The organism is Turicibacter faecis, from assembly GCF_037076425.1.
Taxonomy (GTDB): Bacteria; Bacillota_I; Bacilli_A; order MOL361; family Turicibacteraceae; genus Turicibacter; species Turicibacter faecis.
In genome coordinates this window covers 1,010,416-1,737,500 of record NZ_AP028127.1, presented here as the reverse complement: position 1 = coordinate 1,737,500, position 727,085 = coordinate 1,010,416, and the positions used below count along the sequence as shown (strand labels likewise).

At 37.5% G+C, this 727,085-nt stretch carries 664 protein-coding genes, 77 tRNA genes, 3 rRNA genes, 2 other RNA genes, 3 riboswitches and 9 other annotated features (2 of these 758 only partly in view); of the genes, 559 read left to right on the top strand and 187 right to left on the bottom strand.

Features of this window, described 5'->3' with window-relative positions; translation table 11 throughout:
- Together AACH31_RS08575 and AACH31_RS08570 are read left to right on the top strand one after the other, a co-directional pair.
- Positions 1–5, top strand: the final stretch of a protein-coding gene (locus tag AACH31_RS08575) for a M18 family aminopeptidase (protein WP_161832939.1). 1,291 nt of this gene lie to the left of the window's left edge; 5 of the gene's 1,296 nt are visible here — the last part of the coding sequence; the start codon falls outside the window, past its left edge; the stop codon is at positions 3–5.
- 156 nt (positions 6–161) lie between these two features.
- The gene (locus AACH31_RS08570) at positions 162–1,106 is read left to right on the top strand and encodes an IS30 family transposase (protein WP_338617385.1); all 945 of its coding nucleotides are present in this window, start codon (positions 162–164) and stop codon (positions 1,104–1,106) included.
- 513 nt (positions 1,107–1,619) lie between these two features.
- Here the strand turns inward: AACH31_RS08570 and AACH31_RS08565 are convergent.
- The 3 genes from AACH31_RS08565 to yidD all read right to left on the bottom strand — a co-directional run bounded on the left by AACH31_RS08565 (position 1,620) and on the right by yidD (position 4,570).
- On the bottom strand, positions 1,620–3,518 hold the full coding sequence (locus AACH31_RS08565) for an ABC-F family ATP-binding cassette domain-containing protein (protein WP_262950840.1): 1,899 nt from the start codon (positions 3,516–3,518) through the stop codon (positions 1,620–1,622).
- Between the two features lie 87 nt (positions 3,519–3,605).
- Positions 3,606–4,247 (bottom strand): trimeric intracellular cation channel family protein, encoded by a 642-nt coding sequence (locus tag AACH31_RS08560; protein ID WP_161831541.1) that lies wholly within the window; start codon positions 4,245–4,247, stop codon positions 3,606–3,608.
- 95 nt (positions 4,248–4,342) lie between these two features.
- Positions 4,343–4,570, bottom strand: coding sequence for a membrane protein insertion efficiency factor YidD (gene yidD / locus AACH31_RS08555; protein WP_262950819.1), 228 nt, complete (start codon positions 4,568–4,570; stop codon positions 4,343–4,345).
- 232 nt (positions 4,571–4,802) lie between these two features.
- Between yidD and asnB the strand changes: the two genes are divergently transcribed.
- From asnB to pyk, 9 genes are all read left to right on the top strand, one after another.
- The gene (asnB, locus tag AACH31_RS08550) at positions 4,803–6,611 is read left to right on the top strand and encodes an asparagine synthase (glutamine-hydrolyzing) (protein ID WP_161831543.1); all 1,809 of its coding nucleotides are present in this window, start codon (positions 4,803–4,805) and stop codon (positions 6,609–6,611) included.
- Positions 6,612–6,733: 122 nt separating this feature from the next.
- Positions 6,734–7,507 (top strand): DUF2953 domain-containing protein, encoded by a 774-nt coding sequence (locus AACH31_RS08545; protein WP_161831544.1) that lies wholly within the window; start codon positions 6,734–6,736, stop codon positions 7,505–7,507.
- 4 nt (positions 7,508–7,511) lie between these two features.
- Positions 7,512–7,928, top strand: a complete 417-nt coding sequence (ytfJ, locus tag AACH31_RS08540) for a GerW family sporulation protein (protein ID WP_161831545.1) — start codon at positions 7,512–7,514, stop codon at positions 7,926–7,928.
- Between the two features lie 437 nt (positions 7,929–8,365).
- Positions 8,366–9,352: a class I SAM-dependent methyltransferase gene (locus AACH31_RS08535; protein WP_161831546.1), complete on the top strand. Its 987-nt coding sequence runs from the start codon at positions 8,366–8,368 to the stop codon at positions 9,350–9,352.
- 16 nt (positions 9,353–9,368) lie between these two features.
- The gene (locus AACH31_RS08530) at positions 9,369–10,556 is read left to right on the top strand and encodes an acetate/propionate family kinase (protein WP_161831547.1); all 1,188 of its coding nucleotides are present in this window, start codon (positions 9,369–9,371) and stop codon (positions 10,554–10,556) included.
- 106 nt (positions 10,557–10,662) lie between these two features.
- On the top strand, positions 10,663–11,619 hold the full coding sequence (locus AACH31_RS08525) for a DHH family phosphoesterase (protein WP_161831548.1): 957 nt from the start codon (positions 10,663–10,665) through the stop codon (positions 11,617–11,619).
- A gap of 122 nt (positions 11,620–11,741) precedes the next feature.
- Positions 11,742–14,783: a DNA polymerase III subunit alpha gene (dnaE, locus tag AACH31_RS08520; protein WP_161831549.1), complete on the top strand. Its 3,042-nt coding sequence runs from the start codon at positions 11,742–11,744 to the stop codon at positions 14,781–14,783.
- 112 nt (positions 14,784–14,895) lie between these two features.
- On the top strand, positions 14,896–15,855 hold the full coding sequence (gene pfkA, locus AACH31_RS08515) for a 6-phosphofructokinase (RefSeq protein WP_161831550.1): 960 nt from the start codon (positions 14,896–14,898) through the stop codon (positions 15,853–15,855).
- Between the two features lie 64 nt (positions 15,856–15,919).
- A complete protein-coding gene (gene pyk / locus AACH31_RS08510; protein ID WP_161831551.1) occupies positions 15,920–17,353 on the top strand; it encodes a pyruvate kinase in 1,434 nt (477 codons plus the stop codon).
- 107 nt (positions 17,354–17,460) lie between these two features.
- Here pyk and AACH31_RS08505 read toward each other — a convergent pair whose 3' ends face one another.
- From AACH31_RS08505 to AACH31_RS08495, 3 genes are all read right to left on the bottom strand, one after another.
- Positions 17,461–17,928, bottom strand: coding sequence for a hypothetical protein (locus AACH31_RS08505; protein WP_161831552.1), 468 nt, complete (start codon positions 17,926–17,928; stop codon positions 17,461–17,463).
- Between the two features lie 134 nt (positions 17,929–18,062).
- Positions 18,063–19,097, bottom strand: coding sequence for an FAD:protein FMN transferase (locus tag AACH31_RS08500; protein ID WP_161831553.1), 1,035 nt, complete (start codon positions 19,095–19,097; stop codon positions 18,063–18,065).
- Between the two features lie 369 nt (positions 19,098–19,466).
- Positions 19,467–20,312: an FMN-binding protein gene (locus AACH31_RS08495; RefSeq protein ID WP_161831554.1), complete on the bottom strand. Its 846-nt coding sequence runs from the start codon at positions 20,310–20,312 to the stop codon at positions 19,467–19,469.
- A 349-nt stretch (positions 20,313–20,661) separates the two neighbouring features.
- On the opposite strand from AACH31_RS08495, the gene AACH31_RS08490 reads away from it, so the two are divergent.
- The 9 genes from AACH31_RS08490 (at position 20,662) to aspT (ending at position 31,259) form a co-directional block, all read left to right on the top strand.
- Positions 20,662–22,647 carry an NAD(P)/FAD-dependent oxidoreductase gene (locus AACH31_RS08490; RefSeq protein ID WP_161831555.1) on the top strand — a complete coding sequence of 662 codons (1,986 nt, stop codon included), beginning with the start codon at positions 20,662–20,664 and terminating at the stop codon, positions 22,645–22,647.
- A 119-nt stretch (positions 22,648–22,766) separates the two neighbouring features.
- Positions 22,767–23,732: a polyprenyl synthetase family protein gene (locus tag AACH31_RS08485; protein ID WP_161831556.1), complete on the top strand. Its 966-nt coding sequence runs from the start codon at positions 22,767–22,769 to the stop codon at positions 23,730–23,732.
- Positions 23,733–23,980: 248 nt separating this feature from the next.
- The gene (locus tag AACH31_RS08480) at positions 23,981–24,490 is read left to right on the top strand and encodes a PTS sugar transporter subunit IIA (protein WP_161831557.1); all 510 of its coding nucleotides are present in this window, start codon (positions 23,981–23,983) and stop codon (positions 24,488–24,490) included.
- A gap of 87 nt (positions 24,491–24,577) precedes the next feature.
- Entirely contained in the window at positions 24,578–24,841 is a 264-nt protein-coding gene (locus AACH31_RS08475) for a phosphocarrier protein HPr (RefSeq protein ID WP_161831558.1), read from the top strand.
- Positions 24,842–25,019: 178 nt separating this feature from the next.
- On the top strand, positions 25,020–26,729 hold the full coding sequence (ptsP, locus tag AACH31_RS08470) for a phosphoenolpyruvate--protein phosphotransferase (protein WP_161831559.1): 1,710 nt from the start codon (positions 25,020–25,022) through the stop codon (positions 26,727–26,729).
- Positions 26,730–26,840: 111 nt separating this feature from the next.
- A complete protein-coding gene (locus AACH31_RS08465) occupies positions 26,841–27,605 on the top strand; it encodes a polysaccharide deacetylase family protein (RefSeq protein ID WP_161831560.1) in 765 nt (254 codons plus the stop codon).
- A 140-nt stretch (positions 27,606–27,745) separates the two neighbouring features.
- The gene (locus AACH31_RS08460; protein ID WP_262950824.1) at positions 27,746–28,606 is read left to right on the top strand and encodes a polysaccharide deacetylase family protein; all 861 of its coding nucleotides are present in this window, start codon (positions 27,746–27,748) and stop codon (positions 28,604–28,606) included.
- Positions 28,607–28,621: 15 nt separating this feature from the next.
- Positions 28,622–29,305: a hypothetical protein gene (locus AACH31_RS08455; RefSeq protein ID WP_161831562.1), complete on the top strand. Its 684-nt coding sequence runs from the start codon at positions 28,622–28,624 to the stop codon at positions 29,303–29,305.
- A 271-nt stretch (positions 29,306–29,576) separates the two neighbouring features.
- Positions 29,577–31,259, top strand: a complete 1,683-nt coding sequence (aspT, locus tag AACH31_RS08450; protein WP_161831563.1) for an aspartate-alanine antiporter — start codon at positions 29,577–29,579, stop codon at positions 31,257–31,259.
- A 40-nt stretch (positions 31,260–31,299) separates the two neighbouring features.
- Here aspT and AACH31_RS08445 read toward each other — a convergent pair whose 3' ends face one another.
- The 3 genes from AACH31_RS08445 to AACH31_RS08435 form a co-directional block, all read right to left on the bottom strand.
- Positions 31,300–31,689: a hypothetical protein gene (locus AACH31_RS08445; protein WP_161831564.1), complete on the bottom strand. Its 390-nt coding sequence runs from the start codon at positions 31,687–31,689 to the stop codon at positions 31,300–31,302.
- A gap of 71 nt (positions 31,690–31,760) precedes the next feature.
- Positions 31,761–32,561 (bottom strand): metallophosphoesterase, encoded by an 801-nt coding sequence (locus AACH31_RS08440; RefSeq protein ID WP_161831565.1) that lies wholly within the window; start codon positions 32,559–32,561, stop codon positions 31,761–31,763.
- 94 nt (positions 32,562–32,655) lie between these two features.
- Positions 32,656–32,925 (bottom strand): hypothetical protein, encoded by a 270-nt coding sequence (locus AACH31_RS08435; protein WP_161831566.1) that lies wholly within the window; start codon positions 32,923–32,925, stop codon positions 32,656–32,658.
- Positions 32,926–33,035: 110 nt separating this feature from the next.
- On the opposite strand from AACH31_RS08435, the gene polA reads away from it, so the two are divergent.
- From polA to AACH31_RS08360, 15 genes are all read left to right on the top strand, one after another.
- A complete protein-coding gene (gene polA / locus AACH31_RS08430) occupies positions 33,036–35,672 on the top strand; it encodes a DNA polymerase I (RefSeq protein WP_161831567.1) in 2,637 nt (878 codons plus the stop codon).
- Between the two features lie 241 nt (positions 35,673–35,913).
- The gene (gene mutM, locus AACH31_RS08425) at positions 35,914–36,777 is read left to right on the top strand and encodes a DNA-formamidopyrimidine glycosylase (protein ID WP_161831568.1); all 864 of its coding nucleotides are present in this window, start codon (positions 35,914–35,916) and stop codon (positions 36,775–36,777) included.
- A 356-nt stretch (positions 36,778–37,133) separates the two neighbouring features.
- Entirely contained in the window at positions 37,134–37,745 is a 612-nt protein-coding gene (coaE, locus tag AACH31_RS08420) for a dephospho-CoA kinase (RefSeq protein WP_161831569.1), read from the top strand.
- 461 nt (positions 37,746–38,206) lie between these two features.
- Positions 38,207–39,577, top strand: a complete 1,371-nt coding sequence (locus AACH31_RS08415; protein ID WP_338617376.1) for a replication initiation and membrane attachment family protein — start codon at positions 38,207–38,209, stop codon at positions 39,575–39,577.
- Between the two features lie 5 nt (positions 39,578–39,582).
- The gene (gene dnaI / locus AACH31_RS08410) at positions 39,583–40,491 is read left to right on the top strand and encodes a primosomal protein DnaI (protein ID WP_161831570.1); all 909 of its coding nucleotides are present in this window, start codon (positions 39,583–39,585) and stop codon (positions 40,489–40,491) included.
- A gap of 75 nt (positions 40,492–40,566) precedes the next feature.
- Positions 40,567–40,778: a binding site (T-box leader), on the top strand.
- A 79-nt stretch (positions 40,779–40,857) separates the two neighbouring features.
- On the top strand, positions 40,858–42,795 hold the full coding sequence (gene thrS, locus AACH31_RS08405) for a threonine--tRNA ligase (protein WP_161831571.1): 1,938 nt from the start codon (positions 40,858–40,860) through the stop codon (positions 42,793–42,795).
- A gap of 237 nt (positions 42,796–43,032) precedes the next feature.
- Positions 43,033–43,242, top strand: coding sequence for a hypothetical protein (locus AACH31_RS08400; RefSeq protein WP_161831572.1), 210 nt, complete (start codon positions 43,033–43,035; stop codon positions 43,240–43,242).
- A gap of 69 nt (positions 43,243–43,311) precedes the next feature.
- On the top strand, positions 43,312–43,845 hold the full coding sequence (locus tag AACH31_RS08395) for a YiiX/YebB-like N1pC/P60 family cysteine hydrolase (protein ID WP_338507164.1): 534 nt from the start codon (positions 43,312–43,314) through the stop codon (positions 43,843–43,845).
- A gap of 18 nt (positions 43,846–43,863) precedes the next feature.
- Positions 43,864–45,051, top strand: coding sequence for a hypothetical protein (locus tag AACH31_RS08390; protein WP_161831574.1), 1,188 nt, complete (start codon positions 43,864–43,866; stop codon positions 45,049–45,051).
- Positions 45,052–45,390: 339 nt separating this feature from the next.
- Positions 45,391–46,377: a hypothetical protein gene (locus tag AACH31_RS08385; protein WP_161831575.1), complete on the top strand. Its 987-nt coding sequence runs from the start codon at positions 45,391–45,393 to the stop codon at positions 46,375–46,377.
- A 54-nt stretch (positions 46,378–46,431) separates the two neighbouring features.
- Positions 46,432–46,572, top strand: a sequence feature (ribosomal protein L20 leader region).
- A gap of 25 nt (positions 46,573–46,597) precedes the next feature.
- Positions 46,598–47,134 carry a translation initiation factor IF-3 gene (gene infC, locus AACH31_RS08380; RefSeq protein ID WP_262950841.1) on the top strand — a complete coding sequence of 179 codons (537 nt, stop codon included), beginning with the start codon at positions 46,598–46,600 and terminating at the stop codon, positions 47,132–47,134.
- A 24-nt stretch (positions 47,135–47,158) separates the two neighbouring features.
- Positions 47,159–47,356 carry a 50S ribosomal protein L35 gene (gene rpmI, locus AACH31_RS08375; protein WP_161831576.1) on the top strand — a complete coding sequence of 66 codons (198 nt, stop codon included), beginning with the start codon at positions 47,159–47,161 and terminating at the stop codon, positions 47,354–47,356.
- A 43-nt stretch (positions 47,357–47,399) separates the two neighbouring features.
- Positions 47,400–47,759 carry a 50S ribosomal protein L20 gene (gene rplT, locus AACH31_RS08370; RefSeq protein ID WP_055243298.1) on the top strand — a complete coding sequence of 120 codons (360 nt, stop codon included), beginning with the start codon at positions 47,400–47,402 and terminating at the stop codon, positions 47,757–47,759.
- Between the two features lie 234 nt (positions 47,760–47,993).
- On the top strand, positions 47,994–49,238 hold the full coding sequence (locus AACH31_RS08365) for a hypothetical protein (protein ID WP_161831577.1): 1,245 nt from the start codon (positions 47,994–47,996) through the stop codon (positions 49,236–49,238).
- Positions 49,222–50,199, top strand: a complete 978-nt coding sequence (locus tag AACH31_RS08360; protein ID WP_161831578.1) for a hypothetical protein — start codon at positions 49,222–49,224, stop codon at positions 50,197–50,199. Before AACH31_RS08365 ends, AACH31_RS08360 begins: the two co-directional genes overlap by 17 nt.
- Before the next feature lie 498 nt (positions 50,200–50,697).
- Here the strand turns inward: AACH31_RS08360 and AACH31_RS08355 are convergent, their stop codons facing one another.
- Positions 50,698–50,874, bottom strand: a complete 177-nt coding sequence (locus tag AACH31_RS08355; protein ID WP_161831579.1) for a hypothetical protein — start codon at positions 50,872–50,874, stop codon at positions 50,698–50,700.
- A gap of 164 nt (positions 50,875–51,038) precedes the next feature.
- Positions 51,039–51,256 (top strand) — a binding site (T-box leader).
- Between the two features lie 1,847 nt (positions 51,257–53,103).
- On the opposite strand from AACH31_RS08355, the gene AACH31_RS08350 reads away from it, so the two are divergent.
- From AACH31_RS08350 to radC, 5 genes are all read left to right on the top strand, one after another.
- Complete coding sequence (locus AACH31_RS08350; RefSeq protein WP_161831580.1) at positions 53,104–55,740, top strand: valine--tRNA ligase; 2,637 nt, start codon at positions 53,104–53,106, stop codon at positions 55,738–55,740.
- A 235-nt stretch (positions 55,741–55,975) separates the two neighbouring features.
- Positions 55,976–56,458: a PASTA domain-containing protein gene (locus AACH31_RS08345; RefSeq protein WP_161831581.1), complete on the top strand. Its 483-nt coding sequence runs from the start codon at positions 55,976–55,978 to the stop codon at positions 56,456–56,458.
- Between the two features lie 144 nt (positions 56,459–56,602).
- Complete coding sequence (locus tag AACH31_RS08340; protein WP_161831582.1) at positions 56,603–57,883, top strand: bifunctional folylpolyglutamate synthase/dihydrofolate synthase; 1,281 nt, start codon at positions 56,603–56,605, stop codon at positions 57,881–57,883.
- A gap of 100 nt (positions 57,884–57,983) precedes the next feature.
- Complete coding sequence (locus AACH31_RS08335; protein ID WP_202618720.1) at positions 57,984–58,676, top strand: sporulation protein; 693 nt, start codon at positions 57,984–57,986, stop codon at positions 58,674–58,676.
- 23 nt (positions 58,677–58,699) lie between these two features.
- Positions 58,700–59,383, top strand: coding sequence for a RadC family protein (gene radC, locus AACH31_RS08330; protein ID WP_304940773.1), 684 nt, complete (start codon positions 58,700–58,702; stop codon positions 59,381–59,383).
- 58 nt (positions 59,384–59,441) lie between these two features.
- Here the strand turns inward: radC and AACH31_RS08325 are convergent, their stop codons facing one another.
- Complete coding sequence (locus tag AACH31_RS08325) at positions 59,442–59,795, bottom strand: DUF1622 domain-containing protein (protein WP_161831583.1); 354 nt, start codon at positions 59,793–59,795, stop codon at positions 59,442–59,444.
- A gap of 314 nt (positions 59,796–60,109) precedes the next feature.
- Here AACH31_RS08325 and AACH31_RS08320 point away from each other — a divergent pair, with 314 nt between their 5' ends.
- From AACH31_RS08320 to AACH31_RS08260, 13 genes are all read left to right on the top strand, one after another.
- Positions 60,110–60,670, top strand: a complete 561-nt coding sequence (locus tag AACH31_RS08320) for a GNAT family N-acetyltransferase (RefSeq protein ID WP_161831584.1) — start codon at positions 60,110–60,112, stop codon at positions 60,668–60,670.
- Between the two features lie 163 nt (positions 60,671–60,833).
- The gene (gene mreC, locus AACH31_RS08315) at positions 60,834–61,685 is read left to right on the top strand and encodes a rod shape-determining protein MreC (RefSeq protein WP_161831585.1); all 852 of its coding nucleotides are present in this window, start codon (positions 60,834–60,836) and stop codon (positions 61,683–61,685) included.
- On the top strand, positions 61,678–62,196 hold the full coding sequence (gene mreD / locus AACH31_RS08310; protein ID WP_161831586.1) for a rod shape-determining protein MreD: 519 nt from the start codon (positions 61,678–61,680) through the stop codon (positions 62,194–62,196). The genes mreC and mreD overlap by 8 nt, the downstream gene beginning before the upstream one ends.
- 188 nt (positions 62,197–62,384) lie before the next feature.
- The gene (locus tag AACH31_RS08305) at positions 62,385–63,176 is read left to right on the top strand and encodes a M23 family metallopeptidase (RefSeq protein ID WP_161831587.1); all 792 of its coding nucleotides are present in this window, start codon (positions 62,385–62,387) and stop codon (positions 63,174–63,176) included.
- Between the two features lie 16 nt (positions 63,177–63,192).
- Positions 63,193–64,011, top strand: coding sequence for a site-2 protease family protein (locus tag AACH31_RS08300; RefSeq protein ID WP_161831588.1), 819 nt, complete (start codon positions 63,193–63,195; stop codon positions 64,009–64,011).
- 20 nt (positions 64,012–64,031) lie between these two features.
- Entirely contained in the window at positions 64,032–64,427 is a 396-nt protein-coding gene (locus tag AACH31_RS08295) for a response regulator (protein WP_161831589.1), read from the top strand.
- Between the two features lie 246 nt (positions 64,428–64,673).
- Positions 64,674–64,745, top strand: a sequence feature (ribosomal protein L21 leader region).
- Positions 64,746–64,762: 17 nt separating this feature from the next.
- On the top strand, positions 64,763–65,071 hold the full coding sequence (gene rplU / locus AACH31_RS08290) for a 50S ribosomal protein L21 (protein ID WP_161831590.1): 309 nt from the start codon (positions 64,763–64,765) through the stop codon (positions 65,069–65,071).
- Between the two features lie 11 nt (positions 65,072–65,082).
- The gene (locus tag AACH31_RS08285) at positions 65,083–65,394 is read left to right on the top strand and encodes a ribosomal-processing cysteine protease Prp (RefSeq protein ID WP_161831591.1); all 312 of its coding nucleotides are present in this window, start codon (positions 65,083–65,085) and stop codon (positions 65,392–65,394) included.
- 11 nt (positions 65,395–65,405) lie between these two features.
- Positions 65,406–65,690, top strand: coding sequence for a 50S ribosomal protein L27 (rpmA, locus tag AACH31_RS08280; RefSeq protein ID WP_161831592.1), 285 nt, complete (start codon positions 65,406–65,408; stop codon positions 65,688–65,690).
- 572 nt (positions 65,691–66,262) lie between these two features.
- Positions 66,263–67,546, top strand: a complete 1,284-nt coding sequence (gene obgE / locus AACH31_RS08275; RefSeq protein ID WP_161831593.1) for a GTPase ObgE — start codon at positions 66,263–66,265, stop codon at positions 67,544–67,546.
- Between the two features lie 717 nt (positions 67,547–68,263).
- Positions 68,264–69,079, top strand: coding sequence for a LysM peptidoglycan-binding domain-containing protein (locus tag AACH31_RS08270; protein WP_161831594.1), 816 nt, complete (start codon positions 68,264–68,266; stop codon positions 69,077–69,079).
- Positions 69,080–69,255: 176 nt separating this feature from the next.
- Entirely contained in the window at positions 69,256–70,020 is a 765-nt protein-coding gene (locus tag AACH31_RS08265) for a hypothetical protein (protein WP_161831595.1), read from the top strand.
- Positions 70,021–70,233: 213 nt separating this feature from the next.
- Positions 70,234–70,701, top strand: a complete 468-nt coding sequence (locus AACH31_RS08260; protein ID WP_161831596.1) for a hypothetical protein — start codon at positions 70,234–70,236, stop codon at positions 70,699–70,701.
- A 5-nt stretch (positions 70,702–70,706) separates the two neighbouring features.
- Here AACH31_RS08260 and AACH31_RS08255 read toward each other — a convergent pair whose 3' ends face one another.
- On the bottom strand, positions 70,707–71,876 hold the full coding sequence (locus tag AACH31_RS08255; protein WP_161831597.1) for an MFS transporter: 1,170 nt from the start codon (positions 71,874–71,876) through the stop codon (positions 70,707–70,709).
- A 248-nt stretch (positions 71,877–72,124) separates the two neighbouring features.
- On the opposite strand from AACH31_RS08255, the gene AACH31_RS08250 reads away from it, so the two are divergent.
- The 22 genes from AACH31_RS08250 (at position 72,125) to AACH31_RS08145 (ending at position 79,607) form a co-directional block, all read left to right on the top strand.
- The gene (locus AACH31_RS08250) at positions 72,125–72,931 is read left to right on the top strand and encodes a hypothetical protein (protein ID WP_161831598.1); all 807 of its coding nucleotides are present in this window, start codon (positions 72,125–72,127) and stop codon (positions 72,929–72,931) included.
- Positions 72,932–73,537: 606 nt separating this feature from the next.
- A complete protein-coding gene (locus AACH31_RS08245) occupies positions 73,538–74,707 on the top strand; it encodes a THUMP domain-containing class I SAM-dependent RNA methyltransferase (protein ID WP_161831599.1) in 1,170 nt (389 codons plus the stop codon).
- 325 nt (positions 74,708–75,032) lie between these two features.
- Positions 75,033–75,233, top strand: coding sequence for a cold-shock protein (locus AACH31_RS08240; protein WP_161831600.1), 201 nt, complete (start codon positions 75,033–75,035; stop codon positions 75,231–75,233).
- Between the two features lie 183 nt (positions 75,234–75,416).
- Positions 75,417–75,713 carry a rhodanese-like domain-containing protein gene (locus AACH31_RS08235; RefSeq protein WP_161831601.1) on the top strand — a complete coding sequence of 99 codons (297 nt, stop codon included), beginning with the start codon at positions 75,417–75,419 and terminating at the stop codon, positions 75,711–75,713.
- A gap of 210 nt (positions 75,714–75,923) precedes the next feature.
- Positions 75,924–76,760: a phosphatase PAP2 family protein gene (locus AACH31_RS08230; protein ID WP_161831602.1), complete on the top strand. Its 837-nt coding sequence runs from the start codon at positions 75,924–75,926 to the stop codon at positions 76,758–76,760.
- A 173-nt stretch (positions 76,761–76,933) separates the two neighbouring features.
- A tRNA-Glu gene (locus tag AACH31_RS08225) sits at positions 76,934–77,010 on the top strand.
- 15 nt (positions 77,011–77,025) lie between these two features.
- A tRNA-Pro gene (locus AACH31_RS08220) sits at positions 77,026–77,102 on the top strand.
- Between the two features lie 9 nt (positions 77,103–77,111).
- Positions 77,112–77,188: transfer RNA gene (locus AACH31_RS08215), tRNA-Met, on the top strand.
- A gap of 18 nt (positions 77,189–77,206) precedes the next feature.
- Positions 77,207–77,299 (top strand) — tRNA-Ser (locus tag AACH31_RS08210).
- A 19-nt stretch (positions 77,300–77,318) separates the two neighbouring features.
- Positions 77,319–77,394, top strand: a tRNA-Met gene (locus AACH31_RS08205).
- Between the two features lie 3 nt (positions 77,395–77,397).
- A tRNA-Asp gene (locus AACH31_RS08200) sits at positions 77,398–77,473 on the top strand.
- An 11-nt stretch (positions 77,474–77,484) separates the two neighbouring features.
- Positions 77,485–77,560: transfer RNA gene (locus tag AACH31_RS08195), tRNA-Phe, on the top strand.
- Between the two features lie 5 nt (positions 77,561–77,565).
- Positions 77,566–77,641, top strand: a tRNA-Asp gene (locus tag AACH31_RS08190).
- Positions 77,642–77,659: 18 nt separating this feature from the next.
- Positions 77,660–77,735, top strand: a tRNA-Lys gene (locus tag AACH31_RS08185).
- Between the two features lie 35 nt (positions 77,736–77,770).
- Positions 77,771–77,859: transfer RNA gene (locus AACH31_RS08180), tRNA-Leu, on the top strand.
- A gap of 8 nt (positions 77,860–77,867) precedes the next feature.
- Positions 77,868–77,944, top strand: a tRNA-Arg gene (locus AACH31_RS08175).
- Positions 77,945–77,960: 16 nt separating this feature from the next.
- Positions 77,961–78,037, top strand: a tRNA-Glu gene (locus tag AACH31_RS08170).
- 14 nt (positions 78,038–78,051) lie between these two features.
- Positions 78,052–78,127: transfer RNA gene (locus tag AACH31_RS08165), tRNA-Val, on the top strand.
- Positions 78,128–78,133: 6 nt separating this feature from the next.
- Positions 78,134–78,209, top strand: a tRNA-Thr gene (locus tag AACH31_RS08160).
- 4 nt (positions 78,210–78,213) lie between these two features.
- A tRNA-His gene (locus AACH31_RS08155) sits at positions 78,214–78,289 on the top strand.
- 4 nt (positions 78,290–78,293) lie between these two features.
- Positions 78,294–78,367: transfer RNA gene (locus tag AACH31_RS08150), tRNA-Gly, on the top strand.
- A 133-nt stretch (positions 78,368–78,500) separates the two neighbouring features.
- Entirely contained in the window at positions 78,501–79,607 is a 1,107-nt protein-coding gene (locus AACH31_RS08145; RefSeq protein ID WP_338617364.1) for a DegT/DnrJ/EryC1/StrS family aminotransferase, read from the top strand.
- 89 nt (positions 79,608–79,696) lie between these two features.
- Here the strand turns inward: AACH31_RS08145 and AACH31_RS08140 are convergent, their stop codons facing one another.
- Positions 79,697–80,989, bottom strand: coding sequence for an ISL3 family transposase (locus tag AACH31_RS08140; protein ID WP_338507311.1), 1,293 nt, complete (start codon positions 80,987–80,989; stop codon positions 79,697–79,699).
- A gap of 440 nt (positions 80,990–81,429) precedes the next feature.
- Here AACH31_RS08140 and AACH31_RS08135 point away from each other — a divergent pair.
- From AACH31_RS08135 to AACH31_RS08030, 22 genes are all read left to right on the top strand, one after another.
- Positions 81,430–81,506, top strand: a tRNA-Glu gene (locus AACH31_RS08135).
- Positions 81,507–81,520: 14 nt separating this feature from the next.
- Positions 81,521–81,596 (top strand) — tRNA-Val (locus AACH31_RS08130).
- An 8-nt stretch (positions 81,597–81,604) separates the two neighbouring features.
- Positions 81,605–81,679 (top strand) — tRNA-Gln (locus tag AACH31_RS08125).
- Between the two features lie 5 nt (positions 81,680–81,684).
- Positions 81,685–81,760 (top strand) — tRNA-Lys (locus AACH31_RS08120).
- A 7-nt stretch (positions 81,761–81,767) separates the two neighbouring features.
- A tRNA-Arg gene (locus AACH31_RS08115) sits at positions 81,768–81,844 on the top strand.
- 102 nt (positions 81,845–81,946) lie between these two features.
- Positions 81,947–82,023 (top strand) — tRNA-Met (locus AACH31_RS08110).
- Positions 82,024–82,041: 18 nt separating this feature from the next.
- Positions 82,042–82,134 (top strand) — tRNA-Ser (locus AACH31_RS08105).
- Between the two features lie 19 nt (positions 82,135–82,153).
- Positions 82,154–82,229: transfer RNA gene (locus AACH31_RS08100), tRNA-Met, on the top strand.
- Positions 82,230–82,232: 3 nt separating this feature from the next.
- Positions 82,233–82,308 (top strand) — tRNA-Asp (locus AACH31_RS08095).
- Positions 82,309–82,326: 18 nt separating this feature from the next.
- Positions 82,327–82,402 (top strand) — tRNA-Lys (locus tag AACH31_RS08090).
- Between the two features lie 7 nt (positions 82,403–82,409).
- Positions 82,410–82,486 (top strand) — tRNA-Arg (locus tag AACH31_RS08085).
- Between the two features lie 16 nt (positions 82,487–82,502).
- Positions 82,503–82,579 (top strand) — tRNA-Glu (locus tag AACH31_RS08080).
- Between the two features lie 14 nt (positions 82,580–82,593).
- Positions 82,594–82,669 (top strand) — tRNA-Val (locus AACH31_RS08075).
- Positions 82,670–82,677: 8 nt separating this feature from the next.
- A tRNA-Gln gene (locus tag AACH31_RS08070) sits at positions 82,678–82,752 on the top strand.
- Between the two features lie 5 nt (positions 82,753–82,757).
- A tRNA-Lys gene (locus AACH31_RS08065) sits at positions 82,758–82,833 on the top strand.
- A 35-nt stretch (positions 82,834–82,868) separates the two neighbouring features.
- Positions 82,869–82,957, top strand: a tRNA-Leu gene (locus tag AACH31_RS08060).
- 8 nt (positions 82,958–82,965) lie between these two features.
- Positions 82,966–83,042: transfer RNA gene (locus tag AACH31_RS08055), tRNA-Arg, on the top strand.
- A gap of 16 nt (positions 83,043–83,058) precedes the next feature.
- A tRNA-Glu gene (locus AACH31_RS08050) sits at positions 83,059–83,135 on the top strand.
- A 14-nt stretch (positions 83,136–83,149) separates the two neighbouring features.
- Positions 83,150–83,225, top strand: a tRNA-Val gene (locus tag AACH31_RS08045).
- Between the two features lie 6 nt (positions 83,226–83,231).
- Positions 83,232–83,307: transfer RNA gene (locus tag AACH31_RS08040), tRNA-Thr, on the top strand.
- 4 nt (positions 83,308–83,311) lie between these two features.
- A tRNA-His gene (locus tag AACH31_RS08035) sits at positions 83,312–83,387 on the top strand.
- A gap of 4 nt (positions 83,388–83,391) precedes the next feature.
- Positions 83,392–83,465, top strand: a tRNA-Gly gene (locus AACH31_RS08030).
- Between the two features lie 149 nt (positions 83,466–83,614).
- Here AACH31_RS08030 and AACH31_RS08025 read toward each other — a convergent pair.
- The gene (locus AACH31_RS08025; RefSeq protein ID WP_338618102.1) at positions 83,615–84,508 is read right to left on the bottom strand and encodes an ISL3 family transposase; all 894 of its coding nucleotides are present in this window, start codon (positions 84,506–84,508) and stop codon (positions 83,615–83,617) included.
- Positions 84,509–84,529: 21 nt separating this feature from the next.
- On the bottom strand, positions 84,530–84,901 hold the full coding sequence (locus AACH31_RS08020; RefSeq protein ID WP_338617262.1) for a transposase family protein: 372 nt from the start codon (positions 84,899–84,901) through the stop codon (positions 84,530–84,532).
- Positions 84,902–85,367: 466 nt separating this feature from the next.
- Between AACH31_RS08020 and AACH31_RS08015 the strand changes: the two genes are divergently transcribed.
- From AACH31_RS08015 to AACH31_RS07820, 40 genes are all read left to right on the top strand, one after another.
- Positions 85,368–85,444, top strand: a tRNA-Glu gene (locus AACH31_RS08015).
- 14 nt (positions 85,445–85,458) lie between these two features.
- Positions 85,459–85,534 (top strand) — tRNA-Val (locus tag AACH31_RS08010).
- A 6-nt stretch (positions 85,535–85,540) separates the two neighbouring features.
- Positions 85,541–85,616: transfer RNA gene (locus tag AACH31_RS08005), tRNA-Thr, on the top strand.
- 16 nt (positions 85,617–85,632) lie between these two features.
- Positions 85,633–85,717 (top strand) — tRNA-Tyr (locus AACH31_RS08000).
- Between the two features lie 8 nt (positions 85,718–85,725).
- A tRNA-Gln gene (locus AACH31_RS07995) sits at positions 85,726–85,800 on the top strand.
- Positions 85,801–85,805: 5 nt separating this feature from the next.
- A tRNA-Lys gene (locus AACH31_RS07990) sits at positions 85,806–85,881 on the top strand.
- Positions 85,882–85,916: 35 nt separating this feature from the next.
- Positions 85,917–86,005: transfer RNA gene (locus AACH31_RS07985), tRNA-Leu, on the top strand.
- Between the two features lie 6 nt (positions 86,006–86,011).
- Positions 86,012–86,120: ribosomal RNA gene (gene rrf / locus AACH31_RS07980) — 5S ribosomal RNA — on the top strand.
- A 10-nt stretch (positions 86,121–86,130) separates the two neighbouring features.
- Positions 86,131–86,207 (top strand) — tRNA-Asn (locus AACH31_RS07975).
- Between the two features lie 52 nt (positions 86,208–86,259).
- A tRNA-Met gene (locus AACH31_RS07970) sits at positions 86,260–86,336 on the top strand.
- An 18-nt stretch (positions 86,337–86,354) separates the two neighbouring features.
- Positions 86,355–86,447: transfer RNA gene (locus AACH31_RS07965), tRNA-Ser, on the top strand.
- A gap of 19 nt (positions 86,448–86,466) precedes the next feature.
- Positions 86,467–86,542, top strand: a tRNA-Met gene (locus AACH31_RS07960).
- Positions 86,543–86,545: 3 nt separating this feature from the next.
- A tRNA-Asp gene (locus AACH31_RS07955) sits at positions 86,546–86,621 on the top strand.
- An 11-nt stretch (positions 86,622–86,632) separates the two neighbouring features.
- Positions 86,633–86,708: transfer RNA gene (locus AACH31_RS07950), tRNA-Phe, on the top strand.
- Positions 86,709–86,716: 8 nt separating this feature from the next.
- Positions 86,717–86,791: transfer RNA gene (locus tag AACH31_RS07945), tRNA-Gln, on the top strand.
- A 5-nt stretch (positions 86,792–86,796) separates the two neighbouring features.
- Positions 86,797–86,872: transfer RNA gene (locus AACH31_RS07940), tRNA-Lys, on the top strand.
- A 35-nt stretch (positions 86,873–86,907) separates the two neighbouring features.
- A tRNA-Leu gene (locus AACH31_RS07935) sits at positions 86,908–86,995 on the top strand.
- A gap of 6 nt (positions 86,996–87,001) precedes the next feature.
- Positions 87,002–87,110 (top strand): 5S ribosomal RNA (gene rrf / locus AACH31_RS07930).
- A 10-nt stretch (positions 87,111–87,120) separates the two neighbouring features.
- A tRNA-Asn gene (locus AACH31_RS07925) sits at positions 87,121–87,197 on the top strand.
- 52 nt (positions 87,198–87,249) lie between these two features.
- Positions 87,250–87,326 (top strand) — tRNA-Met (locus AACH31_RS07920).
- An 18-nt stretch (positions 87,327–87,344) separates the two neighbouring features.
- A tRNA-Ser gene (locus AACH31_RS07915) sits at positions 87,345–87,437 on the top strand.
- Positions 87,438–87,456: 19 nt separating this feature from the next.
- Positions 87,457–87,532 (top strand) — tRNA-Met (locus AACH31_RS07910).
- A 3-nt stretch (positions 87,533–87,535) separates the two neighbouring features.
- Positions 87,536–87,611: transfer RNA gene (locus AACH31_RS07905), tRNA-Asp, on the top strand.
- Between the two features lie 11 nt (positions 87,612–87,622).
- Positions 87,623–87,698 (top strand) — tRNA-Phe (locus AACH31_RS07900).
- Between the two features lie 8 nt (positions 87,699–87,706).
- Positions 87,707–87,781, top strand: a tRNA-Gln gene (locus tag AACH31_RS07895).
- A gap of 5 nt (positions 87,782–87,786) precedes the next feature.
- Positions 87,787–87,862 (top strand) — tRNA-Lys (locus AACH31_RS07890).
- 35 nt (positions 87,863–87,897) lie between these two features.
- Positions 87,898–87,986, top strand: a tRNA-Leu gene (locus AACH31_RS07885).
- A gap of 7 nt (positions 87,987–87,993) precedes the next feature.
- Positions 87,994–88,102, top strand: a 5S ribosomal RNA gene (gene rrf / locus AACH31_RS07880).
- 9 nt (positions 88,103–88,111) lie between these two features.
- Positions 88,112–88,188, top strand: a tRNA-Asn gene (locus AACH31_RS07875).
- Between the two features lie 6 nt (positions 88,189–88,194).
- Positions 88,195–88,270, top strand: a tRNA-Thr gene (locus AACH31_RS07870).
- 12 nt (positions 88,271–88,282) lie between these two features.
- Positions 88,283–88,356: transfer RNA gene (locus AACH31_RS07865), tRNA-Trp, on the top strand.
- A 2-nt stretch (positions 88,357–88,358) separates the two neighbouring features.
- Positions 88,359–88,434, top strand: a tRNA-His gene (locus AACH31_RS07860).
- A 4-nt stretch (positions 88,435–88,438) separates the two neighbouring features.
- Positions 88,439–88,512 (top strand) — tRNA-Gly (locus AACH31_RS07855).
- A 92-nt stretch (positions 88,513–88,604) separates the two neighbouring features.
- Positions 88,605–89,939: a CoA-disulfide reductase gene (locus tag AACH31_RS07850; protein ID WP_338617362.1), complete on the top strand. Its 1,335-nt coding sequence runs from the start codon at positions 88,605–88,607 to the stop codon at positions 89,937–89,939.
- Positions 89,940–90,052: 113 nt separating this feature from the next.
- Complete coding sequence (locus tag AACH31_RS07845; RefSeq protein WP_338507203.1) at positions 90,053–90,340, top strand: hypothetical protein; 288 nt, start codon at positions 90,053–90,055, stop codon at positions 90,338–90,340.
- A 114-nt stretch (positions 90,341–90,454) separates the two neighbouring features.
- Positions 90,455–94,855 carry an AAA domain-containing protein gene (locus tag AACH31_RS07840; protein ID WP_338507205.1) on the top strand — a complete coding sequence of 1,467 codons (4,401 nt, stop codon included), beginning with the start codon at positions 90,455–90,457 and terminating at the stop codon, positions 94,853–94,855.
- 104 nt (positions 94,856–94,959) lie between these two features.
- A tRNA-Leu gene (locus AACH31_RS07835) sits at positions 94,960–95,043 on the top strand.
- A gap of 234 nt (positions 95,044–95,277) precedes the next feature.
- Complete coding sequence (locus AACH31_RS07830; protein ID WP_161830902.1) at positions 95,278–96,177, top strand: cation diffusion facilitator family transporter; 900 nt, start codon at positions 95,278–95,280, stop codon at positions 96,175–96,177.
- A gap of 249 nt (positions 96,178–96,426) precedes the next feature.
- On the top strand, positions 96,427–97,464 hold the full coding sequence (locus tag AACH31_RS07825) for a patatin-like phospholipase family protein (RefSeq protein WP_161830759.1): 1,038 nt from the start codon (positions 96,427–96,429) through the stop codon (positions 97,462–97,464).
- A gap of 499 nt (positions 97,465–97,963) precedes the next feature.
- Entirely contained in the window at positions 97,964–98,149 is a 186-nt protein-coding gene (locus tag AACH31_RS07820) for a hypothetical protein (RefSeq protein ID WP_161830760.1), read from the top strand.
- Positions 98,150–98,369: 220 nt separating this feature from the next.
- Here the strand turns inward: AACH31_RS07820 and AACH31_RS07815 are convergent, their stop codons facing one another.
- The gene (locus tag AACH31_RS07815) at positions 98,370–99,728 is read right to left on the bottom strand and encodes a sodium-dependent transporter (protein ID WP_338617357.1); all 1,359 of its coding nucleotides are present in this window, start codon (positions 99,726–99,728) and stop codon (positions 98,370–98,372) included.
- A 277-nt stretch (positions 99,729–100,005) separates the two neighbouring features.
- On the opposite strand from AACH31_RS07815, the gene AACH31_RS07810 reads away from it, so the two are divergent.
- From AACH31_RS07810 to AACH31_RS07780, 7 genes are all read left to right on the top strand, one after another.
- A complete protein-coding gene (locus AACH31_RS07810) occupies positions 100,006–100,317 on the top strand; it encodes a DUF1540 domain-containing protein (RefSeq protein ID WP_161830762.1) in 312 nt (103 codons plus the stop codon).
- A gap of 240 nt (positions 100,318–100,557) precedes the next feature.
- Positions 100,558–101,256 carry a 5'-nucleotidase gene (locus tag AACH31_RS07805; RefSeq protein WP_161830763.1) on the top strand — a complete coding sequence of 233 codons (699 nt, stop codon included), beginning with the start codon at positions 100,558–100,560 and terminating at the stop codon, positions 101,254–101,256.
- An 80-nt stretch (positions 101,257–101,336) separates the two neighbouring features.
- Positions 101,337–102,317: a 5'-nucleotidase gene (locus AACH31_RS07800; RefSeq protein WP_161830764.1), complete on the top strand. Its 981-nt coding sequence runs from the start codon at positions 101,337–101,339 to the stop codon at positions 102,315–102,317.
- A 49-nt stretch (positions 102,318–102,366) separates the two neighbouring features.
- Entirely contained in the window at positions 102,367–103,341 is a 975-nt protein-coding gene (locus AACH31_RS07795) for an aldo/keto reductase (RefSeq protein WP_161830765.1), read from the top strand.
- A gap of 102 nt (positions 103,342–103,443) precedes the next feature.
- A complete protein-coding gene (locus AACH31_RS07790) occupies positions 103,444–104,247 on the top strand; it encodes a hypothetical protein (RefSeq protein ID WP_161830766.1) in 804 nt (267 codons plus the stop codon).
- A gap of 245 nt (positions 104,248–104,492) precedes the next feature.
- On the top strand, positions 104,493–104,942 hold the full coding sequence (locus AACH31_RS07785) for a DUF4430 domain-containing protein (protein WP_161830767.1): 450 nt from the start codon (positions 104,493–104,495) through the stop codon (positions 104,940–104,942).
- Positions 104,932–105,420 carry a hypothetical protein gene (locus AACH31_RS07780; RefSeq protein ID WP_161830768.1) on the top strand — a complete coding sequence of 163 codons (489 nt, stop codon included), beginning with the start codon at positions 104,932–104,934 and terminating at the stop codon, positions 105,418–105,420. The genes AACH31_RS07785 and AACH31_RS07780 overlap by 11 nt, the downstream gene beginning before the upstream one ends.
- Positions 105,421–105,429: 9 nt before the next feature.
- Here the strand turns inward: AACH31_RS07780 and AACH31_RS07775 are convergent, their stop codons facing one another.
- A complete protein-coding gene (locus tag AACH31_RS07775) occupies positions 105,430–106,254 on the bottom strand; it encodes a site-2 protease family protein (protein WP_161830769.1) in 825 nt (274 codons plus the stop codon).
- Between the two features lie 582 nt (positions 106,255–106,836).
- Here AACH31_RS07775 and AACH31_RS07770 point away from each other — a divergent pair.
- The 16 genes from AACH31_RS07770 to yajC all read left to right on the top strand — a co-directional run bounded on the left by AACH31_RS07770 (position 106,837) and on the right by yajC (position 122,475).
- Positions 106,837–107,988: a YecA family protein gene (locus tag AACH31_RS07770; RefSeq protein WP_161830770.1), complete on the top strand. Its 1,152-nt coding sequence runs from the start codon at positions 106,837–106,839 to the stop codon at positions 107,986–107,988.
- Between the two features lie 126 nt (positions 107,989–108,114).
- Positions 108,115–109,095 carry a LacI family DNA-binding transcriptional regulator gene (locus tag AACH31_RS07765; RefSeq protein WP_161830771.1) on the top strand — a complete coding sequence of 327 codons (981 nt, stop codon included), beginning with the start codon at positions 108,115–108,117 and terminating at the stop codon, positions 109,093–109,095.
- Between the two features lie 173 nt (positions 109,096–109,268).
- The gene (locus AACH31_RS07760; RefSeq protein WP_161830772.1) at positions 109,269–110,708 is read left to right on the top strand and encodes a sucrose-specific PTS transporter subunit IIBC; all 1,440 of its coding nucleotides are present in this window, start codon (positions 109,269–109,271) and stop codon (positions 110,706–110,708) included.
- Between the two features lie 20 nt (positions 110,709–110,728).
- A complete protein-coding gene (locus tag AACH31_RS07755) occupies positions 110,729–112,201 on the top strand; it encodes a glycoside hydrolase family 32 protein (protein WP_161830773.1) in 1,473 nt (490 codons plus the stop codon).
- Between the two features lie 14 nt (positions 112,202–112,215).
- Positions 112,216–113,163, top strand: a complete 948-nt coding sequence (locus tag AACH31_RS07750) for a carbohydrate kinase family protein (protein ID WP_161830774.1) — start codon at positions 112,216–112,218, stop codon at positions 113,161–113,163.
- A gap of 167 nt (positions 113,164–113,330) precedes the next feature.
- Entirely contained in the window at positions 113,331–113,621 is a 291-nt protein-coding gene (locus tag AACH31_RS07745; RefSeq protein WP_161830775.1) for a hypothetical protein, read from the top strand.
- 18 nt (positions 113,622–113,639) lie between these two features.
- Complete coding sequence (locus AACH31_RS07740; protein WP_161830776.1) at positions 113,640–114,725, top strand: hypothetical protein; 1,086 nt, start codon at positions 113,640–113,642, stop codon at positions 114,723–114,725.
- A 129-nt stretch (positions 114,726–114,854) separates the two neighbouring features.
- Positions 114,855–115,718, top strand: coding sequence for a patatin-like phospholipase family protein (locus tag AACH31_RS07735; RefSeq protein ID WP_161830777.1), 864 nt, complete (start codon positions 114,855–114,857; stop codon positions 115,716–115,718).
- A 153-nt stretch (positions 115,719–115,871) separates the two neighbouring features.
- The gene (locus AACH31_RS07730; protein WP_161830778.1) at positions 115,872–116,951 is read left to right on the top strand and encodes an AI-2E family transporter; all 1,080 of its coding nucleotides are present in this window, start codon (positions 115,872–115,874) and stop codon (positions 116,949–116,951) included.
- A 150-nt stretch (positions 116,952–117,101) separates the two neighbouring features.
- Positions 117,102–117,893 (top strand): formate/nitrite transporter family protein, encoded by a 792-nt coding sequence (locus tag AACH31_RS07725; protein ID WP_161830779.1) that lies wholly within the window; start codon positions 117,102–117,104, stop codon positions 117,891–117,893.
- 151 nt (positions 117,894–118,044) lie between these two features.
- Positions 118,045–118,605, top strand: coding sequence for a Holliday junction branch migration protein RuvA (gene ruvA, locus AACH31_RS07720; RefSeq protein ID WP_161830780.1), 561 nt, complete (start codon positions 118,045–118,047; stop codon positions 118,603–118,605).
- Positions 118,606–118,619: 14 nt separating this feature from the next.
- Positions 118,620–118,823 carry a hypothetical protein gene (locus AACH31_RS07715; protein WP_161830781.1) on the top strand — a complete coding sequence of 68 codons (204 nt, stop codon included), beginning with the start codon at positions 118,620–118,622 and terminating at the stop codon, positions 118,821–118,823.
- A gap of 3 nt (positions 118,824–118,826) precedes the next feature.
- The gene (ruvB, locus tag AACH31_RS07710) at positions 118,827–119,828 is read left to right on the top strand and encodes a Holliday junction branch migration DNA helicase RuvB (protein ID WP_202618673.1); all 1,002 of its coding nucleotides are present in this window, start codon (positions 118,827–118,829) and stop codon (positions 119,826–119,828) included.
- Positions 119,829–119,904: 76 nt separating this feature from the next.
- Positions 119,905–120,936, top strand: coding sequence for a tRNA preQ1(34) S-adenosylmethionine ribosyltransferase-isomerase QueA (gene queA, locus AACH31_RS07705; protein WP_161830783.1), 1,032 nt, complete (start codon positions 119,905–119,907; stop codon positions 120,934–120,936).
- Positions 120,937–120,970: 34 nt separating this feature from the next.
- Positions 120,971–122,107 carry a tRNA guanosine(34) transglycosylase Tgt gene (gene tgt, locus AACH31_RS07700; RefSeq protein ID WP_317453421.1) on the top strand — a complete coding sequence of 379 codons (1,137 nt, stop codon included), beginning with the start codon at positions 120,971–120,973 and terminating at the stop codon, positions 122,105–122,107.
- A 104-nt stretch (positions 122,108–122,211) separates the two neighbouring features.
- On the top strand, positions 122,212–122,475 hold the full coding sequence (gene yajC, locus AACH31_RS07695) for a preprotein translocase subunit YajC (RefSeq protein WP_161830785.1): 264 nt from the start codon (positions 122,212–122,214) through the stop codon (positions 122,473–122,475).
- A gap of 35 nt (positions 122,476–122,510) precedes the next feature.
- Here yajC and AACH31_RS07690 read toward each other — a convergent pair whose 3' ends face one another.
- On the bottom strand, positions 122,511–122,885 hold the full coding sequence (locus tag AACH31_RS07690) for a TIGR04086 family membrane protein (RefSeq protein WP_161830786.1): 375 nt from the start codon (positions 122,883–122,885) through the stop codon (positions 122,511–122,513).
- 102 nt (positions 122,886–122,987) lie between these two features.
- Here AACH31_RS07690 and AACH31_RS07685 point away from each other — a divergent pair, with 102 nt between their 5' ends.
- The gene (locus AACH31_RS07685; protein WP_262953525.1) at positions 122,988–123,656 is read left to right on the top strand and encodes a DUF421 domain-containing protein; all 669 of its coding nucleotides are present in this window, start codon (positions 122,988–122,990) and stop codon (positions 123,654–123,656) included.
- A gap of 45 nt (positions 123,657–123,701) precedes the next feature.
- Here AACH31_RS07685 and spoVB read toward each other — a convergent pair whose 3' ends face one another.
- On the bottom strand, positions 123,702–125,249 hold the full coding sequence (spoVB, locus tag AACH31_RS07680) for a stage V sporulation protein B (RefSeq protein ID WP_262953524.1): 1,548 nt from the start codon (positions 125,247–125,249) through the stop codon (positions 123,702–123,704).
- An 82-nt stretch (positions 125,250–125,331) separates the two neighbouring features.
- On the opposite strand from spoVB, the gene recJ reads away from it, so the two are divergent.
- The 17 genes from recJ to AACH31_RS07595 all read left to right on the top strand — a co-directional run bounded on the left by recJ (position 125,332) and on the right by AACH31_RS07595 (position 146,834).
- On the top strand, positions 125,332–127,557 hold the full coding sequence (recJ, locus tag AACH31_RS07675) for a single-stranded-DNA-specific exonuclease RecJ (RefSeq protein WP_262953522.1): 2,226 nt from the start codon (positions 125,332–125,334) through the stop codon (positions 127,555–127,557).
- Positions 127,547–128,059 (top strand): adenine phosphoribosyltransferase, encoded by a 513-nt coding sequence (locus tag AACH31_RS07670; RefSeq protein ID WP_262953521.1) that lies wholly within the window; start codon positions 127,547–127,549, stop codon positions 128,057–128,059. Before recJ ends, AACH31_RS07670 begins: the two co-directional genes overlap by 11 nt.
- A 241-nt stretch (positions 128,060–128,300) precedes the next feature.
- On the top strand, positions 128,301–130,493 hold the full coding sequence (locus AACH31_RS07665) for a RelA/SpoT family protein (RefSeq protein ID WP_161830790.1): 2,193 nt from the start codon (positions 128,301–128,303) through the stop codon (positions 130,491–130,493).
- A gap of 16 nt (positions 130,494–130,509) precedes the next feature.
- Positions 130,510–130,950 (top strand): D-aminoacyl-tRNA deacylase, encoded by a 441-nt coding sequence (gene dtd, locus AACH31_RS07660; RefSeq protein WP_262950197.1) that lies wholly within the window; start codon positions 130,510–130,512, stop codon positions 130,948–130,950.
- A 41-nt stretch (positions 130,951–130,991) separates the two neighbouring features.
- Positions 130,992–131,208 (top strand) — a binding site (T-box leader).
- Positions 131,209–131,300: 92 nt separating this feature from the next.
- Complete coding sequence (gene hisS, locus AACH31_RS07655; protein ID WP_262950196.1) at positions 131,301–132,665, top strand: histidine--tRNA ligase; 1,365 nt, start codon at positions 131,301–131,303, stop codon at positions 132,663–132,665.
- 15 nt (positions 132,666–132,680) lie between these two features.
- Positions 132,681–134,438: an aspartate--tRNA ligase gene (aspS, locus tag AACH31_RS07650; RefSeq protein WP_262950194.1), complete on the top strand. Its 1,758-nt coding sequence runs from the start codon at positions 132,681–132,683 to the stop codon at positions 134,436–134,438.
- A gap of 282 nt (positions 134,439–134,720) precedes the next feature.
- Positions 134,721–135,413 (top strand): hypothetical protein, encoded by a 693-nt coding sequence (locus AACH31_RS07645; protein WP_262950192.1) that lies wholly within the window; start codon positions 134,721–134,723, stop codon positions 135,411–135,413.
- A gap of 12 nt (positions 135,414–135,425) precedes the next feature.
- Positions 135,426–137,438, top strand: a complete 2,013-nt coding sequence (locus AACH31_RS07640; protein WP_262950191.1) for an LCP family protein — start codon at positions 135,426–135,428, stop codon at positions 137,436–137,438.
- Positions 137,439–137,548: 110 nt separating this feature from the next.
- Positions 137,549–139,072, top strand: coding sequence for a hypothetical protein (locus AACH31_RS07635; RefSeq protein ID WP_262950190.1), 1,524 nt, complete (start codon positions 137,549–137,551; stop codon positions 139,070–139,072).
- Between the two features lie 42 nt (positions 139,073–139,114).
- Entirely contained in the window at positions 139,115–140,113 is a 999-nt protein-coding gene (locus AACH31_RS07630; RefSeq protein WP_262950189.1) for a glycosyltransferase family 2 protein, read from the top strand.
- Between the two features lie 175 nt (positions 140,114–140,288).
- Positions 140,289–141,257, top strand: coding sequence for a glycosyltransferase family 2 protein (locus AACH31_RS07625; RefSeq protein WP_161830798.1), 969 nt, complete (start codon positions 140,289–140,291; stop codon positions 141,255–141,257).
- A 39-nt stretch (positions 141,258–141,296) separates the two neighbouring features.
- Complete coding sequence (locus AACH31_RS07620; RefSeq protein WP_161830799.1) at positions 141,297–142,484, top strand: glycosyltransferase; 1,188 nt, start codon at positions 141,297–141,299, stop codon at positions 142,482–142,484.
- Positions 142,474–144,045, top strand: coding sequence for an O-antigen ligase family protein (locus AACH31_RS07615; protein ID WP_262950188.1), 1,572 nt, complete (start codon positions 142,474–142,476; stop codon positions 144,043–144,045). The genes AACH31_RS07620 and AACH31_RS07615 overlap by 11 nt, the downstream gene beginning before the upstream one ends.
- 9 nt (positions 144,046–144,054) lie before the next feature.
- Positions 144,055–145,029: a glycosyltransferase family 2 protein gene (locus AACH31_RS07610; protein WP_262950187.1), complete on the top strand. Its 975-nt coding sequence runs from the start codon at positions 144,055–144,057 to the stop codon at positions 145,027–145,029.
- A gap of 14 nt (positions 145,030–145,043) precedes the next feature.
- Positions 145,044–145,508, top strand: a complete 465-nt coding sequence (pssD, locus tag AACH31_RS07605) for a PssD/Cps14F family polysaccharide biosynthesis glycosyltransferase (RefSeq protein WP_161830802.1) — start codon at positions 145,044–145,046, stop codon at positions 145,506–145,508.
- Positions 145,505–145,975: a PssE/Cps14G family polysaccharide biosynthesis glycosyltransferase gene (pssE, locus tag AACH31_RS07600; protein ID WP_161830803.1), complete on the top strand. Its 471-nt coding sequence runs from the start codon at positions 145,505–145,507 to the stop codon at positions 145,973–145,975. The genes pssD and pssE overlap by 4 nt, the downstream gene beginning before the upstream one ends.
- A gap of 10 nt (positions 145,976–145,985) precedes the next feature.
- The gene (locus AACH31_RS07595) at positions 145,986–146,834 is read left to right on the top strand and encodes a beta-1,6-N-acetylglucosaminyltransferase (RefSeq protein ID WP_262953513.1); all 849 of its coding nucleotides are present in this window, start codon (positions 145,986–145,988) and stop codon (positions 146,832–146,834) included.
- Positions 146,835–146,906: 72 nt separating this feature from the next.
- Here AACH31_RS07595 and ssrS (AACH31_RS07590) read toward each other — a convergent pair.
- A non-coding RNA gene (ssrS, locus tag AACH31_RS07590) (6S RNA) lies at positions 146,907–147,096 on the bottom strand.
- A 118-nt stretch (positions 147,097–147,214) separates the two neighbouring features.
- Positions 147,215–147,405, bottom strand: a non-coding RNA gene (gene ssrS, locus AACH31_RS07585) — 6S RNA.
- A 417-nt stretch (positions 147,406–147,822) separates the two neighbouring features.
- Here ssrS (AACH31_RS07585) and AACH31_RS07580 point away from each other — a divergent pair.
- From AACH31_RS07580 to AACH31_RS07520, 13 genes are all read left to right on the top strand, one after another.
- Positions 147,823–148,584: a tRNA threonylcarbamoyladenosine dehydratase gene (locus tag AACH31_RS07580; RefSeq protein ID WP_161830805.1), complete on the top strand. Its 762-nt coding sequence runs from the start codon at positions 147,823–147,825 to the stop codon at positions 148,582–148,584.
- 191 nt (positions 148,585–148,775) lie between these two features.
- Positions 148,776–149,807 (top strand): RnfABCDGE type electron transport complex subunit D, encoded by a 1,032-nt coding sequence (locus AACH31_RS07575; protein WP_338617342.1) that lies wholly within the window; start codon positions 148,776–148,778, stop codon positions 149,805–149,807.
- 239 nt (positions 149,808–150,046) lie between these two features.
- Positions 150,047–151,132, top strand: a complete 1,086-nt coding sequence (locus AACH31_RS07570) for an AI-2E family transporter (RefSeq protein WP_161830807.1) — start codon at positions 150,047–150,049, stop codon at positions 151,130–151,132.
- Positions 151,133–151,366: 234 nt separating this feature from the next.
- A complete protein-coding gene (deoC, locus tag AACH31_RS07565) occupies positions 151,367–152,029 on the top strand; it encodes a deoxyribose-phosphate aldolase (protein WP_161830808.1) in 663 nt (220 codons plus the stop codon).
- A 29-nt stretch (positions 152,030–152,058) separates the two neighbouring features.
- Entirely contained in the window at positions 152,059–152,769 is a 711-nt protein-coding gene (gene deoD, locus AACH31_RS07560) for a purine-nucleoside phosphorylase (protein ID WP_161830809.1), read from the top strand.
- Between the two features lie 319 nt (positions 152,770–153,088).
- A complete protein-coding gene (gene yfmF / locus AACH31_RS07555) occupies positions 153,089–154,363 on the top strand; it encodes an EF-P 5-aminopentanol modification-associated protein YfmF (protein WP_161830810.1) in 1,275 nt (424 codons plus the stop codon).
- Entirely contained in the window at positions 154,363–155,652 is a 1,290-nt protein-coding gene (yfmH, locus tag AACH31_RS07550; protein WP_262950186.1) for an EF-P 5-aminopentanol modification-associated protein YfmH, read from the top strand. The genes yfmF and yfmH overlap by 1 nt, the downstream gene beginning before the upstream one ends.
- A 476-nt stretch (positions 155,653–156,128) precedes the next feature.
- Complete coding sequence (gene ssb / locus AACH31_RS07545) at positions 156,129–156,512, top strand: single-stranded DNA-binding protein (protein WP_161830812.1); 384 nt, start codon at positions 156,129–156,131, stop codon at positions 156,510–156,512.
- Between the two features lie 116 nt (positions 156,513–156,628).
- Positions 156,629–157,438 (top strand): class I SAM-dependent methyltransferase, encoded by an 810-nt coding sequence (locus tag AACH31_RS07540; RefSeq protein WP_262953507.1) that lies wholly within the window; start codon positions 156,629–156,631, stop codon positions 157,436–157,438.
- A complete protein-coding gene (locus AACH31_RS07535; RefSeq protein WP_161830814.1) occupies positions 157,435–157,914 on the top strand; it encodes a dihydrofolate reductase in 480 nt (159 codons plus the stop codon). Before AACH31_RS07540 ends, AACH31_RS07535 begins: the two co-directional genes overlap by 4 nt.
- Positions 157,914–158,630, top strand: coding sequence for a lysophospholipid acyltransferase family protein (locus AACH31_RS07530; protein ID WP_161830815.1), 717 nt, complete (start codon positions 157,914–157,916; stop codon positions 158,628–158,630). The genes AACH31_RS07535 and AACH31_RS07530 overlap by 1 nt, the downstream gene beginning before the upstream one ends.
- Before the next feature lie 239 nt (positions 158,631–158,869).
- Complete coding sequence (locus AACH31_RS07525; protein ID WP_161830816.1) at positions 158,870–159,094, top strand: hypothetical protein; 225 nt, start codon at positions 158,870–158,872, stop codon at positions 159,092–159,094.
- A gap of 13 nt (positions 159,095–159,107) precedes the next feature.
- Complete coding sequence (locus AACH31_RS07520) at positions 159,108–159,281, top strand: hypothetical protein (RefSeq protein WP_161830817.1); 174 nt, start codon at positions 159,108–159,110, stop codon at positions 159,279–159,281.
- Between the two features lie 51 nt (positions 159,282–159,332).
- Here AACH31_RS07520 and AACH31_RS07515 read toward each other — a convergent pair whose 3' ends face one another.
- Positions 159,333–159,614: a hypothetical protein gene (locus AACH31_RS07515; RefSeq protein ID WP_161830818.1), complete on the bottom strand. Its 282-nt coding sequence runs from the start codon at positions 159,612–159,614 to the stop codon at positions 159,333–159,335.
- A 168-nt stretch (positions 159,615–159,782) separates the two neighbouring features.
- On the opposite strand from AACH31_RS07515, the gene AACH31_RS07510 reads away from it, so the two are divergent.
- From AACH31_RS07510 to AACH31_RS07430, 17 genes are all read left to right on the top strand, one after another.
- A complete protein-coding gene (locus AACH31_RS07510; protein WP_262950183.1) occupies positions 159,783–161,084 on the top strand; it encodes a pyrimidine-nucleoside phosphorylase in 1,302 nt (433 codons plus the stop codon).
- 279 nt (positions 161,085–161,363) lie between these two features.
- Complete coding sequence (locus tag AACH31_RS07505; RefSeq protein ID WP_161830820.1) at positions 161,364–162,533, top strand: D-alanyl-D-alanine carboxypeptidase family protein; 1,170 nt, start codon at positions 161,364–161,366, stop codon at positions 162,531–162,533.
- A 173-nt stretch (positions 162,534–162,706) separates the two neighbouring features.
- Positions 162,707–163,060: an anti-sigma F factor antagonist gene (gene spoIIAA, locus AACH31_RS07500; protein WP_161830821.1), complete on the top strand. Its 354-nt coding sequence runs from the start codon at positions 162,707–162,709 to the stop codon at positions 163,058–163,060.
- Position 163,061: 1 nt separating this feature from the next.
- Positions 163,062–163,502, top strand: a complete 441-nt coding sequence (spoIIAB, locus tag AACH31_RS07495; protein ID WP_161830822.1) for an anti-sigma F factor — start codon at positions 163,062–163,064, stop codon at positions 163,500–163,502.
- Between the two features lie 46 nt (positions 163,503–163,548).
- A complete protein-coding gene (locus AACH31_RS07490) occupies positions 163,549–164,259 on the top strand; it encodes a sigma-70 family RNA polymerase sigma factor (RefSeq protein WP_161830823.1) in 711 nt (236 codons plus the stop codon).
- 328 nt (positions 164,260–164,587) lie between these two features.
- Positions 164,588–165,040 (top strand): stage V sporulation protein AC, encoded by a 453-nt coding sequence (gene spoVAC, locus AACH31_RS07485; protein WP_161830824.1) that lies wholly within the window; start codon positions 164,588–164,590, stop codon positions 165,038–165,040.
- Positions 165,041–165,196: 156 nt separating this feature from the next.
- The gene (gene spoVAD, locus AACH31_RS07480; protein WP_262950258.1) at positions 165,197–166,198 is read left to right on the top strand and encodes a stage V sporulation protein AD; all 1,002 of its coding nucleotides are present in this window, start codon (positions 165,197–165,199) and stop codon (positions 166,196–166,198) included.
- Positions 166,199–166,247: 49 nt separating this feature from the next.
- Positions 166,248–166,598, top strand: a complete 351-nt coding sequence (gene spoVAE, locus AACH31_RS07475) for a stage V sporulation protein AE (RefSeq protein WP_161830826.1) — start codon at positions 166,248–166,250, stop codon at positions 166,596–166,598.
- A 40-nt stretch (positions 166,599–166,638) separates the two neighbouring features.
- A complete protein-coding gene (locus AACH31_RS07470; protein WP_161830827.1) occupies positions 166,639–168,114 on the top strand; it encodes a spore germination protein in 1,476 nt (491 codons plus the stop codon).
- Between the two features lie 283 nt (positions 168,115–168,397).
- Complete coding sequence (locus AACH31_RS07465; RefSeq protein ID WP_161830828.1) at positions 168,398–169,132, top strand: segregation/condensation protein A; 735 nt, start codon at positions 168,398–168,400, stop codon at positions 169,130–169,132.
- On the top strand, positions 169,125–169,703 hold the full coding sequence (scpB, locus tag AACH31_RS07460) for an SMC-Scp complex subunit ScpB (RefSeq protein WP_161830829.1): 579 nt from the start codon (positions 169,125–169,127) through the stop codon (positions 169,701–169,703). The genes AACH31_RS07465 and scpB overlap by 8 nt, the downstream gene beginning before the upstream one ends.
- A 62-nt stretch (positions 169,704–169,765) precedes the next feature.
- The gene (locus AACH31_RS07455) at positions 169,766–169,909 is read left to right on the top strand and encodes a hypothetical protein (RefSeq protein WP_161830830.1); all 144 of its coding nucleotides are present in this window, start codon (positions 169,766–169,768) and stop codon (positions 169,907–169,909) included.
- 306 nt (positions 169,910–170,215) lie between these two features.
- Positions 170,216–170,803, top strand: coding sequence for a helix-turn-helix domain-containing protein (locus tag AACH31_RS07450; RefSeq protein WP_161830831.1), 588 nt, complete (start codon positions 170,216–170,218; stop codon positions 170,801–170,803).
- Between the two features lie 223 nt (positions 170,804–171,026).
- Positions 171,027–172,130: a D-alanyl-D-alanine carboxypeptidase family protein gene (locus tag AACH31_RS07445; protein WP_161830832.1), complete on the top strand. Its 1,104-nt coding sequence runs from the start codon at positions 171,027–171,029 to the stop codon at positions 172,128–172,130.
- Entirely contained in the window at positions 172,130–172,756 is a 627-nt protein-coding gene (locus AACH31_RS07440) for a spore maturation protein (RefSeq protein ID WP_262950257.1), read from the top strand. The genes AACH31_RS07445 and AACH31_RS07440 overlap by 1 nt, the downstream gene beginning before the upstream one ends.
- Before the next feature lie 4 nt (positions 172,757–172,760).
- Positions 172,761–173,282, top strand: coding sequence for a spore maturation protein (locus AACH31_RS07435; protein ID WP_161830834.1), 522 nt, complete (start codon positions 172,761–172,763; stop codon positions 173,280–173,282).
- Between the two features lie 130 nt (positions 173,283–173,412).
- Positions 173,413–174,180 (top strand): pseudouridine synthase, encoded by a 768-nt coding sequence (locus tag AACH31_RS07430; RefSeq protein WP_161830835.1) that lies wholly within the window; start codon positions 173,413–173,415, stop codon positions 174,178–174,180.
- A gap of 215 nt (positions 174,181–174,395) precedes the next feature.
- Here AACH31_RS07430 and AACH31_RS07425 read toward each other — a convergent pair whose 3' ends face one another.
- Entirely contained in the window at positions 174,396–174,626 is a 231-nt protein-coding gene (locus tag AACH31_RS07425; protein WP_161830836.1) for a ferredoxin, read from the bottom strand.
- Positions 174,627–174,944: 318 nt separating this feature from the next.
- On the opposite strand from AACH31_RS07425, the gene AACH31_RS07420 reads away from it, so the two are divergent.
- The 10 genes from AACH31_RS07420 (at position 174,945) to addA (ending at position 191,310) form a co-directional block, all read left to right on the top strand.
- On the top strand, positions 174,945–175,847 hold the full coding sequence (locus AACH31_RS07420) for a hypothetical protein (RefSeq protein ID WP_161830837.1): 903 nt from the start codon (positions 174,945–174,947) through the stop codon (positions 175,845–175,847).
- A 281-nt stretch (positions 175,848–176,128) separates the two neighbouring features.
- Positions 176,129–176,797: a (d)CMP kinase gene (gene cmk / locus AACH31_RS07415; RefSeq protein ID WP_161830838.1), complete on the top strand. Its 669-nt coding sequence runs from the start codon at positions 176,129–176,131 to the stop codon at positions 176,795–176,797.
- Positions 176,797–178,461 (top strand): S1 RNA-binding domain-containing protein, encoded by a 1,665-nt coding sequence (locus tag AACH31_RS07410; protein WP_161830839.1) that lies wholly within the window; start codon positions 176,797–176,799, stop codon positions 178,459–178,461. The genes cmk and AACH31_RS07410 overlap by 1 nt, the downstream gene beginning before the upstream one ends.
- A 282-nt stretch (positions 178,462–178,743) precedes the next feature.
- Positions 178,744–180,054: a ribosome biogenesis GTPase Der gene (gene der, locus AACH31_RS07405; protein ID WP_161830840.1), complete on the top strand. Its 1,311-nt coding sequence runs from the start codon at positions 178,744–178,746 to the stop codon at positions 180,052–180,054.
- 26 nt (positions 180,055–180,080) lie between these two features.
- Positions 180,081–181,088 (top strand): NAD(P)H-dependent glycerol-3-phosphate dehydrogenase, encoded by a 1,008-nt coding sequence (locus tag AACH31_RS07400; RefSeq protein WP_161830841.1) that lies wholly within the window; start codon positions 180,081–180,083, stop codon positions 181,086–181,088.
- Positions 181,089–181,195: 107 nt separating this feature from the next.
- Positions 181,196–181,444: a stage VI sporulation protein F gene (locus tag AACH31_RS07395; RefSeq protein ID WP_161830842.1), complete on the top strand. Its 249-nt coding sequence runs from the start codon at positions 181,196–181,198 to the stop codon at positions 181,442–181,444.
- A gap of 305 nt (positions 181,445–181,749) precedes the next feature.
- Positions 181,750–183,225 carry a stage IV sporulation protein A gene (gene spoIVA, locus AACH31_RS07390; RefSeq protein ID WP_161830843.1) on the top strand — a complete coding sequence of 492 codons (1,476 nt, stop codon included), beginning with the start codon at positions 181,750–181,752 and terminating at the stop codon, positions 183,223–183,225.
- Between the two features lie 208 nt (positions 183,226–183,433).
- The gene (locus tag AACH31_RS07385; protein WP_161830844.1) at positions 183,434–183,706 is read left to right on the top strand and encodes an HU family DNA-binding protein; all 273 of its coding nucleotides are present in this window, start codon (positions 183,434–183,436) and stop codon (positions 183,704–183,706) included.
- A 448-nt stretch (positions 183,707–184,154) separates the two neighbouring features.
- Positions 184,155–187,715 (top strand): helicase-exonuclease AddAB subunit AddB, encoded by a 3,561-nt coding sequence (gene addB / locus AACH31_RS07380; protein WP_338617337.1) that lies wholly within the window; start codon positions 184,155–184,157, stop codon positions 187,713–187,715.
- Positions 187,705–191,310: a helicase-exonuclease AddAB subunit AddA gene (gene addA, locus AACH31_RS07375; RefSeq protein WP_338617334.1), complete on the top strand. Its 3,606-nt coding sequence runs from the start codon at positions 187,705–187,707 to the stop codon at positions 191,308–191,310. The genes addB and addA overlap by 11 nt, the downstream gene beginning before the upstream one ends.
- Positions 191,311–191,354: 44 nt before the next feature.
- Here the strand turns inward: addA and AACH31_RS07370 are convergent, their stop codons facing one another.
- On the bottom strand, positions 191,355–192,635 hold the full coding sequence (locus AACH31_RS07370) for an FtsW/RodA/SpoVE family cell cycle protein (protein WP_262950255.1): 1,281 nt from the start codon (positions 192,633–192,635) through the stop codon (positions 191,355–191,357).
- A 367-nt stretch (positions 192,636–193,002) separates the two neighbouring features.
- Here AACH31_RS07370 and AACH31_RS07365 point away from each other — a divergent pair, with 367 nt between their 5' ends.
- Positions 193,003–193,737, top strand: coding sequence for a hypothetical protein (locus AACH31_RS07365; protein ID WP_161830847.1), 735 nt, complete (start codon positions 193,003–193,005; stop codon positions 193,735–193,737).
- Positions 193,738–194,154: 417 nt separating this feature from the next.
- Here the strand turns inward: AACH31_RS07365 and AACH31_RS11805 are convergent, their stop codons facing one another.
- Together AACH31_RS11805 and AACH31_RS07355 are read right to left on the bottom strand one after the other, a co-directional pair.
- Complete coding sequence (locus tag AACH31_RS11805; protein ID WP_370512579.1) at positions 194,155–194,481, bottom strand: IS30 family transposase; 327 nt, start codon at positions 194,479–194,481, stop codon at positions 194,155–194,157.
- A gap of 967 nt (positions 194,482–195,448) precedes the next feature.
- On the bottom strand, positions 195,449–195,940 hold the full coding sequence (locus AACH31_RS07355) for a CotY/CotZ family spore coat protein (protein WP_161830848.1): 492 nt from the start codon (positions 195,938–195,940) through the stop codon (positions 195,449–195,451).
- Between the two features lie 165 nt (positions 195,941–196,105).
- On the opposite strand from AACH31_RS07355, the gene AACH31_RS07350 reads away from it, so the two are divergent.
- Positions 196,106–197,884 carry a M15 family metallopeptidase gene (locus tag AACH31_RS07350; RefSeq protein ID WP_262953504.1) on the top strand — a complete coding sequence of 593 codons (1,779 nt, stop codon included), beginning with the start codon at positions 196,106–196,108 and terminating at the stop codon, positions 197,882–197,884.
- Positions 197,885–198,231: 347 nt separating this feature from the next.
- Here AACH31_RS07350 and AACH31_RS07345 read toward each other — a convergent pair whose 3' ends face one another.
- On the bottom strand, positions 198,232–199,155 hold the full coding sequence (locus AACH31_RS07345; protein ID WP_338617329.1) for an exonuclease domain-containing protein: 924 nt from the start codon (positions 199,153–199,155) through the stop codon (positions 198,232–198,234).
- 188 nt (positions 199,156–199,343) lie between these two features.
- Here AACH31_RS07345 and AACH31_RS07340 point away from each other — a divergent pair, with 188 nt between their 5' ends.
- Positions 199,344–201,407 carry a hypothetical protein gene (locus tag AACH31_RS07340; protein ID WP_338617327.1) on the top strand — a complete coding sequence of 688 codons (2,064 nt, stop codon included), beginning with the start codon at positions 199,344–199,346 and terminating at the stop codon, positions 201,405–201,407.
- A gap of 38 nt (positions 201,408–201,445) precedes the next feature.
- Positions 201,446–202,720: a VanW family protein gene (locus AACH31_RS07335; protein WP_338617325.1), complete on the top strand. Its 1,275-nt coding sequence runs from the start codon at positions 201,446–201,448 to the stop codon at positions 202,718–202,720.
- A gap of 40 nt (positions 202,721–202,760) precedes the next feature.
- On the opposite strand, the gene AACH31_RS07330 is transcribed toward AACH31_RS07335, so the two are convergent.
- Positions 202,761–204,464, bottom strand: a complete 1,704-nt coding sequence (locus AACH31_RS07330) for an Rqc2 family fibronectin-binding protein (protein WP_161830853.1) — start codon at positions 204,462–204,464, stop codon at positions 202,761–202,763.
- A gap of 234 nt (positions 204,465–204,698) precedes the next feature.
- On the opposite strand from AACH31_RS07330, the gene gmk reads away from it, so the two are divergent.
- The 25 genes from gmk to AACH31_RS07210 all read left to right on the top strand — a co-directional run bounded on the left by gmk (position 204,699) and on the right by AACH31_RS07210 (position 226,366).
- Complete coding sequence (gmk, locus tag AACH31_RS07325) at positions 204,699–205,322, top strand: guanylate kinase (RefSeq protein WP_161830854.1); 624 nt, start codon at positions 204,699–204,701, stop codon at positions 205,320–205,322.
- Between the two features lie 2 nt (positions 205,323–205,324).
- Entirely contained in the window at positions 205,325–205,552 is a 228-nt protein-coding gene (gene rpoZ, locus AACH31_RS07320) for a DNA-directed RNA polymerase subunit omega (protein ID WP_161830855.1), read from the top strand.
- 192 nt (positions 205,553–205,744) lie between these two features.
- Positions 205,745–206,200: an IS200/IS605 family transposase gene (gene tnpA / locus AACH31_RS07315; RefSeq protein ID WP_161832950.1), complete on the top strand. Its 456-nt coding sequence runs from the start codon at positions 205,745–205,747 to the stop codon at positions 206,198–206,200.
- Between the two features lie 214 nt (positions 206,201–206,414).
- The gene (gene priA, locus AACH31_RS07310) at positions 206,415–208,784 is read left to right on the top strand and encodes a primosomal protein N' (protein ID WP_161830856.1); all 2,370 of its coding nucleotides are present in this window, start codon (positions 206,415–206,417) and stop codon (positions 208,782–208,784) included.
- A 266-nt stretch (positions 208,785–209,050) separates the two neighbouring features.
- The gene (gene fmt / locus AACH31_RS07305) at positions 209,051–209,983 is read left to right on the top strand and encodes a methionyl-tRNA formyltransferase (protein WP_161830857.1); all 933 of its coding nucleotides are present in this window, start codon (positions 209,051–209,053) and stop codon (positions 209,981–209,983) included.
- 21 nt (positions 209,984–210,004) lie between these two features.
- A complete protein-coding gene (locus tag AACH31_RS07300) occupies positions 210,005–210,562 on the top strand; it encodes a peptidylprolyl isomerase (RefSeq protein WP_161830858.1) in 558 nt (185 codons plus the stop codon).
- A gap of 102 nt (positions 210,563–210,664) precedes the next feature.
- Positions 210,665–211,045: an SMU1112c/YaeR family gloxylase I-like metalloprotein gene (gene gloA2, locus AACH31_RS07295; RefSeq protein ID WP_338617321.1), complete on the top strand. Its 381-nt coding sequence runs from the start codon at positions 210,665–210,667 to the stop codon at positions 211,043–211,045.
- Between the two features lie 128 nt (positions 211,046–211,173).
- Positions 211,174–212,412, top strand: coding sequence for an FprA family A-type flavoprotein (locus tag AACH31_RS07290; RefSeq protein ID WP_161830860.1), 1,239 nt, complete (start codon positions 211,174–211,176; stop codon positions 212,410–212,412).
- Between the two features lie 297 nt (positions 212,413–212,709).
- Positions 212,710–213,594 carry a TraX family protein gene (locus tag AACH31_RS07285; protein WP_338617318.1) on the top strand — a complete coding sequence of 295 codons (885 nt, stop codon included), beginning with the start codon at positions 212,710–212,712 and terminating at the stop codon, positions 213,592–213,594.
- A 196-nt stretch (positions 213,595–213,790) separates the two neighbouring features.
- Positions 213,791–214,654: a CvfB family protein gene (locus AACH31_RS07280; protein ID WP_161830862.1), complete on the top strand. Its 864-nt coding sequence runs from the start codon at positions 213,791–213,793 to the stop codon at positions 214,652–214,654.
- 38 nt (positions 214,655–214,692) lie between these two features.
- Positions 214,693–215,565, top strand: coding sequence for a YitT family protein (locus AACH31_RS07275; RefSeq protein WP_338617315.1), 873 nt, complete (start codon positions 214,693–214,695; stop codon positions 215,563–215,565).
- A 41-nt stretch (positions 215,566–215,606) separates the two neighbouring features.
- Positions 215,607–215,786, top strand: a complete 180-nt coding sequence (locus AACH31_RS07270) for a sporulation protein Cse60 (protein ID WP_161830864.1) — start codon at positions 215,607–215,609, stop codon at positions 215,784–215,786.
- A 188-nt stretch (positions 215,787–215,974) separates the two neighbouring features.
- On the top strand, positions 215,975–216,853 hold the full coding sequence (locus tag AACH31_RS07265; RefSeq protein WP_161830865.1) for a YitT family protein: 879 nt from the start codon (positions 215,975–215,977) through the stop codon (positions 216,851–216,853).
- A 185-nt stretch (positions 216,854–217,038) separates the two neighbouring features.
- Positions 217,039–218,370 carry a 16S rRNA (cytosine(967)-C(5))-methyltransferase RsmB gene (rsmB, locus tag AACH31_RS07260; protein WP_262953500.1) on the top strand — a complete coding sequence of 444 codons (1,332 nt, stop codon included), beginning with the start codon at positions 217,039–217,041 and terminating at the stop codon, positions 218,368–218,370.
- A 121-nt stretch (positions 218,371–218,491) separates the two neighbouring features.
- A complete protein-coding gene (gene rlmN / locus AACH31_RS07255; RefSeq protein ID WP_161830867.1) occupies positions 218,492–219,532 on the top strand; it encodes a 23S rRNA (adenine(2503)-C(2))-methyltransferase RlmN in 1,041 nt (346 codons plus the stop codon).
- Position 219,533: 1 nt separating this feature from the next.
- Entirely contained in the window at positions 219,534–220,286 is a 753-nt protein-coding gene (locus AACH31_RS07250) for a Stp1/IreP family PP2C-type Ser/Thr phosphatase (RefSeq protein ID WP_262953499.1), read from the top strand.
- The gene (gene pknB / locus AACH31_RS07245) at positions 220,283–221,602 is read left to right on the top strand and encodes a Stk1 family PASTA domain-containing Ser/Thr kinase (RefSeq protein WP_161830869.1); all 1,320 of its coding nucleotides are present in this window, start codon (positions 220,283–220,285) and stop codon (positions 221,600–221,602) included. Before AACH31_RS07250 ends, pknB begins: the two co-directional genes overlap by 4 nt.
- Positions 221,603–221,651: 49 nt before the next feature.
- On the top strand, positions 221,652–222,539 hold the full coding sequence (gene rsgA, locus AACH31_RS07240; protein ID WP_161830870.1) for a ribosome small subunit-dependent GTPase A: 888 nt from the start codon (positions 221,652–221,654) through the stop codon (positions 222,537–222,539).
- A gap of 20 nt (positions 222,540–222,559) precedes the next feature.
- Positions 222,560–223,204, top strand: coding sequence for a ribulose-phosphate 3-epimerase (rpe, locus tag AACH31_RS07235; RefSeq protein ID WP_161830871.1), 645 nt, complete (start codon positions 222,560–222,562; stop codon positions 223,202–223,204).
- Positions 223,205–223,210: 6 nt separating this feature from the next.
- Complete coding sequence (locus tag AACH31_RS07230; RefSeq protein ID WP_338617310.1) at positions 223,211–223,840, top strand: thiamine diphosphokinase; 630 nt, start codon at positions 223,211–223,213, stop codon at positions 223,838–223,840.
- 76 nt (positions 223,841–223,916) lie between these two features.
- The gene (gene spoVM, locus AACH31_RS11800; protein WP_161830905.1) at positions 223,917–223,997 is read left to right on the top strand and encodes a stage V sporulation protein SpoVM; all 81 of its coding nucleotides are present in this window, start codon (positions 223,917–223,919) and stop codon (positions 223,995–223,997) included.
- A gap of 193 nt (positions 223,998–224,190) precedes the next feature.
- A complete protein-coding gene (tnpA, locus tag AACH31_RS07225) occupies positions 224,191–224,646 on the top strand; it encodes an IS200/IS605 family transposase (protein WP_161832950.1) in 456 nt (151 codons plus the stop codon).
- Positions 224,647–224,950: 304 nt separating this feature from the next.
- Positions 224,951–225,406, top strand: a complete 456-nt coding sequence (gene tnpA / locus AACH31_RS07220) for an IS200/IS605 family transposase (protein ID WP_161832950.1) — start codon at positions 224,951–224,953, stop codon at positions 225,404–225,406.
- A gap of 218 nt (positions 225,407–225,624) precedes the next feature.
- On the top strand, positions 225,625–225,996 hold the full coding sequence (locus AACH31_RS07215; protein ID WP_161830873.1) for a hypothetical protein: 372 nt from the start codon (positions 225,625–225,627) through the stop codon (positions 225,994–225,996).
- Between the two features lie 10 nt (positions 225,997–226,006).
- Positions 226,007–226,366: a hypothetical protein gene (locus AACH31_RS07210; protein WP_161830874.1), complete on the top strand. Its 360-nt coding sequence runs from the start codon at positions 226,007–226,009 to the stop codon at positions 226,364–226,366.
- Positions 226,367–226,421: 55 nt separating this feature from the next.
- Here the strand turns inward: AACH31_RS07210 and rpmB are convergent, their stop codons facing one another.
- A complete protein-coding gene (gene rpmB, locus AACH31_RS07205) occupies positions 226,422–226,613 on the bottom strand; it encodes a 50S ribosomal protein L28 (protein WP_055245030.1) in 192 nt (63 codons plus the stop codon).
- A 213-nt stretch (positions 226,614–226,826) separates the two neighbouring features.
- On the opposite strand from rpmB, the gene AACH31_RS07200 reads away from it, so the two are divergent.
- The 19 genes from AACH31_RS07200 to AACH31_RS07110 all read left to right on the top strand — a co-directional run bounded on the left by AACH31_RS07200 (position 226,827) and on the right by AACH31_RS07110 (position 245,495).
- Positions 226,827–227,192: an Asp23/Gls24 family envelope stress response protein gene (locus tag AACH31_RS07200; RefSeq protein WP_161830875.1), complete on the top strand. Its 366-nt coding sequence runs from the start codon at positions 226,827–226,829 to the stop codon at positions 227,190–227,192.
- Positions 227,193–227,206: 14 nt separating this feature from the next.
- A complete protein-coding gene (locus tag AACH31_RS07195; RefSeq protein WP_161830876.1) occupies positions 227,207–228,832 on the top strand; it encodes a DAK2 domain-containing protein in 1,626 nt (541 codons plus the stop codon).
- A gap of 323 nt (positions 228,833–229,155) precedes the next feature.
- Positions 229,156–231,201, top strand: a complete 2,046-nt coding sequence (recG, locus tag AACH31_RS07190) for an ATP-dependent DNA helicase RecG (protein WP_262950246.1) — start codon at positions 229,156–229,158, stop codon at positions 231,199–231,201.
- Between the two features lie 70 nt (positions 231,202–231,271).
- Positions 231,272–232,270: a phosphate acyltransferase PlsX gene (gene plsX / locus AACH31_RS07185; protein ID WP_338617309.1), complete on the top strand. Its 999-nt coding sequence runs from the start codon at positions 231,272–231,274 to the stop codon at positions 232,268–232,270.
- Positions 232,271–232,391: 121 nt separating this feature from the next.
- Positions 232,392–233,102, top strand: coding sequence for a ribonuclease III (gene rnc / locus AACH31_RS07180; protein WP_338617307.1), 711 nt, complete (start codon positions 232,392–232,394; stop codon positions 233,100–233,102).
- A gap of 63 nt (positions 233,103–233,165) precedes the next feature.
- Complete coding sequence (locus AACH31_RS07175; protein ID WP_338617306.1) at positions 233,166–233,939, top strand: SDR family NAD(P)-dependent oxidoreductase; 774 nt, start codon at positions 233,166–233,168, stop codon at positions 233,937–233,939.
- A gap of 148 nt (positions 233,940–234,087) precedes the next feature.
- Positions 234,088–234,164, top strand: a tRNA-Arg gene (locus AACH31_RS07170).
- A 96-nt stretch (positions 234,165–234,260) separates the two neighbouring features.
- The gene (locus tag AACH31_RS07165) at positions 234,261–234,701 is read left to right on the top strand and encodes an ASCH domain-containing protein (protein WP_338617305.1); all 441 of its coding nucleotides are present in this window, start codon (positions 234,261–234,263) and stop codon (positions 234,699–234,701) included.
- Positions 234,702–234,946: 245 nt separating this feature from the next.
- Entirely contained in the window at positions 234,947–235,756 is an 810-nt protein-coding gene (locus AACH31_RS07160) for a hypothetical protein (RefSeq protein WP_338617303.1), read from the top strand.
- A gap of 298 nt (positions 235,757–236,054) precedes the next feature.
- Positions 236,055–238,805: a type I restriction endonuclease subunit R gene (locus tag AACH31_RS07155; RefSeq protein WP_338507256.1), complete on the top strand. Its 2,751-nt coding sequence runs from the start codon at positions 236,055–236,057 to the stop codon at positions 238,803–238,805.
- 88 nt (positions 238,806–238,893) lie between these two features.
- On the top strand, positions 238,894–239,478 hold the full coding sequence (locus AACH31_RS07150; protein WP_262950240.1) for a hypothetical protein: 585 nt from the start codon (positions 238,894–238,896) through the stop codon (positions 239,476–239,478).
- Between the two features lies 1 nt (position 239,479).
- Positions 239,480–241,024, top strand: a complete 1,545-nt coding sequence (locus AACH31_RS07145) for a type I restriction-modification system subunit M (protein ID WP_338617302.1) — start codon at positions 239,480–239,482, stop codon at positions 241,022–241,024.
- A 15-nt stretch (positions 241,025–241,039) separates the two neighbouring features.
- Positions 241,040–242,290, top strand: a complete 1,251-nt coding sequence (locus AACH31_RS07140; RefSeq protein ID WP_338617301.1) for a restriction endonuclease subunit S — start codon at positions 241,040–241,042, stop codon at positions 242,288–242,290.
- Positions 242,291–242,546: 256 nt separating this feature from the next.
- Complete coding sequence (locus AACH31_RS07135; RefSeq protein ID WP_338617300.1) at positions 242,547–242,993, top strand: hypothetical protein; 447 nt, start codon at positions 242,547–242,549, stop codon at positions 242,991–242,993.
- A gap of 87 nt (positions 242,994–243,080) precedes the next feature.
- Complete coding sequence (locus tag AACH31_RS07130; RefSeq protein ID WP_262950236.1) at positions 243,081–243,899, top strand: Rpn family recombination-promoting nuclease/putative transposase; 819 nt, start codon at positions 243,081–243,083, stop codon at positions 243,897–243,899.
- A 105-nt stretch (positions 243,900–244,004) separates the two neighbouring features.
- On the top strand, positions 244,005–244,208 hold the full coding sequence (locus AACH31_RS07125; protein WP_161830888.1) for a hypothetical protein: 204 nt from the start codon (positions 244,005–244,007) through the stop codon (positions 244,206–244,208).
- Between the two features lie 103 nt (positions 244,209–244,311).
- Positions 244,312–244,509: a hypothetical protein gene (locus AACH31_RS07120; protein WP_338507262.1), complete on the top strand. Its 198-nt coding sequence runs from the start codon at positions 244,312–244,314 to the stop codon at positions 244,507–244,509.
- A 75-nt stretch (positions 244,510–244,584) separates the two neighbouring features.
- Entirely contained in the window at positions 244,585–244,812 is a 228-nt protein-coding gene (locus tag AACH31_RS07115; RefSeq protein ID WP_338617299.1) for a hypothetical protein, read from the top strand.
- A gap of 242 nt (positions 244,813–245,054) precedes the next feature.
- Positions 245,055–245,495, top strand: a complete 441-nt coding sequence (locus tag AACH31_RS07110; protein WP_338507264.1) for an HIRAN domain-containing protein — start codon at positions 245,055–245,057, stop codon at positions 245,493–245,495.
- Between the two features lie 82 nt (positions 245,496–245,577).
- On the opposite strand, the gene AACH31_RS07105 is transcribed toward AACH31_RS07110, so the two are convergent.
- Positions 245,578–246,231, bottom strand: coding sequence for a M48 family metallopeptidase (locus tag AACH31_RS07105; RefSeq protein ID WP_338507265.1), 654 nt, complete (start codon positions 246,229–246,231; stop codon positions 245,578–245,580).
- A gap of 9 nt (positions 246,232–246,240) precedes the next feature.
- The gene (locus AACH31_RS07100) at positions 246,241–247,143 is read right to left on the bottom strand and encodes a prenyltransferase (protein WP_338507266.1); all 903 of its coding nucleotides are present in this window, start codon (positions 247,141–247,143) and stop codon (positions 246,241–246,243) included.
- A gap of 234 nt (positions 247,144–247,377) precedes the next feature.
- Between AACH31_RS07100 and AACH31_RS07095 the strand changes: the two genes are divergently transcribed.
- Entirely contained in the window at positions 247,378–247,644 is a 267-nt protein-coding gene (locus AACH31_RS07095; RefSeq protein ID WP_161830892.1) for a hypothetical protein, read from the top strand.
- Between the two features lie 91 nt (positions 247,645–247,735).
- Here the strand turns inward: AACH31_RS07095 and AACH31_RS07090 are convergent, their stop codons facing one another.
- Positions 247,736–248,824, bottom strand: coding sequence for a PRK06851 family protein (locus tag AACH31_RS07090; protein WP_338617298.1), 1,089 nt, complete (start codon positions 248,822–248,824; stop codon positions 247,736–247,738).
- Positions 248,825–249,067: 243 nt separating this feature from the next.
- Here AACH31_RS07090 and AACH31_RS07085 point away from each other — a divergent pair, with 243 nt between their 5' ends.
- Positions 249,068–249,961: a DUF368 domain-containing protein gene (locus tag AACH31_RS07085; protein ID WP_338617296.1), complete on the top strand. Its 894-nt coding sequence runs from the start codon at positions 249,068–249,070 to the stop codon at positions 249,959–249,961.
- Positions 249,962–249,984: 23 nt separating this feature from the next.
- Here AACH31_RS07085 and AACH31_RS07080 read toward each other — a convergent pair whose 3' ends face one another.
- A complete protein-coding gene (locus AACH31_RS07080; RefSeq protein ID WP_262953636.1) occupies positions 249,985–251,082 on the bottom strand; it encodes a GntR family transcriptional regulator in 1,098 nt (365 codons plus the stop codon).
- A gap of 237 nt (positions 251,083–251,319) precedes the next feature.
- Here AACH31_RS07080 and AACH31_RS07075 point away from each other — a divergent pair, with 237 nt between their 5' ends.
- The 7 genes from AACH31_RS07075 (at position 251,320) to AACH31_RS07045 (ending at position 259,899) form a co-directional block, all read left to right on the top strand.
- Positions 251,320–252,462, top strand: coding sequence for an exonuclease SbcCD subunit D (locus tag AACH31_RS07075; RefSeq protein ID WP_161830896.1), 1,143 nt, complete (start codon positions 251,320–251,322; stop codon positions 252,460–252,462).
- Positions 252,459–255,578, top strand: a complete 3,120-nt coding sequence (locus tag AACH31_RS07070) for an SMC family ATPase (protein ID WP_338617294.1) — start codon at positions 252,459–252,461, stop codon at positions 255,576–255,578. Before AACH31_RS07075 ends, AACH31_RS07070 begins: the two co-directional genes overlap by 4 nt.
- A gap of 127 nt (positions 255,579–255,705) precedes the next feature.
- Positions 255,706–256,404 (top strand): DUF969 domain-containing protein, encoded by a 699-nt coding sequence (locus tag AACH31_RS07065; protein WP_338507269.1) that lies wholly within the window; start codon positions 255,706–255,708, stop codon positions 256,402–256,404.
- A 2-nt stretch (positions 256,405–256,406) separates the two neighbouring features.
- Complete coding sequence (locus AACH31_RS07060; RefSeq protein WP_338507270.1) at positions 256,407–257,321, top strand: DUF979 domain-containing protein; 915 nt, start codon at positions 256,407–256,409, stop codon at positions 257,319–257,321.
- Between the two features lie 27 nt (positions 257,322–257,348).
- On the top strand, positions 257,349–257,993 hold the full coding sequence (gene pcp / locus AACH31_RS07055; RefSeq protein ID WP_338507271.1) for a pyroglutamyl-peptidase I: 645 nt from the start codon (positions 257,349–257,351) through the stop codon (positions 257,991–257,993).
- Between the two features lie 499 nt (positions 257,994–258,492).
- Positions 258,493–259,125: a DUF624 domain-containing protein gene (locus tag AACH31_RS07050; protein WP_161832870.1), complete on the top strand. Its 633-nt coding sequence runs from the start codon at positions 258,493–258,495 to the stop codon at positions 259,123–259,125.
- 261 nt (positions 259,126–259,386) lie between these two features.
- The gene (locus AACH31_RS07045) at positions 259,387–259,899 is read left to right on the top strand and encodes a hypothetical protein (protein ID WP_262950232.1); all 513 of its coding nucleotides are present in this window, start codon (positions 259,387–259,389) and stop codon (positions 259,897–259,899) included.
- An 81-nt stretch (positions 259,900–259,980) separates the two neighbouring features.
- On the opposite strand, the gene AACH31_RS07040 is transcribed toward AACH31_RS07045, so the two are convergent.
- Both AACH31_RS07040 and AACH31_RS07035 read right to left on the bottom strand, forming a co-directional pair.
- Complete coding sequence (locus AACH31_RS07040) at positions 259,981–260,574, bottom strand: hypothetical protein (RefSeq protein ID WP_161832868.1); 594 nt, start codon at positions 260,572–260,574, stop codon at positions 259,981–259,983.
- 136 nt (positions 260,575–260,710) lie between these two features.
- A complete protein-coding gene (locus AACH31_RS07035; RefSeq protein WP_161832867.1) occupies positions 260,711–261,607 on the bottom strand; it encodes a linear amide C-N hydrolase in 897 nt (298 codons plus the stop codon).
- A gap of 362 nt (positions 261,608–261,969) precedes the next feature.
- On the opposite strand from AACH31_RS07035, the gene AACH31_RS07030 reads away from it, so the two are divergent.
- The 4 genes from AACH31_RS07030 (at position 261,970) to AACH31_RS07015 (ending at position 265,524) form a co-directional block, all read left to right on the top strand.
- Entirely contained in the window at positions 261,970–262,833 is an 864-nt protein-coding gene (locus AACH31_RS07030; protein WP_338617291.1) for a transposase, read from the top strand.
- A complete protein-coding gene (locus AACH31_RS07025; protein WP_338617288.1) occupies positions 262,830–263,159 on the top strand; it encodes a transposase in 330 nt (109 codons plus the stop codon). Before AACH31_RS07030 ends, AACH31_RS07025 begins: the two co-directional genes overlap by 4 nt.
- Before the next feature lie 391 nt (positions 263,160–263,550).
- The gene (locus AACH31_RS07020; protein WP_338507275.1) at positions 263,551–264,228 is read left to right on the top strand and encodes a hypothetical protein; all 678 of its coding nucleotides are present in this window, start codon (positions 263,551–263,553) and stop codon (positions 264,226–264,228) included.
- A gap of 639 nt (positions 264,229–264,867) precedes the next feature.
- Complete coding sequence (locus tag AACH31_RS07015; RefSeq protein WP_262953649.1) at positions 264,868–265,524, top strand: hypothetical protein; 657 nt, start codon at positions 264,868–264,870, stop codon at positions 265,522–265,524.
- A gap of 42 nt (positions 265,525–265,566) precedes the next feature.
- Here AACH31_RS07015 and AACH31_RS07010 read toward each other — a convergent pair whose 3' ends face one another.
- Complete coding sequence (locus AACH31_RS07010; protein WP_338507278.1) at positions 265,567–265,833, bottom strand: hypothetical protein; 267 nt, start codon at positions 265,831–265,833, stop codon at positions 265,567–265,569.
- Between the two features lie 177 nt (positions 265,834–266,010).
- On the opposite strand from AACH31_RS07010, the gene AACH31_RS07005 reads away from it, so the two are divergent.
- The 11 genes from AACH31_RS07005 to AACH31_RS06955 all read left to right on the top strand — a co-directional run bounded on the left by AACH31_RS07005 (position 266,011) and on the right by AACH31_RS06955 (position 274,249).
- Positions 266,011–268,677, top strand: a complete 2,667-nt coding sequence (locus AACH31_RS07005; RefSeq protein ID WP_338617290.1) for an SIR2 family protein — start codon at positions 266,011–266,013, stop codon at positions 268,675–268,677.
- A 152-nt stretch (positions 268,678–268,829) separates the two neighbouring features.
- Positions 268,830–268,903 (top strand) — tRNA-Cys (locus AACH31_RS07000).
- An 18-nt stretch (positions 268,904–268,921) separates the two neighbouring features.
- Positions 268,922–268,995, top strand: a tRNA-Cys gene (locus AACH31_RS06995).
- A gap of 19 nt (positions 268,996–269,014) precedes the next feature.
- Positions 269,015–269,088 (top strand) — tRNA-Cys (locus AACH31_RS06990).
- Between the two features lie 19 nt (positions 269,089–269,107).
- Positions 269,108–269,180, top strand: a tRNA-Asn gene (locus AACH31_RS06985).
- A 194-nt stretch (positions 269,181–269,374) separates the two neighbouring features.
- Positions 269,375–270,238, top strand: coding sequence for a transposase (locus tag AACH31_RS06980; protein WP_338617289.1), 864 nt, complete (start codon positions 269,375–269,377; stop codon positions 270,236–270,238).
- On the top strand, positions 270,235–270,564 hold the full coding sequence (locus AACH31_RS06975) for a transposase (protein ID WP_338617288.1): 330 nt from the start codon (positions 270,235–270,237) through the stop codon (positions 270,562–270,564). Before AACH31_RS06980 ends, AACH31_RS06975 begins: the two co-directional genes overlap by 4 nt.
- A 179-nt stretch (positions 270,565–270,743) precedes the next feature.
- Positions 270,744–271,019: a hypothetical protein gene (locus tag AACH31_RS06970; protein ID WP_161832936.1), complete on the top strand. Its 276-nt coding sequence runs from the start codon at positions 270,744–270,746 to the stop codon at positions 271,017–271,019.
- A 747-nt stretch (positions 271,020–271,766) separates the two neighbouring features.
- Positions 271,767–272,558: a TMEM164 family acyltransferase gene (locus AACH31_RS06965; RefSeq protein ID WP_161832935.1), complete on the top strand. Its 792-nt coding sequence runs from the start codon at positions 271,767–271,769 to the stop codon at positions 272,556–272,558.
- Between the two features lie 266 nt (positions 272,559–272,824).
- Positions 272,825–273,388 (top strand): LemA family protein, encoded by a 564-nt coding sequence (locus AACH31_RS06960; protein ID WP_161832696.1) that lies wholly within the window; start codon positions 272,825–272,827, stop codon positions 273,386–273,388.
- A gap of 57 nt (positions 273,389–273,445) precedes the next feature.
- Complete coding sequence (locus AACH31_RS06955; RefSeq protein ID WP_338617287.1) at positions 273,446–274,249, top strand: TPM domain-containing protein; 804 nt, start codon at positions 273,446–273,448, stop codon at positions 274,247–274,249.
- A 165-nt stretch (positions 274,250–274,414) separates the two neighbouring features.
- Here AACH31_RS06955 and AACH31_RS06950 read toward each other — a convergent pair whose 3' ends face one another.
- The gene (locus tag AACH31_RS06950; protein WP_338617285.1) at positions 274,415–275,101 is read right to left on the bottom strand and encodes an MgtC/SapB family protein; all 687 of its coding nucleotides are present in this window, start codon (positions 275,099–275,101) and stop codon (positions 274,415–274,417) included.
- Positions 275,102–275,245: 144 nt separating this feature from the next.
- Here AACH31_RS06950 and AACH31_RS06945 point away from each other — a divergent pair, with 144 nt between their 5' ends.
- Positions 275,246–275,575 (top strand): cupin domain-containing protein, encoded by a 330-nt coding sequence (locus AACH31_RS06945; RefSeq protein WP_161832693.1) that lies wholly within the window; start codon positions 275,246–275,248, stop codon positions 275,573–275,575.
- Between the two features lie 37 nt (positions 275,576–275,612).
- Here the strand turns inward: AACH31_RS06945 and AACH31_RS06940 are convergent, their stop codons facing one another.
- Positions 275,613–275,801 (bottom strand): hypothetical protein, encoded by a 189-nt coding sequence (locus tag AACH31_RS06940; RefSeq protein WP_262953700.1) that lies wholly within the window; start codon positions 275,799–275,801, stop codon positions 275,613–275,615.
- A 384-nt stretch (positions 275,802–276,185) separates the two neighbouring features.
- Here AACH31_RS06940 and AACH31_RS06935 point away from each other — a divergent pair, with 384 nt between their 5' ends.
- The 5 genes from AACH31_RS06935 to AACH31_RS06915 all read left to right on the top strand — a co-directional run bounded on the left by AACH31_RS06935 (position 276,186) and on the right by AACH31_RS06915 (position 281,266).
- Positions 276,186–276,728: a hypothetical protein gene (locus tag AACH31_RS06935; protein WP_338617284.1), complete on the top strand. Its 543-nt coding sequence runs from the start codon at positions 276,186–276,188 to the stop codon at positions 276,726–276,728.
- Between the two features lie 50 nt (positions 276,729–276,778).
- Positions 276,779–277,099, top strand: coding sequence for a LiaF transmembrane domain-containing protein (locus tag AACH31_RS06930; RefSeq protein WP_338617282.1), 321 nt, complete (start codon positions 276,779–276,781; stop codon positions 277,097–277,099).
- 190 nt (positions 277,100–277,289) lie between these two features.
- Positions 277,290–277,380: riboswitch (glycine riboswitch) on the top strand.
- A 159-nt stretch (positions 277,381–277,539) separates the two neighbouring features.
- A complete protein-coding gene (locus tag AACH31_RS06925; protein ID WP_161832689.1) occupies positions 277,540–278,922 on the top strand; it encodes an alanine/glycine:cation symporter family protein in 1,383 nt (460 codons plus the stop codon).
- Positions 278,923–279,040: 118 nt separating this feature from the next.
- The gene (locus AACH31_RS06920) at positions 279,041–279,766 is read left to right on the top strand and encodes a hypothetical protein (RefSeq protein ID WP_161832688.1); all 726 of its coding nucleotides are present in this window, start codon (positions 279,041–279,043) and stop codon (positions 279,764–279,766) included.
- 105 nt (positions 279,767–279,871) lie between these two features.
- Positions 279,872–281,266: a cation:dicarboxylate symporter family transporter gene (locus AACH31_RS06915; protein WP_338617279.1), complete on the top strand. Its 1,395-nt coding sequence runs from the start codon at positions 279,872–279,874 to the stop codon at positions 281,264–281,266.
- Positions 281,267–281,299: 33 nt separating this feature from the next.
- Here AACH31_RS06915 and AACH31_RS06910 read toward each other — a convergent pair whose 3' ends face one another.
- The 3 genes from AACH31_RS06910 to AACH31_RS06900 all read right to left on the bottom strand — a co-directional run bounded on the left by AACH31_RS06910 (position 281,300) and on the right by AACH31_RS06900 (position 283,520).
- Complete coding sequence (locus tag AACH31_RS06910) at positions 281,300–281,785, bottom strand: hypothetical protein (protein ID WP_338617277.1); 486 nt, start codon at positions 281,783–281,785, stop codon at positions 281,300–281,302.
- A 117-nt stretch (positions 281,786–281,902) separates the two neighbouring features.
- Positions 281,903–282,640, bottom strand: a complete 738-nt coding sequence (locus tag AACH31_RS06905) for a hypothetical protein (protein WP_161832685.1) — start codon at positions 282,638–282,640, stop codon at positions 281,903–281,905.
- A 1-nt stretch (position 282,641) separates the two neighbouring features.
- Positions 282,642–283,520: an AAA family ATPase gene (locus tag AACH31_RS06900; protein WP_338617276.1), complete on the bottom strand. Its 879-nt coding sequence runs from the start codon at positions 283,518–283,520 to the stop codon at positions 282,642–282,644.
- 172 nt (positions 283,521–283,692) lie between these two features.
- On the opposite strand from AACH31_RS06900, the gene AACH31_RS06895 reads away from it, so the two are divergent.
- The 5 genes from AACH31_RS06895 to AACH31_RS06875 all read left to right on the top strand — a co-directional run bounded on the left by AACH31_RS06895 (position 283,693) and on the right by AACH31_RS06875 (position 289,484).
- Complete coding sequence (locus tag AACH31_RS06895) at positions 283,693–284,871, top strand: efflux RND transporter periplasmic adaptor subunit (protein ID WP_338617275.1); 1,179 nt, start codon at positions 283,693–283,695, stop codon at positions 284,869–284,871.
- A 10-nt stretch (positions 284,872–284,881) separates the two neighbouring features.
- Complete coding sequence (locus tag AACH31_RS06890; RefSeq protein ID WP_161832682.1) at positions 284,882–285,574, top strand: ABC transporter ATP-binding protein; 693 nt, start codon at positions 284,882–284,884, stop codon at positions 285,572–285,574.
- The gene (locus AACH31_RS06885) at positions 285,571–287,151 is read left to right on the top strand and encodes an HlyD family efflux transporter periplasmic adaptor subunit (protein WP_338617273.1); all 1,581 of its coding nucleotides are present in this window, start codon (positions 285,571–285,573) and stop codon (positions 287,149–287,151) included. The genes AACH31_RS06890 and AACH31_RS06885 overlap by 4 nt, the downstream gene beginning before the upstream one ends.
- Positions 287,152–287,153: 2 nt before the next feature.
- Positions 287,154–288,395, top strand: a complete 1,242-nt coding sequence (locus tag AACH31_RS06880) for an ABC transporter permease (RefSeq protein WP_161832680.1) — start codon at positions 287,154–287,156, stop codon at positions 288,393–288,395.
- A gap of 144 nt (positions 288,396–288,539) precedes the next feature.
- Positions 288,540–289,484 (top strand): IS30 family transposase, encoded by a 945-nt coding sequence (locus AACH31_RS06875; RefSeq protein ID WP_289461060.1) that lies wholly within the window; start codon positions 288,540–288,542, stop codon positions 289,482–289,484.
- Between the two features lie 51 nt (positions 289,485–289,535).
- On the opposite strand, the gene AACH31_RS06870 is transcribed toward AACH31_RS06875, so the two are convergent.
- Entirely contained in the window at positions 289,536–290,282 is a 747-nt protein-coding gene (locus AACH31_RS06870; protein ID WP_161832733.1) for a hydrolase, read from the bottom strand.
- A gap of 413 nt (positions 290,283–290,695) precedes the next feature.
- Here AACH31_RS06870 and AACH31_RS06865 point away from each other — a divergent pair, with 413 nt between their 5' ends.
- The 12 genes from AACH31_RS06865 to coaD all read left to right on the top strand — a co-directional run bounded on the left by AACH31_RS06865 (position 290,696) and on the right by coaD (position 303,822).
- Entirely contained in the window at positions 290,696–291,598 is a 903-nt protein-coding gene (locus tag AACH31_RS06865) for a magnesium transporter CorA family protein (RefSeq protein WP_161832732.1), read from the top strand.
- A 50-nt stretch (positions 291,599–291,648) separates the two neighbouring features.
- Positions 291,649–293,022: an aldehyde dehydrogenase gene (locus tag AACH31_RS06860; protein WP_161832731.1), complete on the top strand. Its 1,374-nt coding sequence runs from the start codon at positions 291,649–291,651 to the stop codon at positions 293,020–293,022.
- A 42-nt stretch (positions 293,023–293,064) separates the two neighbouring features.
- Positions 293,065–293,436: a YccF domain-containing protein gene (locus AACH31_RS06855; RefSeq protein ID WP_161832730.1), complete on the top strand. Its 372-nt coding sequence runs from the start codon at positions 293,065–293,067 to the stop codon at positions 293,434–293,436.
- Between the two features lie 74 nt (positions 293,437–293,510).
- Positions 293,511–294,209, top strand: coding sequence for a restriction endonuclease (locus AACH31_RS06850; protein WP_161832729.1), 699 nt, complete (start codon positions 293,511–293,513; stop codon positions 294,207–294,209).
- An 88-nt stretch (positions 294,210–294,297) separates the two neighbouring features.
- Positions 294,298–294,459, top strand: coding sequence for a hypothetical protein (locus tag AACH31_RS06845; RefSeq protein WP_202618802.1), 162 nt, complete (start codon positions 294,298–294,300; stop codon positions 294,457–294,459).
- Between the two features lie 139 nt (positions 294,460–294,598).
- The gene (locus AACH31_RS06840) at positions 294,599–295,585 is read left to right on the top strand and encodes a serine hydrolase domain-containing protein (RefSeq protein ID WP_161832728.1); all 987 of its coding nucleotides are present in this window, start codon (positions 294,599–294,601) and stop codon (positions 295,583–295,585) included.
- Positions 295,586–295,707: 122 nt separating this feature from the next.
- Complete coding sequence (gene smc / locus AACH31_RS06835) at positions 295,708–299,283, top strand: chromosome segregation protein SMC (RefSeq protein WP_338507285.1); 3,576 nt, start codon at positions 295,708–295,710, stop codon at positions 299,281–299,283.
- A gap of 63 nt (positions 299,284–299,346) precedes the next feature.
- Positions 299,347–300,375: a signal recognition particle-docking protein FtsY gene (gene ftsY, locus AACH31_RS06830; protein ID WP_338507286.1), complete on the top strand. Its 1,029-nt coding sequence runs from the start codon at positions 299,347–299,349 to the stop codon at positions 300,373–300,375.
- A gap of 254 nt (positions 300,376–300,629) precedes the next feature.
- A complete protein-coding gene (locus tag AACH31_RS06825) occupies positions 300,630–300,947 on the top strand; it encodes a putative DNA-binding protein (RefSeq protein ID WP_161832726.1) in 318 nt (105 codons plus the stop codon).
- Positions 300,948–301,076: 129 nt separating this feature from the next.
- Positions 301,077–302,507, top strand: coding sequence for a signal recognition particle protein (gene ffh / locus AACH31_RS06820; protein ID WP_161832725.1), 1,431 nt, complete (start codon positions 301,077–301,079; stop codon positions 302,505–302,507).
- 236 nt (positions 302,508–302,743) lie between these two features.
- A complete protein-coding gene (gene rsmD / locus AACH31_RS06815) occupies positions 302,744–303,298 on the top strand; it encodes a 16S rRNA (guanine(966)-N(2))-methyltransferase RsmD (RefSeq protein WP_161832724.1) in 555 nt (184 codons plus the stop codon).
- 23 nt (positions 303,299–303,321) lie between these two features.
- Entirely contained in the window at positions 303,322–303,822 is a 501-nt protein-coding gene (gene coaD / locus AACH31_RS06810; protein WP_262950203.1) for a pantetheine-phosphate adenylyltransferase, read from the top strand.
- 40 nt (positions 303,823–303,862) lie between these two features.
- Here coaD and AACH31_RS06805 read toward each other — a convergent pair whose 3' ends face one another.
- The gene (locus AACH31_RS06805; RefSeq protein WP_161832206.1) at positions 303,863–304,984 is read right to left on the bottom strand and encodes a nucleoside recognition domain-containing protein; all 1,122 of its coding nucleotides are present in this window, start codon (positions 304,982–304,984) and stop codon (positions 303,863–303,865) included.
- Positions 304,985–305,148: 164 nt separating this feature from the next.
- Between AACH31_RS06805 and AACH31_RS06800 the strand changes: the two genes are divergently transcribed.
- Positions 305,149–305,376 carry a FeoA family protein gene (locus AACH31_RS06800; RefSeq protein WP_161832205.1) on the top strand — a complete coding sequence of 76 codons (228 nt, stop codon included), beginning with the start codon at positions 305,149–305,151 and terminating at the stop codon, positions 305,374–305,376.
- 26 nt (positions 305,377–305,402) lie between these two features.
- The gene (feoB, locus tag AACH31_RS06795; protein ID WP_338618104.1) at positions 305,403–307,385 is read left to right on the top strand and encodes a ferrous iron transport protein B; all 1,983 of its coding nucleotides are present in this window, start codon (positions 305,403–305,405) and stop codon (positions 307,383–307,385) included.
- A 51-nt stretch (positions 307,386–307,436) separates the two neighbouring features.
- On the opposite strand, the gene AACH31_RS06790 is transcribed toward feoB, so the two are convergent.
- Positions 307,437–308,132 carry a CPBP family intramembrane glutamic endopeptidase gene (locus AACH31_RS06790; protein WP_161832203.1) on the bottom strand — a complete coding sequence of 232 codons (696 nt, stop codon included), beginning with the start codon at positions 308,130–308,132 and terminating at the stop codon, positions 307,437–307,439.
- Positions 308,133–308,439: 307 nt separating this feature from the next.
- On the opposite strand from AACH31_RS06790, the gene rimM reads away from it, so the two are divergent.
- The 18 genes from rimM to frr all read left to right on the top strand — a co-directional run bounded on the left by rimM (position 308,440) and on the right by frr (position 325,106).
- Positions 308,440–308,946, top strand: a complete 507-nt coding sequence (gene rimM, locus AACH31_RS06785; protein ID WP_161832202.1) for a ribosome maturation factor RimM — start codon at positions 308,440–308,442, stop codon at positions 308,944–308,946.
- Positions 308,946–309,686, top strand: a complete 741-nt coding sequence (gene trmD / locus AACH31_RS06780) for a tRNA (guanosine(37)-N1)-methyltransferase TrmD (protein WP_161832201.1) — start codon at positions 308,946–308,948, stop codon at positions 309,684–309,686. Before rimM ends, trmD begins: the two co-directional genes overlap by 1 nt.
- Positions 309,687–309,935: 249 nt before the next feature.
- Positions 309,936–310,286, top strand: coding sequence for a 50S ribosomal protein L19 (gene rplS / locus AACH31_RS06775; protein ID WP_161832200.1), 351 nt, complete (start codon positions 309,936–309,938; stop codon positions 310,284–310,286).
- A 191-nt stretch (positions 310,287–310,477) separates the two neighbouring features.
- On the top strand, positions 310,478–311,032 hold the full coding sequence (lepB, locus tag AACH31_RS06770; protein WP_161832199.1) for a signal peptidase I: 555 nt from the start codon (positions 310,478–310,480) through the stop codon (positions 311,030–311,032).
- A gap of 49 nt (positions 311,033–311,081) precedes the next feature.
- Positions 311,082–311,621 carry a signal peptidase I gene (lepB, locus tag AACH31_RS06765; RefSeq protein WP_161832198.1) on the top strand — a complete coding sequence of 180 codons (540 nt, stop codon included), beginning with the start codon at positions 311,082–311,084 and terminating at the stop codon, positions 311,619–311,621.
- A gap of 71 nt (positions 311,622–311,692) precedes the next feature.
- The gene (gene ylqF / locus AACH31_RS06760) at positions 311,693–312,556 is read left to right on the top strand and encodes a ribosome biogenesis GTPase YlqF (protein ID WP_161832197.1); all 864 of its coding nucleotides are present in this window, start codon (positions 311,693–311,695) and stop codon (positions 312,554–312,556) included.
- A gap of 249 nt (positions 312,557–312,805) precedes the next feature.
- Complete coding sequence (locus AACH31_RS06755; protein ID WP_161832196.1) at positions 312,806–313,591, top strand: ribonuclease HII; 786 nt, start codon at positions 312,806–312,808, stop codon at positions 313,589–313,591.
- A 62-nt stretch (positions 313,592–313,653) separates the two neighbouring features.
- A complete protein-coding gene (locus tag AACH31_RS06750; RefSeq protein WP_161832195.1) occupies positions 313,654–314,439 on the top strand; it encodes a DNA-processing protein DprA in 786 nt (261 codons plus the stop codon).
- 343 nt (positions 314,440–314,782) lie between these two features.
- Entirely contained in the window at positions 314,783–316,846 is a 2,064-nt protein-coding gene (gene topA / locus AACH31_RS06745; RefSeq protein ID WP_161832194.1) for a type I DNA topoisomerase, read from the top strand.
- A 172-nt stretch (positions 316,847–317,018) separates the two neighbouring features.
- Positions 317,019–318,317 (top strand): methylenetetrahydrofolate--tRNA-(uracil(54)-C(5))-methyltransferase (FADH(2)-oxidizing) TrmFO, encoded by a 1,299-nt coding sequence (gene trmFO, locus AACH31_RS06740; protein WP_262953689.1) that lies wholly within the window; start codon positions 317,019–317,021, stop codon positions 318,315–318,317.
- A gap of 60 nt (positions 318,318–318,377) precedes the next feature.
- Positions 318,378–319,283, top strand: coding sequence for a tyrosine recombinase XerC (gene xerC / locus AACH31_RS06735; RefSeq protein WP_262953688.1), 906 nt, complete (start codon positions 318,378–318,380; stop codon positions 319,281–319,283).
- 75 nt (positions 319,284–319,358) lie between these two features.
- Complete coding sequence (locus AACH31_RS06730; protein ID WP_161832191.1) at positions 319,359–319,808, top strand: NfeD family protein; 450 nt, start codon at positions 319,359–319,361, stop codon at positions 319,806–319,808.
- Between the two features lie 10 nt (positions 319,809–319,818).
- On the top strand, positions 319,819–320,754 hold the full coding sequence (locus AACH31_RS06725; RefSeq protein WP_202618766.1) for an SPFH domain-containing protein: 936 nt from the start codon (positions 319,819–319,821) through the stop codon (positions 320,752–320,754).
- 252 nt (positions 320,755–321,006) lie between these two features.
- A complete protein-coding gene (locus AACH31_RS06720; RefSeq protein ID WP_161832189.1) occupies positions 321,007–321,399 on the top strand; it encodes a hypothetical protein in 393 nt (130 codons plus the stop codon).
- Between the two features lie 490 nt (positions 321,400–321,889).
- Positions 321,890–322,627, top strand: coding sequence for a 30S ribosomal protein S2 (gene rpsB, locus AACH31_RS06715; protein WP_161832188.1), 738 nt, complete (start codon positions 321,890–321,892; stop codon positions 322,625–322,627).
- 252 nt (positions 322,628–322,879) lie between these two features.
- Positions 322,880–323,752 carry a translation elongation factor Ts gene (tsf, locus tag AACH31_RS06710; RefSeq protein WP_161832187.1) on the top strand — a complete coding sequence of 291 codons (873 nt, stop codon included), beginning with the start codon at positions 322,880–322,882 and terminating at the stop codon, positions 323,750–323,752.
- A gap of 77 nt (positions 323,753–323,829) precedes the next feature.
- Entirely contained in the window at positions 323,830–324,546 is a 717-nt protein-coding gene (gene pyrH / locus AACH31_RS06705) for a UMP kinase (protein ID WP_161832186.1), read from the top strand.
- A 2-nt stretch (positions 324,547–324,548) separates the two neighbouring features.
- Positions 324,549–325,106, top strand: coding sequence for a ribosome recycling factor (gene frr, locus AACH31_RS06700; RefSeq protein WP_161832185.1), 558 nt, complete (start codon positions 324,549–324,551; stop codon positions 325,104–325,106).
- A gap of 85 nt (positions 325,107–325,191) precedes the next feature.
- Here the strand turns inward: frr and AACH31_RS06695 are convergent, their stop codons facing one another.
- Positions 325,192–326,085: an ISL3 family transposase gene (locus AACH31_RS06695; protein WP_338618102.1), complete on the bottom strand. Its 894-nt coding sequence runs from the start codon at positions 326,083–326,085 to the stop codon at positions 325,192–325,194.
- A gap of 21 nt (positions 326,086–326,106) precedes the next feature.
- Positions 326,107–326,478: a transposase family protein gene (locus AACH31_RS06690; RefSeq protein WP_338617262.1), complete on the bottom strand. Its 372-nt coding sequence runs from the start codon at positions 326,476–326,478 to the stop codon at positions 326,107–326,109.
- A gap of 261 nt (positions 326,479–326,739) precedes the next feature.
- Here AACH31_RS06690 and AACH31_RS06685 point away from each other — a divergent pair, with 261 nt between their 5' ends.
- From AACH31_RS06685 to AACH31_RS06565, 25 genes are all read left to right on the top strand, one after another.
- On the top strand, positions 326,740–327,195 hold the full coding sequence (locus tag AACH31_RS06685; protein WP_161832184.1) for a GNAT family N-acetyltransferase: 456 nt from the start codon (positions 326,740–326,742) through the stop codon (positions 327,193–327,195).
- Between the two features lie 92 nt (positions 327,196–327,287).
- A complete protein-coding gene (locus tag AACH31_RS06680) occupies positions 327,288–327,470 on the top strand; it encodes a hypothetical protein (RefSeq protein ID WP_161832183.1) in 183 nt (60 codons plus the stop codon).
- A gap of 414 nt (positions 327,471–327,884) precedes the next feature.
- Positions 327,885–328,649 carry an isoprenyl transferase gene (locus AACH31_RS06675; protein ID WP_161832182.1) on the top strand — a complete coding sequence of 255 codons (765 nt, stop codon included), beginning with the start codon at positions 327,885–327,887 and terminating at the stop codon, positions 328,647–328,649.
- A 15-nt stretch (positions 328,650–328,664) separates the two neighbouring features.
- Positions 328,665–329,477: a phosphatidate cytidylyltransferase gene (locus tag AACH31_RS06670; RefSeq protein WP_161832181.1), complete on the top strand. Its 813-nt coding sequence runs from the start codon at positions 328,665–328,667 to the stop codon at positions 329,475–329,477.
- A gap of 1 nt (position 329,478) precedes the next feature.
- A complete protein-coding gene (dxr, locus tag AACH31_RS06665; protein ID WP_161832180.1) occupies positions 329,479–330,636 on the top strand; it encodes a 1-deoxy-D-xylulose-5-phosphate reductoisomerase in 1,158 nt (385 codons plus the stop codon).
- Between the two features lie 14 nt (positions 330,637–330,650).
- Complete coding sequence (rseP, locus tag AACH31_RS06660; protein WP_161832179.1) at positions 330,651–331,898, top strand: RIP metalloprotease RseP; 1,248 nt, start codon at positions 330,651–330,653, stop codon at positions 331,896–331,898.
- A 92-nt stretch (positions 331,899–331,990) separates the two neighbouring features.
- Positions 331,991–333,253 carry a proline--tRNA ligase gene (gene proS, locus AACH31_RS06655; protein ID WP_161832178.1) on the top strand — a complete coding sequence of 421 codons (1,263 nt, stop codon included), beginning with the start codon at positions 331,991–331,993 and terminating at the stop codon, positions 333,251–333,253.
- A 622-nt stretch (positions 333,254–333,875) separates the two neighbouring features.
- Positions 333,876–338,462, top strand: coding sequence for a PolC-type DNA polymerase III (locus tag AACH31_RS06650; RefSeq protein WP_161832177.1), 4,587 nt, complete (start codon positions 333,876–333,878; stop codon positions 338,460–338,462).
- Between the two features lie 423 nt (positions 338,463–338,885).
- The gene (locus tag AACH31_RS06645) at positions 338,886–339,644 is read left to right on the top strand and encodes an FG-GAP repeat domain-containing protein (RefSeq protein WP_237659002.1); all 759 of its coding nucleotides are present in this window, start codon (positions 338,886–338,888) and stop codon (positions 339,642–339,644) included.
- 147 nt (positions 339,645–339,791) lie between these two features.
- Complete coding sequence (locus tag AACH31_RS06640; RefSeq protein ID WP_161832937.1) at positions 339,792–340,706, top strand: alpha/beta hydrolase; 915 nt, start codon at positions 339,792–339,794, stop codon at positions 340,704–340,706.
- A gap of 196 nt (positions 340,707–340,902) precedes the next feature.
- Positions 340,903–341,820: a manganese-dependent inorganic pyrophosphatase gene (locus AACH31_RS06635; RefSeq protein WP_262953720.1), complete on the top strand. Its 918-nt coding sequence runs from the start codon at positions 340,903–340,905 to the stop codon at positions 341,818–341,820.
- A gap of 221 nt (positions 341,821–342,041) precedes the next feature.
- A complete protein-coding gene (locus AACH31_RS06630; RefSeq protein WP_262953721.1) occupies positions 342,042–342,392 on the top strand; it encodes a hypothetical protein in 351 nt (116 codons plus the stop codon).
- A gap of 60 nt (positions 342,393–342,452) precedes the next feature.
- Positions 342,453–344,405, top strand: a complete 1,953-nt coding sequence (locus AACH31_RS06625; RefSeq protein WP_262953722.1) for a hypothetical protein — start codon at positions 342,453–342,455, stop codon at positions 344,403–344,405.
- A complete protein-coding gene (locus tag AACH31_RS06620; RefSeq protein WP_262953723.1) occupies positions 344,402–345,010 on the top strand; it encodes an ATP-binding cassette domain-containing protein in 609 nt (202 codons plus the stop codon). Before AACH31_RS06625 ends, AACH31_RS06620 begins: the two co-directional genes overlap by 4 nt.
- Positions 345,007–345,471, top strand: coding sequence for a hypothetical protein (locus AACH31_RS06615; RefSeq protein ID WP_338617259.1), 465 nt, complete (start codon positions 345,007–345,009; stop codon positions 345,469–345,471). Before AACH31_RS06620 ends, AACH31_RS06615 begins: the two co-directional genes overlap by 4 nt.
- A gap of 385 nt (positions 345,472–345,856) precedes the next feature.
- Positions 345,857–346,075 (top strand): hypothetical protein, encoded by a 219-nt coding sequence (locus AACH31_RS06610; RefSeq protein ID WP_161831678.1) that lies wholly within the window; start codon positions 345,857–345,859, stop codon positions 346,073–346,075.
- 114 nt (positions 346,076–346,189) lie between these two features.
- The gene (locus AACH31_RS06605; RefSeq protein ID WP_161831679.1) at positions 346,190–346,732 is read left to right on the top strand and encodes a chromate transporter; all 543 of its coding nucleotides are present in this window, start codon (positions 346,190–346,192) and stop codon (positions 346,730–346,732) included.
- On the top strand, positions 346,732–347,295 hold the full coding sequence (locus tag AACH31_RS06600; protein ID WP_338617257.1) for a chromate transporter: 564 nt from the start codon (positions 346,732–346,734) through the stop codon (positions 347,293–347,295). The genes AACH31_RS06605 and AACH31_RS06600 overlap by 1 nt, the downstream gene beginning before the upstream one ends.
- A 122-nt stretch (positions 347,296–347,417) precedes the next feature.
- Positions 347,418–348,605, top strand: coding sequence for a cation:proton antiporter (locus AACH31_RS06595; RefSeq protein ID WP_161831681.1), 1,188 nt, complete (start codon positions 347,418–347,420; stop codon positions 348,603–348,605).
- 159 nt (positions 348,606–348,764) lie between these two features.
- Positions 348,765–349,487, top strand: coding sequence for a LytR/AlgR family response regulator transcription factor (locus AACH31_RS06590; protein WP_338507301.1), 723 nt, complete (start codon positions 348,765–348,767; stop codon positions 349,485–349,487).
- Between the two features lie 302 nt (positions 349,488–349,789).
- Positions 349,790–350,368, top strand: a complete 579-nt coding sequence (locus AACH31_RS06585; RefSeq protein ID WP_161831683.1) for an accessory gene regulator ArgB-like protein — start codon at positions 349,790–349,792, stop codon at positions 350,366–350,368.
- Positions 350,369–351,215: 847 nt separating this feature from the next.
- A complete protein-coding gene (locus AACH31_RS06580; RefSeq protein WP_202618730.1) occupies positions 351,216–352,154 on the top strand; it encodes a TRM11 family SAM-dependent methyltransferase in 939 nt (312 codons plus the stop codon).
- A 60-nt stretch (positions 352,155–352,214) separates the two neighbouring features.
- Positions 352,215–353,495 (top strand): branched-chain amino acid transport system II carrier protein, encoded by a 1,281-nt coding sequence (gene brnQ / locus AACH31_RS06575; protein ID WP_161831685.1) that lies wholly within the window; start codon positions 352,215–352,217, stop codon positions 353,493–353,495.
- Positions 353,496–353,616: 121 nt separating this feature from the next.
- A complete protein-coding gene (locus AACH31_RS06570) occupies positions 353,617–354,282 on the top strand; it encodes a Crp/Fnr family transcriptional regulator (protein WP_338617256.1) in 666 nt (221 codons plus the stop codon).
- Positions 354,283–354,406: 124 nt separating this feature from the next.
- The gene (locus AACH31_RS06565; RefSeq protein ID WP_172676248.1) at positions 354,407–354,559 is read left to right on the top strand and encodes a hypothetical protein; all 153 of its coding nucleotides are present in this window, start codon (positions 354,407–354,409) and stop codon (positions 354,557–354,559) included.
- Positions 354,560–354,593: 34 nt separating this feature from the next.
- Here the strand turns inward: AACH31_RS06565 and AACH31_RS06560 are convergent, their stop codons facing one another.
- A complete protein-coding gene (locus tag AACH31_RS06560) occupies positions 354,594–356,786 on the bottom strand; it encodes an ATP-dependent helicase (protein WP_161831687.1) in 2,193 nt (730 codons plus the stop codon).
- A 148-nt stretch (positions 356,787–356,934) separates the two neighbouring features.
- On the opposite strand from AACH31_RS06560, the gene AACH31_RS06555 reads away from it, so the two are divergent.
- The 4 genes from AACH31_RS06555 (at position 356,935) to AACH31_RS06540 (ending at position 360,346) form a co-directional block, all read left to right on the top strand.
- Entirely contained in the window at positions 356,935–357,315 is a 381-nt protein-coding gene (locus tag AACH31_RS06555) for a zinc ribbon domain-containing protein (protein ID WP_161831688.1), read from the top strand.
- Between the two features lie 113 nt (positions 357,316–357,428).
- A complete protein-coding gene (gene dcuC, locus AACH31_RS06550) occupies positions 357,429–358,784 on the top strand; it encodes a C4-dicarboxylate transporter DcuC (protein WP_338617253.1) in 1,356 nt (451 codons plus the stop codon).
- 114 nt (positions 358,785–358,898) lie between these two features.
- Entirely contained in the window at positions 358,899–359,465 is a 567-nt protein-coding gene (locus AACH31_RS06545; protein ID WP_161831690.1) for a hypothetical protein, read from the top strand.
- 149 nt (positions 359,466–359,614) lie between these two features.
- Entirely contained in the window at positions 359,615–360,346 is a 732-nt protein-coding gene (locus AACH31_RS06540) for a hypothetical protein (RefSeq protein WP_338617250.1), read from the top strand.
- A gap of 868 nt (positions 360,347–361,214) precedes the next feature.
- On the opposite strand, the gene AACH31_RS06535 is transcribed toward AACH31_RS06540, so the two are convergent.
- Positions 361,215–361,301, bottom strand: a tRNA-Leu gene (locus AACH31_RS06535).
- A gap of 307 nt (positions 361,302–361,608) precedes the next feature.
- On the opposite strand from AACH31_RS06535, the gene AACH31_RS06530 reads away from it, so the two are divergent.
- The 11 genes from AACH31_RS06530 (at position 361,609) to AACH31_RS06480 (ending at position 373,320) form a co-directional block, all read left to right on the top strand.
- A complete protein-coding gene (locus AACH31_RS06530) occupies positions 361,609–361,998 on the top strand; it encodes a hypothetical protein (protein ID WP_161831692.1) in 390 nt (129 codons plus the stop codon).
- Positions 361,999–362,140: 142 nt separating this feature from the next.
- Positions 362,141–362,217: transfer RNA gene (locus tag AACH31_RS06525), tRNA-Arg, on the top strand.
- Between the two features lie 21 nt (positions 362,218–362,238).
- Positions 362,239–362,315: transfer RNA gene (locus AACH31_RS06520), tRNA-Arg, on the top strand.
- An 89-nt stretch (positions 362,316–362,404) separates the two neighbouring features.
- The gene (locus AACH31_RS06515) at positions 362,405–363,358 is read left to right on the top strand and encodes a hypothetical protein (protein ID WP_161831693.1); all 954 of its coding nucleotides are present in this window, start codon (positions 362,405–362,407) and stop codon (positions 363,356–363,358) included.
- A gap of 81 nt (positions 363,359–363,439) precedes the next feature.
- Complete coding sequence (gene tig, locus AACH31_RS06510) at positions 363,440–364,723, top strand: trigger factor (RefSeq protein ID WP_161831694.1); 1,284 nt, start codon at positions 363,440–363,442, stop codon at positions 364,721–364,723.
- Positions 364,724–364,905: 182 nt separating this feature from the next.
- Positions 364,906–366,132 (top strand): ATP-dependent Clp protease ATP-binding subunit ClpX, encoded by a 1,227-nt coding sequence (gene clpX / locus AACH31_RS06505; RefSeq protein WP_262950432.1) that lies wholly within the window; start codon positions 364,906–364,908, stop codon positions 366,130–366,132.
- Positions 366,133–366,346: 214 nt separating this feature from the next.
- Entirely contained in the window at positions 366,347–368,671 is a 2,325-nt protein-coding gene (lon, locus tag AACH31_RS06500) for an endopeptidase La (protein ID WP_262950431.1), read from the top strand.
- A 12-nt stretch (positions 368,672–368,683) separates the two neighbouring features.
- The gene (gene yihA / locus AACH31_RS06495; protein WP_161831697.1) at positions 368,684–369,304 is read left to right on the top strand and encodes a ribosome biogenesis GTP-binding protein YihA/YsxC; all 621 of its coding nucleotides are present in this window, start codon (positions 368,684–368,686) and stop codon (positions 369,302–369,304) included.
- Between the two features lie 377 nt (positions 369,305–369,681).
- A complete protein-coding gene (gene rsmH, locus AACH31_RS06490; RefSeq protein WP_161831698.1) occupies positions 369,682–370,614 on the top strand; it encodes a 16S rRNA (cytosine(1402)-N(4))-methyltransferase RsmH in 933 nt (310 codons plus the stop codon).
- A gap of 18 nt (positions 370,615–370,632) precedes the next feature.
- Positions 370,633–370,986: a cell division protein FtsL gene (locus tag AACH31_RS06485; protein ID WP_161831699.1), complete on the top strand. Its 354-nt coding sequence runs from the start codon at positions 370,633–370,635 to the stop codon at positions 370,984–370,986.
- A 174-nt stretch (positions 370,987–371,160) separates the two neighbouring features.
- Complete coding sequence (locus AACH31_RS06480) at positions 371,161–373,320, top strand: penicillin-binding transpeptidase domain-containing protein (protein ID WP_262950430.1); 2,160 nt, start codon at positions 371,161–371,163, stop codon at positions 373,318–373,320.
- 85 nt (positions 373,321–373,405) lie between these two features.
- Here AACH31_RS06480 and AACH31_RS06475 read toward each other — a convergent pair whose 3' ends face one another.
- Positions 373,406–374,692, bottom strand: a complete 1,287-nt coding sequence (locus AACH31_RS06475) for an ISL3 family transposase (protein ID WP_338617248.1) — start codon at positions 374,690–374,692, stop codon at positions 373,406–373,408.
- Positions 374,693–375,040: 348 nt separating this feature from the next.
- On the opposite strand from AACH31_RS06475, the gene AACH31_RS06470 reads away from it, so the two are divergent.
- Genes AACH31_RS06470 through murD form a run of 4 tightly spaced genes read left to right on the top strand, consistent with a single transcriptional unit; the run spans position 375,041 to position 380,792 of the window.
- A complete protein-coding gene (locus AACH31_RS06470) occupies positions 375,041–376,948 on the top strand; it encodes a stage V sporulation protein D (protein WP_161831700.1) in 1,908 nt (635 codons plus the stop codon).
- A gap of 21 nt (positions 376,949–376,969) precedes the next feature.
- Positions 376,970–378,421 (top strand): UDP-N-acetylmuramoyl-L-alanyl-D-glutamate--2,6-diaminopimelate ligase, encoded by a 1,452-nt coding sequence (locus tag AACH31_RS06465; RefSeq protein WP_161831701.1) that lies wholly within the window; start codon positions 376,970–376,972, stop codon positions 378,419–378,421.
- A 2-nt stretch (positions 378,422–378,423) separates the two neighbouring features.
- Positions 378,424–379,392: a phospho-N-acetylmuramoyl-pentapeptide-transferase gene (mraY, locus tag AACH31_RS06460; RefSeq protein WP_161831702.1), complete on the top strand. Its 969-nt coding sequence runs from the start codon at positions 378,424–378,426 to the stop codon at positions 379,390–379,392.
- Between the two features lie 38 nt (positions 379,393–379,430).
- Positions 379,431–380,792 (top strand): UDP-N-acetylmuramoyl-L-alanine--D-glutamate ligase, encoded by a 1,362-nt coding sequence (gene murD / locus AACH31_RS06455; protein WP_161831703.1) that lies wholly within the window; start codon positions 379,431–379,433, stop codon positions 380,790–380,792.
- Between the two features lie 508 nt (positions 380,793–381,300).
- Here the strand turns inward: murD and spoVE are convergent.
- Positions 381,301–382,398, bottom strand: coding sequence for a stage V sporulation protein E (gene spoVE / locus AACH31_RS06450; RefSeq protein ID WP_161831704.1), 1,098 nt, complete (start codon positions 382,396–382,398; stop codon positions 381,301–381,303).
- A 245-nt stretch (positions 382,399–382,643) separates the two neighbouring features.
- Between spoVE and murG the strand changes: the two genes are divergently transcribed.
- The 20 genes from murG to AACH31_RS06350 all read left to right on the top strand — a co-directional run bounded on the left by murG (position 382,644) and on the right by AACH31_RS06350 (position 401,805).
- Positions 382,644–383,738 (top strand): undecaprenyldiphospho-muramoylpentapeptide beta-N-acetylglucosaminyltransferase, encoded by a 1,095-nt coding sequence (murG, locus tag AACH31_RS06445; protein WP_161831705.1) that lies wholly within the window; start codon positions 382,644–382,646, stop codon positions 383,736–383,738.
- A gap of 9 nt (positions 383,739–383,747) precedes the next feature.
- Entirely contained in the window at positions 383,748–384,656 is a 909-nt protein-coding gene (gene murB / locus AACH31_RS06440) for a UDP-N-acetylmuramate dehydrogenase (protein WP_161831706.1), read from the top strand.
- Positions 384,657–384,668: 12 nt separating this feature from the next.
- Positions 384,669–385,499 carry a cell division protein FtsQ/DivIB gene (locus tag AACH31_RS06435; RefSeq protein ID WP_161831707.1) on the top strand — a complete coding sequence of 277 codons (831 nt, stop codon included), beginning with the start codon at positions 384,669–384,671 and terminating at the stop codon, positions 385,497–385,499.
- Positions 385,500–385,638: 139 nt separating this feature from the next.
- Complete coding sequence (locus AACH31_RS06430; protein WP_262950427.1) at positions 385,639–386,964, top strand: cell division protein FtsA; 1,326 nt, start codon at positions 385,639–385,641, stop codon at positions 386,962–386,964.
- Between the two features lie 28 nt (positions 386,965–386,992).
- On the top strand, positions 386,993–388,141 hold the full coding sequence (gene ftsZ, locus AACH31_RS06425) for a cell division protein FtsZ (RefSeq protein ID WP_161831709.1): 1,149 nt from the start codon (positions 386,993–386,995) through the stop codon (positions 388,139–388,141).
- A 262-nt stretch (positions 388,142–388,403) separates the two neighbouring features.
- A complete protein-coding gene (locus AACH31_RS06420; RefSeq protein ID WP_161831710.1) occupies positions 388,404–389,177 on the top strand; it encodes a sigma-E processing peptidase SpoIIGA in 774 nt (257 codons plus the stop codon).
- 28 nt (positions 389,178–389,205) lie between these two features.
- Positions 389,206–389,916, top strand: coding sequence for an RNA polymerase sporulation sigma factor SigE (sigE, locus tag AACH31_RS06415; RefSeq protein WP_161831711.1), 711 nt, complete (start codon positions 389,206–389,208; stop codon positions 389,914–389,916).
- A 105-nt stretch (positions 389,917–390,021) separates the two neighbouring features.
- The gene (gene sigG, locus AACH31_RS06410) at positions 390,022–390,801 is read left to right on the top strand and encodes an RNA polymerase sporulation sigma factor SigG (RefSeq protein ID WP_161831712.1); all 780 of its coding nucleotides are present in this window, start codon (positions 390,022–390,024) and stop codon (positions 390,799–390,801) included.
- A gap of 190 nt (positions 390,802–390,991) precedes the next feature.
- Entirely contained in the window at positions 390,992–391,258 is a 267-nt protein-coding gene (locus tag AACH31_RS06405; RefSeq protein WP_161831713.1) for a YlmC/YmxH family sporulation protein, read from the top strand.
- 195 nt (positions 391,259–391,453) lie between these two features.
- Entirely contained in the window at positions 391,454–392,113 is a 660-nt protein-coding gene (locus AACH31_RS06400) for a YggS family pyridoxal phosphate-dependent enzyme (RefSeq protein ID WP_161831714.1), read from the top strand.
- A 44-nt stretch (positions 392,114–392,157) separates the two neighbouring features.
- Positions 392,158–392,658 carry a cell division protein SepF gene (locus AACH31_RS06395; RefSeq protein WP_161831715.1) on the top strand — a complete coding sequence of 167 codons (501 nt, stop codon included), beginning with the start codon at positions 392,158–392,160 and terminating at the stop codon, positions 392,656–392,658.
- A 5-nt stretch (positions 392,659–392,663) separates the two neighbouring features.
- On the top strand, positions 392,664–392,918 hold the full coding sequence (locus AACH31_RS06390; RefSeq protein ID WP_161831716.1) for a YggT family protein: 255 nt from the start codon (positions 392,664–392,666) through the stop codon (positions 392,916–392,918).
- A complete protein-coding gene (locus AACH31_RS06385; protein ID WP_411040337.1) occupies positions 392,915–393,685 on the top strand; it encodes an RNA-binding protein in 771 nt (256 codons plus the stop codon). Before AACH31_RS06390 ends, AACH31_RS06385 begins: the two co-directional genes overlap by 4 nt.
- Before the next feature lie 14 nt (positions 393,686–393,699).
- Positions 393,700–394,116, top strand: coding sequence for a hypothetical protein (locus AACH31_RS06380; protein WP_161831718.1), 417 nt, complete (start codon positions 393,700–393,702; stop codon positions 394,114–394,116).
- Positions 394,117–394,170: 54 nt separating this feature from the next.
- Positions 394,171–394,386 (top strand) — a binding site (T-box leader).
- Between the two features lie 63 nt (positions 394,387–394,449).
- The gene (ileS, locus tag AACH31_RS06375) at positions 394,450–397,185 is read left to right on the top strand and encodes an isoleucine--tRNA ligase (RefSeq protein ID WP_161831719.1); all 2,736 of its coding nucleotides are present in this window, start codon (positions 394,450–394,452) and stop codon (positions 397,183–397,185) included.
- A 172-nt stretch (positions 397,186–397,357) separates the two neighbouring features.
- Positions 397,358–398,293: a DUF4097 domain-containing protein gene (locus AACH31_RS06370; RefSeq protein WP_262953729.1), complete on the top strand. Its 936-nt coding sequence runs from the start codon at positions 397,358–397,360 to the stop codon at positions 398,291–398,293.
- Positions 398,294–398,459: 166 nt separating this feature from the next.
- Positions 398,460–398,939, top strand: a complete 480-nt coding sequence (locus AACH31_RS06365) for a deoxycytidylate deaminase (protein WP_161831721.1) — start codon at positions 398,460–398,462, stop codon at positions 398,937–398,939.
- A 118-nt stretch (positions 398,940–399,057) separates the two neighbouring features.
- The gene (gene lspA / locus AACH31_RS06360) at positions 399,058–399,519 is read left to right on the top strand and encodes a signal peptidase II (protein WP_161831722.1); all 462 of its coding nucleotides are present in this window, start codon (positions 399,058–399,060) and stop codon (positions 399,517–399,519) included.
- 76 nt (positions 399,520–399,595) lie between these two features.
- Entirely contained in the window at positions 399,596–400,510 is a 915-nt protein-coding gene (locus tag AACH31_RS06355; RefSeq protein WP_161831723.1) for an RluA family pseudouridine synthase, read from the top strand.
- 17 nt (positions 400,511–400,527) lie between these two features.
- Positions 400,528–401,805: a rhomboid family intramembrane serine protease gene (locus tag AACH31_RS06350; protein WP_161831724.1), complete on the top strand. Its 1,278-nt coding sequence runs from the start codon at positions 400,528–400,530 to the stop codon at positions 401,803–401,805.
- A 25-nt stretch (positions 401,806–401,830) separates the two neighbouring features.
- Here the strand turns inward: AACH31_RS06350 and rnhC are convergent, their stop codons facing one another.
- Entirely contained in the window at positions 401,831–402,742 is a 912-nt protein-coding gene (rnhC, locus tag AACH31_RS06345; protein ID WP_161831725.1) for a ribonuclease HIII, read from the bottom strand.
- Positions 402,743–402,997: 255 nt separating this feature from the next.
- Between rnhC and AACH31_RS06340 the strand changes: the two genes are divergently transcribed.
- Positions 402,998–405,343, top strand: coding sequence for an endonuclease MutS2 (locus AACH31_RS06340; protein WP_161831726.1), 2,346 nt, complete (start codon positions 402,998–403,000; stop codon positions 405,341–405,343).
- A 68-nt stretch (positions 405,344–405,411) separates the two neighbouring features.
- Here the strand turns inward: AACH31_RS06340 and AACH31_RS06335 are convergent, their stop codons facing one another.
- Positions 405,412–405,852, bottom strand: coding sequence for a GNAT family N-acetyltransferase (locus tag AACH31_RS06335; protein ID WP_161831727.1), 441 nt, complete (start codon positions 405,850–405,852; stop codon positions 405,412–405,414).
- A 299-nt stretch (positions 405,853–406,151) separates the two neighbouring features.
- Between AACH31_RS06335 and trxA the strand changes: the two genes are divergently transcribed.
- The 9 genes from trxA (at position 406,152) to AACH31_RS06290 (ending at position 415,990) form a co-directional block, all read left to right on the top strand.
- Positions 406,152–406,466 (top strand): thioredoxin, encoded by a 315-nt coding sequence (trxA, locus tag AACH31_RS06330; RefSeq protein ID WP_161831728.1) that lies wholly within the window; start codon positions 406,152–406,154, stop codon positions 406,464–406,466.
- Positions 406,467–406,647: 181 nt separating this feature from the next.
- Complete coding sequence (gene hrcA, locus AACH31_RS06325; protein WP_262950416.1) at positions 406,648–407,679, top strand: heat-inducible transcriptional repressor HrcA; 1,032 nt, start codon at positions 406,648–406,650, stop codon at positions 407,677–407,679.
- A gap of 12 nt (positions 407,680–407,691) precedes the next feature.
- Entirely contained in the window at positions 407,692–408,249 is a 558-nt protein-coding gene (gene grpE / locus AACH31_RS06320) for a nucleotide exchange factor GrpE (RefSeq protein WP_161831729.1), read from the top strand.
- 25 nt (positions 408,250–408,274) lie between these two features.
- Positions 408,275–410,083 (top strand): molecular chaperone DnaK, encoded by a 1,809-nt coding sequence (gene dnaK, locus AACH31_RS06315; RefSeq protein WP_161831730.1) that lies wholly within the window; start codon positions 408,275–408,277, stop codon positions 410,081–410,083.
- Between the two features lie 86 nt (positions 410,084–410,169).
- Positions 410,170–411,312 (top strand): molecular chaperone DnaJ, encoded by a 1,143-nt coding sequence (gene dnaJ, locus AACH31_RS06310; RefSeq protein WP_161831731.1) that lies wholly within the window; start codon positions 410,170–410,172, stop codon positions 411,310–411,312.
- A 171-nt stretch (positions 411,313–411,483) separates the two neighbouring features.
- Positions 411,484–412,416: a 50S ribosomal protein L11 methyltransferase gene (prmA, locus tag AACH31_RS06305; protein WP_161831732.1), complete on the top strand. Its 933-nt coding sequence runs from the start codon at positions 411,484–411,486 to the stop codon at positions 412,414–412,416.
- 33 nt (positions 412,417–412,449) lie between these two features.
- The gene (locus AACH31_RS06300) at positions 412,450–413,196 is read left to right on the top strand and encodes a 16S rRNA (uracil(1498)-N(3))-methyltransferase (protein WP_262950414.1); all 747 of its coding nucleotides are present in this window, start codon (positions 412,450–412,452) and stop codon (positions 413,194–413,196) included.
- Positions 413,197–413,229: 33 nt separating this feature from the next.
- A complete protein-coding gene (gene mtaB, locus AACH31_RS06295) occupies positions 413,230–414,543 on the top strand; it encodes a tRNA (N(6)-L-threonylcarbamoyladenosine(37)-C(2))-methylthiotransferase MtaB (protein WP_262950412.1) in 1,314 nt (437 codons plus the stop codon).
- 4 nt (positions 414,544–414,547) lie between these two features.
- Positions 414,548–415,990 carry a UDP-N-acetylmuramoyl-L-alanyl-D-glutamate--2,6-diaminopimelate ligase gene (locus AACH31_RS06290; protein ID WP_338617243.1) on the top strand — a complete coding sequence of 481 codons (1,443 nt, stop codon included), beginning with the start codon at positions 414,548–414,550 and terminating at the stop codon, positions 415,988–415,990.
- Between the two features lie 38 nt (positions 415,991–416,028).
- Here the strand turns inward: AACH31_RS06290 and AACH31_RS06285 are convergent, their stop codons facing one another.
- Positions 416,029–417,342, bottom strand: a complete 1,314-nt coding sequence (locus AACH31_RS06285) for a lipid II:glycine glycyltransferase FemX (RefSeq protein WP_161831895.1) — start codon at positions 417,340–417,342, stop codon at positions 416,029–416,031.
- Positions 417,343–417,524: 182 nt separating this feature from the next.
- On the opposite strand from AACH31_RS06285, the gene rpsU reads away from it, so the two are divergent.
- Genes rpsU through AACH31_RS06270 form a run of 3 tightly spaced genes read left to right on the top strand, consistent with a single transcriptional unit; the run spans position 417,525 to position 418,699 of the window.
- Positions 417,525–417,713 (top strand): 30S ribosomal protein S21, encoded by a 189-nt coding sequence (rpsU, locus tag AACH31_RS06280; RefSeq protein WP_161831894.1) that lies wholly within the window; start codon positions 417,525–417,527, stop codon positions 417,711–417,713.
- Positions 417,714–417,733: 20 nt separating this feature from the next.
- A complete protein-coding gene (locus AACH31_RS06275) occupies positions 417,734–418,186 on the top strand; it encodes a GatB/YqeY domain-containing protein (RefSeq protein ID WP_161831893.1) in 453 nt (150 codons plus the stop codon).
- A gap of 45 nt (positions 418,187–418,231) precedes the next feature.
- The gene (locus AACH31_RS06270; RefSeq protein WP_161831892.1) at positions 418,232–418,699 is read left to right on the top strand and encodes a DUF4825 domain-containing protein; all 468 of its coding nucleotides are present in this window, start codon (positions 418,232–418,234) and stop codon (positions 418,697–418,699) included.
- A gap of 629 nt (positions 418,700–419,328) precedes the next feature.
- Here AACH31_RS06270 and AACH31_RS06265 read toward each other — a convergent pair.
- Positions 419,329–419,721 carry a rhodanese-like domain-containing protein gene (locus AACH31_RS06265; protein WP_161831891.1) on the bottom strand — a complete coding sequence of 131 codons (393 nt, stop codon included), beginning with the start codon at positions 419,719–419,721 and terminating at the stop codon, positions 419,329–419,331.
- A 349-nt stretch (positions 419,722–420,070) separates the two neighbouring features.
- On the opposite strand from AACH31_RS06265, the gene efp reads away from it, so the two are divergent.
- Positions 420,071–420,628, top strand: a complete 558-nt coding sequence (gene efp, locus AACH31_RS06260) for an elongation factor P (RefSeq protein ID WP_161831890.1) — start codon at positions 420,071–420,073, stop codon at positions 420,626–420,628.
- A 1,004-nt stretch (positions 420,629–421,632) separates the two neighbouring features.
- Here efp and AACH31_RS06255 read toward each other — a convergent pair.
- On the bottom strand, positions 421,633–421,818 hold the full coding sequence (locus AACH31_RS06255) for a hypothetical protein (protein ID WP_161831889.1): 186 nt from the start codon (positions 421,816–421,818) through the stop codon (positions 421,633–421,635).
- Positions 421,819–421,832: 14 nt separating this feature from the next.
- Entirely contained in the window at positions 421,833–422,012 is a 180-nt protein-coding gene (locus AACH31_RS06250; RefSeq protein WP_262950408.1) for a hypothetical protein, read from the bottom strand.
- A gap of 716 nt (positions 422,013–422,728) precedes the next feature.
- Here AACH31_RS06250 and AACH31_RS06245 point away from each other — a divergent pair.
- The 6 genes from AACH31_RS06245 (at position 422,729) to AACH31_RS06220 (ending at position 426,038) form a co-directional block, all read left to right on the top strand.
- A complete protein-coding gene (locus tag AACH31_RS06245; protein WP_161831888.1) occupies positions 422,729–422,935 on the top strand; it encodes a SpoIIIAC/SpoIIIAD family protein in 207 nt (68 codons plus the stop codon).
- A gap of 59 nt (positions 422,936–422,994) precedes the next feature.
- Entirely contained in the window at positions 422,995–423,333 is a 339-nt protein-coding gene (locus AACH31_RS06240; RefSeq protein WP_237658919.1) for a stage III sporulation protein AD, read from the top strand.
- A 28-nt stretch (positions 423,334–423,361) separates the two neighbouring features.
- Positions 423,362–424,420, top strand: coding sequence for a stage III sporulation protein AE (locus AACH31_RS06235; protein WP_338617237.1), 1,059 nt, complete (start codon positions 423,362–423,364; stop codon positions 424,418–424,420).
- A 36-nt stretch (positions 424,421–424,456) separates the two neighbouring features.
- The gene (locus AACH31_RS06230; protein WP_161831886.1) at positions 424,457–424,909 is read left to right on the top strand and encodes a stage III sporulation protein AF; all 453 of its coding nucleotides are present in this window, start codon (positions 424,457–424,459) and stop codon (positions 424,907–424,909) included.
- A gap of 112 nt (positions 424,910–425,021) precedes the next feature.
- Positions 425,022–425,417 carry a hypothetical protein gene (locus tag AACH31_RS06225; RefSeq protein WP_161831885.1) on the top strand — a complete coding sequence of 132 codons (396 nt, stop codon included), beginning with the start codon at positions 425,022–425,024 and terminating at the stop codon, positions 425,415–425,417.
- A 12-nt stretch (positions 425,418–425,429) separates the two neighbouring features.
- Positions 425,430–426,038, top strand: a complete 609-nt coding sequence (locus AACH31_RS06220; RefSeq protein ID WP_161831884.1) for a SpoIIIAH-like family protein — start codon at positions 425,430–425,432, stop codon at positions 426,036–426,038.
- Positions 426,039–426,258: 220 nt separating this feature from the next.
- Here the strand turns inward: AACH31_RS06220 and rpsT are convergent, their stop codons facing one another.
- The 3 genes from rpsT to AACH31_RS06205 form a co-directional block, all read right to left on the bottom strand.
- A complete protein-coding gene (gene rpsT / locus AACH31_RS06215) occupies positions 426,259–426,522 on the bottom strand; it encodes a 30S ribosomal protein S20 (protein WP_161831883.1) in 264 nt (87 codons plus the stop codon).
- 148 nt (positions 426,523–426,670) lie between these two features.
- A complete protein-coding gene (locus AACH31_RS06210) occupies positions 426,671–428,116 on the bottom strand; it encodes a nicotinate phosphoribosyltransferase (protein ID WP_338617233.1) in 1,446 nt (481 codons plus the stop codon).
- Between the two features lie 15 nt (positions 428,117–428,131).
- Positions 428,132–428,803, bottom strand: coding sequence for a cysteine hydrolase family protein (locus tag AACH31_RS06205; RefSeq protein ID WP_161831881.1), 672 nt, complete (start codon positions 428,801–428,803; stop codon positions 428,132–428,134).
- Between the two features lie 185 nt (positions 428,804–428,988).
- On the opposite strand from AACH31_RS06205, the gene AACH31_RS06200 reads away from it, so the two are divergent.
- The 43 genes from AACH31_RS06200 to AACH31_RS05990 all read left to right on the top strand — a co-directional run bounded on the left by AACH31_RS06200 (position 428,989) and on the right by AACH31_RS05990 (position 484,152).
- A complete protein-coding gene (locus tag AACH31_RS06200; protein WP_161831880.1) occupies positions 428,989–429,264 on the top strand; it encodes a PspC domain-containing protein in 276 nt (91 codons plus the stop codon).
- Positions 429,265–429,384: 120 nt separating this feature from the next.
- Positions 429,385–430,839, top strand: coding sequence for an aminoacyl-histidine dipeptidase (locus AACH31_RS06195; protein ID WP_338617230.1), 1,455 nt, complete (start codon positions 429,385–429,387; stop codon positions 430,837–430,839).
- 154 nt (positions 430,840–430,993) lie between these two features.
- The gene (gene gpr / locus AACH31_RS06190) at positions 430,994–432,061 is read left to right on the top strand and encodes a GPR endopeptidase (RefSeq protein WP_161831878.1); all 1,068 of its coding nucleotides are present in this window, start codon (positions 430,994–430,996) and stop codon (positions 432,059–432,061) included.
- 123 nt (positions 432,062–432,184) lie between these two features.
- Positions 432,185–433,249: a stage II sporulation protein P gene (gene spoIIP, locus AACH31_RS06185; RefSeq protein ID WP_161831877.1), complete on the top strand. Its 1,065-nt coding sequence runs from the start codon at positions 432,185–432,187 to the stop codon at positions 433,247–433,249.
- A 14-nt stretch (positions 433,250–433,263) separates the two neighbouring features.
- Positions 433,264–433,662 carry a hypothetical protein gene (locus tag AACH31_RS06180; RefSeq protein WP_262950396.1) on the top strand — a complete coding sequence of 133 codons (399 nt, stop codon included), beginning with the start codon at positions 433,264–433,266 and terminating at the stop codon, positions 433,660–433,662.
- A gap of 163 nt (positions 433,663–433,825) precedes the next feature.
- Positions 433,826–435,658 (top strand): translation elongation factor 4, encoded by a 1,833-nt coding sequence (gene lepA / locus AACH31_RS06175; protein ID WP_317452431.1) that lies wholly within the window; start codon positions 433,826–433,828, stop codon positions 435,656–435,658.
- Positions 435,659–436,142: 484 nt separating this feature from the next.
- On the top strand, positions 436,143–436,919 hold the full coding sequence (locus AACH31_RS06170; protein WP_161831875.1) for a histidinol-phosphatase: 777 nt from the start codon (positions 436,143–436,145) through the stop codon (positions 436,917–436,919).
- A gap of 9 nt (positions 436,920–436,928) precedes the next feature.
- Positions 436,929–438,065, top strand: coding sequence for a radical SAM family heme chaperone HemW (gene hemW, locus AACH31_RS06165; RefSeq protein ID WP_161831874.1), 1,137 nt, complete (start codon positions 436,929–436,931; stop codon positions 438,063–438,065).
- A gap of 20 nt (positions 438,066–438,085) precedes the next feature.
- Positions 438,086–438,985 carry a tRNA pseudouridine(55) synthase TruB gene (gene truB, locus AACH31_RS06160; RefSeq protein WP_161831873.1) on the top strand — a complete coding sequence of 300 codons (900 nt, stop codon included), beginning with the start codon at positions 438,086–438,088 and terminating at the stop codon, positions 438,983–438,985.
- A 12-nt stretch (positions 438,986–438,997) separates the two neighbouring features.
- Positions 438,998–439,924: a bifunctional riboflavin kinase/FAD synthetase gene (locus AACH31_RS06155; protein WP_161831872.1), complete on the top strand. Its 927-nt coding sequence runs from the start codon at positions 438,998–439,000 to the stop codon at positions 439,922–439,924.
- A 107-nt stretch (positions 439,925–440,031) separates the two neighbouring features.
- The gene (gene rpsO, locus AACH31_RS06150; RefSeq protein WP_161831871.1) at positions 440,032–440,301 is read left to right on the top strand and encodes a 30S ribosomal protein S15; all 270 of its coding nucleotides are present in this window, start codon (positions 440,032–440,034) and stop codon (positions 440,299–440,301) included.
- A 139-nt stretch (positions 440,302–440,440) separates the two neighbouring features.
- On the top strand, positions 440,441–441,895 hold the full coding sequence (locus tag AACH31_RS06145) for a type I restriction-modification system subunit M (protein WP_161831870.1): 1,455 nt from the start codon (positions 440,441–440,443) through the stop codon (positions 441,893–441,895).
- A 3-nt stretch (positions 441,896–441,898) separates the two neighbouring features.
- A complete protein-coding gene (locus AACH31_RS06140) occupies positions 441,899–443,080 on the top strand; it encodes a restriction endonuclease subunit S (protein WP_161831869.1) in 1,182 nt (393 codons plus the stop codon).
- A 174-nt stretch (positions 443,081–443,254) separates the two neighbouring features.
- Positions 443,255–446,590, top strand: a complete 3,336-nt coding sequence (locus AACH31_RS06135; RefSeq protein ID WP_161831868.1) for a DEAD/DEAH box helicase family protein — start codon at positions 443,255–443,257, stop codon at positions 446,588–446,590.
- A 460-nt stretch (positions 446,591–447,050) separates the two neighbouring features.
- Positions 447,051–449,150, top strand: a complete 2,100-nt coding sequence (gene pnp, locus AACH31_RS06130) for a polyribonucleotide nucleotidyltransferase (RefSeq protein WP_338617226.1) — start codon at positions 447,051–447,053, stop codon at positions 449,148–449,150.
- Positions 449,151–449,304: 154 nt separating this feature from the next.
- Positions 449,305–450,237 carry a polysaccharide deacetylase family protein gene (locus tag AACH31_RS06125; RefSeq protein ID WP_161831866.1) on the top strand — a complete coding sequence of 311 codons (933 nt, stop codon included), beginning with the start codon at positions 449,305–449,307 and terminating at the stop codon, positions 450,235–450,237.
- Positions 450,238–450,950: 713 nt separating this feature from the next.
- Entirely contained in the window at positions 450,951–451,787 is an 837-nt protein-coding gene (locus AACH31_RS06120; protein ID WP_338507352.1) for a dipicolinate synthase, read from the top strand.
- Positions 451,787–452,824 (top strand): aspartate-semialdehyde dehydrogenase, encoded by a 1,038-nt coding sequence (locus AACH31_RS06115; protein ID WP_161831864.1) that lies wholly within the window; start codon positions 451,787–451,789, stop codon positions 452,822–452,824. Before AACH31_RS06120 ends, AACH31_RS06115 begins: the two co-directional genes overlap by 1 nt.
- Before the next feature lies 1 nt (position 452,825).
- On the top strand, positions 452,826–453,863 hold the full coding sequence (locus tag AACH31_RS06110; RefSeq protein WP_338617223.1) for an aspartate kinase: 1,038 nt from the start codon (positions 452,826–452,828) through the stop codon (positions 453,861–453,863).
- A 19-nt stretch (positions 453,864–453,882) separates the two neighbouring features.
- Positions 453,883–454,764, top strand: a complete 882-nt coding sequence (gene dapA, locus AACH31_RS06105) for a 4-hydroxy-tetrahydrodipicolinate synthase (RefSeq protein WP_338617221.1) — start codon at positions 453,883–453,885, stop codon at positions 454,762–454,764.
- Between the two features lie 660 nt (positions 454,765–455,424).
- Positions 455,425–457,113, top strand: coding sequence for a ribonuclease J (locus tag AACH31_RS06100; RefSeq protein WP_262953743.1), 1,689 nt, complete (start codon positions 455,425–455,427; stop codon positions 457,111–457,113).
- A gap of 124 nt (positions 457,114–457,237) precedes the next feature.
- Positions 457,238–459,505 carry an FtsK/SpoIIIE family DNA translocase gene (locus AACH31_RS06095; protein ID WP_338617217.1) on the top strand — a complete coding sequence of 756 codons (2,268 nt, stop codon included), beginning with the start codon at positions 457,238–457,240 and terminating at the stop codon, positions 459,503–459,505.
- Between the two features lie 218 nt (positions 459,506–459,723).
- Positions 459,724–460,845 carry a BMP family lipoprotein gene (locus AACH31_RS06090; RefSeq protein WP_338617215.1) on the top strand — a complete coding sequence of 374 codons (1,122 nt, stop codon included), beginning with the start codon at positions 459,724–459,726 and terminating at the stop codon, positions 460,843–460,845.
- Between the two features lie 183 nt (positions 460,846–461,028).
- The gene (locus tag AACH31_RS06085) at positions 461,029–462,159 is read left to right on the top strand and encodes a BMP family lipoprotein (protein WP_262953746.1); all 1,131 of its coding nucleotides are present in this window, start codon (positions 461,029–461,031) and stop codon (positions 462,157–462,159) included.
- 797 nt (positions 462,160–462,956) lie between these two features.
- A complete protein-coding gene (locus AACH31_RS06080) occupies positions 462,957–464,486 on the top strand; it encodes an ABC transporter ATP-binding protein (protein WP_338617211.1) in 1,530 nt (509 codons plus the stop codon).
- Positions 464,486–465,583 (top strand): ABC transporter permease, encoded by a 1,098-nt coding sequence (locus tag AACH31_RS06075; protein WP_161831856.1) that lies wholly within the window; start codon positions 464,486–464,488, stop codon positions 465,581–465,583. The genes AACH31_RS06080 and AACH31_RS06075 overlap by 1 nt, the downstream gene beginning before the upstream one ends.
- The gene (locus AACH31_RS06070) at positions 465,583–466,533 is read left to right on the top strand and encodes an ABC transporter permease (RefSeq protein ID WP_161831855.1); all 951 of its coding nucleotides are present in this window, start codon (positions 465,583–465,585) and stop codon (positions 466,531–466,533) included. The genes AACH31_RS06075 and AACH31_RS06070 overlap by 1 nt, the downstream gene beginning before the upstream one ends.
- A 458-nt stretch (positions 466,534–466,991) precedes the next feature.
- Positions 466,992–468,125 (top strand): tRNA 2-thiouridine(34) synthase MnmA, encoded by a 1,134-nt coding sequence (gene mnmA / locus AACH31_RS06065; protein WP_338617208.1) that lies wholly within the window; start codon positions 466,992–466,994, stop codon positions 468,123–468,125.
- A gap of 15 nt (positions 468,126–468,140) precedes the next feature.
- Positions 468,141–470,567, top strand: coding sequence for an SF1B family DNA helicase RecD2 (gene recD2, locus AACH31_RS06060; protein ID WP_338617205.1), 2,427 nt, complete (start codon positions 468,141–468,143; stop codon positions 470,565–470,567).
- 81 nt (positions 470,568–470,648) lie between these two features.
- On the top strand, positions 470,649–470,816 hold the full coding sequence (locus AACH31_RS06055; RefSeq protein ID WP_202618787.1) for a hypothetical protein: 168 nt from the start codon (positions 470,649–470,651) through the stop codon (positions 470,814–470,816).
- A gap of 121 nt (positions 470,817–470,937) precedes the next feature.
- Positions 470,938–471,141: a binding site (T-box leader), on the top strand.
- A gap of 43 nt (positions 471,142–471,184) precedes the next feature.
- A complete protein-coding gene (gene alaS / locus AACH31_RS06050; RefSeq protein ID WP_338617202.1) occupies positions 471,185–473,806 on the top strand; it encodes an alanine--tRNA ligase in 2,622 nt (873 codons plus the stop codon).
- A gap of 62 nt (positions 473,807–473,868) precedes the next feature.
- Positions 473,869–474,138 (top strand): IreB family regulatory phosphoprotein, encoded by a 270-nt coding sequence (locus tag AACH31_RS06045; protein ID WP_317452439.1) that lies wholly within the window; start codon positions 473,869–473,871, stop codon positions 474,136–474,138.
- Complete coding sequence (ruvX, locus tag AACH31_RS06040) at positions 474,135–474,566, top strand: Holliday junction resolvase RuvX (protein WP_161832519.1); 432 nt, start codon at positions 474,135–474,137, stop codon at positions 474,564–474,566. The genes AACH31_RS06045 and ruvX overlap by 4 nt, the downstream gene beginning before the upstream one ends.
- 23 nt (positions 474,567–474,589) lie before the next feature.
- Positions 474,590–474,886, top strand: a complete 297-nt coding sequence (locus tag AACH31_RS06035; protein ID WP_161832520.1) for a DUF1292 domain-containing protein — start codon at positions 474,590–474,592, stop codon at positions 474,884–474,886.
- A gap of 70 nt (positions 474,887–474,956) precedes the next feature.
- A complete protein-coding gene (mltG, locus tag AACH31_RS06030) occupies positions 474,957–476,054 on the top strand; it encodes an endolytic transglycosylase MltG (RefSeq protein ID WP_262953750.1) in 1,098 nt (365 codons plus the stop codon).
- 13 nt (positions 476,055–476,067) lie between these two features.
- Positions 476,068–476,736 carry an O-methyltransferase gene (locus AACH31_RS06025; protein WP_338507363.1) on the top strand — a complete coding sequence of 223 codons (669 nt, stop codon included), beginning with the start codon at positions 476,068–476,070 and terminating at the stop codon, positions 476,734–476,736.
- Between the two features lie 293 nt (positions 476,737–477,029).
- Positions 477,030–477,965 carry a peptidase U32 family protein gene (locus AACH31_RS06020; protein WP_262953752.1) on the top strand — a complete coding sequence of 312 codons (936 nt, stop codon included), beginning with the start codon at positions 477,030–477,032 and terminating at the stop codon, positions 477,963–477,965.
- Positions 477,966–477,983: 18 nt separating this feature from the next.
- A complete protein-coding gene (locus tag AACH31_RS06015) occupies positions 477,984–479,249 on the top strand; it encodes a peptidase U32 family protein (protein WP_161832524.1) in 1,266 nt (421 codons plus the stop codon).
- A 233-nt stretch (positions 479,250–479,482) separates the two neighbouring features.
- Entirely contained in the window at positions 479,483–480,103 is a 621-nt protein-coding gene (udk, locus tag AACH31_RS06010) for a uridine kinase (RefSeq protein WP_161832525.1), read from the top strand.
- A 211-nt stretch (positions 480,104–480,314) separates the two neighbouring features.
- On the top strand, positions 480,315–480,785 hold the full coding sequence (gene greA / locus AACH31_RS06005; RefSeq protein WP_161832526.1) for a transcription elongation factor GreA: 471 nt from the start codon (positions 480,315–480,317) through the stop codon (positions 480,783–480,785).
- A 59-nt stretch (positions 480,786–480,844) separates the two neighbouring features.
- Positions 480,845–481,534 carry a 5'-methylthioadenosine/S-adenosylhomocysteine nucleosidase gene (gene mtnN, locus AACH31_RS06000; RefSeq protein ID WP_161832527.1) on the top strand — a complete coding sequence of 230 codons (690 nt, stop codon included), beginning with the start codon at positions 480,845–480,847 and terminating at the stop codon, positions 481,532–481,534.
- Between the two features lie 110 nt (positions 481,535–481,644).
- Positions 481,645–482,226, top strand: a complete 582-nt coding sequence (gene nadD / locus AACH31_RS05995) for a nicotinate (nicotinamide) nucleotide adenylyltransferase (protein ID WP_161832528.1) — start codon at positions 481,645–481,647, stop codon at positions 482,224–482,226.
- Between the two features lie 3 nt (positions 482,227–482,229).
- The gene (locus AACH31_RS05990; protein ID WP_262951029.1) at positions 482,230–484,152 is read left to right on the top strand and encodes an NAD(+) synthase; all 1,923 of its coding nucleotides are present in this window, start codon (positions 482,230–482,232) and stop codon (positions 484,150–484,152) included.
- 33 nt (positions 484,153–484,185) lie between these two features.
- On the opposite strand, the gene sigK is transcribed toward AACH31_RS05990, so the two are convergent.
- On the bottom strand, positions 484,186–484,875 hold the full coding sequence (gene sigK / locus AACH31_RS05985; RefSeq protein WP_161832530.1) for an RNA polymerase sporulation sigma factor SigK: 690 nt from the start codon (positions 484,873–484,875) through the stop codon (positions 484,186–484,188).
- Positions 484,876–485,039: 164 nt separating this feature from the next.
- Here sigK and AACH31_RS05980 point away from each other — a divergent pair, with 164 nt between their 5' ends.
- From AACH31_RS05980 to AACH31_RS05865, 24 genes are all read left to right on the top strand, one after another.
- Positions 485,040–485,561 (top strand): YqeG family HAD IIIA-type phosphatase, encoded by a 522-nt coding sequence (locus AACH31_RS05980; protein WP_161832531.1) that lies wholly within the window; start codon positions 485,040–485,042, stop codon positions 485,559–485,561.
- Between the two features lie 16 nt (positions 485,562–485,577).
- Positions 485,578–486,687: a ribosome biogenesis GTPase YqeH gene (gene yqeH / locus AACH31_RS05975; protein WP_338507372.1), complete on the top strand. Its 1,110-nt coding sequence runs from the start codon at positions 485,578–485,580 to the stop codon at positions 486,685–486,687.
- A 170-nt stretch (positions 486,688–486,857) separates the two neighbouring features.
- A complete protein-coding gene (yhbY, locus tag AACH31_RS05970; protein ID WP_338617195.1) occupies positions 486,858–487,151 on the top strand; it encodes a ribosome assembly RNA-binding protein YhbY in 294 nt (97 codons plus the stop codon).
- A 3-nt stretch (positions 487,152–487,154) separates the two neighbouring features.
- Complete coding sequence (yqeK, locus tag AACH31_RS05965) at positions 487,155–487,715, top strand: bis(5'-nucleosyl)-tetraphosphatase (symmetrical) YqeK (protein ID WP_320100824.1); 561 nt, start codon at positions 487,155–487,157, stop codon at positions 487,713–487,715.
- 14 nt (positions 487,716–487,729) lie between these two features.
- Positions 487,730–488,074 carry a ribosome silencing factor gene (rsfS, locus tag AACH31_RS05960; RefSeq protein ID WP_320100825.1) on the top strand — a complete coding sequence of 115 codons (345 nt, stop codon included), beginning with the start codon at positions 487,730–487,732 and terminating at the stop codon, positions 488,072–488,074.
- A complete protein-coding gene (locus AACH31_RS05955; RefSeq protein WP_338507376.1) occupies positions 488,074–488,799 on the top strand; it encodes a class I SAM-dependent DNA methyltransferase in 726 nt (241 codons plus the stop codon). Before rsfS ends, AACH31_RS05955 begins: the two co-directional genes overlap by 1 nt.
- Positions 488,800–489,351: 552 nt before the next feature.
- A complete protein-coding gene (locus AACH31_RS05950; RefSeq protein WP_338617189.1) occupies positions 489,352–492,114 on the top strand; it encodes a hypothetical protein in 2,763 nt (920 codons plus the stop codon).
- A gap of 103 nt (positions 492,115–492,217) precedes the next feature.
- The gene (locus AACH31_RS05945; protein WP_338617185.1) at positions 492,218–492,787 is read left to right on the top strand and encodes a helix-hairpin-helix domain-containing protein; all 570 of its coding nucleotides are present in this window, start codon (positions 492,218–492,220) and stop codon (positions 492,785–492,787) included.
- On the top strand, positions 492,777–494,975 hold the full coding sequence (locus tag AACH31_RS05940) for a DNA internalization-related competence protein ComEC/Rec2 (protein ID WP_338617182.1): 2,199 nt from the start codon (positions 492,777–492,779) through the stop codon (positions 494,973–494,975). The genes AACH31_RS05945 and AACH31_RS05940 overlap by 11 nt, the downstream gene beginning before the upstream one ends.
- A gap of 309 nt (positions 494,976–495,284) precedes the next feature.
- Complete coding sequence (gene holA / locus AACH31_RS05935; RefSeq protein ID WP_338507384.1) at positions 495,285–496,250, top strand: DNA polymerase III subunit delta; 966 nt, start codon at positions 495,285–495,287, stop codon at positions 496,248–496,250.
- 119 nt (positions 496,251–496,369) lie between these two features.
- Positions 496,370–498,196 carry a translational GTPase TypA gene (gene typA / locus AACH31_RS05930; protein WP_161832701.1) on the top strand — a complete coding sequence of 609 codons (1,827 nt, stop codon included), beginning with the start codon at positions 496,370–496,372 and terminating at the stop codon, positions 498,194–498,196.
- Positions 498,197–498,430: 234 nt separating this feature from the next.
- Positions 498,431–498,973 carry a helix-turn-helix domain-containing protein gene (locus AACH31_RS05925; protein ID WP_338507385.1) on the top strand — a complete coding sequence of 181 codons (543 nt, stop codon included), beginning with the start codon at positions 498,431–498,433 and terminating at the stop codon, positions 498,971–498,973.
- 23 nt (positions 498,974–498,996) lie between these two features.
- Positions 498,997–500,040, top strand: coding sequence for a spermidine/putrescine ABC transporter ATP-binding protein (gene potA / locus AACH31_RS05920; RefSeq protein ID WP_161832703.1), 1,044 nt, complete (start codon positions 498,997–498,999; stop codon positions 500,038–500,040).
- Between the two features lie 2 nt (positions 500,041–500,042).
- On the top strand, positions 500,043–500,888 hold the full coding sequence (locus tag AACH31_RS05915) for an ABC transporter permease (protein WP_161832704.1): 846 nt from the start codon (positions 500,043–500,045) through the stop codon (positions 500,886–500,888).
- Entirely contained in the window at positions 500,882–501,661 is a 780-nt protein-coding gene (locus AACH31_RS05910) for an ABC transporter permease (RefSeq protein WP_338507388.1), read from the top strand. Before AACH31_RS05915 ends, AACH31_RS05910 begins: the two co-directional genes overlap by 7 nt.
- Positions 501,662–501,668: 7 nt before the next feature.
- The gene (locus tag AACH31_RS05905; protein WP_338617179.1) at positions 501,669–502,721 is read left to right on the top strand and encodes an ABC transporter substrate-binding protein; all 1,053 of its coding nucleotides are present in this window, start codon (positions 501,669–501,671) and stop codon (positions 502,719–502,721) included.
- A gap of 435 nt (positions 502,722–503,156) precedes the next feature.
- Complete coding sequence (locus AACH31_RS05900) at positions 503,157–506,051, top strand: hypothetical protein (RefSeq protein ID WP_338617177.1); 2,895 nt, start codon at positions 503,157–503,159, stop codon at positions 506,049–506,051.
- A 428-nt stretch (positions 506,052–506,479) separates the two neighbouring features.
- The gene (locus AACH31_RS05895) at positions 506,480–508,216 is read left to right on the top strand and encodes a TPR domain-containing glycosyltransferase (RefSeq protein ID WP_161832493.1); all 1,737 of its coding nucleotides are present in this window, start codon (positions 506,480–506,482) and stop codon (positions 508,214–508,216) included.
- A gap of 461 nt (positions 508,217–508,677) precedes the next feature.
- Positions 508,678–509,688 carry a hypothetical protein gene (locus tag AACH31_RS05890; RefSeq protein WP_338617175.1) on the top strand — a complete coding sequence of 337 codons (1,011 nt, stop codon included), beginning with the start codon at positions 508,678–508,680 and terminating at the stop codon, positions 509,686–509,688.
- Between the two features lies 1 nt (position 509,689).
- Complete coding sequence (locus AACH31_RS05885) at positions 509,690–510,313, top strand: zinc dependent phospholipase C family protein (RefSeq protein WP_161832491.1); 624 nt, start codon at positions 509,690–509,692, stop codon at positions 510,311–510,313.
- 106 nt (positions 510,314–510,419) lie between these two features.
- A complete protein-coding gene (locus AACH31_RS05880) occupies positions 510,420–511,643 on the top strand; it encodes an NAD(P)/FAD-dependent oxidoreductase (RefSeq protein WP_262953935.1) in 1,224 nt (407 codons plus the stop codon).
- Between the two features lie 164 nt (positions 511,644–511,807).
- Positions 511,808–512,362, top strand: coding sequence for an ECF-type riboflavin transporter substrate-binding protein (locus AACH31_RS05875; RefSeq protein WP_262953934.1), 555 nt, complete (start codon positions 511,808–511,810; stop codon positions 512,360–512,362).
- A 311-nt stretch (positions 512,363–512,673) separates the two neighbouring features.
- Positions 512,674–514,371 carry an ABC transporter ATP-binding protein gene (locus AACH31_RS05870; protein ID WP_338617174.1) on the top strand — a complete coding sequence of 566 codons (1,698 nt, stop codon included), beginning with the start codon at positions 512,674–512,676 and terminating at the stop codon, positions 514,369–514,371.
- Between the two features lie 2 nt (positions 514,372–514,373).
- Positions 514,374–515,204 carry an energy-coupling factor transporter transmembrane component T family protein gene (locus AACH31_RS05865; protein ID WP_262953957.1) on the top strand — a complete coding sequence of 277 codons (831 nt, stop codon included), beginning with the start codon at positions 514,374–514,376 and terminating at the stop codon, positions 515,202–515,204.
- Between the two features lie 166 nt (positions 515,205–515,370).
- On the opposite strand, the gene AACH31_RS05860 is transcribed toward AACH31_RS05865, so the two are convergent.
- Positions 515,371–516,000: an HD domain-containing protein gene (locus AACH31_RS05860; protein WP_338617172.1), complete on the bottom strand. Its 630-nt coding sequence runs from the start codon at positions 515,998–516,000 to the stop codon at positions 515,371–515,373.
- Between the two features lie 327 nt (positions 516,001–516,327).
- On the opposite strand from AACH31_RS05860, the gene AACH31_RS05855 reads away from it, so the two are divergent.
- Positions 516,328–517,620, top strand: a complete 1,293-nt coding sequence (locus AACH31_RS05855; protein ID WP_161832485.1) for a Na+/H+ antiporter NhaC family protein — start codon at positions 516,328–516,330, stop codon at positions 517,618–517,620.
- Positions 517,621–517,759: 139 nt separating this feature from the next.
- The gene (locus tag AACH31_RS05850) at positions 517,760–519,310 is read left to right on the top strand and encodes a hypothetical protein (RefSeq protein ID WP_161832484.1); all 1,551 of its coding nucleotides are present in this window, start codon (positions 517,760–517,762) and stop codon (positions 519,308–519,310) included.
- 123 nt (positions 519,311–519,433) lie between these two features.
- Here the strand turns inward: AACH31_RS05850 and AACH31_RS05845 are convergent, their stop codons facing one another.
- Positions 519,434–520,750 (bottom strand): ISL3 family transposase, encoded by a 1,317-nt coding sequence (locus tag AACH31_RS05845; RefSeq protein ID WP_338617171.1) that lies wholly within the window; start codon positions 520,748–520,750, stop codon positions 519,434–519,436.
- Positions 520,751–521,155: 405 nt separating this feature from the next.
- Here AACH31_RS05845 and AACH31_RS05840 point away from each other — a divergent pair, with 405 nt between their 5' ends.
- From AACH31_RS05840 to gshAB, 29 genes are all read left to right on the top strand, one after another.
- Positions 521,156–523,648: a glycosyltransferase gene (locus tag AACH31_RS05840; RefSeq protein ID WP_338618078.1), complete on the top strand. Its 2,493-nt coding sequence runs from the start codon at positions 521,156–521,158 to the stop codon at positions 523,646–523,648.
- Positions 523,641–524,504, top strand: coding sequence for a glycosyltransferase (locus AACH31_RS05835; protein WP_161832482.1), 864 nt, complete (start codon positions 523,641–523,643; stop codon positions 524,502–524,504). Before AACH31_RS05840 ends, AACH31_RS05835 begins: the two co-directional genes overlap by 8 nt.
- Positions 524,505–524,506: 2 nt before the next feature.
- The gene (locus tag AACH31_RS05830; protein WP_161832481.1) at positions 524,507–525,175 is read left to right on the top strand and encodes a hypothetical protein; all 669 of its coding nucleotides are present in this window, start codon (positions 524,507–524,509) and stop codon (positions 525,173–525,175) included.
- A gap of 37 nt (positions 525,176–525,212) precedes the next feature.
- Complete coding sequence (locus AACH31_RS05825; RefSeq protein ID WP_262950470.1) at positions 525,213–526,241, top strand: polysaccharide biosynthesis protein; 1,029 nt, start codon at positions 525,213–525,215, stop codon at positions 526,239–526,241.
- Complete coding sequence (locus tag AACH31_RS05820) at positions 526,238–527,347, top strand: NAD-dependent epimerase/dehydratase family protein (protein ID WP_338618077.1); 1,110 nt, start codon at positions 526,238–526,240, stop codon at positions 527,345–527,347. Before AACH31_RS05825 ends, AACH31_RS05820 begins: the two co-directional genes overlap by 4 nt.
- A gap of 227 nt (positions 527,348–527,574) precedes the next feature.
- Entirely contained in the window at positions 527,575–528,084 is a 510-nt protein-coding gene (locus AACH31_RS05815; RefSeq protein ID WP_161832478.1) for an HdeD family acid-resistance protein, read from the top strand.
- A gap of 94 nt (positions 528,085–528,178) precedes the next feature.
- Complete coding sequence (locus tag AACH31_RS05810) at positions 528,179–529,153, top strand: tyrosine-type recombinase/integrase (protein WP_338507409.1); 975 nt, start codon at positions 528,179–528,181, stop codon at positions 529,151–529,153.
- A gap of 511 nt (positions 529,154–529,664) precedes the next feature.
- On the top strand, positions 529,665–530,051 hold the full coding sequence (locus tag AACH31_RS05805; protein ID WP_338618074.1) for a BspA family leucine-rich repeat surface protein: 387 nt from the start codon (positions 529,665–529,667) through the stop codon (positions 530,049–530,051).
- A 407-nt stretch (positions 530,052–530,458) separates the two neighbouring features.
- The gene (locus AACH31_RS05800) at positions 530,459–531,688 is read left to right on the top strand and encodes an IS110 family transposase (RefSeq protein ID WP_338618071.1); all 1,230 of its coding nucleotides are present in this window, start codon (positions 530,459–530,461) and stop codon (positions 531,686–531,688) included.
- 630 nt (positions 531,689–532,318) lie between these two features.
- Positions 532,319–532,888 carry a BspA family leucine-rich repeat surface protein gene (locus AACH31_RS05795; RefSeq protein WP_338618069.1) on the top strand — a complete coding sequence of 190 codons (570 nt, stop codon included), beginning with the start codon at positions 532,319–532,321 and terminating at the stop codon, positions 532,886–532,888.
- Entirely contained in the window at positions 532,845–533,633 is a 789-nt protein-coding gene (locus tag AACH31_RS05790; RefSeq protein ID WP_338618067.1) for a BspA family leucine-rich repeat surface protein, read from the top strand. The genes AACH31_RS05795 and AACH31_RS05790 overlap by 44 nt, the downstream gene beginning before the upstream one ends.
- 49 nt (positions 533,634–533,682) lie before the next feature.
- The gene (locus tag AACH31_RS05785; protein WP_338618065.1) at positions 533,683–535,791 is read left to right on the top strand and encodes a BspA family leucine-rich repeat surface protein; all 2,109 of its coding nucleotides are present in this window, start codon (positions 533,683–533,685) and stop codon (positions 535,789–535,791) included.
- A gap of 121 nt (positions 535,792–535,912) precedes the next feature.
- The gene (locus AACH31_RS05780) at positions 535,913–536,446 is read left to right on the top strand and encodes a hypothetical protein (protein ID WP_161832016.1); all 534 of its coding nucleotides are present in this window, start codon (positions 535,913–535,915) and stop codon (positions 536,444–536,446) included.
- A 1,141-nt stretch (positions 536,447–537,587) separates the two neighbouring features.
- Complete coding sequence (locus AACH31_RS05775) at positions 537,588–538,442, top strand: hypothetical protein (RefSeq protein ID WP_161832017.1); 855 nt, start codon at positions 537,588–537,590, stop codon at positions 538,440–538,442.
- Positions 538,443–538,674: 232 nt separating this feature from the next.
- Positions 538,675–538,875, top strand: a complete 201-nt coding sequence (locus tag AACH31_RS11795; protein WP_411040329.1) for a BspA family leucine-rich repeat surface protein — start codon at positions 538,675–538,677, stop codon at positions 538,873–538,875.
- A 402-nt stretch (positions 538,876–539,277) separates the two neighbouring features.
- Complete coding sequence (locus AACH31_RS05770) at positions 539,278–539,784, top strand: hypothetical protein (RefSeq protein WP_161832019.1); 507 nt, start codon at positions 539,278–539,280, stop codon at positions 539,782–539,784.
- Positions 539,785–539,804: 20 nt separating this feature from the next.
- Entirely contained in the window at positions 539,805–540,941 is a 1,137-nt protein-coding gene (locus AACH31_RS05765; protein ID WP_262950478.1) for a serine hydrolase domain-containing protein, read from the top strand.
- 306 nt (positions 540,942–541,247) lie between these two features.
- On the top strand, positions 541,248–541,691 hold the full coding sequence (locus AACH31_RS05760; protein WP_338618062.1) for a 6-pyruvoyl trahydropterin synthase family protein: 444 nt from the start codon (positions 541,248–541,250) through the stop codon (positions 541,689–541,691).
- Entirely contained in the window at positions 541,679–542,347 is a 669-nt protein-coding gene (queE, locus tag AACH31_RS05755) for a putative 7-carboxy-7-deazaguanine synthase QueE (RefSeq protein WP_338618061.1), read from the top strand. Before AACH31_RS05760 ends, queE begins: the two co-directional genes overlap by 13 nt.
- 1 nt (position 542,348) lies before the next feature.
- Positions 542,349–542,942, top strand: coding sequence for a GTP cyclohydrolase I (gene folE, locus AACH31_RS05750; RefSeq protein WP_262950480.1), 594 nt, complete (start codon positions 542,349–542,351; stop codon positions 542,940–542,942).
- Between the two features lie 12 nt (positions 542,943–542,954).
- Complete coding sequence (queC, locus tag AACH31_RS05745) at positions 542,955–543,614, top strand: 7-cyano-7-deazaguanine synthase QueC (protein WP_161832024.1); 660 nt, start codon at positions 542,955–542,957, stop codon at positions 543,612–543,614.
- Between the two features lies 1 nt (position 543,615).
- Positions 543,616–544,113 carry a preQ(1) synthase gene (queF, locus tag AACH31_RS05740; protein ID WP_161832025.1) on the top strand — a complete coding sequence of 166 codons (498 nt, stop codon included), beginning with the start codon at positions 543,616–543,618 and terminating at the stop codon, positions 544,111–544,113.
- Between the two features lie 211 nt (positions 544,114–544,324).
- On the top strand, positions 544,325–545,857 hold the full coding sequence (locus tag AACH31_RS05735; RefSeq protein WP_262950481.1) for a sodium-dependent transporter: 1,533 nt from the start codon (positions 544,325–544,327) through the stop codon (positions 545,855–545,857).
- Positions 545,858–545,922: 65 nt separating this feature from the next.
- The gene (locus AACH31_RS05730; protein WP_262950483.1) at positions 545,923–546,540 is read left to right on the top strand and encodes a CPBP family intramembrane glutamic endopeptidase; all 618 of its coding nucleotides are present in this window, start codon (positions 545,923–545,925) and stop codon (positions 546,538–546,540) included.
- 435 nt (positions 546,541–546,975) lie between these two features.
- Positions 546,976–547,173 (top strand): hypothetical protein, encoded by a 198-nt coding sequence (locus AACH31_RS05725; protein ID WP_161832029.1) that lies wholly within the window; start codon positions 546,976–546,978, stop codon positions 547,171–547,173.
- Between the two features lie 186 nt (positions 547,174–547,359).
- The gene (locus AACH31_RS05720; RefSeq protein ID WP_262950485.1) at positions 547,360–547,653 is read left to right on the top strand and encodes an ArsR/SmtB family transcription factor; all 294 of its coding nucleotides are present in this window, start codon (positions 547,360–547,362) and stop codon (positions 547,651–547,653) included.
- Positions 547,654–547,656: 3 nt separating this feature from the next.
- The gene (locus tag AACH31_RS05715) at positions 547,657–549,327 is read left to right on the top strand and encodes an FAD-dependent oxidoreductase (protein WP_262950486.1); all 1,671 of its coding nucleotides are present in this window, start codon (positions 547,657–547,659) and stop codon (positions 549,325–549,327) included.
- Between the two features lies 1 nt (position 549,328).
- Positions 549,329–550,729 (top strand): MATE family efflux transporter, encoded by a 1,401-nt coding sequence (locus tag AACH31_RS05710; RefSeq protein WP_161832032.1) that lies wholly within the window; start codon positions 549,329–549,331, stop codon positions 550,727–550,729.
- Positions 550,641–552,539, top strand: a complete 1,899-nt coding sequence (gene gshAB, locus AACH31_RS05705; RefSeq protein WP_161832033.1) for a bifunctional glutamate--cysteine ligase GshA/glutathione synthetase GshB — start codon at positions 550,641–550,643, stop codon at positions 552,537–552,539. The genes AACH31_RS05710 and gshAB overlap by 89 nt, the downstream gene beginning before the upstream one ends.
- Before the next feature lie 54 nt (positions 552,540–552,593).
- On the opposite strand, the gene AACH31_RS05700 is transcribed toward gshAB, so the two are convergent.
- On the bottom strand, positions 552,594–553,040 hold the full coding sequence (locus AACH31_RS05700) for a PA2169 family four-helix-bundle protein (protein WP_262950487.1): 447 nt from the start codon (positions 553,038–553,040) through the stop codon (positions 552,594–552,596).
- Between the two features lie 183 nt (positions 553,041–553,223).
- Between AACH31_RS05700 and AACH31_RS05695 the strand changes: the two genes are divergently transcribed.
- A complete protein-coding gene (locus AACH31_RS05695; RefSeq protein ID WP_161832035.1) occupies positions 553,224–553,547 on the top strand; it encodes a TfoX/Sxy family protein in 324 nt (107 codons plus the stop codon).
- A gap of 16 nt (positions 553,548–553,563) precedes the next feature.
- Positions 553,564–554,130 (top strand): GrpB family protein, encoded by a 567-nt coding sequence (locus tag AACH31_RS05690; RefSeq protein WP_262950489.1) that lies wholly within the window; start codon positions 553,564–553,566, stop codon positions 554,128–554,130.
- 15 nt (positions 554,131–554,145) lie between these two features.
- Here AACH31_RS05690 and AACH31_RS05685 read toward each other — a convergent pair whose 3' ends face one another.
- Positions 554,146–554,658 (bottom strand): DUF4358 domain-containing protein, encoded by a 513-nt coding sequence (locus AACH31_RS05685; RefSeq protein ID WP_161832037.1) that lies wholly within the window; start codon positions 554,656–554,658, stop codon positions 554,146–554,148.
- Positions 554,659–554,941: 283 nt separating this feature from the next.
- Between AACH31_RS05685 and AACH31_RS05680 the strand changes: the two genes are divergently transcribed.
- The 4 genes from AACH31_RS05680 to AACH31_RS05665 all read left to right on the top strand — a co-directional run bounded on the left by AACH31_RS05680 (position 554,942) and on the right by AACH31_RS05665 (position 559,767).
- Positions 554,942–555,430: a hypothetical protein gene (locus tag AACH31_RS05680; RefSeq protein WP_161832038.1), complete on the top strand. Its 489-nt coding sequence runs from the start codon at positions 554,942–554,944 to the stop codon at positions 555,428–555,430.
- 755 nt (positions 555,431–556,185) lie between these two features.
- Positions 556,186–557,694, top strand: a complete 1,509-nt coding sequence (locus AACH31_RS05675; RefSeq protein WP_338618054.1) for an FAD-dependent oxidoreductase — start codon at positions 556,186–556,188, stop codon at positions 557,692–557,694.
- Positions 557,695–558,171: 477 nt separating this feature from the next.
- Complete coding sequence (locus tag AACH31_RS05670; protein WP_161832040.1) at positions 558,172–558,597, top strand: HutP family protein; 426 nt, start codon at positions 558,172–558,174, stop codon at positions 558,595–558,597.
- 189 nt (positions 558,598–558,786) lie between these two features.
- Complete coding sequence (locus AACH31_RS05665) at positions 558,787–559,767, top strand: asparaginase (protein WP_338505709.1); 981 nt, start codon at positions 558,787–558,789, stop codon at positions 559,765–559,767.
- A gap of 34 nt (positions 559,768–559,801) precedes the next feature.
- Here AACH31_RS05665 and AACH31_RS05660 read toward each other — a convergent pair whose 3' ends face one another.
- From AACH31_RS05660 to AACH31_RS05650, 3 genes are all read right to left on the bottom strand, one after another.
- Positions 559,802–561,181, bottom strand: coding sequence for a GTP pyrophosphokinase (locus tag AACH31_RS05660; protein WP_338618052.1), 1,380 nt, complete (start codon positions 561,179–561,181; stop codon positions 559,802–559,804).
- 108 nt (positions 561,182–561,289) lie between these two features.
- A complete protein-coding gene (locus AACH31_RS05655; protein ID WP_262953416.1) occupies positions 561,290–561,934 on the bottom strand; it encodes a YiiX/YebB-like N1pC/P60 family cysteine hydrolase in 645 nt (214 codons plus the stop codon).
- A 289-nt stretch (positions 561,935–562,223) separates the two neighbouring features.
- Positions 562,224–563,093 carry an SDR family oxidoreductase gene (locus AACH31_RS05650; RefSeq protein ID WP_161832043.1) on the bottom strand — a complete coding sequence of 290 codons (870 nt, stop codon included), beginning with the start codon at positions 563,091–563,093 and terminating at the stop codon, positions 562,224–562,226.
- 152 nt (positions 563,094–563,245) lie between these two features.
- Here AACH31_RS05650 and AACH31_RS05645 point away from each other — a divergent pair, with 152 nt between their 5' ends.
- The gene (locus AACH31_RS05645; protein WP_161832044.1) at positions 563,246–564,160 is read left to right on the top strand and encodes an FUSC family protein; all 915 of its coding nucleotides are present in this window, start codon (positions 563,246–563,248) and stop codon (positions 564,158–564,160) included.
- A 117-nt stretch (positions 564,161–564,277) separates the two neighbouring features.
- Here the strand turns inward: AACH31_RS05645 and AACH31_RS05640 are convergent, their stop codons facing one another.
- Positions 564,278–565,093 carry a MerR family transcriptional regulator gene (locus AACH31_RS05640; RefSeq protein ID WP_338618050.1) on the bottom strand — a complete coding sequence of 272 codons (816 nt, stop codon included), beginning with the start codon at positions 565,091–565,093 and terminating at the stop codon, positions 564,278–564,280.
- Positions 565,094–565,175: 82 nt separating this feature from the next.
- Here AACH31_RS05640 and AACH31_RS05635 point away from each other — a divergent pair, with 82 nt between their 5' ends.
- Entirely contained in the window at positions 565,176–565,802 is a 627-nt protein-coding gene (locus AACH31_RS05635; protein ID WP_161832046.1) for a GNAT family N-acetyltransferase, read from the top strand.
- Positions 565,803–565,874: 72 nt separating this feature from the next.
- Here AACH31_RS05635 and AACH31_RS05630 read toward each other — a convergent pair whose 3' ends face one another.
- Both AACH31_RS05630 and AACH31_RS05625 read right to left on the bottom strand, forming a co-directional pair.
- Positions 565,875–566,051 (bottom strand): hypothetical protein, encoded by a 177-nt coding sequence (locus tag AACH31_RS05630; protein ID WP_161832047.1) that lies wholly within the window; start codon positions 566,049–566,051, stop codon positions 565,875–565,877.
- Between the two features lie 24 nt (positions 566,052–566,075).
- On the bottom strand, positions 566,076–566,660 hold the full coding sequence (locus AACH31_RS05625; RefSeq protein WP_161832048.1) for a hypothetical protein: 585 nt from the start codon (positions 566,658–566,660) through the stop codon (positions 566,076–566,078).
- 577 nt (positions 566,661–567,237) lie between these two features.
- Here AACH31_RS05625 and abc-f point away from each other — a divergent pair.
- Positions 567,238–568,737 (top strand): ribosomal protection-like ABC-F family protein, encoded by a 1,500-nt coding sequence (gene abc-f / locus AACH31_RS05620; protein WP_161832049.1) that lies wholly within the window; start codon positions 567,238–567,240, stop codon positions 568,735–568,737.
- Between the two features lie 166 nt (positions 568,738–568,903).
- Here the strand turns inward: abc-f and AACH31_RS05615 are convergent, their stop codons facing one another.
- The 6 genes from AACH31_RS05615 to AACH31_RS05590 all read right to left on the bottom strand — a co-directional run bounded on the left by AACH31_RS05615 (position 568,904) and on the right by AACH31_RS05590 (position 576,309).
- Entirely contained in the window at positions 568,904–569,278 is a 375-nt protein-coding gene (locus tag AACH31_RS05615) for a zinc ribbon domain-containing protein (RefSeq protein WP_161832050.1), read from the bottom strand.
- A gap of 201 nt (positions 569,279–569,479) precedes the next feature.
- Positions 569,480–570,841 carry an MATE family efflux transporter gene (locus tag AACH31_RS05610; protein WP_338618046.1) on the bottom strand — a complete coding sequence of 454 codons (1,362 nt, stop codon included), beginning with the start codon at positions 570,839–570,841 and terminating at the stop codon, positions 569,480–569,482.
- A gap of 96 nt (positions 570,842–570,937) precedes the next feature.
- A complete protein-coding gene (locus AACH31_RS05605) occupies positions 570,938–572,854 on the bottom strand; it encodes an LTA synthase family protein (protein ID WP_338618043.1) in 1,917 nt (638 codons plus the stop codon).
- Positions 572,855–573,048: 194 nt separating this feature from the next.
- Positions 573,049–573,825: an RNA-binding protein gene (locus AACH31_RS05600; RefSeq protein ID WP_338505714.1), complete on the bottom strand. Its 777-nt coding sequence runs from the start codon at positions 573,823–573,825 to the stop codon at positions 573,049–573,051.
- 98 nt (positions 573,826–573,923) lie between these two features.
- On the bottom strand, positions 573,924–575,120 hold the full coding sequence (locus tag AACH31_RS05595) for a cation:dicarboxylate symporter family transporter (RefSeq protein ID WP_161832054.1): 1,197 nt from the start codon (positions 575,118–575,120) through the stop codon (positions 573,924–573,926).
- 256 nt (positions 575,121–575,376) lie between these two features.
- Positions 575,377–576,309 (bottom strand): Rpn family recombination-promoting nuclease/putative transposase, encoded by a 933-nt coding sequence (locus tag AACH31_RS05590; RefSeq protein WP_237658926.1) that lies wholly within the window; start codon positions 576,307–576,309, stop codon positions 575,377–575,379.
- A 473-nt stretch (positions 576,310–576,782) separates the two neighbouring features.
- On the opposite strand from AACH31_RS05590, the gene AACH31_RS05585 reads away from it, so the two are divergent.
- Together AACH31_RS05585 and AACH31_RS05580 are read left to right on the top strand one after the other, a co-directional pair.
- Positions 576,783–577,250 (top strand): transposase family protein, encoded by a 468-nt coding sequence (locus tag AACH31_RS05585; protein WP_338618041.1) that lies wholly within the window; start codon positions 576,783–576,785, stop codon positions 577,248–577,250.
- On the top strand, positions 577,160–578,068 hold the full coding sequence (locus AACH31_RS05580) for an ISL3 family transposase (RefSeq protein WP_338618079.1): 909 nt from the start codon (positions 577,160–577,162) through the stop codon (positions 578,066–578,068). Before AACH31_RS05585 ends, AACH31_RS05580 begins: the two co-directional genes overlap by 91 nt.
- 96 nt (positions 578,069–578,164) lie before the next feature.
- Here the strand turns inward: AACH31_RS05580 and AACH31_RS05575 are convergent, their stop codons facing one another.
- The 3 genes from AACH31_RS05575 to AACH31_RS05565 form a co-directional block, all read right to left on the bottom strand.
- Positions 578,165–579,109, bottom strand: coding sequence for an IS30 family transposase (locus AACH31_RS05575; protein WP_289461060.1), 945 nt, complete (start codon positions 579,107–579,109; stop codon positions 578,165–578,167).
- Between the two features lie 171 nt (positions 579,110–579,280).
- A riboswitch (purine riboswitch) is annotated at positions 579,281–579,382 on the bottom strand.
- 152 nt (positions 579,383–579,534) lie between these two features.
- Positions 579,535–580,017 carry a flavodoxin family protein gene (locus AACH31_RS05570; RefSeq protein WP_161831257.1) on the bottom strand — a complete coding sequence of 161 codons (483 nt, stop codon included), beginning with the start codon at positions 580,015–580,017 and terminating at the stop codon, positions 579,535–579,537.
- Between the two features lie 154 nt (positions 580,018–580,171).
- On the bottom strand, positions 580,172–580,774 hold the full coding sequence (locus tag AACH31_RS05565) for a sugar O-acetyltransferase (protein WP_262950493.1): 603 nt from the start codon (positions 580,772–580,774) through the stop codon (positions 580,172–580,174).
- Positions 580,775–581,207: 433 nt separating this feature from the next.
- On the opposite strand from AACH31_RS05565, the gene AACH31_RS05560 reads away from it, so the two are divergent.
- Complete coding sequence (locus tag AACH31_RS05560; protein WP_262950494.1) at positions 581,208–581,855, top strand: hypothetical protein; 648 nt, start codon at positions 581,208–581,210, stop codon at positions 581,853–581,855.
- Between the two features lie 230 nt (positions 581,856–582,085).
- Here the strand turns inward: AACH31_RS05560 and AACH31_RS05555 are convergent, their stop codons facing one another.
- The 4 genes from AACH31_RS05555 to AACH31_RS05540 form a co-directional block, all read right to left on the bottom strand.
- Positions 582,086–582,499: a helix-turn-helix domain-containing protein gene (locus tag AACH31_RS05555; protein ID WP_161831263.1), complete on the bottom strand. Its 414-nt coding sequence runs from the start codon at positions 582,497–582,499 to the stop codon at positions 582,086–582,088.
- 263 nt (positions 582,500–582,762) lie between these two features.
- Positions 582,763–583,434 carry a methyltransferase family protein gene (locus tag AACH31_RS05550; RefSeq protein ID WP_262950497.1) on the bottom strand — a complete coding sequence of 224 codons (672 nt, stop codon included), beginning with the start codon at positions 583,432–583,434 and terminating at the stop codon, positions 582,763–582,765.
- 203 nt (positions 583,435–583,637) lie between these two features.
- Entirely contained in the window at positions 583,638–583,832 is a 195-nt protein-coding gene (locus AACH31_RS05545; RefSeq protein WP_262950498.1) for a hypothetical protein, read from the bottom strand.
- 2 nt (positions 583,833–583,834) lie between these two features.
- Positions 583,835–585,187, bottom strand: coding sequence for an MATE family efflux transporter (locus AACH31_RS05540; protein ID WP_262950499.1), 1,353 nt, complete (start codon positions 585,185–585,187; stop codon positions 583,835–583,837).
- A gap of 82 nt (positions 585,188–585,269) precedes the next feature.
- Between AACH31_RS05540 and AACH31_RS05535 the strand changes: the two genes are divergently transcribed.
- From AACH31_RS05535 to AACH31_RS05510, 6 genes are all read left to right on the top strand, one after another.
- Positions 585,270–586,040, top strand: coding sequence for a MerR family transcriptional regulator (locus AACH31_RS05535; RefSeq protein WP_161831270.1), 771 nt, complete (start codon positions 585,270–585,272; stop codon positions 586,038–586,040).
- 496 nt (positions 586,041–586,536) lie between these two features.
- Positions 586,537–586,731, top strand: coding sequence for a hypothetical protein (locus AACH31_RS05530; RefSeq protein ID WP_338618037.1), 195 nt, complete (start codon positions 586,537–586,539; stop codon positions 586,729–586,731).
- Complete coding sequence (tnpB, locus tag AACH31_RS05525; RefSeq protein WP_338618035.1) at positions 586,721–587,077, top strand: IS66 family insertion sequence element accessory protein TnpB; 357 nt, start codon at positions 586,721–586,723, stop codon at positions 587,075–587,077. Before AACH31_RS05530 ends, tnpB (AACH31_RS05525) begins: the two co-directional genes overlap by 11 nt.
- Positions 587,078–587,184: 107 nt before the next feature.
- Positions 587,185–587,418: a hypothetical protein gene (locus tag AACH31_RS05520; protein ID WP_338618034.1), complete on the top strand. Its 234-nt coding sequence runs from the start codon at positions 587,185–587,187 to the stop codon at positions 587,416–587,418.
- Positions 587,415–588,188 (top strand): IS66 family transposase, encoded by a 774-nt coding sequence (tnpC, locus tag AACH31_RS05515; protein WP_338618100.1) that lies wholly within the window; start codon positions 587,415–587,417, stop codon positions 588,186–588,188. Before AACH31_RS05520 ends, tnpC (AACH31_RS05515) begins: the two co-directional genes overlap by 4 nt.
- The gene (locus tag AACH31_RS05510; RefSeq protein ID WP_338618033.1) at positions 588,166–588,711 is read left to right on the top strand and encodes an IS66 family transposase; all 546 of its coding nucleotides are present in this window, start codon (positions 588,166–588,168) and stop codon (positions 588,709–588,711) included. The genes tnpC (AACH31_RS05515) and AACH31_RS05510 overlap by 23 nt, the downstream gene beginning before the upstream one ends.
- Positions 588,712–589,099: 388 nt before the next feature.
- On the opposite strand, the gene AACH31_RS05505 is transcribed toward AACH31_RS05510, so the two are convergent.
- The 3 genes from AACH31_RS05505 to AACH31_RS05495 form a co-directional block, all read right to left on the bottom strand.
- Positions 589,100–591,352, bottom strand: coding sequence for a hypothetical protein (locus AACH31_RS05505; RefSeq protein WP_161831272.1), 2,253 nt, complete (start codon positions 591,350–591,352; stop codon positions 589,100–589,102).
- Positions 591,342–592,424, bottom strand: a complete 1,083-nt coding sequence (locus AACH31_RS05500) for an SIR2 family protein (protein WP_161831274.1) — start codon at positions 592,422–592,424, stop codon at positions 591,342–591,344. Before AACH31_RS05500 ends, AACH31_RS05505 begins: the two co-directional genes overlap by 11 nt.
- Before the next feature lie 411 nt (positions 592,425–592,835).
- A complete protein-coding gene (locus AACH31_RS05495) occupies positions 592,836–595,274 on the bottom strand; it encodes a DEAD/DEAH box helicase family protein (RefSeq protein WP_338618032.1) in 2,439 nt (812 codons plus the stop codon).
- A gap of 114 nt (positions 595,275–595,388) precedes the next feature.
- Between AACH31_RS05495 and AACH31_RS05490 the strand changes: the two genes are divergently transcribed.
- Positions 595,389–595,697, top strand: coding sequence for a nucleoside triphosphate pyrophosphohydrolase (locus AACH31_RS05490; RefSeq protein ID WP_338618030.1), 309 nt, complete (start codon positions 595,389–595,391; stop codon positions 595,695–595,697).
- A gap of 61 nt (positions 595,698–595,758) precedes the next feature.
- On the opposite strand, the gene AACH31_RS05485 is transcribed toward AACH31_RS05490, so the two are convergent.
- The 3 genes from AACH31_RS05485 to AACH31_RS05475 all read right to left on the bottom strand — a co-directional run bounded on the left by AACH31_RS05485 (position 595,759) and on the right by AACH31_RS05475 (position 597,435).
- Positions 595,759–596,040 carry a helix-turn-helix domain-containing protein gene (locus tag AACH31_RS05485; protein WP_338618029.1) on the bottom strand — a complete coding sequence of 94 codons (282 nt, stop codon included), beginning with the start codon at positions 596,038–596,040 and terminating at the stop codon, positions 595,759–595,761.
- 265 nt (positions 596,041–596,305) lie between these two features.
- Positions 596,306–596,848: a DUF3885 domain-containing protein gene (locus AACH31_RS05480; protein WP_338618028.1), complete on the bottom strand. Its 543-nt coding sequence runs from the start codon at positions 596,846–596,848 to the stop codon at positions 596,306–596,308.
- A gap of 26 nt (positions 596,849–596,874) precedes the next feature.
- Positions 596,875–597,435, bottom strand: coding sequence for a hypothetical protein (locus AACH31_RS05475; RefSeq protein ID WP_338618025.1), 561 nt, complete (start codon positions 597,433–597,435; stop codon positions 596,875–596,877).
- Positions 597,436–597,579: 144 nt separating this feature from the next.
- Here AACH31_RS05475 and hcp point away from each other — a divergent pair, with 144 nt between their 5' ends.
- Positions 597,580–599,229: a hydroxylamine reductase gene (gene hcp / locus AACH31_RS05470; RefSeq protein WP_338618024.1), complete on the top strand. Its 1,650-nt coding sequence runs from the start codon at positions 597,580–597,582 to the stop codon at positions 599,227–599,229.
- Between the two features lie 46 nt (positions 599,230–599,275).
- Here the strand turns inward: hcp and AACH31_RS05465 are convergent, their stop codons facing one another.
- The 4 genes from AACH31_RS05465 to AACH31_RS05450 form a co-directional block, all read right to left on the bottom strand.
- Complete coding sequence (locus AACH31_RS05465) at positions 599,276–599,971, bottom strand: Crp/Fnr family transcriptional regulator (RefSeq protein ID WP_338618023.1); 696 nt, start codon at positions 599,969–599,971, stop codon at positions 599,276–599,278.
- A 148-nt stretch (positions 599,972–600,119) separates the two neighbouring features.
- Positions 600,120–600,554 carry a hypothetical protein gene (locus AACH31_RS05460; protein WP_338618020.1) on the bottom strand — a complete coding sequence of 145 codons (435 nt, stop codon included), beginning with the start codon at positions 600,552–600,554 and terminating at the stop codon, positions 600,120–600,122.
- Positions 600,555–602,003, bottom strand: a complete 1,449-nt coding sequence (locus AACH31_RS05455) for a DNA methylase (RefSeq protein ID WP_338618019.1) — start codon at positions 602,001–602,003, stop codon at positions 600,555–600,557.
- A gap of 399 nt (positions 602,004–602,402) precedes the next feature.
- The gene (locus AACH31_RS05450; RefSeq protein WP_161831294.1) at positions 602,403–602,987 is read right to left on the bottom strand and encodes a thermonuclease family protein; all 585 of its coding nucleotides are present in this window, start codon (positions 602,985–602,987) and stop codon (positions 602,403–602,405) included.
- A gap of 1,002 nt (positions 602,988–603,989) precedes the next feature.
- On the opposite strand from AACH31_RS05450, the gene AACH31_RS05445 reads away from it, so the two are divergent.
- Positions 603,990–604,358 (top strand): hypothetical protein, encoded by a 369-nt coding sequence (locus AACH31_RS05445; protein ID WP_161831296.1) that lies wholly within the window; start codon positions 603,990–603,992, stop codon positions 604,356–604,358.
- Positions 604,359–604,605: 247 nt separating this feature from the next.
- On the opposite strand, the gene AACH31_RS05440 is transcribed toward AACH31_RS05445, so the two are convergent.
- From AACH31_RS05440 to AACH31_RS05385, 12 genes are all read right to left on the bottom strand, one after another.
- Positions 604,606–605,736 (bottom strand): lysozyme inhibitor LprI family protein, encoded by a 1,131-nt coding sequence (locus AACH31_RS05440; RefSeq protein ID WP_161831298.1) that lies wholly within the window; start codon positions 605,734–605,736, stop codon positions 604,606–604,608.
- Positions 605,737–606,762: 1,026 nt separating this feature from the next.
- Positions 606,763–607,329 carry a hypothetical protein gene (locus AACH31_RS05435; RefSeq protein ID WP_262950520.1) on the bottom strand — a complete coding sequence of 189 codons (567 nt, stop codon included), beginning with the start codon at positions 607,327–607,329 and terminating at the stop codon, positions 606,763–606,765.
- Between the two features lie 1,534 nt (positions 607,330–608,863).
- Positions 608,864–609,058 (bottom strand): hypothetical protein, encoded by a 195-nt coding sequence (locus AACH31_RS05430; RefSeq protein ID WP_161831304.1) that lies wholly within the window; start codon positions 609,056–609,058, stop codon positions 608,864–608,866.
- Positions 609,059–609,501: 443 nt separating this feature from the next.
- Positions 609,502–609,726 carry a hypothetical protein gene (locus AACH31_RS05425; RefSeq protein ID WP_161831306.1) on the bottom strand — a complete coding sequence of 75 codons (225 nt, stop codon included), beginning with the start codon at positions 609,724–609,726 and terminating at the stop codon, positions 609,502–609,504.
- A gap of 38 nt (positions 609,727–609,764) precedes the next feature.
- Positions 609,765–610,937, bottom strand: coding sequence for an MBL fold metallo-hydrolase (locus tag AACH31_RS05420; protein ID WP_304940771.1), 1,173 nt, complete (start codon positions 610,935–610,937; stop codon positions 609,765–609,767).
- 142 nt (positions 610,938–611,079) lie between these two features.
- Positions 611,080–611,685, bottom strand: coding sequence for a class I SAM-dependent methyltransferase (locus AACH31_RS05415; RefSeq protein ID WP_161831308.1), 606 nt, complete (start codon positions 611,683–611,685; stop codon positions 611,080–611,082).
- Between the two features lie 131 nt (positions 611,686–611,816).
- A riboswitch (purine riboswitch) is annotated at positions 611,817–611,917 on the bottom strand.
- 79 nt (positions 611,918–611,996) lie between these two features.
- Complete coding sequence (locus AACH31_RS05410) at positions 611,997–613,046, bottom strand: M42 family peptidase (RefSeq protein ID WP_262950522.1); 1,050 nt, start codon at positions 613,044–613,046, stop codon at positions 611,997–611,999.
- A 14-nt stretch (positions 613,047–613,060) separates the two neighbouring features.
- Positions 613,061–613,705: an SIMPL domain-containing protein gene (locus AACH31_RS05405; protein WP_161831312.1), complete on the bottom strand. Its 645-nt coding sequence runs from the start codon at positions 613,703–613,705 to the stop codon at positions 613,061–613,063.
- A 1-nt stretch (position 613,706) separates the two neighbouring features.
- The gene (locus AACH31_RS05400) at positions 613,707–614,405 is read right to left on the bottom strand and encodes an alpha/beta fold hydrolase (RefSeq protein WP_161831314.1); all 699 of its coding nucleotides are present in this window, start codon (positions 614,403–614,405) and stop codon (positions 613,707–613,709) included.
- A 133-nt stretch (positions 614,406–614,538) separates the two neighbouring features.
- A complete protein-coding gene (locus AACH31_RS05395) occupies positions 614,539–615,234 on the bottom strand; it encodes a flavodoxin family protein (RefSeq protein WP_161831315.1) in 696 nt (231 codons plus the stop codon).
- A 2-nt stretch (positions 615,235–615,236) separates the two neighbouring features.
- Complete coding sequence (locus AACH31_RS05390) at positions 615,237–615,443, bottom strand: PspC domain-containing protein (protein ID WP_161831317.1); 207 nt, start codon at positions 615,441–615,443, stop codon at positions 615,237–615,239.
- A complete protein-coding gene (locus AACH31_RS05385) occupies positions 615,427–616,212 on the bottom strand; it encodes an alpha/beta fold hydrolase (RefSeq protein ID WP_338618012.1) in 786 nt (261 codons plus the stop codon). The genes AACH31_RS05390 and AACH31_RS05385 overlap by 17 nt, the downstream gene beginning before the upstream one ends.
- A gap of 880 nt (positions 616,213–617,092) precedes the next feature.
- Here AACH31_RS05385 and AACH31_RS05380 point away from each other — a divergent pair.
- Positions 617,093–617,764 carry a flavodoxin family protein gene (locus tag AACH31_RS05380; RefSeq protein ID WP_262950529.1) on the top strand — a complete coding sequence of 224 codons (672 nt, stop codon included), beginning with the start codon at positions 617,093–617,095 and terminating at the stop codon, positions 617,762–617,764.
- Positions 617,765–617,921: 157 nt separating this feature from the next.
- Here the strand turns inward: AACH31_RS05380 and AACH31_RS05375 are convergent, their stop codons facing one another.
- The 3 genes from AACH31_RS05375 to AACH31_RS05365 all read right to left on the bottom strand — a co-directional run bounded on the left by AACH31_RS05375 (position 617,922) and on the right by AACH31_RS05365 (position 620,279).
- Entirely contained in the window at positions 617,922–618,047 is a 126-nt protein-coding gene (locus AACH31_RS05375; protein ID WP_262950531.1) for a hypothetical protein, read from the bottom strand.
- Positions 618,048–618,224: 177 nt separating this feature from the next.
- Positions 618,225–618,779, bottom strand: a complete 555-nt coding sequence (locus AACH31_RS05370) for a GNAT family N-acetyltransferase (RefSeq protein WP_262950533.1) — start codon at positions 618,777–618,779, stop codon at positions 618,225–618,227.
- Positions 618,780–618,992: 213 nt separating this feature from the next.
- Complete coding sequence (locus AACH31_RS05365) at positions 618,993–620,279, bottom strand: MFS transporter (protein WP_262950534.1); 1,287 nt, start codon at positions 620,277–620,279, stop codon at positions 618,993–618,995.
- A gap of 318 nt (positions 620,280–620,597) precedes the next feature.
- Here AACH31_RS05365 and AACH31_RS05360 point away from each other — a divergent pair, with 318 nt between their 5' ends.
- Entirely contained in the window at positions 620,598–621,167 is a 570-nt protein-coding gene (locus AACH31_RS05360) for a transposase family protein (RefSeq protein ID WP_338505899.1), read from the top strand.
- 11 nt (positions 621,168–621,178) lie between these two features.
- A complete protein-coding gene (locus AACH31_RS05355; protein ID WP_338618007.1) occupies positions 621,179–621,934 on the top strand; it encodes an ISL3 family transposase in 756 nt (251 codons plus the stop codon).
- A 940-nt stretch (positions 621,935–622,874) separates the two neighbouring features.
- Here the strand turns inward: AACH31_RS05355 and AACH31_RS05350 are convergent.
- The 4 genes from AACH31_RS05350 to AACH31_RS05335 all read right to left on the bottom strand — a co-directional run bounded on the left by AACH31_RS05350 (position 622,875) and on the right by AACH31_RS05335 (position 628,248).
- On the bottom strand, positions 622,875–623,399 hold the full coding sequence (locus tag AACH31_RS05350) for a GNAT family N-acetyltransferase (RefSeq protein WP_161831330.1): 525 nt from the start codon (positions 623,397–623,399) through the stop codon (positions 622,875–622,877).
- An 84-nt stretch (positions 623,400–623,483) separates the two neighbouring features.
- A complete protein-coding gene (locus tag AACH31_RS05345; RefSeq protein WP_161831332.1) occupies positions 623,484–623,789 on the bottom strand; it encodes a hypothetical protein in 306 nt (101 codons plus the stop codon).
- 317 nt (positions 623,790–624,106) lie between these two features.
- The gene (locus tag AACH31_RS05340; protein WP_338618005.1) at positions 624,107–626,167 is read right to left on the bottom strand and encodes a hypothetical protein; all 2,061 of its coding nucleotides are present in this window, start codon (positions 626,165–626,167) and stop codon (positions 624,107–624,109) included.
- On the bottom strand, positions 626,164–628,248 hold the full coding sequence (locus tag AACH31_RS05335; RefSeq protein ID WP_338618002.1) for an efflux RND transporter permease subunit: 2,085 nt from the start codon (positions 628,246–628,248) through the stop codon (positions 626,164–626,166). Before AACH31_RS05335 ends, AACH31_RS05340 begins: the two co-directional genes overlap by 4 nt.
- A 227-nt stretch (positions 628,249–628,475) precedes the next feature.
- Here AACH31_RS05335 and AACH31_RS05330 point away from each other — a divergent pair, with 227 nt between their 5' ends.
- Positions 628,476–628,955: a TetR/AcrR family transcriptional regulator C-terminal domain-containing protein gene (locus AACH31_RS05330; RefSeq protein ID WP_338618001.1), complete on the top strand. Its 480-nt coding sequence runs from the start codon at positions 628,476–628,478 to the stop codon at positions 628,953–628,955.
- A gap of 72 nt (positions 628,956–629,027) precedes the next feature.
- On the opposite strand, the gene tnpC (AACH31_RS05325) is transcribed toward AACH31_RS05330, so the two are convergent.
- The 3 genes from tnpC (AACH31_RS05325) to AACH31_RS05315 form a co-directional block, all read right to left on the bottom strand.
- The gene (gene tnpC / locus AACH31_RS05325; protein ID WP_262953973.1) at positions 629,028–630,611 is read right to left on the bottom strand and encodes an IS66 family transposase; all 1,584 of its coding nucleotides are present in this window, start codon (positions 630,609–630,611) and stop codon (positions 629,028–629,030) included.
- Between the two features lie 83 nt (positions 630,612–630,694).
- Positions 630,695–631,051 (bottom strand): IS66 family insertion sequence element accessory protein TnpB, encoded by a 357-nt coding sequence (gene tnpB / locus AACH31_RS05320; protein ID WP_161832238.1) that lies wholly within the window; start codon positions 631,049–631,051, stop codon positions 630,695–630,697.
- Positions 631,041–631,211, bottom strand: a complete 171-nt coding sequence (locus tag AACH31_RS05315) for a hypothetical protein (RefSeq protein WP_161832239.1) — start codon at positions 631,209–631,211, stop codon at positions 631,041–631,043. Before AACH31_RS05315 ends, tnpB (AACH31_RS05320) begins: the two co-directional genes overlap by 11 nt.
- A 62-nt stretch (positions 631,212–631,273) precedes the next feature.
- Here AACH31_RS05315 and AACH31_RS05310 point away from each other — a divergent pair, with 62 nt between their 5' ends.
- The gene (locus AACH31_RS05310) at positions 631,274–631,441 is read left to right on the top strand and encodes a hypothetical protein (protein WP_338617999.1); all 168 of its coding nucleotides are present in this window, start codon (positions 631,274–631,276) and stop codon (positions 631,439–631,441) included.
- 249 nt (positions 631,442–631,690) lie between these two features.
- Here the strand turns inward: AACH31_RS05310 and AACH31_RS05305 are convergent, their stop codons facing one another.
- The 29 genes from AACH31_RS05305 to AACH31_RS05165 form a co-directional block, all read right to left on the bottom strand.
- A complete protein-coding gene (locus tag AACH31_RS05305; protein ID WP_338618099.1) occupies positions 631,691–633,577 on the bottom strand; it encodes an ABC transporter permease in 1,887 nt (628 codons plus the stop codon).
- Positions 633,561–634,334, bottom strand: coding sequence for an ABC transporter ATP-binding protein (locus tag AACH31_RS05300; RefSeq protein ID WP_161831342.1), 774 nt, complete (start codon positions 634,332–634,334; stop codon positions 633,561–633,563). Before AACH31_RS05300 ends, AACH31_RS05305 begins: the two co-directional genes overlap by 17 nt.
- Before the next feature lie 281 nt (positions 634,335–634,615).
- Positions 634,616–639,028 carry a hypothetical protein gene (locus tag AACH31_RS05295; protein WP_338617997.1) on the bottom strand — a complete coding sequence of 1,471 codons (4,413 nt, stop codon included), beginning with the start codon at positions 639,026–639,028 and terminating at the stop codon, positions 634,616–634,618.
- Positions 639,015–639,737, bottom strand: a complete 723-nt coding sequence (locus AACH31_RS05290; RefSeq protein ID WP_262953577.1) for a DUF6063 family protein — start codon at positions 639,735–639,737, stop codon at positions 639,015–639,017. Before AACH31_RS05290 ends, AACH31_RS05295 begins: the two co-directional genes overlap by 14 nt.
- A complete protein-coding gene (locus AACH31_RS05285) occupies positions 639,738–641,339 on the bottom strand; it encodes a hypothetical protein (protein ID WP_262953578.1) in 1,602 nt (533 codons plus the stop codon).
- Positions 641,340–641,351: 12 nt separating this feature from the next.
- Positions 641,352–642,332: a DUF2220 domain-containing protein gene (locus tag AACH31_RS05280; protein ID WP_262953579.1), complete on the bottom strand. Its 981-nt coding sequence runs from the start codon at positions 642,330–642,332 to the stop codon at positions 641,352–641,354.
- Between the two features lie 556 nt (positions 642,333–642,888).
- Complete coding sequence (locus AACH31_RS05275) at positions 642,889–643,662, bottom strand: SAM-dependent methyltransferase (protein ID WP_161831352.1); 774 nt, start codon at positions 643,660–643,662, stop codon at positions 642,889–642,891.
- A gap of 132 nt (positions 643,663–643,794) precedes the next feature.
- Positions 643,795–645,252: a DUF4352 domain-containing protein gene (locus AACH31_RS05270; RefSeq protein ID WP_161831354.1), complete on the bottom strand. Its 1,458-nt coding sequence runs from the start codon at positions 645,250–645,252 to the stop codon at positions 643,795–643,797.
- A 230-nt stretch (positions 645,253–645,482) separates the two neighbouring features.
- The gene (locus AACH31_RS05265) at positions 645,483–646,061 is read right to left on the bottom strand and encodes a DJ-1/PfpI family protein (RefSeq protein ID WP_161831356.1); all 579 of its coding nucleotides are present in this window, start codon (positions 646,059–646,061) and stop codon (positions 645,483–645,485) included.
- Positions 646,062–646,200: 139 nt separating this feature from the next.
- Complete coding sequence (locus AACH31_RS05260) at positions 646,201–646,731, bottom strand: adenylate kinase (protein ID WP_432766970.1); 531 nt, start codon at positions 646,729–646,731, stop codon at positions 646,201–646,203.
- A gap of 96 nt (positions 646,732–646,827) precedes the next feature.
- Entirely contained in the window at positions 646,828–647,826 is a 999-nt protein-coding gene (trpS, locus tag AACH31_RS05255; protein WP_161831358.1) for a tryptophan--tRNA ligase, read from the bottom strand.
- A 77-nt stretch (positions 647,827–647,903) separates the two neighbouring features.
- Positions 647,904–648,118: a binding site (T-box leader), on the bottom strand.
- 39 nt (positions 648,119–648,157) lie between these two features.
- Entirely contained in the window at positions 648,158–651,406 is a 3,249-nt protein-coding gene (locus tag AACH31_RS05250; RefSeq protein ID WP_161831360.1) for a DEAD/DEAH box helicase, read from the bottom strand.
- 111 nt (positions 651,407–651,517) lie between these two features.
- The gene (locus AACH31_RS05245; protein WP_262950552.1) at positions 651,518–652,207 is read right to left on the bottom strand and encodes a hypothetical protein; all 690 of its coding nucleotides are present in this window, start codon (positions 652,205–652,207) and stop codon (positions 651,518–651,520) included.
- A 239-nt stretch (positions 652,208–652,446) separates the two neighbouring features.
- Positions 652,447–652,596 (bottom strand): hypothetical protein, encoded by a 150-nt coding sequence (locus AACH31_RS05240; RefSeq protein WP_161831364.1) that lies wholly within the window; start codon positions 652,594–652,596, stop codon positions 652,447–652,449.
- Between the two features lie 218 nt (positions 652,597–652,814).
- Positions 652,815–653,222: a DUF2680 domain-containing protein gene (locus AACH31_RS05235; protein WP_262950554.1), complete on the bottom strand. Its 408-nt coding sequence runs from the start codon at positions 653,220–653,222 to the stop codon at positions 652,815–652,817.
- A gap of 372 nt (positions 653,223–653,594) precedes the next feature.
- Positions 653,595–654,476, bottom strand: a complete 882-nt coding sequence (locus AACH31_RS05230) for a metallophosphoesterase (protein ID WP_161831368.1) — start codon at positions 654,474–654,476, stop codon at positions 653,595–653,597.
- 30 nt (positions 654,477–654,506) lie between these two features.
- Positions 654,507–655,919 carry a cardiolipin synthase gene (cls, locus tag AACH31_RS05225; RefSeq protein ID WP_202618709.1) on the bottom strand — a complete coding sequence of 471 codons (1,413 nt, stop codon included), beginning with the start codon at positions 655,917–655,919 and terminating at the stop codon, positions 654,507–654,509.
- 42 nt (positions 655,920–655,961) lie between these two features.
- Entirely contained in the window at positions 655,962–656,456 is a 495-nt protein-coding gene (locus tag AACH31_RS05220; protein WP_262950668.1) for a DedA family protein, read from the bottom strand.
- A gap of 141 nt (positions 656,457–656,597) precedes the next feature.
- Positions 656,598–656,858, bottom strand: coding sequence for an autorepressor SdpR family transcription factor (locus AACH31_RS05215; protein ID WP_161831371.1), 261 nt, complete (start codon positions 656,856–656,858; stop codon positions 656,598–656,600).
- A gap of 52 nt (positions 656,859–656,910) precedes the next feature.
- Positions 656,911–657,732 (bottom strand): YhfC family intramembrane metalloprotease, encoded by an 822-nt coding sequence (locus tag AACH31_RS05210; RefSeq protein WP_161831373.1) that lies wholly within the window; start codon positions 657,730–657,732, stop codon positions 656,911–656,913.
- An 85-nt stretch (positions 657,733–657,817) separates the two neighbouring features.
- Entirely contained in the window at positions 657,818–658,306 is a 489-nt protein-coding gene (locus AACH31_RS05205) for a GNAT family N-acetyltransferase (protein WP_262950560.1), read from the bottom strand.
- On the bottom strand, positions 658,281–659,129 hold the full coding sequence (locus AACH31_RS05200; protein ID WP_161831377.1) for a potassium channel family protein: 849 nt from the start codon (positions 659,127–659,129) through the stop codon (positions 658,281–658,283). The genes AACH31_RS05205 and AACH31_RS05200 overlap by 26 nt, the downstream gene beginning before the upstream one ends.
- 98 nt (positions 659,130–659,227) lie before the next feature.
- Positions 659,228–660,400, bottom strand: a complete 1,173-nt coding sequence (locus AACH31_RS05195) for an alpha/beta fold hydrolase (protein ID WP_161831379.1) — start codon at positions 660,398–660,400, stop codon at positions 659,228–659,230.
- Positions 660,401–660,495: 95 nt separating this feature from the next.
- On the bottom strand, positions 660,496–661,665 hold the full coding sequence (locus AACH31_RS05190; RefSeq protein ID WP_161831381.1) for an aminotransferase class I/II-fold pyridoxal phosphate-dependent enzyme: 1,170 nt from the start codon (positions 661,663–661,665) through the stop codon (positions 660,496–660,498).
- Positions 661,662–662,141 carry an Lrp/AsnC family transcriptional regulator gene (locus AACH31_RS05185; RefSeq protein WP_161831383.1) on the bottom strand — a complete coding sequence of 160 codons (480 nt, stop codon included), beginning with the start codon at positions 662,139–662,141 and terminating at the stop codon, positions 661,662–661,664. The genes AACH31_RS05190 and AACH31_RS05185 overlap by 4 nt, the downstream gene beginning before the upstream one ends.
- A gap of 40 nt (positions 662,142–662,181) precedes the next feature.
- Positions 662,182–662,410: a binding site (T-box leader), on the bottom strand.
- Between the two features lie 142 nt (positions 662,411–662,552).
- Positions 662,553–662,702, bottom strand: coding sequence for an MFS transporter (locus tag AACH31_RS05180; protein ID WP_161831385.1), 150 nt, complete (start codon positions 662,700–662,702; stop codon positions 662,553–662,555).
- Positions 662,690–663,619: an MFS transporter gene (locus tag AACH31_RS05175; RefSeq protein WP_161831387.1), complete on the bottom strand. Its 930-nt coding sequence runs from the start codon at positions 663,617–663,619 to the stop codon at positions 662,690–662,692. The genes AACH31_RS05180 and AACH31_RS05175 overlap by 13 nt, the downstream gene beginning before the upstream one ends.
- 153 nt (positions 663,620–663,772) lie before the next feature.
- Positions 663,773–664,009, bottom strand: coding sequence for a zinc ribbon domain-containing protein (locus AACH31_RS05170; protein WP_161831389.1), 237 nt, complete (start codon positions 664,007–664,009; stop codon positions 663,773–663,775).
- Between the two features lie 137 nt (positions 664,010–664,146).
- On the bottom strand, positions 664,147–665,499 hold the full coding sequence (locus tag AACH31_RS05165; protein ID WP_161831391.1) for an MATE family efflux transporter: 1,353 nt from the start codon (positions 665,497–665,499) through the stop codon (positions 664,147–664,149).
- Between the two features lie 240 nt (positions 665,500–665,739).
- Between AACH31_RS05165 and AACH31_RS05160 the strand changes: the two genes are divergently transcribed.
- Positions 665,740–665,889 carry a hypothetical protein gene (locus AACH31_RS05160; RefSeq protein WP_202618710.1) on the top strand — a complete coding sequence of 50 codons (150 nt, stop codon included), beginning with the start codon at positions 665,740–665,742 and terminating at the stop codon, positions 665,887–665,889.
- Positions 665,890–665,994: 105 nt separating this feature from the next.
- Here the strand turns inward: AACH31_RS05160 and AACH31_RS05155 are convergent, their stop codons facing one another.
- Complete coding sequence (locus AACH31_RS05155; RefSeq protein WP_161831393.1) at positions 665,995–666,276, bottom strand: DUF503 domain-containing protein; 282 nt, start codon at positions 666,274–666,276, stop codon at positions 665,995–665,997.
- A gap of 212 nt (positions 666,277–666,488) precedes the next feature.
- On the opposite strand from AACH31_RS05155, the gene AACH31_RS05150 reads away from it, so the two are divergent.
- Positions 666,489–666,641: a hypothetical protein gene (locus tag AACH31_RS05150; protein ID WP_202618711.1), complete on the top strand. Its 153-nt coding sequence runs from the start codon at positions 666,489–666,491 to the stop codon at positions 666,639–666,641.
- A 37-nt stretch (positions 666,642–666,678) separates the two neighbouring features.
- A complete protein-coding gene (locus tag AACH31_RS05145; protein ID WP_161831395.1) occupies positions 666,679–667,824 on the top strand; it encodes a DEAD/DEAH box helicase in 1,146 nt (381 codons plus the stop codon).
- A gap of 81 nt (positions 667,825–667,905) precedes the next feature.
- Here the strand turns inward: AACH31_RS05145 and AACH31_RS05140 are convergent, their stop codons facing one another.
- The 3 genes from AACH31_RS05140 to AACH31_RS05130 form a co-directional block, all read right to left on the bottom strand.
- Entirely contained in the window at positions 667,906–668,919 is a 1,014-nt protein-coding gene (locus AACH31_RS05140) for an aromatic acid exporter family protein (RefSeq protein WP_161831397.1), read from the bottom strand.
- A 23-nt stretch (positions 668,920–668,942) separates the two neighbouring features.
- The gene (gene cls, locus AACH31_RS05135; RefSeq protein ID WP_237658883.1) at positions 668,943–670,385 is read right to left on the bottom strand and encodes a cardiolipin synthase; all 1,443 of its coding nucleotides are present in this window, start codon (positions 670,383–670,385) and stop codon (positions 668,943–668,945) included.
- Positions 670,386–671,201: 816 nt separating this feature from the next.
- Complete coding sequence (locus tag AACH31_RS05130) at positions 671,202–671,654, bottom strand: YaiI/YqxD family protein (protein WP_161831401.1); 453 nt, start codon at positions 671,652–671,654, stop codon at positions 671,202–671,204.
- Between the two features lie 279 nt (positions 671,655–671,933).
- On the opposite strand from AACH31_RS05130, the gene AACH31_RS05125 reads away from it, so the two are divergent.
- Positions 671,934–672,350, top strand: coding sequence for a hypothetical protein (locus tag AACH31_RS05125; RefSeq protein WP_161831403.1), 417 nt, complete (start codon positions 671,934–671,936; stop codon positions 672,348–672,350).
- Between the two features lie 156 nt (positions 672,351–672,506).
- Entirely contained in the window at positions 672,507–673,940 is a 1,434-nt protein-coding gene (locus tag AACH31_RS05120; protein ID WP_161831405.1) for an alanine/glycine:cation symporter family protein, read from the top strand.
- Between the two features lie 448 nt (positions 673,941–674,388).
- On the opposite strand, the gene AACH31_RS05115 is transcribed toward AACH31_RS05120, so the two are convergent.
- Positions 674,389–674,808: a DUF3888 domain-containing protein gene (locus AACH31_RS05115; RefSeq protein WP_161832557.1), complete on the bottom strand. Its 420-nt coding sequence runs from the start codon at positions 674,806–674,808 to the stop codon at positions 674,389–674,391.
- 142 nt (positions 674,809–674,950) lie between these two features.
- On the opposite strand from AACH31_RS05115, the gene AACH31_RS05110 reads away from it, so the two are divergent.
- Positions 674,951–675,184 carry a hypothetical protein gene (locus AACH31_RS05110; RefSeq protein WP_161832556.1) on the top strand — a complete coding sequence of 78 codons (234 nt, stop codon included), beginning with the start codon at positions 674,951–674,953 and terminating at the stop codon, positions 675,182–675,184.
- Positions 675,185–675,607: 423 nt separating this feature from the next.
- On the opposite strand, the gene AACH31_RS05105 is transcribed toward AACH31_RS05110, so the two are convergent.
- Positions 675,608–676,036, bottom strand: coding sequence for an EamA family transporter (locus AACH31_RS05105; RefSeq protein WP_161832555.1), 429 nt, complete (start codon positions 676,034–676,036; stop codon positions 675,608–675,610).
- A 77-nt stretch (positions 676,037–676,113) separates the two neighbouring features.
- On the bottom strand, positions 676,114–677,199 hold the full coding sequence (locus AACH31_RS05100) for a radical SAM protein (protein ID WP_161832554.1): 1,086 nt from the start codon (positions 677,197–677,199) through the stop codon (positions 676,114–676,116).
- Between the two features lie 201 nt (positions 677,200–677,400).
- Between AACH31_RS05100 and AACH31_RS05095 the strand changes: the two genes are divergently transcribed.
- The 3 genes from AACH31_RS05095 to AACH31_RS05085 all read left to right on the top strand — a co-directional run bounded on the left by AACH31_RS05095 (position 677,401) and on the right by AACH31_RS05085 (position 680,607).
- Positions 677,401–678,081 (top strand): response regulator transcription factor, encoded by a 681-nt coding sequence (locus AACH31_RS05095; RefSeq protein ID WP_262953585.1) that lies wholly within the window; start codon positions 677,401–677,403, stop codon positions 678,079–678,081.
- Positions 678,082–678,170: 89 nt separating this feature from the next.
- Positions 678,171–679,346, top strand: a complete 1,176-nt coding sequence (locus AACH31_RS05090; RefSeq protein WP_432766972.1) for a sensor histidine kinase — start codon at positions 678,171–678,173, stop codon at positions 679,344–679,346.
- A gap of 502 nt (positions 679,347–679,848) precedes the next feature.
- Positions 679,849–680,607: an Rpn family recombination-promoting nuclease/putative transposase gene (locus AACH31_RS05085; RefSeq protein ID WP_338618094.1), complete on the top strand. Its 759-nt coding sequence runs from the start codon at positions 679,849–679,851 to the stop codon at positions 680,605–680,607.
- Positions 680,608–680,925: 318 nt separating this feature from the next.
- Here AACH31_RS05085 and AACH31_RS05080 read toward each other — a convergent pair whose 3' ends face one another.
- The 3 genes from AACH31_RS05080 to AACH31_RS05070 are packed head-to-tail and all read right to left on the bottom strand — an operon-like array spanning position 680,926 to position 684,272.
- A complete protein-coding gene (locus AACH31_RS05080) occupies positions 680,926–682,833 on the bottom strand; it encodes a carbohydrate-binding domain-containing protein (protein ID WP_262953587.1) in 1,908 nt (635 codons plus the stop codon).
- A gap of 24 nt (positions 682,834–682,857) precedes the next feature.
- Positions 682,858–683,535 carry a DUF4956 domain-containing protein gene (locus AACH31_RS05075; RefSeq protein WP_161832550.1) on the bottom strand — a complete coding sequence of 226 codons (678 nt, stop codon included), beginning with the start codon at positions 683,533–683,535 and terminating at the stop codon, positions 682,858–682,860.
- A complete protein-coding gene (locus AACH31_RS05070; protein WP_161832549.1) occupies positions 683,529–684,272 on the bottom strand; it encodes a polyphosphate polymerase domain-containing protein in 744 nt (247 codons plus the stop codon). The genes AACH31_RS05075 and AACH31_RS05070 overlap by 7 nt, the downstream gene beginning before the upstream one ends.
- 287 nt (positions 684,273–684,559) lie before the next feature.
- Between AACH31_RS05070 and AACH31_RS05065 the strand changes: the two genes are divergently transcribed.
- A complete protein-coding gene (locus AACH31_RS05065; protein WP_161832548.1) occupies positions 684,560–685,825 on the top strand; it encodes an MFS transporter in 1,266 nt (421 codons plus the stop codon).
- Here the strand turns inward: AACH31_RS05065 and AACH31_RS11790 are convergent.
- The gene (locus tag AACH31_RS11790; RefSeq protein ID WP_411040336.1) at positions 685,822–685,929 is read right to left on the bottom strand and encodes a hypothetical protein; all 108 of its coding nucleotides are present in this window, start codon (positions 685,927–685,929) and stop codon (positions 685,822–685,824) included. The two genes, AACH31_RS05065 and AACH31_RS11790, sit on opposite strands and share 4 nt — an antisense overlap.
- Before the next feature lie 576 nt (positions 685,930–686,505).
- Between AACH31_RS11790 and AACH31_RS05055 the strand changes: the two genes are divergently transcribed.
- The gene (locus AACH31_RS05055; RefSeq protein ID WP_262953591.1) at positions 686,506–686,892 is read left to right on the top strand and encodes an SdpI family protein; all 387 of its coding nucleotides are present in this window, start codon (positions 686,506–686,508) and stop codon (positions 686,890–686,892) included.
- Here AACH31_RS05055 and AACH31_RS05050 read toward each other — a convergent pair.
- A complete protein-coding gene (locus tag AACH31_RS05050; RefSeq protein ID WP_262953592.1) occupies positions 686,889–687,509 on the bottom strand; it encodes an ATP-binding cassette domain-containing protein in 621 nt (206 codons plus the stop codon). The two genes, AACH31_RS05055 and AACH31_RS05050, sit on opposite strands and share 4 nt — an antisense overlap.
- A 228-nt stretch (positions 687,510–687,737) precedes the next feature.
- Between AACH31_RS05050 and AACH31_RS05045 the strand changes: the two genes are divergently transcribed.
- Positions 687,738–688,352: a sugar O-acetyltransferase gene (locus AACH31_RS05045; protein ID WP_161832540.1), complete on the top strand. Its 615-nt coding sequence runs from the start codon at positions 687,738–687,740 to the stop codon at positions 688,350–688,352.
- Between the two features lie 75 nt (positions 688,353–688,427).
- On the opposite strand, the gene AACH31_RS05040 is transcribed toward AACH31_RS05045, so the two are convergent.
- The 4 genes from AACH31_RS05040 to cspD form a co-directional block, all read right to left on the bottom strand.
- Entirely contained in the window at positions 688,428–689,114 is a 687-nt protein-coding gene (locus AACH31_RS05040) for a TIGR00266 family protein (protein ID WP_161832539.1), read from the bottom strand.
- Positions 689,115–689,355: 241 nt separating this feature from the next.
- Entirely contained in the window at positions 689,356–690,063 is a 708-nt protein-coding gene (locus AACH31_RS05035) for a hypothetical protein (RefSeq protein WP_161832538.1), read from the bottom strand.
- Between the two features lie 5 nt (positions 690,064–690,068).
- Positions 690,069–692,576: a UvrD-helicase domain-containing protein gene (locus AACH31_RS05030; RefSeq protein WP_237658972.1), complete on the bottom strand. Its 2,508-nt coding sequence runs from the start codon at positions 692,574–692,576 to the stop codon at positions 690,069–690,071.
- 989 nt (positions 692,577–693,565) lie between these two features.
- Entirely contained in the window at positions 693,566–693,766 is a 201-nt protein-coding gene (gene cspD, locus AACH31_RS05025) for a cold-shock protein CspD (RefSeq protein ID WP_161832600.1), read from the bottom strand.
- A 355-nt stretch (positions 693,767–694,121) separates the two neighbouring features.
- Here cspD and nhaC point away from each other — a divergent pair, with 355 nt between their 5' ends.
- Positions 694,122–695,513, top strand: a complete 1,392-nt coding sequence (gene nhaC / locus AACH31_RS05020) for a Na+/H+ antiporter NhaC (RefSeq protein WP_338617987.1) — start codon at positions 694,122–694,124, stop codon at positions 695,511–695,513.
- A gap of 36 nt (positions 695,514–695,549) precedes the next feature.
- On the opposite strand, the gene AACH31_RS05015 is transcribed toward nhaC, so the two are convergent.
- From AACH31_RS05015 to AACH31_RS05000, 4 genes are all read right to left on the bottom strand, one after another.
- On the bottom strand, positions 695,550–695,996 hold the full coding sequence (locus tag AACH31_RS05015) for a hypothetical protein (protein WP_161832582.1): 447 nt from the start codon (positions 695,994–695,996) through the stop codon (positions 695,550–695,552).
- 10 nt (positions 695,997–696,006) lie between these two features.
- Positions 696,007–696,501 carry a GNAT family N-acetyltransferase gene (locus AACH31_RS05010; protein ID WP_161832583.1) on the bottom strand — a complete coding sequence of 165 codons (495 nt, stop codon included), beginning with the start codon at positions 696,499–696,501 and terminating at the stop codon, positions 696,007–696,009.
- A gap of 14 nt (positions 696,502–696,515) precedes the next feature.
- Positions 696,516–697,103, bottom strand: coding sequence for a hypothetical protein (locus AACH31_RS05005; RefSeq protein WP_161832584.1), 588 nt, complete (start codon positions 697,101–697,103; stop codon positions 696,516–696,518).
- 249 nt (positions 697,104–697,352) lie between these two features.
- A complete protein-coding gene (locus AACH31_RS05000; protein ID WP_237658975.1) occupies positions 697,353–697,850 on the bottom strand; it encodes a hypothetical protein in 498 nt (165 codons plus the stop codon).
- 193 nt (positions 697,851–698,043) lie between these two features.
- Between AACH31_RS05000 and AACH31_RS04995 the strand changes: the two genes are divergently transcribed.
- Both AACH31_RS04995 and AACH31_RS04990 read left to right on the top strand, forming a co-directional pair.
- A complete protein-coding gene (locus tag AACH31_RS04995) occupies positions 698,044–699,561 on the top strand; it encodes a bifunctional metallophosphatase/5'-nucleotidase (protein WP_262950597.1) in 1,518 nt (505 codons plus the stop codon).
- A gap of 131 nt (positions 699,562–699,692) precedes the next feature.
- A complete protein-coding gene (locus AACH31_RS04990) occupies positions 699,693–701,639 on the top strand; it encodes an aryl-sulfate sulfotransferase (RefSeq protein ID WP_161832586.1) in 1,947 nt (648 codons plus the stop codon).
- 66 nt (positions 701,640–701,705) lie between these two features.
- Here AACH31_RS04990 and AACH31_RS04985 read toward each other — a convergent pair whose 3' ends face one another.
- The 5 genes from AACH31_RS04985 to AACH31_RS04965 form a co-directional block, all read right to left on the bottom strand.
- Positions 701,706–704,435: a calcium-translocating P-type ATPase, PMCA-type gene (locus AACH31_RS04985; RefSeq protein WP_262950599.1), complete on the bottom strand. Its 2,730-nt coding sequence runs from the start codon at positions 704,433–704,435 to the stop codon at positions 701,706–701,708.
- Between the two features lie 102 nt (positions 704,436–704,537).
- Complete coding sequence (locus tag AACH31_RS04980; protein ID WP_161832587.1) at positions 704,538–705,380, bottom strand: SGNH/GDSL hydrolase family protein; 843 nt, start codon at positions 705,378–705,380, stop codon at positions 704,538–704,540.
- A 90-nt stretch (positions 705,381–705,470) separates the two neighbouring features.
- Positions 705,471–705,965 carry a hypothetical protein gene (locus tag AACH31_RS04975; RefSeq protein WP_161832588.1) on the bottom strand — a complete coding sequence of 165 codons (495 nt, stop codon included), beginning with the start codon at positions 705,963–705,965 and terminating at the stop codon, positions 705,471–705,473.
- A 68-nt stretch (positions 705,966–706,033) separates the two neighbouring features.
- Positions 706,034–706,420, bottom strand: coding sequence for a Fur family transcriptional regulator (locus AACH31_RS04970; protein WP_161832589.1), 387 nt, complete (start codon positions 706,418–706,420; stop codon positions 706,034–706,036).
- Between the two features lie 80 nt (positions 706,421–706,500).
- Positions 706,501–706,752 (bottom strand): GIY-YIG nuclease family protein, encoded by a 252-nt coding sequence (locus tag AACH31_RS04965; RefSeq protein ID WP_161832590.1) that lies wholly within the window; start codon positions 706,750–706,752, stop codon positions 706,501–706,503.
- A 199-nt stretch (positions 706,753–706,951) separates the two neighbouring features.
- On the opposite strand from AACH31_RS04965, the gene AACH31_RS04960 reads away from it, so the two are divergent.
- The gene (locus AACH31_RS04960; RefSeq protein ID WP_161832591.1) at positions 706,952–707,554 is read left to right on the top strand and encodes a GNAT family N-acetyltransferase; all 603 of its coding nucleotides are present in this window, start codon (positions 706,952–706,954) and stop codon (positions 707,552–707,554) included.
- Positions 707,555–707,595: 41 nt separating this feature from the next.
- On the opposite strand, the gene AACH31_RS04955 is transcribed toward AACH31_RS04960, so the two are convergent.
- The 10 genes from AACH31_RS04955 to AACH31_RS04910 form a co-directional block, all read right to left on the bottom strand.
- Positions 707,596–707,961 carry a DUF3784 domain-containing protein gene (locus tag AACH31_RS04955; RefSeq protein WP_161832592.1) on the bottom strand — a complete coding sequence of 122 codons (366 nt, stop codon included), beginning with the start codon at positions 707,959–707,961 and terminating at the stop codon, positions 707,596–707,598.
- A 170-nt stretch (positions 707,962–708,131) separates the two neighbouring features.
- Complete coding sequence (locus AACH31_RS04950) at positions 708,132–708,491, bottom strand: hypothetical protein (RefSeq protein WP_161832593.1); 360 nt, start codon at positions 708,489–708,491, stop codon at positions 708,132–708,134.
- Positions 708,492–708,573: 82 nt separating this feature from the next.
- Positions 708,574–708,843 carry a DUF1294 domain-containing protein gene (locus tag AACH31_RS04945; RefSeq protein WP_161832594.1) on the bottom strand — a complete coding sequence of 90 codons (270 nt, stop codon included), beginning with the start codon at positions 708,841–708,843 and terminating at the stop codon, positions 708,574–708,576.
- A 3-nt stretch (positions 708,844–708,846) separates the two neighbouring features.
- On the bottom strand, positions 708,847–709,329 hold the full coding sequence (ybaK, locus tag AACH31_RS04940) for a Cys-tRNA(Pro) deacylase (protein ID WP_161832595.1): 483 nt from the start codon (positions 709,327–709,329) through the stop codon (positions 708,847–708,849).
- Between the two features lie 195 nt (positions 709,330–709,524).
- Positions 709,525–711,165 carry an aspartate 4-decarboxylase gene (aspD, locus tag AACH31_RS04935; RefSeq protein WP_161832596.1) on the bottom strand — a complete coding sequence of 547 codons (1,641 nt, stop codon included), beginning with the start codon at positions 711,163–711,165 and terminating at the stop codon, positions 709,525–709,527.
- Positions 711,166–711,370: 205 nt separating this feature from the next.
- Positions 711,371–711,922: a type II toxin-antitoxin system PemK/MazF family toxin gene (locus AACH31_RS04930; protein ID WP_161832597.1), complete on the bottom strand. Its 552-nt coding sequence runs from the start codon at positions 711,920–711,922 to the stop codon at positions 711,371–711,373.
- The gene (locus AACH31_RS04925; protein ID WP_161832598.1) at positions 711,922–712,131 is read right to left on the bottom strand and encodes a hypothetical protein; all 210 of its coding nucleotides are present in this window, start codon (positions 712,129–712,131) and stop codon (positions 711,922–711,924) included. Before AACH31_RS04925 ends, AACH31_RS04930 begins: the two co-directional genes overlap by 1 nt.
- 315 nt (positions 712,132–712,446) lie before the next feature.
- Positions 712,447–712,689, bottom strand: coding sequence for a hypothetical protein (locus AACH31_RS04920; protein ID WP_161832599.1), 243 nt, complete (start codon positions 712,687–712,689; stop codon positions 712,447–712,449).
- 371 nt (positions 712,690–713,060) lie between these two features.
- On the bottom strand, positions 713,061–714,251 hold the full coding sequence (locus tag AACH31_RS04915) for an IS701 family transposase (protein WP_161832744.1): 1,191 nt from the start codon (positions 714,249–714,251) through the stop codon (positions 713,061–713,063).
- A gap of 136 nt (positions 714,252–714,387) precedes the next feature.
- On the bottom strand, positions 714,388–716,097 hold the full coding sequence (locus tag AACH31_RS04910) for a glycoside hydrolase family 13 protein (RefSeq protein ID WP_161831607.1): 1,710 nt from the start codon (positions 716,095–716,097) through the stop codon (positions 714,388–714,390).
- A gap of 316 nt (positions 716,098–716,413) precedes the next feature.
- On the opposite strand from AACH31_RS04910, the gene AACH31_RS04905 reads away from it, so the two are divergent.
- Positions 716,414–717,259 carry a hypothetical protein gene (locus AACH31_RS04905; RefSeq protein ID WP_262953598.1) on the top strand — a complete coding sequence of 282 codons (846 nt, stop codon included), beginning with the start codon at positions 716,414–716,416 and terminating at the stop codon, positions 717,257–717,259.
- Between the two features lie 61 nt (positions 717,260–717,320).
- Here AACH31_RS04905 and AACH31_RS04900 read toward each other — a convergent pair whose 3' ends face one another.
- The gene (locus AACH31_RS04900; protein WP_262950605.1) at positions 717,321–717,815 is read right to left on the bottom strand and encodes a hypothetical protein; all 495 of its coding nucleotides are present in this window, start codon (positions 717,813–717,815) and stop codon (positions 717,321–717,323) included.
- Positions 717,816–718,013: 198 nt separating this feature from the next.
- Here AACH31_RS04900 and AACH31_RS04895 point away from each other — a divergent pair, with 198 nt between their 5' ends.
- Entirely contained in the window at positions 718,014–718,664 is a 651-nt protein-coding gene (locus tag AACH31_RS04895; protein ID WP_338617977.1) for a hypothetical protein, read from the top strand.
- A gap of 95 nt (positions 718,665–718,759) precedes the next feature.
- Here AACH31_RS04895 and AACH31_RS04890 read toward each other — a convergent pair whose 3' ends face one another.
- The 7 genes from AACH31_RS04890 to deoB all read right to left on the bottom strand — a co-directional run.
- Complete coding sequence (locus AACH31_RS04890; protein WP_338617974.1) at positions 718,760–719,548, bottom strand: endonuclease/exonuclease/phosphatase family protein; 789 nt, start codon at positions 719,546–719,548, stop codon at positions 718,760–718,762.
- 16 nt (positions 719,549–719,564) lie between these two features.
- The gene (locus AACH31_RS04885; protein ID WP_262950609.1) at positions 719,565–721,211 is read right to left on the bottom strand and encodes a PTS transporter subunit IIBC; all 1,647 of its coding nucleotides are present in this window, start codon (positions 721,209–721,211) and stop codon (positions 719,565–719,567) included.
- 36 nt (positions 721,212–721,247) lie between these two features.
- Entirely contained in the window at positions 721,248–722,912 is a 1,665-nt protein-coding gene (locus tag AACH31_RS04880; RefSeq protein ID WP_262953601.1) for a glycoside hydrolase family 13 protein, read from the bottom strand.
- A gap of 289 nt (positions 722,913–723,201) precedes the next feature.
- Positions 723,202–724,155, bottom strand: coding sequence for a carbohydrate kinase family protein (locus AACH31_RS04875; protein ID WP_262950613.1), 954 nt, complete (start codon positions 724,153–724,155; stop codon positions 723,202–723,204).
- A gap of 129 nt (positions 724,156–724,284) precedes the next feature.
- The gene (locus tag AACH31_RS04870; RefSeq protein ID WP_161831615.1) at positions 724,285–724,587 is read right to left on the bottom strand and encodes a Dabb family protein; all 303 of its coding nucleotides are present in this window, start codon (positions 724,585–724,587) and stop codon (positions 724,285–724,287) included.
- Positions 724,588–724,674: 87 nt separating this feature from the next.
- Positions 724,675–726,066: a CehA/McbA family metallohydrolase gene (locus AACH31_RS04865; protein ID WP_161831616.1), complete on the bottom strand. Its 1,392-nt coding sequence runs from the start codon at positions 726,064–726,066 to the stop codon at positions 724,675–724,677.
- Positions 726,067–726,213: 147 nt separating this feature from the next.
- A protein-coding gene (deoB, locus tag AACH31_RS04860) for a phosphopentomutase (protein ID WP_161831617.1) crosses the window boundary here: on the bottom strand, positions 726,214–727,085 show its 3' portion. It continues 310 nt past the right edge of the window; 872 of the gene's 1,182 nt are visible here — the last part of the coding sequence; its start codon lies beyond the right edge, outside the window; it ends in the stop codon at positions 726,214–726,216.

The following is a 727,085-nucleotide window of genomic DNA, read 5'->3' as shown; positions in this document are numbered from 1 at the left end:
TATAAGGCTCTAAATGAGCGATGAGTTCACAACTTTTAAGGAATTCATTTATATAAGACAGATTGTAATATTAAGTACGACAAATAAAAAAAGCTCATAAATAGAATTCTTTGTTATAGAATGAAGTTACCACACCAAATTCTTAACAAGGAGATCTATTTATGAGTTATAAACATCTTAACACATTTGAGCGTACACGTATAGAAGTTCTTTCAAAAATGGGTTATTCAACGAGACAAATTGCGGGGCAATTAAATCGTCATCATTCAACCATTGCTCGTGAACTAAAACGAAATACTCAAAAGACGTATCAAGCAGAGCTAGCAGATGAATTAGCCGAGCAACGTCGCTTAGTTTGTCATCGTCCAGAGACCAAATCTGAAGAAGTTATTCAAACCATCCAACATTATTTAAAGTTAACCTGGTCGCCTGAACAAATTTCTAATACGGTTTTAAAGGGTGTTATTTCATTCAAAACTATTTATCGTTGGATTTATGACGGAACGATTTTGTTAGGGGATTTAAGCTGTTTAAGGCAAAAGGGAAAACGCCGAAAACCACGAGAAACACGCGGACGATTTAACATTGGGACATCAATTCATCAACGTCCGAAAGAGGTAAAAAAACGTCAGGCATTTGGTCATTGGGAACTTGATACAGTTGTTTCAAGCCGTGGTAAAAGTAAAGGATGTTTAGCTACATTTATTGAACGTCAAACACGATTTTATGTCACCGTTAAAATCGAAAATCGCTCAGCATCTGAAATGTACCGAGCGATTAGTGAGTTATATGAACATTTTCCTAAAGACACCTTTAAAACTTATACCGTTGATCGAGGAAAAGAGTTTGCTTGTTATTCCAAAGTAGAAGCAGATTTAAAGGTTCCTGTTTACTTCGCTGACGCCTATTCCTCTTGGCAAAGAGGAAGTAATGAAAATGCCAATGGTCTTCTTCGAGAATTCTTTCCGAAGAAGACGGACTTAGCACGAGTTAGTGAGAAAGAGATTGATGAAGCCCTCCTCCTCATTAATCATCGACCACGAAAATGCTTAGGTTGGAAAACTTCATTCGAGCTATTTCATGAGAAACTGTCGCATTTGTATTGACAATTCGTCATAAATAAAAAAATACGGTATGAATCTAGTTATGTGTAGATTTCATACTGTATTTTTTTATACGTCTTGTACGAGATGGCGGGATAGGTGTAAATCTCTCTTTACATTTGCGTTGAACGAATGAAGGAATGTGATGTTGGAAGGGTGATGAATTTTTAATACAAGCCTTTGACCCTGTGAAGCTTCTTGAAGAGCCATTTTTTAAACAGCAGTTGTGGGCTTTGATTGAGTCGAATCTAAGGCATTTTTTCAATGAATTAAATTTCGATAGATGGATTTAAGATGTTGGGGCCCAAAACCATTAGAATTAGTAGTTTCCTTTTTCCCCTTCCTTTAAATAAATTTTAATTCTTTGACGTTTTAATGGTTTGGAATGGGGCAAACGGGGGGTGAGTATAAGAAAAAGTACCTCTCTCATAGACGATAAAGCGGTTCTATCATGATTGACCGTTCCGCTTTATTTTTTTGTCTACGATGAAGGTACTTTATTGGGTATTCGTTTGTTTACTTACTTTTATTTTCAATTTCTTCAGCTAATTGATTTAAGTATTCCCATCGCTCATATTTATGGGCTAATTCTTCCTCTATTATTTCTTTTTGTGCCATAATATCCTGAAGTTTCACATAATCAGTGGCATGTTTGATTAATTCCTGATTAAATTGCTCTATCTTTTCCTCTAATGTAGCAATTTCATCATCAATGGTTTCAAACTCCTTTTGTTCTTGGAATGTAAATTTTAATTTTTTTTCACGACGTGGCTTAGATTTACTTGCTTCCTTATTTTTGTTCTCACTCGTGATTTCGTTTTTTGAGGGATTTGCTTCTTTGAAGACAAGGTAGTCACTATAATTTCCAGTATAGATGGTAATTTTCCCCTCGCCTTCATAAGCAAATATTTTATTACAAACTCGGTCGAGGAAGTAACGGTCATGGGAAACGGTTATGACAATTCCGTTAAAATCATCAAGATAATCTTCAAGACGACGTAAAGTATCGATATCAAGATCATTGGTAGGTTCATCAAGGAGGAGTACGTTAGGAGCATCCATTAGAATACGGAGTAGGTAGAGACGACGTCTTTCGCCCCCAGATAGAGTTCCAATTTGAGAATATTGGAGGTGCCCATCGAAGAGGAATCGTTCGCACATCTGTGAAGCGGTAATACGTGTTCCATCAGCTGTTTCAATGTATTCACGTTTTTCTTTAATATAATCAATCGCTCGGAGGTTAGGGTTCATTTCCTCACTCTCTTGGGCGAAACAACCAATTTTAACTGTTTCTCCGATTTCGATGCTTCCACTATCCGGAGCTATTTTTCCGCGAATAAGGTTAATAAGTGTTGATTTACCGATTCCATTTGGTCCAACAATTCCGATACGGTCTGTTCTTGCTAATGTGTAATCGAGATCTTCAATCAGACAACGGCCATCAAAAGATTTATGGAGATGATTGAATTCCATTATTTTTCGACCTAATCGTGTAGATGCGACTGAAATATCAATGCTTTCTTGATTGGTAGGTTTCTCTTTATTTTTTAGTTCATCAAAACGCTGTAATCGTGCTTTTTGTTTTGTGGAACGGGCTTGGGCTCCCCGTCTAACCCAGGCTAACTCTTTTCGAAGTAAATTTTGTCGCTTATCTTCCATCGCCGCTTCAAGTTGAAGACGTTCCATCTTCTTTTCAAGAAATAGAGAATAGTTCCCATCATAGCTATAGAGGTTTCCGTGATCAAGCTCAATAATACGATTGGTAACCCGATCAAGAAAATAACGGTCGTGCGTGATCATAAGAAGGGCCCCTTTACGACTATTTAAATGATCTTCTAATTTAGATATTGTTTCGTTATCCAGGTGATTGGTAGGCTCATCTAAAATCAATAGCTCACATGGGGTAATGAGTGCCGATGCGAGTGCAACTCGCTTTTTTTGTCCCCCCGATAATTCCTTTACTTTTTGGGAAAAATTAATAATGCCTAATTTTGTTAATACGGATTTCGCTTCACTTTCTAAATCCCATAGGTTTAAACGGTCAATTTGATCCTGAACTTTTAAAAGTCTTTCATTTATTTTATCATCGTAATGAGTTTGCAAAGTTTCAAGGATCTCTTGATATTCTCGTAAAAGTTGCATTTCCTTAGAATTTCCCTTGAATACTTGCTCTAAAACGGATGCCTCTTCGTCAAAGTTTGGATTTTGTGATAAATATTCTACTCGTACCCGATTTCCCTTGGTAATTTTCCCTGTTTCAGGGGTCTCGACACCCGCAATAATTTTAAGAAGCGTTGATTTTCCGGTTCCATTAACCCCAATAATCCCTATTTTCTCGCCTTCACTAATCCCAAATGAGATGTTTTTAAGTAACGTTTTTACTGAGTAACTTTTGCTTATATTTTCAATTGTCATTAAATTCAAATTTATCACCACAACATTTCTTAAAGATAAAACTATTATACCTTTTTTTAAAAAGAGAGCAAATAAAAACCCGATGAATCAATCATCGGATTTTTTTTGATTAAAGTAAAAGATGATTTTTCCGTTTTCAATATACGGCAAGTGAATATGATAATAGTAAGTAAAAATACGGATCATAAAGATAAGAGTAAGGCAGAGATAGGAGCTCAGATAAATACCAATCCAAGGACTTATTATCCAAAACACAGTAGATCCAATGAGGGAGGCAACCGCATATATTTCTCTTTTTAAAATAATTGGGACTCTTTTAGAAAGAATGTCACGAACGACGCCACCCCCTATTGCTGTGATAAGGGAAACAAAGATAAAGGTTAAGAAGTTATAATGTAGTTCAATGGCTTTCATGCCCGCAGCAACGGTAAAAACGGCTAAACCAATCGCATCTAAAAGAAGAAATGAAGTTTTCCATTTTATTTTACCACGAAAGATAATAGTCAACGTGGTTGAAAGAAGGATAATTCCTATTGATATATAGTCTGAAAATAATGCAGGAATTCCGATATTCGTTACAACATCACGAATGACACCACCGCCCATTGCTGTTACAGCGGCTAAGGTTAATATTCCGAAGAAATCCATCCTATTTTCGATGGCACAGATTGCCCCAGAAGCGGCGAACACAAACACGCCAATATATTCTAAAAAAGAAATGAGTTCCATAATCTGAAATCCCCCTATACAAAATAATACCTTTTAAATCTATTATATTTTACGCATTATCACTTAATTAACGCCAATTATTTTAAGAATTTTTATTATTTTTTCTTTTTTTTCTGTGGAACAGGATCATATCCCATTTTTCCAAAGGGGTTACACCTTAAAATTCTTCGGATTGCTAGCCATCCTCCTTTTAACGCCCCATGAGATTCGATAGCCTCGATAGCATATTGCGAACAGGTCGGAATAAAGCGGCAGTTAGGTCCTGTTTGAACGGAAATGTATTTTTGATAAAATCGAATGAGTTTAATCAGTAGAGTTTTCATTTTAGTCGCCTCCGCTTGGGGTAAATAATAGGTTATATGCGTCTAAATCGCTTAAGTGGGGGAGCATGGTGTCCTATAAGACACTTCTCCTGAAGTCGATTTTTTGCATTTTTGATAAAAATATTTTAGCAGAAGAAAAAACATGTTTCAATATGGAGTCTTTCGCATAGAATATGTCGTACAATGTTTTTTCCATTTAACCCCATAAGGGAATAGGTAAGGAGATGGTGATATGTGTGGAATTTTTGGGGTTGTAAATTATCATTTGAATGAGGTGAGGACACCTTATGATATGAGTTGTGTACAGGCTGTTTTACATCGGGGACCTGACGAAGGGGGAACCTTTTATGATCAACATGTTTTCTTAGGTCACCGCCGGTTATCAGTGGTTGATATTGAACAAGGAAAACAACCGATGTCTTTTCACCAATATACAATGGTTTATAATGGTGAGCTCTATAATACGGAAGAAATTCGTCAGGAGTTATTGAAAGCGGGATATACGTTTAAAGGACATTCGGATACGGAGGTACTTTTAAAAGCTTACGTTTGCTTTCAAGAGCGAGTTGTTGAGAAATTAAACGGAATTTATGCATTTGCAGTTTGGGACAGTAAGGAACAGCGATTGTTCGTAGCGAGAGATCGTGCCGGTGTTAAACCGCTGTATTATTATGAATTACCAGATGGAATTATTTTTGCTTCGGAACAAAAACAGATTTTACAGTATACGAAAAAAAATGAAATTACGCTAGAAGGATTTAGAGAGTTGTTAGGGGTTGGGCCGTCTCATACACCGGGTCACGGACTATATAAGGGAATCAAAGAGTTGAAGCCAGGACATTATATGAACGTCTCAAGTGGAAGTAAAAAGGAAGAGCAGTACTGGGAATTAACGGCGTCTGAACATGTCGATGATTTCGAGACGACTGTCGCTAAAACAAGGGATATTTTGTTAGATGCTATTAAACGACAACTCGTTTCAGATGTTCCATTATGTACGTTTTTATCAGGAGGGGTGGACTCATCCGCCATTACAGCTATCGCTGCCCAGGAAATTAAAAATTTACATACGTTCTCTATTGATTATGAAGATAACGTGAAATACTTTAAAAAAACCGCTTTTACGGTCTCTCAAGATAATGATTTTATTAAACTCATCTCGGATTTAAATCAAACCCATCATCATTATTGCGTCATTAGTAATCAGGATTTGGCTGATGCCTTAAAGGATGCTGTTTATTTTAGAGATATGCCGGGGATGGCAGATGTCGATTCATCGCTTTACTGGTTTTGTAAAAAAATTAAAGAGGATTATACCGTGAGTTTATCAGGAGAATGCGCCGATGAAATTTTTGGGGGATATCCTTGGTTTTACCGTGAACCGATGAATGGAATGTTTCCATGGCTTCGTGATTTAGCGATTCGTAATACACTTTTAAAACCGGAATGGCAAGAGAAGTTAGATCTTGTTGGCTATGCAACGAAACGATTTAATGAATCGATTGCGAGTGCCCCTATTTTAGAAGGAGATAGTGTATTAAATAATGAAAAACGTCAGTTGACGTATTTAAATACGAAATGGTTTATGACAACCTTACTAGATCGCAAAGATCGAATGAGCATGGGAGCGAGTCTTGAAGTTAGGGTTCCATTTGCCGACCATCGTCTAATGGAGTATCTATATAATATTCCATGGGAAATGAAATTTCATGGTGGAATGGAAAAAGGATTATTACGTAAAGCTTTAGAGGGAGTATTGCCGGATGAAGTGTTGTATCGTAAAAAAAATCCATATCCTAAAACCCATAATCCGCATTATACAGAGTTAATCCAAGCGCTATTAAGAGAGGCATTGAATGATCCAGATTCAATTTTACATGAGATTTTTGATGAGGAAAAACTATGGGCTCTTGCCAATACGAGTGATGAGATTATTACACGTCCATGGTTCGGACAGTTAATGACACAGCCACAGTTGATTGCTTATTTATATCAATTCCATCTTTGGTTTAAAGAGTATCATATTAATTTTATTGAATAGCAAAACAAAAAACGTTAGCTAAATGAGCTAATGTTTTTTTATTTGAGAAGATCATCTAGAAGTATAAAAGAAAGGTATTTCATCCATACTATGGAAAAATAAAAAATTAAGGGGATTACGTCATGCGGTTTATCGGTTATTTTTTACTTGTCTTATTAGGACTCATTATTATTTTGTCATTTATAAAAATTAAAGTTGAATTGTTTTTAAATCAGCAGGATGGGTGGGTTGAGTTACGCTATCTTTGGCTGAAGTATCGCTTAGAGATGACTGATTTTTTAAAGGATTCTACGAAGGAGAAGGTAGAATCCCAGTTTGCGAGGGTTCAAGAGGAAACAAAACAAGAGTTGACCCGGGTTGAATTTAAGGAAACAGTTAAAGTTAAAAAAGAGCCGATTGTTGATCCATCTCCATCGATGCCGAAGAAGGAGATGGGGGGCACTAGGAAGAAGCGTCGGAAAAAGACAAGGGCAGTTAAGATTAAACAAAAAAAGGTGACACGCAAATTAGATATGAGAGCGATAAAATCTATGATTAGACGGGGCAAGACGATTTTTAAACTCTCTCGAAAAGTTCTTATTCGTCTAACGAATAGAATTAGAATTCATCGCTTAGAGTCGATGATTGATTTCAGTTTAGACGATGCCATGACCACCGGGTGCATCATCGGAGCATTGTGGACATTTCAAGCCAATTTTTATGCCTTTATTGAAAGATACGTTAAGAAAGTGGATCACTATCACTTTGATGTAAAAAGTAAATTTAAGGGGAATTCACTTTTTATTAGCCTTTCATGTATACTCTCGTTTCGAATCGTCGATATTATACTTGTTCTTTTGTTATCCTTTAAAGAATTATTAACAATTAAACGGATGCTAAAAATTGAGGAGGAATAATTTTATGGCAGAACATCCAATACATAATTTAATGAAAATTTCAATGGAAAGCTTGAAGAAAATGGTTGATGTCGATACCATTGTTGGAAATCCTTTAAAAACAGATCACGGGGACACGATTATTCCTGTTTCTAAAGTAAGTTTTGGATTTGGAGCGGGAGGTAGCGAATTTGAAACTGAGCGCAAATCAACAACCGATGGTTCTCCATTTGGGGGCGGAAGTGGTGGTGGAGTTTCGATTACACCCATTGCCTTTTTAATCGTCAATGAATCTGGGGTTGAGTTAAAACACGTTGAGGAACGTACGTCACTTTATGAGCGATTATTGGATCAAGCCCCTAAGTTTATAAATAATATCGTGAATGAATTTGATAAATCGGGATCTAAAGCGGCAGAAAAAAATGAGACTGTTGCGAAATGATTAAACATTCGTCGACTTTGGCTGAATGAGAACCTATAAGAGAGACACTTAAAAAAAGTGTGGGCCTATAGGTTCTTTTATTTTAAATAGAAAAGTTTAGCTTAAGAGGTAGATGTTTTAACTTGCATACTCCTAGTAAGAAGTGCTTCCATTCGATGTCTCCTAACTCATATTTTTGCATGATCAAAAGGTACTAGTTTTTCTTAGCGTCGATGTCCTTCGAATTAAAAGATAACCTTGGAAGTTAAGGAGGGGTTACTTATGAAATTTTTGGTAAGATAGACGTGGAACAGGAGAGCTTATAAATTGGATTTATGTGTCATGTAGAAAGCGTTATCTCTTTTACTTAAACGTTATAACATTTTTTGGCTAAAGCCGTGACAACGGTTTAAAGTTGTAGTAAAATCAATTTGTATATCATGAAGAGGTGATTTTTAGTGCTTAGACCCGAAGTAATTGAACAACTATTTGATCTCGTAGATGAAACCTCGATGATCATTAGCTCAGAGTTAAAGATGAATTATTTACATGCGATGTGTGAAAGTTGTCAAAATATCATGTCACAAGAGATTAATTTATCTCTTAATGAAGAGTCGAAAGAGATTTTAAAATCGCATTATGCGAAGTTAGAGGGGTTAGAGTTTACGCAAGAGGAAATTAGAAAGGCATTACAGTTGGCAATTTTAAAGGGGCTTAAGTCCGAAAGAGTCACAAATGCGGTGATGACACCAGACTCTATTGCAATGATACTGGGCTATTTAATTTCTAAGTTTATGGGGGATATTAAACAGGCCTATATGGGGGACTTGACAGTCGGTACGGCGAATTTGCTGACAGCTGTTTTAAATCATTTGGGGGCAGAGCCTCAGATGGTTTATGGAGTTGATGTAGATAGTGATTTATTAAAGATTGCGTGTACACTTTCTGATATGCAGGAATACGAGGTTCAGTTTTATCAGCAAAGCTCGTTAAAACCATTATTGGTGAATCCATTGGATTTAATTATAGGTGATTTACCGGAGGGGCATCTCGCTAAGGAAGAGTTAGTTAATTTAGATTTAACGTTGAGTTCTCAAGGAGTGGATTATCTTCCTTATTTACTAATCGAGAATCATTTAAATTACTTAAAGCCTGGAGGATATGGTTTTTATGTGATTCCAAATGATTTGTTTAGTCAGTCACATTCGCAGGATTTTCACCAATTACTTAAGGAAAATGCGACAATTCAGGCTTTATTACAATTACCAATGTCGCTGTTTAAAAAAGACGAGGTTGGAAAGAGCCTATTTATTATTCAAAAACATGGGGAACATGTTCGCCCAGTTAACGAGGTACTTGTCGCGCAACTGCCAAGTTTTAATGATCCACACGCGTTCAATCAGACGTTAATTCGTATTGAAAATTGGATGAAAATGAATAAATAAGATGGAGGATACCTATATGACTAAAATTTTATCTGTTAATGCAGGAAGCTCATCATTGAAGTTTCAATTGTTAGAAATGCCAGCCCAAACTGTCATTACTAAAGGATTAGTTGAACGTATCGGATTTAATGATGGAGTATTTAATATTAAATTTGAAGATCAAAAAATTGAAAAAGTTTTACCTATTAAAGATCATAGTGTGGCAGTTCATTTATTATTAGAAGCTTTACTTGATTTAAAAATTGTTAAAAACTATGATGAAATTAGCGGAGTCGGTCATCGCGTTGTTCATGGGGGAGAAAAATTTGATCGATCAGTGGTCATTACGGATGAGGTGTTAGCTGAAATTGATGCTTTATCAGAATTAGCGCCACTTCATAACCCTGCTCATGTTTTAGGAATTAAAGCATTTATGAAAGAATTACCTCATGCTGTTCCTGTTGCTGTTTTCGACACAGCCTTCCATCAGACGATGGCAGAAGATGCTTATTTATATCCGGTAAAATATGATTGGTATAAAAAATATGGTGTGCGTAAATACGGATTCCATGGGACTTCACATCAATATGTTGCTAAACAATGCGCTAAATTAATGAATAAGCCGTTAGAAGAAACTAAAATGATTACGATTCATTTAGGGAATGGAGGATCTTTAACCGCTATTAAGGGGGGGCACTCAGTTGATACCTCAATGGGATTCACTCCTTTAGCGGGAATTATGATGGGAACACGCTCAGGGGATATTGACCCAGCTGTTTTACCTTTTGTAATGGCAAAAGAAAACTTAACGGTTGATCAAGCGGTTAATGCGTTAAATAAAGAGTCAGGTTTATACGGTGTTTCAGGAGAGTCATCGGATATGCGTGATATTTTGAAACTGGTTGCACAAAAAGATGAGCGTGCGATGACGGCCTTTAATTTATACGTTAAACGTATTTGTGATTATATTGGTGCTTACTACATTTACTTAGGTGGAGTCGACGCCTTAGTCTTTACAGCGGGAATCGGTGAAAATTCAACACCGGTTCGTAAGGCAATCGTTGATCGCTTAGGAGTTTTAGGTATTCAATTAGACGACGAAGCTAATCAGGTAATGGGAGAAGAGCAGCTTATTTCAACGCCGGATTCTCAGATTAAGGTGTTTGCGATTCCGACTAACGAGGAATTAATGATTGCTGAAGATACCTATGCATTTGTAAAATAAGGAAAATGAGATTCGGTGACGAATCTCATTTTTTAATAGGGTATAAAAAGTCCATCGTTGGATAGATTGTGTTATAATTTAGTCATGTTAAAATAGAGGTGAAATTATGTTAAAAGAAATTTGGAGCCATATTTTTGAATTTGATAAGATTATTATCCATCGTCATGTGAGCCCTGACCCAGACGCCCTAGGTTCACAGCTTGGTCTAGCTGAATTAATTCGTTGCAATTATAAAGATAAAGTAGTTAAAACAGTAGGGTTTAATGAACCTTCCCTTGCATGGATGGGGCAAATGGATGAAGTATGTGATGAGGATTATGAGGGGGCACTCGTATTGATTATGGATACTGCAAATTCTGCTCGAATTGATGATTCTCGCTATAAATTAGGAGCTAAGTTAATTAAATTGGATCACCATCCAGTTGTTGAAGAGTACGCCGATATTAACTATACAGATACAGCCGCCTCTTCTACTTCGGAAATCGTTGTTAATTTATATCAGGCCAATCGAGAAGCGTATCACTTGCAGTTATCACAAGAGGCTGCCTCATGCTTATATACGGGGATTATTGCGGATAGCGGTCGCTTTTTATACGATAATACAACGATAGATACATTAAGTGCGGCACAACTTCTATATTCTTGCGAGATTAATCGAAATAAAATTCACGAGAATTTATATCGCCGTTCATTAAATATTGTTCAGGCACAAGGATATGTTTTAAGTCAATTTGAGGTCAGTGAAGCGGGAGTTGCCTTCTTTAAAATGCCGCTAGATATCCAAAAGTCTTATCATTTAACAACTGGGACACGATCGGCGCTTGTTAATACGCTTGCTAATATTGAGGGAATCTTAGTTTGGGTATGTTTATTTGAAAATGAGGATGGACGAATTCGTGCAAATATTCGATCGAATGGACCTATTATTAATGAAGTCGCTGCTAAATTTGATGGTGGAGGACATCCTAAGGCATCTGGAGCAATGCTAAGTAAATGGGAAGATTGTCAGGGATTACTTGATGAATTAGGGGAAGTTTGCTTGAAATATAAATTAGAAGTTTAGCCTCTATGAGTGGTTATAAAAAAGAAAATTCAGGGAAGACTATAGACAATTGTCAGTAGTCTTCTTTTGTGTTAAGATAAAAAACGAACAAATGTTTTATTTTAGGAAAGGGTGAGGTTCGAATGGCATTTACGCATTTACAGGTGCGATCAGCCTATTCTTTGTTAAATAGCTCGATAACGATAAAAGACTATGTCCATCTTGCAACGAGACAGGGGTTGAAAACACTCGCTCTGACTGAAGACGGTAGCATGCACAGTGCGATTAAGTTTTACCAGGAATGTCGAGTGAACAACATTAAACCATTAATTGGATTAACTGTTAAAGTAAAACTCGAAATGGGAACGGAGGAATGGACATTTCTTGCTAAAAATCAGACCGGTTATGAGGCGCTCCTGTCGTTAGCTTCTTTATACGCTTTGAACGACGAGGGGATAGAATTTGAAGAACTATTGCCTTATTCGAATCATTTAATCACGATTACGAATGGGGAAACAGGGGTATTTGTTTCTATGGTGATGGATCATCAATGGGAAAATCTTAATCAGTACTATCAACGCTATCTTAAACCGTTCAATCATCTTTATATCGGATTGTTACGTGTTAACCAAGAGACGTATGATTGTTCGTGCCGCTTAATCTCTTTCGCCAAGGAGAAGCAGCTAAAGATGGTTGCTGTTAATGATGTGCGTTATTTGAATCAAGAAGATGCTAAAACGTTAACTTTACTACGGGCTATTAAGGCGAATCAATCGGTGGAGCAAATGCAGATTAGTGATGTGGAGCGTTACTTTAAGACGGAGGAACAGATGCGTCAATTATTCGTCGATCACGAAGAGGCGATTGATCATACAGAAGAGATTGCTAACGCATGTGAGGTTGAAATATTGCTCCATCAGTCCTTATTGCCAACGTTTAAAACACCCGAGGGAACGACAGCAGCCACTTATTTAGAGGCGCTATGCTATAAAGGGTTGCTTAAACGATACGGAACATCGGTGTCAGAAATTCATAAAAATCGATTGAGGTATGAGTTAGAAACCATTAGAAAGATGGGATTTTGCGACTACTTTTTAATTGTTTGGGATTTTATTAGGTATGCCAAGATGAATCAAATCTTGGTTGGGCCCGGAAGGGGATCAGCTGCGGGGTCGCTTGTTTCCTATGTTTTGGGAATTACAAATGTTGATCCGATTAAATATAAGTTGTTGTTCGAAAGGTTTTTAAACCCTGAACGTATTACGATGCCCGATATTGATATTGATTTTCAAGATAATCGGCGTGATGAAGTTATTCAATATGTTCAACAAAAGTACGGAGCAAGATGCGTGGTTCAAATTGCAACGTTTGGAACGTTTCAGTCACGGTCGGCGTGGCGTGATTTGGCCCGCATCCATGATGTACAAACTGAATTGATTAACAAGGTAGCTACCTACATTTCCTCGGGGCAGACGCTTAGGGAAACGTATGAGCAAAGTCAACCGTTAAAGGAATTTTTCTTAAAATACCCTAAACTTGAAATGATTTATCAAGAGGCGATGAAAATCGAGGGATTACCTCGCCATACTTCAATTCATGCTGCGGGAGTCATTATCCATGATCAGGATTTAACTAGACACACCGCTATCATGGAGGGACCAACAGGAATTTACGTTTCTCAATACGAGGCTGAGGATTTAGAGGCGATTGGACTACTTAAAATGGACTTTTTAGGGTTGAAGAATCTTAATATGTTACAGCAGATGATGACGCTTATTAGAAAGGAATCTGATTTTCAGTTTGACTTAGCCTCATTGGATTTAAATGATTCACAAACGTATAAAATGATTACACTTGGTCAGACAACCGGAATTTTTCAATTAGAGTCAGAGGGGATGCGTCAAGTTCTTAAAAAAGTACGTCCTAATTGCTTAGAGGATATTATCGCTTGTAATGCCTTATTCAGACCGGGTCCGATGGAGAATATTCCTCTGTTTGCGGCGAGAAAGCACAAGGAGGCACGGATTGAGTATTTAGATCCTATCCTGGAAGAAATTTTACGGGATACGTATGGAATTATTGTATATCAAGAACAAATTATGCAAATCGCTCACGTCGTTTCAGGGTATACATTAGGAGAGGCTGATGTATTGCGTCGTGCGGTTTCTAAAAAAAATAAAGAGATTTTAGAAAAAGAGGAGAGACAATTTATTTTAAGGGCCACTCAAAGGGGACACTCACCTGAAATGGCTAAGAAGTTATATTCACTTATTCTAAAATTTGCAAATTATGGCTTTAACCGTAGCCATGCAGTTGCCTATAGTTTAATCGCTTATCAAATGGCGTACTTAAAGGCACATTATCCTGCTTACTTTATGAGCGTCGCTTTAACAAATGTGATTGGAAGTGAGCACCACACAGCGATTTATATTCGTGAAGCCAAGCAATTAGATTTAACTATTTTGCCCCCGTCAGTAAATAGAAGTGGACTCACGTATCAAATTGAAAATAAATGTATTAGATTTAGCCTCCTTCCAATCAAACACATCGGATTAAATTTAGCCAAACAACTCGTCTCTATTCGTGAAAATGGCGCGTTTAAATCAGTGTATGATTTTGTGGTTAGAACGCGAACTTTTATGAATCAAAGGGCATATGAAAGTTTAATTGACGCGGGGGCATTAGATGAGTTTGGATACAATCGCGCGACGCTTCATCACAATTTAACGGCAATTCTCGATTTTTCTAAATATGACGGTGGGTTATTTGAACCCGATTTTCAAATGCAAATTATTTCGAAAGATTTTAGTAAAATTGACCTTATGAAACGTGAAAAGGAGTTACTTGGATTTTACTTGAACTCTCACCCTATTCATTTATTGCAAAAGGTTGCCAAAGAAAACGGGTGGTATTATCCAAGCGAAATCTCTTCGATAAGAAAGACTCAGGCTACTTTTGTTGGATTTGTTGAAAAGTTTCGAGAGATTAGGGATCGTCATGGAAAATTGATGGCCTTTATGGAAATAACAGATGAAAATACCTCATTAACGGTGACAATTTTTTCGGATGTTTACGTGAGTGAATATAAGAGACTTTTAGGAAAAGTTATCGCTGTACAGGGACGAATTAGTGAACGAAATAATGAAAAAAATCTTAACTTTATTAAAATAATAACGATTTCATAATTAAAAGAGATGGGAAAAAGATTTATAATTTGTGAAATAACTGGTATAATATTTGAGGAATAATCTTCATTGAATGGATGATGAACAAAATTCTAGTGTGAGGTGAAACACTATGGTAAAAAGAATTGGTGTGCTTACTAGTGGTGGAGATGCACCAGGTATGAATGCAGCCATTCGCGCCGTTGTAAGAGCAGGTATTGCTAACAATATTGAAGTGTTCGGTATTTACAATGGATATGCTGGATTAGTTAAGGGTGATATTAAACAATTAACGAATAGTGATGTTGGTGGCATCATTAATCGTGGTGGAACATTCTTAGGTTCAGCACGTCTTCCTGAGTTCAAAAACATTGAAGTTCGTGAACTTGGTGTAGAGCAATTGAAAAAACACGGAATTGAAGCATTAGTTGTTATCGGTGGCGACGGTTCTTATATGGGAGCTAAAAAATTAACTGAGATGGGAATTAATTGTATTGCCTTACCAGGAACAATTGATAATGACATCGTAAGTAGTGATTTCACAATCGGATTCGATACGGCATTAAATACAGTTGTTGACGCAATTGACCGTTTACGTGATACGTCAGCATCTCATGCCCGTTGTAGCGTTGTTGAAATTATGGGACGTCACTGCGGTGACTTAACTGTTTGGGGAGCCATTGCTAGTGGTGCCGAAGAGTTAATCGTGCCTGAAAAAGGAATTAACATGGACGAAATCGTTGCTCAAATTGAGGAAGGAAAAAAACGTCAAAAGAAACATTATATTGTCACTTTAGCTGAATTAATGACAGATGCTCACCAATTAGCTAAAGAAATCGAAAAACGTACGGGTGTTGAAACTCGCGCAACTGTTCTTGGACATACTCAACGTGGTGGTGCTCCAACGGCAGCGGATCGTGTTTTAGCAAGCCGAATGGGAGCTTACGCTGTTGATTTATTAATCGAAGGTCAAGGTGGTCGTTGTGTTGGTATTCGCGATAACAAATTAGCGCACTACGATATTTTAGAAGCACTTGACTTACCACGCGTTTTTGATGAAACAATGTATTGTCTAGCAAAACAATTATCATAATAAAATGAAATAATAATTGTTGTAATATTATTAAATTTATTTCTACGAAGGAGCGTACTAGGATATGAAACATACTTTCAAAAATACGAAAATGATTTGTACTATTGGTCCTAAATCAGAATCAAAAGAAATGTTATCAAAATTAGTAGATGCAGGAATGAACTGTGTTCGTTGTAACTTCTCACACGGTGATCATGCAGAGCAAAAAGCTCGTATGGACTTAATCCGTGAAATCAATAAAGAAAAAGGAACTCATGTTGCTGTATTATTAGATACTAAAGGTCCTGAAATCCGTACTCATTTATTTGAAAACGGTGGGGTAGATTTAGTAGCTGGACAAACTGTACGCGTTGCTATGAACGAAGTATTAGGAACAGCTGAAAAATTCTCAATTACTTACCCAGGTTTAATCAATGACGTTGAAGTTGGTGGAACAATCTTAGTTGATGACGGATATGTAACATTAACTGTTAATGAATTAGATACAGCTAACCAAGAAATCGTATGTACAGTTCAAAACCCTGCATACATTAAAGACCGTCGCGGAATCAACGTACCAGGTGCTAAATTAAACATGCCATTCATTTCTGAAAAAGATCATGCTGACCTTGTTTTCGGATGCGAAATGGAAGTTGATTATGTAGCTGCTTCATTCGTTCGTCGTGCTGAAGACGTATTAGCAATCCGTGAAATCTTCAAACAACACGGAAATACTCACACTCAAATCATCGCTAAAATCGAAAACCAAGAAGGTGTTGACAACATGGATTCAATCCTTGAAGTTGTTGACGGAATCATGGTTGCTCGTGGGGATTTAGGGGTAGAAGTACCTGCTGAAGACGTTCCATTAATCCAAAAAGAAATCATTGCTAAATGTAATGCTGCAGGAAAAATTGTTGTTACTGCAACTCAAATGTTAGAATCAATGCAAAAAAATCCACGTCCTACACGTGCCGAAGTATCAGACGTTGCTAATGCTATTTTCGACGGATCAGATGCAATCATGTTATCAGGAGAATCAGCTGCAGGGCAATATCCATTAGAAGCTGTTGAAACAATGGCTCGTATCGCTCGTCGTACTGAACAAGCTTTAGATCACCAAGAACTTATCGCTCGTGCAATTGCTTCATCTACACGTAACGTAGCTTCAGCTATGGGATTAGCAGTTGCTGATACTGTAGAAGATTTAGGTGCTAAAGCGGTTATCGCTTGTACACAATCAGGAGCTACTGCTCGTGCAATCTCTAAATATCGTCCATCTGCACCAGTTGTTGCTGCAACTTCATGTGAAAAAACAGCTGCTTCTTTAGCATTATACTGGGGAGTTCAACCAGTTGTTGTTGCTGAAACATCAAATACAGATGAATTATTAGAAACAGCAGCTAAAGTTGCAGAAGATTTCGCTGGATTAGAAGCAGGTGAAATCGCAGTTGTAACTGCAGGGTTACCAGCTGGTGAAGGAAATACTAACTTAATGAAAATTCATGAAGTAAAATAATTAAGTTAATTTCATAAAAAAAGGAGGCTTTTCCCTCCTTTTTTTTTACGCTCTTATTTAGTAAAAAAAGAACGACTAAAAAAGTCGTTCTTTTTATTTATGATTCATTAGCACATTGGAGTTTTAGGTCCACATGGATTTTGTTGTTGCATTGCAAGAGAACACCAGTCTTCGTTACGAAGTCCGTGATCGTATTGATGAGCTTCAGTTGCTTCTTGTTTACAGATAACATAATCATGGTGATTATGATGATGGTGAACATTACGGACAACTACAGGGACAATATGTTCTACTCTGTGATGATGATGAACTTCAGGAGTACAGCAAACAGTTGGTTCAACTACACGACAGCAACTTTCAAATTGCACAGGTCCGCACATAGGGGCAGGCATTGGAGCTGGTACTGGTTGTGGCATTACTGGACAGCAAACTGGTTGTGCAGGTTGTGCAACAACAGTTGTTTCACACGCTTCTGCAACAGAAGTTGCCTCCATTTTTACAGGTACTGGTTGTGGTATTACTGGCATCCCACACATAGGAGCTTTATAACCACCGCATCTATTATATCCATTCATTAAAAAAACTTCCTTTCCATCTTGTAATTCAATTACAATATAGTATATTTTTTGAATGGAAAAATGAGATGGCAGACGCCCAAATTAATGGGATTTTATTACAAAATAAAAATCTCCTTAGGAGATTTTTATGATTAGTTCATTAGCGTGAAGTTTTCATCGGTTAGTTCGAAATAATTGAGAAATCCAGAAGAAGGATAAATTTTATAATCATCGGTAATGTAAAGCGCCTCAACATTATCAAGTGATTCGATTAACGCTAGTCCAGATTCGACTCCAAGTGCAAAGGCGCTTGTTGATAAAGCATCGGCCATCATAGAGTCATTCGCGATAATCGTAACGGAAACAATATTGTTTGAGACGGGATAGCCTGTTTGTGGATCTAGGATATGGTGATAAATTATTCCGTCTTGTTCGAAGTAACGTTCATATGTACCTGATGTGACCACCGCCTTATTTTTAACACTAGCGATTCCTAAATATTCTCCACGAGGTGAGAATGGATTTTGGATACCTATTTTCCATGGCATGTCGTTGATCTTATCTCCATAGGCATAGACATTTCCTCCAAGGTTAATAATGGCGTGCTTATTACCGTGGTCTTCTAAAACCTTTGTGGCAACGTCGGCGGCATAGCCCTTTGCAATTCCGCCTAAGTCAATCATCATGGCCGGATTAATGAGCTTTACCGTTAAATTTTCTTCATTTAATACAATATCTTTATAGTTAATCAGCTTTACTGCATTAGAAATTTCATCATTATTCGGAACGTGTGCATCGTCAAATCCGATCTCCCAAAGCTTTACTAACGGTCCTACGGTAATATCAAATTTTCCATTTGCAAGACTAGAGTAATTTAAACCAGCTTTGATCACATTAAACGTATCTTCTGAGACTTTAACTTCCTTTGATCCTGCGTATTTGTTAATTTCCATAACTTCGCTTGTCGTAGCATTGTTAATGGTCATTTCTTGCTCAATTTTTTCAATTTTCTCAAAAATTTCGGCGAATATTTCGTCTTTTGGATTATCGTATAGTGTAACTGTAACGACCGTTCCTAGTAAAAATTTATTTTGAGAAACGGGTTCAAACGACTGTTCTTTCTTTTGTTGGGTACATCCTGCGAGTAAGAGTAGGAAAACAAGTAAATAGTATTTAATAGACTTCATAAAAAGCTCCCTTCTTAATTTATTTATGTATGATTTAAACTAGCTGGTTATACGTATAAATCGAATGTTCAATCCTCCCTATCCGCGTATCCACCACTATAGAGGAGGCAATGTCTCCACCGCTAGTAGGGACAGTCCCTAGCTTCAGTAAAATGGTAAAATGAATGGATTGTTAAGGATAGGGGCAAAATTTATCGTTACTCTTAGATAGGATATCATATTCCATGAAGTGATGGCGATAAATTTTTTATATCTCTTTGGAAATCTCTCGTTAGAAAGGGTAAAAGTCGTATAATGTTCGAACTAGTGAATACGCCTTTAGAGATAGAAAAAAGGATAAGATTTCAAAAAATGAAATCTTATCCTTTTTTAATCCAATAAAGGGCCACCGGCCAATGCTTTTGTTGCAAGCTCAATAAACTGGTGTACTTCGATGGTTACACCTGAAATATCTGCTGTTTTATTTTCTTCATTGAAGGTAATTTGTGTTGGATCTTGTAATTGGATTAAATGTTGCTCAAGTAAGTTGGCCTGTTCATTCCATTGATCGACATAGGATTGTTCTTCCTCTGTTAGATTTAAATCACTTGGAATGGTTGTATCCCAGTGAGCAGCAATAATATATCCGTGATGAACCAAGAGGTTAATCGTGTGTTTAGTTTTGTTTTGTTCGTCATTAATTGTGGTAAAATAACGTCCATCCTGATAGGCACCTGTCTGAATGGGATCCGTTTTTAAGGCACGTTGCAATAATTCAATAAATGGAAGGGGATCAATGGTGAGTCCCTCAATCGGTTGAATCGTTTCCTTGGTTAAAGTTAGGATAGAATCTTGATTTTTAAGGAGATAATCTTCTAATAATTGAAGTTGTTCTTCCCATCCGTTATCTGTTTTGTTATCAGATTCAGATTCTTTTTGTTCGTTTTGACTGCGTTTATAATCGGTTGCTTCCTGATTCACGGCATTGAAAGTAATCTTTTTTATTTTTCCGTGAACGACTTCAACATCAACAATTTCTCTCCAATTAGAGGTATGCGTATCTACTTCGGCAAAATATTGACCATCTTTTAATTTATGTTGATTTTCATTTACAGGAATCACCTCTTCTACGGCGTCACCTGTCTTTTCTTCTTCTTGTGAAACTTCATTTGCATTACAAGCACTTAGTAAGCAAAGGATTGAGATCATAAAAATGGACGCTTTTTTGTATTTCATCAAACCCCTCCTCATACTTTAGATTAGTTGTACTTTTTGCTATTTTAACATACTTTGTATAGAAGTTACCATGAGTAAATATTTCTTATATTGTCGAATAGGTTAATCTGCCAAAGATGATATCGGTTACAAACGGTGTAAAAGGAGGCGAATTCGGTAAAGTGATGGAATTTAAAAAAGATTGAATATGTGAAAAAATATGATAAAATATTAATGAACTAAATGTAATGTTAGTGGTTTTATTGACGTTCCCACGCATTAAAAGTATATGATGATTAATGGTTGTGGGAAGGTTGCTTTTTTTATGTTTTAAGACATGAAAAAGTAGGGTTATTTGAGGAGGAGTTTCATGAAAAAAATAGTCGTTCTTGGTGGAGGATATGCAGGCGTTTTAACTGCAAAGAAATTAGCAAAAAAATTTAAAAAGAACAAAGATGTGCAGATTACGTTAATTGATAAGCAATCTTATCACACGATGTTAACTGAGCTACATGAAGTTGCTGCAGGTCGTGTTGATGAAGAATCAATTCGTATGGATTTAAAGCGTATTTTTGCTGGGCGTAACGTTGAAGTTGTATTAGATGAGATTAAAACAATTGACTTTGACCAAAAGGTATTAGTATCTGACCAACAGTCATACGAGTATGATTATTTAGTTATCGGGACGGGATGTAAGCCGACATTCTTTGGAATTCCTGGGGCTGAACATGCTCATCAACTTTGGTCATACACAGATGCTGTAAACTTAAGAGAGCACATTTTAAATATGTTCCGACAAGCGGCATTGACAGCAGACAAGCAAAAGCGCCGTGAGTTACTGACATTTGTAACAGTTGGAGCAGGATTTACGGGTGTTGAAATGGCTGGTGAATTAGGGGAATGGAAAGATGAGTTATGTCGTTCATTCCATATTGATCGTGATGAAGTCAGTCTTTACATTGTTGATTTTGCACCGAAAGTTTTACCGATGTACCCAGATAAGTTGATTAAAAAAGCGGAAAAGCGTTTAATTAAACTTGGAAATGAATTAGTGATGAATTCAGCGGTTAGTGAGATTCATGAAGATAAAGTGGTTTTAAATAAAGGTGAGAAAGTTATTCAAACGCATACCGTGATTTGGGCAGCAGGTATTGAGGGGTCTGATATTGTTGATCAGGCATCAGTTGAGAAGGCTGGTCGTGGACGCATTGTAACAAACGGGCACTTACAGGCGAAAGATTACGAAGATGTTTATGTTGTTGGAGATAATATTTTCTATATTCCAGAAGGTGAAGAACGCCCTGTCCCTCAGATGGTGGAAAACGCGGAGCATTCAGCACCAGTTGTTGCTCATAATATCGCAGTAGATATTAATGGTGGAACTCATAAAACATATAAACCAACGTTCCATGGTTCGATGGTTTGTATCGGATCACGTTATGGGGTGGCACAGGTTGGAATGCCAGGAATGTGGTTTAATTTATCTGGATTTTTTGCAATGGCATCAAAACATTTAATTAATATCATTTATTTTATTCAAGTATTAGGATTCAATAAGATTTGGTCTTATTTAATGCATGAATTTTTCCATACAAAAAATAATCGTTCGATGGTGGGAGGTTTGTTATCAAACTCAGCTCCAGTATTCTGGAAATTCCCGCTCCGTATTTTTATCGGTTTTATGTGGTTACAACAAGGATTAACTAAATTACCAAAAATTGTTCATGATTTTAACAATGTCTTTTTATTACCCGCACCTCCAAAGGCAGATACAATCGGTGGTGCATCAGAGGCTGTTAGTCAAGTTGTACCAGAAGTAGTAGAGACAGTAACAGCAGCATCAGGTGCAATTGCAGAAGGGGCCTCATCAGCGGCAGCAGCAGTTTCGCAAACGGTGAGTGACGTTGTTTCAAATAGTGGAGATATTTTTACGATGTTAGCAGATGCTATTCATGATTTTATGAATTGGATTACGGTATTACCTGTTCCAGGGTTTGTTGAAAATATGGTGAATTGGTCAATGGATGCCTTTTTCTATACACCTGATGGAACACAATTTACTCAATTAGCTAGTCTAGTACAAGGTGGAATGATTTGCGGTGAAATCATCTTCGGTGGAATGTTGATTATTGGTTTATTTACACCAGTTGCCGCTATTGCGACTATCGCTATGGGATGTATGATTTGGGCTTCTGGAATGGCACCAACCGAAATGCTTTGGTACCTTGTAGGTGGATTTGCTTTAATTGGTAACTCTGGAATGGTCTTAGGTTTAGATTATTATGTTTGGCCATGGATTAGAAAAATGTTACCAAAAATCCCATTATTGAAAAAATGGTATTTGTACGTCGATTAATTTAGAATAGATGAGATTAGGAAAACATAGTTAATACGGGGGTATTGACTATGTTTTTCTATTACTAAGTTTTAGGGGATTAATCCGGGGTAGTATTTCAGTAATGTAGGTGATAACATATGAATTCGTTTTGGCAAGATAATCCTAGGATGATGAATCATCTTTTTGAGGTAAATGGTGTAATTGAACAAAGTATGACGGTCAAGCAGGAAAAGATGAATGAAATATTACAAGATTTAGCTAAATCAGGAGGGAAAAGGGTTCGACCAGGTTTATGCTTGATTGGTGCCGGATTCGGGGCGAAATCTTTTAAATCTATTTACCCACTAGCAGCCGTTGTTGAGATGTTGCATTTAGCGACACTTGTTCACGATGACATTATCGATGATGCGACTCACCGTAGGGGATCGTTGACAACACAAAAAAAATATGGAAAAGACTATGCGGTTTATACGGGGGATTATATTTTTACAAAATGTTTTGAACTTTTAGCAAAAAACTATGAGCTCCACCATATGAGGGAATTGTCTCGGGCCGTTTCACGCGTGTGTGTGGGAGAAATTGAACAATTTGATGGTCGATTTAAGACGCATGACTCCGTAAAGAAATATTTAAAAATCGTAGGGGCAAAGACATCGGCTCTTTTAGCGACGAGTCTTGCTATAGGGGCCTATGAAGCTGGATGTGACGAAAAATTATGTCGGAAATTAGGAAAGATTGGATTACATCTAGGAAATGCATTTCAAATCATTGACGATATTTTAGATTATAAAGGTGATACTTCACGGGTTGGAAAGACATTGGGAAATGACCTCAAGCAGGGATACTATACCTTACCACTTATTTATGCGTTAAAGACAGACGATGCACATTTAAATGAACTTCTTTCAAAGGGGCATTATGATGATGCGGACGTTCAAAAAATTATTGAACGTGTAGATGAATTGGGCGGAATTGATCAGGCATTAGAGTTGGCCCAAAAATATACCAAAAAATCTTTAAAGGAGATTTCGGCACTTCCATCCTGCCAAGCAAGGGATGATTTAGAGTGGATTGTGAAAAAGTTATTAAAAAGAGATCATTAGGTTCGCTAATGGTCTTTTTTTGATTAGATTGGAAAAATATGAATGCGTTTTATAAAGTTAAATTTAGGACAACATACGACTAATAGACGTCATAAATTGAAGAATTTATACATAAATAAGAAAAAAATATTAAAATTATCGCCTATATCACCTCCTGTTAGCGCTTTTAATAAGAAAAATTAAAAATAAATCTATATTTGTGAAGAAAAAACGCTATAATAGATATGAAAGATATTAGGAGGTGCACCATGGGAATTTTTGACTCAATTAAAAATTTATTTAGTTCAAACTCAAAGACTGAAGAACCGAAAAAAGGAATTTGTGCTCCTATTACAGGGAAGCTATTATCAATTACAGAAGTACCAGATCCAGTATTCAGTCAAAAAATGATGGGTGATGGATTTGCTATCGAACCAACGGAAGGAAAAGTTTATTCACCTGTTTCAGGTAAAGTATTAAACGTTTTCCCAACAAAACATGCCGTAGCGTTAGAATCTAATGACGGACATGAAATCTTAATCCATTTTGGAATGGATACTGTTGCATTAAAAGGTGAAGGATTTACAGCTCACGTTGCTGAGGGAGATACAGTAACGCCTGATACATTATTATTATCAGTTGATCTTGATGCTGTTCGTCCTAAAGTGCCATCATTAGTAACACCAGTTGTTTTCACTAACTTAGGTGAAAAAGTCATTGACTTAAAGAAAACTGGACCTGTTACACATGGTGAAGTTAGCATTTTAGAAATCAAATAAATTTCATTGTTATAGAACTTGATTTTTTAAAAGTCGCACGTTACAATAACGTTGAAACTAATTTAATTAAAAGAGGAGCGATTATTGATGGAAAAAATCTTTACAATTACAGATGAAACTGGATTACATGCTCGTCCTGCTACAGTATTAGTAAATACAGCTAGCAAATACAGCGCAGAAATCTCATTAACATACCGTGACAAAAAAGTTAACTTAAAATCAATCATGGGTGTTATGTCTTTAGGAATCCAACAAGGAGCTGAAATTACAATTTCTGCTGAAGGTGCAGATGCTGAAGAGGCAATCACTGCATTAACAGAAACAATTACAACTCAAGGATTAGGTAAATAATTATCTAAAATAGAATAAAAAGTACTGGATAACCAGTACTTTTTATTTATCTCCTATCAGGTGAAAATGCGACATAATAACATATGTAACAGTTTACATAGAAAAGGCTATTGTGAAACTAATTTTATCTGATATAATAATTAAGTATATATCATTGAAAAATGAAAGGGGTAGCATTGTGAATATTAAAGGTATTGCAGCATCTAATGGTATTGCCATTGCGAAGGCATTTAAATTAATTGAACCAGAATTAACTGTGGTTAAATCTACAATTGCAGATGTAGAAGCAGAAATTAACTTATACAAAGAAGCATTAGTTAAAACGACTGAAGAGTTACAAAAAATTAAAGTTAAAGCAGCACAAAATTTAAGTGAGGAAGAGGCAGCTGTATTTGATGCACATATCAATATGGCGAACGATCCTGAATTATTAAGTCAAACGACGGATAAAATCAAAGCAGAAAGCGTAAACGCTTCTTATGCATTTGATGAAGTTTCAACAATGTTTATTACGATGTTTGAAAGCATGGATAATGAATATTTCCGTGAACGTGCAGCTGATATCAAAGATATCAAAAAACGTATTTTAGCACACTTATTAGGGGTTAAAGTTAACGATCCAAGTACAATCGATGAACAAGTTGTTATCATTGCGGAAGATTTAACGCCATCTGATACAGCTCAATTAGACCGTAACTTTGTAAAAGGATTTGCGACTAATATCGGAGGACGCACGTCTCACTCAGCGATTATGGCTCGCTCTTTAGAAATTCCGGCTGTAGTTGGAACGAAAACAATCTTAGAAGACGTTAAAGATGGAGATATGATTATCTTAGACGGATTAGAAGGAAACGTTATTATTAATCCATCTGCTGATCAAGTTTCTCATTATGAAGAAGTAGCGAAAGCATACGAAGCTCAAAAAGCTGAATGGGCGAAGTTAAAAAATGAGAAAACGGTTTCTAAAGATGGACAACACGTAGAGTTAGCAGCGAATATCGGAACACCAAACGATGTAGAAGGTGTTTTAGGTAACGGTGGAGAAGCTGTTGGATTATACCGTACAGAATTCTTATATATGGGACGTGACAACTTCCCAACTGAAGAAGAACAATTTGAAGCTTATAAAGCAGTATTAGAAGCGATGGGAGAAAAACCTGTTGTTGTTCGTACGTTAGATATCGGTGGAGATAAAGAATTACCTTACTTACACTTACCAAAAGAAATGAACCCATTCTTAGGTTACCGTGCGGTTCGTTTATGTTTAGATGATACAGATTTATTCCGTACACAATTACGTGCTTTATTACGTGCAAGTGCTTACGGTAAATTACGTATCATGTTCCCAATGATTGCAACATTAAATGAATTCCGTGCAGCTAAAGCTTTATTATTAGAAGAAAAAGCGAAATTAGTTTCAGAAGGTGTAACAGTTTCTGATGAGATTGAAGTGGGAATGATGGTTGAAATTCCATCTGCAGCTGTATTAGCTGATCAATTCGCAAAAGAAGTAGACTTCTTCTCAATCGGAACAAACGATTTAATTCAATACACAATGGCAGCTGACCGTATGAACGAAAAAGTATCATACTTATACCAACCATATAACCCAAGTATTTTACGCTTAGTAAAAATGGTTATTGATGCAGCGCATAAGGAAGGTAAATGGACTGGAATGTGCGGTGAAATGGCCGGAGATCAAACTGCTATTCCATTATTATTAGGATTAGGATTAGATGAGTTCTCAATGTCTGCAACTTCTATCTTACCTGCTCGTTCATTAATCAGTAAATTATCAAAAGCTGAAATGGCAGAATTAGCTGCTGAAGCGTTAAACAAATCAACAGTAGAAGAAGTTATCGAATTAGTTGAAAATATCCAAAAATAATTAATTAAGTGTGAAGATTTTCTCTTCACACTTTTTTTATTGGAATAAGGATATAATTTAAATAGAACTCGTCCATACTAAAAAAGAAGTTTAATGAAAAGAGTTGATATAATGAGAAAGCTATTGACTAATAATAAACTGCATCTTTTTTTGTTTTTCTCTTTCTTAAGTTGTTTATTATCGGTTTGTTGTCCTACCGTTAAATCGGCTACTGTTGAGGATCGCATTGACCATTTTATTTATCATGAACCTAAACCTGATAAAGTTGCATATTTAACATTTGATGATGGTCCGTCTAAGTATACAAAAGAAATATTAGATTTATTAGAAAGAGAACAGGTTCCTGCCGTATTTTTTGTCATCGGTGAAAGTATTAATAATATCCCTCATTCGGGGGAAATTTTGAATGAAATTTTAGATCATGGTCATTATATAGGATTACATAGTATGACTCACGATTTAGATAAATTATATAATTCACCAGATGCGGCTCATAACTTTGTTAATGAAATGTTAGAAGTAAGAGGAAAGGTTAAGGAATTAACCGGATTTGAAAGTAATCTTTGTCGCCCACCTTACGGAGGTAGAGGTCATTTTACGAAGGCACACTACCAGGCTATAAAAGATGCTGGACTTAACTGCGTGGATTGGAATGTTGACTCGTTAGACTGGGCTAAGTCAAGTTCGAGTGAAATTATGGATCAAGTCGTGAAAGATTTAGAGATGGCACATTACCCTGATGAAGTTGTTTTACTATTTCACGAAAAGAAATTAACTTTAGAAACTTTACCACAGGTCTTCAATTATTATAGAGAGTTAGGATATGTCTTTATGCCATATTGTGAGGGAGATGAATTTGATTGTGGACTCAACTAGATAACACTATTATGGAGATAAAAAAGGAAAGCTAAACGATGATAAATTGTTTATTTTTGAAAAATAAAGTAATTTATTGAAATCAGGCAGGGGAAAGAGTAGTATAGAGATAAAGAAATTGAATGAATGGAGGGAATGGAGTGGCAAGGCAAACGTATGAGTTGGGTAAGAACCGATTGAAAAGGGGACGGACGAATCCGAGGGGTTACATTACTATTATTTTAATAGGATTTATCATGTTGGTCGGAGGGTTATTCTTTAATCTTTTTTATCAGGTTCATCACTTAAGTATTCTGACGCAGAACAAAGGGGAGTTGACATTTGAGGATATACCGCCTATTGAGAGTTGGCATAACAAGGAAGCGAAGTTTGTTTATTTAACATTTGACGATGGACCGAGCAAGAACGCCGATAAAATATTGGATGTTCTTGATCAATATGACGTTAAAGGAACTTTTTTTGTGTTAGGTTCAGCGATTGAGGGCTATAGTAAATCAAATGAGGTTTTGAAGAGAATGGCAGATACCGGTCATTACATTGGAATGCATTCAATGTCCCATAATTATTCCTACTTATATGATAAAGAAAAAGGTGGGGAAAATTTCGTCGGGGAGCTATTAGAGGAACAGCAGCTTATTAAGGAAGTGACGGGCGGTTTTATGAGTCAACTGTGCCGTGCCCCATATGGGAGTGGTGGAACGTTTAATGCCGGTCATATCGAGGCGTTAAAGGAGGCAAAAATAAAATGTTGGGATTGGGATGTGGACTCACTAGACTGGGAGTCAGGAGCTACCGTCACAGGGATTATGAAAAATATTGAATATTGCATGAACCTTTGGAATTATCCTAAAAATACAATTGTTTTATTTCATGAAAAAGATATAACGGTAGAGGTGTTACCGAAAGTGATTGAGTATTATATGGAGCTAGGGTATGAATTTTTACCCTACAATCCAGATTATCATATCGTTAAAAATTTAGTAGGTAGCGATGAAATATAGGGGGAGAGTGATTGGATGAAGAAAGTTAGTTTATTTTGGATAGCCTTAGGGGGAATCGTTGCGATGGGAATCTACTTTGCAATGACCTATAAATTCCCTGAAATTGAGGTGTTACAATTTTATCAACGCATAGATGAAGAAATAATCTCTCTTGAAAAAAAATCCCCCCAAACGATAGAGGAGATATTAAATGAACTAAATAAGACAACGTCACAGATTATTGAAATTGGCCGTACATACGATGGAGAGGAAGATATGGATGAGTTATTTTCCACGTTTAACGCGCAGTACGCCGAATTAAAGGCATATAGAGATGACGTTATTGATGCGATGAATGAAAGGCTAGTTAAGGTGAAATTTAATCATATCAACTCCGTTTCATCAAAGTTATCTAAGCCCCTTTCGACGTTAGGAAAACAATTATCAGAAAATCAACAAAAGCGGATAGAAAGTTTAACGTTACTAAATGGAGAAATTGACGAGTTAATGAATAAGTTAGAATCACTTCAAGAAATGTTTTATCATTCTAAAGTCAGTGAGACGGTTCGATACTTTCAACAACTTAATCAATTGTTTTCACAATTAGCTACTACACATCATGAATATGTTCAAAATGTTGAAGCGTATTATAGCGTAAAGGCAGAATATTATGAAGCGATTGCTAATAAAGGAGTTTTTGATTACATCTTTAAAAAATAGAGCTAAAAAGGTTACCCTGTTTATACGGGGTAACCTTTTTAATGGGGATAAGGGTGAATTTTATAGCATGATGTAGAAATATAAAAGATAGGATAGAAATTTGGATAAATATTCTTTAATTTTATGTTAATACCATTTATAATAAAAATGAATGTCTAGAAGGTTACTTGGTTCATCGCAAAGAGGTTCTTAAAAATAACGAAATCGTATTTTTGAATTTAATCTGCTATAGGAATTGTAATCTTAAAAAATGTGTGATGGGGTGACTAATATGTTATGGTTAATCGAGGTATTGAGGACATATCCGGAATTAACACTGTTTTTAACGTTAGCTTTTGGCTATCAGGTTGGAAAAATTCGTTTTGGTTCATTTAAAGTTGGAACGGTTCCAGGAGTTTTAATGACTGGTGTATTAGTAGGTCAATTGGGGATTACGGTAGATAATACGGTCAAGTCTATTTTCTTCTTACTGTTTTTATTTGCGCTAGGTTATAATGCGGGCCCACAGTTTTTTAAAAGCTTAAAGAAGGAAGGATTTTCTCAAGTTCTTTTCGCCTGCATGGTTTGCCTTTTTGGATTTATCTTTACGATTACGATTGGAAAGTTAATGAATTTTAATGCTGGACAGGCCTCGGGACTCTTAGCAGGGGCGTTAACACAATCCTCGGTGATTGGTGTGGCTCAAGATGCCCTTTCAAGATTAGATGTTTCTAATCAAAAAATGATGATGGATTTTGTTCCTGTAGGGTATGCTGTTACTTATATTTTTGGAACCATCGGATGTACGTTTATTCTCACGACATTTGGTCCTAAAATTTTAAAAATTGATTTGGAGAAGGCGTGTTTAGAGCTTGACCAACAAGCTAAAATGGAAGAGAAGTCAGTAGGCGATGGCGTGCAAACGGGTGAGGTATCTTATCGTCTTTATGAAGTCGACGAAAAATGGGTTGGAAAGACTGTCGCTGATCTTGAATGGCCATTGGATGACGAAATTGATGTCAGTTTGTATGTCATGAACCCAAAACGTCATCACTCGTTTATTTTTCCGGCTAAAGAGATGGTTTTAGCAGCAAATGATTGCTTGGCGATTGCCTTTAAAGGGAAGGATGCCGCACAGGTTGAATGGAGAGGCTTAGGAAAAGAAATTTTTGATCATCGCTTAGAAGAGCTGAAATCTGACACTGTAGAGGTTTATATAGGTCAATCAGATTCATGTGGAAAAACGATGAAGGAAATTCAAAAAGAGGCCTTGCAGAAGGGTGTATTAGTCTCAAAACTTAAACGCCACGGGGAGTTCATTCATTACCATCAAGGAACAGTTGTTGGTAAACAGGATGTCCTCTGCTTAGAAGGGCCGACGAGTTGTGTAGAATCAGTTCTTCCGTTTGTTGGGAAAAAAGTTGTAAAGACAGATGAAACCGATGTAACTTTTATGGGACTTGGGATTGTTTTAGGTGGTCTGATTGGAATACCGGCGTTAATGATTGGTAAGATTGGGATTACGCTTTCAACAAGTGGTGGTGTATTAATCATGGGGTTACTTTGTGGTTATCTTCATTCACGGAAGCCGACGATGGGACAAATTCCACCGGCTGCCACATGGTTTTTAAGCAACGTAGGATTGGCTGTTTTCGTCGCGGTTGTTGGAATTAACTCTGGACCAGGATTTATTGAAGGGTTACAAAGTTCGGGATTGATTTTCTTTTTAGCGGGACTTATTGTGACAGCTGTATCCTCATTATTTGGTATTTTATTAGGAAAATATGTGTTTAAATTTTCTCCACCCGTCATTTTAGGGGCGACGGCAGGTGCCTTAACGACTACGGCAGCATTAGGGGGATTATGTGAAAAGGCCAATAGTAATGCCCCCGTATTAGGTTATACGATTCCTTATGCAATCGGAAATATTTTGTTAACTGTTTGGGGATCTTTAATTATCATGTTTTTCTCTTAGGAGGAAAACAAAAAAACAGCTCTTAATTGAGCTGTTTTTTTTATGATAAATAGTATTTATTACTTTCTAGTATCGTCGTTTCACTTGGCATCACGGGATTGTAAGGTCCATAGTATCCATTTTGCGCTTGTTGTTGCTGTTGTTGGTAGGCAGGATAGACAACGGGTTGTTGATAATAAACCGGTTGTTGGTAGTAAACTGGTTGGTACGCAGGATAAGAATATCCACCGCCTCCACAACAAGGGCGTCCTCCCCATCCATTAAATAGTAATCCTCCTAAAGCTAACCCTCCAACAAAAGGTAAGAATCCCCATCGCTCATCCTGTCCTACTTCAGGCATCATTGAGAGATTAGGGACTTGTTGAGTAAGTGGTGCTGTTGATCGATAAGGGACTTGGACTGGAACCCCGTTATGATAATTTACTGGCATCAATTTAAACTCCTCCTTTATCTTGCAGTCCTACGTTATCATATGCAACGAAAGAGTTGTTTGCCCCACTATTAAGATTGAATGAGTAAAAAAGAATGAATCGTTGGTCGGGAGAAGAAAGAAAAAATACCTTTTCTTTCTTTAAGACCCGGATTAACATTTAAAATGAGTTGATCTGCAAAAGGATAAGTTCCGTTATAAAACTGTGTGCAACCATTTTTAGTTGAATTTCCTTGGCAGTGACCTGAAAGTTGGAGATTAATTGGATAGTCAGTGACCTTAGCTGCAAGTGTGGGTTCATGAAGAAGGAGAATTTGGAACATTTCTGAAGAGGACTCCTTTTCAAGAATATGTGTTAAATCGGGTGTCGTTGACAAAGAGTCAATCCCAATTAATTGGATGCCCTCGCTACTTCCGTTATAAAGTTCAATGGATTCATTGCGAAGGATTTTAAATGACGATTCCGTTAAAATTTTTGTAATTTCTTTTTTTTGTTTTAAATCGGTATCGCCTAAAACGGCAACCTTTGCAAGCGAGGGATTGAGCTCAGATAAAGTTTTTTTTACCTGTTTAGATAAGTCAGAAGAGATGGCTCCTTTTTCGAATAAGTCCCCCGTGAAGACGACAATATCTGCCTCAAGTTTATTTATTTCTTCCACGGTCTTTTTTAAAAGTGAAAGGTCTTTTTGTGTTTTGATTTTAGTGTCACTCAATTGAATTAAACGCGTCCCACTAAAACGTGCTGGAATGGTTGAGTGGGTAATCATGGTCTCTTCGATATGAATGCCTTGCTTGAAATTTAACATAAAATACACGAAGAGTGAAATCACAATGACTGTGATGGTGAGTAGATAGACCTGGATTTTTTTCATCATATTTCATCCTTTACCAAAATAACTGTTTATATAAGCTATTATATCATATAAAGGCTGTCGTTTTTTTATAGAAATAGATGGATATTCGTCGTTAGCAGAACAATTGAACGAGGTGATAAATGCAAAATAGGGTACATAACATTCGGATGACGTTAAGATACTCCGTTTTCTCTACTCCGAAGCTAACGCCTAGGATTAGAAGGTAACTGAATGCAGGAATCAATTGAGTTAAAAGCAGGGTGTGTCCTGAGAAAAGTCGCACGATTAAAGGGGATTGTTGGGTTAATGGAAAAGTGAAGAGGAGCGTAATGTTGAAAAATAAAAAGAGTTGTGAAGTGATTGAATTCATTTTTTGTTTCATCTTGACACCATCCTTGTAAAAATATGTTTTAAACTGCTTTGATGTGCTAAAATAATAGTACAGTATAGTAAGTAAGGCATAAAAATATGCTATGGATAAGGATTGATGCAATGAATACGTTAGTTTTAATCGATGGAAATAGTTTGATGTATCGCGCCTATTATGCGACGGCATATAGCGGGAACCTCATGAAAACAAGTACAGGAATATTTACAAACGCTTTATACGGATTTGTAAATATGATGAATAAGGTGTTAGATGATTATAACCATACGCATATGTTGGTCGCCTTTGATGCTGGTAAGACGACATTTAGACATGAATTTTTAGAAAGTTATAAAGATGGACGCAAACCGATGCCAGATGAGATGCGTTCACAAATTAATTTGATTAAAAAATATTTAGACCTTTTAGGGGTTAAGCGGTTAGAGTTAGCAACTTATGAAGCCGATGATATTATTGGAACCTTATCAACGCAGGCGAAAGGTGATAATTTTGACAAGGTGCATATTATTACGGGGGATAAAGATTTACTGCAAATGGTCGACGAGAAAACGATTGTTCATATTACACGTAAAGGTGTGACAGACATTGAGTCGTTTGATGAGGCCGCAGTTTTTGCAAAATATGAAGTGTCTCCTCAGCAAATTGTAGATTTAAAAGGGTTGATGGGGGACCCTTCGGATAATTTACCAGGAATTCCTGGAGTGGGTGAGAAGACCGCGATTAAATTATTAAAACAATTTACAACGGTTGAAAATCTAGTGGCACATACAGATGAGTTAAAAGGTAAAATGCGAGAAAAGGTAGAGGCAAACGTTGAACAGGCCATATTATGTAAACGAATGGCGACTATTCATAAGGAAGTCCCGCTTCCACTAACCTTTGATGATTTACGTTATGAGGGACCCCATGTCGAAGAATTGATGGCCTTCTTTAAGGAAATGGAGTTTAATGCCTTTTTGAAGAAGATAAAAATGGAGGAGTCAAAAGAATCAAAACCACAGCTCCCTATTCGAATCATTCAAAGTGAACAAGAGTTGGATCAGTTAACTTATCAAGATAGTGCTATTCACGTAGAGGTCTTCGAGGAAAATTATCATCGAGGCACGATTTTAGGAATAGCAGTTGTTAATCAAGAAGAGGCTTATTATGCTCCATTTGAACTTGCGAAAAAGAGTGAGGCGTTCCTTTCATTTTTAAGTTGTTCGACGTATAAGAAGTCTATTTTTGACGTGAAACGCTCACGTGTTGCACTCATGTGGGAAGGCTTACCATTAGAAGGGGTTGATTTTGATTTATTATTAGCGACGTATATTCTTAACCCAACGAATGGTAGTCGAGAATTTAAAAAGGTTGTTATGCATTATGATTATGATGGGGTATCATACGATGAAGAGGTTTACGGGAAAGGGGCTAAGCGGGCCGTTGCCGCACCAGAAAAGGTTGCGCGTTACGCAATCGATATTGCAACGGCAGTCTTTAAGCTAAAAAATCAAATTCTTGAGCAACTGCGTGAACAGGGGCAACTAGAACTATTTGAAGAGATGGAAATGCCATTGGCCGATGTTTTAGCAACGATGGAGTTTAACGGAATGGCACTTGATTTAAATGGTTTGGAGGAGATGGGAGAAACGTTGAAGTCTCGCCTTGTAGCGCTCGAATCGTCTATCTTTGAACAGGCAGGAATGTCGTTTAATATTAATTCCCCTAAACAACTAGGAGAGGTACTATTTGAAAAGTTATCATTGCCGGTGATTAAAAAAACGAAGACGGGTTACTCAACGAATGCCGATGTTCTAGAAAAATTGTGTGATGAACATCCGATTATTCATTTAATCATGGAGTATCGAACATTGAGTAAATTATATTCTACGTATATTGAAGGTTTAAAAAAGGCGTGTTATGACGATGGGAAGGTTCACACCATTTTTAATCAAGCGTTAACCCAAACAGGTCGATTGTCATCGGTCGAACCTAATTTACAAAATATTCCTATTCGTTTAGAAGAGGGAAGAATGATTCGAAAAGCGTTTGTCCCAAGTCAAGAAGGTTGGTTGATTTTAGGGGCCGATTACTCACAAATCGAGCTTCGTATTTTGGCTCATATTTCAAATACAGAGTCATTAATTGAGGCCTTTAAACAGGGGGACGACATTCATAAGAAAACAGCAATGGACGTTTTTAAAGTGTCAGAGGAAGAGATGACGTCAGATTTAAGACGCTCTGCAAAGGCTATTAACTTTGGAATTATTTATGGAATGAGTGCTTTTGGTTTATCTGAAAATTTAAATATCACTCAAAAAGAGGCGAAAAAATATATTGATCATTATTTAGAAACGTATTCGGGCATTCACCAGTATATGGAGGATATTGTCAAGGAAGCTAAATATAATGGCTATGTTTCGACGTTGTTTAATCGTCGACGCTATATTCCAGAGCTAACGCAAAAAAACTATGCGATTCGACAATTTGGAGAAAGAACAGCGATGAATGCACCGATTCAAGGGACAGCAGCGGATATCATCAAAAAGGCAATGATCGACGTGTCCCGTATGATGCAGGAAAAAAAGGTACAGTCACGTTTGTTATTACAGGTACACGATGAGTTAATATTTGAAGTTCCTGAGAATGAATTGGAATTGATGATTGAGTTAGTGACAAAAACGATGGAGGACGTTGTTGAATTAAAGGTTCCATTAAAAGCCGATTATTCGTATGGTCCAACCTGGTATGATGCAAAATAATGATGAAAGGGGCACGAGAGGCGAGTGCCCTTTTTAGAAGTTAACGTATTTTCCTTGGAAATAAGGAGAGGGAAGACAAGGGGTTATTGGAGTTTAAAAATGCGAAGCAGTCACGTCTGCATCCCATGACGAATAAAAATGGAAGTTATGCCCGATAGGGACCCATTCAATGCAGGCGCTCCTTGCCGGGTAGCACATGATTGAACAGCTAAAGGGGTTGTTAAGAAAGAAGGTGGAACACATGCCAGAATTACCTGAGGTTGAAAATGTAAAGAATGCCCTTTGTCAACAAGTAAAAGGGAGACAAATACAGGGAGTTGAAGTGAAATATGAGCCGATGGTTAAAAATATGGAGGTAGAAGAATTTAAAAACAAGTTAACGGGTCAAACCATTCAACAGATTAAAAGGCGTGGAAAATATCTTGTTTTTTATTTGGATGATTATGTGTTGCTTTCACACCTTAGAATGGAAGGAAAGTATTTTGTTGTTCAGCCAGATTTTGAGTTGAATCCACATGTCCATGTAGTCATGACGTTGGATGGAGGCGAACGATTGCTTTATCAGGATACGCGTAAATTTGGAACATATCACTTGTACGATCGGTCCATCAATTTAGAGGAAACCCCTCCATTTAAAGTGTTAGGAGTAGAGCCTTTTTCTTCGCAGTTTACCCCTCCTTACTTAAAAGAAAAGTTAAAAAATAAAAAGAAACCTATCAAAAGTTTGCTTCTTGATCAAAGCGTCGTCTGCGGATTAGGTAATATTTACGTTGATGAAGTGCTTTACCGTGCGCGATTACATCCTTTAACACCAAGTTCGGATTTAGGGGACAGAGATTTGGAGAATGTGGTAAAATATACGGTGCAGGTTTTGGCGCGTGCCATTGAATTAGGCGGGACGACGATTCGGACATTTAGTTCCTCTCATGGGGTGCTTGGCTCTTTTCAAAACGAATTACTCGTTCATCAACGGCAAGGTGAGGCTTGTCCAACCTGTCAAAGTGAAATTGAGAAAATCAAAGTTGGTGGTCGGGGAACTTATCTTTGTCCGAACTGTCAGCGTTTGAATATAAAGGAAAACGAACGTGGTTCATCAACGGATTAATGGGTGTCGTTAAAAAGAAGTGGTAGCTATTTAAGTGAGAGGCCTAAGCCACTAGGAACTTTTAAAAAGAGAGGAGGGACTGCTACGAGACAAAATGTAGTGAACTAATCGCGAGAGGTGATAAGGTTTTATAAGGGACTCACTCATCGTCAACCCGACGTCGTGAACAGGGGCGTTACAACTTTTATTAAATAAGATTAATGTTTATGGTAAAACGTTAAAGAGATGAGGAGGAAGCGCGGGTGTCTGATGGAATGGAAGCAGTCAGGTTAAATTGCTCTCATTAGACGCGCTAAACGAGTGAAACTTTTTTGCGATCTATTTTTTGTCGATGTTTTAAGTAGCAGTAGTAATTAATGTTAGTCGTTGGATTAACGGGAGGAATCTCGTCGGGAAAAAGTACAATATCTTCATGGTTTTTACAAAAAGGAATCGTTGTATTGGACGCTGACCAAATAGTGAAAAATTTACAACGTCCGAATAGTCCGCTTGTCTTAAAATTAGCGGAGGAGTTCGGGGCGTCTATTGTAAACGAAAACGGAGAACTTGTACGAGACGTTTTAGGAAAAATAGTTTTTTATGATCATGAGGCGAAGGAGCGTTTAAATGCGATGATTCATCCGCTTGTCCAAGCAAAATTAGAAGAAGAGATTGAGCGGTTAAAAAAAGTGGGCGAGGGACTTGTTGTATTAGATATCCCTTTGCTTTTTGAAAGTCGTTTTGAAGCGTTAGTAGACCGTACGGTTGTTGTTTATGTTTCGCCTGATGTTCAACTTCAACGATTGATGAAGCGGGATCAAATTGATCGGGAGTATGCGTTAGCTAAAATGAATTCTCAGATGTCTTTAGATGAGAAAAGAGCACGTGCTGATTACGTGTTGATTAATAATGGAACCATGGGACAACTTAGAGAACAATTTGATCATTTATTTGAAGTGTTATGGGAACGGGCTTGTCAGGTGTTTTAAGAGGTGGGCGTGCCCACTTGCCTTAATTTTTGGATGGTTGTGAGTCGTGATGGATTAAAGTGAGAGATAGAATGGAGAAATAATGATGAAGTGGGAGCCCCTCACAAAAAGGATGGTGCGGTTAATTTGGGTGTTTGATGGCGCTAGTTGAAGAGAGGTTCGTGGCTTTTTCGGTTGGAAAATTTAACGTGCTGATGCGCGATTTCGTTGTTTTAAAGAGGTCACACTCGGTGGCGTTTTTGAAAGTCAAATTTTTTCGCGCGACCACTTTTAGTCGCTATCACATTCTTAGATCGAACGTATTAAACGCCCTAGTTAGTGATGGGTTTCCTGATGTATGATGAGAAGCCCCCTTAGCGCAAGCACCCCTTTTTTTGTTGGCCTAAAAAGAGGTGCTATTATTTGAGGTGAGGGGGGGAAATTAAGAAGATATTTCTGTTTAGATAGAAGGAGTGTTTGCGGTGTCAACACAAGGTGTTAAACCAAATACGAAGTTTAAATTGTATGGGATGCAGCGGGTAACGACGGAAGAGTTACAAATTTTAATTTTACTTTACCAACCCCTCATCGGTCCTGTGGCAACTAGTTTTTATTTAACTTTAAATACGTTAGCTACACGAGGACAAGGGGAGGAGTATGCCCACCATTTTTTATTACAGATGTTAAATATTTCGATGGATGATTTAATTGAGTTTAGGCATAAATTAGAAGCGGTCGGACTGATCCAGGTGTATTGTCATAAAGGAGATGGGACGCTCGCTTATTCTGTAAGGAAGCCGATGCAAGCGAAGGAATTTTTTAATGACGGGATCATTAATGTTTTTCTTAACTTAAAGGTGGGGCATCCTGAGTATCAACAATTAAAACGGCTCTTTGCCGAAGAAGTGCCTGAAATAGAAGGAGAAAATATCTCTAAGCCATTTAACGAGGTATTTGATACAACTATTTTAATGCGTTCGTCAGCTATGCTACAGGCGAGTCCGCTCCCTACCAATCAAACGGATAAAAAAGGGGTCACGCTAGAATTATCCTTTGATAAAGAGCTGTTATTTTCTTTGTTGCACCAATTTGGGATGGATGAGACAATGGTTTCTCAAAAGTTACTCGATCAAATTAATCGAATTGCATTTTTATATAAATTAGATGAGCACGAGTTGGCAAGACTTATTTTTGATGCTTTAGATACAGATGGCTTTGTTAACTTAGAGCTTTTTAGAAAACAAGCTAAACAGTATTTTCAGTTTTTAAATAAGGGGAAACCTGTAGAAGTTGTAGAGGTTCCTCAAGTGAATCCCGAAAATTTATCACACACCCCGGAACAAGAGCAATTGTCTAAGGAAAAGCAACTCTTGCTTGTTCTTTCTCAACATCCACTAGAATTTTTACGCTTTAAGCAACATCAGAAGGAACCCGTTCCAGCGGACCGCCAATTAGTTGAATGGTTAGTCGTTGATCAACAGATGGCTGCCGGGGTCGTCAATGTTTTAATTGACTATGTGCTAAATATTTCAGATGGTCGTTTGCCAAAACAACTCGTGGAAAAAATTGCAGGTGAGTGGCAACGTAAGGAAATTGACACGACGGAAAAGGCGATTGCTCAAGTTAAGGCAACGTTGAAGGCGAAACATAAAAGGGAACTTGAAAAAACTGTTCCGGCCGCGAATAAAGTTTATGCAAAACCAACGCGTGTCGTTAGAAAAGAGCAAGTTCCAGATTGGTTAAAAGAGCAGGGGGCCACTCAGGAAGACAAAAAATCATTGTCAGATGATGACCTTCAAAAAATTGAACGTATGAAAGAATTACAAAATCAACTTTTAAATAAGAAAGGGTGAGCAAGATGCAACGGATTGGGGAGTTAATGGCAAAACCTAAAAATGCTCAGGAGGCCTATCGTGAAATTATTGATGATCCATCGATTAAAGAAGCGTTAAGCCAGTATGGCGATGAAATTGAACTTTCATTAATTTCGAGTTATATTTCTGATTTAGATGAGTTTTTAAGAAATAAAGAGAAGTGTCAGGGATGTAAAGGGATTGATCACTGTTGCCAACCGGTAAAGGGGCATTATCCGATGTTAAAGCCGGTCCATAAACAGTTAAAGGTGTCATATACGCCGTGCCAATATGCTTTAAATCAACGTCATTTAGAAAATATTAAAAGTTTTCATATGCCATCAGACATTTTAAACGCTAATTTCGAAAGATTTATTATGGACCCTGAACGGGTGGAATTTTATGAAAAAGCGACGTTATTTATTAACGAATATATGTCGACCAAAAAGGGAAGAGGTCTTTATTTATATGGACCGTTTGGGACAGGAAAAACGTATATGTTAAGTGCAATAGCTAATATTTTATCGCAACGAGGAATTGTTTGTGGGCTCGTTTACTTTCCGGAACTTATTGCTGAAATTAAATCAGGCTTTAATAGTGAAACGAATGGTGCTTACGATAAGATTGAGCAACTCAAAGAGATTGAGGTTCTCATGCTTGATGATATTGGAAGTGAGTCAATGACGAGTTGGATGAGGGATGAAGTCCTTGGACGCATTTTGAATTATCGCATGCATCAGGGGCTACCAACCTTCTTTAGTTCTAATCTAGACTATCAACAATTGCAGCATCACTATTCATATACGCAAAAAGGTGAAGTCGAAGAGATTAAAGGAGCACGTGTGTTAGAACGAATTAAGGCCTTAACCGTCCCCGTTAAAATTGCAGGAACAAACTATCGACAAAAACGATGAAATCATCAGATTTTTTCTTGATTTTAAAAAAATCATGCATTATAATATGACTCAGTGATATAATATAAATAAATATTAAAGGTTTTGAAAAGGATACGGTTTAATAAAAACGTCTTTTTAGAGAAGTGACTATTAGCTGAAAGGTTACTAAGAACGCTTATTAAATTACTCCCTTTGAACTGGACTTGAAAAAGATTCCCGTTTGCTGCGTTAAAGCGAAATTAAGTTGCTGATAAGAATTTTCTTATCGGAATTAGGATGGTACCGCGATTTTAATCGTTCCTACTTGTAAAGATTAGGAGCGATTTTTTTTATTGTCAAAATAATCGCTCCCGTTATCAAAAGATACAAAAAGGAGGAAATATTATGATTAACATTACTTTCCCTGATGGAAATGTAAAACAATTTGATAAAGGAGTAACCGCTGAGGCGATTGCACAATCTATTTCACCAGGATTACGTAAACGATGCGTGGCTGCAAAGGTGAACGGACATTTATATGACTTCACTCGTCCGATTGAAGCAGATGCCAAAATTGAATTAATTACAAATGATCGTCCGGAAGCATGGGAAATTATCAACCATTCAGCGGCGCATTTAATGGCGGCAGCTGTTAAACGTTTATATCCAGATGCAAAATTTGGGGTAGGTCCAGCGATTGAAGATGGGTTCTACTATGATATTGATACAGAAGCAAAAATCACAGAGGCGGATTTAGCAGCTATTGAAAAGATGATGCACAAAATTTCGTCTGAAGCCTTACCCATCGTTCGTCATGAATTAAGCCGTGAGGAAGCAAAAGCGTTATTTGCAAACGATGAATATAAATTAGAATTAATTGACGCTATTCCAGCTAACGAAGTGATTACTACTTATTCAGAAGGTGATTTCACTGACTTATGTAGTGGGGTTCACGTTGCAAATACAAAAGATATTAAATTCTTTAAATTATTAAATGTGGCTGGTGCTTATTGGCGTGGAGACAGTGATAATAAAATGTTAACACGTATTTATGGGGCAGCTGCGAATACGAAAGATCAATTAGCTGAACATTTACGTATTTTAGAAGAGCGTAAAGAGCGCGATCATAAAAAAATCGGACGTGAATTAGAATTATTTACATTCAGTCCATTAGTTGGACAGGGATTACCTATTTGGTTACCAAACGGAATGAAGGTTCGCCAACAAATTGAACGTTACATTATCGATTTAGAGGAAGAATACGGATATCAACACGTAGCGACACCAGTTCTTGGATCAGTTGATTTATATCGTACATCAGGACACTGGTCACACTATAAAGAAGATATGTTTGTTCCAATGGAGATGGATAATGAAGAGCTTGTGTTACGTCCAATGTCTTGTCCGCATCATATGATGGTTTATAAAACAAAATTACGTTCATATCGTGATTTACCAATTCGCTATGCTGAGCAAGTTATTCAACACCGTTTTGAAGCTTCAGGTGCGTTAACAGGTCTTGAACGTGTTCGTGCGATGACATTAACAGATTCTCACTTATTTGTTCGTCCTGATCAAATTAAGGAAGAGTTCTCACGCTGCTTAGAGTTAATTCACCGAGTAATCAAAGATTTCGGAGTGGAAATTAACTATTATCGTCTGTCACTTCGTGACCCTCAAAATAAAGAAAAGTATTTTGATGATGATCAAATGTGGGAAACAGCAGAATCAATGTTACGTGAAACATTAGTTGAAAATAATATTCCGTTTATTGAAGCGGAAGGAGAAGCAGCCTTCTACGGTCCTAAATTAGATATTCAAATTAAAACAGCATTAGGACATGATATCACTATGTCAACTATTCAGTTAGACTTCTTATTACCAGAACGTTTTGATTTAACATACGTTTCTGAAACAGGAGAAAAAGTGCGTCCTGTCGTTATGCACCGTGGATTAATCGGAACATATGAACGTTTTATGGCCTACTTAATTGAAACTTATAAAGGGGCATTCCCATTATGGTTAGCACCAACACAAGTCACTGTGATTCCAGTAAATAACCAATATCATTTAGAGTATGCGCAAGAAGTAGCGAAAGAGTTACGTAAATATAAAGTTCGCTTCGAATTAGACGATCGTGAAGAAAAAATGGGATATAAAATCCGTGAATCACAAACTAAAAAGGTTCCAATGTCTATTGTTTTAGGAGATAAAGAGGTTGCGAATAAAGAAGTGACATTCCGCCGCTTTGGAGAACAAAAAACAACAACATTACCATTAAAAGAATTTATCCATTTCTTAGTAGATGAAATTGCAGAACGTAAAAATTATCTACCTGAATAATTGATCCATGTGATGAAATAAAAAAACACCTAAAGGCTTAATGGCGTTTAAGTGTTTTTTTGTCGTTGAAAGAGAAAGGGATTATTTGTCATAAATATTATTAAAAGCATAAATTCCATAAATGTATTTTTTTGTGGTATATTGACAGAAAAAAGTTTTTTTGTAAAATTGTAGAGGAATTGATCTGAAATTTTATAGGGGATTAATTTAATAACTATTAAGGAGATGAGAGTTTATATGAAAGTAACTAGCAAAGTTATTATTGGCCTATTTATGGCTACAAGTATGTCATTAGCAAATGCAGAGGGTGTTTTTGCAAAATCAGACTATGAGGTAATAATGCCTGAAGATTTTCTTATGCGTTCAAGTGATTTAAAAACCTATTCACAACAAATTAGGGATTTGAATCAACCTATTATTGATAAGTTACCCGAGGATGAAAGGTAAGATGCTACTAGAAATGTCTTAGAAGTTATAGCGGATTTAAATAGAGAGGAGATTGATGCTATTACAGAAATGAAAAAGGATAGCTTAGTCCCTAATAGTGTAAATTATACAGCTAGGGCAGACTGGACTAATTATGGTGATATCTTAATTAGTATGGATAAGACCTTTTCGTGGAGATGGCCTAAGACAGGAGGGGTATATGTAGAGTGGAACCATGGTCATGCGGGTATTGCTGATTTTACAACCAATTATGTGATCGAAGCGCACCCAGACTTCGGAGTGGCTAGTAAAAATAGATATAAGTCGTTTTGGGCAAAATATAACACGGATGAGTTATACGTGGGCGGGGCAACTCAAGCGAAGTATAAAACAGCTGTGAATTATGCAAGGCAACAAATAGGAAAACCATATGCAATTAAAACTACACTATCTAGCACAAATGCTTGGTACTGTTCAAAATTAGTATACAAGGCGTGGTTGGCGGCTGGTTATAATGTAGGGAATGCTAAAACAAGCTTTCCGATTCCATCAGGTATTGTAGGTGTCACTCCGTATCAGATTTTATGGGATGATAATGTATTTTTCTATCAGAAGGTAAAATAATGAAAAAAGGGGATTAATATGAGAAAAAGAGTGTTACAATTGGGTGGCTTACTTATTTTTATTGTACTTGCTTCCTATGTCTTTCATCAGATGAAGCAGGGGGGTCCATCGGATTCGGCCACTGAGTTTAGTGCGAAATATATTGTAAGTCAAGATCCGTATAACAACTCCGTCTTAGTGACAACGGACGATCAAGGAAGGGTAAAAAACTATGAGGAGTTTCCAGTGGAAACAGGAATTGAGTATTCTTACCTGAAACAACTCGGTCAGCAAGTGTATTTTGATGGCTATATTGCCAAAACGCCGTCATTCTATGATTATGACACAAAAGAAATTACAACGCTACCGACCTTAAATAAAATTTATGATGTGATTAATCCATTCTCTCAACAGCTTTTTTTAACCGTGAATGGAGGATTCGCCGAGGAAGGGTTATATAATTCTGGGGCGTGCTATTTGGCAGATGAGTGGGTTTGTAAGGAGTTTGAAAGTGAACTGGCTATAAGAAATGGTGTCATGTTTAATAATAAAATTTTTCTATACGCTAACACAGCTTCTCCCGAATTAGATGAGGATGACAATCTAATAATTGAGGAGAAAATTTTAGTCTATGATTTATCATTTAATTTACTTTATTCTTGCGATATTAGAGATAATCTCGGAATAAATGATGGTCCTATTGAGTTCTATCACGCTAATAATAAGTTGTTTATATTTGGGACTGACGAGGAAAATGGCTCGTTTATGATTTTGGAAGTTGATGAGAATCTGACTATTCAAAAGAAAGTAAGCTATCCTGAAACAGACTCGAAAGAACGCGAGCAATGTGTTCCGGCTTCTAGATTTAGTCTTAGTGACGATGAATTGTTTTTGGAGGTTCTTTGTAATAAATCGTCGGAAGCCTCAGACTATCAAAAGGGATTGTATCAAGAGGATAATTTACTATTAAAAATAGACTTAAATGATATCGAGAATGCGAATTATGAAGTGTTTTTGTACGGGGATAAACGGATGGCTGGATTTGACTTTCAAAATCAAATCATCTTATTAGAAAATCGTCTTTACGAAGGAGAAAACATAGAATTAGATGTTTATGATGCCAACTTTAGTAAACTAGGGACGACGACCCTTGAAAGCTTGGATAGTAGGACGCCAACACTCGTTGATATTTCGATGGATTTAATTAAAAAGGATTCTGACAAATAGCGCAGGTGAAAAAGAAACTAAAACGATTAAGAGATTACCCAAAAGGGCAAGATGAACGAATCTTGCCTTTTTGCTATCTTTGAAGATTGTGATGAAAAAACGTATCTTATCGGTTTCGATTGATATTTAGAAGGGATAATCATTAAGATGATAGGGGATAATCCCTGTAATGAAATAAAAAAACACTTAAAGGCTTAATGGCGTTTAAGTGTTTTTTTTGTCGTTGAAAGAGATTTTGTTAGCTGAAAAAGTGGAACGTTCATGGGCATAAATATAAGGGTGATGGCTTAAAATGTAAGGAATAGTTTGAGAGAGTCTTACATGATGGGGGTAACAGAAGTGATAAAAAGTTTAATCTTAGATCTAGCAATCATTGCTGTTTTTTATTTAATCGTATCAACCTATTATAAGCGTTCGTATCGTTTGAATTTGCTTCACTTGTTAATGCAATTAGCATCGATGATTTTAGCTGGCGTCCTTTCTTTTGGAATTACCACGATGCTGATGAATCGCTTTTTTTCAACCTTTGATTTTTCTTCATGGATTCCGGAAAGTTTTAGTTACGTTCTTCAACCTTATGAGCAATACGTGCTTCCGTTTATTATTTTTATGATTTTATTTATTTTGCTATTTGCCGTATTTAAAAGTTTACTCTATGTTTTTTCAGTGAACTATGAATGGGAAAACTATTTATGTCCGCAAATTAAGTTTGATCGTAAGGTGGACCATCTTTTAAGTGGATGTTTAAGTGCCTTACATGCGTATACATATCTTTTAGTCATTCTTTTTATTTTATCCTTTCCTTTGTTTGGGGTTGTCGGAAAATATTCAGTAAGCCAACTTTTGTTGCACATTAATCCGGTAATTGGGGCATTTGTCGATGATCTTTCTGAACCGTATTATAAAGTTCAAAAGGGAATGCGTTTGTTTGGGGATGAGATGGAGTTGTTATATGCTAATAATGAGGTCGATTTTGAATATTTAAAGGAATACATCGATCAAGAACCTGCGAAGCGAGTGAAGATTCAGTCTTCCTTTGAAATGATAACACCGTTATTTGCAACACCAACTGCGTATTTAAAGTTTTTTGATTATGAAACTATTGATAAAATAAGTATGAGTAAACATTTAAGACAAATGAAGAGGTATATTGACGAAGATGTGTTAACATTGGAAATTTTTAATTCTTATTATAAAGAGTTGCTTTGTAACGGAACGTATGGTAAACTAATCGAGGATCAAATCATTAATGATGAAGCTTTACAGCTATTAATGCAAAGTCCATTGTTAAATGATGATAATCTAAAAAAATTGAAGAATATTTAATACCTAGTTGACATAAACTAATTGAGGTGTTAAAATTAATAAATGTGAATATCATGTGGAAAGAAGAAGTACCCACTTCTCACCTGATCAGCTTCAGTTGATAGGTTCAAGGTCACATCGTTACGATGTTACGTGATTGTGATTTAAACGTGGGCGCTTTATCTTAGGTTATAGTGCTTGCGTTTTTCTTTTTTTCCATGAATGTTCTATAAAATTGGAGGTGCTCATCATTAGCAAGAAAAATGTAAAAAACGAGAGCTTAATCAATGAAGATATCCGTGCAAAGGAAATGTTAGTGATTGGTCCGAATCGTGAGCAATTAGGATTAATGCAACGTAAAGATGCATTACGTGCTGCTTCTGAGAAAAACTTAGATTTAGTATGTGTTGCACCACAAGCTAACCCAATTGTTTGTCGTATTATGGATTATGGTAAATACCGTTACGAACAACAACGTCACGCTCGTGAGGCTCGTAAAAACCAAACGACTGTGAGTTTAAAAGAAGTTCGTTTAAGTCCTAACATTGAGCAACACGACTTTAATACAAAGTTGAAAAATGCACAAAAATTCCTTGCAAAAGGTGATAAAGTTAAAGTAAGTGTACGTTTTAAAGGACGAGAAATCGCACACACGGAATTTGGACGTAACGTTTTAACTCGCTTTGCTGAGGGGTGCGCTGAGATTGCGGATTTAGAATCAAATCCTAAACTTGACGGACGCTCAATGTTTCTCGTTTTAGCACCAAAGAAAAAGTAGAAAAGATAAAGGAGGAACTCTACCATGCCAAAAATGAAATCTCATCGTGGAGCTGCTAAACGCTTTAAACGTACAGGATCAGGAAAATTAAAACGTTCTCACGCTTATACAAGCCATTTAGCTCATAACAAAACAACAAAACAAAAGAAACACTTAGCTAAATCAGCTGTTGTATCTAATAGCGATTACAAACGTATTAAAGATATGTTATATAGCTTATAATAATCACTAAACATTTTTCGTAACAACAAAGGAGGAACTCATTATGCCACGTGTAAAAGGTGGAGTTGTATCACGCAAACGTCGTAAACGCGTTTTAAAATTAGCAAAAGGTTATTTCGGATCTAAACATACATTATACAAAACAGCAAATGAGCAAGTAATGAAATCATTACAATACGCTTACCGTGACCGTCGTCAGAAAAAACGTGATTTCCGTAAATTATGGATCACTCGTATCAATGCGGCTGCTCGTATGAACGGATTATCATACAGCAAATTAATGCACGGATTAAAATTAGCTGGAATCGAAGTTAACCGTAAAATGTTAGCAGACTTAGCTGTTTCTGATGCTGCTGCATTCGCAACTTTAGCTAATACAGCTAAAGAAGCAATGAATAAATAATTTATTGTTTCATATTTTTTAAGAGAATAAGCATCCTTTAGGGATGCTTTTTTTTATGATTTAAATGGGTTAGTTAGATAGATATGTGGGGTGTTTTAAACGAGAGCTCATGTTTATCCGTATTAATTTGGAAGTTTTTCAATTGAAATGTTGAATCATTTTTGATCTCGATTTCACATATTTTAGAATTTGAAGAATATAATGAATTGAAATATCAAATTAGGAGGGTCTAACATGAGTTATTCATTTAATTGGGATTGTACATTACCGATCAACAACATAGCAGATATCGTATCGCTTAATATTGTGCCAAGCACAAAGGCGCACGATGAAGGAGATTATTTATCTTTACGCGGCGATGTATCGATTGATGGAGAGTACTTAACAACAGAGGGAACACAAAAAACATTTACTGAGCATATTCCACTTGATATTACTTTACCTAATAGCGGTAAAAAAGGGGATATTAATGCCGATATTACGAATTTTGATTATGATGTAAAAGGTGATAATAGTTTAGCCTTATCTTTAAATTTAACATTAGAAGGATATGACTTAGGTGATGTGGTGAAATTAGTAGATGAGGATCACCATGAAGAGGACTCTCAAACACAGGCCCCTGTGATGTTTAATAAAGGTGCCGAAGTTGCTAAGTCTGAGGTTTGTGAAGTTGTGGAAGTAGAACCTGCAGTTGAGGAAGTGAACGAAATCGAAGTAGTAGAAGATGATTCGGATTATATCGATTTTGACGAGGTTGTATTCGATCATCAACCGATGCACGAGGCTATTGATCCAATGTTAGCTGAAGAGCGTAAAGAAGCTTTAACTGATAAGATTAAAAAAGTGATTGAGAAGCAAACAGCTACTGTTTCTGATTCAACCGTGGAAAATGTAGTAGAACCAACGAAAGAGACTGAAGTAACGGTTGTAGAACCAGTGGTCGGGGAAGAAGTTAAGGTAGAAAAAGAGCATCATAAGGCTGTTCCAGAAATTCCAGTGGTTCACCAAGAGGTAGAGGTTGAAGAGACAGATGAAGTGTTACCATTTCCAATCAAGAAAGAGAACGCTGCAGAAGTCACAGTGAAACCTCAACAGAAATCAGAAATTTTTGATATGTTATACTCATTAGAAGGGGAACATCCAATTACAAATGATTCAGTAGAAGACGTTGTGGAAACAGTTGTAGAAGCAACACAACCAGTAGAAGAAGCAGAGTTGCTTGAAGTGGCAGAAAAGATGGAAGAATTAGCCCCTAATACGTCAGTTTCAGTTGTTTCAAATGAAGATTCAATTGCTAATCAATTTTCAGATGGGGAAAGCATTTTAAAAATCATTTTTGTTCAAGAAGAGGAAACAACGATCACAAATATTTGCACAAAGTATGGGGTGTCAGAAAAAGAAATTTATAATAAGGATGAGTTGGCTACACCATTACGCTGTGGAGATCGTGTGATGATTAACTATGGCAAATTACGATGAGATAAAGGAATTTGTTCAGGCCCATTATAATTTAGTAATTGAATCGATAACACCGATTACGCAAAAATCTATGAAAATTAGAGCGACTAATCACGAGTATTTGTTAAAAGTCGCTAGTGGGAATGATGAGTTTATTATGAAGCAACTTTTTGCGTATAAATCGTTGTCACATAATATATTACCTATTTATCGCACAAGGGATAATAAGCACTGCGTCCCTTGGCGCGATCATTTTTTTTACCTCACGGACTATGTTCAGACTATCCCACTTCCGCTTGAGCAACAGATTCACTATTACATTGAATTACTTGGGAAACTACACGCTGAAACAGCGTTAGAAGTCGATGTGCGTGATGATGAGCTGCAACGTATTTATAATAAAGATTATAAGAGGTTACAAGATAGTTATGATGCGTTGCAAAAAAATATGGAGGCTTTTGAGTTGAGGCAGGATCGCTCTCCTTTTGAGTGGTATTTTATGATGGTCTATCCCATGTTGTATACGATGTTGCATCATGCTCATGATGAGTTAAAGAAATTTTATGATTTAATCAAGAAAGATAAAAAAATGCCGATTAGTTTAATTCATGGGGATGTAAATGTTGCTAATTTATTAGTAACTGAAAAGTCGTCCTATTTAATTAACTTTGAAAAGAGTATGTTTTCTATTTCCTCTGTCGACATGTGTTTGTTTTTAGAAAATTATCATCAAGTCCCAGGGTTGCATTCCATTATTTTAGATTACGTAAAAAATGAGAAGGTTCAAGCGCTGCGACACTATTTCTTTTTTCGATCACTTTGTATTGACCTAGAGGAATTAAATCAAAATTTACAGGATCATTCGCTCATTAATATTGCGTTATTAAATGAGTGTATCGCCCCCCACTTAATGGCTTTGCAGGTGTATGACCAATTTAATGCACCGCCGCCGAGTTCAACAACCGGAACGAAGTCATCATAAATGAATCTCCTCTGTTATGAAAAATGGGGATAGGTGGTTGCTTTATAAAAATTTTCGGCTGAGTAACCGCTGATGATTCGTGTGAGGGAAAGTTTATCAAAGGCAAAGGGTTATTCTGTTTGTATATTAGCTATGAAAAAAGTAATTGGAATTGAATGTTCTTCCGATTACTTTTTTTGTATGGATGAAAAGGAGGGGACTTTTCATTCGTATGACAGTGGATTTGATCGTTTAAATGTTCCATTGTCGTGATAAGGAATCCTTATTTAACGGTCATTAATCGAATGGAGTTAGCGATGACAGTTTAGCTACCATTGTTTGAAGGGCTGTTGCTTAAAGGATAGAAGGAGAAAGGGAGAATTAGAACGTTATCGAATCAATTGATTCTAGTGAAACGATAGTTAGAACGCAAAAAGCAATCGTTCAATGAGGCGAAACGATTGCTTTTTAAAAAGGCTACAGACCTGGAGTCATGGCCTACTTTTATGTTAGGCTGAATTAGCAAATCCACCACAAAAGTCCGAGTAATCCTCCAAGAATCATGAGCATTACAAAATCAAATTGGGAAAATGAAAAAATGATTAAATAAAGTTGATAGAAAAATAAAACAGAAATAATTGAGCGAAGGGATTGCAAATAAGCTCTAAACCCTCCACCCCGCTGATAGCGTCCCATATTTTCACCCCCTATGCTATAGTCTATGCGGACAGGAAACGGAGTATCAATTCGTTTTCACAAAAGAAAATAAATATTTTTCGTGTAGAAGGTTATAAAATTTTTGACTAACTCTTGAATAAGGAGGCGGATTATAGTAGAATATCAGTGTATATAATGTGATATAAAAAACGATGATCAGGAGGAGTAAAAGTTTCCTTCACATTCTAGAGAGAGGTTTCATAGCTGAAAGAACCTTATGTGATCACTTTGAAGTAGCCTGTGAGTTGAGTTTCTGAAATAAAAGTAGGAAATTTCGTTTACTGCGTTAAAGTTTAGAGAGGTAGGTTTTTGAACCTGCAAACAAGGTGGTACCGCGGAATAGTAGCATTTCGTCCTTAGTTATAGGGCGGAGTGCTTTTTTTTGCGGCTTGATAATAACAGATAACGTCCTTGAATTGCTACGATATCGGTATAAAGCTTAATTCATCATAAATAAGGAAAAGGATAGATTCTCCCACCATGTTCTTCTAAAAATCACGGAGTAAGGTTCTAAGGTTGGTTTTTGAAAGAGTACTAAAGAATTTATTGATGACTTATGACGATTAAGATTTTAACAAAATAAAAAACTTTCTTTAAAACGAAGAGTGATGATTCCAATTATTTAAAAGAGCAATCGTTTTCCTTTTATTTAAAAAAGGCGCTGATAAATAAAGGAGTCTGACATTCAGTGAGAGACCTTTTAAATACGAGTTACAAAGATAAAATATGAGAGCCAAAATCCAGGTGGTGCTTATATTCTCACTTTTTTTGAAGGAGAAACTGCTTAAAAAGAGGATTAAATGAAGACGTGTTAAATAGGAGCTAGTATAAGTCCAAAATCCAGGTGGTATTTATAAAATCGAACCTATTTAACCTATTAAAGAATTTTAAGTCTGGTTCATCATAATCGAACGGATTAAAGGAAAAGGTGTTAGGGTGATGAAGTGTAACATGAAAGCTAAAATCCAGGTGGTTTTCTTCACTTTAAACCTTAAATCCATATCGATAAGAGAAATATTTTTAACGAAGAAGTTTGGAAGTTAATTTTTCATCGTATGTTTATAAATCCAAAATCCAGGTGGTTTTATAATGATTCATTCATGATGAATGATAGTTCATTTAGAAAAGAGTCAGGATTTATTTATCAAAATGTAGAGGTCCAAAATCCAGGTGGTACTTATCAACGTTTAAGTAGTAAATTCTTCCCTGCTAAATGAAGAAAAACGATAGAGATTTACTTCAATAAGATTTTATTTTTCCAAAATCCAGGTGGTTCAAATAAAATCTATAGATCTTTTTTGTCTATAAAATGAGTATTATCGTTATTTTGATGAGAAAATGTCTTTAAAATGGCAGGATGAACCCTAGCAAACGGTTCCTTTTGAATCAAATGGATTATAATGACTAGTTAATTAATTCTATGTCCCAACTTTAATCGAATATCTTGTGGGCAGATGGTCTCTTTTTAAAAATAATTAGGTGAGTGAAAAAAGTTAATCGAAATAAACGTATTAAAAAGAATAATCGCTTGAATCAGTTTTGACCTTTATGTGAAGGTGAATATTTTTTAATTGATAAGTCCAAAATCCAGGTGGAATGAATCATTAATTTAAGAGGGACGAAATATTTTTAAATCATTTAGGTAATCGTCATAGTGGTTTTAATGATTGTTTTTTAAAGGACCGATTAACTCTTGAACGGATACTAGCGTATTCCTATCAAGAAAGAAACACGAGATAGACAAAAAGGCTTATTTTCATGAGATTTAAGAATCTTACGTCCATTTTCATTGATTTCAAAAAATATGAAAAATATTTTTAATTAAAAGCAAGCATTTAACAATGAGACATCATCCATTTTTTGATTCGTCATGCGCGTTCACCACGCGTCATAACGGGTTATTCCCATTTGATTAGGAATCTAATTCATTCATTTGATAGAATAAGCACACTCACCATGTGTAAATTCAGATTATTCCAACCTAATCAAAAAGAAATCCATCCATTCTCCTTGTTTTATTGAACAAGGTGATTATTCCAATCGTCATTGTTTAGTGCTGAGGTTTAGTTAAAGAGTATTTTTTATTGTTTTTTAGATAGGGTGACGATGGCCGAGGAATCTTGAGGAAGTGGGGATAGCCTACTTTGTTTATATAGGCCTGTTGTTTCAAATAAAACGCTAGTCACACTATAATAAGGAGGACCAAAAATGTCAAAAAACTTGGCACCTAAGTATAATCATTTAGAAGTAGAAAATGGTAAGTATGCATTTTGGTATGAGCAAGATTGCTTTAAAGCTCAACCTCAATCGAATAAACCTAAGTATACGATTGTAATCCCACCACCTAATGTAACAGGAAAATTACATTTAGGGCATGCTTGGGATACTTCATTACAAGATATTATTATCCGTATGAAACGTATGCAAGGATACGATGCGTTATGGTTACCAGGAATGGACCATGCTGGAATCGCGACTCAAGCGAAAGTAGATGCGCGTTTAAAGGAGCAAGGTGTTTCACGTTATGACATTGGTCGTGAAGCATTTTTGGAGAAAGCATGGGAGTGGAAAGAAGAGTATGCCGGATTTATTCGCCAACAGTGGGAAAAAATGGGGCTATCTTTAGATTATTCACGTGAGCGTTTCACCTTAGATGAAGGTTTATCAAAGGCTGTTCGTAAAGTCTTTGTTCAATTATATGAAAAAGGGTTAATTTATCGTGGTGAGCGTATTATTAACTGGGACCCAGCAGCACGTACCGCTTTATCAGATATTGAAGTTATCCATAAAGAAATCGAAGGAGCTTTCTATCACTTTAAATATATGATTGAAGGAACAACTGATTTCTTAGAAGTAGCAACCACTCGTCCAGAAACGATGTTTGGGGATGTTGCGGTAGCTGTTCATCCAGAAGATGAGCGTTATAAGCACTTACTAGGTAAAAACGTATTAATTCCGGGGAATAACAAGCCGATTCCGGTTATTGCTGATGAGTACGTTGAGATGGATTTCGGAACGGGAGCTGTTAAAATTACTCCGGCACATGATCCAAACGACTTTGAAGTTGGAAATCGTCATGATCTTGCACGCCCAATTTGTATGAATCTAGATGGAACAATGAATGAGCTTGCTGGTAAATATAGCGGAATGGACCGTTTTGAAGCACGCCGTCAGTTAGTAAAAGATTTAGAAGAAGCGGGATTAGTCGTTAAGATTGAAAAACATGTGCATTCGGTTGGACACTCAGAGCGTACAAATGCAATTGTTGAACCGTATTTATCAACGCAATGGTTTGTTAAGATGGAAGAATTAGCTGCTCGTTCAGTTGCTAATCAGTCAACGAGCGATAAAGTTAACTTTGTTCCGGACCGCTTTGAAAATACATTCTTACGTTGGATGGAGAATATTCATGACTGGTGTATTTCACGTCAATTATGGTGGGGACATCAAATTCCGGCTTGGTATCATAAAGAGACGGGAGAAATGTATGTAGGTGAGGAAGCACCTGCTGATTCAAGTCAATGGACACAAGACGAAGATGTTTTAGATACATGGTTCTCATCAGCATTATGGCCGTTTACAACACTTGGGTGGCCAGATGTTTCTTCAGAAGACTTTAAAGCCTATTTCCCAACGGATACGCTTGTTACAGGGTATGATATTATTTTCTTCTGGGTATCACGTATGATTTTCCAAAGTTTGGAGTTCACTGACCAGCGTCCATTTAAGAATGTTCTTATTCACGGATTAGTTCGTGATGCTGAAGGACGTAAGATGAGTAAATCATTGGGTAACGGGGTTGACCCAATGGATGTTATCGAAAAATATGGAGCGGATAGTTTACGCTATTTCTTAACGACAAACTCGGCTCCAGGCCAAGATTTACGTTATATCGAAGAAAAAGTAGAGTCTACATGGAACTTTATTAATAAGATTTGGAACGCTTCTCGATTCGTTATTATGAACTTAGATGGAATGACGTGCGAGGATGTTGATTTATCTCAAGCTACATTAAACGTTGCTGATCAATTTATTTTAGGACGTTTAAATGAAACGATTGAAGCAATTAATTATAATGCGGATAAGTTTGAGTTTGGAGAAGTTGGACGTCATCTTTATAACTTTATCTGGGAAGATTTCTGTAACTGGTATATTGAAATGGCTAAGTTACCATTACAAGGTGATGATGAACAAGCCAAACATTCAACGCGTATGGTATTAACGTACGTATTAGAATCAATTGTTAAATTATTACATCCATTTATGCCATTTGTGACAGAAGAAATTTACCAAATGATTACTCGCGAAAATACAGCTTGTGCAGTTGCTTCATGGCCAGTTGTTAAAGAGGAATATAATCATTCAAAAGCCATGACTGATTTTACTTTATTAATGGATATTATCCGAAGTGTTCGTAACATTCGTGCGGAAGTTGAAGCGCCGATGAGTAAACAAATTCGTATTTTCATTAACGCGAAGTCAGAAGAGGCATTAGAAAATTTAACGACAAACCAAGCCTATTTACAACGTTTCTGTAATCCAAGCGAATTAGTTATCGAAAAGGGATTAACGGTAGATGAGGAAACAATGACTGCCGTTGTAACGGGAGCGGATATTTTCTTACCAACTGATGGATTAATCGATGTTAGTGCGGAGATTGAGCGTTTAAATGCTGAATTAAAGAAATTAGCTGCAGAGGTTAAACGCGGAGAATCAAAGTTGGCAAATGAGAAATTTGTGGCGAAAGCACCTGCCCATTTAGTAGAGGAAGAACGTCATAAACTCTCAGATTATAAGGAAAAATACGCAACAGTTGAAGCTCGTTTATTACAACTTCAAAAATAATTTTTACAAAAAAAGCTTTCGGTCATTGACCGAAGGCTTTTTTTGTATGAATCAGGTAGAAAGGTTGGGAAGTCCTTTAAAAATGCTACATTAGTTGATAAAATTATAGATAAGTCTGACTATATTTTTATAAGAAAAAACCTTTTAAATAATGATTAAAGGAAAAGGATGTAGAAAGTGAGTTTCGCTTTATGACTAAAAAGATAACTAATTAAATGAATAAGGATGTGAGGGTATGAAAAAGAAAAGAAAAAAGTACCGGCTAAATGCAAGGTTTTATTGTCTCGTATTAAGCCTTGGTATTATTGTTGCACTTTTTATGAATGTGAGTGCAACGCTCCGACTCAATACGATTCCAAATTTCCATGGATGGTCGACGAAGAAGGTCATGCAGTATGAAAAAGATCATGAAAATATTTTAATGATTTACGACTTGGAGTATTCTTATGATGTGATACAAAACTGTGTCATTGAACAATCGATTAAACCACGAACAAAAATTAGCAATGATCCATTAATTTTAACATTGAAGGTTTCTAAAGGTCGGCCTATCATGGAAGACTTTATTGGAAAGAACTTAAAGGATGTCGAGGAATTTGCTAATCATTATGAATTGAATCTTAAGGTTAAGGGAGAAGAGGGGATTATTTCATCCCAGACGATTAAGGCGGGGGAAGTTTTATCAAGGGGAATGACACTCTCAGTCACGTTAAAATAGGATATAGGGCCCAAAAAACTTTTCATGTTTTATCGCTAACCCGAGATGAGTGAAGAGGAAATTTAGTGTACTTGTCTGAATGTAGAATGGATTTTACGGATAAAAATTAATCGAAACTAGATATCAATAAAGGAAGTGATGGTTATGTTTACACATGGGAGCGAGGTTATTGGTTGGATTAATGGCCAGTTAAGGTTTGGTATTCGTCCGGGACTTTCTCGAATGAAAGAAGCGTTGAAACAATTGAATCAGCCGCATTTAAAGGTTCCGACGATTCATATTGCAGGAACAAATGGAAAAGGGTCGACGGTTACCTATTTGCGATGTGTTTTAGAGGAAGCAGGGTATCGTGTAGGAACCTTTACGTCTCCGTATATTGAGACGTTTAATGAGCGTATTTCATTAAATGGAAGACCGATTAGTGATGAAGACCTTGTTAAATGTGCGAATCGAATTTACTCAGTTGTTGATTTAATAAATCAATCTGATTTAGGTCCGTTTACCGAGTTTGAGATCATAACCTTACTTGCTTTTGTTTATTTTGAAGAGGCCGACGTTGATGTGGTTATCTATGAAGTTGGATTAGGGGGGCGTTTAGATGCTACAAATGTGATTAAGCCGATGGTTTGTGGTATTACAAATATTGGTTTGGATCATGAGCAGATCTTGGGCTCTGCACGGACTCAAATTGCCTATGAGAAGTTAGGGATTGTGAAGCAAGGGGTGCCACTTATTACGACGGAAGAAGATCAGGAAGTTTTAAAAGTATTTGAGGAGGTAACTGCTAAACGTCAATCCCCCCTTATTAAGGCTTTAGAACTTTATCAACCGACCGAAATCTCCTTAAGTGAAAATGGGGTTACTTTTGATTGGCCCTCTCTAAACAGGGTACAATTATCTATGAAGGGGGAGCATCAGGTTAAAAATGCGACGTTAGCTTACGCCATCCTTAAATTTTTAAAAGAAAAAAGGAAATGGGATATTTCTAGCGTAAATATATATAGGGGGATGAAATTGGCCTTTTGGGCTGGCCGTTTTGAGAGGGTGAGACAACATCCACCGGTTATTTTAGACGGGGCGCATAACGTAGAAGGGATGAAAAATTTGTGTGAGACCCTTTCGAAACTTTATCCTATGAAACGAAAGATCTTTATCGTAAGTATTCTTAAGGATAAGGATGCTCATGAAATGTTCAAATTTTTGGCTGATGTGGCCGATGAGGTCTATTTTACGACCTTTGATTATCCGCGTGCCCAGTCAGCACGTGCGCAATATGAGTTGTTTAATCGATCAAATGCTAGCTATGAGGAAGATTTTAAAGGGTTGACTGAATCTGTAATGGGAAGACTTGGCGAGGGGGATTGCTTAGTCATTACAGGATCATTGTACTTTATTTCAGAGGTGCGAAAATTAGTATGTGCTTGAGATTTAGACAATTTTCTTGATTGTCATCTGATATGATGAAACAACAATATAGACGTAGTAATATTAGAAGTAATGAGTGAAGATGATAGGTGGGAATGAGATGAAAGGAAAGAAATTAAAGACTATTATTTCGAAGATTGATTTTAAAAAGGCACGGCCGTTTATTTTATTAACAGTGATTTTTACGGTGCTAGGATTGTCGTTTGGGAAGGCACTTGATACGTTCTTAGTTCGTACGGATGATTCAAAAGAAGTCGTAGAAGTTAAGAATGATGAGACAAATCCTGCAAGTGATTCACAAGAAGAAAAGGAAGCGAGTAAGGACGGCGATAAAAAAGATAAAAAGGAAGAAAAGGTTGCTGAAAATAAAATTTTTATTATGCAGCATGGGGTTTATGAAACATATGATAATGTGTTGAACCTGGCAGGGGAGTTAAAACAAATTGGTTACAATTATGGAATTTTAAAGGTGGATGGAAAATACTCGGTATTTTCTTATATTGGCGGGACAAAGGATAGTCTAGCACCGGTTAAGGAACAGCTAACAGAAAAGAAAATTGACTCCTTTATCAAGGAAGTTGAGGTTCCTCTAGATGACTTAAAATGGAATTACTTTGTTCAGGCAGTTAAACAACGGCCATATGAGATGGATGCAGAGTTTATCCAAACGTTTACAGATGATGAGATGCATATCTGGGGGTACTATGTGACACTCGCTACCTCATCTTTTGAAGCAAACTCGCCTGAGCGACAAAAGATGTTATTAGAAATTTATCAATGGTTAAATGGATAAGAATAGGATGTGATTAATTCAAAATGGAATCGTTTATGATCCGTGATTTACCCTACGAAGAACGACCGAGAGAGCGATTATTATTGGAGGGCGCACATTATTTATCTAATGCAGAATTGTTGGCCATTTTACTTCGAACGGGAAGTAAAGGTCAATCGGCATTAGCTATCGCGCAGAAACTTTTAAGGCAGTCTGAGGGCTTGAAGTTTCTAAATGAAATGACGGTTGAAGAGTTAATGAGTATTCAGGGAATCGGGGAAAGCAAGGCTATTCAGATTTTGGCAAGTATCGAACTTGGAAAACGAATTAGTAAAGCGAGTCATATTAAACAAGATTCTATTTTGTCTCCTGAGGATTGTGTCTCTTTTTTAGCAGCAGATATGAAACATTTAACACAAGAACATTTTATTGTCTTATTTTTGGATACTAAAAATTATATTATTGGTCAGAAGACGATTTTTATTGGATCCTTAAATAAGGCTATTGTTCATCCGAGGGAGGTTTTTAAAGAGGCGATTAAGCGATCATCTGCTTCTGTTATTTGTGCTCATAATCATCCGAGTGGGGATGCCACCCCATCTCAACAAGACATTCAGCTAACCCATCGGTTGTATGAGGCAGGGGAATTGATAGGAATTAGATTGCTTGATCATCTTATTATTGGAGATAATCAATTTACAAGTTTAAAGGAAAAAGGATATCTTTAATGAAAGAAACTCGTAGGTTAATCACTATTCAGTGAGATAATCGCTACGAGTTTTCTTTTTATTCTTTGTTTTCATGAAGGTGCTTCTGTTTTTCATCCTGACGAATTTCCCATTCAATAACAATGGTCATCAGGACACGAAGTAGGAAAATAGATCCGAGAATGATAAGTTCATTAAGACTTTGGATAAGTACTGTTTTTAAAATCTCGGCTGCTAATTTAAACTCAAGACCGGTTGCCATTGAGTTAGCAAATTGGTGTTTTGTCGGATAATGGTCCTTGAAAATAAGTGTTTTCATGTAATGATAGAACGCACGGAATGCGCCGAGCGTAATGATGAAAATGCCCATGGCTTCAAGGATTTGAATAATATAAGGTAAAAATTGTTCAATAAAATGTTCCAATGGTGACATACAGTTATTCCTTCCCAAGATAATCGAATCTTAGTCATAGTTTTCCTATTATAAAAAGTGTTTATACGATAAATTTATAGTTATAGAAATAAAAGTAGCTATTAGTGGACGGAAGAAGAGGGGGGGCTTATTTATTTAGAGGAAGAGGTAATATTGATGGTTGAATGCCCACGTTTGGCATAGAATATAAAATGATGTGATTGATGGAAATCTCATTTTAACGTTTATATAGGAATTTGGATTGTTTATAGTCATAAATTTTATGATGAGTGAGAAACTTTCATGGATGTCATGTTTAGAGGGGAGAGTTTTAAATGAAGCATATAGGAACATGTCCATTACACACGCCGAGGTTATATTTAAGACGCTTTGAGGTGAGTGATGCTCAGATGGTATTTAATAATTGGAGTAGTGATGAAGAGGTGGCAAAGTTTGTGGCTTGGGCGCCGCATGAAAACGTAGAGATGACGCAACGCATTTTAGAAAGTTGGGAGCGGGCCTATCAATTAAAGGATACCTACCAATGGGCGATTGTTGATCGTGAAAATCAAGAAGTGATTGGTTCAATCTCACTTTTTCAATTTCATCGACGAGGAAGAAAGTTTTATTGCGAGTTAGGATATTGTTTAGCAAAAAATTATTGGAATAAGGGGTTAGCTACTGAAGCCGCCCATTGTGTATTAAGCTTTGCCTTTTTTGATGTGGGAGTTGATGTAGTGACAGCGAAGTATGATGTTTTGAATAAAGCTTCTGAGCGAGTGATGCAAAAGATTGGAATGACGCGTGATAAATATATTCGTCGTGCCGTGTTGACTGAAAGGCGTGGATGGGTAGATTGCGAGACTTACTTCATTTTAAAAAAGGATTTTAAATAAAAGGAGATACTTCTTTTTTAACCTCGCCTCGATCTCATGTAAATTGTGTGAAAAACATTATTTATGACGTTTTATGTGAGGAAAGGCTCTTGTTTCAGACTTATCAATTATATATAATAGGCAATATGGATTAGATTATTGTAAAGACGTAGGATGTGGTTAAATGAAGGGTGTTAATCATTTAAAGGTATTTTTGATTATTGTTTTAGTATTTATGACGTTTATTACGGTTGGATATACGATGCATCAGGAGACTCGTGGGTCTATTCCTCAGCGATTGATTAAGGATGGGATGGTTGTTGTTCAAACCGGTTATACGGGAATAGTTGAGGGCTTCAAACGTTTCTTTGTCAATTTGAATGACCTCTTTCATACATACGAAGAGAATAAAATGTTAAAACAACAGATGTATCAGTACGAATCATTAGAGGTTTATACGCATCAGTTAGAGGAACAGTTGGCTTCATTAGAAGATTTACAACAGACGGGAACGTCTTTAGTTGCGTATGAAACGATTAATGCGACAACGGTGATGCGTAATGTTGACCAGTGGCACGACTTTATTTTTATTAATAAAGGAAGTAAACAGGGGATGAAAGAGAATATGGCCGTGTTATCAAAAGAGGGATTTCTCATTGGTAAAATTATCTCAGTTACTGATTTTTCATCTAAAGTTAAGTTAATTAAGAATCAAGATTTTGGAAGTAAAGTTTCGGCTATTATCGATGGGAAAGAGGGTTCTATTGGAACCGTGGAAGGTTATGATTATACAACTGACGAATTAGTGATGACTCAGGTATCAAAAGATGTAAAAGTGGATAAAGGGGATAAGGTAATTACGAGTGGATTAGGTGGTGTATATCCTAAATCACTTTTAATCGGTTACGTGGATCGCATAGAGGTTAGTAAAGATGGATTAACCCAAACGTTGTACTTAAAAGGAGAAAAAAATTACGATAATATGGATTATGTAATTGTTGTAGCGCGTGAGGCGGTGACGATAGATCATGAGTAGATTAATTATTACGTTTGTGACCTGTTTTGTCATGGATAATCTATTAGTCAGTTTTTTGCCCATTGACCCTATTGTTAGCTATTACCGGGCAATTCCCAATGTCTTTTTAATCTGTTTAGCTTTTTTTACTTTTTATGATAAGGGAATTAGACCTTTTATTTTCGCTTTTATTTTCGGCTTTCTTTATGATGTGTGTTACGCGGATTTAATTGGTTTATATACTTGTTTGTTTCCTATTCTAACGTTTATTATGGTGAGGTTTGTTTCTCAAACCATGCCGATTAATTTGCTGTCGATGATGGCGATGGTCGCTATCTTGGTTATGGGAGAGGAATCCATCGTTTATTTTATTGTGAATACGATGAAAGCAACTAATATGTCAACGTGGACTTTTATCAAATATATTTTAATTCCAACGGCTTTTTTTAATATGCTAGTGACGATTGTTCTCTACCCCATGTTGAAATTTCAATTTAAAATTTATCAAAAAAAGGTTTTGAATGATTTTTAACTAAAAAGAAACGAATCTTGAGCGGACCCCCGACGATTAGACTAAAAAAACTAATTGTTGAGGGTTCGTTTTTTTTCTGTCGATTGTAAAAAGAGTGCAAGCCTCTCTCGAATGTTCTAACTTTTACGCTATACTCATATGATGCAATGAACAAGTCGCACAGATGAAAAAAGTGAGGGGGAAATATCGTGGCCAATTATAAAAAAAAGCATTCATCTTATCGATCGGCTCATGGTAATAAGCAGATTCAGCATTCTGCTGCTTATTATAGACAAAGGAGAAAGGAAGATGAAGGAACGTGGTTCATTAGACGTTTTATGTGTCAATCGATGATTTGTTTATGTGTGTTAATGGGAATCTTAGTTATTCAAAAGCTTCCAAACACAACGATGTACGAGACTGTAAAGAGTTCGGTCATGGGAAATTTTCCATTTGCCAAATACGAAAAAATGTATCAGAACTTCTTGTCAAATATGTTGCCGTTTGAATTTAAATTACCGAGCGATGAAGAGGTAGCGGCAGTGAATGGTGGCGTATCATCAACCATGGATGAGTCAGGAAATCAGGTGGCGTCTAACGATGAAAAAGATACAGAGTTTAATTTGAAAAAGGCGATTAAAAAGGCGACTAATAATGTGGCTTTAAAGGACTACGAAGATGGAGTGGTGATTCAGGCTAAACGGACAGAATCGATTAGAAGCTTTGTATCGGGAATTGTTTTGAACTTAGGTGTCGATGAGAAGATAGGTAATTATGTTAATGTCCAACTACCAGATGAATGGGTCCTAACGATTGGCTTTTTAGAAAATAGGGGAGTTAGTCAGTATCAACACATTAAGGCGGGTGACGAGCTTGGCGTTGGTTCGGTTTTAGAGCTACCGGGGACAGATTTTGAAGAAGAGGCGTTTTATTATTTATCATTAAAAAATGAGGAGGGAGAGTACCAAGATATTATGGATTACTTAAAATCATTGCAATAAATAGGGGGGCTTAATGATGCGTCCAAAACGAATAAAGTTTGATCCTTCTTTTTATGCGATGACCTTACTCGCAATTTTTCTTGGATATTTAAATGAATATATTATATTTACTCTAACTATTTTAGTTCATGAGTGTGGTCATCTAATGATGGCCGCTTTTTATAACTGGAGGTTTGAACGAATAAAATTCTTTGCCTTCGGAGGCATTATGGAATTCCAGGGAGAATTAAATAAATCGAATGTGGAAGATTTTGTTGTAAGTAGCGGGGGAATTGTTTTTAATTTTCTTTGTTTTTTACTCTTAATTCTAGCCCGTGAAAGGATAAGTCCATATGTTAATTTAACGCTGTATGATTATGCGATAGGAAGTCAGTTGTTTGTTATCTTTTTTAATTTGACACCATTACCACCTTTAGATGGAAGCCGGTTATTAAATGCGTTTTTGTGTTGTTATTTTCCGTATAAGGTAGTTTTAAAGATAATGAAGATAATAAATATAGTCTTAATTGTTCTTTTTATGGCCATAACATTTTTTAACGATTTTCGACAAATCTATCTCGTTATGTCATTTCTTGTTTATTCGACGATTAAGTACAATAAACAAATTTATTTCCTATTTCAACGGTTTTTATTACAGAAAAGAATGTATACAAATGTGGATTTACCAAATAAAATTATTAGATTTAGGAATCATTCCTTGGAGGATAATTTTTATCGTGGATATTTTAACACGTTTCAAATTAACCACCGATTACATGATGAGACGAGCTGGTTGAAGTTAAAATATGAGGAAAATGCGGTCCTAAGTGTTGACGCTCCTTATAAAACTGACTAAAATAGGAGAGACAAGATGAGATGAAGTTGGAGGCGGAGCATAAGGTGGCACAATTGACAGATGATATTTCCGTACTAGTAGTAGATGATAATGAGATTAACTTAATGTTGATGGAAGATATATTAGATGTCATGGACATCAAAAAAGTAAAAACACTTGAAAGTGGGATTGAAGCAATTAAGGAAATTGAGAACAACCCAAATTATGATGTTGTAGTGATGGATATTTGTATGCCGGTTATGGATGGATATGAGGCATCAAAACAACTAAGAAAGATTGGATATGAGGGGCGTATTATTGCCTTGACGGCAAATCAGTTATCAAAAGATGATTCAAAATTTCAAGAGGCGATGATGGATGATATTCTATTAAAGCCCGTTGATCTAATGATGATAAAAAAAGTATTAGGGTGTTAGGGAATACCTTAATACTTTTTTTAGTTAATAGAAGAAAGGCGAAATTACAGCACCTTTTTATCGCAGACGTTCATAGAAGGGATGAAAAGACACGAGATGCCTATGTTTTATAGGGAAGTTTGAAGGAGTCTGTAAAATTTAGTATATATGTTCAAAGAAAAAATCGAAAAAGGTAGAGATAACCAGCTATAAAACGTTGACGAATGATTTTTGCTTTGCTATAATGAACTATGTTGTTAGCACCTTAGGGTACTACAACCGCACGGATAAGGTTTAAATACAACTTGTATACCTTAAATGGCGAGTCTTAGTTAAATTTTAAGGAGGTGCAGGTAATGTACGCTATTATTAAAACTGGTGGTAAACAATTAAAAGTTGAAGTAGGTCAAGCAATCTACATTGAAAAATTAAATGTTGCTGAAGGTGATGTTGTTACTTTCGACGAAGTATTATTCGTTGGTGGAGAAAACGCAAAAGTTGGTGCTCCATTAGTAGAAGGTGCAACTGTAACTGCAAAGGTTGAAAAACACGGTAAAGGTGAAAAAATTATTGTGTTCAAATACAAACCTAAAAAAGGTTACAAAAAGAAACAAGGTCACCGTCAACCATACACTAAAGTTGTTATCGAAGCAATTAACGCTTAATTAAATCGACGATGATTACAGCCAATTTTCACTATAAAAATAATAAAGTTGAGTCATATGAAATTAGCGGCCATGCATTTGCAGGTGAACCCGGTGAAGATTTAGTCTGCGCTGCGGTGAGTGCAGTAACATTTGGCTTAACAAATTCCATTATCAACTTAGATGAATCAGAACTTAGCATAAAAATGGAAGATGGTTATTTATTAGTTGAAAATCTTCCAACTAGTGAAGCTGCTCAAACGCTAATCTATGGAATGATTACTTCTTTGCACACAATTGAAGAAGAACAATTTAAATACTTAACAGTTATAGAAAATAAGTAGGAGGTGGCCCAATGTTAAAGTTAAATTTACAATTTTTCGCATCTAAAAAAGGTGTTGGTTCTACAAAGAACGGTCGTGACTCTGAGTCTAAACGTTTAGGAGCTAAATTAGCTGATGGACAATATGCTTCTGCAGGATCAATTATCTATCGTCAACGCGGAACTAAAATTTATCCAGGAACAAACGTAGGTATGGGTGTGGATCACACTTTATTCTGTAAAATCGATGGTGTTGTTAAATACGAACGTTTAGGACGTGACAAAAAACAAGTTTCTGTATACCCAGAAGCTAAGTAATCGATTTAATCAATCCCCTGATCAGCCGATTAGGGGATTATTTTTTATGCCTTTTTTTCGTATGAGTTTATAAGTTTATTTTAATACTATATATAGACCGAATTAGATTATTTTCAATCCTATTTGAGGGAAGTATAAATAGCCTATAACCGTTTATTTTTATGATTAGATTAAAGTCTAGATAGGGCATGCCGATTAAAAAGTTTTCCGAAGATATTAGTAGAGGATAGCAAGACGTTTATAACCTATGTTATTTTTGCTTGACTCAATGATGCGCATTCTAAGGTACAGGAGTGTGTCTTCGGGTATGGCATGGAGTTTTAGCTGATTTTTTGTTATATAAATAGCACTCTTATTTTCATATATAGGAAAAGTGATGGATTGTTTTCGTTCTTGAAATTTTTAAAGAGTAGTTTAGTCTACTCTATTCATCGCATGCTAAGTCTGTGCCAGAAGGTTTGGGGTTATTTACTTCGTTGATCTCTTACGTTGAAAATATTTATGAGGTACATGTTGAAGAATACTACGTTGAAATGAAGAACCATTTCAATGAATAGAATTGAGGGATACACTTGTTTATCGATCAAGTCAAATTAAAAGTGGCGGCTGGTAATGGTGGAAATGGTGCCGTAGCCTTCCGTCGTGAAAAATATATTGCCAATGGTGGTCCTGCAGGTGGTGACGGAGGAAACGGAGGTAGTGTCATCTTCGTTGCGGATGAGGGATTGTCGACACTATTGGATTTACGTTATAACCGTGTCTTACAGGCGAAAAATGGTGAGAACGGAATGGCAAAAAGTTGCCACGGAAAAAATTCTGATGATTTAATTATTAAAGTTCCTGTTGGGACTATTGTTTATGATAATAGTACGAATCTGATTATCGCTGATTTAACTGAAAATGGTCAGCGTGCGATTATTGCTAAGGGAGGACGCGGTGGACGTGGAAATATTCACTTTGCTACTCCGCGTAATACGGCTCCTGAGCTTGCTGAAAATGGTGAACTTGGACAAAAACGAGAAATTCGTGTTGAATTAAAAGTGTTAGCAGATGTCGGATTAGTTGGGTTCCCAAGTGTTGGTAAATCGACATTGATTTCTGTTGTATCAGCATGTAAACCTAAAATTGCAGCTTATCACTTTACAACGCTTGTTCCTAATTTAGGAGTTGTTCGTGTTCCAGATGGTCGTTCGTTTGTCATGGCAGATTTACCGGGATTAATTGAAGGTGCTGCAACTGGGGCAGGGCTTGGACATCAATTTTTACGCCATATTGAGCGTACACGTGTTATTTTACACGTTATTGATATGTCTGGAATGGAAGGACGCGACCCATACGAAGACTATGTAACTATTAATAATGAACTTGCACAATATCGCTATAAATTGATGGAACGTCCTCAAATTATTGTTGCCAATAAAATGGATATTGGGGATGCAGAGGAAAATTTAAAAGCATTCAAGGAAAAAGTTGGAGACGATATGACGATTATTGAAATTTCGGCTGCAACACGTCAAGGAATTGATCAGTTACTCTATAAAACGGCTGATTTATTGGAAACAACGCCACAATTCCCATTATATGATGAGGAAGAAATGGAACAATCAGTTACATATAAATTCACACCTGAAGAAGCGAAGTTTCATATTTCTCTTGGAGATGATGGGGTTTATGTGGTTTCTGGACCGCATGTGGAAAGAATTTTCCATCAAACAGATTTCAACCGAGAAGCTTCTGTTATGCGTTTTGCTCGTCAGTTACGCCAGCTTGGTGTCGATCAGGCGTTACGTGATCTTGGGGTGGAGGATGGAAATCTTGTTCGTATCCTTAACTTTGAATTTGAATTTAAAGATTAATTTATTTATTATTTCTATACTAGGTTCCCTAATGAGGGGACCTTTTTTCGTTAGGAAATAAAAAGATAGGGAATGGATCTTTTAGCAAAATATCGGGGTGGCAAGGGGAAGTTTCCCATTAAAATATGAGTAAAGGTGGGACCGCGAGCCAGCAAAGGAATTTTAAAAGGTTATAGGCTTATCGAGTATTCATCTTTTTGTCCTCAAGTTAAATGATGCTGTGTCACTTGATAATGTTAGCTTAATTTTAAAGGTTCACTCTTAAGCGCTATGCTTTAGGCGTTGAAAATTATGATGGTGTTAAGTTCTCCCTTTTTCCAATGAAAAATGTATGGGGTGTTGGAAGTATCCTATATGAAGGGATTGTTTTTATGTCAGGGAGTTAGATGCGAACGCTTGAATCGCTTCTCGTTTGAGAAAGTGTTTTTCTATCTCAAGGAATCTATGAGGATCTAAAGATTCAAGGTCTATCATCTTTTTTCATTATCGGATCAACTTTTTAAGGAAGTTTGACATTAGGAAAAGAAATGATGTGTGATCAAGTTTTCTTTTTCTTCTAAAAAGGGGAACTGACATAAGTGGGTCGAAGTAAAGATTCTAGATTTAGAAGTTAATGGGGTGAAAATAGAAAAATACGCTGTTGGTATAAGTTTGTTATATTCATAAAAATGTCATCATATATTGTAGGGAGATGATGTAGAGAGGAGAATCAGGCTTATGAAAATCCACATTGTGCAAAGAAATGATACATTTCAGTCTATTGCTGAAAAATACAATGTCAGTGTTCAGGATTTAATCGGGATGAATACCCATATTAATCACTTAGCTGGCCTTGTTCCTGGGTTAAAAGTCAAAGTTCCTTCACCTGTTCGTAAAGAAGAATCTAATGTCGCACAACATATCCAAAAATATTACCCTAATTTAGACACTAATCCGATTGAACTAAAACCGACTCAAGCCCCTGCGGCAGAAGCTGTTGTGGTCCAAAATGTTCAACAGAGTCAGGTTCAAGTGTCGCCCGCTCACCAAGAGGTGACGCAAAAGGAAGAAGTAAAACCGATTCCATTAAAGCCTTTAAAAGAAGAAACGCCAACTGCCCCAAATGATGGTGTTAAAGTCGAAGTTGGGGGCGTAGCAAAAACGGTTGAGCAGTGTCAAGTATCGGTTAATGAAACGGTTTATAAAAAGCCAGATGAGGCGACTAGTAACACTTCACAAGTTGCCCAACAGGCACCATATCCGTTTCCAGCAACGCCATCGATGATGTATCCTCCGTATCAGGCGGGATGCTTATCGGGAGCGGCCCCTTATCCAAGTCACTATATGAATCCTTGTGCGGTTCCTCCTTATCCAGGTGCTTATGTGAATCCTTATGCTGCAAGAGGCGTACAAGATGAAAGATTCTTTATTGGTGGTTTTGGTTATCCATTCTTCGGTGGAGGATGGGGATGGGGAGGATACCCTTATTATGGAGGATGGGGATGGGGAGGATATCCCTATTACGGTGGATGGTACCGTTATCCATACCTATGAATATAACACATGATTAAGAGAGGGTGCCTTGGCATCCTTTTTTAATTACTTTAATACGTTAACTAAGTGTTTAAGTGCGATTTTCGATGATTTTCTTTTAGGAAATAACATTTATTTTATGAAAAAAACATATGATGAAATGAGTTAAATGGGGAAATGAAGGAGTTGGGGGATTGATGGAGGATGTGAAGCATGCGTATGAAATTCTTGGGGTAACCCCGACGATGTCGCTTGAAGAGATAGAAAATGTTTATGAATGTTTAGTAGACGACTTTTTAAAGCAGAATCATGATTCTTCGCAGGATGAAAGGTTATTGCAATGGGCGGAGGCATTTGAATGTATTGTGGAAAGTCGTATTGATCTTACAGCTTGTTCTGTAAAGGAAAACCGAGGTCAAAAAGTGTTAATCATTCTTTTAAAGGTTGTCGCGGTTATTATATTTTCATGCATACTGATTAAGGAAATTAGCTGGTTGGAGCAACCTGATCCCTCACCTGTTGGTGGAGTAACAACCGATGAGTTATCGAATAATTTTGAGTTGGTTTTATCAAAATTTGATGAGACGAGTTATTGGGATTGGGGGTATTATGAGCAGAAGGACGAATGGACGGTTGTCGTCGCCATTAAGGTTTTGGAAGCGAGTGCGGAGGGAGCCTTAGTTAGCGCATATAATTTTAAATTAGGGGATGATAGTCCAGTAACGACGGTCTCAAAAGATGTTTATAAGGACGAGGAGATTAATCACCTTCATTATCTAGGAAAATATAGTGAACTTGTTCCTCAAAGTCATAAGTTTGCTATTACATTTAGCGTATCTCCCTTTATGCCTGGCGAGCAACGAATCCTTTATTATGAATTTCCTAATGGACGGAAGATTGAGGTAGGTCGTTTAAAGCTCGAAAATATGAATGACCATGAGGATCATGGAATATTGGTTTAAAGGAAAAAAGAGAAGAAGATGTTTATTTTTTTAACGCCGATGGGATTGATAATAAAATAGCGTGAGTAAAAGCATCCCATTCTTGATAAAAACGTCGTTATGTGATGAACGGGATAGACCGACTATTTTTAGTAAGCATAAGGGGTTTTGATAAAAAAGAAATCGCCACCGGCATATCTTGAAACTGGGGGATAAAGAAGAGGGGGGACTATCGTGGAAATTAAAATCATGAGTCAGAAAGAGGCAGAGGAATGGAGTTATAACCAGTGGATGGAGGTTACATTGTTAGTTTCAATTTTGGGGACCCACGCGCCTACGCCCAATTTTTATAGAAATCCTCGAATTATTGATATGATTTCAGTAAGTTTTGATGATATCCATGAGGTGCACGGTGACCAGACATTACTATCAGAGGAGGATTGTCTAAGAATTGGCGAGTTTATTTTAAATCATTTTGATCAGGTGGAAACGATTGTTATTCATTGTTCAACGGGAGAATCCAGATCAGCGGCTATCGCCTTCGCTGTTTGTCGCCTCCTCGGACTTGATGATCGCTGGATTTTTGAATCACCCAAATATTCACCCAATACATACTGTGTTAAAAAGCTTAATCGGGTGTTAGAGCTAGGCCTTAGTGAGGAAGAAATTGTATCCCGATTTGAATATAAAAAAAGACATTAGAGTTCCTAATGTCTTTTTTGTTGATGATGTTGAAAGATTAAAACCAAGCAGGCAATTAAAGCGGTGATTCCTCCCATGAGGAAAGGTAGTTTACTTCCTAAATCGTATAGAAATCCGGCACTTAATGATCCGATAACCATTCCGACAGAACGTGATGAGTTTTGAATACCCATGATTTCTCCTGCATTGTTTTTGGCCTGCTTAGAAATCATACTTTGATAAATAGGTTGTGCCAAGGGCATGACGATAAAGAAGGTCATCAAACAAATGCACGTTAATAATAGGTTTGTTGTGCCTGACCATACAAGTAGCGAAGTAGCTGTTAATCCAATGATCACGATTAGCGTTTTAAACTCATCGTATTTTTTGGCAAGCCGAGGACTAATAAGAAAATTTCCTAAAACTGCGCAGATAGGAACTACACTGAGGATAAGACCGTTTAATTGAGTAGGTAGCTTTAAATCTGACTCAACAAAGTATCCGATGGTTGAGTTATAGGCTGTTGTTGTAATGTTCATTAATGCAACGGTTAGAATGAGTGAGGTCAATAGTGGACCAAATTCAATCTGAGATTTTTTAAAAGTAAGGTGGCTTAATGAGAGGGTTGTTTTTCCTTCTTTTTTATTGACTAGGGTATCCTCTGTTAAGAAAAAGAGACAGATTGTTAATAAAATACAACAAATGAACTGTACAATGAAACTGTTTTGGTAATGTGTCGCTCCAAGCCATCCTCCAATATTTGAACCGGCAGCTGCCCCCATTGAAGTAGTTGCTGCAAGATAGGCGAGTGATTTTGCGCGACCTTTTGCCGACGACAAATCGCTGATGCAGGCCATGATGACCGCTACGTAACTAACACTTAGGATTCCCCCAAGAACACGAAAGATAGAAATTGTAATGGCCGATTGACTCAGCCCAAATCCTAATTGCGTCATGCCGTAGCCTAAAACCCCGAGCATTAGGAACTTTTTTCGTCCCTTATAATCTGAAAGGCTTCCCCAGATGGGAGAAAAGATATAGCTTCCAATTGACATAAGGGCGAAGAAGAGTCCGAACATATAAGAGGGTAACTCTAATTCATTAATGAGCCGCGGAGTCACGGGGTGTGCGAAGTTAAAGACGGTCATAATTAAAAAGTTAAAAAATAAGAATTTCCGTAATGTTTTTTGTTCCATAAAGCCTCCTTATAAAATGTTTGACTAATGACAGGATTAATAAGTCTAAACAAACACTATCATTATATAAAATTTAACATTCAACTACAAATGTTAAGTGTTAAAAGTCGAACGAAAGTTACCTCCTCCTTATCATATAGGAGCTAAAAAAAGCGTATGTTTCTAGTAACACGACGATGTTTTGCAACGATAGGATATAACACTGAAAGGGGGGAAGTTGCAAGCCATTAAATCTTGCAACAAAAAGGATGGGTATAAAAAATAAAACTTATTATAGAAACTGGTATCAACAATGGAGAGAAGAAGAACAAATAAGGTTAGAAAAACAATCGACGAATGAACTAAGAACGTATCAATATAATGTCGATACAACCCAATACCGAGCCAATCATGATTTAGGTAGAAAAAATGTTGGTTATACACGAAATAATCATCGTAAATCGCAGTCCCCGTATCAAAAAACTAGAAATGGAAATCAGATGGCAGACATTACGCTATCTACTCAAAACTCATTTGCGGATATATTACGTGGAATTTTAGTTGGAATCCCGTTGGTTGTTGTATTACTTACGGTTCTTTATGTCGGTGGGGTTATTCCTCAGAATCAGGTAAATCAATTTTTAGGTCTTTCGACTAACAAAGTAGTAACTGATTATATCGGCAAGTATGATGAGCTGATGCTACTACATAATGAAATTAATAAAAGTTTGTCTGATCATATGAGTACGGGTAATTTTTCTAGTGTTTATCTTCAGGAATTAAAAGAGAAACAAAATCAGATAGCGGTTAAAACTCAGGAAATCATGGCTACAGAAGGGGATAACTTTTCTGAGATGGGACGCCTATTGAATCTTAAACTAACTAGCCTTAATCAGTTAATGGGTAAACTTGAAGGTAGCGAATCTCTAACTGAGGAAGTGAAACAGGCCTACAATCAGTTTGTAAGTGATCAAAATGAGGTAGGAAACCAAATTGTCCTAGCATTGACTAACCTTTTAGATGCCAATAAGATTCCATATACGAAAGAAGTAAATGGAGCCATTCAAATTAAATAAAAAAAGTCATTCAACGCGTTTGAATGACTTTTTTTATAAAGAATTACTTGAAAAACGTCTTTAAGGTAGCGGGATAGGATTTGTTTTGGGTAAATGAGGATTAAATGATGAAAAAAGCCACCCAAACGAATGAATCGGCTTAAAATAGCCTAATATAATATGTAAACAGAAACGTGTTCTACGTTTTGTATAGAAAAATGGAATGCAAGGATTAAGGTCGTATAAGACACAGGCGTGTTCAGTTAAAGTTCTTTACGGAGTAAAGAATAGCTAGGTTTCATAGATACTTTAAAAGTATAGGGTTAATAAATTAAAAATGGCGAATATAGATCTGAAGGGAGGGAATGATTAAAACGAAGGAGTAAAACTTCTATTTTTATAGAAAAATATATGATATAATAATATTTTTCATAATTAGACAGAAAAAGATAATTATTGCCATGTGGGAAGATTAATGATAAACTTAAAAATGGTATTTTAATATAGGTATTAAAAATTAATAGCTAGAAATTTTAATATAAACGTAGGATATAAGTAAATATAATGCTATCACAGTAACGCAAGGCTTGAATGATTCGTTACTTTAAGATAAGGAGAAATAGATATATGGATTATAAACTAATTGCAACAACGACGTTTGGAATCGAAGCCGTTACGGCGAAGGAGTTACGACAACTAGGTTATGAAGATTTACGCTTAGAAAATGGAAAGGTTCATTTCGAGGGTGATGAAATGGATATTGCAATTACTAATACGTGGTTAAGAACGGCTGACCGTGTTTTAATTAATATTGCAGAATTTGAGGCAACAACATTCGAAGATTTATTTAATCAAACCGAAGCGATTGATTGGAGTCAATACATCCCTGTTAATGGAAAAATGCACGTTGTCGGAAAGTCAATTAAATCTACATTACATAGCGTTCCTGACTGTCAAGCGATTGTAAAAAAAGCGGTAGTAAAGAGTATGCAACGCGCCTATAATCAGGATTGGTTTTCTGAGGACGGGCCAGTTTATAAGATAGAGGTAGCCCTTCTAAAAGATATGGTAACGTTAACGATTGATACAACAGGTCCGGGGTTGCATAAACGTGGCTATCGTGAGTTCGCGGGGGAAGCGCCGTTAAAAGAAACATTAGCAGCTTCACTAATTCTCTTATCTCGTTGGAAACCGGAACGACTTTTAGTTGATCCATTTTGTGGGTCAGGGACCATTTTAATTGAAGCTGCTATGATTGGAAACAACATTGCACCGGGATTAAATCGTACGTTTGTTTGTGAAGAATGGCCATCAATGGACAAAGAAATTTTTGAACAGGTTCGTGATAGTGCCCGAAAGGCGATAAAAAATAACTCATTACGTATGTTTGGTTATGATATCGATCCTCAAGTGTTACGCACTGCACGTCAAAATGCTGAAAAAGCTGGAGTTTCAAAAGCGATAGAATTCCATCAGTTAGATTTCCATAAATTCTCTTCAAATTATAAATATGCTTATATGATTACAAACCCTCCTTATGGGGAGCGCCTTGGTGAAGAGGATGAAGTATTTAAATTAAATAAAAAAATTGGAATGATGAAACGAAAATTATCGACATGGGATTTCAATATTCTAACGTCGTTCTCTAAATTCGAAAAAGCGTTTGGTCGCCAGGCAGATAAGAATAGAAAGTTATATAATGGGCGTATTTTAACGCGTTATTATCAATATTTTGATAATAATTTAAAACAAAAATATGGATCAGTTGTGCCGGTAGTTGAAGAAAAATCGGAGTAGAATAAAGTGTTGTTCAGGAAAATTCTTCTTTCGAACGTTTATAACAAATAGATGAAGTAGGCCCGTATCCCATTAGTAAATAAAAAAGGATGTTCTTCTTATTAAGAAGACATCCTTTTTTATTTACTCTCTGAATTAACAGTGTTATATAAAATTATAAAAAATAGTAAAAGGAGAGTATATAAATTTTAAAAGGAGGTATTCTATAAACGATAGTTCCATTACACTTAAAACATATCTCAAGCAAAATGAAATTAAGATATTGCTTTTAAATGAAGGTAACTAGTTAATATATTTTATACTTATATTTTGGAGGTTTTTCAAAATGGCAACAGGAACAGTAAAATGGTTTAACGCCGATAAAGGATATGGATTTATTACTGCAGATAGTGGTGACGAAGTGTTTGTTCACTTTTCTGAAATTCAAGGAGACGGATTCAGAACTCTAGAAGAGGGACAAAAAGTTGAATTCGAGGTTACACAAGGTGATCGTGGACCACAGGCTTCAGGCGTACAAAAATTATAAAAATTTAAATATAAAAGAGTCGATTTTATTCGACTCTTTTATATTTAAAATACTCGCCTATTATTTAAATAAGACTTATAATAAGGGAAGACCTTTTATTAAACATATGAACTTATTAGGATTCATTCATTTATATTTACTTAAAGGACGAAAAAATTATTTATAATCAAGGGGGAAGTAATAATGAAATCTGTGACTATTCAGTCTTTAAAGGAAAAGTTAGATTCAATTGATATCATTGATATTCGGGAGGTTGAGGAGTTTAATGCATTACCTAAACTTAAACAAGCCAAACATATTCCAATGAATCAGTTGATTCAAAAACCAGAGTCTTATTTAAATAAGCAGGAATGTTATTATTTAATTTGTCGGTCAGGAGCGAGAACTGCAAATGTTACTCAGTATTTAGATAGCCTTGGATATAACGTTATCAATGTAACCGGAGGAATGTTGGAATATTATAACGAGCGGAAAGCTTAATGAAGTAATCTTTTGTATTGAATTTTTAAAGGTAATGCCATTACTATCCTAGGCAGCAACGAGCAATCTAACAAAAAGAATGTTCGAACGAAAATGAAGCGATTAGCGTATCTTTTATTGATGAAAGAGGTAGTTCTAAAGGGCCGATTTTATAAATAAGATGATGGTAGGAATTTATAAATAGATGATGAATCGGTTAGGAGAGGAAATGTGGAGTTAGAAATTATTCGTTTTATACAAAGCTTTCATACCCCGCTTTTAGATCAATTATTTCAGTTTATTACCCAATTTGGAGAGGCGCCTTTTAAGATTATGTTTGTCTTAGGAATATACTGGTGCATTGATAAAAGGATGGGTGAATATTTAAGTTATTCGTTTTATACAAATTTAATGTTTAATCATACGGTAAAAAACATTGTTAATGCAAAAAGACCTATAGGAGAAGAAGGAGTTCGCTCGCTAAGGGTTTCAACTGCGACAGGTAGTTCTTTCCCAAGTGGACATTCACAGGGTGCTGCTTCTACCTATGGTGCCGCCTATTTGATTTTAAGAAGGTATAAATCAGCCATCATTTTATTGATACTGGTTTTACTTGTTGGGTTGTCACGGCTTTACCTAGGGGTTCATTACCCAAAAGATGTGGTGTGCGGAATTTTGTTTGGTTTAACGATTAGTTACTGTACATACAGGTTGTTTTTAAGGTCTGAGGATAAAAGTAAACTCTATTTAGCTACGCTTGTTTTATTCCTTCCCTTTCTTTTAGTATTACCACATCATCCTGCTCATATGGTAGGTGAATATTTAGGGTTTATAGTCGGTGTAGCCTTTGAAAAAAAATATGTAAATTTCAAAGTTAAGGGACGAATTGCGATGCGGTTATTTCGTTTTATGATAGGAATCGTATCTTTATTTATTTTAAAATGGTGCCTCATAACCTTGCCCTTTAAAGGCATGGTTTATCAATTTTTATACGGAGGATTGCTAGCTTTTTATAGCTTTGCAGGTTATCCCTATCTATTTAGATGGCTAAATAAAGGTAAGCATTGATGACTTACCTTTATTTTTTTGAAAAAAATGCAAAAATTGTTTTGACAAACCCGTTAAAGGATGATATTATTAAGAAGTTCCAAAAAGCGACAAAGAACGAGAAAATAAAAAATAAAAAAACTTTTGACATAAGTTGTTGAATGTGTTAAGATAAGAAAGTCGTCTTGAGAGAAGGCCCGTTGGTGAAGCGGTTTAACACACATGCCTTTCACGCATGCATACACGGGTTCGAATCCCGTACGGGTCACCATTAAAAATAATAGATCGGGAAGTGGCTCAGCTTGGTAGAGCACCTGGTTTGGGACCAGGGGGTCGCAGGTTCGAATCCTGTCTTCCCGACCATAATAAAAAGGCGGAGTAGCTCAACTGGCTAGAGCGTACGGTTCATACCCGTGAGGTTGGGGGTTCGAGTCCCTCCTCCGCTACCAAAATAAATATGGAAAAATGGAGGAATACCCAAGTCCGGCTGAAGGGATCGGTCTTGAAAACCGACAGGGCGTGAAAGCGTCGCGGGGGTTCGAATCCCTCTTCCTCCGCCATATTAAAATAAATAAACATCGCGGGGTGGAGCAGTTGGTAGCTCGTCGGGCTCATAACCCGAAGGTCGCAGGTTCAAGTCCTGTCCCCGCAACCAAAAGGTCCAGTGGTGTAGCGGTTAACATGCCTGCCTGTCACGCAGGAGATCGCGGGTTCGATTCCCGTCTGGACCGCCATTTAAATAAAAGGCTTGGTAGCTCAGTCGGTAGAGCAAAGGACTGAAAATCCTTGTGTCGGCGGTTCGATTCCGTCCCAAGCCACCATATAAGGTCCAGTGGTGTAGCGGTTAACATGCCTGCCTGTCACGCAGGAGATCGCGGGTTCGATTCCCGTCTGGACCGCCATTTAAATAATAAATAAAAGTCCTGCTAGCTCAGTTGGTAGAGCATCTGACTTTTAATCAGAGGGTCAGAGGTTCGAGTCCTCTGCAGGACACCATTTTAAAAAAAGGTGCGTGCCTGAAATAATGAAATGCCTGGGTGGCGGAACTGGTAGACGCACAGGACTTAAAATCCTGCGGGTGGTGACACCCGTGCCGGTTCGATTCCGGCCCTAGGCACCAACTTAAAAGCGCCCATAGCTCAATTGGATAGAGCGTTTGACTACGGATCAAAAGGTTAGGGGTTCGACTCCTCTTGGGCGCGCCATAAAAAGTGTTAAAAAGGCCCGTTGGTGAAGCGGTTTAACACACATGCCTTTCACGCATGCATACACGGGTTCGAATCCCGTACGGGTCACCATTAAGAATAAAAGTGGAGGATTAGCTCAGCTGGGAGAGCATCTGCCTTACAAGCAGAGGGTCGGCGGTTCGAGCCCGTCATCCTCCACCATAAAGAGCCGGAATAGCTCAATTGGTAGAGCAACTGACTTGTAATCAGTAGGTTGCGGGTTCAAGTCCTGCTTCCGGCACCATATGGCGATTGTGGCGAAGTGGTTAACGCATCGGATTGTGGCTCCGACATTCGTGGGTTCGATTCCCATCAGTCGCCCCAGTATGCGGGTGTAGTTTAATGGTAGAACTTCAGCCTTCCAAGCTGACTGTGAGAGTTCGATTCTCTTCACCCGCTCCAATATGAATTTTAACATCCTTCGGGATGTTTTTTTTATTTTCATGTACGGGGTGGAAATCGAGGATGGTATAATATTTTTAGAACGCTAAGCAATAGGCGTCGTAGAATTATGGATGAAAGAGGGGGTAACTAAGTGAAGAAAGTTTGTTTGGCAGCTCCGCATTTATATGAGGAGAGGAATGAAAAGATAACTCTTGATCGGTTTTTAAATGGTGAGCAAGCGGGTGACTTAGAGATTGTAAAGTTTGAAAAGGAACTTTCATCATACGTTGGTACTAGAAAAGCTTTGGTTCTTTCGAGTGGTACGGTGGCTATCCGTCTTGCCTTGAAGTCGCTTGGTGTGAAAAGTGGGGATGTCGTTTTCTGGTCATCAATTACGTATCCTCCATCTTGTCAAGCTATACTTTCTTTAGGAGCAACGCCAGTATTTATCGATATTGATCCTTTAACTTGGGGGATGTGCCCACAATCTTTAAGGCTAGCCTTTCAACAATTAAAAGAGAAAGGGCAACGACCACGTGCCGTTGTCGTTGTTAATTTGTATGGCCAAAGTGCGGATATGGATCCTATTTTAGAGATTTGTCATGAGTATGGAGTGCCTGTTTTAGAAGAGGCAGCTGAGTCATTAGGTGCGACTTATAAAGGACGTATGAGTGGTACCCTAGGCGCAGTAGGGATTTATTCCTTTAATAAAAATAAGATAATTACGACTTTATTTGGAGGGGGAGCATTAATATCAAATGACCCCTCATACGTTGATAAAGCTAGAGATTGTTTATCTGAGAATAGAAATGATTTAATGTCACCTATCGCGGCAAGTATAGGGCGTAGGCAACTTGAGGTGTTGGCTAAACGTCTTGAAAGAAAAAAAGAAATTTATGAAACGTATAGGCGCGCTTTTAAAGAGATAGGTGAAATAGAAATGATGAATATTTGCGATTATGGACATTCGAATTACTGGTTATCTGTTATGACGGTTAAGAGGGGTTCTGTAGTAACCAGTAAGGAAATTATGGAAAAATTGAAATCTCATCATATTGAATCACGACTTGTTTGGAAGCCAATGCATTTTCAACCGGATTTTTCCGACTTTCCTTTTTTTACAATACAGGAGGGGACTTCTATTGCAGAGGATTATGCAAATAGAGGGATTTGCTTGCCTTCTGATACCCAAATGACACAAGGGGAACAAGATCGAGTGGTAAATATTGTTAAACAATTGTTTATAAATAGTAAGTAATGAACTAAAAGATTGAAAGTAAGGTTCTTTGTCAAATAGTGTGGGTGAATAAAATCTATACATATAATCGGGAGGAATTAGGCTATTCTTTAGATGGTTTGATTCCTCTTCTTTTTTTGTTCAAAAGTGTATTTATGAATAATCAAAATTCTTGCTTTGAAATGGTAGAAACTACGATATCCAAAAGCGATTCGCTTAATGACTTTGATATTGTTGTTAATTCCTTCGAGTACTCCATTGGTATAAGGAGTTTCAATTGTATTTTTGACATAGTCTTGATAATGAGTGAGTGTTTTTAAAGCTGTTTTCATTTCGTGTGAAAGCAGATCAGAGGGGTGTTGAATGGCATGATGAAATATTTCAAGGTTACGAAGTTTAATAGCCTGTTGGACAGTTTGGTAGAAATCATAAGTCTCCTTTAGTTCAGGGTCTAGGGCTAATAAAAAGTCAATAATTTCTTGTTGAGAGATCATCTTTTTGAAGCAGTTGGAATAGAAGTAATGAGTGGCATTAAGATCTTCTTGGGCTTTTAAGAGAAGTCGCCAATAATGTTTGAATTTATTATAAAACTCTTTATTTTGATTCATGAAACGAATGCGTGTTTTATTAAGAGCACGAGAGACTAGTTGAACGATATGAAATTTATCTAAAACAATCTTAGCCTTAGGGAATACCTCTTTAATGAGTGTCATATAAGGGGCGTACATGTCAATGACGACGTGGGTTACACCTTCACGAGCTGCTTTAGAAAATCGCATAAAATAAGTCCTTAGTGTACTTAAGCGACGGTCTTCAACGATATCAATTAGCTTTCCATTGGACGCATCACAAAAAATGAAGGACATTGCTCCCTCGGCCGATTTAACCGACTTAAACTCGTCAAAACAAAGAACTTTTGGGAGAGAATTAAAGGGAAGCGGCTGTTCTTCATAGGAAGAATGAATGACGCGGTTAACGGTTGAATGAGAAACGTTAAGCTCACGTGCAATATCTGTTTCGGATTTCTTATGACTAGCTTCTAAAAAGATGGCTTGTTTTACGGGAGTGGAAATAAAACAATTAGGGTTAACAAGAGATGTTTCTAGGGTAAATGTTCGGTCACAATGACGGCATTTATAACGTTGTTTTTTTAAGTCTAGATAAGCATCAAATCCGGAAATTTTGACTAGCTTAATACGTGAAGTTTTGAAGCCGTGTTTAATGATATTTGAGTCAAAAGAATGACCACAGTGGTAGCAATGAGTCGGTTGAAAAGAAAGAGTTCCCAAAATAAGTTTAGAACGAACATTCTTAATCTGAGTTTCTTGGATACAATTTTTTGAAAAAGTAATATTTTTATCTTTTAAATCAAGTAAAGTTGAGATACAATTAGTGTGAGACATAAAACCAATCCTTTCGTGTTGTTTTAGCCGATTACATTGTATAGGATTTTGGGGACTATGTCTCTTTTTTTGTCTCAATATTTATGGCAATCAAAAAGGTGTGAGTAATCCCACCCACACCAAATATTATAGAACCGAAAGTAACCGGATAAGATATTACGGGTACTTTCTTTTTTATCGTTTTAAAGATTTGACTTATCTTAAAAAGAGATCGGGGATTGGATTAGGGGAGTGTGCAGAAAAAGTTATTAATTATTTAAGTTTAAAAAATTTAAAATAGGTAATATTAAAAAAGTAATAATTTTTTCAGAAAAAAACTTTGACAAATAAAAAGAATGATGATATTATAAAAAAGTCCTAAAAAACGACAAAAACAAATAAAAAAAGCATTTGACAAATCTTGTTGGGTGTGTTAAGATAAAAAAGTCGTCTTGAGAGAAGGCCCGTTGGTGAAGCGGTTTAACACACATGCCTTTCACGCATGCATACACGGGTTCGAATCCCGTACGGGTCACCATTAAAAATAAAAGTGGAGGATTAGCTCAGCTGGGAGAGCATCTGCCTTACAAGCAGAGGGTCGGCGGTTCGAGCCCGTCATCCTCCACCATATAAGAATGGGCTATAGCCAAGCGGTAAGGCAACGGACTTTGACTCCGTCATGCGCTGGTTCGAATCCAGCTAGCCCAGCCAACGATGTCCTGCTAGCTCAGTTGGTAGAGCATCTGACTTTTAATCAGAGGGTCAGAGGTTCGAGTCCTCTGCAGGACACCATTTTAAAGCGCCCATAGCTCAATTGGATAGAGCGTTTGACTACGGATCAAAAGGTTAGGGGTTCGACTCCTCTTGGGCGCGCCATAAAAAGTGTTAAAAAGGCCCGTTGGTGAAGCGGTTTAACACACATGCCTTTCACGCATGCATACACGGGTTCGAATCCCGTCTTCCCGACCATAATAAGAAGGCGGAGTAGCTCAACTGGCTAGAGCGTACGGTTCATACCCGTGAGGTTGGGGGTTCGAGTCCCTCCTCCGCTACCAAAACGAATATGGAAAAATGGAGGAATACCCAAGTCCGGCTGAAGGGATCGGTCTTGAAAACCGACAGGGCGTGAAAGCGTCGCGGGGGTTCGAATCCCTCTTCCTCCGCCATATTAAAATAAATAAACATCGCGGGGTGGAGCAGTTGGTAGCTCGTCGGGCTCATAACCCGAAGGTCGCAGGTTCAAGTCCTGTCCCCGCAACCAAAAGGTCCAGTGGTGTAGCGGTTAACATGCCTGCCTGTCACGCAGGAGATCGCGGGTTCGATTCCCGTCTGGACCGCCATTTAAATAATAAATAAAAGTCCTGCTAGCTCAGTTGGTAGAGCATCTGACTTTTAATCAGAGGGTCAGAGGTTCGAGTCCTCTGCAGGACACCATTTTAAAGCGCCCATAGCTCAATTGGATAGAGCGTTTGACTACGGATCAAAAGGTTAGGGGTTCGACTCCTCTTGGGCGCGCCATAAAAAGTGTTAAAAAGGCCCGTTGGTGAAGCGGTTTAACACACATGCCTTTCACGCATGCATACACGGGTTCGAATCCCGTACGGGTCACCATTAAGAATAAAAGTGGAGGATTAGCTCAGCCGGGAGAGCATCTGCCTTACAAGCAGAGGGTCGGCGGTTCGAGCCCGTCATCCTCCACCACTTAAGAATGGGCTATAGCCAAGCGGTAAGGCAACGGACTTTGACTCCGTCATGCGCTGGTTCGAATCCAGCTAGCCCAGCCAATGATGTCCTGCTAGCTCAGTTGGTAGAGCATCTGACTTTTAATCAGAGGGTCAGAGGTTCGAGTCCTCTGCAGGACACCATTTTGAAAAAAGGCGCGTGCCTGAAATAATGAAATGCCTGGGTGGCGGAACTGGTAGACGCACAGGACTTAAAATCCTGCGGGTGGTGACACCCGTGCCGGTTCGATTCCGGCCCTAGGCACCAACTTAAAAGCGCCCATAGCTCAATTGGATAGAGCGTTTGACTACGGATCAAAAGGTTAGGGGTTCGACTCCTCTTGGGCGCGCCATAAAAAGTGTTAAAAAGGCCCGTTGGTGAAGCGGTTTAACACACATGCCTTTCACGCATGCATACACGGGTTCGAATCCCGTACGGGTCACCATTAAAAATAAAAGTGGAGGATTAGCTCAGCTGGGAGAGCATCTGCCTTACAAGCAGAGGGTCGGCGGTTCGAGCCCGTCATCCTCCACCATAAAGAGCCGGAATAGCTCAATTGGTAGAGCAACTGACTTGTAATCAGTAGGTTGCGGGTTCAAGTCCTGCTTCCGGCACCATATGGCGATTGTGGCGAAGTGGTTAACGCATCGGATTGTGGCTCCGACATTCGTGGGTTCGATTCCCATCAGTCGCCCCAGTATGCGGGTGTAGTTTAATGGTAGAACTTCAGCCTTCCAAGCTGACTGTGAGAGTTCGATTCTCTTCACCCGCTCCAATATGAATTTTAACATCCTTCGGGGTGTTTTTTTTGCATCTATCTTATTCTTTCGCCCTATATGTATCATTAAATGGTTCTTTGTCAAATAGTGTTGCTGATTAATTTGTAACCTGTTACAACGAAAATTCAAATCGAAATCCTAGTAGCTATGCTGCTAGGATTTTCGTTTTAGGCTTTGTTAGATTTTGAACCATGAGAATACGAGATTTAAAGTGATAGAAACTACGATATCCAAAGGCAATACGCTTAATGACCTTAATTTTATTATTAATTCCTTCGATGGGACCATTTGTATAATGAGTTGAGAGTGTATTTTTAATATAGGATTGATAAGTTTTAAAGGTTTGGAAAGCCGTTTGAAACTCAGGAGAAACAAGCGGATGTTCCGTTTCGAGTAAATGATTAAATCGTTTTAAGTTTTTTGTCTGAAGAGCGAAAAGTAACTCTTGATATAAATCATAGGTTGCTTTTAATTCAGGAGATAAATCAAGTAGAAAGTTTAAGATATCAATTTCACGCATGGGTTGTTTAAAGCAGTAAACTGATCGATAAGTGGTGGTATTAAGTAAAGCGTGAGATTTTAAAAATAAGCGCCAATAACGTTTGAATTTACGACCATGCTTTTTGAACTTTTTCATGAATCGGATTCGAGTTTTGTTCAGTGCACGAGAGAGATGTTGAACGAGATGAAATTTATCAATGATAATTTGGGCATGAGGAAAAAGATCCTTAATGAGGCTGATGTAAGGAGCGTACATATCAATCACAATATTTTTTACTCGATGACGTGCTTCCTTTGTGTATCGTTTAAAATAAGCTTGAAGGGAGTTTAAACGACGATCTTCAACGATATCGATGATTTGTTTTGAGTCAGCATCGCAAAAAATAAAAGACATATGCCCCTCAGCAGACTTAACGGATTTAAATTCATCAAAACAGAGATTTTCAGGTAAATAATTAAGGTTTAAGGTTTGAGATTCATAAAAGCTATGGATGATTCGATTGACGGTTGAATGAGAGACCTGATGGCGACGTGCGATATCACATTCAGAAATTTTATTTTAGGCCTCTAAAGCAATGGCGTGTTTCGTATGATAAGAAATGTAACAGTTCTTTTCAACAATTGAAGTACTTAGTGTAAAAGTAGACTGGCAATGCCCACAATAATAACGCTGTTTTTTTAGGTCTAAGTAGGTATCGTGAAGAGAGACTTTTGGAATGACAATTCGAGAGGTTTTAAATCCATGCTTCTTAAATTTTGAATCAAATAGGGTTCCGCATTTTTGACAATGAGTCGGTTGATACGTAAGAATACCTTTAAAGATAAAGCTAGTAATTCCGTTCAACTTCACTTCCTCAAGATAATCTTCTGAAAATGTAATATTTTTATCTTTAATATTTAAAAGTTTTCTAGTAAAATATGAGTGAGACATTAAATCTTATCCTTTCAATATTGTTTTAGTCGATAACATTGTAACAGGATTGAGACTTGAAGTCTCTTTTTTTTTATCCTATGAAAAAAGTGCTGCTTAATCAGCAACACTAAATATTATAGAACCTTTTTTATATGGAGGCGGAAGGTTTTCCTTTATTTTTTAAAAGACAGGCGTGATTTTTGAAGGAGTCGAATAAGAACATAGCCGATTGCTAGTGTTAAGTTAAAAAGCCCAATAGCAAGGCTCGCCATTAAAAGGTGTGTGGCAGTGAGGGTTGGGAGCTCTCTTGTTTGGATGGATGGGTTTTCCCTCGTTAAAACATCTGATTTTAAAGGGGGATCGTCAATTGAGGCTTTAATAGGAAAGGAAGGTTGGATAGAGTAAAAGAGACTGAAAAAATAAAAAAAACAAAAAAACTTTTTGACATAGGGTTTGAATCGTGATAAAATAAAAAAGTCGAAAAGGCCCGTTGGTGAAGCGGTTTAACACACATGCCTTTCACGCATGCATACACGGGTTCGAATCCCGTACGGGTCACCATTAAAAATAAAAGTGGAGGATTAGCTCAGCTGGGAGAGCATCTGCCTTACAAGCAGAGGGTCGGCGGTTCGAGCCCGTCATCCTCCACCATAAAGAGCCGGAATAGCTCAATTGGTAGAGCAACTGACTTGTAATCAGTAGGTTGCGGGTTCAAGTCCTGCTTCCGGCACCATATAACAAAAGAATACGGTGGGGTAGCGAAGTGGCTAAACGCGGCGGACTGTAAATCCGCTCTCTGAGAGTTCGGCGGTTCGAATCCGTCCCCCACCACCACTTAAGAATGGGCTATAGCCAAGCGGTAAGGCAACGGACTTTGACTCCGTCATGCGCTGGTTCGAATCCAGCTAGCCCAGCCAATGATGTCCTGCTAGCTCAGTTGGTAGAGCATCTGACTTTTAATCAGAGGGTCAGAGGTTCGAGTCCTCTGCAGGACACCATTTTAAAAAAAGGCGCGTGCCTGAAATAATGAAATGCCTGGGTGGCGGAACTGGTAGACGCACAGGACTTAAAATCCTGCGGGTGGTGACACCCGTGCCGGTTCGATTCCGGCCCTAGGCACCAAAAAGGTCCAGTAATGATAGCAAGAAGGTCACACCTGTTCCCATACCGAACACAGAAGTTAAGCTTCTTAGCGCCGATTGTAGTACGAAAGTGCGAGAGTAGGACGTTGCTGGGCAATAAAAAAAGCCTCAATAGCTCAGTTGGTTAGAGCACTTGACTGTTAATCAAGGGGTCCTAGGTTCGAGTCCTAGTTGGGGCGCCATAAAATATTATCTTTTAGAAAGATTATATTTGAAAAATTAATATAAAATGAAGGCGGAGTAGCTCAACTGGCTAGAGCGTACGGTTCATACCCGTGAGGTTGGGGGTTCGAGTCCCTCCTCCGCTACCAAAATAAATATGGAAAAATGGAGGAATACCCAAGTCCGGCTGAAGGGATCGGTCTTGAAAACCGACAGGGCGTGAAAGCGTCGCGGGGGTTCGAATCCCTCTTCCTCCGCCATATTAAAATAAATAAACATCGCGGGGTGGAGCAGTTGGTAGCTCGTCGGGCTCATAACCCGAAGGTCGCAGGTTCAAGTCCTGTCCCCGCAACCAAAAGGTCCAGTGGTGTAGCGGTTAACATGCCTGCCTGTCACGCAGGAGATCGCGGGTTCGATTCCCGTCTGGACCGCCATTTAAATAAAAGGCTTGGTAGCTCAGTCGGTAGAGCAAAGGACTGAAAATCCTTGTGTCGGCGGTTCGATTCCGTCCCAAGCCACCATTTAAGAATGGGCTATAGCCAAGCGGTAAGGCAACGGACTTTGACTCCGTCATGCGCTGGTTCGAATCCAGCTAGCCCAGCCAATGATGTCCTGCTAGCTCAGTTGGTAGAGCATCTGACTTTTAATCAGAGGGTCAGAGGTTCGAGTCCTCTGCAGGACACCATTTTAAAAAAAGGCGCGTGCCTGAAATAATGAAATGCCTGGGTGGCGGAACTGGTAGACGCACAGGACTTAAAATCCTGCGGGTGGTGACACCCGTGCCGGTTCGATTCCGGCCTAGGCACCAAAAAGGTCCAGTAATGATAGCAAGAAGGTCACACCTGTTCCCATACCGAACACAGAAGTTAAGCTTCTTAGCGCCGATTGTAGTACGAAAGTGCGAGAGTAGGACGTTGCTGGGCAATAAAAAAAGCCTCAATAGCTCAGTTGGTTAGAGCACTTGACTGTTAATCAAGGGGTCCTAGGTTCGAGTCCTAGTTGGGGCGCCATAAAATATTATCTTTTAGAAAGATTATATTTGAAAAATTAATATAAAATGAAGGCGGAGTAGCTCAACTGGCTAGAGCGTACGGTTCATACCCGTGAGGTTGGGGGTTCGAGTCCCTCCTCCGCTACCAAAATAAATATGGAAAAATGGAGGAATACCCAAGTCCGGCTGAAGGGATCGGTCTTGAAAACCGACAGGGCGTGAAAGCGTCGCGGGGGTTCGAATCCCTCTTCCTCCGCCATATTAAAATAAATAAACATCGCGGGGTGGAGCAGTTGGTAGCTCGTCGGGCTCATAACCCGAAGGTCGCAGGTTCAAGTCCTGTCCCCGCAACCAAAAGGTCCAGTGGTGTAGCGGTTAACATGCCTGCCTGTCACGCAGGAGATCGCGGGTTCGATTCCCGTCTGGACCGCCATTTAAATAAAAGGCTTGGTAGCTCAGTCGGTAGAGCAAAGGACTGAAAATCCTTGTGTCGGCGGTTCGATTCCGTCCCAAGCCACCATTTAAGAATGGGCTATAGCCAAGCGGTAAGGCAACGGACTTTGACTCCGTCATGCGCTGGTTCGAATCCAGCTAGCCCAGCCAATGATGTCCTGCTAGCTCAGTTGGTAGAGCATCTGACTTTTAATCAGAGGGTCAGAGGTTCGAGTCCTCTGCAGGACACCATTTTGAAAAAAGGCGCGTGCCTGAAATGATGAAATGCCTGGGTGGCGGAACTGGTAGACGCACAGGACTTAAAATCCTGCGGGTGGTGACACCCGTGCCGGTTCGATTCCGGCCCTAGGCACCAAAAAAGGTCCAGTAATGATAGCAAGAAGGTCACACCTGTTCCCATACCGAACACAGAAGTTAAGCTTCTTAGCGCCGATGGTAGTACGAAAGTGCGAGAGTAGGACGTTGCTGGGCAACAAAAAAGCCTCAATAGCTCAGTTGGTTAGAGCACTTGACTGTTAATCAAGGGGTCCTAGGTTCGAGTCCTAGTTGGGGCGCCATAAAAAGCCGGAATAGCTCAATTGGTAGAGCAACTGACTTGTAATCAGTAGGTTGCGGGTTCAAGTCCTGCTTCCGGCACCATATTTAAATAATAGGGGTGTAGTTTAACGGTAGAACAGCGGTCTCCAAAACCGTTAGTGTGGGTTCGATTCCTGTCACCCCTGCCATGGCGATTGTGGCGAAGTGGTTAACGCATCGGATTGTGGCTCCGACATTCGTGGGTTCGATTCCCATCAGTCGCCCCAGTATGCGGGTGTAGTTTAATGGTAGAACTTCAGCCTTCCAAGCTGACTGTGAGAGTTCGATTCTCTTCACCCGCTCCAATATGATTTTAACATCCTTCGGGGTGTTTTTTTTATTAAAAATCATATATAATAGTTGAACTGCCAGTGATATTGATTCAGGGAGGTTTATTATGAAAGTGATTATAATCGGTGGTGTTGCTGCTGGGATGAGCGCGGCTGCAAAGTTAAAACGTGCGAATAAGGAAGCCGACGTTGTTGTGTATGAAAAATCTAAGCATGTTTCGTTTGGGGCTTGCGGATTACCTTATTTTGTTGGAAACTTTTTTGAGGATTCAAATAAGATGATTGCTCGAACAGCAGAACAGTTTAATGCTTCAGGTATTTCGGTTAATACAGAACATGAGGTTTTGTCTATTAATACGATGAATCAAACGGTATCGGTTAAAAATTTATTAACTGAAGAGATCTTTACAGATCATTATGATCAATTGATGATTGCAACAGGTGCGAGCGCTATTATTCCTCCGATAAAAAATGTTCATGTAGGGAATGTTTTCACCTTAAAAAGTATGGAAGATGGTCTAGCTTTAAAAAATATGATGGCTAATGAGGCTTTAAAACGTATTGCGATTGTTGGGGCAGGATTTATTGGTTTAGAGGTTGTTGAGGCAGCTAAGCAATACGGGAAAGAGATACACGTATTTCAATTAAATGACCGCGTACTTGTTGATACATTTGATAAGGAAGTTACAGATATTTTAGAGGAAGAATTAAGACAGCAAGGCGTTCACTTACACTTGAATAATACGGTTACTGAGTTAATCGGCGACACTCAGGTGCAAAAAGTTGTGTCAACTGATGGAATATTTGATATTGATTTAGTTGTTTTAACAACGGGTGTTCGTCCTAATACAACCTTTTTAAAGGATAGTGGCCTTGAGATGACGGCAAATGGGGCAATTATTATTGATGAGGAAGGGCGTACTTCAGTACAGGGCATTTATGCCGCAGGAGATTGTGCAACTATTTCTCATCGTTTAAAGAAGGATCCTGCATATATTCCTTTAGCAACTGGTGCTAATAAGATGGGACGTATTATTGGTGAAAATTTAGCTGGGGCTCATAAGAAGTTTAACGGATCTTTGGCCTCTGCTTGTTTGAAGGTCTTAAGTTTAGAGGCGGGACGCACAGGATTATCTGAAAAAGAAGTGCAAGATTTAGGAATTGATTATCGCTCTGTCTTTATTACTGATATGAACCAAACCTCATACTATCCTGGACAATCTAAAATATCTGTTAAGTTAATTTATGATGCTCATACGAAAGTTATTTTAGGGGGACAGGTTGTTGGACGCAAAGATGCTGTTCAACGTGTTAATGTTTTGGCAACGGCTATTTTTGCACGTTTAACGACAGACCAATTGGCAATGTTAGATTTATGCTATGCACCACCATTTTCAAGAACTTGGGATGTTTTAAATATAGCAGGAAGTGTTGCAAAGTAAAGTTTTGAATGAAAGAACTTATGTCAAACATGAAAACTGTTTAAGACATAAGTTCTTTTTTTGTGTCAAATAGAAAAAAAGTCAATATAATAACTAGTAAAGGAGGGATTATTATGAATGAAAATGATAGTGCTCCTATTAACTGTGATGAATGTCATCATGATCAGGAATTCAGTAAAGAAGTATTAAAAGAGGCGGGAGTTACAACGGGTTATTTATCAAAGGAAACTCCACCTATAGACCATCCGATGCATCGCCGATTACATTTTTTGATGTTTTTAATTTTAATCTTCTTTTTCTTAATTGTGGTTCTAATCGGAGGCAGTCGTCTTTCTTTAACAGGGGAGGAAAAATCAAATACGGAATTGGTAGAAATTCCAATTATTTTAGGGGATGTCTAGTGTTTATAGACATCTTTTGTTTATTTTGTCGGAATATGTAATCCTATAATAGGACGGAGATTGTTAGTTTATGTGATATAATGAAAAAAAGTGTGAATTAAGGGAGTGAAGGGTTTGAACAAGAAGGTAAAGCAGTTATTTGAGTATTTATTAGCACTCCGTCATTTAACGAATCAACCGATTCGTGAGATTAAAATGTATGAAAAAACATGGATGTTAGAAGAGTTGCCTGTTGGTGAAGGATGCTTTCTAGGAGGAGCTGGTGTTGATTCTCGGGCCTATCTAGAGGTGCACCAACAAGTTTTTAAAAATGATTATCCTTCTTTTGACGATAAAATAGGACAGGTATTATCGTTATTAAAATTTGATTACACTAAAGATGGAAGTTCTGTTTGTGAGGTTAATGAACTTAATATAATTATGATGCAGCAACTTAATCAATTAGAAGAAAAGGCAAAAAAAATTGATTTAAACTTTGTAAATTTAACAGATTGGGAACGTTTATTGCTAGATTTTTTTGCGCCGACAATTGAAAAAAATGAGCTTTTTTTACGCCTTGAGGGAGCGGAGTCGACGATGAGACAGTTGCTAATTGATTATGAGGCTTGGATTAGTAAATGGAGTCAATGGTCACTTGTTCAGAAGAAAAAACGTCAGGTACAAAAGCTTTATGATTACTTTTTTCAATTAAGACAAATGATGAAATCAGAGGAGCATTCCTTTGAAATAATGATGGGAATTGGGATGTTAACTTATCAGTTAAAGCAACCGATTCATCACCCGATGCTTGTAATGAGGCTAGAACTTGATTTTGATGCTGAAAATGGTGTCGCTAAATTATTGCCAGGTACCCGCGGTTATCAACTGGATTTAGAAGTTTTAGCAGGGGTTGAGTTTTCTAACCAACAGGAGATTATGCAATTAAAGGAAAGTATTTTGGATCAGTTTATTTCTCCCTTTGATTCGGAGACAACGGAGGGAATTTTGAGGCAATTGGTTCATTATATGCATCCAAGTGGTGCTTATTTGTCAGCTGATGAAGCGCCATTGGTAAGTAAGTTTCCGATGATTAGGCAACAGAGCATGATAGTTGTAAGAAAGCGGTCAGAGGTGTTGCTCAAGGAAGATTTACAGTCAACGATTGAGTATATCAGTGAGGGCGGGATGATTCCAAAGCCGCTTCAAGCGATTATCGATGTAGATGGATTGAAGCAGACTGATTCTGAGGCGCGGGAGTGGAAGAAAACGTGTGAGCAATTATTATTTCCCTTACCTGCGAATGAGGAGCAAAAGGATGTGGCAAGAAGGCTCGCTAATAATATTGCCTTGACTGTACAGGGACCACCGGGTACGGGGAAAAGCCATACGATTGTTAATTTAATTTCTCATTTGTTAGCGCATGGAAAACGTGTGTTAGTAACGAGTGAAAAGGATAAGGCGCTTCGTGTTCTTCTTGAAAAGTTACCGGAGGAAATTCAACCTTTATGCGTGTCTTTTTTAGGGGGAGATCGGCAATCATTAGCCCAAATTGAACAATCTATACGAACAATTTCTGATGGATTAGCTACCTATGATACCAAATTATTGGAAAAAGAGATTCAAGTTTTAAGTCGCCAATTAGACATGGTTCGTCGTCAAATGAGTTTGACTAAAGGTAATCTGGTTCGTTTTAAAGAGTTAGATGCTAAAGGTCAGATGTGGAAGGATAAGCTCTGTCAACCGTATGAATTTGCCCAAATGGTTGCGGCTCACTACGAACGTTTAGGCTGGATTAAGGATAAGGTTGACATGGAGGCGCCCGTCCCTTTAAGTGAGGACCAGTTTATCACTTTATGGGAATTAAAGGGATCATTGCCTAAGCATCATCAAGACGTGGCCCATCTCAAGTTACCCGCCCTCAATCGTTTAATGAGTCTAGAGGAGTATCGTAAACTATTAAACGAGGAAAGGGGATATTTGACACGGATTGAAGAGCTAAAACTCATGCCGAAGCTGTACGAACTTGAAGAAAATCGAACATTTATTGAAGCATTGAGTCAGCAACTCGAACCACTGTGTCAAAAGATTGATAAATTAAGGGATCCGCTAGAACAAAGGATTTTAGAAGAATGTTTACTCAATGAGGAACGTTCACTTATTTGGGAGACCGTTTTTAATCGATTAAAGGATATTATGAATCGGTTAAATGAGATTGAGGTGCTTTTAGTTAGTGATATTATTGAGTGTAATTATTATGATCATCCTAAATATGATCAAATGATGACGTCATTGAAGGAAAGACTTCAGTCAGGTAAAGGAATTGGCGGCCTTTATTTAACATTTAATTCAGATGTTCGTGCTTTTTATGAGAATACGCGCATTAATGGACATAAAATTTCAACCTTAGATGAATTAAACCGGATAGAGGCTTGGCGACAAAAAAGTGAGTTATTACTCAAATTCTCGAAAATATGGAATAAAAATATGGCCCCAAATGGCGGTGATTATATCGAGGGGAATGAAACCCAGGTCCTTTTCGCGCATAATCAAAAAATGAAACAGTTTGGGATTATTATGGAATGTCTAGCGGAAATTAAGCAATTAAATGCTTTTTTAAGCCCTATTATTTCGGGCTATAAGGATATTGGTTATGATAATTTATCTGATTTAAAGGCGCTTTCCTACTCTATTGAACTGACCAAAAATAAAATGAGACAAAAGGGATGGCAGGATGTGTATCAAGTATTATTAAATAAATATAAGCCACTTTTAATCGGTGAACAGATTCACTCGATTGGTCAGGAAATTTATGATGCACTTGTTAATAAAGATTTGGCCTTATTTTCGGAGAAAATTGCAACGATTCAATTTTTGAATCAGATGAAAGAACAATACCAACACTTTTATGAGTTGTTGAATGTATTAAAAGGGACAATGCCTCTTTTTGCAACGGAAATTACGATGAAAATAGGGGTGAAAGAACCGCTACCTGGAACCCTTCAAGAAATGATTGATTATGCTAAATTGGTTACCTTTTTAGACTCACTAGAGGATTGGAAAAGCGGTGAGTTAGAAACAAAACTTAGGATGCTTGAAAAAGAGGAAACATCCCTTATAAAGCAATTAATTTTTAAGATGACGTGGAATAATCTTTTAAATCGGGTTACCCTAGAGGAAGATCGTGCTCTGCAAACATGGATGCAAGTCATGAATCGTATTGGAAAGGGAACGGGGCGCCAAGCTCAAAAGTTTAGGAGAGAGGCAAGGCTTGAAATGGAAAAGTGTCAAAGTGCAATTCCGGTTTGGATCATGCCCGCTAAGGAGGCCATTGAAAACTTCAAGGTGAATCCGGAGTTATTTGATGTCGTAATTATTGATGAAAGTAGCCAATGTAATGTGTTGAGCTTACCGCTATTAATGCGTGGGAAGCGTGTGGTTATTGTCGGAGACGATCAACAGATTAGTCCCGTGATGCCTGGAATTTCGGATGCCTCAGTTAAAAGTTTAATGGATCGTTATTTATATAATATTGAAAATGGCAATACATATGATTTGAAAACATCACTTTATGATATTGCATGTCGAGTTTTTTCAAGTAAAGGGAAGTTGATGTTAAAGGAACATTTTCGTTGTGTTCCTGAAATCATAGGTTTTTCAAATAAGCTCGCCTATTTTAATGAGATGATTCCATTAAAGTTACCTGAGTTATCAGAGCGGATCGGGCAACCTGTCATGTCTATTTACGTTGAGAATGGTGCGCGTGATGAGCGAAAGACGAATCTTAACGAGGCCATCCGTATTGTTGAAGATATTAAGTCTTGTGTTGAAAATAAGAATTATGAAGGTAAGAGTATCGGGGTTATTTCGTTATTAGGAGGGGAACAGGCTAAGTTAATTCAGCGGTTACTGTTAGACGCAATTGGCGAGAAGGTAATGGTTGAACGTCAAATTATTTGTGGTGATGCTTATTCATTTCAGGGGGATGAGCGTGACGTGATGTTTTTATCGCTTGTTATCGCACCCAATATGAGATATAACGCATTAAATAAGAAAATGTATACGCAACGATTCAATGTTGCGGCAAGTCGAGCCCGTTCTCAAATGCGACTGTATCATTCGGTAACATTGAGCCAGTTGTCATCTGAGGATTTAAGATATGAATTATTAGCGTATTGTCAGCATCCGAAACCTATGTATGAATTAGTGAGTCGCGAGTGCGAGACGATGTTAGAGTGTGATGTGAAAAAGGCGTTAGAGTCTTACGGTTATGCTGTTAAATCTAAAGTATCTATTGGAAAATATCAGATGGACCTTGTGATTGAGAGTGGACGTTACAGATTAGCGATCGAGTGTGATGGCGATACGTTCTATGGCGTTGAAAAGATTGAACAGGAGATGGAACGTCAACGTGTTCTTGAAAGAGCCGGATGGACATTTATACACCTTCGCGGAAGTGTTTTTTATCGCAATCAGGAAAAGGCGTTACAACCTATTTTAGATCAAATTGAAAAACTAGATCGGGGGTTAATAACTTAGGGGCTATTTCCCCTAAGTTATTTAAAAGAAAATTTAAAGAAAAAATAGCAGTTTCAGGGTTGATTTTTACCTCAAATTTGGTATAATAAAAATGTAAGTGAATGGCGGGTATGGCGGAATTGGCAGACGCGCTAGATTTAGGCTCTAGTACCTTCGGTGTGCAGGTTCGACTCCTGTTACCCGCACCAATTTATATCATGAAAGGTGTCCTCAGGGACGCCTTTTTTGCGTTTTCATATTCACGGAAATAGCTTTAAATTGAAGATCTCTAAGCGGTTCAATCATAACCATAGAAATCGAGGATAACTTAGAGGTCGTATTGTCTATTTTTGTTTTAAAATAGAAAAAAGAAAAAATCAAATTTTCTTGATGAGGCGAGTATAATTCAATATAGATTGTAGAAAAGGAAAGTTGTGAAAGAAATGAATAGACGCCTAGAAGAGAAAAAAGAACAGGTTGCATTAAAGATTTCTTTAGGAGCGGGTATTTTATTTGTACTAGTTGAGCTCTTAGTCGCTATTTTATCAAAGTCTCAGGCTGTTTTAATGGATTCGGTTTATGATACGTCGGAGCTTGTTATGATTTTATTTTCATTAAAATTAGTTCCGCTTCTTTATAAACCAGTGAGTGAAAAACAGCCGTATGGTTATTCTCAAGTTGAGTCATTATTTATTGCGATTAAGGGATTTGTTCTTGTTTCGGTAACCGTTGCATTAATCGTAAATAATGTTCAGATTATGTTTCACGGCGGACGAGATGTTCAATTTTTACCGATTGCCTACTTTGAGTTATTTGCGACGGTTCTTGGAGGAGCCGTGATGTTAATTTTAAGAAGGATGAATCGTTTGGCGAATTCGCCAATTTTAAGAACAGAAATTATGGAGTGGACGATTGATGCGGTGGCTAGTTTTGGAATGGCCCTTGCTTTTTTCTTGCCAGCGTTAATTCATCATCCATGGCTTGAGCGCATGCTTCCCTATTTAGATCAGGTGATTGCCATTTTTTTATCATTTTTTGTATTACCCCTACCTATCCGTGCCGTTGTAACAGCTATGAGAGATATTTTCTTAATGGCCCCGGAAGAGGAAACAATGAGGATTATCAAGGAAAAATGTGAACCTATTTTAACGTATTATGGATTAGAAGAAGCAACCTATGATGTAGTTCGTACGGGAAGAAAAGTGTGGATTTCAATTTATATTTTACCGATGGATGAATTTATATCTGTTACACTCTATTCAAAAGTCCAAGATTTGTTGGAGGTTTCATTGGCGGAAGAGTTCAACGATTTTTATATTGAGTTATTGCCAGATATTTTATAAATGAACCCGATCATTCATCTCGTCTATTTAGGAGGGGAGTCTTATCAAACCCATAGGAACGACACGCATAGTGGTGTGGCTTCTATGGGTTTGATTTTTATGATTTAAGCGGGAAAAACGTGGTTTTTAGGTATCTGAATAAGATGCAAATGGCAATTTTGTATATATAGACGGAGAAAACTGTATTTTTTTGTTTTAATGCATATAGTTAATAGTAGGCTAAATCTGATGTGAAAAGGGGGAGTTTACGTGAAAAAGAAAATCTGTATTTTATCGATTGATGGGGGAGGAATCCGCGGAATCATTCCTGCAAAAATTTTAGTAAGATTGGAGAAGTTGTTGCAGGAGTACAGTCGAAATCCTCAAGCAAGAATTAGTGATTATTTCGATTTAATCGCGGGAACAAGTACAGGGAGTATTTTAACAGGGCTCTATTTATGCCCAAGTGATGGTGAGAGGAAGATGGCCAAATATACAGCCCAGCAAGCGTTAGATTTATATTTAAATGAAGGGGCCAAATTATTTCAACGTTCTTGGAAAACAAAGTTTTTTGACTACTTTGGGCTGCTAAATCCGTTATATAAAGAGAATCGGTTAGAGGACATCCTTACCGAATATATAGGTGATTTAAGGCTATCGGAGCTATTAAAACCGTGTTTAATCCCGAGTTATGATATTGAAAGCGGGAAGGCGGTATTTTTCAATCAAGTAACGGCTATTAAAGATAAGAGCCGTGATTTACTTGTTAAAGATGTCATTCGGGCCTCAACAGCTGCTCCAACTTATTTTCCGGTAAAAAATGTCTTAAACCCTGTCCATCATCATTCACACACGTTTATAGATGGGGGATTGGTTGCGAATAACCCAACATTATGTGCGTATATTGAGGCGTGTAAATTTGAAGGATATTCCGATACAGATGATATTATGATTCTATCTCTTGGAACAGGGGCAAGGGATCAAACTTATCAGTATCAGCATTCTAAAAGATGGGGAAAAGTCGGCTGGATTGTTCCGCTAATTCATATTTATGGCTCAGTAGGGTCACAAACGGTCGATCATCAATTGGTACAACTTTATCAACGCCATCATATTCGAAGTCAATATGTTCGAATTGAACCGAATTTAGGAAGTTTTGGAGTGAGCCATGCCATGGATGATGTAAGTATAAAAAATATCTTGGCGCTAGAGGCAGTAGGAGAGCGGATGGTTGAAGAGTATGATGAACAATTGAAAAGTTTTGTTCGTCAACTTTGTCTGAATCACGACTTAAAAGTCTCAAAATAATCAATGGTAAAGAAGAATTGGGGGCTAGTTTTACACCACCTTCTTCTTTTTATAGGTAGTCAAACACCTCAAAAAAGGGGCACTTTTAAAAGGAATGAAGAAGAGATAGGGTCTAGTACCTTCATCGTAGACAAAAAAATAAAAGCGACACTATCAATGATGATAGAATCGCTTTTGGGTCTACTACGGAGGTACTTTTTCTTATGCAAGCCAACAAGATTAATCGCCACTTTACTTATTCCAAGGAATTAAAACTTCATGCCGTTAAACTTTATTTGTGAACAATTGAAAATCCAAGATCCAAAGCGTATTTATGTTTGGGCGAAAGTTTATTAGGATCAAGGTGAACTGGCTTTCATTGACTAACGAGGCAAAAAGGCCACAGGGCGTCCTAAAACAAAACTGAGGATCTTTGAAAAAGAAGTGGAATATTTACGTGAACACCATTTATTATTAAAAAAGTCAATCAAGAGAAAAAAAGGGGGGCTAAGGACACAAGATGAATTTGAATTTATTCATGAGCATGCCAAAGAACTTTCCCTTAGCCGTCTTATTTAGCTTAACCTTTGTTTCGTCATCAGGCTATTATACTTGCTTAAAAAGATATGCTACACCCCGTGTTGATCGTGACGAGGAGTTTTATCGTTTAATTTTAGACGTGTTTAATGATTCGAATGGGATCTAGGGTGTAAGAAGAATTAAACAGGCATTACTTAACAAATACGGATGGATTGTTAATCATAAATGCAGTCGTCGTATTAGGCGTAACTATCCCTTAGCCTGTGTTTTACCTAAGCCTAAGTTCAAGCATCGCCCATAACCTCTTATAATACCAAACGCATTCAAAAAAATACGGTATGAGTCCCGTTGAATAGAGACTTCATACCGTATAAATTCGCTTTTTATTAAAAGAGGGCTTGGATTCCTGTTAAGAAGACAATAGCAATCGCAAGCGGTGCAATAAATTTAGTGATTGTTAAATAAATCATCGTTGTTTTAATGGAGCAGGCCCCTTGCTGTAATTCATCGGCTACTTCATCTTTTTTCATGATAAATCCGAGGAAACTAATGATAAGCAACCCTCCAATCGGCAGAATCACATTAGCCGATAATAAATCCATCCAATCAAATAATGTATTCCCATTAAAAGAAAGGGTTGTATTTGGTGTCTGTGATAAAGAGCAGAAGATTGCGATAATGATGACGGCAATACTGGTTAATTTTAAGGCCTTCTGGCGATTAACATTTAGCTCTTCGGTCACATACGTAATAATAACCTCAAAGATCGAAATAACAGAGGTTAAAGCGGCGATAAATAAGAGTAAGAAGAAGAGGGCCCCAAAGATATTTCCACCTGGCATTTGTAAGAAGACATTTGGTAATGTAATGAATACAAGACCTGGTCCGGACGTTGGATCAATTCCAAATGCGAAGACAGCCGGAAAAATAGCTACCCCTGCGAGTAGAGCAATCATCGTATCGGCCACGGCTATGGAGCAAGTCACCGTTGATAAGTTTTCCTTCTTACTAATGTAAGATCCATAAGTTAACATCGTTCCCATCCCGACGCTTAAAGAGAAGAATGAATGACCGAGTGCGTCTAAAATAGAATTTATCGACACTTCACTAAAGTCAGGTTTAAATAAAAATTTTAACCCTTCAGCTGCACCAGGAAGTGTAATAGCTCTCACCACAAGTAAGATAATGATTCCAACTAGTCCTGGCATTAAAATTTTAGTATATTTTTCAATACCATCCTTAATTCCACCGAATAGAACGACAACTGCTAAGAGAGTGAATATAATCGTATAAATAATAGGCGTATGTCCCGATGAAAAATGATGAAAAGTTTGGGTAATTTGCTCAGAAGACATGCCCGAAAAAGCGTTTGTTAAGCTTAATAAAAAGTAGTGAATCGTATATCCTGCAATAACGGTGTAAAATCCAAGAATCATAAAAGCGGCAATGATACCCAACCATCCAATAACAGGCCATTTCGTATTTGGTGCTAATTTTTTAAATGATCGCACGGCGTTTGCTCCACCGCGTCGTCCAATAATAAATTCTGCTAATAGTACAGGAAGCCCTACTCCGAGAATAGAAATTAAATAAATGAGAATAAAAGCAGATCCCCCATTTTCTCCAACAATATAAGGGAACTTCCAAATGTTACCTAGACCAACTGCGGATCCTGCAGCGGCGGCAATTAATCCAAACCGTGAACTAAATCCATCACGCTTTTGTGTTATTGTTTCTTGACTCATAAAAAAACCTCCTACCATTCTACTTGACATCTTTTTTCATGTCACTCCTCTTTCCTTTTATACTTCTTTAAACCTACCCACCTACAGTACCTACTTCATGGTTTAAATTCATAAAAGTGAGTCTATTTTAGCATTTCATAAAAGGTTTGAAAAGGGCGATGCTTTTGAAAATAAAACGTTTTTTTGTCGAATATATAGAGAGTTCAAAGAATAAAAAGTAAAAAAAAAAGGGAAGATAATGTACGTGAGGTTATTTATTTAAATGGGAGGTTTTAACATGGCAATTAAATGTGGAGCACATAATTGTGTACATAATGATAATCACGGAAACTGTTATGCGGGTGTGGTAAATGTACGTGGTGCACACGCGGTGACAACAGATGAAACCATGTGTAAAAGTTTTGCCGATCAAGATTTAAGAGCAGACGCTGAATTTGCAATGGAATTTAATGCAGCACCTAAAAAAGCAGGCGTAACTAATATTAAATGCGGAGCATGCCAATGCAAACATAATGAAAAGCATAAATGTCATGCGCATGATGTTCAAATTAACGAAGTAACAGCAAGTTGTGAAACATTTGAACAATAATAGAGATTGTAAACGTCATTAAAATTTTTCATGAGTCTAAGGCGATTTATTCTAGAGTTATAAAACGTCTTAGGCTTTTTTATATTGTAGTAGCCGTCATGAGTTTTTTTCACAAAACTGCTAGTCACTCGCGAAAGTAAGGTTAAATGCTTAGCCATGACAGATATTTTTAAATGGATGTTCTAAAGGAGAGAGGGGCTATCATATACTATGATACATAGTTTAGAGGAGCGAAAATAGATGGAGAGATTGAATATTGGCGTAGATTTAGATGCTATTTTTGAGATGCAGATTAATGAACACAATTGTTATAATCCAGGCCTTTTATTGCCTTTTTGTCAGCGGTTGATGGGGTTAAATCATCAAGTTGTTGAATTGTTTGTCTTCTCCATGCACGATCCATCCATTTCCTCTATCGTTTTTGACAGTTTATCTTATTACGGGTTAAATATTAATCAGCTTATTTTTACCGGGGGGGAGTCGACGGTTTCATATTTACACGCGCTTGAAGTTGAGGTTTATTTGTCATTTGATGAAAAAGGTATTAGGCAGATGAAAGAAAGCGGAATTCTTTCTGGACTTTTGACGAGACAGGGATATAAGGAAACCTTAAGTTTTATTTTTGATCATCGGTTATTTTTAGATGAGATAACGTATCCGGGCCTTGGAAAGTGGTTGCCTCTCATTGGATATTTACAGCAACAAAAGTATCCGATATCGGTTGAATTAATGACGACACGCACGTGTAGTGTTGACCGACTGGTGCTAGAACTTTTTAAAGAATCAAATTGTAAGATTAATGCGATGTGTTTTATCGCATCAGGAAAGGGAGAGGATTTAATTGAACTCTATTCGCCGACGGTTTATTTTTCCGCCTGCTCTCAAGAGGCGCTCAAACCTCTCCCTAATGCAGAGTGTATTTTAAATATTGCCTTTTAGCATGAGTTGATAAAGTAAAAAGAAATCGCTATAATAAGGTTAAGTGGTTATCCCATAAAATGTAAAAAGAGGTGATTGAGATGGCGTATGATTTAAGTGACAAGTTAGTTGTGGCAATTTCAAGTCGAGCATTATTTGATTTAGAATATGAAAATACGATTTTTGAAAAAGAAGGAATTGAGGCCTATACGCGTTATCAAATAGAGAATGAGAATACTGTTTTAGCTAAAGGAACGGCCTTTCCATTGGTGGAGGCGTTACTAGGTTTAAATGAGAAATTCGAAGAGCCTATCGTTGAGGTGATTATTTTATCAAGTAATAGTCCGGAAACTGCCTTAAGAGTATTTAATAGTATTGCAGAGTATAAGTTAGATATTGTACGTGGGGCATTTACTGGGGGTGAGGCAAAACATCCTTATTTAGGAGCTTTTAATATTGATCTGTTTTTATCACGAAATGAAAAGGAAGTTCAAGATGCCATTGATCAGGGGGTTGCAGCAGCACTTGTTTATGATACTCCAAGAGATTACCACCCTAATCAAAAAGAAATCCGTATTGCATTCGATGCAGATGCTGTTGTTTTCTCGGATGAATCGGAGTTAATTTATAAGCAAAAGGGATTGGAGGCCTTTTATGAAAATGAAAATGAAAATGCGGAAAATGCAATGAATGAAGGGCCATTCGCCAAACTTTTAAAAACATTATCGAAAATAAAAGAAAAAGAAGATACGCTTGTCAAAATCGCGATTGTTACGGCTAGAAATTCTCCAGCGCATAAACGCGTTATTTTAACGTTACGTAAATGGGGATGTAAGGTTGATGAGATGTTCTTCCTAGGAGGGGTTGCAAAGGATAAAGTATTGAAGGCCTTTAATGCTCATATCTTTTTTGATGATCAAGATCATCACGTGGGACCAGCTTCTCAATTGATTCCGTCGGGACGTGTTCCGTATAAATCAGATTCTATGCTAAATCAATTGAATCAAAATCAGGAACAACAGGAACCATCCGTTCAGGAACATCATGAAGGGGCGACAGAAGAATCATATCATGGTGAATGATGAGGAGAGCAGATGAAATAAAAATAGAGAAAGAATTGGGGAATGAGACGTGGAAAAATTTAAACTAGGAATGAGTGACCAAATGGTATCTCAAATTGCCCTCGGTTGTATGGGACTAGGGGGATCTTGGAATAAGAGTGAAGGGATGACAAAAGAAGACGAAATAACAGCTGTTAAAGCGGTAGAGGCAGCACTTGAGCAAGGAATTAATTTTTTTGACCATGCGGATATTTATAAAAATGGCAAATCGGAAAGCGCCTTTTCTGCGATTTGGGAGGCTAATCTTGTGGACCGAGAGTCAATTTATATTCAATCTAAGTGTGGGATTCGATTGGCGGATGACTTATTTATGGGCTCTGCTCCCCACTATGATTTAAGTTATGCTTATATTATGAAGTCGGTTGATGGTATTTTAAAACGTTTGAAAACGGATTATTTAGATACGTTATTACTTCATCGTCCCGACGCCTTAGTTGAACCTGAGGAGGTAGCGAGAGCATTTCGTGATTTAAAGGAACAACAAAAGGTCCGTTATTTTGGGGTGAGTAACCATAATGCAGCCCAGATAGCTTTATTACAATCGTATTTAAGTGATCCGCTTGTGACGAATCAATTAGAACTTTCGTTAGTTCAGTCTCAACTTATTGACGAGGGATTAAACGTAAATTGTGCAGTGAATCCCGGAAATTATCGAAATGATGGAACCTTTGAATATTGCCGTTTGAATCAATTAACGATTCAAGCTTGGTCTCCCCTTGCAGGTGGGCAATTAGCAACGAAGGAAGGGAGAGAAGTGTATCCTACATTAGTTCAAACGATTGAACGTTATGCAAAGGAATACGAGGTTAGTTTTGAGGCTATTATGATTGCCTGGTTACTTCGCCATCCGGCTCATATTCAGCCGATTGTGGGAACAAAGACCCCATCGCGTATAAAGGCTGCTTGTGAGGCAACACGTATCTCGTTAACTAAAGAGCAGTGGTATCATTTATATAATAGTGGATTAGGAAAGCATTTGTTATAAAAAGGTAGGAACCGATGTTCCTACCTTTTTATATTTGTGGTGAGTATAAAAAAAAGATTTAGGGTCATTTTAATAGTAAAGGCTAAAAAGGGGTGAAAAGGGATGAAACTCAAATGGATATATCTTACGTTCGCATGTATGTTAATCTTGGTTTTGTTTGGATGTGAGATGGAGGCAGAGGACGGGAAGGCGAATCGTCATTATATTCAGATTGAAGAAATTGAACTAGTTGATGTATCACTTGAACGAGAAGAAGGAAGCGAGGTAGCCGTTTATCAAGCAAAAATAAAAAATCGTTCAAAACACACGGTTCAAGGTGTGACCATTGAGGTTGAACTAAAAGATGGGCAACATACGACCATTGTGACCCAGGATACGTTAAAACCTGGGGATACGAGCGGATGGATTCGCTGCGTTGGGCCACAGAGTCTAAAATTGAAAGATTTAAAAAAGACTCGCTTTACTATTAAAATGATTGATGAGGAGAATCAAGAGACCGTGGTGATGTATGATGTCGGACGCGATTTTTATACGTATAGTGAATCTACTGAACGCGAGACGATTAACCCTAAGGTAAAAGTTGACGATATTGAATTTGTTAATCCAACGTTTGCACCGGAAGGGGCAGGGGTTAAGCTTCAAACGTATTTAAAGAACAATTCTTCACATGCGATTCAAAATATAATGTATACATTTGAGGACGATTTAGGTGAGACCCATACCCTTTATCACCCATTAGAAATTGGGGGGAATCAACAAAGCTCCCTATTAACAACGTCAAATTTATCAAAGAAAAAATGGAAGGATTATCAATTTAAACGGGTGAGTTACACGTATCAGGATAAAGGACAATGGGTGCGTGTTGTCTATGATGTTCGTCTTGATCAATACTTTAAAGAGGAATAGAAAAAAACACTGAAAATCCCATCAGTGTTTTTTTGAAGGAAGCATTTCATCGTCAACACAAGCGCCTCATCGCCCGGTGACACATTGAAAAATATGAAAGTGTACCAACTTTAGTATGGTTCACTTTTTCAATAAACATACAGTTTGATTGAAAAAAGTATTTATTATTGTGTATATTTCGTTGTTCCGCTATAATAAGGGAGTTTAGGGTCAAATGTTTTATTTTAGGAGAGGATGTGACTGTGTTGAACTTCAAAAAGATACTTATCGCTTTCGCGGTTATCGTGATCGGGGTTACGTTGACTTATACCTTCTCGCCAACTGATGGTGAACGAGAAGAAAAGGAGCTTGTTCTCACGGTAATTGATGAACAAACCTCATCGGTTTTACTTGATCATCAAGTGTTTAAGACAAATGCAAGTTCCTTGGGTGAATTTTTAAGAGAAAATCATGAAGCATTACAGTTAGAGGCTGAGGAATCTAAATACGGACTATACATTACAGGAATTTTAGGTTTGAGTGCGAAAGACAATGGTCCCTCGGGTCCTTTTTGGCTTTATCAATATGAGTCAAAAGAGCAGGGAATCGTCATGCCTCTTGGTCAGGCCCCTAGTGCTGATCAACTTCCCCTTTTTGATAAAGATGAGGTGACTTTCCACTATAGTTCCCTGCTAGGGGGCGAAAATGAAGGTTAGAGAGCTTGCGAGGATTTCCGCTTTGGCTTCCTTGCTATTTATCATTTATCATTGTGGCTCACTGGTCCTCTATGTCGAACTGTTTAACTTTACCGTTTTACTTTATGGGATATCTTTACCTAAACGACAAGCTATTTTATCTGTCTTAATCGCGTGTTTACTCATTGTTCTTGTTTATGGAGCCCAACCATGGACGCTGATGTATGTGCTTATTTTTCCAACCTACGCGATTATCTATCATTTGATTGGCCGGCGTCTAAGGTCAGAATATGTTGTTGCGTGTTTAGGGTTTTTAGGTGCCTTTTTATCGGGGACTCTGATTGACCTTCCCTTTATTTTCTTAAGTGGTATGACAGGTAGGGCATTAGGGATACACTTATTATTGGGATTTCAGACGTCTGTTGGAAACGGTGTGAGCACTTTTCTGGCTACAATCTTTTTACTTCCAATTTTATCTAAGGTCATGAAAAGAGTCTGAGTAAAAAACTCAGACTCTTTTTTTCTTTTTATGTGATGAGATAAGTGGTGAAACGAGTCGTTTAATCAATAAGAACCCAACGACGATCAGGGCCCACTTTATCATGTCATGTTCTGATAAATATGTTTTAATGATACGGTGGTAGGCCTCGTTGATTAAAGGTAAGCAGGCAGCGATGAGAAGTAGTATTCCGATTAATTGATTAATTAAAATTTTAATTTGTTCTAACACTGCTTCTGAAAGTCCTATCCTTTGAAGAATCGGATCCGTATAAAGGGAAATCATCTGTCCTCCGTCAAAGTAAGGAATAGGAAGTAAGTTAAAGAGAAACAGAAGAAGATTCATAAAAATAAAAATGAAGAGAACAAATTGTCCCGTTGTAAATTGATTGGCGATCATTCCAATTGATTCTGCCATTCCAACATGGGGTGCCAAAAAATGATCGATAGAAAAGAGGGTAAAGAGTGTCTTTATAAAATTAATAATCATTTGATTAAAAGCCAAAAATCCAGCAATCGGTGATGTTTTAAGGTAGAGTGTAGTCGCACAAACAGCGGCTATATAGTTAAAGGTGACTCCAGAACCTAGGACGATAAACTGTTTTAAACGTGAAAGAGTTAATTCCTGATTTTGCGGATAGATGGTCACGCCTCCACCAGGAATAATGTTGAATCGGAATGTCGTGGATTTTGTTTTAAACGTGAAGAATTTAAATCCCATTCCCGTAATAACGTCTGTGGCCTTAATACCGAAAAGATAGGCTGATGTATAGTGTCCAAGTTCATGAATAAAAATGCTCAGATAAGCAACTAAAACATACCAAAAAACGGCCATAAAATTCCCCCCCTTTTTTTATGGTGATATTACTATACTATATGCATGTATTTTAGTAATCATGACGTTTAGGGGAGGGGGGATATTCCTATATTTTAGATTATTTGGATAAATGTTCGTTGGGATGATGAAATAAATGGAAAATCTGTTCGCTATTCTACAAAAAGTGATATAAGATTTCAAAAAAATACAACAAAATCATTTATTTAACGTCTTTTTTTTTGTATAATACGATTAGTTTTCATTTTTTAATGGATAATTGGCACGTTTATCAAGTGTTGTACACGGCATGAATCATCAGAACATAGATGAAGAAATACAAGTCGATGTTTTGGTTTTGGAGTTGTATAAAGAAATAAGGTCATGAAGTAAGGTGTGCGCCATCAAAACCAAAAGAATCCGGGAAATGATTAAGACGTCAATGTCTTATTTTAAAAATGGAATCGTTTGGGTTGAGTCGTGCTATGCATTAATCATGGTGATTGAGGTTGGCGATTGCTAACGAATCTTGCGACTCAAAAGGGCGGATGTTTAACGTTCGCTAGGTTGAGTTGACTTTTCTTTTGTAAGGTGGGATTACTGATGCAAAATATCAATGATATGGTGAAAGAATCAATGGTTTCGAATGTCATTAAATGTGAGTATACAGAAAGTTTCGAGACGATTTTAAATAAATTAAAGAAAACACAGTTAAAGTCAATTGTGGATGCCCATGGTTTAAAGGGGTGTTCGGCTTTAGCGAAAGGTGGACTCATCGAGCGTATTAAAGAGACGATTAGTGATGCTAACCGACTTGAGTATATTCTTTGCGGATTTGATGAATTAATGATGAGTGATTTTGTCATGTTAGCAAACGAAGCGTATGTAACACAAGATGCGACATTAAGTGGATGTGTCCTTGTGTTATATCGTTTAGGTTACGTTTTGCCGGTGATGAAAGATAAGGAAGTTGTCTATGTCATGCCTGAAGTGGTTAAAGAGGCATACAAAGCCATTGATTTAACAACGTTAGAGGCGACTAAAGCCCGTGCAGATTTAATTTATCTTTATATGAAGGCTCTTGTTAATTTATATGGTGTGTGTGAGTTTAATCAATTAGTAACTGTCTTTAATCAATACGAAGAGGGAGAGTTAACCCCTGAGGAAGCCTTAAATGTGCTGTTTTGTAAATTAACCTTTAAAGGGGATGTTCAGTCGTTTGGGCCTTTATTTGTGAGCGACGCATTACTCATGGATTCAGAGATGGAGGCGGTTAAGTTATACGATCTTCATCAAGATAAGCCATACTATATGCCGACCAAAGAGGAAGTTTTAAAATTCGGAACGGATCAAGGAGATTGGACAGAGGAGCTTGAAAAAGTAGAAGCGTTTATTTTTGAGCATATTGTTCATAATGATCAGGAGGCACATGAGATTACAGATGCAATTGGCGTATCTTTTGCCTACGAGTATCAACCTAAATACGCCTTTATGTTACTAGAGGACCGTGGGGTTGAAATTGGTGCATATGGGACAAGTCAACAATTAATGGTATTATTAACGGATGCCTATAACCACGCCCGTACGTGGGAAAACAAAGGATTCCGTCAAATCGACTTAAAAGATAGTCAACAATCAGAGAGTGCACCAATGATTGTACCGATGATTAATCCAGTTAAATCGACAAAAGTAGGTCGCAATGAACCATGCCCATGCGAGAGTGGTAAAAAATACAAAAAATGTTGTGGACGATAAAATAGTTAAGACACCAATTCGTTTTTTATAAGCGATTGGTGTTTTTTTATGACATATTCTGAATGTTTGTCCGTGAGGAATGGTATAATCTAATTAATAATAAAGTCAGAAAAAGGTGAGTTTAACGTGTCAACGATTAAAGAGGTAGCAAAGCGAGCAGGAGTTTCTGTTGGAACAGTGTCAAAGGTAATTAATAATATCGCGGTGAAGCCGAAAACAAAACAGGCTGTTGAGCTAGCTATTAAAGAATTAAATTATGAACCTAATATTTATGCACGTGGTTTAAAAGTTAACCGTACTCATACTGTTGCACTTATTATTCCAACAGTATGGAATCCATTTTATGGGGAATTAGCTTTTCATATTGAACGTTATTTAAGGGAAAAACAATATAAAATGATTCTTTGTAATTCAGAGGGAGATTACGTAACAGAACTTGCTTATTTTACAATGGCGAAACAAAATCAGGTGGATGGAATTATTACGGTTACTTATAGTGATATTGAGTCTTATATTTCTAACAGTATACCATTAATTAGTATTGATCGTTTTTTTAATGATAACATTCCCTATGTGAGTAGTGATAACTTTTCGGGAGGAGCTTTGGCGGCCAAGCATTTAGACGATGTAGGTTGTCAATCCGTTTGTTTTATTGGGCACGGATCAAAGAAAGATAATGCCACAAGAAATCGGAGAAAAGGTTTTGTTGACTATTGCGAAAGACATCAAAAATCCTATCTGATATTTGATGATCAGGGGCATCATGAAACTTTTCAGAGAAATTTAGAATTATTTTTAAAAAAAGAGGTCATCGAAACATCAACGATTGATGGAATATTTGCAGTAACGGATGATTACGCCTTTCAGGTGATAGACTACGTAACAAAAAATGGGAAGAGGATTCCAGAAGATGTTCAGATTATTGGTTTTGATGGAATTAAATCTTCAGCAACGGATGAAATTAAAATTACAACGATTTGTCAGCCGATTGAAGAAATCGCTAAAATGAGCGTTAATGGGGTGATCGCCTTAATTAATAAACGAGAGGTTTCCCATGAGGTATTATTGCCTGTTCAGCTTTTCCAAGGAAAGACAACGAAAGGATAGCTTGTTAATCAGGGTATCCTTTTCTTTTGAAGAAAGTTAGGAAGCGTTTTACATTTTGTTATTGACAGGGGGTCTTTCCCGTAGTATACTGAAGATGAAAAATGAAACGTTTCATATTTTTTAACCTAAAAAATGAAACGTTTCATTTTAAGTGAACTAGAGGAGGGAATCATGTGAAACAACAAAAATATCAAGAAACGGCGAGTCAAATCCTTTTCCTTGTTGGAGGGAAAGAGAATGTTGTTCGAGTCGCAAGTTGTGCCACACGTTTACGGATTGTCGTGTGTGAGGATCAAAAAATAGATGTTGAACAAATTGAATCGTTAGAGTTAGTGAAGGGAACGTTTAATAATGGAGGACAGTTTCAAATTATATTAGGGACTGGAATCGTCGATCAGGTGTATCAAGAATTTCTGAAACAGACTGGGATTCAAGAAATTGGAAAAGAGGAACTAAAAGAGGTAGCTGGGGCAAAAATGAACGTTTTTCAACGAGTACTTAAGTCATTAGCCGATGTTTTTGTTCCCATTTTACCTGCCTTAGTTGCGGCTGGATTACTCATGGGACTAAATAATGTCTTAACTGCACAAGGTTTGTTTATCGAAGGGAAGTCTTTGATTGAAGCTTATCCGCAAATGGCAGACTTAGCAGAGATGATTAATTTATTTTCAAATGCAGCTTTTACCTTTTTACCTGTTTTAATTGGGTTTTCGGCGGTGAAGATTTTTGGAGGAACGCCTGTATTAGGGGCTGTTATCGGGGCCATTATGATTCATCCAGATTTATTAAATGGCTATAGCTATGGACAGGCTTTATTAGATCAGACGATACCTGTTTGGAATGTTTTTGGATTTGAAATCGCAAAGGTGGGGTATCAGGGAACAGTTTTACCAATTATTGTGTCGGCATTTGTGTTAGCAAAAGTCGAACGTAAAACACGAAAAATCGTTCCAGCTATGTTTGATAATATTATTACCCCGTTAGTTGCTGTGCTAGTAACGGCTGTTCTTACGTTTATCGTCATAGGTCCTATCATGCGAATCGTCGGGGACGGATTAACTGAGGCAGTCATGTGGTTATTTTTCTCTTTAGGTCCTGTTGGAGGGGCTATTTATGGGGTAGCTTATCCGTTATTAGTGATTACGGGAATGCATCACTCATTAGTTACAGCAGAAACTCAGATTTTAGCGAATATTGGGACACTAGGTGGATCACCTACTTTCGCTGTCGTTGCTGCCTCGAATGTCGCCCAAGGAGCAGCGGCGTTAGCGGTGATGTATTTGATGAAAAACGATACTAAAATGAAAGGATTAGCTTCGGCATCGGGAGTGTCGGCGTTACTTGGTATTACTGAGCCGGCAGTCTTTGGGGTTAATCTGAAGTTAAAATATCCGTTTATTGGGGCATTAGTTGGTTCAGCAGTAGCAGCGGCTTATGGAACTTTTATGAAGGTCTTATCTGTTTCACCAGGGCCTGCTGGGTTACCTGGTGTGATCGTTATTCGTCCAGAATCAATGTTTCAATATATGGTGACTTTAGGTATCGCATTTGTCGTTGGATTTATCGCAACGCTCATGTTAGCGCGAATGTTTAATAAAAAAGTCAAAGGTTAGATTGCAAAGGAGTGTGTCAGATGGAGTGGACAACAGAGCAACGTTATCGACGAATTGAAGAAGTCTCGAAAGAAGAATATGGGAAATTAATTGATCAGGTGAAACATTGCCCGTATCGACAAATGTATCATATTCAGCCCGTCACAGGGTTATTAAATGATCCAAATGGATTTAGTTATTTCAATGGGGAGTACCATTTGTTTTATCAATGGTTTCCACTAGGACCCGTTCATGGGGTGAAGTACTGGTATCATACAGTATCGAAGGATTTAGTTCATTGGAGAAACGAAGGAATCGCCTTAGAACCTGATCGTCCTTTTGATAGTCATGGCGTCTTTTCAGGAACGGCCATTGAAAAGGACCACCAGTTGTATTTAATGTATACGGGAAATGCGCGTGATAAAGATTGGGTTAGGTATCCAACGCAATGTTTGGCAGTGATGAACAAAGAAGGGAAGATAATGAAATATGAGGAACCGGTAATTAAAAATAGGCCTTATCAGGTAACCGAGCATTTTAGGGATCCAAAAGTTTTTCAAGTAGGAGACATGTATTATTGTCTTATTGGTGCTGAGCTAGAAGGAAATCAAGGAACTGTTGTTTATTATCAGTCAAAAGACTTAGTGGAATGGACCTACAAGGGTGAGGTGAAAACCTCATTTAAAGGAAATGGATTTATGTGGGAATGTCCAGACTATTTCACCCAAAACGGGAAGGGGGTCATGATTCTTTCACCGCAGGGAATGGAATCACAGGGAGATCTTTATAATAATATTTTTCAATCGGGGTATTTGATTGGGGAAGAAATTGATTGGCAGAATGGTGTATTTAAACATGGGAGTTTTGTTGAGTTAGATCGTGGATTTGAATTTTACGCTCCTCAAACGATGCAAGATCCAAGTGGAAGAAGGATTTTAGTTGGTTGGTTTGGTCTACCAGGTGTTGATTGTGTGAGTGATGAAAATGGTTGGGCACATTGTTTGACGATTCCACGTGAATTAATCGTGGAGGAGAATAGATTATGGCAACGTCCGATAAAAGAACTAGAGCAATTGCGAAAAGAAGCGCATACCGTCACGCACCTTTTGCAACAGGAATCAATCTCTTTTGAAAAAATTAACGGAATTGTTTATGAACTAACGGCTGAGTTTACCGAGATTGAAGCTCAAGTTGTCGGGATTAAACTTCGTAAAGGTGATAACGAAGAAACGGTCTTTTATTACGATTTAATCAATCGAAAACTTGTGTTAGATCGTTCAAAATCAGGACGTACATGTGGGGATGAATATGGAACGGTGAGAAAATGTCACTTTGATGAAAAACAATTGAAACTACAAATTTTTGTTGATGTTTCCTCTATTGAAATTTTTGTAAATGATGGGCTTGAAGTATTTTCTACACGAATTTTTACAAAAATTGAAAGCGCAGGCATTGAATTCTTTACGGATGGAATGGTACAATTGAAGACAACCAAATGGGGATTAAATGTTTAGAAAGAGGTGTAATAATGGCAAAGGTAATTTGTCCAGGTGAAGTGTTAATTGATTTTATTTCGCTTGAAAATGGTAAGAAGTTAGTAGACGTAGAACGTTTTCAAAAGAAGGCAGGAGGGGCTCCTGCAAATGTAGCAACAGCGCTTGTTAAATTAGGTGCATCGGCTGAATTTGTGGGTGCGGTTGGAAAGGATTCGTTCGGTAAGTTTTTAATGGATACACTTGAGCGTTATCAAGTAGGAACAAAACACGTGATTAAGGATGAAACGCTTGGAACGACAATTGCCTATGTTTCAATCGATGAGCAAGGGGAACGCGATTTTGAGTTCATGCGAGGGGCAGATGGAAATCTATCACCTGATCAAATTGACTTTGAAGCATTTAAGGATTGTAAAATTGTTCATTTAGGGAGTGCAACGGCCTTATTAGGAGATAAACTTTATGAGGTTTATAAGTCATTTATTTCATTTGCTATCGAGAATCATAAGTTTATTTCATTTGATCCAAATTATCGCGAGGCACTTTATCATGATAAAAAGGAATTGTTTATTAAACATTGTAAGGAAGTAATTAAATCGGTTGATTTGATTAAAGTATCAGAGGAAGAAGGACAGATTATTACGGGGGAAACGGATCATCAGAAAATGATTTTAGCATTGCATGAGTTAGGGGCTAAAATTGTAACGTTAACACTTGGAAAAGAGGGGTCCCTCATCTCAATTAATAAAATTTATAAAGTTGAGAGTGTCCCAGTTAACATGATTGATTCAACAGGAGCAGGTGATGCTTTTATCGGAGCACTATTATCCCAAATTGCGAACTTAAACAATCCGAAAGAAATTTTAACGGATGAAGCAATGTTAGTCGAGTTTACCCAAAATGCGAATAAAGTAGGTGCGTTAACAACAACAAAATTGGGAGCGTTAGACTCTATTCCATCATGGGATGAAATTGCGATGTAATAAAAATTGGTATAGGTAGAAGGCGAAGAATTTCTTCGCCTTTTTTTATGCCGTTCATTTGATGCAGGGTGAGGGTGTAAGAAAAAGCTCGTTGTTTTTGGGGCATATTTCTTCTTTTTAAACAATAGGATAATAATACAGTCAGGTTAAAAGAAGGAGGGTAAATTATGGAGAGAAGTTTTAAACGTGTTCGCGTTGTTGTTGTGCAACCCGATGAACAAGTATATTTTGATCGTTATTATACGGATCCATTAGGTGCCATGGATAAATTTAATTATTTTTGTAAATTAGCAAAAATTAATTATCCGCAACAGATTGAGTTTGCGATGGAGCGAACAGCTCTGTATAATGAAATGACCGCTTATTTTCCTTATAATGAAATTAATCCATCGAATCAATCAGGGTTTGTTCAAGTTTCGATGTATTTTGAAGTCGACCGTTTAAGAGCGGCTGAATAAGAGATTGGATGAGGAACCATGAGACATTTAAATCCGACGTTATATGAAGTGATTCAAGAATGGGCAAATGATTTGCCGATTGATTACGAGGTGCAAAGAGAAGGGAATACACGAGACAATTTACATAATTCAAAGGAAAAAATTGTAGCTTGTCTCATCGAACAGTTTCCGATGAGTTATCGTCAATCTTACGAAGTTTATAGTGACCTCTTTAATCAATCTGAAATTTTTTCGGTTTATCATTCGTTAGACACAATCAATGTTTTAGCGATGGCCACCGGGTCTGGGGGCGATGTATTCGGCTTGATTCATGCCTTTGAAAAATATTTTAAAGGTAAAACGATTCATATTTTTTCTGTTGAAGGAAATGAGGATGCCCTTCAAAGCCAAACTAATTTATTTAAACGGTATATCGAGGGCAACCTCATCGCAAATAAGGTTCAGTTAGTTCCAATTCCCGCGGTGATACAGCCAGGGTTGCGGGGATTAAAGGAAGAGTTAAAGGACCGCTGTTTTACTCCGTATGGTGTTGAAAAGTTTGATTTGATGCATGGGTTTAAATGGATGAATGAGAAATCAATTCGAGGATGGTTTCATCCGTACCACTTTTACGCCTTCTTCAACTATCATCTATTACCAGACCGAGTAGCCGTTTGGTTAGAAACGGTGGATTTAAAGTCGCAATATCAGGGGGATCGTTCGCTGTCACAAAGGGCTATTTTTGATTATGTAAAGTATTGTCACCATTTTCAGGAGAAAAATCATTTAATGGCCTTAACTCCGACGCCGTGTATTGCGCGGCATTTAAGCGGGAAGCGGAAACAGTGTGAGGGGTGTCTCGGATGTTTTGATGAGATTGACACGTATGTTAAATCAATGGATGAACGCGCTAACCGATGGCAAGGTCAATCTATATTTGTGATGAAGTTTGCAAGTGGGCCTCTTGGAAGAGAGTTATCGAAATATTTGCAAGATGAGCATGTGGGTTATCAAACGGCCTTCTTTAATGGGCAACCACATTTTTGTACGCTCAATTCAACAAAAGAAATGAAAAAAGTAGCCAATGCCTTTGTGCTTGGAAATTTATCAAAACAGGAAAGTTAGTATGAACGAATAGTTTATACTAACTTTTTTTTATGTGCGGTGGAGGTAGAACATTAAAAAAGTTTGGGCGGGTAGGTACTGTTAGGTGAACATTGTCATATTTTATGTTAGATGGAAAGGAGGGATAGCATGAAAAAAATAGGTTTAGTTTTATGCGGAGGTGGGGCAAAGGGCGCGTATCAGGTTGGTGTTCTGCGTGTGCTTGAGGAATTTGGACTATTATCCCATATCCATGCCGTGGCAGGATCTTCCATTGGAGGAGTCAATGGTGCGTTATTTTTGCAATATACGCCAGAAGAAATGGAAAAGTTTTGGCTCAATTGCCCGTGGTCTTCTATTTTTTCAATCAGCAAAGAAAATATGAATCGAATGAATCAAATTGTAGATTCTATAAATTATCGAAAAATCCCTTCTTTTATGGGGATGATGAATCTAGCAGGCATGGCTAATCAGGTTGGCTTACCTTTAAAAAGGAAGGGGTTTGATAAAGTTTTTCGTTATTATTTAAATCCTGTTTCAATTCAAGAGGATCATCGTGATCTTTATATTTCCTGTAAGGAGTCTAAGTCTTCACGACGACGTTTTTTTAAATTGAATGATCTTTCTTATCACCAGATGAAAGGTGTTCTTTTAGCGACAACTGCCGTGCCAGGATTATACGAACCTGTTTCGATTGAAGGGGTTAATTATGTTGATCCAATGAAATCGGAGTTGGCTCCTCTTCGCCCCTTATTATCAACGGATTGTGAGACTATTATTGTTGTTTATTTGGATCCACGTTCAAGAATTGGAAAGTCCTCGATTGAAGGAAAAAGAATTATTGAAATTTTTCCGAGTAAAGAGCTGGGGAACGGAATTTATGGATCGTTTGATTTTAGACCGGAAGTGTTGAAGTATTATATGGATTTAGGCAGTGAGGATGCGTATCGAATTTTATATCGTGTGTTGAGGGAGAATCCTCAGTCGCCAAACCGCGTGCGGGTGAAAAAATAGAAGGTTATGCCATGTAATAAATTGTGAGAAAATAAAATTCGTTAACTTTTTGTAATGGGTTTCCTGCAGTGTTTTGCTGAATAAATAAAAGCAGTTGATTTAACCCTCTCTTCTTTGACCATAATACAGGAAATAAAGTTAGAGGTGAGAGGGATGACGAAGGAAACAGTAAAGTATAGTCTATTTTTAACTATTTTTGGGGTTTTATTTTATCGCCTAACCGGCTATCCCGAGTTTTTTTATCGTCTGATAGGGTCCGTTGTAGGGATTTTTAAGCCATTTTTGATTGGAGCTATTTTAGTCGCGTTAACGAACCCTATTGTCCTTTGGTTTGAAAGACGGCTAAAATGTTCTCGTGGGTTAAGTATCTTTAATGCGTATTTGGTTATGGTAGGGGGAGTCCTTTGTTGTGTTGGCTTAATTATCCCATCGTGTTTAGTTGGAGTGTCTGAGTGTATTATGGAAATCACGAAACATATTCGATCTTTAGATTCAAATCAGTTTGGCTATGAGGTGATAGAGAGAATTCCGTATTGGAATGAGATTTTGGCATATATAGAGGAAAATATCCAAAGTATTAGTCAAAGTACATTTCGCATTGTGAATCAGTTATCGACTTCTTTATGGTCCTCACTGATAGGCGTGTTAGCCGAGATTTTACAATGGTTTTTAGGTTTTACTATTTCAATTTATTTAATCATCGATCAACAGAAGGTTTTTTGTTCGTTCCAACGTTTTTTAGCAGGCTATTTTCCAAGGCAAGAAGAACGGGTTCTTTATTTTACCCGATTTACTTATCATACGTTTCAAGATTATATGGTAGGCCGGTTATTGGATTCATTAATTGTTGGTCTGCTTGCGCTAATCGGTTTTTCGGTCTTGAAGGTACCCTATGTTTTATTGTTTTCTTTTATTGTTTTTATCACCAATATTATTCCGTATTTCGGTCCTATCATTGGAGCGATTTTTCCGATTGGTATGACGTTGATGATCGATCCCATTCGTGCGATTTGGGTCGCCATTTTCATTTTTGTCTTACAGCAACTGGACGGAAATGTGATAGGACCTAAAATTATGGGGGATTCTGTTGGTTTATCTCCTCTTTGGATTATTTCTGTTGTTATTTTAGGGGGATCCCTTTTTGGTTTTATCGGAGTCTTTTTGGCTGTTCCTATATCGGCGGTTATGAAAGAGGTTTATGAGTTAATGTTAAAGAAACGTTTAAAAAGATAAGTTTAGGTATATCGTCCTCAAAAGTATAAAATAGCGCTTTACGAATAAAAAAGTAGCCAAATACATTTGAAAAAATGATGGAAAAGTGGTATTTTATTAAAGGAATTATAAAAAAGAAAAGTTAATGTATTAGTAAATGGAGGAATTGGTATGCAACAGCCACGTATGTTATCGGCTAAGGAAATTGCAAATGAAGTTGTTGAAGTTGGAAAGTATAAGGTAGCGCGTAAAGACAGTGTCGTTCTTGTTTCGGGAATGTTAGCGGGGTTATTTATCGCATTAGGGTATACGGTTTATTTACTTGTTTACGGACAAATGACAGACCCATATGCAGGAAAAATTGTGGGGGCATTTTTATTCCCTGTTGCCTTAATTTTAATCTTATTAACAGGAGCTGACTTGTTCACTGGAAATACATTAATCGGTAAGGCTTACTTTAAAAAAGAAGTAAAATTAGGTGCGTTTATTAAAAATTTAGTTTTAGTTTGGATTGGAAACTTCTTGGGAGTTTTACTTGGAATTGGTTTGTTAGCAGGTGCAGAGTTATTTACAAATGGTGTGAACCCTCATGTTGCTGAGAATATTCGCCATTTAGCAGAAGCAAAAGTTAGCTTATCGACATCAGCAATTTTCTTCCGTGCAATTTTATGTAATATTTTAATTGCTGGTGGAGTTTACGTGGCATACGCGGCTAAAGACGTGGCAGGTAAATGTATCTTAAGTATTTTAGTTGTTGCGGTCTTTGCATTAATGGGAGTAGAACACTGTATTGCCAATATGTTTGTTTTAGGAATGGGGAAAGTTTTAGGGGCAGATGCTTCTTATGCAGGGATGGCTTGGAACCTATTTATTGCAACAATTGGTAACATTATTGGTGGATTTGTCATCGTTATTCCATATTACTATAATTTCATTCACTCTTATAGACATAAAAATCATTAAATCGATTATAAAAAAAGTGTTAATTCAGTCCGTGATTGAGTTAACACTTTTTTTAGTTTATAACTTGCAACCATAGAACTAATGTTTGTTTTTCTCCTCTTTTTAGCTGTCTCTTTTTATGTTATAATGGGCGATAAAGAGGTGATTTGAAATGTTCGCTTATTTAAAGGGACACACATCGTATGGTGGAAAGGATTTTGTTGTCATTGAGGTTAACGGAATCGGGTATAAGGTTCATACAGCGAATCCGTATGAGTTTAAAAAGGGAGAAGCTGTTCAGGTTTTTACACATCAGGTGGTATCCGAGAATGAAATTAGTTTGTATGGGTTTAGAACCCTAGAGGAGCATGATTTATTTATTAATTTAATTAGTGCTCGTGGAATCGGTCCGAAGACAGCCTGTGCAATTTTAGCGATGAAAGACATGAATGGCTTACGTCAGGCTATTGAAAATGGTGATGCGAAGTATTTATGCAAATTTCCTAAAATTGGTCCGAAGACAGCCCAACAAATTATATTGGATTTAAAAGGGAAGCTTGTGATTCCAGAAGGTCCATTATTTACGAATCCTGGTTTAACGGAGGCCATTGAGGCATTACAGGCGCTTGGTTATGGGGATAAGGAATTAACGAAGGTAAGGACGGCCTTCAAGGATACAACGGCTTCCGTTGATGAGATTATTAAAAAGGGATTGCAATTATTGGTTAAATAAGGGGGATATTTAAAATGGGGAAAGGACAGCAAGTTAATCCGTTTGGAATAGGGGGAGCTTTTGTTCAATATTGTCTTGATCAAGGCATTTTGCACTTAGAGATGGATAAAAATCATGAAATTAAATATTACTTAACCGATCAAGGTGAACGATTATTAAAAGAAAATTTTGGTATTGTTTTATCAGAATGTGCCAAAATAAATAGGAAAGAAGGTTAGATGATGATAGAGGAACGCTTAGTGACGCCGGATGAAATGAGAGAAGATGAATCAGAATTAAGTTTGCGCCCTGAGCGTCTAAATCAGTATATTGGCCAAACGGCTGTGAAAGAGAACTTAAGAATTTTTATTGACGCGGCAAAAAGTAGAAATGAGTCATTAGACCACGTGTTGCTTTTTGGCCCACCAGGTCTTGGAAAAACGACTTTAGCGACGATCATCGCAAATGAAATGGGAGTTAATATTAAAACGACTTCAGGGCCGATGATTGAACGGAGTGGTGATTTAGCTGCTATTTTATCGGTTCTAGAACCTGGAGATGTTTTATTCATTGACGAGATTCATCGTTTACCTAAAAGTATCGAGGAGGTTTTATACCCAGCGATGGAAGATTACGTGCTCGATATCGTTGTCGGAAAAGATGATTCCGCCCGTTCTATCCGTGTGGACTTGGCTCCGTTTACATTAGTAGGTGCAACGACGCGTGCAGGGGATTTATCAGCTCCACTTCGCGACCGCTTTGGTGTTATGAATCGTTTAGAATACTACACGGAAGAGCAACTCCAATCCATTGTAAAACGAACAGGGATTGTTTATGATACACCGATTGATGATCAAGCTTCTTTAGAGCTAGCGCGGCGTTCGCGAGGAACCCCACGTATTGCTAATCGTCTTTTTCGACGTGTGCGCGATTATGCACAAGTTATAGGGGATGGTATCATTACACATGATATTGCAAAGTTAGCATTGGACCGTTTAGACATAGATTCACTAGGATTAGATTATGTTGATCACAAGTATTTAATGGGGATTATTGAACGATTTAATGGAGGGCCGTGTGGAATTGAGGCTATTGCGGCGTCAATTGGGGAGGAGCCCCAAACACTGGAAGATGTTTATGAGCCATATTTGTTACAATTAGGATTTGTCAAGCGAACCCCTCGTGGTCGGGTGATTACTCCTCAAGCTTGTGAACATTTGAACGTCCCGTATCCGTTAAAATAAAGATTGAAAAATAACGATATTTGGTAGATAATTTATACATAGTGATAAATTTTGCAACATAGAAAGTTGGTGTGTTATGCGCGTAGATCAATTCGACTTCGAATTACCAGAAGAGTTAATTGCACAAACCCCTTTAAAAAACCGGGATATGTCGCGTTTAATGGTTTTAAATAAAAAAACAGGTGAAATCAAACATGAGGTTTTTCATCAGATCATTGATTATTTAAAACCGAATGATACGCTTGTTTTAAATAATACAAAAGTGATGCCGGCTAGATTAATGGGTCAAAAACAAGATACGGGGGCTCATATTGAGGTTCTTCTTTTAAAACAGGAACAAGACGACTGTTGGGAAACGTTAGTTAAACCGGCTAAGCGAGTTAAAGTTGGGACGGTGGTTGAGTTTGGTGATGGTCGCCTAAAAGCTGAATGTATTCAAACGGGCGAGATGGGAAAACGAATTTTTAAATTTGTATACGAGGGAATTTTTTATGAGGTATTGGATTCCTTAGGTGAAATGCCACTGCCGCCCTACATTACGGAAAAGCTAGACGATCGTGATCGATATCAAACCGTTTTTGCTAAAGAAATTGGATCTGCCGCAGCTCCTACTGCCGGATTACATTTTACGACAGAGTTACTAGAGAAAATTAAAAGCAAAGGGGTAAATATTGCATATGTTACTTTGCATGTCGGATTAGGGACATTTAGACCGGTATCTGCGACGAGTGTTGAAGAACATGAGATGCATGCGGAGTTTTATCAGATGTCACAGGAAACGGCTGATTTATTAAATGAAACGAGACAAAAGGGTGGTCGAATTATTACCGTAGGAACGACTTCGACGCGAACACTTGAAACAATCGCTCGTAATCATCAAACATTTAAGGCTTGTGAAGGATGGACAGATATTTTTATTTACCCTCCTTATGAGTTCAAAGGAATTGATGGGATGTTAACTAATTTCCATTTGCCAAAATCAACATTAATTATGTTAATCTCGGCTCTAGCAGGACAGGAATCTATCATGAATGCTTATCGCATTGCGGTAGAGGAGAAGTATCGTTTCTTTAGCTTTGGAGATGCGATGTTAATTATTGAAGAATAACAACTTAGAATCTAGAAAAAGTGAGGTGCCTCTGTTGGCGATTAAATATGAATTAATACATGAATGTAAACAATCAGGTGCTCGTTATGGTAAATTGCACACCCCACACGGGACATTTGAAACCCCAGTTTTTATGCCGGTAGGAACGTTGGCCACTGTTAAAACGTTATCTCCTGAAGAACTTGATCAGATGGGAGCTAAAATTATTTTAGCGAATACTTACCATCTTTGGTTACAACCAGGTGAGAAGATTGTTGAGGAAGCAGGTGGACTTCATAAGTTTGAAAATTGGGGAGGAGCTATTTTAACCGATTCAGGTGGATTTCAAGTTTTTAGTTTAAGCAAATTACGTGAAATTACTGAAGAGGGAGTAACTTTCCGCGACCATCGTAATGGGGCTCCTTTATTTATGTCACCTGAGATTTCAATCGGAGTACAAAACTCATTAGGGGCTGATATTATTATGTCTTTTGATGAGTGTCCCCCATATCCTGCGACATTTGAATATATGAAAAATTCAGTTGATCGTACGATTCGTTGGGCGGAACGAGGAAAAAAAGCGCATAAAAATTCCGAAACCCAAGCTTTATTTGGAATTGTTCAGGGAGGAGAATATCCTGAACTACGTAAGTATTGTGCTGAAAAATTAGTAGAAATGGACTTCCCAGGTTATTCAGTCGGAGGGGTATCAGTTGGGGAACCAAAGGATGTCGCACGAAAAATGATTGAATATACTGTTCCTTATTTGCCAAAGGATAAGCCACGCTATTTAATGGGAGTAGGGTCACCAGACGACTTAATCGATGGGGCTATTCGCGGAATTGATATGTTTGATTGTGTTTTACCAACGCGTATCGCTCGTCATGGAACAGCCATGACTTCAGTCGGACGTGTGGTTATTAAGAATAAAGTTTATGAGCGCGACTTTACGCCGTTAGATCCAAACTGCGATTGTTACACATGTAAGAATTATACACGTTCATATATTCGCCACTTAATTAAGGCGAATGAATCGTTTGGACAACGATTAGTTTCGTATCATAATTTACATTTCTTAATCCATTTAATGGAGCAGATACGAGAGGCAATCCGACAAGATCGTTTATTGGATTTCCGTGAAGAATTCTTTGAACAATATGGGATTAATTTGCCAGGATCACGAGGATTTTAAGCATAGGCCATGTGTCATTGAAAGGTTTCAGTGATTTATGGAGATAGATAAATAAAGTCATCAATGATAAGTTTGTTGACGAGTAAGAAAGGGAGCGGTTTATAATGAATCAAACAGTTATGTTAGCTATTCAACTAGTGTTATTAGGGGCGATTTTTTACTTCTTTATGATTCGCCCAGAAAACAAACGTCGTAAGGCAGTAACAACGATGCAAAATAGTTTATCTAAAGGGGATCGAGTTGTAACTATTGGAGGAATTCATGGACGTATTCATTCAATTGAAGAAGAAGTGGTGACGTTAATTAATGACGAGGGTCAAAAATGGATTTTTGAACGTCACGCAATCGCTCGTAAAGTAGAAAAATAAAAAGAGGAGAGCCTGATACGAGGCTCTTCCTCTTTTTATTTTTTAGTTGGTAAATTAACCCCAATCATTCCCCCTGCAATACAAATGACAAAGGTGATAATGCTTCGAATGTAAAATTGTAGGCTTAAAGGTGCCTCAACACCGATGGTATAAAATAGAAGGCTTAATAATACCATAACCGAAGCAACACAAATACCGATTAACCATCCTTTTTCAGCGAATTTTTTAGAAATAATAGCAGTCCCCGTGAAAAAGGTAATAACAAAAGCAGCGTAGATGATGTTTCCGAGTAACCCGACTGAGACCCATCCAAAATAAGCAATTGTTGTTATAAGTAGACCGAAAATGAGGATACTAATAACAATGAATGCCAATCCGTCTAGTAATGCTTTTCCTAGTTTTTCTGACATATTCTCAACTCCTATGACTATGTGTATTCATTAGTAACTTTATGAACCAATTGAAATGATTATGTAACTTTAAGGATAAAAGATTGAAATAGAGGGAAAAATATGGATCTTAATTGCTATAATGTGATATATAGAACGACGCTTTTTTATATTGTCCTATTAATCGTGTTTAAGTTAATGGGAAAAAGGGAAATTGGTCAATTGACGTTGCTCGATTTAGTGGTCTCTGTTTTAATGGCGGAGATTGCAGCAATGGCAATTGATAATCTAGAACGTCCCATTCATGAGGTTTTATTAGCCATTGGATTACTTGGAATTTTGCAATTTACTTCCGCCTTTATTACGTTACGATACAAAAAAATTCGGGAGTTTGTTGATGGGAAGCCGTCCATTCTTATTCATCAGGGAAGAATTAATATCCATGAGATGAGAAAACAACGATATACTTTTGATGACCTCATGCTCCAATTACGGGCAAATAATATTTCATCTGTTTTTGAGGTTGAGTATGCCATTTTAGAGTCAAATGGACAACTCTCTTCCTTTAAAAGGCAAGATGTTACCTATTGTCCACTTCCTATTATTACATCCGGAGGTATTGAAAAAGAAAATTTATTAAAAATTCATAAAACGGAAAAATGGGTAGAAGAACAAATGGATAAAAAAGGGATTTTTGGAGTAAAAGAGGTTTACTATGCTGCATTTGATGGAAAGGAACTTCAGTTTATTACGCGAGAATCCTTAAATTTAAATGAAAAAAAACGCCGTTAATTTTGACGACGTTTTCTACTTTAAGTAAAGTTGCTACTTCTTTTGTTATTTCGTGTTATAATTAGCTTGTCGTTTGATCCGCTTTCCATCACTGACCTGAGTGGGAAATAGACCGCAGACAAAAAGTAAAAATAAGTACGAAATGCCCACGATAAAGCAAATAATAATCATATTAAGAAATTGATTGGTATGGAAGGTATAAGCTAATTTTAAATAGGAACCAAGCATGAACGTAATTCCGATGATTAATGTTGCATTGAAAACGGAACGTAGATTCATGCGGTAACCGATATGTTTTCTTACTAGAAGAAAGTGCCATCCGGTTACAAATATAACATTAAACAAAACAGAAATAACTAACCCATAAATATTTAGGTTTGGAATTTGAAGCAAAATAATCATCATAATAATCTTTATAACTGAGGAGATGAAAGTCGTATTCATCGCTTGATTCGCCTCGTCAATTGCTTGTAAGGTAGAAGTGAGTGGTGCTTGAAAGTAAAGGAGTAAGAAGACAGGGGCCATTAGAATGAGGTAATTTGCCCCGGTTGAAGAGCCATAAAGTAGATTCATTAATTCGGTTGGAAATAGCATCAATAAAACGGTATAAATTCCGCTTGGTAAGAATGAGATCAAGAAGGCGTTATTAAGATGCGAATAAATTCTATCATATCTTTTATTAGCAAATGCCTGACTAATTGGTGGAACGATTGCTTGAGTAATTGCATTTGAGATAAACGAAGGCATGAGAACCATAGGCAGGGCAAAACCGGAAACGGCTCCGTATAATTTCGCACTTTGTGCACTGTTATAACCAATTTTGAAAAGGCATTGGACAACAACGATGGGTTCAAGAAAATGCGAGAATGATCCGATGAGTCGACTTCCTGTTGCCGGTAATGAAATAGCTAATACATCTTTAAAGTTCTGAGGGCTTAGATGAATCGGTCTTAAGTTTGCCCCCTGATGGTTATGCTTGATGTTTTTAAAGAATAGAAAAATAAGAATTAAGATAGAAGAAAACTCTCCTGCAATTGATGCCCAAATTGTTCCAACAATTCCGAATACAATTCCGTGTGGAAGTAGCCATGAGATAAAAAGAACAGAGAAAACCATCCGGATAACTTGTTCCACTAGGGTTGAAATGGCTGATGGGAACATATTCTGTTCTCCTTGAAAATAGGCCTTGAAAATAGTTGAAAGTGAAACAAAAAAGAGTAGTGGACCAATGGAAATCAAGGGTAGATAAGTTCGCTCATCCTTGAGTAAATAAACGGCTAATGGTTCGGCAATAAAAAACAATAAGATACTAATGAGTAAACTCGAAGCCATAGCAATAATGAGTGATACAGATAAAACCTTTTTTTGGCGTTCGTTGGCGCGAGAAATAAGGGTTGGAATAGCAATTGGAAGACCGATACTTGCAAAGGTTGTAAGTAACATGAGGGTTGGCCCAATTAACATATAGATTCCAATTCCATCTTCACCAAGTAGACGTGTCACCATGACGCGGTTAATCATTCCTAGGACCTTGGTGATGAGTCCCGCTATAACGAGAATAAATGTTCCTTGTACGACGTTTTGTTTTTTCATAATTTTTTCACCTATACTTTAGTTATGATTTTGCTTAAGTCTATGAATAAGAATTTTAAAATATGAAGGTGAGGAGATACTTTTGCTTAAATCGATGATGAATTGGAGAAAATGTGACATATTAGACGAAAGTATGCAGGGAGAGAGAGGTGAACTCCACCCGGCGATTGAACGTCTTATTTTATCTAGAAAGTTAGTAGAACCGGAAAATCTTGCAACATTTAACCATCAAGTGCCGGTTCACCACGATCCGTTATTGTTTTCGCAAATGTCTAAAATTATTATGCGACTTAATACGGCCATAGATGAGGGACAACCGATTCTAGTCTATGGCGATTACGATGCAGATGGGGTAACTGGAACATCTATTTTAGTTCGTTGTCTTCGCGAGCTAGGAGCTTTGGTTGATTATTATATTCCAAATCGATTTTATGAGGGATATGGCCCGAATAAAGAAGCGTTTATGCAGGCAATAGAGGATGGTTTTCAATTAGTCATTACGGTAGACAACGGAATTGCCGGAATTGAAGAGGCGGAATTGTTGATGGAACATGGGGTAGATCTTATTATTACAGATCATCACCAGGTAAAGGAAACACTTCCCCGCGCGTATGCTATCTTGCATCCGGAGCTTGATAAAAATTATCCGTTTCATCACTTATCAGGCGCGGGGGTTGCGTTGAAGATAGCGGAGGCATTACTAGAGGAAGTCATTCCTGAGGATTATTATGCTATTGCCATGCTTGGAACCATTGGTGATGTTGTCCCGTTAATTGATGAAAATCGATCGATTGTGAAAAGAGGTCTTGCCGCCTTAAAGGAAACAGAGATTGAGGGATTGAATGCCATTATGGAGATGGCCAATACGAATAAGAACGAGGTAACAGAGGTTAACGTAGGGTTTGAGATTTGTCCCCGCCTAAACGCTCCTGGTCGTATGGATGAGGCGACGCTAGCTGTAAAGTGTTTAATTTGTGAGGATCAAGATGAGGCGACGGAGCTGGCTCAACAAATTGAACAAATTAATACCGAACGGCAAAAGACAACACAACAAGTATTAGAAGAAGTGATGAAAATGGTAGATCAGGAGACTTTAGCAGTGAAAAAGGCGTTAATTCTATATGCTCCTCATTGGCATGAGGGGATACTTGGAATTGTAGCTGGGCGTTTAGCAAAGCAGTGGCAGAAGGCTGTCTTTGTAGTGACAGATGATCACGAAGGTTTTATTAAAGGGTCGGCACGAGCGGTAGAAGGATACCATTTATTTGAATTATTAACGCAATGTCAATCACTGATAGAACGCTTTGGTGGACATGCCTTGGCAGCAGGAATTACATTTGATAAAAAAAATCTTCAACCTCTTGAAAATCAAATGAATGAACTTTTAAAAGATACGGATCTTAAGCCCTCTCTTACCGTTGATTTATGCTTACCTATCTCAGATTTAGATGTTTCTTTCGTTGATCAATTGCAGTGCCTGGCTCCCTTTGGAGAAGGGAATCGCCCACCCTTATTTGAAATGCGAGATGTATATGTAAGCAACGTAAAAGTCATCGGAAACAAAATGCAGCATTTAAAATTTACACTCGAACAAGATGGAAATTGTCTGGAAGGCATTGCCTTTAATCAAGCCCATTTATCGACTTATTTGACGAAAGATACACGGTTTAGTTTTGTAGGAGAACTGAAAATTAATGAATGGAATGGGCATCGAAATGTTCAATTTCACTTTGTTGACGTTTTGTGTGAGGAGTTTCAATTAATCGATTTGCGTAATAAACAGGCGTATGAACAACGAAAAGATGATTTGTTCTTGGCAACGTCTTATGCAAAGGCGAAAGATGAAAATCATATTGAAACATTAGTTATTGATCAACTACCGAATTCAAAGGAAGAATTAATAGGACTCATTCGAGAGAAAAAGCCTAATAATATTGTTATAGCGCCTATCGATTCGAATATAACGTTTGCTAGTCGTGAGAAATTTGTCACCGTTTATCGGGTGATTAAACAACATGCCCCTATCACGCTAAACCACCAAATGATGAATTATTTTTTAAGACTGGGAATTAGCAAAAATGAATTATTATTTATTTTACAGGTGTTTTTTGAAGTGGAACTTGTTATAATAAAAAATGGTTCTGTTTTTTTACCCGATTGCATCGCAAAGCGCGATTTATCAGAGGCTGCAACGTATCAACTCCAAAATTCAAAATTGAAGATGCTTGAATTTTTTGAATTAACAACGTGGACAGAATTAAAACATATTTTTACAACAGCTAGGGAGGAAATGACTGATGAATCTTAAAGACTATGTAGCGAATGTACCTAACTTTCCGAAGGAAGGAATTCAATTTAAGGATATTACACCATTAATGTCAGACGGCGCGGCATATAATTATGCGACGCAAAAAATGGTTGAATTTGCAAAAAAACAGCAGGCCGAGGTTATTGTTGGACCTGAAGCCCGAGGATTTATTTTTGGATGTCCGGTTGCCCATGAGTTAAAAATTGGGTTTGCCCCTGTTCGTAAACCAGGAAAATTACCACGTGAAACGGTGTCTTTTAATTATGATCTCGAATATGGGTCAAATACATTATGTATGCATAAAGATGCAATTAAGCCAGGACAACGTGTTTTAATTGTAGATGATTTATTAGCAACTGGTGGAACGGTTGAAGCAACAGTTAAGCTAATTGAACAATTAGGTGGAGTTGTTGTAGGGTGTGCTTTTTTAATTGAATTAGAAGAGTTAAACGGTCGAAAATTGTTAGAAAACTATGAAGTTTTGTCATTAATGAAATATTAATTCAAAATAATTGAAAAGCTAAGGGAGGAATGGCACATTTTGTGTTGCATTCTTCCTTTTTTTTGTGTTAAACTTTTAAAAAGTATGAAAAAATTATTAAATGATAGGAAAGGTTGGATGAATAATCATCCTTTTTTTTCATCCTAGTAAATATTTTTAAAAAATTATGTCTTTCATGAAACAAATGACAAATTTAGCTTTATAATAAAATTAAGTAGATTAAATAATAGGAGTAATGTTTATGTATCAATTAAACGGATATGAGATATCTATTGATCATGTTTTAGAGCAAGCTAAAACGTATATTAAAAATCCAGAGAGTATTGCGGTGATTGAACGTGCTTTTGAACTTGCCTTTCAGAAACATAAAGATCAATTACGAAAATCAGGCGAACCTTATATTATTCATCCCATTGAGGTGGCTCATATTCTTACGAAATGGCAAACGGGGCCACGAACGATTGCTTCAGGATTGCTTCATGATATTATAGAAGATACAGATATTACTAAAGAAGAAATTGCTGAATTATTTGATAATGAAATTGCCGAAATTATTGATGGTGTCACAAAGCTAACAAAGTTAACCTATAAGTCAAAAGAAAAGCAACAGGCGGAAAATCATCGGAAGATGCTATTAGCTATGAGTAAGGATATCCGTGTTATTTTAGTGAAACTTGCCGACCGCTTGCACAATATTCGAACACTTAAATTTTTGCCTCCAGAGAAACAACGTGCAATTGCCCATGAAACAATGGAAATTTATGTTCCAATTGCGCATCGATTAGGGATGTATCGAGTAAAGGCAGAACTTGAAGACACGTCGTTACGCTTTCTAAAGCCAGAAGATTTTTATCGAATTGCTCAATTAATTAAACAAAAGAAACATGAGCGTGAGGAACAAATTCGAGAGATGGAAGAAGAGATAAAAGCCGCTCTTGAGGAGTATCATATTCCCTTTGAAATTAAGGGACGTATTAAAAATATTTATAGTGTGTATAAGAAAATGCAAACGCGCGAAAAAGAATTTGATGAAATTTATGACTTGTTAGCTCTTCGCTTAATCGTTAATTCGCTTCCTGAATGTTACTCGGCACTAGGGGTTATTCATGCAAATTTTAAACCGATTCCAAATCGTTTTAAGGATTATATTGCAATGCCGAAGCCTAATATGTACCAGTCTTTACATACAACTATTATCGGTCCAAATGGCCATGTGTTTGAAGTGCAAATTCGAACAAAAGAGATGGACGAAATTGCAGAGCAAGGGGTTGCTGCACATTGGGCGTATAAGGAAAATCGTCAAGTGACGGCTAAGCAGGAACAAAAGGAAATTCAAGACAAATTAAAATGGTATGAGACACTGATTGCCTATCAAGAAGAAGTCAACGATGCTGAAAAGTTAATGAAATTAGTTAAAGATGACATTTTTAATGCGAATGTTTATGTATTCACTCCAAATGGTGATGTGTTTGATTTTCCACCTGGATCAACCCCAATTGACTTTGCTTATCGAATTCATACAAACCTGGGGCATAAGACAACAGGGGCGATTGTAAATGGAAAAATTGTGACATTAAATTATCAATTAAAAACAGGTGATATTGTAGAAATTAAATCGTCACGTAATTCATTTGGACCGAGTGAAGATTGGCTAAATATAGTGAAAACTTCGCAGGCGCGCCATAAAATTCGTCAGTACTTTAATCGAACAAAACGTGAGGAATATACACGTAAAGGTGAGGAATTATTTGCAAAAGAGCTTGCGTCAAAGGATTTATCCATTAATTCCATTGATACTCAAAAGCTTTTAAAAATTTATAAAAAACAAAATGTTGATAAACTCGAGGAATTGTACTATCAAATCGGTCGTGGTCGCCTCGTTCCGAAGACAATTTTAGAACGTTATTTATCGGATGGAAAAGAGGTTAATGAGACGGATCTTATTCAGCAGATTAATGATGCTGCGAAAGTCAAAGAGGGACAACGTAAAAAAGCAAAAAATCGTTTTGGAATTATTGTCGATGGATTAGACAATGTTGATTTACGCATTGCTAAATGTTGTAATCCAGTTCCAGGTGATCCGATTGTTGGTTATATTACAAAGGGAAGCGGGATCACAATTCATCATGCGGAATGTCATAATGCAAAAATGAATGGTCGATTGGTGCCTGTTGAATGGGATGATGAGCATCGAAATACGTTCAATGCTAAAATTAAGGTTGTCGCACTTGACCGTAAAAATGTTTTAGGGGATATTATTCAAAGGTTAGCAACCATCAATACAAATATTACGGAATTGAACGCGCAGGCATCTGCGGATACAGTGATTATCAATATGTCATTTTCGGTGCGTAATATTGAACAATTGTTATCAATTGTTAATACGATTAAACGTGTTAAAGATGTTTTTAGCGTAGAGCGTATTTTACAGTAGTGAGGTGTTTGTTTTAATGAAAGTAGTCGTTCAACGGGCAAGAAATGCAAGTGTTACGGTCGATGATCAGGTAGTAGGTGCAATTGATTATGGATTCGTTTTACTTGTCGGATTGACACATGAGGATACGTTAGCGGATGTGGAGTATTGTGCTAAGAAGGTAGCGAATCTTAGAGTTTTTGAGGATGCGGCTGGTAAGATGAATAAATCAATTCAAGATGAAGCGGGATCAATTCTTTCAATCTCTCAATTTACGTTATATGGAGATACAAAGAAGGGGAATCGCCCTAGCTTTATTCAAGCGGCTCCTCCACAAGTAGCCCAACCCTTGTATGAACAGTTTAATCAGTTATTAAGAGATAAGTATGGTATAACTGTTGAAACTGGTGTGTTTGGGGCTATGATGAATGTTTCATTTACAAATGTCGGTCCAACGACGTTAATGATTGAATCTTAAAAGAAAATGTATTATAATAAAGAAAATGGTCAACTATAAATATAAATTCAATGATCAAGAGAGGCTAGAATGGAAGTCGTAACAGAGAACGAAGCCTAGGCTGGAAGCTTCGACGAATACATAATAGATAGACACTTGTGAGAAGGTATCTTGAATGTTATAGTAGAGATATCCGTAGGCGGCGTTAACGTTTGAAAGTGGTTGTCGTTTGATAGACGATGGCAATTAAGGTGGTACCGCGTATATTACGTCCTTAGAATTTTATCTAGGGGCTTTTTTTATGCTTAACTTGTAGGAGTACCAAATAATGAAGTAGTCATCATCAGTAATAACTAGGAAGGAGCTTTAACATGAACTTTAGTAAACCAAAGGGAACTTACGATGTTTTACCGAAAGAAAGTGCACGTTGGCAAAATATCGAAAGTCTTATCCGAGAAATTTGTTCAATTTTCAATTATAAGGAAATCCGTACACCGATGTTTGAAAGTACCGGTCTCTATCATCGTTCAGCGGGAGAAACTTCGGATGTTGTCTCAAAAGAAACTTATGATTTTAAAGATCGTGGTGATCGCTCGATGACATTACGTCCTGAGGGTACAGCGGGCGTTGTACGTAGTTATATCGAAAATAAGTTATATGCAGACCAAATGGTACAAAAACTATTTTATATTGCGCCAATGTTCCGCTACGAGCGTCAACAAAAGGGACGCTATCGCCAACACGTCCAGTTCGGAACAGAGGTATTTGGAAGCGCGGATCCAGCACTAGATGCTGAGGTTATTTCATTGGCTGTTACGTTGTATAAAGTATTAGGATTACGAAATATTAAAGTAAAACTAAACTCACTAGGAGATACCCAAAGCCGTGAAAATTATCGTCAGGCACTCCTTAATCACTTTGAGGGACACCAGAATGAATTATGCGCGGATTGTCAAGTTCGTTTGGAGAAGAATCCCCTTCGTGTCTTAGATTGTAAAGTAGACCGTGAGAAGGAGATTATGAAAACCGCACCTCAATTAATCGATCATTTAGTCGAAGAGGATCGTGCCTACTTCTTAAAGGTGCAACAATATTTAAAATCAATGGGAATTAACTATGAATACGACGCGACTCTAGTTCGAGGATTTGACTATTACACGCATACCATTTTTGAAATTCAAGCTGATATTGAAGGATTTGGAGCTCAAAATACATTGTGTGGAGGAGGGCGTTATAATAAATTGGTTGCCGAACTTGGTGGACCAACAGTTCCAGCTATTGGATTTGGGATGGGGTTAGAACGCTTGTTACTTGCTTTAGAGGCCGAGGGAATTCAAGTAGGCGGTGATGACGCAGTAGATTTCTTCTTAATAACATTAGGTGAAGATGCTAAAATGTTTGGGTCTCGTTTATTATTAGACTTACGTTCACGCGGATTAATTTGTGAAACAGATTATCTAGGGAAAAACTTAAAGGGACAATTTAAACAAGCAGATCGTCACCATGCTCGTTATACTGCGATTTTAGGTGATGATGAACTACAACAAGGAATGATTAACCTAAAAAATAATCAAACGGGAACACAACAAACGATTCCGGTTGCTTTAATTATTGATTATATTTTAGAAGATCAGCAGAAAAATCACGCAGGTTGCTGTGGAGGTCATGGACACGGTGAGGATTATGAATGTTGTGGGGGCCATGGAAATGGTTCAAGCTGCGGATGTCAACATTAGTAAGAGGTGAATTAAATGAATCGAACACATAATAACGGAGAATTAAGAATTGAACAGGTAGGCCAGATTGTTGAATTAAAAGGATGGGTTGCCAAAACACGTAATTTAGGTGGACTTATTTTTATTGATTTACGTGACCGTTATGGAATGACACAATTAGTTGTTAATCCAGAAACAGCAAAACCAGAGGTGTTGGAAGCTGCGAATAAGGTACGTAATGAGTATGTTGTTGCTGTTAAGGGTGAGGTTACAGAGCGTCAAAGTAAAAATCCAAATATGCCGACGGGAGATATTGAGGTTGTTTTAGATGAGTTGACGATTATTTCTGAGGCGGAAATGACACCGTTAATTATTGCTGATGAAACGGATGCTTTAGAAGATACGCGTTTAAAATATCGTTACTTAGATTTAAGACGCCCTGTTATGCAGAAAAATTTTATTTTACGTCACAATATTTTAAAATCAATTCGTAGCTATTTAGACGGACACGATTTTATTGAGGTAGAAACACCTTACTTAAATAAATCAACTCCTGAGGGGGCGCGTGATTACTTAGTACCAAGTCGTGTGCACGAAGGGGAATTTTATGCGCTACCACAATCACCACAAATTTTTAAACAGTTATTAATGGTATCTGGATTTGAACGTTATTACCAGATTGCTCGTTGCTTCCGTGATGAGGATTTACGTGCGGATCGTCAACCTGAGTTTACGCAGATTGACATTGAAACCTCATTCTTAACGCAAGAAGAGATAATGAATATGATTGAAGAAATGCTAGTCAAGATGATGAAGGATGTGAAAGGTTTAGATATTCCACGTCCATTCCCACGCTTAAGTTATGAAGAGGCAATGGGACGTTTTGGGTCTGATAAACCAGATACACGTTTTGAAATGGAATTAATTGCTTTAAATGATGCAGTGGCAAATTGCGGATTTTCAGTTTTTGCGCAAACGATTGAGGCAGGAAACGAAGTTAAAGCTTTATGTGTCAAAGGGGCTGCGGATCGTTTCTCACGTAAAGACATTGATAAATTAACCGATTATGTAAAAAAATATAAAGCAAAAGGTTTAGCATGGATGAAAGTTGTTGAAGAGGGATTCAACGGGCCAATCGCTAAGTTCTTCAGTGAACAAGAAATCGAGCGTATTAAACAAACGACGCAAGCTGAAACAGGAGACCTGTTATTATTTGTCGCTGATAAAAAATCGGTTGTTGCTGATAGTTTAGGAGCACTTCGTTTACATTTAGGAAAAGAATTAGGTTTAATTGATGAATCGAAATTTAACTTCTTATGGGTCATTGATTGGCCGCTATTTGAATATGACGAGGAACTTGGTCGTTTCTTTGCAGCACATCATCCATTTACGATGCCAAGTCTGGATACATTAGCGACGTTTGATACAGATGGTCATCAGGCAAAGGCTCAAGCTTATGATATCGTTTTAAATGGATATGAATTAGGTGGAGGATCACTGCGTATTTACCAAAAAGACATTCAAGAGCGTATGTTTAAGGCACTTGGATTTACAGAGGAAGAGGCAGAGGAACAATTTGGATTCTTAATGAACGCCTTTAAATATGGAACACCACCACATGGGGGATTAGCATTAGGACTTGATCGAATTGCGATGATTTTAACGGGTTCTCAAAGTTTACGCGATGTTATTGCCTTCCCTAAGAATGCATCTGCATCATGTCCGATGACGGAGGCACCAGGTGTGGTTTCTGAAGCACAACTAGATGAGTTACGTATTCAGTTGAAGAAATAGGATTTCCTATAATAATAAAATTTTTGATTTAAATCGACGAAAAGAGTGCCTGATGGCACTCTTTTTTTGCAAGGATATGAATAAAATTGTACATTTTTGTGTAAAAAAATGGCTAAGTGTTTTCAAATAGCATTAAATCATGTAAAATGGTGCTAGATGATTTCTCTTCATGTAATGTCTCACGTTTTTATAATCGCATTTGCATTATAGGAATAGCGAAAGTAATTTATAATAACAAACAGACATAGAGCATAAGGCAGAGTTTAAAGGGAGGGTGTAGGCATGAATATGAGAAAAATCATTAAACAGCCATTTATTATTTTTGGGAGTATTTTTTTTGTTTCAACAATGGTGCTAACTGGTATGCTTATTCATCAGGTCAAGGAAATGGCCGGGGGACCAAATGAATCATTAAAACCTAGTACGCCGGTGGTTGAAAATGAGAAGAGAGAGTATCATTTATCAAAAACTGCAACAGGGTATCAAAAGGAAATTTTTGATGAGTTGTTAGAAGCGCAAAAAGATTATCAGAACAGTCAGACGGAACAAACGACGCAAGCATATGCCACAGCTATTGTTAAAAACTTTATTGCCGACTTTTACACGTGGACCAATAAAGTTAATCATAGTGATGTAGGTGGTGTTCAATTTATTGATAAAGAGATGCGTTCGGCGTTTAAAAAACAAGCGATTGATGGTTATTATGAAACGTTAGACTATTATTTGGAAAATGAAGATGCCTCTTCATTGATGAGCGTTAATAAGGTGCAAATCACAAATGTTAATTTAAATGATGTTATTGAAGTCGAAGGCGACGAGGATGAAATGGAACAACTTGATTGTATCTCACTTCAGGCAAATTGGTCATATGAACCGATGGGGCTTGCTGAGGAGACGAGTCTTCAAACAACAGCGACATTTATTTTAACCAAGGTTGATGGTGATTTATTCATTAACGCAATTTTATCAGAGTAGGGAGGGGCAGATATGTTTAATAAAAAAGGATTAAAATGGATTTATCGATTAATTATGATGATTCCAATCGTTCCGATTATTTGGAATGCGATTTATCTTAATAAGTATTCGGGGTTTGATTTTTCATTACGTGTCAACGTGATTTTAGTTTTAATTTTATTATACTTATCTTTATTAATGTTCGGATTATACGCAATTAAAGTTGAATCAAAAAAAGGGACAGTTGTATTTTTAACACTTTCAGTAATCGGACTTCTTTTAGGAGGTTACGGTGGCTATGTTAATACACGCGTGTATAATTCATTGACAAATATGACAATGAATGAATCAACGGTTAATTATAGTTTAGTAACCCTATCTAATCGATCATTTGAAAAGGTCAAAGATTTAGAGGGTTATAAAATCGGAACGTTAAATATGACTAAAGAAGAGGTTTCAGACAATATTGATCAATTTTTAGAGAAAAATAAGTTGAGTGATGAGGCGGAAGTAGAAAAGTATAATTCACCGATTGCGATGCTTCAAGATTTATATTCTGAAAAAATTGATGCAATTATTGTAGGAGATAATTATGCGACTTTATTTTCTGGACAATCAGGCTTTGAAAATATTAAAGAAGAGACCAAGGTGTTAGCAACGATAGAAACAGTGCTTAAAGCGACAGAGGAAGATGCGAAAATTACAAATACATCGTTAATTGAGAATCCGTTCTCGATTTTATTAATTGGTGTCGATTCAACTGAACAAGGGTTAGGTGCTGCTTCATTGGCAGATTCTTTAATTGTAGCGACAGTCAATCCTAAAAATTTATCGGTGACGATGACTTCTATACCGAGGGATTCTTATGTGGAGGTTCCATGTTTTAATAACACGAAAGATAAAATTACCCACTCAAATAACGGGGGAACAACGTGTGTAATGGAAACAGTAGAGAAAATGTTTGACCTAAATATCCCCTATTATGTGAAGATTAACTTTAAGGGGGTAGTTGAGTTAGTTGATGCGATTGGTGGAATTTATGTGGATGTTCCGGTAACTATTGAGGAACAGGACAGTAATCGTCAATTTGGTGAGCATTTAATCAAGGTTGAGGAAGGTTATCAATTATTAAACGGAGAGCAGGCATTAGCACTTTCACGTCATCGTAAGACGTTAGCAAAAGGTGATTTAGGCCGTGCAGAGCATCAACAACTTGTGATTGAAGGTATTGTTAATCAGATGTTAACGGAAATGGATACAGTAGGTGAGTTTTTAGACTTATTAGATGTGTTAGGAAATAATATTGAAACGAATATTTCAATGAATCAAATGACCTCAGGTATTCAATATTTGTTAGGATTACTTTCAGGTTCAACGGGGCTAAATCCGTTGGAAATGATTTACATTAAAAGTATGGTATTAAGCGCAGAATATGGTTATTTATCTAATCCATATTACTCATTTAAATTAAGCTATGCCTTCCCATACAAAGGGGCAATTGCGGATGCTCGTAAGCAAATGATGATCAACTTAGGAGAGCAATCGCCAACGATTCAACCGACATTCTCATTTAATGGGTTTAAAGAAACTCCCGATGGAAGATGGATTAAATCTTATTATGATGAAACAATGCCGTTTGAAGAAGAGGATCGTAGTGTAAGTGACCTCAATCAGGAAGATAAAGATATTGAAAAAGTAAATAGTACGACAAAAGAAGATGCGCCCGTTTTAAACAAGGTGCCAAGTTCATCATCGCATGGTGGATCGAACGCTTCTTCAAATAAAACAGATGGGACGACTGATTCAGGTAATGTCTCAAATAAGCCGAGTGCAGGTGGAGGAAATTATCCAGGACCAGTCACACCAGATACAAGTACCCCTCCGACTAATGAGCCAACAACAGGTAATGGAGGAGAAAGTAGTACTCCAGTCGTACCAGATGAAACACCCGTACAACCTGACGATCAACCGTCTCTAACGCCAGATCAGGAACAGCCATCAGGATCAGGAGAAACTCAAGGTGTTTTAGGCGTAGAAGGGAATTAAACAACATTAAAATGAAAATGTGTGTCATAGATTCTTTTATGACACACATTTTCATAATGTTTAATATTTAATCATTTGATAGGAAAGACTATAGAATTAGAGGTGATTTTATGCGGATGAAACATTCGTTATTAAATATGCTTGTGACAACAATACCGAATTTAATTTTACCCGTTATGGGGATTATAAAGTTCAGTTTATTTTCAAGTATTTATGGTGGATCAATAAATGGGCTCTACTCTACAATGATTCAACTAATGGGGGTTTTAAGTCTAGTTGAAGGGGGATTTGGGATTGCTTTTCAACAGATTCTCTATCAACCTTTAGCAAAGAAAGATGACAAGCGGGTGACTGAGCTCTATAATGGTGCAGTATTTCTGTTTAGAAAAATAGGGCTGGTTATTGGAATTTTAGGGTTTATTATAGGGATTGTCCAACCGTTATTCATTAGTCAAAAGGATGGTACTATTTCAGCCTTTATGATTTATAGTATCTACTTTTTATTACTTATCCCAGTTGTTATTTCTTACTTCTTAATGGGACCCAATATCGTCGTACAGGCTGACCAACAATATTATAAAATAAACTTAGGAATTCAAATTATTACGGTTTTACGTTCTTTATTTTCAATTGTGATTGCGTTAATGGGGCTTCCTTTTGAAGTTGTTTTAATTATTGATGGAATTTTAACGGTCATTTCATATGCTTATTCGAGGGAGAAAGCGTTGAAGTTATATCCTTATTTGAGGGATAATAAGGAAGGCCGCGACTTAAGTACGCTCGAGAATACAAAGCACGTTTTTGTTCATCGAATTGCCGGGGTCGCTTTATCAAATACGGATCCTTTATTGTTAACTTATTTCATTTCGCCTTTAATGACAAATGTCTATAATGCCTATAATATGATTTGTTCGAGTTTAATTAAGATTTTATATAGTATTATTAAGGCGCCAGCGGATAGTTTCGGAAACTTATTCTCAAGTGATGAGGATCATAAGTATTCAACATTTTTGCAGTATGCCAATTTCTCTTTCTTTTTAAGTTCGATTGTTTCAAGTATTTTATTTATTACGGCAAATGACTTCGTTCGCTTATGGATGAAAGATGAAATGTATGTGTTATCTTATGCAGGTGTGTTTTTATTTACGATGAATACTTATTATCTTGTTTCTCGAGAGCCGTTATTGATTCTTCGTGATGTTAATGGTTTATTTAAAGAAACACGAATGATTGCGATTTTATCAGTTATTGTCAATCTCGGAATCTCTTTGCTTCTTATTAAGCCATTAGGAATTGTAGGAATTTTATTAGGAACGTTTGTCATGTATTATGCCATTGACTTAATGATGACAGCGAAATTAGTTTATCCTAAAGTGTTTGAGATGTCAGCTCAAAAATATTATTGCCTAGTTATGAGTCGGACGGCATTGATGTTTATTTTAACATTAGTCGGAATGTTTATTTGGAAGCGACTATTTCCAAACGGAGTCTCTAATATGCTGATGTGGTTTATCGTCACAAGTGGGATTGGGGCAATCATTACTCTGATGTATACCTTGACGTACTATATCCTATTTGAAGATTTTAGAAAGTTTGTATGGAGAATGAAGATTCCGTTTTTCCGTCGCAAATAAATGATGATTAATAAAAATGATAGAGTTAAAGGAGCTTTTATAATGGTGAAAGTAAGTATTATTGTTCCTATTTATAAAGTAGAAAAATACTTAAAACGGTGTTTAGAATCGTTAGTGTCACAAACGTTTCAAGAAATAGAGATTATTTGTGTGAATGATGGAAGTCCTGATCAATCACAAAAAATCGTTGATGAATACGTCGAAAAATACCCTCACCTTGTCAAAGGTTATTTAAAAGAAAATGGGGGATTAAGTGATGCAAGAAATTATGGATTAAATCTTGCATCGGGAGATTACGTTGCCTTTATTGACAGTGATGACTGGGTTGAACCTGAGATGATTGAAAAAATGTATAGGGCGGCGAGAGAGCAAGAGGCCGATTTAGTAATCTGTGACTTTGTCATGGATTGGGAGACGAAGGAAAAAGAAAGTCTGTATATTTCAGGGATAAGACAGGAATCTACTGACTTTATGAGGAACGTGTTGTTAAGCGGTCCATCTGCCTGGAATAAATTATATAAAAAAGATTTATTTTTAAAGACAGATATCCGTTATCCAAAGGGATTATGGTATGAAGATTTAGCAACGACGTTAAGACTTATCATGAATACGAATAAAATTGCCCATGTTAAAGAAGCATTTGTTCACTATATTCAACGTGAAGGGTCTATTATGGCAACCTTAAATGAAAAAGTATTAGATATTTATAAAGTACTTGAGCTTATAGAGGACTATTATAAATCAAATGGATATTACGATCAATATAAGGATGAAATAGAATTCCTTTATGTTGAACACGTTATTTTAACTAGTCTTTTGAATTGGCGAAAGTTTGAGAATGGTGACCTTTATTTGAAAAAGGCGATTTCTTATATGAATAAAAAGTTTCCAAAATGGGTTGAGAACCCGTATATTCAGAAACAATCTAAAAAAGAAAAGGTAGTGTTCAAGTTATTGTATCACAAACATTTTCTCATTTTAAAAACCATTTTGTTTATTAAACAACATACCGTCAATAAAGTGAAATCGGCTAGGTCCTAGTTCATCGGAAATATAGTTGTAAGTAGAGTATATATAAGACAAGGTCAGGAATACGGAGTCTTGTTTAATCAAAACAATAAAACAAGTCGATGCGACCTCTTATTTAAGTGAGTTTTGCTTGATTGTAGGTAAGCTAAAAAAACTGTTGTAAATGAAGGGAGTGTAGGATAAAAGAATGAATCCAATCATTAGTATTATCGTTCCAATTTATAATGTAGAAAAATATCTTGCTCGGTGTTTAAACTCTTTAGTCAATCAGACGATGAAGGAAATTGAAATTATTTGTGTCAATGATGGAAGTCCTGATCAATCCCAAGTGATTATTGATGAATTTGTTAAAGATTATCCTAAGCAGGTAATCTCCATCATTAAGCAAAATGGAGGGCTAGCGGATGCCCGAAATCACGGTCTTCATTACGCTCGAGGAGAATATGTGCTCTTTATCGATAGTGACGACTGGGTTAGTCACGACATGTGCGAGAAGATGTATCAATTACTTCTATCTACTCAAGCGGATATTGTGGTTTGTGATCTTAATAATGTCTATGACGGGGGGCGAATTGAGACGGTATCTTGTGGGAACTTTGAGTCTGGAAGTGTGAAGACTCATCCCTCTTTATTGACGATTGACAACAGTGCGTGTAATAAGTTATTTAAAAAATCATTATTCGAAGATATTAAGTTTCCAGTCGGAATATGGTATGAGGATTTAGGTTGTATCCCGATGGTTTTAGCTAACGCTTCTAAGATTGTAAAGATTAATGAACCTTTTTATCAGTACTTTCAACGTGAAGGATCCATCATGAACACGTATTCAACAAAAAGCTTGGATATCTATACGGCACTTGGCTTAATTAAAGAACATTTTAAAGAGGATTATCAAGAAGAAGTGGAATATTTATACATCAAAAATTTAATATTTTATGGGTGTTCACGTCAACTAAATGTGAAAGATGCAGGGGAGTATTTAAATCGAGCGATTGATTTTATGCATGAATATTACCCAAATTGGTTAAAAAATAAATATGTTAAAACGTATTCTTTTAAAGATCGTCTAATTTTAACTTTGTATAAGTATAAATTATTTTTTATTGTTCGATGGTTATTAGCAGGTAAACACTTCTTAAAAAAGAAATTGAAATAGGCTACGCCTTGTCATAAATCAAAGATAGGAAGTGAAACGATGTCAAAGAAAATTTTATTTGTAACAGATGAAATGACACTTGGAGGCGTCTCTCGAGTATTAAATAATTTATTGCAGGAATTAGGGGCAAACACCTCTCATGAAATAGATGTTTTAGTCTTACATAAACACGGAGAGATGTTAAAGGATATTCCAGCGAACATTCGTGTTATTGAGGGGTCGCCTTTCTTTAAGGTCATTGATCAACCATTAAATCAGGTGATAAAAAGTAAAAATCTTCGTTTAATTTTAAATAAATTATATTTACTTTTTTTAATGAAGACGGGAAGCATAGGTAAAAAAATTCAGGCTGAGCGGAAAAAAATGAAATTAGATTCTTACGATGTAGAAATCGCATTTAAGGAAGGTTTTTGTACCATTTTTGTGGCATATGGGAATAGTCGTAAAAAGATTAATTGGGTTCATTTAGACTATAAAAAACAAAATTTTTCAGCCAATCATATGCCTTTAATGAAAAAGGTGTTACAATTGATCGATGAAAATGTGGCTGTTTCAAGGGTTGCAGCGAAATCTTATCAAGAGGTTTTTGGTTTAAAAGAAGAGGTTAAAGTCATTCATAACGTCATTCAAGAAAAAATGATTAAAGAAAAATCAAAACAAGAAGTACCACAGGAATATGTCAAATTATTTAAAGGTGACGCGTTAACATTTATAAGTGTTGGTCGATTGGTTGAACAAAAGGGGTACGATCGCCTAATTAACATTCACCGTAGGCTTATGAGTGAGGGGTTTGATCATCAGATTATGATTATTGGAAGTGGTGAAGATGAAGCGGCACTTCGTCAAGCAATAGAAGAGTTTGGGTGTCAAGAAACTTTCAAACTCATTGGATTTAAGGAAAATCCATTTGCTTATTTTAAGCTTGCTGACTGTTTTTTACTTCCGTCAAGGTATGAGGGGTTACCAACCGTTGTGTTTGAGTCATTTATTTGCAAAACGCCTGTTATTGCAACTGAGGTTGCAGGAATCGAAGAACAATTAAAAGGAGATCAATATGGGCTTGTTACAGAAAATAATGAGGAAAAATTTTATGAGGCAATGAAAAATGTGTTAGTAAATCCGTCTTTATTAACCGCAATGCGTCAAAATTTAGAAAATTATCATTATAAAAACAGTGTTATTATTGATCAATTTAATCAATTAGTGGAGGGGACATATGGTAAATAGGTTTAGAGAAATGGATAGAGTTAAGGTTTTTTCAGTAGCGGTATTTGTATTGTTAGTGATTCAGCCCATTCTTGAGCTGGATTATCTTGCAAACGATTTTTTAAAGGGATATGGGCTTATCGTTCCATCAACGATTATTCGTTTTTTAGGCCTTCCAGTTTTAGCAATGATAGGGTTCTTTTTTATTGATAAAAATAAGAAGAAATCTTTTCCATTCCTATTGGGTTGTGCTCTTGTCATTGGAATTTATTCAGTTTTTCACCTTATTGGAATGAAAAAATTAGATATTCATTTACCGGCTAATTTTAGGGCTGACTTTAAAATAGAGATTAAATACATTTTAATTCTGGTGCTGCCTTTTTTAATGATGTATTGCACATATTTAGCCCAGTTTACAAAAGAGACACTTAATAAATTAGTGATCAGTGTCTCACTTATTACATGTTCTGTTATCTTTATAACGAATATTTTTCATGTTTCACTAGGAAGTTATGGTGGAATGACAGAAGCTAACTTTATTTCGTGGTTTACGGAAAGTTATCGTGAGGGACTAGATCCTAAGTTACTTATGTCAAAAGGTTGGTACCCTGCGGCCAACGTGTTAGGGGCCTTATTATTTATGTTATTGCCGTTATTGTATAAGGTTTTATACGAGGTGAAACAAAAATGGCCAATTGTTCTACTCATCATGTTACATTCACTTTGTATGATGATGATCGGAACACGCGTGGCTACACTCGGTGTTGTTTTAGTTGCTATTGCGGCATTGTTTAGTTATATTGGATGCAGTGTTTTAAGGTTAAACCCCTTTAGATTAAAGTTTTTTATGATTATTATTGCGATGATTGCTTTAACAGTTGTTGTGTATCCGTATACGCCAGCCATTAAATATCAGGAGAGTAATACGCAATTAATTAAAAATTTAAAGGAAGAAGAAGAGAAGTCCGACGGAATTAACCAAATGTCAAATCAAGTGGAGCAACTTCAAAAACACGTCGATGATAAAGAGGGAAAAGACGCTGTGTTGATTGCCGTATTGAGGGAAAACTCATATTTATTTACGTTCCCATCTATTTATTACGATAAAAGTTATCCGATTGAGTTTGATCCAGAATTTTGGAACTTTGTTTTGAATGAGCCATTTGAAAAGCGAAGCGATGGACGAAAATTACAAAAATTATTTGCAGAGTATAAATGGGATATGATGGATACTAAGGAAAAAATGTTAGGAATGGGCTTCTCGAGATTGAGTGAAGGAGAATTGATCCTTGAACAAGATGGATGGCGCCAACTTTATACAATGGGATTCGTTGGAGTTATTTTATTTGTTGGTCCTTATTTATTACTGGTGTTCCTTTCAACCATTAGAGCATTACTCCAGTTTAAGAAGGTTGTTAAGTTTAGTAACTTAATGCTTCTTTTATCGGTAGGGGTTGGGCTTGGAGCTGCTTACTATAGTGGTCATGTAATAGATGAACTATTTACCAATTTATATTTAGGATTTATTGCGATGACCTTATTTTTATGTACTTCTGTAAAAAATGTTAATATAGAAAGATAAGGTGAAATCATGCCCAAGGTAAGTGTCATTGTACCCGTTTATAATGTGGAGAACTATTTAGAGCGTTGTTTAGAATCGTTGGTTCACCAAACGCTCGAAGATATTGAAATTATTGTTGTTAACGATTCATCTCCTGATGAATCGCATGTGATTATTGAACGCTATCAAGCACGTTATCCAAATAAGATTAAAAGTTTAATAAAACCAAACGGTGGATTATCAGATGCAAGAAACTATGGAATGAAACATATGCGTGGAGATTATTTTGGGTTTGTTGATGGTGATGACTACGTAGATGAGACGATGTTTGAAAAGCTATACGACGCGGCGATGAAGGCGGATGCTGAGGTAACGACGTGTGATTTTTATTGGGCATACCCCGATCAACTCAAGCGTCAAATAGATGGACCTTACCATCATTCAAAAGAGATGCTCGTTGAGATGATGCCTACGGTGTGGAATAAGCTCTATAAAAGAAGTTGGTTTGAAACATTAGGAATTGAATTTCCAGTTGGATTAAGGTATGAAGATAGTTCCTTTTCCATCCGGGTAGCCCCGTTTATAAAAAAAATAGCTTATGTTTCCGAACCCCTTGTTTACTATGTTCAACGACAAGATTCGATTACTTATACGCAAAATGCAAAAGTGGGCGATATGTTAACTGTTTTTTATGATATTTTTGATTTTTATAAGTGTCATGGTCTTGAGGAAGAATATCATGAGGAGCTCGAATATTTAACATTAAAGTATTTTTTAGGAAGTTCATTTTTAAGGGCGTCTCAAATAGGAGATAAAAAAGACCGAGAGCGGATTTTAAACGAGGGATGGCGTTTGTTAAATGAATGTTTTCCCAATTGGAAGAAAAATCGATATCTTATGAGTAAAAAAGATAAAAAACATCTATATTACAAGTGTACGAATCGATTGTTTTATCAGATGTTATCAAGGGTCATTTATCTGACGAAGGTTAAATTTAAAAAATAATGCGGTGATTAGACGTGAAAAAAGGAAAAGTTTTATTTTGTTCAAGTGCAGGCGGCCATTATACGGAGCTGTTGCAGTTAAGTCATTTAATCGAAAAATATCACGGCGTGATTGTCACGGAGAAAACGAAGATTTCTCAGGATAGTGTTTTTCCAACTGAGTATTTAATGTATTGTTCGAAGAATGATGGTTGGATTTATATTTTTGAATATCTCTACGTTTGGCTCATTTCATTTATTTATTTTATGAAGTACAATCCAAAAGTAATTGTTTCAACGGGTGTTCATTCAACTATTCCGATGTGTGTTTATGGTCGTCTATTCGGACGGAAGGTTATCTATATTGAAACGGTTGCCAATGTTCATAGCCCGTCAATGAGTGGAAAATTGATGTATAAGATTGCGACGGATTTTTATATTCAATGGGAAGAATTATTAGAAGTTTATCCGAATGCTATTGTAGGAGGGTGTTTATTTTGATTTTAGTTTTATGTGGAACTCAAAAGCAAGATTTTACGCGATTACTCCGTTTAGTTGAACAGGTAGCCGATCAGGAAGAAGTCGTGGTGCAAGCCGGGCATAATCAGTACAAAACGAATAAAATGAAATTATTTGATTTTACGTCAAATGATGAGATGGAAAAGTTATATCAGAAAGCTGATCTGATTGTGACGCATGCAGGGGCAGGTTCGATTTTACAAGGTGTGAAAAGTCAAAAAAGAATTATTGCTGTTCCGCGGTTGAAAAAATACCAGGAGCATGTAAACGACCATCAAATTGAGTTGGCAAATAAATTAGAGGAACTTGGCTGTATTTTAACTTACCATGACGGAGAGGACTTTCTTGAGTTGTATGAGCGTGCTAAAAAATTTACGCCAGCAAAGTTTCAACAAAAGGGCAATATGGAATCGCTCATTGATCAACGATTAGATAAATATTTAAAATAGGGTGAGAAAAATGAAGCAAGCTTTTTTAATGATGGCACACAAAAATGAAGAGCAAACGAAGCGGCTCATTGAATGGATTGCCGATGAAAACCATCAGGTCTATGTTCACATTGATCAAAAAAGTGAGGAGATGTTTGTTTCGTTAAGTCAATATTTTAATGAAAATCCTCATGTATTTTTTGTTAAACAACGAATTAGTATTCATTGGGGTGGTTATTCTCAGGTTTTAGCGATGGTGGCGTTATTAAAACAAACCAGAGGAAAAACGTATGATTTTTATCACCTAATTAGTGGACAAGATTTATTTATTAAATCAAAGGAAGAGGTTACACGTTTTCTTCAACAATATGTTGGGCATCAATTTTTAGAGGTTCGTAAAAATCAGGATTATTGGCGGGTGAAGGGGTATTATCTATTAACAGATTGTAAATATAATCGTGCTCGTCCGCTTGCCAAGGTGAATGCGTTCCTTTCCTCCCTGTATAAAAGATTTCCGATGCGTCCTAACTTAAAGGGGTTTACTGTTTACAAGGGGGCAAACTGGTTTACATTATCGGGTGATTGTGTGACGTATGTGCTTGATTATTTACAACAACATCCGGAGTTTATTCGCCAGTTTAAACATACGATTTGTGCAGATGAGCACTTTATACAGACCCTTATTTTAAATTCACCCTTTAAAGAGAGTGTGATTAATCGAACACTTCGGGAAATTCAATGGGATGGTGGCGCTAATCCTAAGACGTATACGATGTCAGATGCCGATTTGCTGCTCGATAGTCCAGAATTATTTGCTCGCAAGTTTGATAGTGATGTCGATTGTGAGATTATTGATTGGGTTTACTGTAAGATAAAATAAAAAAGAAGGTATCGTCATTTAGACAGATACCTTCTTTTTTTAGATAAAATAAAAACACAAGCCGGGGCTTGTGTTTTCTCCGAAGTACCGTAGGTGTTAGGATATAAACCCGCTAAATTAGCAGGTGGGCATCGTATCTAATACGTTAGGAGTCCTAGGCGGAAAAGGCTAGGCATTCAACACGGTATTAGCGAATCGGATTCCCTTATCAGAAGTGTTCGGATTTAAAGAACTAATCACCTTACGCATACCTCAGATGTTGTTTAAATTCTATCATGTTCTGAGATAAAAAACAAGAGTTTACAGATATAAATAAATGATTTTATAGAGGGTTCAAAAAAGCTAAAAAAAGCACGAGAATTATTTCTCGTGCTTAACTTAATGGGCCCAAATTGCCGTAAGTGTTAGGATAAAAACCCGCTAAGGTAGCAGGTGGGTATCCTGTCTAATATATTAGGAGTCTTAACCAAAGAAGTGGTTAAGCATTCAACACCATATTAGAACGCCAGATTCCCTTATCAGAGATGTTCGGATTCAACAACTAATCACTATACGCACAATCTAGGGATGATTAAGTAGAAGAGTATATTCGTTACAATCCACGTAGGGAAATTCAGAATATACGTCATCAAGAAGGGCAATAATGAATTGAACATATCAACGATATATAAAATTATTGGATAGGCAGCGACTTGATATTGCATACTCTAAATCCGAAATATAAGTATTTTAACTTCAATAAATACTCACTGTCTATTTACTTCTCTTCTTGACAATACTATTATGAGCAGAGTCTTTTAAAATAATACATCTTTATGATAAAAAAATAAAAAAAATGATGAACTATTTAGTGTGGGTGAGGCCATCCTGTTTTACAAGAAGAAAGAAGGTGAAAAATGAGACGATTTATTTGTATATATGTAGTAATTTGAAGATAATAACGGTATAATCGGTTTATAAAAATAGAAGCGTAAGGAGTATCACAAATATGTTACATCAATTTTCTAGAAATGAATTAGTTTACGGTCCCGAGGGAACAGAAATTTTAAAAAATAGTACAGTTGCGATTTTAGGTATTGGTGGTGTAGGTTCTTTTGCCGCGGAAGCATTGGCACGTACAGGAGTTGGAACCCTCATTTTAATCGATAAGGATGTAGTAGATATAACGAATGTGAACCGTCAAATTCATGCGACACTTAAGACGGTAGGAAGACCAAAGGTTGAAGTGATGGCCGAACGAATTGCCGAGATTAATCCAAACTGCCGTGTGGTTCAACTCCATATGTTTTATAATGAGGAAACAGCACCGCAACTTTTTGACTATCCGATTGATTTTATCGTTGATGCTTCAGATACGATTACGTTCAAAATTCACTTAATTAAGCAATGTTTGCGACGTAAGATTAAATTTATCTCTTCAATGGGAGCCGCTAATAAATTGGATCCGACACGGTTTGAAATCGCAGATATTTGGAAAACATCGTATGATCCAGTCGCTAAGGTGATTCGAACAAAATTGAAGAAGGAAAAGATCAGTGGGAAAATTCCAGTTATTTATTCAACAGAGAGTCCAATTATTGGTCGAGAAGACACGTTGAAAGTTGTTGGTAAGGAGGAGAGCGAAGTTCGTAAACAACAATTACCGCCTGCTTCAAATGCTTTTGTTCCAAGTGTTGCAGGGTTGATTGCAGCAAGTTATGTGGTTCGAGAATTAACAAAATCTATTCCGATTCAACGTAAAGGACAGTAAGGGCTTCTTTATGTAAATAAGTTAAGTTAGATGAGGAGTCTCCATTGATGATTGAAAGAAGATTTATTCAAAAGGATTAGCCATGCTAATCTTTTTTTAAATAGTCATCAACTTATATACCAAAAAAAGGATTAACGTGATAGAATATAATTATTTTGAATGGATTGAAAAGGGAGTGAGTTGATTCGAACATGAAAAGGATTCAAGAAGTTATAAAGAAAAAAGCCAAGGAGTATGAAGAGCGACGTGTTTATGTTAAATGCCAAACGCAACATTTTTTAATGGTGACTGTTCTTTTAATTCTATTAGGGATATTTGTGGAATTTGCTTATTATTCCACGATTGGCCAGTTAGGTCAAAAGATAGCATTTGAAATAGTAAAAGTACACGTTGTGAAGTTTGGGGGGATTGTGGGTTATGCGTTTCTAATAGACTGGTTAGCTGCTTTTTTAGTGGGAACACTTCCGCGCCAATTAAAGGAAGGATTACTTTTTCCACTTCATAGGCCAACGGTTTTAAACACAATGTTATTAATTTTAATGTTTTCCTTAGACGCACCTATTTCTGTTTTTTGTGTGGCCATAACAGTTGTTGCCCTTTTTTCACAAAATACCCGTCATGGATATTCCTATTATACCTTTCACCCGGTCTTGATTGCTTATGTAGCAGGTGTAATTGGCCTTATGGCAACTCAATATAATTTAGGATTAACTGATATTTCACCTTCATTGACAGCCCCATATAGGACGACCGTCTATGAGCTTCATTCATCATTGACTGCTTTTAAACAGCATTATTATTCGATGACGAATGTTATTTTTGGTTTATTTGAAGGGGGAATGAGTTATACGTTAATTATTCCGTTATGTGTTAGTGCCTTGTTTTTAATGCGACGCCGCGTCATTGAGTGGCGGGTTGTCGTCGTTTATTTTTTAGGCTACATTTTAACGGGTGGATTAATGGGAATCTTAATCGGACAACCCCTTTGGTTGACGGTACTTTTTTTACTGAATGGATCGATCGTATTAAGTGGGATTTTTCTGTTACCAGATGCGGTTACCTTTTCTCGAATTGTTTCATTTAAATATATTTATGTGGTAGGTGCAGCGGTGTTATCGGCTGTTGGTTGTTATTTTGTACACTTTGTCATTGCTCCTTATTTGGTGCTTCTGCTCTTACAAGGACTTGTTTTTTTAGTCGGTCAAATGAAGCGGTTGGGGTGAGGACACCGCCATTGAAACTTAGATGAAGGCTCTACTTTACCAGGTGGGGCCTTTTTAATAAGGATGTTTATTAAAAAAGGGAATGGAGTAGAAATTTTTTTTACGACTATCGGAAGAGCTTGTGCTCCTTAGTAAACGAGATATTTATGGATATAGAGAAAAATAAGCATAATTGAGGTTGATAAACTTATAATATAAAGACAAGGGTAGCAATGATTTGAGTTAATGAGGTGATAGAGATGGATGAATTTTTTAATAAACATCATCGGATGATACGTTATGTTTTATATTCAGTGGCCTTTTTAGTCAGTTTAGTAATCCTATTTTTATTCATTCAGACATCCGCCGTATGGAAAAAAATTTGGGGAGAAGTATTTAGTAGTCTATTTCCATTTTTCGTGGCCTTTTTACTGGCCTATTTAATTCATCCGCTTATTTTATGGATAGAACGATTACGATTGCCTCGTGTAATCTCAGTTACCTTATTTTATGGGGGAGTTTTTGGGGGATTATATGGAGGTATTTCTTGGTTTTTGCCAACATTGATACGCGAGGTTCATGATTTAATTTTAAATTTACCGACCTATTTAACGGCCATTCAAAATCAATTACTTCTTTTTGATCATGAGATGGGGCTTCATTTAAGTGAGTTCTTTTTTAGTCAGTATCCTTCTTGGATGGGGGCAATTTCTGAACACATTCAGGAAGTAAGTAGCTTTACCTTTAATTTAATTTTCTCCATTATAGGTTCGCTCATGTTTATTGTCATCGTACCAATTGCATTATTTTACTTCTTAAAGGATTATGAAAAAATAGTTAAAGGATTGGTCGGAGTTTTTCCTAGTCAATATCGTCCTCATGTCGTGAGAATTTCACAACTTTTAGATCGGTCGCTAGGTGAATATATTCGAGGGGTCTTTTTAGTGATGGTCTGTGTGTCTTTGATTGCAACAGTCCTCTTAATGTTTGCAGGCATTGATTATGCTTTATTATTTGGGTTTTTAATCGGTCTTACCGATTTTATTCCGTTCATTGGACCATTTATCGGTGCGATTCCAGTTATTATCTTTGCATTGTCTATTTCGTGGAATAAGGTCATTGTTGTAATTATTATTTTAGGAATTTTACAGGCAATCGAGGGGAATTTTTTACAACCTTTTATTATTGGTAGAAATTTAGATATGCACCCTCTGTTTATTATGATTTTAATGATGCTTGCGGGAAGCTTTTTTGGTCTGATGGGAATCTTTTTTGCAATTCCTGTCTTTCTTGTCGGACGGACGTTAGTGACGTACGCGATTCAGATAAAACGGGGAACTAAATAGGTGGAAGACTTAGGCGGATTTTGTAATTATTTTGTAATAATTGTTTTAAAATAAAACGTTTTTTGGTAAAATGAAGCGTGTGTTGTTTGTAAGACGTCTTCATTTTTTTATTTTAAAAGACGGGAAAATGAACAGAACAAAGAATATTTTTATTTTTTGATATAATCTTTCAAACTTCAGCTATACTAAAGAAGGCTTAGATCGTTTTTGATCAATGTAATGAGGAGGTACCTTATGAAGGCGAGTAAATATATCGATCATACTGTTTTAAAACCTGAAACAACGAAGGCGCAAATTTTAGCGTTATGTGAAGAGGCAAAAGCGCATGATTTTGCTTCTGTTTGTGTAAATCCAACGTGGGTTTCATTATGTGCCGATCAGTTAAAAGGAACAGACGTAAAGGTTTGTACAGTTGTTGGATTTCCTTTAGGGGCAACGTTTAAAGAAGTTAAAGCATTCGAAACAAAGTGTGCCATTGAAGCAGGGGCAACTGAGATTGATATGGTTATCAATATTGGTGCAGCGAAAGATGGTGACTGGGAATTAGTGTACGAAGATGTAAAAAGTGTCGTTGATGCAGCCAACGGTACACTAGTTAAAGTAATTATTGAAGCTTGTTTATTAACAGATGAAGAAAAAGTAAAAGCTTGCCAGATGTCAGTGAAAGCAGGTGCCCACTTTGTGAAGACATCAACTGGATTCTCAACTGGCGGAGCAACTGTTGAAGATGTGCGTTTAATGCGTCAAACAGTTGGAGAAACTGTAGGTGTAAAAGCAGCTGGTGGTGTTCGTACATCAGATGATATGAAAGCGATGGTAGAAGCCGGAGCAAACCGTATTGGTACTTCAGGTGGAGTTGCTTTAGTTCAAGGAAAAGATAATACGACAGCATACTAAAATTTATACATAAGTAAGGAGCGAGATTTATGACAATTCCTACACCGCATATTCAATGTAGTGAACCTGGCTTAATTGCCGAAACTATTTTATTACCAGGAGACCCTTTACGTGCTAAATTTATTGCCGACACGTATTTAGAAGACGTGGTACAGTTTAATACTGTTCGTAATATGTTTGGGTATACAGGAACTTATAAAGGGAAAAAAATCTCTGTAATGGGTTCTGGAATGGGGATCCCTTCAATTGGTATTTACTCTTATGAATTAATTCACTTTTACGGTGTGAAAAATTTAATTCGTATTGGCTCTTGTGGGGCTATCCGTGAAGATGTTAAAATTCGTGACGTATTAATTGGAATGGGTGCTTGTACAAATTCAAACTATGCGGCTCAATATGAGCTTCCAGGAACATACGCACCTATTGCCTCATGGGAATTATTAAATAAAGCTGTAAATGTTGCAAAAGAAAAAGGAATCGAAGTTAAAGTAGGAAACATTTTATCTTCAGATACATTCTATGACGCTCAAAAAGACTCATGGAAAAAATGGGGCGCAATGGGCGTTATGGGGGTTGAAATGGAGGCTGCTGCCTTATATATGAATGCGGCTTATGCAGGAGTTAATGCGCTATGTTTATTAACTGTTTCTGACTCATTAGTGACACATGAAGCAACGACTCCAGAAGAACGTCAAAATACGTTTACGCAAATGATGGAGATTGCATTAGAGTTAGCGTAATCTTAATTAAAAAGAACAACCTCTAAGGGGTTGTTCTTTTTGTATCAAGTTTAAGAATGTTTATGAAAAGAAAAATTTTAAAAAAGAGTGAAAGTTCTGACTAAAAGAAGGCAACAAATCATAAAATAGTGAAAGAGTGAGTTTTAACGTGTACTCTATCGTGTTTAATGAGGAAAATCTGAAGAGATTTAGGTGAGGTGTGCCCACTAGTTTAAAATGGCTTTTTTTGTTAACAACAATCAATGGACTAATAAAATGGCCGAATTCTCTTCAAAACATACGTGTATTAATTCATATTAGAAAAATAGGTGGTGACTCTATGGAAGTTCGTCAATTTGATGATTTAGGTTATACTTTAACAACAATAAAAACGGATAAATTTAAAACGAATCTTATTTCAGTTTCATTCCAGTCGGAGATCAATCGTGACACAGTGACGAAGCGTTCATTATTACCTTATGTTTTACGTGGGGCAACAGAGAAATATCCTTCGAAAAAGGCGTTAAATACTTACCTAGAATCGCTCTATGGAGCTTCGTTATCAACGACAGTTGAGAAAAGAGGGAAAACGCATAATATTAAATTCTATCTTTCTTTAGCAAATGAGAAATTTTTAGGTCACCAAGAGCCTTTACTAGAAGAGGGAGTCGCGCTTTTAAAAGAAGTTATCTTAAAGCCATTGCTGGTAGATGGTGCTTTTAAGGAGCAAGTGGTTGACATTGAAAAACGTTTATTAAAAGAATATATTGAGTCGATTTATGATGATAAAGTCTCATATTCTTTACAAAAGCTCGTTGAAAACATGTGTCAAGGTGAGACGTTTAGTATCAATTCGATTGGATATGCCGATGATTTAGCTGAAATTAACGGGAAAAATTTAATGAAAACGTATGAGGAAATGTTAAACAATAACCAAGTTAGCGTTGCAGTTGTTGGGGACATTGACCCACAACATGTTTATGAAATATTTAGTAAACAGTTTAACTTTGCTCACCGAAGCGTCAATCAAGAAGTTATTGATCATGAAGATAAAGTCATCCAAGAAGTGAAGGTCATTAAAGAGGTTCAAGATATTTCACAAGGTAAATTAAATATCGGATATCGTACGCATACACGAATCGACGATGATGATTATTTACCATTGCTCGTATTCAATGGAATTTTTGGAGGATATGCGCACTCGAAATTGTTTATGAATGTGCGTGAGAAGGAATCGCTTTGTTATTACTGTGCCTCTCGCTTAGATAATTATAAAGGAGTCATGTATGTATACTCAGGGATTGAGTCACAAAATTATGACAAGGCTCTTAAAATCATTGATGAGCAATTAAAAGATATGGTGTCTGGTAATTTTAGTGAGAAAGAAATAGACTTAGCGAAAAAATCTTTAATTAATTCAAAATTAGAATCTATGGATCAAGCTTCAGGAATGATGGCTCACGAAGCATTAAATAAATTATTAAAACATCCATTAAGTGTTGAAGAATGGGTAGCAGCGGTGAATGCCGTGACAGCTGAGCAAGTTGTTGCAGTAGCCAAAAAAATTAAAGAGGATACAGTCTTCTTCTTAACAGGAAAAGAGGTGGCCGAGTAATGGAATTTAAAGAGTTTCCTCAATTAAAAGAAAAATTATATTATGAACAATTAGAAAATGGATTAGAAGTTTACATGCTTCCAAAGCCAGGTTTTAATAAGTCATTTGCGACATTTACGACTAAATACGGTTCAATTGATAATCATTTTATTCCAATTGGTCAAGATGAGATGAGATTAGTGCCTGATGGAATTGCTCACTTCCTTGAACATAAAATGTTTGAAAAAGAAGATTATGATGTGTTTGAAAAATTTTCTGCACATAGTGCCTCGTCTAATGCATTTACATCGTTTACAAGAACTTGTTATTTATTTTCATGTACGAGTGATTTAAAAGAGAATTTGACGACGCTCATCGACTTTGTCCAATCTCCTTATTTTACGGAGCAAACCGTTGAAAAAGAAAAAGGAATTATTGCACAAGAGATTAAGATGTACGATGATAATCCCGATTTTCGAGCATATTATGAAATCATTGGAAACATGTTTAAAACTCATCCCGTGAGAATTGATATTGCCGGAACGGTTGAGTCGATTCAACCCATTACGGCTGAATTATTATACGAATGTTATCATACATTCTATCACCCATCAAATATGCTTTTATTTGTAATCGGGGATTTTGATGTTGAAGAAATGATGGCACTTGTTCGTGAAAATCAAGCGAAAAAAGATTATCAAAAAGAAGACCCAATTCCTCGTGAGTATCCGAAAGAAAATCCACAAGTTTTTCGTGAGGAAAGCACGTTGGAGATGGAAGTTGGGACAGCAAAAGTATTTGTTGGGGTAAAAGATGCAAGCGTCGATCAGGATGGACGTGCGTTATTGAAAAAAGAAGTTGCATTAGATATTATCTTTGATTTAGTATTTGGTAGTTCATCGACGTACTACGAAGAATTATTAGATAAAGGCTATATTAATGATACGTTCTCATATGAGACAAATTGTGAGTTATCATTTGGATTTTCAATTGTCGGAGGGGATACACGCTACCCTGATGAATTGGCTAAAAGTATTAAGGATAAGCTTTTAACCATTCCAACCATGTCAATTGATGAGTCTGAATTTACACGAATTAAAAATAAAAAAGTTGGACGCTTCCTATCAGCTTTAAACTCAGTTGAGTTTATTGCAAATCAATTTACACAATATGCTTTTAATGGTGTTCAATTATTCTCAATCTTAGATATTTTAGAGGAGTTAAGTTTACAAGATTTGCAAACGATTGCGAAAGAATATTTTATTGAAGATCGCATGAGCACATTTAAATTACTCCCTAAACAATCGTAAAAAGCTCTCATATGAGAGCTTTTTTTTAGATTTATTTCATCCTATCAAAAGGTTGCATTTTAATAGATTTAGTCAGGAAAATAAAAAAAGGGGAGAATTAGTGGGGGGCACTAATTCTCCCAGAGGGGAATAGTATAAGGTTTTTGGAATTTTAACAAAAAAAGTTTGTTAAAATTTAACCCAATACATTTGTTTGATGAGGGGATGTAAAAATTAAAAAATGGAATGAAAAACAATAATGAAAGGAATGTATTACATGAACGGGGGGGGATGTTCATGAATACAGTTGTTATTATATCAAAATTCGACAAGAAAATATGTCTTTTTTGTGTCCTTTGCAGAAAAATCGACAGAATACGTTTTCAATAATTTTTAGCCTATGAGAACGAAGTGAATAAAAAAGGTTAAATTAAAAAAGGAAATCGTCGTTTTTTTGCGTATAGTTAGATGAAGACACAAAATAAAGGAGAATATTGATGCTTAATAATGTTGTTTTAGTTGGACGGGTAGTCCGTCAACCGGAATTAATGGAGACTCAGGAAGGGAAACGAGTGACGACGGTAACATTAGCGGTTCATCGTTCATTTAAAAACTCAGTGACGGGCGAATATGAGACTGATTTTATCAATGTAAGTTTGTGGGAAGGTTTAGCACATAACGTGGTAGAATATTGTGGAAAAGGTGCGATTATTGGAATTAAAGGAAGGTTAGTTCACAAAACTTATGAAATTCCTAATCATAAGTCATTGCGGGTGGTCGAGGTAGTGGCAGAAAAGGTATCGTTTATTCAAACGAAAACATCAACGATAAAAGAAAGTAGTGAACTAACAGAGATGAAAGTGGAGGAAGCTTCGGTATAAATGAAAAAATCGTCCAGTAAAAGGACGATTTTTTAGTTCCCATCTAAAACAACTTGAACTCTTGCCTGTTATCTGTCACAATAAGAAGATAAGAGTTTAAAAAGAGTGGTGATAAGGTGATTGTTACAACAGCATTTGATGAAACAGCGGAATTAGTTCAAAGGGCAAAACACCTCGCAGATGATTTATCGATTCCGTTTGTGCCAAGAAGAAAAAAAACCGTAAAGTCATTACTTGATTCTTTGGATTCTCAACTATTTGTGGTGAATAACCAAAGAGGGTTGAGTTACTATGAGAAAGGTCAAGAAGAGGTCTTTTTCCACCCTAATATGGCAATGCACCGTATTAAACAGCTTGAACGTGGGCAAACGGATAGCTTAGTTACGGCATGTGGCCTTAAAGAGGGGATGAGTTTTTTAGATTGTACGCTAGGACTAGCAAGCGATACGCTCGTAGCTAATTATCAAGTAGGACCACAGGGGAAAGTGGTGTCATTAGAAAAAAGCTTCCCATTATTTGTTTTGGTTAGGGAAGGACTTACTTATTTTGCAGCGTATGAAAAGCCGGAGTGGAAGGCGCTGATTGACCGAGTTTCTTTAGTGCGAGCAGATAATTTAGATTATTTGCGCACTTGTGAAAATGATGCCTTCGATGTCGTTTATTTTGATTTTATGTTTCATCATTCTGTAGAAAGTTCTCAGGGCATTAAAGTCATTAAGCCGGTCGTTGCTTATGATGTGATGACGGAGGACCATGTGAAGGAGGCCATTCGTGTCGCTAAAAAACGCGTAGTAGTAAAATCGGGTTATAAAAATCCTATCATTGAAAAGCTCGGGTTTACTATTTCTCGACAAAATCAAAAGCGTCACTTTTTTTATGGTGTGATTGAGATTGAGGACATGAATAAGAAGGCGGACAGCCTATGATTTCCTTGATTGTTGCCTTTGATCAGAATCACTTAATTGGATCGAAGAACCGGTTACCCTGGTTTTATAAGGAGGATCTTGATTATTTTAAGCAAATAACAACAGGACACGATTTACTAATGGGACGTTTAACCTTTGAATCTATCCTCTCCTATAAAGGGGTTCCTCTTCCAAACCGACATCACTATGTTTTAACGACGATAAAAAGTTATGACTTTAAGGAAGTAACGACGCTTACAGATGGTGTCACGTTTATCGAACATTATCCGAAAGAGAAAGAGTTATTTATTATAGGTGGCCGTTCAATATATGAACAGTTTCTTCCTTATGTCGAGCGTCTTTATATCACACATATTGAAAGGGAATTTGAGGGAGATTGCTATTTTCCACCGCTAGACTTTTCGAAATGGGTGAAAGTTAAGGAGAAAGTAAGTCATGAATTACGTTTTACTATTTATGAAAGGGTGAAGGAATAATGTTAACCATTTTATGGATTGTGCTAGGCGTTTTACTCACGGCGTTAGCACTTGTTGTAATTGTTGTTTTATGTGTGAATGCACGAGTACAGCAATTAAAGGGGGATCAATACTCTAATACTGAGCGTTTTAACTTTATTAGTTGGGTTGTTTCATGGGCGATCCCACTTATTTTTCGCGTTCGAGTTGAAGCAAAGGGGCTTGAAAAGTTAGATACAATCGAGCATGGGGTTATTTATGCGAATCATCAAAGTAACCTTGATATTGTCGCCATGTTAAAGGTGATTAAACGTCCACATGGCTATGTGGCTAAAAAAGAATTGGATCATATTTTCTTACTAAGCGATGCGATGCGTTTAATCCAGTGTCAGTTTATGGATCGAAATGATGTGAGACAATCGGTTAAGGTGATTTCGGCTGCGGCTAAGAGTGTGAAGGAAGGTCATTTAATGGTGATTTTTCCTGAGGGTACGCGTATGGTTCGGGCTGAAGTGGGAACATTTAAAGCAGGTAGTTTTAAGTTAGCCCAGAAGGCTAAGGCTGCCATTATACCCGTAACGATTTATAATAGTTATGAGGTGGCAAAACGTTGGCCGCGCCGTACTGTGATTCGTTTAGAGGTTCACGATCCTATTCCTTATGAGACTTATGCCGAGTTGCCAACAAATGATGTGTGTGAGCAAGTTGAAGCACTTATTAAAAAGCCTTTAAGCTAGATTAATAGAGATGAATTGAAAAGAGGTGACCAATCGGATCACCTCTTTTTTGATGGCCTAAGGGGCTAGTAGGTTAAGGACAGGCCTTGTTTTGCATGAGATGAAGACTAGAGGGTAGAAAGCCGTAATCTTTTCCCTTCTGAGCGTCGTTTATTTGATAAGCACAAGTAAAATAGGGTATAAAAATCAATTTTTTTCAAATACTATTTTTATCTTTGATACGGGAAGGGCGTGGATAGATGGAAGCGGAACGTGAGAAGACATCGGTTGAACCCGTAGTTAAAATTGAAGAGTGGCTATTTTTAATTTTAATTGCGATGCTTCCTATTATTAACTTCATCGTTTTTGGTTATTTTTGTTTTAATCGGCGCTTAAATGCGAATAAACGGAACTTTTCAATCGCTGTTTTAATCTATTTAGTGATTATTGTATTACTTGCGAGTTTAACGGGGATGTTATCATAAAAGGAGGGTTGTCATGAAACAGAAAAAGAGACAGCCAATTGATTATCCTGATGCTTTTACAACAGCATGGGAACAAGAGATGAATCGTTATCTTTTTGGATCGTTCCTTTCACCCGTTGATTTATCAACTGAGATGGGACAGGAATTTCATTGGTTTAAAAAATCAAAAACATCCGAGAAAAAGTAAAAGCTGTAAAGAATGTTCTTTACAGCTTTTACGTCCCAAGTGGGTAATATATTAAAAAAGATGGATGACATTTGTTGCGTCCGTATGTGATTGGTGATAATGACTGAGATATAAGTCTCGAATGATGGTTTCACGATAAACGAGTCGCACATGATTCCCTTGATATTTAATGTTACATTGCTTAAAGTAATCAATAATTCGCGCCTCGAGTTTTTGACTTGAAATTTGAGCAAAGATAATTTTCATTGTTTCTAAGTCAATCTGTTGATCGTATAGAAAAAGATAGATGACTGTTTCTTTATTTTCGCATAAGATTTTGTGTTGTCGAAACATATTTTCACCCCAATGATATCAAGTTATATTTATATTTTCCCACGACTTATGGGAAGTATTCAAAAAAACGCTTTTTTAATAGATATTTTCATGGAGACATTTCATCCGCCCCCCTGTTTAAGGTATAATTGAAAGTGTTTTTATCATAAATGGAAATAGGTGATTAGCATGCGAATGGTAGATTTAATCGCTAAAAAACGCGATCATATTGAATTAACAACTGAAGAAATTGAATGGATGATTCGAAATTATACAGATAAAGTAATCCCGGATTACCAAATGTCTGCCTTTTTAATGGCGGTTGTCTTTAATGGAATGACGCCTGCTGAACGTTTAGCTCTAACACAGGCGATGGTTGGCAGTGGGGAAGTTGTCGACTTATCAGCCATCGAGGGAATTAAAGTTGACAAACATTCAACGGGAGGAGTAGGGGATAAGACCTCTTTAATTTTAGGACCGTTGGTTGCCTCAATGGGAGTTCCTGTTGCTAAGATGAGTGGAAGAGGATTAGGCCATACAGGTGGTACGCTAGATAAATTAGAATCCATTTCAGGCATGACGATTGAGCTTGATATGGAACGTTTTATCGAGCAAGTTAATGAAATTAAACTGGCTATTATCGGCCAAACTGGAAACTTAGCGCCGGCAGATAAATATTTATATGCGCTACGAGATGTGACAGCGACAGTCGAGTCGATTCCGTTAATCGCCTCTTCTATTATGAGTAAAAAGATTGCCGCGGGTGCTGATGCGATCGTTCTTGATGTGAAGTTTGGTGCCGGGGCGTTTATGAAAACATTAGAGGATGCGAAGCAGCTTGCTCAAGCGATGGTTGAAATTGGACGCGATGCCCAACGCCAGACGGTGGCCTTTTTAACAGATATGAATCAACCATTGGGGTTAGCCATTGGAAATGCGCTTGAGGTGAAGGAGGCCATTGAAACGTTGAAGGGTCATGGACCAAAAGATTTAGAGGAACTTGTGCTTCAATTAGCAAGTCAAATGGTTGTATTAGCGAAAAAGGCACCGGATGTTGAAACGGCTTATGAGCAACTTAAAGAGAAACTTCATCGCGGAGAGGCGTTTAACAAGTTTAAAGAGTTTGTTCAAGCTCAAGGCGGTGATGTTGCTCAAATCGAGAATCCTGATTTATTGCCTAAAGCAGATTCTATTATTCCGGTTAAAGCTTCCCAATCAGGATACGTTCACCAAATCGATGCGTTATCCATTGGACTTGCAGCGATGAAACTTGGAGCGGGACGTGCGACGAAAGATGATATGATCGATATGGCTGTCGGTGTTGTTCTCGATAAAAAAGTCGGTGATTCGGTGGGTGAAGGAGATGTATTAGCTTATATTCACGCGAATCGTGTTGATAATGAAGAGGCAATCGCCTATATTCAGAAGGCGTATTGTATCTGTAAGGACCCGGTGTGTCCACCTACTTTAATTTATGATGTCATTGCCTAAGTTAATCGTTTTTTTATGTGACAAAATAGTCAATGAAAAGGTTAGCCTGCTAAGACCGAGGGGTCTTTACGGGCTAACTTTTTTTGTAGGAAAACGTATGGAGGAAATGCAACAATTTATAACAAATCAAGGGCAGATTAGGTGGATTTCGTTGTTATCTGCTAAAAGAAGAAGGTGCCCTAAAGTGAAAAGGAGGTGACCTTTCTGTCACAAGGTATATTTTAAATTTGGGAGACATAAATGTGTAGTAACGCCACAGGAAGAAAAAGAGGTGTAAAAATGAAAATAAGAAAAGTGTTAATTAGTTTAGTTGCATGCTTTACGTTGAGTTGCTTTATTCATGTGACTGTGGCTCGTGCAGATGAGTTAGTATCAGATGGTAAGGCAGCGGTTTTAATTGAGGCACAAACAGGGAATGTTTTGTATGAGAAAAATGCTCATGAACAATTCGCACCCGCGAGTATGACGAAGATGATGTCGATGTACTTAATCCTAGAAGCAATCGAGAATGGATCGATGAAGTGGGATGAAGTGATTCGTGTCAGTGAGCATGCGGCTAGTCTAGGGGGATCACAGGTTTTCCTAAAACCAGGTGAGGAAATGTCCGTAAAGGATTTATTCAAAAGTATTGCTATTGCATCGGCGAATGATGCGGTAACGGCACTTGCTGAACGTGTAGCCGGAACAGAAGAAAAGTTCGTTGAACAAATGAATGAGAAGGCAAAAGAATTAGGGATGAAGAACACGGAGTTTAAAAATCCAACGGGATTATCGACAAAAGGACATTTAACAACGGCGTATGATATGTCAATTATTGGACGTCATTTAGTCCAAGACTATCCTGAGATTACGGAGTTTTCAGGTCTTTACGAAGATTATATTCGCCAGGATACGGAATCTCCATTTTGGTTAGTTAATACGAATAAGTTATTAAAGTATGTTGATGGCGTTGATGGGTTAAAAACGGGTTATACAAAAGAAGCGGGATATTGTTTGACAGCAACAGCTAACCGCGATGATATGCGCGTGATTGCTGTTGTTATGGGAGCAAGTAAGTCAGATATTCGTAACCAAGAAGTGGCGCGTTTAATTGAATATGCTTATGAACAATATGAATTAGTTCCAAAATTAGAGGATCAAAAATTAGTTTCAACTGGATATAATTTATTAGCCAAAAACCGTCAATTTGATATTGTGACGTCAGAACCAATTACATTGCTTAAAAAGAAAACTGATCCTGAACAGGAGACAAATTATGAGGTAACGTTAAACGATAATATGGAGTTACCGATTCAACCTGGAGATAAAGTTGGGACATTAACTTATTATTATAATGGTGAAGTTTATAAAGAAGTGGCCTTAACGGTAAAAGAGCCTGTTGAAAAAAATAGTTTTATTGGACTACTCGGCTATATTGTGTCACAAATGTTATTTGGGGAAAATGCATAACAGAGTTTATGCATTTTCCTCCTTTTTTTATTTTTTAAGACAAATAGGATGATAATTTTAGGAGCGATTGCGGAAGGGGTGAAAAAAATAAAACACTACAATTGTCGAAAAGGAAATATGAATCTTTTTAATCGGTTAAAATGGAGTCAATCTAACATGGGAAGGGGATTATTATGAGTATAACTGTCTCACTTTATGTTGAAAATCAAGTGTTATACGTCAATTTAAATGGTGAGTTAGATCACCATACATCCGATCAATTGCGTAGCCGTCTAAATACTGTGATGGGGGAATCACAGATTAAGCATATCGTTTTTAACCTAAAACATTTAGATTTTATGGATAGTTCAGGAATCGGAATTATTTTAGGGCGATATAATCAATTAAAATCAGTGAATGGAACGGTTATGGTTATTGGAATGAAACCATTAGTTTCAAAGGTGTTCGAATTATCTGGTCTTTCAAAAATTATTAAAGTTATTGAAGATGACTCACAATTAGAGTCTGCCATTAGGGGGATTGCATAATATGAATAACGAGATGCATTTACAATTTCCTGCAAAAAGTATTAATGAAAGTTTTGCACGACTTGTCATTATTGGCTTTATTGCACCATTAGATCCAAATGCACAAGAATTAAATGAGATTAAAACGATTGTTTCAGAAGGGGTAACTAATGCGATTATTCACGGGTATGAGGATAATGAGGATGGAATGATCGATATGAAAGCTACGCTTGTTGGGCGTCGCTTACGTGTGACTATTCAAGATTTTGGAAAAGGAATTGAAAATATTGAATTGGCAAAACAACCACTCTATACGACAAAGCAGGAAGAAGAGCGAAGTGGGTTAGGATTTATGATTATGGAATCATTTAGTGACCAATTTGAGGTTCATTCGGAAGTGGGAGTTGGGACAGTGGTTTCATTTGAAAAAGAGTTTTTACCTTTAGATTCATCGGCGCAGTAACATGGCAAACATTAGACAGAAATGACAAGGCATGAGGGATGGTTGGATGAATAAAAAAGAAATTCAGGAGCTAATACGAAAGGCTCAAAGTGGTGATGAAGAAGCAAAGCTAATTTTAGTACAAAATCATATGGATTTAGTTTGGTCTGTTGTTCATAAATTTGGGCACTTAGAGGTTGAAAAGGATGACCTATTTCAGATAGGTTGTATGGGATTGCTAAAGGCTATCATCCAATTTGATATTTCTTATGATACCACCTTATCAACGTACGCCATTCCACTGATTATTGGTGAGATTAAAGCTTTTATTCGTGAACAAAGTCCAATCAAAATTAGCCGCAGTATTAAAAGTAATATTCATAAAATTCAAGAGGTAAAGGATCAGCTTAATAAAACGCTTGAACGGGAGCCCACAATGAAAGAATTGGCCGAGGCAACCGAGCTAACGGAAGAGCAAATTATTTTGGCGTTAAATGCGCCGACGAATGTTTCTTCATTAGATAATTATGAGAGAGAGGATATGCCACTTATTGAGCGGATTCCAAATCATCGTGAAGGAATGCAACTTGAGCAAAAAATCGTGTTAAAACAGCTAGTATCGGATCTAGATTCGACCGAAAGAATGCTTATTTATTTACGATTTGACTTAGGTTACACCCAATCGGAAGTCGCAAAGCGGTTAGAAATTAATCAGGTAGCTGTCTCCCGTCTTGAAAAGAAAATATTAAAAGAATTAAAAGAAAAGATGACAAGTTAGTGAAACGTCGTCTCAATCTACGGTAAACGTAGGTTGGGGCGACGTTTTTTTTATTTAAGGAAAATAAGGAGAGCTTGTTAGATGGACGTAGATAGGTGAGTAATTGATGAAGGACTCGCTTTAATCAAAGGAGCTAAGGAAGCTTGTAACGGGATTAAATGTTGATACTAAGACAAAAGTATTTGCCCCTCTTAGAAGCGATGAAAAAAATTATTTTAGTCGATTAATTTTATGATTTTATGGGGAATTTTGTGAGAAGAACTTATAATTTTTAGAAATAAAGTCATATTAAAGTGTAGAGTTCATTTTTTGAGGAGTGGTGACGTCTGTGAAAACGAAAAAATATGAAGAGGTTATTAAAAATCATGAAGTAAAACCTAATTATTTAAAAAATGCTCTAGTTTCCTTTTTCTTTGGCGGTTTAATTTGCGTTGGTGGACAGCTGCTTATTGAGATGTATGTTCATTTTTTTGGTTTTGTGCGTGAAACAGCAAGTACGCTTGCGCTCGTAACGGTGATTTTAATTGCATCGGTGGCGACAGGACTTGGAGTTTACGATGAGTTTGGTCAAGTGGCAAAGGCAGGGGCATTTGTTCCTATTACAGGGTTTGCCAATTCATTGACTTCGGCTGCCCTAGAAAGTAAAAGTGAGGGAGTCGTACTTGGAATTGCGACGAATTTATTTAAGTTAGCGGGAGCGGTAATTGTCTTTGCTGTTGTTTCAGCCTATGTATTCGGAATTTTACGCTATTTATTAATAGAGTTTAATGTACTAGGCTAGAAAAAAATATGGATTGGATGATAAGCCACCTTGCGACGAAGGGTGCTTAAAGGTGAAGCTTTAGTTCTATTAAAGGGGTGTCGTATCCAACGTTTTAACGACAGACTCCGTGTAAAAAATTAGTCAGATTGATCGTGTTAGAAAAGGATGATAGGAATGAAAGCCGGAAGACAATCTTGGAAATTTAATGACGTATACTTATTAGAAACGGCAACAGCAGTTGGTCCACTAGAGTCGCAGGGACCACTGAAAGATGATTTTGATGTCATGTTTGATGAGCCCTATTGTGGTCAAAAATCTTGGGAACAAGCTGAGTCTCAGTTAATGCGTAGCGCTATTACAAAAGTAATCGAAAAAGCTAAAATTCAAGAAAATGAAATATCCGTTGCTTTTGCTGGAGATTTGGTGAATCAAATTGTTCCAACGCATTACACATTTAGAGAGACAAATATTCCCTTTTTCGGTATTTACGGGGCATGTTCTACATCGATGGAATCGCTAATGTTGAGCGCGTTGATGGTAGACAGTGATAATGCCAAAATCGCGTTGGCAGCGACGAGTAGTCATAACTCTTCTGCAGAACGTCAGTATCGTAATCCGACAGAATACGGTGGTCCAAAACCAGAAACGGCTCAATATACTGTGACGGGATCGGGCGTGGCGTTAGTCAGTCATAAAAAAACAAAAATTCGTATTGAATCGGCGACAGCGGGAATTATTGTTGATGCGGCTCAAAATAACCCTAATGATATGGGAGCAGCAATGGCCCCCGCTGCTGCACACACTATTAAGCAACATTTTGTGGATTTAGGAGTTGATCCTTCTTATTATGACCTCATCTTGACAGGGGATTTGGCGAGTTGCGGAAGTCCCATCGTCGTTGATATCCTAAGACAGGAGGGATACGATATCAGTGAACAGCATAATGACTGTGGGAAACTAGTTTTTTCACCGGATCAACCTGTCTTTTCTGGTGGTAGTGGATGCGGTTGCTGTGCAGTTGTGACGTATGGTCATATTAAAAAATTATTAGAGCAACAAAGATTAAAACGGGTTCTTGTTGTGGCGACTGGGGCCTTGTTAAATCCTTTAATTGTGCAACAAAAGGAAACAATTCCATGTATCGCTCATGCTGTTGCACTCTGTTCGGCGGATTAATAAATAAGTGTGTTGTTTAAAATATAAAAGGAAAGAAGCGATTGTCGAGATGATATTCTTAAAAGCATTTGTGGTTGGTGGATTGATTTGTGCCCTCGGACAATTTATCTTAGATTTTTTTAAGTTAACGCCAGCGCATATTACATGTGGCTTTGTCGTGACAGGAGCGGCACTAGATGTATTTGGACTTTATGATCGATTAATTGAATTTGCCGGTGCCGGAGCTCAACTTCCTATCATGAGTTTTGGACATTCAGTGATTCATGGAGCTATGGAAAAATCCGAACAGTTAGGGTTTATTGGAATTGGAATGGGGATGTTTGATTTAACCGCTGTTGGAATTACGGCAGCCATTTTATTTGCCTTTATTATCGCTCTCGTATTTAAACCGAAAGGCTGATTGGTAATGGATGAATGACTATGAGGAAAGGTGGGATACTATGGCCGAAGATAAAACGACGCAGGCTGATTTAGTCATAAAAAAGAATATTGATGAGACCCAAAAGGTATTAGAGGAAAAGCTTGGGATTGGTAAAAGTTTTGATGTCGGACAGCGTGAGATTGTTGTCATGGGACGTCGTCTTCAAATTTATTATGTAACGGGTCTGGTCGACTCCGAGTTATTAGTCGAGTTAATGACACAATTATTGTTACTCAACAGCTTACCGCACCCCGGCAATGATGTTTTACAAACGGTACATAATCGATTGGTTCACCAACAAGTCACACCCACGGATAAAATTGACGAAATTTGTACGAGTGTCTTGAGTGGGCTAGTGGCTATGATTGTTGATGGCGAAGCAGAGGGATTTGTTATTGATGTCCGTAGTTATCCTGGACGCGGCCCAGCTGAGCCTGATACGGAGAAAACCGTACGAGGATCTCGGGATGGGTATACTGAGAATATTGTGGTTAATACGGCGTTAACGCGTCGCCGAATCCGTACAGGTAAGTTAAGAAATGTTATTTTAAAGGTCGGCGATCAATCAAAAACGGATGTTGTTTTAATGTACATCGAGGGGCTTGCCGATCAACAAATGGTTGACGATGTGAAACATCGAATTGAACAAGTGAAGGTTGATGGATTAACAATGACGGATAAAGAACTAGAAGAGTTCATTACTGGACAGGTTTATAATCCTTATCCGTTAGTAAGGTATACAGAACGACCGGATGTTGTTGCGGCCCATCTTTATCAGGGGATGATAGCAATTATTGTCGATACATCACCAAGTGTGATGATAGGTCCTGTTACGTTATTTGATCACCTCACAAGTGTAGAGGAATATCGCCAAACCCCAGCGGTGGGAACATTTTTAAGATTTATTCGTTATGTAGGAATTATCGTTTCCATTTTCTTAATGCCAACATGGCTTTTACTCGTGTTACATCCGGAATATTTACCTGATTTTATGAGCTTTTTAATTCCTCAGGAGGAAGGAAGTATTCCAATTGTTATTCAGGTGTTAGCAGGTGAAATCGGTATGGAATTCTTACGATTAGCTTCCATTCATACCCCAACGGCGATTTCTTCTGCGCTTGGGATTGTTTCGGCCATTCTAATTGGTCAGGTTGCTGTTGATGTAGGTCTATTTGGTCCGGAAATTTTATTTTGCGTGGCAATCGGTGCAATCGGTGCATTTGTTACCCCAAGTTATGAATTAGGGCTTGCTAATAAGATGTTTAAACTCTTTATTATTATCGCGACCGCTCTTTTAGGACTATATGGATATATTGGAGCGATTGTAGTGGGATTTATTTTCTTAGCAACGATGAAAAGTTTTGGAAAACCTTATCTCTATCCACTTGTTCCATTTAACTTTAAGGCGCTAATGAAAGCCATTATTCGCTATCCGATTCCGTATAGATATAACAGTCGCCAACGACAATCCCAAAAAGATTCTCAACCTGAATAATTGTTGCCCCCTTATGAAATTCCGATAAATGGGATGATGAGGGGGTTTTTACGATGAAATATAAGGATTATTGATTTTTTTTTGAGAACGATTGAGAAAAATAAAAAAATTCGTTAAAATGAAGATGGGAGATTAGGCTTATTTTTGTACAACGGGGGTTAACTAGTACTTATAGAGAGACTTTTGTCGTTCAATGGTTTATAAGGGGGCTCTTTTTTCTTAACTATGAGAAAAGTGACTTGTTTTTATAGAGAAAGGGTATTTAGTAGGAAGTAGGTGGGTTATGGGTTACGAAGTGCGAATTGATGCATTCGAAGGGCCACTTGATTTATTATTGCATTTATTAAAAGAAGCAAAAGTGAGTATTTATGATATCAAAATATCTGAAATCACGCACCAGTACCTAGATTATATACATGCTATGGAAGAGTTGAAACTTGAAATTGCATCTGAATATTTGGTCATGGCTGCGACATTAATTGAGATTAAAAGTAAGAGTTTATTGCCAAAACAGGTTGTTGAAATAGAAGATGAGTATGAAGAGGATACGAGAGAGGCGTTGATTCAACGTTTAGTGGAGTATCAACAGTATAAAGAGGTAACAAAGGAGTTGCGAGAATTAGAGGAAGAGCGAGGACAATTTTTTACGAAGCCGCCTATTGATTTTTCTGATTATATTGATCATGTCGAGAAGTTGCCACAAAATCTTCAAGTTGAGCAATTAATCTCGGCATTTGAAAAGCTTTTACGTCGGCATAAGTTAACAAAGCCCCTAAAGACGAGAATTGTGCCACAAAATATTTCTGTTGAAGAGCGCATGAAGTCATTAAGTCAGCAATTGAAATATAAAAAAAGAGTGGCCTTTGCGAGTTTATTTGAGCGATTTGATAAAGAATATATTGTTGTTACTTTTTTAGCATTGCTTGAACTGGTTAAAAGTAATCAGATTAGTATTTCTCAACAAAGCTACTACGAGGACATTTATATTTCAAGTTTAGAAGGTGATGAGGTTGTTTAAGCAAGAACGTTTAGGTATTTTAGAAGGATTATTATTTGCGGTAGGGGATGAAGGAATTACACCTGCACAAGTGGAGTACGTATTAGAGGTTAATAAAGACGAGGTAAACTCTTTATTATTGGAATTAAAAGATCGCTATCAAAATATAAGTAGTGGTGTAACAATTATTGAGGTGGCAGGGGTTTATAAGATGACAACGAAAAAGGAACACGCCCCTTATTTAAAGCGACTGATTCAAAATCCACATCAACGTGGTCTTTCAAATGCTGCATTGGAAGTCTTAGCCATTGTGGCGTATCGCCAACCCATTACGCGCCATGAAATTGAAAATATCCGCGGAGCTAGTAGTGACAATGTTCTCAGAAAGTTATTAAACTTTTCATTAATTGAAGAAGGAGGACGTCTAGAAGGACCAGGTCGCCCTATTTTATTTAAGACAACGGATGAATTTTTGGATTACTTTGGAATTAAAACGTTAGAGGAACTTCCTGAATTACCGTTTATTACTCCGGATTTTAACTTAGAAGAAGAATCCGATTTATTTAATTTTTCAGAAGATGAAGAAGAATAAATATTTTTTCCCCTTTTTGGCATAATAAAAAGGTATCCTAGTTTATAAGGAGGCGTAATGTGATGCCAAGAGACCCTAAAAGTAAAAAAGTCACAAATGCAAAAGCTGCGAAGAATACGATGTCTGCTGAAATCGCAGCTGAAGTAGTGGATGATTCAAAGCCACGTCTTAAAAAAGGGAAAAAACCTAAAAAAACTTATAACTAATCAAGGATTTTAATGCGAAAGCTATCAAACGCCCAAAGGGGATTTGATAGCTTTCTTTAGTTTACACGTGATGAACTCTATGGAGCGTGGATTGTATTTGCTAGCGAGAATGTTAAAATAGAAAAGAGGTTAAATCAATCGTGTAAAAGGGAAGACGACTTGCCCCTGCGGGAGGAAGTGTCCTTGTTTGCTCATTTAGCGGATAAACTAACTGGGGGGATAACAGCGGAATTCGTTTAAGAAGGAAAAGGAAGAGGTCATAGATTAAAGAAAGTCTTAACTTTTATATAGGAAGGAGTGGAAAGGATGCAAGTGGACAAAATAGGTGAGCTTCTTTATTTTTTAAGGAAGGAACGAGATTTAACCCAAAAACAAGTGGCTAACGCTTTAAATATAAGTGATAAAACAGTGAGTAAATGGGAATGTGGACTAGGCTGTCCAGATATTTCTGTTTTGCCGGAGTTAGCAGAATTTTTTAATGTAAGTGTCGATTACCTGTTATCAGGGGAATTAAACTTAAATGAACAAATAGGAGGAAATATGAAACAATCAAAATTTTATGTCTGCCCGCAATGCGGTAATGTTGCAACATCGATTTCTGAAGCTACGATTTCGTGCTGTCATCAATTATTACAACCCCTCACACCGCGTAAGGCGGAACAAGGGCATGAGTTAGTGGTCGAGGAAGTAGACGGTGAATTTTACTTGACAACATCGCATGAGATGACAAAAGAGCATTACATTATGTTTACGGCCGCAATTATTGAAGATACGCTCATCATGAAAAAACAATATCCGGAGTGGCAATTACAATTTAGGATGCCAAAGCGTAAATATGCTCGTGTTTATTTTTACTGTAAGGAACATGGACTGTTTTATCAATTGATTAAATAGGCGGGTACGAACAAAAAAGGATGAATTCTCATCCTTTTTTTATGATTTGAAAAAGAAGAAAAGAGATAAGTGTGAATCAAAAGGACGATTTGTTACGAGGGATGCCAAAGGGGTAAATCGTGATTATTATTAAAAATCTGTCATAACAGGTGTTTTTATTCAAGGATATTTTTTGTCTTCTACTCATAGAGTGTAATAGTTACAGGACTGAGGTGAGTAAAAAATGAAAAAAAACAAGATATTCGTAACGCTAATGATCTTTTTACTCCTATTAACAAGTCATTCAAATCGTGCCTCTGCGATGGGAATTAGTTCTCAGTGTGGAATCTTAATGGAGCAATCAACTGGACGGGTTCTTTATGAAAAGTGTCCGAATGATCAGATGTATATTGCTAGTATTACGAAGATTTTAACAACGATTGTGGCGATTGAAAATGCGGATTTGGATGCATGGGTAGAAGTATCGGAGAACGTTACACAACAAGTAGGATCTGCGTTATATTTAACGCTTGGGGATCAAGTTAAGCTTATTGATTTATTATATGGATTAATGCTTCGCTCAGGAAATGATGCGGCGATGGCGATTGCTGAATTTGTGGGTGAAGATGAAGAGGGATTCGTCAAGATGATGAATGAAAAGGCTCAAGAAATCGGAATGACGAATAGTGTATTTCAAAATCCTTCTGGATTAGATGAGACAACCTATAATTTATCGACGGCAAAAGATATGGCATTAGTCATGCAATATGCGATGAATAATCCTATTTTTAGAGAAATTACAGGGACAAAGACTCATAAGGCAACAACGAAAAATGGGACCACTTATGTTTGGAATAATAAACATAAGTTAGTGACGGGCTACTATGATTATGCCATTGGTGGGAAAACTGGTTTTACGAAGCAGGCCAGACGAACGCTTGTGACTTCAGCACGCAAAGATGAGATGGAGTTAATTGTTGTCACTTTAAAAGCGGGTGATGATTGGAATGATCATATGAGTTTATTTAATTATGGTTTTGACCATTATGAGGTTAAGACGTTAATGACGCCAGGGGAGATTCACGTAGAAAACCGCGAGCTTAAAGATAAGTTATATATTGAAAAACAAGTCGATGTTGTTGTTGCAAAAGATGGAAGTGAGAAGGTGACGACGGACTTATCGCTTTATGAGAAAGCGAAGGGAAAAGAAGTGGGACAATTAAAGGTATTTATTGATGAGCAGCTGGTACAGGAAATTCCTGTTTATAAAGCAATCGAACCAAAAGTTGAAAAGCAATCATGGTTTGAAAAAGTGGTTAATTGGTTCACAGGGGCGGTGAGCTTCTAGTGATTCATAAAATTTGGATGGGACTGTTCGCAATTGGAATCGTTTATGGCTTTTTTAGTGGAACAACTTCAGCAGTCAATGATGCGATTTTGGCAGGTGCCCAGGAAGCGATTGATTTGCTTATTTATTTAGCAGGAATCATGGTGTTTTGGACAGGAATTTTACAGGTGGCAAATCATGCAAAAATGCTTGATTTGCTTTGCAAGGTTTTAACGCCAGTGACTCGGTTTTTATACCCTAAGCTTAAAGCGGGACATCCAGCTTTGAAATATTTAACGACCAATATGGTGAGTAACTTATTAGGGCTTGGAAGTGCAGCAACTCCAACGGGTCTTAAGGCCATGAAGGAGTTGCAGGCAACAAATCCTGATCCTGCACGTCCGAGCTTTGAGATGTATACGTTGCTCGTTATGAATACCGCGGGATTTACTTTAATTCCAACAACGATTATTGGGATTCGTCATATGTATCACTCAACAAATCCGAGTGAGGTTTTTTTACCCATTCTTTTTGCTTCTGGCATTACGACCATTGGGGGATTGTTGATTCATAATATTTATAGTCGAATGAAACGGATTCCTTCCTCTGGTGAGGGTGTTGTTAGAAAACGACAGGAAAGAGGGTGAGTAGATGGGGGCAATCAGTGTATACATTTTACCAATCTTTTTGCTTTCTGTTTTTGTCATGGCTTTTGTGAACAAAACGAATGCCTTTGATCACTTTGTAGAGGGGGCAAAAGAGGGGATGAGGACAACGGTGTCTTTAGTTCCTAATATTGTCGGGATGATTGTTGGAATTAAGGTTTTTTTGGCCTCAGGAATCGTTGACGCTATCGCAAATCTATTAGATCCTATTCTAACAGCCATTGGCGTGGATGCTCACGTGTTACCTCTGATGTTTTTAAGGCCCCTGTCAGGATCAGCGGCCCTTAGTGTGACATCAGACTTACTTTCTATTTATGGTCCTGATTCGGGTATTGGACGTCTAGCCTCAATCATGCAGGGAAGTACAGATACAACGATTTATATCATTACTGTTTATTTTGCCGCGGTAGGGTTGAGTGAGATGAAGCACGCGCTAAAATTAGGATTAACGGCTGACCTAATTGGGTTTATTGCTGCTATTGTGTCTGTTTCTATTTTCTTTGGATAAAAGATAAATAGCATGTGAAATTTCTCTTCCATAGGATTAAACATTGATTTTTACTTATAATAAAGGTAAAATGAGTGTTACATCTAGATTCTTGTCGAATTTAGCGTCATTTCTGATTGGAGGGTTTTACATGGAACGATTGCAAAAGGTTATTGCCCATGCAGGGATTGCTTCCCGACGTAAGGCGGAGCAATTAATTTTAGAAGGAAAAGTAACTGTTAATGATAAAGTAGTGCGCGAATTAGGCGTTAAGGTGACAGGAAAAGAAAAAATTGAAGTTGAGGGAATCCCGCTTCAACGAGAAAAAAAGGTTTATTACGTTTTACATAAACCACGTGGTTTTGTTAGTACTGTTTCTGATGAGAAAAATCGTCGAACTGTTTTAGATTTTTTTAAAGATAAAGTTTCGGAACGACTCTATCCTGTTGGACGCTTAGACTACGATACATCGGGTGTTTTATTGTTAACCAACGATGGAGACTTTGCGAACAAAATGATGCATCCGAGTGGGGAAATTGATAAAGTTTATTTAGCACGTGTAAAGGGAATTGTTACACAGGAAAGTTTAAAACCGTTAGCTAAAGGGATTGTCGTTGATGGTTATAAGACCAAGCCTGCGAGCGCCCGTTTAATTTCAGTGGATAAAAAGAATCAATCGTCACTTGTTCAATTGATCATTCATGAAGGGAAGTATCATCAGGTAAAAAAAATGTTTGATGCGATTGGTTTTCCTGTAAAAAAATTACGTCGTGAGCAGTTTGGTTGCATCGATGTGGTTGGTCTTGCGGCAGGGGAGTTCCGTCCGTTGACACCACATGAGGTAAAGACATTAGTCTCAATGGCGAATGATAAGAGAGAGAAGCCAAAAGTTAAGTTTACAAAAATGCGTCAATTTTAAAGATAAACATCAAAAAACGGGCGATAAAGTTCTCATGATTAGAAACTTTATCGCCCGTTTCATACCCTTTTATGAGGTGAGTAGGAAAGTAAAAGGATTAAATTCTTTTTGTTTCTCTCGCCTTTAATAAAAAAAGGCTTATTATTGTTAAAATAATAAGCTTTTTTTGTATAAGTTTTTAAAAATCCTACATAATAACGTAGTATTTGGCTTAATTAGTTAAAAGGTGTATCTTGAACTTCGATTGCCTCAGTTGGGCATCCTTCAGCTGCGTCGATAACATCGCTTTCTAAATCAGTGATTTCAACAACACCTTGGTTGTTATCTCCTTCAAGGATGTTTTCAGCGTATCCTTCATCATCATATCCGAATACGTCTGGTGCTACGGCACCACAAGCACCACATGCGATACATTCATCTTTGTTAACTTTTGTGAATTTAGCCATTAATTTATCCCCCTTACAAGAATTGTGATTAAGAATATATAATTCATTTGAATTACATGTATATTATAAACTAAAAAGACAAAAAAATTCAAATTTAATGCGCTAAATAAAATAAATTTATGATATAATGACTAAGTCCTCAGTGAATATTTTACAAAATATAAAATAAAGTGATAAGAAGCTTCGACAATTCGTCGATTCCTATATATCAATGACTATTTGTCCTTTAGGCGAGCGAGATGGTCATGAAAATTTTATTTTTGAAGGTAACGATCCGTTAGATAAACGGTATTTTGAATAAAAAGGAGTGTGAGTGAGATGGAACAGAAAGCAGATTATTCTGAATTAAGAAAGGTTTATTTTAATGCATGTGAAGAGGACGTACCGTCTCATTCGGTAGCCTCTAATTTAGAATTAAAATCAGAGGCCTTACAAGAGTCCATCTCCTCACGATTATCAGAAATTATGTCATCAGCTTTAGAGGCCAATGAAAGTTTACAAATGAGACGGGCTCCGGGAAGAAAAGAGTTAGCGACACGATCTCAGGAAATGATGAGACTGTTACAAGAAAAGTACGGGGTGACGACTTATTCGAAAATTACTCAAATGATTAAAAATGAGGATTTTAGTGAGTGGGAACAATTAGAACAGGAACTATTATCGGTTCCAATCGAGCCACTTGAAGATGAGTTGCCAACTAAAGAGAGGGTATCATTGATAATGTCAGACAACGAAGTTGAAGAATATACAGATTTAGAAGAGATAATAGATACAGATTTAGATTATTTGGATGCACTTGTTCAACATGATTATGGTCGTTTAAAAAGGTTACAGACAGAGGGCGAATGTATTAGCTCTATTTTTAGCGATATTATCGAGAATGAACAAACGTCGAATTCTAATTATCAAGACGATATTTTTAATAAGAATATTGAGTTGATTTTTAATTCCGAAGTGGATTTAGATGATTGTGCATGGTCTGAGTTACAGCAATCTACGATTGCTGATGAAAAAAATGAGGAAGAGCAAGTGGATAAATCGGTATCAACGACATTAGAAGCTCTTTACTTAAACGATCAAGATGCTGTTGTAGATGCACTAAATGAGGAGCGTAAGTTAAGCTTGCCTAAACGTTCGGATCGCGTCAATTATTTGTTCATTTATTTTTTATCAGCAGGAATGATTTTACTTTTAATCATCGCATGTTTGATGTTATTTTAAATGGATTTAGAGTTGAAAACAACTTTTATTTTAAACGGCATCGCTTTACTCCTAGTTTGGATGGAAAACTTAAGATTGTGTTTTACCTCTTGGTCGAAAAGGCCCTTGCCTAGACGATAACGGAGGGCTAGTTAAATGTAAACTAAACAAAAACGGAAGGTTGTTCTTTTTTTGTTTAGTTTATTTTTATAAGGGGGAGGTTCAATTGTGAGAAGTCCCCATTTTGTGGTTGTTTACAAGTAAAATAATGTGATAAAATAAGGACAAGTCGAGGTGATAATATGGTTCGTTCTAAAGTAATTGCAATTGATGGACCAGCAGCAGCAGGAAAAAGTACAATTGCTCAAAAAGTAGCTCAAATGTTAGGATACATTTATATCGATACAGGAGCGATGTATCGTGCAGTAACGCTAAAGGCGTTAAATGAAAAAGTGGATGTAACAGACGAAGAAACAATTGCGAAGATGCTTAAAAATACAACGATTCGTTTAACGAATGATAAAAAAGTATTTTTAGATGAGGTAGATGTAACAGATGCGATTCGACAACCTATTGTTTCACAAAATGTATCAGCTGTTTCAGCTATTCGATTTGTTCGAGATGAATTAAAAAATCGTCAAATTGAATATGCTAAAACGGATAATGTGGTAATGGATGGGCGCGATATCGGAACGAATGTTTTACCAAATGCCGATTATAAAATTTTTATGACAGCATCGGTGGATGTTCGTGCAAAACGTCGTTATGATGAAAACTTACGCCGATCAATTGCGTGTGATTTTGAAACGTTAAAAGAAGAAATCGAATTACGCGATAAGTTAGATTCAACACGTGAACATTCTCCTTTAACGAAAGCAGAGGATGCAATTGTCGTCGATACGTCTGATTTAACAATTGATGAGGCGGTTGATGCAATTATAAATATTGTAAAAAAAGGTGGGGAAGTTTAATGAAACAAAATCCAGAAGAAATGACGATGAGTGAAGTTCTATCAATGGCTAATTTTGACTTACCAGCAGTGAATGATGTCATTGAAGGTGAAGTTGTTCGTGTAACAAATCAAGAGGTTACGGTTGATATTCATGGAGCAACAGAAGGAACGATTTATTTAAATGAATTAACATTAGATAAAGTGGATTCTGCCAAAGATGTAGTTAAAATCGGTGATAAAATAAAAGCGATGATTAAGAAAGTTGATGACGAGCAAATTTTATTATCGCGCCGTGCTTTACTTGAATACGAACGTTTCCAAGAATTAAAAACGGCTTTTGAAAAAGGTGAAACATTAGTCGCGAAAGTAGAACGTGTTGTTAAGGGCGGTTTAATTGTAAATATTGGATTAGAGGCGTTCTTACCAGCTAATATGATTGATGTTAAATACGTTTCTGACTTAAATCAATACGTTTCACAAGAGATTCCTGTGAGAATTGTTGAATTTAACGCTCGCAACCGTAAAATTAAAGTATCACGTAAAATGGTGATTGCAGAACAATTAAAAGCGGCACGCGATGAACAATTTTCAACATTAGCACTTGGAGAAATCGTTGAAGGTGAAGTTGTTCGTATCGAAAAATATGGGGCATTCGTTCGCTTTGGTTCGTTAGAAGGATTAGTTCATATTTCTGAAATTTCTCATTTACCGGTGGCAAATGTTGAGGATGCCTTAACAGTCGGGCAAAAGGTATCTGCGAAAGTCATTAAAATTGATGGAACAAAATTACAATTATCAATTAAGGCAACTTTAATGACGCCATTTGAACAGTTTGCTTCAACACACCAAGTTGGAGATGTATTAGATGGGCAAGTGGTCCGTTTAATGGATTTTGGAGCCTTTGTAGAAGTTGCAGCAGGTGTTGAAGGGTTAGTTCATTTATCTGAATTATCATGGGATCATAAGGCAAAATTAGATGAGGTAGTGTCAGAAGGTCAAACTGTTCGCGTTCGTATCCTATCGATGGATAATAAAAATCATCGCCTTGCCTTGTCAATTAAACAAGTAGAGCAAGACCCATGGGTGGCGTTTGGTCATCAGGTTGGGGATGTAATTAAGGGACAAGTAACGAATGTGACAGATTTAGGAGCATTTATTAAAGTGGCTCCATACATTGAAGGATTATGTCATTACACAGAGGCATCATGGAATCCTCAGATGAAATTGGCATCGATGGTAGCTCCAATGGATGAAGTGGAAGTTAAAATTATTTCATTAGATGCGAAAAAACATCGCTTAGGATTATCGTTACGTCAAGTGAAATCAAATCCTTGGGAATCGGTAACGTTTAAAACATTAGATGTTGTGAAAGGAACGGTTGTGGCGACTAATGACCGCGGAGCATTCGTTGCAGTCGAAGAAGATGTAGTTGGTTTTCTACCAATGAATCAAATCACGGAAAAACGTATTTCTCGTGTGGAAGACGTATTAACAGTTGGGCAAGAAGTCGAGGTTAAAGTCACTCGTTTTGAACCTAAACAATTTAAATTAGAATTAAGCATTCGCCGTATTGTTGAAGATGCAGAACGTGAAGAATTTAATAACTATATGCAAAAACAAGAGGCGATGGAAAACGAAACATTAGGGGACTTATTCGGGGATGCATTAAAAAATTTATTATAATATCTTTTTGATTGTTAACTTGAAAGATTGAGCCAACTACAAGAGGGCATCAGAACATGAAATACGCTTCAACGTAAGATTTTTATGACATCTCACTGTTGAGCTTAGATTTTTTAAGAAAAGACAAGCTTCCTAATGGATTAACGTTTACTAAGATAGCGATAGGAAAAAGGGGGATTTCCCCCTTTTTATTTTTATTCTTGAAAATTTGACTAATGGAGTCAAAAACTACTATAATATTAACGATGTATTTTTTTTGGAAAGGTGAAAGAAGGTGACAACATGGTATTACCTGTAGTAGCAATTGTCGGAAGACCAAATGTTGGAAAGTCAACGATTTTTAATCGAATTGTAGGATCACGTGTGTCGATTGTAGAAGATGAACCTGGAATTACTCGTGATCGTATTTACAGTAGCGGGGAATGGTTAACACGTAAGTTTAACGTGATTGATACAGGTGGAATTGAAATTGGTGATGAACCATTTGTTCGACAAATTAAACATCAAGCGGAAATCGCAATGGATGAGGCGGATGTCATCGTATTTGTAACGAATGCTCGCGACGGAATCACTCAGGCCGATCAAGAAGTTGCAAATATGCTATATAAAACTAACAAACCAGTTATTCTTGTTGTAAATAAGGTGGATGATGTTAATTTCAGAGATCAAATCTATGAATTTTATTCACTTGGATTAGGTGATCCGATTGCAACATCTGCTGTTCATGGTATTGGATTTGGGGATATGCTCGATCAAATCGTTTTACAAATGCCGGATAAAAAAGGACGAGATTACGAAGAAGATGTGATTAAATTTTCACTCATCGGAAGACCGAATGTTGGAAAATCATCATTAACAAATGCCATTTTAGGGGAAGAACGTGTTATTGTAAGTGATATCGCTGGGACGACTCGTGATGCCATTGATACGGAATTTACGAAAGATGGACAAAAATATGTTGTAATTGATACAGCCGGAATGCGTAAGCGAGGGAAAGTGTATGAGACCACTGAAAAATATAGTGTTCTTCGTGCGCTTAGCGCCATTGATCGCAGTGATGTGTGTTTAATCGTCATTGATGCTTCGAAGGGATTAATCGAGCAGGATAAACGTGTAGCGGGGTATGCACACGAGGCTGGTAAAGCAGTTGTCATCGTTGTTAATAAGTGGGATGCGATTGAAAAAACAGATAAAACAATGAAAGAGTGGGAAGATTTAATTCGTACCGAAATGGCGTTTTTAGATTATGCTCCGATTGTTTTCTTATCAGCATTAACGAAACGACGTTTACACACGTTATTTGAACCACTAAATATGGCGGCAGAAAATCATAAAAAACGTGTGGTTACTCATGTTTTAAATGATGTAATTATGGATGCAGTTGCGATGAATCCAACACCGACGCATAATGGACAACGTCTACGCATTTACTATGCAACTCAAGTGTCTACTCAACCGCCAACATTCGTTGTTTTCGTTAATGATCCTGAGTTATTACACTTTTCATATAAGCGTTATTTAGAAAACTGTATGCGTCAGGCGTTTGGATTTGAAGGAACACCTATTCATATTATCGCAAGAAATAGGGATTAACAGGTATATAATGAGGAGGATTTATAATGGTTAAAAATATAACAGTAGTGGGAGCTGGAAGTTGGGGAACAGCCTTAGCGCAAGTTTTATGTGATAATAAAAATCAGGTGATGTTATATGATTTAAATGCAGACATCGTCAAAGATGTGAATGAAAATCATCGTAATGCTCGATTTTTTGAAGAGGTAGAATTGCCATCTTCTTTACGAGCGACAACTGATTTGAAAGAGGCCTTAAAAGAAGCAGAGTTTATTTTGTTATCTGTTCCAACGAAAGTGATTCGTGACGTTTTAAAAACGATTAATACGCAATTAACACATAAGGTTGTTATTATTAATGCGAGTAAAGGGATTGAGCCAGGGACACATAAGCGTGTGTCTGAGATTGTTATGGAAGAGATTAATGCCGATTATTTAGAGGCGTTTGTTGCTTTAACAGGACCATCACATGCTGAGGAAGTTATTCAACGTTCTTTGACGACGGTTACTTGTGCGGCGACAGTCGTAGACCGTGCGAATGAGGTTCAAAAAATGTTTACGAATGATTATTTCCGCGTTTATCGTGTGGATGATTTAATCGGAGTAGAGATTGGTGGATCGATTAAGAATGTGATTGCTTTAGCGGCAGGAATTTTAGCTGGACTTGGTTATGGTGATAATCCAAAGGCGGCATTAATTACACGAGGACTTGTAGAAATTAAACGTCTTGGGGTTGCTGTAGGTGCGAACGAAGAAACATTTAGTGGTCTTAGTGGACTTGGAGACTTAATTGTAACTTGTACGTCGGTACATAGTCGCAATTGGCAAGCTGGATATAAAATTGGAAATGGATCGAATCTTCAAGAGGCTCTTGATAGTATGACGATGGTCGTTGAAGGAGTTAGAACTTGTCAGGCAACTTATGAGATGGCGCAGGCATTAAATATTGAAATGCCAATTGTAGAAACGGTTTATGAAGTGATTTTTAATAAATTAGATCCTCGTGAAGCCATTAATCAATTAATGAGTCGCGAGATGAAACCAGAATTTTATTAATGAGATGCTTTTTTTTGAAGGAAAGTTAAATTAATAGGTCATTAGTCACAAATTACCTCCTGATGTCATATGTTATATTGAACATGAGACATGAGGAGGTTTTATTTATGTTTAATAATCTTTTTGGACGTTGTGGGAAAGATGTAAATATTAATCAAGATGAAATTTTTAATATTGCAGATCAAGCCTCAGGAATGGATTTGAAAAATGAAGAGCAAGTACGTGCATTAATTCAAAGTGTTGGTTCAATTGTTGGTCGTAAAGTGGATAAATCAGTAGAAGATCAGTTAACAAAAATGATTCTTAATGGTGAAGTTCCAACAGATATGGATCAATTATTGAAAATGATGATGTAAGTGGGAGTTTGTTTTAAAAAGATAAAAAAGAGGGTGCGTTTCAAAAAACGCACCCTCTTTTTTATTCCCCACGATGTAGCAAATGATAAATTTGGAAAAAAGTTATCATATCTTTAAGCTAATGGTGCATATAATTCGAAGGAAACGCAACCTGATTCATTGTTGAGTTAGGTGAGAAAAGATCCTTGGACTTATTCAAACGTCGGATCAAAAAATAAAAGTTTTATTTAAATTCTCTCATAAAGTAGAGGATAAGCATCATACATTGTTAGTGACAAATATAATTGAAAATGGAGGTTTACACTATGGAAACTAATGAACTGATGAGAGACGTTGTTGCCCGTACAAATGGAGAGTTTTATTTAGGTGTCGTAGGAGCGGTTCGTACAGGAAAATCTACGTTTATCAAAAAATTTATGGAATCACTTGTTATTCCATTAGTTGAAGATGAAAATGTAAAAAAACGTATGGTTGATGAATTACCACAAAGTGCAAACGGAAAAACGATTATGACGACTGAGCCAAAGTTTATTCCAGCACAAGCTGTTAATGTAACAGTTGAAGGTGAAGTTTCTGCAAGTATTCGTTTAATCGACTGTGTGGGTTATGTTATCCCAAGTGCAGTTGGTTATGAAACTGAGGAAGGTCCACGAATGGTAAACACTCCATGGTATGAAGAACCAATCCCATTTGTTGAGGCTGCAGCCATTGGAACACAAAAGGTTATTGAAGATCATTCACACATTGGAATCGTTATGACAACTGATGGTTCAATTGGAAACTTCGAACGTGAAGATTATTTAGAGGCTGAACAGTTAGTTATTGAGCAATTAAAAGCGATTAACAAGCCATTTATCGTTGTATTAAATACAACACATCCAAAAACAGAAGATGTAGCGGCTTTACGTAATGATTTACAAGAAGAATATGGAGTGCCAGTTATTCCATTAAGTGTTGAAAACATGACGAAAAAAGATATCTATAGTGTCTTAACTGAGGCGTTATATGAATTCCCAGTATCAGAATTAGATATCAAATTACCAAGCTGGGTAGATGCATTAAGTGATGACAATTGGTTAAAAGCACGCTTCTTAAAATTAATTAACCAAAGTACAAACGAATTCTATAAACTTCGTGATATTAACTATTTAGCTGAAGAGTTAAAAGCAGAAGATGTCATTGAAGATTGCTATATTAGCGCGTTAGATGCAGGGGTTGGATTAGCCGAATTAGAAATTAAAGTTCCAAATGAGTTATATGATCAAATCTTAACTGAATTAGTAGGTCCAATCAAAGATAAAGCAGATTTAATGTATTTATTACAAGATTACGCAAACATTAAAAAAGAGTATGAGCCTATCGCGAGTGCTTTACAAATGGTGAAACAAGTAGGATATGGTATTGCGACACCATCAATTGAGGATATGACATTAAGTCAACCGACAGTTGTAAAACAAGGATCACGTTATGGAGTTCGCTTAAAAGCTATTGCCCCATCAATTCATATGATCCGTGTAGATGTTGAATCTGTTTTTGAACCAATCATCGGAACAGAGCAACAAAGTAAAGATTTAATTGATTTCATCTTAAAAGATGTAGATGAAAATCCATTATCAATTTGGTCAACTGAAATCTTTGGTCGTTGTTTAAGCGAAATTGTCCGCGATGGAATTTCTGCTAAATTATACTCAATGCCAGAAAATGCACGCATGAAATTACAAGAGACATTAATCAAGATTGTTAACCAAGGTAATGGTGGATTAATTGCGATTATGCTATAATTTATCCAAAAAATTCTCTCATCGTCTTCTTGATGAGAGAATTTTTAATATAATTTAATAAAATAGTGACTAGGAATCATTAATTTATTACATAATAGGATAAAATAGTATGTCAGAGGAAAATAGGCAAATAAATGTTTGCAACCTCACTAGAGGGTATGGTAAACTTTTATTTGCAATGAAACATCTTAGGAGGTATTTAAAATTTATGAATCGTTCTCAATTAGTAGATAAAATCGCTGAAAAGGCGGAGTTAACAAAGAAAGAAGCAGATAAATTTTTAAGTGCGTACATTGAAACAGTAACTGAAGCATTACAAGAGGATGATAAAGTTGCTTTAGTAGGGTTTGGAACTTTTGAGGTTCGTGAACGTGCTGCTCGTCAAGGACGCAATTTACATACTGGAGAAACAATTGAAATTGAAGCGAGTAAATACCCAGCATTTAAAGCAGGTAAAGCTTTAAAAGATGCTTTAAAATAATGTATAAAAAAGACAACTCATTGGCAGTTGTCTTTTTTATACATCAGGAGGCGAGAAATAAGGTAGACCCTCCATCGGATGAGCCAATGCAACCTATTTCAAGTCGAACTTCATTCAACGATAGGAGACTTGAGGGCGTGTAAGGATGCCTAATTAGGGGAGACTTATAAAAGGTAACATGAACGTCGGGTTTAAATATAACGATAATGATTGGAGGAAATGAGGAGACATGTTTCCGCCCTCATCAAGGTGAATGAAGTCGTGTCATGAGGATGCCAAGACATGTGACTGAATGCCGCCTAAGAGGAAGTGAATGTCTGAATCGGTAAAAGAGGTGGCTGTTAATTAGGAAAATCCATAGATTTAATCGGCTAGTTGTTTGCAGAAGCCGTGTTTAACGGGAATTAGAATCAGCCATATTATAGGAAAAGAAATAAGAGGTGAGAGGATGAGTATTCGTTTTATTATAGGACGATCGGGTGTTGGAAAAACCCGTGTTATTTTAGATGAAATAAAACAGGCCTGCGATGAGTTACCTCAAGGTGACCCCATTTATGTGTTAATTCCTGACCAAATGTCATTTCATATGGAATATCAATTATTAAAACAAAGTCGATATCCGAGCCTGATGCGCGTACAGGGACTTAGTTTTAATCGTTTTGCATATCGTATTTTACAGGAAACAGGCGGGTTAAGCCGATATCATTTAGATGAGGTAGGGCTAGCGATTTTACTGCAAAAAGTCATGACGGAAAAGAAGGATGATCTTGCATTATTTCCGTATTATGCAAATAAACCGGGCTTTATTAATAAAATTAGTGAAATGATTTCAGAATTTAAGAGTTATTGTGTAAGCCCGTCTCAGCTATTTGCTTGTGCTAACGAGTTAAAGGAAGGGATTAATGGCTCACTTCAATCGTTAAAAAAAATTCATGACTTAGCGATTTTATATGAAAACTTTGAACATGTCTCATGGAATAAATATTTAATGAGCGAGGATTATTATACGCTTTTAAGCGAGCAAATTGCGAACAGCCAGACGGTTGCGACTAGCGATTTTTACGTGGACGGGTATCATATCTTTAATAAGCAGGAAGAACTCATTTTATTTCAACTGATGAAATATGCCAAGTCTGTCACGATTGTATTGACGCATGATCTAAATGATCAAAGCCTAGTGTTTGAGTTACCAAGACGTACGTTGCAACGTTTACAAGCAGGGGCGACTGAACGTGGACTTGATTATGAAATCGTTGAAATATCATCGAATGCCAAGTCTCGTTTTCATCAGTCGCCTGCACTTCAACATTTAGAACAGCATTTTTTACAAGCGCCTTTATCTCCTTCAAATGAAAAGGGGGTTTCCTTTTTTGCAGCAGCTAATCAACGTGTAGAGGTTGAAGAGGTTGCCAAAAGAATTTATCATCTCGTTCACAATGAAGGATATGCATATAGTGATCTTGCGATTTATACGGGGGACGCGGCTGCTTATGATGAATTAATCGCGGCTATTTTCCCCAAATTTGAAATTCCTATTTTCTTAGACTATAAAGAATCCATGCTTCATCATCCGTTGATGATGCTGATTTATCATATTTTTGATGTTATTTTATCACGTTGGCGTCATGATACGCTTTTTACGGTGATTAAAACGGGGCTCTTTATGAATGTTGAAGGATTTAAAAAGGGGCAGTCTTTTTATACCGCCTATCAAGCCTACCAACGCCAAGTGGATCAACTTGAAAACTATTGTTTAACAAGAAATTTAAAGAAGGCGGATTGGATCAGTGAAGAAGAATGGAATTATGATCGTTATCAGGGACTTGGGCGTGGTTACGTCAAAACGGACGACGATTTAGAGTTGGAACGACAAATCAACCAATTAAAGAATGAGATTAGTACGGCCATTTTATCACTTGAACACGCCTTTAAAGGAGCGAAAACGTATAAAGATTACGCGATCGCATTGTTCACCTTTTTAGAGGATTGCCACATTCCACAAAAATTAGCCCTATTTGAAGAGAGTGCGGAGGAACTTGGAGATTTGCAACTGTATAAGCGTCACGCCCAAGTTTGGAATAAACTTCTGTCTCTTTTTGAACAACTTGTGGAAATTGGGCAGGAGGAAACAGTAAGTTTAGATGATTTTGTGCCAATCTTTAAGGCCGGACTTGAAGAGATGGTTTATGCGACGGTACCTCCACGATTAGATCAAGTGGCAGTAGGTGAACTTCGTCGTTCTCGTTATCAATTGGTGGGGGATTTAAGCGACCCTTCCCAATACGGGATTAAACATGCATTTGTCCTTGGTGTGAACGAAGGGAAAATTCCTAAAACATTAACCGAAATTAGTCTATTGAGCGAGACTGAACGCGAGGCATTAAAATCGTTTGGAATTGAGCTTTCACCTAGTCTAATCCAGGCACAAGTAGATGAACAATTTATTTTATATACGGTTTTCACTTCCCCTAAACTTTCGTTAACGCTCTCTTATGCAACTAGTAATGATGAAGGAAAAGAATTTTTACCCTCATACATCTATACGCATTTAAAAAACATGTTTAAGGAGTCGGTTGAACAACACATCGGACGTGAATCGGAGGAAGATGTCTATGAACATCTAACGACCCACTCCCAAACAGTTGCACATTTAATTGCTGTATTAAAACAGGATGCCAGCCAGCGAGCGTATTATGAACCGTTATTGAATTATTATAAAGAGAAGCAACCGTTAATCTATCAGACGATTATGAATATTTTGAATTACCAAAATGATGTGGTTTCATTAGATGAGCAACTAACCAAACAATTGTATAGTGAGGAAATTGTAGCTAGTGTTTCACGACTAGAGTTATTTAATCAATGTGAGTTTGCCCATTATTTACGATATGGATTACGTTTAAAAGAGCGTCCGACGTATCAATTGGATTTACCTCATATTGGGGAACTTTATCATGAAGCATTAAAGAGAATATCTGAAATGATAAAAAGAGAAAATCGCTCATTTTCCGACTTAAGTGTTCAGGAATGTCAGACGTTAGCTCGCTTAGTAGCAGATGAATTAAGTGAACAATTACTCTATAGGGTTTTACGTCAAAGTAAACGAATGATGAAGTTAACGGAACGATTGACTCAAGTTGTGTCTAAAACCTTGCTAGGCTTAAAGTATCAAGGCCAACATAGTTTATTTAAACCGCTATTTTTTGAATTACCATTTGATGTTCATGGGACATCTGGGATTCATCTGAAGGCACGGGAGTTACCTCATGGGTTTAGATTATCATTAAAAGGGGTTATTGACCGCGTGGATGTTGCTAAAAATGAAGCGGGGGACCGTGCCTATTTAAGGATTATTGATTATAAATCAAGTGATAAAGAATTAGAATTGGATAAAGTGTACTATGGATTGAGCCTCCAGTTATTAACTTATTTAGATATCGTGGTTTCAAATGCCTTGCAATTGATTGATTTACCAGCTGAGGTCGGGGGACTGCTTTATTTTCACGTCCATCGGCCATTTATTAGTCATGATATAGATGATTTACTGCGTCAGGAAGCCTATGAACAAAAGGTAGAGCAATTACAGTATGAAAAATATAAAATGAATGGCTATTTACCTGAGGACTATGATGTTGTACATCTCAGTGATCAACGGTTAGGGGAGCAAAGTAAAAGTGATATTGTTCCGATTACGTTAAAGAAAGATGGGAGTTTTTCATCCCGAGGTAATGCTATTTTAGCGAATGATTCACTTCAGTTGTTACGCGAGTATACGAACCAAATGATTGAGGACTCAGCGATCAAGATTACAAAGGGCCATTTAAAAATTAATCCGACGAAACACGGATCAAAGACGGCGTGTGATTACTGTCAATATCGAGGGATTTGCCAATTTGATTTAGACTTTGTTGGAAATGAGTGGCGTGTATTACCTAAAATGAAGACCGAGGTTGCCCTAGAGGCAATGAAGTGTCGATTAGAGGATGGAGGACCGGGTGATGATGAGTAATTTACCAAAGAAGCCTCAAGATGCCATTTGGAATGATGAGCAATGGCAAGCGATTTATGAAAAGGGGCATGATTTATTAATTTCAGCAGGTGCTGGCTCAGGTAAAACAGCAGTATTAGTCGAGCGGATGATTCAGAAGATTTTAATTGATCAGATTAATATTGATGAACTATTAGTTCTAACCTTTACTGAAGCGGCCGCTGCTGAAATGAAGCAACGGATTCGTTCGCGGATTGAGCAGGAACTGGCACTCCATCCGCATGATGTGTTATTAGCAACTCAATTAAATAAGATTGCATCGGCTAATATTTCAACCTTTCATGCTTTTTGTAATAAGTTGATTCGAAAATATTATTATTTGTTACAACTGGATCCTGTTTTTAAGATTGCGGATGATATTGAAGTAGGAATCTTGCAAGATGATGTGATTGAGGCGCTATTTGATGAGTTAGCGGAACAAGACGATGAAGCGTATGTGCAATTAAGTGAGAGTTTTAATAGTGATCGAGATGATGAAGCATTAAAGACGATGGTTTTAAAAGTTTATGAACTCGCTCGATCAAATCCTCATATGGAGCAGTGGCTTAAGGAATTGCCTGACTTATATCAGTGGGAGGGCGATGACTTAAGCACGTGGGGGTATTATCAGCAATTAAATCACCTGATGTCACCTGTTATTGATGAGGCATTATTAGATTTGAAAAAGGCATATGCGTTTGCGCAAGATGCGGAAGTGATGGGCGTGGCACATAAATATCCAACCGATGTTTATCCGCAAGACCTTGAATACTTAAATCGTTTAAAAGAGGGAGCCCAGGCGACGTATGCTGAGTTACGCGAGGCGTTTAAGGGAACAAAGTTAGCTACTTTCCCAAGGTTTAATGCGAAGCAATATGATAAAGAGGCACATGAGCAAAGTAAAAAGGCCCGCGATGCCTTTAAAAAGAGAATTGGCAAACTCGAAGAAAAATATTTTGTATATACGAATGAAACACATCATCAACATTTTAAAGCGAGCCAAGCCCTTGTCATCGCCCTATCAAAACTCGTCTTTTTATTTCATGAACGTTTTATGAAAGCCAAACATGAGCGACAAATGTTAGATTTTTCTGATTTAGAATGGAACACTCTCCAATTATTAACGGATCGTGGGAAGCCAACAGAAGTTGCCAAAGAAGTGTATCGCCAATTTAAAGAAATTATGATTGATGAATATCAAGATACAAATTCGATGCAGGAATATATTATTCATTCAATTGCAAGTGTCGCTAAACCAAAGATTCCTATCTTTATGGTAGGGGATGTGAAGCAATCAATCTATCGCTTCCGTTTAGCCGAACCAGGTATTTTTCAAGAAAAATATCATCGATTTTCTACTCCTCAACCAGATGGAAATAAAATAGACTTGATGAAAAATTACCGTTCACATCAACAAGTGATAGACGCTACTAATTATGTTTTTACGCAGGTCATGGACGAAGAAGTGGGTGAAATTGCTTATGATGAAGCAGCTCAATTAAAGCTTGGGGTTTTAAATGAAGCGAATGATGCGTTTAATAAAAGTGAGATTCATTTAATTGATAAACCTCAATTTGATGAGGAAAGCGACGTGGATTTAAGTGCGGTGGAAGTGGAGGCTCATCATATTGCTCGATTAATTTTACAGTGGATGAGCCAAGGGCAAGAAATTTATGATCGCAAAAAGGGAAGTTATCGCCCTTTAAAATATCAGGATATCGTTATTTTAATGCGATCGTTAGGAAGTGTGACGATTTTTCAAGATGTGTTTAGGAGCTATCATATTCCATTATTTACGGAGCAAAACACAGATCTTTTTGAGTCTATAGAAATTATTAATTTAGTTTCCTGCTTAAAGGTAATTGATAATCCTTATCAAGATATTCCACTCGCTGGATTGATGCGTTCGCCACTCTTTTTCTTTAGTGAGCGGGAATTATCGATGATTCGGGTGTTTAGTAAGGCGACCTCTTTTTATGATCTTGTCCGTCACTATGCTAAAGAGGGAGAGGATTCCCTGTTAAAAGAAAAGGCGAATCATTTTGTTCAATGTGTGGAGCAATGGAGGTTTAAGTCGAAGACGATGCCCCTTTCGCAATTGATTACGCTTGTTTATGAGCAAACGTTGTATTATGAATTTGTCTTAGGGCTTCCTCACGGATATTTAAGAAGAGCCAATTTGGATGTCTTTGTAGATAAGGCACGAATGTATGAGACGACAACGAAAAAAGGTGTCTACGGCTTTGTTCGGTATATTGAACGGATGCAATCTTTAGGAAAACATTTCGCAAAGGCAAAAACCGTGACGGCTACGGAAGATGTGGTTCGTGTGATGTCGATTCATAAGTCCAAAGGATTAGAGTTTCCAGTTGTTTTTGTTTCTCAAATTCATAAAACGTTTAACCGCCAAGATGAACTCGGAAATTACTTAGTTCACAAAAACTACGGAGTCGCTGTGAAATATATCGATCCTCATCTTCGTCTTAAACAAAAGACGATGGCCCAAAATATTGTGGGAGCGATGATTCATAAAGAAATGTTAGCCGAGGAGATGCGACTGCTCTATGTTGCGATGACACGAGCCCAATCGAAGCTTATTTTTACAGGTGTTTTTGACGTAGAAAAAAAATTAGCTTCGATGAGTGAGATCGTGATGCAGTCAGGGGATCGACTGCCTATGACAGCTAGAATGCAGGCTAAAAGTTACGGAGATTGGTTGATTCCAGCGGTTCTTCGCCACCGGGATTCAAAGGAAATTAGTGCTATATATTGCGAACAACAACCGTTATGGATTGATGATTCTAGTGAATGGGAGATACGTGTCGTATCCGCATACGAGGAATTGAATGAGACGGATGTGAATGATCAACATCATGGAGTGACACCACCGGTCATTGATTTTGAAAAGGTGTTTCAACGCCAATATCCTTATCAATCTCTTGTAGAAATCCAAGCGAAGCAATCCGTTTCCCAAAGAAAGGAAGAGGAAACAACCCCATTGATAAAGGGCGTACCAGAAGTGAAACGTGCGGTAGCCTATGATCGGCCATCTTTTATGAAGGAAAAGCAAGTAAGTGGACCTGAGGCAGGGACGGCATTGCACCAGTTTATGCAACATTTACCGATTCGTCTAGATTATACGTTAGCGGATTTAATGGAGATGAAACAACGGGTGATTGAGAAGGAAATGATGACCCCGCTAATGGCTGATAAAATTGACCTACACCACGTCTTGGAATTTACGAAGAGTGCGTTGTATCACCGGTTAGCCCAGGCGATCACCATTAAAAAAGAAGTTCCCTTTATGACCTTAATTCAATTGACGGAAGATAAAGGGTCACAAGTTTTATTACAAGGGGTTATTGATTTACTAGCAGAATTTGAGGATGAAGTTTTAATTATTGACTATAAGACAGATTACGTGCGTGATTTTAAGGAGCAATATGAAGAACTAAAAGAGCGTTACACTGTTCAGATGAAATATTACTCAAAAGCCATTAAAGAAATTTATCCCACTAAAACAGTGTCGTGTTATGTTTATTTCCTTAAAGTTCAAGAAGCCATCGTTTATGCTTAGAACGAAAAAAAGGCTCATTTCCTCTATGAGAAATGAGCCTTTTTTTAATCATCAAATTTAACATTATCTTTAATATACGCTTTTGTTTTTAAATATAACGTTCGTTCATGGTAATCGACTTCATTATGTTTGATTTTGATGCCTTCAATATAGGACGCTAGAACAATTCCAAATAAAATCATGTAGGAAAGTGAAGAGCTTCCTCCATAACTAATAAAAGGAAGGGTAATTCCGGTAATCGGAAGAAGACCGATGGTCATCCCAATATTTTGGATTTGTTGGAAAAATAGCATTCCAAAGATTCCAATACAAACGTAACTATTGTAATGTCCGCGGTTAAGCGTTGCTGTATTTAAGATTTCGTAGTCAAATAGACCGCATAAAGTAATGGTAATAAGCGTTCCGATTAATCCGAAATCCATTCCAATGACGGCGAAAATGAAATCGGTGTGGGCTTCAGGGAAATAGACATGGGCACTTTGAAATCCATTTCCAATGAGGTTTCCAGACCCGATGGCGAGTAATCCCTTAGCCAGTTGCATCCCGTCTTTATCCATCGTTCCAAACGGATCAAACCAACCGAAGAAACGACTTAATTTATAGGCATCGATTCCGAGTGTTCCGGTTAAAAATTCAGGAAAGACCCCAACGAGTAAAATGAAGGTTGCCATGAGCACGATCACGATGCCTCCGACAGTTAAAATGTAACGCCATTGAATGCCAGAAGAAAATATCATGATGGCAATGAAGAAAAGGATAATCATGGTTACCCCTGAATCGGGTTGGATGAAAATTAAGATAGATGGGGGTAAAATAGCCGCCATAATTTTCATCAATAAATTTAAATCTGTTTTGAAGGTTCGCCTAATATGTGGGTACCGTTCATTGTGACGTTGGATAATATCTGCCACGACGAGAACAAGCCCGATTTTCATAAACTCCGAAGGTTGGATTGTCCCTAACCCTCCTGGAAGCTCGTACCAAGAAACGGCTCCATTTAAATCTTTAACGAAGGGAATCGGAAGGTGGAGCTTTTTATAGGCGAAAAGTCCAAGAAGCGGAATCATCCAAAAACCGTAGATCCACCACCGAAGGGCGCGAATTCGTTCAATACCAATGATGATAATAAATACCGCGATAACGGCCCCAATTCCAATAAAGAGTAATTGCTTAAACGCATTATTATCATGCGTAGCCGCATAATTAATTTTAAAAAGTGGGGAGGCCGATTGGATGGCAACCACCCCAATTCCGATAATTAAAATTAAGTAAACAATAATGGGATTATAAAATAAAACTTTAAACTTGTTTAAAATATTTCTCACGTTTATCACCTATTACGTCAAGATATCATGTCTATTTTATCAGATAATATGAGAAAAGATAAGCCATTGAGATGATTTTTTAGGGAGGCGCGCGTTTCCTCTTGATGATTAGAGGAGCAAACGATTGATGTAAGCGACTTAAGTTAAGGACGAAGTCGTCATCTTTCGAAGGTCATGGTGCTCTTTGTAGGAGGAGTTTGTTCGGGATTAAAAGAGTCGGCTCTTTTTTTGGAATCGTTTTAATCTCTTCAAACAACGGGAGAAGTCTTCAAAAGCTGCGCCTTCTTTTTTTGAGAAGATGGGAGTGACCGCTTCAAAATGTGCTGCATAGATTATAGTAGGTTAACGTAAGGGAGGTTTGTTTAATATGGCAAAATCAAATGAAAGGGGACCCTTATTATTTGTTGATACGACGTATAAAGGATGTAGGGTTACAGAGCAAAGCTTTTTTAAAACGCCCACTCAAAAACCAAAAGATATCGTGGCCGAAAATTATGTACATAGTTTTGATCGCTTAGAGGAGAGTCATTTTCAGGCGCTTGTTCCAAAGGAAGATGATATGCAGGAAAATACATATGAGGAATCTGTGGTCGAGTCGGATGATTGTCCCTATGAAACGGTCAATATTGTTGTTAATTATCATCAAGAACCTGCAAAAGTGTCAGAGGAAAGTGAATCAACTTCATGCCCTGTGCCAAAAGTAGAGGCGAGTGAACCTCAGATTGAGGTTGAAGGCGTGGCTGTAGATTCAACGGAAGAGATGGAGGAGCGAGTGGTAGAGATTGTTGATCAGGTGGTAGAGGAGAGTCCATCAGAGGTCACTTTAGAGGATGAAGGGGCTAATGACGTGCAAGATCCACAAGATGCCGTTGTTGAGTTAGATGAGAAGCAACAAGAACTTTTAACATTTATTCAAGAATTAACTAATCGTCCGTTATTGATGAAGGCACCTATCGTTCAGATTGTAAAAAAAGATGGGAGTTTAAAATCAGGGATGATTGAGCTAAAAGATGATCGACATATTACGATTGATAATCTCAAAGATGAAATCGAGGTCATTTCTGTGGCAGAGATTGAAGGTATTCGTATTCTACATCTTTAAGGGGAAAATTAATATGAAATTTCTTGAAGATGCCGTTAACTAATATCATAGTAGCATTATTGACAGGGAGATAATTGAATGTTATGAAGATGTTTTTTTTACGACATCTGTTGAAAAAGTAGAAGTTAACTCTGACATAGAGTATGTTTTTTTCAACATGACGAATTGTTAATACAAATGCGATAGTTTCTCATGAAATAGCTCGATTCCCTACTAAATGTGGATGTCACTGCGTGGGTAGGTGACTCATGAAGTTTTCCAACCTAAACATTTTCGTGGTCGATGATTAATGAGGCAGAGTGCCTCATTAATTTCTTCATCACTGACTCTTGTTAAGATGAATAGGCATCTACGAAGTAAACAGGAACCTTTAAGTCAACTTCTACTTTGGAATAATAAGCAAACTCTTTTCCTCGATCAAACCGTATAGGTTTTAAAGGTGTCTTTAGGAAAGAGTTCATATAACTCACTAATCGCTCGATACATTTCTGAATCCGAGCGATTTTCTATTTTTATAGTCACATAAAAGCGTGTTTGACGTTCAGCAAAGGTGGCTAAACAATCTTTACTTTTACCATGACTTGAAACAACCATATCAAGTTCCCAGTGTCCCAATGTATGACGTTTGTTTACCTCTTTGGGACGCTGATGAATCGAGGTTCTAATGTTAAGTCGTCCACGTGTTTCTCGTGGTTTTCGACGCTTTCCTTTTTGCCCTAAACAACTTAAATCTCCTAATAAAATCGTTCCATCCTAAATCCAACGATAAATAGTTTTAAATGAAATAACAATCTTTAAAACCTTATTAGGAATTTGTTCGGGTGACCAAGTTAGCTCTAGATATTTTTGAATGGTTTCCATCAGTTGTTCTGATTTCAACTCTTTATTTAGATCTGAAAATTTAATGGATAAGCTAATCAAGTTTTAAATAAAAAGTAGCAAGTGATTTTTATCACTTGCTACTTTTTTTATATGTTTTATAAAAAATACTTGTTTTTTCTTACTGCACGCATTATAACGTATTTAGGAGGTGAGGAAATGCTAGATAAAATAAAAGAGTGTAGCGAAAATTTTTATAACTTCGCCACACCCATAAGTCCAATAATAGTTGCTTCCATCGCATATAAAGCAACTGTTAACAAACCCAAGCGAAATAAAAAACGCTAAGGTTTAAGAGGGTGATTAGGTCCACCCTCTTCCTATTATAACATCTAGCAGAATAATATGTTAAGAATTTGTTTAATTATATTAATGGCAATTTTATTAATGTTTAAGAAAACGTATTTTAGTGGAATTTTATTACTCTTTTTTATACTTTATTATTTTAGAAAGGATAATTCAAATGAAAATAACTAAACAAACTAAAGCTAATAAACGTTAGGAAGCTAAAAATAAGGAGTATTCAAATTATCTAAAACAACGGCCGGTGTCACGATCATTGATTAAAAATAAAGCGACACAAGAAGATATTGAAGAGTTCCAAATTCATTTAAGGGAACGCGAGCAAAAGATACGAGGTTTTTAGTATAAAAATAAATTTATATAAAATAAAGTGAAATAGATAACAGATGAGGTTTAAAAGGGGGTGAATCCAGTCTTGGATTTATCCCTTTTTTTAACTTTAAATGTTAGAGGGGAATTGAACAAGGGGATGATTATTCAAAAAGGGTCTTAACCTTTACGTTTAAGACCCTCTCTAACCATCTATTTTTTATAAACGCGCACAATCGCAAACTTCTAAATTAAGGAAGACATCGTCAAGACATTGAATGGCAATGAAATCATTCAAATTAACGATGAGACAAGTGCGCGTTGGAACTAATTCATCATGATGATGTTCGCAACAATCGTCAAATTCGAATCCTTCGCTCATACAACCAGGGTGTTTTCTTGCTAAAGCTCTTAATGTGGCGCAATTTCCGCAGACATCTTCAACTCGAAAGATAGGAAGTGGCGCTTGTGGGCTATCTGTTAAGAAGGCCGGTTTAAATGCCTCCCCATTTTTAAGATAGAGAATAAATGGACGGGTATTCGCCCGTGAAGTTTCTCCTAAAACAGGGTTATTGCAACGATTGCAACCAATTTCAGTAGGAACAACAGCTTGTTGTAATCGATTAATGAAGCGCACAGTGTCTGCGACACAATTTGCATATTTGGTATTTGAGTTCGTATTTGTGGATGAAGTACTGCATTCACAACTCATATAATCACCTCCAGGTACACTATTACTTTATGTGAGATAAAGGGCAACGTTTAGTTAAAAAACCCAAAATAGTTGATTAAATTCCTTCTTGTAATTGCTAAATTTAGGTTTATTTTTAAAAAGTTGGTACATACTAAGAAAGATTTGAAAAGGGGTGAATGTCAGATGCAAAAAGTATTAGTCCCAGTTGGGGTAGCCACTTTACTTGGTTGCGGTGTATTTTTTTACTCGTATATGATGAGTGATGAAATGGTGTTAAGAAGGCTTGGTTATGATCACTCACTAATTCAGGAGTTGAAGGAAAATCATCCTCAGTTAGTTCAAGATTTAATTGATGATCATCGAAGCAGCAAAGATTTAGAAAAGTATTTAGAAGTTTCAGGGTTTAATTACGACTGCTATGATTCTTATGTCGAGCTTTCTAAACATTATAAAGATCTTGAGACCAATGAGGTTGTTTATTTAGCAACCTTTTTAGACCATGTATTTTTTCCAACATTACTTCAACAGGGTTATGAAGAGGATGTTATTAAAGGTTGGTTTTCCGATCCGCAGTTTAAAACTTATGTGGAGTCAGTGGACGTATTGACCCTCAATCGATTATTAAATTATGCGCAGGAAACGAAAAAAGATATGATGACATTACTTGGCTATGTCGCCTATGAGAAGGAGAATGCGACACTTAAGCCAACCGAAGTTGTGGCGATGGTCGATGAATACCAAGATGTTGTCTTACCTGGATTGAAGGAAAAAGGGTATGCGGCTGAGGAAGTAGAGAAGTTATTTCAAAAGTTCGGATTAGTTAATTTGAAGGCGCTCATGGAAACTGAGATTAAACCTGAGCAGGCCCTTGAGTTAATGAAGTCAAGTAGCTTTGATCCCTCTCGTTTTTCTATTTATGATGAAATTTTAAGTTTAGAGAAAAATTATTCGGTGACCTATGCCCTACAATACGCTAAGTATCCTAATGTTAAATCAAATTTCTATCAGGATATTGTTCAAACGCCAAATGTTGATAGCCTACTTGTTTTGGTCAATCAAAACTATCAACTTGCCGCTAATTATACGCCTACTGATTTTGTTCCGGTAGAGGTCCCGTTAACTGAACACTCCTTAGTGAATACGAATTACTTACGTCGTGACGCTGCTGATGCAACCGAATTACTCTTTGCAAAGGCGAAAGAAGCGGGGTATGATTTAGTCTTACGAAACGGATATATTTCATATGAGGTCCAAAAAAACCTTTACGATCAAGATGTTTATGAAATGGGGCTTGAATACGCGGATTCCTTTAATAGTCGTGCTGGTCATAGCGAACATCAAACCGGATTGGCGATTGATATTACGACACCAACGATTAATAATGAACTTTCCCTTGAATTTGCGAATACCGACGAAGGAAAGTGGGTACTAGAACACGCGCATGAATATGGATTTATCCTTCGTTATCCGGAAAATCGGGAATCCGAGGTGGGTTATTTTTATGAACCTTATCATCTTCGCTATGTAGGTGTTGAAGTAGCGACTGAAATCCATGATAAAGATTGGACGCTTGAAGACTATATCTTAAATTATGGAATACTTGATCAATCAAATTCAAACGAAGAGGATGAAAATAACGACGACGCTGCCGTTGATCGTAAAGATAAACAGGACGATAAACAAGACCAAGATAAAGAAAATGTTCCAAATCAACAGGAGTCAGAAAATTCACCGGCGGACAAAGCAGACGATCAACAAGATTCCTCAGCTAAACCAAAAGAGGATGAATCCGAGTTAGGTGATAACGAAGATGTATCGGGTGAGTCGTCCCGTGAGGGTGATGATTCAGTAGATGAACGGAATCATCCGAAAGAGGAAACTCCCTCTGAGGAAACACCAGATAAAAGTCAAGCTATACAAGAAGATGACGATTTGAATAGTCAGGAAAAATACGAATTGTAGCCAACAAAAGGGAAAAAGAGTGCGCATTTGCACTCTTTTTTATTTCCCAAAAACAACACTGATTTTGTCGGGAAATAGATGTCGCATCACGGTAATTGAAAAACATGTCGGGAAATGTTGTGTCGATATTTATCGCCAATGAGTGGTGCTGGGAAATAACTAAAAATAGCGTGTCGAAAAGTTAGGAAATAAAAGGAGGGGGAGGAAATATCTCTTTTTAGAAAAAGAGGGGGAATCATGTTTTTTAGTCCATGAACGATGAAAGAAGACGGCCCTAAGATGCGTGTGAAAAAATAAAAAGGCTCCTATAAATGTAGGAACCTTTTTTATCATAAGATGATCACCAATTATTCGCCTCTTAAGATGGAGAGGAATTCATTTTCGGTTAAAAAAAGAATGTCTTGTCCGTGGTAAACAAGCGTGATTGCCTTTTTTAGTTTAGTAGTCATTTCCTCAGGGGATAATTCATATATTTTTTGTCCCCCAGTTATAAGAATATTTGTCTTTTTGGTAACGGAACTCCCCACCGTCCCTCCAAGGTGACCGATGATAGCAATTGCCTCCGCTCTCGTCATAGACTGGAGGGGCCCAGTGATGACAACGGTTTGATGTTTGAAAAAATCAGTTTGGCTGTTGAAAAGAGAGGAAGTAACTGAATGGGGTGAGGCTTGAGAGGTTACCATCGATTTTCCCCTTTTAGGTGCTTGGTATCCTTTTTCAAATACAGATCCTGGGGTGATACCGACGTGTTGAAAGAGTGCCCTGATGGAAGGAGACCCTAACTCTTTGTTGACTGTTAATAAAAGGGTTGCACAGGCTAGGGCATCGGCTAGTGCGTGATGGTGATTAAAGGCAATGCCTAGGTGGTGACTGACCGTGTTTAGCTTTGCATTTTCAAGAAGGGGAAAGTAATTTCGACAGAATAGCATGCTACAACTATAGTCAAAATGAGGAAAGGGAATGTGGTAGAGATCAAGGGTAGCCCTTAAGACGCCCATATCAAATGAGGCGTTATGTGCCACAATAAACTGATGCTCAAATAAATCTTTAATCTCGGGCCAAAGCTCATTAAATTCCTTTTCATTTTTAACATCGGTTGCCCGTAGGCCGTGAATTCGAGTGTTCATAGGGGCGAAGCGTAATTCTTTCGGTTTGATTAAGTAATAGCGTTTGTCGACGATTTGGCTGTTTTTCACGACGACAAGTCCAAGGGAACAGGCACTGGCCCGTTTTTCATTGGCGGTTTCAAAGTCAATAGCGACAAAGTTCATAATATTCTCCTTTATATTTCCATCTTTGTATGAAAAGAGGGGATCGTTTAGAGATTAACATAAATGAAAGGAAAGTCATAGAAGAAATATCAGGGATTAAAGAGGGAGGGTTCCTGATGATGTTCATTGAATAATATAAAGGACCCCTTCATATATTGGATAACAATCAATGGGTGGAGGGATGTTCAGTGGAACGCGTGAGTGGACGAAGGGTTTATAGTTTAGGAAAGAAGGAAGTACAGTTATCACCTAATGAAAGAAAAATGGGATATTTTTATGAAATGGTGTCGCCTATTCAAAAACGTGCGACTTTACATACCATTTTATTAATCGATGGTTCTTCCTTAATGGCCGCGCACTTAGAGGACCTTAAGGACCTAGTGACGGAAACGGTTAAGTCAATTGGAAAAAAACACAAACTCTCCCTTCTGTTATTTGGTGGGGAAGGTGAACTGATTGGGTTAATTGAACAGGCCACCCTCGAAGAACCACAACAAATAATTGATCAGTTGCATCGACAGTTAGAGGAATGTTGTGGAGACGGGGAATGCGTTTTATCTGAGGCTCTAGCAGAAGTTTTTTTATGGGCAACCCAAAGAAGCAGTTTCGAAAAGATGCAGGTTATTATTGTCACGACAGGACATCTTTATTCGAAACGGTACCCGCTTTCGATAGAATGGTCGCGTTGTTATGGTTGGATGTTAGATTTGTTTTCTCATCATGTGATGACTTACGTTGTAGGAATGGGGAACTGTTATCTTCCCTTTTTAGTTCGCCTTGCTAAAACGGGGCAAACGGGGGATTTTTATCCTTACTGTGAGGCCATTCGCTATCGTCGCCGGTTAAAACGGTGGATTTCTTGTTTGAAAACGCAGGAAAATCGCCAGTGGGTCATTGAAAATCAAGATTATTTTTTAATGGGACAGACGAACCGGGTTCGCCATCCTAAACGGATTGAGCAGGTCTCACAACTTATTGTTACGTTTGATGGAGCGCTTAGTTTAGAGGGGGAGCTTATAAAAATAAATCCTTCAGTCATCTCCGAATCTATGGAGGAACAGTTTCGTTTAGCATATAGTTACTATCTACTCAAACACCGTTTTATTCATGAGGCGAGCCAGTTATTGCGCGAAACTTCCTTGTTCTCTGTTGTTTACGAAGGATATTCAGTGAATGAACTAAAGCAAAGCTTGGTATATCTTGATGAAGGAGCCAGTCGCCATCAAATCAGCGATTCGTTAAATTCAAGGTTTTCTGTATTTGATGTGTTAAAGCGGCTATTAGACGATCCGTTTACCCAACTTTATTATCGAGCTGAACGTCCTTTGGTCGTCTCTGACAGTCGAAATGATCTCTGTTTTACCGCCTCCTTTTTAGGAAAACCTGCCCGGGTTGTTACGGTTAAGGCGAGTCAAACAAAAATGAACGTGTATTTTACGGTTAAACTGTGCGGAGTCGTACAAAAAAATCATCGGGATGCAAAGCGGGAGGCTTATGTTTACCGGACGTATGATTTAATTAAGAATGGTGAACTTGTTCAGAAGACCTTGACCTGTCGGCTATCGCATAAATTGAGACAGGAATTAAAACAGAACGGCATCTTTCTAAAACCATGCCCATTCGATGCCTCCTTAGATGAGATTGATTTATCTTGCTTAAAGTTAACCCATTTTCAAATCATTCCACCAGATGCATCAGAGAAAATAGCGAAAGGACTTTATGAATTAGAGGTTTTATCGACTAAAGAAACTTTATTAAAATGTCTGCGCCAGCATCAACCAGAATACTCAGAAAAAAGAGCTGGTTATAAAGGGGGAGGAAGCCGGGAATATCGCGTGAATGGTGAGGGAGTGTTTATACCGGCTAGAGTTGAAGCGGCGACGTTGAAGATGAAGGGATATGAAGGCGATGTGATTTGCTGGGGAATTGAAAATTTTAATAGATATCAGGTGGCACAACGTTGTTATGAGGACATTTGTCAGACAATGCTTTTGACCTCAGAACCTATCCTGCATTTTTTGAATAAGGAAATTCAACGGGTAAGACAACGGCGATTAGGTTTGTCCAATGAAATTTATTTTTTTAGGATGCAAACGTTGTTGTGTGGGCAATCCATTTTTAATTTTGAAAAAAGAAATGAAAAAAAGAGACAACATCGGCGTTATGGGGCAATAAAACAATCATTCTCACAACAAAAAATAGGAGATCTTGTCGTTTTTGAGAATAAACAAGAGTTGTTTATAACATTCTAATAAGAGATGATGGTTAGAATAATTGAGGAGGTCAAACGATGTGGAAGTCGATAGCGTGGCGGATGATGTGTAGGGCAGTCCTGTTTCTTCATACGTTGTTTCTTTTATTAACGATAGGATTAGGATGTCTGATGACGGAAATCGTTGCCTTCGCTGAAGAGGGCGGGGCTATGCCACGTTTTTTTATTGATGGGCAAGAAATCACAAGTATCGATCATGAAGGAATTTTGTCAGTGATTGAAAATAAATTAGATCAACAATCAGAGCGAAAGTTAACTGTTTTAGCAGGAGATAAAACGTTTGAGACCAAGCTATCGACGTTTCATCCGCAACTAAAACGCCAGCGTGAGTTATTAGTTGATGATCTTCTTTTAAAGTTCAAAGAGTTAGAATCGATAGAATGGGCGACACAGCTTCGTGAACCGATACAATATGACCTTTCATTAGAATATAAGTATGATCAGCAATTAATTGAAGAATGGGTACGTCTCATTGAAAAAGAGGTGTATATTGAAAAAATTGAACCGACGTTTGACATGCAGGGGTATAATCAATTAGTTCTTAACGAGGGAAGAGATGGGCAATTAATTTTAGCAGAAGAGCTTCGTGATTCAATCATAGAAACATTAGAGAAGGCGACAGGTGATTCAATTGAAGTTAAAGCGAACCTTTTAACGGATCCTCGGGAACACGATGTATTAGAGTTGAGAAAGATTAATGCGAAAATTTCTTCTTACTCAACGACTTATTTACCAGGAATTCCGCGTGCTAAAAATGTAGAACTTGCGGCTTCGAAAGTTAGTCAGACCATTTTGATGCCAGGAGAACAGTTTTCTTATGCTAAGAAAGTCTCTCCGGTAAGTATTGAAAATGGCTATGTTAATTCCACCGTCTTTTTTAATGGTCGACCTGTTCCGGGGGTTGGAGGAGGGATTTGTCAAGTTTCGTCAACGTTATATAATGCGCACCTTTTGGCGGGTATTACGGCAACGGAACGTCGAAACCATAGTTTGCCGGTGAGTTATGTTCCATTAGGACAAGATGCGACCATGGTAGATTATTCGGTGGATTTAAAATTTATTAATATGCTCGATTATCCGATTTATATTTATGCGTACGCGGCTTATGGGAGCTTGACCGTTGAGCTTTGGTCGAATGCTGATGCATTACATGGGATTCGTTATGAGCCAAAGACGGTGGTTTATGATCATGGGCTTAAGGCCGATACGACGCTTTATGGCTATAATGCGGAAGGTGAGGTTGTCTATGAGAAATTTTTGCATACGAGTGTTTATAAAAAGAAATCCAAATAAAATAAAGGGAGGGGCTAATTAGCCCCTCCCTTTATGGTGATTATTTTAATTTTTTTAAGTTCATTACAAAGTGCTCATCTGGATCAATATAGATCGTTTTTTGGTTATCGTAAGTCACGAAGCCTAAATGTGCAGCAGGCACCTTTTTGACGTGACGCACGCGGGTATAATCAATTGGAACACTTGATGACAGTCGACCCTTTGAAAAGTAAGAGGCGAGTTGTGCAGCCGAGCGAATAGTTGCTTCGCTTAGCTCATCTGCGTCGCTACGAACAAGGACGTGCGATCCAGGCATATCCTTTGCGTGGAACCACCATTCATGACGACGTGCAAATTTATGAGTAAGATAATCATTTTGAAGATTGTTTTTTCCGACAAAAATTTCAACCCCATCAGTTGATAAGTATTTTTCAATACTTGGTTTTGAAGAGGTCTTGCGTTTTTTTGTTTGTTTTTTTCTTAAATAGCCTGTTTGTTCAAGTTCCTCTTTAATTTCATAGGCATCTTTTAAGGTTGCAGTTTCCATTTGTAACATTAGCGTCTCAAAGTAAGCCATTTCTTTTTCTGCATGATCCATTTGTTCAATAATATAGTTGACGGCATTTTTAGCCTTCGTATATTTTTGAAAATACTTTTGAGCATTTTCTGAGGCAGTTAACATAGGCTCTAACGCGATGGTCACTTCATCTAGTGTTTCTGAGTAAAAGTTTTGCACTCGAATAGACGTGCTTCCCTTTTGAATTTGGTAAATATTCGCCAAAATAAGATCCCCTAATTGTTTATACTCGTCCGCTTTTTCAGAATTTATTAATTCTTGATTTAACTTGTCACATTTTTTTGCATTTTTTTCATATTCTTGACGGATAAAACGTTCGATATCGTAAAATTGTTGACGGATTCGGTCACGTTCATCTTTGCCGAAGTAAAAGCGATCGAACATCTCCCAGAGGGTTTCACATAAAATGAGCTCGCTATGTGTGTGATAGAGAGGAATAAGATAAAAGTTTTCTTTAGCTCCTAGCATTAAATGGTAAGAGGGATCGTGTTTTATTTGTTCTATCGTGTCAGTAAACGCCTGATAAAGGTCTTTTAATGCGTTTGTTTCACTGCGATAAACAATTTCACGGGCAATAAGTGGGGATAATCCTTGAAATTGAGCGACAAGTTGTTTATCATAACGTTCTTGATCGGTGATGAGCTTAGAAAAAAGTTCAAAGCTAACAGGCGTAGGTGATTGTTTTTCTTGAAGGGGCGGGAGGATATAAGTCGCCCCTGGTTGAAGTGAGCGATAACGGTTCACCAGGGGTGAAATGTGTTTAATGGTATCAAGAATGCGATGGGAAGGGTCTGTTAAAATGAGGTTACTGTGTTTTCCCATGATTTCAATATATAAAAATTTTACCATTTGATCCCCTAGTTCATTGAGATGACGAATCGTAAATTTAATGATTCGATCGTGATTAATTTGCTCGATATGGTGAATGATTCCCCCTTCTAGATGTTTTCTTAAAAACATACAAAACATCGGTGGTTCGTCTGGATAATGATAGTCTAGGTGTGTAATTTGGACGCGGGCATAAGCGGGATGTGTGGAAAATAGGACTTTTTGATTTTTTCCACCAGCACGAATCTGCATGAGAATTTCGTGATTGGATAGCTGATAAATTTTGTTGATACGACCGGCGGTTAAAGTTTCTTTTAACGCCGTGGCAACGCTTGATGTCATAAGACCGTCAAAAGCCATTGAAAAATCACCTCTTTAACACTAATTTTATATTTAAAAGTATAGCATTTTTTAAAATGATTAGACATAAAAACACCGAAAAATATCATAATAATGCTAGATAGTGTATAGATATTAAAAAAATGTCTACAATGAATGAGATAATAATTCGTTAGAAATTCGAGATGGAACTATTTAATTTTATTTAAATTCATGCTATTATAGTGGAATGAAAGTTTAAGGAGAAGTGAATGCATGAGATTAGTAGAAAAAGGCGTACTAATAGTCATATCAGGTCCTAGTGGTGTAGGAAAAGGAACTGTGCGCGCATCAATATTCAAACAAGAAAACCATAATTTAGAGTATTCGATTTCAATGACAACAAGAAAGCCACGCGTTGGAGAAGTGGATGGCGTGGATTATTTCTTTGTTGAAAAAGAAGAATTTTTAGATAGAATTGATCAAGGTCAATTATTGGAGTGGGCTGAATTTGTTGGAAACTATTACGGAACTCCATTAGATTACGTGAAGAAAAAGTTGGATGAAGGAAAAGATGTTGTCCTTGAAATTGAAGTTCAAGGGGCGTTACAAGTAAAAAATGTGATGCCGGATGCATGTTTTATTTTTATCGCGCCTCCAAGTATGGAAGAACTTCGCAATCGTATTATGACGCGTGGAACAGAGGCGATGGAAGTTATTAATAAACGTATGCAAAAAGCGGAGTCTGAAATCGGACTTGCTCATGAATACGATTATATCGTCATTAATGATACGGTTGAAAATGCGCGTGATCGTATTATGGTCATTATTGAGGCTGAACACTCACGTTCAAATCGTGTATTAGAGTATTACAATAAAAACATCGTGGAGGTTGAATAAGAATGACAGGAATGCGTTACCCATCAATTGATAAATTATTAGATAAAGTCGATTCAAAATATAAAATTGCTTATATCGCGGCTAAACGTGCACGTCAAATTGTAAACGATGGACAATCTCAATTAGATTATGTTGATGGTTTACCGACAGCGAAATGTGCTAAACCGGTAGGGGTAGCATTAGAAGAAATCTTAAATGATGTTGTTGATTTTGAATTAAAAGAACAATAAGCTGAAAAAAACCTTAGCCAACGCTAAGGTTTTTATTAGAGACTTTAGTCTGTTGAACACGCAAAGCGTGTGAAACATAAAACCACCCGCTATGCGGGTGGCGAATAAAAGTTTATAACTCCATTAAAAAATCACCTTTTTTCCTATAATAGAGTTGTTCAAGCTACTATTTTAGAAGAGAAGGTGATTTTTATGGCGAATCAAACAAATAGTTTATCGCACACAAAATGGATGTGCAAATACCATATTGTGTTTACTCCTAAGTATAGACGAAAAATAATATATAATCAATATAAAACAAGTATAAGAGATATTTTAAAACAACTTTGTGCCTATAAAGGAGTTGAAATTATTGAAGGGCATTTAATGCCAGATCATGTACATATGTTAGTAAGTATTCCACCTAAAATGAGTGTATCTAGTTTTATGGGATATTTGAAAGGAAAGAGTGCATTGATGATGTTTGATAAACATGCAAATTTGAAATACAAATTTGGAAATCGGCATTTTTGGGCAGAAGGATATTATGTCAGTACGGTTGGCCTAAATGAGGCAACGATAAGGAAATATATTCAGGATCAGGAAAAGCATGATATTGCGATGGATAAATTAAGTGTAAAAGAATATGAAGACCCCTTTAAGGGGTAGCCAGTAGAACGAACACTCCTTTAGGGGTGAGCAAAGGTGGCAATGGCAAGTAGCTTGAACAAAGTGAAAGCTAGCGCCTTGAGACGCTAGCCGGTAATCAGGGCTTATAGCCCTGGAGAAAACTACCCGTTTGACGGGTAGTTTTTATTTTTGAAATGATTATAAAGGATGAGATATTCTATAATAAGAGGAAGAGTGGTCGGAGGTGCTGTAAATGATTGCGGAGGTTGTTGTCGATATCAAAAATAAGGCTGTCAATAAGGTGTTTGACTATTTAGTACCCGAAGAGTTAAGGGATGTCATTCAATCAGGTGTTAGGGTGCTTGTTCCTTTTGGTCCACGAACAGTTATGGGCTTTGTTATTTCCTTAAAAGAGGGAACCGAATTAAAGAAACTTCGACCTATTCAAGAGTTAATTGATGTGGTTCCTGTTTTAAATGAGGAGTTAAAAGAACTAGGAATGAGTTTAAGTGTTGAAACGGGCAGTACGATGATTCAATGTTTTGAGGCGATGATTCCTAATGCAATGCGTGCTAAATATAAAAAGAAATTGCTGTGTTTAAGTCAACCGACTCACCCCTCGATACAATCATTATTTTCTCATACGGATTTAGTTGATTATGATCAGGTTCCTAAGGGGCTTTTGAAAGAGGTGAAAAAGGCACTTGAACAAAATGAAGTAGAACTTATTTATGAGGTTAAAGATAAGTTAGGCAAAAAGATGGTTAAATATGTGGCACTAACACAGCCGATAGTAGATTTTTCAATGTTTAATCGCGCGAATAAGCAGAAGTTGGTCGTGTCTTATTTAAGTGAACACGACCAGCCTGTTTTAAAGTCGCGTTTGATGTCTGAATTGCAAGTCACCCATGCGGTGTTAAAAACGTTGATTGATAAGGGAGTGGTGAAAGAAATTGAGGTAGAGGCCTATCGCGATCCGTATGCGGATCATGTTTATCCTCAATCCCAAGCGTTGCCTTTAAATCAAGAACAAGCAGTGGCTGTTAAAAGTGTTTTATCGGCTGTTGAATCCAAGTCGCATGATGTGTTTTTGCTTCACGGAATTACGGGAAGCGGAAAGACTGAGGTTTATTTACAGGTAATTGAATCTGTGATTAATCGGGGACAACAGGCGATTATGCTTGTTCCAGAAATTGCACTTACGCCTCAAATTGCGGGCCGTTTTAAGAGCCGATTTCAAAATCGGGTCGCTGTTTTACACAGTGCTTTATCGATGGGGGAAAAATATGATGAGTGGCGTAAAGTGTTAAAGCAGGAGGTTCAGATTGTTGTTGGTGCGCGTTCGGCGATCTTTGCTCCGTTTAAAGATATTGGTGTGATTATTATTGATGAGGAACATGAGGCAACGTATAAGCAGGAAGAGGCTCCGCGCTATCATGCCATCGAGGTGGCTAAGTGGCGGGCAACGGTTCATCGCTGTCCTGTTGTTCTTGGGAGTGCTACCCCGTCCCTAGAGTCTTTTGCTCGTGCACAAAAGGGGGTCTATCGTTTGCTGACCCTTTCGCAACGTGCGGTTTCTTTAGCAACTTTACCTACCGTAAAGCTTGTAGATATGAGACAAAGTGCAAAAGGGGATCAGTTAATTTTAAGTGAAGCGTTGCGTCAAGCGATTGCGACCCGTTTAGAAAGGAAGGAGCAGGTCGTGCTTCTTTTGAATCGCCGAGGCTATTCAAGCTTTTTGCAATGCCGTGAGTGTGGCGAGGTAGTCAATTGTCCAAATTGTGATGTTTCATTAACTTATCATAAATCAAATCAGAAACTCAAGTGCCATTATTGCGGATTTGAAACGTTTTTACTTAAACATTGTCCCGCTTGCCAGAGTGATGAATTGCGCTTTTTTGGGTTAGGAACGCAGAAGGTGGAAGAGTATTTACAAGAAGAGTTTCCTACGGCTAAGATGATGCGAATGGATGTGGATACCACGTCAAAGAAGGGATCCCATCAGGAGTTAATAGAGGCCTTTGAACGAAAGGAAGCAGATATTTTAATTGGAACACAGATGGTCGGGAAGGGATTAGATTTTAAGGATGTGACATTAGTTGGCGTATTGGCTGCGGATTTAATGCTGCATTTAGCAGATTTTCGAGCGGCAGAGCGGACGTTTCAGCTATTAACCCAAGTTGCAGGTCGGGCCGGAAGGCATGAACTTGAGGGTGAGGTTTTGATTCAAACGTATAGTCCTGATCACTATGTGATGCAATGTGTGGTCCAACAAAATTACCAAGCCTTTTATGTCGAGGAGATGAAAATGCGTCGTCGTTTTGGTTATCCTCCGTATTACTACTTGGCAAGTGTTATGTTAAATAGTGAAGATTACAATGAGTTAATTAAGGCCTGTGATCAGGTGAATCAATATTTAAGGAATCAACTGGGACATAGTTGTGTGATCATTGGCCCAACGATGCCTTATGTGGGTCGTATTAATCAGCGATTTAGAATGTATTTTATGATAAAATATAAGCAGGAGCCTAGATTAAGGGGCGTTTTAGTACAGTTATTGACTTACTTCCAAGAAGGAACGGTTAATTTATCACTTGACTTCTTTCCTTATCAATTTAGTTAAAAAAATGAGGATGGTAGTAGTAAAATGTCGATAGATGTGCTAATAATAATTAGAGTCGATGTCGATTGTAAAACATTTTATGAGGTTTTATCAAAGGCCTTTGTCTTCGTTTAAAAAGTGGATGAGCTTTTTAGTCAATTAGGTTTGTCGCTTTTTAATTGGAAGTAAAGGGTTGGTTTTAGCTAATAATCAAAATGTTTCTGCGGTAAGGACAGATGGTTACCCGAGATGGGGAGTCAATTTAGTATCTAAAGAGGAGGACTGGCATGACACGTGTTGTATTTATGGGAACACCAGATTTTTCGGTTCCTGTTTTAGAAACAATTATTAAGGATGGATATGAGGTTGTCGGGGTTGTGACACAACCTGATCGCCCAGTGGGAAGAAAGCGCCTCTTGACGCCAACGCCGGTGAAGCAAAAGGCACTGGAGCATGGCATTCCTGTTTTTCAACCGGAAAAAATTAGAGAGGATTATCAGACAGTTCTTGATTGGAATCCAGATTTAATTATTACGGCTGCTTTTGGACAAATTATTCCTAAGGTTTTATTAGATGCTCCGAAGTTTGGATGTATTAATGTTCATGCCTCGTTATTACCGAAATATCGTGGAGGGGCGCCTATTCATCAAGCCATTATTGACGGTGAAGCAGAGACGGGTGTTACCATCATGTATATGGATGTAAAGATGGATACAGGAGACATGATTAGTAAGGTTGTTGTTCCGATTGGAGAAAAGGACCATACGGGATCGATGTTTGAAAAGTTAAGTGAGGCTGGTGCTAAACTTTTATCACAGACCTTACCAGAGTTATTAGCGGGACGTTTAGTGGCAACGCCGCAAAATCATGAGGAGGCAACGTTCGCTTTTAATATTAAGCGAGAAAATGAGCGAATGGATTGGTCAAAACCGGCACGTGTATTATATAATCAAGTGCGTGGTTTACATCCATGGCCTGTTGCTTTTACGCAGTTAGACGATTTAACTGTTAAGGTATGGTGGGCTGAACCTGAGGAAGTAACATATGATGCAGCTCCGGGAACCATTGTGAAAGTTGCAAAAGATGGAGTTGTTGTTGCTTGTGGGGATCAACACGGATTAAAGTTAACGGATTTACAATTATCAGGTAAAAAGCGAATGGATGTTGCAAGCTTATTAAATGGTTCACATCCATTTGAAGTTGGGAAACAATTTAATTAAGTGCTAGAGGAGGCTTTTGTTATGGCAAAACAATACAATGGACAAACAGAATATTCAAAGGATACAAATCCAATTGCAACAATTGAAATGGAAAATGGAAGTCAAATTAAAATCGAATTATACCCAGAGGTTGCGCCGCAATCCGTACGTAACTTTATCTTATTAGCGAATAAAGGATTTTATAATGGGGTTATTTTTCATCGCGTGATTCGAGGATTTATGATTCAAGGAGGAGATCCTCAAGGATTAGGAATTGGTGGACCTGGATATAGTATTTATGGGGAATTTAATTCAAATGGATTTAATAACCCTGTGAAACATGAGCGCGGAGTGATTTCAATGGCTCGTACGAATGTACCTAACTCTGCCGGATCACAATTCTTTATCATGCATAAAGATTCACCACATTTAGATGGAAGCTATGCCGCTTTTGGAAAAGTCATTGAAGGAATTGATGTGGTTGATCAAATTGCAAGTGTGGAATGTAACCATTTAGACCAACCGGTGATTGGTCAAATGATGAAAACAGTAACGGTTGACACAAAGGGAATTGACTACGAAGAACCAAACAAATTATAAAGATTACAAGTGGAGTTAAGTTGTCGGCTTAACTCCTTTTTTGTGATTTGATTTTGTCGCGTATTCCTAGTACAATAGGGGAGAAAAAGGAGGGGGTTAACGATGTTTAATCAGATTCATCATGTTGCAATTATTGCCTCAGATTATGAGCGTTCTAAGCATTTTTATGTCAATATTTTAGGACTGGAGGTCATTCGGGAAAATTACAGGGCGGAACGTCAATCGTATAAATTAGACTTAAAGGTAGGAACGAGTGAAATAGAGTTGTTTTCGTTTCCAAATAGCCCCGAGCGTCCCTCTTATCCAGAGGCTTGTGGGTTAAGACATCTGTGCTTTCGTGTAGAAGATATTGAACAGGTTGTCTCTTATTTGAATGAGTCAGGGGTTCAAACACAAGAGATTAGAGTTGACGAGTACACACAAAAGCGATACGTGTTTTTCAATGATCCTGATGGATTACCGCTTGAGTTGTATGAAAGCTAAGTTAAAAGATAATAACGTTTAAAATAAAAGGGGTATATAAGTAGGCAACAAAAGGATAGTATGTTAAAATTAGAAACGTAAAAGTCTATATCAATGATGACAGGTTTTATAAAGGAGATGTCAGTTAAATGGAGAGTTTGAAGCTAACTGAAAATGTTTACTGGTTAGGAGTACAAGACCATGAGCTTGAAGTATTTGACGTTGTAATGGAAACAAAGTATGGAACGTCTTATAATTCATACTTTGTTAGAGGTGAAGAGAAGGTTGCTTTATTTGATACGGTGAAAGCGCCTTATTTTGAGGATTACCTTCAAAAAATTGAAAAATTAGTATCGATTGAGGACATTGATTATATTATTGTTCATCACACGGAACCTGATCATGCCGGATCAATTGAAAAGCTAATTAAGCTTAATCCGAATATTACAGTCATTGCCTCAGCTGTAGCGATTCGTTACTTACGCAATATTGTCAATATAGATTTTAAATCTCAGGCTGTAAAAATGAATGATACGTTAGATTTAGGGGGGCGTACACTTCAATTTATTTCCGCGCCAAACTTACATTGGCCAGATACTATTTACAGTTATCTTGTAGAGGATGAAATCTTATTTACATGCGATTCGTTTGGAAGCCATTATGCCTTTGATGATGTATTGATGTCAAAGCTTCCAGAAACAAAAAATGAAGATTATATGGATGCTTTATTAAATTACTATAATCCGATTTTTGCACCGTTTAAAACATATGTTCTGAAAGCGATTGCATCTTTATCGCGTTTAAGTATTAAAATGATTTGTCCAGGACATGGACCTGTTCTTGATACGCGTATTGAAGAAATTATAGGAATCTATAAAAAATGGTCAACAGAAGATTATTCTACAGATAAGTTAGCAGTTATTCCATTTACGTCGGCCTATGGTTATACGAAGGCGATGGCACAAGCGGTTAAAGAGGGAATTTTAATGGTTAATCCTCAGGTTTCGGTTCGCCTATATGACTTAGATATAAAATCTTTCCCAGAAGTTAAGGATCAATTATTTAATGACCTTTACGCAGCAGATGCGATTGCGATTGGGGCGACAACGGTTAATAAAGATGCTGTACCTATTGTTTGGGATGTTTTAACAGGAATGAATCCTGTGACTCACGGTGGAAAATTTGGTGCTGCCTTTGGATCGTATGGTTGGAGTGGAGAAGCTGTCGACAATGTTCACACGCGTCTAACCCAATTAAAGTTAAAGATGCTTGAACCGGTGAAATTATGTTTTAAACCGGATGAGGAAAAATTAGTAGATGCAGTTGCACTTGGAAAATCAATTGGACGTAGCCTGCTTGAGGGACGTTTAGTGTGTGATTTAGATTAATCAAAAAGGGAGTTCGCAGAGGCGAATTCCCTTTTTTGGTTCAGATAAAGATGAAGGCATTGAAAGAAAACGCGGTGGCAAATACGTCTTCCTCATTTAGTAGGTTGGCTCCCATCATCCGATGCCAAGCAAAAATGTTATATAAAAAATAACCTTTAGCGGGAGGCCTTAATCGTGCATTTACGTTTTATAAGATAGCCTAAGTTTGCTAGGAAGGGGAAAGACAGGGATATTTAGGTATAGATGTTAGAAAGGCTGTGGTATAATTTAAGAAAAAAATAGAAAGGGTGGGCCTAAATGGATAGTTTAAAACAATCAGACACGTCTTTGGAGGATAGTTCATCACTGAACAGGGGATTAACGGTCTTTGAACTAAAGATGATCGCTATCATCACCATGTTTATTGATCATGTGGGTGCGATTATCGTTCCCTATCTTCAGTCGTGTACGACGCAACCGGGGGTCATTGTTTTATTGGAGGGAATCATGACAGGGATGCGATTAATCGGCCGATTGTCATTTCCTATTTTTGCATTTTTAATTGTAAATGGTTTTTACCACACGCATAGCCGAAAAAAATATGTCTTAAGACTTGGTGTTTTCGCTTTTATTTCGGAACCCTTTTTTGATTTAGCAACCTCTTCTTCGTTATTGAATTGGGGTCATCAAAATGTGTTTTTTACGCTTTGTCTTGGTTTGATGACCATTTGGGGATACGATCGATTAACGAAGTGTCAAAAATCGCAACTTTTAGGAGGGGGACTTGTCTTATGCTTTGGGTTGGTGGCGTTTTATTTAAGGGCTGATTATGATTCATATGGCGTCTTTATGATTTTTTTAATGTACCTTTTCTTTTATGACCGTAAAAAAATGAATGGGATGATTATTTTTTTGAATGTTTTACTTTATGGACCGCACTTATTTTCTTTTCCTTTTGATGCTAGTTTTATCGAGGTTTATTACGGTTTAACCTTAACAAGCGGATGTGTATTTGTCTTGCAGGCGAGTCTATACTTGCAGTACATTGCTCAGCTTTTTTCTTTGCTGGCGTTATGGCCCATTTCGTTGTATACGGGAGAGAAGGGGTCCCCTCGATTTCATCGATATTTTTTCTATTGGTTTTACCCCGTTCATTTGCTTTTTTTAAGTGGTGTTGTCTACCTTTTCAAGGCGCTAGGTTAGTCAACAGGTGAGTCATACGCGTCATTTTTTTGTTTTCTATTAATAACGGGCATGGTTTTAACTGGAATCGGTGATACTATCTTTTAGAGGATCCATGAAAACGCCGAATAATTAGGAAGAAAAGTAAAAACCCACTTTTCACAAAAATTGGTGCATGTTATAATATATTGACTTTAAAAGGAAAGTAAGTGATTAGATGTTAGCAGGAAAATTTCATGAAATGAAAGTGGAGCGTCAGACGCCCCTTGGTTATACATTAGTTTTAGATGGTGAGGAATATTTCTTACATCAAGCAGAGGTGACACGCCCACTTGAGGTTGGGGAAAATGTGGAGGTTTTTCTTTACTATGATGCGAAAAAGCGTTTGACAGCAACCATGCACGAACCAACAATTACGACAGAAGAATTCGGTTGGGCTGAAGTGGTAGATGTTCGCAAAGATTTAGGGGTATTTGTCGATATCGGAATTAATAAAAATATTTTAATTGCGCCGTCTGATTTACCTATTTTTGAATCGTTATGGCCACAGATCGGAGATTATGTGTATTGCTATTTAAAAGAATCTCAATCGAATTATCTGTTTGCTATTTTAGCACGTCCGCAAGAATTTGGAGGAGTTAAGGAAGAAGCCCCTCAATCATTGCATGGAAAAAAAGTGAAGGCACGTGTTATTCGTACAGGGAAAATTGGAACGAATGTCATTACTGAGGAAGGATATATGGGGTTCATTCATGAAAGTGAGCGTCGTGAAGAGCCACGCCTTGGAGAAGTAGTGGAAGGGCGCGTTGTTCGTGTCAAGGAAAATGGCGAATTTAATATGTCACTCATTCCACAAAAAGAATTCGCTATTGGCGAAGATGCCGAGGTTATTTTTGATTATTTAATGGGACGCCGAGGTGCCATGCCGTTTTGTGATAAATCGGAACCAGATGATATCCGACGCGTTTTTAAAATGAGTAAGGCATCGTTTAAACGAGCACTTGGGCATTTAATGAAAGAAGGTAAAGTGTATCAAGAGGATGGATGGACATATCTAAAAGAAGAAAATGAGGACATTTAAGTTGAGTGACTGTTAAAAGGTTAGGAGGGATTTAAAGGATGAATCTATTAAAAAATGAAACGGTTGCCATCAAAGCTAAAAATGTCGTTATGATGTTTTTAGGAATCTTTCTTTATGGATTGGCGATGAATATGTTTATTACACCTGCTAATTTATATACAGGTGGGGTAACTGGGATCGCCCAATTAATTATTGCTTTCGTTTCTTCAACAGTTGGTGTGAGTTTGAGTCTCGGGATGCTTATTTTTATTATAAATATTCCGTTACTTTATTTAGCGTGGCATTCAATTGGGAAACGGTTTGCTTTTTTAAGTATTGTAGCTGTCTTCCTTCAGTCCGTTATTTTAGAGGTTATACCGATGGGACGTTTTTCCGATGATATTTTATTGAATGCTGTATTCGGTGGAGTTTTAATCGGGGTTGGAATTGGCTTGATTTTAAAAATTGGGGCTTCAACGGGTGGCGTTGATATTGTGTCTCAATATATTTCAATGAAGTGTGACGGTTCTTTTGGAAAGTATTCATTTATGATTAATGCGGTTATTATTTTATTAGCTGGATTAATCCAGGGATGGGAAACAGCCTTATACACGATTATTTCTATTTATATTACTTCTGTTGTGGTAGACCGTATTCATACGGTGCATCAAAATTTAACGTTGTACATTGTCACAACGAAAGAGGACGAGATGATTCAAACGATTCATCAGCATCTTTACCGGGGAATTACTGTTCTTGAAGGCCGAGGTGCGTATACGAAAAATGATAAAAGTGTTTTAATGATGGTTTTATCAAGCTATGAATTATATGAAGCATTGGAGTTAATCAAAATGGTCGATGAGCGAGCCTTTACCAATGTGGTTCGTAGTGAGATGATTCAAGGGCATTTTGTGAAGAAGGAAATTAAATAATTAACGGATCGTCAGCTTATTCAGTTTGGAGGGGGAGCTTAATGGCTATTTCGGTTAAATGTTTTGATGAAGAGCACGAATTAGATTTAGAGGAAAAGGTGAATGGATTTTTAATGACATTACCTGAAGAGTCTTTTATTGATATTAAATATGCGATTTCTCATTTTAAAGATGAGGAATCGCAAGTTTATAGTTATTCGGCGATGGTTATTTATCGTTAAATGAGGTGTCCTTTTGGACGCCTTTTTTTATTAAATGGTGGGCTAAAAATAAAAGTAAAAATTATAGTAAAATATTTGCTTTTCCCCGTTTCTAATCTGCCTAAAACATGTTATAATTTCTCAAGAATTAGATTGAAATCCATACAAAAACGACTATCCAAAAGGAGCGGAAGTGGAGGAGTTTAAGGATGAGCTTTGCACAGGAAGAACGTTTTAAAAGAGAATGTAGAAGTTTAGGGATGATTACAGTGGGGATTATCCTGTTTGCAATCGGAATTAACTGGTTTATTAACCCATCGGGATTATACGTAGGTGGTGTAACGGGGATTTCACAGATTATTAGCCGATTACTGTATAGTACCTGGGGAATTAAAATTAATTTAGGGCTATTGATTTGGTCGATTAACATTCCATTATTACTTATTTCATATAAGTTTATAGGTAAAAGATTCACCTATCATACGCTTTATACCGTTACTCTCATGACAATCAGTTTAAATGTGATTCCTGAGATTTCTTTTTCTGATGATATTTTATTAAATATTGTTGTCGGGGGAATGATTTATGCTGTTGGTAGTGGAACCATTTTAAAATACGGAGGATCGACAGGAGGGCTTGATATTGTTTCTCAAATTTTATCGATGAGAACACATGGTTCTTTTGGTCAGTATTCATTTTCCGTAAATTGCGTGATTATTACCATTGCAGGATTTCTTGACGGATGGGAGATTGCTCTTTACACGATTTTATTAATGTTTGTGCAAATGCAAATTGTTGACCGTATTCATACCCCTCATCAAAGTTATACTGTCTTCATCGTGACCAATAAACAAGACGAGGTGATTACAACCTTGCAAAATCGTCTAGGACGTGGGATTACGATTATTAATGCAGAGGGAGCTTATACCCATCAAAATCGTAGTTTATTAATGATGGTCGTTTCAAGTTATGAATTATATATTGCTTTAAGGTTGTTATCTGAAGTTGATCCACGCGCGTTTACGAATGTTTTACAAAGCACGCAAATTCAGGGGAATTTCGATCGTAAGATTGTTGATAAGGCATAAAAGTGAAGAGGGTTCATCGATGTGTAAAGGATGAATCCTCTTTTTTTTATTAATCAATTGTTAAAATCGCGGGGAATTTAGGCAAGAATTGTGTGAAATGACAGATGAAAGTAGGTAGATTATGCTATAATATAAAATGACATCATTCTATAAACATCAAGAATGCAGGAGAACGGAGTGGTATTATGGCAAATGCTCGTGAGCTAGCCTTACAGACGTTAACGGATATTTTAGTTAACCAGGCCTATAGTAATCATGCCCTAAATGATAAAATTGAAAAAAATGACTTAACGGTGCAAGATAAAAATTTTATGGCAGAATTAGTTTATGGGACATTGCAAAATGAACAGTTATTGAATTTTTATGCAGCTCCTTTTTTTAAAGGGAAAGTGAAAGCATGGGTGCGTATTTTAATTCAAATGACGCTTTATCAAATGTTATTTTTAGACGGAGTCCCAGAGCATGCGGCGGTTTCTGAGGCGGTAGCTATTGCGAAGAAACGTGGTGGACAGTTTCATGGAAAATTAGTGAACGCAATCTTACGTGAAATGACGCGCTCTCCTTTGGCGAGCCTTGATACGATAGAGGACGAAACACAGAGACTAGCCATTGAAACGTCACATCCCCTTTGGCTCATTAAACTTTGGAGTAAACAATTCGGTCAAGAAAAAACACAACAGATGGCCCGCGCTAATAATGAGCGGGTGAAAATGGCGATTCGTGTCAATGCTGTTCGTGGAACACGCGAGGAGTTGAAGCAAAGGTTACAAGCTGAAGGCGTGGAATGCAAAGAGGGATATTTAAGTGAGGACGCTCTCATCGTTTTAAAAGGGAATCCGCTTAAGACTCAAACCTTTAAGCAAGGATGGTTTTATGTACAAGATGAAGCATCGATGCTCGTCGCTCGCGCGTTAAAACCTAAACACCATGCGAGAGTATTAGATACTTGTTCGGCCCCTGGTGGGAAGACAACACATATTGCTGAAATGATGCGGCAAACTGGTAAGGTCTATGCCCATGATATATATGAGCACAAACTTAAATTGATTGAAGAGAACGTCAAACGCTTAGGATTGACGAATGTTGTGACATCGCTTCAAGATGCAACAAAGTTGAATGAATGTTACGACAAAGAGAGTTTTGATGCCATTCTGGTTGACGCCCCATGTTCAGGACTTGGAATTTTAAGAAGACATCCAGAAATTAAATTAACGAAGAAACCCTCAGATTTAGATGAGATTGTTAAAATCCAAGAAAATATTTTAGAAGCGGTCGCTCCTTTAGTAAAGGTGCAGGGAACGCTGGTTTATAGTACGTGTACGGTTAATCGTAAGGAAAATGATAAACGTGTTGAATGGTTTTTAAATAAACATCCGGAGTTTGAACTCGATCAAACCTTAGTTTCTCGATTACCTGAAGTATTAGCCGCTCAAACAAAAAATGGAATGGTTCAACTGTTTCCTGGCGATTATCAAACCGATGGATTTTTTATCGCCTGTTTAAAAAGAAAGGCGTAAGGGGATAGAAGAATCATCGATTAAATGATATTTTTTGGTGAATAATAAGAAATAAGGGATGTTCCATTTAATTTAAGGGTGAACAATAGATGATGAATTTAGTAGAAATGGTGGTGATTGGATGGAGTTTAAGTCCATTTTTAGTTTAGATATTGAGGATTGGCAAACGTGGTTAGTCAATCAAAAGCAACCTAAATTTCGTGCCAAGCAAATTTTTGATTGGCTCTATAAAAAAAGAGTACAGTCCATTGATGAAATGAATAACTTACCGAAGGACTTAAGAGAGTTACTAAGTAAGACATTTGATTTTACAACTCTTTCAGAACGTAAAAAGCAGGTAGCAAGTGACGGAACAACAAAGTTTCTTTTTGAGTTGTCGGATGGAAACTTGATTGAGACGGTCTTAATGCGCCATCATTACGGCTATTCAGTGTGTGTGACTACGCAAGTAGGGTGTCGCATTGGATGTAAGTTTTGTGCATCAACGTTAAGCGGTTTAAAAAGAAATTTAGAAGCGGGTGAGATTGTTGCCCAAGTTTTACGTGTTCAACAGTACCTCGACCAATCAGAGGGACGTGTTAGCCATATCGTCGTGATGGGAATTGGTGAACCATTTGAAAATTATGAGAACTTGACGCGATTTATTGAAATTATAAACGCGGAGCAAGGATTAAATATTGGGGCGCGTCATATTACCGTTTCGACAAGCGGGATCGTTCCTAAAATTTATGATTTTGCTAAACACCATCCGCAGGTTTCATTTGCGATTTCGCTTCATGCCCCAACGGATGAGATGCGTTCTCAGCTCATGCCAATTAACCGTGCGTATCCGTTGGCAAAGTTAATGGAAGCGGCTAAATTTTATGTTAATGAAACCAATCGTCGAATTACCTTTGAGTATGGGTTAATAAAAAATGTAAATGATACGGTGGAGTGTGCGCAAAAGTTAGCCGATTTATTAAGAGGAATGAATTGTCATGTGAATTTAATTCCGGTCAATTATGTTCCAGAACGTGGATTTGACCGGACACCAGTTGAGCATATTGAACAATTTGAAAAGACATTGAAAAAGCGAGGAATTAATGCGACAGTACGCCGTGAATTAGGAAGTGATATCGACGCGGCGTGTGGCCAATTAAGAGCTAAAGAGGGGGCCTTGTAAAATGTTTGATCAGGTGTGTTATAAGACGGATGTCGGAAAAGTCCGACCACACAATGAAGATGCTGTTAAAGGATATAAAAACCAACATTGTTCGATGATGGTGATTGCTGATGGGATGGGGGGCCATGCTGCGGGCGAGGTAGCAAGTGGTATGGTCATTAATACGATTAGTAATCACTTTGACGAAGAATTAAAGTTTGAGGATCCTGAAGAATTAAGGAAATGGTTAAAGCAACTATTAAATCAAATTAATCAAGAAATTTTGACGTATATTGCCGATCACCAACTTTCACATGGGATGGGAACGACAGCAATTGTAGCAGTGATGACGAAATCCTTTATCGCATTAGCGCATATTGGAGATAGTCGAGCGTATCTTTTATCACATCAACGACTAAGACAGATTACAAAAGATCATACGTTTGTCCGCAAATTAGTGGATGAAGGAAAACTATCGGAACAAGAAGCTAAAAATCATCCGCATCGTAATATTATTATGAATGCTTTAGGGGTAAATAAGGATGTCAAGTTTGATTATCTTGTTCTTGAACATTATAATTTAGACGCCATTTTACTTTGTACAGATGGCTTGACCTCAATGGTGGATGATGATGAGATTTTTGGGATTTTAAGTCAAGATAAATCAACAGAAGAAAAAGTTAATTTAATGATTGAAATGGCGAATTTAAAGGGCGGAAAAGATAATATATCGATTGCCTTATGTGAACGTCTTGAAGGGAGTGAAGCTTTATGATAATCGGAACAACGATTAATTCACGCTATGACATTAAAATGTTAATTGGCGATGGGGGGATGGCTAATGTTTATTTAGCGTACGATCGTACGTTAAAAAGACACGTAGCAATTAAAATGTTGCGTTATGAATTGTCAAAAGATGAGGGGTTTATTAAACGGTTTAAACGCGAATCGGCTCAGGTGATTAATTTAGATCATCCGAATATTGTTCATGTTTATACCGTGGGTGATTATAAACAACAACCGTTTATTGTCATGGAGTATGTTAATGGTAAAACATTAAAAGACTATTTGCGTGAGCATGGGGCACTGGATCCACAAACTGCGATTCATGTCATGACCCAGTTGGCGGAAGGGGTCCTATACGCTCACCAAAATAAGATTATTCATCGTGATTTAAAATCACAAAATATTATGATTACAGAGGATCAGGTTGTAAAAATTACTGACTTTGGAATTGCACTCTCAAGTAACGAGGCCGATATTACTCAAACGAATACCATTATGGGATCAGTGCATTATTTAGCACCAGAATTAGCCCGTGGTAATTTAGCTACAGAGCGCTCAGATATTTATGCGTTAGGGATCATTTTATATGAGTTACTGACGGGCGATGTTCCTTTTAAAGGAGAGGGAGCCGTTAATATCGCGTTACAGCATTTAGAAGCAGAGATGCCATCTATTAAATTAGTGAACGATCAATTGCCAAATAGTCTAGATAATATTATTAGCCGTTGTACATCAAAACAACCGAGTGAACGTTATCGTAGTGTAGATGAATTGCTTGTCAGTTTACGTTCAGCACTGCAAATGGATCGTGTTGATGAACCTCTACTCACTGATTTACAAGAGGAAGATCTTGAAAAAACGATGGTGATGACGGACCTTAAAAAGGAGGTATCGGAAAAAATGGCGAAGCAGCCAACAGAAAAAACTAAAAGGCGACGAAAAACCAATACCGGAAAGAAGTTTGGTTTCTTAAATTCAGCCATTTTAGTTTCATTTTCTATTTTCTTAGCCGGTGCAATGTTACTTTACTTTATTATTATTTACCATCCAGCGCATAGTAAAGTTGCAGAGGTTTATATCCCAGATGTTACCCAAAAGACGTTAAAAGAAGCAGAACAAGAATTGAAAAAACTGAATCTGAAATATGGAAAAGTGATTTATATTGAAGACGAGGAATATGAAGACGGGGATATTTTTAAAACTTCACCAGCCGTAGGAACACGTGTGAAGGTTAAATCGAATGTAACCCTTTATGTGGCAAAAGAGCCTGAAAAGGAAAAGAAGAAAACAAATAAGAAAGAATAGACAACAAAGAAAAATGATGAAATCGTTTCATCATTTAGAAGGTGATAGTTTGAAAAAAGGAATTATTTTAAAGGCATTAAGCGGGTTTTATTACGTTGAAGATTTACAGACGAAAGAACTGATTCAATGTCGAAGTCGTGGATTATTTCGAAAAAAGAAAATTACTCCGCTTGTTGGTGATTCTGTTCACTTTACTGTAGAGCCCGATGGGAATGGGTATGTCATGGAGATTTTAAACCGTAAAAATGAGTTGGTTCGTCCACCCATTGCAAATGTTGATTTGGCATTAGTCGTTTTTTCGGTAAAAGAACCTGACTTTAGTCCTAAACTCTTGGATCGCTTTTTAGCTGTTATTGAAGCGAATCAAATCGAACCTATTATCGTTTTGACCAAAATGGACTTGTTAACGTCTGAGGAGCAATCTTTAATTGCGCCAATCATTCAGTATTATCGAGAAATTGGTTATCAAGTCATTGAAACTTCCTCGAAACAACAGTTTGGGTTAGATGGGATTAAGGATCTGATTCGCAATCAGATTGTCGTCATCTGTGGTCAATCAGGAGTTGGGAAGTCATCGTTATTAAATTCAATGGATCAAACACTAAATATTCAGGTGAATGAAATTTCGAAAGCGTTAGGACGTGGAAAACATACGACAAGGCATGTCGAACTTCATAAATTAAGTGATGGATTAATTGCAGATACGCCGGGATTTAGTTCGTTAGACTTAGACCAATTAGAACCTAATGATTTATCAGAGTGTTTTGTTGAATTTTACCAACGATCACAAGATTGTAAGTTCAGAGGATGCTTACACGTCAATGAGCCGCGTTGTGCGGTAAAGGAAGCGGTTGAGGTAGGAGAGATATTGCCAACAAGATACGAAAATTATCTACAATTCTTGACAGAAATTAAAAGCCGTAAACCGAAGTATTAAGGAATAAAGGAGTCGAACCGATGTTAAAACTTGCACCTTCAATTTTAGCTGCTGATTTTTCAAAATTAGCGGAGGAAGTCCAATGTGTGGAACAGCTTGGAGCTGATTATATTCATATTGACGTAATGGATGGTCACTTTGTACCGAATATTACATTAGGACCGGGTCTAATTAAATGCTTACGTCCTCATACGTCATTACCTTTTGATGTTCATTTAATGATTGAAAATCCTGATTTATTTATTCAAGATTTCAAAGAAGCTGGGGCGGATATTATTACGGTACATGTGGAGGCATGTCGCCATTTACATCGTACTTTACAATTAATCAAACAAAATGGAATGGCATGCGGTGTCGTCTTAAACCCTCACACGCCACTTGAGATGATTAAACACGTCTTACATGAGGTAGATTGGGTGTTAATTATGTCTGTTAATCCAGGCTTTGGAGGGCAAACATTTATTCCTGAGGCATTAAATAAAATTGCGATTTTAAATGAATGGCGCAAAAAGTTAGAGTTATCTTTCTTAATTGAAGTTGATGGTGGGGTAAATGAACAGACAGCTCGCTTATGTGAGGAAGCTGGGGCCGATGTTGTTGTCGCGGGTTCAGCGGTATTTAATGCCCCAAATCGACGCGTTGCCATCGAACAGATCAAAGGTTAATGGCCCATGAAAGTCGCCGTTATCTGTGGTTCTCATGAATTATATTTAGATGAAAAGGCATTAGCAGATCAGTTTATTATAGGGGTGGATCGTGGAGCCTTTCATCTGCTTGAACGGGGAATTTCACCGGATTTAGCAATCGGAGATTTTGATTCCGTGACACCCGAAGAATATGATGCAGTTTCTCAAGCTACAAGGGAGCTTATTCATCTTCCTTGCGAAAAGGATGAAACAGACACTGAGGCTGCATTAAATCTAGCTTTGCAGCGAGGAGCGTCGGAAGTGACTCTTTATGGAGCGCTAGGAGGACGCATTGATCATACATTAGCCAATATTCGATTATTACTTCAGTTTGTCAAGAAGGGGCTTTACGTTCAACTTGTTGGTGAGAAAAATAGGTTGACGGTTCTTTCTAAGGGAGAGCATCACTTAGAGGCAACTGCTTTTAAATACCTTTCCTTTTTTGCATTAGAATCAACAGTGACTCATCTTACGTTAAAAAACGTTAAATACCCACTCGTAAACTATACATTAGCGCAGGATGATATTCGATGTATTAGTAATGAAACACTTGGAGCAGACTATCAAGTAAAATTTGAATCGGGTTATTTATTAATGATTTCGAGTTGTGATTAACTTTTAGTCATATCTCTATTTTTCCCCTCATATAGTGTACAGTAATTAACATCTTTGATTAGGGGAGCGGATAAAGATGAGATTCTATACAATCAAACTACCAAAATGGATCAGTGTTATTATTCAAAGTATTATGAATGTGTTCAAGAAACACTAAAAATAGTTGTCGAATTAATCGACAACTATTTTTTTATTAGAGACTTTAGTCTGTTGAACACGCAAAGCGTGTGAAACATAAAACCACCCGCTATGCGGGTGGCGAATAAAAGTTTATAACTCCATTAAAAAATCACCTTTTTTCCTATAATAGAGTTGTTCAAGCTACTATTTTAGAAGAGAAGGTGATTTTTATGGCGAATCAAACAAATAGTTTATCGCACACAAAATGGATGTGCAAATACCATATTGTGTTTACTCCTAAGTATAGACGAAAAATAATATATAATCAATATAAAACAAGTATAAGAGATATTTTAAAACAACTTTGTGCCTATAAAGGAGTTGAAATTATTGAAGGGCATTTAATGCCAGATCATGTACATATGTTAGTAAGTATTCCACCTAAAATGAGTGTATCTAGTTTTATGGGATATTTGAAAGGAAAGAGTGCATTGATGATGTTTGATAAACATGCAAATTTGAAATACAAATTTGGAAATCGGCATTTTTGGGCAGAAGGATATTATGTCAGTACGGTTGGCCTAAATGAGGCAACGATAAGGAAATATATTCAGGATCAGGAAAAGCATGATATTGCGATGGATAAATTAAGTGTAAAAGAATATGAAGACCCCTTTAAGGGGTAGCCAGTAGAACGAACACTCCTTTAGGGGTGAGCAAAGGTGGCAATGGCAAGTAGCTTGAACAAAGTGAAAGCTAGCGCCTTGAGACGCTAGCCGGTAATCAGGGCTTATAGCCCTGGAGAAAACTACCCGTTTGACGGGTAGTTTTTATTAGAGACTTTAGTCTGTTGAACACGCAAAGCGTGTGAAACATAAAACCACCCGCTATGCGGGTGGCGAATAAAAGTTTATAACTCCATTAAAAAATCACCTTTTTTCCTATAATAGAGTTGTTCAAGCTACTATTTTAGAAGAGAAGGTGATTTTTATGGCGAATCAAACAAATAGTTTATCGCACACAAAATGGATGTGCAAATACCATATTGTGTTTACTCCTAAGTATAGACGAAAAATAATATATAATCAATATAAAACAAGTATAAGAGATATTTTAAAACAACTTTGTGCCTATAAAGGAGTTGAAATTATTGAAGGGCATTTAATGCCAGATCATGTACATATGTTAGTAAGTATTCCACCTAAAATGAGTGTATCTAGTTTTATGGGATATTTGAAAGGAAAGAGTGCATTGATGATGTTTGATAAACATGCAAATTTGAAATACAAATTTGGAAATCGGCATTTTTGGGCAGAAGGATATTATGTCAGTACGGTTGGCCTAAATGAGGCAACGATAAGGAAATATATTCAGGATCAGGAAAAGCATGATATTGCGATGGATAAATTAAGTGTAAAAGAATATGAAGACCCCTTTAAGGGGTAGCCAGTAGAACGAACACTCCTTTAGGGGTGAGCAAAGGTGGCAATGGCAAGTAGCTTGAACAAAGTGAAAGCTAGCGCCTTGAGACGCTAGCCGGTAATCAGGGCTTATAGCCCTGGAGAAAACTACCCGTTTGACGGGTAGTTTTTATTTTTACATAATTTTTAAATGTTTTTTTGAATACAATATAGGGAGATGAAGGGGAGAGAGGGGGATGAGCCTTGAACTATTTAGCGGTACTAGAAAAGATAGAATCCGGCCAATTAAATGTTCCACAAGCAATTAAGGAGATAGAACGAGGCACTAAATTAAAGAAGCAAAGCGCCTGTAAAATTAAATTGTTAGTGACTCATCGAGGGAAAAAAATTTTATTACCCGCTGTTTCTTTGAAATTTGTTACCCCTTTTTTAAAACTATGTGCCCCTTTTATTACTTTTGAACAAGGGGAATCAACAAATCCGTTAACAAAGGAGGAGAAGTCACAAATTCTAAGACACTTAAAAGAAATTGTTGAGTTAATGGCAGACTATCCGCCAATTGAAGTTTTTCGGTTACAATCGGAAGAAATCCAAGTCCGTATCATCACACAATAAGGGGGGCCTTATGAAGAGTGAGGAATTAATTAAAATTTTAAAAATGGTCGAGCGTCGGATCATTACGGCCGAGCAGGCCCAACAATTGATTAAAACAATTGAACAAAGTTATGAGAGCATAAATGGACAAACGTATCGATATTTAAATATTAATATCAATCAATTCGAGGAAACAGAAAGTTTGATGACCTTTCGAATTCCTGTTTCATTAGCGAGTTCGGTTTTAAAAATTGAGGTGGTTAAACAGGAGCTTTTAAAATATGCTGATATTGACTATGATCAATTACTTCTATTTATCGAAAAAAAAGCGCTGGGCGATTTTGTGAATATTTTAACCCAAACGGAAAAAACAAGAATTTGGATAGAATAAGATGGTTAATAACATAAAAAAGGCTATCTCATAAGAGATAACCTTTTTTATGTTATTAATAAACGCGTTCTACTTTTCCTGATTTTAATGCGCGAGCAGAAACGTATACTTTTTTAGGTTTACCGTTAACTAAGATTTTAACTTTTTGAACGTTAGACTTCCAAGTACGTTTTGAAGCGTTCATAGCGTGTGAACGAGCATTACCAGTTTTAGTACGACGTCCAGTTACTGTACAAACACGAGCCATTAGTAAAAACCTCCTTACTTCACATTCATATCTGAGACTCCTATAAATTTATCATACTTTTTGTTGATTAGCAAGTTTTTTTGAAATAATTGCGGATAATAGTCATGTTAAAGTGGTTTTACCTGGCTTTAGGGGCATTTTATATTTGTCAATGTGTATAATATATAGTAAAATTGAAGTTAAGAATAAAGCGCTGAGGGAGGTTTGTCGCAGATGACAGTCCAAATTAAAAATGAATATGGTCGAATTGATATTTCAAGAGAGGCTCTTTCAACAGTCATTGGGAATGCAACAACGGAATGTTATGGTGTTGTGGGGATGGCTTCAAAAAATTTAGTTAAAGATGGATTAGCCGTTGTTTTAGGAAAGGAAAACTATAGTAAAGGTGTTACACTTCGCGCAGATGAAAATAATAAATTAATTGTAGATTTATATGTTATTGTTGGAATCGGAATTAAAGTATCAGAAGTATGTTTTGAAATTCAGAAGAAGGTAGAATATGTGATCGAAAAAACTTTCGGTGAACACGTTAAAGAAGTTAATGTGTTTGTACAAGGAGTTAAAGGTTTAGATCGCTAGGAGGAGTATTGAACATGTCGTTACAACAGATTAATGGAATCGTATTTAAACAAATGGTAATTAACGGGGCTAATAACTTAGCGAATCATTCTAAATATGTTGACCAACTTAACGTGTTCCCTGTTCCAGATGGTGATACGGGAACGAATATGAGCATGACGATGACGGCAGGGGCTAAAGAATTACTTGCCTTAAATGAAGCCTCAGTCGGAAAGGTTGCTAAAGTATTATCTCGTGGATTATTAATGGGTGCACGTGGAAATTCAGGAGTTATTTTATCGCAGTTATTTAGAGGGTTTGCGACAGGACTTGAGGGGAAGGACGAAGCAAATATTGAAGAAGTTGCGATGGCATTAGAAAGTGGTGTAAAAACGGCATATAAGGCAGTTATGAAGCCTATTGAAGGAACAATCTTAACGGTTGCACGCGAATCTGCAGAGGCAGCAGTTGCTAATTATGAAACAGTTGAAACAATGGAGGCTCTTTATCAGTTAGTGGTTGATGAAATGCAAGCGTCGTTAAATCGTACACCAGAATTACTTCCGGTTTTAAAGGAAGTTGGTGTTGTTGATAGTGGTGGGCAAGGATTACTTTATATTATTGAAGGTTTCTTAAAAGCATTAAAAGGAGAAACAATCGCATTAGAAGAACAGACAACCACACAAGAGGCTGCTCAAACGGCTTTATCAAGTGAGGAAGTCGAGTTTGGATATTGTACAGAATTCATCATTCGTTTAGAGGAAGGACGTCGACCATTTAAAGAAGATGTTTTCCGTGGACGATTAGAAAAGTTAGGGAATTCAATTGTCGTGGTGCAAGATGAAGATATCGTTAAAGTGCATGTCCATACCTTAACACCAGGGGATGCGTTGAATTTAGCACAAAAACACGGTGAATTCGTGAAATTAAAAATTGAAAATATGACGGAGCAACATAATGAGATCATTGGTCAAAACGCTCCGGTTGCAAAAGCAGAGAAAGCTGAGTATGGAATTATTTCAGTTGTTGCTGGTGAAGGTGTTAAACAGTTATTTGAAGAACAAGGGTGCCATTACGTGATTGAAGGTGGACAAACGATGAATCCTTCAACAGAAGATTTCTTAACGGCAATTAAAGAGTTGAATGCGAAGAACATTATCATTTTACCGAATAACAGTAATATCATTATGGCGGCAAATCAAGCTAAAGATGTAACAGAAGATGCAAATGTTGTTGTTGTGCCTTCAAAAACGATTCCTCAAGGATATACGGCATTAATGATGTTTAATGAAAATGCACCGATTGAAGATAATGAGGAAGAGATGACAGCGGCAATTAAAGAAGTTAAATCTGGACAAGTCACATACGCGGTTCGCGATACACAAATGAACGGTGTTGACATTAAACAAAATGACTTTATCGGAATTTTAGACAAAGATATTGTGATTTCTGTTCCAGAACGTTTTGAAAGTGCCTGCGCTTTAGCCGATAAAATGATTGATGAAGACAGCGAAATTGTTACAATTCTTTATGGTGAAGGTGTCGATGAAGATGAAGCTGATGAATTAGCAGAATACATTGAGAATAAATATGACGATGTGGAAGTAACAATCTTTAACGGACAACAACCTGTTTATTCATATATTATTTCAGTTGAATAATTAAAAAAGGTGAGAATGAATATTCTCATCTTTTTTTGTTTTTATAAGTAGTATGAAGAGTTATGATGGGAAGAATGGGGAATGTATGCATAAGTGAATGCTTCGCAGCTAAGGGAGAGTCTTTTTAGTTAGAGTTAAAGGAGGTTATTCTTATGATGGAGAGGCTAACGCTTCAATGGTGTCATCATTGAAAACAAGAAAAGCTATAAAAGAGATAAAATTTTGTCGGAGGTAGAGCGAATGAAGAAAATTGTGATAAAATAAGATTTAAAGAACGTTTGTTCAATAAATTTGTTCACCGAGGATAGAAAGGGTGTGATGAGATGTCACTAGCTACGGTTCCAGTTGGAAAAGTTAAAGGGGTAGGGCCGTCTCTTCTTGAAAAACTACAGCATTTAAAAATCGAAAGCGTCAAGGATTTATTAGAGTATTTTCCTTACCGCTATGATAGCTTTGAGTTGATCGATATTCACCGTGCCATGCATGAAGAGAAAATTACCGTTTTAGGTAAGGTTGTGACGGCGTGTCAGGTGCAGTATTACGGAAAGATGAAGTCGCGATTAAGCTTTAATGTGTTAGTCAACCAAGAAATCGTGAAGGTAGTCATCTTTAATCGAACGTTTTTAAAAAATCAACTAAAACTCGATACACTTGTCACAGTGACAGGGAAATGGGATCTCGGACGGAAAGTGATTACGGCGACGGATATAAAACTAGGAACCGTAGATGGTAAAAAAATTGAACCCATCTACTCCTTAAAAGAAATCCCCGTTAAAACATTTAAAAAAATTTTAAAAGAGGCGTATGATACCTATGGGGCGTCATTGAATGATGACTTACCTCATGAAATCCGAATGCGATATCGACTCATATCGGCGGAGGAGGCGGTTTTATTCTCTCACTTTCCTCAAAATAAAGAACAGGTTCGTCAGGCTAAACGTCGGATTAAATATGAGGAATTACTTAAATTTCAACTTAAATTACAATATTTACGTTATCAGACAAAAATCGAACGCCAAGGAGCTGAGAAAGTTTTTGATGAAACGCGGGTCGAAACCTTTATAAAAAACCTTCCGTTTACACTCACGGATGCTCAACAAAAGGTACTACAAGAAATTAAAGAGGACTTAAAGCTTGGGAGTCGAATGAATCGTCTACTGCAAGGGGACGTTGGATCCGGAAAGACAGTCGTTGCTGCAATTAGCCTACTAATGGTGATGCTCTCAGGATACCAAACGGCATTAATGGTTCCAACTGAAATTTTAGGCCAACAACACTTTAAATCCCTCGTTGACTTATTTAAACCTTATGAAGAATTCCAAATTGAATTTTTAAGCAGTTCCGTAAAAGGAAAACGTCGCCGTGAAATTTTAGCCAAGTTGGCCTCGGGAGACATCGACCTCATTGTCGGAACCCATGCGATTATCCAACAAGACGTTGTTTTTCATAATCTTGGGCTTGTCATTACGGATGAACAACACCGCTTTGGAGTGAATCAACGAAAGATGCTTCGTGAAAAAGGAGACGTTGTTGATGTTTTAATGATGACAGCAACCCCGATTCCAAGGACGTTGGCGATTTCAGCATTTGGAGACATGGATGTATCCATCATTAACCAGATGCCACAAGGCCGAAAACCCGTCGAGACCTTTCTCATCGATAGCGCTAAACTCGATCGCGCCTTAGACTTTATTCAAAAAACCATTTTAGACCACGGCCAACAAGCCTACGTCATTACCCCACTGATCGAAGAATCAGAAGCACTCGATGTTCAAAATGCAGTTGAAGTTCATCAATTATGGCAGCATCACTTTTTAGGTAAGGCAAAAGTTGGATTAATGCATGGACGACTCTCACAAGCTGAAAAGGATGCTGTGATGGAAGACTTTGTCGCAAATCGTTCGCAAATTTTAGTTTCAACGACCGTTATTGAAGTCGGAGTTAATGTGCCAAATGCGAACTTGATGCTCATTTACGATGCGCATCGATTTGGACTCTCACAACTCCACCAATTAAGAGGTCGCGTCGGTCGTGGAAGTGAGCAGGCGTATTGTTTATTGATGAGTGATATTAAAAATGAACAGAGCTTAGAGCGCCTTAAAATCATGACGTCAACGACGGACGGTTTTGAGATTGCAGAGGCTGATTTGAAACTCAGAGGACCGGGAGACTTTTTTGGTGAGAAACAATCAGGGGCACCGGTATTTAAAATGGCTGACTTAGTCGAAGACTACAACATACTAGAAGTAGCGATGCAGGATGCTTATGCATTAGTGAGCTCGGATGAATTTTTATATAATAACGAATTTTTGGGGTTACGTGATTATATTCAAGAGACCGTGGCCAATGAAATGCATCAATTTGACTAAAAAGGGATTCTTTTTAGGAAGAAATAGCTTATAATTATAAGTAAAAATAAAGAGATAGGTGGATAGGTACATGATAAAAATCGGATTAGATGCGATGGGTGGCGATTTTGCACCTGAGCAAACAGTATTAGGCGCATATCAAGCCGTTAAAAAGTTTGATGATATTGAAGTCTATTTATATGGAATTGAATCTGAAATTCTTAAATTTATGAAGGAGCCTCATGATCGAATTCAAATCGTTCATTGTGAAGAGGTGATTCCAATGGATATTAAAGACCCAGCGATGGCTATCCGCAAATTCAAAGACTCATCGATGGTGCGTGCATGTAAGGATGCAAAAACGGGGGCGATTGATGCAGTTGTTTCGGCTGGAGCAACTGGGGCTTTAATTGCAGCGGGAACCTTAGTGGTGAAGCGTTTAAAAGAAGTGGAGCGTCCGGCATTAGCACCGGTAATGCCAACGATTAAAAAGAACAAATATACGATTTTATGTGACGCTGGAGCAACGAGCGATGCGAAACCACAATACTTATATCAAAATGCTAAAATTGCCTCTATTTATGCACGTGAGGTGATGCATATTCAAAATCCAACGGTTGCCCTATTGAACATTGGAACAGAAGATGGAAAGGGAACAGATTTACAAAAAGAAGCATTTGCCCTTATTTCAGCGGACCCATCGATTAATTTTGTTGGAAACATGGAAGGGAAAACCATGATTGCAGGAGAGGTCGATATTATTGTGGCAGATGGTTATTCAGGAAATATCGCTCTTAAATCGGTTGAGGGAACTTCAAAATCATTATTATCGTTAATTAAAGAAGAGTTTTTATCAACGACGCGTGGAAAAATTGGAGCGTTGTTATTAAAACCGGCAATTTCTCGTATTAAAAAACGCATGGATGCATCTGAAGTTGGAGGCGGAATTTTATTAGGGGTATCGGCTCCAGTTATTAAAGCACACGGATCATCAGATGCTACGGCGTTAATGAATGCCATTCGTCAGGCACGTGAAACGGTATCCAAAGACGTCGTTCATAAAATTAGTGAAGCGTTAAAATCAAATTAATCAATTTCTTCGACGAAAATAGATTCTATTTTCGTCGAATTTTGTGATGTTGATTTGAATGGCTTGAGAAATAACAGGAAAAAGGTTATAATTACTTCACATTGAATGGAGGTGAGATTGTATGGCGTATTTAGATCAATTAACGGAGTTTTTAAATGAAAATAAGATACCTTTTAAACAACTTGATCGTTATTGTCAAGCCTTTACGCATTCATCATATGTGAACGAACATCGTCGTTATAAGATTGAAGATAATGAACGCTTAGAATATTTAGGTGATGCGGTCTTAGAACTAACGGTATCTAATTATTTATTTAATTTGAAACCTGCGTTATCTGAAGGGGAAATGACGAAGATCAGGGCCCAATTAGTCTGTGAGCCGTCTTTAGAATCTTACGCACGTAAACTTAATATTGGACAATTAATGTTACTCGGTCGTGGGGAAGAGAACTCAGGAGGTCGTGAACGTCCAACGGTGTTAGCCGATGCTTTTGAGGCCTTCTTAGGCGCTATCTACTTAGACCTAGGAATGGATGTTGTCTATCCATTTGTGCATGAGATTATTCATGAGGCGTATCAAAAAGGAACTGTGATGCATGTTTTTGATTATAAGAGCACGTTACAGGAACTGGTTCAAGCTGATTCTAAAAAGGCGATTGAATATCGAATTGTATCAGAAAGCGGACCTGCGCATAACCGTTTATTTGAAGCGGCTGTTTTATTAGATGAAATTACACTCGGTCGTGGAATGGGTAAAACGAAAAAAGAAGCGGAACAGCAAGCAGCTAAAGGAGCCATTGAAATTTTAGCGAAAACGAGTGAAAAAAAATAGAGGGAAGAGGCAAAACTTAGGAAAAAAGAGTTTTGCCTTTTTCTTTGGAGGAGTGAATGGTTGATGGCGTATTTTGTTGTGACGGGCGCTTCCTCAGGTATTGGGGAGGCAATGTGTGAAGTACTCGCCCGTGAAGGGCATTCATTAATATTAGTAGCCAGACGTCAATCTTTATTGGAAACGTTAAAAGAAAGGATGGAGAAATATGCAGGATGCCAGGTTGTGGTGATGCCAATGGATCTTTCGAACCCCGATGAGGTTTGTCGATTGTATGAGGCGTGTTTAGCCTACGACGTCATTGGTTTAGTCAATAATGCGGGGTATGGGTTATACGGAGAGTTTTTAGAATTAGATATTTCAGATGAATTTAATATGATTGATTTGAATATTAAGAGCGTTCATTATTTGAGCAAGCTGTTTTTAAGACGATTTGTCGCACAGGATCGCGGCTATTTGTTAAACGTGGCGTCAACCGCGGCTTTTCAGTCTGGCCCATTGATGGCGTCGTATTATGCGAGTAAGGGGTACGTGTTGCAGCTGACGGAGGCGATTACGAAGGAGTTAGAGGCGAAAGGGTCATCGGTTGTTGTAAGTGCCCTCTGCCCAGGCCCTGTTGACACAGGGTTTCAGCAGCGGGCAAAGATCAAGGTAGCAAAATCTGCAATGAAGGTGCCGACTGCACATGAGGTGGCGAAGTATGCCTATTACGAATGGATGAAGGGGAAGACTCTGATTATTCCTGGGTATTCAAATCGTGTGTTATTGTTTTTGAATCGATTAATTCCAAGGAAGTTAGGGTGTCAGATCGTTTATCAAACGCAGCTGAAGAAAAAATAAGTGAAGATTCAAAGTCCCTCGATCAATTCGAGGGCTTTTAAAAAGGTAAACCCTCAACCGAAGATTTTAAAAAAATAGGGATTATGGGTTGACCAAAGGAAAAAAAAGCGATATAATCATAAATGTAAGGAAATTGATAATTTAATTAGCGCTTGTAGCTCAATTGGATAGAGCATCTGACTTCGGATCAGAGGGTTGTGGGTTCGACTCCTGCCAGGCGCGCCACTTTGATAAAAGTCCTAATACAAGGAATCATATAAGGAAAAAGACTTCTAATGAACGTGATTAGAAGTCTTTTTTTATTTGAAAGAGGGGGATGGAATGACGCATGAGGAATTATGGGAGAGTTATCACTCATTGAATCAGGAGGCGGGAGATGACTATCAGACATGGGCCTTTGCCGTGGAGGCGGATGAGTTAGCTAATTTAGTGATGAGAGGGCAAAAAACTGCGACGAGTTCTCTTTATGTTTGGTATGAAAGAGGGGAGGAGCGGTTACCGCAAGTTTCTGATTATAACGTTATTTTAAATGGCCGAGAGGAGGCTGTTTGTATCGTGGAGACGATGAAGGTAAGCATCGTTCCATTTAATGAAGTAACTGAGGAGCACGCCTTTAAAGAAGGAGAAGAGGATCGATCGCTAGAATCTTGGCGCAGCGCTCATCACGAATTTTTTTCTAAGGAACTTTTAGAAATAGGACTGCAATTTCACGAGGAAATGCTCGTCGTGTGTGAAGAGTTTCAGGTCGTTTATAAACCATAAAAAAATTCACCTCATGGCGAGGTGAATTTTTTATCAGTGAAAGATATTTTAGCGTGGGAATCAGGGAAGATTCCCAATGTAGATGTTAGATATCCCGTATCTACCCTTTTATTATGGAAGATAGGTCATGGATTTATTCAAAGAATTTAATTGTTTGATGAAATAGGTTTTAAAAAGGGGATAGGTATCCATGAAAAAACATAGAATATAGATTGATGGCATTGTAATACAAGTGAGGTGTGAAAATGAAAAGATGGTTATATTTTTCAGTTGTGCTTTCTTTATTGCTTTTTACGGCATGTGGTCATTCAAAGGAAGAAAAAGAGAAGGCAGAAGAGCCTGTTGTAACATCGGAAGAGTTTCAACAAATTTATACGAATACGAAGGACTATAAGGGACGCCGAGTTGAGTTTTATGGTAAGGTTTTTACAGAACCATCCCGTGATAAGAATGGGACTTACTTGCAAGTGTTTATTCTTGATGGGGGAAATGATGGAAATACGCTCGTAAGTATCGATGATCCAAACTTGGAGGTAAGTATTGACGATATTGTTCGAGTCACAGGTGTGATTGGCGATGAAGTTGAAGGAGAAAATCTTTTAGGAGTAACGATGACGATGCCGGGTGTAGCAGCAACACAGGTGGAGAAAGTCGATTATGCAACGGCTTTTGCTCCGTCTATGAAGACCGTCGAACTTAATCAAGAATTGAATCAGAATGGATATAAAATGACGCTTGAACGCGTAGAATTTGCGAAAAGTGAAACACGCGCATATTTAAAAATAGAAAATGAATCTTCAACGAATATTCAGTTCTATCCATACAATTCGATGGTGCAACAAGGAAATAAACAGTACGATTACGAAGAAAACTGGGAAGCTCAATATGAACAAATCAGTGATGATATCCTACCTGGAGTTGTTTCTGAAGGGGTTGTGACATTTCCGGCGATTGATTTAAATGGCGGTGACGTTCGATTTGTATTTGAAGGATTATCAGATGATTATAACGTGGAATTTGAAACCTTTATTTTTGAGTGTCCGCTTCAACCGTAAGATGAAAAACAGGCTACTTTTTAGAGTGAGCCTGTTTTTTTGAGGTTAAAAAGGTGCAGAGAACACTGGAATCTTAAATTTTTATTACTTTTGTGGTACACTAGTATAAGAATTATGGTAGGGCCTATTTAGGTGAAGGATAAATAGGAATTTAGAGTAAATTTTATTATTTTGTCGATATTAAATATAAAGTGACTGAAAAAAAGGTTAGTTAATGTAGAAAAGCTTAATTTCTCTTATGCCAATCTAGCGATGATGTGGGTGGTAAGGGAGACGATTAAAATAAGGGGGCTTGATGATGTCTTATCAAAGCGAAGCAGAATTAGAAAAACAATTGATTGCTCAATTGTGCGATTTGGGGTATGAAAAGGTCAGTATCGCGGACGAAGAGCAGTTAGTCGCAAATTTTAGAAAGCAGTTATCACTCCATAATGAGTCAAAATTGGGCGGTGTCCCTTTAACGGATAAAGAGTTTGAACGCGTCATGCGCCATGTAGAAGGGAAGAGTGTTTTCCAGAGTGCGAAAATTTTAAGGGATAAGTTTGTGCTTGAACGCGAGGATGGTTCTGAAATTTACTTAGAATTTTTTGATTGCTTGCATTGGTGTAAAAATCGATTTCAAGTGACGGCTCAAACGACGGTTGTTGGAAAATATACGAATCGTTACGATGTAACGGTATTAATTAACGGGTTACCCGTTGTTCAAATTGAGTTGAAACGACGCGGACTAGATATGAAGGAGGCGTTTAACCAAATTGATCGTTATCGCAAGCATTCCTATCAAGGTCTTTACCGCTATATCCAAATCTTTGTCATCAGTAATGGGGTTGACACGAAGTATTTTGCCAATACGGATAAGGAATTGATGTATAGTCAAACGTTCTTTTGGACGAATGTGAATAATGAGCGGATTAGTCAATTGGGCGATTTTGCGTTTACGTTCTTGGAAAAGTGTCAAATTTCGAAGATTATTGCGCGTTATATGGTGATTAATGAAACGGATCAATTATTAATGGTCATGCGGCCTTATCAAATTTATGCGGTAGAGGCGTTGGTGACACGTGCCCTTGAGACAAATAATAATGGTTTTATTTGGCATACGACAGGGAGTGGGAAGACGTTAACTTCATTTAAGGCCAGTCAGATTTTGGCGAATGAACCAGGGATTAAGAAAGTCTTCTTTTTAGTTGACCGTAAAGATTTAGATAGTCAAACGATTAAGGAGTTTAATAAATTTGAACCGGATTCTGTGGATACGACGGATAAAACGGATAAATTGGTTCAACAAATTAAAGATATTAACCGTCCGTTAATCGTGACGACGATTCAGAAAATGGCGAATGCGGTGAAGTCCCCGCGGTATGAAAAAATTATGGACCAGTATCGGAATGAGAAAGTGATTTTTATTATTGATGAGTGCCACCGTTCTCAGTTTGGAGATATGCATAAAGCCATTAATAAACATTTTCATCAGGCACAATATTTCGGGTTTACTGGAACGCCACGTTTTGAAGAGAATAAGAGTCAGGACGGGCGGGTAACAGCTGATCTTTTTGAAAAGTGTTTGCACCATTATTTAATTAAAGATGCGATTAATGATCAAAATGTCCTTGGTTTTTCGGTCGAGTATATTAATACGATTCGTGGAAATTACGATGAAATGGATGATACGAAGGTTCATGCGATTAATACGGATGAAGTTTTTATGAATGAGACGCGTATTGAAGAAATCGCGCGACACATTATCGCAAATCATGACGCTAAAACGCGTAATCGTGAATATACGGCGATTTTTACGGTGCAAAGTATTCCGATGTTAATTAAATATTATGATGCATTTAAAGCGATGGATCATCGTCTCAAAATTGCAGGGATCTTTACATTTGGAGCGAATGAAGACAGTGAAGGGCGTGATGAACATTCGCGCGATAGTTTAGAGCGGATGATTGCTGATTATAATCAACTTTTCCATACGAATTATTCGACCGACACGTTTTCAAATTATTTTTCCGATGTCTCGAAGCGGGTGAAAAATGCTCAAATTGATATTTTATTAGTCGTGAATATGTTCTTAACAGGGTTTGATGCGAAAACGTTAAATACGCTTTATGTTGATAAAAATTTAAAATATCACGATTTATTGCAAGCTTATTCCCGAACGAATCGCGTGCAAAAAACGACGAAGCCTTATGGAAATATTGTCTGCTATCGTAATTTAAAAGAAAATACGGATGATGCAATCCGCCTGTTCTCGGATACGAATAATACAGATACGGTGTTAATGCGAAGTTACAGTTATTATTTAGATTTGTTTGAGGCAGAGTTAAATCGCTTGTATGAGCTTGTTAAATCGCCACAAGAGGTGGATGGGCTTCAAACCGAGGAAGAAAAACGGCAATTTATTTTAAGTTTCCGTGAACTTTCCAAGGCTTTAGTGAAACTTGAGACCTTTACGGAGTTTGAGTTTAATGAAGAGACGGTGGGGATTTCCGAGCAGACGTACCAAGATTTTAAAAGTAAGTATTTCTTAATTTATGATGAGGTGAAACGCGCCGAAGGAGAAAAGGTGTCTGTTTTAGCCGATCTTGATTTTTGTATTGAAATCATGCATACCGATAAAATTAATGTCAGCTATATCATGAACTTGATTCGTCAAATTGATTTAACAGATACAAAACAGCGTGACGAAGATATTAAAGAGATTATAGCAGAACTTGATCGAGCGGATAATGAGGAGTTACGTCTAAAAGTAGATTTATTAAAATCTTTCTTAAATAAAGTGATTCCAACGTTGTCGCCAGAAGATTCGATTGACGAAGCTTACTATGCGTTTGAAGAACAATCCCGACAAGAAGAAGTTAAATATTTTGCTGAGGAAGTGAACCTGAATGAGGAAACCATTCAAGAATTTGTGGCTGAGTATCAGTATGCGGGTATTTTGAATCATCAAGAAATTTCGGACGCTGTCGTCGATAAATTGTTAGCTAAAAAACGTAAGGTCAAAAAAGTGAAAGAATTTATTGTGGATCATACGAATAAATATAATTAAAAGTGCTTTTTTTAACAAAAGCACTTTTTCTTTTGACACTATTCGAGTGATATGTTATGCTTTTAGTATGAAAAGCAGGTGAAAAAGTATGAAGCTAGAAGAAGTGGGTAAACTCTCAATAGGAGCAACGCTCGCTCGTATTAAGGCAAAACCGAATGAAAAAGCTTATCCAAGGCGATTGTTTACCATTCAAGAGTTAAATAAGGTAACAGTAGACCCTCATTTACAGGTAGAAGGCCAAGAAGTTTTAGTGAGTGATCGATATATTCGAGAAGTTCCACTAGCAAAGGTCGGAATGGTTTTGATTGGGTTAACGGCCCCTCGGGCCTTTGTGGTGACAGATGCGTATGAAGGGTACGTGATTCCGATTAATTTTGTTTATTTGGAATGTCACGAAGGGGTTTGCCCCGAGTATGTGGCGTGGTATTTTAATGAGCATCCGGATATTCAACGACGGTTAGCAGTTGAAAGACAAGGCTCAAGTCTTCAAGCCTTATCGATGCAAAAAATAAGGGAATTACCGATTGATCTCCCAGGCGTCGCAACTCAGGAGAAAATAGCAACGGTTTACCGATTAGGTCATCAGCGAAAAAAACTATGGATTGAAAAACAAAGATTAGAAGAAAAGTTAATGAATGAATGGATGATTCGAACGTTGAAGGAGGAAAAATAGCATGACAGTGAGTGAAATTCAAAAACAACAGCAGGCGGATTTACATGCGCGTTTATGGTCGATTGCTAATACGTTACGCGGAACGATGGAGGCATATGATTTTAAAAACTATATCTTAGGTTTAATTTTTTACCGTTATTTATCGGAAAATGTAGAGCAACGGGTGGCGAAGTTATTAGAAGAAGACGAAATTAGTTATGAAGAGGCGTGGCAAGATGAGGAGTATCGTGAGGCGCTATCGGAGGAGTTAATTAGTGATATCGGATATTTCATTGAACCGAAGTACTTATTTTCATCGTTACTTCGGTTAATTGAAGAGCGTACGTTTGATATTGAAGTGTTGCAAGGGGCGATTAATAATATTACGGAATCAACGATTGGGCATGAAAGTCAACAAGATTTTGACCATTTATTTGATGATATGGATTTAACGTCTTCAAAACTCGGGCGTGATGTAAAAAGTCGTTCGGCGTTAATCGCAAAGGTGATAGCGGATATTGCTGATATCCCATTTGCTTATGAAAATTCCGAAATTGATGTGTTAGGGGATGCGTATGAGTATTTAATCGGTCAGTTTGCGGCGAATGCCGGGAAAAAAGCGGGAGAGTTCTATACGCCACAACAAGTGTCTAAAATTTTAGCTAAAATCGTGACGGCTGGTAAAAAAGACTTAAAGAATGTGTATGACCCCACGTGTGGTTCAGGCTCTTTATTATTACGTGTTGGGCGTGAAGCGAATGTTCGTAAGTTTTATGGTCAGGAGTTAACGGCAACGACGTATAACTTAGCGCGTATGAACATGTTATTACACGGCGTGAACTACATGAATTTTGATATTCGTAACGATGATACCATTGAGCACCCGCACCATTTAGACGAACGTTTTGAGGCGATCGTGGCCAATCCGCCTTATTCGGCGAAGTGGAGTGGGGATGCGAAGTTTTTAGATGATGAACGTTTTAGTGCGTATGGAAAACTAGCCCCTAAATCAAAAGCGGACTTTACGTTTATTCAACATATGATTTATCAGTTAGACGATAAAGGAACGATGGCGGTTGTGCTCCCTCATGGTGTCTTATTCCGAGGGGCAGCTGAAGGGGTCATTCGTAAATATTTAATTGAGGAGCGTAACGTCCTCGATGCCGTCATTGGATTACCGGCGAACATTTTCTATGGAACCAGTATTCCAACGGTCATCTTAGTGTTCAAAAAATGCCGTGAACATAATGAAGATATTTTATTTATTGATGCGTCCAATGAGTTTGATAAAGGCAAAAATCAAAATGTTTTAACAGAAGAACACGTGAACAAAATCGTCGAAACGTATTTAAATCGTGAAATGATTGATAAATATTCTTATGTGGCAACACTCGATGAAGTCAAAGAAAATGACTACAACTTAAATATCCCTCGTTATGTCGATACATTTGAAGAGGAAGAGCCCGTCGATTTACAGGCCGTCAGCCAACGCATTGCAGAAATTGACCGAGAAATCGCCCAAGTCGACGAAGAACTATCATCTTACTTAAAAGAACTAGGTCTATAAGAGGAGGCGAATACAATGAAAAAAGTACCAAATCTTAGATTTAAAGAGTTTAGTGGAGAGTGGGAAAGTAATAAAATAGAAAAGATATGTGATATAATTACTGATTACGTTGCAGCAGGAAGTTTTGAAAATATTAGAAATAGTGTAACTTATTACAATAGTGAAAATTTCGCTCAATTAGTAAGAACTATTGATTTAAAGAGTAATTTTAATAATAAGGATTTTATCTTTGTTGATGAAAAAGCATATAATTTTTTGTATAGAGTAAATCTGAATGAAGATTCAATTATATTACCTAATATAGGTGCGAATATAGGAGAATCTTATTATGTAGAACCCGAGAAATTACCAAGTGAAAATAATGTTTTGGGACCAAACGCAATTTTATTAAGAAGTGAAATAAATAATACAAAATATATATATTATTTATTTAATACGAAAGCATTCCATAAACAATTGGTACAAATAATCGGAGCAAGTGGTCAACCTAAATTTAATAAAACAGAATTAAAACAAATGAAATTTTATGTCCCTACTATAGAGGAACAAGAAAAAATAGCCTCTTTCTTTTCTTTAATTGATAAAAAGATAGAACTTCAAACCGAAAAGGTGGAAGAATTAAAGAATTATAAAAAAGGGCTCATGCAAAAAATCTTCTCACAAGAACTAAGGTTTAAAGATGAGAATGGAAAGAAATACCCTGAGTGGGAAGAAAAAAAGTTAGAAAACATAGTTGAGTTTTTTAAAGGGAATGGGTTAAGTAAATCAGACTTATCTGATAATGAGGATATTCCATGTGTACTATATGGTGAATTATTTACACAGTATGATGAGGTTATAAATGTTGTAAAAAGTAGATGTTTAAAAGATCAAGGGTTTAAGTCTGAAAAATATGATGTATTAATGCCTACGTCAGATGTAACACCAGAAGGATTAGCTACAGCAAGTTGTATTCTAGTTGACGATGTTTGTTTAGGGGGGGACATAAATGTTCTTAGACCGAAGAAATATATAAATGGTATATTTTTAAGTTATCAAATTAATCATTTTAAATCTTTAATTATAAGAAAGGTTTCAGGAACAACTATTAAGCATATTTATGTAAAGGACATAAAAGATATAAAGTATAATATTCCGTGTGAAAAAGAGCAAATTAAAATAACAGATTTATTAATCCAAATTGATAATAAGATTAAATTTGAATCTTTAAAGGTGGAATCTTATAATAAACTAAAAAAAGGGTTGTTACAACAAATGTTTATTTAATAGTAAGTCACGAATTAGCTAGACGAAAAAGGTCTAGCCTTTTCTTTTGTGGTCAAGATGACAGAAGAAATCGGTAATAAGTACAAGTCAACGGGGGATATTAAAAACATCTAAGTCTTATTTGAAAAGGTGATAAGTGATGGATGTATTTTTACCCGATGTTGTTGAACAAAGAATCGTATGAACAGATAATAGTGGATTTCTCTTCCATTCAGTTGAGAGCTTCTATCAAGATTTATTTGTGGGAAATCAGGAGGTGTCTCACGAAATATTAGTAGGGAGCAAGGAGGAAAGAAAAGATAAACTGATTTCCTATTTAATGAGTAAGGGGGTCACAGGGAGTCGTTTATTAATTATAGACCCCTATTTCTTTGGCACTTTTAATAAACCCTATAAAGATTTAATGATTGATGTATTGACGCGGTTAAATCCTAAGGAGATAACGGTAGTCATAAATGAGGAGAACTATAATAAAAACCTATACAACACAATTAGTCAAAAAGTAGGATGTGAAATAAAAGTCTATTCTTCTGAAAACTTGCATGATCGATTTTGGATTATCGATGAAGAGAGAGGGATTTCGTTAGGGACATCGCTCAATGGAATCCATCATAACATGATACGGATTGATGATTTGCGGGATGAAGAGGTGAAGACAATAGTAGAAGAAATCAATCGAACAAAGATTGAAATGAAAAAATAAAAAAGGAAATCGCCTTTAATTAGCGTATTTAAAAGAGAGAGGATTATTTGAAATCCTGAATATGCTATAATAGAGGAGGTTCGTTACATGCCCTATCAACGAAAAAGAACGTTACAAGAATTAAATTTATCGGATGACTTTTTGTTTTCTAAGGTCTTTTCCGATGCTGAAGTTTGCCGGCAAGTGCTAGAAAAGATTTTGAAGGTTAAAATTAAAAAAATTAAATTTGTGGAAAGCCAAAAGTCCATTGATTTAGTAATGGAGAGTAAAGCGATTCGGTTAGACATTTATGTTCAAGATGAAGAGGAAACCATTTATAATGTAGAGATGCAAAGAGGAAAACATAAAAACCTAGCGAAGAGGAGTCGATATTATCAAGGAAGCGTCGATTTGGACTTTATTCAAAAGGGCAGTGATTATTTAGAACTTTGTAAAAGTTTTGTCATCTTTATTTGCACGTTTGATCCTTTTGGCAAAGGGAGACATATTTACAGTTTTGAAAACTATTGTATAGAAGATCAATCGCTAAAATTAAATGATGAGACAACAAAAATCTTTTTAAATACACGTGGGGTTATGGATGACGTGGACGAGGAGATGAAGGAATTATTAAGCTATGTTGAGAATTCAACAGATACATATGTTGCTCAAACAAAGTCCGAACTCGTGCATCAGTTACATGATAGGGTCAATCGGATTAAGCAAGATAAAAGGTTGGAGGTGGAATATATGACATTATACGAAATTTTTAAAGAAGAATTTGAGGATGGAAAAATAGAGGGGAAAAGAGAGGAAAAAGTAGAAATCGCCAAGAATTTATTAGATGTTTTAGATGATGAAACAATTGCGTTAAAAACAGGACTGACGATTGAAGAAGTCCAACGATTACGAAACGAAAATAAGTAATTGATTTTTTTATAAAAATCCCCCTCAACAAAGTCTGAACTCGTGCATCAGTTACATGATAGGGTCAATCGGATTAAGCAGGATAAAAGGTTGGAGGTGGAATATATGACACTATTGGAGATTAAAGAACGAGAACTCCAAAAAGGCATTAAAATAGGGATTGAGCAAGGAATTGAACAAGGAAAGGAAGAGGAAAAAGTAGAAATCGCCCAGAATTTATTGGATGTTTTAGATGATGAAACAATTGCGTTAAAAACAGGACTGACGATTGAGGAAGTTCGGCGATTAAGAAACGAAAAAAATAATTAATCTTTTTCTAAAAATCTCCCTCACCAAAAAGTCCGAACTCGTGCATCAGCTACATGATAGGGTCAATCGGATTAAGCAGGATAAAAGGTTGGAGGTGGAATATATGACATTATTGGAGATTAAAGAACGAGAACTCCAAAAAGGCATTAAAATAGGGATTGAGCAAGGAATTGAACAAGGAAAGGAAGAGGAAAAAGTAGAAATCGCCCATAATTTATTGGATGTTTTAGATGACGAAACGATTGCGTTAAAAACAGGATTGACGATTGAGGAAGTTCGACGAATACGAGATGAAAACTAATGAATCTTCTCTAACAAAAGTATCGCTCAAATAACATCTGAGTCTATGCATCAGTGACATGATAGGGTTAACCGGATGAAGCAAGATAAAAGGTTGGAGGTGGAATATATGACATTAGATGAGCTCCTTAAAAGGGAGTTTGAAAAGGGAGTCAAGCAAGGGCTTGAACAAGTTAGGAAACAAATCGATAGAGAAATTGCCAAGAATTTATTAGATGTTTTAGATGATGAGCAGATTGCGAAAGCAACGGGAGTAGAAATTGAAGAAGTTCGTCAATTACGACATCTTACTGTGAATGATTGATCAAGAGGTTCTTTCTTTGAGAGAGGGCCTTTTTTATGTAATTATTAAATAGGTTGGGAGAATGGCAGATTGCTATCATTTCATCAGAGTGGGAGATGTTGAGAAAATAATCATGAGTTTTCTCTTTCATAAGCCAGGATATGTTATAATAAGGAAAAAACTTAGGGGTGGAATCATGGAGGAAAGGCCATGTGGACCTATTGTTTTATTTCACGCGTTTACTAGGGTGATAAGGTGGTAACTTGCAGTTATCAAATGAGAATCAAGCAGTTGATGGGGGAGAGCTCATGAAGGAAATAATCGTTAGACTCGCTAGAATGATTAGGTTACTACACGCCAAAGGACGTAGGGTGGCGTCGATAAAGCCATTTGGACGGGATATTTTTTTACTTGAGATTCAGGTGGCGGGGACGCACTATATTGAGAATATGAATGATATTGAACCATCCCTACACGTGGGGAGTCGGTTGGATTTTTTTCGTGAACCAACTAATCCGCATGATAGTTATGCCATTGTTATTCAATCGCCCGCAGGCGATAAGATTGGCTATATCTCTAGGCGAGATAATTTAGTATTCGCTCGTTTAATGGACGGAGGAAAATTTCTTTTTGGAGAATTAAAATCGAAGGAATGGAAAGGCCGCTGGCTAAAAATTAAAGTAGACGTCTATTTGCGGGACTAAAACAGCTTTAAAAAGTAAAATAAAAATGGAAAGTAACGCTTTTATCAAAGAAAATCATAAAAAGCAGCCGAGGGGCTGCTTTTTAAATAGTCATGACACCGCCAAATGTTTCAAGATAGGCTTGGTGTTGTTTGTAGTTAGGGTCATACATCCCCACTTTTCGCCAAAAAGAGCGGTCATGATTCATATGATAGATGTGACAAAGCTCGTGAATAATGACGTAATCAATCACCATCTCGGGTGCCATGGTGAGTTTGTAGTTGAACGTTAATTCCCGCTTAGAATTACACGTTCCCCATGTTCGAGGGGAGTCGAGCACGGTCACAGATTTTGCTTTGACGCCAATGAGGGTTTGAAAATGGGGAATTCGTTTTTTGATGTATTGTTTTGTCTTTTGAGTGTAAAATCGTTGCAGTGCTTGTTGAATTTGCTCTTTTTCCTCGGGAATTTCCTCAAGGAGGTGGGATAAGGGCAAAGCCCGACCGAGGTAAAGAAAGAGCTCTTCATCGGCATAAGATTTCTGGTTGGAAATCACTTTTTTATTTTTTTGTTTTTGACGTAAGTTCATTAAAAATTCGCTTTTGGATTCAAGAAAGGCCACGATGTCTTCCTCACTCGTGTGCCGCGGAACTTTAAGCGTGAGGTGCCCCTCAGGGGTCGCCTCCAACTTTATTTTTTTTCGTTTCGCGTATTGAACCTCCACGTGAAATGTTTCATTACAAATCGTTAGCTTCATAAAACCTCCTTAAAACAGTAGGGAAATAATCAGTAAAAGCGTGAATTTCCAGTGCAGACGGTTGGTATAAGGAATTCCGAGTTTTTCAAAGTTTGTGACGGACTGGTTGGCGGTAAGGGCATCTTTTAGGGTTAAGAAGACGATGAGGGCGACGGGATGGTAAAGTCCTGTGATTACATAGATAGTGGTTAAAACATAGGCCCCAAATACTAGTGTTCGATAGAGGTAGGTGCTGTTTTTACTCCCGATGCGCACACTTAATGTTCCGATACTTAACCGTTGATCGCGTGTGAAATCACGCATTTCATTACTAATCATGAGAGCTGGAATGAAAAGCGAGGCAGGCAATGCCAGAAGGATGGGATACCAAGATAATTCCTTTGTAAAGGGAAAGCTTGCGCCTAATACCATTAATGGTCCCATGGCGATAAAGGAGATGATGACTCCAAGTCCTTTGCGTTTGAGGACAAAGGGTTCTCCTGTGTAGGCATAGGCGATGAAAAGCCCTGTCAGTCCGATGACTAGCATGTGAAGATTGGTGATGTAAATTAAAAAAAGACCAATGAGCCCGGCGATGGCGAAGCAAGCCATGGCCCATAAAAAGACGTAAACATCAAAATACGTGCGGACCACCCCTAAAAATTTGATTTGGCGCCCCCCCGGACGATAGTAACGAAACGACCCTTCGAAGTAATCATTGACTAAGTTGGCACCCGACTGGGCCAGTAATCCAGCAACCGTAATGAGAAAGATAAGAAGAAGGTCGAAAGGAGCGTTAAAGTGAATGGCCCCCATTTGATAAGCGGCTAGGATTCCTAGCGTGGTGGAACCGATGGCCAGTGTTAAAGAAAGTGGCCGGAGTGCGATCCATGAGTCTTGAATAAATTTCTTGATATAAGCTTTATTGAACATAATTCACCTCGTATAAGTTGATAAAACCCCTTTTTAAATGTGAGTGGTCATGATGTTAAAGTTCTATTTTTTGATAAATATCGTGTATTATTTTATCATGTCTTGTCAATGAACGGAATGAGTGGTTTTTTAAAAGGTGAGCGTGAGCTCACTTTTTTTCATATTTTAGGGAAGGTCGCATAAAGTTGAAAAAGAGGTCACTGCCAAAGTGGTGATATGATGGGGGGAATCGTCATGTGGAAAGATACAGTTAATGGTGCTGAAGGAACGTTTGAAACGAAACAAAAGGAAAAAGTCGTGGTAGAGATTAAGAAAAAAGAAGGCGTGGCCGTGATTGTGCGTCCAACGCATGAGCAAGCCATTGCCGGAATGCGCGATAATCATGTGAAGATTTGGAATGATTTATTGTTTGATCAAGTAACGTATAATCAAATTAAATCAAAAATGGAGGCTTTATTAATTAAGAAAGCGACAAAAGATAACAAATCGAAACGTCGTTAAGGGACGGGCGGTGTCAGAGAAGAGGGCCGTTTTCTTGGCGGCAGTAAAAAAAGATGAGAGGATTAACTCTCATCTTTTTGGTTTTAAAAAGTTATTGAATGAAGTCCATGATTTCTTCTTTGAGTTGGACGTAGATTCCCTCAATAATGTCGAAATTCATGGCCTGAATATAAATTTCTTCTAATTGATCGTGAAGGGCTTTAGCTTGTCCTAAAGCGACGGTTCCTAATTTAACAGTGGCTTTGTAGTCTGCTTCAATTTGTTTAAGTGCTTCGGCATTGGCTTCATCGGTTCCTGGTGTAATGAGTGCCTCATAAGTATCAATAATTTCGTCGGTCTCAACACTAGGGAAATATTCGTGTGGAGCTGTTGAGTCAAAGAAGCAGACATTTAGTTTAGGGATGAGGACCATGTCGAGTGATTCAGGGTCGAAAGAGCAGTGATAAATTTCGGTATCGTATCCGAGGGATTCACTTTTTTTAGCGAGTTCTTTTAAGAGGGTTGATTTTCCTGTTCCTGGTCGACCTTTAATGAAGTATCGTTTAAATCCGCGAGTTAGATCTTCGATGTAATCAGTGGATCCGTTAGGGGTAGAGGCACCGAAGAAGCGGTGTTTAACGACAGGGAGATGGTCTTCTTTTTTATAGTCGAGTAGGGCGTCGCAAAGGATCGCTCTAAATCGTGGGGCAAGGTCAAAGTCCATTTCATCAATATAGATTTTTTCCCATTGATCATGAATTTTGAGGGCTTCGGCGTATTTATAATAAAGTAAGTCATAGCAAGTACTAATTTGGTGTTTTAAATCAAGGATTGCCTCTTTGTAAGGGACAAGTTTTGCACGATCCCAGGCGATTCCTAAATTAACGTATTGTTCAACGGCTCCAGGTGCCGTTGGTTCGATAACATGGGGAGCAGTACCGTCAACGATTCCGACTTTTAATTGGGGAATAAGGACTCCATCAAGTGAATGAGGATCAGACGAGCAATAAATAAATTCAACGTCATAGCCTAAGTCATAAAAGTCAGCACCGATTCGTTTCATTAATGTCGATTTTCCTGTTCCTGGTCCCCCTTTTAAAATGTATAAGTGATCAACGCCTTGAAGGTTTGATTCAAAGAAATTATAAAATCCGCGTGAGCTATTTGCGCAGACAAAATAGCTTTTAATAGTTGCAGTCATTTAAATACCTCCCATAAAGTAATGATGGATGATTCACTAGTAGTTTATGGGAAAAGGGCCTAATGTGTGAATGAGAATTTTAATTTTATCACTCGTTGTAAGTGTTTTTAATTTCTCTTCTCTCGTTGAAGTTTAAGGGGCTTTATGCTAGAATTAGAATGGAAAAGGCTATTATTCATTTACAAATAATGGATGATTTCTCTTAGGAAAATGGATGAGATAGAATAGGTAAAGGTGAAAGATATGTTTATAATCAATTTAATTCGCGGTTTTTTTATGGCGCTTGCCGATAGTGTGCCTGGTGTTTCAGGAGGGACGATCGCTTTTATTTTAGGATTTTATGATGAGTTTATCGGTTCTTTAAACACGCTTGTTTCAAAGAGTAGCAGAGAAGATAAAGGACAGGCTCTTCAATTTTTATTAAAAATTGGAATCGGATGGGCGCTTGGAATGATTCTTTCGGTTCTCTTCTTAAGTTCGATTTTTGAAGAACATATTTATAGTATTAGTTCGGTGTTCATTGGGTTTATTTTATTTTCCATCCCATTAATTATCAAGGCGGAAAAAGAAACGATTAAAAATAAATATTTAAATATCGTTTGGACGGTCACAGGAATCTTGATTGTCGTGGCGATTACTGTGTTTAATCCGGTATCAGGCGGAGGTGGAATGGAGATTTCTCTTAGCCATTTAAATATTGGATTAATCCTTTATGTTTTTATTGCAGGAATGATTGCGATTTCAGCGATGGTCTTACCAGGGATTTCAGGATCAACGCTGTTATTAATTTTTGGGTTGTATACGACGATTATTAGTTCGATTAAAGAAGTGTTAACGTTTAATTTCTCAGCACTTCCAATTTTAATCGTGTTTGGATTAGGGGTCATTGCCGGAATTTTATCAACGATTAAATTGATTCGTCACTTTTTAGAGACAGCACGGTCACAAATGATTTATTTAATTTTAGGTCTCATGATTGGATCGATTTATGCTGTTGTGATGGGGCCGACAACGCTTGAAACAGCTCAAGCACCGATGTCTTTTTCAACGTTTAACCTTGTGTGGTTTATTATCGGTGGAGCAGTCATCATTGGTTTGGAACAATTCAGTAAGTTGATGGAGAAAAAACAGAAATAAAAAAAGAGCCAAGTGCTCTTTTTTTATTTGTCTAGGAGGTGTTTTACCGACTGACGAGGAATGAGTGTCGGTTGGCAAATATGATTGATCATCGTTTCTTGATCTTCAATCTGTTGAATTAGAGCTTCTGCGGTCAACTTTCCAATCGTTGGACGGCAGGGGTCAATACTTGTCAGTGGTGGGGTAGCGAGTTGGCTCAGTTTTGTGTTTCCTAGCGTCACTAACGAAAGATCATTTGGAACGTTTAATGAGGTTTCGTTAGTGAGGTGTTGAATCAGTTTTAGGGCAACTTCCTCGCTATCGCAAAGAATGGCGGTAAAACGACGTAAGGTATCGAGTAGGTTTGAAAGATTTCCCTGTGAAAATAAGTGTTCAGTCGTCTCGGTTCCGTACCAAATGAGATGTTTTTCATCGACCCCTAAATGGTGGTCGTACATTTCTGTTAAAAACCCTTTATAAAAAAAGTTACCTTTAAGGGTATTGAATTGAAACAATCCTCCAATTTTTTGGTGCCCCTGTTGAATGAGGTGTCGGGTAGCGAGTTGGCCGCAGGCCGTATCATCGGTCATAATGAAATGGCAAGGAAGTCCGGGATAGTAATTATGAATAAAGAGTAAGGGGATATGGTGAGTTAAAAATTCCTGATAAAGGTCAAGATTGGGGTTAGGTAAAGCAGACTTTGTTCCCTCAACGATTAAACCGGCGATATCTGCGTTTAAGAGGGCTAATAAGTGTTCGCGCTCTCGTGTCACTTGATGGTGGGTGAGGCGTATTGTTAGCTGATAGCCCGCCGTTGAAAAGAGGTCCTCCATCTCGGTTAACATCGTAGGGGTTTGATCGTTTGACAGTTCGGGTAGGATGAGGGCGATGGTTTTGGTGTTGAGTCTGGCTTTGAGACTAATTGGGTTGATGTAAGTTCCGCTTCCTTGTTTTTTGATGACGAGTCCCTCTTCCTCTAAGACGGCGATTGCTTGCCGGGCGGTTTGACGGCTGATTTCAAATTTTTGACACAGTTTATTTTCACTGATTAGTTTTTCGCCTGCTTTAAAGGTGTTATTATAAATGTTTTCTTTCATCCATTCGGCAATGGCAAGATATTTTGGTAAGTTTGGGTTTAGCATAAAAACCTCCTATTTTTTACGTGTTAGGGGATGATTTCTTTAAGTTGTTTCTATTGTATAATTTTTTGTCTTTTTTTGCACGAATTATCTTTTTTATGGACGATAATAGGGGGACGTGTATTTCCTTGGAAATAATCCGAAAATCTTGTCGATGAGTTCGTTAGGGATTGGGTTGACGATTCTTGTAAAAAAGGCTTATAATGAGAACAAACATTCGCTTTTTAGGAGGATAAGACGTTGAGGTTATTACATTTAGGCGATTTGCATTTTGGTAAGGTAGTTAATTCGTTTTCCATGCTTGAGGATCAGCGCTATGTGCTTGAACAGGTTAAATCATATATTAAGACGTATCAACCGGATGCGCTTTTGTTAGCGGGCGATATCTATGATCGCAGTGTGCCCCCCGCTCGGGCGGTTGCTTTATATAGTGAATTTTTAAAGGAAGTGCTCGTTGAATTGAAAACGCCAGTTTTGGCGGTGGCGGGCAATCACGATGGGGCGGACCTCATTAATTTTGGTCATGAGTTATTTGAGGCGGCTCATTATTATGTCGCGGGAAGATATACGAAGGAGATCAAAAAAGTGGTCTTGCGAGATGAATTTGGACCGGTTAATTTTTATTTATTACCATTTGCCGATTATGCCGTTGTACGCGAGCTCCACGAGGATGAGACGGTTAAATCATTAGACGATGCGATGCGAGTGACTCTGGCTGCTAACCCGATTGATGCGACAGAGCGAAACGTTTTACTCACGCATGCTTTTGTTGTGGGTCAAAGTGAGGAGATTTTAATCTCCGATTCGGAAAAAAAGTTAGTGGTAGGAGGGAAAGAGTCAGTTTCTAGTGCCTACTTCGAGGCGTTTGATTATGTCGCTTTAGGTCATTTACATCGAACACAAAAAGTGGGAAGTGACAAGATCAGGTATAGTGGTTCCTTACTTAAATATTCTTTTTCAGAAGAACAGTATCACAAATCTGTGACGATGATTGATTTAGACGAAGCAGGGAAGCTTTCTTGTGAATTATTGCCGTTAACACCACTTCGGGACATGAAAACAATCAAAGGGACATTAGAGGAACTTCTAGCTTTACCAAGATGTGAAGATTATTTGCGTATTGTGTTATTAGATAAAGGTGAATTAATTGAGCCGATGGCCAAACTTCGTAAAAATTTTCCTTATGTGATGATGTTAGAGTTAGAACAAAATAATCAAGCGTTTAAGGGAAGTCAATTGACAAAACAGGCGCGTCAACAAAAAACGGCGGAACAATTATTTAGTGATTTTTATGAACACCATAAAGGAGAGGCGTTGTCAGAGGCCGCAAAAACATCGATTCAGACAATTATTAAAGAAGTGCGAAAGGAGTCTTGTGAATGAAACCATTGTTATTGAAAATGTCTGCCTTCGGACCTTATGCCAAGCCGCTGACTTTAAATTTTAAAGAAGATTTAGATCAACAAGATATTTTTGTCGTGACGGGACCAACAGGTGCGGGAAAGACGACAATTTTTGATGCGATTTGCTATGCACTTTACGGAGAAACAAGTGGGGGAAGTCGTTCTGGAAAAGAGTTAAGAAGTGATTTTGTAAAGGAAAGCGAGATTAAAACGGAGGTTTCTTTTACGTTTAGTGTGAATGGGAAAACTTATTGTATCACGCGATCACCGCAACAACTTCAAAAGAAAAAAAGGGGAGAAGGATTCCGCGAAGTTCCGGCGACGGTCGAATTTTTAGAGGTGGCAAGCGATTATCCGCCCTTGACGAAAGAAAGTGAAGTTCGTGAACAAATTCAACAAATTATTGGGCTAAAAATTGAACAGTTTCGAAAAATTGTCATGATTCCGCAAGGAGATTTTAAAGAGTTTTTAGTGGCTAATACAACGAATAAGGAAGAAATTCTACGTAAAATATTCGGAACTGATTTTTATAAGGCTGTGCAGGAACAGTTAACTCAGCAAGCTAATCGATTAAAGGCCGAGGTGTTTGAAACTCAACAGGCGATGACGGCAGAACTTCAATTAGTAAGAACAGACGAAAATCAGGCGTTAGATTTAGAACGTCCTTTACACGAAGTGATGGGAGAAATTGAGCATCAACAAAAGCGATTTGAAGGGGTAGAACATCAGTTAGAGCAACAAAAGGAACAAATAGCTGAGCAATTAAGTAGTTGCCAACAAGAGTATGAGTTAAAAAAGAAAATCAATGAAAAAATTGAAGAGTATGCGACCGCAAAAGAACGGTTAGATCAACTCACTGAGCAACAAGACACCATTACCCGATACGAACATCAGGTGAGTCAGGCGAAGCAGGCACAAGGCCTGATTAATCTTGAAAATGAATGTTTAAAATATCAAGCTTTTAAGCAGGATACGTTAGAAAAGCAGGCTCATCTTAAGAAGCAGTTAACGGATTGTCAGACAGAGTATATCTTAGTCAAAAAATGTTACGACGCCATTGATGTCTTACGTCAAGAGATGACCGAGATGAATCGGGAAAAGGATGAGTTGTCACGCTATGTTGAAGGGGTCAAGCTATTAGATCAAAAACGGAAGCAACTGCAACAATTAGAGCAGACAGAGCGTGAGCTTACCGCGGAGGTTCAGTGTCGAAACATAGAATTAGCGGCTTTAAAGGATCAAGTGGAGCAGCTTGATCCATTAAATGTGGTAAAAGAGAAGCAACGTGAAGAACAACATCGATTAGAATTAAGGGAAGTGAAAGGACAGGAGGAGCTGCAGAACGTCACGTTACTTTGTGAAAAACTAGAGGCGTATGAGCAGACGGCTAAGAGCCTTGAAGATAAAGAAGCAAGCGCTACGACCCAATTAGAGGAGGCACGTCTTAAACGGGAGGATTATGAGCATCAAGCACAATTATTTATTAATGCAGCAGCTATTCGGTTAGCCAATGAACTGAAAGTTGGGCAACCTTGTCCCGTGTGTGGATCGTGTGATCATCCGAATCCTCGTCGTAGCCAGGAAAGTATTTTATCAAAGGCCGCGTTAGAGGCGTATCGTGTAGACGTTGAGAAACTCGAAGAAAGGGGGCGATCTGAGGAACAGGAATGTTCGATTTTACGCGTGACGCTTCAAAAGCTAGCAGAGGAGTTGAATCACTTGAAGACGAGCTTAATTCAACGTTGTCTGCTAGGTGAAGATGAGGAAGCGACGTTAGTGGCCATGAGACAGTTAAAATCAAAGCTTTTGAATCAGCAGTCTGAACTGACGCGCAAAAAGACTCAAGTATTGATTCAGGTGAAACAGCTTGAAGAACAGATGGCGCAATTGGTGAAAAAGAAGGAAATGATGGCCCCCCTTGAAGCAGAAATTGCACAGAAAGAACAGAAACGTCAGGATCAGCGCGATCTTTATCAGTCTGAGCGACGTTCGGTTAAGGATTTAGAGGAACAGATTCCGATGGATTATCGCTCAGTTGACGTTTTAATGTCACGCCTTGAGGAAATAAGTACCTGTTTAGTGACTCACGAACAACACATCAAAAAAAGTCAAGAAGATTATGAACGTGTTTGTTCACAATTGACGCGATTAACGACCGTGGGACAGGAGTTAACTAATCAATTAGAGGGGTATGAATCGCAACTTAAGACAGCCACCACTTCATTAGAGGAGCAGATTGTCCAAACATTTCTTAATCGGGAGACTTATGAGCAGGCCAAATCATGGATAGATGCAATGGATAAGTTGGAGCAATTTGTTATTCAATATTACCAAGAGCGCCATACAGCCGTGTCGATCGAACAAGCGTTACGTGATGAATTAGCAGGTGCAGTTCAAACAGATCTTACTCCGTTAAAGGAGAGAATGGAGGACCTTTCACATAAACGTTCGGAATTAGAAGGCGAGCGTGCGAGGGTTCAAGCCAATCGGGAACAGAATGAGCGCCTCCTTTCTTCGGTGACCAAAAAATATGCAGTGATTCAATCAAAAGAAAAAGAGTATGCCACACTCGGTGAACTGGATGCCTTGGCCAACGGAAGAAGTGGTAGAAGGATGTCTTTTGAAACTTACGTTTTATCGAGTTACTTTGATGAAGTATTGTTTGCGGCCAATTTACGATTACAGAAGATGACGGCTAGAAGGTACTATTTATTGCGTCGCGAAGAGGTTAAAGGGGGAGGGCGCAAAGGATTAGACCTGGACGTTTATGATAGTCATACGTGTAATCAAAGACCGGTTAATACGTTATCGGGTGGAGAAAGCTTTAAAGCTTCATTAGCACTGGCACTTGGTCTTTGCGATGTCGTTCAACAAAATTCCGGAGGGATTCAGTTAGATACGATGTTTATCGATGAAGGATTTGGAACGTTAGATTCGGAATCATTGGATCAAGCCATTGATATTTTAATGGATTTACAAGATCATGGCCGCTTAATCGGAATTATTTCACATGTTAATGAGTTAAAAGAACGAATTCCAGTAAAATTAGTCGTTGAGGCCGATGGGACTGGAAGTTGTGCCTATTTTAAAAAATAGGGTCTACAGGAAAAGGCTAAAAGGGAGGACCTTTTAGCCTTTTAAAATTGCCAAATAAATGAAAGGAAAGACAGCTTGAAAAGTATGGTATAATAGAAGATATGTATGATAGTGAAGGAGGGATTATGTGTTAAGCTTAATTGGTATTTTTATTATTATTATCGGTTTTATTTTGAAAATTGACACGCTTGCCATTGTTGTGATAGCGGGAATCGCTACAGGTTTTGTTGGTGGACTAGATTTTAATGAAATTTTAACAAAGCTCGGGGAGGCGTTTGTTGCCAACCGTTATATGACATTGTTTATCATTACCTTACCTGTTATTGGGTTAATGGAGCGTTATGGATTAAAGGAACGTGCTGCTTGGTTAATTGGGCAGTTGAAAAATGCGAAGGCGGACGGTGTTTTAAGTATTTATTTAGCGTTCCGTCTCGTGATGGCGGCCCTTAGTATCAGGATGTCAGGTCATGTTCAATTTGGGAGACCGCTTGTATTGCCGATGGCCGAAGGGGCGACGCGTTCTAAATATAAAGAGGTAACGGAGAACGATCTGGAGTCAATTAAAGGGTTAACAGCTGCCGCAGAGAACTATGGAAATTTCTTTGGTCAAAATTTATTCATTGGAGCTTCAGGTGTCATGCTTATTGTAGGGACATTGACGGAATTAGGGATTCCTGTTGATGAAAAGCAAGGACCGACAACTATTGCCCTTTATACGTTACCGATTGCTCTTTTGGCATTAATCATTGGGATTATTCAATTTAGACTAAATGAGAAAAGACGGAAACGTATGCACGAGGCGTTAGAGTCAAAAGGAGGGAAATAGGAGTGGCAGAGATCCTTTTATTTATTATCTATACCATTATTGGTTTAATTAGTATTTCATTAGGTGTTTTTTCCCTTGTGAATAAAGGGCAGGAAGCGCGCTGGGGAACCGCCCTCTTTTGGTTTATTCTAGGAATTATCTTTATTTTTGGAGATTATATTCCAGCTAACGTGGTGGGAGGACTCATCATTGTCATGGCCATTTTATCAGCGACGAAACAAGTTAAAATGGTTCATTTTGAAACAACGAGTGAAGCGTTTAAAAAGGAATCTGCCCAAAAGATTGGAAATAAATTATTTATTCCAGCTCTTGTGTTGGCCTTTTTAGCCTTTGTTATTGCTCAGTTTACAAACTTAGGGGCCTATAACGCCATTGGTTTAAGTGGAATTGGGGCGCTAATTATCATTATGATGATCTCAAAATCGTCAGTTAAAGAAGCGAATTTAGAGGCTAACCGTCTCTTAAGTCAAGTCGGACCGACTGCTATTTTACCTCAAATTTTAGCGGCACTTGGAACGTTATTTACGGTGGCAGGAGTTGGGGATGTGATTGCTAATGGTGTGAGTCAAATTATTCCTACTCATAATATTTGGTTAGGTGTGATTGCCTACTGCGTCGGAATGGTGTTATTTACAGCTGTCATGGGAAATGCCTTTGCTGCCTTTTCGGTCATTACTGCAGGAATTGGGGTTCCGTTTGTTTTTAATTTAGGCGCTGATCCAGTGATTGCAGGTTCGTTAGCCTTGACAGCTGGATTCTGTGGGACCTTATTAACGCCGATGGCGGCTAATTTTAATATCGTACCGGCGTCCATTTTGGATTTAAAAAATCAATACGGCGTGATAAAGGCTCAAGCGCCGGTTGCGATTATTATGTTAGTCATTCATATTATTTTAATGCGATATTTAGCTTTTTAATAAGATAGCGGTTAAAGGAGTGTTTTTATGAAAAAAGTATTAGTGACAGGATTTGACCCCTTTGGAGGAGAGTCGATTAATCCGGCGACAGAATCAGTTAAACAATTACCGGATGAACTTTTAGGGGTTCAAATTATTAAACGTGAAATTCCTACTGTTTTTGATTGTAGTCTTGATGTTTTATACACCTTACTTGATGAAGAACAACCTGATGCGGTGATCTGTGTGGGACAAGCGGGAGGACGGCCTAATATTACCGTAGAACGCGTGGCCATCAATCAAGATGATGCGCGTATTCCCGATAACGAAGGGGCACAACCGATTGATCGTACCATCTTCGAAGATGGGCCGGCTGCTTATTTTTCAACGTTACCGATTAAAGCGATGGTGCGTGATATGAAAGCAGCATTTGTTCCGGCGGCGGTTTCGAATACAGCAGGAACATTTGTATGTAATCACGTGATGTACGGTGCCTTACATTACGCCGCAACGAAGGCGCCAAAATTAAAGGCTGGTTTTGTTCACATTCCTTATTTACCGATGCAAACCGTTGACAAGCCAACGATGCCATCGATGTCACAAGATGAAATTGTGAAAGGATTGACCGCACTTATCAAAACAGTCATTAGCGTTGAGGAAGACGTTAAGGAAACAGGTGGAGCTGTTTGCTAAAAGGGGGCACGAACGCCCTCTTTTTTTATGAAAAATAGTGAAGCGGTAATCTTCTGCCATGTTAGATGAGTGGGTGGTGGTTATAAAAGAATAATCGTCAGACCCTATGGAAGAGTCAACTACTTGATTGAAAGTTATTTTCTCATGACGGATGGGTTTTATTCGCTGTTAAAAAACAGTATTTTTTTAAAAAAGAAAGACCCATGGGTTTAAGTGACCCTTTCTAAAATGGCGTTCAACAAATAGGGTGAAGACCTTTTTTAAGAATGACGGTTGAGAGATGGTCATGAACAGGAAGCGAGTCTATTGATGAAGATCGTTCATATAATTTGGGATAAAGAGGCTAGCCGTTGTTAATTGGGCTAGTTTTTTTAATCGTGTAATCGGTATCTCACCATTTTATTGTTGAAAAAAAGATGGAAATGTTATATTTTATAATATAATGGTAAAAGATTTGTGGATGATTGAATAATATTTGAATTAAAGGTAGGGATTTTTAATGAAAAATGAACCGGAGTATTATTTTGTCTTTAAAGTGATAGATGAAATTTGTGATCTTGCGGTTGTTTCAATTTTATGGTTAATTGGTTGTTTACCCATTTTTACGATTGCAGCTTCAACGAAAGCGTTGTTTTATATTGGGAGGAAAAAAGCTTTAAAAGAAGAGTATCAACTCGTTAATGATTTTTTAGAGTGTTATCGAGCAGATTTGTTGCAGTCCATGTGGTTGACTCTTTTTTTGACCCTTTTATGGTTTTTAAGTTTAACTTATTTGATTGTTTCTCATCAAGGATTAACTGATGATTCCATTTTACAGTTTTTATTAATGGGGATTGTTTTCTTTGAGTGTACGCTCATTAGCACGTATTTAGTTTATATTTTTTCGAATTATCAAATCAGCTGCTTTAAAATGGTACGAGACTCTTTTTTGTTGACCCATACTCAATTTTCCAATTCGTTAAAACTATTTGGCATGATTGTTTCCTTTTTTATTTTGTTGTACTATATTCCCGGTCTGATTATTATTTTACCAGGTATGATTGCAATTGGGGCCAACCTGATGATTGATGAAGTAATTTCTAAATTTTGGTCTAATCAAGCCATTATTCAGGAAAGTGGGACTAAAGAATAAAGCGGTTGTGTTGAATAATGAGGAAGGCTAGTTAGCCTTTTTTATTTTGTCGTGCTTCCTTGGTTGTGGAGTGACACCAAATAAGAAGCGGCTCATATATTGAACGTGAGGTCGGTATCTCTGATAAAAAAGGGGAAGTTGGGACTTATATCCATTAATTTTCAAAAATTTAGCAATTCATGTTGAAAAAGTTAGCAAGAGGACCTATAATAGACGTGAATTAACTATTAGAAAGGGTTTACATTAATTGGGGGAGAGGTTATGAAAGATGAGAATTTAAAGATTATTTTACCGGACTATTTACAAGGGCGATCATTAACGACGAAGGTCATTCCCATTCTATGTGGATTAAAGAAGATGTTAGTCCATTTAGTTGACTTAAATGGCGATGCATCGATGTTAAAACAGGGAGAGAAACGTTGCTATAAGGCGTATTGCATTAATGAAATTCAAGACTTATTATTAGAGAGTTATCAGGAGGACTGGCCTGAGATTATAAAGGAACATCTTTTGCGAAAAGACCCAAGAGAACTGGGTGCCGGTGCGATTGATATTTATTTAGTTGCTTACATTACTGAAACATATGGGGTAGGGAAAGAGATTTTTGCGAAATGTGTGAAGGACATGGGGATTTCGTCTAAAGAAGGAACTGCGAATGCTATCTTCAAAGTGGGACGAAATGACGGTGTTTATTTAGGCGTCTTAAATTCCGATGGGAGTATTCGAGATATTAATTTTTTCCGTCAGTGGACGCATACCGATTTTGTTTATTAAAATGAGATAAAAACATAGACGGGGGCGACTTTTTGCCCCTAGCAAAACAAAAAAACATCGTAAAGATGTTTTTTTTTGTTTTTAATTTGCTTCTGCCGTATCAACAGGGTGAATGGTGACGGTTGTTCCGACTGTTTCTAAATCTCCAATAATGTCTCCCTCTTGATTTAAACCAATAAGAGAAAAGTTTTCTCCTGTAAAATCGGTTGAGTAGGCCATCCAGATATAAGTTCCTTCGATATTTGATTCGAATACTTTAGCACTGTGAGCAATTTGGAAGGTTGGCTCCGTGACTAATACTTCGAAAAGGTCAGGATTTGTTGTAACACCAGCGTAAATGGTATAAGGGATGGCATCAGATTTTTTTAGTGAAACATACGTTAACCCCGCTTGCTCCTCAAGTGAAGTTGTTTCATATTGGATCGCGCTGTCAATGTATTCGTATCCTAAAAGATTCCGATTTAAAAACGCGAGAGATAACTGCTCCTCACCAGGTGTCCGATAAAGTAAAATCGACCCATCGTTTGTTTTCTTTTCGTAAAGGACTTCAAGAGTATTTAACCCGGCAATGGTCATCGCTTCTTGTGTCGTTTGAGCTCCTAAACGATTGTATACGAAAAAGGCAACAAGTAGAATAGTGATACATCCAGATAAAATAGCAATAAATTTTTTCACGTTGGTCAATCCTCTCTTCTTATAATTGAACGCAAGATATACATGGATATATCTAAAGTATATCCGCCGCCATCTCTTTTAGGACAAAGATGACACAACTAGACAAAAGAAGTGAGGAGCAAAGGAACCGTTTGATTTACTCAAAAAAAGTCAGCGTCTTGCATTCATCCTGCTCTTGTTTTAAGTCAATGATTTGAGTCTTTAGATGATGATACCATTTCAGGTAATAGCGCAAGTGTTTAAGGTCCATACAAGCTGTATAACGCGTCTCAAATTCTTCTCCTTGTGTTTGCTTTAAAATCCCAGGAAGGAGGGCGACATTTCCTAGAATGTGAAAGCAATGAGTTACCGTCGATAGCGGCTGTTGAGTCCATTGAAGGTGTCGTTTTAAATACCCCGCCCGTATAAAGCGTGAGGGAGAGGAATCATCTCCTGGGAGGGGAGGAGCCGTTTGGCTATCTTTGAGATAGGGGGAAATGTTGATTAATTGTTGATCGAAGGTCGGACCATTAGTTAAAACTCCAATAGGGTTATCATAAATACATAGGCCTGATTCCGTTTGTTCGACGACGATTGACTCACCAGTTTTATCGCAAAACATCCAGTGAATTTGAGTGGTTTTAGCAAAGGGATGATCCTCGGGGGCCACAATATTGAGTCGATGAATGGCCGCCTTTAATTCGGTGACAGAAGAAAACTGCGATAAACAATAGAAGGAGACATCGGTAGGTAAGAGATTGATGCCATCGGAAATGGGGGCTTTATTCCACACGCAGGCGTCAGGTAAATTTAAAATGGCACCTGATAGCCCCTTTTCATTCATGCCATCTACTAGGACATGGGTTCCTTCATGCCATAGCATCATGCCAATGATCGAATATCGGGTTTTAAAGGTGTTGAGTGTTGGTTCAAGCGGGTAGCTATAATTTCTTGGAATTTTAGCTAACTTTAATAGACTGGTCGAATCATAGTCAAAATTTCTTGCTAAAAATGCGTGGTCTGTTTGATGCTTGATTGAGATTGCTGTACACATCGTATAAGGTTGTCATCATCGAATAAAAGGCACAACATTTGATTCAGGTCAGTTGACTTCTTTTTACATGAAGCGTGATGGGACAAGCTGCCCCCGAACCCGCCATCTCTTAGAGAGGTAGCCATTTTATCACATGAACAACCGGATTCACCATCCTTTCTCTGTTTTATTATGGTTGGGTTCTATTTCTTTAATGAGTGATTGGAAATAGAACCTATTTTTAAATAGATAACTATTAATGTGCAAAACTACTTCCAATTAATTTCCAGCTATAAAATACCAGTAAAAAAAGAAAAAACATTAACTTAAATCCCTGTATAATTAAGTCTCCTACAACCAATTAACGAGGGGGAATTAAGTTAATGTTCATGGATAGTATTATATCAGATTCAAATTCAATTTTCAAATTTTTAAAACAACTTGATTTAGATTTATTCTTATCTAAACCTCAGTTTAATCATGTTAACCAGTTTCTAAACTTGATGATTCAGGAAAATTATCAGGGGAAAATCTCTGCCGTTAAACACTGTCATCGGACAAGTTTTGGACGATTTTTAACGGATAGTCCTTGGGATGAGGAGGCGATCAGTCACCAGATTCAAACCTATGTTTTATCCTGTATCTATCAGCGTTCTTATCAAACTCAACAACCTATTTACGTGATGGTTGATGATACGACTTGTGTTAAAACTAAACCTTCGTCACGGGCAACACATCCTATTCAAGGATGTAGCTGGCACTTTTCTCATCTTCATCATCAACACGTTTATGGTCATCAATTTGTCGCCTTGATGCTTCAATGTGAGGATTTAATTCTTCCTTATCAAATCATTCCCTATGAAAAAGAGAAACAGAGTAAAATCGAACTCGTTCGAAGAGCTCTGATGGAATTACCCAAACCTCCCTATAAAGGCTATGTCTTAGCGGATAGTTGGTATACGTGTGAAGCTCTCCTTCAAACGGCTAAGCAAGTCGGGTTTCATTATTTAGGAGCGATTAAAACGAATCGAATCATTCTTCCTAAAGGTTACCGTCCCAACGGAATTCAACTGAAACAATTTGCGAAAACATTATCCCTTCATGATCTCGACTTAGTGACCGTCGGATCTGAGCGTTATTATACGTATCTATATAAGGGACGAATAAGAGGGGGACATGTCGTCCAAATCATTTTAAGTCTGCCCAAACGGCTCCTTTGGAAGAAAAAGCTTTACGTTGTTTTATGAGTCATGATTTGAAAATGTCTGCCAAACAACTACTTAAACACTATACTAAACGTTGGCCTATTGAAATTTTCTTCCGAGAAGTGAAGCAAAATTTCGGAATGGGGAACTATCAAATTCGAACTTTACAAGGGATTAAACGATTGATGTTAATGATTCAATTCGTTTACCTTTATTTAAAACGAATAACGTTAAATAATCGTTGTTTGGGTGACAGTTTACGCCAGTGTCAACGAAAGCAAAAACAAGAATTAGTGAAATTAATTTATCATAAAGCTCAAAAAGGTGTGGAATTAAAAACCATTTTTGAAGAGTTGAAAATTGCATAGGGTAAGTGTATTTTCATTCCTTGGAAAATTTTTCTTAAAAATTGCACATTAATAGTAGATAACCTTTAGTATACCGTCATGTTACTGCGTTTTCAATTGAATTTTAGTGCCCCCTTCTTTTGTGAGAGCGGCGGGGTGTTGAAGCGTTACAGTGTTTTTGTACAGATTCGCATGCTATGAAAAAAGTGGAAAGAGAAGAGTGGAATGTCTTTTTGTATAAATGAATATCTTTAGGTGGGGGGTTTAATCGTCTTAAGCGAGATAGATAAGGGAGGCTAAAGTGAAGGGTGAAAAAAATAATGTCTAAAAAACCACTTTGGCCCATACAATGACAATGTAGTAAAAAAGACGACTACAATCGAATATCTTTGATAAAAGGGGAAATGGATTCATGAGATTAAATCATCAATTCTGCACAACGCTTCAGGGGTTAAATTTAGAAGAGTTGTTAGGAAAATACGCTTGTCGCGAGTATGTCTATCATCAATTAGAAGAGTATGGGGCATCTAATTATAGTCTTTTAGTGCCTAATCATCTAAAAGTGGACCATTATCGTGACGGGTATGATTTTATTGCTTATGAGGGAAGCCAATGTCAGGATTATATGCTTGCTCCATTGGTGGTAACGATTCGTAATCGACGATTAGATTTGGCCTCTTTTCATACGAAATCGGATCAACGAAAATTTTTAAAACAGTTGGTAAAACGTGAATTAAACCAGGTGGGAATTGATGAGTTAGAGGAGACGGTGATTGATGGTCATCCAGCACTTGTTATTCGGGAGTCGGTAAAGCAGTTGGGGGTTATGACGCGTGCGTTCTTGATTTCACATCAACGATTATTGCAGATTACCGTATCGTTTACAGGAAATTTTACAAACACGCTTGAGGTAACAGAGGCCATTATTAAATCCTTTAAGGTGCATTCAACACCGAGTCCACAAAATGCAACCTTGACGACTATGGAATCAACGTATGGAAAATTTGAATTAGAGGTCTCAAGGCCATTTCATGCAGATGTTCAGTATGTGATAACTTTATCACCTACTGGACATTTTTTTATGCACTAAAACGTAGAAACAGAGGGGGGCTTCCGAAGCTAGGGTCCTGTTTGGAATGGGCATCGTAGGCGATGCGGGCGTGGGTTTATTAATCGATGGTGTGTAACCATTGAAGGGGTGAATAAATCGGTCAACTTTTAACTTTTATTTCTTCTAAAGGTCTATCTAGGGATTAAAGGACATATATATGTGAATGGGAATGTCTAAATAATTAATCACATCACTACGAAAGGCTATAACAGATCCCAGTTATAGCCTTTTACATTGTCAACTTTTTTAGGCTTGTGGAATAAACTATAATAGATATCAATCATTAATTTGTCGCATGATGGAAGAGAGGGTTGCGTTGCAACAGGTTTAATCATCAAATCTATCAACTAGAAAGGGTCTTTATATTTTAACCAGTGCTTCCTTCTGATGGTGGGGTAATGGTAAGAAAGTTGCCGGTGTCGCCATCCATGTTTTAAGAATCGTAAAAATTTATCTGCACAGGCATAAGGTTTTATCTAGCAAGGTAAATTTAAAAATCTGCTCGATGGATGAAGATGATTTTAACTCACTCTAACTCAAAGGGTTTGAGAGCGTGTTGAATCCGCATTTATAAACAAAATCATCTTTATGAGAACAGATTAAAGGAGCGAATTTTTAATGAAACAGGTGTTAGGTATGGTTTGGTTTTCATTGGCGATGTTATGTGTAGTTATTTTATTGAGCTTTGGAAACAGTAAGGCAGTATCTGTTGAAACCGAAGAGGAATGGGTTATTCCTCTTTCTGATGTACAGGTGGGTGAGTTAAATGAGTATTTTAGCGCATTAACGGTGACACACTTTTTAGATTATGAAGCGGATGAGGAACACACGCTTCAACTTTTGAACTTTTCCTCTTATATGCTTGAACTTGAGTATCCAGCAATGGTTGAACAGATGTTTAAAAATGAAGAGGTGTATGTGGCTTTCGATAAAAAGATGATGAAGTCATTAATTGATCATTATTTTAATGAAGACCTTGTCATTGATAATATCTATATTGATTTAGGGGATTATGTTGCACGTCCAGAAATTCCTGTTCATAAAGATGCGATTTATCCTGAGGTTTATCAGTGTCAGCAAAATGAGGATGGGACTTATACGATTGATTTAGATTTATATGAATTAGAGGATAGGATGTTAGGAGATCAACTGATTTTAGATAAAGGGTGGTCCATGACTGTTGATTGCCACAAGGTAGGAGCAGCTACCGTCGTTTTTGAACCTAATGGTGACAGTGGTTATATTGCTTCTTACCATCCGATTTACTTGAAATAAAAAAGCATCATAGGATGCTTTTTTTATGGTGAAGAGAGAGGACTAGTGGAGATCCTCAAGAATATGGTTGAGCTGTTGGAGTTGGAGCGTTAAAGTATGAAATTCAGTTTGTTGTTTTTTATAATCTATTCTCGCCTTCCAAAGTAACTCGTACAATGGTTCAACGTCTGTTTCTAAAAAATTAGGGTTACGTTCAATCACTTGAATTTGTGTATCGAGTTCTTCCATTCGTTGTTTTAATGTATCTAAATTCTTTTGGACTTCCGAAGATTTGAAAAATAAATCATCATATGTTTCTTTTAGGCTCACAAGAATCCCTCCTATAGTTACTGTTAGTTTAACCTATTTTTAAAAGAATATAATTGAAAGAATTTAGTTTGTGATGAACGAACGGTATGCTAGGAGGAGATCCCTCATAAAATAGGAGAGATAAACCGTGAGTGATTAGGCATCGATTGAATCGTTAAACATATTGGGATGAGCGTCATGCAGGCATTGATTAGAAGACACACAGGGATGGGGGTACAAATGGAACCATTTATTCAAGAGAGTTTAAGGATTATTAAAAGGGCGTCAGAAGATAACAAGTTAGTGGTTGTTGTTGGGGCGGGGGTGTCGATGCTCTCTCATTTTCCTTCGTGGAAGGAGGTTATTGACCAATTTGCCGGTCCCTTTTCTGAACAAAAAGAGAAATACTCGCAAAATGAATATTTACGAATTCCACAAAAATATTATAATTTGCGCGGGCATAAAGAATATTATGATTTATTACGGGATATTTTTGATTTGGATTTACAAAGTAATTTGATTCATGATGAGATTTTAAAACTAAATCCGGTCCATTTAATCACTACTAATTATGATGATTTACTAGAACAGGCTATTTATGCTAGAGGCTTATTTTATGATGTGATTGCAAAGGATGAGGAAGTTTCCCAGACGAGAACAAAGAAATTTTTAATTAAGATGCATGGAGATGTTCGGCATCAGAATGTTGTTTTAAAAGAAAACGACTATCTGTCTTATAGCCGCCAGTTTCGTCTCATTGAAACGATGGTCAAATCAATTATTGCATCGAATACGACGCTCTTTGTTGGATATTCATTAAATGACCGTAATATGAAATTGATTTTAAATTGGGTGAAGGAATTACAAGGAAGTAGTTTTCAACCCGTTTATCTCCTTTATTTAGAACAGATGCTTGATCATAATAGTTTTGATTATTATAAATCTCAAGGTATTCATGTGATTGATGTGAATTATCTTCTAAAAGAGGCACAGAAGTATCCGTATCTAGAACGTTATCGCTCATTTTTTCAGGCACTCTCTTCGTTAAATTTAGAAAATATGTATCAACATGTGTTAAAGGAGGAAAAATTAGCTTATCAATTGCGTCCACTGATTGAGCTGAAACGGGCACGATTAAAGGATTTAAGATTATTGATTGAGGACGAAGTTTCAGAATTAGGAGAGTTAACGTTGTTAGAAACAAGTCAGCTCAAAGCTGAAACTTTTGAGTTATTAAAAAAAGCAGGAATTTGCCGCGTGTCTTCTAGGGATGGAGAGGTGTATGAGCTCAGTAACAATAAAAAAAATTATTTAATGCCACCATATACGAGTATATTGTCGGAATGTTGTGTTAACGAGGGGGGGAGTTGGCAGCACTATGATCGAGCTTACTATCAGTTTAGGCATGGTAATTGGTCTTACGCTTACGATTTATATAAGAAGACAGCTGTTGAGGCGTTTAAGAGCCGACAGTATTTACTTTATTTTTTAGCTCAGTTTAATCGGTATTTCGTGGGGAAATTAATTGTTTCGCGCTTAGCGCCGGAGGAGGGTCTAGGGGTGGCTGATGAGATTTCTCAGCTGAATTTGGAATTACTCTACTATCATTTGCCGGCTAGTTTTAAGAGAAAGTATGTTTTTTTAGCTGATTTGAGTAATTTTTCTTTTATAAATCAGTATTTAAGTGAGGTGCTCGTTTTAGCGGATGATTTGACCAAGGGATCTTCTCAATTAGAGCAGGTGCAATTTAAAATTCAAGAATTATTTGAATTTATTGATGAAAATAAGTTGGTCATTAATCATTGTCAGGAGGTGACTTACTTATATAAAAAATATATAGAGATGCGTTTGATGCAAGGTGCTCAAGAACTTGATTCGTTTACCTTGTATTTAATGATTCATTATATGAGCCGTAAAGAGCTTCAAAGTTTGATTGCTCGAATGGGAATCACGCGTTTACAGACAAAGCATGTGGATGAATTAATTGGGTATGGTCAACACGTTTTTTCTTTATTAACGAATCAGGCACTTTCAAAAGAGGTCGAGCAGGGGATTGGTAGAATGCGGCAAACACTTTTAGAGGTGTATGGGTTACTATCTATGGGTGATGAACAACTGATTCGAATGGTTCGTTTTTTATTTAGTCAAGTGATGGTTTCTACTACGATTGGGGAGTGCCTTGAATTTTTAATGTCACGAACTCAACTGTGTCCGGTGATTGAGGGGATGATTGTGCAACAGTTAATACGGCACTTTGTAGGGAGACATGTCCTTCATGAATTTTTGGACGTGGAATATGTGAAGTTAGCCTCCTTTTTAACGGGGCCAAATGGTGAGTTATCTTCACTTGTAAGGATGTATCTCAATCAATTAACGGATGATGAGCTCATTATGTTATTTAATATCACCTTATCGGATGTACGTGAGCAGATCGTATTGGAATTAGAGAGAAGGTGGCAGTCTTGCTTTAATTTTAGATCGATTCAACAGGCAATCGAGGCTCAAATTGAGATGGATTACCAACCGTTTGCTAACGGTATTTATCATCATTTACAACGTGCTCCAAAAGATTTAATAACGGTAGCGCAGTGGATTTTATGTCAGTATTTAAGAGAGGACGGATTCGAGGAGTTAATGGAACAAGATAAGAAGGCTCATTTTTTAATTCATTACCACGAAGGAGCCTTATTAATGATTGAAGATGAATGGTTATTTGAACTCCCTGTTGCTATTCACCGGCAATTGGCACAGAGCCCTTATAGGAAAGACATAACTGGACGGTTAATTCAAAACATTAGGGATGGGAAGGCACCCTCGCATTGGATTAAACTTTTCTTTGATGTTTATGAACACCTTCATCACTAAAATGGAAACAGGGACTGTTTCCATTTTTTATGTTGTTTTTATTGTACAGGGGAGAGTGGACATTCAATTAATGAGGCCTAAAAATATTTCTATTTTATAGGACAAATGGTTCATTTTCTTGATTGAATGCATATAATGAAGTATGAAGAAAAGGCGCCATAGCCAAGAGGTAAGGCATGGGACTGCAACTCCCCGAGCATCGGTTCGACTCCGATTGGCGCCTCCATTAAAAGAAAATAGAAAAGGCGCCATAGCCAAGAGGTAAGGCGTGGGACTGCAACTCCCTGAGCATCGGTTCGACTCCGATTGGCGCCTCCATTAAAAGAAAATAGAAACAGGCGCCATAGCCAAGAGGTAAGGCGTGGGACTGCAACTCCCTGAGCATCGGTTCGACTCCGATTGGCGCCTCCATTAAAAGAAAATAGAAATAGGCGTCATAGCCAAGAGGTAAGGCAGGGAATATTATTTCCAATGCATCGGTTCGACTCCGATTGATGCCTCCATTTTCTTGACGTTAGAGTAAAAAGGAATCCGTAGAAAGAAATTTTTACGGATTCTTTTTTTATACTATTAATGTGCAAAACTACTTCCAATTAATTTCCAGCTATAAAATACCAGTAAAAAAAGAAAAAACATTAACTTAAATCCCTGTATAATTAAGTCTCCTACAACCAATTAACGAGGGGGAATTAAGTTAATGTTCATGGATAGTATTATATCAGATTCAAATTCAATTTTCAAATTTTTAAAACAACTTGATTTAGATTTATTCTTATCTAAACCTCAGTTTAATCATGTTAACCAGTTTCTAAACTTGATGATTCAGGAAAATTATCAGGGGAAAATCTCTGCCGTTAAACACTGTCATCGGACAAGTTTTGGACGATTTTTAACGGATAGTCCTTGGGATGAGGAGGCGATCAGTCACCAGATTCAAACCTATGTTTTATCCTGTATCTATCAGCGTTCTTATCAAACTCAACAACCTATTTACGTGATGGTTGATGATACGACTTGTGTTAAAACTAAACCTTCGTCACGGGCAACACATCCTATTCAAGGATGTAGCTGGCACTTTTCTCATCTTCATCATCAACACGTTTATGGTCATCAATTTGTCGCCTTGATGCTTCAATGTGAGGATTTAATTCTTCCTTATCAAATCATTCCCTATGAAAAAGAGAAACAGAGTAAAATCGAACTCGTTCGAAGAGCTCTGATGGAATTACCCAAACCTCCCTATAAAGGCTATGTCTTAGCGGATAGTTGGTATACGTGTGAAGCTCTCCTTCAAACGGCTAAGCAAGTCGGGTTTCATTATTTAGGAGCGATTAAAACGAATCGAATCATTCTTCCTAAAGGTTACCGTCCCAACGGAATTCAACTGAAACAATTTGCGAAAACATTATCCCTTCATGATCTCGACTTAGTGACCGTCGGATCTGAGCGTTATTATACGTATCTATATAAGGGACGAATAAGAGGGGGACATGTCGTCCAAATCATTTTAAGTTGCGCCAAACGGCTCCTTTGGAAGAAAAAGCTTTACGTTGTTTTATGAGTCATGATTTGAAAATGTCTGCCAAACAACTACTTAAACACTATACTAAACGTTGGCCTATTGAAATTTTCTTCCGAGAAGTGAAGCAAAATTTCGGAATGGGGAACTATCAAATTCGAACTTTACAAGGGATTAAACGATTGATGTTAATGATTCAATTCGTTTACCTTTATTTAAAACGAATAACGTTAAATAATCGTTGTTTGGGTGACAGTTTACGCCAGTGTCAACGAAAGCAAAAACAAGAATTAGTGAAATTAATTTATCATAAAGCTCAAAAAGGTGTGGAATTAAAAACCATTTTTGAAGAGTTGAAAATTGCATAGGGTAAGTGTATTTTCATTCCTTGGAAAATTTTTCTTAAAAATTGCACATTAATAGTTTATAGAAAAATGAGAGATAACGGAGTGTTATTACCAAAATTTAGTGTATTTTCACCGCGAGATTCGTATATTTTAGAGGGGATTCGCGTATGCTATTAGTAGGACAAAGGGGGAGAGATAGAATGGCTCATAAACTAAAGGGGATTTTAGAAAATGACGATGTTTTTTACCAAACGGAGGGAGATAATAAGCTGACGTTTAGAAAAAATCAGCAGCTGTGTCAGAATAAATCTCATATGGAGTTTTTAAGTTATTTAAAATCGACTTGTTGTCATCACAAAGAACAGGGGGATGTTCGAAAAGTAGCATGTAAAGCGATGCCTTTAGTTGAATCGCCGATGCATCATCAATTAATATTGACGATGCGTACTCAATATGATGCTCGTCCAAATAGTTAAAGGTGATTAGATTTAATCTTATGGCGTGAAGTTTGATAAGATCTATAAAAGAAGTGGATTCTAGTATGTATGCTTTGATTCGCTTCTTTTTTTTTAATAATGACGATTCTTAAGGAAGGGGTTGTCGATTTCAAGTCAGACGGTTTTAAAAATATCTTTTTTCAACGGAGGATGACGGGCGAGAGTCGAATAGTTGTCAAATGCCAGGATTAGGTCCCCTTTGTGTAGGCATTTCTTTCGAGCTCTCATTGGGTCAGGAAAAGGGGATAGGTATTAAAAAATAAACCATATAGATCTTCTATTTTTCAGAGAGGTAAAGAATAGTATGAATTTAAAGTTTAAGCGACAAAATTCTCCTTTTTAGTAGATTAATTAGGTAAGCACACATATTATATGTAGTGTAGAGGATTGAAGTAGATGGTATGAGAATTCTTTTAGGAATCTATATTTTTATTTATTCTTAATCCCATCTCACCTGAACAACCTACTCAAACTTTATTTTCATTTTTAATCCCTACTCGTGATGATTAGGGATTAAAATAAGTAGTATTTTGTCGAGTTTTGTTATATTATTTTTGATAGATGCTCTTTCCTCCTGCTGATACGGATAATTATTAGGAAATGGGAGGGGGATGCACATTAACAACACAAAGAATTTATGTCTTAATCTATGGGTCGAATAGTTTTAAGGGGTAACTTTTTTTAGCTTTGAGGTTATGGTTTGAAATTAGAAGGAGGCGGGTTTTTATGGAGTTTATGCAAGTTCCTATTTTTGCTCCTTTACATGAGTATGATGCGGCGGGGATGTTTACTCTTCCTCATTTAGTAGCCTTATTTATCTGTGTTTTCGCGTTGGTCATCGGATTACGCGTGTCCTTTCGCTATTTATCTGAAAATCATTTAATAAGAGTTACACGCGTGATTGCTTGGGTTGTTACTTTGTTAGAATTAGTTAAAATAGGGTACAAGTTTTATTATGGATATACTGAAATCGATTCATGGCTTCCTCTTTCCTTTTGTTCATTATTTATTTATGCGTCTTTTATGAGTGGCTACGGGAAAGGGGTTATTAAAAGGTTAGGGGAGTCGTTTATTATAATAGGGGGGATTGTTGGGGGTGTTAGTTTTTTATTGATGCCCACAACGTCTTTGATGAATTATCCCATCTGGCATTTTTTAAGTCTTCATAGTTTAATATTTCATGTTCTCATGATTTACTTAAATGTTTTATACCTTCGCTATGTGCCAGAGTTAATTTGTTTGAAAAGCTACGGTTACTTTAGTGCCTATTTTTTGGGGGCAACGATGATTTGCCTTATTTTAAATAAATATTATGAAGCTAATTTGATGATTATCCAGAAACCATTACGGATTCCAATTGCGTTTGTTCAGGACATTTACCGGTATCAACCGTCTTTATATACCCTATTGGCAATTACGAGTTATTTGTTAGCACCTGCCCTATTTATGATGGGGATAAAGTTCTTTTTCACACATAGGGTGGTCACTAAACGACAAGAGGAGACAACCTCTAAATGAAATCCCTGTGAAAGTAATAGGCGCGCAAGATTATTTGTCATTGATCACTCGAGAAGAAAAGCGATAAAAAAGGACCCTTTTGATTTGATACTGGAGAGATTAGATTTTTTAAGTTAAAAATTATGGCTGAGGATTAGGTTAGGTTCATTTGGTTTCGCGTTCTCCTTCCTTAGGGAAAGATTTAATAAAAAAGGCAATAGATGTTTAATAAACTTTCATTTATGTTATAATAATCATATAAAATTGAAAATAAAGGGGATGTTTGGATGAAAAAATCAGCACCAATTATAATGGGTATTTTATTTATCATTGTGGTTATAGCAGGTTTTTTTATTTCAAGTTATAACGGGATTGTCTCTGCTGAGGAAAATGTAGATGGACAGTTTGCTGCGGTAGAAACTCAATTACAACGTCGATTTGATTTAATTCCCAATTTAGTTAATGCAACAAAAGGTTATATGGAGCATGAGAAAGAAGTTTTTACATCAATCGCAGATTCTCGTGCAAAACTAGCTGGTGCAAAGACAATCAACGATAAGGTTGAAGCATCTAATGAATTAGAAGGTGCACTTTCAAGGTTATTGATGATTACTGAAAACTATCCGGCCTTAAAGGCTGATGCTCAATTCCAAACATTAATGGATGAATTAGCAGGAACGGAAAATCGAATTAGTGTAGAGCGTAATCGTTACAATGAATCGGTTAAAATGTTTAACTCAAAAATTCGTAAGTTCCCAACAAGTGTCGTTGCACGTTTAATGGGTGTAGAAAAACGAGATTATTTTGAGGCACAATCTGGTGCGGAACAGGCTCCAAATGTAGAGTTTTAAGAAGGAAGGGTTGCATGGAGAGCAACCTTTTTTCGGGTAGTTAAGGGGATGTTATGAATGCAAATTATAAATAATAAACATGTAGTAGTATGTCGGAATTTCAAAAGGTTCATTCGCTTTTTCGTTCTCGTGTGCTTTATAAGCAGTTGTGCTGCTTTTTGGCCACTTAAAGGACAAGCCGCTATTCAACCATCCGAAAATTTTTATGTAACGGATCAGGCGCACGTATTGAGTGAACAGGCAAAGGAACATATTTTAACGATTAATCGTGCATTTGAAAAAACGAAGGAGCAACCACAATTAGCGGTTGTAACCCTTAATAGTTTAGAGGGGAAAGACATCGAAAGTTATGCTGTGAATCAGTTTGAGATGATGAAACTCGGAAATAGGCAATATGATAATGGCGTGCTCGTTTTATTAGCAGTAAAAGATAGAGAGATACGCGTGGAAGTAGGTTATGGATTAGAAGGGATTTTGCCTGATGGAAAAGTTGGGCGAATCATTGATGCCTCCATGAATGATCTATCATTAGGGGACTATTCGGAAGCAATCACTAATATTTTTAATCAATTGGTCCTCGCCGTTCAAGAGGAGTATGGATATGAAGATACTTTTGAGGGGCATCTTACATCGATTGATGAGGGGGCCTCAATTCATCCCGTTTTTATGATGGTGGGCTTTGTGGTGACGTTTGTTATCTATCTCTTTATCTGCCGAATCCTTGGACTGGATGCTATAGATACGTTATTTGTGATATTAAGTATTTTTTCTAATGTCTCCTCTTCTTCAACATCTGATTCTTCATCCTCACGGGGAGGAGGCGGCCGATCGGGTGGCGGGGGTGCCTCAAGAAAGTTTTAGTTGATGACATTAAAGTGGCAGTATGATGGAAGAAACTTTTATAAGGTGCGTAAGGTGAGCACTCTCTTTGTTAATTGTAGGAAATTTATTTCTAACGGTATTCGTTTGATAGTGAGTAGGTTAGATGGCTTTAAAAAGGAGCTTAAACTAGGTTTAAGCTCCTTTTTAATATTCGGTTAGTTTAATAGAGATGATTTTTTCATCTTGATTCATGTCAGAAAATAGGGTTGTTGAGTCGAGTGATTTGTTTAATCGTTTAGTGGAAAGATGAAAAGATATTTCACGAATATCCCCCATCACGGAGATAAGTTCAAGATCAAGTATTTTAGCGTGATATTTAAGGGAGATTTCATTTAAAAACTGAAGAGTTTCGGTTAATTCTTTGCATTTAATATGGATAGAGAAGCGTCGGTATTTTCCAAAGGGAATAAATGATGAGGCATGTTCGAAGACGGTTAACGTGATTAAAACGGAAAGGGATCCGACGATGGCGAGAATATATGCTCCGGCTCCGATGGTTAACCCTAAGCAGGCAACAACCCAAAGGCTAGCTGCAGTCGTTAATCCCTTAATTGTTGTCCCTTCTTTAATGATTGTCCCAGCACCTAAAAAACCAATTCCAGATATCACCTGTGCTCCAAGCCGTGACGGATCGATGTTAAACTGGGCAGCGATATGCGTGGAATTATAGGCGCCTAATTGCATGACGACGCAAGCACCGACGGATACGAGCATATGTGTTCTCAACCCTGCAGGACGATGGGTGTTTTCACGTTCCCATCCGATGAGTCCTCCGATAAACATTGAAAGTAGTGTCCTAAGTATTGTGTCGGTAAATAATTGATAATCCATAAGTGTTCCTCCCCGTTAAAGTCCTCTTAAAATTGTATGCTTCATCAGGCCTAAAAAGAAAAAAAATAAGAATATTTATTAAGGGGAAGGCCATTCTAAAGAAGAGATTTTTGGTTAATTGAGCATGATGGAGGTCATTTGAAAATGGAAAGTAAAGTACAATTTATTGATTTAGGCCAATTATCATCAAGAAAAGAATTATTAACAACGAATGACAAATATAAGTGTGTACAATTTAATTTTGAGACAGGAGAAGGCTTATCAAAGCATCGTCATAATGGTTATGCAACCGTTATTGTATTAAAAGGAAGCGTGAAAATGTCATTTGAAATGGAGAATATTCCATTAGCCGACGATGGTGTATTTGAATTAACTGAAAAAACGATGTTATCATTTGACGCCCGTGTGGTGCATGAGTTGGTTGCACTAACCCCTGCGCAGATTCTTGTGATACTCTCAGCACCATTAAGTTAAAGGGTGAAAAGGGGACCTACAGTGTAGGTCCCCCTTTTTAATTATTTATAGTCATGTAATTAATAACAAAGCTATAAACTAATTCATCTTCACTTGCAAATGAAGTTTTATAGTAAGTATGGTAATTAAAAGATTGAATGTAAACATTAGGATGTTCTTCTAACCATTTATTAATTGTTGATACCAAAATTTCTTCACCTGCTGTACTTGAAAAAATTTTAATCATTTATAGACCTCCTTTATCATGAGGAAATGATAATCTATCAAAATTCGGCTATCTAATTGCTAGGCGATAGATTATGGGTCCTCTCGTGATGGTTGATAGAATGAGATGTGTCTATTAGATAGAAATAGATGGATCTGTTGTATGTTTTGTGTGAGGTAAATTGTTAAAGGGATTGTGTGTCATATCTGATCTGTCTATTAAATGATATGTCTGATAAATTAAGAAAATGTCTTATTTTTAAAGAATGTCGTTTTAGGGAAAGAATTTTAGAAGAAAAATGGAAAGATTTTTACCTTTTGAGGGAAGAAGCGTTGTTTTAATGGAGGATGTTTTTTAAAATGAATAAAGAGTCCTATTGTTAAAGGTATTAAAGGAGTGTGAGGAATGAAAAAAAGATTAGTCATTTTATGTAGCATGGTAATTATTTTACTCGTGGGAATCGTTGTCTATTTTCAATTACCCCAATGGTTAGTTAGAGGGGGACTTTATTATTTGAAGGAGACGGAATATACGGCTATTTTAGATTCTAATAAATTAGATTTAGATGAGGATCAGAGGGTGATTGCGCAAGAAGTCTTGAACACGTTAGAATACACGGTAGATCAAACTCATTTTGTAGAAAATGAGGCTTGGGTAGAGGCAGAGTTTGAAGTGATTGATATTCCCCAATTAATCATCGATGAGCGCAATGATATTTTGAAAAATACGTTATCTGATTGGCGACGCGTTATTGATGATCTTGTGAATGATCGGGTTCAGGGAACGATGACACGGCAGTTGGCAATGATTTTAACCCAAACAAAAGATAAGGATCGTCCGACTAAACGGTTGAGCGTAGAAATTCCTTTTGTACGTTCTTATTTAGGTTGGAAGCTTGATATCGATGATCAATGGGTGAAAAAAGTACTGACTGATTATCTCAATTAGGTATAGTGATGTAAGGCAAAGCATATGTTTCCTTAGGGAGCGTGATGCTTATGAAATTAAGTCGCATCGATATGTTTTGGGGGTGCCTACTCATTGCTGTAGGAATCGGATTTTTGGGTGACTCCTTACATCTTTGGAATTTTGAATTTTTCTTTTGCGGGTGGTGGACATTGTTTATTATTGTCCCTTCATTATGCAACATCCTAGAAGAAGGGGTGAAGCGTTTGAATGTTATAGGGTTATCCGTAGGAGGACTCCTGTTATTATCTAGTTGGAATTTATTATCTGCGGAACTTGTTGTCCCGGTCTTATTAATTATCGTTGGCGCTACTTTAATTTTTATCCGTTCTAACGAAGGGGGAGGGGAGTAACCTCTCTTTTTTCATGGATTTTTTAAAATGAGAAAATATTTAAATGTAACCTTGCGTTTTTATAGCGAGGGGGGTACAATAGGTATATATTAATAAACACCGGTTGAAACTTTATAGAAGAGCTTCCCTTAGTGGAACACCGAAGGAGTCATACTCTCAGGTACTTAGTTGTAAGTGTGGACTGTAAAGTGGACGGAACTCTGGAGAGACCTATTGATTTAGGCGCCGAAGGGGCAAGGCAAACTGCTCAATCTCTCAGGCAAAAGGACAGGGATCGGATCGATTTTTGAGACGTTTTTTAAAGCGTGCTCAATTTTATCCTACGCCACTCCAGGGTCATCTTATTGATGACTCTTTTTTTGTGGTTAGGAGACGTGAGAGCTTTAAAAAAAACATCCCTCTTTAGGCAACCCGCCGGGTGTGAAAAAGGAGACGATAAGATGATTAATTTTTTAGACCAGTTAGATAGTTTTATTTGGGGACCACCATTACTCGTATTATTAGTTGGAACCGGAATACTGTTGACCATTCGACTGAAACTCATTCAGTTGATTAAATTACCACATGCTTTAACGTTAATTTTTAAATCTGAAAACTCTGGAGAGGGGGACATTTCCTCGTTTAGTGCTTTATGCACAGCATTAGCAGCTACTGTAGGAACAGGGAACATTATAGGAGTTGCGACAGCATTGGCTGCAGGTGGACCCGGTTCATTATTTTGGATGTGGTTAGCAGCATTTTTTGGGATGGCAACGAAGTATGCCGAAGGTGTTCTAGCTATTAAGTACCGCCAATTAGATGAAAATCAAGAGGTTGCGGGTGGACCTATGTATTATATTACGAATGGAATGGGTAAAAAATATAAACCATTAGCGGTGTTTTTTGCTTTTAGTGGAATTTTAGTAGCTTTACTTGGAATCGGAACGTTTACCCAGGTAAACGCGATTACATCTAGTATTGAAAGTACCCTCCATATTAAAGCAGAGATTGTGGGTCTTATTTTAGCGGGTATTGTTTTAATTGTTACATTCGGTGGGATTAAGTCCATTTCTAAGGTAGCAGAAAAAGTGGTCCCGGTTATGGCAACAAGCTATTTGATCATTTGTGTGTTTATTTTGATTATTAATTATCAGTCTATTATACCTGCGTTTGAAATGATTTTTAAAGGGGCTTTTAATATGACAGCTGCAACAGGTGGTTTTGCGGGGGCAACTGTGGCGATGGCAATTCGTAATGGTGTGGCGCGAGGTGTCTTTTCAAATGAGTCAGGACTTGGAAGTGCACCTATTGCAGCTGCTGCAGCAAAAACGGAGTGGGCGGCAGAACAGGGCCTTATCTCGATGACCGGGACGTTTATTGACAGTTTGATTATTTGTACATTAACAGGTTTAACATTGATGGTTACCGGTGTTTGGCAGATGGAGGGGGTAGTTGCAAGTTCTTTAACGGAGAGGGCATTTAATACTGTTTTACCAACTATTTGGGGAGTCCCATTAGGTTCTATTCTATTAATGATTTGTTTAAGTTTATTTGCTTTTACAACCATTTTAGGGTGGAACTATTACGGGGAACGTTGTTGTCAGTTTTTATTCGGTGTCAAAAGTATAACGCCTTATCGTATTATTTTTGTTGTGATGATTGGAAGTGGCGCCTTTTTACAGTTAGAGGCCGTTTGGTTAATTGCCGATATTGTTAATGGTCTCATGGCGCTTCCTAATTTAGTAGCGATTATTGCCTTAAGTGGGGTTGTTGTTTCAGAAACACAATTATACTTGAATCACATTAAACAGCCTAACAATAACTTGGAATCAATAGAATTATAAGTAGTGAGTGGATCACTACTTTTTTTGTGCTGATGAAATAAAAAAAGTAATTAGTTTGATATAAAATGACAGATTTGACCCATAATAGGAGAAAAGAAATAGGAAAGGATGTCATTAAATGGATTTAAAAAAATACGACTCATTGCGTTCGTGCTCAGTAGCCGAACTTTATGAACATTTAAGACAGGCCAAGGAGAATGTCACCATTTATGTTGAAAAAATTGACCCTCATGTTTACTCCACACTGGATATCAATCTATTGAAAAATACTCAAATCATTTTATCTAAAAAGGCGTTAATGCTTGCTCCAGAACAATTTACAAGTTTCTTCCATGATGTTTTATTTGAATCTTTACAGATAGAGATAGATGTAAAAAGGGAATTAAAGTTTAAATATCAAAAATTTATTTGTCTCATCATGATCATTGCGTTCTCTTTATTATTTCTTCAACCCATGCATTCTTTTTTCTTAAAAGTCACTTTATTTACAGGGGTTATTTTGCTGTGCTTTTGGATGTATATTTTATTAAATCATCGGGCACTTATTAAGGTTTCGAATATAAAGAAACATTGTGATTTCAAGGTGATGAAAGATGGTTTTTTAGATTTATTGCCAAGCTTGTATCTCATCGATAATAAAATGTTCATTGGAACGAATTTGTTTACTTCAAATGGCTATCAAGACTTTTATGAGGTTCAGTCGGATGAGGTAGAAAATCAGATTAGGCTTATTTATGAAGAGTATGTTAATTCTCATTCATCAATCCGGGACGAATTTTTAATCGCACAATACATTGATAATATGCATCCTAATGATTTTATTTCTTTTTTAAGACAAGATTAGGTTGAAAAATTGACTGTGGGGAGAAAACACGTAAAATACTTGTAAAAAACTATTATTTTAAGTAAAATATTAGTATTTGATAGAATGAGGAGGATTTCATCGTTTATGCAAAGCGCATTTTTTAAAGATTTCTTATATTTAACGGATATAAGGACGATTATTTTTATTGGGGTACTCGTTATCTTATTTGGTGTCATGAAACACATGGAGAAGAAAAAGGTAAAGTTTTCAACACGTATGCTGTCAGCTACTGGATTGGGGCTTATTTTAGGAATCTTAATTCAAATCGTTGGGGCATATCCAACGAATCCATTGGAAGTGCCGTTTATTGCGGAAATTAATAAATGGTATGGTTTAATTGCAAATGGATTTATGAATTTATTAAAAATGTTAGTTGTTCCACTAATTTTTGTTTCTATCATTCGAGTGATTTTAAATATGAAGCAGGGAGAAAATTTAGGGAAGTTAACGATGTATACGTTATTAACCCTTGTTTCGACAACGATTGTTGCTGCGATTATTGGATTGATTGTTGGAAATGTATTTAAACTGGGTGTTGGATATGAGTTAGTGACAGGTGATGCCGCTATTCGAGAAGTACAACCGCTTGTTGATACCTTACAAGGCTTGATTCCATCTAATCCAGTATCGGCAATGGCTGAGGGGAATATTGTAGCAGTTGTTATTTTTGCGACATTTTTAGGATTAGCGACTAAGCGTCAGATGAAAAAATATGAAACGATTGTTAAACCATTTATTGACTTAGTTGAAGCCTTTTATAAAATCATATTAAGCGTTGCCATGACTATTATTAAATGGATGCCGTATGCGGTTATTGCTCTATTGGCCAATACAATTGCGGGACGCGGAATCTCTGCAATTAATGATGCTATTGGGTTTATTTTGGCTACCTATGTTGGAGTCGCGCTCATGATGGTAGTCCATTTCATTTTAATTGCGTGTAAAGGGTTAAATCCAATTCGTTATGTACATAATGTAATTGATGCATTAGTTTTAGCCTTTACATCTCGATCGTCATTAGGAACTCTACCAGTGAGTATTGAAAAGTTAACCGAGAATGTCGGATTAGATAATGGGACTGCAACGTTCGTTGGAAGCTTAGGGTCTAATGCAGGAATGAATGGGTGTGCTGGAATTTATCCAGCATTAGTAGCAGTGATGGTTGCTAATATGACGGGAACTCCGATTGACTTAACATTTATTATGATGTTAATTATTGTTATCGCGTTAGCTTCATTTGGAATTGCAGGATTACCAGGTTCGGCGACGATGGCAATATCTGTTGTCTTATCGGGAATGGGATTAGGGGAGTATTTTCCTTTGATTGCTGGTGTAATTGCGATTGATCCAATTCTCGATATGGGACGTACAATGTTAAATGTGAACGGAACATTAACAACAGCTGTTTTAGTTGGAAAAGCATTTAATCAGATTGATGAAGAGGTTTACTACGGTCGAAAAACCGTTCAAATGGACTAAAAAAAGAGCGTTTCTTACTGAAACGCTCTTTTTTTATGCCTTGATTTCTGATATCCCCATATCAAGTAGTTGTAGTTTGATTGACCCTATTTTTGAATCTTTGGCAACTTCGTACTTTGTTTTGTCAATGCACTGAAGATCACCAATTTTATCTATTATTTTTCCTTCCTTTGTTACGTGAGGTAAAGTGACCTGTTTATAACAAACTACAATTTCATTTTCTTGAGAGTGGGCAATTTTTGTATACTCTGTGTAGCTATTGGCCGTTTCTTCATTCCAGCAATGAAAAAATTCAATCGAAAAATTTAAGGCTTTTAAGTGTTCCCTAAATAAGTCAATTCGTTCAATTAGATAAGCTTCTTTTAAGTCATCTAATTCAATCGACATGAGGTCATGAAGGAATGTTATATTTTCTTGGGGAGTAGCTAGACGAGTGAATTGTTCATTCTCAAGGATAAGTTGTTGTTGGTAGCAACCATACACCGTATGATTTAATTGAATTTTCCATTCTGGTTTCATTTTATTTCTCCTAATCTTTGTAGTATTCCCTTGTATTTTACTATATTTTGTATCATTGAGATAAGATGCATGGGTGAAGTTTTTTTAAAAAGGGGATGAAAAGATAGAAAGCTTAATTTAAGGTGGGGGGAGAGTAGGTGCATGAGGTGGGTTTTCCTTTAATTGATCCATAAAAATGAAAAAAATATTTAAGCTTTGAAGGTGTTGCGTTTCAGCTATGCGTTTTTTAAGACCGTTAATAAAACTTTCTGTATACATGATAGGACAGGGGCGTGATTTACTATAGCGGTAACCTAAGTTTTGCATCATTGCTCTTAAATAGCGTTCATGATAGAGAGCTGACGTAGAGGCGAAGGCGAAATTTGGGTCCTTTTCCATTTGTTCAGGATCATCGATGCTAACATTGTAGTGGGCTAGAAAGGGGAGAAAGTTAGGAAGAGGGGTTGTGGGGAAAAGGTCCCGATTACCGAGTAACCAAGTTTCAAGACATTTATTTTGGACAAAGATTACATAAGGGCAACTGAGAGGGCGGTGATAACTTTCAATTTTTTGTTGAACGATTTGATGACGAAGACTGACGCCATCATCGTCCCCATCTAGAAATATTAAAAGGTAGTCGATAGTTTGATAGAGATTGATAGTATCAATCGTTTGCCCTAGAATGTTTTTTTCGGGAGAGGAACGATCGGTTCCAAGGAGACGAGGATAACCCATTCCACTATAGAGAACGTATTGATTATTTTGAATTTCTGCAATAGATTTTGCACGTGTTAGGGTCGGCAGTAGTAGGGGTATCCAGTGATCAATGATTTTATGTCCTGATTTTCCGTCTTCGACAAGAATATAGAGTTTCATGTTAGACGCCTCCTTCAAACGAAAGGACATTAATGAGTTCAAAAAAACTGTCATATTCTGTTTGCCCGATTCCAAGCTCTTCAGCGGTATGCGCCTCAATCGTGTCTTGTTGGCGTGTGATAATACGCCAAAAGTGACTGTGGACATTATTAATGACGTAAGGGTGGTGACTACTTAAAATGAGCTGAAGGTCATCACGTCCCATCATCTCTTCGAGTAATGGACCCATACAGTTTAATCCAAGTCCGTTTTCAAATTCATCGACCAGTAGGAGGGTACCCGGTTCGCTTAACACAAATTCTGTTAAATAATATAATGTTTTAAGCATTCCATCAGACATCTTGTGGATTTCAAGGTAGCTACCTCCTTTTTCTTTAAAGAAGAGTTCGAGAGTATTTTTCGGGCGATGGAGTAACTTTATGTCTTCAACGGAGTCGAAAATACTTTGAAAAATAGAGAGAATTTCAGAAGTTTGCTGTTTCGTTGCAAGGAGATACGATTTGGTGATGGTGTTGGTTTGACGAAATTGCGGAATAGAGGTTAACCATTTTACAGGCATTAAAAGGGGAATTAATTCTTCAAATGTTGGGGATGAGGAGTCGGCAGAGTTCCATAAGTGTTGAATGATGGGGTAATTATCATTGATGTAGACGAGGTAACGGTACTCTTTTTGATTGAGGATAAAACACATTTCGTATTCTCCGTTTGCTAGACCTTTTATGGAGTGTCCTGCTAAGAGCTGAAACAGGCTATAAATGTAAAACAAAATTTGACTTTTTCCTGAACCAGATAGACCGACGAGTAGCGTCAGGGGAACGGGGGTCGTGACGTTGACGCACAAGCCATTGGGGGTACTAACGCGTAATGATTTAATCTTCACTAAGACCGCCTCCATTTTAGGGGAATTTACTATATCATATGATGAAATTACGGCCATGGTGAGTGAAGACTAGGTCATCGTCTTTCAATTAAAGGGAATAATGATGAATTTAGGTTGCCTCTTAAACTCAAATAGTGATATAATTTAGAAAAAAATAGGAGGTATTGTAAAAATGAGGAAGAATAAGAAAAAGATAGTCTTGCTTTGTGTACTTTGCGTGTTAGGTATTTTAATTCCATGTACTTTTTTTGCAAGAAAGTCTCTAAAAAATAATGAAGAGGGGATCGTGTATGTTGAATCCGTCTCATCTATTCATCAATTAGGGAGTGGATCTGGACTTTTTCAAAGATACAGCGGGATTGTTGAACCACAAGAGACAACAGAGGTAAAACGAAATATGGACCGTGTCATTAAAGACGTTTACGTAAAGGTTGGCGATTTAGTTGAAGAGGGGACACCACTATTTTCTTATGAGACGGGGGAACTCGAGCTACAGTTAAGTCATGCTGAATTAGAGTTAGAACGGCTAAGTGCATCTATAACAGATTTAAATGAGCAGGTAGGTTTACTCAATAATGCCTCAGTAGGAGCAAACGAATTAAGCCTTGAACATAAAGCACAAATTTTAACGACACAGAATGAACTAAAGCAGGCGGAGTATGATAGGAAAAGTAAACAGGTTGAAGTCGAACAATTAAAATCATCTGTTGAAAATTCGGTGGTTAAAAGTACAGTTACAGGTGTTGTTAAATCAATTGGGGGCGATGCCACTGCTTCAGAGGGAAATGGCGAAAGCTACATGACCTTGTTATCGATGACCAACTATCGCATTAAGGGAACAGTTAGTGAGCAAAGTGTTTCACAATTACAGGTAGAACAGCCTGTCATCGTTCGATCACGGGTAAATAAGGAACAAACATGGAAAGGAAAAATAACCATGATTGATTTAAATAATATGCTCACCCCGAATGATTTAAATATGGGCGGAAATTCAGAGGTGGCAACCAATTATCCTTTTTATGTTGAATTAGAATCGACAGAAAATTTAATTTTAGGCCAACACGTCTACGTGGAATTAGATGAGGGGCAGGATCAGTCATCCGAGGGGATATGGCTTTATGACTACTATTTGATGAATGAAGATGATAAAAGCTACGTATACGTAGAAAATGATCATAAATTAGAAAAACGCGAAGTGCAATTAGGAGCTTATGATGAGCAACAACAACGATATGAAATTTTAGATGGATTAACAGGGGATGATTATATTGCCTTTCCCGACGAGCAAGTTAAAGAAGGGATTGCATGCGAGAAAATGCAAAATGGCTCATTAACCGAGGTTGAGGAATAGGGGGTAAAAAATGCTATTAGAGGCGAAAAATATACAAAAAAATTATTTTCAGGATAAATTAAAAGTAGAAGTGTTAAAAAATATAAATTTTTCAGTTGAAATGGGTGATTATGTCGCCGTTATGGGACCTTCGGGTTCAGGAAAATCGACACTGATGAATATTTTAGGATGTCTTGATTTGCCAACATCGGGTGACTACTTTTTGAATGGAAAAGATGTTCTATCTTTATCTGAGGACGAACTTTCGGACTTGCGATTAAATGAAATCGGATTTGTTTTTCAAAATTTTCAACTTTTATCTTCGCAAAGTGCGCTTGAAAATGTTGAGTTACCCTTGACGTATGCCAAAATTCCTAAAAGTGAACGCCGTCGGCGCGCGATACAGGCACTTGAAAGGGTTGGACTCGGTGATCGGCTTCATTTTAAGCCTACGCAATTATCAGGTGGGCAGAAGCAACGCGTTGCGATTGCACGAGCAATTGTAAATCATCCATCTCTTTTGTTAGCAGATGAACCAACAGGAGCGTTAGATAGTAAATCAGGGGTACAAATTATGGACTTATTTAGACAATTAAATGATGAAGGCGTTACTATTGTTATGATTACTCACGACGCAAAGGTAGCGCAGGCAGCGAATCGACAGATTGCAATTTTAGACGGTGAGCTCATTCATTCGGCTGTTAAAGGGAGATGGGAATGGTGAAAAAGAAGAAATTACTTATGTTCGGTGGTATGCTTTTTATCCTTTTAATAGGAGGGATAGGTTGCTATCTAACATTTATGCGTTCAAATGAAATTGAAACGATTCCCGTCGCCCACTTAAGTACCTCATGGTGGGGGGATTTAGAAGAATCTTCAGGGTATATTGCCTCGAATATGACCCAAGAGGTCATGCTTGAGAATTTTAAAACAGTTAAAGAGGTTTTAGTTGCTGAGGGAGATCGGGTACAAGTAGGTGACCCCTTAATTGTTTATGACCAAAGTTTGAAAGAATTAGAATTACAGGTTCAACAATCTAAAGTTAAAGGGTTAGATGTTCAAATTCAATTGGCAAAAAAAGAGTTGAAAAACTTACAATCGATGAGTTCTTTTGCGACAGGAAGCAACCAGGCGAAGGCAGTTACAGCGTCTCAGGAAGAGGGAACGGATGCGAAAGAAGGGTTAAATTATAACTCCGAATTTTTCCCATTAGAGGATGGAACGTATCAAGTAGAAGCTCATCAAAAAGACCGGTTACATGTTTCATTTTTATATCGTTTAAAGGGATTAGATGAGGTAGGAAAAACCACCGTTTTTGCCCCAATGAAATTAATTTTAATCGTTCTTTCAGACGATGGAAACAAAGAATCGTTTTTCATTGATGGAGAAGGGTTGAAAATTCCAGAGGGGGTTGTTTCGATGAGCGTGGGAGACTACTTATCCCTGATAAAGGATGAAATCCTAGAGCCAGATGGTGAGAAGGTTCCAGGTCAAGAGGAACCGCCAATTTCGGTGGAGCCTCCTGCTGCTCAACCCGATGACGAAGAACCTGTTCAAGATGGGACAGAAGGTGAGGATACTTATTCAAAAGAGGAGCTTCAACAATTGATTCAAGAGAAACGGTCAGCTGTTAGAGGGTTGGAGTTGGATTATAAAGAAGCGCTCTTAAAGGAGCAACAAATTAAAAAAGAAATCGAACAATTGACCGTTCGAAGTAGCGTCAACGGTGTTGTAAAAAAGGTAGAGGACCTTCCGTCTAAAATAGACGATGGGACCCCGCTTCTTGTGGTCACAAGTGATGAAGGCTTTTACTTAAAGGGAACGCTCAATGAATATCAATTGGCTAAGGTAGATGTCGGTCAAGTAGTAGATATCCAGTCTTATGAAACGGGGATGAGCTATGAAGCACGAATTACAGAGATTTATCCCTACCCTGTTGAAGATAATCAAGATTGGGGTCCGAAAGTGTCACGTTATCCATTTGTTGCGACCATTGAAGGAGATCAACAATTAAGCCCAAATATGAATGTGTCAGTCACACTAAAATCGCCGCAGGAGGAAGGACAAACTCTTTACATCGACATGGCCTATGTCGGCGAGGATCACGGCCAAAAATTTGTTTATAAGGTGGATCAGAATAAACGTTTAGTCAAAGAACGTGTTCAGACAGGAAAGGTTATTTACGGTTCGTATATCGAAATTCTTTCGGGAGTAAACGAGGAAGATCATTTAGCCTTCCCGTATACTAAAAATATTAAGGACGGGTTAAAAGCTAAGGTGATGCTAGAAGGAGAGGAATAACTATGATCGAAAATATTGGGCTATCACTAAAAGGTATTTGGTCACATAAAATGCGCTCCTTCTTAACCATGTTAGGTATTATTATTGGGATTGCGTCGATTATTGCCATTGTTTCTACGATTAAAGGGACAAATGAGCAAATTAAACAGAATTTGATTGGGTCAGGGAATAATGTCGTACAGGTTAAGTTGAGTCAAGATGGATATGAAGTCGAGGGAGACCAGATTCCGTATGGGACGAAAGAAGTATCTCCCGCTACGTTGGAAGAGATCAAGGCGATAGAGCATGTAGAAGGTGCCTCTTTGTATCGGAGTAGAAGTTATGCAGATGGAATCTATTATAAGAGCACCTTATTAGAAGGGCCGAGCGTGAAAGGAATAGATGAGGATTATTTTAACGTCATGGGCTATGTGATCCGTCAGGGACGCCTCTTTATTGATTCGGATTACCAGGAGTTTAGAAAAAATATGATTATCGATCAGGATGTTGCTTCAAGTCTTTTTCAAAGTGAAAGTCCAATTGGACAGACGTTGGAGATAAGAGGGGAACCGTTTATTATTATTGGGGTTGTTGAATTGGCTAATCAATCCAAACCTGTTATTCACTCGATTGATGATTACTATACCTACCATCAAAACCAAGGTGGTAACATTTTTCTTCCAGATGTTGTTTGGCCGGTTGTGTATGCATACGATGAACCCCAACATGTCGCGGTTAAGGCGAGTCATACCGATTATATGGGAACAGTAGGACGTGATTGTGCGAATATTTTAAATGCTGAGCTTTGGGATAGTACATTAAGTTATCAGGCCATTGACATTCTTGAACAGGCGAAGCAATTACAAGAATTAAGTGCTGCAACGAATCAGCAATTGTTGTGGATTGCGAGTATTTCACTCCTCGTCGGAGGCATTGGGGTTATGAATATTATGCTCGTTTCTGTGACTGAGCGTACAAATGAGATTGGTTTGAAGAAAGCTATTGGGGCAAGAAAACGAGTAATTTTAGCCCAATTTTTGACGGAAGCGGCCGTATTAACGAGCTTAGGTGGGATCTTGGGAATTTTAGCGGGAATTATACTCGCCAAAGTCATTTCCGTTGTTTCACAAACACCGGTAGCGATTAGTCTTCCGGCTACTGTCGGATCAGTTGTATTTTCGATTGCAATCGGGCTAATTTTTGGATTGCTTCCATCAATGAAGGCAGCAAACCTTAATCCAATTGATGCATTACGTCATGAATAAAGAAAAAAAGTGTGGTGATCGCCACACTTTTTTCTATAAGACAGATTGTAATATTAAGTGCGACAAATAAAAAAAGCTCATAAATAGAATTCTTTGTTATAGAATGAAGTTACCACACCAAATTCTTAACAAGGAGATCTATTTATGAGTTATAAACATCTTAACACATTTGAGCGTACACGTATAGAAGTTCTTTCAAAAATGGGTTATTCAACGAGACAAATTGCGGGGCAATTAAATCGTCATCATTCAACCATTGCTCGTGAACTAAAACGAAATACTCAAAAGACGTATCAAGCAGAGCTAGCAGATGAATTAGCCGAGCAACGTCGCTTAGTTTGTCATCGTCCAGAGACCAAATCTGAAGAAGTTATTCAAACCATCCAACATTATTTAAAGTTAACCTGGTCGCCTGAACAAATTTCTAATACGGTTTTAAAGGGTGTTATTTCATTCAAAACTATTTATCGTTGGATTTATGACGGAACGATTTTGTTAGGGGATTTAAGCTGTTTAAGGCAAAAGGGAAAACGCCGAAAACCACGAGAAACACGCGGACGATTTAACATTGGGACATCAATTCATCAACGTCCGAAAGAGGTAAAAAAACGTCAGGCATTTGGTCATTGGGAACTTGATACAGTTGTTTCAAGCCGTGGTAAAAGTAAAGGATGTTTAGCTACATTTATTGAACGTCAAACACGATTTTATGTCGCCGTTAAAATCGAAAATCGCTCAGCATCTGAAATGTACCGAGCGATTAGTGAGTTATATGAACATTTTCCTAAAGACACCTTTAAAACTTATACCGTTGATCGAGGAAAAGAGTTTGCTTGTTATTCCAAAGTAGAAGCAGATTTAAAGGTTCCTGTTTACTTCGCTGACGCCTATTCCTCTTGGCAAAGAGGAAGTAATGAAAATGCCAATGGTCTTCTTCGAGAATTCTTTCCGAAGAAGACGGACTTAGCACGAGTTAGTGAGAAAGAGATTGATGAAGCCCTCCTCCTCATTAATCATCGACCACGAAAATGCTTAGGTTGGAAAACTTCATTCGAGCTATTTCATGAGAAACTGTCGCATTTGTATTGACAATTCGTCATAAATAAAAGAACCATCAGTCACGATGGCTCTAAAAGGCAATTATTCAGTTAATGAAAGTTCTTCTTCATGAATACGATCGATCGGTTCGTGGTGTTGAACACTATTTTCTATTTCACGGTAGTGATCCATTTTCACCCGGAACAGTTCACCGTTAGTTGGCGGTGTATAAGTAATGGCGTTTGCCCCCGCAGCAATGGTTTCGAGGATGGATTGATCAGTAGGTCCTCCTGTTGCAATAATTGGGATAGTTGGATATTGTTCGCGAATTTTACGAACAATCGCTGCCGTTTTTGAACCACCACTTACGTTTAAGATATCGGCTCCTGCTTCAATGCGTGATTGAACGTCTGTATGTTCAGAGACGACGGTTACGACAACAGGGATGTCAATGGTTTCCTTAACATATTCAATGGTTTCTTGCGGTGTTGGGGCGTTTAACACGACCGCAATGGCTCCTTGGAATTCGGCGTGCAAGGCAATATTACCTGAGCGGGTACCATGGGTGAGCCCGCCCCCTACGCCACAAATAACCGGAATATCTGAAACTGACATAATGGCCTGTGTAATGGTCGGTTGTGGAGTGAAGGGGTAGACAGCAATAACTGCATCTGCATTTGTATTCTTTATAATTGCAACATCTGTTGTAAAAATAAATGATTTTAATCGTTTTCCAAAGATTCGGATTCCGCTCGCATTTCGAATGACATCGGGAACACGTACGAAATTTTTACGCAAGTTGCTTGTTACCTCAGGTACAATTTTTTCAGGGATAGATGGTTTATTCATGTTGCCGTCACGTCCTTTCTTTATCGTCATTTATCTTTATTATAGCGAAAATAATGACAAAAGTTAAGGAGAACTCTTTTTTATTTCATGATTTTAAGTTTTCTAATTGGCGGTGAAAAGAGAAAGAAAGGAGGGGGGGAGGTCTAATTATACGACAAAAGTGAAAAAGGTCGTTTCTTTAGTGGCTAATTTACTAGATTAGTAGTATACTAAATAAGGAAATTCATCCTGTTATATTTCTTTTGGAGGTACAAAGACTAGGAAGATGTCAGTTTTTGTTCTTTTATTATGTTGATAATTCTGAGGAGGTGACATCACGTGGAAGATTCCATTCCCATACGGACAATTAAACGAATCCTAAAGATGTCAGCTCATCTTGATCGACATCGGGAGAAATGATAAGAGGTGATTCGATGAGAAGTGAAGTGAATTTTATTAATTCATTAGCTAGCGGAGGATTTGAGTGGGTTAACTTGATTGATCCAACCCATCAAGAGGTTGAAGAATTGTGTAAAGTATATGATTTAGAATATGAGACAGTGATTACGGCACTCGATGAAGAGGAACGTTCACGTGTCCAAATTGAAGATAATTTTACGATGATTATCGTTGACGTTCCCGTCTCTTTTGAGTCGGATACGTATTATTCAACCGTTCCACTAGGAATTGTAAAGACTAATCATATGTTACTGACGTTATGCACGAGGGAATTAAATGTCTTTACCAAAAGGCTTAAAATGCCAACAACGAGTATTAATGCTCATATATATCAAATTTTATATACGATTTCGATCCAATATTTAGGATACCTAAGGGTTATTGAACGAAAAAGTAGTCAAGTTGAGCGCGCCCTACGGCACTCTCCGAAAAATGAAGATTTAATTGAGATGCTAGACTTACAAAAAAGTTTAGTTTACCTGTCTTCTTCTTTACGTTCTAATCAAATTGTACTAGAGCGTTTGGTTAAATTAGAGAAAAATGATACGCCAGAGTCCGAGATGTTAGAAGATGTGATCATCGAAAATAAACAGGCGATTGACATGTCAAAAATTTATGGAAATATTTTAAGTAGTAACTTAAACGTATTTGAAACAATTATTTCAAATAACCTAAATATGGTAATGAAGTTTTTAACGGTCGTTTCAGTAATTATCGCTGTTCCGACGGTTGTTTCAAGTTTTTGGGGAATGAATGTTCCTGTTCCTTTTCAAAATAATCCGTACGGTTTTTTAATCGTATTTATTATTTCGTTAATTATTACAGTGATGGCTGGATTTTATATTAACCGTAAGGAAAACCACCGTAAAAGGAAGTAGAAAAGAAACGTCTGCTATGCAGAGGTTTTTTTATTAAGAAGGGTGATTAAATGAACGTGAATGAACAACTAATTAAGCAAAAAAATTATTTATCGATGCACGGGCCCTTATCTTTTTCTGACCGAATAGAGGCTTTAAAACGCTTAAAAGAGGCGATTAAGAAGTATGAGCCTGAGTTAATGCGCGCATTAAAAGAAGACTTAGGGAAACCAGACTTTGAATCGTATACAGCAGAAATTGGTTTTTTGTATACTTCCATCGATTATACTTTAAAACGTCTAAAAAAGTGGATGCGTCCTCGTCGGGTTAGGAGCGAAAGTGCGCAACTTATTGGCTCCTCGACTGTTTATGCATCTGCGTATGGTGTCGTTTTAATTATGGCTCCGTTTAATTATCCTGTACAGTTATTGCTTGAGCCGTTAATCGGGGCAATTGCGGGAGGAAATGGGGCAATATTAAAGCCATCGGAGTTGACACCGACGGTTGAAAGGGTTCTTGTTCAATTAATTAGTTCAACATTTAATGCCAATTATATCTCCATTGTCACAGGGGGTGTTACTGTTAATCAACACTTACTTTCACTTCCATTTGATTATATCTTTTTTACAGGAAGTGTCCGTGTTGGTAAGTTAGTCATGCAAAAGGCGAGTGAACAACTTATTCCGTTCACGTTAGAATTAGGTGGAAAGTCTCCAGTGATTGTGGATGAAACTGCCCATTTAAAATTAGCGGCTCAACGAATTACATGGGGAAAGTTTATGAATAATGGACAAACTTGTGTAGCCCCTGATTACGTTTTGGTTCACGAAGAGGTTTATGATGATTTTTTAGATCAATTAAAGAGGGCCATTCAATGTTTTTATGGAGAAAACCCGTTAGAAAATGATGATTATGGACGAATTGTTAATTCATCGCACACGAAACGGTTGGCTTCACTCATCGAAGAGAATCGCTTAAAAATTTATTGTGGGGGAGAGGTTGATATCCGGGAATGTTATATTGCACCCACTGTTTTTAGTCAAGTCACATTGGAAGATTCACTAATGGATGAAGAAATCTTTGGACCGTTGTTACCGGTTATAAGCTATAGGGAGTTAACAGATATTGATGCTTGCCTTTTAAAACATCCGCACCCCTTAGCATTTTATATTTTTTCAGAACGTCATTCATTTGCTCAGTCGTTGATTCATCGCTATTCATTTGGTGGAGGGTGTATTAATGATGTGGTGACGCATGTGGCTTCTCATCGACTTCCCTTTGGGGGCGTCGGTACTTCTGGAGTAGGAAGATATCATGGAAAAGCAAGCTTTGATACTTTTACTTATAGTAAATCGGTGGTGAAGCGTTCAACAAAGATTCCGCTTCATTTGGTATTTCCCCCTTATGGAAGCCGGGTAAAGTGGGTTAAGAAAATAATGAAATAAACACGCGTACAGTTGCATAAAATGGAGAATGGGGGTGAGAAAATGTCGTGTCTTGGTAATTTGATTTGGTTTATTTGTGGCGGTTTTGTTAACGCCCTTATTTGGTGTTTTTTTGGTGTTCTTTGGAGTATTACGATTATTGGAATTCCAATTGGTCGCCAGTGCTTTAAACTCGCGTCGTTGCAATTAGCTCCTTTTGGTAAGGAGGTAGTTACGGTAAATGATTCTGGGGGAACTTTTCTTTTAAATATATTATGGGTAGTCTTCGGAGGATTAGAGTTAGCGATTGCCAACTTGATTAGTGCCGTTATTTTAACGGTGACCATCGTAGGAATCCCGTTTGCTTTACAAGCTTTTAAATTTGCCATCCTGTCGTTGATGCCTTTTGGAAAAGAAGTAAGAAGAACGTCTTAAAATAAGGCGTTTTTTTTATCTTTTTTGTTTAGAACGTTGGATGGATGTTTATAATACAGGGGGTGATGGACAAGATGGAAAAAAGAATAGTATATGTTTCATATGTAATTATTGCATTTGTTTTATTTAATTTCTTTTATGGCTTTACAGATTGGATAAAATCATGGCAGGTGCTTGATTGGTATCTTATTATCTTAATGGGAACCATTATGAGTTTACTTGTTATTAAGTATAAGCAAAATCAGCGAAAGTTAGCGGTTGAACAATATGCGAAGGAAAATGATCGACGACGAATTCAATTAAATCAGCTACTCATGTTTGAACAACTTTCTAAAATGAATGATGAGATGTTTTGTGAGTTGTTAAAGCGATGTTTTGAGTTACTAGGGTATTCTGATATTCAAGTTAGTCATCCCTCAGATCGGTTAGGTTATGACTTAACAGTTTGGCATCAAGGGAAAAAAATGATCGTTAAAATTTTCAAAAAGGTACCGATGATAGAAAATATATATACAAATCCAGAAGGATTGGAATTTGCCTTAGGCGAATTAGTCACTTTAAATGAGATTCGTGAATTTTATGGAAGTGTAAAGGATTATGAGGTTCAGGCGGATCTTTCACTCGTTATCAGTACAAGTGATTTCGAAGAAGAAGCCTTATTATTTGCCGGTCGAAATGGTGTAGAAACCATGAATGGTTATGAATTTTATCAACTCTTAGATGAATTAAAAGATGGGAAGTCTACCGCTTCATTTTCCACACTTTTTGCCTGATTCCTTTTTTAATCTTTAGGCATATATTAGGAAAGTAGGAAATAAATGCGATTGGAACAATCTCTCTAAGAGGAAGGGAGGTGGTGGCATGTTTTGGAGTGGTTTTATTGTAGGATCCGCCGTTGGAATTATAGGAATTACCTTATACAGTTGTCTTGTTGTGGCATCACGCGCCGATTGTGATCTTGAGGATGAATATGAATATGAGATATTAAAATCATCTTCAGATCATGAGCGAAAAGGAATGTGAGTGAAGGGGAAGGCTAGGAATTGGTGAATAAGGATTTTTATTTGAAATTTAATAAAAGACAGATTGCTTATTCATGAAGTAATCTGTTTTTTAATACATTTTAAGAGAGTCATCAATGCATAAAGGAGGGGAATTGTGAATGAATGATTTGGTTCAAGATAATTTTAAAGGGGTTATCTCCATTGAGGAACATGGAAAATGGATATTTAAGCAGGCTTATGGTGAGTCAGATTTGGCTAATCAGAGAATGAATCGATTAGATACCAAATTTTCCATGGCATCAGCAAGCAAGATTTTTATCGCCGTTGCGATTTTACAATTAATTGAAGGAAAATTTCTATCACTAAATCAGACATTGGGGGAAGTATTGCCAATGGACTGGCATCATATTGATAAAACAATTACCATCCGTCAACTTTTAACACATACTTCAGGATTACCCGATTATTTTGATGAGTCCTTAGGGAAGAATTATGCGACAATGTGGGAAAACTATCCGAATTATCGAATTAGGAGTGGAGAGGATTTACTCCCTTTATTTTTACATAAACGCATGGTTTATCCAAAAGGGCAAAAGTTTCATTACAATCATGCAGGTTATGTTGTCCTAAGTTTAATAATTGAGGCAGTGACGAAGCAACCATTTGAACACTACTTGGAAAAAATGATTTTTACTCCATGTAACATGGGGGATACAGGGTATTACGAATTGGACCGATTACCATTAAATTGTGCGACGGGGTATTGTTTAGAAGAGGAATCGCAAACCTATTATAGTAATATTTATAGTTTAGATGTGAAAGGAAACGGGGCAGGTGGAGCCTACACTACAGCGAAAGATATGGATCGTTTTTGGACTTGCCTTGTAAAGGGACGACTTCTGTCGCCATCAATGGTGAGTGAAATGCTATCTCCTCAAGTAGAAGGAGAGTGGTATGGATATGGGGTCTGGTTAAAGGCGTTAGGGGATCATCAATATCTTCCGTTTATTCAGGGAAGCCATCCAGGCGTGAGTTTTATTAGTTCCTATGATTGTCAAAGGTGTCGGACTATGACCTTGATGAGTAATTTTGAGCATGATGTGTGGGCGCTTCATGGGAAGTTTTATAATGCTTTGAATCGGTAAGGGTCACCTCACTAATAACCTGTTTATAAACTCCGTATCTTAACCCTCGTCTTGTCCCTTTATTTTACGACAAACATTCGGTATAATAATAAAGTTAATAATGTAGATAAAGGAAGAAACATATGTATTTAAAAAGAATAGAAACAATTGGTTTTAAATCCTTTGCAGATAAAACAGTCGTTGAATTTGAAAAGGGCGTGACGGCTGTAGTAGGTCCGAATGGGTCAGGGAAAAGTAATATTTCTGATGCGATACGCTGGGTTTTAGGTGAACAATCAGCTAAAAGTTTACGCGGTGCTAAAATGGAGGATATTATTTTTGCGGGAACCTCAACGAGAAAGCCTTTGAACTTTGCAGAGGTGACGCTCGTCCTTGATAATAGTTGCCATAGCTTACCTATTGATTATGAGGAAGTTAGTATTACCCGTCGGGTTTATCGAACAGGCGATGGGGAATATTTAATTAATAAGCAGAAAGTACGTTTGAAAGATGTGATTGACTTGATAATGGATACCGGAATCGGACATGATTCGTTATCTATTATTTCACAGGACAAAGTCAAGGCTATTGTTGAGGCACGCGTAGAAGAGCGCCGCACGATTATTGAGGAGGCGGCGGGTGTTTTAAAGTATAAGATGCGGAAAAAAGAGGCGACACGAAAGTTGGAGTCAACGAGTGATAATTTAAGTCGCGTGCAAGACATTATTTTTGAAATTGAAGATCAGGTGGAACCTTTACGAAAGCAAGCGGATCAGGCACAAAAGTATTTATTGCTTAAACAAGAATGTAGCGATTCTGAAATTAGTGTGCTAGCTTACGACATTAAAACTTTAAACGATCAATTAGCCCATGCGAAAAAAGAACGAAAAAATGTTGAATTTGAACATGTAAGTATTCAGACGAAAATCTTAACGGATGAACGCCGACGCGATGAGTTAAAACAACAAAAGCAGCACAAAGAGGGTCAACTTGAAGAATTACAAGCCCGGTTAGTTGAGACATCGGAAAGTATTCAACGACTCCAGGGACAACGGGATGTGCTAAGAGAACGACATAAAAACGCATCCTTTAATAAAGAAGAGTTGGCTATGCAACAGGCGCAGTTAAAGGAGCGTCTCGACCAATCTATTTCACACGTTTTCGAGGTTGAGACTCGGGTTTCAAAGACAAGGGACTCCCTTGAACATCACCAGTCTCAATTAACGAAGGTATCCGAGGAATATCAGCATTTAGAAGAAAACTTAAAGAGTCAGTTGGAGGCGACAAGAGAGTCTTATTTTAAAGATGTGAATCAACTATCAAGTGTTAAAAATCAATACCAGACGATTAGTCAGCAAATTACACGTAGTGAAAACATTATTACACGTCTTGCTGAAGATGAGGAAAAAATAAGAATAGAACGGGAAGCCTTACAAGAAGAGCAATCGGCATTTATAAAAAAATATGGTGATTTTGAAACGACGCTAAAGGAAAAGCGTGATCAATATCAGACGTTACATAAGGAATATCAACAAAAGTTGAAACAGTCGGAAATGGAGACAAACCGACATCGGCAATTGACGCATCAATTAGATAAATTAACGAATCGATTGCAGTGGCTAGAAGATGCGCAAAAGGATTTTTCTGGATTTAACGAAGGGGTAAAAAAGATTTTAAAGGCCCGTGAACAAAATCAGATTAAGGGGATTGAAGGGGCAGTTGCTGAGTTAGTAACGATTCCTAAATCATTAGAGTTAGCGATGGATGTTGTGTTAGGTCCGGTGATGCAGCAAATTGTCACAACGACGGATGATGATGCAAAGCGAGCGATTGAATTTTTAAAAAGAAATCATGCAGGGCGTGCTACATTTTTACCGTTAAATGTGATCAAACCACGCGTATTACCGAGTGATGTTAGAAATCGAATCCAGGGTCATCGCGATGTCATTGGCGTGGCTTCTGAGCTCGTTGAGTATGATGAGCGTTATCGTCACATTATTGAAAATATTTTAGGGGGTATTATTGTTACCCGTGATTTGAATACATCTAAAAATTTAGCTAAACAGTTAAATTATCGATATCGCATCGTGACATTAGAAGGAGATGTGATTAATGCGGGTGGTGCCATGACCGGAGGAGCCATCAAACGTCAAGGGTCATCCTTATTACGACAAAAGAATGAGATTGAGGAGTGTAAACAGCAAATAGCCACGCTTGAAGGAGAAGTGGAACAATCGCGCCAACTTCAAGAACAATGGAAAGAAACCGTCAAAGAGACGGAACGAGAGTTACAAAAAGTTCAGGCGGAGGGCGAACGATTAAAAGATAAATTAGCAGAAGTTAATCAACAAAAGTTAGCTTTTGAATACCGAGAAAAATCCCAACAAGAGCGTGAACAAATGCTTGAAGATGAGCGGGTAGAGTATGAGACGGAATTGAAACAAGCCGTACAAAAAAATAATGAATTAGCAGAGCAACGTCTACAATTAGAAAATCGTATTGAGGAAGAAAAGGCGACTCTAGAGGCGTTAGAGCATCAGATTGAGCAACAAGAGGAGTTAAAATCTCAATTATTACATCAGATGACGGAATTAAAGGTTGAAGTGGCTAAACTTGAGACGGCATTGCATAATGAAACATCAACTTTTGAACGATTGAGTGATGAACGTCAACAGGTAGAGCAGCAACTCCAAGAGTTACTGAACAAAATTGAGGAAAGCGAGCAAGCGATCAGTGGAAATGATGATGAGGTTATCCAATTAGAGGCCGATCTTGTTAAAAATCAGGAAAGTCGCGAAGAGATTTTAAGCCAAATTCAATCAGAAAGAATGAATTTAACTCAGGTTAGTCAAGAATTAGAACTGCTTGAACGCGAGGTAAGAGAAAGCCATAAGGTCCAACAACAAATGTCTGAATCGTTAAAACAATTAGACGTCACACTTGGAAAAATTGACGTCGAGATGGATATCTTGATTCATAAACTAGAAGAAGAATATCAAATGACTTTCGACCATGCGAATGAAAACTACCCATTAAAGGGGTCAATTGATGAAATGAAGGCTCGAATTCGTACCATTAAAAATCAGATGAACGCGCTTGGCGAAATTAACCTTGGGGCAATTCAAGAGTACGAGCGTGTAAGGGAACGATATGAATTTTTAACGACTCAACGTGATGATTTAATTGAAGCCAAGGCCACCTTAGAGGAAACGATTAATGAAATGGACCAGGAGATGACCGTTAAGTTTAAAGAAACGTTTGATGCGGTCCGTGAACATTATATTGAAATCTTTAAAAAATTATTTGGTGGTGGAACGGCTGATCTTGTTTTAACGGATCCTCACGATTTATTAAATACAGGGGTTGAAATTATTGCTCAGCCACCAGGTACAAAGTTAAAAACATCTAATTTATTATCGGGTGGGCAAAAAGCCTTAACATCAATTTCTTTATTATTTGCCATTTTACGTGTTCGCACGGTACCATTTTGCGTTTTGGATGAGGTAGAGGCGGCGCTTGATGAGGCAAACGTTGCGCGTTATGCTAATTACTTAAAGGCCTTTAGTAAAGAAACACAATTTATTGTGATTACACACCGTAAGGGGACAATGGAAAAGGCGGACGTTTTATACGGCGTGACGATGCAGGAGCGCGGGGTAACAAAACTTGTTTCAGTTCGAATGGAAAATGTCTCTGATTATATGGATGATGAAAAGTGATGGTCAGATGATAAAAAGTATGGTAGAGTAACAATAAGTAGTAATTTATATTAGGATAATACAATGATTGAGGTGAATTCCATGGGTTTATTTGATCGCTTAAAATCGATCGTTTTAGGAAATAAGGAAGTATCTGAAACAGAATTACGTGCACAAAAACACTATAAAGAAGGAATGAAAAAAACGCGTGGAAGTTTATTAAAACAATTACAGGCCGTTTTTTCTAACTACTCAGATGTGAATGATGAATTATTTGATGAATTAGAGGATATTTTTATTTTAGCCGATGTTGGGGTATCAACGGTGGTGGACTTTATCGATCAGTTAAAAGATACGGTTCGTGAGTATGGCGTAACAAAACCTGAAGAACTTGAACGAGTAATGGTAGATAAATTATTTGAAATTTATGTAAAGGGTGAAATTGTTAACTCTAATTTGAGAATGAATAAAGAGGGATTAACGGTTATCTTATTCGTTGGAGTAAACGGAGTTGGGAAAACGACGTCAATCGCTAAAATTGCTCATCAGTTAAAAGGAAAAGGAAAATCAGTTTTACTGGCTGCAGGAGATACATTCCGTGCGGGAGCAATTGAACAGTTACAAGTTTGGGGAGATCGCTTAGACGTTGACGTTGTTTCTCTTAAGGAAGGATCAGATCCATCTGCTGTTATGTTTGACGCGATTAAAGAAGCAAAATCTCGCCAAGTTGATGTCTTATTATGCGATACAGCGGGACGCTTACAAAATAAAGTTAATTTAATGAAAGAACTTGAAAAAATTAAACGTGTCATTGAAAGAGAGGTCCCAGGGGCCCCACACGAGACATTACTTGTCGTAGATGCTACAACAGGACAAAATGGAATGAGCCAAGCGAAAGCTTTCTTAGAGGCTACGGATGTTTCTGGAATTGTTTTAACTAAATTAGATGGGACAGCTAAAGGTGGGATTGTGCTGGCTATTCGTAACGAAATTGGAATTCCAATTAAATACGTTGGGCTTGGAGAAAAACCTGAGGACCTTGTACAATTTGATATTGAGCAGTATATTTATGGATTGTTTGCGGATTTATTTGATAAGCGAGAATCTCAATAAATTTATAAAAAGAAAATCCATTTATTAAGGTTGATTTTTTCTGTCTGATGCGACTTCATTTTGATCGGTCAACGGAACGTTTCGTTCCGTTGTATCATAGTATAAATAATACACGTGTTGAAGCGGGGCTAAGGACTTTTTAAATGACAGGGGAAAAAGACCTTCTGTTTGATGAGGTATTCGGTTTATTGTATTCGGTGAGGGTATGAAAAAGAGCCGGAATCACTTTGGATAGATAGACTGGGGGTGTAACTGTGCTAGAAAAGGTTAATCGGATGAATGAATTATACGATATCTATCAGGCATTGTTGACGGCGAAGCAAAAGTTATATTTTGAATTATATTATCAGGAAGATTTATCATTAAGTGAGATTGCGGAGCAATTTGAAGTGAGTCGCACAGCCGTCTTTGATAATATTAAACGTACGGAAAAATTACTTGACGGGTATGAGGAAAAATTACAATTACTAAGTAAGCGTGAGGCGCGTGAAAAAATTATAGGACAAATTTTAGTCGATTTAACCGATGAACGACTAAGACAATGGATGGATGAGTTACAGGCGCTCGATTAATTTGGTTAGAGGGCACGCTTGCTTTTAAGAAAAGAAATAAAATAAATTTTAAATGTTTCGGACGAAATAGAATGAGCGGTAGCTTAAATCATAGATGATTCATACAGTTGGATATAGGAGGTTTAGTTGATGGCATTTGAAACATTATCAGAACGTTTACAGTCTGCGTTAAAAAACGTGACACGTAAAGGGAAATTAACAGAAAAAGACGTTGATGTCATGATGCGAGAGGTGCGTTTAGCCTTACTTGAAGCGGATGTTAACATTAAAGTAGTACGTGAATTCATTAAAGAAGTGAAAGAAAAGGCTATAGGGGAGACAGTTTTAAAAAGCTTAACCCCAGGACAACAGGTTATTAAAATCGTTAATGAAGAGTTAACTAAATTAATGGGAGATGAAGCAGAGTATTTAAATTTCGGTACATCTAAGCCAGCAGTTTTTATGATGGTTGGTCTTCAAGGTGCCGGGAAAACAACACACACAGGTAAATTATCAACTTATTTGCGTAAAAAGGATAAGAAGAATCCATTATTAGTAGCTTGTGACGTCTATCGACCAGCCGCCGTCGATCAGTTAAAAACTATTGGGAAACAATTAAATATTCCTGTTTTCGAAAAAGGAACATCCATGAATCCAGTTGACATTGCAGCTGAAGCAATTGCTTATGCCAAAGAAAATGGTCACGATTTAGTGATTATTGATACGGCTGGACGCTTGCACATTGATGAATCATTAATGAATGAATTAAAAGAAATTAAGGCTTTAGTGAAGCCTCAGGAAATCCTCTTAGTTGTCGATGCGATGACCGGGCAAGATGCAGTTAATGTCGCTGAATCTTTCCATCAACAGTTAGATTTGACAGGGGTTATTTTAACGAAGTTAGATGGGGATACACGCGGTGGGGCAGCTCTATCAATTCGTAAAATGACGAATGTTCCGATTAAGTTTATGGGGATGGGGGAAAAACTAGATACATTAGAAGTATTCCACCCAGAACGGATGGCTTCTCGTATTTTGGGAATGGGAGATGTCATGACGTTAATTGAACGTGCTCAAGAAAACTTTGATGAAGAAGAGAGCATGAAGCTTGCAGATAAGATGATGAATGCAACGTATGATTTTAATGATTTCTTAAAACAAATGAAGCAAATGAAACGACTCGGTGCATTTGAAGATATTTTAAAAATGATTCCCGGAGTTGGAAATCAATTGAAAGATATTAATATTGATCCTAAACAAATGGCCCGTGTTGAAGCTATTATTTATTCGATGACAGAGCAGGAGCGAAAAAATCCAGATTTAATTAATGCCAGTCGAAAAAATCGTATTGCTAAAGGGTGTGGATGTGATCTTGCGGAAGTTAACCGATTAATTAAACAGTTCACGGATATGCGTAAAATGATGAAACGTTTTTCAAATATGGATCCACGCCAAATGGAACGTATGGCCGCAGCGATGCAACGTGGTGGGTCTAATCCGTTAGCAGGGCTTTCTGGAATGATGGGACCTGGTTCAGGGAAAAAAGGAAAAGGAAAGGGACGTGGAGGTTTCCGTTTCTAATATAAAAAAGATTGCCGACAGGCAATCTTTTTTTGAGCAATATAATAAAAATAAGCCGCCTAGGGGGAGTGGCGGCTTATTATTCATACTTTGACCATATGTGAAAGGGAGAGGAGAAGTATGATAGAAGAATAGGGGGGATTATTTTACAGTAGCCGATTGGCTACAATTATAATATTGACATTAACGAGAATTTTTATACAATTAAATTAGCAAAAATATTAGGAAGTGATAAGATGCGAGTGGTTGCTGGTACATTAAAAGGACGCAGTATCAAGGCTGTTAAAGGGACCAATACACGCCCGACGACAGATAAGGTTAAGGAAAGTATCTTTAATATTATAGGGCCGTATTTTGAAGGAGGGCTTGCTCTAGATCTTTTTGGAGGAAGTGGGAATCTTGGAATAGAGTCATTAAGTCGTGGGATTGAACGAGCTATTTTCGTTGATCGTGAAAATATAGCGATCCAGACGATTAAGCAAAATATTAAAGATTTAAAATTAGATGAGCGAGTTGAAATTTATCGAAATGATGCCTTTAAGGCGTTAAAAGCTATAGTCAAACGTGAATTAAAGTTTGATCTTATTTTATTAGATCCTCCATATAAAGGACAACGAATTAATGAGTTGATTGAATTTATTCATGAGCATGAATTATTAAGTCCGGGTGGAATTATTATGGCTGAGTGTCTGAAAGAGGATGAACTTCATGATTCGGTTGGAGATATTGTAGTTTGTAAACGAGAAGTCTACGGAATTACGGCGATTACTATTTACCGTCGTGAATCATAGCGAGAAAGTGGGGGAATGAGGTCGTGCATAAGGTGGGAATTTATTCCGGAACTTTCGATCCGGTAACTAATGGACATTTAGATGTGATTGAAAGGGGCTACGAGTTATTTGACTATTTATATGTCACCGTAGCAGAAAATATTAATAAAAAAACATTATTTACGCTTGAGGAGCGGGTGGCTCTGTTAAAGCAAGCAACGGCTCATTTACCACGTGTAGAGGTGAGGGTATGCTCGGATCAACTTATCGTCGATTTTGCCAAACAAGTAGGGGCAAAAACGATTTTAAGGGGGTTACGTGCCGTAACAGATTTTGAGTATGAGTTTCAGATTGCGACGACGAATAAGCGACTGGCACCAGATATTGAAACTGTCTTTTTGATGACAAAAGCGGAGAATATGTTCCTCTCTTCATCGACAACGAAAGAAGTTGCAAGATTTGGGGGGGATGTGTCAAGTTTTGTTCCCCCATTTGTACAAGTGGAATTGGAAAAAAAGTATCAACAATTAAAAAAGAAAGATTAAAAAAGCAGTCCTATCGGACTGCTTTTTTAATGGACGCCAGTTAGTTAGAAAAGGTAAAGAATGTTTGTTTTAGTAGACGTCCTACCTTTAAAATGATGAGTGTGGCTAGAAGAAAAAGTGTGATTGAAATGGTTGGATGAGGAAGTGGATAAGTGGATGGTTCTATTGGTGCGAAGACATGGATGTTTTCTAGTAAATAGGTTTTTGACAACAGAACCATGATGATAGAACTCGTAGTTCCATGGAGGATTCTCATCATAAGATATTTGAAATAAGGGATCTTTAAGTTTTTAGCAAACATAAAACTTTGAGTATGGACAGAGAGTCCTGTAAATCCTACAATGAAAGCAGTTAGAATGAGTTTAATTTGTAAGGAGGCAGAAGATTGGGAAACTTTTGTGACTCCTTGAGTAAACTCTAAAATTCCGGCAATCAGTGGATCGGCAGATGAAAGATTGATTGAGGTGAGTAAGGGGGAAGTAAGGGTGCTGATGAACGATGTAAAGTGGATGATTGTCAGCGCCTCTGATATAATATAAAAGAAAACAATAATTCCACCGATACGAATTAAAGTTTGTAAACTTCCCTCAATACAGTCAATTAAAATGGACGAGAAGGATTGGGTAGGCAGTTGGATTTTAACCTGACTTAGCGCATGTTTATTACGTAATAAAGGATAGCATGCTAGAAAGACGGTTAATGATCCAACGAGATGCGCGATAAGGAGAAGGTATCCGATGGTTGTTGATTGATAAAGCACCACGCCGACCGTTCCTAAAATAAATAGTGGACTTGAAAAATTACAAAAGTACATCAATCCTTCCATCTCACGGTCACTGATGAGGCGTTGGTCGTAATAATCCCGCGCCATTTTAGATCCGGATGGGTTCCCGCTAATCATACTCATTAACATAACAAAGAATGTAATTGGCGAGAGATGAAGAAGGTACTTGAAAAGGGGTGCTAATAGTTTTCCAATGAGTTGGGGAACCTGGTAGTACACCATGAGGCGTGTTAAAACAAAAAATGGGAAAAGCGATGGGATGACCTTATCAGCCCATGTTAAAAAACCAGTTTTAGTCGCCGCAATTATGGGCGCTGGTTGGAGTAAAAGAATTGCAAGAAATGCAAGAAGAATAACAGATTTCATGATATTTTTCATCTTTGATCACCTATAATGAATGTATTAATTAGCTACTAAAAGTATGTCTTGTTTTAGATGACAGATGGTGACACGAACATGGAGAAGGGAGATTGACTGTGAAAACAATCTCTAATTTTCGGGGCTTATCGGGTGTTATGTAAGACGAAAAAGGAGGAATGGCTATGACGTTAGCGACATTAAAAAAGGGAGACCGTGCTATTATTACATCATTTAACGAGTTATCTGAAAGTTTTAGCCGTCGTTTATATGATGTTGGGATTGCAATTGGCTCTGAGGTGACACTATTAAGTGTTTTAAATTTTGGACAACTGTTTTATATATCGATTGATGATGTTGATTTTTGTATCCGAAAACAGGATGCCACAAAAATTATGATTGAAAGGATATAATTGAGGAGGTTTTAAGATTGCGTTTTATGTTGATTGGAAATCCTAATGTTGGAAAAACAACATTATTTAATGCGCTAACAGGGGCGAATGCTCACGTTGGAAATTGGAGCGGGGTAACGGTTGATAAATTAGTCGGATCCATTAAAGGCAAGAAGGCCGAGCTCATTGATTTACCCGGAACCTATAGCGTGACACCGAGTAGTGAAGATGAAGGGGTAGTAACGTATGCTATTATAAATGAATCGTATAATGGGTTTATTAATATTATTGATACGACACACTTTAAGAGAAATTTACATTTGACGATTCAGTTGCTTGAAGCAAATGTGCCAATGATGATGACACTTAATATGATAGATGCTCTTAATAAAAAGGGATTAACGTTCGATATAAAAAAATTTAATGAATATGTTTCGAATGAACTTGTTTTAGTTTCTGCCAGAAAAGGTGAGGGAGTTTCTCAGGTCGTGGATCGATTAGATCACCTATCTGTCAAAAAGCCGTTTAGACTATATTATGGACTGACCATTGAAAAGGCGATTACCCAAATTATTGAATTAGTTCCCCAGACGGTTAATCAGTTGGATAAACGTTGGGTTGCCATTCAAGCATTAGAGGGCAATGATGGAATTTACTCCATTCTATCTGATGAAGAGAAGAAAAAGATTCAACAGGTTGTTTGCACAACAGAGAGCCAAATTGTTGAATCAGGTGATGCTCTTTCTTTAAAGGGGGCAATTTTTAATAAACGACGTGAATGGATTCATCAAGTCTATCAGGCTTGTATTAAACCAATTCCCGGGGCTAAGGTAGAGAATGAGGTAAAATTGACTCCTATCGACCGCTATTTAACACATCCTGTATTTGGTTTGTTTGTTTTTTTATTTCTCATGTTTGTAACTTATGTTTTAACGTTTGATTGGCTCGGAAATCCAATTTCTGATGGATTTACAGCTGTTTTAGAGAATTGGGTAACACCTACTATCTCGTCGATGCTTTTATCCCTAGGACTTCCCGAAGACGGCTTTATCTATGGGGCTTTAATTGACGGTGTTTTAGCCGGGGTAGGAGGAGTCATTGTCTTTCTTCCGCAAATTTTAATTTTATTTTTCTGTCTCTCACTTATGGAGGCGACGGGATACATGGCTCGGGTTGCTATCGTCATGGATTATATTTTTTCTGGATTCGGTTTAAATGGTAAAGCAATCGTTCCACTTATTACTGGTTTTGGATGTAATGTTCCCGCTATTATGGCAACTCGAACCATTCCTGATAAGTTTGAAAGAATCAAGACGATGATGGTCATTCCATTTATGTCATGTTCGGCTCGGTTACCGGTTTACGTTTTATTCGTGGGCCTATTTTTTAAAAAATCACAATCATTCATTATTATGGGGCTTTATTTATTGGGGATTATTGTTGCCTTGTTAAGTGCTAAGTTATTATCTGTATCGATTTTTAAGAAAACTCAAAGTCAGTTTATTTTAGAGGTTCCGCCTTACCGTGCGCCACAGTTTAAAAACTTAATGGGCCAAACATTAAGTCGTGGAAATGATTTTCTGCATACGGCGGGAAAATTTATTGTACTTGGTTCTGTGTTATTATGGTTGCTTCAAGAGATGGGACCCTCAGGGTTGCATGTAGCGGGTGATCAAAGTTATTTGGCCATACTAGGGGGCCTTTTAGCACCTCTATTTATCCCACTTGGATTTGGAACCTGGCAGGCAACGAGTAGTTTAGTGGTGGGATTTTTAGCCAAAGAATTAGTCGCCTCGTCTATGTTGATTATCTGCGGGGCCGAAATAGGAATTTTAAACTTATTTACACCACTACAGGCATTTAGTTTCCTCGTTTTTTCGTTACTTTATATTCCGTGTCTGTCGACCGTAGGGGTCATGTATCAAGAAACAAAGTCAATTAAGACAACCCTGTTAATGATTTCCTTCGGATTAATAGTTGCCTATGTTGTGAGTTTAATTGTTTATCAGCTTGGATTGTTTATCTATTAGATTTAATAAAATGGGCCCCTCAATTTGAGGGGCCCATTTTTGTGGTGGTATTTATGCTGTTAAAAGTGAAAGAAGAATAACCATAACGGTTGATAATGTATTTTGAATAGCGTGAACACCGATAGAATACCAAATGTTTTGATGACGATAATAGACATACCCAAGAGCGCATCCCATAGCCATGTATTGAATAATATAGATACAATCTGCAAAATCACCAATGAATAATGAACTAATGACGTGAATGAGTCCGAATAAGAAACTACTTAGTAAAATCGCAATCCAAGGATATTTAAGTAATCCTCTCATTACAGTTAATCGAAAAACTACCTCTTCAACAAGTGGGGCGCATAAAATGGTCATTCCCCCCATTAAAATTGGATGAAATGCCATTAAATCCGTGATGACTTGTTGATTGCTTGAAGAATCTGACGATTGAGTAAAGAAAATAATGAGGAAGCTCGCAATATAGGATGAAATAAATAAGAGTAGCCAGCCGATAAAAATATGTTTAATGAAGTGTTTAGCCGATACAATTTGTTTGAATTGTTTAGAGAGTTCTGATCCGAAGAATAAGAGTGAAACAACCACGAGGACAAGGTAAGAGATTAAATTGGCATACACCTGAATATCAATTTCGCTTGTACAAATCTTAGCAAGTAGTTGACAAGATAAATAAGGTAATAAAAACATCGCAAAAATATACGTGAAAATTAAGACAGTTGATTTTGTTAGACGTAAATTCATAAAATCCCTCCTATAAATTTGATAATTATGGATATTATAACATATCCAAATAGGAAATAAAATATGGCAAAAGAGACACTCTTTTTAAGAATTTTTCTATGGTTTTGTAAATTTTTGAAGACAAGCCCTCCTCATTCGCCTTAGCATGCGCTTATTTTAAGGTGATTGGGGATAGAATGTCCAACGGTAGGTGGGATTTGAATGTTTATGGAGGTTTTTGTATGAGTTTATCGACGATATGCTATAATAGAGATATAAAGGCTTACTTTGAAATAAGAGGCCCTGTTTATTATAGGAGGTTTAGGTTATGGATTTTTTACAGGTTGGCAAAATTGTTAATACACATGCCCTTCAAGGGGAAGTTAAAGTTATTTCAAATAGTGATTTTAAAGAAGATCGATTTAAGAAGGGAAGCCAATTAGTGATTGATTTTAATGGCGATCATATTGAGGTAACAGTGGCTACTCATCGTGTTCATAAAGGGGCCGATTTGTTAAAGTTTAAACATCTTAATTCCATCAACGATGTTGAAAAGTTTAAAGGGTGTGCATTATTAGTTTCGGCGGACGAGTTAGACGAACTCGATGAAAATGAATTTTATTACTTCGAGATTATCGGGTGTCAAGTAGTGACAACGGATGATGAAGTGATTGGAGAGATTAGTGAAATTCTTGAAACAGGAGCGAATGATGTTTGGGTTGTGAAACGTCCAGGTCAGAAAGATGCGCTGATTCCTTACATTGAAGATGTTGTAAAATCAGTAGACATCGAGTCAAAAAAAGTAACAATTAATGTGTTAGAAGGGTTATTATAATGAAAATAGATGTTTTAACTTTATTTCCAGAAATGTTTACAGGGGTTTTTAATGATTCCATTTTAAAAAGGGCACAAGCGAGTGGCGCTGTTGAATTAAACACCGTAAATTTTCGAGAATTTTCCGAAAATAAACATAAAAAGGTGGACGATTATCCTTATGGTGGTGGTGCTGGAATGCTATTGACAGCCCAGCCAATCTTTGATGCAGTTGAATCAGTGTGTCAGGCTGGAGAGACGAAGCCACGGATTATATTGATGTGTCCTCAAGGCGAGCGATTCACCCAATCGAAAGCAGAAGAGTTATCTAAAGAGGAACATCTCATTTTTATCTGTGGACATTATGAAGGATTCGATGAGCGAATTCGTGAATATTTAGTTACGGACGAATTATCTTTAGGTGATTACGTATTAACGGGTGGGGAGCTTGCTGCCATGGTGATGACGGATGCCGTTGTTCGTTTGTTACCTGATGTTTTAGGAAAGCAAGAATCTCATGAAGATGATTCATTTTCAACAGGATTACTTGAATTTCCCCAGTATACTCGTCCGGTTGACTTTCGGGGAATGGTAGTTCCAGAGGTGCTAATTTCAGGTAATCATAAAAGGATTGAACAGTGGCGTCATGAACAATCACTTTACCGTACTTATCAACGCCGTCCAGATTTACTAGAATCTCGGTCATTAACGGAGAAAGAAAAACAACTCATTGATCAATTTAAAGCGTTAAAAAATGATTAAATCTGTGATTTATCTGTGAATTTTATAAATGGAAAATTAAGATGTGTTACTAAATAAAAGGAAAAAAAGCTTTATTTTAAGAGCTAGAAATCAAAAAAAGAAGAATTTTGCGAATATTCACTCAAAATCCATTGAATTAGTAAAAATAATATGGTATGATTTCAAACGTGCCAAAGAGCACTACCCCAGGTTCCGCTGAATTAGATGATCTAATTGAATGAACTTGCGTAATGAAGGAGCGTGAGATTAATGAGTCAACAATTAATCAATGAATTAACACAATCATATTTAAAAACAGATTTACCAGAATTCCGCGCAGGAGATAACGTACGTGTACACGTTCGTATTAAAGAGGGTAACCGTGAGCGCGTTCAGGTATTCGAAGGTTTAGTATTAAAACGTCAAAATGGTAAAGGAATTAGCGGAACATTCACAGTTCGTAAAATCTCTTTCGGATGTGGTGTAGAACGTACATTCCCATTACACACACCAATTATTGAAAAAATCGAAGTTACTCGTCGTGGTAAAGTTCGTCGTGCAAAACTTAACTACATCCGTAGCTTATCAGCGAAAGCAGCTCGTATTAAAGAGCGTCGATAATTTTAGAATTTTAACACACTTACCTCAATTGCAACTAAGATGCCCAAAAAACTCCGGTTTGGGGCATCTTTTTTTTGTTATTAATTCATTTTTATGGTAAAATTAACAGTAAAATGTATAAGCACCGTTGGTTTGGACTATGATAGCATATGATAAATCTAGGTGAAAAATAGATTGGTGGAGTGAAGGGAATGAAAAAAATACTGCGAGAAGTTTTTGATTGGGTAAAAACATTTGTTATTATTTTTATTATAGTAACACTTGTTCATAAATATGTTTTTACACCGGTAAAGGTGGATGGGCCTTCTATGTATCCAACCCTGCACGATGAGGATTCTGTTATTTTGTGGAAATTAGGGTATCAACCTAAGCCATTTGACGTGGTAGTATTTGAATATTCTCCTAATGTCTATTATGTTAAGCGGGTCATTGGAATACCTGGACAAACGGTTTCTTATTATGACGATCAATTGTATGTAGATAACCAACCTGTTATGGAAAATTATCTACAAAGAGGGAAAAGTGTTGTAGCGTATAGCGGTTCTTTTACTGAGGATTTTACTTTAGAAGACATTTGCCAATTTGATGAGTGTTCTGTTATTCCAGAAGATTATTATTTGGTCCTTGGTGATAATCGCCCACATAGTCGGGATAGTCGGGATATTGGGTTGGTTCATAAGGATCAGCTTTTAGGAAAGGCGGTTTGGATTCAGTGGCCATTATCAAGTTTTGGGCCGATTGAATAATTGATTAAATTAGGATAGAATAGGGGGACTTACTAAGGGGGAAAGTAATATGAGAGTTAGGGTATTACGGTTTGGATTTTATTGGGGAAAAACATTTTTAATTGCATTAGTAATGGTCATATTGATTCAACATTTTATATTTACGCCAGTAAAGGTAGATGGTGCGTCAATGTTGCCAACCTTACAAGATGGTGATTCAGCAATTCTATGGAAGTTAGGCTATGAACCGAAGGCCTTTGATGTTATTGTTTTTGAGGTCAGTGAGGGACAGTACTATGTTAAACGAATAATTGGACTTCCTGGCCAAAGTATAGAAGTGGTAGAAGATCAACTATATGTGGATGGGATAGTTGTACCGGAGCCATATCTTGATAAAGATATCAAGTCAGGGGATACCTTTACTTGGGATTTTACACTACAAGAAGTATGTCAATTTCAATCTTGTGAAAAAATTCCACCGGGGTACTATCTGGTCCTTGGTGATAATCGCCCGCTAAGCGTGGATAGTCGGCAAATTGGGCTTATCCATGAAAATCAAATATTAGGTCATGTAGTTGGGGCGCAATGGATGGATCATAGAGACAATTAAGTTATTAGGGTGGGAATGAAATGTTCATATCAGGATAATCTAATAGTAAAAACAACCTAGGGAGTGACACGATGACAGTACAATGGTTTCCAGGACATATGGCAAAGGCCCGTCGTCAAATACAAGAAAAATTAAAATTAGTAGATATTGTTTATGAATTATTAGATGCTCGTATTCCTTATTCATCGAGTAATCCAATGATGAATGAAATCATAAAGCATAAGCCTAAATTGATTATTTTAAATAAAGCTGATATTGCAGATGCAACCGTTACACAACAGTGGGTGAACTACTTTAAGCAGCAAAATCAACCAGTCATCACCGTTGATGCTCTTCACCAAAATGCGATTAAACAAATCGTTGAAGCTTCAAAGGAGATTTTAAAAGAAAAATTTGAGAAAGAAAAGGCTAAAGGGTTACGCCCACGTCCTATTCGAGCGATGATCTTGGGAATTCCTAACGTAGGTAAATCAACGTTAACAAATAATTTAGCTAAACGAAAAGCGGCCCAAACGGGAGATCGCCCAGGTGTGACGAAAGCGCAACAGTGGATCAAGGTTGAAAAGGAATTAGAATTGCTTGATACACCGGGTGTTTTATGGCCAAAATTTGAAGATCAACGAGTAGGTTATAATCTAGCAGTAACTGGGGCAATTAAAGATACAATTTTGCACCTAGATGATATTATTTTATATGCATTGGACTATTTAATAAATAATTATCCGGAGCGATTGATTGAACGCTATCATTTAAGTGGAGAATTTGATGATAAGGTTGCTGTTTTGGAGGAAATCGGTCGGAAACGCGGATTCTTACAATCGGGTGGCTATGTAGATTATGATAAAGTTTATGAAATTTTACTCCGTGAAATTCGAGGATTAAAGTTAGGGCGGTTATCTTTTGAGCGTCCGATAGATATTAAAAAAGAGGATTAGTAGAGAGGCCTTAATTTACTATTAGATAGTAATTAAGGCCTTTTTCGTAGGGGGTGATCCGAAACAATCGTTTACTTTTAGGGGGATTTTATAAAAACGAGGAAAATAGTCTAGAATCCTTTTAGGAATGATGTTAAAATAGGAGGGTGAATTTTAGCATCATTTAGTGAGCATCGGAAAGTTGATAATATAAATCCGATGGGTTAAAGATATGATTTCTAGTGATTTAGAAGGGTGAGCGACTAACGGATGGAAAATTATACAATAAGTGAGATAAAAAATCTCTTACAACAAGATATCGTTGAAGATTCTATTTTGGAGAAGTTAAAAGAGGATAACCGTATAGGGGTTCAGAGATTAGTTAGACAGTATGAAAAAAAGGTTCAACGAGAGTACGATGAATTTCAAAAATTTATTACAATGTCTATCTATGAGAATGAGCTTCGTTATAATGGTATTGATTTGATAGCTGGTGTTGATGAGGTAGGACGAGGGCCATTAGCAGGACCTGTTGTGGCGGCGGCCGTTATTTTACCAACTGATTGTTGGTTGTTCGGAATTGATGATTCAAAAAAATTATCAGAGGCAAAGCGTCAATATTTTTACGAGGAGATACAAAAACATGCGATTGGAATAGGGGTAGGAATCTGTACCAGTGAAGAAATAGATCGTCTGAATATTTATGAAGCAACGAAGCTAGCGATGGAACGGGCGATTAATCATTTGCAACAGCAACCACAACACCTGTTACTGGATGCCATTCAATTGCCTCGGGTGAACATTGCGCAAACCTCAATTATAAAGGGCGATGCAAAGAGTGTTTCAATTGCCGCGGCTAGTATCGTAGCAAAGGTAACGCGGGATGCCTATATGAAGGACTTAGGGGAAAAATATCCGAATTACGGGTTTGAACGCCATGTAGGATATGGAACGAAGGAACATTTACAAGCGATAGAGGATTATGGAATCGTAGCGGAGCACCGTAAATCGTTTGAACCTATACGCTCTAAACAAAAAAAGATTACGAAAATGTAATCTTTTTTTGTTTAGAAAAGGAAAGGGATTGCCTTCTTCGTATAGTATATTGGGTGATAAACATGAATATACGTGAAAAGTTAATTACACTTAGTATTTTAAAAAAAGGTAATTGGAAGGAAATGTATGATTTTTTGATACAAGATAAAATGTTAACGCAAATAACTGAAAATCAGGTGAAGGAGTGTTTAAAGCAGATAAAAAATATATCAGTTTTAACAATCTTAGATCCGGAATACCCAGAGTGTTATAAAGAGATGCCGGCTCCTCCATTTGTTCTTTATTACAAGGGGAATCCAAACTTGTTAGAGGGAAAAAGGGTTGCTTTAATTGGAAATCAAAGACCTTCTCAAACAGGGATAGGTGAGGCACGTAAACTAGGCTTTCAACTTCTAGATAAGGGAATTACTCTTGTAGGAAATTTACAACTCGGGATTGAAACAGTTGCGCATTCAATAGCTACTAAAGAGGGGAAAACGATTGCTATTTTGCCCTCTGGTTTTTGGGTTATTTACCCTCGAGAAAACTACGATTTATATTATCAATTAATAAAGGGGCACTTGGTATTAACAGAGTATCCCCCAGGTGTTTCCCCGTCTGCTCAACGATTTAATAGAGCGCATCACTTGTTACAAGCTTTAAGTGATGTTTTAATTGTTATAGAAATGACGAAAGGCGATTATCGATTAAATTCATTAAAAGGCCAAATTGATGTTGGAAAGGTTGTTTATGCGTTGCCCGCTTCGTACAATGTTCATTCATCAAGGGGATGTTTAGAGTTAATTCGCTATGGCGCACATTGTTTTTTAAATTGCAGTGAAATTTTTTCTTGGTTAAACCATATGTAGAAGTTGTACTTGGTGATTTAAAAGTGAGGGGTCATCGGCCTAAGTGCAAAAAATTGTAGAATGACTGTGCTAACAATATGATAATTCTGGAAATTATTAAACGCTGTGTTGAATAGAAAAGAAAAAAGAGTAAAAAAATGAAAAAGAATGGATTCTTTCTATGAAATTTCTAATGAAATGATTGACAAGAGGAGAGGAAAGCAGTAATATTTTTTGTGTTTTATTTTGACTGTTTATTGTTAATAACTAGTGAATAGTTTATAAATAGAGTCGAATAATAGATGAGAAAGCGCTCAGTTAAAGAATAGCTGGGTTAGTTATTGAGATAGAAAAGGTGATAGGTATGGGGAAAAATTTAGTAATAGTAGAGTCGCCTGCTAAAGCCAAAACGATTGAAAATTATTTAGGATCGGACTATACGGTTTTATCGAGCGTCGGACATATTCGTGATTTAGCAACGACTGGACCGGGTGGTTTAGGAGTGGATGTTGAGGATCATTTTAAGCCAAATTATAAAAATGTGACTGGAAAATCCAAAATTATAAAAGAATTAAAACAGGCTGCTAAAAATTCAGATGCCGTTTATCTAGCTACCGACCCCGACCGTGAAGGGGAGGCGATTAGTTGGCATTTGGCAGATGTTCTTGGACTGGATGTTGATTTAAAGCGACGTGTCGTCTTTAATGAGATTACAAAAGACGCTATTTTAGAGGCTTTTAAACATCCGAGAGCGATTGATATGGATTTAGTTCGTTCCCAAGAGAGCCGACGTATACTTGATCGTATTATTGGTTTTAAGTTAAGTAAATTGTTACAAAGTAAGATTAAGAGTAAAAGTGCAGGTCGTGTTCAATCGGTGGCTCTAAAACTTATTGTTGAACGTGAAAAAGAGATTCAAAAGTTTAAAAGTGAAGAGTATTGGTCGATTCATGCGATGTTTGAACGACAAAGTGCCAAAATTGAAGCTGAACTTATGAAAAAAGCAAATAAAAAGATTTCAATTGCGAACGAGGATGAAGTTAAGGCTATTTTGGCGGAGCTTTCAGACCCTTATGTTGTAGAAAAGGTGGAAAAAAAGAATAAATTAAAACAACCCAAACTTCCATTTATTACTTCAACGCTTCAACAGGAAGCGGCAAGTAAGCTTGGATATAACGCGAAGAAAACGATGACGATTGCTCAGAAGTTATATGAAGGGATTAATATAGGTTCAGAAACAGTCGGATTAATTACCTATATGCGAACGGATTCTACGAGATTAGCTGATAACTTCATCGATGCAACAAAATCATTTATTAAAAAAAATTATGGAACGAACTACGTTAAAACAACAGCAACGAGTACAAAAAAAGTGAAAAATGCACAGGAGGCCCATGAGGCAATCCGTCCTTCATCTGTTTCCCGAACACCTGAAGAGATGAAGCCGTATTTAAAACGCGATGAATTGCGTTTATATAAATTAATTTGGGAGCGTGCGGTTGCGAGTTTGATGAAAAGTGCTACCGTAGAAGCAACAACAATTGAGGTTCGCTCGAATGATTATTTATTTCGTGTTAATGGTCAGGTCTTAGTTTTTGATGGGTATTTACGTGTTTATAGTTATGAGGAAACGAAAAATGCAGCTTTACCGCGTCTAAATGTAGGGGATACATTAGCCCTCGTAGACATCGAACCACAGCAACATTTTACTCAACCGCCAGCACGTTATAGTGAGGCAAAATTGATTAAAGAAATGGAAGAGTTAGGAATTGGCCGTCCATCTACATATGCGCAAACGATGGAAACCTTGAAAAATCGTGGGTATGTCATGCTAGAGGATAAAAAATTTAAACCTACTGATCAAGGTATTTTAACAAGTGACAAGTTAGCCGAGTTTTTTTCAGAGTTTATCAACGTCGAGTATACGGCCGCAATGGAAAATAACCTCGATGAAATCTCTAAAGGTCAAAAAGTATGGTATGATGAGTTGAAAATGTTTTACGATCATTTTATGCCAATGCTTGAAGAGGCACAGAAAAATATGGAGAAAATTGCCCCTGTTGAAATAGGGGAAGAGTGTCCAGAATGCGGAAGCCCGCTCGTTATTCGTCGTGGGCGTTACGGTGAATTTGTCGCTTGTAGCGGATATCCGACGTGTAAATATATAAAAAAAGAAGCGAAAGAGGAAGCGGCCCCTGTTTCAACTGGAGTGAAGTGTCCTAAGTGTGAAACGGGAGAGATCGTTGAAAAGAAAACACGTCGTGGAAAAGTTTTTTATGGATGTGATAAATATCCAGCGTGCGATTATGCACTTTGGAATAAGCCGATTGATAAAAAATGTCCGAAGTGTGGGCAACTACTTGTGGTCAAAGGAAAGAAAAATGAGGTTCAGTGTTCAAATAAGGAATGTGATTATAAAGAGGATTAATCTCAACCCCACCTTTTAAAAGGTGGGGTTTTCAAGGGTATTTTATAAAGTATGAACCGATAGTCGGTGAAGGAGTCGGGCACCGAAAGGGGCTTAGCAGTTGATTGAATTTATGATATAATTTTCAGTTGTAATGAAATATTCAGTCGCAACTTGTAGGAGGCTAGTATAAATGAAATATGTAAATGTCATTGGAGCAGGTTTAGCAGGTTCGGAGGCAGCTTACCAGCTTGCTAAACGTGGAATTCAAGTTAAGCTATATGAAATGCGTCCAGTAAAAAATACGCCAGCTCATCATACGCAAAATTTTGCAGAATTAGTATGTTCAAATTCATTGCGTGCAGACGGTTTAGCTAATGCGGTCGGTGTTTTAAAGGAAGAGATGCGAATTTTAGATTCACTTATTATGAAGGCAGCAGATGCTAATGCTGTACCTGCAGGAGGAGCCCTTGCCGTCGATCGTGAAGGCTTTTCAGGACAAATTACAGATTATTTAAGTCAACACCCTAATGTGGAAGTTATTCGAGAAGAGTTAACGGAAATCCCCGATGGGCCGACGATTGTGGCGACAGGTCCGTTAACAAGTGATGCTTTAAGCGCATATATTCGTGAAATGACAGGACATCATTCGTTTTATTTCTATGATGCCGCAGCGCCTATTATTGAAAAGGATTCTATTAACTTTGATAAAGTTTATTTAAAGTCTCGTTATGATAAAGGTGAGGCTGCCTACTTAAATTGTCCGATGTCTGAAGAGGAGTTTAATGCTTGGCATGAGGCTTTAGTTAATGCAGAAGTGGTTCCGGTTAAGGAATTTGAAAAAGAAGTTTTCTTTGAAGGATGTATGCCAATTGAGGTAATGGCAAAACGTGGCCGACAAACAGTTTTATTTGGTCCAATGAAACCAGTAGGCCTTGAAGATCCAAAGACAGGACAAACACCGTATGCCGTCGTTCAATTAAGACAGGATAATGCGGCGGGAACGCTTTATAATTTAGTTGGATTCCAAACGCATTTAAAATGGGGGGAACAAAAACGTATTGTTCAAATGATCCCAGGACTTGAAAATGCTGAAATTGTCCGTTATGGAGTGATGCATCGAAATTCGTTTATTAATTCTCCGGTACTACTTCGTCCGACTTATCAATTTAAGACACGTGATGATTTGTTCTTTGCAGGTCAATTAACGGGAGTGGAAGGTTATGTTGAATCGGCTGCATCGGGAATGATTGCAGGGATCAATATGGCGAAGTATATGTTGGGTGAAGAGCTAATTGAATTCCCAAGGGAAACGGCGATGGGATCAATGGCTTACTACATTACGCATACTTCTTGTGATGGATTTCAACCGATGAATGCTAATTTTGGGCTGTTTTTAGATTTAGAGGGTCGTGTGAAGAAAAAAGAAAAGAAAGCAATGTATGCAGCACGTGCTATCGAAAAAATTAAGGAATGTAAAGAGTTACTATAGAAGGTGGTAAAGAAAACAGTACGGAAGGTACTGTTTTCTTTGGCATAAAGGAGGGTTAAAGTGGAGGAGCTGATTCATAAATATTTGGAATACCTGATGTATGAGAAGAGGTACTCGATGCATACAATTTCAAATTATCAAAAGGACTTAGTCGAATGGACGTTATTTTGCGAGAAGGAATCTATCCCCCCTTTTGATGTGGAATACGGTGATGTTAGGAGTTATCTTAATGAATGTTACTTACAAAAATTGAATCGTCATACGGTAAGTCGAAAGTTATCGTCTTTGCGTTCCTATTATTATTTTTTACTGAAGGAAGGGGTCGTCTCTTCCAATGCCTTTTCAATTATTAAGGCACCGAAGGGAGGACAGGTGTTGCCTAAATTTTTATATGAGGAAGAAATGGTAGCATTGTTCGAAGGAATCGATCGATCAACTGTACTAGGAAGCCGCAATTATGCATTGTTAGAGCTCTTATATGCAACCGGAATACGGGTTTCGGAATGCTGTAATCTCACTATAAGCCAGTTTGACTTTGAGACAGGGATGTTATTGGTGCACGGAAAGGGGAAAAAGGACCGGTATGTTCCACTTGGAGATTTTGCTGTGGAATCGATGCAATGCTATCTAAAAGTGGGACGAAACCAATTATTGAATAAGTCACATATTGAAACAGATGTTGTATTTTTAAATCACCTTGGGTTTCCATTAACTGACAGAGGCGTTCGTGATATTTTAAAGAGGTTAACTCGGAATACTGCCATGCATATTAAGGTTGCCCCACATATGATTCGGCACACATTTGCAACGCATTTACTGAATCATGGTGCAAATTTAAGAGCTGTGCAGGAATTACTTGGACATGAGCATTTATCAAGTACGCAAATTTATACTCACGTTTCGAAGGAGCACCTTAAACAGGCTTATGCGGTCGCACATCCTAGAGCAAGAAAAAGTGAAAAATAGTATTGAGGAAGAGTACTAAATGGACGGTTGATTAGCTATAATGGAAGAGTAGTGGTTAGAATGGAGTGAGGGGAAATGGCTAGTTTATTAAGTGTAGGTTTAACTATTCCTTTACCGTGGTTATGGTTTTTACTTGCTACTATTTTTGGTATTATTGAGGCAATGACGCTAGGGATAGTTTCTATCTGGTTTGCTATTGGAGCGTTGGCCGCTATGCTTACCTCTATTTTTATTGATTCGGTTATGATTCAAATTTTTATTTTTCTTGCAACCTCTTTAATCTTGATTGTAAAAACGAGAAAATTTGCGGTTGGTATGTTGAAGGTTGGAAAGGAAAAGACGAATCTTGATGACTTGATTGGTAAAGAAGCCGTTGTTACTAAAGAAATTCTTCCGTATGTAGCGGGTGAGGTGAAGCTGGAAGGGAAATTTTGGCGCTCTATGTCTGAAAGTAAACAGACTTACGCCGAAGGTGCTATTGTGACTGTTTTAAGAATTGAAGGGGTTACGATCATCGTTAAATAGAAGGAAGGAGATGAAAATTATGCTTTATTTTATATTGGCTATTATCATTGTGATGATTATTTTAGTTATGGCAAATATTAAAGTTGTACCTCAGGCAAATGCCTACGTTATTGAACGTTTTGGGGCTTATGCAGCAACATGGAACGTCGGTTTACACGTTAAGATTCCTATTATGGACCGTGTTGCAAATAAAGTATTATTAAAAGAACAGGTGATTGATTTTAAACCACAACCAGTCATTACTAAAGATAATGTTACGATGCAGATTGATACGGTTGTATTTTTTCAAATTACGGATCCTAAATTATTTACATACGGAGTTAGTAACCCATTTGCAGCTATTGAAAATCTTACGGCAACAACATTGCGTAATATTATTGGGGAATTGGAATTAGACGAGACATTGACCTCAAGGGATATTATTAATTCACGTATGCGTGCTGTATTGGATGAAGCAACGGATCCATGGGGAATCAAAATTAATCGGGTAGAAGTAAAAAATATTATTCCACCGGAAGATATTCAGGCTGCTATGGAGAAACAGATGCGTGCTGAGCGTGAGAGACGAGAGAAAATTTTACAGGCAGAAGGGGAAAAGACATCAGCCATTTTAAAAGCAGAAGGGCTCAAAGAATCGCAAATCCTTGAAGCAGAGGCACGTAAGCAGGCGATGATTTTAGCGGCAGAAGCAGAAAAAGAAGCTGCTATTCGTAAAGCAGAGGGGGAAGCGGAAGCTATTTTAAAAGTTCAAGAGGCAACGTCAGCAGGGTTAAAGATGCTTAATGAGGCACAACCAACTACGGAAGTATTAACGTTAAAATCATTTGAGGCATTGGCGCAGGTAGCTGAAGGACAGGCAACGAAGTTAATTATTCCATCTGAAATTCAAAATGTTAGTGGGTTGATTGCATCGTTAACGGAAACGTCAAAGACAATTAAAGAATAACCAATTTAAATCATAATAGGCATCTCATAGGTTAGATAGAAGGTTTAATCTATGGGATGCTTTTTTCATTAAAAAGTATAAAAAGGTCGGAAGTGGGGATATTATAATTAGTTATTGAGATATAAGGAGAGTACTACAAAAATAATGTCATAAAATAACGAAAAAAAGATATAAGTGGTTGATTTTGCTAGCAATATTCGATAAAATTTATTTAGAACGAAAGAGAGACATTAATTTACGGGGTGATATATTGTGCAAGCAATTTTACTAGTGAGTGGCATTATTATCATCTTTTTAATTGGATTAGGGATATTGATTTACTTATTAATACCAAACTCTGAACAGTCGCAAATTTGCGAAGATAGGGATGGACAGATAGTGTTGGGGGAAAAATTAGTAGATGAATGGGTCACTGTAATCGAAGTTCAATTTAAAGGATATAGTGGTTTTTATACATATGCGGTAATGCAAACGGATATAAATAGGGGGCAATATGTGCTTGTTTTAACGCAAGATGGTATTCGATGTGCGAAGGTTGTGGGTGAACCTCGTACAATAAAAACGAGTCAATTGAATTTTCCACCGTTTTTACTACAAACAATTATTTGTGTGGCTGATAACGCAGACTTAGAATATTATAAATAAAGAAATGGATGAACCGAAAACTTTCTGATAAGGAAAGTTTTTTTCTAATTATAGTAAATGAAGGTTTCTGTCTATTTAAAATTCGAAAAAGGGTAATCATATGGTGCAGGACGCTTTTAGGGGATATACTTTTGGTGCAGTTTATAAGGTTTTAGACGGATAGATGGTAGTAAAACGTGATAAATTATTTGATTCATATCTAAGAGGAAGCATCTAACCCCTGACGAATAGCTTTTATTGTAGTAGAAAAGGAAAGACTGTCATTAACTCGCTCAAGGTTTTTAATGATGAGGGATTTGCTTGAAATTTTATTTTAGAAATAAAAAAATTTGAAAGATAGTTGAAAAAAAAGACGAAGTATGATAAATTTATAAACGGCATAAAAATACACACACATCTGGAGCGAATTGTCTAGTGCTATTTATGATAGTGGCAATTTGTGTTGAAAGATGTGGCGGCCGAACAAATTCGAACTTAGGAGGAACTTACAATGGCTATTATCTCAATGAAGCAATTGTTAGAAGCAGGGGTACACTTCGGACACCAAACACGTCGTTGGAACCCAAAAATGAAAAAATACATCTACACTGATCGTAATGGAATTTACATCATCGACTTACAAAAAACAGCTAAAAAATTAGATGAAGCTTATTACGCTTTACAAGAAGTCGCAAAAGATGGTGGACGTGTTTTATTCGTAGGAACTAAAAAACAAGCTCAAGAAGCTGTTAAAGATGAAGCAATCCGTGGAGGACAATTCTGGGTTAACCAACGTTGGTTAGGTGGAACTTTAACAAACTTTAAAACTATCCAAGCTCGTATTGCTCGTTTAGAAGAATTAGAAACAATGGAGCAAGATGGTACATTTGATGTATTACCTAAAAAAGAAGTTATCACATTACGCAAAGAAATGGATCGTTTAAATAAATTCTTAGGCGGAATCCGTGATATGAAAGAATTACCAAGCGCAATCTTCGTAATTGATCCTCGTAAAGAGCGTATTGCAATTGCAGAAGCACGTAAATTAAACATTCCAGTATTCGGTATTGTTGATACAAACTGTGATCCTGAAGATGTTGATTATGTAATTCCAGCTAACGATGACGCTATCCGTGCGGTACGTTTAATTGTTGGTAAAATGGTTGATGCAATCATTGAAGTAAATCAAGGATCTGCTGAAGAAGTAGCTACTGAAGAAGTAGTTGAAGAAGCAGTAGTAGCTGAGTAATTTGATAATGAATACCTTTTTCTCATTAGAGTTAAAGGTATTTTTTTTGAAAATGTGTAATAAATAAGTTGTTTTATATTTAATGAATAAATATAAGATAAATCTTCTAGAATATAGATGAATGATTTAAGATGAATTCATTTTAAAAAGAAGATTGTAATAGCTTGCAATATTTGTGTTTTTTTGTTATTATCAAAAAGATACAACGATAAGTGGTGTTAAACTTTTATTAAAATCTTAGGAGGAATCATAATGGCAATTACAGCGGCTATGGTTAAAGAATTACGTGAAAAAACTAGTGCAGGAATGATGGACTGTAAAAAAGCATTAGTAGAAACAAATGGAGATATGTCAGCTGCAATCGATTGGTTACGTGAACGTGGAATCGCAAAAGCAGCTAAAAAATCAGATCGTGTAGCGGCTGAAGGATTATGCTCAGTAGCAATCGATGGTAATACAGCAGTTATTTTTGAGTTAAACTCAGAAACAGACTTCGTTGCTAAGAATGAACAATTCTTATCATTATTAGATAAATTAGGAAAAATCTTAGTAGCTAACAAACCAGCAAATGTTGAAGAAGCATTAGCAATTGAAGTTGATGGAACAACAGTAGATGCAATGTTAATCGAAGCAACATCAACAATCGGAGAAAAAATTACGTTACGTCGTTTAACAGTTGTTGAAAAAGCAGATAACGAATTCTTTGGTTCTTACTTACACATGGGAGGACGTATTGCAGCATTAACAGTTGTTGAAGGAAAAGAAGAAGTTGCTAAGGACGCAGCTATGCATGCAGCAGCTATTAACCCACAATATTTAACTGTTGATCAAGTTCCTGCTGAAGTTGTAGCTAAAGAACGTGAAATCTTAACTCAAGAAGCATTAAATGAAGGAAAACCAGCTAATATCGTTGAAAAAATGGTAGAAGGTCGTATCCGTAAATTCTTAGCAGATGTATGTATGTTAGAACAACCATTTGTTAAAGATGGAGATGTTACTGTTGCTAAATATGCTAAGAATAATGGATCAACAATCAAATTATTTATCCGATTAGAAGTTGGAGAAGGAATTGAGAAAGTTGTTGCAAACTTCGCTGAAGAAGTAATGAGCCAAGTTCGCGCATAATTACCATTTATATTTAGGGGGCACATTTCTGTGTCCCTTGTTTCGAATTTAAAAGGTTATGGAAAGTGGGTGTCCTGATGGCGGCTTACAAGCGCGTTGTTTTAAAGCTAAGCGGTGAAGCTTTAGCAGGAGGAAAAGGGTTTGGTATTGATGCTGAGACCGTGCAACAGATTGCACTACAAATTAAAAGTGCATATGAAATAGGTGTAGAAATTGCAATTATCGTCGGTGGAGGTAATATTTGGCGTGGGAAAACTGCCAGCGAAATGGGAATGGAACGATCTAGTGCTGACTATATGGGAATGTTAGCAACCGTAATGAATGCACTGGCGTTGCAAAACGCGTTAGAAGGATGTGGGATTCAAACACGTACGCAAACTTCTATTCATATGAATCAAATTGCAGAGCCTTATATTCGTCGTCGTGCTATCCGCCATTTAGAAAAGGGACGTATCGTTATTTTTGGTGGTGGAACTGGAAATCCATATTTTTCAACAGACACGACAGCTGCTTTACGCGCAGCAGAAATTAATGCAGATGCAATTTTAATGGCAAAGAATGGCGTAGATGGTGTATATAATGATGATCCACGTTATAATAAAGAAGCAACTAAATATGATGAGTTATCATATCTAGAAGTTTTAAATCAAGGGTTACAGGTAATGGATTCTACAGCGGCTTCTTTATGTATGGATAATGATATTGAATTATTAGTTTTTAATATGAATGAGTCTGGTAATATTAAAAAGGCTGTAGCCGGAGAAAAAATCGGAACAATCGTGAAAGGGAGATAATTATGCCTAAAAGTGTATTAACAAACGCAGATACTCGAATGAGTAAAGCAATTGATTCTTTAAAACGTGAGTTTTCAGTATTACGTACTGGACGCGCAAGTGCAGCATTATTAGATAATATTCAAGTAGATTATTATGGAATGCCAACACCAATTAATCAAATGGCACAAATTACAGTTCCGGAAGCACGTCAACTTGTAATTAAACCATATGATAAATCAATGTTATCAGCGATTGAACGTTCAATTAATGAAGCAAACATTGGATTAACACCAAATAATGATGGTGAAGTTATTCGCTTAAATGTTCCAGCTTTAACTGAAGAACGTCGTCGTGAGTTAGCGAAAAAAGTTAAAGGATTCGCAGAAGATGCAAAAGTTGCAATCCGAAATGTTCGTCGTGATGCCAATGATGAATTTAAAAAATTACAAAAAAATGGTGAAATTACTGAAGATGCTTTAAAAGGTTATACTGAAGATGTTCAAAAATTAACTGATAAAAAAATCAAAGAAGTTGACGCAGTCGCTGACGAAAAAGAAAAAGATATTATGTCTATCTAGCATAAAAAAGCGGTTCTTTGTCAAATAGTGTTGCTGATTAATTTGTAACCTGTTACAACGAAAATTCAAATCGAAATCCTAGTAGCTATGCTGCTAGGATTTTCGTTTTAGGCTTTGTTAGATTTTGAACCATGAGAATACGAGATTTAAAGTGATAGAAACTACGATATCCAAAGGCAATACGCTTAATGACCTTAATTTTATTATTAATTCCTTCGATGGGACCATTTGTGTAATGAGTTGAGAGTGTATTTTTAATATAGGATTGATAAGTTTTAAAGGTTTGGAAAGCCGTTTGAAACTCAGGAGAAACAAGCGGATGTTCCGTTTCGAGTAAATGATTAAATCGTTTTAAGTTTTTTGTCTGAAGAGCGAAAAGTAACTCTTGATATAAATCATAGGTTGCTTTTAATTCAGGAGATAAATCAAGTAGAAAGTTTAAGATATCAATTTCACGCATGGGTTGTTTAAAGCAGTAAACTGATCGATAAGTGGTGGTATTAAGTAAAGCGTGAGATTTTAAAAATAAGCGCCAATAACGTTTGAATTTACGACCATGCTTTTTGAACTTTTTCATGAATCGGATTCGAGTTTTGTTCAGTGCACGAGAGAGATGTTGAACGAGATGAAATTTATCAATGATAATTTGGGCATGAGGAAAAAGATCCTTAATGAGGCTGATGTAAGGAGCGTACATATCAATCACAATATTTTTTACTCGATGACGTGCTTCCTTTGTGTATCGTTTAAAATAAGCTTGAAGGGAGTTTAAACGACGATCTTCAACGATATCGATGATTTGTTTTGAGTCAGCATCGCAAAAAATAAAAGACATATGCCCCTCAGCAGACTTAACGGATTTAAATTCATCAAAACAGAGATTTTCAGGTAAATAATTAAGGTTTAAGGTTTGAGATTCATAAAAGCTATGGATGATTCGATTGACGGTTGAATGAGAGACCTGATGGCGACGTGCGATATCACATTCAGAAATTTTATTTTAGGCCTCTAAAGCAATGGCGTGTTTCGTATGATAAGAAATGTAACAGTTCTTTTCAACAATTGAAGTACTTAGTGTAAAAGTAGACTGGCAATGCCCACAATAATAACGCTGTTTTTTTAGGTCTAAGTAGGTATCGTGAAGAGAGACTTTTGGAATGACAATTCGAGAGGTTTTAAATCCATGCTTCTTAAATTTTGAATCAAATAGGGTTCCGCATTTTTGACAATGAGTCGGTTGATACGTAAGAATACCTTTAAAGATAAAGCTAGTAATTCCGTTCAACTTCACTTCCTCAAGATAATCTTCTGAAAATGTAATATTTTTATCTTTAATATTTAAAAGTTTTCTAGTAAAATATGAGTGAGACATTAAATCTTATCCTTTCAATATTGTTTTAGTCGATAACATTGTAACAGGATTGAGACTTGAAGTCTCTTTTTTTTATCCTATGAAAAAAGTGCTGCTTAATCAGCAACACTAAATATTATAGAACCAAAAAAGCTACCCAAGTTGGGTAGCTTTTTTTATCCCCAAAAAGATAATCTTTATTGTCTTTTTTTCATTTTTTTCTAATGAAAGACGTATGATTATAAAGAATAATGTAACAAGATTCAGGGGGGTGTTGGGATAATGATTAGATTCAAGGATGTGGGGTATTTAACAGACGGAGAAATTGATTTAATTATTGAAAGAAAGGTTCCTGCTCATTTAGAGAAGTTTAAGGCGCCAACGTACTATTTTCAAATTAAAAAACATTTAAGCCCTTATGAAATAGGGAAAATTGATATTCGTATTGGTTATAATGAGAATACATTTTATGGGGGAAACGTTGGATATGAAATATATCCTCCGTATCGTGGAAATCATTATGCACAAAAAGCGTGTGAGCTTATTAAACGTGTGGCTAAGGCACATGGGATGAATTACTTGTACATTAGTTGTTTACCGAGTAATATTCCATCGAATAGAACTTGTCAACGACTAAATGCACGATGGATGGGTACCTATTATATTCCTATTTATTTAGAAATGTATATGTTTGGTGTAAGAGAAATTAATATTTATGAATGGGATATTTCAAATTAAAATAAAAAAAAACACTCAACATCCAAGTATATTATTCGACAAAAAATGCAAAATAGTATTGTCATCACATGGTGTTATGAGGAGGCGGCAACATGACGGTTGAAGAAAAAAAATTTAAAAAGTCAGCTCGTAATGCATTAATCCCTGATGTTTCTAAAATGCAAACGGAATTTGGTGCTGAATTTGTTGGCGACGAAAAACGTGCGGCCCAAAGTGTAGAAACTCGGGTGAAAACAAACGCACAACGTTATGGATATTTCAAAAGAAGTAACTAATTATTTTGCAGGTAAATTCGAATGAAAGGAAAGGATAGTAAGTTTATTAAGTTATCTTTTAATAAACAGAAAGGAAATTCCACTCTCGAGATGGGGTGTGAGCTTCAACCCTTGACGAAGGAAGAAATTCGAAGAATAAAGAAAAAAATTCGGCAACATGCCCTTAAGCATTAGCCTGCAGTGAGTGATTTTTCTGGAATGTCATTAAATATATGTGGCACCATAAGATGGCTTTATATAAATTAAGCTACTAATTTTTTAGTAGCTTTTTTTTATGAAAAAATTTCAAGGCAGGTATTTATTTATGACAGAGTTAAAGTTTATTTGTATAATTACGGAATGTTGGTAGAAAAAAGAAAGTAAGTGTATTAAAATATATAAGATAGGTTATATATATGAAAGGCGGTTTCTTTAATGTTCTTTAAAAAGAAAAAAAAGGCACAGTTAGATAAAAATCGCATTTTAAATGCACCTTTGCCACAACATATTGCGATTATTTTAGATGGGAATGGAAGATGGGCTAAAAAGCGTGGTCTCCCGCGAACGGCAGGTCATCAAGAGGGTGCGATGAATGTACGTGAGATTACAAAAATATGTGCAAATATTGGGGTTAAGGCGTTAACTGTCTATGCCTTTTCAACGGAGAATTGGAAACGACCGGAAGAGGAAGTTAAATTTTTAATGAAATTACCCATTAAATTCTTTAATGATTTTGCGCCAGAATTAATAGAGAATGATATTAGATTAAAGGTTATTGGGAATGTAGAGGATTTGCCTAAAGATTTACAGAAAAAAGTGTTAGAAATTACGGAAATGACACAAAATAATAAGAAGATGACATTAACGATTGCACTAAATTATGGTTCAAGGGATGAGATTAAACAGGCAGTTCAGCAGATTGCGACAGATGTTCTAGATCATCAATTAAAAGTAGAAGAGATAAGTGAGGATCTTATTGATCGCTATCTCATGACCTATGATTTACCACCGCTTGATCTCATGATTAGAACGAGCGGGGAATTAAGAATTAGTAATTATTTACTATGGCAATTAGCTTATGCTGAGTTATATTTTACGTCAATTGCCTGGCCTGATTTTAAAGAGCAACAGTTATATGAGGCACTTTTTGATTATCAAAGTCGTCAACGACGCTTTGGTGGATTAAGTGAGAAAAAGTAAAGGAGAGATTTATTCATGAAACAACGAATTATTACAGCTATTATCATGGTTTTAATCGGTGTTCCTATTGTTGTTTATGGGAATTATCCTGTTCTTATTTTAGGGGGGGGATTATCGTTAGTAGCTGTACGTGAAATGATTTCAATGAAGGATATAACGACTAAGACGCCGATTGAAATTAAACTGTTCACTATAATTGCAACATTGGTTATTGTTTTTTATTCATTTGATTTTAATCAATTAAACTATCATGCAGTTACCTCTTTTGGGTTAGAGATTCCGGCTATCTTTTTATTTGTTCTATTACTTGTTTCAATGATTCGTAAAGATTTTAGTTTAAAAGATGCATCTTATTATCTCTTAACCATTTTTTACGTGGGCTTAACATTTCATGCACTTTTATTTATCCGCTTTTTAGGATTAAATCTTCTTTTATTTATGATTTTAATAGTAGCTATAACGGATTCAGGAGCCTATTTTTGTGGGAAAAAATTTGGAAAACATAAGTTGGCTCCTCGTGTGAGTCCCAATAAAACGATTGAAGGGTCATTTGGTGGAACGCTATTGGGGGTGATTGGTGGAACCCTATTTGGAAGTTTGACGGGGATTTCAACTCATATTGGCATTCTAATAATGATAAGCTTAGTTGTTGCCGTTGTGGGGCAATTAGGAGATTTAGTCGCATCATCGATGAAAAGAGAATTCGGTATTAAGGATTTTGGAAATCTCTTTCCAGGCCATGGAGGAGTATTGGATCGATTTGATAGCCATCTATATGCGTCATTGGCATTATATATTTTAATTAATGGATTGAACGTGGTGATGTAAAATGAAAAATATTTATTTATTAGGAGCAACAGGCTCAATTGGTACACAGACACTAGATGTGATTCGACAACATCCAGATAAGTTCCGTTTAGTTGCATTTTCCGCGGGGCGTAACATTGAGTTAACAAAAAAGATTATTAATGAATTCAGACCGGCCTATGTTTCTGTTATTAGTGAGCAATCCGCTAAGCAGTTGGCTGAACAATATAAAGAAGTGGAGTTTGGATTTGGGGATGAAGGTTTAATAAATGTCGCAACATACGATGCAGTTGCTGGTGATGAGCATTTTGTTTTATCAGCTGTTATGGGGGCGGTTGGGTTATTGCCAACATTAAAAGCAATTGAGATGCGTAGAACGATTGGAATTGCTAATAAGGAGACTCTTGTTACTGCGGGTCATTTAGTGATGGAGAAGGCTCGAAAATATGGAGTGAAGTTGTTACCCGTCGATAGTGAACATTCTGCAATTTATCAATGTTTACAGGGGGAGGATGCAAAGGCAATAAGAAAAATTATTATTACGGCAAGTGGTGGCTCATTCCGAGATTACACACGGGAAATGTTGAAGGAAGTAACCCGTGAACAGGCTCTAAATCATCCAAATTGGTCAATGGGTGCCAAAATTACGATTGATTCTGCAACCATGATGAATAAAGGATTAGAGGTCATTGAAGCACATTGGTTGTTTGATTTACCATATGATCAAATTGAAACGATTCTCCATAGACAAAGTATTATTCATTCCATGGTTGAGTTTGAGGATACAAGTATTATTGCTCATTTGGGAACCCCAGATATGCGTATTCCTATTCAATTTGCAATGAGTTACCCCGAGCGAATTGATTTAAAACAGTCTAAATCTTTAAAATTAGAAGAGGTAGGCATGTTAGAGTTTAAAAAAATGGATTTTGAACGTTTTCCTTGTTTGAAAATGGCCTATGAGGCTGGACATGAAGGAGGAAGTTGTCCGACGGTTTTAAATGCGGCAAACGAGGCAGCCGTTGATTTGTTTCTAAAAGATAAAATTTCCTTTCTAGATATTGAGAAAGTTGTATATGAATCTTTGGAACATCACCACAAGGTTGATCGTCCAGCTTTAGAGGACATTATAGAGATTGATAAAAACACACGTCGTATAATAACTGAAAAGTATGAATAATGGAGGATGGATAGATGATAGGAATTTTAAGCTTTATTTTAGCCTTAGGGGTTATTATCCTTGTTCATGAACTAGGACATTTTTTAGTTGCAAAACATTATGGAATTTTATGTCACGAGTTTTCAATAGGAATGGGACCGCTTGTATGGAGTAAAAAGCGCGGTGAAACGACTTATTCTATTCGCGCAATCCCATTCGGGGGATACGTTTCAATGGCAGGCGAAGAGGCCGAGAAAGAGATCGTTAAGGTTGATCAAGTCGTCGGGTTAGAGTTTGATCAAAATGGAAAAGTTAATAAGATATTTCTAGATCCTACGAATCAGAAAGTCGTTGGGACAATTAAGGAGTTAGATTTATACAAGGCATTAAGTATCACTTTGACATTAGAAGGTGGCGAAGTGCAAAGGTATGATGTTGATCATGATGCAAATTATATCCTTGAAAAAAGTGTACAGCAAATTGCCCCGTACGACCGCTGCCTAGAGTCAAAATCAAAATGGGCTCGATTTGCGACCATGGCCGCAGGAGCTACAATGAATTTTGTTTTAGCATTTGTTCTGTTTTTTATTGTGGGTCTTGCAGTAGGAATGCCAACTGGATCAAATAGGTTAGGAGGAGTTGTTGAAAATTCTCCTGCTCAGGTGGCCGGATTGGTAGCGGGTGATCAAATTATTTCTTATAACAATCACTCCGTAGCAAATTGGGAGGAATTAACCCAGGCTATTTCTTCTACCAAGGATTCAACAACGGTGACGTACATTAGAGATGGACAGACAAAGACGGTAGAGCTTACCCCTCAAATTAGTGAAAATGGGGGGCAAATAAGTACTTCAATTGGGGTTTCTACAGAATATGAAAAATCTCTCTTATCGGGTTTTAACTATGCGGTATTTAAAATGAAGGAAGCATTTGTATCAATTTTTCAAACATTTAAAATGTTATTTGTTACAAAAGAGGCCGGGATTGATGATTTATCAGGACCTGTTGGAATTTATACGATGACATCTACCATTGCAACCTTTGGATTAACTTCGCTAATAATATGGATTGGCTTTTTAAGTGTTAATATTGGAATTATGAATTTACTACCTTTACCGGCCTTAGATGGAGGAAGAATCGTTTTTGTTTTAATTGAGGCGCTTATTGGGCGTCCAATCGACCGTCGTGTTGAAGGGTATGTTCATATGGCGGGACTACTTTTATTCTTCGGATTATTCATTTATGTGACGTTTAATGATGTTATTCGCCTGATTAATGCATAAAAGGATTGAAAAGCGGTCGAAAAGATGCGATAATGAAAAAAATAAGAAGTTAAGGATGTAAAAATATCTTTAATTTTGTAGGAGGATAAAACATGAAACAATCAATGATGTTTATTCCAACATTGCGTGAAGTACCAAGTGATGCCGAGATTCGCTCACATCAATTTTTATTGCGTGCTGGATTTATTAAACAAGTTGCAGCTGGAGTCTATACTTATTTACCGCTTGCGAAGCGTTCACTTCATCATATTGAAACGATTATTCGCGAAGAATTAAATGCGATTGATGGAAACGAGTTATTAATGCCAGCGTTACAACCAAAAGAATTATGGGACGAGACGGGACGTTGGTCTGTTTATGGATCTGAATTGATGAGATTAACTGATCGTAATAGCCGTGAATTTGCGTTAGGACCTACACATGAAGAGGTTATTACAGATGTTGTACGTGATTATTTAAATTCATATAAAAAATTACCATTAACCGTTTATCAGATTCAAACAAAGTTCCGTGATGAAGCACGTCCACGTTTTGGATTAATGCGTGGTCGAGAGTTTATTATGAAGGATGCCTATTCGTTTCATGCAAATCAGGAATCTTTAGATAAAACGTATGATAAATTTGTACAGGCTTATACTAATATCTTTAATCGTTGTGGATTAAAATTTAGAATGGTAGAAGCGGATAGTGGACAAATCGGTGGATCACAATCAGCGGAGTTTATGGCTTTAGCTGAAGTTGGAGAAGACACAATTGTGTATTCAACAACAGGATCATTCGCGGCAAATATTGAAGTTGCAGATTTACCAGTTGGTGCTCCATCACCAGATGGTGTCGGTGTGGTAGATCATGCAAAAGGAATCGAAGTTGGACATGTCTTTAAATTAGGAACAAAATATTCTGAATCAATGAATGCTGTTTTTCTTGATGAGAATCAAAAGAAACAACCTATTATCATGGGATGCTATGGAATAGGTGTTAGCCGTGTGATGATGGCAGTGATTGAGCAAAATAATGATGAGAATGGAATGATTTGGCCGAAGTCGATTGCTCCATTTGATATTCATGTTATTCCAGTTGATGTTAAGAAAGCTGAGCAGTTAGACGCTGCTACAAAAATTTATGAAGACTTGAAAGCTGTTGGATTTGAAGTACTATTAGATGATCGTAAAGAACGTGCAGGTGTCAAATTCTCTGATGCAGATTTAATTGGTCTTCCGATTCGCGTGACAGTTGGTCGTGGAATTAGTGATGGATTAGTGGAAATCAAAATTCGACAGACTGGTGAAGTTTTTGAAGTAAAGGTTACAGAACTTGTATCATTTATTAAGGAAAAGTATCAGGAATTAGCTTAAAAAATTCTCTCCCTGAGAGAATTTTTTTTATCGGCTATTTTAATACAAGTAGCCTGATATGAGGAATTAATTAGGATATGGAAGTCAATTTGGTGTCTTTTTATGCACTTAAATTTTCCAACATACCATTCGAGTCTCTGAAGAGGCTAGAAGGCTATTTGTCGCTATTTTGTAATATAAAGCTGAAACTAAGGCTTGTATCGAAAAAACGGAAAGACTCAGTCAAAGGCAGTGTGCCTAAAAAGATATAAGGAACGAAAGAATATTTTCTTTTAAATGAAAGCTGATAGGCCCTATGATACATGTGTCGTATTTATACAATTAGGAATTTTTTGAATGATTTACTACTAGAAGAAATGTTATACATAAGTGATAGGAGAGCTTTTACTTAATGTGTATGGTCATGTGATCGTATGAATACGGTATAAAAAGTAAAAAATATTTATGGTAATGAAACATGAAAAAATCAGTTCTATTAGATGATGAAATAATTTGAAAACAGTGATAGAATGGATTAGTTATGCTGGGTGGTGAGTTACCATCTGACGTCTCTTATCTGATGATAGGAGAAATATATAGTAGATATAGACTGTGTGTTTAGATAGAAAAGGGGGATCCCCGCATGCAAAAACAGATGCAAATTTTGTTAGAACAAATTCAATATCCAGAGCACCAACTTTTTTTATTCGATAATAAGCTCATTGAAAAAGTCGATGTTTTTAGAAAACGTCAGGAACTGCTCTTTCATTTAACTTTTGATACACCATTGGTTTCAGCCGCTTTTTATGAGTTTTATTCCCATTTTGAAAATACATTTGGTCGTATTTCAACCATTAATCATGCGAGCTTTACGATTCGTTATTTAAGCCGTCCGAGTGATGAACAGATTTTGGAGTATTGGCCATTAATGATTGAATATTTAAGTCGGCAAGATTTATTGATACGCTGTCTTGAAAGTTTTAAAGCAACCGTTGTAGGTGATCAGCTACAAATTGCAGTAAAGGAAGCTCGTGATTATCAAGAAATTAAAGAAAAGTACGCGATAAAAATTCAACGTGGATTTGAACAGTTTGGCTTTCCAATAAAAGAAGTGTGTCCTATCTATTCCGAGGATGCTCTTTCTGATGCAGAAATTTTGACAAGAAGGGAGACTTCCTTACCTCCAATCGTAGAGGTGAAAAAGAGTGTTGAGACTGAACCTAATCCGCAACGCCCAACCTTTAGAAATGAAGGAGGAGCTAGAGGAGGACGAGGAGGCTATTCGCGAAAAGAACCTGAAGTTACTGAGACATCGATTGGTGGACCTATTACAGGGAATCCGATGAACTGTAAAGATATTGATGATGAAATGAGTCGGTGTGTGTTAGAAGGTTATATCTTTGATGCAGAAACCCGCGATATTAGAAATGGTGAGATGCTGTTAATAACTGCTAAATTTACTGACTATACGGACTCTATTTATATTAAAATGTTTGCAAAATCGGATGAAACAAAGAAAATGGTCCCAAAGATTTTGAAAAAGGGAAACTGGGTTCGTGTCAGTGGGAGAATTCAATTTGATACTTTTTCAAAGGAATTGTGCATGATGGTCAATGCTGCGAATCTTATTGATGCTAAGGTTGAAGAAAGAAAAGATTTAGCACCTGAGGGTGAAAAGCGTGTGGAATTGCATGTCCATACGAAGATGAGTGCGATGGACGGAGTGACTGATATTTCGTCTTATATTAGCCAGGCAGCAAAATGGGGGCACCGAGCAATTGCTTTGACCGATCACGGAGTCGTTCAGGCCATTCCAGATGCCTATCATGCAGCCAAAAAGAACGATATTAAAATTATCTATGGAGTTGAGGGATACCTTGTTGAAGATCGCCCTAAAATCGCTTGGGCGGAACAAGATATTTCACTCAACTCAGCGACATATGTCGTATATGATGTGGAAACGACAGGGTTTTCGACTAATTATGATGTGATTATTGAAATTGCCGCAGTAAAAATTTATAATGGATCAATTATTGATGAGTTTTCTGACTTTGCTAATCCTCATCGAAAACTGTCACTAAAAACCATTGAGTTAACGCATATTATGCAAAGTGATGTTGATCAGGCCCCTGAGCTTGAGGATGTGATGAGAAGGTTTAAGGAATGGTCAGAAGGTTGTATTCTAGTTGCGCATAATGCCTCATTCGATATGGGGCACTTACAGGCAACATATGAGCGATTTAATTTAGGAGACTGTGAAAATCCTGTGATTGACACACTAGCAGCTGCCCGTGTCATGTATCATCATCAATATGGTGTTTATTGGAACTATGCGACAGATGCCCTTATTGATGAAAAGTTTAAGCGTAAAATGAAACGATTTAACTTAAAAGCTTTATCTAAATTTTTTAAAGTAGAGTTAACGCAACATCACCGGGCGATTTATGATGCGCGTGCGACAGGTCAAGCCTTTATTTTGCTATTAAAGGATATGATGAAACTAGGGATTAAGACGCATGATCAAATTAATCAATTAGTTGATGATGATAGTTCATTTAAATTGGATTATTCAACGCATGTGACTATCCTGGCTAAAAATGAGATAGGATTTAAAAATTTATTTAAAATTGTTTCTCAGTCCATGACAAACGATTTGTATGGGCAACCTCGTATTCGCCGTAGTTATTTACAGGCCCATCGAGAAGGGCTACTTATTGGGAGTAGCTGTGTCAATGGTGAGGTTTTTGAAACAGCCTTAAATAAATCTTATGAAGAGTTAAAGGAAAAGGCGAAATTCTATGATTATTTAGAAGTTCAACCACCGGAAGTATATTCCCATTTAATTGATTTGAACTCAAAGGAGATGGCAAATTATATTATAAAGACCATCGAGCGAATTATTAAAGTAGGGGAGGAGTTGAACATTCCAGTTTGTGCAACGGGAGATGTTCACCACTTAAATCGTGATGATAAAATTTATCGTCAAATATATACGCGAACACCAGCAATTGGGGGAGGGCGTCATCCACTTAATCATCCAGATATAAAATCGATCCCGAGTATGCATTTTAGAACAACGGATGAAATGTACCACGATTTTCACTTTTTAAGTGAAGAGAAACAGAAAGAAATTATTGTGATTAATCCAAATATGATCGCCGATCAGTGTGAAATGATTAAGGCAATTAAAGATGAATTATTTACACCGGCAGATGATTTCCTTAAAGATAAGGGGATTCCAAGTATTAAAGACCGTTTAAGTGAAATGTGTTATGAACGAGCTTATGAATGGTATGGTAAAGAATTGCCACAGTATGTTCTTGATCGGTTGATTAAAGAACTAAATAGTATTATCGGGAACGGATTTGCGGTTATTTACTATATTTCTCACATGCTTGTAAAAAAATCACTTGATGACGGCTACTTAGTTGGTTCTCGTGGATCGGTCGGGTCATCGTTTGTAGCCACTTTAATGGATATCACGGAGGTTAATCCGTTGTCTCCGCATTATCGATGCCCAAACTGTCTTTTTTCGGCCTTTAAAATGAACGAAGATGAAAAACATCGCTACGGAATTCGTCCGGAGGAAGAACAGTTTCAGGAGATTTTAGCTAATGCTGAGTCGGGGTTTGATTTGCCAGATGCACATTGTCCACATTGTGGCACGAAGATGAGAAAAGATGGACATGATATTCCGTTTGAGACATTCCTTGGATTTAAGGGAGACAAAGTTCCCGATATCGATTTAAATTTCTCAGGAGAATACCAACCGGTTGCCCATCTGTATTGTAGAGAGGTATTTGGTGATGACTTTGCCTTCCGTGCCGGAACGATTGGAACCGTCGCTGAAAAAACAGCATTTGGATATGTAAGAGGATTTTTAGAAGATACGCATCATCAAATGCGTACAGCTGAAATTGAACGTTTAGCAAAAGGATGCGAGGGTGTGCGAAGAACGTCGGGGCAACACCCGGGAGGGATTATTGTTGTTCCAAACTATATGGATATTTATGATGTGACACCAATTCAGTATCCTGCCGATGATCCAACGGCGGAATGGCGAACTACTCACTTCGACTTCCATTCTATTCATGACAATTTATTAAAACTTGATATACTTGGGCACGATGATCCGACGGTTATTCGTTATTTACAAGATATTTCAGGAATAGATCCGAAGGACATTCCAACCGACGACCCAGAAGTTTATAAATTATTTTATTCCACGGAATCATTAGGGGTGACACCAGAGCAAATTCGTTCAACGACGGGGTCATATGGCGTTCCGGAGTTTGGAACTCCTTTTGTGCGCAATATGCTTGAAGATACGAAGCCTAAAACGTTTGCGGAGTTAGTTAAGATTTCAGGTCTTTCTCATGGAACGGACGTATGGTTGAATAATGCAGCCGATTTAGTGTCTGGGAAATACGAGAAGTTTGGCAAGATTGAATTTAAAAATGTTATCGGATGTCGTGATGATATTATGGTCTATTTAATGTATGGTGGCTTAGAACCCGCTCTGGCGTTTAAGATTATGGAGTTTGTGCGTAAAGGGATGGCGAGTAAGGTGCCAGACGGATGGAAAGAGTTTGAAGAAGAGATGCGCAAGCATCATATTCCTGAATGGTATATTTGGTCTTGTGGGCAAATTAAATATATGTTCCCAAAAGCCCATGCTACTGCATATGTTTTAATGGCAATTCGAATTGCATGGTTTAAAGTTCATCATCCTATTTATTATTATTGTGCGTACTTTTCAAAACGTGCGGATGTCTTTGAAATTGAAACGATGATGAAGGGGCCAGATGCTATTAGAAAACGTTTAGACGAAATTGATGAAAAGGGATTTGAGGCCACACCTAAGGAAAAAAACTTAGTTACTATACTTGAAATTGCATTAGAGATGACAGAACGCGGTTTTTACTTTCAAAACTTTAATTTAGAAGAGTCACAGGCCGTTGATTTTAAAATTTCTGACGATAAAAAGTCATTAATCCCTCCATTTACAGCGTTGGATGGATTGGGGGAAAACGTGGCTAGACAAATTGTAGCTGCAAGAGAAGAGGAGCCCTTTAAAACGATTAAGGATGTTCAAACTCGAGGGAAAGTTTCTAAAACGCTGATTGAAAAAATGCAAATGATGAATGTCTTTGGTGATATGGAACTTGGAACGGATAAGCCAAACAAATCAGCTTCACGTCCACCAAGCAATCAAATGACATTATTTTAACAAAAAAGAGGTCTAATAAAAGACCTCTTTTTTTTATTTAAGATAGGAAGAAGACTCATAAATGGATTAAAGTGGCGCATACTAAATCTATATAAAATTACAGTTGTTTTCAAGGAATAAGACTTGTCTTTCTAGGTTAGAAAAGGAGAAGTGACGGTGCTCTTAAACAGAGGAATGATTGGCATAAGAAAGACATTTTATATTCGAAGAGGAGGCCAAATGTTGTTGCGCTTTTTAAGCCATTGCTATAATGACATGAGGTAAGGTGTGAAAGGGAAGCACACTTCTAAGAGGAAATAAGTTCTTCTCTTCCGTAAAATAACATCATTTTTTACTTTATCACCTAGAGTGATTGTAGGATTGGCAGTTTTCGAAGAGGGTAATTTTCTTGTTAACATGGTATGGAAGATGAGAAAGGATTTGATGAGGATGTTTATAGATGCGGTGACTCCCCCACCAATTGAGATGGTTATCCAGGAAGAGCAAATATGTACGTTTGATCGCAAGATTGGAGATGTAACGGGAGATGGCATAGACGATTTTGTATATTTAACTGGACATAAAAAAAGCCCGGATGCCATTTATCAGGAGGGGATTACTATTTCGGTCGTCGATGGGGTTACAAATGAGGTGACTGAGCAAGTTTTAGACCTAAATGGGGGATATGGGAGTGCTTTGTTTTTAGGTGATTTTAATCAAGATGAGATTTCTGATATTTATGTCTCAATTAGTTCGGGTGGAAGTGGTAATATTAATTATTATTATATTTATAGTTTTAAAGATAAAACGCCTGTACAATTGCTTGATTATCAGTCTTTAAACCAATTATACGAATGGAGCGTTCGATTTTTAGATCATTATCAGGTAGAAGTCATAAATGATACGCTTAATCAAACGTATGAACTCAATTTATCTTTTAAAAATAAAGAATTTTTACAAAAATATTATGATAGCGAGGGAAAAACTAGAGAAGGGGTAGAAGGGGAAGTTCTTCCGCTAGGTGGATTATCTCCTATTATGACGCCACGAGGTAAAGGGGCCTATAGTCTTTTATCTTCGCAAGTCATTATTGGGACTGCAATGGTGGATCATCTTGGGGTAATTGAGATTTATTTAACTTATCAGGAAGGGAAGTTTATTCCTTATGATATGGTGATTGGTGAACAGGGAAATATAAAATGATGTCAATCTTGTTTTTGACTGGGCTTTATTAAAATCAATCATTTGATGTTAAAAGGTAAAAATGAAATTATTTCGAATTTTTAGGAGTTGGTTTCCTTATAGAATTATGGTACATTATAGGTATGTAAGACGAAGGAGGCCATTTTCTTGAAGGTTCAAATGGTAGATGGGTTTGATATAGAACTTTATGTTTACGAGCCACAATCAGAGGTTCGGACACGAGGAGTCATTCAATTAGTGCATGGTTCATGTGAACATGCCAAACGTTATGAGCAGTTCATTAGCTATTTACTCGAATTAGGGTATGTGGTGTACGCGAATGATCATCGAGGACATGGAGAATCTGTCCTCAATCCGGAGGATTATGGGTATTTTGGTGAAACCAATGGATGGTTTGATATGGTCGAAGATTTAAAAGTCATTAATGATTTGATTCATGCCCAACATCCAGACTTGCCAATCGTGATGCTTGGTCATAGTATGGGGTCTTTTTTAGCTAGACATTACGCGATTGATTATGGAGAAACGATTAATGGTTTAATTTTAACGGGAACGGCACATCAACCGTCCTATCAATTAAAACTAGGAAAATTTGCTGCAAAATTAATAAAGAAATTAAAGGGATCCCGACATCGTAGTATGTTAATTTATCAACTTTCTTACGGATCTTTTAATCGCCAACTTAAAGGGGCAAAGACGTCAAGTGATTGGATTTGTTATGATGATGAAGTAGTTAAAGCCTTTTGTGAAGATTCAAAATGTGGTTTTATTTTTACTGCCGCGGGGTTTGAAGATTTATTTACCGGATTGCTATACATGACGAATAGGGAAAATATTAAGCGAATGCCACATGATTTACCGGTTCTTATGTTGTCTGGAGAAGATGATCCTGTTGGTGGGTATGGAAGAATGGTTCTTAAATCCTATGAGGCGATGAAAGAAGCGGGACTTTTAGATATTCAATACACATTATATCCAAAGATGAGACATGAAATTTTAAATGAACGAGAAAAATTCCAGGTCTATTCTCAAATTACAACGTGGTTAAATGAAATTATATAGAAAACGGATAATTTAGTTTATCCGTTTTTTTATAGCCTTCATTTATGTAACCATCTATTGGAAGGTTAAGAAATTATTATTTAGCGGGAGGGTTCTAATTTTTATTGGAGATTAAAATGTTATTTTAAAAATTGAATTTTAAGGTGAAGATAGTGTAAAATAAAAGGAGTGAAATTTTAGAAGGAGGAATGAATAAATGACGACATTAGTTTTCGGACATAAAAATCCTGATACGGATTCAATTACGTCAACATTAGTCATGACGGATTTACAAACAAAATTAGGGATGGATGTAAAAGCCTGCCGTTTAGGTGAATTAAATAAAGAAACACAATACATTTTGAATTATTTTTCTGTTGAAGCACCAGAGTTAATTGATGGTGTAACGGAAGCAGATGAAGTGATTTTAGTTGACCATAATGAATTTAATCAAAGTGCAACTGGAATTGAGAAAGCAACAATTAAAATGGTAGTGGATCATCACCGTATTGCGAACTTCCAAACATCAGAACCTTTATTCTATCGTGCGGAGCCAGTTGGATGTACAGGAACGATTTTATATAAAATGTATAAAGAAAATAACGTTGAAATCGATGCTAAAATGGCAGGGTTAATGGCAAGTGCGATTATTTCAGATTCTTTATTATTTAAATCACCCACTTGCACGCCACAAGATGAAAAAGCTTGCCGTGAGCTTGCAGAAATTGCTGGACTTGAAGTGGAAACTTATGGGCTTGAAATGTTAAAAGCAGGAACAGATCTTTCAGATTTAACAGCAGGTCAATTATTAGGAATCGATGCAAAAGTATTCCCAATGGGAGCATCAACTGTTGAAATTGCACAAATTAACGTCGTAAGTATCGAGGATATGATGACACGTAAAGCAGAATTAGAAGCTGAGATGAAATCAATCATCGATGAAAAAGGATTAAATTTATTTGTTGCAGTGATCACAGATATTTTAAATAGTAATTCACAAATTATTGCTTTAGGTGAGCGTACAGATATTGTTGAGAAAGCTTTCAACGTTGAATTAACAGAAAATACAACGTTACTTGAAGGGGTTGTTTCTCGTAAAAAACAAATCGTTCCTGTAATGGATCGCATCGCTTAATTAGTGAGATAAAGTAAAAAACATCTTTTAGTCTCTAGGGATTGAAGGGTGTTTTTTATTTTTGTGAATAGAAAACTTTCCTTTTAGAGGATGAAATAAAAAAATTAAATCATAAAAGGTATAAAATGACAATTTATAAGGGTGTTTCTATGATAGATTTTAGTTATAGAGATGAATGAGGACGACTCTATAACTAAAAAATTTAAGATGGAGGTTAGGAAATGAGAAAAATCGGAAACTATGGATTAGCATTAATGACTGTTATAGCTTTAGGAAGTGGTGTGGGGTTGACGGCCCATGCAGGTTCAGTATCTAAAACGGTAACTAGCAATTTTACGAGTGCTTGGGAAAAAACGGCTACCGGAAGTAATGGAAGTAAATTGCAGTATGGATATAATACTGTTTTAATTAATGAGGATACGGCGTATGCCTATCATCCGTCAGCAAGCCATTATGCTAAAATTCAAAATGGAAAAGGGGCTCATACTTCTAGGTCTTCTTTTGGCGGTCAATGGTCAAAGCTTGAAGTGGTTCATTCTGGACAAACGGTGATTTATAGTTGTGAATGGTAAGATGAAAAAGTGCGAATGTTATATTCGCACTTTTAGTGTATAAGGAAGGGTGTGTGTCGGGTGAAGTGGGTGAAATACCTCATTGGGATTCTTTTGATTGCCATGAGTTTGATTTTTACTGGGGAGCTATTTATTTTCCATTTAGATCAATTTCAAGAAAGCTATTATCAAGCAACATTCGTCTTTGAGGAGACGACTTCCGAGGCATCAGAGATTATTTCAGATTTTTTAGAAGCGGCCGAACATTATGATGTAGATTTTTTCTTTGTAGATGGTGAGATAACATCGGATATAAAAAAGGAAATTAAGATTTATGGAACAGAAGGTGCATTAAAAAGCTTAGAGAATCGCCAAATTAAAACTCAAGAATATGATAGTTTATTTGTTGGAAAAACGGAGGTCATGTTACGACCGATTACTGAATTTTTTGATATTAAGAAGATGAAATCTTGTTATTTTATCGGAGAAGATGTTGAAACATTACGAGCCTTTAAAACCCAGTTGGTTGATAAATATTCGGGGGGGATGCCAAAACTTTACTCTTCTGATCAACAGACGGTAGCGAATTTAGTGCTTGTTTGGGGTGGAAGTTTTGCGATTATTTTACTCATGTCCTCTTATGAAATGTTAATTAGTAAAAAAGAACGAATGGTGCGTTACATGCTAGGTGAGGATATTCGTCAATTGGTTTGGCGAAATATTTTAGCAGATACATTTGTTTTTAGCGGGAGTTATGCCCTTGGAAGTCTTTTATTATCTAAGGTTTCAAATGTTACGTTTATGTCTACATTAAGTTTTTGGATGTTAGCCGTCTTTTTGATACTGAATGGTGTGTTATGGCTGTTTAGCTTGAGATATCAGCTAAAAAAAGATTTAGCAAAAGATGTAAATGGTCAAGGCTTACTTTTCGTGAGTTATGGCATAAAAGCTATGACGTTTGTTCTTACACTGTTATTAATCACGTTAAATTTAATTGTTTTTGTCGAAGGGTATGATTATTATCAGCAACGGGATTTTTTTAAAGCACACGAAGACTATGCTTATTATCAGATTAATTATCGGTTAGAAGATGATTTAACGGGGGAGCGAACGAGTGAGATTATTCAAAAATTTCATCAGACGTTTGAAAATCGGAGTTTGATGTATGCTGATTTATCAGATGAAGAGCACACGGTTCGTTTAATTAATGAGCAAACAAAACATGAGTTGCTTAAGCAAAATAGTCCGATTGCAGATGTTTTAAGTCAATGTACGGAGGAGAAGGTTTATATTCTCACCCCTTCATCGATTAAACAAGAGGCGAGTTTTAAAGCGTATCTTCAAATGGTGCTACGAATGTATTTAGGGGAGGCATTTACCGATTTGTCGTTGATTGAGTTTATTCCGTATGAGGAAGAGGTGCGCTTACTTGGAATTAGTGACCCGATGTATACGTATCGCAGTCATTATTCAAAAAATCCTGTTATCATTTTAAATCAAACAACGATTCAACATGACCCAACCGGAAATGCGATCTATTATGCTTATGATGTGATGTATGATATATCTGATGAGGAATTCTCCGAATTTATTAAGGATTATGGAATACAAAATCAAATTTTAAAGAAAACGAATGTGTATGAGTTGTATCAGTATAATTGGGCGATGGCTAAGCGTTGTATGAAATTAACAGCCTTATTGTCCATTTTTATGATTGCCCTTGAGTGTGTCATGATTTTATTTGTATTACGGCTAGAATATAGCTTTAAAGCGATGGAAATGGTTTTAAAAAAGACACTCGGGTATAGTTTGTTTGAAAGAGAAAAAGTTTTAGTGGGGTTAACACTACTTCTTTCATTAATAAGTTGTTTACTGGCAATGGTTATTGGTCAGTTCTTATTGATAGAAATAGACGTTTACTTTATAGGATTGAGTCTTTTTCTAACCGTGATTGAACTGATTTATATCGGATATAAGACAAAGCAATTAGAAAAATTAAAAATGGCATCCATTTTAAAGGGGGAGCGGATATGATTGAAGGGATTGAATTAAGTAAGCGATTTGAAGGTCGTGTTTTATTTGAAAACTTTAATTTTAAAATAGAATCTGGTGAATTTGTTTGCTTTTCGGGAGTAAGTGGTTGCGGCAAAACAACGTTATTAAATATGATTGGGATGATTGAGCCGTTTGATTCTGGAAAATTATTGATTGATGGGGAAGCGATTGTGACGCCTAAACAAAGGATGCAATATTTCCAAAAAAAACTTGGTTTTTTATTTCAAAATTTTGCGCTTGTTGAAAACAAGACCGTTGAACAAAATTTAAAGCTTATTCGTAAGCAAGATCGCACGAACTTAACGATGGAAGAAGCGTTAAAACGGGTGGGACTTTCTGGAGTTTTAAAGCAAAAAGTATATACATTATCTGGTGGGGAACAACAACGTGTGGCATTAGCACGCCTATTTTTTAAACAAAGTGAAATTATTTTAGCGGATGAGCCAACAGGATCTTTAGATGAGGCAAATGCTAATCGGATTATGCAGATTTTAAAGGAACTTCATCAAGAAGGGAAAACGATTATTTTAGTGACACATGATGAAAAAATAAAGAGAATGGCAGAGCGGGTGATTGAGTTATGAAGTTAAAAAAAGTCTATGCAGTTATTGGGATAATTGTTGTTAGTCTACTTATTTTTCATGGGGTATGGTATGTGAATCAAAAAGCATATGAACCTTATTGTGAAGGGTATGATTTATACTTTACGGCCTATGGCAAAACAACGGATCAAGCACAGTATACGGTATCTTTACCTAAGTATCCTCAGTTCACAGGAAATGTAGCAATCGGAAATTTAGAGGATACGTTAGCAATTATTATGTGGCCTGGGTTATTCGCTAAAGAAATAAAAGAATACGGTGTGACGCTTGTTGATCAAGGAATCGGGTATGAGGTCTACGTTGATGAGAAGATGAATTATTTAGAGACAAAGAAAAATCAATTTCTATCCGATGAACGGGAAACTGTTGAACAATTATTAGAACAACATCATGCAGAGCTTGTTAACATGCGTGAGCTTGCAAAAGGGGAATGGGGGCTGTAGACGTCAATCAATGGATGCTACGTGTTATAACTCCAATCCTTAGTCCCCTTTTTCGCTTGAAAAAATTCTTTATAAGAGGAGAGGTGTAGAACTTTTATCCATTGAATTGAAGGGAGTTAGTCTTGAGGGGCTAGACTCCTTTTATTTTTATTGAAAACTAGTTTTTGAATGATTAAAACCATCGTGGCAATCCCCCACCAATGGATAGGCAGGGCGATCATAAGTAAGTGGTTTTCTATGTCGAAAAAGGGATCTTAAGATAAAAAATGAAAATAATTAGCGTTTTCATTAAGTGTCTTTTTTTGTCATATTTACAGATTGAGGAATATCGCTTATAATGGTTTCGTTTCTTAATTATCTATTTACCTGTCAGGAGGTATTTTATTTGGAGAGTAAACGACTAATAAAAAAGCGGAGGGATCAACATAAACAAAGTGAAACGAAGGATTACATGTCACGGTGTGTGATCGGGGGGCTTGTTATTTCTACTTTATTAATATCACTTGTTTCACATGGGTTTAATGTCAGTGAGTTAGATCTTGGATGGATGAAATTAATCGGAGTGTTAATTGGAGGGATTGTTGGTTACTTATTTCAAAAGTAAGGATTTTATGTTCTAACTGATGAAAGTCTTAACGGGAAAGCCGTATAAAATAGAGGTTAAAAGACTATAAAATGAGTAGACAACGAAATAAATTTTTGCTTTGGAGGTTTAGAGATGAAGGATTATTTTGATTTATTCTGGACGTTTTGTCGTATTGGAGGTTTGACCTTTGGTGGCGGCTATGCCATGCTTCCAATGTTACAAAAGGAAGTAGTTGAAACAAAAAAATGGGTGACAGAAGAGGAAGTCATGGATTATTATGCCGTGGGACAATGTACCCCAGGGATTATTGCTGTGAATACCGCAACGTTTATTGGATATAAACATCATGGAATTTTAGGAGCGATTGTGGCTACTTCAGGTGTTGTTTTCCCTTCGCTTGTTATTATTATGGTTTTAGCTGCGTTTTTACAGTCTTTTGCAGAAATTGCGCTTGTTCAGCATGCATTTAATGGAATACGTGTTGCTGTTTGTGTGTTAGTTCTTACAGCGGTGATTAAGTTATGGAAGGGAGCGGTAGTAGACAAAGTTTGTCTGCTCATTGCCATTTTGACGATTTTAATTGGAATTTTAACGAATATTTCACCTGTCTTTATCGTGGTTGCTGCTGCCCTCATCGGATTATTTGTTAAAGGAAGAAAGGTGGAACATCGTTAATGACATATTTAGTATTGTTTTTAGAGTTTTTTAAGATTGGGTTATTTGCCGTAGGTGGGGGGCTATCAACTTTACCTTTTTTATCAGAATTAGCGGGAAAATATACGTGGTTTGATGAGGCTATGCTAGGAAATATGATTGCCGTTTCTCAATCAACTCCGGGGCCTATTGGAATTAATATGGCGACATACGCAGGATTTAATGCCGCTGGTATTTTAGGTGGAATCATTGCAACCGTTGGACTGGTCACACCGTCTGTTATTGTCATTATTATTGTCGCTCATGTTTTAAATAAGTTTAAAAAAAGCCAAGTGGTGCAAGCAATCTTTTATGCTCTTCGTCCGGCGGTAGCTGGGCTTATTGCCGTGGCTGGATTTGGAGTTTTTAAAATAGCAGTCTTAACGCTCGATCAATTTGAAATTACCCATCAGGTCGTTGATTTGTTAAACTGGAAAGCAGCGTTATTGTTTATAGTGATGTATTTTATGACAACAAAAATCAATAAACATCCTATTTTCTTTATCGCATTAGGCGCCGTTGTTGGTATTTTAATGGGCTTATAGATCAAAGATTAATAAAAAGGCATCGTCAGGTTCTGATGATGCCTTTTTATTGCATATAAATAAAAGGAAAGATGTAATAAACGGAAGAGAGTAACTTTCTTTAGGGGATTGGAGTGAAACAGATGTTATCGTATAAGTTTTTATTCGATGTCGCTATTATCTTACTTAGTACAAAAATATTAGGCTTACTTACAAAGAAATTCTCAATGCCACAGGTGGTAGGGGCGTTATTAGCGGGGCTTTTTCTCGGACCTGCGGTGCTAAATGTTTTACATGAAACGGATTTTATTAAACAGGTTGCTGAAATTGGTGTGATTGTTTTGATGTTTACGGCGGGACTTGAAACAGACTTATCCGAGTTGAAAAAGACAGGAAAGGCATCGTTTATTATTGCCCTATTTGGGGTGCTTGTCCCACTTTTACTTGGATTTTTACTTGTTTCTTTTTATAACCATGAGAGTGGTCCCGAAGAGGCAAATGTCATTTTACAAAATATCTTTATGGGGGTCATTTTAACAGCAACTTCTGTGAGTATCACGGTGGAAACCTTAAAAGAATTAGGTTGTTTAAATACACGGGCCGGGAACGCTATTTTAGGGGCGGCTATTATTGATGATATTTTAGGAATTATTGCATTGACAATTGTAACGAGTTGTGCAGATGCCTCAGTCAACGTCAGTATGGTATTGGGGAAGATTGTTCTTTTTTTCGTGTTTGCAATTGGAGCGGGTATTATCTTTTACCGTGTGTATAGTCATTGGGTTAAAGGCTATCACAAGGATATGCGACGATTTGTGATTATTGCCTTTGTTTTTTGCTTGTTATTATCATTTTGCGCAGAGGAGTTTTTTGGGGTTGCCGATATAACGGGTGCTTTTATTGCAGGACTCATTTTATCGAATTCGCCCTGTGTTCCTTATATTACTTCACGGTTCGAAATTATTTCGTATATGTTATTATCCCCTATTTTTTTCGCAAGTATCGGTATTCAGGTAGATTTGACAGGAATGAATCATGAGTTTTTTTGGTTTACCATTTTGCTCGTTGTGATTGCGATTGTGTCTAAAATTATTGGTTGTGGTTTAGGTGCGAGAATGTGTCATTATTCGAAAGAAGAGTCCTTGCAAATCGGTGTTGGAATGGTTTCAAGAGGGGAGGTTGCCCTAATTGTTGCAAGTAAAGGGGCGGCAGTTGGACTAATGGGAACAGCATTTTTTGCTCCTGTGGTATTAATGGTTGTTGTAACGACCGTCATGACCCCTATTTTTCTAAATTGGGTTTTCAAACCTAAACATAGAAGGCATAAATAAGTTAGCGCCCCCGGGGCGTTTTTTTATAGGTTGGAAGGAGGAGAGGAAAAGAAGAGGTGGACGATCAAAATTTGATCATTAGAGGTAATTGATTTAAGTGATAAAAGATGTCGAAATATGTTATAATAAAATTATATTGTATATTAGAAAGGGGCAATCATGATGATTTACCTCGCTTTATGTGATGATGATGCTGTGTTTCGTTTAAAGTTTAAAGAAATGCTAACACGCGTCCTAGATAACGCTGGAATCTTTCATCATATTTACGAATTTGAATCGGGTGAAGACCTTTTAGAAAATTATCCTAAAAAATTAGATATTCTTTTTTTAGATATTCAAATGAAACAATTAAATGGAATTGAGACAGCGAAAGAGATTAGAATTTATGATACACAAGTTGATATTTTATTTTTAACCTCAATCATTGACTACGCCCCGGAGGGATATGAAGTTCGGGCTTACCGGTATATCCTAAAGTCAGTAAGTGAAACTAAATTATCAAGACATATACTAGCCTGTATAAGGGAACGACGCTTAAAGACAACCCAGGATTTAGTCTTACGTGAGAAAAATTCTATTTTTCGTATCGGGGTCCATTCTATTTTATATATTGAAACTAAACGTCCTAATTTGATTATTCATACGCTTAATGGGGCGCATTCGATTCGGATGAGCATTGCTGAAATGGAAACACGCTTAAATGAGTTAGATGGTACCGGATTTTATCGCTGTCATAATAGTTACATTATTAGTTTGAGACAAGTAGAATCTCTAGGGTCGCAATCACTTAAAATGCGGGGTGGGATAGAAATTCCCGTGAGCAAGTATCGTCTATCTGGCCTAAAAACTGCCTTGACGATTGCGTTAGGAGAGTTAATTTAGGGGGGAAAAGATAGATGGGGCTTTTAAAGGATTTGGTCTTTGTTATTTATGCGCCTCACTTTGTAGTTAGATGCCCAATGATTTCTAAAACAACTTGTAGTTTCTTAGTCAGGGGAGGCAGGCGGATAACTGAAGATGAGAATTCAAATGGGGAATACAGATACGTTCATCCAATGCAACAGGAATCAATAGTTATATAACTTTCAATTTGTTTTCCATTCGGGAAGGTTTCCCACTTTTGAATGATATTGTTTCTTCTATATAAGGAGCGATAAATTTTAGTGTCATGTTAAGGAGGCTATATGTTTCAATCATTGGCTAATATGCTCGTTCAACAATTAATTCGTTATGGAATGATTGAGTCGCAAGAAGCGGAGATTTATCGTTATGGATTTGAGATTTTGATTTATTTTATAGTAAATGTATTGATTGCGTTTGTATTGGGTGGAATTTTTGGAGAGTGGATTGGAACAGGGTTATTTTTAGGATGTTATTGCACGTTACGTCAATTTACTGGGGGTTATCATGCTAAAAATTATCTGCTTTGTACCTTAACATTTGCTACCATCTATACAGTAACGCTTATTTTAATTCATTATTTATCCTTTTTGGAGATTCGTTGGTTAATTGTAGTGGGATTAGGGTTAAGTTTTTACACCATCTATAGGTTGGCTCCGCTTGAACACCCTAATAAGCCGCTTCAGAGAGAGGAGAAAGTCTACTACAGGAAAATTTCTTTAATGATGGTCTTTTTTGTGATGGGGACTGTGATATGTCTTTTACCGATTAGAGCGCTTTTGACCTTCTTATTGTATCCTGTATTTGCAGTTTTTTGGATTGCATTATTGCTAATATTAGGGAAATTATTCAACAAGAAGTAGAGGAAATAAATTCCTTTGCTTCTCGTTTTTTTTGATATAAAACTTTAATTTTTGATCGATTTTGTCCAAACTGCTACAGTTATCGTCCAGTTTGCACAAAGGGGTATAAAAATAAAATTAAATATGATATATTCGACACGTGATAAAAAGAGTTCTGAAAGGGTAAGTGAGGTGATAAGTAAAGTAGAATAATCGATTTAAAATAGAGGGTGAGTTAAAAGAATAAAACGATTAAAAATAGTAGGATTTAAAGGATGAAGAGCATACATGAGGGATGAAAAAATAAAAATGAATTTTATTTGGATTTTATTGATGATTATATTGTTATTTTTAGGGAGTCATCGGATTTCATCGATTAAGGGAGAATCGAGGAGAAATCAAGAGATATATTTAGTGGATTTAGAAGGTAGGAGAGTAGAGAATAAATCAGAATGAGATGACTGATTGTCTATATGGGAGTGTCTAGGTAGCGTTTAGTTGTGTAGCATGAAAAAAAGGAATGGGAGACCTTTAGTTCATAGGACATGACAAGAGATTGAATACCTTATCCTGGGTAAGGTAGCGGAAATGGTTTACCCTTTTTGGTAGCTTGAATAAAGAAGGATTGGGAACCTTCAAGGGAGAAAAGACGAAAACGAGTAGGGTCGTGAATTGTTTATAAAACTTTTATGAGAATGAATAGGTAGAAGTGGGAAGCTATCGGTTCATTCTTTTTTATTAAATTGCCAAGGAATGACTAAAATGTCGGTTTAACTTCTTTTTTGTTGCAAATCACAGTCAAAGTCCTTTATAATGAAACATATCGTATGTACCGTAAGATTAAATAGAAAAGGATGGCTTACAAGTGATGAAGACAGAAACGATGGATGGTTATTTATATATCATTAATTATGCAGAAGGCGAAGAGTCTTTATGTCGTTTAGAGATGAAGGTGCTATTTAATCAAGAGCTAACAGGTAAGTATCTATTTTCTAGCCTAGCGATTGACCCGTCCCGAAGTGTTTTTATTAAAGAGCGTTTAACCATTTTATACTCGCATCCAACGTATGAAGGATTGTATCAACAAGTAAAGGAGAATCCTCTAAATCTTGAAACATTTAAGTGTCTCTTTTTAAGGTTTAAAGGACAGGAGCTTTCATATCAAGAGCGTTTAAAACGATTAAAAGATATTGGTTTCTTAATTGGCGGGGAAGCGGATATGTATCAGCCAAAGCAGGTATTAGGATTAACCGTAATTGAAGGGCGTTGGTTATTTGGAATCCTTGAGGCAAATTCGAATGAGTGGGTAAGTCATGAAAATAAACCCCATTCCTATTCTTTTTCCTTAAGTGTACGCGTTTCACGCGCGGTGGCTAACATTGCGGTGGGACGTCATCCTCATCGACAAATTATTGATCCGTGCTGTGGAGCTGGGACGGTAATTCTCGAAGTTTTAACGGTAGGTGGAAAAATTGTTGGGAATGAATTAAATCCAAAGGTGGCACAAAAAGCAATTGAAAACTTAAAACACTATGGGTATGAGCCGGTTATTCAAATTGGTGATATTCAAGATATTAAGGAGCATTACGAGGTTGCTATTCTGGATTTACCTTATGGGCACTTTAATCCAATTGAGCCTGAAGTGCAGCGGATGATTATTAAAGAGGCCCGTCGTATTGCGGATGAACTCATTATTGTGACACAAGTCAATATGAACCAACAATTAAAAGAGGTAGGTTTCGAAGTTTTAGAACAGTGTACAGCTGTTAAAGGAAAATTTACACGGTACATTACGATGTGTCGTTAATTTTAGTTTAGTAGATATTGTAGGTGGTTATCTGTAAAGGTAGCTAGAGGAGGAAAAAGTATGAATCAAAAGTTATTTAAAGACGCACTTGTTATCGGATTTGCGTTATTCGCCATGTTTTTTGGTGCCGGGAATTTAATTTTCCCTGCTTTTTTAGGAAATATGATGGGCGATCAGTTTTTACCAGCATTAATTGGATTCTTATTGACAGGCGTTGGTCTACCCTTACTTGGAATTATGGCCTGCTCACGTGCTGAGGGTTCTTATGAATTAATGGCATCGCGCGTAAGTCCATTATTTGCTAAAATATCGGCCACAATCTTAATTTTAGCCATTGGTCCTATTATCGCCATTCCAAGAACGGCTTCGACTACATTTGAATTGGGGGTAGCTACACTTCTTCCTGGGGCTAATGCCTTAGTGACAACATTAATCTTTTTTGCTATATGTTTATTTTTCGTTTTAAAACCGACTTCGATTGTAGATTTAATTGGAAAATTTTTAACGCCAGGATTATTAACAGTATTAATCTTAATTATTATTAAAGGGATTGTATTTCCAATCGGAGAGGTTGCGTCACTCGGCGTTGAAGGAGCCTTTTCTTTATCATTTAAAGAAGGATATCAGACGATGGATGTCATTGCCGCTATGATTTTTGGTTCAATTATACTCTCTTCTGTAAGAGCCAAAGGATATCAGGATCACCGTAGTATGTCAAAAGTTATTTTACTTTCTGGATTGATTTCGGTTATCGGTCTTGCCATCGTTTATGGAGGCTTGATGTATTTAGGGGCACAAACCTCATCACTTGAAAGTCTAAGTTTTTCCCGTACACAATTAGTTATGTATATTACGAAAGAAGTATTTGGATCTTTTGGAGCAGTCTTTTTAAGTGTTTCAGCTATTTTAGCGTGTTTAACAACGTCCATTGCCTTGTTAACAGCAAGCGCAAGCTTTTTTACCCGTTTATTTAAAGAACGTATTCCTTATTCTGTGAATGCAGTGGTTCTAACGGTGATTAGTATTTTGATGGCGACAAATGATGTAGATTCAATTGTTGCTTTAGCAGGGCCGGCATTAGATATTATTTATCCAGTTGTAATTGTTTTAATTTTATTAACACTACTTGGACGAATGGTTAAATCTAATCGAGTGATTGCAAGTACTGTTTATGTTGTTCTTGGGCTAAGTACTATAACAACGTTGGCTAATATTTTTGATGTGACGAGCCTTAAAGATGTTTTAGATTATTTACCATTTAATGAGATGGGACTCGGTTGGTGTTTACCAGCAATTTTAGTTTTCTTACTAGCAACCATGCTTACCCCATCGAATAAGTAATATCTCCCCCCTTCTGAAATATTCAGAAGGGGGTTTTAATGTTTTTGGGGATAGTAGGTTTTTAAAAGGATAAGATAAATAGTAAAAATGATAGTTTTCTGTAGTAAAGGGGGCAATGAAGGTGAACAATCATCCGCTATTAAAAAAGATGTCTATCGAATCACTGGAAAAGCTAAATGTACAAATGGAAGAAGTACAACTTCAAAGAGGGCAATCACTATTTTTTCAGGCTGAGGTTGCCGATTATGTTTATTACGTTAATCACGGGATGGTCAAGGTTGTAAGGGTGTCGGAAACAGGACAAGAAAAAATTCTTTCGCTGTATACAACAGGACAATTTCTGGCATTAAGTACTTTATTTAATCCTCCGCATTTGTTTCCCGCGACTGCCGTTGCCATTAATCGGGCACGAGTGATGAAGTTACCACGGCAAGTGTTAGAGGAAGGGGTGTTATCAACAAAAGAGGCGACCTATGAATGGTTTCGATATCTGAATCGTCGATTAGAAGGGATCCAACAGCTAGCGACCGATCAAGTTTTTATGGGGGCGGAAGAGCGTCTAAAAAAATGGCTGTTTAATTTATTGAAGCAAGAAACGCAAGGATCTGATGGATGGAATGAAGTGATTGTTCCGATTTCTAGGCAAGAAATAGCTGATTTATTAGGGATTCGTCGTGAAACATTGAGTCGTTTATTGAAAGACTTGAGGCATTTAGGTTTTGTAGATGTTCAAGGAAGAACGTTTAAAGTTAGTCGTTTATGGTTAGCCAATGATTTAAAAAACTAGATTGGAAAAGAACGCCTTAAATTCGCTCAATCACAATGACGATTATTCTAGGTTCGAGTGTGTAGTTTAGAGGTATGAGTTGTTGGCTTTTGTTTATACTATGAGGGAAAGCGAGGTGATTCGCATGGCTAAAAAAGGAATGCGTCGTCCAGATCCTAGTGAACCTCATGGAACTGAAAGCAATAAGAAAAATAAACATCCTAAAAACGATATGCCACCTGTTCCAGAAATTCAGGGAAAAGCAAAACATGGGCATGTTAAAGCGGGACGTGTATAAAAGAAAGGTCTATCCGTGTAATGGATAGACCTTTTTAAGAGGACTTTAAAGTAAGATTTCCGTTTGATACCGTAATTTTTAAACTGATACGTTTTTCTTGTTTGGATGAATGAAATTGAATAGTAGCAATTTCTCCTTCACGGTCCGTAATAATTCCGTCACCAAATTGTTGATGAGAAATTAATGTTCCAACCGTATAATCATCTAAATTAACTAAAGACCCAGGTAAAATTTTCAAATCATTTATTTTCTTACCGCTTAATGTACGTTTAGTAGATTCATTGGATTGGAATTGTGGATTAGGATTCAGGATTTTATGGACTTCTTTGATAAAGATGGAGCGATCAAAAATCATGTTATGCTTACTAGAAATACTCAGAAGGTATAGCTGATGACGCGCTCTCGTCATGGCTACATAAAAAAGTCGTCGTTCTTCCTCAAACTCTGCATCATCTTTTAAAAGGTGTTGAGTAAGCGCGTTTGAAGAGGGAGTTATTCCATCCATGCAGTCGATCAGAAACACGGTGTCAAATTCTAATCCTTTTGAAGCGTGGAAAGTGAGCAGGCGAACGGCATTTTGAGCAGATGTTATATTTTGATGGCTAAGGCGATAGAGATGAGATAATCGATTCAAAAATTCATGGACATCGCTCGTTTCCGTTGCGATACCTTTTAATGTTTCAATGATAGCAATTCCCTGGGTATAAGTACGCTCCTTTTCATCCTTTAAAAATCCCTTTTTTACCAAATAGGATTCATAATCAAGGGAATCCAAAATATAGTTAATGGCTCTTCTTGGTGGAAGAGTGATTATTTTTGGAAGAAGGAGTTTGAATTTTCTAATTTTCTTTTGCTGGAAGGTCGTTTTAAAGGTAACTTCCTGGGTTAGAAAGTCAAGGTATGAGTTTTTAGTCTGCGAAAGTGCCGCTGAGATCGTGGCGGCCGATAAATATAGCACCTTTGCAATGCGTTTAAAAGCTTCGGCATCTTGAGGATAAAGAGACAAGTGAAAAAAGGCGACGATATCTTTAACAATGGGATGTGAAAAAAAGGAGATACGTCCCTCTTGTAAACAGAAAGGTAATTGATTTCGTTCTAAATGTTCGATGAGTGAGATAGCAGAGACATTTTGCCGGTATAAAATTGCCACTTGATTAAGATTATTTATTTGCTTTAGTTGTTCGATGAGATAATCAAATTGTTCGCGTTCATTTTGAAAATGATGAAGAATGGGAAGGGGACCCTTTGGATTAGGGGTTTTAATCTCCTTAGGGTACCTCTCGGTATTAGAACTAATAAATCTAGACGAAAGGTCGACAATGTCTTTGCTAGAACGAAAATTATCGGTTAAATAGATAAAGGTTGCCTCTGGATATGTTTTTTTAAAATCTAATAGTTGTTTGGGGTAGGCACCGCGAAACGCATAAATACTCTGATCGTCGTCGCCCACTAAGAAAAGATTATTTAAAGGGGCCGCAAGTAGTTTAATGAACTCGTATTGAATTTTCGAGGTATCTTGAGCTTCATCAATTTGAATATGAGTATATTTTTGTTGATAAAAATTTCGTAAGGAATCATGGTTTTTTAAGATGTAAAAGGCGGTTGTTAACAAATCATCATAATCGAGAAAATGGTGGGCTTCTTTTTTTGCTTCATATGCCCGATAAATTTGGATAAATAATGCCTGTTCCTCTTCGACGTATTGCTTGATTTCATTTGTTTGACTCGGAGAAATCATTAGATTTTTTAGAAGACTAATTTGTCCAGTTAAGGTCTCATATTCATCATCGCTTAAATAACGTTCGGTTTGTTCAAGGTAGATGGCAGAAAGGAGTTGTTTTTTATTTATGTGAGATGGTGCGGTCGACTCAATAAATTGGTAATGCGATCCGGTTATTTTTTCGAAGTGTCGAATAACGTGAAAGGCAAAACTATGAATAGTGGAGAATTTCACGTGAGGGGCTAACGTTGGAAAAAGGGATTGGAAACGCTCATTCATATCTTTAGCTGAAGCCTTAGAAAAGGTTAAGGCTAAAATTTGATGAGGTGAAACGTTTCCCTTAACAATTAGATTGGCAAGCCGAATGACAGTGACTGTCGTTTTTCCACTTCCAGGACAGCTAATAACGCAGGTCGGTCCATCTAAGGCTTCAACCGCCTGTTTTTGTTCAGGGGTAAGTGTTATATTGTAATTATCAAGTAAATAAACGCTTAGTGCATCAGCCATTTATGAATCCTCCTTTTAAATGTAATGGTCTTTCTTTTATTATACAAGAAGTTTAAATTTTTGACTTCTTCTTATGTGAAATATCATAGGAAATATGGACCAAATAGTGATTCGCTTAATATGATAATGTAGGGAAGAAGGTGATGATGTGGCTTTTTGGGATGATCTACAAAAAACAGTATCTAAAACGGCCGAATCAGGTCTTAAACAAACAAATAAATGGTTAGAGATTGGGAAGCTAACAATGTCATTAAATGCCGCAAAGCTTGAGTTAAACGAACTATTTGAGCAATTGGGTGAATTTGTTTATACGAATAAAGTAACAGATCTCTCACATTCTGAACAAGTGCAGGAACTTTTTCATCAGATTTCATTACAAAAATCAAAAATTCGAAAAATACAAGTAGAGATTAACCAAGTGAAACAAATTCGGGCGTGTGAAAATTGTGGTTATGAATTGAGTGAAAATGATAAATATTGTCCGCAATGTCGGGCCCCTCAGTCGGATAAGATTGATTGGCATTTATAAAATAAGGTCCTTCCAAGGAGAAAACTTCTTGCGAAGGATTTTTTATAGCATTTTTTGTAGTATTTTAGTATAATAAGGTTATTTATAGGATAATTGAGAAGGGAAGATGAGATATGATTATCGTTTTAATCACCTTATTGGTACTAATGATTGCTGGTTATTTAATTAAAAAGAAGGTTGAGATTAAGTGGGTAATGTTTTTCAGTGGGATTCTTTTAATGATTTGCGCCATTTTTTTACACATCCCGCTTTTAACGGAAGAAAAAAGTAGCGGTGTTCCATTTTTTGATTTATTTAAGTTGATTGGAGAAGTGTTTACTAAGCAATTAACAGGGGCTAGTTTTATTTTAATGTTATTATTCGGTTATACTGCCTTCATGAGGGAGATTGGGGCTAACCAAATGACTGTTTATTTATTTAGTCGTCCTTTATCAAGGCTTAAATACAAGGCGTTATTAATTCCATTTTTTTATTTGATTGGAAATGTTTTAGGGCTAATGATCCCAAGTGCTTCTAGCTTATCAGTTCTCCTGATGACAACAGCTTATCCAATTTTAGTTTCGGCAGGTGTTTCTCCACTCAGTGTTGGGGCTGTCATTGCAATGGCCGCTACGATTGCACCGACTCCATTAGGTGCAGATAATATTTTAGCGGCGGATGCACTTTCAATGGACGTAGGGACATACGTTTTTGATTATCATGCGAAAGTTTCATTACCCGTTATTTTAATTCTAGCGGTGATTCACTTTTTTTGGCAACGATTCTGTGATAAGAGGGAGCAAGCGTCAGGCTTTTCATTTAAATCCGAAATTATAGAGTCAGGTGTGGGGGCTACTTGTGTCCCACGATTTTATGCTATTTTACCAATGTTGCCGTTAATTATTCTCATTATTTTTAATGTCATTTTAAAGAAAGTTAATGTGGGAATGGTTGAGGTCACATTGTGTTCTTTTGTCCTTGCCATTTTATGTGAGGTTATTAGAAAACGTTCAATTCAACATGGCTTTGAATCTATTCAATGCTTTTTTGATGGGATGGGGGTTGGATTGACGACCGTTGTTATTCAAGTTATTGCGGCGATGACATTTGTTGAAGGATTAAAGGTAATAGGGGTGATTGATTTCCTGACTGGAGAAATTCATCAATTAGCAGGAGCTAGTTTTATTCTAATGTTATTTTTCTGTTTGCTTGCGTTAGGAATTGGTTTACTAAGTGGAAGTGGATTAGCTCTTTTTTATGCCTGTGTTGAGCTTATGCCAAGTTTTGCTCCATTTGTCAATCCGTTAATGTTGGCTATTCCTATGCAATTTGTGTCTCATTTAGTAAAAAGTATTTCTCCTGTTTCACCAACGGTTATCATTATTTCATCGATGTTGAAGGTTGCGCCGTATCGATTAGTGAAGCGGACCATTGTTCCGTCGATTATTGGAATGATTTTATCAATGCTTCTTTCTTATCTGTTGTTTTAATGAGTTAGGTAAAAAGATGGATTAATTGATAGGTTTAAGTTCCATATCCTTTATTTTTTCATATAATGCATTAAAGAGGGTTATTAACCCTGAAAGGATAGAGGGGGGATTATAATGCTTAGAGTTAATCGAACCTTTTTATTTGTGTATGACCTATTGATTGCCCTAGCATTTTTAATGCGCTACATTGTAGTAGGTCCTGTTTTATTTAATGAAGTTTGGTGTTACTATGTTGTCTTGGTGTTGACAATAATAGGTCTTATTGTGTTAAACTATATTAATTTTAGTCACCCGACACCACTTGAAATCGTAGCTTACCATGTGAATTTAATTATGAGACATCCATTGGGGCAAGAAACCAATAGAGAATATGATAAACAAAATAAACTATACTTAACGGAGCGTTTTATTGATAGCGAAAATTATCGATTTTTCTATTACGAGGATTGCTGTGCTAAAACGGACCAATATAGACGGATGAAAATTAAATTAGCACTTGGAAATCAGACGTATAATAAGGCTTCAATCATTATAAAAACAATGGATGAACAGTATATTCGTTTTAATATGATTAAACCAACAGAGTGTGCGCCACTAGCATTTCTTTATGAATGGGAACTCGATGAAATAGAGTATAGTGATCGAGCAACTTTTGAGGAAATGGTGCGAGGGGAAAATTAAAAAACGATGGGTAGATGTTTTCTACTCGTCGTTTTTTTATTATTAGAAATAGGGGCGACAAGTGAAATAAGGTGCCTTTTGATTTATTTAGTTTCGTTAGGCGAACGTTTTGCATATAGTAAAGTAGATTGTAAAAGTGAGGCGATAAGATGGAATATGGAATTAGTGGGTATCAATCCGATTATCGGTACGTTAGAAGTGAAGTTGTTGAACTTGCCCATGAAAGTATATCACTTGCAGGGAATGGGAAAGTAGACCAAATTTATTTGCTTGGTATGAAGGAGGGGGATCAGTTAATTTATCATGATATAACGCTTGTTATTGAAAGTGGGGTAACTAGCGAAAGAGAATTTTACCCTATTCCGACGTCAAAGGGGATGGGGGGAGGAATTGACTTAGTTGATTTTTCCCATAACGGGCAATTAGATATCGGTGTCTACATCTTTAGTGGTGGAACGGGAAACCAAGTGGATTATTACATTTTCTTTAATCACGAGGCGAAAATGATGCTCGGATTTAGTAATAAGATGTTAGAGGAGAAGCTTAAATTTCAGGTATCGTATTTACCAAATTATCAGGTTGAAATTAAAAATTTAAATACACAGGAAGTAACGGTAGTAGATGTCTCTAAGCGAAGTCAAGATTACCTTGAAGCTATTTATAATGAAAAAGGTGAGCTGAAACAGACATTAAAAGGGGTCGTAGCGCCGGTTAGTCGTTCGAGTGCTATTAAAAGCCAGGATTCGCTACCTGGTCATGATCTTGTTTTAACGCAACGAATTCTAGGTCGCTCACATAATGATACATTAGGATATGTACACTCAAATATTGGCTTTAAGAAGGGGAGTTATTTCGTTTATCGAACATCCATTTCACAGTAATAAAAAATCATAAAAAGATGGTGTAAAATATAAAAAAAAATAAATACTAAGGATATGACATTTTTGTAGGGGAGTGATTAATATGACGATAGAAGCTTTTATTTTTGGTGCCATTTTTGAAATGTGTATTACTTATTGGATTTTAAGTGAACTCTTTTTTTAACTTTTGAATTGAATACTTATAATAAGTAGGTGATTTTAGAAAAATAAAAATGATAACATCAAAGAATCGTATGTTTCTCCCCCTTATGTAAATTAACTTTACAGGAATTTATATTTCATGTTCTATTATAGGGCGCTGCTCATAGATTGACTGGCGTTCCTTTTTTTGTATGATTTGATAATAGTCGGATCGGTTAATGAGTGTTTAACGAGATAAACGCGATGGGGTGAGAAGGATAGAATAAGAAAAAGACCTCCCGATGACATCCTCTAGAAGGGGAGTCTCTGAATCAGGAGATCTTTTTTAAGTGACAGTATAGTGGTGTAAAAAATGTAATATGGTGTGGTAAATTTAATAGTTTATAAAAATAACTGTATAAAATGGATAGGAATACTTTTAAAAAGTAGAGAGAATGTAGGAGAATGATAAGTTATGGATAGGAAATTGTATTTGTAAATTAGAATGAATAATTAGAGTTATTCTACTGTCCTTAATCGACTGAGGATACCGAAAGTGATTAAGTAAATAGATCTTGTTAATAAAAGTGTAGGAAGGTTGGATGTTTGAATGAATAGGATGTTTTTAAGATGGATGTTTGAATTGGTATCCTCAATATAATCTATGAAGGCGGGGAGAAAATGTCTGTATAATCGCCCTAATGCAAAAAAAACACCCTTAATTACTCAGGGTGTTAGTTAGCAATATTGGTACCAGTGGCCGGACTCGAACCGGCATGAAGTAAACTTCGGTGGATTTTGAGTCCACTGCGTCTACCAATTCCGCCACACTGGCATTTACAATTTAATTATAACATAATTAGATGATTAATCAAGCTAAAAAATCAAAAAAAAGAAATATAATACAACAGCGGATCCATTTGCATCCATCTCAGTTTATGAATTAGACTTAGCATTTAGTTTAATGAAGGGGAGGATGATTTTTAAGTGGAGTCGCCTCGAAAATCAAAAATAATTTAATTTATCTAAAGTATTCATCTTTTTAAGCTTAGTTACGTATGATTAGGTGTAAAGCGCTTTCTAAAGGGCAGGGAGGAGGAATATGAAGAAAGTGCGACTAAAACCATTTGGGGGGATTGACGATGAACGTCTATTGGAAACCTGTAGTAAATCAAATGATGATTGAGGATGGTTTTAATCAACAGTTACAGGAGGTGGAAGATAAGATTATAGCGTGGAGTAGGGGTGAACTTTCGTTGACAGGGGATTTACTTGAAACCTTTGTTAAGGATAAGGTGAGCGACTATAAGAACTCATTTGTTAAAATTGTAATGCCGTTTCAGACAGAAGAGGAGTGCCGACGCTATTTAAATGATTTCTATGAAAAATATGTTGATGTCATTCATATGTTTCCTTGTGATCCGTGGGCATGGATTTATAAATTAGAAAGTATGACGTATGGAGAATATGACATTCGTTGTATTCATGTTCCAACGTTAGAAGGGGCATATAAAGCTCATCATCTTGTTTAATTAAAGGGGGAATAATTCCCTCTTTTTAATTAATAACAAACATAATGGCTCTAATGTTTGAAGAAAAAAGAAAAAAATTGTTAAATAAGGCTTTACAAATGAAACTAAATGATTTAGAATAAGTTGTGTAATTGGAAAACATGTCTCGGTAGCTCAGCTGGATAGAGCAACGGCCTTCTAAGCCGTCGGTCGGGGGTTCGAATCCCTCCCGGGATGCCATTTCATTTAAATAACTATTAAGTCTCGGTAGCTCAGCTGGATAGAGCAACGGCCTTCTAAGCCGTCGGTCGGGGGTTCGAATCCCTCCCGGGATGCCATTTAACGATAATGATGGACTACACTAAGTAGTTCTTTTTTTGTATTTTAAGCTGCTTTCTCTGTAAGCAGTAAAGAGTGAGGGGTAAGAGTGGCCAAAATTTATGAATTACAGACTAATTATCGAGCGAAAATTGAACAATCGATTGAGTTGATTGAGAAGGGGTATATTGATCAGGCTATTTGCTTGTTAGAGGACTTCTTAGTATCCGTTACATGCGTTGATATTGGGACAGAAATAAAAAAACAATTAATGTCGGCCTATACACTAAAACGTGAATTTGATGCAGTCGATCGATTAATTGCTTCTATTTTTGAAAAGAAACGTTTAGATTTAACGATTGCTGCACATGATATATTGGTTGCTATTTTTCAAAACCAAAAGGAAATGCGACAACAAAAAGAAAATTTTTACTTTAATCAGTTATCATCATTTTCTATAAAAAATTTAAAGGAGCTAATGTACTCTTTAAAGGATTATTATGAGAATTATTGGTATGAACAGATAGTGAAAAAAATAGATACCCTTCAAACCGGGACTAATTTAAAATTGAAATTCTCTATTATTTCAGATTTATATGAGGTTGAAGAGGAGCGATTAATGCCATTCACCCATGTATTAGAAGATATAACCAATAGTTGTGAAATTCCTTTTGTTAAAACAGCGTTATTTGAATTGATGAGTCGTAAAAATTTACAAGGTGTCATTACCTTTAAAGCTAATGGAGTTACTAGGCGTGTTTTAGCAGAGCCAGCAGTTTTAAAAAAAATGGAGAGGTGTTATGCCTATGCAATTGAACGATTAGAGATGTTAAAGTTAGACGAGTGCATCCAGGAAGAGCTGAAGCAATTACTTGTGTATTTTTATCAATACTCATTTCCTTTTATAGATGATTTTTATGAGGATGACGTGATAAAGGAGTTGGCCCAGCAAGTTTTTGGGTTAGATTTAGAGGGGTTGAATAGCTGTGAAACGGCTCCAACAAATCCTGACATTACATACAAAATGAGTCAGTATATCCTAAGTTTATCATCATTAATGTAGAAATTAGAAAAAGGCTATGTTATAATTTAGAAGTTGTTACAAGGATGTAAACGAAACGTTTATTAATGGAGGTTAGAAGAAATGGCAGTTAAAGTTGAAACAATTGAAAAAAATAAAGTAAAATTAACAATTACTCTTTCAGCAGAATCATTTGATAAAGCATTAGACGCTGCATTTAAAAAGGTATCAAAAAATTTACAAGTTCCAGGATTCCGTAAAGGGAAAGTACCACGTCCAATGTTTGAACAAAAATTTGGGGTAGAAGCTTTATACGAGGACGCATTAGATGCAATCTTACCTCAAGCTTATGTAAATGCAATTGAAGAAACAAACATTGCTCCTGTTGCTGCTCCAACATGGGATATCAAAGAAATCGGAAAAGGTAAAGAGTTAGTAGCTGAAGCAACAGTTGTTGTAAAACCTGAAGTTGAATTAGGACAATACACAGGAATTGAAGTTGAAGAGTTATCGACAGAAGTAACAGAAAAAGACGTCGAAAATGAATTAGAAAAATTATTACAAAATCATGCTGAGATTGTTGTTAAAGAAGGAGCTGTTGAAAACGGAGATACAGCTGTTATCGATTATGAAGGATTTAAAGATGGTGTTGCCTTTGAAGGTGGAAAAGGTGAAAACCACCCATTAGTGATCGGTTCAAACTCATTCATTCCAGGATTTGAAGAGCAATTAATTGGAATGAAAACAGGAGAAACAAAAGAAATCAATGTGACATTCCCTAAAGAATATCACGCAGCAGATTTAGCAGGTGCTGATGCAACATTTAAAGTTACTTTACACGAAGTGAAGACTCGTGAATTACCAACTTTAGATGATGAGTTCGTAAAAGATTTAGATCGCGAAGGAATTGAAACAATTTCAGATTTAAAAGCGGACTTAGAAAAAACATTAAAAGATCAAAAAGAAACAGCAGCACGCAACCATGTTATTGATACAGTTGTTGAAAAAGTAACTGAAAACGCAAAATTTGAGATTCCATCTGAAATGATTGATTCAGAAGTTGCTCAAATGGTTCGTGAAGCCGATCAACGTTTCCAAATGCAAGGATTTAATTTAGATTTATACTTCCAATTTACTGGAATGGATATGGATAAATTTAAGGCACAATTACGTCCTGAGGCAGAAAAACGCTTAAGCTACAATTTAACATTAGAAGCAATTGTAAAAGCTGAAAATATCGATGTAACTGAAGAAGAAGTTAATGAAAAATTAGCAGAAATTGCTCAAGCTTATGGACGTGAATTAGAAGAGTTAAAGGCTCAATTACCAAGTTTAGCGATGTTAAAAGAAGATTTAAAAGTTCAAAAAGCTGTTGACTTTATTGTTGAAAAATCAGTTCGCAAATAATAAGCTTTTACACACACAAACACATTACTTTTAATGAGGCGCGGATATTCGTGCCTCATTTTGCACAATATACGCTATTGCAAAAAATGTCAAAAATAGATGTTAATAAATTAGTAAGGCACTGAATATATTGGTAGTGGTTACTCAATAATGAGATTTGTCACTGTATGGAGGTGTAAAGGATGAATAATATTGATATTACCTGCTCATTTTGTGGGAAAAGTCATGATGAAGTCAATAAAATAATTGCCGGACCGGGGGTTTACATTTGTGATGAATGTATTCAGATGTGCTCGGAAATTATTGAGAATGAACAGTCAGATGAATTAAGCGAAGAGTTTAAAACTTTACCGAAACCAAAAGAGATTTATGAATTATTAAATGAATATGTAATTGGTCAAGAAGCAGTGAAAAAGGTGCTAGCTGTAGCGGTTTATAATCACTATAAGCGCCTAACTTCAAATCATGAAGGTGACGATGGAGTTGTAATCTCAAAAAGTAATATCTTATTGCTTGGATCAACGGGAAGTGGAAAAACATTACTCGCACAAACACTAGCTAAAGTGTTGGATGTTCCGTTTGCTATTGCAGATGCAACGTCATTAACGGAGGCAGGGTACGTAGGAGAAGATGTTGAAAACATTTTACTTCGTTTATTACAAGCCGCTGATTTTAATGTTGAAAAAGCACAACGTGGAATTATCTATATTGATGAAATTGATAAAATTGCACGTCGTTCTGACAACCCTTCAATTACACGAGATGTTTCGGGTGAAGGGGTTCAACAAGCATTGTTAAAAATCTTAGAAGGTGTTGTAGCAAATGTACCACCACAAGGTGGGCGTAAGCATCCAAATCAAGAGTTTATCCAAATCGATACAACGAATATTTTATTCATGGCAGGTGGGGCTTTTGCCGGAATCGAAGAGGTTGTAAAACGTCGTATTGGTAAAAAAGTTATTGGATTTGGGGCAGACTCAGTCGCTAATAATATGAGTAAAAAAGAAATCTACAGTCATATTCAGCCGGATGATTTATTGAAATTTGGTTTGATTCCGGAGTTCATTGGTAGATTTCCAATTATCGGTGCGTTAAATCCATTAGAGGTGGAAGACTTAGTACGTATTTTAACAGAACCGAAAAATGCATTGACAAAACAGTATAAAAAAATCTTCCAAATGGATAATGTTTCTTTAGAGTTTGATGAAGGTGCGATTTCGGCCATTGCAGAGAAGGCGGTTGAGCGTAAAACGGGTGCACGTGGATTACGTTCAATTATCGAAGCTATTATGACGGATGTTATGTTTGAAATCCCTTCAACGGATAATATTGAAAAATGTATCATTACCCGTGAAGTAATTGAACATAATGAAAGACCAACATTAGTTTTTAAAAATGATGTAGCATAATGTGTATTTAGTCATATATTTGAATGGATTTGTGCTATAATAAAAGGTAGAGTAAGGAAGCTAATAGCTTCCTTTTCTATATTAGTTAAAATATTCGCTTAGGAAATACGGTCATCGTTTTAATAAACGGAGCTATTATGATAACAGAAAGTTTTAAGATTTTCGTTATTGACTAAAAGATGTAGTGTTAAAAGTACTAGTGAGGTGAGTGGAAATGAGAATAGATGTAAACAACGTTGAGGTGCATACACTCCCTGTGTTACCTGTTCGAGGTGTTGTTTCATTGCCTAATACGGAGGTTCGTTTAGAGATTGGTCGTTTACAATCAATTGAAGCTCTAGAGGCATGCGAAGCGAATGGGAATTATGTAGCGTTAGTTTCACAAATCGATCCAAATGTTGAAAGACCGCAAAGTGAAGATTTATGTCATTACGGGACTATTGCCAAGATTACAATGAAAATTAAACTTCCAAACGGACACTATAAAGTGAAGTTTAACTCTATTACTCGTATTGAGATAGAGGAGTATACGCAACTCGAACCATATTTTGAGGCACGAGTACAAACAATGCCTTCTTTATTAACGAATTCTGACAAAGAGGAAGCGATGCTTCGTTTGTTAAAAGAGGAGATTGCCGAGCATGGTAGTTTATTGTTTGCTCATCCAACCGATGTCGCTTCACTTATCGATGAGGCTGAAAATGCGATCGCTATCACGGATATAATTGCTTTTTATTTACGTATTTCAGAAGAAGATAAAATGAAATATCTTTCAATGCCTTCAGTTGAGGACAGATTATCTGCTCTTTTAAAAGAGGTTGAGAAAGAAAAACATATTGCTCAATTAGAACTGAAAATTAATCAGGAGGTTAAGCGAGCGTTAGATGAACATCAAAAAGAATTTTATCTAAGGGAAAAAATGAAGGCCATCCAAAAAGAGTTGGGTGACGAATACTCGAAAGAGGCAGTCAGTGAGGAGTTTAGAGAAAAAGTTCAATCACTTGGAATGCCGCATGCTGTAAAGGAAAAAGCGTTAGAGGAAATTAAACGTTTTGAAATGCTACCTGCTAATTCTAGTGAATCTGGTGTGGTGCGAACTTATTTAGAATGGTTAGTTGCCTTACCATGGAGTGTTCAAACTGAAGATAATAAAGATATTCTATTTGCGGAGGAAACGCTCAATAAGCAGCATTATGGACTAGAAAAGGTGAAGGAACGAATTTTAGAATATTTAGCGGTAAAAACGATGACGGGTAAAAATCCCTCAACTATCCTATGCTTAGTCGGTCCTCCAGGGGTTGGGAAAACTTCGTTAGCACGTTCTATTGCAGAGGCCTTGGGTAGAAAGTTTGTCAAGGTTTCTTTAGGGGGCGTTAAAGACGAATCTGAAATTCGAGGGCATCGCAGAACTTATCTTGGAGCATTGCCTGGACGTCTTATTCAAGCGATGAAAAAAGCGGGAACAATAAATCCTGTTTTCCTATTAGATGAAATTGATAAGATGGCCAGTGATCACAAGGGAGATCCCGCTTCTGCGATGCTAGAGGTTTTAGATCCTGAACAAAATAGTCATTTTAGTGACCATTATTTAGAAGAGGAGTATGATCTATCACAGGTTCTATTTGTGGCAACAGCCAATTATTTAGAGAATATTCCGGCTCCTCTTCGAGATCGTATGGATATCATTCACGTGGATAGTTATACTGAGCAAGAGAAGTTTCAAATTGCCATTCGTTATTTAATTCCACGACAATTAGAAATACACGGGTTAACTGCTCATCAATTAACGCTTACGGATGAGGTGGTGATGGAGCTTATCCAACACTATACGCGTGAAGCAGGGGTTCGTCAGCTTGAACGATTGATTGGTTCAATTTGTAGGAAAACGGCTAGAAAGCTTTTAGGTGAAGGAATTGACCGCATTCATGTCGATTCTACGATGTTGAAAACGTTATTAGGAAAACACAAGTTTACTCATGGATTACTTGAAGAACAGGATCAGATTGGGGTTGTCACTGGCTTAGCCTACACGCAATTCGGTGGCGATATTTTACCAGTAGAGGTAACCTATTATAAAGGGACAGGTAAAATGGTATTGACTGGTAAACTAGGTGATGTGATGAAAGAATCGGCACAGACAGCAATTAGTTATGTGCGAGCAAATGCGGAGCGATTAAACATTGATCCCCTTTTATTTAAGGATCATGATATCCATATCCATGTTCCCGAGGGAGCGACTCCGAAGGACGGACCATCTGCAGGGGTAACAATGACGACCGCTCTTGTATCTGCATTGTCGAAGAAACCTGTTAAGCGGGAAGTCGGAATGACAGGTGAGGTTACATTACGTGGTCGAGTTTTACCAATCGGTGGCTTAAAGGAAAAAACAATTTCAGCTCATCGTGCGGGATTAAAAGTTGTTATTATGCCAAAAGATAATGAAAAAGATTTAGAAGATATTCCAAAATGTGTTAAAGATGAAATGATATTTATTCCTGTTTCTACAGTAGATGAAGTTTTACAGCAGGCGTTACGATAAGGTGTGAATAATATGCAAATTAATAAAGCAGAATATGTAAAAAGTTGTGTTCGAGCTGATCACTATCCAACAGATGGATTACCGGAAATGATTTTTGCGGGGCGTTCAAACGTTGGAAAATCATCATTTATTAATTCTCTAACCAATAGAAAGCACTTAGCCCGTGTTTCGAGCCGTCCAGGGAAGACACAAACATTAAATTTCTACAATATAAATGATGAAATGTATTTAGTAGATGTTCCAGGGTATGGTTATGCTAAGGTTAATCGTTCACTAAAGGAATCATTTGGACGAATGATTGAAGAGTATTTGGTTGAACGTGAGGAACTCATTTTAGGAGTTTTACTTGTAGATTATCGTCATAAACCAACACCTGAGGATATTGCAATGTATGGATTATATAAGTATTATGAAATTCCAACATTGGTGATTGGTACAAAAAAAGATAAAGTTAATCGCAGTCAGTACAAAAAACAAGAAAAGCTTATTAAAGAGACCCTTGATTTTGATGAAGATGATGTTTTTGTTGCTTATTCATCTGAAACACACGAGGGGCGTGAAGAAGTTTTAGAAATTTTTGAAGATTTAATCAAACAATACCACGAAATTATAGTTGAAATGGAGCAAGAATAAAATTAAAATAAAAAACGGTATGAGTTCAAGTGAAGGATGAGCTCATGCCGTTTTTTAGTCCCTTATAAAGTTGATGTAGGAGTCTTTCAGTGTTATAGGGGCTAGGGAGCGGTCAAGTTAGTGATTTTACTTTTCGATGGATTAAAACGGGTCGGCATGTTGAGCAATTTTAAGTTAAGTGATGGGAAGGAACATTATATGTTGAAAATGGGATTGATAGAACTTTTTTTTCTAAATACGGTAAATTTTATTTTAAATTTAGGTTATATACGGTATAATTAGTTCTGAAAAGTGGATATAAGAGCCTACTTAGTTAGGATTATAAATAATATTTGTATCAGTTTAAGAGATAAGTTGATTTATAGGAGGGTTCAACGATGTTCAATCACTACTCAGTCTTACTTCATGAATCAATTGAAAATTTGGCTATTAAAGAGGATGGTATTTATGTGGATTGTACCTTAGGTGGTGGCGGACACAGTAGCGAGATTTTAAAGCGTTTAAAAACAGGTCATCTTTACTCATTTGATCAAGACATGTTTGCTATTGAAAATGCGACAAAACGACTAAAGGAAATAGGGGATAATTTCACCATTATAAAAAGTAATTTTGTCCATTTAAAAGAAGAGTTAAATGCACGTGGGATAGAGAAAATTGACGGAATTATTTTTGATTTAGGTGTTTCATCTCCACAATTTGATACCCCTGAGCGTGGGTTTAGTTATAACCACGATGCAAAATTGGATATGCGCATGGATCAAGAGGCCAGTCTATCTGCCTATGAGATTGTCAATGAGTGGGAGTATAAAGATTTAGAATTTATTTTTCGCGTCTATAGTGATGAAAAGTTTTCAAAACAAATTGCTCGTGCAATTGAGCGATACCGTGAAAAACAACCCATTGAAACTACGTTTGAATTGGTTGAGATTATCAAGTCCGCTATTCCAGCTCCGGCGCGTCGTAAGGGTGGTCATCCGGCGAAACGAACGTTTCAGGCATTAAGGATTGCTGTTAATGATGAATTAAAAGTTTTTGAATATGCCTTAAAGGATGCGATGGATATGTTAAACGTTAATGGCCGTGTTGCCGTTATTACGTTTCATTCGTTAGAGGATCGAATTTGTAAGCATATGTTTAAAAAACGTAGTGAATCGAAGGATATTCCGCGGGGATTACCGATTATTCCGGAAGAGTTTCAACCAGAATTTAAAGTGATAACACGGAAACCTATCGTTGCTAATGAAGGGGAGTTGGCAGAGAATAATCGTTCACATTCAGCTAAGTTAAGGGTAGCTATGCGTTTGAAGTAGAATAAGGGGGAGAATTAGATGAGTCCATTACAAAGAAGGATTGAGCATCATGAAATACCAAAACAAAAGGTAGCGTCAACGTTAAAGAAACAAAAGGTAAAGAAAAAGGGGTTATATTCTTTACAGGGATTGATTGGGATTAGTTCAGTCTTAGTTTTTATGCTTTTGATTGGTCAATTATATTTAGATGCGCAAATTAATGAGATTCACTATCGTGTTGAAAAGAAAAAATTAGAAATAGACCAACAAACGGTAGTGAATGAAGAGTTATATTCTAAAATTTCAGAACTATCTACTTATTCAAGGGCAATGGAAGTTGCCAAGAATAATGGTTTATCAACCTATGAAAACACGATTACGATTGGAGAGTAGCCCCGGTTACTCTCTATCTTTGTAATCACGCTATAAAAATGTAGTTTATCAGCTGTAAAAATCTTTGGCTTTGATATAGGAGGGAATGCCTGAATTAAAGTAAGTGATAGAGCTATAGTGTGCTTTATTTGTTAATCCAAACTGGAGAAATAATGATTGATGGGGTTGGTGTAGGTGAAGAAAAAGAAACAAAGACAACAGTTGAATAATACGGGAAGAAAGTTAATTTTCGGAACGATGATTACCTCTGGAATCCTGTTTGTTTATGTAGCAGGGTGTTTTATAAAAATTGCAGTTACTGGTGAAACAAGAGGCATGGATTTATATGAGTATGCCTTAGAAAAGTACTTAGTTGAAGATGTTGTAACAGGACGGCGAGGAACATTATATGATCGTGATGGAAACGCTCTAGCTGAACAGTTAACATCCTATACTTTATATGCTAATTTATATAGAGAATATGGGGATGTGGTAGAAAATATCGAAGAGACGGCTGAAAAGTTGAGCACAGTTATTGATTTAACAAAGGAAGAAATTGTGGATGTGCTATCTAGGGAAGCTCGTCAGGTGGAATTTGGAAATGCCGGTCGTCAATTAACTTATTTGCAAAAAGAAAAAATTGAAAATTTAAAATTGAGCGGAATAAAGTTTCGACAAAACAATAAGCGTTTTTATCCTAACGGTGTCTTTGCATCACATACGCTCGGATATACTAAATTGGATGAAGAGACCGGGACGTTGACAGGTGAGATGGGATTAGAATTATCACTTAATGATTATTTGACAGGAACGGATGGCCTAGTCCAATATATTAAAGATAAAAAGGGGTATTTACAGCCGAATAAAACGGAATATGTTATTGAACAAGCTAAGGATGGATACGATTTTTATTTAACATTGGATGCCACCATCCAAACCTTTTTAGAAGAGGCCATGGATAAGGTTTGGGAACAAGCTAATCCGAGTAGTCTGGTGGCTGTTGTTGCCAATCCAAAAACAGGGGAAATTTTGGCGATGGGAAATCGATCGAGTTTTGACCCAAATATTCGAGATATAGAAGGCTATAACAATCCAGTAGTTTCCGAGCCTTTTGAACCAGGTTCAACTATGAAAATATATACATATGCGGCAGTGATTAACGAAGGAAAATATTCTGGGGGACAGTTATTTGAATCTGGTTCGAGACTCGTTAATGGCTCAACGATTCGAGATTATAATACGACATGGGGAACAATTTCTTATGATGAAGGGTTTTATCGATCATCCAATACGGCTATTATTGATATGTTGACTCACTGGATTACTCCGGATGAAAATATTGAGTATTTGAAAAAGTTCGGGTTTGGTAGTCAGGTAGGATTGCCATTGCCGTTAGAGAGTGCCGGAACATTACCAAGTCAACGAGATTCGATGCAAAAAATTACGGCGGGATTCGGGCAGGGGATGTTAACAACTCCAATTCAACATATTCAAGCGATTACCGCTATTTTGAATGAGGGGCAAATTGTTAAGCCTCAATTAATTTCTAAAGTTTATGATTTAAATACTGAAAAGGAACTTTATCAATTTACTCGGGAGTTAGGTGAAAAGCCAATTACTGCTGAGACAGCTGAACAGGTCAAGCAGTTGATGGTAGGAGTAACTGAGAAGGAAACAGGATCAGGTCGAATTGCCTATTCGTTAAATGGGTTTACGAGTGGTGGGAAGACAGGGACTGCTCAAATCGCCGATGGTGCAAACGGGTATTTAGCAAATGATTATGTTTATAGTTATATCGGTTTTGCTCCGGTAGATGATCCCAATCTTGTCATGTATGTAGCTATGAACCAACCAGAGACGGGAGGACATGATCAATTAGGAAGTCTTTATCGATTTGTTATGCAAAATTCGCTTATTTATTTAGGGGCTGAGAAAACCCCGATGGTTGATATTTCGGATTTCTATCAAAATTCGACGGTGCCACAATTAATGAATGAACCCGTAGAGACTGCGGTAGAAAAAATAGAACAGGCAAATTTAACGCCCGTTGTTATCGGAAGCGGGACACAGACGTTTGCTCAATCACCGAAAGCTGCATCTATCGTAAGTGCATCAAGTAAAGTTTTTATACAGACCTCAAAAGAGTATGAGTTACCTGATTTTATTGGATGGACAAAAGATGAAGTGGTTCAGTTTGCAATGTTAACAGGATTAGAGGTGGATTATGAAGGTGAGGGGTATATTATTGATCAATCTGTAGCAGCGGGAGAAATGGTTACAGATTCATTAAAAGTGACGCTTACATTGTCTAAAGACGCTAAGCCATCTATGGATTCATCTAATTCTTCTGAATAAGGATAAAAAAGGGTTCTTTGTCAAATAGTGTTGCTGATTAATTTGTAACCTGTTACAACGAAAATTCAAATCGAAATCCTAGTAGCTATGCTGCTAGGATTTTCGTTTTAGGCTTTGTTAGATTTTGAACCATGAGAATACGAGATTTAAAGTGATAGAAACTACGATATCCAAAGGCAATACGCTTAATGACCTTAATTTTATTATTAATTCCTTCGATGGGACCATTTGTGTAATGAGTTGAGAGTGTATTTTTAATATAGGATTGATAAGTTTTAAAGGTTTGGAAAGCCGTTTGAAACTCAGGAGAAACAAGCGGATGTTCCGTTTCGAGTAAATGATTAAATCGTTTTAAGTTTTTTGTCTGAAGAGCGAAAAGTAACTCTTGATATAAATCATAGGTTGCTTTTAATTCAGGAGATAAATCAAGTAGAAAGTTTAAGATATCAATTTCACGCATGGGTTGTTTAAAGCAGTAAACTGATCGATAAGTGGTGGTATTAAGTAAAGCGTGAGATTTTAAAAATAAGCGCCAATAACGTTTGAATTTACGACCATGCTTTTTGAACTTTTTCATGAATCGGATTCGAGTTTTGTTCAGTGCACGAGAGAGATGTTGAACGAGATGAAATTTATCAATGATAATTTGGGCATGAGGAAAAAGATCCTTAATGAGGCTGATGTAAGGAGCGTACATATCAATCACAATATTTTTTACTCGATGACGTGCTTCCTTTGTGTATCGTTTAAAATAAGCTTGAAGGGAGTTTAAACGACGATCTTCAACGATATCGATGATTTGTTTTGAGTCAGCATCGCAAAAAATAAAAGACATATGCCCCTCAGCAGACTTAACGGATTTAAATTCATCAAAACAGAGATTTTCAGGTAAATAATTAAGGTTTAAGGTTTGAGATTCATAAAAGCTATGGATGATTCGATTGACGGTTGAATGAGAGACCTGATGGCGACGTGCGATATCACATTCAGAAATTTTATTTTCGGCCTCTAAAGCAATGGCGTGTTTCGTATGATAAGAAATGTAACAGTTCTTTTCAACAATTGAAGTACTTAGTGTAAAAGTAGACTGGCAATGCCCACAATAATAACGCTGTTTTTTTAGGTCTAAGTAGGTATCGTGAAGAGAGACTTTTGGAATGACAATTCGAGAGGTTTTAAATCCATGCTTCTTAAATTTTGAATCAAATAGGGTTCCGCATTTTTGACAATGAGTCGGTTGATACGTAAGAATACCTTTAAAGATAAAGCTAGTAATTCCGTTCAACTTCAATTCCTCAAGATAATCTTCTGAAAATGTAATATTTTTATCTTTAATATTTAAAAGTTTTCTAGTAAAATATGAGTGAGACATTAAATCTTATCCTTTCAATATTGTTTTAGTCGATAACATTGTAACAGGATTGAGACTTGAAGTCTCTTTTTTTTTATCCTATGAAAAAAGTGCTGCTTAATCAGCAACACTAAATATTATAGAACCTAAAAAAGGACGACTGTTTCTAAATCACAGTTGTCCTTTTTTATGTGCACCCTAATGCAGAGTAAGAAAAATCATAAAATGGGAATTTATTTAATAAAGTAGAATAAATAAGGTTTTAAGATAAGGATTATGTATTTACTTGAAGATGTAATCATATAGTTACTATGGACGTATAGGAAGTAATAAATGAATCTTAAGACTATTTAACAAGGGGGATAAGAGATGAAACAGTCTGGAGTTATCCAACGACGATTGGTCGTGTTACTCTCAATTATTTTAATTTACTTTATCGCGCTCATGATTCGGTTGGCTTATTTACAAATTTTTGATTCGCAAACCTTAGTTGATCGGGCGGAGTCGTTATGGTCAAGGAATTTACCAATTGAAGGGCAACGCGGAATTATCTATGATCGTAATCACGATGCTATTGTAGAAAATGTGGTTGCTCCCTCAGCAATTGTTATTCCACGTCAGGTGACAGATGTGGACCATACTTCGGAGGTACTAGCAGAGATTTTAAACGTGAGTGTAGAGGAAGCGAAGAAACACGTGACAAAAGGGGTTTCTATTGAACGGATTCAACCCGAAGGACGTAAATTGTCGTTAGAACAAGTTCAAGCGATTCAAGAAGCGAATTTAGACGGTGTTTATCTAGTAAATGATGTGAAACGTAGTTATCCTTATGGAAGTTTATTAGCGCATACACTAGGGTTTACAGGAATTGATAATCAGGGGATTACTGGACTAGAATATGTTTATAATGATTATCTAATGGGGGAGAATGGAGTGTGGAAATATTTCTCGGATGCAAAGGGGAATTTTTTACCACAGTTTTCTGATGATTACTCGTTAGCTTCCCGTGGTTTAGATATGGAATTAACGATTGATTTACACTTGCAGGAAATTCTTGAACGGGAATTTGATAATGCGGTGGCAAAGTATAGTCCTGATCAAATGATCGGTTTAATTATGAATCCAAAGACAGGCGAAATTTTAGCTATGTCATCACGCCCAACGTATGAGCCAGAAAATTATCAGGAGTATGATCAAGAAATTTACAACCGTAATCTTCCAATCTGGTCAACATATGAACCAGGATCAACCTTTAAAATTGTTACATTTTCTGCGGCGCTTGAAGAAGGCGTTATGAAGTTAGAAGATCGTTTCTTTGATCCGGGATATGCAATTGTTGATGGTGTTCGTATCCGTGACTGGAAAGCAGGGGGACACGGGGATCAATCGATGCTTGAGGTAATTATGAACTCATGTAACCCCGGATTTATTGAATTAGGTCAACGCCTTGGAAAGGAAAAATTATTTGAATATATTAGGGCTTATGGATTTAATGAAAAAACGGGCGTTGATATGTTAGGGGAATCGCAAGGTATTATTTTCAATCCAGATAATATTGGGAATGTTGAGTTAGCAACTTCTTCGTTTGGACAAGGAAACTCAGTGACCCCTATCCAATTAGTGACGGCGGTAAGTGCTGCTGTAAATGGTGGAAATTTAATGCAGCCATATATCGTTAAGCGAATGATTCATCCTTATACAAACGAAATTTTATATGAACGTGAGCCTTCAGTGAGACGCCGAGTGATTTCAGAAGAAACATCTGAAACGATGCGCTATGCATTAGAAATGGTAGGGGCACAGGGAAGTGGTAAAAGTGCTTATATAGATGGGTATCGTGTCGGTGGAAAAACCGGAACGGCACAAAAGGCTAAAGACGGCGCATATATTAGCGGGGAGTATATCTTATCTTTTGTTGGAATTGCCCCAATGAATGATCCTGAACTCGTTGTTTATGTTGCAATTGATAATCCGAAGAATACCATTCAATATGGTGGGGTTGTTGCAGCTCCAATAGCACGCTCTATTTTAGCAGAGGCACTTCCGTATATTGGAGTGAAACCGAGCGAAGAACAAATTGAAAAGAAATATTTATGGACAGATACAAAATATGTAGCCATTCCAGATTTTGTGGGTAAGGAACCAAAAGACATTGAACCATCTGCTCTTTATAAAATTGAATATTACGGGGAAGGGTCTAAAGTTATTTCCCAACAACCAGAGGCATATTCCCGAACAATCGAAGGTGGGACTGTCCGATTATATTTAGGAAATTAGGAAAGGATAGGAGGAAGTCGTATGAATTTAGTAGAGATGAGTGAGTTGTTAGGCATTCGATTTACGGGTGAGAATCAATTAATTTCAAATTTAGCCTATGACTCACGAGATGTGAAAGACGGAGGCGTTTTCTTTGCTATTCGAGGACAAGATCAGGATGGTCACGATTATATTGAAAAGGCGATAGAAAATGGCGCCATTGCAGTTGTAGGGGAGAAGGATTTAACGTTAAGTATTCCTTATTTTCAAGTTTTTAATACGAAAAAAGCCTTAGCCGTTATTTCTAATGAATATTATGAAACACCATCAAAAGACATTAATTTAGTAGGGGTTATTGGAACAAATGGAAAAACAACAATCACCTATTTGATTCAACATGTGTTTGAATGCTTGGGCATCAATAGTGGGTTAATTGGAACAAACGGATCGTGGGTTGGAAGTAAAAAGAAGGCTACGCACACGACCCCAATGAGTTTAGATTTGAATTATTTATTAAAGGATAGTGTTAAAAATAATTTACAATATCTTGTAATGGAAGTTTCCTCACACGGAATTAAGGAAAATCGGGTGGATCAAATTCATTTTGATCGCTTGATTTTTACGAATATTACACCGGAACATTTAGACTATCACAAAACATTTGAAGATTATTTATTCACTAAAATGAGACCTTTTGTACAAATGAATGATTACCAGGATCACCGAATGGCCATCATTAATTGCGATGATGAGCATTCAGATTATTTTATTGGAGTAACTAATGGACGTATTTTAACCTACGGTTGTCGCCCGCAGGCTGACTTTTATGCAGAGGATATTGTTTACGCCATTGACCATACTACCTTTTTGCTTTATGTGAAGGGAGAATTTGTGAAGCGTGTAAAAATCCCCTTATTTGGAAAGTATAATGTTTATAATGTTTTATCAGTTATTGGTTATTTTTATTCGTTAGGTTATCCAGTGTTGGAAATTATTCCTTTTATTGAAAATGTTTCATCTGTCGAGGGGCGCTTTGAATATGTGCAAACCAAAAACGGGGTGACGATTGTTATTGATTATGCTCATAACCCAGATGCGATTTTTCAAGTATTAACGAATCTGAATGTTATTTCTCAAGGTGAAATTATCACTGTTTTAGGAGCAGGGGGAAATCGTGATAAAGCTAAACGTAAAATCATGGGTAATCATGCTTCTACATTATCGGATTATGTCTTCTTTACAAGTGATAATCCACGTAATGAGGATCCATTAAGTATCATCTATGATCTTTTGTCAGGGACAACTCACCGTAACTATACGGTTATTGTGGATCGTAAGCAGGCGATAGAAGCGGCGATTGAGAAGGCTAAGCCTAATGATCTAGTCGTTATTTTAGGGAAAGGCCACGAAAAAACCCAAAATATTAATGGTAAAGTAGTTCCTTTTAATGATAAAATAGTCGTTGAAGAAGTGATTAGAAAAAGGGGTATATAATAATGTTAAAATCAATTTTATTTGTATTAATTTTTTCGTTTTTTATGGCGACGATTATTGGACCATTCTTCATACCTTTTTTACATCGGCTAAAGTTTGGTCAGGCGATTAGGGAAGAGGGTCCACAATCCCATCGTAAAAAATCTGGGACACCAACGATGGGAGGGATTATTTTTATTACCTCGATTGTCGTTATATTATTAGTGGCGGTACTCTTTACGAAGTATACGGGTATGACAAACGAACTAATGATGTTGCTTTTAACATTGGTTGGTTTTGGGCTCATTGGTTTTATTGATGACTTTATTATTGTTGTTCGTAAAAATAATGAAGGACTTAAACCGAAACAGAAGTTATTGGCACAACTTGTATTAGCAGCAGTCTTTTTCTACTTATTTTTAAAGAGTGGATATTCTACAGAGTTATCGTTCTTTAATCTATTTAGTGTAAATTTACATTGGCTTTATGGATTATTTATTTTATTCTGGATGGTCGGATTTTCAAATGCTGTTAATCTTACAGACGGTTTAGACGGATTATGCGGTGGCGTGAGCGTTATTACCTTTGGAGCATTCGGAATGATTGCCGTTGCGATGCAACAACCGAGTATTGCTTTATTTTGTTTTGCAGTTGTGGGGGCCCTATTTGGATTTTTAGTTTTTAATTTAAATCCAGCTAAAGTATTTATGGGTGACACGGGATCTTTAGCACTTGGAGCAGCTATTGCAGCCGTCTCTATCTTACTGAAACAAGAGTTGTTATTGGTGATTATCGGACTTGTCTATGTTATTGAAACATTATCAGTTATTATTCAGGTTGCATACTATAAACGGACGAAGAAGCGTCTATTTAAAATGGCACCTATTCACCATCACTTTGAGTTATGCGGTTGGAGTGAATGGAAGGTTGTTATTTTCTTGTGGTCTGTTACTTTAGTGTGTGCCGCAATCGGATTAGTTATCGCAATCTAAGGTAGGAGACCCTTAGATTGTGGAAAAGGATGATTGAAATGAAAAAAATAGTGAAATATAAAAATAAAAAAGTCTTAGTCATGGGATTAGCCAAAAGTGGAAAGGCTGCGGCGAGACTTTTAAGAAAATTAGGTGCCCATGTTGTGATTAATGATCGTCAACCATTGCCTGAAAATTCAGATGCTAAGGAAATGGTAGCAGAGGGATTTGAGGTAGTGGTAGGAGGGCATCCCCTAGAATTATTAGATCAAAATTTTGATTTTATTGTTAAAAATCCTGGGATTCCTTATTTAAAGGTTCCGTTATTAATGGAGGCACTCAAACGCCAGATTCCTGTCTTAACAGAAGTGCAATTGGCTTACGATGTGAGCGAAGCCCCTTTTATTGGGATTACAGCAACAAATGGGAAGACGACAACAACAACATTGATTTATGAAATGTTAAAAGAAGGTCAATTAAATCCATTGATTGCGGGGAATATCGGGGAAGTTGCCTCATTGGTAGCGGAAGGAGCAAGTCAAGATCAGGTATTGGTTACCGAACTATCTTCCTTTCAATTGATGGGAATTGACTCATTTAAACCACAAATCTCACTGCTATTAAATATTACGGAGGCGCATTTAGACTATCATTCGGATATTGAGGAGTATCGTCAGGCAAAGCTTAATCTCATTGCTAATCAAACATCTGATCAGTATTGTGTGTACAATGCGGATGATGAGGTGATTGTCAAGGGAATTACCCAAACGGCAGCAACATGCGTTCCTTTTTCTCTTTACAGGGAGGTAGAGGGAGCATATCTATCTAATGGATCGATTTATTTTAAAGGTGAAAAAATTATTGATGTTGATGCCATCTTATTAAAAGGGGAGCATAATTTACAGGATGTATTAGGTGCGGTCGCAGTTAGTAAATTGTACGGATGTGACACGGCTTCGATTCAACGTGTATTAATGCGTTTTTCTGGGGTTAGACATCGTTTACAATATGTGGCGACCATTGCTGGGGTTGATTATTATAATAACTCAAAGGCAACTAATGTCATTGCTACCCAAACAGCATTAAATGCCTTTGATGACTCTATCATTCTTTTAGCGGGTGGCTTGGATCGCCAACATGATTTGAGCGGTCTAATTCCATACTTCCCTAAAATAAAAATGCTTATTTCTTTCGGGCAGACGAAAGAACGTTTTAAACAATTGGCTGATGAATATTCACTTCCATGCGTAGCCGTTGATACGTTGGAGGAGGCAATGGATGCCGCCGTTAAGGTTGCCCGCGAGAAGGATCATGTTCTCTTATCTCCAGCGTGCGCAAGTTGGGATCAATATCCAAATTTTGAAACTCGCGGGGATCATTTTATTGACTTAGTAGAGAAACTTAAAAATAAAAACTTATAGAAAATTAAATGATTGAACTAGGAGCATTGGATACGATCCATCTCCTAGTTTTTTTATGGAATATATGACAACATGATTCAAGGAAAAAGGCTCATAAATAGGTATTTACTACGGATCTATCCTGTTTTTCTCGTTGACTATCTAGATTGATTTGAGGAGTGGCATTTCATGAGGGATAATTGATTATTAAATGAAAGACTTCTATTTTTTATTAGCTTATGGAAGGGAAGATAAAACGACAATTTCAAAACCCGCGGCAAATTAATAAATGATTAATAGTGCTTGGTATGGTGGGCGTATATATTTTTTTAACAATGTTTAGACTGAGGGGGATGTAAAAGGTACGGTCTGATTTGCAGTAAGCGTGTATCATTGTAAAAATGGTGGGCATGAAAAAAACCGTCTTCATTTAGATGAAGGCGGTTTTTTTAAGAAGGAGCATTTAAAGTCATTTTGAATAAACTATTAGTGGTTAGAACTACGATACTTACTAAATTTATTGTTTAAATTACTTAATATAACGACTGATATTTAAAATAATCCCAATTGATAATAAGGTGACTGTTAAAGATGATCCACCATAACTCATTAATGGTAAGGTAATTCCTGTTACGGGCAATAGGCCAATAACAACCCCAATATTAATCATAACTTGAATCATTAACATAGACATTATTCCAACGACAATATATTTTGCAAAAAGATCATCTGTTTTTAAAATAAGATAGGTACATCTAGCAAAGAAAAGGATGAATAGAATTAGGACTCCAACAGAACCAATAAACCCTAACTCTTCGGAAACAATAGCGAAAATAAAGTCGGTTTGGGGCTCAGGGAGGTAAAAATACTTTTGAACACTATTTCCTAATCCTGCACCGAATAACCCCCCTGGGGCAATGGCATATAATGATTGGATAATCTGAAATCCTGAACCAATTGGGTCACTCCAAGGATCAAGATAAGCGGTAATTCGCTCTAAACGATAAGGTGCGGATATAATTAAGGCCACAATTCCAGCGACCCCGGTGAGGATAAAGTACATAAAATAACGAATAGGGACACCACAAACAAATAGCATGACAAACCCTGTTCCAACGAGCACCATCCCACTACCAAAATCGGGTTGAAGCATAATCACACCGAAGACCAGTAGGATGCAAAAAAGTAAAGGAATAACTCCCTTTTTGAATGTTTTTGCATCTTCTACATAGGTGCTCATGTACTTGGCCAAAAAGATGATGAGACCAAATTTCATAAACTCTGAAGGTTGGATGGAAAAGGCACCGATTCCAATCCAACTTCGCGCCCCCCCACGAACCATTCCGATTCCTGGGACGAGAACAAGAATAAGTAAAATTAAACTTCCGAAGAAAAAAGTTGAGGCATATTTTTTATAGATGGGATAATCAATTCGCGAAACTGCAAGCATCCCGATAACTCCTATTCCAGCAAACAACAATTGTCGTTTGAAAAAGTAGAAAGCATCATCAAATTTATATTCTGCCCAAATATAAGAAGAGGAGAGGACAAAAATTAAACCGATGGTACTAATACTTAAAGCGAGGAGTAGGGTTAATAAATCAATTGAAGGTAATTTGTTTTTCATTAGAATTCCCCTTTGCTTCAAAATATATAATAATGTATATGATAGAAAGTGAAGGGAATTGAGATAAATATTAAAAAAATATAAATGAGGTGAAGTTTTGGAAATGAAAAAAATTTTTTTTTAACGAAAAAAATGAAATTAAATAATATTTCGATGAATTTTAAAATACGCTAACAGATTTTGTTTAAAATATGTTAGAATATAAAATGATAAAAAGACAATAAGGTCTAATAAGGAGTGAGAATATGCGCGTCCTTGTCACTGGTGGTGGAACGGGTGGTCATATTTATCCTGCGCTTGCTGTTATTCGAGCATTGCAAGAGGTGGATGACCAACTGGAAGTTTTATACATAGGAACTGAAAAAGGATTAGAAAATGAAATTGTGACCCGAGAGGGAATACCGTTTAAGTATATTGAGATAGCTGGATTTAAGCGTTCTTTATCTTTTGAGAATGTCAAAACAATTATGAAATTTTTTAAATCTGTCTCAGTATCAAAAAAATATATTAAAGAGTTTAAACCGGATGTTGTGATTGGAACTGGGGGATATGTTTGTGGCCCTGTTGTTTACAGTGCATCGAGATTAAAGGTACCAACTATTATTCATGAACAGAATAGTTTACCGGGGGTTACGAATAAATTTTTATCACGATATGTGAATAAAGTCGCGATTTGTTTTGAAGAGGCGCGCTCATATTTTCCGCAAGATAAGGTAGTGTTAACAGGGAATCCGCGAGCAACAGAGGTAGCGGCAACATTAAAGCTTGGAAAAAGTGCCCTTGGTTTAAATCCTCATAAGAAAACCGTAATGATTAGTGGTGGAAGCCGTGGAGCAGAGCCGATTAATGAGGCGGTCTTGTCTATGATTAAAAAATACGAGGAAGCGGATTATGAGGTCGTCTTTGTGACAGGAAACAAACATTATGAAACGATTAAAAATCAAATAGAAAATGTGGAACAGTTAAAAAATGTTCACGTGTTACCCTTTATTAATAACATGCCACAATATCTTGTGAATATGGATCTGTTTGTTGGGCGCTCAGGGGCAACATTTTTGGCTGAAGTGACGGCACTAGGTGTTCCGTGTATTTTGATTCCTTCACCGTATGTGACGGCTAACCATCAAGAATATAATGCACGAAGTTTAACTGACCATGGCGGGGGAGTTTTGTTGCTTGAAAAAGAGTTAACGGGAGAACGACTCTATCAGGAGATTGATCGTATAATGAAAGATTGCCAATTGCGTTTAAATATGCAAAACACCTCGAAACAACTAGGGATTCCAGATGCAGCGCATCGTTTAATTAATGTGATGAATGAAATTATTGAGAAAAAGTAGGTGTTTTTAATGTTTAAAAGTTTTATAGAGGAGTATAGAGGGAATGACCTTGGGGTACTAATTGAGAATGAGCCACTTGCTAAGCATACAACGTTTCGGGTAGGGGGGCCTGCCCGTATCTTTGTCGTGCCGAATGCAAAGGAGTCTTTAATCCAAACCATAAGTCTTGTTAAAAAGTATCATTTGAATTATAAGGTGATTGGACGTGGCTCAAATTTATTACCATCAGATCATTTATTTGATGGCGTAATCATTAAGTGTGATAAAGGACTTGATCATATTGAGATTAACGAGAATTACGTTACAGTAGGTGCCGGGGTTTCGACGATTCTTCTTGCAAACCGTGTCTCTAAACAAAATTTATCAGGATTAGAATTTATATCAGGTGTTCCAGGTTCAGTTGGTGGGGCAATATACATGAATGCTGGGGCTTATAATAAAGAGATTAAAGATGTTTTAGTGAAGGTTTTAATTCTAGACGATAAGGGTGAATTAAATTGGGTATCACCGGATGAGTTAAACTTTGGCTATCGAACATCGATTATGCAAATGAATCGTCATTGGACAATTGTTGAAGCCGTTTTAGAATTAGAGCAGGGAGTCTATGAAGAAATCGTTGAGTTAATGAAAATGCGTAAAATTCGCCGCATTGAATCACAACCTACTAATCTACCATCGGCTGGAAGTACTTTTAGAAATCCGTTACCTCATTATTCATGGCAACTAATTGAGGAGGCAGGATTACGAGGGGTACGAATAGGTGGAGCTGAAGTTTCAAAGAAACATTGTAATTTTGTTGTAAATGTAGGAGATGCCACTGCACAAGATATCTATGATTTAATCCAACACGTACAAAACGTCGTATTTGAAAAAAGTGGAATCGAGTTACATCCAGAGGTTGAAATGTTTAACTGGTAGGTGAAGGGGAGCATGAATGTAAAAAAAGTTGTTTTTATGGAGCAGTACCGTCAAAAAAATAAACAGAATAAACCGAAAAAAAGACTAAAAAAGAGGCTTAATACCTTCTTTTTTAGTCTCTTTGTTATGGGCGTTATTGGAGGGGTTTTTTATTTTACGTCTCCCCTGAGAAAATTATCTATGGTGTATTTTGAGGGGCTCAATTACGTATCACGTTCTGAGGTTTTGCAATTAGCAAATCTTAGTTATGATGATGACTATTTTAAACTTAAAACAAAGAAAATCGCGTCGCAAATTCAAAAACATCCACTCATTACAAAGGCGGTAGTTACAAGGGTAGGATTAAATGAATTAAGAATTTTAGTAGAGGAAAAGGATGTTATTGGGTGCGTTGATATGGGAGATGGATATCAGTATGTATTAAGTGATGGTCATTTGATTGAACAAAGTAATACGTTAGATGTTGTCTGTCCCGGAACAATTATTTACGGGTTAACCGAAAAAACATTAAAGGAACCAGTTTTGGGATTATTTATTGAGTCCATGATGAAGCTAGATCCGATTTTAATTAACTTAATAAAGGAAATCCACTATGAACCCTTATATGGGGATAACAACCGGTTTTCCTTATTTCTACAGGATGGTAATACGATTAAGGTAAATAGCTACAGTATGGTTGAAAAGTTAAAATATTATCAAACAATGGTTGATCAGGTGAGACAGTTGTCCGAAGGGCAATGTGGAACCTATTATTTAGACGTAGGGGATTATTTTGAACCTTATTCGGGTGCTAATTCGGTTTTATTCGACAATAAAGGAGAACAGGACGTGCAAGAGGAATAGACTGTGGATAAATAATGTGTATAATATGTGATTAATCGTCATTATATTTTGTAAATACTCTTTTCATCGTCTCAAAAATATAGTAAAATAAATTATGATATTATGGTAATAAAACCGTATGTTAGTGGAGTGGTTAGAGGTGAAAAATAATATTTATGCTTGCTTAGAAATAGGTTGTGCAGAAGTTAGATTGATGGTGTGTAATATTAGGCAGGAACGCCTGTATGTTTTATCACAACAATCTATTGTAACGGCTGGAATTGAAAATGGAACTGTCGTTAACGTAAATCAAATTGTTGAAAAATTAAAACGATTAAAAGCTAATGTTGAGGCGGATCTTAAGCAAGACATTCAAAATGTTGTGTTAGCTATTCCAAGTGTAGAATGCCGTATTGATAACGTTGTTAAATCATTGGAACTAGACTCTAATCAACCAATTAGTCACGCTAATATTAAACAGTTGTTCCGTGATATTATTACGCAACCGACATATCATGATCAAGTAGCCATTAATGTGATGCCGCGAGCTTTTGTGGTAGATGATAAAAATACAATTCAAAACCCTCTTGGGATTATTGGAAAAGAATTGGTCTTACATGCACAAAAAATAACGGCTTCTGCGTCTGTCGTGTATAATCTCATTAATATTGCTGAGTTAGCAGGATTCCGAATTGCGGATATTGTTTTAGGAAGTATCACAGAGATGATGTATGTGTTAACACCGGAACAATTGAAAAAAGGAGCATGCCATGTCAATATTGGGAAGGGGATGACCACGATTACGGTTGTCCACTCGGGGAAAATTGTTTCTTCGGTATCATTGTCAACGGGTGGTCAAGATGTAACGAAGCACATTAGTGAAAACCTCAAGATTGATGAACCCTTAGCAGAAATGTTAAAACTAAATTTCGGTAAAGTTTGTTCTGAATCTTCGTCGACTGAAATTATTTATGCAGATGAAGTAGAGGGACAATTTACATGCATTACGCGTCAAATGTTAAGCGATAGTCTCACTATTAAATACGAGAATATTTTGAAGTTAGTCAAACAGTATTTAATGGAAAATTGCTATAAGTATGATCAAATGGATTATATTTTTACGGGTGGTGCAAGCGAAATAGAAGGACTTAACACATTAGCGAAAAAGATTTTTCATCAAGAGGTGACAATTTGTACGCCAATGATGTTAGGAGCCCGAAGTGCTAAATATGTAAAATTAATTGGGATGGCAACATTTATTCATGAAATATCATTGTTGACTGGACAAAAAAGTAATATAATTGACTTTAGCAAATATGAAAATGTCCTAGTCCATGCTATTGATAGTCGAGAGGAACTTGAAGTGGTAGAAGAAACACCCAAGATAAAGGAACAACAAGAGAGGACGTTTATGGACCATAAGCTAGAAAATAGTGGTGTCTTAGTTCGGATTTTCGATATGATATTTGATGAAAAAGTAGAATAGAAGTAAAAGGAAAGAGGAGGTTTCAGGGATGGAAGGTTTCGGATTTGGAAATGAATTTACATATGCCCCAAGAATTATTGTTGTAGGTGTAGGTGGCGGTGGAAGTAATGCCGTGAATCGTATGATTGAAAATGATGTGCAAGGAGTAGAGTTTGTCGTTGTTAATACGGATGCACAAGCGTTAAATTTAGCAATTGCAGATCGTAAATTTCAAATCGGACGTGATTTAACACGCGGATTAGGCGCAGGAGGGAATCCAGAGGTTGGACAACATGCAGCTGAAGAAAATTTAAGTGAATTAAAAGAGTTAGTAAAGGGAGCCGACATGGTCTTCATTACTTGCGGAATGGGTGGAGGAACAGGAACTGGTGCAGCACCTGTTATTGCCAAAGCTGCAAAAGAAAGTGGAGCTTTAACGGTAGGAATTATTACACGCCCGTTTACATTTGAAGGAAAACGCCGAACAGATTTTGCTTTACGCGGTATTGCAGAACTAAAGGCGAATGTTGATACATTAATTTCTGTTCCTAATGATCGATTATTACAAATTGTAGATCGTACGACTCCAATGTTAGAAGCATTCCGCGAAGCGGATAACGTTTTACGTCAAGGTGTTCAAGGAATTTCAGAAATTATTGCCGTTCCAGGTTTAATTAACCTCGATTTCGCCGATGTAAAAACAGTTATGCATAATAAGGGATCAGCTATTATGGGAATTGGTTTAGGAACAGGTGAAAATCGTGCAACAGAGGCGGCGAAAAAAGCGATTGCGAGTCCATTATTAGAAAATGATATTGATGGGGCAACAGATGCTATTATTAATATTTCAGGTGGAATGGATATTGCCTTATTTGAAGTTGATGAAGCTTTACGAACAATTCGTGATGCCTCAACAACAGAAATTAATATTATTTATGGTGCTACAATTAATCCTGATTTAGGGGAAGATTTAATTGTAACGGTTATTGCGACTGGATTTGATGAAACAAATGCAACAGCAAAACCGGTAGAAATGTTAATTGGTGATAATAGAAATAAAAAGACAACTACACCACAAGCGGAGCAAGAAGCTCCAACAACACCGGAGCAACCAAAACCATCACAACCTAAACGTCAACCATTCGGTGGGGATAATGTTGAAATGATCCCTAACTGGTTAATGAATCGTTATAAATAAAAAGAGAGCTATGTCTCTCTTTTTTTTATGTAGACATAGTTCGTTTGAACTGCGTGATTATCTAAGAGACTTTAAATAAATATTTTTAATATTATTATAGAAAATCCCCTTTATTTTATACGTCGATTGTTAAAAAGAAGCAAAATTAGTGGTTATTTTTTCTAAATAAAGTCAGGATTGAACAAAGAATTGACAGATTTTACACATGGTTTTGGATAAAATGTAGAGGTAATCGAGGGGATAGAAAAGGGGGGAGATATAGATGTACCTAGATTTGTTCATCATTCAAAATTTAATTTACGACTATCTCATTTTAAATGGTGTAGCCATCTTAACTGAAGAAAGAATGAAGCTCTCCCGCTTAAGTTTGGGACTTTTGAGTAGTCTAGTACTGAGTGCTATGTTATTCATGATAGACTTTACCGCATTAGCAGGCGGTGTTCCAATTGTTGTTTTACTCATTGTCTTTTCAAAGGGGAATCTTAAAGGGTTTATTACCAAAACCTTATATTTTTATTGCTTGAGTTTTATTTTAAGTGGTTCTATTTATACGATTAGTCATTTTATTAAATTTGATTTAACAATTGTTCCATATATTTGTGTTTTAATGGTGCTTTCGTTTGTTGTGACATTAATATATATCTTAAAGGTTCGCTGGTTAAATAGTCAGCAGTTAATTGACCAGTTTATTTATGAGGTGCGTATTTTTTGTGGATCAACTGAGCTAAAGGGGAGTGGATTCGTTGATACCGGGAATCATTTAACAGATGAAAAAACAGCATTACCTATTATGATGGTTCCAAAAGAGATGCTTTGTTTAGGGGAGATTGAAGAATTCTTGAATAGGCAATCGATCTCATCATGGTCGACTGGTTACTCGGTCATAAATGATGATCAACAGAGATTGTTAGTTTTTAAACCGACACTGTTATTAATTAATGATAAGGTGATACAGAATGTGCTCATAGGGGTTGTAGAAAATCAATTTTATGAATACGATTTTTTACTTCAACCAAGTATAGTAAGAAGTATCTAGATGGATTGGGAGTCAAGGGGGAGATGACATGCAGGCTTTAATGATGTTCTTTATTAAATGGTTTGAAAAGATTAGTAAACGAAAGAAAAATTACGTAAACTATATTAGAGGAAATGAAACACTACCAGAGCCTTTATCTAAGGAGGAAGAATTCAGGGTTTTAACTAACTTTCAAGAAGGGGACGAGCTGGCGAGACAAACATTAATCGAACATAATTTAAGATTAGTGGTATATATTGCGAAGAAATTTGAAAGTTCAGGTGTTAATCTAGAGGATTTGATCAGTATTGGGACATTAGGCCTGATTAAGGGAGTGCAGACGTTTAAGATGGATAAAAATATTAAGTTAGCCACTTACGCGTCTAGATGTATAGAAAATGAGATTTTAATGCATTTACGAAAGACGAACAGAATTCGACATGAAGTTTCTTTAGACGAACCATTAAATGTAGATTGGGATGGAAATGAATTACTCTTATCTGATATTTTAGGAACTGAGGAAAATGAGGTCTATAAAGATATTGAAGAAGATGTTGAAAGACAACTCGTATTTGATGCTATTAATCGCCTAAAAAGACGCGAGCGTGAGATCATGTATATGCGATTTGGATTATGTGGAGAAGAGCCTTTAACACAAAAAGAAGTTGCACAAAAGTTAGATATTTCACAGTCGTACATTTCGCGATTAGAAAAGAAAATTATTGATAAGATCCGTAAAGAGGTTTTAAAAATAAAATAATGTGTCGAAAGAAAATGACAATAAAATGATAATTTATGAATGATTTGACATGATGTTGCTCATACTTCTGTGTAGGAACAATGTAGTGCAACAGGAGGGACCATCATGTCCAAACATAAAGTTGATATTGTCGGAGTCGATACATCAAAGTTAGAAGTACTAACAAATGCAGAAATGATTGAATTATTTAAAAAGTTTCAAAGTGGTGATATGGATGCTCGTGAAGCCCTCATTAAGGGGAATTTACGACTCGTATTAAGTATTATAAAAAAATTTAATCATAGGGGAGAAAATTTAGACGATTTATTTCAAGTTGGTTGTCTAGGTTTAATGAAAGCTATTGATCACTTTGATTTATCTCATGAAGTTAAATTTTCTACTTATGCTGTGCCTATGATTATTGGTGAGATTCGACGTTATTTACGTGATAATAATTCTTTACGCGTCTCTCGTTCATTACGTGATACTGCATATAAAGTGTTACAGATGAAAGATCAATTGTCGATTGAATTGCAACGTGACCCAACGAATGAGGAAATCGCTAAGGCAATCGGTGTGGAACCCATTGACGTTGTGTTATCAGTAGAGGCTATTTCAGATCCGGTTTCTATTTTCTCCCCTATTTATAATGACGGAGGAGATACCATCCATTTAATTGATCAAATTAAAGATGATAGTATTACGGATGAAAAATGGAGTGCTAAGTTAATGTTAGAAGAAGGGTTTAAGCGATTAGGTCGTCGTGAGAAACGGATTATTCATGATCGATACTTTATGGGAAAAACACAAATGGAAATTGCCGCCGAAATTGGAATTTCTCAGGCCCAGGTGTCAAGATTAGAAAAGAATGCGTTACATACCATGGAAGAAATGATGAAAAGTTAATTTAACTTTTGTTGTTGCTTCATTCAAAAAAAGTGTGTAAAGGGAATAGCCCTTAGCACACTTTTTTTGATGAAAATCACGTGGTTATTATTTATAGGCTTTCATCAGAGTAGATAAATAGGGATAGCTTACATATTTCTGAAAAGAAGGACATAAAATGAATTACATGGATATAAAGGTGGGGGAAATGATGAAAGATTCAATTATGACTTTAAGTGATATTGAAGAGAAGGATGTCATTAATGTGGTGACAGGTGAGCGAATTGGTTTTGTATCTAGCTTAAGAATTGATACGAACTCTGGACAAATTATCGCAATTACAGTTCAACCGTCAATGAAATTTGTTAGTTTTTTTTCTAAAGATGAGGCATCAGTTGTCGTTCCGTGGAATCAAATTTTAAAAATTGGAGAGGATGTTATTATCGTTAATGTGGCTCAACAATTGAACGAATTTTAGTGAAAAGTAAATCTGCAACGGAATAAAAAAGGAAAGGGCCGTGTTGTCCTTTCCTTTTTAAGTTTACAGAAGGGTGTCGAAGTGGGTAATCAAATAATATCCGCAAAGGAGAAGAAAAAAATTTTCCATTCCCTATGAATTATGGTATAATTTATAGTATCATGCAGTAATATTATGAATTGATAGGTGGATAGTATGAATATTTCTAAAAATGTCGACAAGGTGCGACGAAATATTGAATTGGTTGCTGCTGATGGACGAAATGTAAATATTGTTGCAGCAACAAAGTATGTGGGTGTGCAACAAATTAAGGACCTTTTTGCTTGTGGAATTACAATGATGGGGGAAAATCGTGTAGATGCGCTGCTTGAGAAAAAATCACAGATATCTTTACCAATAGAGTGGCATTTTATTGGAACCCTACAATCACGTAAAGTAAAAGAGGTTATTAACGAAATTTCTTGTCTCCATTCGCTCGACCGTTTATCGTTGGCAAAGGAAATACAAAAATACCGTCGGGAACCATTACCTTGCTTTATTCAAGTCAACGTTAGTAAAGAGGAGAGTAAGCATGGAATTGATGTGGATGAGGTAATTTCATTTTTAGAGGCGTTAAAATCGTACCCAATGATAAAAGTTGTTGGATTAATGACCATGGCGCCGAATACCGATGATCCAACTGTGATACGTCGCTGCTTTAAAGGTTTGAAGCAATTACAGGAAAAGATTGCAACGTTAAACCAAGGGGGAGTAACTTGCGATCGCTTATCGATGGGAATGAGTCAAGATTATATGATTGCCATTGAGGAAGGGGCAACGCATATAAGACTCGGATCCATTTTATTTCAAGACTAGTATATTTCAGACACAAACACAAATAATTATAGGAGGAGAAGAAGATGAGTTTTAAAGATAAGCTTAAAACAATGATGGGAATAGACGAAGAGGAATATGAAATGGATGATTTTGAAGAGGAGTTTGAAGAGCCAGAAGTTATTAAGCCGGCACCGCTGCCTAAACCTGATTTAACGGTTGTTTCAAACGCCACTCATACATCAACGAGTAAAGGAAAGAGTGTTGTGACGCCAATGAATAATGAATTAAATCGATTAAAATTTGATAGTAATTTAAATAAAGTAATTATTCGCGAACCAAATGAGTATTCTGATGCTCAGGATATTGCGGATTGTTTAAAAGAAAACTATCCAGTTTTTATTAACCTTCAACGTTTAGAAAAATCTCAAGCGAAGCGTGTGGTTGATTTCTTAAGTGGAACAATTTATGCGATTGATGGAGATATCAAACGTGTGGGAACAAATTTATTTTTATGTACACCAAAGAGTGTAGAAACTGAGGGTCAAGTAACAATGAACGAGCCTCATCAAGAAATAGAGGAGTAATAGATATGACATACATCATATTACTATTTAGATCAGTTTTAGGGATTTATCAATTTTTAATGTTGATCTATATTTTTATGAGTTGGATTCCAGAAACTCGCTCGACACAGATTGGACGTGCAATAGGTGCAGTTGTCGAACCGTATTTATCAATTTTTAGAAAAATTATTCCACCGCTGGGAATGTTTGATTTTTCACCGATTGTCGCATTTATCGTATTGGAGTTTGCGATGCAAGGTCTAATAAATATTTTACTATGAATTTAGCTCATTTTAAAAAAGAGGAGCACGGTTTTATAGTAAGGATGGAAGATTTAATCCACCAAGTCTATGAAGGCTATCAACTAAAGACAACGAAATTTTTAACGCCTCGAGAACAGGAAATTGTTCAGATGCTAGTAAATGAGTTTTCTGATGTTGAGGTTCAATGGATTGGTGGATTTAAAAATGCAGAAAGAAAGCGGGCTATATTGATTCCAACTTATCTAAACGACCAAGATTTTAGTTATACAGTCATAGGGTATGAAGTGAGATACGCCCATAAAATGGTGGATCTGAGACACCCTCAAGTATTGGGGACAATCATGTCCTTAGGAATTGAAAGACAGATTATCGGTGATATTTTAATATTAGCAGATAAGAGAATCTTCCTAGCCGTATGTGAGGAGATGGCACCTTTTATTGAGCAAGCCTTAGTCAAGGTTGGAAGACACTCGATTAGTCTGGTGAAGAAAAAAATAAATGAATTAGAGCGTATTGAAACCTATGAAAGACGTGAAATAATCGTTTCATCAATGAGGTTAGACGTTATTGTCTGTGCGTTAACGAAGGAGTCACGTTCGTTTACGTCCGAATCAATCAAGCAAGGCAATATTCAACATAACTTTAAGGTCGAGCAAAATCATTCTAAGGAATGTCACATTGGAGATATGATTTCAATTAAACGTTATGGACGCTATAAACTATTGGAAATTAAATCGCAAACTAAAAGTGGACGAAAAATTGTTATCGTAGGAAAAGTAGTGTAGTTAGGGGGAAAGACATGACACCGGCAGAAATGTTAAAAGTTCAGATGAAAAAATCGTGGGAGAAGTTCTCAGATGAAGAACTTTATCGTGTCTTTTGTTTATTAATTGAACAAATTGAATCGCTAGAGAATCAAAATAAATCTTTAAAAAAAGAAGTTCAACTCATGCAACAGGCTTCTCAATCGCACTTAAAAAATGAATTAGAACAAATTGAAACATTAAAGAACCACGCGAAGCGAGATGCACTTAAAATTATTCAAGAAACAGAAAAAATCTCTAAGGTAATGATTGAACAGGCGATGGAAGATGTAGAAAGAATAATTGATGAAACAGCAATTTTTGAACAACAACAATTGCAAATTAAAGATGAACTGATTGATTTTTTAAATACAAAAGTGGATGACATTCGAAATTGTTTTAGAAAAAACTAAAAATATGTTGATTTTTATATCGTTTTTATTTAAAATGATATACAAATATAGTAAATATGAGCGATGAGTGGGCCATGCTATAATATCAACTTTTTTTCAGCGAGTCGATGACGGTGAAAGATCGGCAAAAAGGATAATATAGAATCATCCAGGAGCTTTCATGTGAATAAAAAGCATGACGTTATCCATGCGATAAATGGTAAGAGGCAGTAAAACTTTTATTTTTTTACTGTGAATTAAGGTGGTACCACGAAACTTTTCGTCCTTAGGTGATGAAAAGTTTTTTTTATTCTCATGAAACTATATAAAAAGATAAAAAGGGGTAATTGTACGATGGAATTAAAAGAAACGTTATTAATGCCTAAAACAGATTTCCCAATGCGTGGGAATCTTCCTAAACGAGAACCACAAATTGAACAAAAGTGGTATGATGAAAAGATTTATCAACGTGTATTAGATAAAAATAAAGATAAAACACCGTTTGTTTTACACGATGGGCCTCCATATGCAAATGGAAATATTCACATGGGTCATGCGATGAATAAAATATTAAAAGATTTTATTATTCGTTATAAAAATATGAATGGTTTTTATTCTCCTTATATTCCGGGTTGGGATACACATGGATTACCTATTGAGCAGGCGTTAACAAATAATAAAAAAATTAATCGTAAAGAAAAAACAGTAGCAGAATTCCGTGAATTATGCCAACAATATGCCTTAGAACAAGTAGAAGGACAAAAAACACAATTTAAACGTCTAGGTGTATTAGGTGACTGGGACAATCCTTATATTACATTACAAAAGGAGTTTGAAGCTGAGCAAATTAAAGTGTTTGGTAAAATGGTGAAAGATGGTTTGATTTATAAGGGATTAAAGCCTATCTATTGGTCACCGTCATCGGAAACAGCGCTAGCAGAGGCAGAAATTGAATACCATGATAAGAAATCACCATCTATTTATGTTGCCTTTAAGGTGGTGGATGGAAAAGATATTCTGTCAGGTGATGAAGAGTTTGTCATTTGGACAACAACACCTTGGACGATTCCAGGAAATCTAGCGATCTGTGTCAATGCAGATTTAGAGTATGCGACAGTAGCTGTTTCAGGACGTAAGTTTATTGTTGCTAAAGAGCTTGTTAAATCTTTAGCTGAAGAATTTAATTGGGATAATTATGAGATTGTTGCAACACATAAAGGGTCAGACTTTGAATATATGACCGCAAAACACCCAATTTTTGATCGTGAATCATTGTTAATCTTAGGGGATCATGTCACACTAGAAGCTGGGACAGGTCTTGTTCATACGGCTCCAGGACACGGGGAAGACGATTTTAACGTAGGACGTAAATATAATTTAGAAGTTTTATGTCCAGTTGATCATCGCGGCTATATGACAAAAGAAGCATTGGAATTCGAAGGATTATACTATGAAGATGCGAATAAAGCTGTAGGACAAAAGCTAGAGGAAAATGGTGCGTTACTTGGATTAAAGTTTATTACTCACTCTTACCCACATGATTGGCGTACAAAAAAACCTATTATCTTCCGTGCAACGGAACAATGGTTTGCTTCAATCGAAGCATTAAAGCCTCAAATGATGGAACAAATTAAGGAAGTAAAATGGTTACCATCATGGGGAGAAGTGCGATTAGGAAATATGATTAAGGATCGTGCAGATTGGTGTATTTCACGACAACGTGTTTGGGGAGTTCCAATTCCTGTTTTTTATGCGGAAAATGGTGAGGCTATTTTAGATGAGGCTGTGATTAACCACGTGGCTAACTTATTCCGTGAAAAAGGTTCAAATATCTGGTTTGAGTTAGAGGCTGAAGCTTTATTACCGGAAGGATTTACTCACCCTGGAAGCCCAAATGGAAAATTCAGAAAAGAAATGGATATCATGGATGTGTGGTTTGACTCAGGATCATCTCACCACGGCGTTTTAGTAGAGCGTGGCTTACCATATCCAGCTGATTTATATTTAGAAGGTTCAGATCAGTATCGAGGATGGTTTAACTCTTCTCTTTCAACGGGAGTTGCAATGACAGGAAAAGCACCGTATAAAACTGTTGTGAGTCATGGATTCGTACTTGATGGACAAGGACGCAAAATGTCTAAATCGATTGGAAACACAGTGGATCCATTAAAATTAATTAACACGTATGGAGCAGATATTGTAAGATTGTGGGTAGCCTCAGTTGATTATCAGGCAGATGTACGTATTTCTGAAGATTTAATAAAACAAGTTTCTGAAAGCTATCGTAAAATGCGTAATACATTTAGATTCTTATTAGGGAACTTAAATGATTTTAATCCTGAAACAGATTTATTAGATTATGACTCTTTAAACGAAGTGGATCAATTTATGATGATTCGTTTAAATGAATTAACAGCTGAATTAAAGGCAGCATACGAGGAATATCGTTTTGATGATGTCTTTAAATCAATTAACAACTATATTTCAAATGATTTAAGCGCCTTTTATTTAGATTTTACAAAGGATATTTTATACATTGATGCAAAAGATAGCCACGCACGACGTTCAATTCAGTCGGTATTATACCATCATGTTTGCGATTTAGTACGATTACTTGCACCAGTTATTCCTCATACGGCGGATGAAGTTTATTCATATATTCCAGGAAGCACTGAGGTATCTGTGTACTTAACAGATATGCCGGAGGTTAAATTGTATGAAAATGCGGATGAGGTATCGGCAAAATGGAACCAATTATTAGCCTTACGCCATGACGTGTTAAAAGCATTAGAAATTGCGCGTAATGAAAAGGTTATTGGTAAATCATTAAATGCATCATTGCATTTATATCCAGACGCATCGAAGAAAGCATTATTAGAATCATTAAACGCTGATTTAAAACAAATTTTCATTGTGTCTGACTTAGTCATCGAAGAAGGTCAGGCGCCAGATCAAGCGTTACAATTTGATGGATTATCGGTTATCGTCGAAGCAGCAGAAGGGCATACATGTGCACGTTGTTGGTTAATTGTAGATGATATCGATGAAGCGGGAATTTGTAACCGTTGTTCAGAAGTCGTTAATGGATAATTCAGATGGACAATAGCCTTTAGGTTATTGTCCTTTCTATTAATGAATGATAAAGAGGAAAATTTTTGATTATTTTTGCATAAAATGAAGAGAAACTTTAAATAATTTGTGTTATCACGGAGGGGCCATTTTAGCGTCAAGTTCCTTATGTTGTATTTTAGGGGGGATTTATATGGGGAGAAAGATTAAAGGGTTTTCTATTATTTTAATGAGTGTAATTATTGCCGGAATAATAACGGGAATTTTAACTCGAGTAATTGATTTACCGATGAAAGTTGATCATATTTTATCTAGATTTTTAGATCCTCGATTTGGGGGAACAACAAATTTATCGTATGAAATAGGGTCAAATGGGGAATCTATTCATGAAAGCTACTTTACATTGCCGGTAGATACACCTTTTGACGTAAGTGTTGAATTAATTCAAGCGGATGTTATGATTGAAAAATCGAAAAATGGAGAACTAGGAGTTAAAATCAGTACGGATCGTCCAGAGCATTATCGGATGGATAGAACTGACAGGGAACTCGTGATCAAAGAAAAAAAACAACCTTTCATTTGGCCATTTGGTGACATGAAAGAGAAAAAAGCGAAGATTACTATACAGGTTCCTGGTGATACCGTCGATTTTGATTTAGAAACGGTGAATGGAAATGTTTGCTTAGAAGCAGATGGACGAGATTTAAATGTTGAGGTAGTGAATGGACAGATTAGTGTGACTCGTTCTACCTTTAAAGAAGGTGAGTTGGAGCTAGTAAATGGACATATCTTTGTAAACAAGAGTGAATTTTTAACATCTCTTGATTTAGAAGCTGTGAATGGAGCCTTAAAAGTTAATCAAGTTGACTCAGATGAGTTTTCATTTGAAACAGTGAATGGTGAATTTCAATTATCTGACTTAGATGGAGGAAGGTTATCCGCTGAAACGGTAAACGGTGATTTCACTGGAGAAAATCTTTACTTGAAACACTTAGAGGTGGAACAATTAACTGGAAAGTTTACGTTAATTAACGAAAATTTAGATTACCAAATACAATCATTAACACGTTCTAAGACTAGTTCTCAAGATAAAATAGAAGCTAATATTTTAAATATTTATTCAGAATAAGCCTATGATTCATGGTGGAAAAGAAATATCTGAGAAGATGTTGTTCGTTAGGCGCTTCCTAAGGTAAAAAGACTGACAGGATCGATAGTAGCAATTTTTCTCTGATCAACAAAAGGTGGTCATAGAGTAGATAGTAAAAACAGAAGAGTTGGAGGTGCCTTAATAAATGCGGGAAACTTATTTAAGTTGGGACGAATATTTTATGGGGATTGCACTCTTATCGGCGATGAGAAGCAAGGACCCTCAAACCCAAGTTGGAGCATGCATTGTTAATAAAAAAAATCGTATTGTAGGAATTGGTTATAATGGATTTCCAAGAGGGTGTTCAGATCAAGAATTTCCATGGGAACGTGAAGGGGATTTTCTAAAAACAAAATATCCGTATGTTGTCCATGCTGAGCAAAACGCAATTTTAAATAGCACTGGAAATTTAAGTGGATGTCGATTATATGTTTCGTTATTTCCTTGTCATGAGTGTGCAAAATATATTATCCAGTCTGGAATTGATGAAATTATCTTTATGAGTGACAAATATGCGAATACGGATAGTACGTTGGCTTCTAAACGAATGTTAGATGCGGCAGGTGTCACCTATCGTCAAATGGGAACAATAGCAGTTTCTATTCAACTCGAATTAAAGGAATAAGATGGACTGAATGTCGAGATATCTTGGTAAGGATTGGGGAATGTATACAAAAAATAAATTGTTTGTTATAATGGTGAAATGTCAAGGTAAAATGAAGAATAAAGGAGTAGTGAAATAAATGTGGCTTTCTTTTTTTATCGTTGTTTCCTCACTAATTATTGACCAATTATCTAAATTTTTAGTGATGAAATATATGACAATTGGTCAATCTATCCCATTAATTGATCATTTTTTATATTTGACGTCGCACCGTAACCAGGGGGCTGCTTGGGGAATATTACAAGGTAAAATGATTTTCTTCTATGTCGTTACAGTTTTAGTCGTCACAATGGTTGTTCTATGGATTAAAAAGTTAGATGTTAAAAAAGAAAAATTGCTTTTAATTGCGTTATCGTTAATTTTAGGGGGAGCCCTAGGAAATTTAATTGATCGTGTGCTTTATCAGCAAGTCACCGATTTTATTAATGTTTATATTTTTGGGTATGATTTTCCTATCTTTAATATTGCCGATAGTGCCTTGTGTATAGGTGTTTTATTAATGGGAATTGATGCTGTTTTAGATGTTAAAAAACGCGGATAACATTAAAAATGATATGAAAAGATAAACGGGGAGGTTATAAAGGGTAGTTTTGCTTTATGGAAAGGACGTGCAATTTATGGACCAAGAATTAGTAATCGTACCAGAGGAGTTAGTAGGTGTTCGACTAGATAAAGTATTAAGTGAATTATTTAGCGATTTATCCCGCTCGTATATTCAACAATTAATTAAGGATAAAAAAGTCCTGATCAATGAAAAAGTGGAAAAAGCAAACTATAAATGCCGTTTGAATGATCAAATCCATCTAACTATTCCCGAACCAGAAGCGTTGGATGTTGTTCCAGAAGACATGGATTTAGATATTGTCTATGAAGACGACTATGTAATGGTAGTGAACAAACCATCAGGTATGGTTGTTCATCCTGCTCCAGGAAGTATGAGTGGAACACTTGTAAATGGATTAATGGCTCAAGCAAAAAATTTATCAGGAATAAATGGGGTTTTACGTCCAGGAATTGTGCATCGTATTGATAAAGATACATCAGGTTTACTCATGGTGGCAAAAAATGACCTTGCGCATGAATCGCTTGTTAATCAGTTAGTGGAAAAAACAGTAACTCGTCGGTATATTGCCCTTGTTCATGGCGAAATTCCTCATGATAATGGGACGGTTGATGCCCCGATTGGCCGAGATCCAAAGGATCGAAAAAAAATGACGGTAATCGAAGGTGGAAAGCATGCAGTTACTCACTTTAAAGTGTTACGTCGCTTCAAAAATTTTACCTTAATTGAATGCCGTTTAGAGACTGGACGCACGCATCAAATCCGTGTTCATATGAAATATATCGGTTATCCTTTAGCTGGAGATCCACAATACGGACCACGTAAAACAATTAGTAGTGAATGGGGTCAATTTTTACACGCAGCAGTTTTAGGTTTTGATCATCCTAAAACCGGAAAGTACTTAGAGTTTTCGGCTGAACTGCCTTCCTATTTTGAAGAAGCTCTTGAGAGCCTTGAAAAATTAGGATAGGTACGGGTGATGATGAGATGACAAATCGAGGTGTGATGAAAGAAATTCGGATAGAAATTCAAAGTGAATTAGCGATGAACATCGTCCATTATTTAATGTCAGAGGAAGGTTATGTGTATGTTGGAAATGAGCGAGATGTTTGGTTAGAAAATTTATCGCATCCAACGGTACAACTCATTTATCTTAATCAGCGGAGTATGTTTAATGAAGAACAAACAACACAACTTTTTAAACAGGTGCATGTGATACGTGCTCGCCTTCGTCGTCGTTATTTAATGGGACGATTAAATGTTCTTATTCTTAATATTAATCCTACACGCCCCCATTTATTAAATGATGATCGCCATTATTTAAAGGTAATTGATATTAATGAAGCGAGTGACTTTAAAAAAAATGTCGAGTTGCAGCAACTTTTTTCTCATTTGCAATCTGCTGAGCTTGAGCAACCCATGGCACAGGTCATGGCTCAGATGCATGAGTCGACAAAAGAGAAGGCACTTCATGTCAAGAACATGTTAATGTTTCAATCACGGGCAATCGTCACGTATACATTTTTAATCGTTTTAACAGCGGTCTTCCTTTTTTTACATCTTCAACCGATAAAGGAATGGCTCGTTCCAATTGCTATTAATTATGGGGCAAAATATAATCCGCTCATATTATCGGGGGATTATTATCGGTTATTAACGCCATCCTTTTTACATTTTGATTTAATGCATCTTCTATTTAACGTGGTATTTATTTATCAATTTGGACGGATGGTAGAGCACGTTTTTGGGTGGTGGCGAATGATTATATTAATGATTGGCTCCGCTATTTTTGGTAATTTGTGTAGTTATGCCTTTGTAGAAGGGTTATCTATTGGTGCCTCTACCGTTGCCTATGGGTTATTAGGAGCGATTTTATTTTTAGGGCTAGAACAGCGAAAAATATTTATGCACTTTGTTCGCACATTAGTGTTTCCTATTTTAATCTTTTCAATTTTTTGGATCATAATTGAGCCGGGTATTGATGTTTATGGACACTTAGGAGGTTTTTTAGGAGGCTTTTTAATCGCAAGTATTTTAGGTGTGCCCAAACAGTCGTATTATATCTCACGTACATTTTTAGCTGGAGCAACCTTACTTATTTTAATCACGGGGCTTTTTAACCGTGGGGCCTATTTAACAAGTCAAACAGATTATAGTACTTATAACCGTAGTGTTATGGCCTATTATTATCAAACCCACCAAATAGAAAAGTTAGAAGTGTTTAAACAGCGTTTAAAACTTGATCCAAATGAATGGGTTCAATAAAAAAAGTTCGCATCGCGAACTTTTTTTATTTTATAATTTTTTTTGTGTTAGCAAAGTGCCATTTTGTTAGGTCCTTAAACTGTTGCGTATTGAGTTGTTGGATAAGTCGACGTCCTGCTACATCAACTGGATCTCCAGCACCTTTAGGTAACTCAAAGTTTAATTTTTTACTCATAATGGACATATATTTGACAAATGAGGCGCGTGCTAAAATAGATGCTGCTGCTACGGCTATATGAACAGATTCACCTTTTTGTATAAAATACAGGTGATCTTTAATGATAGGAGATTGTTTAGGCAGTTGGGTTAAGTATTCAAAATACTTTCTTTCATTAACAAATTCATCCATAATTAAATACTCTGGGTAGGGGTTAAGCGAAGCGGTAAGTTTCAGTAAAGCTTGATTGTGTAAAAAAGCTTTAATTGAATTTGCATTCATTCCCCGGTCTATCATCTCGTTATATTTTTGATTAGGTAGAATAAGAACCTGGTGTTTAATATAGGGTTCGATTTGTTTGGCAAGGTGCAAAATTTCGCTATCTTTTAATGCTTTAGAATCTTTAACTCCCATGTCTTGAAGTTTTTTTATTTGATCCTGCGGGACGTAGGCACAACAAACGACTAATGGTCCAAAATAATCGCCTGTGCCAACTTCATCGCATCCGACGGCACTCATTGTTGCGATTTGTTCGGGAAGTTGTGAGTGTGATATCGTTGTTTTAGGAGTTGATTGAGCAGAAGATCCCCATTGTTTAGCTTCTACTTCAGGTGATTTTCCTTGAAAAACTACTTTTTTACTTAGATAGGCTGTAATTGTACAGTTTGCCGTTTTTGCTTGGAATAGTGTATGGTTAGGAATTTTAACGATATGTTTGCTATAATGCAGGTACATTTTTTCTAATTTTTCTTGAGAAACAGTTAATGTAATAGTGGCCATAGTCTTTCCTGCCTTTCTTCAGTGTCTAGTATGATTTTAACAGAAAAAGGAGATGTTTCCTATGAAAATATAATCTTTTTCCGTAAGGGACGCAGGGCCGGGAATAAAAATTTCAATGAAGTGAAATAATAAAAGAGATTATATATTTTTAATGAGTGGATGTCATCAATAGACATGGCTAGGTTTTTAGGTAAATTTGTGATAAAATAACATCGATAATATATTTGCATTTTTTAGGCAGTTGGAGTGAGATGAATGAAACAAGCCATTCAAATATTAGAATTTCATAAAATTAAACAGACAGTTGAATCATTATGTGCGTCATCACTAGGATTAAAGCGGGTAGCTTTATTAATGCCCTCTACAGATGAGAAGCAGGTAGAGTATACGTTAAATCAATCAGATGAAGCATTAAAGATTATTTTAGCATTGGGTGAGGCTCCGCTCGGGGGTGTAAGTGATATTACGGAACCGATTAAACGAGCTAAAATTTCGGCGTTACTGAGTGCAAACGAACTTTTAAGTATTAGCCGACTATTATATGCCGTTTCTCAACTTAAGGCGTTTTCGGATCGGTTAACAGATATAAAAGTTGAGGCCCCAATTTTTATGTCACAGGTAGACAGTCTAGTCTCACTAAATCGTTTGCAATCAGCCATTAATGATTGTATTGATGAAACGGGATCCGTTTTAGATAGCGCCTCACCTGAGCTGCGTACCATCCGACGAGCGATTCAAGCAACGGAAAGTCGAATTAAAGAGAAGTTAAATCAGGTTGTGGCTGAACGTCGAAATAAATTAACCGATGGAATTGTAACGATTCGAAATGAGCGATACGTTGTTCCCGTGCGTGCGGAAGCTAAAAATACATTTGGTGGAACCGTACATGATCAGTCGTCTTCGGGAAATACGTATTTTATTGAACCAAAAGAAGTGGTGGATTTAAATAATAAGTTACAAGAATACCATGTGGAAGAACGTCGCGAAATTGAGCGTATTTTAAGGGCATTAACAGAAGAGGTTAAAAAGTTTGTGGACGAATTATCTGTTAATGTCGACGTTTTAAGTGAAATTGACTTTATGTTTGCTAAGGGGAAATATGCCCGCCTTATTCACGGAATACGTCCAAAGATGAACCAAAAGGGGATTATACGTCTTGTCGGGGCAAGACACCCGTTGATTGATGCGCGTACAGTGGTCGCAAATGACATTGAAATTGGTGATGAATACACAACAATTGTGATTACCGGTCCTAATACCGGAGGAAAAACGGTCACATTAAAAACGGTAGGTTTACTGACGTTGATGGCGCAGTCTGGACTTTTGATTCCTGCGCATGCTTCTTCACAGTTAGCTATTTTTGACCATGTTTTTGCTGATATTGGTGATGAACAAAGTATCGAACAGAGTTTATCAACCTTTTCTTCTCATATGACTAATATTGTTCGTATTATGGAGCGCTTGACGGTGAATAGCTTAATTCTTTTTGACGAATTAGGAGCGGGAACAGATCCGAAAGAGGGGGCCTCGCTAGCCATTTCTATTTTAGACTATGTAAAGGTCAGAGGAGCAAGGACTATTGCAACGTCCCATTATCCTGAGTTGAAGGCTTATGCTTATGAATGTGATGATGTAATTAATGCTTCTGTTGAATTTGATATTGAAACTTTATCACCTACCTATCGTCTGTTAGTTGGCGTTCCGGGACGTTCAAATGCCTTTGAGATTTCCAAACGTCTTGGCTTAAAAGAGGCAATTTTAGAGGCAGCTCGTACGCGAGTTGAAACAACTAAGACAGAGTTAACGGATTTAATTACTAAGTTAGAGGATCGAGGATTAGAACTTGATCGAGAAATTCAAGGTCTTCAACAGCAAAATCAGGAAGTTGAACAAATGCGCTTAGACTATGAGCGAAAAATTGCTAAATTTGAGGCGGAGCGAGAAAAATTATTAGAGCAAATAAAAAAAGAGGCATTTGAAAATATTCGCCAGGCTAAGGAAGAGGCAGAACAAATTGTCGCTGATTTACGCCAAGCCAAAAAGGCGGCAGACTTGACGATAAAGGATCATGAATTAACAGAGAAGTTAACTGCTTTAAAGGCCTCAGAGGCAAAGCAAGCCGAGCAGTTTAAACGTAAGGCCCGTAACAAGGCTCCATTGAAGCCGGGAGATGAAGTTATGGTACTTTCACTCAATCGTCAAGGGGAATTAATTGAACAAACTAAAAATGGAGAATGGATGGTTCAGCTTGGCATGATGAAGGTAAATATTAAGGCGGATGACCTAGAGTATTTACGTAAATCTGTAAAGAAAAAGGATACGGCTAAAGGTAAAATGATTCATAAGCGTCGAACAGACATAGGGATTCAACTTGACTTACGAGGTGAACGTTATGAAGACGCCATGTTACGTTTAGATAAATATATGGATGAAGTATTGTTAGCGGGATATCAAACGGTGACAATTATCCATGGGCACGGAACAGGGGCTCTCCGTCAAGGTGTTCATAAATATTTAAAACAAAATAAACATGTGGCCTCATTCAGATTTGGTGGTGCTGGTGAAGGTGGAACTGGTGCGACGGTTGTCGAGTTAAAGTAAAAATGAAAAGCTGACTTCAACCCATTGTTGAAGTCAGCTTTTTGAATAAGATCGAGAGAAAATCGGGATTAGAGTTGCTTAGAGAGAAGTAACAACTTTTTATCTTCCTCATATTTATTTTTGTGATAAAAGAGTTCAGCAGTACTGTTTCTAGCTGTACATAAGTAAAGTTCTTTAACATCATTTTGAATCAGTTTTTCCTCAAAGGTTTTTAAAATAAGTGTTCCAATTCCTTTCCCCTGTAAAGAGTTTTTAATGCAAAATTCTCGTAGATAAAAATTAATATGATGATCGTACTGTTCCATACAACCTAAAATTAAGCCGCATAGCTCCCCATCAAAAAAAGCTTTCAAACCGTAAAAGGATTCCACATGAATCATTTGAGATAATCTTTTTTCGGCGGTCTCCGTCGTCCATTGCTCATTCCATGGACTACTATTAAATGTCTCAATAAAGAGTTGGGCTAATTCCTTAATATCTTGGGGTGTTATTTCGGTAAATGTCAACATACGTATTCCTCCTTTTACTTATTAAAATTATTATAAAAACCGCTGAGGAATCTTGTCAAGTATAGAAGAAAATGATAAGTATTTGAGGGTGAGGAACCATTGCCTGTATCTTAAATTAAAGAATTAAAGAGAAGGCGAAGCAATATCAATCTAAAGCTGTAGGATTTACATTTCATCTAATGAATGAGGATAGATTTAAAATATTGTGAGATAATAGGAAAGAAAGTGCAAGGTATTTGTAATTTCATGGGAATATGTTATACTTAATTTTAGAAAGAAAGATAAGAGGAGGAATATAGATGTCAGTTATTCATGCGACAGAAGAGTCATTTGCAAATGAAATTGCAGATGGATTAGTATTAGTTGATTTTTATGCCGATTGGTGTGGGCCTTGTAAAATGATCGCTCCTGTTTTAGACGAATTAGCACAGGAAGTTGAAAAAACAGCGAAGGTTGTAAAAGTTAACGTTGATCATTGTAAAGAAGTGGCAGCAGAATATCAAGTCATGTCAATTCCAACATTAATTTTGTTTAAAGATGGTCAAGCTATTCAACAAACGGTAGGTTTCCAACCAAAAGCTTCATTATTATCATTAATTGAAACAAATAAATAATAAAAAAGAAAAAAGAGGATATACTGAAGAAGTAGCCTCTTTTTTTATGTTTAAACAGAGGGGATAGGGTAAAAGAATAAAATGAAATAGAAAATAAAAAAATTAGCACTTAATTGTTGACAGTGCTAATAGGAAGATATATAATTGTATTAGCACTTGATGATGAGGAGTGCTAAAAGAGGTGTTTACATTGCTAACAGAACGGCAGATATTAGTTTTAAAGGCAATTGTAGAAGAGTTCATACAGACTGCACAACCTGTTGGTTCTAGGGTCCTTTCTAAAAAGGAGGATTTGAATTTCTCCGCGGCTACTATCCGTAATGATATGGCTGATTTAGAGGATTTAGGATTTATTGAAAAAACTCATACATCAAGTGGACGTGTTCCTAGTCAAAAGGGTTATCGTTATTATGTAGATTTTATCATCAATCAAGAACCAATAGAAACGACACCAGAGGTAGGAATATTTAAACAATTGTTAGAACAAAAACAATTTGAGCGCGAAACCACAATTAAAGAAGCGGTGCGTCTCCTATCAAGCTTAACAAATTATACGTCTATTTTACTTGGTCCCTCTAGGGATTACAGTCGGGTGAAAAAAATTCAGTTTGTTCCAATTTCTGCACGCCAAGCGGTATTTGTTTTAATTACGGATCAAGGGCATGTTGAAAGCCGAACAGTTACATTACCTGAAGATATGGACATTGCACGAATGGAGACTATTATTAAGGCGCTCGATGAATTATTAGTCGGTGAATACATCGGTCGGGTTCAAGAAAAATTGACTGAGAGTTTTGAAAATCAACTGCATGATTTCATTTCTTATAAGGAAGAGATTATGTATGCCATGTTACAACTTTTGACTCAGTCATTAAATCAACATAACTATATTTTAAGTGGAAAATCAAATATACTGAAGCAACCCGAATTTAACGATTTAGATAAAGCTTATCATTTATTTAATATGATAGAAGCCGACGAAATTGTTAAAGTGATAGAGGCCGATGAAGATAGCCACCAATTAACGGTCAAAATTGGACAGGAAAATGAGATTAAGGCGATGGAGGATTGTACACTCATTACAGTTCCTTATCAAATTAATGATTATGAATTTGGTAAGATTGCCGTTTTGGGACCCACTCGAATGGAATATCGCAAGATTATTCCTCTGTTAGAACAGGTCGCTCGCATTATGTCTGATTTATATAAATAGGAGGTGGGACGATTGAATAAGGAAGCCCAATCAGTTGAGGAATTAGACGAAACAACTATCGAAGAAAATGAATCAACGTGTTGTCAAGAAAATGAAGAGACAACAGAAGTTGTTGAAGAAGTTTCGGAAACAGAAAGTTTAAAGCAACAAATTGAAGATTTAAAAGATCAATTATTAAGAAATGCTGCTGAGCTTGAAAACTTTAAACGTCGAATGAATGAAGAACGTACACGTGAAATGAAGTATCGTTCCCAATCAATCGTAACAAGCATTATTCCAGCGATTGATAACTTTGAGCGCGCTTTAGCGACAACCGTTGAAGATGAAAGTACAAAAACATTTTTAACAGGCTTTAAGATGATTCACGCTCAACTTGTAGAGGCGTTAAAACAAGAAGGCGTTGAAGTCATCGAAGCAGAAGGTGTGGCTTTCGATCCAACTGTTCACCAAGCGGTGATGCAGGAGTCTGTTGAAGGTGTAGCTTCAGGTATTGTTTTACAAGAGTTACAAAAAGGATATAAGTTAAAAGATCGCGTGATTCGCCCGTCGATGGTGAAAGTAAGCGAATAAAAATAGATTAGGAGGATGAATCTCTATGGGTAAAATTATTGGTATCGATTTAGGAACAACAAATTCATGTGTCTCTGTAATGGAAGGTGGAGAAGCTAAGGTTATTGCGAATCCAGAAGGTTCTCGTACAACACCATCTGTTGTTTCATTTAAAGGTGACGAACGTCAAGTAGGTGACGTAGCAAAACGTCAAGCAATTACAAATCCAAATACAATCATGTCTATCAAACGTCATATGGGTACAAATCATAAAGTGACAATTGAAGGTAAAGAATATACACCACAAGAAATCTCAGCGATTATTTTACAAAACTTAAAAGCAACGGCTGAGGCATATTTAGGAGAGCCAGTAACGGAAGCGGTTATTACTGTACCAGCTTATTTTAACGATGCTGAACGTCAAGCGACAAAAGATGCTGGACGTATTGCTGGTTTAGATGTAAAACGTATTATTAATGAACCAACAGCTGCTGCGTTAGCTTATGGATTAGATAAAACAGATAAAGAGCAAATTATCTTAGTTTACGATTTAGGTGGAGGAACATTTGACGTTTCTATCTTAGACTTAGCAGATGGAACATTCGAAGTTTTAGCAACGGCTGGTGATAATCGTTTAGGTGGAGATGATTTCGACCAAGTAATCATTGATTGGTTAGTTAAAGAATTTAAATCTGAAACAGGTGTTGATTTATCAGCGGATAAAATGGCGATGCAACGTTTAAAAGATGCGGCTGAAAAAGCTAAAAAAGACTTATCAGGTGTAACATCTGTTCAAATTTCATTACCTTTCATTTCTATGAATGCGACAGGACCATTACACTTAGAAAAAACATTATCTCGTGCGCAATTTGATGCAATGACTGCTCCATTAGTTGAACGTACAATGGGACCAGTTCGCCAAGCATTAAAAGATGCAAAAATGACAGCAAATGATTTAGATCAAGTATTATTAGTAGGTGGATCAACTCGTATTCCTGCAGTTCAAGCGGCAATTAAAAATGAATTAGGAAAAGAACCAAATAAAGGGGTAAATCCTGATGAAGTTGTTGCAATGGGAGCTGCAATCCAAGGTGGAGTCTTACAAGGGGACGTTAAAGACATCTTATTATTAGACGTAACTCCATTATCTTTAGGTATTGAAACAATGGGACAAGTTATGACTGTCTTAATTCCACGTAACACAACAATTCCAACTTCAAAATCACAAGTTTTCTCAACGGCTGCTGATAACCAACCAGCTGTAGATATTCACGTTTTACAAGGTGAACGTCCAATGGCAAGCGATAATAAAACATTAGGACGCTTCCAATTAGGTGATATCCCTGCGGCACCTCGCGGAATTCCTCAAATTGAAGTAACATTTGATATTGATGCAAATGGTATCGTTAATGTTAAAGCGAAAGATTTAGGAACACAAAAAGAACAACGTATTACTATTACTTCGGGATCAGGATTAACAGACGAGGAAATCGATCGTATGGTTCGTGAAGCAGAAGAAAATGCGGATGCGGATGCAAAACGTAAAGAGCAAGCTGAAATTCGTAATGAAGCTGAGCAATTAATTTTTGCTGCACAAAAATCAGTTAGCGAATTAGGTGACGAAGTAACGGCTGAAGAAAAAGCTAATGTTGAATCAGGTGTTGAAGCATTACAAAAAGCATTAAGCGAAGGTAATGTGGATGAAATTAAAACGAAAAAAGAAGAACTTGAAAAAGTTGCTCAAGAATTAGCAGTTCGCGTGTATTCTAAAGCAGCAGAAGCTGCAGGGGCTGCACAAGGTGAAGGAAATTCAGGCGATGATTCAGTTGTAGACGCTGAATACAAAGAAGTATAATAAAAAAGTGAAAAGTCAAAGTCTACTATGACTTTGACTTTTTTTATGATATAGTTAGGAAAGTAGAAGAAGAGGAGGGTAAAGACGTGGCAAAACGTGATTATTATGAAATCCTTGGGGTTTCAAAAACGGCAAGTGATATCGAAATTAAACGTGCATATCGTAAATTGGCAAAACAATACCATCCGGACGTTTCGAAAGAGGAAAATGCGGAAGAAAAATTTAAAGAAGTACAGGAAGCCTATGATGTTTTAAGTGACGAACAAAAACGTGCGGCTTATGATCAATTTGGACACGCTGGAGCTGAAGGATTCGGTGGAGCCGGTGGCTTCGGAGGATTTGGCGGATTCGGTGGAGCCGGAGGCTTCGAGGATATCGGGGATATTTTTGAAAGTATGTTTGGAGGAGGCTTCGGAGGATTTGGTGGCGGAGCCGGCCGCCGAAATCCGAATGCTCCACAACGAGGAAATGATTTACAACAATCGATTACTATTTCTTTTGAAGAGGCAGCCTTTGGTGCAACAAAAGAAATTTCAGTGACACGTGAAGAAGAGTGTACAAAATGTGGTGGAAGTGGTGCTCGCTCAAAAGATGATATTGAAACATGTACAAGATGTAACGGTAGCGGACGTGTAACAGAAGTCCAAAATACTATTTTAGGACGAGTTCAAACACAAAGTGTTTGTCCGGATTGTCACGGAGATGGTAAGAAAATTAAACACCGTTGTGATGCTTGTCACGGACGTGGAACAGTCAATAAAACAAAAACAATTGAGGTTAAGGTTCCTGCGGGAATTGATGATGGACAACAAATTCGCCTAAGTGGTCAAGGAGAGGCAGGTAGAAATGGTGGTCCAAGCGGAGATTTATATGTTGCATTCCGTGTTTTACCACATGACTTCTTTGTCAGAGATGGCTATGACCTTCGATGTGAAATTCCAATTTCATTCTCTCAAGCAGCCCTAGGTGCCGAGGTTGAAGTACCAACCTTAAACGGTAAGGTCGCGTTGAAAATTCCAGAAGGAACACAACCAGGAACAGAATTTAGGGTACGTAATAAGGGAATTAAATACATTAACCGTGAGATGACAGGTGATCTTTACGTTAAAGTAAAACTTGTTGTTCCAAAGAAATTAAATCATCGTCAAAGAGAACTATTGAATGAATTTGATCAGTTAGAGGATAAAACAGGGTCAATTTGGGATCGATTAAAAAAAGCTTTTAAATAAGTGAAGGGGTTGTGAGATAATGATCTTGCAACCTCTTTTTTAAGCGATGAATGACAAAATTTTATGTTTAGATTATTTTATGATATAATAAAAAAATATAAAAAGTGGCTAGAATGTTATAAAATGATTGTAAGTGATACTAGCTCAATAATTTGAAATAGAGGTGAAGTAATGAACTGGTTGGAATTAAGTTTTCATACGAGTCATGAATCTTACGATTTAGTCAGCAATATTTTTATTGAAGCTGGTTCAAAAGGGGTTCTAGTTGAGGACTCTCATACATTAACAGAGGCGCATGAAGATCAATTTGGTGAGATTTATCGTCTTAATCCCGATGATTATCCGAAAGAAGGGGTTGTTATAAAGGGATATCTTGCCGTAACTCCTGATATCGAGCATCAATTAGAATATGTAAGGACGCAATTATTAAATTTAAATGAATCGCAACAACTCCTTCAAATTCGTCAGTTAGATGAGGAGGACTGGGCCAATAGTTGGAAAAAACATTATCAACCTATCGAAATTACGGAGCGTTTAGTGATTAAACCGTCATGGTTAGAACCAACAACTGATCCTAATGTAGTTGAAATTATGTTAGATCCAGGTATGGCTTTTGGTTCTGGAACCCACGAAACTACACAGCTTTGTTTAGAGTTAATTGAAGAGTATGTTGATCAAAATCAAGTGGTCGTAGATGTTGGAACCGGATCAGGAATTTTGGCGATTGCAGCTTCTAAATTAGGTGCAAAATCAGTGTATGCGGTGGATTTGGATGCGATGGCTGTTATTCGAGCGAAAGAAAATGTTGCATTAAATCACTGTCAAAATATATGTGTTGAAAAAAATAATTTAATTGATGGTGTAAATGCACTAGATGAAAAACCGACGCTTATGGTGGCTAATATCTTAGCGCCAATTATCATTGGAATGTTAGCTGATGTCAAAAAAGTTTTACCATCTAATCGTCCTTTTATTTGTTCGGGAATCGTTGAACATGAGAAGGAATTGGTGGTTGAAGCATTAAATCATCATCAATTTAAGATTTGTCAAATTAAAGAAAAAAATGGTTGGATAGCGATTGTGGCTATGCCTCAATCAGCCTAAAATTATAAAAAATTAGCTGTTGGAGGATGTAAGATGCAACGTTATTTTTTAAAAAATCATCAATTTCATGATCAAATGGCGGTTATTACAGGCGATGATGCGCACCACATTTCTAGAGTTATGAGAATGGGGTTATCAGATCAAGTTATTATTTGTAATGAGGACAAAGTCTGTTATTTATCGACAATAGAGCAAATGGATGGACAAGAAATTAAAGTTAAATTAGACTCAAAGGTAGCATCGGAAACAGAATTACCCATTGATGTTACTATTGCTCAGGGGTTGCCAAAAGGTGATAAGTTTGAATGGGTTATCCAAAAGGCTACCGAGTGTGGTGCTTTTGCGTTTATTCCTCTGATCATGGATCGCTCAGTGGTGAAATTGGATGAGAAAAAGTCACTGAAGAGACTAGAGCGTTGGAATAAAATTGCGAAAGAAGCGGCCGAACAATCGCACCGACAGATGGTGCCTGAAGTATTTCCTCTTCATTCATTAAAACAATTAATTGCGAAAGCCTCGGAGTATGATGTTTGTCTGTTTGCCTATGAAGAAATTGCTAAACAGGGACGTTTATCGCAATTAAAACAGTCATTAACCGAAATTTCACCAGGTGAAAAAATGTTAGTCATTATAGGGCCAGAAGGTGGAATTAGTGAAAGCGAAGAGCGATTGCTCATTGAGTCCGGATTTAAACCTTGTGCATTAGGAGCACGTATCTTAAGGACTGAAACAGCTCCTATCTATGTGATGAGTGCTATCTCTTATGCATTAGAACTTTAATTAACAACAAGAGAAGAGAAAGGATTGATGTGGATGCCAACTGTAGCATTTCATACGTTAGGATGTAAAGTAAACCATTATGAAACAGAAGCTGTTTGGGAATTATTTAAAAACGAGGGATATGAGAAGGTAGATTTTAAAGAAGTAGCAGATGTTTATATTATTAATACATGTACGGTTACTAATACTGGGGATAAAAAGAGTCGTCAAGTGATCCGACGCGCTATCCGCCGCAACCCTGAAGCTGTTATGTGCGTTATGGGGTGCTATGCGCAGACCAAACCTAAAGAAATTATGGATATTGATGGTGTAGATATCGTCATTGGTACTCATGGCCGTGATCAAATCCCAGCCCTTGTACAAAAATACCGTGAGGAACGTCAGCCAATTTCACATATTCAAAATGTGTTTAAAGTCGATGGTTTTGAAACATTAAATGTTACACAGTTCTCAGATCGTACACGTGCGACCTTAAAGATTCAAGATGGATGTAATAACTTTTGTACATATTGTATTATCCCGTGGGCGCGTGGAACGGTTCGTTCACAAAAACCGGAAGTGGTTATTGATCAAGTGAAACAACTTGTTGATCATGGACACTGCGAGGTTGTGTTAACGGGAATTCATACCGCAGCGTACGGGGAAGACTTAGAAGATTATAGTTTTGGTCAACTATTAATGGATCTCGTAGAAATTGAAGGACTTAAACGTATTCGTATTTCTTCGATTGAGGCTTCAGAAGTAACCGATGATGTCATTGAAGCGATGAAAAAATCGGATAAAATTGTTAACCATCTTCACATGCCAATTCAAGCGGGCTCAAATGAAATTTTAAAAGGGATGAAACGCCCGTATACATTAGCTGAGTTTGAAGAAAAAGTGGCGGAATTAAGAGAGTTATTTGATAATTTAGCTATTACGACGGATGTTATCGTTGGTTTCCCAGGTGAAACAGAAGAATTATTTAATGAAACATTAGAAACAATTAAACGTATTGGTTTCTCAGAGCTACACGTCTTTCCTTATTCTGTGCGTAATGGAACACCTGCTGCACGTATGGAAAATCAGGTGCCTGAGTTAGTTAAATCAATGCGTGTTAATCAATTATTAGCTTTAAGTGAACAATTAGCTAAAGAGTATGCTAGTTCGTGTGAAGGAGAAGTATTACAAGTCATTCCAGAAGAAAAGTCGCATACAAAAGAGGGATATTTGGTTGGACATGCAAGTAATTATGTAAAAGTAGAGTTTAAGGGAGAAACTCATTTAATTGGGGAGGTTGTCCCTGTTAAAGTTGTGAAAGCGGATTATCCGATCTGTCAGGGTGAAATAGTTGTTAATGAGGGGTGAACATATGAATATTAAATTATTATTTGATGTAGACTATGATTTAGAGATAATGGGAATCGAGACTGATAATCGACGAGTTAAGGCAGGCGATTTATTCGTATGTATTAAAGGGTATACAGTCGATGGTCATCAATTTGCTAAGGCGGCAGAAGATGCTGGAGCAGTGGCGATTGTAGGTGAACATTTAGTAGAAGGGGTAACGATTCCCCAAATTATTGTGAAAGATACAAAAGTAGAATTACCACGTTTGGCTCACTTAATGTTTGGAAAGCCTACAGAGAAACTCGAATTATTTGGTTTAACCGGAACAAACGGGAAAACAACATCAGCCTATATTTTAGAGCATTTATTAACTGGATTTGAAGGGCATGTTGGCTATATCGGAACAAATGGAATCCGTTATGCAGATACCTTTTTAGAACCGAAGAATACGACACCAGAACCATTAAGTTTACAGCGAACATTTTATGACATGGTAGAGGCAGGGGTAAGAAATGTTGCGATTGAAGTTTCGTCGCATGCATTGGAGCTCCATCGCGTTGACTATTGTCAATTTAAAGTCGCTCTGTTCACTAATTTAACGCCGGAACACTTAGATTTTCACCCGACAATGGATGAGTACTTTGAAGCAAAATATAAATTATTTACGATGTTAAAACGGGATGGATATGGGATTATTAATATAGATGATGTTTACGGGAAAAAAATAGTGGAACGTCTTGAAAAGGATGGAATCTCTTACTATACATTTGCGATTAATACGGAGGCAGATTTCAGGGCATTAGATGTTAAGATGACAACTTCAGGTACGACGTTTACCTTAGCTACTCCTGAGGGAACGTACCCGGTGAAGACACCATTACTTGGTATATTTAACGTGCATAATGTGTTAGGGGCCATGGCATCTGCATATTCAGCGGGAATGCCACTACAGCAGGTGGTTGATTTAATAGCAACGTTAACTCCAGTCGATGGACGAATGGAATTGATTAATGAGGGTCAGGATTTTACAGTTATCGTTGATTATGCACATACGCCTGATGGAGTTGAGAAGGTATTAGAATTTGTGAATGATATTAAGAAAAATTCAGTGAAAGTCGTCATTGGTTGTCCAGGAGATCGTGATCGAACAAAGCGCCCTGTTATCGCTAAGTTATCAGTAGATTATGCAGATGATGTTATTTTTACGACCGATGATCCTCATTCGGAAAATCCTGTCGATATTTTAAATGAGATGACTGAGGGAATAGATCAACAAACCTATGAGGTTATTGTTGATCGAATAAAAGCAATTGAGGCTGCAATTAATAAAGCGAAGAAAAATGATATTGTTTTAATTGCGGGTCGTGGACATGAAAAGTTACAGTACTGGAAAAGCGGGAATATTGAACTTGATGATCGAGAAGTAGCTAAAACAATTTTACGCAAACGATTAAATATCGGATAGAAAAAAAGACCTACACGTTAGTAGGTCTTTTTTTAGAATTAATGTTTTTTATTACGTAATTTTTTCTTGAATTTTTTGAATTCTGGAAGGAGTTTAGTCCAAATCCAATACCCTAATGGTGAAATAACGTAGTCAAACTCGCCGATGAATTCGGTAAACTCCCCACCAAATCCCTTTTTAAATCGGTAAAGTCCATATAAGGGATCAGACTCATCTGTCTTACCACTAATACCAAAAAAGTCATAAATTTCATATCCAGCCTCTTTAGCTTCGGTGAAAGCAACCCATTGAATATCGTAGTTTGGCATAAACTCGCGATAAACATTATCACTTGCGCCGTATAAGTACCATGATTTATTACCAAAATAGGTTGTAATAATTCCCGACATGGTGATACCTTCTGGATGTTGATCGTATAATTTCTTTAATTCTTCCTGTTGTTGAATGAGGTTTTTTTGTTTATTTAATTCAGGTTCAAGTTTATTTTGAAGTTTAATTCGCTTCTTTTCTGTTAATTCTTCGTTATCTAATTGAACCTGCAAATTTTGAATCGATTTCTCTGTGAGATTTAACTCTTGTTTAATACTCGTTAGAGCTTGTTCAGTATTTAGTTTAGCTAAATAAAGTTTACACATTCCGCTTGGGGCAAGCGTATCGTACATATCTTCAAAGTAAGTAAGAGGACGTGTTAAGAATCCGTCTCGTTCACCTGTAACGCGCATGATGGATTCAAATGTTTTTAAATCTTCGCGTGTCCCCTCAATAATTTCAATTCCTTTTTTCTGGGCCACTTTGATATTATAACGTGTTTTTGATTGACACCCTTTTAGAAGATCTTTTGTTGAGGGTGTTAAGTCTAATCGAAAGGTGTATCTAGGTTGTATACTTGAATCAAAGTCTTGTGTAAATCCAAGATGACGGTATCCTAAATCAATGAGATGTTGAACAAGTTGCTGATTATCGAGTCCACCTTGGATCTTTTCACCATCAACCGTACGGTCAATATATTTAATATCAGGATCAATTTTAATGAAAATAGCTTTTTTCTGTTGAGCATACTGTTTCATGGATTTGGTAAAAGTTTCTACAAGTTGTTTTTGACTGAAGTCGATTAAGTATCCTCGGGGAATGTAGATAAATGGACGCTTAATGAGAGGAAGTTGTCGAAGTAAAACAAGGGCCCCAGCAACTAGTTGACCATTCTCGTCTTCTAGTCCAACGGTATCGAAAGACCAATCGGGTGACTTTGATTTAAAAACTCCCCATTCGTAACTTTGTAAAAAATGATTTTTTTGATGTTTAGCAGCAAATGCATTGAAACGATCAGCCGGTATATTCGTTATAAATTTCATAAAACTCCACCTTTAATAGTTTAATTGTTTACTAGTAATTAGTTTACTATAATTGTCAGTAATTATTATAACATAAAATAGATAAAATCATTTTAATGAATTTATTTTGTTTTGTTTACAGACGACGATATATGTAGTATAATATTACTGTTAATCGTAGCGAAGCGGAAGGAGGGTTAGTGGTGGCTAAAACTGTAGTTCGAAAAAACGAATCATTAGATGATGCATTACGTCGTTTTAAGAGAGAAGTATCTAAAGTAGGTACCCTTACTGAAGCTCGTAAACGTGAATATTACGTTAAACCGAGTATCAAACGTAAACAAAAATCTGAAGCAGCTCGTAAAACAGCTAATAAGCGTAACAAATACTAATATTTAAATAGGTGATTTCAGTGGCATTACTCGATCAATTAAATGCTGATATGAAAGAGGCTATGAAGGCGAAACAAAAGGATCGCTTATCAGTCATTCGTATGTTAAAGGCATCTTTACAAAACGAAGCTATTCACCTAGGGGTAGCTGGATTGAATGAAGAACAAGAGTTAACTGTTCTATCACGTGAAGTGAAGCAACGTCGAGATTCTTTAAAAGAATTTAAGGCGGCTGATCGTGAAGATTTAGCAGAGAAAATCGAGCAAGAGTTAGTGTACTTAAACGCTTATTTACCAGCGCAACTTACTGAGGAAGAAATCAAACAAATTATATCTGAAACAGCTAAAAAGATTAACGCAATCAATCCATCTGACATGGGTAAGTTGATGGGTGCAATCGTTCCTCAAACAAAAGGACGTGCAGATGGTGCCCTAGTAAGTACATTAGTGAAAGCTTACTTAAACCAAAAATAAAACACACATCTTTGTGTGTTTTTTTTATATTAAAGGAGAATAACGATGAAAAAACGAATTTTAATATTAGTGATGTTTTTCGCTTTATTTACTGGTTGCTCTCGTTTACCTAGAGAGTTTTCATGGGCTGATTATAAAGGGACTTATGTTGGAAACAATTCAGCAGTCGGTACCATCCTTAATAAATTGCCTGCTAATGAGTATTTAACGGGGTTTTCTTTAAAGACAAATCAGCCTCCATATGAAATAACAATTGCGTATAAAGATTTTCAGTACACAGATGTTAAAATCGGTAAGAAAGAGGAAAAACAAGTTTCACAAGAGACCGTTTTAAAAGGAAATGCAGTTGTGTTATTTTCGCTTATTGAAAATGTGGATGCTATACACTTTGATCTTGAGGATCATAATGTTATTTCGTTTAGTCGTCATGAATTGGTTGGAGAGTTTGAAGACTTTGATCAATTCATACAAAATGATTCATCGATGCAAAAGTTGTATAAGGCAACAAATTGAGTTTTGATTACCTCTTATAAGGGAGTAGATGATTTTTAAATTATAATTATTGATGATGTTTTATGCTCGTTAGATTAATTGTTATGGATCAATCAACTTTTGTTCATATAATAGGGACTACTCTCAATTCTGTTCTTTTTGGTTCATAGACGTTTGCCTTCGAATCTGTCGACTTCCTTTGAGGTAAAAACCTCGGGGGAACGACAGATAAAATGAAGCAATCGAAGCGAAGATAAGCTTATTATTGTTATTATTTTCATAAAACGAACGAATAAAATAGGTTGATGAGGTATAAAATAACAATATTAGTCCCGTTTAACGGGTTTATCGTTTAACTATAGTAGAATCTAAATGCTTTTAGAATGTCGTTGCTTTTAGAAGTTTGTGGCGTTTATCGTTTAACTATAGTAGAATCTAAATTTTACAGTAATGCACGACCGAGATATTGAGTTCATGGTTTATCATTTAACTAGAGTAGGAGTTAAATTTTTGTTTAGATGGCCATCTCGCTTGGCTTCAGTGGGGGCATTACTTGAGCGTGTGGGGGATTAATCAAAATGATCGGTTACAATGGAAAATAAAAAAAGATGCTTCAGAGGGAGCATCTTTTTGATGTTTAAAAGGAGATTTTATTTTTTTGTGGTCTTTTTTAAAGGTCCTGTCCAATTTGTTAATCCGCCTTGAAGTTGATAAATGTTTTCATATCCTTTACCATAAAGGACAAGAGCGGCACGTTTACAAACTTTTCCTTTTTCGCAGTATAAGTAAATAGGTAAATCGCGACGTAATTTTCCAGGGTTACGTGTTAAATTAACGAATGGAATATTACGAGCCCCATTGATATGTCCAGCATCAAATTCTTCTTTTTTGCGTAAATCAACGAGTTGTCCTTTACGCATATTTTCTACAAACTCTTTTTCTGATAGAAGGGTTACGGCTTTTTTTGATTCGCGGCGTAACATAATCCATAATCCTAAAGCAATACCTAAAAGAATCGCAACAATAATTAAACTCCAATTCATGATCCAAACCTCCTTATCTTTTAATCTATAATAATATTTTACAGAATTTTTTATTAAAAATAAAGCTCTTTTTTACCCAGTTATTTTGAGAAGCGATTTGCGCGTGTTATCGTTAAAAAAGACGCCGACAACGTCTTCTAAATGGGTGGAATTTGATCTTAAAATGATCATGATATGAAGAAAGTCTCTTATTTGTTGAGAAGAGTAGGAATCTTTTAAAAAAAGAAGGGTAATTAGGGGGAAAAAGGGGAGCATAGCATAGACAATTTTTTGATAAATGTTATAATTAAAAAGGAAATGTCAATTCTAAAAGTAGATGTAATTTGTATCGTGTGCAAGGAGGATTTTTATGATTTCAACAAACGATTTTAAAACAGGAATGACGATTGATTATGAAGGAAACTTATTCCAAGTTATCGAGTTCCAACACGTTAAACCTGGTAAAGGACAAGCATTCGTACGTTCAAAATTACGTAACTTACGTACAGGGGCTGTCATCGATAATACATTTAATGCCGGTGAAAAAGTAAAACGTGCGCATATCGAAAAAGCAACTATGCAATTCTTATACTCAATGGGTGACGAGTATGTTTTCATGAATAATGAAACATATGAGCAATTAGAAATTCCAGTTGCACAATTAGAAAAAGAGAAAAACTTCTTAGTTGAAGGAATGGAAGTTAAAATCAATACATTCAATAATGAAATTTTAGGGGTAGATGTACCTGAAAAAGTAACTTTAGAAGTTGTTGAATGTGAACCAGGTGTTAAAGGAAACACAGCTTCTAATGCAACAAAAAGTGCAACAGTTTCAACAGGATACTCATTACAAGTTCCATTATTCGTTGAAGTTGGGGATAAATTAATCATCAATACAAACGATGGACGTTACGTTTCTCGTGGGTAATTAATGCTTTTTTCTCTGTCAGTCGTCTCGTATACGCTGGTAAGGGATGAAACCATTGAAATTACAACATTTAAAGACTTTAAGGATCTAAGCCCTTAAAGTCTTTTTTTTATGCATATTTGCACTTTTACCCCGCATGTATCCCAATCAAATTATTTTATTAGCCATAATTTTAAGGGGTGAATTTTTTCAATTCCTGAATCGATTATTTTTGTAGTTAATACGGTAAACGATAAGGGAGAATCATTCCCGCTTTTAGATGGCCGTTAACCTAGCGACAGAATGAGTGGACGACGTTTAGCGGGAAGGGTCCTGTAAGGAGATAAAAGTTTAGTTAAAGCAGTGTTATTTATTAGCAAGGAATCATCTGATTTAATAGTGCCCTTTCATTACTAAGCGTTAGTCTTTCAGGTCATTTTAAATCATTCAGAAAATGGTCGTATCATGTCCACAACACATTTAGTTTTTTTATGGGCCGAGTTATTTGAAAATGAAGGGGTGGGACCCGCTTTCATAAATGGATTTACTTTCCGTTCACATCTAGTGTTGATGAAGGTTTCAAAACCTTATCGATATCAAGAGACAAAAAAGGATTCCAACAAGAAAGGTAAAATAACTGATTTACGGACATAAAACAGGAGTTATTTCTTATTGAAATCCTAAACGATATTAATTATAGCGTGTTTAATAAGTGACACCGGCTACTTTTACGAAACAAAAGGGGGCTATTTTTTATTGATGGTTCGGCTAGGTGGATGCTACGTTGTGTTTTTTTATGTTGGGTTATAAAATTTTGTTCGTGGGCCGCTAAAAGCTGTTTAAATTCTTCAATATCTTCTTGAGATGCATTATTTTTAATAAATAATCGTGTGTCCAATCGTTGCTTTAAATCATTTGAATACTCTTTATCTTTGAGTTCCTAGCGTTTGTTAGCTCCTTTTTGTTTTTTTTGAAAATAGGCGGTTTAATGAAGTAGCGATGTAAAATGCCGTAGGGATTTGTTTTTATTTTAATGACTGGCGTCGCTCGTGGATAACTTCCTCTAACATCTCTAAATCTTCTAATGTTGCCTTATTCTTAATGAAGCTTTTAGCTGCAGATTTACCTCGGGTGTAATTCGCCTTCTCGCGGTTGGCCTCATTCCATTTTTTTATCGCTTTTAATTGTGACTCACTCGTTTTTTTCTCCAAAACGGTACACCTCCTTAATTTGTAATGACGAAATAGAGTAGCAGTAATGAAAGGATAAACACCAAAAGCCACCAAATCAGTCGAATAAATGCATATAAACAACTTAACAGGGTGGGGGAGTCGGTTTGGTCGCGGTTGGCCTCATCCCCTTTTTTTATCGCTTTTAATGGTGACTCATTCGTTTTTTTCTCCAAAACGGTGCACCTCCTTTAATTTGTAATGACGAAATAGAGCAGCAGTAATGAAAGTATAAATACTGAAAGCCGCCAATCAGTCGAATGAATAGAAATACATATTTTAACCTCTTGGGTGTGAAGGAAATTTATAATTTCTAATGTTAGATCGAACCAAATGAGTGGATTAGTAAAACTTTTCTCTTGAGAGATAAGAGATTGACTCATAACGTTTGCTATTGTTTCATTCCTCTTAAACAAACGCCTCTTACACTAGTAGTATTGCTAGTCGCGTTTAATTTATGTACGTTCAGTTTAGCGAGGCTAATCAAAATAAAAATCTTATGAGTGGATAGGATTGCTTTTATTTTTTTGTTTACCATAAATGGATGATCTCATCGGTCGGTTTGTTGGATCGGTTTTTTTACAGGGAGAGACTTTTATGATGATCTGGGGAGGCGATTTTGAAGTACGGGAATAATTAAGTTGTTGAATTAAAGAAGAAGGGGCCGGATTATTTGTTAACTACCGCTTTAGGGGGACCAAGCGGTAGTCGTATTTTCTCGACATTACATGGGAAGTAGGTAAGTTTTCTTGTCTTTTTCTGACTTGGTGGATAAATATTGAAGAGAAGTAGGAAAAGAAAATGTGTTTTATCGGTAGAAAGTTTCATTTTTTAAGGGGATGCTGCATAAAGTTAACTAGCAAATTCTCACGAAAGGATAGGTGTAATGAACATGCCAATGGTTGATGTTACAGGATTACTAAGGTTTGCAGGAGTGGCTTTTCTGCTTGGATTTGTTGCGTTATTTTTCAAAAAATTTGATGTGGGGAAAGAGATTAGCGATTTGGTAATGTTGGCCGGATACGTGTATATGCTCGTTTTTATCGTCCAGTTAATTGAAGTTTTAATGACGAGCTTACGAACAATCTTTATGTTGTAAAGGAGGGGGCCGTCATTGACATTGTTAAAGTACTCACACTTGTTATTGGATGCGCCATTATGTATTTATTGTTAAATGAAGTTAGTTCTAAATACGCCAAGTGTTTTAGTTTAGTTCTATTGACGTATTTTTTTATGATGGCCTTGCAACTTTTATCAAGTATTATTGGTCAAATTACAAATGTCTTTCTTGACTTTAATATAGGGCAGCAATACGTTACGATTATTATTCGGTTAATCGGAATTGTTTATTATGCGGAGTTTGTAAGTTTTTTGCTTGCAGAAACGAGCCTTGGAAATGTCGGAAAAATGTTTGAGTATATCGTGAAACTTTATTTAATAGGATACAGTTTACCGATGATTATTAAGTTATTTGAGCTTATTTTATCGGTTGTCTAGTAAAATAGATGGACTAGGAGGGGGAGTAATGGATGCAGCAGAATTTGATCTATCGACATTTGAAAATATATGGTCTGAAATCTATCAACAGTATGATTGGTTGATGGATGCCGATTATTTAGATAAAACAAATTTATTAAAAGTTGAAAATTTTAATTTGGTTGGTTTTTTTCAATCGTTAGGTGACTACGCGTTGCATGAATTAACAACCGGATTTACCCAGTTTAAAAGTATTTTAATTTTTTTAATCGTCATCGCCCTTTTTCAAAATATTCAATCTACTTTTTCAACAAAGTATGAGAAAGTAACGAATATTGTTTTAAAACTGATCTTAATGGTTCAATTATTTCAACTCTTCATTTTTTATCATGATTACGTCTTAGATATTTTAACGAGATATATGAACATTGTGGTCGCTATTTTCCCGATGCTGCTCTCATTGATTACCATTACGGGGGCGCTTTGGAATCAGACGTTATTTAAACCTGCGGTGGTATTTTTAATCAATGCATCGTACTTTTTTATTAATGCCATTAGTCTTCCACTCACAGTTATTGGAACGATCTTTGGGTTTATTAATCAGATTAATGTAGAGGATTTATACGGTCGATTAATAAGTTTTGTTAATAAAGTAGCTTTGTGGACATTAGGTGGGTATTTCGCCTTTTTCTTGGCGCTGATGTCTATTCAGAATATGACACTAAGTTTTGCAGACGGATTGTTCTTTAGAACCACGCAAAATTTAATGAATCATATTCCAGTCATTGGAACACGCTTTACAGATACAATCGTTTCAGTTGTATCAACGCTATCTATCTTAAGAAATAGCGTGGGGCTTTTGGGTGTTATTACACTAGTGGTCGTTGTTAGTTTTCCGATCATTAAAGTAGGAGTCAGTCTGATTCTTTTTCGATTGCTAACTGGAGTCATTCAACCAATTGTAAGTAAAGACTATATTAAAATTTTAGATGTCTTTAATACGGGTCTTATGAACTTGTTAGTCATTATGATCATTATCGGGGTCATGTTTATTTTCACGTTCTTCATTATTTTATACAGCTCAAATATGATGCTATTAACGAACTAATTCTATGCGACAAGTTTTGAGGAGATGGGAAAAGATATGCTATATGAATATGCAAAACAGATTATCGCCATGTTTTTCTTGATAGCTATTGTCAATTTATTGGTGATTCCGGCTTCGTACAAAAAAATAATTACGTTTTATCTTCACTTTTTTATCATTGTTATCATTTTAAAGCCGGTGATTAGTATAATGAATAATGAGGTGACGTCACTCATCGATTCAGTTTCCTTTCTTGATGAAGGGAAGTTTGATGAATCCATTCAGTATTATCAAGGATTGATTGAAACTGATTTATCTCAAATGACATTGAGTGAGATGGAGGCGCGGGTTGAATCCTCAGGTGAAAAGTGTGGAATTCAAATCTTAGGGTTTGAATTTGGTGATGTACTCACACTAGAGATGGCCAAGACTGATTCAGAGTCTAAAACGTGTATGCTCAATCAGCTTGGTCTGAAGCAAGAGGATGTTATCTTTAAAGGAGGGGATTGATGGAAAAGAAGCGACAATATGAGGGAAGGAGTTCCGAAGATAGGAGGTAAAAGAAGTGGAAGGGAAGCCATCAACTAAACCGGGCCGCATAAGCTCGGGGTTAAAAAAAATCATGGCTGACGTTGGACCACTGGGAATCATCATGTTTCTTGGCGCCGCATTTGTGGTGACGTCTTTACTCAAAGATGATATGGGATCATTGGGTTCTCTGGCTAACAATCAAGAATCTTCGGCACAAACATCCGTCGAAGTAAAACACAAAGAACAGATCACAGCTTTATTTGAATCAATAGAAGGAGTAACGGTAGATAGTATTAATATCTCATATAAGTCAGTCGCAGACACTTCTTCAGCTCTCTTTTCAAGTAGTCAAGAGACGGTTTCAAATGGCGTGGTGATCGTCTATCAAGGAACGATAAAGGCACCATATGATGTAACACATGCCATCAGCTTATTGCTTGACGTTCCAATTCATCAAATTACATTATTAAAAGCATCTGAACTATAGGGGGAAATTAAAATGAACAAAAATTCATATGTAACAGCAGCATTATTCGTGGTTTTCGTATTATTAACAGTTTTCTACGTAAGCATTGGGGATGGAACAGAAAATGATGCAAAAGTAGGATCAACATCAGCTGTTCCGCAAGCAAATTTAGAAATGAAAGAAACAGACGCTCAATCAGCAGAAGAGTTAACAGCAAAAGAAGATGGAAAAGAAGTAAAAGAAACAAAAGAAGCAAAAGGAACAAAAGAAGAGAAAAAGGATGAAAAAACAAGCTCAATTCAAATTCAACGCTCAGAAGTTAAAAAGGCAGAGAGTGAATTAGTTGCACAATTAAAATCAATCATTGCAAGCAAAGACTCTGATGCAACAGAAAAAAGCGAAGCTAAAGATGATTTAGACAAAATTACAAAAGATACGCAACATCAAACGGTACTTGAATCTTTAATTAAAGCTAAAGGATATGATGATGTTTTAGTTCGTACAAATGAAGAAACAGTTCAAGTTTTCTTAGAGGGGACAGAGGAGCCAACATTAGAGCAAACAAATGAAATCATCATGATGGCAAAAACTGAATTTGCAACAAACCCAGATGTACACGTACAGTTCAAATCAATTAAATAGGTATCGTTAATGGTAGGTGATTTGAAAACCTTAACCGTTAAAAATAACTAAGGACTCTTAGATATGCTAAAAAGAACCTTCACTTGTTTTCAAAACAGTAAAGGTTCTTTTTTTGGTGGTAAAGACATAAAAAAAAAGACCCAATTTGGCCAGAGAACAAATAAGGTCTTTTTTTACCATGTTTAAGTGATAATGAATCGGTTTTTCAACCGATTAACAATTATCCTAAAGCGTTGATTTTTTTGCTTAAACGTGATTTTTGACGAGCTGCGAAGTTTTTGTGGCAAATTCCTTTTGCAACAGCTTTGTCTAATTTTTTGTTAGCTGTATTGTAAGCTTCTTTTGCAGCCTCAACGTTTTTAGTTTCGATAGCAACCTCAACGTTTTTGATTGCAGTACGCATAGATGCTTTGTAAGAAGCATTGAATTGACGACGTTTTTCGTTTGTTTTCACACGTTTAATTTGTGATTTAATATTTGGCATTCTAGTTCACCTCCATTGAAAATACAACAAAATCATTCTATCAGACCAAAGTCTAAAATGCAAGAATAAATTACAAAATTTCAGTAAATGGTAAGAAAAATGTTAGAATCTTAATTGAAAAGCGAATAATTTTTTTAAAATTCTATTGTTATTTAGAATATTTTTCTAATAGATTCGTTTTTAACGTCCATAGCTCATTTGAAAGATCGACATAATAAGTATGAGGTTTTTCAAAACGTAAGACTTCTTCCCAAAGTGTATTTATTTGTTCTTTAGAATAAGCGACAATCTCTTCAAGAGTAGGGGATTGATAAACCAGTTTACCCTTAATGAAAATCGGTGTAAGAAGAGGACGGGCAATAAAATTAGTAATTTCTTTACGTTTCCACGTATGTTCAGGATCGAAAATCGTATAAGGTTGCGTTTCGTCAATTTTTTCATGAGCGAGGGTAATCACATCAGCAATGGCCTTTTTCGTTTCACGATCGTATAAACGATAGACTTGTTTAGCCCCAGGGTTAGTAATTTTTTCAATATTATTACTAATTTTAATTTTAGGAATCATTTTTCCTTCCTTTTCAACCGCTACAATTTTATAAACGCCTCCAAAAACCGGTTCTGTTTTTGAGGTAATTAGACGTTCACCGACGCCAAAAGAATCAATCGGTGCCTTTTGGATGAGTAAATCTTTGATAATATATTCATCCAAAGAATTTGAAATCACAATTTTTGTGTCGAAGAGTCCGGCCTCATCAAGTAACTTGCGAGCCTTTTTAGCTAAATATGCGGCGTCCCCACTATCAATACGAATAGCTCCAGGGGCGTATCCTTTCGGAATAAGGACTTCTTTAAAGACTTTAATAGCATTTGGAATTCCTGACTTTAACGTATTGTAAGTATCGACGAGGAGGGTACAGTTTTGCGGATAAAGTTCAGCATATTTTTTGAATGCTTCATATTCTGTGTCAAAGGTTTGTACCCAACTATGTGCCATTGTTCCAAGCGCTGGTACATTAAAGTCACGATCTGATATCGTGCATGCCGTTCCCATGCATCCTCCAATATAAGCAGCGCGTGCCCCTAAAATAGCTCCATCAGCTCCTTGGGCACGGCGTGCTCCTAATTCAAGAACGGGACGCCCATTAGCGGCGCGGACAATACGGTTAGATTTCGTTGCGATTAATGATTGATGATTGATACTAAGTAAGATCATCGTCTCAATAAATTGCGCTTGAATAATAGGCCCACGAACGGTTAGGATAGGTTCATTTGGGAAGATAGGGGTACCTTCAGCAATCGCATAAATATCGCACGAAAACTTGAAGTTTTTAAGATAGGTTAAAAAAGCTTCTGAAAAAATATTTTTACTTCGTAGGTAATCAATATCATCGTCTGTAAACTTTAGGTTTTTTAAGTATTCAATAAGTTGTTCTAGACCTGCCATAATAGCAAATCCGCCCTCATCGGGAACACGACGGAAAAACATATCAAAATAAGCGATTTGATCTTCCATTCCGTTTTCAAAATAACCATGTGCCATTGTTAACTCGTAAAAATCAACGAGCATTGTTAAATTGACTGATTTTAAGTTCATGTTAAAAGCCTCTTTCTAGTCATTAATTTCTTGAACGAGTTCAATTCCGTTCATTTGCATTTTATAAAGCGCCAACAGGTGCATCAGATCTCCGTGATGCGCACCAAGGTCGTAAGTTTCTGTCGCATTAACCGGAACGATAATTCGGCTTTGGCGGTTAATCGTATTAAAGTAAGTTTTTAAGGTGATGGCAAATTGTTCGACACAAATATCCGTACAGTCACCCACGAGGATAAAGTTTTCAACCATTTGATGCTCTTGAAGCCAGGCATGAAACTCAGCTTCTAAAAAGCCGTTTGTTGAAGCTTTATGGATTAATTGATAGCCCCCAATTTCTTTTAGTTCATCGACGATTTCGCTCTCAGCTGTTCCGCATAAACAGTGGGGCGGATAAGATAAAAATTCAACCGATGATTCTTCATGTGAATCAGCAAAAGCAACCAACTGAAAAGCCCCTTCTTTTGCGGCCTTCATCAAGTGAGCAATAGGTGGAATAATGGTTTGAATTCTTGGAGAAGACATGGGTCCCTCTTTCACAAATCCATTGACCATATCGATCACAACGATTGCTGTTTGGTTTGGATTGAATGATTTAAGCGAAAGACTAGGTGACTCTTCTATTAGGCGTAGTATTTCTTTTAAGGTTACTTCGCTTGCTTGAAGTAGCTTAGAAATTTCATAAGACATATAAGACAACCTCCAATTTTTCTCTTTTTTTCTATCTATCGGCAAGATATTTCTATTATATAGTATATTCAAAGATTATCACCAACATTTTCGTTAGGATTCTATAAAATATCTTGAAATAAGTTGTCAGTCGTTTCCAAACTACGCTATAATAACGGTAATTACGTTAAGAAAGGGTGATTAAAATGTCGAATAAACGGTTATATAAAGTCCGTGAAGGCGCAATGATTGCGGGAGTTTGCCAAGGAATTGCGAATTATTTAAACATGGATGCAACGGTTGTTCGTTTACTTTGGGCGATGATTACAATTTTTTCTTTCGGAACAGGTTTTATTTTATACATTGCATGTATTTTTATTATTCCGGATCAATTAACGGTTAAACGTCAACAAAAAGAGGAACAACAAAAAAAGACAGTCTTTGATTCGACGGAATATAAAGTGAAAGATTCGGATAAATAAGGCTGACGTAATGATAGGAATGACCAGATAGTCATAAAAGTCATTGCAAGAAATGATTGGTACTGTCAGTTGTTTCAACACAAAAATATGGTAGAATAAAGAAAAAAGGAGGTCATCATGATGGCAGAAATATTAGGAAATTTAAACCCCAAACAGGTTTTTCATTACTTTGAAGAAATGACAAAGATCCCACACGAATCAGGAAACGAGGCAGCAATTAGTGATTATTTAGTGAATTTTGCTAAAACTCATCAATTAGAATATATCCAAGAACCTTGTAAAAACGTTATCATTAAAAAGCCAGCAACAAAAGGGTACGAATCAGCGCCACGAGTGATTTTACAAGGACACATGGACATGGTATGTGTGAAAGAAGATGAGTTGGATTTTAACTTCGAAACAGATGCTTTACCAATTTATGTTGATGGTGATTGGTTACGTGCAAAGGGAACGACACTTGGTGCGGACAATGGGATTGCGGTAGCTATGTCACTTGCTATTTTAGCAGACGATACGCTTGAGCACCCAGCGTTAACTGTTTTAGTGACAACAGAAGAAGAAACAGGAATGGATGGAGTCATGGCACTTGATCCAGCAAACGTACCAGGAGATATTTTAATTAACATTGATTCAGAAGAAGAAGGATTTGCCTTGACTTCATGTGCCGGAGGGGTGCGAAATTCATTAAAATTACCAATTGAATGGACGTCTGTTGAAGGAGATGGAATGGTAACTTATGACCTTGTGATTAGCGGGTTAAAAGGTGGACACTCTGGAATTGAAATCAATAAAGGGCGTGCAAATGCAAATAAATTAATGGGACGTTTACTAACAGAACTTCACGGATTAGGGGGATATATTTCACAACTATTCGGTGGAGAAAAGATGAATGCTATTTCAAAACGTGCACAATTAACCTATACACTCCCTGCTAATCAGGTTAATCAGTTAAAAGAAAAAGTTCAAGCATTCGAAGAAATGGTCCGTATTGAATTTTCTGTGACGGATCCTGGGGTTGTTGTGACGATGAGTGAAAGGGAACTAGTAACGAAAGTCTTCACTGAAAAAATGGCGACAAATTTAGAATACATTTTAAAATTAATTCCTTATGGTCCGCAAACAATGAGTGCAGCTATTGAAGGATTAGTAGAAAGCTCAACGAATCCAGGGGTTGTTGAGATGTTAGAGAACGAAATTGCGATCGACAGCGCTATTCGTAGTTCGGTTAGTTCTTTAAAAGCAGAAATTAATCAACGAATCCAAGCTATCGCTCAGTTAACGGGTGCATCGGTAGAATTAATTGCGGATTACCCAGAATGGCAGTTTGCTCCGGAATCAAAAGTACGTGAAGTGATGAAAGAGGTTTATCAACAAATGTACGGGAAAGAATTGCAAATTTCAGCGATTCATGCAGGATTAGAGTGCGGATTCTTATCTCAAAAATTAGGAAATGTTGATATGATTTCAATTGGTCCTGATATTACAGGAGCACATACGCCGAAAGAATCGTTATCAATTTCATCAACAGAACGCGTTTATCAATTCTTATGTGAAGTTTTAAAAAGCATCAAATAATAACCTACAACAGCCTATCTTCAGTTGAAGATGGGCTTTTTTTATAGGCAATAAATGAAGCAGGTAGAGGGATTGAGGCGGTATATAAAATATTTTCAAATAATTTTTCATGAAATGATGAAAACTGGTTCACACTAATTTTGAGGTGATTAGAATGAATGAACAGGAAATGAAGAAGTGGCAGTGTCGGTCAGATTTGGCTTTAGAGGCTGTTGAACAAATGGTTGGTGAGGTGGATGAGCCGAATGAGGAAGGTGTCGTTTATGAGGAAGATCGAATTCGCGGATTGAAGGTAACGTGTATTGATGTAGCTAAAGAGGCAGTTGAGCGTGTTGGGAAAAAAGCGGGGCGATATATGACATTAGATACCTCTTCCGTACTAACTCATGATCACGACCAATTAACAGTGGCAATGGAGGTTTTTGCCGACCAATTTTCAAAATTATTAGCTCATCGTGGAATTAAGGAAACAGATACGTGTTTAGTGATTGGGCTAGGAAATGATCATATTACACCGGATGCCTTAGGACCGATGGTAGTTGACGAAGTTATTGTGACAAGACACTTATATGAGTTACGCCCCGATGAAGTGGACCGCAGTTATCGGGAAGTTTGTGCGCTTGCTCCAGGGGTTATGGGGATGACCGGAATAGAAACCTACGATATCATCGAGTCATTGGTTCAAAAAGTGAAACCTCAATTTTTGGTTGTCGTTGATGCCCTCGCTTCACGATCAATTGAACGGGTGAATAAGATGATTCAAATGACGGATACAGGAATTGCTCCAGGAAGTGGCGTTGGTAATAAAAGAAAGGCGATTGATGAGGAATCGTTAGGGATCCCGGTATTTGCAATTGGGGTTCCGACAGTAGTTGATGCAGTTTCAATTACAAGTGATACGATTGACTTGCTATTGAAACATATAGGTAAATCATTAAAAGAGGAAAAACGTTCATATAAAAAACTGGTGCCGTTTTCGACGGTGCGTCAAACTTATACGGATGATGATTTACCTTCAACCGAACTTCGCCAGCAATTTATGGGGCAGGTAGGCGTGCTTGAGGAAGAGGAAAAGCGCCAGTTAATCTCTGAAGTATTGACCCCTAATGGATATAATTTGATTGTGACCCCTAAGGAAATTGATACGGATATGGAAGAATTAGCGACATTAATTTCCAATGGAATTAATCGGGCTCTTCATACAAACGTACAATTTAGCTAAATCGTATCCATAAAACAACAAGAATTAACACTCCCGCTTCTGTATAATGGACTATATATTTTTATAAAGGGATGAACAAAAAGAGAGTCTTTTTGAAAATAGAGTTTTAGGGGGCGGGAGGACTTGAATCGAAAACAACGTTTACGAAGAAAAAGATTAAAAAAGAAGCTGAATAAATTAACGCCATACCTTGTTGGAGTTGGATTTGTTCTTACGCTATTTTTCACCCAATTTTTTCAGTTATTTTATCTGAATCAACGGAATGCTAATGATGAGCATCGTCAACAGGAGCCGATTTTATCAAGTATTTTTGATTTTTCAACAGCAGGCGATATTATTGATGTTGTGTTCAACTTACAAGAATATTTTAAGGCGGTTATGACGTCACTTGACTTAAATCAATTATATTCTTTCATTAATGACGGATTTGCTTTTATCAACATGAAATCACCCTCTCAAAATGCAACGGCGGCCATTCCGTCGGCAGAGGGCTATCGCTACACCTATAAAAGTAAAGCCGCTGAGGCAGTGCCAGATCAGGCCTCAGAGACGGGCGCCACGACCTATACGGAAAATCCACTGGTCTATATTTTTAACTCACATGACGGGGAATTATATGAGGATGGAGCTGTTAATGATTCGCTTGGTCGCCCGTTAAGTGTCGTCGATCTTTCGTATATGGTGGCACAGGCCCTCCAAGGAAAAAATATAAATGCGTTAGTCGAATCGCGATCAGTTGCAGAGTATGTGAGTAAGAATAGTTGGAATTATGCGTCTTCATATAAAGCTTCACGTGTGTATTTAGAGGATACGGCAAGTCAACATGAGACATTGAAATATTTTATTGATTTCCATCGCGATTCGGTAAGTTATGCTAACTCTGCGATTACGATTGACGGAAAACCGTACGCCAAAATTATGTTTGTTCTTGGGACTGATAACGACCGACATGAGGAAAATCATCAAATTATTAAAGAGTTAGATGCTAAACTTAACGAAAAATACCCGGGTCTTTCTCGAGGAATTCGACCGAATGGGGGCGCGGGATATAATGGTGTTTACAATCAAGACTTTGCAACGACGATGTTACTGATTGAAGTCGGCGGAGAGTATAATACGTATGAAGAGGTATACAACTCAGCCCAAGCTGTTGCAGATGTTTTAGCAGATTACGTCACAGGAAATTAGTGAGAGGGGGAGCTATGAAAAGAGGGGGAGCAGTAACATTAGGCGTGACATGTTTTATGATTGGGCTCCTGTATAGTTTAAGGGGACAGACGATCAAGATTCAATCGGCGCCTATCCCTGATTCAACTTTTCTAGAGGACCAAATCGAACAATATGAGGAGAGCTTAGACGATGAGGACCATACATTTGTTCCGTATAGTCAGGTGGTACAGGAAGGAAAGAGTGTACAACAAAACTCCTCAACTCTTGAAAAGCAGGGAAATTTAACCGATTATTCAAATCAAATGAGGGGAATTGGCCATAATAATATTTCAAAGGCTGGACAGGATATTGGAAATCTATTAAAAACGGTCGTTCGCGAGGTGTTAAGAACGACAGTTCGTTTTTTTGATCGTGTGATTAGTGAATCGTAGGAAAAAACCTTCTTCTATTTGGTGAAGAAGGTTTTTTTCCTACGCCGAGGGCTGAATTTTTTGGAATCTTGATAAAAACAAACGATTCAACAAATTTTTCTTGTGAGACAGGCCATTTTAAAGTAAAATAAAATGGATATTAAACTGGAATGGAGTGAGCTTTGTGAGTGCGATTAATAGTGAACAAATTAAAGAGCGACAAAAACGAATTCGCAACTTTTCAATTATAGCCCACATCGATCATGGAAAAACAACGCTTTCGGATCGTATTTTAGAGCGAACGAACGCATTGGAAAAACGTGAGATGAAAAATCAGCTATTAGATTCAATGGAACTTGAGCGTGAGCGCGGAATTACAATTAAGTTAAATGCCGTGCAGTTAACATATAAAGCGAAAGATGGAAATGAGTATATCTTACATTTAATTGATACGCCAGGACACGTCGATTTTACATATGAGGTGTCACGTTCATTAGCTGCATGTGAGGGAGCGGTATTGGTTGTTGACGCTGCTCAAGGAATTGAGGCGCAAACGCTTGCGAACGTTTATTTAGCATTAGATAATGATTTAGAAATTTTACCATTAGTAAATAAAATTGATTTACCGAGTGCGGATCCGGAGCGTGTCAAACAAGAGGTTGAGGATATCATTGGTCTTCCTGCGGATGACGCGGTATTAGCTTCGGCAAAAGCTGGAATCGGAATTGAAGAGATTTTAGAACAGGTTGTTGAGAAGGTTCCTGCCCCGACAGGTGATCCGGATGCCCCATTACAAGCGTTAATTTTCGACTCTGTTTATGACCAATATCGAGGAATCATCGCGTCTATTCGTGTCGTTAATGGAACTATTAAAAAAGGGCAAATGATTCGAATGATGGCAACTGGAGCCGAATATGAGGTAGTCGAAGTTGGTGTGCATACCCCTCATGAAAAAGTCGTTGATTATTTAAGTGTTGGAGATGTAGGCTTTGTTACCGCATCGATTAAAGATGTGAAGACGGTACGCGTAGGGGATACGATTACATCGGTTGCAAAGCCAGCTGAAGAACCTTTACCAGGTTATCGTAAATTAAATCCAATGGTATTCTGTGGGTTATACCCAATCGATGCCGCTCGCTATAATGATTTACGTGATGCATTAGAAAAATTAGTATTAAACGATTCTTCTTTACAATTTGAACCGGAAACTTCACAAGCTCTTGGATTTGGATTCCGTACAGGGTTTTTAGGATTACTTCATATGGATGTTATTCAAGAACGTATTGAACGTGAGTTTAATATTGATTTAATTGCAACAGCGCCGTCTGTTATCTATCATGTTTATTTAACGGATGGAACAAAGTTGGTTGTTGACAACCCTTCTCAGATGCCAGAGCCACAAACCATTAAATCGATTGAAGAACCTTACGTTAAAGCGTCAATCATGACACCGAATGATTATGTAGGACCGATTATGGAATTATGTCAGAAAAAACGTGGTGTATTTATTGATATGCAATATTTAGATGAGACACGCGTTCATGTGAATTATGAAATTCCGTTAGGTGAAATTGTCTATGATTTCTTTGATCAATTAAAATCTTCGACTAAAGGATATGCTTCATTTGATTACGAGTTAATTGGATACAAGCCATCTAAACTAGTGAAAATGGACATTTTATTAAATGGAGAGATTGTTGATGCACTAAGCTTAATTGTTCATAAAGATTTTGCGTATTCACGAGGGAAAGTTATTACGGAAAAATTAAAAGAAATTATTCCAAGACAACAATTTGAGGTTCCTATTCAGGCAGCCATCGGTGGTAAAATTATTGCTCGTTCAACGATTAAAGCATTACGCAAAAACGTTCTTGCGAAGTGTTACGGTGGAGATATTTCACGTAAACGTAAGTTACTTGAAAAACAAAAAGAAGGTAAGAAACGTATGAAGTCTGTTGGATCGGTTGAAGTTCCACAAGAGGCATTTATGGCGGTCTTATCAATGGACGAAGATTAAGAGAGGAGGCGCCCTCTCTTTTTCTATAGATAAAAAAAACAGCTAATGAATGATGTTTTTTAAAATATAAGGTAAACTATAGATAAGTCCAGATAAGTTTTTCGTAAAATAAATGTTTAAAGTTGAGCAATAAGGGAGGGTTCCTAATGGCGGTTAATTCATTTGCTGCGTCATTGCAGTATGCTAATTTTTGATAGGAAAGATGAAAAAGGTAGTCCTAATCATTAGAGGTGGCAATAAGTGACCTATTCCTGAAAATAATTTAACGTCTCTATTAGGGGGAGTATTTCTCTCTTAGATGAAATAGCAAATTGGCGCCTGTTTAGCTAACTTTATGAAGATGAAAATAGGATTGGATGTATAGGTAATAATAGGATAAAAAAAGCTTCTATTTTATGAAGTGAATGTGATAGGATGAAAGCTTGTCCCTTTGGCTTTATAAGCGGGAGGAATAAGAAAGAAAAACATTAAAAGAGGTGGAACGATGAAGTTAACAAATTATCATACACATCATGACCGTTGCAAACATGCTAAGGGTGGTGTCGAGGCTTACGTACGTGAGGCTGTTTTACATCATTATGACGAAATTGGAATGAGTTGTCATACGCCGCATCGCAACTTTAAACAACTAGGAACGCGTCGAATGAGTTATGATGAACTATCAGATTATTTTAATGATATTGAACAAGCTCAAGAAAAGTATCCCCAGATCCGCGTTTTAAAAGCACTTGAGTGTGAATATTTTCCTATTCTTTTTGAAGATATTAAGGCATTAAGTAAGCAAACGGATTATTTAATTTTAGCGCAACATTATATTCAGATTGATGGAAAATTTAAAGATGCGTTTCATTTCACAGAACCTCGTCAGTTAGAGCTTTATGCGGCGGGTATTGAAGAGGGAATGGCAACAGGATTTTTTAAAATTTTGGCTCATCCAGATGTTTTCATGACGACTTATCCTAAATGGGATGAAGCCTGTGAAAAAGTAACTCGACAAATCGCAAGAGCTGCACTTAAGTACGATGTGATTTTAGAAGTGAATGCAAATGGATTACGTCGAGGAGAACAAAAATATGAAGATGGTGTTCGCTATCCTTATCCATCGGAGAAGTTTTGGAAAATTATCGCCACGGAGTTTAAAGAAGTTAAGGTGATGGTGAATTCTGATTGTCATGATCCTGCTTATTTAAATGATGAATATATGCAAATGGCGCGTGACTTTGCGAAACGGCTAAAGTTAAATGTCATTACGCATTTATAGGAGGTTTTTATGCCTAAAGGGTTATATATTCATATTCCTTTTTGTGACCATATTTGTACCTATTGCGATTTTCCTAAGTTATTAACGAAGGGTCAGCGTCACGAGGCCTATGTGGAGTCTTTGATTCGTGAACTTCGATATTACGAACAGCAAGTAGGGTTTGATGAGGTTCAGACGGTTTACATAGGGGGCGGAACGCCAACGGCCCTAAGTATTGAGCAAATCCGTCCTTTATTTGATTACCTAGCGCAAGCCCTTCCCCTTGATCAGTTAGTTGAATTTAGTTTAGAGGCTAATCCTGAAAACTTAACTGAAGAAAAAGTGAACTATTTTATCGCGAATCATGTTTCCCGATTTAGTTTAGGTGTTCAAACGTTTGATGAGCAGTTGTTAAAAATAATTGGACGAAAGCATCGACGTCAAGAAGTGCATCGGGCGGTTTCGCTGCTTCGATCAAAAGGTATCACGAATATAAATATTGATTTAATTTACTCCATTCCAACGCAGACGCTCGAGCAAGTTCAGCGGGATGTAGAGGAGGCTATTTCACTTGGTGTTGAACACATATCCGCCTATTCATTAATTGTAGAGGAGCATACGCCACTCTATCTAGCTTATATGAAAGACCAGGTGACCTTAACGGATAACGAACTAGAAGCCCATATGTATGAGTTAGTGATTAATACGTTAGAAAAGAACGGGTATCATCACTATGAAATCAGCAATTTTTCAACATCTCGGCCGAGTATTCATAACCAATGGTATTGGAAAAATAAGACATATTTTGGCGTAGGACTCGGGGCGCATGGTTATATTGAGGGTGTTCGTTATCAAAATACACGCTCGATTAATGCCTATATCGAAAAGTTGAACAAAGGAGAGCTACCAATTATTGAGTCGCGCACTTTAACAGTAGAAGAACATCTAGAAGAGGAGATGTTTTTAGGTTTACGTTTACAAGAGGGGGTCGATTTATCGGAAATCTCAGCTCACTATGAACGAGATGTTGAGTCTTTATATCGAACAGCCCTTCAACAATTAATAAAAGAGGGATATTTAATTCGTCAAAATAATCGAATTAAGTTAACACGGCGAGGTCTTTTGATGGCCAATGATGTATTTGAACAATTTTTATTATCTATTTAAGGAAAGGGTGACGGTAACGAATGGATGGAGTCTTATTATTAGATAAGCCAGCAGGGATGACGTCCCATGATTGTGTAAATATTGCGCGAAAAGTATTGAAAACGAAGAAAGTGGGACATACGGGGACACTTGATCCTAATGTAACGGGCGTCCTACCGTTGTGCATAGGTCGGGCAACAAAAATTTCTCAGTTTTTAACGGCGAATGAAAAGGAGTATTTAGGGGAAGTGACCTTAGGTTTTTCGACAACGACTGAAGACGCTGACGGAGAGATGGTCGATCGTCAATTCGTTGAAGGGGAAATCACAGAGGAGGATGTAAAATCTGTTTTCAACGAAATGATGGGGCCAAGTATTCAAGTTCCGCCGATGTACTCGGCTGTCAAAGTTAATGGGAAAAAGTTATATGAGTATGCACGAGCGGGAATTGAGGTCGAACGTCCTAAGCGCGAGGTGACGATCGAAAATCTTGAATTAACAAGTCAGATTACGAAAACAGATGACGGGCTTGTGAAATTCAGTTTTCGTGTTCGAGGAAGTAAGGGGTTGTTTGTCCGAACCGTTGCAGTGACTATTGGTGAAAAATTAGGTTATCCCGCGCATATGTCTTATTTAAGACGAGTCGCATCGGGCTCTTTTAAAATTGAAAGTTGTTTAACAATGGAAGAGTTTAAACAACGAGCTGAACAAGGAACGTTAACATTGATGTCCGTCGAAGAGGCCATGTCTGCCTTTCCATCGGTCACGGTAGATGCTTGGGTTGAAAAGTTGGTTCGTAATGGTGTTCAACTTCATCATGAGCAAGTAAAACAAACAGCGTACTCGCCGGTCGCCTTGTTTAGCCGTGATGGGAAGTGTTTAGCCGTTTATGAAAAACATCCGACACGTGAGGTTTATCGTTCGGTACGTGGATTCTTTTAGGAAGGAATAACGATGAAAGTGATTGAATTAAATTTAACGAAAAAGATGGATCAACCGCTAGCTGTGGCTCTCGGTTATTTTGATGGTCTACATTTAGGACACCAAGCAGTCATTAAAGAAGTCGTGGATTATGCGAAAAAGCATCAAATTAGAAGTGCTGTGATGACTTTTTCACCGAATCCCAATCAATTTTTAAATAAATTGAACAGTCCTCATCTTTTAACACCCCATCAAGAAAAAATTCGGGTGTTAAAAGAGTTAGGAGTCGACGAACTTATTATTTTACCGTTTAATGAGGAGCTTGCGAAGATGCGAGCGACCGACTTTATCCAACGTTATTTAATTGAACCGTCCATTGCTCATGTATCAACAGGGTTTGATTTTCGATTTGGATATAGAGGGGAAGGAGAAGTAACATTGTTGGCAAATTATTCGAAGCATTTTAGTTTAAATGTAACGCCTAAATGTGAGTTGAACGAGGAAAAAATTGGAGCGACTGAAATTAAATCCTATTTAGCTGAAGGTAATTTAGAAAAGGTTACACAGATGCTCGGACGCCCTTATCGATTACGTGGAGTCGTTGTTAGCGGAAAACAACGAGGACGACAAATTGGATTTCCGACGGCAAACTTGAAGTTAAGCGAAGATTATGTTATTCCGAAGTGTGGGGTTTATGCGGTAAAGGTTGAAGTGCGTGGACGCCACTACGTTGGAATGTGTAACATTGGGCATAACCCGACCTTTAATTTTAATCATCAAATTTGTATTGAAACGTATATTTTAGATTTTGATGCTGACATTTATGGGGAAGAGCTAATTTTAGACTTTTGTGCCTATTTAAGGGACGAACAACGATTTTCATCGATTGAAAAGTTAATGGAACAGTTAGCCTTTGATCGACAATTAGTGCGAAGTTATTTTAAATTAGACTTGCAATAATGAAAAAGTATGATAGAATTAGAAATGTCCTTATTCTATGCTTTTAGCTCCTCCAGCGAATAGCTTGGATTGAGGCGTATTTAAAAGAAATGTAGGAGGTAATAGTTATGGCTATTTCAAAAGTAGAAAAACAAGAAATTATTAAAGCTTACGCAGTACACGAAGGAGATACAGGTTCTCCAGAAGTTCAAATCGCTGTTTTAACAGCTGAAATCAATCGCTTAAACGACCACTTAAAACAACACAAACACGATCATCATTCACGTCGTGGATTATTACGCATGGTTGGTAAACGTCGTAACTTATTAGCTTACTTACGTAACAAAGATATCAACCGTTACGCTACTTTAATCGAGCGTTTAGGATTACGTCGATAATTTTAAAAGAGCCTTCTAAGAAGGCTCTTTTTTAACGTGTATAAAGAATCTGTCCTATTTTCATACTAAATGGGCAGGCCTTTAACTAATGAGTTTAGATAATAAAGCGTCTTTGACATAGAAAAGGGAGGAACGTATCATGATAACTGGTGAATTGAAAAGTAAAGTCGATAAAATATGGGAGACCTTTTGGACGGGGGGAATTACGAACCCGTTAGAGGTCATTGAGCAGTTTACTTATTTGTTATTTATTAAAAATTTAGATGAAATTGAGACACGTAAAGAAAGTGAAGCGTTGTTGCTCGGGTTCCCATATACCGGAATGTTTCCGGCCGATCGTCAAGCATTACGATGGAGCCGTTTTAAAAATGAAGAAGCCACGCAAATGTATCAGACAGTAGCGACTGAAGTTTTTCCATTTATTAAATCGTTGCATGCCAACCAAGACTCAGCATATACCAAATATATGGGGGATGCGATTTTTAAAATTCCAACCCCTCAAATGTTAACGAAGTTAGTCGATATGATTGATGTCTTGCCTTTAACACCGGATACTAAAGGGGATTTATATGAGTATTTACTCTCTAAAGTGGCAACAGCGGGAACGAATGGTCAATTTAGAACGCCACGTCATATCATTGATATGATGGTGAAATTAATGAAACCGACACCTTCAGATGTGATCGTTGACCCGGCAGCGGGATCCGCAGGTTTTTTAGTGTCAGCCCAGCAATATTTAAGAGACAATCATGCCGATTTATTCCATAATCAAGGATTAAAAGAGCATTTCAATAATGACATGTTTTATGGGTTCGATATGGACCGTACGATGTTACGGATTGGGGCGATGAACATGATGTTACACGGCGTTGATAATCCGAATATTGAATATAAAGATTCTTTATCTGAACAAAATAAAGACGAGGATACATATACCTTAATTTTAGCGAATCCTCCGTTTAAAGGGTCACTTGATTATGAAGCGGTATCTGCTGACTTATTAAAAGTGACTAAAACGAAGAAAACGGAGCTTTTATTCTTATTGTTATTTTTACGGATTTTAAAAACAGGTGGACGTTGTGCCTCAATTGTTCCAGATGGAGTCTTATTCGGTAGCTCAAAGGCTCATAAAGATATTCGAAAGGAAATCGTTGAAAATCATAAGTTAGAGGCGGTCATCTCTCTTCCAAGTGGAGTCTTCAAACCGTATGCGGGAGTTTCAACAGCGATTTTAATCTTTACGAAAACAACTGTCGGTGGAACCGATCACGTTTGGTTTTATGATATGAAAGCAGATGGGTATTCACTTGATGATAAACGTCAACCGATTCAGGATAATGATATCCCTGACATCATTGAGCGTTTTAGTCATTTAGAAAATGAAGTAGAACGCCAGAAAACAGAACAATCCTTCTTCGTATCAGTGGATGAAATTCGCGAAACAGGATACGATTTATCCATCAATAAATATAAAGAAATCGAATACGAAGAAGTCCAGTACGAAGCCCCATCCATCATTTTAAAGAAAATTCAAACACTCGAAGAAGAAATTCAACAGGGGCTAAAAGAATTAGAAAAAATGATTGGAGAATAAAGGATGATAAAAAAAGTAAAATTAGGTGATATTTGCGAAGTAAGAGGGGGCTACGCTTTTAAAAGTATAGATTTCCAAAAGCAGGGTATTCCGGTGATAAGAATTAGTAACATAAGTGACAATTCAGTTCTTTTAGATGATAAAACAGTCTTTGTCGATAGTGTTAGTCAAGATATGCTTCAAAAATATAGTATACATAAGGGAGATATATTGGTTGCTTTATCGGGGGCAACTACTGGAAAATTTGGTATCTATGAAGAGGATACAGAGGCATTATTAAATCAACGGGTAGCAAAACTTATCCCGTCTAATTTGATTAATAATTTATATTTATATTACTATTTAAATACATTAAGGAGCATTATTCTACAGAGAGCTATGGGGGTGGCACAACCCAATATTAGTCCTAAAGAGATTGAGGATATGATTATATTTTTACCACTTTTAGAAACACAAATTAAAATTGCTCAAATACTAGATCAAGCGCGGAGGTTAATCGATAAACGAAAAGAACAAATCGCTTTACTTGATGACTTAATTCAAAGTGTGTTTTATGACATGTTTGGAGACCCAGGGTTAAATAGTAAGGAATGGGAATGTGGAAGAATTTCAGATATTATAGTTAAAACTCAATATGGAACGAGTACTAAAGCTAATGAAAATGAAGGTGAATACGCAGTATTGAGAATGAATAATATTACTTATCGTGGTAATTGGGATTTGAGAGCCCTAAAGTATATTGACTTAGATGAAAAGGATAGAAAAAAATATTTAGTTTATAAAGGGGAAGTTTTATTTAATCGAACTAATAGCAAAGAATTAGTTGGAAAAACGGCTGTCTATAAAAGGGAGGAGCCAATGGCATACGCAGGATATTTAGTTAAAGCTATTCCTAACAATAGAGCCAATGGCCAATTTATTGCATCGTATATGAATACCAAATATATAAAATCTCTTCTATTTAATATGGCTAAGAATATTGTTGGAATGGCCAATATAAATGCGGAGGAATTTAAAAGTATTAAGGTTTATATCCCTCCTATCGAACTTCAAAATCATTTTGCTGAAATGGTTGAGAATATTGAAAAGCAAAAAGAATTATTAAACAAGAGTTTGGCTGAATTAGAAACAAACTTTAATTCGTTGATGCAACGCGCGTTTCGTGGAGAATTAGTCGCTGAGTAATGGAGGGCGTTCCCGTTTTTGGGGGCGTCTTTTTTTAGTGAAAGAAGGCATCGCTCTTCCAATTTCTTCGGGTGGAAATGTTTTGCGAAAATACGGTATAATAGAGTAAAGATTAAAAAATACCTGAAGGTGGACTTGACTGTAAAAAGTGAAGATGAAGGGAGTGAGGGTTTGATGTGTGGTAATTTTAAGTTTTTAGAGGGAAAGACAGAGTTTGAAAGTTTTGCTGCTGCCTGTTTGGAGGCGGAAAAGGGGATTATCGTGAGTCCCGCTAACTGTGCGATTTTAAGCCGTCGGGCATTGGAACTTGCTGTCAAGTGGGTGTATAGCTTCGATGAAGCTTTACGCGTTCCCTATCAAGATAATCTATCGAGTTTAATTCATGAACATTCGTTTCGGGACATTATGGATGAAGAGTTGTTCCCGTTAATTAAATATATTATTAAACTTGGAAACGTGGCGGTGCATACCAATAGCGGCATCAAACGAGAAGAGGCCGTTCTTTCACTTCATAACTTACATCAATTTATTTCTTGGATTGATTATTGCTATGCAAAAGAGTATACAGCCACGCCGTTTGATGAGTCGATTTTGTATGAGGGAAAAGAGAAGCGAACACGTCCGGAAGAATTACAAACCCTTTATGAGACGCTAAGTTCTAAAGATAAACGGTTACAAGAAATGATTAAAGAGAACGAGGCGTTACGTCAACAATTAACGGAGCGTCGAGTAGAACACGTTAAATCGTATTCGTTTGAGGTGGATCCTTTATCAGAAGAACAAACACGAAAACGTTATATTGATTTAGAGATTAAATTGGCAGGCTTTGAACTAGGTGTCGATGCCTTAGAAGAAGTTCAAGTGAGTGGGATGCCAACAACGAGTCAGTTGGGATTTGTTGACTATGTCCTTTATGGAAATAATGGAAAACCTGTGGCCGTTGTTGAAGCGAAGAAATCAACGGTTGATCCAAAAGTGGGACAACAACAAGCTAAACTTTATGCGGATTGTTTAGAACGTCAATATGGGCAACGTCCGATTATTTTCTTTACGAACGGATACGAGATTTATTTATGGGATGATGTGAACTATCCCGAACGAAAAGTGGCAGGGATTTTTACAAAAGAAAAATTACAATTAATGATTGAGCGTCGTCAAACGATAACGCCTGTCTTAAGTTCAGATATTCAAGATCACATCACGAACCGTCCGTATCAAAAAGAGGCGGTTTTACGTGTCTGTGAGGCGATTGATAAAAAACAACGAAAAATGTTACTCGTGATGGCCACAGGAACAGGGAAAACGCGAACGGCGATTTCAATGGTGGATGTGCTAACGAAACATCATTATGTGAAGAACATTTTATTTTTAGCCGATCGTACGGCACTCGTTAAACAAGCGAAAACGAATTTTAGTCAACTTCTCCCTCATTTAACCTTATGTAATCTCCTCGATCGAAAAGAAAATCCAGAGCAAGCTCGAATGATTTTTTCAACGTATCCGACGATGATGAATGCGATTGATGAGGCCAAACGAAAGGACGGGAAAAAGTTATTTACACCCGGACATTTTGATTTGATTATCGTAGATGAATCCCATCGAAGTATTTATAAAAAGTATCAAGCGATTTTTGATTATTTCGATGCGCTTTTAATTGGATTAACGGCAACGCCAAAAGATGAAATTGATAAAAATACGTATTCGATTTTTGATCTTGAAAATGGGGTACCAACGTTTGCCTACGAGCTTGAAGAGGCGGTTGAAAGTGGTTATTTAGTAAGTTATCGCGTCTATGAAATGAAATCAGCCGTCATGGAAGAAGGGATCACGTATGATCAACTATCGGAAGAAGAAAAGGAACAGTTTGATGAACTATTTGAAGCGGATGAAACGATTGAAGACACCATTGATAGTTCGGCTGTCAATCAGTGGATTTTTAATACCGATACCATTGATCTAGTGTTAACGGAATTGATGGAAAAAGGATTGCGTGTCGAGGGGGGAGACAAACTTGGAAAAAGTATTATTTTTGCCAAAAGTTCCCGGCATGCGAAGGAAATCGTGAATCGCTTTAATCAGCTCTATCCTGAATATGGTGGTGATTTTGCCCGAGTCATTGATTACAGTACGAAGTATGTTGAGACGCTGATTGATGATTTTAGCGAGGCGAAAAAGTATCCGCAAATTGCTGTTTCCGTTGATATGTTAGACACGGGAATTGATATTCCAGAAGTCTTAAACCTTGTCTTCTTTAAAAAGGTGCGTTCTAAATCGAAGTTTCATCAAATGATTGGACGAGGAACGCGCCTGTGCAAAGATTTACTAGGCGTAAATCAAGATAAGGAGGAGTTTTTAATTTTTGATTTTTGTCGTAATTTTGAATTTTTCCGTTTGAATCCTCAAGGAATGGAGACAAAGATTACGGCGTCTTTAACGGAAAAAACATTTAATTTAAAAATGGAGATCATGAAAGAACTTCAAGATTTAGCATATCAAGAAGCTCCCTATATGAACTATCGTCAAGCGTTACTTGCAGATGTTTTAGAAGATATTTCATCATTAAATGAAGACAGTTTTCGGGTAAAAATGAAGTTAACGTTTGTCGATAAATATAAACAAGAAGCGTCGTGGCAACATCTTGGGGCGGTGGCTGTCAATGAAATAAAATCGCATATTTCTCCGTTAATTATGCCGAAAAAAGAAGATGAACTTGCTAAACAGTTTGATTATACGATGTATTTAATTGAATTGGCGTACTTACAACATCAAAAACCAACGCGAGCCGTGCAGGTCGTTGTCAAGACGGCGGAATCGTTAGCTAAACTTGGAACGATTGCACAAGTGGTGGCGCATAAGGATATGATTGAACGATTACAAACCGAACAATTTTGGGATGAGGCCTCGATCTTTGAGTTGGAGCATGTTCGACAAGCGCTAAGAGATTTAGTGAAGTTAATTGAGCGGCAAACACAAGTGATTTATACGACGTCTTTTTCTGATGAAATTATTGAGATGGAGGAAACAGGCCCGATTTACGGGGGAAATGATTTGAAAAATTATCGTAAAAAGGTGGAACATTATTTACATGAACACCGAGATGAACTTGCGATTTATAAGTTACGCCATAATAAATCTTTAACGGTTCAAGATATTCAAACGTTAGAGACACTTATGTGGACGCAACTTGGAACAAAGGAAGAGTACCAAAAAGAATTTGGTCAAACGCCTGTGACAAAGTTAGTTAGACAACTGGTGGGGATGGATAAAGAAGCAGCCCAGGAAATTTTTTCTGAATTTTTAAGTGATCAATCCCTCAATGTCAATCAACTCAAGTTTATTCAATTACTGATCGATTATATCGCCGCCAATGGTTTTGTTGAAAATAACCAAGTATTAACCGAAGATCCATTTAGGAGTGTGGGAAGTATCCTTGATTTATTCGATTTTAGTCAAGCTCAAAAAATTATTGCACATTTAAATGAAATCAAAGCGACCATTGATGTGGCTTAAAAAGCGCCTTAAAAGGCGCTTTTTTTTCGGTCATCTGTCCATTTTTTTGAAATTAGCCTCTTCTTTTATGATAAATTTGATGCGACTTTTTTAGAGTATTAATTCTATAAACAATTAACTTAAAAATTTAAAAATTAGATACTTCTCTAATAAACTGTTTTGATGGTGAAAAATTCAGGAATGAATTTAAAAATAAAAGGTTAAACTATAGGGGAAGAGAAGTTAGATTTGAATACTCAATGAAGTACGTGATAGATAAAAAGTCTATTTTCTTTTTTAGGTGGTGAAGAATTTGAAGGGAAGTCAGCGGATAAATGAAATTTTTATAAATAATAGAAGATTTTCTTCTCTCTTTGCCAAATGAGGGAGGAATATGAAAAAAATTAGTGCTTTAAATTATTTGCTTATGGTATGATAGAAAAGAATAAATACAAATGTAGAAAATGAAGGAGTAATATATATGTCAGAAAAGCACGTTTATTCGTTTGAATTAGCGGGACGTCCATTGACATTTGAAATGGGTGAGTTAGCAAAACAGGCGAATGCTTCGGTTTTAGTTCGTTATGGAGATACAGTTGTATTAACGGCAGCAGTAGCATCAAAAGAACCAAAAGATATTGATTTTTTTCCATTAACAATTGGATATGAGGAACGTCTTTATGCAGTTGGGAAAGTTCCTGGCGGATTTATTAAGCGTGAAGGACGTCCAAGTGAACATGCAATTTTAGCGGGACGTTTAATTGACCGTCCAATTCGTCCATTATTCCCAGACGGATTTAGAAATGATGTACAAGTCATTAACTATGTAATGAGTGTTGATCACGATAACTCACCAGAGATTGCAGCGATGATCGGATCATCATTGGCCTTATCTATTTCAGATATTCCATTTGAAGGTCCTATCGCTGGAGTGGTTGTTGGACGTATTAATGGAGAGTTCGTATTAAATCCAACGGTTGAACAATTAGAACAATCGGATATTGATTTAACGGTAGCGGGAACAAAAGATGCGGTGAACATGGTGGAAGCAGGAGCAAAAGAGGTTCCTGAAGAAGTGATGTTAGAAGCAATCATGTTTGGGCATGACGCGATCAAAGAAATCATTCGTTTCCAAGAGCAAATTGTTGCGGAAATTGGAAAAGAAAAGATGGAATTAAATTTATACGAAATTGATCCAACGATTAATACACGTGTTCATGAAATGGCTGAAGCTGATATGTTAAAGGCGATTCAAGTGGTTGAAAAACATGCTCGTCAAGAAGCAATTGATGCCGTAAACGCGCGTGTCATCGATGTATTTGAACAAGAAGAGGTAACCGAAAAGGAACTTAAACAAGTTAAAGAGGTTTTAAATAAAATTGTGAAGGAAGAAGTGCGTCGTTTAATTACAGATGAAAAAGTACGACCTGATGGACGCCAAATTGACGAAATTCGTCCACTTTCATCACGCGTTGATTTATTACCAAGAACACATGGGTCGGCTTTATTCACACGTGGGCAAACACAGGCCTTATCAATCTGTACGCTTGGGGCATTAAATGAACATCAAATGTTAGATGGGCTAGAAGTCGAAGAAACTAAACGCTTTATGCACCATTATAATTTCCCACCATTCTCTGTTGGAGAGACAGGGCGTTATGGGGCACCGGGACGTCGCGAAGTTGGACATGGGGCCCTTGGAGAGCGTGCGCTTAAACAAGTGATGCCATCTGCAAAAGATTTCCCATATACTGTTCGTTTAGTTTCTGAGGTTTTAGAATCAAACGGATCAACATCACAAGCATCGATTTGTGCATCGACCATGGCATTAATGGCAGCTGGAGTTCCAATTAAGGCGCCTGTTGCTGGAATTGCAATGGGACTTGTTAAAAAAGGCGATAACTATACGGTTTTAACAGATATTCAAGGGATGGAAGATCATTTAGGAGATATGGACTTCAAAGTAGCCGGAACAGCTCAGGGGGTTACGGCTTTACAAATGGATATTAAGATTGAAGGGTTAAGTCGTGAGATTTTAGAAGAGGCTCTACAACAGGCCAAAGTAGGACGCATGCAAATTTTAAATCATATGTTAAGTACGATTTCAAGCACACGTGAGGACTTATCAGCTTATGCGCCAAAAATTAAGGTAATGACAATTAAGGTTGAGAAAATTCGCGATGTCATTGGACCTGGTGGAAAACAAATTAACGAGATTATCGATAAAACAGGAGTTAAGATTGATATTGAGCAAGATGGAACAGTTTATATCTTGCACGATAAAACGGAAAACATTAATCAGGCGATGGCAATGATTGAAGATATTGTCCGCGAAGTTGAAATTGGAAAAATCTATTTAGGTAAAGTTGTTCGTATTGAAAAGTTCGGAGCATTTGTTGAAATATTCCCTGGTCAAGATGGACTGGTTCATATTTCTCAATTAGCAGAAGAACGTGTAGCGAAAACAGAAGATGTTGTTAATATTGGGGACCAAATTTACGTAAAAGTGACTGAGGTAGATGATCGTGGTCGTGTAAATTTATCACGTAAGGAAGCAATGAAAGAACAACAAGCAAAATAATAAAAGGACTCGCATATTTGCGAGTTTTTTTATTTTCTGGAAAGCAACTTTGTAAAATACGAATATATGGTAGAAATTATTAAAAAAATGTATAAATCATACATGAGTGTGGCAAACTGATAAGGATTAAATCGTATGAGTAGAGGTGACCGCTGTGAAGCAAAAAGTAGGAGCTGTGTTTGGGATTATTGCTTATATCACGCTTTTAATTGGGATGAACTTCTATCCCAAGTCATACCCAGTTTCAAATATGAATGATGACATTCACCAACAGTTAGTTCATTATATGGAAACTCATCGCGTCGAACCGAGTGAACCACGTATTGATAGTGTGTGGGGATTTGTACCCGGTCTACAAGGATCAGAAATTGATTATGAGTTATCTTATAATAATATGCTATTAAATGGAAGTTTCGATCCGTCGTTATTAGTTTGTCGTGCCATCAATTATGAAAAAAGCCCTGAAGAGTTTCGAGAGACCCCAATTTATAAGGGGAATGAGAATGGAGACTATGTCTCTCTTTTGATAAATGTGGCTTGGGGGGAGGAAGAGTTAGATAAAATGTTAAACATCTTAGATCGTTTAGGTGTTCGGGCAACCTTTTTCTTTGAGGGACGATACGCTGAAAATCATAAAAATCAGGTTCAAAAAATACACGAAGATGGGCATGTTATCGGTAACCATTCCTACTCACATCCATCACGTTGGGGTAGTTTTACTTATGAGCAATATGTAGATGAAATAAAAAAAACAAATGATGTATTGAAGTCAATTATTAATGAACCCATTACTTATTTTGCCCCTCCAGCAGGAGAATTTAATGATCGAACATTAAAGGCGGCTTATGATCAGGGAATGTATTCGATTATGTGGACGGCAGATACCATAGATTGGAAAGGTGGAACAGCCGATGTTTTAATTAATCGGGTTATGAAAAAACTACAACCAGGTGCTCTTATTCTCATGCATCCTAAACCTGAAACGGTTATTGCTTTAGAACCGATGATTAATCAATTAAAAGAAAAAGGGTATGAATTTAAAACCATTGATGAAATAGTAGAGGGGACCCGTCCGGAATGTCGATAGAAAGTAAGATTCATGGTTTAAAACCTGATATATGATAGTAAATATTTTTTGAATATGGTGACTAAAAAGGCTAATGCAAGTAAGCATTAGCCTTTTTAGTCATGACAAAGTTAACTAAATAAGCCGAAGTCCTAGGGCAAATTTATAGGGTGAAGTGATAAATACTTATTTTGTTTAGATAAGTTTTCCGTGCCGCTCTGATACGAAATTAAGATTATCTATTTTTGTGATGAATGAGTTCTTTATAGTGAGGGGGAGCCAAGTTGCAACTGTTAGTTTAGGAAGTTATGTGGTAGTTTTTCATGGTGTGCTAAATGCCGGATAGATAGGGAGGTATATCAGAACTGCTATTGTTTGCTAGTATTGAGTTGTTCTTTTGATCAGACATTAAAACTCGTAGAAAAAGTCAATCTCGACGCTTTTTCTACGAGTTTTATCTTGCTGAAAAATATGAACTCTCGTTAATTAAGTGTAGGAATGCGGGATAGAGATAAGTTCATTAAAGGTTTTCGTAGGAAAAAATTAGCTCGATCATCGGCTCCTGTTTACAGACTAAAGGAGAGTGGATGAGGGAGAAAAATCCACCTAACGCTACGTAATATAAGAGTTCTCAAATGTCAACGAGTTATTAAGACATTGTTGATAATATTGTCACGACTTGATTTCTCCCGTCATAAAATACTATGTAACTACAGAGAAGGTAGGTGATCATTATGATTTTAATCATAAATAATGATAAACGGATGAATTATTTATCTGAATATATTCGTGATAGCGGGATGGATTTGATTCAATATCATCTGGATTCTTCAAGCTTTGATTTTCATATTTTAAAAGAAACACATTATCTTATTTTACCGTTCGGTGGCATTGCAGAGGATGGTAGAATTGCGAATACCCATTTATATTTAACAGAGGATGTTTTACGGCATTTGCCTGAAGATTGTGTTATCTTAACCCCCATTCGCTATCCAAAATTATTGAAATTGCTAGAAGTTGTGCCAAGAAAATATGAAGTGATTTTCGACCATGATGAAGTCGCAATTTATAATTCGATTCCAACAGCGGAAGGTGTGATATATCATATTATAAAAAACACAGATATTACGATTCATCAGGCAGAGATTTTAGTTATTGGTTCAGGGCGAATAGCGATGACTATTGCACGGGACTTAAAGGCATTGGGTGCATATGTTAGCGTGACTTTTAGAAAGAAAAAAGACGAGGCACGATTATTTGAAATGGGATTAAATCCAATTCATATTGATTTGATGAGAAGTGATTTACATCATTATGATGTCATTGTAAATACAGTTCCTTTTATGATGCTAGATGAGCAGGATTTAACTCAAGTGAGACGCGACTGCTACGTTCTAGACGTGAGTAGTAAGCCGGGAGGTGTTAACTTTAAGAAAGCTGAAGAATTGGGAATCCAATCGGAATTAGCATTGTCTTTACCAAGTATTATTGCGCCTAAGACGGCAGCTTATTATTTATTCCGCTTTGTTAGAGATTACATTGCCTCAAGTGAAAAGAAAGGGGGATTGTGATGGACCAACGAGGATATCGTGTTGCAATTGTCGGGGCAAGCGGCGAGGTAGGACGCAACATGATAGAGACATTAGATCGTTATCCTATCCCAGTTTCTTCTTTGCGATTATTAGCGTCTAAACGTTCAGCAGGAAAAGTGTATTCCTTCAGAAATAGTAATGTTGTGATTGAGGAATTAACGGAAAATTCGTTTGATGATATTGACCTTGCCTTTTTTAGTGCCGGAGGAAGTGTATCGTTAAAATACGCTCCGATTGCTGTCTCAAAAGGTGCTGTTGTGATTGATAATACGAGTGCCTTTCGAATGGACCCAGAGATTCCTTTAGTTGTACCCGAAGTGAACGCTCATATTTTATCAAAGGAAACAAGATTAATTGCTAATCCCAATTGTTCGACGATTCAACTTGTGGTCGCATTAAAACCGTTAAGAGATAGATACGGAATTGAGTCAGTGAATGTTTCTACCTATCAGGCTATTTCGGGAGCGGGAGCGAAGGCATTGTATGAGTATGATGCAGAGTTAACAGACGAGAATCATCTACCACAAATTTTACCGACTCGCTCAGATGAGATTTATTATAAAATTGCGCATAATGTGATTCCGCAAATAGATGTGTTTATGGAATCAGGTTATACGAAAGAGGAAATCAAGATGATTAACGAAACACAAAAAATATTAAACGATGATGGGATAAAGGTAAATGCCACCTGTGTTCGCGTTCCAGTTCGCTATGGTCATAGTATTTCAACTACGGTTAAGTTGAAGTCACCTGTGAGTACGCGAATGGAAATTATTGATTTATTTGAACAGTGTGAAGATGTAGTTTTACGGGATGATATTTCACATCAAACCTACCCAATGCCTTTATATTTACAGCATCGTGATGAGGTATTTGTAGGGCGTATCCGAAAGGATTTGTTCGAGGAGCAGGTGATTCATTTTTGGATCGTTGCGGATAACATTCTTAAAGGAGCCGCCCTAAATAGTGTACAGATTGCGTATTATATGCATCAGAACGGATTGTTAGGTGATTAAAATGGATATTGTAGTGATGAAATTCGGTGGAACTTCGGTAAGAGATCAGGCAATGAGATACCAAGCATTTAGACATATTCGACGTGAAGTGAGTGCAGGGTATAAAGTCGTTGTTGTTGTATCAGCAATGGGAAGACATGGCGAACCCTATGCGACGGATTCATTGAAAGAATTAGTGACTTATCATGTGTCTAAACGGGAGTATGATCGACTTCTTTCATGCGGAGAAATTCTTTCAAGCATTGTCATGTCGGACTTTTTGCAACAGCAAGGATTAAAGGTGACTTCGCTGGCCCCAAGTGAGGTTGGAATTAAAACAGATACTAACTATACTAATGCAAACATCATTACGGTTGAGATAGATAAAATGATGGATTTGTTTAATGATTATGATGTGTTAGTGGCTCCCGGTTTTTTAGGTACAACAGAGGATGGAAGTATTACAACACTAGGACGTGGAGGAAGTGATACATCGGCTGTTGCTTTAGGTGGGGCTTTAAAGGCAACTTACGTTGATATTTATTCTGACGTTGAGGGAGTCATGACAGCGGATCCTAAGTTAGTAAAAAATGCGAGAGTTTTGGAAAAAATAAGTTACGATAGCTTAATTGCTTTAGCTGCCCGGGGGGCAAAGGTTATTCATTTAAAAGCAATTGAATTAGCGAAAAAGAACCATGTAAACTTACGGCTACGTTCGACAAGTGCAGATCATATTGGGACATATGTTGTTGATGAGGAAGTAACAACACTAAGTTTAACTTATAAGGCTGGATATACAAGATATGAAATTTTTGGTGTTGTTCGTCCTATTGAGTGTCATGAACTAGTTAAACACGGAGAGTATTGGTATGCACAAACCTATGATGAGGAAGCCGTTGAAAAGTATTTAAAAGACGAAGGGCTTTCGTACGAAAAGCATGGAAATTATGTTCAGGTAAGTTGGATGAATCAGCAAAGAACACCTATGGAACTAACATTTTATGTTGACGCATTAAAACTTGAAGAGACATTGAATTTTTTACATTATAATTTAATTTAAAAAGAAGGATGTGAGAGTTATGAATAGTTTTGGGCCAGTTATGACTGCGATGGTAACCCCATTTAATGAAAATAATCAACTAAATATTAGTAGCTTAAGACGGTTAATTTTACATCTTCTAAAACACGGATCAACAAGCTTAGTCGTTACAGGAACAACAGGAGAGGCCCCAACACTAACAGCGATTGAACGGTTACGGGTTTGGGAAACAGCCGTTGATTTTGCGGGAGGAACCATCCCTATTATCGTGGGTGTGGGAACGAATAATACAAAAACAACCATTCATAATGTTAAGTTAGCCGAGGAAGTGGGGGCTGATGCTGTATTAGTTGTGACTCCCTATTATAATAAGCCAAATCAGCTAGGTCTTTTAACGCATTTTAAGGCAATTGCCGAATCAACAGATTTACCTATTTTCTTATACAATATTCCCTCTCGAACAGGAGTTAGTCTATCGCTAGAAACAATTTTGGAGTTAGCGGAAATAAAAAATATTGTAGGAATTAAAGATTCGAGTGGTGATTTGGAACTACTAAAAGCATTAAAGGAAAAGGCACCAGAAGATTTTCTATTATATAGCGGGGATGATTCGAACTATTTAAATGCCTTGAAGTTGGGGTGCGATGGTGTTATTTCAGTTGCCTCTCATGTTGCAGGATTACAAATGAATAAAATTTATCAGTTATATAACAATGGTCAAAAAGAGGAGGCGGAAGCGTTGAATGAAAAACTTGATCCCCTTTATCGGGGGTTATTTACGACCACCAATCCAATTCCGGTTAAAGCCATGTTAAATCAACTTGGTATGGAAGTAGGTGGGCTTCGACTTCCACTAGTTGAGATGAATCAGTTTGAAAGCCAGGCACTGTTTGAGCAACTAAGTCCACTGTTCGACGAATAGACATTAAGAAAAAACATCTGAGTAAAGCAGATGTTTTTTTGCTTTTAATTTAGCTGCCGTTTTTCGGTAAAAAAATATTCTAACACTTGTCGTCTTTCAATGGATGTACTATAATAAAGGTAGAAGATAAACATTTTCGGTTTGATATAAATGAGGGACAGGGTCTTTATTTTAAGATTAAAAATTGTTATAGTGTATCTTTTTTTTATGTCGTTAATAAATTAAATGAATTCTTAATTTAAACTTTTAATTTTACAAATTCGTAATGGTTGATGAAATAATCGTCATTATTTTTTAAAAAATGGAGCAAGTTAAAAGAGACGGTATGATCTTAATTACTAAATAAAGATAGACAGAATAAAACTAGTCGTTCTTGCCAATAACTTTAAGAGTAGAGTTGTTGGTTTTAAGGTCTGAAAAATTCAAAACTAATAGATATGAAAATGTTTAATTAAAGATGAGGTTTATGCGACGTAGTGAGAGAAAACTTCCCTTTTATTACATGGATATGAAAATGATAGAATTGTTTACAATGATTAAATAAAAGAGGTTACAGTAGATGTTTTTAGTTGAATTTTAAATTAAAGGAGGTGGGTCGTTGTCAACTGAGGTAACCTATGAAATAGTAAGTTGTTTCATATCATTGACAGCGATGAGAATGTGGCATCAATAGTAGAACAAAAAATTAAAATTTTTGCATTAGGTGGGCTTGATGAAAACGGAAAAAACTTATACGTTGTAGAAGTAAATGATAAAATTTTCATTTTAGATGCAGGCTTAAAATACCCAACAGAGGACTTATTAGGAGTAGATGCAGTTATTCCTGATTTTACCTATTTAAAAGAGAATGCATCTCGCGTGCAAGGAGTGTTTTTATCACATGGTCATGAGGATCACATAGGAGCTATTCCACAACTTTTAAGCGTGATTAACGTTCCTGTTTACGGAACTCGATTAACGATGTCATTAGTAGAAGATGCATTAACGGAAAATGGATTAGACTATAAACAATATAAGCTTTATAAAATTCGTGAGAATAATGAGCTGTTCTTTGGGGAAATTAAAGTTACTTTCTTTAAAACGACTCATAGCATTCCTGATTCGGTCGCTATTTGTATTCATACAACGGATGGGGTCATTGTTTATACCTCTGATTTTACTTTTGATCAAAATGCAAAAGGACGTTATCAAACAAATTATGCTAAAATTTCTGAAATTTCAAAAGAAGGCGTTTTATGTTTACTTTCGGAGAGTATTAATGCGGATAAATCAGGTTATACTGGAGCGGGATCGGCGCTTCAATATGAGTTGGATGAGGCATTTTCACGTGCTAATGGACGTATTATTTGTTCGTTATATTCGTCTGACCTTTATCGCATTCAGTTAGTCATTGATTTAGCTGTTCAATATAAACGTAAAATTGCTATTATTGGGCGTAAAATGCAGCGTATCGTCGATATTGCAGTGAAATTAGGATATTTACGTATTCCAAAATCAATGTTAATGAACCTGTTATATATTGATGAAAAAAACGATAATAATCTTTCAAACTTAGTGGTGTTAACAACAGGAAATCGTCATGAGCCATTCAATTCATTAACGAGAATGGCCAAACACCAAGATCGATTAATTCATATTGAAAAAACGGATATGGTGATTGTGGCTACACCTCCAATTCCGGGGAATGAAGTAAAGGCTGCCCGAACAATTGATATGCTTTATCGCACAGGGGCACAGGTGTTTGTTGTTAATAAGAATTTGTTACCTTCGTCTCATGCAAGTAGTGAAGATTTGAAGTTAATGATGAATTTATTAAAACCGCAATATGTGATGCCTGTTATTGGTGAGTATCGCAATTTAGTTGCTCATGCTAAGGTAGCAGAACAAATGGGGTATCGTCCTGAAAATATTATTTTATTAGATAATGGTGATGTTGTTGAATTTCAACAACGTGAATTGGTCAATCATACCGAGCATATTCAAATCGATCAGGTGTTGGTAGACGGCTTGGGTGTTGGTGACATTGGAAGTGTTGTCTTACGCGATCGTCAATTGATGGCGAATGATGGAATTATCGTTGTTATTGCGAATTTAAATAAAAATACGAAGGCTATTGTAGCGGGACCTCAGATTGTGAGCAAAGGATTTGTTTATGAAAAAGGGAACGAGGAACTTTATAAATTACTCGACGAATTAGTTCGTCAGATTATTGGGCAGTTTGTGACAGAACAGTATGTAAATTGGCAGGGGTTAAGACAGGAGCTACGAGATAAAGTAGGAAAGTTACTTTTCAATAAAACGAAACGTAAACCGATTATTATTCCAATTGTGGAAGAGTTTAATCTATAGAGAAAACTACCTTTCGATAAGAAAGGTAGTTTTTTTGTTATAGTTATGGAATGAGCATGAAAAAAGTTAAATTTTATGAGATAATAGAAGCAGTTTTTAAAGATGAAATGATTGAGGTAAGAGTATGGCAAGGAAAGAACGTAAAAAGAAAGTTAAATTAACAGGAATAGGGTATGAATTAGTTGGTATATTACTCGTCTTACTATCCATTTTAATGATTGGCCAACTAGGTATTATTGGGACTTTTTTGAAAAAATTAGGATTATTTTTAGTTGGAGAGTTTTTTTGGGTACTTACAATTGCGATGATAATTTATGGGTGGCGTTTTATTGTAAAACGACAAAGCCCTGGTCCGTTTAACTCGAAGCAAATAGGATGGGGATTAGTTTTCGTTTCGTTAATCGTTTTTAGTCATCTGCCGGTATACCGTGAATTTAAGGCGCATAATATTCCCATTCTTGAAGGGATGTTAAAATACTATTTTTCAAATGATATTTTAAATAATTCTTTTACGGCAGGAGGAGGATTGGCGGGTGCGATTATTTACGGATTACTTGTTCCTTTAGTCACAACAAATGGTCTGTATATTGTATCGTTATTTGTTCTTTGCTATGGAACATTACTGATTTTTGATTTAACAGTGAAAGATTTTTATGAAAAGGCCCGCGATTATCAGATGAAGCAACGTCAAAGTGTTCGACATAAAAAGCGTGTGCCAACAACAAGTAGAGAGCGTGTGAGGAAAACAGATGCAACGACTCACGAACCTGTAGTGACACTACTTAATGAAAGTGTGGATGAGGAGGAACTGTTAGAAGTTGAGGAAACAGACGAAGAGGAACATATTGAGGAAGAAGAGTTTAAAATTAAAGAGTTTGATAAACACCAACCTTTAGTTGAACAAGAACCTATTCTTGAGACGGAAATACAAGTGTTAAAAGATGAGAATTATGTTCTTCCTCCTTTGGATCTACTTGTTGATTACCAACAGACTAATCATTCACAAAGATTGTTGGTGAGTGCTAAATCACAGGCGAGAAAACTAGAGGATACTTTTAAAAATTTTGACGTAAAGGCTAAGGTGCAGGAAGTTCATATTGGTCCTTCGGTTACACGATTTGAAATTCTACCTAATGTTGGCGTTAAAGTTAGTAAAATTTTAAATTTGACGGATGATATTGCACTTGCATTAGCCGCAAAAGGTATTCGAATTGAAGCGCCGATACCGGGAAAATCAGCGATTGGAATTGAAGTTCCTAATCCTAAACAAACGTTGGTAACATTCAAAGAAATTGTTAAAGAGGTTCCGCATAAACAGCAAAAGGAAAAATTATTGATGGTCCTTGGGAGAGATATTTCTGGAAAGACTGTTTATTCTCCATTAAATAAAATGCCTCACTTACTGGTTGCGGGAGCAACGGGATCTGGAAAATCAGTCTGCATCAATACTATTATTTGTAGTATCCTGATGCGCTCTACACCTAACGAGGCAAAGATGTTAATGATTGATCCTAAGAAAGTTGAGTTAAATGGCTATAATGGGATTCCCCATTTATTAGCCCCTGTTGTTACGGACCCACGCTTAGCCTCACTTGCACTTAAGAAGGTTGTTTCAGAGATGGAGTATCGTTACGAGCTATTTAGCGAGAGCGGAACACGTAATATCGAAAGTTATAATGAATATGTAAGAAGTTACAATGAGGGAGAAGGTGGGACTAAAGTGCCTTTACCATTTATTGTTGTTATTATTGATGAGTTAGCTGATTTGATGATGGTGGCGTCAAAAGAGGTTGAAGAATGCATCATGCGTTTAACACAGATGGCGCGTGCAGCTGGGATTCATTTAATCATTGCAACACAACGTCCATCGGTTGATGTTATTACTGGGGTTATCAAGGCTAATATTCCTTCTCGAATTGCTTTTGGAGTGTCCTCGGCAGTTGATTCACGTACCATTATCGATATGCCAGGTGCTGAAAAATTACTTGGGAAAGGGGATATGTTATTTCTACCGATGGGAGCCTCTAATCCGACTCGTGTTCAAGGAGCATTTATTTCGGATGAAGAGGTTATTCGCATTGTTGATTTTATTAAGTCACAGGTTGCTGTAGACGAGGTAAAACAAGATTTCTTAGAGAATATTGAACAGATTCAAAATGAGGCTCAAAATTTAGAGGATCCGTTGATGCGAGAGGTTTTAGCGTATATTATTGAAACGAAGAAGGTATCTGCTTCACTTCTTCAACGGCGATTTAGGATTGGTTATAACCGGGCAGCACGAATTGTGGAAGATCTAGAGATGAGTGGTTTAATTGGTCCGAGTGAGGGAAGCAAGCCACGGGAGGTTTTAATGACCGAAACTCAATATCACGAGATGATTACAAATCTATAGTGTATTATTCAAAGAAGAGGGATTTGTTAAAGTCCAAACGAGGAAATAATTCTTTTAAAATTGATTTGATTTTCTTATAAAAAATAATAAAATTTCTAATAATATAAATAATCAATAAGAGTAATGAAAAATAAAAAAGTAAATATTCGATAAATATTTACAAAATCTCCTCTTTTTGATAGACTTATTCAAGGAATTTTAGAACTAGGAGGATCATTATGAGAAAATTTACATCAATGTTCGTGATAATAATGGTTGCTGTAGCGATGTTAACAGCTTGCCAAAAAGATAAGGGGGAATCAGGTTCAACGACGGAAACAACTCAAGAGAAGTTTAAAGTTGGGATGATGATTGACTCAGGAACGATTGACGATAAGTCATTTAACCAAGGAACTTGGGAAGGAATTAAGGCATATATGAAGGACCATAAAGGGGTTAAGGGACAACATGTTCAACCTAGTGGTGAAACGACAGCGGATTATTTAAGTGCAGCAGATAATTTAATGATGGCTGGAAATAATGTCATCGTTGCACCTGGATTTAAATTCGAGGAGGCAATTACAGAGCTTCAAACCGCTAATCCAGATGTTTCTTTTGTTATTTTAGAAGGGGAACCTAAACCTCTTGGAGAAAACACATTATCTATTTTCTTCGCAGAGCAAGAAGCAGGATTTTTATCAGGAGTAGCGGCAGCGTTACAATCACAAACAGGTAAAGTAGGGTTTATCGGTGGGATGCAAATTCCAGCTGTTGAACGTTTTGGTTGGGGATATGTAGCGGGTGTTGCTTATGCAAATGCAACATTTGGAACAAATGTTGAAGTAGCTGACTATCAATATCAAGGAACTTTCCACGACGTTCAAGGTGGACAAATGATGGCCGGTGGAATGTATGATAAAGGAATTGATATCATCTTCTCAGCAGCAGCGGCAGTTGGAAATGGTGTTATTAATGAGGCGAAGGCTCGTACAGAAAATGGTGAAAATGTTTATGTTATTGGTGTAGACGTTGATCAATATGACGAAGGATTAATGAGTGACGGACACTCTGTTGTATTAACTTCAGCAATTAAACAGGTCGGAACTGCCGTATATGATGCTTTAAAAGCATATGGTGAAGGAAAATTCCCTGGTGGACAAATCATCACAATGGATGCTAAAACAGATGGAATTGGATTACCAGAAAAAAATCCTAATTTAAGTACAGAAACACAAGAAAAAGTAGACCAAGTTTTAGCGCAAATTAAAACGGAAGAAATTATTGTTCCAGCGACTGCAGATGCTTTAGAATCTTATTTATCTGAAGTTGGATATGATGCAAGTACAATTAATTATAAATAATTAAAACCTTTAAAAAGTGATACCTAAAATGTTGGGTATCGCTTTTTTTGGCTATATATTGGGGAAAGTAAATAGAAATAGAGAAAATTGTCTTTTTCTATAAAAAAATACAGTTATATATTTACAATGAAAGTAGAATTTGTTACACTAATAGTGTATTTTTTATGAGGAGGCCATACAAAAATGAAAAAGAAATTTTCTATGCTAACAGTTGCTCTTGCAGCAACATTAGGTTTAGTTGCTTGCGGTAAAGGGGCAGCTGATCAATCATCACAAGGAGAGTCAGCAGACGCAAAACTTAAAGTGGGAATGATGACAGATTCTGGAACAATTGATGATAAATCGTTTAACCAAGGAACGTGGGAAGGAATTGAGCGTTACCAAGAGGAAAATAAAACGATTGTATCAAAATATATTAAACCTTCTGGGGAAGCAACTCAAGATTACTTAGAGGCAGCAAATAATTTATTGGCATCTGGTCATGAAATGATTATTGCACCAGGATTTAAATTTGAGGAAGCAATTGCTCAATTACAAGCTGAAAACCCAGATAAAAAGTTTTTAATCATTGACGGACAACCAACAGGTGGAGTTGCTGAAAATACGGCAGCTATTTACTTCGCAGAACAAGAAGGCGGATTTTTAGCAGGTGTTGCAGCTGCATTAGAAACAAAAACAAATAAAGTTGGATTTATCGGTGGAATGGTTATTCCAAGTGTGCAAAACTTTGGATATGGATTTGCGATGGGGGTTGCCTACGCAAATGCAAACTTAGGAACAAATGTTGAAATTGCAGATTATTTATATAACGGGACATTCGATGACGTAGCGGGTGGAAAAGCTCAAGCAGGTGGAATGTACGATAAAGGAATCGATATTATTTTCGTAGCGGCTGGTGGAGTCGGAAACGGAGTTATTGCTGAAGGTAAAGAGCGTGCAGAAGCTGGGAAAGATGTTCATGTTATTGGTGTAGATGTTGATCAATATGAAGATGGTCTTTTATCAGATGGAAGTTCAGTTATTTTAACGTCAGCTATTAAACGCATTGATAATGCTGCATACACAAAAATTGATGAAGTAGTTAAAGGGACATTTGAAGGTGGAAAAGTCATTACAATGAATGCTCAAAATGATGGAATTGGATTACCAGAAGAAAATCCAAATTTATCAGAATCTTCAAAAGAAAAATTAAATGAAGTTTTAGCTTCATTAAAGTCTGGAGATTTAGTTCTTCCAAATGAATTAAGCGAGGTAGAGAATAAGTTAGCTGAATACGGATATAACTTTGAATCACTTAATTTATCAGGGAAATAAAAATTAAAATTAATACGTTAAAATTTTGGGAGAGCCCTAGTAATTTGAAAAAATTACTAGGGCTCCTTTTTTATTAGAGGTTTAAGTTTGTTGAACAAGTGAAAGGTGTAAACTACCCAGGTCCCCTACTTACAATGTTCGAGGCGGAGGGAACGTTTATAAATTTATGAAAAAACGCTCTTTTTCGCAGCTTAGGATTGTTTTATTTATAATTCGGGATACCTAGAAGGGAAAATGTAAGGTGACTATTTCTGAATTAAATGAGTATTGAAATGAAAATAGATAAAGAATTAAGGGGGGATTTGGAGGTATTAGGTGTAAAGGGCAATGAAACTTCCTCAAGGGGATATTTGAGTTGGTTCAACTATGTTAGAAACGACGATCTGGAGAATGTGATTAGTGATTAGGAAATATTTCCCACGGAGTAAATCGGTCATTTAAGAAGGAGATCGATGCACTAAGGTAAAAAATAGAAGGAAAAGTAACTAAGATTAGAGTTAATTGTAAATAGGAGGAATAAGGTGATAAAAACTTACAAGATTCGCTATTTTTTTATTGATTAGTCTATTTAAATTATTCTATAATAAATAGGAATAGGTGATTTTAGATGATGGCACCTATAGCCTAAATGTTTCATAGACTCAGTTTTGCTTGATGGTTGAATAGGGATCTTTATTGAGGGAGATCGCGACAATCTTCTTTTATGGTAAAATTGCCAGGTAGGATCAGAAGACTTGGATTAGAACATAAAGGGTACGACCGAGGACAGGACAAAGTACAAAGAAAGGGGTAAAGCGATGGAATATGTAATTGAAATGCTCAATATTACAAAAGAGTTTCCGGGAATTAAGGCAAATGATAATATTACGTTGCAAGTAGAGCCAGGAGAAATCCATGCCCTTTTAGGGGAAAATGGAGCGGGTAAATCAACCTTAATGAGTGTTTTATTTGGAATGTATAAGCCAGATGGCGGATGTATTAAGGTGCGAGGAAAGGAAGTAAAAATTACAAATCCGAATGTTGCAACAGAGCTTGGAATCGGAATGGTTCATCAACATTTTAAACTCGTTCATAACTTTACGGTGACAGAAAATATTATTCTAGGAAGTGAACCAACGTTATTTGGCGGATGTGTTGATATTAAAAAGGCGGCGAAACGTGTGGCTGAGTTATCAAAACGCTATAATTTACACGTGGATCCTTATGCGAAAATTGAGGATATATCTGTTGGGATGCAACAACGCGTCGAAATTTTAAAAATGCTTTATCGTAATGCAGATATTTTAATTTTTGATGAACCGACAGCTGTCTTAACTCCACAAGAAATTGATCATTTAATGAAAATTATGAAACAATTAACGGCAGAAGGAAAGTCGATTATTGTCATTACACATAAGTTGAAAGAAATTAAGACGATTGCCAAACATTGTACGATTATTCGTAAAGGAAAGGGAATTGGGACGGTTGTCGTTGATGAGGTCACAGAACAAGATTTAGCTGATTTAATGGTTGGACGAAAAGTGACATTTAAACTAGATAAGAAAGAAGCTAAAATGGGTGCACCAGTTCTTGAAGTTAATGATTTATGTGTGAAAAATGCCCGTGGTGTAGATGCTTTAAAACAGCTATCTTTAACAGTATACGAAGGTGAGATTTTAGGAGTTGCGGGAATTGAGGGAAATGGTCAAACAGAACTCATCGAAGCGATTACGGGATTACGCCCAGCTGATCGAGGGACGGTGAAGTTAGGTGGAGAGGATATCAGTCGATTATCTGTACGTAAAAGAACAGAAGCTGGTATTGGACATATTCCTGAGGATCGCCATAAGCATGGGCTTGTTTTAGAGTATTCACTAGAAGATAACTTTATTTTGCAAACGTATTATCAACAACCTTTTAGTAAAGGTGGGATTTTAAATCGTCAAGCAATTAGAGAGCAATCGGAAATGCTGATTCAACGTTTTGATGTCCGCAGTGGACAGGGAAGCCAGACAATTACGCGCAGTATGTCGGGTGGAAATCAACAAAAGGCAATTATTGGACGTGAAGTTGTTCGTTCACCAAAATTATTGATTGCGGCACAACCAACACGTGGACTTGATGTCGGTGCGATTGAGTATGTTCATCGTGAATTAATTGAAGAGCGTGATAAGGGACGTGGCGTCCTGTTAATTTCCCTGGAGTTAGACGAAATTTTAAATGTTTCTGATCGAATTGCCGTTATTTATGAAGGTGAGATTGTAGGAATTTTAGATGCGGCAAAAACGAATGAACAAGAAATTGGATTATTAATGGCGGGTGCCGGACGTGAAAGAGGTGAACAGTAATGAAGAACATGAAGTTTAATTTGTCGGATGATGCTGTTCAGAAGAAATTAGCACCGTTTGCTTCAGTTATTCTTGGATTTTTAGTTGGGTTTATCGTTTTATTCTTGATTGGGTATAATCCATTTGAAGGATTTACTTATTTATTTCAAGGTGGGTTTAAAGGAATTTTATCAGGTAATTTAAAACAGTTCGGAAATGGATTGTTACAGATGACCCCATTAGTTTTGACAGGATTATCGGTGGCCTTTGCATTTAGAACGGGACTGTTTAACATCGGAGTTCCGGGTCAGATGTTAGTTGGTGGATTTATGGCTGTTTACTTAGGGGTAACGCTTGATTTACCACGAATGATTCATTTGATTGTTGTAATTTTAGGGGCTATGATTGCCGGTGGTATTTGGGCAATTGTTCCCGGAATTTTAAAAGCAAAATTTAAGATTCATGAAGTAGTAACTTCAATTATGATGAACTATATTGCGCTATGGAGCGTGCAATATGCGGTGAAAACATTAATTCCTGGAAAGTATTCTACAGAATCGGCAACAATTGCAGAAACAGCATCTTTAAAAATGGCTGCTATGACTGAATTCTTTAGTGGTTCTGCTGTAAATTTAGGATTAATCTTTGCGATTATTGCTTGCTTTATCATTTGGTTTATCCTTGAAAAAACAACTTTTGGTTATGAATTAAAGGCCGTTGGATATAATCATCATGCAGCAGAATATGCAGGGATGAAGGCTACACGAAACGTAATTCTTTCAATGATCATTGCAGGGATTTTAGCTGGACTTGCTGGAGCGACGTTTTATGTCGGGTATACGGATCATATCAAAGTTGGGGTGTTACCAACGCAAGGGTATGATGGAATTGCGGTAGCCTTACTTGGATTAAATACACCAATTGGGGTCTTTTTATCAGCAGCTTTATTTGGATTTATGAAAGTTGGGGGAGCATTTATGCAAGCCATGACTGAGATTCCGAGTGAATTGATTGATATTATTATTTCAACGATTATATACTTCTCAGCCATTTCATTATTACTCCAAAGCTTCTTTAAAAAAATAGCTTCTAAGAAAAAAGACGGAGGTGCTAAATAATGTGGGATTTTATTGTTTCAATGATGCCGTATGCCTTTGCCTTTACAGCGCCAATGTTAGTGACAGCTTTAGGTGGTCTATTTAGTGAGCGTAGTGGGGTTGTCAATATCGGCCTTGAAGGATTAATGATTGTTGGTGGGTTTACGACAGCATTATTTATTAATCAATATTATGCAGGAAGCGATGCAACGATTTGGATTGGTATTTTACTCGGTGGATTGGCTGGTTGTGCCTTTTCATTGCTCCATGCTTATGCAAGTATTAATTTAAAAGCCGATCAAGTTATTTCCGGAACAGCTATTAACTTATTGGCTCCCGCGTTAACTATTTTCCTAGCGCGAACACTGACAGGAAGTCAGAATATAAGTATTGTTAAAGGTGTTTCACGTTTAGATGTTCCTATTTTATCTAAAATTCCGGTTATTGGTCCTCTATTCTTTAGTAAAATGTATGCGACAACCTTTATTGTTTTAGGATTAGTGGTGCTAGCGTGGTATATTATATTTAAAACTTCATTCGGCTTACGATTACGTGCATGTGGGGAGCATCCACAAGCGGCAGATTCGATGGGGATTAACGTCTATAAAATGCGTTATATCGGTGTGTTAGCCTCTGGTTTCTTAGCAGGACTTGGAGGTGCGATTATTATTGTAACGACATCGAATGAATACAATGGTTCAGTAGCTGGGCTTGGATTCTTGGCTCTTGCAGCTCTTATCTTTGGTAAATGGAATCCATGGGGAGTTTTATTTGCGTCTTTTTTCTTTGGATTTATGAAAACATTAGGTCAGTTAGCGATTATTAATGATACATTAAAGTCATTTGAAATTCCGATGGAATTTTATAACGCGTTACCTTACGTGATGACATTAGTTGCTCTAATGGTCTTTAGTCGTAATATAGTTGGACCAAAAGCAGCTGGAGAACCATACGATAAAGGGAAACGTTAATTTAATAATTAAGATAGCCCCTCGCTTATTATCGTGGGTGGATGGTAGGTAAGTAAACTAACCAGTTTAGTTTATTTACCTTTTTTATTTATAGCACTGAAGAAGGCGAAACTTATCAAATATTGCTTATCTTTAAGATTTTGCTTATAATAAAGAATAGAATAGGGGTCGAATGTTCGATAATAGAGTAAACGATCCCTATTAAATTAAAGGTTATGTGTCAAAAGATGATCTCAAATAATGCGTGTAAAATAATGAATATTTTTGTATCATCCGGTTTAATCCCTTCTCGTATCAAAAATTATGAGTTTTTTTATGAGTGGCGCTATAAATGTTTTAATGTTTTTATGTGAGGCTGTATCGTACTAGGTGGAGGAGCCTTTATAATAAAGATGGGATTCCCTATAGTTTGATGAATTAAACCGTAGTAAAGTATGAGAAAATTGGAGGTTTCAAAAATGAGTTTAAATAAAGGAAAAAAAGTTATCGTCGGAATGTCAGGTGGTGTTGACTCGTCAGTTGCTGCGTACTTATTAAAAGAGCAAGGTTATGATGTCGAAGGTGTTTTTATGAGAAATTGGGATAGTGCCGCAAATTCGGATGTATTAGGAAATCCTACCGTTAATGATGCGGTCTGTCCACAGGAAGTAGATTATATGGACGCTAAGGCAGTCGCCGATCAGTTAGGAATTAAACTTCATCGTGTGGATTTTGTTCAAGAGTATTGGGATCGCGTCTTTATGTATTTCTTAGACGAGTATAAGGCGGGCCGCACCCCGAATCCAGATATTATGTGTAATAAAGAAGTGAAGTTTAAAGCCTTTCTAGACTATGCGATGGGGCTTGGCTGCGATTATATTGCTATGGGACATTATGCGCGTGTTGAACATGGCGAAGAGGTGAGAATGTTACGTGGGGTTGATAACAACAAAGACCAGACGTACTTCTTAAGCCAATTAACACAAGCACAGCTTAGTAAAACGTTATTTCCAGTCGGGGAATTACAAAAGTCTGAGGTTCGTGAAATTGCCGAAAAGTTGGATTTAGCAACGGCTAAAAAGAAGGATTCAACAGGAGTTTGTTTTATTGGTGAACGTAATTTCACTCAATTTTTACAAAACTATTTACCCGCACAACCTGGGACAATGCAAACATTAGACGGGGAAGTTTTAGGTGAACATATCGGACTGATGTATTATACAATTGGGCAAAGAAAAGGGCTAGGTATTGGTGGTAAAGGTGATGCTTGGTTTGTTATTGGAAAAGATTTAGAAAAAAATATTTTATACGTGGGTCAAGGTTTTGAGAATGAATATGTTTATGCGGATGAAGCACACGTATCAAATGTCAACTGGATTCCAACAGAGAAGTTTAGAGGTGTTTTCAAATGTACGGCTAAATTCCGCTATCGTCAACCTGATGTTCCAGTTGAACTTGAATGGATGGAAGGGGGACTATTAAGGGTTCGACTTTTAGATCCGGTTCGTGCAGTAACCCCTGGACAGGCAGCGGTCTTTTATTTAGGGGATGTATGCCTAGGTGGTGGACGTATCGAGGCAGCCTTTAAAGACGGTGAGCGTCGAATGTATTAAGAGAGGGTGACGTTGATGGAAGAAGTCAACTCAATTCAAGGTATATTTTTAGATTCAATCTTTTTTAACGAAGAAAATGGTTTCTCAATTGGGACAATTATAGTTACCGAACACCAATGTCCCGAGGAGCAAATTCAATTAGCGTACAAAGTTGTAGATGAAAAAGTATGTGAAGCGATTGGATTAACGGAAAATAAAACTTATTACAAGGTGACGGTATCGGGTTATTTTCCTAAGTTAACAGAAAACAAAACGTATCGATTTAAGGGGAATCTAATCAAACATCCGAAGTATGGGTGGCAGTTTCAGGTGAATGCCTACGAAAGTATCGCGGTTAGGGGGAAATCTTCTCTGGTGCATTACTTAAGTAGTGATATTTTTGAGGGGATCGGACAAAAGACGGCTGAAAAAATTGTTGAAACACTTGGGGACGACGCGATTAATGTGATTTTAAACAATCGCGAAGCGTTAGAGAAAGTACCTAAGCTATCAAAAAAATTGGCGGATAAGCTATATGCGACGTTGGTTGATCAGCAGGGGACTGAGCAAATTTTAGCTCCTCTTTATGGATACGATTTAAGTCCGAAACTTGTCATGAAAATTTTTAAACGCTATCAATACCAGGCGTTAGAAATAATTAAAGAGAACCCCTATCGGCTTATTGAGGATATTGAAGGAGTCGGATTTTTACGGGCAGACGAACTGGCAAAAAGATTAGGTATTTCATTGGATGATCCACGTCGAATTCGTGCCGCACTTCTATATGTACTAGATCAAATCGCTATTCAAAGAGGGCATACGTATGTCTATCATAAGCAACTCGTACAAAGTGCTCTTCAGTATTTAAATCAAAAGTCTGCTCAACTTCTTGATTTTTCTCAGATTGATCAACAAATTCAATCACTTATCCAGAAGAAAAAAATTTATATTGAAGGCGAATTCTTATTTATTCCGTTACTCGTAAATAGTGAAAAGGGAATCGTTGAATCGATTTTAAGGTTACAGACAAAAGATTCGATTAATGATAAGGAACTAGAGGAAGTAATGAAACGGTTGGTCAAGGAGATGTCAATCACGTATTCGAAGGAACAAGAAGAGGCTATTCAAATGGCTCTAAAATATCCGGTTAGTATTATTACGGGGGGACCTGGAACTGGAAAAACTACAGTGGTACAAGGAATTTTAAAGGCTTATTCCTTACTACATAAAATCACACTTGACCCTAGCCAATACGCAACCTCTGAAAAGAAATTTCCAATTGCGTTAGCTGCCCCGACGGGGCGCGCTGCTAAGCGGATGACGGAAACGACGACATTAAAGGCCTCAACTATTCATCGGTTACTTGGATATGGTGTTGACGGTGTTTTTCAACATGATGAGTTTTCTCAATTAGATTATGATTTAATTATTATTGATGAGAGTTCAATGTTAGATACACTGCTTGCCTTTCAGCTGTTTCAATGTATTGAAACGGGTGCTCAAGTCATTTTAGTAGGAGACGATAATCAATTGCCATCGGTAGGTCCAGGGCAAGTTTTAAAGGATTTAATTGAAAGTGGGGCCATTCCATTAACGCGTTTGACAACAGTACACCGACAGGCGCAAGATTCATCGATTATTGCGTTAGCTCATGCCGTAAAGAATAATCGGCTACCAAACGACTTAAGAGAAAAAAAAACAGATCGTTTATATGTTGAATCACCACATCAACAAATACCGCTTTACTTGAAGAAGATTGTTGAAAATGCACTTTCAAAAGGGTATACGGCAAACGACGTTCAGGTGTTAGTTCCGATGTATCGTGGAGAATGTGGAATTGACGCGATTAATGAAATGTTGCAGGCAATCTTTAATCCCCCTGATGATTCAAATAAAAGGGAGATGGTATTCGGTCAACGAATTTTTCGGATTGGTGACAAAGTATTACAACTATCTAATCAACCTGAAACGGGGGTTATGAATGGCGACGTTGGTGAAGTTATCGGGATTTCTTATAAGAATGAAAATGAAGAGAAGGAAGACCGGCTTATCGCGTGTTTTGATTCAAAAGAGGTAAGTTATAAAAAAGGTGATTTGCAAAATTTAACCCATGCTTATTGTGTTTCTGTTCACAAATCTCAAGGTTCAGAGTATCCGATTGTCATCCTTCCAATGACTCATGCCTATCACGTGATGCTTCAAAAAAAATTAATTTATACTGCTATCACTCGGGCAAAAAAATCTCTCATTATTATTGGGGAGTATTTGGCATTGGATAAAGGGGTAAAAAATGAGGGAGATGAACGGCAAACAACGTTAAAATTACGCTTTGAAATGCAAAAGGAACACACAACGATTACAAATCCATTTGAGGAGTACTTTAAGGAACATGGAATTCCATTTGAATATTTGGATGAGGTGGAACTTGAAGGAGTCACGCCCTATGATTTTATGGACGAGTAGGATAAATTTTTTTTGAATATTAACATAAAAAAAATAAAATGAACCAAACTAAAACTATCATGTTGAAGTGAGGTGAATGGTGTGAAAAAAGCAGTTCTACTAGTATTATTTATTTTAGTGTTTATTGTGACAGTAGCTTATCAAGAAGACCCATGTCATTATAAAAAACAATTTCAACGTCAAATGAAAAAGTATCGAAAAAATATTGGATGTTGGCAAGATTACTTTCATGATATGATGCCATTTTAAAAGAACCTCCCTTAGGGGAGGCTCTTTTTAGATTAAATGAAAAACTTTTTGATCGATAGTTATACGAAATATAAAAAAAAGCTTGAAACTCTGACGTAAAATCGATAAAATAGAGTCGAATAACAAAATGTTGATAGAAGAAAGTAGAGATTTGTAATTCCACAGAGAGGGGTTTCTAGGCTGAGATAAACCCTAATGAAAAATACTCGAAAGCTACTTCTTGAGTGTAGGTAAAACCTATCGGTTAGCACCGTTATCGCCTTTAAGTGTTGTTTTTTTCATAAAAACAAAAATAAGGTGGTACCGCGTTCACATCGTCCTTAATTTATAAGGGCTTTTTTTATACTCATTTTAAGAGGTGATAAACGATGAAATATATGACAGGTTCAGAAATTCGCTCAATGTATTTAAATTTCTTTAAATCTAAAGGGCATATGATCGAGCCAGGGGCATCATTAGTTCCGGCAAATGATCCAACTTTATTATGGATTAATAGTGGGGTCGCAGCGTTAAAGAAGTACTTCGATGGGCGTGAAATTCCAAACAACCCACGAATTACAAATGCACAGAAATCAATTCGTACAAATGATATTGAAAATGTAGGGAAAACGGCGCGCCATCATACATTCTTTGAAATGTTGGGAAATTTTTCAATCGGTGATTATTTCCGTGAGGAGGCTGTTACTTGGGGATGGGAATTATTAACTTCTCCAGAATGGTTTGGTTTTGATAAGGATTTACTTTATGTAACGGTGTATCCAAGTGACAAAGAAACGTATGATTTATGGATTAAACTTGGAGTTAAACCAGAACATATCGTGAAATTAGAGTATAATTTCTGGGAAATTGGAGAAGGTCCATGTGGTCCTAATACAGAGATTTTCTTTGATCGTGGTCCAAAATATGATCCAGAAAATATTGGACTCCGTTTATTGGAGGAAGATATTGAAAATGATCGTTACATTGAAATTTGGAATATTGTTTTTTCACAATTTAATTCTAAAGAAGGATTAGATCGTAGTGAGTATCCGTTGCTTCCGAATCAAAATATAGATACCGGGATGGGGCTTGAACGTATGGCTTGCGTCTTACAAGGGGTAGAAACTAATTTCGATACCGATTTATTTATGCCAATTATCAAAAAAACAGAACAAATTTCAGGTGTGAAATACACGAATGAAACGGCTGTTGCTTTTAAAGTTATTGCCGATCATGTAAGAACCGTAACATTTGCGGTGGCTGATGGGGCGTTACTCTCAAACGAAGGAAGAGGTTACGTCTTACGTCGTTTACTTCGCCGCGCTGTTCGTTATGGTAAAAATTTAGGAATTGATCGTGCGTTTATGTATGAGTTAGTCCCTGTTGTAGCGGATATCATGAAAGATTATTATCCATACGTGTTAGATAAAATTGAACTCGTTCAAAAGGTGATTAAGTCTGAAGAGGATCGTTTCCGTCAAACACTTGCTGATGGAGAAAAAATCTTAAATGATTTAATGGCGAAAAGTAAGACAAAAATTATCTCAGGGAAAGATGCCTTTATGCTTTACGATACGTATGGATTCCCGTATGAATTAACATTAGAGTATGCGGAAGAGTCAGGTTTTAGTGTTGATAAAGATGGGTTTGATCAAGAGATGCAGGCTCAACGAGACCGTGCACGTAACGCTCGCGAAGAGGTAGCAAGTATGCAATCTCAAAATGAGGCGCTTATGAATTTTAAAACATCATCGACGTTTGTTGGATATGATCAATATACATCAGAAGGTCAAGTGATTTTATTATTAAAAGATGGTGAAGTTGTAGAGTCATTATCGGGACAAGGTCAAGTGATTTTAGATTGCACGCCATTTTACGCAGAAAGTGGAGGGCAGGTAGCTGATAGAGGAACGATGGTATCTCAACAGGCAACGGTAGAAGTGCAAGATGTTATTAAGGCGCCGAATGGTCAACACTTACACACAATAAACGTTGAGGGAATCCTGTCTTTAAATGACCGTGTTAAGTCCTCAATTACGGTGAATGACCGCTTAGCTTTAACGAAAAACCATACAGCGACACATTTATTACATCAAGCACTAAAAGATGTAATTGGTGATCATGTGAATCAAGCGGGGTCATTAGTATCAGCTGGACGTTTACGTTTTGATTTCACAAATATGCAAGGTCTAACGGCTGAAGAGTTACAACGTATCGAATCCATTGTAAATGAAAAAATTTGGGCTTCACTTCCAGTTCAAGTGTTTGAAAAATCGATTGATGAGGCAAAGGCGATGGGTGCAATGGCCTTATTTAGTGAAAAATATGGAGATGTTGTACGTGTCGTTAAAGCTGGGGAGTATAGCATCGAATTGTGCGGTGGATGTCACGTCACAAATACTTCAGAAATTGGGTTGTTTAAAATTATTTCTGAATCTGGAATTGGTGCCGGAACGCGTCGAATTGAAGCGGTAACCTCTCAGGCGGCATATGAATATATGAATCACTTTATTACACGATTTACAAACGTATCAGAAACGCTTAAAACGAAACCGGCGCTACTTGAAGAACGAGTTGCGGGAGTTTTAGACGAAGTAAAAGAGCTTCATCGTGAGAATGAATCATTAAAATCTAAATTATCGCATTTAAAAATGAAAGAAATTGTTCATAATACACATGAGGTTAATGGATTAACGGTTTTAACAGCGCAATTAATGGACGTAGATATGAATCATCTTCGTCAAATGGTGGATGAGTTTAAACAACAATTAGATTCAGCCGTTATCGTTTTAGCAAGTGCCTCAGAAGGAAAAGTAGCTATTTCTTGTGGGGTAACGGCAGACTATGTTAAACAAGGTGTTCATGCTGGTAAAATTGTTAAGGAAGTAGCAAGCGTTTGCGGCGGTGGTGGTGGTGGCCGTCCAGATATGGCACAAGCTGGAGCTAAAGATATCACTAAAATTGCAGATGCCTTATTAAGCGTTGACGAATGGTTAAAAAATAACTTATAGTTCTTTTCATCCTCAATGCAATATTGTAAAATAGGATTAAGGACTATTTATGGGTGGTGAATATGATGATCTCAAATCATACGATGATGCTAAATGAGGCACTTGAGGATAAATTAAATCAAAATGAAACAGTTGAGTTAATTTTAGTCGATGTCTTTGAGGCATTAAAAACAAAAGGATATAACCCCATTAATCAAGTGGTTGGATACTTGATTTCAGGAGACCCTGCATATATTTCAAGTTATCAGGGAGCACGTAATAAAATCCAACAAATTGAACGTGATGAAATCTTAGAAGTTTTATTAGAAAAGTTTGTTGAAACAAGAAAATGAAAACACTTGGATTAGATTTAGGAACACGTACGTTAGGTATCGCGATTAGTGATGCATTAGGTATGATGGCCCACGGGGTCGAAACGTTCCGTTTTGAAGAGAATCATTATAAAAAAGCAATTTTACACGTTCAACAATTAGTAAAAACACAACATGTTTCAAAAATCGTTTTAGGACTGCCTAAAAACATGAATGGTTCAATCGGAGAGCGCGGTCAGGCGACACAAGAGTTTGCTAAAAAACTTGAGGAGGCAACAAGCGTTCCAGTAATTTTATGGGATGAACGGCTAACGACGATGCAAGTTGAACGCGTATTAATCCAAGCGGATGTAAGTCGTGGGAAACGTAAAAAAGTTGTTGATAAAATGGCTGCAACCATCATTTTACAAAGCTATCTGGATTCAAGCCAGGCACGTTCATTCGTGTAATAATAAAATAAGAGGTGTTAACAATGTTAGATGAAAATCAATTAACAGTTATTGACGAAAACGGAAATGAATTATTATGTGAAATTTTATTTACATTTGATTCAGATGACTATAATAAATCATATGTCGTTTACTACCCAGTAGGGGCAGAGCACGAGGATGCTGATGGAAATGTTGATTTACATGTTTCAGCTTATATTCCAAGTAATAATAACGAAGGTGGAGAATTATTACCTGTAGAAACAGATGCAGAATGGGATATGATTGAAGAAGTAATTAATACATTTTTAGCTGACGAAGAGGCTGAAAGTGCAGAATAATTGATAAAAAGCAGTGTAGGAATGGAGGATGCCTCCACTCTTACACTGCTTATTTTAGAGGTGAAAACGAATGGGAAAAGCTGTACGTGTTTTTACTTGGGGTGTATGTATCGTTTTATTGGTTGCCGTTTTATATGGAGGTTACTTATACCAGGCAACCGTTAAACCTTTCAATTCCCAAGATAACACAGTGATTAATTATACAATTGAGCCTGGAACAACAACGAAGAAAGTTAATCGACAGTTAGCAGCGTTTGGGCTGATTAAACATCCGAAAATGGCCGATTTACTTGTACGTCTTCATGATTGGTCTCATATCCAAGCGGGAGAGTATGAGTTAACACCATCAATGACGCTTGAGCAAATGTATCAAAAATTTGAAAAAGGGCTCGTCGTGGAACCCGATAGTGTTAAAGTGACAATCCCTGAGGGGTATGATTTAGAATACGTCGCAGCGAATGTATCACCACTGGTTTCCTTGACTGCGGAAGACTTATTAACCGAGTGGAAAAATTCAGAGTATATAAATCAGCTGATTAATGATTATTGGTTTTTAACCGAGGATATTTTAAAAGACGGAATAAAATATCCACTTGAGGGGTATATTTATCCGATTACTTACTCATTTTCAAAAGGAGCATATACCGTGGATGAACTAACACGTCAGATGCTTGATGTGACCCAAAAGAAACTAGATCCTATCCGTGAATTATTTGAAACGAGCCCCTTAAGTATACATGAGGTTATGTCTTTAGCATCCGTTGTTGAGGGGGAGACCCAAAACACGGAGGAAATGCCAATGGTAGCGGGTGTCTTTTTTAATCGGATCAATTCGGGAATGTACTTACAAAGCGATATGACGGTTTTATATGCATTAGATGAACATGCGGTACGAGTGACAGAGGCAATGACACGTGTGCAATCACCGTATAATACATATGTGACGCCAGGTGCACCTATTGGACCGGTGAGCAATCCATCGATTGATGCCGTTAAGGCTGTCTTACAACCGGTAAGTCATTCTTATTTATTCTTTATAGCGGATATGTTTGGTTGTGTGGACGGGAAAACCCACTTCTTTGAAACCTATGAGGAACACATGAATTTTTATCGCGCATATCTACTCCCTTCATATGAGGCAGGGACAAATGTATGTCGACAGCAGTAAGGAGAAGAAGGTAATGAATGAACAATTATTACAACTTATGAGTCGTTTTAAGACCATTATTCATGATGATCTTTCAATTGAAATGAAAAAGTACGCTGAGGATCATCACGTACCAATCATTCAGGAACAAGGCCTTGAATTGATGCTTCAATTGTTAAGAATTAAAAATCCGTCAGCTATTTTAGAAATTGGAACGGCCATTGGGTACTCCTCACTTATGATGGCTAGACATTTACCACATACGAAAATTGTTAGTATTGAGCGAGATCCTGTTCGTTATCAAGAAGCAGTGTCTTATCATGAACGCGCGTCTATTGGAAACCAGGTAGTTTTAATCGAGGCAGATGCACTAGAAATTGAAAATAATCAACTTCCTATATTACAATATGATGTGATTTTTATTGATGCGGCTAAAGCGCAGTATCAAAAGTTTTTTGAAAAATATGAACCTTTATTGAAAGAAGATGGAATGATTATTAGCGATAATTTAATCTTCCACGGTCACATTTTTGATAATCAACAAAAGCAAAGTCGAAATTTGAAACAGTTGGTTCGTAAGATTAATAGATACAATGAGTGGTTAGCACAACATGAAGGGTATGATACCTTATTATTACCAATTGGAGATGGCGTTGCCATTAGCATGAAGAAAAACAAAGAAATTTTGAAAGAACACTGCTAGTTTGCGGTGTTTTTTAGTGAATAAGTCAGTATTCTAAACAAAATAAGCCAAAATAAGTGCAAAAAAAAAGTAAGTAGTTTATAATCATAGATATGCATCTCACATTTGTTTTAGAACAAATTTATGTTGAAAAGTAAGATGCGGGAGAAAATTGTGTTCCTAATGATGTGTGATTCATGATGTTAAAAGAAGGAAGGGGTAGAGGTTCTTTTGCCCTTATAATCATCATGAAAGATCTGATATGGAAAACAAAGATGAAGTTGAAAGTTAGTATAATAAAGTGAGTTGATAAGATGAAAAAACCAGAGTTAGTTGTGACGCCTCATCATTTTGATGAGATTGAACCCTTAATCGAAGCCGGTGCGGATGCGTTTATTATCGGTGATGAAAAGTTTGGGTTGCGTTTAGCAGGTTATTTTAATAAAGATGAATTATATGAAGCGGTTCAATTAATTAAACGTCATCATAAAAAGGTTTACGTAGCTATTAATGCGATCATGACCAATGCCCTATTGAAGGAATTGAGAATCTATCTTGAGGAGCTTAAAAAATGGGAGATTGATGCTTTACGCTTTTCGGATCCTGGGGCATATATGCTTGCTAGGGAAATTATGCCTCACATGACACTACACTGGAGTAGTGAAACGCTTGGAACAAACTATTTTACAGTTAATTACTGGTATGACCGTGGAGTAAACCGCACGATTTTAGCACCTGAAATTATGAAGCATTCGGTTATTGAAACTAAAGATCATGCGAAAGGTGAGATTGAAATTTTAGTACATGGTGCTATTTGTATGTTTCAATCGCGACGCCATTTAGTTGGAAATTACTTGAAGTTCCAAGGGCAAATCGTTGAAAAGGTTCAGTCACGTGAGCAAGGGTTGCAACTTTTTGATCCAGAGCGCCAACTATATTATCCGGTATTTGAGGATGGCCAAGGTACACATATTTTCAATGGAAGTGACGTGTGTATGATCGACGACTTGGCTGAGTTTATTGAAGCGGGTGTAGATGCTTTAAGAGTGGACGGAATTTTAAAATCTCGTGAATATTTATTGTCGGTGACACAAGCTTATCGTTTTGCAATCGATTTATTTTGTGAGGACCCAGCAAAATATAACCAAGTGGGACGCGCATTGTATAAAAAAATGGAAGAAATTCAACCGGTATCTCGATTACTTGATCGTGGCTTTTTCTATAAACCGTCAATTTATAAAAATAAATAGAGAGAGGAGTACGTAATTATGGCAAGACAGAAGGTATCAGCCATCGTGGATGGAAAACGTGTGATTGTAAAGAAACCGGAGTTACTCGCGCCAGCAGGTTCCCTTGAAAAGCTTAAGATTGCAGTTGTATATGGGGCCGATGCTGTTTTTATCGGTGGGCGAGAATTCGGACTACGTTCAAACGCTCAAAACTTTTCATTAGAAGAAATTCGTGAGGGCGTAGAATTTGCCAAGCCATATGGAGCTAAAATTTATATTACAACGAATATTATTGCTCATAATGAGAATATGGAGGGGCTAGAAGAGTATTTAACTGCACTTGGAGAAATTGGTGTGGCAGGTATTATTGTAGCGGACCCATTAATTATTGAAACATGTAAACGAGTGGCACCAAATGTTGAGGTTCATTTAAGTACGCAACAATCAACAATGAATGTTATGGCAGTTAAGTTCTGGGAACAGGAAGGACTTCATCGTGTTGTATTAGCTCGTGAAACGACAAAGGAAGAAATTAAAGAGATTATGGATCAAACAGATGTTGAAATTGAGGCATTTGTTCATGGTGCCATGTGTATAGCTTATTCAGGGCGTTGCACACTATCTAATCATATGACTGCCCGTGATTCTAATCGTGGAGGTTGTTGTCAGTCTTGCCGTTGGGAATACGACCTTGTAAAAAATGAAGGTAATGAGATGACACATTTATTTAATGAGGACGAGATTAAGTTTGCCATGAGTCCAAAAGATTTAAATTTATTACGCTCAGTTCCCGAGATGATCGAGCTAGGGATTGATAGTTTAAAAATTGAAGGGCGTATGAAGTCGATCCATTACGTTGCTACCGTAGTAAGTACTTACCGTAAATTAATTGATTTATACTGTGAAGATCCGGATCATTTTGTGTTTGATGAAGACTTATTAGTGGAACTCTCAAAATGTGCAAATCGCGAAACTGCGCCGGCCTTTTTTGAAGGAATTCCGTCTCATGAGGAGCAAATGTTTAATAATAGAGATGAACATCCAACCCAAGAGTTTATTGGATTAGTCCTTGATTATAATGAACAAACACAAGAAGTTACACTTCAACAGCGAAATCACTTTAAAAAAGGTGAAGTCGTTGAATTTTTCGGTCCTAAAATTAAGACACAGGTTATGACGATTGAAGAATTATTTGATGAACGTGGTGAGGCGTTAGAAGTAGCTAGGCATCCAAAACAAGTGCTAAAATTCAAGGTGCCTTTTAAAGTTTATAAAAACGATATGATGAGAAAACACGTTAAATAATAAAAAAGCCATAGTTAAAAACTATGGCTTTTTGTCAAGATATTCCGAGGATTAAAGACAGAATTCGGTAAAAATATTGTTGAATTTTGAAAAAAGATAGTGTATACTACGTATTTGGAATTGAAAGATGTTGAATAGAAAATACTAAAAAAAAGATAGGATATTTGATTCTCTGATTAGAAAATCGGTCCAATCTTTTTTTAAAAATATTGTTATAAATGAGGTAGAGAAAGATGAATAAACCATTAATTATTGGCGTTGCTGGAGGAACAGCTTCAGGTAAAACAAGTGTTTCACGTATTTTATATGACGCTTTTTCAGATCGCACGATTACATTGTTACGACAAGATGATTATTATAATGATCAAAGTCATATGACCATGGAGGAAAGAATTAAGACAAACTATGATCATCCTCTTTCAATGGACAATGAATTACTTGTCACACATTTAAAAAAGTTAATGCTTGGTTATTCAATTGAGAAACCTGTTTATGATTATACTCAGCATACACGTAGCGACGTGACTGAAAAAATTGATCCAACAAAAATTATTATTGTGGAAGGATTATTTGTTTTAGAAGATGTGAAAATCCGTGAATTATTAGATATCAAAATCTTTGTAGAAAGTGATGATGATATCCGATTTATTCGACGTTTATTAAGAGATACAACAGAACGTGGACGTACCATTGACTCAGTGATTGCTCAATATATAGAATCCGTTAAACCAATGCACCAAGAATTTGTTGAACCTACGAAAAAATATGCGGATATTATTGTACCTGACGGTAAAACTAATGCAGTAGCTTTAGACTTACTAATTACAAAAATCAATAGTATTTTAAGCGCATAGAAAGAATGAAAAAATTATAAACTACTTTTTAAAATTGAAAAAAATAGTATGATTTATCCTTAAAATGGAATAATAAATAAGACATTAACTTAACAATTGTACACCTCAATTTGATTAATGGTATAATATTTACTAAATTATGAAGTTCATGTATAATATATAGTTGAAATAATCAATCTTACTGGTTTCAATTGATTCGGAGGAATTTTTAATGAAAGAAAAACAACAACATTTAACCCTTGAGGGGATTAAAAAGTTTCAAGATGAATTAGATCACCTAACGCAGGTGCGAATGGAAGAAATTAAAGTTAAGTTACAAGAAGCACGTGCTCAAGGGGACCTTTCGGAAAATGCTGAGTATGATGCTGCACGTGAAGAACAAGCAATGGTTTACGAGCGCATTCAAGAATTACAATATATTTTAAAGAATGCCGTTGTTATTGAATCGGATGAAGGAAGCGACGTTATTACGATTGGGTCAACGGTAACATACCGCGATGATGCAACAAAAGAAGAGGTAACATATAAAATCGTAGGTAGTGCAGAGGCCAATCCATTTGATTTAAAAATTTCAAATGAATCACCTATTGCACAAGCATTAATGGGAAAACGTCAAGGTGACACGGCAGTTGTTTCTACACCTAAAGGTGTCTTAACGATTGCAATCGTAAATGTCCGATAAAACCCGAGCTGCCTCAAAGCAGCTCTTTTTTATTAAATTTTAAAAGGTGGTTGAAAATCATGACAATTGCAATTATTGGTGCAATGGAAGAAGAAGTGGCATTATTACGTGATGCAATGGAAGTTGAAGAGGTTAGAACAATTGCTCATGTAGAATTTACAAAAGGAAAATTAAATCATCGTGAGGTTGTATTGTTAAAAAGTGGTATAGGGAAAGTCAATGTCGCCATTGCGACAACATTACTATTTGAACATTATAATATTGATTATGTAATTAATACAGGATCAGCGGGGGGGTTACATGAGGAAGCAAATATAGGAGATGTTGTGATTTCAACAGGAACATTATATCATGATGTAGATGTCACTGGATTTAATTATGCCTATGGGCAGGTCCCGGGAATGCCCGCAATTTATGAATCGAATGTTTCATTAGTGAAAAAAGTGGAATCTATTCTGGATAAAATCGGGAAAAATTATTGGTTAGGAACAATTGGAACAGGTGATTCTTTTATTAATCGTTTAGATCAAATGGAATTGATTAAAAAAAATTGCCCGTCTGTGATTGCAATTGAAATGGAGGCAGCAGCTGTTGCACAAGTTTGCCATCATTATGAAAAACCTTTTATAATTGTTCGTGCGTTATCAGATATTGCCGGAAAAGAATCACATATTTCTTTTAATGAGTTTCTAACAGTAGCTGCGAAAGAATCTTCAGAGATGGTATCTGAACTTGTATCAATGATTTAAATTAGGGGAAACAATCGCCATTTAAATGCGATTGTTTTCTTTTCAGTTCCTTGGATGAAAAATAATATTTGGTTCATAATAAAGTGAAGTGAAAAGAGGAGTGATAATTAATGATTGTTGTTTTTGGCGGATCCTTTAATCCTCCCACCATCGCACATTATGAAATAGCAATGCACATTTTAAAACAAAACTTCTGTAAAAAATTCTATTTTTTACCGGTGGGGGACGCTTATCCTAAAAGAGGGTTAATTACGGCAAAGCATCGAGTTGCGATGTTAGAATTGTTGTGTGAAAAATTACCACAGGCTTCTGTATCTTTAATCGAAGTTCAGTCGGAAAAAGTGTTGACGACCTATGAAACATTAAGTCAACTACAAAAAAAATATCCAGAAGAGGAGATTGCCTTTATTATCGGTGCAGATAATTTAAAAGATTTACCGAACTGGTTTCAGTATGAACAACTTATGAAAACATTTAAATTAATTGTCTTTAAACGTGATGATATTGAGGTAAATCAACTGATTAGTAATCAATTCCCATCTTTTAAAGACCGTTTTATAGTTCTAGATGCTTTTCATCAACGTGATATCTCATCAACGATGTATCGAGAAAACCCTAATCGTACCGATTTAGTATTGGAATCAGTCGACGATTATATTAAAAGACATCAATTATATGGAAGAGGTGAATAATTCATGTTTTATCATGGATTTTTAAAAGTGGCGACTTCATCGCCGAAAGTTTCAGTAGGAGATCCGATGGCAAATGTAGATGTGATGTTAAGGGCGTTACAAGTAGCCCAAGATCACCAAGCAGGAATTTTAGTATTTCCGGAGCTATCTATTTGCGGATATACTTGCCAAGACTTATTATTTCAAGAATATTTATTGCAAGATGTTAAAACGGCCATTGAACACTTATTAATAAATAATCCGTTTGAAGGGGTGTGCGCGGTCGGGGCACCAATTTCAATTCATAGAAATTTATATAACTGTGCTATTGTCATCCAAAAGGATAAGATTTTAGGAATTATTCCAAAGTTTTATCTTCCAAATGACATGGAATTTTATGAAGAGCGTTGGTTTACACGCGGGTATGAAATTGTTAAACATTATGATGAAATCGAGTTTTTAGGTCGTAAAGTTCCATTTGGATCACTTATTTTTGATCATCATCAATCAGGAATTTCATTTGGTGTAGAAATTTGCCAAGATTTATGGGTTCCCTCGTCTCCAAGTCAACGTTTAGCGTTGAATGGAGCAGACGTTATTTTAAATTTATCAACGAGTAATGAGGTTTACTTAAAAAGTAAAACTCGTAAAGATTTAGTTCGTATTCAAAGTTTAAAACTTGCTGCAGGTTATATTTATTGTTCATCTGGAGTGTACGAGTCAACGACGGACGGGGTCTTTGGTGGCCATAGTTTAATTTCCCAGAATGGAACATTATTAGCTGAATCAGACATGTTTTCACGCGAAGATTTAAATGTTATGTTTGCTGATTTAGATATTTCTAATATTCAGTTTGATCGTCGTCGCTCGTCTTCTTTTAGACAAAGTGCAGAAGATAATATGGATTATATAAAGCACATTCCATTTAATCTTGTTGAAAATAAACACTATAAATTTGAACAAACCATTGATCCTACTCCATTTGTTCCAAAAAATGATTTAAAAGATGCATTTGAAGAGATGATGAATATTCAAATGGCAGGATTAGCTAAACGAATTGAGCACACTAAATTGGATAAAGTTTTAATTGGTGTATCTGGTGGGTTAGACTCAACTCTTGCTTTATTATTGGCGGCTAAAACATTTGACCTCCTTGAGATACCACGTAAAAATATTATGGCTTATACTATTAGAGGATTCGGAACATCTCAACGAACAAATCAAAATGCTAACCAATTAATGAAAGTGTTAGGAGTTACACATCATGATATTGATTTAAGAGAATCTGTCCTATCTCATTTTGAAACGATTGGTCATGATCCTAAAGAAATTGATATTACTTACGAAAATGCACAGGCTCGCGAACGGACTAATATTTTAATGAATTTAGCGAATAAAATGAATGGTTTAGTTTTAGGAACGGGAAATATGTCCGAATTAGCCTTAGGGTGGTGTACTTATAATGGAGACCAAATGTCTATGTATGCAATTAATGCAGGGATTCCTAAAACACTAGTCAAGTTTATGGTTAAACAGTTTATGTGCCTTCAATCAGAGGAATTAACAATGAATGAAGAAGATGCAAAATTATTGCAAGAAACATTGGCCGATGTGTTAGATACTCCGATTTCACCAGAATTAATTGACACGCCACAACATACGGAAGAGATTATTGGTAAATATGAAATTCATGACTTTATTTTATATCATATGCTTAATAACGGGGATACAGAAGATCGTATTTATCTCTTAATGAAAGAAGCATTTAAAGACGAGTTTTCTGAAGAAAAATTATTAGAATATTTACAGATTTTCTATCGTCGTTTTTACTCTCAACAATTTAAACGTTCAGCTATGCCGGACGGACCTAAAGTATTAGATATTTCTCTTTCTCCACGGACGGATTGGCGTATGCCATCAGATGCAGACTATCGTCGTCGACTATAGGAAAAAGGGGATACTTATCCCCTTTTCCCGTCTTTAGTTTTTAATAAATTCACGGTACAGTTTTAAAAGTGCGCGCTTTTCAATTCGTGAAACATAACTTCGGGAAATTCCGTAGGAGTTAGCAATTTCCTGTTGTGTTTCTTCTTGATGATGGCCAAGGCCAAATCTTCGAACAATTATATCTCGTTCACGTTCGGTAAGTTGATCTAAGTTTTTTTCGATTTTTTCCAAATCCATTTGTTGAATGACAACGTCATTAATACTCATACCATTATCTTTGACAACGTCAATGAGACAAATTTCGTTTCCTTCTTTATCAAAACCAATCGGGTCATATAATGAAACATCGTTTCTTGATTTCTTGGATGAACGAAATAGCATTAGAATCTCATTATCAATGCAACGTGCAGCATAAGTGGCTAATTTTGTTCCTTTATCAGGTGAATAGGAGTCAATGGCTTTAATAAGACCAATGGTACCAATAGAAATAAGGTCTTCTTTATCATCGTTTTGATTTTGATACTTTTTAACAATGTGAGCTACTAGTCTTAAGTTATGTTCGATTAACTTCTCACGTGCCTCTTTGTCTCCGTTAGCCATTTGTTCAAGATAATATTTTTCCTCCTCAGCTGTTAATGGGCTAGGAAAGGCCTGGTTATTAATCGCACCAACTAATGGTACAAGGTTTGAGAAGAGTGAGGCGATAAATTGAAACAAAAACATAAGCAAGAACCTCCCTCGTGGATTGACTTAGTAGATTATATGCGTAACTTTCTGTCGATAGACTTAAAACTATTGTGAATTTATGATAAAATGAAATGAATACGTAGAAAAATGTCATTCGATTTTGTGGTCAATAGTATTGAAGTATGAAAGGGGAGTTTTTTTTGATTCGTTATTTTGTAGCAGATGAATATGTAAAAAATATATTCCAAATAGATTTGATGAAATTAAAGGAAGATGGAAAGCGTGTTATCTTAACGGATCTTGATAATACATTAGTAGGAGCAACTGTCAAAGCCCCAACACCTGAAATTTTGAAATTTTTTGATGAGGCAAAACAGTTAGGATTTGAGGTTATAATTGTATCGAATAATAACAAAGATCGTGTCGCATACTTTGCAAAAGATTTAAAAATTAAAGCTGCTCATCATAAGGCATTGAAACCATTAAAAGTTAAATTGAGCCGAATTTTAAAACAATACGATCGCTCACAAGTCGTAATGATTGGAGACCAATTGATGACGGATGTCTTAGTCGCTAAACGTCTTGGTTTATATATGATTTTAGTCGAACCCGTGCATCTACATTCGGATGAAAGTTCGACGAAGCTAAATCGTCAACTCGAAAAGCTTGTCGTGAAAAGGCTAAAGAAACGTCAATTACCAACTCCACCGTATTTAGACTAATATCGAGGAGGATTTTATGGAAGAATTAAAATGTATTGGTTGTGGAGCAACCATTCAAACAATAAATTCTAAGGAGATAGGCTATACACCTAAATCAAGTATTGAGAAAATGGATCGGCAATTCATTTACTGTCAACGCTGTTTTAAATTAAAACATTATAATGAAGTACAAGATGTTTCATTAACAAGCGACGACTTTTTGAAAATTTTACAAAAAGTCGGAGAATCAGATGCGCTTGTTATAAATATTGTTGATATTTTTGATTTTTCAGGAAGTATGGTTGCAGGAATATCACGTCATATTAATGGAAATGATATCTTATTAGTAGGAAATAAAGTTGATTTATTACCTAAATCAGTAAATAAAACAAAACTAAATCATTGGATGCGACGCTCATTAAAGGAAATTGGATTAAAGCCACTAGACGTTGCATTAGTAAGTGCTGCAAAAGGACTAGGAATTGATGAGTTAATGGAAATGATTGAAAAATATCGTAAGGGACGAGATGTTTATATTGTTGGGTGTACAAATGTTGGAAAGTCAACGCTTGTGAATCGCATTATTAAACGATTTACGGAAGAGCGAGACGATGTTATAACAACATCCCATTTTCCAGGGACAACATTAGATATTATTGAAATTCCTCTGGATGAAAAAACATCAATTATTGATACTCCGGGGATTATTAACGAACACCAATTAGCTCATTATGTCTCACCTAAAGTTTTGAAGGAAATTACTCCTAAAAAAGAAATCAAAGCAGGTGTTTACCAATTAAATCCAAAACAAACACTGTTTATTGGTGGCTTAGCCCGAATGGATTTTGTTAAAGGCGAGCGTACTTCTTTTATTACTCATTTTTCAAATGCTTTGCATATTCATCGTACAAAATTAGAAAAAGCAGATTCCCTATGGCAAACACAGGCAGGAAATGTCTTAAAACCTATTGTTGAAACATCCAACGGTGTTGCTGCGATGGAAAAACATGTGTACCATATCGGGAAAGAAAAAACGGACCTCGTTATTTCAGGACTAGGATGGATAACTTTAATGGGGGCAGGCCAGGAAATAACGGTCTATGCGCCAAAGGGTGTCGGTGTATTAGTTAGACCTTCACTGATTTAAAAAAAGTTCATCTAAAAGGCGCAATTGTCTTAAACGATGGTATAATGAACCCGTTAAGGGTGATTACTCAATTAGAAATAGTTTATTCATTATTGCCGAGTCTTCTTTTTATAAAGAATATCGGAGACTATGTAGATAAAATAGTAAGAAACTATGAAGAGGTGAACAGAATGTTGACAGGAAAACAAAAGAGTTACTTAAAGGGACTCGCTCATACAATGCAACCTATTATTCAAGTAGGAAAAAATGGGGTTAATGATCCACTAATTAAAACGGTATATGATGCGTTAGAGGCACGTGAATTAATTAAGGTTTCAATTTTACAAAACTGCTTTGAGGAACCAAAGGCAATTGCGGCGGAGATTGCATCGGTTATTGATGCTGAAATCATTCAAGTGATTGGAAAAACAATTGTTTTTTATAAAGAATCAAGTAAAAAGAAACAAATTGTTTTACCTAAATAAGCGATGAAGTTAAAACAATTACAAGAAAAAGTTAAAAATCAACTGCCGCCGACACGCTATGAACATACATTAGGTGTTGTAAGAACAAGTGAAATATTAGCAGAAAAGTATCATGTTTTATTAGAATCCGCACAGGTAGCTGCCTTATTACATGATATTGCGAAATATTTACCAAATAATGAATTGGAAGAAAAGTTAATCGCCGCAAATGAAATGGAGTATTTAAACTATAGTCCGTTGGTATGGCATGCTCCAGTTGGGGCAATTGTTGCCCAAAAGTCTTACGGGATTATTGATCAGGATGTTTTAAACGCGATTAAGTACCATACGACTGGAAGGCCAGCGATGTCGACACTTGAAAAAATTATTTTTTTAGCAGATTATATTGAACCCGGTCGTATCCAACCTGGGGTAGATGAGATTCGTAATTTGTCTGGCCAGGATTTAAATAGGGCTGTTGCTAAAACATTAGCCAATACGATTGCGTATTTAAAACAAAAGTCATCAGCGGATATTCACCCGGATACAATGGCTGCCTATGAATATTATTATGATTATTTATAATGGAGTGGATTAATATGGAAATTTTAGCGAAATTCGTAAAAGCATTAGATGATAAGCATGCAGATGATATTGTTGTATTAGATATGAAAAATCATTCCCCAATTTATGATTATATGATTATTACAACAGCAAAAAATGATCGTTTAGCACAAGGTATTATTCGTGAGCTAAAAGACTTAGAAGGTATTAGTGAGTTAAGTTTAAAACATATCGAAGGGGCACACCATGCAGAATGGGTATTAGCCGATTTCGGAACAATTATTGTACATGTATTTACCCCAGAAACTCGTTTAGAATATAATTTAGAAAAGTTATGGGCAGATGTTCCTCGCGTTAATTTGGAAGGGATGTTAAACTAATGGCATATGAAGCTTTTTCATATTACTATGATATCCTGATGCAGGATGTTCCTTATCATAAGTGGATTTCAAAAACAAAGCAATATTTACCCCAAGGAAGTACGATTTTAGACGTTGGTTGTGGAACGGGTACCATCTCTATTCTTTTAGCAAAGGAAGGGTATCATGTAACAGGAATTGATTTATCTGAAGAAATGCTTTCCTTAGCGTATGAAAAAACGTTGACAGAAGGTCTTGGAATTCACTATGTTCAACAAGATATGTCACGTTTAGAAGGTTTTAGTGATTTTGACGGCGCGGTGATTTATGTTGACTCATTAAATTATTTGAAAAACGATAGAGAAGTTTTTCAGACATTTCGCCACCTTTATGAAAGCATAAAAGAAGGTGGGATATTAATCTTTGATGTTCATTCACTGTTTAAGGTAACAGAAATATTTCAAGATTATCTCTTTGCGGATACCAACCCGGATTTGACGTATATTTGGCACGTTTGCGAAGGTAAATATCCATATAGTATTGAACATGAGTTAACATTCTTTAAACGTGAAGGCGATCGATACGAGCGTTTTGAAGAAACACACTATCAACGAACATTTGCTATTGAAGAGTATGTTCAGTGGTTAGAAGATATCGGTTTTAAAATTTTAGAGATTTCTGCCGATTTTCTTGATGAGGCACCTACAGAGGAATCAGAGCGTATTATTGTCGTAGCGCAAAAGTAGTTGGTGTTATCAATAGTGGTGACAATTATTGATAATCATTACTATAATACTTAATATACTAAACACATCCAATATCTTATCGAAGTAAATTTAGATGGTATTGGATGTGTTTTTGCTACTTAAATGGCAACCTATTACAATGAAAGAGGAAGTTGAAATCCTAGTGACTGTGTTACTAGGATTTTTGTTTTAGGTTTTTAAAATTTGATTTGATACGGTATGGCATTTTTAATAAGGTTTTCTTGCAAAATATGAGAAAGACTTTGAATTTTTTAATATTGTTGTAGTGGAAAATAGGGTTATGTGATTGGGACCTGGGTCTCTTTTTTGGGATGTCAAGAAAAAAGTTTTTTAAGCAAGAAATAAAGTGGGGAGAAACTTCATTAGTTTTGAGATTTAATGTAATTAAGTGAGTAAATTTTCATATTTGTAGAAATAATTATTAATTTAAAGATGAAGGGTGTAGGCAGTGACAAATAAATGGTTTTTTTAATATATTAGAGAGGATAGATATTTTATCCACCTAATAAATTCGATCAGGAAGTGAAGAAAATGATAAAACACATACCAGATAGTAATTGCAATGATTATAGAAGTAACTGTAGCTGTGAATCGCAAGGCTGTTGTCCTGATCAATGTAATCATTGCGATAGTTGTTGTGAGGGACCGATGGGGCCAACGGGACCAAAAGGACAACGAGGGTTACGAGGGGCGACCGGGCCAACCGGACCTGAAGGGGAACGTGGGTTATCCGGAGCGACCGGGCCAACAGGACCCGAAGGGGAACGTGGATTAACTGGGGCGACCGGGCCAACAGGACCCGAAGGAAAACGTGGATTAACTGGACCGACAGGACCTGAAGGGGAACGCGGATTAAGGGGGGCGACCGGGCCAACCGGACCCGAAGGGAAACGTGGATTAACTGGACCGACAGGACCTGAAGGGGAACGCGGATTAACTGGGGTGACCGGGCCAACCGGACCCGAAGGGAAACGTGGATTAACTGGACCGACAGGACCTGAAGGGGAACGCGGATTAAGGGGAGCAACCGGACCGATAGGGCCAGAAGGAAAACGTGGATTAAGGGGGGCAACTGGGCCAACCGGACCCGAAGGGGAACGTGGATTGAGGGGAGCAACCGGACCAACAGGACCCGAAGGGGAACGTGGATTAAGAGGAGCGACAGGGCCGACAGGACCCGAAGGGGAACGCGGATTAACTGGTGCGACCGGGCCAACCGGACCAACAGGACCTGAAGGGGAACGTGGATTAACTGGACCTACAGGGCCAACGGGACCAAGGGGGCCTAAAGGTGAATCTGGTTTAAAAGGTGATCAAGGGCCTAAGGGTGAATGCGGAGAAAAAGGTGAACCGGGACCAACAGGACCTGAAGGGGAACGTGGATTAACCGGAGCAACCGGACCAACGGGACCCGAAGGAGAGCGTGGATTAACTGGACCTACAGGGCCAACGGGACCGAGGGGGCCTAAAGGTGAATCTGGTTTAAAAGGTGATCAAGGGCCTAAGGGTGAATGCGGAGAAAAAGGTGAACCGGGATTAAGAGGTGCAACAGGACCAACGGGACCCGAAGGACAACGCGGACTAAGAGGGGCGACGGGGCCAACTGGACCAATGGGACCAAAAGGTGATTTTGGTTTGAAAGGTGAACCGGGATTAACTGGGGCGACAGGACCAACGGGACCTGAAGGAGAGCGCGGATTAAGAGGAGCGACAGGACCAACGGGACCCGAAGGACAACGCGGACTAAGAGGAGCGACAGGACCAACGGGACCCGAAGGAGAGCGTGGATTAACTGGAGCAACAGGACCAACAGGACCTGAAGGAGAGCGTGGATTAAGAGGAGCGACAGGACTAACGGGACCCGAAGGAGAGCGTGGATTAACTGGAGCAACAGGACCAACGGGACCTGAAGGAGAGCGTGGATTAACTGGACCAACAGGGCCAACCGGGCCAGAAGGAGAACGTGGTTTAGCCGGACCAACCGGGCCAACAGGGCCAACCGGGCCAGAAGGACCGCGTGGGTTAACTGGACCAACGGGACCTGAGGGGCAACGGGGATTAAGTGGAGCAACAGGACCAACGGGACCCGAAGGAGAACGTGGATTAACCGGACCAACCGGGCCAACAGGACCTGAAGGAGAGCGTGGATTAACCGGGGCGACGGGACCAATGGGGCCAGAAGGAAGAATCGGATTAAGAGGAGCGACGGGACCAACGGGACCCGAAGGACCACAAGGGTTAAGAGGATCGACTGGGCCAACAGGGCCAGAAGGAGAACGTGGGTTAACCGGAGCGACAGGGCCAACGGGACCTGAAGGAGAACGTGGGTTAAGAGGAGCGACAGGACCAACGGGACCCGAAGGACAACGCGGACTAAGAGGAGCGACAGGACCAACGGGACCCGAAGGAGAGCGTGGATTAACTGGAGCAACGGGACCAACCGGACCTGAAGGAGAGCGTGGCTTAAGAGGAGCGACAGGACCAACGGGACCCGAAGGAGACCGCGGGTTAACCGGGGCGACAGGACCAACGGGACCCGAAGGACCACGCGGATTAACCGGGCCAACCGGACCACAAGGACCAGAGGGTCAACAAGGACCACAAGGGCCAGAGGGTCAACAAGGACCACAGGGAGCGGTGGGTCAACAGGGGCCACAGGGACAACCAGGTCAAATGGGTCAACAAGGACCTCGAGGATTAAGAGGACCAACCGGACCGACGGGACCTGAAGGACCACGCGGGTTAACCGGAGCGACGGGGCCAACGGGTCCAAGTGCGGTAGGTATTGCACAGTATGTTCTAGATCAACCGGATTTTGAATCTGGCGGAAAAGAAATTGCGAATGGAACACCGGTTGATGGATGGGGTCCTATTTGGAATGGTGTTTGGGAATTTCCTTGGATTCGATACAATGAGGATACAGGGACTTTCACTATAAGTCAGCCAGGGGTTTATCTACTAGCATCGACTATCCAACTTTACCCAAGTGGGCCGTTAAATCCAGGATATCCAATAGCAGCGGGTGTTTCAACTTATGGATTAGGACTTACCTTTACTCGACCTGGTGGATTTCCAAGTCCATTAGCGGCACCATATAGCGATTACACTTGTCTACGTGGAACGCATTCAACCCCTGTATTAAATGTGTTTTATTGCTTTTATGTTGAGGATGAAGGAATTAACTTCATAATTAAAAATACGACTCAACGAGCAATTCGAGTAGTAAATAGTCAACAGGCTGGATCAGCTGGGTATCTCTCAATTGTTCGTTTATCAGGAACCCCTTTACTATAAACCATGTCTAACACTATCTTCCTTTTTGGGAGGATAGTGTTTTTTCTAATTTTTATAAAAGGAAATGAGATAAATTAAGCGTATTTTAAGATGAGGTGATTTAATGAAAAAACAATTAATGATTATCGGGGGTATCCTATTAGCCGTCATCCTATTTATTTTTATTAAGCAACCAGAAGAAACGCAGGAGCTTCCTTTGACGCCGTATGAGGACGTTGAGAAAGAGATAGAGAGTGATTCCTCTAGTTTAGAACCCTCTGTTTATACGGTTGACCTAAAGGGTGAAGTAAAGGCACCGGGAATTTATGAAATTGATCCCTCATGTCGTGTGCACGATGTCATTGAATTAGCAGGTGGTTTTTTAGAGACGGCCAATGTCAATGTCGTTAATTTAGCTGAGAAGGTAAAAGATGAAATGGTTATTTATATTCCGCATGTTGACGAGGAGGAGACGCCAATAGAAGCTGGAGCCCAAAAGGAGCAACAGGTTTCGTTAAATAGAGCAAGTTTAGCTGAATTACAAACTCTTCCGGGCATTGGTCCGGCGAAGGCGAGTGCCATTATTGATTATCGTGAAGAATTTGGAACATTTAAGTCGATTGAGGACTTAATAAATGTAACAGGAATTGGGGAAAAAACATTAGAAAAGTTGCGTGATTATCTTGAACTTTAAATTACGACAGCATTTGATTTATTTTGTATTGATTATTATTGTCGCATTATTCATAAAGGAGGGTGTTTTTTTACTTCTTCCGGTGTGTTTTGTCTATTTGAAACGATTTCCTAAGACATACTGGATTTATTTCCTCCTAGGGGGAATAGCCGTTATTTATATGGAAGTGGCAGGAATTCAGAGTTTAGATGGATCAACTGAACCTCTTCATATTGAACATGCTAAGGTTATTGAGGTGAAAAAGCAAGATTCTAATAAGCAGACGGCAAAGATTTGGACGAAATCGGGGTATTTTTATTTAACCCTTCAGGCAGAACAACCTCGACTTTTACCTGGTGATTGGATTGAGGTGAATCAGGAGGCTTCAATGGCTGAGCCTCCCCGTGTCTTTCACGGGTTCGATTTTAAAAATTATTTATACACGAATGGGATGAGGGGAACGGTTTATTTAAATCAGACGCGCGTCATTGATCATGAATGGAGTGCAAGGCAGTACCAGCGCCAAGTAGCCAACTGGGTAGAGGAGCATTATCCTACCCGAACGGCCACCTATATACAAGCCTGGTTTTTAGGAGTAAGGGATGGCTTAGATGAGGCTATGAGTGAAGGATACTCTAATCTAGGAATTATACATTTATTTGCTGTAAGCGGTCTTCATGTGGGATTACTTATAGGGATTGTAGGATATATGTTTAAACGAGTGGGCATCGTGATGGAGCTGGCCGATAGTTTAATAATTATTCTATTAGTTGGATTTATGATATTAAGTGGAGCTAGTCCTTCCATTGTGCGTGCTGGTGGAATGGCCATTTTAGCACGTCTGAATCAACGAATGGGATGGGGATTTTCATCGTTAGATTTATTTTCTTTGATATTTCTTATTAATTTTATTTTATTTCCCCTTCAGGTTTATCAGACTGGGTTTATTTATTCTTATTGGCTCACGTTTTGTTTAATCGTCTCTCAATCAATGATGAAGCGAATCAGTGGAAAATTTATTTTTCTCTTCGTTCCGCTGATCGCCCAATTAGCGGTGTTACCGATTCAACTGTTTCTCAGTTATGAAATAAATTTAGCGGGGTACGTGGCTAACTTGTGCTTAGTCCCTATCGTTAGTAGCCTATTAATTCCATTGCTCCTTTTAACCTTATGGATTCCACCACTGGCTACAATTATCGAGTATTTATTAACGTTGTTTGAGAAGATTATTCTAATAAGTGAACAATTTTTAAAATTTAACTGGATAATCGGGCAGCTTCATTTAACATCTGTTGTGTTCATTATTATCTTGTTGGTGTTAGTCGCGTGGCTGTTAGAAAAGCCAAGAGTGAAGCGGAAAAGTGTATGTTTGATTTTACTAGGTGTTGTTTTAATTTTAGAAGGGGAGCGGATCTTAAAGACAGATAGCCAAGTAACTTTTGTAGATGTAGGACAGGGCGATAGTATGGTGATGCAATCTCCTTTTCAAATGTGTACCACCGTCATCGATACAGGCGGAAAAGTATCATTTACGGGAGAAAAAATCGCTTTGTTTGAGCGAACACTAGAACCCTATTTACTTGGAGAAGGGGTTCGTCAAATTGATTATTTGATTTTGACCCATGGTGATTTTGATCATGTCGGTGAGGCAATCTCCCTACTCGAGCGTTTTGAGGTAAAGTATCTTGTTATCCCCAAAAATACTACAAGTGATCATCTAAGAGAGATTACCCAAGTTGCAAAACGGCTAGGCGTTTTGCTTTTATCGCCAGAGCAAGGAGAAAAAGTGCGATGCGGGAACCAGGAAATCACCTTTTTACAACCGGATACCCCTAAAGACAATGAAAATGATAAGTCACTTGTGATGAAAGTAACCCTCGATCAAGTTACCTTTTTATTTACAGGGGATGTAAGTGCACAGGTTGAAGCGGAAATTTTAAGGCAATACCCTAATTTAAGGGCTGATATTTATAAGGCGGCACATCATGGCTCTAAAACATCTAATTCGCACGCTTTTTTAACACGACTTCAACCGCAACTAACGATTATTTCTAGTGGGAAAAACAACCGGTATCGCCATCCAAGTTCGGAGGTATTAGAAACACATAAACAGTTAGAAATTCCGATGTTAAATACACAGGATCATGGAAGTATCCAAGTAAAAATTCGAAGCGGAAGGCCTAATTTACACACAGCTATTCGTGAATAATAAAATCAAATAATTAGAAAATACATTAATTATTTAGCTAGAATGAAAGGAATGAGCGAAGAGAGGAAACTATCAACATAAAAACTAATGATAAGCGAAAAACACATCATTAGTTTTTTTTATCGTCAAATTTATGAGCGCCCTAATGAGAAATAATATAAAAAATAAAAAATTAGACAATTCTCTAAAAATTTTATTTATAAAAAAACACCCCATATCGTTCACTGAATTTAAAATAAAACTATAAAAATAGGGAAATAAATCAAGGGTCTTTTCTTTTTTATGTTAAAATAAATTCGAGGTGACACTATGGCGATTTATACGATAATTGGCGAACAGGTTGTTTTATGTGAGAAAAAAATACACGAGTTATTGGATAAGCATCAAATTAATTCTTTCGATGCAATTTCTTACGATATGCGCGAAACAACGATTCAAAAGGCAATTTTTGATTTACAGACCGTTGCCTTTTTAAGTCCTAAAAAGGCAATTATTATTAAAAACCCCGTTTTCTTAACAACAAAAGAGGGAAAAGGGGAGCAACCCCATGATCTAAACGTGTTAATGGACGTGTTAGAACATCCTAAAACGGATAATATTTTAATTATATATGCTCCGTATGATAAGTTAGATGATCGTAAAAAATTAGTTAAATTACTTAAGAAAAAGTCAGAGGTCTTTACGTTTGAGACTTATTCGGAGGCCTCATTAAAAGAGTGGGCAAAGCAAAAGCTAGAAAAAGAAGGGGTTGAATGTGAACCAGGGGTTTTAGACTTATTAATTAGGCTTACGCATGCGAAGATTGATACGCTGTTGCAGGAAATTGAAAAGATTATCATTTATTTTATGGATGCTCCTTCTAAAGTGTTAACAGTAGAGGTCATTCATGTCCTTGTAGCGAGACAATTAGAGGATAATGTGTTCTTATTAACGGATGCATTGGCGAAGCGCAAGATTGAAGAGGCGTTTTTAATTTATGAGGATTTAATGACACAAAATGAAGAGCCATTAAAGCTATTAATCTTAATCGCGAATCAATTTCGTTTAATGTCACAAGTCATTGAGTTAAGTCAACAGGGATATCGTGAGGCTGATATTGCAAAGACGTTAAACGTTCATCCCTATCGTGTGAAGTTAATTCACAGTCAGTCCCATCATTTTAACCCTAAAGTTTTAAAAAAATATTTAATTCAATTAGCGGATATGGATTATAAAATAAAAACGGGGATCTTAGATAAGGAGCTAGCGTTAGAGTTATTTATTCTCAATCTGTGAAAATGAAAAGGCTTTGAAAATTTTTTCATATTTTTAAGTCAAAATTTGATACAGAATCGTATGTTTTGTTGTATAATATTTCAGGACAAATTAAAAAATACTCAGTCAGAGGTGACTATATGAATATTAAAAACATTGCGATTATTGCCCACGTCGATCACGGAAAAACGACGTTAGTGGACCAATTATTACGTCAGGCGGGGACGTTCCGTGAGAATGAGGCAGTTGCTGAACGCGTAATGGATTCAAATGATCTTGAGCGTGAGCGTGGAATTACAATTTTAGCTAAAAATACGGCCATTGATTATAAAGACTACCGAATTAACATTTTAGATACGCCAGGACATGCCGATTTTGCCGGTGAGGTTGAGCGTATTATGAACATGGTTGATGGTGTTTTACTTGTGGTTGATGCTTATGAGGGGACGATGCCACAAACTCGTTTCGTTTTAAAGAAAGCGTTAGAGCAAAAATTAACACCGATTGTTGTTGTCAATAAAATTGACCGTCCAGCAGCTCGTCCAGAAGAAGTTGTAGATGAAGTATTAGAATTATTTATTGAATTAGGTGCTGATGATGATCAATTAGAGTTCCCAGTCGTTTATTGTTCAGCGTTAAATGGGACAGCAAGTTTAAGCTCTAACCCTGCTGATCAAGAAGAAAACATGGAAGCTATTTTTGAATCTATTTTAGAAAATATTCCAGACCCAGGGATGGATCCAAATGGGACATTACAATTCCAACCAGCGTTGTTAGACTATAATGACTATGTAGGACGTATTGGAATCGGGCGTATCGTACGTGGAACAATGAATGTTAATCAAATGGTGTCAATCTGTCGCTTAGACGGAAGTGTGCAACAATTCCGTGTAACGAAATTATTTGGTTTTTTAGGATTAAAACGTGTTGAAATTGAATCGGCACAAGCTGGAGATATCGTAGCTATCGCAGGGTTACCTGATATCAACGTTGGGGAAACTGTATGTGAGATTGGAAAAGAAGAAGCTTTACCTATTTTACACATCGATGAACCAACATTAAAAATGACGTTCTCGACGAATTCATCACCATTCTCAGGACAAGAAGGAAAACATGTAACGGCTTCAAAAATTGATGAACGCTTGTATCGTGAAACACAACGAGATGTTTCGTTAGTAGTTGAGCGTGTCGGAACAAAAGAGGAATGGGTTGTTTCAGGACGTGGGGAACTTCATTTATCAATCTTACTTGAAAATATGCGTCGCGAAGGATTTGAATTAGAAGTTTCAAAACCTGAAGTTATTATTCGTGAAATTGATGGTGTTTTATGTGAACCCTATGAATACGTTCAAATTGAAACGCCAGAGGAACACGTAGGTAGCGTCATTGAGGCGATGGGATACCGTAAAGGTCAATTGCAAAACATGATTCATAATGAAAACGGACAAGTACGTTTAATTTATGATGTGCCATCTCGTGCATTAATCGGATTTATGACAGAATTCTTAACGTTGACTAAAGGATATGGAATTATTAACCATACCTTCTCAGACTACCGTCCGATGGAAAAAGGATCTGTTGGAGAGCGTAAAAATGGTGCGTTAGTCTCAATGGAAAATGGAAAATCGACGAATTATGGATTAATGGGACTTGAAGATCGTGGAATCATGTTCATTGAGCCAGGAGCAGCTGTTTATGAAGGTATGATCGTTGGAGAAAATAATAAAGATTTAGATTTAGCAGTAAATGTTACACGTGCAAAACAATTAACAAACTGCCGTTCAGCGGGGAAAGATAACACGGTTGTCTTGAAAAAACCACGTTTAATTACATTAGAGTATGCATTAGAATATATTAATGAAGATGAATTAGTAGAAATTACACCAACTTCTGTTCGTTTACGTAAGAAAATTTTAGATACAAACGAGCGTAAAAAATTCGATAAACGTAAGCGTAACGCTGAATAAGACAAAAAATCCTAGGACTTTATTCCTAGGATTTTTTTGTATAGAATGACGGGAAATCCAAAAAATAAAAAGGGGGATGGAAGATGTAACGGCAGATTCAAATATTTCTCTTTTTAAGGGGAAGAAAAAAATATATTTTTTAGATAGATATTGACAAAAAATTTATTCTCATTATAATTAAATGTGGTTTATTAAAAGTAAACAAATAGTTTAGAGAGGGATCGAGGTGTTAAGATGATTATAGGAGGGAAAATAAGACGTTTACGAATGGAACTTCAACTGACCCAAGAGGAATTAGCTGATCGTACAGAGCTGACAAAGGGTTATATTTCTCAAGTAGAACGCGACTTGGCTTCCCCATCCATTGCAACGCTGGTTGACATTTTAGAGGCTTTAGGAACAACACTTGGCGAATTTTTTGCCGACGAAAAAAAGGATGAAAAAATTGTATTTCAACAAGAGGACGTTTTTATAAAAGAAGAGCCGGATTACGATATGACCATTCGTTGGATTATTCCTAATGCTCAAAAAAATGAGATGGAACCTATTATTATTGATCTTCAACCAGGCGGAATGTCTTATGATGATGAGCCTCATCACGGTGAAGAGTTTGGGTATGTTTTAGAAGGTGAGGTTGAGTTGGTACTCGGCACAGAACGGTATAAGGTTCGACAAGGTGAAAGTTTTTATTATAAAGCTGATGTGGATCATAAATTAAAGAATAATTCAGATAAATGTGCATCTGTTCTTTGGGTGTCAACCCCACCAACATTTTAGTTTGATTTAAGGAGGAGTTTCGTGTGACAAAAACACCGTTAATTGAAATTAAAAATTTAACGAAAGAATATGATGGGGATATTATCTTAAAGGGGATTGATTTAACCATTCATGAAAATGAGTTTGTAACGTTATTAGGTCCGTCTGGGTGCGGTAAAACAACGTTACTTCGAATTATTGGTGGGTTTGATACACCGACTTCAGGGGAGGTTATCTTTAAAGGAAAAGACTTAATTCAAATACCGTCTTATAAGAGAGAAATAAATACCGTTTTTCAAAAGTATGCGTTATTTCCACATTTAAATGTGTTTGACAATATTGCGTTTGGTTTAAGAATGAAAAATGTTCCAGAAAAGGAAATTACAGAACGTGTAAACCGAATGTTAAAAATGATTAAACTTACAGATTTTGCGAATCGTCGGATCGACTCATTATCTGGAGGACAACAGCAACGTATTGCGATTGCTCGCGCACTTGTTAATCGTCCTAAAGTTTTATTACTTGATGAACCCCTTGGTGCGCTAGATTTAAAGTTACGTCAAGACATGCAATATGAATTAAAAGAGATTCAACGTGAGATGGGAATTACCTTTATCTTCGTTACACATGACCAGGAAGAGGCTTTAACGATGTCAGATACAATTGTCGTATTGAACGATGGGTTAATTCAACAAATTGGGACACCAGTGGATATCTACAATGAACCACGTAATCGCTTTGTGGCTAATTTCATTGGTGAAAGTAATATTGTCAATGCGACAATGATTGAGGACTATAAAGTAGAATTTGAAGGGCATATATTTGAATGTGTTGATCGTGGATATAATCCTAATGAAGCAGTTGAAGTTGTTATTCGTCCGGAAGATTTACAAATTGTTGATAAAGAGAAGGGAGCCTTTACTGGGGTGGTTGATAGTGTCATCTTTAAAGGGGTTCATTATGAAATTATCGTCATGGTAGAGGGTCGAGAATACATTGTCCATAGTACACAAAGTGCTGAAGTTGGATCAGTGGTTGGGATGATGGTTGCACCGGCTGATATTCATGTCATGGAGGTAGGAATTTAATTATGCATGAATCAACAAAACGGTTAAGTTATCCATACATTGTCTGGATTTCTATTATTATCATTATTCCAATGTTATTAATTTTCTTATACAGTGTCATTGATCCAAGCGATGGAAATCCAATGGCTTTTCGCTTTACGATTAATAATTATACGAAATTTTTTAGTCCAATCTATATTTCGACGCTTGTTCGTTCATTATGGATTGCTTTATGGTCAACCCTTGCGTGCTTGTTGTTTGGGTACCCTTTAGCTTGGGTGATTGCTCAATGTCATCCCAAAAGACAATCCTCATTATTATTACTTTTTATTATGCCAATGTGGATTAATATGTTACTCCGTACTTATGCTTGGATTTCAATTCTTGGGAAAAATGGAATCTTAAATAATATTTTGGAGTTCTTTCATTTAGCGCCTGTCGATATTATGTATACTGATTTTGCCATTATTTTAGGAATGGTCTATAACTTTTTACCATTTATGGTATTGCCGATTCATACAGCGATTACAAAAGTGGATAAAAATTTAATTGATGCGGCACGTGATTTAGGGGCGAATAATCGTCAAGTTTTCTCTAAAGTCGTGTTTCCACTAACGCTTCCTGGAATTATTACGGGAATCATTATGGTCTTTTTACCTGCTGTTAGTACGTTTGTGATTCCACAGCTATTAGGTGGAGGGCAATTTATGATGATTGGTAACTTGATTGAAAAGCAATTCTTATTAACAGGAAACTGGTATTTTGGTTCGGCGTTATCGATGATTTTAATGATTTTTATTTTATTGTCGATTTGGTTAATGAAACGATTTGATTCAGACGGTCAAGCAGGGGGTGCACTTCCATGGTAAATAAATGGTTATCACGCTTTTACTTAGCGATTATGTTTTTATTTTTATATGCACCGATTGCTGTTTTGATTGTGTTTTCATTTAATGAATCAAAGTCAAGTGGAAAATGGACGGGATTTTCATTGCAATGGTATGAGGAGTTGCTTCAAGACTCTCAAATGCAAACAGCCCTTTTCTATACTGTGATTGTTGCAGTGTTAGCGACGGCAATTTCAACAATTGTTGGGACCTTTACATCAATCGGAATTTTTAAGTTAACGAAGAAAACAAAAGCTTTTGTTTTAAATATTAACTATTTACCTGTTATTAGTCCGGATATTGTATTGGCCGTTGCGTTAATGATGTTATTTAAAACACTTAAAATGAAGTTTGGATTTACGACGATGTTACTTTCACACATTATGTTCTGTATTCCGTATGTGGTGTTATCTGTTCTCCCACGCCTTTACGCGATGAATCCTAATTTAGCAGAAGCAGCCATGGATTTAGGTGCGACACCGATGCAAGCGATTCGAAAGGTCGTTATTCCTGAAATTTTACCGGGAATTATGGCGGGTGCATTAATGGCATTTACGATGTCGATTGATGATTTTGTCATTAGTTATTTTACAGCAGGTAATGGTGTTACTAATTTATCAATTGAGGTTTATTCAATGGCGAAACGTGGAATTCGTCCGACGGTGAATGCGTTGGCAACTATTATGGTTAGCTTCATTCTTGTCTCGGTTTTAATTTCAAATAATTTATCGATTAAAAAGAAAAGGGAGGTTTAGTCATCTGATGAAAAAAGGATTGATGATGGTAGTCGCCTCACTTGTACTAGTGTTAAGTGCCTGTTCAAAGGATAACCGTGAGAAACTTTACGTGTATAATGTAGGGGAGTATATTGACCCTGAAGTATTAAAGATTTTTGAAGATGAATTTGACTGTAAGGTTGTTTATGAATTGTATGATTCAAATGAGACGATGTATCAAAAAATAAAAGCGGGTGGAACGAATTATGATGTTGCCTTTCCATCTGATTACATGATTGAAAAAATGATTCAAGAGGATTTATTAATTCCATTAGATTATAACTTGATTCCTAATTTTAAATATATTGATGATAAGTATAAGTATCTTCCGTATGATCCAGATAATAAATACTCTGTTCCTTATTTTTGGGGAACAGTGGGGGTTCTCTATGATAAAACAATTGTTGACGGACCAGTCGATTCATGGTCTGTGTTATGGGATGACGCGTATAAAGGAAACCTTTTTATGTATGACAGTCAACGTGACTCGTTAATGGTTGCACTAAAGCTTCTTGGTTATTCGATGAATACGCAAAGTATTGGGGAGTTAGAAGAGGCGAAGCAACTTTTAATTGATCAACGACCGCTCGTGTATGCCTATGTGACCGATCAGGTTATTGATAATATGATTGCTGGAAATGCTGCACTTGCGGTTGTTTACTCGGGAGATGCGACGTATATTATGGATGAAAATGAAGACATGGAGTATGTCATTCCAAAAGAGGGTTCTAATACTTGGGTAGATGCGATGGTTATTCCTAAAACAGCACAAAATGTTGAACTTGCTCACGAGTTTATAAATTTCATGCAACGTCCAGATATTGCGCTTTTAAATACGGAATATGTGATGTATTCAACACCAAATACAGAGACGTTAAAAATGGTGGAAGAGGAAGAGTGGACGCAAAACGACGCCTATAGTCCATCTGAGGAATTATTGGATTCATTACCAATGGAAACATTCCGTGATCCTGGAGAATTTATTAAACAGTACGATGATATATGGACTCAGGTTTTGGCCGCTCCGAATCGAAGATAAATTGCTTCACTAAAAAGTAAATTGTTTTGAACAATCCTAGTCTGTAGATGATACACGTGTCTACATCCTAGGATTTTTTATTTCTACTGTTACTTTTTATGTTTTTTTCACTCGGATTTGTTTATTTTATCTATAAAGGAAGCTTTCTTTCATCAGTTTAAACGTATTTTTCTATTCCATGGGGTATATTTATCGAGATGATTTCAAGTGAAAAATGTCAACGGATTGGGTACCTAGTATTATATAAGGGGAGGTGCTTTGAAGGGGCTCATAACGCCTTCCAAGTATATTTACCTAAAAATAGAAATTTTATGGCGTAGCATTAACGAATGTAGTGCCGAAATAAAGAATGATTAATATAATATCATGTGGCCGATTAGTTAGTCGGTCATATTAATCTAGATTAATTTTAATATTTATAAATGAGGTGAATATATGAATAGCAATTTTGGAAATAATCAAATAAATAGTTTGATTATGATTTCGAATGCCCGCGGAAGCCACCTTTTTGCTAAGTATGGACGTGATGAGTCCCCAGTTTTTAAAATAAAAGCGGTTCAAACTGAATTTGCTAAGCCAAAATTACGTTTAACGGTCATGGAAGTCATTTATCCTAGAGACCTTTATCGTGAATTAGATGCACGTGCAGCTGTTTTAATGGCTATTAAGGACGGGATGGCCGTTGTTAAGGAAACGGACACGATGATTACGTTTATTCCCGAAATGGGACAACGCTCTATTGTAGTTGAAATTCCTGAGGTAGACTGTGAGTGTTGTAAATTGATTGTTGAAAGTCCCGTTTATGTAAAAGGAGATTGTTCACAACCAATTAGAGGTCGAGTTGATGTCGATGGTAACTGTCCGGCACGTAACCTTTTCTATGTCTGTCAAAAACCACGTCATGGGGTATTAGATTTAGATCGCGAGACAGGAGAATGGGTTTACCAATCAAGATGTGAGGATCCTGAAAGAGATACGTTTGAAATTATTGTTTGGAATGTATCAGGTGGATGGGCAACCCAACGTACGGTGATTACTTGTGAGCGACAACCTGAGGTGATTGATGTTAACATTGTGAATACCCCATTAACAATTGTTGCCGAATACCCAATTGATGTGAATGTCGCAACCCTTCCTCCAGTCGTTGTTCGAACAGAAGGAGAGGCGTTAGCCGTCGATGTTGTTGGAATGGCGAGTGTCACCATTGATGGAGCAGTAGAAGTAACAGGAGTAAATGTTGAGTTTCCAGACGTCATGACGGTGACCACAGCGGTTGATGATGCGTTAACTGTAAGCGTAACAGGAGTTCCGAGTGTAACGATTGATGGACCGGTTCAAGTGGCTGGAATTGAAATTAGTGGACTCGAAATTAGCGGATTAGAATTGACCTTCCCAGACGTCATGACGGTGACCACAGCAGAAGACACGCCATTATCAGTAAGTGTCGTGGGGGTTCCAAGTGTAACTGTTGAAGGGGTTGTTGAAGTAACAGGTGTCGATGTTGAGTTCCCAGACGTCATGACGGTGACTACACCGGAGGATGCGCCACTATCAGTAAGTGTCGTAGGGGTTCCAAGTGTAACTGTTGAAGGAGTTGTTGAAGTAACAGGTATCGATGTTGAGTTCCCAGACGTCATGACGGTGACTACACCGGAGGATGCGCCACTATCAGTAAGTGTCGTAGGGGTTCCAACTGTAACGATTGATGGAGTTGTTACAGTAACTGGGGCTGATGTTTACTTACCAGATTTAATGAAAGTAACAACGCCTGAGGGTACTCCATTATCCGTGAGTGTAACAGGAGTTCCAAGTGTGACGATTGACGGATTTGTTTCAGTTGAGTTCCCAGATGTCATGACGGTGACCACAGCGGAAGATGCGCCATTATCAGTAAGTGTGGCAGGTTTACCAAGTGTGACCATTGATGGAGCGGTGACAGTAACAGGTGTCGATGTTGAGTTCCCAGCTGCCATGACGGTAACTACAGCGGAAGATGCGCCATTATCAGTAAGTGTGGCAGGTTTACCAAGTGTGACCATTGATGGAGCGGTGACAGTAACAGGTGTCGATGTTGAGTTCCCAGATGTCATGACGGTGACCACAGCGGAAGATGCGCCATTATCAGTAAGTGTGGCAGGTTTACCAAGTGTGACCATTGATGGAGCGGTGACAGTAACAGGTGTCGATGTTGAGTTCCCAGCTGCCATGACGGTAACTACAGCGGAAGATGCGCCATTATCAGTAAGTGTGGCAGGTTTACCAAGTGTGACCATTGATGGAGCGGTGACAGTAACAGGTGTCGATGTTGAGTTCCCAGCTGCCATGACGGTAACTACAGCGGAAGATGCGCCATTATCAGTAAGTGTGGCAGGTTTACCAAGTGTGACCATTGATGGAGCGGTGACAGTAACAGGTGTCGATGTTGAGTTCCCAGCTGCCATGACGGTAACTACAGCGGAAGACGCGCCATTATCAGTAAGTGTGGCAGGTTTACCAAGTGTGACCATTGATGGAGCGGTGACAGTAACAGGTGTCGATGTTGAGTTCCCAGCTGCCATGACGGTAACTACAGCGGAAGACGCGCCATTATCAGTAAGTGTGGCAGGTTTACCAAGTGTGACCATTGATGGACCAGTAACGATTACAGGATTGGATATTACAATTCCAGAAACTATGATGGTAACCACAGCAGAAGATGCACCATTATCAGTAAGTGTGGCAGGTTTACCAAGTGTAACCATTGATGGACCAGTAACGATTACAGGATTGGATATTACAATTCCAGAAACCATGATGGTAACTACAGCAGAAGATGCGCCATTATCAGTAAGCGTGGCAAGTTTACCAAGTGTAACGCTTGATGGACCGGTAACGGTTACAGGATTAGATATTACAATTCCAGATATTATGACCGTAACCACAGCGGAAAATGCACCGTTATCAGTTAGTGTCACAGGTTTACCAAGTGTAACAATTGATGGACCAGTTAAAATTAGTCCATATGGTTTATATAGTGTATCGACAGATTTACCAGAAATTGCTCCAAACTCAAGTGAGCAAGCTTTATTCGATACAGCACATTCGATTGATCAAACTGTTTTTGTTAAACTTCCAGCTGGGGTAACTGCAACCATTCAACCGATCGTTGTTCCAAAAGGTGAGACAGAAACTTATGCTTTAGGAGACCCAATTGAAAAAACATCAAATTTCGCCTTTACGAATACGACACCTGCATCAAAAGTAGGGGTTCAGGTGGGTAACCCAGGAACAACAGCTCTTACAGGTGCACGTGTAACGGTTGAATCCCATGAACCAATTACACGAGGCTAATTAAGATGCATGAGTAAGGTTAAGAAAAATCTAAAAAAACATCTTTAGGAAGTAGATAAAACTTTCTAACGAGCGTCATGTTAAGGTTTTCGGTTAAGGAAACCTTAACATGGCCTATAGATGATACCAACGGAAATATTGTTTAAATGAAGAACCTATTCTTTCATTGAATTAAAGATAAAAACTACCTGAAGGGTAGTTTTTATTGTGGCCTTAAATTTCTGTAAGGGAAGAGATGACCAAAGATTCCTTGTTGATGGGGAATGCATCATCTATTCGCCAAGAAGATGGTGAGGATAACCGCAAGAAACATCTGGTAAATTCAGTGATTAAGCGCGATTAAGAGGAACAATTTTAAAGGCGTTTCATATGATAAAGGGAAGAAAACACACCCGAAAATGAGGGGAGTTTACCGTGGAGGTGTTAAAATGGAAAATAAACCCTCTGTAAGTTTATGTATGATCGTTAAAAATGAGGAATCCTGCTTGGAAAAATGCTTAGCGAGTATGCAAGATTTGGTGAGCGAAATTATTATTGTCGATACGGGTTCGACCGATGGCACCATTGAAATTGCCCAAAAGTACCATGCTGTGGTGGAAACTTACAAGTGGCAAAATGATTTTTCTAAGGCCCGGAACTATTCGTTGTCTTTGGCAACTCAAGAGTGGATTCTTGTGTTAGATGCCGATGAGTATTTAAGAGAAAGTGATCGTGAATTGTTTCGGAAAGCACTTGAAAAAAAAGACGTCGATAGTTACTATATCAAAACCCTTAGTTTTACACAAAAAAATAATTCTCACAGTTGTGTGATTAATTTAAATCATCGGCTTTTCCGAAGAAGTAAAGGATTTTATTATACAGGGGCGATCCATGAACAGTTAGTGACCAAACAAGTGGTTAACTCACAGTTATCTGAAATAGGATTTTATCACACGGGGTACTTGAGAGAAGTGGTGAGTGCTAAAAATAAACCGTTACGAAATAAGGCGATTTTAGAGGAGTTATTAAAGCAGAATCCAAATAGTCCCTTTCATCAATTTAATTATGCCAATGAGTTAGCCCAACTCCATCAGTATGATGAAGCTGTTGAATTTTATAATAAGGCTTACCGCTCCACAAGTCCTCGCCAAGGCTATATGCCCAAATTAATGATTTTTAGAATCAATACACTTATTGCCAATGGTCAAGAAAGAGAGGCCCTCGCAGCTGCAAATGAAGGGATTAAGATTTATCCAAGGTTTACTTATCTCATGTTTATTAAAGGGACTCTTGAAGAACGCTTAGGATTTACTACGAAAGCTATTCGAAGTTATGAAGCTTGTTTGACCCTTGGAAAACCAGAGGCACAATTTGAGTTCTCTAGTGCTTCAGAGGGATTATGGCCGCACTTAAAACTGGCCACTCTCTATGAACGGTATGGGGATTATGAAATGGCCATTGATCATTATAAAAAATATTTAATGATTGATTCGAGTCAGTATAAAATCTTATACTCCATTGCATCGTGTTTAAATAGGATGGGGATAACGGGTGAAACTTTGGCTCATCAGCTAGAGGCCTACCTTCCGCAAGTTCAAACGAGTTATCAAGTCTTATTAATTGATTTGTTAATGAAACAAAAGTGTTTCGAAGTTGCGAATGGTTACCTAAAGAAAAGTCGTCCGCTAGAAAAAAGCTCGCAATTAGTTTATTTGTATGGGAAAAATCAATTTTACCTGGGAAACTATGAGGAGAGTGATCAATATTTTAAAAAATATATGGCATTAGATTGCTTTAATACGGTCGAACGTTACTATTATTTAATGTATTTATTTACGGGTCACTTAGATTATAGCGTGGAAACTCTCCCATATGCTCCGGTTTATCACGAAATTGATAATCGTCTTCAGGGGAGAGGGAGTGAATCCTTTGGGGCTGAGGAATTTAAAACGATCACATATCTGATTGAAGAATTGCTACTCCTTTCTCAGATGGAGTGGATTTTGCGAATAGAGCAAGTGATTAATCCGATGTTGTCATTAAGTCAACGGTTAGAACTTGCTCAAATTTATTCGAAATATCAAGCTCATGATCAAGTTCAGGCGCAGTTAATGACTTACTTCGCCCAAGGAGGAGAGCCGAATTTACAAGTGATTCAACTCCTTGATCGTTGGCAACGAAAATAAAAGGTAGAAGGGCGTTATTTCAAGAGATGCCAAAAAATAGATAATGGATGAGAGGATTGGCAAATCTCAACAAATGGGATCATCCTTTTTCTGACTTCCCCTTTGATCAATCAGTTGTGTAAAAAAGGAATCTGCTATAGGATTGATCAATCAGTTGTGTAAAAAAGGAATCTGCTATAGGATTGATCATGATAGATGAGGAATTTGGATGGGGCCTCCCCCTAAGAGACAGAAGCAATGAGATGACTGATTTGTCTCTTGTCATTAGTTAAAGGTGTTTTATAAGAGCTTTTCTTAATGAAAGGATGAGAAGTGATCAAATGTAATTAGTTAAAGAATGTTAAACCATTCAAGACAAGAGACGCCATTTTGAAAATGATTTACTAATTTAAAAGGTTCCCCTTTTACGGCCTCTTATGATAAAATAGAAGAAATAAGAGACTTTTTAGGGGGATGGCGTCATGAATGAGCATTCAAAGGTGTTAGAGATTATACCATCGTATTTATTAGACCTCGTCTATTTTTTAGAGTTATTAGCGGGTCCACCATCGGTATTGACAACAGACGAAGATGAAGTATGTTTACATTATTTTGAGGACTGTTTAAGCGATTATGCGAAAGAGGAGATTAAGCGTATTCAGAAAGTTTTGCCTAAAAATAAAACGGTATCTGAACTTGTTCTTCCGCTGATTTTAGCTGATCAAGATTTTGAGAATTTTCAAATGACGGAGTTATTAGAAGGGCATCGCTATTTAATTTCTTCTTATAAAAAATCACCTGATTATGCGAAGGCGCCAAAAGCCTATAAAAAATTTGTGGCTAAGGATGCCCAGGAGTTACTAGGGGCTCTTATGATGATTGTGGCTGAGCTAGAGCGCGTTAATTTTAAACGTTTTTGGCTTGAAAAGCGCCTGCCACAAATTAATGATAAAATACGAACGTATGAGCAAGGAACGGATGTCATGGCACTGCTTGATAAAGTCAATGCGGAATTTCATACGCCTTTTTTATCAGGGCAACGCATTTATTTGTTAAGTTTTAATGTCAATTCATTTGTGGTGAAAGTCGGGGATGTTGTGGTTGGGTCGTTACGTCTTGATCAATCGGCCTTTATCCATTCCCTACTTGAGTGTTGGATGAATCCAGTCATGGTAGAACCTGTGCTAAAACCATTGCTAAGAAGGTTGAGAAAAAATAAAGAGCTTGCGAAACAATATAAATTAGTAAAATCAATCCATCGGACGTTGGACGGGTATGTCGCTTATAGTTTAAAAGTAGCCTTTAGTGCATATCTTGCTGAAAAATTTGGTGCGTTAGAAGAACCACTTACTTATTTAACGCATAAAAGTCAGCGGGCCCTCCTATATTATGATTGGATGACGTTATATCCAAAAGAAACTTCGCAGGCATTAGAGGATTATTTTGTATCGGTGGTGACGGCCATTGAATTAAGTGAGGAAAAGAGGCGATAGGATGCCATCCCCAATTATTCATTTGGATGTATTAGTAAAGCTTTGCCGCTTAATGAATCGGCCACTTTCATCTGCTCTGGTGCTTGGTGTGATTAGTCCGGATGCGATTCATAGACGTTTGAAACAAACATGGGCGGATAAGGCGAAAACGCATTTTTATGAAGAGACAAGCGTGAGTTATGAGTATGCATTGCAGGAGGCCCGCCAACTGCTTCAAGATTCGCCCGCTGATTTCTTAATGGGTTATTTGATTCATTTGTACACGGACTATGTATGGCGTGATCAGGTTTATGCCCCTTATTTTCATGCGTATAAAGATCAGATGCCAAAGTCACTGCTGTATGAACATTATTATCATGATATGGATCAGTTGGATCGACGTGTTTTATCTCAAGCAACGTGGATTGATGAAATTCGTCAACGGTTTATGGAAATCGATTCTGCCGAATGGGCGATGCCATTATTGACTTCACAGGAGCTAATGGGTTGGAAGGATAAGGTTTTAACCCAGGATTTAGTCAATCAACGAGACCTAGAAGCGCTCGATGTGCTTTCTTTGAATGACGTTCATCGTGTTTGCGAGGATCTTTTAGACCAATTAGTTACCTTTTTTGAAAAAACCTAAGTATCCCGCTTAGGTTTTTTTCTTGCATAAAGGGATGGTGCATGATAAACTAATTTCATCAAATTTTGTTGATAAAAAAAGTCAAATGTCGGTGGAGGATAGATGCTTGAAACATTATGATGTGATCGTGATAGGTGGCGGACCCGCTGGATTATTTACCGCTATTGAATGTGCTAAAAAAGGTCAGCGAATTGCCCTTTTAGAAAAAAATAAATCATGTGGTCGAAAACTGTTGATGGCCGGTGCTGGGAAATGTAATATTACACAAGCAGGAGATATGGCTCATTTTTTAACATGTTATGGTGAGAACGCCCGTTTTTTAAAGCAGGCGCTCCTCGCTTTTTCTAATGAGGAGTTGCTCTCCTTCTTTAGAAAAAGAGGATTAGAATTTGTGACGACGGACAAGGGAAAGGTTTTTCCAAAATCATTGAAATCGCAAGATGTGCTCCGTGTCTTGCTTTCTGAATGTGAGCGACGAGGGATTGAGATTCTTTATGAGCAAGCTGTCGAAGAGGTGTTAAAGAACGATGAGACTTTTATGGTGAGGACTTCAAAGGAGTGCTTTGAGAGTCGCGTCGTCGTTGTGGCAACGGGTGGGCTTAGTTATCCGCATACCGGTTCAACGGGAGATGGTTATGTCTTCGCGAAGCGATTTGGCCATAAAATCATTCCAACGAAACCGGCGTTAACGCCACTTAAAGTCAAGAATTATGAATGGTCTGATTTGTCAGGAACGTCGTTTGAAGCGTTATCATACACGCATTGGCGTGGAGGTAAGAAGTTAGGAGCTTATCAAGGGGACTTCTTATTGACGCATTCAGGGGTCTCAGGACCAGGCATTATTAATTACTCGCGTTATATGCAAGCGGGGGATGTGATTAAGTGTAACTTTGTTGGAGCCGATTCAATTGAGTTGTTTAGAAGCAAATTAACGAAACGATTAAGTGAAGGAAAGAAGACACTCGTAAAAACCGTGGTACGTGACCTTCCATTAACGAAGCGTTTTGCGGATAAAGTTCTTGAATTATGTGGAATAGGCGAAGAGCTGAAGTGTGCGGAGTTAACGAAAGCAACGCGACAAAAGTTATTGACAACACTCACCGAATATGAGATGGAAGTTAAGGAACTCGGTGGGTACCATGTGGCAATGGTGACAACGGGAGGGGTATCCCTTAAAGAAATTAAGCCAAAAACGATGGAGTCGAAAAAGATTAGCAATTTATACTTTGTCGGGGAAGTGCTAGATATTGACGGTGACACTGGTGGATATAATATTCAGGCAGCGATGTCGATGGCCTATTTGGCGGCAAAGGCCATTAGTGAACAGTAAACACCCTAAGTTCGGTGAGATAGCATTGACAGAACAAAAGGGGATAGCTATACTTAAAGATAAGTTTTAAAAAGTTTCTTATATCATAGATTAGCTAAAAGGTAGAATAATAGTGATGTTGATATAGAGATGGAGAAATTTGTCGTTTAAAAGGAGTTACCAATATGAAAAAAACTCATTCCATTAAAACCGTGGTTGCGATTGGGATTGGCGCGGCAATTTTTGTTGTGCTTTCTCGATTTGCATCCATCCCTTCAGGAATTCCAAATACAAGTTTAGAAACAGCTTATGCTGTTTTAGCATTGATTGCGGTGCTTTATGGTCCCCTTGCTGGTTTTGCGACGGGATTCATCGGCCATTTTTTAAAGGATGTTCTTATTTTTGGGTCCCCTTGGTTCAGTTGGATTATCGCCTCAGCGATGATTGGCCTAGTTCTTGGATTGGCATCCCGTTTGCTCAAAATTGAGGATGGTTATTTTGGGTTAAAAGAGCTAATCCTTTTTAATGGGGCGCAAATTATGGCTAATATTGTTGGGTGGTTTTTAGTCGCCCCAACGCTTGATGTACTTATTTATGCTGAACCTTTGGATAAAGTTTATCTACAAGGGATGGTAGCCGGATGTGCGAATATGATAACGGTTGGAATTTTAGGTTCGCTTTTAGTGAATGCTTATGCGAAGACGCGGGTAAAAAAGGGAAGTCTAACGATGGAAGATTAGCCATCAGTACAAAGTGATTCATTCTTCAAGAAAGGATCACTTTTTTTATGTTAAAAGGTTAAATCGTGATTAAAGGAGGAAGCATTTGGCCATGATGATAGTTATCATGGTTTTTTAAAATCCATGTTTCACGCATTTAAAGAACAAAATTATGTGTTATTCGACAAAGGTGTGTTATAATATGAAGGTTGACGCTAATTAAACGGGCGTTCTTTTTGATTTAGTGTATCGTTTATTCTTTTATGGTAAAAATCTATGGTTTATAGAGATGTTAAATGTAGTTGTTAGAGTCGAGAGAAAGGATGGGACGGATGAAAAAACCGATGATTGAATTTGAAAATTTTAGCTTTCAGTACCATGTCCAATCATGTCCAACCCTTAAGCATATTCAGTTAACGATTTATGAAGGTGAAAAAGTCCTGATCGTTGGGCCATCGGGATCAGGAAAAAGTACGTTGGCTCATTGCATTAATGGGTTAATTCCTCATGTATACCGTGGAGAAACAACGGGATCTTTTAAAATTAAAGGACAAAATGCCCTTACGCAATCCATTTTTGAACGATCAATGGTTGTGGGAACGGTATTACAAAATCCAGATGACCAATTTATTGGGTTGACAGTCGGAGAAGATATTGCGTTTAAATTAGAAAATTTAAACGTCAATAAGAAACAAATGGAGCAAATGGTTCAACAAGTTGCTGAGCTTGTCGATGTAGATACTCAATTGTCAGCCTCTCCTCATGAACTTTCAGGAGGACAAAAGCAACGGGTGACGCTTGCTGGTGTGATGGTCGATGACATTGATATTTTATTATTTGATGAGCCGTTAGCGAGTCTAGATCCAGCAACTGGAGTGAAAACGATGGCCCTTATTGAGGAAATCCACCAACGAACAAATAAGACCATTGTCATGATTGAGCACCGGTTAGAAGATGTTCTTTCGCAGAAGGTTGATCGTATTATTGTGATGAATCATGGGGAAATTGTAGGAGATTTAACGCCTAATCAATTATTGGCTTCTCCTTTGCTTCAAGAGGTGATGATTCGAGAACCGCTTTATATAAGTGCGCTAAAAGAAGCAGGGTGTGAGATTCATGAATCGATGAATCCACAGTCTCTATCCACCATGGATTTAACGGGATGTATCGATCGATTAAAAGATTGGTTTGAAACAACAACAGCACCGATTGGGCGAGAGCATTCTGACGTTATTTTATCTTTTAATGAGGTAAGTTTTGGCTATTCACCGACCCATCAGGTGCTAAATCAAGTCTCATTTGAAATTCACCGTGGGGAAATGGTCAGTTTGGTTGGGCGAAATGGAGCAGGGAAATCGACCCTTTCTAAACTTATTAGTGGGTTCTACCAACCATCATCCGGTCACATTTGGTTTAAGGGCGAAGATTTAACCCAGGCGACGATTAAAGAACGTGCAAGTAAAATTGGTCTGGTGATGCAAAACCCTGGACAAATGATTTCAAAAACCATGGTTTTTGATGAGGTGGCATTTGGACTTGTCGCAAGAGGCGTTGATCAGGAGGAAATCAAGCGTCGAGTTTATGAGACATTAAAAATTTGTGGGTTGTATCCTTTCCGCAATTGGCCGATTTCCGCTTTGAGTTTCGGACAAAAGAAGCGGGTTAGTATTGCTGCAATTCTAGTCTTAAATCCAGATATTTTAATTTTGGATGAACCAACTGCTGGGCAAGACTTAAAGCATTACACTGAAATCATGGAATTTTTAAAAACGCTCAATGAGCGTGGAATGACGATTTTAATGATTACACATGATATGCATCTGATGCTTGAATATACAACCCGTGCGCTTGTGATGGCTGAGGGACGTTTAATTGGTGATGCACCCACTTATCAGGTGATGAGTGATCCGGCGTTAATAGAGGCGGCTCATTTAAAACAAACCTCTCTTTATGAATTGGCTAACGCGACTGGTGTCGATCCAGAAGCCTTTATTTATAAATTTATTACCCATGAGAAAGGAGGGAGATAAGCTTGAGTCCAAAATTACTCGCTTATATTGAGAAAGACTCGTGGATTCATCGGTTGACGGGAAGTACGAAACTCCTTTGTTTTCTAATGTGGTCGATGACAGCGATGTTAAGTTACGATACGCGTGTGTTAATGGTCATGCTTTTTTTAAGCTATTTAATGTTTAAGATTTCAAGAATCGATTTTAAAGAGATTGCCTTTGTGTTTTACTTTATTTTAGCTTTTTTAGTGATTAATAATCTAGCCGTTTTTTTGTTCTCTCCTTATGAGGGGGTTCATATTTATCATACCCGACATGATCTGGTAAAACTAATCGGACCGTATACGCTGACGTGGGAACAGTTGTTTTATCAGTTCAATATGACCTTAAAGTACTTAACAATTATTCCAATTGGGTTGATTTTTTTAGCAACGACGCATCCAAGCGAGTTTGCGGCTTCCCTCAATAAGATTGGAGTGAGTTACAAAATTGCGTATTCCGTTGCGATTGCTATGCGTTATATTCCAGATATTCAACGGGATTTTATTGAGATTTCACAGGCCCAGCAAGCACGCGGGATTGATTTATCACGAAATGAAAAATTATTAAAGCGTCTTAAAAATATGGGAGCTATTTTAATGCCTCTTGTGTTAACAAGCCTTGATCGAATAGAAACGATTAGTTACGCCATGGAGTTACGTTCATTTGGAAAGTATAAAAAACGGACGTTTTATAGTGAACGCCCGTTTCGAAAACAGGATGGATTTGCCCTTTTAGGAATGGGGGGGCTGATGATTCTCTTTTTATGGATTACGTTTTCTAATGGTTCACGTTTTTATAATCCATTTCTTTAGGTTGATCTATTCAAGTCATGTTGTCCTCCGCTTAGAAGGGGGACTAATTTTTATAAAATACTAAAAACCACTCCCGCAGACGAGTGGTTTTTAGTATTTTATAAAGATATAACGAGTCGGTTAAATGAACGCGTTAAAACGCCTTCTTCTTCTACCTTAGAATTTCTTATACTTTTGGGAGGACGCCATTCTTCTTCCAATTATAGAAGACGCTGATTTGAAAAGTGGGGGCGTCTTTTACCTTCTCTAAAAATGTTGCTGCTTCTTCATCGGCCGTGTAAATGGCTTTGACGCTAGGATAAAGCTTAAGCACTTGATCGTAACGGTAAGTGTTGTCACATATCGTATGCGGTCCAGCGTGCCATCGAATGAGCATGATTTCTTCAATTGTGAGTCGAATATATTGCTGGGCTATCATGACGCTTTTTTCACCGTGTCCAAGCGGTAGTTCGTCGATATACTCGTAAGTAAAATAACATTCACGCTCTCCCTTTTGATTAGTTTTAAGCTTGAGTGTCGGATGAAAGACGTTAACCTTACATAGATCATGGAGATAGCCGGCTAAATAGATGGTTTCACGTGAAAGTCCGAGATGAAACATCTCATTTTTTTGTAGTAATAATTCTACTACGTTATGACAGTGAATGGAAAGTCCATGGGGATAGTTACCGTGTCCTTTGACACTCGCTGGTGCCGTAAAATAATCACTTTCTTGGGTTAAAAAATGGATCAGTTCGTATATTCCCTCTCGATTCACTTGATGAAGGCGACCTAAGATAGTTTGTTTAATGCTCATAAAATCGATACTCCTTTCTTCATATGTTTTTAAAATATGGGACAAACGCTTCGAAACTTAAGGTGCAAATGTTGACAAAAAATACACTCATCAGTAAACTATATATAAACCATATAAACAGAAGTGCTTTCTACATTTCATATGGCAACTGAAAGATTCGATATAGAGGATGTGCAAGACAAAGGATGGTCTAGCTAAATCGTTTACAAGGTAAACAGGTTTAGATTCCTTTTTTAAACGTCTCTCACTCTTAATTCATATTCCATTGTCTGATAAAGGAAGCGTAGATTGGTAGGAAAGGTTTAGAACCTTAGGAGGAGGAAAGTGATGAAATCAGATCAAAGGAAAGGAAATCCATGGGCGTTATTGCCACTTGGTCTCTTTTTAATTTTATTCATTGGAAGCGGAATCATGACAGGAGATTTCTACTCGATGCCCGTTCTTGTAGCATTTTTATTCTCGTCAATTGCCGCGTTCGTCATGAATCGTCAACAGTCGTTTCATGAAAAGGTAGGTATATTTTGTAAGGGTGCTGGCCAAGAAAGTATTATGATGATGGTCATGATTTTTTTATTGGCGGGCGCATTTTCCGGTGTGGCCAAAGCGATGGGGGGCGTTGATGCGACTGTACAATTAAGCTTATCGTTGCTTCCACCTCATTTAGTGGTGGTTGGACTATTCATTATTGCAGGATTTATCTCCGTTTCTATGGGAACATCGGTTGGAACGATCACGGCTTTAACGCCTGTTGGACTTGGTGTTGCGCAGGCAACGGGAATTGATGTTGCACTTGTCGTTGGAGCCATCGTCGGTGGTGGAATGTTTGGAGATAATTTATCTATTATTTCAGATACGACAATTGCGGCGGTGAGAACGCAAGGGTGTGAATTAAGAGATAAGTTTAAAGTTAACTTTTTAATTGTTTTACCCGCTGCGATTTTAGCCCTGATTATTTTACTGGCGTTAACCTCACAGTATGAGGTTACGCTGGATGCTGTGTATCAAATTGAGTGGTTAAAGGTTGTTCCATATTTATGTATTTTAGTTGGGGCTTTAATGGGAATCAATGTCTTTATTTTACTTGGAAGCGGAGTGGCCCTCGCAGGGGTGATTGGATTTATGACACATGCCTTGACGTTACAACAATTCATTGACGCTATTTCACAGGGAATGGCGGGGATGCAGGAGTTAGCCTTACTTTGTTTAGTTGTAGGTGGTGTGTTAGAACTCATTAAACATCATGGTGGAATTGATTATTTATTGTATTTGATCAAATCACGCGTTCGCTCTAAAAAAGGAGCAGAATTTGGTATTGCAACGCTCGTGAGTGTGATGGATTTAGCAACAGCGAATAATACGATTGCCATTGTCATGGCAGGACCATTGGCAAAGGAAATTGCTGAGGAGTATGAAATTGATCCGCGTCGTAGTGCAAGCTTACTTGATATTTTTTCATCGTGTTGGCAAGGGCTTATTCCGTATGGAGCGCAAATTTTAGGGGCGGCAGGTCTTGCAGCTATTTCTCCGATGGAAATTGTAAAATATGTTCATTATCCAATGCTAATGGGTGTATTCGGAATTTTGGCGATTATTTTCGGATTTCCAAAATTAAAAAAATAAAGCGTTTAAGGGCAGTATCGCGTATACTGTCCTTTTTTGGTAACCGAGCCGTTGAAATAAGTGGGAAAATGCGCCTATTTAACGCATATTTACCTGATGAATACACATATACTGTTAAAAAGAAAGGGGGATAGAGAGGATGAGACGAACTCGATTGGTTGAAAATCGGGAAGTCTTTTTGGCCTATGTGTTAGCAAGATATAATTTTTCAACAATTGAAGGGTTATATCATCGATTTCCACTTGTTTGGCAACGCCGGGATAAGTATAAGTATTATCGTCATGTGTGTTTGGAAAGGCCATTGTTAAAGGAAGAATATAAAGTGAAGTTTGCCTATTGCTTGTTTGAAGCAGCAAACGACGATCAGACTATTTTCAATGCGTTATTTGATGAATTATATAAACAAAATCCGCGTTTTTATAAAGAGATAAAAAACAAGCTTGGAAAGCATCCTGTGCTAAAGGAAGTAGAGCTTAAAAAATTTATCTATCAAGAAAAACCTGATGAACAGGAGTTTTTAATTTATTTGTCTGTGCTTGATTTTTTTCTAGAAAAACAGGGGGTCAACTACGAGGTAAAAAACACGTTTAATACATTAAAAAAGAGTGTATTAGAAAAGGAACAAATCTTTTTTGAGTTCGAGGAAGAAAGTTATTTTTACTTGAAAAATCAATTGGTCAAATCCAACTCGCTCTTCTCAAAGCGAATTAAAAGCTTTTGTCGCGGATACTCTGACTATTTAGGGAAAAATGTGGTTGATTTTTTGAATGCCAAACTGGAGTCGTTTTTCCAATCAGCTGAATCTCATAAAGTGATTCAATGGTTAAAAGATTTAGGGTTATGGACACAGAAGATGGATTATCGCTTAACACAAGCAGACGTTTATCAGTTGGTGGCATTGCTACTTTGCACGGATGAAGATGAGGAGTATGGAACGGATGAGGAGCAGACGGTACGGTTAGGTGAATTTGTATTACCGATGCCTATTTTCGTCGCTTTTGAACAATCGTTATATGAATTATTACCGTACTTTGTCCTAAGTAATATTATGCAAAAAAATCGGGAGTTTTTTTTACAGTCCTGCCATACGAAGGATCCATCTATTTCTAAACAATTAGAAAAAGAGGTGAACCGCCTTAAACACGAATTAACACGGGTAAAAGAGATGAATACCGATTTAAAATCTTTATTAGGTAAGCAAAAAGACGCTTTGGAAAAAGCTAATAAAACAAAAATGAAGGAATTAGAATCGACGCTCATAACAACCTTAAAAGAAAAGGAGCGTCTGGAACAGGAGTTAATCAGTTTACAGGGAGAATATGCAACACTCAAGCTATCCATAAAGGAAGGGTCTCCATCGGTGAATCACATGACGGAGATTGTTGTGGATGAGGCGCTCGACATTGAGAAAATAAATTGCCCTGAGGTGATGATTGTCGGGGGCGCAACTCCAACGGTTCAAAAATTAAAAAAGATTCTTCCAAATTGTAAGTATTTTGAGGTTGATAAACGATATAATGATCAATATTTTAATGGCGTAAAATTAGCCATTTTGTTAACAAATATTTTAAATCATGGAATGACGCGAAAGCTAGATAAACATTGTCCTCAGATCAAGAAAAAATCGTTGAGTATGACAAATGTTGATCTTATTGTCAAAGAGATTGCGAAACAATTAGAAGATATTTAATGACCTAAGAATAAAACAAAGCCTCTTAGCTATGAAACTAAGGGGCTTTTTTATATGGTTCTTTGTCAAATCGTGTGGGTGAATAAAATCTATACATGTAATCAAGAGGAATTAGGCCATTCTTTAGACGGCTTGGTTCCTCTTCTTTTTTTGTTCAAAAGTGTATTTATGAATAATCAAAATTCTTGCTTTGAAATGGTAGAAACTACGGTATCCGAAGGCAATACGTTTAATGACTTTAATGTTATTGTTAATTCCTTCGAGTACTCCATTTGTATAAGGAGTTTCGATAGTATTTTTGACATAATCTTGATAATGAGTGAGTGTTTTTAAAGCTGTTTTCATTTCGTGTGAAAGCAGATCAGAGGGGTGTTGAATGGCATGATGAAATATTTCAAGGTTACGAAGTTTAATAGCCTGTTGGACAGTTTGGTAGAAATCATAAGTCTCCTTTAGTTCAGGGTCTAGGGCTAATAAAAAGTCAATAATTTCTTGTTGAGAGATCATCTTTTTGAAGCAGTTGGAATAGAAGTAATGAGTGGCATTAAGATCTTCTTGGGCTTTTAAGAGAAGTCGCCAATAATGTTTGAATTTATTATAAAACTCTTTATTTTGATTCATGAAACGAATGCGTGTTTTATTAAGAGCACGAGAGACTAGTTGAACGATATGAAATTTATCTAAAACAATCTTAGCCTTAGGGAATACCTCTTTAATGAGTGTCATATAAGGGGCGTACATGTCAATGACGACGTGGGTTACACCTTCACGAGCTGCTTTAGAAAATCGCATAAAATAAGTCCTTAGTGTACTTAAGCGACGGTCTTCAACGATATCAATTAGCTTTCCATTGGACGCATCACAAAAAATGAAGGACATTGCTCCCTCGGCCGATTTAACCGACTTAAACTCGTCAAAACAAAGAACTTTTGGGAGAGAATTAAAGGGAAGCGGCTGTTCTTCATAGGAAGAATGAATGACGCGGTTAACGGTTGAATGAGAAACGTTAAGCTCACGTGCAATATCTGTTTCGGATTTCTTATGACTAGCTTCTAAAAAGATGGCTTGTTTTACGGGAGTGGAAATAAAACAATTAGGGTTAACAAGAGATGTTTCTAGGGTAAATGTTCGGTCACAATGACGGCATTTATAACGTTGTTTTTTTAAGTCTAGATAAGCATCAAATCCGGAAATTTTGACTAGCTTAATACGTGAAGTTTTGACTAGCTTAATACGTGAAGTTTTGAAGCCGTGTTTAATGATATTTGAGTCAAAAGAATGACCACAGTGGTAGCAATGAGTCGGTTGAAAAGAAAGAGTTCCCAAAATAAGTTTAGAACGAACATTCTTAATCTGAGTTTCTTGGATACAATTTTTTGAAAAAGTAATATTTTTATCTTTTAAATCAAGTAAAGTTGAGATACAATTAGTGTGAGACATAAAACCAATCCTTTCGTGTTGTTTTAGCCGATTACATTGTATAGGATTTTGGGGACTATGTCTCTTTTTTTGTCTCAATATTTATGGCAATCAAAAAGGTGTGAGTAATCCCACCCACACCAAAAATTATAGAACCTTTTATATAAATGAAAGCGACATTTCTCATTGAAAAATGCGGTCGTTCCATGAAGGGTTAGGTGTTTTTTGAAAGAGTTTAATTCTCATGAGTCTGGATAACTCTTGTAGGGGAGAAGGAGAAATGGTCGCTAAATTCAGTTTATTATTGATAATGTTTGTTTATGAAAGGGTTCTAGTATTGATGCTTATTTGGAGGTAAAAAGTGATACTTTTTGGCGAACTTTCATATAATGTCATATATTGAAGGTTAGGAGGGGAGTGCGAAAAATGGAAACGAAAAATTTGGAAGCTGCCTTGGAAGTCATCCCATTTTTAGAACTACCTGAAGGAATTAGAATCCTTGAGGTGACTCATTCCTCGCCCTTATTCACTCCGGTGTTAGGGTGTGTAAATCTTTTAGATAATAAAAAGATTGATTTATGTGTTGTAAATAGTGGGGAGATGACATCCAATGTTTTAGGCTATTATGAAAAGATTTTTTTTCACTCGTTAGGGGGGACGCATGAAACGCACTGGAATCAAGCGTATGATGTGGTCCTTATTCCCGATGCGCTAAATACGCTTAGTAAACAGGAGGGGGAAGCATTATTACATTGGCTTATTCAACGTGGAGTTTCTTTAATTTATGCCCTAGTTAAAGACGATAATTTGGATCAAACGTGGACAATACCGGATTTTAAATCTTTTGATATTTCATTCTATCGATTACCTAAACTAAATCAGAAATTAATTAAAATTTATCCCGCTACTTCTAAAGCGGTGAAACCCTTACAACCCATGATGAAATCAAGGAATCCATTAACGATCCTTTATGTTATTACTCACCGATCGTTAACCGGAGGACTTAAAATTTTATACGAACAAATGAAGTTTTTACAAAAACTAGGATACCGGATTAAACTGATGATCCGTGGAGATTATGATCGTATTGTACCAACATGGGTTGAGGATTTCGTTCCGGATGAGGAGATTATTCGTCGACCTTACGAACCTTACTTAACTGATGATTTAGAAGCCGATATTATATTTGCGACTTTTACCGGAGAGTTTGAAGAATTGGTCAGTGACCGCATCCCTGTATTTTATTGGGAGCAAGGGCATGAGGCGTTATATGGTGATGTTCAATCATTGCAATCTGAGGTGATCCTAAGAAATAGATTAAAAAAACAATTTTCACACGACATTTACTATGCGACGAATTCGTTATACGTGCATGATATTGTTCAAACTCGGTTTGGAAAAAATTCATATATCTTTCCTATCTATATCGATACGTCTTTCTATTATCCGGAAGTTAAAAAGGAAAAGGAAAAGTTAACTATCTTATTAGTAGGAAATCCGGTGCTAAAATTTAAAGGATTTGTCAAAGCCTTAACCGTATTAGTTAATGTTTGGAATCGCGGATTACGTTTTAAAGTAGTGTGGGCATGTCAAGTCAAACCAGAAGTTAGTCCGGTTCCTTTTGAGATTGATTATCAGGTAAATGTTTCTCAACTAGAATTGGCAAAAGTGTATCGAGAGGCGGATATTTTACTTAGTTGCTCTGATTATGAAGGAGCTGCTATGCCGCCACTAGAAGCGATGGCTTCAGGTGTATGTGTGGTGGCAACCAATTGTGGAGGGATTATGCAATACGCCCAACATGAAAAAAATGCCCTTATTTCACAAACGCATCAAGTCTCTGAATTGGCCGATGGGTTAACACGGTTACTTACGAATCCGGCGTTAAGAGAGAGACTCATTCAAAATGGATTAAAGACAGCGCAGTCTTTAAGTTTTGAGCGTGGGATCACCCAACTTGAAAATATTCTTCAAACAATTGTGGATGATTTTCAATGGAAGAAGCAAGTGAATTATTCTCCATATAAAGTGAGTGTTATTATTCCGGCTTATCAAGTAGAGAAATATATCTTAAGATCAGTGTCATCGGTTTTACGGCAAACATTCAAGGACGTAGAGATAATTATCGTTGATGATGGGTCGACTGATTTAACGGCTAAACTAAGTGATGATATTGCGAAGGCCTATCAAAATATCCAAGTTATTCATCAAAGTAATTTAGGATCGGCGAAAGCGCGTGAAGTCGGGGTTCAGATGGCGAAGGGGGAATATCTTTTATTTCTTGATGCAGATGATTGGCTCGATAAGGAGGCCTTAGAGAAATTGTATACGCAAGCGACGCTCGAAGAAGCGGATATTGTCCTTTTTCAAGCGGTACTTGTTATCGGAAATAAGGGGTATGAACTGAATATTTTTAGTGGATGTCCCGAAGAGATTGCAGCTACACCAGTCCTTCATTTCCTACAGGATAAAATTAAACCTTCGATGTGTGCAAAATTTATTAAACGAAGTTTTTTGAATGAACATCAGATTCATTTTCCCGACATATCGTATGCAGAAGATGTTGTTGTAACAAGTCGTTTACTACGATATCATCCTAAGCTTAGCTTTTGTGATCAACGATTTTATTATTATGACCAACGAGAAGGGAGTTTAGTTCATTCGGTGAATGAAACGCGTTTAGAAATATTCAAGGCCTTAGAAGAAGTGGCTAATGTTTTAAAATGTTGTCAATTATATGATCGCTATGAAAAAGAATATATTAACTTTGCATTCCAACACTTATCACCTGTAAAAAAAGTATGTCTAGAAAATCAAGAATTAAAGGCGGCATTTGATTCGCAGTATCAGCATTGGCATGAGAAATATTTGAATGGAAAGTTTATTATCGAGCAGAAGGAGGGAATAGATAGTGATTAAGGTGAGTGTTATTATCCCGGCTTATCAGGTAGAGGATTATCTGATTAGAAGTGTTTCATCAGTCTTAAAACAGACACTTCAGGAGATTGAAATTATTCTTGTTAATGATGGTTCGACCGATAAAACCGCTAATTTATGTGATGAGTTAGCACAAATGTATCCATCGATTAAAGTGATTCATCAAGAAAATCAAGGATCGTCTAAAGCACGTGAAGTCGGTCTTGCCCAATCTACGGGCGAGTATATTTTATTTTTAGATGCAGATGATTGGTTGGACCCTAAAGCCTGTGAAACCCTTTATCAAAAGGCAGTAGAAACTGAGGCGGATATGGTCATTTATCAGGCCTTTTTAAAAGAGGGTGGACGCGATCATCCCCTACGAATATTTTTTACTTCTGAGGATGAGATAAACCGAGATCCAATTTTCTGTTTCCTAAACGCGCAACTTGCTCCTGCTGTTTGGGCGAAATTTATGAAACATACTTATTTAAAGGGAACGGGATTGAATTTTCCCCCACTATCTTATTCGGAGGATGTCATCATCACGTTGCGTTTACTATTAGCTAGACCAAAAATCACGTTGTTAGAGGAACCTCTCTATTATTATTATTATCAACGTCCAAATAGCCTTGTCCATGTGATAAATGAGCATTGTCTTGAAATTTTTGAATCGTTAGCTTTAGTGAGATTGGATTTAAAAGCGAAGGGACTCTATGATCAATACCGTACACAATACCTTCATTTTTCAGAACTCCATCTGTCTCCTGTCCGTCAAAAGGTTAAACGCAACCCGCGATTAAAAGAAACGTTTAATCAATTATATGAAAATTGGAAGAGAGAGAATGTGGAGGCGTGAAGATGAATCAAACGTGTATTTTAGTATTAAGTTGTGATTGCTATGATGATTTATGGGATATCTTTTATCACTGTTTCAAAAAATATTGGCCCAACTGCACATTTCCAATTTATTTAGCGACGGAAACAAAAAGCTATGATAAAATACCAACACTTTGTGTAAATGAGCCTGTTTGGACAACGCGTATTAAGAAAACGCTCGAATTACTTGATACCAAGTATGTAATTATTTTATTAGATGACTTTTTTATTCGGAGTCAGGTGAATGAGGAACGCATTCAGTATTGCATCGATCATTTTGGAGAAAATACAGTGATGTTTAACTTTGAGTTAGAGTATAGTCCGAATATTAAAACCGATTTAACTGGATTTAATTTACGGCCACCAATGGCTCCATACTTACATAGTTGCCAACCGGGAATTTGGAAGCGAACAGAGCTCATTAATGAATTAAAAATTCCTCAAAATCCGTGGCAATGGGAGTTGATGCGTTTTTCGACAACAAAAAAATACTACATTAATGCAACGAGAAATCCGATTATAGATATTGGAAATTACCATCAAAATAAATTTAGCATTGTTCGTGGAAAGTGGGCGCGTGAGGTGATTCCTTTCCTTGAAAAGGAAGGGATCAACGTTGATTATTCTAAACGTGGTTTTTTTGAGGAATAGAAAAGAAAAGGTTGATCGAATGAGGGATGTGAGATCGATGTTTAAAGATAAAGTATTATTGATTACGGGAGGAACGGGGTCATTTGGAAATACGGTAGTTAAGGCGTTTCTTCATCAAGGATTAAAGGAAATTCGTATTTTTTCTCGCGATGAGAAAAAACAAGATGATATGCGGAAGAAGTATCACAATCCCAAATTGAAATTTTATTTAGGGGATGTTCGTGATTCAGATCGTGTCAAAGAGGTGATGCGTGGAGTTGACTATGTGTTCCATGCGGCTGCCCTAAAACAAGTACCATCCTGTGAGTTTTATCCCATTGAGGCAGTAAAAACGAATATTTTAGGAACCGAAAATGTATTAAATGCAGCAATTAGCTGTGGGGTCAAAAAAGTAATTTGTCTTTCAACTGATAAAGCTGTTTACCCTATCAATGCGATGGGGATGTCCAAATCGCTTATGGAAAAGACGTTTATTGCCAAGGCCCGATTGCTTGAAGCGGGACAGACCGTGATTTGTGGAACTAGATATGGGAACGTTATGGCTTCCCGTGGATCTGTAATTCCATTGTTTGTTGATCAAATTAAAGAGGGGCATCCTGTGACAGTGACGGACCCGCATATGACACGTTTTTTGATGAGTCTTGATGAGGCGGTTAAGCTTGTCATGTTTGCGTTTGAAAATGGGGAGCAAGGAGATATTTTTGTTCAAAAGTCCCCTGCGTGTACGGTCGAATGTTTAGCTAAGGCTATATGTGAGATTTTTGGTGTTGATCCTCTCATTGACATAATAGGAACGCGACACGGAGAAAAGTTATACGAGACCTTAGTTTCGTCGGAGGATATGCTTGTTGCCGTGGATTATGACTCCTATTATAAAATTCCATGCGATAAAAGGGATTTGAACTATCATACGTCGGTTAATACGGCCAAATCGCTTGTGGAACAGCAAGCCTATACGTCGCATAATACGTATCGGTTAACTATAGAAGAGGTAAAGGAAAAATTGTTAAATCTTCCTTATATTCAGGAGGCATTAAAAACTAATCGAGGGGATGATTTTAAATGAACGTACTTGTAACGGGGGCGAACGGATTTATTGGAAAAAATCTTGTGGCAACTCTTAAATCTTATCAACAATATAACATCCTTGAGATTGATAAGGGGGGGACCCCTTCTGAATTAGATCAAGCGGTACTTCAGGCAGATTTTATCTTTCATTTGGCGGGGGTCAATCGCCCATTAAATGAGAGTGAGTTTTTTGAAGGAAATGAGGAATTAACGAAACGAATAACGAATGTTTTAATGGCACATGAGAAAAATACTCCCATTTTGTTTACTTCATCCATTAAGGCTGGTGATAAAACTGCCTATGGAAAAAGTAAGTTATCCGCGGAAGTGGCGTTACAACGCTATGCTGAGAGGAATTTAGCGAAAGTATATATTTATCGGTTACCTAATGTTTTTGGAAAATGGGCACAGCCCCACTATAATTCGGCTGTCGCCACCTTTTGTTATCAAATAGCAAGGGATGAGCCTATCTGGATTAAAGATCCAAATCTCCTATTAAATTTAGTGTATATTGATGATGTCTTACACCAGTTTCTAGAAATCTTGCATGAGGATTGTCGTAAAAAGAGTGGCCTGTTGACTGTCACACCAGTTTATTCTTTGACACTAGGGGAATTAGCAAACATCTTAACGGGGTTTAAAACTAGTCGTCAAACAAAAGAGGTGATTCAAACAGATAACTTATTGGTAAAAAAGTTATATAGCACCTACCTTAGTTACTTACCTGAAAATGAATTGAGTTATCCCTTAATTATGCATAAGGATACACGTGGGTCGTTCACTGAATTTATTAAAACATCTAATCGAGGGCAATTTTCGATTAACTGTTGTAAACCGGGTGTCACTAAAGGGAACCACTGGCATCAGACCAAAATTGAAAAATTTCTGGTCGTGAGTGGGTATGGATGTGTGCGATTACGTTCCATTTTTAGTCATGAAATTTTGGAGTATGAAGTCAATGGAGAGGACCTAAAGGTGATTGATATCCCTGCAGGATATACTCATCACATCGAAAATACTGGGGAAACGGATTTAATTGTTATTATTTGGTGTAACGAGTCTTATGATGAAACTCACCCAGATACCTATCCCTTGGAGGTTTAAAGCGACAAAGGGTTTAGAATTGTTCATTTTTATGAAGACTTCGGCAAGTAAGATTAATAATTTCCGTGTTGATAGTTGCTTTCCCCCATTTTATAAGGAAAGTGAATTTGATTTTTGCTCATTCATCCTTGGTGAGGTTATAAATAAGAAATGTTGTTACATACTAACAGTGTGTTTTCAAGTGGAAAATACACTGTTTTTTCATGCTCATTGAAAGGAGCGATAAGATGCAAAGTTATCTAGAGAAATTATTTCTTGTAGAAGGAATTGCCTTCGCGATTATTGGCGTCTTCTTTTTTATTTTCCCGCTTCAAAGTATTATTAGTCTGAGTGCGTTAATCGCGTTAATGTTTATGGTTATCGGTGTGATGACGATTGTACGAAGTAAGGGTCGTGAAGGACGTTTCTTTTATATTTTTAATGGATTAATTAATATTTTATTCGGATTAACGCTATGGCTTTATCCAATTTCAACGCTCGATGTCCTGGTGTTAGTTTATGGGATTTGGGTGTTAGTCCGAGGAATCTATTTAACGTTTTTATCGATTCGTAACGGTTACTTTGGACTCAATATTTATACGGCGGCCAATGTTATTTTTGTTATTTTTGGGGCGTTGGTCGTATTCCAACCATTTAAGGCGTTGATTTCTGCCCCATATTTTATTGGAACGGCACTTATCATTACAGCTTTAGGTGAAATTTATTTAGGAATTAAACTAAAAAATACATACCGTTAAAAAAGGGAACCCAATTTGGTTCCTTTTTTTGATCTCATTCTTTTATATTCGTCAAAATTATGCTATGATGAGAATATTTCAAGTAGAGATGGTGATGATGGTGGAATTAATATTAAGTCGAAATCGGGCGGTTGGGCCAGAGAAAAAAGTTCACTTTATTCGACATTTTTTGAATTTAAAAGCAAGCAATAGTCGGTATACGGCGATCTCGTATGAACGGGATATTTTAGATTTCTTTCAAGTCGAGACAATAGAACAGATTACACTTGAGCAAATTATTGCGGTTAATATGTTTGATGTGGAGCACTACTTGTTAGATTTGAGGGGAAAAGGATGTGCAACAGCGACAATTAATCGAAAGGTGTCTTCGTTAAGTTCACTTTATAAGTGGTTGTTAAAATATCAGGATAACAAGACGGGAACAGCGTTGCTTCGGTTTAATCCATTTGGTAATTTAAAAGAAGAAAAGCCTAAAGTGACATCGAAAGAGACCGAGTTCTTAACGGAACAAGAGTGCACGCAGTTGTTGGCGATTTTTGATACAACCAAATTGGTCGAGTTAAGAAACAAGGCCATTATCTATTTAGCCCTGACGACCGCCCTACGTAAATCGGAATTGATTCATATTCGATTGAAGGACCTTGCTACTTATGGGGAATACGAGGTCATTCATGTTGTACGAAAAGGAAATAAGCGGGACATGGTGAAGGTGCAGGCACCGGTGAAGGCGTTGATTGATGAGTATGTGGCACGAACAGGGCGTGATTATGACAAGGATGCATCCAGTTATTTGTTTGTGGGGCATTCACGAAATAAACGTAACAATGAAAAATTAGATCCGAGTTCGCTCAATTATATGATGAAGACGGCGTGTCAACGGGCGGGGATTTCAAAGCATTTGAAGGTGCATTCGACACGGCATACGGCGATTACTCTCGCGATTCGTGGAGGGGCAAGTATTGAGAAGGTGCGTGATTTTGCGGCCCATCAAAACATTGCGACAACGAATCGATACGTTCACTCCGTGGATAAGTTGAAAGAAAATGCGGGAGATTTAATTCAGTTTTAATGGTGAACTGAATGGTATGGCTGGTATGGATCCAGGAGTGATTGGAGACATGCGAGCCATTTTTAAATGGAAAAATTCACTGTGCCCCCATGAATCGAACAGTTATATTTAGTTAGGGGGACTCCCCTTTAAAGGTTATTCATAACTTTTGTTTTAGCTTAATCATGTGTACGAATTGCTTGGGGCCTACGGCGGGTGAAGTCCTTTTTTTGCCTAGGGAGGGAAGCTCATTTTCTATAAAATGTTAAACAAGAGGGATCACACCTCAGATGGCGGGAGCGTATAAATAAGATAGAAGACTCAATGAAAGGGAGAGAAACTATGGCAACATTTACTTTGGATAATTGGGATTATGATGACACAAGCCCAGATAAATATATACTGAATGGATGGACGGGAAGTACCACGGAAAAGGAAATCTATATTCCAGGGGGGGTATAACGGACGACAGATCAGTTTAAAAGACCTTAAAATTTTCCCATCTTCGATGACCCACCTACAACTAGAGGAAGTGAATGGTAAAAAAGTACAATTAGAGACAGTGGATTTATTGGACTCTTTTAAAGAAAATCGAACGGTTATTAATTTAGATTTAAGCGGTTTAGATACGAGTCGAGTAACGAATATGAGTGCAATGTTTTCCTGGTGTTCTTATCTAAAGAGCCTAAACGTAAATGGCTGGAATACAGAGAATGTGCAAAGTATGTTTGAGATTTTTAATTATTGCAGCAGCTTATCAAATTTGGATGTAAGTGGGTTTCAAACGGGAAATGTGACCAAAATGGGTTCGATGTTTTCAAGATGTATCCAATTAAAAATTATTGATTTCAGTCAGTGTCATTGGGTAAGCGTTCCAAACAACGTATTTAACTTTTCATCAACTGCCCCCCTCGTATAATAAGTTTATGCCCTTCTTTATGGGCGTTAATTGTTCTTTGAAAACTAAATGATGGCTTAATTCTTCTTTCCGTCATTTCAGTTAATTGGTTACCCTCTTTTTGTCTGAGATTTTATCGGACATCCCACCATATAGGTAATGGAATTGGATCCATCAGGAATATACTTTCTCCCCCCTGTAGTTTGACTACTTTTAAAGACTGTGACCCAGACCAAAACTGTTCGGCATACGCACAAGCTGTATCGATTCGTCCCATGTTCCTCTTCTTAGTAGGCTGGGGGCAGCACTCATGGGGCGATTCTTTAGAATACTTATACACGAGGTTGTCGCCATGTTTTGGGCCCTAGGGATATCCGTCCGCATCCAAGTTTATTCCAAATTTATCTCAAAGAAAGGAGGTCCTTTCCATGAAATTGTTTGTCGGTATTGATGTGAGTTCTGAAAAGCTTGATGTTTGTTTTCTAGATAGTTCAGACACCACTCTGAAGGAAGTCACACTTCCTAATAATCTAAACGGTGCCTCATCTATCAAGGAATCTGTTCTAACGTTTCACCACTCTTTTAACTATGAAAAGATTGTGATTGGAATGGAGTCCACCTCTATTTACAGTTTTCATCCTGCCACATTTTTATCTGAGGACACTGACTTAAAGTCCCTTGGATGCGTGGAAGTTGTCGTTCAAAATCCGAAGTCTATCCATCGATACAAAGGCCTTTTTGAAGAGGATAAAACCGACCGCATTGATGCCTTTCGTATTGCGGATTTCTTACGCATTGAACGCTTTAATAAGACGGTTTTAAAAGAGGAGCGTTACATCGCTCTTCAACGGTTGACTCGTTCGAGATACCAACTCGTTCACCAATTAACCGAATGTAAACAACACTTTCTTGAGAACCTTTACTATAAATGTAATACGCTCTCTAAGGAACTTGATACTTCTGTTTTTGGTGCCACCATGCTTGATCTTCTCTCTGACTCGCTTTCACTTGATGAAATTGCCCAAATGGAGTTAGAAGATTTAGCCCTTCTCTTACAAGAAAAGGGGCGCGGTCGCTTTAGTGACCCGCAAAAGATAGCTAAAATGATTAAGAAAGCGATTCGCGACTCTTATCGTTTAGCCCAAGTCGTCCAAGAATCAGTGGATATGGTTTTAGCTACTTATGCGAGATTAATTCAAACATTGAAAAAACAAATTAAAGATTTAGAAAAAAGCATTGTCGCTTTATTTGAGATTGTTTCAGAGGTCCAATGCTTAAAAAGTATTCCAGGAATCGGTGTTGTCTATGCCGCTGGAATTGTCGCTGAAATCGGTCAAATTGAACGCTTTGAAAACGAAGCTCAATTAGCCAAGTATTGCGGCCTTTATTGGAAGAAGAATCAATCTGGAAACTTTGAATCGGAACGAACGCCCATGACACGAACAGGTAATCAATATCTTCGATATTATATGGTTGAAGCTGCCAACTCTATAAGACGTCATGAAGACAGTTACCGTCTCTATTATCAAAAGAAATATGATGAAGTTCCGAAATTTAAACACAAACGAGCCCTCGTCCTTACCGCTAGAAAATTTGTGCGTTTGGTGGATACGCTACTACGTAACCGCCAACTCTACACGCCAGAAAGGAGCGTATAACTCAAAGGCTAACAACTGTTGCTTTTGAATCCTTTCTGTTCTGGCGCTAGGCTAATTTTTTTAGAGATTAGCTGAGGGTCTAGTTCAGTGCGCCTAAATTTTTAAAATCTTTAACTATTTTTATCAATTAACTATTTGACTTAATACCACAAGTCTTATTGTAATATCTCCGTCTCAAGGGATTAAAGGCTACAATTTTTCATCCATTCGTCCCTTATCTTGGGCAACATTTAAGGCGAACGATGGAGTTTTTTCGGATGGATCAAAGGAAAAATCAATGCAAGTTAATCAGTACGTCTATGAGAGTCGTGAGGCATTAGAGACTGTAGGCTCCTCGCAAAATCCGGCTTGTCCTACGCGGTGTTTCCTAGAATGGAGGTCAGATGTTTCGTTATCTGATCTTCCACTAGAGGAGTTGGTAGGGCAAAGCTACCATGCTGTGTGGTGGCCGTATAGTTCAAGGGGGCGGACCCAACATCACAGGTAAAAGTGAAGAATAATTCATTTCTAACATCAAGGAGGATTTCTTTTAATATGAAGAAGTCCTTTTTATTTAGGCTAAGGGTGGCACGCTCAAGATGGGGTGAGCGTATAAATGAGATAGAAGACTCAATGTAAAGGAGAGAAACTATGGCAACATTTACTTTGGATGATTGGGATTATGATGACACAAGCCCAGATAAATATATACTGAATGGATGGACGGGAAGTACCACGGAAAAGGAAATCTATATTCCAGGGGAGTATAACGGACGTCAAATTAGTTTAAAAGACCTTAAAATTTTCCCATCTTCGATGACCCACTTAGAACTAGAGGAAGTGAATGGGAAAAAAGTACAATTAGAAACCACCAACTTATCGGAATCTTTTCGTTATAGAAGTAAGATTATTCATATTGATCTAAGCGGATTGGATACGGGAAACGTCACGAATATGTATAGGATGTTTGATGGCTGTAGTGGGTTAACAAGTGTGGATGTGAGTGGATTTGATACGGGAAATGTCACGAATATGAGTTGTATGTTTAATGAATGTAGTGGGTTAACAAGTGTGGATGTGAGTAGGTTTGATATGACAAATGTTACGGATATGAGTTACATGTTTAGTGATTGCGGGGGGAGGGGGGGTAACGGACCTAAGTTTGAGAGGATTTCAAATGGGAAATGTCCTGAATATGAGTGGGATGTTTTCGGGTTGTAGCGGGTTCACAGGTTTAGATGTGAGTGGGTTTGATACGAAAAGTGTCACGAATATGAATTCCATGTTTGCTAGTTGTAGTAGGTTAACGAATTTAGATGTAAGTGGGTTTGATACGACAAATGTCACGGATATGAGATCCATGTTTAATGAATGTAGTGGGTTAACGGGTTTAGATGTAAGTGGGTTTGATACGATAAATGTCACGAATATGAGTTGCATGTTTGAGGGATGTAGTGAGTTAACGAGTTTAGATTTAGGTAGATTTAATCTGGAAAACGTTCAGTTTAAATGGGATACGTTTAAAGGATGTACTCAATTAAAAATTATTGATTTAGGGCAATGTCAGTGGACAACTGCGGATAATTTATTTGGATTTCAATCTAATATTCCGCTTATTATAATCTCCCCGTCTATCGGTATTCAAAACTATGATTTTTCAAACATTCGCCCACGATCAGGTTTAAAATATAAGGCAGGTCAGGGAAGTTTTCTCGGAGGATTAAAAGAAAAAACGGAATATCCAGGTCAATATGTCTATGAGAGTCGGGAAGCATTGGCAAGAGCAATCCCGGATATAAATTTGTCTGAAAGACCAAACTATGCAACATATTTCTTCCTACGGTGGGACGCTAAACCCTTATCAGCGTCTAATTCTTTGGAGGAATTGTGGAACCGAGCGAATGGTAGCTATACGGCAGTTTGGTGGCCCGCCGATGTGAAACTTCGTTCACGTTTTTTCCGCTGACCAAGTTAAGGGTCGTTTGTATTTAATGCCAAGGAGGATTTCTTTTAACATGAAGAAATCCTTTTTATTTAGGCCAAGGCTTGCACGAGAAGGGGAGGTTGACCATATAAATACGATAGAAGATTCAAGAAAAAGGAGAGATATGATGGCAACATTTAATTTGGATAATTGGGATTATGATGACACAATCCCGGATAAATATATCTTAAATGGGTGGAAGGGAAGTAGCACGGAAACGGAAATCTATATTCCAGGTGAATATAGTGGGCGCCAAGTTAGCGTCAAAGATCTTAAAATTTTTCCAAGCTCTATGACACACCTACAACTGGAGGAAGTGAGTGGGAAAAAAGTACAATTAGAAACCACTGACCTATTAGAATCTTTTAAAAATAACCAGACGGTCCTTAACCTGAATTTAACTGGACTAGATACGAGTCAGGTCACGAATATGTCTCAAATGTTTTTCGACTGTCAAGAAATGACGGATTTAAGCTTAAGTGGTTTAGATACAAGTCAAGTTACTGATATGAGTGCGATGTTTTATAACTGCAGGGGATTAACAAGTTTAGATGTGAGTGGATTTAATACGGGGAAAGTAACGGATATGTCTAACATGTTTAATAGCAGTAGCATAAGGAACCTAGATGTAAGTCAATTTGATACGAGTCAGGTCACGAACATGAATTCCATGTTTTATGAGTGTGCGGGTTTAACAAGTTTGGACCTGACGAATTTTCAAACCGGGAATGTGACCGATATGAATTCCATGTTTTATGGGTGTTCGGGTTTAACAAGTTTGGACCTGACGAATTTTCAAACCGGGAATGTGACCGATATGAATTCCATGTTTTATGAGTGTGCGGGTTTAACAAGTTTGGACCTGACGAATTTTCAAACCGGGAATGTGACCGATATGAATTCCATGTTTTATGGGTGTTCGGGTTTAACAAGTTTGGACCTGACGAATTTTCAAACCGGGAATGTGACCGATATGAATTCCATGTTTTATGAGTGTGCGGGTTTAACAAGTTTGGACCTGACGAATTTTCAGACCAAGAATGTGACCGATATGAATTCCATGTTTGCCTATTGCGGTAACTTAACGAGTTTAGATTTGAGTCGATTTGACACAAGTCGGGTCACGGATATGACGGGGATGTTTTTAGACTGCTCTGGCTTAACGAGTTTAGATGTGAGCCAATTTGACACAGGTCAGGTCACGGATATGACGGGGATGTTCGATTACTGTAATAGCCTAACGAGTTTAAATGTGAGTCAATTCGATACAAGAAATGTCAAAGGTATGAATGGGATGTTTTCCGACTGTTCGAGTTTAACGGATTTAGATGTGAGCCATTTTGATACAGGGAATGCGACGAATATAGGTCAAATGTTTCAGAGGTGTAGTCGTCTGACTGCTTTAGACGTTAGCCATTTTGATACAGGGAAAGTGACGGATATGAGCTCTACGTTTCAGGGGTGTAGTCGTCTGACTGCTTTAGATGTGAGCCATTTTGATACAGGAAAAGTGACGGATATGAGTTCTATGTTTGCCCAATGTTCCGGGTTAACCGATTTGGACTTGAGTCATTTTCAACCCGAGAATATCACAAATATGAGTCAAATGTTTAGTGGGTGTAGTGGCGTAACAATCCTGGACTTAAGTGGATTCAAAACGGCTGTGGACCCAAGTGTGGATGAGATGTTTAGTGGGTGTACAGCGGTAAAAATTATTGATTTTGGTCAATATAAGGCAAATACGATTCCAGATACTATGTTTTCAAACTTCACATCGGATGTTCCATTTATCATAATCGCCCCTTCTCAAGGGATTCAAAATTACGATTTTTCAACGGTTCGTCCATTATCGATGATGGAACTAACGACGATTAAGGGGAGTTTTCCAAATCAATCGAAGGATGAAACAGCACGTCTTAATCATTATGTTTATGAAAGTCGGGAGGCATTGGCGGATGGCATTAGCAATGCACAGGACGAGCATCGCCCCTTCTATCCAACATATTATTTGTTGCGATGGGATCCTAACGGGTTAAGCTCAGATTATCCAGTGGAAGAACTATGGAACCGAGCGAATGGTAGCTATACGGCAGTTTGGTGGCCCGCCGATGTGAAACTTCGTTCACGTTTTTTCCGCTGATGATCTGGTATTCAAAAATATAGACCTCCCTTTTGTTTTATTTTCTTAAGTATATTATTTTTTTCCAGGGGGCTGAATAAGTTAAAGAGAAAGCTAATTTGTTTTTTCGGGGGGAAGTAAGATGACGCCTGCTAAGGAACTGCTAGGGAGAGCCATTGAAGAAATTAAGGAAAATTATTTAGATTATCAATTTATAACTCATCGCGATGTGACATGGGTGTTGCAAAAAACAATGAGAGAACTCATTAAGAAAGAGGGTTACCCCCTTGAGGTTTATCATAACTATCCACTTGGGCGTGAGCGTCAGAGCCTTAAGGACTATGAATTGGTCATCGTTGCCCAAGGGATTAATTATCGCCATGTGTTGTCTAAAGAAGCATCAGTTGAGCTCGTGGTCCGACTCCTCTTTGAACCATCACGTCATCGTGAGGACATTTGTGAGTACGCCTTACCCTATGTGTTATCGCCTATGCTTGTAGATGAAAGAAAGGAACTCCAATCATTAAAAGAAAATCGATTGACGAGGGAGACGCAGCTCCTTTTGATTGACGAAGGTTCCCGTCATGATTCGGCGTTTTTTGAACCAGGAACCATACGTAAGTGGGGAGACTACGGAGATCATGGATTAGATGTGTCAGTTATTGAACTCGACTGATACGCCTCTTAATTGAGGGGGAGGATCTAAAATATGTCCGGCCGCTCAATAAAAGGAGGACATCTGGCCTTAAAAGACAAGACACGGGTTTTAGACGGTTATCCGAAGGTTAATTATTCGGACGAATCACTAGAAATGGAGACTAAAAAATAGCGAAAGACTACGAGGCCTTCCCCTTTCTGGGAGGGCTCATTTTTTTAGATGCCGTTTCCGATACATCGTGATATGGGAAACGTATGGAATCGATGCACGCCTTGATTTCATATTATAGACCGGGATATGTTATAAGGGCCAATCTTGGGGCAGCTAAAACAACCCGGCTTACGAAAGGATAGGGCCCATTTTTTTGAATGATGAACAAATCGTTAGTTTAGGGGTAGGACATCTTATAAAATTTTTTAGTGTTTATCGCACGTTTGTGTCCTCTCAGAGATTGTCATTAATTTAGATTTAACAAGCTACCTGTTAACACAAAATCTCACTCTCGTTCGACTTTCAGTCATGGCCATTTGATGGGGAGTAAATTTCTCTATAAGTCAACGGTACGGTTTAGTGATGGAACAACCCGCGCAAACCGTCTAAAAACAAGGTAAGGCGGTGGGAGAGTCATTCATGAGGTATAGTTTAAATTGAACTTAGAGAAGCTCCACTCTCAAAGAAGTGTAAGTGAATCTGTGCAACGGATATCAAGTTCTTACCTGTGTATAACGGCTCAACGCTATTCGAACCGTTTATCCTTGGTTTCCAACGTCGCACTTATCCCAATTCCCTTTTTTACACGAAAATCTCAAATCGGCGAAGTTTTTTTCTGTATAGGGATAAAAAAACCTCTATTTCTCTTATTCCAATATTTAACTCATCTCTTCACTTTTTTCTCGCTTATTTCATTCCCCGTTCCACCTTGTTTTTTTTGGAAAATTAATCCTAATACCATTATATTCAATATAATTAAAGTTATATTGAATACAAAACTTATTGGATTGAGTGTATACTTTTTGTTTACATAAGTATACTTGTTGTATATTGATACAAAAACAAATGTTTACGCATGTAAACATTTGTGGCGCGGATAAGTGGAGGGGTAGAAAAAAGAATAAGAATGAGGTATAATAGAGAAAAAAGAAATAAAAAAGGTGAGAAAATGGCGGATACAGTATTAAGTGTACGAATTGATGAGGAATTAAAACAGCGATTTATTGAATTAGCACAGGAAACGGGAGTTAATAATAAAGATTTAATGCAATTATTAGTGGCGCAATTTGAATTGAATCAAATGGGAGGAGAATCCCAACAATTTCAACAAGAAGTTGAAGAATTACAACAAATTACAAAACGCATGACGGATATTTATATTCATCTGATGGAGCGCCAAAAGATTCGGGAGTTAGCTCTTAAAAATAAGGAGAATCAACAATTAATTAAACAAGAAGAAGAAATTGAAAAGCTAAAAGAAAGTCTCGAACAATTAAGCGAAAAAGAAAAGGTTATTCAACAATTAAAAGACGAGGTAAAAGGGTTAAAGCAGACCGTGACGACGTATAAAGAAGAAGAAAGGAACTTCAAGGATTTAAACGATTTGTTGCGTCAAAAAAATACAGAATTAGAGCGAGAAGCGGCGCAAACCAAAGTGATTCTTGACTCAGCAAAGGCCACACGAGAAGAAGTTGCTAAACTAAAGGCAGAAGTAGCAGATCAAATGGAGGAGATTAAGCGGTTAACGACTCAATTAGAGTTAAAAAGAAACGAAATCAAAGCGCAAGAAGAAAGACAACAAGCCTTACTCGTAAAAGAACGAGAGGCATTAAATCAACACCTCGAAATTGTAAAAAAAGAGCAAGCATTAAACTATCAAGAACTAAATCTCCAATTAAAAGCAGACTATTTAAAAGAAATAGAACAACTAAAAAAAGAAGAAGAGGCCAAAAGAGCATTGTTACAAGCGGAGTATCAAAAAAAACTTGAAAAAATGAGAAATCTAACTGAAGAAGAATCGTGAGATGAAAAAAGGTGATTCCGTCCTTGAGAGAATCACCTTTTTTCATCTCACGATTGGAAGTATTCGGATGATAGTGCTGGATTAAATAGCTAGAAGGGAGACAGTGCTGATACGAAGATTTATATTGTAGGGAAGTCTGAGAGAAAATAAAATAATTTAAAAATATCTTGAAGACAAGTTTCCTAGCTCACCGATGGCTCTTAAATTTGAAACGGTTAATTACTAAAAAGTAATGTTAGAAACAACGGATTTAAGGAGCTCTCTTATTAGCAGAACACCATTAAACATCATTGATTTAAGTGGTCTAGATACAAGTACTGTACAAGATAGGAGTTATATGTTTAATGGTTGTAGTGAATTGCAGGAGTTCAATCTTGCATCATTTAATACGACAAGGATGAGCAAAATGGATGATATGTTTACGGGGGAGTAACCTTAAAAACATTGATTTAATGTTTCGAATGGTTCACCTATACATTTGGCTTGAAATATAATACGAAACTTCTAGTCTTACCCCCTTCGACTGGAATAAAAGTCTATAAATTTTCATGGGTTCGTCCATGTTAAGTGTCACGTTTAGTGCAAACAGTGTTTTTTGGAAGATGGAATCACGATAAGAACAGCAGATTCGAATTATGTGTATGATGAGGGTGAGGCGTTAAAGGCGACTCACCTTTTCTATATTCCTTTCTTAAGAAAAAGATTGAGATTCATCCCTCAAGTATCATAGTTTGTGATAAGTTGGCATAGATTAATTAAGGGAACAGGGTTTAAGTTCAACAAGCGTCTAGATAATGTCTCTTTATTTAGACGGATTTAATCTGAGGTGATGAAAATGATTTATAAGTTTATTAATTATTTGAAATCAGTATCAGTTGAAGGAGAGTACGGGGTGGAACATTTACGACACAATCCGCCTTATTATGAAAACGATCATGTGTGTTTAGAAATTAAAGAAGTCGCTCATAATGAAATCTCAGTCCAAGTGAAACGATGTATGTTTCCAATCCATCACATCCATTTAGAATTTTTAAATCCGATGGAAAATATCAAAGCACAATTAGATTTGAACGGGGACATTCATCCATTTTGCGAAGAAGCAAAAAACAGTCCTTGTTATATTTGTTCTGATTTAGGAATTTACGCGTTGGGGATGGAAACTAGCGAATCAAATCAAGCATCCTTTTGGGTGAATGCCCGTGAGATTTCGGTGGATATCCCGCTACATGAGATGAATCACACAAGCGCACGATTAGTTTTTGAAAAATATTTATCGGTTCACCCTAATCAAGAGATTATTTCACGCTTTAACCAATTGCTCATGACTGGAGTGGCCCAATAAAGGCAACCGTGGGAGGAATTATGAAAAAAAGAGTCGGGTGTATTTGTTTAGTGGCAGTCCTGACCCTCTTTGGAGGATGCGCGACGACCACTCATTTAAACGAAGAAGCACGGGAGAAATCGTCCAAACAAGTAGAAGAACAAGAAAACACCACAACGGTAATGTCTGGTCATTATCAGACACTGGCTCAGTCCTTGGATGCTTATTTAAAGGAACGCGCTTTCAATGGTGTCGCCTTAGTGGCAAGCGAAGGTGAAATGGTTTTATTACAACCTTACGGAATGGCAAATGTCAAGAATCAAGAAGCGATGAGTGTCGATCATCAATTCCACATTGCCTCGGTTTCTAAATCATTTGTCGCTGTGAGTATTTTACAATTAGTCGAAGAGGGGAAACTCTCCCTCGATCAAACGATTGAGTCGTACTTTCCGGATATGCCTCACGCCGATCAAATTACGATTCATCAATTACTCACACATACCTCGGGACTTTATTCTGGCGATGATTTAACCGATTACTCACGAGAAGTCTCGGTGATGGACGTCATTGCACCGGCATTTAAGGCATCAAACCTTTATTACGAAGAACCCGGAACCCAGTCTATTTATTCGAATTTAGGGTACGACGTGTTAGGGGCGATTGTTGAACAAGTGAGTGGACAGACGTATTCAGATTATTTAGAAGAACACATCTTTCAACCGGCAGGGATGACGGATTCTGGACTGAATGTTTCAGGTGAAAAAATTGAGCATCTCGCCACCGCGTATAATGGAAACATTGCCAATGGGGACGAGGCTAAAGTCTTACACCCCTCGTTCGGTTATTCATCAGGAGGTCTCCATTCAACTGCGATGGACTTATACAAGTATGATCGTGCCTTACGGGAAAATACCCTCATTTCAGGCGAAAGTTATCGTCTCATGACCCAGGCGTATTCAACCATCGGAACCTCGGCTTATGGTTATGGATGGTTTGTCAATGCAGGGGTTGAAAATACCGTGTCACACACCGGAAATCTTATCGGTTGGCATTCAATGTTTTTGCGCCATCAAGAAGATAAAGTGACCGTTATTCTCTTAACGAATCATGATGAGAGTGATATGTATATGGCGTATAACTTTGCACGTTTAGTTTTAGCAGAGAAAGAAACTTCTTAAAATAAAAGAGCGCCGGTTGATGGAAGAATGTTAATCAACCGGCTTTTTCTGTCAAAAAATAAACACAATGACTTGTCATCATTCGCTAACTATGGTATAAATAGGAGGTTCATTTTAATAGACAGTTCATTCAGACCATCCTGTCTTAAAACAAAACTAGGCTCATATCGATAAAAACAACGGGTGCCTATAGGCGCCCTTTTTTATAATGATGACGTTCACTGAGCGTCTTTAGAATAAAAAAGTTCCCTTTTATCTGTCTAGTTCAGGATAAACGGGAACTTTTTTTAGGTAGGAGAGAGACAGATGTTTACATTAAAAAGTGAAATTCAATTTGATACTGCGCATTATTTAAGCGGATATCAAGGAAAGTGTAAAAATATTCATGGGCATCGTTATCGATTAGTCGTTAAAGTTTCAAGTCAAGATTTGCATGAAACGGGTCACTTACGAGGAATGGTCGATGATTTTTCATCGGTCAAAGAAGCCCTTAAAAAGATTCATGATCGCTTTGATCACAAGTTAGTCGTTGAGGCGAGCGAAGAGGGGAAAGAAGTCGCCAAAAAATTAGAAGAATCAGGACTTGCGTTTGAAATCGTCTTTGTTCCCTATCGACCAACAGCTGAGGAAATGTCACGCGACATTTATCGAAATTTAAAAGCAGATGGGGTAGCCGTCACTGAGGTAGAGTTATTTGAAACCCCAACGAATAGTTGTATTTATACGGAGGAATATTCATGTTCAAAGTAATTGAAACGTTCGTCTCGATTGATGGAGAAGGTCCGACATCAGGCGAGTTAGCCGCCTTCGTCCGCTTTTCTGATTGTAATTTAAGATGTGCTTGGTGCGATACTACCTACTCATGGGATGGAACGAGTTGTGTTACAAAAATGGGAGTAGAAGACATTTACCAGTGGATTCAAGAGGCGAATGTTAAAAACGTGACCTTAACCGGTGGGGAACCGTTAATTCAACCCGGCATTGGGCACTTGTTGGATCGATTAGTCCAAGATGATCGTTTAGTGATTCATATTGAAACGAATGGATCCATCGATATCACCCCATTAAAACATCGATATAAGGAACAAAACGTCCACTTTATTATCGACTATAAAGGTGGGGAGAGCCGAATGAATCGTCACATGTGCCTAAATAATCTAACTGTTGTCGATCAAAAAGATGTTTATAAATTTGTTATTGCGAGTGAGACGGACTTACAGGACGCGCTTTCGGTAATAAAACAGTCGCAGTTATCGACACGTTGCCCGGTCTATTTTAGCCCAGTCACGGATTTGATTTCCCCGGCAGAAGTGGTGGCGTTTATGAAAGAGAAGCAGTTAAATGATGTTCGCTTGCAACTCCAATTACACAAATATATTTGGCCAAAAGAGATGAGGGGAGTTTAACATGAAACGTCAGATTGATACTGAAAAAATTGAAGCATGTATTCGAGAGATTTTAGTTGCACTCGGGGATGATCCGACGCGTGAAGGACTAAGAGAGACACCGAAACGGGTGGCCAAAATGTATGAAGAGGTTTTTGCCGGGATGACGGTGAGTAATGAGGAGATGGTTCACTTATTTGGGACCACTTTTGAAGAGGAAGAGGTCGCTAACTCCCCCCATCAAGTCGTCATCGTGCGAGATATTCCGATTTTTAGTTATTGTGAGCATCATTTAGCCTTGATGTATAACCTGACGGTGAGCGTTGCTTATTTGCCAAAAGACAAGGTCATCGGGTTAAGTAAGATAGCGCGTATTGCGGATATGGTTGGGCGACGATTACAACTTCAAGAGCGCATCGGGGAAGAAATCGCCGAAATTATCGAAAAAATTACGGGAAGCGAAGCAATTATGATTAAAATTGAGGGAGAGCATAGTTGTATGACGGCCCGAGGCATAAAAAAACCAGGAACCTCGACTACCACCCTCACGTATCGAGGGAACAAAATCGAACAAGACGCAAGTTTAAGACAAGAGTGGCTTATGCTACTGAATTAAGGAGAGAGAATCATGAAACAAAAAGCAGTCGTCGTATTTAGTGGGGGACAAGATTCAACCACCTGTTTATTTTGGGCGTTAAAACAGTTTGATGAAGTCATCGCGGTTACATTTGATTACCAACAACGTCACATCGCCGAATTACAGTGTGCAAAAGAAATCTGTCACGAATTAGGAATTGAACATCATGTTCTTGATATGTCTTTATTGAATCAGTTAGCTCCAAATGCATTAACACGTTCAGAGATTGACATTACACCAGGGGCGGAAGGGGAACTTCCTTCAACCTTTGTCGAAGGGCGAAATTTATTATTTTTAAGTTTTGCCGGTGTGTTAGCTAAAGTTAAAGGCGCTAAACACCTCATTACAGGGGTCTGCGAAACCGATTTTTCCGGCTATCCCGATTGTCGAGATATCTTTATCAAATCGTTAAATGTCACACTCAATTTAAGTATGGATACGGATTTCGTCATTCACACGCCCCTCATGTGGTTAAATAAAGCCGAAACGTGGGAGCTTGCCGACCAACTCGGTCAATTTGACTATATTCGGACCAAAACATTAACATGTTATGAAGGCATCATCGGAAGTGGGTGTGGGACATGCCCGGCTTGCCAATTACGCCAACGAGGGCTTGACCACTATTTAATGAAAAAGAAAGCGGGGAACTAAGATGAGCGGTCGTCAAAAAGAAGAATTAAAAGAAATTACCTTACTAGGAAATCAAGGAACAGCCTATGTCTATCAATATGATCCAACGATTTTAGAAGTATTCGATAATAAACATCCGAATAACGATTATTTTGTGAAATTTAACTGTCCTGAATTTACGAGTCTTTGTCCGATTACGGGGCAGCCTGATTTTGCGACGATTTATATTTCCTATATTCCTGGGCAAAAAATGGTAGAGAGCAAATCGTTAAAACTTTATTTATTTAGTTTTCGTAACCACGGAGATTTCCATGAAGATTGCATGAACATCATTATGAAAGATTTAATTCGTCTTATGGATCCAAAGTATATTGAAGTTTGGGGAAAATTTACCCCTCGTGGTGGAATTAGTATTGACCCTTATTGTAACTATGGACGTCCAGGAACAAAATACGAAGAAATGGCTAACTATCGCTTGATGAATCACGATTTATATCCAGAAAAAGTAGATAATCGCTAGAAAAAAGCAAAAAGATGTCTTCCAATCAAGGAGACATCTTTTTTTGCGAGCTAAAACCCTTTTCACCTAAAAAAATGTCCTTTTTGTGTCTTGCGAACTTGTTGGGATATGTTACAATACCCGTAGTTGCCTTAAAACGGTAAATTTTATTGAGAAAAGAGAGAATTACTGTAAAAAGGGGACTAAATGATTGAAAAAGGGGGAATTTTGTATGGCACGTCAACAATGGAGTTCGAGACAAACCTTTATTATGGCGGCAATCGGATCGGCTGTCGGACTCGGAAATGCCTGGCGTTTTCCGGGAATTGCCTATCAAAATGGAGGAGGCGCATTCTTAATCCCTTATTTTGTGGCCTTGCTAACAGCAGGTATTCCATTATTAGCACTTGAGTTATCAATTGGAAAAAGATTTCAGTCTGGTGCACCGGGTGCACTAGCCAAACTTAACAAGAAGTTTGAATGGATTGGTTGGTGGGGGGTGGTTACTGCCTTCTGTATTTGTGCCTACTATTCGGTTGTTTTGGCTTGGGTGATTGATTATGTTGGATTATCTTTCCGATCACCTTGGATGGAAAAAGCAGCTGCTGATGTTTTTACGGGGGATGTTTTACAGGTTTCAAGTGGTATGTTTGACTTAGGTGGATTTAGTCCAATTGTTGTTATTGCATTAGTGATTGGATGGTTTTGTATGTGGTATTGTATTCGTCATGGTGTCACATCAGTCGGAAAGATTGTGAAGTATACCGTTATTTTACCTGTCATTTTATTAGGAATTTTAATTGTTCGTGCGGTGACGCTTCCAGGGTCTTGGGAGGGATTAAGTTACTACTTAACACCTGATTGGTCTAAGTTACTCGATGTTAATGTTTGGGCGGCTGCTTATGGACAAATATTTTTTAGTTTAAGTATCTTATTCTCAATCATGATCGCTTACGGAAGTTACTTAAGTAAGGATGCGGAAGTAACTAAAGATGCTATGATTATTGGGTTTGCTGATGCCGCAATCAGTTTTTTATCTGGATTTGCCGCTTTCGGGACTTTAGGTTATTTAGCACAAATTAGTGGTGTTGCAATTTCTGATATGAGTCATACGGGAATTATGTTAGCCTTTGTGACCTATCCAGAAGCGCTTGGGCAAATGCCTGGAGGAAGTCTTGGGGTCATTTTATTCTCATTAGTCTTTTTCCTTATGTTATTCACGCTTGCGATTGATTCAGCCTTCTCAATTATGGAGGCGATTATTACAGCAGTAGTTGATAAATTTGGGTGGAACAAAGAGAAAACAACACTTTGGTTATGCGTCATCGGATGTTTAGCTAGCTTAATTTTTGCAACACGTGCTGGACTTTATTGGTTAGATATTGTCGATCACTTCGTCAATGATTTTAATTTAATCGCCATTGGCTTCGTTGAATGTCTCGCCTTGGGATGGATGTTTGGTGCTAAAAAATTACGCGGGTATTTAAATGAAAATACAGATTTTAAATATGGCGTTTGGTGGGATATTGCCATTAAATATATTTGCCCTGTCATTTTCTTATTTATTAGCATCACTTACTTAATCACAAATCTTCAAACGCCTTATTCGGGATATCCACTTTCACACCTCGTTGCCGGAGGATGGGGAGTTGTTGTTTTAACCATTGTTGTTGGGGTAGTAATGAGTTTTATCCCGGGTAAAGAAGATTCATATTCAAATCAACACGTTCACAATGAAGCATCAAATTTAGTCGAAAGTGAATAGTAAACGAATAGAAAAAAATGGTCCACTTCATCAAGTGGATCATTTTTCTGTCAGGGGGTTAGAGGATGATTTTAATGAATCAGCTTATAAGTGCTTTATTACAAGTCGGTTTGCTAATGGCGATTCCATTTCTTTATTACGTGTGCTCTCGTCGAGCATTTAGCGGCTTCTTTTCTTGGATAGGACTTAAAATAGGTAAGGGATTGCCACTCAAATGGATGTTTATCTTGTTTACAGCTATCGGCCTTGGGGTCTTTATTCCGTATCTTTGGCTTTATCAGACAGGATGTTTAACCTATAGTGGATTTGTTGTGGATTCTTTTTTAGAAAGTGGGTGGAGCGTTCAAAACATTTTAATCCTTGTTTTGTGGGCTTGTATACAAACAGCTCTCTCGGAAGAGATCTTCTTTCGGGGATTTTTGTTAGAATTGTTTGGACAATGGATCAATTGGGGATGGGCAAATCTGTTACAGGCCACGATTTTTGGACTGATTCATTGTTTTTCAGTCTTAAATCAGAGCATTGGGCCTATTTTTTTAGTTGTGGGATTAACGGCCGGTATCGGGTGGACACTTGGCTGGTTAAAGAAAACGAAGTCAGACGGGAGCCTTTTTGCGGGTATTTTGATTCACGCGGGCGCAAATCTCCTTTCAACAGTTCTTGTCTTTTGTTTCTTACTGTAAAAGTTGAGCATTCGCCTGACTAATAACTTTAGTAGTTGAGGAGATGTAAGGAGATAGACTGTTGTATTAGGTATCCTCTTAGTGTCAAAAGAAGAGTTAAAACATCTAATAAAGCGTGTTTGTTCTATGAATAGCCGTACCGGATACGTGTACGGTGGGCTCAAGGCTTCAAAGATGAGGGAGATAAATATTTAAGTGGTGATGTAAAACGTCGTCGTTGGGCATCTAGTCGTGTTAATGAAAGGGGGAAGAAACGTAAAGTTTTTTAAACAACGGGCTCCTCTCCCTTTTTTTCTCTTTAGAAATGAGTCAACTGGGTCCGACTAGGTTATTTTTAAATCAAATTTGACAAAATAAGTGAAAAATGTTACAATGATATCGTTTACTTCTTTGGTTTTAAGTAAATGGGGAAGAATATAATTAAGGGAGTTTGTTATGAGAGAGATAAGAAGACAGTTGTTACAAGCCCAACGGGATTTACAATCGCGTTATGAGGCCCCGCAGGATCTCATTGACCGATTACGTTCTGAAGGGAAAAGTATGAGTGAAATTGAGGGGGCGCTATTTGAGATGAATCGTTTAAAAGGGGTTTATGAATCCGTTGAAACTGCATTAAGGATTTTAGAATCATAAAAATAGGAGGCAGATGATAAATCATCTGCTTTTTTTGTTGCTTTTTGACGTGTATATATAGATAATTATCTATATATATGGATTTAATCGATTAGCTTAGGCTTTAAAAAATGGTTGATTGATCAATGAATAAAAATAGCAATGAGCATTTGCTCTTGAGTTAAGGATTCAAGAAGGAGGGATAGAGTGAAGGAGGAAGAGGCAGCCCAGTGTTTTAAGGCATTATCGGATACGAATCGGCTAAAGATTATAGGCCTATTAGTACAACGGGAACGGTGTGCGTGTGAGTTATTAGAATTTTTTCAAATTTCACAGCCGACGTTATCTCATCACATGAAGATCCTGGTTAGTTGTGGTCTTGTTCAATCAAGAAAAGTGGGGACTTGGAATTATTATCGAATGAACGAGGCAGGTAAAAAGGAACTTTTAAGACAATTAAGTCAACTGCTTTCAATAACAGAAGAAGGAAAGGAAAGTTAACAAATGAAAATTATTGTAATTGGGGCCGTAGCAGCGGGAACGTCTGCGTTAGCAAAAGCAAGAAGAAATAACGAGCAGGCTGAGATTAGCGTTTATGAAAAAGGAGAGCTTATCTCCTATTCGAGTTGTGGTCTTCCTTATTATATAGGAGGAAATATTGATTCTTTTCAAACCTTAACACCACGGGATGTCACCTTTTTCAAGGAACGCTATGCTGTAGAAATTAAAACAGCTCATGAAGTTCTTGCAATTGACCCTGAAAAAAAAGAAATTCAGGTCAAAGACTTAAAAACAAATCGTCAGTTTACGGATCGTTATGACGCACTTATTTTAGCGACAGGAGCGACGCCGTCTTTTCCACTTATTAAAGGAATGGAGCAATCGCATGTCTATGCGTTAAAAAGCGCACAGGATGCTTTAACGATTAAACAACACTTAATGTCCTATCATCCTAAAACGGCTGTCATTGTAGGGAGTGGGTTTATCGGGTTAGAAATGTTAGAAGGACTTATTTCAGCGGGGCTCTCTGTCACATTGGTTGAAAAAAATCAACAGTTGTCGATCGGACTTGATCCGGATATGGCGCATTATTTTGAACATTTACTTTTGGAAAAGGGCGTGAATCTTTTAAAACAAACAACGATTCAAGAAATTTTACAAGATCACGTGGTGTTGCAAGATGGTACCTCTTTATCAGCCGACCTTGTTCTTTTGGCCACGGGGGTTCGTCCGAATGTGACCTTAGCAAAAAAAGCAGGCATTGAACTGGGAACAACTGGGGCCATTAAAGTCGATTCAACGATGAAAACGAGTCAGGAAGCTATTTACGCCTGCGGTGATTGCATTGAAACGTTTTCGCGATTAACGCAACAACCGATGTACCATCCGCTCGGGTCAACAGCGAACAAGACGGGAAGAATCGCGGGAGATGTTGTGACTGGGGGAACGCTGAGTTATCAGGGAAGTCTTGGCACGAGCCTTGTGAGCGTGTTTGATTTAACAGTTGCACGAACGGGACTTTCAGAAGACGAGGCGAGACAGGCCGGGTTTGACCTTGAAATCTGCCATACCATTAAGCCGGATAAAGCTCTTTATTTTAAAGGAAAGGAGCTAATGATTAAAGCGATTGCCGATAAAAAAACGCAAAAATTGCTCGGTGTTCAGGCGATTGGATACGATGGGGTGGATAAACGTATTGATGTCTTTGCTACATTGATCACCTATGGAGCGACAGTCGACGAACTCTTCCACCTGGATTTAGCTTATGCTCCGCAAGTTGCAACAACAAAAGATCCTGTCCATTACGTTGGAATGGCACTAGACAATGCTCTAAATCACGGTCGTCCTCTGATGACTCCGACGGAACTTCATCAACGATTGCAACAGGGGGAAGAAATTCAGGTCATTGATACGCGAGTTCGAGCGCAATATGAAAAAAATCATCTTCCTCAGGCGCGCCACCTCGCTCAAAGTGAGCTTCGTGATCAGTTAAAGACACTGAATCCACAACAACCTGTCGTGACGTATTGTAATAAAGGTGTGACTGGAAATGCCGCCCAAAATATTTTAATTAATCATGGATTCAAATGCGTTTATAACCTGTCAGGGGGACAAAAATGTTACCAAAAAACGCAGGCTCCTCACCGAGCTAGTCAGCAAAAAAAGGAGGAGTAGCATGAAAAAAATAGACATGACACAAGGGAGGGTTTCTACCCTCCTATTGACGCTAGCTCTTCCCATTATCGGGAGCTCACTTCTACAGTTTACCTATCAATTAGTAGATATGCTATGGGTGGGGCGCCTTGGAAGTGAGGCCGTTGCAAGTGTAGGATCATCAACCTTTTTCATTGGTCTTGGCTATGCGATTCAATCCTTTGTCGTGATTGGAACGGGGATTAGCGTGGCTCATGCTATCGGAGAAAAGAATAAAATAAAAATTAAAAGTTATATAAACGCTGGAACGCTCATTAACTTAATAGTGGGGGCGCTTTATGCGCTTTTCCTTACACTCAGTGCCAAGCGACTGATTGGGTTTTTAGATTTAAACCATGCGGGCGTTTCGCAAGGGGCGACTCATTATCTCTTAATTAGTGCCCCGATGCTCTTTTTTAACTTCTTTAATTTATTATACGCCCGTCTACTCAATGCTCATGGAAATAATCAAGAAGTTTTGAAAATTAACTTAATTGGAATCTTATTAAATCTCACGTTAGATCCGATTTTAATTTACGGATGTGGGCAAGGGGTGAGCGGTGCCGCGTGGGCCTCGCTAATAGCTAATGGAGTCATGACGCTTCTTTTTTATAGCCGTTTCCGTCCGCTATTTCGCTTTCAACCCTCGATTGGGTTTGAGCGAAAAGCGGCATGGGACATCGTAAGACTTGGGTTTCCGATGGCATTACAGCGCATATTATTTACATTTGTTAATATTGTGCTTGCCAAATGCATCGCGATATTCGGACAAGAGGCGATTGCTGCGCAAAAAATTGGTCTCCAACTAGAATCCATTGTGTTTATGGTTATTGGAGGTATTAATGGTGCGATTGCAAGCTTTGTTGGACAAAATCACGGGGCAAAACAAAACGACCGTATCCGAATTGGAGTTAACTATGCATTAGGGCTTGCCGTAGGGTATGCCGCTGTGGCATCGCTACTGTTTATCCTGATTCCGCGCCCCTTGACGTTACTTTTTATTCAAGAGGAACACCCCATTAGGATGACGTGTCACTATCTACAAGTCATTGCTTGTTCACAACTTTTCAGTGCCATTGAAATGGTATTAAACGGTTTCTTTACAGGAATTAAGCGTCCGAACATTCCTGCACTGATCAGCATTATATTTACCTGTCTTCGAATTCCACTTGCCCTGTTACTCATGAAACCCTTTGGAGTCACTGGCATTTGGTTATCAATTGCAATATCAAGTCTATTAAAGGGATGTATGTCCTATTATTTATACCGACGAATCGTAAGGAGGCGATTGTTAAGTGGAAAAGATACGACTTCAGATGATCAATCCGACCATCGACATGACACCGATCATTCAATTGACGCGAAAGGGATATGTTGTGAATGAAAACGGGGAACCTGTTGAGGCAACCTGCTCATTTCTTCACACCAAGCATCCTTATTTTAAAATGGATCCAAAGGATGGGGGAATCATCCTCCAAACACCTGCCCTTTTAGGGACACAGGCAAGCTACGCGTTTTTACTTAATTTGCATCATTTATTATTATTAGAGTTACCTCATCATAGATACTTCTGGCAGCCACTTACGTTGCAACAAGGAGAAGAGGGCATACTTTCGTATCATTATTCTTATGCGAAACCGTTACATCATTTGATGAAGGGGTCATTAGAGGAACACGGTTTTTATCAGCAGATGACTCAGCGCGCCAGGTATTATCGCTGGTTTTTGACGGCTCTCTTTCGTTCAACGATTGAAATCGCTCAAGGGGAAGGGCCATCTTTAACGATTAAGCAGTTACAAGCAAATCCTTTTGATCCGTGTGGGATTTCACAAGGGGATCTTCGTTTCCTTCATCTATTTATGATTTACCTTTTAACTCAGGAAATCGATGAATCATGGGGGGAAGAAGGAGAACAAAATCAAGAGCGGGTGTCTAAACGACTCGATTACAATACGCCATTAAAACGCCAAGGGCATACGATTAGTCAACGGGAGTGGACGTTAGCCATCTTCAATGAAATGGAGCAGTTAAACAAAAAACTCTCACTCCAAGGGGAAAACGAATTCTTACTTATCAAACAACGCGCGTTAAGTTATCCCTTTACGTGGGCCTATTCCATGCGTAAACGCAAACAACAAATGGGCGGGGTCGAAGCACCACTTTCGTTAGCGCGGGAGTATAAGCAACAGGCGAACGATGGCCGATTTCGATTGTTAGGGTATGAAGATCTTGAGTTATCGACACAAATTTTAATGAAGGAAGCAATCAAGCAAGGAATTTGCGTGGATGTTTTAGATGCCTCTGAAAATTTTATTTCTCTTGGACAGGGAGAGCGAATGGAATATGTGAAACAGGCGACTAAGACATCAAAGGATAATTATGTCTCTGTCTTAATGATGGAAAATAAATTAGTCACAAAAAAAATTTTGGAACAAGGGGCGATTCGCGTTCCCAAAGGAAGTGAGTTTCATCACTTGCAAGATGCCTATCAATCGATTGGAACGTTTAGCGGGCATCCACTTGTGATTAAACCGAAATCGACGAACTTCGGACTTGGAATTAGCATTTTTCAAACGGGGGCTACAGAGGAAGCTCTTAAAAAGGCATTACAGTTAGCGTTTTCTCATGATCAGACGGTTCTGGTTGAAGAATTTATTCCTGGTAAAGAATATCGTTTTCTTGTGATTGATGATCAAGTGGTAGGTGTCCTACACCGTGTCCCAGCCAATGTTATCGGAGATGGAATTCATACCATTGCTGAATTGGTGGCGAAAAAGAATGAGAATCCTTTACGCGGACAAGGGTATAAAACGCCACTTGAAAAAATTAAATTAGATGAACAAGTTGAGCTTTTCCTAAGTCAAAGTCATCGAACGGTTCAGGATATTCCGGCAGAAGGTGAGACTGTTTATTTGCGGAAAAATTCTAACATTAGTACGGGTGGAGATAGTATCGATTTTACAGATGTCATGCCTCAACGATTTAAAGAAATTGCTGTTGCGGCCGCCCAAGTGGTCGGTGCGAAAATTTGTGGGGTCGATATGATGATTGAACGTGAGGGCGATGAGGAATCCCCTTATGCGATTATTGAACTGAACTTCAATCCGGCTATCCATATTCATTCCTATCCTTCGATTGGGGTGGAGCGGAATATCGCCCAACATATTTTGAAACTATTAGAATTTACGTCGTAAGGAATTAAACGAAAAAAGCAGCGGGAGTGATGTCCTCTGCTTTTTTTCATGGTGTTAAAATTTAAAGTGTTCGAGTGTTTTTAGTGTTGTTTTGTAATCATTTACAATTTCGGTCATTCCTTCAGTCACCTGAGTTGGAGGCGTTAATTCTTTTAACGCTTTTAATGACTTCTCACTATTTTTACTTCCCATATCGATCGCTTTAACGGCATGTTCAAGGATTTCTTTATCAGTATCTACAAAGACCTCTTTTAATTTTTCAAACATCAGGGCCATTTCACCTTCAATGCCTAACGAGTCGTGGACTTTTCCGCCCAATTCTAAAACGGCGGTAGAAATTTTTTGATCGTGTGAATGAAAAATCGAAAGGATATGACTTAACTGGTGTTTTAGTTTTCCATCCTGAGCCTTTTCTTCATATTTTTTAAATGTCTCGGTCCCCATTTTAATTCCTTTTAAAAATTTATTTAACTCTTTAAGAATTGCCTTGTTATTTTCCATTTTTATCACCTATCCTGCTTAATTTTCATTAACTAGCATAACCGGCGGGCACAAAACTATACGGCATGGACGCTGTTTGTATAAAAATAAACAGTTTTTCTATATTAAATAGAGGTCAACTTTTCATTTTTATATCTTGAATGAATCGTTGCTTTAGTCCATCGAGTAGGGAGGTCTTTAATTATGTCATCAAGTCCATCTTATGTTCAGTATGTGTTAGAACAATTATCTGAGTTAGAAGACATTCGCTGTCGAGCGATGATGGGAGAGTATCTCATTTATTATCGTCAAAAGTTAGTCGGTGGTATTTATAATAATCAATTTTTAGTAAAACCCATCCTCTCAGCCATTAATTATGTTCAAACACCAGAATATACGATTCCTTATGCTGGAGCAAAACCGATGCTTCTCGTTCCTCATCTTGATTCTCGATCCTTTGTGGCGGGATTATTAGAGGTGATGTATCCGGATATTCCTCTGCCCAAACCTAAAAAGAAAAAAACGTAGAAAGGAACGAAATAACATGCAAAAAGACTTATCAGAAATGAGCTTAGAAGAGTTATGGCAACTCTTTCCCATTCAATTAAGTGAGCCACAACCTCATTGGATTAACTGGTATGAAGAAGAAGCTCATTATTTAAAAAAACTCCTTTCATTAAGCGAAGAGGTGAGGATAAGCCATATTGGGAGCACGGCCATTTCAGGCATTTGGGCTAAACCCATTATTGATCTTTTAATAGAGGTGGCCGATGATGTGGCGCTCGTGCAGGTTGAAAAGACATTGATTGCGTCAGGATATCAGTGTATGTCAAAAATGCCGGGAAGGATTTCCTTTAACAAAGGGTACACGAGTGAAGGATTCGCAGAAAAGGTCTTTCATCTTCATTTGCGTCGATTGGGGGATCACGATGAACGATACTTTTGTGCGTATTTAAATCAACATCCCGAAATTGCTAGCGCTTATGAACAACTGAAATTGACTTTATGGAAGAAATATCCTAACGACCGGGATGCGTATACTGAAGCTAAATCCGAATTTGTAACTAAATACACGTTAATGGCGAAGGAAGAAGGGATTTTAATTCGTTAAAAAATGTCAATGAATTCATTGACATTTTTTAGTTGTTTTTAAGTCAAGGACGGCATTCAGTTGTTTTTGAGCCTGAAGTGGGTGATTCAAGAGAAGGAAAATTAAATAATCATCATGTTCATAAATAAGGGCATTTTGGGCTTTATTAAAGTTAGCCTCATCCTGATTGAGAAGACTTTGATTCATCCGATATTGTTGATGAATCTTATATGCGTCAATGACAGCTTTTTTCTTCCCATGAATCGGTTTGATAATAAAAAGATCACTCATTTTTAAGTCATCGGTTCCATACGATAAGTAGCACTCTTCAATGAATGAGGGGTTGAGAGAGATAAAATTTTGAATATCTTCCTTGCTTATCCAATGGATGGTATCATACTCCTGTTGTTCAATGATTTGAATGATTGTTTGTTGGATTTGAGTAGGCCGCGGCGTAGGATTAGTAGGGGATATTGAATCCTGGGTTAAGGGGTGACAGGCACAAAGTAATAGGAAGGTCATCGTTAAAAGTAAACCGTTGCGTTTCATGTTAGGTGCCTCCTCTTGAGCAACAATCATATGCTTACAGTATGCCTAAAAGAGTCCTAAGTCATACATCAGGAAGCGGAATTTAAATAAACGGTCTTTATTTTCTTCAAAAAAAAAGATGGACAACTCGTGCCCATCGTTTGTGTGAAAAAATCAGTTATGCCGACTTTTCTACTATATGCAGGGTGTGATAGAGAAATGACATGTTAACTGATAATTTTAAACGAATTAGTTCATAAATGGGGGGGGCCGTGAATAATTTATTGAGTAGGGAGGGTTAGTTATGGAAGAAATCGCAGTCATTGTTTTAGCACTATTCGGAATTTTAATTATTGTCAGATGTAATCTTGAAATGAATCAGGAGGCGCAATCTCGCGCGAGGATGACGGAAGAGAAGTTACGCTGGATGCATGATATTAAGGGCGCTGTTTCGAGGTATTGTTCGCTTATTGAGCAATATAAAAATAGTCGAATGTTAAGTTCTGATAAGAAAGCATCGAGGGGGCAACTTCATCAGATTAAAGAGGAAGTTGTGGAGTTGGATGCGTATTTAAAGTTGTATTTAAATTGGGCCCAGGATGGAAAGATTTTAACTCTTTTGAATGAACTGACGACGGCGGTTTTAACAGAAGCTGATTTATCAGACTTTGCTTATCGCAAGCTGCTTGATGAATACCAAAAAATGTTGAAGGTGGAGTGGGAAATCGTAAAAACAGAAGTGTCCAAAGGGCGCGAATTAAAAAAGGAAGAAAAAGGCCGCTTTATGAATTAGTGTATCATCGATTATTGGGATCTCAAATGGAGGTCCTTTTTGTATGCCACAAGTTTAAGAGGGAGTCTTTAAAGGGAATTCCCCACGACTTAATAAAAGGAGGGATTATTAAATAAAGGGAACCACATTCAAGGGAATAAAAAACGCAACAGGTTACGCACGTTTTATTACGAAATTACCGAAGTAAGAGGCGTGATTCCAATGACTCCATCTAGTTTTAAAAAAGAGCAGAATCATTTTAAAATATTTGAGTTTTGACCCCAATTTGACCACGGTTTTTATAAAAAAAGGCGAATTTAACGGATTTGATGAACTCATAAACGTTGATATGACGCTGTTTAATTTTAAACAGACACAACTACCGATAATATATATTATGTTAACTTACTAATAGTTTTACTATTAGTAAGTTAACATAATGAAGTTTATGAGAAGTTATGGATAGATGATCAAGAAATGGTTATTTATAAAGGGAAATCTTTTATGAACGCTCAGTTTATGTTTTTTTTGCAAAATAGTAACTGATCATACATAGTTTAACAGACTTGTTTCACACTATTAGATAAACATGTCCGTCTGATCCAGTTCTTTTGGGCATATCTCTATCTAAGTCTCAATTCGCTTTTCAGAGGTTGCCAGATGAATAGACGAAGCAGATGATAGCCTGATTATCTTTTAGATAGGCTTATAAACGGTGAATGGCAGGTCTAGTTAGCTTAAGACGGATAATGATTAATAGTTAGGAGGTTTTACCGATGCATCAGTCTTTATGGTCTTTATCTCAGAAGACATCAACCTATCCCCCCCTTTCCCAACATACAAAAACTGACATCTGTATTGTCGGTGCCGGCATAACCGGGATCACGTTGGCTTATTTATTAAAAGACACCCCTCTCACGATTTGTTTAATAGATTCAGATCGTGTTTCAAGCGGAACGACAGCTTATACAACGGCCAAGGTGACAGCCCAACATGACTTAATTTATCATGAGTTGATCCACACATTCGGCCATTATGATGCAAAGTGTTATGCAAATGCTCAACTTGAAGCGTTAGACTTTATCTCCCAAACCATTAAACAGCATCGCATGGATTGTGAGTTTGAACGAAAGTTTTCGGCGATTTACACTCAAAACGCCCACGATATTCCGTTATTTGAAAAAGAATACGCCGCTTATCAGGAACTAGGATTAAAGGGACGATTAGTTAAGACATTGGATCTCCCCTTCCCCATTGAATGTGCATTGATATTAGAGAATCAGGCCCAGTTCAATCCGGTTAAATACACGACGGCTCTTTTAGAAGAAATCCAAACATACCCAAACATTCGGATCTATGAGCAGACTGCGGCAACCGATATTAAGAAAAAGGACGGGACCCTTACCGTGTGCACGTCGTTAGGTTATGAAATTGAGGCACAAAAGGTTGTTCAAACGTCGCACTACCCTTTTTATGATGACTTATCTTTCCTTTTTGCTAAGATGGAGGCACAAACATCTTACCTCATGGCGTGTGAAGGTGTAAAAAATATGCCTGAAGGCATGTATCTTTCTTACGGGCAACCTACCCGATCCATTCGAACGTATCAAAATTATTTATTAGTTGGTGGGGAAGATCATCGCACCGGAACAGAAAAAGAGACAAAGACTCGATATGAGGCGCTGACAAGGTTTGCAACGCAACACTTTGCCCCTTCAAATATTTCGTATCGTTGGTCAACAGAAGATTATGACACCGTTGACCGTCTTCCGTATATTGGTCAGATGAAACAAGGCGATCAGATTTTTGTTGCAACTGGATTTAAAAAATGGGGGATGACGACTTCGACGGTTGCTGCGCTTTTATTGAAAGATTTAATTTTAGGACAAGAGTCGCCGTATGCCTCTCTTTTTAACCCTAACCGTCAACACATCGCCCTTCAAATCAAAAACCTTATTCGTTATAATGCCCAAACGGCGTGGGAGCTCGTTAAAGGAAAGTTAAGAGCGGAAGAAGACTTATCCCAACTTACCCCAGGTGAAGCGGTTGTTTTGAAACTGGATGAAGGAAAATATGGGGTTTATATGGATGAGCAAGGTGAAACATGGATGGTTGATCTTACGTGTCCTCATCTGGGATGTGAACTATCCTTTAATCGTGCCGAACGAACTTGGGATTGCCCTTGTCATGGTTCACGACTTGATGTAACCGGGGCGGTCGTATCGGGACCCGCCCACTCTGCGTTAAAGTCTACAACCAATCGAATTGACCCTAACCTCTTTTAAAAAATCTACAAAATCCCCTATTCTACCGAAGAGTAAGAATAAAATGTGTCCTTTTTGTGTCGAAAGCGAGTTGAAGTTGTAAGAAAAGGGAATCCTCTTTCAATTCCATTAGATTTGTTTAGTTTCAGTCACGAGATTTTATTGAAGCCTTATCCAATTGAACGTATAATAGATTTGAGCCAATTTTGTGCTCACACTCCTTATCTTTACCTACATTCCTAAAACACCATTGACCGGCAATGGTGTTTTTTTTTGTTTTAAAAAGATCGAAAAAACTTTGTATTTTATTGAAAAAAGGTGTAATCTTAAAGAGATAGTTCTTTAAAATAAAATGATGAATGTTAGGTGACCCCATAATACTTAGTTGATGCTCTGATAAAGCTATAGGGTACCGCTATTGAGGTAGAATCCTTTTTGGCTCGCGGGTCGATTTCGGCGTCTATATATAGTTATTTAATATAAGGAGGATTTTACACGATGAAGTCATTTAGTAGTTTAGATGTTGCTAAAGCTGCTGTCCGAGTTTCAATGACGTCTAGTCGTCAGGAGGAGGAGCAGCTAATTAAAGATTTAAATAGACAAGGCATTCAAGTAACAGCTGTTGATATTGGTGGCAATTTGATTCAGTCTATCCCAAAAATCATTGAACGTGCGATTATTGCCGCACGGAAAACGCATGTGACAAAGGAGTCCTGTGTGTTAGATGGGGCTGTTGCAGGTGCTGCTCGTGATGCAATTATGCAAGTTTCAATGAAAGCGACAGGACTGAATGCTGGAGGAAAGATTTCCATTGCGCGATGCGGAGAACATTTAACGGTATGCGTCTTTTTAAGTATTGGATTACTTCATCTTGATGATGTGGTGATCGGTTTAGCTCACCGTTCGGTGCCTGCTACCCTTTAATGGTTATGCCCCCCCTTTTTTCTCCCGCTGCTTTTTCGTGAACGTCATGATGAATTTGTTCTTGGTTATCAAAAATAAGGGGTTAAGGAAATTGTTTTCTATTTTTTGACAAATAGTTGCAACACCTATGTATAATGAGTACAATATTATGTAGTACGATAAAAACTAATGAACGTGGAGGCTTTTTTTATGGCAAACAAAGTAGCAGTGATTTTTACAGGTGGAACCATTTCAATGAAAGTAGACCCACGTCTGAAGGCCGCGATTCCTTCGATGTCAAGTGAGGATATCATGTCAATGGTCACGAATATTGATCAAGTGGCTGAACTTGATATTGTCGAATTTGGTAAACTTCCGGGTCCGCATATGACGCCGGAAAAAATGATGGAATTAAAAGAGGTCGTTGAATCTAAATTGTCACAAGAAGACATTGTGGGGGTTGTTGTGACACACGGAACGGATAATTTAGAGGAAACAGCGTTTCTTTTAGATGTGTGCATTGACTCTGAAAAACCAGTTGTTGTCGTCGGTGCGATGCGTAATGGATCAGAACTTGGTTATGATGGACCAAGTAATTTAGCAGCCGCTATTTGTACAGCCGTTCATCCTAATTCGCGAAAAAAAGGAGTTTTAGTTGTCCTAAATAACGAGGTGAATAGTGCTCGATCGGTAACTAAGACCCATACGATGAGCCTGGATACATTTAAATCGTTAGAGTTTGGTCCAATTGGGATTGTTGATCAAGATGATGTCATCTATTATCAGAAACAATCTACTCCAACGAAACATGTGAATACACATGCCATTGAAACGAATGTTCATTTATTGAAGGCTGTTTCAGGAATGGACAGTACACTTTTAAATTTCTTGGTCGACCAAGGAGCAAAAGGAATTGTCATTGAGGCGATGGGACGCGGAAATGTTCCCCCAATGATGATGGACGGAATCAATCGCGCCCTGGCTTGTGATATTCCAGTTGTGATTGTTTCACGTTGTCCAATGGGGCGTGTGTTAGGATCATATGGATATGAGGGTGGAGGTGCACAGTTAATCGAAGCTGGAGCTATTTTAGCAAGTAATTTAAATGGTCAAAAGGCTCGAATTCAACTGATGCTTATTCTGAGTGTGACTCAACAACATGATGAAATAAAATCATACTTTATGGATTAAAAAAAGCAAAAGCGAGAAATCGCTTTTGCTTTTTTTATGATAATTCTTCAAGTAAATTTTGCTTAAATTCTAAAAGGACAGTCTCTTCCTGAACGAGCCATTGATCATAGGTGGAAATTTGTGAGGTAATATCACGTAAAGTTTCCGCCATAATAGACGTGACCTTCGTTAGATTATGTTCATAAATACATTCTACATCATCAATTAAAATAATGGTATCTGCTAAAGTCTCAATTAATGTATCCATAATAAGTGGTGCTTTATCCCCAAACTGCGAGGATAATGTCTTTTTTAACCGTGTAATGGCAGGCGATGTTTGATAAATTTGTTCTAAGAAAGATAAAAACTTTTCAAAGTCATCGACACTATCTTGCGGTTCGATTTCAAATAAGATTTTGAAAAATAAATTCCAGTGAAACTCTTTATTCATAACCTCTCGAAAATAAGGCCCCACGAGTTGTGAGAAAGTTGAATGATAAACCGGTTCTCGTGAAAACACAATCGGAACGTTAAATTCAACCTTATCATTTGAAATTTCTGACAGACGTTCAAGCGCCTTAATTAAAGAATCACTAACCGTTTGGATCTCAAACATTCCATTTGGAAAAAACGTATACTTCATAATCGTTTGACATGCCTTTTTGATATTGACATTCATCCCTAATTGCTCTTTAAGTTGAGCCGCAAAAATATCATTGCACATTTTAGCCATCGCCTCTTCGAGATTACGACGTTGGTAATCCCCATCGGTTTGGCGTTGTTCAACATTGCGATAGATTGAGAGCAACTGTTTATCAAGTAACGCGAGGTTATTTTTAATCGAATGCATCATTTCAACGAGTAAATCGTCAACTAATAACACATTATAGTTTTTATAAATAATTTTATGTTCAATTTCACTCCAAAACAAGTTAACGAGCGATTTAATTTGCAACTCAAATGGCAAATCGTGATCGGTATCCGTGATCACTCCGTCAATTCTAAAAATTTTAAACCCGTTCTTTTGACGTTGAGGTTGTCGTTCATCGAGATAAAGCTTAATATGGGGATTATTTTCGTTATAATATCCCCCCTCTTTATTTCGCACATCGAAATGTTTTTTAAGGACTTTAAAAATCTCGCGTTCATCTTGTTCAAATCGGCATTCAATGCGAACGCCAATCAAATCCGATAATTGATAGATTAAATGTTTTGGATCATCAAACTTTTTATAGTACCCCTGGCGAAGAATCTTTTCCTTTAAACTATCATGTCCTTTGACACGTGTCGTAATATTTAAAAAATCCTTCGAATACAATTTCATAATTTCATTAAATTCTATTTTCAATAATTTTGAAATAACTTCAAAATGATCCCGCTTCTTATCTAATGTTAATAAAGCAGTATCGATATACTTTAATTCTGCTAATGGCACTTTTAAACTCCCCTTCTTCCCATAAAAATTGCCCTCATCTATTTTAACTTAAAATGCATTCGGATGCTAATGAAAAAAACGTATGAATTTCACATAAAAAGTCAGAAATTACGACCAACCTCCTTCAGTTTCAAAACCATAGGACGCGATTTCAAAAAAATAAGGACTCTTTGCAATATCTTTTGGGGTCACAAAATACCCGCCGTTACTATCTACATCGATGCCAATCTGATTAAAAACTTTCCACACAATATCGGCGCAATGGGTCGCCGATAAATCGGCTTTTCGAGCAAAAAGATGATAATCAATGCCTAAAAAAGGAGTGAAGTTTTGAGACATTAACCGATCCCGTTGACTAGCATCCTTTAATCGAAGAACTTTAACTGTCGGATAATAGTTCCACTTTTCTAATGGTTCAAGCGTGGAGCTTTCTCCGTAGCCTAGCGCCTCTAAAACAAGTCCCTCTTTCGCATCAATCACAACCCCAGCGTGTCCGTGACGGTAAAATAGCGTGTGATTAGATTTAGTGATTAAAATATCTCCTTCTTGAATATCCGTTAATTGGTGACAGATCACCTGCTGGTTTTTTTCATCCACACATCGCTCCTCAAGCGTTAATAAACCGACGGAGTAATCAGCGACCTGAACCGTCGGAATGCCAAGGGTTGATGGCGTGTAGGCTCCTTGCTCCACCCATAGGCTTAACCCACTCATAAGGAGAGTAAAAAGGACGGGTAATAAATAAGGCTTCACGTACGAACGCCCCCTATCATTGTCAGCATGTTGTTTTCTTAGTTATTGCACGCCTTTTTATTATAACATATTACCGCTTCGTGTCTGTTGATTTTGTTTACGAACGTATGTTTGACATCATGAATATCTGTTATACGAACGTGTGTTTGTTAATGAGTTGAACCTCCTTCCTCTGTCACGAACGATCATTTGTTTTTTGGGTTCTGGGGAGGGAAAAGACCGGATTTTTTTGTGTTTAACGCTCACTGAGGGATAGTTTTTCACACACGAGGTGTGAACGAATGTTCGTTTAGCTGTTAGTGATGGTTCCCCCATTAATATGAATTGTTGTTCCCGACATATAAGATCCTTCAACTGAAGCGAGTAAAACATAAGCCCCCGCCAATTCAACAGGATGTCCCATACGCTTCATAGGAACGCTTGTTCCATGTTCGGCGACCTTTTTCGCATCGAAAGATGCAGGGATTAACGGGGTCCATATCGGCCCAGGTGCTACTGCATTGACGCGGATTCCTTGAGGTGCTAAATTCATCGCTAACGAGCGGGTGAATGCTGTTAATGCCCCTTTGGTGGATGAATAGTCTAATAACATTTCATGGCCTTCATAGGCGGTAACAGAAGTCGTATTGATAATGCTATCTCCCGCTGTTAAATGGGGAATGACCTCACGTGTTAAATAAAAGGTTCCAAAATAATTCACATCGAATGTACGATGTAACTCTTCATCTTTTATTTGGGTAATATCAGCTTGGGGATATTGGACGGCAGCATTATTAACTAAAATATTAATTTTTCCAAACGTTGTTAATGTCTGATTAACAATGTCTTGCGCAAATGAGGCATTTGCCAAATCTCCTTGAATTAATAAGCATTGTCGGTTTAATTTTTCAATCTGTTCCTTCGTTTTTTTTGCATCCTCGGTTTCGTTATAATAAACAATGGCAAGGTCCGCCCCTTCTTTGGCAAAAGCAACAGCTACCGCGCGACCGATTCCTGAATCTCCACCAGTAATAATCGCTACTTTATCTTGTAGGCGGGCCTCCTTTTGATAGTCCGGATGCTCATAAATAGGTGCTGGATCCATGACAGACTCGATTCCTGGCTGTTGATGTTGAACTTGTGGCTTCGCCTTTTTAGGAAATGGTATCGACTGATTCATCACTAAAAACCCCTTTCGTAAAAACAATCAATGTTAGTGTGGCCGAATAAACAATTTTTATCAAAATTTTGTGATATTTTATTGATTCCTTGAAAAATCAGTAATATAGTAGTAAGTAGTCAGTTTTTAAAGGAGTCAAAGGAGCGAAAAAGATGAGAATTAGTTCATTTATTGGAATGCGAACATTTAAAACGGGAATTGCGGTTGTGATTACTGCCGCCCTTGGCCATACTTTTTTAGTAAGTAATGCTTTTTATGCAGTCATTGGGACGATTTTCGCATTGCAAAATACGATGAAAAGTTCGCTCGTTGCCGGAAAAAACCGTTTATTAGGAACGGTTCTAGGTGCAATCATTGGTTATTTATTTGCCCTTTTTCAGTTAAACTCTCCCCTCTTTGTTGGAATTGCGATGATTGTAACGATTGTTTGTTGTAATAGGAGTAAAATCAGTGCATCGATTATCATCGCCACCACGGTTTGCTTATCGATTATTATGGGAATTACCGCCGATCACGATCCGCTGGTGTACTCGTTATTAAGAACAACGGATACGTCGATTGGAATTATTGTTGGAATTGTGGTGAATTATGTCATTGCACAGCCTAACTACCTCGGGCGACTCACCTCAGAGATTGAAAAAATCGAATCTTTAACGCTTGAATTAGTAAAGAATATTTTAATTCATCAAGATTTAAATATGCAACCATTAAATTTAGAATTAAATCGCTTAAATGCAATTTATCATAATTATTGTGAAGATACAAAATTTCATAAGCATCCCGTTTCCCTTCAACAGTTAAAATGTTCGATTGATGCCTGTCACGATATTTATTTCCACGCGAAGTGTATTGCTAAACTCAATCATGAAGAAACAGAGATGACCTTTGAAAATAAGATGGAAATTATTGAGTTCTTTAATACGGGGTGCCAAAAATCTATCCAGTTAGAACAACCGATCGATCCTATTTTTGAGTATCATATTTATAAAATGTTAGCTCAGGTTGAACTATTAACTTTAACCATTCAAAATTTAAGCTTTCATTTAGGAACAGAAGAAAAAGAATAAGAAAAAAGCGACGCCTTTAAATAAAGAGCGATCGCTTTTTTATATGCCTGATAAACGAGGAAGCTTCTTTCTTAGGGAAAGTTGAGCGGGATTTGTCCGTAACGAGGGATCTCTCCCTTAATCTTCAACTTTTTCTTCAAGAATGGGAATCATGACCTCTGTTAAATACTCCTCTTCTCTCTCAATGACAAATTCATTTAATCCCCGCTCATAAGCGTATGCCCCTAACTGAAGATGATGTTCCTTTGCAAAGTGAAGCATCCGTTCATAAACAGCGGGAATCCCTTCCCACGTCCCCCGGTGATACCCACAAAGATAACGCCCCTTCGGTTTTCTTAATGAAGTAGAAGGGATCGTCTCTTCAAAGCATCTAAAAAAGAATCCTTCATGAGAATTAATCCCCTGTTGACGCACGCCATCTAATGAAATAACCGTTCCTATTCCTAATGGTAACTGCTCCATTGAAAAATGTTCCTTGATTTTTTTGAAAAATTCAGTGTCCTCCAATCCCTGACGCACCTCTAAAAGAACAATGGCGTCTTCTTGACAATCAACGATCTGAATCTTTTCCTCCACCGGGTGAAGACTTTTTTCTACTTGCTCTTTTTTTAACTGTAAGATCTCGCATTGACGCTGTAATTGCTTTATCTGTCTCGCCAACTCACCTAACTTTTCATCCGCCAACTTTAAAAAGTCTTGGGCATTGGGCTGCTGTAAATATGTGCGAATCTCATCTAAACTCAACCCTAATCCTTTGAGAAATTGAATATACTCGAAATGAACACTTTGGGTCGTGTCATAATAGCGGTACCCATTTTCACCTTTTTGTGTTGGGGAAAAAAGGCCGATGGTATCATAATAGTGCAAGGTCCGTTTATTCACCTGATGTAAATTTGAAAATTGTTGGACCGTTAGCAAATGGGATGGTTTCATTTTTTTATTTCCTCCTTGACCTTACAGTAACTGTAAACTTTATTATATAAAGTGTTCAAGATAAAAACAAGGAGGAAATCAGATGGACTTAAGCTTTAGACCGTATCAAGAAAGAGATTTTAAACCTTTAACGAGGATCATTCGACAAACTTGGCACTATGACCAGTTAACGGACTCAAAGACAGCCGGTAAAATGGCGGCCGTCTTTTTAAGAAGTTGTTTGGCTAATCAAACCTTTTCAATGGTTGCCTTATATAAAGGAACCCCGGTCGGAATCATTTTAGGTAAAAATTGTTTTACCCATCGGTGTTCTATTTATGAACGATTGCGACAGATTCAGGCCATTCTTCACCTTTATGCCTCACGAGAAGGACGCCAGGTAGCCCAATTATTTGGCAACGTAAGTACTGTTGATCAACAGTTACTAAAAGAATGTAAAAAAACGTATTCAGCTGAATTAGCGCTATTTGTGGTCGATTCGAGTTACCGAGGAATGGGACTCGGGCAACTGCTTTATCAAGCATTTTTAGATTACCTTCATCAAGAATACTTACACGACTTTTATTTATTTACGGATACAAGTTGCAATTTTGCCTTTTACGAACGGAAAGGGATGACGCGCCGTTGCGAGCTAAAAAAGAAGGTGACAATTAAAGAGGGCGTACACGACATGAATTTTTTCATTTATGATGCGACTCTTTCCAACTAACGTATAAGGACGCCAGTTTACCTTCTATCAAAAAAAGGGAACCGAAGTGAGATCCCCTTTTTTGATGCCTCATTATAAAATTGTATCTGTTAATTTAGTTAAAACATCGCGCAACTCACTTAAGACAGTAGGGTCGACTTCAACAATCCGCTCCCCTACTCGAATAAAGTATTCATCGTATAACTTACAGTGATAAACCTGTAACTCTACCCCATCTTTATCCGTATATTCAAATATGCTTTCCCCCATTTGAACACCTTCTCTCCTCAATGATTAAACAATCTTTAACTCAAATCGATTGATCACATAATCCTTTCCGCATCCATTCATCTGCATCGCAAAAAGGAGTGCCTCCTGCTTCGTTTTCCATGCTGAGTAGTGGCAAACCCTGATGTCCCGCTCGTTGACCACATAAAGACAGAGCCAATAATGGTTTGGAAGTTGAAGGACGCGTTCTAAATCATCGATATCAATCACCACATCCCCGTCTAAGTGTAACCTCACAATCGCCTGGGCTAATATATATTTATTGATGTCTATGTCCCCTTCATTCCATTTTTCCTCGATGCATTCAATAATGTCATTAATTTTTTTAATCAGTTCATGACCTTCTAACGTTAAATCAAGGACATAAGACGTAAATTCTGTCTCTAAATTGGAGTAAATATAAAATAACGCGTGGCGAACCTTCGTTAACTTGGCACATTCTCCTTCTAATTTATGATAAAGTTCCCCATTAATTAAAATAATTATATTATTGTTTTCAAGCAGTCCCTGACAATGCTCAATAATTTCATCGATTTCGGAGAGACACGTTCCAATATTTCTTTTAATACGCAACATTGTTTGACTAAGCATACACAAACACCCCCCTCTTCTATAATATATGACAAGCCCCCCTCGAATGAGAACCTAAAATGGCAACCGTTTCAGACGAAAAAAAGAAGATTCATTCTGTTTGGAATTGACATGCTTTGTTTTCTATGTTAAATTACTGTGTATTGAGGGAAACAAAATCACGATGAAACATCGGCCTTTCTCACTTTAGGGATCGGCGGTAAAGACCTAGTATGCGTCCGATGAAAATTGATTCTAAAGCGCCGCGTGGATAGGATACCGTAGATGTATAGTGACATGCCCCTGCTGACTTTTTTTAATTTGAATCGAAAGAGGTGGAAAGATGATTAACTTTTTTGACAAAGAAAATAAATTAACGGTCTATGTTGTGATGGACGCGTTGTCTTTACGTCAAAAAAGTAATCTTTCGATCTGATTCTTCCCATCAAGTGCCCCCTTTTGGGCATCACATGTGAAAAGGAATCCTAAGAATGAACTTTCTTGGGATTCCTTTTTTATTTTAAGGGAATCAGAACCTCAAGGGACAAGCGAACATCCTGTAAGAATCGTTATCTTTTAACCCAAAGGAGGAATTTTGATGTCCATGATTAAAATTGAAAATTTAACTTTCGCTTATCCAACGAGTGGCGATTATGTGTTTGAAAATCTTCATTTGCAAGTTGATACGGACTGGAAACTCGGTGTCATTGGGCGAAATGGTCGTGGAAAAACGACGTTGTTTCGGCTTTTACAAGGATTGGAGTCCTACACGGGAACCATTGTTCATTCTGTTTCTTTTGATTACTTTCCGATGAATGTGCCAGTTCCTCAACAATCGACGGAGGAGGTGTTACAACAGTTATGTCCGATGAGGGAAACATGGGAATTTATTTGTGAGTTTTCGCAACTGGATCTTTCAACTGATATTTTAGCGCGCCCGTTTCAGACGTTAAGTGGCGGGGAGCAAACAAAAGTTTTACTTGCCGCTCTTTTTTTAGGAGAAGGAAACTTTCTTTTAATTGATGAACCAACGAATCATTTAGATGCACATGGAAGATCGTGCGTCGCTGCCTATTTAAAACGTAAAAAAGGATTTATGCTTATTTCTCATGATCGGCATTTTCTAGATGCGTGTGTGGATCATATTCTTGCCCTAAATAAAGAAACCATTGAGTGTCAATCTGGAAACTTTTCATCGTGGTTTGTCAACTTTAATCACCAGCAAGAACAGGAACTTGAAAGGAATCAACAATTAAAAAAAGAGGTCCTGCGACTTCAACAGTCGATGCGCCAATCAGCCAATTGGTCCCATCAAAAAGAGGCGACGAAAATTGGACCGGTTGATAAAGGATTTGTCGGCCATAAGGCGGCTAAACTTATGAAGCGTTCCAAATCAATTGAGGCACGGCGTAAAAAGGCCATCGATGAAAAAGCGGCGCTTTTGAAAAATATAGAGAAACACGAACCTTTAAAGTTAGTTTCTTTACCCTATTCAGCTGGCCCTCTCCTATCACTATCCGATGTTAGTCTTTTCTATGATCACCGTCGTCTTTGTTTCCCCATTTCTTTTTCTCTTTCCGAGGGGGAGCGTCTATTCATTGAGGGGAAAAATGGTAGCGGGAAAAGTAGTTTGCTTCGTTGTATTCTTGACTCGTCGGTCTCTTACACCGGAACCATTAAACGATCTTCTCATCTTATCATTTCCTATGTGCCACAGACGACAGATCATTTAAATGGAACACTTCGCGCATTTATACAGGAGCACCAACTAGATGAAACACAATTTAAAACTATTTTGCGCAAGTTAGGCTTTGCTCGACAACAATTTGAAAAAAAGATAGAAAATTATTCTTCGGGTCAAAAGAAAAAGATATTAATTGCAAAAAGCCTCTGTGAAAAGGCCCATCTTTACATTTGGGATGAGCCTCTCAATTTTATTGATCTTTATGCACGAATACAAATTGAACAACTTATTCAAGAAGTTAAACCGACCATGATTGTCGTTGAACACGATCAGGCGTTTAAACAAACCCTTGCAACACGCGTGCTGACACTCGAAACAAACGCCTCGTTATTTAACACTGACCCTAGCTGCTAGGTGGCGTTCCTATTTGCAGTGTCTACGAAACATCGCAAACTAAGGATGTTGAACAAAATCAATACGCTTTTGGGAGAAAGAAGAAAGTATCCTTTTGAAAAGGTAATTTTCTCGTTTTACAGTAAGATATAAAAAAGTGGTCCTGAATTGGACCACTTTTTTTAGGCTACAATTTTTGCCCACAAAACGGACAATAGATAAAGGTTCCTTCTACAATTTCATGACAGGCCTGACAACGTCGCTTTCTTTTTTCAGGTGATTCAATGATTTCCTGATCCCAAAGCGTTAATTCAACCGCTTCTCCCGCTTCTAATAAACGACCTTTATCTAATGGGATATTTGCTACCATCTGACACGATGAACACCGGATAAAATAACGAATATTCCACTTAAAAATGGGTAAGAAAAAGAAATGAAATTGCTGATAACACTTCATTAACGTAAATCGTTCCGTTTGTCGGCAAGACTTACACATCATCGGAGGTAATTCTTTAATTTCACTCATCTTTTGATTGATTCCAAACACACCAATAAAAAACATGGTTTTCACTCCTCATCTTTCTAGCACTTATTGATCATTTTCAAATCTATCTTATTATCGTTGACCAAGACACGTTCATGATATCCATGAAAAATGGGGTAGGATTTTCCTACCCCATTTTATAGTCCAAAACAGATGTCGACTTTTTCTTTGGCTTATGTGCGAACTGATTGGGGTCAGATTCTGAGTCATTGAAGCCGCTTAAACCAATTGATTAATCCATTTTTTCGATTTCACTCGAACAATTCCTAAAAGGACTTTAACGACTTCCTCGAATTGAACAATCATTGCAACGACAATGAGTGGAGCACGGAAGTACTTGACAGCAATAAAGGTTCCAAGGACACCGACGCTCCATAGAATTCCCAGTTCAAGAAGCATGGCGTATTTTGTGTCACCACCCGCCCGAAAAATTCCGACGATGTTAATAATATTGATAAATCTAAAGGTTAAGCCTATCGCAAAGATAATTAATACATAGGCCATTGTTTCCAATGTCGAGAAATCAAAATCGCGATATAAGCGAAGCATCACAGGAATGCACATGACAAGTAAAATTCCTGATAAAACTCCGAGTACGACTCCAATTTTCAAAAAGAGGATCGCTTCTTTATACGTTTTTTCTTTTTCACCGGCACCTAGTTTTTTCCCAAGCATAACCGTTGAAGCATTTCCGACCCCTATTGCGGCGATGAAGAAAATATTAAAAATTGAGTTGACGATGTTCATAATTGAAATCGCCTCAACGTTAATCATTCCGTAAATCACCATATATGCGGTCGTTCCAAGCCCCCAGAAACACTCGTTAATCACAACAGGTAAGCTCGTTACCATCAATTTATTAATGAGCGATCGGTCAAACGAAAGTAAAACCGATAACTTAGGGTTCATGGTATCGGTCTTTAGATAAGCAAATCCAAGAACTAAAATAAACTCGACGACCCTTGAAACAAGCGTTGCAATGGCTGCTCCGACCACGCCAAGCGCAGGACAGCCAAAGAGTCCGAAAATTAAGACTATATTTAAAACTGTATTAAGGGTCAAGGCAATGACCGAGGCAATCATCGAAAATTTCGGTTTTTCTACGGCCCGCAACCCCATGCTATAACCGAATGATAAAATCATAAACGGATAACTTAACGCTGCAATCTTTAAGTATTTTGCCCCTAACACCATAACGGTCTGGTCATTAGTAAAAATACGAATAATTTGTTCCGGAATAAATAAAGCCATCCCTGTAAATAAAACAGCTAGACCCATTCCGAGCACGAGCGTAAACCCGAGTAGACGATGAATATTACGTAGGTCCTTTTTCCCCCAATACTGGGCGAAGTAAACCATTCCCCCGCTATATATTCCAAACATCACCATATTCAATAAAAAATAATATTGATTGGATACCCCAACAGCGGCAACCGCATCCACCCCAACACGACCTACCATTAAGGTATCTACCATGTTTAGACTTGAGGTTACTAACTGCTGTAAGGCAATTGGCAATGCAATGATCCATAAATCCCTATAAAAGGAGGCATGTTGCCTATAATGTTTCATTAACTTCATTTCATTACATCCTTTCCCTAACGACAAACATCAATAAAAAAAGAGGAAGAATCGACATTCTTCCTCTTTCAACTATATCAAATCAAAAAAACGGTGTCAATCCTTCCGCGTAAGTTTTATCTCCTCTCCAAGTACCTCTTGACGACGACTTAATTGCTTGAGAGAAAGACAGGAAAATTCCCTTGGCTCTATTTTAACAAGAAGTTTAGTCTCATTTACAAATTGAGTTTCTACCCGCTTCTGATCGATAAACAATTGAGAATCAATGTTAAAGCCGGTTCCCTCAACAACTAACCCCTCGTCAGTAAAGGAATAGCCACTGATATGCTGTTCATTTAACCCAAATACCATCGGTTGTTCAGGTGATAAATCAAAGGATGGAGTTAAATAACCCTTTCCTTCTAATAGGTCATATTGTGCGAGTCTTAATACCTCGCGATAAGCAGTGTCATGACAATAACTTTCATGCACCTGTTGAATGATAGATAAGGGACAGTTTAAACTATTCATTAACCATGTTCCAACATCATAACAATTTAAAGGTGGCAACGGATTTAAATCAAAACTTGGATGGAAATGAGCAGCAAAATAATCCACTTCAAAGGGATCCTTTGAATAGTATGTTTCATCCGTTAAAATCGGTAAATTAGGCAGATGATCAGAGAACATAAACAATACTGTTTCCCTCTTAGAGGCAGCTAAATCATCCATTAAACGGTTTAACTGAAGATCGAGTTGATAAAGACGCGTCACATAATTTTGTAAAGTTTGTCTAACTGGCTCTTCAAGATCTCCAAACACCTCTATAGGAGAAAGGTGGTCTGGAAGTTTTTCATCATACGGTTGATGGGTTCCTGCTGTAATTCCATAGATAAGCGCTGGTTCATCGTGTTTCAACGTCTTGATAATATAATCCATGACCCATTGGTCATTCATTTGTGCTAAATCGTGTGGCGTAGCAACCCCACTCATGTATTCAATCGGGATATAGCGTGAAAACCCTAACTTCTCATAAGCTAAATGACGGTTATAAAAATTCCCCTCATAGTTATGAATTAAGGTTGAAACATATCCCTGACGTTTAAGCTGTGTGGCAAGTGATTCCACCGACTTTTTCCTAAGAACAGACAAATGTGGGATCTCCCCGGGCTTTAAAAGTTCGGCACTCATAGAAGTTAAAACGGAAAATTCAGTTTTAGCTGTTCCTCCCCCAAAGGTTTGAACCTGCATCTTTTGGCTTTGATTCGCTCGTTTCAATCGCCGAAACGTCGGAATTGGATCTTGACTAAATGAGACCCCTTCTAATAAGAGCGGATCAAAAAATGATTCTAACTGTAAAAAAATAATATCTGGTTTGATCGCGTGACTGTTCACCTTTGCTGTCTGATCCATTCCTTTTAAGATATGCTTCATCGTCGCTTCACTATATGCGGTTGGTTTTCGATTTAAATAAGGATATAACGAATTCATCATTGCATAAGCAAACCCCATTGCCGCATATTCCTCTGACGAAGGATGAGAAAGACGTTTTTTTTCCAAGCGATTAATCCCCCAGATTGAAAAAACCAAATAAAACAACGCAAAAAATGCACAACCACTATGAATAGACGTTTGAAACGTAAACACATAACCACCGGCAAACATTAAACCAATCATCGCAATCAGAATCGATCCAATTACGGGTGGAGTAAAGTAGTGGGAAGAAAGACTCAGCCCCTCTTTAATTAAAAAAATATCTGAAAACATCAAGGCATAACCACGAAGAAAGGTTACGATGGCATTAACAATCGATAAAAATAACCAAAAAAAGATGACACAACTTAAAAAGAAAAGTTTTCGTGACATGAAAAAAACAGGGACTAACGTCGCCGATACAATGAGCAAATTAATTAGCGCGTATCGAGGACTCCGCTTGACAAAACAAAAGGCTTTGCGTATGGATTGAAATCGAATGATTTCCATTATTAAAGTTAACAAAGTAGAGAGAATCAACCATTCGATTAAATCTTTCACCTTAATTACCTCCTACTTGACCATTTAACATAGATTTTAACGTTATCATATAATAGCTTATCTTTCAACACCTCTTACATATTTCCTACAATAAATCACAAAAAAAGCCGGTAATCTTCCCCTAAAGGAAGAGTGAACGGCTTTCGTTCAGAAAACTTCCTTCCTTACTATCTATGCATCATTTCAATCATTTATCACACAGACTGTAAGTTGGAAGATCTATTTTCCATTATTTTAATGATTTTTCCCCTGACCTTTCCTTCCTCTACACGTACCTGATGGATTCTAAAGGCCACAGGCGATCCCTCCTTAATGAAGTTAACCATGGGAATGGGACAAATAGCATCTAAATTAGGCGCAATATTAACAAAACATGCCCATGGTTTAATACTTCGGACCGTTCCATAAACAACGGTATGTGGTTCAAAATCCTCAATCGTAATGGTCGACGTTTGAACATATTTATTAACAGCTTGGACATTAATTTTAAGGTTATTATTTGCTTTTAAGAAACAGACTTCAAGTTGATCGCCGACCTGATAAATATCAGAAACCGTTGTGTAATCGGCTGCAAAATCACGATTTCTTAAAATAACGGAAATACCTTCAATTGTTAAATAAGCTCCAAAATACGTCAATTTAGTAATCGTTGCTAAATATGGTTTTCCCGTTTCTAATTCTTTAATCAACTGGCGCCTTTTTTGGCGCTTTACCTCAAGGCATGACCCATAGTAAATATTTCGTAAGGAATCGTAACCGATTATCACATACTCAAGCATCTGCCCCCTATAACGATTGAGATTTCCTTTTACCTCATACAGTTCTAAATGTGAACGTAAAATAATAACTCGTTGTTCCTCGTGTTCAATCTCAACAGAATCCTCTTCTAAATAATGATCATATCGAACATCCTTTACCTTTCCTGTTTGGACATTGTTTACATCTATTTCTACTGTGAAAACTTTCTTCATTTAATGAATCCCCCCACTTGGTCTAAGTTATCAAAGAAAGCGCTTTATACTTATATTTTATCAGGAAAATCAAAAAAAAGAAATAAAAAAAGATGCCTTTAGCATCTTTTTTCTTGTAGACTCACAGACTCTACTGTCTCATGAGACATTAATTTTTCAACAAAAATAGCCATGGCACCGTCCCCTACCACATTAGTTGCTGTTCCAAAACTATCTTGGGCCGCGTGAAGGGCAATCATAAGAGGCGTTTGTAGGGCACCAAACCCAAGCATGGACTGTAATAACCCGAGAGCAGCCATGACTCCACCTCCTGGAACTCCAGGAGCAGCAATCATCATAATACCAAGCATCAAAATAAAGGGAACATAGTGCCCAAGTGTTGGCGTTTGGCCATTCATCAACATGAGCGCCATTGACGTTAATACAATCGTCATCGTATCGCCCGCAATATGAATCGTTGCAGATAGTGGAATCACAAATTCGCAAATATCTGGACGCACACCATTTGATTTCACACAATCAAGCGTAACTGGAATCGTCGCAGCTGACGATTGGGTTCCTGCTGCTGTAATGTAAGCAGGAATCATGTGTTTCAGTAAAGAGAAAGGATTTTTTCCTTTAATTCCCCCCGCTAAAGTATACAAAATAATTAAATAGCCCACCTGAAGTAAAAATAATACAAGATAAACGAGAAGAAAAGATTTTAAGGTGACAAAGATTTCACCACTATAGCTTAATTCTGAAAAAACTGACCCAATGTAGAGTGGGACAAGAGGAATGATGACGTTTTTGATGAGGGCCATCATTAATTCACTAAATTCGGTACATAGTTTCAGTAGTGAACTTTTAGGTTTTGAGGCTAATCCGATCCCTAAAATGAAAGATAATACTAAGGCGCTCATCACGCTCATCAATGCAGGAATATCTAAGGTGAATAGCGGGGTAACTCCCTCGCCCTCTGTCATCAATGTTTCAACATGTTGCGTAAGATGAGGGAGGACAGTACATCCCACAATAAATGCAATGATTCCCGCACTAATCGTTGATAAATAGGCCAATGTAGTTGTCAATAATAATCCCTTTTTAGATTGCTTTCCAAGAGAAGCAATTCCAGGGACGATGAGCCCGATAATAATGAGTGGAATCACAAAGCCTAAAAATGTACTAACTAATTGACGGAAAGTGGCGGTGACAATAATCGGTCCTGCAAAATGGGTCGTGCGACAAATCACCCCTAAACTAATACCAATGAGTAACCAAATAATAATACGTGCAATTAACGGTAACTTTTTCACGTCATCCGCCTCCTTTTTAAATTAAATAAGTACTCTTATTATGGCAGAAAAACACAAAAATTCAAGGGGATTGCACGAAAAAAAAAGAGGGTTATCGATGAAAACCCTTTTTTGGAGGATGAGCAAAATCAGGGAGTTTGATTTCTGGGCACAGTAGATTAACAGATCACAGACCCCAACCGTTTGTTCTTAATGAAAAAAGAGACAGACTCGTCTCTTTCTTCCAATACTTATTTAAAAGAATAATCCTATTAACTCATTTCTTTTTAAGTTGAAGGACCTCATCAAGGGATAATCCTGTTTTAATGGCAATGGTTTGGACATCTAGTACATCCATTAACTGTTTAGCAATTTCGACCTTGTTCTGTTGAATGCCACGTTCAATCCCCTGCTCAATTCCCTGCTGAATGCCTTGTTGGATTCCTTTTTTCTCCGCATAATGCATTCGATTAAGTCGATCCATCCACTCTTTAAATCTTGCTTCATAATGAAGGCGGTATTTTCGGTCACAACTTAACGCCAATAATTCCTCTTTTGCCTCACGAATTGTTTCATGTTGATGTGCTAACTCATAACTCACACGACTTTCTGGATGCTTAAGAAATTCAATCCAGGCTTCAAGCTGAGTCTTCACTTCACTCACATCTTTGATATCTTTCATTTTCTTTAATTCAATATAATGAATTTCTAGTAAATCAGTTAACTCATCGTTTCGATCACGCTCTTTTAGTCGGTAAGAACTATGATAATCATCGGTATCCATAAGGTTAAAATCAAGGATATTGATACAAATAGTTCGTTCTAACTGATCATAAAAATGCCCGCTTTCTAGTTGCCCAGAAAACAGTCGACTCCAATAAAATAAACTTCGTTCAATCATGTCATTTTCATCTGCTAACTGAACTTCAACATTGACGAGTTCTCCTTTATCCGTTTGAGCCAAGAGGTCAAGAACCCCTACCTTATCTTTTCGATACCTTCTATCGAGTGTTCGATCTTTGAAAGTAATGGATGTAATTGGCTCTTCTGGTGTTAACACCGCATTTAAAAAGGAAATTAAAATCTCAGGTTTTTTTTCATTTCCAAATAATCCTTTAAAAACAAAATCCATGGTTGGAGGTAATAATACAGGTCCCAAATCTTCCTCAACTCCTATCGTGTGGGGGTTTTGACGTTTTATCTCAGTCATTTAAATCGCTCCTATCTGTTATTATAATAAATATTTGGGAATTTTAACATCCTCCCGTTTTAAAATACGCCAAAAATACCTCATTTCCTTTTTCATTTTTAAAATAAAAAAAGGAAGCCCTAGGTGGCTCCCTTGTATCATTAATGATCAATCATAAATTGCAACATTTCAAGTACCTACTCCAACCGTCGTGATACTTCATAACAATCGACCCATTTCCATCATTCAAACTCATCGGGAAGCGGGATGTCGTTTAACTAAACAACGCGCATAAAAAGGCTAAGCGCGCCCCCTTTGAATAATGATCCACGTTTACAGTTCTTTCAGATGCACGATCTGAATTATTTAGGTTCTATAATATTTAGTGTTGCTGATTAAGCAGCACTTTTTTCATAGGATAAAAAAAAGAGACTTCAAGTCTCAATCCTGTTACAATGTTATCGACTAAAACAATATTGAAAGGATAAGATTTAATGTCTCACTCATATTTTACTAGAAAACTTTTAAATATTAAAGATAAAAATATTACATTTTCAGAAGATTATCTTGAGGAAGTGAAGTTGAACGGAATTACTAGCTTTATCTTTAAAGGTATTCTTACGTATCAACCGACTCATTGTCAAAAATGCGGAACCCTATTTGATTCAAAATTTAAGAAGCATGGATTTAAAACCTCTCGAATTGTCATTCCAAAAGTCTCTCTTCACGATACCTACTTAGACCTAAAAAAACAGCGTTATTATTGTGGGCATTGCCAGTCTACTTTTACACTAAGTACTTCAATTGTTGAAAAGAACTGTTACATTTCTTATCATACGAAACACGCCATTGCTTTAGAGGCCAAAATAAAATTTCTGAATGTGATATCGCACGTCGCCATCAGGTCTCTCATTCAACCGTCAATCGAATCATCCATAGCTTTTATGAATCTCAAACCTTAAACCTTAATTATTTACCTGAAAATCTCTGTTTTGATGAATTTAAATCCGTTAAGTCTGCTGAGGGGCATATGTCTTTTATTTTTTGCGATGCTGACTCAAAACAAATCATCGATATCGTTGAAGATCGTCGTTTAAACTCCCTTCAAGCTTATTTTAAACGATACACAAAGGAAGCACGTCATCGAGTAAAAAATATTGTGATTGATATGTACGCTCCTTACATCAGCCTCATTAAGGATCTTTTTCCTCATGCCCAAATTATCATTGATAAATTTCATCTCGTTCAACATCTCTCTCGTGCACTGAACAAAACTCGAATCCGATTCATGAAAAAGTTCAAAAAGCATGGTCGTAAATTCAAACGTTATTGGCGCTTATTTTTAAAATCTCACGCTTTACTTAATACCACCACTTATCGATCAGTTTACTGCTTTAAACAACCCATGCGTGAAATTGATATCTTAAACTTTCTACTTGATTTATCTCCTGAATTAAAAGCAACCTATGATTTATATCAAGAGTTACTTTTCGCTCTTCAGACAAAAAACTTAAAACGATTTAATCATTTACTCGAAACGGAACATCCGCTTGTTTCTCCTGAGTTTCAAACGGCTTTCCAAACCTTTAAAACTTATCAATCCTATATTAAAAATACACTCTCAACTCATTACACAAATGGTCCCATCGAAGGAATTAATAATAAAATTAAGGTCATTAAGCGTATTGCCTTTGGATATCGTAGTTTCTATCACTTTAAATCTCGTATTCTCATGGTTCAAAATCTAACAAAGCCTAAAACGAAAATCCTAGCAGCATAGCTACTAGGATTTCGATTTGAATTTTCGTTGTAACAGGTTACAAATTAATCAGCAACACTATTTGACAAAGAACCATTATTTATAAATGACGAATTGTCAATACAAATGCGACAGTTTCTCATGAAATAGCTCGAATGAAGTTTTCCAACCTAAGCATTTTCGTGGTCGATGATTAATGAGGAGGAGGGCTTCATCAATCTCTTTCTCACTAACTCGTGCTAAGTCCGTCTTCTTCGGAAAGAATTCTCGAAGAAGACCATTGGCATTTTCATTACTTCCTCTTTGCCAAGAGGAATAGGCGTCAGCGAAGTAAACAGGAACCTTTAAATCTGCTTCTACTTTGGAATAACAAGCAAACTCTTTTCCTCGATCAACGGTATAAGTTTTAAAGGTGTCTTTAGGAAAATGTTCATATAACTCACTAATCGCTCGGTACATTTCAGATGCTGAGCGATTTTCGATTTTAACGGCGACATAAAATCGTGTTTGACGTTCAATAAATGTAGCTAAACATCCTTTACTTTTACCACGGCTTGAAACAACTGTATCAAGTTCCCAATGACCAAATGCCTGACGTTTTTTTACCTCTTTAGGACGTTGATGAATTGATGTCCCAATGTTAAATCGTCCGCGTGTTTCTCGTGGTTTTCGGCGTTTTCCCTTTTGCCTTAAACAGCTTAAATCCCCTAACAAAATCGTTCCGTCATAAATCCAACGATAAATAGTTTTGAATGAAATAACACCCTTTAAAACCGTATTAGAAATTTGTTCAGGCGACCAGGTTAACTTTAAATAATGTTGGATGGTTTGAATAACTTCTTCAGATTTGGTCTCTGGACGATGACAAACTAAGCGACGTTGCTCGGCTAATTCATCTGCTAGCTCTGCTTGATACGTCTTTTGAGTATTTCGTTTTAGTTCACGAGCAATAGTTGAATGATGACGATTTAATTGCCCCGCAATTTGTCTCGTTGAATAACCCATTTTTGAAAGAACTTCTATACGTGTACGCTCAAATGTGTTAAGATGTTTATAACTCATAAATAGATCTCCTTGTTAAGAATTTGGTGTGGTAACTTCATTCTATAACAAAGAATTCTATTTATGAGCTTTTTTTATTTGTCGCACTTAATATTACAATCTGTCAAATCAAAAAAAAGAGCACCGACGGCCATTTCGATGCTCTACAAGTAAAAAGGATGTATGATGAGGACATACAAAGTTCTTACCTGTAGTCCACGAGATAACCGGTCGTGGGTAGAAACTAGTTAACCATATCTTAACAATTATACAAGTAAATGTTTCAACTATTTGGAGTAGGAAATGTTTTATCATTTCCGGACTTATATCATATCATAATTTATCATCTAGTGCAAGCCTTTTTCAAAAGAAATGAATAATGCGTGACAAAGAGTCCTTCTTGGCGAAAAATAAAAAAAAGAGGTCGTAAGACCCCTTCAATGGGATTATTTAGTTAACGCTTTTTTAACTGACGCAACTAACTCGTCCAAATCTGCTTGGTTCGGGTGATGAGCTGCTTCAGCTAATACTTCTTTAATCTCCGCGTATAACTCAGGAGCCCCCTCCTTAATGTGTGTCTGCATTTTATCAGTTACCTTTCCAAGGCACATATAGCTTCCAATTAGTTCATTTGATGCTGGAAGATGTGTTTGCGCACTTTCTAAAATCTTTTCATAAAATTCCTTTGTATCGCCAAAGCCAGCCGTTCCAAATAAAAAGACCTTTTTCCCTGACAATTGCTTCATGAAAGCTTGAATATCCGCCCCACAAGAATAACGAGTCGACCAAAATCCAATAAAAATCGTATCAGCCGCTAACGCCTCATCAGATGGTTTCCCACAATAAGTTGCCCCAACCGCCTGTTGAATCGCTTGTGCTAACTGTTCTGTATTTCCTGTCACACTACTATATACAATCGAATAAGTCATTTTAACGTCCTCCCGGATCCCTAATTTCTTTTACTATATCATAAAGAATCTAATTATTCAATAAAAATAGGAATTATTATTACATTTGGAACCTTTATCACTTGAAAGTCGCACCAATAACTGCAAGAAAACAGAACCTAGCTGTAATACATCATCATTTGTTTAGAGGTGAACGATTCCAACACGTTTGACGGTCTTCCTCCGTAATCGGACGGATAACTCGACAAGGATTCCCAACTGCCACTGAATGATCGGGAATATCTTTGACAACGACACTACCGCCCCCAATCACAACGTCGCTACCGATTGTTACACCTGGCATGACTTGAACCCCGGCTCCAATCCAAACATTGTCGCCTACTGTAATCGGATACGCATACTCTAGCCCTTGATTTCGACGTTCAAAATCGATCGGGTGACCCGCTGTATGAAATCCGCAGTTTGGGGCAATGAAGACGTTATCGCCAAACGTCACCTTTCCTCCATCTAAAATGACGGTGTTGTGATTGGCAAAGAAATTTTCTCCAACTTCAATATTATAGCCGTAGTCACACCAAAAAGGGGCCATAATGCAAAAGGAATCCTTCGTTTTTCCAAGCAACTTCTTCATCAATTGTTGCTGAGCATCGACATCTGAGGGTAACAACTGGTTATATTGAAAACAAAGATCTTTCGCTACGCTCCGTTCCTCTATTAACTTTTGATCATAATTGGCATCATATAATTGTTGCTGTAACATTTTTTCTTTCTCTGTCATTTCCTCTATCCTCTCTTTTTTATGATTTGTTTTCCTCTTTTTAGCTTAACAAAAATCTATCGTTTTCCCAAGATAGAAACCGATTACCGGCGATTAATAAAATCTCAAACAGGAGCACCCTCCTCGCTGTTTAGCCGGCCACTTTCTACAACTAGCTTTATCTTGCTACTCCCCCCTCCAGTTATATTTTCTCACTTAATAGAGTTCATGCAAAAAAGGCGTTAAACGAAAAGGATAAAACGCCCCCAACGAATCCCCATTAACTGTTAGGACACATTCCCCCGATTATCATTCTATTTTTACGTTTTATCAATAACAGGTATAGCCGTGGGAGCTCCCCTACTCATTCAGTTGTTTTAAATAAAAAATATGTTCTTCTTTTATAAAACCTTCATTATCGGGTATCCTAAATCACATAGAAAGGAGAATGATCATGAAAAAATTACAGTTTTTTATAATCGGTTTCTTGTTATTGATGTGTGGTCTCACTGGGCAAGCCGCGACGACCGATCCGTATCTGATGGAAAAGGATGAACAACAGTTCATTAACGTCGAATTTGACGATTCCTTTTTTACGATTAAAATGAAAGTGGGAACGGGTGAAATCATCGGATTTAGTCACATTGCCCATCCAACGAAAAAAATGACGGATCAACAATTTGTCCAAATGTTGCTTGATGGGGTGGAACTCCTTTATGGAAAAGACAGTGAGGCTTACACCTTAAATAAAATAAAATTCATGACACTTCTTAATCATCAAACTTTTCATCGTGCTGATTTTGAGACCTATCAACTTAAAACCATTCAACCGAGATACGAACTTCATAAAGAGAAAGACCAGTTTATGAATGTAACCTTTAATCACTCTGCCTTTGCAATCGCTATTCGAGCCAATGATGGGGAAATTACAGGAACAGGGACCCTCCCCCAAGCTCAACCAGGAATGACCGATGAAAAATTAGCCCAAATGATAATTGACTGTGCAGAATTGATTTATGGAAAGGATACGCCCCGATACAACCTAAATAAGGAAAAGTACGTGACCCTACTTCAAGAAGGTGGCATGCATTACTATGACTAGCTCATTTATTTATTAATTTTAGGTGGGGCTCTTTTGTTGGTGATGAAAAAAATTCATCGCCTTCTATATATATTTATCATTTCATTATTTAGTGTATTATCTAATTTTTATATTATAATATTAGTTTATAGACGCTATCTCTCTTTTTCTTGACAGGGGTTCACGTGCAATACGTTAAAAAAAATCCTTAGTTAGTTACGGAGCGGCCTCCTCTAACTAAGGATTACATCTTATTCTTTCTGATCGTGTCGGCTTATTCTTCTAGTAATAAAGTATTTTAATTCAAACGACAACATAAACAACGTCGCAACTAAAAATCCGACCATAAAAATATGATTATGAATCGCGAAATAGCCGATATAGGTGACAATGGCCAACAAGTAAATTAAAATCGCGAGGTGCCATTTTTCCAACGATTTCGCCGATAGTACGTGTTTTTTAACGGCTTCGTCCTCTTTTACAAGTTCATCGAGCGTTAATCCGAGTTCGTCACTTATGGTTATGAGATGTGATAGATGCGGAATGCATTTTCCTGACTCCCATTTGATGATTAGCTCCTGAGAAACAGCTAACTTTTCGCCTAATTGCTCTACCGATAAACCTAATTCTTCACGGCGCCCCTTAATTTTTTCCCCTAAACTCATACTTAATCCCCCTTTTTTGAGAATCTCAAGTATTAGATACTTCCTTATATTACATTTTATGATTTAAACAGATAAAAAATGCTTTTTTCTCGGCTTTTTTATACATTCAATTATTAGAGTATTATCTAATTTTTATATTATCGAGCGATAAAAATACAGCGTCGGTTGAGCCAAAAAGTCCGACTCCTGCTATGGGTGAAAATTTTCTGCGATTATTCATCATCTGATCGAAGTTTAATGCTTTCGCGCGACGCTTTTTTCCATCACCAAAGGAGTGGAATAAGTTTATATCGCACCCGCTTTTTATATGCCGAATATCCCGTTAACTCCTTTTCAAGCACCTGTTCCTCATTTTTAATTCGCATGACGAGAATAAAGGGATACATCAAAAAAATAACAAAAGAAATGGGTGAACCTAATATGAGTGGAATCGATAAAAACAAAAGGAGCGTGGCACTATACATCGGATGACGAACCATTCCATAAAGTCCATGATCGATGACCTCTTGTCCATCCTGAACTTCTACGACCCGTGATAAATAACGATTTTCTCTTAAAACTTCCGCATACATTCCATAGGCAAACAAAAACAAAACAGCCCCCATCCAAGAAACCCAATCCGGTAACATCACCCCATGCCAACGATAGGTTAACCCTGCGACAATAAATCCCATCGTAAACATCAGCCCACTCAGACGAACCAGCCATCGTTGCTTGACTTGCGTCTCCCGTGCGTTTAACCGATTTCTGAGCAAGTCAGGATTTTTTACCATCAATAAAAGTCCTATCCCTAGCATGGGAATAAATAAAATAGCCATGAGTAGCCAACCTTGCCAATAATGAAACGACCCTGCAGCAAGAAAGAGTAATCCCCCGACCATCAGTACCCCAAAGAAAAATTTCAACCCTGCTTGACAACACAAACTCTTTTTCATACGTCTGCCCCCCTCCAACAAATTCTCTTAAACCTACTACCAATATACGACAAGACTCAACTAAAAATGACCTAAAAACTTGATTCACCTCCTCAAGCTTTTAGGTCACCTGTTCAAATTTATTTAAAACCGATCATTCTTCTTATCCGCTCTTTTTAACGAATAATTCTTATCTTTATTATAATTCAATCACCGAGCTCTGTTTAATCCGTTGAATCGATAAATAAACAGTAATCATAACCGAAATAAAAACGAACAATCAAATAATCATCAATGGCACGATGGGAAGATACCAACTGACATAAAGAAAATGAGATTCTATTAAGATCGCATTCACCATCCGATGCCCCTCTTTCACCACTATTCACGAAATCCGACTCCTCTTGCAGAAAACTCATGATCACTTCACACCAAATCGAAACGAATTAAACTCTTTTTTGACACATCTCCTCCAAGTCATCCAGGCGATGACGGCAGCCCCCAATCCGCCAACACTTGGGACGAGGAAAAGTCCATAAACACCCATGAACTTTGTTAAAACAACCATCAAAAATAACGGAAGCAACACAGACTCCACTAACATGACAACAATCGATGCCGTCGCCTTCTCGATACCAGTTAAAAAACTCCCAACCGTCAAGCTATACCAATTAACTAAATAAGACGGCGCACTTAATAACAAAGCGATTTTCCCCATTTGGATCAGATCACCCTCCGATGTTGAAGAAAACAAACCGACTAAAAAATCTGGAAACATCACCATAATCAATAGCGTCACGATAGAAAGCACAAATCCCACTCGACACGTGAGGTGAAAAAATTGAGTAATCCGTCGGTAATCTTTAGCTCCATAACTATAACTAATGACCGGAAGGATGGAATCGACCATTCCTGATAAAATAGGAAGCATTAAGGCATCGATATACGTCACCACTGAAAATGCCGCAACGGCCACAGGCCCGCCATAATAAAGCAAAAATCCATTCGTAATAATGGCCATAATTGATCCTGAGATATTGCCTAAAAACACGGAACTCCCATTGTAAATCACATATAAAAACTCCTTTACATCGACCTTCGGTTTAGTAAATCTTAAAGCTACCTTCTTCATGATAAACGGATAAAGAAAAATGAGCGTTCCGATCAACATACTTAAGACACTCGCCCAAGCCGCGGTTTCTATTCCTAATTTAAAATAACCGATAAGAAGTGCATCTAATACAATATTAAGAAGAGACACTGCGATATTGACCCACATACTCAGCGTGGCTTTTCCGCATAACCTTAAATAATTATCCAAGGCAAAAAAAGGAGCGATAAAAGGAAACGCCAAAATAAAGACATAAGCAAATTGATAGGCTAACGTCGCAAGTTCTTTATCCTTAATTAAAATAAAAATCAGGTCCTTCGCAAAAAACAAACTGGCAATCATAAACAGACCATCGATCACCAACATTAGTAACAGGGCCATCGAAAAAATACGACTCGCCTCATCCTCCTTTTTTTCACCGAGCTTCATCCCTATCTTGACGGATGCGCCCGCTGCAATCATATCTCCGACCGCAAACACAATCATGATAATAGGAAAAACAAGGTTAATCGCCGCTAACGCTTTCCTTCCTATCATCTTTCCGACAAACATCCCATCAGCCATCATATAAAGCGACGAAAACAACATACTAAATAATCCGGGAATCGCCAACTTCATAAATAACTTTTTCGGCGGTGTTGTTCCAAAAAATTCTTGATTCATCATTCGCCTCCTTTGACATAAGCGCCATAACACTCTATAATGACTATAAAGTATCTCCTTAGGGGAGAGTCAAGGTGATTCTATGAAAAATAACTTATTAACCATTGGAGAATTAGCAAAAAGAACAGGATGTAGCATAAAGGCACTTCGATACTACGATTCAATCGGACTGCTCCCTCCTACCTACATTGATCCAGATAGCCATTACCGCTACTACACCGTTGAACAAGCACGAATGGTCGAGCTCATCCAAATCTGTATTAACTTATCTATTCCCTTAAAAGAAGTCAAAGAATTAATCCTAACAAAAGATCAGACACTTAATTACAAACAATTAATCGAATATGGCAAACAAATGACAGAAGAAAAAATAGCCGCCCTCCAAGAAAACCTAAACGTGTTAAATAATTTACAACAAGAGATCGACCGCATTAATAGTTATCGTGACGATGAATCCAAAGTGTTCACCTTTAACGAAACCTACTATTATACACTCCCGTTAGAGGAAGAAGAAATGAATGATCACTTCTATAAACGCCTTGAGACCATGTTTAACGAATGCTTTCATCAAAACTTATCCATTAAACCCGACTACAGCGTCATTATCCAGCAAAACAACGAGCACGTGAAAAAATTTGTTGCCTGTGAAATCTATCAACACGATTCCACCCTTCCAAACCTTATCAAAGTGAACAAAGGCCCTTTCCTTTGTAAAAAAACAGATTGCTTCCAGTTCAAAGAGATTTGTAAACTGTTTTCAGAGATTGAGGCCGACACCAAGACGATTATAATTAGTCCAGGGTATAACTATAGCCTCTCAAGCCCCTATTTCGAAGTCAAATGTACCCTCTAACCCGCATTTTCGTCTTATCTTCCCCGTGTCGGGGAAAAGAAATCGACCAGATTGCCCCATATGAGTGACTTTACCAAATCCCGTGACCGCCTCGCAAACGATTGCACCTCAATCGAATCGATCCCGTGGCACCCCTGGAATGAAATGTTCCATCTTTAAGATCACACCTCACAGTGAATACAAGCCTCGAAAAGGTGACTTTCAGAAGAGAGATAGAACTTTTTAAAAAATAATCCTAATTTTTTGAATAAATATTATTCTTATAGTCCATAACAATACTGTAAGTGAGATGCTTACACTCTTCCTAAATTTCTCATATTAAAAAAGACGTTCACCCCCCATGAACGTCTTTTTATTATATATAAGTGCTAAACTTAACTTTTCCTAATGAAGTTAAAGGACCCATTAAATGTAAGCACGTAATATAAACATGTCTATTTTGACCTCCATCTTTGAGCTATACTGTAGCTATCAAAGATTAGGAGGTCAAGTTTTTATGAAAGAAAATCCTATTATAGTTCCAGTCGCATTGAGTGACTCTAATTTAAAGTCTCATTCAGTATCTGAGACTAATAAAAATACACCTGTTTGTCACTTTAAAATTAAGGATGCTGAAGTCACGTTTTATAATGGTGTGAACAAATATATCTTACATGCTGTTCTAGCGGAGATGTCTAAGTATGCTCGTTAATTTTACGGAAGTTTCAAATATTTTTATCGTCTGTGGTCACACCGATATGCGCTGTGGAATTGACGGTTTAGCCAGTGTCGTCTCGGATAAATACAACTTAGATTTATTTAATGATGCCATCTTCTTGTTTTGTGGAAGAAAAAAGGATCGATATAAAGCTTTGTACTGGGATCGTGATGGATTTATGTTATTGTACAAACGAATTGAAAATGGAAATTTACAATGGCCTAAAGATCAAGATGAAGTTAAGAAATTAACGGTCCAAGAACTCCGTTGGTTATTAGAAGGTCTCTCTATCCAACAACCAAAAGCCATTAAACCTGCTAAAACAGGATGTTTATACTAATAGAAATAAGGGATTTTCGACAAAAATCTCTTATTTCTATTTTCATAAGTTGTAAGATTAGGTATACTAATCTTACAACGAAACCTTTTTGAAAGCAGGCGAATTTGATGACAGAACTTGAACAACAATTAATGAAACAAAACAAAGACTTACTTGCGCAAAATCAAGAACTTTTAGAACAAGTTCGCCAATTAAATGAACAAATTCAATGCATGACTAAAAAACTATTTGGATCTTCGAGTGAAAAGACTAAAGTAGCCGACGGCCAAATTTCATTATTTAATCCAGATAATTTTTTGAAGGGACAGAGACAACTGAAGACCAAACCGTCGAAGAAATAACCTATCGACGTAAAAAACAAAAGGGAAGGAAGGCAGAATTAATCAAGGACTTACCGATTGAGGAAATCCATTGTCAATTACATGGAGAAAACTGCTTATGTACAAATTGTGGAAACGAAATGAAACAGATAGGAAAAAAGATCATTCGTAACGAAGTTTGTTTCGTTCCAGCCCGATTATATAAAAAGCGATACATTAGCTACGCGTATGCATGTGATTGTCATGATGCATCGATCGAAGCTAAACCGATTCGTTGTGCCGAAACTCCAAAAGCTCCGATTCAAAGAAGCTTTGCCGGAGCGAGTGTGTTAGCTGAAGTTTTTCATCAAAAATACGTCTTAAGTATTCCTTGTTATCGACAAGTATCAGAATGGGCACGCTATGGATTAAGTGTGAGTGATAAGACGCTCTCAAATTGGATAATCACTACCTCTTATGATTGGTTACTTCCGATTTATGAGCGATTGAGAGATGAATTGGTTCAACAGACCGTTTTACACGCAGATGAAACACCGTATCAAATTTTAAATCGAGCGGATGGAAAACCTGCCACCTCTCAATCAAGGATTTGGTTATTTAGAACCATCAAAAATGCCCAACATCCTGTAGCTTATTACCACGCTGATCTAACACGTGAACGCGCGGTGGCAACCACTATCTTAGAAGGATTTAAAGGTTATCTTCACTGTGATGGGTACTCTGGCTATAAAAATATTCCCAACGTGAAATTAGTTGGATGTTGGGCTCATGTCAGAAGAAAGTTTTTTTGAGATACCTGGGAATAACGGTAAGGCAAAAAAGGCAGTCGAATACTGCGATCAAATCTTTCGTTTTGAAAAGACGATTAAAGATTTATCTCCTGAGCAACGTCAAAAACAGCGCCAACTAATCATCAAACCAGTCATCGAAGAATTTTTCAAGTGGCTCGAATCCTTCTATGTGATGAAAGGAAAACTTCAAACAGCGGTGATGTATGCCCTCAATCAAAAGGTAGAGCTTTTGCGCTTTTTAGATGATGGAAATCTTGAAGCCTCGAATAATCTAGCTGAACAAGCGATTCGCCCCATCGCGATTGGTCGTAAAAACTACCTTTTTTCAACCAGTATGAAGGGTGCGACTGCTAATGCGATGGCATACACAATCATGGAGACAGCCAAGGCAAACAGTCTAAATCCATCCAAATATCTCACTTATCTTTTTGAAAAACTACCTAATACGGATTTCATACGAAATCCAGGCGTATTGGTGGACTTTTTGCCATGGGCAAAAACAGTCCAAGAGATTTGTCAGTAACAATATAAAATAATAGCTACCAACTCTGTACCTTTAGTTTACAGGATTGGTAGCTATTTTTGTATCCGTGTTATTATTACGTGCTTACCATTAAATCTCCTATAAGAGCAGGAAGAATTCTCACAGAAAAACCTCTTATTCATTAAAGTGGTAACAACTTTTTATCATGGATCAGAAAATCAGTATACCTTATCCATGATAATGACGCGTATACCCTAATTTTCTGAACAAGTAAATTTGGAATCAATCTTTTTAAATTACATAAAAGAAGTACCTCCATCATAGACTCTAACGCCATTCCAACATAGTTGATATGGATAGCATCGCTTTCACTTTTATGTCTATTATGTAGGTACTATACCACCACACAGCCAGAACCGGTTGTTTTTTATCTTTTATTTAAGTATCTAAATTTTCTATTCAATTTATCGTAATCTTCTGTTGTTAAATATGCCCGAATTTCATCCAATAATTGATTCATTTCTGGAATCATTTGAAACTCATCCATTTGTTCTAAAATGGTATCTATACACTCTATAAAATAATAGTCAACATTCACCATTTCCTTTTTTAACACTATCATTACTAATTTCATTATATGCACTAACGTATCTTTTTCAAATCGTTTACGTAATACATAACTGTAGGAATAACTCTTAAGTTTCCACGTATGAATAGGCATCCCTTCCAACAATGATAATATTCTCTCTAATTTTTCAGTTTTAATTTTTAATAATCGGAGAAAAAGATTTTTTATTAAGGACTCCGAATATGTCTCATCATTAAATAGATAAATTATCCAGTCTTCACCATATTTAAATTTATAATCATTTTCTAAATAACCAGCTAACATTTTTAATGAGAGTTTATCAAAATATTCATGATTACGGATTAGTATCTCTTGAGGAGACGTTGTTTCAAATAAAATAATCATTGAATTAAATACTGTTATCCCATCATCAAAATCATCCTTCTCTAACACTTCTCTTATGATTGGTTTAAAGAATTCTAAATCATTTTTTCCTATTCTATATTTATAAGAATACCCTTGATAAGATTCTATAGTGAGTACAAATCCAGGAATTTTACTCCATAAAATTGGAAATTGACCAATAACATATTTTTTATATTTTTCAGGGGTTTCATGAAACTTCTGAAGTACTAAAACTTGAATATCTTCCTCATTGAATACTTTATCATCTAATACTCGCAGTGCTTCAAAATATCTTCCAACCTCCGTATTAATGTATATATTAATATCTATATATGGGCCCTCTTGTTTATTACGAAAAATATTTTTTATTGAAAGCTTATCCACTTTATACCCAAAGAAGCAATCCTTTACTCGTTGTTCTTCAATATAATCATTTTTAAATAAAAAACAATATAATTTACCCATTTCAATATTAAAATCATTGCTTATTTTAAATTTTTTTATAAACTCTATTAATAAATCAATATTCTCCTTCGTTCTATCTTTCGAGGAAACAAAAAATTCTACGATACTTCCACAATATCTTACACATAAAGTATCATTTACAATGAGTTCCTTCAAGAAGGCAATAATTTGTTCTTTATGATCTACTACGTAACCTTCTGTAAACAATTTCGATAATTCTTTTCGTTGTCCCTCAACAGACTGTTCCTTTAAATCATCAAGATCGATTGCCTTCTTATGTTCTAATAAAAGCTTTACAGTTTTCTCTAGAGGTTGATTTAAAATCATATTTATAGACAAATAAGGATATTGTTGAATCCATCCCCACTCTCCAAATTCTAAACCATTCATAAAATAATCTGAAGAAATTGATTTTGGAAATAATTCTTGGTGTTTCTTTACGAATTCATTCATTTCTTTCCCATAAAATTTAAATGAAACATCAATATTTGCTATAAGATTTGTTAATACACTCTCTTCTAATCCCTGTTCTAAATCAATATTAATCAACAACCGTTGGATTATTTTTAAACGGTAAAACTCTTCAGGAAAATTCAACGTTCCTTGATAAAGGATTTTATTTTCTTTTAAACATAAAAATAATAACTTCATTTCTTCATTTTCTAAAATAGATGCAAACGAAAAATACACCATTGTTTCGTCTATACTAGTTAAATATTTAATTAATTCTTTCCATAATGAGAAATTAAAATCAAATTGAATGGTTTTGAAATAATCCGGTTTTATATAAGAACTTTTCTTCGATGTAATTTTCTCTATCAACCATAAACATTTCAATTCATTATCTTCTATAAAATCATAAAGATTATTAGCTTTAATTAAAAAGCTTAAATATTCTCCTTTTTTTTCAATATCCGTGAATGCATTAATAATAATATTGTAGATAGGCTTAGCTGTTATTTCATTATATTGTTTTAAATTTTTAATCAATTGTAGAATATCTTCTTGTTCTTCTTTATCAAACTGATTATAGTAGTGAGCAATTTGTTTCCAAAAAAATGGATAATCGGCTGTATATGTGGCTGCTTGTTGTTTTACTAAATCAGACTTTAAAGCTTCTTTTAATAAATTTAATGCTTTCTCACTAGAAAGATTATCATAATTTTTAAACACACGGTCTAAGAATAAATAATTTTTATTTTTTATATGTTTATTGATAACCTCTATCACACTATTCCCCATTTAAAATCCTCCAATCGCTTTCAGGGTTAGATATATTGTCCTCCCTTTTTAAAGACACATCTGTAACCAGTCTTTCACAGAATTTTGGCAAATCACTAAACTCATCTCCGTACCAAACAACAGTTACACCTTTTACAGTTTGCATATAATCCTCAAAATGACTATGATGAGGTTCCTTTATTTGCGGGTTAAGGTGATTATCATATTTCAAAAGTGCATAATATTGCATTTCTTTTCTTTGGTCTTTTTCTACATCGTGAGCTAATCGTAGAATAGATAAAACTTCATCTTCCTCCATACTACAACCAATAAAAATAATTTTGGGGTCGCTTTTATCTTGAATAATTTGTTTAAAATTTCGTAAAACTTCCCTATTTTCATCATTAGGATAATACAAATTAGTATACGAACTAGCCGAACTGATAAAATAATCAGGATTTCCATCAGGGCTCCCATGTAAGTGAATCACGCTATTGGCCTTAAGATTAGAAGAAACCTCACTTAGATCTTTGAGAATCTCAATATCCTTTTTTGCATATTTTTGAAAATGATTTTCTATCTCTAAATCATAATTGGTTGTGATATAGGTTGCGTTTAAATTTAGCAAATGGAATAATATTTCATTTTTTTCAATACAAACTGGCAAGTCTTTAAAATAAAACCTTTCAAAATTCAATACATTTTCATTAAACCGTTTCGTAGATCCAACTTTATCTCCACTAATTTTGGTATATTTCCTAATCATATGGTGAACTAAATCTACTTTTCTTTTTTTATCCATCCTATTTTCTAATAATTGATCCAATACTAACATATCTTGCCTTTGGACCTCTTTTTCTGTTGTAATCTCCTCGTCAATTAAATCCTCAAGATGAAAGGTCCAATATTTAATTAATTTATCAACATACTCATTCCAATTAGGATATCCTTGAGAAATAGAGACCCCGGCTCCTATAAAAAATACTAGATTATTACTACTTTCGGCTTCTGATATAACCTCTATCATTTGGTTGTACTCTGTTTTTGAATACTTAATCTCATATTTTTTTTCTTCGTTTAAATGATTGTCCATATTCCCTCCTGAATAATAATCTATAATTTTTAACTTATTTCATTTATAAAAGAAAATCTCCTATAATGCAAGATGCATCTAAATTTCATCATTACTATCCCCATTTTTTGTATAGAATATTCAAAGATTAACATTATTATTCATAAATTACATTTAAAGATTTATCTAATTTTTATAATATAAAAAGAGCTATTAGGCCCTCTTTTTGATGTATTTAGTGTTCATCCTAATGTAACCCGCTCAAACATCTTGCAATATATTTTGAATTTTTCCAAACAAATAAGCGATAAATATTTTCAAACCTTTCTAATAACATAGAATTCACGCTACCCTCAACAGAATCCTTGTATCTTATATTTACATAACCGGGTAACTTACCCTATCCCTAAATTATATCTTTCCCAATAAGCCTTATCCCTTCAGTTTTTCAAGTCTTGTTTTGTAAAATTCTTGAGTTCTTAGGTCAATCGCGTCTTTTACATGAGCGATAAATAAAGGGTTATCTTGATAAGGTTTTAAGTCCGAATGAAGGTAGACCTGTTGATCGTCTTTGCTAAAGAAGTCAGATTCACTTTGGCATAAAAAGTGAACGGGATTTTTTCGGGCGAGTTTAACGTATTCCTTTTTGCCCCATTCTTTAAAATTGGCTGTTCCCTTATCTCTTAGCAAATCTACCCCATTTGATCCTTTTGAATAAAAGTCCAAAAAGGCTCGGTATAAATCATCGTCATCAATTTTTAATTGAAGGACCCCATTTTGGATAAACGCTAAAAAGGTCGGTAGCTTATATGTTTTTGAAAGGGATGTTTTTTCAATCATGGTTAAGAAAGCCCCGGCCGGGGTTGATAACCACACCTCTTCCTCTGGTGATAAATCGTGTTGTCGTTGTAAAAACGCTAGATAATTTTTAAATGGATTTAATTTTGCTTTACTTTTAACGAGATGGTAAATGCCCTCATTCATCAGTGTAAAAAACTCAACACGAGTCGGACGATGTCCGAGTTCATCCTTTACCCGTTCATATTCTTCTACCACTAAATCCTCAATTTTTTGAGTTGATTTCTCCATTTTTTCAAACAAATCAATTAATTGAAAATCGAAGTCGATAAAGCACCCTTCTGGTAACAGCGTCTCCTCACGAATAACTTCACTTGCCCGTTTAAACTCTTTTTTAGTCGTCCCAGTAATTAAATACGGAATGAGATTGGCTTTTTTATAATTTCCAATAAAATCGAGCACATTTAAATACTGTTTATCCTTCGACAAGCGGAGTCCACGACCGAGTTGTTGCATGAAAATCGTTGGCGATTCAGTAGGTCGTAGCATAAGTACCATATCCAGTGCGGCAATATCGAGTCCTTCGTTAAACATATCCACTGAGAAAATCACCTGAATCTCACCCTTTGAAAGTTTGGTAAGGGCCTCTTCTCGTGGAAGTGTCTGCGCCCCTCCATCACCACTATAAACGGCACAAGCTAAAATCCCCTGTTCATTAAAATACTCACTCATAAAATCCGCATGCCGTTTACTCACACAGAATCCAAGTGCCCGAACCGAACGGTACTTTTTATAATGATTAAATACTAACTCTGCACGTTGGTGAATATTTAAAGCATCTTCGAGTTCCTCAGTTTGATAACGCCCATTACGATACGTTAATTGATCATAGTTAATCGTTTCATCATAAATCGCATAATAGCGAAATGGCACTAACCACCCATGATTAATGGCCTTTTTTAACGGAGCCTCATACACCACATTATAATCGCAAATAGCCAAGACGTCCTTACTGTCAAGCCGGTCAGGTGTAGCCGTAATCCCTAGTAAAAATCTCGGTTTAAAATATTGCAAAATCCGCTGATAATTAGACGCGACTGCATGATGAAACTCATCGATCACAATATAATCAAAGTAATGAGGATCAAATAAATGTAAATTTTCTTCCTTTCCTAAACTTTGAACCGAGGCAAAGATAATATCCTTGTGCGTTTCTTTCATGCCTCCCATAAAAAATCCACGTTCACTTAGCGGGCGAACATTTCCAAAACTGCGGTACGCTTGTCTTAAAATTTCCTCACGATGCGCAATAAATAAGATTCGTTGGTAGTCTCGCGAATCAAATGCAGCTAAATACGTTTTACCAATTCCCGTCGCCGCAACCACGACGCCTTTATCAAATCCTTCATCCCGTGTTTTCTTCAAATGATAAAGTGCCTCGATTTGGGCCCCTCGGGGTTGATACAAATCAACCACATAGGTTTCCTTTTCCTCCTCAATATCTTCCGTCAATTTTTGTTGCAAAAAGGTCGGAGTCTGATAAATCTTATTCTTTTTCCAATTTTTAGAATAAAAATCTAACTCCGCATCCGTCACCACAATCGAATAATTATAAAATAGATCTTCAAAAACCCGTGCATATTCGGCAAATTCCTGAGGGTGCGTGTCTTGGTCAAGTTTAAAATTCCATTCCACCCCTTCAGTGAGTGCCGATTTGGATAAATTAGATGATCCAATATACATATCGGCCCCTTCATCGTAGTAGAAGAAATAGGCCTTGGCATGAAAACTGCGCCGAGGTTCATTAAAAAAACGGATATCCGCAACATCACCAAAAATTTCTTTCAAGCGATACAAGGCAGAGGGTTGTGTAATATTTAAATAGTTTCCTGTTAAAATACGGATAGGAATTTGTTGATGACGAATCTCTAAAAATTGTTTTTCTAAAAGTTTAACACCTGATTCCATCAAAAAAGAAACAATAATATCAATCTTTTTTGCTTTTTTGAAGCTTTCTTTAAAATGGTCATATAAATAATCATCATAACCTGTAATACTGCGAAGTTGCCTCATCTTTTCACTCCCAAACCTTCTGTTTTCTTTATTTTATCACTTTTTGAGGTCTTTTGACAGATAGCCACTAATTAAACTATAATGAAAGTAATTGAAAATAAAGGAGCCGATAGCATGTTAACTTATGATAAATTAGTTCGTGATCTTATTCCAGACATTATTCAGGCCTCAGGAAAAACGGCGGAAATTGAAGTCGTTAGTGATGAAGTGGCATTTGACTATTTAGTTAAAAAATTAGACGAGGAAGTTGCCGAATTTAAGACGGATCAAAACCTTGAAGAATTGGCAGATGTTTTAGAAGTTTTATTTGCCCTTGCCCAAAAACTAGGTTATGAGGAACAAGACCTTTTAGCCAAACGTTTAGAGAAGAAAAACGCCCGAGGCGGCTTTGAAAAAAATATCGTCCTAAAATCAACCAAGTAACAAATTCATCTCAAAAAGGGCCCCTGATCCAGGGGCCCTTTTTGACTAGATAGGTGGCCATCTACCACCAAAAAACGATCCATATTAACACAGTAACGCAGACAAATAAGTAAAGCAGCATATAAATGAAGCTCCAATCCAAAGTAGGTGATGGGTGAGCAACGTCTTCCTCTAATTTTCCTAAAATAGCCGTTAAATTTCTTAATTGTCCCTCGCTTGGATACTCCTGATTGACCTCCCAGTTTGCCACTTTCCAAGAGGGTACGCCTAATTGATGGGCGAGCTCTTCTAACGAGAGGCCCATCGCCTCACGTTTCACTCGAATTTCTTCCCCTAAATGCATCTTGTATCCCTACCTTCAACAAAATCTTTTTTATAATCTCTCACCACTCCCTTCTCTTTAAGATATGCCACCTCCGTTTTTTATCATGCATGCTAAACAAAACTAAAAGGCAATCCGACGATGGTTCATCAGGTTGCCTTTTTATGTTGTTTAAAAGATGACGCCTTTAATAGGACCAAGGATTTTTCCAAAGGAATTTCCTTATCGCAAGTGCTGTTTTCGGTTCATCCCCATAGGGGCTCCCGCTTCTTCGGTTAAACGATTGTTAAAGAAGGTTTTTTGCTAAAAGACGCTCGATCATCCGTGTTTTATCGGTTTCATCCTTAAAAATCAAATCGATAAACCGGTCATCTTGCATCCGAACACAACGTTTTTTTTCTAACTGGATGAAATAGTAGTCATTCATCGGTTTGACTCCTTTGACGAGGTCATGTTGACACAAATGTAAAATGAGTTTTTTATTCTTTAGTTCACCCCATCGACACGTTAAATAATAATGCATGATGTCTTCTTCGTGTGGTCCCTTCTCCATGAAGGCATTCAACGTGCGATGGAGTCGTTCATTCTTTAGATACGGTTTAATCGAGCGAGGGCGCGGATTAATGCCATCACACGGATAAGTATTGATGACAAGCATTACCTCATCATCCATTGAAAAGACACATTCAAAAATACCGAGCGCGCGTTGATAAACGTCGAACAACTCCTGAGCATCCGTCATCGCTTCCTTGCCAAGTTCAACCGTTAAAACGTGGGCTTCATAACGTTCTAACGGGAGATAATAATAAAAATTAATCCATTGTCGCACGCCACTCCCCCTTCACACGTTTAAATCTATTCTAAATCAAACTCAACAATGACGTCCCCTATTTCAATTTCATAATGGGTCTGATCCCCGACGACCGCCAACGCATCTGATCCCGTTGTTGAGCGTCCGATTGAGACCTCTCCACCATAACGGGCTTCCATCGATGGGTAATTTTTTAACAAATGCCCGCTTCCATCATACACTTGATAATGAATGCCTTCAAATAACGAAAATCCATCCTCAACCGCTAAATTTTTATACTCATACTCAATAACCAGCACTTTATCCGCCTTCACGTCACAATACTCATTGCGATCATCCGTATAATAAGCATTTAAAAAGGTCACTTCAATTTGATCATTCCCAATGGTTTCCCCTAATTTAACCCGTTCAGCCTCTTTTGGTGCCGTTGGTTTTTCAGCTTCGGTTTTTTGCTCCTCAACGACCGGATCCTTAACCTCTGATTTTTCCTGAACCACAGGCGTCTCTTTGACCTTTTTCACCTCATTCGTCTGATCAAAATACTCACACGCCACTAATAACACCGAACAAAAAAGAACACTTCCAGCGAATAACCACTTCTTCACATCCATCCCACCCTTCAACAAGTTACTATATCCTATGCCTTTACCTAAAAGGCGTGCCTCTTTTTATCAAATTTGATTTCAATCACATTCAACTTCCCTCTTCATCGATAAAATAACCTTAACAAATGAAAAAGAGGTGAAAGAATGACTATGTTTTGTAATCAATGTCAAGAAGCAGCAAAAGGAGTAGGCTGTACCGTATTTGGGGTTTGCGGAAAATCACCCGAACTGACCGCCTTAATGGATACTTTTATTTACTCCCTTATTGGATTATCTTGTTTAGCGCTTGAGGTGAAAGAAGAGAAAGAACTCGTCCGCGAGGTCGATTTATTTGTCACAGAAGGATTGTTCGCTACCATCACGAACGCCAATTTTGATGAAGAAGAATTCGTCACACGTATTAAAGAAAGCATCCGCTTAAGAAACCAATTAAAAGAACGCCTAATCCACACTAATCTTCCTATTTTAACACACGATATCGTCAACTTTGAGGTCGACCATAAACAAAGTATGATTAAAAAAGCCTTATCGGTTGCGATTCATTCCACAACAGAAAATGAAGACATCCGTTCCCTACGCGAACTGATTTTATTCGGACTTAAAGGGCTGGCTGCCTATACGTCGCATGCCGAAAAATTAGGATTTACTGACGATGAACTATTTAATAACCTGCATCGTTTCATGGCTACCTTAATCCAGCCCGACCTAGATGTTAGCGCCTATACAACGCTTGCCCTTGAATTAGGAAATGTTGGGGTTTTAGCGATGTCACTTCTTGACCAAGCGAATACCTCATCATTTCGGCACCCGGAATTAACAAAGGTGAATATCGGCGTTCAAAACCGCCCCGGAATCTTAATCACTGGACACGATCTTCACGACCTCAAACAACTATTAGAACAGACGCAAGATACCGGGGTTGACGTCTATACACATAGCGAGATGCTACCTGCCCATTACTATCCTGAACTAAAAAAATATCCACATCTCGTTGGAAACTACGGAAACGCTTGGCACGAACAAACAAAAGAATTCGAAACCTTCAATGGGCCGATTGTCTTTACAACTAACTGTTTAGTTCCCCCACGTCAAGGATGCACCTATACTGAGCGCGTCTATACAACTGGAAATACGGGGCACCCTGACTTCAAGGTGATCAAAACACTCGCTGATGGGACAAAAGATTTCAGTTGCGTGATTGAACACGCCTTAACGTGCGCCGCTCCGACACCGCTTGAAACAGGAGAAATCATCGGAGGATTTGCCCACCATCAAGTGTTGAGCCTTGCCGATTCGGTCGTAGGTGCCATCAAAGAGGGGGCGATTAAGAACTTCGTCGTCATGGCCGGGTGTGATGGTCGCCATAAAGAGCGTACCTACTATACTGATTTCGCCAAAGAATTACCCCAAGATTCCGTCATTCTAACAGCCGGATGCGCCAAATACAAATACAATAAATTAAATCTGGGCGACATTAACGGCATTCCACGCCTATTAGATGCCGGACAATGTAACGACTCTTATTCATTAGTCGTCATCGCCTTGAAATTAAAAGAAGCCTTAGGGCTTGAAGACATTAATGATTTACCTATCGCCTATAACATTGCCTGGTATGAGCAAAAAGCGGTCATCGTTTTACTAGCCCTACTAGCCCTCGGTGTGAAAAACATTCACCTAGGCCCAACCTTACCCGCCTTCTTATCCCCTAATGTCCTCCAAGTCTTAGTTGAAAACTTTGCCATCGGTGGCATTTCAACCGTTGAAGAAGATTTAAACGAGTTCTTAAAAGCTTAACAAAAAAACCACTCTTTGAATTCAAGGAGTGGTTTTTTATTAGCACCTAGAGCAGATCCTTCAAATACGCGACGTCTAGGATTTCTATTTTCCTATGACCGATGATGTTGATGATTCCTTTTTCACTCAACTGGTGTAACTTTCGACTCACGGTTTCCCGTGTGAGCCCTGTATAATTTGCCACTTCTTCACGTGTAAAGGGTAAACGAATCACCATTTTAGATCCAACTTGGACGCCCTCTTTCTTGGCTAACTCTAAGAGTAAATAGGCCAACTTACTCTCGGGGTCTTGGTTCGATAACATAAGTGTTAACTGCTCTAAATGAATCAAGCGTTGGCTAAGGACTTCTAACACTTTTAAACTCATTTCTGGTTTTTTAAGCATTAACTGTTGAAAATGCTGTTTCGTAATCAAACAGAATCGGCAATCTTCAATCGCTTTGGCATAACAATTAAACGTCGTGTCTTGAAACAATTGGAGTTCGCCCCAAAAATCACCCTCACCCAACAAATGAAGAATTTGTTCTTTTCCATCTTTCGTATAATTAAAAATTTTGAGTTTCCCTTCGTTTACAATCCAAAGCGTATCGGCAGGTTCACCCTCACGAAATACCATCTCTCCTTTTTGATAGGTTTTGCGTTTAATCACCTTTAACAACGCCTTCGTTTCTTCACAATTAAACGCTTGGAAAATAGGCACCTTATACGTGCAAGATTGGCCCACGCCACATGTACAACTCATCTCATCCACTCCTTCTCCACTTTAACGGCTAGTTTAAAAAAAGGTACCCATCAAACGACCTTCCCTACTAGTATGACTGACCCTCTCCCTTAACATACCCAACATGATGACCTTCATCCCCCAGTCAAATCAAATGAACGGTCGGGTCTTAGTCAAGCGAGCCTTCATGCACCGGATCGAGACATTCGATGGTGAGGATGTCCATAATAGGAATAAAAGCACCCGATTTAAACACGAGTTGTTGGTGATACGCATCAATTTTTCGCACGCGTTCTTGAACGGTCACATAGGTGCCTCCTCCCTTTTTATCATCGGGCTTAAAATACGTCACCTTGACTAAAGGCGCGTTCTTTATTGTTAAAGCAACCGTATGAAGGGCGGCATGAAGCGCCCCTATCCGTGTTTCATCTAATTCAACTTTTGCATCGGTTAGTCGCGCAACTTCTTTTATGGCGGCCTCATGTCCTGTCAAGGCAGCAAAAGGCGCGAATTGAGCCGCCCGCTGCCTATTCGTCATCTGAGGGCGGCGGGTTGATTTGCGATAAGAAAGATGAATGATATCTTGATAATGATTCGTTGTCATTTAAGCGCGATGTCCTCCTATTTGATTATTGCGATCTCTTCCAGTAGCTCCTTCTTCGAGATTCATTCCTTTTAAAATGGCGTTCTTTCCAAACTTCTGACGGATCTGTAACATTGCCTCTTGTTGCCGACGTTCCTTTTGACGGTCTGCCTCCTGTTCTTGCTCCTTTTGTTGCAACACCTGAACGTTTGTAAATAAATCGAGTTGTTGAACCACAGGAGCGTCGTTGATTTCTTGCGCGTTCCTCACTTCAGAAAAAACAAGAGATACTCGACGAACGCGTTGTCTTTGATCCACGATATCATCAAATAAAGTGGTCACGGCCTGCTTCAGTAATCGGGTCGAAGACGTGTACGACGCCAATTTTTTAGTGCCTCGACTTGCGTTAGGAACACCGCGCGTGGAATCGTAACAAAGGGTTAATCCAACGGAAGGAGTCACGAGTCCCTTTTCGAGCAACTCAAACACGAGAGATTCGACCATTTCGCGGACGACTAATCGTGCTTTATTAATCGGATACCCTGTCGGTAGAATTTGACCCGAGCTGATGCTGTGATGTTTAGGTTCATAGGCTTTAATATCCGCCATGGTACACGACTCAACACCCCATGCGTGATCAATCAGGAGTTCGGCATTCACACCAAATAGGTGATACAGCAATTGTTCCCCGCGCTCAGTTAACGACATCCGAGCCACATCCCCCATCGTATACATCCCATGGGCCTCCAGTTTAGCGGCATAACCTTTTCCAACCCGCCAAAATGACGTGAGCGGACGATGATGCCACAATAAGGTTCGATAAGATGTTTCATCAAGCTCAGCAATCCGCACGCCAAAGGTATCGGGAGGCATCTTCTTCGCGACAATATCCATCGCAACTTTACATAAGTACAAATTAGGGCCTATCCCAGCAGTTGCCGTAATGCCGGTTGTCTTTAAAACGTCGTGAATGATGGTCCTTGCTAACTCGTGCGCCGTCATTTGGTAAAGTGTTAAGTAGTCGGTGGCATCGATAAACACCTCGTCAATACTATACACATGAATGTCTTCCGGTGCGATATACCTCAAATACACCTCGTAAATTCGGGTACTATACTCCAAATAGTAAGCCATTCTTGGCGTAGCAACGATATAGGAAATCGCCAGTTCAGGCGATGCCCTCAATGCTTGGGCATCAGATGAGGCCTGCGTCAAATATGAACAACGGGCTCTTTGTTTACGGATGGCATTTGCCTCTTGAACTTTTTGCTCGACCTCAAACAAACGCGGACGCCCCGAAAGGCCTAATGATTTGAGCGAGGGAGTAACCGCTAGGCAAATTGTTTTCTCACTCCGACCTTCATCGGCAACAACTAAATGGGTCGTCATCGGATTGAGACCGCGTTCACGACATTCCACCGAAGCATAAAAACTTTTCAGATCAATCGCCATATACACCCGCTGTTTCATCCAATTCCCTCCTTTTCTTCCTTTATTATAAACAAATTCGAACAAATGTTCAATCTCTTTTTATGATTATTCGCCACATTTCCCCAGCAGGTAGCGATTGTAAAAAGTTCCCATCGCCTTGAATAAAGGCCTCTCGCTATCATTTTATGGTTTTTTGAAGCGTTCCCGACATTCTCAGATTTAAAAATAACGCCCCGATTATATTGTCCTGCTTCATAGGAAGCATTTCCTGTTTAATCCCGTGGGTCACAAGTTAGATTACCCTCAGTAAAAAATTCGTTCCTTCATAGTTTTTCTAAATAATAGTCGTGTTGACCGATGAGATAAATAAAAAAAGCTCACCGCCCTCCATCGGACGATGAACCTTTTGACGATGATTTTTAGTCTTTAACCACCGATTTAGCGCTCGTTGTTCGCGGCTGATTCTAACTGTTTTAAAAGACTCGAATATTTGACATTCGGCTTAAACTCTTTCGCCACCGCATAGCCGTCGGCCACCAATTTCGCATTTAACATGTTCGTGGCGATATCATCTGGATTGACATCATCGGTTAACCACACATAGGCTAGCACGCGATGATAACGATCCGTTTTTTGAACATCATACTCCAAATATAGCGTCTGTCCAACGGTTAACACTGACTTCGTATACTGGCTCGCCAACTCGCCCGCTTCCGTATTTTTTTCTTGATCCGGATGCACACTTTCAGGCGTATCCATTCCGATGAGGCGAACTCGAACTTCCTCCCGATTTGCATTCGTCACGACTAACGTATCTCCATCGACGACACGTTTTAAAATCACCGGCTCAAGTTCAATCCCATTCGTTTCAAACACTTGAAGCGACGCCGCAGACCGTGAAGAAAGATAATCTTCAACATAACTACCGGCCAGGGTTGCCACGATAACAAAAATGACCCCGATTAAGCCATATCGCTTCTTAACTTTAGCTAGCTTTTTCACATTCAATTTCTGACGACTCATTCTTTACCTACTCTCCTAAACCGCCATTTTATGGCGTAACATCTTGTTGCACTCCTTCAATAAAGCACCAATATGTCTATTTTAATATGTTTTTCGTCAAATTCAATCATTTTTTTCATTGAAGATGAGGAGGCTTGTTCACCAGATGACTTTTCTTGTGAAATTCGATTCCCCCACTTATCCGCTCTCTTGTTTGAATCACGAATCATATCTTCCCCAAAAAATCCTCTCGAATCTAGCGATGAACCTTCTTCTTTGATTCAGGGAGGCTTCTCTCAACCTAGCGGTTAAAAAAGCGCATCAACAAGCCGGGTTGCCACTCAAAAAAAGAACCCGACAGTCCCCCCTACACCATCGTCAAACAACCTGCCGACACTCCCTATTCATCCCCCCGCACCAGCGTCATCCAAATAAACAGATTAATTGAACTCGCCTACCTACAATGGTACCCTAAATCGCCAAATTATGATAAAATGAAATGAACAAGCATTTAGAAAAGAGAGGTATCAGTCATTGTCTAACAAACGAATGGGGATGATGATCATCCTATTAAGTATTTTTTGTCTTATCCTACGGATTCCCAAATTGTTTACTACCCCATCCGCATGGGATATATTTTGGGGCGCCATAAGTTGTCTCAACCTCTTCATGGGTGTTCGGATCATGAGATACCCTTGTGTGATTGAATATGAAGACGACGATGAAGACGAATATGAACAGTAAAAAAAGGAGCCCGATGACACTCACAAAACGGTAGCAGAAGCATAAAATATATTGAATCGATCGCCAAGCGATTGATTCATCACCCTCTGTTAATCTTATTTTTATCAATCCCTTAACCGTTTTCAATCCCCATTCTTGTTACCGCCCAACAACAAGAATGGGGATTTTTCTATGTTTACCTCTAATAAAAATTAAGAAAACTAACCCACCTCATAACATCGCTTGAAGTGCGTATGTTTGTTATAATAGAGGGATATTTCAATAAAGGAGGATACCGTGATGGATTCATTGACAGAACAACAAATGAAGGACACTTTAAAAGTTATTGAATCATCGATTGTGAATTGTGAAAAAATACAGCCTAAATTAAAGGAGGGTTCTCCTTCATTTTCGCTCTCTAAAAACAGGATTAAGGCTTTATACATCGCCCAGAATCTTCTACTCAATAAAACATGTTCCTATTCAAAGGAGGATCTAGAGCAAGCGATTGCCCAAATTACCTCTATCAAAAATAAGAGTACGTCAGGCCTTAGTCGCGCGAAAGAAGGGAGTTCCACCTATACCCGCTTTTCTAATCTGATTCGCGCGATGAACATCATATTGGCCCATTTAAACGAGGCGATGAAAACAGCAAAAGAAAGTTGCTAGCTAACTTTTTAACTCTTCCTAAATTTCTTAGATTAAAAAAGACGTTTATTCCCCCATAAACGCCTTTTATTAAACAACGGATTCCCCTACAACCCGTTGTTTTTTTATACATCTGAAAAACGAGAACGGATGAATGCTTGATGCAAGTTCAAGTTTACCCCTTAAACTATCGGCGTCATTTCCTCTCATTTGATCTTCTCATTAGCGATAGTTAGTCCATCGTCCCTTATTCGTATTGACATTAAATCTATTCGAGGTAGGTGTTTACTAATTCATAACATCGTTCTTTTGTAAGGGTAGCTAATGTGCTATTGTAGACGACGGTCGTTAGGGATCCGCCCCCTGCTGCATTTGCTTCATTCTCGGCAGTCTTATCTCGATATTCGATCCAAGCTAGTTGTTTACTCTTTAATTCTTTCATCTCACTTTCTGTAAGTTGAGTTTTTAATAAGCTATATATTTCATTTAGCATGTCATCCCATCTTTTAAGGCGTGTTCCTTCTGCCTCAACGAAGTCGACTGTTGTTCCACTATCATAGAGGTAATCTAAATCACTCATGCCTTCTTCTATAAAGTCTAGTTTATCTAGGTAGTCCTTTTTATAGCTATAGGAGAATTCTTCGTTATTGCTCGATTCACTCTCTACCCCTTCGTCGCTCGGATAATACTTAGCTTGATAATCTTCAATAACATAATGGTTTAATTTATCTGAATAAACGAGCGTGGTCGTGATATTTCCGATTAATTCACTTTCCATTGAAGGACTCCATGTGGATTTGGGTTGCAAATACTGTTCATAAATATGAGTGTCCATAGATGATTCAAATCGATAAACCAGCCCTTCAACTAAAAAGCTATTATCCCCATTATCATATATACGATCAACTTGAGTGACCGTATTGAGCGGATATTCGCTTTCTAATAACGGATGATAATAATTATTATCTTGAAACAGCCATTCATCGTTGCCTTTTTTCTCTAATTCACAATCAAAATATTGACTTATTTTATGGCTAAACTCATCATAATTAAAAACGCTATAATAAACGCCATCTATTTCTTTAGATTCTACTTTCACCATATTCCCCAGATATAACCAAAGGCCGAACTCTAATAGTTGATCATGATTGAGATTTTCTTTATTATACGTTTCAAACCCACTATTACTTAAATGACTCAAATAAACATTTAACTGCTGTAAATCAGAATTCGTTAAAGTTTGTGTGATCTCTTTTCTTTCCTTAACCTCCTTAGTTGACTCTTTCAATTCACTTTGCTCCTGTTTGGGATGCCAAAACCTTTCTACGACCTCGTCCTTAAGCCTTTGACATCCCATCAAGGTTAGAAGTAAGCATGCAACTAAAACTTTTTTAATCATCTCTTCGCCTCCCTTTTACATTTCACCTATCGGCATATTCATCCGATAGGAAGAACTTCATCTTAAAGTAAATAGCGCTTGATTCCAGATTTAATGCAGTTCATTGCTTCAATGGGTACTTCTATTTCCTCCCACCCTATTTATCCATCCTGAGATCCCTCATTTAACTCACGGCTACTTTATTAAACTCATTTATAGTACGATCGTTTTCACGCCACATCCCCGTTGAAGCCCGATAAAGCTCCTCCTTGCTCGTCAAATTTTTAAATTTCTCGTTCGAATATGATCATCCTATCCCTACAGTGAGTCGAAACACATGATAATTTTATGTTTTTTGCACCCTCAATATGACTTATGATCATTTTTTCAAAAGAACCCTTTCAAACGCGTAAAAAACAATGAATAGCAGTTGTTGAAAAATAAAGGCATGATGCGAAGTCTTCTGCTCGTTTTTAAAATCCTTATAATGGAAATAAAAAGGAGACGTTGAGCGTTCTGTGGACTATTCATCGTAGAATTTTTAGTTCTTCCCATCTCTTTTGGATTTTCATCCTCTCCGTTATTTAAAAATTATCTAATTTTTATATTTTTAAAAAAGCTTCTCACGCTTTAAAGAAGAAATTTCATGATAACGGAAGTCCTCCTACGCCTGCGACCACGTGATTGATAGCCGTTTGATGCTCTAAACAGCATAAAAAAAAGCGGAATCATTCCGCCTTAATTCTTGTATTGATTTTCATCTCGTGCTCCCATGCACAATGACTTCCCTAAGTTGTCAAATCTCGTCAATATTGAATCATCCTCTATCTCTTTTTCCGAAAAAAACGAATCCAATTCACTTAACAATAACTCGGCTTGTTCTAAATCAAAATCATCTTCATTTCTTTAAACTCATGACTCTTAGTCTCCTCACAGGTGGTGAGTGGTGCCACTTCCTACAACGGTGTTTCTATTTGAACACAAAACCTCCTAGTATGAACGCAAAATTTACTCTTCCTCCCCCAAAAAAGCTTCTTTACTCAGCCGTTAATAATAGTTACGCCAATACAATGTCGTGTGGTGATCCTCGATATATTGTATTGAAAATTGGTCCATGGATTGAGAGGCCTCAGACATCTCACGATTTACGTCTGTAATGGTTTGACGGAGGACATCGTAGTCGTAGTGCAAATTATAAATATGATCGCTATTATTAATCGCTAACACCTCGACTGTATGCGTATAGCCGGGAAAATCTTTTCTTATCGCCCACTTATTTTTTTCATACTGTAACGTTGCAAGTTCTAAGGATAAGCGTGCGAGGCTATCCTTTTGTTCATCGGTCAGATTTTCCATCGAGTAACGTAAGGTCACATGATCAGTGATGGTTCTATTTTCATGATCAATCCAATAGCTGAGGGAATCCCCTGTATCCTCAACAAAGTCATAAATAACATCAATTTCAGACCCTACTTCTTTTTCGTACCTTTGAATTAACTTTTCGTCCTCAGGCGCATCAGGATCATAAGCGTCAAGCGAAACGATGAAATATACCGACAGCAATGACACGAGGCAAACAAACAAAGCGACAAAAACATACCAGTACTTTTTCATTCCCAATCCCCCTTCTTTTCGATACATTTTATGTCTTTATAAATAAAAATATTGCAATTTCTCTTTAGTTTTTTTATTCGTTTTGGCACATTATCGCCGAACGAGTCGCAATAAAGATGAAAAGAGCATGCATCTGTCGATGTAACATCAGGATTTTTTCATCCTCTCACCCGGGAACAATTATCTAATTTCTTAATAAATCTATAAAAAAGGGCTATGAGGGGCACTCTAGCTCTTTCATCCATTTAACAGGTATTATCACAACTCTGGATTTCTAACAGACTTGTGAGATTCCATGACGATAACACGATTCTCAAGAAGTTGATCTAGACATTCGTTAATAACAATGCCCCCTACATAACTAGTAGGCGTATCATTATGAAAGGCAAAATCCGAATTACCTCTCGTGGTTCCCCTAAGAAACAAGCACAATTAATACTAGGGCAACGCGATACCATTAACTGAGTTTGAATAGGTAAATCATTAGTGTTTTCAATATAGAGTGTTTGAGCATACGAGTGCGCTGTATCAAATAATACTGTCTACCATCCGCCGTTTGGCTCATGCATCGAGATATTTGTATATGCTGCCTAGAACATATTTGAATCATTAACTGTTATCACTACACGGCCATCGACGGTGATACTCAGTGCCCCTGCTCCACTTGCCGATTATAGTTCATGCGGAATTATCATAACCATCATCACTTTTGAAATTTCAATGTCTAGTACCATCATAACTACGCTGCCATTAATCGCTACACTAGCCATTCCATCACCATCATCAACGACTAATGCCTCTTCTTCTATTCGAGCAACAACTAGAGGAAACGTTGCCTCACTAACGACAATTGCGATTTAACAACCATTCCCCAACAGCTAACGCACGCATTCGACAAGATCTATCGGCATCTATCAATGAAAATAACCTTGATAAAAAACCTTCTTTTCAACTGTCACGCAAAGCCTATTCGCTCATAAGATATATTGAATAGTTCATCAAACGAACTATTCATCCCCCTCTGTTAATCTTATTTTTATCAATCTCTTAACTGTTTCTAATCCCCTTGATCCTGCCCCTGTTGGCAACGATGAAGGGGATTTTGGGATGAAGTGCTTTGTTCCACTTCATGATAAAAAAACTAACCTACTCTGTCTCTTTTTCAAAGAAAAATACAAAAATAGGTTAGTTTGAGTTTTACTGATTATAAAACAAACGTTGTTAGATAAAAATACGGAAATTTAATTTTTAGAGACCTTAATCGTTAAAAATTGGAAAAGTATTGATCCGACGTCCTTTATTATCAGGTCCCGTTTTAAAATAATCTTAATCTTACCTGGTAAATGTAAAAGAGTGGTGAAAATTTCACCACTCTTTCGTTCGTCAACGATTTAAATGATCCGTCCTTATCTTCATTTCATATTCCAAGCAAGTATCCCAAATACCCCACCTATTGCTAAACATAATACGAACTAAACCGAGTTATTGGAATCCATCCTTACTTTTTATTTACCTCGAGAAACTTCTCAATAAATTAACGTTTTTCATCACTATCTTCATCGTCAAAAAACTTATCAGGCATAAAAGCTAATAAAAGAACGAGTAAAAATATAATGACACTCTTTAAGACAGTCGCTTTCCCAAAGCCTATAGAGAAGATGAGTAAGATCATAGTTACGGTTACGATTGATTGACCATATTTTTGGATAAAGTTATGAATACCCTTCAATAAAATTTCTCCCCTCATCCTGTTATAACTAGTTTTATTATACATAATTAAATCAAAATGAAACTATTTTCAGTCGCATAAAATCCCGCGTCTTCTATCCTCTTAAATATTAACCCCTAATTAGTTTGGAAAAAAGTCAGAATAAGCAAGTATTTTCCCTTTTATATGGTCCTTATCGTCTTTAATGTACTCACATCCCTTGAATCCATATAACTAGTTGGTGGTTTACTTCGTTGAAACATCATTAAAATTATTCCATCACTTTTTTAAATAGCTATGAAAGAAATTCAATCTTTTCATAGGATAAAATTTTCTACCACATAGCAGCCTCCGTTCACTTTTTTTAAAATATGAATTTACCGCATTTCTAAGTGTCGATGAAAATTTTAATGTCCACATCTAACAGAATCTAATATAGAGGCAAGAACTAGAATTTCTCCTCCCTATTTCCTGCCCTCTTTGTAGTAGCCCATCGCCATGCCAACCATCATCCCCGCTAACTGGCCATAAACAACCCAGATAAAACCAAAAAATGGCCATAAACAAGTCCCTATCATTAAACCGAAGGAGCATCCGTACGCGATGCCTAACGCGAGATGATCCACCTTTCTTTTGTTTTCAACTTCTTTTTTTACATTAACCTCTTCTTCTGATGTCGTATATTTCACGAAATCACCCTCCTATGATTAATAAAAGCTAGCTGGTTTTATCGCTCACACGCCCAGCCATCTTTATCGCGATCATGCTTCGACTCATACGCCGGATGCCCTTTTGGAACGCCGTCGGGATGAACCTCTCTTAACTTCGTACAATTTTGATACGATTCCCGTTGCCCTGTTGGCTCTTGGTCATAAATTCCATTGGGATTATCATCTTTATATTGAGGGGGCTGCGAATTCGAGGGGTTCGTCTCTGGTGTTAAACGCCCTTGACCTGGCGTGTAAGATCCCGGGCTGAGCGCCGTTTCAAACCCATGTCCGGTCGATTGAAAAACGAGATGCCCTTGTTCATCTGTCCGATAAACCAAAATTCCTTTTGAGGCAAATAATTGTAATGTTTCTTCATGTGGATGACCATATTGATTGGGTTGCCCCGTCAAAATAACCGCATATTTCGGCCGAAGCTGATTAATAAAAGAAGAACTTGAACTCGTTTTAGATCCGTGATGGCCCACTTTTAACAATTCGACTGTGCCAACCTCTAACGTCTGCTCAATTTCAGCTTCTGCATCCCCGGTAAACAACGCCCGATCGTCGCCATGTTCGTATAAAACAACTAACGAATTATTATTTTCATTGCTGTGCCCCCCTGACGTATTATACAACGTCAGCGTGGCCTCCCCTAAATGAAAGGTTGCCCCTTCTAGCGGGACACTTGGCTTCAATCCCTTCATCGAAAGTGCCTCAATATACTCCCGATAAACGTTCGTATTCGCATCACCATTTGGAACAAGCGTCGTCTCAACCTCAAAATCCCTTAACACCGTATCAGCTCCCCCAATATGGTCCGCATGGTAATGCGTTAAAATTAAATAAGACAATCGCGTCACACCCTGCTGTCTCAAATAAGCACCCACCGTTGCATCATCATCCGTATCCCCCGTATCAATCATCGCAAATTCGCCGCCATTCTCAATTAAAATAGCATCTGAATTGCCCGTATTGATAAAATGGATTTTCCCCACTTCCGTTGATTGCGTGGGCACCTCCTCAACATCGTCCGGTTCTACTGAATCAGCAACGACCGTATTTTCCTCAAGTACAGGTTCCAAAGCCTCAACCTTCTCGTCAGGCACTGGATCAACCGCATTCTGACATCCGCTCAAAAAGACAAGGAGGCTCACCATAAGCCCACTTACTTTCCATAACTTCCATCGCATTCAAACTCCTCCTATCTCTTCCAATCTTAACCCTTTACTACGACTCGCCTTCCCCCAATCCCATTGGGTTGAAAAAGACGACAAACATCCCCTAGCATTGGGTAACTTCGGGGACGTTCCCAATTGGAACGTTTCCCCTCTGTTATCTCCCTCCTAATTTACTCGCCTTTTTCATAATGACATTTAGCCACCGAATCTCTTCACGTCCAGGAATGACATCGATTGTAACCTCGAGTTCTTGAAGGGTTAAAGATGGGAAGTCATGTAAAACATCCCTCCATTTTTCTTCAGTAAAATCATTAAAGTAGCGTCCATCCCGCTCCCCTTCATAAGTTCCATATTTAAATGAAGCATAAAAATATCCACCCGGTTTTAAGGCACGTTCTACCCGATAAATCGTATCCTTTAAAACAGGGGTCGGTAAATGAAGTAATGAGGCACACGCCCATACTCCATCATAAATAGCTTCATCGTCTAGCTCTTCAAATCGTTGACAACGAACAGGGTGTCCTAATTGTTCACTCGCTATTTTACACAGTTCAATAGAACCGTCTATGGCAGTCACGCGATACCCTTGGGCTAAAAAGGCTCGACTATCCCGACCAGATCCACATCCCAAATCTAAAATATGAGCGCCCGGTTGAAGATACTTTAAGAAAAAGGCGCGTTTTTGGTCAAATTCTATCGAAAACGTCATTTCATTATAAAGCGACGCTTGTTGGTTATAATAATCTAACGTTTTGTTCATGTGTTAACGTCTCCTCAATAAAAAAATACGCCCTTAACGTTTAGCTAAGTGACGTTTCGTTCTAAAAAATAAAAAAAGAAACACCGACGGCCATTTCGGTGTTTCACAAGTAAAAAGGATGTATGATGAGGACATACAAAAGTTTTACCTGTAGTCCACGAGATAACGGTCGTGGGTAGAAACTAGTTAACCATATCTTAACAATTATACAGATAAGTATTTTTAACTATTTGGAGTAGGAAATTTTTTATCATTTCCATGGCTTAATCATATCATCCTCATCCCCTAAATGCAAGCCTTTTTATAAAAAATTAAAGAAGATTTTTGTAAGGCGACAAATCTAGACCTTCTTCTACCCTTAATAAGAAGCGAGCGATCAATTCAATCGCTAATTCGACATCTTTTAAGGATCCAACTTCACTTCCAGAATGCATATAACGAATCGGAATTGAAACAAGCGCCAATGGAATTCCATCATTTCGAAGATGAATCGCATCCCCATCGGTCCCCGTTCGACCCGGGGCAGCCTCATACTGCAATGGGATGGACCACTGATCGGCTAATTGTTCTAACGTTTTATTTAATAAAGGATGAATAATCGAGCCATTGGCTAACACAGGGCCGCCCCCTACTCGAATATCTCCGACTTCCTCAGAAAAGGCATCCTCATAATCTGTTGCATACGTCACATCAACGACAATGGCCAGTGTGGGTTTGACATGTTTAGCCGCCCAAATCGCCCCTCGCAACGTCGTCTCCTCCCCGACCGTTGTTGCCGAATAAGTTCCAACCGTCGTGCCCAGTTCCTTCGCACGACGCAGTGCTTCAATCACAATAAAGGCCCCTAACCGATTATCAAGGGCTCGCCCACAAATACAGTCATTCAAGAGTTCACGATAATCCGTATCTGCAACGAGGTAGCTTCCCGGTTTCACAAACTGACAAGCCTCCTCCTTCGTGGTCGCTCCGATATCGACAAAAAGGTCATCGGCTTGCAAATAACGATCATCGAGCAACGAAGGTGTCACACCAACCACTCCGTGAACAACCCCTGATTCCGTCAGGACACGCACCTTTTGTCCTAAATAAAGGGGAACGCGAATCCCTCCAACGTTAACTACCCGAAGTTTTCCACTTTCCGTTATTTTAGTTACCATTAACCCAATTTCATCCACATGGCCCGCAAGGAGTACCTTACACGGTGAGCTTGGATTTAATACACTAATCACATTTCCCGTGGCATCACTTAAAAACGTATCTACATGAGGTTTCATGTAGCGAATCACCTTTTTTTGTAATTCATATTCTGCTCCTGATGGAGAGGGTGTTTGAATCATTTCGTATAAAAATTCTCTGTTCATCACTAAGTTCCCCCCTAATCTCCGATTTCAAAGACAACCGTCACCTCATCACTCGCTTCGATCTCCTCAGGATAAAGCTCCATCTTTTCAGTGACATCTTGGACGGCTAAAAGCCGGCCGTGCTCCCCACCTAACCAGGCATTTCCCTGATAATCAATCGAATGAATAGATTGCAGTGAAACGTTTCCTGCTGTCGCGAGGACGCGAGCGGATTCGATCGCTTGCTCCATCGCCGCCTCTAGAAGTAATGAATGAAGACGCTTCCGATCCTTGAGGCGGTACGTTACGTCAAACTCTGGATGCGCCGAACAGTGTTTAAGTGCTAACACCACTTGACTCAGTCGCTCAAGGTCTAAATCAAAGGAAAGATGTTGAACGCACTGTGCGACGTAACCGATGATGACAAACTCATAATCTCCCGCTTCATTTTTCACCTGTTCGCGATCAAGCGAGACATCTAATCGTTGCGTTTTAATTTCCGTCTTTAGAAATCCAATGCTTTCTAAACAGGTCGCCACCCCCTGAATTTGATGCTCCATCTCCGCTAACGTTTGTTCATAAGTTGCGGCCCGTGTGGTTAGGCGAAGTTGAAGGTCAATCCAATCCGGTGGAAGTGAAACCGTCGCCACGCCCCTGACCGTCAATGTTTTTGGCTTCATTTCATCCCTCCTTTTCCTGAAGATGTCTTAAAAAGTCATCCACTGCCCGATTAAATGCCTCAGGCTTCTTCCTCGCAATAAAATGATTCCCACGAATGAACACGAGGGTTGAGCGTGGAATGGCCCGAGCTAATGCCTCTGTATGTGACCGTTTAATCATATCCCGCGTACCAGCAATCACTAAAACTGGAACCTCAATCGTTGCCAGTTGCCTAGGTGTTAAACGAGGCTCGTTCACCATCAGACCAAGCATTTCCATGTTTCGTTGGGCCTCCGATGAATAGCGTGAAAAAAAGCAACAGAGACGATAGCCAACTTCAATCGGAAATTGCACACTACGTTTGACCCCGGTCGCATCGTAATTCCCTCCATTTAAAATTAACGCTCGGACATGAGTGGGGTACCGAAATGCAAATTTCATCGCCACATTGGCACCATCAGAAAAGCCTAAAATAATCGCCGACTTGATTTTCCGATGCGCCATCCAATGCTTTAGATCCTCAACAAATTGATCCATCGTAAACGGACAACTTCCCCGTGAGGACTGACCGTGCCCCCGGGTATCAATCGCAAAGACGTGATACGAAGAAGAAAAATAGGCAAGTTGATGCTTAAAATAAGTCCCATCCTCCCCGTTTCCATGAAGTAACAACAAAGGTTCACCTGAACCGGCCTCTTGATCATGTAATAAAAGGTTCATCCCGCTCGCCACCTCCTTAAACAACCCGTTGCTACTATCGTATTCCACTCCTAATTGAGATATGCCCCTTATCCTTCAGTGTGACCCCTGCTTGCTTAAAAAAAGCTGATGCCTTGCATCAGCTAGACCTTAGTTATTGCTTTTTCCAAGGTCGTTTTTTCATATCCCACCCTTTTTCATGCCAATAAGAACAATCGGCCTCCGGCCAGCCCTGACGATGAATCTTGCAGACTAAATAAAAAAAGGCTTTTGTTTTTAATCCCGGTTGAACTTTTTTATCACGCCGTCTAATGGTTTGAGCAAGTTTTTTCATATCTCGTTCAAGGCGTGCTTTCATTTTTTCATCGACGTCTTTCCACGAAGTCGCCCGTACGGCCGCCCCATAACGATAAGTCTTCGCGATTCCCCAAAAATAAGCACTGTCTGCCAAATCTTGATTCGTGCGCTTCATTCCAGCTCCTGCCGCTGTTGAAAGGCAGACGAGTTGTTTTGAAAACATTTTTTCTTCTGGCCGATGAATCATCCAGCGATACGCATAATGATCTAGAAATGATTTCATCGCCCCCGTCACATGGTAGACGTAAACAGGACTTGCTAAGATGATGACATCGGCGGCATCGAGCGCCTCGGTGATTGGTTTAAGTTTTGGTGCATGTGGACATTTTTCCTCGGACGTTAAAAAGCACTGCCCACATCCGATGCACGTCGCATTGAAATCTTTCGGTAAAAAGAATTCCGTCACCTCGGCCTCTAAGTGATCGGCTAATAGGTGTGCGAGATGATACGTCGATCCTTTATGATTTTGTCCATGAATCATCGTCACTTTCATCTTCATTCCCCCTTATTCTCCTCATCGAGCGGTTCCCTTGGAATAATAATCATGCAAATAAGGTAGGCCAAAAATCCTCCGCCATAAAAGAAACAAAACGCCACCCAAAGCAGACGTATAATCGTCGGGTCTACCTCTAAATAGTTTGCGATTCCTCCGCACACCCCATCAACCATATTTCCTTTACGCGTTTTATAAAGTCGCTTCATGCGACCACCCCCCTTTTGATGCCTCCTGTCCCTGCATAGTGGCAGAGATAAAGGTTCGTAACACTGGATGGAGCTCTGTTGCCTTTTTCATGACAAAATCATGTCCCGCTCGTTTTAAAATGATCGTCTGACAATACGGATTTTTCGCCAGTAGGCGAAGGGATTCCTTCATCGCACGGATCTCTTGATCACCGCAGATGGCAAGCATCGGTAATGATAACGTGTCATACTCCAAAAGGTCGGCCAACACGACCGTATGCTGAAAAAACGAGCGATAGACCGCCGGCGTGATGTGTTGAGAATACTTACACATATAGGCGATTTGTTGCTGTGTTAAATGCCAATACGTTCCTTGAAGTCGGATGGCCCATTTTAAATGTAACCATTTTGCCCCTAACGGAGCGACACTCTCATACATCTTTACACGCCAGGCGCTTGGATTCACCCAGGCGCTTAAAAAAATAGCGAACGCGAACCGTTCGGGACACGTCGTCACCAGTAACAACGCCAGTTGGGCACCGAGTGAATGCCCCATCACGCCGATTTTTTCTTTTGATAAATGATCCATTAACGCAATCAGTTCTGCTACCATTTGCTTCGGTTCATATGGAAGATGGGCCGATTCGCCAGCTCCAGATAAATGAGGCACGACTAAATGATAATCATTAAACGCTTCATATTGAGCAGAAAAGGTATCCAAAACGCCAGCGCCATGTAACAACAATAGCGTCGGATTCTCCCAGTTTCCGTATTCATCAAAGACTAACATTTCATCCTCTCCATTCACCACTTTGATTCCATCCAGTTTTGACCCTTTATGTTTAAAAAAAATCTCTCTTGACGACTCATTGTTTCTTTATATTCTATGCTAAAACTCTTCATTTTAGTTGAAAAGACATCGATTTGCTCCTATAAAATTAAAATTCTTACAAAAAAAGTGACCCCTCATCAAGTAAGACCACTTCTTCACAACCGTCTCACATTCCTCAAACGGTTCGTGATCTTTCCAACCTATCGTCTCATTTGACGTAAAAAGAAGAAGATGGCAAGCAGAGCCGCCCCCATCGCATAGGTGGATACTTACCCGAAGAAATCCCCGCCTCTAACCGAGACTCATATCACTGATTAGCCGTTTTAAGCACCGCTTCGAGGACTTCCTCCATGTTCTCAAAAAGGCCAAAAATAGGTTCACTGAACACCCTAGTCGCTCTGCTAATCCTCTTGCTGTCACCGAGCGAATCCCACCTTCTCGTGCGAGATCCAGTGCTGCCCAAATAATCTCATCCTTTGTATATTTAACTTTAGGTGGCACACCAAACACCTTCTTTCTTCATTCATATCATCCTAACGTACTCACCTCTTCATTTTTTAAGAAACAAATGTTACGCAACCCTTGTTACCTAATACTATTAGAGTATTCTCCCATCATTTGTAAACCCAAATAAAATAAAAAACCCTAACTCAGCCTTAGCCCCCCCTATTTTCTTCAAAACACCTTTATTGGAAATAAAAAACGACATCGCCTTCACTAGCGACTCGCAGCGAATCATGCCTCTACGACCCGTGGATAGTCTTTTAAATGCGTCGATGGTATACTTTTCGAGGTTCATCAAACCGCTCATTTAGCAGTAAAAAGGAGGAAACTATTCATGAAAGTTACTGTATTTAACGGTAGCCCTGCAGGTAAGGCGAGCGCTACTCACCTCATCGCCGCGTCTTTTTTAAAAGGAGCAGCCATTGCAGGAGCCGAAATTGAACACGTTTATTTAAAAGATTACAAAATCCTTCAATGTCAAGGATGCTTTGCCTGTTGGTTTAAAACACCAGGACGTTGCGTACTTGCCGACGAAATGGAACATCTATTAAACCTATACCGGGAATCAGATATTATCTGTTTTGCAACCCCGATTTATACGTGGAATATGACCGCCCTTCTCAAAAACTTTATTGATCGACTCATTCCATTAAAAGTCCCACAAATGATGGAAACCAACGGTCACCTCGATATGAAAAATCAAGACTCAACCCCTAAAAAAATCGTCATCCTCTCTAATTCTGGATTTCCAGGAGAAAATAACTTTGATGTCTTACGCGCCTCTGTTGCGTGTGCCGAACCGATTCTTGAAATTTACCGAAACTGTGGAAAATTACTAAAAAGCAAAAATCCAGACGTCCTTCAAAAAGTCAATGTCTGGTTAGAAAGTGTTGAAGCCGCAGGCCAAGAACTCGTGTTACAAAATAACGTCTCTGAAGAAATAAAAACTAAGCTACAACAGCCCCTCATGACCATTCCTGAATACATGGACTACCTTGGAATGTAAAAAGATGATCCCCCCGAATCATCTTTTTCTTATCTTTATTTATTCTTACTCGTTTGTAAGGAGAATCCAAATGTTCCACCGACTAATAGTCCTAGGAATATTCCAAGGCATACATTAAAATGAAGCACACTCGCTAAAACAACACTAAGACACATTCCTAAGTACATCCCTTCGACAACAACACCTTCGTCAAGATCCCGTCTTTTTTTAATTGATGAAGATCAATCATGACACAACTTCCAGTCAGTAAGGCAACATACATCATCCACATTAGCCCACGCATTGTACCCCTTCCTTTCACCAAATAAAATAGAATGTTAGCGTTCTATTATTAGTCTATGCCATTTTTTAATCATTGATACGTGACGAGTCACACATTCAACAACGTTGCATCATCCAATTCTCAAAATTTTCATACTCTGTTTATGACAACAAAAGCGAGGCGGCATGCCTCGCTTTTTTATCTCGGTGATTTGATGATGTATTTTTCACACCATACGACGCCGTTTTCTCCCTTTGGATTAGGACGAAGACATTGACCACACGGTTGAAGTCCGCATTTTTGCATCACACGTCCAGAAGCCGGATTTTTAACATCGTGATAGGCCTCTAGTTGGTCAAGACCTATCCGTTCAAACCCAAAAGAAATCATCGCCTTGAAGGCTTCTGTTACGATTCCCTGATTCCAATACGCACGTCCAATACAGTAGCCCGCTTCAGCGCTTGCCGTCTCGTTGTTAACGTTCATTAAACTCAAGCTTCCAATCACTTGTCCCGTTTTCTTTAATACGATGGCCCATTGATAATAGTCCCGATTAGAATAGGATGACACCCACGATTCAAGCACTTGTTTCGTTACTTGTACCGATTCGTGGGTAGGCCATGTTAAAAAGCGTGTCACTTCCTCATCGCTCGCCCAATTTTCAAACATCTGTTGTGCATCCTGTACCTGAAAGGGGCGTAAGACTAACCGCTCGGTCTCCATCTTTCGTGTTCCGACCTGTTGAAGGGTCATGACGCATTCCTCCCTTGATCTAAATTTTTATTATCGTATCATACTTGATTAGAAGATTCAATCAACAACCTGTTTAAACCTACCATCACCCACCGTTTTAAAAAGCACCTGCTCCCCCATGATGGAGTTGACTACTAAAAATAAAAAAAATAGGATTAAAAAACCGTCCTATTTTTTCCTATCTTCTATTTTAAACCTTTCTGACAGAGCGATTCAAAAATTTTCCCGTTGTTCTCCCTGAATAAAAACCCCAAGGTCTTCTTCAAAACGATGAAATATCGTACAAGTTTTTAAGGCAATCACCAATGAAATGGCTCCAGCCATCAGACAAACGATAAACTCAATGCCCTGGCATGCCTCAAAAAGGATTCCGTATAGGGCCATGCCAAGCGGTTGCGCGCACATTGAAAGGGTCATGATTAGGGCGACCACCTTTCCAACGAGGTGAGAAGGGGTTTCCTTTTGAACGAAACTCATCATTTGTACCGTACAAATCGTTGAAAACATCATGATAAAAAAGCAGCATCCCGTTAAAACGAAGTAGTTTACAAGCCCCGAGGAGCAAACAAGAAGAAACACACTGAGTGGAAACACGCAACAGACGCAACAAACGAGCATCGTTCCCGCCGTTTGAACGGGGAGTTTTTTGGCAAAAATTCCGGCACAAATCCCACCGACAAGTCCCCCAGCAGCTAGGGCCCCTTCAGCAAATCCATAAAGACTATTCACCGGTAAAGTTCCAAGATCCAATACTTCGGTGATTAAGTAAGGCAGGGCGACCATCACCATGGACGCTAAAAACAAATTAATCCCGCATGTCATGACTAGGACTTTCCCAATGATGGGCTTGTCCTTTTTGATAAAGTGAAAGCTTGTTAACAGATCCTCGCGAACCGTCTTCCACAACCCCATTCTAGAGTCCTGTCGTTCAAATGGAATGTTGATAAAAACTTCCATGATAGCGGATATCACAAAACAGGCCATGCACATCCATAAAATAAGTTTTAATCCGTAGACACTGTACAAAATCCCCCCAACGACAGGTCCGACTAACGATGAAAAAAAGCTAATCGTATTGATGATCGCATTGGCAACCATCACCTCATCTTCATGAACAAGCGCGGGGATACTCGCCTGTACGGATGGTTGGTAAGCCCCGGCGATTCCATATAATATCATCAACGTAAGAGCAATCAAAACGACAGGATTCCATACATCGACGATTCCTAAAAAAAGGACGAGAAGGAGCGCCGTCGCAAAATCTAACAAAACCATAATATTGCGCTTATTCACACGGTCCGCCACGATTCCACCAATAGGTGATAATAAAATAGCCGGAATAAACGCACAAGCTGTCACCGTCCCGTAAACTGCCGAAGAGCCCGTTAAGTTTAGTAAATACAATGGCAAAGCAAACCTTAACGCCGCATTCCCAAATAACGAAATGATTTGTCCGATGACCACTAACATAAAATCTTTCGAAACTAACGTTGATTTCATCACCCATTCCCCCCTGATGTACAAGATTAAGCGTCCATCCTTCATCAAAAAATTCGTTCGATAAAAAGTATTCTTAAAAAAAGCCGAATCACGACATTGAACGAACACAAAATCTTCCATAAAATACGCATTCTCTTTATACCTATGTCAGATTTTAGCAACCTATACCCATCTTTTTAAAAAGGTTCTATAATATTTGGTGTGGGTGATGCCCACACCTCTTTTATTGGAATTAAAAAATAAGTACAAAAAAAGAGACATAACGTCCCAAATTCTATACAATGTAATCGACCAAAAAAACACGAAAGGATTGGGTTTATGTCTCACACTAATTGTATCTCAACTTTACTTGATTTAAAAGATAAAAATATTACTTTTTCAAAAAATTGTATCCAAGAAACTCAGATTAAGAATGTTCGTTCTAAACTTATTTTGGGAACTCTTTCTTTTCAACCGACTCATTGCTACCACTGTGGTCATTCTTTTGACTCAAATATCATTAAACACGGCTTCAAAACTTCACGTATTAAGCTAGTCAAAATTTCCGGATTTGATGCTTATCTAGACTTAAAAAAACAACGTTATAAATGCCGTCATTGTGACCGAACATTTACCCTAGAAACATCTCTTGTTAACCCTAATTGTTTTATTTCCACTCCCGTAAAACAAGCCATCTTTTTAGAAGCTAGTCATAAGAAATCCGAAACAGATATTGCACGTGAGCTTAACGTTTCTCATTCAACCGTTAACCGCGTCATTCATTCTTCCTATGAAGAACAGCCGCTTCCCTTTAATTCTCTCCCAAAAGTTCTTTGTTTTGACGAGTTTAAGTCGGTTAAATCGGCCGAGGGTCACCTGCCATGCGAAGCATGTATCCTCCATTGGTAGGGAACGGAGCAATGTCCTTCATTTTTTGTGATGCGTCCAATGGAAAGCTAATTGATATCGTTGAAGACCGTCGCTTAAGTACACTAAGGACTTATTTTATGCGATTTTCTAAAGCAGCTCGTGAAGGTGTAACCCACGTCGTCATTGACATGTACGCCCCTTATATGACACTCATTAAAGAGGTATTCCCTAAGGCTAAGATTGTTTTAGATAAATTTCATATCGTTCAACTAGTCTCTCGTGCTCTTAATAAAACACGCATTCGTTTCATGAATCAAAATAAAGAGTTTTATAATAAATTCAAACATTATTGGCGACTTCTCTTAAAAGCCCAAGAAGATCTTAGTGCCACTCATTACTTCTATTCCAACTGCTTCAAAAAGATGATCTCTCAACAAGAAATTATTGACTTTTTATTAGCCCTAGACCCTGAACTAAAGGAGACTTATGATTTCTACCAAACTGTCCAACAGGCTATTAAACTTCGTAACCTTGAAATATTTCATCATGCCATTCAACACCCCTCTGACCTGCTTTCACACGAAATGAAAACAGCTTTAAAAACACTCACTCATTATCAAGATTATGTCAAAAATACTATCGAAACTCCTTATACCAATGGAGTACTCGAAGGAATTAACAATAACATTAAAGTCATTAAACGTATTGCCTTCGGATACCGTAGTTTCTACCATTTCAAAGCAAGAATTTTGATTATTCATAAATACACTTTTGAACAAAAAAAGAAGAGGAACCAAGCCGTCTAAAGAATGGCCTAATTCCTCTTGATTACATGTATAGATTTTATTCACCCACACGATTTGACAAAGAGCCTTTAAAAAAATGCCGTTTCAAAACAAAAAAAGAACCTTCCCGTAAGAAGGCTCTACCCACTCTATGATTTGTTAGCTAACTTTTTAACATCGTTTATAACTAACCCCGTCATTTCTGAAATAACCTCGATCGCCATTCCCTAGCAGTTGAGGATATGTACGGGCTATGCCTCGTACGCCAGGGGACCCATTCCCTAGCAGTTGAGGATATGTACGGGCTATGCCTCGTACGCCAGGGGACCCATTCCCTAGCAGTTGAGGATATGTACGGGCTATGCCTCGTACGCCAGGGGACCCATTCCCTAGCAGTTGAGGATATGTACGGGCTATGCCTCGTACGCCAGGGGACCCATTCCCTAGCAGTTGAGGATATGTACGGGCTATGCCCCGTACGCCAGGGAACCCCCTAGCAGTTGAGGATATGTACGGGCTATGCCTCGTACGCCAGGGGACCCATTCCCTACTAGTGGAGGATAGCTAAGAGTTCGTTTCTCTCACTCATTAGCGCAGGGGACCACTCCCTACCAGTGGGGGATAGCCACGATGCCAATCAAAGATTGTCCCACGTGGCGCAGGGAACCCCCTAGCAGTTGAGGATATGTACGGGCTATGCCCCGTACGCCAGGGGACCCATTCCCTACTAGTGGAGGATAACTAAGAGTTCGTTTCTCTCACTCCTTAGCGCAGGGGACCACTCCCTACCAGTGGGGGATAGGCACGATGCCAATCAAAGATTGTCCCACGTGGCGCAGGGAACCCCCTAGCAGTTGAGGATATGTACGGGCTATGCCCCGTACGCCAGGGGACCATTCCCTACTAGTGGAGGATAGCTAGGAGTTCGTTTCTCTCACTCCTTAGCGCAGGGGACCACTCCCTACCAGTGGGGGATAGCCACGATGCCAATCAAAGATTGTCCCACGTGGCGCAGGGAACCCAGGTAGCACATCATGAGGAGGTCTTCTTTTCTTTCTTGGAGGGTGATAAATCCGAGTTTTTGGTAGAGGTGGATGGCGACGGTATTTTCTTTTGAGACGGAAAGGGAGACGCCGGTATATCCCTTTTTCGCCAGTAGATCGAGCATGGCTTGTAGTAGTTGATGACCAATTCCTTGATGGCGATATGGCTTTAAAACGGACATGGCGAGGGAAGGCGTTTGGTTATCAATGTGGCCATAATCCTCCATTATTCGTACCCATATGGCGCCAACTACTTCGCCATTTAAGACATAACAGAGGGCCTCGTCGTCACTAGATTCACCAAATTTATCAACATAAAGTGACAGTTCTGGCTCATAAACAATGGCGCGATCTGGAGGGACATCTCCCTCTTTAATAAAAATGGCCTCATATAAAAAGTCGGTTAATAGCCCGTATTCATCTGTTTGCACTTTTCTTATCATTCACTGAACCTCCCTTATTATTATTTTAAAAATCTCATCCCGTGGACGATAAAAGGACACTCCCCAATAAGTGTCCTTTTTCATTTATGCTTCTTGTGCTTGCATATCTACGAGTTCATCAACAAGATCACGACATAACTTCAAAATATGTGCAAGTTCCTTTTTATTCATTCGAATCCCCTGTTCATTTAAGTTTTCAAAGATATACGATTGAATAAATGCTGACTTTTCTTCCATTGAAAGTCCTTGTGTTAACTGATAAAACTCATCCTCATTAAAGGTAGCCACTAATCGGTCAAGAAGACCATTTAATGATTCATGAATCGAGTCTCCTTCAACTAAAGAAAGTGTCATTGGTGTCTTGGATACTTTAATTTCTGATAATAACAAATGAATCCCCCCTCGTTTCATCCTGATGCAAATCATTGATGTTATTTTTTCATTTGCATCCCTTCTATATATATGTTCTTTTTTACGGTGACATACACATCTCTCATAAAATAACCGAATAAGTCATTCTCCGATGTTGTCAATCCTCTTTCCTCTCACGATATTCATCAAAATTAGTCAACGGGTTAAGAGGACGGTGGGGCTCATCCTTAACGCATCATGAGCCCCACCCCCATTCTAGTGAAATAATTGAATAAGCTTCTCCCAAAATGAAGTCTGTTTCTCTTCTTTCACAACGGCTTGTTCTTGCTTTTCTTTCAATAAGGATTCTCCCTTGATGACAAATTGAACAGATTCAACATGGGTATTTTTATCCGATACGAATGAAGCAATGTCTTCGCTCCCCCCCCCGTGATTTCTTCAAGCAGCGCATCAATCTGACGAGTGATTTCTTGATCCATTCCCGACGTTTCATTTTTTAAGGTTTCGGTTCCGGCTTTTAACGTGTGCGTTCCATTATTTAATTGACTAATTCCCACTAAAAGCTTGGCGACACCTTCATCTAATTCACCTGCACCATTTCGTAACGATCCAGTCCCTTCATACAGCGAGGTGATGCCATTTAATAATGCTTCAGTTCCCTGATAAAGTGTTTGACCTCCTGTTGCTAGGTCACTACTTCCTTGAACAAGTTGACCCGCTGCCTTCACAAGCTGGTCATAGTTGGCCAATAGTTGAGCAACCCCATCCGTATAAGCTAATATCCCTGAATCTAACGATTCGTAAGAAGAAACGAGTGTATCAATTGCCGTGGATAGTTCTGTCAACTGATAGGCCATGCCACCTAAAAGTTGAACAAGTTCGTTGATTTTTGTATCAAATGTCTGATAGCTTGTCTGTAAGGTTCTTGCCCCTTCAACCCATTGACTCACGGCGCCATTTAGCGTTAAAAAATAAGTTTTCGTTCCCTCAAAGGCCGCAGAATTTGCACGTAATAAACTCGCGACTTGAGTGAGCTGTCCAATTTGAGATTCGAGAGCACTTGTATCCATTCCGGCTTCTTGTAACGTCCCTAGTTGGGCTGTTAACGCACCCACGAGTCCCTCTACCTGATTGGCAACTTCCATGTTATTTTGCCCAAGTGCTTGAATATCAAGACCATTTTGCCCCATCGCTTGAACGAAACTCTCATAACTAACCGATTGTGCTAACGTATTAGCCCCGGTAACTAGCGTATCAATTCCTGTTTGTATCTCTCCCGATGCGTTGCTTAATGCACTCAAATCATCCGTTGTCACAGAGACTTGGTCAAGTGCCTGTTGAATCTGGGCTAGGGCTGACTTTATTTCAGAAGATCCTTCAGTTAAAGATGATGACTGGTTATTTAATGTAGTTAAAGCTTCCGAAACAGAGAGAATCCCTTGATTTAAAGATTCAAGGCCCTCATTTAACGTTGTCGCTCCATTGCTCATCGTTTGGGCGCCCCCTTTTAATGACGTTCCCCCATCTTTTAGCGTGGCGGCCCCATTTTCTAAGGTATGGGCTCCTTCCTCAAGGGCCGAAACCCCTGATTCTAATCCACCCGTTGCCCCGCTTTTTAAATCACTTGATCCCTCAACTAATTGTGAAGCTCCATCATCAAGTTGCTCAATCGCTTCCGTTAACTGCGTCACCTTATTTAATAACTCCTCATCCTCCACTTCAATATTTAAATTTAAAGGGACACCATTAATTGCCATTGCCTCCATTTCAAAATCCTCGACCGATGCCGTTATCTTAAATTCGGCCCCTTTACCAGGCAGTAGCGTATAAGTTAACTGTTTATTATGACCAACATTCGCTATGGTTGCCCCTTCAGCCACCAGATTTTCACAGCGATTCGTATCTAATAAAAAGGTCGCCTGTAACGCGTATTGATCAAAGAAATTCGACGCCTGTGACTCATTTTCCTTAATAGAAACGTGAATCTCTAACTCCCCACTTTTTCCAATTACCTGATTCGCCTCGTACTCTTTTCCATTTAAAAAATAACGAACTTCAATCTTCCATGGAATTTCCTTTGTCTCAAGTTGCCCCTCATAATATAACCGTTCCTTAGAGGCGTTTATGGTCACCTCATCCGCTTTATAGTGAATCTTTTGAGTCCCTGTCATATTACGAACGGTTTTATACCGTCCATAATCATAAATTTTTCCGGTTTCCGACGGATTAAAAATATTCACCACATAAATATCGTCCACCGATCCATCCCCATTTAAATTCACATAAACAACCTCTTCTTTATTCGTATTTTCCTCGTAGGCTAACACTGGAGACAGCATAGGTACAGACACACAAGCTACCAGTGACATTCCCACTATTTTTTTTCGATGATTCATGCGAGCGCCTCCTCAACTTCTTCCCCTTCTTTTTCTGTTAAAAAGACAGGATTAGATTTAATAATAAAATGATCAAATAGATAAAGAATTCCCGGTAAAACAAAGAGCACAATAATGAGTGAAAAAATAGCCCCTCGTCCGATAAAAAGACCTAATTGGCCAAGGAGTTGATTACTTGAAATATATCCCATCAATAACCCGACCACTGTTAACGTACTACCTGATGTTAAAATCGAGACCGTTACATCCATTATCGTTTGAATGACGGCTTCTTTTTTAGACCCTTGCATCCGATTTTCTCGATACCGATCCGTCATTAAAATTGCATAATCAACGGTTGCGCCTAATTGAATAGAACTAATAATTAAATAAGCGATATAAAAAATCGGTGTGTCTGAAAAATAAGGAATTGCTAAATTCAACCAGATGGCAGTTTCGATACTAAGAACTAAGAAAATAGGAAGTAACACCGATTTTAATGAAAACACTAGAACAATGAACACGGCTAAAATTGCCACTAAATTCACCTTCGTCATATCTGTGCTAATTGTCTTCATTAAATCATAGGTGCTCACCCCTTCCCCGGCTAGATAATAATCATCAGGATAATACTGGTTGGCAATATGGCGAATCGTCTCCACAACCGAAAACGTTTCTTCACCTTCATAGGGCACATTGACAGAAAGTACCATGCGACTATAATTTTCAGACATCAATTTGGCTCGCGTCGTCTCATCTAAATAGCTCAATGGAATTTCTGCTCCCGCTAAATCAACATACGAGATGATACTTTTCACTTGAGGTAATTCATTCAATGCCTGAGACAGCTTTGTTTCAGTTGCTAAATCTCCTTGGGGCAGAAGCAACACGTAGGTATCATTTTGCCCAAACCTTTTTTCAATCGCTAAGGTATCCGCTCCTAACTGTGTCGTTTCATTAAAAATGTGTGACGCCCCGTAATAGTAGTCATTGGCATTTGAGGCTAAATAAGAGGGAACAATGACTAAAGCAAAGAGGATAACAAGTGGCATCGATAGCCGACTCACCCATTTTCCAAGCGATTGGAGTTTTGGAACAAATGGACGATGTTTCGTGCGATCGATTTGACGGTAAACAAGTAAAATAAGGGCCGGCATAAACGTAAACACGATGATTAAACTAATGGCTACCCCCTTCGCTAAAGCAAGGCCAAGGTCTGGCCCCAACCTAAACTGCATGAGAACGAGTGCTAAAAACCCAATCACGGTCGTTAATCCACTCGATAAAATAGACAGGGTTGATTTTCCCAATGCCTCAACCATGGCCGACTTCACATCGCTATTTGTTTGACGACACTCCTCAAATCGGTGTAATAAAAAGACGGAGTAATCCAACGACACCGCTAACTGCAAAATACTTCCGGCGGCATTGGTCACAAACGAAATCTCACCAAACATCAGATTTGTTCCTTTATTAATAGCAATCGCCACCCCGAGCCCAACTAAGACAATGATAGGCTCTACCCACGAGGTGGTCGTCAAAACAAGGACCACTAAGACAAATAACACGGCAAACACGGAAATTAATTGAACTTCAGACACTGTAGCTGTTGTAGAAATCGCCGTTGAGACAGCACTTCCGCTCATTGCCTGATCCTCTCCAATCAGCTCACGTAAATTTTGAACCGCCTCAATACGCATATCTTCTTTAATCGTTACAGTAAATAAGGCTGTGTTGTCTTGGTAATAAGTTTGAACCTGCTCCTGATCAAGGGTAGCTAACGGCTGTAAAATATTAACGGCGTCATCTAACCAGGTGACCGCTTCCACCCCTTCTACACGAGCTAACTTTTCCTTGTACTCCAACGCCTCAGCAATCGTTACATTTGAAATCATAACGCGCGCATTAGGAATTCCTCCTTCAAACTCTTCCTCCATCACCTCTAAGGCACGACTTGATGGACTATGAGATGGGAGATAATCCGCAATATCATAATTGACTGCCACACGTTGTCCGACCCACAAACAAAGGAGGGCACTGAAAGTAAACAAGACCACTAAACATTTTTTATACTGGACAATTTTTTCATAAAACCTTTTCATCTTCTCCCCTCTCTTTCTAAACTAAGGACGAAATTTCTTTAATCAGTTGCCACCGTCTAATCATAAACAGCGCTTCATGCCTTTATTCACCCTTTTTCAACTTGAAAGACATCTTTCTGTGAAATTCCCGTCATTTAAAGACCCTTCATAAATTCCCCACAAATTCGTTAGATTGACCATTGCCAAATGAAAGGAAGCCTTCTAAAATACCTGTAAGGAGGCCGCCAATGAACCAAGAAAAACATTCATTTATGACGAAAAGGGCGCTCGCAAATGCGCTAAAGGAAACGATGAAAGACAAACCTTTTAATAAAATTACTATCAGTGAACTCATTAAAATTTGTCACGTCAATCGAAAAACTTTTTACTATCATTTCAATGATATTTATCACCTTTTAAAGTGGCTTTTTGAACAAGAAGCCATCGATATCCTTCATCAGTTTGATTTAATTGCCGAATATGAAGAAGCGATCACTTTTATGATTCATTACATCGATGAAAATGAGGCGATGCTCATAGGGGCCTATGACTCTTTAGGTCATACTGCCTTAAAGAAAATCTTTTACGACGATTTTTATGCTGTTGTCACCTCTATTATTGAACATGGAGAAAACGTTACCCATCAGCGTTTAGAATTAGGCTACAAAGATTTTTTAACCCATTTTTATACAGATGCTATCGTTTCCACCTGGGTTGATTTAATGTAAGCGGGTAATTATAATACGGATAGAAAAAAAGCAAGGTTCGTTGTACACTAAAGGCACACTGAATCTTGCTTTTTATTTACAATTTTCTTGAATTATTTTTGACCAGGGTAAAAAGTCCCCCAATAGCTGTGGATTTACTAAGAATTCGCAATTTGGAAGTTTTTCAAAAAGGTAGGTTAAATAACGATAGACATTTAATCCGTTGGCTTTGGCTGTTTCAATTAAGGTATATGCCATGGCGTTTGCTTGGGCCCCTTTGACACTCGTTGAAAAGAGGTAATTCTTACGTCCAACGACAACGGGTCTAATAGCTTGTTCGGCTAAATTATTAGAGATCTCTAAACGTCCATTTGACAAGAATTCTGTGAGTGCTCGTCTTTGGTTCTGGGCATAAACAATCGCTGTTTGTAACTTACCTTTAACCGTACGAATCCCTTCAATAAATTGATAAAAGGATTCAATGATTGGCCGAATTTTTGATTCTCTTTGGATTTGACGTTCCTCAGGGGAAAGGTGTATCAACTCTCGTTCTAACCGAAAGATTTGATTACAGAAGTGAACGGCTTGTTTGGCTTTCCCATGTTCCGTTGAAACCTCTTGAAATTTCCGGCGTGCATGTGCCCAACACCCCACGGTGGTCACATTTGGCAAATCTTTGTAAGCTATATAGCCATCACAATGAAGCCATCCTTTAAACGACCGAAGTAGTTCTAAAATAACAGACTTCGCGCGTGTTAAATCGGCGTGATAAAAAACAATGGGATGGGACACATCTTTGATGGTACGAATCAACCAAATTCGAGCCTCTGATGTAGCAGGTTTTCCATCCGAACGATTTAAAATCTGATAATATGTTTCATCCGCATGTAGGACCTCTTGTTGGCGTAATTTATCTAGAAATAGTTTATATAAAGGTTCTAGCCAATCAAAAGAGGCACGGATAATCCAATTAGAGAGAGTTTTCCGACTTACTTCTAATCCATAAGACGACCATTCTTTCTCTTGGCGATAAGTTGGTAATCCGAGTTCAAATTTTTGATGAAAAAGCCAAGCCAATGTTGTTGGTCCTGCTAAGCTACGTTGGATAGGTCCCTTAGGAACCTCGGCACAACGAATGGATTTAGCTTCAAGATTAGGATCATGACAATCACATTCGTAGGCATGTGAAATATAAACTTTCTTATATAATCGTGCAGGTACAAAACAGACTTCTTCACGAACAACCTTTTTCCCCATTGGTTTCATGGCCTGACCGCAATGGTCACATGTACAATCCTCTCCATGAAGTTCACAATGAACTTCTTCAATAGGTAAATCTTTCGTTAATTCTGCTTTACGACCAGATGTCTTACGACGGCGATACGTAATTTCCTCTGTCGGTTCATCCTTTGTCAGAGGTTCTTCTAATACAGGATCCCCAAAAAGGGTAAGCTGACCTGGATCAACCTTAGTTTTCTCGCTTGAGGATCCAAAAAGCTTTTTTGAAAGAAACTCAACCTGTTCAATAAGCGTATCAATTTTGTCGGTCTGCTCCATCATTTTTAATTGGAGCTTATTAATTTTTTCCTCTTTTTGGGCGAGTAGTTGAGCTTGTTGATCCAGTTTCTTTAATAGTTTCTGATTTTCTTCGATTAGTTTTGATTCAAACGTGTTCAACTTGGCTCACCTCTTTTCTAAATGATTTTATTAGTCTTAGTATGTCCAACTTTATATAGAAAATACAGGATTTATTACCATTTTTAATTAATGCATCCTTTGCGGGCGGGTTTGATAGCTTTAGGCTGTTGGATAGAGAGTCCCTCAAGTAACCAGCGAAGCTCCTGACTCGTTAACTTTTTGACTTCTTCTTGGTTTCGTGGCCATTGAAGGTTCCCATTCTCTAGCCTTTTATATAAGAGGATAAAGCCATCCGTATCCCAATAAAGTGCTTTAAATCGATCCTTTTTTAGACCACAGAAAAGAAATAAGGCATCATCAAATAAATCTAAATTATATTTATCCGTAATAATTCCCGCGAGACGATCAATCCCACAACGCATATCCGTCCGACCACAAACGACAAAAATATTTTTAACATGAGTGAAATCAACTAACATTTTTCATCAACTCCGTCAGAACTCTCCTTAAAAGATCGTCATTAATCCCAGGATAAAAAGTTATTTCACTTCCATTCAGTTGAACACAACAGATGGGAGTTCTTTTTTTAGTGGAATCTGTTTCAAGTTGAATCGGAACAATTAATGGACTTTCCTTCATAAAAATGACCTCCTTTTCTTTGATAGCTAAAGTATAGCTCAAAGTTGGAGGTCAAAATAGACATGTTTATATTACGCGCTTACGATTTAATCAAAAACAAGGAAAAGCGAAAAGAACATCAATTGACCTCTTATTTGGCAATGACCATCAAATATTCGCTAGTTGGTGTTTTAGCTGCCAGCAGTAACACACCTTTAACCCACCCCAACCTCAAAAAACCTAGTGAATAAATCACTAGGTTTTTCTTTCGTTAAGTTTCCATTTTTTACTTCCTGTACAAGCCACTCCAAAGGCCCATCGTTAAAAAAATCCTTATCCTTTCACCCATCAATTAACCTCATGAACTCCTAAGCCTCCCTCTTTAATCTCCGCATTTCTTCCCCTACTTTTTAATGTGCTTAACTTGTGAGACCTTATGGTTCAACATCTTTATTAACGAACGTTAGGATCCTTCGGCATAACCCACCGTGATGTTTCGCCTACTCTTCAATAAATTTATGTCGATAAACCCGAACCACAATTCCGTAAAAGAGGAAATATAAGACGAGAAATAAGGTACTGTATTTCAAGGATAATGTTAAAATACTAATCGCTGTCTGCGACTCAATATAAAACACTCCAAGCCACATCATCGAAAGAGCGATTGAAAAAGGAGCCCACAAGAGCCAACGAACTTTTCGCCCGATTGTTTGGTACATCTCTTGTCTTGAAAACCCTAATTTATATAGGGCGTGATATTTTTGTTGCTCGCGATCTAACGAGGTATAAAGTCTAAAATAAATGAGGCTCACAGAGGCCACTAAAAAGATAATACTGATTGAGACCCCAACGAAAAGGCATAGTTTTTTCGTTAACAATTCTGATTCGTAATAACGCCCTAACGTACTAAAAGAATAGCTATAATCCCAATCTATTTCGTCCTGTGCTAGCTCTTTTTCTAATTCGTCTGCTACCTTTAAATGATTCAGCCACTGTTTGTCCTGGTAGGCTGTATACGATTCAATCGACAGATTGTCTGCCGCTTGATCTTTCAGTTGTTGCCAAAGGGGATCATCAATCACATAAATATAACGATAGGCACCTGTTTGACTCACCATTTGTTCTACTTTTTGAACCTCTAAATCGCCCGTTAAAAATTCGTTCAATTGTTCCTTTGCCTCCGGCAATAATGAAAGATTTTTTAACTTCATATTCTTATCCCCGGGTAATATAAGCACACGTTGCGACGCTAACTCCATTGGAGGGGTTCCTTTTGCGATAAGAATTTGATTAAAATCACTTGCTTTTAAAAATCCATAGCCATATTCCTTTCTTAAGATCTCATACGAAATTTTTTCCACTCCTTCCATTGATAATAATTGATCATCTAAACGTTTGATATCCGTTAAGGCATGTGTATTTTCCGGACGTTCAATATAGATATACGGAAATGGCATAATTGATGTTACCGATTTAAGCACATTACGTTCCATAGAACCGAGCGCGCAAATCGTTAAGAAGGCAACCGTTAATAGTAGCGTATTTAGCGAGAGCATCGTTGTATTTTCCTTCAACGAAGTAGAAACCTCAGATGTGGCGAATAGATTAATTCCCTTTAAATAATCCTTTGAACTTTTCTTTACGTTCACATAAATGGCTCCTAGTTGCGGAGTTAACAGAAAAATAAATCCCACACCACACGCTCCAAGAAGCGGAGTCCACATTTCCCCAAAACGACTTCCAATACTTGGGGTTAATAAACTAATTAAACCACCTAACACCAAACCAGATAAAATTATTTTTAGTAAAGACAACTGGATTCGTTGCGCGTAAGAGCGATCGCTTTTCAAAAAGTAAAGAATCTTTTGATGCGACACAAAGCGAGGCGTTAGCCATCCAATGATTAAAAACAATCCGAAAAATAACACGGTTGTTAAAAGAACTGGAACAATCGGAACGTAAAGTTGGAAATCCCCCATTCCAAATAAATTGCTAACTAGTTTAAAGAATAGACCCGAAAAAAGAATCCCCCCTATTAATCCAAGAGCAATAGCAACAAGTCCAATTAAAACATTTTCCCAAAATAGCATTTTTTTCATTTGTTTTGGGGACATTCCTAAAATGATATATGTCCCGAGTTGTTTTCCACGAGACATTAAAAATGCCCAGGAAGAGTAGCCAATAAATAAGAAGGAAAATCCATAAATAATAAAATTTCCGGCCCCCAATGCAATAGATAATGTTGATCCATTCTCAATAACCGTTAGATTAGGATGCATCGCTGCCGCGCTAAAAAGATAGAACAACAAAATGGTCACCGTACTGCTCAGCAAATAAGCCAAATAAGTCCTTTGACTGCGCTTAATATTTTTATAGGCGATTTGCATTAACGTCACCGTGATCACCTCCTAAAAAGGTTAACATATCAAGAATACGTTGGTAAAACTCAGATTCATGATCCCCTGCTACGATTTCCTGGTAAATCCGACCATCCTTAATAAATAAGACGCGATGACACATACTTGCCACATAGGCATCATGCGTAACCATTAAAATCGTGCTATCCATCTCTTTATTTAAAGTTTTCAACAGGTTCATGACATCCTTTGTCGCCTTAGAATCTAAGTTTCCTGTTGGTTCATCAGCTAAAATTAATGAGGGCTGATGCGCAACAGCACGTGCAATAGCAACACGCTGTGCCTGACCACCTGATATTTCAAAGGTCCGTTTAGGTAAGAGGGCTTCAATCCCTAAATATCTCGCCACCTCGCGTGTCCGTTTAGTTATTTCGTTAGCAGGAACGCCTTCAAGTGATAACGGTAACATGATGTTTTCCTCCACCGTTAACGTATGAATTAAGTTAAAATCCTGAAAAATAAAGCCGAGCTCACGTCTTCGAAATGAAGCTAACTCCTCTTTCACCATCTGATGTGGATTTTTCCCATCTATTAATACGCTTCCCCCTGTAGGCGAATCAATCGTTGAAATAACTTGCAATAATGTCGATTTTCCACTTCCACTCGGTCCCATAATGGCGACAAACTCGCCCTTTTTCAATTTAAAATTTATATCCTTTAACGCTTGATAGGGAACTTTTCCCTCATAAACCTTCTGTAACTGATTAACACTTAAAACGATAGTCATTAGTTATTTCTCCTTACGTCTAGCCCTATTTTACTAGCATTCCACTCCCTTAACCATTTATACACATGAAAAAAAGGTGACAACACTGTCACCTTTTTTATCGTCTCCACATCAATAACTACCCTCTAGATGAATGAGTTTTTCGTAAAATTCCTCTTCTCATTTAAATATTTTTTAAATTAAATAGAAAAGCTCATCTATCAAACCCTACTTCACTAGCTGCCACATATGCCCAAATCATTCAACGTTAAATCTAGACCACAGCATATGCTTTTAAACGCTTAAAATAATAAATCCTCTGTATCCTCAAGATGTTCTTCGATGTAAACCCGCGAAGGAATGAGCAAGTGTTGGCCGATTTCCCCTTTAATATGTTTACTTTTCATGTAGGAACAACCTTTTTTAAAGCTCGATGGAACTAAACTTAATGAATAAATATTTTCAAAACGACTATAAATGGAATCTCCACCAAGTCCGGATAAGCAAATCAATTGGGTATTATTTTTTTTTGCCAATTCGATAAGGGGCTTAAGCAAATGGGCAGCATTCGTTTGCGCAAAAGGATTATCCATTAGTAAGACTTTTCCCTCTTCACAACTTGAAAAAATATCGGTTTCATCCTTTCTCATAAAAGACAGTAAACTTGTTAAAATCACAAACGCGGATAGGAAGCCTTCCCCTCCGGAATTTTTAGCCACTTGTTCCCAAGTAATCGGATATTCCCGCTGCTCTTCAATTTTAAATAAGCGAATTCTAATATTAGCCGTTCCAACGATTGTATCGTATAAGAGGGTCGTTTTCAAATGCGTTCCAATAAACTCCTCAACCGGCGTGTTTTCTTCCATTAATGTTAGACAATGTTCCGTCACCGAATGAACGAACTCGTTCATCCGTCGATAATAAAGACGCTCATTTTCTTCCCATTTTGGAATTTCAATTTCTAACATTTTAACACGCTTACCGCGAATAGGAATACTTGAATTTCGATCGATGAGCTTTAATTGTTGGTTAACTTCTTCGACATAATCAAGTAATAATTGAATGACTGTCTCCTTCTCTTGCTCAATCATCTGAATATTAACCGCTAATTGACCCATTAGATTTTCAAGCACCTCATTTTTCAGTTCATACTGTTCCATAAACACGCGAGGATTATATTTATATTTATCAAAATGCGAAAGAATCTTTAAGAAAAATTCATCTTCAACTAAACTCAGACGATTTAATCGATGAAACTCATCACTAACCTGACGTTCAACCTTTCCACGACTTTCTTTTTCTGTCCGGTAATCACGGATGAGCAATTTTCGCTTTAATTCCCAATCCCTTTCTTCATATAGTCGGTAAGAGGTGTCCATTACTAACGCTTGACTCAACGGTTGCTGATAGTCAGATAAACTAGATTTTTCACGTTCGTAAATTTCCACTTTCTTCTCAAGATCCTTGACCTTTTGTTCCATCGACGCTACTTGTTTATTATTGACAACTAATAACCGCTCAAAATCACGCACGATGACTTGTGATTTATCCAAAATCTCTGTCTCACCTAATTCACGTTTTAATCGACTGTACTCTCCCTCTTTTTTTGTTTCAATTTTTCCTTTAAGGATATCCAACGCATGAATAACTTGCTTTTGCTCTTCATACTGTTGCTTTAATCGGCTTAATTCATGTAAATTTTCTTCTTCTAACAAACAATCATAGGTTACAAAACGATAGTCTGCATCTAATAACTCATAGCGTTTAGTTAATGTATCTAACTCACTTTCAGCAGCTTTAAAGCGCGCATTCGCCCGAGATAACTCATCCTGAGTTTGCTTAAATGCGCCCTCCATTTGTTTTTCAATCGCATCGTATTCGGATAATAAATCTTCTACATCCTTTTGAATGAGGGTTCCTTCTTCATAGATAACAAATCGTGTAAAAGACTCGTTTGTTTTCTCTAAATCATAATGTAATTTTTGCTCGCTCGATTTTAACCGGTCAATCGATTGATGAAGATCTTGTTGAAGGTCCGCCAAAGCTTCTAATTCTTCAACTAATCGTTCTTGATTCTCCTTCGCCTCTAAATACAATCGATGATTTTTTAAATAGTCCGCATAGCTTTTTAAAAACAAACTAAAGTCTTTCTCTTTCATCTCTAACTTAGAAACTTTATCCTTTAGCCTCCTTAGATTTTTTTGAAGCGATTCAGATGTTGCATTTAGTCGCTCTTTTTCCTGTTGTAACTCAATAATTTGTTGATGTAATCTTTCTTGAGACTCCACGGCCTCTTTCACTTGCCGTTTCGCCTTTTGATAACTGTCTTTCGATAACTGTTGGTAACTTAAAGTTGCTAATTGGTTGTCATAATGATTCAGGGTCTCGCGACTTCTGTCACACTTTTGCATGAGTTCTTCAATGGAATGATCTTTTACAAGCAGTAATTGTGCTAGGCGTTGCTCGTCTAATAATTCTTCATTAAACCAGACATAAAATGGAAAAGTATCTAACTGACAGTAACCTGATGCGTGAACAAAGACCGGTGTTGATTCTAATGATTCACGTAATAAAAGCGGAATAGGAAATGAAGTGCTCACTTCAAGGGATAATTCCTTTAATTGTTTCATCTGTGATTCATTTAAAATGAGACTATACGGTAAAAAAGGGTTTTTTCTAATCAACGCTTGATTGACTTCCATCGTATTTCCGTTTCGTTTTAACCACTCGATTCCTCGAATCGGTTGAATCCCAACGTCTTTTAATCGCTGTGATAATTCTTCTGGTAATTCTTCCACATCCCCTGCTTGTAATTGTCGTTTTTCTTGCTTTAAACGATCTATTTCACGTTCATAAGAACGTAATCCTTCTTCAATCACTTGACGCTTTTGGCGGAAGGCCTCAATCATTCCATCTTTATCAAATACGTTATCTTCAGGCCATTCAATATAGCGTCCTATGTTATGGCGAATTCTAAGTTCTTCCTCTAACCTCTGCATTTTTTCGTGGCTCGTTTGGACACTAGCTTTCACCAATCCTAACGATTCTTTTAAATCCTCTAAATCTCGACTAACCTGATGGTGTTGTTCCTTAAGTTTAAGCTCTTCCTCTAACAGTTTTTTGTTTTGCTTTTTCGCCTCGTCTAATTCCTTTGTAATCTGTTCAACCTTTGTCTCGAGCCAGCCGTTTAAATAAAATCCCTCTAGATTTCTTTCAAACGGTTCTAAGTAGCGAGTCGATAATCGCTTTTCTTCTTGTTCAAATTGAGAAAGCATCGCCTCTAATCGGCCGATTGTTTGCGAAAGGGTTTGCCGCTCCTCTTGTTTTAATTGGATCTCTCGCTGCGCACGTAATCGTTCCTGTTCTTTATCTTTTAAATCCCAGCCAATTTTTTCAACTTCTTTAGTTTTTCGCTCCAGTTCCTCCTCATACACGACACTTAAACTATAACCCAAATCCTGTAGGCGTGGAAGCAACTCTTGTTCACTTTTTTTCGCCACCTCTAACGCCGACTCTGCGCGCTGAACGTCCTCTGAAGCTCGAACATACGTCTGATAGCTTCGAGCAGCCTCATAAATATACGCCTGCTTTTGTATTTTTCCTTCTTGCGCTTTTAACTGCTCTAATTGTTGAATTTGTCGCTTTTGTTCCTTTCCTAATTCCACTAACTCATCCATCAACCCATGAATGATTAATGACCTTTGTTCATATAGAAGTTGATGTGTTTGTAATTTAAACTCGGTTAACTGACTTTCTGCCTCCTCTTTGAATTGAAGCGTTTCTTTCCTTAATAGTTCTAAAATCTCATATAGCTTTGCTAACTCCTCTTGATACTTAAGCATCGTCGATTCATGACTTAACAGTTGCTCCTCAAGTGTCAGTACCGTCTCCATCTCTTGACGAAACAGTAAAATTCCTTCTTGGCGTTTAAAATTCTCTTCATTCTTTTTATACTGATTCACATACTTTGTCATTAACTCTTCAAAAGCCTTCACCCGATTTTGATGCTGATTCAATTTATCTTTAACTGCTTTTAAAAACCACGTTTCAATAAGCCCTTTCTCATCCTTCGCATCTTTAAACAACTCTGAAAGTCCAGACTCCTTTAAGTTAACCTTCTTAATAATGGTCTCCCATTCCTTTGAATAAATTTGATACTCCCGTAGCTTAGAAAAATACTCCCGGCTTCTCGCCGGTTGGTACATGTCATAGTAATAAAAGTTTAATTGTTTATTTTGTTTACACGACTCGAATAATTGGCGGCACACATGAAACCCTTTTAAAGACTTCTTATTTCCTTCTTGAATAAGAATGGGAATGTGTTTAATATCGTATTCATTTTCACTCTCATACTCGTAAATAAAGTTGATCATTTCAAGTTCAGGACTATTCTCCTCATCTTTTATCTCTTGATTTTTCCGTACCATCATTCCAGTTAAAACATAACCTGCCCCCTGATCAAGGCACCACTCGACCATAATAAACGTCGGTTGATTCGTCGTAAAATAACTTTCAAACTTCCGATCTCCCGCATGACGATATCCTTTACGAACAAAAAGGGCGGTTATCATTTGAATAAAAACGGACTTTCCTCCCCCATTTCGTAAAGAAAATAACGTATTTTCAGTCGCCAAATCAAAGCACTCATCATCAATCCGAAAGGCCTGATGATTATAATTTAAATTAACAATCCGAATTCGATTAATGCGGCTCATCTGAAACCTCCTTTAAAATCTGTTGAACCCGCTTAAAATTATTTTGACTTAAAAGATAATAATCCATTAATTGATCTAATTTTTTCGTTGTCCAAATCATTTCATCTTCTTCAATATAATCAATGAGTTGCTGATCTTGTAAAAACTTTAAAATTCCAGACAAAAACCCTTCTTTTGTGGTTTTTTGCCGATTCATTCGATCACTACTTCGAAGTGACTCAAAAGCTTCTAGCATATTTTGATAAGCAATTCCTAATTGTTGTTGCTCCTGTTCATCGTAATAACTAGCCCCTTCTTTCAAACGTTCAGAAATAATATTTTGCAACTCACCGGCACGAATGAAATCGCGGCTTTTCGCACTTTGTCCTTGTCCGTCATAAAATTCAACTAATAACGTTAAAATAATAAATTGTGATAAATAATAATCTTTATCCGTTGCCTGAGATTTACATAACAGCTTTTTCAATTCTACCTTAGAAAAACCTAAAAATTCATTTTCTTCCTCGGGAATTAAATAAATACTACTCCCATAACGTTGGATGAGACAACTGGCAATTTCACCTTGACCTTTAACCAGTTCAATGACCGCCTCATTTGCCGTATAAGCATAATAAAGTTCCTTCTCCTTCTGTTCATTTAACTCTCGATGTTTTAGTAAATAATAAAAAATCTGTTGGCTTAGCCGTATCTCTTCACGCGTATAATCCATCTAGCTCACCTCGAATCGAATATTAGAACATTGAATGCTCTTTTTCCACCCGTTTTCGTCTACGACCTCTTCAAATCTAACGACTTCATTCTCTTTTGTTCGCATCACTTCTATTTTTTGAATCTGCTGATTAATAAAAGATTCTTCTAACACATCAAGTAAACACCGATTGAGTTGAAATTCCAACGTTTGTTCAAATGTCCGCTCAAGTTGTTCTCTTTTTAATTGTTCGATATCGATTTCTTTTGCTTGCAATAATTCAATCACAATTTCTTTAAAGATTTCAACCGTCGGAATTAACACCTGGATATCTTGTGGTGTTAACTGTTCTTTTAACTCATTCAACTCAAGGCTTCCTGATTTAATCACAAAACTTAAAATTAGACATAGACTCTCTTTATAACGAATCAGTCGTTGCCTTTTTTGCTCATCCATAAATTCCTCGAATGACTCCTCTTCAAATGTTTCAAAAAACTCTTCTTCCTTTTTCCTTTTATAAAGGGGGCGCTGAGGGGCAAAACTTTTCGTTAAATCGTATGTTTTATGAAGGGGGCGCATCCAGAGTGGTCTTAAAAAATCGTCCATCGATTCTAAAACATCGGGTTTTTTTAATAAAACGTCATAAAGCTCTGTCCGAAAATTAAAGCGCCGAATCCCACTCATTTGAATCAGCCCTTCTAATTCCTTTCCATACAGAATCTTTAAATCAAAATGAGAATTTAAAATTCGTTGATGTTCATCAAGCGCTCGGTTTAAGTACTGTTCAATTGTTTTTAAGTGTTGTAAGTTTTCACGCTCGTCATCCATCAATTTTTGTATGGCAATATCTTTTTCTTCAAGTTCTTCCACTCGATGTTTAATATTTTCCCGGTAACCTAAAAATTTCGTTTTTGTTTCTTGAATCATCGTTAAATCTTGTTCAATCCGTTCTTGGTAATCTTTGGCAGAGTAAAGCAAGGCATTTTGTCTAATTTTTCGCATATCCCCTTCAATCCTTTGACACTGCATGCGTAATAAATCAAAAATCCTTTTCACATCATCGACAGCTTTATCATACGTCGCTTTTTCTAAATGTAACTTGAAAACCATCTCCTGAATCGTTAACTGTAAATGACGATCCACCTCAAGCGTTGATAACATTAACTCATAGCCTGCATCCGTTAAAGAATACGATGTTCGCCGAACACCTTCCTCAAGGTAAACGATCTCATTTGCAATAAAACTAATATGAATCGGTTCATACCCCTTTTTCTCATAATTATAACTTTCAAAATACATCGGGCGCCCCTCGTTGCAAAATACGACATCCACAATAAAATTAGCCAATTCCTTAGCTTCTTCATACGATAACGCCTTTTGATAAACAGAGAGGTTTAACTGATCAATAAAATTAGCAATATCATCCATTGTGCAAGGCTCTTCTTTTAAAGAACTCTCCATAATGTAGAGCAACACGGAAAATAGTAAATTAACTTGTTCAAACGACTCCTCAAATCCGTACGTTTTCCATGTTGTTTTTGCTAAACTATTCTTAAAAAGGACAGCATAGGCTCCAACTTTTTTCATCCGTGTTTGAAACTGTCGTAAAAAATCATATTGCATTTACCAGACCTCCTAAAAATCACTCATTGTTACGATTTCTTGTGGAATATACAAACCAGCCTCTAAAATGGCCCTCATCTGCGATGTCTCTTCAAAATAACTAAAAAACACACCTTTCTCATTCCGATTTTGCCCTTCTTTTGTTTTTGGTAAAGAGAGACTAGCCCCCCTTTTAACCATGGCCTCATAAGCTGACACTAAGGGTTCACAATAAAACTCGGCACATAACTGTTCAAAAATTAAAATTCCCTCATAATCTAAATCTCCAAAATAATAAAATCGATTTAATTCATGAAGCAAAAATGGCTCAACACTTTCCTCAAAATGACAAAAGCCTTTCCAGACCTTTTTTCCACCCCCATAAATGAGCGTCTGAACCTCCTCACCAAAGATGGTTGTCTTTCCAGACATCAAATGCTTCCGTAAACTATAAAAGGTATCTTTATTTTCAATAATTAAAATGGTTTGTGGTGTCTTCTTAGATAAGCTAAAATAAGCTAACGGTTCCGCCGTTTCATATAAATTTAAATCTTCTAGAGAAAGACCTAAATTTTTTAATAGGCGCTTTCCTTCAGTTGCTAAAAACTTCTCTTGGGTAAAAATTTGAAAACTGCGTTCGTTTATCGACGTAGATTTTTGTAACAACTCTCGTTTATTTTTAAAAAAATCATTTATTTTCAAGATAGATTCTCGATCTAATTGGTATTGCTTAAGATGATTTAAATAATACTCCTGATTTAATAGGGGGTGAAACACATACGTCACCTCGTCCTGTAAAGTTTTTTCATTTTCAAGAGAAATCTTAAGGCGATAACTTTTATACAATGATGGTTTTTTCCCATTCCTTCCGCTACTTTTAATTGGGGAAATGACCTCTTGTTCAATGAGACTTAAAATAAAATCATATAACTCTCGATAATCCTTTAATAGATAATGCTGTTCAATTTCCTGTAACGTAATTTTTTTACGGGGATAGTCTTTTAAAAATTGCATGGTTAGTCCTCCTAGCACTGGCTACTTTTAATAAAAATTATACCTTAAAAATTAAGTAAAAAAATCCGTTTCTCTAAAAATTTATTCATTCCCCTCAATCGATTAATCAAACATTTCATTTCTAAATGCGTTTTCCCGTGCTATTAAATTAACTTTTCCTTACCTTATCCTCTTAAAATTGATAAACCTAAATCTATTATAGATTATTGCTCTTCTTTTAAACACCGCCATGATTGTTTACACCAAATTCCCCTTCACTTCTTTTAATTTATTTTATCAAAATTACACACAGATTAAGAAGTTAGACAATTAATTTAAGAACTAGTCAAAGAGAAACAAGTAGAGTCTCAGCTTCACTCTTCCAGTAATCAACAGAGTCAATTGCTTACCTACTATCAAAAATACAAACTCCGATTGATATGCATGCTTCTAACAAAATGAGAAGAATATTTTCAGTCAATAGTCTTCACCTTTATAAACGAGCACAAAAAAAGAGCCTCTCGCTCTATGACTTTTGAAGATAAGTCATTTTACGACAGCTCCTTCCTATGATCTCCTATTCCATATTTTCGTTCGTTTCTTTCTTTGCAACAATTAAGAATCGATGCCTTGTAACATCTAAATGTCCCTCTTCGTCCATCACCTTTTTCATTGTGACTAAACGATCAAAGTATTTTTCAACGGAAAAATCAGGAATTTGCTCGGTCATCGTCTTCAGGTAATAAACAATTGCCCCTATATCATAAAAACGAGTTTTAGAGATATCCTCTTTCACCTCAATAATCGTGAATCCAGACTCTTTCAATTGTTCTACTGCGACTTGAAGGCGCCAATTGGAATAACTCGTCGGTTCCACGTTTAACCAAACATTTAATTCACCATTACTTAATCCACCAATTTGCTGGGTAATAAAGTACCCATTTTCGCGCAAGACCCGAGAGACCTCATCCACCTGAAACCTTTGATTGCGATTAATCATCACATCAAAGGTTTCGTTCTCAAAAGGTAACAATGCTCCTTCATCACCAAAGACTACCTTAATCCCTAAATTATTTAAAGGTTGTCTCGTCTTTAATAAATGGTCTTCCTTCGTTTCTAGAGCAACTGTCCTCTTTGACAAAGAAGTGAAACTAGCCCAATCAGTTTCATCTAATCTATTCATCTGTACGAGGCATTCTCCATCCCGTAAATAAGGCTTAATCACCTGGGGGAATTTCCATATTAAAGGAAACTGAACCATCCGCTGCGTCTCTTTTAAATAACTATAATCCCACTTTGAGAAGGGGCGTTGTTCTTCCAATACTAATTCATTAAATAACTGCTGTTTCATCTCTTATCCCCAATCCCTTTCTATTTCATCTACAAATGCCATCCCGTTTAACGATAAGGTGTGTCCAAAAATAATGAATGAGGTCACCATTTTCCCTCATAAAATTTTATTTGCTTCTCCCCCATTGAGGCATTACTCCCCAGATGGATGAAGTTCCTTTATTAGACCTTCACCTGATTTCCAATGTGACGGTGAATATAAGAGGTGATAAGTTGTATAAAGATCTGTATCTTCAAATAATAGGTAGCCTTGAACACTTTCTGAAGGTTCGAGCGAACCACTTGTTAACTCTGACTGATTATCAATTAACAATAAGTTAGGTAAAATAAGGCGTCCTTGCTCATTTATTAATTTAAAATCAAAGGCAGTATAGTCCTGCTTTTCAGTCGATTGATTACTCAACTCAACCCCGACAATAACAAATTGCTGATGATCTTTAGCTTTTGTATATTTTGTCTCCTTAACGAATTCCACCTTTGTAACCTCTAAGTGATGGTCATTAAGAGCGTCGCTCGCTTGCCACTGCTCATTTAATTTAACTTCTGGCTGTAGCGGTGTTGCCTCCTCATTCGTTGAGGTTAAATCAATTTCAATGGATTGTGTTGAAAACAAAGAAGGTTCATCATAATGAAGACGTAATTGTTGAATCCCCTGTGGAATTTCAAAAATTAATGTCCCACTAACCATTCCTCCACCCACGAGCTCACTTATTCCAAGTGTTTTTACCTCACTCATATCAATGGTTGGTTTCACCCGCTGGGTTAACCCGTCGGCAGCAAGTGAAAAGTGAAAAGGATAATAATTAACCGTCATATCCGTTGAATTCTTAAGACTTAAGGAAATTAAAAGTGTCTCATATCCCTCTTTTTTTGAGGCCTCTCGTTTAACCTCGTGCACTTGAATCATCGCCTGCTTTGCTTTCACTATATCGCCAATTTGACTCACACTGACTTCCTCTTCTTCAGATGTCTCCTCCTCAGATGACGTTGGCAAATAAGAGAACATTAATTGCTCCTGTTTGGTCGGTTGCAAATAGACGAGTGAAACAGTCTTACTTTCCTGCGGTAATAACTCCAGTTTTTGTGTAGGTAAATGATCTTTCATCGGTAGAAGAAACTCTAATGTTTCAGTCTGTAATTGAAGATCTGCAAGATTTATCGTAGACGGTTCATCCATTTTATTTGTAATGTTTACGTCTAATTGAACGAACTCATAGCCCTCAGGAGCCTTCTCTACCGCACGATCCGATGCCATCTGCTGATTCACAATTTTAATCTCTAACTGATTATTTTGAACCGATGACGTTAATTTATAAATTTTTTGCTGCTCCTCCTCTGGACTAGAAAAAACAAAGGTCTCTACATTGACCCCTTGCCCTTGATGATTCGTCGCGCTATCCTCAACAGATGCAAACTCCGTAAGCTGTCTAATCCCAACAAGCAGTAATGTCATCATCCCAAACGTCCATAACACGCGTTTTCGAGTTTTAACCGAAGGAATCCCCCATCTAATAATCACTTCTGGACTAAAAATCCCCGTAATAAAGCATAAAAAGGAACACAGCAATAAGATCGATTTTATGTCTGGCATATAAACTCCCCATTTCATCTTATTCTTACCATTCATTATATCCTATCTTGAGCCTAACTAGTTTATATCCCTCTTTTTTCGCTAAAAAAAGTAATGGATTGTTTTATTTGAGCTGTATAACTTTGTTCATCTTTGTCATATTTTTAAAAGAATACTCAAAAAAAAGAAAATTGAAGAGTCGAATCTTTCCCTATAAAAAAAGATTAACTCTTTGATAAAGAGTTAATCTTTTAAGCCCCCTTAACTAAGCGAGCAAACGCGTGCTTTTCCTGATGATTTTGAAATAACTTAAACCATGCACAAATTTCTAAGGTGAAATCTAAAAAAGCGATACTTTGTGCGGTAATGATATGACGGTCACGGACCAATCGTTTATCAATATAATTATCTCGAGGAAATGGATCCTGAATCCCATAGACATACTGATATTTTGTCGTCCATGCCGTTAATGGCGTCGTATACGTTGCTTCATCTAAAACCCCTGATTTTGCTAGCATAATGGTTCCCGCTGTACCAATAGCAGCTAATAATTTTCTTTCCTTATCACAACGTTTAATCAGCCTCATTAATGAAGGTTTAATATCTACCTCGCGCCCCCCGCATAAAATTAATCCTTCAACATCTAAATCAACGACTTCTGACAAGGTACAGTCAGGGTCTAAATTAAATCCTGCCTGTGATTTAATCACACGATCTTCGTAGGCAACCGTGATAATATCTTTCCCCGCGTCTGTGCGCAAAACATGACAAATAAATGAAATTTCATAATCCGTCATCCCATCAAATAAAAAAACCAAAATCTTCCCCATATTATGCCCCCATCTAACTTCGTAACTATTATCCTCATTGTAATTTAGGCCAGCTACTATTGTCAATACCTTCCACAGTAACCCTAAATAATAGCAATATTACGTCGTTTAATCAGTTGTTTCGACAACAAAAAGAATCCTATTCCCCCCTTTTATCTCCCACGCATCGCCCCTTATTCGCTAACCTTTTCAAATAAAGTTGTGCCTCGTCCCGCGATTTAAAGACGATAATTGTCTTTTCTAATTTGACAGCTGCTAATTGCTCATACAGATAAGGTAATCTTTTTTGAGGAAAGTCTAAAATGTGTTGTTTAAAATCGGCATCAAACTCCCGTTCAATCCAGGGTAAATCCTCCCGTTGATGGCCAATTCTTGAAGCTGCCCCCAGTAGACAAACCTCTACTGGGTAATCAAGTAAAAACACCGTATCACAAGCTGCTAAGCGCCGTTCGAGGGTCCGACTATAATTTCCATCAATAATCCATTGATCCTTTTGTAATAAGCGTTCTAATTGTTGATCAAATGCCTGTTCCAAAATGTGTGTCCCATCTGAACAATGCCAGATTTGATCTAAATAATAAAGCGGTAAGTCCGTGATTGTACGTAATCGTCTGGCAAATGTACTTTTTCCAGCACCAGGACTTCCAATAATTAATACCTTTTTCATCACCCACATGCACATCCTCTCTTATTTCTCGTTAAACAGTGCCGAGTTAAGTCAAATAATAAAAAAAGAGCACTTTAGTTCAAGTGCTGCTTTCCCTTCTTATTTTTTACGTCCTAATCCCATTTTATGTTCTACTTTTTTAACTTTTTTAAAAGCTAATTGATTAGCTCTTTTTGCCCCCGCATCAAGCACCTCATCAATCACATTCGATTTTAGCAACTCTTTCATGCGTTGTTGGATCGGTTCAAGCTCTGCAACAACAATCTCAGCTAAATCTGACTTAAATTGACCATATCCGCATCCTTCATAACGTGCGACGAGTGATTCAATCGATTCAGAAGTGAAGGCTGAATAGATATCTAATAAATTTGAAATTCCCGGTTTATTTTGACGGTCATAAGCAATAACGCCATCTGAATCAGTCACGGCCGACTTTATTTTTTTACGAATCACATTTGGTTCATCCGTCATTAAAACAAAGTTACGTGGGTTATCATCTGACTTACTCATTTTTTTCGTTGGCTCTTGTAAAGACATGACGCGTGCCCCTCTTTTAGGGATCCACACCTCAGGGACTTTAAACGTTTCACCGAAACGGTTATTAAAGCGTTCTGCTAAATCACGCGTTAATTCCACGTGTTGTTTTTGGTCATCCCCAACAGGGACAAAGTCAACATCATATAATAAAATATCAGCTGCCATTAAAACAGGATACATAAATAATCCAGCACTAATTCCTTGTCCTTTAGCCGTTTGCTTTTGAACCTTATCTTTATATTGCGTCATGCGTTCAAGTTCACCCATTGAGGTATTACATGTTAACATCCAAGCCAATTGTGTGTGTCCTGGGACTTCTGATTGAATAAAGATGGTTGCTTTATTTGGGTCAAGTCCACACGCTAAATAAAGGGCTGTTAACTCTTTAATCCGTTTGCGTAGCTCTAGGCGATCTTGTGGGACTGTAATCGCATGTTGATCAACGATGAAAAATAAACAATCATGCTCATCCTGTAACTCAACGAAATTTTTTAATGCCCCTAAGTAATTTCCAATTGTCAATGTTCCTGACGGTTGAATAGCTGATAAAATTCTTGACATGCTATCGACTCCTTTTCAATATAAATTTCATGTTTTCATTCATTTTCCTGGCCATAAAAAAAGCCCTCTATCTCACGATAGAGGACGATTAAAACCGCGGTACCACCTCATTTAAATAACGATTGTCGTTATTTCACTTCAAACTGTTAACGGTTGTTATCCGGGTTCCCTACTTTTTTTATTCAAGTTCCGCTCCTGAGCCCATTCATTCAAGTTATTTATCGATTCACACCAACCATCGACTCTCTTTAAAATAGGTCTTAAATTACTCTTTCTCAATCAACGCATTCATATTTAGTTTCATTTTATGCAATATTATATCGTTTGTCAATTAAAATGAATAATCATCCTCAAAAAGTTGAACCAATTCTTCGTTACTTAATTGATTAATAAAGGTTTCACCTTCCTGAACGATTGCTTCTGTCAAATCACGTTTTCGTTTTTGTAATTGCTCAATCTTCTCTTCAATCGTATCTTTTACAAATAATTTAAACACTTGAACCTTTTTCTCTTGACCTAATCGGTGGGCACGGTCAGTGGCCTGATTTTGCGCACTCATATTCCACCATGGATCGTAATGAATCACCACATCCGCACCTGTTAAATTTAATCCAGTTCCTCCCGCTTTTAAAGAAATAAGAAAGACGGGCGTGTGGTCGGTGTTAAATTGTTCAGTTAATGCTAACCGCTCACTTGTTTTTGTGGCACCCGTTAACATTAAGTGTTCGATTTCTTTTTGTTGAAGGGCCTTTGACAGAATATCAAGCATCGACGTAAACTGTGAAAAAATTAAAACCTTATGCCCCGTCGCGATACATTCTTCAACTAATTGTAAGCATAACTGCAACTTCGCACTTTCCCCTTTATAATTTTCTAAGTAAAGGGCGGGATCACAGCAAATTTGTCGCAATCTCATGAGTAAGGCTAAAATTTTAATGCGACTTCGCTCGATACCTTGCGTTTTAATTTCACTGTTCATTTCTTCTTTCATTTCGTAAACCATCGCATAATATAAGTCTTTTTGCGTCTTATCCATCTCGCAATAGAGACTCGTTTCAATTTTTTCTGGTAATTCTTTCAGCACGTCCTTTTTCAGACGTCGTAAAATAAAGGGGGCAACCTGTTGATGAATGCGACTCAATAAATTTAAATTTTGATTTTTCATCACCGGAGCCTCATATTTTTTCTTAAATTGCGTATATGTCCCAAAATACCCCGGTAAAATAAAATCAAAAATAGACCATAAGTCAGATAATGAATTCTCAATAGGTGTCCCTGTTAAGGCAAAACGTATCTCAGCCTTAATTTTTTTTACTGCTTTTGAGCTTAGCGTGCTATGGTTCTTAATATAATGGGCCTCATCTAAAATACAGTATCTAAATCTTTGATTTTCATAATGAGAAATATCGCGTCGGATTAAATCATATGACGTAATCACGACATCGACGTTAGCCCCTTGTTCAATCAGTTGCTCTCTAACTTTAGGCGTTCCTTGAACAATGATGGTTTTCAACGTCGGTGCAAATTTATGAATCTCACGTTCCCAGTTGTAAACAAGGGAACTTGGGGCTACAATCAATGCTGGTTTTGTTCCTTTTTCTTGTTCGGATACAAGAACTGAAATGACCTGTAATGTTTTCCCAAGCCCCATATCATCTGCTAAAATTCCTCCCATTTGATACTTAGACAACGTTTTTAACCAACGATAACCTGTCTCTTGATAATGGCGCAGTGTTTTTGCAAGTGATGGCGGAATACAAAACTCTGCATCTTCAACGTGATGAAACTCTTCGACGAGTGCATCAAATGATGTATCGCGTTTAATAGAAAGCGTCGGACTGACCTTCATTAATTGATCTAAATATAGCGCCCGATATTTAGGGATCAAAATTTCTGTTTCATCGAGTTGCCTTTCATCAATGCTTAAATCATCCATAAAAGACGCTAATTTTTCAACATAGTCGTTTTTTAAATTAATAAATGATCCATCTTTTAGACGGAAATATTTTTTATTTTGGCGATAAGAAGCAAGGATTTTTTTATATTCAGCGGCCGAAAATTCTAAGTCATCAAAATTTAAACTGAGCCAATCGTTTTTAAGACGAATTCCTACGGAAAAACTCTTCGGTTCCTGAATCTTAATCGCTTTAAAACTTTCAGATGCATAAACACTCCCTATTTTTTTTAACTCATCAATCCCATCTTGTAAAAAAGAATAAATGAGTTCCTCATCTTCTAGTGCATAGGCATTCGAGGTTCCCTTCTTAAATTGATACTGTTCCACCATTGCTAAAGCCTGTGTTTCCTTTAACGCATCTCGCAAAATGGCCCCTGTTGACGCAGTAGTTTCATGAACCTTGATTATCGTTTCACCATAGCAAAAATGGACATCTAATCCAATCCCCCCGCGTTTTAACGAATCCAGATAAAATTTAACCTCTAGGGGATAAACTTTAAACGTTTCATACAGTAAATCTAATGATGTATCTTTAATATACTCTTTAATATTTGGAACAACGAGTGATAAAAAGCGCGACATGTGAGCCTCGTTCATTTGCAATTCATAATGAGAAGACTGCGTCAATGTCCTTAAAATAGGAAATATTTTTTTAACAAACGCCTCACTGCAACGAAAACACTCATGTTCGCAAAAAATATAAGAATAGTTTAACCCCGCGCCTAATCGAAAGGGCCCCAAGTTATGCGATAAATAGTAATCTGTCCCTTCCTGCGTCAATCGAAATTCAATCGTAGGCTCATACGGATGTAAGGTCATCACCTGCGAGGCAAGGCCACTTATATCACAGGCTAGTGTCTGCCCTTGATACAGTTGATAAAATTGGTCCAACCATCTTGGCGTTAAAGCTAGGCACTTGGTCGCCTTAACGGGGCCAAGCGTCGGTAGTTGTTTCGCATAAACATCGTATTCTTGGATAATTTCACAAATAAATCGAGCAAATGGCCGCGACTGCAAATCAAATTGAAGCATCGAATGCTTAAACTGAAGCTCCTTGCCATAACTCACGACATTCTCATTTAAAATATCCGTCGCGAGTTTATAAATATCGCGCACGACATAAGCGCGTTGCTTTTTTACCGATACCTCAAATCCTAATTCTTGATGCTCATCTCCCATCACAAGTTTGGGAACGAGACTTACATCCTTTTCATTCCATTCCTGATGGATAACCGATGATAATTGTAACTCATATGACGTTAATAATTCATCGATGATGGCATCGGACTCATCGCCTGCCGAATGAATCACTAACTTATTTCTAATTTGATCCTCATAAACCTTTAATAAGACAGCGATCGCATGTTTACATGAGCCAAAATTAGATAAAAATGTTCCACAGTCACACTGGTCATGAAGAATCTTGCTCTGGTCATCTAAGTTAATTAAAATATGATAGGTTTGTCCATCGTCTTCGACTTCTGCAAAGATCTGATATAAATCAGTTGGATCATACGTCACATAGTATTGAATTTTTCCCCCACTGTTATAAAAGGCCTGAGCACGCGAAAAAACAGCAGGATTGGCTGCTCGATTTTTAATCCGCGTTTGATTTAAGTTCACGTTACTCACACTCCCATTCTACACTTATCTCTTTATTTTACCATAAATTGTACTTATAGGAAACGAGAGATGATAGATTTAATGGGATTAGTTTGCACCATTTCGATCCTTTTATGACCCTCCATCCCCCATAAGTTGTCTAATTAGTTCTTTTAAACGGAAAATTTGCCCTTCCTGGGGAAGGGGGCCTTGTCTTCGCTTTACCTCATCTAACAACGTATCGCCCCATTCAAGAAGTGCAGTTAGTTGACTCCATTGTATCCTTTCCTCTCCTAATGCGCGTCTTTCCTTTTCATTTAGCTGCTCATATATTTTCTTTAACTCCCTCTCTCGCCATAGGCAAGTTGACGGGGACCCATTTTTTAAATGTCGCACCCAAACGAGGGCATGCATATAAAAGTTGTGTGCTACTTTTGCAAATTCATTAGCTTTCTTTTCTTGTTCCATTCTATCTAATTTGAAGGATTGTTCCTGATAAACGATGGGATGATGATCGATAAGCACTCGCAAATCTTCATCTAGCGATGGTCTTTGAGCAATAAATTGGAACAGACACTCCCATCCTGACTGAAAAATAATTCGGCAATGAAACTGTTTCCCTCGACTCCACTCCTTTTCCACGTGTAAAAACGGCCCCATTGCCTGGACCCAATCGAGCTGTAAAAAAAAGAAAACAGGCTCGTGGCATACAATTAAAAACAGGTCGTTCCCCTCCATCATCTGTTTATAATAGAGCGCCTCGACCCCCGGTTGCTTAGCTGCCATTTGATACACAGCCCATAAATGATCCCCATACAACATTGTTCTCTCCCCTTTTGATGATAAAAGCCCTCTTCGTCCCTATTTTCCTATAACTCCTTTGATTAAAAAGACAGGGTTTCTCTTTTAGACTATGCCCCTACTCCTAAAATGCTCCTTTTTTTAAAAAATTCGCCCCTTTATTTGGATAAGATAAGATACCTTTAATAAATCGAATATTAGAGAATTGTCTAATTTTTAATTTTTTTAGTTATCGAGCAAAAAAAAGGATACCGTGGCTGTTACTTACGGTCACGATATCCTCTAATACGAGCAAAATAGGCTTTTCTTTTTTGTTCATCAACACTTAATTTTAATTTAAATGTATGATGAGTTGTGGCAGAAATCACCCGTTTTGTTTGATTGGTTACTGTTGGTTGATGTTCTCTCATGATTTCACACGCCTTTACTTTTTTCTAATTTATCGTATGCAAAAGGCCCCTTTTTGGTCTCTTCGTCATTGCATAGAAATAAAAGAATGTCTCTTGATTCAAGTGACATTCCCCATTCTTTTTTATTTTTAACAAATAAAGTCATATCATTCATCTTTATACAGATAAAATCAATAATTTTATCAACTTTTAAATAATTTGTTAAATAATGTTCCTCTTTAATTCGTTTTTTCTGTTTGTTTAGCTGGACAAGGTGCTTTAAAGCCAATAAATTGTTTTTCTTCTCGAATTTTTTCCGACATTTCTGCCATATGTTTTTGAATGTCCTCTACTTCTTCTTCAGTCATCAGTTCAAGCTCAACATATTTATCTAATAATTTTACTTTAGCAACATTAACTTTATCATATAACTCATAAATTTCTTCTTTTTGATCATCTGTTAATTGATTAAATTTTTCTTGCATTTCTTTATAATCGGCTTCAAATTGTTGCTTCACTTCCGCTTTTTGTTCCTCTGTTAATTGAGGATGATTAGGAACTTCTTTAACCTCATCTTTAGCATACGCTGTAAAACCAAGTGTTGCGGCTAATAAAGCCGTACTAAAAACCATGTTTAATTTCTTCATCTTCTTAATCTCCTTTCAAATTCTGTTACACCCTTAGTGTTCACCAGTTTTCCAAAACTTTGTATGCCAAGTTTATGAAAATATCGTATCTATTTCCAACTTTGTTGTTTCACCCTTTTATTAGGGTAATCAAGTGTTCCACGTAACCCTCCTTAGGACAATCCTAGATGTCTGACATGGTGACGACTGCTCGACCGATAGCCAATTAAACGAACGAGCGTCCGATGCCTATCTCCATTGCCTTCTAGTCTCCTAATAAAAGTTTATCTCTAAACCTTTATCTTTAATCCTCTGAGCTTTTTCCCCTCCTATGAAGTTCCCTACACGATAATTGGAGGCGACAAAAAGGCACCCTAACGTTAAACATAGCGTCTAACCTTTTGGGTGCCGAGGTTTGTTTGGATCAGCAACTAAGTCTACCACAACTAAATGGGGACGATTAAATAAGCGAAGCTTCCCTAATCCACGACTCACAATGAGTGTCATCCGATTCATGGAATAGATACCACAGCTATACGTAGGGAAAAACTTCCGTTCGGGGGAGAGCACACCACCTACAAAAGGAAGTCGCAAAATCCCTCCGTGAACATGCCCTGAATAGGTGTAATCAAATCCGTGCTTTTCATACAACGTTGCTAAAAATGGGGAATGTGCCAATAAAATATTGATTGACTCTAACCTAAGTGGTGAAAACACCTCAGATAAATCAGTAATCTCACGGTGGTTCGCTCGATCTTTTATCGCCTGAGGAACTGCCTTATAATGCGTTAAGGGGAGCGTTAATCCATAGATAAACAGTTCCTCCCCATTCACTTCTACTTGTTGGTAAGCATTGTCTAATCGGCAAATGCCCTTTTCTTTTAACTGCCTTAAAAAGTCATCATACCAACCACTTTCATTATTCATCTGGTCATATCTAGCTGTCGTTTCGTGATTTCCTTCAATATAAAAGATGGGATATTGACCTTTCAGCCCATCAATAAGATCTAAGAAAGCGCCACCGTTGGTATCTGTAGATGAGATCAAATCACCCGTTGCAAAAATTAAATCTGGATTTAGCCTTTTTATTTTGTTGATTAATCGTTTATTCTTCCGTCCAAACGTTTTAGAATGTAAATCCGATAACTGGACGATTCGTATCTGTCCCTGTGTAGAGTGAAATTTATGCGTTGTTAATCGATAAAAAGTCGTCGAGAAGGCATTTTGTTCCCTATAAAAAAACAAGATAACCGCAACAACCACCAACACGAGCATCTTTTTCTCCCCCTTCCACTATTACTTTGTTTAAAGAAGCATGGAGACCAGTCGATAGACCTTTTCTTCAAACCGAATCCAAGCTGATTTATTTTGTTCATAGGAATCATCCACTAACAAACAATTTTCTAAGTCCAGTTGAAACTGATGAACCGCTTGACGCGTCAATGTTTTATCATAAATAAAGGCATTAATTTCATAATTAATTTTAAAACTTCGTTGATCTATATTTGTTGACCCAATCGTACATAACTCTTCATCGATAATAATAATCTTTGAATGTAAAAATCCTTTATAAAAATAAACGTCAATGTTGGCTTCACGCAATTCTTTAATAAATGAGGTCGTGGTGCGATACACATAATGATGGTCCGCTATCGTTGGAATCATCACCTCAACTTTTACCCCTGAATAAGCTGCAATTTTGAGCGTCTCTAAAAACAACGAATCAGGAATAAAATACGGCGTTTGAATTTGAATTGTATGAACGGCACTTTGAATCATTTTAACAAATGTTAACTTAATATCATCTGTCGTCGTATCAGGGCCGTCTGAAACAATTTGCATTGGACACAGAGTCGTTGATAAAGGAGAGGCAAAATAGTGATTTAAGTGATCTTTAATATATCTTTCATCTTCTTGATGATCACACACCATGTAATAGTCCTTTAAAAAGCGATGTTGTAACTCCCAAACAGCATCGCCTACTAAACGTAAATGAGCATCTCGCCATGGTGAAAATTTAGGGTCCAAAGACATATATTCATTTCCAATATTCATCCCACCTAAATACCCAATTCGACCATCAATCACGACAATTTTACGATGATTACGATAATTATAATTCAATCCAATTAAGCGAAAGGTTGGAGGATGAAATTGATAGACCTGTCCCCCTGCCTCCATAAGGGAAGCAAAGTATTTAAGTCGGGTCCCAAAGCAACCAGCACTATCAAAAATCAGGCGAACTTCAACCCCTTGTGCCGCTTTTTCAGTCAATAACTGGACTAATTGACGACCGACCTCATCTTCTCGAATAATAAAATATTGAAGATGGATGGATTGCTTAGCTCCCTCGATATCTTTAAATAATTGTTGATATTTACTTTTTCCGTCTGCAAAATACATAAAATCTTGATAGAGGTAGAGGCGGCTACTGTTATAATTTTCATTAAAATGGACCAGCGATGTTATTTTATCATTGAGGGAAACCGATGCTTGGCGCCCCCTGCGCTCGTCTTTAATATCATTTAAAAAAAGTCCGGCTTTTCTCGGCAAGGGGGTCCGTTCAAACAATAAGTACATCACGCAACCAATTGGAGGAAGAAAGACTAAAAGAAGCAGCCAGGCCATTAAGAGCGCTGGCTCCTTTCTTTTATAAAAAATTAAGACAACCATTAAAAACAGGCTGATCACACGGGAAATAAACATTAAGATTGCCATGATAGGGGCGCCTCCTCTTACTTTAAACTCCCCCGGTTCCCCCTATTTTAAAAATAAATGACCGAATCCATAACCGGCATAAATAAAGACAAAATTCCAAATGATAATTCCGAACGTCGAATAAATCGTAAATTTCAAGACATTCATTCGAACAGTCCCAACCGTCAATGAGACTAATGTTCGTGCTACCGGAATGAGTCGTGCAATAAAGACTCCCTTATCCCCGTACTGATCCGTATACCGTATCGCCCGCTCAATCGCCGGGCGCATTTGCTCAAAGCGTTCATAAAACCATTCCAAAATGGGATGGCCTAGGAAATACCCAATCAAATATAGGACATAACTTCCAAGGAGTCCTGCCAATACAGATACTACCAAAGCCATCAAAAAGCTCATATCATTAGCCGCGACTAAAATACCGACCGCTGGCATAATAATTCCTGCAGGTAACCCTGGTAAATTAAGATATTCTAAAAAAACAATGACAAACAAAAAAAACAATCCATACTCGGATAAATAATCTAAAATAACCTGCACATTATCCAATGATACTCCCCCTTTATCTTTCTTAAAATTAGTATAACAAAAAAGGCAACATCCATTCGTGATTCCATAAAGTATCCTTTATTTTTTTACAAAAAAAGTCTAAAGCACCGCTCTAGACTCCTCCTCATTATTTTAAAGTCGATACCCAAACTCATAAAACCAACCAACAACATCGCCAATCACTGTTGTATTCAACGTATAAACAACAAATTGACCTCGCTTTTCACTCTGAATTAAATTGGCATTTTTCAAGATATTTAAATGATGGGTAATCGAGGGTTTACTCATATCAAAACACGCGGCAATTTGCCCCGCTGTCATCTCCCCCTTATTTAATTTTTTTAAAATCGTTCTCCTTGTTGGATCTGCTAATGCTTGAAATGCTTTATTCACAATACTTCCGCTGCTAACCCTATTAGCAAACGGACACCTCCTTTACCTTCTCTTAATATCCCGCCTTTTGGTAACCCTCTAGTTCAGGATCCTCCGGTTGTTTTAAATCTTGACGATAAACTTTTAATTGTTTTAGCATAAAACTAACAAATAAAATAGCGACAAATGTTACAATCCCTTCTACAACATAGACATTCGATACGCCAACTTGGGCCAAAGCTGCCGGAATATCGAGTAATGCGTGAATGACAATCGCTAAGATGTAAAAATATTTTTTTCGTTCCTTCACCGCTTTAAACACTAAGACGCTAAGACCGACTTGAATAATAAAGGTCATGAAGCGCTCATACCCCGCTAATCCAAAAATAAATGGGGGAAGTTGTGTTAATTGGGTTACAATCTGTTCCTCAACTTCTGCTCCTAATCCGAGCATCGAAAGTTGTCCTTGATTAATCAAAAATGAGACAATTAAATTATTCACGTACGTTGTTCCGACAATAAGCATGGCTTCTATTCCACCATGGCCGATTCCATAACTTAATGCATCTTGAATCCGAGTTTCTTTTTTCAAAAACCATTTAAAACTGACGTAGCGTCCGGTTTCCTCAAATACCCCTGCCATTAACCCACCATAAATCGCATAAATGAATGGTTGCATCAGCCATGCTGCTGTCGTTTGATTGATTTTTAATAAATAAAGATGAAGTAGTCCTTCTAGGATCTGAACCATCACAATAAACATGACCATTCCGACAAGAAAACTTTTCAGTGATGCCTGATACCGTCTTCTAATCCAGTAGAGTGTCCCAAGTGGTACTAAAAAACAAATGATGGCTGTTAGGCCCATCATGATCATTGCAAATGAGCTTACCATGTGCTCTCCCCCAATCCCCTATAATTAGAAAATTATTTAATGATATTCTTTATTATAATTTCCAATGTCTGGTCTGTCAATCTTTCTATTTAATCATTTTTTCATATGATTTCTCGGTTTCATTTTCTGAAATTTTTTTAAACCCACACGATTCAAAAAGGCGAAGGGACGCTTTATTATAATGGTAAATAGCTGGCACTGAGATTTTTGTCATTCCAAGTTCCTTCGCTCGCTTTAATAAGCAGTTGATCACTGCCTTTCCAATTCCTTGACCCCAATACGCTTCGACACCGATCGCAATCGGTAAGTTTTCTTCCCAAAGCGTCACGTCGCCAATCGCTAACCAGCGATTGTGCTCAAAGACCTCAATAAAATAAAGCTCGCCACGCGTACTTAAATATTCATACATATTATAAATTTGTGATAAGTTATAAGTTTTATTTTTAACTCCCTCAGAAAGGTACATCACTTTCTCATTTTGATACCATGGATGGGCAAGCCTCCACTCTTCCTTCTTAGGTGTTCTCAGTCTTAAACCTGGTTTAATCTCAATCAATTCTGGCTGTCTTTTCACAGTAATCTCCTTCTTTTTCCTCATTCGTATTCCGTCTGATCGTCTCCTCCTCATGAGACTTCGTCGGTGAGACTTCTCCCATTTTTACCACCCGTAAAATAGAGATAATTTCCTCAAATTCATCCGGACTCAACTCCTCAAAGTGAACTAAACGATCCACTAGGTCTAACACGTAGGCCGGTCTTTTCTTCTCCTGCCGACGATTTAAAAAATAGGTTGAAATGGTTCCGGTAAAAACCCCTAAAAATCCAATTCCACTCATCATAACAAGGGCTGCAATTATTCGCCCCATTCCCGTTTTAGGGACAATATCTCCATATCCTACCGTTGTCACCGTTACGACACACCACCAAAGAGCATCTTTAAACGGCAATCCCTCAACGAGCGACAGACTTCCTGAACCGAGTAAAATCACGATAAATGTCACACCCGTAATATAGTGAAAATTATTCGTTTTAAAAAATTCCCCCATTCGCTTAGAAAGCCGACTTAACATTGCGCTTGCCCGTAGCACCTTTGCAAAATGTAACAAGGAGAACACACGTGTCACTCTAACAATTCTCAATAAACGAAGAACAGAAAAATAGGGAATAATCGTTAATAAATCCACTTTATTTTCCTTTATAAATTGCTTTTTATTCGGACTTTTCACCAATCGATATCCGTAATCGAACAAAAAAAACAACCAAATCATTGTATCAATCCGATTAAACCATCGATTCCAGGTCTCACTCAGTGGTACAGTCAATTGAATAACCGTCATGATGACGGCAAGAAGCGAACAAATAATAATCGCCCAGGAATACAAATTAACTTTCTTCACTAAAATCACCCCATGTTCATTTAGCCTTAGTATACCTCAAAAGGTGTCGGCTTATTTAAACATTTCGTGATTCCTGTCATGACAGCTCCTGAAATTTTTCACTGTAACAAGTTAGAAATGACATCCCCAACCGTTTGCTCTTCATCAGAAGCCTCGTTAGTGTGCGCTCCTTTAATTTTTTCTTTCATCCAATCATACATCTTCGTCTCATCCTCTACCGAAAAGTAATGAGCTGAATGTTCAAGAACTAACAATTCTTTTTCACTCGACGACACTTGATTCATAAATTCCTCGACTAAGGAAACCGGACAAATATAGTCATCCGCTCCCGTTACAAAATAAAGCGGTATTTGAACCTGCTTGATTTCTTCAATCAAGTTAACCTCTTGCAATTGCTTCCAATAGTTTCCCTGATTCAACATCTTATCCGATGCTTGAAATAGTGTATCATAAGCCTCCCCAATAGATAAATCTGGACACGCAAAGACTTGATAAAACCACTGTAACACATTCACATTCGGAAGCCCCTCATTCCATTTCACATAAGCATTACTTTGTGTTAACAACTCCTGAAAGGCCTGTTGACTACTCTGCTTCTCATAAGGGGGAAGCCCAAGTTGCCGCAGTTGCGTAATAAAGTGATGGTGGCCCGTTGTTTCAAATTCTTCAAGCAACCACTCATAAAGCAATCGTTCAGAAGCCTTTGGATTAACAACTTGTGACAAACCAAAATAGCCTGCTAACTGATCCGGTAAAGCTTTCGCAAGTCGCAGACCCAATACACTTCCCCAAGAATAACCTACCAAATAAATTTTATCTTGTTCAAATTCCTCTCTTAAATAGGCAATTAATTCTTTTGCATCCGACTCCAATTGTTCATACGTAAAATCAGAGTCCCCTTTCTGATCACTGAACGTCTTCCCAGCACCCCGTTGATCCCAATAAACAACATTACAGTGGGAACTGATCGTCTCAATTTGATGACGGCCACTTATGCCGTATGGAAGCGAGAGTCCGGGTCCCCCATGTAAAAAAAGGCAAACGGGATTATCCCGATTTTCTCCCTCAATCGCAATGTATTGAGAAATTCCACCTAAAGAGACTTCGCGCATTTCACTAATCCCACCTTGTTTGTTCAGTTGGTCAGCTTGTGCTAACGTGGATTGAAAGGAGAGTTGTCGCATAACAAAAAGGCCGCCTATAATAATTAAGAACATCAATGAAACAGAAGCTAATAAATGAAGCACCGTTTTAAACAAAATTTTTCGCAACAACATCCCCCCCCATCTCAATCTCTTACAAACGTATGAAAGGACCGGTTTAAATATGCCAAAAGCTCTCACAAATCATCGGAGAGCTTTGAGCACTATTTTTTTAATTGAGTTAAAAAACGTTCAATTCGCACGAGTGCCTCTTTAATATCTTCGTATGAAGCCGCATAACACGCACGAATATAACCTTCACCGCATGCACCAAAGGCATTTCCTGGAACTGCTAATACCTTCTCACTCAGAAGTAATTGTTCACAAAATTCATCGCTTGATAATCCTGTTGACTTAATACATGGAAAAACATAAAAAGCCCCTAACGGTTCGAAACAATCAAGTCCTAACTTTCTAAACCCATCGACAAGAACACGTCGACGGCGATTATATTCCTTAACCATCATTTCGACACTTGCATCGCCATTTCGCATCGCCTCAATGGCAGCATATTGTGACGTAGTTGGCGAACACATAATCGCGTATTGATGAATCTTTTTCATGGCTTGAATTAATGTTTTAGGCCCACAGGCATACCCTAACCGCCACCCTGTCATCGCATATGCCTTTGAAAATCCGTTAATTAATAACGTTTGATCTTTAACTTCTTCAAAACTTGCGATGGAAACATGTTTCGTTTCGTACGTCAGTTCTGCATAGATTTCATCTGAAATAATAACAATATTCCGATCTTTAATCACGTCAACAATGTCTTGGAGCTCTTCTTTTGTCATAATGGCTCCTGTTGGGTTATTTGGAAACGGCATGATCAGCACCTTTGTTTTTGGCGTTATCGCTGCTAATAGCTCTTCCTTTGTCAATTTAAATTCATTCTCTGCTTTTAGTTCAATCACCTTCGGTGTCGCCCCTGTAAAAGTCGTGCATCCTTGGTAAGCAACAAAACTTGGTTCAGGAATAATAACTTCATCTCCTGGTCCAACTAGGGCGCGAAGCGCTAGATCAATCCCTTCACTTCCCCCAACGGTCACCAAAATCTCATCTTCTGGATGGTAGCTTAACTCAAAACGTCGATGTAAGTAACGTGAAATTTCATCACGCAACTCTAAAAAACCTGCATTTGATGAGTAATGGGTATGTCCTTTTTCAAGCGAATAAATCCCCGCTTCTCGAATGTTCCATGGCGTGACAAAGTCTGGCTCTCCAACACCTAAAGAAATAACCCCTTCCATTTCATGCACCATATCAAAATATTTACGAATCCCCGATGGGGGCATTTTTTTTACGCGTTCTAAAATCATGTCTTCCATCATCATAAGAAAATCACCTCGCGATCATCAAATTCTCGTTCTTTAAAAATGGTTCCGTGCTCTTTATATTTTTTAAGGACAAAATGTGTTGAACAACTAAGCACATATTCCTGCACCGCTAATTTCTCTGATACAAACATCGCGACGTCCTTCATTGTTTTACCCTCAACAATGACCGTTAAATCAAAACCGCCTGACATTAAATAACACGCACGTACTTGATCAAACTGATACAAACGCTCCGCAACTTTATCAAAGCCTTCACCACGTTGAGGAGTTACTTTCACCTCAATCAAGGCCGTTACTTTTTCCTTCCCTGTATTTTCCCAGTTAATCAACGTTGTATAGCCCGCAATGATGCTACGCTCCTCATAATCACGAATCGCCTCGCGAACTTCTTCCACCGTTTTTCCTGCCATAACGGCAATTTCTTCATCCGTATAACGACTATTTTGTTCTAAAATCTCTAAGATTTCTTCCATGACATGACCTCCTTTTTAAAATAAAAAAAGCCTTCATCCCAAAAGGGACGAAGGACAACTTCGCGGTACCACCCTCATAAGTCATCGTGCGATGACCCACTCGACACCCGTAACGTGGGCAACCGGCAACACCTACATTAAGAAAAATTCTTAGTTCTCAGTGCGCAATTCAAAGACTGCTTCCATTTAATGACTCTTACTGAATTTTCACCCTCATCAGCTCGCTAAAAAGATCGCTTAAATGTACTCCTTCTTATCATCATCTTTACTATTGTTAACTATTATAACGAGAAATCCCTCACTTGACAAGAGTCAATCCAAACTTTTTAATTTATCTTTCACTAGAAAGGGACGCTGAAGCAATCAAAGAATCTTTCCACACGCCAACCGTCCAAACACTTGCCCCCATGATTAAGCTATCACAATCATCCAAGCATACGAAATGAATGGGGCAAAAACAGCGGCTAAAAAAGAACCCAGTGGAATCATCCCCCAAGTTAAAGTCGTCATCATTCCATTCATTTCCCCTCGAATCGTTGATGGAACCTTCAATTGCCACACCGTCGTTCGGCTGTACTCCCCACACTTCGTGCAAATAAAGAAAGAGATTGTCCCATCACCAAAAGAAACATCCAAGCCTTCCCTAAAGGAAGAGCTATCAATAAAACACCAATTCCACCTAAGAGGGGCATCAAAAACATCGTCCTGTTCAAACCGACAACTTGAATGAAACGACGAGATAAAACAGCTCCTAAGATCGCTCCTATCCCACTAATCGAGAGAACAAAACCGCTCAATGACTCTCCTAAATTCAACGACGTCATGAGATAAAGAAGAAGAATCGTTTGATAAAGTGACATGGCTAAATTAAGTGTTGCCGTTGTCAATAAAACAGCCCGGAGGGAAGGCTCCCTCAAAGCGAGCTTCACTCGACTGAAAAAATGAGTGCTAAACGGCTCAGTCCCCTCATTTATCTTCACTTCTTCACGCTCTACTGATTTAATCGTGCTTAACATCCCCATTCCTACTATTAATAACACCGAAAGAATCAGCAGTGACACGGGCACTTGAAAAGAAGAAACCATCATCCCACCTAAAAGCGGCCCCACTAAATTGGCGACAGATTTTGTTCCCTGAATACCCCCATTCACTTTCAACCACTCATTACGACTAAACAACTCAGGAATCCAAGCACCCATTGTTGTTTCCTTACTCACTACTGCCACACCCATCCCTAAAACAATCAAAAAATACTCCCACTTAAAAAAAGAGTCGACTCCGATGGACAGTGAGCATAAGATAAGTAAAAATGAGGCCACACCCAAGGCAATTAAAATCAATCGTTTCTTCCCAAACCGATCAGCAAGCCTTCCTAAAACATAGCTAAACAATAAATAGCCGAGACTAAATAACATGGTCGCAAAAGAAATTTCAGACGTCGTTAACTGCAATACTTTCAATCCAACAATCGGAATCAAAAACTAAAAATCTCACTCACGATACACCGTAGGGACTCCTCTAACAAAAGGAGAGATCCTATTTTATTAAAGAACATATAGATTCGCCTCCCTCAGGCTATCATCAATCAAATAAAATCTTTTATCCTATAACTAGCTAAACTAAAGACACTTCTATTGCATCAATGGACCTTTCATTACGTCTCTCAACACCCAACGCTTTAATATCGGGAACCATTCACGCATGGCTCTTCTTACGCCTTCCTCCGTCAGATTAGAAATTGCAGCGGCCGTATGAGGAACACAAATTCCAATCATTTCTTCCATTGTTCCATTAAACGTAAACCCTCCGTTTTCAAAACAATAAGAACCATGGTCTTCATTTTTACTACCATCTGCATTCACGTCCATTTACCTAACCTTCGTGTTTAAAATTGATGTTACTCTCACGTCACACCATTTTCCTTTCATAAAAAAAGCTTGTAAGGATGCGACGCTCCGCCTCATCTTTACAAGCATGATATGAAAATAGGATGTAGAATATACTACTAAGCCATATCTTTGACCATATTATTCATCCATTTATTTGATTTAAATCGGTGTCTTAAAATAAAGAAACGAAGGACCTCTTCTAACGTCGAAAGGAAAATCACCGAGGAAATCGACCATTTCAACCAATAAGCGGCGATAAATGCCAGCGGGATTCCGACTAACCACATCGATAACCCTTGGGCAATTGATCCATATTTCGCATCGCCTCCACCTCGTAAAATTCCGACAATTTGCACCCCGTTATAAACACGCGGCAACATAAAAATCGCATAAATAATTAAAATCTTAATCGCATCCGCTCGAACTGTGTCTGACACATTGTACATTAAGACAATGGCAGGTGATAAGGCCGCAAGCGTCACCGCCATCACTAAACCAACAACAACAGATAAACGAATAATCTTCTTCGCATATAAAAGCGCCTGTTCCTCACGATTGGCCCCAATTTCATTTCCAATAATTACAACCGACGCATGGGCCATCCCGAAAATAACAATCGTAAATAAATTTAGAATCGTCGACGTAATTTGTGTCGTTGCAATCGCATTGACCCCGATATGACCATAAATCATCGTATACGTCACATTCGCCAATCCCCAACACGCCTCATTTAACACAACCGGTAACGCCGTTTGATATAACAATTTCACTAACGGAAGTTCAATGGTTTTAAAGTCTTTGAAACGAAGACGCAAAGGCTTTACTTTAATCGTGACGACGGTCAAAATAATCGCACACTCCACCACACGTGCCACAAGGGTCGCCATCGCTGCCCCTTTCACGCCAAGCGCAGGCGCCCCTAATAAACCGAAGATTAAAATCGCATTTAAAACGCCATTGACAATTAAACCAACTAAACTTCCCCACATCGGCAACGCACTATTTCCGATACTTCGTAAAGCGCCTGCATACACAAAGGAAATGGCTGAAACAAAATAACTAAAAATTGAAATGCGTAAATACTCACTTCCTAAACGTACAACATCGGGATCCGTATTAAACAACCCGATAATTTTTTGTGCCATTAAAAAGCCCACAACCATGAAGACAACCGCAAAGGCAGTTGCCCCAAGTAATCCAAGCTTTAACACGGCATGAATCTTTTCTTCATCTCGTTTTCCCCATAACTGGGCAATCAAAATGGCGCAACCTGCACCCACGCCCATCACTAACAAACTATATAAAAAATAAAATTGATTCGCCACCCCAACTGCCGCCAATTGGACTTCACCTAAACTTCCAATCATAACCGTGTCTAACATATTAAGCGATGTCGTAATTAAATTTTGAATGACAATCGGCAAGGTTAAAATAAATAATCGCTTATAAAATGATGTTTCTTTTTTCATCGTTCGCCTCTTTCCTCTCCATGTGTTTTTTTTAGTATTGACCATTTTACATAAAAAATCCCCCAGTTTGAAGTTTTTTCAAAGTGGGGGTTCAACACTTATAATGTAATTTTTACACTCTCATAGACAATTTATTATATCTAAAATTTATTAAATAATCAATCTTTTTTAACGAACCACTAGGATAAATCGACATTTTTCGGTAAAATAATAATAAACTAAACAAAGGAGACGTTCACTATGAGCCAAACCAAGCAAGCCATCAAGGCCCTACTCGAACAAAAAAAACAACAGACGGCAAATCAAAAAACGCAACTTATACCAAGCCGTGAAATGGTCAAAGGACAAAAAGGAAAAAGTTCACGCAAAAAAGCCGGTGTTTTAGGCTAATTTATTTAGGCAACCTTGATCAAGGTTGCCTTTTCTCATGCTCGAAGCATTAATTTTACTAACCCCAAACGAATGATTTCATTTTATGGGTTTCTCCTGTTCCATTTAAAAAATATCTTTAATGACTTCCTCCACACTCACATCATAGTTAGATTCTATAAAATTAATGACGTGATCTAAAACAGAATGCAACGTTGCTTCTGAATTAGATCCTGTTGTCACGCCTAAAACTATTTGTTGATGGACATCAAGCGCCCCAACCTCATGAACCGATACATTAAACTGATTTCTAATCTTCGCGACCAAACTTCGAACAATCATCCGCTTCTCCTTTAAACTCGTGACAAATGGAACACCGAGCGTCACTTCTAAACAACCAATTTTCATTTCAAACCACACCTTTCATTTTTTTTCATCAGACATTAATCGTTGCCTTTTCACACACCGCCCGCCTAAGCCCACCCTTTTATTCTTACCACTGACACCCCTCATCCAAAAATACTTGTCGGTTTTTGTATAGATAAAACGTTGTAAATGGTATAAAATAAAAAGAGGTCATCCAAAAGAATATCATTAGTTTATATGGAGGAAAATGAATTATGACAACAAATATGGAGTTAATGAAAAAAATCATTGAAGAAAAACGACAAAAAACGAAACAACAAGATAAATTAAAGCGACCAGATAAACAAATTGGTGAAGCACGCAAACGCATTAAACGACACAAAGGTGGCGGACTATTCGATAAATAATCTTGTCGCACCCAACTTTAATTAAAGGAGAACAACTATGTCTTTATCATTTGAAACACTTCAATTAACTCCTTCTCTGATTGAAGGATTAGCAAAACAACAGATTACAACCCCAACTCCCATTCAAGAACAAGCCATTCCCCTGATTTTAAACCACCAGGACCTGATTGCTCAATCGCATACCGGAAGCGGGAAAACACTCGCCTTCCTTCTTCCCCTTTTTCAAAAAATCGATGTAACCAAACGCGAGATGCAAGTGTTAATTTTAGCCCCAACGCATGAGTTAGTCATGCAAATTGATGCCCAAGTGAAGTTATTAGCGGCTAACTCGGGTGAGCCTGTCACTTCAACAACGATTATTGGCGGAGCAAACATTGATAAACAAATCAAAAAATTAAAAGAAAAACCACACTTCATTATCGGTTCCGCAGGGCGAATTTTAGAACTCATCAAAAAGAAAAAAATTACGGCCCATACCATTAAAACGATCATCCTTGACGAAGCAGATAGCTTACTTGATAATACAAATACTAAAACGATCCAAGATATTATTAAAACAACGTTACGTGACCGTCAATTATGCTTATTCTCAGCGTCAATTAGTTCACAAACAGAAGAGTTAGCGAAAACATTTATGAAAGAACCGGTCGTCTTAAAAATGACGGATCGTATTTCAATGAATCCGAATATTGCTCATTTTTATTTAAAAGGCGATCGTCGAGATAAATTCGAATTATTACGTAAACTGATCGTTGCTGAAGATCCAGAACGTGCCCTTATTTTCGTTAACCAAAACGATTCCATGCAAGAAATTGCAGAAAAATTAAATTATCACCAAAAAGAAACGTTTATGATGCGTGGTAATATAAAAAAAGAAGAGCGAAAACGTGCATTAGACGCCTTCCGCAGCGGTAAAATCAAACTTTTAATCTCTTCTGACCTGACCGCACGTGGACTTGACATTCCCGCTGTGACTCACATTATCCACCTTGACTGTCCGTCAAATCCAAATGAATATTTACATCGTGCCGGACGTACCGCCCGCGGATTCTCTGATGGAAAATCAATTTGTATTATTACCGATAAAGACCTTAGCACTTTAAAAAAATACCAAAAGAAATTTGATATTCAATTTGAAGAAATGCAAGTCAGCCACGGTCAATTTATCCCAGTTAAAAAATAAATAAAAAAATCATGTTCAACCTTTCATTGAACATGATTTTTTTTACCCTCCAAACTCCGCAACTCGTGATAAATTCATTATTTATTTTTCATCCAAAGAGCAAGACGCCTCCGGCTTAAATTTCTGAAGTTGTTCCTCCGTTAAATTCATCACAAATTGACGCTTAATTTCTAAGAGGTGTTTGACATCATTCAAGTATTGAAACAACATGGCGCGATTTTCAAATTCTTCGCGTGTTTTTGGTAATGATTGATTTCTGAAGATGTGAAGCACTTGTGTTGTCTCAACCATGAGCTCATCTGTCGTATTAAATTCATGCAAACTACTCGCAATATGCTCGGTTAAATCCGCCAGTAAAATCGATTGATCGAGTGTCATCTGCAACTTTCCAAGAAGCTGACGCATCCCAATTAAAACTTGATATTGCATCAGCCTCATTTCCATATATTGTGCATAATACGTCATCTCATCATATAAATAATTTTGACGATTGTGCTCAGCCCGTACCTTTGCTAACTCTAACTGATCCGCAAGTGATTGAAACAATACTTCCTCATCAATTGTCACGGAACGACTACGAATCGTTTTGGCCAGACAAAACAAAACTTTACGAAACTGCTCCTCAATTGTAGCTTGATCGTGTTTGATCTGTTGAACCATTTTGGGCATATAGAGATTAAAGATTAACGCAATGCCAGCACCAATAGCGACTAATAACAGTTCATTGACGAGTAAATTCCAATGGATGTATCCCTCACCGAGCACATGCGTCACTAAGACAGAGCTCATGACAATCCCATCACTCAATTTAAATTCAACCGCTAACGGAATAAATAGCAGTAAATACAGACCAAATGAAACCGGATGAAATCCGAATGTTACAAAAAGAATCCCACTCAATAACAGAGCGAGTACAGTTGAATATAAACGTAATTTCGCTATTTCTACTGATTTTTGCTTCGTATTTTGCACGCTTAACACCGTAATAATCCCTGCCGATAGCGCGTATTTTAATCCTAGTGCCTGCGCCACTAAAATAGCTAGGGTTGCCCCTAGCGCCGTCTTAATGGTTCGCATCCCTAAACGATACTTCATTTAAACTTCTCCTTTTTAAAACCTTACATAAGCATGGATAAAAGACGATACACTGACTCTTCCGCTTTCATCCACCACGATTTATTGTTCTCATCTGTCAAATCTAATAAACGGCACCGTTGCTGGTCCGCTTTAAACTGCTCAATTAGCTGATGGGCAACTGATTCGTGATAAATAAATGCCGCCAACTCAAAATTAATACTAAAACTACGAACATCCATATTGACGGACCCAATCGTCGCTAATTGACCATCAATAACCATCGTTTTAGAATGTAAAAAGCCATCGTAAAAATAAACCTCAATCCCCGCTTCTAATAGTTCTTTAATATATGAGGTCGTGGCACGGTGGACGAAATGATTATCCGGGATAATTGGAATCATAATTTTAACGTCAATTCCCGAATGAGAAGCAATTTTTAATCCATGTAAAAACTCACTATCTGGAATAAAGTAAGGCGATTGAATCCAAATGCTTTCCTTCGCCATCGTGACCCACTTAATATAAGTCGCACGCATGTGGTCCCGTTCTTGATCCGGTCCATCATAAACAAGTTGTAACTCAATTTCAGCATCCTCGTGATCTTCTTCGGGAAAATAACGTGAAAGATGCGTTTTAATCTGTTCTAAATCTGACAGACGTTCAATAACAGCTGTATAGTCCTTTAAAAACCGAAGTTGTAATGAACGAACAACCTCTCCCGTTACACGGACGTGGGCATCTCGCCAAGGGGTAAACTTCGGATTTTTCGATAAATACTCATCGCCAATGTTCATCCCGCCAAAATAACCAATCTTCCCATCAATAACAACAATTTTACGATGATTACGGTAATTCCAATTGAGGGTAAAAATCTTTAACTTTGCCGGGTAGTGTTTGACAACCATCCCCCCAGCCTCTTTTAGTGGACGAAATAAAGAAGCAGGCGTCATAAAGCTGCCCCCATCGTCATACACAAGTCGAACTTGTACACCTTCGCGTGCCTTCTGTGTCAATGCTTGAATCAACCGTTCCCCACTCTCATCCCCACGAATAATAAAGTAAAGAACATGAATCGAATCTTTGGCATTTAATATATCCGCAAGCAATGCCTCATATTTCTCCTTTGCATCGTTAAAATAGGTAAATGTCTTTGCCCCCATCACCAGTGATTTATTATAATTTAAATTAAATATTATAAACGATAAATAAGGAAAATGAATGCGTCGATTCATCAATTTCTTCAGTTGCCACTCCACCGTTTCCTGATATTCCCGCTCCTCTACCTCATCGAGAAACGTCGCTTTTTTAGCCATGATTGGACCATGACCAAATAAAAGATACAATAAAAATCCGATAAACGGAATAAAGGTCATAATTAATGTCCATGCAATAATATAAATAGGTTCATCTTTGCGCTTAAAAATCATTCGTAAGATGGTCCATAAATTGATAAACTGTATCACAAAAAGTGATAAAGCAATCATCCACGTTAGCATCACACAGCCGTTGCCAAAAGATTATAAAACTCTATCCTTACTTGTTAGGTCCTCTGTTCACCGTTTCCGATTTAATATTTTCACAACAAGAACAAATTTTAAACGAAGGATTGCACTTATTAGCTTCTACGAACTCGTCCCGATACTTTTCACCGTTATAGTGAATTTAGCGCTTAAATGCATAGGAGACTTGCTTTTAAATAGCTTTTGATAACCGTTTATTTCTCATCATACCAAGAAGAGTTGAAATCTCTATAGCAAGACGAGAAGGTTTGGTTTTCACTCTCTAATTCGTTATGAGGTGAAGTAGGATGACTTCTTGTTTTTTTACCACCGGTGTCGTCATCGAATTTCACGTGCGAGTTTTATAATATTTGCTGTTTTAACAAATTGACAACGGGTTTCACCTCCTTTTAATTATTTTTATTCCTTCTATATTTTCAAGAAATATGTTTTTGAAGTCGTTTTAAACGCCTCTCTCACTTACGAACGACGGGTGTTTGATGGATATTTTTAAAAACATGTGCGTCACTGCAAACAACTAAGTCTTTAATGACCATCTTCATTCCAAAACTGGCGTCCGTTAAGTAGATAGTTTCTCATGCTTATTCAAATCCAATTGATAAGTCCTCATATTTCCCATCTTGATCATATGAGGATTCGGATATTTTTTATGGGAGGTTGTCCATTGGTTTGAATCCCCCCCCTTTTTTCAAGCAAGCCAACTTTTTTTAACTTTTAATTCAACCTGACATTTTAGTCTCAAAAATACTATTATACCTTAAATTTCGCCATTTGATAAGTTTATCTAGAACAGGTTTCACAAATTTCGGTCAAAAATGTCGTCAACGCTTTTACAAAATGAGCCGTATCTTCCTTTGAACGTTTCCTAGGACCTTTCACTCGCTCACCCGCTTGCCTTAATTTCTTTAATGTATGCCGACGATAAAGCAGTTCATCAATATTATTTTCATCGTACTGCCGTCCATTTTGATTCAATGCATAACCACGCTTGGCTAACACCAACGCCGCTAAGCCATAATCTTGCGTAATAACCAAATCGCCAACTTCAAGTCGATTCATAATCTCGTAATCAACAGCATCCATCCCCCGCATGACCGTCACAACTTCTACCCCGTCAAAAAAAAATTCATGGGCCACATCGCAAACAATCACAACAGGAATCAAAAAAGCAGTCGCCACCTCAATCGTTTCCTTCACTACCGGACATCCATCCGCATCAATATAAATCTTCATCTTGCCCGCTCCTTTTATCAACCATTAACCATAATATTCTATTGTAGACGAAAATCTTTTTCTTTTATACAAAAATATGGTTCTTTTTTCTTCTTTATCCCTTGTTCCTTAAGATGCTCCCCTTAACCTTTCTCCTTAGAAATCGAATAAAAAAAGCAACTTACTTTCTTTCCTCATTCATCACACCAAATTTTTAAATTCCTATATTGAAAAGTTAAAATAAGAGTGTTATAATGCTTAGGCTTATAATAAAAACTAGTAGAAATGCGAAGTGAAAACATGAAAAGTTCAGCTATTGAAAAACGTATTGTTAAAATTGATCAAGCCGTTCAAGCGATGAATATTGCTAAAAAATATTTAACGAATCATGATGAAATTAAAGCGGTTGTCTTAGAGTTAAATCGTGAGCGTCAACTATTAGTCAACGATTTATACCGCGATGATAAACAAAACTATACCACTGTTCGTGAACATTTAGAAACATTAATCGATAAGCCACTAGATGCAACGATGCAAAAGGAGCTCCTTGAATATATTAAAGAGGTCTTTGGGCGTCAGGCAGCAACAGACGGTAAAACTGCAACAGGATTAAATGCCTGGTTAAAAAAATTAAATGTCACATGTGAATGGAAAACAACTCCTGATTCAGATTGGGCAACACTTGTTCTCACAGGATTTAAACCTTTCCAAAACTAAATGAAAAGAGCAACTTCTTTCTTGCAAGTTGCTCTTTTTAAATTGGCATTTTTTTCATTTTGTTTCTTTCTTCTTCCATTTTCATCAATTTTACGATATACTTATTGGCGGGAGTGTCAGAATATGACAATAATATAACATCAAAAGGAGGACATTATGGAAATGTTACAAGTTATCGGGGAAAAGATCTTAACCTTCCTTAATGCAATTATTAGTTTTGGAAATACGTATATTGGTACGTACTTACTCATCGTATTACTGCTCATCGCAGGATTTTATTTCACTTTTAAGTTGAAATTCGTACAATTTAGAATGTTTAAAGACATGATTAAATTACTCGGAGATGGTGCCTTACAATCATCAAAAGATGGAAAAGTTTCATCTTTCCAGGCGTTTTGTATTAGTACTGCCTCACGTGTTGGAACAGGAAATATTGCAGGGGTTGCCTTAGCGATTGCCGTTGGTGGAGCAGGATCTGTGTTTTGGATGTGGATTATCGCCCTTATTGGTGGTGCTTCAAGCTTCGTCGAAAGTACGCTCGCACAGATTTATAAAGTAAAAGATGCTTCTGGTGCTTACCGTGGAGGTCCCGCTTATTATATTGAAAAAGGATTAAACAAGCGTTGGCTTGGATTACTCTTCTCTATTTTAATTACGATTACCTTTGGATTTGTCTTTAATGCCGTTCAGGCCAATACCATTACAGAAGCATTCCAAACGGCGTTTGGAATGGACAAATTATTCATGGGAATTTTACTTGCGATTATTACCGCGGGTGTTATTTTTGGTGGTGTTCAACGAATTGCGAAAGTTTCAGAAATTATCGTTCCTGTATTAGCTGTCGCTTACGTTCTTGTGGCCTTATTAGTCATCGTTTTAAACATCACAAAGATTCCAGCATTAATTGGTCTGATTATTTCAGAAGCCTTTGATTTTACATCATTCGCCTCAGGTGCCTTTGGTGTGATGTTTATTCAAGGGGTTAAACGTGGATTATTCTCAAATGAAGCCGGAATGGGATCAGCGCCAAATGCAGCCGCAACTGCTGAAGTTAGCCACCCAGTTCAACAAGGATTAATCCAAACACTTGGTGTTTTTACAGATACAATTTTAATTTGTAGTTGTACAGCTTTTGTTATTTTATTATCTGGAACACACGCTGATCCTAATTTAACAGGAATCCAACTGACACAAGCTGCATTAACTTCACAAATCGGAGTAATTGGAAACTACTTTATTGCCCTTTGTATTTTACTTTTTGCTTTTAGTTCTATTATTGGAAACTATTATTATGGAGAATCGAATATCGAATTTATGAGCACGAAAAAAGGGTGGTTAATCGCCTACCGCGTTGTTGTTGTTGCAATGATTATTTTCGGATCTCTTACAAAGGTTGCCATCGTATGGGATTTAGCTGATTTATTTATGTCATTTATGGCGATTGTCAACTTAATTGCTATCTTATTACTTGGTAAATTTGCCTTTAGAGCGCTACAAAATTACACGATGCAACGTAAACAAGGAATTCAAAACCCAACGTTTAAAGCTTCAGACATTGAAGGCCTAACAAACGTTGATGAATGGAACTAACCCTTCAAGTTTAATTGAATGATCTAAAGAAGGTCCCCTGATTGGGTGACCTTCTTTTTAAAACGGCTCTTTGTCAAATCGTGTGGGTGAATAAAATCTATATATGTAATCAAGAGGAGTTGGTTCTTCCTGACTTTGGGTGATAAAACGCTTTACCTGATATAATGAAAAGATATCTTATAGGCGGAAGAAACACATTTATTTTAGCATTCATAAAAGAGTGGCATAAAAAATTAAATTTAGATGATACACAAAATGATGATTTAATTCATATTGATTCTGAAAAGGATGAAGAATTAGAGAGTGAAATGACGCTTGAAACATATGCTCGGAATGTTGGTTATATGAATTATGTAGGGTTTTGAAAGAAAAATAAAAAAAAGTAGAAATATTTCTACCTTTTTTTATTATTTAAATTATGCAATATTATTATGTTGTATACACATTTTTAATTTTCTGTTGGATGATGTTCGAATTTAATTTCTTTTATTTTTAATGGGGAAAAATTAATAATATCGTATACTGCTATATTATCGTCGTATGGTTCACTATGCGCCCCAGCAAAGGTTTGAAATTTCACTGTTAAACGATAATTAAATGGTGATGGATAATAACCTCGTTCAATTTCTATAATTTCAAAATTCCAATATTCTCGTTGATTTTCACCATAAATTTCATTTATTGATTTTTGTATAGAATCAAATAATAGTAAATCTAGTATTCGATTGTATTGTGAAAGTTTTTCTTCATTTGAGAGATGACTAAAAAATAAATTTTTATTTTCAGCTAAAATTTTAGTTGAGTTATAATTTAAAAATAAAGAAATTGAAATTAATAATAAAGACAGGATGTTTTTTGTTTTTTTCATTTTTTTCCTCACTGTTTGATGATTTTAAGATAGTGTTCATTTAGAATGGATATTTATATTATACGCTTTAATATAAAAACTATGGGAGTTGTTATTATAAAAAGCAGATTGTTATTAACATTGAGGTTAGTGGTTATGTTGGTTGTTTTTCTCAGAAAATGATATAAATATTAAAGTAGCAGTTCGTTATAATCAAGATGTTAATGCTTATAGTGGAACCAATCGTACTGCTTCTGGTAAAGTTCCGGAAGTTGGATATGCATCAGTCCATTGGGTAGGAAGTAATCGGCAAAATCCAATAATCTCTTTTGGTACATATATTTATATTGATAGTAATAAAGAATTACCTTGGAGAAACCATTTATCTCCAAGGTAATTCTTTGTACTTTTTGGGTGGGAGATTTATGAGATTTTATAATAGGAAAATAATAATACCCTTTATTTTTTGTTTTTTTTATAGTTTGTATAGGTTATTATTTTAATTTAAATCTTTCAAAAAATAATACTTCTCTTTCGTTGAAGGAAGCTTATGAATTAGCATTTAATCAAAGTAGTGAAGAAGATGTTTATCTTCATACTATGACGAGTGTTGATTTAGAAAATGTTTTTGATTTAAAAGGTGAAGAAAAGTTAATAGACAGTTCTTAAATATTAATATATTCTTGTGAAGCTTTTAAAAATTTAATCATGGGATAGAATGGGCTTCAGGTCATCATTTTATGTTAAAAGCCCTTCATTTTCAAACGAAAATGAAGGGCTTTTAACATACCAAACGAATAAGCTAATGCCGTCTCACCTGTTAAGCTAGCGCTACAAATACGGTCCCAATTGCAATTAAAACAACGCCGATGATTCCCTTCATGGTTATTTCTTCTTGGAAGATCAGCAACGAAACAACAACGGTAATCACAACTGATAATTTATCAATGGGCGCGACCTGCCATGTTTTTCCCGTTTTCAATGCGATGTTTAAAAATAACCATGAAAGTGCCCCACAAATTCCAGCCCCTATTAAAAATGCAACATCCCGCTTGTACATCACAAGCTCTTTTAACTGGTGAAAGTCGCCCCGACTGAACGAAACGGCCACTAAAAATATAGCCATAATAACTGCACGCACACTCGTGGCTAACCCCGGCGTTAAATGATGAATCCCGATTTTTGTAAAAATCGTCACGAAACTTGCACTCACTGCGGCTAATAAAGCAAAAATCAACCATTGTGCCATAAAAAAATCACCTCTTTCTCTCTGGAGGTGATTATATCAAACAAAGCCCCTTATTTCTAGAACTCCATTTAGGTCTTTTATCGCATCAAGCGAAGCACCTGAATTAATGGCTGATTCACAGTTTGTGTCGTTGTTACTCGTGGAAAAACAAGGACTTGATCTTGTCCATCAAAACCATAGTGAAAGGCCAATGAACCAACTGCGCAACGTTTAGTCATCTGATCCGTTTCAAGTAAAACGGTGACGTATGGGCGGGTTTGACGAATAAAGGAAATATGCTCCTCTAAGTCTTTGAGCGCCTCATGACTCCATGGCGCCTCCGTTTGCCGTAATGAAATGACATAACCATTCAAACGCGAACCTTTACGAATGAGCGGTAAAATAAATTCATCTGTTGTCACCTGCGCGACATTTTTGGGTGTCACTGGCGTTAAAATACCGAATAAAATGCCGTTTGTTTTCATGATATCAAGGGAACGTAAAACCGTTTGTTGTGTCGTTGAATCCAAGGCTTGGGTCCCCTCTAAAATAACGAGCGGTAACACATTTCCAAGTTTTGCGATGCGTTGTGCAACAACTGAAGTCACGGCAAGTCCTGTTGTTAAGACGATAAACTCGACATCATCATAAGCTTCATACACACTAAATAATCGTTCCTCTAAAAATGGGTCCCCTCCTGTTAACACCACGATATGAACACCTAAGTCCCGTGCCTCCCCTACTAAACGATGAACCTCAGAGACAGGCATCACATTTCCCGGTTGAGGTCGACAGGTACAACCACGCCCCGACAGCGGACACGTCATCCCAAGGTCTAACACTAACGCATTAGGAATCGCGACCGAATACTTTTTAGACATCTCCTCACGTGTTGAAATTCCCTCCCACAACTCCTTCACCGCAACATTTTGCAAAAAATGATTCAAACACGTTTTATTCGTATTATACATCATATTTTTGACGTATCGTTTAATCGCAGGATGCGTATCATAATACATTTTAATTTGGTCAATCACACCCTTAATCTGCGGATCGGTGATAAACGTTCCCGACATTTCATACAACTTATCAACCCCGTTATCCGGGTCTTCTTTCAAAATTTCAACAATATTTGCAACGATAAAATTTTTAGGTAACAAATTCATATTATTTAAAAAATTCATCATCTCTTCCACCCCATTTTCCCATCGATAAAACCTATATTCATTTCATTATATTGTCGATTTTTTTGATTCATACCATCTGTTTCATGATTTGCACAAAAAAAATTAACAGTCTGATGGCGACAGGAATAACGGCTACCGCCCCTCTTTTTTCAGAATCCTTTAAGAAATGTGTGATAAAATGAAAGTGAGGTGATTAAAATGCGACTTTTATTAGTTGAAGATGAACGTCATTTATCGGATGCCATTGCCCATCTGTTAAAAGCGAAAAAGTATATCGTCGACTGTTGCTACGATGGCGAAGCCGGACTTGAATATGGACTCCGTGGGATTTATGATGTCATCATCCTAGATGTGATGCTCCCTAAAAGAAATGGATTTGACGTATTGAACATGATTCGTCAGTACGATGTAACGACCCCTGTCTTACTTTTAACTGCCAAAGATCAAGTTTCAGATAAAGTCCATGGTCTTGATTTAGGCGCTGATGATTATTTAACCAAGCCGTTTTCAACTGAAGAATTGCTTGCCCGAATTCGGGCCCTACTACGTCGGCAAGGCAACGTCTTAACGGAAGATTGCCTTCGGTTCAAAGAAACGTCTCTTCATCTTTCAACCCACGAACTTTGCCATGGGGAGAAAAAGATTCAACTTGGGCTAAAAGAGTTCAACTTGATGAGTTGTTTATTGCATCATAAACGGCAAATTGTCACGAAAGAGATGCTCATCGAAAAGGTTTGGGGATATGATGCTGATGTCGATTATAATAATGTTGAGGTGTATATATCCTTTCTAAGGAAAAAGCTTCAATTCATAAAGTCTCCTCTTATGATTAAGGCTGTCCGTGGCGTCGGCTACACGTTAGGAGGAGGGGAGGAGTGATTCCACATTTAAAACGACGTTTTCTTCTCATCCATCTCTCCATTTTACTGACCGTATTTTTATCTATTTTTATCAGTACCTACGGTTTGATGTCCAAAGCTGAAACGAGGCAAGCGCTAAAAATCATGGAAGAGTTGGCAAGAAACGATGGAAATCTTCCACCTCCTTTGATGAATGAGCCGAAAAAATGGGGACCCTTGAAAAAATCTCCTTTTAATCCATTACTGCTTCAATCAAGCTTCATTTTTAAAATCAATGAAGAGGGACAAATCGTCGCCTCTATTTCCCATTTGCCACCCGATACGTCCATCGAATCTCCGCAGGAACTTGTTGAAAGGGTGCTAGCCAAAGATAAGGAAACTGGAACCTTTTCCTTTGAGGGGTTTAAATTGCGTTATCTTATCCAACCACGACCGGACGGTGAAAAGCTACTTGTCTTCTTAGACCGTTCCGCCGAATTGGCAACGTTGACACAACTGACGATGATTCTTCTGGCCATTGGTGGTCTCTCACTCATTGTCCTAACCATCATTAGCTACTTTTTAGCCAACTGGGCCATTCGCCCCATTGCCAAGTCTTATGAATTACAACAACAATTTATGGCGGATGCTTCCCATGAATTAAAAACACCAATTGCTGTCATTAAAACAACACTCGAAGTGCTAACCACTCACCCTAAACAGACCATCGAGGCCTCAGAAAAATGGATCAATTACCTTCAGACAGAATCCAATCGGATGGAAAAGCTCGTAAATGATCTCCTTTTTTTAGCGAAAAGTGATAGCCAGGAAATGGAGATGACGCTTACCCCATTCTCACTCAGCGACGCTCTCATGACCGCGATTCTTCCACTGGAGTCAGTAGCCTTTGAATCCCATAAACAATTAGCGCTTGACATCGAACCTGAACTGATCGCATATGGCGATGTGACACGAATCCAACAAGTCGTCGTTATTTTACTCGATAATGCCATTAAACACGCCTTAGATGGTAGCACCATTCACATCTCTCTCAAACGACGTCCTTCTGTTTATGAACTGACCGTCCAAAACACAGGAACAGTCATTGCAACTGAAGATCTTCCTAAAATCTTTGATCGTTTCTATCGTGCCGATGCGTCGCGCACACGAGAAACAGGCGGTCATGGACTTGGACTCGCCATTGCTAAATCCATTATCACGGCACACCACGGAAATATTTTCGCAACCAGTACTTCATCTGGAAAAACAACCTTTGTTGTCACCCTACCTATCAAACCTTCCTAGACACAAGATAACGACTCTTGATTAACTGAGAAGAAAAGCGAACTGCAAAACCTATCATCGGGAAAAATTGATCATCCATGAGATGACTCCGTTTCTCCCCTTTTTATAGCGAAAATCAAACTCATCAAAAAAGGACCCCTACTGTTTACAACGATAATGTATCCTCCATTGCTAGGGCAGTAAAAATGATGCATTCAAATCTATTAATCGAACAATTGAAACAATTAGAGGGAGATGGGAAAGACGTGGGTTCCCTGCGCCAAGTAGCGAAAGCTCTTGGCTATCCTCCACTAGTAGGGCTGGGTTCCCTGCGCTAAGAAGTGAGTGTAACGAACTCTTAGCTATCCTCAACTGGTAGGGAATGGACCTGTGTTATTACCGCCGACCATGGACTTTGTGTTCAAGGGGCTGTTTGGAAACGGGTCCCCTGCGCTAAGGAGTGAGTGTAACGAACTCTTAGCTATCCTCCTTTGGTAGGGCTTAGAAAAGACCAGAATTATTAATTTCATTTTTAAACGCTGTTTTACTTCCAGATGAACCGATTACTTCGATTACCTTTAAGGATCGAGTACTCGATAAACAATATAAAAATGATAAGCTCGGATCGTTAGATATTTTAGCTACAACAAACAAAGGGGAACTGATTAATGTTGAAGTTCAGGTAGCAGATGAAAAGAACATGATTGAGCGTAGTTTATATTATTGGAGCCGTTTATTTTCTGGACAACTTCAATCCGGAAATCCGTATCAAAAGCTTGGGCGAACGATTTGCATTAATCTCCTCGACTTTAATTTACTCGATACGCCCGAGTATCATAGCTGTTATGTTCTAAAAGAAAAAGAGCGCAATGAGATACTTAGTGATTTATTAGAACTTCACTTTATCGAACTTGATAAAATAAAGGATATAAAGCAAGCAAGTGACATTAAAACGCAGTTAGAAGCGTGGCTTGAATTTATTAAGCATCCAGAAAGTCAAGTGAGCTACGAGTTAGCCCGTCAAGATGAAACCATTCGTGAGGCAAAAGATGACCTCCTAATTTTAAGTTGTAATGAGCAGTTCCGTTTATACTATGAGGCACGTTTAAAAGCTTTGCTTGATGAAACGAGTCGTTTACAAACCGCACGCGATGAAGGCATTGAACAAGGAAAACTAGAAGTCGCAAAAAAACTATTATCAACGGGAATGGATATTGAATGTGTGTCGGAAGTGACAGGAATATCGATAAACAATGTTAAAAATCTCGTCCATACATCCTAGCATCTATCCCTAACATTGAGATTGTTTATCATGAACCTTCTAACGAGAAGGTTCTTTTTTCTTTTCGATGCTCAAAGATAGCACTAGCTTGAAAGAAAGGCTCATTTTAACCCCCGCATCGTTTTAATCCTTTTTTATAACTGTAACTCTATTATTCTTACGATGTCAAGATGGGGATAAGTAGGCACAAAGTAAATGACTATTCACGTTGCACATTGATAACATTTGAAATCTTCTCCTTAACCTCCTCACCTCTCTAACTCTCCTTCTTACCACAAAGGCAGTCCGCATTCATCGGACTGCCTTTATTCATTTCGTTTAAAAAGAATTTAACGTAGGGGTTTTTAAGTCCGAATTCATTTCCATTTTTGGATGATCCTTTATTTCCGGTGCTTCCCTCATGTCTTTGGTCCCTCTCATCCCAGGTCCTTCTTCCATTCCAGGGCCGCGCATCCCATCACCAGTTAAAGTCCCGTTACTCGTAATCAAATCTGAAAGGGCGACTTGGAATCGTTCCTCTCCTTCGGTGTAGGTTCCGTCTTGATACACTCCGTCTGTCGCCTCTACCGAATACGTTCCCCCACTTAGCACACGATAGGTCGATTCCATCTTAAGGTCGGGTGAACTGATGATCAGGACCTGTGACGCTTTCGACGGAGAAAAAGTCACGATTTCTGCCCCCTCTTCGGACTGAATGTGAATCAACTCGCCACTTTCAAATGAATCTTGAATCACCAACGTCGGTTGCGTTGAAGTCTCGCTCGGAGTTTGCAGCATTCCGACACCTCCTGAGGCTATCAACTGTCCCCCTTGAAGATCAAATGTCTCATCAAAATCAAGAATGCCATCATGTCCACTCGTCGGCCCTTCAACAATGACCACACCGCCCGTCATGATGATTGAGCCATTTGCATCTAAACCATCTCCCGAGGCGTTGACGTAAAGCCATCCACCATTAAGTTCAATCCATCCCGATTCGCCCTCTTGTTGTGATGTTGTCGTTGGATTAAAAAAAGACATAAATCCAGAGCCATCCATTCCACCCGCGGCATTTATCCCATCATCGGTGGCGACTAATCGAATCACCCCATCATTGACTCGGACGACTTGACCTTCTAAACCTTCATAAGACGTTAAAATATCAACCGTTCCACCATTCACTTCAACCGTCTCATCTGCATGCAACCCATCATCCCCCGTTGAAAGTGTCACCTCTCCCCCATTCATCCATAATGAGCCGTTCGTGTGCAACGCATCATCCGCTGAATTAATCGTCAAACTTCCGCCTTCAATCACTAACTCCTGGCCTGCTTTCAAACCTTTAGCGCTAGGAGTAGTAGCCGTCTCGGCCGTCGCCGAGGCTCCACGATTAAAAGGAGGTTGCGACGTCGTTTCCTTTACCGCGCCTGCTTCATATCCACCACCCGTTTCAATCTTAAACGTTCCACCCTCGATGACTAACTTCGTTTGAGCCTGAATTCCATCTTGCTCTGCCACTAAATCAAAATCTCCCCCACGAATCGTAATAAATCCCTTCTCTTCATCTGCCTCTTGATCCGATTGAATGGCATCTCCCTTCGTCGTCATCTTAAACGTCCCCTCTTCAATGACAACTGAATCTTTCCCCTTTAGCCCGTGATTAGCCGACTCGATGACAAAGTTTCCATCCTCAATCACCAAATCATCCTGACTCACAATGCCATTATACGTCTTTGCATCCACCGTTAAAGAACCCGTCCCCGTTATCATTAAATCATCCTGACTAAAAATAGCCGCCTTTTCTTCCTTACTCACTTCCTCCCCATCATTCATGACCATTTGATGGGAAATAACATTTTGTGTTCCCTCCATTAGCGTGATCGTTGTCTTTGCAGACTGCGTGATTAAAATAGGCGCACCAGTGGTGGAAGAAATCTGAGTCTCATTCAAAACCAAATTCACTTCTTCTTGATTGCCAACTTCCACTTGAATCTGACCATCCTCAAGCGTTCCACTAATTAAGTACGTTCCCGCCTGTGTAATCCTCACGGTTTGGTTCGACGCCGTCGCCCCCTCCCCATCAATGGTAATCGTTTCTCCTAATTGGATGGCAGTCCCTTCTGTTAACGTCGATGACAGGGAATCTTTTATTTCGTCCGCCGAAGAAGGGGAATCCTTTACCCCCTCACATCCAGCGATTAAAGCTAGACTTAAAAACATACCTCGGTAAATTCGCTTGTTTTTCATAACAAAGGCTCCTTTATTTTCACTTTAAACCATTAATTCAGATTGAATTAATGTCACATTTAAATTGCCGTTTCGGCATCGAATCTCATCTATCAACTGTTTCTGAGACGTCGATTCATCGAGACTTAGCGTATAAGTTAACTCAAAAAGCGCCCCAAAATCCCGCGTCCGCACTTGATCTAAGTGATAAGTTAACGCATAATCCTCTAAAATTTCATCAAACGTTCCCTCATAATTCAAATCTTCTGGAACGACAATTTTTAATTTCATCGTCTTCGTTTTCATTCGCGCAAAATTTGTTACCTCAACTCCCCACATCACGACACACATGATTGCCGTAAAAATAACAGCATATCCGAGGTAGCCCATCCCTGTACAAAGTCCAACGGCCAATGTAAAAAAGACGTAAGCAATATCTTTAGGCTCCCCTGGGGCACTGCGAAAGCGAATGAGCGAAAAGGCTCCCGCTAAACTAAACGCACGAGCGACATTATTACCAACGAGCAAAATAATCACCGAAATAATCATCGGTAACATGATCAACGTAACAGCAAAACTTGGGCTATACCCCGTCTTTTTCATCGTTTTCATATACACCACACTAATGAGCGCCCCTAAAAGAAATGACGTTCCAATAATGATTAACGTATTTACTAACGTCAATGATGTCCCATCAACCGTTTGAATAATCGTTTCTAACATAACTGTTCTCTCCTTTTTTCACTAAACTGACAATGATTTAAATACTCCTGACCGTATTTTGAAAAATGTGTCGGATAAATACGAAGCTCCGATAACAGCGACGTAAACCAACTAGGGATTGCCCCTAAAATCTTAACCTCCATTAAATACTCAGAGGGGCCTAGCAATTCTGTCCCAAAATAACCCGCTTCTAGTTTTAACACCTCACGTCGTGTCAAAATATTAAAATCGAACGTCAGACGAAAATCGGGATTATCTTTTGCAAAATAGGCATATCGCTGATACCCAACATAAACCGCTTCTCGCACGCGATGATGTTTTAAATAGTAGGCGATTTCTGCCATCACTTGACTCGATTTCTCATCTTTAACTGTCGGTAAAATCCCACACTTTACAAACGCCTTGGCCTCTGCTAACGAGAGCGCCATTCGGCGTTTACTCACGATGCCCTTAATTTTTTTCTTCAACTCTAAAAAAACCTCTTCCTCCTCACTCCCCGGGATACGATAACTTCGTAAACGCAACTTTTCCTTATAATAAGGCTTCGAAATCGAATGGCGAATCACATCAAAATTCACCGTATCATAATAGACGTTATAAATGGAATAGGGCCGATGATTCTTACAATGATGATCCAATTCCATATAAACTAACAATCGTGGAATCAGTGCCTCATATTGCGCCCGGGTTAACATAAACTTTTTCTCATACCGTCTAAACGTCATTAGTTTTGCCATTGATAGACCTCCCATCTCATTTGCGATATGACTCATTGGGCCTTTCCTAACCGGCGTGTATGGATTTGAAAAGCCGCCTTCCTCTTTCATTATACCGACGAACCTTAAAGAAAACTTAAAGGTCCAATCCTTTCTCTCAAAAGTAATAAAATGGTTATAATTACCAAACAATTCTTGCCCCCCTAAAAATCTGTAATAATAGAAAAAAGAAAACGCCTCACCGGTTGAACGGGAATCTCCTCCCTTTAATAGATGCGGAGCGTTGCAATAAAAAGGGGGAACCTGCCATGGAAACATCCATCAAAAAAATTAAACACGCGTATTTTATGATTAATATTTCTTACACGAGTTCGCTCGCTATTTTTGGTGCTATTTTCTATCTTTATTTACAACAGCTCGGATTTTCGTTTTTACATATTAACTTATTCGGTGGGACCTTTTGGCTCGTTAACTTTTTAACCGAGCTACCTGCCGGCGTTTTTTCTGATCGCTATGGGCGAAAAGCATCAATGATCTTAAGTGGTCTCATCCGTGCACTCGGATTATTTCTTTTATTAGTTTCTCATCATCATATCGGACGACTATTGACCGCCGCGGCTCTAACTGCTATCGGCGAATCACTAAAATCAGGGACATTAGAATCTTGGGCCTTAGATCGAATCCATGCCCTCGATCCGACTTTTGATTCCACCCAACTCTTTTCAAAGGATAAATTCTACTTAAGTGCCGCGAATCTCATCGTCACCTTCCTAGGTGCTCAACTTCTTGCCAAAATTAATCTCCAACTCCCCTTCATTCTTGCTCCCCTCCTGTTACTCCTCAATGTCCTTGTTGTCATGTGTAAAATGGATGCAAAAACTCCCTATCAGACTCAACGGCAGGCAGAGGAGGGTGAGCGTCCGACACTTCTATCCGGCATACAGGCATTTAAAGCCAACCCTTCTTTTTTTCATCTCGCCCTTTCCCTTCTTCCCTTGCAGTTCATCTTAAGTGGGCCCGCCTCACAGTGGCAACTGTTCTTTAGTCAAAAATCAGAAACACTCATCACTGGATATATTTCAATTCTCATTACACTTTGTGCCATGCTCGGACATTATTTAACGCCTAAAATAGCCTCACGATTTGAAAATAAACTTTCCTTCTTTTTGCTAACAACGAGTTTAAATGCAGGCGCTATTCTCCTAACGGCATGGTCCCGCTCATTCACGCTCGCCCTTATCTTTTTTGCTTTGCATATTGTCGCCATGTCGTCCGAACAAGTTTACCGTTACTCGGTCTTAAACAATGAAATCAAATCCTCTCATCGTGCGACTCTCCTCTCTACCTTTAATACACTTGAATCTGGATTTACCGTTCTTTGCTTCGTCTTCGTTGGGTGGTTATCCGATCAATTTTCACTTTCAACCTCATGGATCATCTGCTCCATTCTCTTGCTCCTTTCTGCTCTTCCGCAATTCCTCCATTTAATGAAACAAGAAACGTTCCAAACAAGGGACGATTCTACTACAAAAATCCCGCATAAAAAAAGAGGAAGAGCTTTCTTCCCCTTTTAATCTTTCTTAATAAAAAGTGACATTATGATAATCGATATCCACTGATACCGGTTGCGTTTTGTTACCAAGGAGCATTGGCTTAAGCAGTTGATAAGCGTAGGCACGGGCCTCTTGCTCTTCTTGATCAAAAAAGACAAAGACGTAGCGAAGCCGTTTTCCCTTTGCTTTTTTCAATTCGTAAGAGGTCGATGCATTAAAATGATTGACCGCCACCATGTAATTGACATCATCTTGCTCGTCACTAATCGTTGCCAAATGATGCGCCACGATACACGCCTCATTAATTCCAAACCAATGTTGATATAAATCATTGATTAAATCGCTGCTCGTTCCTTCCTGATAGTAACGAATTGCCTGACTATTACGCCCAAACTTTTTAACTGCCTGCTCCTTATGATTTAAGATTAAAACCTCCACTCGATTAATATTCACCAAAACCCCATCCCTTCCCTTTCCTGTCGGGGCTGACTAACTATTTAACACGTTTCACTCGACGATGGATTGACACTTTATTATATGCTCTCCGTGTACATTTGGGCACAAAAAAAGGCAAAAGACCGCCTCTTTTCATCAAATTCTCACCACCTGTTACACACCACACGCTTTAGGAATACTTTTCCTTGCCCCCCCACTATCTCATGTGTTATGATTAACTCAAACTTACAAAGGACGTGAATCCAATGAAAATACTCCTTTTTTCATTTCAACTCTTTATCCCACTTACTATGCTAATAATAGGTTTCCTCTTTTCTCAACACGTCCCCAAAACCATCAATCCGGTCTGGGGATATCGCACGACACGTTCGATGAAAAATAAGGACACTTGGGTTTTTGCCCACTACTTCTGTGGGCGTCTCTTTAAAAAATGGGGCCTCTATTTACTCGTATTCACCCTTTTAATGGGATTGATCCTCATGGGCGCAAAAGACATCCCTTTCGCTATCGGCGGTGATCTCCTTTACATTCCTCAACTCATCGTCCTCTTTATTCCAATTTTTCTAACCGAACATGCGTTAAGAAAAAACTTTGACGCCAAGGGCCAACCAATCACAAAAACCACACGCTAATCCGTGTGGTTTTTGTGTACTGACTTTAAAATTAACGTCCCTTCGGTGAGTTCTATCACGTTTAATGCTTCAAAATCACGAAGAGGTTCCTTTTCATGACTCGTCAAAAGAATGTTTCTCCCCTGACGAAGGAGTGCCTTCATCATGTTTATCATGACTTTCTTTCCCGCTTCATCCACGCCCGCAAACGGTTCATCAAAAAGATACCACTCACGTTCTAAAAAACAAATGACGATAAAAAAGAAGCATCGACGTTCTCCCCCAGAAAGTTTACCGACTTGTTTATTCTGGATTGATTCATAAGTTTCTACCCAATCATACGTTTTTAAAAAAGCGTTAAATAATTGTTCATACGCCTTTATGCCTTCTAATTGACAAATAAAATCGAGAAAATCACGCGCTCGTAATCGCGGAGAAAAGTAAAGCTGTTGATTTAAATAAACGACTGACTCATTCCCTAAAATGGTCCCTTCATACGCCGGATTAACCCCACTTAGGCAATCCAATAACGTGGATTTGCCAGCTCCATTACTTCCCGATAAATACGTGATTCCTCGTGGAATTGTTAAAGTGACCTCCTTTAAACTAGGAGGATATGATACGCGCCCAAGTTTCATTTTCATTACCTCACTTCATTAGACATCACAAAGTTCTTGAAACTTTTTCTTTGTCTCACTTTCCTCATGTCTCTTTCATGGCATCACACCCAACGAAAAAACAAACAAACCTTGCTAGGTACACCAAACTAAATAAATGATTGAAGGAGTCAGCTATTCCAACTTGTCTCCCCAATACTCCTATGATAAGATAAAAATTGAAACGCTTTACTAAAAAGGAGAATGGATATGGATGACAAGGAAACCTTAGAACGCATGCATCATCAAAAGTTATACTACTGTCATAACGAAGAACTTTTAGCACGGCAGGAACAATGTTTGGACCGTCTATATGACTTTAACCAAACACGTCCAACTGAGTTTCAAAAACGAACTGAGTTACTAAAAGAAATGTTTGCTGAAATTGGGGAAGGCTGTTATATTGAACCCCCACTCCGTGCCAATTTGGGGGGACACCACGTTCATTTTGGAAACGGAGTTTATGCAAATTTCAATTTAACTTTAGTAGATGATACCCATATTTATGTTGGAAATCATGTGATGTTTGGACCCAATGTCACGTTAGCAACGGCTGCTCATCCTATTCACCCCGAGCTTCGAATCAAGCAAGCTCAATTTAATCGTCCCATTACCATTGGAAATAATGTTTGGATTGGAGCGGGAGCTGTCGTTTTACCGGGTGTTACCATTGGGGATAACACGGTCATCGGAGCGGGGAGTATCGTCACAAAAGATATTCCTGATCATGTCGTAGCTGTCGGAAATCCATGTAAAGTATTACGAGCGATTAATGAACGCGACTATGAATACTACTTTAAGGAAATGAAAATAGACATCGATTAAATAAAACGTGAGACTCACCTCGTTATTTTTTGAATGATTAAAAGGACAAAACAGATTGTTTTGTCCTTTTTGGGTTTAATTATTTCCGCCTGTTGGAAGATAGGGAATTAAACGTCCCGCTACATTTTGCATGGTTAAAGTTTGTAAGTAAACAGTCCCTGGCCCCGTTAACTTTGTTAAAAAGAGCCCCTCTCCACCAAAGAAAATATTTTTAAATCCTTTTACGGTTTCAACTTCATATTTAACTCCGCGACTAAAGGCAACCACATTTCCAGTATCCACTTTAAGAACCTCATTTGCCTTTAGTTCTCGTTTAACGACACTTCCTGCCGTTTCTAAAAAAACCTTTCCTTTCCCGCTAATTCGTTGTAGGATAAAGCCTTCTCCACCAAACAATCCCGATGAAAAACGTTTGGTCCATTCCACACTTAAGTGGATGCTTGGTTCTCCAACTAAAAATGAGCTCTTCTGACAAATCCATTCCTCACCATTTGATAAATCAAATGCTAAAATTTGTCCGGGAAACGTTGAAGCAAACACAATCTCCTGAGCCGCAGCCATTGAAGTATAGGTTACCATGAACAGAGATTCCCCTGAAAACATTCGACCAATCCCCTTCATGAGGCCCCCTTTAACGTTTGTTTCCATTTTCATTTTATCTGACATCCACGACATCCCACCGGATTGCGTATACACCGACTCCCCCTTATCTAACAAAATCGATACACCCGGTAAATCGTTTCCGAAAATTTCATACTTCATCTTATCCCCTCCTCCGTTTAACATAACACATTTGCCCTAGTTATTCCATACAAAAAAACACCCAACCTACATAACTTACCCGAGTCCCCTACGCTAAGGTGTGAGCATAAAGAACTCTTAGTTATCCTCGTCTACTAAGGCTTGGATTCCCTAGTGCATGTGGCAAAGCCCATGCATACCCTTAACTACTAGGGCAAAGGTTCCCTGCCATTTATAAATGTTCCTAGCTCTTTGCCTTTAGCTACATAGATGCAAAAGGAATGAACTGGGGCGTCCCATCAAAGGATTGACACCATAACCCGCCCTTTTTGCTCCTTATGGCGCACACGCCTTCTAGGAGTGTTGTTTGTTCCTGGGTTAATAAATGGAATTTCTTTACGGTTTGTTCCGTTAGATAATACAGTTCATAACCAAAAATAGTAAAGTCAGTCGCCTCAAGTGGGTATGTCATCGCGAGTTGTGGTCCCTGTAATAAGACGACCTCACCTGTTTCCTCACGTAAAGCAAACGCCATTTGGTTCGCCTGCACCAATTTTTTAGAAATAAGGTTATGAACGGGCCCGTGATAACCACCCATTTCTTTTTTGACTGCCATCACTTGGTTCGTTTCCGACACCACATAGTAGACATACTGCTTATCTTCAACCGATGTCAACGTCCCCTCTTCATTTTCTAATGCGTGGACATTCATCAATTGCTTCACCTGCACAAGCGATTCATACGTTTTAGCGACTTGATCTAAATGGTGATTCAATTGTCCCAGTTTTTGATTACTTTGTTCCGCTAATGTCACAATATTATCTAAATAAACAAGTTCAAGTAATTCGTCTAAATGATGATGCAACTTTTCTATGACATCATTAAACGTTAAAATCGTTTCTTCCAGTGTTTCTAGACGTCCCGCTGCTCGATCAAACGTCTGAATTAATTCTAAAAACTCACGATCCATTCATCTCACCCCTTCATTTTCTCTATCGTGTCTATCATTCGATTGATGCCTTTCATTTGTTCAAACACGTATTTCATGTAGAGACGATTAAATCGTTTCACCCAACTAATGGGCTCCTCTCGGTCATAGACAAACGATACTAAATCAATCCCTTCCTGTTCAAACTCTGCTTTTAGCGTTTGAAACGGAATATCGGAAAAAACCCGTGCCTTTAAATACAGTAGCTGATTTTGCGCCTGACGATAACATTTCGCTGCAAGCTCGTATGCCTTTAACTGCATAAGGGCGTGACCGGCCTCTAAGTGGTGACCTTCCTTATTTAACATTAACGCCCGGCATCGCTTCACATCTTGATCAGCTCCTGCAAGATTCGAGCGCTCATACTCTAAAATCGCCTGCTCATATAACTCATGCGCTTCATATCGTTTCGCCTCTTTATAAAACTCATTATCCGTTGAAATTTGATTTAACTTCAACTCCGCCTCATCAAATGCCTCAAACATTAAAAAGTGCGGACGAAAATATTCAAAAAGAAGTGAGGGCACCCTTTCCTCAATGAAACACAAATGATGTCTCGCGCGCGTGAGCGCAACATATAGAAGATTAAAATAATATCGATATTGATTTTGATATTTTACATCTGTTGTTAAAATTCGTTCCCATTCTTTGTGATAATAACTCATTACGTTGTAACAAATAATATAGTCCTTTTCAATCCCCTTAATTTCTTCAACCGTGAAAATCGCCCCTTTTAATTGGGTTAACTGTTGAAAATTACGTTTTTCCGCTTCATTTGGAACAACGATTGCCACATAATGACGTTGAATCGCCGTCTCAAGTAATCGCATGACTTCTTTAGGTTGGGCGGGATTAAAATAATAGATCGAATGTTTAGCCTCACGAACGGCAACTTCATGATAATCATGTTTCTTTTGACGCCCAAGGTGTTCGACTCGCAAGTCGACCACTTGATTGGCCAAATCAACAACTTCTTTCGTACTTCGGTAATTTTTAATCAATTGATGTTTAATAAACCCAAGATGCGTATTCGATGTTTTTAATAAACTTTCAATTCGTCCCGTATGAAAATACGTCGGGCGAATTGTTTGATTAATATCTCCGCTAAATAACAGTTGATTTTTATTTTTAGCGAGGCGAATTAAACAATAAATTTGAATTTCTGTTAAATCTTGAATTTCATCGGCAATCACAAAATCAAACAAAGCCATCTCTTTTTGACTAACTTTTTTTAAAAATTCACGCGCCAGATCATTTTCATCAAGTAGCCCGGTTTCTTGTAGAAATGCCTGATAACGTAAAGTTAACTCATATAACCATTCGCGAGATTGCCTCGAATACACACAATATTGTTCATCAAGGGCGTAGTAAATGTTTTCGTCAATCATTGGATGGGTGAGTAAATATTCATCGAGCAATTCATGCATTAACAAAATCGCCCGTGTTTCATAAGCATCTAAAAATCTTGCTTTCGCTGCGTAGAGTTTTTCAGCTTGGAGTTGAAGATCGTCCCCGCTTCGTTTCGCTAATCCTTTTTGGATTAATACATCGACCAGGTCCATCGGTATCTTTTTTTGATGGATATTGACACGATAGGTCAGCCACTCTTTTGGAATCATTCCCTTAATCAGCCCACGTATTTCTTTCCAAATATCATAAATCGGGAGATCGAGTTGACGAAGAAGGAGTGGTTGACGCTCGATGATCCACGTCCGGAACTGTTCGTAAGTGACAACATTATACTGATTGATGGTGGCCGACATGTACTCGTTAAGGGGATGAAAATTCACACGTCGAATAAGGTCATCGGCTCGATATTCGGGTGACTGTTCAATAATTTTGTGAAATAACTTCTTAGCATCCTCCACTAAATAGTTCGAGTACGTAAAGTATCCGATGTTCATCGGTTGGGTTGCCAAGATAAAAGCCTTATGTATATTAATCGTTGTTTTCCCGCTGCCCGCACTTCCAAAAATAAAGGTCGGGGCATCCTGTTCTTTTAAACACGCAAACTGTTCATCATTTAAATAATAAACAGCCCGATCTTCACGATCATCAAGAAGTTGAGCCATCGTTTGAACATCCATCACTCGGGTAATCACTCGATTAGGATCATAATCAAAATCTGCGTAACGCTGGTCAATTTCAAGTTCAATGCGCTCTTCGATCGGTTCGTATTCCAAAACGTCTTGTGAATGTAACCCAATGGTTCGACCTTGCATCGCTTGATCATCGTGATGACAGTAATCTAAAAAAATAATGGATTGGCGATATTCAGGGCGGATTCGCATCGTATCAAAGGTAAACAACAACCGATCGCCTTTATTAATTCGTAATTTAAAAATTCGTAAGCCATTTTTATTATGTTTAATTTCACGAACAGATACCCCAGCTCGCATCGAAGACATGTTAAACTTTGATGCTTCATACTCTTGCACAAACTGGCTCATTTTTTGCAAGACAAATGCCGTCTTCCCCGTCGGAATATGACTCAAAAATAGCTCGGTTATTAATATTTTGATAAAAATCCCCCTCTCTCGTCAGATTCTTTTATTTTATCAAATTCACCATAAAATGTATATGCCCACTTTATTTTTCAAGTGAATTTTAGTTCCTCGTTGATAACGAATCTTTAAACAAAAATCATACACGCATGTCTCATTAAATTATCGACCATTGATGCCCCTTTTATTCACCTCCTTTTTTAGACAAAGGCAGTGTTTTCTATCACCGTTCATCATTTATTAGCAGGAAAAACCTAATCCCCCCCTTCCTTAAAGGGGATTATCATTAAAAAAAACAGGCGATTAACGCCTGCTTTTTTGTACTTTATTTTCATTTAAACACCATTAAACAGTCGTGATGATTTTATAATCGTTTAAAAAATCTCCTATTGGAATCTTTGCGTTCGTCTCTTAAACTAAGGGGCCCTCCTATATCATGAATGGATGTATCCTTACAGTCTTTCTTTTAACTTACTCGATTAATTTTGATCTGTTCGGTTTTTTTAATATAGAACAACACTCAGTCTTAGTTACTTTTCAGTATCAGTTTAGCTATTTCAAGTCTGTTATTTATTCTAAGCGGAATTTTATAATGACCTCGTCCCCTACTTACACCCATTATGGAGTTTTCCTTCTTCGTCACTCCTCCATCATATTTTAGAAAAAATCCTTCTGTTGAAATAACTCCCCCACTCATAGGTAGACGTCTACTTATCCCAATAGATACTTAAATTTATTTAGTTTGACTTCTTCATGCGTTGAAAACTAATCTCAAAAAATCCTAATAAATACAGACCCTAAACCCATTACTATATTTTTACCCAACTAAAGAGGACGTGATCGACGATGATGCATCAAACTGTTTAAGGTTATTGATACCAGATGGAAAAGTTCCCCCCATTTTTAAACGGGGGCCTAAGTAAAAAAGGTTAGCACCCATGAGGGATGCTAACCTTTTTAGCAACGTTTTAAACGTTTAATTATAATTTAACAACGTTAGAAGCTTGAGCTCCACGGTTTCCTTCAACGATTTCGAAAGAAACGTTTTGTCCTTCTTCTAAAGTTTTGAATCCTTCTCCTGTAATTGCTGAATAATGTACGAATACATCGTCTCCACCTTCAACTGAAATGAATCCAAATCCTTTTTCTGCGTTAAACCATTTAACTGTTCCTGTCATTATCTGATACCTCCAAAAAAACTTCAAAATTTAATACTTAATGCAATTTTGTTCCCCACACAATTCCCCTTCGTTATAAACCCCAAGAAACTCAATTAATTTGATGCTGTGAAAAATACCAAAAGAACTATTAAGCATAGTTAAACTATACCATATTTTTTCAGGATAGGCAACCTTAATATCTAATATTTACGTGTTTTAAGGGCTACCCTTCCTCTTGATTTCTTTAAAAAATTAATTTACATCCTCCTATTTTGCATGATATAGTAATGTTTGACAAAAATCAATTTTTTAAGATATTATTTGTGCTTTTTAGATATGATATAAATAGAGTTCTATTGAAAAAGGAGTGATGAGCGTGAAAAAGGCCCGCCAGGCAACGCTAGTTGAAGCACTAATCCCGATTATCTTTTTAATTATTATTTTAGGTTTATCCTTAACCCTCTTTAAAGTGGACCCTCAAATCCCGCTCTTACTTGGAACGGTCGTTGCGGCCCTCATTGGTGTTTATCGACTCGGTTTTAAGTGGGAAGAGCTTGAAAACGGAATTATTCAAACCATTACGATGGCGGTTCAGGCAATTTTAATTTTGCTAATTGTTGGAACTTTAATTGGAACTTGGATTTTAAGTGGTGTCGTTCCTTCGATGATTTATTGGGGGCTTAACATTTTATCGCCAAGTATTTTCCTAGTAGCCACCCTTCTCATTTGTTCAATCGTCGCGGTTTCAACAGGTTCTTCTTGGACAACAGCCGGAACAGTGGGGATTGCGCTCCTTGGAATTGGACAAACGCTTGGGATCAGTGCCCCTATTATTGCAGGGGCCATCATTTCTGGCGCTTATTTTGGAGACAAAATGTCACCGTTATCTGATACAACCAACTTAGCGCCCGCTATGGCCGGGGCCCATTTATTCGAACACATCAAGCATATGCTTTATACAACCGTCCCCGCCTACCTTATCTCGCTAGTTCTTTACGCGCTGATTGGAATTAATTTTGCGGGAAAAAACCTCGATACCGCACAAATTGATTTAATTCAAACGACGCTTTTAAACCATTTCCATACGTTATCCCCTATTCTTTTACTCGCTCCGATTTCGGTCATTGCCATGGTCATCTTAAAAGTCCCAGCATTACCAGCCCTATTAACGGGAACCGTTATCGGTGGTGTTTTAGCGATGATTTTTCAAGGGGCAAGTTTAGCCGATGTGATGTCAGCCATGCATTACGGCTATGAATCTCATACCGGGGTGCAAGCCGTTGATGACTTACTAACCCGCGGTGGATTAAATAGTATGTTATGGACCGTTTCCCTTGTTCTTTGCGCCCTTTCTTTCGGTGGGGTGTTAGAAAAGACCGGGATGCTTGAAACCATTTCATCTCATATTCTAAAATTCGCTAAAGGGACCTTCGGTCTCGTTTTCGCAACCTTAATGACCTGTATCTTCACAAATATTGTGACCGGTGATCAATACTTAGCCATTGTAATGCCAGGACGCATGTATAAGGAAGAATATGAAAAACGCGATTTAGCAGCTAAAAATTTATCACGCGCGATTGAAGATAGTGCTACCGTTACCTCACCCTTAATTCCATGGACGACATGCGGTTCTTATATGCTAGCCACGCTTGGCTTAAATCCGATCGCCTTCTTACCTTTTGCCTTCTTCAACTTACTTTCTCCCATCATTTCTTTAATTTTAGCGGCAACAGGATGGAGCATGGAAAAGCGATCATCTCATCATTAATTTAAAAGACGTCTCCTAAAATAGAAGACGTCTTTTTTACTGTAAATAAACAAACGGATGAAAGCAACTCATCCCTGTAATAAGCCCTTTAAATTCCCAACCGACGCGAATAAAAGCTGTATCTGTTGGAATGGGATAGGTGACACAGATTCGCTTAAAATGGGTCTCAATCTCAGGAGCAACGTTTTGTACGTATATATCTAGACACGTGAGGTTTTCATTATAAAAGGCGACCTTATAATTAATTTCATCTAAGTCGTTCCCTCGAACAATGAGCCCCATCGTCAAATAGTTGCATCCTTGTGTTGCAATTTGTTCTGTATAGACTAAGCGTTCATAATCTGACATATTAAAGCTTAAACTCGCTAAGCGATCCCCCTCCCTCATCGCTTGATCAAAATGAAGTTTCCCTTCGGTTTTAAATAAGCGTGGGGATTGCTCCTCCCCTTCTAGCCACGAGCTATTCTCAATCCTGTTTTTCATTTCAACCCTCCTAAAAATTCATCACATACAGTTGATATACCTCTCCAAATGGCGTTTTATGAAATGAGTGAACGGTAAAACCGAGTCGAGTGTAAAGTCTTAGCGCCCGTTGATTAGTTGCAAAGACAAACAAGTTTAAACGTTTTAGAGGACCACTTGCAAAACAATCCTGAATGAATTGCCCTAACACCTTCGTTGCAATTTTTTGTCCCCAAAACTTCGGACAAACACCAATGCTTAACCATGCCTCTTCTTTTGTTTCACTAAAATCCGTTAAACTCATAAAACCTGCCCATTGTTTCTCTTCCCCCACCTCAATTGAAAAATAGGCGGTCTTAGGGTCCAAAAGATTAGCCTCATACCAACTCAGAATTTGCTCCGGTGTTGTTGGCCAATCCGTTGTCTGCCCATATCCTGCTAAGAAGTGGGGATCTTGAGATAATTCCAATAGCCCCTTTAAATCTGATTTAGCCATCCGTCGATAACAAACCGTTATGGATTCCATCTTTTAAACTCCTTTTAACGTCCTTTTAAAAATAAAATGCGCAAATCTAAACAAATAAAAATAGTTAAGACTAAATTTAATACCCATAGGCCATAGCTTAAAAATAAAATAAACCCCGCATTAAACCAATAGGCAATGAAAAACTTATAGATAACAATTGCCACTAAAAGACCGATCACAATACTTCCAACAAGGGCAATTGGCGTTAAACATTTCGATAAAAACTGCATGTCGCCTAAAAAAATAAAATAGGCTAATCCGGCAAGCGCTGCCCCTGTAAATAAGAAATACAAAAGCCCGCCAAACCAGTAATTACAACAAAATTGCATTAAGACCTGTGAAAGCAAAAATAAGGATAGAACGCTCGCCGCACTCGCACAAAGGTAACATTCCTTCATCACTCGTCGTCCCTTTCCTAAATTAGAGTTTAAAAAGAGAGCCAAAACCCCAATAAGCGGGATGATGAGGGCCAAAACCTCTAAAAAGCCGACCTCAAAGCGCAAAAACAACATACAAATAAACGTTACGACAAAACAAAAGGCGTGAATCCCACAATGAAGTTGCAACGCCATTTGCCGTTGATACTGAATTGGATTTTTCATTCTCCTCCCCCCCCTATACGTTCGTCTACTAAAGTATATTCCACATCGAGGCAAATCATGAAAAATATCTCGAGTCAGAACGATGATTCCCCCTTTTTTGTCCTTCATCCTCACGTCAGTAAGATAGCCCTCCCTTATTTCCTCTGACCTTAACCAACGTTTAAAAAAATTAAACTCCCACAGACACTTCTTTTAAACTTGCATGTGATTCTTAAATTTCAACGTTTATCGCACCAAAGAAAAAGACCGTTAAGAACGGTCATCGTTTGGCGTCACCTCTGTTGACTTTTGGCGAGTAACAACTCCATAAACAGCCGCAATGGTCATTAAAGCGAGCGTTCCATATCCCATCGTTTTCTTGTGGCGCTCCACGAGGGCCGCTTGTCCTTGTTGATCGCATCCCTCCATTTTAATCGTCAATTCCTTTAATAGCTCAATCAACTCTAATTTCAATTCCTGAGCGACATCATCCCGCTTAATTAACTTCATGATTGCTTTCGATAATTTATAATAATATTTTTTTGTCTGCTTCGCCGATTTTGTTAACTGCTTCACTGTTTTTTGTGTCGACTTAAACACTAACTTGTTTTGCTTCACTAAATAAGGAATTCGTTGAACGGCATCCTCATAAAGCTCGGGATCGACTTCTCGTAATTGTGTTAACAGTTCCCATAACTCACTTTCTTCTAATTCTTTCCATTCTTCTTGCATGGGTGGCGTCGCTGTCACTAACATTTTCTCTGTCATCATTCGTCATTCCTTTTCTATCAGCATCTTTTTCTTTATTTTACCACATTTTTTGCCTCGTTTAGAGAGAGTTTGGACTTTTTTAGGAAAATAACAACCGATTCCTAACGGTCTACGCATTCTTCAATAAACGAGCACGGAGGGCTAATAAATGTCGTTTTTTGTGTTATAATTTAAAATGAGGTGTTACAACATGAAACAATTAAAAATTTATTTTACATCAGATTTACACGGATACGTTTATCCGACAGATTATACGGATCGCACCGAAAAACCGATGGGGATGCTAAATATTGTGTCTAATTACAAAAAAGACGGGAATACCCTCATCATTGACGGTGGGGATACCATTCAAGGTTCGCCTTTTATGACCTATTTAAGTTCACGCCCCTTAACAGCCCACCCGGTGGCCCAAGTCATGAACGGAGGGGGATATGACTACATCACCCTTGGAAACCATGAATTTAACTATGGTTATGATTACTTAAAATCTTACTTAACTTCCCTTAACGCTAAATGCCTCTGTGCAAACATCGTTGATAAAACAGGGCAACTTCCCCTATTTTCATCAGACATTAAAGTGATGGAAAATGGATTAAAAGTAGGAATCATCGGATTTACCACTGATTTTATCCCCATCTGGGAAAAAGCGCACAACCTTGAAAACTTTGAAGTGCGTGATACCTTTTCATCGATTCAATCCATTCATGACGAACTCAAACCTCAAGTCGATCTTTTAATTGGAATCTACCATGGTGGATTTGAATATGACTTAGCGACGCACGAACAATTGAGTACATCATCTGAAAACATTGCCTATAAAATTTGTCAAGAACTTGCTTTTGACGTTCTTCTGACGGGGCATCAACATGTTCCATTAAAAGATCATGACTTATTCGGAACCCACGTGGTTCAGCCCCCACATAATGCCAGTCAATATGCGGAAATTATAGTTAAAAAAGACGATCAAACCGCTTCATTTAAAATTACCTCTGATTTAAAACCTGCTGGAGATACCCCTGATCCGACGCTTTATCAGGCATTAATGCCCCTTCAACAAAGCGTTCAAACCTGGCTAGATGAACCGGCAGGCTTCTTAAATCAGCCTTTACAACCCGATGAGCGAATTCAGATGGCAACTCAAGGTTCCCTTCTTGCAAACTTTATTAATCAGATTCAGCTCGAGGTCTCTGATGCGGATCTCTCTTGTACCTCTTTTGCTAATGTCGTTAAAGGGTTTAACGAACGCGTGACAGTTCGCGATATTGTTTCAACCTATGTGTATCCAAATACACTCGTTGTTCTTGAAGTGACGGGGGCCATTTTAAAAGAAGCGCTTGAAGTCTGTGCCTCTTATATTCATTACGAAAACAATGAATTATCCGTTGCCCGTCGCTTTTTACAGCCGAAGGTGGCTCACTACAACTATGACTTCTTCTCGAACGTCTTTTATACGTTTGACTTAACTCAACCGGTTGGATCACGTGTCGTGTCAATGCGTGTCCATGATCAAGAAGTTCAACCTCATGATTCCTTCAGTCTCGTGATGAACAATTACCGTGCGAGTGGCGTCGGGGGTTACGAGTGCCTACGCGGTTGCAAAGTCTTAAAAGAAATCCCAATCGAAATGACGGAAATTATTATTAATTATTTTATGAAACATTCACATGTAACAGTTGATGACCGTTCTTTTATCCACATTATAAAATAGAAAAACAGCTCCATGAGCTGTTTTTCTATTTTCCTCACCTTACTAAATTTGTTGATTTTTGGTTTAGTTTTTTGTAAAATGGTTATTATTTAACTATAGCTTTCTATTTTTGTCTTCAAAAGGAGAATACGATGAAACGAGAAACAAAACTTTATTTATTAGGCGGAATCGCCTTGCTTATTGGAGTATGCTTACTATTCTTCAACCAAAAATCACCTTCGGTTGAGGAAATCGATCATACTATGTCTCATCAACACCAGATTGACCAAACGCTTAGTGAGACATTAAAAAACACGACCTATACATTTGAATCCCCTTATGTTAGCTTAAATCCCTACGGCAATGCACCGCTTTCTGCCTTAATTGCCTTTCATACCGACGAAGCCCAACCGGTGACCTTGACCGTTAAAGGGAAGGATGAACAAACAACGTTCACCCATACCTTTGATGCAACAACCTCCCATTTAATTCCAGTTTATGGGCTATATGCAGATACGTTAAATCAAGTTACCTTAACGCTCGGCGAGGAAAAAACACAAACCATTGAACTTCAAACTGATCCCCTTCCTGCTGATTTCCCCCTACCAACCCATACGTCTGCCGATCGTCAACAATTAGGGAATGACCTTTATTTTCTGACCCCTGCTTCTACTGGCTATACGGCTGCCTACGACATAAACGGGGATGTTCGTTGGTTCTTAACAACTAAAAATATTTGGGAGGTATCTCGTCTTAATAATGGGCATCTCCTATTAAGTGCCGATCGAACAAGCGCTCCTCCTTACTATATGACGGGACTTGTTGAAATGGATTTGATCGGAAAAATTTATGTTGACTATCAATTACCCGGAGGCTACCATCATGACGCCATTGAATTACCCAACGGAAACTTTTTAGTTGCTACCAATACACCGCATGCATTAACCGTTGAAGATGCAATTGTCGAAGTTGATCGTCAAACGGGAGAAATCATTAAAACATGGGATTTAACAAAAATCTTACCGATGGAAGCCGCTAAAAGCGAAAACTGGACGAAAGAAGATTGGTTCCATAATAATTCGGTAGCCTATGATGAAGCCAACCGTGCCATCGTTTTATCGGGACGTCACCAAGATGCAGTGGTCTATTTGGATTACGACACAGGGGAGCTAAAGTGGATTGTTGGTGATCCTACGGGTTGGCCAGATGACATGCAATCTTACTTCTTTACCCCTATCGGTGATGATTTTGAATGGCAGTGGTCGCAACACTCCGCTAAAATTCTAGCCAATGGAGATTTAGCCCTATTTGATAACGGAAATAACCGTTCAAAAGATCCGTTCACCTATCTCCCTGCTCCGAACAATTACTCACGGGGCGTTGTCTACCATCTCAATCCTCAGGACATGACGATTGAACAAACCTTTCAATTTGGAAAAGAGCGTGGAAGTGAATTTTACTCCCCTTATATCTCTGAAATCGACGAGTTAGAAACCGATCATTACCTCGTTCATTCAGGAGGAATTGGTTCAGTTAACGGGGTGGCGACGAACCAACCGGCCTTCTTCTATGATCACCCGACACTTTCAAGTCAAACCGTAGAAGTTAAAAATGGAGAAACCATTTTCGAACTCACTTTACCGGCCCACTTTTATAGAGCATCAAAAATGAGTCTTTATCCACCCCATCTTAGCTACTCCCTTACACCTGGAGAAATACGCGGAACTTTAGGAGAAACACCAACCCTTCCTATTAAAGTAAAACATCTCAATCAGGCTAATGCTCTAACCGATGACACTTATGCAATTAAACTATCTAAAGAACCTGATCGTCTTATTTTTACAGGGGACTTCCATGAAGGGCAAAAGGTGAAACTCATTTTAAATAAACTTGGAGAACAGAAGGTCTATGATATTCGAGTATCTAGCAAAGCTTACTCAGCCATGTGTGTCGATTTATTTGATAAAGAGCAGATTAAGGACAACGATCGATTAAGCGTCACTAAGTATATTAACGCAGCGGGATTATCAGGAACCTATGAACTTTACCTTGAAATTGATGGCACCCTTTATACGCTCCATCAATCTGTTACCTTCTAATCTTGCCATCAAAAAAACCAACTCCTCATAATGAAGAGTTGGTTTTTTGTTTGTCATGGACATTAATTAAGCATTTGTCGTTGCGACGCGACGTTTTTTCGCTCGACGAACACGGCGACGTGTCTGATTAATTAATCGTAACACCCATTTTAAAATTTCATTAAATAAAACAACGGTTGAACCTACTGCTACGATTTTAAGCCACATCACGGCACTTAATGGAACCGTATGGAAGAAACCTCCTGCTAATTGCGTCACAATCACCTGAATAATGAATGTTCCGGCTAAAATTAACAAGGCAATTTTATTTTTTAAGAAGTTTTTGAAAATGCTCACTAATCCAAATTCACGGCAATTAAGGGCATTAAATAAAACTAAACTTACAAATAAACTAAAAATCACCGTTTGTCCTTCGCTTGCTCCATGTGTGACATGATCTAAATTAGCTCCTAAGAAGTTGTATTTCAACTGAGCGAGCAACACTAGGATCATAAAGATACTATTCATAACAATCGTATTAATCATTAAACGATTGATAATACTTGCATTTTTAGACGTTGGTTTACGCTTCATCACCGTTTGACGGACAGGCTCTAATCCTAACGCTAGCGCCGGTGGACCATCCATAATAATATTTACCCACAGTAAGTGAATCGTTGTAAATGGCAACGGTTGGTCTAATAATTGCGAAATAATCGTCAGTAAGAAAGCAATAATATTAACAGTTAAAGTGAATTGTAAGTAGCGTTGGAAATTATTATAAATTCCACGTCCCCACTTGATCGCCTCAACAATCGTATTAAAACTATCATCCGTTAAAATAATGTCTGCTGCATTTCGACTAACTTCTGTTCCGGCAATTCCCATAGCGATTCCGACATCCGCCTTCGTTAATGCGGGAGCATCATTGATTCCATCACCTGTGACGGCAACAACCTCTCCATTCTCTTGAAGAGCAGAAACGATACGCATCTTTGTATTTGGCATCGATCTTGCCACAATAGCGATACTCTTTACCTCTTCGCGTAATTGCTCATCCGTTAATCCATCGATATAACTTGCCTCAACTGCTCGTTTATCCGGCGTTAAGATTCCAATTTCATTTCCAATTGCAATTGCTGTATGGATATTATCCCCCGTTAAAATCTTTGTTTCAATTCTTGCATCACGTGCGCATTCAATTGACTCCTTTACCCCTTCGCGTAATGGATCATTAATTCCGACAAACCCTTGGAACGTCAGTTGATGGAACCATTGTTTTTTATTCATGAAGTCCTCTTTACGCGTTGTTTCCGCTGATGCAAATGCAATAATACGCATTGCATTCGATTGAAGTTCTTTCATCTGATCTAATATTGCCTGCTCACGCACTTTTGTTAACGGACGAATTTTCCCGTCTACTAATTCACTCTTACATTGTTTTAAAATAACCTCCGGTGCACCTTTTGATAAAATATGATAACTCATCGAATGTTTGGTCACCGTTAACATATATTTATTTGAAGAAGCAAATGGAATTTGATACACAATATTTGCTTTTTCACGCACATGTTGATAACTTGGGTTATTCACCATGGCAATGATTGCTCCTTCAGTTGGATTCCCTAAATAATTATGATGTGTTCCATTGAACTCAACTTCAGCAGAACTATTCACTAAACAGTTCTCTACAAGTAATGGATAGTCATTCACTTCTTTAAATAGCGTTTCATGACCGTTGGCAAATAATTTTCCAACCTTCATTTTATTTTCTGTTAATGTTCCTGTTTTATCGCTACAAATCACACTAACAGAACCAATCGTTTCACAAGCCTCTTTTTTACGAATTAAGACGTTGATTTTCGCCATTTTCGCCATTGTCATAGCTAATGTAATATTAACCATCGTCGGTAATCCCTCCGGTACTGCCGCAACAATTAATCCTACACAGACAATAAAGGCTGTCTTAATACTTGGAAACACAAAGTGAACCTCTTTTAATGAATCAATAAAGGCACCAAAACTTGAAAACTCTAATTGAATATGACTATCCTTTAAAATTTGGATTAACATATAGACAAATAGAATCGCCGCAACCCCTGAGGAAATCGACGAAATAATCTGCCCAAGCTTTCCTAATTTTAATTGAAGTGGCGTCATCTGTTCCTCTTGATTGAGATCTTTAGCAATTGCCCCCATCTCGGTTTGATCCCCGATTTTAACAATTTGAATAAGTCCCTGTCCATTTCCGACCAGAGTCCCTCCATAAACTAAATCCTCTTTGTCCTTCTTAACTTGATCTACTTCACCCGTTAACATATCTTCACGTAATTTTAAATCTGTTGACTCAAGGACAACCCCATCGGCTGGAACCATATCCCCTGTTTCCAAATAAACAAGGTCATTTGGAACAATATCTGTTTTACGAACCTTTTGTTTCTTTCCATCGCGTAAAACAGTGACTAATACATCCTCTGTCATCTTCGCCAATGACTCTGCCGCCTTTTTCGAGCGTCCCTCTGTTACACGCCCGATAATAATTCCTAGCAACACGGCCATGCAAATCCCAATACCGTCTTGATACTCACCGACTAGAAAACTAAGTCCACTGGCAATAATTAAAATCACCATTAACGGCTCTTTAAATACATCAAATAACTCCCAAAATAGGCCACGCTCTTTTGGCTTTGTAAATTCATTTGCACCATGTTGCGATCGTAATGCTTCGATTTCTTGTTTCGTTAAACCTGTCTTCAAATCTGTAACAACAATGTTAGCTGATTCTGCGATGTTAGCTGATTTTGCTTCATTTGCCAAATGTTTAATGACCGACACCTTCTTTCTTTTTGTTTATACAATTCACTCTATGTCATTACCTCGATGATTAGAACAAAAAAACTTCTCCTGAGAGAAGTTTTTTTATTCGGTTTGTAAAAATGAACGAACTAATTTAACAATCATTGCCGTCGCTACTTTATTTTGATGGACCGTATCAATCGTGAGTTGAAGCCCCGCATCGTTTGAAATGTCTTCCCACGATTTTCTTAAAACATAATGTTTAAATGACGGCATAAAATACGCAAATGGTGAACGAACGACTGAACGCTTCGTTTCCGGACGACTTTTCTGTAAATAGTTCAACTGACATTCATTAAGTGGAAGGTAAGTCACTCCATGAATCTTCGCCACTTTATAAATATCGTGACTATACGCAACCGCTGTTTTAAAAGCAACAGAATTTTCATCTTCGCTAATAAGTGGTAATGATAAAATAGCAATTTTTGCCTCTGTTCGTTGCCGCAATTCCCATAACAATTGATTTAAATTACGTATAAACCAATCCTCCGTCGGTTTTTGAGGTAAATGTTTTTTTAATTCAAAGTGAATTTCATTTGACTTACTTAAGCGCGCCAAAATATCATTCGTTCCAATCAAAATAATAATATAATCGGGATGCGTATCAATCACTTCCCCCATCCGATGCAAGGCATTATAAACTAAATCCCCATTGACCCCTGCATTAATAAACTCGTATCCTTCTGAACCTAATTCCTTAGCTAAATCGTCTACAAAATTATGCGCCATCGTCCCCTGAGTATGGCTATCCCCCAAACAGGCAACGATTTTTTTATAATTCCCTTCCTCTTTAAAACGATCTGCCCTATTTTTTGGACGACGGCTAAAGCGATAAATCGTATATCCTGCACTCGTGATCGCCAAAGTTCCAAAGGCACCTAGCAACCATTTTGATCTTTTTTTCATCAACCTTTTGTTCTCCTTTCCTGACCGTTCTTCTATGACTCCTATGATATCGAAAATTGGACCGGGAATAAAGTCCCTTTTTAATAAAAATTAATCCTTAACCTGATTCAGTAGTTGAGTCTTAAGCTCTTGTTCATGTGATAAATGAATGCCTATATGGCCAACCCCTAATAAAAAAGTTGCAAAACCTAAAACGAGCGCACGTCCATATAAAGCCAAGCATAAAAACGAAAGGATAGGAAAAGTTGCTCCTGGCACTCGAACCCCCACTAATGGGCGATAAAAATCAATTAAATTTCGATCACTTCGAAAATATCGAACCCAAAACCACTCATACAAAAAAATAAAGCAACTAGCTAAGATAAGCCACCAACACCGATTGGACCATCCGTGCCAATTTAAATTCCCATCGATAAGAAGAGCTATTGTCGTTAAGACCTGCCCAAGCTGTTCACACGTTTGTAACCAACGATTCTCCCTTTCTGCCGTATCATCTTTTGGCTTTTTAAAACACCAGCAGGCATTCGGAATCAATACCAACAATAAAAATAACACACCAAGCGATGAAAAACTAAAATTCCCCATTTAACTTCCCCCTTCCTCTCTATTTTATTGTAATCCATAAAAAAAATCCTAGACGGCCTAGGATTCTTTTAAACTATTTTAGTCGATTTACATTTTTCACAAATTCCTTTGAAGGTCATTTCACATTTTGAAACATCAACTCCCGTTGATTGCTCCACGACCGAGTCAATTCCATACAATTCAGGAATAAATAAATCCTTTACTTCACCGCATTCTAAACAAATAAAGTGAAAGTGATCCTCTAATGTTCCATCAAAACGATCCGGATAACCTGGGATACTCACTTTTTTTATCATGTCATGCTCTGCTAACTGAGATAAATTGCGATAGACCGTTCCTAAACTTAAATTTGGATGATCTTTTTTTAACATTTCATAAATAGCATCCGCCGTTAAGTGACAAGGATTATCCTTCACACAGTTATGAATCATTTCACGCTGTTTAGAGTATTTCATCTCCATCACCCCTTTTTTTATAAATTATAATAATAATGATTACTACTTAAATTGTAGATGCTATTTTTAAATTTGTCAAATCACTTGCTTTGAGACATTATTAACTCTATTTTCTGTTGCCGCGTCATCTTTTTTATCTGATATTCCCGCTGACAAGCCTCTTTCCGTGTTTCATAACTTGCTTGATAACATAAGGTCACCGGCCGTCGAGCCCGCGTATACTTCGCCCCCTTAGGTGATTCATTATGTTCTTTCAACCGACGCTTGACATCCGTTGTATATCCCGTATAATAAGTCCCATCAGAGCACTCAACGATATAAACCCAGTGCATGAATCCCTTCCTTTCATCAAACATTAACCAATGCCTTTAATTATACCACGCCTTTCTTTATTAAAAAAGATAGTTTTCTACAATAATCGACATTGTTTTTAGGTTAGGGGCAAGACAGGTTTGTTTCTACAACTTTGACTACTCTGATAATAGTAAACACCCAGCTTTTCGCACCATTCAAAATGAGGAGGAGACTTAAATGAGCTCAACAATTCAAATCTCTATCGCTAAGCCTGAAGACGCTTTAGAATTACTTCATATCTATACTTATTATATTCTACATACAGCGATTACATGCGAATGTCATCTTCCATCCGTAGAAGATTTTTATACCCGAATTCAACAAACCTTAGTAGCTTATCCCTATCTGATCATCAAACAGAAAGATGAAATTTTAGGATTTGCCTATACGAGTCCCTTTAATAAACGTGAAGCTTGTCAATGGGCGGTAGAAACAAGTATCTACCTTAAACCCAATCTCCAACAACGCGGACTCGGAACCCTTCTTTATGAAAAAATTGAACAGATTTCTCGAGCACAAAACATCACTTATTTAAATGCTTGTCTCACGTATACGGATCAAGAAGATAAGCGACTCCCAAAAACGAGTTATTATTTTCACCTACACCGTGGCTTTAAACAAGTAGCTCATTTTCATGACCATGCCTATAAATTTCATGACTGGTACGACATCATCTGGATGGAAAAAATGATTGCCACCCCGACTACTCCTCCAACACCATTTATTCCATTTAATAAATTAGATCCAACTGTCATTGACGCGATATTAATGTCAAAATAAAAAAAATAAAAAGGGAATCCCCTTTTTATTTTTTTATCATTTTATTTTTTATGTTCCGAATGAGGTGATTTCCGATATTTTTCAAAGGCCCGATTAGCATCCCAATGAACGTCTTTAAACGCTAGAATCAACCATAAAATAAATGCTACCAGCCCAAAATAGGGTGAAATAAAATAGGATAACACGGCACCCATACTCAAAATAATCGCCCAAATCCATAATAAACGAGCTTGATCGCTTACTAACTTCCGTTTATCATACATGTCCCGCTTAGACTTTGGCCAGGTATTAAATCCACTAATTAATATGGCACCCTTTTCACCTAGTAACATTAAAAGTAGTGCTAAAAGGAAAAATAGCCCCGCTAACGACAAACAACTATAAAAAGCTACTCCATCCATATTCATTACCTCGTCCACCTTTCCTTTGTCAACCACTAAACCCACTAGCGCCCGAGTGACGATATAAGGACACCAAGTGCCATAAAACTTTACCACCAACATCTTATAAACTGAAACGGCCGATTCACTTAATGTCCCAAAAGGTATCTATTACGGCATCCCCCTTCCACGCGCTCTCATGATAAATGTTGACTTTTATCCACGATATAATCGATTAATGTTTCTGTCATTGGAATCGCGTCTGAAAGATAACAGTCAAACTGCTCATATTGATCAACTGTCCCCTCGACCTCCCCAAGTAAAAAGCGATATCGCTTTCCGTAGGAACGCGGAACATATAACAGTTGAATATATGAGCCAAAATGATTCCAGCCTTTAGCAACGACCACATAGTTCACTAATGCCCCGTCGCTTGCTTCGTAGGTTCCCATTTCGAGTTGTTTCAGTTCTGCGAGTTGATCTAAATATTCAATTAATAGCTTCACACGAACAAACCCTCTTCGTTGATGACGAATTGTCTCTAAGTCCTTCATCATCCCCCTCACATCCCTTCTTGCACCTTACCTTAATTATATGCAAGGATGAGGGTGGCATGACCTTCTCTGAAGAAAAAACTCTTTAACTAAGGCCGGATCCTGTATACAATTTTAAGATGATCCAGGTTTGCATCGCCATTAAAAAGGGAATCCAAACTTGAAACGATCGATGCTTTGTCTTATGCCGACAACTGTGCATCCCCGCATAAACGCCAAAACTCCCAAAGCAAAACGCGCACAAAAATAATGATCGCTCGCTTATTCTCCATTCCCCACGACAAGCTTTTCGCTTATCAATCGCCATGAGGGCATATCCTAAACAGTTAACCGTAAGTAAAAAAATCCAACCCATGTATTAATCCTCCATCGTCACCTCTAGAAACTGGGCATCTAATAGTCGACTTAGAACCTGTGGATCGAGCTCTAATTGAAAACCGATTTTTCCGGCACTTACAATAAAGGTCGGAAGCGCCATCGCCGTCGAGTCGATAAGTGTCGGATAAGACTTCTTCATCCCAATAGGTGAACATCCACCTCGGATATAGCCCGTTAGTTTATTGATTTCGTTGACAGCAATGAGTTCAATTTTTTTCTCGTTGACCGCTTTAGCAGCCTTTTTTAAATCGAGCTCTTTAGCAACGGGGATGACAAACACATAAATAGCTTTACTCGCCCCTCTTGTCACCAATGTTTTAAAAACAACTTCTACGGGGCGGCCCACCTTCGCTGCCACGGAAATCCCATCGACAGCTCCATCTTTAACCTCGTAGGCCAGTACATCATAACCAATTTTGTGTTGGTCCAACCATCTCATCGCATTTGTTTTTACCTTTGACACTCTATTTCCTCCAATCTGTTTTCATTCTATCTATGAAACTATCTTTCATCTTTTTACAAACAGGCCCTTAATCTTAATAAAGGCGTTAAAAATCTCTCACCGATTGATTGCTACTTTTCTATTATATACCGAATATAAAAAAAACGCCTTCCTTTTATTTAAAGGATGGCATTTTTCTCTCATAATGTAGACGGATTATTGCCCGTTTTTCCAATCATTCGCGTACTCCTCGAAGAGCTCATTAATCGCCTGACCAATTTTAGTGTAATCAACGTCATTTAAATTAGCCAGTGACACACGAATCGACCAAGCAGGACCTTCAAACCCGCTCCCGTTTAATAGGACAATTCCATAGCGTCGTGCAAGGTCAAATAAAAATTCAAGCGCACTCCGTTCGTTTTTTAAATATGTCGCAAAAGATTCCCCGTACTTTAACTTCGCCCAGACAAGTAAATCATACTTATTATAATAAGCCGTATTTAATTCATTTTCTAAGTAAGGATAATCCTTTAACTCTTGATAAATTAACTGCTCGCGATGGCGACAAATCGCCTTCGTTTGCTCTTTATAGCGATTTTTTTCATCAAGCAATGCAAAAACTGAAAAAATAGCCATCTGAACCTGTTGAGGGGTTGATAGTCCCGCTGTATGATTTAACGCCACTTGACGACTATCTGCTACAAGACGGTCAATAAATGAGATCTCTTTCGGGTTAGTCGTTAACGCCTCATATCGTTCTACTAACTTTTCTTGTTCTTCCTTACTTAATTCTTTAATCAACTGATTATAAACATTCTCTTTTGCTAGTGCAATCAGACCTAAACGCCATCCTGTCACCCCAAAATATTTAGAGTAAGAATAAACACCTAGTGTATGATAAGGCATCGTAATCATCAATGACTTAAATCCATCGCAAAACGTTCCATAAACATCATCTGTAACAATCATTAATTTAGGGTGATGCTTTGTTACGATTTCTTCTAAATACGCAAGCGTCTCCTCATTCATGGCGACGGCAGGTGGGTTACTTGGATTAACGACAAACGCTAACTTAATATCCGTATCCTTTAATTTATCTAACTCCTCTTTTGGATATTGCCACGTCGGTACCCCTTCCTCATTCACCGCCGAGGCATGAATGAACACCATTTCAAATTCGTTTGATGGTAACGTTGCAATTTCAAGATAAGGAGTAAAAATAGGAACAAATAATGCAATCTTATCTTTTGGTTTTAATAAATAATTTGACTTTAACGAGTCGATGATATAACACATCGCTGCCGTTCCACCTTCAACGGCAAATAACTCATGCGTCGCTGTTTGAGAATCGCCCCCCATTTCCTTAATTAAATAGTCCTTCACCACACGCTCCGTTTGGACAAGCATACGATCAGGAACCGGATAATTATCACCAATAATCCCATCTACTAACTCAAATACCCATTCATCCGGATCAAATTGATGCACATCAATTCCATACTCTACAACCTGTTTTAATAAATCCATCCCATATTCATCCGGGTGCTTCGCAAGATAAGCCAAAAAGCGTTCATAGGCTCCCTCTTTTTGTGGCATTCCCGCCAAATCTCCTTCACACCATGTTAATTGGGACTCAAGAACGGCAAATTGTCCTAGTGAAAAGAAGGCCTGCCTTGGTGTTGCCGCTGTCCAGTTCGGATTTCCACGTCCGGCATTTAAAATTTTCGGGGTCCCCAACTCCTTCGATTTCTGCGCCATTTTAATAAATTCATCCTTTAATTCAAATGGGCTTAACATCTTTACTTTTTCAATCAGTTGTTTCATCTCTGGTCGTTTTAACATTTTCTTTGCTGTCATCTTTTTATTCTGCCCCTTTATTCTCATCATATCCACCACACAATGCAACATCAATCGCATGATGAATATCCATTGTTTAATTCAATCTAGCATAACTAATTTATCATATTCTTAATAGAATGCAAACTATTTTAAATAAATATTCGACTTTTTTAGCAACAAAAAGGGACGCCTGACGCATCCCTTTCTTGCAAGTATCCCTTACTTATTCAGAACGTATTTTTTTGACGGCTAAGCATTCTGCAAAGCGCATCATTAATTCATCCATATCGATGTCACTTTCCTCAATTTTTAAACGTCCTTCAACATAGAATAACGTATTTTTATACACACGTTTCGGATCATTGACTGTAATATAACAATCATTTCCAAGATAATAGAATTGATCCAAATCATTATGCTCAATTAATCGCTTAAAAATCGGGCGTTGTTTATGTTCCTTCGTTAATGTCGCAATGGGTAACACGACAACAAATGGATACTTCTCATTATGGTTATACTGATCTTTTTGAATGACGATACATGGGCGTAATTTAATACCTGTTACAACTTCTAGATTTTCCGAACGGCGCTTCCCGGTCTCAGGTTCAAAAACCCCCTTAAATCCATCTGGTCGCTCAATAATACGATACAAATCCTCGTATTGTCCGTCCTTTTCAACAAACCGAAACGGTCTTCCCTGCGTATACGGTAAGGCAACATAAAAGATTTTCCCTCGATGAATATCTTTACTTTGAACAAGTCGAGGGAGCTCCATTATTCATCCTTCTTCACAGCATCTTCAAACTCTTTGACACCTGAACGATTTTCTTCTAGGTCAATAATATCAAACAAATTTTCCTCGAAGAAAGCCGCGACATCAAATTGTTGAAGAGGCGTTTTTTTTACGCTACGCGTACTTTTGGAAGACGTTTTTTCTTTTTGTAACATTCCTTTATTCCAGCCGTCTTTGCCTCGATTAACCATTGTTTCACCTCAAATCAGAGAGTTCCTAGCTTCTTATCCTACTTTAAAATAGCTACATTTTCTGCCTACTCTATCCTATTCAATAAAACCTTAATAATAATAGATCAACGCCTATTCTTCCGTTAAATTTTCAGTTAATCACATACATGAGGTGATTTACTTTAACAGAATTTCATTTATAATAGATCGCCTCTTGCAGCCATTTCAAAGCACCCTAAGGAAGAAGAATAAGTTTCTCCCCTACTACTATATGACGCCTTCACACTTAAGTTTTCATTTTGATAAAAAAAGGAGTTAGCCATGAAGGCTAACCCCTTACCGTTTTTTTTCATCACGGCAGATGAGTCCATAACTGAGGGCGCAACTTAGTACCGCAATAAAGACAACCCCTATCCGAATAGCGGGATTTGAAAGATGCGGAACCACTAGTCGGCAAATACCGATCAGTACTAACGCCAGTAGTGTCACTAAAAGATGAGGTTGATGTGTTTTTTTATACTGTTTAAAAAGGATAAAAAAGAACACGATCGCAACTAATAATTGTAAAATATGATTCATCGTAAACTCCTTCACTATTCAAATAAGACCTTCACATGGATGCGCTCAAACGTCCTTTTATGTTTTATGGATGAGGGATGTCTGCTTAAAACACAAAAGGAACCCCGCCTCTATCTATCTAGCTACACAATCAATCTTATATTGGGCAACTAAACGACTGTTCACCTTGATTGGCTAAAAGCCTTGAGCGTCTTCTTGAGTAAAATTATCTCGGATTTCTCTATTATACGCAATTCGCGCTCATTTACCAACAAAAGAAAATACAGTATCAAGTCAGAGTGTATTGATACTGTATTTTCTTTTAAAATAATATTAACTATTAATGTGCAATTTTTAAGAAAAATTTTCCAAGGAATGAAAATACACTTACCCTATGCAATTTTCAACTCTTCAAAAATGGTTTTTAATTCCACACCTTTTTGAGCTTTATGATAAATTAATTTCACTAATTCTTGTTTTTGCTTTCGTTGACACTGGCGTAAACTGTCACCCAAACAACGATTATTTAACGTTATTCGTTTTAAATAAAGGTAAACGAATTGAATCATTAACATCAATCGTTTAATCCCTTGTAAAGTTCGAATTTGATAGTTCCCCATTCCGAAATTTTGCTTCACTTCTCGGAAGAAAATTTCAATAGGCCAACGTTTAGTATAGTGTTTAAGTAGTTGTTTGGCAGACATTTTCAAATCATGACTCATAAAACAACGTAAAGCTTTTTCTTCCAAAGGAGCCGTTTGGGGCCAACTTAAAATGATTTGGACGACATGTCCCCCTCTTATTCGTCCCTTATATAGATACGTATAATAACGCTCAGATCCGACGGTCACTAAGTCGAGATCATGAAGGGATAATGTTTTCGCAAATTGTTTCAGTTGAATTCCGTTGGGACGGTAACCTTTAGGAAGAATGATTCGATTCGTTTTAATCGCTCCTAAATAATGAAACCCGACTTGCTTAGCCGTTTGAAGGAGAGCTTCACACGTATACCAACTATCCGCTAAGACATAGCCTTTATAGGGAGGTTTGGGTAATTCCATCAGAGCTCTTCGAACGAGTTCGATTTTACTCTGTTTCTCTTTTTCATAGGGAATGATTTGATAAGGAAGAATTAAATCCTCACATTGAAGCATCAAGGCGACAAATTGATGACCATAAACGTGTTGATGATGAAGATGAGAAAAGTGCCAGCTACATCCTTGAATAGGATGTGTTGCCCGTGACGAAGGTTTAGTTTTAACACAAGTCGTATCATCAACCATCACGTAAATAGGTTGTTGAGTTTGATAAGAACGCTGATAGATACAGGATAAAACATAGGTTTGAATCTGGTGACTGATCGCCTCCTCATCCCAAGGACTATCCGTTAAAAATCGTCCAAAACTTGTCCGATGACAGTGTTTAACGGCAGAGATTTTCCCCTGATAATTTTCCTGAATCATCAAGTTTAGAAACTGGTTAACATGATTAAACTGAGGTTTAGATAAGAATAAATCTAAATCAAGTTGTTTTAAAAATTTGAAAATTGAATTTGAATCTGATATAATACTATCCATGAACATTAACTTAATTCCCCCTCGTTAATTGGTTGTAGGAGACTTAATTATACAGGGATTTAAGTTAATGTTTTTTCTTTTTTTACTGGTATTTTATAGCTGGAAATTAATTGGAAGTAGTTTTGCACATTAATAGTATTAATTAAACTAATTCAAAAACAATTGATTCATAAGCTCTTAACTCTAAACATGGTAAATGCATTGATGAATCTTTATAGTTTGAGATGACCATTTGTTTAGCTGTTAAATCTGGTAAACAAATAGTTGTTGGTTTTTCAAAGAAGTTTGATACGATTAATAATCGACGATCCCCATATGTTCTTACATATGCGTATACATTTGGATGATGCTCACCTACTAACTGGTAATCCCCATAAACGATGATATCTTTATAGTCACTAAAACGTCTTAACTCAATTAAACGGCGATAGTGATTAAATAATGAATCTTCGTCCTCTAATTGTGAAGCCACATTAATCGTTTGATAATTTGGATTAACTTTCATCCATGGTGTTCCCGTTGTAAACCCACCATTTTCCGTTTGATCCCATTGCATTGGTGTTCGCGCATTATCACGAGAAGTCACTTTAATATAACGTTCAATCAATTCCGTTGGGTGCCCTTCCCCTAATAATTTCTTAATTTTTTCAATTGTCGAAACATCATGATAATCATCAAATGTTAAATGATCCGCGTTTGTCATCCCAATTTCCTCACCGTTATAGATAAATGGTGTTCCCCACATCATTAATAATGACGTCGCTAACATTTTTCCTGATTCTTTATGGTAATGTGTTGCCTCACCGTATTGTGACATCACACGCGGATGATCGTGGTTTAACCAATAAAGTGGATTCCAAGCACGATTTTGTAATCCTAATTGCCATTTTTTAAACACTTGTTTTAAGTCATATAAGTTCACACGATTAGTCCATGTTTCATTTAATGAGTCATATCCATTGTTTGCCCAGCAGTGATCAAACGTAAATACCATGTCTAATTCTTTTGAATCATACGCCGCGTATTTAAGCGCCTCATTAACATCCGCTCCTCCGCCAACTTCACCAACTGTAAAAATATCATAATGAGATAACACTTTTTCATTTAACTCTTTTAAGTAAGTATGAACAAGTGGCATGTTAGAGAATTTTGACCAATCTTCTTTATATTTCCCATGACTTGGCATATGTGAATCAGTAAATGAGAAGTCGCGATCTAAATGGGCTACAGCATCTACACGGAAGCCATCAATTCCTAACTCTAACCACCATTTAACCATTTCATATAATGATTCACGCATCTTATCATTTGCCCAGTTTAAGTCTGGCATTTTACGAGAGAAGATGTGCATGTAATACTCGTTGGTTTGTTCGTCTTTTTCCCAACATGAAGGTGTAAAAAATGAAGCCCAGTTCGTTGGCTCAGTTTCATTTCCCCACTCATCGGTTTTCCCTTTTTGCCAAATGTAATAATCACGGTATGGACTATCTACTGATTGACGCGCCTCAACGAACCAAGGATGTTCATCGCTCGTATGATTTAATACAAGGTCCATTACAATTTTAATTCCACGCTTTTTAGCTTCATTTAATAAAATTTTAAAGTCTTCAATACTACCAAATTCTTTTGCAATTTGATAATAATCTGACACATCGTATCCGTTATCATCCATTGGTGATTGGTAAACAGGACATAACCAAATAATATTAATCCCTAAATGGGCTAAATAGTCTAATTTACTAATAATTCCTTGTAAGTCACCAATTCCGTCCCCATTACTATCGCAAAAACTTTTTGGATAGATTTGATAACCTACGCCTTCCTTCCACCATTTACGTGCTACTTCTGTCATCTATGTCATCCCCCTATAAATAGTCTACTTGTTCTTCACAACACATATTTTATCATAGTGTAATCTGACAAACCTACTAAATTCTGACTGTAATCGATTCCATGTTATAGATACACAGGAATAATCTTACTTTTCTATTTTTTCCTCTCTCTTATGCAAAAAAATTCTATTATTTTTCCCCTTTATTTTTTCTTTATTCATTTTTTCATGCTTTTTGTTAAAAAAAACACAAAAAAACCTTGATATGAAAGAGGTTTATTGTTAGAATATAGCTTGTCTTTTAGAGATAATATTTAGCCGTAGGGGGTACAAACACATGTTAAAAGGTAAACTTTTAATCGCGTTAGCTTCAGCAGTCTTATTTTTAGGAGCTTGCTCAAATGACGCAGAAGCACCAAAAACTGAAACACAAAAAACTGAACAAGTAGCGGGAACATACACTGGAACGGTAACATACAACCGTTTAGTTGATCCTACAGGAGCTTCTACTGACGTTGCTTCAATTGTTATGGAATACAAAGATGGGAAGCCGACTTCAGTATCAATTGATGTATTAACAAACGGAACATCAAAAAAAGAATTAGCTGCTAGTGGTGGATATGTTATGAGTAAAGAAGAAGGTGCTTTACAATGGCATGAACAAATTGCTGCAGTAGAAAAAGCATTAGTAGACAATAATTTTGATACAACAAAAATCAATCTTATTGATGAAGATGGACATACAGACTCATTAACAGGCGTTTCAATGAAAGTCGGTTCATATGTAAAATTAGTTCAAGAATTAATGGATTCAGTTGCAAAAGGTGAAACTGAATTTGGATTCAGTGGAATTAAAAAATCGGAATTTCCAGCTAAATCAGGAACAGATGTGATTGAAGTTGTTTATGATAACGGAAAAGCTGTTAACTTAAATATCGATATGATCCAAGAAGATGGAACATCAAAACGTGCTGCATCAGAAGAAGGAACTTATGACATGGGTGGAGAATTAGCATGGCATGAGCAAATGGACTTATTAGAAGACTTCATCGTTGCTAATAACTTTGATGTAACAAAAGTTACATTAACAGATGAAGATGGACACACAGATGCTGTATCAGGTGTTTCTATTAAAGTTGCTTCTTACTTAGATTTAGTTAAAAAAGCGTTAGAAACAAAATAATAATAGCTATTAAAAAAAGGCAGGATATCCTGCCTTTTTTTATTTCGCTTTACGTAGCTTTTTAAAACAAAAAGAAATCTTCATTAGCTACGGAGTTTGTAGTTGAATTTGAAAGACTTGTGTTAAGTTCTGCTTCCTTATTGCAACAGTTATTCCCTAATCCAAAGCAGTTAGCTGTTCTAACCCCCTGGCAATACCCATCTCTAAATCCTTTACGATAACCTTGACGACACCCTTTCATACAGCCTTGACGATAGCCCTGCATATATGCTTGTCGAACTCTACAGTTATTATTTCCCTGACGCCCCATCTGGCTAATCCCATTTAACTGCACATCATTCGTAACAACTGTATCTGCATCTTTAATTTGATACAAATCACCTGTTAAAAATACATTTTGTGAAACACAAGTCTGATCCGCTTGATTCGAATTTCGACAAGGGCGTTGTGGGCGCATTTCCTCGCTTTGGCATCGACAGCGATTTTGTTGTTGAGGTTCAAAATTAAAAATTGAATTTTCATTGAATTGATTGTTATTCATACCATTAGTGCACATAGTTCTATATCTCCTTTTACTTCATTTGTTAGAATTTCAACTACACCTTAATTTATTCCCTATCCGCTTCTTTTGAATATGCGTTTATCAATAGTAGCAAATTAAGATAAGATTTGTTTTTATAGGTAGAAAAATACATTATCTTTTGTTATAATGGCATAATGAATAAAGAAGATAAATGACTAGAGGTGATTCTAAATGACAACTCAACATAAAAACCAATATGACATCGTCGGAGACGTTGTTAACTTAACTGTTTTTAATAAAAAAGGAAAATCATTCGTTGCTCAATTTGATCTAGAGGATTTAGAAAAAGTAAAGAACTATTCTTATTGGTACGCTCAATGGCATAAAGATTTTAATTGCTATATTATTGAAACAAAAACAAAAATAAATCAAAACGGAAAAGTTCGCTACCTCAAACCAACCTTACAATCAGTTGTCTTAGGTACAAGTAAAAACGCACCTATCCGACATATTAACGGAGATCTTCTAGATAACCGTAAATCAAACCTTGAAATATACAATCGCCAACAAATCAATAGTTACGAACGTCTAGATAATGGGGATATTGCTATTCATTTAAAAGATCGCTATGGAAACATCGTGAACAAAGCACTTATTTCCGCCGAGGATTTAGATGGTGTCGTAAATGAACAATATACTTGGATTTCGAAAAAGAAACCTAATGGTCAACCGTATGTTCTTGCTCATACCCCATCTGGTCCACTTTATCTCGATGCATTCTTAGCAAAACCACAATCGGGATTTTACGTTTATCATATTAACAAAAACCCTTTAGATAATCGCCGTCAAAACCTCGAACTTAAGGAACTTGAAACAGAATAATAAAAGAAAAAACAACTAATAAAAAAATTAGTTGTTTTTTCTTTATCTTCTATATCATTAACCCCTCTAAAGAAAATCTTTAGAGGGGTTAATTTTTATAAATCTAACTCTACTTCAATACCGAAATGATCAGAAACAATTTCTTTATGTTGGCCATTAAAAATAACATGGGATGATTTAACTTTGATATTTTGGTTAGCTAAAACTAAATCAATGCGTAAGTCTTTTTTATTGTTCGACCATCCATCAATTTTTCCAACAACCGTCATACCACTATCCTTCTCTTCAGCCGACGTATACGTATCGACTAACCCTTTACTTAAAAGGTAGTCATATCCCTCATCACGGATATTAGCATCATTATTGAAGTCTCCCATAACAAGGGCTAATTGATTTTGTGGTAACTTGGCAACTAGGCGGTCAACCTGATTTTTAAATGGTTCCTCTTCATCATGGTACCAACCTAAATGACATGAATAAATGCTCATCGGTTGATCCCCGTTCATCACCTCAACCCCCACAACACGACGTGTGCGGAAATTATGAATATCATCTTGATTCGTGATAACAAATGAATCGGCCTTTTTAATAGGGAGACGGGTTAGCACCGCTAACCCCTCTTCATAGATATCAAATCCGATGTGAGCAAAGTCCCATACGAATTGATAATCTGTTACCCCTAACTTCATTAACTCATGAAGTAATACAACCGCATAATTGTCTTTTTTGACCTTTTCATCATCACTTGGGTCTACTAACTGCATGACCTCTTGCAAGGCAATCACATCATAGTTTTTTTCTTTAATGACTTCGGCTAAGTGTTTAATTTTTTGAAGTTGATTTTCTTCTTGCCAAGCATGACAATTTAAGGTTAATACTTTCATAAAAACGCTCCTATAATTATAAACCTAAGATATCTTGAATTTCTGATTTTAATACATCAGCTTTTGGTCCGTAAATTGCTTGGATTCCATTATCTTTAATGATTAATCCTAATGCACCAGTTGCTTTCCAGTTTGGTTGATCTGATACATTATCTGCATTTTTAACTGTTACACGTAAACGAGTCATACAAGCATCTACGTCTAAGATGTTCTCTGCTCCACCTAATAATAAGATGATATCATTTGCTAATTGGCTTCCTCCAGCTGTTACGTTTGAATCCGCCGCAGTGTTATCTTCTTCATTGTAGTTTCCTAAACGTCCTGGTGTCGCAATTTTGAACTTTTTAATAGCAAAGTTGAATACACCGAAGTTTAATGCGAAGAATCCTAAACATCCTAATACGAAGTTAATCATATCTCCTGTTAATCCAGCATTCGCCATCATTGGAATACGAGTACAGAATTCGATAATACCAAATGAGTGAATACGTAAGTTGATTAAGTCAGCTAAAGCAAACGCCGCACCTGCTAAGATAGCATAGCATAAGTATAAAACTGGTGAAATAAACATGAACATGAATTCTAATGGCTCAGATACACCTGTTAAGAATGTTGCTAATGCTGCAGAAACGAACATTGATTTATAAGCTGATTTTTTATCGTTGTCAACATTACGGAACATTGCATAAGCAGCCCCCATTAATGAAGCAGTTGATAAAATAACTTGTCCTGCTTTGAAGCGTGCTGGTGTTACTGAATTTAATAATGTGTTATAGGCTTCCATATCTCCAGCTGCTTTTAAGTTATTTAAGTCAGTTACCCATGCTAACCATAAAGACTCTTGTCCTGCAACGATTTGTCCTGCGTTTGCACCTGTTAAAACTTCATATGTTCCACCTAATTCAGTATAGTTCATAGGAATAGTTAACATGTGGTGTAAACCAAATGGTAATAATAAGCGCTCACCAGCTCCGTATACGAATGGTGCAAGGATTGGCGCAGTATCTTGAGAAGTTGCAATCCATTGACCAAAGTTGTTTAATGCACCTTGAGCGAATGGCCAAATGATTGATAAGATTAATGAAGTTACAACTGATCCCCCGATTACAACGAATGGTACGAAACGTTTACCATTGAAGAACGCTAATGCTTGTGGTAATTTACTGAAGTTGTAATATTTATTAAAGATAGCTGCCCCTAAGAACCCAGAGATAATCCCTACGAATACCCCCATGTTTAAGGCTGGCGATCCTAAAATTTCAGTAAAGTAGTCTGCAACAATCATGTCTGCTCCAAACAGTGATTTAACTGTTGCTGTTGGATCAGCTAACATATCAGCTGTTACTCCAAAGATTGCTCCTGAAATACGGTTAATTAAGATAAATGCGATTAAAGCGGCAAATGCTCCACCCGCACGTTCTTTTGCCCAAGATCCCCCGATAGCAACGGCAAATAAAACATGTAAGTTACCAATAATCGCCCAACCGATTTCTTCCATGATTTTAGCGATTGTAGCAATTACTGCAATATCTCCACCTGACATTGCAACTAATTTACCTAAAGAAATCATAATCCCCGCTGCTGGCATTACAGCGATAACGACCATTAAGGCCTTTCCAAACTTTTGCCAGAAATCAAACGACATAAACCCTGACTTTTTCACAACTATTCCTCCTAATAATTCTTATATCATCATAGCTTAATTTAAGCTGTAGATGCGAGCTTCAAACGGCTTCAATTCCAATTCAGTTACAATTGCGTGATCCTCAACAGGCATATTTGCAAGTAATAATTGTTCTGCCGATACTGATAATTGACCTAAATCAACCATCGTTTCAGTGTCCGTTAGATTACACAATACTAAGGCACTTTTCCCATCCAAGATACGTAAGTACGCGTAAACATTTGGATGATTTTCAAGAATCAATTCGTATTTTCCGTAAATAAAGACATCATCCGATTTTCTTAATGCAATCATATCTTTATAGAAGTTAAGAATTGATTCCGGATCTTCCTCCTGTTTTTGCACATTAATCTCTTTATAGTTTGGATTAACTGCTAACCAAGGTACCCCCGTTGTAAATCCTGCATTCGCTTCGTTATTCCATTGCATCGGTGTTCGACTATTCCCACGGGCTGTTGCACGAATAATCTCCATAATGTCATCATGCTCCATTCCCTGATCGAGCTTAGAATAGTAAAGCCCCGTACTTTGGACATCTTGATAATCCTCAACCTTATCAAAGTGCACATTGGTCATTCCAATTTCTTGCCCTTGGTAAATAAATGGTGTTCCCTTCATCATGAAGTACATCATGCCAAGCGATGTCGCACTTTCTTTCCAATAGTGTTCATCGTCTCCAAGGGTAGAAACAATTCGCGCTAAATCATGATTCTCAATATAAAGCGCGTTCCATCCAACACCTTCTAAGCCATTTTGCCACTTGGTTAAGATTTGTTTTAACTGACGGATATCTAGTTTTTCACTTCCATTATCCTTCCACAGTCCAAGATGTTCGAATTGGAAAACCATATTAAATTTTCCTTCTTTTTCTCCCACCCATAGGTGAGCATCTTCAGGTTTAACCCCATTTGCTTCCCCTACTGTCATAATATCATAATGATCGAAAGTATTCGCTTTCAAATCAGCCAGTAGCGGATGAATTCCTTTCACATTCATATGTTTATCAAACGATGAAACATATTTGAGTTGTTGAGGATTCGGCATATTCGCCAATCCTTCTTCCTTTTTTATATGGCTGATGGCATCAACTCGGAATCCATCGATTCCTTTATCTAACCACCAGTTAACCATCTCGTATAAAGCTTCTCTAACCTCTGGATTTTCCCAATTTAAATCAGGTTGTTTTTTAGAGAATAGATGCATGTAATATTGATTCGTTTCTTCGTCATATTCCCAAGCGGATCCACTGAAAATACTTTCCCAGTTATTTGGCTCTTTTCCATTAATCCCGTCTCGCCAAATATACCAGTCACGTTTGGGGTTATCTAATGAAGACCTAGATTCGATAAACCATGGATGTTCATCACTCGTATGATTAATAACTAAATCAGCAATTAATTTCATTCCTCGCTTATGAACTTCACTGAGTAAACGATCGAAATCTTCAATCGTTCCAAATTCATCCATAATATCTTTATAGTCGCTAATATCGTAACCACAATCATCATTAGGCGACTTATAAAATGGACAAATCCAAATCACATCAATTCCAAGTGATTTTAGATAATCTAATTTCGTAATAATTCCATTAAGATCACCGATTCCATCACCATTTGAATCCATAAAACTTCTAGGATAGATTTGATATGCCACGGCTTCTTTCCACCATACTTTATTCATCGTGTGTCCGACTCCTTTTTCTTTTTCTTGCTGTCTCTTTTCGTTAGTGTTTCTCCCCATTCTTCGTGTTATACCTGTTAAGAATCTCCAAAGTAAACGCATTACTTTTTGCTACAACTTGATTATATCGTTTTCATAAAATTAATACAATGTATAATTCTCATGTAACCGGTAACACTTTATCCGACACAATACCCCACGATTCCGTAATCGGTTCCAGTTCCGCAATAAGACAAAAAAAGGAGCTTTTTTCACAAAAAAGCTCCTCGTTTTGTCGGAAATCGAAAGGTTAAAACGTAGTTATAGACCATTCAATTTCATTAATTTTTTGTTTTACACGATTAAGTTCCATCTCCGGATGAATCGTCTCTTCATGTGAAATGGTAATAATCGACATTGCCTGAGCCAACTTCACTGTATCTAAAATAGATAGTTGATTTAAATAACTATAGCCAACACCTGCAATAAAAGAATCTCCCGCTCCCGTTACGTTTATCACGTCTACCTTGTTCGGCTTCACAATACCTTCTTCTACAGGGGTACAGTAATAAACACCATCTGCATCTAAACTAATAAAAATATTTTGGATTCCGAGCGAAAGAAAATATTTTCCTGCGCGACGAACATCTTCAACTGTTTCTAATTTAAACCCACATAATACTTCTGCTTCATGACGATTAGGTTTCACGGTGTGAAAGTATGGCAATAAATCTTTGATATTTGCTGCTTTTGCTGCAGAAACAGGATCTAATACAAACTTTGTTTTCTTGTTATATTTCTTCACAATATATTCTAAAATTTTCGGATTATCTGCTCCAAAGAACATATATTCAGAACCTTCAATCACATCTGATTTCGAATCAATAAATTCTTCTGTGAGATGATGCTCTACATCAATATCAACAATAGCAGAGACCATTTCACCCTTTTCATCAAGGATGGCAACATAAGTTGGTGTTGAGGCCCCTTCAATAATCAGTGAATCAGACATATCAACGTTGATTGATTCAGAGTGCTTTAAAATGCTTTTTCCTTTTTCATCATTACCTAGAACGGAAATAAATTTTGTATTTGCTCCCATTCTTGCCATATTTTCAGCAATATTACGACATACGCCACCAAAAGATACTTTCACACGCCCCGGATTTGAGTCATGAGAACGGTAATTGTGAGCCGTAAATCCAAAAATATCGTAAATGGATATTCCAAAAACTAAATTATACGCATCGTGATTGTTTTTCATGCTTGTTAGCCTCTCCCTTTAGTTAAAAATAAAGCCATTTAATTGGTATCATTTATCATAAAATAAATCAATTCATCTACTAACTTTCTAATAAAAACAAGCAATAACAAAAATGTTATTGCCCCATTCTTATAACTCGTAATCAGAAACAACGCGTGAAGTTGCCGCAGGTTTTACAATTTCTGTTGCCACTTTCACATGTAATGGATGTGCCTGATAATATTCTAAAGCAGCTTTATCTTCTAACTCTGAATATAATACGACATCATAAGATGCATCCGATTGTAAGAAATCAATTCCTACTTCTAAATGACGAAGACCTTCGATTTTTCCGTTTAATCCTTCTAAAGCTTCTTTAATTTGTTGCGCTGTTTGTTCTTTTGTTAATCCATTTGTTTCTTTAATTTTCCACATCACAATATGTTTAACCATTGTTAGACCTCCATCTCTTTGCTTGTTATCTTTATTTTACTGAAAAACGACATATTATTCAATAGTTCGACGGCGTTTGTATGATTTTTAATCCGCTTTCAAATAAATCGGATTAGAGAGCGCATATTCATAGGATGTCGTTAACACCTCAAATGCAACCCATTGATAATCTGATAAATTCAAATTCAATGTTCCTAGGTTGGGGACATTTTTTGCTAATGGAACTTCCTGTATAATTTCTCCATCTGCAATAATATTTAACTGCATTAATTCAGACTGGTTTGACGTTACTAAATACGCAATCTCAGCATCCGTTACCCCACTTATTTCATCACCGAATGTTTTATCATTTATCGTAATATCCATTAAAGGCCCATTGGTCATAAAAACATGACCTTCTTTTATTCCTTTTAATATTCCTGCTACCGTTAACTCATCCGCCTTAATATAATTCCGTGGTTCTCCGACGGATCCTCCATCTGCTAACCATCGATTATAGTGCTCGTTTTTCGTTATTCCTTCACCTATAAGGGCTCCATTAATATCATAGTTATTTGAATTAGCCACTGCCGTTATTTTCATTCCTTGATTTAACAGTTCAAACCATTTCTCTCTTCGTAAAACGTTAGCGGTCATTTTTTTCTCTAACCCTTCTAAGCTTCTAATTGGAGGCACTTGTTGGCCATTCCAAATTTCAATTGCATCGATTCCTTTCCCCTCTAATAAGGACTTAATTGAATCATTTAAAGCATCGGTGAGTAGGATTCCGTTTGATTCATGAATTTGGTGGCCTAATTGATTAATCGAATCGATCGAAGCTTCTGAATCAAGCGTTAGTTGTTTTGGAACATTTACGGCCACATATCGTTGTTGACGATGCATGACTGTTTGACCTGACAGTGCAAGATAATGGACCTGATCCGCCAATGCATTCCACTCATCATTACCATCAACGGTATTTTCATCGGCCAATGCCCCATAACTTAGCCCATTTGCTAAATTAGCCGTCAAAACTTCCTCAACCGTATTTTGTCCCTCTGAACTAAAATGGGAGTGTTGATTAAAATCACCACCATAATAATCCTTTGCTCTCCAGTCAATCAGTCGGGTAAGAATCGTAGGTTTAACCTGAACAGGCTGTCCCTGACGAACCTCCACAGGAATTGATTTTCGTTCATACTCATATCCCCTCGATAGTTCGATCGTATAATATCCTTCATCTAGATGAATTCCAAACTCCCCTTTTAGATTCGTTTGAATTCGTTTAACAAGGCCACCTTCCGAATCAAAAAAACGAATTTCCGCGACCAGGGGCTTCCCATCCTCATCAATGACCTGTCCCGATACCTTCTCTTGTTGCAATTCTATTTTGAATCCAAACACTGATAACTCCGTGTCTGTTGACTCTAACTGATTAAAAAGACACCACGCTCCGACCAAGATCAAACAAATCAAAAGATACAGAGACCATCTCTTCATATTCATCACCTTTTAAATTATAACATTATTCAATAGTCTTCCCAGTTTTTCCTTTATTATACGTCGATTTTAAAACAACGAATCTTTCAGAAGCACAAATACCAAAAAAAGGGATGAATCATTTCATCCCTTTTTCATCTCTTCTTGTTATTTCATTTGTTTTAAATAACTCTCTCCAATAAGTGGTGCCTTAACTCCAAAGTTTTCAGCGACCGTTGCCCCAATATTAGCAAATGTTTTCCCAATAGGTAATTCTCCTCCTGCTACCATAGATGGAGAATACATAATGACTGGAATATACTCACGCGTATGGTCACTTCCTGAGGCAATTGGATCATTTCCGTGATCCGCTGAAATAATCAGTAAATCGTCTTCTTTCATCTTCGTTAAAACATCACCTAATTGACGATCAAACGCTTCTAAACATTTCGCATATCCAAGTGGATCTCGACGATGACCATACAACGCATCAAAGTCTACTAAATTTAAAAAGGCTAACCCTTCAAATGGCTGATCCATCACCTGAAGTAATTGGTTCATTCCATCCTCATTTGATTTCGTTAAAATGGCTTCTGTAATCCCTTCTCCTACATAAATATCATTAATTTTACCAATAGCAATGATATCTTTTTTTGCATCTTTTAATTCATTTAAAACGGTTCTGTCAAAAGGTTTTAAGGCATAATCGTGACGATTTGGCGTGCGTTTAAACGCTCCTTTTTTGTCTCCAATAAATGGACGCGCAATAATACGTCCGACCTTCCAGTCCTCTTTCATCGTAATCTCACGCGCCATTTTACACATGTTCCAAAGTTCTTCAATCGGAACAATTTCTTCATGTGCTGCAATTTGCAATACAGAATCTGCTGACGTATAAACGATAATAGCCCCCGTTTTCATATGTTCTTCCCCAAGTTCATCTAAAATCTCAGTTCCTGAGGCTGACTTATTCCCAATTACTTTGCGACCTGTACGTTTTTCTAATTCATCGATTAAATCCTGTGGAAACCCAGTCTCTG

What these genes read in the sequence shown, in the direction of transcription:
- alaS (WP_338617202.1), top strand. Translation starts at nt 471,185, where the DNA reads ATGAAATATATGACAGGTTCAGAAATTCGCTCAATGTATTTAAATTTC.
- AACH31_RS08480 (WP_161831557.1), top strand. Translation starts at nt 23,981, where the DNA reads ATGGGAATTTTTGACTCAATTAAAAATTTATTTAGTTCAAACTCAAAG.
- AACH31_RS06405 (WP_161831713.1), top strand. Translation starts at nt 390,992, where the DNA reads ATGAAAGATTCAATTATGACTTTAAGTGATATTGAAGAGAAGGATGTC.
- AACH31_RS07150 (WP_262950240.1), top strand. Translation starts at nt 238,894, where the DNA reads ATGAAGCTAGAAGAAGTGGGTAAACTCTCAATAGGAGCAACGCTCGCT.
- rpsO (WP_161831871.1), top strand. Translation starts at nt 440,032, where the DNA reads ATGGCTATTTCAAAAGTAGAAAAACAAGAAATTATTAAAGCTTACGCA.
- AACH31_RS04905 (WP_262953598.1), top strand. Translation starts at nt 716,414, where the DNA reads ATGTTAAAAGGTAAACTTTTAATCGCGTTAGCTTCAGCAGTCTTATTT.
- yidD (WP_262950819.1), bottom strand. Translation starts at nt 4,570, where the DNA reads ATGAAAACTCTACTGATTAAACTCATTCGATTTTATCAAAAATACATT.
- holA (WP_338507384.1), top strand. Translation starts at nt 495,285, where the DNA reads ATGGCGATTTATACGATAATTGGCGAACAGGTTGTTTTATGTGAGAAA.
- AACH31_RS07350 (WP_262953504.1), top strand. Translation starts at nt 196,106, where the DNA reads ATGCAAAAAGTATTAGTCCCAGTTGGGGTAGCCACTTTACTTGGTTGC.
- prmA (WP_161831732.1), top strand. Translation starts at nt 411,484, where the DNA reads ATGAACTGGTTGGAATTAAGTTTTCATACGAGTCATGAATCTTACGAT.
- AACH31_RS08395 (WP_338507164.1), top strand. Translation starts at nt 43,312, where the DNA reads ATGAAAAAGGATAGCTTAGTCCCTAATAGTGTAAATTATACAGCTAGG.
- AACH31_RS05145 (WP_161831395.1), top strand. Translation starts at nt 666,679, where the DNA reads ATGTCTTTATCATTTGAAACACTTCAATTAACTCCTTCTCTGATTGAA.
- dnaE (WP_161831549.1), top strand. Translation starts at nt 11,742, where the DNA reads ATGGCATTTACGCATTTACAGGTGCGATCAGCCTATTCTTTGTTAAAT.
- AACH31_RS08545 (WP_161831544.1), top strand. Translation starts at nt 6,734, where the DNA reads ATGCGGTTTATCGGTTATTTTTTACTTGTCTTATTAGGACTCATTATT.
- AACH31_RS05780 (WP_161832016.1), top strand. Translation starts at nt 535,913, where the DNA reads ATGACGCCTGCTAAGGAACTGCTAGGGAGAGCCATTGAAGAAATTAAG.
- AACH31_RS05645 (WP_161832044.1), top strand. Translation starts at nt 563,246, where the DNA reads ATGAGAATTAGTTCATTTATTGGAATGCGAACATTTAAAACGGGAATT.
- AACH31_RS05520 (WP_338618034.1), top strand. Translation starts at nt 587,185, where the DNA reads ATGACAGAACTTGAACAACAATTAATGAAACAAAACAAAGACTTACTT.
- AACH31_RS05295 (WP_338617997.1), bottom strand. Translation starts at nt 639,028, where the DNA reads ATGAGCCGCATTAATCGAATTCGGATTGTTAATTTAAATTATAATCAT.
- AACH31_RS06080 (WP_338617211.1), top strand. Translation starts at nt 462,957, where the DNA reads ATGGAATATGTAATTGAAATGCTCAATATTACAAAAGAGTTTCCGGGA.
- AACH31_RS05585 (WP_338618041.1), top strand. Translation starts at nt 576,783, where the DNA reads ATGTCTCACTCATATTTTACTAGAAAACTTTTAAATATTAAAGATAAA.
- AACH31_RS06225 (WP_161831885.1), top strand. Translation starts at nt 425,022, where the DNA reads ATGGCTGACGTTGGACCACTGGGAATCATCATGTTTCTTGGCGCCGCA.
- AACH31_RS07845 (WP_338507203.1), top strand. Translation starts at nt 90,053, where the DNA reads ATGAATGAAAATGATAGTGCTCCTATTAACTGTGATGAATGTCATCAT.
- AACH31_RS08475 (WP_161831558.1), top strand. Translation starts at nt 24,578, where the DNA reads ATGGAAAAAATCTTTACAATTACAGATGAAACTGGATTACATGCTCGT.
- AACH31_RS06485 (WP_161831699.1), top strand. Translation starts at nt 370,633, where the DNA reads ATGAGTCCATTACAAAGAAGGATTGAGCATCATGAAATACCAAAACAA.
- AACH31_RS07775 (WP_161830769.1), bottom strand. Translation starts at nt 106,254, where the DNA reads ATGGCCGTTTTTTGGTATGTTTTAGTTGCTTATCTGAGCATTTTTATT.
- AACH31_RS06210 (WP_338617233.1), bottom strand. Translation starts at nt 428,116, where the DNA reads ATGAACTTAAAATCAGTCAATTTAACAATGCTCGTTGATTTTTACGAG.
- AACH31_RS07400 (WP_161830841.1), top strand. Translation starts at nt 180,081, where the DNA reads ATGGTTAAAAATATAACAGTAGTGGGAGCTGGAAGTTGGGGAACAGCC.
- AACH31_RS06220 (WP_161831884.1), top strand. Translation starts at nt 425,430, where the DNA reads ATGAACAAAAATTCATATGTAACAGCAGCATTATTCGTGGTTTTCGTA.
- AACH31_RS07125 (WP_161830888.1), top strand. Translation starts at nt 244,005, where the DNA reads ATGACACTATTGGAGATTAAAGAACGAGAACTCCAAAAAGGCATTAAA.
- AACH31_RS07265 (WP_161830865.1), top strand. Translation starts at nt 215,975, where the DNA reads ATGAGCTTTGCACAGGAAGAACGTTTTAAAAGAGAATGTAGAAGTTTA.
- recD2 (WP_338617205.1), top strand. Translation starts at nt 468,141, where the DNA reads ATGGAAGAAGTCAACTCAATTCAAGGTATATTTTTAGATTCAATCTTT.
- AACH31_RS07850 (WP_338617362.1), top strand. Translation starts at nt 88,605, where the DNA reads ATGAAAGTGATTATAATCGGTGGTGTTGCTGCTGGGATGAGCGCGGCT.
- AACH31_RS05555 (WP_161831263.1), bottom strand. Translation starts at nt 582,499, where the DNA reads ATGAGTTTAGGGGAAAAAATTAAGGGGCGCCGTGAAGAATTAGGTTTA.
- queC (WP_161832024.1), top strand. Translation starts at nt 542,955, where the DNA reads ATGAAACAAAAAGCAGTCGTCGTATTTAGTGGGGGACAAGATTCAACC.
- AACH31_RS06195 (WP_338617230.1), top strand. Translation starts at nt 429,385, where the DNA reads ATGGCAGAAATATTAGGAAATTTAAACCCCAAACAGGTTTTTCATTAC.
- AACH31_RS05065 (WP_161832548.1), top strand. Translation starts at nt 684,560, where the DNA reads ATGGAAACATCCATCAAAAAAATTAAACACGCGTATTTTATGATTAAT.
- AACH31_RS05315 (WP_161832239.1), bottom strand. Translation starts at nt 631,211, where the DNA reads ATGAAGGAAAGTCCATTAATTGTTCCGATTCAACTTGAAACAGATTCC.
- AACH31_RS06630 (WP_262953721.1), top strand. Translation starts at nt 342,042, where the DNA reads ATGAGAAAAATCGGAAACTATGGATTAGCATTAATGACTGTTATAGCT.
- AACH31_RS05010 (WP_161832583.1), bottom strand. Translation starts at nt 696,501, where the DNA reads ATGGAATCCATAACGGTTTGTTATCGACGGATGGCTAAATCAGATTTA.
- AACH31_RS08365 (WP_161831577.1), top strand. Translation starts at nt 47,994, where the DNA reads ATGAGTTATTCATTTAATTGGGATTGTACATTACCGATCAACAACATA.
- AACH31_RS08335 (WP_202618720.1), top strand. Translation starts at nt 57,984, where the DNA reads ATGAAAGGAAAGAAATTAAAGACTATTATTTCGAAGATTGATTTTAAA.
- AACH31_RS06145 (WP_161831870.1), top strand. Translation starts at nt 440,441, where the DNA reads ATGATAACTGGTGAATTGAAAAGTAAAGTCGATAAAATATGGGAGACC.
- AACH31_RS04910 (WP_161831607.1), bottom strand. Translation starts at nt 716,097, where the DNA reads ATGACAGAAGTAGCACGTAAATGGTGGAAGGAAGGCGTAGGTTATCAA.
- rpmB (WP_055245030.1), bottom strand. Translation starts at nt 226,613, where the DNA reads ATGGCTCGTGTTTGTACAGTAACTGGACGTCGTACTAAAACTGGTAAT.
- AACH31_RS04900 (WP_262950605.1), bottom strand. Translation starts at nt 717,815, where the DNA reads ATGTGCACTAATGGTATGAATAACAATCAATTCAATGAAAATTCAATT.
- AACH31_RS06950 (WP_338617285.1), bottom strand. Translation starts at nt 275,101, where the DNA reads ATGGATTATCAATTATTTACCGACACAATACTTAGGACACTACTTTCA.
- AACH31_RS05885 (WP_161832491.1), top strand. Translation starts at nt 509,690, where the DNA reads ATGCCATCCCCAATTATTCATTTGGATGTATTAGTAAAGCTTTGCCGC.
- AACH31_RS06235 (WP_338617237.1), top strand. Translation starts at nt 423,362, where the DNA reads ATGGATGCAGCAGAATTTGATCTATCGACATTTGAAAATATATGGTCT.
- yfmF (WP_161830810.1), top strand. Translation starts at nt 153,089, where the DNA reads ATGGAAGTTCGTCAATTTGATGATTTAGGTTATACTTTAACAACAATA.
- AACH31_RS05925 (WP_338507385.1), top strand. Translation starts at nt 498,431, where the DNA reads ATGATTATAGGAGGGAAAATAAGACGTTTACGAATGGAACTTCAACTG.
- mutM (WP_161831568.1), top strand. Translation starts at nt 35,914, where the DNA reads ATGCCAGAATTACCTGAGGTTGAAAATGTAAAGAATGCCCTTTGTCAA.
- AACH31_RS08465 (WP_161831560.1), top strand. Translation starts at nt 26,841, where the DNA reads ATGAGAAAGCTATTGACTAATAATAAACTGCATCTTTTTTTGTTTTTC.
- AACH31_RS05955 (WP_338507376.1), top strand. Translation starts at nt 488,074, where the DNA reads ATGGCATATGAAGCTTTTTCATATTACTATGATATCCTGATGCAGGAT.
- AACH31_RS06350 (WP_161831724.1), top strand. Translation starts at nt 400,528, where the DNA reads ATGACAAATCGAGGTGTGATGAAAGAAATTCGGATAGAAATTCAAAGT.
- AACH31_RS07620 (WP_161830799.1), top strand. Translation starts at nt 141,297, where the DNA reads ATGTCAAAGAAAATTTTATTTGTAACAGATGAAATGACACTTGGAGGC.
- AACH31_RS05000 (WP_237658975.1), bottom strand. Translation starts at nt 697,850, where the DNA reads ATGACAGAGAAAATGTTAGTGACAGCGACGCCACCCATGCAAGAAGAA.
- AACH31_RS07035 (WP_161832867.1), bottom strand. Translation starts at nt 261,607, where the DNA reads ATGTGTACAGCAATCTCAATCAAGCATCAAACAGACCACGCATTTTTA.
- mreC (WP_161831585.1), top strand. Translation starts at nt 60,834, where the DNA reads ATGAAGGGTGTTAATCATTTAAAGGTATTTTTGATTATTGTTTTAGTA.
- AACH31_RS08300 (WP_161831588.1), top strand. Translation starts at nt 63,193, where the DNA reads ATGCGTCCAAAACGAATAAAGTTTGATCCTTCTTTTTATGCGATGACC.
- murG (WP_161831705.1), top strand. Translation starts at nt 382,644, where the DNA reads ATGCGCGTCCTTGTCACTGGTGGTGGAACGGGTGGTCATATTTATCCT.
- AACH31_RS07095 (WP_161830892.1), top strand. Translation starts at nt 247,378, where the DNA reads ATGTGGAAAGATACAGTTAATGGTGCTGAAGGAACGTTTGAAACGAAA.
- smc (WP_338507285.1), top strand. Translation starts at nt 295,708, where the DNA reads ATGTATTTAAAAAGAATAGAAACAATTGGTTTTAAATCCTTTGCAGAT.
- AACH31_RS07490 (WP_161830823.1), top strand. Translation starts at nt 163,549, where the DNA reads ATGAATAAAAAAGAAATTCAGGAGCTAATACGAAAGGCTCAAAGTGGT.
- AACH31_RS06980 (WP_338617289.1), top strand. Translation starts at nt 269,375, where the DNA reads ATGTTCATGGATAGTATTATATCAGATTCAAATTCAATTTTCAAATTT.
- ruvX (WP_161832519.1), top strand. Translation starts at nt 474,135, where the DNA reads ATGAAAACACTTGGATTAGATTTAGGAACACGTACGTTAGGTATCGCG.
- AACH31_RS07780 (WP_161830768.1), top strand. Translation starts at nt 104,932, where the DNA reads ATGAAGGTTAGAGAGCTTGCGAGGATTTCCGCTTTGGCTTCCTTGCTA.
- AACH31_RS07100 (WP_338507266.1), bottom strand. Translation starts at nt 247,143, where the DNA reads ATGTTCAATAAAGCTTATATCAAGAAATTTATTCAAGACTCATGGATC.
- AACH31_RS05040 (WP_161832539.1), bottom strand. Translation starts at nt 689,114, where the DNA reads ATGAAGTATGAAATTTTCGGAAACGATTTACCGGGTGTATCGATTTTG.
- AACH31_RS06800 (WP_161832205.1), top strand. Translation starts at nt 305,149, where the DNA reads ATGACGTTAGCGACATTAAAAAAGGGAGACCGTGCTATTATTACATCA.
- rplU (WP_161831590.1), top strand. Translation starts at nt 64,763, where the DNA reads ATGTACGCTATTATTAAAACTGGTGGTAAACAATTAAAAGTTGAAGTA.
- AACH31_RS05545 (WP_262950498.1), bottom strand. Translation starts at nt 583,832, where the DNA reads ATGAGTTTTCTGCAAGAGGAGTCGGATTTCGTGAATAGTGGTGAAAGA.
- AACH31_RS06910 (WP_338617277.1), bottom strand. Translation starts at nt 281,785, where the DNA reads ATGAAACCAGAATGGAAAATTCAATTAAATCATACGGTGTATGGTTGC.
- AACH31_RS06975 (WP_338617288.1), top strand. Translation starts at nt 270,235, where the DNA reads ATGAGTCATGATTTGAAAATGTCTGCCAAACAACTACTTAAACACTAT.
- AACH31_RS06140 (WP_161831869.1), top strand. Translation starts at nt 441,899, where the DNA reads ATGATAAAAAAAGTAAAATTAGGTGATATTTGCGAAGTAAGAGGGGGC.
- AACH31_RS05435 (WP_262950520.1), bottom strand. Translation starts at nt 607,329, where the DNA reads ATGAAAAAGTACTGGTATGTTTTTGTCGCTTTGTTTGTTTGCCTCGTG.
- tnpA (WP_161832950.1), top strand. Translation starts at nt 205,745, where the DNA reads ATGGCGAATCAAACAAATAGTTTATCGCACACAAAATGGATGTGCAAA.
- AACH31_RS07730 (WP_161830778.1), top strand. Translation starts at nt 115,872, where the DNA reads ATGACGAAGGAAACAGTAAAGTATAGTCTATTTTTAACTATTTTTGGG.
- AACH31_RS05830 (WP_161832481.1), top strand. Translation starts at nt 524,507, where the DNA reads ATGAATCAAACGTGTATTTTAGTATTAAGTTGTGATTGCTATGATGAT.
- AACH31_RS07770 (WP_161830770.1), top strand. Translation starts at nt 106,837, where the DNA reads ATGCAAAATATCAATGATATGGTGAAAGAATCAATGGTTTCGAATGTC.
- AACH31_RS05695 (WP_161832035.1), top strand. Translation starts at nt 553,224, where the DNA reads ATGTCATCAAGTCCATCTTATGTTCAGTATGTGTTAGAACAATTATCT.
- frr (WP_161832185.1), top strand. Translation starts at nt 324,549, where the DNA reads ATGCCTAAAAGTGTATTAACAAACGCAGATACTCGAATGAGTAAAGCA.
- spoIVA (WP_161830843.1), top strand. Translation starts at nt 181,750, where the DNA reads ATGGAAACTAATGAACTGATGAGAGACGTTGTTGCCCGTACAAATGGA.
- AACH31_RS07280 (WP_161830862.1), top strand. Translation starts at nt 213,791, where the DNA reads ATGTTAGCAGGAAAATTTCATGAAATGAAAGTGGAGCGTCAGACGCCC.
- AACH31_RS05565 (WP_262950493.1), bottom strand. Translation starts at nt 580,774, where the DNA reads ATGACAGAGAAAGAAAAAATGTTACAGCAACAATTATATGATGCCAAT.
- AACH31_RS06020 (WP_262953752.1), top strand. Translation starts at nt 477,030, where the DNA reads ATGAAAAAACCAGAGTTAGTTGTGACGCCTCATCATTTTGATGAGATT.
- rsmB (WP_262953500.1), top strand. Translation starts at nt 217,039, where the DNA reads ATGGCAAATGCTCGTGAGCTAGCCTTACAGACGTTAACGGATATTTTA.
- AACH31_RS07195 (WP_161830876.1), top strand. Translation starts at nt 227,207, where the DNA reads ATGTCGTTACAACAGATTAATGGAATCGTATTTAAACAAATGGTAATT.
- AACH31_RS07050 (WP_161832870.1), top strand. Translation starts at nt 258,493, where the DNA reads ATGAAAAATGAACCGGAGTATTATTTTGTCTTTAAAGTGATAGATGAA.
- AACH31_RS05265 (WP_161831356.1), bottom strand. Translation starts at nt 646,061, where the DNA reads ATGGGGAAGATTTTGGTTTTTTTATTTGATGGGATGACGGATTATGAA.
- lspA (WP_161831722.1), top strand. Translation starts at nt 399,058, where the DNA reads ATGTGGCTTTCTTTTTTTATCGTTGTTTCCTCACTAATTATTGACCAA.
- AACH31_RS05310 (WP_338617999.1), top strand. Translation starts at nt 631,274, where the DNA reads ATGTTTATATTACGCGCTTACGATTTAATCAAAAACAAGGAAAAGCGA.
- AACH31_RS05355 (WP_338618007.1), top strand. Translation starts at nt 621,179, where the DNA reads ATGTCCTTCATTTTTTGTGATGCGTCCAATGGAAAGCTAATTGATATC.
- tnpA (WP_161832950.1), top strand. Translation starts at nt 224,951, where the DNA reads ATGGCGAATCAAACAAATAGTTTATCGCACACAAAATGGATGTGCAAA.
- AACH31_RS08485 (WP_161831556.1), top strand. Translation starts at nt 22,767, where the DNA reads ATGAATTCGTTTTGGCAAGATAATCCTAGGATGATGAATCATCTTTTT.
- AACH31_RS05575 (WP_289461060.1), bottom strand. Translation starts at nt 579,109, where the DNA reads ATGAGTTATAAACATCTTAACACATTTGAGCGTACACGTATAGAAGTT.
- AACH31_RS07250 (WP_262953499.1), top strand. Translation starts at nt 219,534, where the DNA reads ATGTTTGATCAGGTGTGTTATAAGACGGATGTCGGAAAAGTCCGACCA.
- dcuC (WP_338617253.1), top strand. Translation starts at nt 357,429, where the DNA reads ATGATTATCGTTTTAATCACCTTATTGGTACTAATGATTGCTGGTTAT.
- AACH31_RS05340 (WP_338618005.1), bottom strand. Translation starts at nt 626,167, where the DNA reads ATGAATCATCGAAAAAAAATAGTGGGAATGTCACTGGTAGCTTGTGTG.
- AACH31_RS07105 (WP_338507265.1), bottom strand. Translation starts at nt 246,231, where the DNA reads ATGAAGCTAACGATTTGTAATGAAACATTTCACGTGGAGGTTCAATAC.
- AACH31_RS07645 (WP_262950192.1), top strand. Translation starts at nt 134,721, where the DNA reads ATGAATATGAGAAAAATCATTAAACAGCCATTTATTATTTTTGGGAGT.
- AACH31_RS08525 (WP_161831548.1), top strand. Translation starts at nt 10,663, where the DNA reads ATGTTAAAAGAAATTTGGAGCCATATTTTTGAATTTGATAAGATTATT.
- AACH31_RS08020 (WP_338617262.1), bottom strand. Translation starts at nt 84,901, where the DNA reads ATGTCTCACTCATATTTTACTAGAAAACTTTTAAATATTAAAGATAAA.
- AACH31_RS04980 (WP_161832587.1), bottom strand. Translation starts at nt 705,380, where the DNA reads ATGAAAAAAAGATCAAAATGGTTGCTAGGTGCCTTTGGAACTTTGGCG.
- AACH31_RS07020 (WP_338507275.1), top strand. Translation starts at nt 263,551, where the DNA reads ATGAGATTAAATCATCAATTCTGCACAACGCTTCAGGGGTTAAATTTA.
- AACH31_RS04945 (WP_161832594.1), bottom strand. Translation starts at nt 708,843, where the DNA reads ATGGGTTGGATTTTTTTACTTACGGTTAACTGTTTAGGATATGCCCTC.
- AACH31_RS07615 (WP_262950188.1), top strand. Translation starts at nt 142,474, where the DNA reads ATGGTAAATAGGTTTAGAGAAATGGATAGAGTTAAGGTTTTTTCAGTA.
- rimM (WP_161832202.1), top strand. Translation starts at nt 308,440, where the DNA reads ATGGATTTTTTACAGGTTGGCAAAATTGTTAATACACATGCCCTTCAA.
- AACH31_RS07570 (WP_161830807.1), top strand. Translation starts at nt 150,047, where the DNA reads ATGGATGAATTTTTTAATAAACATCATCGGATGATACGTTATGTTTTA.
- AACH31_RS05440 (WP_161831298.1), bottom strand. Translation starts at nt 605,736, where the DNA reads ATGATTAAAAAAGTTTTAGTTGCATGCTTACTTCTAACCTTGATGGGA.
- AACH31_RS05330 (WP_338618001.1), top strand. Translation starts at nt 628,476, where the DNA reads ATGAACCAAGAAAAACATTCATTTATGACGAAAAGGGCGCTCGCAAAT.
- queF (WP_161832025.1), top strand. Translation starts at nt 543,616, where the DNA reads ATGAGCGGTCGTCAAAAAGAAGAATTAAAAGAAATTACCTTACTAGGA.
- AACH31_RS05895 (WP_161832493.1), top strand. Translation starts at nt 506,480, where the DNA reads ATGGAAAATAAACCCTCTGTAAGTTTATGTATGATCGTTAAAAATGAG.
- AACH31_RS05210 (WP_161831373.1), bottom strand. Translation starts at nt 657,732, where the DNA reads ATGGTAAGCTCATTTGCAATGATCATGATGGGCCTAACAGCCATCATT.
- der (WP_161830840.1), top strand. Translation starts at nt 178,744, where the DNA reads ATGGTATTACCTGTAGTAGCAATTGTCGGAAGACCAAATGTTGGAAAG.
- AACH31_RS07080 (WP_262953636.1), bottom strand. Translation starts at nt 251,082, where the DNA reads ATGCTAAACCCAAACTTACCAAAATATCTTGCCATTGCCGAATGGATG.
- AACH31_RS07015 (WP_262953649.1), top strand. Translation starts at nt 264,868, where the DNA reads ATGAAACAGGTGTTAGGTATGGTTTGGTTTTCATTGGCGATGTTATGT.
- AACH31_RS07535 (WP_161830814.1), top strand. Translation starts at nt 157,435, where the DNA reads ATGATTTCCTTGATTGTTGCCTTTGATCAGAATCACTTAATTGGATCG.
- AACH31_RS06370 (WP_262953729.1), top strand. Translation starts at nt 397,358, where the DNA reads ATGGGGAGAAAGATTAAAGGGTTTTCTATTATTTTAATGAGTGTAATT.
- AACH31_RS08265 (WP_161831595.1), top strand. Translation starts at nt 69,256, where the DNA reads ATGGAGGATGTGAAGCATGCGTATGAAATTCTTGGGGTAACCCCGACG.
- AACH31_RS08390 (WP_161831574.1), top strand. Translation starts at nt 43,864, where the DNA reads ATGAGAAAAAGAGTGTTACAATTGGGTGGCTTACTTATTTTTATTGTA.
- AACH31_RS05400 (WP_161831314.1), bottom strand. Translation starts at nt 614,405, where the DNA reads ATGAACCTTTTATTACATGATCAAGAGGCCGGTTCAGGTGAACCTTTG.
- AACH31_RS06855 (WP_161832730.1), top strand. Translation starts at nt 293,065, where the DNA reads ATGTCGTGTCTTGGTAATTTGATTTGGTTTATTTGTGGCGGTTTTGTT.
- rseP (WP_161832179.1), top strand. Translation starts at nt 330,651, where the DNA reads ATGATAGGAATTTTAAGCTTTATTTTAGCCTTAGGGGTTATTATCCTT.
- AACH31_RS05130 (WP_161831401.1), bottom strand. Translation starts at nt 671,654, where the DNA reads ATGAAGATTTATATTGATGCGGATGGATGTCCGGTAGTGAAGGAAACG.
- AACH31_RS05500 (WP_161831274.1), bottom strand. Translation starts at nt 592,424, where the DNA reads ATGGACAATCATTTAAACGAAGAAAAAAAATATGAGATTAAGTATTCA.
- folE (WP_262950480.1), top strand. Translation starts at nt 542,349, where the DNA reads ATGAAACGTCAGATTGATACTGAAAAAATTGAAGCATGTATTCGAGAG.
- AACH31_RS05035 (WP_161832538.1), bottom strand. Translation starts at nt 690,063, where the DNA reads ATGGATCGTGAGTTTTTAGAATTAATTCAGACGTTTGATCGAGCAGCG.
- AACH31_RS07630 (WP_262950189.1), top strand. Translation starts at nt 139,115, where the DNA reads ATGGTGAAAGTAAGTATTATTGTTCCTATTTATAAAGTAGAAAAATAC.
- AACH31_RS05105 (WP_161832555.1), bottom strand. Translation starts at nt 676,036, where the DNA reads ATGGCACAATGGTTGATTTTTGCTTTATTAGCCGCAGTGAGTGCAAGT.
- AACH31_RS06180 (WP_262950396.1), top strand. Translation starts at nt 433,264, where the DNA reads ATGAAAAGAGGGGGAGCAGTAACATTAGGCGTGACATGTTTTATGATT.
- yajC (WP_161830785.1), top strand. Translation starts at nt 122,212, where the DNA reads ATGAATCAAACAGTTATGTTAGCTATTCAACTAGTGTTATTAGGGGCG.
- AACH31_RS08140 (WP_338507311.1), bottom strand. Translation starts at nt 80,989, where the DNA reads ATGTCTCACACTAATTGTATCTCAACTTTACTTGATTTAAAAGATAAA.
- AACH31_RS05870 (WP_338617174.1), top strand. Translation starts at nt 512,674, where the DNA reads ATGAAAAAACCGATGATTGAATTTGAAAATTTTAGCTTTCAGTACCAT.
- recG (WP_262950246.1), top strand. Translation starts at nt 229,156, where the DNA reads ATGTCACTAGCTACGGTTCCAGTTGGAAAAGTTAAAGGGGTAGGGCCG.
- AACH31_RS05235 (WP_262950554.1), bottom strand. Translation starts at nt 653,222, where the DNA reads ATGAAGAAATTAAACATGGTTTTTAGTACGGCTTTATTAGCCGCAACA.
- AACH31_RS07420 (WP_161830837.1), top strand. Translation starts at nt 174,945, where the DNA reads ATGGAACAGAAAGCAGATTATTCTGAATTAAGAAAGGTTTATTTTAAT.
- AACH31_RS06590 (WP_338507301.1), top strand. Translation starts at nt 348,765, where the DNA reads ATGATGATTTACCTCGCTTTATGTGATGATGATGCTGTGTTTCGTTTA.
- cls (WP_237658883.1), bottom strand. Translation starts at nt 670,385, where the DNA reads ATGATTGCTTTATCACTTTTTGTGATACAGTTTATCAATTTATGGACC.
- mltG (WP_262953750.1), top strand. Translation starts at nt 474,957, where the DNA reads ATGGGAAAAGCTGTACGTGTTTTTACTTGGGGTGTATGTATCGTTTTA.
- AACH31_RS06015 (WP_161832524.1), top strand. Translation starts at nt 477,984, where the DNA reads ATGGCAAGACAGAAGGTATCAGCCATCGTGGATGGAAAACGTGTGATT.
- AACH31_RS06395 (WP_161831715.1), top strand. Translation starts at nt 392,158, where the DNA reads ATGAGTTTTAAAGATAAGCTTAAAACAATGATGGGAATAGACGAAGAG.
- AACH31_RS07810 (WP_161830762.1), top strand. Translation starts at nt 100,006, where the DNA reads ATGGCAATTAAATGTGGAGCACATAATTGTGTACATAATGATAATCAC.
- AACH31_RS07230 (WP_338617310.1), top strand. Translation starts at nt 223,211, where the DNA reads ATGAAAGTCGCCGTTATCTGTGGTTCTCATGAATTATATTTAGATGAA.
- AACH31_RS06915 (WP_338617279.1), top strand. Translation starts at nt 279,872, where the DNA reads ATGCAAAGCGCATTTTTTAAAGATTTCTTATATTTAACGGATATAAGG.
- tnpB (WP_161832238.1), bottom strand. Translation starts at nt 631,051, where the DNA reads ATGTTAGTTGATTTCACTCATGTTAAAAATATTTTTGTCGTTTGTGGT.
- AACH31_RS07345 (WP_338617329.1), bottom strand. Translation starts at nt 199,155, where the DNA reads ATGAACTTTGTCGCTATTGACTTTGAAACCGCCAATGAAAAACGGGCC.
- AACH31_RS05540 (WP_262950499.1), bottom strand. Translation starts at nt 585,187, where the DNA reads ATGAATCAAGAATTTTTTGGAACAACACCGCCGAAAAAGTTATTTATG.
- AACH31_RS06675 (WP_161832182.1), top strand. Translation starts at nt 327,885, where the DNA reads ATGTTCTTTAAAAAGAAAAAAAAGGCACAGTTAGATAAAAATCGCATT.
- AACH31_RS07725 (WP_161830779.1), top strand. Translation starts at nt 117,102, where the DNA reads ATGCAACAGCCACGTATGTTATCGGCTAAGGAAATTGCAAATGAAGTT.
- AACH31_RS06805 (WP_161832206.1), bottom strand. Translation starts at nt 304,984, where the DNA reads ATGAAAAATATCATGAAATCTGTTATTCTTCTTGCATTTCTTGCAATT.
- AACH31_RS06245 (WP_161831888.1), top strand. Translation starts at nt 422,729, where the DNA reads ATGCCAATGGTTGATGTTACAGGATTACTAAGGTTTGCAGGAGTGGCT.
- AACH31_RS07285 (WP_338617318.1), top strand. Translation starts at nt 212,710, where the DNA reads ATGGATAGTTTAAAACAATCAGACACGTCTTTGGAGGATAGTTCATCA.
- AACH31_RS05665 (WP_338505709.1), top strand. Translation starts at nt 558,787, where the DNA reads ATGGCAAACAAAGTAGCAGTGATTTTTACAGGTGGAACCATTTCAATG.
- AACH31_RS05850 (WP_161832484.1), top strand. Translation starts at nt 517,760, where the DNA reads ATGAGACGAACTCGATTGGTTGAAAATCGGGAAGTCTTTTTGGCCTAT.
- AACH31_RS07445 (WP_161830832.1), top strand. Translation starts at nt 171,027, where the DNA reads ATGAAAAAAAACAAGATATTCGTAACGCTAATGATCTTTTTACTCCTA.
- AACH31_RS05150 (WP_202618711.1), top strand. Translation starts at nt 666,489, where the DNA reads ATGACAACAAATATGGAGTTAATGAAAAAAATCATTGAAGAAAAACGA.
- AACH31_RS08240 (WP_161831600.1), top strand. Translation starts at nt 75,033, where the DNA reads ATGGCAACAGGAACAGTAAAATGGTTTAACGCCGATAAAGGATATGGA.
- sigG (WP_161831712.1), top strand. Translation starts at nt 390,022, where the DNA reads ATGTCCAAACATAAAGTTGATATTGTCGGAGTCGATACATCAAAGTTA.
- topA (WP_161832194.1), top strand. Translation starts at nt 314,783, where the DNA reads ATGGGGAAAAATTTAGTAATAGTAGAGTCGCCTGCTAAAGCCAAAACG.
- AACH31_RS06380 (WP_161831718.1), top strand. Translation starts at nt 393,700, where the DNA reads ATGACACCGGCAGAAATGTTAAAAGTTCAGATGAAAAAATCGTGGGAG.
- AACH31_RS07640 (WP_262950191.1), top strand. Translation starts at nt 135,426, where the DNA reads ATGTTTAATAAAAAAGGATTAAAATGGATTTATCGATTAATTATGATG.
- AACH31_RS04865 (WP_161831616.1), bottom strand. Translation starts at nt 726,066, where the DNA reads ATGAAGAGATGGTCTCTGTATCTTTTGATTTGTTTGATCTTGGTCGGA.
- brnQ (WP_161831685.1), top strand. Translation starts at nt 352,215, where the DNA reads ATGAATCAAAAGTTATTTAAAGACGCACTTGTTATCGGATTTGCGTTA.
- AACH31_RS05625 (WP_161832048.1), bottom strand. Translation starts at nt 566,660, where the DNA reads ATGCTTAGTCAAACAATGTTGCGTATTAAAAGAAATATTGGAACGTGT.
- AACH31_RS08245 (WP_161831599.1), top strand. Translation starts at nt 73,538, where the DNA reads ATGGATTATAAACTAATTGCAACAACGACGTTTGGAATCGAAGCCGTT.
- AACH31_RS04965 (WP_161832590.1), bottom strand. Translation starts at nt 706,752, where the DNA reads ATGCACTGGGTTTATATCGTTGAGTGCTCTGATGGGACTTATTATACG.
- AACH31_RS07395 (WP_161830842.1), top strand. Translation starts at nt 181,196, where the DNA reads ATGTTTAATAATCTTTTTGGACGTTGTGGGAAAGATGTAAATATTAAT.
- AACH31_RS05095 (WP_262953585.1), top strand. Translation starts at nt 677,401, where the DNA reads ATGCGACTTTTATTAGTTGAAGATGAACGTCATTTATCGGATGCCATT.
- AACH31_RS05290 (WP_262953577.1), bottom strand. Translation starts at nt 639,737, where the DNA reads ATGGATTATACGCGTGAAGAGATACGGCTAAGCCAACAGATTTTTTAT.
- AACH31_RS07330 (WP_161830853.1), bottom strand. Translation starts at nt 204,464, where the DNA reads ATGGCTTTTGACGGTCTTATGACATCAAGCGTTGCCACGGCGTTAAAA.
- AACH31_RS06560 (WP_161831687.1), bottom strand. Translation starts at nt 356,786, where the DNA reads ATGGCTGATGCACTAAGCGTTTATTTACTTGATAATTACAATATAACA.
- AACH31_RS06865 (WP_161832732.1), top strand. Translation starts at nt 290,696, where the DNA reads ATGAGAAGTGAAGTGAATTTTATTAATTCATTAGCTAGCGGAGGATTT.
- tsf (WP_161832187.1), top strand. Translation starts at nt 322,880, where the DNA reads ATGGCAATTACAGCGGCTATGGTTAAAGAATTACGTGAAAAAACTAGT.
- AACH31_RS06200 (WP_161831880.1), top strand. Translation starts at nt 428,989, where the DNA reads ATGTCGAATAAACGGTTATATAAAGTCCGTGAAGGCGCAATGATTGCG.
- AACH31_RS05445 (WP_161831296.1), top strand. Translation starts at nt 603,990, where the DNA reads ATGGATTCATTGACAGAACAACAAATGAAGGACACTTTAAAAGTTATT.
- AACH31_RS06285 (WP_161831895.1), bottom strand. Translation starts at nt 417,342, where the DNA reads ATGAAATTTATAACGAATATACCGGCTGATCGTTTCAATGCATTTGCT.
- AACH31_RS07430 (WP_161830835.1), top strand. Translation starts at nt 173,413, where the DNA reads ATGGAACGATTGCAAAAGGTTATTGCCCATGCAGGGATTGCTTCCCGA.
- AACH31_RS07690 (WP_161830786.1), bottom strand. Translation starts at nt 122,885, where the DNA reads ATGTCAGAAAAACTAGGAAAAGCATTACTAGACGGATTGGCATTCATT.
- AACH31_RS07470 (WP_161830827.1), top strand. Translation starts at nt 166,639, where the DNA reads ATGGCCGAAGATAAAACGACGCAGGCTGATTTAGTCATAAAAAAGAAT.
- AACH31_RS07425 (WP_161830836.1), bottom strand. Translation starts at nt 174,626, where the DNA reads ATGGCTAAATTCACAAAAGTTAACAAAGATGAATGTATCGCATGTGGT.
- AACH31_RS07575 (WP_338617342.1), top strand. Translation starts at nt 148,776, where the DNA reads ATGAAAAGGATTCAAGAAGTTATAAAGAAAAAAGCCAAGGAGTATGAA.
- AACH31_RS06355 (WP_161831723.1), top strand. Translation starts at nt 399,596, where the DNA reads ATGGACCAAGAATTAGTAATCGTACCAGAGGAGTTAGTAGGTGTTCGA.
- AACH31_RS05285 (WP_262953578.1), bottom strand. Translation starts at nt 641,339, where the DNA reads ATGCAATATGATTTTTTACGACAGTTTCAAACACGGATGAAAAAAGTT.
- AACH31_RS08495 (WP_161831554.1), bottom strand. Translation starts at nt 20,312, where the DNA reads ATGAAATACAAAAAAGCGTCCATTTTTATGATCTCAATCCTTTGCTTA.
- AACH31_RS05230 (WP_161831368.1), bottom strand. Translation starts at nt 654,476, where the DNA reads ATGCTCGTGTTGGTGGTTGTTGCGGTTATCTTGTTTTTTTATAGGGAA.
- spoVM (WP_161830905.1), top strand. Translation starts at nt 223,917, where the DNA reads ATGAGATTCTATACAATCAAACTACCAAAATGGATCAGTGTTATTATT.
- AACH31_RS07270 (WP_161830864.1), top strand. Translation starts at nt 215,607, where the DNA reads ATGGCTATTTCGGTTAAATGTTTTGATGAAGAGCACGAATTAGATTTA.
- hcp (WP_338618024.1), top strand. Translation starts at nt 597,580, where the DNA reads ATGACTATGTTTTGTAATCAATGTCAAGAAGCAGCAAAAGGAGTAGGC.
- AACH31_RS08255 (WP_161831597.1), bottom strand. Translation starts at nt 71,876, where the DNA reads ATGGAACAAAAAACATTACGGAAATTCTTATTTTTTAACTTTTTAATT.
- AACH31_RS05365 (WP_262950534.1), bottom strand. Translation starts at nt 620,279, where the DNA reads ATGAAATCAACGTTAGTTTCGAAAGATTTTATGTTAGTGGTCATCGGA.
- queE (WP_338618061.1), top strand. Translation starts at nt 541,679, where the DNA reads ATGTTCAAAGTAATTGAAACGTTCGTCTCGATTGATGGAGAAGGTCCG.
- AACH31_RS07290 (WP_161830860.1), top strand. Translation starts at nt 211,174, where the DNA reads ATGGAGAGTTTGAAGCTAACTGAAAATGTTTACTGGTTAGGAGTACAA.
- AACH31_RS05405 (WP_161831312.1), bottom strand. Translation starts at nt 613,705, where the DNA reads ATGAAGCCAAAAACATTGACGGTCAGGGGCGTGGCGACGGTTTCACTT.
- AACH31_RS08445 (WP_161831564.1), bottom strand. Translation starts at nt 31,689, where the DNA reads ATGCCAGTAAATTATCATAACGGGGTTCCAGTCCAAGTCCCTTATCGA.
- addA (WP_338617334.1), top strand. Translation starts at nt 187,705, where the DNA reads ATGATGAGTAATTTACCAAAGAAGCCTCAAGATGCCATTTGGAATGAT.
- AACH31_RS05725 (WP_161832029.1), top strand. Translation starts at nt 546,976, where the DNA reads ATGAGAGAGATAAGAAGACAGTTGTTACAAGCCCAACGGGATTTACAA.
- pyrH (WP_161832186.1), top strand. Translation starts at nt 323,830, where the DNA reads ATGGCGGCTTACAAGCGCGTTGTTTTAAAGCTAAGCGGTGAAGCTTTA.
- AACH31_RS05045 (WP_161832540.1), top strand. Translation starts at nt 687,738, where the DNA reads ATGGATGACAAGGAAACCTTAGAACGCATGCATCATCAAAAGTTATAC.
- AACH31_RS05790 (WP_338618067.1), top strand. Translation starts at nt 532,845, where the DNA reads ATGGGAAATGTCCTGAATATGAGTGGGATGTTTTCGGGTTGTAGCGGG.
- AACH31_RS07155 (WP_338507256.1), top strand. Translation starts at nt 236,055, where the DNA reads ATGTCTTATCAAAGCGAAGCAGAATTAGAAAAACAATTGATTGCTCAA.
- AACH31_RS05360 (WP_338505899.1), top strand. Translation starts at nt 620,598, where the DNA reads ATGTCTCACACTAATTGTATCTCAACTTTACTTGATTTAAAAGATAAA.
- AACH31_RS05460 (WP_338618020.1), bottom strand. Translation starts at nt 600,554, where the DNA reads ATGACAACGAATCATTATCAAGATATCATTCATCTTTCTTATCGCAAA.
- fmt (WP_161830857.1), top strand. Translation starts at nt 209,051, where the DNA reads ATGACACGTGTTGTATTTATGGGAACACCAGATTTTTCGGTTCCTGTT.
- rpsB (WP_161832188.1), top strand. Translation starts at nt 321,890, where the DNA reads ATGGCTATTATCTCAATGAAGCAATTGTTAGAAGCAGGGGTACACTTC.
- AACH31_RS06860 (WP_161832731.1), top strand. Translation starts at nt 291,649, where the DNA reads ATGAACGTGAATGAACAACTAATTAAGCAAAAAAATTATTTATCGATG.
- AACH31_RS06070 (WP_161831855.1), top strand. Translation starts at nt 465,583, where the DNA reads ATGTGGGATTTTATTGTTTCAATGATGCCGTATGCCTTTGCCTTTACA.
- AACH31_RS07165 (WP_338617305.1), top strand. Translation starts at nt 234,261, where the DNA reads ATGACGCATGAGGAATTATGGGAGAGTTATCACTCATTGAATCAGGAG.
- AACH31_RS08490 (WP_161831555.1), top strand. Translation starts at nt 20,662, where the DNA reads ATGAAAAAAATAGTCGTTCTTGGTGGAGGATATGCAGGCGTTTTAACT.
- AACH31_RS05395 (WP_161831315.1), bottom strand. Translation starts at nt 615,234, where the DNA reads ATGAAAGTGACGATGATTCATGGACAAAATCATAAAGGATCGACGTAT.
- AACH31_RS05240 (WP_161831364.1), bottom strand. Translation starts at nt 652,596, where the DNA reads ATGAGAGAACATCAACCAACAGTAACCAATCAAACAAAACGGGTGATT.
- AACH31_RS06935 (WP_338617284.1), top strand. Translation starts at nt 276,186, where the DNA reads ATGAAAAAAAGATTAGTCATTTTATGTAGCATGGTAATTATTTTACTC.
- AACH31_RS08250 (WP_161831598.1), top strand. Translation starts at nt 72,125, where the DNA reads ATGGGTATAAAAAATAAAACTTATTATAGAAACTGGTATCAACAATGG.
- typA (WP_161832701.1), top strand. Translation starts at nt 496,370, where the DNA reads ATGAATATTAAAAACATTGCGATTATTGCCCACGTCGATCACGGAAAA.
- AACH31_RS04975 (WP_161832588.1), bottom strand. Translation starts at nt 705,965, where the DNA reads ATGGGGAATTTTAGTTTTTCATCGCTTGGTGTGTTATTTTTATTGTTG.
- AACH31_RS05715 (WP_262950486.1), top strand. Translation starts at nt 547,657, where the DNA reads ATGAAAATTATTGTAATTGGGGCCGTAGCAGCGGGAACGTCTGCGTTA.
- AACH31_RS04875 (WP_262950613.1), bottom strand. Translation starts at nt 724,155, where the DNA reads ATGAAAAACAATCACGATGCGTATAATTTAGTTTTTGGAATATCCATT.
- rplS (WP_161832200.1), top strand. Translation starts at nt 309,936, where the DNA reads ATGAGTCAACAATTAATCAATGAATTAACACAATCATATTTAAAAACA.
- yqeK (WP_320100824.1), top strand. Translation starts at nt 487,155, where the DNA reads ATGAAGTTAAAACAATTACAAGAAAAAGTTAAAAATCAACTGCCGCCG.
- AACH31_RS06400 (WP_161831714.1), top strand. Translation starts at nt 391,454, where the DNA reads ATGAATATTTCTAAAAATGTCGACAAGGTGCGACGAAATATTGAATTG.
- AACH31_RS08570 (WP_338617385.1), top strand. Translation starts at nt 162, where the DNA reads ATGAGTTATAAACATCTTAACACATTTGAGCGTACACGTATAGAAGTT.
- AACH31_RS05690 (WP_262950489.1), top strand. Translation starts at nt 553,564, where the DNA reads ATGCAAAAAGACTTATCAGAAATGAGCTTAGAAGAGTTATGGCAACTC.
- AACH31_RS08565 (WP_262950840.1), bottom strand. Translation starts at nt 3,518, where the DNA reads ATGACAATTGAAAATATAAGCAAAAGTTACTCAGTAAAAACGTTACTT.
- AACH31_RS05710 (WP_161832032.1), top strand. Translation starts at nt 549,329, where the DNA reads ATGAAAAAAATAGACATGACACAAGGGAGGGTTTCTACCCTCCTATTG.
- AACH31_RS06240 (WP_237658919.1), top strand. Translation starts at nt 422,995, where the DNA reads ATGTATTTATTGTTAAATGAAGTTAGTTCTAAATACGCCAAGTGTTTT.
- yqeH (WP_338507372.1), top strand. Translation starts at nt 485,578, where the DNA reads ATGGAAGAATTAAAATGTATTGGTTGTGGAGCAACCATTCAAACAATA.
- mtnN (WP_161832527.1), top strand. Translation starts at nt 480,845, where the DNA reads ATGACAATTGCAATTATTGGTGCAATGGAAGAAGAAGTGGCATTATTA.
- AACH31_RS05680 (WP_161832038.1), top strand. Translation starts at nt 554,942, where the DNA reads ATGGAAGAAATCGCAGTCATTGTTTTAGCACTATTCGGAATTTTAATT.
- AACH31_RS07610 (WP_262950187.1), top strand. Translation starts at nt 144,055, where the DNA reads ATGCCCAAGGTAAGTGTCATTGTACCCGTTTATAATGTGGAGAACTAT.
- AACH31_RS05055 (WP_262953591.1), top strand. Translation starts at nt 686,506, where the DNA reads ATGAAAATACTCCTTTTTTCATTTCAACTCTTTATCCCACTTACTATG.
- AACH31_RS06615 (WP_338617259.1), top strand. Translation starts at nt 345,007, where the DNA reads ATGAAGTTAAAAAAAGTCTATGCAGTTATTGGGATAATTGTTGTTAGT.
- AACH31_RS05630 (WP_161832047.1), bottom strand. Translation starts at nt 566,051, where the DNA reads ATGGGGGAAAGCATATTTGAATATACGGATAAAGATGGGGTAGAGTTA.
- rsfS (WP_320100825.1), top strand. Translation starts at nt 487,730, where the DNA reads ATGGAAATTTTAGCGAAATTCGTAAAAGCATTAGATGATAAGCATGCA.
- AACH31_RS07685 (WP_262953525.1), top strand. Translation starts at nt 122,988, where the DNA reads ATGGATCTTAATTGCTATAATGTGATATATAGAACGACGCTTTTTTAT.
- AACH31_RS08340 (WP_161831582.1), top strand. Translation starts at nt 56,603, where the DNA reads ATGTTTACACATGGGAGCGAGGTTATTGGTTGGATTAATGGCCAGTTA.
- AACH31_RS07335 (WP_338617325.1), top strand. Translation starts at nt 201,446, where the DNA reads ATGTGGAAGTCGATAGCGTGGCGGATGATGTGTAGGGCAGTCCTGTTT.
- AACH31_RS06685 (WP_161832184.1), top strand. Translation starts at nt 326,740, where the DNA reads ATGATTAGATTCAAGGATGTGGGGTATTTAACAGACGGAGAAATTGAT.
- AACH31_RS05905 (WP_338617179.1), top strand. Translation starts at nt 501,669, where the DNA reads ATGAAAAAAGGATTGATGATGGTAGTCGCCTCACTTGTACTAGTGTTA.
- AACH31_RS06850 (WP_161832729.1), top strand. Translation starts at nt 293,511, where the DNA reads ATGGAAAAAAGAATAGTATATGTTTCATATGTAATTATTGCATTTGTT.
- AACH31_RS06970 (WP_161832936.1), top strand. Translation starts at nt 270,744, where the DNA reads ATGGCTCATAAACTAAAGGGGATTTTAGAAAATGACGATGTTTTTTAC.
- AACH31_RS05375 (WP_262950531.1), bottom strand. Translation starts at nt 618,047, where the DNA reads ATGCGTGGGCTAATGTGGATGATGTATGTTGCCTTACTGACTGGAAGT.
- rplT (WP_055243298.1), top strand. Translation starts at nt 47,400, where the DNA reads ATGCCACGTGTAAAAGGTGGAGTTGTATCACGCAAACGTCGTAAACGC.
- AACH31_RS06790 (WP_161832203.1), bottom strand. Translation starts at nt 308,132, where the DNA reads ATGAATTTACGTCTAACAAAATCAACTGTCTTAATTTTCACGTATATT.
- AACH31_RS07160 (WP_338617303.1), top strand. Translation starts at nt 234,947, where the DNA reads ATGAAAAGATGGTTATATTTTTCAGTTGTGCTTTCTTTATTGCTTTTT.
- ylqF (WP_161832197.1), top strand. Translation starts at nt 311,693, where the DNA reads ATGACAGTACAATGGTTTCCAGGACATATGGCAAAGGCCCGTCGTCAA.
- AACH31_RS07090 (WP_338617298.1), bottom strand. Translation starts at nt 248,824, where the DNA reads ATGACTGCAACTATTAAAAGCTATTTTGTCTGCGCAAATAGCTCACGC.
- AACH31_RS06725 (WP_202618766.1), top strand. Translation starts at nt 319,819, where the DNA reads ATGAAAATTATGCTTTATTTTATATTGGCTATTATCATTGTGATGATT.
- AACH31_RS07670 (WP_262953521.1), top strand. Translation starts at nt 127,547, where the DNA reads ATGAATCTTAAAGACTATGTAGCGAATGTACCTAACTTTCCGAAGGAA.
- AACH31_RS07820 (WP_161830760.1), top strand. Translation starts at nt 97,964, where the DNA reads ATGAATTTGAATTTATTCATGAGCATGCCAAAGAACTTTCCCTTAGCC.
- AACH31_RS08440 (WP_161831565.1), bottom strand. Translation starts at nt 32,561, where the DNA reads ATGAAAAAAATCCAGGTCTATCTACTCACCATCACAGTCATTGTGATT.
- AACH31_RS08235 (WP_161831601.1), top strand. Translation starts at nt 75,417, where the DNA reads ATGAAATCTGTGACTATTCAGTCTTTAAAGGAAAAGTTAGATTCAATT.
- AACH31_RS05455 (WP_338618019.1), bottom strand. Translation starts at nt 602,003, where the DNA reads ATGAAACAGCGGGTGTATATGGCGATTGATCTGAAAAGTTTTTATGCT.
- AACH31_RS05300 (WP_161831342.1), bottom strand. Translation starts at nt 634,334, where the DNA reads ATGACTATCGTTTTAAGTGTTAATCAGTTACAGAAGGTTTATGAGGGA.
- AACH31_RS05845 (WP_338617171.1), bottom strand. Translation starts at nt 520,750, where the DNA reads ATGTCTCACACTAATTGTATCTCAACTTTACTTGATTTAAAAGATAAA.
- AACH31_RS07355 (WP_161830848.1), bottom strand. Translation starts at nt 195,940, where the DNA reads ATGAGTTGTGAATGCAGTACTTCATCCACAAATACGAACTCAAATACC.
- AACH31_RS04880 (WP_262953601.1), bottom strand. Translation starts at nt 722,912, where the DNA reads ATGAATAAAGTATGGTGGAAAGAAGCCGTGGCATATCAAATCTATCCT.
- AACH31_RS06650 (WP_161832177.1), top strand. Translation starts at nt 333,876, where the DNA reads ATGCAAAAACAGATGCAAATTTTGTTAGAACAAATTCAATATCCAGAG.
- AACH31_RS05490 (WP_338618030.1), top strand. Translation starts at nt 595,389, where the DNA reads ATGTTAACTTATGATAAATTAGTTCGTGATCTTATTCCAGACATTATT.
- trxA (WP_161831728.1), top strand. Translation starts at nt 406,152, where the DNA reads ATGTCAGTTATTCATGCGACAGAAGAGTCATTTGCAAATGAAATTGCA.
- AACH31_RS05420 (WP_304940771.1), bottom strand. Translation starts at nt 610,937, where the DNA reads ATGCGATGGAAGTTATGGAAAGTAAGTGGGCTTATGGTGAGCCTCCTT.
- AACH31_RS07130 (WP_262950236.1), top strand. Translation starts at nt 243,081, where the DNA reads ATGCCCTATCAACGAAAAAGAACGTTACAAGAATTAAATTTATCGGAT.
- yihA (WP_161831697.1), top strand. Translation starts at nt 368,684, where the DNA reads ATGCAAATTAATAAAGCAGAATATGTAAAAAGTTGTGTTCGAGCTGAT.
- rpsT (WP_161831883.1), bottom strand. Translation starts at nt 426,522, where the DNA reads ATGCCAAATATTAAATCACAAATTAAACGTGTGAAAACAAACGAAAAA.
- AACH31_RS07525 (WP_161830816.1), top strand. Translation starts at nt 158,870, where the DNA reads ATGGAAGCGGAACGTGAGAAGACATCGGTTGAACCCGTAGTTAAAATT.
- AACH31_RS05860 (WP_338617172.1), bottom strand. Translation starts at nt 516,000, where the DNA reads ATGAGCATTAAACAAACTATCTTAGGTCGCCTTCATCAAGTGAATCGA.
- AACH31_RS05335 (WP_338618002.1), bottom strand. Translation starts at nt 628,248, where the DNA reads ATGAAAAGGTTTTATGAAAAAATTGTCCAGTATAAAAAATGTTTAGTG.
- AACH31_RS05380 (WP_262950529.1), top strand. Translation starts at nt 617,093, where the DNA reads ATGAAAGTTACTGTATTTAACGGTAGCCCTGCAGGTAAGGCGAGCGCT.
- murD (WP_161831703.1), top strand. Translation starts at nt 379,431, where the DNA reads ATGAAAAAAATAGTGAAATATAAAAATAAAAAAGTCTTAGTCATGGGA.
- dtd (WP_262950197.1), top strand. Translation starts at nt 130,510, where the DNA reads ATGAAAGTAGTCGTTCAACGGGCAAGAAATGCAAGTGTTACGGTCGAT.
- AACH31_RS06895 (WP_338617275.1), top strand. Translation starts at nt 283,693, where the DNA reads ATGAGGAAGAATAAGAAAAAGATAGTCTTGCTTTGTGTACTTTGCGTG.
- AACH31_RS07665 (WP_161830790.1), top strand. Translation starts at nt 128,301, where the DNA reads ATGTATCAATTAAACGGATATGAGATATCTATTGATCATGTTTTAGAG.
- AACH31_RS08435 (WP_161831566.1), bottom strand. Translation starts at nt 32,925, where the DNA reads ATGAAACAAAAAATGAATTCAATCACTTCACAACTCTTTTTATTTTTC.
- AACH31_RS05570 (WP_161831257.1), bottom strand. Translation starts at nt 580,017, where the DNA reads ATGACTTATTCGATTGTATATAGTAGTGTGACAGGAAATACAGAACAG.
- AACH31_RS07140 (WP_338617301.1), top strand. Translation starts at nt 241,040, where the DNA reads ATGAAAAAAGTACCAAATCTTAGATTTAAAGAGTTTAGTGGAGAGTGG.
- mnmA (WP_338617208.1), top strand. Translation starts at nt 466,992, where the DNA reads ATGAGTTTAAATAAAGGAAAAAAAGTTATCGTCGGAATGTCAGGTGGT.
- rsmH (WP_161831698.1), top strand. Translation starts at nt 369,682, where the DNA reads ATGTTCAATCACTACTCAGTCTTACTTCATGAATCAATTGAAAATTTG.
- AACH31_RS06925 (WP_161832689.1), top strand. Translation starts at nt 277,540, where the DNA reads ATGATTAATTTTTTAGACCAGTTAGATAGTTTTATTTGGGGACCACCA.
- AACH31_RS05600 (WP_338505714.1), bottom strand. Translation starts at nt 573,825, where the DNA reads ATGAAGAAAGTTTTCACAGTAGAAATAGATGTAAACAATGTCCAAACA.
- AACH31_RS06620 (WP_262953723.1), top strand. Translation starts at nt 344,402, where the DNA reads ATGATTGAAGGGATTGAATTAAGTAAGCGATTTGAAGGTCGTGTTTTA.
- AACH31_RS07115 (WP_338617299.1), top strand. Translation starts at nt 244,585, where the DNA reads ATGAAGCAAGATAAAAGGTTGGAGGTGGAATATATGACATTAGATGAG.
- AACH31_RS05140 (WP_161831397.1), bottom strand. Translation starts at nt 668,919, where the DNA reads ATGAAGTATCGTTTAGGGATGCGAACCATTAAGACGGCGCTAGGGGCA.
- AACH31_RS06470 (WP_161831700.1), top strand. Translation starts at nt 375,041, where the DNA reads ATGAAACAGTCTGGAGTTATCCAACGACGATTGGTCGTGTTACTCTCA.
- AACH31_RS08530 (WP_161831547.1), top strand. Translation starts at nt 9,369, where the DNA reads ATGACTAAAATTTTATCTGTTAATGCAGGAAGCTCATCATTGAAGTTT.
- AACH31_RS08500 (WP_161831553.1), bottom strand. Translation starts at nt 19,097, where the DNA reads ATGAAGTCTATTAAATACTATTTACTTGTTTTCCTACTCTTACTCGCA.
- AACH31_RS05815 (WP_161832478.1), top strand. Translation starts at nt 527,575, where the DNA reads ATGCAAAGTTATCTAGAGAAATTATTTCTTGTAGAAGGAATTGCCTTC.
- AACH31_RS07530 (WP_161830815.1), top strand. Translation starts at nt 157,914, where the DNA reads ATGTTAACCATTTTATGGATTGTGCTAGGCGTTTTACTCACGGCGTTA.
- truB (WP_161831873.1), top strand. Translation starts at nt 438,086, where the DNA reads ATGGATGGAGTCTTATTATTAGATAAGCCAGCAGGGATGACGTCCCAT.
- AACH31_RS07455 (WP_161830830.1), top strand. Translation starts at nt 169,766, where the DNA reads ATGCCAAGAGACCCTAAAAGTAAAAAAGTCACAAATGCAAAAGCTGCG.
- gpr (WP_161831878.1), top strand. Translation starts at nt 430,994, where the DNA reads ATGAATGAACAGGAAATGAAGAAGTGGCAGTGTCGGTCAGATTTGGCT.
- AACH31_RS05640 (WP_338618050.1), bottom strand. Translation starts at nt 565,093, where the DNA reads ATGAAACCATCCCATTTGCTAACGGTCCAACAATTTTCAAATTTACAT.
- spoIIAA (WP_161830821.1), top strand. Translation starts at nt 162,707, where the DNA reads ATGAGTATAACTGTCTCACTTTATGTTGAAAATCAAGTGTTATACGTC.
- AACH31_RS04970 (WP_161832589.1), bottom strand. Translation starts at nt 706,420, where the DNA reads ATGAAATACTCTAAACAGCGTGAAATGATTCATAACTGTGTGAAGGAT.
- rlmN (WP_161830867.1), top strand. Translation starts at nt 218,492, where the DNA reads ATGGAGTTTAAGTCCATTTTTAGTTTAGATATTGAGGATTGGCAAACG.
- AACH31_RS06300 (WP_262950414.1), top strand. Translation starts at nt 412,450, where the DNA reads ATGCAACGTTATTTTTTAAAAAATCATCAATTTCATGATCAAATGGCG.
- pnp (WP_338617226.1), top strand. Translation starts at nt 447,051, where the DNA reads ATGTCAGAAAAGCACGTTTATTCGTTTGAATTAGCGGGACGTCCATTG.
- AACH31_RS06880 (WP_161832680.1), top strand. Translation starts at nt 287,154, where the DNA reads ATGATCGAAAATATTGGGCTATCACTAAAAGGTATTTGGTCACATAAA.
- AACH31_RS04870 (WP_161831615.1), bottom strand. Translation starts at nt 724,587, where the DNA reads ATGGTTAAACATATTGTGATGTGGAAAATTAAAGAAACAAATGGATTA.
- AACH31_RS06120 (WP_338507352.1), top strand. Translation starts at nt 450,951, where the DNA reads ATGATTTTAATCATAAATAATGATAAACGGATGAATTATTTATCTGAA.
- AACH31_RS07800 (WP_161830764.1), top strand. Translation starts at nt 101,337, where the DNA reads ATGGCGTATGATTTAAGTGACAAGTTAGTTGTGGCAATTTCAAGTCGA.
- mraY (WP_161831702.1), top strand. Translation starts at nt 378,424, where the DNA reads ATGTTAAAATCAATTTTATTTGTATTAATTTTTTCGTTTTTTATGGCG.
- AACH31_RS08325 (WP_161831583.1), bottom strand. Translation starts at nt 59,795, where the DNA reads ATGTCACCATTGGAACATTTTATTGAACAATTTTTACCTTATATTATT.
- AACH31_RS07520 (WP_161830817.1), top strand. Translation starts at nt 159,108, where the DNA reads ATGAAACAGAAAAAGAGACAGCCAATTGATTATCCTGATGCTTTTACA.
- AACH31_RS06645 (WP_237659002.1), top strand. Translation starts at nt 338,886, where the DNA reads ATGAGGATGTTTATAGATGCGGTGACTCCCCCACCAATTGAGATGGTT.
- AACH31_RS05765 (WP_262950478.1), top strand. Translation starts at nt 539,805, where the DNA reads ATGAAAAAAAGAGTCGGGTGTATTTGTTTAGTGGCAGTCCTGACCCTC.
- AACH31_RS05160 (WP_202618710.1), top strand. Translation starts at nt 665,740, where the DNA reads ATGAGCCAAACCAAGCAAGCCATCAAGGCCCTACTCGAACAAAAAAAA.
- spoVB (WP_262953524.1), bottom strand. Translation starts at nt 125,249, where the DNA reads ATGAAAAAACAAAACGTCGTACAAGGAACATTTATTCTCGTTATAGCG.
- AACH31_RS08400 (WP_161831572.1), top strand. Translation starts at nt 43,033, where the DNA reads ATGAAAGTAACTAGCAAAGTTATTATTGGCCTATTTATGGCTACAAGT.
- greA (WP_161832526.1), top strand. Translation starts at nt 480,315, where the DNA reads ATGAAAGAAAAACAACAACATTTAACCCTTGAGGGGATTAAAAAGTTT.
- AACH31_RS07750 (WP_161830774.1), top strand. Translation starts at nt 112,216, where the DNA reads ATGGCAAAGGTAATTTGTCCAGGTGAAGTGTTAATTGATTTTATTTCG.
- spoIIAB (WP_161830822.1), top strand. Translation starts at nt 163,062, where the DNA reads ATGAATAACGAGATGCATTTACAATTTCCTGCAAAAAGTATTAATGAA.
- AACH31_RS05650 (WP_161832043.1), bottom strand. Translation starts at nt 563,093, where the DNA reads ATGAATCAGTCGATACCATTTCCTAAAAAGGCGAAGCCACAAGTTCAA.
- AACH31_RS05560 (WP_262950494.1), top strand. Translation starts at nt 581,208, where the DNA reads ATGAAAAAATTACAGTTTTTTATAATCGGTTTCTTGTTATTGATGTGT.
- AACH31_RS04925 (WP_161832598.1), bottom strand. Translation starts at nt 712,131, where the DNA reads ATGGTTAATCGAGGCAAAGACGGCTGGAATAAAGGAATGTTACAAAAA.
- AACH31_RS07745 (WP_161830775.1), top strand. Translation starts at nt 113,331, where the DNA reads ATGGAGAGAAGTTTTAAACGTGTTCGCGTTGTTGTTGTGCAACCCGAT.
- AACH31_RS06595 (WP_161831681.1), top strand. Translation starts at nt 347,418, where the DNA reads ATGTTATCGTATAAGTTTTTATTCGATGTCGCTATTATCTTACTTAGT.
- lon (WP_262950431.1), top strand. Translation starts at nt 366,347, where the DNA reads ATGAGAATAGATGTAAACAACGTTGAGGTGCATACACTCCCTGTGTTA.
- AACH31_RS06730 (WP_161832191.1), top strand. Translation starts at nt 319,359, where the DNA reads ATGGCTAGTTTATTAAGTGTAGGTTTAACTATTCCTTTACCGTGGTTA.
- murB (WP_161831706.1), top strand. Translation starts at nt 383,748, where the DNA reads ATGTTTAAAAGTTTTATAGAGGAGTATAGAGGGAATGACCTTGGGGTA.
- efp (WP_161831890.1), top strand. Translation starts at nt 420,071, where the DNA reads ATGATTTCAACAAACGATTTTAAAACAGGAATGACGATTGATTATGAA.
- ytfJ (WP_161831545.1), top strand. Translation starts at nt 7,512, where the DNA reads ATGGCAGAACATCCAATACATAATTTAATGAAAATTTCAATGGAAAGC.
- clpX (WP_262950432.1), top strand. Translation starts at nt 364,906, where the DNA reads ATGAATAATATTGATATTACCTGCTCATTTTGTGGGAAAAGTCATGAT.
- AACH31_RS06025 (WP_338507363.1), top strand. Translation starts at nt 476,068, where the DNA reads ATGAATGAACAATTATTACAACTTATGAGTCGTTTTAAGACCATTATT.
- AACH31_RS06170 (WP_161831875.1), top strand. Translation starts at nt 436,143, where the DNA reads ATGAAGTTAACAAATTATCATACACATCATGACCGTTGCAAACATGCT.
- AACH31_RS06085 (WP_262953746.1), top strand. Translation starts at nt 461,029, where the DNA reads ATGAAAAAGAAATTTTCTATGCTAACAGTTGCTCTTGCAGCAACATTA.
- AACH31_RS06230 (WP_161831886.1), top strand. Translation starts at nt 424,457, where the DNA reads ATGCTATATGAATATGCAAAACAGATTATCGCCATGTTTTTCTTGATA.
- aspS (WP_262950194.1), top strand. Translation starts at nt 132,681, where the DNA reads ATGAATCGAACACATAATAACGGAGAATTAAGAATTGAACAGGTAGGC.
- plsX (WP_338617309.1), top strand. Translation starts at nt 231,272, where the DNA reads ATGATAAAAATCGGATTAGATGCGATGGGTGGCGATTTTGCACCTGAG.
- AACH31_RS05735 (WP_262950481.1), top strand. Translation starts at nt 544,325, where the DNA reads ATGGCACGTCAACAATGGAGTTCGAGACAAACCTTTATTATGGCGGCA.
- AACH31_RS06340 (WP_161831726.1), top strand. Translation starts at nt 402,998, where the DNA reads ATGAAACAAGCCATTCAAATATTAGAATTTCATAAAATTAAACAGACA.
- AACH31_RS07625 (WP_161830798.1), top strand. Translation starts at nt 140,289, where the DNA reads ATGAATCCAATCATTAGTATTATCGTTCCAATTTATAATGTAGAAAAA.
- AACH31_RS07515 (WP_161830818.1), bottom strand. Translation starts at nt 159,614, where the DNA reads ATGTTTCGACAACACAAAATCTTATGCGAAAATAAAGAAACAGTCATC.
- AACH31_RS05155 (WP_161831393.1), bottom strand. Translation starts at nt 666,276, where the DNA reads ATGAAAATTGGTTGTTTAGAAGTGACGCTCGGTGTTCCATTTGTCACG.
- sigE (WP_161831711.1), top strand. Translation starts at nt 389,206, where the DNA reads ATGCAGGCTTTAATGATGTTCTTTATTAAATGGTTTGAAAAGATTAGT.
- AACH31_RS06875 (WP_289461060.1), top strand. Translation starts at nt 288,540, where the DNA reads ATGAGTTATAAACATCTTAACACATTTGAGCGTACACGTATAGAAGTT.
- dnaI (WP_161831570.1), top strand. Translation starts at nt 39,583, where the DNA reads ATGCAACGGATTGGGGAGTTAATGGCAAAACCTAAAAATGCTCAGGAG.
- AACH31_RS05535 (WP_161831270.1), top strand. Translation starts at nt 585,270, where the DNA reads ATGAAAAATAACTTATTAACCATTGGAGAATTAGCAAAAAGAACAGGA.
- rpmI (WP_161831576.1), top strand. Translation starts at nt 47,159, where the DNA reads ATGCCAAAAATGAAATCTCATCGTGGAGCTGCTAAACGCTTTAAACGT.
- AACH31_RS05615 (WP_161832050.1), bottom strand. Translation starts at nt 569,278, where the DNA reads ATGTTTTTTATTGGTGTGTTTGGAATCAATCAAAAGATGAGTGAAATT.
- AACH31_RS08455 (WP_161831562.1), top strand. Translation starts at nt 28,622, where the DNA reads ATGAAGAAAGTTAGTTTATTTTGGATAGCCTTAGGGGGAATCGTTGCG.
- priA (WP_161830856.1), top strand. Translation starts at nt 206,415, where the DNA reads ATGATTGCGGAGGTTGTTGTCGATATCAAAAATAAGGCTGTCAATAAG.
- AACH31_RS04995 (WP_262950597.1), top strand. Translation starts at nt 698,044, where the DNA reads ATGAAACAATTAAAAATTTATTTTACATCAGATTTACACGGATACGTT.
- AACH31_RS07450 (WP_161830831.1), top strand. Translation starts at nt 170,216, where the DNA reads ATGCAAGTGGACAAAATAGGTGAGCTTCTTTATTTTTTAAGGAAGGAA.
- AACH31_RS05910 (WP_338507388.1), top strand. Translation starts at nt 500,882, where the DNA reads ATGGTAAATAAATGGTTATCACGCTTTTACTTAGCGATTATGTTTTTA.
- AACH31_RS05370 (WP_262950533.1), bottom strand. Translation starts at nt 618,779, where the DNA reads ATGACCCTTCAACAGGTCGGAACACGAAAGATGGAGACCGAGCGGTTA.
- AACH31_RS05190 (WP_161831381.1), bottom strand. Translation starts at nt 661,665, where the DNA reads ATGATGATGGAAGACATGATTTTAGAACGCGTAAAAAAAATGCCCCCA.
- AACH31_RS07085 (WP_338617296.1), top strand. Translation starts at nt 249,068, where the DNA reads ATGTTTATAATCAATTTAATTCGCGGTTTTTTTATGGCGCTTGCCGAT.
- AACH31_RS07815 (WP_338617357.1), bottom strand. Translation starts at nt 99,728, where the DNA reads ATGAGTCAAGAAACAATAACACAAAAGCGTGATGGATTTAGTTCACGG.
- AACH31_RS05915 (WP_161832704.1), top strand. Translation starts at nt 500,043, where the DNA reads ATGCATGAATCAACAAAACGGTTAAGTTATCCATACATTGTCTGGATT.
- AACH31_RS08355 (WP_161831579.1), bottom strand. Translation starts at nt 50,874, where the DNA reads ATGGGACGCTATCAGCGGGGTGGAGGGTTTAGAGCTTATTTGCAATCC.
- AACH31_RS05080 (WP_262953587.1), bottom strand. Translation starts at nt 682,833, where the DNA reads ATGAAAAACAAGCGAATTTACCGAGGTATGTTTTTAAGTCTAGCTTTA.
- ssb (WP_161830812.1), top strand. Translation starts at nt 156,129, where the DNA reads ATGCTTAATAATGTTGTTTTAGTTGGACGGGTAGTCCGTCAACCGGAA.
- aspD (WP_161832596.1), bottom strand. Translation starts at nt 711,165, where the DNA reads ATGACAGCAAAGAAAATGTTAAAACGACCAGAGATGAAACAACTGATT.
- AACH31_RS05185 (WP_161831383.1), bottom strand. Translation starts at nt 662,141, where the DNA reads ATGGAAGAAATCTTAGAGATTTTAGAACAAAATAGTCGTTATACGGAT.
- hemW (WP_161831874.1), top strand. Translation starts at nt 436,929, where the DNA reads ATGCCTAAAGGGTTATATATTCATATTCCTTTTTGTGACCATATTTGT.
- AACH31_RS06960 (WP_161832696.1), top strand. Translation starts at nt 272,825, where the DNA reads ATGAAAAAATCAGCACCAATTATAATGGGTATTTTATTTATCATTGTG.
- aspT (WP_161831563.1), top strand. Translation starts at nt 29,577, where the DNA reads ATGTTATGGTTAATCGAGGTATTGAGGACATATCCGGAATTAACACTG.
- AACH31_RS05635 (WP_161832046.1), top strand. Translation starts at nt 565,176, where the DNA reads ATGGACTTAAGCTTTAGACCGTATCAAGAAAGAGATTTTAAACCTTTA.
- AACH31_RS05840 (WP_338618078.1), top strand. Translation starts at nt 521,156, where the DNA reads ATGGAAACGAAAAATTTGGAAGCTGCCTTGGAAGTCATCCCATTTTTA.
- AACH31_RS05855 (WP_161832485.1), top strand. Translation starts at nt 516,328, where the DNA reads ATGAAATCAGATCAAAGGAAAGGAAATCCATGGGCGTTATTGCCACTT.
- AACH31_RS05050 (WP_262953592.1), bottom strand. Translation starts at nt 687,509, where the DNA reads ATGAAACTTGGGCGCGTATCATATCCTCCTAGTTTAAAGGAGGTCACT.
- queA (WP_161830783.1), top strand. Translation starts at nt 119,905, where the DNA reads ATGCGCGTAGATCAATTCGACTTCGAATTACCAGAAGAGTTAATTGCA.
- AACH31_RS05700 (WP_262950487.1), bottom strand. Translation starts at nt 553,040, where the DNA reads ATGGAAAATAACAAGGCAATTCTTAAAGAGTTAAATAAATTTTTAAAA.
- deoD (WP_161830809.1), top strand. Translation starts at nt 152,059, where the DNA reads ATGACAATTCCTACACCGCATATTCAATGTAGTGAACCTGGCTTAATT.
- AACH31_RS05495 (WP_338618032.1), bottom strand. Translation starts at nt 595,274, where the DNA reads ATGAGGCAACTTCGCAGTATTACAGGTTATGATGATTATTTATATGAC.
- AACH31_RS06045 (WP_317452439.1), top strand. Translation starts at nt 473,869, where the DNA reads ATGATGATCTCAAATCATACGATGATGCTAAATGAGGCACTTGAGGAT.
- AACH31_RS06095 (WP_338617217.1), top strand. Translation starts at nt 457,238, where the DNA reads ATGGCAAGGAAAGAACGTAAAAAGAAAGTTAAATTAACAGGAATAGGG.
- feoB (WP_338618104.1), top strand. Translation starts at nt 305,403, where the DNA reads ATGTTGATTGGAAATCCTAATGTTGGAAAAACAACATTATTTAATGCG.
- AACH31_RS06690 (WP_338617262.1), bottom strand. Translation starts at nt 326,478, where the DNA reads ATGTCTCACTCATATTTTACTAGAAAACTTTTAAATATTAAAGATAAA.
- AACH31_RS06580 (WP_202618730.1), top strand. Translation starts at nt 351,216, where the DNA reads ATGAAGACAGAAACGATGGATGGTTATTTATATATCATTAATTATGCA.
- AACH31_RS07505 (WP_161830820.1), top strand. Translation starts at nt 161,364, where the DNA reads ATGAAAATAAGAAAAGTGTTAATTAGTTTAGTTGCATGCTTTACGTTG.
- AACH31_RS04960 (WP_161832591.1), top strand. Translation starts at nt 706,952, where the DNA reads ATGAGCTCAACAATTCAAATCTCTATCGCTAAGCCTGAAGACGCTTTA.
- AACH31_RS07045 (WP_262950232.1), top strand. Translation starts at nt 259,387, where the DNA reads ATGAAAGATGAGAATTTAAAGATTATTTTACCGGACTATTTACAAGGG.
- AACH31_RS05165 (WP_161831391.1), bottom strand. Translation starts at nt 665,499, where the DNA reads ATGAAAAAAGAAACATCATTTTATAAGCGATTATTTATTTTAACCTTG.
- AACH31_RS06530 (WP_161831692.1), top strand. Translation starts at nt 361,609, where the DNA reads ATGAACGTCTATTGGAAACCTGTAGTAAATCAAATGATGATTGAGGAT.
- AACH31_RS07200 (WP_161830875.1), top strand. Translation starts at nt 226,827, where the DNA reads ATGACAGTCCAAATTAAAAATGAATATGGTCGAATTGATATTTCAAGA.
- abc-f (WP_161832049.1), top strand. Translation starts at nt 567,238, where the DNA reads ATGTCCATGATTAAAATTGAAAATTTAACTTTCGCTTATCCAACGAGT.
- AACH31_RS05275 (WP_161831352.1), bottom strand. Translation starts at nt 643,662, where the DNA reads ATGAAACAGCAGTTATTTAATGAATTAGTATTGGAAGAACAACGCCCC.
- trmFO (WP_262953689.1), top strand. Translation starts at nt 317,019, where the DNA reads ATGAAATATGTAAATGTCATTGGAGCAGGTTTAGCAGGTTCGGAGGCA.
- dxr (WP_161832180.1), top strand. Translation starts at nt 329,479, where the DNA reads ATGAAAAATATTTATTTATTAGGAGCAACAGGCTCAATTGGTACACAG.
- AACH31_RS06270 (WP_161831892.1), top strand. Translation starts at nt 418,232, where the DNA reads ATGAAAAAACGAATTTTAATATTAGTGATGTTTTTCGCTTTATTTACT.
- AACH31_RS06890 (WP_161832682.1), top strand. Translation starts at nt 284,882, where the DNA reads ATGCTATTAGAGGCGAAAAATATACAAAAAAATTATTTTCAGGATAAA.
- AACH31_RS08560 (WP_161831541.1), bottom strand. Translation starts at nt 4,247, where the DNA reads ATGGAACTCATTTCTTTTTTAGAATATATTGGCGTGTTTGTGTTCGCC.
- AACH31_RS05795 (WP_338618069.1), top strand. Translation starts at nt 532,319, where the DNA reads ATGGCAACATTTACTTTGGATGATTGGGATTATGATGACACAAGCCCA.
- AACH31_RS05685 (WP_161832037.1), bottom strand. Translation starts at nt 554,658, where the DNA reads ATGAAACGCAACGGTTTACTTTTAACGATGACCTTCCTATTACTTTGT.
- AACH31_RS06940 (WP_262953700.1), bottom strand. Translation starts at nt 275,801, where the DNA reads ATGATTAAAATTTTTTCAAGTACAGCAGGTGAAGAAATTTTGGTATCA.
- AACH31_RS05415 (WP_161831308.1), bottom strand. Translation starts at nt 611,685, where the DNA reads ATGAACAAAACGTTAGATTATTATAACCAACAAGCGTCGCTTTATAAT.
- AACH31_RS08345 (WP_161831581.1), top strand. Translation starts at nt 55,976, where the DNA reads ATGAAAAAGAAAAGAAAAAAGTACCGGCTAAATGCAAGGTTTTATTGT.
- AACH31_RS07740 (WP_161830776.1), top strand. Translation starts at nt 113,640, where the DNA reads ATGAGACATTTAAATCCGACGTTATATGAAGTGATTCAAGAATGGGCA.
- AACH31_RS06205 (WP_161831881.1), bottom strand. Translation starts at nt 428,803, where the DNA reads ATGTCTTATGAAATTTCTAAGCTACTTCAAGCAAGCGAAGTAACCTTA.
- udk (WP_161832525.1), top strand. Translation starts at nt 479,483, where the DNA reads ATGAATAAACCATTAATTATTGGCGTTGCTGGAGGAACAGCTTCAGGT.
- gloA2 (WP_338617321.1), top strand. Translation starts at nt 210,665, where the DNA reads ATGTTTAATCAGATTCATCATGTTGCAATTATTGCCTCAGATTATGAG.
- AACH31_RS06155 (WP_161831872.1), top strand. Translation starts at nt 438,998, where the DNA reads ATGAAAGTGATTGAATTAAATTTAACGAAAAAGATGGATCAACCGCTA.
- AACH31_RS07465 (WP_161830828.1), top strand. Translation starts at nt 168,398, where the DNA reads ATGGGTTACGAAGTGCGAATTGATGCATTCGAAGGGCCACTTGATTTA.
- deoC (WP_161830808.1), top strand. Translation starts at nt 151,367, where the DNA reads ATGAAGGCGAGTAAATATATCGATCATACTGTTTTAAAACCTGAAACA.
- AACH31_RS05170 (WP_161831389.1), bottom strand. Translation starts at nt 664,009, where the DNA reads ATGGACGTGAATGCAGATGGTAGTAAAAATGAAGACCATGGTTCTTAT.
- AACH31_RS06905 (WP_161832685.1), bottom strand. Translation starts at nt 282,640, where the DNA reads ATGAAACTCTATATTCTTGTCGAAGACGGAAAATCAGGACATAAAATC.
- AACH31_RS05115 (WP_161832557.1), bottom strand. Translation starts at nt 674,808, where the DNA reads ATGAAAAAAACAAAAAACATCCTGTCTTTATTATTAATTTCAATTTCT.
- AACH31_RS06265 (WP_161831891.1), bottom strand. Translation starts at nt 419,721, where the DNA reads ATGAATTGGAGTTTAATTATTGTTGCGATTCTTTTAGGTATTGCTTTA.
- AACH31_RS05530 (WP_338618037.1), top strand. Translation starts at nt 586,537, where the DNA reads ATGAAAGAAAATCCTATTATAGTTCCAGTCGCATTGAGTGACTCTAAT.
- AACH31_RS05090 (WP_432766972.1), top strand. Translation starts at nt 678,171, where the DNA reads ATGTCCAAAGCTGAAACGAGGCAAGCGCTAAAAATCATGGAAGAGTTG.
- nadD (WP_161832528.1), top strand. Translation starts at nt 481,645, where the DNA reads ATGATTGTTGTTTTTGGCGGATCCTTTAATCCTCCCACCATCGCACAT.
- AACH31_RS07735 (WP_161830777.1), top strand. Translation starts at nt 114,855, where the DNA reads ATGAAAAAAATAGGTTTAGTTTTATGCGGAGGTGGGGCAAAGGGCGCG.
- AACH31_RS07580 (WP_161830805.1), top strand. Translation starts at nt 147,823, where the DNA reads ATGTTACATCAATTTTCTAGAAATGAATTAGTTTACGGTCCCGAGGGA.
- AACH31_RS06670 (WP_161832181.1), top strand. Translation starts at nt 328,665, where the DNA reads ATGAAACAACGAATTATTACAGCTATTATCATGGTTTTAATCGGTGTT.
- asnB (WP_161831543.1), top strand. Translation starts at nt 4,803, where the DNA reads ATGTGTGGAATTTTTGGGGTTGTAAATTATCATTTGAATGAGGTGAGG.
- AACH31_RS05385 (WP_338618012.1), bottom strand. Translation starts at nt 616,212, where the DNA reads ATGTTAGTCTTTGATGAATACGGAAACTGGGAGAATCCGACGCTATTG.
- AACH31_RS07300 (WP_161830858.1), top strand. Translation starts at nt 210,005, where the DNA reads ATGGCAAAACAATACAATGGACAAACAGAATATTCAAAGGATACAAAT.
- AACH31_RS06335 (WP_161831727.1), bottom strand. Translation starts at nt 405,852, where the DNA reads ATGTTGACATTTACCGAAATAACACCCCAAGATATTAAGGAATTAGCC.
- spoVE (WP_161831704.1), bottom strand. Translation starts at nt 382,398, where the DNA reads ATGAAAAACAAATTACCTTCAATTGATTTATTAACCCTACTCCTCGCT.
- AACH31_RS06420 (WP_161831710.1), top strand. Translation starts at nt 388,404, where the DNA reads ATGTACCTAGATTTGTTCATCATTCAAAATTTAATTTACGACTATCTC.
- AACH31_RS06075 (WP_161831856.1), top strand. Translation starts at nt 464,486, where the DNA reads ATGAAGAACATGAAGTTTAATTTGTCGGATGATGCTGTTCAGAAGAAA.
- pfkA (WP_161831550.1), top strand. Translation starts at nt 14,896, where the DNA reads ATGGTAAAAAGAATTGGTGTGCTTACTAGTGGTGGAGATGCACCAGGT.
- AACH31_RS07120 (WP_338507262.1), top strand. Translation starts at nt 244,312, where the DNA reads ATGACATTATTGGAGATTAAAGAACGAGAACTCCAAAAAGGCATTAAA.
- AACH31_RS05005 (WP_161832584.1), bottom strand. Translation starts at nt 697,103, where the DNA reads ATGAAAAATCCAATTCAGTATCAACGGCAAATGGCGTTGCAACTTCAT.
- AACH31_RS06755 (WP_161832196.1), top strand. Translation starts at nt 312,806, where the DNA reads ATGGAAAATTATACAATAAGTGAGATAAAAAATCTCTTACAACAAGAT.
- AACH31_RS07175 (WP_338617306.1), top strand. Translation starts at nt 233,166, where the DNA reads ATGGCGTATTTTGTTGTGACGGGCGCTTCCTCAGGTATTGGGGAGGCA.
- AACH31_RS05270 (WP_161831354.1), bottom strand. Translation starts at nt 645,252, where the DNA reads ATGCCAGACATAAAATCGATCTTATTGCTGTGTTCCTTTTTATGCTTT.
- AACH31_RS05890 (WP_338617175.1), top strand. Translation starts at nt 508,678, where the DNA reads ATGAATGAGCATTCAAAGGTGTTAGAGATTATACCATCGTATTTATTA.
- AACH31_RS06605 (WP_161831679.1), top strand. Translation starts at nt 346,190, where the DNA reads ATGAAGGATTATTTTGATTTATTCTGGACGTTTTGTCGTATTGGAGGT.
- AACH31_RS06635 (WP_262953720.1), top strand. Translation starts at nt 340,903, where the DNA reads ATGACGACATTAGTTTTCGGACATAAAAATCCTGATACGGATTCAATT.
- dnaK (WP_161831730.1), top strand. Translation starts at nt 408,275, where the DNA reads ATGGGTAAAATTATTGGTATCGATTTAGGAACAACAAATTCATGTGTC.
- rpoZ (WP_161830855.1), top strand. Translation starts at nt 205,325, where the DNA reads ATGACAGGAATGCGTTACCCATCAATTGATAAATTATTAGATAAAGTC.
- AACH31_RS11795 (WP_411040329.1), top strand. Translation starts at nt 538,675, where the DNA reads ATGTTAGAAACAACGGATTTAAGGAGCTCTCTTATTAGCAGAACACCA.
- AACH31_RS06840 (WP_161832728.1), top strand. Translation starts at nt 294,599, where the DNA reads ATGAATGATTTGGTTCAAGATAATTTTAAAGGGGTTATCTCCATTGAG.
- ruvA (WP_161830780.1), top strand. Translation starts at nt 118,045, where the DNA reads ATGTTCGCTTATTTAAAGGGACACACATCGTATGGTGGAAAGGATTTT.
- tig (WP_161831694.1), top strand. Translation starts at nt 363,440, where the DNA reads ATGGCAGTTAAAGTTGAAACAATTGAAAAAAATAAAGTAAAATTAACA.
- AACH31_RS05670 (WP_161832040.1), top strand. Translation starts at nt 558,172, where the DNA reads ATGAAGTCATTTAGTAGTTTAGATGTTGCTAAAGCTGCTGTCCGAGTT.
- AACH31_RS05075 (WP_161832550.1), bottom strand. Translation starts at nt 683,535, where the DNA reads ATGTTAGAAACGATTATTCAAACGGTTGATGGGACATCATTGACGTTA.
- AACH31_RS07365 (WP_161830847.1), top strand. Translation starts at nt 193,003, where the DNA reads ATGGCAAAATCAAATGAAAGGGGACCCTTATTATTTGTTGATACGACG.
- AACH31_RS05875 (WP_262953934.1), top strand. Translation starts at nt 511,808, where the DNA reads ATGAAAAAAACTCATTCCATTAAAACCGTGGTTGCGATTGGGATTGGC.
- ileS (WP_161831719.1), top strand. Translation starts at nt 394,450, where the DNA reads ATGGAATTAAAAGAAACGTTATTAATGCCTAAAACAGATTTCCCAATG.
- AACH31_RS05770 (WP_161832019.1), top strand. Translation starts at nt 539,278, where the DNA reads ATGATTTATAAGTTTATTAATTATTTGAAATCAGTATCAGTTGAAGGA.
- rpe (WP_161830871.1), top strand. Translation starts at nt 222,560, where the DNA reads ATGTTAAAACTTGCACCTTCAATTTTAGCTGCTGATTTTTCAAAATTA.
- polA (WP_161831567.1), top strand. Translation starts at nt 33,036, where the DNA reads ATGAATACGTTAGTTTTAATCGATGGAAATAGTTTGATGTATCGCGCC.
- AACH31_RS06035 (WP_161832520.1), top strand. Translation starts at nt 474,590, where the DNA reads ATGTTAGATGAAAATCAATTAACAGTTATTGACGAAAACGGAAATGAA.
- proS (WP_161832178.1), top strand. Translation starts at nt 331,991, where the DNA reads ATGAAACAATCAATGATGTTTATTCCAACATTGCGTGAAGTACCAAGT.
- AACH31_RS08270 (WP_161831594.1), top strand. Translation starts at nt 68,264, where the DNA reads ATGAAAATCCACATTGTGCAAAGAAATGATACATTTCAGTCTATTGCT.
- coaE (WP_161831569.1), top strand. Translation starts at nt 37,134, where the DNA reads ATGTTAGTCGTTGGATTAACGGGAGGAATCTCGTCGGGAAAAAGTACA.
- AACH31_RS05820 (WP_338618077.1), top strand. Translation starts at nt 526,238, where the DNA reads ATGAACGTACTTGTAACGGGGGCGAACGGATTTATTGGAAAAAATCTT.
- AACH31_RS06930 (WP_338617282.1), top strand. Translation starts at nt 276,779, where the DNA reads ATGAAATTAAGTCGCATCGATATGTTTTGGGGGTGCCTACTCATTGCT.
- AACH31_RS07025 (WP_338617288.1), top strand. Translation starts at nt 262,830, where the DNA reads ATGAGTCATGATTTGAAAATGTCTGCCAAACAACTACTTAAACACTAT.
- AACH31_RS05120 (WP_161831405.1), top strand. Translation starts at nt 672,507, where the DNA reads ATGGAAATGTTACAAGTTATCGGGGAAAAGATCTTAACCTTCCTTAAT.
- AACH31_RS05070 (WP_161832549.1), bottom strand. Translation starts at nt 684,272, where the DNA reads ATGGCAAAACTAATGACGTTTAGACGGTATGAGAAAAAGTTTATGTTA.
- lepB (WP_161832199.1), top strand. Translation starts at nt 310,478, where the DNA reads ATGAAAAAAATACTGCGAGAAGTTTTTGATTGGGTAAAAACATTTGTT.
- AACH31_RS06390 (WP_161831716.1), top strand. Translation starts at nt 392,664, where the DNA reads ATGACATACATCATATTACTATTTAGATCAGTTTTAGGGATTTATCAA.
- AACH31_RS07210 (WP_161830874.1), top strand. Translation starts at nt 226,007, where the DNA reads ATGAAGAGTGAGGAATTAATTAAAATTTTAAAAATGGTCGAGCGTCGG.
- rnc (WP_338617307.1), top strand. Translation starts at nt 232,392, where the DNA reads ATGGCGTATTTAGATCAATTAACGGAGTTTTTAAATGAAAATAAGATA.
- mreD (WP_161831586.1), top strand. Translation starts at nt 61,678, where the DNA reads ATGAGTAGATTAATTATTACGTTTGTGACCTGTTTTGTCATGGATAAT.
- AACH31_RS06955 (WP_338617287.1), top strand. Translation starts at nt 273,446, where the DNA reads ATGCAAATTATAAATAATAAACATGTAGTAGTATGTCGGAATTTCAAA.
- AACH31_RS07070 (WP_338617294.1), top strand. Translation starts at nt 252,459, where the DNA reads ATGAAACCATTGTTATTGAAAATGTCTGCCTTCGGACCTTATGCCAAG.
- rsmD (WP_161832724.1), top strand. Translation starts at nt 302,744, where the DNA reads ATGCGAGTGGTTGCTGGTACATTAAAAGGACGCAGTATCAAGGCTGTT.
- AACH31_RS05510 (WP_338618033.1), top strand. Translation starts at nt 588,166, where the DNA reads ATGTCAGAAGAAAGTTTTTTTGAGATACCTGGGAATAACGGTAAGGCA.
- AACH31_RS06585 (WP_161831683.1), top strand. Translation starts at nt 349,790, where the DNA reads ATGTTTCAATCATTGGCTAATATGCTCGTTCAACAATTAATTCGTTAT.
- AACH31_RS08360 (WP_161831578.1), top strand. Translation starts at nt 49,222, where the DNA reads ATGGCAAATTACGATGAGATAAAGGAATTTGTTCAGGCCCATTATAAT.
- AACH31_RS07595 (WP_262953513.1), top strand. Translation starts at nt 145,986, where the DNA reads ATGAAGCAAGCTTTTTTAATGATGGCACACAAAAATGAAGAGCAAACG.
- AACH31_RS06870 (WP_161832733.1), bottom strand. Translation starts at nt 290,282, where the DNA reads ATGAATAAACCATCTATCCCTGAAAAAATTGTACCTGAGGTAACAAGC.
- AACH31_RS05100 (WP_161832554.1), bottom strand. Translation starts at nt 677,199, where the DNA reads ATGAATTTTTTAAATAATATGAATTTGTTACCTAAAAATTTTATCGTT.
- AACH31_RS06545 (WP_161831690.1), top strand. Translation starts at nt 358,899, where the DNA reads ATGCTTAGAGTTAATCGAACCTTTTTATTTGTGTATGACCTATTGATT.
- AACH31_RS05550 (WP_262950497.1), bottom strand. Translation starts at nt 583,434, where the DNA reads ATGAAAAAGAGTTTGTGTTGTCAAGCAGGGTTGAAATTTTTCTTTGGG.
- pknB (WP_161830869.1), top strand. Translation starts at nt 220,283, where the DNA reads ATGATAATCGGAACAACGATTAATTCACGCTATGACATTAAAATGTTA.
- AACH31_RS06135 (WP_161831868.1), top strand. Translation starts at nt 443,255, where the DNA reads ATGTGTGGTAATTTTAAGTTTTTAGAGGGAAAGACAGAGTTTGAAAGT.
- AACH31_RS06565 (WP_172676248.1), top strand. Translation starts at nt 354,407, where the DNA reads ATGGCTAAAAAAGGAATGCGTCGTCCAGATCCTAGTGAACCTCATGGA.
- AACH31_RS04890 (WP_338617974.1), bottom strand. Translation starts at nt 719,548, where the DNA reads ATGAAAGTATTAACCTTAAATTGTCATGCTTGGCAAGAAGAAAATCAA.
- AACH31_RS05125 (WP_161831403.1), top strand. Translation starts at nt 671,934, where the DNA reads ATGAAAAGTTCAGCTATTGAAAAACGTATTGTTAAAATTGATCAAGCC.
- AACH31_RS06680 (WP_161832183.1), top strand. Translation starts at nt 327,288, where the DNA reads ATGACGGTTGAAGAAAAAAAATTTAAAAAGTCAGCTCGTAATGCATTA.
- ftsZ (WP_161831709.1), top strand. Translation starts at nt 386,993, where the DNA reads ATGGAAGGTTTCGGATTTGGAAATGAATTTACATATGCCCCAAGAATT.
- AACH31_RS06435 (WP_161831707.1), top strand. Translation starts at nt 384,669, where the DNA reads ATGAATGTAAAAAAAGTTGTTTTTATGGAGCAGTACCGTCAAAAAAAT.
- AACH31_RS05810 (WP_338507409.1), top strand. Translation starts at nt 528,179, where the DNA reads ATGATGGTGGAATTAATATTAAGTCGAAATCGGGCGGTTGGGCCAGAG.
- AACH31_RS05945 (WP_338617185.1), top strand. Translation starts at nt 492,218, where the DNA reads ATGAAAAAACAATTAATGATTATCGGGGGTATCCTATTAGCCGTCATC.
- AACH31_RS05610 (WP_338618046.1), bottom strand. Translation starts at nt 570,841, where the DNA reads ATGAAGTTAATGAAACATTATAGGCAACATGCCTCCTTTTATAGGGAT.
- AACH31_RS05775 (WP_161832017.1), top strand. Translation starts at nt 537,588, where the DNA reads ATGGCGGATACAGTATTAAGTGTACGAATTGATGAGGAATTAAAACAG.
- AACH31_RS04915 (WP_161832744.1), bottom strand. Translation starts at nt 714,251, where the DNA reads ATGTTCATGGATAGTATTATATCAGATTCAAATTCAATTTTCAAATTT.
- AACH31_RS05825 (WP_262950470.1), top strand. Translation starts at nt 525,213, where the DNA reads ATGTTTAAAGATAAAGTATTATTGATTACGGGAGGAACGGGGTCATTT.
- AACH31_RS05900 (WP_338617177.1), top strand. Translation starts at nt 503,157, where the DNA reads ATGAATAGCAATTTTGGAAATAATCAAATAAATAGTTTGATTATGATT.
- trmD (WP_161832201.1), top strand. Translation starts at nt 308,946, where the DNA reads ATGAAAATAGATGTTTTAACTTTATTTCCAGAAATGTTTACAGGGGTT.
- yhbY (WP_338617195.1), top strand. Translation starts at nt 486,858, where the DNA reads ATGTTGACAGGAAAACAAAAGAGTTACTTAAAGGGACTCGCTCATACA.
- AACH31_RS05465 (WP_338618023.1), bottom strand. Translation starts at nt 599,971, where the DNA reads ATGAGTTGTACATGTGGCGTGGGCCAATCTTGCACGTATAAGGTGCCT.
- AACH31_RS07385 (WP_161830844.1), top strand. Translation starts at nt 183,434, where the DNA reads ATGAATCGTTCTCAATTAGTAGATAAAATCGCTGAAAAGGCGGAGTTA.
- AACH31_RS04955 (WP_161832592.1), bottom strand. Translation starts at nt 707,961, where the DNA reads ATGAATATGGATGGAGTAGCTTTTTATAGTTGTTTGTCGTTAGCGGGG.
- AACH31_RS06110 (WP_338617223.1), top strand. Translation starts at nt 452,826, where the DNA reads ATGGATATTGTAGTGATGAAATTCGGTGGAACTTCGGTAAGAGATCAG.
- AACH31_RS07275 (WP_338617315.1), top strand. Translation starts at nt 214,693, where the DNA reads ATGAATCTATTAAAAAATGAAACGGTTGCCATCAAAGCTAAAAATGTC.
- spoVAE (WP_161830826.1), top strand. Translation starts at nt 166,248, where the DNA reads ATGATATTCTTAAAAGCATTTGTGGTTGGTGGATTGATTTGTGCCCTC.
- dapA (WP_338617221.1), top strand. Translation starts at nt 453,883, where the DNA reads ATGAATAGTTTTGGGCCAGTTATGACTGCGATGGTAACCCCATTTAAT.
- ffh (WP_161832725.1), top strand. Translation starts at nt 301,077, where the DNA reads ATGGCATTTGAAACATTATCAGAACGTTTACAGTCTGCGTTAAAAAAC.
- AACH31_RS06750 (WP_161832195.1), top strand. Translation starts at nt 313,654, where the DNA reads ATGAATATACGTGAAAAGTTAATTACACTTAGTATTTTAAAAAAAGGT.
- AACH31_RS08505 (WP_161831552.1), bottom strand. Translation starts at nt 17,928, where the DNA reads ATGAATGGATATAATAGATGCGGTGGTTATAAAGCTCCTATGTGTGGG.
- AACH31_RS05280 (WP_262953579.1), bottom strand. Translation starts at nt 642,332, where the DNA reads ATGCAATTTTTAAAAGACTATCCCCGTAAAAAAATTACGTTACAGGAA.
- AACH31_RS06845 (WP_202618802.1), top strand. Translation starts at nt 294,298, where the DNA reads ATGTTTTGGAGTGGTTTTATTGTAGGATCCGCCGTTGGAATTATAGGA.
- AACH31_RS05730 (WP_262950483.1), top strand. Translation starts at nt 545,923, where the DNA reads ATGATTTTAATGAATCAGCTTATAAGTGCTTTATTACAAGTCGGTTTG.
- AACH31_RS07715 (WP_161830781.1), top strand. Translation starts at nt 118,620, where the DNA reads ATGGGGAAAGGACAGCAAGTTAATCCGTTTGGAATAGGGGGAGCTTTT.
- AACH31_RS05485 (WP_338618029.1), bottom strand. Translation starts at nt 596,040, where the DNA reads ATGCATTTAGGGGAAGAAATTCGAGTGAAACGTGAGGCGATGGGCCTC.
- pyk (WP_161831551.1), top strand. Translation starts at nt 15,920, where the DNA reads ATGAAACATACTTTCAAAAATACGAAAATGATTTGTACTATTGGTCCT.
- AACH31_RS04920 (WP_161832599.1), bottom strand. Translation starts at nt 712,689, where the DNA reads ATGAATCATATTTTACAATTATTAGTTGCGATCGTGTTCTTTTTTATC.
- AACH31_RS05350 (WP_161831330.1), bottom strand. Translation starts at nt 623,399, where the DNA reads ATGATAAGAAAAGTGCAAACAGATGAATACGGGCTATTAACCGACTTT.
- thrS (WP_161831571.1), top strand. Translation starts at nt 40,858, where the DNA reads ATGATTAACATTACTTTCCCTGATGGAAATGTAAAACAATTTGATAAA.
- AACH31_RS04895 (WP_338617977.1), top strand. Translation starts at nt 718,014, where the DNA reads ATGACAACTCAACATAAAAACCAATATGACATCGTCGGAGACGTTGTT.
- AACH31_RS07510 (WP_262950183.1), top strand. Translation starts at nt 159,783, where the DNA reads ATGCGAATGGTAGATTTAATCGCTAAAAAACGCGATCATATTGAATTA.
- AACH31_RS08295 (WP_161831589.1), top strand. Translation starts at nt 64,032, where the DNA reads ATGAAGTTGGAGGCGGAGCATAAGGTGGCACAATTGACAGATGATATT.
- AACH31_RS06090 (WP_338617215.1), top strand. Translation starts at nt 459,724, where the DNA reads ATGAGAAAATTTACATCAATGTTCGTGATAATAATGGTTGCTGTAGCG.
- AACH31_RS05245 (WP_262950552.1), bottom strand. Translation starts at nt 652,207, where the DNA reads ATGTTGTATGGGGATCATTTATGGGCTGTGTATCAAATGGCAGCTAAG.
- AACH31_RS05950 (WP_338617189.1), top strand. Translation starts at nt 489,352, where the DNA reads ATGATAAAACACATACCAGATAGTAATTGCAATGATTATAGAAGTAAC.
- AACH31_RS07790 (WP_161830766.1), top strand. Translation starts at nt 103,444, where the DNA reads ATGAAACTCAAATGGATATATCTTACGTTCGCATGTATGTTAATCTTG.
- sigK (WP_161832530.1), bottom strand. Translation starts at nt 484,875, where the DNA reads ATGTTTTTGTTTCAATTTATCGCCTCACTCTTCTCAAACCTTGTACCA.
- AACH31_RS07805 (WP_161830763.1), top strand. Translation starts at nt 100,558, where the DNA reads ATGGAGAGATTGAATATTGGCGTAGATTTAGATGCTATTTTTGAGATG.
- yfmH (WP_262950186.1), top strand. Translation starts at nt 154,363, where the DNA reads ATGGAATTTAAAGAGTTTCCTCAATTAAAAGAAAAATTATATTATGAA.
- AACH31_RS04930 (WP_161832597.1), bottom strand. Translation starts at nt 711,922, where the DNA reads ATGGAGCTCCCTCGACTTGTTCAAAGTAAAGATATTCATCGAGGGAAA.
- AACH31_RS04950 (WP_161832593.1), bottom strand. Translation starts at nt 708,491, where the DNA reads ATGATGAAGGACTTAGAGACAATTCGTCATCAACGAAGAGGGTTTGTT.
- AACH31_RS07145 (WP_338617302.1), top strand. Translation starts at nt 239,480, where the DNA reads ATGACAGTGAGTGAAATTCAAAAACAACAGCAGGCGGATTTACATGCG.
- rpmA (WP_161831592.1), top strand. Translation starts at nt 65,406, where the DNA reads ATGTTAAAGTTAAATTTACAATTTTTCGCATCTAAAAAAGGTGTTGGT.
- AACH31_RS05590 (WP_237658926.1), bottom strand. Translation starts at nt 576,309, where the DNA reads ATGACTGAGATAAAACGTCAAAACCCCCACACGATAGGAGTTGAGGAA.
- AACH31_RS05410 (WP_262950522.1), bottom strand. Translation starts at nt 613,046, where the DNA reads ATGAACAGAGAATTTTTATACGAAATGATTCAAACACCCTCTCCATCA.
- AACH31_RS06385 (WP_411040337.1), top strand. Translation starts at nt 392,915, where the DNA reads ATGAATTTAGCTCATTTTAAAAAAGAGGAGCACGGTTTTATAGTAAGG.
- AACH31_RS06475 (WP_338617248.1), bottom strand. Translation starts at nt 374,692, where the DNA reads ATGTCTCACTCATATTTTACTAGAAAACTTTTAAATATTAAAGATAAA.
- ftsY (WP_338507286.1), top strand. Translation starts at nt 299,347, where the DNA reads ATGATTGAGGTGAATTCCATGGGTTTATTTGATCGCTTAAAATCGATC.
- AACH31_RS08350 (WP_161831580.1), top strand. Translation starts at nt 53,104, where the DNA reads ATGTCAAAAAACTTGGCACCTAAGTATAATCATTTAGAAGTAGAAAAT.
- pcp (WP_338507271.1), top strand. Translation starts at nt 257,349, where the DNA reads ATGAAAAAAGTATTAGTGACAGGATTTGACCCCTTTGGAGGAGAGTCG.
- AACH31_RS07410 (WP_161830839.1), top strand. Translation starts at nt 176,797, where the DNA reads ATGAAACAAAATCCAGAAGAAATGACGATGAGTGAAGTTCTATCAATG.
- AACH31_RS08320 (WP_161831584.1), top strand. Translation starts at nt 60,110, where the DNA reads ATGAAGCATATAGGAACATGTCCATTACACACGCCGAGGTTATATTTA.
- AACH31_RS07435 (WP_161830834.1), top strand. Translation starts at nt 172,761, where the DNA reads ATGGGGGCAATCAGTGTATACATTTTACCAATCTTTTTGCTTTCTGTT.
- AACH31_RS04990 (WP_161832586.1), top strand. Translation starts at nt 699,693, where the DNA reads ATGAAACGAGAAACAAAACTTTATTTATTAGGCGGAATCGCCTTGCTT.
- AACH31_RS05450 (WP_161831294.1), bottom strand. Translation starts at nt 602,987, where the DNA reads ATGAGTCGTCAGAAATTGAATGTGAAAAAGCTAGCTAAAGTTAAGAAG.
- spoVAD (WP_262950258.1), top strand. Translation starts at nt 165,197, where the DNA reads ATGAAAGCCGGAAGACAATCTTGGAAATTTAATGACGTATACTTATTA.
- AACH31_RS05015 (WP_161832582.1), bottom strand. Translation starts at nt 695,996, where the DNA reads ATGAAAAACAGGATTGAGAATAGCTCGTGGCTAGAAGGGGAGGAGCAA.
- AACH31_RS05305 (WP_338618099.1), bottom strand. Translation starts at nt 633,577, where the DNA reads ATGCAAATCGCCTATAAAAATATTAAGCGCAGTCAAAGGACTTATTTG.
- tnpB (WP_338618035.1), top strand. Translation starts at nt 586,721, where the DNA reads ATGCTCGTTAATTTTACGGAAGTTTCAAATATTTTTATCGTCTGTGGT.
- addB (WP_338617337.1), top strand. Translation starts at nt 184,155, where the DNA reads ATGAGTATTCGTTTTATTATAGGACGATCGGGTGTTGGAAAAACCCGT.
- AACH31_RS06600 (WP_338617257.1), top strand. Translation starts at nt 346,732, where the DNA reads ATGACATATTTAGTATTGTTTTTAGAGTTTTTTAAGATTGGGTTATTT.
- AACH31_RS05800 (WP_338618071.1), top strand. Translation starts at nt 530,459, where the DNA reads ATGAAATTGTTTGTCGGTATTGATGTGAGTTCTGAAAAGCTTGATGTT.
- cmk (WP_161830838.1), top strand. Translation starts at nt 176,129, where the DNA reads ATGGTTCGTTCTAAAGTAATTGCAATTGATGGACCAGCAGCAGCAGGA.
- AACH31_RS06365 (WP_161831721.1), top strand. Translation starts at nt 398,460, where the DNA reads ATGCGGGAAACTTATTTAAGTTGGGACGAATATTTTATGGGGATTGCA.
- AACH31_RS05785 (WP_338618065.1), top strand. Translation starts at nt 533,683, where the DNA reads ATGAAGAAATCCTTTTTATTTAGGCCAAGGCTTGCACGAGAAGGGGAG.
- AACH31_RS06540 (WP_338617250.1), top strand. Translation starts at nt 359,615, where the DNA reads ATGGAATATGGAATTAGTGGGTATCAATCCGATTATCGGTACGTTAGA.
- ruvB (WP_202618673.1), top strand. Translation starts at nt 118,827, where the DNA reads ATGATAGAGGAACGCTTAGTGACGCCGGATGAAATGAGAGAAGATGAA.
- radC (WP_304940773.1), top strand. Translation starts at nt 58,700, where the DNA reads ATGGAATCGTTTATGATCCGTGATTTACCCTACGAAGAACGACCGAGA.
- AACH31_RS06115 (WP_161831864.1), top strand. Translation starts at nt 451,787, where the DNA reads ATGGACCAACGAGGATATCGTGTTGCAATTGTCGGGGCAAGCGGCGAG.
- AACH31_RS05390 (WP_161831317.1), bottom strand. Translation starts at nt 615,443, where the DNA reads ATGAAGCGACTTTATAAAACGCGTAAAGGAAATATGGTTGATGGGGTG.
- mtaB (WP_262950412.1), top strand. Translation starts at nt 413,230, where the DNA reads ATGCCAACTGTAGCATTTCATACGTTAGGATGTAAAGTAAACCATTAT.
- cls (WP_202618709.1), bottom strand. Translation starts at nt 655,919, where the DNA reads ATGGCAATCTTAATGTTTATTTCCCGTGTGATCAGCCTGTTTTTAATG.
- AACH31_RS05675 (WP_338618054.1), top strand. Translation starts at nt 556,186, where the DNA reads ATGCATCAGTCTTTATGGTCTTTATCTCAGAAGACATCAACCTATCCC.
- AACH31_RS07830 (WP_161830902.1), top strand. Translation starts at nt 95,278, where the DNA reads ATGAATAGACGCCTAGAAGAGAAAAAAGAACAGGTTGCATTAAAGATT.
- AACH31_RS05505 (WP_161831272.1), bottom strand. Translation starts at nt 591,352, where the DNA reads ATGGGGAATAGTGTGATAGAGGTTATCAATAAACATATAAAAAATAAA.
- lepB (WP_161832198.1), top strand. Translation starts at nt 311,082, where the DNA reads ATGAGAGTTAGGGTATTACGGTTTGGATTTTATTGGGGAAAAACATTT.
- hisS (WP_262950196.1), top strand. Translation starts at nt 131,301, where the DNA reads ATGAACTTTAGTAAACCAAAGGGAACTTACGATGTTTTACCGAAAGAA.
- AACH31_RS07005 (WP_338617290.1), top strand. Translation starts at nt 266,011, where the DNA reads ATGCAGGCATTGATTAGAAGACACACAGGGATGGGGGTACAAATGGAA.
- AACH31_RS08285 (WP_161831591.1), top strand. Translation starts at nt 65,083, where the DNA reads ATGATTACAGCCAATTTTCACTATAAAAATAATAAAGTTGAGTCATAT.
- AACH31_RS06465 (WP_161831701.1), top strand. Translation starts at nt 376,970, where the DNA reads ATGAATTTAGTAGAGATGAGTGAGTTGTTAGGCATTCGATTTACGGGT.
- tnpA (WP_161832950.1), top strand. Translation starts at nt 224,191, where the DNA reads ATGGCGAATCAAACAAATAGTTTATCGCACACAAAATGGATGTGCAAA.
- gmk (WP_161830854.1), top strand. Translation starts at nt 204,699, where the DNA reads ATGAGATTAGTAGAAAAAGGCGTACTAATAGTCATATCAGGTCCTAGT.
- AACH31_RS05990 (WP_262951029.1), top strand. Translation starts at nt 482,230, where the DNA reads ATGTTTTATCATGGATTTTTAAAAGTGGCGACTTCATCGCCGAAAGTT.
- AACH31_RS07030 (WP_338617291.1), top strand. Translation starts at nt 261,970, where the DNA reads ATGTTCATGGATAGTATTATATCAGATTCAAATTCAATTTTCAAATTT.
- trpS (WP_161831358.1), bottom strand. Translation starts at nt 647,826, where the DNA reads ATGTCAAGAATTTTATCAGCTATTCAACCGTCAGGAACATTGACAATT.
- AACH31_RS06965 (WP_161832935.1), top strand. Translation starts at nt 271,767, where the DNA reads ATGGAGTTTATGCAAGTTCCTATTTTTGCTCCTTTACATGAGTATGAT.
- AACH31_RS06945 (WP_161832693.1), top strand. Translation starts at nt 275,246, where the DNA reads ATGGAAAGTAAAGTACAATTTATTGATTTAGGCCAATTATCATCAAGA.
- rnhC (WP_161831725.1), bottom strand. Translation starts at nt 402,742, where the DNA reads ATGGCCACTATTACATTAACTGTTTCTCAAGAAAAATTAGAAAAAATG.
- AACH31_RS07635 (WP_262950190.1), top strand. Translation starts at nt 137,549, where the DNA reads ATGCGGATGAAACATTCGTTATTAAATATGCTTGTGACAACAATACCG.
- AACH31_RS06290 (WP_338617243.1), top strand. Translation starts at nt 414,548, where the DNA reads ATGAATATTAAATTATTATTTGATGTAGACTATGATTTAGAGATAATG.
- AACH31_RS06920 (WP_161832688.1), top strand. Translation starts at nt 279,041, where the DNA reads ATGGATTTAAAAAAATACGACTCATTGCGTTCGTGCTCAGTAGCCGAA.
- AACH31_RS05760 (WP_338618062.1), top strand. Translation starts at nt 541,248, where the DNA reads ATGTTTACATTAAAAAGTGAAATTCAATTTGATACTGCGCATTATTTA.
- AACH31_RS07755 (WP_161830773.1), top strand. Translation starts at nt 110,729, where the DNA reads ATGGAGTGGACAACAGAGCAACGTTATCGACGAATTGAAGAAGTCTCG.